Source organism: Sodalis sp. RH21 (genome assembly GCF_047324175.1).
GTDB lineage: Bacteria > Pseudomonadota > Gammaproteobacteria > Enterobacterales > Enterobacteriaceae > Acerihabitans.
Window position 1 is genome coordinate 572,628 of record NZ_CP178732.1, and the last position, 922,746, is coordinate 1,495,373.

A 922,746-nucleotide genomic window follows, 5' to 3' on the forward strand; every position below is an offset into this window, starting at 1 on the left:
TCAAATTCTGGCAACTGCTGGGGTTGGTGATAGCTTATTGCGGCGTGGCCATTACCATCAGCGGCGGGAATATCGCGATGATAAAAGATGCTGACTATAATATTGGCGATATATTATTGCTGATTAGTACGTTATGTTTTGGCATCTATAATGTGTTAATCAAAAAATGGGTTATCCCGCTTTCCGGTACGGCACGGATGTTCTTTTTGTTCTTCTACGGCAGCCTGGCTTTCCTGCCCTGGCTGGGTATGGATATCTATCACCAGGTTCCCCTGCGTTATCCGGGCCGGGCAATAACCGCCATTAGCCTCGGTTCCCTGGCATTTATGGCGCTGGGAGGCTCAGTGCTGGCCTATTTATTCTTTAATCAGGGCATTGATCGTATCGGCGCCAGCAAAGCGGCCTCGTTTATCAATCTGGTGCCCTTTATTACGGTTTCCCTGTCGGTGTTTGTGCTGCGGGAACCGGCCGGTTTGAGTCAATGGGCGGGCGCCCTGGTCATTATCGCCGGCGTCATGTTATCTAACCGGGGGAAGGCGCCCGCGCCGGCGATTGCCCCGCAATAACCGAACCGGCTTGCGCCGGGACGGTGGTCGCCAGAACTATTCATTGGCCAGTTGGGTGGTGCGTTTTACCGACGCCAGTACGCTGCGCTGTAGCCCCGCGGCGAAATCGCTGTTGTTAAGCTCATACAGGCCGTGCATGCCCACGCCCGCCGGCGAGTTATTGATATCGAGCAATTGGCGCGGGTGCAGCTGGCTGCGCTTTAGCATCTCCACCGCCCCCACCAGGTTTTCCAGCACCACGGCCGTGGCCTGGGCGCGGGGCAGGCCGGCCAGCACGCCGGCATCGGTGAGCGATTCAATAAAGTAATAAATATAGTTGGGGCCGGCGACGGCGAAGCCGGTAAATATATCCAGCAAACGCTCTTCCAGGTACAGCACTTTGCCGAAGCTTTCGACAAAATCCTGAATGTCGTCGTTTTTCACGCGATCGCCAAGCGCCACGCCGCTAAATCCATAACCGGTATCGGTGAGGGTGTTGGGAATAATGCGCGCCAGCGGATGCCGGCTTTCCAGTAAGGTATCCAAATGCGCCAGCGTGACGCCGGCTACGATGGAAACCACGATGGCATCGGCCGGCGCCCGTTCGATAATACTTTTGGCCACGCCGGACAGGTTATCCTGGGGCCGGACCGCGATCACCACCAGCTCGGCGTCGGCGAGGGATGTGGACGCCGCTACGCCATATTTTTCAGTTAGCCGGCGAATGCGCGCCGGGTCGGTATCTTCGATGGAGATCCGCCCGGCCGCAAGCCTGCCGTTATTGACGCCCGCGCGGATGATGGCCTCCGCCATTTGCCCCGCGCCGATAAAATGTATTCGTTGCATAAATCCCCCTTGAAAGTATGTGTATATCATTACAACTTTCAACGGGTTCGGGTCAAATGCTGGTTTGGCATATCGTTTGCCACGCATGGACGGACATGACCGCGGATGGCATAAAGAAGGCGGGCCCGGGGCTTAGCGCATCGCCAGATAGGCGTTTTTTACTTTCCACAGGTAGCGGGGCGCCTGCGGCTGCGGATGCTTTTCCTGGATGTGCTGGGAGAATTGTTCCGGCGTCAGCTGGTTAATCTTGGCGATCGCATAACCCCGATCGCTGGAGAACGACCGCAGCATGGAGCCCGCGCCGTTAACGTAGGCCACGGCGATGGCATAGCGCAGGGTTTCCGGGTTTTTTATGCCCGACAGCTGCCGCTGCAATATGCTGATGTAGGCCGTGCCCAGATCGATATTGATGGCGGGGTCTTTTAAATCACGGGCGCTTGGCTGACCGTAGCGGCCTTTTAAACGGTAGGCATCGCGACCGGCGGTGGAAGCTTTAAGCTGCATCAGGCCAATGGCATTGGATTTGCTCACTACGCTGGGATTATACCCGGATTCGACCTGGATAATGGCTTTGACCAGCGTTTCATCAACGCCGTAAATGCTTGCAGAATCATGTATATAATCGCCATAAATCCCTTTTGGCGCTTCAACCAGCAATTTTTGCGGCTGTGGAGCGGTGACCAGTGCGACTGGCCGCTCAGGGGGTTGTTTTGCACAACCAGCCAACAATAAACCAGCTATCAGGTATAGGGAATTTAATTTCACGTTATGCCTTAGGCGACGAAAGCGACCTTATGCATATACAGGTTTTTCGCAGGGGTGAACATATTTTTTTTCCGGATTTGTGGATTATCCGACATTTCCTATAGCGCGGCGACAGCGTATCCATGGGTAAAGTCTTACCTCCAATGCCCTTGAAATCTGTAGACATAAAAAGATTTTGCATATTGAGAAGTCTTTAACCATCATAATTCCAAGCCCTCGTTTTTCTAATAGCTGGAACGACCTTGCAAAACATCAGAACCACCCTATCTCACGCCATCGAGCGTACGCCGTGGTACTCCAAACGGCGTTCCTACCGGGTATTGTTCTGGCGTGAAATAACCCCGCTTGCCGTGCCTATTTTTTTCGAAAATATGTGCGTACTGTTGATGGGCGTCTTAAGCACCTTTCTGGTTAGTTGGTTAGGTAAAGAAGCCATGGCCGGCGTGGGGCTGGCCGATAGCTTTAATATGGTGGTTATCGCTTTTTTTGCCGCGGTGGATCTCGGCACCACCGTGGTGGTGGCGTTCAGCCTGGGCAAGCTGGACCCGAAACGGGCCCGCGCCGCGGCCCGTCAATCGCTGACGCTGATGACGGCGGCGGCCATCTTGCTGGCGCTGGGTATCGAGTTTTACGGACAAGGCATTATCGATTTGATTGCCGGCAATGCCGAGCCCGAGGTCAAGATGCTGGCGCTCAGCTATCTGCGGGTGACCGTCTGGAGCTATCCTGCCGCCGCGATTGCGCTGATCGGCTGCGGCGCCCTGCGCGGGGCGGGCAATACCAAAATCCCCATGCTGATCAACGGCGGGATGAACATCCTGAATATTGTGATCACCACCGTATTGATTTACGGTTGCTTCTCCTGGCATGGCCTGGGTTTTATCGGCGCCGGCCTGGGGCTGACGATCTCGCGTTATATTGGCGCCGCCGCGGTGATTTATGTGTTGATGATTGGTTTTAATCCGGCGCTGAAAATATCCCTGAAAAGTTATTTCTCGCGGATGAACACCAGTATTTTGATGGAAGTGCTGGGCATCGGCATCCCCGCCAGTATTGAATCGGTACTGTTCAACGGCGGGAAACTGCTCACGCAAGTCTTCGTCGCCGGCATGGGCACCAATGTCATCGCCGGCAATTTTATCGCTTTTTCGATTGTTTCCCTGATCAATTTGCCGGGCAACGCGCTGGGTTCGGCGTCCACCATTATTGTCGGCACCCGGCTGGGCAAGCGGCAAATCGGCCAGGCGGAACGCCAGCTCAAACATATCTTCTGGTTATCCACCCTGGGACTATGCCTGCTGGCCTGGTTATCGGTGCCGTTCGCCGGTCTGTTGGCCGCATTCTATACCCGCGAAGAAGATGTGATCCATGTGGTGAAAATCCTGGTCTGGCTTAACGCCGCCTTTATGCCGTTTTGGGCGGCCTCCTGGGTGCTGCCCGCCGGCCTTAAGGGCGCCCGCGACGCGCGTTTCACCATGTGGATATCGCTGCTGGGCATGTGGGGATGCCGCATCGTGGCCGGATATATCCTGGGCATCGTCCTGGGTTTCGGCGTGGTGGGTATCTGGCTGGGCATGTTCCTCGACTGGGCCGTGCGCGGCGCGTTTTTCTACTGGCGCCTGGCCAGCGGGCGCTGGCTGTGGAAATACGCGCCCGAGCGCAGTAGCCCATCCTGAATAGCGAAAATAGGGCGCCACGCAAAAAAAAACGCCATCCGGGAACGTATACTGGAGCGAATGCTTAATTATCCGCGCCCTGTTTGTCCATTATTCGCTATTCGCTAAAAGGAACGCAAATGAAGCTCGTGACCTTCGAATATCATGCCGCAAGAAAGCTGGGCGTGGTGAATCCGGACCATAAGATTGTTGATATTACGGCGATCGTCGGGTCCAGCGATATGAATGTGCTGATTGCCGGGTATTCCCGCTATGAGCAGGATATAAAACGCATCAGTCAGGAACCCCGGGCGGCCGCTCTTGCTATTAATGATGTGAGGCTGCTGGCCCCCATTCCCGAAACCCGGCGCAATATCTTTTGCGTAGGCAAAAATTATTATGCCCATGCGCAGGAGTTCGGCAATAGCGGCTATGACTCCAGCGCCGCCGCCGGCAATGTGCCCAAATTTCCGATTATTTTCACCAAACCGGCCACGGCGATTTGCGGTCCGGGGGACGGTATCGACAGTGGTCTTGACCCGTTTGATACCATCGATTATGAAGCCGAGCTGGCCGTGGTGCTCGGCGCCAAGGGGCGGGTAACCGATGCCGACGACCCGATGTCGTTTGTGTTCGGGTATACGCTGGTCAATGATGTCACCTCCCGGCATTTACAGAAAATCCATAGCCAATGGGTGCTGGGGAAGGGCCTTGATGGTTTTTGCCCCATGGGGCCGGTATTGGTGACCGCCGATGAATTCGGCGCGCCGGGACTGCGGACCATCACCTGCGAGGTCAACGGCGAACTGCGGCAAAAAGCCAGCCTGGCGGATTTGATTTTTGATATCCCGACGTTAATTAAAACCATCGGCGCGGGCATCACGCTGCTGCCCGGCGACCTCATCGCCACCGGCACCCCGGCCGGGGTGGGGCTAGGCTTTAATCCGCCGCGCTATCTGCAAAAAGGTGACGTGGTTAAAGTTGCGATGGCCGGGATCGGCGATTTGGTGAATAGCGTGTATTAATGCCCACCGGCCACGTTTCAGGCGCCCCGCCTGCGCTACCATGGTCAGACCGGCGTTAACAGCCTGCGGGTTTAGCGGATGTCGCCGGCGTTAGACATTACGGCGCCAGGGCCGTTTAACCTGCGTGGAGTACCGATGCGTCAGAGGACGCCGGATCGGGCAGGCGGCCATATTGTCTTGGCGAGCAGCCCATCACCCGCTTGAAGGCGGTGCTGAAGGCGCTGTCGGACTCGTAGCCGAGCGATAAGGAAATAACGGCAATGGAATCGCTGGAATTCGCCAGCATGTCGCCGGCCAGCAGCATGCGCCAGCGCGTCAGGTATTCCATGGGCGACAGCCCGACCGTCTCTTTGAATTTCAAGGCGAAAGACGATCGCGACATGCCGGCGCGCTCCGCCAGCGCCTGCAATGTCCAGCGATGCGCCGGATCGCTATGCATCGCGCTGATGGCCATGCCCATCTGCTTATCCGCCAGGGCGAAGAGCCAGCCGACCCCGCCTTTCAATCCTTCCGCCATATAGACCCGCAGCGCTTGCACCAGCATCATATGGGCCAGATGCTGCGCGACCAGGACGCCCCCCGGCTGCTGCTCGCGCAACTCTTGCATCATCCGCTCCACGGACCAGCGCAGCGCCGCCTGGTCCGATTGTTTGCTGATATGCACAATGGGCGGCAGCATCCCCAGCAGGATGACGGCGTGCTTGCCGGTAAGGACGAAGCGGCTCCCCACCAGAAATAATTCTCCGCCGCCGTTGTATGTCACGATACCGCCTTCGCGCGCGGCGTAAAAAACCGTGGCGGCGTCCACCGGCGGCAACGCCAAATCGCTGGCCAGCCGAAAAGGCCGTCCGCTCGGCAGCAGGAAGCTGTCGCCGGCCTTAAGGCGCACCGGGTCGGGCACATCCTGCACGGACAGCCAGCATTGGCCGGACACTATCGCGTAGCATTTGATGCAATTATGCTGATCGGAGAACTGGATTGACCATTCCCCCGCCGCATCAAATCCAGCTGATATATAACTGCGCGGTTTGAGCAGCGAAAGTACATCTGAGAGCGGGTCCATCATGACTCCGGACGATTACCAAGGTAATACGGACTTTACAGCATAGATCGTATTACCTCAATGACCTATAGTGCCCACAACTGGCCTGCAAATGCGGTCTGTAAACCCAGTATAGGAGAAAGCGCGATGCGTGTATTTGTCACCGGTGCTACAGGTTTTATTGGTTCGGCTATTGTCCAGGAACTCATTAACAACGGCCATCAGGTGCTTGGGCTGGCGCGCAGCGCCGCCGCCGCCGATGAACTGGCGCGATTAGGCGTAGAGCCGCACAGGGGCGATCTGACGGATGCGGCTAGTCTCGCCGCGGGCGCCCGGGCCTGCGAAGGCGTGATTCACACCGCCTTTATCCATGATTTTTCGCAATTCGAGGCTAACTGCGAGATTGACAGACGCGCCATCGAGGCTTTCGGCTCCGCGCTCGCTGGCTCCGATCGCCCTTTGATCATCACTTCCGGTACCGGGCTTCTCTCGCTCGACCGCCTGGCGACCGAGGATGACGCGGCGGATTTCAATTCCCCCACCATCCCTCGCGTAGCGTCGGAAGCGGCGGCCGCAGCGTTGGCAGAGCGCGGCGTCAATGTGTCGGTGGTACGCCTGCCGCCATCGGTACATGGTGACGGCGATCATGGTTTTGTTCCGCTGCTTATCGGCATTGCCCGCGAGAAGGGCGCTGCGGCATATGTGGGCGAGGGACGCAATCTGTGGCCAGCGGTGCACCGGCTCGATGCGGCCCATCTCTTCAGGCTGGTGCTGGAGAAGGGAACCGCGGGGGTTCGTTATCACGGCGTCGCGGAACAGGGCGTACCGTTCAGGGACATCGCCGGCGTGATTGGCCGGCGTCTGAATGTGCCGGTGGTCAGCCGGAACCCCGCGGAAGCGGCGGCTCATTTTGGCTGGTTCGCGCATTTTGCCGGGCTGGATAACCCGGCATCGAGTCAACTGACCCGCGAACGGCTGGGATGGCAACCGCAGCAGCCGGGCCTGCTCGACGATCTTGATCGGGACAGTTATTTCGCCCGTTAAGTCCCTGGTCATCGAACGCGATATTGGGAAAGGGTAAATCCCGACCATAAAAAACCAGCGGTCAAGCTGGTTTTTTATGGTCGGGCGCCGGATTTGGCGGCGGCTAACCTTTAACTTTCTTTTTGTATGAATGAAATTATTTGGTCATACTGTTTCCCATCAATAAAGTTAGTGATGGGGATAAATATAATATTTTTACCGTCATGCAGCTTTTTAGCGCGATCGATTAATTGAACATGGGTTATCACCAGATCCGTGCCTGCGGGTATTTCCTCGATTTTTGAGTTGGCCACGTTCAGATCGATCATGGCTTTTTTCAACTTGGTTTTTAATACCGAGGCTCCCATGGCGCTCGATCCCATACCCGCGTCGCATGCAACAATAATATTACGGATTACCCTGCCGCTAAAACCGTCACTATTAATTTGCGCGGTTTGATTTAGCGCGGGCGCGCTATCAGCCGTGCGCAGCTCCGCATCTTCTTCGTCCGGCTGCGGGGTGCGGTCGACTTTCAGCAAAACGGCGGCGATCGCAAAAGACACCGCCATCCCGGCAAAGAAACCTACCAGATTGCCAAACAGCGCGCCTTTTGGCGTTAGAAGCAGCATGGCGATAAAACTGCCCGGCGAAGGGGTGGCGACCGTACCGCCGCCCAACAGCATAAAGCAGGTCAGCGAGGTGGTAATGCCGCCCATGGTAGCAAAAACCAGCACCGGCTTCATAAGTACAAACGGGAAATAAACTTCGCCGATCCCGCCTATGCCGGCAATTAATGCCGCCGTCGGCGCCGTCTTTTTGGCCATGCCTTTGCCGAAAAATGAAATGGCCAATAATGTACCTACGGAAGGCCCGCAGTTGGCATCCACCAGGAACAGAATGGATTTGCCGGTGGCAGCCACCTGCTCTAACCCTAGCGGCGCCATAATCCCATGATTTATCGCATTATTTAAAAACAATACCTGTGCCGGCGCAACAAAAATAGAAATCAGCGGCAGCAAGTCTTTGGATATTGTCCAGTTAACCCCGGCGGATAATAAATGAATCAAGGTGGAAATAATCGGCCCAATAACGATATATCCAGCCAGGGTTAAAATCAGCCCAATAATTCCCATACTGAAATTACTGATCAGCATTTCAAATCCCGGGCGGAATTTGCCATCTAAAAAACGGTCGGACTTTTTCATAATCCATGCTGAAAAGGGGCCCATGATCATGGCGCCGCTCAACATGGTCACTTCTGAACCGATGATTAATCCCATAGTTGCTAGCGCGCCAATTGCTCCGCCGCGCTGGCCATGTACAATATATCCGCCGGTAAAACCAACCAATAATGGCAACAGGTAGGTTAGTATAGGACTAACCAGCGCACCCAAGTGTTCATTGGGTATCCACCCAGTTGGTATAAATAGTGCCGTGATCAACCCCCAGGCAACAAATACCCCCAGATTGGGCATCACCATGCCACTTAAAAAATTACCAAATCGCTGTACTTTTACGAGAGCATTTTTTTTATTATTTTGTTTCACGCTAGCTTGATTAGTCATCTTAATATTCCCGCAGATAGGGTAGCAAAGGGAAAATAATCGAGAGTATTAAGTTTTACCTCGACTTTCCTCCGGAGATATTTATGGTCGTACCGCTGATATAGCTGGCGTGGTCAGAGGCCAAATAGGATACCAAATCTGCAATTTCATGATGTTCCCCGGCCCGCCCTAATGGGATTGAGCCAGTATAATCAGTATCAATCGAGTTGGGATCGAGTCCCCGCGTATAAGCCAGCGCTTGGTAGTTTTCATCATTATTCATATTAGTTCTTTTGTTAATCCCGGGGGCTATCCCGACTACTCGGATACCGAACTTGCCAAACTCCTTGGCCCAGGCGCGGGTAAAGCTATTTAAGGCCCCTTTGGTGGCGGAATAGATGCTTTGTCCTGCCGAACCCTCGGTGCCGGCTTCTGAGGATATGTTTATGATAATCCCCTGTTTACGGTCAATCATATGCCGGGCAACGGCCTGAGTGCATAAAAAGGGACCTTTTTGATTAACGCTGACAATGAAATCGAAATCCGCCTCCGTCGCTTCATATTCCTGTTTATCTTTATAAAAATCGACCATGAGCCTTGGCCGATTGACCCCTGCATTGTTAACCAGGACATCAATTTTCCCAAACTCTTCCAATACGCTTTTTACCATCAGGTCAACGCTGGTTTTATTGGTAATATCACATTTGATAAATGTGTCGGAATATTTTTGCGATGCCTCGCTTTCATTCAAGTCGCTAATAATGACAATACTATTGTTATTATGCAGGTTCTCTGCAATTTTTGCGCCTATGCCCGAGGCGCCGCCGGTTACAATGATTACCTTGCGATTCAGGTCCAGCCAGCTTTCATTTTTCATATTGATATCCTATTCAAGATTGGCATGAAACTGCCATAAACTATGCATATCTATTTTCTTTTCTTCAATCATTAACAGTGCGATAGTATCACCGAGTAGAAGTAGCGCTTGCTCAAAAAGGCTGGTCATGGGTTGTATTGATGAAATCTCCCCGGGCAAGTGTAATTTAGTTTGCACCGGTATTCTGACAAAGAGATCCGAATACATTTTCATTGAGCTATCGGGATTCGCCCCTATATGGGCAACCGTGGCATTCAGGCTTTTGGCCTTTTTGGCAATACCGAGCGGGAACATGCTTTCCCCGCTGCCCGAACCGACAATCAACAAATCATTGGGCGTAATGGCGGGCTCTGTTATTTGACCGACTACATAGGTTTTTACGCCAAGATGCGCCAACCTTTTGGCCACCGCTTCCAATGACAGCAGCACGCGGCCTACCCCGACAAAAAATACTTTATCGGCGTTTTCAATAAGATGGACCAGTTCTAATACGCTATCACCGGAGATACTGCCCAGCGTTTTATCAAGTTCTTGAACTATACTTTTTTCAGTTTGCAAATAGTTCATCAACGACGCCTCTTTTAAAGATAAATTAATGAAATGACAAGCCTTTATTGATCGCTTCGTCCAAATTGGCTTTATTATCTGCGAGAGAATGACCAGGTATATAGAGGCTGGTGCTGCCCAGTACCAGGTTATCGGCGCCCGCCTGGATTAACCGTGGAATGGAATCCAATGAAACCCGGCCATCGACCTGGATACTCGCTTTAATTTTTAAATCGGCAATAATGCGCGCCAGGTCCTTTACTTTATCGTCAGCGTACGCAACCTGCTGTTCGCTTTTATCGCCGGCGAATCCTGGATTGATAAGCATAAGCAGGACATTATCCAACTGGGGCAGCAGGTATTCCAAACAGGAAAGCGGCGTGGCCGGGTTTAATGCGATGCCTGCCTTGGCGCCTTTTCGTTTAATTAAATTAACCAGCCTGTCAGCATGCAACGTCGTTTCATAATGAAAAGAGATCTGCTGAACGCCGATATCCAAAATCTGCTCGACAAACCACTCATTATTGGTGGACATAATATGCACATCAAAAGCGAGATCGGTTTTATCTCTTAGTCTTCTGACGGTATCGATACCTAAGGGCATGCTAGGGCTAAACACCCCGTCAATAATATCAATATGCAGCGCATCCACCTCAATATTCTCTAATTCTTTTACCGAGCTCTCCAAGTTCAGTAAATCGGCACACATAATTGATGGAGAAGTAATAATTTTTCTTTCCATTTCGTATCCTCCTGAATAAAAACAACGACATAATGCAATTTAAAATTGTTTAAATCGGCCAACCGCAACTTCCCGAAAATTTATTGCAGGCGCTCACCGGTTATGGGCGTTATGCGTCATTACCGCGCGTTTGTCCCGAACCATTACATCCAGCATGCCCTGCTATTTAAAACCCCAGCAATTCCAGAATTTCATTTTTGTTTTTCGCATAGCGAAGCTTCTCAATATTTTCTTCCTCCATGCATGCCAAGGCAATTTGGTTTAAAATATCAAGGTGAGCGCCATCCTTGCCGGCGATGCCAATGACCAGGTAAGCAATATTATCTTCGCCAAAACTGACGCCTTCAGGTACCTGTATAACCGCAATGCCTGAACTCTTGATCTCGCTTTCCGAACCATTGACGCCGTGGGGGATAGCAAGATTGTTCCCCATAAAAGTTGAGGTGACGCGTTCGCGTTCCAGCATTAGGTCAACGTACTTTTCGGTGACATAACCCGATGCCGACAAGATATTGCCGGCCTTGCGGATAGCCTCATGCTTATTGGCGAATGAAGCCCCTAGCAAAATACCGTCTTCATTGAGAATATTGCTCATTTTAGCCACCTTGACCGTTTATTCGTCGAAAACACACTTTAGTTCACCCTCAGTATCCCTCACCCGCGAGCCACCGCCCTTTGGATACGTATCTGAATCGATAAGGCGCGCCGCAATGGTTTATATCCAAACCAAAACCATTTTATTACGCACTTTATCGCAACTAAAATCCAAATTATCACAACAACAATCGCAATATCATGATTAAAACGCAGTCGGTCAATGAGCTTTGTGCGAAAATTAGACGTCAATCACAATTTTTCCCGCCACATCTATGACCCCGCTGCGGTATGCGCTAAAGTAGCGGTGAGAAATACCGGCGGTGTATAATGAATAAAAAAGGATTTTATCAGCGCTAGATTCATGTTATTTGTTTGAAATAACTGTTATTTTTATTTTATGCAATTTTTGTAAAGGGGCCACGATGTCTAGTTCGTTCACCATTGAGAGACGAAACAAGCTAGCGCAGATACTTATCGCGGAAGGAAGCGTGAAGGTTGGGAAACTTGCGGAAATGTTTGGGGTTTCCACGGAGACGATACGCAAGGATCTGATTTACCTGGACGAGAAGGGCATCGCCACTAAAGGCCATGGCGGCGCCATCGCGTCGGGCAACATATTGGCGATTGAGCAGCCCCTGGCCCGCAAGAATACCGAACACCTTGATATAAAGGATAAAATTTCCCATGTAGCGGTGCAATTGGTGCCTGAGAAAGGGGTGGTAATTCTCGATACCGGCAGCACCGTGCAATGCGTGGCCAAAGCGCTGGTGGTCAAAAGCCGGTTGACCATTATTTCAAACGCGATAAATATCGTTCAGCCGCTCAGCGGCACCGACAACGATATTTTTCTCGTGGGCGGCAAATTTCGTTCGAGCAGCCTGGCGACGGTGGGCATGTGGGGGGTAAACGCGTTTCAATCGCTTAATGCGGATATTGTTTTCCTGGGAACGGATGGGCTTAAACACCGTAATGGGCCCTGTACCGCATCGTATGAAGAAGCGGAAATCAAATCCGCCATGGTTAAAAGCTCCCGGTTAAGAGTGGTCGTCAGCGACAGCACCAAATTTAATAGCTCTGGTTTATTTCAGTTTTGCGACTGGTCCGATATTGATTATTTTATTACCGACTCGGGTATTCCTGAGATGGAACTTAAAAAATTAGAAAATTTAACGGACGTCATCATTATTGATTGAGGCCTTTAGGCTTCGTCATTACCTCGTCATGTATTGTCCATCGCCCGGCGGCCAGTCGCCGGTATTAAGCGTGGCGGGGGAGAACTCAGGCCGCCGCCCGCGCCAGGGCAACGCGGCGCGAAACCGCCATACGCGGGTGATATCCAGGCTCCAGAAACGCTCCGCCCCCTGCGGCCCCTGGATCTCCCGCGGCTGCCAGTGGATTTGCGTATGGCCCTGCACATGCAGGAGATCGCCGTTATCGAAGTCGATAAACAATAGCGCCGCTCGGGGTTCCGCCAGCAAATTTCCCAAGGTATTCATATAGCGGTTGCCGCGAAAATCAGGCACCCACAGCCGGTTGCCCGCCAGATGCGCAAAACCCGGCTTGCCGCCGCGGTGCGAGACATCCGCGCCGCCGTGGGCATGGCTGGCGATAAAAAAGGTGTCGGAGCGGGCGATCAGCTCGCGGGCATCCTGGTCCGGCGCGGCCAGATCTTCCCGTCCAGCCGGCGAGCCGCCGGCCGTCGCCGCCGCCAGTTCGCGGATCTGGATATACTGCGGGCAGTTGCCAAAACTTTGATCGACTTCGATCTCGACGCGGTTTTTATCCATGCGGCCGATCCTGCCGTTGGCGCGGTTACGCCGCCGGTTGGAAAAATCGATCCCTAACACGCCGATCTGTTTTCCCGGCAGTAGGGCGGCCTGGGCCGGATCGTCGGCGCGGCGCGGCGCGTGTACCCGTAAATGCCGGTCGTCCGGCGAACTGACAAACCCCGGCGGTCCGCTCAACAGCGTGGCGACCGGCCAGCCGGCGTCGTCCAGCGTTGAGATAAACAGATATGGCAGCGCGGCGAAAAACAGCCGGTGCTGCTCGGGCATGGCGTCACGAATGCCGCTGGCGCTGACCTTGAACCCGGCTAATTGCTGAGCGCGGATTTCATCGGGATGAAAGACGTTTTGCATTGCGGATTACCAGATGTCTTCGGGCGGCGGCAGGGCGGGCATCGCTGCGAAACCCGGCAAGCGTTCAATGCGCGCCAGCCAGCGCCGGATTGCCGGATAGGGGGCGAGCGACACGCCGCCTTCGGGCGCCGTCGCCACATAGCTATAGCAGGCCAGATCGGCAATCGTGGCGCGTCCGGTCGCCAGAAACTCATGCTCCAGCAAATGCTGTTCCATCTGCGGCAGGAATTTGCCCGCAATGGCCAACGCGGCCCCGTACGCTTCCGGTGCGGAAAATTGTTTTACCATCCGCGCCGAAGCGGGGCCATACCGCACTTCGCCCGCGGCGTGCGACAGCCACTTTTGCACCTCGGCGGCGTTCAGGGCGTCTTCCGGCAGCCAGTGGCTGCCGGGGGCGTAACGTTTCACCAGATACACCATTATGGCGTTGCTGTCGGTCAGCGCCTGCCCGTCGTCGATCAGCACCGGCACCTGCGCCAGCGGGTTGAGTTGCTTGAATTCCCCGGTCTGGCGCACGGCGGCGGGCGCGTCTTTGAAATCGAAAGGCAAATCAAGCATGGTCAGTAATAGCCGCACGCGGTGCGTGTGGCCGGAAAGCGGGGTGCCGAAAAGTTGCATGCCGGACATGATATCTCTCCTGAATAGGTCTGACGTAAAGATTACTCTTGCATTAAATGATCGGTATCCACGAAGATTGGAATTAAGCGTTTCACCTAGTGGAAGAATATATGGACCGTTTAGACGAAATGGCGATTTTTGTCGCCGTACTTCAGTATGGCAGCCTGGCGGAGGCGGCCCGCAAACTCCACCGTTCGCCGCCGGCGATCACCCGCGCCATTGCCTCGCTGGAGCACCGTTTTGGCGCGCGGCTGGTGGAACGCACCACCCGCAGTTTAGCGCCGACAGAAGCGGGGGCCCGCCTGGCCGAACGGGCGCGTGCGCTGCTGAGCCAGTATCAGGAAGCGGTAGGCGACGCCGCTGAAACGCAGCTCGGCGGGCTGCTGCGCATCACGGCGCCCGTACAGTTTGGCCGCAAACACGTCGCGCCGCTGGTAATGGAATTTCTGGCCCGGCACCCCGACATGCAGGTGGAAATGATACTCAATGACCGCAATCTGGATTTGATTGACGAAGGGCTGGATTTGGCGGTGCGCATCGGGCACCAGGAGGATTCCGGCAAAGTGGCGCGCAGGGTGGCGCAGGTCACCCGCGTGCTGGTGGCCAGCCCGGCATATCTCGCCCAGTGCGGGAGCCCGCGGAATCCGGCCGACCTGGCGCAGCATCAGACCATTATGGGACTGCAACGTACCCAAATCAGCGAATGGCGCTTCGGGCCGCGGGAGGATAGCCTGCGGGTGCGGCTTAAGCCCCGTTTGCTGTCCAATGACGTCGAGTCGCAATTGCTGGCGGTGCGCAGCGGGCAGGGGATTGCCCGCTTACTGTCCTACCAGGTTATGGACGATCTTTCGGCGGGCGGCATGGTGCGCCTATTGCCGGAATTCGAGCCGCTGCCGCTACCCGTTCAGCTGCTGGCGCAGCAGGTGCAGCGAATGCCCCGTAAAGTGCGCACGTTCTGGGATTTCATCTATCAGCGCCTTAGCCGGTTACCCCAGCTTCATCCTTTATGACCCATCGCCGCTCCGTAGGCTAGCCGAATGCCCGCCGGCGCGGTTAACCGCCCGGCCAATAACCGGACGGTAAAAAATCTTTCCTCGGCGAACCGGTTTTCTCTTGGGTGATTTACTCTTATGATAGGTTTTGCCTTGCTTAAGGACGCCTCATGATCTGGCTAATACTGGCGACATTGGTTGTCGTTTTTCTTATCGGTTTTCGCATAGTGAATTCGGATTCTCGCCGCGCGTCGCAGGCGCTGACCAAACGGCTCAATATCGAGCCGGTATATGTGGAATCCATGATTAGCCAAATGGGGAAAACCGCTGGCGGCGAATTCGTCAGCTATCTGTTGCATAACAGCGAATCACATTTCGGCAACGCGGCGGGCGTGCTGCTGATCTATCAAACCTGTATTGTCGATGAATCCGAAGAGAGCCTGGTATTCTGGCATTCGGTGTTGCAAAAAGCCCATTTACCCACCGAACTCACCCACAAGCATGTCCGTTTGGCGCTGTCGTTTTTGCGTGAGCTGGAGCCGGAAGCCGATGATCTCACCGCTTATCGGCAACGCTATAACGCGCGTTTTACCGATATCTCCGGCCAGGGCGGCGCCGCCAACGGCAATGTATATTATCTGGACGGATTTGGTTTGTAAGCCAGCCGTGGTCCGCCCGCGGCGGCATCGCGATCTACAACCAGGCCATCGCCGCATTCCGCGCCAGCGGGCTAATGCCTACGCCCATCATTGAGTAGGGATGCAGTTTTTATATTTTAGCCATGGCGATGGTGATTGTTGTAAGTGATTTTGTTAAGCGTTTAGATTTCTTTTCAGGTTTACTAATGAAGTCGTTATATCGTTCTACTTCACCCGTGGCCCGGCCCGAAAAAAGGGTGTTTAAATCCTGTAATTCAGCCAGGCGCAGTATTAGATCGGCATAGCGATAATTACCAGGGGATCGCGCCCTGCTCGTTTTGGAAGGCGCCCGCAACATCGGGTTGTTCAAGCAGGGCCAGCCGCACCGCAAAAGCCGCCGCCTCAGCGGGCATTCTATCGCCCCGGTTTCCGCTGAGTCCGGTGTTTACCAGGCCCGGGCAGGCGGATACTGCGGTAATCTTGGTATCGCGCAGCTCGGCATTGAGCTGGATGGTCAGCATATTCAACGCGGCCTTTGACGCGTTGTAGCCGATAAGCTTTACGTCGTAGAACGGCCAGTCCGGATCGTTATTGAGCGCCAGCGAGCCCAAGCTGCTGGATATATTGACGATACGTCCGGTTTCGGCCTTGCGCAGCAGCGCAAGCATTGATTGCGTTACGGCCAGCGCGCCGATGAAATTTGTTTCGAGTTCACGCCGCACGGCATCCAGGGAGGCAACGCTGGGTACGCCGTCGGTGTAGTCGGCAATGCCGGCATTGTTCACCAGAATATCGAGACGTCCATACTCGGCATCAATCTTGGCGGCGGCGGCCGCGATAATCTCCGCGTCGCAGGCGTCGAGTTGAATGAATGACGCCTTGAGACCCTGGGATACCAGATCGCTGACCGCGGATTCGCCACGGCCTTTGTCGCGGGCGCCCAGCAGTACGGTGACGCCGGTTTGGGCGAGCTGTCGGGCGATTTCGTAGCCAATTCCTTTGTTGGCGCCCGTCACGAGCGCAATGCGATCATTGATACTTGCCATGTTAAGTTCCTTGAAAATTCCAAACATTTCGATAACATCTAGTATACGAAGGATTCTTCAGGTTTTGAATTCGCATATGATTTCTGCACAGAAACTCGCGCTGAATGCCCGGAAAACGCCGCGGCAGGCACGGTCGGCGACCACCGTGGAGGCAATTTTCGAAGCGGCGATTCAGGTTTTGCTCGCCGAGGGTCCGGCCCGCTTGACCACTACCCGCGTGGCCGAAAGAGCGGGGGTGTCCGTCGGCTCGCTCTACCAGTATTTTCCCAATAAGCAGGCGTTGTTTTATGCGCTGAACGAGAGATACCTGAATATGCTGGCGGAGCGGGTGGAAGCGGCCTGCCGCGCCCATCACGGAAAACCCTATGCGCAGATGACCGACGCGCTGGTGAGCACCTATATCCAAGTCAAGATCGAGCGTCGCGATGTGACGAGCGCGCTCTATCGTGCCGCGGCCGAGGTCAATGTAGCCGAGATTGTCGAAGCCATGTCGCGGCGCGTCGAAGCGGCGAGCGAGGCCATGTTCGCCAGCGCCTCGGACGCTAAATTCAACGATCTCGCCGCGGTGAACCTGACGCTGTCGAACGTCCTTTGCGGAACCCTGTGCAACGTATTCACCAGGAATATGCCGGAAATCATTGTTGACGGCAGCCTCCAATCACAACTGACGTTGATGTTCTGCGCGTATCTGAAAGCGGCGAAAAGAGTATCTTAAGGTTAGCTTTCAGCCATATGGCTTACCGAAAACTGCCTCGCCGCTATCAGGACGGGCATGAGCCGCCGACCGGCATCGGTGAGCCGATATTCGACGTGCGGCGGCTGCTCGCCGAAATCTTTCCTTTCCACCAGGCGGTCGCCCTCCAGCTCGCGCAGGTGTTGCGTAAGCATCTTCTGTGAAATGCCCTGCATATCCCGTTTCAATTGCGAGGTGCGCATCGATGATTCCACAAACAGGCGGAACAAGATCGGCAGCTTCCAGCGTCCGCCGATCATCCGCAGCACCCTGGCGACATGCGCGACGGCGCCGTCCGGGCCAAGGCAAATTGCCCGCTCCTCTTGTTCCATAGGCACTTTTAAGTGCGTACTTGTCTCGATCATCTTCCTGCCCTTTAATGTCAGTCATAGAGTTTATGATAGGTGCTAAGCAATGGATTTGAAACTGGACGGAAAGATTGCGCTCATTACCGGGAGCAGCAAGGGAATAGGAGAGGCGATAGCCAGGGCACTCGCCCGCGAGAAGGCGATCGTCGTGGTCCACGGACGCGATAAAGGCCAGACGGAGCGGGTCGCTCGCGACATTTGCGCGCAGGGGGGACGCGCGTATGCCGTGGTCGGCGATCTGACCATTGACGAGGACGTACGGCGCCTGGTCGACGCGGCAAGGGCCCTCGCCGGACCCATAGATATCCTGATCAACAATGCCGGCGGTTCAGGCGATGCCGAAGACTGGACGAACACCCGCCCCGCATCTTGGGCGTCCGCTTACGACCGCAACGTGCTGGGCGCCGTGAGGGTCGCAACCCGGCTGCTGCCGGGGATGCGGGCAGCCAAATGGGGGCGGGTGATCAATATTTCGAGCCTTGCCGGGTTGATGCCTCCCGCCGCCAGGCCCGACTACTCCGCCGCCAAGGCTGCGATGAACGCCATGACGGCGTCTATGGCCAAGGCGGTTGCGGCTGATGGCGTTACGGTCAACACGGTATCGCCCGGCACGATACATAGCGCCCGGCTGGATAGCCGGTTCCGCGAGGTCGCCGTCGAGCGCGGATTGGCGGAAAACGCTTCATGGGAACTGATTGAGCGGACCGTACTGCCCCTATTCGCCCAGGTTCCTGTCGGCCGCGTCGGAACCTTGGAAGAGATAGCGGATGCCATCTCGTTCCTCGCCAGTCCGAGAGCGGGATACATAACCGGCGTCAACCTCAGGCTCGACGGCGGGATGCTGCCGGGTATCTAGCGCGTATCCCTATGCTCGGTAAGTATCCCGCATAACCGGGCCGGTTACTTTTAGAGATCTTCCGGCGTAATGAAGATGATACAGAAAAAAATCACTTCCCGGCCGCCATTAACCGCTTTGACAATTTATTCTTCCCAAACCTAGGTGTCGGGGCCATGATTATTCTTTTCATAATCAGTGTTGATTATTTTTACACAGTCTACCGAGTCGTGTATCTCTATGCATAGATAGGGGGCTCCATATTTTTTCCTCAGGGAAAAATTGGCGTAATTGACTAAAGGAAGCAGCCCGGACGTAACGATAAATCCTTTATCCGTTGAAATGTACATGCGATAGCTCATCCAGTGCCTTTTTATTTCAAACTTATTAATAATCAAGTTTCCATGAGTAATTTCTTTCCTTTGAAAATCAATGAATGTAAATGATGCGGCAAGGAAAGCCAGAAAAACGGCAATATATAAAAAGATCGCAATTATTTTTTTATTCATACTATATAATCATTTAATTTCAATGTTAAATAATGCTTGGGCACTCCTGATGTAGCGGGGGGCGCGTCCGGCCGTTGAATATAACGCACCCGGTGCTATAGCCATTTTCCCTGCCGGATCAGGAATCCCCCCGCTAATCTGCTTTAATCGCTTTCTGGCAACGCTGAAAGGAAATTATTGCGATCCTTTTTTATCCATTTCTGTTCGGCCTGCATCACCAGGCTGATTGAAGCAGGTAACACAGTGAGTGTAATCATGGTGGCGATCAATAATCCACCAATGATAGCAAAGGCCATAGGCCCCCAAAATACCTGATGCGAGATGGGAATCATCCCCAGAATAGCCGCGCAGGCTGTCAGCAGTATGGGGCGCGAGCGGTGCTTGGCGGCCGCGATAATAGCATCCTCGCGCTCCATGCCCGACCGGGTATTGTTATCCACTTCGCTGATTAGGATCACGGCGTTGCGAATAATCATGCCCGCCAGGGCAATAATGCCCAGCAACGACACAAACCCCAGCGGTGTCCCCGTGGGCAACATGGCCAATACAATGCCAATCAACCCAAACGGCGCCATTAATAACGCGAGCAACATGCGGGAGATCTGCTTCAACTGAACCATCAGCAGAACCAGCATTGCAATCAACGTTACCGGCAGCACCGCAAAGATTGAACTGTTGCCCTTGTTTGACTCGGCCACCAAGCCATCTTCCCGGATATGGTAGTCGGCAGGCAGCGTTGCGCGTAGCCGCTGCACCTGCGGGGCCAGTTGTTCTGACACAACGGCCGCGCTCATACCGGGTGCCAGATCGGTCTGCACGGTGATGAACGGCAGCCGGTTACGCCTGTAGATTAGCGGATCTTCAATACCCCATACTGGTGTGGCTATCTGGCCTAACGGCACTTTATTCCCCTCCGCCGTGTTGATCATCAAGCCGGAAAGAATCCCGGTCTCCCGCCGTTCCTGGTCGTTGCCACGCAGCACCACGTCAATTAAACGGTTGTTATCGCGTACGGAAGTGATAATGTCGCCTGAATAAACCGTATTCAGCAAGTTAGCCAGGCTCTCTGAAGATACGCCTGCGGCGCGTGCGGCGGTTTGATTGATATTCAAGGTGATCGCCCGCTGCGGCTCGCCGGCGGTCAGGTTAACCTCGCGGGTCGCAGAACTGTCGCCCACGGATGCGGCCAGTTTCCGGGCAATAGCCTGAACCTTTTCATAATCGGGGCCAATGACGCGATACCGGATGGGCCAGCCGACCGGCGGACCAAGCTCCAGGGGCGACACGCGCGTGGTGATATCGCTGAAGTCCTTGGCCAGCACTGTTTCCAACTGATGTTTAAGCCGGTCCCTGGATGCCAGATCCTTAGCCACCACGACCAGTTGGGCGGTGTTCTCGTTATCCGACAACACATCCATCGGCAGGTAAAAACGTACCGCGCCGCCACCGATGTAGCTGGTGAAGCGATCGATAGCCGCATTGCCGCGCAGGGTTTTCTCCAACCGTTCGGTCAGGCGGGCCGTTTCTTCCTGGGAAGCATTTGCGGGTAATGTCAGGCTGACCAGCAATTCAGGGCGATCCGACGCCGGGAAGAATTCACCCTGCATCAATGTCGAGCCAAAGGCGGCCAACACCAATAATCCCATCGCCGTTCCCAGCGTCAGCAACCGGTGACGCAATACCACCCGCAGCAGATTTTGATAGAGGGACATCAGTCTGCCTGATGATTCCTTATGGCGCTGCTGGGGGACACTGAGCAACCAAGTCCCTATCAGCGGCGAGAAAAGTACTGCCACTACCCAGGAACAGAGCAGTGAAATCATCACAACCGCGAACAGCGAAAAACAGTATTCGCCCGCGCTCGACGCGGCGAAGCCCACCGGAATAAAGCCGGCGATCATGACCAATGTCCCGGTCAGCATCGGAAATGCCGTGGTCTCGAATGCATACGTGGCGGCGCGCCAGCGGCTATCGCCCGCCTCTAGCCGCGCCACCATCGCCTCTATGCTTATCATGGCGTCGTCTACCAGCAGGCCCAGCGCAATAATCAGCGCGCCGAGCGAAATGCGCTGCAGCCCTATCCCGAACAGCATCATCCCGGCAAAGGTCATTGCCAGGACCAATGGAATGGCCGCGGCCACCACCAGACCGGCGCGGGTGCCCAGGGAGATAAACGACACGGCCAGCACGATGACGATCGACTCAAGCAGTACCCGGACGAATCCGCTGACGGCCTCCTTCACCATGGCGGACTGATCGGCGACTTTAACCATTTCGACCCCGTGGGGAAGGCGGGCTTGAATCTCAGCCATCCTGTCGTTGATTGCCTGGCCGAATTTGAGCATGTTGCCCGTGGACGCCATCGAGATGGCAAGACCGACGGCTGGCTGGCCGTTCACCCGAAACGCGGGGGTGGGCGGCTCGGCGGCCTGCCGGCTCACCGTCGCAATATCCGTCAGAGGAATATAGCGCCCATCGATATGCAGCGTTATAGCCCGGAAACTCTGCTCCGCATCCAGGGCGCCGCTGACCCGCAGGGCGATATTTTCCTGGCTGCCCCTTAATATACCTGCTGGCGCCACCGCATTTTGCGCTTTCAGGGCATCATTGACCTGCCGCAGATCCAGTCCCATACCGGCAATCTTGCGCGGCGAAAAGGCAATCGCAATCTGCTCTTCCTGCTCGCCCAGCAACGTGATTTTGCCAATATCGGGCAGCGACATCAGTTCGCGACGGATATCGTCCACTTTGTCCCTGAGTTCACGCGGTGAATAACCTTCGGCGGTAAAGCCGTAAATCGTGCCAAATGTATCGTCAAAGTCATCATTGACTGCCGGACCCTGCACTCCTTCCGGCAAATAGGGGGCGATATCCTGCATCTTTTTACGAACTTGGTACCAGATATCCGGCACCCGCGCCGGAGGAGTATCGTCACGCAGGTTGACATAGATAACCGACTGTCCGGCGCGGGTTTGACTTTCTACGTAATCGAGATAAGGTATTTCCTGCAGCTTTTTCTCCAGGGGATCGGTAAGCAGATTCACCGTATCCCGCTCGGTGGCGCCGGTCCAGCGAGCGGAAACAATCGCCGTTTTAATGGTGAAGGCCGGATCTTCATTGCGCTGAAGGTTTTCGTAGCTCATCACGCCGGCCGCCATCAGCAGCAACATCAAGAAGGCTATCAACTGCTGGTTTTTCAGCGCCCAGGCCGAGAGGTTAAAGGCATGCTTCAGTGAATCGTCCTTCATTGTATATCCCCTGCGAGCGTGACTTTCTCTCCCTGACGCAATTTGCTGACCCCGGCGGTGACCACCATGTCGCCCGGACTTACGCCATCGGAGATAAATATTGCGGTACGCGTAAATCGCGCAATGTCCACCGATCGGAGCTGTAACCGCAAAGTGGCACGATCGACGATGAACACGGCCGGTTTTTCTCCCAGGCGGGTCAGCGCGGTGGCAGGCAGAGCCATCGCCAGCTTTCCGGCCTGCTCCATTTCCCCCTGCACGCTCGCCCCTAGCGCCATGGCGTCCGGCGGCGTGTCAAGCGTGAAACGGACACGCCAGGTGCGGGTCTGGGGATCGGCCTGGGGACTGATATCGCGCAGATGCCCCGTGGTGTGCACCGAGGGGTCGGAAAGAAGCGAAAGAGTAAATGGAACACCGGCGTTGCGGGTTATGATCTGGGGATCGGAGAGGTCGAACACCGCATCGAGCCCGCTGCTGACGGCGAGGGTGACCACCGTTTGTCCGGTGCCGAGCACCTGGCCCGGCGAGGCGCTCACGCTGGTGATCACGCCGGGGCGCGGGGCGGTCAGACGCGTCCATGACAAATTATCCTGGGCATTCTTCAAGGCCGCCTCGCTGCTCTGGCGGCGGGATACGGCGGTCTGCCAGTCTGATTGCGCCGTGTCATATTGGACGCGGGCTATGGCGCCTTGCGGCATCAACTGTTTCATCCGCTGCAGGTTAAGCGCGGCCACTCTTTCTGCGGCATGGGCGCTATCCAGATCCGCCCGCGCGCTGCGAAGCTGATTTTGACTGGTGTCGCTCTCCACGGTCGCCATTACCTGACCGGCCTGCACGTGATCGCCGACATCCACCGTACGGCTGAGCAGACGCCCATCCACGCGAAAACCCAGCATGATTTCATCATGGGCGCGGATTTCCCCGGTCCGGATGAAAGGAATGCCGGAGACTGGCGGCGGCGCCACGATAAAACGTACGGGTCGGGGAGCAACGCTCTGCTTTTGCTCCTTGTCGCCACAGCCGGAAAGCAGTAATGCGCTGGACAGCAACAGCAGAACGATGAACAGCCGAAATACCGGTTTCAGTCTCCCGGCGCTCCGGTGGTGATGCCGCGCTTCTTTAGCGCAGCCGGTAAAAGTATCTGTCATGACAATGTTCCTGGACTGAGAAGCCGCTATTCAATCCAAGGTTTGTCCAGATCCTCTTTATATTTCGTCAAGGAACGGTCAAGACGAACAAAATAATCGTCCCGGCTGCTAGTGGGCGGGTAAGTGGATCGCGATCAGCAGCCCCCCATCCGCCGGAAGGGTCGCCAGGATGTTGCCGCCGTGCGCAATACAAATGGCCCTGGCGATGGAAAGCCCCAGCCCGCTGCCGCCGGAATGCCGCGCGCGGGAAGAGTCCGCGCGGGTGAAACGCTCGAACATCGATGGCAGAAAATCTGGTGATACCCCTGGGCCATAATCACGAAAGGTAATATCGTATCCTGCGCCATGCTGGCCTACCTCAATGACCAGCTTCCCGCCTTCCGCCGCATAGCGCAGCGCATTTTCCATCAGGATGGTGAACACTTGGCCAAGGCGCAGGGTATCGGCCATGTAGCGACAAGGCATCTTCGTCGCCACGGTAATCGTCATTCCGCACGCTTCGGCCTGGGGCTTCAGCCAGGCGGCCCGCTCCCTCAGGACCTCCGTCAGGCTCAGCGAACTCTTGCTGAGCGTGAGCTGGCCGGCATCGGCCAGCGATAGCAGATGCAGCTCATCGGTCAGCCGGCTGAGAAGCTGGAGCTGTTTCATCACCATTGCCAGCTGTTGCGGCTCCAATTGAAAGACGCCATCAAGCATTCCCTGCACGCGGCCAATGGCGGCGGTTAGCGGAGAGCGAAGTTCATGCGCCATGGCCACATGCGAGGCGTGCAGCTCCCGTTCATAACGCTCCAACTGCTGTGTCATGGTATTGAAATCATCAGTGAACCGGACCAATTCTGCCGGCGCGTTTTTTACCCGTGCGGCGCGGATGCTGAACTCACCGCGCGACACCGCCCGCGCGGAGGTCGCCAGATTAAAGAACTGTGCCGAAAGCGGACGGGCGGCACTTAGTCCCAGCACGACGATAAAGGGAATGATTACCAGGATCAGTACGCCAACCATAATCCAGTCGGCGGGCGCGATCGAAGGGACCGAGTAATCGATACCCCAGCGTTCATCCATAATCTGATGAAACAGGGCGGGGTCAAGCGCCGGATGATCGCGCAGCGGTAAAAATTCATCCCGCACCACCTGGGGCATGTGAAAGATGATCCAAAGATTCTGGATGGTATAACGCAGCCACATGCACAGGGCGATGGCAATGACGGAGCCAATCGCCAGCGTCAGAATACGGACGCAAATCCAGCGCCACAGGGACTGATTTTGTGATTCGCTCATGGTTGCCTGAACCTATAGCCCACGCCGCGAACGTTAAGCAGGATATTATTGATGCCCGCCGATTCCAGTTTCTTGCGCAAATTATAAATGTGCGTATCCACCACGCGCTCCAGAGCCTCGCTTTCAGGCAGGCAGAGCTCCAGTAAATGCTGGCGGGTGAGTGGCCGCACCGGCGTGCGCATGAGCGTGATTAGCAGGGCAAACTCGGTAGGCGTCAGCTCGGGATTTGACTGGCAGCCCGCTTTATCCGTCACCGTGACGGTCAGCGACTCTTCGTCTACATAAAGTCCCTCCCAGCGCAGCTGTTTTTCGCGCGAGCCATGGGACTCGATGCGTCTTAATACCGCCTGCACCCGCGCGACTACTTCGCCGGGATTATAGGGCTTCACGACATAGTCGTCGGCCCCGTAGCGCAGGGCGCCGATTTTATCGTGGAGATCGCCCATCGCCGTCACCATAATCACCGGTATATCGCCGGCGCGCCGGATGGCGGCCAGGACTTCCCGACCGTTCATCCCGGGCAGCATCACGTCAAGCAGGATAAGATCGGGCTTCAGGCGTTTGACCATATCCAGGCCTTTGAGTCCGTCACCGGCGATGGCGACCTCGTAATTTTCACGCCGAAGATACGCTTCCAGCACATCGGCCGCATCGGCATCATCTTCTATCACCAGTATTCGTTTTGTTTGCATTTGGGCAACCTTGACAGTTTCTCCATAAAACCCTGACAGTTTATTGACACTGCCTCTTCATAATACTGCTTCGCTACTGGGCCGTGAACGTTTCACCTGGCCCAGGAATAATACAGTGATGAGGTTGACGATGATAACCAGAAAATTGATATTGCACATGGTTTGTATTGCCGTTTCCGTTACGGCGGCGGAGGCGCTCGCCGATAACGGCGATACGACGCAGCAGAGCCTCACTGTCGGCCTGGGGGGCCAGAACGCCCCGGCCTACAGCGGATCGGACAAACGGCATACGCAAATGGTCCCGGTCGTTCAGGCCCGCGACGGCGCATTTTTCTTCGACTCGCTGAAAGGGGTGGGATACAACCTGCAGAGTGACAGCGGTCTTTATCTTGAGCATTCGCTCGGGTATGGACTGGGACGCTCGGACCGTGATTCCGATTGGCGTGACGGCTCCGACAAACTTAAAGGCATGGGCAACATTGACGCCACCGCCAATACGTCCGTAACGGTCGGGTGGATGGCCACGCAGTGGATGTCGTTTGAAGGCATGGCGACGTTGCCGCTCAGCGACGGACAGGGCGTGCGCTACCGTACATCGGTTACGTTCATTCCCGTGCAGGATGACGACGACTCGCTCGCATTGCAGGTATCCGCGCTGTTTGGCGACGCGCGCTATATGAACACTTTTTATGGCGTAAATGAGAAACAAAGTACAAGGTCCGGCTATGCGCGTTACCGGGCCGCCGGCGGTTTTTACGGCGTGGACAGCAATCTAATCTGGAGCCATCAGTTTACCCGGCATTGGGGTTCTGCCCTCAGCGCAGGTTATACCTGGCTCGGCGATCATGCGGCCGACAGTCCGATTGTGTTCCGGCGCAATCAGACGACGGCGGCCGCGGCGGTCACTTATACCTTTTAATTATAGGGGGAGGAAGCAGGCTCGGTTTTCCAGGATTACAGGCCAATCTGTTTTCTCCCGCTTCAACATACCGGGGGCTATCGCCCACTCCCATTCAAATACTCCCTATACCAAGGAAAAGAATATGATCAAAGCCGACATCGTCAACGGCTTGTTGAACTGGCTGGAAGACCATCTTGACCTGCCGCTGTTGCTCGAAGACGTTGCTGCTAAATCAGGTTATTCGAAATGGTATTTGCAGCGAATGTTTCGGGATGTGACCGGCCAAAAACTGGGCGCCTATATCCGGGCGCGTAGGTTATCCAGGGCGGCCTTGGCGTTGCGTGCCAGCAGCCATTCCATTCTGGATATCGCCCTGCTATATCATTTTGACTCACAGCAAACCTTTACCCGCACTTTTAAAAAACAGTTTGGTCTTACGCCGGCCGTATATCGTCATGCCGCCTGTTGGTCGGCAAAAGGTCTTTGTCCGCCCATTCGGCTGGGAGAAACCCAATTGCCGCAGCCCAAGTTTATTAATATTCCCGACATGCCATTGATGGGCGTAACCCGGATTTATCATAGTTCGTTCGAGCGGATAGAACGGCTCTTCCATTCCGACCTGCGTGCCCATTTTTGGCGCCAGTATTTGGACGGAGCCAATATTATTCCCCCGGTCCTTTATGGGTTACATCGCCTGGAGCCCGGTAACACAATCGATAACGACCGGGATATTATCCTGAATTATACCATCGCCATACAGCTCGGGACATTTTCACAATCCATGCCCATGGCGCGGCCAGTAATGCTCGAAGGCGGAGATTACGCGCAATTTAATTACGAGGGACATGTTGAAGAGTTCCAGAATTTTATTCAGTTAATCTATGACACAATGGTGCCATTATTAGGCTTGACCCGTCGCCAGGGCCTGGATATCGAAAGGTTTCATCCGCGAAATGATGAAGAATTGTTTTCCAGCGACTTTCTGCGCTGCGATTATCTTATTCCTATTGTTAAGCGTCCTGCAGTAAATTTGTCCAGGATAGCGGGGGGTAATCCCCCCGTACAGGCATAGCGCTGGCTCAAAGGGCGAAAGATAGCGCCTGCCCCCGCCATCCGGTCGTGCGCAGGAATTGTTCCCAAGTCAAACTGTCCGGGTTTATCCGACGGCTCCACAACAGATCGCGGTCTTTACGGAAATAACCGTACTCTACCGCATACTCGGCCATGCCTATAACCTCATCCGTCAATGCCCCCATGCTGGAAAATGAAGGGAAGTGGTGAAGTAATTCCTCACGGGTAAACGCCGGGCTGTAAACGGCTTTTTTTCCCGTAACGCGGCTAAATGTTTCCACCAGTTCTTTGGGGGAAACGATATCCCCGATAACGGGCAAGGATTGGCCGGCGTACTTATCCTTATTATCAAAAATTTCCAAAACCGCCGGGCCGGTCGCGGTCAGCGGATCGACAAAAGGTGCGCGAAAATCTTCTGGTAAATAGATAGGAAAGACTAAGGCGTCTCCTTCCAGACGTGGCTGGTAATACTCAAGCAGATTGGTATAAAAAAACGCCATGTAGATAAATGAGCTGGTGACTGGCAGCGTGCGAATGTAGTCTTCAACCCTACCTTTATCGGTAAAGTGTGGAACCCATTTCTTACCTCCGGTAATTCTGTCTACGTTTTCCAGACTAGTGAAAACCAGATGTTCCACCCCGGCTTCGACGGCGGCATCAGCGATTTGTTTGCCTAATGCTGTTTCGTGCGTTTCCGCATGGCTTGCCTCCGGCGTGATACCCGGCGTTATCAAAAACGTACCATGCGATCCTTTAAAGGCCTGAACGAAGTCCTCTTTATGACCCAATTCGAGCGGTACCGCCATGAGTTCCGCGCCTTGACGCGCCAGGTCTTGCGCCCCGGGGGTATCTACCCGCCGCGTTAAAGCGCGTACGCGGTAGCGCTGACTTTCCAGCAGCGTGCGCACCACGCTGCGCCCTTGTTTACTCAGTGCGCCCACCACGGTAATGAGTGGTCTGCTATTTGATAACATCAGTTGTCTCCCGATCGTCCACGCGGTTTGAACTTGCATTATGGTGACGGGTAAGGGATAAGGGAAATCGATTATTTTATTTTAAGGAATCCATATCATGGATACCACGCGTATGGATCTAAACCTGTTGATCACCCTCGACGCACTGCTTGCGGAACAGAATGTGACGAAGGCGGCGGCGCGACTTAATCTCAGCCAGCCGGCCGTAAGCGCGCAGCTGAACCGGCTGAGGGATGTATTTAATGACCCTTTGCTGGTTCCGGCGCGCCGGGGGATGACGCCGACGGTGAAAGCGCTTGAATTGCTCGTTCCATTGCGCGAGTCTTTGGATCAACTGCGCCGCACGCTGCAATCCCACCAGGATTTTTATCCTGAACATGCCAAATTGACCGTCACCATAGCCTGCACCGACTACATACAGGCCGCCGTCGTCATGCCGCTGGTATTGGCCTTGCGACAGAGATCCCCTGGAGTCCGCGTTGCCGTTCATCATTATAATCCGGGTCAGTTGGAACAGCAGTTGGCCAGCGGCGAAGTTGATATAGCCATAGTCACACCGGGCTCTTATCACACACATCTCAGAACGTCCCATTTATTTTATGAAACCTATGCGCTTATCGGGCGGCGCGATCACCCTTGTCTTAATGACCACCTGACGATGGAAGAGTTTGTCCGGCTAGAGCATGTGATTGTTTCGCCTTCCGGCGGCGGTTTTACGACGCCGATAGATGACGTTCTGGCGGCATTCGGATATCAGCGCCAGGTCGTTATGTCGGCGGCTTCATTCTTATTCGTACCCGAGATCGTCTTAATTAGCGATCTTGTAGCCCTGCTCCCACGGCGATTATTGCAAGGGCAAGCGGATCGACTCTCGGTGGTTGATGTGCCGTGGCTTGCCGAGCGATTTGACGTCAGCCTGGTTTGGCACGAACGCAGCCATGGGCATGCAGGGCATCGCTGGATTCGAGATTTGATTGTCGAATTAAGTACCCGCCAGGATTATTGCGGTAATGTCGAAAGTGATAAGTGATTATAGATAATAATATAAAAAACAAATGGTTAATTATTAATTCAATGCCTGGCGGACGTTTTGGTTTCATTGGTTCTTATGCGACAAGTATGCGCGCTTGCCCTTGTAACCGCGCCGGGGCGGATCGTTTCGACAAATGTCCTGGCAGTCGAATACCTTGCGGATGGCGGCGGTGAAAACAGAAATCACCTGTGCTCGGTTTGCACAGTTTCGATAAGCTCGAATTCTTCTGCGACAAGCTCCATGTTTTCCGAGAAAGTGCCTTCGCGCTCAAAAAATTCCTTATGTTCCTGTCTCCAGTACCGCAGGCTGAGATCGCCTTCACCTTCTTTTCTTGCCAGTTCTTCTGTAACATCGTTGAAACGGATCAGGCGCATGGCGATAGTTCGTATGACACATATAGGGCGTTTTTCGCCGTCAAGGATGATGTTGTAACCGCCTATCGTGGGTGAATCTTCCTCTTTTTCAAAGGCGGCGAGAGAGCCACAGCCCGCAGTCTTCAACCCTCTTACCACCAGGCCTGCCAGTTCAGCTGACATTTGCGGAGAGTCCCCGAACGACCATGCAATGGCCCCAGGATATTTTGCTTTCAGTTGTTCTACCGTGACCATCAATAACCCTTATTATTGCATTTAGCGTAACAAATGGATTAAGAGCCAAATCAGAATCCTGGGTCCGCTTTGGTACCGGTTCTGATAACACAATCCCCTTTAATCGTAATAAATACTAACGCATTCAGACACCGTTTTTTTCAATTGCTTCACTATGTGAAGCGATTTTCACAATGATTTTATGACTATCCTCACGCAACGCCGACGTGCGGTGGCTTCCCGTCCCCGCCAGCATACACTGCTGGTTATTCGAACAATACGGTTGCTCAGGCCGCCAGGCATTCGACGCTTCGAACAGGAGATAAAATGACAAATTCCATCGCTCACCGGACGGCAGCGTACCCCGCTGAGTCAGTAAAAACCAAAAGACAGCGGACGTTTAAAATCATGATGTCGGCGGGCATCGGCCATTTTATCGAGTGGTTCGACTTTGGCCTTTATGGCACGCTCGCGGCCATCATCGGCAGCAACTTCTTTGCCAGTAGTGACCCGACGGTGGCGCTGCTGAAATCTTTCGCCGTGTTCGGTTCCGGTTTTTTGATGCGCCCGCTGGGCGGTTTTTTCTTTGGCTCAATGGGCGACCGGCTGGGACGTCGGAAAGTATTGGTGACAGTGATTGTCATCACGTCCTTTTCCACCTTTGCGATGGGCATCCTTCCCACGTATTCGAACGCCGGGTTGCTCGCGCCCGTGCTGCTGGTATTAATCCGGTTGGTGCAGGGGTTCGCCGCGGGCGGCGAGAGTTCCGGCGTTATCACCTATCTTGCCGAAAGCGCGCAGCCCCATCGTCGGGCCAGCCTGACCTGCTGGAGCGAAAATTTCAGTTTTATGGCGTTTGTCTGCGGTTCCGGACTGGTGCTGGCCCTGACCCACCTGCTGGGCGAGCCGGCGATGAACGACTGGGGCTGGCGCATTCCTTTTCTCTTGGCCGCGCCGCTGGGGCTTGGCGGTCTCTATATGCGCCGCAATATGGAAGACTCCGCCGAATTCCATATGCTGCAAAAAGCCGGGAAATTGGAACATTCCCCGCTGCGTACGACGCTTACCACTTCCACCCGCGCATTGCTGTTTTGCGTGGGCTTTGTCGTGGTCAAGGCGGTGAGCAGCTGGGTATTGCAATCTTTTATGCCCAGCTATCTCTCGACGTATTTGCATTATTCCCATACCGATTCCTATCTGATCACCACATTGGGACTGCTAAGCGTCGCTGTCGTGATGCCGCTGGCGGGTTATCTCTCCGATCGGTGGGGACGCCGACCGCTTATGTTGATCGGGTGCGGCGGTTTTATTTTGCTGACATACCCGGCGATGATGGTGATGCAGCAAGGTTCGGTTGCCGTCTCCGTCGCCGCCATGAGCATGCTCGGCATGCTCGTGGCCCTGTTTAACGGCGGCTGCGGCGCGGCAATGGCGGAGCTTTTCCCTACCGCGCTGCGTTACGGCGGCATCGCCATAGCCTACAACATGACGGTGGCGGTCTTCGGCGGCGTGACGCCGCTTGTCTCGGCGAGCCTTATTTCCGCCACCGGCAACCCTTTGTCGCCTGCTTTTTACGTAATGCTGACCGCGCTTATCTCCTTCGTCGCCGTGTGGCTCGCCAAAGAGACCGCAGGCAAAAAACTTGATTAACCCGCAAAACCGGAGTGGCTATGAAGATCGTCGACGTACAGTGTTTCCCGTTAAAAATCAAACCGAAAGAGATTTATCTCGGCGGAGATCCGGATGAAGGCGCCGGGGATTACTACTATCGTCCCGAATACCGCTGCGTCTATTCGCGCAAAATGGAAACCTGCCTGGTGAAGATAACCTGCGATGATGGCCATGCGGGGTGGGGTGAAGCGCTGGCCCCGGTCGTGCCACAGGTGGCCGCGCAGTTGATAACGCACCTTTTCAAACCGCTCCTGCTGGGAGCCAGTCCGTTTAGCAGCAATGTCCTGAACGCGCAGATGTACAACTCCATGCGCGACCGTGGGCATACCGCCGGCTACCACCTTGATGCGCTGGCGGCGGTGGATATCGCGCTGTGGGATCTCAAAGGGCATATTCTGGGGCTGCCTCTCCACCAGTTGCTGGGAGGCAGCTTTCGCGAGCGTGTTCCCTGCTATGTTTCCGGTCTGCCGCGCCCCACCATTGAAGCCCGTTGCGAGCTGGCCCGGGAATGGCAGGCGAAAAACTTTAATGCCGTAAAACTGGCGCTTGGCTACGGGGTCGCCGAGGATCTGGATAATGTATGCGCCGTCCGGGAGGCGCTCGGTCCGCAGGCAACCATTTTTATTGACGCGCACTGGAACTACAGCGTTCACGAGGCGGCAAGGCTGGCGGAAGGACTCAAGGCCTGTGACGTCCGTTTTCTTGAAGCGCCACTGCTGCCGGAGGACGTCGCGGGCCATCGGGAGTTGCGCCAGAAAAGCGTGGTGCCGGTGGCGCTTGGCGAAACGGAACGTACCCGCTATCAGTTCCGTCCCTATATCGAGCAGCGCGCCGTCGACATTCTGCAACCGGATGTCGGGCGCACCGGCATTACCGAACTGATGCGCATCGCCTCCCTTGCCGAAACCTGGAACCTGCTGGTGGCGCCGCATCTGAGCGTCGGCCTGGGGCCTTGTATCGCCGCCTCCATCCACGTGGCGGCCGCGCTGCCCAACTTCTTTATGCTTGAGTTCCAGCCGCCGGTGTTTGACGTGGCCAATAGCTTGCTGCGTCAACCGCTGGTTTGCGCGGCCGGCCATTATGCGCTTCCCTCGGCGCCGGGCCTGGGTATTGAAATTAATGAAGAAAGCGTACGTGAAAATTACTGGAGCGACGCATGTTAAAAGGTAATGTTCCTATCCTGGCAACCGCTTTTGATAACCAGGGAGCAGTCGATCTTCCCGCCATCGGTAAACTTGTGCGGTTTTTACTTGAACAGGGTATCGACGGCCTGGCGCTATTTGGTAATGCCTCGGAAGGCTATGCGCTGACTGGTCAAGAAAAAGAAGCGGTTTTCAATAGCGTAAAGGCCCTCACCGGCGATCTGCCGTTGGTCGTAGCCACCGGCGGCGCGGCGGCGCCGGTGGCAATAGAGGAGATTAAACGCGTTGAGCGGTGGGGCGCGAATGTGGCGATGATCAATCCGCCCTCGGTGGTAAAACCCGGGCCGGAAGCGATCTACCGCTTCTACCGCGACATCTGTCGACAGTGCGATATCGAGATTATGATTCAGGACGCGCCGCAGATGACCGGCGTCAACTTTCCGGTTCCTATACTGGTACGGTTGTGTGAGGATTTCCCGCAAATTCGCTACATCAAAGTAGAGCAGCCGCCCACCACGCTGAAAATCAGCCAGCTTAAAGCTGCGCTGGGGGACAGGGTCGGGCTTTTCGGCGGACTCAATGCCGGTTTTTTATATGAGGAACTCGCGCGGGGCGTGGTCGGCACCATGCCCGCCTGTGAATTTCCCGACGTGATAAATGCTATTTTGCAGGCCTGGGAACATGACAAGGAGGCGGCGCGAGCGCTGTTTTACCGCTATTTACCCTTCCTGCGCTACGGCGTTCAACCAGGATTGGGCGTAGCGGTTCATAAAGAGATATTGCACCGTTCCGGGTTATTTGCCACCGCTGGCGTGCGCGAACCGGCAAAAGGGCTCGATGAGACGACGCGCCTGGAGCTTCAGGAGATAACCGACCATCTGCCGCTGGCGATTTTGGAACGGGCGCAATGAACTACATCTCCGTCGATTGGGGAACCAGTAATTTTCGCGCCATGCGCGTCAAACAGGGCAGGGTGGTCCGCACCGTGCAATCTGAAAAAGGCGTCGCCCGCTGTCCGCGCGAGCAGCTTGGCGCGGTGCTGCGCGAGGAGTTAATGCGGCTGGGCGATGACTATAACGAGCAATTGCCGGTGATCCTGTGCGGCATGATTGGCAGCAATATCGGCATAGTCGATGCCGGTTATCTCACGCTTCCGGTCAGCTTTCACGATCTGGTAGCCCGTGGAATACCGCTTGAAAATGTCCTGCCCAATCCCGTTACCGTGCGCCCGGGCATCTGCAGCCGGGAGGAGCACGAAATCTGCCGCGGCGAAGAGATGCAATTGGCGGGCGCCTTAACGATCGGCGAAGCGCGGGTATTTGCCGCCGTGGGCACCCACAGCAATCCCGTGCCATACCGTTTTGCGCGGTGGGCGGCATTGATGGGAATAATATGGCGGACTATCTGCATTATTACGATAGCGTGGGTATCGGATCGGCGCTTTACCGGCCCGGCCAGCCGCCATTCCTTACCCGCCGGCGCGCTGTGGCGCTGATGGGATGATATTCGGTCTTCCCCGCACCGAAACCTCAAACCGGCGGCGCTTAGCCGCCGCTGATTTTCTGCGCCGCCGAAACCAGGAATTTTTTCAGCGTTTCCAGTTCCAGCCGTTCGCCGCTCAGGTTTGACAGCGCTATCGCCGCCCGCATTCCCGGAATGGTGCAGGCCATACGGTACTCCTCCGGCGGATAGCGCTTCACAAGCACCTGATGGCGCCGGGCGCTGTCGATATCTTCTTTTATCAGATGGAAGTCATGTATGCCAATCAGGCTGACTATCTCTTCATCGCTGCGTCCGGCAAGAAGTTTAATGCCGATAATCGAATCGGTAACCGGGAACGAATCATAGTTCCCTATCGCCCGGGCCACGCTTTTTCCCTGCCGGGTATGGATCAGATAGACTACATCCCTCCCGCTTAGCACGCCGATCACAATGGAAACCGGCTTGTTGCCCACTTCCTCAAGTATCTCGAGCACGGCTTTGTAAAAGGTGGAATTATGAATGGCGTGGGCTGAAAAACGGTGTACTCCAAGGCCGAGTGAGTACTTCCGCTTTTCATTGCGATGTACCATCTCCAGCGCCAGAAGCGTTTGCATAATGCGGGTGACTTTTGCCGAATCCAGCGATAATTGGCGGCCAATCTCACGGATACCCGTGGGTTCACTCACGGTGGCCAGCAGGTTCATGCAGCGAAACGCATCATATACCGAATGTAGTAGCATTTGACTCCCCGTCCGGGTACACCCATGTGGTTCAGGAATACGATGAGCAACGGCACCCGTATCGGGTTCAGCCCCTCCATCGTGCGGATTTTTCGCTTTAAAGGGTTTGATGAATATAACGTCCAGCCGGCTTTGTGTTTGAAGACGGGATGGTTAGTATGGGGCATGAGAGTTAGCTATCATAATGCGCGCAACTATCGCGCTACAAGAGGGGCGGAACAATGCTGCTGTATCAATTTCGGATGGGCACCAACCCGCGGCGCGTCATCATCTATCTCGCGGAGAAAGGGATCGCCATCCCACGCTACGAACTCGATTACGCGAACGGCGAACATCGCTCCGTGCGTTACCTGAGCATCAATCCTTCGGGCCGGGCCCCGACCCTGGTGACCGATGCCGGCATGGCAATTACCGATTCGGCCGCAATCATCGAGTACCTGGAGGAATGCCATCCGGACCGGCCGATGATAGGCTCCGACCCTCTCGCACGGGCACGCGTGCGCTCGCTTGAACGGCTTGGCAGCGATCTGGTCGCTCGCGGCCAGTTGTGGCTCTGGAACCAGACCGGCGCATTTCCGGCCAAGGAGCCGGCTCCGTCGAAGGGGACGGCAGATCGTATCTCTGGCTATGTGTCGGAACTTCTCGATATCCTGGAGACGGAGATTGGCGAGAACGAGTTCCTGGCCGGTGATGGGCCGACGATTGCCGACTTCACCGTCTTCCCGATTTTTCAAACGGCGCGCGAAAGGTTCAACCTTCCCTTCGCCGAGGATCATCTGCGCCTGGACGCTTGGTACAAGCGCTTCCGTTTACGTCCGAGTGCGGACTACTAGGGCAGCTGACGAAAGCCGGTTTACCGCATCGGAATGGTGAACGATCCGTTCGGGTACTGGCTACACATGAACTCCACGAAGGCCCGGACCTTGGGGCTCTGCAAGCGCCGGGTCGTGTGCAGGACCCAAAGCTCGACTTCGCCGCCGGCCATGCCCCATGACACCAGTTCGCCTTTTTCCAGCAGACTTCCGATGAGGGACTTCGGCAGCATCGCCGCCCCCGCGCCGGCGGCGGCGGCATCCCGGACCGTCAGGAGCGAGGACAACCGTAACACGGGCTGCGGTTCAATGGCGAGCTGGCCATCGCGGACGGACCAGATCTCTCCGTCGCGATAGGTGGGCATGACGACGGCCGGAACCCGGAACGGCTGGTCGCGGCGCCCCTTCGGCATCTGAACGGATGGGGCGGCGGCCAGAACCAGCCGGTCCCTGGCGAAGCACCTGCCCACCAGTACGCTGTCCTTGTGCGGATTGATGCGGATGGCGACATCGAAATGCTCGTCGACGAGATTGGCGAGACGATCCTCGGCCACGGCTTCGATCCGCACCTCGGGATGGATCGCCTGGAATGCGGCGGCCAGCCGCCCCAACGCCACTTGCGAGAACAGCAGGGGCGCGGCGATGCGCAGGCGGCCTCGCGGGGTCGCAAGCCCATCCCGCGCCGCCGCCACCGCTTCGTCAACCTCGCGCATCGGCCCTTCGGTTCGGGCCAGCAGCAATTGGCCGGCTTCGGTCAGTTCCAGGCTGCGGCTGCCTCGCTCAAGGAGCCGGATGCCCAGGGCCTCTTCGAGATCGGCGACGCGGCGCGACAGGGTCGCCTTGGACCGGCCGCTGGCGCGGCTGGCTCTGCCAAAGCCGCCGTGAGCGGCCACCAGTTGGAAGTCCTCTAGGGCATTGAGATCCATTTCGTCTCATATTCGGTACAAGGTGTCTATATTTTAGCGTCTTTGTTTTGAATATGAAACCATCTACAGTGTGATCACACGCAAAACAACCCCCTAAGGAATCATCGTCATGACCATTCTCGTAACCGGCGCAACCGGCACCGTCGGCCGCCAAGTCGTCGAACAACTCGTCAAGCGCGGCGCCGGTGTCCGCGCGCTCGTCCGCGATCCCTCGAAGGCCGGCTTCCCGGCTGGTGTCGATGTCGTCCAGGGCGACCTGCTCGACGTCGACGCGCTGCGCGGCGCCTTCTCCGGCGTTTCGACGCTGTTCCTGCTCAACGCGGTGGCGGCCGACGAATACACCCAGGCGTTGATCTCGCTCAACGTCGCCCGCGAGGCCGGCATCGAACGAATCGTCTATCTGTCGGTGATCCACAGCGACCGCTACGTGAACGTGCCGCACTTCGCGGGCAAGTACGGCGTCGAGCGCATGATCGGGCAGATGGGCCTCAACGCCACGATCCTGCGTCCTGCCTATTTCATCGACAACGATCTTACGATCAAGGACGTGGTGACCGGCTACGGCATCTATCCGATGCCGATCGGCGGCAAGGGCCTGGCGATGGTCGATACGCGCGACGTGGGCGAGGTCGCGGCCATCGAACTCCTGCGCCGCGAGCAGTCGGCGGTGCCGCTTCCACTTGAGCGCATCAACCTGGTCGGCCCCGATACGCTGACCGGCCCGCAGGTCGCCGCGATCTGGACCGACGTGCTGGGCCGCCCGATCGCCTATCCGGGCGAGGACACCGCCGCATTCGAGCAGAACCTGCGGCAGTACATGCCGAGTTGGATGGCCTTCGACATGCGCTTAATGAGCGAGCGTTTCCTCACCGAGGGAATGGTCCCCGACGCCGGCGACGTCGAGCGGCTGACCGCGCTCCTGGGCCGCCCCCTACACTCCTACCGCGAATTCGCCACCCGGATCGCGGCCTTTTGAGAGGCGCCCCGCCTCCCGAGGAAGCCAGCATGCAAAACCGTGAAACCGACAACATCAAACCTGCCCGGCCGAAGATACTGCTGCTTGGAGCGACCGGAGGTACCGGCCGGCTCATCGCCAGCCAGGCAATGGCGCGAGGATGCGACGTCACCGTACTTGTGCGATCGGCCGGGAAGGCGCGCGATCTCAAGGGGGCTGAACTCATCGTCGGAGACGCCCGCGACGAGCAGGTTTTGCGCCAGGCGCTCAAAGGCCGGGATGCCGCCATCAGCGCATTGGGCACGCCGGCCAGCCCGTTTCGCGAGGTGACCCTTCTCTCCGCTGCGACGCGCGCGCTGGTGAATGCGATGAGGGCAGAACAGGTATCGCGCCTGGTCTGCATCACGGGAATCGGCGCCGGCGACAGTGCCGGGCACGGCGGATTTTTTTTCGATAAGCTGATTTTTCCGCTTCTTCTGCGCAAGGTATATGCCGACAAGGACCGGCAGGAAACCATCGTCCGTGGCAGCGGGCTCGACTGGGTGCTCGTCCGTCCTTCGGTCCTCAATAACGAACCCGGCCACCGCACGATCCGGGTACTCAAGGATCTCTGCGGATTCCACGGCGGCACCATATCGCGAGCAGACGTCGCGAAGTTTGTCGTGGACCAAGTGGGAGACGGGAGTTGGGTGCATCGATCGCCATCGATCACATGGTGAAGCCTTCAGCGCTTCGCGCGAGGCTTATGGGCGGGTTTGAACGCGGGGCGCCTGATAATGGAAATAAGGCACCTCCGCTACTTTATAGCCGTGGCCGAAGAACCATTACTTTGCCCGTGCGGCGGAGAAGCTGCACATCCTGCAGTCGCCGCTATCGCGCGCCATCAAAGAACTGGAGTAAGGGCTGGGCGAGGTGCCTGTTCGCTTACAGTGATGCGGAAAATTTTGCAGGGCCTGCGAGGACTGCTGCCGCGAACCGGCAAAGGGCGCCGGTGATTCAGCAAAAATTCTACGGGAGTATAACGAGTTACGGCAGTACCAGTAGCGGACAGCTTGGCCTTTGCCTGTCTGGTTTCTTTAAATCATGGTGCCGGACTCGGCATCAAATCCGCGATTAATGTATTGCTTATAAGTGTTTTAATTTTAATCGCATGGAGCAAGCCTCGATTAAGGCCCCATAGCAATCCGCAGCGGTTTTGTGATTGATAACACAAAGTAAATGCAGTTGATTATCAACCTCTGATTACAGGTACTTCCCATCGTCAACGATATGCAGGCCGCTGACCATTATCACGCTTGGGTTTAATGTCTTTTAAATCTAAAGTTGATGTGTTGGTCTAGACTATTTTGAGATAACGTTTCATGAATTAATGATCTAATCTATGGATTTAATTGGAATTTTTGTGCTATTTTCGAGATGTTGTCATACGGAAGTTGAGATAATTAAACATCATGGCTCAATTTACTCACTTTGAACCCGGGCTTCTGAATCCACGTTTTGACTCCCCTTTGGTTGACGCGCTGACCGAACTGGAGTTGCCCCGGCATCTACGGCTGGAAACCGATGTTCACCCGATCCTGTTTGCGCAGTTGAAAGCTGTTTTCCACATGCTGGAGAGCTTGGGTGCTGCTAGGATCGAAGGAAACCGCACCACGCTCGCTGACATGTTGAAAGCAAGGTTGAAAGAATGCAAAGTTCGACGGATCAGCTCAAAGATCTCAACAATATTGAAGCCGCTATGGCATTCATTGACGAACACCTGGAAAATGGCAATGGCATAAACCTGATGAGAAGTGAGGAAGATAATGAGTATTGAATATATATATTTCATTTCCAGATCATCTCCGGCCATTGGCCGCTCAGCATTAGCCGGTGCCGGAGGGGGGCTGTTCGGTCTTTATAAGGAAAAACGATACATATCTGCTTTGCAAAATACGTTGAAATCAGCCGGGATTGGTTGGATCGTTGAAAGCGACAATACTGAAGCAGATATAGAAAAACTCATGGAGCAAAAGGCTAAATTATTAGTCTGTGCACCAGGATTACGTTTCCAGTTTTATAGCAATGGATTTGATAAAAATAACATAATTCACTTAAGCATGATGGATTATGTGAATAATAATTTTAAACTTGTGATTAAAAGAGTAAAGGAGATATGTAATGAAAAATGAACATGATTGACTTGGCTTTGTTGAATAAATCAGATTATGGTTCAGTGTCTCTACGGCAAGGTTAACCCTCAGGTAATACGCATGCTTAGCGGCATAGCCGCCTGCATCATTTGGTTTAGCGCACGGATCATGGCCATAGCCCATGCAATCTGACCATCATAATCACGCAGCATTATTATTGATAATAAATAGGATTATTTGTAATAGGAGATGATCGGCGCAGCTGTGGAAAGATCAACTTTGATAAAATATTTAAATTAATATACTGTGATTTAATTCATCCGCGGTGAAAATTAATAATTCCGCTAATGGGTTTAAATTTAACCGGAACTTTGGTAATGATACTCGCGGGGTCCAGCCCCGGCAATGGGTTAAATAAATGCATTCCACGATATCCAGCCTACGTTCACCATTTTCAATTTTTGCAATAAAAGACTGGGGACGATCTAACGCCTGCGCCAAAATTTCTTGCGCGATCCCTTTGTCAATGCGGGCCTCACGAAGCCGGTAGCTGTCAACGACGTTGACACACGTATTCGTTTTTACGCTGTAAATTTAAGCCCGGTATCTGGCTTGTCTGGATTCAACATTACTACCTCGACCCGTTGCCATTGACGGCATGACATTGGCCACCGTTCCGGTCGGTTTTTCTGGCCGATTCATATAATGCTTTTTTGTTTTGCCAGCAGGCTTATATCTTCTCCCTGGTGCCGCTGTTCCGGCGTGGCATAATTCCTTGCGGGCCAGTTCCCGTTTCAGCCCTTTGATTTCTTTTTGAGCCTGTTTTTGCGACTGGCGGGTATCGGTTTGCGGCGTCTGGAGAAAATCCTGTTTCCACTGGGCTATTTGTTCAGGATAAAGCCCTTTGCGACGGCAGTATTCACTCAGTTCGGCTTCACTGAGTGCGGCGGCTTCAACGATGACGGCGAAGCGGGCTTCTGTCGACCAAAGGTCTGTGGTGTTGTTGGCGCCGGGCACCGGTTTCCCCCCAGTTTGGCTTGGATTCGCCCATTATAAAGGGGAGCTTCCGATATCCCTTCCTGTTGTGCAAGTGCGGTGACGGTCATGTTGTAAGGAGGAAGTCATTTGGCCAAAACTTCGGTTTTACGTTCCGGTGAATAGCGTTTCATATCAGGCTCCGTTGCCCCCTTTGGGGTTTTCAGTATGGGGTATCAACTACCCTGCCAGAAGGGGGGCGTTTGCAAAGGCAATTATTTTTACTCATGACGCGTATATCTCGGCAATGGGCGGATTTTTGCTCCAGCGTCGAATAGCTTAAAAACACAATGCCCGCGTACCTGGATTAATATTATGGCTTATGCCGAAAATGCCGCTATGCTGACTTAGTATAATATGGTTAGTAAAACCCACTGGGTATCTTGGCCGTTCTTAAAAATTATCGGAGCAGGTTTCGTAAAATGTATTTTCCGAAAGCTATTTTGAAATGGTTAATTAGATTTTAACCAAACAAGGCAAGCTTGGTAATTATCTTTTATGTTTTCAAAGAACTATGCAAATTTTAAATAAAGCAGATAGCTACTATAAAAAATCAAAAACATAATGGCTGTTTTTAAATACAAAAAAACTAAATATCAATACTACGATTTTTTATGACAATTGAAAATAAGGAAATAAATGATGAAAGCTAAGTTGGGAAAGATCGCTGAGGTGAAAGAAGTAATTCACGAAAAAGACGCTTTTTTTTCTGAAAATAGAAGAAACCTTCTAAAGGAAATTACCGGTATAGCGGCAATAGGGGTGTTGGGATCGGCACCCATTCCCGTATCAGCCAGTGAGGCGAATAGTCGCGCCGCCTTGCCCGCCCGTCAGGCAGAAGTTCGTGATTACGATGTGATCATTGCTAATGGCTTAGTTATTTTAGAACAGGGTGAAGTGCTTACTGACGTCGCCATTAAAAACGGCAAAATTGCCGCAATAGGCTCGGCATTAAGGGGGGCTGAACGCGTGATTGATGCAGCGGGTCTGGTGGTAAGCCCTGGAATGGTGGATGCGCACGTTCATATAAATGAACCGGGGGGCGGCATTCGCAACGACTGGGAAGGGTATGTCACCGGAACCAGGGCATGCGCCAAAGGAGGTGTCACCACTATAATAGAAATGCCATTGAATCAATTGCCTGCCACAGTCGATAAAAAAACGTTGGAAATTAAATATGCTGCTGGAGAAGGGAAATTAGTCATTGATGTAGCGTCTCATGGTGGCTTAGTTCCATATAATTTAGAAAATAATGGAATCCAAGAGCAGAGCGACTGTGGGGTTGTCGGATACAAATGCTTTATGGCAACTTGCGGAGATCCTTCCATTAAAGGTGATTTTCTGAACGTTGATGATTATTCCCTTTATGAAGGCATGCGACAAATAGCCAAAACAGGCAAGATTTTGATGATTCATGCTGAGAACGCCGCAATTACAGACCGTTTAGAGCAAATTGCTAATAAAAAAGGCTACGTATCGTTAAAATCCTATGTTGCCACTCATCCGGTTTTCGCAGAAGTTGAAGCCATTCGACGTGCAGTTTTGTTTGCGAAGATGACCGGCTGTCCAATTAATTTTTGCCATGTGTCGAGCCCTGAAGCCGTAGAAGAAGTGATAAAAGCGCGCGGGGAAGGGGTTAACATTACCTGTGAAACCTGTAATCAGTATTTGTATTTTGTTACGGATGAGTTAGATGAGATTGGCCCGTTAGCAAAATGCTCACCGCCTATTCGCGACAAAAGGGCACAGGATGGCTTATGGCGGCATGTGCTAGCCGGCAATATAAACTTTATCACTTCCGATCATTCACCTTGCCCGGCAAAACTGAAAAACAAAAACAATGCGTTTGACGCCTGGGGCGGCATTGCAGGAGTACAAAATGACGTTGATATTTTTTTTGATGAAAGCGTACAGAAACGGGGTATGCCATTGACACAATTTGCCAGACTCATCGCAACAAACCCTGCCGACCGCTTTGCTTTGCATACAAAAGGCAGAATTGCTATTGGCAAGGATGCCGACTTTACTTTTATCAAGCCGAACTCGCCCTATACCCTTAGAACTGAGGAATTAGAATACAGGAATAAAATCAGCGCTTATGTTGGTCGGAAAATCGGCGCCCGGATTGTACGGACCATTTTACGGGGTGAAACGGTTTACAGCCTGGAAAATGGCCTAACCGGTTCATTCCCCGGCCGTTATATCAAAGTGTGACCAAACGATGCCCGGATATCAGGGTAAGGCTGCAAACAGGCCTCCGCCAGCGGCGGCGCTGCCGGACCAGAAGGATTGCCATGATGGTGAGCACACTGAAGTTCCAAATCATCTCGATCGGCAGTACGCAGTAACGGAACCGGATCGGAGCTGGTGCGGCGAAGTGACTTATATCTTGACCGGTATTTGATGGCGACTTTGATAAACTCAACTTAATTGCCGGTGACACCGTTCCGGTACAGGGTCAGCGCGATTCGGTTTTACCGGCAGTTTACCGAACCACTATGCTCTACGGCAATGTGACATGACTAATTAAACTTGATTTCCTAAGAGGTTTATATAATAAATATGGTATGCAAAAACTATTAAAAATATAGTTAAAATTAATCATTAACTGTTAGCATTATAAATTAATATGAGATTAATAATGATATTTAACATTCATACTCCTTTAACTTATGTGCTTATCGCGAGTTTTTTTTACATAAGAAAACATGGTTTCAATAATAATATTTTTTATACGTTAATATTTCTTCCCTGGTTATCAAATGTATGTTTTTTGTTATGGGAAAAGGGTGTGGCATTTGATAATATTTCCGAGAAGGAAATCCTAAGTTTTTCTTATTCCTCATTAGTAAGTATGTTTGTCGGAATAATTATTTACTTAACTTATCGGTTAATCAAAAAAAGGAATTAAATTATGAATTGCCCAAATGCAGGACCTGATAATAAGCAATTTGCTATTGCTATAGGGCGCGAAATGGCGGTCGGGGCAGCAGTCGGGGCAAAAACGGGGGGAGTACCCGGTGCATTTGTTGGTGCCGGAATTGCTGGGGTGCAAAATGTCGCATTTGGACTGATGGATCATGGTCCTGTTAATGTTCCTATGCCTCACGTTCCCATGCAGCCTTCTCACCTCGGGCAACGCGGGACTAATCACGGTGCGATTCCACAGTTACCAATGGGACCTTCGTGGACAAGGCATAATTAATTATAAGCCGCCTGGTGAATAAATAATTCCCGGGCGCGTACCCGACTTAGAGACCGATTAGGTTGTCTATATGTCAATTTAATAATTAGGCTAGCAGATCGGTATTCGGTTTTACGGTAGTTTACCGAATGCACCCCCGTCGAAACCGCCACATTCAGTGAAGCCGAACTGAGCGAATACTGCCGTTGCCCGCGTCACTCAGGGAAACAACCCAAGCCATAAGATATGCAACTCAAAAAAATATGCTTTATTTATAATGCTGGCCTGGATAACAATAGCAAATTGGCTGAAATTATTGAGCGTTGTATTGGAGCTGGAATACTTAAAATACTTTTAGTTTTCGGATGTATTAATTTTTTTCATTAATTGAATTATATTGATTATACATCAATAATAAACCATACCAAGCCATGACTAAACGGACCATAGCAATCAGCCGTACTTTTCTGAGTGTTCTTATGTAAAAATATCAGGTGGTTAAACACTAAAGCTTGTTTAAAATTTTTGAGTTAAACCTAAAAACATGCTCCAGTTAATCCCCTAGACTTTGATAGTGAATACGTCGATAATATATGTCCTATATTAAGGTTTTTTTGTTATTTGCTTTATGAAGTTATGTAATTCTAGCAAAAAAATAATTATTATTTTAATTATGATGTTTATCAAAGTACTTCATCGCAACAATTATGTAAAATATGAGTATATATAGATTAAATATTTGAACATCGCAGATTAATAAAAAATTTGATTTTATTGTGGCATTTTTCTATCGAATATATTAAAGGTAAGTCTCTCTATGGAGAGCAAAAAATATGAATTTTGCATTAATTAAAGTTTTGGGTTTTCGCTTAAGTTGTATAATGCTTTGCAAGTACATCTGCAATTCTCTCAAAAAAATAAGGTCCATTAATGATCTTAAATATTTTTTTGAAACGATTACGTGTTGCATTAATGCATAGTGGTTTTTGTTAGAAAAATAATGTGGCATGATCATTTTTTGTGCATTTGATTTATTATTTTTTTAAGGATTAACTATGGGATTCTTGCTCAATGATATTATAGATGAAAACGAGGATAAAAAATAGTCGATGGCTTGTAGTTGCATAAACATTAATTTTCGTCGCTTGAAATACGCCTCTTAAGAATTACTATTAAAGCCTCGGCGGATAACATTCTGGGAGGGTATTTTTAGCTGCGCCTGCAAAATCAGGTGCCGGGATTGACCTCCTGAAATACTTCACTGACGACACGAAGCGCGTTTGCGCTTTTTTTATGTCGTGCGTTCTGCTACATCTCAATGGTGGGCCGGGCGGGGGCGTCGCAAGACTCGCCGGTGTCATATAGAGGAACTGGATATGGTTAAGGAAAACTGAATACCTTGAAAGCAAAAAACCAGCCGTCAGGCTGGTTTCTTTAAATCGTGATTTTTTTAATAAATGGTGCCCGGACTCGGACAAAAACGTCGGGAGCGTTTTTGCACAGCGCTTCAGCGCTGGCCCGCAGGGCGAGCCTCATGGATGAGGCGGGTCATCGAACGCCGGTCGATGGAGAGTCCGTATCCCGGAAAGCAAAAAACCAGCCCTGAGGCTGGTTTCTTAAAATAATGGTGCCCGGACTCGGAATCGAACCAAGGACACGGGGATTTTCAATCCCCTGCTCTACCGACTGAGCTATCCGGGCAACGGGGCGCATTAAACCGTATTGGCCGCACGGCGTCAACGGCTTTATCACCTTTGGCGACTCGGTTGCCGAGATTTCGCTCAGTTGCCGAATTACCGGCAGGGGAGAGATAGATGATTGTCTCATAAACGTTTTTGCGCCAATAAGTTATGTCAGAATATAACAAAGCAAGATTAAATCATTATTAATCATGCAGTTAATAAACATATTTATTTTAAACAGCCGGCCTTTTCTGCTTGAACCCGGCGGGAAAAAATGCAATTATTGCGCAAATTTCACTTTCCACCATTAACAGGTCATTGGGAGCGTCGGTATGATAAATTCCATGCTGCTACGTCACGGCTTCAGGCAGCTTTGTCTGATGACGCCGCGCCATCGACCGAACTTTACCAACCCACGATTTTCGCCCATCCACACCATGCGGTGAGGGTATTTACCGGCTTCCTGTTAAGCAGTCGTAAAAACAGAGATATTTTCTATTTTTACTGATGCTTATCGGCTGCCGTTGATACCGGTTTTCCCGATATTTTGCTTATCCCCCGACCGGGGCGGCAACAACATCTTAAGCGGGACGAGGCTTTTTCTCGCCCATCACGTGCTCTCAGGCACATCACTTATCCTTAACCTTTTGGGATTGGTGCCATGAAATTATTGAAAATAGCAGCCAGTGCGGCGCTTGCCGGACGTATTGCCACCGCGCGCGAAATCGTGTTGATGGACAACACCGATTTTACCGATGTCGCCGCACTGGTGGTTTCCGTGGACGATGCCCGTTCGGGCCTGCTGCGCATTTTGCGTAATACCGGTTTGGAAATACCGGTATTCGTGGCGATTGAACGCCCCGAGCAAGCCTTTGACGTCACTTTACCGCCGCATACCGGCCTGCTGGCCCTGAACGGCCCCGAGAGCCAGATGGCGACGCTGGAAGCCGCCGCCGGCGCTTACCAGGAAAGCCTGCTGCCGCCGTTTTTTGATACGCTGACCAAATATGTCGCCATGGGCAACAGTACCTTCGCCTGTCCCGGCCACCAAGGCGGGCAGTTTTTCCGTAAGCACCCCGCGGGGCGGCAGTTTTACGAATTTTTTGGCGAAAATATGTTCCGGGCGGATATGTGCAATGCCGACGTAAAGTTAGGCGATCTGCTGATCCATGAAGGGTCGGCCAAAGAAGCGCAGAAATTCGCCGCCAAGGTGTTTAACGCCGATAAAACCTATTTTGTGCTTAACGGTACGTCGTCGGCCAACAAAGTGGTGACCAACGCGCTGTTGACCCGCGGCGATTTGGTGTTATTTGACCGTAATAACCATAAATCCGTACATCACGGGGCATTGCTGCAGGCCGGAGCCACGCCGGTTTATCTGGAAACCGCCCGCAACCCGTTTGGCCTGATCGGCGGCATCGACGCCCATTGTTTTGATGATCAATATCTGCGCCGCGAGGTGCAGCGCGTCGCGCCGTGGCGGGCCGACCAGCCCAGGCCGTTCCGTCTGGCGGTGATTCAGCTCGGCACCTATGACGGCACTATTTATAACGCCCGCCAGGTGGTGGATAAAATCGGCCATCTGTGCGACTACATCCTGTTTGATTCCGCCTGGGTCGGCTACGAACAGTTTATTCCCATGATGGAACAGTGCTCGCCGCTGTTGCTCGATCTTAATGAACATGACCCGGGGATCTTTGTCACCCAATCGGTGCATAAACAACAGGCCGGCTTTTCGCAAACCTCGCAAATCCACAAAAAAGACTCCCACATCAAAGGCCAGAAGCGCTTTTGCAACCATAAGCGCTTTAACAACGCTTTTATGCTGCACGCTTCCACCAGTCCGTTTTATCCGCTGTTCGCCGCTCTGGAAATTAACGCCAAGATGCATGAAGGGGCCAGCGGGCGCCGGTTATGGCTGGATTGCGTCACCCTGGGCATCGATACCCGCAAGCAATTGCTGGCCGAGTGCCATATGATCCGGCCGTTTATCCCGGATCGGGTCGGCGGCAAGCGCTGGCAGGATCATGATACCGACGCCATGGCCCACGACGTGCGCTTCTTTAATTTCGTTCCCGGCGAAGCCTGGCACGCCTTTAGCGGTTATACCCGGGATCAATATTTTGTCGATCCCTGCAAGCTGCTGTTGACCACGCCGGGCATCGATCGCAAAAGCGGCAGCTACTCGGCGTTCGGCATTCCGGCGACGATCCTGGCTACCTATTTACGTGAAAATAATATCGTGCCGGAAAAATGCGATCTGAACTCGATCCTGTTTTTGCTTACGCCGGCGGAAGATGCGCCGAAGATGCGGCGGCTGGTGGCGGCGCTGGCGCAGTTCGAGCTTTATATCGAACAGGACGCGCCGCTGTCGGTGGTGCTGCCCAGCATTTACGAAAAATTCACCGCGCGTTACCAGGGCTATACCCTGCGGCGGTTGTGCCAGGAAGTGCATGATTTATACGTTAGCTTCGATGTGAAGCAGTTGCAGCGGGATATGTTTCGCCGCGATGCGCTGCCGCAGGTGGCGATGAACCCGCAAGAGGCCCATATGGCCTTTGTGCGCGGCGACGTGGATTTGGTGCCGCTGAGTAAAGCGGAAGGACTTATCGCCGCGGAGGGCGCGCTGCCTTATCCCCCCGGCGTGTTATGCGTGGTGCCGGGCGAAATCTGGGGCGGAGCGGCGCTGCGCTATTTCCTGGCGCTGGAGGAGGGCCTGAACGTGCTGCCGGGCTTCTCGCCGGAGTTGCAGGGAGTCTATGTGGTGGAAGAAGCGGACGGCATCAAGCGCCTGTATGGCCATATGATCGCCCCCCTGCGGCCGCGGCCGGGCAATTAACGATCAGGCCCGGCGGTGAATCGCGCGCCGGGCCTGGTTATTAGCCCTTTCCCCCCATGCCTCCCCATAAATCAGCCGGACCCGCCGGGAAGCTGGCGCGGGTCCGGTATTCTCCGGGGTCAGCGATAGTTTTTCTGCAGGCTGTTTACCTTATACAGATACCGCCGCGATTCGGCCGAAGGATGTTTGGTGGTCAGCTTCTGGTATACCTCGTCCGGGTCCAGGTCATTGATCATCGAAAACGCGCGGTTCTTATCGCTGGAGAATACCCGCAGCACGCTGCCCGCGCCGCCGTTATAGGCGGTAATCACCGCATAACGCCGGGACGTCGGGTTAACGATGCCGGCCAGGTAGCTGGATTGCAGCAGCGACAGGTACGCGGTGCCCGCATCAATATTATTCTCCGGATCAAACAAATAACTCCGGCTCGGCTGGCCCCATTTGCCTTTCATCTTGAATACGTCGCGTCCGGCGCTGTGCTGCACCACCTGCATCAGGCCCAGGGCGTCGGAATGGCTGACCGCGTACGGGTTGAAACTGGATTCGGTTTGCATAATCGCCAGGATCAGCGACTCGTCCACGCCATATTTCTGGGAGGACTTGCGTACCATCGGCAGATATTTATGGGCGCGTTTATCCAGATGGTTAGCCACCAGCTGGATGGTAATCGACCAAATCTGGTGCAGCCCCGAGGTGCGGCTTTGCAGCCGGGTTTGCAGCAGGTAATCGGCGAAGTGCGCGGCGCGCCACTCCCAGCGGATGGCATCGCCGTTGTTATCCACCACCTGGCCATAGAGGAACGGCTGTTTACTAATCTTGATATCGTTGACGTCGGAATAGAGATCGATAGATCCGGGATTATCGCCCATCAGCAACGTGCTGATGATCGCCTGGCGCAGGTGCGCCGCGGGATCGCCCGCAATGGTTTCAATGGTAATGGTCCCGGCGTCAAAGTTGATGTGGCTACGGGTCTGGTATTGATCGGTATATTTGACGTAATCCTTCGGTCCGGCAATCAGGACTTCGTTCAGCCCCCAGATATTCTCGATATTATTGGCGAACTGCCCCATCAGGATATCAAAGCCGTTGGTATCTTTTACATAAGCCTCATTGTCATCGTTTTTATGGCTGGAACACGAAAACAGCAGTGGCGCTATCACAAGCAAAGCTAAAATTTTCTTCATCTTACATGCCGCGTCAGGACGAGAAATGCATAAGGGGCCCATGCGGCCCCTGAAAAAGTAATCATTTGGCCGGCGGGGTAAACCCTTCGACATGCACGTCATGGCCTTCAAACAGGAACTTAATCATTTCCTGCTCAAGGATCTTGCGGTCGGCGAGATTCATCATGCTGAGTTTTTTTTCATTGATTAGCATGGTTTGTTTGGTCTGCCACTGCGCCCAGGCTTCTTTGGAGATATTGTCGAAAATACGTTTACCCAGTTCACCGGGGTAAAACTGGAAATCCTGGCCTTCGGCCTCTCGGTTCAAAAAGGTGCAAAAAATCGTTCTGCTCATCGTTATTCCTCTTGGTTGGCGGGGTGACCCGCTACCGGTTGCCGGGAAATGCCCAGCGGCGATTTTCCCACTTGCAATAATAAGCGCTCGACCGGCGCGGCCAGTCCCACTGACGGCGGCTGCGCTAAGTTATACCAGAGTCCGGCGCCATCATCCATGCAGCGTTGCGTGCCGCTGACATCAAGGCGCAGCGGCACGATGTCCAGGTGGAAATGGCTGAAGGTGTGGCGAAAAGCGGTCAGCTGTTCACCGTCGCTGATATTCAGACCCTGTTTTTGTAACCAGAGTTCCAGATCCTGGCGCTGCGCAAATTGCGGAAAACAAAATAATCCGCCCCACAGGCCGGTTCCTGGGCGCTGTTCCAGCCAAATCTGCTGCCCGGACTGCATAATCAAAAACCAGGCGGTTTTCTCCGGCAATACCTGGCGCGGTTTTTTGCCGGGGTAGAGCGCCCAGCTATGGGCGGCGTAAGCTTCGCAGCCGCGATTGAGCGGGCATAATTCGCATTTCGGCCGGGAACGGGTGCATACCAGCGCGCCCAGATCCATCATGGCCTGATTGAACTGGCCGACGCCGTGCGCGGGCGTGACCGTTTCGCTCAGGCCCCAGAGGCGCTGCTCGACATCTTTCTTGCCGGGCCAGCCGGCGACGGCGAAATAACGCGCCAGGACGCGCTTCACATTGCCATCAAGGATAGGATAATGCTGGCCAAGCGCCAATGATAATATTGCGCCGGCGGTGGAGCGCCCGATGCCCGGCAGGGCGATGATATCCTCCACCGTGGCGGGAAACTCGCCGCCGTGCCTGGCGGCGATCAGCTGCGCCGCTTTATGCAGGTTGCGCCCGCGGGCGTAGTAGCCCAGCCCGGTCCACAGATGGAGCACTTCATCCTGGGGCGCCGCCGCCAGGGCGGCCACCGTCGGGAACTTGGCCATAAAGCGCTGGAAATAGGGGATCACCGTGGCGACCTGGGTCTGCTGCAGCATGATTTCCGATAGCCAGACCTTATACGGCGTTTTATCCAATTGCCATGGCAGTGTTTTGCGACCGAAGCGCTGGTACCAGTCCAGCACTTGTTGCGCGAACGGTTGCGCTTGTATCATCTGAGGGGTATTACTCTCCGGCAGGTCAGCGGGTCAAAACTTCAGGCTGCGATTCCAGCACAGAGTCGTCATACTGTAAACAGGAACTTTCCGAGGTCGCCCGCTTGCTAATCAACGTTATCTTTGCATAATGCGGCGATTGCCGAACGATTCGCCCCAACCACACTATGATGAGTAATAACGAATGACCAATGAAGTTATCTCCCACGAATTCGACGAGCAGGGACGTCCGCTGCGGCGCATCCGCAGTTTTGTCCGCCGCCAGGGCCGCCTGACCAAGGGCCAGCAGCAGGCGCTGGACACCCTGTGGCCGCAAATGGGCGTGGACTACCAGCCCGTGCCCGCGGACTTCGCCGCGCTGTTCGGGCGCGAGGCGCCGGTCACCCTGGAAATCGGGTTCGGCATGGGGGCTTCGTTGGTGCAGATGGCGGCGGCCCATCCGCAGCATAATTTCCTGGGCATCGAAGTGCATTTGCCGGGGGTCGGCGCCTGTTTGCTCAGCGCCCGAGAAGCCGGCATCGATAATCTGCGGGTGATGTGCCATGACGCGGTGGAAGCGCTGGTGAACATGATCCCTGACGGCAGTTTGGCGCTGGTGCAATTATTTTTCCCCGATCCCTGGCACAAAGCCCGCCACAATAAGCGCCGCATTGTGCAAGGGCCGTTCGCCGAGCTGGTGCGCCAAAAGCTGCGTCCCGGCGGCATTTTCCATATGGCTACCGATTGGCAGCCCTATGCCGAGCATATGCTGGCGGTAATGAGCGGTGCGGCCGGATATCGCAATCTTTCCGCGCAGCAAGATTACGTGCCGCGCCCGGAATTCCGGCCGCTGACCAAGTTTGAACAGCGCGGACAGCGATTGGGCCATGGGGTGTGGGATTTAATGTTCGAAAAAACGGTCTGACTCAATACGCGGTCAAGATACTGCCCGCTTGGGAGTATCGGCGATTAATCTTCAGGAGAGAGTATGTTACGCAAAGCAGTTCTGGGTATCTTGATGTTAACGGCCTGGCAGGCGCAGGCGGATTATCAGTGCCAGGTCAGACCGCAGGACGATATTTTTATTACCGCGCAGCAAGTTCAGGTGGTGGGCGCCAGCGGCAACGTGGCCATCAGCCGTAACGGCGACGTGGTGCGTAACGGCCAGCAGGCGGCCCTCGATGCCCGCCAGCGCCAGCAGGCGGTGGATTATCAGGCGGCGGTGCGCCAGCAGCTCCCCTGGATTGACCAGGGCGCCCAGGCCCATCTGGAAAAAGGGCGCGTGGCGCTGGATAAAGTTATTGTGCAGCAGCTAGGCAGCGACAGTAATGTACGCAACCGGCTGACGACCCTGAACCAGCAGCTCAAGCAGCAGATGAACCGCATTCTGGAACATCGCAGCGAGGGGCTGGCCTTCCATCATCAGGCCATCGAGCAGGTGCAGCAGGACGGCAAGCGTATCGTGCAGCAAAGCATGGGCGGGGTAGTGCAGGACAGCCTGAATGAAATGGGCGTGAAGCAAACCATGAATGCCGCCACCGGCAACAGCCCGCTGCAATCGGTAATGGGTAACCTGGGCAATTTGCAGCAGGCTATCCAGGCGGAGTGGAGCAATCAGGAACAGGAGTTCCAGCAGTTCGGCAACCAGGTCTGCCAGCGGGTGACCCAGCTTGAGCAGCAGCGCAGCGAATTGCTGAAAGCCTTGCCGAAATAAGGCGCGGGGGATGCCGCCGCTTATTCCATAAACAATTCCAGCAGCGGGTTGAGGAATAATTTCCCTTTTTCCGTGACCTGCCACTCGGTCCGGCTTTCGGTGATATAGCCGCCGGCCAGAGCTTGATCCAGCGCCGCGCGCACGGTGCTCTCCTCCAGGCCGGTAAAGGCGGGGTAGTCCGCGCGCGGCGTCGGCTCCAGCAGGCGCAGCCGGTTCATGAAAAATTCAAATGGCAAATCCGCCGCCGCCACCGCGTTACGCTTGTCCAGATATTTCCCCTGCATATATCCCCGCGGATGGCGCACCTTGACCGTACGCAGCACCGTGCCGTCCGCCTGGGTCAATTTGCCGTGGGCGCCGCAACCGATGCCCAGATAGTCGCCGAAGCGCCAATAATTGAGGTTATGCCGGCACTGGAATCCTTCTTGGGCGTATGCCGACGTTTCGTATTGCCGGTAGCCCGCCGCGGCGAGCAGCTCGTTGCCTTGCTGATAGATATCCCACAGCGCATCGTCGTCGGGCAGGACGGGCGGGCGCGAGCCGAACAGCGTATTGGGCTCGATGGTTAACTGGTACCACGACAGATGGGGCGGACGCAGCGCGACGGCCTGGCGCAGGTCGTCCAGCGCCTGTTCCAGCGTTTGGTCGGGCAGGCCGTGCATCAAATCGAGATTAAAGCTGCGCAGTCCCAGGCCGGCGGCCAGACGCGCCGCGCGCGTCGCTTCCTCCGGGCCGTGGATGCGTCCGAGGCGCGCCAGTTTCTCCGGGTTAAAGCTTTGCACGCCGATGGAAATGCGGTTTACGCCCGCGCGCTGATAGCCGAGAAAACGATCGGCTTCCACCGTGCCGGGATTGGCTTCCATGGTGATTTCCGCCGCGGGCGTCACCGGTAGCCGGCTGCGCACTCCGTCAAGCAGTTGTTGCATGGCGCCGGCGCTCAGCAGGCTGGGCGTGCCGCCGCCGATAAAAATGGTGCCGATTTCGCGGCCGCCGGTATAAGCCGCATCGCCATCCAGATCCGCCAGCAGGTGGTTGACGTACTCTTCATGCGGCACCTCGCCCTTTAACGCATGGGAGTTGAAGTCGCAGTAAGGACACTTCTGTACGCACCAGGGGATATGGATATACAGGCTTAGCGGGGGCAAGGCGGCCATGGACAGGTTAACCATGGCGCAGGGCATCCAGCAGCAGCGCCAGGGCCTGGCCGCGGTGGGACAGGCTATGCTTCTCCCCGCGGGTCAGCTCGGCGGCGCTGCGCCCCAGCTCAGGCAGGTAGAATACCGGATCGTAACCGAATCCGCCCGTACCGGCGGGGGCGCGGCTTATGGCGCCGCGCCAGCTGCCGTGGCAAACCAGGGGAATCGGGTCTTGCGCATGGCGCAGGTAAACCAGTACGCAATGGAAACTGGCGCCGCGCGCGGCGTCCGGCACATCCGTTATGGCGGCCAGCAGTTTATCCACATTCTCTCCATCGCTGGCATCTTCGCCGGCATAACGGGCGGAATAAATTCCCGGCGCGCCGCCCAGGCAATCCACCGCCAGGCCGGAATCATCGGCAATGGCCGGCAAACCGGTGATGGCCGCGGCATGGCGGGCTTTAAGGATGGCGTTTTCGATAAACGTCAGGCCGGTCTCCTCGGCGGAGTCCACGCCCAGGGTGGTTTGCGCCACCACGTCCAGGCCGAAGTCCGCCAGTAAGCCGGCGAGTTCGGCCACTTTGCCGGCATTGCCGGTGGCCAGTACTACTTTTTGCATGTCTTCTTTCCGCAATAATCAATGTTGTTGCCGGGGTCATGCCCCGCCGGCAGCATCCGCCAGCAGTGGGCCGATAACCCCGGGAATACGCTGTGGGGCCGCGATCCTGAGCTGTTTATGCCGGCCCAGTTCCCCTTTTTCAATGCTTACCCGGCTTTTCGCCACGCCGAACTGCTTGGCGATAAACCGGATCAAATGTTCATTGGCCTGGCCGTCCACCGGCGGCGCGGTGATCGCGACCTTTATCTCATCGCCGTGCTGGCCGACGATCCGATCGCCGCTGGCTTTCGGCTGGATATAAAGGCGCAGCACCACATCGTCCGCATCCCGCCAGGCACAACTCACAGGCGGTACCAAATGGTGGGAAACAGATCCATGCCCAGGTAATTGAAGACATACAGGATCAGGATCACCACCATCGCCGAGAAATCAATCCCGCCCATGGCCGGTATGATGCGGCGTATGGGGGCCATCAGCGGTTCGCTCAACTGATACAGCACCTGATCCATCGGGCTGCGGCCCTGGCTGATCCAGCTCATCAGCGAGCGGATGATGATCACCCAGAAAATCAGTTGTCCGGCGGCTTTGATCAGCGTCAGCAGGCCCACCAGCAAATAGAGGGGATCAAGGGACACGCCGCCAAGCTGAATCAGCATTTCCAGCGGGAATTTCAGCGTGGCCAGGATAAACGCCAGCAGCAGCGATGCCGTATCGACCGGCCCTATGGACGGAATCACCCGCCGCAGCGGCTTGATGACCGGCTGGGTGATTTTCACGATAAATTGTGAAAACGGGTTATAGAAGTCGCAGCGGGTCCATTGCATCCAGATCCGCAGCAACAGCACCATAATATATAAATCGAACAGCGTTTTGACCAGAAACGTCAGCGTCAACATAAAAGGGTAATGTCCTTGATAAGGTTAAAATGCACCATAGTGGCGAAAACAATAGTGGCGAAAAAAATCAGAATAGCTTTTCCATCTCTTCAGCGCGCTTAACCGCGGCTTGCATGGCATCGGCGACGGTTTGCGTCAGCTGATGCTGGTTGAATACGTCCAGCGCGGCGGCGGTGGTGCCCCCTTTGGAGGTGACATTTTGCCGCAGCGTGGCGAAGGCGGTGCCGGCATTGGCGTCCGCCAGCGCGGCGGCGCCGCTGGCGGCCTGCCGGACCAGCAACCCGGCCGTCGCTTCGTCAAATCCTTGCCTTACCGCCTCTTGCTGCATGGCTTCCATAAACAGGAAGAAATAGGCCGGCGCGCTGCCCGCCGCGGCGATTACGCCGTTAATGCCGCTTTCCTCGCTGACCCAGCAGACCCGGCCCACCGCGCCCATCAGGTCGGCGGTGAACGCGCGATCGGCTTCATTGACCTGCGCCGGCGCGTATAAACCGCTCATGCCTTTACCAACCAGCGACGGCGTATTGGGCATGATGCGCACCAGATTCAGCGGTTCGCCGAGCAGGGCGTAAAACCGGTTTACGGTAACACCCGCCGCAATGGAAAGCACCAGTTTGCCGGAAAAATCCACGGACTGGGCCAACTGCCGGCATACGTCGGCCATCAGCTGCGGTTTAACCGCCAGCACCACCACCTCCGCGCGGCTGGCGCTGGCGGCGTTATCGGCGCTGCTTTGTACGCCGTGCTCGCGGGCCAGGGCATCACGATGATTTTCCGATGGCGCGCATACGGTGATTAAATCGGCCGGATAACCGGTGGCTACCAGGCCGGCGACGATGGCCTGGGCCATATTGCCCGCGCCGATAAATGCAATTTTACGCTGTTGCATGCTAATCCTCATGATGATGGTTATGCTGCCGGCGCGCCGTAGTCCCTGGCGCCAAAAATAGCGGTGCCGATACGCACCATGGTACTGCCCGCCACGATGGCCGCGGGCATATCGTCGGTCATTCCCAGCGACAGCGTGTCGATACCGGGATGCGCCAGGCGCAGCTCGGCGAACAGGGCCGCCATCCGCTGGAATACCGCCAATTGAATCTGATAATCCGCCTGCGGAGCGGGGATGGCCATCAGGCCGCGCAGCCGCAGCCGGGGCAAATCCGCCACCTGCGCCGCCAGCGCAAGCAGCCCGGCCGGTAAAATACCCGATTTGCTCTCTTCCCCGCTGATATTGATTTGAATCAGCACGTTGAGCGGCGCCAGGTCCTGCGGACGCTGATCGTTGAGCCGCCGGGCCAGGGACAGGCGATCCAGGGTATGCATCCAGTCGAAATACTCCGCCACCAGGCGGCTTTTATTCGACTGTAGCGGGCCGATAAAGTGCCAGCCCAGGGGGGGCGTAATGTGCTGGCGCTGAAAATATATAATTTTTTCCACGCCTTCCTGAACATAATTTTCGCCAAATGCTTTTTGCCCGGCGGCAATGGCCTGCTCGATGGCCGTCACAGGTTTGGTTTTACTTACCGCAAGCAGGGCGATTTCCTGCGGATCGCGGCCGCATTGGCGCGCGGTGGAGGAGATAAGTTCCGTTACCTGCTGTAGATTCTGCTCAATAGTGCTCATGGCTTGATGGTTCTCATAGATAGCGCCCATGACTAGTCCAGGACTACTCATGGTTTCAGGAGATCGTATGGATATTGATGAACTGGTGGCCCTTAGTGTAAAGCATAATGCCTCCGATCTGCACCTTTGTCCCGGCCAGATGCCGATCGTGCGTATCGACGGCGGCCTGCGCTGCCTGGAATCGCTGCCGGTGGTGCAGGAAGCGTGCGTAACCGGGTGCCGCGATCGCTGCCTGGACATGCGCGGCCGCGAACTGCTGGCATTGTCCGGGCAGGCGGACTGCGCCCTGGAGCTTGGCGCCGGCCAGCGGGTGCGCGGCCATTTTTTCCGCCAGCGCACCGGGCTGTCCGCCACGTTTCGGCTGATTGCCGGACAGGTGCCGACGCTGGCGGCGCTGGGCGTGCCGGCCGCAATTCCCGGGCTGCTGGCCCAGTCCCAGGGGCTGCTGCTGGTCACCGGCGCCACCGGCAGCGGCAAATCCAGCTCGCTGGCGGCCATGGTGGATTATATTAATCACCAGCGCCAGGTCCATATCGTGACGCTTGAAGATCCCACCGAGTTTATCCATCATCCGCAGCGCTGCCTGATCCAGCAGCGGGAAATCGGCGAACACTGCCCCGACTTTGCTACCGGACTGCGGGCGGCCATGCGTGCGGACCCGGATATCATTCTGCTGGGGGAACTGCGTGACTCAGAAAGCATCCGTCTGGCGCTGGGCGCCGCCGAAACCGGACACCTGGTGCTGGCCACGCTTCATGCCCGCCACGCCGCCCAAGGAGTGGACCGTCTGCTGGACGCGTTTGCGGCCGGGGAGCAGGCGTTTGCCCGCGGCCTGCTGGCCGGCAGCCTGCTGGCGATAATGGCGCAAAAGCTGGTGAGCCGGGAGCAGGGCGGGCGCATGGGGCTATTCGAACTGCTGATCGCCACCCCGGCGGTGCGCAACGTGATTCGCGACGGCAAGACCCACCTATTGCCGGGGTTGTTGCAAACCGGCAAAGGGCAAGGGATGCAAAGTTTTGCTATGGGAGAGCGGCAGGATGGACATAACGGACAGCCTGGCGTGAGAAAATAAAGCAATAATGCGGACCTGTGCTCCAACGCGTTGTATCCGCCAATGGGAGTCCCTATTTCCAATGCTGCCTATCGTTAAATCATCCCCCTTCGTTAAGCCAATGACGGTGAAGCGGCGGTAGGCAGCCGATTTTGTTATTTTTTAGCCAAGGATAATTTGGCGCATATCTTCGTCAAACCGACATCTATAGTCTAAAGTGAAATGATAAAATGGGTGATGAAGCATCGATGGATGCGGGGATACACAATAATAATATGGTTTTTGGGCAAATTTAATTTTAATAATATATCGATCACGAAAAGAGAAAGATTATGGTTTTAGAAAATGCTCGCATTGGTAATTATATTTGTGAGCCGATTTATGAAATTGATGGTAAGTTATTGGCCTTTGAGTTGCTCACGCGTTTTATCGGTATGGATAGAAGCAGTAAGGCATCAGCTTCCTCAGAATTCATCATAAATTTAATGAGCTATGCTATGAAAGAACGCCTGCTTACCCAACAGGTGGAGCTGATATCGGCCCATGCCGAATATTTTCAAGAGCAGGTTGTTTTCTTGTCAATAAATATCGATTCCGATATGGCGGAAATTATCATTGCCAATAATGAACTCCGTGCTCGCCTCCAGTCCTTGCCTTTTATTCGTTTGGAAATAAACGAGAGTTTCCCAAATTTAACCGACGGCCAGCGAAATCCGCTATTACACTTCCTATCACAGCATTTTACCTTATGGCTGGATGATTTTGGCTCAGGCAAGGCACATTTTATCGCCTTAAACGATCGGCTATTCGAGTATGTGAAAATTAACAAAGAATTTTACTGGGAACAGGTTAACAATCCGATTTTCCTGATACTGATTGGTGAAATAGCAAAATTTTGCCAAGGTATTATTGTCGAAGGAGTCGAACGCCAAGAACAGGCGGAAGAATTATACGACACCGGTATCCATGCCATGCAGGGCTACCTTTGGCCGGATGTGGCGCTGGAAAATATCGGCGCCTACCGGCCGAGCGGCGGGAGCTACTGCCGATAGGTTGCCTGGCATGGTGGTTCAATTATGCCAAAGTGCGTGGTCAGATGATGGCAAAGCGGATTTTTTAGTATAAAATTCCCGAAAAGCCGGCAATCGCTAACGGGCCACTCATGAGAAAAATCACCTGGATATTTATCGTCATCGCCATCGGCGTATGGTATTTCACCAAAGATAACCAAAAAAGCGCGCCCCCGGCTAACCCCTCCGCGGTACAGCAAAGCAAAAGCTAACCCGCATCCCGCTGCCGATGCATGGATGGGCATTGCCATTATTCGGTCTTCAAACCAGATAATAATTAATCTGTGAAGTGGCTCACTCAAATCTTGCATTTATTGCCAAGATTGGCATAAAAGTGGCATTAAGCCGAAGGCGTCGGCCCCATGTGCTTTCCTACACTACCCCCCTTGTCAGGTATTCGTTCCGCTGCGTATTTCTCTTTCTCGGTATTCGACTGTCGCGGTGGTATATCCGCTTTTGAAAAGGAATAGATTGATGGGTAGTTCTATTGTAATGGGGATAATATGGCATTTCGTTGGCGCCGCCAGCGCGGCGTGCTTTTATGCCCCGTTAAAAAGAGTCCGACACTGGAGCTGGGAGACTATGTGGTCCCTGGCAGGGTTTTTTTCATGGATTATTTTGCCTTGGTGCGTGAGTTATATCTTATTGCCGGATTTTTGGGCCTATTACGGCTCATTTTCCCTGGCGACGTTGCTACCGGTATTTTTATTCGGCGCCATGTGGGGCATCGGCAATATTAATTATGGCCTGACCATGCGTTATCTCGGCATGTCGATGGGCATCGGTATCGCTATCGGCATTACGCTGATTATCGGTACGCTGATGACGCCGGTATTGCAGGGTAAATTTTCGGTTCTCACCGGCACTCCCGGCGGGCGCATTACCTTGTTAGGGGTGGCGGTAGCGGTGATTGGGGTGGGCATAGTTTCTTATGCCGGGGTGCTGAAAGAGCGTAAACTGGGTATCCGCACCGAAGAATTCAATCTGAAAAAAGGGTTGGTGCTGGCGGCGCTGTGCGGCATATTTTCCGCCGGCATGTCATTTGCCATGGACGCGGCCATTCCCATGCACGAGGCGGCGAAAAATGCCGGCATCAGTCCGCTGTATGTCGCATTGCCCAGCTATGTGGTGATTATGGGCGGCGGCGCGGTGATCAATCTGGCGTACTGTATTATCCGCCTGGCCACCAAGCGCGAACTGTCGATTAAGGCCGATCTGTCGGTGGCCAAATCCTTGCTGATCGCCAACGCGCTGTTTTCCATTCTCGGCGGCGTAATGTGGTACCTGCAATTCTTCTTCTATGCCTGGGGACATGCCAATATTCCTACCGAATACTCCTATATAAGCTGGATGCTGCATATGAGCAGCTACGTACTGTGCGGCGGTATTGTCGGACTGGTATTAAAAGAGTGGAAGGGCGTGGGTAGAAGACCGGTAGGCGTATTGAGCATCGGCGGGCTGGTCATTATCCTGGCGGCCAATATCGTCGGCATCGGCATGGCGTCTTAATCGGATGGCTCTCAAGGATGAGAGCCATTTCGGCGTCACGCACGCACATACCGGGAATGCCCGCATAGCGTCAAAGTAAGAGCATGTTTATTTGCCCGGCAGCGCCAGCGCGTGGCCCGCATTCGCCGGCCTTTTCACGTCGCTGCTTTTCTGGAACCGCTGGCGGTATTCCCGCGGCGCGACGCCAAACGATTGATTAAACACCACGGAAAAGTAATTACTGTCGTCAAAGCCGCACAGCGACGCCACTTCACCAATGGTCTGCTGGCCGTGGCGCAGCAAATCCATGGCTTTGCATAACCTGAGCTGCCGCAGATATTGATTTACGCCCATGCCGGTTTGCTGTTTAAACAAGGCCTTCAGGCCGCGGGCATTTAACTGGTGCCGCCGGCAAAAATCATCCAGCCGGAACGGTTCGGCAATGCTGACGCGCAGGGCCATCAGCAACAAATCCAACTGCTCGGCGTCAGAAGGCAACGGACTGTCGGGCGCGTGGCGAAAACGCATCAGCAACAGCGCCACCTGCAAGAATAACGCCTCGCTCAGCATCACCGACAGCGCGTCGGTCCTCATGCATTCGCGCGCCAGCGCGTCCACCTGCCGGCGCAGCACCGACATGCCCGGCGTGCTCAACCGCCAGTAGCGTTGCGGCTGCGCCGCTTCATTCCCCGGTAGCAATGCCCGCCAGTCGGCGGCCAGCGTCAACTGGTCGCGGCAATAGAGAATATTATCCAGCTCAAGATCGTTGACCGACTCATAGCTGTGCCGGTCGCCGGCGTTGATATAAAACAAATCGCCGCAGGTGATGGCGTAAGGCACGTCATTAAGAATATGCAGCCCGTTGCCGCGCCAGACAATCACCAATTCGTTGAAATCATGGTGGTGGGTAGGGAACGCCGGCTGGGGATGACGGTCGGCAACCGTTATCCCGTTTTTACTTGTCAGGAAATAGTCGGTTGTCGCCAGTTTCAGGCCAGACACCATCACACCCTCCCGGCATAAATATCAGGGAGAAGATAATGGCATGGCGGGGAAATTAAAAATTTGAAATCGGCGGCATTTGTCACATTTCCCGGCAAATGAGCGTTATGACGGGTCGCCGCTGCGCAACATTTTTGGCGAATGGGAAAATTCGCGCCGAAATTGCGTGGAGAAATGGTTACTGTCGCTAAAACCACAGGCATGGGCAATCTCGGTAATGGTTTTGTCGCTTTGCAGCAGGCGTTTGCGGGCTTCCAGCAACCGCAGCCGGTTAAGATAACGCTGGGGCGTCATGCCGGTCCGCTGCTTTAACTGGCGATGCAGGGTGCGCAGCGGCAGTGAAAATTGTTCGGCCAGAACCAGCCAATCGATATCGTTATAAAAATTATGCTGCAACCAGCGTAGCAACTCTTGCAGGCGCTGCTCGCGGGAGCCGTCCTCCCCGCCGTTTTGAAAACATCCGTGGCGCAACATGATCAACAACTGCAAGAATTGTCCTTCGCTGGCCGCGATGCCCTCGGGGGAAGAGTCCGCCGTAAGTTCGCTAAGCGTGTGGATGTACTGCTTGGCCAACTGCATTTCGGCATGGTTGATCTGCCAGTTGACCTGATTGTCCGGCGAGTCCTGGGAGGGGAGAAAACGGCTGATATCCGTCAGGAAACGAAATTTCCCGGGGGCGCGGTACAGGATATTGATCAAATTAAGATCGTCGACGTTTTCAAATAAATGATGATCGTCGGCGCGAATAAAGCAGACCGTACCGCTGCCCAAAACATAAGGCTGATCGTTAAAAACGTGAATGCCCGACCCTTTTTCCACCAGCACGATCTCCCAGAAATCATGATAATGCTCGGGGAAAGCGCTTTGCGGTACACGGGGTTCAATGGCGATGGTGGCGTCTTGGGAACTAAAAAAATCCTCACCATAAAGTCGCGTCATTTTCGTTACCTCACCATTTTACGAAGTTTCATAATAAGACGCGATTGTGAAACTTAACCTTGAATAAATGACCGCCATTGACGGCATTTAGGTTATTTTTTTAAGATTAGCCCGATGATGATCAAATTTGTGGCAGCGATCACAGGCGCGGGGTAGATAATTTATCTCGACGTGAATAATCGGGTCATTTATTGTCAGAGTGATATTTTTGTGATGGGATTCACATTCATCTTTACGATTCTGCCACCGCGATCAAACCGGTGGCATTCACCGGAAGGTGGCGGCATAAATATGTTCTTACACTGCGGTCATAGGATTAATGAGGAATATCCACTATGGCCGTGCGTAATATTGTTGCTGTCGACCTCGGTGCTTCCAGCGGCCGGGTAATGCTGGCCCAATGGCATTCAGCATCACAGAAAATAACCCTTAAAGAAATTCATCGCTTCGCGAATACCTTTATTTCCCTGGACGGGCAGGATTGCTGGGATCTGGATAAACTGGAACAGGAAATTCTCACCGGCCTGATGGCGCTGGATAACGCCGGCACCGTCATCGACAGTATCGGCATCGATACCTGGGGCGTGGATTACGTCTTGTTGGACGCCGCGGGCAAACGGGTCGCCGCCCCGGTTTCTTACCGCGATCACCGTACCGACGGCGTGATGCCCGCGGTGCTGGAGGATTTGGGACGCGAGACGATTTACCAGCGTACCGGTATCCAGTTTTTGCCTTTTAACACCCTATATCAGCTTAAAGCCTGGCGTCAGCAGCAGCCGGCCTGCCTGGAGCGAGTGGCGCATTTAGTCATGATCCCGGATTATTTTTATTTCCGGCTGACCGGCACGCTGAACTGGGAATATACCAACGCCAGCACCACCCAATTACTGAATCTGGCCACTGGGGACTGGGATCAATCCTTGCTGGATTATCTGGACATTCCCCGCCGTTGGCTGGGCGCTCCAACGCCTCCGGGCAATAAACTGGGATATTGGATCAGCCCCAACGGGCAGGCCGCGCCGGTGGTCGCCGTGGCCACCCATGACACCGCGAGCGCGGTGGTGGCCGCGCCGTTGCATACCGACGGCTGCGCCTATCTTAGCTCGGGCACGTGGTCCCTGATGGGTATCGACAGCGAACGGCCGTTTAATGATGCCGCCGCGCTGGCCATGAATATTACCAATGAGGGGGGCATCAACGGCCGTTTCCGGGTACTGAAAAATATCATGGGCTTATGGCTGTTGCAGCGCATCTGCGCCGAACTGGCGGTGGACGACCTCAAAGGCCTGGTGGCGCAGGCCGCCGGTCAAACGCCGTTTCGCAGCCTGATCAATCCCAACGACGATCGGTTTATCAACCCCCCGTCGATGGTTGACGCCATTCGCCAGTTCTGCCGCGAAAACGGCCAGCCGGTGCCAGAGGACGCCGCCGCCCTGGCGCGCTGCATTTTCGACAGCCTGGCCATGCTCTACCGGCAGGTGCTGCTGGAATTGGCCTCCCTGCGCGCGGCGCCGCTGACCGGCCTGCATATCGTCGGCGGCGGCTGCCAGAACGATCTGCTCAACCAACTTTGCGCCGATACTTGCCAGATCCAGGTAACCGCCGGTCCGGTGGAAGCGTCGACCCTGGGCAATATTGGCTGTCAACTGATGGCCCTTGATGAAGTCAAGGACGTCGCCGTCTGGCGCGACGCGGTGGAAGAGAATTTCGCCGCGCGTTATTACACCCCTAATCCAGATCCCCATTTCGCTACCTATTGGCAACGTTTTTTGGCGCTCTGCCACCTGAAAGAGGAAGTCTTATTATGAGTCAATCCGTAGAACAAGCCTGGCAATTGGCCAAACAAAGGTTTGCCGATATCGATGTCAATGTCGACGGCGCCCTGGAATTACTCGATACCCTGCCGGTATCCATGCACTGCTGGCAGGGGGATGACGTGGCCGGGTTTGAAAATACCGGCGGCGCCCTGACCGGGGGAATCCAGGCTACCGGCAACTATTTCGGCAAAGCCCATAACGCCCAGGAACTGCGGGCCGATTTGGAACAGGCGTTCAGCCTGATCCCGGGGCCGAAACGTCTGAACCTGCACGCCATCTATTTGGAGGCCGAAGGCAAAGTCGAACGCAACGAAATCGAACCCAAACATTTTGCCCGCTGGGTTAGCTGGGCGCGGGAGCATCAACTGGGGCTGGACTTCAACCCCACCTGCTTTTCCCATCCGCTGAGCGCCGACGGTTTTACCTTGTCCCATGCCGATAAAGGCATTCGCCAGTTCTGGATTGAACATTGCCAGGCCAGCCGCCGCATTTCGGCCTATTTCGGCCGCGAGCTGGGCACCGCCTCGGTGATGAACATCTGGGTTCCCGACGGCATGAAAGATGTCACCATCGATCGCCTGGCGCCGCGCCAGCGGCTGCAGTCGGCACTGGATGAAGTTATCGCGGAAAAACTCGATGCCAATCACCATATCGACGCCGTGGAAAGCAAGCTGTTCGGCATCGGCGCGGAGAGCTATACCGTCGGTTCCAGCGAATTTTGCCTGGGATATGCCACCAGCCGCGGCACCGCATTGTGTCTTGACGCCGGCCATTTCCATCCCACCGAAGTGATCTCCGACAAGATCTCCAGCGCCATTTTGTATGTGCCGCGCCTGCTGCTGCATGTGAGCCGCCCGGTGCGCTGGGACAGCGACCATGTGGTATTGCTGGATGATGAAACCCAAGCCATCGCCAGCGAAATCGTACGCCAAAAGCTGTTTAACCGCGTACATATCGGCCTGGATTTCTTCGATGCCTCCATCAATCGCATCGCCGCCTGGGTTATCGGCACCCGCAATATGAAAAAAGCGTTGCTGCGCGCGCTGCTGGAACCCACTGAAAAACTGCGTCTGCTGGAACAGCAGGGCGACTACACGGCGCGCCTGGCGCTGCTGGAAGAACAAAAATCGCTGCCTTGGCAGGCGGTGTGGGACAAATATTGCCAATCACATGATGTGCCGGTAGGCGGCGATTGGCTGCAAACGGTACGCGAGTATGAAAGTTCCACTTTAAGTAAACGTTGAGGGTAGCAAATTATGCAAACAATACTGACTTCCTGGTTTGTGCAGGGCATGGTGAAAGCGACCACCGACATGTGGCTTAAAGGCTGGGATGAGCGCAACGGCGGCAATGTCAGCCTGCGCCTGACCCCGGAGGACGTAGCGCCGTATCGGGACGAGTTTACGCCCCGGCCGCGTACCGAAGCGCTGACCGAGTCGGTGCCTGAGCTGGCCAATACCTATTTCCTGGTGACCGGCTCAGGCAAGTTTTTCCGCAACGTCCAGCTATCGCCGTCGGATAACCTGGTGTTGTTGCAGGTGAATGCCGCGGGCGACGGCTACAGCATCCTGTGGGGGCTGACCGCCGGCGGCCTGCCGACCTCGGAGCTGGCGTCGCACTTCCAGTCGCACGTGGTGCGCCAAGAGGTGACCCAGGGCAGCGGACGGGTGATTATGCACTGCCATGCCACCAACCTGATTGCCTTGAGTTTTGTGCTTAAGCTCGATAGCGCCCATTTTACCCGCGAACTGTGGGAAGGCAGCACCGAGTGCCTGGTGGTGTTCCCCGACGGGGTTGGCATCGTGCCGTGGATGGTGCCCGGCACCGACGGCATCGGCAACGCTACTTCGGCGCAGATGCGTTCTCATTCCCTGGTGTTATGGCCTTTCCACGGCATTTTCGCCACCGGCCCGACCCTGGATGATGCCTTCGGCCTGATCGATACGGCGGAAAAATCGGCGGAAATCATGGTCAAGGTGCGCTCCATGGGCGGCAAAAAACAGACCATCAGCCGTGACGAACTGATTGCGCTGGGGCAGCGTTTCGGCGTAACGCCGATGGCGTCGGCGCTGGATGTCGAGTAGGGAACATCGGCCCGCGACGTGCCGATAAACAACGGAAAGAGCAGCAACCATGATTAGAAAAGCCTTTATCATGCAGGTTAATCCCGACGCCCATGAGGAGTACCGGCGTCGCCATAACCCCATTTGGCCGGAGCTGGAGCAAACCCTGAAAGCCCATGGCGCCCATCATTACAGCATTTTCCTAGACGAGGAACGCCATTTGCTGTTTGCCTACGTGGAGATGGATTCCGAAGCGCGCTGGGATGAGGTGGCGTCAACCGATGTTTGCCAGCGCTGGTGGCGGCATATGACCGACGTCATGCCGGCCAATGCGGACAACAGCCCGGTGAGCGCAGAGCTGCGGCCAGTGTTTTATCTGGAGTAAGTTATCTGGAATGAGGGTGGCGCACGGCCAATAGCTGTTCAAACCAGCTTTCCAGAATGATCACGGCGGAGCCGGCATCGATCCGGCCTTTGTTCAACGCGCGGTAACCGCCGCGCTCGAACAGGTCGGCCCGGGCCTCGACGGTGCTCAGCCGTTCGTCATGCAGCACCACTTCAAAACCGAAACGACCGTGCAGCCGGTTGGCGAATTTGCGCGCCCGCAGGGTAAGCGGCTGTTCGGTGCCATCCATATTCAGCGGCAGCCCGACCACGATCACGTCCGGCTGCCACTCCTGCAATAATTTTTCCACTTGCTGCCAGTCGGGAACCCCTTCCTGGGCCTTGAACGCCGTCAGCGGCCGCGCGGTACAGGTGATCTCCTGGCCGATGGCCACGCCGATGCTTTTGGTGCCGAAATCAAATGCCATCATGGTACGGTTAGTCATTACGCATGGCCCGCTTCGTTGGCGATATTATGTATATCGATGCCCAATTTTCGCGCCGCGTCGCGCCAGCGCGCCGCGATGGGCGTGCGAAACAGGATGTCGCTGTCGGCGGGAGATGTCAGCCAGGCATTTTCCAGCAGTTCCTGCTCCAGCTGGCCCTTCTCCCAACCGGCATAACCCAGCGCCACCAGCACATCCTGCGGCTGCTGCGCGGTGCCCAGGGTTTCCAGCACATCTTTGGACGTAGTGATCATGGTTTCTTCGGAAATACTGATGCTGGAGCCAAATCCTTCCTGGGGCGTATGCAGGATAAAACCCCGATCGTCCGCCAGCGGGCCGCCGGCGAAGACCGGTTTGTCCAGGCGGATGGCCGGGTCGCGTTCAGCCGGCATGATCTTAAGTTTATGCAATACGCTCTCAACGGTAAATTGCTCAACCGGTTTGTTGATAACGAGCCCCATGGCCCCGTCATCGTTATGCTCACAGATATAGATCACTGAGCGTTTAAACAAGGGGTCTTGTAGCGAGGGCATGGCGATAAGAAAGTGATGCTGTAAATTCATTCTGTCTTTTTTAGGTAAATAGTTTAATAAATAGGCGAAGTGCAGTATGCGGGTAAATGGCCAATAAGTCACTGGCTGCAAGCTAAATCAGCCCGCAGCCTGTGTAAAATCAGCCTTTGTCGCGGCCCAGGCGTTTCTCGATGGCGTCCATCAGCATACCGGTGATGGAAATGGGAAAGGCCGCCTCTATCTCCCGCACGCAGGTGGGGCTGGTGACGTTAATTTCCGTGAGCTTGTCGCCGATAATATCCAGGCCGACAAAAATCAGCCCTTTCTCTTTTAATATCGGACCGACGTCACGGGCGATTTTCCAATCGCTTTCGGTGAGCGGCCGGGCTTCGCCGCGCCCGCCCGCGGCCAGGTTGCCGCGCGTTTCGCCGCTTTTGGGAATGCGCGCCAGGCAGTAGGGCACCGGTTCGCCGTCCACCACCAGCACCCGCTTATCACCGTCCTTGATTTCCGGCAGGAAGTTTTGCGCCATGCAGAAATGCTGGCCGTAACCGGTGAGGGTTTCAATAATTACCGACAGGTTGGGGTCCTCTTGCTTCACGCGGAAAATCGAGGTGCCGCCCATGCCGTCCAGGGGTTTGAGGATAATATCGCCGTGCTGCTGCCAGAACGCGCGGATATGATCGTCGCGCCGGCTGACCAGCGTGTCCGGGGTATGATGGGCGAACCAGGCGGTAAACAATTTTTCATTGCAGTCGCGCAGGCTGCGCGGCTTGTTGACGATTAAGGCGCCTTTATCTTCGGCCCGCTCAAGAATGTAAGTGGCATAGATAAATTCGGTATCGAACGGCGGGTCCTTGCGCATCAGGATCACGTCCAGATCGCCGAGTTCGATATCCTGTTCGCCGTGAAAACTATACCACGCGTCATAATCCTGCTTGACCGCCAGCAGGCGGGTAGTGGCGCGGGCTTCGCCGCCGCGCAGGTATAACGAGCTCATCTCCATGTAATGGATTTGCCAGCCGCGGCGTTGTGCTTCGAGCAGCATAGCGAAACTGGTATCTTTTTTGATATTGATGGACGAAATCGGGTCCATCACGATGCCAAGCTTTAACATTCTTTTCTCCTTTAACCCAGATCGCCGAAACGCACCTGCAAAGCGGTGATGGCGGTGAGAGCTGTGGTTTCTGTGCGCAAAACACGGGGCCCCAGCTGGATTTCAGTAAATCCGTGGCGTGAGGTCATAGCAATTTCTTCTGCGGTCAAGCCGCCTTCGGGGCCAATCAGCAGCCGCACGTTGTTCACCGGCAACGGCAGCGTATTGATACTGTGCGGCGCGCGGGGATGCAGGTTAAGTTTAAGACCGTCATCCTGTTCGGCGCACCACGCTTCCAGGGGCATGGCGTCCCTGACCAGCGGCAGGCTATTGCGCCCGCACTGCTCGCAGGCGCTGATGGCGATTTTTTGCCATTGCTGGATTTTTTTGCCGAGACGCTCGCCGTCCAGCTTGATGCCACAGCGCTCGGAAAACAATGGGGTAATGACGTTGACCCCTAATTCAATTGATTTCTGGATGGTGAATTCCATTTTTTCACCGCGGGACATCACCTGGCCCAGATGCAGGCGCAGGGGTGATTCAACATTCGCGGGGCGGGACGCGAGAATGTTGGCCACCACGTTTTTTTTGCCCGCCTGGGTAATCTGCGCCTCGAAAATATGATTGCTGCCGTCAAACAAGTGCAGCAGCTGGCCTTCCGCCATGCGCAGGACCCGGGTCAAATAGTGCGCGGCATCTTCGCTTAACGCCACGGTACCGGTCGCCGGGAGCGGCCCGGAATGATAAATACGCGGTATTCGCATGTTGGTATCGTTTAATCCTGATGACAAGTGGGGCGCGCGTGGGCGATTCGCGGCCGGAAGTTGCCCTGCGGCGCGCGGTGCGGGCAAGCAGCGCCGCGCAGGGGTGTTTCGCCGGGTTGTTTCATAGTAGGCCAGCTGTTTTATGGCTGGCAAGCGCGTTGAATATAAGGATTGGCATTACCCTGCACCGCTTCGATGCGCCGGTTGCGCGTACATTCCCAGGCGGTAACCGGATACTGCCGATCCCACACCTCGAACAGCTGGGTTTGCTGGGATGATAGGCGCAGATGGTAACGATCGCGCATATAAAAATAGGTACGGGCAATGGCGCCGCGGGCGCGGGCCGGCGGCTCCGCCTGTTTGAATTTAAAGTCCACCTTCATGGCGCACCGGCCGTACTGGCCTTCTCCGCCGCGCCACTGGCTGTACTGGAAATTGGCCCGATCGCCATTGACCTCGCCTATGGCGGGTTGCAGGTTATGCAGGTCATTTTCCATCCGGCGGTAGTCGGCGTCCTTGGCGCAATTTTTGCGTCCGCCGTCCCGCCAGCACTGATGCTGATGGCCAAACTCCCAGGCCGGCATTACGTGCTCCCATTCTATGCGGTTGGCGCGCAGGGCGCTTTTACGTACCTGGTAGCCGCAGGACTCCAAATCCGGCGTGCCTTTTTTCCCTTGCCAGCTGATTTTGCAACCGCAGTAAAAGGAACCTGGCGCGTCCTGGTTGATCTTGACCGCCGCGGCCTTCGCCTGACTGAAATTGTTGATGCCGCCCGCCAGCGCGGCGCCGGAAAGCAGCATAAAGGAAAGGCACAGCAAAGTAATGGTACGTGGCATGGTCGGATATTCAATAAAAAGGAAAAAAGCAGGGTATCGAATCCCGGTGCCGCAGGCAAATCGAAGCGGAAAAAAAGCGCCAATGCCGCAGACGCCGAGCGGATCGCCAGCGTCAGGTCGAACGGTCCGCTTATCCTGAAAGTAAATGGCTTGTTGAATAAACGTGACTTACATCACTTTTTTTTGATCCTACTCTGGTCCCTGAAAATGTGACCCTTCTCGATCACATCATTTGCCGTTTTGCATACTATAGTCGGGAAGTTGTACATAATTGTCTATAGACAACTCAGGATGTTCAGGTGCGCGCCATGAAATCACTAAGTAAGAATTCCCAGATCCCACTCTACCAGCAGGTGGCGGAGTGGATAAGAGAGAGTATCTACACCGGGGAGCTGGTGGAGGATGACCGTATTCCCTCTGAATTCCAGATTATGGACATGCTGGAAGTCAGCCGGGGCACCGTCAAGAAGGCGGTCGCCCAGCTGGTTAAAGCCGGGACGCTGGTTCAGGTTCAGGGAAAAGGCACCTTTGTCAAAAAGGAGAACATCGCCTACCCGCTGGGTGAAGGATTATTGTCGTTTGCAGAATCCCTGGAAAGCCAAAAAATCAACTTCAGCACCAGCGTGGTAACGGCTCGTATTGAACCAGCCAACCGGTTTGTCGCTGAGAAGCTGCAAATAAAACCGGGGCAGGACATTTTATATCTTGAACGCCTGCGTTCTATTGGCGATGAAAAGGCCATGCTGATTGAGAACCGTATCAATATTGAGCTTTGTCCGGGCATAACCGAAGTGGATTTTAACAAGGAAAATTTGTTTCCAACGATCGAGCGCCTTTCCCAGCAAAAAATCCGCTATTCGGAAAGTCGCTACGCGGCCCGGTTAATTGGTAATGAACGCGGACATTTTCTGGATATTAGCGATGAAGCCCCGGTATTACATCTGGAGCAGCTGGTTTTTTTCTCCCGTACCTTGCCCGTTGAGTTCGGCAATGTCTGGCTGAAAGGTAATAAATACTACCTGGGCACCATCCTGCAACGCCGGGAGGTGAGTTGAGGCAGCGCTGATAATCGCCCGAGGTTTATCAAACCGGGAATTCGTCGAGTTAACGTTATGAGTGAGGAATTTATGCAGGGGATTGAATTCAAATCCGAGTACGTGCAACACCTCCCCGCGGGAATGAGTGTCGATGCGCTCATCCGCCAACTGGCGCAGCCGCTGATTGCAGACGGACAGGTCGCCGAGGATTTTGCCGACCATGTCCTGGCGCGCGAGCAGACATTTCCTACCGGTCTGCCTACCGAGCCGGTTGGCGTGGCGATACCGCATACCGATCACCGTCATGTGCGCCGCAATGCCTTTGGCCTTGGTATTCTGCCGGAGCCGGTGACCTTCGCGGATATGGGCGGCGAGCCGGAGCCGGTGCCGGTACGCGTGGTTTTCTTACTGGCGCTGAGTGAAAGTAACAAGCAGCTCAATGTGCTGGGCTGGATAATGGATCTGATTCAGGATGGCGGGTTTATGCGGCAATTACTCGCCATGAGTAATGAACAAATTCACCAGGCCATTTTTGATAAACTGAATGAAAGAGGTGAAATATGAGCCAGACTATTTTATTTGTATGCGCCACCGGCATCGCGACTTCCACCGCGGTTGCTGAAAAAGTAATGGAATATTGTAAGGAACAAGGGCTGGATGTTAATTATTCACAAACTAATGTCGCGTCCCTGCCGAGCAATACCGAAGGTGCGACTTTAGTGGTATCCACAACGAAAGTGCCTTATGAATTGGATATTCCGGTCGTTAATGGCCTGCCTATAATTACGGGTATAGGCGAGGATAAGGTGCTGGAAAAAATAGTATCGATCCTGAAAGACCAAAAATAATTAATTTAACCAAATCCGATAAATTTATACAGGCGCTAACGCGAGGTCCCGTTACGTCTGCAACAGGGGTTTTCCATGAATGAAATAGCCCATACCCTATACACAGTCGTGCAATATATCCTGGGTTTCGGCCCGACCGTGCTATTGCCGCTGGTACTGTTTATTCTTGCTCTGTTCTTTAAAGTAAAACCGGCCAAAGCGCTGCGTTCATCCCTCACGGTCGGTATCGGCTTCGTGGGGATTTATGCCATTTTCGACATTCTGACCAGCAATGTGGGACCTGCTGCCCAGGCCATGGTGGAACGTACCGGCATTAACCTGCCGGTGGTGGACCTTGGCTGGCCGCCGCTGTCCGCCATCACCTGGGGTTCGCCGATCGCGCCTTTCGTGATCCCCCTGACCATCCTGATTAACGTGACTTTACTGGCGCTGAACAAGACGCGTACCGTCGATGTGGATATGTGGAACTACTGGCACTTTGCCTTGGCCGGTACCCTGGTGTACTACAGTACGGGCAGTTTCGTATTTGGCCTGCTGGCCGCCGGCATCGCCGCGGTGGTGGTGCTCAAACTGGCCGACTGGTCGGCGCCGATGGTGCAGAAGTATTTCGGTCTGGAGGGCATTTCGTTGCCGACGCTTTCCGCTGTGGTGTTCTTCCCGATCGGGCTGCTGGTGGACAAAATCATCGAAAACATCCCGGGTCTTAACCGTATCCATATCGATCCGGAAACCGTGCAGAAGAAACTCGGCATCTTCGGCGAGCCGATGATGGTGGGCACCATCCTTGGCGTGCTGCTGGGCGTTATCGCCGGTTATGACTTCAAACATATCCTGTTATTGGGTATCAGTATCGGCGGGGTGATGTTTATTCTGCCGCGCATGGTCCGCATCCTGATGGAAGGCCTATTGCCTTTGTCGGAGGCCATCAAAAAATATCTCAATGCAAAATATCCGGGGCGCGATGATTTATATATCGGGTTGGATATCGCGGTGGCGGTGGGTAACCCGGCAATTATCTCGACGGCGCTGTTGCTGACGCCCATTTCAGTCTTCATCGCTTTTGTTCTGCCGGGGAATAAAGTGCTGCCGCTCGGGGATCTGGCGAATCTGGCGGTGATGGCGTCAATGATTGCGCTGGCCTGTCGCGGCAATATCTTCCGCACCCTGCTGGGGGCGATTCCGGTGATTGCCGCGGACCTGTGGATCGCCACCAAAATCGCGCCGTTTATTACCACCATGGCGAAAGACGTCAACTTTAAATTCGCCGAAGGTTCCAGCGGCCAGGTTTCCAGTTTCCTGGACGGCGGCAATCCATTTCGTTTCTGGCTGCTTGAGATTTTTAACGGCAACCCGATCGCTATAGGTTTGGTGCCGGTAATCGGCCTGGTGCTGTATGCCGTGTTCCGACTGACACGGGGAACCGTATATGCCTGATTTCAGCGCGGCCATCGTCATTGATATCGGTACCACCAATTGTAAAGTCACCTGCTTTTCCTGCCAGGATGCCGCGCGGCTGGGGGCCAGGAAATTTGTTACTCCCAAACTGATATCGGCGCAGGGTGCGGTTGATTTCGACATCGACCGGCTATGGCTGGAGGTGATGGCGGCAATGTCCGGCCTGGCGGCGGAATCACCGCTGCCGGTGGCGCGCATCAGTATTGCCAGCTTTGGTGAATCTGGTGTGTTCATTGATGATAAGGGAGAAATCCTGACGCCGATGCTGGCCTGGTATGACCGCCGCGGCGAAGAATATCTGGCGGCGCTGAGCGGGGAGGAACGCGAAAGGCTGTATGCCATCAGCGGGTTACCGCCGCACAGTAATTACTCCGCTTTCAAAATGCGCTGGTTGCTGGATCGCTATCGATTACACGGACGGGAAGATATCTGCTGGCTGCATGCCCCTGAATTACTGCTGTGGAGGCTTACCGGACAAAGACGCACCGATATCACGCTTGCCAGCCGCACCCTTTGTCTGGATGTCAGCCAAAGCACCTGGTCACGGGAGGCGGCCGGTATTATGCAGTTGCCGTTTACCGCCTTTGCGCCGCTGCTGACGCCGGGGGAGGTCGCGGGCCGGGTCACCCCCGAACTGGGCGGCGCGTTAGGCTTTAGCGGACCCGTCAGCGTCACGCTGGCAGGACATGACCATATGGCGGGCGCCCGGGCCCTGCAAATGAGGACGGGAGAAGTATTGAACTCAACGGGGACGACGGAAGGCATTCTGCTGCTCAATTCCCGGCCCACGTTGAGCGTACAGGCGAGTCGGGACAAGCTGGCCAATGGCCGTTATTCGCTACCGGATCTCTATACCCTGTTCGCCTCTTTGCCGGTCGGCGGTTTTGCCCTGGAATGGTTGAGCAAAACCTTTCGTTTTACCTCCGGCGAAATCGAGGCCGCGCTGCAACGCGGCTACCAGCATTATCTGGACGAGATGTGGACGCTGGAGGATGTGCCGGTATTTATTCCCCATCTGCGTGGTTCGGGATCGCCGCATAAGAACCGCCATACCAGGGGACTGCTGTATGGCCTGGGCGACAGCCTGTCGATCGATACGCTGATCGCCGCTATTTCGCTGGGACTGGCGATGGAATTCGCCAATTGCTTCGCCTGCTTCAGCGTCCCCGCGGGGCAAACGCTGAAGGTGATCGGCCCGGCCACCGGTAATCCGCTCTGGCTGCAACTAAAGGCCGATATTTTGCAGCGCCCGGTGGACGCCATTGCTTTTGATGAAGCCGTTTCGGTCGGCGCGCTGCTCACCGCCTGTCCGACGCTGACGCCGCCTGACGTGACCGTCGCCGCGCGTTATATGCCCGATGGGCGGCGATATCAGGCATTACAACGTTTTCAACTACGCTGGCGGGCGTTTTACCGCTTCAAACTTCAGCAGGAAGGGGTCATTACTGAATAAGCCAAGGCGGCGCGGAATGTTTAAGCAGATTGCTTAAATAAAATAACACCGTAATTACCGCATTATTTTATGCGCTATTGGAAAATCCGGGGTAGAAAATTTAAATTCGTTTTTATGTTAGCAACCATAACCGAGGAACATACCATGCCATTAGTTAATGGAAAGATTCTGCTCGACCGTATTCGCGAGAAGAGAGTGCTTGCGGGTGCGTTTAATACCACGAATCTGGAAACCACAATTTCAATCCTGAATGCTATTGAACGCTCCGGATTACCTAATTTTATTCAGATCGCACCGACCAATGCCCAATTGTCAGGTTACGATTATATCTATGAAATCGTTAAGCGGCATGCCGATAAAATGGATGTCCCGGTAAGTTTGCATCTCGATCATGGTAAGTCGCTGGATGATGTGAAACAGTCGGTGCGCGCTGGTTTCACCTCGGTGATGATTGACGGCGCGGCGTTTTCATTTGAGGAAAATATTGCGTTTACGCGTGAAGCGGTTGATTTCTGCAAATCATTTGGTGTGCCCGTGGAAGCAGAGCTAGGGGCCATCCTTGGCAAAGAAGACGATCATGTCAGTGAGGCCGATTGCAAAACCGAACCTGAAAAAGTAAAGGCGTTCGTCGAGCAAACCGGCTGCGACCTGCTCGCGGTCTCGGTGGGCAATGTCCATGGCCTGGAAGATATTCCCCGCATTGATATTCCGCTGCTCCAGCGTATTGCCGCGGTGTCCCCGGTGCCGCTGGTTATTCATGGCGGTTCGGGCATCCATGAGGATATCCTGCGCAGCTTCGTCAATTACAATGTTGTCAAAGTGAATATCGCCAGCGACCTGCGAAAAGCCTTTATAACATCCGTAGGCAAAGCCTATGTTGATAATAACAATGAGGCAAACCTGGCCCGCGTAATGGCGCGCGCAAAATCTGCGGTTGAAGAGGATGTTTATGCCAAAATTCTGATGATGAATAAAGGCCATCGTTATATTCGCAAAGCATCGTAAGGTTCAGCGGAATATTCTGAGGATAGTATGATCAGGCAAAGCGTAAAAGTCATAAACAGTACGGGGTTACATGCCCGGCCGGCTGCTTGTTTAGCCAAGATGGTAAAAAAATATAATTCATCACTTATCCTGATAAACAACGGGAAGGAAATCCCGATTAAAGGGATGATGAGTATATTAGGCGCCGGCGTGAAAGGAAATACCACGATTGATTTGCTGTGCGACGGTCAGGATGAGCATGAGTTTATGGATGAACTTAAAACGGAATTTGCCCGTGGTTTCGGTGAAGACGAATAGCTATTCCAGCCTTTAAGTTGATTTGATTGCCGACCCGCCAACAAACCTGCCGTAGCGCAGGTTTGCTATTTTCCGTGCAGCAAGGCTGCCGGTGGGCATTACGACTTCGCGGTAGCTTGCTCGTAGCGTAAAATGTCGCCGCAGTGGCGGCAGCGGTACTGGGCCTCGCCGCGCAGGATGCGATTATGGCGGCGGACCGTCAAATCATGGGTTTGGCATGAACAGAGATAGCGGTAGGTGTGGGTGCGTATGGTGGCCAAGTCGAAATCATGGGTGCGGCGGGGTTCCGTATGCAGCACGTGGGTCATCATCCAGCGCCACTCCTTGCCGTGGGGCGCTACGCGGCCGAACTGGCGGTATACCAATAAATGCGCCAGTTCGTGGGGGATCACCTCATCGATAAAGGTTTCCTGGTTGGCCAGCAAGAGCACCGGGTTCAGCCGGATTTCCCATTGATCGAGCCAGGCGGTGCCCGCCGAGGTGCCACGCTGCTTATAGGCGATCGCCGGTTCGGGAAAAGGGCAATGGAAATGCGCTTCGGCCGCGCGCAGTTTAGCGCGCAAACACTGCATAATGGCCTGATGAAGGGCGATAGGGATGCGGGTCGGTTTCATAACGGCAAGATTAACCGGCGGGCCGCGCAGATGCAAGTCGCGCCGGGGCAAGAACTTTCGCCCGGGCGGCACGAAAAAAAGCGCTATTCCCGTTCAGGAATAGCGCTTTGTTCAGCGAATCGGCAATCGGCTATAACGCCGGCGGCTGATTAATTTTTGTCGCCGATGTCACGCAGGCGTTTGCCGGTCATCAGGTTACGCTCGATGTGTTCCAGGGAAATATTCTTGGTTTCCGGAATCAGCCAGAGCGTCAGGATAATAAACAGGACGTTCAGCGCGCCGTAGACCCAGAACGTGTTGGCGTTCCCCAGTTTATCCAGCATGGTCAGGAAGGTGGCGCCGACGATCATGTTGGCGATCCAGTTGGTAGCCGTAGAGACGGTGATACCAAAATCGCGGCCTTTCAGCGGCTGGATTTCGGAACACAGCACCCAAATCAGCGGGCCGGCGCTCATCGCAAAACCAACGATAAACATCATCAGCATAATGATGGCGAAGTATTTCATAAACACGGTTTCAACGCCCAGGTGCAGCAAGGCGCCCAGGACGCCCATGCCCACCGCCATCACCAGGAAGCCCAGTTTCAGGGTCGGTTTACGGCCCCAGCGATCGACTAGGCCGATAGCGATAAAGGTGGCCAGCACGTTGACCAGGCCGACAATCACCGTCCCCCACATTTGATCGGAAGTGCTTGAGAACCCGGCGATGCCGAAAATTTTCGGCGCATAGTACATAATCACGTTCATACCGGTGAACTGCTGCATGACCTGCAACAATACCCCCAGATAGACCGCGCGGCGGAAATTGCTATTGCTGGTAAACAGCGCCCAGCCGCTTTGCTTGATTTTCAGGCTTTCACGGATTTCATCCAGTTCTTTTTTGGCTTGCTCGGAGGTATCGCGCAGCATATTCAACACTTTCTGCGCTTCGACATACCGACCTTTAGCCGCCAGCCAGCGCGGGCTGCCGGGCAGGAACAGTACGCCGATAAACAGCAATACCGCCGGAATGGTGATGATGCCCAGCATCCAGCGCCACGAGCCGCTATAGCTAAAGCCGGTATCCGACAGGTAGGCCGCCAGGATGCCGATGGTGATCATTAACTGATACATGGAGATCATGCTGCCGCGAATTTTTTCCGGCGCGATTTCCGACAGATACAACGGCGCGGTATAAGAAGCGACGCCTACGGCCAGACCCAGGATAACCCTGGCCACTACCAGGAATTCCACATTGGGGGCAAACGCGGAGCATAACGAACCGATGACAAACAGCGTTGCGCCGATCAGCAGGCTATATTTACGTCCGAGCTTGGCCGAAAGCCAGCCCGCACCCACCGCGCCAACCGCGGCGCCAAACATCATTGAACTGACCACCCACTCCTGTTGATGAGCGGTGATCTGGAAATCATCGGCCAGGAACGGCAGCGCCCCGGCGATTACGCCAATATCCAAGCCAAATAGCAGGCCGGCAAGGGCGGCCATGAAACAAACAAAAAAAGTGATGCGAGCATTGGAGCTGCCTGACTTATGTGTGGCAGTACTCAAATTGGCAGTACTCATGGTACCTCCCTAATAAATGCAAAATTATTAATCGAGCATGTTAAGTAAACGCATGAAGGAAAAGTGTGCTCTGGATCACAATGATGTAATCGCTTACACACGCTTATGCCGCTTTTCCAGCATTTACGTCCATACGGTCACGGGTAATCCAGCTAAAATCATGTATTCGATTACGCGGGCGTGATGAAGCAGCGGGATAGTTCACTGATGGCTGAAAACGAAGCGGTGATAAGGTTATTTATTACTTTTTGTAATAGTTAACATTATGATAATTATCAATATATTTATCTGTAATCGTTTTCAGGGCCAGTCAAAAAAAACGGCGATCTTAACGATCACCGTTTATTAGTGTAGCCGAATAAAATTTTTTGGTGGGACGACTTACTTCAAACCGGCGGCGTCGCGCAGCAGTTCGGCTTTATCGGTTTTTTCCCAAGGGAAATGCTCGCGGCCGAAGTGGCCGTAGGCCGCCGTTTCACGGTAGATGGGCTGCAGCAAGTCCAGCATGGTGATGAGGCCGTAAGGGCGCAGATCGAAAAATTCACGCACCAATTGCGCCAGCTTTTCGGTGGAAACTTTACCCGTGCCGAAGGTTTCAATGGTGATGGACGTGGGTTCCGCCACGCCGATGGCGTAGGACACCTGAATTTCGCAGCGGTCCGCCAGTCCTGCGGCCACGATGTTCTTCGCCACGTAACGGGCGGCGTAAGCGGCGGAGCGGTCGACCTTTGACGGGTCCTTGCCGGAAAACGCGCCGCCGCCGTGACGGGCCATGCCGCCGTAGGTATCGACGATAATTTTACGTCCGGTCAGGCCGCAGTCGCCCATGGGGCCGCCGATGACAAACCGGCCGGTGGGATTGATGAAATATTTAGTGGTCGACGTGAGCCATTCGGCGGGCAGTACCGGCTTGATGATCTCTTCCATGACCGCTTCTTGCAGATCGCGCAGCGACACGTCTTCGGAATGCTGGGTGGAAAGCACTACCGCGTCGATACCGACGATTTTGTCGTTATCATAAGCAAAGGTGATCTGGCTTTTGGCATCCGGACGCAGCCAGGGCAGGGTGCCGCTTTTACGCACCTGCGACTGCCGCGCCACGAGGCGGTGGGCATAGGTAATCGGCGCGGGCATCAGCACTTCGGTCTCGTTGGTGGCGTAACCGAACATCAGGCCCTGGTCGCCGGCGCCCTGTTCCAGCGGGTCGCTGCGATCGACGCCCTGGTTGATATCGGGAGACTGTTTGCCGATGGCGCTGAGCACGGCGCACGAATTGGCGTCGAAACCCATATCCGAATTGATATAGCCGATTTCGCGGATGGTGCTGCGCGTCAGCTCTTCAATGTCCACCCAGGCGCTGGTGGTGATTTCACCGCCGACCAGCACCATACCGGTTTTTACAAATGTTTCGCAGGCCACGCGCGCCTTGGGATCTTGTGCCAGGATCGCATCAAGCACGGCGTCGGAAATCTGATCCGCGATTTTATCAGGATGTCCTTCTGAAACGGATTCGGACGTAAATAGGTGTTTAGCCATCGGTCTCTTTACCTTAAAATACGGGTTAGAAATGACTGCGTAGCGCTGGGTCAAGCCATCAGAGAAAAGCGATTTTCTGACGATGGCGTTACGCGTCCTGCAACGTCCCGCGGATAACGTCGTTAGTTAGCAGTAAAACAGTTAAACTATCATGTTTAGATGGATTAACTTCTGGATGGCTATTCTAGGACACCCCCCGGCAAAATTACCAGCAATTTTTTCGCCCTAAAAGCCTTTGCGCCGGCCGTATGGCGCCGATAAAGTATGCATAGTTAATTTATTTTTTGCTTTTTATCAGCGTTGGCTGTATAAATTCGCGCGCACGAACCGCGCAGATGTGAATGTCTTCCATTTACATCCGGTAACTTTTTTTTGCCCCGGCCCGGCATAGCATGCCAAGCGCCGGTATGACTGGGAGGTGGCACAGTTAATGATTCGCAACGCTTCGATCGTCTCCGATCGCATCCTCCCTTGTCCGGCATATCCGGCATACTATACTTCTGCTGCGTTCCCCTTAGCTTCCGGCCGATATTGCCGATATTGCCGACATCAGGGCGGGGCCAGGGAATCCATGGCCGGTTAATCACCGCCGGGAACTGAACCAGGGCCTAGAGGCCTTTCATGCGGCCCATTTTCATGGGTATTCCCCATCCCGTCTCACGGAGTTCATCAAGGTGTTTTACAATTACTGTATTGATGTACCGGATGCCTATAGCGTCCGGCGGCGTTTATTGCCGTTGGCGGGCTGCGCGCGCAAGCATAACCATGCCACCGACGGTGGTTTCTACGCTGTAAAAACGGTGAACGCGATCATCAACGCGATCCGTGGGAGAAAATAACATCATGTCTGATGATCAAAAACACCAAGGGCCGTACCGGGCCGGGCCCCATGAAAATTTGCGATCCATGCAGGAGGTAGCCATGAATGACAGTGATGCCAGCAAAATGATGCGTACCTATAATGTCGCCTACTGGGGTAACAACTACTTCGACGTCAACGAATTAGGCCATATCAGCGTATGTCCCGATCCGGATTTCCCCGAGGCGCGGGTGGATTTGGCCGAACTGGTCAAAGAACGGCAAAACGACGGCCAGCGGCTGCCGGCGCTGTTCTGTTTTCCGCAGATCCTGCAACACCGGCTGCGCTCCATTAATGGCGCCTTTAAGCGCGCCCGCGAGTCGTTCGGCTACCAGGGCGGCTATTTCCTGGTCTATCCCATTAAGGTAAACCAGCATCGCCGGGTCATTGAGTCGCTGGTTAATTCCGGCGAACCGCTGGGGCTGGAAGCCGGTTCCAAAGCTGAACTGATGGCGGTGCTGGCCCATGCCGGCATGACGCGCACGGTGATTGTCTGCAACGGCTACAAAGACCGCGAATATATCCGCCTGGCGCTGATCGGCGAAAAGCTGGGCCATAAAGTCTATCTGGTGATCGAAAAGCTCACCGAAATCAAGCTGGTGCTGGAAGAGGCCGAACGCCTGAATGTGGTGCCCCGGCTCGGCGTGCGCGCCCGCCTGGCCTCCCAGGGCTCCGGCAAATGGCAGTCAAGCGGCGGCGAAAAGTCCAAATTCGGCCTGGCGGCGGTGCAAGTATTGCAGTTGGTTGAGCTGCTGCGCAGCAAAGGCCGCCTGGAAAGCCTGCAACTGCTGCATTTCCATTTGGGTTCCCAATTGTCCAATATCCGCGATATCGCCTCCGGCGTGCGCGAGTCGGCGCGTTTTTATGTGGAACTGCACCGCTTGGGCGTCAACATCGAATGTTTCGACGTCGGCGGCGGGCTGGGGGTGGATTATGAAGGCACCCGGTCCCAGTCCGACTGCTCCGCCAATTACGGCCTGAATGAGTATGCCAATAATGTGATTTGGGGGATTGGCGACGCCTGCAACGAATACGGGTTGCCGCATCCTACCGTGATCACGGAGTCCGGCCGCGCCGTGACCGCCCACCATACGGTGCTGGTGTCCAACGTGATCGGCGTGGAGCGCAATGAATTCAGCGAGCCCCTGCCGCCGGCGGAGGACGCGCCGCGCGCCCTGGAAAGCATGTGGCAGACCTGGCAGGAGATGCAGGAGCCGAGAAACCGGCGCTCCCTGCGTGAATGGCTGCACGACAGCCAGATGGATCTGCACGATGTCCATACCCAATATACCCACGGCATGCTGGATCTGACGCAGCGCGCCTGGGCCGAGCAGCTCTACCTGAATATTTGCCGCATGATCCAGACGCAGCTCGACCCGAGCAACCGCGCGCATCGGCCGATTATCGACGAATTGCAAGAGCGCATGGCGGACAAGCTTTACGTCAATTTCTCGCTGTTCCAGTCGATGCCGGATGCCTGGGGCATCGATCAACTGTTCCCGGTGCTGCCGCTGGAAGGGCTGGACAAGCCGCCTGAAGGCCGCGCCGTGCTGCTCGATATCACCTGCGATTCCGACGGCACCATCGATCATTATATTGACGGCGACGGTATTGCCACCACCATGCCGATGCCTCCTTATGATGTGGATAATCCGCCGCTGCTGGGATTTTTCATGGTGGGCGCCTATCAGGAAATCCTCGGCAATATGCATAACCTGTTCGGCGATACCGCCGCGGTGGATGTTTTTGTCTTTAAAGACGGCAGCGTGGAACTCAATGAATCCGACGAAGGGGATTCGGTGGCCGATATGCTGCAATATGTGCAGTTGGACCCGGCCGTGCTGCTGACCCGTTTCCGCGATCAGGTGAAAGAGACCGATCTGGATAGCGCGCTGCAATCCGAGTTCCTGGAAGAGTTCGAAGCCGGCTTGTACGGTTACACTTATCTTGAAGATGAATAAGTAAGGAAAGAATATGAGCACCCTGGGTCATCAATATGATAACTCCCTGGTTTCGAACGCCTTTGGCTTTTTGCGTTTGCCCCTGGAATTCAACCCCTACGACAGCGATGCCGACTGGGTCATTACCGGCATTCCCTTTGATATGGCCACTTCCGGCCGCTCCGGCAGCCGCCATGGCCCGGGGGCCATCCGCCAGGTTTCCACCAACCTGGCCTGGGAAGGGTGCCGCTGGCCCTGGGATTTCGACGTCCGCCAGCGTTTAAAGGTGGTGGATTGCGGCGACGTGGTGTTTGATTTCGGCGACGCGCAGGATCTGAGCGATAAGCTGCAAGCCCATGCGGAGCGCCTGCTGGCCGCGGGTAAGCGGCTGCTCTCTTTTGGCGGCGATCATTACGTCACCCTGCCGCTGCTGCGCGCCCATGCCAAGCATTTCGGCAAGATGGCGCTGGTGCATTTCGATGCCCATACCGATACCTACAGCAACGGCAGTAAATTCGACCACGGCACCATGTTCTATCACGCGCCTAACGAAGGGCTGATCGATCCCACCCGTTCCGTACAGATCGGCATCCGTACCGAATACGATCGGGATAATGGCTTTACGGTGCTGGACGCGGCGCAGGTAAACGATCGCGGCGTGGACGATATTCTGGCCCAGGTGAAACAGATCGTCGGCGATATGCCGGTTTACCTGACCTTTGATATTGACTGCCTGGACCCGTCCGCCGCGCCGGGTACCGGCACCCCGGTGATCGGTGGTTTGACTACCGACCGGGCGCTGAAATTGGTGCGCGGCTTGCAATCGCTGAATATTGTCGGCATGGATCTGGTGGAAGTGGCGCCGGCCTACGATAATGCCCAAATCACCGCGCTGGCCGCGGCGACCCTGGCGCTGGAAATGCTGTATATCCAGGCTGCCAAAAAAACGCTCTGACGCCGCGGCTTAGCCCCGATCGTTCATCAGCACAAAAGCCCATGTTCCCATGGGCTTTTGCATGTTGCGGAGGATATTGCCGCCTGCGCCGTTATTTGCCCGCCGCGATGCGATCGCGAATATGCTGGGCCCGGGCTTCCGAAGCCGGGTGGGAATCAAACATACTGCTTGAGCGGCCTTTTTCCTGGCCGGCCAGTTTCTCGAAACCCGTGACCAGGCCTTGTGGATCGATGCCGCGTTTTTTCAGCAGATCAAACGAATAGTCATCCGCTTCGCTTTCCTGGCGCTGGGAAAATTGCGCGCTAATCAGCGACTGCCCCAGTTCGCCCAGCTGAGATTGCGATAAGGCGGCGGTGACGCCGCCCACCGACGATGCCGCGGTACGCGCCGCGGTGGTGGCATATGCGAGCTGCATCGCTTTACGGCTGTGCCCCAGGGCGACGTGGCCCATCTCATGGCCGATCACAGCCTCCACTTCGTTATCCGTCATCATATCCATCAGGCCGCTATAGACGCGGATACAGCCGTTGGCCATGGCCCAGGCGTTGACATCGCTGGTCAGGTACACTTTATAATCCGCCGGCGTGCCGGCGATATTATCCCCCAGGGCGGCGGCCACGGTATTGAGCCGTTTGGTATATGGGCTATCGGCGGGGGCGATTTTGGCTTCTTTATCCATTTGCACGCAGGAGTCCGCGCTCAGGGCTTTTACCTGGCTATCGCTCAGGGTGGCCGCCGTGAATGCCTGGCCGCCGGATTGCATCAAGGCATTTTGATCGAGATTTTCGCAGCCGGTTAATAGGCCCACCGCTAATAGTCCGCACCAGAAGGTAGAATAAGATTTCATTTTTTATTTATCCTTTTTGTATTTTTAAACGGATGTTCGTGAAGCGCGTTGCAAACTTTATATAAGAATTTCTCCTTTTTCCGATGTATATCATATTCAAGCACAAGCAGATGATTATCACCTATTTATTGCGGATTCCTGCATATACAATCGGGCTCGTTTTGGGTTACATTTATCGATATTTTCTCATAGTCTCTAAAGTTAAGTGATTGATTTTATAATGCTTGGTCAACGAGACAATATTCAATCCGCAACGGAGTAATTCATGACATCCCGAAAAGTGCTGGCGAACGCCATCCGCGCCTTAAGCATGGACGCAGTGCAAAAAGCCAAATCCGGCCATCCCGGCGCCCCCATGGGCATGGCGGATATCGCCGAAGTGCTGTGGCGCGATTACCTTAACCATAATCCGGCCAACCCGAAATGGGCCGACCGCGACCGCTTTGTCCTGTCCAACGGCCACGGCTCGATGCTGCTTTACAGCCTGCTGCATCTCACCGGCTATAACCTGCCGATGGCCGAGCTGAAAAACTTCCGCCAGCTGCATTCCAAAACCCCGGGCCATCCGGAGTACGGCTATACCGACGGCGTGGAAACCACCACCGGCCCGCTGGGCCAGGGCATCGCCAACGCGGTGGGCATGGCTATCGCCGAGCGCACCCTGGCGGCGCAGTTCAACCGTCCCGGCCATGAGATTGTCGACCACCATACCTATGTGTTTATGGGCGACGGCTGCATGATGGAAGGCATCTCCCACGAAGTCTGCTCCCTGGCCGGCACCATGAAGCTGGGCAAGCTGACGGCGTTTTACGATGATAACGGCATCTCCATCGACGGCCACGTGGAAGGCTGGTTCAGCGACGACACCGCCGGGCGCTTTGAAGCCTACGGCTGGCACGTGGTGCGCCACGTGGACGGCCACGACAGCGCCGCTATCCAGGCGGCCATCGAAGAGGCGCGCCGGGTGACCGACCGGCCGTCGCTGCTGATGTGTAAAACGATTATCGGTTTTGGCTCGCCGCATAAAGCCGGCTCCCACGAGGCGCACGGCGCGCCGCTGGGCGAGGCGGAAGTGGCCGCCACCCGCCTACAGCTGGGCTGGAACGAACCGCCGTTCGTCATCCCGCAGGACGTGTATGACGCCTGGGACGCCAAACGGGCCGGGGCCGAGCGCGAAGCGGCCTGGAGCCGGAAATTCGCCGCCTATGAAACCGCGTTCCCGGACCTGGCGGCGGAATTTACCCGCCGCACCGCCGGCCGGCTGCCGGCGGACTGGCGGCGGCAAAGCCAGGCCTATATCGACCGGCTGCAGGCCAACCCGGCGAATATCGCCAGCCGCAAGGCGTCGCAAAACGCGCTGGACGCCTTCGGCCCGTCCCTGCCGGAGCTGCTGGGGGGCTCCGCCGACCTGGCGCCGAGCAACCTGACGCAGTGGGCCGGCTCGGTGTCGCTGGGGGATAATCCGGCGGGCAACTATATCCATTACGGGGTGCGCGAGTTCGGCATGACCGCCATCGCCAACGGCATTGCGGTGCACGGGGGCTTCGTGCCCTATACCGCCACGTTCCTGATGTTCGTGGAGTACGCGCGCAACGCGGCGCGCATGGCGGCGCTGATGAAAATCCGCTCCATCTATGTGTATACCCACGACTCCATCGGCCTGGGGGAAGACGGTCCGACGCACCAGCCGGTGGAGCAACTGGCCAGCCTGCGGCTGACGCCGAACATGCGCACCTGGCGCCCGTGTGACCAGGTGGAATCGGCGGTGGCCTGGCAGCAGGCGATAGAGCACGCTACCGGGCCGAGCACGCTGGTATTCTCGCGCCAGAACCTGGCGCAGCAGGAGCGCACGCCGCAGCAATTGGCGGACGTGGCCCGCGGGGGGTATGTGCTCAAGGACTGCGACGGCCGGCCGGAGCTGCTGATTATCGCCACCGGCTCGGAAGTGGCGCTGGCGGTGGCGGCCTGGCAGCAGCTGAGCGGCGAAGGCCGGCGGGTGCGGGTGGTGTCGCTGCCGTCGCCGGAGGTGTTCGATTTGCAGGACGCGGCCTACCGGGAGGGGGTATTGCCCAGGGCGGTAAGCGCGCGGCTGGCGGTGGAAGCGGGTATCGCCGACTACTGGTATAAATATGTGGGCCTTGACGGCGCCGTCGTCGGCATGACCCGCTTCGGCGAATCGGCCCCGGCGGAACAGCTGTTTGAACTGTTTGGCTTTACCGTGGGCAACGTGCTGGACAAGGCGCGCAGCTTGCTGGCGTAAAGTAACCCAAGACGCACCGTGAAACGAAACGCCCCCGATGACTTCAGGGGCGTTTTATTTTAAGCATCTTTTTGAGCAAATGCTCAAAAAAACGCCTGTTTTTGCCTCTTAAGCGGACCTGCATCACAAAATCAGCAAAATTATTCCTCTGAGTCAATTTTTTGATTATTCTAGCTGAACCGTTTCAGTCGGTCGGAAAAAGAATTATCCGCCCAGGATATTACCGCCGGCATGGCATCGGCCGCAGCGGCGCGTGACGCAAGGTAACCGCAATATGGGCCCGCTTTTATGTCGCCGGCGGGCGCCTTTGACCGGCAAAGAAGCTTGCCCTTCACGATACCCGCCACTCTCCATGCCGCCGTATTTCGGATACCGTTGGCAACGCTTATGACCTATGCTGTTACAGCTTGCGCAAGTCGTGTCATGGTACCATTAACAGCACAATTGACGTGGCATTTAGCCTGATTGCGGCCCGGCCTGCGGGTAACGGCGTCCCCTGGGGGCGATAGCAAAAAGCGGCATGGGATGCATTTCGTGATATAGTTGACTGTATAGAATGATCATAAGTTAATACCGTTATTTGCCACCTTCGGCACCGCCTTGAGCGGACGGCGGACCAACGCAGGCCCGATGAGCACGACGGGCAACGCTGCCGCGGCGGTGAATATGGTAGGAATAGAGCCTCTCCCATCGGCGGCGCGGTTAGCTACGATGGCAAAGGACGAAAACGGCTTCTAGGCCGGCGGGCGGCGCGTCGCCCACCCGTCGTTCAGGCAATTTTACGAGAATCAACAAGAGGGTTCACCATGGCTGTAATTAAGATGACCGATCTGGATCTGGCTGGTAAACGAGTGCTTATCCGTTCGGATCTGAACGTTCCGATAAAAGACGGCAAAGTAACGTCCGACGCACGTATCCGTGCTTCCCTGCCCACTATTGAAGCCGCATTGAAGCAAGGCGCGAGCGTCATGGTGACATCCCATCTTGGCCGTCCGACCGAAGGCGAGTACAACGAAGAGTTCTCCTTGCTGCCGGTAGTTAATTATCTGAAAGAACACCTTTCTTCACCGGTCCGCCTGGAAAAAGACTATCTGGACGGCCTGGAAATCGCGCCGGGTGAACTGGTGGTATTGGAAAACGTACGCTTTAATAAAGGCGAAAAGAAAGACGACGAAACCCTGGCCAAACGTTATGCCGCCCTGTGCGACATCTATGTCATGGACGCCTTCGGTACCGCTCACCGCGCCCAGGCCTCCACCCACGGCGTCGGCAAATTCGCGCCGGTCGCCTGTGCCGGTCCGCTGCTGTTCAACGAACTTGACGCTCTGGGTAAAGCCCTGGGTAATCCGGCGCGCCCGATGGTGGCCATTGTCGGCGGTTCCAAGGTTTCCACCAAACTGACCGTACTGGATTCGCTGTCTAAAATTGCCGATCAGCTGATTGTCGGCGGCGGCATCGCCAATACCTTTATCGCGGCCCAGGGCCACAACGTGGGCAAATCCCTGTATGAAGCCGATTTGATTCCGGAAGCCAAACGTCTATTGGGCATCTGTGATATCCCGGTTCCCACCGATGTGCGCGTGGCGACGGAGTTTTCTGAAACCGCGGCCGCCACCCTGAAATCCGCCAGCGACATCAAAGATGACGAACAGGTACTGGATTTGGGCGACGTATCCGCGCAGAAATTGGCCGATATTCTGTTGAAAGCCAAGACCATTTTGTGGAACGGCCCGGTGGGCGTATTCGAATTCCCCAATTTCCGTAAAGGCACCGAAATCGTCGCCAACGCCATCGCCAACAGCGAAGCCTTCTCCATTGCCGGCGGCGGCGATACCCTGGCTGCAATCGACCTGTTTGGCATTGCCGATAAGATTTCCTATATCTCCACCGGCGGCGGTGCTTTCCTGGAATTCGTGGAAGGCAAAAAACTGCCGGCCGTGGTTATGCTTGAAGAGCGCGCCAAACAGTAACTTATTAGCGAGCAGGGCGCGCTGGATCGGCGCCCGCAAACATCGTTGCGAATGCAGGCTAGGGCAACGGTATTTGATTACTCTCCATCAATGGCCTACAAAACAGGACAAAGCAATATGTCTAAGATTTTCGATTTTGTAAAACCAGGCGTCATCACCGGTGACGACGTACAGAAAGTATTTGCCGTGGCGAAAGAAAACCACTTTGCTCTGCCTGCCGTTAACTGCGTAGGTACCGACTCCATCAATGCCGCTCTGGAAGCCGCCGCGAAAGTTCGCGCGCCGATTATCATCCAGTTCTCCAACGGCGGCGCGGCATTTATCGCGGGCAAAGGCCTGAAAGCCGAAGGCCAGACCGGTTCCGTACTGGGCGCCATCGCCGGTGCGCTGCACGTGCACCATATAGCTGAACATTACGGCGTGCCGGTTATCCTGCATACCGACCATTGCGCCAAAAAACTGCTGCCATGGCTTGACGGCCTGCTGGACGCCGGTGAAAAACATTTCGCCGCCACCGGTAAACCGCTGTTCTCTTCGCATATGATCGACCTGTCGGAGCAATCCCTGGAAGAAAATATCGAAATCAGCAGCAAGTATCTGACCCGTATGGCCAAGCTGAATATGACCCTGGAAATCGAACTGGGCTGTACCGGCGGTGAAGAAGACGGGGTGGATAACAGCCATCTGGATAACTCTTCCCTGTACACCCAGCCGGAAGACGTGGCATACGCTTACGAAAAACTCAACGCCATCAGCCCGCGTTTCACTATTGCCGCCGCGTTTGGTAATGTGCACGGCGTCTACAAACCGGGTAACGTAAAACTGACTCCGAAAATCCTTGATAACTCTCAGAAATTTGTTTCCGAGAAATTCGGCCTCCCGGCTAATTCCCTGAACCTGGTGTTCCACGGCGGTTCAGGCTCGACTCCGGAAGAAATCAAAGAAGCGGTCGGCTACGGCGTTGTGAAAATGAACATCGATACCGATACCCAATGGGCAACTTGGGAAGGTATCCTGAAGTATTACCACAAAAACGCCGGCTATCTGGAAACCCAATTGGGTAACCCGGAAGGCGACGACAAACCGAACAAAAAATACTACGACCCGCGTGCCTGGCTGCGTGCCGGCCAGGTTTCCATGGCTACCCGCCTGGAACTGGCATTCCACGAGCTCAATGCGATCGACGTGCTGTAATTTTCGCCGCGTTAACCCGGCTTGACAAAAGGCCTCCTCTTTGGAGGCCTTTAACATAATGAAATCTCGGATTTTTCCTGCCCGTTTTCTCTTTCAGAGTTGGCAGGAAAAACGATTATTGGTTACCCTTAAATGGTTGCGACCTTGCCGGCAGCTTTGACCGGCTGGTTTTTTTGCCATACACCAGAGAGGGATGATCTAAATGGAAGATCTCAACGTCGTCGATAAAATCAATGATGCGGGCAGTTGGCTGGTCAATAATCAGCAACTGCTGGTCCACTACGCGGTCAATATCGTTGCTGCTGTTATTATTCTGATCATCGGTATGCTGGTTGCCCGGGCGATTTCGGGTACCCTGAATAAAATCATGAAAGCGCGCCATATCGATATTACCGTGGCGGACTTCCTGTCGGCGATCGTACGTTACGCGATTATTATTTTTACGATCATTGCCGCCCTGGGGCGCATCGGCGTGCAGACCGCGTCGGTGATTGCGGTTATCGGCGCCGCCGGCCTGGCCGTGGGTTTGGCGTTGCAGGGCTCGTTATCCAATTTTGCCGCCGGCGTTCTGCTGGTGACGTTCCGCCATTTCCGCGCCGGCGAATATGTGGATTTTGCCGGGACCGCCGGGACGGTGCTGGTGGTGCAAATCTTCTCCACCACGCTGCGTACGTTCGACGGCAAAATGATCGTGGTGCCCAACGGCAAAATCCTGTCGGGCAACATCACCAATTTTTCCCGCGAACCCAACCGCCTGATCGATTTGATCGTAAGCGTCAGCTATGACGCCGATATCGAACAAGTCAAAAAATTGCTTACCGATATCATCGCGGCGGACAGCAGGGTGCTGCAGGACAAGGGCATTACCGTGCGGCTCAATGCCCTGGGCGCCTCCTCGCTGGATTTTATGGTGCGCGCCTGGGTTCCCCGCGACGCCCTGCAAAACGCAACTTTCGATTTGCTGGAGAATTTTAAGCGGGTGCTGGACGAACATCAGATCGGCATTCCTTACCCGCAGATGGATGTGCATTTGTACCGCACGCCGAAACCCCAATCCGAGGCCGCGCGGGACGAAGGGCAGCAGGTCCCTGCGCCGCAGCAGCCCTCCTGATCCCCTGGCGTATGGGGGCAAGCCATCATGCCGGTCCTGTAGCCCGTATCAATCCCAGCCCGTCCTGGCGACGGGTTTTTTTATCGGCCGCAGCCAGCATTGCAGGATATTGATTATTAGAATTACTAATGCAAGATTAGTTTATTGTGTTTCAACTGATATCGGCTTCTGATTATACTTGCCTGACTTTCTGCAACGATGGTTTTGTGCAACAAGAGGTGGGTACGCAGCGTGTGGATGATTTTTATGCAGGGTTTTGCCTTGGGCATGGCGACTATCGTCCCGCTGGGGCCGCAAAATGTATTGGTGATGAATCAGGGCATCCGGCGGCAATATCATGTGCTGATCGCCACCCTTTGCCTGTTGAGCGATATCCTGCTGATTATGGTGGGGGTATTTGGCAGCAGCGCGTTGCTGACGCGCTCGCCGGTGCTATTGCAGTGCGTTACCCTGGCGGGCGTCGCCTTTTTGGCGGTGTATGGTTTTAGCGCGTTGCGCAATGCCTGGCGCGGCGGCGGCGCTGGCGCCAGTCCCGCCGGGGCCCTGCATCCCACGCGGCGGCGGGTGATTATTACCATGCTGGCGGTAACCTGGCTCAATCCCCACGTCTATTTGGATACGCTGGTGGTATTGGGCAGCATTGGCGGGCAGTTGGAGCCGGCGGCGCGGCGCTGGTTCGCCATCGGCACTATGGGGGCATCGCTGGTCTGGTTTTACGGCCTGGCCATGCTGTCGTCCCGTTTGGCCCCCTGGCTGAACCAGGGACGGGTGCAGCGGGTGATTCAGCTGTTCGTGGGGGTGGTGATGTGGCTGGTGGCGCTACAGCTGGCGCGCCAGGCCTGGCATATGTTCGCCGGCGCGCCGCTTTGATACGGCATCGGCGGTGTAATCATGATATTGAGAACTTTCCCTATAGGTTAACTTCACGGCAACGCCTATGCTGGCACCGGATAACGACGTAACGGTAAATAAGCGCAAATTGCGTTGTTTTTATATGAAAACCCGTAATGATATGAAGTGCTTAAACCAATTTGCATGATATTTTGCCGCACAGGAGACAACATGAAGGCCAAAGCATTACTGTTAACCGCCGTAGTGGGCTTGGGATTGCTGACCACGCAGGCGCAGGCCGCCGAGCTGCCCAATGGGCCGCATGTGATCACATCGGGCACCTCAAGCGTTGAAGCTACGCCGGATATCGCCACCCTGACCATCGAAGTGGCGATATCGTCGAAGGACGCCGCCGATGCGAAAAAACAGGTGGATACCCGGGTGGCGCAATACTTTGATTTCCTGAATAAGAACGGTATCGAAAATAAAGATATCGATGCCGCCAATTTGCGCACCCAGCCGGAGTACGACTTTCTGAAAACCGGCGAGTCGGTGCTCAAGGGATATCGGGCCATCCGCCAGGTGCAGGTCACGCTGCGCCAGCTTGATAAGTTAAATGAATTGCTGGACGGCGCCCTGAAATCCGGCCTAAATGAAATCCGGGCGGTGGAATTGGGCGTGGCCAATCCGGACACGTTCCGCGATCAGGCCCGCAATAAAGCCATTGAAAACGCCACGGCGCAGGCCCGTTCGCTGGCGCAGGGGTTCAAGGCCGACCTGGGGCCGATTTTCAGCATCCGTTATCATGTGGCCAACTACCAGCCGGTGCCGGTGGCGCGCATGTTTAAAGCCAACGACGCCATGTCGCAGACCGATGCCGCCCAAACCTATGTGCAGCAAACCATTCACTTTGACGATCAGGTGGATGTCGTATTTGAGCTGCAGCGCCAGCCATAACGTCTTCAATAATAATCAACGGCGCCCCGGGCGCCGTTTTTCAAGCGTTCAGCGATAACCCCGCCGCAGGCAATGCCTGGATTACAATGCAGCCAGCGCGCATAAAGCGCTGGGGTTTTGCTCTACTATTTTTATCAGCAATACCGCCTGCTGATTAGGTTTAGCTCTGCCTTGTTCCCAGTTTTGATATGTAGTGACGCCGGTATGTAAGTACATAGCAAAGACTGCCTGGGAAAGATTGAGTTTTTCCCTTACAGCTTTAAGCTCTGCCGGAGATAAGCTTACGCTTTTATTCAGCGCGACACGGTGAGTTTTTAATGTAGTTTTGCCTGCGTTCAGGCCGCTCCACGCTTCCATCCCCTGTACCAGCTCATCAAAAATATTACGCTCACTCATAATGCCTTACCTCTTTTAAGGATGTCGCACATGGTGCGCAGCATATCCCGTTGTAGTCGGGTGAGATCGGCCTTTTCGTCTTTATCATATAGAGTAAATAATAAAAAATGAGAATGTTCTAACCACCAATAATAAATCACTCTAATCCCGCCACGTTTACCTTTACCACGCCTCGCATCGGCAAAACGGACTTTCCTTAATCCACCGGTATGCTGAATGACATCACCCGATCCCGGGTCCGTCAGCAGCATCTGCTGAAATTGCCGAAATTCTTCATCAGTCAAATAATTCGCACGATAATTTTCAAAAGGCGGCTATTCAATGAACATAGCTTCCATGCTCTCACCATTCATCCTGAATTTGTTATACGTTATCCCCAAGTTGGGGATAGACCAATCTAGATCTTTTTAAGAAAAATATGGGGTACGCCCATTGGAACTGGCGGCCTGGATGCGGGTATCCAGGGCGGGCCTGTGGTTGTTGGTGATATACCCTCAGGCCTGGCGCAATACTTGCCGGCCGTGTGAGAGCAGGGCGTCGGTCACTTTGCGCATCATGCGGCTCTCCGGGGCGAAACGGTGCCAGAACAGCATGCGCCGCTGGTAAAGCCCCGGCGTCAGATCGATCAACTCCCCCGCGTCCAGCTCCCGTTCGATTTGCAGGTGCGGGATCATGCAGCAGGTGGTGCCCTGGCGCGCCAGCTGCACAAAAGCTTCCGATGAATTAACGATATGGCAGGGCACGCTGCCCGGCGGTAAATCAAAATTCTGCTGTAAAAACGCCTGATGCATATCGTCCAGATGATCGAATGCCACCGCGGGCGCTTTCAGCAGCGCGCTGCGGGTGACCCCGTGGGGAAAATAGCGATCGGCAAAGGGCTTGGACGCCACGAACAGGTAATCGAGCGCGCCAAGCTGGTCCACCAGGCAACTGGGCAGCGGCTGGGGCTGGATACTCACCGCCCCCACGACTTCGCCGCGCCTGAGCCGCTCCTGGGTGCGGGTTTCGTCTTCCACCTGCAGGTTAAGGCGGATAGGGGAATCGGTCAGCACCGGTTTAAGCGCCGGCAGCAGCCAGGTCGCCAGGCTATCGGCATTGACCGCCAGCGAGAGCAGCAGCGGCGTATCATTGCCGCTGTCGGTGCCCAGCCACTCGTCTTCCAGCAATTCCACCTGGTGCAACAGCGCCAGCAATTTCTGGCCTTGCTCAGTGGGGCGGGGGGGAATGGTACGCACCAATAGCGGTTGGCCGAACAGGTTTTCCAATTGCTTGATACGCTGCGATACCGCGGATTGCGTTATACATAATTTTTGCGCGGCACGTTCAAAACCTCGTTCACGTATCACGGCGTCGAGCGCCTGCAGCGTTCGATAGTCCGGGCGTTTCATTGATTATCCCCTGCGTCGTTGTCTTTTTGCATCCCGATTGCGCGGTGTTTGCACCATTTTTTCACTATGCCACAGTTATGTCATAGTTTTACACTCATGGGGATGGGAAATTTCACCGCGGCTTTACGGCACGGTCCTTTTGCCCTGGGTTGTGGCGAAATTCACGCCAAGAGGGCTGGCATTGCTTTATAATATGGGCAAATTCATTACTCCAGGGACATAGACAAAACATGACGCAAGATGAATTGAAAAAGGCGGTTGGCTGGTCGGCATTAAAATATGTGCGGCCCGGCACCATCGTCGGCGTGGGCACCGGGTCCACCGCCGCGCATTTTATCGATGCCCTGGGCAGCATCAGGCAGCAAATCGAAGGGGCGGTGTCCAGTTCGGATGCGTCATCCGCCAAGCTGCAAAGCCTGGGAATTCCGTTGCTGGATCTCAATAGCGTCGATGTGCTGGATATCTATGTCGACGGCGCCGATGAAATCAACGGCCAGATGCAGATGATTAAAGGCGGCGGCGCGGCGCTGACCCGCGAAAAAATCATCGCCGCGGTGGCGCGCAAATTCATCTGTATCGTTGATGCCTCAAAGCAGGTGGACGTCCTGGGCGATTTCCCGCTGCCGGTGGAAGTGATTCCCATGGCGCGGTCCTATGTGGCGCGCGAGCTGGTGAAGCTGGGCGGCCTGCCGGAATATCGCCAGGGCGTGGTCACCGACAACGGCAATATTATCCTTGATGTGCGTAATCTGCGCATCCTGGATGCGGTGGCGCTGGAAGATAAAATCAACAGCCTGCCCGGCGTGGTGACCGTCGGACTCTTTGCCCGCCGCCGCGCGGACGTGGCGCTGATCGGCACCGCCGAGGGCGTAAAAGTCGTCGAATAATCGCCGCCGGATACGGCACCGCTTTTCTGCCGCCGGGTGCGGGTTTATCGGCGGCAGATGTTAATTTTATTTACATAGCATCTTTTATTTCCGTTCTTGAAATTCAGTGATAAATATCACATTTTTGCCATGCGCCTGCCATAAATATGACGCTTTCTCGCCGGGCCAGAAGATTTATCCATAGCAATCCCTTATGGCTGCGTCTTATGCTGTTCCTTGGTTCATCTGCCCCATTGCCGCCGCGGCAATATTTGTTATTTTGTCCGGGTGCTGTGTATTGCAGCCGCATCTGAAGTTTCATAAAGGGTCGGGAAATGGCAAAAGTATCGCTGGAAAAAGATAAGATCAAGTTTCTGCTGGTTGAAGGTGTCCATCAAACGGCGTTGGACAACCTTAGACGCGCCGGTTATACCAATATTGAGTATCATAAAGGCGCAATGGATACCGAATCGCTGAAAGCATCCATCCGCGATGCCCATTTTGTCGGCATCCGTTCCCGTACCAATCTGACGGAAGAGGTGTTTGCCGCCGCGGAAAAATTGGTCGCGGTAGGTTGTTTCTGTATCGGTACCAACCAAGTCGATCTTAAAGCCGCGTTAAAACGGGGCGTCCCGGTTTTCAATGCGCCTTTTTCCAATACCCGATCCGTGGCCGAAATGGTACTGGGCGAAATGCTGCTGATGATCCGCGGCGTGCCCGAAGCCAATGCCAAAGCCCACCGCGGGCAATGGAACAAACAGGCGGCGGGCAGCTACGAAGCCCGCGGCAAGAAGCTGGGCATCATCGGTTACGGCCATATCGGCACGCAGCTGGGTATTCTGGCCGAAGGCCTGGGCATGCAGGTCTTTTTCTATGATATCGAAAGCAAATTGCCTTTGGGCAACGCCCAGCAGATAGATTCGCTGGAAGAGCTGCTCAACCTGAGCGATGTGGTGACCCTGCATGTGCCCGATACCCTCTCCACCCGCAATATGATGGGTAAGGCCGAATTTGCCCAGATGAAGCCCGGCGCGCTGTTTATCAACGCCGCGCGCGGTACGGTGGTGGATATCCCGGCGCTGTGCGATGCGCTCGCCAGCAAACATCTGGCCGGCGCAGGCGTGGATGTGTTCCCCGAGGAGCCCGCGTCCAACAGCGATCCGTTTACCTCGCCGCTGTGCGAGTTCGATAATGTGATCCTCACGCCGCATATCGGCGGTTCAACGCAGGAAGCGCAGGAAAATATCGGCGTGGAAGTGGCGGGCAAACTGGCCAAATACTCTGATAACGGCTCCACCCTGTCCGCGGTGAATTTTCCGGAAGTCTCGCTGCCGGAACATGGCGACCAGGTCAGCCGCTTGCTGCATATCCATGAAAACCGCCCCGGCATCCTGACCCGCATCAACCAGATCTTCGCCGAGCAAAGCATTAATATCGCCGCCCAGTATCTGCAAACCACGCCGGAAATCGGTTATGTGGTGATTGATGTGGAAACCGACGCCGAAAATACCGCGCTGCAACTGCTGAAGGCCATTCCCGGCACTATCCGCGCCCGTTTGCTGTACTGATTGTCACCGGTTTCCACGCTAAACATCCCGGCCATCGCGCCGGGTTTTTTTATGGCTTGCGGCCACGAATCCGTCTATGCGTTTAACCTAAAAGGCTATAGTCTTCAGGTCGGGAAGAAAAATGGAAGATGAAATGTCCCTTATGCGCTGCGGCAGGGATGATCCATGATGTGCGCGACTTGCTCCATACCTACAAAGGCAAAACAACCCTGATCCCTAGCGTTGAAGGGGACTTTTGTCCGGCATGCCAGGAAATGATTATCAATACCCAGGATGCCGCGCGGGCCGGCTTACCAGCGCCAGTGTCGTGACGGCGTGACGATTTCCGGCAACGGGATATCCCAGGGTTCCACCGGCACGGTCTCCACCTGCTGGCAGTCATGGGCCAGGCCGATGGGGTAGAAGCCCCCATCACGCCGCCAGTGGCGCAGGGTGCGGTCATAAAAACCGCCGCCCATGCCCAGCCGCTGGCCGCGGGCGTCAAAGGCCACCAGCGGGGTAAACATGATATCCAGGCGGGCCAGGGGCAGCAGGCGGGTGACGTCCAGCCGCGGTTCGCTGATATGCAGGCGGTTGAGCACCAAGGGCGTGTCGGCCGCATACTGCTGAAACAACAGATGGCCGGGGCTGAAGGGATGCAGCACCGGCAGAAAAATACGCTTGTTGCGCCGCCACAGGGCTTCAATCAGCGGCCGGGTATCAAGCTCGCCGTCAAACGACAGGAACAGCGCCAGGGTGTCGGCGGCCGCGATGCGCGGGTCGGCCAGCGCCCGGTTAACCAGTAAGTCAGCGGCATCGGCCTGCTGCCGTTCGGTCAATTGGCGGCGGCGGGTGCGGATATGGTTGCGGATGGACTGACGCTGTAGCGAGATTTCCGTTGATAAGCTCATGGGGATGACAGGCGAGTTGCGCACGGTTCATGCGCTGGTAAAGTGGATCTCCGAGATGCCGCCGCAGGCTGTAACCCTTGAACCCATGGTTCAAGGTGAACGCAGCGTTGTAACTTTAAGGCTTCTCGGACGAACCGAGCATGCGCACCAGTTATAGATCGCCACATTCTTGTGGTAAAAATTATCGGCTCAGGGGACGGGCCCGCTGGCGAACATCTCAGAGAAATTTTGTATTCTTTATCAGTAATTCATCAGTAATTCAGCATCGTCGTTTCATCGGGATGCCGCACTACCTGTACTGCGTCACCGCGAGCCTGGCTCAGCGATGAAAATTATTCGAACTGCGTGCCCGGACGCTCAGAAATCCGGCCCTGTTCTACCAGCGCCTGTTCAATCGTCTGCTGCAATAACCGGATACGTTGCTCCATGTTGGCGGCATAATCACGGGTTTTGACTCTTTCCTGCGCCAGCTCGTGGCAAATGTTCAGCGCCGCGATGAAAACAAGCTGTTCCGTATTGGTGACTCTAGTGCGAACTTTTAGATCTTGCAACCGCTGATTAAGATCTTCTGCCGCCAGGTTCAACGCATCTTGTTGTTCCGGCGGGCAATTCACCCTTAACGTGCGGCCAAAAATTTGAATATCTACCGGTTGTGCGGACATACCACCTTCCTGCTTTGTTACCGCGCCGACGCTTGCCAATCCCGTTTCACCATTACGGGAGCGCAGAGCGGACGCCACTATACTCTATATCCATGCGCCATATCAAACCGGGGAATCCTTATGAAACAGAACTTGCTCGCCCTTTCTGGTATAGCTACGGACCTTGGTGGTAGCATAACACGAACTTACCCTGCCAACGACGATGAAAGCGCATGTCTATACAAAATACCTTTCCCGACTATGAAAACCTGAACCAAATGCTCAATCAACAGGCCGTGGCGCTGACCGCGGCGGAAATGCATGGTCTAATCAGCGGCATGCTGTGCGGGGGCAACCACGACCATAGCTGGCAGACGCTGGTGCATGAGTTGACCAACGAAGGCCTGGCGTTTTCGCAAACCCTGGCCGAACCGCTGCGCCAGCTCCATGAAGCCACCGCGCATTCCCTTGATGACGAAGAATTTATGTTCCAACTGCTGCTGCCCGACGACGATCGCGCCACGGTGTTTGAGCGGGTGGACGCGCTGGCGGGTTGGGTAAATCATTTTTTATTAGGCTTGGGCATGGTGCAGCCCAAGCTTGATAAGGTCAAGGGCGAGCTGAAGGAAGCCATTGACGACCTGCGTAATATCGGCCGGCTAGGCTATGACGAAGATGAAGACCAGGAAGAACTGGCGCAGTCGCTGGAAGAAGTCAGCGAATATGTCCGGATGGCGGCCATCCTGTGCCATAACAGTTTTACCCATCCCGGCGAGTCCGAGCCCCAGGAAAAACCCAAGCCGACGCTGCACTGAGCGCCGGCCCGCGCGCGATAAACCAACCAGCGCCGCACAGAACGATCGGTTAACCCCTTACATGGCAGGAGAAAGTGATGACACCACAAGAATATTTACGCCGTCGTCAGGCATTACTGGCGAAAATGGCCCCGGCCAGCGCCGCCGTAATCTTCGCCGCGCCCGAGGCGAAGCGAAGCGCCGATAGTGAATATCCTTATCGTCAGAACAGCGACTTCTGGTATTTTACCGGCTTCAACGAGCCGGAAGCGGCGTTGATCCTGATTAAAAGCGACGAAACCCACCATCACAGCGTGCTGTTTAACCGGGTGCGCGATCTCAGCGCTGAAATCTGGTTCGGCCGCAGGCTGGGCCAGGACGCCGCACCGGCCAAACTGGCGGTGGACCGCGCCTTGCCGTGGGATGAGATTCACCAGCAATTGCATTTGCTGCTTAACGGCCTGGATGTGGTCTACCACGCCCAGGGGGAATACGCCTTTGCCGATACCCTGGTGTTTAATGCCCTGGATATACTGCGTCGCGGGTCGCGCCAGCAATTGAGCGCGCCCGACACCCTGACGGACTGGCGTCCCTGGGTACATGAATTACGCCTGTTTAAATCTCCCGAGGAGCTGGCGGTGCTGCGCCAGGCCTGCAAAATTACCGCGCTGGGCCACACCCGCGCCATGCGAGCCTGCCGGCCCGGCCGGTACGAATACCAGCTGGAAGGCGAAATCCTCCATGAATTCAACCAGCACGGCGCCCGCTATCCTTCCTACAACACCATTGTGGGCAGCGGCGAAAACGGCTGCATTTTGCACTACACCGAAAACGAAACGCAAATGCGCGACGGCGATCTGGTACTGATTGACGCCGGCTGTGAATATCAGGGTTATGCCGGCGATATTACGCGCACTTTCCCGGTAAACGGCAAATTCAGCCCGGCGCAGCGGGCCATTTACGACATCGTGCTGGCCATGCTGCAAACCTCTCTGGAATTGTACAAACCGGGCGTCAGTATCCGCGAAGTCAATGAACATGCGGTGCGCATCATGGTCACCGGGCTGGTGGCGCTGGGCGTGCTGAAAGGGGAGGTGACCGAGCTTATCGCCGTCCAGGCGCACCGGCAGTTTTTTATGCATGGGCTCAGCCACTGGCTGGGGCTGGATGTGCATGATGTGGGCGATTACGGCATGCCGGAGCGCGGCCGCATGCTGGAACCCGGCATGGTGCTGACCATTGAGCCGGGCATCTATATCGCCGCGGATGCGGAGGTTCCCCAGGAATATCGCGGCATCGGCATCCGTATCGAAGACAATATCGTGATCACCGCGCAGGGCAATGAAAATCTAACCGACTCGGTGGTAAAAGATCCGGAGGCCATCGAAGCGCTGATGGCGGCGGCCCGCTAACCGTGTCGGTGATTATTATCGGCGGCGGCATGGCCGGCGCCACGCTGGCGCTGGCCTTGTCCCATATGACCGGCGGCCGGCTGGCCATCGATCTGGTGGAAGCCGCTGCGCCCGAAAGCCGCGCGCACCCGGGTTATGATGCCCGCGCCATCGCCCTGGCCCAGGGGACGTGCCAGCAGCTTACCGCCATCGGCGTCTGGCCGTCGCTCGGCCCCTGCGCCACGGCCATCACCGAGGTCCAGGTCAGCGATCGCGGCCATATCGGCCGGGTGCGGCTCGCGGCGCGGGATTACCGTTTGCCCGCCCTGGGGTCCGTGGTGGAGCTGTATGATGCGGGCCAGCGGCTGTTCGCCTTATTGCGCCGCGCCCCCGGCGTAAGGCTGCATTGCCCTGCTACACTCAAGGACATCGCCCGCCGGCAGGACGACACGCTGGTGACCCTGGATACCGGCGAGCGTTTGACCGGGCGGCTACTGGTGGCGGCGGACGGATCGCATTCCCTGGCGGCCCAGGGGTGCGATATCCGGTGGCGGCAGCAGGATTACCCGCAGTTGGCGGTGATCGCCAACGTCAGTACCGCGTTGCCCCATGACGGGCGGGCTTTCGAGCGCTTCACCGAACACGGGCCGCTGGCCATGTTGCCGATGTCCCGCGGGCGCAGCTCTCTGGTATGGTGTCTGCCGCTGTCCCGCCGCGAGGATGTCGCCGCCTGGAGCGACGGGCAGTTTATCGACGCGCTGCAAGGGGAGTTCGGCTGGCGGCTGGGGCGCATTACCGCCGTCGGGCAGCGGCAATGTTATCCGCTGCAGCTGCGCACCGCCACGCGCCATATCAGCCATCGCCTGGCGCTGGTGGGCAATGCGGCGCAGACCCTGCATCCCATTGCCGGGCAGGGTTTTAACCTGGGATTGCGGGACGTGATGACGCTGGCGGAAACGCTGGCCGCCGCCCTGGACAATGGCGCGGATATCGGCGCCTATGCCACGCTTGAGCGTTATCAGCAACGGCGTTTACCCGATCAAAGCGCCACGGTGGGTATCACCGACGGATTGATTAATGTGTTCGCCAACCAGCATTTCCCGCTGGTGGCGGCGCGCAATCTCGGTCTGTTATCCATGGCCGCTTCATCCACTTTGCGCGACGCGCTCGCGCGCCAGACATTGGGCTGGGTAGCGCGTTAGGCCCGATGGTTAACAAGGATTCGACAGCTATGCAAGCATTTGACGTGGTCATCAACGGCGGCGGGATGGTAGGCCTGGCGCTGGCCTGTGGGTTGCAGGGCAGCGGGATGCGGGTGGCCGTGGTGGAACAGCAGCTCCCTGAACCCGTGCCTCCCGCCGATCGCCCCGCGCTGCGCGTATCCGCCATTAATGCCGCCAGCCAGCGATTGCTGGAGCATTTGCAGGTGTGGGACGATATCGTCGCCCTGCGCGCCAACCCTTATCGCGGCATGGAAGTCTGGGATAACGACAGCTTCGGCAAAATTGCCTTTGACGGCAGCGCGCTGGGGTATGCCCACCTGGGCCACATCGTCGAGAACGCGGTGATTCATCAGGCGCTGTGGCGGCGGGCCGAACGGTTATCGGACGTCACCCTGTTTTGCCCGGCGGCGCTGCGCCGGATCGCCTGGGGGGAAAACGAGGCGTTCATTACCCTGGAAGACGATCGCATGCTGACCGCCCGGCTGGTGGTGGGGGCGGACGGCGCCAATTCCTGGCTGCGCCGTTATGCCGATATCCCGCTGACCTTCCGCGATTATCAGCATCATGCCCTGGTGGCCACCATTCGCACCGAGCGGCCACATGGCGGCATCGCCCGCCAGGCGTTTCATGGCGACGGCATTTTGGCTTTCCTGCCCCTCGGCCAGCCCGATCTGTGCTCCATTGTCTGGTCGCTGCCCCCCGACGCCGCCGCGCAGCGGCTGGTTATGCCGCCCGACGCGTTTAACGCGCACCTGGCGCGTCATTTCAACCTGACGCTGGGATTATGCGCGTTGCAAAGCGAGCGCCTGACGTTCCCATTAACCGCCCGGTATGCCCGCGATTTTGCCGCCCACCGGCTGGTGCTGGCTGGCGATGCGGCCCATACGGTCCATCCGCTGGCCGGGCAGGGCGTCAATCTGGGATTTATGGATGTCGCGGAATTATTAACGCAGCTGCAGCGGCTGCAACAGGCCGGCAAAGATATCGGCCATTACCCCTACCTGCGCCGCTATGAGCGCCGCCGCAAGCACAGCGCCGCCGTGATGCTGGCCGGTATGCAAGGCTTGCGGGAGCTGTTCGACGGCAATAATCCGTTAAAGAAATGGGCCCGCGACGCCGGGCTGCGCCTGGCCGATACGCTGCCGGGAATCAAACCCCGTTTAATCCGTCAGGCCATGGGGCTTAACGACCTGCCGGAATGGCTGGAGCGGGACGCCGTTTGACTGAAATAATCTAATTTTACCCTCTGCTTTGCATTATATTTTCTAATGCGAAGCGGGGAAAAGAGTTTTTCATCCCATCCCGCAGCGGCACTTTTTGTTATCATATTTGGCTTTTGCCGGCTCCGCGCTGTGGTTTATGCGCCGCAATAAGCCATGTATCAGTATAATATGCTGTCCATCCCGCCTGGTTTCCTCCTGCGCCCGCGGCGCGCATGCATAATTTAATTTATGGTTTCCCCTGGGATTAGGTGGTAACTTCTGGCCAAAGGTATCGTTTGCGTTGCCCCGCTCCCCCGGGCGGCGCGGCGTAACATTCATTGTGATTTCCCCGGAATAAACGACCAAGACAAAGAGGAACAGATGGCCCAGCTGACATCGCTTTATGAACAGCACATTGCGTGCGGCGCGAAAATGGTGGATTTCCATGGTTGGATGATGCCGCTGCATTACGGCTCGCAGCTGGAAGAACATCACCAGGTCCGCCGCGACGCGGGCATGTTTGATGTTTCCCATATGACCATCATCGACCTCAAAGGTCCCCGTACCCGTGAATTCCTGCGCTATTTGCTGGCTAACGACGTGGCCAAGCTGGCCGTGCCCGGCAAAGCGCTTTATACCGGGATGCTTAACGCGTCGGGCGGGGTGATTGACGATCTGATTGTCTATTTCCTCAACGAAACCGAGTTTCGCCTGGTGGTGAACTCCGCCACCCGTGAAAAAGATGTGAACTGGGTAACCGATCACGCCGAGCCTTACAGCGTTGAGGTTACGGTGCGCGACGATCTGGCGCTGATTGCGGTGCAGGGACCGCAGGCGCAGGAAAAGGCCCGCACGCTGTTCACTGCCGGCCAGCAGGCGGCGGTGGCCGGCATGAAACCCTTCTTTGGCGTGCAGTCGGGCGACTTTTTTATCGCCACCACCGGCTATACCGGCGAAGCCGGTTTTGAAATCGCGCTGCCGAAAACCCAGGCCGGGGACTTCTGGCAAAAATTACTGGCGGCGGGCGTCAAGCCCTGCGGACTGGGGGCGCGGGATACGCTGCGCCTGGAAGCCGGCATGAACCTTTACGGGCAGGAAATGGACGAGCGCGTTTCGCCGCTGGCCGCCAATATGGGCTGGACCATCGCCTGGCAGCCGGAAGATCGTGATTTTATCGGCCGCGAGGCGCTGGAAGCCCAGCGGCGCGACGGCACCGAACAATTGGTCGGCCTGGTCATGACGGCGAAAGGAGTGCTGCGCAACGGTCTGACCGTGCACTTTACCGACGCGGCCGGTAATATGAAAACGGGTGCGATCACCAGCGGTTCGTTCTCGCCCACTTTGGGATACAGCATTGCCCTGGCCCGCGTGCCCGCCGGTATCGGCGAGCAGGCCATAGTATTACTCCGTAACCGCGAAATGCCGGTTAAGGTAACCAAACCTGGTTTTGTCCGCGCCGGTAAACCGGTCGTTCAATAATTAACTTTGCAAGAGTGAGGAAGGCAATGAGCAACGTGCCGCAAGAGCTAAAATACACTACCTCCCATGAGTGGGTGCGCAACGAAGGCGCGGGTATTTATTCCGTCGGTATTACCGAACACGCCCAGGAACTGCTGGGCGACATGGTATTTATCGATTTGCCGGAAGTCGGCACCGTTTTCGCCGCCAGCGATGATTGCGCGGTAGCCGAGTCGGTGAAAGCCGCATCGGATATCTATGCCCCTATCGCCGGTGAAATCGTGGCGGTGAATGAAGAGTTGGAAGCTTCGCCTGAACTGGTTAACAGCGCGCCTTATACCGACGGCTGGCTGTTCCGTATTCAAGCCAGCGACGAAAGCGAAGTCGAAAGCTTGCTCGATGCCGACGCCTACGAGGCCTCCATCGAAGACGACGACTGACCCGAACGCCCCGGACGCTGTTCCGGGGCCTTGCCTTGTGTGATTCCCCGTCCCATGCCCGATGCAGGAAGTGTTGTTTATGACCCAGACTCTCAGCCAGCTTGAACATAATGATGCCTTTATCGAGCGCCATATCGGCCCCGGCGCGCGCCAGCAGGCGCATATGCTGTCGGCCATCGGCGCCGGCACCCTTGATGACCTGATCAAACAAATTGTTCCGGCTGATATTCAACTTTCAGCCCCTCCCGCGGTAGGGGATGCGGCGACCGAAGCGCAGGCGCTGGCGGAACTTAAAGCCATCGCCGGTCTTAACCAGCGCTATAAAACCTATATCGGCATGGGCTACAGCGCGGTGATTACCCCGCCGGTGATCCTGCGCAATATGCTGGAAAACCCCGGCTGGTACACCGCCTATACCCCTTATCAGCCGGAAGTCTCCCAAGGCCGTCTCGAAGCCTTGCTTAACTTCCAGCAGCTGACTCTTGATCTGACCGGCCTGGATATCGCTTCCGCCTCGCTGCTCGATGAGGCCACCGCGGCCGCGGAAGCCATGGCGCTGGCCAAACGCGCCAGCAAGCTCAAACAGGCCAATGTCTTTTTTGTCGCCGATGACGTCCATCCGCAAACTCTGGATGTGGTGCGCACCCGCGCCGGCACCTTTGGTTTCGAGATCGTCACCGGCAAGGCCGCCGACGCGCTGGAACTGGCCGGGGTATTTGGCGTATTGCTACAGCAGGCGGGCACCACCGGCGAGCTGCATGATTATCGCGCCGTGCTGGCCGAATTGAAAAATCGTAAAATCATCAGCTGCGTGGCGGCCGATATGATGGCGCTGGTACTGCTGGCGGCCCCGGGCGCGCAGGGCGCCGATGTGGTATTCGGGTCGTCCCAGCGTTTTGGCGTGCCCATGGGCTACGGCGGCCCGCATGCGGCGTTTTTTGCCGCCCGCGACGACGTAAAAAGATCCATGCCGGGGCGTATTATCGGCGTATCCCGCGATGCGGCGGGCAGCACCGCCCTGCGCATGGCGATGCAAACCCGCGAGCAGCATATCCGCCGCGAGAAAGCCAATTCCAATATTTGTACGTCGCAGGTGCTGCTGGCCAATATTGCCGGCCTGTACGCCGTATACCACGGCCCCGCGGGGCTTAAGCGCATCGCCGGGCGCATTCACCGCCTGACGTCGATCCTGGCCGCGGGACTGACGGCGGCGGGCCTCAAGCTGCGCCATAGCCGCTGGTTCGATACCCTGACCGTGGAAACCGCGGACCGGGACGCCGTGATTAACCGCGCGCTGGCGCGCGGCATTAACCTGCGCAGCGACCTGGACGGCGCGGTAGGCGTCACCCTGGATGAAACCACCGGCCGCGACGATATCGCCGCGCTGTATGGCGTGTTGACCGGCGGCGACCAGGTACTGGATATCGACGCCCTCGATGCCGGTATTGCCGCGGTGATTCCGGCGGATCTGCTGCGCACGACGCCGATCCTGACGCATCCGGTATTTAACCGTTATCACAGCGAAACGGAGATGATGCGTTATATGCATCAGCTGGAACGCAAGGATCTGGCTCTTAACCAGGCGATGATCCCGCTCGGTTCTTGCACCATGAAACTCAATGCCGCCGCCGAGATGATCCCCATCACCTGGCCGGAATTCGCCGATCTGCATCCGTTTTGTCCCACCGGGCAGGCCGCCGGCTACCAGCAGATGATTGCCCAGCTCTCCCGCTGGCTGGTGCAATTGACCGGTTATGACGCGCTGTGCATGCAGCCCAACTCCGGGGCGCAGGGCGAATATGCCGGAATGCTGGCGATCCGCCGTTATCATGAAAGCCGCAACGACGGCGGGCGCACCATTTGCCTGATCCCCAGTTCCGCCCACGGCACCAACCCGGCGTCGGCGCAAATGGCCGGCATGTCGGTCACCGTGGTGGCCTGCGATAAAAACGGCAATATCGATTTACATGATTTGCGCCAGAAGGCCGAGCAGGCCGGCGATCGCCTGTCGTGCATCATGGTGACGTATCCGTCGACCCACGGCGTATATGAGGAGACGATTCGCGAAGTTTGCCAAATCGTGCACCAGTACGGCGGCCAGGTTTACCTGGACGGCGCCAATATGAATGCCCAGGTGGGCATCACTTCGCCGGGTTATATCGGCGCGGATGTTTCCCACCTGAATCTGCATAAAACCTTCTGCATCCCCCACGGCGGCGGCGGGCCGGGCATGGGCCCCATCGGCGTGAAGGCGCATCTGGCGCCGTTCGTGCCCGGCCATGCCGTGGTACGCATCGACGGCGTGCTGACCAGGCAGGGCGCCGTGAGCGCCGCGCCGTTCGGCAGCGCATCAATCCTGCCGATCAGCTGGATGTATATCCGCATGATGGGCGCCCAGGGTCTCAAGCAGGCCAGCCAGGTGGCGATCCTGAATGCCAACTATATCGCCAGCCGTTTGCAGTCGGCGTTTCCGGTGCTGTATACCGGGCGCGACGGACGAGTGGCCCATGAGTGCATTCTGGATATCCGCCCGCTGAAAGATATCAGCGGCATCAGCGAAATGGATATCGCCAAGCGCCTGATTGATTACGGTTTCCATGCGCCTACCATGTCGTTCCCGGTGGCCGGCACGCTGATGGTGGAACCGACCGAATCGGAAAGCCAGGTGGAACTGGATCGCTTTATCGACGCGATGCTGGCCATCCGCGGCGAAATCGATCGGGTCGCCGCCGGCGAATGGCCGCTGGACGACAATCCGCTGGTGAACGCGCCCCATATCGAACGCGAACTGGCGGGGGACTGGTCCCATCCGTACAGCCGCGAAACGGCGGCCTTCCCGGCCGGTTATGGCAATAAGTACTGGCCGAGCGTAAAACGCCTGGATGACGTCTATGGCGATCGCAATCTGTTCTGTTCCTGTGTACCGATCGAGGATTACGAATAAGCCACGCCGACGCATCCGCTTAAGCCTCCGGCCCCCCGCCTGTTCCGGTAATACGCCGGCCCGGGTTGGGGGCCGGCGTTTTTTGCGTGCCGTAAAAAACGCATCCCGCGGGCGGACAACATGTATCGTTACACTATAACGTCGGCATTTAGCCGGTCTGTGGGAACTGGTTAGGGAAAATATTTGTCCGACAAACATTATTCAGCGGCTGCGATGTGATAGTCGAAATCTTGATTGGGCGGGATGCTTAAGCAGAGCGGGTACCGGCCGGCAATCAATCATCATGAGAACAACGTAATTAATGAGAAAGCTTCTGCATGTGTCCCAACTCAGCATCTCCCTGTTTATCGCGTTATATATCGGGATTATCCTTAACCTCCCCATCCTGATCCGCCGCTACCAGCATTTGCAATACGATAACGTCCTTTCGCTGCTTACCGAGATGCTGGCGCTGTTTTCGCTGGTATTTTTACTGGCGATGCTGCTGTCGCTGTTCGGCAAAACCCTCTACCGCGTCCTGGTGACATTGCTGGTGTTGAGCTCGGTGGCCGCCAGTTATTATATGGTGCTGTACAACGTTGATATCGGCTACGGCATCCTGGCCGCGGTGATGACCACCGATGTGGATTTATCCAAGGAGTCGGTGGGGTATCACTTTGTGTTGTGGGTGGTGCTGGCCAGCCTGATACCGCTGGTGTTTATCTGGCTGGCGCCGATGCCGGAAGCGGCCTTGCGGAAAACCAGCGTACGGCGCATCACCAAAAAAAGCCTGCTGATCGTGACCGCCGGCTTATGCTGCTGGCTGCCCCTGAAATTGATGGGGCAGGTACAGGACCGACACGATCGGCAAGACAATCGCACCATGGCCAGCTACGGCGGGGTGGTCGCCGGCTCCTACTCGCCGTCCAACTGGCTGTCGGCCCTGGGCATGCTGATCTACAGCTCTTACAGCCAGGCGGAGGACAGCCGCACCCTGTTCGATCCTGCTGAGCACTTTACCTATATCGCGCCGAAGGATGCCGACGACTTATACGTGGTGTTTATCATCGGCGAGAGCGCGCGCCGCGATCATATGGGGGCCTACGGCTACCGGCGCGATAATACGCCGAACCTGGACCGCGAGCGCAACCTGGCCCTGCTGCAGGGCTACTCCTGCGATACGTCCACCAAGCTATCCCTGCGCTGTATGTTTGTCCGGGAAGGGGGCGCATCCGAAGCGCCGCAGCGCACCTTGAAAGAGATGAATGTGTTTTCGGTGCTAAAAAAACAAGGGTTCAGCTCGGAGCTGTTTTCCATGCAAAGCGAGGCCTGGTTTTATAATAAAGTGATGGCCGATGATTATGCCCTGCGCGAAACCATCCAGGCGGAAAAGCGCAACGCGGGCAAACCGGTGGACGATATGGCGCTGGTCGGCGAGCTGCAGGATTCCCTGGCGCGGCATCCCGACGGCAGGCATTTAATCGTGCTGCATACCAAGGGGTCCCACTATATGTATACGGAACGCTATCCGCGCCGGTTTGCCCGCTATCAGCCGGAGTGCCAGGGCATTGACGATGCGTGCTCGACCGAGGAGCTGGTTAATTCCTATGATAACAGCCTGCTATATACCGATTATTTCCTTGAGCAGGTGTTTAACCAGCTGCGCGATCGCAAGGCCATTGTGTTTTATGCCTCGGACCATGGCGAATCGATCTCGAAAAATATGCATTTTCACGGCACGCCCCGCGACCACGCGCCTATCGCGCAGCGTACTATACCGATAATGGTCTGGGCGTCGGACGGCTTTCTCAAGCAGAGCGATCACCAGGCGGCGTTTCAACGGCTGCGCGCCCTGGCGGCGGCCAAAACGCCGGTGTTCCATGAAAAACTGTTCGACTCCGTTTTGGGGTGTATCGGCTTTACCTCCCCCGACGGCGGCATCGTTAAACAGCATAACTGGTGCCAGGCGCAGTAGCGGACAAGCGCCGCTGCCGCGGCCCGGTTACGGCAGGCTGACCGCGCGCTGGCGTGCGGCGTGCGCGGCCAGCCGGTAGATCTGCGCCATGACGAACAGGCAGGCCTGGACGATGACGATACAGGGGCCGGTGGCGCCGTCGATATAAAAACCGATCAGCGTGCCGGTAATGCAAGAGGACACCGATACCAGCACCGCCGCCAGCAGCATGGCATCAAAGCGGCGGCAGAGCTGGGCGGCGGTGATGCCGGGGGCAATCAGCATGGCGATCACCAGTATGACGCCCACCGCCTGCAGAGCGGCTACAATCGCCAGCGCCAGCAGGGATAACAGGCCGTAATGCAGCAGGTTCACCGACAGTCCCAAAACCCGGGCCTGGGCCGGATCAAAACAGTAAAGCATCAGATCCCGGCGTTTTACCAGCACGATCAATGATACCGCGCCGGCGATGGCCAATACCTGCCACAGCTCGGCCGGGGTAATGCCCAGCATATTGCCGAACAGGATATGGCTGAGGTGCTGATCGGTATCGATGCGCGAAAACAGCACCAGCCCAAGGGCAAACATACCCGAGAACACGATGCCCATCACCGTATCCTCCTTGACCCGGCAGCGATCTTTAATATAGCCGGTGGCCAGGGCGCAAAAAATCCCCGACCCAAAAGCGCCGATAATAATCGGCAAACCGGCGATATACGCCAGGATTACCCCGGGCAACACCGCGTGGGAAATCGCATCGCCCATCAGCGACCAGCCTTTGAGCACCAGGAAGCATGACAAAATGGCGCACACCGCGCCGGTGGCGATGGCCGCTATCAGCCCCCGTTGCATAAACGGAAAACCCAGCGGCGCCGTCAGAATATCCACCCATTCCATCATAAAGCCCCCCGCGGCGTTTTACGGCGCAGCCTGGCGGCCAGCAGCCCGTGCTTGGGCGCAAACACCAACGCCAGCAAAAATACCAGGGTTTGCAGGCTGACAATGACCCCGCCGGTGGCGCCGTTGAGGAAATAGCTTAGCCACGCGCCGCAGGCGCTGGTCAGGGTGCCGGTGGCTACCGCAATCATAATCAGGCGCGGGAAGCGGTCGGTGAGCAGGTACGCCGTGGCGCCGGGGGTGATCACCATGGCGATCACCAGGATCGCCCCGACGGTTTGCAGCGCGGCCACGGTACAGGCGCTAAGCAGGGTGAAAAAGATAATCTTCAGCCGCAGCGGCGACAGGCCGATGGAAACGGCGTGGCCTTCATCAAAAAATACCGCCAGCAGATCTTTCCAGATAACGCACAGCACGATAAACGAGGCGCCGCTGATAATTTGCACCTGGAGCACATCCTCGTCGGCGATGCCCAGGATATTGCCGAAAATAATCGATTGCACGTTTACCGAGGTAGGGTTAAGCGAGACGATCAATAAGCCGACGGCAAAAAAGGTAGTAAACACAAAACCGATAATGGCGTCTTCGCGCAGGCGGGTGTAATGGCGTACCAGCGTCATGACCAGCGCCGCCAGCATGCCGGTGATAAATGCGCCGGCGGCGATGGGCAATCCCAGGGCGTAGGCTCCCGCCACGCCGGGCACCACCGAGTGGGACAACGCATCGCCCATCAGCGACCAGCCTTTGAGCATCAGGTACGCCGAGAGAAACGCGCATACCCCGCCGACAATCGCGCTGACCCAAATGGCCTTGGACATATACTCATAGTGAAACGGTTCTAATAACAGCGCCATCATGATGATGCCTGCTTACCGGCGGTTGGCTGGCCCGTCGGGGCCGCCCCGGCCAGGGGGCCGGCGGCGATGGGGGTGACTTGGCAGGGCGCAACCGCTTGCGCCGGTAATGGAATGGCGGCCAGGTTAATATGGCGCAGCCGGCCGCCAAACGCGCGCTCCAGGTTTTGCTGGGTAAAGGTGGCGCCGATGGGACCCGCGGCCAGCACGGTGCGGTTAATCAATACCACCCGATCGCAGAATTCGGGAATGCTGGCCAGGTTATGGGTCGAAACCAGGATCAGATGGCCCTCCGCGCGCAGGGACTTCAACAGGTCGATGATGGCGTTTTCCGTTTGCACATCGATGCCGGTAAACGGTTCGTCGAGCAGCATAATGCCGCCCTGCTGGGCCAGCGCGCGCGCCAGAAATACCCGCTTGCGCTGTCCGCCGGACAGCTCGCCGATCTGGCGCCGGGCCAGGCCGTCCATGCCGACGCGGGCCAGCGCCCGCTGAACCTGGGCTTTATCTTCGGCGGAGGGAATACGTAAAAAAGACATTTTGCCATAGCGTCCCATCATGACCACGTCGGCGACCAGCACCGGAAAATTCCAGTCCACTTCTTCGGTCTGCGGCACATAGGCAATCAGGTTTTTGCGCAGGGCCTTGGCCACCGGCAGGCCGTCAAGCGTAACCGTACCCCCGGAGGGCCGCACCATGCCCATGATGCTTTTGAACAGGGTGGATTTGCCGCTGCCGTTGATGCCGACCAGCGCGCAAATGGTGCCGCCGGTGAGCCGGAAGCTGGCGTTATGGATGGCGGTATGGCCATTGTTATAGGTGACGGTGATATCGTTCACCCGTAGATCGGGCTGGTAGTCGCTGGCATTCATTGGCCGAATCCTCTGGCAATGGTATCGACGGTAACGTTAAGTAGACTAAGATAATCCGGCACCGGTCCGCCTTTGGCCGACAGGGAATCCACATACAGCACGCCGCCGTAGCGCGCGCCGGTTTCCTGGCTGACCTGGCGAGCGGATTTATCGGAAATCGTGCTTTCGCTGAACACTACCGGAATATGGCGCTCGCGTACCGTATCTATTACCCGCCGCACCTGCTGGGGGGTGCCTTGCTCCTCGGCGTTGATCGGCCATAAATAGGCTTCTTGCATCCCATAGTCCCGGGCCAGATAGCTAAAGGCGCCTTCGCTGGTGACCAGCCAGCGCTGGGCGGCGGGAATATTGGCCAGCCGGGCGCGCAGCGGGGCATCCACGGCGGAAATTTTGGCCGCGTACGCGCGGGCGTTGCGATCGTAGGTCTCGGCGTTGGCCGGGTCGTACTTCACCAGGGCCTGGCGGATATTTTCAACGTAGACCAGCGCATTGGCGGCCGACATCCAGGCATGGGGATTGGGGTTGCCGTTATACGGCCCTTCGCGGATGGGCAGCGGGTCGATGCCTTCGCTCACCACCGCCGACGGCACATCGTGGATATTGTCGAAAAAGCGCGTAAACCAGCGCTCCAGGTTCAAACCGTTCCACAGGATCAGATCCGCCGACTGGGTCTTGACGATATCCCGCGGCGTGGGTTGGTAATCATGGATCTCCGCCCCGGGTTTAGTGATCGACTCAACGATCGCCGCGTCGCCGGCCACATTTTGCGTGATGTCCTGAATCACGGTAAAGGTGGTGATGACCGTGAATTTTTTTTGTGCCAGGGCGCCAGCGCTGGCGAGCAGCAGCGCCATGCCAAGCAGGATCAGCCGTATCGGCGCGGTTCTAAACATAGTGCAACTCCTGGGGGCAGCGGTTCATCGTTGTTGATTTAATATTCATTTATAGCATGAGCTATATTGTATAGCAAAGGCAATCTTAGGCGCTCCCAGCGCCGCCCGGGATCGTTCACGGGTCGTTCACGGATAGTGCAGGAATAGTTTCAGGAATAGATCAGGGATAGTTCAGGGATAGTTCAGGGCAATTTGTTGACCAACGCCCTTGGTAACAATGCTATTCTTTATACCGCCATCATAGGGTGATGGATTTTTAGCCGTAAATAACGAGGAAAGATTATGACCCACCCTGAAAAAACGGCTTTGCCGATCCGTACCACCCAATTGGTGGACGTAGAGGAACACGCCCAGGGTTTCCTTCAGGTCAGGGCGGCCCATCGCTCGGAATTAATGGATGATTATGTCGAGCTGATCGCCGACTTGATTAACGATTACGGGGAAGTCCGCCAGGTGGAACTGGCCGCCCGCCTGGGGGTATCCCAGCCCACGGTGGCAAAAATGCTCAAACGGCTGGCCGCCGCGGGACTGATTCGCCAACTTCCTTACCGCGGGGTATTCCTGACCGCCGAAGGCGAGGCGCTGGCGGTCCGCAGCCGGGAAAGGCATCAGATCGTCGAGTCATTCCTGCTGGCGCTGGGCGTCAGCCCCGAGACGGCGCGCCGGGATGCCGAAGGACTGGAACATCACGTCAGCGAAGAAACGCTGGCCATTTTCCGCTGCTTTACCGAACAGGCCGATTCGCGGGCCTAAGCAGGATGTTCTTGACCCTCCGGGGCCGGAAACAACGGAATACTGATAAAGATCCCTACTTATTTTGTGGGGTGCGGGTATAATCGCCGCCCGGCGAAATAACCTGTCAAAGAGTGTATGTATGGGCTCCACCAGTTTGATCCAACCCGAACGCGGACTATTCTCCTACCCACCCTACTGGGCGGAATGCTACGGCACCGCGCCGTTTTTGCCGATGTCGCGCGCCGAAATGGATCAATTGGAATGGGATAGCTGCGATATCATTATCGTTTGCGGCGACGCCTATGTGGATCATCCCAGCTTCGGCATGGCGATTGTCGGGCGCATGCTGGAATCCCAGGGGTTCCGCGTGGGTATCATCGCCCAGCCGGACTGGACCAGCAAAGACGACTTTATGCGCCTGGGCAAACCGAACCTGTTTTTCGGCGTCACCGCCGGCAATATGGATTCGATGATCAACCGCTACACCGCCGATCGCAAGCTGCGCCACGACGACGCCTATACCCCGGGCAATGTCGCCGGCAAGCGTCCGGATCGCGCCACCCTGGCGTATACCCAGCGCTGTAAAGAAGCCTATAAAGAGGTGCCGGTGATCCTCGGCGGCATCGAGGCCAGCCTGCGGCGTATCGCCCACTACGATTATTGGTCCGACACCGTGCGCCGTTCGGTGCTGGTGGATGCCAAAGCCGATATGCTGATTTACGGCAACGGCGAGCGGCCGCTGGTGGAGCTGGCCCACCGGCTGGCGGCCGGCGAGGCGATTACCGCTATCCATGATGTGCGCAACACCGCGGTGATGCGTAAAGAGCCGCTGCCGGGATGGAGCGGGGTGGACTCCACCCGCCTGGACAGCCCGGGCCGTATCGAGCCGATACTTAATCCCTACGGCGACGATTTGCCCTGTGCCGACGGCAAGATGCCCGAGTCGGAGGCCAAACCCGTAACCCTGCGCGCGGCCAAACCCAAACCCTGGGAAAAGACCTATGTCTTGCTGCCTTCCTATGAAAAAGTAAAGGGCGACAAGGTGATGTACGCGCACGCCTCGCGCATTTTGCATCATGAAACCAACCCCGGCTGCGCGCGGGCGCTGATGCAAAAGCACGGGGATCGTTTTGTCTGGATCAACCCGCCCGCCATTCCGCTCACCACGCCCGAGATGGATCGCGTGTTCGCCCTGCCGTTCCAGCGCGTGCCGCACCCGTCGTACGGCAAAGCGGCCATTCCGGCCTACGAGATGATCCACTCATCGGTGAATATCATGCGCGGCTGCTTCGGCGGCTGTTCGTTCTGTTCGATTACCGAACATGAGGGGCGGATTATCCAAAGCCGTTCGCAGGACTCGATTGTGCGGGAAATCGAAGAGATCCGCGATAAAGTCCCGGCGTTTACCGGCGTGATTTCCGATCTGGGCGGGCCGACCGCCAATATGTATATGCTGCGCTGCAAGTCGCCGCGCGCCGAGCAGACCTGCCGCCGATCCTCATGCGTCTATCCGGAAATCTGTACGCATATGGATACCGATCATGAACCGACCATCGCCCTCTATCGGCGCGCGCGCGCGATCAAAGGGATCAAGAAAGTGCTGATCGCCTCCGGGGTGCGTTACGATCTGGCGGTGGAGGACCCGCGCTATATCAAGGAGCTGGCGCTGCATCATGTGGGGGGATATTTGAAAATCGCCCCTGAGCACACCGAGGCGGGGCCGCTGGCCAAAATGATGAAACCGGGCATGGGCAGCTATTACCGCTTTAAAGAGCTGTTCGACCGGTACTCCGCCGAGGCGGGTAAAAAGCAATATTTGATTCCCTATTTTATTTCGGCCCATCCGGGTACGCGGGATATGGACATGGTCAATCTGGCGCTGTGGCTCAAGAAAAACCGCTTTCGCCTCGATCAGGTGCAAAACTTTTATCCGTCGCCGCTGGCCAACGCCACCACCATGTATTACACCGGCAAGAACCCGCTGGCGAAGGTGGATTATAAAAGCGAAGAGGTGGTGGTGCCCCGCGGCGATCGCCAGCGGCGGCTGCATAAAGCGCTATTGCGCTATCACGATCCGGCCAATGCGGCGTCGATCCGCGCCGCGCTGGAGGAGATGGGACTGAAACATTTGATTGGCGGCGGCAGCGAGTGCCTGGTGCCGGCGCCGGGGATTGACGAGCAGCGCGCCGCGCGCCAGAACCCGCGCCATAGCCGTCCGGCGCTGACCCGGCACACCGATATCACCCGCCAGCGGACGCCGGCGAAAAAAACGCCGGTCAAACCGGCCCGCGGCCGTAAGCCGTAAGCCCGGGGCTTACTTCAGCCAGCCGTTTTGCTGGGCATGGTCGAGGTGGCGCTTAAGGTGCTGCCACAGCGCCGGATAGACATCGGCGATAAACGCATTGCGCGTTAATACCTGCTCCAGCCGGATGCCGTTTTCCACCCAGCTTTGCCCGCGGTTATGCAGATTCATCAGGATCGGCATCAGGCGATCGAGCACCAGGGCAAAACGCGCGCTGGGGGTTTCGCCCGCTTCATACTCCAGCCACAGCTGGTGGAACTGCTCCCGCTGCGGTTCCGGCAGCAGGCCGAACAGCCGTTTGGCGGCCGCTTCTTCCTGGGCCTGCACCGCCACCCGCGCCGCCAGATCGTAGACCAGCACGTCGCCGGCGTCGATTTCGACAATATCATGCACCAGCGCCATCCGGATCACCCGGTTGATATCCACTTCCGGCCCGGCGTAGGGGGCCAATGCCATAACGCCCACGGCGAAATGCCAGCTATGCTCGGCGGTATTTTCCTGGCGCTGCGTGCCCAGCACCTTGGTGCGGCGCTGTATGCTTTTGAGCTTATCGATTTCCATCAGGAAAGCGACCACCTCGGTCAGTTCACCAAAGGCCAATTCAGGTAATACCTCAGACATACATACCCCAATAACACTATCGTAAAGCGCAACATTGTAGGGCAAAAGCGCGGCAAACTCGAATGATGTGATCCAGGGCTGATTTTGCCCGCCCGGCGGGGGGATGATAGGGTAGGGGAATCCGGGCGGGAGGAAGGTAGCGATGCGGCGGAGCGAATTATTTCAGCTTACACGTGTACACTGGAATGCTTCTCAGTTAAGCTATGTGCCGTTGGTAAAATCATCGCCAAATTACGTTCGAGGATGTTTAGTATGGCTAATAAATTATTAGCTCAGGGATACTCATTGGCGGAGGAGATCGCCAATAGCGTCAGCCATGGCATCGGTTTGATCTTCGGCATCGTCGGCCTGGTGCTGCTGCTGGTGCAGGCCGGTAGCGTAGGGGCCGACGTCACGGCGATCACCAGCTACAGTTTATACGGCGGCAGCATGATCCTGCTGTTCCTGGCTTCCACGCTGTATCACGCTATCCCCCATCCGCCCGCCAAGCGCTGGCTGAAAAAAATGGATCACTGCGCCATATACCTGTTGATTGCCGGCACCTATACTCCGTTCCTGCTGGTGGGGCTGGCTTCGCCGCTGGCCAAGGGCCTGATGATCGTTATCTGGAGCATGGCGCTGCTCGGGGTGATTTTCAAACTGGCGTTCGCCCACCGTTTTGAAGTGGTTTCGCTTATCACGTATCTGACCATGGGCTGGCTGTCGCTGGTGGTGATTTACCAACTGGCGCAACGCTTGCCGGTGGGCGGCATGGCATTGCTGGCGGTGGGCGGCCTGATTTATACGGTAGGCGTGATTTTCTATGCCTGCAACCGCATTCCTTTCAATCACGCCATCTGGCATGGCTTTGTGCTGGGCGGCAGCCTGTGCCATTTCCTGGCGATTTACCTTTATATCTAGCCGCCCCCGATATCCATGGCGCGCAGCCTACTCCGCGATGGAATAAGGCAGCGGCTGGATGGCCAGCGCGCCGGCGGTATCGTCTTTTACCCGCAGCAGGCTATCCGCCGCCAAATCGTTGTTCAGTACCGCCTGGACCCACACCGTGCCGTCTTCCAACTGGCAGGCGGCCAATACCGTGCCGGTGCGGCGCCAGTTGTCGCCCAGTTGCAACTCCAGGTCATCCGCGGGCGCGGGGACGCGGTTGGCCTTGCCCGCCAGCCAATAAAGAGCGCGTTTATTGGCGCCGCGGTATTTGGCCCGCGCCACCATTTCCTGGCCGGCATAACAGCCCTTATTGAAACTGATGCCGCCCAGCGCCTGGAGATTCGTCGCCTGGGGAATAAACTGTACGCTGTTGGCGCTATCGATCAGCGGTAATCCGGCTTCGATATTCAGCGCCAGCCACTGCTGGCTGTCATTAAGCTGTGCCTGGCCCGACAGCTTGTCCGATAACGCCTCCAGCACCGTCCCGGTGGTCACCAGTAAAAAACGTTCCGCGGGCAGGCTGAAATGCAATAACGTGGTCTCGCCATCCTGCACCACCTGATGTTCCTCATCGGGCAGGGCGGCGAACAATCCCTCCAGCGCCGCGCGCGCCTGGAAACCGGCCACGCCGAGCAGCACCGCCTCGTCATCCGCCGCCATCGTCACTTTGGAAAACACCGCATACTTTTTCAGCTCGCCGAGCTGGCTGTCGCGTACGCTGCGCCGTTCGATATAGGCCATGCCCTCGCGGCGATGAAAAATGCGCAGGTCGCTGAACATCTTGCCCTTGGCATCGCAATGGGCGCCCAGGAAATGCTGGTCGGTCGCCATGGCCGCCACATCGGTGGTGACCTGGCCCTGCAAATATTTCAGGGTGTCCGGCCCGGTCACGCTGACCAGCGCCCAGTCTTCCAGCGAGATTAGCGTCAGGGGCAGGCGGCTGGACGGCGAGGGCAGGCGCGGGGGAAAAGGAACTTTAAGTGACATGAAACACTCCTATCCTGGTAGTGCGAGACAATAAGCTCATGGTAAAAGAGCCGGGGGGGTTTGCAAGCGCTTATTTCACGGCGGCTTTACCTATCCGTGCGATGCCCGCCGCTAATATCCGGCCGGGCATGTCGAAATGTGTCGTTTTATGTAATGCCTGCCCGCAAAACGGGTTAAACTACGCCCCGGTCGGTGCGGATATGAGGTAAAAAACAAATATGGATATCGATAATAAGGCGCGTGTCCACTGGGCCTGCCGCCGCGGCATGCGCGAGCTGGATCTCTCGATAATGCCTTTTTTTGAATATGACTACGACCAGCTGAGCGACGAAGACAAGAAATTGTTCATCCGCCTGCTGGAATGCGACGATCCTGACCTTTTCAATTGGCTGATGAATCACGGCGAACCCCAGGACAGCGGACTAAAAAAAATGATAACTATGATACAACAGCGAAATAAAGCCCGTGGCCCTCTGGCGATGTGATATCAGGGTTTCCTGGCGCACGCAGATATTTTCCCTGATCGCGCATGGGATCTTGACCCTGCTCATCCTGCTTTCGCCCTGGCCGGAGAACTATGGCCTGGTCTGGGTCACGCTTATCACTTTGGTGGTATTCGAATGCATCCGCAGCCAGCGGAACATCATGGCCTGCCGCGGCGAACTGGTGCTGCAAAGCAACCAGCATATCCGCTGGCACCAGCAGGATTACGCCATCAGGGGTAAACCCTGGATGCTCAAGGGCGGCGTGCTGCTGCGCCTGCGCCAGGTGGGCGGCAAAAAAAAACGCAGGTTGTGGCTGGCGGCGGACTGCATGGATCAACGGGAATGGCGCAGCCTGCGCCAGGCATTGCTGAACCGGTCTTCAACCAGCCACGACCCGCTGAAATAACCGCACGTTGCTACCGCCGGGCCGCTAACCAGCCACTTGCCGCGGCTGCGTTGCGCCTCATCCGCCAGCCTTTGCCAGGTTAGAGCAGCGCCGCCATTTCGGTCAGAATCTGTTCACACCACTGTTGCAGGCGCTCTTCGCTCAGGTCGTATTGATTAACCTCATCAAGCGCCAGGCCGACAAAATGCCGCCCGTCGGGGGCCAGCGCCTTGGGGCTGGTGAATTCATAACCCGCGGTGGGCCAGTAGCCGATAAAGGTGGCGCCCCTGGGCGCCAGCACGTCGTGCAGATAACCCAGGGCATCAAGGAACCATTCGCCGTAGCCCAACTGATCGCCCATGCCGTACATGGCGATGATTTTGCCGGATAAATCCAGCCCGGCCAACTGCGACCAGACGGCGTCCCAGTCTTCCTGGATCTCGCCGAAATCCCAGGTGGGAATGCCGAGAATCAGCACATTATATTGTTCCATGCGCTGCGGAGGCACGTCTTTGATATTATGCAGATCCACCAGATCTTCACCGAGGATATCGCGGATTTTCTCCGCCGCCATTTCGGTATAGCAGGTACTGGAGCCATAAAACAAACCGACTTTCATCTTTACACATACTCTTACTGACAACCTGATAACATCAAGTGTACCAGATTAGCGCCTTAATCAGGCATAATGCGGGCATGAAAAAACCACCGGGGGCGCAGATGCAGCAGCAGGATAACCCATGGATTGAGCAGTTCCTCGACGCCCTGTGGCTGGAGCGCAACCTGGCCGAAAACACCCTGGCGGCGTATCGTCTCGATTTACAGGCCCTGGCCGGGTGGCTGTCGCGGCGCCAATCCGACCTGGCCAGCGCCGGGGCGGAGGATTTGCAATCCTTTCTGGCCGACCGGCTGGAGCACGGCTACAAAGCCACCAGCTCCGCCCGCTTGCTCAGCGCCGTCCGGCGCTTTTTCCAGTATTTGTATCGGGAAAAAGTGCGCGCCGACGACCCCAGCGCCGCGCTGGCGGCCCCCAAATTGCCCCAGCGCCTGCCCAAGGATCTCAGCGAGGCGCAGGTGGGCGCGCTGCTCGACGCGCCGGCGCTCGACCAGCCTATCGAAGTGCGCGACAAAGCCATGCTGGAGGTGCTATACGCCACCGGGCTGCGCGTCTCGGAGCTGGTGGGGCTGACCATGAGCGATGTCAGCCTGCGCCAGGGCGTGGTGCGGGTAATCGGCAAAGGGGACAAGGAGCGGCTGGTGCCGCTGGGGGAAGAAGCGGTGTACTGGGTCGAGTATTATCTGGAGCATGGGCGTCCATGGCTGATGAACGGCCAGAGCGGGGACGTGCTGTTTCCCAGCAACCGCAGCCGGCAAATGACCCGCCAGACCTTCTGGCATCGCATCAAGCATTATGCCATTCTGGCGGGCATCGACGGCGCACGGCTCTCCCCCCACGTATTGCGGCACGCTTTTGCCACCCATTTGCTTAACCATGGGGCGGATTTACGCGTCGTGCAGCTGTTGCTCGGGCACAGCGACCTGTCCACCACGCAGATTTATACGCACGTCGCCACCGAACGTCTTAAACTGATTCACCAGCAGCACCATCCCCGCGCTTAAGCGGGGTAGCGCATTGACCGTCACCTGCGTGGGACGCTTTAGCAGCCCATTAGGAAAAGAGATAAGGACTTAATAATGAAAAAAAGCCTGCTTATGCTTTCTTTCGCGGCGTTGGCGCTAACCCGCCTGGCCTATGCCGACGACGCCGCCATTACACATTCCCTGGCGCGCCTGGGAGTGCATAACGCCGAAATCCAGCCCGCGCCGGTCGCAGGCCTGAAAACCGTATTGACGGAAAGCGGCGTGCTGTATGTCTCCGACGACGGCAAGCATGTGATCCAGGGGCCGATGTACGACGTCGGCGGCAACGAACCGCTTAACGTGACCAATCAATTACTGGGTAAACGCCTGAATGCGCTGCAAAGCGAAATGATCGTGTACAAGGCCCCGCAGCAAAAACATATCATCACCATCTTTACCGATATTACCTGCGGGTATTGCCATAAGCTGCATGAGCAGATGAAAGACTACAACGCGCTGGGCATCACCATCCGCTATCTGGCGTTCCCGCGCCAGGGGCTCAACTCCCAGGCGGAAAAAGATATGGTTTCGGTCTGGTGCAGCGCCGATCGCGCCGGCGCCTTCGATAAAGCCATGAATGGCGACGCCATTCCGGCCGCCACTTGCAAAACCGATATCAGCAAGCACTACCAGCTGGGCGTTCAATACGGCATCCAGGGTACGCCGGCCATCCTGCTGGAAAACGGCGCCATGATCCCGGGCTATCAAAGCCCGAAAGAGATGGCGGCGATGCTGGATCAGCAGCAGGCGGGCGTAGCGGCGGGCGGCTGAGGACTCTGTGAAAATCAAAACGGAATTACGGCGCCGCGCCTTGGCGAGCGCCGACGGGCTGCGGCAGGATGACATTCACCCGCTGCTGCAGCGCCTTTATGCCCAGCGCGGCATTAAAAGCGCCTGCGAGCTGGAGCGCGGGGTGCGCGGCTTGCTCGCTTACCAGCAGTTGGACGGCATCGATCGGGCCGTGGATCTGCTGGTGCGGGCGCTGGCGGATAACCGCCGCCTGATGATCGTGGGCGATTTCGACGCCGACGGCGCCACCAGCACCGCCCTGATGGTGATGGCGCTGCGGCAGATGGGCGCCGCGCACGTGGATTTCCTGGTGCCGAACCGGTTCGAGGACGGCTACGGCCTTAGCCCGGAAGTCGTGGTGCAGGTCCTGGCGCGCAACGCGGAAATGATTATCACGGTGGATAACGGCATCTCCTCCCACGCGGGGGTCGACCTGGCCCATAGGCACGGCATCCCGGTCTTGGTCACCGACCACCATTTGCCCGGCGAAACCCTGCCGGCGGCCGATGCCATCGTCAACCCCAACCTGGCCGGCTGCGCCTTTGCATCAAAATCGCTGGCGGGCGTGGGGGTGGCGTTTTACCTGATGCTGGCGCTGCGCGCCCGGCTGCATGAAGGCGGCTGGTTCGCCGCGAAAAATATCCCGGCGCCCAAGCTGGCGGAACTGCTGGACCTGGTGGCGCTGGGCACCGTCGCCGATGTGGTACCGCTGGATGCCAATAACCGCATCCTGGTGCACCAGGGCATTAGCCGCATTCGCGCCGGCCGCTGCCGTCCCGGTATCCGGGCGCTGGCGGAGGTGGCCAACCGGGAAACCGCCAGGCTGAGCGCCGGCGACCTGGGGTTTGCCTTAGGCCCGCGGCTCAATGCCGCCGGCCGGCTGGACGATATGTCGGTGGGCGTCGCGCTGCTGCTGACCGACGATTTGGCCCAGGCGCGTATGCTGGCGGGGGAGCTGGACGCCCTTAACCAAACCCGGCGTGAAATTGAACAGGGTATGGAAGTGGAAGCGCTGGAGCTGTGCCGCCAGATGGAGCTGAACCGGCAGGAGATGCCTTTTGGCCTGGCTATCTACCATGAGCAATGGCACCAGGGCGTGGTGGGCATTCTGGCTTCGCGCATCAAAGAGCGTTTTCACCGGCCGGTGATTGCTTTTGCCCCGGCGGGTGACGGACTGCTCAAAGGGTCGGGCCGTTCGGTGGCGGGCCTGCATATGCGCGATTTGCTCGAACGCCTGGATACGCTGCATCCCGGCATGATTTTGAAATTCGGCGGCCATGCCATGGCGGCCGGGCTGTCCCTGGAACAAACGCAGTTCGACCTGTTCCGCCAGCGTTTTGCCGCCCTGGTGGACGAATGGCTGGACCCGGCGCTGCTGGATGGGGTGATCTGGTCCGACGGCGAACTGGGGGGCCATGAACTGTCCCTGGCCACCGCCGAGCTGCTGCGCGACGGCGGTCCTTGGGGACAATCTTTCCCGGAACCGCTGTTCGACGGCAAATTCCGTATTTTGCAACAGCGGCTGGTGGGCGAAAAGCATCTTAAACTGATGGTGGAGCCCCTGGCCGGCGGCCCGCTGCTGGACGGCATCGCTTTTAATATCGACAACCAGATCTGGCCCGATAACAGCGTGCGCGCCGTGGAGCTGGCCTACAAGCTGGATGTGAATGAATATCGCGGGAATCGCACCGTACAATTATTAATCCAGCACCTGTGGCCGCTGTAAGCGCAAGATGCTACACACCAGGGTGCGAATCCGTTAGAATACCGGGCTTAAACGCCTATCACTTCTTTACGAGCTAATTGAACTCATGTTTGAAATTAATCCGGTAAAAAACCGCATCCAGGACCTGTCTGAACGGACGGAAGTTCTCAGGGGGTATCTTTGACTACGATCTCAAGCGCGAACGCCTTGAAGAAGTCAACGCCGATCTGGAGCAGCCCGATGTCTGGAACGACCCCGAACGCGCCCAGGCCCTAGGCAAAGAGCGCTCTTCCCTTGAAGCCATCGTGGAAACCATCGATCAGATGACCCGGGGACTGGACGATGTGTCCGGCCTGCTGGAACTGGCGGTGGAAGAAGACGACGAAGACACCCTGAATGAAACCGTGGCCGAACTCGATCAGCTGGAAAGCAAACTGGCCCAGCTGGAATTTCGCCGCATGTTCTCCGGCGAATACGACAGCGCCAACTGCTATCTGGATATCCAGGCCGGTTCCGGCGGCACCGAAGCCCAGGACTGGGCCAGCATGCTGCTGCGCATGTACCTGCGCTGGGCCGAGGCGCGGGGGTTCAAAACCGAGATTATCGAAGAATCCGACGGCGAAGTGGCCGGCATCAAATCGGTCACCATCAAAGTGATCGGCGAGTATGCCTTCGGCTGGCTGCGCACTGAAACCGGCGTGCATCGCCTGGTGCGCAAAAGCCCGTTCGACTCCGGCGGCCGCCGCCATACCTCGTTTAGCTCCGCTTTTGCTTATCCTGAAGTGGATGATGATATCGATATCGAAATCAATCCGGCGGATTTGCGCATCGACGTTTACCGCGCCTCCGGCGCCGGCGGCCAGCACGTTAATCGTACCGAGTCCGCGGTGCGCATTACCCATTTGCCGACCAATATCGTCACCCAGTGCCAGAACGACCGCTCGCAGCATAAGAATAAAGAGCAGGCGATGAAGCAGTTAAAAGCCAAGCTGTACGAATTCGAACTGCAAAAGAAAAACGCTGAAAAACAGGCACTGGAAGACACCAAGTCCGACATTGGCTGGGGCAGCCAGATTCGATCCTATGTCCTGGACGATTCCCGTATCAAGGATCTGCGCACCGGTGTGGAAACACGCAATACGCAGGCGGTACTGGATGGCGATCTGGATAAATTTATTGAAGCAAGTCTTAAAGCCGGGCTATGAGGAACCAAGATGTCTGAATCACAATCACAGGGCGGTGCACCTCTGGCGCCGGATGTAAATAATGAACTCGCGGCGCGCCGTGAAAAACTGGCGCTGCTGCGCGAGCAGGGCAACGCGTTCCCCAACGATTTTCGCCGTGATACCACGTCCGACCGGCTGCATGCGGCCTACGATGACCAAACCAATGAACAGCTGGTGGAGCTGGGCCTGGAAGTCAGTATTGCCGGGCGCATGATGACCCGCCGGATCATGGGCAAAGCCTCGTTTGTCACGCTGCAGGACGTCGGCGGCACCATTCAGCTGTACGTCGCCCGCGACGAGCTGGCCGAAGGCGTTTATAACGAACAGTTTAAAAAATGGGATCTGGGCGATATCCTCGGCGCCCGCGGCAAGGTGTTCAAGACCAAGACCGGCGAGCTTTCCATCCATTGCACCGAAATCCGCCTGCTGACCAAGGCGATGCGCCCGCTGCCGGATAAATTCCACGGCCTGGTGGATCAGGAAAGCCGCTATCGCCAGCGCTACCTGGATTTGATCGCCAACGAAGAATCCCGCCACACCTTTAAAGTGCGCTCGCAGATTATGGCGGAAATCCGCCGCTTTATGGTGGACAAAGGCTTCATGGAAGTGGAAACCCCGATGATGCAAAGCATCCCCGGGGGCGCCGCCGCCCGTCCGTTCGTGACCCACCATAATGCGCTGGATATCGATATGTTCCTGCGCATCGCGCCGGAGCTTTATCTCAAGCGCCTGGTGGTCGGCGGTTTCGAACGGGTATTTGAAATCAACCGCAACTTCCGCAACGAAGGTATTTCGCCGCGCCATAACCCTGAGTTCACCATGATGGAACTCTATATGGCCTATGCGGATTATCGCGACCTGATCGTGCTGGTGGAAGACCTGTTCCGCACCCTGACCGAACGGGTGCTGGGCAGCAGCGTGGTGCAGTATGGCGATCAGACCTTTGATTTCGGCAAGCCGTTTACCCAGCTCACCATGCGCCAGGCCATCTGCCATTACCGTCCGGAAACCGCGGCCAGCGACCTGGACGACCTGGCCAAGGCCAGCGCCATCGCCGAATCCCTGGGCATCAAGATCGAGAAAAGCTGGGGACTGGGCCGTATCCAGACCGAGATTTTTGAAGAGACCGCCGAAAGCCATCTGATCCAGCCGACCTTTATCACCGAATATCCGGCCGAGGTGTCGCCGCTGGCGCGCCGCAACGATGAAAACCCGTTCTTCACCGACCGTTTCGAGTTCTTTATCGGTGGGCGAGAAATCGGCAACGGCTTCTCCGAGCTGAACGATGCGCAAGACCAGGCGGCGCGTTTTGCCGAACAGGTCCAGGCCAAGGACGCCGGCGACGACGAAGCCATGTTCTATGACGAAGACTACGTGATTGCGCTGGAGCACGGCATGCCGCCGACCGCCGGCCTGGGCGTAGGCATCGACCGCATGATTATGCTGTTTACCAACAGCCATACCATCCGCGACGTGATCCTGTTCCCGGCGCTGCGCCCGCAGAAATAAGCCAGAGACGGCAATAAACCTGCCCGCCCGGCGTCAATCCCGGCGGGCTTTTTTATATCGGTGGATAATTGCTTAAAACTCACGCAGTTAATCACCGCACCGCTTGCCAGCCACCGGCAGAAGGTTATAATGCCTCTCGCGCTTTCCCCATCAACCCAGTGTGGGTGTAGTGTGGGTGTAGTGTTGGTATAGTGCGGGTGTAGTTCAATGGTAGAACGGCAGCTTCCCAAGCTGCATACGAGGGTTCGATTCCCTTCACCCGCTCCAAATTCTCCTGAAAAATCTCCCTTATCGATGTTTCAGCCGATGACGCTGTCCTGTAATGCCGGTACAAGTCTAACGACTTATCATACTCTGGTACCTATGCCCGCACCTGCCGTGTGTGGCCAGCGGTATAATGTCCCCAAGTGCCCGGCGACCTAGCGTCGACAACATAGACCAATGACCGCTTTCCCTTATATCAGCGTTACCGGCACTAGCGGTGGCTAATGCGAAACGATACCCGCTGGGGATGGTTCACCGACACCAGATACTCCACCGGTTGCTGAAAACGATCGGCAATCACTCCCCGGTACACCAGCGCCGGACTGTCAGGCGGCGCATTCAATAACGCCTGTTCTTCTTCATTCATGATGCCAATGCGCAGGGTGCCCTCGTCCGAAACGCCGAAAACGCGATAATGCTCCGCCAGCAGGCGGTACAGCGAGCCGCTCCGTTCAAGCATTTCTGCCGTTAGATCCGGTATCAGGGCGCGCGGCAGGTAGCTGGTCTCCAGGCAGAACGGTTCGCCGTCGGCCAGCCTCAGGCGTTTAATCATCACCAGGGGGTCGCCTGCGCGGATTTTTAGCAGCGCTGCCAGGCGGGGACTGGCCTTGGTATCTTGAAAATAAATCAGCCGGCTTCCGGGCACCGCGCCATTAAGTTCGGTGATCTTGCTGATGCCCTGTTCAATTGCCTGGGTCAGCGGCCGCTCTATGGTGGTCTGGGTCAGCCAGGTACCCTGGTTCCCGCGCCGCTCCAGCATGCCGCTAACCACTAGCTCATCAATGATTTTGCGCAGCGTCATCCTGCTGATACCCAACTGGGCAGATAGATCCCGTTCCGCCGGGATCTGATCGCCGTCGTTGAACTCAGGGGGGGTCAATAAACTCAGTAATGCCTGCCTGGCCTGCAAATAGGCTCTGCGTGGACGGCGCTTACCTTCACTCGACTCGCTCATGGTCTGTTTTATAGTCCGAATTATGTCGGGATAACGGCACCAGTATAGCCAGTCAGCTATTGATCTGTCACCGAAAATTGGTTGAGATCGCATGATAAATGCTCGGCGCCAATCAGACCATGCTGTTATAACACCTTATTAAAATTGAATAAAATCGGAAAATGAGTTGCGTATCACTATCAGCCGGCGTATATATTTAATGGTCTAATTTATGGTATATATAACGGGAGTAAATGATGAAAAAAACGCTTTCCATATTATCCCTCGGCCTGGTTTTGGCGGGGTTTGCCTGTCAGGTCTCAGCCCAGCAGCAAATCCGGTTCGGCACTGATGCCACCTTTCCGCCGTTCGAATATAAAGCTGCCGACGGCAGCCTGCGCGGATTTGACATCGATCTCGGCAATGCGATCTGTACCCACCTCAAGGTCAAATGCGTTTGGGTTGAAAACGGTTTTGATGGGCTGATCCCGGCGCTGCATGCGCGTAAATTCGACGCCATCATCTCTTCGCTGTCGATTACCGATGAACGTAAAAAAGCCATTAACTTCTCCGATAAATTATTCAATACCCCGGCGTATCTTGTCGCGCCAAAAAACAGCGGCCTCAAGCCGACCGCCGACTCCCTGCGCGGTAAGCGCCTGGGCGTGCAGCAGGGTTCGGTATTCGAATCCTATGCCAGGAAACACTGGCAATCACAAGGTGTCGAACTGGTTTCCTACCCCAGCGCGGAAGCGGTTTATGCCGATTTGGTGGTCGGGCGCCTGGACGCGACCCTGGACGACGCGACGGTGGTGACCGAAGCGCTGTTGAACAAACCGCAGGGCAAGGATTTCAGCCTGGTTGATCCGCAGGTTAAAGACGATGCCATTTTTGGCCCGGGCACTGGTATTGGCCTTCGTAAGCAGGACGACAAGCTACTGGAACAGCTCAATGGCGCCATCGCGGCGATACGCGGCGATGGCACCTATGATCAGTTGGCAAAAAAATACTTTAATTTCAATGTGTATGGCGACTAATTCATGAATACTGCAACAATCATTTCCTCGCTTATCGAACAACGTTTCCGCCCGCAGGGAGGGCTGCGTCAGGTGTTCCTGGTGGCTTGCGGCGGTTCGCTGGTGGATATGTATCCGGCGAACTATTTTCTCAACAGCGAATCGACCACCCTGCATAGCTATATGATGACCGCCAATGAGTTTGTCCATGCCACGCCGAAGACGCTGGGCGGGCAATCGCTGACGATTGTCTGTTCCCACGGCGGCGATACCCCCGAGTCGGTGGCGGCGGCGGAACTGGCCCAGCGCCGGGGCAGCGTCACCGTCACATTGACGCACAACGAGCGTGCGGGTCTTATCGATTTTTCAGACAGTAATTTGCTGTATGCCTGGGGAGAAGACAGCCAGGTGATCAATAATCCGATGGCGCTTATTCTGAGCCTGTGCGTCGAGGCGCTGCGCCAGACCGAAGGCTATGACGGTTATGCCGATTTCCTGGCGGGAATGGAACAGATTGACGGGGTTATCGCCCGGGCTTGCCGCCAGGTCCAGGCACCCAGCGCCGCGTTTGCCGAACGCTACGCGCAGGAATCGCTTTTTTATATTCTTTCCAGCGGGGCGTCTTACGGCCACGCCTATGGCTTCGCCATCTGTTCGCTGATGGAAATGCAGCGCCTTGACGCAGCATCCATCCATAGCGGCGAGTATTTTCACGGCCCGTTTGAAGTAACCGATGCCAATACCCCTTGGATTCTGATGATGAACGAAGGGCGCACACGACCGCTGGACGAGCGGGCGCGCGACTTCCTGCGCCGGTATGGCGATAAGGTGGAAATCATCGATGCCAAGGCGTTGGGACTGGGCGTGGTGCCAGTAAAGGTGGTGGAGTATTTTAACCCGATATTGTTTTACAGCGTGATGTGTGAATACCGCGCCGCGCTGGCCAAGGTACGTCGGCACCCGCTGGAAACGCGGCGATATATGGGCCAGGTAGCCTACTGAGGGGACGGCATGATGAAAGTACTCGGGCTTGGCGATAATGTTATCGATCGATATACCCATACCGGCATCGGTTACCCCGGCGGGAATGCGCTTAATTTCAGCGTCTATGCCCGGTTATTGTCGGCCGAGGCCGCCTATCTGGGGGTGTTCGGGGACGATCGGGCGGCGAAGCATATCCGGCGGGTGCTGGCCGCAAGACGGGTGGATACTTCTCACTGCCGGGTGGTGGCGGGCGAAAATGGCCATGCCAGCCTGACCATCGCCCAGGGGGAGCGCCGATTCCTGGGTTCTAACGCCGGCGGCATACGGCGGACGACATCTATGGATTTTGTTCTGGACGATATGCCCTGGCTTGGCCAGTTTGCACTGGTGCATACCAGCGCCTATAGCTACGCAGATGCACTGTTGCCGGTGCTTGGCAAGCTGCCTGGCCGTTTATCGTATGATTTTTCAGATGATTTTGACATTGATCTGGCATTGCCACTGTGTCGCTGGCTGTATTACGGTTTTTTTTCCTGCGCGCAACGCAGCCTGGAAGAAACCCGTGAGGTGCTGGAAGCCGCCTGGCGGGCGGGCTGCCGTCTGCCGATCGCCACCCGCGGCGCCGAGGGGGCTCTGCTGTTCGACGGCAGCCAATGGCTCAGCCAGGTGCCGGAGCTTATCACGCCGGTGGATACTCTGGGCGCCGGAGATGCTTTTATCACCGCATTCCTGCTTGGCCATGCCAACGGCGATTCGCTGGCCAAAAGCCTGCGTCGGGGCGCCGGTTTCGCCGCGCGGATTTGTTTGACGGAAGGGGCGTTCGGCGAGGGAATGACCTACTGACTTTGCTTGCATCTCCCCGTTGATTACGCGTTCGGAACGATCCCATTATGCCTCAATGGCTGTCAGGAAGACCAACCGAGCCGCCGCAGTTGGTCCCGAGCGTCAGATCCGCGTAACCCGCCGCGACGGCGACGTCCGAACCAGAAGATGAACCGCATGTCTGCGGGTATTCCGCATTCCTGTTATGACTTTGACCAAAAGGCAACAATTTTGATATGGATACAAATACCGTCGTAAGGAAAACTGAGCGCTCACACCATGGCCTTTAACGATATTGAATTGCAATTCATCAAAAGGGATATTGACGTCTTCACAATAAGGTAAACTATGACGCCGCACGGGTACCAAAACTCGGATTGTTAATATGTTTTTGGACGGCGGCGATAAAAATAAAAGATTATTTCCGGAAACGGATTGTCCAGGCGGGGTGGCACGTGGCGGTATTGCTTTATCAATTGACTATTATTATGACTTTGATCCTGACGCGGTTTATCGCGCCCAAGCGGTTGATGGCGGCAAGCCTCATCTGGACGGCGTTTACGCTCGTAAATTTATTCTGGCCCCCGCTGATCATTGTCCAGTTATTGGTTATCTGGGTTACGTTTTATTTGATCAAGCCGCCTGAGTCAGTCGCCCCTAAACCCGCAGCCGGCGGGAGTTTTAAGCCCCCAGCGGCAGCCACTGCGCCGCCGCCTGCGCCTGCGGTTGCCAGACCGCCGCTACCCCGTGTCAGCCCGCCACCCATCGCGAAGCGAACCGTCCCGGCGATGGCCGATAAAAAAAACATCGGGCAGCCGAAGCTGCATGAAACACCGGGGATACTGAGTTCGGTCGCGCTGTTTTTAAATGAACTGGACGATCGGGTTTCGTTCCAGCGGGCGGTACAGACTGCGACGTCGCCGTTATTGCTCGCGTGTGAAACAGAACGGCTGTACATCGAAAAATCGCTGGAGGACGCCCAGCGCCGGCTGGAGCGTGAAAGCGTATTGTCCGCTGATGACGAAATGCAAAAGATATACGCGTCCCATCAGGCAAGGCTCGAAAAACTGCTGCATGACGGCGGCACGGTCAAACCGCCGGCCGCAATCAAATGTACTGATTTTCGCTTATTCCCGGTTCATGCGGATCGGAGCATCAACCAGGCCATTGAGGATAAACTTAACGCGGCGATAGATGACTATGGCGTGTTTCTGGGGGAAGTCCTTATGCGCCTGAAAAACCCTGGACTGAAAGCCATTTTCGAGCAGAGTATCAGCGATATAGGCGGCGGGGATCTTCTCGGCCGTCTCTTTTGTTTCGGACGGCCGGGCGCCGACTGGCGCGGTATTGCCGAGATCGGATTATGGCGGGAGTTCATGGGCGAAACCGCGCCGCGACCGCAAGCGGCAACAGAAATAAGTCCCCCGGGCGGCGCTTTTTTTACCAACGGCCGAAGGCGGCGGATATCCGTTACCGCCAGGGTTATGCCTAATTTTCCCACCCCGCCGCAATCTGCGGATCAAACGTTACGCGATGCGATCGGAAAGGCCGCCTTGGGCAAGAAAATACCGTTGCTGGCTCATTTCACACGCGCCAGTAATTTGAAATCGATTCTCGCACATGGGCTGTGCCCGATAGATAAAGCGCGGGCGGCTGGCCTTAACCCGCACCTTAACGATCCGCTGCGCCTTGATGGCTACCCCGGCGCGGTTTCACTGTCTATCGCTTTTCCAAACTACAAGATGTTCTATAAATACCGAATGTTAAATCCCGGCGAGTATTGGGTGGTCCTGCTTCTTGATCCCGCCATCCTGTGGGAGAAAAAATGCGGGTTCTGCCGGTATAACGCTGCTGACCGCAGGATATTGGGACGTTCGCTGGCGACGCTTACGACTATCGACGCTTTTCACGACATGTTTACCCCTGCGCAAGGCGGCCCGTCCCGGGAGGAACAGCATCTCAATGACTACGACCCTACCGACCCCCAGGGCGAAGTTCTGGTTTTCGATACTATCGAAGCAAAATTCATTGAGGGATTCGCGTTTGAAAGCGCCGAGGCGCAAGCGGCGTGCGCCGAGACGATCGGTTCACGAAAATGGAAAGTGTATCCACCGGGCACCGGGCCATTCGGTTCCCGTCGTTATAGCGGAGCCTGGAGAGTTTAAGCCTATGGCACAACGACCGGTATTTATCGCAAACCCGGAAGGGGAGTTGCTTGTACGCACTGAGAATGTCACCTTTGATTGGTTCCCCGGGCTGTCCGTTTCACGTAAACAGCTGTCTATCGCATCATTACACCAAGCCGCTCGCCAGCGCCTCGGTGTTGATAACATTCTTGAGGTTTCCGGCAAATCAACGGAAAAACTGGGTACGCAGCTCAGCGCTTTCAACCTTATGCTGAAAACGCAGGATTATCCGCACGGAATTAGCGTTGAGTGCGCATTTCAGGGAAGTAAGGTCTTTGAAAACGGCGGCCCCTATCGTGATCTTTATGCCGGCACCTCATCAGAAGCCAAACGGGACGTTCGCCTGCGCAACTCTGGCCGGCTGATAAAGTTTCATTTCGAAGATCAGGACTGGCCGCCGGTTCCTCGAACCGCGTTCTACGACTGGCTTTATATCACCGCGCTGATGCAGAATCCGTCGCTGGTGGATAGTCTGGCCGGCTATGGGGCGTTTACAGATATTGAATTTAATCCGGTGAAGTCGATTAACTGCCAGGCATATGCCATTGCGCTGTATGCCGCGCTCGCTCAACGCGGTGAATTGAACCAGGTACAAGGCGGCCAAGGGGCATTTCTTAAGCTCGTCGGCAATCGGCCCGGCGGCGGCAATGGGCCGGATAGTCCAAGCCAGGCGTCCCTTTTCTGATCCCCTGCTTACCCCACAGTCATATTAGCTGGATGCCGGCGTATGACCGAAAACTTTCACGGCGTAGCCAGCCCATGGAGCGCTATTACCGATAGCGCAGGCCTTCCTTGCCGTGAGCCGGCGCGTAAGGCAAAAGCCCTGCGGTTTGCGACAAACTGGCTCAGGTTCTTCAACATGGCTAATATAAATATGACAATTACCTCACTTTTACAGGCGTGCCTGTAACCGCGGCGCAATTTAATGCAATGATATAAATTAATGATTATTATTGGTTTTTTGTGGATTTTTTATGCCGAAATTACATTATGTAAAGATTTGTTGGTGCATTTTCCATTCTGTGACTAATATTACTAAAGCTAATGTTAGGTTGCTATTAAATGCTGCCATTAGCGACAGGGCGCATATTTTTCTTTTGGTTTTACTGCGTTTTGACGATGACAAGTCTGGCGATAAATGGAGATTACAACATGATCGAAAATTCAACCACTGGAACAGGAACATACAGTGAAACATTGGTTGAACCGGTGAATGGTATTCCGCTGAAACGTATTTCGTGGAGCGCTATTTTTGCCGGTGTCATTATTTCAATGGTGGTCTATTTACTGCTGGCCATATTGGGTACCGCCATAGGTGCCAGCACCATCGATCCGCTAAAAGAACAGAATCCTCTTGATGGCTTGGGGACAGGCGCGGCCATCTGGACCGGCGTCAGCATGTTGATATCCATTGCGGCGGGCGCTTATGCCAGCGGCCGTCTGGCCCAGCGCGAAGGGGCTCTGCACGGCCTGTTGATGTTCGGCGTTAATACCCTGATTTGCGCCTGGTTCCTGCTGGTGGTGGTCAATCACGTCATGAGCGGGGCAATGAGCGTTATGGGATCGGGGTTACAGATAGTAGGCAATGGAATATCCGCCGCCGCGCCCTCGGTAACGCAAACGGTTAAAGATAAACTGGCGGAAAATAATATTAATCTCGACAGCCTGCAAAATGAACTCGAAACCACATTGCGCCAGACGGGTAAACCAGAACTGCAGCCGGAGAATCTGCAAAATAAAGCCCAGAGCGAAGCAAATAACGCGCAAAACCAGGCGGCTGATACCGCAAATCATCCGCAGACGGCTGATACCGATGTCGCTAATTTTATTAAGAACCTGATCCAGCGTAATGAAGATACCTTCCAGGCCGCCGACCGTGATGCGTTGAAAAACATTATTAAAGCGCGAACCGGCAAGAGCGATCAGGAAGCTGAGCAGATTGTCAGCCAAACGGAAAAAAGCTATCAGCAAGCCCGCGTTCAATATGAACAACTGAAACAGCAGGCGGAGCAAAAAGCCCGGGAAGCCAGCGAAAAAGCTGCGGCCGCGACCGCTAAAGCCAGCTGGTTCACCTTCTTTATGTTGATTGTCGAAGCCATCCTGGCCGGCGTAATGGGCATGCTGGGCCGCCGTACGCAACCCCGCCAAGTCCTTACTCATCAGCGTCCGCTGTAAGAGCTATAGCGTCATTACAAAGCGGGTGGGATAGCGATATCCCACCCTTTTATCAGCGCTGATGATGACGAACCCTATGTGCATAAGGGTGATTTGAGTAGAACGAGATCTCTTTTGCCAACCGCAATAACCGAAATAATAAACTGCATATCGGCCACTTCATATACCAATCCGTAGCCTGACAAGCGAAGTTTTATTTTGAAATAAAAGAGCCATCACGTTATTTTATCAAGCGATAAATTCTGGTTTCCCACGGTGTTAATACCCCATTCTCTTTACTCGACGAGCTATTGGTCAGTAGTAAAGTACGGACAAGCGTTGATATATCATCCCACTCATAGGCTGCCGTGGTACCGCTGAGATTACAAAGCACGACTATCCGGTCTTCATCCAAGGTGCGAGTGTAGGCATAGATGTGTTTATGCTCTGCCAACACTAATTCGTAATGGCCGTACACTAATGCCTGTTCTTTTTTGCGCAATCGGATCAGCGCGCGATAGAAATTGAGGACAGAGCCGGGGTCCCGCTGTTGCAGCGCTACGTTAACCACCGGGTAATTTTCATTTACCGCCAGCCAAGGGGTCGCCTGGCTGAAGCCCGCGTTTGGGCCGGCATTCCATTGCATCGGTGTGCGTGAGTTATCGCGTCCCGTACGGGCCAATATTGATATGCTCTCCCGATCTGTCATGCCCTGGCGGCGCAACTCCTCGTAAAGGTTTTTGGCCGATACATCCTGAAAATCATTTAGGGAGCTAAATTGGGAATTGGTCATGCCGATTTCCTGTCCTTGGTAAATAAAGGGCGTACCCTGCATCAGGAAATACATGGCGGCGATGGCGGTCGCGCTTTCACGCCAATAACGCCCGACATCACCCCAGCGGGACGTTACCCGGGTTACGTCATGATTTTCCAGATAGAGAGCATTCCAGCCTTTGCCTTCGAGAGCGGACTGCCAGCGAGTAAAAATGTCCTTAAGTACGCTAATATCGAGCGGCAGGCCTTTATCTATGTCCCAAAGCCTAACGTGTTCAAACTGAAATATCATATTCAGCCGGCCATAATTTTCACCAACCCATTCCTCGGCTTGTGTCGAGGATACGCCGTTCACTTCGCCAACGGTCATGATGTCATAATACCGAAAAACGTTGTTACTCATGTCATCAACATAATCCAGCAGGCCGTCATAATTCATGTGTTTTTCAAATGAGGCTACGAAGGGAAGGCCCTGGGGATTGGGCATATCGCTCAATAGCGGATCTTTTTTCATATGGCAAATAGCATCGATACGAAATCCATCGATCCCCTTGTCCAGCCACCAGCGCATCATAAGATAAATGGAATTGCGCATATGCTGGTTTTCCCAATTAAGATCGGGCTGGCGGGCGGTGAATAAATGCATGAAATATTGTTGGGTTTTTTCGTCATATTCCCATGCGGACCCTTTAAATATAGCTTCCCAGTTATTAGGTTCTTTGCCATCATGGCCGTCCCGCCAGATATACCAGTCGCGTTTTTCATTATCGCGCGACGAACGCGACTCAATGAACCACGGATGTTCATCCGAGGTATGGTTGACGACGAGATCAATAATCAGGCGCATGCCGTGACGATGAACCTCTGAGAGAAGTTGGTCAAAGTCAGCCATGGTACCGAATTCAGCCATAATAGACTGGTAATCGCTTATATCATAACCGTTGTCATCGTTTGGCGATTTATATACTGGGCATATCCAAATGACGTCAATGCCTAATTCTTTGAGGTATCCTAGCTTGCTGATAATGCCTTTTAAATCACCGATGCCATCATTATTTGAATCCATAAAACTGCGTGGATAAATTTGATAAACAATAGACTCTTTCCACCAGTTTTTGGCGATACGGCTAAAAGGGGCCTGGTTCATTATAAAATTCCTTTCATGAAAACGAAAAGGGACTCTGCGCCCCCAATGCTAATAATATATTTAAGGCCGCAGGCGAGAGAATGCCTGGCCATCGGCACCGAAAAGATGGCAGGCGTGTTGAGGTAAACGGATATCCACGCTGTCGCCAATAGATGCCAGAAAACGCTCAGCATTGCGTAATACCCAGGGCCCGGTTCCTTTGCCGTTACTGACATACAGATAGGTTTCATTACCCATCTGCTCAACAAACATCACCTCGCCATGGAGGTCGCGTTGCTCTGCGCTACAGCGCCGTATATGCTCCGGGCGTATCCCTAATGCGCATGTTTGTCCTTTGGCATAGGACGGGGTGGCGACAGGGAGCGTGAGTTCTTTTCCGCTATCGAGACGTACTATAGTCTGCTGTTCGCCGCACTGTTCTATGACTACCGGCAGTAAATTCATTTTTGGCGATCCGATAAACTGGGCGACAAATTCATTGGCTGGATAATCATAAAGCTCCAGCGGTGTGCCCACCTGCTCAATATTGCCTTGATTGAGTACGACAATGCGATCGGCCAGGGTCATTGCTTCGACCTGGTCATGAGTGACATACAGGATGGTGGTGCCAAGCCGTTTGTGTAGCGCGGAGATCTCCATGCGCATTTGCACCCGCAGCGAAGCATCCAAATTGGATAGCGGCTCATCGAATAAAAACAGCTTGGGTTCCCTCACAATCGCCCGTCCGATCGCAACCCGCTGCCGTTGGCCGCCGGATAAGTCTTTTGGCCGTCGGTCTAGCAGATGCCCAAGCTGTAAAATACGTGCGCTTTCGCGTACGCGGCGATCAATTTCCGCGGGGCTATGGCCTGCCAGCTCAAGAGCGAAAGCCATATTTTTATACACGCTCATATGGGGATAGAGCGCATAGGATTGAAAGACCATACCAATACCGCGCTCAGATGGCGTGTCGTCATTGACGCAAATATCATCGATATACATTTTGCCGCTACTGATTTCCTCAAGGCCTGCGACCATGCGTAATAACGTTGATTTGCCGCAGCCTGATGGCCCGACAACGACCACGAATTCGCCGCTGTCTATCTTCAAATCCAGCTCTTTAATGACTTCTATGCCGTTGCCGTAGTCTTTTTTCAGCTTTTCTAAAAATAATTGAGCCATTTCATTAACCTTGTTTAAATTAGCCTTTTACCGCGCCGCTCGTCAGGCCGCTGACAATACGTCTTTGGAAAATGAGAACTAAGATGACGATGGGTAACGTCACGACGACCGACGCCGCCATAATACTTCCCCAAGGTAGTTCGTATTGGGACGCTCCCCTCAGCATACTAATGGCCACGGGCACGGTACGTTTGTCTCCCGAAATAACAAACGTCAGGGCAAACATAAATTCGTTCCAGGCGCCGATAAAGGTCAATAAACCGGTAGTTACCAGTGCTGGCGCCATCACCGGTGCAAAAACCCGGCGAATAATAATCCATGTGCTCGCACCGTCCACGATTGCCGCTTCTTCTAATTCAATAGGGATAGATTTCATAAAAGTGGTTAACACCCAGACGGTAAACGGCAGGGAAAATGTTGTATATGACACGACCAAAGCGCCGAGAGAATCATAAAGCCCGATAAATCGAACTAATTCAAACATGCCTGATAAAATGGCTACTTGGGGAAACATTGATACGCACAAGATGGTAAATAATAAATATTTACGCCCCTTGAAGGGAATGCGTGCTAACGCAAAGGCGGCGGTAATTGAAATTAAAAGACAGATGGTCACGGTTACCGTTGCCACCAGAACAGAATTAAGCAAGCTCCTTGCTATACCATTATCAATTAACGCGGTAGCGTAGTTACTCCAATGGAATCCGCTAGGTATAAAATTGGGTAGAATGAGTTCCTGCCCGGTACGCAGCGAAGTTAATATGGCATAATAAAAAGGGAATAGACAGATAATACAAATTAACGCCGAGCTGGCAAAAATGAGTAACTTACTGCCAAGCGTGCGTTGGTTGCGGCTTAATTTCACCTTTTATTCTCCTTTTCATGCAACCGCGAGGCATAAAGAAAGCAGGCAGCTATGCCGGCAACCATCATGAAGACCAGCACGGAAGCGGCAGAACCCGTTCCTAGTTCCTGGTAATTCATCATTTGTTCCCGTGCGTAACCAGAAATAGACATGGTTGACTCACTATTAGATGTCAGCACATAAATGAGATCGAAAACCCGCATGGCATCCATGACCCTGAATATCAAGGCCACGATCATCGCCGGCATAATCAGCGGCAGGGTAATACGCTTGAACCTCTGCCAGGCGTTAGCGCCGTCGACCCGGGCGGCCTCGTAGAGATCGGTTGGGATCAATTGCAGCGCGGCGAGTAACATCAGCGCCATAAAAGGCGTGGTTTTCCATACATCGGCAATAACCACCGCCCACATGGACAATGAGGGCTCGGCAATCCATGCCGGGTGGCTGCTAATGATGCCGAACTGGTTTAGCAGGGCATTTACTACGCCATATTGGTCATGAAACATCCAGCTCCACATTTTGGCGCTGACGATAGTGGGAATGGCCCATGGCACTAAAATAGCGGTTCGTACCAGGCCCAGGCCACGAAATTTCTGGTTCATCAGCAAAGCCAATAACATGCCTAGTGCCAGTTCAAAGGCAACCGATATGGCGCAAAACCATAGAGTATTAACTACCGAGTGCCACCAGAGCGGATCGGCCAATACACCATAATTATGACTTGGGGAAAACGAGAAATAATTATCGAAACCTACCAAGTTATATTCTTGAGGGTTATCTAAAGCAGCATCGGTAAAACTGAAAAAAAGCGTACGTAAGAGTGGCCAGCCGGCAACCAATGCTAATAATAGCAGCACTGGCGCGACTAAAACCCAGGCAATGCGGTTGCGGCGTCTTTGATAATTTAATTTACGGCCCTTACCGGTACGTATTGGCTTTATGGCATGGGGGGATGATGTTGTCGGGGTATTTGCCCTGGGCATCCTTTGGGTAGTGCGTTTCATCAATCACTCCGGGCAATCTGCAACGCTAGCGGGATGAAGACCCGGCAAACCATTAAGGGCCGGCCGGGCCTTCAGGTAGAACTTAATGCCAGTCATGTCCTTTGATGCGCTCAAGCCGCTTTTCGAGGTCGGCTACCGCCGTTTTGCCATCCATGCCGCCACGTAATACGGTAAAGGTGGTATTAAAAATGGCGTTAGAGACGCGAGAGTATTGTCCTTTGGTTTGCGAAGCGGGACGGGCTATTGCCGTGGCAAAAATATTTTTAAATTGGGCCAGGTGCGGCGCCAGCGCCAGTACCTCTGGATCATCATATAATGCGGGGTCGGTTGGCGAAAATCCCAGTAATTTCAAAGACATTTTTTGCGATTCGTTATCAGCGAGCATTTTAACCAATTCAACCGCGGCCATGGGATTTTTGGTATTGGCGTTAACTGCCCATTGCCAGCCGCCGAGTGTGCTCGCTGATTTACCGTCGGCGGTGCCTGGTAGCGGCATGACGCCTACTTTGCCTTTTAATGGACTGTCATCGCCCTGCGAAAGTACGTAGGCATAAGGCCAATTGCGCATAAACAGGGCATCGCCGTTTTGAAATACGGTACGGGATTCATCTTCTTTATAGCCCAGCACCCCTTGCGGGGTGATTTTCCCAATCCATCCGGCAGCCATATCCAGCGCTTGAGCAGCCTGGGGATTATTAATGGTAATTTTGCCGTTATCATCGACAAAAGTACCGCCACCATAGGAATCAACCCACTCAAGGGCATTGCAGGTAAGCCCTTCGTAGGATTTACCCTGGAATACGATACCCCAGAAGTTGCTATGGCCCGCTTTGCGTTCTTCTTGCTGAATATGCGTAGCAATACGGGTTAATTCTTGCCAGCTGGTCGGCGGTTTTTCCCCATATTTTTCTAAAATATCTTTACGAAAATATAAAGCCCCGCTGTCAAGATAATGCGGGATTGCTTTAACCTTTCCATTGACCGTATCGTTTTGCCAAGCACCGGGGAAAAAGTCTTTTTTCATATCTTTGACATAAGGCGTTAAATCAAGCATATGTCGATCGAGCAAACCAATCCAGACTGTATCAGCATCAAATACATCGACGGCCTTTGCATCTTTGGCTGCAAATAGTTGTTGCAATAAAGCCAGCTTTTCATCGGAAGCAGTAGGAAGGTCAACAAATTCTAGTGTGGTACCTGTTTTGGCTTCAAATCGGTCCTTGATATATTTGCAATATTCTTTTCCGCCTGGTGAAGTTGGGCATTCCATTCGCAATGTATCGGCATAAGCTAAATTAACTATACCGGCTAATGCTGCTATAAGTATATTTACTGTCAGCTTTTTCATTTTATCCTCTTGTATTTCTGACTATTAGATAAAGCAATGATGCTTAAAAAACGCTGGCCCAACTGAATTGGAAAGGTCCCTACAAAACCCTCCCTTTTCATGCATACTATAAGAGGAAATCCTTTGACGGAAATGTCATTTACCCCGTAAGGTATAGATAAAATCTATATCTTACGGGGTAAATGTGATCTTGGACAAATTTTTGCGACAGTTTATAGAAGTGGCATCATTTAAAAATGTGAGCCATGCTGCAAACAAGCTGTGCCTCAGCCAGCCGACGCTTACGCATAACATGAAAAAGCTGGAAGAAAACATGGGCGTACCTTTGCTGGAACGGACATCCACCGGCGTAAAGCTCACCTTGTATGGCGATATTTTACTTGAGCAAGCCAGGATGATACAGCGTATATATGACAATACGTTTATTAAGATGACGGCGTTAAAAGAACGGCAAGAACAAAGCTTGCGAATTGGCGCCGGCCATGCTTGGTGGTATATGTTTGTCAAAGATATTTTTAATTTATACAGCAAGCGTTTTACTACTGCAAATATCCATATTGATTTAGGTAATCATTTGTGGTTGATGGATTTGTTGTTAAGCAGCGATATCGATCTATTCATAGGTCATGAAATAAAGGGCCTTAACCCGAAGTATGGTATTCATTTTTTTCCTTTATTTAGCACTGTTAACGGCATGTATGTCCGCGATACTCATCCGCTACTTAACAGCGGATTGCCATTAAGCGGCGATAGCCTGCTATCTTTCCCTTATCTTGAAGTAACGCCGGATACGGTGCGCCAACAAAGTATTGTCGAAGATATGCAAAGTAAAAAATACGATCGTAACCAGCTTCATTTAACCGAGCGTGTGGTTTATTCGACAAATTCAATGATGGCGGCTATCGATATACTCAATAATTCAGATAGCATCATGCCATATCCGGCATGTATGGACCAATATTTCTACAAACACCATATTGTTCCACTGCGATTAGACCAACATAACCGACGGGATAACGTTGGAGCATATATAATGCGCGAGAATATTGACGCTGCTCATATCGTCCAGCTTATGGATTTAATCCGCCAGTTTGTGAAGCAACATTTATCAGTATTGGAAAACAACCATACCTGAACCAACGCCTTGCGGTGTTCCCATGGTTTTTTTACCAAACCGAACGAGATTTTACTGCCCTGGCTACCGCCGCCGCCTTCCAGAAATCGGTAGAATGCGGACTATCGATCGCCTGGTGTTGGCTGAGTGCGGCGGATGTCTCTCCCTCTGGCGGTAATTGCGTCTGGCACTGTTGGAGAGACTGGTAGCGCGATATTACCCGCCCGTCTTTAAATGCGGTTTAAATCGCGTATCGTGCGTTCATTCTCAACGTTGCCGGTATTCACGGTGCTGTTGCGCTCCAGCAACACCACTTCGCAGGTAGGTTCCGCTTTTGGGCAATGTTCAACGCCGTGCGGCACAATAATATACTCCCCGGGTTCAAGCACCACATCACCGCCGTTTTCCGCGCGCAACTGCATGCGCAAACGTCCGCGGATAACGAAAAAAAGTTCATCTTCATTATCATGGTGATGCCAGTTGAACTCTCCCTCAAATTTTGCCAATTTGATCTGGAATTCATTGATATCCCCGCCAACGCGCGGGCTCCAGGTTTCAGTAAAGGTAGCAAAGGCCGCGGTTAAATTGACTTTGTTCAATTTAGGCATAATGGCGTCTCCAGGTATTATTTTCCGTTCAGTTTGACTAAATGGCCGAAATCCGGCAACGCATTTCTTTTTCCTGGCGGCAACGGGCAGGCGGCGCGCCGTGTGCCGGAGCGGGGCCGGCCGTAAGCATCTCTGGAATGCAGGTAAAACGATGCGTAAAATCCATCGAGATATTCAATAAGGGGGTAGGATCATCCCGGCGGAGGGGGCGATGGAGATAACGAAATCAAGAAAGGCACGGGTTTTTGCCGGCAAATAATGGCGGGAAGGGTAGACGGCAAATAAGGGAAAGCGGTCATCCCGCCAGTCGGGGAACAAGTCAATAAAGCGGCCCTTCTCCAGCATCGTTTCCGCTCCTAGTTCCATTACCTGGGCCACGCCGTATCCGGCCAGGCAGACGCTAAGCATCGTTTGCACGTCATTAACCGTCAATCGTCCCCGGGTATTGATCGCCACCCTTTCGCCCTGGCGGTAAAACTCCCACACAAAGGGCCGCCCGGTTTCCGGATTACGGAACTCGATACAAACATGTCCTGCCAGCTCCTGCGGGGTCTGCGGCCGTCCGTGCCGCTTAATATATGACGGCGCCGCAACGGTAACGATCCGGGTTTCTAACAGTTTGCGGGCGACTAAGTTGGACATGCGGGGCTCATCGAAACGAATGGCCAGATCAAACCCGTCGGCAACCATGTCTCCCAGCCGATCCCGCGTCGCTAATTCAAGCTGTAGTTCCGGGTGATCGTCGATAAATGTTCCCAGACGGGGACCCAAAATAAGACTTGAGAAGAAAGGATCGACATTAACGCGCAGGCGGCCGCGTATCATAGCCGTGCTTCCCGATGCCGTGGCGGCAGCGTCTTCCAAGCCCCTTAACAGGGGGATGACTTGTTCATAAAACCGGCGTCCTTCATCCGTAAGCGCGACCGACCGGGTGGTGCGATCCAGTAAACGAATACTTAACCGGGCTTCAAGGCGGGCTATAGAGCGACTGATGCCTGACTGCGACATATTTAATGTTTCCGCGGCCCTGGCAAAACTGCCGGTATCGACGATGGCCGCCAACACGCCCATGCCATTGAGTATTTTTTCATCGAAACTCATCATTAATGCCTAAACGTCATTAATTAAATGATTTTCAGGTTATCGCAAAACAGGACCGGAGAGCACAAAATTATCACCAGAACGGCAGTCGCGGCATGGCCGGAAGTCAATCCCATTGTCATTGCGGGAATCACGGTCTGGTATGTCCGTCATATGTAAATATCCACTGATAACCTGAAAATTGGGAGAAAACCATGGCACGAGTATTTATTACCGGATCGTCCGACGGTCTGGGGTTAATGGCGGCCCGGTTGTTGGCGGCGGAAGGTCACCACGTGGCGTTGCATGCCAGGAATGCTGCCCGGGCTGAAGAAACGCGCCAAGCGCTGCCATCCGCACTCGCGGTCCTTATCGGCGATTTATCCAGTATTGCCGAAACGCGCGCGCTGGCAGAACGCGTCAACCAATTGGGGGCTTTTGACGCGGTGATCCATAATGCGGGCATCGGCTATCGTGAACCAAAGCGTATTGAGACGGTAGATGGCCTGCCGCAGCTTTTTGCCGTGAATACGTTGGCCCCCTATATCCTCACCGCGCTGATTGAAAAACCCAAACGTTTAATCTACCTCAGCTCGTTGTTGCATCGACGCACCGAGGGTGTTCTGGATGATTTACTCTGGCAAAAAAGGCCTTGGGATGGCACGCAGGCCTATTCCGAGACAAAATTCCATGATGTGTTATTGGCTTTCGCCATGGCTCGTTATTGGCCGGGTATCTATTCCAATGCCTTGGAACCAGGTTGGGTCGCCACCAAGATGGGGGGGCCGGATGCCAATGATGATTTGGATGCGGCGTATCGCACCCAGGCCTGGCTTGCGGTGAGCGATGATCCTTTAGCCACCGGTTCCGGAGGCTATTTCTATCATCAACGCCCGCAGAAGGTTCATCCCGCCGCGCACCAGATTGAGCTGCAAGATGCCTTGATTAATACCTGTGCCGGTCTTTCGGGAATTAACATCACACATTAAATAAGCGACGCTGCCGGTTTATTGTGTAATTAAGGTTACCGCGGATCGGAATATAGCATTTTATTGAAAGTTAATTAACCAGAGCGAAATATATATCCAATGCATCAAATAATATTATTTGACGCATTGGCTCCTTATAACCATGACTAAAGCTATTTTCTTTGATTATCCTCTGCGATAAAGGGAAAACCATACATTTCACCGCCAGTTTTTATATTTTATCATAGGAATAAAAATGCCCAATAATGCCTCGCCAGCGGCGCGCAAGCATGAGCTAGCGCCAGCGACCGTATCGCAACATCTCGATAAAACTGAAACCTCACCCGCGGGTGCTTCGCTTAAGACCTGGATTGCGATCCTGGCCTTGGCTATCGGCTGTTTTACCTTTGTCAGTTCCGAAATGCTGCCGATTGGGCTGCTCGGACCTATCGCTGCGGGGATACATCTGTCATTAGGCATGACCGGCCTCCTGGTCACCGGATTTGCGCTTTTTGTCGCGATCACCGCCGGGCCGTTGACGGTACTGACCGCCAGGTTTGACCGCAAATGGATTATGGTCGGCTTGATGGTCGTTTGCCTGGTGGGAAACGCGCTGGCTGCCGTCGCCACCACCTTTACCTTATTGCTGTTAGCCAGGATCATCGTCGCCATGGCCATCGGCGTGTTTTGGTCCATCGCAACCGCAATGGCGATACGCCTGGTTCCGCAGCATCAGGCCGTTAGGGCTACTTCCCTGGTATTGGGCGGGCTGGCGGTGGCTGCCGTGCTCGGGGTTCCTTTAGGCACGCTTATCGGCCAATATTTTGGCTGGCATGCCGCATTTGGCGCGCTATCCTTGCTCAGTTTGGTCGTCTGCGTAGCGGCTTTAATCGTATTGCCCCCATTGCCGTCGCAGAGCACGGGTAATTTACGCGCCATCATTGATGCCTTTTACCATGGACAGATCCGGTTTATTTTCTTTACCACCGCGCTGGTGATGACCGGTAACTTCCTGGCGTATACCTATATTACGCCATACTTACAGGATGTTTCCGGTATTCCCGCGTCCTGGATCAGCTCGTTGCTACTGTTATATGGCGCTGCCGGGGTATTAGGGAATTTCTCTATCGGCAGCGCAATGGCCCGGTCATTACGCGGCGCATTGATTCTCACGTTAACCGTACTGGCCCTGAGTATGATAATGCTTTGGGGCGTTGCGCAGTATAAATTTGCCGTTATTGCACTGCTGGTTCCCTGGGGTATGAGTTATGCGGCCCTGCCGGTTCTCCTGCAAACCTGGGTATTCCGGGCCGCAGGTGAAACGGGAGATGTCGAGGCCGCGTTGTCATTATTTGTCGTTGCCTTCAATGGCGCTATCGCCATCGGCGCTTTAGCCGGGGGGCTGGCGCTGGATGTATTTGGCGCCCATGTCGTCGTGCTGTTGGCCGCTGTTATTATCGCGCTATCGTTATTGCTGGTACTACGTTCATCCCACGGCCGCCACCGCTGATGCCGGGCGGTAAACTCCTGGCTATCCGGACAATCGCGCGGCGTATCTTCAGGGAGTCGTTAAAGCTATAACACGCCGGCGCCGGCTAATCTTTCGATCGCATTATCAACATACTGGCCTCCTAGTTACCGTGTCTTGGCTACCGGGCGTACCGAAGAAAAATTCCTGCGCGCGCGGCAAGCCCTGGGGGCGGTTCGCCTGGTGCGCTATCATTTAGTATTATCCATGGCTTATTAAGGAGTGGACCCAATGGTTCAACATCTCAAAATCGACTTTGTGTCCGATGTCGCCTGCCCTTGGTGTATTATTGGCTTACGCGGTCTGCAAGAAGCATTGGCGCGGACCACCGATCAAGTACAGGCGGAGATCGTTTTTCAACCCTTCGAATTGAACCCCGATATGCCGGCGGAGGGCCAGGATTTGGCTGAGCATGTTGCCGAGAAATATGGCTCTACCGCGGAACAATCCGCCGCCAATCGCGCCACGATCCGGTCGCGGGCGGCCGATGTCGGTTTCGAGTTTACCCTGGCGGAACATAGCCGCATCCATAACACCTTCGATGCTCACCGGCTGCTGTACTGGGCCGGGACCCAGGGACGGCAACAGCCGTTGAAACTGGCGCTATTTAAAGCGAATTTTACCGATGGCGCCAATGTGTCGGACCCCGACGTGCTGGTCGCTGCTGCCGTTTCCGCCGGGCTGGATGAGACGGCGGCGCGGGACGTGCTGGCTTCGGGGCGCTACGCCGCAGAGGTGCGCGAGGCGGAGCAGCTGTGGCTGTCCCGCGGCATCAATTCCGTACCCGCCATCGTGATCAATGAAAAATGGCTGATATCGGGCGGTCAGCCCGCCGACGCCTTTGAAAGCGCGCTGCGCGATATCGCCGCCGAATTGTCGGATGCGGGTCGGCAAGCGTAGCGCTGATGGCGCCGGCGGCAACCGGCGCCCTGCCTGCTTCCGGTCCCGGGCCGCAGGATCAGCACCGCGGTGGCCAGGGCCGCTCCCCCGCCTAGCAACAACGCGCTGGTCACGCCGAAATGATCGACCACCACGCCGCCGATCAACGCGCCGGCGCCGATAGCCGCCTGGGCGTGTCGATGCTGACGCTGGCCGACGTCTTGCCCGAATTGGCAAGCGGCGATCCGATCCGCTTATTGCCGAACTGGTATGCCGATGCCGGCGCGATATCCCTGTATTACGCCTCGCGCACGCTGATTTCGTCCAAGACCCGGGTCTTTGTCGATTATGCGGTCGACGCCTTCCAGAGCCAGGGGCTGGCCGAACGCTTTGCCGGCAGTTTGGGGCGCCGAACCGACGGCTTTCAGGCCAATTGAAAGCGTTCGAAGCGGGTCAGCGCGTCTTCGATGGCTTCCTTCAATCCGGACCGCTCCCGTGCGGCCCAGGTCCATTGCTGCATCACTAGCCGGCCCGCGCGGCGATCGGCCTTGAGATCGAGGACGGCCGCGATCTCGTCACCCATCAGCACCGGCAGCGCGAAGTAGCCGAGGACGCGCTTGGCGGCGGGCACGTAGGCTTCGAACCGGTGTTCGTAGCCGAAAAACAGATTCAGCCGCTTGCGCTGGATAACCAGGGGATCGAAGGGGGATAAAATATGCACCCGCGGGTCGACGGGCGCGAGGGGCGCGATGGTATCCAGCGTTGCCGGCCTCACCCAATGCTGGACGGCGTGATGGTTTTCGATATGCACCGGCACCAGGCGCTTGCGGCGCACGCCGGTTTCAATCAAACCGGCGATGGCCGCTTTCATCTTCAGGTTGCCAAAGCAGATCGAGTCAAGGCTCACCATGCCCTGCGCCCGGATGGCGCGGTCGAGGAGATACTGGGCGAATTGCGCCTCGGTGGCGCATTTCGGACGGCGGCGCCAGCCGAAATGGCGCTGCGTCAGCTCATAGTTCTTAAGCATGCCCGAGCGTTTGCTGATAGCCAGATCGCCGGTGAAAAAACCCAGGCGCAGCGCTTGCCTCGACGGCTTGCGGCTGCCCCAGGGATGGGTCTTCTCCACCAGCTGTTCGTCAATATCGCGAATCGACAGCGGGCCGTCCGCGCGGATGCGTTTTAACAGCGCCGCATACGCCGCGGGGTCTACCGCCGCGAACGAACCCTGAGGCGCGGCGCGGTGGCGCGCCATCGCCGGCATGAAAAAACGATAGTCTTCAGTGGGGACGTAGGCCAGCGCGTGGGTCCAATATTCGAATACCGATTTATCCGCCGACTGCGCCTGCTCCAGGTCGGAACGCGCGTAGTCCGGCAGGCGGGTAAACAAGATATGATGGTGGCTGCGCTCAATGACATTGATCGTGTCAATCTGCACGTAACCCAGATGGTTTATCGCATTTTTTACCGCCTCCGACCCCTCGCCAAACGGGGATTCCCGGTCAAGGCATTGCGCCTGTAGCCAGATCCGACGGGCTAACGCGGGGGCGATGGGCAATGATGGGCTATTCAATTCCGTTCTCCTGCTGCTAAGCCGTAATAATGGGGATGGCGCGTTCGTGTGGCAAATAATTTTGCCTTTCACCGTCCAAAAATAGACCGGCCTCCCAAAACAGGAATTTATAACATTACTTCGTTGCCTATGGATAGTTGTTGATTATATGTTGATTCTTTGTATGTTAAATGCAATTAGGAATATAACTATGCTTATAAAGATCGGCGTGTCCATGGTTGCAATGGCAATATTAACCTCTGCCCCGGCTATTGCCCAGCAACCCGCAGGTTACCCGGCGGACTATCAGAAGCTGGTGGATGGCGCGAAAAAAGAAGGCAAAGTGGTGATTTATTCCACCACCGATACCAAAGCGGCGGGCCCGTTAATTCAGGGTTTTGAGCAAACCTATCCCGGCATTAAAGTCGAATATAACGATATGAACAGTACCGAACTGTACAACCGTTATATCAGCGAACAGGCGGCGGGCGGCACCAGCGGCGACGTGGTGTGGAGTTCCTCGATGGACACCGCGCTGAAACTGGCCGTCGATTATGCCGAAGAATATATCTCTCCCGAACAAGGGCAGTTGCCGAAATGGGCGGTATGGAAAGATAAAGCCTATGGCACGACTTACGAACCGGTGGTATTCATCTATAACAAACGGCTGATCCCGCAGGGCGATGTGCCGGACTCGCACGCCGCGCTGGCTAAACTGATTGCCGGCCAGACAGACAAATTCAAAAAGAAAGTCACCACCTATGACATCGAAAAGTCCGGTCTGGGTTTCATGCTTTCCGTGCAGGACTATAAAGCGGACCCGAACTATTTCGCCACCCTGGCCGACGTCGCCAAAGGCGGTTTGACCGTACAGTCTTCCACCGGCACCATGATGGAAAGGGTATCGTCGGGCGAAAACCTGATTGGCTTTAACATCCTCGGGTCTTACGCGGAAGCCCGCGCCAAAACCGACCCTTCATTGGGCATCTCCTATCCGAAGGATTACACCCTGGTCCTGTCCCGGGTGGCCTTTATCAGCAAAGACACCAAAAACGCCAATGCGGCCAAACTGTGGCTTGACTATATCCTGTCCGAAAAAGGCCAGGCTATTCTTGCCAACCAGGCCGACATTCCGTCAATCCGTAATGATATCGAAGGTAAAAATGATATCGACGGCATGACCAAAATGCTAGGCAATGCGCTCAAACCGATCCCGGTCGATGAAACCCTGCTGGAATATTTACAGCAGAAAAAACGGCTGGATTATATCAAACAGTGGCGCGCCGCCGCCCCAAAATAATGCCATGACCCGGATACGCGCCAGCCCAATGGCGCGTATCGCCTTGTTGTAGCCCGATCGCGCCGTGCCAGGTTCTTAACCAAAGGGATTACACATGAAAGCAATGCGCAGAAAGTGGCAGAGTCTGCCGCGCAGCTTAGTGGTGCTGATAACCGCGTTGGTTATCTATATACCGCTGTCATTTATCGTAATTCAAAGCTTTCTTTCAGCCCCCTTTTTCTCGCCATCCAAAGAATGGAGCCTTGAATCTTTTGGTTTTATTTTTACCGATCCGGATTTTTATAAGGCGCTGAAAAGCGGCTTTATCCTGGCGTTCGGACTGGTGGTGATAGCGATTCCGCTGGGGGGGATTCTGGCTTTCCTGATGGTGCGTACCGACTTGCCAGGCCGACGCCTGATCGAACCGCTGATCCTGGTGCCGGTTTTCGTGTCGCCGATGGTGCTCGCTTTTGGTTATGTGGTGGCCACCGGGCCGGCGGGATTCTTCTCGCTGTGGATGGAGTCGGTATTCGGCTTCGTGCCGTGGAATATTTACGCCATGTCAAGCATTGTGGCGATCGCCGGACTGACCCATGTTCCGCACGCTTACCTCTATATCTCCTCGGCGCTGCGCAGCGTCGGATCGGATGTGGAAGAGGCCGCGCGCATCGCCGGCGCCTCTCCCTTGCAAGTGATGACCGCCGTCAGCCTGCCGATGGTACGTCCGTCGATTCTCTATGCCAGCGTTCTGCTGTTCTTCCTCGGGCTGGAAGTATTTGGCCTGATGCTGGTCCTGGGCGACCCGGAGGGCAATCTGGTGCTGGCGACCTACCTTTACCAGCTCACCAATAAGCTCGGCACGCCGTCGTATCATCTGATGGCGGCGGTGGCGGTGGTGCTGATATGCATCACGATTCCGCTGGTGATGCTGCAACGCCGCTTGATGAGAACCGCCAACCGCTTCGTTACCCTTAAAGGCAAGGCTTCCCAGGCCAGGGCGTTGCCGCTGGGTAAATGGCGCTGGGTGGCGGGCGCCGTGGTGGTTTTTTGGCTGACGGTCACCATCGGGGTGCCGCTGATCGGGGTGGTGTTGCGGGCCTTTGTCTCCAACTGGGGCGTCGGTGTTTCCATTTGGGACGAACTGTCGCTGAACACCTTTCGCACTATCTGGCAGCAGCCGAACCTGCTGCGGGCCATCGTCAACTCCATGGCCATCGGCGTGATCGGCGGCGCGTTGGCGGTGGCGTGCTATCTGTTTATCGGCATCGCCATGCACCGCAAACCGGATAATGTGACCCGTTTCCTGGACTACAGCGTGCTGGTGCCCCGCGCGGTGCCGGGCCTGCTGGCCGGTCTGGCATTTTTGTGGGTATTCCTGTTCCTGCCGATGTGGCTCGACAATGCGCTGAAATCCGGCTGGCTGTCGGGGCTGCCGGTGTCCCAATGGCTGCGTGATAACCTGGTGGTCTGGCTGCGTTCACTGCGCAGCACCATTTTCAGCGTATGGCTGGCCTATACCGTGGTGTGGATGGCGTACGGCCTGCGGCTGATTTCCTCGACCTTGCTGCAAGTCGCCCCCGAGCTGGAAGAGGCCGCGCGCAGCACCGGCGCGACGCGCGGGCAAATTACCCGCCACGTCACGATCCCTTTATCGCGCTACGGCCTCATCGGTTCCTGGTTGCTGATGTTCCTGATCTTCGAGCGGGAATATTCCACCGGGGTCTATTTGCTGTCGCCGGGCACCGAAACCATCGGTTCGATGCTGGTGTCGCTATGGGCCGCGGGGGCGATTGATATCGTCGCCGCGCTTTCCTTTATCAACATCCTGCTGGTTGTAGTGGGTTTGGGTATCGCCCTGCGTTTCGGAGTGAAAATACATGATTGAGCTATCAGTGGAAAACCTGCATTTGACCTATGGCGACAATCCGGTGTTAAAGGGCGTGTCCATGCAGCTCAGGCGCGGTGAAGTGGTGTCGCTGCTAGGGCCTTCGGGCAGCGGTAAAACCACCCTGTTGCGGGCGGTCGCCGGTCTTGAGAAACCGACGCAGGGCAAGATCGTGATCGGACGCAATACGGTGTATGACGGCAGCCCGCGCAGTGAAATACCCGCCGAAGAGCGCAACCTCGGCCTGGTCTTCCAGTCCTACGCCCTGTGGCCGCACAAAACCGTATTCGACAACGTGGCCTATCCGCTGCAATTGCGCAAAGTGTCGTCCGCTGAAATCACTCAGCGGGTGCAGGCGGTGCTGGACCAACTGGGGCTGGGGCATCTGGGCAAGCGTCATCCGCACCAGCTTTCCGGCGGCCAGCAACAGCGCGTGGCTATCGGACGGGCGCTGGTCTACAACCCGCCGGTTATTTTGCTGGATGAGCCGCTGTCCAACCTGGACGCCAAGCTGCGCGAAGAGGCGCGGGTATTTTTGCGCGAATTGATCATCAAACTCGGCCTGTCGGCGCTGATGGTCACGCACGACCAGAACGAAGCGATGGCGATTTCCGATCGCATCCTGCTGCTCAATAACGGTAAAATCGAGCAGCAGGGCACGCCGCAAGAAATGTACGGTACGCCATCCACGTTGTTTACCGCCGAATTTATGGGCAGCAATAACCGTTTGCACGGTAAAATCGTGGAAGTGCTGGACGGCCAAGCGCGCATCGAGGGCCTGGGCTGGGCGCTGTGGGGCCAGGCGGGGGAGGGTGTGCAGGCCGGGGAGGAAGGAACCGCGGTAATCCGCGTCGAACGGGTGCGCATGGAGTCGGAAGCGCAAGATAATTCCCTTGAGCTGCAGTTGCTTACCAGCATGTTTCTCGGCGATCGCTGGGAATATTTATTCCGCACCGCCGGCGACGATTTCGTGGTGCGCGCCTATGGCGCCGAGGCGCGGGACCAGCAGCTTTACCGCCTGTCGCTCCCGGCTAAAGATGTATGGATTTTCCCCCGGGCCTGAGCGCGGATTCACCCCCCCCATGCGAGCCGGCTATGCTTTTCGTCGGCCGGCTCGCATGGGGGGCGCTTTTATGGAAATAGCTACCATGATTTTCTTGCTATCGATGATCCAAATAAGCGTTATTTGAAAGTTCGCTGAATTGATAATGGTATCATTGCTATAGATTAGAAGGATAATGATTGTATTTTTTGTATATCCATACAACAACGATAGCCGTTTCCGTCAGTGTTTTAAACACGCATCACTGCGAATTTTAATATCAATTAACAGAAGGTATAACAAGGTAAATAATGATATTCCCTGAATTGTTAAAGTTACTCTCTGCTGAGACTCATCTGGATATTAATGAAGCAATACATAGCGGCGGCTGCACCCTCCGCTTCGACAATAATATTGATATTACCTTTGAATATCACGATGGCCACGTCTATTTATTTTCGCCGGTAATGCAGATAACCAACGTGTTGCCTGATGATTTTTTTGCTTCTTTACTGCAAATTCATTTATTTGGCGTTGCCACCGGCCGCTGTTGGTTTGGTTATGATGCCGGGGGACAGCGGGTTTTATTATTTTGTCTGTTTGACCTGGATGGTATTGAGCCGGATAAGGCAATGGAACGCATTGAGACGCTAGTTGAGCAGGTACAATACTGGCAAGAAAATTTACCTAAAATCGGACAATTATCCAGCGTTAACCAGGGAGCATTTTCGGCCACCCAGCATTTTCAATCGCGGAGATAATAATGAATAGCGTTTCGTTGCCAAAATTTGGCGCCAGTATTGCCGCCTATAGTATATTGGATAAAAGTAACATACTAAATGGCCTGGCAAAACGGACTACCGGCGGCTCGGTCACACGTAATGTCCTGGCCAAAAAGATTATTACGGATACGGTCTCGCTGGCGCAGAATTTGGCTGTGTCCAACCGGATGCTCGGCAAACGCAGCGCTAGTATCGTTAACCAGGGACGCAGCGTATTGTTCGGCAATACGCGCCGGCAGGTCGAAGATGGCGTGGCTCCCCTGGTTGAGTTAATCCTGCAATCCAAGGGCCAGGGCGAATTTGCACAGAAAATGGCTTCCGGCGTTGCTCGGTATCTTGGCCCTTTATTGCTGCAAGATCATGCTTTGGAGCGCGTTCTGGTGGCGTTGAAACAACAGGACGGCGGAGAGAATGTCTTAAAACTCGCCCTGGATAATGCGTTATCCGGTTTTTTTGGCGGCAAGATAGTGTCAGCCACCTTTATGTCGGCACTGAAACGCGCCATATTAAATCGGCCTGAATATCAGCCAACGTCCCCATTGCACCATATGGCCGCCTGGAAGTTACACCAATCTTTGACTTCAGACCCTGGCTCATTGCCGCCACCGCCTTTCGGTCTACAGACCATAGAAGCCATCGCCGGGAAAATGCCGGGCCTGGTCACATCGGTTTGCCGCCAATTGGATAATCTGCAAAATTTATTGCAGTTGCCGCTGAGCGAAAAAGAGCTTTCTACCGTATATACTGAATGTTGGCCGAGTGATTTGGCGGTTACAGAAAATATTACCCCGAAAGACTTCGCCAGAATTGTCATGATGGCCCACGCTACCGATCAAAACGTTATCCTTGATATGAATGTCGCCAAGTTACCAGCCGGTGTGCGCGAACCTCTGCGACAGCAGTGTAAAAATATCAGAACATTCATATCCCGGTTGCCCGCGCCAGAAATTAAAGTGGCGCAGAACTGGTCTGGCGGTATTGAGTCCATATCGGCCAATCATGCTATAAACCATCCGCCATCATCAAAACTTGTGGATTTTATGCATGCCGATTTTCGCGTGCCGGTTCACCATCCCGCAGAAATTGCTTCTTATTTTGCTGATGGCGCATTCATTAACGCCTTTAAAGCGGGCATCGACCTGAAAGTGGATAACGCCCACCAAAGCTATGGCCGCTGGATACTGGGGATGGGCAATCAAGTTATTTCACATGCGAATAATATTTTTGGCAGCCAGCATGGGCTAACCCATGCGCAACTGCGTCAATTAGCGCAATTATCGGAAATCGTCGATAATAATGCGATGAGCTTGATGGCCCTGAGCCGGTATCTGATCCCGGAAAGTATTACTCAATCCGTGCAGAAACAGGTGCTTGGTCAATTTACCTATCGGCAGCCGGACATGGTTCTTGCCAATGATATATGGATGAAAATCGAAAAGCCCGAAGTCGGCTTTGTGGTAAGCAAACAAAATGGGGTAGATATTGATATTACCTTGAAATGGCCGGTGTCGGCGTATGGCAAGACTCCCCAGGCATTGAAAACCTTGGGACATAACCAAGGGAATATATCATCTACGGTAAAAATACATATGCTTTTTAATGAGAAAGGTCTTGAGAAACAGGAGATGAATGTTTCGGATACCCATATCTCTTTAAGAGAGGAGCTACTGGTTGACGCATCAAAGGATACCGGCACGGGTTCTCAGATAACGTTTCTTAATCGGGGCGTTTTAAAAACGGCTTTTGAAATGGTCTCGACATGTTAACCCGGCTAATCGCCATGACGTGTTAATGTTCATCAATAAACCTCTGCCGAATGCTAAAGTTAGTATTATAATGTTGTCATACCCCGTAACCTCTGGGTAGCGCCAACGGGGCTTTTTTGGTGCCTACTGGTTAATGATTGAAACAAGGTGAGATATTTTGAGTGCGACATACAAAGTGGCTTATGAACATAATGATGGGACCACGGCCCATGCCGAAGAACTGTTTTTAACCAGCGACAATCAGCTTACCGTTTTAAGCCCCGAGGTCTCGGAGGCGGTGAGTGAAGACACTGCAAGGTTTCATAAGGCCGGGTCCGCCGGTTTCCGCATCATTTCCGTGGTCGCGGTGCCTTAAGCCGCGGTCCGGGTCGGCCCTGCGGCGTTATCCTCCGGGCTTATCCATTGCGGCCGTGCCGGATAGGGTGATCCGCGTGGACATGCGCCCCCGACATAGGAAACGGCTGCACGTGATCTGGTTTGCGAAAAGATAGCGCCATATCATTGTCTAAGGGGTATTTCTCGGCTACAGTTGCGCTTTCTATCGTTGGGCATCTCAAGATGAATGATACTCGCCATCTGAACGCTCTGTTTGTGATTACTTTGCTGCTGTTTGCGCTGTCGAGGCTGTTTGCCGACGCGGACGGGTGGCGCGTGCCCGCGCTGCATAATATGACCAGCCCGCGGCAGATAAAACTCGATCAAATGGCGCAGCAGGCCATCAAGCACGCCGGATATCGCTGCCCGTCACCGAGCCGGCTACGTATGGACTGGGATGGGGATGTGCTGGTGAGCTGCGGCGACAACAGCGTTCTCTATCAATTGAAAGGCGTGCTAAACAGCAAAAAATTGAAAGTTGAAGTGGTGAACGACGATTAAACGGCGCTGATATCCCACCGGGCAGGCATTATTTAATACCGCCTTACCGCTGATAAAACGGATAGGTAAAAAACAATAAATGCAGCAGGTTTAGCGCAAAATGAAATAGCGTGGCCACCCACAGCCGGCCGCTCCATAACCAGCCCAGTCCGTAAATAACCCCCGCCAAACCCGCAAAGATCGCCAGCAGCGCGCCGCCGCCGATATGCGCAGCGCCAAAAATGGCGGCGGTGATAAATAATCCGGCATAATTGCCCAGCCAACCCGATAAGCGTTGCTGTAAATATCCGCGAAACAGCGCTTCTTCGGCCAGGGAAACAAAAAACAGATTTGCCAGAATAAAAGTCCACAACCACGGCGGATTATGCGGTTCAATGGCCAGCCCCCCCGTCCCCACGGCTAGCAAAAGTAGCAAGGGTACGCTGATTATCAGCAACAGCCAGTGCCAGCGGGGCTGGGTTGACGAGCGCCGATAATAAAATAGCGTCGGCAGGGCGGCTAACAGTAAAAACGGAATGATTGCTTTATCAAAATTAAAATATAGCGTTAACGGCGCGCTATGGGCCCCGGCCACCACGCCGTCCAATATCTTGGGATTGCTGAACCCCGGCGCCTTATGCAGGAACAGGGCCAGCGACGCCAGCACCAGCGCCGCTTCACGAACCACCGCCAAGGTTTGCTTATTCAACGGTGCGCGGGCGGTCCGCGCGATGACGGCGCAGGCTATGAGAAAACCGATGGCATAAAGGGTCAATACCCCTTGGAAATAGGCCCACGCCACGGCGGCGGATAATAAAAAAATTGCCGGATACCGCCGGAAGGGCAAAAAAGCCAGCGCAGCGGCAAGTAACACCCACATTATAACCCCCGTTTAACGTCCCTGTTAACGTTATGCGATCTAATAACGTTATTGTTTTGTGCTCAGTGTTTTATCATAGATTGAACGCGCTGGAAAAGTGAAATAAATAATTTATTATGCCGGATGAAAATCAATCCGTACCGCGGCCTGAATTCAGGGATAAATATTAATAGCGGCGGTTAAGATTAGACGGATAATGATTTTATCAATAATCAGTAAATTATATTTTATGCCTATTAATATCGCATGTCAGTATAGCCAGCGCATAGCACGCCCGCGGACTTTCAGAATTTAATTGATTTTATCTTATATTTTCAAGCGCCGGGCAACTATCGGCGCCTTATCTGGCTTCCTATCTTTTGTGGCACCGGCCGTTCAAAACACGTCATAGCGCTTAAAATTGTGATCTGCGTCACACAAAGTCATGTTATGCTGGCAGTGATTTCTCTGCGAATAACGATGGCAATGAGGTGTGGATATGATTACCAGTCTGCGTGTGGCGAGCGCGCTGCAGATGATTTTAAATATTGGCCTGGTATTCCTGGGCCTGATTCTGATCGTATTTTTAGGCAAGGAAACGCTTCACTTAGCTTGGGCGATGCTGAATACCGACGATCAGGCGTCCTCGTTTTTACTGATTGAAGGTATTGTAAATTATTTTCTTTATTTTGAGTTTATTGCGCTGATTGTGAAATATTTCCAGTCCGGTTACCACTTTCCGCTGCGCTACTTTGTCTATATCGGCATTACCGCCATTATCCGCCTGATTATTATCGATCATAAAAACCCGCAGGATACCCTCTTTTACTCGGCGGCGATCCTGATTCTGGTGATTACGCTGTGGCTGGCCAATAGCAATCGTCTTAAACGCGAGTAACCCGGGCGCGAAGCCGCCGCCGTTCAACGGCGGCGGACAGGCTACCGATAATCCGCCTTGGCCGCGGCGCAGTATTGCGCCGTCAGCCCTGGGCTATCAGCCACTCCCCTGACGCATTCGACGGCTCGGCGAGGGGAATGCCGGCGCGGTCAAAATGATACGTGCAGGTAAGGGGCCAGGGTAAAATACAGCAATAGGCCGCCGCCGCCGATATTGATGATTTTGGTCAGCAGGGCAAAATTGACTTTGGCCGCGGCGACAATAAGCAAATAACCGGCCACCACCAGCCAGACCGCCATGATGGCAATGTGAATCGATGCCAGAACGCCAAAATTCCACAGGGTCATTTGCGCCGCGGGCAAAAATTGCGGCGCCACGGCAAGGTATAATAAAATCGCCTTGGCGTTGAGCACATTCGCCGCGTACGCTTCCTTGATGCCGATGGCTTTGGCCCCGGCTTGCCCCGCCGCGGGCGCCCGGCTTAGGCCGGCGTTAATTAATTTTATCGCCAGGTAGGTTAAATAGAGCGTGCCGAAAAGCTTTATGCCGGTAAGTAAAACGCCATAATGGGCGACCAGGGTGGTGATGCCCAGCCCGGCTAAAAAGGCGTGGGTATAAATGCCCAGCGCCGTGCCGATTATCACCGTCGGCAGCCCGCGGGCGCCCTGGTTGACGGCATTGGTCATCCCCAGGGTAAAGCTGGCCCCGGGTGAGAGCGCTATGGGGAATATCGCCAGTAAAAAACCCGCCAGATCCATAAAGTAGCCCTCTCCCGTTAATTAATTGCCCAGATAGTATTTGCGGTATTCCGTCGGCGTGGTGTTAAGCTGCCGCAAAAAGGTGCGGCGCAGGATATCGACGCTGGAAAAACCGCATTCGGCAGCGATTTCTTTAGGCGCCGCCGGGCTTGATTCCAGTAAATAACGGGCTTTGGCCACTCTTTCCTGTTCCAGCCACTCCGCCGGCGTGGTGTTCAGTTCCTGCTGGAAAATACGCGTAAAATGGCGAACGCTCAGATTCATGTGCCCGGCGAGGGTTTTGACATTTTTTATCGCGTCGAGATGGGCGATCGCCCAGCGCTGGAGGTCCTGCAGCGACGAACGGCCCGCCAGCGACGTTCTGCCCCGACGGCTAAAATGGAGTTGGCCCACCGGGCGTTTAAAGAACATCACTAAATTGGCGGCAATCTCCAGCGCCACGTCCCGGCCGAGATCCTCTTCCACCATCTTCAGGGCCAAATCGAGGCCGGAGGTCACCCCCGCAGCGGTGCGCAGCGGCCCGTCGCACACATAAAGCTCATCGGGGTTCACCACTACCCGCGGATAACGGTTCGCCAGTTCTTCGGCCACCGCCCAGTGGGTAGTGACCCGGTAGCCGTCCAACAACCCGCAGCCGGCCAGGAGCAGCGCCCCGGTGCAGATGGAGCCATAACGCCGGCTGCGCCGGCACCAGGCCTGCAGCGCGGCCGCGACCGCCGGCGTCGGCGCGATGGCCCCGGCATTGGGGGCCCCCGCCACCAGAAAGGTATCGCACGACCCGAGCGGCTCCTGCAACGCGAGATCCGGCAGGATTTTAACGCCGGATGACGAGACGATGGTTTCATGGTTTAGCCCCATGACCCGTAATCGGTAGATTTCGCGCCCCAGCAGCGTATTGGCTTCGGCAAACACATCCAGGGGCCCGGAAATATCCAGCAGCTGTACACCCGGCCAGGCCAGGCAGACGATAAGTTTGCTCATTTGATAACTCCATGTCCGCTTAGCGCGTTTTGGCTTAAATCGTCGTAATGCGATGATTGATGACAGTCAGCATGAGCGATTATCTTAGCCAGGTCAATCCACCGGAGATCACTATCATGGCTTTTACTATTCACGGCATCCGCATCCCCGATACCCCAATGGCGCGGGAAGCGACGGAACTGGTACGCGACACCGAGTCTTCCTTACTGTTTCATCACTCCAGCCGCACCTATTATTGGGGCGCGCTGGCGGGACAACAGCGGGGACTGAAAGTCGATGGGGAATTACTGTATATCGGCTGTATGTTCCACGATATGGGGCTGACCCACGAGCATTGCAGCTGCGATAAGCGGTTTGAAGTGGATGGCGCCAATGCGGCCAGGGATTTTTTAACCCGCTACGGGATCGGCCAGGAGGATATCGATAAGGTCTGGACCGCCATCGCCCTGCATACCACGCCGGGGATCCCGGAATTCATGGCGCCGGAAATCGCCCTGGTGACCGCCGGCGTGGAAATGGACGTGCTGGGGATTAATTATACCGCCTATCCGGATGACATACGGCAACAGGTCGTGGCTGAACATCCCCGGACCCCGGCGTTTAAAGAAGATATCATCCAGGCGTTTTATGACGGCATCAAGCACAAGCCCGAGACTACCTTTGGCAATGTCAAAGCCAATGTCATCGCCGACAAGGAACCTGATTTTATTGCCGGCAATTTCTGTTCCATTATCCGCGCGTCGCGCTGGCAAGGATAAGCCGCGGCTTACGCCCGCCGTCAGCGGATTATCTTATCCAGGAAGGCCAGGCTTCGCCGCCAGGAATCGGCCGCGGCGTACGCATTGGCGGCGGGGGTGCCGCCGGCGGCCATGGTGATTCCCGACACCGCATGGGGTTTATTGATAAGCGTGGCGGGAACATACGGGGTGGCGATGCCGTGCCCGGCCAACGGGTAATCGAGATGGCCGACGCTATATTCATAGCCGCGATCCTCAAGCTGGCGTTTTATCCACCGGCAGTAGTCGGTGGACGGCCAGAACCCATCGTCCCCGCCGGAAATCAGCAGCACCGGGCAGCGCATATTTTCCACCGGGATGCGGGCGGCGGCCACCGCCGCCGCATTTTCCTGGGCGCGGGCGAATACCACGGCCTGGCGCCGCGGTTCGGGCGACGTATCCACCCTGCGCCAAACGTCCGGCAACTCGTTATTCCGCCAGACCGTCGGCACCGGGTTGCCCCGGTAGGTCCAGCAAGGCGCAAAGCGGCTTTCGCCCGGCCGGCCGGCCAGCAATACCCCATGGGTAACCGCGCTGGGCACATAGGCGATTACCGCCGAGACCCGGTCGGGAAACGTGGCGGCCAGCAGCAGCGATAATTCCCCGCCGCGCGATTGGCCGCTGAGCGCGACAAAGCCGTGGCGGGGTTGCAGCCGGCGGCGCACCCAGTCCAGGGCGTTGGCGAAATATTCCAGCGGCGTGGCCGAAATATACGCCGGCAGGCCGGGCGCGGCGAAATATCCCAGCGCCAGGGCCGCATAGCCGTGCGACGCCAGCAGCGCCGCCCGCTGGTGGTTAATGCCGCCGCCGGACCCATTGAGATAGATCACCGCCGGATGCGGCCCCGGCCCGGCGGGCGTGTACAGCCCGCCGACCACGCCGTCCTCTTCAATGCGGCGATAAGTCACGCCGTCGGCGAGCAGCTGCTGCACCAAAGGCGCCTCGGCTGTCTCCTCCACGCCATCGGCGGCGCGGACGCTGGCGCGGATCTGCACCGTTATCGGCGCCAGGGCGGCGGGATCGGCGGCGCCGGCGGGGGGCGCGACCTGCCGCTGCGACCAAAGTAAACCCTGGCCGTCGATGCCCTGGTAATCACCGGCGAGCGGGGCGTCGCGCAGCAAATCCACGCTGCCGTCGTCCGCCGCGGCAAAGCGCGCATGGCTGCGCCACGCCGCGCCATCGGCGGTGTGGGACTCAGCGTTGATCTCCACCAGGGCGCCGGGCTGCAAACCGGCTACGCGAATCTGGCGCGGTTGATCCACCGGCGCGACGGAGGGGGTAACGGCGAGGGTCAAAGCCATGATCAGTTCTCCTCGATTTTTGCGGCGCGGGCCTGTTGCCGTACGGCCTGTTGGTCGAAATGGTTGATCCCGGGGACCAGCGCATTGGTGAAAATCTTATCCACGGGCACGCTGGCGACGTCCAGCTCGCCCGCGTCATGCATTAGCGCCACGTAGCGGGCGATGGCGTCCAGATCGTATTCCCCCGGCACCAGGGGTTGCCCGTCAGGGGCATATAACGTGCGTTTTAGCCGGCGTTCCAGCAGGAACACGGCCTCTTTCAATCTGGCCTGATAGACATCGGCGGCAGGCTTGAGCTCGGGCTGCGCCTGCCAGAACGTCTGGACGCAATAGGCGGGATTGGCTTCGCAGGCCAGGGTCGCCTTGGTTATGGCGCGGGCGAAACCGGTGAGCATGGCGGGGCGCTCGCGCAGGGTATCGACATGGGCCACAAAACCGTTGCCGACCATGGAGGCGAACTCGGGCGGGTAGGAAAGCCGGCGTATTTTGGTGCCGCTTTGCTCCAGCATATCATGCCAGCTTTGGTTAAAGTTGAGTGCGTCCACCCGGCCTTCTTTCAGCGCCAGAAATCCCGCGCCCAGCGCGCCGGTGGCCACGACCTGAACGTCTTTATCGGGATTGAGGCCCTGTTTGGCGAGCACGGCGCGGGTTTGGGGAATCGACGCCCAGGTCAGCGCGCCGACGCCGATTTTTTTACCTTTCAGATCGGCGAGGGTTTTTATGGGGGAACTATCGAGCACGGCCAATTCCATCCCCCCGGAGGGCCGGGCGTTATAGAAAAACCGCACCGGCAGCGGCTGTTTGCCGGGGGCATAAGAGGACAGCACCGGCTCGGGCAGCGGGAACCCGATATCGATTTTTTTGGTGTAAACCTGCGGCAGAAGGGCGCCCGCGCCCTGGAATACAATGGTTTTCACCGCCAGATTTTCCGCTTTAAAATAGCCGAGTTTATCGGCGGCGCTATAAATGCTGCCGTCCACCACCGTCTGGGGGATATTCAGGCCGACGACGATATTGTCCACCGCCTGGGCCGCGAAGGTCATGGATAAACCGACCAGGGCGCCGAGTAGGGAAATGCTCTTCTTCATGGATTGCTATGCCTCATTAAGCTGTATCTCGTTAAATAATGTCTTTTTAACCGGCGCCGCTGTACCCGAACCGGACTGATGTTACCGCACCGTGCGCGTATCGTCGGCGCGGGGGACTTCCCAAAACACCACCCGCAGATGCAGCCAGCGAATACTTTGCGAACCGATAACGCCGATGATCGCCAGCAGGAATACGCCGGCAAACATGGTGCTGACATTTAAATTCGCCGCGGCGGCGCCGATCATATAACCCAGGCCGGCTTCCGATGAGACCAGTTCCCCCACCACGGCGCCAATCAGGGCCAGGGCGATGCCGATTTGCAGGCCGGCGAAAATATCCCCCGCCACCGACGGCAGTTTGACCTGGCGAAAGATATACCAGCGCGACGCGGAAAAGGCCCGGCAGGCATCAATCAGATCGGCATCAACCCGTTTAAAACCCACCAATGTATTAATAAATAAAGGGAAAAAACATAACAGCACTACCAGCACCACCTTGGAAGCAATGCCGAAGCCGAACCAGACCAGGATCAGCGGCGCCAGCGCGACTTTAGGCGTGGACTGAATGGCCACCAGCAGGGGATAAACGAATTTCTCGAAAGTCCTGGATTCCGCCAGCACGGCGCCGGCGATCAGGGCGAAAGTGCTGCCCAGCGCATATCCCATCAGCGTGGCCGATAAGGTGTAGCCGATATGCTTCCAGATAATCCCCTGGCGAAACAGATCGACCAGGGTGGCCCAGACGCTGGTGGGGGCCGGCACAATATATTCAGGGATGTTCAGCGACACCACGGCCAACTGCCACAGGGCCAGCAGCACGGCCAGGGTAATCAGCGGATACAGTATCGAAAGCAGGCGGTTCATAGGGTTTGCTCCACAAAATGCCGGCGCAGATGCCGGCAGGCTTCGCTGAATACCGGGGAATCGAGGGTTGCCAGCGACCGCGGCCGGGCCAGGGGAATGGGGTAGTCTTCAATGATTTTGCCCGGACGCGCCGACATTACCAGCACCCGATCCGAGAGAAATACCGCCTCCGGAATACTGTGGGTAATAAACAGCACCGACTTGCGGTCCTGTAGCCAGATACGCTGTAGTTCGAGAGTGAGTTTTTCCCGGGTCATGGCGTCCAGGGCGGCAAAAGGCTCATCCATTAACAATAATTCCGGATCGCCCAGCAGCATGCGCGCCAGGCCCACCCGCTGCTGCATGCCGCCGGACAATTCGTTGGGATAGTTATCGGCGAATTCACCCAACCCCATCAGATCCAGCAGCCCGGCGGCCCGGTCGCGGGCGGCCCGCATATCCAATTTCAGCGTGTGGGCCGGGAGCAGGATATTTTGCAGCACCGTTTTCCATGGCATCAGGGTCGGTTTTTGAAACGCCACGCCGATAGCGCGATTGGGGCCGGTGGACGGGGTGCCGGCAATGGCGATGCGGCCCGCCGAGGGTTGCAGCAGTCCGGCGGCGATTTTGAGCAGGGTGGATTTGCCGCAGCCCGACGGCCCGAGCAGCGTCACGAATTCTCCCTGGCCAATGCGCAGCGAAACCTGGTGCAACGCCTCGATGATCCCCCGGCGCGTGCGGTAGGTGACCGAAATGTTTTCCGCGGTCAGCGTATCGGGCGGCACGGCGAGGGATGGCGCCGGCCCGTTGACCGATGCCGGCAAGGAGGAGGAAACAGCAGCCATATGGAAATCCTTAACACATTCTGTGAGCAGCTCAGAGCGTCGGTCTGGGGTGGTTTGATGGGGTCCAGTATGTGAGGAAAATCGCCTATTCTCTAATAAATAAACCGGGATTGAATATGAGGAAAACGTATCAACTGGGCGGCTCAGCCGAGCTCTTTTAATACCTGGATAAAGGCCCTCAGCCCGGCGGGCACGTGGCGGTTGCCGGGGTAATAAAGATATAGCCCCGGGATCGTCGGGCACCACTCTTCCAATACGCAAACCAGCGCGCCGCTATCCCTATAGGGCCGCGCCACCGAATCGGGCACGTAGGCGATGCCCAGGCCGCGTGCGGCGGATAACGCCATCAGCGCCAGGTGATCCAGGGTCAGGTTGCCGGGCACGTCGACGGTTAGCTCCTGCCCGTTGCGGGCAAATTCCCAGCGGTAAAATTTGCCGCTGGGCATACGTATGCGGATGCAGGCGTGCATGTGCAGATCGTCAGGGGTTTGCGGCGTCTTGCGTCCGGCCAGGTAGCCGGGCGAGGCGACCGCCAGAAAACGCATGCCGGCGCCGAAGCGCACGGCAATCATATCCTGCGGTACGGATTCCCCCAGCCGGATGCCCGCGTCGAATCCTCCCGCGACAATATCCACCAGCTTGCCCTCGGTGCTCAGATCCACGGACATCTCGGGATAACGCGCCAGGAATACCGGAATAACCGATGCGAGCAATAGCCGGGCCGGCTCCTCGCCCGCATTGATTCGCAGCACCCCGCTGGGGCGATCGCGAAAAACATTCACCTCTTCGAGCGCTAAATCCAGATCGCGCAGCAGCGGGCGCAGGCGCGATATCAGGCGTTCCCCCGCTTCGGTGGGGGCAACGCTGCGCGTGGTGCGGTGCAGCAGCCGCACCCCCATATTTTGCTCCAGCACCCGCATCATATGGCTGAGCGTGGACGGAGAAAGCCCCAGTTCGTCCGCCGCCTTGCGAAAGCTGCGGTGGGCGGCGATGGCGGCCAGGGCTTTTAAATCGATCAGATCGGGTTTGGTCATTGCTGGTTAATTTTCACTAGTTCATCCCACATTATGCGGATAGTAGCATGGATAAGATGGAAATATACTGGCTGCCATCGCCGTCGTGACGGCATGGTTTAATCGAGGAAATGCATATGTCTAAAACCTGGTTTATTACCGGCACGTCTTCCGGCCTGGGACGGGAATTAACGGAGAAACTCTTGGCCCGGGGCGATCGGGTGGCGGCCACCCTGCGCAAGACCGACGCCCTCGCCGATTTGCAGGCGCAATACGGCGATCGCCTGTGGATCGCTCCGCTGGATGTCACTCAAATGGGGACGATACGCGCCGTGGTCGATCGGGCTTTTGCGCATTGGGGGCGCATCGATGTGGTGGTGAGCAATGCGGGTTATGCATTGTTCGGCGCGGGGGAAGAGGCCGGCGACGATCAGGTCCGCCGGCAAATCGATACCAATCTTACCGGTTCGATCCAGGTAATCCGTGCGGTTTTGCCCCATTTGCGCCGCCAGGGCGGGGGACGTATTTTGCAGGTATCGTCGGAGGGCGGGCAAATCGCTTACCCCAATTTTAGCCTGTATCACGCCACCAAATGGGGTATCGAAGGATTTGTCGAGGCGGTGGCGCAGGAAGTGGCCCCCTTTAAGATCGAGTTCACCCTGGTCGAACCCGGTCCCGCGCGCACCGGTTTTGCCGGGGGACTGGTACGCCCGCCGTCTATGGCGGAGTATGAATCTACGCCGGCGGGGGACGTACGCCGCGCCGTGGACAGCGGCTTATTCGCCATCAAGGGCGACCCGGTGAAAATGGTGCGCGAAATTATCGCCAGTACGGATCGCAGCCCCGCGCCCAGACGTCTTGCCCTGGGCAATGAGGCCTATGACCATATCCACGCCGCATTGACCCAAAGGCTGGCGGAGCTGGAGTCCCAGGAAGCCATCGCCCGCTCCACCGAGGCGGATGGCTAATCCGCCCGCCGCCAACGGCCCGCTAAGTCACCCGCGGGCCGTTATGCCTTTATCGGCCCGGCTTACTGCGATCCTTTTCACGTTTCGCAGATAAAGCCGTTTATTTTATCGCAGTTATGATCCAGCCCTTGAAGTTAAATTAATTCGATTGTTAATAACCCATATAAATATATAACTATTTATAGCGAAAATAGAGTTATAACGACAATGGGGCTATTCCCATATCCAGGGACATAAAGCAATGAGTGAAAAAATTCAGCTTCAAGAGCCGCAGGATAAAAACTTCATTAGCCTGAGAGAAACTTGGGAAGTGGAGTATTGGACCCAAACGCTGGGCGTGACCAAACAAAAACTCTCCGCCGCCATCCGGGCCGTGGGCAATGGCACCAAAGAGGTCAAAGAGCACTGCGGCAAGTAGGAAATGCTTTGCCGGCTAACTTAATTCATTAACCTCATTACACCCAGCATCCTTTGCGTTAAACTTCGGCAGTGGATTTTTCCCCACCCATGTTTAATGATTCAGGATAAATAATGAAGACCATTCTTGCTGCTGGCGCCGCTGCCAGCCTGATATTCGCCGCCACCTGCGCCCAAGCCGTCAGCGTCACCGGCGATATCGCCGAACATTACACTAATGTAGGGATCGGGTTCGGCACCACCACCCCCGGTCTCGCACTGAGCGGCAACTGGGCCCATAACGACGATAACGGCGATGCGGCCGGCCTGGGGCTGGGTTACAACATTCCGCTGGGCCCGTTTATGGCCACCGTGGGCGGCAAAGGCATGTATATGGGACCGAAAGATGGCGATGAAGGTTATGCCATCGCCCTGGGCGGCGGCTTGCAACTGCCGGTGGGGCATCTGTTCAGCCTGTATGGCGAATACTACTATTCACCCGATTCCCTCTCCAGCGGCGTGGAAAATTATACCGAAGCCAATGCCGGCCTGCGCCTGACCGCCATACCGCTGGTCACCGTCAGCGTCGGCTACCGCTATATGGCCATGGATGGTAAAGACGGCAATCGCGACAATATCCTGGCCGACGGGCCGTATATCGGCGGCGCCGTTAACTTCTAACCGGCGTTGCCGCCGTGCTTGCCCGCCTTGAGCGGGAAAGCACGGCGGCGTGCGGTATCACCTCCCGTCGGCGGTTTATTTATTAAACCGCGACATTTGCGCAATAATATCGCGCAGGCGTTCGCCCTGCATCAGGTGCCGGCTGCTGGGCCGCAGGTCCGGCGTGAAGGTTTCGAAGATCCCGCCCGGATAGACCACGTCTATTTGATCCGGCGACACCACCGCGTAATTATAATAGCTGCCGACAATCATATCGTCGGAGTGCGGCGCATCCGGGGTGAGCATATTACGGCCCACGCTGTAGGCGCGCATCGGCGTTTTAACGCCGGCAATCTGTTCCATCAGCGTCGGCACCACGTCAAAATGGCTGGTGCGCCGGGTAATATCACCGCCCGGGTTGCCGGGCATTTTCATAAACATCGGCACGTGAATTTGAACATCGCTGAAATTACTGCCGTGTCCCCAGTAGTTCTTTTTATGATCGTTGAACTCTTCCCCATGGTCAGAGGTAATGACCACCAAGGTATTTTTATCCAGCCCCGCCTGCGCCAGTTTTGTTAATATTTCGCCGATTAAACCGTCATCATAATAAAGCGCATCCCGATAACGATTGTGATATTCGGTGGGGTCGAAATCATTATTAAGTTTAATATGATCCACGCGTTCCCAATACGGCTTAAACGGTGTTGCCGCATCGGGCGGTAGATCGTAGCCATGGGCGGCGTCATAAAACAGGAAACCGAAAAACGGTTTTTTGCCGTCGCGCTGGTCGATGAACTGCTTGAAGTCATCGGTAATTTGCCGATCGCGCAGCGCGGGGGAAACGGCGCTGTTGCTGATAGTCAAATTGGGGATATGGGAAAACACCGTTCTGTCGAACGGCGGATGGTTAAGATCCGCCGAACCGTGAATGGCGAATTCATAACCTTCATCGGCCAGGGTCTGCATCAGCACCGGGCGCTGCCCGCTGTTGCGCACCGCCAGCCAATAGGTATCCGGCAGGCTATAGAACAGGCTGAAAATACCGGGCTCCGTGGCATTGCCGCCGCTGCGGTGTTGCCGGAAGCGCAGCGCCTGCTGCGCAAAGCGGTTCACATTGGGAGTGACCGCGGCATTGGCATCGTCATAGCGCCAGGCGTCGATCAGGATAAACAGCACGTTGGGCTGCTGCGCCGGTTTAGCGAACGTGATGGGCTGCAGCGGGTAATTTAATGTGCCCGCCGGCTCCGCCTGCAGATTATTTTCTTTATTCAGCGCCCGGGCGGGGTCCACCAGCCCCCAGGCCACCAGCCGGGATTTGGCCGTCAGCGGATAATACAGCGGGAAATCGTGGGTATAACTGGGAATGCGGGTTTTATAGTTGGCGTCGTCCCAGGCATGCATACCCTGGCTGACCAGGATACTGACCGCCAGCAGGCTATAACCGGGTGCCCTGAGGCGGGCGAGCGCCGGCACCCCCCGCGCCAGATAATTGAACAGCAGTTGCAGGGCCAGCAGCAGCAGTCCCAGACAGATGCCCACCAGCCAGGTGAACCAGGAAAGATCCACCACGTCGCGTCCTTCAAACAGCATTTCAAGCACGACGCCGTTGATATGAAACCGGTATTGGGCGAAGACCAGCGTATCAATCACCAGCAGCGCGGCGGCGCAGAACCCCACGATGACGCCCAGGCCGCGGAATAGCTTGCCGGGTAAAAAACATAGCAAGCCGTGGATGACCAGGCCCAGCAGGCAGAAAGCGCCAAATAAACCGTATTGGGTGGTCAGCAAATAGCTAATGGAGCGGATGTCGTCGCGGGGAATGGTAATCCACTGCCAATAACGGAAACTAATGGCGGTGAGTAAAAAAATATTGAGCAGCCAGAATACCGTGGCCCACTTTAGATTGGGTCTGATTGAACTGAAGGCATTCAATTTAAGCTTCATCGTCATAAATCCTGTATTGCGCTTTATTGCAAAACCAGCAACGCGGTGTAAGGCGGTGAGATTTAACACCCATATTGTATTTATTCGCTTATCTAATTTGGTAAAAAACTGTAACGCTTCGCCGCGCTGGTTTGCCGCCATCACGGCGATAACCGATTAATTCAATTTAAGTATAGAGACTGGCCGCGCCGGCGTGCGGTTATCCGCACGTCTGGCCGGTGGGTATCACTCGGACGGATGGCTGAGGTCATGGGCAACCGGCGGGAAAAACGCGTGGTTTATCGACATCTGTAGCGGCGGACGTAGCTTGGGGAGGGGACGTGGGTGAGAAAATATCATGCCCCGCCGTGCTGGCCGGGGCGGAGTCCGCTTATTTAGGCTTGGCGCCTTTAATCGGGCGGCCGGACCAATAACCCGCCAGCAGCGAGCCGGACAAATTGTGCCACACCGAGAACAGCGCGCCGGGCAGGGCGGCCAGGGGCGAGAAGTAAATCTTGCCCAGGGTGGCCGCCAGACCGGAGTTTTGCATGCCCACTTCCATGGCCAGCGTGCGGCAGGTGGTTTCGTCAAAGCCAAACAGCTTGCCGCCCCAGTAACCGCTCAGCAGGCCGATGCCGTTATGCAGGATCACCGCGACGATCACCACCAGCCCCACCGAACCGATAAATCCCTGGCTGCCGGCCACCACCGCGCTGATGATCGCCAGTATGCAGATCATCGAGAATGCGGGTAAAAACGGCTCCACGCGCTTTACGGCGCGGGTAAACAGATGATGCAGTACCAGGCCGGCAAAAATCGGGATGACCACGATCTGCAAGATGCTCAGCAACATGCCCGCCACATCCACCTTGATCTGCGCATCCACGTACAAACGGGTCAGCAGCGGCGTGGCGAATACCCCGACCAGGGTGGATACGGCCGAGATGGTTACCGACAGCGCCACATCGCCTTTGGCCAGATAAATCATCACATTGGACGCGGTGCCGCTGGCGACGCTGCCCACCAGGATCATGCCCGCCGAGAGATCGGGCGGCATATGGAACAGTTTGGCCAGCACCCAGGCGGCCAGCGGCATCACCAGATAATGCAGAAAGGTGGCCGCCACTACCGGCGCCGGGCGGGACAGCACCCGTTTGAAGTCGCCGGCCGTAAGCGTTACGCCCATGGCGAACATAATCAGCATCAAAAGGATGCTGACATAGGGGCCGACGGGGGTAAAGGTCGTAGGGGTATAGTAGGCCGCGATGGACAGTAATACGGCCCACAGCGGAAACAGGCGGGTAATCTTGGCTAACATGGAAAAGGTGTCCTTATTGTCTTTTATAATATTGGATATCGTGCGGCGACCGGCACCGGCCGCTTTTTTGCCATAGCGGCTTTATTTGTACCGATAATTATTACGGGTGGCAATATATTACTGACCATCCAACGGGACGTTCCCACGCCACGCCCAGGCAGGTGAATGATGTCCGGGGGGAAGAAGTGGGCTAGGCTTTAGGCTATTGCCCAGGGGTGGACAGGCGCTGTCCACGTTTTTTTGATTGCACAGGACGATTCCATGACTTCCAATACCATTCCCGCCTCCATGCAGGCGATTGCCATCCGCCAGCCCGGCGGCCCAGAAGAACTGGTCGCGGTTGAACGGCCGGTTCCTGCGCCGGCCGCCGGTTATTTGCTGATTAAAGTCGCTGCCGCGGGGGTCAACCGCCCCGACGTGTTGCAGCGTAAAGGTTCTTACCCGCCACCCGCCGGCGCATCCGATCTGCCCGGCCTGGAAATCGCGGGGGAGGTGGTGGCCATGGGCGCAGGCGTTGGCCGCTATGCCATCGGCAATAACGTTTGCGCCCTGATTGCCGGCGGGGGATATGCGGAGTACTGCGTGGTGCATGAAACCAATGCGCTGCCGGTGCCGCGGGGGTTCTCGCTGCTGGAAGCCGCGGCCCTGCCCGAGACGTTTTTTACCGTCTGGACCAACGTGTTCCAGCGCGGCAAGTTGACGGCCGGCGAGATCGTGCTGGTACACGGCGGCACCTCGGGCATCGGCACGGTCAGCATTATGCTGGCCAAAGCCTTCGGCGCCACCGTCTTGACCACCGTGGGTTCGGATGAAAAGTGCGCGGCGGCGCTGAAATTGGGGGCCGATGCGGCCATCAATTACCGCAAGCAGGATTTTGTGGAAGAGGCCAAGCGGCTGACCGACGGGCACGGCGCGGATGTGATCGTCGATTTAATCGCCGGGGACTATGTGGCGCGCAACTATGCGGCGGCGGCGGTGGATGGCCGGATCGTGCAAATCGGCGTGCAGGACGGGCCGGCGAAGGAGCTGAATCTGATGAACATGCTGGCGAAACGTTTGACGCATACCGGTTCGACCCTGCGCCCAAGGCCGGTGGAGGACAAAGCCGCCATTGCCGCGGATTTGGAGCAGCACGTTTGGCCGCTGCTGGCCGCGGGAAAAATCCGTCCGCTGATCGAGCGCGCTTTTCCTTTGGCGCAGGCCGCCGACGCCCATGCCCTGATGGAGGGCAGCACGCATATCGGTAAAATTATGCTGGTGACCCGGGCCTACGCCCATTTGCTGAGCGCCTGAGGCGTCCTGCCCGCCGCCGGCAGTGCGCCGGCGGCGGGCAGGGTTTTGATTACCGGCGCATTAAGCGGCGCGAAGCACGCGCCGGGCGGTTACGCTCAGCGGCTAAAGCCGATATCGTCATCGATCACCGCCACGGGGCCGACGGGTACCCGCCCCACGCTTGCCAGTTCAAGTTTGTGAAACGTAATTTTATCGCGCCATACCTTGCGCAGAAAATCTTCGAATACCTGGATGGTGAGCTGTTCGCCCGGGCAGCGGCGATAGCTAAAGCCAAAGGGCGCAAAACCCGCGTAGTCGCACACCGGTTTAGGCTTGCCGTCCACCACGCCGAATACGGTACCGAATCCGCTATTGGTGATACTCACCTTGCGTCCGTCGTTGACCTCCATGGCGGTAATATGGAATGGGCAGCGCGCCAGCCCGATTTCCTGCACTTTTTCCTCGTTAATCTGGGCGCTGGTGGGGACGTCCCGGTAGCGATCGGGATCAAAGCGCTCCGGCTCCTGCCAATGTATCGGGCTGAAGCTGGTGGTGGTATGGGGCGTCATAATAAAACTGTGGCGTTCAAACGCCAGGCCGAAACGCCGGTGGGGCGACTCGCCGTAGGCGGAGGTTTGGGAATCCGCCACCGCCGAAATACTGCCGCTGTTGGGGGAAATGGTACGAAACAGTTCCATAACCAGTAATTCCAGCGGCGTATAGACAGCATCGCCCGCATTATCATAATCCCCGCTCATGATGTTGTGGAAAATACCGCGGACCTCCGGGTCCCCTTGCCGCTCGCACAGGCGCGACATAATACCGAATATCGAGTTGCCCCATTGGCTGAAGGCGACAAAATTATGGAAGCACTCAAATACGATATCTTTTTGGCTGAAGTGCTTGCCGTCGCCGGCGTTTTTCAGCCAGTACCAGGCCATGGTTTTTTCGGGGTGGGGCGTGCGGCCGCTTTGAATATCCCCGACCCGATCGTCAATCCATTGTTTTAAAAAATCCAGATGCTTACGGACCGTCATATAATTATCATAGACGATAGGTTCCAGCGGGTTACGATAGGCCAGGACGGTATTAAACGCTTCTCCGATTTCCCGCACCTGCGGCGGAATAGCGTCTCCCGTCACCCCCAGATGTAAATCCCAGTAAATATCGAAATAATAATCGAGATAGTGGCGCATAAAGGGCCGGTTGGCGAATTTGTCATCCATTAAGCGATCGAAAAAGGCCACCACCTTTTCCTGGTACATGGGCTGGTAGAGATCGGGAGTGACGGCGGAAAAATAAATGCGTTTACGCAGGTTGTCCGCGCCGCGATTCTCCAGGCCCTGCAGGAAGACGGTACTCCCCTCTTCCGGGGTGGGACGCCACTCTTTATATATCAGTCCCCATAAATCATGGGGCAGGGCATTTTCCTTACTGAGATTGACATCAATCAGCGGCAGCATCGGCCTTTCGCCCTCATAAAAACTGGCGAGAAAAAAAGGAATAACCGAATTTTCAACATAGGCGCGATCGAAGCGGGCCGGGATCGTTTCACGAAACCGCGCCAGCGCTGCGGCAATATGATCCGGCAGGACATAGTCGCCGTTCGCCTGGCCACCCGCTGCATTCGCGACCTCAACCGCCGAGGTGCCTGCGGCCAAACCCAGGGCGGCGGCCCCTTTTAAAAATTGTCGTCTTTGCATATCGGTACTCCACAAAAAAAAGTTGTTCCGTCCTCGGATATTATTTGAGGGGTAAATAAAAATTATTAATTTACGTTATGCTTTAACCCCGGTCATGGGATCAAATAGTCGGTTGGTATTTTATTTAACTTAAGAAAAAATGATAAAATAATAGCATTTAAATAATATGATTAATTACCGCGCATAATAAAAACGCGGGCTATAAAATAATGCTACTTATTGAGTCTACAGTAATTAATGGCGTGGCCAAATTGCCAAAAAAAACATTCCGGGTTGTCGCACTTATTATCGACCGACGCGGCAACAGAGCATGGACGATGCCGCGCTACCGCCATTTTTTGCCCATTTTTTTCGCGCGCCGGCGATTATTTAACGCCCTCACGGCGCCGGGGGCCGTTAAGGAATATGCCGGTATTGCCGCCGATGGGTCCCGGCTCAGACCGCGCCCCGGGCTGGCGCCGTCGACAGCCCAAACGCCGGCCGCTCCGCATTCATCATCGGCGGTGATGATTTTACCCGGCGGCGGCATCTTTACTTATTGCCTGCGGCGCTTCATTATCGCTAATGGTTACCGATCACTTAGGGTATGGGCGCGGGATGGACTGGAAACTGAAAACGTGGATCGCGGGCTGCGGGGCTACTGCCGTACTATGCTGCGCCACGGGCTTCGCGGCGGATATCGCCGCCGCCAAGGCCAATCCCATCGAGGGTGCGGTACAGAATGCGGCAGGCTCTCCTCCCGTAGGTACGGTCATCAGCGAAACGGTGCCGGAAGATGAGCAAATCAAAACCGATTGCGCCAAAATCGATACTTACGCGCAGGCGGGCAATAACGCTTATCAGCAAGGCCATATGGCCCGCGCCGTGGATGAGTTCACCGCCCAGGCGGCCTGGAGCGAATTTTGCCGCCTGCCGCGCGAAGCGACGGCCACCGCCTATAATAACGTCGCCCTGGCGCTGATCCGCTCGGGAGAACCCTTGCAGGCCCGGGCCTGGCTCTCCCTGGCGCCCGATGACGGTAAAAGCCGCGCCAACCTGGCGCTGATCCGGCCGGTGCTCGACCGCCTGCAACCGGCGCTGGCCGCCACGCCGATGGGCAATTACTGGCGTTATGCCGGCAAGGGGGTGTGGAGTTCGGTATCGGTGATGCCTGAAGGCGATAACTGGCGGATTACCTTTGCCGGCTATTACATGCCGGGCATGGGGTTGTACTACGGCCCTAATATGGGCAATTTCTCGGTAGTGCAATCGCTGGCGGGGGGCCAGGCGGTTTATCTGCAGGACGAGCAGGAACAAGGCTCCGCCTGTCAGGTGAATCTGAACTTTACTCCGGATCGCGTGCATCTGGATACCGTGGCCGGCGACTGTGGATTCGGCATGAATGTCCGGGCCAGCGGGGATTTTCTCCGGGTCTCGATTTATTAAGCACGCAACGTGATTGGCGATATAAACGCGGCGTGTTATTTTTACAACACTATAACAATATCGTTCCACGCTGTGCGATCGCGACTTTGACTGCTCCTTGCCATAGGACGCTTGCCATACCTATAGATAGATAGCCGCTCTCCCTACCAAACGCTTTTTTTCCAGATAAAAACAATACCGGCCCGCGGGCGGGATTACGAATGGGAGTTGGTTATGCCTGTTGCTCTTCTGGCCCTGGCGCTGAGCGCATTCGCCATTGGCACCACGGAATTCGTCATTATGGGATTATTGCCGCAGGTGGCCGCCAGCCTGGCGGTAACGCTGCCGGCTGCCGGGTGGTTAATCAGCGGTTACGCCATCGGGGTGGCGGTGGGCGCCCCGATCATGGCGGTGCTGACCGCCAGGATGCCCCGCAAAACCTGCCTGGCGCTGCTGATGGTGATTTTTATCGTCGGCAATGCCATGTGCGCCTGGGCTTATGATTATGGTCTGTTGATGCTGGCGCGGGTGGTTACGGCCCTGAGCCACGGCGCGTTTTTCGGCATCGGCGCGGTGGTGGCCGCCGGCCTGGTGCCGGCCCATCGGCGCGCGTCGGCGGTGGCGCTGATGTTTACCGGCTTGACGCTGGCTAACGTGCTGGGCGTGCCCCTGGGCACCTGGCTGGGGCAGATTTATGGCTGGCGCGCCACCTTCTGGTGCGTCGCCGGCTTGGGCATCGTAGGGTTTGTCGCCTTGCTGGCCAGCCTGCCGCCCCAGCGCGACGTCGCGCCTCCCGATTTGGCCCGGGAGTTCGCCGCGCTGCGCAACGGCAGTTTATTGTTGTCGCTGCTGATGACGGTATGTTTTGCCGCCGCGATGTTTACGTTGTTCAGTTATATTGCGCCGCTGCTGCTCCAGGTGACCGGCGTAGGCGATCGCGGGGTCAGCTGGACGCTATTTTTAATCGGCGGCGGGTTAACCTTGGGCAACCTTATCGGCGGGCGGCTGGCGGACTGGCGCGTTTCCGCCAGCTTGATGCTGAGCTTTGCCCTGATTGCGGTATTCTCAGTACTGTTTTACTGGACCAGCCGCGCGCTGCTGCCGGCGGAGATCACGTTGTTTTTTTGGGCGCTGGCCACGTTCAGCACCGTTCCGGCGCTGCAAATCAATGTGGTTGCCCACGGTGACGATGCGCCCAATCTGGTCTCCACGCTGAACATATCCGCTTTTAATATCGGCAATGCGCTGGGGGCCTGGGCCGGCGGCCGGGTCATTAACGCCGGTTTGGGCCTGACCGCCATTCCGCTGGCGGCGGCGCTGATGGCGGTGGCCGGACTGCTGGTTTGCCTGCTGACTTTTTATCGCGCGCCCGGCCGGCCGCTGGCGGCCTAGTCGCTGGCCTGGCTAGGCTGCTGCGTTATGGCCCGGGCCAGGCTGGCCGGGACGGCGGCGGCGAACTCATGCAGATAATCGATAAAGTGGCTGACCAGCGCCGAGGCCGGACGGTGCAGCGGCCGAATCAGGCTTACCGTGAACGGCACCGGCTGGCTGAAGGTTTTCAATACCACCCCGCCGGCGGCGGCATAATCCAGCGCCGTCAGCGGGTTGACGATGGCAATGCCCACCCCGGCGCGCACCATGGCGCATACCGATGCGGCGCTGTGGGTTTCCACGGCCATGTCGCGTTCCACTCCCGCCTGGCTAAACAGCCGATCCAGCAACTGTCGGTAGGCGTCGGTGGCGGACAGGCTGATATAACGCTGGTGGTGAAAATCCTCCGGGGTAAGCTCTTGACGCTGCGCCAGGGAATGCCCCGCGGGCAATACGCAGACTTCGTTGAGGGTCAGCAGGGTTTCCCGCTCGGTGCCCGCAGGGGTGAACGTATTTTCCGTCAGGCCGATATCGTGGCGCTGGGCGGACAGCCACTCCTCCAGCAGCGGCGACTCCTGCGGCACTATGCTCAGACTTACCGCCGGGTAGCGCTGAAAAAACTCCCGGCATACCTGCGGCAGCAGGGATTGGGAAAATACCGGCAGGCAGGCCACCGATAGCTGCGCCTGCTGGAATTCGCGAATGGCATGGGCGGCGCTGAGAATGCGATCCAGGCCATAAAAAGAACGCTGCACCTCTTCAAACAGCCGCAGCCCTTCGCCGGTCGGCTTGAGCCGGCCTTTAATCCGCTCGAATAAGACGATCTGCAGCAGGTGCTCGAAGCGCGCCAGCTCGCGGCTTACCGTGGGCTGCGAGGTATTGAGCAGGGCCGCGGCCTCGGTCAGGTTGCCCGTGGTCATCACCGCCTGGAAAATATCGATATGTCGTAATGAAATGGCCGCCATGGGCAAAGTCCGCTATCGCAAAGCCATATCATAGATGAATAGATGACGGCAAAATAGATATTTTATTGACGGCTGCGTTTGTTGAATAATGGCAAATAACGACCCCATTTGCCGCCACAATCGACGAGGAAGCTATGCCACACAGCCTGTACGACACCCGGAGCGCGTTAAACGCCCACAATCTGCGCCAACTGGCGCGGCAATATGGTGGACCGGTATGGGTGTACGAGGCCGAAGTGATTATCGAGCGCATCCGCCAGTTGCGTAAATTCGATGCGATCCGCTTTGCGCAAAAGGCCTGCTCCAATATCCATATCCTGCGCCTGATGCGCGAGCAGGGGGTCAAAGTGGATTCCGTGTCCCTCGGCGAAATCGAGCGCGCGCTGGCGGCGGGCTACCAGCCCGGCGGCTCTGCCGGCGATATTGTGTTCACCGCCGATGTGTTTGACCTGCCGACCCTGCGGCGGGTGGTGGAACTGTCCGTTCCGGTGAATGCCGGATCGGTGGATATGCTGACCCAGCTCGGGCAGCTCTCGCCCGGCCATGAAGTGTGGCTGCGCATTAATCCCGGTTTCGGCCACGGCCATAGCCAAAAAACCAATACCGGCGGCGAAAACAGCAAGCACGGCATCTGGCATGCCGATTTGCCGTTGGCGCTGGCCGAGCTGCGGCGCTATGGATTGAAGCTTATCGGCCTGCATATGCATATCGGCTCGGGGGTGGATTACGACCATTTGCAGCAGGTATGCGAGGCCATGGTGCGGCAGGTTATCGATTCCGGCCAGGATGTGCATGCCATCTCCGCCGGCGGCGGCCTGTCGGTGCCGTATCAGTTTGGCGAAGAGCCCATCAATACCGAACACTATTTTGGCCTGTGGGACGCCGCGCGCCAAGCGATTAGCCGGCATCTGGGCCATCCGGTGACGCTGGAGATCGAACCGGGGCGGTTTCTGGTGGCCGAATCCGGCGTACTGGTGGCCCAGGTACAGGCGGTCAAGGATATGGGCAGCCGCCATTTTGTGCTGGTGGATGCCGGTTTTAACGATCTGATGCGTCCGGCGATGTACGGCAGCTACCATCATATTTCGGTGATTGCCGCCGGCGACGACGGGGATCGCGGCGCCGCCACCCTGGATACCGTGGTGGGCGGGCCGCTATGCGAATCGGGGGATGTTTTTACCCAATTGGCCGGCGGAGGGATAGCGCCGCGTCCGCTGCCCGCCGCCCGGGTTGGCGATTATCTGGTCTTTCATGACACGGGCGCTTACGGCGCCTCCATGTCGTCCAATTACAACACCCGTCCGCTGCTGCCCGAAGTCTTGTTTGAACAGGGCCGGCCGCGGCAGATTCGCCGCCGCCAGACCCTGGACGAATTGCTGGCGCTGGAGCAGGTGGACGGCACGCTGCCGGGAGATCGTCCGGCAGAAGTATAACCGGCGCGGTTAATTACCATTACCTGGGCAGCGGCAGCGGACGCCGCGGCCCATGCCGGTTCAGCACGGCGTGGCGTGGCCCGGACTCAGGCCTTGGTCTGCGCCGCCAGCGCCTGGCGGGTTTCCTGCGCCATCGGGCGGTAGGCGATATAATAAACCAGGGCGACAAAAATGGCGCCGCCGGCGGCGTTGCCGAGAAATACGCCCGGGAAATTGCCCCAATATTGCGCCCACGTCGCCTGGCCGGCAAAAATCGCCGCGGGGATCACGAACATGTTGGCCACCACGTGCTGGAAACCCAAATCCACAAACGCCATGATGGGGAACCAGATGCCCAGGATTTTGCTCGCCACGTCTTTGCCGCTATAGGCCAGCCATACCGCCAGACTGACCAGCCAGTTACAGCCGATGCCGGAAATAAAAGCGTGCAGGAAATCAGCGGAGATTTTTGCCTGGGCGGTGGCGACGGTTTTGGCCAGGAAGGCGCCTTCGGTCAGGCCAAGCACGTGGCCGAAAAACCAGGCAATAATAATACTGCCGGCAAAATTGGCGAGGGTTATCCAAAACCAATTGCGTATCAGCGACATAAAAGAGATCTGCCGCGCCAGCCAGGCGATGGGCAACGTCATCATATTACCCGTCAGCAGTTCGCCGCCGGCAATCAGGGTCAGCACCAGGCCTACCGGGAATACCGACGCGCCTAAAAAGACGCCGAACGATCCCCAATCGGCCGGCAGGCTGGCGGTCACATGGATATCAAGCATAAACCCGATTGCGATATACGCGCCGGCCAGGCAGCCGAGCACCAGTAAATAGGGCAGCGGGGCGCGGCTTTTGGTCACGCCGGTTTGCACGGCAATTGCTGCAACTTCTTTAGGTGAATGAAACGACATGGTAATTTTTATGTTAATGGAAAGGGGTGGGTTGCATAATATCCCTACCCTGAACCCGCGCCAACGGTAAAATTAAAAAATAATGTTAAAAAATAAAACATCGTTAAGTTGCGGCCCGTTGCTTAAGTGGGAGATAACAGAAATGGCAGGTATTTGGTTTTTATCGGCGCCTCTTTTGGCGAGGCGGTCCGACTGATGGCGCGGGTGATTGTTCCGCTGGCCGATTGCCCCGAACATCGGCACCAGGTGACCGATTGGCTATGGCAGGCCTTTGGCCACGGCGCCAGCCGTGAATTTTATGCCGCGATTGTCGACAGCAGCCTGCGCCGCGAAGGGCTGCCCATTACCTTTATCGCCCTCGACGATGGGCAGCCGGCGGGCACCGTCGGCCTGTGGCGCTGCGATCTATTGACCCGCCAGGATCTGACGCCGTGGCTGGCGGCGCTGTATGTGGATGAAAGACAGCGGGGCAAGGGCCTGGGACGGGAGCTGCAGCGGTTTACCATCGATTTCAGCCGCCGGGCCGGCTTTGCCAATCTCTATTTATACGCCACGTTCAGCGGTTATTATGAACGTAACGGCTGGGAGCCTATGGGGGACGGCATCGAATATCCCGCCCTGCCGGTGCATTTGTACCGGTTACCCGCCGGCTGAGCGCTCACGACTGCGGCGGGGCGACCGAATGACGCCGTACCAGGGTGGGGCTGAACGTATTGGTCACCTCCGGCAGCGGATCGCCGTTGGCCAGCGCCAGCGCCAACTGCGCCGCCTGGGTGGCCATCGCCACCACCGGATAACGGATGGTGGTCAGACGCGGACGCAGGTAACGGGAGATCAGGACATCGTCAAAGCCCACCAGCGAAATATCCTCGGGCACCTCGATGCCGTTGTCGCTTAATACCGCCATGGCCCCGGCGGCCATGGAATCGTTGTAACAGGCGATGGCGGTGAAGTTGCGCCCGCGTCCCAACAGATCGGTAATGGCTTGCTCTCCGCCCACTTCGTCGGGTTCCCCATAGGCGATCAGCCTATCGTCAACCTCGATATGATGATCGCGCAGGCCGTCCAGGTAACCCTGCAGCCGATCGGTACTGTCCGATATGGGATGGCTTGAACAGATAAAGGCAATGCGCCGGTGGCCCTGCTGAATCAGGTGGCGGGTCGCCAGCCAGGCGCCGTAACGATCGTCAAGGGCAACGCAGCGGTTGGCATAGTCGGGTAAGATGCGGTTAATCAATACCATGCCCGGGATATGCGCCATCAGCGCGTTCAGTTCCGCTTCCGGGATCATCTGCGCATGCACCACCAGCGCCGCGCAGCGATGGCGAATCAATTGTTCGATGGCCTGACGTTCTTTATCAAGGATATGATAACCGTTGCCAATCAGCAAAAAATTGCCGGTGCGGTAAGCCACCTGTTCCACGGCCTTAACCATGGCGCCGAAAAACGGGTCGGATACGTCGGATACGATAAGTCCCAGCGTTTCGGTGGATTGCTGGGCCAGCGCCCGGGCGTTGGCGTTGGGGTGATATTGCAGCTCTTCCATGGCGCCGAGCACCGCCTGGCGCGATGTAACGCTGGCTTTGGGTGAATTATTGATAACGCGCGAGACTGTGGCGACAGATACACCCGCCAGTTTAGCTACATCCTTAATGGTGGCCATATCGCTTTTAAGCTCTCTTAGGGTAATCGTTTACATTCATAAGTTTTACGGAAAAGCCCCCCCGATGCAAGGCGCTGGCGCACAGGTTTGGTGATCGGGCCGCTATTATTGGAAATTAGCGGTTGAATGCCATGAGTTGCCGGGCGGAATTAATCATGGGGTAAATTTTACAGTTGGTTTCATTTCGAGCGGTAATCTTGCGATTATGCGGTAGTTTAATCAAGTAACGGTCTATAGAGTATGTATTCCCAGAGGTATTGATTGGTGAGAAATCAACATACTTTTTGTGTTGAAACCATTTCAGTTGCACCAACCTACGCGGATGCGTAGGTTTTTTTTTGCCCGCGTTTTACTATTGCCCTCATCGACGCATTTATCCCATGTTAAGCTAACGTTACTGTTAAGCAGTTGAGCTTGATGACAAATCCCATTGGCCGTCCTTTTGTCACTGGCGCCTGCGGCGGCACCGCTCGCTGGCTGCGCTCAATTCGCAGCGGCGGCGCTGGATTAGCCGGTCACCTGTAAAACCGTCTGGGGGCTTCATTATGGATAAAGCAAATGTGGTCAATGAGTTTGGTCAGCCCGTCGGCGCGGCGCTGCCGGACTGGCGGCCGCGCGCCATGGCGCAAAAAGTGACGTTGACGGGCCGGTTTTGCCGCCTGGAGCCGTTGGCGCTGGTTCACAGCCCGGCGCTGTTCGACGCCTGGCATCGTATTGATGACGGACGCGACTGGACCTACTTATCCGCTAACCGGCCCGCGACGCCGCGGGAATGCGACGCGTTGATCGCCGCCAATGCGTCATCCGCCGATACGCTGCATTTCGCCGTGGTGGATTTGGCCACCGGCAAGGCGGTCGGTTCGGTGGCTTTAATGCGCATCGACCCGGCCAATGGCGTACTGGAAATAGGCTGGGTCAATTGGTCGCCATTGATGAAACGCTCCGCCTGCGGTACCGAGGCGATTTTCCTGCTGCTGGGATATACCTTCGACACCCTGAAGTACCGGCGCTGCGAATGGAAATGCCACAGCTTGAACCTGGCGTCCAACCGGGCGGCCAAACGGCTGGGGTTCCAATTTGAGGGCACCTTTCGCCAGGCTATCGTCGCCAAAGGCCGCAACCGGGATACCTGCTGGTATTCAATCATCGATGGCGAATGGGCGGCCGTCGGGCAGGCGTTGCGCGAGTGGCTGGCGCCGGGCAATTTTACCGGCCAGGGTCGACAGATCGGGCCGCTGGCGGCATTTGGCCAGGGAAAACCGGCATAATGCAGCGGCGGGAATATCCCGGCCATTGCACCAGTTGCCAGCGACCATAAATATTCTACAAGGAGATGGCATGCTTTTTTCAGTTTTGCGCCAATTGTTCCGGCTACTTTACCGGGTGGAAGTCATCGGCGATCCCGAGGTCTTGCGCCAACCGAAAGTCATGATTACCCCCAACCACGTCTCCTTTCTCGATGGCATCCTGCTGGCGATTTTCCTGCCGGTAAAACCGGTGTTCGCCATTTATTCAACTATTACCGACGCCTGGTATATGCGCGCGGTGAAACGCTACGTGGATATCCTGCCCATGGACCCCACCAAGCCGCTCAGCATCAAGCAATTAATCAAATATATCGGCCACGGCCGGCCGGTGGTGGTATTTCCGGAAGGGCGGATTACCGTTACCGGTTCGCTGATGAAAATCTATGACGGCGCGGCGTTTGTCGCGTCCCGCTCCGGCGCCACCGTGGTGCCCGTCTGGCTGGATGGGCCGGAGCTGACGCCGTTTGGCCGCATGGGCGGCATTATCAAGCGCCACTGGTTCCCGAAAATCACCATTCATCTGCAAAAACCGGTCAGCCTGCCGATGCCCCAGGCCCCGCGCGCGCGCGATCGCCGCCGCATCGCCGGTGAAAACCTGCACCGCATCATGATGAATGCCCGCATGGCGTCCAGACCGCGGCAAACCCTTTATCAGGCGCTATTGGCGGCGGCATGGCGCTACGGCGCCTCCAAGCCCTGCATCGAGGATATTGCTTTTAGCGCGGACAGCTATCGCGGATTGTTGAAAAAAACCCTGGGCGTGAGCCGCATCCTGGAGCGTTTCACCACCCCGGGAGAACACGTGGGATTGCTGCTGCCCAATGCCACCATTTCCGCCGCCGTTATTCTGGGGGCGGGACTGCGCGGGCGGATTCCGGCGTTGCTCAATTACACCTCCGGGGCGAACGGCATCAGCAACGCCGTCAAGGCCGCCGGCATAAAGACCATCGTCAGTTCGCGTCAGTTCCTGGATAAAGCCAAACTGACCGCGCTGCCGATTGAAGTCGGCGGGGTGGACTGGGTTTTTCTGGAAGATCTCAAGGACACGGTTACGCTGGCGGATAAGCTGTGGATTATCTGCCATTTGTGTGTTCCGGCCCGCGCGGAGCTGGCGCAGCGGCCCGACGACAGCGCGCTGGTGTTGTTTACGTCCGGTTCGGAAGGCACGCCCAAAGGCGTAGTGCACTCCCATGACAGTATCCTGGCCAATATTGAACAAATCCGCGCGGTGGCGGATTTTACCCCACGGGACAAATTTCTTTCCGCGCTGCCGCTGTTTCATGCGTTTGGCCTGACCGTCGGGTTATTTGCGCCGCTGTTGACCGGGGCGCGGGTGCTGCTTTATCCCAGCCCGCTGCACTACCGGGTCATTCCGGAGCTGGTTTACGATCAGAACTGCACCGTCTTGTTCGGTACTTCCACCTTCCTCGCGCAATATGGCCGGCTGGCCCATCAATATGATTTCGCCCGGGTGCGTTATGTGGTGGCCGGCGCGGAAAAGCTCTCGGAAAATACCCGCGTGCTCTGGCAGGACAAATTCGGCATCCGCATCCTGGAAGGCTACGGCGTGACCGAATGCGCGCCGGTGGTGGCCATTAATGTTCCCATGGCGGCGAAAGTGCATACCGTCGGCCTGATCCTGCCGGGCATGCAGGCGCGGCTGATACCGGTGCAGGGCATTGAACGGGGCGGGCAGTTGCAATTGCGCGGACCGAATATCATGAAGGGCTACCTGCGGGTCGATCATCCCGGCGTACTGGAAACCCCGGCCGCCGATAACGGGGCGGGAGTAAAAGAAGCGGGCTGGTATGACACCGGGGATATCGTCACTCTCGACGACCAGGGCTTTTGCGCGATCCAGGGACGGGTCAAACGCTTTGCCAAGCTGGCCGGAGAAATGGTTTCGCTGGAAAGCGTGGAGCAGCTGGCGACCAAAGTATCCCCCGACGCCCGGCACGGCGCCGCCGCCAAAAGCGATAACGCCAAGGGGGAAGGCCTGGTGCTTTTCACCACCGACGCCGGACTGACCCGCGACCGGCTGTTGCAGCGGGCGCGCCAGGACGGTATTCCGGAAATTTCGGTGCCGCGCGATATCCGCCATGTTGAAGAACTTCCCCTATTGGGCAGCGGCAAGCCCGATTTCGTCGCGCTGAAAAAAATGGCTGATGCCACGGAGAACCAGGAATGAACCAAACCCAAACCGCCCCGGCGAACCTCTTGTCCCGGCCTATGATGGCGGTTATGTGCGCCCAGTTCTTTTCGGCTTTTGGGGATAATGCGCTGCTTTTCGCCACCCTGGCGCTGATCAAGCAGCAGGACTATCCGGCCTGGAGCCAGCCGGTGCTGCAAATGCTGTTCGTGGGCGCCTATATCGTGCTGGCGCCCTTTGTCGGGCAATTCGCCGATAATTTCGCCAAAGGCCGGGTCATGATGGCGGCCAATAGCCTGAAGCTGGCGGGCGCGCTGATTATCTGTTTCGGCTTTAATCCCTTTCTCGGGTATTGCCTGGTGGGCGTCGGCGCCGCCGCCTACTCGCCGGCCAAATACGGCATCCTGGGGGAATTAACCCACGGCGGGCAGCTGGTAAAGGCCAACGGCCTGATTGAAGCCTCCACCATTGCCGCCATTCTGATCGGTTCGGTGGCCGGCGGCGTACTGGCGGACTGGCACGTGGGCATGGCGCTGGCGGTGTGCGCCCTGACCTTCGGCGTGGCCGTGGTGGCCAATGTGTTTATTCCGCGGTTGCCGGCCGCCAGACGCGCCGACTCCTGGAACCCGGTGCGCATGATTGGCGGCTTTGCGTCCGCCTGCCGCCTGCTCTGGCGCAATGGCGAAACCCGTTTTTCGATTATCGGCACCAGCCTGTTCTGGGGGGCGGGGGTGACCCTGCGCTTCCTGTTGGTGCTATGGGTGCCGGTGGCGCTGGGTATCATGGATAACGCCACCCCGACCACGCTCAACGCCATGGTGGCGGTGGGTATCGTGTTCGGCGCGGGCGCGGCTGCCAAGCTGGTGCGGCTGGAAACGGTGCGGCGCTGCATGCCGGCCGGTATCCTGCTGGGCCTGGTGGTAGTGGCGTTGAGCCTGCAACATCATCTGCTGCCGTCCTATATGCTGCTGGCGCTGATTGGCATCCTCGGCGGCTTTTTTATCGTGCCGCTGAACGCCCTGCTGCAACAGCGCGGCAAGGAGAGCGTGGGGGCGGGCAATGCCATCTCGGTGCAGAACTTTGGCGAGAACATTGCCATGCTGCTGATGCTCGGGCTTTATTCGCTGGTGGTAAAATTGGGCGCCACCGCCGTCGTCATCGGCATAGGTTTCGGCGTGCTGTTTTCAGCGGCGATTGTACTGCTGTGGTGGACCACCCGGAGCAGGGCCCTCAGGTCATGACGCTGCGATCCTTATCCGGCCGCTATGGCCGGATCGGACGGGCTAACAAGCGCGGAACAGGGATCAGGGGGCCGGGATGGTAAAGCGCTGATGGATTTTTTCCAGCTCGCCGATAATCTCTTCGTTCAGGGTGAGATCCAGGCTGTCCAGGTTGGTTTGCAGTTGTTCCAGGGATGTCGCCCCAAGCAGGGTGGAAGCCACAAACGGCTGCTGGCGCACAAATGCCAGCGCCATCTGCGCCGGGTCCAGCCCATAGCGCGCGGCCAGCGCCGCATATTCGGCGATCGCCTGCTGGGTGTGGGGCGCGCTGTAGCGGGTAAACCGGCTAAACAGCGTATTGCGGGCGCCGGCGGGACGGGCGCCGTTCAGGTATTTGCCGGTCAGCGTACCGAACGCCAGGCTGGAGTAAGCCAGCAGTTCCAATCCCTCGAATTGGCTGATTTCGGCCATGCCCACTTCAAAACTGCGGTTTAGCAGGCTGTAGGGATTCTGCACCGTGACGATACGCGGCAGATCGTGTTTTTCGGCCAGTTGCAAATAGCGCATGGCGCCCCAAGGCGTCTCGTTGGAAATGCCCAGATAACGGATCTTGCCGGCGCGTACCTGCTCGGTAAGGGCCTCCAGCGTTTCCAGGATGGTCACCGCCAGCTTTTCGTCGGTGTATTGGTAATTAAGCTTCCCGAAGCAGTTGGTGGCGCGCTGCGGCCAATGGACCTGATAAAGATCGAGATAATCGGTGTTCAGACGTTGCAGGCTGGCTTCGAGCGCTATGCGGATATTTTTGCGATCGAGAATTTGCTGCGGCCGGATGCCCGCGTCGTTGCCGCGGGAGGGCCCCGCCACTTTACTGGCCAAGATGATTTTTTCGCGCTGGCCGTGCCGCTTGAGCCAATTACCGATATAGGTTTCCGTCAGTCCCTGGGTCTCGGGCCGCGGCGGCACCGGATACATTTCAGCCGTGTCGATAAGATTAACCCCGGCGGCAACGGCGTGATCCAGCTGCGCATGGGCCTCGGCCTCACTGTTTTGTTCGCCAAAGGTCATGGTGCCCAAACCCAAAACGCTGACTTCAAGAGAACTATGGGGAATACGGTGATAATGCATTGAGGCTGGTTCCTTAGTGTCTGAAAAGATCAGGCGTTGTCAAGCGCCGCCTGATCTGACTATAACCAAGCCAGGCTGCGGGGAAAAGCGCAAAATGGGCGGGTGAAGTATGTTTTGTTAATCTGGCCGATGAATAATCAGCGTTCGATCATCTGCGATACATCGTTGCCGTTAATCTGCATTTCATTGCCGCGCTCGTCGGTGTAACGAATCAAACCGGTGGTTTTATCCAGTTCGGGTTTACCTTGCGTCAAGATCATCCGGCCGTCTTTGGTCGCCATGACATAATCGCTGGCGCAGCCCGACAACATGCCGGCCAATGCCGCCGCCGAGATCAACATTAGGTATTTTTTCATCAGTCTCATCCGTCTTAAGCCTTGGGGTCTGCCCGCCGGGCGCCACTGACTTTCTTATTTCTGATCAGATTCAGCGCCTCGACACCCATTGAAAAGAACATCGCGAAATAAATGTAGCCCTTAGGCACGTGAACATCAACGCTTTCCAGGATCAAAGTAAACCCGATTAAAATCAGGAACGTCAGCGCCAGCATTTTTACGGAGGGATGGCGGGCGACGAATTCGCCGATCGGCCGCGCGGCGAACATCATTACGCCTACCGCAATCACCACTGCCGCCATCATGATGAACAAATGATTCGATAAGCCGACGGCGGTAATCACCGAGTCCAGGCTGAAAATCACGTCCAGCAGCATGATTTGCGTAATGGCGCCGATAAAGGAACTCACGTTGCTGTTTTGCTCGGCTTCGCCCCCTTCCAGGGTTTGGTGGATTTCCCCGCAGGATTTCCAGATCAAAAAGATCCCTCCCAGCAGCAGAATTAAGTCTCGGATCGATATTTCGTTATCGAAAACGGTAAACAGCGGATAGGTTAAACGTATCACCCATGAAATGGACGCCAGCAGGCAAAGCCGCATGACCATGGCGCCGAACAATCCCAGACGGCGCGCTTTGGCCCGTTGCGCCGGCGGCAGCTTGGCGACGACCAGGGAAAGAAAGATGATATTATCGATACCAAGGACGATTTCCAGAATAGTTAGTGTTCCCAGTGCCAACCATGCATCGGGAGCCACAATCCAATCAAACATTATGATCAATTACCTAAATGTAAACGAAGCTTAAACGAATATTATAAACAGGTAAAAAGGCCGGCAGGCAAGGAAAATGCGACTTAAATCACGTAATGCCTGGCAAGCATCGGCCCGGTAAAGGTCTTTTTCAGGTAGAATCCGCGCGGCAACGTCATGATCGGCTGGCCAAATTCGCCGGTGGCTTTGGTCAGCGCCCGGCTGTTGGCGGCCTTCGGCCGCAGTTGCAGCACCTCGCCATGGCGCGCGGTAATACGTTCCACTTGCCCCAGCACGATTAAATCCATCAGTTCCTCCCAGTCGCAGCGTAGCAGGTGCTCCTCCTCCGGGCTGGGACTCCATAACAACGGCGTGCCGATGCGCCGCCGGGTCAGCGGAATATCCCGCGTCCCCTCTACCGGTATCCATAATACGCGGGCTAATTTATATCGCACGTGGCTGGTTTCCCAGGTGACGCCGCTGTTGCCGGTCAGCGGCGCGACGCAGACAAAGGTGGTTTCCAGCGGCCGGCCGGCGCTGTCCACCGGGATGGTTTTCAGTTCCACGCCGATGGCGGCGAAATCTTGTTCCGGCTTGCTGCCGGCGCTGGCGCCGAGATAACGCTCCAGCAGCACGCCGATCCAGCCTTTATCCCGTTTCAGATTAGCCGGCAGCACCAGGCCCGCATGCGCCGCCAGTTCACCCATATTGTACCCTGCCAGGGCCGTTGCGCGGGCCAACAGCTCCGCTTCGTCCCCCGGCGGGGTAACGGGCTTGGCGATCGGGGGCAGGCTCATAATTCATTCTCCCCATGCTGTTTAAAAACTGACCTTTGTCGGTCGGCCGAAAAGGGTTATTGATTTTTTAATTATCAGGCCATAATAATAGCATGATTTCACACTCTTTTTTGTCGGCTACGCTTTTTTTGCCGGCCCGGCCGCGGCGGGTTGTGCACCAGTAGCAGCCGACAATGAACAGGATCTTACACCATGTTATCCACAGATCTATGGGATAACCTTGATAAATGGGTACCACTGTCTCTATTTACAGCCTTGACGCCCCCTGTTTTTGCTGGTTTGTCCATAATATGCTGCTCTTTTTGCCACAAATTGTGGATAAAGTCATCATTGCGTGAAATTTGACCTCTGGGAAGTCCAGCGTACGCGCGGCGGATCTTCCACGATCCTTTTGAGGCAGGGCTTGGTTATTAGCGGGTTGAAAAATTTGGTTTTTTTTTATGTATAATTTTACTGCGCCCCTCTTTGGCCAAAAGTTTTACCCATTTAATCCAGCGTTCTGCACACATCTATCCACAGAAAAAGTGAATAAAATCGGCGTTGGACGCGGATGCCTGTTAATAACCTCGTCCGCCGCGCCATGCCGCAGGCCCGCGCAGTCAGGCATTCTTGTAAAGCAGTGGTTTACCGTATTGAGTGAGTGTGAAACAATCAGGGCATCTTTGCATTTTATGTAATCGAGGTAGTCCGGTGATCGATGATGATGGCTACCGCCCGAATGTTGGTATTGTAATCTGTAATCGTGATGGGCAGGTTGTGTGGGCCAGGAGATACGGGCAGCACTCATGGCAGTTTCCCCAGGGCGGGATTAACGCCGGCGAGACTCCCGAGCAGGCCATGTACCGTGAACTGTATGAAGAGGTCGGACTGAGCCGGAAGGATGTGCGCATCCTGGCCGCCACCCGCAACTGGTTACGGTATAAGCTGCCAAAGCGGTTGGTCCGCTGGGACACCAAACCGGTCTGCATCGGCCAGAAGCAAAAATGGTTTCTGCTGCAACTCATGTGTCAGGATGCCGATATCAATATGCAGTGCGGGGGCACCCCTGAATTTGATGGCTGGCGTTGGGTCAGTTTTTGGTACCCGGTGCGCCAGGTGGTTTCTTTTAAGCGGGACGTTTACCGCCGGGTTATGAAAGAGTTTTCTACCGTAGTCATGCCGTTGCAGGAATCGACCGCGCAACGGACTCTCCCTGCCTACAGACGGAAGAGGGGTTAAGCCACGCAGAACATGCTTACGCGTTTGCGCGAAATCGTAGAAAAGGTCGCAGCTGCGCCGCGTTTGTCGGATACGCTGGAAATTCTGGTTAATGAAACCTGTCTGGCGATGGATACCGAGGTCTGCTCGGTGTATCTGGCCGACAACGATCGCCGCTGCTATTACCTGATGGCCACGCGCGGTTTGAAAAAACCGCGCGGGCGTACCGTCACGCTGGCGTTCGACCAGGGCATAGTCGGGCTGGTGGGACGCCTGGCGGAGCCTATCAACCTGGCCGACGCCCATAACCATCCCAGCTTCCAGTATATTCCCGCGGTAAAAGAAGAGCGGTTCCGCTCGTTCCTCGGGGTGCCCATCATCCATCGCCGCCAACTGCTGGGCGTGCTGGTGGTGCAGCAACGCGAGCACCGCCAGTTCGACGAAAGCGAAGAATCTTTCATGGTGACGCTGGCCACGCAAATGGCCGGTATTTTATCCCAGTCCCAGCTTAACGCGCTGTTCGGCCAATATCGTCAGACGCGTATCCGCGCCCTGGCGGCGGCCCCGGGCGTGGCCATCGCCCAAGGCTGGGTGGACAACAGCCAGCCTTCCCTTGACCAGGTGTTTAAAGCTTCCTCCCTGGACAGCGCGCGCGAACGCGAGCGTCTGACCTTCGCCCTGGGCGAGGCGGCGGCTGAATTCCGGCGCTTTAGCAAGCGTTTTACCGCCAATGCCCAAAAAGACAGCGCGGCTATTTTCGACCTTTATTCCCATCTGTTGAACGACGCCAGGCTCAAGCGCGAGCTGTTTGCGGAAATCGACGCCGGCTCCATTGCCGAATGGGCGGTAAAACAGGTGATCGAACAGTTCGCCGAACAGTTCGCCCAGCTCAACGACAGCTATATGCGCGAGCGATCCGGTGATTTGCGCGCCCTCGGCCAGCGGCTGCTGTTCCATCTGGATGACAATATCCAGGGCGAGACGCCCTGGCCTTCGCGCTTTATACTGGTGGCCGACGAGCTGAGCGCGACGCTGTTGGCGGAGATGCCGCAGGATAAAATGGTCGGCGTGGTGGTCAGGGACGGGGCCGCCAATTCCCATGCCGCCATCCTGGTGCGCGCCATGGGCATCCCCACCGTGATGGGGGCCGATATTCAACCGGCGCTGCTTAACCAGCGCCTGCTGGTGGTTGACGGTTACCGCGGCGAACTGCTGGTCGATCCCGAACCGGTGCTGGTGCAGGAATATCAGCGGCTAATCAGCGAGGAAAAGCAGCTCAGCCGCCTGGCGGAAGATGACGTCGAGCAGCCGGCCACCATGAAGGGCGGCGAGCGCATTCAGGTGATGCTTAACGCCGGGCTCAGCGCCGAGCATGAACAGCGCCTGGGGAATCGGGTGGACGGCGTCGGCCTCTATCGCACCGAAATTCCTTTTATGCTGCAAAGCGGCTTCCCTTCCGAGGATGAGCAGGTTGCGCAATACCAGGGCATGCTGCAATTGTTCCCGGCCAAATCGGTCACCCTGCGCACGCTGGATGTCGGATCGGATAAACAGCTGCCGTATATGGCGCCGATCAACGAGGAGAACCCCTGCCTCGGCTGGCGCGGTATCCGCATTACCCTCGATCAGCCGGAGATTTTCTTGATTCAGGTGCGCGCCATGCTGCGCGCCAACGCCGCCACCGGCAACCTCAGCATTTTGCTGCCGATGATCACCAGCGTCGATGAAATCGACGAAGCGCGCCGCCTTATCGATCGGGCCGGGCGCGAAGTGGAAGAAATGCTGGGCTACCCGCTGCCCGCGCTGCGTATCGGCGTGATGATCGAAGTGCCGGCCATGGTATTTATGCTGCCGCTGCTGATTAACCGGGTGGATTTTGTGTCGGTGGGATCGAACGATCTGACCCAATACCTGCTGGCGGTCGATCGCAACAATACCCGGGTGGCGGCCATGTACGACAGCCTGCATCCGGCCATGCTGCAAGTATTGCTGAAGATCGTCACCGACTGCCGCTACCTGGGCCTGGACTGCAGCCTGTGCGGCGAGATGGCCGGCGACCCCATGGGGGCGTTGCTGTTAACCGGCATGGGCTACCGCACCCTCAGTATGAACGGGCGCAGCGTGGCCAGAATCAAATACCTGCTGCGCAATGTCGAACTTGAGGATGCGGGCGCATTGGTGGAACGGGTGCTCAGCGCGCAAAATGCCATTGATGTCCGCCACCAGGTGGCGGCGTTTTTGGAACGCCGCGGGCTGGGCGGCCTGATCCGCGGCGGCCGCTGACGGGCGGGCGGCGTAAAAAAACTTACACTATTGGCCGCTAAATTTACCGTCGCCCCCCGCCAAAAATACGGCGCTATGCTATGATACGCCGGCGTCGGACGAACCAAGCCCACTGCATGCCAACGCTTTTTTCGTTATCGAATAGCCTGCGCCCCGCCAGATCGACGGGGTGAAAATGACATAAATCGTGGTGATGAATGACAACGAATTATCTGGCCTTTCCTCAGTTTGATCCGGTTATATTCTCAATAGGTCCGGTCTCGCTCCATTGGTACGGCCTGATGTACCTGGTCGGTTTTGTTTTCGCTATGTGGCTGGCGGTGCGCCGCGCCAACCGGCCCGGCAGCGGCTGGACCAAAGATGAAGTGGAGAACCTGCTGTACGCGGGTTTCCTGGGGGTGTTTTTAGGCGGGCGCATCGGTTACGTATTGTTCTATAACATGCCCGTGTTCCTCGACGACCCGCTGTATTTATTCAAGGTCTGGGATGGCGGCATGTCATTCCACGGCGGCCTGATCGGGGTCATCATCGTGATGTTCTGGTTTGCCTACCGGACCAAGCGCCATTTCTTCCAGGTGGCGGATTTTATCGCGCCGATGATCCCCTTTGGCCTGGGCGCCGGCCGCTTGGGCAACTTTATCAACGGCGAGCTCTGGGGGCGCGTTACCACCGATACGCCGTGGGCCATGCTGTTCCCCGGTTCCCGCAGCGAGGATTTGGCTTTGCTGCCGACGCACCCGCAATGGCAGGAGCTATTTAATCAATATGGCATGCTGCCGCGCCACCCCTCGCAGATTTATGAACTGCTGCTCGAAGGCGTGGTGCTGTTTATTATCCTCAATGTGTTTATTCGCAAGCCGCGCCCCCTGGGCAGCGTATCGGGCCTGTTCCTGATGGGTTACGGCGCGTTTCGTATTATCGTTGAGTTTTTCCGGCAGCCCGACGCGCAGCTCGGATTATTCGACGGCATGGTCAGCATGGGGCAAATTCTCTCGGTGCCGATGATCATCGCCGGTTTGATTATGTTTATCTGGGCCTACCGCCGTCGCCCGCAGCAACAACTGTCCTGAGGTCACATGAAACAGTATTTGGATTTGATGCGCCTGGTGCGTAACGAAGGCACGCCGAAAGCGGATCGCACCGGTACCGGCACATTGTCAATCTTCGGCCACCAGATGCGCTTCGATTTGCAGCGGGGATTTCCTTTGGTCACCACCAAACGCTGCCATCTCCGGTCGATCATTTACGAACTGCTGTGGTTTCTCAACGGCGATACCAACGTCGGTTACCTGCATGACCACAACGTGTCCATTTGGGACGAGTGGGCTGACGAGAGCGGCAGCCTCGGTCCGGTCTACGGCAAACAGTGGCGCGCCTGGGGCGCGGCGGACGGCCGTCAAATCGATCAACTGAGCCGGGTGATTGACCAATTGCGCCAGGACCCGGACTCCCGGCGCATTATCGTCTCCGCCTGGAATGTGGGTGAACTGGATCAAATGGCGCTGTCGCCTTGTCACGCGCTGTTCCAGTTTTATGTCGCCAACGGCACGTTATCCTGCCAGCTGTATCAGCGTTCGTGCGATATTTTCCTCGGCCTGCCGTTTAATATCGCCAGCTACGCGCTGTTGATGCACATGGTGGCGCAGCAGTGCGATCTCCAGGTGGGGGATTTTGTCTGGACCGGCGGGGATACCCACCTGTACAGCAATCATCTGGAACAGGCCGATTTGCAGCTGACCCGCGAACCGCGCGCGTTGCCGCAGCTGATCGTTAAACGTAAACCGGCTTCGCTGTTCGATTACCGGTTCGAGGATTTCGATATCCAGGGCTACGATCCGCATCCGCCGATCAAAGCCCCGGTCGCTATCTGAATCCCATAGGTTCCCCGGCGCGGCTTGAGCCGCCGGGGAGCCTGAATTGCTATACCCCTCGCATTTTTTTGCCCCCTTGCATTACCCCATTTAATCTTTTGCGCGGAGCTTGGCAGTTCGCGCTGCCGGCGCTGGCGCCAGCAGACTCTCGCCGTTACCCTGCGGATTATGAAAAACCTGAATCAACGGGGATTTACCCTGATAGAAATGCTGCTGGTACTGGCGCTGATGGCGGCCGTTGCCCTGTCTGGCGGCGTCACCTGGCAGCATTACCGGCACAAGGCCCAGCTGGATCAAAGCGCCCGCCAGATCGCGGATTTTTTGCTGCGTTTGCAACTGTGCGCCGGCTGGGGCAATCATACCTGCCGTATTGCCGTGAAGCCGGGGCTCGGCTGGTCGCTGACCGCGCGCTTTGACGACGGCGACGAACCCGCGGCGCCGATGGCGCCGCCCATGGCACGCTTGACCAGCCCGTTTCCTGATATCCGGCTGGAGATGTCCGCGCCCGGATATCTCACCCTGGCCGGTTTGCGCAATACCGCCACCGCGGCGCATCTGGTCATCGCCAATCCGGCGGGCAGGCTCAGGATCATTCTGTCCGGCAAGGGCCGGGTGCGGATGTGCAGCGAACTGGGGCGGTGGGCGGACATGGCGCCGTGCTAAAGCCGGGGCAGGGCGGGTTCAGCCTGGTGGAGGCCCTGTGCACCCTGGCGATAACCAGCATGGTGCTGCTGGGCAGCCTGCATTTTTTTCCCGTATTGCACCGTCAATGCCATGGGGCAATGTTGCAAATGCAGTTAACGCGGCAACTGGAGCAAAGCGTGTTATCCATAGAAAAAGATTTGCGGCGCGCGGGTTACTGTTCGCCGCCGTGTCCGGGGCCGGCGGTATTTATCGCCCGGCGGCACGGGGAAACGCCCGGCTCCTGCGTGATACTGCGTTATGCCTTTTATCCGGCGGATGCCAGAAAACCGGGCTGCCGCCTGGTTAACGATACGTTTGGTTATCGGCTGCACCGCGGCGCGCTGGAGACGCAGCGCGGCGTCGGACACTGCGATGGGCCGGGATGGGCAAGGATGCATGATACCCAGCGGTGGGCCATTACTCTGTTTCAGTGCGAACCCCTGGGCGATCGCGCCTGGCGGGTGACCCTGGCCGGCGCGGCGCGCAGCCATCCCGCCATTACCTATCGTCTCAGCCGCGTGATTGCCGGGCGCAACGGTTAACCGTGGGCGCGCAGAGGGGCGGCGGCACCCTGGCGGCGTTATTGGCCGTGCTGGTTATCAGTTTGATGGTCATGGCGGCATGGCAGCGGCAGTTGGATTTGTCGTTGGCGCTGCTTAACGACGAGCAGCGCTACCTTGCCGCGTTTCACCAGGCGGAATCCGCGCTGGCATGGGGCGCGCGGCAATATTGGCATGCAGAACACGCGCAGTGCCGGCAGCCGGAGGGCGAGACGTTCCGCGCCTGCCTGCTGGCCGATCGCCGGGCGGGCCGATGGATATTACGCGGCGAAAGCGGCGCCGGCGACGTTATCGCCGGGCCGCTGCGCCTCTACCGGCAGGTGGAATTGCGGCCAATCACAGCGCCCGGGGCGGGGGACGGCGGCGCTTTAGCGGCAATACGCTGCGGCGGGGATAAGCCGTGCTTTGGCTTGTCGCCCCACCCCGGGGGCTGGCTGGATTATTTGCCACGATAACGCCGCCACAGCAAAGCTGACGGGATAAATAAAGAGCAACAAGGAGCAATAATGCGCCAACATAATCGCCAGTCGGGCGCGGGTTTGCCGGAAGCGATGATGGCGGTGCTGCTGTTTTCAACGGTGGCCCTGGCGCTGCTGCACTATCAGCAACGCCTTGAGCACCGCCGGGAAGATCTGCGCCAATACCGGCAGGCGCTGGCGGCGGCCCATCAGGCGCTGGAATGCTATCGCACGCCTGGCCTGGCGGATCGGGTGGAACTGCCCGTACGCTGGCGGCTGACATTGACCGAACACCCCCGCGGGTCAGACTGCGTGCGGGTGAGCGCCGTGGTCTGCCGCGCTCATGAGCGGCGGGTCGAGCTTAACCGGTGGTTTTGCCCATAACCGCGCGGGCTGGCGCGGCGTCATGAAACGGTATCGCGGGCGATGAACGCTTGTTTTCAGCGTAAATCCCGTTACAGTGTCGGCATGAATACCCGTGCTATGGCGGGATTATATCCGGTATACCAGGCTCCATCCCAAGGCGTCCTGTCCGGCAAGGTCCTGTAGCCAAGGCCATGGTTGCCAAGGCCATGGTTGCCAAGGTCATGGTTGCCAAGGTCATGGTAGCGAGGTAAAGAGGGGACTGCATGTTTACGGTTTACCATTCAAACCAGCTGGATTTGCTGAAGGCGCTGGCCGCCGCCCTGATCGAGGGGAGGCCGCTGCGCGATCCTTTCCAACCGGAAGTGATCCTGGTGCAAAGCACCGGCATGGCCCAATGGATGCAGATGGAGCTGGCCGCGCGTTTTGGGATCGCCGCCAATATCGAGTTTCCGCTGCCCGCCAGTTTTATCTGGCAAATGTTTACCCGCGTGCTGCCGGATATTCCAGAGGAAAGCGCCTTTTCCAAGGATGCCATGACCTGGAAACTGATGACGCTGCTGCCCCGGCTATGCGAACAGCCGGGCTTTGAGACGATTTGCCAATATCTGCAAGGCGATGGCGACCAGCGCAAATGTTTTCAGTTCGCCGCCCGGGTGGCCGATCTCTTTGATCAATATCTGGTATTCCGTCCGGACTGGCTGGAAAGCTGGCAGCGGGGCGAACGGCTGCCGGAACTGGGGGATGCGCAGGAATGGCAGGCCCCCCTCTGGCTGGCCCTGGTGGCATTTACCGAGCAGGCCGGCCAATCGCCTTGGCACCGCGCCAATCTTTATCAACGTTTTATCCAGACGCTCGAACAAGCGCAGGCATGTCCCGCTGGTTTGCCGGAGCGCGTGTTCATCTGCGGCATATCCGCGCTGCCGCCCACGTATCTACAGGCGCTGCAGGCCCTGGGCCGGCATATCGATGTCCATCTGTTGTTTACCAATCCCTGCCGCTATTACTGGGGCGATATCAGGGACTACGCTTTTCTGGCCAAATTGCAAAACCGTAAGCGCAGCCATTACCAGGAAGCGCGGGAAAACCCGCTCTTCCGCCGACCCGAAGACGCCGCCGCCCTGTTTGATAACGAGGGGGAACAGCAGATCGGCAATCCCCTGCTGGCCTCATGGGGGAAACTGGGCCGCGATAATCTGTTTCTGCTGGCCCAGCTTGACGGGGTGCGGGAAGTGGACGCCTTTGTCGACCCGGGCGACGATACCCTGCTCGCGACGCTGCAACGCGACATTCTGGAGCTGGAGGATCATGCCATCGTCGGCATGAGCCGCGAGACCCTGGAAAACAGCTTGGCAAAACGCCTGCTGCAACCGGCGGATCGTTCCCTGAGCCTGCACGTTTGCCACAGCCCCCAGCGGGAAGTCGAGGTGTTGCACGATCAATTGCTGGCCATGATGAGCGAAGACCCCGCCCTGGCGCCGCGGGAAATTATCGTCATGGTGGCGGATATCGATCGTTATGCGCCCGCCATCCAGGCGGTGTTTGGCAATATCAGCGCAGGTCGTTATCTGCCGTTCGCCATTTCCGACCGGCGGGCCAGGCACATTCATCCGGCGCTGCCGGCGTTCCTTACGCTGCTGGAGCTGCCGCAAAGCCGTTTTGCCGCTGAACAGGTGCTGGCGCTGCTGGAAGTGCCGGCGGTGGCGGCCCGGTTTTCCATTGATGAAGCCGGCCAGAAGCTGCTCAGGCAATGGGTGGCCGAGTCGGGTATCCGCTGGGGACTGGACGACGAGAATATCCGCGAGCTGATGCTGCCCGCCACCGGCCAGCACACCTGGCAATTCGGCCTGACGCGCATGCTGCTGGGCTACGCGATGGACAGCCATGGCGGCGACTGGCAGGGCATTCTGCCCTATGACGAGTCCAGCGGGCTGATCGCCGGGCTGGTCGGGCATCTGGCCGACTTATTAATGCAGCTGCGGCGCTGGCGGGATATCCTGCGGGAACCGCGCGCCCTTGCCGACTGGCTGCCCTGCGCCCGCGAACTGGTGGCCGACTTTTTCCTGCCCGATAGCGAGGCCGAAGCCGCGTTGGCCCTGCTGGAAACCCAATGGCAGCAAATACTGCAATTTGGCCTGCAGGCATCCTTTGACGAGCCGGTGTCGGTGATGTTGCTGCGCGACGAGCTGTCCGCGCGTTTGGATCAAGAGCGGATCAGCCAGCGCTTTCTGGCGGGCACGATCAATTTTTGTACCCTGATGCCCATGCGTTCAATCCCGTTCAAAGTGGTCTGCCTGCTGGGCATGAACGACGGGGTCTACCCGCGCACCTTGCCGCCGATGGGGTTTGACCTGATGGCCCGCCAGGCCAGGCGCGGCGATCGCAGCCGCCGCGATGACGATCGCTATTTGTTCCTGGAAGCCCTGCTTTCGGCGCAGCAACGGTTTTATATCAGTTTTATCGGCCGTTCCATCCAGGATAATACCCTGCGTTATCCGTCGGTGCTGGTCAGCGAATTAATGGAGTACGTCGCGCAAAGCTTTTACCTGCCCGGCGATGGACATCTTGACGTGGATGCCAGCGCCGCCAGGGTCAGCGCGCATATCTACCAATGGCACAGCCGGATGCCGTTCGCGGCGCAAAATTTTGTCGACGGTTCCGAACAGCAAAGTTTCGCCGCGGAGTGGCTGCCCGCCGCCAGCGCCGGCGGCAAAGCGCATCCCGAGTTTATCCGTCCCCTGGACGCCGAGCAGATTACCGTCCTGGCGTTTGATTCCCTGCGGCGTTTTTACCATCATCCGGTGCGCGCTTATTTCCAACAGCGCCTGGGGGTCTATTTTCATTTGGAAGAGACCGAACTGGTCGCCGACGAACCTTTTGTCATCGAAGGCCTGACCCGGTATCAACTCAACGACCAGTTGCTTAATACCCTGATCGCCGAGGAAGACCCCGACCAGCTGTACCGCAAAGTTCGCGCCGCGGGATATCTGCCCTATGGCGCCTTTGGCGAACTCTATTGGGCCAAGCAGCGCGATGAAATGGCGCAACTGGCCGAGACGGTGCGCCAGCAACGGCTGGGTGACACGCAAAGCATCGAGATCGACCTGACGCTCGGCGATATCGAACTCAACGGCTGGCTGCCCCAGGTGCAAACGGACGGCCTGCTCCGCTGGCGGCCGGGGGCGCTGTCCATGAAGGATGGATTGGCGCTCTGGCTGGAGCATTTGGTATGGTGCGCCATGGGGGGGACGGGCGAAAGCCGGATGTATGGCGTCAAGGGGGAATGGCGTTTTGCCGCGGTATCCGTGGCGCAGGCGAAAACATGGCTGCTGGCGCTGGTAACGGGCTATTGTCAGGGCATGAATACCCCTTTGTTATTATTGAACCGGGCGGGCGGCGCGTGGCTCAGCCAGTGTTACGATCGCAATAGCGGCGGCATCGACTGGGACGAAACCTGCCAGGCGCAGGGGCGCGATAAGCTCCTGCAGGCCTGGCAGGGCGATGCCTTTACCCCCGGGGAAGGCCAGGACCCTTATTTGCAACGGCTGATGCGGCAACTTGATGAAGACCGAATCCAGGCAATCATGCTGGCGGCGCAAACCTATTTGCTGCCGCCGTTTAGCCGCAACCTGGCGGAAACGGAAAAGCCGCGGCGGGAAAAAAAAACCTCCCAGGCCGACAGAACTGAAAAAAAATTGTCTTAGATTGGGTTGTCTTCCCCGTTATCGCGCCGTGGGCAAAAAAGCGGGTTTCTATGTCGGTGAGTTTTGATGTAGGTTAACTGCGGTATAAAAAAGCCGGATTATTAGCGAAGCGGCCAAGGCCGGCCGTCTAGGGTTTTGTTGGAGAGCGGAATGCGAAGATTGGTTATTGGGTTGTTCAGTTGTGCCTTGTTGTGTTTTTTTAGCATTGCGCCGGTTGAAGCCGCCCCCGGCTGGCAACCGATAAAAGAGACCATTCGCAAGAGCAGTAAAGACGTAAGGCAATATCAGGCCGTCCGGCTGGCCAACGATATGACGGTGCTGCTGGTCAGCGATCCGCAGGCGGTTAAGTCGCTTTCCGCCATTGCGGTGCCGGTGGGATCGCTGGAAAATCCGGATAATCAGCTGGGGCTGGCCCATTACCTTGAACATATGATCCTGATGGGGTCCAAAAAATATCCGCAACCGGGAAACCTGGCCGAGTTTCTCAAAAAACACGGGGGCGACCACAATGCCAGCACCGCGTCCTATCGCACCGCGTTTTACCTTGAAGTGGAAAATAACGCCCTGCTGCCGGCCATCGACCGGCTGGCGGACGCCATTGCCAGCCCGCTGCTCGACCCCGGCAATGCCGATAAGGAGCGCCATGCGGTCAATGCCGAATTGACCATGGCCCGCGCCAATGACGGTTTGCGCATGGCGCAGATCCGCGCCGAAACCATGAACCCGGCCCATCCCGGCTCCCGTTTCTCCGGCGGCAATCTCGACACGCTGCGCGATAAGCCGGGCAGCAATCTGCACCAGGCGCTCAAGGCTTTTTATCACCGCTACTATTCGGCCAACCTGATGGTGGCGGTGATCTACAGTAATCAACCCCTGCCGCGGCTGGCCGAGATAGCGGCGCAAACTTATGGCCGCGTCGCCAACCGCCGCGCCACCGTGCCGGAGATTACCGTACCCGCGGTCACTGAAAAACAAACCGGTATCCTGATTCACTATCAGCCGGTGCAACCGCAAAAGATGCTGCGCATTGAATTTCCCATCGCCAATAACAGCCAGGCGTTTCGCAGCAAAAGCGATACCTATATCAGTTATCTCATCGGTAACCGCAGCCCGAATACTTTAGCGGACTGGTTGCAGAAACAGGGACTGGCGGATGCGATTGACGCGGGCGCCGACCCCATAGTCGATCGCAACGGCGGGGTATTCGCCATTGCCACCTCCCTGAGCGATAAAGGGCTTAAGCAGCGGGACGAAGTGGTGGCGGCCATTTTCAGCTACCTGAAAATGCTGCGCGAACAGGGAATTCAGCGCCAGTATTTTGATGAAATCTCCCATGTGCTTGATCAGGATTTCCGTTATCCGGTTATTACCCGCAACATGGATTATATCGAATGGCTGGTGGATTCAATGCTGCGGGTCCCGGTGCCCCATGTCCTCGACTACCCTTATCTGGCGGATCGCTACGATCCCCAAGCTATTGCCGAGCGGCTCGACGCCATGACGCCGGAACACGCCCGCGTCTGGTTTATCAGCCCCGACGAGCCCCATGATAAAAGCGCCTATTTTGTCAACGCTCCTTACCAGGTGGATAAAATTACGCCGGATCGCCTGGTATTATGGCGGCAGACCCAGGACCACATCACCCTGGCGCTGCCTGCGCTCAACCCCTACATCGCCAACGATTTTTCGTTGATCAAACCCGTGCCCGCGCCGGAGCATCCGCAGTTGATCGTCGATGAGCCGGGCCTGAGGCTACGCTATATGCCCAGCCGCTATTTCGCCGATGAGCCCCGGGCGGACATTACCCTGAATTTCCGTAACGCCGATATCATGTCTTCCGCCCGCAATCAGGTGCTCTATGCGCTCAATGACTATATCGCCAGCCAGGATCTCGCCGAGCTGAGCAATCAGGCCTACGTGGGCGGCATCAGTTTTTCCACCTATGCCAGCGACGGATTGACCATCAAGGCCACCGGTTATACCCAGCGCCTGCCGCAGTTGGCCGTCAGCCTGGTGAACCGTTACGCCACCTTTATTCCCACGGTGGATCAGTTGATCCAGGCCAAAAGCTGGTATCGCGAACAGCTCGACGGCACCGAAAAAGAAAAACCCTACGCGCAGGCCATGATTCCGGTCAAGGTGCTGTCCGCGCTGCCGTATGCGGAACGGGACGAGCGCCGGGCGCTAATCAACGACCTGACGTTGCAGGATCTGATTGCTTATCGCGAGACCCTGTTCAAACCCGCCTCTCTTGATATGCTGGTGGTGGGCAACCTGACCGCGCAGCAGTCCATCGACTTGTCCGCCGAGCTGAAAAAGCAGATTGGCTGGACCGGCACGCAGTGGCTGCGCGCCGAGAAAGTGCAAATTCAGCAGCCGCAGCGGGCCATCATACAAAAAAGCGGCGGCAGCACGGACGCGGCCCTGTCGGCGGTGTATGTGCCCACCGGCTACGATCGGGTGCAGGGCATGGCGAACGGTTATCTGCTCTCGCAAATCATCGAGTCATGGTTTTACCAGCAATTAAGAACCCGCGAACAGCTGGGCTACGCCATTTTCACCATGCCGGTCTTTGTCGGGCAGCAGGGCGGGATCGAGTTCGTGCTGCAAAGCGGCACGCGCCAGCCGGCCTATCTTTACCAACGCTACCAGGCGTTTTTCGGCGCCACCGAGCAGCGCCTGCGCGCCATGGCTCCGGCGGAGTTTGAGCAATACAAACAGGGCATCATCAGCCAATTGCTACAGCAGCCACAGACCCTGAGCGAGGAAGTCGGGCAATATATCGATGATATCGAGCGCGATAACCCGGCATTTGATACCCGTGATAAAGTGGTGGCACAACTGCGGGAGCTGACGTTAGCGCAACTGGCCGATTTCTTCCATCAGGCGGTCATCGAGCCGCGGGGGCTATCGCTGTTGTCGCAAATCGGCGGGGAGGGCCATGACCCGGTCGAGTATGCCGCCCCGGAGGGCTGGACGCTTTATCCCAATGCCTCGGCGTTGCAAAAAACCTTGCCCGTGCTCGCACACCAGGACCAGTAAAGGAAAAAACGCCTCTTGACCGCGCAGACCCTTAATCCGTATACGCTGCCGCTGCAAAGCGCGAGTCTTATCGAAGCTTCGGCGGGCACCGGAAAAACCTATACCCTGGCGGCGCTGTATCTGCGGCTGCTGCTCGGGTTGGGCCAGCAGGCGGCTTATCCCCGCCCGCTCAGCGTGGAAGAGATTCTGGTGGTCACCTTCACCGAAGCGGCCACCGGCGAGCTGCGCGGGCGCATCCGCGAGAATATCCACCGCCTGCGCCTGGCCTGCGTTCGTCGCGCCAGCGATAACGAACTGTTCCAGGAGCTGCTGGCGCAAATCCCCGACTGCGACCAGGCCGCGCGTTTGCTGCTGGCGGCCGAACGGCAGATGGATGAAGCGGCAATTTATACCATCCACGGTTTCTGCCAGCGGATGCTGAGCCAGAATACCGTGGAGTCCGGCATGATGTTCCAGCAAACCCTGGTGGAAGACGAGTCGGCGCTGCGGCGCCAGGTTTGCGCCGATTTCTGGCGGCGTCACTGCTATCCCCTGCCTTATGCTATTGCCCGGGCGGTGAATAAAGAGTGGGACGGCCCGGAAAAACTACTGGCGGAATTATTGCCCTATATGCAGGGCGAAGCGCCGGTGGTGCGTAACCCGCCGGATAAAACGGAATCCATCCTCCGGCGTCATGAGCTCATTATCGCCCGCATCGATGGCCTTAAACAGCAATGGCGGCAGTGCGCCGGCCAGTTAGCCGCCCTGGTGGGCGACTCCGGCGTTGATAAGCGTTCGTATAGCGGCAAATACCTGCCTCTTTGGCTGGATAAGATTTCGGCGTGGTCCATCACGGCCACCGAAGATTATGAGGTGCCTAAAGAGCTGGAGCGGTTCCGCCAGTCGGTCCTCAGGGACAAAACCACCAAGGGCGCTCCTCCCGAACATCCGTTGTTCGAAGAAATAGACCGGTTTTATCAGCAGCCGTTAACCCTGCGCGAGCTGATATTCGTGCTGGCGCTCGATGAGGTGCGCCTGGCGCTCGAACAGGAAAAGCGCCGGCGCGGCGAAATGGGCTTTGACGATCTGCTCAGCCGCTTCGACCGGGCGCTACAGGGGCAGGGCGGCGAGGCGCTGGCGCTCATGGTGCGCAACCGCTATCCGGTGGCGATGATCGATGAATTCCAGGATACCGACCCGCAGCAATACCGGATTTTCCGCCGGCTTTACGGCGGGCAGCCCACCTGCGGGCTGGTATTGATTGGCGACCCGAAACAGGCTATTTACGCTTTTCGCGGCGCTGATATTTTTACCTATATGCGCGCCAGAAGCGAAATTAGCGCCCACTTTACTCTTGATACCAATTGGCGCTCTTCGCCGGCCATGATCGGCGCGGTAAACCGGCTGTTCCAGTCGCTGCCCCGACCATTTATCTTTGAACAAATCCCTTTTCTGCCTGTTAGCGCCGCCCCGCGCAACGCCGGCCTGGCGCTGGAAGTCAATCAGCGCGTTTTGCCGGCCATGGAATTCTGGCTGCAGCCAGGAGAAGGGGTCGGGGTCAGTGAGTACCAGCATCTGATGGCCCGCCAGTGCGCGGCCGCCATTAACAATCTGCTGGGCGCGGGCCAGGAGGGGCAGGCCTGGCTCTCCGGCCCGGAGGGGCGGCAGGCTCTGCGGGCTTCAGATATTACCGTGCTGGTGCGTAACCGCAATGAGGCCGCGCTGATACGCGATGCGCTCAGCGCGCTGGCGATCCCGGCGGTGTACCTGTCAAACCGCGACAGCGTCTATGAAACCCCCGAAGCGCGGGAGCTGCTCTGGCTGCTGCAGGCCATCCTGATCCCGGGCCAGGATAACGCGCTGCGCTGCGCGCTGGCGACCAGCCTGATGGGCCTGGACGCGCGGGATATCGAGAATATCAATAATGACGAGCGGGCCTGGGATGCGCTGGTGGATGAATTCGCCGGCTATCGCCAGCAATGGCAACAGCGCGGCGTGCTGCCGATGCTGCGCCAGCTCATGACCTACCGGCAGATGGCGGAAAACCTGCTGGCCAGCCCCAGCGGCGAGCGCCGCTTGACCGACCTGCTGCACCTGGCCGAGCTGTTGCAGGAGGCGTCGGCGCAGTTGGATAACGAACATGCGCTGGTACGCTGGCTGGCCATGCAAATAGAGATGCCCGATACCCAGGCCGATAATCAGCAGCTCCGGCTGGAAAGCGACCGCCATTTGGTGCAAATCACCACGGTGCATAAATCCAAAGGGCTGGAGTTTCCCTTGGTATTCCTGCCGTTTGCCGCCGATTTTCGCCAGCAAAAGCGGCCGCTGTTCCACGACCGGCAGGATTTCCAGGCCTGGCTGGATCTCTCGGCGTCGTCCGACAGCCTGGCGCTGGCGGATGAAGAGCGTCTGGCGGAAGACCTGCGCCTGCTGTATGTGGCGCTGACGCGCTCGATATACCATTGCGGCATCGGCATCGCCCCGCTGTTTCGCGGCGGGCGCGCCAAAGCCGGCGACACCGATCTGCATCACAGCGCGCTGGGTTATTTAATCCAGCAGGGCCAACCGGGCGACGCCTCTTTCCTGCGATCCCGGCTGGAATTGCTGGCCGGTGCGGATATCGCGTTGACCCCTATCGGCCAGCCCGTGGCGCAGCCCCGCCGGCCCGATGAAACCGGCCGGCAAGATCTGGCCGTCCGGCCTTACCGGCGACGTTCGCAGGATAACTGGCGCGTTACCAGCTATTCCGGCCTGCAGCAGCACGGCGGCGCGTCGCCGCTGCTGGATTTGCAGCCCCGCCTGGATACGGATGCGGCCGGCGAGCGCGGGCAGGGGGCCGACGCCGCCCTCACGCCCCATACCTTTGCCCGCGGCGCGTCGCCGGGCACGTTCCTGCATTCCCTGTTTGAATCCCTGGATTTTAGCCAGCCCCTGGATGAGGCTTGGCTAAGCGGGCAATTGCTGCAAAACGGCATTGATGACGCTTGGCTGCCGGTTATCGGACAATGGATGGAGCAGGTCTTGCACGCCCCCCTCAACGAGCAGGGCATTACGCTGGCAGGCCTCGAGGCGGGTAAAAAACAGGCGGAGCTGCAATTTTACCTGCCCATCGACGCCGCCGTTACCGCCGGCGCGCTCGACGGGTTATGCAAACAATTCGATCCGCTGTCGGCGCGCTGCCCGCCGCTGAATTTTCCGCAGGTCAGGGGCATGCTCAAAGGCTTTATCGACCTGGTGTTCTGCTGGCAGGGCCGCTATTACCTGCTGGATTATAAGTCCAACTGGCTGGGCGAGAACAATGCGGCCTATACGCCCGAGGCCATGGCGCAGGCCATGGCGGAGCATCGCTACGATTTGCAATACCAGCTTTATGCGCTGGCGCTGCACCGCTATTTGCGCCATCGTCTAGCGGATTACGATTACCAGCGTCATTTCGGCGGGGTATTTTATCTATTCCTGCGCGGCCTGGCTGCGGACAATCCCGGCAGCGGCGTCTTTTACTGCCGCCCCGATCCCGCCCTGATCGACGGGCTGGATAACTTATTCAGCACCGGGGCCGCGCTCACCATCGAGGATAAGGCAAGCTGATGGAGGAACTTTTCGCCCAGGCGCTACAGCTGCGCCTTCTGCGCCCGCTGGACATCCAATTTGCCCGCATGCTGGCCGCCCCCCATGAGGCCGCGATGCTGCTGGCCTGCGCCTGCCTGAGCGCCGACGCCGGCGCCGGCCATGTCTGCCTGCCGCTGGAGTTATTAGCGCCCGCGGCGCTGTTCAACGGCCGCCACCGCCCCTTGGCCGACGCGGCTTGGGCGCTGGCCGGCAAACCGTCCGCCGACGATTGGCAGCGGATATTGATCGCCTCGCCGGCGGTCAGCGACGGGTCGCGTCCCACGCCGCTGGTGCTGGATAACCGGCGGTTGTATTTGCAGCGGATGTGGCAAAACGAATGCCGGGTCGCCGGTTTTTTCAACGCCGTCCGCCCCCGGCCGGTGGCCGACGAAGCCGCTATCAATCAGGTGCTCAATCGTTTTTTCCCGCCCGCCGGGGATGAAGTGGACTGGCAGAAAGTCGCGGCGGCGGTGGCGATTACCCACCCGGTGGCCCTGGTGTCCGGCGGCCCCGGTACCGGCAAAACCACGACGGTGGCCAAACTGTTGGCCGCCCTGGTGGTGCTGTCCGGGGAAGAAAGCCTGCGTATCCAGCTGGCGGCGCCCACCGGTAAAGCCGCGGCGCGCCTGAGTGAATCCCTGGGCGTCGCGCTGCAGGGGCTGGGCCTGGACGCTCGGCAGCGCAAGCTGTTCCCCCGGGAGGCGGTCACGCTGCACCGGCTGTTGGGCGCCCAGCCCAACAGCCAACGCATGCGTTATCACCAGGATAATCCGCTGCATGTGGATATTCTGATTATCGACGAGGCGTCGATGGTCGACCTGCCGATGATGGCCAATATCATCGCGGCGCTGCCGCCGCGGGCGCAGGTGATCTTCCTGGGCGATCGCTGCCAGTTGGCCTCGGTCGAGGCCGGGGCGATATTGGGCGATATCTGCTTTTTTGCCGAGAACGGCTATAGCCCGGCGCGCAACCGGCAGTTGCAGCGGCTTACCGGCTGCGTCATCCCGGCGGGGGACGGCAAGACGGGCCATGTGACCGGCGATAGCCTGTGCCTGCTGCGCAAAAGCTATCGTTTTGACGACCGCTCCGGTATCGGCCGGTTGGCCAACGCCGTGAACGCCGGCGACGGCCGCGGCGCGCTGGCCATGCTCAATGCGGGCCGGGAAGCGGATGTGGGGTATGCGCCGGTCAGGGATGGCGATGACTACCTGCGGCTGCTTGACGGGTGCCTGGCGGGTTATCGGGATTATTTGCTGCGGGTAAAGGCGGGCGACGAACCGGGCGCGATCCTCAAAGCCTTTAATCAATACCGCCTGTTATGCGCCCTGCGCGAAGGGCCGTTCGGGGTATCCGGCCTGAATGCCCGGATAGAACAGGCGCTGGCCAAGGCCGCAATGATCGCGCGCCCGGCCGACACCGCCGCCAGGGGATACGCGGGGCGGCCGGTGATGATCACCCGCAATGCCCCCTCTCTCGGCCTGTATAACGGCGATATCGGCATCATGCTATATAACGATCTGGACGAGCTGCGGGTACATTTTCCCCTGCCTGACGGCACCATCAGGGCCGTTCCCCTGAGCCGCCTGCCGGAACATGAAACGGCCTTTGCCATGACGGTGCATAAATCCCAGGGATCGGAGTTCATTCACACGGCGCTGGTGCTGCCCAACCAGCTATTGCCGGTACTGACCCGCGAACTGGTCTATACGGCGATTACCCGGGCCCGCGAGCGGCTGTCGATTTATGCCAACGATGATGTGCTAAGCCATGCCATCGCTACCCCCACCCAGCGGCGCAGCGGCCTGATAGACCGGCTGCGCGGCCAGGGCGGTGGCGGGTAGCCCGGTTTATTGGCCGGTCAGGTCCGCCACCAGAATTTTGGAGCGGCGGTGATAGTTGTACAGCGCCTGTTTTTGCTGCGGCAGCACTTCCACTTCGGCGGGAGTAAAACCGCGCTCCTGGAACCAATGAATGCTGCGCGTGGTTAATACAAACAGTTTTTTCAGCCCCATCTGGCGCGCTTGCTGGGTAATGCGCTGCAACAGCATCTCGCCGCGCGAGGAACTGCGATAATCGGGGTGCACCGCCACGCAGGCCATTTCCCCCAGCCCCTCGTCGGGGAAGGGATAAAGCGCGGCGCAGGCGATGGTCAAGTTATCCCGTTCGATAATAGTGAACTTATCGATTTCCATTTCCAACTGCTCGCGGGAGCGCCGCACCAGAATGCCCTGTTGCTCCAATGGGCGAATCAGCTCCAGGATACCGCCGATATCGTTAATGGTGGCCCTGCGCACCTGTTCAGCGCTTTCCATGACGATTTGGGTGCCGATGCCTTCCCGCGAAAATAACTCCTGCACCAGCGCGCCGTCATCCTGGTAGCTGATCAAATGGCAGCGGCGCACGCCGCGGCGGCAAGCCTTAACCGCCCCGCGTAAAAAACGCACCGTCCCGGAGTGGTAGTCCCCCTGGCTTTCCAGCGCATCGATGCGCAACTGGGCATCGTTGGGGAACAATTCCGAGATGATTTCCCCATCGTCGTCGATAACCCCCTGGGACGAACAAAAACCGATGATCTTTTCCGCCTTCAGCTTGATCGCCAACTGGGTGGCCACTTCCTCGGAGGTCAGATTAAAACTTTCCCCGGTAACCGACACCGCCACCGGCCCAAGCAGGACGATGGCGCCGCTGTCGAGCTGGCGGTGAATGGCTTCATCATCGATACGCCGAATCCGCCCGCTGTGGCAGTAATCCACCCCGTCATCCACTCCCAGCGGCTGGGCGATAATAAAATTACCGCTTACCACATTAATATGCGCTCCCTGCAAGGGGGTGTTATTCAGGCTCATGGATAAGCGCGCGGTGATATCCAGCTGTAGCAGGCCCGCGGCCTGCTTGACCAGCTCCAGCGTCGGCGCGTCGGTGACGCGGGTATTCTTGTGGTAAATCGGATCGAGATGATGCACGGCCAGATTGGCGTCGATTTGCGGCCGGGCGCCGTAAACCAGCACCAGGCGGATGCCCAGGCTGTGAAGGAGGCCGATATCATTAACGATGTTGGCAAAGTTTTCATGCTCGATGGCTTCACCGCCCAACATGACGACAAACGTTTTGCCTCGATGCGCATTGATATAGGGAACTGAGTGACGAAAGCCCTGGACCAGTTCAGTACTACGTTCCTTCACGGCATATCCTCTGTGAATGGTTATTCTGATTTTGTGTATTTTTATTCTATTACGGCAGGGATGGCAAGTGGCAATTGCTGTCCTTTTTCATTGTAAAGAATCGAAAATAAACCCCGATGACATAAGCATAAAGCCTTTTGGGGATGACAGAAACCGGCTGATTGGTTAAAGTTTTTCGCATGTCGAAAAATGACTGTTTTTTCATTAGATTAGAATCAACCCCGGAGCCCCATGTCAGATCCACAGCATAATAGCGGCCGCCGCCGGCTGCTGCGGGGCGCCGCGGCCGTCTGGTTGTTAAGTCTTAGCCCGGCGGGGCTGGCCGCCGCCCCGCTGATTGTGGCGGTGCGCATCTGGCCCGCCGCCAGCTATACCCGCATCACGGTAGAATCCCGGTCGCCGCTGCATTATCGCCAGTTTATGCTCACCGGCCCCGATCGCCTGGTGGTGGATATCCAGGGCGCGCAGCTTAATGGGGTGCTCAAGGGCATCGGCCGGCTGGTCAGCGAGCAGGACCCGTATATCAGCCGGATGCGGGCCGGCCAGTTCGATCGCGATACCGCGCGGCTGGTGATCGAACTCAGGCAACCCATTGAACCCCTGTTTCTGGATTTGCCGCCGGTGGCCGGCTTTAAACATCGCCTGGTCATGGATCTCTACCCGCGGGCCGGCAGCCGCTCCGCGGTGCAGGACGATCCGCTGCTGGCCCTGCTGGAAGATTATAACCAGGGGGATCTGGCGCGCAGCCTGCCGCCGGCATCCCAGGCGCCCCGGGCCGGCAAAGCCGGCCGCGACCGGCCGATCGTGATTATGCTCGACCCCGGACACGGCGGCGAGGACCCCGGCGCCATCGGTAAACATCACACCCGCGAAAAAGATGTGGTGCTGAAAATCGCACGGCATCTGCGCACGCTGATCCGCCGCGAACCCAATATGAAAGTCTTTATGACCCGCAATGAGGATGTGTTTATCCCCCTTAAGGTCAGGGTGGCCAAAGCGCGCAAACAGCGGGCGGATCTGTTTATCTCCATTCATGCAGATGCGTTTACCAACCGCGCGGCCAGGGGGGCATCGGTATTTGCCCTGTCCACCAAAGGTGCCACCAGCGCCGCGGCCCGGTTTCTGGCCGAGACTCAAAATGCCGCCGATGATATCGGCGGGGTGAGCAAGAGCGGCGACCGTTACCTCGACCATACGATTTTTGATTTGATGCAGACCGCGACCATTAACGATAGCCTGAAATTCGGCCAGCAGGTGTTGCATCGCCTGGGGAAAATTGCTCATCTGCATAAAAAAAGCGTGGATCAGGCCGGTTTTGCGGTATTAAAAGCCCCCGACATCCCATCCATCCTGGTGGAAACCGCCTTTATCAGCAATGTTGAGGAGGAGCGCCGCTTGCGCACGGTCCGCTTCCAGCAGCAGGTGGCGGAATCCATCCTGGCCGGGATCAAAGCTTATTTCGCCTCGGGTGGGGTAGTGGCGGGCCGCTGAGGGGGTAGGGGCAAAAAAAACGCATAAAAAAACCCACATCAGAGTGGGTCGATTGCTGCGGCTGGAAAGCCGCTAAAAGAAGTGGTTGCGGGGGCCGGATTTGAACCGACGACCTTCGGGTTATGAGCCCGACGAGCTACCAGGCTGCTCCACCCCGCGTCCGATATACTACATCTGTGAGCAGTCAGATGCTTGCTTCTTTTATTATTTCTTTTACTGCTTACTGCCGTTTTGGGCTTGACATTCATTCAAAATGCTATGAATGCTTAATTGGTTGCGGGGGCCGGATTTGAACCGACGACCTTCGGGTTATGAGCCCGACGAGCTACCAGGCTGCTCCACCCCGCGTCCGTGGAAGCGCACTATACTCTGGACAGCGTTTGTTGCAACCCCTTTTTGCGATTAATCGCCCCGTATCATGATTTTTGTTTAAAGAGGCGGGTTTTTGCTTGTTTTATAACCATATTTTCCGATTCTTTTTATAATAATCGATTTATCTATTGATCCGCCTTTGCTATCGTTCGCCGTTGATACGTAGGCATATGGAACCGGCATGAGAACACTATGAACAAACAATGGGTAAACTATCTTTTCATTGGCCTGATTTTCGCCATTCTGGCCGGGTGTTCGTCCCGTCCCACCGATCGCGGGCAGCAGTATAAAGATGGTCGCCTCACGCAGCCGTTCGGGCTGGTCAATGAGCCTAATGCCAAAGGCCGGCCGGTCAACGCCAAGGATTACGCCGATCAGGTCACGGAAACGCAATACGCCGCGGCGGGCCTGTATAACCGCAACAATGCCAATTTCGATGCCGTCAAACGCTGGGCGCTGGCGGGAGCCGATACCCGGCAACTGGCGCAGTTCGGCATCAAGGCCTATCAGATGGAAGGGGTGGATAACTTCGGCAACGTGCAGTTCACCGGTTATTACACGCCGGTCATCCAGGCCCGCTATACGCCGCAGGGCGAGTTTCAATATCCCTTATACCGCATGCCGCCCCGCGGCAAAAACCGCCAGCTACCCGATCGCGCGGCTATCTATGCCGGCGCCCTGGAAGGGCGCAATCTCGCCATCGCCTACAGTAATTCGCTGATGGACAACTTTATGATGGAAGTCCAGGGCAGCGGCTACGTGGATTATGGCGACGGCCGGCCGATGATGTTCTTTGGGTACGGCGGCAAAAACGGGCACGCGTATCGCAGCATCGGCAAGGTTTTGATCGATCGCGGCGAAGTGGCGCGCGAAGATATGTCGATGCAGGCGATACGCCAGTGGGCCTCCCGGCACAGCGAAGCGCAGGTGCGCGAGCTGCTGGAGCAAAACCCCTCTTATGTATTCTTTAAACCGGTGCCTTTTGCCCCGGTAAAAGGCGCCAGCGCCGTGCCGCTGGTGGCCAAGGCTTCGGTGGCCTCGGACCGTTCGCTGGTGCCGGCCGGCACCACCCTGCTGGCGGAAGTCCCGCTGCTGGATAATAACGGCAAATTCACCGGTAAATATGAAATGCGCTTAATGGTGGCGCTGGATGTCGGCGGGGCGATCAAGGGCCAGCATTTTGATATGTACCAGGGTATCGGCGCCGAAGCCGGCCATGCGGCGGGTTACTATAACCATTATGGCCGGGTATGGGTGCTCAAAAGCACGCAGGACGACGGCCAGCTATTTACGGGTAACCGCACCGTTACCCCCGGACAAGTACAGGTCACCTACGATAATTAGCGGCCGGGGCCGATCCTTGCTCTCAAACGGGACGGGCGGCGCCGGCGCGTGCGCACGGCATGACACGCCCGCCCGCCGTTTTAGGTTTAGGCTTTAGGGATTGCCGGCGCTGCGCAGGATGGGTTTACGGGCGCCGGGTTTAGATGAGGTGGTAACATGAGTGGTCACTATTCACAGGGGTATTTGCAGCGTTTCGGCGGTACCGCCCGGTTATATGGCCAGCAGGCGCTGGACGTATTTTCCCGCGCCCATATCTGCGTTATCGGTATCGGCGGCGTAGGTTCGTGGGCGGCGGAAGCGCTGGCGCGTACCGGCATCGGCGCCATTACGCTGATTGATATGGATGATGTGTGCGTCACCAATACCAATCGCCAGATCCATGCCCTGCGCGAGCAGGTGGGCCGGCCCAAAACCGAGGTGATGGCCGCGCGTATCGCCTCGATCAATCCCGAATGCCTGGTGACCAGCGTCGATGATTTTATTACCCCCGATAACGTGGCCGCCCTGCTGGATCGCGGTTTTGACTATGTGATCGATGCGATCGACAGCGTACGGCCCAAGGCGGCGCTGCTCTCTTATTGCCGGCGCTATAAAATTCCGGTGGTGACCATCGGCGGGGCGGGCGGACAGATCGATCCTACCCGTATCGCGGTGGCGGATTTGGCAAAAACCATTCAGGACCCGCTGGCGGCGAAATTACGCGAGCGGCTCAAGCATGATTTTAACGTGGTGAAAAACAGCAAAGGCAAGCTCGGCATCGATTGCGTGTACTCCACCGAACCGCTGGTCTATCCCCAGCCGGACGGTACGGTGTGCGCGTCTCCTTCCACCGCCGAAGGGCCAAAACGCATGGACTGCGCGTCGGGGTTTGGCGCGGCCACCATGGTGACCGCCAGTTTCGGGTTTATCGCGGTGTCCCACGCGCTGAAAAAAATGCTGGCCAGGGCGGCGAGGCAGGCGTCAGCGGCCGCCGGGATAGCCGTCGACAATGGCGCGCACCCGGCCGGCAATCGCCGCCAGCCCGCTGGCGCGGCTGACGCTTAACGCGTCCCGCAGCCCCAGGGCGTCGAACGGCGCCAAAGGGTCCTGGCCGGATAATTGTTCCGGTGTTTTGCCTTCCACTCCCGTCAGTACCACCGCCAGCAGGCCTTTGACGATGCGCCCGTCGCTGTCGGCGTAAAAATGCAGCCTGCCGTCGGGCAACCGCTGATGGCCGAGCCAGACGCGGTTTTCGCAACCGGTCAATACGGCTTCGGGGGTTTTCAGCGCCTCCGGCAGCGCCGGCAGGGCTTTGGCCAATAAAATAATCTGCCGCAGGCGGTCTTCCCACTGCCGGCAACCGGCAAAACGCCGCGCCAGCTCCGCGCTATCGATCGCGCGGCCAAATGGATGGCCGCCAATTATCATTTCTGTCATAAACGAGTCCGGTTCAGGTATTAGTCCCGCAGTAGGGATAAAGCCGTTTCCACCGCCAGCACCAATCGGTCGACATCTTGCCGGGTATTATACGGCGCAAACGATGCGCGCAGGGTACCGGATATCCCCAACGCCGCCATCAGCGGCTGGGCGCAATGCTGCCCGGCGCGCAGGGCGATCCCCGCCTGGGCCAGAACAATGGCGATATCCTGGTGATGCACGCCGGCAAACTCAAACGATAACAGCGGCGATCCCGCGCAGCGGAAGGCGCGAAATCCCGGTAACTGCGACAGGCGTTGTTCCGCCAGGTCGGCGAGAGCCACGCAGTGGCGCTCCGCGCCGCGCCGATCCTGCTGCCCCAGCCAGTGCAGGGCGGCGCCCAGGCCGATGGCCCCGGCGATATTTGGGGTGCCGGCTTCAAACCTCAGGGGAACCGCCTGCGGCGTAAAGCCGCTAAACGAAGCCTCGGTCAGCATTTTGCCGCCTCCCTGCCAGGGCGGCATGGCCGCCAGCAGCTCGGGTTTGCCATACAGCACCCCGATGCCGGTCGGTCCATAGAGTTTGTGCCCGGAAAAAGCGTAAAAATCGATATCCGCCCCCTGCACGTCCGGCTGCTGGTGTACCGCACCCTGGGCGCCGTCGAGCACCAGCACCGCCTGCGAACCGCGGCGGATGGCGGCGATCGCGGCCGCCAGGTCCGGGCAACCGCCGGTGACATTGGACATCTGGCTCAGCGCCACGATGCGGGTACGCTCATTGAGCAGCGCGGCCAATTGCCGCTGGTCGGGCTGCAGGCGTTCGCCCAGCGGCAATTTTACCACCCGCGCGCCGGTTTGCCGGGCCACCATCAGCCAGGGGATCAGGTTGGCATGGTGCTCCGCTTCGCTGACCAGGATCTCGTCATCCGGGCGCAGCAGCGGCCGCGCATAACTTTGCGCCACCAGGTTAATCGATTCGGTCGTTCCCCGGGTCCAGACAATGCTGTCGGCCGACGGGGCATTGAGCCAGGCGGCCACATCCGCGCGCGCCTGTTCATAACGCGCGGTAAGCGAAACCGCCGCCGCATAGTGGCTGCGATGGACATTGCCGCTTTCATGGCGATAAAACAAGTCGGTGGCCTGGATGACCGCGTCGGGTTTTAAAGCGGTGGCGGCGCTGTCCAGATATACCACCTCATCGCTTAACGCTGGAAAATGGCGCCGGAACGCGACGAAATCAAATTCAGTCATGGATTGCCCTCACACACTGTTAAGCCCTGATATAGAACTGCCGCCATAAAATTACGGAATCCTCCTATTATCGCCGTCTGGGCGCCATTAGCGACAGGATTTAATCCCGTTTTGTGGAAAAATAACCAATGCTTGTTATGCTAAATAATATACGGTGAGCCAAAAGACTGGCTTACCTGGAAGTTTGATTTGCGTTTTTTTATTCAGCAAGGAGTTTAATGATGAAGAAGACAGCTGCGGTAATATCCGCTTTTCTATTTGCGCTGACTTTAAGCGCCTGTTCAAGCAATTACGTATTGCACACCAACGACGGACGGACCATCGTTACGTCCGGCAAACCGAAAGTTGATGATGAAACCGGCATGATTGGTTATAAAGACGCCAACGGTACCGAGCAGCAAATTAACCGTTCCGATGTGAAAGAAATGATGGAAGCTCAATAAATTAGCGGTGCGTTAGATCGTATTTCCGCCATTATTCCATTATTTTACCCACATAAAAAAGCACCGCTTAACGCGGTGCTACATATTCATTTTTTGGACAGACAGAATAATGTTCAGAAAGACTGAAAATAAATAAATAGCAGACAGTTTCCGAGGAAATCAGTGCCGGAAAAGTCGGTTGCCAGGAAGTACAGGCCTTGAAATCAGGCCAAAATTTACAAACACAACATCACACCACCAGCCAAAAGCATTTTTGAATCCACGCAAGCCTTGTAATAACCTTGGTCGCATCGACCCAAGCCATTAAAATCAATGCTAAATTCAAAGCTCAATCGAAAATTAAACTCAAACCTGCTTTTCGTTCCGGCCAGCAAGTGCGCATAACTATAGGTATTTGCTGGTGCATCCACAACGGACAAATTATAATGTCTCGGATAAAAAAAACTAATAGGTTAAGCATTCGTGCTCATCTTGCCCTCTTGCGCTATAGAAAAGTGTCTCGCCCATGTCTAAACGTTTACCGCCGCTGAATGCCCTGCGGGTATTCGATGCGGCCGCCCGTCATCTTAGCTTTACCAAAGCGGCTGAAGAGCTGTTTGTTACCCAGGCGGCCGTCAGCCATCAAATAAAATCCCTTGAGGATTTCCTGGGGCTGAAACTGTTTCGCCGGCGCAACCGGTCGCTGCTGCTGACCGAGGAGGGGCAGAGCTACTACCTGGACATCAAAGAAATTTTCTCGGCCCTGGCCGATGCCACGCGCCGGCTGCAATCGCGCAGCGCCAAGGGCGCCCTGACCGTCAGCCTGCTGCCCAGTTTCGCCATTCAATGGCTGGTGCCGCGCCTGTCGAGCTTCAATGCCGCCTGGCCCGGCGTCGACGTGCTGATCCAGGCCGTGGATCGCGAGGAAGACAAGCTGGCGGACGATGTGGATGTCGGCATCTTCTATGGCCGGGGCAATTGGCCCGGACTGCGTGTGGAAAAACTGTATGCGGAATATCTGTTGCCGGTATGCGCGCCGGCGCTGCTCAGCGGCGCGCACCCGCTGAAAGCGCCGGAAGATTTAGCCAACCATACCCTGCTGCATGATGCTTCGCGCCGGGATTGGCAGGCCTATATCCGCCAGTTGGGGCTTAACCATATCAATGTCCAGCAAGGACCCATTTTCAGCCACAGCGCCATGGTATTGCAGGCGGCGATCCATGGCCAGGGCGTGGCCCTGGCCAATAACGTCATGGCGCAGACGGAAATCGAAGCGGGCAGGCTGGCCTGTCCGTTTAATGACGTGCTGGTAAGTAAAAATGCTTTTTATCTGGTTTGTCATGACAGCCAGGCGGAAGTGGGTAAAATAGCCGCCTTTCGTCAATGGATAATCGCCCGCGCGGCCAGCGAGCAAGAAAAATTCCGTTTCCGTTATAATAATGGTCATACGGTCGAATCTGAATAACGATCCCAAAAATAATGTAATAATCAGGATTAACAAGATGCGTAGTCGCGCAATGTTGGTTTTTTCCGCCGTCAGCGGCCTGGTATTTGTCGCCCTCGGCGCCTTTGGTGCCCATATCCTGAGCCAGACCCTGGGCGAACTGGAACTGGCCTGGCTAAAAACCGGCCTGGAATATCAGGCGTTTCATACCCTGGCCATTATGGTGCTGGGGGTTGCCATGCAGCGTAACGCCAGCATTTGGTTTTACTGGAGCGGCGCGCTGCTGGCGCTGGGCATCGTGCTGTTTAGCGGCAGTCTTTATTGCCTCGCCCTGTCGCAGCTGCGCCTGTGGGTGTATATCACGCCCATCGGCGGCGCCTGTTTTTTAGCCGGATGGATTTTAATGTTAATTGGCGCATTGCGTCTGAAAAAGAAGGCCGATCGCCGTGAATAAAGTGATTTTGTATTGCCGACCTGGATTTGAGAAAGAGTGCGCCTCGGAAATTACCGAAAAAGCCGGCGCGCTGGAAATTTTTGGTTTTGTCCGGGTAAAAGACAACAGCGGCTATGTCATATTTGAATGCTATCAGCATGACGAAGCGGATAAATTGATCCGCGAGCTGCCTTTCCGCGATTTGATTTTTGCCCGCCAAATGCTGCTGACCGGGGAGTTGCTGCGCGATCTGCCGGTGGACGACCGCATTACCCCCATCGTCGGTATGTTGACCGGGGCGGTACAGGGTGCGGGAGATCTGCGCGTCGAAGTGCCGGATACCAATGAAAGCAAAGAACTGATGAAGTTCTGCCGCAAATTTACCGTCCCGCTGCGCGGGGCGCTGCGCGCGCAAAAAATACTGGCCAACCGGGAAGAAGCGTTCCGTCCGGTCATCCACGTGTTTTTTATCGCCCCCGGCTGCTGTTATGTGGGGTACTCCTACAGCAATAATAATTCGCCGTTTTACATGGGCATCCCCCGCCTGAAATTTCCTTCGGACGCTCCCAGCCGCTCCACGCTGAAACTGGAAGAGGCTTTCCACGTCTTCATCCCCCGGGATGAATGGGATGAACGGCTGGGCAGCGGCATGTATGCCGTCGATCTGGGCGCTTGCCCCGGCGGGTGGACCTATCAGCTGGTGAAACGCAGCATGATGGTGCATGCGGTGGATAACGGCACCATGGACGAGAGCCTGATGGCCACCGGCCAGGTCATCCACCATCGCGCCGACGGCTTTAAATTTGAGCCTCCACGCAATAATGTGTATTGGCTGGTATGCGATATGGTGGAGAAACCGGGACGTGTGGCGCAGCTGGCCGCCGACTGGGTGGTCAACGGCTGGTGCCGCGAAGCCATCATCAATCTAAAGCTGCCGATGAAAAAACGGTACGAAGAAGTGAACCAGAACCTGGCGCTGCTGCGCGATGCCTTGCATGAGAACGGCGTTCATTCCGAAGTGCATGCCAAACAGCTCTACCACGATCGCGAAGAGGTGACGGTGCATATACGCCGGTTCTGGAGCGCGGTGCCCGGCCGGCGCGACGAACGCTGATATTCCCGTGGGGCGGGCGTTTCAGCCCGCGCCCGGAAGCCGCAGTTGCTGCAAATTGCCGTCAAGCTGGATGCCGGTGTCCAGTGTTGCCACCTGCTGGCAGATAAACGCCATTTCGCGGTGTTGCTCCAGCTTTTTGCGCCATTTTTCCGCTACGCCGTCCAGATGCCCGTAAAGGGCGGTTAACGAACCGGCGTCGCCAATCAATTGCGCGGCGGTTTTGGGACCGATACCGGCCACGCCTGGAATTTTACTGCCGCTGATGCCCGCCAGTCCCCAATAATCGGTTAACTGCCCCGGCTGTACGCCGAAGGTGGCGGTGATAAACGGCATATCCAGCCAGCGCTTCTGGAAATAATCGCGGATCTGGATTGACGGCGAGAGCAGTTGGCAATAGCCCTTATCGGTGGACACCAGCGTAACCCGGTGTCCGGCGGCGGCCACTTTTTGCGCCAGCGTGGCCGCGATATCATCCGCTTCATAACCCTGCGCCTGCCAGCAGCGCACGCCGAGCTGTTCAAAAGCCTGTTTAATCACCGGCAGCAGGGCGCATAAATCTTCGGGCATCGGGGAGCGCCCGCTTTTATAGGACGGCAGCCGCCGATGCCGCCAGCTCTCATGGCGCTCTTCATCATCAAATACCGCCACTGCATGGGTCGGCGCGCTATGCAGTATCAGCTGATGCAGCGCACCGGCGCAGGCGGCGGCGCAGGACGCCCCCTGTACCGCATGGATGCGGCGTATCAGATTTAACGCATCGACAATCAATAAATGAACCGACATGGGCTACCGTCCTGATAATTCATTGCCGCGGGCGGCCAGGGCGCCGGCGGCAGTGGGGCGTGTCCCGCCTTAGATACAAATCTCGTAGCAGGGAATATAAGCGCTGCCGGGCAACTTCATGCGGTGCTGCGCGACAAATCCCTGCAACAGCAGATCCATACGTTTCATAATGGCCGGATCGCCATGAAGCTTATAAGGGCCATATTGCTCGATAAGATGAATGCCGTTCTCTTTGACATTGCCGGAAACGATGCCGGAAAACGCCCGCCGCAGCGCGGAAGCCAGCTGTTCGGCGGGCTGATCGCGATGCAGGTTCAGGTTAGCCATGTTTTCATGAGTCGGGTCGAAGGGATGCTGCAAATCGGGCGCGATGCGCAGCGACCAATTAAAGCTGTAGGCGTCGCCGGTATTGCGGCGGTTCTCTTTGACTTCCGGCATGGCGTATTTCATGCGGCGCGCGACTTCGGCGGCATCGTCGATGATAATGGTGTAATAGCGGCGCGCCTGCTCGCCCAGGGTGCTGACGATGAATTCATCCAGCACCCGGAAATAGTCGGCGCTGATGCCCGGGCCCGTGAGAATCAGGGGCAAGACCTGATTTTTGTTTTCCGGGTTCATCATGATGCCCAGCAAATAGAGCAGCTCTTCGGCGGTGCCCACGCCGCCGGGGAAAATAATGATCCCGTGGCCGATGCGCACAAAGGCTTCCAGCCGCTTTTCGATATCCGGCATGATAATCAGTTCATTCACCAGCGGATTCGGCGGCTCGGCGGCGATAATCGATGGCTCGGTCATGCCGATAAACCGGCCTTCTTTATAACGCTGCTGGGCATGGCCCACCGCCGCGCCTTTCATGGGGGCTTCCATGGCGCCCGGCCCGCAGCCGGTGCAGATATTCAGTTCCCGCAGTCCCAGCTCGCTGCCGACCTTGCGCGCATAAAGATACTCGGTTTCGCTGATGGAGTGCCCGCCCCAGCAAACGATCATGTTCGGCGCTTCGCTCACATGCAGGCCGCGGGCGTTGCGCATAATGGAAAATACCAGGTTGGTGATGTGGACCGAATTTTCCAGATTCAGGTTCTGGTGATGACCGGCGGTGGCGATTTGGCCGTTGACGAACAGAATATCGCGCAGCACCGCGAACAGGTTGGCCTGCAAAGAACGAATGATGCGGCCGTCGACAAACGCCTCTTCCGGGGGGTTTACCAGTTCCAGCTTCACGCCGCGTTCGCGGCGCAGCACATTAATATCGAAATCCTGATAGCGGGCCAGCAGCTCTTTGCTGCTGTCGGTCTGGCTCCCTGAGTTCAATACCGCCAGCGAACAGTTGCGAAATAGCCGGTAAAGGTCGCTGCTGGCGGTGCGCTTAAGCATATCGACTTCAAGTTGCGACAATAAATCCATAGATCCAAGGGGGCTGATATGCGTGATCAAAATAACTCCTTGTTGTGCCATGCGGCACAAAATAATAATCCGGACGCGATATTTTACGGCTTGGTGCTATTTTACCCCGCCGGCGCCCTCAGGCGCCCGGGCACGCCGCGTAAGCCGTTATGGCGTTAACAGTAATAATGTTAGCGCCGTTTTACCAATTGATACCGCCCGCAATGGCGGTTTCTGCGCGCTGGCGCGCATTACTGCCGCGCCAGGCGGCCTTTTGCCGGCGCAAACTGCGTATTGCTGCGCCAGGGATTGATATCCAGCCCGCCGCGGCGGGTGTAACGCGCGTATACCGACAACCGCTGCGGCCGGCAAAAACGCATCACGTCGGTATAGATGCGCTCGACGCACTGCTCGTGAAACTCGTTGTGATGGCGAAACGACACCAGGTAGCGCAGCAGCGCCTCGCGATTGATGCGCGGACCGCTATAGGCGATTTGCACGGAACCCCAATCCGGCTGATGGGTAATCAGGCAATTGGATTTAAGTATATGGCTGACCAGCGTTTCGCTGACGGCGGCCGTGCCGCTGACGGCATTTTCCAGCCAATGGGTGCTGAAAGTATAATCGTCAATGGCGATATCCTGGTCATCGATGCACAGGCCGGCAAAATCCGCGATGGGCTGATTGGCGATCTGGTTAAGCTTGAACAGCTCGACTACTACCGCTCCCCCCGCGCAGTGGGACAAATCGCGCGCCAGTATTTCGCGCACCGTGGCCCAGTCGGCAAAACGGGTTTGGTTAAAGCTGTTAAGATAAAGTTTGAAGCTTTTTGATTCAATCAGGTTGCGGCTGGCGGCATCCAGGCTGATTTCGCCCACCGCCACCTGGGGCAGGCCCTTTTCATTGAGCCACGACAATTCGTAAAGCGTCCAGATATCGGCGCCGTGAAAGGGCGGGGCGTCGGATGAGATGCCCAGCGGATCGCGGTTGAGCGCGCGCGGCACCGCCTGCAACAGCGAGGCATCATAGCTATCGCGATAGGCGGTGGGTTTGCCCAGGGTCAGGTGCCCCAGGCTCTGGCGGTTATCATAGGCGGACATAATGGTTTACCCTGGATTCTCACTGTTACAATGGGCTTAGTGTAACGTAGAGAACCCCAAGATGAGAGAGATTATGGATTACCAAGTGTCACAGGCATTGCAGGATTTTACCCAGCGGTACCTCCGGCATTGGCAGGCGCTCACCGGCCGTCCGCCCGCCAGCGAGGCGCTGTTCGGCGTGCCGTCCCCCTGCGTGGTGGACGAGGACGATCGGCGGGTGTACTGGCGGCCATGCCAACCGGTGGAAGAACTCACTCTCGCGGGCGTGGAGCGGGCGCTGGATTTGCAACTGCGGCCGGCCGCCTGGGCGTTTTATTGTTGCCAGCTGGCCGGCGATATGTATGCCCGTTTCGACGGGCAGCCGCTGGAATTGTTGCAAATCTGGAGCGAACCGGACGGTGTGCGGATTCAGGAGAATTTGATCGGCCATCTGCTGATGCAAAAGCGGCTTAAGCTCGCACCCACCGTCTTTATCGCCACCACCGACTCGGAGTTAACCCTGGTTTCTTTGTCCAATCTTACCGGCGAAGTCCTGCTCGAAGAGATTGGCCGTAAGAAACCTACGGTGCTGGCGGCTAGCCTCCAGGATTTCATCTCCAGGCTCGATCCCAGCGTAACGTGAGAAACGTAAGCACATTCGTTTGAAAATTTGTAAGAGATCTCTTACATTGCTTGTAAGACATCGCTAGTAATTAATGTTTATTTTTGGCTAATAATCGCAATTAAACTAAATTAATCAATAAATTAATTAGCAGCATTAACAGTGCAAACGGGAACAATTTCTTACACGGTGCGGAACTCTCTTGTATAAGTCCTTAGTTTAAGCGATCTTACCATTCAGTTTACGGCGCCCCGGCGTCATGCCGGAGCCACAAAGCGCCATGACGACAGACATGGACAGGTTCAGGACGAGCTGTAACAAGGACGGCTTCATGATGAGGTCCGGACGATTCAGGATGATGAGCGGGACACCTCCAGGATGGAGAATGTGAGCGGGTCAGGGATTCACCAGCGAGGCGGGATCGCCTGAAGGAAATACGTTGGATAACGTAGGCGGCTTTCAAGGATGGGAATTGCCGACAAGGAGCGTTGCTCAGTTATCATGAACAGACTATCGTGAATATAACGCTCATCAAGGATGATTGCAGGGAGCACAACAATAGCGGGATTGCTATAAACGAACCGGGGGTACTGTTTCGACAGTACCCCCTTTTCTTTGTCCGTCATTAGCGCCAAGCGGGGTTCAGTGCTATGCTTTGCCGTTTTGTGAACACGGCGCAGCAGGCCGCAGCTTGGAGCATACGATGGATTTCAACCAACAGATTCGTCAACGGCTGTTTGATATTGAACAGGCGATGCGGATTTTATCGATATGGCAGCCGCAGCCGCCGGCACGCGATGCCTTTGACAGCCCCGAACCCTTTTGTATCGATACCATGCGGCCGGAGCAATGGCTACAGTGGGTCCTGCTGCCGCGAATGCACGCCTTGCTGGACAAGCGCGCGCCGCTGCCGCGGCGTTTCGCCATTACGCCCTACTTTGAAGAGGCCATGCCTCAAGCCACGCAATTGCTCAGGCTGCTGCAGCAGCTTGACGACACGCTTAACATCGATCCCGACTCGCAGGCGCAAATAATCCAGCATGATTGAAATATGTTACCAGGACGAATATTTAGTGGCGGTGAATAAGCCGGCCGGCTGGTTGGTTCACCGCAGCTGGCTGGATCGCCGTGAAAAAATAGTGGTGATGCAAACGGTGCGCGACATGCTGGGACAGCACGTCTTCACCGTCCACCGGCTGGACCGGCCCACGTCCGGCCTGCTGCTGCTGGCGCTCTCAAGCGAAGTTGCGCATACCCTGTCCGGGCAGTTCGAGCAGCATCAGGTCAATAAAACCTATCATGCGGTGGCGCGGGGTTATATGGAAGGCGACGGCACCATTGATTATGCCCTGACGCAGGAACTGGACAAAATTGCCGATAAATTCGCCCAGCCCGATAAAGCGCCCCAGCCGGCAATCAGCCGCTATCGCGCGCTGGCGCAAGTGGAAATGCCGGTGGCCATCGGCCGCTACCCGACGTCGCGCTACAGTTTGATGGAACTCTCGCCGCAGACCGGGCGCAAACATCAATTGCGCCGCCATATGTCCCATTTGCACCATCCGCTGATTGGCGATTCGACCCACGGCGATCTGCGCCAGAATCGCGGGTTCGCCCGCGCGTTCGCCTGTCCCCGCCTGATGCTGCACGCCAGCCGCCTGGAGTTGACCCATCCGGTGACCGGAAAGCCGCTGCAAATCAACGCAAGCTGGGATCAGACCTGGCAAAACCTGATGGCGCAATTCGGCTGGACCGGCATTCTCCCTGAATATGAAAGGGTTGAGTTTCCCGGAACATCAGGTCAGGATATGGCATCGTCCACGCTTAATGAATGAAAGGGAGTCAAACCAATGGCCCAAGTGGGTATTTTTGTCGGGACCGTTTACGGTAACGCCTTACTGATCGCCGAGGAAGCGGAAATCCTATTGGTCGAAGCGGGTCACGAGGTGAAGCTGTTTGACGAGGGCACGCTGGAGTCCTGGCAGTATTATCGCCATCATTATGCGCTGATTATCACCTCCACCACCGGCCAGGGCAATCTGCCCGACTCCATCGCCCCGCTTTATCAGGAAGTGAAAGATAAAGTAGGGTATCAACCCGAGCTGCACTATGGGCTGATCGCCCTGGGCGACAGCAGCTACGACCATTTTTGCGGGGCGGGGCATACGTTCGATGACCTGCTGCAAGAACAGGGCGCCGTGCGGGTCGGGGAATTGTTGGAAGTCGATGCGTTGCAGCATCCCGAGCCGGAATTGGTCACCGGGCCGTGGGTGAAAAAATGGGCCGAGCTGATCAAAGCCTAAGCCATCAAGGATGGGCATCGCCTTGCGCCGCCGGCGCCAGCAGCGCCGTGCGGTACAGGTGGCGCCGCATCACGTCCAGCAGGCCAGGCAGATTTTTTCGTTCGATACAGTCGAGCATTTCAACATGCTCCGCGGCGCTGGTGCGGCGATGTTCGTCCGAGGCGTAGGGATGGCGGCTGTACGGGCGCACCAACTCCCGCATCTCATCGATCATGTTCGCCAGCACCGGATTGCCGCACAGGGCGAAGAAAGCCCGATGGAAATCATCATTGGCGCTTTGCGCCTCGGCCAGGGATGGGGTGTCGATGGCGCGGTTGAATTGTTCGGCCAGGTCATGCAGCCGCCTGAGATCGCTGATGGTGGCGCGGTAATAGACCTTGGGCGCCGCGCCCAGTTCGAGCACCAGCCGCGCTTCGCGGTGATTGGCGTCTTTTTCCGGGTCGGCCGGCGACAGGCGGTAGCCGTAATTCTCCACATGTTCCAGCGCCCCGATTGCCGCCAGCGCGGCCAGCGCCTTGCGAACTTCAAACCGGCTGACCTCATAGCGCGCTTCCAGCTCATGCAATCGCAGCCATTGCCCATGCCTGAACTCCCCCATCAGCAGGTCGGCACGCATTTTTTTTGTTAGCGCGTTTTCCATTACTTCATTCCTTGTCAATTCGGCACCATCGCATTTGCCGGAAACAGCGTCGCGGCCAAAGGCGAAAAATAGAGATTCACGCGTCCTTCGGACAGCGGGAATTTACCAAAGGCCTGGAGATTTTTACCACCGAATTCGCACTCATAGCTGAAACGTTCTCCTACATAAATGCTGCGCTTAAGCCCGACGCTCAGGCTATTGCCGCTGGGCTCGTTTTCCGGGGTTAACTTCTCGGGCCGTACGGCCAGGATAATCCGATCCCCCGGTTTAAAGCCACCGGGATCGCGAATCCGCGCCGTTTGTTGTTCCGGCAGGGAAAGGTGCAGTTCTTGGCCGGCTTCGCCGCTGACGGTGCCGGGAATAAAATTCGCCGAGCCGACGAATTCCGCTACAAACGGCGTGGCCGGTCGTTCGTAGATATCCTGCGGCGTGCCGACCTGTTCGATGTGGCCATTTTTCATGACCACGATGCGATCGCTTAAGGACAGCGCCTCGGTCTGATCGTGGGTAACATACAAGGTGGTGATACCCAGGCGCAGCTGAATTTCCTTGAGCCAGACGCGCGCCTGTTCGCGCAGCAGCGCATCCAGGTTGGAGAGCGGCTCATCGAGCAGTAGCATGGAGGGCTGGTAAACCAGCGCCCTGGCCAACCCGACGCGCTGCTGCTGCCCGCCGGATAGCTGGCCGGGATAGCGCGTCCCCAGGCCGGTCAGCCCCACCAGTTCCAGCGTCTGGGCGATCCGGGTTTTTTGTTCGGCCGCCGGTATATTGCGCACGCGCAGCGGAAACGCCAGGTTGTTCTCCACGGTCATATGCGGCCATAAAGCATAGGACTGGAATACCACGCCGAACCCGCGCGCTTCCGGCTCGACGAAAACTTTTTTCTCCGCGGAGGCCAGGAGGCGGCCCTGAAACGAAATCTCCCCGGACGACGGCGCTTCCAAACCGGCAATCATCGCCAGCGTCGTGGATTTGCCGCAGCCGCTCGATCCGAGCAGGGTTATAAATTCCCCTTTGTTGATGGCCAGATCAAACGTCTTGATAACCGGGACGTTGCCGTAATATTTGGCGATGGACGACAATTGAAGTTCAACCATAAATACGTACTCCCATGAGCCGGCGTGCGGCCAGTACGATTGCCAGGGTGAAAATGATCTGCACCGTCGCCAGCGCGCAGGCGAGGCCGGTATCGCCGTCGCCGGCCAGCAGCAGGATGGATGAGCCTATGACTTCGGTACTGGGCGAGAACAGAAACATGGCGATAGTGTAGGACTTGAGGCTGGCGACAAACATCAGGATAAACGCGCCGGCCATGGCGGGCTTTAGCAAGGGCACGACGATACGGCGGCAGGTATATAACCAGTCGGCGCCGCTGACCCGGCCGGCTTTGTCCAGCTCGCGGCTAATTTGCAGGGCGGCCGGGGCGATCACCCCCACGCCCAGCGGGATCATGCTCATCAAATAGGCCACCACCAATATCCAGATGGTACTGCGTATCCAGCCGAAGGGTGGAAACAGGACCGCGGCGTAAAATACCCCCAGGCCGACGATCAAGCCCGGCAGCGCCCGGGGTAGTACCGCCAGTCCGTCGGTAAGCCAGGCGAAGCGAAAGCCCGACCGCTGGCTGACCAGCACCAGCGCCAGACAGAAAAAGGCGCCAATGCCGGCGCACAGCAGGCCCACTTCAATCGTATTGACGATGGCGTTGAAAAAACGCGGCTCGTCGAATATGCGCCGCACGTTGGCGGTAGTCAGTACCTTGGCTATGGGCACCAGCGGCGTCAGGATTGCGGTCAACGCCCGCAGGACGATCCCGGCCACCGGCACAATCATCGTCACCAGCATATACACCAATATTAGCGACGCCAGGGGCCAGCGCCAGCGCCCGAGCGCCAGACGCTTGACGCGCCCGGCCTTGCCCTGGACCGTCATAAATTTAAACGCATTGCGCAGCAGCCGCCATTGCAAATAAAGCGATACCGCCACCAGCACCATCAGCAGGAAAGCGGCATTGGCCACCAGCCCGTGATTGGGCTGCGGGTTGTCGATGCCTTTGTCATACAGGAAGGTGGATAGCGTGGCGATGCCGGACGTCTTGCCCAGCAGTCTGGGAATGGCGAGCATCTCCAGGCCGGCGACAAAGTTGATTACCGCGGAATACACCAGGGCCGGCACCATCATCGGCAGCGTAATATAAAACAGCACCCGCAGTCTTCCCGCCCCGGTGGTGCGCGCCGCATCTTCCAGGGTCGAACCGGCGTTTCCGGCCGCGCCGTACAGGCAGTAGATATATACCAGCGGGGCCTGGGCGATGCCGGCGATTAATGACATACCCGTCAGGGAGTACAGCTCCCATTGGGGCAGACCCATCATCTGCGCCCAGGTGGTGATGAAACCGCCAGGCGCGTACATGGTCAGCCAGCCGATGCCGAGAATCAGATGGGACAGATACAGCGGCAGCATAAATAAATCGCCCAATATGCCGCGCAGCGGTAAATCGGTGCGGCCGATAAGGATTGCCGCCGCGCTGCCGATGGCCATGGCGATCGCGGTGGACACCGCCGCGAAAATCAAGGTATTCCAGGCCGCGGCCCAGATTTCCCCGGAGTGCAGAAACGCGGCGACATTGGCAAAAGTGAAGTGCCATTGGCTGTCATACAGGGGCGCCGAGGCAAACGCCTGGACCAGAATCGGCAATAGCGGCGTCAGCACCAGAATGGCCAGCGCCAGGGTAATCAGCCACTGTACCCCGCTGGCGCGCAGCCAGGCCCGGGATGCGTTTGGGGGAGTCGCTGCGTGGCCGGCGGGCCGCGCCGTGGACGGAATGGTCATTAGAGCCTCCGGGACGCCCGGGCATGCGGCCCGGGGAGTGATCATAGGGCGCTGCGGGGCGGGCTATTTTTGCCCTATGGCCTTGGCCCAGCGCTGGGCGAAGGCATCGAAGCCGGTCAGCATTTCGCGGTCATAGTTGATCATGATTATATTTGTCTCGCCAATCTTTTGCGCAAGTTGTTCCAGCGAGCCAAACCGCAGTTTATCGGCGGGCAAACCGCTGCGGTACGGCATGAATCCTGCCTGGGATACCGCCACCTGCCCATCGGCCGACAGCAGATATTCCAGCATCAGTTTCGCCGAGTTGAGGTTTTTCGCCTTGGCGGTAATCGCCATGCCGCGCATAAAGACCGGCGTGCCGTCAGTGATGTATTTCCAGGTAATCACCTGATCGAGCCCGGCATCCATTTTGGGCATGACTACCGGGCCGGACAGGAAATAGACCGCCGTGTTTTCGCCCCGGGTCAGTTTTTCGATCATCGCACCGCTGCCGTCGCCGGCTTTTACGCTGGGGCCAATGGCATCCAGCCACTGCCAGGCTTTGTCGCCATGGTGGCGAACAAAAGCCCAGTTTATCGATCCGCCAAAGCCGTCGGCCCCGTAACTGCCGATTTTGCCTTTAAATAACTCGGGGTGGTCGACGACCACTTTGGTAAATCCCGCAAAGGTATCGGGTTGTTGGTCGGCGCCCAGCAGCAGTTTGTTGTAGCCCAGCACCATCGGGTCGGTGGAAAAGGTGTAAACGCCGGGAAAGGGTTTGCTCCAATCCGGCAGCGCGGCATCTTCGCTGGTGGCGTAATCGGCGGCCAGCTTTTTATCAGCGAAACGTATCCAGTCGCTGATCGAGCCGGTGACGATAAAATCGGCGGAATTCACGCCGGTTCCGGTCTCGGCCTCATAGCGGCTGATAGGCTCGCTGGCGCCGAGATTAAGGGTCTCGACCTTAATCCAGGGGTAGAGCTGGTTAAAGCCTTTAATAATGGGGTTCCAGTTATCCGTACCCATATTGGAGTAAATCAATAACCGTTGTTCGGACTTGGACGCGGCGACGATATCGGCGGCGGGCGCGGCCCGGGCGGCGGTGCCAGGCAAGCTTAATACCGCGGCGACGGCCAGGCTGGCAAGCTTGGGTAACCATTGGGTGATCATCACGAACTCTCCTATTTTTTCGCCTAAGCTTGCGCTCCGGGTACGGTTGTCGCCCCTTTTGTTAATAATATGTGCAAATTTTCCGGACCGTCAAGGCCTGTAAAATGGCCATTCAGGCTATTTAAGTGATATAAGTCAAAAATTAGCATTTTATCCGGCTTAGATGTTATTGACAGGTAAATTTTTTGCGCAAATATTGCCGGGAATATTGTTTTTCGGCCAGGAGGGCCGTAAATTAATTGATGATGGTCATAAAACAGCCATACATTCGCCCGGTCGCGGGCTGGTAATTATCGCCACTTCCTGATGAGAATGGGTCCGCCATGAAGACAAGCTTGCCGCAGAATACCGATCGATTGTTGTCGTTGTCGTCCTATGATAGAGGGTTCGCCGTTCATTCGGCGAGCATGGCCGATCCCCGGTTCAGCTATTCGCTCTATGTCCCCGACCGCGCGTTGGAGGCTGATTCCAAGCCGACGCTTATCGTTTCGGTCCACGGCACCGGTCGTGATTTTGTCCCCACGTTGCATGCCCTGGCGCCGTTCGCGCGCCGGCACAACTGCGTGGTGCTGTGCCCGCTGTTTCCCGCCGGCGTGCGCGGGGATCGCAACCTGCATGGTTATAAATATCTGCTGGAGGGGGATATTCGTTATGACCGGGTGCTACTGGATATGATCGACGAAGTGGCGGGGCGCTATGGGGCGGATTTCAACCGGTTCGCCCTGTGCGGCTTTTCCGGCGGCGGGCATTTTGTGCACCGTTTTTTACTGCTGCATCCGCAACTGTTGCTGGCGTGTTCCATCGGCGCCCCCGGTTCAGTCACGTTAATCGATGATCGCCGGCAATGGTGGGTCGGTACCGGGGATATCGAGTCGATGTTTGCCGTCAAACTCGATCTGGACGCTCTGCGCCGGGTGCCGGTGCATATGGCCGTCGGATCGGAGGATACCGAGACTGCGGAAATTACGCATCAGCCCGGCGGCCGGTATTGGATGGCTGGCGCCAATGATGCCGGCAAAACCCGCCCCGAACGGCTGGCCGCGTTGAAAAAGTCGTTCCAGGCGCAGGGCATCGACTGTAGCCTGACGGTAATGGCGGGCGCGGGGCATGACGGCGCTCGTTATGACGCCGAAGCGGAGGCGTTTTTTAGCCGGGTGCTATTTAGCTAACGCCCCTTGGCAAACGCCCCGGCTCGTACCGGGGCGTAAGTCATCGGGCCGGGCGCGGTCAGGTTATTTGTTGCGGGTCAGTTTTTCCAGATCGGCTTCGATCTCGGCGATTTTATTGGACACCACGCTATCCAGATGACGCAGATCTTCGAGGATCTTGTGTTTTAGATCCACTTCGGTCTGATCGCGCAGGCAAAGTTGATCCAATTCATCGATGACATAACGCAGGTTCGGACTGATTTCGTTGATTTCGCGATAACCCTCGGCGGCGTTGTCGGAGACGACGGTTTTACGCTGGCGCGGGTACTTGAATTTGACGCTTTTGGCAAAAAACTCGCCTTTATCCCGGCGAAAATAGATTTTCAGAATGTCGTTATTGGCTTCCTGACGCAGGCTGTAACGGTCGATATCGTCCGGATGATTAACGCCAAGGCTTTTAAGATTATCGTACATAGCGCTACCTCTGGTATGTAATGCCGGGTTTCCGGGGAAGATTATGACGCCCTGGGGCGCCATAAAATGTGATTAACGGCTTAAATTGCAGCCAAATATCCGGGCGAGGGAAGCTTTCGCCACTAAAGATATTAGTCTATCGTGCGTAATAACTCATTAATTCCAACCTTGCCGCGGGTTTTGGCGTCAACTTTTTTGACGATCACCGCGCAGTAGAGGCTATAACGGCCATCCTTGGACGGCAAATTCCCCGAGACCACCACCGACCCGGCCGGAACGCGGCCATAATGCACTTCACCGGTTTCGCGGTCATAGATTTTGGTGCTCTGGCCGATAAATACGCCCATTGAAATCACCGAACCTTCCTCGACAATCACCCCTTCAACCACTTCCGAGCGCGCGCCGATAAAGCAGTTATCCTCGATGATGGTCGGATTGGCCTGCAAGGGCTCCAGTACGCCGCCAATGCCGACGCCGCCGGACAGATGGACGTTTTTGCCGATCTGCGCGCAGGAGCCGACGGTGGCCCAGGTATCGACCATGGTGCCTTCATCCACATAAGCGCCGATATTGACATACGAGGGCATCAGCACCGTATTGCGGGCGATAAATGCGCCCTGGCGCACGGTGGCGGGGGGCACCACGCGAAAACCTTCACGCTCGAAACGCGCCTGGTCGTAACCGGCGAATTTCAGCGGCACCTTGTCGAAATAGCGGGTTTCCGCGCCGTCCATCACCTGGTTGTCGCTAATGCGGAATGACAGCAATACCGCTTTTTTCAGCCATTGATGGGTAACCCATTCACCATCGATTTTTTGCGCCACGCGCAGCGCGCCGCTGTCCAATTGGCTGATAACCTGGCGAACCGCGTCAACGGTGACGCTATCCGCCGTTGCCGGCGTGATGTCCGCGCGGCGCTCGAAAGCGTTTTCAATGATCTGTTGTAATTGCTGCATCCTGTCCTGGTCCTGTGTCTTGGCGAAAGAAATGAGTGAAAAGCTACTTGTATCACATTTTATCGTTCGGGTTGAGCGCCGCGGTTAATCGCTGCGACAATTCCTGCTGCATCCGGATACTCAGCGCGCGCCGATCGCTGCCGGCGAGGATAAATAAATCCTCTACGCGCTCGCCGATGGTGGAAATGCGGGCGCCGTGCAGCGATACGCCTAAATCGACGAAAACCTCGCTCACCCTGGCCAGCAGGCCGGGTTGATCCAGCGCGGTCAGTTCCAGGTAGCTGCGCCGATCGGAGGGCGCGTGCAGGAAGGTGATTTGGGTCTGCACGTTGAAATGCCGCAGTTTGGATGACGGCCGGCGTACGCGCGGGTGCTGGTATTTGCCCGGCTGCAGGGTTTGCAGCAATGCCTGGCCGATGGCCTGGTGCCGATCCGGCGCCAGGGGACTGCCGTCCGGCTCCAGCACCACGAAGGTATCCATGGCCATGCCGTCGCGGTTGGTGAAGATTTGCGCGTCATGCACGCTCAGGTTGCGCCGGTCCAGTTCCCCGGTCACGGCGGCGAACAGATAAGGGCGGTCGTGGTTCCAGATAAAGATTTCCGTGCCGCCGCGCGTGGCCTGGGGACTGATTAATACCAGCGGCTCGTCGGCGTTGTGCCGCAGCAGATGGCGCGCGTGCCAGGCCAGCTGATTGGGGGAATGGCGCAGGAAATAATCGGCCCGGCAGCGGCTCCAGAGATCGTGCAGCGCTTCTTCGTTGATATTCTCCATGCGCAGCAGCGCCAGGGCCTGCGTGCGGTGATGGCGGATGCGCGCGCGCATGTCCGGCGTATTTTGCATACCGCGCCGCAGCAGTTTTTCGGTGGCGAAGAACAGCTCGCGCAGCAGGCTCTGTTTCCAGCTGTTCCACAGGGTTTCATTGGTGGCGCAGATATCGGCTACCGTCAGGCACAGCAGATAATGCAGCCGGCTTTCGGTCTGCACCTCGGCGGCGAATTCCCGCAGCACGTCCGGGTCCTGGATGTCGCGCCGCTGGGCGGTGACCGACATGACCAGATGGCAGCGCACCAGCCAGGCCACCAGCTGCGCTTCGCGCGGGTGCAGCCCGTGCAGTTCCGCGAACTCCAGGGCGTCTTTCCCCCCCAGCAGCGAGTGATCGCCGCCGCGGCCCTTGGCGATATCATGAAATAGCGCCGCCAGCAGCAGCAGGTGCTGATGCGCCAGCCGCGGAAACAGCTCAACGCACAGCGGATGCTGCGGGCGCACCTTTTCATCGGCGAAGCTTTCTATCTTCAGCAATACCCGGATGGTATGCTCATCGACCGTATAAGCATGGAATAAATCGAACTGCATTTGCCCGACGATGTTGCTCCACTGCGGCATATAGGCCCACAGCACGCTATGGCGATGCATGGGCAGCAACGCGTGCTGCACCGCCCCCGGGTGGCGCAGGATGGCCATGAACAACTGCCGGGCCTTGGGGTTGTTGCACAAGGGTTCGGCCAGGTGGCGGCGGGCGTAGCGCAGCTGGCGCAGCGTGGCGGAGTAGATGCCGGTGATGCGCTGGTGGCGCACCATCACGTAGAACATGCGCAAGATGGCTTCCGGTTCGCGCGCGAATAGCGTTTCGTCGCGCAGGTCGATCAGGTTGCCGCGCAGCTGGAAGTCGTCGTCCAGCGTCTGCGGCTTATCGTCCGGCCCCAGGGCCAGGATGGCCTCGTCGAACAGTTGCAGCAGCATCTGGTTTAATTCGCCAATCCGGCGGGTTACGCGGAAAAAATCTTTCATCATCCGCTCGACCGGCAAATTGCCTTCGCCGCGATAGCGCAACAGCTGGGCGACGTTTTGCTGGCGATCGAACAGCAGGCGGTTATCATAACGGTTGAGCACCAGGTGCAGCGCGAAACGGATGCGCCAGAGAAAACTCTGGCACTCCTTCAGCTCATCCCGCTCGGCCTGGGTAAGAAAGCCGAAACCCACCATCTCGTCCATCGACGTGGCGCCGAAATGGCGATGGGCGACCCATAGCAAGGTGTGGATATCGCGCAGCCCGCCGGGACTGCTTTTAATGTCCGGCTCCAGATTATAGCTGGTGCCGTGGTAGCGCAGATGGCGCTCCTCCTGCTCCGCCAGCTTGGCGGGGAAGAATTGGCTGGAAGGCCAGAACTCCTCGCTGAAAATGCTTTTTTGCAATTTTAGGAATAACGCCACGTCCCCGCAAATCAGGCGCGATTCAATTAAATTGGTGGCGACGGTAAGATCCGCCAGCCCCTCCTGGATGCACTGCTCCAGGCTGCGCACGCTGTGGCCCACTTCCAGCTTCAAATCCCACAGCAGGGTCAGCAGTTCGCTGATGCGCTGCGCCTGCTGCGCGCTCAGCGGCGACTGGCTCAATACCAGCACATCGATATCCGACAGCGGATGCAATTCCCCCCGGCCATAACCGCCCACCGCCACCAGGGCCGTTTCCGGCACCGCGCCAAACCCGTACAAACGCCACAGTTGCCGCAGCAGCTGATCGATATACAGCGTGCGCGCGTCAATCAGCGTTTCCGCCGACATGCCGGCGTCAAAGGCCTCGCCCAGCCAGCGGTAAAAACTTTCCAGGTGGGTTTTAAGATCCGTACGGTTCAAGGCCTCATCCGGCCAGGTCAAGGGCGAAGAGGGTTTGGCCGGGAACACGGCGGCAACGGGCTGTTCGGCGTACAGAAGGATTTTATCCGGCATATAGGACCCATGGTAAAGCGGGTAGACCGGGGTCGGGGGGCGCAGGCCCCCGGGCTACCCGCGGAAAGAATGAGACACGCCGCGCGCGGCGGGAATTCAGGCCGCGTGTGTTATCACCGGCGGCAGGGTATCGTCGCCGCGCAGGGTCATTATTTCACAGCCGTCATCGGTGACAACAATAGTATGTTCATATTGCGCCGACAAGCTGCGATCCTTGGTCTTGACCGTCCAGCCGTCTTTCATGGTGCGGATGCGGTAATCCCCGGCGTTCACCATGGGTTCGATGGTAAACGCCATGCCCGGTTGCAGCACCACGCCGCCGTCGTCGGCATCATAGTGCAGCACCTGCGGTTCCTCGTGGAACCCCACGCCGATACCGTGGCCGCAATATTCGCGCACGACGGAGAAATTCTCGGCCTCGACGAACTGCTGTATGGCTTTGCCCAGCGTACGCAGGCGAATCCCCGGCTTGACCATCTTGATGGCCAGATACAGGCTCTCCTCGGTGATCCGGCACAGGCGCTCGCCCAGGATGGTGGGCTTGCCGACGATGAACATTTTGGACGTATCGCCGTGAAAACCGTCTTTGATCACCGTAACGTCGATATTAATGATATCGCCGTCCTTGAGAATTTTTTCGTCGGAGGGAATGCCGTGGCACACCACTTCGTTGACCGAAATGCAGACGGATTTCGGAAAGCCGTGGTAACCCAGGCTTGCGGAAATGGCGTGCTGATGGACGGTAATATGCTCATGGCACAGGCGATCGAGCTCGCCGGTACTGACTCCCGGGACCACATGGGGTTCGATAATTTCAAGCACTTCGGCGGCCAGGCGGCCGGCAACGCGCATTTTGGCGATATCGTCAGAATTTTTAATTGGAATGGCCATGAAGAGATCCACAGTCGGCATGAAAGTCGACAATATTATGATTAAACTTAAGTAAGATATAATGTTATCAGTCCAGCCGTTAGACTGCCAAACTATCATTTGTCGCCACGGTCGGCATTGAACAAATAGTGGAGTCCGGGCGCGGATTATGGTATAAAGCGCGCCGACGATCGGCGTAGAGTATTTTGGTCCTATGCGACGGTTAGATCAACTAAACTCAATTGTGTAAATTACACACACGTATCGGCACATACGCCGGGGTGCCTTGGCCAGTGCGGCGGGGTCGGTCGTATGGGATACGTGGAGGCATAACCCCAAACTTAAACAAGAGGTTTAATCATGGCAACTGTTTCCATGCGTGACATGCTCAAAGCGGGTGTACATTTCGGTCACCAGACCCGTTACTGGAATCCGAAAATGAAGCCTTTCATCTTCGGTGCACGTAATAAAGTACACATCATCAACCTTGAGCAAACGGTACCGATGTTCAACGACGCCCTGGCCGAACTGAACAAAATCGCCTCCCGCAAAGGTAAAATCCTGTTTGTCGGCACCAAGCGCGCGGCAAGCGAAGCGGTAAAAGAAGCGGCCAACAGCTGCGATCAATTCTTCGTGAACCATCGCTGGTTAGGCGGGATGCTGACTAACTGGAAAACGGTTCGTCAGTCCATCAAGCGTTTGAAGGATCTGGAAACCCAGTCCCAGGACGGCACTTTCGAAAAGCTGACCAAGAAAGAAGCGCTGATGCGCACTCGCGAACTGGCCAAGCTGGAAAACAGCCTGGGCGGTATCAAGGACATGGGCGGCTTGCCTGACGCGCTGTTCGTTATCGATGCCGAGCATGAGCACATTGCTATCAAAGAAGCGAACAACCTGGGTATCCCGGTGTTCTCTATCGTTGATACCAACTCCGATCCGGATGGCGTGGATTTCATCATCCCGGGTAACGATGATGCCATCCGTGCCATCAACCTGTACCTGACTGCCGTGGCTACCGCCGTTCGCGAAGGCCGCTCTCAGGATCTGGTTGAACAGGCCGAAGAAAGCTTTGTAGAAACTGAATAATAAGGCATGCTCTTTTTAGAGCCCTTATTAACCAAGTTTTAACTATGTTGGTTAGAGGGCCTGTCTGCAGGCCCTCTTTTTTACCTATCCCCTACATGGGATAACGAGGAAAAGATAATGGCTGATATTACCGCCGCCCTGGTGAAAGAACTGCGCGAACGTACTGGCGCAGGCATGATGGAATGTAAAAAAGCGCTGGTTGAAGCTCAGGGCGATATCGAGCTGGCTATCGACAACATGCGTAAATCCGGTCAGGCTAAAGCCGCCAAGAAGGCGGGCCGCGTAGCCGCTGAAGGCATCATCCTGACTAAAATCGCTCAGGACGGCAAATACGGCGTCATCGTCGAGCTGAACTGCGAAACTGATTTCGTGGCCAAAGACGGCGGATTCAAAGCCTTCGGCGACGAAGTGATTAGCGCCGCCCTGGCCGAACGCATCACCGATATCGACGTACTGAAAGCCAAATTTGAAGACCAGCGCGCCGCGATGGTTGCCAAAATCGGCGAAAACATCAATATCCGCCGCGTAGCCGCGCTGGAAGGCGACGTGCTGGGTTCTTACCTGCACGGCGCGCGTATTGGCGTTATGGTCTCCGCCACCGGCGCCGACGAAGAACTGGTCAAGCATATCGCCATGCATATCGCCGCCAGCAAGCCTGAATACGTTCATGCCGAAGACGTACCGGCCGACGTAGTGGCCCGCGAGCACCAGATTCAGCTTGATATCGCCATGCAGTCGGGCAAACCGCGCGAAATCGCTGAAAAAATGGTAGAAGGCCGTATGCGCAAATTCACCGGCGAAATCTCCCTGACCGGCCAGCACTTCGTAATGGACCCGAGCAAAACCGTCGGCCAGCTGCTGGAAGAGCACAAAGCCTCCGTGGCGAATTTCATCCGTTTCGAAGTGGGTGAAGGCATCGAAAAGGCGGAAGTCGATTTCGCCGCCGAAGTTGCCGCCATGAGCAAACAGTCTTAATCTTGATATCCGGAACCGCCTTCAGGCGGTTCCTTTTTATGAGCTGAAATAAAGTCAGGGGACTTTTGCCGCCTAAAATCTCCGTTGCGCGGTCCAAAAGCCGGATTCGCCCATCTCGTTATCGCTGCTTAGGAACAGAACAAATGGCAACCAATGCAAAACCCGTATACCAGCGTATCCTGCTCAAACTGAGCGGTGAAGCCCTGCAAGGCGCAGAAGGCTTTGGTATCGACGCCAGCGTCCTCGATCGCATGGCTCAGGAAGTGAAAGAGCTGGTCGAATTGGGGATTCAGGTCGGTGTGGTGATAGGCGGAGGTAACCTGTTCCGGGGCGCAGGCCTGGCCCAGGCGGGGATGAACCGCGTCGTGGGCGACCATATGGGGATGCTGGCGACGGTCATGAACGGATTGGCGATGCGTGATGCGCTGCACCGCGCCTACGTCAATGCGCGCCTGATGTCGGCCATTCCGTTAAACGGCGTCTGCGATAATTACAGCTGGGCAGAGGCGATCAGCCTGCTGCGTAATAACCGGGTGGTGATTTTCGCCGCCGGTACCGGCAACCCCTTCTTTACCACCGATTCCGCCGCCTGTCTGCGCGGCATTGAAATAGAAGCTGACGTGGTGCTCAAGGCCACCAAGGTCGACGGCGTCTTTTCCGCCGATCCGGTAAAACATCCCGATGCTACACTTTATGAACAGCTGAGCTACCAGGATGTGCTGGAGCAGGAGCTTAAAGTGATGGATTTGGCGGCCTTCACTCTCGCCCGGGATCACAATATCCCTATCCGGGTATTCAATATGAATAAACCCGGCGCGCTGCGGCGCGTGGTGATGGGCGAAAAAGAGGGCACGCTGATTACGAAGTAGTAATTGAGCGTTAGATTACAGTATCATGCCGTATAATCGGCAACATTATACCGAAGGACTAGCTGCGGCTGGTTCAGACTATCACGGGCTTGACGTAAGCTTAAGCCCGCCCGGATAAACCAGTTTCCAAGGGTTCGCAACGTGATTAATGAAATCCGCAAAGATGCAGAGATGCGCATGGAAAAATGCGTGGACGCATTCAAAAACCACATCGGCAAAATCCGCACTGGCCGCGCGTCTCCGAGCCTGCTTGATGGTATTCAAATCGAATATTACGGCACGTCGACGCCGCTGCGCCAACTGGCCAATGTCGTGGCCGAAGATTCCCGTACCCTGGCCATTACCGTGTTCGATCGCTCGTTAAGCCCGGCCGTGGAGAAAGCCATCATGGCATCCGACCTGGGGCTGAACCCGTCGTCCGCCGGCACCGTGATTCGCGTTCCGCTGCCGCCCCTGACCGAAGAGCGCCGCCGCGATTTGATCAAGGTCGTGCGCGCCGAGGCGGAGCAGGGCCGGGTATCGGTGCGCAACGTGCGCCGCGATGCCAACGATAAAGTGAAGGCCATGCTGAAAGATAAAGAGATCAGCGAGGACGAGGATCGTCGTTCGCAAGAAGATATCCAGAAGCTGACCGACGCCTTTATCAAAAAAGTCGATAGCGCGCTGGCTGACAAAGAAGCGGAGTTAATGGAAATTTAATCTTTTCGCGCTACCGTGCATCCAAACGTACCGCGGTGCACTATGCTAGAGGCAAGCCAGAACTCTGCCAACGCTATGACCACGCCGTAGCGGCCAATCAAGGAATTGTTTGCCGCTGCGGCGTTTTTTTTTGTTGCTGGCATCATAGACAAACGTTGCGCAACGTTTCAGACTACGGTGCTCCTTAACCTTTTTGACTAGTGATTGTCCAGAGTACCCTCATGAGGCATTTGACGATTCTCGGTTCTACTGGTTCCGTTGGAACCAATACGTTGTCCGTTGTAAAACATAATCCGGATAAGTTTAAGGTGATTGCCCTGGTCGCCGGGCAAAATATCGACGTGATGACCCAGCAATGCCTGGATTTCCATCCCGCCTATGCCTGCATGGCCGACGCCGCGTCGGCGCGGGAGCTCAAACGCCGACTGCAGGATGCCGGCGCCCGCGTAGAGGTGATGGCGGGGGCACAGGCAGCCTGCGAACTGGCCGCCCTGGACGAAGTCGATCAGGTGATGGCGGCCATTGTGGGCGCCGCGGGGCTGCTGCCCACCCTGGCGGCTGTCCGCGCCGGCAAATCCGTGCTGCTGGCCAATAAAGAAGCCCTGGTTACCTGCGGCCGGCTGTTTATGAACGAGGTACAGCGCAGCAAAGCGCAACTATTACCGGTCGACAGCGAGCATAATGCGATTTTTCAGAGTTTGCCCGAAACACTTCAGCGCCAGTTAGGGTACGCTTCCCTGGAGGCGCACGGCGTTTCCGGCATTATCCTCACCGGTTCCGGCGGTCCGTTCCGCCAGACCCCGTTATCCGACCTGGCGGGCAAAACGCCCGATCAGGCCTGCGCCCATCCCAACTGGTCGATGGGGCGCAAGATATCGGTGGACTCGGCGACGATGATGAACAAAGGGCTGGAGTATATAGAGGCGCGCTGGTTATTCAACGCCTCCGCCGCGCAAATGGAAGTGGTTGTGCACCCGCAGTCGGTGATTCATTCCATGGTGCGCTACTGCGACGGCAGCGTGCTCGCGCAGCTTGGCTCGCCGGATATGCGCACCCCCATCGCCCACGCGATGGCCTATCCCGACCGGGTGACGACCGGGGTGCAGACGCTGGATTTCTTCAGTATCGGCGCGCTGACCTTTGAGCGTCCGGACGATGGGCGTTATCCTTGCCTGCGGCTGGCCATTGATGCGTTTGAACTCGGCCAGGCGGCGACCACCACCCTTAACGCGGCCAACGAAGTGGCCGTGGCGGCGTTTTTGCAGGGTAAGATTCGTTTTACCGATATTGCCGACTTGAACCGCAAGACCCTGGAAAGCATGGTATTGACGGAGCCGGACAGCGTCGATGATGTGGTGGCGATCGATCGGGAAGCGCGCAGCCTGGCGCGGCATGAAAGCGCCCATTTTATTGAGTAAAATTCAATGGATGCGGGTAATTACCTGATTTGTTCCATTGCGGTTGAAATGATATAGTCAGCGCCACTTGTCTCCTGGGATGATGGCTGGCCATAAAAAATCAGGAGCGGCCGTGTCAGAACACGGCTTTTTTGCGCATTCGGGGCCTACTGTTCCGGAAAGACGGTTGTATTCTTATTGAGGAAACACGTAAGCGTTATGTCGTCCGAAAATCAGCCAGAGGCTATTATTCCGTCATCATCCACCCCCCGTCATGTGGCCATCATCATGGATGGCAACGGTCGCTGGGCAAAAAGCCGCGGAAAGTTACGTATCTTTGGCCACAAGGCGGGAGTAAAGTCTGTCCGGCGCTCAGTCAGTTTTGCCGTAAGCCATCATTTTGACGCGCTGACGCTCTATGCATTCAGCAGCGAAAACTGGAACCGGCCGACGCAGGAGGTTTCCGCGTTGATGGAACTGTTCGTCAGGGCGCTGGACAGCGAGGTCAAAAGCCTGCATAAGCATAACGTCCGCTTACGTATCATCGGCGATATCAGCCGGTTTGGCCTGCGGTTGCAGGAACGTATACGCCGTTCCGAGGCGCTGACGCAAAATAACGACGGCCTCACCCTAAATATTGCTGCGAATTATGGCGGCCGTTGGGATATTATTCAGGGCGTGAGACAACTGGCGGAAAAAGTGCAGGAAGGAACGCTGCGCCCAGATCAAATCGATGAGGATGCCCTGTGTCAACACGTTTGCCTCAATGAACTAGCACCGGTCGATCTGGTGATTCGCACCGGCGGAGAACATCGGATCAGTAATTTCTTACTCTGGCAGATAGCCTATGCGGAACTTTATTTTACCGATGTGCTGTGGCCGGATTTCGACGAACACGTTTTTGAAGGCGCGCTGAATGCTTTTGCTCAACGCGAGCGGCGCTTCGGGGGAGCTACGCCTAATGATGTCATCGCGTCCTAGGGGGCATTTTTGCTGAAGTCTCGCTTGATTACTGCCTTTATCCTGATACCGATCGTTATCGCCGCGCTGTTTTTATTGCCCATCGTGGGGTTTGCGCTGGTTACGCTCGCGGTGTGCATGCTCGCGGCGTGGGAGTGGGGGCAACTGGCGGGTTTAGCCACCCGCAGCCAGCGCATCTGGCTATCCATCCTGTGCGGACTGCTGCTGGCGTTAATGATGTTCACCATTCCGGATTATCATCCGTTCTCCTCCACCTTCATGGTAAAATTCGCACTGGTGGCGTCGCTGGCGTGGTGGGCGGGCGCATTGGTGCTGGTGCTGCTTTACCCGCGCTCCAGCGCGTTCTGGCGCCATTCATACTCGCTGCGGCTGCTGTTCGGCGTACTGACCATCATGCCGTTTTTCTGGGGCATGCTGACCCTGCGCCAATACCATTACGCCATTAACTCCTTTACCGGCGCCTGGTGGCTGCTGTACGTGATGGTGCTGGTCTGGGGCGCGGATTCGGGCGCCTATATCTTCGGCCGCGCGCTGGGACGGCATAAACTGGCGCCGAAAGTCTCGCCGGGCAAAACCTGGGAAGGTCTGGTCGGAGGCCTGGTAACGTCGGCCGTCATTTCCTGGCTGTTCGGCAAATATGCACCGCTCGATGCGGCGCCGCTGGGGTTGCTGGCCTGCTCGATCATCGCGGTGATGGCTTCGGTGCTCGGCGATCTGACGGAAAGCATGTTCAAACGCGAGGCCGGTATCAAAGACAGCGGTCACCTGATCCCCGGTCACGGGGGCATTCTCGATCGCATCGATAGCCTGACAGCTGCGGTACCGGTTTTCGCCTGTTTAATGCTGCTGATTTTTAGAGCTATTTAATCAAGGGGCCAGGAGTTATCATGTTGCACTTTCTCTGGAGTCTCGCTGCATTTATCGTTGCGCTGGGTATATTGATTACAGTGCATGAGTTCGGCCATTTTTGGGTGGCCCGCCGCTGCGGCGTAACCGTAGAACGTTTTTCTATCGGTTTTGGCCGCGCGCTGTGGCGCCACCGCGATAAACGCGGCACCGAATATGTGATTGCGGCCATCCCCCTGGGGGGATATGTGAAAATGCTGGACGAACGGGTGGACACCGTGCCCCCCGAACGCCGGCATGAAGCCTTTAACCATAAGAAAGTCTGGCAGCGCGCCGCCATTATCAGCGCCGGGCCCATCGCCAATTTCATTTTTGCGGTGTTTGCCTACTGGCTGGTATTTTTAATCGGCGTTCCGAGCTTTCGGCCGGTAATAGGTGAGGTAACGCCTAATTCCATCGTCGCGCAGGCGGAAATTTCGCCCGGCATGGAACTAAAGTCGGTTGACGGCATCGAAACGCCTGACTGGGATTCGGTTCGTCTGGAGCTGATCGGCAAGATTGGCGACAGCCAGACCAGCGTCGGCGTAGCGCCGTTCGGCTCGTCGCGCGTCGAGAGAAAAACCCTCGATTTGCGCGAGTGGAACTTCGAGCCGGATAAGCAGGACCCGATTATCGCGCTGGGCATTATTCCACGTGGTCCGCAGATAGAACCGGTGCTGGCGGAAGTACAGCCGGCGTCGGCGGCGGCGAAAGCCGGTTTGCAAGCTGGCGACAGGATCGTTAAAGTCGATGGTCAGCCCATTGGCCGCTGGCAGAATTTTGTCATGCGCGTACGGGATAATCCCGGTAAAGTCCTGGCGGTGGAGATCGACCGGCAGGGCGTGAGTCAAAGCATTGCGCTGACTCCGGACGAGAAGCCAGTGGGTAAAGGCGAAGTGGAAGGCTTCGCAGGTGTGGTACCGCAGGTGATACCATTACCAGAGGAATATAAAACGATACGCCAGTACGGCTTGTTGCCCGCAGGGTTGCAGGCTGGCGAAAAAACCTGGCAGCTGATGAAATTGACCGTCGGCATGCTGGGCAAACTGGTAACGGGAGATGTTAAGCTGAACAACCTGAGCGGGCCGATTTCCATAGCCCAGGGCGCAGGGATGTCAGCGGAATATGGAATGGTGTACTACCTGATGTTCCTGGCGCTTATCAGCGTCAACCTGGGTATCATCAATCTGTTCCCGCTACCGGTGTTAGATGGTGGTCACTTGCTCTTCCTGGCGATAGAAAAGCTTAAGGGTGGGCCGGTTTCCGAACGAGTGCAGGATTTCAGTTATCGCATCGGTTCGATTTTGCTGGTGTTGTTAATGGGGCTTGCTCTTTTCAATGATTTCTCCCGGCTCTAGCGCCGGGGATTATGTTAGGAAGAACGCATAACCACGATGGCGATGAAAAAGTTGCTCATAGCGTCGCTGCTTCTTAGCAGCGCCACCGTATACGGTGCAGACGGGTTCGTAGTGAAGGACATTCATTTCGAAGGACTGCAACGGGTCGCCGTCGGTGCGGCGTTACTCAGTATGCCGGTACGTGTCGGAGACACGGCCAGTGATGAAGATATCGGTAATACTATCCGCGCCTTATTTGCCACCGGAAACTTTGAGGATGTCCGGGTGTTGCGTGATGGAGATACTTTGCTCGTTCAGGTCAAGGAACGCCCTACTATCGCCAGTATCACCTTCTCCGGCAATAAAGCGGTGAAGGAGGATATGCTCAAGCAGAATCTCGAAGCTTCAGGCGTGCGCGTCGGCGAAGCATTGGACCGCACCACGATATCCAATATCGAGAAAGGGCTGGAGGATTTCTACTACAGCGTGGGTAAATACAGCGCGTCGGTGCAAGCCGTCGTAACGCCGCTGCCGCGCAACCGGGTAGATTTGAAACTGGTGTTTACCGAAGGCCTTTCCGCCAAGATCCAGCAGATCAATATCGTCGGCAACCACGCCTTCAGTACCGATGAGCTGGTTTCACGCTTCCAGCTGCGCGATGAAGTGCCGTGGTGGAACGTGGTGGGCGATCGCAAGTACCAGAAGCAAAAACTGGCGGGGGATCTTGAAACCCTGCGCAGCTTCTATCTTGACCGCGGCTATGCCCGTTTCAATATCGACTCGACCCAGGTGAGCCTGACTCCGGATAAAAAGGGCATCTATATCACCCTGAACATTACCGAAGGCGCCCAGTACCAGCTGTCCGGTACGGTAGTCAACGGTAATCTGGCCGGGCACTCCGCTGAAATCGATGCGTTGTCCCGCGTCAAGCCGGGAGAACTCTATAGCGGCGCCAAAGTCACCAAGATGGAAAACGACATCAAGCAGCTGCTGGGGCGTTATGGCTACGCCTATCCGCGCGTGGTGACGCAGCCGGAAATCAACGACGCCGATAAAACCGTGAAGCTGCATATCAACGTCGATGCGGGCAACCGTTATTACGTCAGGCATGTGCGGTTCCAGGGCAACGACATCACCAAAGACGTGGTGCTGCGCCGCGAGATGCGCCAGATGGAAGGCGCCTGGCTGGGAAGCAACCTGGTGGACCAGGGCAAAGATCGCCTGAACCGCCTGGGCTACTTCGAAACCGTTGATGTGGATACGCAGCGCGTTCCCGGCACCGACGACCAGGTCGACGTCACCTATAAAGTCAAAGAGCGCAACACCGGCAGCATCAACTTCGGCGTGGGCTTCGGTACCGAAAGCGGCGTCAGCTTCCAGTTCGGCATCCAGCAGGACAACTGGCTGGGTACCGGCAACTCGGTTGGCTTTAGCGGCACCAAGAACGATTACCAGACTTACGCTGAACTTTCCTTGACCGACCCCTACTTCACCGTGGACGGCGTCAGTCTCGGCGGGCGTATTTTCTATAATGACTTCGAGGCCGATAACGCCGATTTGTCGGACTACACCAACAAAAGCTATGGCTTGGGCACCACCCTGGGCTTCCCGATCAGCGAAACCAATTCGCTGCGCGTGGGCCTGGATTATGTCCATAATGACCTGTCGGATATGGACCCGCAGATCGCCATGTGGCGTTACCTGCAATCCTCCGGCTACCAGCCCAAGGTCATCGCGGGCGAGAATCATGACAACGACGCCGATTTCAGCGCCGATGACTTCTTCCTGACCTCCGGCTGGAGCTATAGCAACCTGGATCGGGGTTATTTCCCGACGTCGGGCACCACCGCCAGCCTGAGCGGCAAGGTCACCATACCCGGTTCCGATAACGAGTATTATAAAGTGACCTTCGATACCACCAGCTACCTGCCGCTGACCGAATCCGGCAGTTGGGTGTTGATGGGGCGCGGACGCGCGGGTTATGCCGACGGCATCGGCAGCAAGGAAGTGCCGTTCTACGACAACTTCTTCGCCGGCGGTTCCAGCACCGTGCGCGGTTTCCGGTCCAATACCATTGGGCCGAAAGCGGCATACTACAAGTGTAACGGCGGCGAAGGGTCCTATGGCGATTGCCCGCTGGACAACTCCAACGATGCGGTGGGTGGTAACGCCATGGCGTTGCTGAGCGCGGAGCTTATCGTACCGACGCCGTTTATCAGCGCCAAGTACGCCAACTCGGTACGCACCTCGCTGTTTGTGGACAGCGGCACCGTCTGGGACACCTCGTGGGAAAATACCGATCAGACCCGCGCTTACGGCGTGCCTGATTACAGTAATCCAGGCAATATCCGCGTATCGAGCGGTTTTGCCTTGCAGTGGATGTCTCCGTTAGGGCCTTTGGTGTTCTCTTATGCCCAGCCTATCAAGAAGTACGATGGCGACCGAGCGGAGCAGTTCCAGTTTAATATCGGTAAAACGTGGTAATATTGCGTAGAGTCACAGCGCAGGCACCAGGCAAGGCAGAGAACAAGGGCCTAGAAGCATGAGCCGCGGGATATCCATCCGCGGTTTCATCGCCTTATCCCTGCCGCGTTGAAATGTTTTCAAACATAAATGTAGTGTTTAAGGAGTTTATAGTGAAAAAGTGGTTGTATGCCGCGGGCCTCGGATTAGCATTGGCTGCCTCAGCCAGCGTGCAAGCTGCTGATAAAATTGCTGTTGTAAATATTGCTAATATTTTTCAGCAGTCTCCTCAGCGCGCTGTTGTCGCTAAACAACTGGAAAATGAGTTCAAAGGCCGCGCAACGGATCTGCAATCGCAAGAGCGCGATTTGCAAACCAAAATGCAGCGTCTGCAACGTGACGGCTCTACCATGAAAGCCGCCGATCGCAGCCGTCTGGAAAAAGAAGTCATGGCACAGCGTGAAGACTTTTCCGGCAAAGCCCAGGCTTTTGAACAGGACAACCGTCGCCGTCAGGGCGAAGAACGCAATAAAATCCTGAGCCGTATTCAGGATGCGGTGAAAGCCGTCGCCACCAAACAAGGCTACGACATCGTTATTGATGCCAACGCCGTGGCGTATGCCGGTTCTTCAAATGACATTACTGCCGACGTGTTAAAACAGGTTAAATAAGTCATGTCATCAATTCGACTGGCTGATTTAGCGCAGCAGTTGGATGCACAATTGCATGGTGATGGCGATCTCGTCATCACCGGCATTGCTTCCATGGGTTCCGCCAAAGCGGGCCACATAACGTTTCTGGCCGACAGCCGTTTTCGTGAAAAACTTTCTTCCTGCCAGGCCGTTGCGGTCGTTGTTACCGAAGCCGACCTGCCGTACTGCCAATGCGCCGCGCTGGTGGTCAAAAATCCCTACCTGACCTATGCCAAAATGGCGCAGATAATGGACACCACTCCCGCGGCCGCCGAACATATCGCGTCCAGCGCGGTGATCTCTCCCGAGGCGCAGCTGGGCAAGCAGGTGGCCGTCGGGGCGAACGCCGTGATTGAATCCGGCGTGGTGTTAGGCGATAACGTCGTTATCGGCCCCGGCTGTTTTATCGGCAAAAATACTAAAATCGGGGCGGGTACCCAGTTATGGGCCAACGTCACCGTCTATCATGAAGTGCGTATCGGCGCCATGTGCCTGATACAATCGGGCACCGTCATCGGCGCCGACGGGTTTGGTTATGCCAACGACCGGGGCAACTGGGTCAAGATTCCCCAGCTCGGCACGGTTGAAATCGGCGATCGGGTCGAAATCGGCGCCTGCACCACCATCGATCGTGGCGCATTGGACGACACCGTTATCGGTAATGGCGTAATCATAGATAACCAATGCCAGATTGCGCACAACGTGGTAATTGGCGACAATACCGCGGTCGCGGGCGGCGTCATCATGGCCGGCAGCCTGAAAATCGGCCGTTATTGCATGATCGGCGGCGCCAGCGTGATCAACGGCCATATGGAAATTTGTGACAAAGTGACGATTACCGGCATGGGAATGGTGATGCGACCTATCACCGAACCTGGCGTATACTCGTCCGGTATTCCTTTGCAGCCTAATAAAGTTTGGCGTAAGACCGCAGCATTAGTCCTGAATATCAGCGAGATTAGCAAGCGATTGAAAGCTATCGAGCGAAAAACAGCAAAAAACTAATCGCCTGCGCCATTCTGTGATAATTATGCACGTTCGGGCCGGTTGGCCCGACACAGACATTTTTTATTTGCGGCCTGCTAAATTATCCCTCTACAGGATTTTTGCAGGCCGTGTTGTTAATGCCATCGTTTTTTTCAGACAGGAAGAGTATTTTGACTACTGACACTCATACTCTGCAGATAGAAGAGATATTGGAATTATTGCCGCACCGTTTCCCTTTTCTGCTGGTTGATCGGGTTCTGGATTTTGAGAAAGGGAAATTTTTACGCGCGGTGAAGAATGTCTCTTTTAATGAGCCGTTTTTCCAGGGGCATTTCCCCGGAAAGCCCATATTCCCCGGTGTGTTGATTCTGGAAGCGATGGCTCAGGCAACGGGTATTCTGGCCTTTAAGAGCGTCGGTAAACTGGAGCCAGGTGAGTTATACTATTTCGCAGCCGTGGATCATGCGCGCTTCAAACGCCCGGTACAGCCGGGCGATCAAATGATCCTTGAAGTCGAATTTATCAAAGAGCGGCGCGGAGTTGCCCGCTTCCAGGGTGTTGCCAAAGTCGACGGCGAGATCGCCTGTGAAGCGTCAATGATGTGCGCCCGTCGTCGGGAGTCCTGAAAACGTGATTGATCAATCCGCCTTTATCCATCCCAGTGCCATTGTTGAAGAGGGCGCTATTCTTCATGCCGGTGTGCACGTCGGTCCGTTTTGTTTTATCGGCCCGCAGGTCGAAATCGGCGCCGGTACGGTGTTGAAATCGCATATCGTGATCAACGGCATTACCCGAATCGGTGAAGAAAACCAGATTTATCAGTTCGCCTCCATCGGCGAAGTGAACCAGGATCTGAAATATGCCGGTGAGCCCACTCGCGTGGAAATCGGCCATCGCAACCGTATCCGGGAAAGCGTGACGATTCACCGCGGCACCGCCCAAGGCGGGGAAGTGACCAGGATTGGCAATGACAATTTATTGATGATCAATACGCACATCGCCCATGACTGCGTCGTCGGCGATCGCTGTATTTTCGCTAATAACGCTACCCTCGGCGGCCATGTGACGGTCGACGATTATGCCATTATCGGCGGCCTGACCGCGGTGCATCAGTTCTGCTCCATCGGCGCCCATGTCATGGTCGGCGGCTGCTCGGGCGTAGCCCAGGACGTGCCGCCCTATGTTATTGCCCAGGGCAACCACGCCACGCCTTTCGGCATCAATATCGAAGGTCTCAAGCGCCGGGGATTCGACAAAGAAGCCCTGCATGCCATCCGTGCCGCCTATAAGCTCATCTATCGCAGCGGGAAGACCCTCGATGAGGTTAAACCCGAACTGGCGGCCATGGCGGAGCAGCACGCCGTGGTGAAAACCTTCACTGATTTCTTGGCCCGTTCGCAACGGGGTATTATCCGCTGATCATGCCGGCGTCTTCCGTGGTTATCGGTCTGGTGGCCGGCGAGACATCAGGGGATATCCTGGGCGCCGGCCTGATCCGCGCCCTCAGGCATCACCTGCCGCAAGCGCGGTTTGTCGGGGTTGCCGGTCCGCGCATGCTGGCCGAGGGCTGCGAAGCCTGGTATGAGATGGAAGAACTGGCGGTTATGGGCATCGTTGAGGTGGTCGGGCGCCTGCCGCGGCTGCTGAAAATCCGCCGCGACCTGACGCGCCGCTTCGGCGAGCTGCATCCCGACGTATTTGTCGGCATTGACGCGCCCGATTTCAATATCACCCTTGAAGGCCGGCTCAAGCAGCGCGGTATCCGCACTATCCACTACGTCAGTCCGTCGGTATGGGCCTGGCGCCAGAAGCGGGTCTATAAAATCGGCCGGGCGACCGACAACGTGCTGGCGTTCCTGCCGTTTGAAAAAGCTTTTTACGACCGCTTTAATGTTCCCTGCCAGTTTATCGGCCATACCCTGGCCGACACTATGCCGCTGGACCCGGATAAAGCCGCCGCGCGGCAGCACCTCGGCATCGATGGCGACGCCCGCTGCCTGGCCCTGCTGCCGGGTAGCCGCGGTGCGGAAGTCGAGATGCTCAGCGCGGATTTCCTCAATACCGCCGGGCTATTGAGCCAGCGGTTTCCCGGCCTTGAAATCGTGGTGCCGCTGGTGAATGCCCGCCGGCGGGAACAGTTTGAAAAAATCCGGGCGCAGGCGGCGCCCGATCTTAAACTACACCTGCTCGACGGCCAGGCGCGCGAGGCGATGATCGCCAGCGACGCGGCGCTGCTGGCCTCCGGCACCGCGGCCCTGGAATGCATGCTGGCCAAATGTCCGATGGTGGTGGGCTATCGCATGAAACCCTTTACTTTTTGGCTGGCGCGGCGCCTGGTGAAGACGCCCTATGTCTCGCTGCCCAATTTGCTGGCCGGCCGCGAACTGGTGAAAGAACTGCTGCAACAGGACTGCGTGCCGGATAAACTGGCGTCAGCACTGGCGCCGCTGTTAAACAACGACGCCCGCAGCGCGGCGCTGAAAGAAACTTTTCGCGACCTGCATCTACAAATCCGCTGTAATGCCGATGAGCAGGCCGCCCAGGCCGTATTGAAATTGATCGCCCAGCGGATCTAGTGGTTTAATCATGACGAACTTATTTATTTATCCCGTGGCGACCTGCATCGCCGGCGTTGATGAGGTCGGCCGCGGCCCCTTGGTGGGGGCGGTGGTGACCGCCGCGGTGATTCTGGACCCGGCCCGGCCCATCAGCGGGCTGGCTGATTCCAAAAAACTCAGTGCCAAACGCCGCGAGTCGCTCTATGACGAGATTACCGATAAAGCCCTGGCCTGGAGCCTGGGCCGCGCCGAAGCGGCAGAGATCGACCGGCTGAATATTTTTCACGCTACCCTGCTGGCGATGCAGCGCGCGGTGCTGGGCCTGAATATTACCCCGGACTTCGTGCTGATTGACGGCAATCGCTGCCCGCTGCTGGCCATGCCCTCGCTGGCGGTGGTCAAAGGGGACAGCCTGGTGGCGGAGATTAGCGCCGCGTCCATTGTGGCCAAGGTCTCCAGGGATCGTGAAATGGACGCATTGCATCTCGAATATCCGGACTACGGGTTTGCGCAGCATAAAGGCTACCCCACGGCATTTCATCTCGAAAAGCTGGCGCTCCTGGGCGCCACCGTGCATCATCGCCGAAGCTTCGCACCGGTAAAGCGGGTGTTGGGTTTATTATGATTGGCCCAGTCAGCCCTTGGTTTTCTGGTCCCTGCCACGATAATCAACTTTTGGTATCAGGATAATGGCCGAACCACGATTTATTCATCTGCGTGTCCACAGCGACTACTCCATGATCGATGGGCTGGCCAAAATCGGCCCATTGGTGAAAAAAAACGCGGCGCTTAGCCTGCCGGCGCTGGCGATTACCGATTTTATGAACCTGTGCGGGCTGGTGAAATTCTACGGCAGCGCGCATGGCGCCGGGATTAAACCCATTGTCGGCGCGGATGTTCTGGTGCAAAGCGAGACGTTGGGCGAGGAGCTGGCGGAGCTGACCATCCTGGCGGCCGATAATGTGGGCTACCAGCATCTGACGTTGCTGATATCCGAAGCCTATCAGCGCGGCTACGGCGCCGCCGGCCCGGTTATCGATCGCGACTGGCTGATTAATCATAATGAAGGGCTGCTGCTGCTTTCCGGCGGCCGCAAGGGCGATGTCGGCAAATTCCTGATCCGCGGCAATATGCCGCAGGTGGAGCAGTGCCTGGAATTTTACGAGCGCTACTTCCCCGACCGCTACTATCTGGAATTGACGCGAACCGGCCGGCCGGACGAGGAAAATTATCTCCATGCCGCCGTGGCCATCGCCATGGCGCGCGGTTTGCCGGTAGTGGCCACCAACGACGTCCGTTTTATCAGCGAAGAGGATTTTGACGCCCATGAGATCCGCGTCGCGATCCATGACGGCTTCACCCTCGACGATCCCAAACGCCCGCGCAATTACAGCCCGCAGCAGTTTATGCGCAGCGAAGAGCAAATGTGCGAACTGTTTGCCGACCTGCCGGAAGCGCTGCAAAACAGCGTTGAAATCGCCAAGCGCTGCAATGTCACCATCCGCCTGGGCGAATACTTCCTGCCGCAGTTCCCCACCGGCGATATGTCCACCGAGGACTTTCTGGTGGCCCGTTCCCATGAGGGGCTGGAAGAGCGGCTGGCGTTCCTGTTCCCGGACGAACAGGAACGCATCGCCAAGCGGCCGCCCTATGATGAACGCCTGGAAATCGAGCTGAAGGTGATTAACCAGATGGGGTTTCCGGGCTACTTCCTGATCGTGATGGAGTTTATCCAGTGGTCGAAAGACAATGGGGTGCCGGTAGGCCCGGGACGCGGGTCGGGTGCGGGTTCGCTGGTGGCCTACGCCCTGAAAATCACCGACCTCGACCCGCTGGTATTCGATCTGCTGTTTGAACGTTTCCTTAATCCGGAACGCGTCTCGATGCCCGACTTCGACGTGGATTTCTGCATGGAAAAACGCGATCTGGTCATCGATCACGTGGCCGAGACCTATGGCCGCGAAGCGGTTTCGCAGATCATCACCTTCGGCACCATGGCGGCCAAAGCGGTTATCCGCGACGTCGGCCGGGTGCTGGGGCATCCGTACGGGTTTGTCGACCGCATCTCCAAGCTGGTGCCCCCCGACCCGGGCATGACCCTGGAAAAAGCCTTTATCGCCGAACCGCAGCTGCAGGCCATCTACGATGCCGATGAAGAGGTCAAGGCGCTGATCGATATGGCGCGCAAGCTCGAAGGCGTCACCCGCAACGCGGGCAAACATGCCGGCGGCGTGGTTATCGCACCCACCAAAATCACCGACTTCGCGCCGCTGTATTGCGACGCCGAAGGCAACCACCCGGTAACCCAGTTCGATAAAAACGATGTGGAGTATACCGGGCTGGTGAAGTTTGACTTCCTGGGCCTGCGCACCCTGACCATCATTAACTGGGCGCTGGAGATGATCAACGCCCGCCGCGGCAAGCAGGGCCTGCCGCCGGTGGACATCGCCGCCATCCCGCTGGAAGATAAAAAAAGCTTCGATATGCTCCAGCGCTCGGAAACCACCGCGGTGTTCCAGCTGGAATCCCGCGGCATGAAGGACTTGATCAAGCGCCTGCAGCCCGACTGCTTCGAAGATATGATCGCCCTGGTGGCGCTGTTTCGTCCCGGCCCGCTGCAATCGGGCATGGTGGATAACTTTATCGACCGTAAGCACGGGCGCGAGGCTATCTCATTCCCGGATATCGAATGGCAGCATGAGTCCCTGCGCCCGGTGCTGGAACCGACCTACGGCATTATCCTGTATCAGGAACAGGTGATGCAGATCGCCCAGGTACTGGCGGGTTATACGCTGGGGGGCGCGGATATGCTGCGCCGCGCCATGGGTAAAAAGAAACTCGAAGAGATGGTCAAGCAGCGATCCATTTTCAAGGAAGGGGCGGAAAACAATGGCATCGACGGCGAGCTGTCGATGAAAATCTTTGACCTGGTGGAGAAATTCGCCGGTTACGGATTCAACAAGTCCCACTCCGCCGCTTATGCCCTGGTGTCCTACCAGACGCTGTGGCTCAAGGCGCATTACCCGGCGGAGTTCATGGCGGCGGTGATGACCGCCGATATGGATAATACCGAGAAAGTGGTCGGCCTGGTGGATGAATGCTGGCGCATGGGCCTGAAAGTGTTGCCGCCGGATATCAACAGCGGGCAGTATCATTTTCATGTTAATGACGAAGGGGAAATCGTCTACGGTATCGGCGCCATCAAAGGCGTGGGCGAGGGACCCATCGAGGCGATTATCGACGCCCGCAACCAGGACGGCCATTTTAAAGAACTGTTCGATCTCTGCGCCCGCACCGATATTAAAAAGCTTAACCGCCGCATGCTGGAAAAACTGATCATGTCCGGCGCGTTCGATCGGCTCGGGCCGCATCGCGCGGCGCTGATGAACTCCCTGAGCGATGCGCTAAAGGCGGCGGATCAGCACGCCAAGGCGGAAGCCATCGGCCAGGGGGATATGTTCGGCGTGCTGGCCGACGCGCCGGAGGCGGTGGAAGCATCCTACAGCACCGTGCCGCCCTGGCCGGAGCACGTGGTGCTGGACGGCGAGCGCGAAACCCTCGGGCTGTATCTCACCGGCCACCCCATTACCCGCTATTTGCGCGAAATTGAACGCTATGCCGGCGGCGTCCGTTTAAAGGATATGCACCCCACCGATCGCGGCAAGATGATTACCGCCGTCGGTTTGGTGCTTTCCGCCCGCATCATGGTGACCAAACGGGGTAATCGCATCGGGGTTTTGACCCTCGACGATCGTTCCGGACGCCTGGACGTGATGTTGTTCACGGACGCGTTGGAAAAATACCAGCATTTGCTGGAAAAAGACCGTATCCTGATCGCTTTGGGACAGGTCAGCTTTGATGACTTCAACGGGGGCCTTAAAATGACCGCCCGTGAACTGATGGATATCAGCGAAGCACGTGAAAAATATGCCCGCGGTCTTGCTATCTCGCTGACGGACAGGCAAATTGATGACCAGCTTTTAAACCGTCTCCGCCAATCGTTGGAACCGCATCGATCCGGGACGATTCCAGTGCATCTTTATTACCAACGCGAAGATGCTCGCGCCAGGTTGCGATTCGGCGCGACGTGGCGTGTTACGCCTACCGACCGGTTGCTTAATGATTTGCGTACTTTGGTAGGCAACGAACAGGTGGAACTGGAATTTGACTAATATAGGAATACTATGAGTCTGAATTTTCTTGATTTTGAACAGCCGATTGCAGAGCTGGAAGCGAAAATTGACTCGCTGACCGCAGTCAGCCGTCAAGACGAAAAATTAGATATTAATCTGGATGAAGAGGTGCAGCGGCTGCGCGAAAAAAGCGTAGAGCTGACCCGTAAGATTTTCTCCGATTTAGGCGCCTGGCAGATTGCCCAGTTGGCCCGTCATCCCCGCCGGCCCTATACGCTGGATTATATCCAGCATATTTTCACCGACTTTGATGAACAGGCCGGCGATCGCGCCTATGCCGACGATAAGGCGATTGTCGGCGGCACGGCGCGGCTGGACGGCCGGCCGGTGATGATTATCGGCCATCAGAAAGGCCGGGAAACCAAGGAAAAGATTCGCCGTAACTTCGGTATGCCGGCGCCGGAAGGCTACCGCAAAGCCCTGCGCCTGATGGAAATGGCCGACCGGTTCAACCTGCCGCTGCTGACCTTTATCGATACGCCGGGAGCCTATCCCGGCGTGGGCGCCGAAGAGCGCGGCCAGTCGGAAGCCATCGCCCATAACCTGCGCGAAATGCCCGGCCTGCGTATCCCGGTGATATGCACCGTTATCGGTGAAGGCGGTTCGGGCGGCGCCCTGGCCATTGGCGTGGGCGATAAGGTCAATATGATGCAATACAGCACCTATTCGGTTATTTCCCCCGAAGGCTGTGCGTCCATCCTGTGGAAAAGCGCCGATAAAGCGCCGATTGCCGCGGAAGCCATGGGCATCATCGCACCGCGCTTAAAAGAGCTGGAGCTGATCGACAGCATTATCCCCGAACCTTTGGGGGGAGCCCATCGCGATGTCACGGCGGTGGCGGCGTCGTTAAAAGCGCAATTGCTGTCGGATCTCGGCGATCTGGATAAATTCAGTGAAGAAGAGCTGCTCAACCGCCGCTATCAGCGGCTGATGAATTACGGCTACTGCTGATCCCGCGGTTCTCTTCCAGTCTTAACCACACCCCGCCGGCGTTGCGTCGGCGGGGTGTTTTTTTATGGGCCCGCCCCGGCCCGATGAGTTTGCCCGCTATGGGGCACATGCAATTGCGCAATGTCATCTATGCTTAATTGTTACGGATTTTACTGTCACGGTTTTCCAGGCGGAACAGCCCAAGGATAAAAGGACCGGCTGAATGAACATTATTGCAATTTTGACTCCTGAACGGGTTTTTTACAAAAATGAACCGATCCGGGAGCTGGATGAGGCGCTGAAAGCGCAAGGCTTTCAATTAGTCTATCCCACCAGCAGCGGCGATTTGCTCAAACTGATTGAACAAAACCCCCGCATTTGCGGCGTGATTTTCGATTGGGATCAATACAGTATGGATCTGTGTATCGATATCAACGAACTGAACGAATACCTGCCGCTGTACGCGTTTATCAATACCCACTCATCGCTGGATGTCAGCCTGAATGAAATGCGCATGGTGCTGTACTTTTTCGAGTATGGCCTGGGCGTGGCCGAGGATATCAGTATTCGTATCCGGCAATATACCGACGAATACATCGATAATATTATCCCGCCCTTTACCAAAGCGTTATTCAATTATGTGAAAGAAGGCAAATACACTTTTTGCACTCCGGGCCACATGGCCGGCACCGCCTACCAGAAAAGCCCGGTGGGCAGCCTGTTTTACGATTTTTTCGGCGCCAATACCCTGAAGGCGGACGTCTCGATCTCGGTGACCGAACTGGGATCGCTGCTCGATCATTCCGGTCCGCACCTGGAGGCGGAAGAGTTTATCGCCCGCATCTTCGGCGCGGAGCAAAGTTATATGGTGACCAACGGCACGTCCACCGCCAATAAAATGGTGGGGATGTATGCCGCTCCGTCCGGCAGCACGGTGCTTATCGATCGCAACTGCCACAAATCGCTGACCCATTTATTGATGATGAGCGATATCGTGCCCATTTATCTGTGCCCGATACGCAATGCCTACGGCATTTTGGGCGGCATACCCAAGCGTGAGTTCACCCGCGAAAGCATCGCGTTAAAGGTGGCGCAAACCCCGCGCGCCACCTGGCCGGTGCATGCGGTTATCACCAACTCCACCTATGACGGCTTGCTGTACAACACGCAATACATCAAAGAAACGCTGGATGTGCCTTCCATTCACTTTGACTCCGCCTGGGTGCCTTATACCAATTTCCATCCGATTTACCGGGGTAAAAGCGGCATGAGCGGCGAGCGCATTCCGGGGAAGGTCATCTTTGAAACCCAGTCCACCCATAAGCTGCTGGCGGCATTTTCCCAGGCTTCGTTGATCCATATTAAAGGCGATTATGACGAACGCACCTTTAATGAAGCCTATATGATGCACACCACCACCTCGCCGAATTACGGCATCGTGGCGTCAATCGAAACCGCGGCGGCGATGGTGCGTGGCAAACCCGGCCGCCGGCTGATTTTGCGCTCCATCGAACGGGCGCTGCATTTTCGTAAAGAGGTGCAGCGCCTGCGCCAGGAATCCGAAGGCTGGTTTTTTGATATCTGGCAGCCTGAAATTATCGAAGAGGCGGTCTGCTGGCCCATTGAGCCGGGGGCGCCGTGGCATGGGTTTAACAATGCCGATGCCGATCATATGTATCTCGACCCGATCAAAGTCACCATCCTTACGCCGGGCATGGATGAGTTCGGCACCATGGCGGACGAAGGCATCCCGGCGGCGCTGGTGGCCAAGTTCCTCGATGAACGGGGCGTGGTGGTGGAAAAGACCGGCCCCTACAACCTGCTGTTCCTGTTTAGCATCGGTATCGACAAGACCAAGGCCATGAGCCTGCTGCGCGGGCTGACCGAATTCAAACGTTCCTATGACCTGAATTTGCGCGTCCGGAATATGCTGCCGGATTTGTATGCGGCAGACCCCGACTTTTACCGCAATATGCGTATCCAGGATCTGGCCCAGGGTATTCATCGCCTGATTCGGCAACACCGCTTGCCGCATCTGATGCTTAGCGCCTTCGACGTGCTGCCGGAAATGAAAATGACCCCCCATGCCGCATTCCAGCAGCAGGTGCGCGGTAATGTGGAAACGGTGGAACTGCCGGAGATGATCGGCCGCATCTCCGCCAATATGCTATTGCCTTATCCCCCCGGCGTGCCGGTGGTGATGCCGGGCGAGATGATTACCGAGCAGAGCCGATCGGTGCTGGATTTCCTGATCATGCTTTGCACCATCGGCATTCATTATCCTGGATTTGAAACCGACATCCACGGCGCCCAGCTGACCGAGGACGGACGCTACCTGGTGCGGGTCTTGAAAACCGATACCGCCGCCGGTAATTAATCGTCCGCCGCGCGCCGTCGACTCCGGCCGGGAAGCCGCATGTTACTCCGGCCGGACATGACCAAACGCCTCGCGGGCGGCGGCGATCTCATAAAGGTAAAAATTGAATTTATGCACCATATCTTCAAAGCTCTCTTCCGGACATAACGTGAGCTTAGCCAGGATAATCCCCTCCGCCGCGCAGTAGTTTATTTCGCTGCGGCAATTAAGGGACAGCAGTTCCAGCAGGTCCATTTGGTCGGTAGGCACCGGAAAACAGGGGCAGAGCAGGGTGATTTTATCGCCCGCTTCCCCTAAAAATACCAGGGTGTTGGTATCCATGCGCACGACATTATCTTCATCGGGCATAATCGCGAACCGGTCGTATAACACTTGCAAAAATCTCTCCATGGGTCACCTATACGTAGTCCGACAGCCCTTTCGCCGCCGTTGCCACGGCCTTATCGCCGATGCGGTCATGCAATGTCAGCCCGCCGATCAGCGTTTGCGCGAGTTTATTATTCTTCAAACTTTTATTACCCGGGACGCCGGTATTGTATTGCTGAATAGCTAAATTGCCGCTATTGAGCATTACCGCCTGCATCAGCGCCTGCCCCTGTTTATCCAGGAGGCCGATATCGCCGGTCCGCCCCTGTAAGAAATGCGCCGCCGCCTCGCGTTTGATTTCAGCATCCATCATCCCGGTGCGATCTTTGCCGCTCTTGCAATTCCAGCAGGGGACGATGCCGATCTCATGGGATAACAGCGCCACGCGCATGGCGGCTTTGTAGGGTTCACCGCCGTCGGCGTGATGGGATTTGTTCGTCCATATGGCCTTCAGCTGCGTAGCCAGGGCTTCCACGCGGGCGGCGTTTGCCGGACGGGCGGCCAGATATTTCCCCACCCATCCCCCCGGCGGCGCGGCGGGGGAGAGATCCGGGCCCAGCAATTTGATCAACGCCGGCAGATTAAATTTATCCGCCTGCTGATGTCCCAGCTTTAACAAACCCAGGGCAAGTTCATTTACCCCGAAATTAAAGGCGGCGATATCGGCGCGCACCGTTACCGGCACCAGCTTCCCCTGGTGGTTGCGGATGTCAAGCACCACCGGGCCGGCATTGAGCGTGTTCCAGGCCGACATTTGATCGTCCAACTGGGATTTTTCGGTATGGACGCCCAGATTAACCGGCGTGAGCAAACTGGCGGAGGTCAAATGCAGCGCCACGGTATGACCGGCCAGCCCCTGCGCCATTTTTTCAGGGTGCAAGAGTAATGCCGCGCTCAGCACTTCTTTAGCCCGGTTTAACGCCCCCTGGGTACGTTCCTGGCTGTTGGCCTCCAGATCGTAGGGGCTAAGCACCCCATGGCGAATGCCCGCAAACAAGGTGCGCCGCAGGCCGCCGTCCGCGACGGTATAGCGTGACATCCAGAGGTTGACCGCATGCCGGGTTTCCGTGCTGGACTTGCTGCTGATTCCCCGATCGCGGTAGCTGGTGGCGAAGATATCGTTATCGCTTAATTTTAACTGGCCGGCGGGCACTAACTCGCTGGTGAAATTCTTGCCGGCATGCGTAAAGGATGCCTGAACGGTTTTCCATTCGGCATTATTCAAAATGGCTTTGCTGTAACTGGCTAGGGTATTTTTTGCTTCGCGTTTGGCCGCCTTTCTATCGCAGCCGTATTGTTCTTGCAGGCAATATCCCAACGTGTCCGTTATCTCTTTTTTTAGCGCCAGCATGGCCATGATATCGTGGTCTGTGGTTGGGGCGGCATCATCATTGCAGGCCGGTTCATTATCCAGCAGGGACTGAAATCTTCTGGCCTCACGCAATCGTCCTATATTCCCCAATGCCTTGATGCCGACGGTCAAATCCATTTTTCGCAATGCCAATATGTGATTGCGGGAAGACGGGGCCGAATGGTGATGAGCCCGGATTTTCACGGGCGCAGCGTTGCGGGGCAAGCGTAATTGCGCCAGTACCCCGCCGACAATTGCCGACTGATGATAGACCGCGGCCGGCGCTGCCGTATGGGGAGCCAACAAAGTCAACGGGTGAAATAGCGAGCTTAGTTTAATTGCCATCTGGTCAGTTTCCTCCCGGAGTGTTATTCCTTGCGACCCCAATGAATTGCGCCGGATATAAATTAAGCCGATGCTAAAACATCGTTTTTTTAAATTCCAGACAATACGCGGGCCATGAGCGTTTTATGCATCTTTCCGGCGCCGGGGGGTGGATTCAGTAATGGGCGTCCATGCCGGCTCAATTCCGGTTGACGCGCAGGGCCGGTAATGAGTACCGTGCAAGGATGAATTAAGAAGGGAAATATCGATGCTTAAGCTAAAACAGATTCATCATATTGCGATTATCGCCACGGATTACCAGCGGAGTAAGCAATTTTACTGCGGCGTGCTGGGGTTTACCCTGCTGGGGGAAGTGTTTCGCGCCGAGCGCGATTCCTGGAAAGGGGATTTGGCCTTGAATGGCGCTTATGTTATTGAGTTATTTACTTTTCCCGACGCCCCGGCCCGCGTCAGCCGTCCGGAGGCTTGCGGATTGCGTCATCTGGCCTTTTGCGTTGACGATGTCGCTTTGGCCATCAGCGCATTGGCAAACGACGGCGTGGCCTGCGAGGCGATCCGTCTCGACCCCATCACCGGTAAACGCTTTACCTTTTTTGCCGATCCCGACGGCCTGCCGCTGGAACTGTATGAAGCATAACGATGGCGCGCATTCCCGGGACCCGGACCGTTCACCGCCGCGGGAACCGGATATGGCCCCCCCAGTCGTCCATGGCGGCGCTATCGCCGATAGGGTTTGCCATGAGGTGGCATTACGTCTGGCGCGGCGTAGAAGGGTGCTGGTGGCCTTTAGCGGCGGGCTGGATTCAACGGTGCTGCTTGATGCCCTGGTTAGCCTGCGCAGCCGCCAAATCCCGGATCTGACGTTGCGCGCGATTTATATTCATCACGGCCTGAGCGTCCACGCCGACGAATGGGACGCCCATTGCCGCTCGCAATGCCGGATGCGCCGGGTGGACTACCTCGGGGTAAAGGTACGGCCGGACCCCGCAGGCGGCGGTATCGAAGCCGCGGCGCGCGCGGCGCGTTATCAGGCCCTGCAGCAGGCTCTGCTGCCGGAGGAGACCTTGCTTACCGCCCAGCATCTCGACGATCAAAGCGAAACCCTGTTGCTGGCGTTAAAGCGGGGCAGCGGTCCGGCGGGGTTATCCGCCATGGCCGTTTCGTCGCCCTTTGGCCGATACGAATTGCTGCGTCCCATGCTGGCGCTGAGCCGCGGTCAATTGTCGGCGTATGCGCAAAGCCGGGGGTTGCGCTGGATCGAGGATGAGAGCAATCAGGACGATCGGTTCGATCGCAACTTTCTGCGTTTGCGCATTCTGCCCGTGCTTAACCGGCGCTGGCCTCATTTTAGCCAGGCGGCGGCGCGCAGCGCGCAGCTGTGCGCCGAGCAGGAAGCGCTATTGGATGAATTGCTCGGCGAAAGCCTGGCGCAGCTAATCATGCCGGATAACTCCTTGAACCTGCCGCCGATGATGGAAATGGGCGCGGCGCGGCGCGGCGCGCTGTTACGCCGCTGGCTGGCCGCGGCGGGGGTGCTGATGCCGTCCAGGGATGGGCTTGAGCGAATCTGGCAGGAAGCGGCGCTGAGCCGGCGGGACGCCGACCCGCAAATGCAATTGGGCGACCGGCAGATAAGACGGTTCCAGCAGCGGCTGTTTATCCTGCCGCGGCGATTGCCGTCGTTAAAAGGAGTGGTGATTCCATGGCCTGATTGCGGAAAACCGCTGGCATTGCCCGACGGCCTGGGGGCGCTGTGCGTGGCCCACGGCGGCCAGGAGGTGCGCGCGCCCACGACCGCCGAGCGGGTTAGCGTGCGGTTTAGCGCCGGCGGGGTGCAGCATATCGTCGGGCGCCAGCGCGGACGGGCGATGAAAAAAATATGGCAGGAACTGGGTATTGCGCCGTGGCAACGGGAGCGCACGCCGTTGCTTTACTACGATGAGCGGTTGATTATGGCGCCAGGGCTTTTTGTCGCGCGGGAGGGGCAGGTCAGGGAAGGGGAGGCGGCCTGGTCTATCTTATGGGTGCCGCAACGGGAGGGGGCCGCAGAAGATGCCGCAGGCCGGTGATGACGGGCAGTGACGTTACTGCCCGCCAGAAAAACGAAAGGTTGCGGTGATTATGAGCTTGCCGCCATTCGTCTTCGCATTGGCTGACGGCTATTCACGTATCACTATTCGCTAACGACGACGGTACCAAGTTCAGGATGGGCGAAACTGGCAATATGGTCCAGCCGCAATTCGTGTCCGTTGCCTGACTCGTCGATAACCAGATACTCCACATGCTTCCTTGAGATCATATCGCGCGCCACGCCGGTGACGGTGTCTCCATTCTTAAGCGTCAATGTGAGTACCCAATGGCGCTGACAGGCGAGCTCAAGATTATCGTAATCATCGCAATTAATGGGTTGATATTCTTCATTTGTTAACATAATTGCTCACCTACACGTTACGGCGGTAATACCGCCTGTTCCCTGAGGGAGGGCAAAAGCGCTCTTTGGCCGCCGCTTGCCCCGCCAACATCGTTCAACAGTATTTCCTCAACAGACTATAGCACAGAGCACCCTTTTCTCAGGAATTAATGGTCCAGGTATTAATAGCAACTTACCACATGCATTTTGTCACTTTCCTGGCTGCCGACCGGGATTGTCGGGTACACTGCGTGCCAAAACATACCGCATGGATAAATCATGGCGTTGAAAGCAACTGTGCATAAAGCGGCGGTCAATATCGCCGATATGGATCGGAATTATTTTTCCGATGTCAATCTGGTACTGGCGCAGCATCCGTCCGAAACCCCGCAGCGTATGATGCTGCGGCTACTGGCCTGGATTCGCCACGCCGACGACCGGCTGGAGTTTACCCGCGGAATCAGCGCGGAAGATGAGCCGGCCCTGTGGTTGCGCAACGACCACGGCGAGCCGGAATTATGGATTGAACTCGGCTTGCCTGACGAAAAAAGGCTGCGCAAAGCCTGCCATTTGGCGAGCCAGGTGGTGCTATATGCCTATAACGAACGCGCGGCGCGGGTGTGGTGGCAGCAGGCCGAACCCAATCTATCCCAGCATGATAATCTCACCGTGCTGTTCGTCGACGATGCGCAGATGGCGCAGCTCGCCGCCCTGGCCCGGCGCAATATGTCTTTGCAGGCCACATTGCAGGACGGATTAATCTGGTTTTCCGACCAGCAAACTAATTTGGAATTTAAATTGCAAGAATGGAAAAAAATCGAGCAATAAATATTATCAAAAGCTGCCTGGCATCGGCAGCGCCTGGCGGCTGCGGGTAAAACCGCGGTTTTTATCAAAGACAATATTTTCCCTGGCCATTGCTATTTTTCACTACATAATCCTCTCCGTGATTTTCAAATTACCATTTTTCTAGTGTATAACTCTTTATAATAAAATAATGATTTACTTAATATTTGTTGACGGAAGAAATGTCTATGGATATGTTTTATTGATGATGTAAATATATACTAATGCGTTCGAAATTTTATGAAAAAAATAATTATTAATATTGGCTTGTCGCCCTCAATTTTTGTCTGAAAAGGAATGAAACCCATGCAAGTAGAAGAAAAAACATCGCCATTAATATATAATCTCATTAATGAAAAAAAATTAAATAATTCTACGTTGATAAATTGTGTGAGTAATATAAGAAATTTGCCTGAGACGTCTGACGATAATCATAACGTCCACAGGCTCAGCCCTGAAAATAATATAATTGATATTGACGGGTCCGATGAGGAAACACAGAGTGATCAATATTATATTTCTGATGACTCTAGAGCATCGACTAATAAAAAGGGGTGGGGATGGTGCTCTAAATTAGCCGCATTACTGGGATGTATAATCGGTGCCGGAACGCTGCGCTATTATGTCCGTTTTGGCCAACGCCTTCCTGGAGAAGCGGAATGGATTGCGGCTTTACCGCTGCGGGAGCAACAGGATGCCAGGGAATTAATTACCACAATCAATCAAAGCAATGCCTCTGTAGCGACCGAGTATGATCGCCGTAATGTTAGCCTTACCGAGGCTGCACTCAGATTATTTTCGACTTGGCGATTAACGCCGCAGGTATTATCAGGCGTTTTTCCTTATCCAGAATGTGCAAAAACAGAATTACAACGTCGATACTGGCATGATTTATTACAAAACAAATATGATCTTGTCCATCACCATGCCGTTTACGAAGGTTGGATGGAAGTTAATAACAGTTCTCCACCTGCTATGGATTCACCTGTGCCGCCAATTACCAATACCGATCGGGCACCATCCGATGAATCTGATGCCGAAAGAAACGATTGGCTGCATACGGTGGGTACCTCCCGGGAGATCCCAAAGCTCGACCATAAATTCAGCGTCAATTTTATCGATAAAATAATACAGGAACGTCTGGGTAGGATTTTTTCTATTACCCCGACGGTTAAGGAATTGGAGCGATGCATAGCAGTAAAATTAAATTATGAAATTGCATTTAATAACGGAGCAGAGTCTTTTACAGAAACAAAATATGGCAATTTCAGTCTGCGCGATATTTTACTTAGAAGTTATATGGAAAAAAACAATAACCCTTATGAAGGGAGGGCTAGTGAACGGACTTTGAATGAAATAAAATTTCTTAATCCGCAAGGGAAATCCCGGTTATCCTATCTTGAATTTATAGCAAATAACGAAATTATTACGCTTAAAGACGAATTAGAACATGCGTTAAACTATTTTAGCAACAACCAAGATATTGAAGATGCTTATATAAAAATGGCCAAAAACCGGCTGTTAATCGCCTTATTCCCCATTTTTGCTCATGAGGAAAACGAAGGCGTATCGCAGATAGTCAGACGATGGATCGATGGCGCTATTAACGAGAAATTAGTCGGCCTTGATACGCCCGATGGGGAAATAATCATACCAGATATCATCGCGCTGGTTGAACCGGTAGGGGGTCTATTGATTTCGCTGGTTACCGGGGCCGTTTATGCCTGGACGCCGGACGACGCAACCAGCAATTTGAAAAATTTTTTACACCAACATCTGTCGATCGAGCAACAAAAACAACTCGACGCCAGCGTTCTGGCTACCTCCGTTATACTGCGGGAATGTGTTTTTTCCCCCGCTATCAACTTTAAGATTTCTGATAACCTCTGGCAAACGTTAAAAAATCTAAATATTCAAAAATTACATAAACATATTAAAAATTATACGATAACCGAGCCTTCCGGCGATATGAAGGACCCGCATCATTTTGCGCAAGAGGCACTGATAACCGCCACTGTCGCGGTCTCGTTATTGGTATTTTTTGCTTCCGGCGGTTCGGCTGCGGGTTGCTCGGCTATCATGCTGACAAATGTGCTTGCCGGCGGGTTGAGCAGCGCGCTCTATGCTGATACCGCATTGCATGCCACTAACAAAAATGCGCGCAAGCAAGCATGGGACGCAGCTTTATTAGGCGTTATCATGACAGGCTTGGGAGCAGCAGCCGATATCTATAATATCGCCAAGTCGCTAAATTATAATGACTATAAAACGATGTTTACTACTGCAACGGCTATCAAGAATATTATAATAGCCAATGATGTCGGCAAACCGTTGGCATTAACCGCAGCGCAGTTCATCAAGGCTGATACCCGTCAGCGCATGGTTTTACTGATTGAAAGCTTGTTGCGCAATGCCCAATCTCATACGAATATACTTGGTGATAATAACATTGCCGCCATGCTGAAAATAATGAAAATTGCTAAGCATTTAAATGCTAAATATTATGGGTTAATTAATGAACCTATTAACGTTAATTCTTTATTCAAGGCAGTGAGGACAATTGACGATCGCCATTCTTTATCCATGATATCCGCTGGCTATAATGTTGCTATTACAGACAGCAAAAAAGAAAGAATTAAATTATTATTGCTTAGTTTGGGAGAAGGAAAATTCGCCGGCTTTGATTTGCATGATATCACTAAACCAGCGGCGCAAGGTCCACAATGGCAACAGATTGAAAAAAATGATTTTATATTTTCTGGTAAAAAACTGACGCTACGCAACGGCGAGACGGCAATAGTTATTATTGAGGATGACCGAACCGCGTTAGTTCAACAAAGCAGACATGATATCGCTGCTTTACCGGAAAAACTTGTCACAAAATTTCGTCGGTATTGTAATGGTTTTCAATTTGATCATAATACCCATGAAATATTAGGGCTAATGTTTTCTTTTGCGAAAAAACATGATTTTGAAGAAATAAAATATCGGGTGTTATTTATCTGGAGCGATCGCTTTGACAATATCGAGCAGCGTCACTACTTATTGGCTGCTAAAAGAAAAGGTATCTCCTTTGTTCTTGATTCGGTGCCTGAGAATATTAACTATCTAAATTTGCCAGATATGCTTGATGCGAATATACTACCAGAAATTGACTGGACTGCGGGTTTTGAACAATCCGGTACGAGCGCATTAATTACCTATAAAGATTTTGAGGAAGAAGCGGCAGCCACTAACTACCATCGGGTTACCGATCTACAAAATGCAGATGAGCAAATATTATTTTCTCCAGATGAAATTAGCCAATGGCAAGCGCCTGAATTAATGTCCGATGTTATTTATTCCCAACTTGCGCTAAATTATATTGAAACTCGCAAGCAAGTTTTTCTTTTAAAAACCGTACGTGCCGCAATTCTTGACGATCATTCATCGATTTCGAGTTATGAGTTTATATTGAAAATATTAACTAAGACCGGTACCCTTACGCAGAATCAAACTGATTTGTTAATGTCAAAATTTATGGAGGAGCCCCTATCACTACCATCGTTTTTTTCACTAAACCCTAAACCGATATCGTCCCTTAATGATTTTCTTCGAGTCAGCCCGGGGAAAATAGTTTATTTAAAATGTCGGGAAAATCCCGCGATATCCCATATTGTCATTAGCATAGGTAACGGCAGGTTTGCTGGGATGGGCCATGGAATTGTTAATGGTGCATTAGGGAATGAAAAACGAATTGTCATGGCGGAACAATTAGGAAAAATCAGCGATGGAATTTTTTATTCATATGAAACAGAACTGACGTATACTGCTAATATCGCTCATCCATTTGGCGTGGAAACCGAGGAAAAAACGTTGTATGAGATCGCTATCGATACCGATGAGCACGCGATCGACTATCAAAGCCCTGCCCGTTTTGTTATGGAACTGCTGGTCAACGCAAATAAAATAGTTCCTCAGCAAGCTTATGCGTTGGAAAGATTGATAATCTTAACATTCGGTAATCTCGACGGCAACAGGATTTCATTGACCAAATTAGGCAAGTTGCTAGCAAATAGTAGGTATATCAGCTCTACCAGCGAACTTGAATCAATAGCTGAAGGAAATTTAGTGATATTTTATGGCGAAAATAAAGATTTTCATATTTTGCTTAGCTTGGGAAATAAACGGTTTGCAGGAGTGAATAATCATTTTCTGAACAAAGAAATTCCTCCCAACCAGCTTATTATAACATCGAGACAAGTCGGTGAAATTGTCGATGGTAAGATGCTTAACAACAATATTTTTTCGTCGATAATAACGGGTGATGTCAATGTGGAGAAAACCAGAATTTCAGCATTGTTGGGACCAGATAGCCGTTTAAGCTATGTTGAGCTTGGCCCAAGCCGTTTTTCATTAGAAATAAAAGCGCACGGGGCCGCGGCCAGCATTAATCATTACGACGCGATTGAATTATCGGATATTATTGATGGTTTCAATTTATATTTGCATCCTGGCAAGACTATTGAGCATATTGATCTTATTTCATGTTATGGGGGGTTTGGCGGCAGGCGTTCATCAGCGCAGATTATTGCGGACCGTTTAGGCGCTACGGTTGAGGGTTACAAAGGTATAGTCATGGATAATAAATCCATGAGACGCGGTAAAGGGATTGAGTTTAAGCCCCATAGCAATTATGGCTGGCAAAGAAGAAAAGAAAATGAAAGATGGCATATGCGCATACATGAATTTACCGAAATTTTCCTTGGTTTATGGGAAAAATCATTCCAAACACATCGCGGCAGAGCAATTTCGGATGAACAGCCTTTTAGCCTAATCATCATAGATATCATGCATTTACTTAAAAATAATATAAAACAAGGCACATTTATACTACGCTACCCTGGCCTGGTCTCGGTGGATACGTTGTCTCAAGCGATTTTAATCCTTGAAAACGATAAAGCCGCTGAAAATGTCATTACAGCCTTATTAAGTATTATTTATGATAATGAACAGATTACTGGCATTATCGATGCTTATATGCTGCTAAAGAAACAAAAAGAGCATTCATTAGGAATGACGGTATTAAATAGTTATGAAATGTGTAAATCTTTTTCATTGGGAAAATTTATGCATCCCCTTGAACGCTATAAAAAACTGACTCCCATAATTTCTTATTCTGATATTAATCCAGGTAGTAATATATATATCTGTTATGACGGCGGGCGGAAAAACTTATTCCGTGAGTCTATATTGCGCATAAATGATAAATGTAACCATCATGAGCAATGGCCGATGGCTTTGGCGAATTTCATTAGTGGTTATAATCAATATCTGCCGATAGCGGCTGGTGTTATTGATGGGGAAGCGCTATCGGCAACAAAGAGCGCCATAGGTAATTTTTTTTATCTCAATCCACTTTTTGAAGCTGATTTCAGCATACAGATTACTCTCAGCGTGCATAATTCTTTAAGGCAGAATAATCCGTTATCAAAATATAAATTCCACAATGAAGCACAGACGAAATTAAGAAATGTCGATGCGCGCGATAGGCTTGATTTTCATGCTTTTGTGCTGCATGGTGATAAATTGGCCGTGAATGTTTCAAACATATTCGATTCTGGCAGCAATATTCATTCCAATCATGATGATTTCATTCGCCCGCGAAAACCCTTGGCCCAATATATACCAAGGATGCTGGTAACCATCATGGAAGAGGGAGAAAGAATAATATTATTGCAGCGTAACATCCCTGATTCTATCAAAGCCAACAATAGCGCAATGGCTTTTTTTATTGCTGGCGAAATCAACAGTTATACGTCCTTAATCAAGGTGGGGAATAAACAGGGCGATAGCATTACCCCCATCCACTCTGACAGGGATAATTATATCTACATCGATCCCGATTGCGTCGATACGAGTTGGGTAAGCATCAATTTTATTGGCGCTTAAGATAAAACGACCCGGACGGCTGATGCCGCCGGGCCGTTGACTACGGCGCTTAGCGGTGTGGGTTAAGCACGCTGTTAATTTCAGTTACCAGATAGTCCACGATATCCGTAATCTTAATCATCTGTTTTTCACCAATACGGCGGTTTTTATACTCAACCTCTTCGGCGTCCAGGTTGCGATCGCCGATAACAATGGTATGAGGGATACCGATTAGTTCCATATCGGCGAACATCACGCCGGGACGCTCCTTGCGATCGTCTAGCAGGACTTCGATGCCTTTGGCGCGCAGCGCGGCATAAATGCTTTCCGCCGCATCTTTTACCCGAAAAGACTTATGCATGTTCATCGGCAGAATGGCGACATTAAACGGAGCAATCGCCTCCGGCCAGAGGATGCCGCGCTCATCGTGATTCTGCTCGATGGCGGCCGCCACCACGCGACTCACCCCGATGCCGTAGCAGCCCATGGTCAGCGTCTGGTTCCGGCCGTCTTCGCCCTGGACCGTTGCTTTCATGGCGTCGGAGTATTTGGTGCCCAACTGGAAAATATGGCCCACTTCAATGCCACGTTTGATTTGCAACGTGCCTTTGCCGTCCGGGCTAATATCGCCTTCCACCACTTTTCGCAAATCGGCTACCTGTGCCAGCGGCAGATCCCGTAGCCAGTTAATGCCGAAATAGTGCTTGCCGTCGGTATTGGCGCCGGCGCCAAAATCGCTCATCACCGCCACGCTGCGATCAATCACCAGCGGCAACGGCAAATTAACAGGTCCCAGCGAACCCGGGCCGGCGCCTACGGCCGCGCGGATTTCTTGTTCGGTGGCAAACTCCAGCGGGCTGGCGACCTGCGGCAATTTTTCCGCTTTGACTTCGTTAAGCTGATGATCGCCGCGGACCAGCAGCGCGATCAGCCCGTGCCCGGCGTCTTTATCCCCGTGGACAATCAGGGTCTTGACCGTTTTTTCCACCGGCAGGTTAAATTGTTCCACCAGCTCGGCGATGGTTTTGGCGTTCGGCGTGTCCACCAGGCGCAGCGCCTGGGCCGGTTCGGCACGTTGCCCCGCCGGCGCCACGGCTTCCGCCAGTTCGATATTGGCCGCATAGTCCGAGTCGCTTGAGAAGACGATATCATCCTCACCGCTGCTGGCCAGCACCTGGAATTCATGGGACGCGTTGCCGCCGATGGAGCCGGTGTCCGCCTGTACCGCGCGGAAATTCAGGCCCATACGGCTGAAAATGGCACTATACGCCTGATACATGGCGTCATAGGTGGCCTGCAGGGATTCCTGGGTAGTATGGAAAGAGTAGGCGTCTTTCATCAGAAACTCGCGGGAACGCATTACGCCGAAACGCGGTCGCACTTCGTCGCGGAATTTGGTCTGGATTTGGAAAAAATTCAGCGGCAATTGTTTATAGGAGCTGATTTCGTTACGCACCAAATCGGTAATGACCTCTTCATGGGTCGGGCCAAGGACGAACGGACGTTCGCCACGATCCACAAAGCGCAGCAGTTCAGGACCGTACTGCTCCCAGCGTCCGCTCTCCTGCCACAAGTCAGCGGGCTGGACCACCGGCATGGAGACTTCGATGGCGCCGGCATTGTTCATCTCTTCGCGCACAATGGTTTCGACTTTGCGCAACACACGTAAACCGGTGGGCAGCCAGGTGTAAAGACCGGAGGCCAGCTTACGAATCATCCCGGCGCGCAGCATCAATTGATGACTGATGACTTCCGCGTCGGCGGGGGTCTCCTTAAGCGTGGAGAGCAGGTATTGACTAGTACGCATGATAGTTGGGTTCCACAAGAGCGGCTTGATGCCATAGGCTGCTTATCGGCAGCAACAAATTGAAAAGTGAATCAGTTTACCAGCGCAGGCGTGCGGCCAAAAGAGACACTATGGAAAATTAGCAAAAACGCCGGGTTGCGCCGGCATCGGTACCGTCGGCGTCATTGATGGCCAGTACTTCGGTCGCGATCGGCGTTACGCGCCAAATGACATTAAATTCCAATAATAACACCGCATAATTTCGCTCAGCGGCATCTTTGCGCCGGTACGCCGGACGGGGGTCCTGCGCCAGCACCTCGCTGATAAAACGCCGCAACTGGGGATAACGGGGGGCGAGGGCGGACAATCGTTGCTCCGCGGCCGCACAGAACGTTACCGCCATGCCGGCATCGGGGCCGTGCTGGGCAAACCCCGCCTGCGCGGAGGGAACGCTTTCCGCATAAGGCAGGTAAGGTTTGATATCCACCACCGGCGTACCGTCAACCAAATCCAGGCTGCCCAATTCCAGCGCGATATCCGCGCCGCTGATACGAATACCCCGCAGTTCCACCAGGGACATGCCGATGGGATTGGGGCGAAAAGTGGAGCGCGTGGCGAACACCCCGACGCGGCTATTGCCGCCAAGGCGCGGTGGCCGTACGGTTGGGCGCCAGCCTTGCGCCATGGTCTGGTGAAATACGAACAGCACCCAAATATGGCTGAACCCATCCAGGCCGCGCACCGCATCCGGCTGATTATAAGGCGGCAGCAGGCGCAGCTCGCCGATACCGTCCTGAACCAGCCCCGGCTGACGCGGTACGGCAAATTTTTCTTTATAAGGCGAACGAATCACGCCTATTTGCCGCAGTCCGTATTCGCTCATTGCGTAACTTTAAGCGCTGTACCCTGACAAACCGCCTGTTGATAACATCCGGCAACCGCCCTGACCATTTCACATTGGTGCAGCAGTACCGCATTACCTTTCATATGGGCGGCCCGCATCTGCATTTCCCTGCGCGCCGCGGCCAGGCTGGGCGGCGGATCTTGCAGGCTGACCTGGCAAGTGGAACCGGACACTTCGCCCAGATCGCGGAAAGGTTTGCCCACCAGTTCGTCGGCGGTTTTATACAATTTGGCCGGTAGCGGGCGCGTCGCGGTTTTTTGCGCTGCGGGCGCGTTTTTAAACGGTGATACCGGTGCGGTTTGGGTTGCCGTAGATGAAGGGGGCGTGTGCATCCATGAACATCCCGTCAGCGACAGGACCAAAATACACCCAGGTAAAGCACGCATACATTTTCCTCTGATTATTTTTATCTCACCGGCGCTATTGAATCAATCTACGACACAAATAACAAGACGGGCCGCAGCCCGTCTTAGCAAAAGCGCACTCAATTAAGTGATTAAATATTACCAGCCTTTAACCGCGCCGCCATTAAATACTTTATTGGCCGCATCGTTCACTTCGTCGGACTGATACGCCTGCACGAATTTTTTTACATTTTCCGCGTTTTTATTGTCTTCACGGGCCACGATCAGATTGACGTAGGGAGACTCTTTATCTTCGACGAATAAACCGTCTTTAGCCGGCGTCAGGCCAATCTGGCTGGCATAAGTGGTATTGATGATCGCGAGGGCGATTTGCTGGTCGTCGAGTGAACGCGGCAATTGCGGCGCTTCCAGCTCAACCAGCTTCAAGTTTTTCGGATTGCCCACCACGTCCAGTACGGTTGGCTGCAAGCCAACGCCGTCCTTGAGGGTAATCAAGCCGACTTTTTGCAGCAGCAGCAGCGAGCGGCCCAGGTTGGTGGGATCATTGGGCAGCGCCACCTGCGAGTCGGGTTTCAGCTCATCCAGGGATTTGATTTGTTTTGAATAACCGGCGATAGGATAAACAAAGGTGTTACCCACCGGGGTAAGCTTATAACCGCGATCTTTGATTTGCTGATCAAGATAGGGTTTGTGTTGAAACGCGTTGGCATCGATATCGCCTTTACTCAGCGCTTCATTGGGCAGTACATAATCATTAAAAGTGACCAGTTCGACATCCAGGCCGTATTTTTCTTTTGCCACTTTCTGCGCGACTTCTGCGACCTGCTGCTCCGCGCCAACGATCACGCCGACTTTGATGTGGTTCGGATCTTTTTCTTCCTGCCCGCAGCCTGCCAGTGCCAGGGTACCGATTAACGCACCGACGGCAGCCAGAGTTTTTATATTAGAAAACATGTCCCTTTCCTCTTTTTTAAAGTTGTTTTTAAACGTTGTTCCCTGAAGCGCCGATATGGCGGCTTCAACATTTATTCCCCCTTGGGGGCATTAACTATTTATGGGTTACGGCTTTTACGATTTTATCGCCACCGATCTGGATTAAAAACACCAAAATGACCAATAACGCCAATACAATATTCATTATGGTCGCATTATAGCCGATGTAGCCATACTGGATGCCGATCTGGCCCAGGCCGCCGGCGCCGACCGCGCCACCCATGGCTGAATATCCCACCAGGGTGATAAGGGTAATGGTCGCGGCATTGACCAGGCCGGGCAGCGCCTCCGGCAACAGAACTTTGCGGATAATCTGGAGCGGCGTGGCGCCCATGGCGCGCGAGGCTTCAATCAGACCGGCGGGGATTTCCAGCAGCGCGTTTTCCACCATCCGGGCAATAAACGGAGTGGCGCCAACGGTCAGCGGTACTATGGCCGCCTGCAGCCCGATTGATGTGCCGACAATCATTCGCGTGAAGGGAATCATCCAAACCAATAAAATAATGAAAGGAATGGAACGAAAAATATTCACCAGCGATGAGGTGATGCGGTAAGTCTTGCGGTTCTGGGCAATCTGCCCGGGCCGGCTGATATAAAGCAGTACGCCGATGGGCAGGCCCAGCACGAAGCCAAGGAAACCGGAAACGAAGGTCATCATCAATGTTTCCCAAATACCTTTGGCGAATAACGTGAACATGGCTTCAGACATAACCCAATACCTCCACCTTGACGTGCTGTTGTTGCAAAAAAGCAATGGCATCACGGGAATCTTGTTCGTCGCCGGCCATTTCCGCCAGCATGATGCCGAATTTGACCCCGCCAGCGTAATCCATTTGGGCACTGATAATATTGTTATTGACGTTGAAACGCCGGGCCGCCTCGGACAGCAGCGGCGCATCCACCGATTGACCGGTAAACTCCAATTGCAAGATGGGGATTTTGCCCGCCGAAGGCTCCGGCGTCATGCGCTGCAGATAATCCTCGGGGATATCGAGATGCAGGGTGGATTTAATAAATTGCTGCGCCAACGGGGTTTTCGGATGCGAGAACATTTCGCTGACGGTATCTTCTTCGATCAATTCGCCCTGGCTGATGATCGCCACCTGATCGCATATGCGTTTTACCACGTCCATCTCGTGGGTAATTAACAAAATGGTCAGGCCCAGCCGGCGGTTGATATCTTTCAATAATGCCAGGATCGAGCGGGTGGTGGCGGGATCGAGGGCGCTGGTGGCTTCGTCGCATAACAGCACCTTGGGATTGCTGGCCAGTGCGCGGGCAATGGCCACCCGCTGTTTCTGGCCGCCTGATAAATTGGCCGGGTAGGCATCTGCCTTATCCTCCAGCCCCACCAGGGTCAGCAATTCATTGACGCGCAGGGCGATATCAGCCTTTGATAAATTATCCAATTCCAGCGGCAGGGAAATATTGCCGGTAACGGTACGGGACGACAGCAAATTAAAATGCTGGAATATCATGCCGATTTGCCGGCGGGCGGTAATAAGTTGGCGCTCCGGCAGGTTGGTCAAATCCTGCCCGTCCACCAATACCGTGCCTTCGGTCGGTCGTTCCAGCAAGTTTACGCAGCGGATAAGCGTGCTTTTGCCCGCGCCCGAAGCGCCAATAACGCCATATATTTGGCCGGCGGCAACGTGCAGCGAGACATCCGACAGGGCATTGATGGTAATGGCACCCTGCGTATACTGCTTGGTGATATGAGAAAGTGTGATCATGCTTTTTTATTGTTACCGGTTACCTGTGGCGAGAATAAGGAGTACACGAGCGATACGCTGGGGTATCAATGGAGTGCGATGTTAGGGCGTCTAGACGTCTAAGTCAACCGAGTTCGTTTTTCTCCGTTTCTCTTCGCAAGACAAAACATGCGATACTGCACGCTGTTTACATTGTCAGGAGCCAATCAGTGGCACAGCCCGTTCCAGCTATATTTTTAGACCGTGATGGTACCATTAATGTCGATCATGGTTACGTTCATGAAATCGATGACTTTCAGTTTATTGATGGCGTAATTGACGCCATGCGTGAATTGAAGGCCATGGGATTCGCTTTGGTCGTAGTGACCAACCAGTCCGGCATCGCGCGGGGCAAGTTCACCGAAAAACAGTTTACGCAATTGACGGAGTGGATGGACTGGTCGTTAGCCGATCGCGAAGTGGAATTGGACGGCATCTATTTTTGTCCGCACCATCCAGAGGCGATAGACGATGAGTACCGCCAGGAATGCGATTGCCGCAAACCTAAACCCGGTATGCTGCTCGATGCGCAGCAATTCCTCAATATCGATATGGCCGCATCCTATATAGTAGGAGACAAAGCCGAAGATATGCTGGCGGGAAAAGCGGCAGGCGTCGGGATCAAAGTACTGGTGCGTACCGGCAAGCCGGTGGACGAAAACGCCGAAAGCCAGGCGGATTGGGTAATTGATAGCCTGGCCAAGCTACCGGATGCGATAAAACAGCATAAAACCGCATAGTAAAAGCGCGCAACGAATAATTATTAACCGGTCGATAAAAAAAAGCTGGTTTTTACTTGCCATTTCACAGTACCTCCCTATAATGCGCCTCCATCGACCGGGACTGTGAGCAACATCGCAGCGCCAGGAAACGAGTCAGAACGCGGGCCTAAAGGGCTTGACACTGAAAGAGGAAAGCGTAATATACGCCACCTCGCGCCAGACTGATTATAGCGGCGCACTGCTCTTTAACAATTTATCAGACAATCTGTGTGGGCACTCACAAGACGGTATCGAAACACAAAATACCAAGTCTTGAAGAGTGACATACGGTAATTCAAAAGATTAACAGTATGACAATCTTTGAGCATCAAGCTTTTAATTGAAGAGTTTGATCATGGCTCAGATTGAACGCTGGCGGCAGGCCTAACACATGCAAGTCGAGCGGCAGCGGGAAGTAGCTTGCTACTTTGCCGGCGAGCGGCGGACGGGTGAGTAATGTCTGGGGATCTGCCTGATGGCGGGGGATAACTACTGGAAACGGTAGCTAATACCGCATAACGTCGCAAGACCAAAGTGGGGGACCTTCGGGCCTCACGCCATCGGATGAACCCAGATGGGATTAGCTAGTAGGTGAGGTAATGGCTCACCTAGGCGACGATCCCTAGCTGGTCTGAGAGGATGACCAGCCACACTGGAACTGAGACACGGTCCAGACTCCTACGGGAGGCAGCAGTGGGGAATATTGCACAATGGGGGAAACCCTGATGCAGCCATGCCGCGTGTGTGAAGAAGGCCTTCGGGTTGTAAAGCACTTTCAGCGAGGAGGAAGGGGTAGGGGTTAATAGCGCCTATCATTGACGTTACTCGCAGAAGAAGCACCGGCTAACTCCGTGCCAGCAGCCGCGGTAATACGGAGGGTGCGAGCGTTAATCGGAATTACTGGGCGTAAAGCGTACGCAGGCGGTCTGTTAAGTCAGATGTGAAATCCCCGGGCTTAACCCGGGAACTGCATTTGAAACTGGCAGGCTAGAGTCTCGTAGAGGGGGGTAGAATTCCAGGTGTAGCGGTGAAATGCGTAGAGATCTGGAGGAATACCGGTGGCGAAGGCGGCCCCCTGGACGAAGACTGACGCTCAGGTACGAAAGCGTGGGGAGCAAACAGGATTAGATACCCTGGTAGTCCACGCTGTAAACGATGTCGATTTGAAGGTTGTGGCCTTGAGCCGTGGCTTTCGGAGCTAACGCGTTAAATCGACCGCCTGGGGAGTACGGCCGCAAGGTTAAAACTCAAATGAATTGACGGGGGCCCGCACAAGCGGTGGAGCATGTGGTTTAATTCGATGCAACGCGAAGAACCTTACCTACTCTTGACATCCAGAGAAGTTTGCAGAGATGCGAATGTGCCTTCGGGAACTCTGAGACAGGTGCTGCATGGCTGTCGTCAGCTCGTGTTGTGAAATGTTGGGTTAAGTCCCGCAACGAGCGCAACCCTTATCCTTTGTTGCCAGCACGTAATGGTGGGAACTCAAAGGAGACTGCCGGTGACAAACCGGAGGAAGGTGGGGATGACGTCAAGTCATCATGGCCCTTACGAGTAGGGCTACACACGTGCTACAATGGCGCATACAAAGAGAAGCGAACTCGCGAGAGTAAGCGGACCTCACAAAGTGCGTCGTAGTCCGGATTGGAGTCTGCAACTCGACTCCATGAAGTCGGAATCGCTAGTAATCGTGGATCAGAATGCCACGGTGAATACGTTCCCGGGCCTTGTACACACCGCCCGTCACACCATGGGAGTGGGTTGCAAAAGAAGTAGGTAGCTTAACCTTCGGGAGGGCGCTTACCACTTTGTGATTCATGACTGGGGTGAAGTCGTAACAAGGTAACCGTAGGGGAACCTGCGGTTGGATCACCTCCTTACCGAAAGATACCTCATTGTGACGTGTCCACACAGATTGTCTGATAACTGTATTGAGCAACAGAACGTATGGTTTTGTACGTGAGGCGTCGCCTGACAGTAGGAGAGCAACGCGATGCGTTGTTCGGCTAGAAAAGGGTCGCTGATGTGCGCCGTAAGTGTAAGGTGTGGCCTGCAATAGGTGAGCAACGCGATGCGTTGTTCAGCTAGAAAAGGGTCGCTTACTTTCATTAATGAAAGTTTCGCCTTACACGGAAAAGCAACGCGGTGCGTTGCATGCATTTTCCGTGTCCCCTTCGTCTAGTGGCCTAGGACACTGCCCTTTCACGGCGGTAACAGGGGTTCGAACCCCCTAGGGGACGCCAAACCGCCTTACGATTGTCTGTTTATTTCAGAGCACACTCTAACGAGTATGCTGCGAAATACCGCTCTTTAACAATCCGGAACAAGCTGAAAATTTGAAATACCATGCTGAGCAAAATCAGTATGCGAGTCTCTCAAATAAGCAAATCCAAGTTGTTGCCGTGTCGATGGCAACATCTGATACTTTCTCTGTCGCCAAGGTGCGGTTTTTTGACCACGCTGAGGCTAGACGGTGCGAGCGATTACAGGGCAAGGCGCCCGGCACGGAGAAACCGCAGTGGACTGTCTGTCCATGAGGATTTCGAGTACCGGGGCAACGCCGCCATGAAGTCGCGCAGCCCGTCGGACAGAAAAGACAGACATCTTAGGGTTGTGAGGTTAAGTGACTAAGCGTACACGGTGGATGCCTAGGCAGTCAGAGGCGATGAAGGACGTGCTAATCCGCGAAATGCGCCGGTGAGCTGATATGAAGCGCTATCAGCCGGCGATGTCCGAATGGGGAAACCCAGTGCAATTCGTTGCACTATCGTTACGTGAATCCATAGCGTATCGAGGCGAACCGAGGGAACTGAAACATCTCAGTACCTCGAGGAAAAGAAATCAACCGAGATTCCCCCAGTAGCGGCGAGCGAACGGGGAACAGCCCAGAGTCACCATCAGCTTTTGCATCAGGAGAACGGTCTGGAAAGTCCGGCAACACAGGGTGATAGCCCCGTATCCGAAGGTGCAATGGCTGTGAGCTCGATGAGTAGGGCGGGACACGTGATATCCTGTCTGAAGATGGGGGGACCATCCTCCAAGGCTAAATACTCCTGACTGACCGATAGTGAACCAGTACCGTGAGGGAAAGGCGAAAAGAACCCCGGCGAGGGGAGTGAAACAGAACCTGAAACCGTGTACGTACAAGCAGTGGGAGCCTTGATTCGTCAGGGTGACTGCGTACCTTTTGTATAATGGGTCAGCGACTTATATTCTGTAGCAAGGTTAACCGTTTAGGGGAGCCGTAGGGAAACCGAGTCTTAACTGGGCGTCAAGTTGCAGGGTATAGACCCGAAACCCGGTGATCTAGCCATGGGCAGGTTGAAGGTTGGGTAACACTAACTGGAGGACCGAACCGACTAATGTTGAAAAATTAGCGGATGACTTGTGGCTGGGGGTGAAAGGCCAATCAAACCGGGAGATAGCTGGTTCTCCCCGAAAGCTATTTAGGTAGCGCCTCGTGAATTCATCTTCGGGGGTAGAGCACTGTTTCGGCTAGGGGTCCACCCCGGATTACCAACCCGATGCAAACTGCGAATACCGAAGAATGTTATCACGGGAGACACACGGCGGGTGCTAACGTCCGTCGTGAAGAGGGAAACAACCCAGACCGCCAGCTAAGGTCCCAAAGTCATGGTTAAGTGGGAAACGATGTGGGAAGGCATAGACAGCCAGGATGTTGGCTTAGAAGCAGCCATCATTTAAAGAAAGCGTAATAGCTCACTGGTCGAGTCGGCCTGCGCGGAAGATGTAACGGGGCTAAACCATGCACCGAAGCTGCGGCAGCGATACCTTCGGGTATTGTTGGGTAGGGGAGCGTTCTGTAAGCCTGCGAAGGTGGCCTGTGAGGGCTGCTGGAGGTATCAGAAGTGCGAATGCTGACATAAGTAACGATAAAGCGGGTGAAAAGCCCGCTCGCCGGAAGACCAAGGGTTCCTGTTCAACGTTAATCGGAGCAGGGTGAGTCGACCCCTAAGGCGAGGCCGAAAGGCGTAGTCGATGGGAAACAGGTTAATATTCCTGTACTGGGTGTGACTGCGAAGGGGGGACGGAGAAAGCTAGGTTCGCCGGGCGACGGTTGTCCCGGTTCAAGCGTGAAGGTGGAAAGAGCAGGTAAATCCGCTCTTTTATTCAACACTGAGGCGTGATGACGAGCCACTACGGTGGTGAAGGAATTGATGCTACGCTTCCAGGAAAAGCCTCTAAGCTCCAGGTCACATCGAATCGTACCCCAAACCGACACAGGTGGTCAGGTAGAGAATACCAAGGCGCTTGAGAGAACTCGGGTGAAGGAACTAGGCAAAATGGTGCCGTAACTTCGGGAGAAGGCACGCTGGCATTAGGTGGAGGGACATGCTCCCCGAGCCGAAGCCAGTCGCAGATACCAGCTGGCTGCAACTGTTTATTAAAAACACAGCACTGTGCAAACACGAAAGTGGACGTATACGGTGTGACGCCTGCCCGGTGCCGGAAGGTTAATTGATGGGGTTAAGCGCAAGCTGAAGCTCTTGATCGAAGCCCCGGTAAACGGCGGCCGTAACTATAACGGTCCTAAGGTAGCGAAATTCCTTGTCGGGTAAGTTCCGACCTGCACGAATGGCGTAATGATGGCCAGGCTGTCTCCACCCGAGACTCAGTGAAATTGAACTCGCTGTGAAGATGCAGTGTACCCGCGGCAAGACGGAAAGACCCCGTGAACCTTTACTATAGCTTGACACTGAACATTGAGCCTTGATGTGTAGGATAGGTGGGAGGCTTTGAAGTGTGGACGCCAGTCCGCATGGAGCCAACCTTGAAATACCACCCTTTAATGTTTGATGTTCTAACTCCGGCCCGTAATCCGGGTCGAGGACAGTGTCTGGTGGGTAGTTTGACTGGGGCGGTCTCCTCCTAAAGAGTAACGGAGGAGCACGAAGGTTAGCTAATCACGGTCGGACATCGTGAGGTTAGTGCAAAGGCATAAGCTAGCTTGACTGTGAGAGTGACGGCTCGAGCAGGTGCGAAAGCAGGTCTTAGTGATCCGGTGGTTCTGAATGGAAGGGCCATCGCTCAACGGATAAAAGGTACTCCGGGGATAACAGGCTGATACCGCCCAAGAGTTCATATCGACGGCGGTGTTTGGCACCTCGATGTCGGCTCATCACATCCTGGGGCTGAAGTAGGTCCCAAGGGTATGGCTGTTCGCCATTTAAAGTGGTACGCGAGCTGGGTTTAGAACGTCGTGAGACAGTTCGGTCCCTATCTGCCGTGGGCGTTGGAAGATTGAGAGGGGCTGCTCCTAGTACGAGAGGACCGGAGTGGACGCACCACTGGTGTTCGGGTTGTCATGCCAATGGCATTGCCCGGTAGCTACGTGCGGAAAAGATAACCGCTGAAAGCATCTAAGCGGGAAACTTGCCTCGAGATGAGTCTTCCCTGTGGCTTTAAGTCACCTGAAGGGACGTTAAAGACGATGACGTTGATAGGTCGGGTGTGTAAGCGCAGCGATGCGTTGAGCTAACCGATACTAATGACCCGTGAGGCTTAACCTTACAACACCTAAGATGTTTAGAGAGACGAAAGAATTTTCAGCTTGTAACGGAAGATATAACCAGCAGCCGGTCGAAACACGGACGGGCTGTCAACAACGCGGAGCGTTGGCCTTGCACAGGGGAAATGACAAAATTGCCGGGAGCAATTTTGTACAGCGCACAGCGCTGGCCCGCAGGGCGAGTCTCAGGATGAGACGAGAAATTTGCCTGGCGGCACTAGCGCGGTGGTCCCACCTGACCCCATGCCGAACTCAGCAGTGAAACGCCGTAGCGCCGATGGTAGTGTGGGGTCTCCCCATGCGAGAGTAGGGAACTGCCAGGCATCCAATTGATAAGCCCTCTGTGAAAACAGAGGGCTTTTTCATGTGCGTAAAATACGTAGTAACGCCCTACCGCCCACCGGACCTACCTTTCGCGGCTGAAGAGATAGAGCATAGATCTCAGTAACGTGTAAGATACTTGAATAATAGATCTTGCAGAAAAAAGGGCCGATACCTAGGATTTAGGCAAACTTCATCGTAACTACAAAATAAGATACATTAGCCTTTCCGTATCCGCTCATAAGGTTAACGATGATATAATACTTAATTAATTGTTTTTATAGTGTTTTTAACGGCTCTTTCAACAGGGCAATGGATCTGAAATTGCTTATTGACCACAGTTTTTAGGGGCTTCTATTCATGACATTTGAAGTAAGTAGAGCCAGGAAATCTTTTGCAGAAGGATCATATGCTGTGCTAACGGCATCAAACACGTTAGCGAGTACTGGGGGAATCGCGTCTCGCGGCGCCATCTTTACTCGGGTCGAAGTTGTTGAATTTATCCTTGATTTAGCTGGCTATACTGATGATAAACCACTTCATAAAATGCGTCTGTTAGAGCCGTCTTTCGGCGGTGGCGAGTTCCTTCTTTCGATTATTAAACGTTTACTGACGGCATGGAGAAGGTCAGGGGGAAACGGCAGCATATTAGCTGATTTAGCTAATGCTCTCAAAGCTGTCGAGCTTCATCATGATACTTTCGCAAATACCTATTCACAGGTGTTGGCCTACCTTAAAAAAGAAGGGCTTACAGCAAATGAATCAGCTTCGCTTGCAGATATATGGCTAATACAGGGTGATTATTTATTAGTTAGCCTAGAAGGAAATTTTGATTTTGTCGTTGGAAATCCCCCCTATATTCGCCAAGAACTGATTCCGGCAGCACTGTTAGCCGAATATCGTAAACGCTATCAAACGATGTATGATAGGGCAGATATCTACATTCCATTTATTGAGCGCTCTCTTTCCTTATTAGCTACGGAGGGAAATCTTGGTTTCATTTGTGCAGACAGATGGATGAAAAACCGTTATGGTGGCCCCCTTCGTAAGCTCGTGGCTGAACAGTTTAATCTAAAAATATACGTTGATATGGTTAACACCCCGGCATTCAATTCAGACGTTATTGCTTATCCGGCAATTACGATCATCAGCCGTACCGTCCAGGGGGCCACTCGTCTAGCCCATCGCCCGGAGATTAATCGGGCAGTATTAGCCACTCTGACAGATGCACTTCTTGCACCTGTTTTAATAAATGAAAACTCAACTGTGCGTGAGCTGACTTGCGTTATCAAAGATTCAGAACCATGGTTGCTGGAATCATCCGATCAATTAGCTGTGATTCGCCGTATTGAGCAGGATTTCCCTACTCTCGAAGCCGCTAGATGCAAAGTTGGCATTGGCGTTGCTACTGGTGCAGATAAAGCCTTTATAGGCGACTTTGCCTGCCTTGATGTGGAATCAAATCGTAAACTGCCGTTAGTTACGACCAAAGATATACTTTCAGGTGAAGTAAAATGGCGTGGTCAGGGGGTAATAAATCCTTTTGAGGATGAAGGCGGGTTAGTAGATCTTGCTAAATATCCGCGATTAATGCGCTATCTGGATACGCGTCGTGAAGCTATTATAAAACGTCATTGCGCTAAAAAAAATCCCTTGAAGTGGTATCGTACAATAGACCGCATTAACCCTGAGCTGGCAACTAAGCCAAAGCTTTTAATTCCTGATATTAAAGGAAATGCTCATATTGTTTTTGAAAATGAAGGCTTATATCCGCATCATAATCTTTATTACATTACCTCTGACGAATGGGACTTACGGGCATTGCAAGCTGTTCTTCTTTCATCGATAACGCGTTTGTTTATGGCGACATATTCAACGAAAATGCATGGGGGATTTCTGCGTTATCAAGCTCAATATTTGCGTCGTATCCGCGTTCCCTATTGGACTGATGTTTCATTACCGCTGCGGTTAGAATTAACTAAAGCTGCTTTAAAAAGAGATATACAGGCATGTAACTCCGCAGCGTTCAAGCTATATGGATTGACCGCTGAAGAACAATCTGCACTTGGAGGCGATGAAGAATAGATGGCACTTGATCTTGTTAATTACGAACAAAAAGCACAAGAGGCTGTAAAGGCATTTTGGGGCAATAGAGATATGGCCAGAAAGAAACAAATGGAATCCGGTAGACTCGATCAGGGTGAGCGTTCAGGGGTGACATCTGGCAAGAATATGGATGGTTTTCTTGCTCTTATCCTGGATATTATCGAGGCCAATGGTCTTGCGCATGCCCAAATCTATCAAAATAGAGCAATGCTAACTTTACCCGGTTATTTCCGCCCGACAAAATTGTGGGATTTACTTGTTATGTATAGAGGCGAGTTGATTGTAGCAATAGAATTAAAAAGCCAAGTAGGGCCATCCTTTGGGAATAACTTCAATAATAGAACAGAAGAAGCCATCGGAACTGCCGTCGATTTGTGGACTGCATATCGGGAGGGTGCGTTCGGTCAACAACCGTCACCATTTGTTGGTTGGCTAATGATGGTTGAGGATGCACCAGAATCCCGCAGGCCGGTTGTGGATCGCTCTCCTCATTTTCCTATAAATAGGGAATTTGATCGCGCTTCATACCTTGAAAGGTACGATATACTCTGTCAACGGCTCGCGAAGGAACAATTATACCGCAATGCTGCGGTTCTTGCTTCACCGCGTCATGGGATAAGTAGTGGCGAATATTCCGAGCTATCCCCGATGACGGGCTTGCAGTCATTCGTCACTTCTTTAGCCGGACATATTGCTTCACAAGCAGCCAGGTTGGGATGATATACATGATGATCATCCAATTGAGTGGGGTTGTTTAAATGAAGCTCTATTGTCACGTTTAGACTTTATGTGCGCATTGGTTATTCAATCTTTTATTAAACAGCCACTCACCTGCGGGATATCCCGGATGCAACGATTAACTTCAGTTTCCTGGGCATTAATTTTTTTGCCGTCGCTAATGTTGCCGCACTTATTTGACGCATTCCAGTAGGGATAATAATGAGCACTTCCTGGAATTATCCCGCCGGCAAAATATCCTGGACTTCAAAGCAGACCAAAGGCCGCCATGATTAATCGCTGATATAGTAGAGGGTATAACCGGTAGCCGCACCCGCCACGTCCCAGGCGAAATCCTTCCAGCTCCATCCGCTGCCCGCGGCCCGGCTATCGTAAGTCTCTTTTAACGCGCCCAGCGAAACGGAAAACATCAACCCGATATTGCGGCTGCGGGCCGGCGACGCACCCTGCCGATCGGCAACGGCGCTGGCTGCAACGGCCATGGCGGCCGAAGAAACAAAATGTTCCGCTTTATCCCTACCGGTCCAGCCATCCTGCGCCATATGGGTACAGGCGGTACACAGCAATAGCGGCAGCAAGGGAATCAACCTGAACCAGATAGCAACCTGCCTGCGCAGCATGCGGCCCCTCTTGATTAACGCCGGCTAATGGAAATGGAAAGATAACAAAATGCCGGCCTGTTGCTGAACGACAGGCCGGCAAACGCAAACGCTGCCAACGGCGCAAGCTTGGGGCGGATCAGAGAATCCGGCTGATTAACCGATCGATACGAATACGCCGCAGCCGGCGGATCAGCTTGCGCACTTTAATCGGATAATCACCAATGCCCTGCAGCTCGGTATAATGCGCAACTACTTTGGTATGGGTGCGGATCAGGCCAAGCTCATGCTCACGCTGCGCCCGCAGCGCACCCTGCGGATCGTGGATCAGCAAAGCATTTTCCAAATCCAGGCGCCAGGCGCGCGGATTGAGATTATTGCCGGTTAATAATTGCCACTCATCATCCACCCACATCCCTTTGAGGTGATAGGTATTATCGCCGTCCTTCCATAACCTGACCACCAGTTGCCCGTTATCCACATAACGCTGCAACCGTCCGAGAAAACGGCGCAGATTAATTTCATACAGATAGGGCAGGGCGCCGATAATCTTAAATGGCTGATCTTCAGGAATATAAAAATCGTTAGCGGTTTTATCGCCGACGATAATCTCCACCCGCTTATTCTGGCGCAGCAGGGCGATGATATTCCTCACCAGTAACGCCGGCATATTAAAATAAGGGGTGCATAACGTGAGCGAGCTGTCCGCACAGGACATCAAATGATGAATGGTCTTGTTCAGCGGGCTTTGCTTACCCAGCCCGACCAGCGGCGTGATGGTTAAACTATCGTAAGAAGCGGCGTCATTGCAGCTATAGGCGGCCTGGCGCAACGACTGGCGAAACAGCCGGGTATCATTCTTGATTTCGATACTTTTAGGCCGATCCGGATTGTCCAGCCGGTTAACGGCCGGGGCATTTAACAGATGGTTGCGGATATAACCCAGCATACATTCCGCCAGCGCGGGGTTGCGGATTAGCTGATAGCGATCGTAGCGATAACTCTCTAACTGGTGCAGATAGACATTATTGAGGCTGGCACCACTGTAAATCACGGTGTCGTCAATAATGTAGCCTTTCAAGTGCAGCACACCCAAGGCTTCGCGGGTATTTACCGGCACGCCGTATATGGGCACCGACACCCCGTAATGCTGTTGCGCCATACGGCAATACCAGTCGGCATTGGTATTTACCGCCGCGGCGCCGATACGTCCGCGCTGCGCGCGATGCCAGTCGACCAGAATACAGACCTCCAGCTCCGGATTGAGCTGCTTGGCGCGGTAGAGGGCCGACAGGACGGCCTCTCCCCCCTCATCCTGCTCAAGATACAGCGCCACCAGATAAATACGCTGCCTGGCGCGCTCAATGGCGCTCAGTAAAGCGACGCGAAAATCCGCGGGACCGTATAGCGTTTGTACGTCATCAACCGTCTGGGGAATTTTGGGCAGTTGTGCAAGGTGTTGTTGGTGTTTGGTACGTCTAAAGTTTGACAACATCACAGTGCGCTTCTTCTCTTGTCATCGTATGGTGGAATGACCATATGCAAAAACACAAATGCGTGGAATCGGCCATAATAACATTACTTTTCCCGGTTGTGGCTATGTTTCGCCGCAGGTTGATGCGCGCTTTAGGTTCGCGTCCCGGCATCGTCCCCCGAGTCGGTTGCCAATTGCAGTGACATTGCCGCGATGCCGTCCTCCAGTTGCAGATCGACGGTGAACCCCAGTTTCTTCGCCAGGGAAATCATGCCGTGATTGCTGGGCATGGTGATCGCCGTCAAACGCTTAAGTCCGTGTCCACGGGCGTAATCGATGGTTTTTTCCAGCAGCAGGCGGCCCAACCCCATTTTTTTCAAATCCGAGCGTACCAGCACCGAAAACTCGGCTTCGGTATTATCAGGATCGGAATACGCTCGCGCCACGCCGATAATGGTATTTCCCGCGCCGTTTTGCCGGATTGCGACAAAAGCCATCTCTCGATCGTAGTCGATTTGGGTCATATAAGCCAAATCTTCATGGGTAAATTCCGTGATCTCGCTGAAGTAACGATAATAAAGATCTTCCGGGGTAACGGCGCCGATAAACTGCTTAAGCAGCGGTTCATCTTCCGGCAGGATCGGCCGGAACAGGCAGCGCTCGCCGTTTTTCAGCGTCACCCGGCACTCCAGCTTCTGCGGGTAGGGGCGGATCGCCAGGCGCGCTTCCGGATCGCCCCGGCACTCCGCCAGTTCGAGGCTGACATCCAGCAACGTCATATCGCTGCCGCAGGCCAGCAGCGGGTGAATATCCAGATAAACGATTTCGGGGCAATCAAGCAATAAATTGGAGATCTGCACCAGCAGGCGGCTTAGCGCGGTCACATCCAGCGAATAAAGCGGCCGATGGTTGCGAATGGCTCCTTTTTTCAAGCCCTGGCGCACCATATTATGGGCCAGCGTCATGTTCAGCGGCGGCAGGGCCACCGCCATTTGCCCGGCCTGACGCCACTCGTTTTCACTTTCGCCCAGCAGGATCAGCGGGCCGAACACCGGGTCCTGCTCGACCACGATGCGTAGTTCCTGCGTGCCGGCGCGATTGGCCATGCTTTGCACCAGCATGCCCTCGATGCGCGCTTGCGCAAAAGTTTGCGCCACCCGCTCCATCATGGCGTTGGCCGCCTGCTCCACTTCCCGCGCGTTGCGCAGCGACAGCATGACGCCCTGCACGTCTGATTTGTGGGGAATATCGGGGGAACGCAGTTTCAGCGCCACCGGGTAGCCAATGCGATCGGCGATGGCGACCGCCTCGGCGCTGTCGCTGGCGATCCACGTGGGCAGGGTGGTCAGGCCGTAGGCCTCGACAATCGGCCGTATTTCGTGGGTGGCCAGCCGGGTAATGCCCTGATCCAATGCCTGGCGGATCAACTGATGGGCATGGGCGGTATCGGCGGTTAACGCCGCCGGCTGGGCCGGGGTTTCCATCAGTTGCTGCTGGTTGCGGCGGTACTCCGCCATATGCATAAAGGCCGTTACCACGCCTTCCGGCGTGCGGTAAGTGGGCAGGCCGGCCTCGGTAAACAAACGCCGCGCTTCCCGGGACGAAAATTCGCCGCTCCAGTTGGTCAGCAGGGTAATTTGCCGGCCGCGGGGATGCATCTTGATAAGCTCGATAACCTGCTGGGCGGTTTCGCTGCTGGGCGCGGCGGCGCTGGGGGCATGGATAATCAATAACGCATCGTAATCCTGGCTGTCGAGCAGCGCCGACAGCGCCGCGCGATAGCGGGCCGGAGTAGCGTCATCCGCCAGGTCGAGCGGGTTGGACGCCACCAATGGGGCCGGTAGCGCCGCCTGCAGCGCCTGGCGGGTGGCCGGGCCAAGGGTCGCCAGCTTGCCGTGCCGGCTGAGCAATTCATCCAGCGCCAGCGCCGCGGGGGCGATGCCGTTGCTGACAATCATCAGCCGCTCGCCGCGCAGCGGGCGCATATGGCTTAAGGTTTCAACCGCCGAAAACAGCTCATGGGTATCGCGCACCCGCAGCAGGCCGGCCCGTTGGATGGCGGCGTCGTAGGCGGCGTCCCGGCCCTGGGGATAATTAAGCAGGCGCTGCGCCTGCGCGCTGCGCCCGCTTTTGATCACCAGGATCGGTTTATTGCGCGCCGCGCCGCGGGCCGCAGAAAGAAACCGCCGCGCATCGCTCAGGTGCTCCAGATGCAGCAAGATGGCGCTGGTTTTACTGTCGCGGGCCAGAAAATCGAGCACATCGTCCACATCGATATCAATGCTGTCGCCCAGCGCGATAAAATAAGAGAAGCCGATTTCGCGCTGCTGCGCCCAATCCAATACGGTATTGGATACCGCGGCGGATTGGGAGATAAAGGCCAGCTTGCCCTTGTGGATCGGCACCGGTGAAAAGCTGGCGTTCAGTCCTTGCCATGGCGCCAGCACCCCCAGGCTATTGGGCCCGAGCAGGCGTATGCCGTAGCGCACGGCGCAGGCTTTCAGCTCGGCGAACTGGGCCGGCGGCGAAGAAAGGATGATTGCCGTTTTGCAGCCATGGCGGCCAAGGTCGTCGAGCAAGCCGGGATTACGGCTGGCGCGGGTGCAGATAATCGCCAAATCGGGCGTCAGGGGCAGGGCGGCCACATCCGGATAACTCAGCACGCCGCAGACGGCCCGATAATGCGGGGTTACCGGCAATATCGGCCCGCCGAATCCGCCGTCGAGCAGATTACGCATCATCAGGTAACCGGCCCGGCCCGGCTTATCGGACGCCCCAAGTACGGCGATCGATTTTGGCCTGAGCAGTGCTTCCAAACCTCGTTGACTCATCGGTGGTCTCCATTCCCGCATGGGATAAGTGTATGCGTTTTATGGCCGGAGTGTTGTGATGACGGAGGAAATTTGCGGCGTGTTGTGATGGGATTTACCTGCCAGATACCGGCTGCGGAACAGCGAAAAATGCGCCGATAGCGCGGCGGCGGCCGCATTATCTCCCGCCTGGGAGAGCAGTGCGGTGGCGATTTCGGCGGTGCAGTGATAGCCGTCCCCATGGGATTCGCGCAGCCGGTAGGCGGAAAGGGTCTCCGGATTAAGCGACAGCACGGGGAACTGCGCCAGATAGGGACTCTTGCGAAACATCTTGCCGGCCTCCGGCCAGGTACCGTCCAGCATAATAAACAGCGGCGGTTTTCTCCGCGGGTCTATCTCGGCGATCACCTGCCGTCCGGGGGCCGCCTGCCGGGCCGGAAACACTACGTAGGGCTGGCGGGCGGGATCGGCGACGGCGGCCAGCAGAGCGGGATCCGGCGCGGTGCGCGACCAGATAAAAGCCTGGGTCTCGGGCAGGATATCGGCAATCAGCCGCCCGGTATTACTGGGTTTTAGCGGCTCCGAGTCAAACATAATCAGGCAAAAGCGGCTGCTCGCCGCGCCGGGCATAATATCGCCGCACAGGCACTGCGGCACCGGCAGCAGGCAACCCTCGCAGCGAATCACCCTGCAACCGCGGGCGCGATAAGGGCGCGTGGCGCGGGCGAGGCGATATTGGCGCAGGGCCAGAACGGCGTTGTGGGTCATAGATGCGGGCTGCCTGAAAACAAAAGAGAGAGTTTACTGGACGCAGCGGCAAAAGCCACCCGCAAGCGGACAAACTTATGCGGAAATTTGATGCGCCGGAGGAACGAACGGGGGGACGATCCGCCCCCCGTTTTATACGCGATGGCTATTGTGCCCGGCAGCCCGGGCCGCGGCGGCCGTCAGGACGCGCTGGGGATGGCCAGGCCTTCATCGAGCCACTCTTCGAACGGGCCTTTGGGCATGGCGCCGTGCAGGGAATCGACCATTTTACCCTGCTTAAACACCATAATGGTCGGAATGCTGCGGATGCCGAAACGGGTGCTGAGCTGCGGCTCCGCCTCGGTATTCACCTTCAGGAAACGCACTTTCCCGCGGCGTTCGCCGGCCACGGCTTCAAACACCGGCGCGAAGCCCACGCATGGGCCGCACCAGGGCGCCCAGAAATCCACCACCACCGGCAGGTCGTCCTGCAGCAGTTTATCCAGGGATTCGGTGGTGGCGTGGACGACTTTACCGTCGAGCAGCGCCTCGCCGCAGCGGCCGCATTTCGCGCCGTCATTAATTTTCTGTTCCGGCAGGCGGTTGGTGGCCAAACAGGATGCACATACCGTATTCATACGATGACCTCTTGAGGTGGAAGATAATCCGGCCCATGGCTGCCGGGCGATGAGATCCACTCTTTCTATTAATATTATTCTCAAGTATGGTTAAAGAAATGTCGCGTGACAAAATGATTTATCCGATGGCTTCGATAGTTGCTGGCTTTTACCCCAACCCGGTAGCTAAAAAGGGCAAGATCGGGTAATCTTCGCGCCCAGCACTCGGGTGGAGAGACAAATGAGCGATTCGTTAAAGGGTAAAAACGGCAAGGTCCGTGTCATGTACGTGCGTAAAGAGGAAGAAGAGCAGCCTCGTCGCCCTTCCCGTCCACCCCAGTCGGGCCGCGACGGCAATGCCGGCCGCAGCGATAACCCCCGCCGCGGCGGCGCCCCCCGCGGCGATAGCCGTCGCGCAGATGCCCCTCGCGGCGATGCGCGGCCACGTAGTGATAAACCTAGTGATAGATTTGACGATCGCGCGGCCCGGCCGGCACCCCGCAGGGAGCGGCCGTCCACTTCGCCGGACTCCCCTTGGAAAACCATGTACCAGAACGACGCTGAACCGGCAGTGCCCGATCACGGCGGGATCAGCGGCAAAAGCCTGATCGATCCGGATCAACTGCGGCGCCAGCGGGCGGAAGAGACCCGGGTTTACGGCGAGAACGCCTGCAAGGCGTTATTTAAAAGCCGTCCCGATTCCATCGTACGCGCCTGGTTCGTGCAATCGGTCACCCCGCGTTTTCGCGACGCCCTGCGCTGGATGGCCGCTAACCGCAAAGCCTATCACGTAGTGGAAGAAGAGGAACTGGCGCTGGCCTCCGGCACCGAGCATCACGGCGGCGTTTGTTTCCTGATCAAAAAACGCGTCGGCCTGGATGCCGCGCTTTATTTGCAGCAGGTCGAAACAAAAGATTGCGTGCTGGCGCTCGAAGACGTATCCAATCCCCATAACCTGGGCGCCATATTGCGCAGTTGCGCGCATTTTGGCGTGCGGGGCGTGATGACGGGCGATAGCGCGGCGCTGGAATCCGGCGCGGCGGTACGTACCGCCGAGGGCGGAGCGGAACATATCAGCTCCATTCACACCGATGATTTGCTCAACGATTTGGCGCGGTTCCGCGCGGCGGGTTATACCATCGTAACCACGTCCAGCCATAACGGCGTACCTCTTTCCCAGGCGACCATGCCGGAAAAAATGGTGCTGGTATTAGGCGAAGAACGTGCGGGGCTGACCCCGGAAATCGTGGCGCAAACCGATTTGGCGCTGTCCATCGGCGGCACCGGCCGGGTGGAAAGCCTCAATGTCTCGGTGGCCACCGGGATTTTGCTGGCGGAATGGTGGCGGCAGAACCACTAAGCCGTTAACCGATGTTTAACGCCGTTATCGACTCCGGGTCGGTAGCGGCGTTTTGCTTTTTACGCGAGGCTGTCTTCCACAATCAGATCGTCGAGCTTGTCGAGCAGCTTGCGGGTCAGGGATTCAAGCTGTTTCTGCTCGTTGATATCCAGCGTGGACCATAAAGATACCAGGCACTTATGCTGCGGCGGCAGCAAGTTGTTGAGAAAGGCTTCCCCCGCTGGCGTTAGCTTTAAGTGCAGGCAGCGGCGATCGTTTTCGCTCTCTTTACGCTCAATCCAACCGCGTTTTTCCAGTTCGTCGGCGATGCGGGTGGCATTGGTGCGCGATGAACCCAGCGCCGAGCTGAGCTCGGAGGGCTGGATGCTGTGATCTTCCTGGGACTCCAGGGTGACCAAAGCCATAAACAGGGTTTCATTGATACCCTGGGCCTTTAACATGCGGTTTCTATTTTCCAGCAGCTTGCCCTGCATGTGCATGCAAAGGCGAGTCAGTAGGATTTCCTGAAAAGGGAAGTCGGGCCGACGCTGGGCGCGTAAAGATAACATCTGTTCAATGGGAGTGAATGAACTGTCCATTTGATTTTGGCCTCATTAGTTTCTATGGATATAATAACTAATGTAATCACTCAAGTAAATATTGCCATGATGAAAAGTTTATACGCCAAACCAAAACACAGCGCCCCGACCAGGGTGGAAATTACAATGCTGCGGGTGTAATAAAAGCAGGCGGTGAGAACGGCGAAGCCAGCCAGCGTGGGCAACAGTTTGCCGCTGTCGCGCATGACTTCGGGCACGCTCGACACCACCAGCAGAGAGCAGATGGACGCAATGCCGATGCCATCCAATATCAGGCCGACCCAGCGGGCTCCCCGCTGTTGCGACCCGCGCGTCCGATTAAAACGCAGCGGAAAGTAGCGAAAGAAATAATTCGCCATGCCCACCACCAGCCCTATGAAAATAACGCTGGTATTCATCGGCTCCCCTTATCCGCGTCGGGCGGCGTCCGGCGGGGAACGGATTGGCCGATCAGCGCCCCCAGGCAGCCGCCGCCGATACCGGCCAGGATGGCCATGGGAATAGATACCAGCAGCAGGCCGGCCAGCGATCCAGCGAGCGCCGCCGCCAATATCAGGCTTTGGCGCCGCTGGAACGCCGCCAGCAGGAAACTCAGGAATAATGCGGGCAACATAAACGCCAGCGCGGCTTCCACCGCCGGATAATTTTCCAGCGGGCCGTTACCGAACAGGGCGCCGACGGCGGTGCCCGCCACCCAGGATAGCCACGAGCAGGCCGCGATCCCCATCATCCAGTTCGCGGTCCAGCGCCGGTTATCCTTGGTCAGTTTGGTGATGGCCGCCGCAAACACCTCATCGGTCAGGCCGAAGGCCCATACCGCCGTTTTACCCGGCGACAGCGTGCCGATAATGCGATGGCGCAGGGCCGGACCGTACAGCAGGTGGCGCACATCCATGGCCATCACGGTCAACGCCGCGACCCACAGCGATGTGCCGGCGCTGAGCAGGGTGGTAATCACGAACTGGCTGGCGCCGGCGTAAATGATGCAGGAGATAAACAGGCTTTCGAGGGGGGTGAAACCCAGTTTTACCGCATTCAGGCCGAAGGCGAAGGCCACCGGCAGGTAGCCGATGACAATGGGCAGGCTATCGAACACGCCTTCGAAAAAAGTGGCGGGGGCCGTAGCCGCCGCCAGGGGCATTTCCTGACTTTCCATGCAAAGCGTCTCCCCGCGCGGTCAAGAACACCTAAAGGCGAAAGTATGCCGGCGGGCGCCCAAAAGGCGTCAGGCCGGCAAGCGTCCTCAGGCGGCTACCACGCCGCTGTCTTCATAACCTTGCCCGCGCCACCATATCAGCAGATTCAATACGCCCAGGATGCCGCCGGCTACGCAGACGCCGGTCCAGCCCGCAGCCTGGAAGGCCGATGCGGAAACAAGCGAGCCTACGGCGCCGCCGATAAAATAACTGGTCATATAACCGGAAGTAAGGCGGTTACGCGCCTGGGGCATGCGGCGGTAAATCACGCTTTGGTTGGTGATATGCACGCCCTGCACCGCCAGATCCAGCATGATAATGCCGAGGATCAAGGCGATGACCTGATGCTGGCCGTACCAGATAAAGGCCCAGGAGATCAGCAGCAGCAGCAGGCCGTAGCGGGTGGTGATTTTGGCTTTGCCCCGATCGGCCAAGTGGCCGGCCCGCGACGCGGCCAGCGCGCCCGCCGCCCCTACCAGCCCGAACAGGCCGATTTTGGCTTCGGAAAAATAAAACGGCGGCGCCGCCAGCAAAAAAGCCATGGAGGTCCAGAGGTTGCTGAAACTGGCAAACGACACGCAGCCAATCAGCGCGCGGGTGCGCAATATCGGGGTGCCGACGTACATCCGGAAAATAGACGCCAGCAGCTGTGGGTAGTTCAAATCGGAATACTGTTTGTAGCGGGGCAGCGTCCACCACAAAATCAGCGCCATGATAAACATCAGGGCGCTGGCGAACCAGTATACCGTACGCCAGCCGCCCAGGGTGGCCAGGGCGCCGGCGACGGTCCGCGCCAGCAGGATGCCGAGCAGCAGGCCGCTCATGATCATGCCGACCACTTTGCCTCGCTTGGCCGGATCGGCCAGGGTGGCCGCCAGCGGCACCAGTATCTGCGCCACGACTGAAAATAGCCCGGTCATCGCCGTACCGACTATCATCATCGGCAGATTACCCGAGGAAGCGGTGACCAGCATGCCGGCGGCGGATAGCACCGTCATCGCCACTATCATGCCGCGTCGTTCGAATTTATCTCCCAGCGGAACAATAAACATCAGGCCGCAGGCATAACCCAACTGAGCTGCGGTAACGATAAATCCGGCCTGGTTTACCGACAGCCGGTAGGACTGGGCAATGGTATCAAGCAGGGGCTGGGCATAATAATTGCTGGCGACCGACAGTCCGGTGGCGATAGCCATGATAATAATCAGTGCCGGACTTAAACTTGGGTGGTCTGTTTTTGTTTTCATCGGTGAGTCTGTTTACCAATCGGGAGGCCATTATTCCTCATAAGCGCCAAAAAAACGAGGGGCGAATGCCCCCCGTGGTTTGGCGCGCCCTGTTAATGCCGTATTTACAGGTGCGATGGACACAATGAAGGCGTCCTGTTACTTGTCGGCCGCCGCCGCCGCGCTCGCGACCCAGCCGTCAAATACCGCCTGGTGCGCAGCAATCCAGCCGCTGGCGTGGCGTTCAATATCCGCCTCCGATGCCTGGCCTTCATGCATGCGCAGGTTTTGCGCGTTCACGTCGCCAATCGGCAAGCGCATAATGGCAAACAGCTTGGCCGCCGCGGGATTGGCCTGGGCCCACTGTTTGTTGGCCACGATGCGCATATTATTGACCGGGAAGCCATAATCGGCGCCGTTGGGCAGCTTGGTGCTGATATTTTTCTGCGCGCCGGGCAGGGATGAGAACGGCACTTGCAGCCAGACCACGTCGCGGCCGGGAACCAGCACGTCGCTGACCCAATAAGGCGTCCAGGTATAATAAAGTATCGGTTTGCCTTCCTTGAATCGGGCCATGGTATCGGCGATGATGGCCGCATAGTTGCCCTGGTTGTGTTCCACGGTCTTGCTCAGGCCGTAGGCCTCGATCTGATGGTTGATCACCGCCTCGCAGCCCCAGCCCGGGGTACAGCCGGTCAGGTCGGCCTTGCCGTCGCCGTTGGCGTCGAACAGTTTGGCCAATTGCGGGTCTTTAAGCTGGTCGATGGTGGTGATGTGGTATTTATCGGCGGTTTTCTTATCGATCAGATAGCCCTGCGCGGCGCCTTCCACGTAGTTGCCCTGGCGATAAAACTTCGCATCGCCGCCCGCTGCCTGGTACTGATCGGCGTGCAGCGGGTCCCAGTTAACCGCCATAAAGGTGGCGTCGCCGGAGGCGATGGAGGTATAGGCGACGTTGTAATCCACCTCACGGCTTGATTTGACGTCATAGCCGAGCTTGGCCAGCGCTTTGTTGACCAGCAGCGTCTGGAAGGTTTCTTCCGAAATAGTGCTTTGCAGAGGCTGTATTTCAATGCCTTTGCCGGGTAAATCGGCGGCCGGCGCGGTCTGCGCGACGAGTGCCGTGCTGAGCGCCAACGCCCAAAGTCCTGTCTTATGCATGTGTTTTCCTTTTGATAAGTTAAGCTTTTTTGGCAAAGGGCCGGGTAAACAGGCCCAACGGACCGCTGGCGTACCAGCGGCGATTGCCGCGGCTGCGTTTATCCCGTCCCAGCGACTGGGTCAGTCGGTCGAGAATGATCGCCAGGATCACAATCCCGACGCCGCCGATGGTCGCCAGGCCCATATCCAGCCGGCCGATGCCGCGCAATACCATCTGGCCCAGACCGCCCACCGCGATCATCGAGGCGATAACCACCATGGAGAGCGCCAGCATCAGCGTTTGGTTAATCCCGGCCATAATGGTCGGCATCGCCAGCGGGAGCTGCACCTTAAACAACAATTGGCCCGGGCTGGAGCCGAACGACTCCGCCGCTTCGATGAGATCTTCCGGCACCTGCTTGATCCCCAGAATAGTCAGGCGCACCACCGGCGGCAGGGCGAAGATAATGGTCACCACCACCCCCGGTACGTTGCCTATCCCGAACAGCATGACGATGGGCACCAGATAGACGAACGCCGGCGTGGTTTGCATGGCATCGAGCAAGGGCCGGATGATTTTCGCCGCTCCCTCGCTGCGCGCCAGCCAGATGCCCAGCGGTAGCCCGATCACCACGCAGAACAATAGCGAAGTGAGCACCAGCGCCAGGGTAACCATGGCCTGCGACCAGGCGCCGATGGCCCCGATGACCGCCAGCGAGACCAGGGTGGCGATACCCATGCCCAGGCTGGACATCTGCCAGGCCAGCAGGGCGAACACCAGAATGGCCACCGGCGCGGGCATGCCCAGCAGCAGATGCTGAAAGCCGCTGAGAATAAAGTCCACCGGCACCCGGACGCCCTGGAACAGCGGGCGAAAATGCAGCACTACCCAGTCGATGCCTTCGGTCACCCAGGCGTCCAGGGGGATCAGGGTCTTATGGAACGGGTCGAGCAGCGAAAAATGTTCCGGGGCGGGCGCCGCGCCGCTGTTGAGCCAGTCGGCTCCCGGCTGGGCGGAATGAGCCGCGTCGGCGGGGACGGGCGCGGCCGAGCCCCAGGCATCGGCGGACGAGCCCGCGCCGTCGGCCGGGGCGGTTTGCGCGGCCTGCGCCGCGTCTGCGGGCTGTGACGCCGGGGCGCCACCCCACGGATCGATGGTTGGCTTACTCATTGGTCGCCCCTTCTTTGTCTAAGGCCTGTAGCAACATGCCTTTGGAAATGATGCCGATATATTGATTTTCCTCGCCCACCACCGGTACGGCGCAGGGCGCCTGGGCTACGGTGGATATCAGTTCGCTGAGCGGCGTCTCCCCGGGCACGGGCGCGGGGCTGGCGAGCAGCGCCGCTTCCAGGGCCAGATTGCCGGCCAGGGCCGCTTTAAGCGAATCGATGGAGACCACGCCGATAAATTTCTGGCCGCGCTCCAGTACGTAACCAAAATCGCGGTCTTCATCCTGTAGCAGCTTCAGGGCGGAACGCGGGCCGAAGCCGGGGGTTTTGCGAATCAGCGTCACCGGACGCCGGCGGGCGATATCCTTGGCGCTAAACACGTGGCTGACGTCCACGCCGCGAAAGAAGGTGCGAACATATTCGTTGGCCGGGTTATTGAGAATTTCATCCGGGGTGCCCACCTGGACCACTACGCCGCCCTGCATAATGGCGATGCGATCGCCGATACGCATGGCTTCATCGAGATCGTGGGAAATAAATACAATGGTGCGCTGGTGGCGGGATTGCAGCTTGACCAACTCATCCTGCATTTCGGCGCGGATCAACGGATCGAGCGCCGAAAAAGCTTCATCCATCAACAGGATATCCGGGTCGTTGGCCAGCGCCCGCGCCAGGCCCACCCGCTGGCGCATCCCGCCGGAGAGTTCATCGGGCCATGACAGCGCGTGGGTGTCCAAGCCGACCTGCGCCAGCGCTTCCAGCGCTTTGGCGTGGCGTTCCTGCAGCGGCATTCCGGCCAGCATCATGCCAAAAGCGGTATTATCCAGCACGTTCAAATGCGGCATTAACGCAAAGGATTGGAATACCATGCTGATTTTCTTGCGGCGGACCTCGCGCAGCGCGCCGTCGGAAATCTTGGCGATATCTTCGCCGTCGATCAGCACTTCGCCGCGGGTCGGCTCTATCAGACGATTGAGAAGGCGTACCATGGTCGATTTACCGGAACCGGATAATCCCATGATGACAAATATCTCGCCTTCTTCAATGGCCAGACTGGCGTCTTTTACGCCAACCGTCAGACCGGTTTTTTCAAATATTTTATCTTTGCCCAGCCCCTGTTGAATGAGCTTAAAGGCTCGTTCAGGATGCTCGCCAAATATCTTATAGAGGTTTTTGACTTCAAGTTTAACAGCCATGCAATTATCAGTTTCCTGTAGTTTTTTAAAGTTTTCTAATATATCCAATGATCCTGCCAAAATAAAAACGCTGTATACCCTAACACACTGAGCATTTTAGACAACCCCTGGCCGTCCATCCGGCGGAATATGCCGCCGACTTCAAGCACGCATATCAGGCAGAACGCCGCCGCAGGACAAGGGCTTAGGGAAATAATCGCCGTCCTGAATTTTTTTTCAATTTATGTGGATATTGCCTGGCCGGAATTTTGTGTTTTCCCCTCAGCAGGCGCTATTGTATCGGTAGGGTATGTTAATAATGGTGAGTATAATGTTGCGGACCGAAAAGAAGGCATGTGGTGAGGACGTGTTTGTGGGGTGCAATAAAAAATAAATAATCGTTCAACGAGACTGGATTTAATTTTTGAATTAAATTAGGCCGATAAAATTTTTAAAAAAATATACTTTAATTATCCGGGGGAAGATAAAATCCCCCGGTTCGGAATTAAAATGCCCAGTCTTCGTCCTCGGTGCTGACGGCCCGGCCCATGACATACGACGACCCGGAACCGGAGAAAAAGTCGTGGTTCTCATCGGCATTGGGGGACAATGCCGCGAGGATGGCCGGATTCACGTTGGTCATGGATGCCGGGAACAGCGCCTCATAACCCAGATTCATCAAGGCCTTATTGGCATTATAATGTAAAAATGCCGTCACGTCCTCGGTCCAGCCGACCCCATCGTACAGCTGGGCGCTATACAACAGTTCGTTCTCGTACAGGTCCTGCATCAGGTCGTAGGCAAAGCCCTTGATTTGCTCGCGCCGCTCCGGGGTGGCCCGCTCCAGGGCGCGCTGGAATTTGTAGCCGATATAATATCCGTGCACCGCTTCGTCGCGGATAATTAACCGGATCAGATCGGCGGTGTTGGTGAGTTTCGCCCGGCTGGAATAATACATTGGCAAATAAAAACCGGAATAAAATAAGAACGACTCCAGAAACACGCTGGCCACTTTTTTGGTCAGCGGGTCGTCATGGCGATAATGCTGTAAAATAATGGCGGCTTTATTTTGCAGCGCCGTATTTTGCTCGCTCCAGCGATAAGCCGCGTCCACGTCCGGCATGGAACACAGGGTGGAGAATATCGAGCTGTATGAGCGCGCATGCACCGCCTCCATAAAGCTGATATTGGAGAATACCGCTTCCTCATGGGGGGTGACGGCATCCGCCATTAATGCCGGCGCACCGACGGTATTTTGTACCGTATCGAGCAATGTCAAGCCGGTAAATACCCTAATCGTTAATTCCTGCTCCTGCGGCGATAATGTGCCCCAGGACGGGATATCATTGGACAGGGGCAATTTCTCCGGCAGCCAGAAATTCGCGGTCAGGCGGTTCCAGACTTCCAGATCCTTATCGTCCTCGATCCGGTTCCAATTTACCGCCTGCACGGGGGCGCGGGGCGAAGAGGTGGTCATGATCGTATTCTCCTTGGCCGTTAGAGCGCGCATGAGACGCAGCCGGACACTTCGGTGCCTTCCAGCGCCATTTGGCGTATGCGTATGTAATACAGCGTCTTGATGCCTTTTTTCCAGGCATAAATCTGTGCTTTGGTGATATCCCGCGTGGTGGCGGTATCGCGGAAAAACAGGGTCAGCGACAGCCCCTGATCCACGTGGCGCGTGGCGGCGGCATAGGTATCGATAATTTTTTCCGGGCCGATTTCATACGCATCCTGATAATAGTGCAGGTTATCGTTATCCATAAAAGGCGCCGGATAATAGACCCGCCCGGTTTTGCCCTCTTTGCGGATCTCGATGCGCGACACGATGGGATGGATGCTCGACGTGGAATGATTGATATAGGAGATGGAACCGGTGGGCGGCACCGCCTGGAGATTCTGGTTGTAGAGGCCGTGCGCCATAACGGACGCGCGCAGCGCCAGCCAGTCGTCGCGGGTGGGCAGGGCGATGCCCGCGTCGGCGAACAGGGCGCTGACCCGTTCGGTGGCCGGTTGCCACACTTGTTCCACATAAGGCCGGAAATACTCGCCGGAAGCATAACGGGAGCGGGCGAAACCGCCGAAGGTGGTGCCCCGTTCCATGGCCAGGCGGTTGGAGGCGCGCACCGCGTGGTAGGTAATGGCGTAGAAGTACATATTGGTGAAATCGATGCCCTCTTGCGAGCCATAATAAATATGTTCGCGGGCCAGGTAGCCGTGCAGGTTCATTTGGCCCAGACCGATGGCGTGGGATTCTTCATTGCCTTTGACAATGGAGGGCACCGAGTTTATCCGGCTCATATCGGATACGGCGGTCAGGGCGCGCACGGCGGTTTCCACGGTATTGCCCAAATCCGGCGTGTCCATGGCGCGGGCGATATTCAGCGAACCGAGATTGCAGGAGATGTCGTTGCCCACCTGCCGGTAGCTCAGATCCTCGTGGTACTCGGTGGCGCTATTGACCTGTAAAATCTCCGAGCACAGGTTGCTCATATTAATGCGCCCGTCGATAGGGTTGGCCCGGTTTACCGTATCCTCGAATACCATATAGGGATAACCCGACTCGAACTGGATTTCCGCCAGCGTTTGAAAAAACAGCCTGGCGTCGATGGCGGTTTTGCGGATGCGCGGGTCGGCCGCCATTTCATGGTATTTTTCACTGATGCTGAGCTGCGAAAAAGGCTGGCCGTAAATCCGCTCCACGTCATAAGGAGAGAACAGGTACATCGGCTGATTATCGCGCGCCAGCTCGAAGGTGACATCGGGTATCACCACCCCCAGCGACAGGGTTTTGATGCGGATTTTTTCGTCGGCGTTTTCCCGCTTGGTATCGAGAAAACGCATGATATCCGGATGATGGGCGTGTAGATAAACCGCCCCTGCCCCCTGGCGCGCGCCCAGCTGATTGGCGTAGGAGAAGGCGTCTTCCAGCATTTTCATCACCGGAATCACCCCGGATGATTGGTTTTCGATACGCTTGATGGGCGCGCCCGCCTCGCGCAGATTGGTCAGCATAAACGCCACGCCGCCGCCGCGTTTGGACAATTGCAGCGCGGCGTTCACCGAGCGGCCGATGGATTCCATATTGTCTTCAATACGCAGCAGGAAACAGGAAACATACTCGCCGCGCTGCTGTTTGCCGCAGTTAAGGAAGGTCGGCGTGGCCGGCTGGAAGCGTCCGGAAAGCATCTCTTCCACCAGACGGGACGCCAGCGCGCTATCGCCGGCGGCCAGGGTTAACGCCACCATGCACACCCGATCTTCGAAGCGTTCAAGGTACTGGCGCCCGTCGAAGGATTTAAGCGTATAGCTGGTATAAAACTTCAGCGCGCCCATAAAGGTCTGAAAGCGGAACCCGCGCGCGTCGGCCTGGGAAAAAATGGCGGCAATCTCGGCGTCGGAGTAGGGGGCCAGCACCTGCGCTTCGTAATAGCCTTCCTCCACCAGCGTGCCCAGCCGGGCCTGCAGCGAAGGAAACCGGCGGGTATTGGGTTCCACATGCTGTTCAAAATACAGGTCGACGGCCTGCCGATCTTTATCGAACTGGATCTTGCCGTGCTCGTCATACAGATTAAGCATGGCGTTCAGGGCGTGATAATCCGCCAGCGCCGGGCCGGGTGGGGCCACGTTCAGCTCTGTTGCTGCCAAGGTTGTTGCCAAAATTCGGTTACTCCTTTACGTACCTGCGCCACGTCTTCCGCCGTTCCCAATAGCTCAAAGCGATAGAGATAAGGGACCCGGCATTTTTTGGCGATGATATCGCCCGCCAGGCAGAAGGCCGTACCAAAATTCCGATTGCCGGCGCCAATCACGCCGCGCAGCCAGGAACGGTTGGTTGCATCATTAAGAAAACGGATCGCCTGACGCGGCACCGCGCCCCGATCGCTGCCGCCGCCGTAGCTGGGGACAATCAGGATATAGGGGCGGTCTACCCGCAGGCTCTCGCTGGGGGCCAGGGGAATACGCAGCGCGGGCAGCGTCAATTTGCCGACAAAACGATGCGTATTCTCCGAACTGCTGGAGAAATAGACCAGCAGGGGTTTCCCGTCCGCCATGGGGTTACAAGACCATGGCCGCGGCGGCCAGCTGGCCGATTTTGTCGGGCCTGAACCCGCTCCAGTGCTCATCGGCGGTTTGCACCACAGGCACCTGCTGGTAGCCGAGGGCTTTCACATGGGCCAGCGCCTGCGCGTCGGCCAGTAAATCCACCAGGCGGTAATCGATCCCTTTCCTGTCCAGCGCGCGGCAGGTGGCGTGACATTGGACGCAATCCGGTTTAGTGTAAATAGTAATAGTCATGATTCGCATTCACCTCTAGCATGAGCAATCCGGTGGTTTAACCTTGGGGTTGATGACGTATGAAACATCGCAAAGCATAAGATGAATACTATATGTAGATATAATTTTTATCAACCATACAATATATAGGATTTAGGTATATTGGTTTTTAACCGCCCGGGCGGACAGCGGACAACAAAAAGCCCGCGCTTCGCAAGAAGAACGGGCCTTCATCATTATGTCTTTAAACACTCTCTTTTCCGGCTGACGGCCTGAGCCGAACTGGCGTCGAACCGGGTTACCCGAGCGGTGGGAGACTTAACGACGAGACAGCAATACCCCGAGGACAATACCTACCGCAGCGGTGATACCCAGGCTCTGCCAAGGTTTTTCAACGACGTAGTCTTTAGTTTGAATTGCGGTGTCACGGGCGTACTGGCCGATGCGGCTGGTGCCGCCGGCGCGGGCGCGGGCATCTTTCAATACGTCTTTTGCCTTGGAGCGCAGGGCGTCCAATTGTTCTTTGGTGGTTTTTTCAGACGTGTTGAGCAATTCATCCAAGGTGTCGGCTAACAGAGAAACATCATCTTTAACATCTCTTTGCAGGTCATCTTTTTCAGCTTTCGTAAACATTTGTTTCTCCCTTTTGGCTATAGATGATTTAACTGTAGACTATTCATCTGTTTCTTGCCGATATGTCGCCGGCCCGGTTGCCGATATTCCAGCCCGGGGGCCGCCCCATTGACCAACGCGCCGTTGCCGGCAACGAGCGCAGCGGCCGCTGAATGCGGCTTCTGCTGGCCGGGCTCCGCAGCGCGCAGCGGTAAAATAGCCGTTTTTTGGATTAATCCGAAAACACGCGCTGCGGCTACTGGCCAGCCGCTTAACTGATTACATTAGCTGTGATCACTTCGCTGTGACTGAAGAGAGGACAAATAATGTACTTAAGACCCGATGAAGTCGCTCGCGAACTGGAAAACTCCGGTTTCGAAAGAGATTATATCACCCGACAATGTTACGGTTACCGTAAAGGCCACCACTATGTCTACGTGAATCGGGAGGCTAAACTGGGCAGAACCGCCCTGGTCGTTCATCCCTCGCTGCGGGATAAAAGCAGTCTGTTTGCCGCTCCCACGTCGCCGGTACGCTCCAGCGACAATTACCAGGTTTTCCCCGCCGATCCGGACGGGAAACCCGATAGCCACTATGGCATACCCCACGGTTTCAGTTCCCGCGCCTCGCTGAACCAATACCTGCAAAAAATGTTTAATTAACCGCGGGCGAAAGCCGCGGCGCGCTCAACCAGCTCCACGTCCGGGCGCACGCCGGTATACAGCACAAATTGTTCCAGCGCCTGGATGGCGATCACTTCGGCGCCGGTAATCACGATTTTGTCATGCAAACGGGCAAATTGAATCAGCGGCGTTTGCGCCGGCAGCGCCACCACGTCGAATACCGTGGTCGCGTTGATGATAATTTGCTCGCTAAAGGCCAGATCATCAGCCTGCGCGCCGCCCGCCATACCCACCGGCGTAACGTTAATCAGCAGCGCGGCGTTGAGATTGTCTTCTCCAGCCTGCCACCGGTAGCCGTATAAATCCGCCAGACGCTGGCCGGTCTCCTGGTTGCGGGCAATAATCACCCCTTGGCGAAAGCCCGCGTCATACAGTGCGCCGGCCACCGCTTTAGCCATGCCGCCGCTGCCGCGCAGGGCAAAAGGAGTCTGCGGATCGATTTGGTATTGCGCCAGCAGGCGTTCGATGGCGATATAATCGGTATTGTAGGCTTTAAGATGGCCATCGGTATTTACGATGGTATTGACCGACTCGATGGCGCGCGCCGACGCGTCAAGCTCATCGAGATAGGGGATGCAGTCTTCTTTAAACGGCATCGAGACCGCGCAGCCGCGAATACCCAGCGCCCTGACGCCGCCGATGGCGGCGGCGAGATCGCGGGTAGTAAAGGCTTTATAAATGTAATTCAGGTTCAGTTGTTCATAGAGATAGTTATGGAAACGGGTGCCGAAATTACCAGGGCGGGCGGCCAGAGACATGCATAGCAAGGTATCTTTATTGATGTTCATGATAGTTATCCTGTTTGCCGTAGCTGATAGTACATGTGGCGATCGGCAGCGGCGATAAAAAACCGCGGCGGTAATGCCGTAGGCGAAAAGGATATCACAACCCACTCGGCCGATCAGGCCCTTGACCCGCCGTATCCCATGCCTGCGGCCAGGCAAAGATTACCTGCACGCGGCCTCTGGCATAACCGCAAACCGGTACTACACTCCAATAAGGCAGTAATATCACCCCGTTTTCCCCGGCCCAAGGCCGTTTGACTCCATGCCGCAACCGGCAGGATATAAGATGTCCGTCTATTGGAATCCGCTGCGTTGCAACGGCGGCGAATAAAATGGATATGCTCAAAATTATGCGCAAGAGAGGAATTTGATGGCCAAGGGATCGTCGAAGAAAAATGAAATCGTTATACCTACTACTACCACCACCATGGCGAGTAAGGTCGATAACCAAGTGGTTGTCACCATTGACGATAAAGGGGTACATATAGCCCACCCCAATACCGATAATGAAATAGTGAAGCGTCTGGATGCGGATCGCAAGACGCGGGTCAGGGAAGGGATGCCGGTGCCTCTCGGGGCGACCTGGGACGGACTGGGCGTGAACTTTGCCATTTTCTCCGCCCATGCCACCAAAGTGGAGCTTTGCCTGTTTAACGAAGAGGGCGAAGAGTATGACCGCATCGAGCTGCCGGAGTATACCGATGAAGTCTGGCACGGCTACTTGCCCGATGCGCGGCCCGGTTTGCTGTATGGCTATCGCGTCCATGGTCCCCATGCCCCAGAGGAAGGGCACCGCTTTAACCCGGCCAAACTGCTGCTCGATCCTTACGCCAAGCAGATTTGGGGCGAATTGATCTGGGACGATGCCCTATTCGCCTACGACTTCGAGGCGGAAGACAAGGATCTGAGCGTGGACGAACGCGACAGCGCGCCGTTTATGCCCAAATGCCGGGTGATCGACCCGGCGTTTTCCTGGCCGGCGAACGGTAAAAATTTTATCCCCTGGGAAAAAACGCTGATTTATGAAACCCATGTGCGCGGCTACACCATGCGCCATCCGGCGGTACCCGAGCATCTGCGCGGCACGTTTTCGGCGCTCAGCGTGCCGCAGATCGTCGATTACATCAAATCCCTGGGCGTCACCGCCATTGAACTCATGCCGATCCATGCTTTCACCGACGATCGGCATTTGCAGGAGAACGGGCTGCATAATTTCTGGGGTTATAACACGCTGTGCTTCTTCGCGCCGCATCCCCAATATATGGCCACGTCGACGGTAAATGAATTCAAGCAGATGATCGCCACGCTCCATGCCGCCGGCATCGAAGTCATCCTGGATGTGGTGTATAACCACACCGCCGAAGGTAACGAGCTTGGTCCGACCCTATCCCTCAAGGGGATCGATAATGCCAGTTATTATCGTCTGTTTCCGGAAGAAAAACGCTATTACATCAACGACACCGGCACCGGCAATACCCTGAACCTGAGCCATCCGCGGGTATTGCAGATGGTCACGGATTCCCTGCGCTACTGGGCTACGGAGATGCAGGTCGACGGATTCCGTTTCGATCTGGCCACCATCCTGGGCCGGGAAAGCTATGGTTTCGACGAGGGCTGCGGCTTTTTGGATACCTGCCGGCAAGATCCGGTGCTCAGCCAATGCAAACTGATTGCCGAACCCTGGGACTGCGGCCCGGGCGGCTACCAGGTCGGCGGCTTTCCGCCGGGATGGTCGGAATGGAACGACCGCTACCGTGATTCGGTGCGTAAATTCTGGCGCGGCGACGAAGGGCAACTGGCGGAATTCACCACCCGGCTGGCCGGGTCCGCCGATATCTTTAACCATCGCGGCCGCAAACCGCACGCCTCGGTGAATTTTATCACCGCCCACGACGGTTTTACCCTCAACGATCTGGTTTCTTATGAGCATAAGCATAATGAAGCCAACGGCGAGGATAATCGCGACGGTCATAGCGATAATATTTCGGCCAACTATGGCGCCGAAGGGCCGACCGAGGAAGCGGCGATCAACGAACTGCGCCTGCGCCAGATGCGCAATATGCTGGCGACGCTGATGTTTTCCCAAGGTACGCCCATGCTGCTGGCCGGCGATGAGTTCGCCCGCACCCAGCAGGGCAACAACAACGGCTATTGCCAGGACAGCGAGATCAGCTGGGTGAATTGGCAGATTGACGATAAAGGCGAGTCGCTGATTCTGTTTACTTACCGGCTTATCGCGTTGCGTAACCGTTTCCCGATTTTGCATCGCGGACGGTTTCTCAGCGGCAAGCTGAACGAAAAGCTCAATATCAAGGATGTTACCTGGTTCCAGCCCAGCGGCGATGAGATGTCCGAGGACGCCTGGGGCGATGCCAACCTGAAAAGCATCGGCATGCTGCTGGACGGCCGTTCGCAGCCGACCGGCCTGCTGCGGGTGGGGTCGCAAAGCACCGTGCTCCTGCTGTTCAGCGCATCCCATGAGGATGTGGTATTTACCTTGCCCGAAGTGGCTCACGGTTACGGTTGGCGGCATATTTTCGATACCTTCCAGCCCGATGATATCAATGAGCACAGCTTTGGTTTCGGCCACGCTTATACCTGTCCTTCACGTACCGTGGTGCTGTTCGAGCTGGTCAATACCAAAACCACCATGATCGTGGCCTGATAGCCGCCGCGCCCGCTTAGTCACCTTCCGGTTCCCCCGCCCCCGCCTGCTCAGGCGGGGGCCTATCCCGGCGCCCGCACCATAATCACGGCCGCCGGCCTAAATATCCGGCTCCCGCTGCCGATACTGGACATAGGCAATAATGTAGATGCGGCTCACCGCCAGGGGCAACGGTTGCCCGTTTTGAGCAACGAGGATGGCCGCGAATATCCGGGATTCAACAGGCATATGAAGACTATTGGCGAGGGGCGGTTAAGATTCATCCGGCAGTTTGAATGCAACGACAATGTACTGGCAAGCGCGGTGCATTTAATGCTGGATAATAAGTTGCTCACCCAGGCCAGGCTGTCCCGGGAATATGATTTAAGCTTTTTCCAGTCCGCGGTGTTGTTTAATGAACTGGTGAATATTAATAATTTCTTTAAAACCAATTATTTTGCCATATCCTATCTGAGCAATAACCAAGTTAACGAAGCCATCGCTCTATGGGTCAATCAGCAACGCTCGGTGGAAGGCATCGCTTTTCGCCTGGATGCGCAAATTCACGACAAACTTATTGAGTTAGCGCCCATTTTCTACAGTAAAAGGCAAGAGTTAATCTTTACCGACGGTTATGGCTCCTATTCCCAATTCAATAAAGATACCGAAATAGATCTGATCGTCAACGGCGTGTTAAGTAAGATCCTGGCACCCTATCAAAAAATGATCCTTGAGCAAGATGCAATAAAAAAATTTATTCTACAGCAGGTTAACCGATTAAGAGATGTGGCGGATATCGCCAGCGACGGGTTTGATATCCGCGCGCTGGTGCGCAATGCCGGATGGCATGTCAATTATATTACCCCTGAACGCGTGATTATCGCGGAAAATCGGGGATGCCGGGCCGCTATAACCCGCATTAACAGAAACCTGCCCGGCAATACCCTAATGCGCAGTAAAATCGACCATGGCTGCGATATTTCGGTCTATATCGATAATGCCATGTCCCTACAAGATGATTTCTATGTCAACAGCAGCTCTGAGGTTTTTACGGCCAAAGAATTTTCCAATGTTAACGTGCAAGAACAACGCATCGCCCTATAAACCGCCAGCAGTCGCCTAACGTCGCGACGCCCACTTCGTGCGGCTTGATAACATTCCGGCGGCCAATATAAGATAAACCAAAGGCGGCGGCCCCATGCCGCCATGGTTTTTTCCGTTAGCTGATTTTCCAGGTATAAACATGACCGTACGAATTACCGCCGCTACGTTTTGCCATAAAGATTTGGCCAGGCTGGTGGGCCAGTTGGATGAGTACCAATCCGCACTCTATCCCGCCGCCAGCAATCACTGTATTGCCTTGGCAGACATGAGCCGCGACCGGGCCTGGGCCTGGCTGGCAACGGTGGGAGACTATAATGCGGGATGCGTCTGCTTGTATCATAGTCCGGACGGGCAGGCTGAAATCAAACGGCTGTATGTCGATCCGGATTATCGGGGATATGGTCTCGCTTCGGCGCTGCTTGCGGAATTGGAGGCGCTGGCGCGCCAGCAGCATTGCCCGGCGCTGTATCTTGAAACCGGCATTCATCAGCCGGACGCGGTGGGGTTGTATAAGAAGCTGGGGTTTATCCGTACCGGCGCGTTTGGGCAGTATACCGACGATCCGTTGAGCATTTATATGAGCAAGGCGCTTGATTAAAACGTGTCGCCTGCTTGATCCCCAGGCATTACCCGAGCCTATGCATACCTTATCTTAATCTTGCCGGGCCGCGCGCCCATGTCAACGGAGCGTGGCCGCCGCGCCCGCGCCGCCGCCGTTCCATTGCTCCCGATTGGCCAGGTATTCGTCCTGGAAAATACACATCCTGATGGTATTGCGGTATTCGCCGTTAACGAAATACTCCTTGAGCAGCACGCCTTCCACTTTGAAACCCAGCTTGCCATAGATATGGATGGCCTTTTCGTTCTCCTGATCGACAATCAAATACAGCTTATGCAAATTGAGCACCAGGAAACCATAGTTCATGGCAAGCTGCGCGGCAATACTGGCGTAACCGCGGCCCTGGTGGGCGGGGTCCACCAATATTTGGAACTCGGCGCGGCGGTGGATATGATTAATTTCCACTAACTCCACCAAGCCGATGCCGACCCCCTCTTTGTCGATGATAAAACGCCGCTCGCTTTGGTCATGGATATGTTTATCATAAAGATCGTTAAGCTCCACGAAAGCTTCGTAGGGCTCCTCGAACCAGTATCGCATCACGCTTTCATTATTATCAAGCTGATGAACGAAATGCAGGTCTTCACGTTCCAGTGGGCGAAGTTTAATATTATAGCCATGAGATATTTTATTTTCCACGATCATGATATATGTTCTTAAGTAGTTATTAAATTGACCAATACCGAAAATTTACTACTTAAAATATCTAATGGCTAGCAGACTTAGACACTAAATTTATAACCAATACGCCAGCAATAATTAGCATCATACCCATAATTGCATAAATGTCGAGTTTTTGGCCAAAAAAGATATAGCCTGAAAAAGCAACAAAAACAATACCTAAACCTGCCCAAAGCGCATAAGCGATACCCACCGGCATGGTTTTAAGCACCAATGACAGTAATATAAATGAAACGGTATATCCAACCAGGACAATGATAGAAGGGTAAATTTTTGTAAACCCGGCTGACGCTTTTAATGAAGTGGTTGCAATAACTTCTGAAATAATAGCGATGAGGAGATACACATAAGTTATCATGCAGATTACTCTTTGATTTATCAACAGCTAGCAAGATTAGCACAACCGGATTAAATATGAAATTAGCGCATCAAACACCGACAATTATTTTTACCGGTAGTGGTTATCGTAACAGGATAGCGTTACCTGAAAATAAGGCCGCATGAACAGTTCGTGGAAACACGTTATGGAAATTGTTTTAGAAAGATATTGCAAAAAATAGGGCGCGGGTACGGCTAAGCCGCGCCAAATGAAATTCCCTACCGGCAAAATTGGATAATCTGCCGGGCAAGTTCGGCGGGATTATCCTCGGCCACATGATGTCCGGAATCGATTCCCTGTCCGGAGACCTCCAGCGCCCAGTTGCGCCAAATACCCAGGATATCATCGTATAAAATCGGCAAGTCATCCCGGGTCGACCAGATGACGCGGGTGGGGCAGCGTATTTTATGCCCGTTGCGCCGATCTTCCTCATCGTGATAGCGGTCGACGGCCAGGCCGGCGCGGTAATCCTCCAGCATGGCGTGTACGGTGAAGGGATCGTGGATCGCGCGGTGATAATCGGCATAAGCCTCTTCCCCCATTTGCCCGGCGGTAAAACCATACCATTTATCGGGATCGGCAAGGATCGCCTGTTCGGGTTTATCGGGCTGGGCAAAGAAAAACCAGTGCCACCACCGGCGGGCGAAGGGTTCAGCGCAGCGGGCCAGCGCCTCGGCGATGGGCACGCTGTCGAGCACCATCAGGCGTTCGATCGCCGCGGGAAAATCCAGCGCGGCGCGCATGGCCACGTAACTGCCGCGATCGTGTCCGACCACGGCAAAACGATCGTGGCCGAGATGTTTCATCAGCGCGACGCAATCTTGCGCCATTTTCCGTTTGCTATAGCCGGCATGATTGTCGCCGTCCGGCGGCTTGGACGATAAGCCGTAGCCGCGCAAATCCGGGCAGATCACCGTGAAATGGGGCGATAGCAGCGGGGCGACCCGATGCCAGGTGGCATGGGTGCGGGGGTGCCCATGGAGCAGCAGCACGGCGGGGCCGGCGCCCCCATGCCTGACCCGCAGGGTAACCTCCGGTAACGCAATCATCTGCAGGGTAAAACCGTCGAACATCGCATGCTGCTCCGTGGAGGGATACAGGATTAAGCATAGTCCATGATTCACCACTTTCAGAGGTGGTTCACATTTCTTAGCGTTTCATCTTGACGGTAAAAACGGCGCAATTTAAATTGTCGACAAATAGATCTTTTTTGTCGACAAAAGAGAAAAGCAGATGGCGGAAATCGGTTTTCAGGAAAAAATCAAAAAATATTTTATCTCGCTGGATCTCAAACCGGGCGACAAGATCGAGACGGAGATTGCTTTAGCGGAAAAATTTGGCGTTTCACGCTACAAAATGAGACAGGCGCTGGACGTTATGGTCCAGGCCGGGATTCTGGAGCGGGCGCCGAAGCGCGGAACCGTGATCAAGGGGTTCGATACCGATTCCCTCAGCGAGCATATTAAATTTCAGTTTGAAGTTTCCCAGTTTGATACTTTCGAATTTAAAGAAGCCCGTATCCTAATGGAACGGGCAATTTTGCCGCTGGCCGTCAGGCGCATCACGCCATCCGAAATAGCCAAAGTCGAGCAGACCATTGAGGATATGCTGCTGCATCAGGACGATCCAAAAAAAGCGGATGGATATGATCGAGATTTCCATTTATTGATTTTCCAGTCCTGCGGCAATCACGTTCTTTCAGCATTCTCAGGGGTGCTTTCAACCCTCTTCAGAAGCTCTGAATATCGCAATAAATACTGGTCGCAGGAACGAATAGTGAAAATCGCCGAAGAGCATAAGTTGATACTGTCGGCAATTAAAAAAGGCGATCCGCTTGCGGCGGTGGCGGCCCTTGATGTGCATTTGGGCTACTCGAAATTAACGCTTGCGGAATAAATACCGCTGCATTTATCGGGAGGTCAATATGGACCCACCATATTTAATAAAATGGTAAGCCCTTTGGGGTGAAAAGTTATTATATCCAATAGCATTTTGGATGGTCTGTTATTGCCAGAATAAAGCGGCCAAAAATATCGATATTCAATATTGATATGGCACCGCTTTGCCAAAAAATCAAATTTATGATTTAGAGGTGAAAATAATGGAATTAACTAAAAGCAGTAGAATTAAAAAAATACAACGAATTACTCTGGTCTTATTAATATTGATTGGCATCGTCAATTATATGGACAGGGCAACGCTATCCATTGCCAATATTTCCATTAGCGGGGAGCTTGGTTTAACGAAAGTCCATATGGGGTATCTTCTGTCCGCTTTTTCACTCACCTATGCTTTCCTGCAACTGCCGGTGGGGGCATTTCTGGATAAAACGGGCTCCCGTTTCCTGCTGGGACTGGGACTGTTGCTATGGTCCGCGGCACAATTCGCCGGCGGGCTCGTTCACTCTTTTAAAGCGTTGTTTATCACCCGGTTGATATTGGGCGCGGGGGAGGCCCCGCAGTTTCCCGCGGCGGCGAAGTCTATTTCCGAATGGTACAGCATCAAAGAACGCGGCCGCGCCATGGGCACCTTTAATTCATCCGCCGCCATGGGCACCGCCATCGCCCCGCCGATTCTTACCGCGCTGATGCTGGCGTTCGGGTGGCGCTGGATGTTTATTGTGATGGGCGTACTGGGCGTGGTGTTGTCAGTTATCTGGTTTGTGGTTTATCGCAACCGCGATCAAATACCCTTGACGCCGCAGGAGGATAATTATCTCGATCGCGGCTCGGTCATCTCCGCAACGGGCCAGGCAACCGCGCGGGACTGGTTTGGTTTATTCAAGTCATCTTCCACCTGGGGCATTTTGTTAGGCTTCATGGGGGTGGTGTATATGATTTGGATGTATTTAACCTGGCTGCCAGCCTATCTGACGGAAACATATAATATTACGTTGACCCACACGGGATGGCTGATTGTGATCCCTTATATTTTTGCCATTATGGGTTCAATCAGCGCCGGCTTTATTTCCGATCATTTGGTCATCCGCGGGTACGACATGATTAAAAGTCGCAAGTCGCTGGTGGCCGTCGGTTTGATTATGTCGGGTATTTTTACCATTCCCGCAGCCTATGCCTCTACGGTAACCATGGCCATTTTCTATATCAGCATCGCCCAATTCAGCGTGCAGTTGGCATCGGGCTCCTCATGGATACTCGTATCGTCAATTATTCCCTCCAACCAAACCGCATCCCTGGGCGGTATCCAGAATTTCGGCGGTTATATCGCCGGTTCCGCGGCCCCGGTGATTACCGGATATATGGCGCAAAGCACGGGTTCTTTTACCAGTGCGTTGGTGGTTGCCGCCTGCGTGGCGTTATTTTCCGCCATCGCCCACTTTGTTCTGGTGCGTAAGCCAATCGGTGGTAACAACCGGCCAAAAAAGGTCGCCGTTGTCGAGAAAAATGCCTGAGGGAGGAATCTGATGAAAAATAAGCTAAAAGAATTAATTGCACGCAAGATCGCCTTTGCCGGACTCACGCTGAATCTTGGCTCGACCCGGGCTGCCGAAATACTGGCGCGCTCGGGCGTCGATTTTCTGATGGTCGACCTGCAGCACGGCAACTTCGACAAAAACACCGCCACCGATTCCATCCGCGCCATCGGCGTAACGGGCACCATTCCCCTGGGACGCGTCGCGGACAATTTTCCGGGCGCGATTAACGATGTGCTGGATGCCGGCGCCCTGGGGGTGGTGGTGCCGATGGTGAACTGTGCCGGGGATGCCCGCAAGGCGGTCTCCGCCGCTTTTTATTCTCCGCTGGGACAGCGCTCGAAAGGGGGATCGGCCCCTATAGTTTATGGTGACGACTATGCGGTGTGGGCAAACGCCGAGATCATCCTGATCGTTATGATTGAAACCGCCATGGCGGTTGAAAAAGCGGCGGAGATCTTTGCGGTACCAGGCATCACCGCTTGCCTGGTGGGAACGTCGGATCTGGCCTTGGACATGAAGTGCGGCCGGGATAGCGATGAAATCAGAGCCGCTTTGGCGAAAGTTATGGCCGCCGGTAAACAACACGATGTGGCCGTAGGCACCGCTGTTGGTTCCATCAATGAAATCGAAAAGCTGAAATCCCTGGCGCCGGCGTTTTATCTTATCAGCCACGATCAGGGTTTACTCAAAGAGGCGGGTAAAACCATAGCCGGCCGGTTGATGGATGCCATGGGGCGGAATTGATGCGAACAGAATCGATCGGGAGGAGAAAGATATGCCGACACTAGCGAATAGGGAGTTTGTGCTCGGATTGGATTTGGGCACCAGTTCGTGCAAAGTCTGCGCTGTCGACCTGGCGGGCAATGCGTTGGGGGCCGTGGATGAAGAATATGCCACATTAACGCCCAGGCCGGGCTGGGCCGAACAAGATCCGGCGCAATGGCTTGAGTCCTTGGGGCGGGGATGCCGCAAGCTGTTCGGGCAACTGGGACTCAATAGCCACCGCGCCCTTGGCGTATCCGTAACCAGCGCGGCGCATATCGCCGTGCTGTTGAATCATGATGGCGCGGTGCTGCGCCCGGCGATTTTATGGAATGACCAACGTTCCCAGGAAAAAGCGAAAATCCTGGCGGAAACCTCAGGCGAGGCCATTTTCGATCTTGCCGGCAATTGGCCGACGACCACATGGTCTCTGCCGCATTTGTTATGGGTCGCCGAGAATGAACCCCGGCTCTGGCAGCAGGTCAAATATATTCTGCTATCGAAAGATTATGTGGCCTATAAATTAACGGGCAAAAGGATAAGCGACCCGGCCACGGCGGTATCCGCGATGCTTTATGATGCGAATCAGCGGCAGTGGTCCGGGGAATTGTGCCGGCTCGCGGGAATCGACCAAACGTATTTGCCTGAGCTCTATCCCATCGGCGCTGAAATTGGCAAGCTGACGTCCGCCGGTGCCGATCTACTGGGCCTGTCTCCCGCGACCAGGGTGTTTAACGGCACCCTGGACAGTACGGCGGAAACCTTTGCCGCCGGGGTGAGATCCCAGGGCGATTGCGTGATCCGCCTTGCCAGCGCCGGGGGAATTCACGGCGTCTCACATCCCCCGCGCCGGCACCGGAAGCTGATTTCTTATCCTTATGTCATTTCCCCATTGTGGCTGTCGCAGGCGGGAACCAGTAGCTGCGCATCGGCGGTCTCCTGGGCGGCCAGGCTGTTTGGCGCCGCCAAACCGGATTTTGCCGCCTGGAGCCAGTTGGCCGGGCAGTCGCCCGCCGGCTCTGCCGGCCTGATGTTTCATCCTTATTTGATGGGCGAACGTTGCCCTTATTGGGACGCCCGGCTGCGGGCCAGCTTTACCGGCATGGGCCTGCATCATGATAAATGTGATTTCGCGCGAGCGATTTATGAAGGAACGGCATATTCCTTGCTGGATGCGTGCGGGGCGCTGACCCAGCAGGACTTTGCGCTACGGCAGATTAAAATTGTCGGCGGCGGAGGCAAAAGCATCCTGTGGTGCCAAATCGTCAGCGATGTGTTCGGCCGGCCCGTAGAGTATATGCCGGGCGCCGATTCATCGTTTGGGGCGGCATTGATCGGTCTGGTGGGATTAGGGGTCTATCAATCGGTCGAAGCGGTGCCGCCGGGAACGTTAACCACGGGAGAGGAAAAATCGTATTTGCCCGATGCTGCCAAGAATGAATTTTATCAACAGGAATTCAAAAGATACCGCTACATCCAAACCAGGATTGGTGAAATATCGCATTATGAACCGGGCGATTGACCCACGTAAAAATCAATCATGATAAAACAGGGGGTTAATTCTGAGCGGCGTGGCGCCGCAAGACAGATGAAACACCATTTCAAAAATCTGTGGCCGATCACGGAACAGAAATAAAATGGTCTCCCGCACTCATCATCAAGGGTTTTATGCCGATAGACCGTTACCCCTATAAGGATGGTTATGGTCATGAAAAAATTAGTGAATTTACCCTTTATGGTTCAATTGCTTAGTGGTTTTGCGATCATCATCGCATTTATGCTTTGTCTGGGCGGCGTGTCGTTGTATCAACTCAGCACTACCAATACTCATATCGAGGCGTACCGCAATAATTGGTTGCCGGGAGTACGTTATACGTTGCAAATGCGCGGCGTCCTGGCCGAGCTACGTTTGCAGCAAATACAATATATCTCCTCGGCGACCGACAAAGATCGGGAAGGGCATCGGGCCGAGCTGATGCAGGCGGTCGCGGATTTCCGCCGCGCCCAGGACCACTACCTGGCGCTCAATACGCCCTTAAGCACCACCCCGCTGTTTACCCAGATTATCGCCAACTTCGATCAGTTCAGCCGGGCTAATGACAAGATGGTGGAAGCCATGATCGCCGGCGATGTGACGTCAGCCATTCAAATCAGCGGCGATACGTCGCGTAAATATCGCACTCAATTAATGATCGATCTCGCCGCCATGGTGGATCGCGAGGTGAGCGGCAGCGATGCCGCCGCCATGGCGGCGAGCCGGGGATATCTGATGGCCAAATATACCCTGGGGGGCCTGGCGCTGTTTGCCCTGCTGGTTTCCATTGTGCTGGCGACTTTGATTTCCCGTAACCTCTGGCGCCAACTGGGTGGCGAACCGGCCTATGCGACGGCCATTATGCGCAAAATCGCCGACGGCGACCTGACCACCGGCATCAAACTGCGGGCCAGGGACGGCAACAGCCTGCTGGCGGCATTGAATACCATGAGCCAGCAGTTGCGGCACACCATTGGCGATATCGTAAGCGGCAGCGAGTCCATTTCGGTGGCCTCGGGACAAATCGCCCAGGGCAATACCGACCTTTCCCAGCGCACCGAAGAGCAGGCGGCCTCGTTAATCCAAACTTCGGCCAATATGCAGCAGTTGACGCAAACCGTGCACCAGAATGCCGATAACGCCAAACAGGCCAGCGAGCTGGCGGCCGTCACGTCGCGTACCGCGACCCAGGGCGGCAAGGTGGTGGCTGAGATGCTCACCCATATGCGCGACATCTCGCAAAGCTCGAAGAAGATCGTTAATATTATCTCGGTGATTGAGGGCATCGCCTTCCAGACCAATCTGCTGGCGCTTAATGCGGCGGTGGAGGCGGCGCGGGCCGGCACCCAGGGCAAGGGGTTCGCCGTGGTGGCCAGCGAAGTCAGGACGCTGGCGCAAAAGAGCGCCGATGCGGCCAAAGAGATTAAAACTTTGATTGAAGGCGCGGTGGATAAAATCAGCGCCGGCTCCGAACGCGCCGACAACGCCAGTAAAGCGATGACGGATGTGGTGCGGTCGGTTGATAAAGTGACGGCCATTATCCGCGAGATTGCCAACGCCAGCAACGAACAGCACCTGGGAATCCAGGAAGTGGGACAAGCGGTCGCGCAGATGGATCAGGTTACCCAGCAAAACGCCGCGCTGGTGGAACAGGCCGCCGCCGCCGCGCGCGCGCTCACCGAGCAAGGGCTGGAATTGCGCAACGCGGTGAGCTTTTTCCGGACCGCCTGATACCGCTTTATCCTCTTTGCCGCAATGGCGGGGCGGATTTACTGGCGTCACGCGCTCCCGTGCGTTAAAACCTATTGATGGTTGTTAGGCTTGGAGCGCTTATTTTATGACGACGATCGCGGCCGCTTTGCCGCAGGGTGTTATCTCTTTGCGGAACATCATGGCGTAAGGTTATGGCCATCGAGCATTATCCTTATATTTCCCAATGGGCCGACCCCGCGGACAACCGGCGGATATTGGCGGGGGGCGATCCCTGCGATCATCCGCATTGGCGGCAATGCTCCGGATTCACCTCGGCCCAGGAGTACCGTTTCTGGTCGTGGCGCCTGTGCGGCGTGGCCTGTTTTCAATCCGTATTATTGCGCCGCCGCGGGCTGCGCCTTGATGCGGCCCTGCTCACCCGCCACGGCATTTGGCGGCAGGCCATGGCGGCCAACGCGTTTATCCCGCAGCCCGATGGTTCGGTCCTGGGCCTGATCTATGCGCCTTTCGTGCGGATGATCGGCCAAATCTATGGCATAGCGGCGACGGTGGATGCCGCGTTCAGCCAGGAGCAATTAGCCGGTTATCTGGCAGCCGGACGGCCGGTAATGGCGTCGGTCACGCCGCTGGTGCGCCATGCCCGCGGCATCAATCCCGATCCTGGGCGCAACGGCGGCCATCTGGTGCTGTGCTACGCCCTGGATCGAGGCAGGGTATGGTTTAATAATCCTTCGGCGACCGAAGCGGAGCCGTTTCACTCGTCGCTGCCGCTGGACGTGTTCTATTCCTGGTGCGCGGGACGGGGCGTCATATTTTGCCGGTAAATTTCATTATCCAAGGGCGGCCGAAGAGCGGCTTATTTGGCGCGCCCGGGTTTGCGTGACACCAGCTCGCCCGCATTGGCCGGCAGGCGCAGCAAGTCCACCAGGCCAATCAGCGACATCAGCGTGAGCAGCACAAACGCCAGCCGATAAGCGATGCCCGGCATCTCCCCCATGCCCATCATGGGCGCAACCGCCTCGCCCAGCCGGACGCCGATGGCGCCAATGGTAATGCCCATGCCGATGGAGAGTTGCACCGCGGTGCTGAACAGGGTATTGGCGTAGCTCATTTCGCTTTGGGGAATATCGGCGAAGGCCAGGGTGCTGATGCCGGTAAACTGCATGGAGCGGCATAAGCCGCCGAAAAACAGCACCGCCAGCGTCAGCCAGTCCGGGGTCGCGGGCGTCAAAAACGCGCAGGCCAGCAGGGATAATGCGGCCAGGGTGCCGTTGACCAATAACACCGAACGAAAACCAAAATGGCGGATAAGCGGCGTGGTGGCCGGCTTCATGGCCAGATTACCGGCGAACACCGCCAGTACCAGCGAGCCGGCATGGAAGGCGTCCATGCCGAACCCGACCTGGAACAGCAGCGGCAGCAAAAACGGCACCGCGCCGATGGCCATGCGAAACAGCGAACCGCCCCAGATGGTCACGCGAAACGTTAATACCTTAAGGGAACCCAGGCGCACCATCGGCTGCTCGGCACGGCGCATATGCCGGACCGCCATCCACATCGCCAGGATACCCAGCAATAAAAACAACACCATATAGGGCCACGGGGCGTCATGCCGCCCGGTCAATTCCAGGCCGTACACCAGGCTCAGCATGGCGGCGCCGCTGGTGACGAAGCCGAACAGATCGAAAGGCGGACGCGCGTCGCGCGGCGGGTTGGGGATCAGTTTCCAGGCGGCGATAATGGCGATCAGGCCCAGCGGCAAATTAATAAAGAAGATCCAGCGCCAGTTGGCATAGTCGGTGATAAATCCCCCCAGCGGCGGGCCCAGGATAGGCGCCACCAGCGCCGGCCAGGTTAGCGTGGCGATGGCTTTGATCAACTGCGACTTGGGGGTGCTGCGCAGCACCGCCAGCCGGCCAACCGGCACCATTAGCGCGCCGCCGGCCCCTTGCACGATACGCATCAGCACAAACTGCGGGACGTTTTGCGTCAGGCCGCATAATACCGAGGCGATCGTGAAAATCGCCAGCGCGACGGTAAAAACCTGGCGTGAACCGAAACGATCCGCTATCCAGCCGCTGGCCGGGATTAATACCGCCAGCGTCAATAAATAGGCGCTCATGCCGATATTTAAATCCACCGCCGACACGCCGAAGGTGACGCCCATTTGCGGCAGCGCGGTGGCGATCACCGTGCCGTCGATATATTCCATAAAAAACGCGCCGGCCACCAGCAGCGCCATGCCCGATAAGCCGCGGGAGGGGGCCTCTTCGACATCTATAGCGGCGGTCTTGTCCGCTGGGGATGCCGGTTGTTTCTCATTCGCCATTGCCTGCTCAGATCCTTCAAAATCAACAATCGCCTGCCTGGCGCTACTCCTGGAGCATGATGCATAGGTCGGCAGGCCGAGGGAATAGATGATATTTTACCCTGAGCGACAAATTTGTCATACAAAAAAGTGAATTCATTGTGTCCGGCATGCGCCAGGCATACCGGACGGGGCTTGCGGCGGGAAAAGTGGTATGACAGCTTCGCCTGAGCAGCCTAAGGCGCAGGCTTGCCGCGCTGCGTCGCCAGCGTTTTCTCCGGTGCGGTTTTTTCCGCGGGTGCCGGCGGGCGGGACGTAAAAGATTTACCGACCATGACGATCACCACCGCCAGGATAATAATACCCAGCGCCAGCCATTCCACCGGATTAAGGCGTTCGCCGGCGAATCCCATGCCGAGCAGCACCGCCACGACCGGGTTGACGTAAGCATAGCTGGTGGCCAGCGCCGGGCGGGCATGGGCCAGCAAATACATATAGGCGCTGATGGCGATAATGGAGCCAAAAACGATTAAATAGCCCACCGCGATCAAGCCGGCGGTATCGGGTATATGGTCCAGGCGCTCTCCGTTAAGCCAGCTGGCGATAAGCAACACGGCGCCGGCCACGATCATTTCCACCGCGCCGATCATCATGCCCTTGGGCAAATCGAGCCGTGAGCTCCAGATGGAACCAAACGCCCAGCTTACGGACGCCACCACCACCAAAAACGCCCCCAGCGGGTTGCCGGTAAGACTGCCGCCGGTATTGAGCAAAATAATGCCGATCAGGCCCAGCGCAATGCCAAACCATTCCAGGCGGGTGGCGCGCAGGCCCCAAATGCAGCCGAAACATACGGCGAATAGCGGTACCGTGGCGACGATCACGGCGGTGATGCCGGACGGCACCTGCATATGTTCGGCCACCGTGACCAATCCGTTGCCCACCGCCAATAGCAGTATGCCGATCATGCCGGCGTTAATAGCCTGGCGCAGGGAGGGCAGGGCATCGCCCTTGAGGCGCAGGATGGTAAATAGCGCCACGCCGGCGATAAAGAAGCGTACCCCGGCCATCAGCAGCGGCGGCCAACTGCCCACTCCGATGCGGATAACAAAGTACGTCGAACCCCAAATGATATAGAGCGTAAATAAAGCCAGCACCAACTTCAGACCGTTAGAATCCCTTAATTGCATTTCACTACCTTTGCAGCCATTAGTGTAGAAAGAAGTATAGAAAGATTAGTAAACCTCTTTTATTAGGAGTTAATAAACTTTTTTTGTCGTAATTATTCGCGTAAACAACGAAAATAGTATCCTAAGTCCTTCGATTCAACGGCCGCGCTACTACGGGATAATGATGGATAAATATGATGAGCTGATATTAACCGCACTGGTGGAAAACGCCCGCCTGACCTATGCCGAGTTGGCGCGCCGGGTTAACCTTTCACCGCCGGCGGTGGCAGAGCGGGTGGCCAAACTTGAAGCCAAAAAAGTGATTACCGGTTACCACGCCCATGTCAGCCTGGAAAAACTGGGGCTGGCGATTTCGTTTATCGTCGAGCTGCGCCTGAATCACAATCATTGGCAGACGACCCTTAAGGCGTTAACCCAGATGCCGCAGATCCTGCAATGCTACCGGGTGACCGGCGAGACCTGCGTGATTATTCGCGGGGCGGTGCAGGATATGGCGGCGATGGAGGCTTTTATCGAGCGGGTCAGCCATTACGGGGCCACTAAAACCTCGATTATTCTTTCCGCCCCGGTGGAGCGCAGCGCCCCGCTGGCGGGGCCGGTTACCGAGGCGTTAAAATAATTGTGGTGAATGTCACAAAAAATTGACACATCGGTTCATTTTGCTTAAACTACTAAAAAATGTGATGTGAGTCACAGTATTAGAAAGGCAATGTGAGGAATCTGCAATGAAATTCATACGTAAAATTAACAAGTTCCTGAAGGAACAAGGTAACATTCACGCTGTGGCGGCCAAACATAACCTGTATTAAGAGGGTTGGCGGCAAGCGTTGGTTTTAAAACGGCCCTTATTCAAGGGCCGTTTTTTATGGGTCATCGCCGGGGCCGGCATGTTCTCATTTTAACCGGGCATCAGGTTAATTCGACGATTTCGTGGCGTCCGCTCAGTATTGGCCCACTGAGGATTTTATAGCCGTCGCGATCGAAGCCTTGCGCCACTTTGTTCAGGCCGGCGGCCTGCGCCAGGTTTTCTACCGAGCCCAGGTAAAACCAATTATTCACCACGTGGATTTGCCGCCGATCGGCGCTTTGTTCCACCAGGCCGATGGGGCCGGCGTACGGCCAGTTGAAGACCCGCATTTGCTGCATGGCGTCCATCAGGCGTAATTGATGTTCTTGCGGGGTTTCCTTGCCGCAGCAGGCGCCGGCGCAGCGCCCCAGATGGAATCGGAAACAGGGGCGGCCATGGCTGAGCCTTTCCAGCCCCAGCAGGCTATAGCACAAAAGCTCAGTGTCGCCGATATCCAATAGGGTCTGCTGGGCGGAGCGGCGGCTGGAGAACAAACCGTACAGGTCGGGGGTGCGGGCGAAGTCGATCTCTTTGGCCGAAACGATAACCGGCATGCCGTTAACCATATGGATCGAGCAGAGCTGGCGGCTGCGGCGCAGCCGCTTGTTATGCAACGGCTGTAATTGCTTGATCATCTGCGCTTCCAGCAGCAGCGCGCCGATCTCCCCGGCGGTGAGATGGTAGCTGATGCGGCGGGACTGGCGCAGCAAACGCGCTTCCGCGGCGGTTCTGAAGTGGGACATCACCCGGCTGCGGATATTAACGCTTTTGCCGATGTATAGCGGCATGACGTCGCTGTCGCTATGGAACACATAGACGCCCGGGGCGGAAGGCAGTCCATCAAGATAGGGCCGCAAATGTTCTGGATATTGATAGGCTTGCGCGACATCGAATTCCATGCGCGGGGCAGATAAACGCTTATGCACTGACGTAACTCGCTTATTACTGTAATTATATACAGCATAACAGGTTATTTTTTGCCGGGACAGCGTAAAATGAGATCCGCCTGTATCTCACCGCTCCTGCTGATGCCAGGTTAAATGGCAGTCCCGCAGCAGCTCCCGATCGGATAAAATCGCCGCAGGCGTTCCCTGCGCCGCCAACCGGCCCTGGCGCATGACAAAACAGTAATCGGCGATGTCGGGCACGATGGCCAAATCATGGGTGGCGGTAATCAGGGTGCGCTCCCGGCTGGTATGTAAAAAGCTCACCATATTGCCTTGGCTCAGCGGATCGAGACCGCTACAAGGTTCATCCAGCAGCAGAACTTCCGGTTCAATAATCAGCACCGACGCCAGGGCGACGCGTTTTTTTTCGCCGCCCGACAGGCGATGGGGCGAACGGTGGCGCAAATGGCCGATACCGAACCTATCGAGCATGGCCTCGATGCCGGCGGTTATCCGCGGTTTATCCCAGCCGAGCTGCAGCGGCCCAAACGCCAGTTCGTCGAATACCGTCGGGTTGAATAGTTGCACGTCGGAATTTTGAAATACCAGCCCGACCCGGCGCCGAAAGGCATAGGCCGCCTCGTCGTGTTCCAGGGCCGCCTGGTCGAGCGGCTGGCCGAAGGCCATAATCGAACCCGACGCCGGAAAAAACAGGCCGTCGAGCAGGCGCAGGAGGGTGGATTTGCCCGAGCCGTTGGCCCCTAGCAACGCGATGCGCTGCCCCGCCTGAACCCGCAGGTCGATTTCAAGCAGCGCGGGCATTGACTGATAGGCGTAGCTGACCTGGCGTAACTCATACACCTCATTCATCGTAATACTCCATCGGTCAGGGTAACCGCAGCCACTGGCAGCCGAAGGCCGCCAGGATCAATAAAACGAAACACGGCAGCGCCAGCCAGTCGCGCCTTCGGCAGTGCAAATCGTGCATCAGCCTGACCCCGCCGCGATAACCGCGGGACAGCATCGCGAGATGAACCTCCTGGCTCAGGTAAAGCGAACGCTCCAGCAGCGCGCCGGCGGCGTTGACGGCCAGCCGGCGGCGCTCGCGCGGCGCCAGCGGCCCGACCATCCGGCTGGCTCGCGCTTCCAGCAGGGCGATGGCGCCGGCCAGCAGCACAAAAATATAACGATGGGTCATGCCGAGAATCATCACCGCCATTTTTGGCAACCGAAAAGCGCGCAAGGCTGCCAGCAGATGGGGCCAGGGGGTGGTTAATATCATCAGCAGGGTGAGCGTGGCCGAGGTTTCGGCCCGGCCAATCAATAATGCCGCGGAGCGCAGTCCTTGCCAGGTAACCACCAGCGATAGGCCAGGCAAATGCAGCAGCGGCGTGCCGGGCACCAGAAACAGCGCGGGCAGCGCCACCACGCCGGTAAACAGCAGCACTCCAATCCATACCTGGCGCAGTAGCCGTCCGGCGGCAATGGCCGACAGGCGCGCCATCGCCACCGACGCCACCAGCAGCACGGCCAGGGCGACCAGCGAGTGCACCGCAACGCCGGTGATAATCAGCGAACCCAGCCCGGCCAGTTTGACGCGCGGGTCCAGGCCTTGCAGCCAGCCCCGCCGGTCGGCCAGCTGCTGCGCGTCATCCGCATGGGCCATGGCCCCCAGCAGACCCGCCAGCAGGCGGGCGATAAAATGTTGCCGCCCCGCACCGTGCCGATGGCTGAATGAAGGCTCCCGCACCGCTTATCGGCGCCCGGACGTGGGGCGATAGGACGCGGGCGCCATAAACCGCGCCAGTAAATAAAATATCAGCAAAATCAAGCCGCTGCCCATTACCGCCGACAGGACGTAACCGATGCTCGCGTTATGCATGAACGACGGGGCGTAATCCGGCACCGGAGCGGACCATAGGGCTTCCAGCCGCTGCATCCCGGCCGGGGCGCCTTCCGGCGGCGCAATATTGCCGGAGGCCCGGGTAATATCGGCCCGGGCGGCGGCATCCTGGAAGTCGCTGGCGCCCCATTCGCCCCAGGCGGTGCCGGCGGCCAGCAGGCCCAGCGGGCTGAGCATCATGACAATGGCCATTCCCAGCCACAACCTGCGCACCGGCCGCCAGCCCTGCGGGCGCATGGGCGCGGATTGGCCGGCGGGCGACGCGGTGAATTGCAGCAGCTCGGGATTGGCTTTTTGCAAATACGCGACAATCCCGCCGGTCACCACCGCTTCCGCCAGCCCGGCAAAGGTGAGATGGCCAAGCAGCATGGCCGGCACCGCTACCGACAGCGGATAGGGCGCATAAAGCGGCGTGCCGGCGGCGTCGGTAAACAGCAGGGGCTGAATGCCGAATTCCGCCGCCGCCAGCAGCGCGGAGATGTTGATGGCGCAGTAGCCGGCGATTGACGCCGCCACGATCCGCCGTTTCGAGGTCAATTCCGATCCGGCGGCAATCAGGCGGTAGAGGCCATAGGCCACCATGGGGCCGACGATGGCCATATTGAGGCAGTTGGCGCCGATGGCCGTGATGCCGCCGTCGCCAAAAAACACCGCCTGGATAAACAGGGCCACTGAGATGGCCAGGATGGCCGCCCAGGGACCGAGCACGATGGCGGCCACGCCCATGCCCACCGCATGGCCGGTGGTGCCCCCCGGCAGCGGCAGGTTAAACATCATAATCACGAAGGAAAATGCCGATACCACGGCCAGCAGCGGCACCAGGCGGGTATGCAGCGCGCGCTGGACGCGTTTTTGCGCCAGCCACCAGAACGGGGCGGCGATCAGGAAAGCGACGGCGCAGGTGGAAGGGCTGAGATAACCATCTGGGATATGCATCGGGACAATCCTTTTAATGGCCGGCCTGCATGGGGGACGGCCGCCCGAAGATCGTACCGGCGGCAGCGGGCGGCGTATGAATGACAGATGTCTAGCAGTATGCATGGGTGAATCATACTTTTCTAGAAAAAATCATACGCCATACTTGATCGGGCGCAACTATATCTTAGAATTCGGCCTCGAAGCCTTGCGGGGGTTATTTGTGATGATGCGTATGCCGGTGCGCGGCGTCGTGATGATGCCCGTGGGCAGCATCCTCCCCGTGGGTATGGCTGTGCGCGGCCGGGGCCGCGGCGGGAGCGTCGATGGGAATCAGATTGATGCTGCCGTGGCGCACCCCGGTCTGGGCGATAACCGACTGGGCAAATTCCGACAGGGCCAGGAGCGGTCCGCGCAGGATCGCGGTTTCCACGCACTCCGCCTGGCTGAGGTGGGCATGCATGGTGGAAATGGTCAAATCATGATGATCGTGTTGCAGTTCGGTAAGCCGGGTCGCCAGTTGCCGTTCGTGGTGATCGTAGACATAGCTGAGGATGGCGATAAACGGCGCCTGCGGATCGGCGCTGGCCGCCTGCTGGCCCAATTCGCGGCGCAGCATGTCGCGAAAGGCCTCGGAACGGCTGCTGTAGCCCTTAAGCCGCATCAGTTCGTCAAGTTCGACGGCCAACCGGTCGTCCAATGAAATCGTTAATCGCTGCATGGGGAATTCCGGGAAAGAGAACAGAAAACCCTAGTGTGGAGCATTTTCACCGTAAAGCATAGCGCGGCATAGCGCGGCTTCAGATGGTCACCAATCCCCGCACCCCGTCGGTTTCCATATCGGCGCCGCGGCCGCGCTGCACGATTTCCCCACGGGACATCACCAGATAGCTATCCGCCAGATCGGCGGCGAAATCGTAGAATTGCTCCACCAATAAAATCGCCATATCGCCGCGCGCCGCCAGGGTTTTAATCACCACGCCAATCTCTTTGATCACCGAGGGCTGAATGCCTTCGGTGGGTTCATCGAGGATCAGTAACTGCGGCTGGCAGGCCAGGGCGCGGGCGATGGCCAACTGTTGCTGCTGTCCGCCGGACAGATCGCCGCCGCGCCGCTGTTTCATCTGCGCCAGCACCGGGAACAGCTCGTAGACCGCCGGCGGGGGCTGTTTGGCCCGCGCGCCGGAAAAGCGCGACAGGCCCAGCAAAATATTTTCCTCGACGGTCATGCGGGGAAAAATTTCCCGTCCCTGCGGCACATAGGCGATCCCGCCCTGGACGCGCTGGTGCGGTTTGCGCTGGTTGATAAGCTCCCCCTGCCAGCGGATGCGGCCGGTCTTGGCCGGCAGCAGCCCCATCAGACACTTGAGCAGCGTGGTTTTCCCCACGCCGTTACGCCCCAGCAGACAGGTTACCTGGCCGATTTGCGCCTCGAACGAGAGACCGCGCAGGATATGGCTGCCGCCGTAAAACTGATTTAATTCTTCTACCTGTAGCATCTGTTTCTCCCGCGGCTTAGCGTCCCAGATAAACGTCGATCACCTGTTCATTGGCCTGCACTTCCCGTAGCGAACCTTCGGCCAGTACCTGTCCCTGATGCAAAACGGTGACGCGATCGGCGATGGTTTCCACAAAACCCATATCGTGCTCCACCACCATAAGTGAGTGCTTACCTGCCAGCGAACGGAACAGCTCGGCGGTATAGGCGGTCTCCGCATCGGTCATGCCGGCGGCCGGTTCGTCGAGCAGCAGCAAATGCGGTTCCTGCACCAGCAACATACCGATTTCCAGAAATTGCTTTTGCCCGTGGGATAATAGACCGGCCGGACGCCGGCGCTGCTGGCCGAGCCGCAGCGTGGCCAGCATGGCGTCGATGCGATCGCGCTGCTCGCCGGTAAGTTTGCCGCGCAGGCAGGCCCAGACCGACTTGTCGGTTTTCAGCGCCAGTTCCAGGTTTTCAAATACGGTCAGCGCCTCGAATACCGTGGGTTTCTGGAATTTACGGCCGATGCCGGCCTGGGCGATTTGCACCGGGGTCAGCCGGGTCAAATCGGTTTGCTGATCGTAAATGGCGCGCCCGCTCTGTGGGCGGGTTTTGCCGGTAATAACGTCCATCAGGGTGGTTTTACCCGCGCCGTTGGGGCCGATAACGCAGCGCAGTTCCCCCACGCCGATAGCGAGCGACAGATCGGTCAGGGCGCGGAAACCATCGAAGCTGACGTTGATCTTTTCCAGCGCCAGCACCGGGTCCCGCTGCCGGCGGCGTTCATCCGCCGGGTAGCGCTGCGTCAGCATTTCATTAACGGCGGGTTCCATCAGTCTCTCCTTTTACGCAGCAACCCGATGACCCCCTGCGGCAGCAGCAGCGTCACCACGATAAACATCAGTCCCAGGAACAGCTGCCAATATTCCGGCATCGCCATGGTAAACCAGCTTTTGGCGCCGTTGACGATGCCGGCCCCCAGCAACGGCCCGATCAAGGTGCCGCGGCCGCCCAGCGCCACCCAGATCGCGGCCTCAATCGAATTGGTCGGCGACATCTCGCCGGGATTGATAATGCCGACCTGCGGTACGTACAGCGCGCCGGCCAGACCGCACAACACCGCCGACAGCGTCCAGACAAACAGCTTGAAACCTTTGGGATCGTAACCGCAGAAAATCAGCCGGTTTTCCGCGTCCCGCACCGCCGTCAGCACCCGGCCGAATTTACTGCGCGCCAGGGCGAACCCCAGCAGCAAACTGGCGGCCAGCAGCACTACCGTCGCCAGGAACAATCCCACCCGGGTCGGGGTGGCGGTGACCGAAAAACCCAACAGGGTGGTAAAACCGGTAAACCCGTTGTTGCCGCCAAAGCCGGTCTCGTTGCGAAAAAACAGCAGCATCGCCGCATAGGTCAACGCCTGGGTCATGATCGAAAAATAGACCCCTTTGATTTTCGAACGAAACGAAAAGTAGCCGAAGACCAGCGCCAGCAGGCCGGGCGCCAACATAATCAGGCACAGCGCCCAGGCGAAATGCTGCGTGCCGGCCCAGAACCAGGGCAGTTCGTTCCAGGATAAAAACGACATAAACGCCGGCAGGCCGTCGCCGGCGGCCTGGCGCATCAGATACATGCCCATGGCGTAGCCGCCCAGGGCAAAAAACAGCCCGTGCCCCAGCGACAACAGACCGGCATAGCCCCAGACCAGGTCCAGGGCAATGGCGACCACGGCGTAGCAGAGTATTTTGCCGATCAGGGTCAGCGTATAGGTGGAGATGGCCAGGGGATGGCCGGCGGGCAACAGCGCCAGCAGCGGCAGGATCGCCAGGGCGATAAATGCCAGGATACCCAGCGTGATGGCGGTGCGCGGCGCTTTTTGCAGGCCGGTCAGGGTCAAGGGCTGGCTCATTAGTCAATCACCCTGCCTTTCACGGCGAACAGGCCCTGCGGGCGTTTCTGGATAAACAGGACGATTAACGCCAGGATCAGGATTTTACCCAATACCGCGCCGATCTCCGGCTCCAGGATCTTATTTACGATCCCCAGGCCAAACGCCGCAACCACGGTGCCCGCCAGTTGGCCGACGCCGCCCAGAACCACCACCAGGAAGGAGTCGATAATATAACCCTGTCCCAGCTCCGGGCCGACGTTGCCGAGTTGCGATAACGCCACGCCGCCCAGTCCGGCGATGCCCGAACCCAGGCCAAAGGCCAGCATATCCACCCGGCCGGTGGGCACGCCGCAGCAGGCGGCCATGGCCCGGTTCTGGGTCACCGCGCGGATATTCATACCCAGGCGGGTTTTGTTCAGCAGCAGCCAGCACAGCGCCAACACCCCCAGCACAAACACAATCACCGCGATGCGGTTATAGGGCAGGACCAGGTTAGGCAGCAGTTGGATGCCGCCGGAGAGCCAGGCGGGGTTGGCCACCTCCACATTTTGCGCGCCGAACAGCATGCGCACCCCCTGAATCAGCACCAGGCTGATGCCCCATGTGGCCAGCAGGGTTTCCAGCGGTCGGCCGTATAAGTGCCTGATCACGGTGCGCTCAAGCACCATGCCGATGGCGCCGGTAATCGCAAACGCCACCGGCAGCGCCACCAGCGGATAAAACGCCAACAGCGGCGGCGCATATTGTTCCAGCGCCTGCTGCACCAGATAAGTCGAATAGGCGCCCAGCATCAGCATTTCGCCGTGGGCCATATTAATCACGCCGAGCAGGCCATAAGTGATGGCCAGGCCCAGCGCCGCCAGCAGTAGAATCGAACCCAGGGAGAGGCCGGTAAAAGCCTGGCCGAGCAGATCGCCGATCAGCAGGCGGTGCTGTACCTGCTTCAGGCTATTTTGCGCGGCCGCGCGCACCTGGGAGTCGGGTTCGGTTTTAGGGTCGGTAAGCGCTTGCAAACGTAATTGGGTATCGGGCTCGCCGGATTTCCCCAACAGCGTCGCCGCCTGCAAACGTACCGCGGGATTAGGGTCGGCAAGCTGTAAATTCGCCAGGGCGCTAAGCAGCGCGCTGCGCACAGCCGAATCTTGTTCCTGGGGCAAACGGGCCGACAGCAGCGGCAATTGGTCGGCCTGGGCTTCGCGCTGCAGCGCCTTGGCCGCCCGCAGCCTGACCGCCGGGTCGTCGCTGACCAACTGTTGGGCGGATAACGCATTGGCGATCAGAATGCGCAGCCGGTTATTGAGCCAGATTTTTTTCACCGCGCCCACCGGGGCGGCGTCGCCCTCCATCGGCGTTAAAGCCGCGCCCTGCTGGATAAACGGCCGGCCGGCTTCATCGACCACCATATTTTCCTGGCGCAAGGCCTGTAACAGCGGTAAGCGGGCCGCATCCGGCGCGCTTGACCATTGTTGCAATAATCTGGCCTGATCGCTGCGGTTCGCCGCCGCAAAATCAGCCGCGGGGCCGGCGGCGGCGTATAGCGGCAGCAGCAGCCATGCTCCCAGGCCGAACCGCCGCAATATCAACAGTACATGACTCATAGTATTCACCCGTTAAAACGTGCAAAACCGTGGGCGCCGGAATCCTGCCGGCGCCGCTACCGCGAAGAGCCGGGTTATTGCGTGCTTTTTACCGGATGATCCGGTTTTTTATCGTTACCCGGGATAAACGGGCTCCAGGGCTGCGCGCGCACCGGTTTATCGGTCTGCCACACCACGTTGAACTGGCCGTTATCCTCGATTTCCCCAATCATCACCGGCTTGTGCAGGTGGTGATTGGTTTGATCCATCGTCAGGGTGAAGCCGGACGGCGCGGCGAAGGTTTGTCCCGCCATGGCCGCGCGTACTTTATCCACGTCGGTGGACTTGGCTTTCTCCACCGCCTGCGCCCACATATGGATGCCGACGTAGGTGGCTTCCATCGGGTCATTGGTCACGACGGTGGCCGCGTTGGGCAGGTTATGGGACTTGGCGTAGGCTTTCCACTGCGCGACGAATTTCTGGTTGGTGGGATTATCCACCGACTGGAAATAGTTCCAGGCCGCCAGATTGCCCACCAGCGGTTTGGTATCGATGCCGCGCAGTTCCTCCTCGCCTACCGAGAAGGCGATTACCGGGACATCGGTCGCCTTGATGCCCTGGTTGGCCAGCTCTTTATAGAAAGGTACGTTGGAGTCGCCGTTAATGGTGGAGATCACCGCGGTTTTGCCCCCGGCGGAGAATTTCTTGATATTGGCGACAATGGTCTGGTAGTCGCTATAACCAAAGGGGGTGTAGACCTCTTCGATATCTTTATCGGCCACGCCTTTAGAATGCAGGAACGCGCGCAAAATCTTGTTGGTGGTGCGCGGATAAACATAATCGGTGCCCAGCAGGAAAAAGCGCTTGGCGCTGCCTCCGTCTTCGCTCATCAGGTATTCCACCGCCGGGATGGCCTGCTGGTTGGGCGCCGCGCCGGTGTAGAATACATTGGGCGACATTTCCTCGCCTTCATATTGCACCGGATAAAACAGCAGGCCGTTCAGTTCTTCAAATACCGGCAGCACCGATTTACGCGATACCGACGTCCAGCAGCCGAACACCACCGCGACTTTGTCCTGGGTTAACAACTGGCGGGCTTTTTCCGCGAACAGCGGCCAGTTGGACGCCGGATCGACCACCACCGGCTCCAGCTTTTTGCCCAGCACGCCCCCTTGGGCATTGATTTCATCGATGGTCATCAGGGCCACATCTTTTAGCGGCGTTTCCGAGATAGCCATGGTTCCCGACAATGAATGCATGACACCGACTTTAATGGTATCGGCGGCCAGCGCTCCCCAACTGATTCCCATCGCGACAACCGAGGCGGAGAGGGCGAACGCTTTTATTAGTTTACGTCGTTGCATACATTTCACTCCTGAATTAAATGAGAAATAACATGGCCATTACACTTGCATCATCAAAGCAAACGCCGTGCCAGTTAGGGGGGTATCAAGCGGGACGCTCGTTCAGGTTTAGCGGCGCAGAGTCTGCGGGCCATATGCGCCCCGACGTGCATCCCCGGCGCCCGCTTAAGCGCACCAACCGCGGGCGCCCGTGCGTTATGGCGGGGCATTGCGTTCAAAAACCAGGCTAAACGCGTTGGGAATGAATTAAAGGGGGGCATAAGACGGGCGCAGCGGCTCGCCATTATTGTGCATCCCTGCCGGACTTGGACGCCGGCGGCGCTTTTATGTTGCGCCGGGTATTGGCCAGGGCGTAATTATGATGTGGGCGGCGGCGGCGCGCCTGGCTGCGCTTTTTTTAACCAGCAAAACTGGCGTGTTTGATAAGTAAGGCTAAACTATATCAAGTAACAGCAACAATAATTATTGATATTATTTCTGAAGTTTCTTAAGTCACCAAGAGGTTAATTATGGCCGATTTACATGACAATTATCTCGACTGGTTGCGCGATGCCCATGCCATGGAAAAACAGGCGGAAACCATGCTTAAAGGGATGGCCGGACGTCTCGAACATTACCCGGTCCTGGAAGCCCGGATCAAGCAGCATATCGATGAAACCATCGAACAGCAGCGTCTGGTGGAAAGCGTAATCAAACGTTATGATTCGTCCAGTTCCACCATCAAGGATATCGCGGGGAAAGCTGCCGCGCTGGGGCAGGCCATGGGCGGTATTTTCGCCAGCGATGAAGTGGTGAAGGGCGGCATCAGCGGTTATACCTTTGAAAATTTCGAAATCGCGTCCTATACCGCTCTTATCGCCGCGGCGGAAGCGGTGGGCGATATAGAAGGGAAACGTGTTTTTCAGCAAATCCTGGAACAGGAAAAGGCCATGGCCGCCTGGCTGCTGGAACATTTGCCCGAGACCACCCAGCAATTCCTGGTACGTTCTAAAACGCCGCACACCGTAGCGAAAAAATAATATCTATAGGACAGGGTGCTGATAGCTAAACGGGAACATGAATATGAAATTTTTATTCAGCACCCGTTTAGTGGTTACTCAAAATATTATCCATTTAGCGCTTATTCGTTCGTGATTAATTAGCGCCAAATAAAAAAAATAGAAAACCCGGCGTTTACTCCGGGTTTTCTATTTTATAAAATTATATTTTATAAAGTATGCTTATTTACTGCCTGCGCTGGCATTCACTTTTACATTAGCTAATTTAGACAATTTAACATCGGTGTTTTTTTCTTCCTGCAACGTTTCGGCCAGCAGCGTTTTCGCTTCGCTATAACCTAACAAGCCGGCGAGCGTAGCCAAGGTGCCATAGGTGGCAATTTCATAATGTTCGACTTTTTGCGCCGCCGCGATGAGACCTGCGTCACGTACCGGCCCTTTTTCCACTTCGTCGATAATTTCCTGGCCTTCTTCCACCAGGCCTTCCATTGCCAGACACTTCACGCGTTTAATTTTTACATTTGGCGTGGCTTCGACTAATTTATCAATTCTTTCTATCTGCCCATGAGTTTCTTCGAGATGAAGTTTAAATGAATCAATAAGCTGAGGGTCCGTGGCCGCACGGGCCATTTTCGGCAGTGCGCGGGTGATTTGTTTTTCGGCGCTATACACATCGGACAGGGCGTGGATAAATAAATCTTCCAGGGTTTTAATGTTCATTGCTTTCACCATCACGAGTTGAAGTTTTTAGAAAGATAGATTAACAGCTTATGATTAGCCAGCTGATAAAATAAGTCTAGACTACCGTTATGAATAAAACAAATCGTGAGCCATAGCGAATAATAAATTTCATAAAACAATGCATCACTTGCAGAATTATCAGGGAGTTGGCATGGGATTATCGTTAGCATAAAATAATCTGTCACCGAGCGATAGCGAGTTTTTTTATTTATCTCCCTGAGTTGACAAAAATAAGAAATTATCCCTGTGATAGGTCCAGTCCTAAATCCAGCGGCGTTTTACTGGGCTTGCCGCCGATTTCACGCGTCAGGCGCGGCACCAGATAGCCAGACACCTTGGTAAGCAGTTCTTGGATGAGGCGCACCGCTTCATTATCGCCCACCATAAAATGCGCCGCGCCGCTTACCTTATCCAAAACAAACAAATAATAGGGGAGGATACCTATATCAAACAACCTGTTGCTCAGGGCGGCCAGGGTGTCGGCATTGTCGTTGACCCCGCGTAGCAGCACGCTTTGGTTGAGCAGCGTTACCCGGGCGGCGCGCAGTTTGCCCATGGCGATGCCAAGCTCGGCGTCGATTTCATTGGCATGATTTACGTGCGTTACCATTACCACCTGCAATAACGATGACGATAGGATATGGCATAATTCGTCGGTGATGCGGGCGGGGATCACCACCGGCAAGCGGGTGTGGATGCGCACCCTTTTAATATGGGGAATGGCCTCTAATTTTTCTATCAGCCAGGCCATTTCGCGATCGTTCGCCATCAGGGGATCGCCACCGGAAAATATGATCTCGTCAATTTTTGGCTGCGAGCGAATATAAGCCATGGCATTGCGCCAATTAAGCTTGTTGCCGTGGTTTTTATGGTAGGGAAAATAGCGGCGGAAACAGTAGCGACAATTCACCGCGCAGCCGCCTTTAATCAATAACAGCGCCCGGTTCCGATATTTATGCAATAGCCCCGGCATAATGGGGGCGTGCTCCCCGAGGGGATCGCTGCTAAAGCCGGGGGTAATGATAAATTCTTCTTGGGAGGTCATTACCTGACGCAGCAGCGGGTCGTTTTCATTGCCGGCCTGCATGCGTTTGGCAAACGCCCGGGGAACGCGCAGGGGAAACAGGCGCCGCGCCGCGTTGTCGCCTTTAAACTGGGGATTATCGCTCAGGCACAGCAAAGCTAACAGTTCATCCGGGTCGGATATGGCTTCGGATAACTGCGTTTGCCAATTGTCCAATGGCTCAATTTGTTTAATATTTATCTTCAGCATTTATCTTTATCAGCAAGCTAATTGTTTATGACATGATGATTAAATATAACTCGGTAATCATCCGATTAAAAATGGCTGTTTCATTTTTTAAAATTATGCAAAAAAGCTAATCACGATTACTACTCTTTAAAATAAGGGGATGGGTCGACTGCGTTGTAGCTTAACATGTTTTTTTCATGGATGAAAAGATGTGTTTATTTTTGATAAATATAGCTTGCTTTATATATTAATGAACTGGGTAAAAATTATAAAAACTCATTAATATTTTAACGTATATATTTATGAAGTAACGGTCGTGATGAATGGAAATATTATTACGAGTTGCGGTAACGGTTTTATCTATGATTGCCGGGGGGTATTGGCGCTGGCGGCAGGACGCCCGGGCATAACCGGCCGGCAACTGCGTGGACGATACATTTACATTGGGCGTAAAAATAATTGGACATGAAGAGATGTTTAATCCGCAGCCATCGCCGGCAGGAGAATTGATTATTGTTCCTGAAAAACTCTTCGCCGTCGGGTCCGCCGAGGGCCTGATGATGAAATAAATAGCTGTCCCGATACGCGCTGTAGGATATCAGCATCGTCAGGCCCAGCAGGAAACCGGCCATGCGATTGGCGCGTGCCGACCGGATACCCCGTATGATGCAGCGCATGGTGTTGTAATTCCACGCCATGGGCGAACGCCGCGCCCAGGAGTAATTGGGGTATCAGCCGGCACGCGGCATTATCAATAATCATAATAGCGTAAATACATACCGCGACCCATGTTAGCCAGAGCAGGCATTTCGCCAGAGAGATCAAAAACCATTTTACCGGCTGAAGTTTACAATTTCTTAATGTTGATTTTAAAACCATTTTTATATCCATAATAAATACCCTCTGCAATTATAGTGATGACTGTTTTGATAATATAATATTGTTTTTATACTAAGCTAATTAAATGCCGTTAATATTAGATATTGAAATTGGCTGATTGCACAAGGTTATATAACAACAGTTATTAACTTCCTGTCAATACATCATCGCCATCATGTGGGTTACCGCTGGGCGGGAAAATTAATTACAGGGCAGGTTTTTATTTTAATGAATATATTAGCAAAAGATAACATTATAAATGCAAAGTAATGGCCGAGGTTGCCGATAGCGCCGGCGGCAGGGGATTGTCGCCGGTGCTGGCGATTAGCTGTCATCCTCTTTTTTGGGGATGATGGTTATCTTGCCGTTTTGCTCCAAAATGGCATAACGTATTTGGTCCAAATCCAATATGCCGTCTGATTTGCGTGCGCTGCTCAGCAGATCGTCATGGGAAATTTTGACTTTTTTCAGGCGTAGCTCCAATATTTTGCCCTCATCCACCAGCAGCAGCGGCGGGCCGTCCGCCGCCAGCCAGACGATATGGAATTTATCTTTCAGGAACGAGAGCAGTAAATCCAGGCCGATCAGGGTAACGATGGAAATCGTGGCGCCGGTTACCGAAAAATCTTCGCCGAGGATGGCCTGTTGACAGGCTTCGCTGATGATCAGTAATAAAATAAAATCAAAGCTGTTCATTTCCAGCAAGGTTCGGCGGCCCGAAATACGAAATACCACGATTAGAATCAGATAAATAAATGCCGCTCGTAATACCATCTCCATCATATTCTCCTAGGGATAAACCAATTGGCTAAAGATGATTTTTTCATTATCGGAGAGCGTAATGACATTGGTGAAATAACCCATTTTATTGGGTTTCAATGTGAGGTAGATACTATACCAGCTGTCCTTTTGGGTAATGGACTGTTTTATGTTTAACGCTTTGTTGCTGATAAATGACTCATCGGGCAACGGCTGAAGATACTCAATATCATAATTATCCAAAATGTCGCCGCTTAACCGCACATCGAGCGTGTTTTCTTTGCCGACCCGCACACGGATAATAAAATTAGTGTCGGTAGTATTACGGGCAAAGCGATCATATTCCAACACCATGTTGCCGCCGGGGGATGTGGTTGAGGCGTTACTGAGTATACCTTGTGAAAATAGGCCAAGACAGGCAGCGAAGATAAACAAAAATAGCAGCAGAAAACCTACTTTTTGCATTTTCCAGGCAAAAAGCTGAAAGCGCATATTTTCTTTTACCGGATAATCCCTACTGCGAAAGTCGTCGGGTAGTTGGTCGTTATCCATCTCCGTTACCTCGAAAGCCGATAAAGATAAGAAGAGAAATGCGTAATCTTCCCCGTAATTGTCAAGAAAAGTATAGGCGTAAAAACGCCGGCGGCAAAAAGTGTTTGGATCACATTTCTCCAGTACCCGGGCAGAATAGGCAGTATGCGGCGTAATTCATTCTTCCCGGCAACCGGCCATCGCGGTAGGATGTTCCCAATGCCTAATCGGTTGTGTGTGACAAACCCGAGTTATCTCTAAGGATGCATGAATGGTCAATATTAAAGAATTTATGCGGTTTTTCAGTGAAAAATTAACCCACCCTCATACCATAGCGCCACGCGACCCGGATATTGCCTCATTAATTACCGCGCTGGGCGAGCAGGAAAACATTGTTGATGTGGACGCCTGTATCACCCGCCTGCGGGTAAAAGTGAAGGATTTGAGCAAGGTCAATACCGGCGAGATCCAGCATTTAGGCGCGCTCGGCGTGGTGGTTATCGGGCAGGAAGTGCAGGCCATTTTCGGCCGCCAGTCCGACAATCTGCGGCGCGAGTTGTCGGAGCGTTTCGGCCTGGGCGACAGCAACGCGTAATCGTTACCGCGGGCGGTTCAGCGCTGCTGGCGTTGCAATAATGCCAGCGCCGCCCCCATCACCGCCAGGCTAAGCAGCATGGCGATACTGGCCATCGCCATGCCGTCCCCCACCGAACCCTGCTCGAATTGCCGCCAGACAAATACCGATACCGTCTGCACGCCGGCCGGGGAAAGCAGCAGCGATGTCACCAGTTCCCTGGAGGCCACCGCGAATACCATCAGCATCGAAGCCAGCAGCGCGGGATAAACCAGCGGCAATACTATGTAGCGTAACGCCCGCCCGGCGCTGGCGCCGTGCACCCGTGCGGCCGGTTCCAGATTGGCGCCGAGCTGGCGCAGCGCGGCGCCGGTATAGCGCACCGGATAAGGCAGCAACAGGCAGCTATAGGCCAGCAGCAAAATGGCCTGGCTATCATAGGGCGTCACCGGCCAGAACGGACGGTTCCAGGCCAATATCAGGCCGACCCCCACCACCACGCCCGGCAGCGCGGCGGGCAGCAATGACAACATATCGATAACGGACGCCGCGCGGCGTTTTTGGCCGGCGACCAGCCAGGCGGCTAAAAATCCCACCGCGCCTGTCAGCAAGGCGGCGCCCGCCGCCAGCCCGAGACTGGTGGCCAGCGCATCAGCCGCTTCGCCGTGCTGGGCAAAGATATTGCTAAAATGCCGCAGGCCCAGATTGGCCGGGGTTAACCCCGCGGAAATGGTTGAGGAGAAGGCGGTGGCCAGCATGGCCGCCACGGGGATCGCTACCGCCAGGCCTACGGCCAGGCCAAATAGCAGCAGTACCGGCCAGCGCCAGCCGCCGAGCGGGCGGCTGGGAATGGCGGCCGGCTTGCCGCTGGTGGTGGCCACGTCCCGGCCGCCGGTCAGCACGCGCTGAATGGCGTACGCCGTCAGGGCAATCGCCACCAGCAGCAGCGACAGCAATGACGCCGAGGGCAAATCAATGGGCCAGTCCGCCAGCCGTTGCTCAATGCCGACGGTCAAGACGGGCGCCCCGGCGCGCATACCCAGCGCCGCCGGTACGCCGTATTCTTCAATCGCCAGCGTGAATGCCAGCAGCAGGCCGGCGGCGATGGCCGGCATGGCCAAAGGCAAGGTGACGCGGAAAAATGCCCGCCATGGGCCGGCGCCGTGTACCCGGGCCACGTCGGCCAGCCGATGGCCGCTGGCGGCCATGCTGCGCGATACCGCGAAATAGACCACCGGGAAAATATTCAGGGTCATCACCAGGATCATGCCGGTGCGGCTAAACAGCAATGCGTCCAATCGCCATCCGGCCAGTTGTTCCAGATAACCCCGCTGTTGCAGCGCCAGCATCCACGATAAGCCGGCAATATAGGGCGGCGTCAGGAACGGCAGCAGGATCAGCAAATCCCAACAGCGCGCCAGCGGCAGGGCGAACAATCCGCGCAGCGCGCCCAAGGGGACGCCGATCAGGGCGCTGGCCAACGCCACGCCAAGCCCGGTTTGCAGCGTGCCGCCGAGCAGCGACGGCACCAGCGGATCGCGCAGCAGGGCGGGAAGGGCGCCAAACGGCTCGGCCAGCGAGCCGGCGGCCAACTGCGGGAAAATGGCCTGCAACAGCACAAACAGCAGCGGCAGCGCCACCAATATTACCAGCGTCGCCAGGGTAAACAGGGGCAGCATGATGTTTCGCATAACGCGGTTCTCAAGGTTGAACGACAGATGCGGGCGGGTCCTTGGCCGCGGGCCGGTACGCAATCCGCCCGCGGCCGGCCGCGCTTTAGCGCTGGCCGAACAGGGCGGCGAAGCGTTTAAGCACTGATTCCCGGGTGGCGGGCTGGGTTGCGGATTCCGGCAACAGCGCCAGGTCGCTGAACAGCGGCCGTTTGGCGCCGATATCGCTGCGGGCCGGCATTAGCCAGGCTTCCGCCACCAGATTTTGCCCTTCAGGGGAAAGTACGTAATCGATAAAGGCCTTGGCCTGGTCCGGCTGCCGGCTGGTTTTGAGGATCATCATCGGCCTGGGCGCTATCACCGTGCCGCTGGCCGGGAAGATCACTTTAATCGATTCGCCATCCTGCATGCTGCCGTAGGAGACATAATCCACCGCCCCGAACACCGCGGCTTTGGCCCCCTGCAAGACGGGGGTCAGCGCCTGGGCATTCGGCCCGGCGATAATCATGCCGTTGTTTTTTAGCTGCTCGAACAGCGTCCAGGCTTTTTCGCCGCCGGCATTTTGCAGCCCCATCAGCAGATCGAGGGAGGCTCCCGACAGCGCCGGGTCGGGCGTGGTCACTTTATCCTTAAACGCCGGCTGGGCCAGGTCCTGCCAGTCGCGGGGTTCCGGCGTGCCGCTGGCGCTGTTCCAGACGATGCCCAGGGCCGAGATGCCCTGCGCCACGTAGTAATCGGTTTTAAACTGCGCCGGCACCAGGGCGGCGTTCGGGCTGCGGTAGGCCAGTAACCAATCCCTTTGCCGCAGCTCTTCGGCGGTATCCCAGGAGGCGGAAATCAAAATATCGGCGCGCGGGTTGGCCTGCTCGGCGTCCAGGCGCGCCATTACCTTGCCGGTGGTGGCCTGGAAAATTTCGGTTTTTACCCCGGATTGCCGTTGATAGCCGGCCGCCAGTTTTTTGGCCAGCGAGCCGGGTCCGGCGGTGTACAGGGTCAGCGCCCGGGCCTCGGTGGTTATCAGGGCGGCGGTAAGGATCATGATGGTTAAGGCTCCTGTCTTGAGGCGGCTAATCAGGCCGGATTTCATCTGCTGCATAAGGGTTCCCCGGGATTGGTTAAACGGTGGTGAGATCGACGATATGTCCTTGGGACATAAACGCAATATGACGGGCCAGCAGGTGAGCTTCCGCGCGATCGTGCGTGACATAGACGGCGGTGGTGCCCAGTTGGCCGAGCAGTAGGGCCATGTCCCGGCACAGCGATTCGCGTAGATCGCGGTCGAGATTGGATAGCGGTTCATCGAACAGCAGTACCCGGGGTTCGGCGACGATGGCGCGGGCCAGCGCGACCCGCTGCTGCTGGCCGCCGGATAATTCGGACGGTTTACGTCCCGCGAAGTCGGACAACCCGACGCGCGCCAGGGCGGCCTTGACCCGGATTCGCCGTTCGGCCTGGCCGACCCCGCGCATATGCAGCGGGAAATCCACATTTTGCGCCACGCTCATATGCGGCCACAGGGCATAGTCCTGAAATACCATGCCGATATCCCGTTGCTCGGGAGGAACGCAGGTCCGTCCGCCGGCCATCAGCCGTGCGCCGAAATGGATTTCGCCTTGGGAGGGGTGCAGTAGACCGGCCAGCAATTTCAGCAAGGTGCTTTTGCCGCAGCCGGAAGGGCCGAGCAGGGCCAGGGTAGTGCCGGCGGGAATGCGCAACTCGATATCATTCAGCACCCGCTGGCCGTTGAATTGATGGCCCAGGCCGCTGATGTTGATGGCCGTGGCCGGCTCGCGGTTAACCGGCATAACGGGCTCCCGTCAAACGGCGGGAAAATAGGGCGCAGAACGAATACTCCGGCAATGACCATTGGCCGGGGATTCGCCGCTGCGCGAAGGACAGGCGGGCGGACATATTGTTATCCTCTTTGGGACTTAATCAAGGCTGGAGTATAGAGAAGGAATATGACGTTTTTATTGCCGTGCCAGCCGGCTTCGGTTTGCTCCGAAAAGCCCGTCGGGTATCAAAACAAACTGGTTGACCGCGAATATTGGCACTAAGGTATTGAGAGTGACATCACCAACGGGAGCAGGTAATGGTTAAAAAATACAACGCATTAGTGGTGGGAAGCAGCGGTATTATCGGCAGCGCGCTGGTGGAAACCCTGGCCGCCGACCCGGATTGGGACGTGCGTGCGATACGCCGCACCCCGGTCGCCGGCGTGGAGTCCCTGGATTTGGATCTTGCCGATGCGCAATCTACCGCCGACGCCCTGGCCGGCGCCGGCGGCATCACCCATGTGTTTTATACCGCATTGGCCCAGGCGGATTCCCTGGCCGAGGAAGAGCAAATCAATACCCTGATGCTGCGTAATTTGCTGGACGGCCTGGAGGCTGCGGACGCCCCGCTACAGCGGGTGGTGCTGTACCAGGGGGCCAAAGTTTACGGCGTTCATCTCGATAAAGCCCGGGCGCCGTTTTATGAGGACGCGCCGCGCTTTCTGGGGCCTAATTTTTATTACACCCAGCAGGACTTACTGACAGAGCGGGCGGAGCGCGATAATTTTAGCTGGTCGATTTTGCGGCCGGATGTCGTGGTCGGCGCCACGGTGGGCAATCCGATGAATATCGTGATGGTCATGGGGGTGTTTGCCGCCCTTAGCAAGGCGCGCGGGCTGCCCCTGCGTTTTCCCGGCTCCTGGGTAACCTGGAATCAGGTATTGGCCCAGGTTACCGATGCGCACTGGCTGGCGCGGGCCAGTATCTGGGCGGCGCTGGCGGATGGGGCGCGCAATGAGGCGTTTAACCTGGTGGGCGAACCCTTCCGCTGGGAGCGTATCTGGCGGGTGGTGGCCGACGAGTTCGCCATGGCCGTGGATGTGCCGCAGCCGATGATCCTCTCCATGATTATGCCCGCCCTGGCGGCGGAGTGGGACGCGCTGGCGGACCAACACCGGCTGCAAACCTTGCCCTACGACCGCCTGGTGGGCTGGGCTTTTGGCGATTTTGTTTTTAATTGCGAATTCGACATGGTGTCGGATATGGGGAAAATCCGCCGCGCCGGGTTTACCGAACCGGCGGATAATGAGGGCGCCGTACGGCGGGCGCTGCTGACGCTGCGGCAGCGCAAGATATTGCCCTGACCTGGCGCTATTGCCGCCGCCGTCACCCATGGCGTGGCGGCGGTCAGCCTGGCCTGTGGGCGCCGTCCCTTTGCCAGCCCGTAGCGTCCCAGCGAAATATCATCCGTTCGGCGCACGGCTCGTTTTCCTCATCCGACAGGAGATGGATCGAAAGTTCGGTTTCACAGTCCTTGAGACGGATGCCGGCATACAGCACCCTTAACAGCACATCGGCAATGCGGGGCAACCGGGCGTTATGCCGTTCCCACTGGTTGATAAACGCCGGTTCCACCCCCAGCTTATCCCCGAGCGAGCGCCGCGATAAATTCATTTCCTGGCGCAGAAAACGCATTTCCGCCGAGACCAGGCAACCGCGGCGGTTGATTAATAGGGTGCCGATCAGCCGATGCAGCGCGGGCAAATCATTAATCTGGGATAATTTTAAATCACCGGTACCTTCCTGTATATATCCATTGGCAAGCCAGACATTCGATAGCCCGCAAGCTATATACTGAAACATAACTTTTCCTTGTAATAAAACGTCCTGATTAACCATGACTTATAAACAAAGGCGCAGAGCTTGGCAAGCCCCGGATAATTCATTGATATATGTCATTTGATACAATAGGGGCGGTATAACTATGATTTTATCCATATCGCCAGGCACGATTAATTATTATTATATTTAGTCGGGAATACCAATCGAACTCCATTATTAATCAAATATTAATTAATTGATTATAAATACCATAATATCAATTTTACAATTAACCACCTGCTCAGGTTTCCGGCGGCCGGCTTCCCCCCAGATCTCGCCCAGAATGTGAGGTCAGTAAGTGATTTAGCCGCGGCAACATGCCATAATGAAAAACGAAACATCATTTCATTTTTTTACGACGGGCAACCTCGTCGTTACGTGATGTGATACCACTTTCAATAACAACGGGTTAAGACACCATGAAAATCGCTTTGATCAATGAAAATAGCCAGGCCGCCAAAAATGAGCTTATCGCCGCCACGCTCGGCAAAGTCGTAGAACCGCTGGGCCATCAGGTATTTAACTACGGCATGTACTCCGCCGACGATAAAGCGTCGTTGACCTATGTGCAAAACGGTATCCTGGCCGCGGTATTGCTCAATTCCGGCGCGGCGGATTATGTGGTTACCGGCTGCGGCACCGGCGCGGGCGCCATGCTGGCCTGCAACTCGTTCCCGGGGGTTATTTGCGGGCTGGCCATCGATCCAGCAGACGGCTACATGTTTGCGCAGATTAACGACGGCAATGCCATCTCCCTGCCGTTTGCCAAAGGTTTTGGCTGGGGCGCCGAGCTTAACCTACAGTATATCTTTGAAAAACTGTTTGAAACCGCCGGCGGCCAGGGTTATCCCAAAGATCGCGTCGTACCCGAGCAGCGCAATAAAAAGATCCTGGACGCGGTTAAAGCGGTAACCTACCGCGATTTGCTGTCCATACTCGCGGATCTCGATCAGGATTTACTCAAAGGCGCCGTCAGCGGCCCCAAATTCAAAGAGTATTTCTTCGCCCATTGCCAGGACCGGAAGATCGGGTCCTATATTGAAGGCTTGCTGGCCTGATAAACCGCTGCCCGCGCCCCGTCGGCGGCTTATTCCTCCGGCGGCAGCGCGCGGGTGCTGGCGCGATCGACCAGGGTAAACCCCACATCCATCGCCACCGGCGCGGCGCCCGCCGGGTCTTTTAGCCGTTCCAGCAGCGCGATGGCCGCCTGCCGGCCGATATGGCCGCCGTCGATCCTGACCGTGGACAGGGCCGGAAAGGTATGGGCGGCAAAATTCATATCGCCGAAGCCAATCACTCCCGCCTGGTCGGGAATCGTGATCCCGCGGCTGGCGGCTTCGGTTAGTACCCCATGGGCCAGGGTATCGGAGGTACAGAAAATCATTAACGGCTGGCGGCTGGCGCCGGCGGCCAAGGGCGCCAGCCGCGGCAATAATTTGCCCAGGCCGCGGCGCCCCTGTTCCAGGGTGGGCAGGCCGGTGAACGTTTGACGATCTACGGGGGCAATGCCCCGCTGCGCCAGATGCCGGATAAAACTATCGCTGCGCCGCATGCCGCGCGGGTCGTCCACTTCAATCAGGGCAAATTCCCGGTACCCCTGCGCCAGTAAATGCCGTGCTGCCCGCTCGCCGATGGTTTCATGTGAAAACCCCACCAGCATATCTATGGGGTCGTCGGTCATATCCCAGGTTTCCACCACCGGAATGCCCGTGGCCCGCAGCCGGCGGCGGCTGATCTCGGTATGGAGGGTACCGGTGAGGATAATGCCGTCGGGGCGGCGGCTGAGGATCACTTCCAGCAGTTCCTGTTCCTGGGCGGCCTCGTAGCCGGAAATGCCCAGCAGCACCTGATAATCTGCCTGCGCCAGCCGCGACGCGATAGCCTGGAAGGTGTCGGAAAACACCGGGTTGGCGAGCATCGGCACGATAACGGCAACCAGGCGGGTGCGATTGGAGGCCAGCGAACCGGCGATTTGATTGCGCACATAACCGGTCTCTTCGATGACCCGCAGCACTTTGAGCCGCGTGGATTCCTTTACCTGATCGGGCTGGTTCATCACCCGGGATACGGTTATGGGCGCCACGCCGGCAAGCTTGGCCACATCAAAAACGGTAACACCGCGGGTCGAGCGGGCGGTGACGGGATGGGCTTTTTTTGGCTTGGGCATAATCAAGGCTTAATCTGGCTCGAAAAAGAAATCGCCGCCAATGCTACAACGAAGGCGGTATCCGGGCAATCCAAACCCGCCAGCGCGGGGCCGGCGGCGGTAGATGCGGGTTATGCGTTATGGGCGCATGGCTAGCCAAAAAAATGCTTTCCAGCAGCGGTGTTTTGCGTTTATAACAGTACAACCGTCACAATCGGACGGTATGGTTGTACGTAACCCGGTTTAACGGGCCATGACAAGAAACCCCCTGATTGCCAGCCAGGAGTAACGCGATGATTGTCGATCGTCTGAAGCGTCTGTTCATCACGCCCCCGGAAGAGCCGGCCAGCGATATGTTTACCGGTTCCGATGCCGATGCGCTGTTCAGCGCCATGGGATGCGAAAATATGCCGGTTTATATCCCCGCCGAAGTATGGCAGCGGGTAAGCGATATGGAATTCGAGCGCAGCCAGGTTTATCGCCGCCAATAGCCGTCTTGCCAAGCAAGGCATGAGTCACCCATTCAAAAGGATGCGCCCCGGCGCATCCTTTTACATTCCAGGCGGGGCCGGCTTAATATTGGACGGGTCCGGCGCGCTTAAAAAATCGATCGGTATAATTCCTCGATTTCCGCCAGGTTGGTCTGGCGCGGGTTGCCGCCGGTGCATACGTCGGCAAGGGCCGCCTTGGCCAAGGGCGCGATATCTTCTTGTTTCATGCCCACCTCGCGCAGCGAGGCCGGAATGCCCACATCGCGGCAAAGCTGTTTAACCGCATTGACGGCGGCGGCGCGCGCCGCGGAAATATCCATCGTCGCGGCGTCCTTGACCCCCATGGCCACCGCGATATGGCGAAATTTTTCCCCGGTATGGGCGGCGTTATACTCCATGATGGTCGGCAGCAGGACGGCGTTCGCCACGCCGTGCGGCGTATCGTAAAAGGCGCCCAGCGGATGCGCCATGCCGTGCACCAGCCCCAGCCCGACGTTGGAAAACCCCATGCCGGCCACATATTGCCCCAGCGCCATATCTTCCACCCCCCGGGCCTCGCCCTTCACCGAGGAGCGCAGGGAGCGGGCGATAATTTCAATCGCCTTGATATGGAACATATCGGTCAGTTCCCAGGCGCCCAGGGTGGTATAACCCTCGATGGCGTGGGTCAGCGCATCGATGCCGGTGGCGGCCTTCAGACCGGCGGGCATGCTGGCCATCATATCCGGATCGATTATCGCCACCAGCGGAATGTCGTGGGGGTCGACGCAAACGAACTTGCGGCGGTTTTCCTCATCGGTAATCACATAATTGATGGTGACCTCGGCGGCGGTGCCGGCGGTGGTGGGGACGGCCAGGATCGGCACGCAGGGGTGCTTGGTGGCGGCCACGCCTTCCAGGCTGCGGACATCGGCAAATTCCGGATTATTGATGATGATACCGATAGCCTTGCTGGTATCCTGCGGCGAGCCGCCGCCGATGGCAATCAGGTAGTCCGCTCCGGAGGCTTTAAACGTGGCTACCCCTTTATTGACGATGGCGATGGTGGGGTTGGGCACGACCTGGTCAAAAATCTGGAAGGCCAGGCCGGCGTTTTTAAGCAAATCCGTGACCTTGGTCGCCACTTCAAACCGAATGAGATCGCGGTCGGTCACCACCAGGGCTTTTTTATAGCCTCGCGCCTTAATTTCATCAATTATATGGGTTATGGCGCCCTTACCGAAGTAAGACGTCTCATTAAGGATCATTCTGTTGGCCATAATAAATTACCTTCATCAGAGGAGAATAATTTATATTTTCACCTGGGTTCGGACGCGACAAGGGTTATTACTTGCTCGACTTCACATTAATTGTAATTCACGTACTGCGCCGCCGGCTTAGGATTTCTGGGCGATCTTTGTTTGTATGAATATTGTTATTATTGATAAGCATCCCTACGTGATGTAATTAATATGTAATCCAATAAGCCTGTCTTGGCGCTGACCTAATCCGCGCGTCAGGTCAAGCCCGGCAGGACGTGCGGGAGACAGTGCGCCGCCGGCGCAAAATATCCCTAAAAAATGCCGGGGAATAAGAGCCAAAACCATCCCGAAAAGAAATGTTACGATAATTCCGAATCTGGCCCCACAATAGCCTAACAGGCTAATTTATCCGGTTAAAGTGCCCGTTTGGCTGCTGATTATGTGATGAGTAGCTATAGTTATAAGTCTGCTATGGTTTTTATTGCGGCCGACCCTGGCCAGATTAGCCGGATAGCGTATAAAAAAGGAGAACATACCTATGATTACACGCTCTTTCAGGTGGACCTGGAAACAATTATTAACATTGGGGATGGCGCTGAAAGCCGCCGTGGGGATGCCTTTCCCGCGGGCGAAAGATAAAAAAGGCAATGATATTCCCCTGGGACCGGATCTCCTGCTGGGCCAGCTGTATATCGATGTGCAAACGGCGAAACTGTACCCCGATCAAAAAACCTTTGCCGATGCGGTGCCCAGACGCACCCCGTCCGCCATCGTCGCCGATTATCAGCTGAAAAAGCGGCGGAAAAATTTCAAGCTGCACCACTTTGTGGAAAAAAACTTTATTTTTCCTACCGACCGCGTCAAATATGTGCCGCCCAACGGACAAAGCCTGCGCGAGCATATCAATACCCTGTGGCCGGTGTTGACCCGCAACACGTCCACGGTGCGGCCATTTGATTCGCTGCTGCCGATACCGCAGGATTACGTGGTGCCCGGCGGCCGCTTCCGCGAGGTATATTATTGGGACAGCTATTTCACCATGCTGGGCCTGGCGGAAAGTGACAAATGGGATCTGGTGGTGGGTATGATTGATAATTTCGCCCATGAAATCAACACCTATGGCTGCATTCCCAATGGTAACCGCAGCTATTATCTGAGCCGTTCGCAGCCGCCGTTTTTTACGCTGATGATCGACTTGCTGGCGGACCGCGAGGGCGAAGGCATTTATCTCAAATATCTGCCCCAGCTCAGAAAAGAGTATCAATACTGGATGGAAGGCAGCGACGGTTTGAGCGAAGGCAGCGCCGCGCTGCGTACGGTGCGCCTGGACGACGGCGCGCTGCTTAATCGCTATTGGGACGATTTGGATACGCCGCGCACCGAATCCTATATGGACGATATCGTGACCGCCAGCGAAGCCAAAGACCGGCCGGCGGCGGACGTATACCGCGACCTGCGGGCCGGCGCCGCCTCCGGGTGGGATTTTAGTTCACGCTGGTTCGATAATCCGCTGGAGCTTTCTTCCATCCGCACCACCGGTATTTTGCCGGTGGATCTCAACGCCTTGCTCTATCATATGGAATTGACGCTGTCCAACACCAGCCGGCTGACCAATAATCACGACGCCGCCAGCTACTACAGCCAGCGCGCCGAACGCCGCAAGCAGGCCATCAATTTGCATATGTGGAACGACGAAGCGGGTTATTACGGCGATTATGACTGGCAGCAGAAAAAACTGCGCGACCAGCTCACCGGCGCCACGGTATTTCCACTGTACCTGAAGGTGGCCCCGCAGGATCGCGCCAATCGCACCGCGCAGGCGGTAAGCGAACATTTGCTTAAGCAGGGCGGCATGATCACTACCACCAATGTGACCGGCCAGCAGTGGGACGCCCCCAACGGCTGGGCGCCGCTACAGTGGGTGGCGGTGGAAGGCCTGCGCAATTATGGCATCGACGGCCTGGCGGAAGAAATCGCCACCCGTTTTTTGGGCAACGTGCAGCGGTTGTTCAACAACCAGCATAAGCTGGTGGAAAAATACGCGGTGGAAGGCAGCGGCCTCGGCGGCGGCGGGGGCGGTGAATACCCGCTGCAAGACGGCTTTGGCTGGACCAACGGCGTGACCCTTAAGCTGCTGGATTTATATTGCGATAAAACACCCGAATGCGTGGACGAACCGGCGCTGGTTGAAACCAAGCCGGAGCTGGCCGCCGCCGGCCTCTGACATAGGCGTCGGCAGCCGGCATTTTTCACTCGTTACCGCGCCGGCGTTAACGGGGGGCCATCCACCCGCCAGCCGCCGCCCAGGGAACGGTAAAGATCGATTTGCGCCAGCAGGACGTTGTTCCTCAGCTGTATAACGCCGACCTGCGTAGTGAATAGCGTGCGCTGGGCATCCAGCTCTTCCAGATAGGAGGCATAACCGTTGGCATAACGGTTATGGGCGATACGCAGCGCTTCACGCACCACCTCCTCTTGTTGTTCGGTTTCCTTTAACTGTTCTTGCAGCCGCAAAATGGCGTCCAGGCTGTCGTTCACCTCGCTGAACGCCGAACGCACCGTTTTTTCATAGTTATATAGCGCCTGGTTGCGGGTGGAGGTGCTGATATCCACCTGGGCATTCAGCGCCTGGCGGTTGAGGATGGGCGCCAGTACGCTGCCGCCGATGCTCCACAGCCGGAAAGGGTTATCGATCAATTTTTCCAGCGCGTCATCTTGCAATGTGCCCGCCGCGGTCAGGTTAATGGACGGCAGCAAGCCGGCGCGGGCTGCCGCCAGCGTGGCGTCGGCGGCGATCAGCTGGCGTTCGGCCTGGACGATATCGGGACGCCGGCGCAGCAGTTCGGAAGGCAGCAGGCCGGGCAGCGGCAACGCCCGGGTCGCCATGGCCCCGGTACCGCGTTGGATGCCGCCGGGGTTGGCGCCGAGCAGAATGCTCAGCGCATTTTCCTGTTCGGTGATTTGGTGTTGAAGCGCCGGGATCTGGGCGCGGGCGGTTTGATATTCCGCCTGGGCCTGGACGTATTCCAGCCGCGAAGAGTAGCCGGTTTCGAACTGCCGCCGGGCCAGATCCAGCGAATGTTGCCGCGATTCCAGCGTGGCGCGGGTGAGCGCCAGCCGCTGGTCCAGCCCTTTCAGCGTCAGGTAACCGGACGCCACCGATGAGGCGACCGTCAGCATGGCCGCGGCCGCGGCGGCCTGCTGCGCTTGGTAGGTGGCGCGTGCGGCGGCGGCGGCATCGCTGCGCTGCCCCCAGAGGTCCACATTATAATTGGCCTGCAGGGTGCCCTGGTATACCGTGCTGTGGACCGGCAGCCCGGTGGCCGATGAGAGCGCGCGGGCGCGGCTGCCGTCGACTCCGGCGCTCAGCGAGGGCAGTTGGTCCCCCTGCGCGGCGTTGAGCCGGGCGCGGTACTCCTCCACCCGGGAACGGGCGGTCAGAATATCGGTATTATTGCGCAGCGCCTCCGCCACCAGCGCGGTCAGCACCGGATCGTTGAACGCCCGCCACCAGTCGGCTTCCACCGGCGCCGACGGCCCCACGCCGCTGCGCCACGCCGGCGGGATGGGCAAATGCGCCCGGGCCAGCGGCTCATGGGGGGTATGGCAACCGGCCAGGGCCAGGGTAAGGGATAATGCCGCCAGGGATCGCTTCACTGCGCCGCTCCCTGGCGGCGTTCGCCGCCGGCGGTATTGATGCCGACTTCCACCGACATCCCCGGGCGCAGCCGTCGGAAGTACTGGCCGTCGTCATGGATTTTGATACGTACCGGGATACGCTGGGCGATTTTAACAAAATTGCCGGTGGCGTTATCGGCGGAGATGGCGCTGAACTCGGAGCCGGCGGCCGGGGAAATATTTTCCACCGTACCGTTAAGCTCGGCGCGATCCAGGGCATCCACCCGGATCGTGACCGGTTGCCCCAGTTGGATCTGGGCCATTTGCGTCTCTTTTAAATTGGCGATCACCCACATGGCGTCCGGCACCAGCGCGGTGAGATGGGTGCCGGCATTCACATAGGCTCCCTGCCTGACCGAAATCTGCCCCAGCTGTCCGTCGCGCGGAGCTACGATGCTGGTGTTGGACAAATCGATCTGCGCCAGTTCCAGCGCCGCCTGGGAACTGGCGACATCCGCCTCCAGCGAGGCCCGGTTCACGATGACCGTTTGCAAATCCTGGCGGGACATTTCCAGCGCCGCCGCCGCCTGGGCAATATCGGCTTTCGCCTGGCTGTAGCTGGCGCGCGAGGCGTCCCGTTCCCGGATGGACAGCGACCCGTCCGATACCAGGTCCTCAACGCGGCGTAAATCCAGCCGGGCCTTTTCCGCCTGGGCCTGGGCGTTGGTCACCGCCGCCTGATTGCGGACAATCGCCGCTTCGGTGCTGCGCCGCTGCTGGATATTATTGGCCAGGGCCGCCTTTTTCATATCCAGCTGCGCCATGGCCTGATGGACGCGCTGTTTATAGATGCGCTTATCAATGGTCATTAATACGTCGCCTTTGTGCACCCAGGCAAAATCCTGCACATAAACCCCGGTAATATAGCCGCTGAGCTGCGGACTGATCACGGTAACCTGGCCGCGTACATAGGCGTTATCGGTGGTCTGCACTTGGCGGGTGAACGGCGGCAGCTGCCAGGCATACAAAATAACCAATACGCCGACGATGGCGATGGCCACCGCCACCAGGGTGGTCAGGATACGGGTATAGCTGCTTTTTTCCTTTTCCGGCTCCGTGGCCGGTCCGGCGGACTGCTGACTCATTGTTGCTCCGTTATTGGTATTAACCGATCCCAGTGTTTAATTATCCCCGGCGGCCAGGGACTGTTTTTGCCGGCGCCTGGCCTGCATGCGCAGCCGGAACAGGCGCCATAAGATCCAGGCCAGGGTCGCCAACGCGATGGACGCGGTCAGCATATAGACATCATTATACGCCAGGGTATTGGCTTCGCGGGTGGCAACGGCCTGTAGCTGGGCCAGCCCCTGCGCGCCCAGCAAATCGGGGTCGTTGAGCACCCCGGCGTATCCGGCGCTATAGCTGCTGACCCGCTCGGCCACCAGGGGGTTTTGCAAGGTCAGTTGCTCGGCGATTTGGCTGGAATGGAATTTTTCGCGCACCACCTGGAACGTGCCGAGCAGGGCGGAGCCCATCAGGCCGCCGAGGTTTTGGCTCATGCCGAACAGCACCGAAAAACTGACCAGGTTGCGGGGATCGGCCACCACGCTGCCGATGCCCGCCAGCATCGCCGGCGCCAGAAAAAAGGCGCTGCTGAAACCGAGCAGGAATTGGCTGAAATATAAATTATCCGGCCGCGTCAGGCTATTGGACTGCGCATCCATTAACGAGGCGAACGTCATGAGCACCAAAGAGATAATAATCGGCTGGCTGAGCTTTTTCGGATTAATGGTGAGCGCGCTGGTGGCGATGCCGGCGATTATGCCCAACATAATGGCCAGCGATAACCCATACATCTGATCGTTAAGCAGGCCGAGTTGTTGCAGATAACCGATGGCGCCGGTATTTTGCTCGGCCAGCACGATGCGGATCAATAACATGATCAGCCCCAGCCGCACGATGCTGCCGCTGCTAAGCCAGCGGGTATTGAGCAGGGGATTGCCGCGCCGCCGTTCCAGCATAAAGGCGCTGACGATCAGCACCAGGGCAACGGCCAGCGACACGCCGATCCAGGGGGCGGATAACCACCAGTCGAGCCGGCCCAGCGAGAGGACCGCGCACACCAGCGCCATGCCCGGCGCCAGCAAAATAAAGGTCAGGAAATCTTTTTTCTCGAATACCTTGATGCGATCGCTGGGGGGAAGTTTCAGCAGCAGTACGCCGGCCAGCGACAGCAGGGCCAATCCCAGCTCGAATATATACAGCCCCCGCCACTCGTTAAGCGCCAGCAGTTCCGAGGAAAATAAGCGCGCCAGCGGAATCGCTACCTGCGAGGCCCCGATGCCGATGGTCAACGCCTTGAGCCGGTGCTTGGCCGGAAAGGCCTGGATCTGATAATAAATCGACAGCGAGCTCAGGGCCGCGCCGACCATGCCGTGCGCGGCGCGCACCATTAACGCGGAGTTCAGATCGTTGACGAACAGATGAAAAAAGGCCACCAGCACATAGAGCACCAGGAACCCTTCGGTGAATACCCGCAGGCCGTATTGCTGGCGGAATTTAACCAGCAGCAAATTAATCGACACATTGGTCATGATATACACGGCGGGCAGCCAGGCAATTTCGTTGGAATACGCGCCGAACGTACCTTGCAGGTTGGTCAGGTTGGCGGTGACCAGCGCATTGCCCAGCCCGCCGGTGATCGATACCAGCACCCCGACCACGCCATACGCCACGCGCTTGGGCAGCGGATGAATCGGGGTGGAGGGTGAACCCGGGATCGCCGGCTTCTCATGGGGCAGCCATTCCCTGGGCGCGTAAGGATCTTTTTTCATCGGTGCCCTCCCATCGCCCCGCTGCGGATGTTGGCCAATATCAGGCGTTATTAATCGTTAGCTATCAAATTAAAACTACCATGACCTATTCTTGCTTGCCTAGCCCGCCGTTATTTTTTATTGGCGCCGGCGGGCCGCCCGCCCGGATACGATTGACCCGACGAATCTTCGTCTGGTTTTTTCCGCGCTGGCTATACTTGCACTGTAATGCGCCAAAAAAAAACGGGCAACATAGGGTAAACTGCCGATAAGGCATTAACAGCTTAGTACAGCGATGGGCGTTGCAGACTAAAAGCGCCTGTCCCAGGGTAATATATCTGTACATCGGCACCATCTTTTACACCTTTGGTCATTAGCGTAGCGGTACTTTTAAGAGGCACATATGATTCATTTGCCGTTGGGTATGGATGAAGAGAAGCGCTTGGCCGTGTTGGCCGAATATGGCATTCATTCAACATTGACCGAAATGGGTTTTAACCGTTTAATTCATCTCACCGCCAATATCTTTAATGTACCCATCGTGCTGATTTCCCTGATCGAGGCCGAACGGCAGCTGTTCGCCGCCAGCATGGGGATTTCCACCTGCGAAACCCCGCGGGATATCTCTTTTTGCGCCCACGCCATACAACGCAGCGATATTTTAGTGATTCCGGATACCCATAAGGACCCCTTGTTCAAGGACAATCCGCTGGTGACCGGCGAGCCGTTTATCCGTTTTTACGCCGGCATCCCGCTGCGTACCCTGGAAGGGCATGCGCTGGGCACCTTGTGCATTATCGATCGCGTGGCGCGTCCGCCCCTTTCCGCCGGCGATAAGCAGAATATGTACGATCTGGCGGCGCTGGTCATGGATCGTCTTGAAATGCGGCGCCTTGAACGCGCGCGCGCGGCCAGCCAGTTCCGCTTTGAAAATATCGCCCAAACGTCCCCCGACGCCATTATTTGCGCCGATGACATCGGCACCATTACCTTTTGGAATTCGGCGGCGCGAAAATTACTGGGCTATGAAAGCGATGAGATTATCGGACAACCGATCAACCGGCTGGTACCGGACGGACTGATTGCCCGTCTGCGCCGGCTGGCCAGCGATCGCGAAGCGCTCCAGCACGGCGGGACGCTGGAATTAAAAGTGCGCGCGGCGGACGGCAACTGGATACCGGTGGAGCTTTCCGCCTCCATGTGGGTAGACCACGACCATATCAGCTTCGGAGCCATACTGCGGGATATTACCGAACGGCGGCGCAACGAGGAGCGGTTGTTCCAACTGGCGCATATGGACCATCTCACCGGTCTGGCCAATCGCACCCTGCTGGCATCCAGCCTGGAGCAAACGCTGCGGGATGAGGACGCCGCTATCGTGATGCTGGTGGATCTCGATGGCTTCAAGGATGTCAACGACAACCTGGGGCACGCCGGCGGCGATGCGGTGCTGGTGGACGTCGGTTTTAAACTGCAAAACTGCGTACGCTCCGGCGATGTGGTGGCGCGCATGGGCGGCGATGAATTCGCCCTGTTGCTGCCCGGCCTGTCCGATGCGCAGCGGGCGGCGGAAATCGCCGATCGGATCATCGACGACATTTCAAAGATCGTCACTATTGAAGGCCAGCCGGTGAATATCGGCGCCAGCGTGGGCATCGTGTTATATCCCATTCACGGCCTGACCAACCAGGAACTGCTCACCAATGCGGATCTGGCGTTATACCAGGCCAAAGCCGAAGGACGCCATTGCCGCCGCTTCTTTACCCGTGAACTGCGCGAGCTTTCGTTAGCCAAACGCTCCTATCAGGGGGAGCTGGGACGGGCCTACGGCGAAGAGGAGTTCGAGCTGTTTTATCAGCCCCAGGTCAGGTTGGCCGATAATGTCATTGTCGGGGCCGAGGCCTTGCTGCGCTGGCGCCACCCAGTCAAGGGCCTGCTGGGGCCGGCGGCGTTCCTGCCGGCGCTGGAGTCCGGCCCCTGGGCCGAGCGCGTCGGCGAATGGGTGGTATTGACCGCCTGTCGCCAGGCGGCCGCCTGGCGCGCCCAGGGCATCAAGGATTTCCGTATCGGCGTAAATCTGTTTAGCGCCCAGTTCCGCACCGGTACGCTTGCCCAGCAGGTCCGCTCGGTTCTGGCGGAAACCGGGCTCAGCCCGCAGGCCCTGGAGCTGGAAATTACGGAAAATATCATCCTGCGCCAGGACGAGAATATGCTGCGGCCCCTGCGGGAACTGCGCGCCGACGGCGTCGGCATCGCTTTTGACGACTACGGCACCGGTTATGCTTCGCTCAGCATGCTCAAACACTACCCGGTCACCCGGCTGAAGGTCGACCAAACCTTTGTCCGCGCCATGGTGGATTCCCCCCCGGATGCGGCAATCGTAAGGGCCATTTTGTATCTGGGCAGCAGCTTCAAAATGCAAGTGATCGCCGAAGGCGTCGAAACCCTGGAGCAATGCGAGCGTTTAAAGAAAAAAGGGTGCCTGGAAGCCCAGGGCTTTTTATTCGGCAAACCGATGCCGGCTCGGGAGTTCGCCCTGCGTCTGGGTCTGGCGCCTTAGCCAGCCGGTATTAATGGCTTAATTCCGGCGCTAACGCTTAATGGAAAGATCCAATGCCGCCGGGATGATCGGGCCGGTGGGCATGTCGGCAAGCGGTGGACGAATAATGTCGCTCTCTTTTTTTAACGCGAAGATTAATGTCAGCATTGAAAAATAGCGTTGCAGGGAGAGATTATCGCCCCCGGTATTCATTGAATCACCGGTGCCCGGCTCCCGAACGCAGTTTATTAACCGCAGGGTTTCGGATAAGGAAATACCGTATTGCATAAAAGTATGGCAAGTGGCGCAGGGCGCAAACGGGCGTTCAGCGCCATTGCCCGCGGAATTGGCTTTAAGCGCGTGATTATTGCCGGTTAGCGGGCGCCGTATCGCCGGGGGGGGAGGGGCGCCTGGCACGGGCGAGGGGGCATTGCCGTTGACGTGATTGGAAAACTTGCGCTGCCAGGAAAACAGCGTACGCTTTGAAATACCGTATTGCTGGGCCACTTTGAGGACTGAATTATGCGGCTTAAGGCATTCCTGTAAATAAAAATTACGTTGGTCGGGGCTAAAGCGTAAATGCGGTTTTACTCGCCTGGCCATAGGCGTTGTGAGGGCATTCTCTTGTGAGTTGCCTGGTTTAAGGCCGCAAATGATTTTTGCATCTGGTAAATTATTTATTGCCGCGATCGGATTTTGAGATAAATGGGTACTGCGATTATTCTCATTTTCTTTATTATTGATATCATACTGAATACTGCTGTTAATAATTTTCCGGGTATTAATCATTATTTCCTCCAGGGTAAACGTTGCCGCGCAGGGCACTCTAAACCGAAAGATGCGCGGTAATTTACCCTACCATATCCAAACGCCGCTTATATCCCCGGCTATAAGTCAATTTGTTCATAGCGCTGAATCATGGCCAGGGCCAGGCCGTGGGCCGGATCGTAGCTGCGGGCGAGAAAGCGGATTTGCGTATGGCTGTAGGCGAAAGAGAGCGTGTGGCGGCGCGCCACCGCCAGCACTTGCTCGGTAAACAACGGCGAAACATTATAGGCGCAGTCAATCAGCAAGGTTCTGGGATTGACCAGATGGATAATCTGGCTCAGCGCCTTGCCCAGCCATTCCCCCGCCCGGGCGATCACCTGGTCCGCCAACTGCGGGGCCTGCCCGCGGTTGTCCCACTGCAAACCCGGCTGTAGCCGATCAAGCTGCGCATTGATGGCGGAAAGGCCAATCAGCGACTCCAGGCAGCCGCGCTGGCCGCAGGAGCATACCGGCCCATCGGGCGACACATTCAGATGCCCCACTTCGCCCGCGGTCCAACTGCCGCCATAATATACGCCGTGCCCGGTAAGCAGGGTGCCGCCGATGCCTTCGGCAATCCGCAGATAAAACGAGGGTTCATGGGCGGGCGATGCGGGTTGCTGCTGGCGCGAAACCAGCGCCGCCGCCTTGACGATATTCATTATGCCCACCGGCAGCGGCACGCCGGCGCGCAGCGCCGCCAGCAAATCCACCTGCTGCCAGCCGAGATGGGATGACACGTGCATAAAACCCGCCGCCGGGTCGATAATGCCCGGAAATCCCACGCCGATGCCGATAAGCTCAGGATAGCGGCGGTACATCCAGGCGCAAATCCGGCCGATTTCCGCCAGTACCGGCCCGGGTTCGGCGGTATCGATGGCCAGGGTTTTCTCTTCCAGCAGATCGGAGAAATAGTTATACACCGCCCAGTGTAATTGCTGGCGTTCGACCATGATGCCCGCCGCCTTCATTTTATCGGGCTGTAGCGCGATGTGGATTTTGGGGCGGCCGCTGGTGGTGGATTGGGCCACGCCGACTTCGGTGACATAACCCTGGGCAATAAAATCATCGATGATCAGCGAAATCGTATTTTTGCTTAATGAAAGGGCGCGGGAAATATCCAGACGCGAGCTGATCCGCTGCCGTCGCAAAAAAGACAACACGTGCTTTTCGTTATACTGACGCAATAGCGCGGGACCCTTTCCTGGCTCTTTCATGTGCTGGTTTACCATGGCTATTGGCTATAAATCACCAGGCATTATGGCATAACCCGGGCGGTCCGGAACACCCTATTCATCCCGCCAAACGCACGCCCCCCCCTGATAGGCGGCCAGCACCGTCAATTCACCCCGCGGGTCTTCCCCGAGGGCCACCGCATTAAGCGGGGCGCCCACCGCCAGCCCAAACCGCGTCGGCATGCCGAGCAGCGCGGAAGGGCGCACCGACGCCATATCCCAGGCCTCGCCGCGGGTAGCCAATCCCTGGCGCACCAGGCTGTTGACGCCGTACAACAGCGAGCGCGCCGACCCCGCCAGCAGTTGCGGGTTATTGGCCAGCGACAGCCGTCCCCCTGCGCTGAGTATCACTTCGCCGCCGATATGCAGGTGGTAGCGTCCCGGCGGCATGCCGGCCAGGCTGGTGGCGTCGCTCACCAGAAAAGCGCGGTCCCGCTTAACCCGCATAAACACCTGTAATACCGAACGGGGCAGATGCTCGCCGTCGCCAATCATCGCGCACCACAGCGAGTCCTGCGCCAACTGCTCCCAAATATAATTGGGATGCCTGGGCAGCAGTAAATGCGCCCCATTGCCCAAATGGGTCGACATGGATGCCCCGGCGTCCACCGCCGCGGCGATCTGGTCCGCATCCGCGGCCGTATGGCCGAGGGAGACGATGACCCGCGCCTGCACGCAGCGGCGGATAAACGCCGCGGCGTCCGGCCATTCCGGCGACAGGGTCAGCAGGCGGATTTTGCCCTCGGCCGCCTGCTGCCAGCGCTGGAAGAGCGCCCAGTCCGGCGCTTTGACAAAGGCTTTATCATGCGCCCCGCGCGGCCCGTCCGCGGGGGAAATAAACGGGCCTTCCAGGTGCACGCCGGGCACGCTCGCCCCCACCGCCGCAAATCGGCGGCAGGCGCCGGTAATCGCCCCCACCATCTGTTCGATTTCGCGGTCGCTGTTGGTGATAACCGTAGGCAGAAAGGTGGTTACCCCCTGGCGCCATAACCGCCGGGTCACTTCCAGCACCGCCTGCTCCTCGATGGGGAAGCGGTTAAAATCGAAACCCGCATAACCATTAACCTGCAAATCCACCAGCCCGGGGGCGATAATCGGTAGCGTATCGTCCTGGGGCAGCGGCCTGATGCGGCAAATTACGCCGTCCTCGGCCTGGATTTCCACGGCGGTTAAATCCCGGTAATCCCTGCCCCGTATGCAAACCTTATCCATGGGTGGATTCTCCGTAGGCGTCCGCGTCGGTATAGAGGGTGCAGGCGGGATGGGTACGCAGCACGGTCGCCGGGCAGGCGACGGATATCGGCTGTTCCAGCATGGCGCGCACCGCCGCATGTTTATTGCGCCCCGGCACCATGCAAAACAGGCGTCCGGCCGCCATCAGGGTGGGGATGGTCAGCGTGACCGCATGGGTGGGCACGTCCTCCAGGGCGGCGAAGCAGCCGTCGTTGACTTGCTGCTGGCGGCAAACCGGGTCCAATTCAACCCGCTTGATCGTCTCGGGGTCCCGAAAATCAGCCACCGGGGGATCGTTAAAGGCCAGGTGGCCGTTTTCGCCGACGCCCAGGCAGACCATATCAATCGGCGCCTGCCCCAGCAGCCCGGCATAGCGGCGGCAAATTTGCCGTTCGCTGCCCTGGGCGGGGATCAAATGCACTTCGCCGGGCCGCACCCGATCGAATAAATGCTCTTTGAGGTAGTGGCTGAAACGCTGCGCCGAGTCCGGCGGCAGGCCCAGATACTCATCCATATGGAAAGCGACGACCCGCGACCAGTCAATATCTTCCGCGTCCGCCAGGGCCGCCAGAAATTCATTTTGCGACGGGGCGGCGGCAAAAATGATTCTGACGCGCTCCTGGCGAGCCAGGCATTGGCGCAGATGTCCGGCCGCGTCCGCGGCGGCATGATTGCCAAGCGTTAGCCGGTCGGCGAATACCGCGATTTGTAACTGCTCGCACCGGCGGGTCAGTAGGGGAGATAACATAAACAGCTCCTTTGGCTTATTTTGATTCCGTTTCAGGCCGGCCGATCGCGGGGCCGGCGTGCGGGTCTTGATCCTGGTTCAACGCCGCCAGCAGGGTTTCCACCTGCGGGCTGACCGGACTGCGCCGGCACATCCCACCCAGGGTATAAACCACTAACGACGACAGGACCGGAATGGCGACAATTTGGGTGGTGCTCATGCCCGGCACCACGAATTTTACCGCGAAGAATGCCACGATCCCCACCGCCCAGGAGCCGATCGCCGCCGCCGGGCCGCATTTTCTAAACCAGGGCAGCAGGCCTAGCAGCATGGGAATGGAAATCGGGCCCACCAGTCCGCCGAACCAAACGATCAACAGGGTCAGCACCCCGCCGAACCGGCCGGCATTCACCGCAATCAGCAGCGTGGTCAGGATGAAAACCACTACCGTGACCCGGGCCACCACCAGGGAGGATTGGCCGTTGCCGAAACGCCGGGGAAACAGGATGGGCAGGATATCGCGCGTGACCACGGCGGTAATGGCGTTGGAGTCCGAAGACGTCATCGACAGGGTATGGGTGAACATGGCCACCAGCACCAGGCCAATCAAACCGTTGGGCAATAAATGCATCGCCATGATGGAATAGGATTGGGATGGATCGGTAATGGCGGGAAACAGCACCGGCGCGGCCCACATGGGATAAAACAGCACCAGCGGCCAGACCAGGTAGAGGATCGAGGACAGCAGCGCGGCCTTATGGGCGTCCTTGCCGCGCGGCGAGGCGATAAAACGCTGTGCCAGGTTCCAGGTGCCGCCGTTGTAACTCAGGGTGTAAATCACGAAATAGGCCAGCATAAAGCCCAGGGTATAGGGTTCGCGGATAATTTGCGTATGGGCCGGCGGTAATTTATCCCAGACGGTCAGCAATTCGTGCAGCCCGCCCAATTGGGTCGCCACCGCCGCCACCATCACGATGGCCGCGATAAACTGCACGACAAATTGGCCGAAATCATTGCAGGCGTCGGCCCACAGGCCGCCCATCACGGTATAAAACAGGCACAGGGCGCCGGAGATGGCGATGCCGATGGTCGGGTCCAGGCCGGTAAATACATTGATGATGATGGCGATGGCCGCCCATTTGGCGCCGACGTCGAAGGTTTTCAGCAGGACGCCGCTCCAGGCCAGCAATTGCTGGGTCGGGACATTGTAGCGGGTGGCCAGGTACTCCATCGGCGACTCGATATGCATATGAATGCGCAGACGCGCCCAGCGCGGGGCGAAAATAAATGAACCGAGGAACACCGCAATGGAAATAGGCAATGCCCACCAGAAATAGATGGTGATGCCGTAGGTGTAGGCCACCGCGGCATAGGCGACAAACACCGCGGCGCTGTAACCCGACATATGATGGGAAATCCCGGACAGCCACCAGGGCATTTTACCGCCGGCGGCAAAAAAATCTTTGGTACTGCCCACTTTACGCATCGCCCAAAGCGTAATTACCACAATCATCAACGCATACAGCGCCATGACCCCATAGTCTATGCCATTCATAATACGCTCCGGTAGTTCGTCTGATTAAGGCCATCCGCCCGTATATGTCCTAAATTAGGATTAATTAGTTAAATATTTTTTTACATTCCATAAAAACCGCAATTCAATTAGTCCTAACTAATGATTAATTAAACCTAGCATGGCTTGAGCACCATAAACGAGATTTATATCACAGATATCGGGTTAAAAAACCGGCGGGCCATAGGACTTGGTTATGACCCGCCGCGCCTGGCTTCAGCTATTGCCCGGGGGGAGCGTCCGCGCCCAGCATGCGGTCATAAACATCGGTGCGGCGATCGCGCAATACCTGATTAAAGGCGTTCCAATTGCGGTGGCGTTTGGCATCGGCCAGGTTAATGGTCGCCAGCAGGGTTTGCGTATCGGTGGCGCCGGCGGGGCCGGCCACCGGCCAGCCGGTATAACCGGCGATCAGGCTTTGCCCGATAAAAGGCTGGCCCCGTTCCGTCCCCACCCGGTCCGCCGCCGCCACGAATATCGAATTGGTATGGGCCGCCGCCATGACGATAATATTGGCCATGGCTTCGCGCTGGGGGTCCTGGCCCGGGATCGGCACCCAATTGGTGGGCACGCAGACAATCTCCGCCCCCTGCAACGCCGCCAGCCTGAAGCTTTCCGGGAACCAGCAGTCATAACAAATATGACATCCCAGGGTGCCGATGCGGGTTTTGAATACCGGGAAGCCCAAATTGCCCGGCTCGAAAAACAGGGCTTCGTCGCTCCATAAATGCACTTTGCGATAGCGGCCGATAAAGCCTTCCGGCCCGATGATGACCGCCGAGTTATACAGGCGTTCCTCTTCGCGTTCGGTGATGCCGGCGACGATATAAATTCCCAGGCGCCGGGCGCAGTCGATCCACGCGCGGGTGGTGGGGCCGTCGGGCAGCGTTTCGGCCAGGGCAAACGCCTCGGCGCGGGTGGCGAACATATAGCCGGTGTTGCACAGTTCCGGCAGCACCATCAGGGTTGCCCCCTGCGCCGCTGCCTGCTCCATCAGGAGGATAGTGGTCTGCACATTGCGTTGGGTCGCGCCGAACTCCGGCTCCATCTGCACGCAGGCCACGGTTAATAATGCCTCGGGGGATTTTGCCGCCATGGTGGTTCTCCGTTAAGGTGACGTTTGCCTCGGTACCCGTTTACCAGGGGATTATTTTGCTGTCAGCCAGCCCAGCATATTCACCAGCAACTGCTTGTAGCCCGGCCAATCAATAAAGCTTTGCGGCAGCCAGTGGGGGCTGATATCCGACGTCCAGACCAGCGTACGCCCCTGTCCGTGGCGGCCGGTAACCAGCAGCGGATGGCCGCCAAGTTCATCGGGCAGGCGGGCCAGCACCTCGCTGTCGCTTTTGGCTATGACTTCATTGGCGCCGAGCAGCAGCGGCCATTCGCCGGAAATACCCTTGAACAACGGGTGCTGCCGCTGGGCGGGGTCAATCGCCGCCCGAAAACCTTCGGGAACTTCGATGCGATCGTCATACGGCAGACACTCCACGGGCAGCGCTTGCTCCACCGCGGTGCGGCGCCAGCGCGCTTTGCCGTCGATGCCCTGGAAGCTCAGATAGCCGCCGAACATCGCCAGGGCGCCGCCGGCGGCGGTCCAGTCGCGCAGCAGATTAAGGCGGTTGATCACGGTTTTGCCCTGCAGCCAGACATCGGGATGCAATAGCAGGGAGTTGGCGCCGATATCCGACAGCAGGATGGCGTCATAGCGGCTAAGTTCCTGGTGGGTAAAAGGGAATGCCTCCACCGCTTCATGGGCCGGCATATGGGTCAGGGTAAATTCCGTGCCCGCCAGCGCGGCGATCACCGCTTTGGCCCCCGAATGAAAGGTGACGCTGCCGAACTGATCGAAGCCCTTGAAATGGGTGGCCGAGGTTACCCAGGTTTCACCCACTAATAATATATTTTTTTGACTCATTACTATCGCCCTCCGCGAGCATGGATCATTTTTGTGCGGCGCTGCACTTTTTTAGCGCATTTGATTTGTTAGATATTGAACCGTTTCAATTATCAAAATTGTCATTTTTATCATGATATATCAAGTTAAAATTTAATCTCAAAAGATTATTGACATCAAACATTGAACCGTTTCAATATGCAGATGACCGCATCATGAATCCATCAGCCCTGTCGGAGTATTGAAGATGAAAAGACGTGCATTGTTATTGGGGACGGTAATCGCCGGCGCTGCGCTCCTGGGCGCTTTACTGCCGGGACAGGGACTGATAGGCGCCGCCGCCGCCGCGCCCTTGACCAAAGTGACCTTTATCCAGGAATGGCCGGTGGCCGACGGCTTTTGGATACCCTGGGTGGTGGGCAAAGATAAAGGTTTTTACGCCGAAGAGGGGATCGACCTGGATATCGTTGCGCCGCCCACCGTGGCGGATACCATGAAATTCCTGGGCACCGGGCGGGCCAACGTCGCCTTTACCACGGTAATGGACATTATTTTCGCCAAGGAGCAGGGCGCGCCGGTGGTGGCCATCGGCCGTTATGGCAAACAAAATAACTGGGGGATTATCAGCGAGCAGGGCAAACCTTTCACCGTGGCCGGGCTGAAGGGCAAAACCATCGGTATTTACAACGATGCCTGGAGCAAAGCCCAATTGGCGCTGATGTTGCAAAGCGCCGGTTTGACCATGGCGGATGTCAATATGGTGACGGCGGCGGATGATACGGTGCCGCTGCTGCTGCAAAAACGGGTGGACGCCATTACCGGTATAACCAATGCCGAAGGCACCGAAATGACCACCATGGGTAAACAAAAACCGGAGTTCCTGGCCGCTATCGATCACGGCGTGCCGAACACCCCGATTCTGATGTTTGCCGGCAACCAGGCGTGGCTGCAAGCCAACCCGCAGCTGGCCAAGGCCTTTATGCGCGCCACCGAAAAGAGCATTCGCTACGCCGTCGGCCATCCGGATGAAGGGGTGGGCGCCTTCGGCAAGGCCTACAGCAAAGCTTACGACCCGGCGTTCATCAAACAGCAATGGCAGGACACCCTGCCGCTGCTGTCGCCGGTGGACGGCAAGTCGCTGCAAATGGATTTGGCGGTCTGGAAAGAGTTGCTGACGGCAATCCAGGCGCAGGGTATTGTTAAATCACCGCTGCCCGCCGAGCAGTATTTCACTAACCAATACCTGCCTTAAAGGATGCTGCCGATGAAACCGGACTGGACGTATCGACCGGGGCCGGATATCGCCCCGCTGGCCCCGGAAGGACTGCGCCGGGCGCAGCGCCTGGCCAAGGACGCGGCCCTGGCGGGCCTGGATGCCGTCAGTCCCGGCGTAACGGAGTCCGCCGTCGAGGGGGCCATTCACGACTATCTGCGCGCCCGGGATGCGGCCGGGATCTGGACCATTACCAACGTCGGCCTGGGGGAAAACGCCCGCACCTGTTTCCCCACCCAGGGGCCGGGGGAGCAGGCCGCCGCGGCCCGGGATGTCTTGATGGTGGACGTGCATCCGATCACCCGTGACGGTTTCTGGGGCGACTGCACCCGCTGCCGGGTGATTGGCGACTATCCCGAGGCGGACTACGCCCTGCGCGATCTGACGGCGCTCCATTACGAAACCCTGGCGCTTTGCCGGCCGGGCATGCCGGCCAGCGAACTGTTCGGCCTGTCTTTGCACCGCCTGACGCAGGAGGGGTTTATTTTGCTCGATGTGCTGGGCAATATCGGCCACTCCCTGGCGGCCGGCGCCGCGTATACCCACGGCTTTATCGACGCCGGCAACCACACGCCCATGTGGGGCTCCTGGGCCATAGAGCCGTTCGCCCAGCGCGGGGACGTGGCGGTAAAAGTGGAAGATCTGGTATGGTTCGGGCGTGAGCGGTGCGAAATTTTATAACAGCGGCGTTAATGAGATCATCCGCAGCGCCCTGTGAAGGATGGGCAAAAGAGGCAAAGCCATGACAGTCCCAAAATTATCGATTCAGCAGATCACGCGGCGCTTTGGCGAAATGACCGCCCTGGCGCCGACCGATCTTGACGTGCAGCAGGGTGAATTTGTCTGCGTGGTCGGGCCTTCCGGCTGCGGCAAAAGCACCTTGTTTAATGTGATTTCCGGCGTTTTGGCCCCCGATGGCGGCACGATCCTGATCGACGGCGCCGACGTGACCGGCCGCAGCGGCCATGTGGGCTATATGCTGCAAAAGGATTTGTTGCTGCCGTGGATGACGGTGATCGACAATATCGTGCTGGGCGCCATTCTCAAAGGCGGCGCGAGCCGCGAGCAGCGCGCCGCCGGGGTAGCCCTGGCGGAACGCTATGGCCTGGGGGAGTTTATCAATCATTATCCCGCGGCCCTGTCCGGGGGCATGCGCCAGCGGGTGGCGCTGATGCGCACCCTGGCGATGCAACATGATATCATGCTGCTCGATGAACCTTTCGGCGCGCTGGACTCCCAAACCCGCCTGGCCATGCAGCAATGGCTGCTGACGGTGTGGTCCGAGCAGCGGCGCACGGTGATTTTTGTCACCCACGATATCGACGAGGCGATTTACATGGCGGATCGGGTAGTGGTGATGACCCCGCGTCCCGGCAGGATACAGCAGATTTTTACCGTGGATATTGCGCGCCCGCGCCCGTTATCCAGCCTGACCAGCCCGGTTTTCACCCAGCTTAAACGGCAGATCCTGGATCTGATTTATACCGAACAACCCGCACAGGAAGCGCTTGCCCATGACCTCCATCCGTAAGCTTTTATTGCCCTTGGGCGGCCCGCTGGTAGCCTTGTTGTTGGTGCTGGCGGTCTGGGACTGCGCGGTGCGCTTTTATCATATTCCGGCGTATGTGCTGCCCTCGCCGCAAATGACCTGGGAGCATGCCTTATCCGACTGGGCGGTATTATGGGATGGTTTTCAGATTACCTTCACCACGTTTTTGCTGGGATTCGTGCTCGGCGCGGGGGCGGGATTTATTTTCGCGGTATTGATGGATGCCACCCCCTGGGTGCGCAGCGTGCTCTACCCGATCCTGATCGCCAGCCAGGCGGTGCCGGTGATCGCCATTTCCGCGGCCCTGACCATCTGGCTGGGTTTCGGCCTGGCGCCGAAGCTGGTGATCGTGGCGCTGGTGGTGTTCTTCCCGGTGGTGGTCAACGTGCTCGACGGCCTCAATTCTGTGGACCGGGATATGCTGAATCTGGTGCGATCCATGGGCGGGTCGCGGCTCAGCATTTTCCGCTACGTCAAGTTGCCGGCCACCTATACGCCGCTGTTTTCCGCACTGAAACTATCCGCCACGTTCAGCGTGACCGGGGCGGTGATCGGCGAGTGGACCGCCTCGACCAGCGGCGGGCTGGGCGCATATCTCTTGCAGGCCAATTCGCGGCTCAATACCGCTGGCACGTTTTCCGCCATTGGTTTCCTGGCGCTGTTGGGCGTGATTAGTTTTCTGTTGGTGATCATGCTGGAATATCTGGTCACGCCGTGGCGCACGTCCGCCAAGGCGCGTCCCTGGTCCCGGCATTACTGGCGCCGTTCCGCCTAACCCCGCACAGATGGTCGTTAATAATGGATGACAGCTCTAAAACCGCCCGGGCGGCGCGTCCCACCATCCGCGATGTGGCACGTTTGGCCAAGGTATCCATCGGTACCGTCAGCGCGGTGATCAATAATAGCGATCGGCCGGTGGCGGCGGATACCCGCGATCACGTCCTGCGCTGTATCGCCGAGCTGAATTTTGAACCCAATAACGCCGCCAGGAGCCTCAAGCACCAGCGTATTTCATCCATCGGGTTTATCGTGCCGGATTTAGGCAACGCGTTTTTCGTGGATGTCGCCCAGGGCATACAAAGCGTGCTGGATCATGTCGATTGCCTGCTGGTGCTGTGCATGACCTGGTCGGACACGCAGCGGGAAGAGTATTACGCCCAGGTGCTGCGCACCCAGCGTTTAAACGGCGTGATTTATCTCTCCGGCACCGGGCTGCCCAGTCCGTCGCTGATAAGCCTTGCCACCAAGGGATCGGTGGTGTTTGTGGATGAATGCCTGCCGGGCATCGATGTGCCGTTTGTCAGCTCGCAAAATCTGATCGGCGCGCGTAGCCTGGCGCAGTATGTCTTGGGCCAGGGCCACCGCCGGCTGGCCATCGTGAGCGGGCCGCGGGGATTGTGGACCAGCGAGCAGCGGCAGGCCGGTTTCCGCGAAGCTTTCGCCGGCGCCGGCCTCATACCCGATGACGTGCCGGTGATGCGCGGCGATTACACCGAGCAATCCGGCCGGCGGGCGGCCGACGAGATTCTCGCCCTGCCGGCGGCGCAGCGCCCCACGGCGGTGCTGTGCGCCAACGATTTGATGGCCATCGGTTTTATCCGCCGTAGCCGCGAGCTGGGTCTCGCCGTGCCGGAGCGGATAAGTGTCACCGGCTTTGACGATATTCCCGAAGCGCGGCTGCTCAGCCCCGAGCTTACCACCGTGCGCCAGCCGGGTTATGAGATGGGCCGCGCCGCCGCCACCTTGCTGCTGGAGCGTATCGGCGCCCTCGCCGACGGCCCGGATCAGCGGGACTTCGCCACCGAGCTGTGTATCCGCCATTCCGTAAGCCGGCTGGGCGGCGCGTAACCGGACCTGTTGCCGGCGCGTCGCATCAGGAAATTTTGCGCCACCGCCAGTCCCGCACCTCGGGCAGATCGTCGCCGTGTTCGCGTACGTAATGATAATGCTCATCCAATTTGGCGCGCAGTAAATCGAGCGTGGCGGCGGCCCGTGCTTGCAGCCCCGGCACGCTCTCGATGGCCGCTATGGCCAGATGGTAGCGGTCCAGCTTGTTGAGCACCGTCATATCAAACGGCGTAGTGGTGGTGCCTTCCTCCATAAAGCCGTGTACATGGATATTGTCATGGTTGCGGCGCTTATACGTCAGGCGGTGGATCAGGAACGGATAACCGTGATAGGCGAAAATCACCGGACGATCCGGGGTAAACAGCGCGTCGAAAAACGCATCGGTATGGCCGTGCGGATGTTGCTCGTTTGATTGCAGCGCCATCAAATCCACCACATTGATCACCCGGATGCGCAGTTCCGGCACGTGCTGGCGCAGCAGTTCCACGGCGGCCAGGGTTTCCATGGTCGGCACGTCGCCGGCGCAGGCCATCACCACATCCGGGCCGCCGTCGCCGTCCTCGTTGCCCGCCCAGTCCCAGATGCCCAGGCCGGCTTCGCAATGTTTAACCGCCTCATCCATGGACAGCCACTGCGGCGCCGGCTGCTTGCCGGCCACGATCACGTTCACCCGATCGTAAGTATTCAGGCAGTGATCGCCCACCCACAGCAGGGTGTTGGCGTCCGGCGGAAAATAGATCCGCACGATATCGGCCTTTTTATTGGCCACCAGATCGACAAACCCGGGGTCCTGATGGCTGTAGCCATTATGATCCTGGCGCCAGACGTGGGACGACAGCAGATAATTAAGCGACGAGACCGGTTTGCGCCAGGGCAGCGCACGGGACACTTTGAGCCATTTGGCATGCTGGTTGAACATCGAATCGACGATATGGATAAAGGCTTCATAACAGTTAAACAGCCCGTGGCGTCCGGTCAGCAGGTAGCCTTCCAGCCAGCCCTGGCACAGATGCTCGCTCAGTACTTCCATCACCCGGCCGTCCCGTGCCAATTGCTCGTCATAGGGTTTGATTTCTTGCATCCATACCCGGTTGGTGGCTTCGAATACGCCGCTTAGCCGGTTGGAGGCGGTTTCATCCGGGCCAAACACCCGGAAGTTGGCGTTATCCGCATTCAGCCGGAAGATATCGCGCAGATATTCGCTGAAGGTTTTGGTGGCTTCCCCCTGTACGGTACCGCGCTGTTTAATATTTACCGCATAGTCGCGAATATCCGGCACCGCCAGCGCTTTGCGCAGCAGTCCGCCGTTGGCATGGGGATTGGCTCCCATACGCCGGGTGCCGGTGGGCGCCAGCTGGCGCAGCTCCGGTTTTAACCGGCCCTGCTCGTCAAACAAATCGTCCGGTTGATAGCTGCGCAGCCACTGTTCAAGAATCTGCCGGTGGCCCGCGTCCTCGCGGCAGCCCGCCACCGGGACCTGGTGCGCCCGCCAGAATCCTTCGGTTTTTTTACCGTCCACCTCCTTGGGACCGGTCCATCCTTTGGGGCTGCGCAGGATAATCATCGGCCAATGAGGCACGGTTTGCCGCTCGGCGTTGCCGGTTAGCGCATCATTTTGGATAGCGCGGATATCATCAAACGCCCGATCGAAGGCGGCGGCCATCAGCGGGTGCATTTGCGCCGGGTCGCGTCCTTCGACGAAAATCGGCTTATACCCGTATCCCCGGAACAACTGCGCCAGGTCCTCATCGCTGCTGCGCCCCAGCAGGGTGGGATTGGCGATTTTGTAGCCGTTAAGATGCAGGATCGGCAACACCGCCCCGTCGCGGGCCGGATTGATAAATTTATTGGAATGCCAGCTGGCGGCCAGCGGGCCGGTTTCCGCTTCGCCGTCGCCGATAACGCAGGCGGCGATCAGGTCCGGATTATCGAATACCGCGCCGTAGGCGTGCACCAGGGCATAGCCCAGCTCGCCGCCCTCGTTGATCGAGCCGGGGGTTTCCGCGGCCGCATGGCTGGGAATGCCGCCGGGAAAAGAGAATTGCCGGAACAGCTTGCGCATCCCCGCGCCGTCGCCGGAGACTTCCGGGTAAATTTCGCTGTAGGTGCCTTCAAGCCAGGTATTGGCCACCATGCCCGGTCCGCCGTGTCCCGGCCCGCAGATATAAATGATATCCAGATCCCGCGCGCGGATAATGCGATTGAGGTGGGCATAAATAAAATTTAGCCCCGGGGTGGTGCCCCAATGGCCAAGTAAACGCGGCTTGATATGCTCTGAAAGCAGCGGCTGGCGCAGCAGCGGGTTATCCAGCAGATAAATTTGTCCCACCGAAAGGTAATTCGCCGCCCGCCAATAGCGATCGATCAGCGCCAGTTCTTTGGCATCGAGGGGCGGGGTTTGCGGGGTGGTGATTTCCATCGGGATACTCCTTGGGGGAATGCTGTACGGAAAATGTCTCCCTCAAGTCTAGACCGGGTTAGCCGGCCATGCCCGGTGCATGGCCCGTTGTTCTATTAGAAAATGTATCGCTACGCCTGCTCCCGGGTGCCGCAAGACGAGCGGATAATCAATTCGCCGCGCAGTTGTAAATGCCGTGGCGCATCTTGCGGATACTGCAAACGGTTAAGCATCATAAAAATGGCGTTCCTGGCGATATCGCCAAAAGGCTGTTTATAAGTGGTCAGCGGAATACCGAGCAGGGCGGAGTATTCATTATCGTCAAAGCCCACCACGTTCACCTTGCGGCCTATTTGGCTACAGATGGATAATAATTTCATGGCGGTAAAATCATTGGCGCAGACAATATTGGTCGCGCCGGCGTCCAGCATCTGGTTTATAAACGCCTTATCGCTTACCAGCCCCTGGTGCACCCAGGCTTCATCGGCGGGGATAGAGGCATCCAGGAGCGCCAGCTTATAGCCCATAATGCGCATCGACACGGTATGGGCAGAGAACTGCTCGCATAAAAAATCAATACGCCGGGTATGATTGGTTAACAAGTGGCGGGTCACTTCATAACCGGCGGCGATATTATCGATGCCCACCAGGTCGTAGGCGCACTTATTGGGATAGGCCTTTAGGTCGCTGTCCACCAATACTACGCGAATATTGCATTGGGATAATTTTTGCAAAATGAGTTCGTTAATTTCATCGGCGAAGGGGTGGAACTCAATGGGGATGAAAAATATGCCATGCACGTTATTTTTGATGTAGCGATCGATAATATTTTCTATGGTGTGAACAATTTTTTGTTTGCTGGCGTCAATCCCCATGGTGACAATGCCGTTCCATACCAACGAAAAATTGAATTGTTGCGATAGCGAGGCAATGGATTTAAAAATTTGTTCAAATAAGAAGCCGCTCTCATTGGCTTCCATGCGCGGGGACAATATGCCCAGGGTCAGCTCGCCGGGGTCGGCTTGGGGCTCATGCGGCTGTACGCAAACAAAATGTCCCGACCCCTGGGTACTGCTGATCAGCCCCAGTTCCCTTAATTTCGCCAACGCTTTGGAAATGGTGGGACGGGAAACGCTGAACTCTTCGCATAAAATCAGCTCCGAAGGCAAACGCTGGCCCTCTTCGTAAAAACCGTCACGAATCCGCTGTTCAATAATCAAAAAAACGCTATCCAGTTTACCTCTTTTCGCCATGATGATTCTTTTGCCCATTCTGAAATTAATTTTCCAACAGAGATTCGTTGAGAACCGGGGAATTATTACAGGCGATAGACAACTTTGGCCGGTAAATGTTTCAAAACACCATAAATGATAAAAGTTGTAAAATCAAGCGGGGGTTGGTGTTCAATAAAACGCCACTGCTTAATGTTATGCCATAATAATTATCCCTCTTATTTCAATACTAAACCCACGGCGGGCCCGCTAAATCAATATTTTTATAGGGCGGCTCAGGCGCCGTGGCCGCGGCAATGAAAATCGACCGTTCTTCGCGTCATAAGGCGAGGCAGAGCAAGGCCCAGCGCGTTAATCGGCGGTTGTGGCGCGGGTCCGACAGGCAGATGGCCGCCGATCCCTGCGTGGGCGGATAGCCCGGCTCTCCATCCATGGGATCGCATCGTGATGAATGTGATCGTGGTCACTTTTATGGAACATTTGTTAGTTAATTTAACAATTATGCTAAAAAAATGTGATCAATATCGATAGTATTGCCAAAAATTTATCGTATGTTGTATGCACTTAATCACTGATAAATTTTACATATTATAAAATATGTAAAAATAAGTTCCGACCCTGATACCTACGGTAAATTAGAGGACTTACGCGATGTACACTTACAAAAGCTTGGTTGAGCAGGTTATCGCCGAAAACAAAACGACGCTGTTAGCGGTGGATGAAACCGAGATCAACCAATTGATGGATGAGATATGTAAAGCTAAAACTATCCAATTGTATGCCATGGGGAGGATGCAACTTTCCGTGCGAGCCTTTGCCATGCGCCTGAAACATATGGGATTTGATAGTTACGTGGTCTATGACACCACCACCCCGTGCCTGGGCGAAGGCGATTTGCTGATCGGCCATTGCGCGGTAACCAACGTCGAGCTCAATGTGATCAAACTGGCCAAAGAGGCCGGCGCCCGGGTGGCATTGCTCACCGCGCATCCGGAAAATGAACACGGCGGCTACGCTGATTTAACCGTACGGGTACCGGGGCAAATTTTCGGCGGCGCGCAAGAGGTGGCATCCATACAGCCGATGTCTTCCCTGCTGGAACAGTCATTATTTTTATTCGTCGACATCGTCACCATGCTGTTAATTGAAAAAACCGGCATTTCCCTCGACGAAATGAAAAAACGCCATACCAACCTGGAAGGTTTGCCGCATAAATTTGCCTGACATCCGTCCCTCTCCCACTAAAAGGTCATCTTATGAAAGACGGTGATATTATTCAGATAGCTCATCTGGTGCAGGATTTGGATGAGGCCATGGCGCACTATCATGAGGTTTGCGATATAGGGCCCTGGGATGTTTATACCTACGGACCGCATAATATCAAAAATTCGCTGTATCGCGGCAAACCCGCCGAGCATATTTATAAAATAGCCGTGTGCTGGGTTAATGGTATCCAGATGGAATTGATGCAGCCGGTGAGCGGTTATAGCATCTACGACGAATATATCGAAAAACACGGTTATGGTTTGCATCACCTGAAACTTTATTTCAAAGATTGCCGGCAGGCCATAGCGCGTTATGAACAGCGCGGCTACCAGGTCGTGCAAAGCGGCAATATCGGTGATGATGTTTTTTATTATCTTGATACCGAAGAGCGGTTCCAGGGCGCGGTTATTGAATTAGGCAATGCCGGCGCGATTCCAGAACCCGAAAGCCGTTATCCCGCCTAATAGAGTTCCAGTCAGCAATGAGGATAGATCATGAAAAAAATTAACGCATTTGCGCTGTGTATGCTGTTGGGCGCTACGGTAAGCGCTTTTCCCAATATCGCCAGCGCCGCCGGACAACAAGAATTAACCATGGTTGGCATTCCTAAATTACGCTCCGCATGGTTTAACGATTATGAAAAAGGGCTGAAAAAAGCCGGTAAGGATTTTAATGTCAATGTCTACCAGCAGGCGCCCGCATCGCCGGACGAAGCCCAACAGGTACGGATTATCGAAGACTCGATCAGCCAGGGCGTTAATGCGCTGCTGGTGGTACCGAATAATGCCAGCTCCTGCGAACCGGTATTCGCCCGCGCCCATGAAAAAGGCATCGTGGTGATCACCCATGAATCGGTGAACCAGCCCAATGCGGACTATGACGTTGAAATGATCGAAAATGAAAAATTCGGCAAATATATGATGGATCAGTTCGCCCAGCATGCCAAAGATGGCGGCGAATATGCCATTTTTGTCGGTTCGTTAACCGTGCCGGCCCATAATATCTGGGCTGATGCCGCCATTAAACAGGCCAAGGAGAAATACCCCAACCTGAAGCTTATCGCCGACCGGTTCCCGGTGAGCGAAGATCGCAACGCATCCCGCCAGAAAACCCTGGAGCTGCTATCCACTTATCCCGATCTGAAAGGGGTGATTTCGTTCGGCAGCCAGGGCGCCCCCGGTGCCGCGCAGGCCCTGCGCGAGAAAGGCCTGGTGGGTAAATTGACCGTTATGGGCACCACTTCGCCCAAAGAGAGCGCGTCATTCCTGAAAGATGGTTCCATTACCACATCGGTGCTGTGGAGTCCGGGCGACGCCGCGTATTCCATGACCTATATCGCGAAAATGATTATCGAAGGTAAACGGGACCAAATCAAAAATGGCCTGGAAATCCCCGGTATCGGTAAACCGGTAATCGATGGCAAAAATATCATTTTTGATAAGCCGCTGACCATTACCAAAGAAAATTACAGCCAGTACGATTTCTAACCGGCTTTTATTAACGGGCGGCTGAGCGGCCGCCCGGTCACCGCCAGAGGAATTATCCATGGAGTTTCTTGCCGTTGAACATGTTACCAAGACATTTGATGGGGTCACGGCCTTGAACGATGTCAGCTTTGACATTAACGTCGGAGAAATTCACGGTTTAGTGGGGGAGAACGGCTGCGGTAAATCGACCCTGATGAAGATTGTCGCCGGCGTATTGGATTTTGATCGCGGTACCCTGCGCGTTAACGGCCGGCAGATTGAAAAATACTCGGCTATCGAGGCGGTCAAGCAGGGCATAGGTATTATTTATCAGGATCTATCGTTGTTCCCGAACTTAACGGTGCTGGAGAATATCTACGTCAGCCAGATGGTGAATAATACCCGTTCGCTGGTATTTTCGGCCACCTACCGGGCCAAGGTGGACGCCATTATCGCGCAATTGGGCATCACTATCGATCTGGATGCCTATGTGGATGATTTGCCCATCGCCAAACAGCAACTGGTGGCCATCGCCCGGGCGTTAATCAATGACTCCCGGCTGATTATTCTGGACGAACCCACCACCGCGCTGACACGTACCGAAATAAAGCATTTATTCGCCATTCTCAATCGGCTGCGTTCCCAGGGCATTTCTTTTATTTTTATCAGCCATAAATTAAACGAGCTGCTGGAAATCTGCGATCGCATTACCGTCATGCGCGACGGCAAGCTGATCGATACCGCGGCCAGCGCCGCGCTGAGCACCGCGAAAATAGAAGCGCTGATGCTGGGATACGAGCTGACATACCCGCCCAAGCAGTCCCATGCCACGGGGGAAGTGCTGCTGAGCGTGCGCGGGCTGTGCAAGAAAAACAGTTTTCAGGATATCAGTTTTGATTTACACCGGGGCGAAGTGCTGGGCATCGCCGGATTGCTGGGCGCGGGGCGCACCGAGTTGGCGCTGGCGCTGTTTGGCGTGGAACCGGCCCAAAGCGGGCGGATTTTAATCGATAACCGGCCGGTGGCGATCAATAACGTCAGCGCCGCCGTCGCCAACGGCATTGCCTATGTGCCCGAGGACCGGCTGTCCCAGGGGCTGATCATGGAGCAAAGCATTGCGGCCAATACCGCTATCTGTTCGCTCAAAGATTATCTTAACCCGCTGAAATTGCTTGATACCGGCAAAATGCGCGCCGCGGTCGCCGGCCTGCTCAAAGGCATGCAGGTGAAGTACGGCGATATGGATAAAGAGATCCGCATGCTGTCCGGCGGTAATCAGCAAAAAGTGGTGTTGGCGAAATGGCTGGCGACCAACCCGCGCATCTTTATTCTTGATAGCCCGACGGTGGGGATTGATGTGGGCGCTAAAAGTTATATCTACCAGACGGTAAAAGAAAAGGCGGCGGAGGGGATGGGTATTGTGTTTATTTCCGATGAGCTGCCCGAGCTGCTGGCTAATTGCGATCGGATTATTATGATGACCCGGGGCCGTTTCGGTAAAGAATATAATACCGATGCCGTCGGCAACGAGGCGCTGCAACAGGATTTGGAAAGCGTCTGACTGAATGAGGTTATTTTATTATGGATATCTATAAACTGTTTAAGGCCCGAGAATCGCTGCTGCTGATTTTGATTATTCTATTTTCCATTGGGATAGCGCTGATTAATCCCGCGTTTATTTCCTTGGACAATATTGCCAGTTTATTAAAGTCTTACACCGTGCTGGGTATTTTTGCCCTGGGCGTCTTGCTGGTGCTGATTTCCGGCGGTTTTGATGTGTCGTTTACCGCTATCGCGCAGGTGGTGCAATACGCCATTGTTTATTATTTTATCCAGGAAAACCTGGACAATATCTATCTGGCGATTGTATGCAGCCTGATTATCGGCGCGGTGATGGGGTTATTCAACGGGGTGATTATCTATTATTTTAAAATTACCGCCATTATCGTCACCATCGCCACCAACAGCCTGTTCTACGGCTTGCTGTATGTCGTGACCCAAGGGGATTTGATTTACGATATTCCTCCCTCGTTCCTGGGGTTGGCCGAATTGAAAATTTTGCCGCTGCATGCCGCCAACGGCTCGCTTTATGGCATCAGTTTTGTCACCTGCCTGTGGTTCCTGCTGGCCATCGCCATGCATTTTTTCCTGCGGCACACCGTGCTGGGCCGCAGCGTTTACGCCGTCGGCGGTAATGCCCTCTCGGCGGAGCGGGTCGGCTTTAACCTGAAAAAAACCACGCTGTTTATCTACACCCTGGTGGGCGCCATTTCCGGCTTCGCCAGCATCGTCCAGGTTTCCATCGTGCAAACGGTGATTCCAAATTCCATTGTCGGTTCGGAACTACAGGTGATCGCCGCCGTGGTGCTGGGGGGCGCGTCGGTCACCGGCGGGCGCGGCAGCGTTCTGGGCACGATGCTGGGCGTACTGCTGTTCGCCATTCTCAGCAATAGCCTGACGCTGCTGAAAGTATCCCCTTATTACTACAACGTCTTCACCGGCCTGGTTATTTTGTTAAGCGTGGCGATCAACGCGCTGCAGGTTATCAAACAACGACGTTCCAGGGTGCGCGTTCTGGTCGAGCTTAAGGAGCCATCATGAAGGACATTAGCAGCAGTAACCATCCCGGCGCTAAAGCGGGCCTGCCGGCGTTTATCGGCGAAAACGCCTCGCTTTACGTGGTGCTGATTGCCGTATTGGCATTGATGTACGCGCTCAACGGCGCCAAGTTTCTCAGCGTGCAGAACTTCGGCTCCATGGCCTATCAATTGCCCATCGTCGGGTTCCTGGCGCTGGGCATGATGATTTCCATGCTGTCCGGCGGCATCAATTTGTCGATTATCGCCACCACCAATCTCAACGGCATCGTTATCGCGCTGTTTTTGCAAGCGTTTGCCCCCCAGGGCATGAAATTGGCGTCGGGGGAGTGGATTGCGGCGGCCATCGTCCTGGGGCTGGCGGCTTGTATCCTGGTCGGGGTGGTTAACGGCCTGCTGATCGCGCTGCTGAAAATTCCGGATATTCTGGTGACCCTGGGTACCATGACGCTGATTTCCGGCCTGAACGTGGTACTGACCAAAGGTTATACCATTACCGGTTTTCCCGCGGCGCTGGTGAATATCGGCAACGGCCAGACCCTGGGACTGCCCAATTCGCTTTTTTTATTTGCCGCCGCAGTTATCGTCACCTCGGTGATTCTCAACAAGACCCGCTTTGGTTTTAACCTGTATATGATGGGTTCCAATCCGATCGCCGCGCGCTTTTCCAATATCAATACCGTGTATGTCACGGTGATCCAATATGTATTGTCTTCCTGCTTCGCCGCCCTGACCGCCCTGGTGATGATGGGCCAGCTCAATTCGGTAAAAGCCAGCTATGCGGATTCCTATCTGCTGGTGGCGGTATTGGCGGCATTCCTGGGTAAAGTCAGCCCGTTCGGCGGGTTTGGCCGGGTTTCCGGGGTGGTGCTGGCGGTCATGATTTTGCAACTGGTCTCCAGCGGCCTGAATTTGCTGCGCCTGGACCCGTTTATGATCACCGCCACCTGGGGCGGCATCATTATCATTATCGTGGTGTGCCGCGGCCTGTTTTCGTATCTGAACCAACAAATGAAACTGCGCAAACGCGCCTGATGCTTTCCATACATAGAATAAAGGTGTTGTTATGTATATCGGTATTGATTTAGGTGGCACCAAGGTGGAGGTCATTGCCCTTGATCCGGCGGGACGGGAACTGTACCGCTATCGGGTGCCCACGCCGCGCGACGATTATGACCAGACGCTGATCGCCATCCGCGATCTGATCCTGCGGGCCGAACAGGCCGTGGGGCGGCAAGGCTCCATCGGCATCGGCATCCCCGGCACGATCTCGCAGCAAACCGGCAAAATCAAGAACGCCAATTCGGTTTGGCTTAACGGCCGGTCGTTTAAACAGGATCTGGGGGCGTTGCTGCAACGTCCGTTCGAGGTGGCCAATGATGCCAACTGCCTGGCGATCTCCGAAGCCACCGACGGCGCGGGCGCGGGCGTGGAATTGGTATTTGCCGTGATTATCGGCACCGGCTGCGGCGGCGGACTGGCCATAAATACCCGGGTTTATCCCGGCCATAACGGCATCGCCGGCGAATGGGGCCATAACCCGCTGCCCTGGCCGGACGAGACCGAGCGGGTTTATCAGCGCGAAGTGCCTTGCTATTGCGGTAAAACGGGCTGTAACGAAACCTTTATTTCGGGCACCGGCTTCGCCACCGCATACCGCCGGCTTAGCGGGCTGTCCCTGAAAGGCGAAGATATCATGCGCCTGGCCGACGCCGGCGATCCCTACGCCGAGCAGGCGCTGCGGCAGTATGAGATTCGCCTGGCCAAAGCGCTGGCGGGCGTGATCCATATTATCGATCCGGGGGTGATTGTGCTGGGCGGAGGCATGAGCAACGTCGATCGGCTGTATGCCGCGTTGCCGGAACTCTTGCCCCAGTGGGTGTTCGGCGGGGAGTGCGATACGCCGATTGTCAAAGCCCGCCACGGCGATTCCAGCGGCGTGCGCGGCGCGGCCTGGTTGCCCCGGCTGGGCAAGTAGCGCGGCCGTCCACATTAAAAGCTAAGGTTATGGCGGTTAAAGGTCTATGCTTACCGATATCGTTATTTTGCGCAATTACCGGAGCAGCATGCTATGAGCGAACCAAAAACCGCCGGGGTCACCGACCCGAAGCCAGCCACCGTGGACGGAAAAAAACCTGAAGACGTGACCATCAGCGAAGGGCTGTCGAAAATCTTCGAGGCCGGCGAAGAACTGACCCCCGAGCAGATCGATGCGATGGCCGAACGGTCGAAAAATGCCGCGAAGCAGAGCCAGGACGCGCGCGACAATAAAAACGCCCAAATCGAATCCGGCAAAGATCATTAATCCGCTATTATCAATCTGCCGGGGCCTGCCGGGCCCCGGCTTATCTCTTGGATTATCCGAAGAAATAACCTTGTTAATGTAAAGGACAATCCGGTCCGTTTAGCGGTAAACTTCCCTATCTTTTGCCTGGGGGATGTTTTGCTGAATGCAACTCGATGAAGCGGCGGTGGGTCAACTGATAGAACGCTGGCGCGGCGATCCGGCCGGTACCTATCAAAGCTGGTTTTTATGGCCGGAGCGCATCAAAAATTTCCGTTCGATCCGCCGCGGCATTGCCCAGGTGGTAGCGGAAATCGAAGCCGGGACCTTCGGCAACCTTTATCGCGGCTCGTCGCTGGAAACCATCGTGCATTCCATTGCGGAACAGCGGCAAATCTTTAAAGGCGCCGACCACGCTTTTTTATGGAAGCCCAAACTGCGCATCCCCGATATTTATGAAAATCCCGGCAATCAGCGGGCGTTCGGACATTTGTTGTTTTCCTGCGCCGGCTGTACCCAAGCAGAGCAGATAATTCACGCTATCCACGACATCGATCGGCTGGCGATTAAAGGGCTGGGGCCGGCGGTGGCCAATTTGCTCTATTTCTTGCATCCCACGCTGATGCCGCCGTGTAATACCGCCATCGTCAAAGGTTACAACGCGCTGACCGGCGCGAAGGTCAAGCTGGGCAAATGGTCGGAATATCTGGCCATGCGCCAGGGGATTCTGGCCCTTAATCAGACCTTCGGCCATTCGCTGTCCAACGACCTCGGCGCCGTGGCCGGCTTATTGTTCGATTTGGGGTCCGGGCGTTATCCCGTACCGCCCAGAGCCGACGATGCGGCCGGGCGGGCACAGTGGCTGGCCGATTTAGCGCAGGTGCGCGCCGACAGCGCCGCGGTGGCCAACGCCCGGCAACTGGCCGGGGAAAACGATCGTACCCATACCGAAATCCAAGGCTGGCTACGCGATCTGGGCCTGGCGCTGGGTTACAATATCTGGATTGCATCCAACGATCGCCGCCGTCCCTATGCTGGCGGGGTGCTGGGCCAGGGTTGCCTGGAACAATTGCCGCCGGATATTATGGCTTCGCCGGCCGCCGATGCCATTCGCCTGATTGACGTATTGTGGCTCGATGGGGAGCGCCGGCGGATAATGGCGGCCTTTGAGGTGGAGCACACCACATCCATCTATTCCGGGATCGTGCGTATGCTGGATTTGGCCCTGAGCGGCGATACCCATGCCAGCGAAGGCCTGTTTCTGGTGGCGCCGGACAACCGGGAACAGGAAGTGCTGGCGCAGCTGCGCCGTCCGGCCTTTAGCCGGGTGGCCGATCTGCAGGTGCGTTATCTCACCTATGGCGAGCTGGCGAGCAATCGCGCGGCGCTGGCGCGTTTCGGCCACGGGATGAAAGGCATGTACGCCATTTCAAAATGTTTACTCTGACGCGTTATCGATATGGAGGCCCTATGGGGCAGGGCGGATGCCGCCCCCGCCAACTGTCGACGACGGGGTCGTCAAAAGTGCCGTTGCGCCGTCATGACGGTTCGTCACCGTCGCCACCGGCGGCGGTGATTGGCCACGGCATATCGCTTCCCGGTTGCCGGTTAGTGGCGCACATCCCCCGGACGCAAATAAATCACCCAATAGGTTAACCCCACCAGCAGGCCGCCGCCGATAATATTGCCAATGGTGACCGGAATCAGATTATCCACGATAAAATGCCCCACCGTGAGATCGGGAAATTGGTCCGGCGTGAGGTGAACCGCTTGCCAAAAGGCGGGCGATGCAAAATCACGGATAACAATCGCCAGGGGAATCAGGAACATATTAGCAATACTATGCTCAAACCCGCTGGCGACAAACATGCCGATGGGCAGCAGCATGGCGAAAATTTTATCGCTGAGCGAATGGCCCGAGTAGCTTAACCACACCGCCAGGCAGACCATCAGGTTGGCCAGAATGCCCAGGCACACCGCCTCGATAAAGGTGTGATGCAGTTTATGATCGGCGGTCAGCAAGACGTTCAGGCCCCATCCCCCGTTGCCGGCCATGGTTTGGCCGGCAAACCAAATCAGCGCCATAAAAAACAGCGCGCCCACCAGGTTGCCGATATAAACATTGAGCCAGTTGAGGGCTAACTGGCCCCAGGTAATTCTGCCGCTGGCCTTGGCCACTACCGTCAGTACCGTGGAGGTGAACAGGTCGGCGCCGCAGACCACCACCAGGATCAGGCCGAGGGAAAAGCACAGGCCGCCCACCAGCTTGGTCAGGCCGCCGGCAGGGCCGGGGCCGGCGGTAACGGTAATATAAAACGCAAAGGCGATGGAGATAAACATGCCGGCGGTCATGGCCAGAAAAAAGGTAATTTCCGGTTTTTTCGTGGTTTTATATACGCCAGCCTCTTCGGCCATTTTGGCCATTTCCGCAGGGAGGCGTAGATCAAAAGAATTTTCGATATTCATAATTACTCCCGGTTATTTTTTTAATAACTGCTTGTTATTTACGGCTCGGTTGGTTTTGGTAGGGACAGCAAAGACATTGTCGGGATTAATAATGCATTTCCCGTACCAGCGTTGATCGAGGGTAAAGTTATTTCCGCCGCGCTGTGATAGATCTGGAAGGTATGGAAATAGCATAATGTGAAAGAGAATTATTTTCATTGCGGTCGAAAACGGACCAGGGCGACAGGGGTGAATGATCGCTATATATTTGAATATATAACGAATTGATTTCCGTCATCACCTGCGGCTAAATCGCGATTTGGTGACATAATGAAATGCCGCATCAGATCAAATTAATGAATAGGGTGAATATTATTTCCGCCGGGTCTGCTTTAAAATGCGTTGAGGAATTAATATGAAGACTATGAAAAAATCCTGATGCTAAAAACGTCGAATGATACCGAAATTAACGGGCAGTGGCAGGACGCGCTAATCCAGATCTCGCAAAAAATATTTTTCCAGCGAGATATGGAGGGTATTTTGTCCGCATTATTGCCGTTGCCGGTACCTTGCCAATTCGTCGATTTGCTGCTGTCGTTGCCGCGCAAACATCTGCGCTGCGACCGGGATGACGTGGGCGTAACGGCGGTGCCGGAAAATAGCGCCGATGAATTGCCGGAAAATCATAGCCGCTGCGAGCTGCCGGTTATTTCTCCCCGCCGCCGGTTCGGCGAGGTGTGGTTCACCCGCGCCGACGGCTATCATTACAGCCGGGACGAGCGGTCTTTTTTACGTCGTCTGGCGCAACTGCTGGCGCTGGCGCTGGAAAATCTGGCGACCAATGAGACCTTGCGCAACGAAAACGATATGCTGCGCCATGAGCGCGATCACCACCGGATTCTGGTGGATGTCACCAATTCGGTGCTCTCCTGCCTGGATATGGACGCGCTGGCGGCGGAAGTCTCCAAGGAGATACACCGCTTTTTCGGCATTGATTATATCAGCCTGGCGCTGTGCGAAGGCAGCGGCGATAACGCGCATCTCAACGCCTATTTAACCCACTATAGCCCCGGGCAACCCATGCGGCGCGAGCAAAAACGCGTGCCCATGGCCGGTAATGTCCTGGCGGCCCGGGTGCTGGCGGAGGCCCGGCCCCTACTGGTGGATTTGCAGGATTCGCCGCAGCCGATCGCCGACGATCCGCATTTGCTGGATATGCATAATGCCGGGTTGCGCACGCTGTGCCTGCTGCCGCTGGCGTTTGGCCATAAGTCGCTGGGCATCCTGAAACTGGCGCAGCACCAGATGGATACGTTCAGCGAGGCCAATTTGCGGTTGCTGAGCCAAATCAGCGCGCGCATTGCCATTGCGGTGGACAACGCCCGTTCTTATGACGAAATCACGCGCCTGAAAGATAATTTAGAGCATGAAAATATCTGGCTGAACGAGCAGATGCACGATAGCGGCAGCTTTGGCGAAATTATCTGGCAAAGCGCGGCGATGAGCGCGCTGCTTGAGCAGGTGGAGATGGTGGCGGACAGCGACAGTACGGTGTTGATTTTGGGTGAAACCGGTACCGGCAAGGAGCTGATTGCCCGCGCCATCCATAATCACAGCGCGCGCAGCGGCAAGCGCATGGTAAAGATGAACTGCGCCGCGGTGCCGTCCGGTCTGTTGGAAAGCGATTTGTTCGGCCATGAGAAGGGGGCGTTTACCGGCGCCACCACGACCCGCCAGGGGCGGTTTGAGCTGGCGGAGGGGGGGACGCTGTTTTTGGATGAGGTGGGGGATATGCCGCTGGAGTTGCAGCCCAAGCTGCTGCGCGTATTGCAGGAGCGCGAGATAGAGCGGCTGGGCGGCAGCAAGGTGATCCCGGTCAATGTGCGGCTGATCGCCGCCACCAATCGCGATTTGAAGCATATGGTGGCGGATCGGGAGTACCGCAGCGATTTGTATTATCGGCTGAATGTGTTTCCGATCTTTATCCCGCCGCTGCGCGAGCGGCCGGAGGATATTCCGCTGCTGGCCAAGTTTTTTACCCAGAAGATTGCCCGGCGCATGAATCGGACGATTGACAGTATTCCCGTTGATACGTTGCGCCGGCTTAGTCAGTTTCCCTGGCCGGGCAATGTGCGCGAGCTGGAGAATGTGATAGAGCGGGCGGTGATCTTGACGCGCGGGACCACGCTTAATTTGCAGTTGGATGAGTTGCAGCATGCGGCGCTGCCCCCGGCCGCGCCGTCCCCCGCGCCCCAGGCGAGGAAAAAGCCCGAGGCGTCGCCGCCGGAAAATGATGAGGCCGAGCGTCAGCGGATTATCCAGGCGCTGCGCGAGGCTAACGGGATTGTGGCGGGGCCGCGCGGCGCGGCGATGAAGCTGGGGGTGAAGCGTACGACGTTGCTATCGCGGATGCAGCGGTTGGGGATTTCGCCCCAGGAATGGTGAGGGGGAGGGGGCCGGTAGGTTACCGGCCCCCGGTTCGTTAAGCGCGGATCGGTGTGAGCCCGGCGGGCGGCGGGTTTACCGCGCCAGGAGGTGTTCGGGCGGCCAGGGAAATGGCCGCCTCAGCCCCCACGGCACGGTTCCCCGCCGTTTGGCATGGGCGCCGTTCCAGCGGTTAAGGTGCTTGAAACGGCGCGGCATGGGCGGGCGGCGGGTTTACCGCGCCAGGAGGTGTTCGGGCGGCCAGGGAAATGGCCGCCTCAACCCCCACGGCACGGTTCCCCGCCGCCTGGCATGGGCGCCGTTCCAGCGGTTAAGGTGCTTGAAACGGCGCGGCATGGGCGGGCGGCGGGTTTACCGCGCCAGGAGGTGTTCGGGCGGCCAGGGAAATGGCCGCCTCAGCCCCCACGGCACGGTTCCCCGCCGCCTGGCATGGGCGCCGTTCCAGCGGTTAAGGTGCTTGAAACGGCGCGGCATGGGCGGGCGGCGGGTTTACCGCGCCAGGAGGTGTTCGGACGGCCAGGGAAATGGCCGCCTCAGCCCCCACGGCACGGTTCCCCGCCGTTTGGCATGGGCGCCGTTCCAGCGGTTAAGGTGCTTGAAACGACGCGGCATGGGCGGGCGGCGGGTAAAAAAAAGGCCGGTATTTTACCGGCCGTTGGTGTGCGGGAGTTATCAGGCGGGGGTGATGGCGTCATCCACCGCGTTTCTCAGGCGCGCTTTGAGTTGGCTGTATTCGGTTTGTACGTAGCTTTCCGCCCAGCGTTGGTCGACGATGGCCTCCAGTTTAACCGCGCAATATTTGTATTCCGGGGTTTTGGAGATCGGATCGAGGTGATCGATGGTCAGTTCGTTGCAGGCGCCGATCCACCATTGGTAGGTCATATAGACCGCCCCGAGGTTGATGCGCTCGCTTACCGAGGCGCGGGTGATGACTTTGCCGCGGCGCGAGGTGACCCATACCAATTGCTGGTCGCGGATGCCCAGCAGTTCGGCGTCTTTGGGGTTGATCTGCACATAACCCGGTTCGTCGGCCAGGGTGGCCAGGGCGGTGCAGTTGCCGGTCATCGAGCGGCAGGAGTAGTGGCCCACTTCACGTACGGTACAGAGCACCAGCGGGAAGTCGCCGTCCACCAGATCCATCGGCGCGCGCCATTCGGCGGCGAACAGCAATCCTTTGCCGCCCGGACGGTCAAACTTATCGCCTTCATAGAGCCACGGGGTGCCCGGGCTGCTTTCTTCGGTGCAGGGCCACGGGATATAGCCGTATCCGGCCAGTTTTTCGTAGGTGGCGCCGGCGTACAGCGGGCAGAGGCCGCGCAGTTCGTCCCAGATTTCTTTGGTATTGTTATAGTGCATCGGATAGCCGAGGGCGGTGGCCAGCAGGCTGATAATTTGCCAGTCCGTCTTGACGTTGAACTTCGGTTCGATGGCTTTTTCAAAGTGCTGGAAGCCGCGATCCGCCGCGGTGTAGACCCCTTCATGTTCGCCCCACGAGGTGGAGGGCAAAATCACATCGGCTTCGGATGCGGTTTTGGTCATAAAGATGTCCTGCACGATCAGCAGGTCGAGCTGTTTGAACGCCTGGCGCATCACCGAGAGATCCGGCTCGGTTTGCAGCGGATCTTCGCCCATCACGTAGTTGGCCCTGATTTCGCCGCTCAGGATTTTATGCGGCACGTCCGTCAGGGTAAAGCCGGGTTCCGGGTCCAGGGATTCCACGCCCCAGGCGCGGGCGAATTTTTCGCGCGCCGCCGGGTCGGCCACCGGCTGGTAGCCGGGGAACATATTCGGCAAGGCGCCCATGTCGCAGGCCCCCTGTACGTTATTCTGGCCGCGGACCGGGCCGACGCCGACGTTGGGTTTGCCGAGGTTGCCGGTGAGCAGCGCCAGGCCCGACAGGCCTTTAACCACATCCACCGCCTGGCCCCACTGCGTCACCCCCATGCCCCATAAAATGGTGGCGGTGGGCGCGGCGGCGTACATGCGCATGGCTTCGCGGATTTGCTGGGCCGGCAGGCCGGTGATTTCTTCCACGTATTCCGGGGTGTATTTGGCGACAATGGCCTTGTATTCGTCAAAGCCTTCGGTATGGCGCGCCACGTAATCGGCGTCGTACAGGCCTTCGGCGATCAGGACATTGGCGAACGCGTTGACCAGCGCCATGTTGGAGCCGTTTTTCAGCGGCAGCCACAGGTCGGCCAGGCGGGCGGTTTCAATGCGCCGCGGGTCGCAGACGATGACCTTGGCCCCTTTTTGCTTGGCTTTTACAATGCGCCGGGCCACGATGGGGTGCGAGTCCGCCGCGTTATAACCGAACACCAGCAGGCATTTGGTATCTTCAATTTCGCAAATGGAGTTGCTCATGGCGCCGTTGCCGAGGGTGACCTGCAAACCCGAGACCGACGGGCCGTGGCAGACGCGGGCGCAACAGTCGACGTTATTGTTGCCGGTGACCGCGCGGGCGAATTTTTGCATGACGTAATTGGTTTCATTGCCGGTGCCGCGGGAAGAACCGGTATGCATTATGGACTTGGCGCCATATTTTTGCTTGATATCGCGCAGGCGGGAACTGGTATATTCAATCGCCTCGTCCCAGGAGACCTCTTCCAGATTGCCGCCTTTTTCACGGCGGATCATCGGGCTGCGCAGCCGCGGGGTCAGCAGGCGGGTGTCATTGAGAAAATCCCAGCCGTAATAACCTTTCAGGCACAACTGGCCCTGGTTGGTGACGCCGTCGGCCCCTTCGGCGCCCACGACATTACCGTTTTCAACCAATAAATTGATCTTGCAGCCGGAGCCGCAGTACGGACATACGGTAAGTGCTTTATGCATTATGCCATACCCCTTGTGGAGGATTTTTTACTGATAATCCAAAGATTAATATAATAAGCGGTCATGACAGGATGGCGCTGAAGCCTTCCAACGCGGCCCGCTGCCGTTTTTTCAGTTTCATCATTTCGACGCTTTCATGGGTCATCAGCACCAGCGCGTCGGTGGGACAAACGTTAACGCAGGCCTGGCCTTCGGCCCGTCCCGCGCACAAATCGCATTTCTGCGCTTCCGCCTTGATGCCGTGTCCCGCCATGGGATTGCGATCGTCATAAATATGGCGCGTCACGATATCCATCGCGCCATACGGGCAGGCGACGGCGCAGGTTTTGCAGCCGATGCATTTTTCCTGCAACACCTGTATGGAATCCGCCGCGTGGATAATGGCGCCGTTCGGGCAGGCGTTGGCGCAGGGTGCATCTTCACACTGGCGGCAGAGCACCGGCGTACTGATGTTCCATTCTTTCACCACTTTGAGCCGCGGCAGAAAGTTTTCGTGATTAAGCGCGCCGGGCAGGTTGCCGTTATGGGCCATTACGCAGGCTATTTCACAGGTAAAGCAGCCAATACATTTTTGTGGATCAGCAATAACGAACCGGTTCATTCATTTCTCCTCGCGGTTCCGACTGTCGTTGTTTTCTCGGCCGCCAACCTCGGCGGTATTATACCCTTATATAAAGCAGGGTTTATGCCAGTTTGCGCCATACCGGCATTTTTTTTAATTATGTGATTAAAGGCGGTAAATCCGCCGCGATCGCCGGCATGGCGGCCCGTTATGCCGCCGCGGCGGTTGAAGCGGCCGCCCGTGAGAGGAATAGACACCGGCGGTGACGTGGGGCCGCGGCCATGGCGTCGACATAAATGACGACACCATGCCGGATCGTCACCCGCCCGCCGTCAGCGCGCGCCATCGTCACCGGCCAGCCGGGGGAAGCCCCCGTCGCCGCGCCAGTTCGCCAGCCGCTGGTAGACGATATTGACCGCCGCCGTCACCCGTTCGGTCATGGGGTAATAAAACGCCACCAGATCGGGCTGGATACCGACAAACCATACCTCGGCGACGTCGGCGGATAATTGATCGATCACAAAGCTCAGGGGAAGATTATGGGTGCTCATGATAAACATGCCGGCGATATCCCGCGGGTCGATAAGCCGGATTTCCCCCGGGGCGAGGGACATATCGGCGGCATCCACCACCACTACGCGGCGCGGGCGCAGGGCGCGCACCCGGTGAACCACGTTTTCCGGCGCGGAGCCGCCGTTGATTACGGTCCAGCCCGCCACCGGCCGGCGGGTCATGATGTCCGCCAGCAGCGGACCGGCGCCGTCGTCGCCCATCATGCTGTTGCCTACGGTAAGCACCACGTCGCCGCCCTGCGGGTCATCGACGGCGGGGCGCGCATCTTGCGCCGCCGGCGGGTTATCCAGGTCCGCCGCCCCGCCGCCGACCGGCAGGCCCTCGGCGCCATCGCCGAGGGTCCGCGTCCGGCTCATAACACTCTCCGTACAATCAGGTAAATGGCCGGCTCGCGGGTGATTTCCGCCAGCAATTTGATTAATTGGGTGCTCCAGGTATTAAACGGTTCCGGCTGGGTAGCGCTTAGGGGCGCAAAGGCGTTGGCCAGCAGATCGGTATGGGTGCTGTCGATGACGATTTCGCCGAAGGTGAGCAAACCGTGCATCTTGCGCCGGGCTTCGCCCTCGGGCAGTAAGGCGATCCACTGCTGGAACTGGTCCAGCGGACAGATGAATTCTTTGTTCAGGCAGTCGATCACCCCGACATGGTGGCCGATGGCCAGCGAGTAGTACATCACTTGCTTGGCCTGGGCGGGCATGTCCTCGTCGCTATCGAGGAACTTCTGGCGCAGCGACCAGAAATAGACGTCAGCCATGATGCGCCTCGCTGTCCAGGGTCAGTACCAGCCGTTCGACAATTTCCCGCAGGCGCGGATCGTCGGCGCGCTTGAGCCATTCGGCCACGCGCTGCGCCAGGGTTTGCGGCGTGGCGCCCGCCAGCAGGGACAGCAGCGTATCGCTGATTTTGCGCCCCTCGCGATAGCCGGCCAGCAGCCGGGCCTCGCGCTCGATCAGTACCCGGGTGTGCAGCGGCACGTCGGGCAACAGCAGCGCCGCGTGCTCGTCCGGCTGTTCGGTATGGACTTCGCCCTTGAGTTTCTGGTCGAGCAGACCGAGCGCCACCGCGAAACCGTAGAGGGTGGCGGCGGGCGTCGGCGGACAGCCGGGGATCCAGACATCAATCGGCACGATGCTTTCGCTGCCGCTCCATACGCAGTACAGATCGTGGAAAATACCGCCGCCGCAGCCGCAGGCCCCGTAGGAAATACAGATTTTCGGGTCGGGCGCGGAAGCATAAGCGTGCAGGGCCGGCACCCGCATGGCGCGCGTCACCGCGCCGGTGAACAGCAGGATATCCGCATGGCGCGGCGAGGCGACCACCTTGATACCGAAACGCTCCGCATCGAACAGCGGGGTAATGGCGGCGAAAATCTCGATTTCACAGCCATTGCAGCCGCCGCAGTCCACCCGGTAGACATAGGCCGAGCGCTTGATGTTCTTAAGCAGGGTCTTTTTCAGCGCCAGCGTGGGTTCATCGGGCACGACGGGTATGCTGATGTGATGTTTTAACGGGATATCGTGCTGGCTCATTGGTTATCTCTCCCCGAGTCGTGCTGTAAGCGCAGGTCGCGATTGCTCTGGAGGTTTTGCCGGCGCTTACAGTCCGGACAGGTTTCGAACTGCGGGCGCAGCGCTTCCACCGCCCCGGCGTCCAGGCCGGAATGCGCCAGTAGCGCCATGGTGTAATCAATGGATTTTTTTGCGGTGAAGGGTTGATGGCAAACCCGGCACGCCTGCAAGGTAAAGGTGGCGGTCACATACAGATCCGCTTTTTGCGTCACCGCCATCTCGAACTGTTCCGACAGCACGATGGCGCGGGTCGGGCAGATCTCCTCGCAGCGGCCGCAAAAAATGCAGCGCCCGAGAAATAGCTGCCAGCGCCGCTCGCCGCCGGCCAGATCGGTTTCCATGGTCAGGGCGTTGGCTGGGCATACGCTGGTGCAGGCGGCGCAGGCGATACACTGCGTAGGGTCATACTCCGGCTTGCCGCGGAATCCCGGCATCACCTCCAGCGGCTTGAACGGGTACTTCACCGTTGGCTCGCCGGCGTTCAGAATGGTTTTAAACAGTTTGAACATGGTTCAACCCTCTACTTAAGCGGCGAATGGGTGCGTTCAATGCCGTAGCGTTCCAGCTCTTGATAAGGCACGGTCTTGGCCTTGCGCTTGTTGATATCCACCAGCGTCACGCGATCGGTACAGGAGTAGCAGGGATCGAGGCTGCCGATAATCAGCGGCGCATCGGAAATATTATTGCCGCGCAGCATATAGCGCAGCACCGGCCAATTGGCGTAGGTGGCGGCGCGGCAGCGCCAGCGGAACAGCTTCTGGTTATCGCCCAGCATGCTCCAGTGCACGTCTTCGCCGCGCGGCGCCTCGGAAAAGCCCAGGGCGAATTTATGCGGCTGGTAGGTAAAGCCTTCGGTAAGCAGCGGTCCGCCGGGCAGGTTATCCAGCCCGAATTCGATCATCGCCAGCGAATCCAGCACCTCTTTGACCCGCACCATTACCCGCGAATAGACGTCGCAACCGTCCAGGGTAAACAGCGTTTTCGGCAGGTTGGCGTAGTTGGCGTAGGGATGATCGAAACGCAGATCGCGTTTAAAGCCGCTGGCGCGGATCATCGGCCCCACCGGGCTGAAATCGCGCGCGACCTTCGGGTCAAGCCGGCCGATGCCCTGGGTGCGCTGGGCCATATTCGGCGTACTGAGCAGCATATCCACCAGTTGCACGAAGTCGGCGCGCATTTCCGCCACCAGCAGCAGCGTTTTAAGCCGCTGCTCTTTGAGGATGTCGCGGCGGATGCCGCCTATCAGGTTCATGCCGTAGGTTTTACGCGCGCCGGTCAGCAGCTCCGCCATGGTCATGGCTTTTTCCCGCACCCGGAAGAACTGCATAAAACCGGTATCAAAGCCGACAAAATGGCTGGAAAGGCCGATATTCAGCAGATGGCTGTGCAGGCGCTCCACTTCCAGCAGGATGCTGCGAATGGCGTGGGCGCGCGGCGGCACGATAATGCCCAGGGCGTTTTCCACCGAGTTGGTATAGGCCACGCTGTGGGTAAAACCGCAGATACCGCACACCCGGTCGGACAGGAAGGTGACTTCGTTATAACCCATACGGGTTTCCGCCAGTTTCTCCATGCCGCGATGCACGTAAAACAGGCGGTAGTCGGCGTCGACGATCTGCTCGCCGTCCACAAACAGGCGGAAGTGGCCCGGTTCATCCGAGGTAATGTGCAGGGGGCCGATGGGCACCACGCGGGTCTCGCCGGCGGCGGCGTTCTCGAAGGGATAGGTTTCGGTTTCGGTGGTCGGCGTCGGGCGCTGGCGGTAATCCATGCTGTCTTTACGCAGCGGATAGAGGTCTTCCGGCCAGTCATCGGGCAGCACCAGGCGGCGCTCGTCGGGCAGGCCCACCGGGATCAGGCCGTACATATCGCGAATTTCGCGCTCGCCCCAGACCGCCGCCGGCACGCGCGGCGTCACCGACGGGAACTCCAGGGTAATGGCGCTCACCAGCGCCTTGACTATCACCCAGCACTTCTCGCCTTGTTCCATGGACAGCACGTAATACACGGCGTAATCACCGCACAGGGTGCGCTCGTCATTGCCGAACAGGACCGATAGCCAGCCCCCCTGATCGTAATATAAATATTCCACGATTTCCGGCAGGGCGTTGACCTTTACCGTAACGGTGATTTGGTCGCGGGTTTGCCAGGCGTCATCAAGGATCGCGGCAGGAAATTTTTGGCGCAGGTTGGCAACATAGGTCGCACCCAGCTTCTCACCGCTGTATCGAGCGTCGGTAACGGATGTTTCGTGAGTCACTTTACTTCTCCTGACGGGGTAGGGAGGTTCACAGGTGCCGCCACGGCGGGCTGGCCGTCGTTAACGGCCGCCCGCGCCTGCCACGGTAAATGCAAAATGGGTTGGGTCGAGCCGGCGGGCAGGTCGAGCACGATGCGCGTCGCGGATTCCAGCAGGGTCACCACCGGTTTGGGGATATAGATGCCCATGACCAGCATCATCACCAGCAGAGCGGAGGTGGGCAGTATGGTCATTAATCCCAGTTCGCCCCGGGCGATCTCTTTAGGCGCATCGCCAAACACCGTGGCGGTCACCAATCTGACCAGGCCGCTGAGCACGATGGTCAGGATCAGCAACAGCACCACCGCCAGCACGATATGGCGGGCCTGGATGCCGGCGGTCACCACCAGGAATTCGGAAATAAATACGTTGAACGGCGGAATACCGCCCAGGCCCAGCGCGCCGCCGGCCAGCAGCATGGCGCTCACCGGCATCACCTTGATCATGCCCTTGACCGCGTTCATATCGCGGGTGCCGTATTTCAGCAGGATATTGCCCGAGACGCAGAACAGCAGCCCCTTGGCCAGACTGTGGTTGATGACGTGCAGCAGTGCCGCCAGCACGCCGATGGGGCCGCCGAAACCGATGCCCACCGCAATCAGCCCCATATTTTGCACGCTGTGATAGGCCAGTTTTCGTTTGATATCATGTTGGGAAATAATGAAAAAGGCCGCCACGGCCACCGACATAAAGCCGAAAATCAAGAATAAAGGCTGGGTAAATTGATTGCCGATGCTGCGGTTGATCAGGATGTAATAACGCAGGATCACCAGCAGCGCGCATTTCAGCAATACCGCCGACAGCAGGGCGCTGGTGGGGCTGGGCGCCTCGCTGTGGGCGTCCGGCAGCCAGGCGTGCATGGGGAACAGACCGCTTTTGGTGCCAAACCCGATCAGCACGAAAATAAATGCCAGATGCATCAGGGTCGGGTCCAGCCGGGCGGCGTTGGCCATCACCGAGGTCCAGAAAATGGCGTTGCCGGGATCGGCCATGACGCTGGCGGCATTGGCATACACCAGCACCGTGCCGAACAGGCCGAACGCCACCCCTACCGTACAAATGATCATGTACTTCCAGGCGGCTTCCAGCGAAGAGCGCTGGCCGTATAATCCCACCAGGAAAGTGGAGCTCAGGGTCGTGGCTTCGATGGACACCCACATCATAATCAGGTTATTGCTGGTGACCGCCAGCAGCATGGTGAACAGGAACAGATGGAAAAAACCATAGTAGACGCACAGCGTCGGCACGGTGATTTCGCCGTGATCCACTTCGTTGCGCATATACCCCAGCGAGTAGAGTCCGGTAATAAAGCCCAGCACGCCGATTACCAGCAGGAAGGGCAGGGTCAGCCCGTCGAGATACAGCCAGTTATGGGCGACGGTGATGGTGCCCGCATCCATGGCGCGATACACCATGGCCAGGGACAAGACCAGCATCACCGTTACGCCCAGGGTATGGAAAAACGTCGTCGCCCGGCGCGCGCTGTTACCCAACGCCAGGCTGGCGAAGGCCAGCAGCGAGGTGGCAAGGGGCGTTGCCAGCAGGGCGAACAGGAGTTGCGAGTTAGTCATGTCATTCATCCCTTCAGCGCCGTCAGTTGTTTAACATCCAGCGTGTTGAGCGTGTAAAAAATCTTGCGCGCCAGCACCGCCATGACGATTACCGCGAAGATGGCATCGGTGGCGATACCGACCTCCACCAATTCCGGCGCCCGATTGGCGAGCAGCGCCAGCGTCAAGTGAGCGCCGTTTTCCATCAGGCAATACCCGAAGGCCTGCTTGAGAATATTGCGCTGGGTAACGATGCACAGCAGCCCAATCAGGAAGTGGCCGAGCGAGACCGCCAGCGCCGGCTTGAGTTCAGCCACCATCGGCAAACGCACCGGGCCGACGATGAAATAACACAGTACGATAATGGCCGCCGCCGCCAGTATCAGCAGCGGCGGGCTGATAATGCCGCCGTCGGCCCGGGGATCGTCGAGCTTGCGAAACGCCCGGAACATAATGAGCGGCACCAGCACCACCTTGGTGGCAAAGGCGCTGATCGCCCACAGGTAAAGCTGTTGCGCCTGCAGCGTGTTGGCCAGGGTGAGAAAAATCAGCACCAGTACCAGGGATTGCAGGGCGTACAGCCAAGCCGAAGTGGCGGGCCGTTTGGCGGCGATCACCAGCAGCGAGGTGACAATCAGCAGCCCCGCGAGATTATTGACAATCAGAGATCCGGTCATACTCATCTTCCTTATCCAAGCCAGGCGACGGCAATAAAGCTGGAGCACAGCGACATGACTATCAGGACCACCAGCACCGCGCGCATGGCCAGCGGGACCGGGGCGGCCTGCGCCACCGCCTCGCTGGGCTTGCCTGGCACCACCCGTCCGAACCAGTAAAGCAGCCAGGCGAAGCTGGCGACGGACTCAATCAGCACCAGGATCATCAGCGGCGTCAGCACCCAGTACTGGCGCGACAGGGCGAAACCGGCGGCGAAAATCGGGAACTTGCTGAAAAAGCCGTTAAACGGCGGCACGCCGGTAATGGCCAGCGCCGCCACGCAAAAACCGATGCCCAGCAGCGGCATTTTGGTGATAACCCCTTTCAGGCACGGTAGCATGCGGGTGCCGCAGCTGTAGCTGAACGCGCCGGCCACCAGGAAAAACAGGCTCTTGGCGAAGGCGTGGTTAAAGATGTAGGCAATACCGGCGGTAAAGGCTTCTTTGGAACCGAAGATCGCCAGCGACAGGGCAAAAAAGATATAGGCCAGTTGGGTGATGGTGGACCAGGCCAGCAGCCGTTTCATATCTTTTTGCGGCAGATACATCAGGAAGCCGTAAATCATGGTGGCCACCGCCATGATCATGCCGACCCAGCCGATAATATGCGGCACGTCCCCCGCCGACAGGATGGCGCGGGCAAAGATATAGACGCCCACCTTGACCATGGACGCCGCATGCAGGTAGGCGCTGACCGGGGTCGGCGCCTCCATGGCGTCCGGCAGCCACGCTTGCAGCGGCAACTGGGCGGACTTGCCCCAGGCCGCCACCAGAATGCCGCCGAACACCACCAGCGCGGCGCTGCCGTGCAACTGGCCCAGGGCGCTCAGGGCGAAGGTGCCGGTGGTGATAAACAGCGTGGCCGCCGCCAGGTAGAGCCCGATGGACGCAAAGTGGGTGATCAGCAGCGCTTTCATGGCGGACCGCTGGGCTTTTGGCGTGTTGTAATAGCCGATCAGCCCCCACGAACAGCCGCCGGTGATTTCGAAAAACAGCAATTGGCCAAGCAGGGTGGAAGACAGCACCAGCCCCGCCATGGCGCCGATGAATACCAGCAGGAAGGCGTAGTACCGATTGGTGCCTTCGTGGGGATGCTCGCGGTTGCCGGTGGTGAGATAACCGGTGGAATACAGGCTGACCAGCAGTCCGAGGAACACCACCGCAAATACGATCAGGGTGCTGATGCGGTCGATGGTGATGCCGATCAGGGCCGCGTCGCCATACTGCAACAGGGTATAGGTGGTAGCGACTTTACCGCCGCTGAAAAACGCCTGCGCCAGCAGCAGCGTGCCAAGGGTGGCCAGCAGCGCGAACAGGGTGCAGAGCCATTTCGCCATCCGTTGGGGCAGGCAGGCGGTCAGCAGCGCGCCGACGAACGGGACCAGAACAGTCGCAAGGGCTATATTCTCCATAATGAATTTCCTGGCTCCTTAAAGTCCGGTGAGGTAAAAAACAAAGGACAGCGCGGCGACGCCGAACCCCAGCCAGGTCACGCGGGGGATTAATAAAAAGCGCCCGCGCGCCAGGCTATTTTCCAATAGGGAGGCGAGGGTAAATACCACGACCAGCTTGACGACGGTGGCCGCCAGCGCCCACAGCAGCGAGGGCGCGGTCAGTTCGGTTACTTTGCCGAAAGGAATAAATACCGCCAGGAACAGCTCGGCCATTACCACCTGTTTCAGGCCGATGCCCCATTTCACCAGCGCCAGGCCGGAACCGCTGTATTCCGTGAGCGGCCCTTCCTGTAGCTCCTGTTCCGCTTCCGCTACGTCAAACGGGATCTTGCCCATTTCGATAAAGGTGGCGAAACCGCAGGCCAGCAGGGCCAGCAGGGTGGCGGTGGGGGAAATCCAGCTTACCGACAGGGTGGCGCTGATGGTGCCGATGTTGGTGGAGCCGGTAATCAGCGCCACCACCAGCAGCGCCAGGATCAGCGTAGGCTCCACCAGTACGCCCAGCGTCAGCTCGCGGCTGGCGCCGATGCCGGCGAAGGTGCTGCCGGTATCCAGCCCGGCCAGCGAAAAGAAAAAGCGGAACAGCGCGAACAGATACAGCAGCGCGATCAAATCCCCCGCCGCGCCGAACGGCGATAGCCGGGTAAAGACCGGCAGGGTCATGGAGACCAGCAGCATGCTGCCCAGCAGCATGTAGGGCATGACGCGAAAGACCGGCCCGGCCTGCTCGGGCGCCACTTCCTGGCGTTTAAGCAGCTTGGCGATATCGCGATAATCCTGCCACAGGCCCGGCCCGCGCCGGGAGTGCATGCGGGCGCGGATCTGGCGGGAGAGGCCGGTGAGCAGCGGGGTTATCGCCAGCAGCAGTAATGCCTGCGCCAGCGCGAACAGCCCCATGGTCAGCGACGGCAACGGTTGTATCAACATGGTCTCTCTCCTCAGAGGGCGGTGGCTAGCAGCAGGATGACCAGCGCAGCGACCACGTACAGGCAGTAGATCCTAAAATCCCCGCCCTGCAATACCTGGACCTGCACCCCTAAACGCTGGGTGATACGTACCAATGGGTTGATAATACTGTCATCCCAGAACGGCTCTACCCGGCCGGCGCCCTGCGTGGTGCGCTCCAGCGCCCGGCGCAACGCGGGGGAGGGGTCGAGCTGGCGGCGCAGCCGGTAAAGGACGGCGAACATCACGCGCAGCGGCTGGGTAAAGCCGCCGGCCGACATGGCCATCAGCGGCTCCCAGCCATAACCGCAGGCCCAGGGATCGCCGCGGCGGCGATAGCCCGGCTGTCCGCCTTTGCGCAGCAGGTAAATCGCCAGGGGGATCAGCGGCAGGGCCAGCAGCAGGATAAATATCATCAGCGGCGACAGCATGGCCTGGCCGGCCTGCTGCGGCACCAGCAGCGCGCCCTGGACGACGGTGAAATCATGGGTATGGCTCAGGCCGGCGGCCACGTTGGCCAGCACCGGCGCCACCCACGACGCGCCCGCGCCGAGCACGACGCACAGCAGCGCCAGCAGCGCCATGGCCACGGTCATCTGCCAGGGCACTTCGCGCGCCTGGGCGGCCTTTTCGCTGCGGGCCGCGCCGCAGAAGCTAATGCCGTACACTTTGACAAAGCACATGGCCGCCAGCGCGCCGGTAATCGCCAGCATCACAATCGCCACCGGGCCGCTCAGGCGCATGATAAAGCTGCCGTCGTGGCTCATGGTGAATAGGGATTGGTAGGTGTACCACTCGCTGACGAAGCCATTGAGCGGCGGCAATGCGGAGATGGCCATACAGCCGATAAGAAACGCCAGGGCGGTGAACGGCATCAGCCGGCCCAGTCCGCCCATCTTTTCCATATCGCGGGTATGCACGCGCCAGATAATCGCTCCGGCGCCGAGAAACAGCAGGCCCTTGAACACCGCATGGTTGAGCAGATGGTAGAGCGCGCCGAGCAGGCCCAGGGCGGCCAGCACCGGATGGTGGGCGGCGATGCCGACCATGCCCACACCTACGCCCATCAAAATGATGCCGATGTTTTCCACGGTATGCCAGGCCAGCAGCCGTTTGATATCGTGTTCCGCCAGGGCGTACAGCACCCCGAGCACCGACGACACCGCGCCGAAGGCCAGCACCAGAATACCCCACCACAATTGGCTGGCGCCCAGCAGGTCGATGCCTACCTTGATAATGCCGAAGATGCCGATCTTGACCATCACCCCCGACATCAGCGCCGAGGCGTGGGACGGCGCGGCGGGATGCGCGCGCGGCAGCCAGCTGTGCAGCGGCAGCATGCCCGCCTTGGCGCCGAATCCGAAGAACGCCAGCAGGAACACCGCCGACGCGCCGGCCGGCGACAGCGACAGGGCGCGGAACGAAGCGAACTCCAGGCTGCCGCTTTGGCGCCACATCAGGAAGAACGCCACCATGATCAGCACCGAACCGGCATGGGCGATAAAAAAGTACAGCAGGCCGGCGTCCACCGATTCTTCATCCTGATCGGCAATCACCAGGAACCACGATGCCAGCGACATCATTTCGAAGAAAATGATAAACCAGAAGGCGTTATCCATGACCACCAGGGTCACCATCGAGGCGATGAACAGATTCATAAAGAACCCTATCGCCGCCGCGCCCCGGCCGATATATTCCCGCACATAGGCGATGGAATAGAGGGCGCAAATGGTCACCAGCAGCGAAATCACCAGCACCATAAAGGCCGCCAGGCCGTCCAGGCGCACGCTGAAGGCGGCAAACGGGAACGGACCGGCGGCGGTGTAGGCCAGCGTCTCGCCGCTCAGCAAGACCGGCGCCGCGGCCAGCAGCCCGAGAATGCCGCCGGCCATGGCCGTCAGGCCGGCAACCCAAATCGCCAGTGGTTCCCGGCGCGCCAGCAGCAGGGATAGCAGGCCGCCGATAACATACAGCCCAAGCGAACCGCCGAGTAATTGAAAGGCACCCATAGTTACTCCTGCTCCGGTGGCGTGGTGGATGAAGCCGCCGGCGGGATATGAGAAGACACATCCAGGTCGGCCGACAGAAAGCGCGCCGCGTACAGGCGCCGATTGCGGCTGGCCTGTTCCACGGCGCCGTCTTCTACCAGCACCAGCGCATCGGTGGGGCACACCCGTACGCATTGCGGGCCGCCGGGCAGGAAATCACACAGATCGCACTTCACCGCCACGCTCCTGACGCCGGCGTTCCAGGCCAGGAAAGGGTTCATGTTCTGCGGGCTTTCGGGCACGTCCGTCAATTGCTGCGAAGGAATAAAATGGGTGAATAGGGAAGGTATATTCACCGGCGTACTGCCGGACGGCGTAATGGCGCCGAACGGGCACGCCAGCCCGCATAGCTTGCAGCCGATGCACAGGCTTTCATTCAGTACGATAGCGTCGGAGCCGTGGGTAATGGCGTTTACCGGACAGACGCGGGCGCAGGGCGCATCTTCACAATGGCGGCAGAGCAACGGCGCGGTATATTTGTCGGTGCGCGTTACGGACAGTCTGGGATGCGACTGCAACCCCACGGCCTTATGCACCTGGGTACAGGCGGCCATACAGGTATTGCATCCAATACAAAGCTGTGGCTCCGCGATAACAAAGCGGTTCATAACCTTCTCCTCCAGGAGAAACGGATGACGGTCAGGCTGCATGCTGAAATGTTGCTGGCGACTAAAGCATATTCCATGCCACTAGTGTGGTTATAGCCGCGGGGCGCCGCCGGCCGCGGGCTGGCGTCCGCCGCCCTCGCGGCCGGGGGGCCGCCGATAGGGCATATCGTCATAAGTGTCGATCGGGGAAGCCGACCGCCCTTCGTCATAAATGACGACGTGTTGGAACGGACGCCAGCGCAAGGGTGATAACAATGGGTTTAGTTAATTTATTGATTTATATTATTAAATCGGTGTGGATTTTTATGCTGGGCTGCCGCGGACGGCGGTTTGGCGGTGGCATCGGTTTTGCATAGGTTTATAGATTGGCAGGTAGCCGGTAAGCAACGCGCGCGATGGCGGTTTTGTATGAGGTCTGGCACAAAGCGGGACCATGGCGCATGACAACCGCCGCCAACTGGCGGAGTATTGGGCGGTGCTATTTATGATTATGAACGAATTTTATTTATGAACAAATTGCCTATGCATGCATTGCCATGCACGAATTGACCCTGGCGCAAAACACGCTTGAGATCCTGGAACAGCAGGCGCGGTTGAACGGCGCCCGGCGCGTGACCGGCGTCTGGCTGTCCATCGGCGCGTTTTCCTGCGTGGAGGCGGAGTCGCTGCACTTTTGTTTTGACCTGGTTTGCCGCGGTACGCTGGCGCAGGGGTGCCAACTGCACCTGGAGCAGCAGCCGGCGCAGGCCTGGTGTAACGATTGCCGGCAGCGAGTCACCTTGCCCGACGCGCCGATTCTGGTTTGTCCGCTGTGCGGCGGCCGCGCGCTGCAAACCGACGCCCATGACAATATTCAAATCAAACGACTGGAAGTGGCCTGATTTCTCGGCGCCGGGTCATTTGATATACCGTTAAGCGAGGAGATTTTTCATGTGCAGTACCTGCGGTTGCGCCGACGGCGAGCGCCATATCGAGGGCGACGAACATCATCATGCCCATGACGATCATCATCACGATCATCCCCATGTCCATCCCCATAACGGCGACCCCGTTTTTGCCCATCAGCACGCTGGCGCCGTCCGGGCGCCGCGCACTATCCGTTTGCCGGGCAGCGGCGCCGAGCCGGCGCAGGTGGTCAATCACTATCACGGCGATGTGCATGTCCATAACCACTATTATTATGGCCCGGTCACCCAGGCGGCCCCCGGACCCCGGCGGGACGCGGAGCAGGGCGACAGGCCGTCGTCCGGGGGTCCCGAAGCCTTCGCCCCCAGCGCGGATGCCCGGGGCGATCTGCATTACGGCCACGGCGAGGCGGGCACTCATGCCCCTGGCCTTACCCAGCGCCGCATGGTGGAAATCGAAATCGATGTGCTGGATAAAAACAACCGTCTGGCGGCCCATAACCGGCAGCATTTCCTGGAGCAAAATATTCTGGCGCTCAATCTGGTCTCCAGCCCCGGTTCGGGTAAAACCACGCTGTTGACCGAAACGCTGCTCCGGCTGAAAGACCAAATAAGCTGCGCGGTGATTGAAGGCGATCAGCAAACCACCAATGACGCCGAGCGCATCCGCGCCACCGGCGCCCCGGCCATTCAGGTGAATACCGGCAAAGGCTGCCACCTCGATGCGCAAATGATCCATGACGCCGCCCACCGGCTGGCGCTGCCGGACAATAGCCTGCTGTTTATCGAAAATGTCGGCAATCTGGTCTGTCCAGCCGGTTTTGATCTCGGCGAGCGTCATAAAGTGGTGGTGCTGTCGGTCACCGAAGGCGAAGACAAGCCGCTGAAATACCCTCATATGTTCGCCGCCGCCGGTTTAATGATCCTGAACAAGACGGATTTATTGCCGTGGGTGCATTTTAATGTCGACGCCTGTATCGCCAACGCCCGCCAGGTCAATCCGGCCATAGCGGTGCTATTGGTATCCGCCACCACCGGCGAGGGTATGGACGCCTGGATAAGCTGGCTGGCGGAGCAGCGCGGCTGCTGAACGCCGCCCCGCGCGGCAAAACGAGTGACGCCTGGTAGAGCGGGCTGGAGAAATAACATGTGCATAGGCATTCCCGGCCAGGTTATCGCGCTGGATGAAACCGCCCCGGGCAACGCCTGGGTAGACGTATGCGGCGTCAAACGGCGGGTCAACGTCCGGCTGGTCTGCGCCGACGATGCCGCCATGGCGGCGCTGCCGGGCCAGTGGGTATTGGTACATGTGGGATTCGCCATGAGCCTGCTGGACGAGGGGGAAGCCAGGGAAACGCTAGACGCCCTGCGCCAGATGGGCGAGGTGGAGCCGGACGTCGGCTATTTTATGCGCGGAGGCGAGCATGCGGTTCGTTGACGAATACCGCCAGCCCGAGCTGGTTAAGGCGCTGGTGGCCCGCATCGCGCAGCGCATGGCGCAGACGGCATTTACCGCCGAACATCCGCTGCAAGTGATGGAAGTCTGCGGCGGCCATACCCACGCCATCTTTAAATTCGGACTCGATAAACTGCTGCCGCCGGCCCTGGAATTTATTCATGGTCCCGGCTGCCCGGTGTGCGTGCTGCCGGCCGGCCGGATTGACGCCTGCCTGGAAATCGCCCTGCGCCCGGAAGTGATTTTTTGCACCTTCGGCGACGCCATGCGCGTGCCCGGGCGCAACGGGTCGCTGCTCACCGCCCGCCAGCAAGGGGCCGACGTGCGCATGGTCTGGTCGCCCCTCGATGCACTGGCCATCGCCAAACAGCATCCCGATCGGCAGGTGGTGTTTTTCGGCATCGGGTTTGAAACCACCATGCCCGCCAGCGCGATCACCCTGCAACAGGCGCGCGCCGACGGGGTGGAAAATTTCTTCCTGTTTTGCCAGCACATTACCCTGATGCCGACCCTCAAGAGCCTGCTGGCGCAGCCGGATGTGCGCATCGACGGCTTTATCGCGCCGGGCCACGTCAGCATGGTGATTGGCGAGCAGCCCTTTGCTTATATCAGCGACGTCTGCCGTAAACCGGTGGTGGTCACCGGCTTTGAGCCGGGCGATATTCTGCAGGGGCTGTTAATGCTTATCGAGCAGTATGCCGACGGACGCTGCGCGGTGGAAAACCAGTATCGCCGCGTGGTGCCGCAGCAGGGCAATAACCTGGCGCAGCGCGCCATGGACGAGGTGTTTATTACCGAAGGCGCCAGCGAGTGGCGCGGCCTGGGGGTGATTGACGACTCCTGCGTGCGCCTGCGCCCGGACTGGCTGGCCTTCGACGCGGAACGGCGCTTTAATCCCACGCAGCACCCGGTGGCGGACGACCCCCGCGCGCGCTGCGGCGCGGTGCTGACCGGGCGCTGCAAGCCGGCGGACTGTCCGCTGTTTGGCAATGTATGCACGCCGGAAAATGCGTTCGGCGCGCTGATGGTTTCTTCAGAAGGCGCGTGCGCCGCCTGGTATCAATATCGTCGGAGTGAGGCATGAACAAACGGATTACGCTGGCGCACGGCAACGGCGGCGGCGCCATGCAGGCGCTGATCGGCGGGGTGTTTATCAATGCTTTTGACAACCCGCTGCTTAGCACCGGTGAAGACCAGGCCCGCCTGCCGATAAGCGAACTCAGCCGGTCGGGGGATCGGCTGGCGTTCACCACCGACAGCTATGTGGTCGATCCGCTGTTTTTCCCCGGCGGCGACATCGGCAAGCTGGCGGTGTGCGGCACCGCTAACGATCTGGCGGTAAGCGGCGCCACGCCGCGCTGGCTCTCCTGCGGATTTATACTCGAAGAAGGCCTGCCGCTGGAGATCCTGCAGCGGGTGGTGGATTCCATGGCCGCCACCGCCCGGGCCGCCGGCATCCAGATCGTGACCGGCGATACCAAAGTAGTGCCTCACGGCGCGGTGGACAAACTGTTTATCAATACCGCGGGGCTGGGGGTCATTCCCACGGCGGTGGATTGGAGCGTCGCCCATATTCGCGCCGGGGATCGCATTCTGGTCAGCGGCACCCTGGGGGATCACGGCGCCACCATTCTTAATCTGCGGGAAAATCTCGGCATGGAAGCGGATCTGGTCAGCGACTGCGCGGTGCTGGCCCCGCTGATCGCCCCTCTGCGCGATATTCCCGGCGTACGGACCCTGCGCGACGCCACCCGCGGCGGCGTCGCCGCCATCCTGCATGAATTCACCCGCGGCAGCGGCTGCGGTATGAGCATCGATGAGGCGGCGCTGCCGGTGAAAACCCTGGTACGCGGTTTATGCGAACTGCTGGGGCTGGAAGCGCTGAATTTCGCCAACGAAGGCAAACTGGTACTGGTGGTGAGCCCCGAGGCGGAGCCGGCGGCGCTGGCGGCGCTGCGCCGCCATCCGCTGGGACGCGACGCCGCGGCCATTGGCGAGGTAACCGGCGATAAACAGGTGCGGCTGCGCGGGTTATACGGCGTGAGCCGGCTGCTTGATTTACCCCACGACGAACCGCTGCCGAGGATTTGTTAAACGGGAGGCGATCATGGCCAGTAACGGCATCCTGTTACGGATCAAGGGTAAAGTGCAGGGCGTCGGTTTCCGGCCGACGGTCTGGCAGGTGGCCCAGCGCCTGGGGCTGGCCGGGGAGGTCAGCAATAACGCCGCCGGGGTCGAGGTTCGCCTGTGGGGCAGCGACGCCGCGCCGTTTATCGCCGAGCTGCGGCGCAGCTGTCCGCCGCTGGCGGCCATCGACGGCATCGAAACCCTGCCCTGGTCATGGGCGGATCGGCCGTCGTCGTTTACCATTACCCCCAGCCGGGGCGGCGCTATGGCCACCCAGGTAGTGCCGGATGCCGCCACCTGCGGGCATTGCCTGGCCGAACTCAACGACCCGGCCAGCCGGCGCCGGCATTATCCCTTTATCAACTGCACCCACTGCGGGCCGCGTTTTACGCTGATCCGCCGCATGCCCTACGATCGGCCGAACACCTCTATGGATGTGTTTGCGCTGTGCCCCGACTGCCGCGCCGAATATCACGATCCCGCCGATCGGCGTTTTCACGCCCAGCCGACCGCCTGCCCCGTCTGCGGCCCGCGGGTATGGCTGGCGGACGGGCAGGGCGCGATACTGGCCGATAACGATGCCGCCGTCGACGCCGCCGCGCGGCGGCTGCGCGCCGGCGAAATCCTGGCGGTAAAGGGCCTGGGCGGCTTTCATCTGGCCTGCGATGCCGCCGATGGGGCGGCGGTGGCGCGGCTGCGGCGGCGCAAGGGCCGGCCGTCCAAACCCCTGGCGGTGATGGCGCCGGATCTCGCCTGGCTGAACCGCCACTTCGGCGCTATCGATCCGGCGCTTGCCGCCCTGCTGCAATCCCCCGCCGCGCCCATCGTGCTGATCCCGCTGCCGCCCGGCGCGGGACCCAATACCGGCGCGGAGATAGTGCCGGATGGGGCGGCGCCGGGCGCCGGGCGGTCAACCTGGCCGCTGTGCGCGTCCATCGCGCCCGGCCTGGATGAGATTGGCATCATGCTGCCGGCCAATCCGTTGCAACATCTGTTATTACAGCGCGCCGGCCGGCCGCTGGTCATGACCTCCGGCAACCTTAACGGCCGGCCGCCCGCGCTGGACAATGCCCAGGCGCTGGCGGATTTGGCCGCCATCGCCGACGGCTGGCTGCTGCACAATCGCGATATTGTCCAGCGCGCCGACGACTCCCTGGTGCGGCTGACGGGGCAGGGGCTGGAAATGCTGCGCCGCGCGCGGGGATATGTCCCCGATGCCATCGCCCTGCCGCCCGGATTTGAACGCGCCCCGGCCATCCTGGCCATGGGGGCGGATTTAAAAAACACCTTCTGCCTGCTGCGCGGCGGACAGGCGGTGCTCAGCCAGCATCTGGGGGATCTGGCCGATGAAGGCATCCAGCGCCAGCAGCAGCAGGCGCTGGCGCTGTTTAGCGCTATCTGGGATTTTGCGCCCGCGGCGCTGGCGGTGGACGCCCACCCCGGATACCTCAGCCGCCGCTGGGGCCAAGCGCTGGCGGCGCAGCGGCAATTGCCCTGCATGACGGTGTTGCACCATCACGCCCATCTGGCGGCCTGCCTGGCGGAGCACGGCTGGCCGCGCGACGCCGGCCCGGTCATCGGCCTGGCCCTGGACGGCCTGGGCTACGGCGGGCCGCGCCGGGGCGGCGGGGCGGCGGGAAATCCGGATGCCGATGATGCCGATGATGCCGGCCGGCTCTGGGGCGGCGAATGCCTGAAGGTGGATTACCTGGACTGCGAGTGGCTGGGCGGTTTGCCGGCAGTGGCGCTGCCGGGGGGCGATATGGCGGCGCGCCAGCCGTGGCGCAACTTGCTGGCGCAGTGGCTGCGCTTTGTACCCGACTGGCGGACGCTGCCCGAAGCCGCGGCCATTCCTTTGGCCGACGGCGATCGGCTGGCCCGGGCGGTGGCGCGGGGCATTAACGCGCCCCCGGCATCCTCCGCCGGGCGCCTGTTCGACGCGGTGGCCGCGGCCTTGGGGATCTGCGCCGCCCACACCAGTTGGGAAGGCGAAGCCGCCTGCCGGCTGGAGGCGCTGGCGCGGCGCGGGGCGCTAGCCGTTTCAATACCCGTCACCCTGCCGCTGCTGGATAACCGCCTGGATCTGGCGACTTTCTGGCGGGAATGGCTCGCCTGGCGCGCCGACCCGGCCGAACGCGCCTATGCTTTTCATCTGGCGCTGGCGCGGGGGTTTGCCGCGCTGGCCCGCCGGTCGGCAGGGCGTTATGGCCTGGATACCGTGGTCTTGTCCGGCGGCGTGCTGCATAACCGCCTGCTGCGGGAGTTGCTGATAGACGAACTGCACGGACTGCGTGTCTTGGTCCCTTCCCGCCTGCCGGCGGGGGACGGCGGCCTGGCGCTGGGGCAGGCCCTGATCGCCGCCGCCCGTTTAACCTCTTAGACCCACTCCCCGTCCACCAGATCAAGATAGGCCTGCTGGAGCTGTCCGCAGCGGCTCTTCAGGCGATCGTATAATTGGCGTATCGCGGGTGAAAACTGTTTGCGGTGCGGGCAGATAAGATTCAGCGGCACCGACTCCCCGCGATACTGTTTCAGGATCACCTGGAGCCTGCCGGCCTGCACATCCTGGCCGACATCCAGCCAGGACTTATAGGCAATCCCTTCGCCGGCGATGGCCAGGCGGCGCACCACTTCGGCGTCATCGCTGGTCACGCTGCCGCTGATGCCGATAACCCGCTTGTCCCCGCCCGGATAAAACCGCCATTTATCATAAACCCGGCCGCGCAGTACAAAGGTCAGGCAGTTATGCCCGGCCAGATCGTCCAGGGTCAACGGACAGCCGTGCCGCGCCAGATACGCCGGCGATGCCACCGCTACCCGGTGGTTATCCGCCGCCAGCGGCAGTGCGATATAACTGGCATCGTCCATATGCCCGTAACGAAAAGCCACATCCACCGGATCTTTAAACACATCGGCGATCTGATCGGATAAATACAGCCGGACATTGAGGTGCGGATGATCGTGGCGAAATTCGGTGATCCAGGGCAATAACACGTTCCGGCCCAAATCTGACGGCGCGGCGATTTGCAGCATACCGTGCAGCCCGGCCGGTTGCTGATTCAGTATTTCATGCCCCTCGCGCAGGGTTTGCAGCACTTCGCCGGCGTACGGCAAATACTTTTCGCCTTCGGGCGTCAGGCGCAGGCTGCGGGTGGAACGGGCAAACAGCCGGATATTAAGTTCGTGCTCCAGGCGTTTAATCGCCGCGCTGACCTGGGCGGGCAACAAATCCGCTTCACGGGCCGCATTGGAAAAACTCCCCAGGGCGGCCGAGCGGACAAACAGCGCCAGATCGTCAAGCCTGATCATAATGATTTCCCATAACAAAGAGACCGCGGCGCCGTCGCGGCCTGGATACGATAATGGATTTATATCCCGAGCGTAACGGATTATAGCGCCTAAGCCGGCGCGGGTTCAGGAAGAAATGTGCCGTCGCGGCGGCGGCACAAATATAAACGGGGGATGGAACGAAGCGTCAAAGAGGCGGCGCGTTGCGGCCCGCGCCCGGGCGCGGACCGGCGTGCTTGCGTATGTGCCGGGTTATTTCAGCGGGGAAGCGGATAAATCGCCGAGCTGTTTGCCGGCGGGTTTTTTATGGGTAAACCCGGTCAGGGCGGTCAGTAATACCGCCAGGATCAACGATCCGCCCATAAAGATATAGGACGCGTCGGGGCCTCCGGTCGTGCCGTTAAGGTAACCGACCACCCAGGAGCCGGCAAACGATCCCAATGCGCCAAAACTCACGATAAAGGCCATGGCGCCCCCCACCACATTGCGCGGAATCAGTTCCGGCACCGCGGCGAAAAACGGGCCGTACGGGGTATACATGGCGCCGCCGGCAATCACCAGCAGTACATACGACAGCCAGAAGTTGGACGCGCCCAGGGTAAAGGAACCGATAAAACCGGCCGCGCCGATACCCAAAAACAGCAGCACGATTAACTTGCGCTTCTGGAACCGATCGGAAAACCAGGAGGCGGACAGCATCAACGGCACGGCCAGCACATAGGGCGCCGCGGACAGCCAGCCGGTGGCCACGATACCCAGGCCGGAGGCGGTTTTAAGAATGGACGGCAGCCACATAATGAAACCGTACATGCCGATATTCCAGAAAAAATGGATAAACGACAGGGACAATACCTTTTTGGAACGAAACGCTTCGCTATAATTTTTAATCGGCGCCATGGCGGTCTGTTCGGCGGCCAGGGCGGCTTCCAGGTCCTCTTTTTCCCGCTCCGTCAGCCATTTGGCCTCTTTTGGCCGGTCGACAAAGATAAACCACCAGATTGCGGCCCATACGATGGCGGGCAGGCCTTCCAGGATAAACATACCGCGCCAGCCGAAGGAGTTCACCAGATAGCCCGACACAATCGACATCCATAATACGGTTATCGGATTGCCTAAAAACAGGAACGTATTGGCTTTGGAGCGCTCTTGTTTGGTAAACCAATGGCTCAGGAATACCAGCATGGCCGGCATCACCACGCTTTCCGCCACGCCCAGTAAAAAGCGGATCACGGCCAGCAGGGTCACGTTATTTACCATGCCGGTGGCGGTGGCCAAAATGCCCCATAAAATCAGGCTGGCAAAGATCAATACCTTGGCGCTGCGTTTTTCCGCATAGATGCCGCCCGGTATCTGGAAGAAAAAATAACCCAGGAAAAACAGCGCGCCCAGCAACGATGATACGCCAGGGGTGATATTTAAATCATGGGCCAATCCCGAGGCCGCGCCGAAACCGTAATTGGCGCGATCGAGGTAAGCCAGGCTGTAAGTGATAAACGCGATCGGGATCAGTTTTTTCCAGCGCACCGGCGCCAGAGGAGTTTGCATAGGTTGACTCATGTTGCGCATTCCTAAGTCGTGATAGTTATAATGGCGTTATCGCGGCCGGTATGGGCGCGACTGCGGCGCAATAGCCCGGCTATGGCGCCCGGGATTTATTCCCTACAAAACCGCCAGCCAGCCGCCGTCCACATAGATAATCTGGCCGTTCACGTAATCCGAGGCCGCCGAGGACAGATAGACCGCGGTACCGATCAACTCCTCGGGTTTGCCCCAGCGCTGCGACGGATTGCTGCTTTTAACCCAGGTATCGAATTCCTGATCTTCAATCAGGGCGGTATTCATATCGGTCAGGATATAACCCGGTCCGATGGCATTGGTTTGAATATTGAATTGCGCCCATTCCGCCGCCATGGCGCAGGTCAGCATTTTTATGCCGCCTTTCGCCGCCGTATACGGAGCTACCGTCGGGCGCGCGGCCTGGCTGGTCAACGAGCCGATATTAATGATTTTTCCGCCCGCGCCGCGCGCTATCATGCGTTTGGCCGCGGCGCGGGAGACAATAAAGGCGCTGGTCAGGTTGGTATCGATCACCCGCTGCCAATTTTCCAGCGCTAAATCCACCATGGGCTGGCGGAATTGGATACCGGCGTTATTGATTAAAATATCAATATGCAGCCCCTGCGCGTTGAGCTGGTTAAACGCCTGTTCGACGGCGTGCTCGTCGGTGACGTCGAACGCCACGCCGTGGGCCTGATAACCTTGCTCACGCAGCTTTTGCACCGATTCATCCATCAATCCGGCGCGGATATCGTTAAGGATCACGGTAGCGCCGGCCTTGGCCAGACCCTGCGCGTAGGATAAACCCAAGCCGCGGGCCGATCCGGTGACCAATGCCGTTTTCCCTGCAAGATCAAAAAGTACTGACATAACCTATCCTCTCGTTGTAAAAGCCCGATAATTAAAAGATGACTAATGACGGACTTGTATGACATCATTCATATATACGTTGCTTTATGCGCCACTTTAAAGCAAATGGCTAAGTTGATTTTTGAAGAGTCGATCACAAAATAGGTAATGACAGCGCTATGGAATTAAATGATTTTTTAAATTATATATATTATATATCAATAAGTTATATTTAATTATTTGATCTGACGCACATTATTTTACCTGCCCGCTTTCGGTTGAGAGCATACAATGATATAAAATGACAACTTGTAGGACATCATATAACGATTGGCGTCGATGTCGTCATCTTCCGGCAAGCTGTGCCGGGCAAACGCCGCCCAAGGGCGTTTAATGAATTTATTTATCGCCGTGCGCTGGGCGATGCGTGAACATTTAAGGAGCTAGAGTGGAAAACCTGAAAATAACCAATGTCAAAACCATCCTGACCGCGCCGGGCGGCATCGACCTGGCGGTGGTCAAGGTGGAAACCAACCAGCCTGGGCTGTACGGCCTGGGCTGCGCCACCTTCACCCAGCGCATTTTTGCGGTTAAAACCGCCATCGAAGAGTATATGGCGCCGTTTTTAATCGGTAAGGACCCGGCGCGCATCGAGGATATCTGGCAGTCGGCCTGTGTCAGCGGCTACTGGCGCAGCGGCCCCATAATGAACAATGCGCTTTCCGGCGTGGATATGGCCTTATGGGATATCAAAGGCAAAGTGGCGGGCCTGCCGGTTTACGATTTGCTGGGCGGGAAATGCCGCGACGGCATTCCGCTTTACCGGCATACCGACGGCGGCGACGAATTTGAAGTGGAAGATAATATCCGCGCCATGATGGAAGAAGGGTATCAGCACGTACGCTGCCAGATGGGGATGTACGGCGGCGCGGGCACCGAAGATCTGAAGCTGATCGCGACCCGGCTGGAACGGGCAAAAAATATCCTGCCGAAACGATCGCCGCGCGCCAGCACCCCGGGCATTTATTTCGACCCTGACGCGTATGTCAAAAGCGTGCCGCGCTTATTTGAGCACCTGCGCAATAAGCTTGGCTTCGGCATTGAATTTATTCACGATGTGCATGAACGGGTCGCGCCCATCGCCGCCATTCATCTGGCCAAGACCCTGGAACAATATGAGCTGTTTTATCTTGAGGACCCGGTGGCGCCGGAGAATATCGAGTGGCTGAAGATGCTGCGCGCCCAGTCATCCACCCCGATTGCCATGGGCGAACTATTCACCCATATCAACGAATGGCGTCCGCTTATTACCAACAATTTGATCGATTTTATCCGCTGCCATGTCAGCACCATCGGCGGCATCACCCCGGCCAAAAAACTGGCCACGCTGAGCGAGCTGCACGGCGTACGCACCGCCTGGCACGGCCCGGGGGATATTTCCCCCATCGGCGTGGCGGCTAACCTGCACCTGGATTTAAGCGTCACCAATTTGGGTATCCAGGAGTACACGCCGATTAATGAAGCGCTGCGCGAGGTGTTCCCGGGCTGCCACGAAGTGGATAAAGGCTACGCCTACGTCAGCGATAAACCGGGCCTGGGGGTGGATATCGACGAGGATAAGGCGCGTCTTTATCCCTGCGCCGGCGGCCTGCCGTCATGGACCCTGGCCAGGACCCCGGACGGCAGCGCCGCCCGTCCATAATCCGCCTTTTATTCCGGCTCGTTTCCATTGGCCCGGCGGATAATCCCCGTTATCCGCCGGGTTGCGCCCGCTCCAAGACCCTTGCCCACCGGCGCCGTTTACCGTCCGTGTCGCCCTGTAACCGCCATTTACACTTTGGCGATGTTGGTAACAAAACCCTTCCATTCCCATTGTTATAACGTGCTATAAACAAATAGTTAACATATCAAAACCGGCGTTTTTCACGCTATCTACCATCGGGTGACAGGGCGCAAAATCCCCGGCAGCTTGCCTGACCATAGCTTATTTAGGCGCACTTTATATGCGCGGCCAATTTAAAGATAGGACAATGACTATGTTCAATTGGACCTCAACCCAGCGCAATGTGGCGTTCGCGTGCTTTGCCTGCTGGATGTTGGACGCCTTCGACTTTTTTATCCTGGTGTTCGTCTTAAGCGATCTGGCCTCCTGGTTTCATACCGATATCGCCAGCGTTTCCATTTCGATTATGCTGACTCTGGCGGTACGCCCGCTGGGGGCGTTGCTGTTCGGGCGCCTGGCGGAAAAATTTGGCCGCCGGCCGATCCTGATGGTCAACGTATTGATGTTTTCGCTGTTTGAACTGCTGTCGGCCTGGTCGCCTACGCTTGCCATATTTATTGCCTTCCGGGTGATTTATGGCGTGGCGATGGGGGGTATCTGGGGGGTGGCCTCGTCGCTGGCGATGGAAACGATTCCCGACCGCTCCCGCGGCCTGATGTCGGGTATATTCCAGGCGGGTTATCCCGCCGGCTATTTATTGGCGGCCATTATCTTCGGCTTATTCTTTGGCAGCGTGGGCTGGCGCGGCATGTTCCTGATTGGCGCGCTGCCGGTGCTGCTGTTGCCTTATATTTACTTCAAAGTGCCCGAGTCGCCGGTATGGCTGGCGGCCAGGGCGCGCAAAGAGAGCGTGGCGCTGCTGCCGATTATCCGCACGCACTGGAAGCTATGCATATATATGGTGGTGCTGATGGCCTGCTTTAACTTTTTCAGCCACGGTACCCAGGATCTCTATCCCACCTTCCTGAAAGTGCAGCACGGTTTTGATCCGCATACCGTGAGTATTATCGCTATTTGCTACAACATTGCCGCCATGCTGGGCGGGATTTGCTTCGGCTCGCTGTCGGAAAAAATAGGCCGTAAAAAAGCGATGATCTTTGCCGCGCTGCTGACCCTGCCGGTACTGCCGCTGTGGGCGTTTTCCTCGGGATCGGTGATGATTGGGATAGGGGCATTCCTGATGCAGTTTATGGTGCAGGGGGCCTGGGGCGTGGTGCCCACCTACCTGACCGAACTGGTGCCCGCCAATTCGCGGGCGGTGCTGCCGGGGTTTGTCTATCAATTGGGTAATCTGATTGCCTCGGTGAATGCCACTTTGCAATCCCATATCGCCGAAGCGCACGGCAATAACTACGGCCTGGCCATGGCCATGGTGGCCGGCACCGTGGCGATATTGATTTGCGTGCTGGTGGCGTTCGGGCGTGAAACGCAGGGCAAGACCATTTCCGGTTATGGCGCCCCCGCGGACAATGCCTCGCCAGGCAACTCGCCGTCCGCCGCGGGCCGCTAACCGCCAACTGTCCCCGCCCGGATACGTTTTATTTGACCGGGCAGGGGGCAACGCGCCAGCATCCCGGTTGATGTTTCCCGGTCAATTCCTACCCCAGAGCGCGGCGATCATATACGCAATAAACAGCTCCAGCTTTAACGGCTGCTGGCGGTCCGGCAGGTACACCAGGTGCATCGGGCGCGGGGCGGGACGGTAGTCCGGCAGCACCTCGATTAACCGGCCGTCGGCGATATCCCCGCCCAGCAGCATCCCGGCGTGCATAGCGATGCCAAAGTCCGCCAGGGCCGCCTGGCGCACGCTTTCGCCGGAATCAATCATCAGCCTTGGCTTTACTTCCACCCGCTCTTCCCCGTGGGGGCCGTTCAGGCGCCAGATGCTATTGCCCTGCCACTGGCTGAAACCAAAGCAATTGTGGCGCGCTAAATCGGCGGGGCTGCGGGGGGTGCCGGCGCGGGCCAAATACGCCGGCGAGGCCGCCAGCACCAGCTTATAGTCCGGCAACGACCGGGCAACGGCCCCGTCATTGCCGATCTCCCCGATGCGAAATACCAGTTCGAAACGTTCCTCGATCAAATCCACCTTGCGGTCCGACAGCACCACTTCGGTCTCGATCTCGGGATGCCGCATCATAAAGCGGGTTAACCAAGGGGTAAGGATATGATTGCCGAACACCACCGGCGCGCTGATGCGCAGCCGTCCCGCCGGTTCGGTTAGCATATGATGGGCCAGCGCCTCGGCCCGATCGGCGTCCGCCAATAGCCGGCGGCAGCGCTCGTAAAACAGCCTGCCGATTTCCGTCAGGCCCTGCCGGCGCGTGGTGCGGGCCAGCAGCCGGGCCTGCAACCGCTCTTCCAACTGGCGGATATGCTTGCCGACCATGGTGGTGGAAATGCCCATATGCGCGGCGGCCGCGACAAAACTGCCTTTTTCCACTACCTGCACAAACACCGCCATGCTGGTTAACCGATCCATTATAAACCCCTGGTGTTTTATCAGGCCGATAAAGCGCTATTTAACGCAGTTTATACGCATGAAATACTGGCAGCCATAACTAACAGATTTTAATGAGGCGAATCATGCAGGCTTTACAGTTCAGCGCTTTTGGCGGTCCGGACGTGTTGTGGTACGGCGATTACCCGACGCCGGACGTTCCGGCGGGAACCCTCCAGGTGAGGATGGCGGCGGCGGGGCTGAATTTTGCCGATATTTACCGGCGCCGCGGCGAGTATGTGCTGGCGGGGGCGGCGCCGCATATCGGCGGTTACGAAGGCGTGGGATACGTCACGGCGGTGGGGGCCGGGGTATCCGGCTGGCGGCAGGGGCAGCGGGTGGGGTTCGCCGATGTGCCCTTTGCCCACGCCACGCGGATTAACGTGCCGGCGGACCACGCCCTGGCCTTGCCCGACGATATCGGCGACGCGCAGGCGGCGGCCATTTTGCTGCAAGGGTTGACCGCCCAGTATCTGGTGGATGACAGCGTCAGGGTGGCCGAAAACGATCGGGTGGTGGTGCTGGCGGCGGCCGGCGGCGTCGGGCAGCATCTTACGCGGTTGCTGGCGGCCAGGGGGGCGCGGGTGTACGCGGTGGCGTCCACGGCGGACAAGCGGCGCATTTGCCGGGATAACGGCGCCATCGCCAGCTATGGCTATGACGATAACTGGGTTGAGTTAATCCGCGCGGCCAGCGGCGGCGGGGCGGATTACGTTTTTGACTCGGTGGGCCGCACGCTGCCGGACAGTATCGAGGTATTGCGTCCCGGCGGCCGGGCGGTTACCTTCGGGATGTCCGGCGGCGCGGCGCCGGACATCTCCCCGGCCCGCTTGATGATGGCTTCAAAGGGGGTGATTGGCGGCGATCTTTGGACCTATCTGCGCGACGGCCAGCAGCGCAGGCAGCGCGCGGATAAATTATTTACCGCCTGGCGCCGCGGCATTATCGCCGTGCCGCGGTTGGTTACCTTTCCCCTGAGCGCCGGCGCCGATGCCCATCGCCGTCTGGAAGATCGCGATTTTGCCGGTAAAATCGTTTTGCTGGGCGAGGCGCCGGCGGGGGATGGCCGCTAAGCGGCCGTCAGGCGATTTTACGCCGGAACATCCAGTATGCCGCGCTGCCGGTGGTGGCGGTAATCACCAATAGCGGCCACAGGCTGTGCCAGATGATGCCGAAGTCCGCATCCTTGAGATAAATTTCCTTGATGATGTCGGTAAAATGACGCACCGGGTTTATCCAGGTCAGGGTTTGCAGCCATTCCGGCATATTCTCCACCGGCGCAACGTAACCCGACAGCAGGATGGCCGGCATGATAAACACAAACACGCCGATAAACGCCTGCTGCTGGGTGGAACACAGCGAGGAAATCAGCAGGCCGAACCCCACCAGCGACAGGCCGTACAGCAGCATGGTGAAATAAAACAACAGCAGCGAGCCGGCAAAGGGAATGCGATACCCCAAAATCCCGATAATCAGCACAATGGACGCCTGGACGGTGGCCACCACCAGGGCGGGCACCGCTTTGCCGATAAAAATCTGCCAGGTGGTCAGGGGAGAAACCAGCAGTTGATCCAGCGTGCCTTGCTCGCGCTCGCGGGCTACCGACAGGGCGGTGACGATCAGCACGCCGATGGTGGTGATCAGGGCAATCAGCGACGGCACCACAAACCATTTGTAATCAAGGTTGGGGTTGTACCAGTTGCGGATTACCAGCTCGCTATTATTGGGTTTTACGCTATCTTCCGTCAGTTCCAACTGGTAGTCGCGGATAATTTGCTGGATATAATTCGCGGCGATCTGGGCGCTGTTCGAATTGCGCCCATCCAGCAATAATTGCAGCGGCGCGGGGATGCCGGCGGCCAGATTGCGGGAAAATTCCGCCGGAAAGCGCACCACCAGCAGCGCCCGCTGGTTATCAATAGTGTCCTGGATTTGCTGCGGGCTGCGCAGCTGCAATACCTGGGTAAACGCCTTGGCTTTGGCGAGGCGCTGGGTCAGTTCCACCGAAGCCTGGCCGCTGTCCTCGCTGTAGACGGCGATCGTGGCGTGGGTCACTTCCAGGGTGGCGGCAAAGGGGAACAGCAATACCTGCAAAATCACCGGCATGATTAAAATCGCCCTGGTTTGCGGTTCCCGCAGCAGCGCCTGCAGTTCTTTAACGATCAGCGTCCATAGTCGATAAAACATGTCGGTTCCTTAATCCAGGCGGCGCTTGGTTTTCCAGGCGGTCAGGCCGATAAACCCCGCGGCGGAGGCCAGCAGGAACAGGGTGTTCATCACCAGAATCCCCCCGATATTGCCCGCCAGAAACAGGCTTTGCAGCGTACTGACGAAATAGCGCGCCGGAATAATAAAGGTCACGGCGCGCACCACGGCGGGCATGCTGTCGATCTGGAAGATAAAACCCGACAGCATGACGGCGGGCAGGAACGCCGCGTTAAGCGCCACCATCGCGGCGTTGAACTGATTGCGGGTCAGGGTGGAAATTAATAATCCCATGCCCAGCGTGCTGGCCAGAAACAGGCTGCTGATACCGAACAATATCAACAGCGAGCCGCGGAAGGGCACGCCCATCACAAATACCGCCACCACCATGCACAGCGCCATCGCCGCCATGCCGAGCACGTAATAAGGCAAGAGTTTGGACAGCAGCAGCTCGCTGCGCGTCACCTGGGTCGAGAGCAGCGCTTCCATGGTGCCGCGCTCCCATTCCCGGGCGATAACCAGCGAAGTCAGGATGGCCCCGATCACCGTCATAATAATGGTGATGGCGCCGGGAATAATAAAATGCTGGCTGACGGCCGCCGGGTTAAACCAATAGCGAACCTTGACGTCAATGAGCTGCTGGAATGCCTGGCCGCGGTCTTCCGCCCGCTGCTGCTGCCAGATTTGCCAGATGCCCTGGGCGTAACCCTGCACAAAATTGGCGGTATTGGGTTCGCTGCCGTCGGCGATCACCTGGATTGGCGCGCCGTTGCCCTCCCGGTTCATATTGATATCGAAATCAACCGGGATCACGATCAGGCCGCGAATTTTGCCGGCCTGCATCAGCGCGATCATCTGCTGGCGATCGGCGCCGATGGTCGGCGCGATATAAGGCGACCCCGCAAAGGCATAGGCCAGGTCGCGGGCGTCTTCGCTTTGCTGTTCCATCAGGATGCCTACGTGCAGGCGGCTGGAGTCCAGGTTGATGCCATATCCGAAAATAAACAGCAGCATCAGCGGGATGACAATGGCGATCAGCCCGCTGCTGGGATCGCGCAGGATCTGCCGCGTCTCCTTGACGCACAGCGCGCGCAGGCGCCGCCAGGAAAACCCGGTGTCATCATGCCGCGTCATGGTCGTCTCCCTTATCATAATTTTGCACCAGCGCGATAAAAGCCTGTTCCATGGTGGGATTGGGCGTTTCCTGGCTCGCCACCTGCTGTTTGAGTTCATCCGGCGTGCCGCTGGCGATAAGCTTGCCGTGATAAACCAGCCCGATGCGATCGCAATACTCCGCTTCATCCATGAAATGGGTGGTGACCATCACGGTGACGCCTTTTTCCACCATGCCGTTGATATGCAGCCAAAATTCCCGGCGGGTGAGCGGGTCGACGCCCGAGGTCGGTTCGTCAAGAAATAATATATCCGGTTCATGCATCAGCGAGCAGGCCAGGGCGAGGCGCTGTTTAAACCCCAGCGGCAGCGAATCGGGGGTCTGGCGGTAAATAGGAGCAAAATCAAACGCCTTGCTCATTTCATCCATTTTCTGCTGCTGGCGTTTGCCGTGCAGCCCGTAGACGCCCGAGAAAAAACGCAGGTTTTGTTCGACGGTCAAATTGCCGTAGAGGGAAAATTTTTGCGCCATATACCCCAGGCGCTGGCGCGCTTTGCCGGAGCTGGTTTTCAAGTCCATGCCCAGCACCAGGGCCTGGCCCGCCGTCGGCGGCAGCAGGCCGCACATCATTTTAAAGGTGGTGGATTTGCCCGCGCCGTTAGGTCCCAGCAGGCCAAAAATCTCGCCGCGGGTCACCTGGAAACTCACGCCATCGGTGGCGGCGAAATCGCCGAATTTTTTGGTCAGCCCCCGGGCTTCGATTACCGTCTCGTGGGGGTCGCCCGCCACCTGCGGCATGATTTCCGCCAGCGCCTGCTTGCCGCCCGGGCCGCCGCCGAGCAGATCGATAAAGGCGTCTTCAAACCGCGGTTCGGTTTCCTGCAATTGTTGTTCAGACAGGGCGAGGGCTTTGCCCAGCGCGGCCCGGTCGGCCTGCTTGGCCAATATCAACCGCACGGACTGGCCCTGGATCACGCCGTCGCTGGTTTGCGGCAAACGCAGCGCCCGTTGCAGCAACTGGCGGTTGGTGCCGGACGTATCGCTGACCAATAATGTGCGTCCGGCCATGGTTTGGGTCAGTTCCTTTGGCGCGCCGTGATAAATCAGGGCCCCTTCGTTCATCAGCAGCACCTCGCGGCACTGTTCCGCCTCATCCAGATAAGAGGTGCTCCACAGGATTAGCATGCCCTCATCCGCCAGCTCATGCACCATGCTCCACAGCTCGCGGCGGGAAATGGGATCAACCCCCACCCCCGGTTCGTCGAGCAGCAGGACTTTGGGCTGGCCTATCAGGGTACAGGCCAGGCCGAGTTTTTGCTTCATGCCCCCCGAGAGCTTGCCGGCCAGCCGGGTGGTAAAACGGGTCAAATCGGTAAAGCCCAGCAGGCGTTCGAAGGTTTGCCTGCGCGGTTCGCCGGTGATGCCGCGCAAATCGGCATAGAGCACCAGATTTTCCATCACGGTCAAATCTTCGTACAACCCGAACTTCTGCGGCATATAGCCCAGTATGGCGTGCAGTTTGCCTTCGTCGGCGGCGGGGTCCAAACCAACCACCCGCGCGCCGCCGCGGCTGGGGGTAAGCAGACCGGCCAGCATGCGCAGCAGGGTGGTTTTGCCGGCGCCGTCCGGGCCCACGAGCCCGGTGACCCCGCCGCTGCGGATCTCGATGGTCAGGCTGGCGACCGCCGGGCGCGGCAGCGCGGGGAAGGTTTTTTCCAGCGCGTCCAGGACAATAAGGTTAGCGGGCATTCACTTTACCACCGGCGCGCTGCCCTGCGCGGGCCGGCTTTCATGCCCGAAAGCAAAGCTCAGCGTGACCGGCATACCCTGTCGCAGCCGATCGTCGGCATCGGTGACGATAATGCGCAATCGATAGACCAGATCGGTGCGCAACTGTGGGGTTTCCACGCTTTTGGGGGTAAATTCCGCCGTCGGCGACACAAAACCAATTTTGCCGTGGTAAGCCTTGTCCGGCTGGCCGTCCACCTGTATCCGCACCACGGTGCCCGGCACCGCCTGGCTGAGATTGCTTTCATCTATATAGGCGCGAACCCATACCGGCCGGGTCAAGGACAGGGTGTAGACGGTGCCGCCGGCGCTCAGCATGCTGCCGGCCTCCTGCGCCCGGGTTAAAATGGTGCCGGCGGAGGGCGCCACCAGCATGGTATCGGCCACATCCAGGGTCGCCTGGGCCAAAGCGGCCTCGGCCTGGGCCAAGTCCGCCTGGGCGGCGGCGATTTCCTGCGGCCGGTTACCGGTCTGGTATTGTTGCAGCTTATCTTTGGCCGCCTGTAAATTGGCTTTCGCCTGGCTGCTGGCGGTGGCCGCATCCTCTAGCTGGTCGGCGGAAATGGCCCGCTTCGCCCATGCGCCCTGCTGGCGATGGAAAAAACTGTCGGCATAATTAAAGGCGGCCTGCTGCTGCGCGAGCTGGGCGCGCACCTGCGCGATTTCTTCGCTGCGGTAGCCGGACCGGGACAAATCCAGCTTGGCGCGCGCGCTTTCCATATTGGCCCGGGCCTGCTGGAGGGCGTTGCGATAGGGGGCATCGTCCAGTTTTGCCAGCACCTGGCCGGCATGAATGGTATCCCCTTCGTCCACCGCCAGCTGCGCCAAACGGCCGCCGACCCGAAAGCCGAGATTGACCGTTCTGATATCCACGTTGCCATACAGGGTCAGCGGCCGGTTTTGCTGCTGGCGGTAATACATCGCGCCGTATACCGCCCCGGCAATCAATACCAGCAGAATAACGACCGCGGCAATTTTTTTCTTATTCATGATGTTTTGCCTGTTTTACCGGCCTGGTCGGCCCGCAATCCGTTGAGAAACCAGTCTATATGTTGAGCTAAAATCTGTTTGATAAGTGTGACCTGCGCCGGGCCCAGCTCCTGCCAGCCGGTCTGCAACATGATGGTTTCCCGCGCCACGCGAAAAGATAGCACTTCGCCCAGCATGGCGTGGGTGTGCACAATGGTGGCGGTGGCCGACGGATCGCAGCCGGTAAAGCCGGCCACCAGCCGGGTGAAACGCCGGTGCAGCGGGGCGATGGCCTGGCGGTGGATGAGATGATACGCCTCGGTGGGCATTAGCTGCTCGCGCGACATAATCTTGCTCAGGTTCAGCGTTTGCGCGCGGGTCAGCAGCTCGATGAAATTCAAAAAGCTTTGCATGATGTATTGGCGGCACTGAGCGGGGTCCGGCTCGGGCTGGGCCAGGAGCAGGTCGATTTGTTCGGCCAGGGGGTGATAGGCCTGTTCGATAAAATCCGCTATCCATTGGGCCACCGCCAGGTACAATCCCTCTTTTGACCCAAAATAGTAAAAAATCGCGGCGATATTTTGCCCGGCCAGCTTGGCGATCTCCCGGGTGGTGGCGGTCTGCGCGCCTTTTTCACTAAAGAGTTCGAGGCCTGCGGCAATCAGCTGGGCCCGCGCCTGTTCGCCGCGCGCGGAGGTGGCCGGAGAGGATGGCATAAGTACTCCAAAAAAATAAATCAATCGATTGATTAACTTTACGCCGCCGCGGGTCCACTGTAAAGAAAGATAGGGAAAATGTGTCGAACAGACAGGAAGGGTAAATTAGTTAACAGTTATTAAAATAATACTTGATCTGAAGCGGGCGAGCATCTATTATTTATTTATCGAACGTTAACAAATTAACGTCCAGCCGAATAACATCAACCAGATCGAGATAATTTATTATGAAAAACCTGAAATTAGCCATCGCAGCCATCGTATTGAGCACCGTTTCCGCCGGTAGTTTCGCCGCCCAGGAAGTCACCAGCCGTCCCGCTGGCGAACACCGTATCGGCGTAGTGTCCACGTCTACCACCACTACCCTGGGCGATCTTGAATCGCAGCTGGCCGCCAAGGCCAATGCCGCCGACGCGACGTCTTATCGCATCATCGCCGCAGGCGGCAATGACACCCTGCGCGGCAGCGCCGAGCTGTATAAATAAGTCTTAACGGCCCCGCGGCCGCCGGATGGTAATAAAAAAAGCGGCCTTCAGGCCGCTTTTTTTATGGTCGACGCATTTATCCGCCGGCCAGGGTAAATGGCCGTGCCGGTTTCCGGCGTGGCCGGGCGTCGGGATAGTCAGCCGACCGTATCGTAATCCGATACGGACGAGGCGTTGGAATCGGATGATTGTCGGCTAAAGGGAATTTTAGTGATATCCAGCGTTTGCATTGCCGATGGCTCGCCCTTGACTGCGCCGACCGCTATGCCACCGATCGCCGAACCGCCCGCAGCCGTTACTTGACCGGTTATCCCTCCCGCCAGGGTATTGCCAGGCAAGCCGCCAATAGCCCCGCCTATCGCTCCGCCGGCCGTTAACCCTTCCGCCAGAAAACCGGCGGGCAGACGTCCCGTTGATGATAATTTGCCGGGAAACAGGGATTCGAACAGGACGGCCAGCGGGGTATTGGCAATATACAGTTTTAATGTCTGCGATAAACCGGCCGGCAAACTCGCCAACTGGCTGTAGCTGGCCCGCAGTACTTGCAGGCCCGCCGGCAACGAAGCGGGCAGGCTGCTTACCTGGGTATAATCGATATGGATAATTTTTAACTCCGCCGGCAGGACGGCCGGCAGGCTGGCCAGCGCGGACTTGGTGGCATAAAGTTCCTGTAAGCCCGACGGTAAGTTTTCCGGCAAACTATTGAGCGGCGTGTTATCGAGTTGCAGAATTTGTAGCCCGGCAGGCAAATTGTCCGGCAGGCTGGTCAGGGATGTGTTATTCAGCTGCAAAGTCTGTAGCCCGGCAGGCAAATTGTCCGGCAGGCTGGCCAGGGATGTGTTATTCAGCTGCAAAGTCTGTAGCCCGGCAGGCAGGGTGTCCGGCAGGCTGGCCAGGGATGTGTTATTCAGCTGCAAAGTCTGTAGCCCGGCAGGCAAATTGTCCGGCAGGCTGGTCAGGGATGTGTTATTCAGCTGCAAAGTCTGTAGTCCGGAAGGCAGGGTATCCGGCAGGCTGGCCAGGGATGTGTTATTCAGCTGCAAAGTCTGTAGCCCGGAAGGCAGGGTGTCCGGCAGGCTGGTCAGGGATGTGTTATTCAGTTGCAAAGTCTGTAGCCCGGCAGGCAAATTGTCCGGCAGGCTGGTCAGGGATGTGTTATTCAACTGTAAAGTCTGTAGCCCGGAAGGCAGGGTATCCGGCAGGCTGGTCAACTGGGTCGCGCTGAGATCCAAATTTTGCAGGTTCGGCGGCAACCGGGCCGGCAGGCTGTCCAGGGGCGTATGGTCTACTCGCAGCATCTGCAAAGCCGCCGGCAAAGTGTCCGGTAGGCTGGTCAGCTGGGTGCCGCCGGCAGACAACCCCCATAATGAGGCGGGAAGATTGCCCGGCAGGCTCGCCAGGGGGGTATTGTCCAGATGCAAGGCCTGCAACCCGGACGGCAGATTTTCAGGCAGGCCGGCCAGTTCGGAACCGCCGGCAAACAAGGTCCGCAATTGTTCAGGCAGGGTTGCCGGCAGGGCGCTCAGCGGGCTGTTATCCAGGTGCAGCGCTCTCAGCCCCGCGGGGAGATTATCCGGCAACTGCGTCAGCTTGGTGCCGGTGGCGTACAGGACTTTCAACCCCGGCGGCAGGCTGGCCGGCAAGCCTGCGAGGGCCGTGTTGTCCACGTGTAGTTCCTGCAACCCCTCCGGCAGGTTTTCCGGCAGGGCGGCGAGGGGGTTGTTGCCCGCTTTCAATTGAAGCACGTCGGGGGGCAGATTTTCCGGCAGACTTGAAAGATTCAGACAATTTAAATTCAGGTAGTTGGCACGGCGCTCCAGACAGTCTTTCAACCGGCTGACGGCGCTGTCGCGCAGTTCCGCATTGCCGGCCGGGGCCTGTTTGCCCCAATTATCCCATTGTTCGAACAGCACTTTATTTTGCGTCCCGGAGTGGTCGAATCCATTTACAGCGCCTGAGTTAAGGCCTGCGGGTGAGAGTGCGGGGATGTCCATATATTTCCTCATTTGGGGTGTGGCAGCAATTGCCGTTAAACACACCAAGCTTAGAAACAGAACCGCGGATGGGCTAAGTCGTTATGGTTAAAGAGATGATAATGACGGGCTGGCGGGGGGTTCTCTCGATTGCGGTCTTAGGCGGCTAAAAAAACGAAACCCCACCAGGGTGGGGTTCGTCAGCTATCCGCAGCGGCCGCAAGACCGCTTTTAGATTAGAACTGGTAGGTCAAGCCAACACCAAACTGATCGTCGCTGGCGATACCCAGCGGGTTGTTATCATCAAGGCGGTTGATCTTGTAATCCGCATAGGCGCTCATGTTCTTATTAAAGAAGTAGGTCAGGGACGCGTCATAGTATTTCACCAGATCGGTGTCGCCCACGCCCTCAACATCTTTGGCTTTTGACTGGAAGTAACCGAACATCGGTTTCAGGCCAAAATCAAACAGGTAAGAGGCGATTGCTTCCACGTTTTGCGTTTTGTTGGCAAAACCGGCGGATTTAATCGGGGTCAGGTTACGGCCTTCACCGTACAATGCGGCAAAATAAACGCCGGCATGGTCATATTTCACGCCGCCAGCCCAGACGTCGGCGGTGTCGCCGTCGCCGTATTGCATGTTTTGCTGCACGGCGGTGCGTTTGGACGTGGCATAGGTGCCCAGTACGGTAATATCAATCGGGGTGGTATAAGATGCCGACACGCCGTAGCCATCGCCGTTAGCCTTGCTGGCGGCACGGGCGTTGCTGGAGTTTTCGTCGTTGGCGCCCTGATACTGCAAACCAAACTTCAGGCCGTCAACCAGGCCAAAAAAGTTGTTATTGCGATAGGTCAACAGGCCGGTGGAACGACCGGTCATAAAGTTATCGGCGTAGCTGTAGGTCAGGTCATCAAAGATCGGCGCGGTATCGGTGATTGCCGCGACGTCGTAGGCGATGCCCCAGTTACGGCCGTAATCGATTGAACCAAAGTCTTTTAACTTCAAGCCGGCAAAGCCCAGACGGGTTTTGGTGCCGTTGGTGGCATCGGCGCCGCCTTCGGTGTTATTCGCCTGGACGTTGTATTCCCATTGGCCGTAACCGGTCAGATCATCGTTAATCTGGGTCTGGCCCTTAAATCCGAGGCGGACATAGCTGGCGTCGCCATCGATAGTTTTATTGTCGCTAAAATAATGACGCGCACGCATACTTCCGTAAAAATCCAGCTTATTACCGTCTTTGTTATAAATCTCTGCGGCGTGAAGAGCTGGAGTAATCAACGTGGCTAAAACGGCCAATGCTATCTTCTTCATTACTATATCCTTACCAAATACTCTCGAGTTTAAGTAAAAGGACTCATCCTATTGATGGCTGATGTCCTGGGCTAACCAGCATTTTTAATTGAAATTAAAGTTCAGATAACGCGCAGTTTTAGTTCAACCGATCTTACCCTGTCGTCTAATTTCGGAGGATAGTATCAGCTTAAGCAGCATGAAGATTGTGAACTTTTCATTAAATCAGTTAGTGACTCATTTTTAGTGCTATACGCTACTCCCGGTACCCGGGCCTATCGAGCGCGACGCTACATTAACTTGTCATACAGATTTAAAAGTTGAGAGCCATCACAAATCCCCCTTTTTTTCTTAAGGTAATAAAGAAATAGATCGAAAAGTACCAATGCATAATAGGAGGTTAGCTGCATAAGTCCGGTACCTGGGCTTGGGGGCCAGATCGATAAATTGAGCAAAAATGCTACATAATTGTCAAATTGGTATAATAAATTCCTTTAAATTATTCCCCGCTTCAACCGGCAAAAGGCCGCGCGCCAGGCAATTCACAGAGCCGGCCGCCGATTAGCGTAACCTGCCTGATTGAATAACAGCGGATCGTTTTAACAATTAATTAACCACGTATTTTGGTTAAGTCGAAAATTGCGCCGCATTGTTTGGGCGTAGCCTACATTGCATGATTATGACAATTTTCACAAAGCTTAATTTCTGCTATTGATATACGCCAAAATGGCATAATAACGTTTTTTTCTCAATTGTAAGTAGGCGAATACACCAGACTTAGTTGTTCCTATGCCCAGTCGCTTTATAAAAAGTACCATTATGCAGCGGTTAATTCTTGTGCTTACCCGATTAAAAAAATAAAGTAACTAAAAAAACGAGTATTAACCCCGGGGTCGCCTTATCAGGCTGGCCGACAACCGGTCGAGCAGCATGGCCAACAGCACCACCACCATGCCGCTTTGCAGCCCCTGGCCGATATCCAGTTGCTGGATGCTGGTCAGCACGTCATTACCCAAACCGCCGGCGCCCACCATGGAAGCGATAATCACCATGGACATCGCCATCATAATGGTTTGGTTTATGCCGGCCATAATGGAGGGCAGCGCATTGGGCAACTGCACTTTCCATAATAGCTGCCGGCGGGTGCAGCCGAATGCCAGCCCCGCCTCAATCAGGCTTTTATCCACCTGGCGGATGCCTAAATCGGTCAGGCGCACCACCGGCGGCATGGCGAACAGCACCGTGGCGAAAATGCCGGGGGGCCGGCCCAGGCCAAACAGGATAGTGGCGGGGATTAAATAAACGAAGGCGGGCATGGTCTGCATAAAATCCAGCAGCGGGCGGACCATCACGCCCGCCCGGTGGCGCCGGGCGATCATAATGCCCAGTGGGATGCCGGCCAGCAGGCTGAATAAGGTCGAGGAGAGCGTAAGCGCCAGCGTCACCACGGCATGATCGCTATAACCGCTATAAATAATGTAGAGCACCGCGACGGCGCTGAAGACGGCAAAGCCCTTGCCGATGCGCCACAGGCTAAGTCCCACGGCGATGGCAGCCAATCCCCAGGGGGAAAGCAAGTTTAAGCATTGCTCCAGGGAACCGGCGACGCCGTCAATCACCCGGGCGATAAAATCGAATACCGGGCCGCAGTGTTCCAGCAAATAACGCACCCCGGCGTCCATTTGCGCGCTGAAATCAAAGGGTTTGGCCATGGGACGGCTCCTGTGGGCTGAATGCATCGGCGTAATTCTCCGCCAGCACATAACGGGAAGTATCGACCCCAGAAAAGAAGCGGCGTACATAAGCATTGGCCGGCGCGTTGACGATTTGTTCGGCGGTGCCGGTCTGGATCACCCGGCCATGCTCCATAATGGCGATACGGTTGCCGATACGCAGCGCTTCCTCGATATCATGGGTGACGAAAATCACCGTACGCTGCCGTTCCGCCTGCAGGCGCAGCAATAGATCCTGCATTTCCCGGCGATTGATGGGGTCCAGGGCGGAGAAAGCCTCGTCCATCAATAATAGAGAAGGGTTGACCACCAGCGCGCGCGCCAAACCGACCCGTTGCTGCATGCCGCCGGAAAGCTGATGCGGCATTTGTCCGGCCACCTGCGCCAGCCCGACCTGCGCCAGCACCGCCAGCGCCTGCTGATGGCGCTGCGCTTTGCCGACGCCCGCCAGTTCAAGACCGAACGCGGCGTTATCGAGCACCGTACGGGTGGGCAGCAGCGCAAATGACTGGAAAACCATGCCCATTTCGTGCCGGCGCAGCCGGATCAGATCCGGTTCCGCCAGCGCGGCAATGCCCACGCCGTTGAAATATATTTCGCCGGCGCTCGGGGCGATCAGGCGATTAATCGTGCGCAGCAGGGTGGATTTTCCCGAGCCGGACAGGCCGACAATGACGAAAATTTCGCCGCGGTCGACGGTTAACGAAATATTGTTTAACGCTACCGACCAGCCGTGCCGGGCAAATAATTCCGTTGGATTTTCGCCCCGCTGTAAACACAGCAGGGCTTTTTTTTCATCGGGGCCGAATATTTTATAGAGCTGGTCGATCTGTAACAGCGTCTCATTCATGAATTATTTTATTGCTGCAATGGGGTAGCCATAAGCACAGGCTATAAGAAAAAAGCGACAGGCAATAAAATATTATCGTATGAGTTATAACTAAATAGTTTAAACCACAGTTACCGAAGGGGATTTGTTTATACCGTGCTGTTTAAAACTGAAAGATTCACTAATTAACCATTCTTTAACTTTCCGATAAACCAGGCTGCTGGTTTCCTGCCCTGGCTGGATTAAATAATATCCCCGGTCAGTTTTAAATTCCGCGCCGCAGGTGACCAATTCACCGCTTTCCAAAAATTGATCCACCAGGGGTTTCCAGCCCAATGCCACGCCCTGGCTTTTCAGGGCCGCCTGGATCACCAGCGAATAAGCGTTAAAAGTCAGCGATGTGACGTCGTCATCGGGTTCCAGCCGCTGCCCGCGAAACCACTCATGCCAGTTGAGCCAGCGCGCCGGGCGGGTATCCGGCAGGTTAAGCAACGGCAGGCGCAGCAGGCTTTCCGGGGTGGCGGGATTGCCGTGGCGGGCGGCGAACTGCGGGCTGCATACGGGCACGACCAGTTCGGGAAACAGCTTATCGCTGCGGCAGCCGGGGATCTGGCCATCGCCGAACGAGATAGCCAAATGGGCGCTGCTGTCGCGCAGCGAAAATTCATTGGGCGAGGTGGAAATCTGTACATCGACGTTGGGGATCAGGCGCTGCAATTGATTTAACCTGGGCAGCAGCCAGTAGCTGGCAAAGCCCATGTCGGTATCGATACGTAAGACATCTCGCTGTTTTTTAAGCTGAATTTTTTCAATTTGCTGGCTTATTTCCTGCAGGCTGGAGCGCACGATTTGATAGAGCTGTTCGCCGGTGGCCGTGAGCACCACGCCGCGGTGGCGGCGTTCAAATAGCTTGGCCCCTAATTGATTTTCCAGGAGATTTATCCGCTGGCTTACCGCCGGCTGCGAGGAACCCAGCTCCAGCGAGGCGGCGGTGAAATTAAGGTGACGCGCCGCCGCCTCGAAAACCGCCAGCGCCTGTAATGGCGGCAGCCGAAACTTGTTTGACATAAAGTCTCCTTATAGGCCTATAAGAAATTAACCGGTTCACAGCAAAAAATAATTGTGCGATAAAAATAACATCGAGCTGAATATTTATTTAAAGCGAATTTTAACTATGCTTAGCAAAAAACCGAATATCGTTATTCTTATGGCAGATCAGTTGACCGCTGGCGCGCTTTCTGCTTATGGAAATAAAGTCAGCCTGACGCCAAATATTGATAAGCTGGCGCAAGAAGGCGTGGTATTTAACTCGGCATATTGTAATAGTCCATTATGCGCGCCCTCCCGCGCATCCTTAATGACCGGCCAATTAATATCCCGTAACGGCGTGTATGATAATGCGGCGGAATTTCGCGCCGAAAGTCCCACCTTTTGCCACTATTTACGTCAACAGGGTTACCGGACCTATTTGGCCGGTAAAATGCATTTTTGCGGTCCGGATCAATTGCACGGTTTCGACCAGCGCCTGACCACCGACATCTATCCGGCGGATTTCGGCTGGACCCCGGACTGGCGCGCCCCCGAGCGGCGGCTGGATTGGTATCATAATATGAGTTCGGTATTGGATGCCGGCGAGTGCATCCGCACCAATCAGCTGGATTTTGACGATGAGGCGGTGTTCCATGCCCGGCAAAAGCTATTCGATCTGGCGCGGCGGGATAGCGACCGGCCGTTTTTATTATTGATGTCGCTGACCCACCCCCACGATCCGTTTGCCATCCCCCGTCGTTACCTGGACCGCTATGCCGAGCAGGATATCGATTTGCCCGCGGTAGGGGCGCAGGATGTACCGGCCGACCCCCATTCGCAGCGATTGCGGCAAATGTATCAGTTAACCGACGGCCTGCTGGACGATGGGCAGATCCGCCGGGCGCGGCATGCCTATTACGGCGCGGTGTCTTATGTCGACGATCAGTTCGGCCTGGTGCGGGATACCCTGGACGCCACCGGCTTGGCCGACGATACCATTATCATCCTGATATCGGATCACGGCGAGATGCTAGGCGAGCGCGGCCTGTGGTACAAAATGAACTTCTTCGAAGGGGCGTCTCGGGTGCCGATGATCGTGCACGCCCCCGCACGCTTCGCGCCTCGCCGCATCACCCAGAGCGTATCGCTGGTGGATCTGCTGCCGACCCTGGTGGAGCTGGCTTCAGGCCGCCCGCAGGCCGACGATGAGCTGGGCGCCCCGCTGGACGGCCATAGCCTGGTGCCCCATTTGATCGGCGGGACCGGCCCCGACGGCGTGTATAGCGAATACCTCGCCGAGGGGGCGCTGGCGCCGATGGTGATGATTCGCCGCGATCGGTGGAAATATATCGCCTCTCCCGGCGAAGCGGCGCAATTATTCGATCTGCGAAGCGACCCCCTGGAGTTGCAAAATCTGGCCGCGGTCGAGGCCTATCAAGCCCAGGCCGGGCAGTTCCAGCGCGAGGTGGAGCAGCATTGGGATCTGGAGGCCCTTAACCGGCAGGTCCTGGACAGCCAGCGCGCCCGGCGCTTTCTCAACCAGGCCCTGGGGAATGGCGGGCGGCCCGAATGGGACTACCAGCCCCACCAGGATGCCAGCCGCCGTTTTATCCGTAATAACCAAACCCTGGACGAGCAGGAAGCGCTGGCGCGCTATCCGCGCCCGCCCTCAACGCTCAAATCTTGATGATAAGGACGACTATGCGCGCGCACGCTGCTGTTATGGCTTTAGGTTTATCGCTGGCGATTGGCCTGCCGATCCAGACGTTTGCCGCCGGCGGGACCGGCTGCGAGACGGTAAATATGTCCGACCCCGGCTGGTCCGATATCGGCGCCACCAATGCGGTGGCCGGGGTAGTGCTCAAGGCCCTGGATTATCGGCAACAGGTACAGAATCTTTCGGTGGCGCTGGCCTTCCAGGGCTTGAAAACCGGCCAGCTGGATGTTTTTCTGGGCAACTGGATGCCGGCTCAGCAGCCGGTGATTGAAAAATATACCCGTGACGGCTCGGTAAAAGTGGTGGGCGCCAATCTTAATAGCGCCAAGTTCACCCTGGCGGTGCCGGACTATGTGGCGCAGGGCGGGGTAAAAGATTTTGCCGATCTGGCGAAGTACGCCGACCGGTTCGATCATAAAATCTACGGCATCGCACCCGGCGCGCCCGCTAACCAGAATATTAAAAAAATGCTAGATAAACATGACTTTAACCTGACCGGCTGGACGCTGGTGGAATCGAGCGAAAGCGGCATGCTGGCGCAGGTGGAGCGGGCGCAGGGCAAACAGCAATGGATTGTTTTCCTCGGCTGGGAGCCCCATGCGATGAACACCCGCTACAAGCTGACTTATCTGAGCGGCGGCGACAGCTATTTTGGGCCGAATTATGGCAGCGCCACCGTCAATACCGTGACCCGCAAGGACTTCAGTACCCAATGCCCCAATACCGGCCGGCTATTTAGCCAACTGACGTTTAATGTCGATCTGGAAAACCGGATTATCAAACGGGTATTGGACGATAAACAAACCCCCGACCAGGCGGCACGCGAGGAACTTAAACAGCATCCGGAAGTGCTGGCCGCCTGGCTGGACGGTGTGACCACCCGCCAGGGACAGCCGGGACTGCCCGCCGTACGCCAGGCGCTGGAACTGTAAATAAGCCAGATGGCAAAGCCGTTTGGCACCATGACAACGGGCCGCATCGCGGCCCGTTTTATATGATATGGCGCCCGCCGGTTAAACGGGAGAAAAGTCCCGGCAGCTATCGCCGGGGGAGATCAACCGGTCATGGCGCCCGCACAGCCGCGAGTCGCCCAGGCTGGCGCCGAACGCCGATCCCAGCGCCGCCAGGCCGGGGATTTCCGATTCCAGGCTTGCGCGGTCATGGCGGCAAAACCGGCAATGCCGGCAGCGGGCGTCCCGACCGCTGCGGTTGTCCGCGGCGGCTGTCATTACAGATTACCCAATTGGTTCCAGAAATCCGCGAAGACGTGTACCGAGAGGATATACCCCAGGATCACGTTAACGATCACGCCGACGGTAAAGGCCCAGAACGGACGCAGGCCGGTGGTCGTCAGGGTGCTGAAGCGGGTGCTGAGGCCGATGCTTAAAAAGCAGAAGATAAATGCCCAGGTGCGCAGCGCGGTAATCGGGGCAATAAAGGCCGGAGTGACGGTGCTGCGATATTCCGCCAGCGTGTAATGGCTACTCAGCCAGGTCACAAACAGGGACGCGAGCACAAAACCGATCACGAATTTGGGAAAACGCCGCCAGATCTCGCCGGCGCCGGCGCGGGCGGAAACCCCTTCGCCTTCGTTGCGCCACCAGGTGGTGGCGACGATAGCCAGCACAAAGGCCCAGATACCGATCCAGATATCGCGGCCGATGACTTTCATCAGCGTAAAGGCTTGCACCGCGGCTTCAGGTTTGCCGGCGATGGCTCCGCCGGAATGCGCGGCCAAGTCGCTATAGGTTTGCGCGGCGGCTATCCCGGCCGCGTCGGCGAATTCCGACGTGCCTATCCAGGCGCCGGCCACTCCGGTGGACAGTCCCAGCGACCGGGCGACAAACGGCAATACCAGCAGGGAAATTATGGCCCAGATAATCACCAGCGAAATAGCGACCGAGGCCTGTTCCCGCCGGGCGCGCACGGCGCCCGCCACGGCGATGGCCGCCGACACGCCGCACACCGCGCCGCCGACGCCCAGCACCGCGGCGAAGCGGTTTTCCAGGCCCAATAACCGGGCGGTGATAAAAATAACCAAAAAAGTCACCAGCGAAACAATGGTCGCCTGGCCGATGGCCACCGGTCCGGCCCATTGTATTAACGTCAGCGGCAGCGTCGCCCCCAACAGCACGATCCCGATTTTGATAAAATATTCCACGCGCAGGCTGCGTGCCAGCCAATCCGGGATTTGCCAAATATTGGAGACCACCAATCCCAGCACCAATGCCAATAACGGGGGTTCCAGGTTATAGCGCGACGCGCTGGCCCAGGCTCCCAGCTGGAATATAAATACCGCAACGATAAATAATACGGTAAAGCCGCCAAGGAATTTTTTCGCGGAATGGCCAATCACCGCGCTGCTCAGGGTTAATAACAGCGCCCATACGATATACAGGCCCAGCAAGGCGGGCAGCCGGTTCAGCAAATCAGTCCCCGCTTCGCTTAACGTGGTCCATTTGGCCGGGCCGGTGGCCAGCCATTTTAGGCTGCCGCCCTGGCTAAAGAGAATAAAGGCGGCGGCAATCAGCACCAGTGACAATATTATCGACCACCAGTCTTCCTGCCGCCACCATCGTGCCGATTCCCGTTCGTCGGGATATTTTATCGCCGTGCCGCTATTTCCGCTTGTGCTCATTATTTTTAACCCTTGTTGAGAGACTATTTAATAAATAATTCGCCGAGATACCCTGCCTGCTGTTTTGGAAAATAGCGGAATTACTTTGGGAGGGATATTATTAATAAGTTATGGACAATAACTAATTATTCTATATGTAAAGTTGTGTCAATTTTATTACCGCCGCCAGCACTGTCCGGCGCTCCATGTAATAACGCTCCTCGTCCCGGCGGGACGAGGAGGGCGTATTTGCGCGGAGCGGGGGCCGTCAGGGCGCGGGATTAATCGTCGAACGGCTCGCCCAGCGTCAGCATCAGCCGGTTGGCCCAGGCGAAAAAAGCGGCGGCTTGCACCAGATCCAGCAATTCCAAATCGCTAAGACCGAGTTCGCGCAGCCGGGCGATCTGCTGTCCGTTGGCCCCGGCGGGGGTAGTGGACAGCGCGGCGGCAAATTCTATTTCCGCCTGCCAACGCGGTGATTGCCCCTGGCCGAGGCTCTCGCCGGCGGGGGTATCAATCAGATGCTGGACGGCGTCGGTTTGTTTGGACAATTGGCTGGCCTTGCGGGCATGAACCGACGCGCAATAGATGCAGCCATTGATTTTGCTGGCCGCCGCCGCCGCCAGTTCCCGCTCTTTGCGCGCGAGCCCGCCGGACGTATAAAAAATGCCTTTATCCGCCAGCGTGCGCTGCTCCAGCACCGGCAGATTGCGGCCGAGCAGGCGGAAATAGTCGGAGTCCGCATGGCCGTTGCTTACCAGCACCGCCTGCTGCGCCGGGCTAAACTCCGCCAGCGGCTTGGGGTTTAGCCAGGGCTCCCAGCCCAGTTCCTGTTGGGTAAAGGCGCGCGGAGCGGAGCGTCCCGAGTGGGTGCGTCCGCCGGTGCGCCAGGCGCCGGCCACCGGCAATGGGGCCTGGGCGTGCTCCGCCGGCTGGTTGCCGATCAGCCGGTAGCCCAGCAGCAGCCGGCTTTGGAAACTGACAAAGGCCGCCAGTTGCGCAAGCGTGACGATAGCGTCGGGGGACCAGCCCACCCGGCGCAGTTCCGCCAGATGTTCGGGGGCGGCGCCGGCCGGACGGTGGGTAAGGCGATCGGCGTGAGCCAGGGCGGCCTGCAATTTGCCCGTGCCGGTGGGCGGGGCCAGTACGGCCTGCTGCGTCGCGTAATAATCGGCCAACCGGCTGTCGCCGTGCCCCACGGCCACCTGCCTTGCCACTTCAAGCCGCTCCGGCAGGGTAAAATCGATGCCGTCGCCGGCGGTGAACAGTGCCCGGTAACTGCCCTGGATATGCCGGGTCGCCGCGTCACGGGTGATGCGGGCCGCCGCCAGCGGCGAGTCCGGCGCGATATCCGCCAGTTGATCGAGCAGATCCGCGGTCGCTAAGGTGCTGGTCATATTCTCTCCTGTGAGACGGTGTCGTGGTGATCGGTCGGCGCATCGGCACGGCGGGCGGACGATTTTGTCCACCCCAGCGCCGGCGCCACGGTTTCGGCTATCAGCTCCAGGGAGCGCAGAATATAAGGATGGGGCGGGTCGATGGAATGTACCTGGAATGCCAAATCGGTCACCCGCGCCAGGGCGGTGTCCCGCTGTAGCGACGCCAGCGCCTGTCCGGGGGTGCCGAGATGGACATCAAAGGCGGCGATAAAATCATCGAGCCGGTCGCCGTCAAGGATTTGCCCGCCGGCGCGGGCGTGTTCCGCCTGGCGGCGCAGGCCCGGTTCCGCCAATTGCCGCGCCTGGTGGCCGTCATCGGCGACAAAGGCGGTGCGCGAACCGAGAATGCGCGGTTCCACTCCGTCGGGCAACGCATCCAGATAGGCATCGATAATCGGATTCTGGATGGCGTCCAGCGGCAAATCCAGCGCGTGGGCGGGGCGGGGCTGGGTGCGCGACAGCATCAGGCCGTCGCCGGCGGCGCCGGCGCGGGCGCCGCCGTCCACCGAAAAGGTCGCCTGCCATACCCGGCCGGCTAATTGCGGAGCGGACGGGTAGAGATGGTTATCGCCGGCGGTGCCGAGGTTTTCCCCGCGCCAGGCCGCCAGCAATATCGCCAGATTGGCGCCAAAAACGGCGCCGCGCTCGCCGCTTTCCAGTCCGAAGGGCGGAAAAGAGGACGGGGTGCCGCCGGAGCCCAGGCCGATTTCCAGCCGGCCGTCCGACAGCAGATCCAGCACCGCCGCGTCCTCCGCCACCCGCAGCGCCAGCTCCATCGGCAGGGTAATGACCCCGGTGCCCAGGCGAATATGCCGGGTCAACGCCGCCACCTGGGCTAAAAATATCAGCGGCGCGGGCAGGCCGCCCTCGTCTGCGTGAAAATGGTGCTGGGCGACCCAGGCGGTGTCGAAGCCGAGTTTTTCGGCATGGATAATCTGCGCCGTCGCCAGGCGATAACGCTCCTGCGCGCTGGTCTTGTCCAGCAGGCGGGTAAAAAAGCCTAATCGTTTATTGCTCATGACTCAGTCCTTAGTTGCGTCCGCCCGGCGGCGGGGAATGGACGATGGCCGGGGATGGCGTTGATTAACTCGCGGGTATAGGCATTGCCGGGCCGGCTGAATATCTGTTCTACCGCGCCGAAATCCACTTGCTGTCCTTTATAGAGCACCGAAACGCTGTGGGAAATGCGGCGCACGGTGGCTAAATCATGGGAGATAAATAAATAGGTCAGGCCCAACTGCTCTTGCAACTGTTGCAGCAGGGCGAGGATTTGCGCTTGTACCGTGACATCCAGCGCCGAGGTGGCTTCATCAAGGATCAGGATTTGCGGTTGCAGGATCAGCGCCCGGGCGATGGCCACCCGCTGGCGCTGTCCGCCGGACAACTCCCGCGGTTTACGCTCCAGCAGCCCCAGGGGCAGCGCCACGCGTTCGGCCATCTCTTCGACGCGGCGGCGGCGTTCGCTTTGGCTGACGGGCGCGAAATTGAGCAGCGGCTCTTCAATGACCTTGAACAGACGCTGCGCCGGGTCGAGGGAACCGAACGGATTTTGATAGACCAATTGGATTTTCTGGCGCAGCTGGCGCAGGGCTTCGCCTTTGAGCCGGGTAATATCCGTGCCGTCGATTAATACCCTGCCGGCGCCGGGACGCTGAAAACCCAGCAGGATACGCGCCAGCGTGGTTTTACCCGACCCGGATTCCCCCACCAGCGAATGGGTGGTGCCCCGTTCGACGCGAAACGACACGTCGTCCACTGCCCGCAACGCCGGCGCGGATTTATCCCCCAGGGCAAACGAGTGGCTGACGTGCTCCACCACGATGGCCGGCGAACCCGCCGGGTTTTTGCGCACGGCGCCCAGGGCAGGGCGCGGGGCCGGCTGGCGCAGCGCCGCCAGCGCCGGCGCATCGTTAAACAGCTGCCGGGTGTACTCGTGCCGCGGGGCGCGCAGCACGTCGGCGGTTATACCCTGCTCCTGCACCCGGCCGTGGCGGAATACCAGCAGGCGGTCGGCCCGTTCGGCCGCCACCGCCAAATCGTGGGTGACAAACAGCACGGCGGTGCCGAATTCATGGCGCAGTTCATCGATCAGGTCGAGAATATGTTTTTGTACCGTCGCGTCCAGGGCGCTGGTGGGCTCATCGGCGATAATCAGCGTCGGCTTAAGGGCGATGGCGATGGCGATCAGCACCCGCTGCTTCATGCCCCCCGACAGCTCATGGGGATATTGTCCCACGCGCAATTCCGGATGGGACAGCCCTACGCGGGCCAGTAATTCAATCACCATGGCATTACGCGCCCGGCGCGGCGCCGAGCGGTGGATCGCCAGGATTTCGGCCACCTGGCTGCCGATGGTCTTGACCGGATTGAGCGAACTGGTGGGGTCCTGGGGAATCAGGCTGATGCGCGCGCCGCGCACGCTGTCGAGACGGCGCTGCGACCAGCGGCTGATATCCACGCCGTTAAGGCGGATGCTGCCTTCCTCCAGGCGGCCGTTCTCGGCCAGCAGGCCGATAATCGCCTGGGCGGTGGTGGTTTTGCCCGAGCCGGATTCCCCCACCAGGGCGACCACTTCGCCGGGATGGATGCCGAATGAAACGTTATGCACCACCCGCTGGCTTTGGCCGTCGCTTTGATACGCGATGCACACATCCTCCAGCGCCAGTACCGGCATGCTATCGCCGGCCGGCGGGCGTATAAAAGGCGCGATAGCGGATAACCCGCCGGTAATGCTTTGAAACAGACTCATCGCTGGCTCCGGGCAAAGGATTGACTGATGCGGTTGGCGGACAGCACCACGATCACCACCACCACGCCGGGGAAGGTGGTCAGCCACCAGGCGGTGGAGATGTAATTGCGGCCTTCGGCAATCAGCAGCCCCCATTCCGGCGTGGGGGGCGGCGTGCCGTAACCGAGGAAACTCAGGGTCGAGATGGCCAGGATCGCGTTGCCGAACTGCAGGGCGGAAAACGCAATCACCGACGTAAGGGAGTTGGGCAAAATATGGCGCCGCAGCACGGCGAAAAAGGTGCCGCCGCTGCCGTAGGCCGCCTCGACATAGTCGCTGCGGCGTACCCGCACCACCTCCGAACGGGCCAGTCGGGCGAAGTTGGCCACCGACGTGATCCCCACGGCGATGGCCGCATGCACCGTGCCGAAGCCCAGCAGGATAATAATGCTCAGCGACAGCAGTAGGCCGGGGATCGACAGCAACACATCCACGATACGCATGATTATGCTATCCGTGGCGCCGTCGCTGGCCCCGGCCGCCAGTCCCAGCGCGGTGCCCAGCACCAGCCCCAGCGCCACCGCCACCAGCGCCCCCGATAGAGAATAAGCGGCGCCATAGACGATCCGGGCGTAGAGATCCCGGCCCAGTTGATCGGTGCCGAGCCAATGGCCGGCACCCGGCGCCAATCGCTGCGCGCCGGCAATGCCCTCGGTGCCGCTATAAGGGGTGAATAAACCGGGCGCCACCGCCCAGAGGATCACCACCGCCATTACCAGCCAGGCCAGCAGCAGGCCGGGCCGGAATACGGAAAAACGGCGCCGGCGCGTCGTCCCGGCATCGCGCACGGGCGGCGGCGTGAGGGGCGAGGCGGCGGGGGACGGTGGGGTATTTAGCGGCAAGCTGCTCATACGGCGGCTCCTGTGGTAATTCTAAGACGGGGATCGAGCAGCGGGTAGACCAAATCCACCAGTAAATTGATGGCCACGAAAGCGGCGCTGGAAATAATGACAATGGCCTGTAATACCGCCACATCCTGATTATTCACCGCCTGCTGGGTTAATTGCCCCAGTCCGCCCAGGCCAAACACCGTTTCGGTGATCAGGGCGCCCGCGATTAACTCGCCCAACAACAAACCGGCAATGGTCAGCGCCGGCAAAATGGCGTTGCGCCCCACGTGCCGCCACAGCACTCCGCCGCGGCTGGCCCCTTTGGCGCGGGCCACCGCCACGAAAGGCAAGGTTTGTACTTCATCGATACTGCGGATCAGGATCTGCGCCAGCGGGGCGGAGATGGGAATGGCCAGGGTGATAATCGGCAATATCAGCCCCTCCCACTCCCCGGGATTAATGACCGGAATTAACTTGAGCCGGAAGGAAAATACCTGAATCAGGGCGATGCCCAGCCAAAAGGTCGGGATGGAGATAAACAGCGACGGCAGGGCGTGCAGCAGCGTGCGCAACCAGCTGAACACCGTCAGGCTGGAGAGAAAGGCGATGCTCGCCGCCAGCAGGGAGGCCAGCAGAAAGCCCAATACCGCCAGGCGCAGGGTGGGGGGGAAATTGGCGGACAGTAGTTCGGTCACCGGCACTCCCGCCTGGACCGAATAGCCGAAGTCCCCGCGCAGGACGTTGCCGGCCGTATGCAGATATTGTTGCAGCAGCGGCACATCGGCGCCGTATATCGCCCGCATATCGGCGATTTGCGCCGGGCTCAGGCCCATATCCGGGTTCTGGAATTTAATCAGAATGGCGTCGCCCGGCAAGACCTGCAATAAAATAAAGGAGACGGTAAAGGCCGCCCACAGCACCAGCACGGCCTGGCCGATACGGCTGGATAAATAACGGTTCATTACAATCTCCTATGCTTTAGCGGTAGGGCGCGGCTTAATGTTTTGCCAACCAGGCGCCGTAAAACGCCGGCCGGCCCACGGCCTCGAAATTCACCCCATGCAGATAAGGCGCGCCGGCAAACACCTGCGGCTCTTCAAAGATTGGGATGACATAAGCCTGATCGATCAGGTAATTTTGCGCATCTCCCGCCAGCTGCAGCCGTTTTTGCGGGTCCACTTCCGCGGAGATGGCTACCAGCAGGGCATTAAGCTTGTCGTCGCTGAAGCTTTTCACCTTGCTGCTCAGGCCGCCTTTTTGCAGCAGCGCGTCGCGGTTGGTGGGGTAAAACTGGCTTTTAATCACGTCCGGGTCGGCGCGGCCCACTTCCACCACGTTGGCCGGGGTTTTCAGCGGGTCCAGGCTATCGGCGATTTTGCTGCCGGCATCCCCCGCCAGGATATTGAGCCGCGCGCCCACCTGGCTCCATTGCTGCGACACCAGTTGCAGCACCTCTTTGTTTTGCGGCTGCGGCGGCGATTCGTAAATCGTCAGGGACAGCGCCTGGCCGTCCTTCTCGCGCAGCCCGTTGGCGCCGGGCTTCCAGCCCGCGTCATCGAGCAATTTTTTCGCCTGCGCCGGGTCGAATTTCAGTTTATCCGCCAGATTGACGAATCCCGCCGCCGGGGCGGCAATCACCGAAGCGGCCTGCGGATAGCTGGGGGAAAACAGCGTATCGACAATCTGTTTGGTATCGGTGGCGTGCAGCAATGCCTGGCGTACCCGCACGTCTGACACCAGCGGGTTATCCGGCCGGAAGGAGATACCGTCATTCACGCCCCGCGTCGGCGCGGCATACAGGGTAAAGTGCTGTTCCGTGGCCTGCTTTTCGTCATAGGCCTGAACCTGGCGGATAAAGTCGGCCTGGCCCGCCAGCAGCGCGCCGATGCGCACGCTATCTTCCGGGGTCACGATAAATTTTATGCCGTCGAGATTGGCCCGGCCCTGCTGCGTCAGGTTCTTTGGCCCCCAGCGATAATCCGGGCGTACGCGCAAATCCACTTCGCGTCCCAGGGTTTCTTTATCCACGACAAAGGGGCCGGAGCCGATAATATGCCGGGCATCGCCCAGCGCATCGAAATTCTGTCCCAGGGTCGCCAGCGACACCAAGCCGGAACCAATGGTGGCGGTGCCCTGCAGGAAGCCCGGCGATGATTTTTTAAAGAAGAAGGTTACCGTCAGGGGATCGATGACCTGGCTATGGTCATAGTTATTAATCACTTCCGATACCGGTAAATGCAGGTCTTTATTGCCCAATCCATACGTATCGAAGTTTTTGGCTACCGCGTTGGCGTCCAGGGGCGTGCCGTCCGAGAAGGTGACGCCCGGCCGGATTTTAAACGTATATTGGGTTTTATCGGCATTGGCGGTCCAGGACTCGGCAATCCATGGCTCGATGGCCAATGTCTTGGGATTCTGATAGGTCAATTTATCGGTAATCTGATTCAGAATACCGCCGTTGGGATAAAAACCGCCGGCCGGCGGATAAAGATTGGTATGCGCCTGCTGCTCAAGATAAATCAGGGTGCCCCCCTGGACCGGGGTATCCCCGGCGGCCAACGCGCCGGCGGAGCCGGTAAGCAAAATTAACGATAATGCCAAGGCCAAATTATGGTTCACAGTATTCAGACGATATTTTTTTTGCATGGTAATCCCTATAAAATAAGCAGCTGGAAATCGTCAAAACCAATATCAGGCAATTAAACCGCAAGTTAAAACAACATATCTAAATATCCAATTCTGAAAACGGCATAAGTAAATAACCCAGCCGGTAAAGTCGATAAATAGTATGATTTATAGCCTACTTATCATGGGTAATTGTGTTATAAAGCAATGCCTGAGGGGTATATAAGAATTAACTATATCTAATATTTTATTGTTTCTTCTGCCGGCCGGCCGGTTATCCTACTATGCCGATGGCTATTAGCCGCACGAATAAATAACAAAAAATAATCAGAACAATTAATCAGCACATTAGCCTAGTCGGCGGCGGTTAAAAGGACCGAAGCGTTATGATCGTTCTTAAGAACGTTTCCAAAATATTCGAGGGCGACAAGACGCCGATCGTAGCCGTGGATAATGTCAGCCTGCGCGTCGCGCATGGCCAGATTTACGGCATTATCGGTTATAGCGGGGCGGGCAAAAGCACCCTGATTCGCCTGTTGAACGGGCTGGAAAAACCCACTTCCGGCTCGGTCATGGTCGCCGGGCAGGATATTGCCCAGGCCGGCGGCGAGCAGCTGCGCCAGGCCCGGCTGAAAATCAGCATGATTTTCCAGCATTTTAATCTGCTGTGGTCGCGCACGGTCAGTGAGAATATCGCCTTTTCCATGCAGATTGCCGGCGCTTCCAACGCGGCTATCGCCAAGCGGGTCGCGGAACTGGTGGCGCTGGTGGGGTTGCAGGGGCGGGAAAAAGCCTATCCTTCCCAGCTCAGCGGCGGACAAAAACAGCGGGTGGGCATTGCCCGGGCGCTGGCCAATAATCCGGCGGTGCTGCTGTGCGATGAAGCCACCTCGGCGCTGGACCCCCAGACCACCGATTCCATTCTGGATTTATTGCTGGATATCAACCGCCAGCTCAACCTTACCATTGTGCTAATCACCCACGAAATGCACGTGGTGCGCAAAATCTGCCAGCGGGTGGCGGTCATGGAAGAGGGCCGGGTCGTGGAAGAAGGCGAGGTGCTGGAGGTATTTACCCATCCGCAGCAGGTGATTACGCAACAGTTTGTCCGCCAGGTCAGCCAGTATCAGGATATTGAACAAACTTTTAATCCGCTGCTGGTCAAGGGCCTGCCCGGCATCATCCTTAAATTGACGTTTATCGGCCTTAGCACCCATCAGCCGGTGGTGGCCGAACTGACGCTGCGTTACCGCCTGCCGTTTAATATTCTGCACGGCAAAATGACCCAGACCGCCAACGGCATTTTCGGCGAGCTGTGGCTGCACGTGGAGGCAAGTCCGGATCAATTGACCGCTATCCTGGCGGATTTGCGTCAACACGCCATCGCCGCCGAGGTCGTTAATCATGATTGAGTCCCTATTCCCTCACCTGCAACCGGCCCAGCTGTGGGCGGCCACCGGTGAAACCCTTTATATGACCGCCCTATCCGGCGTGGCGACCTTTGTGCTGGGGATCGCGCTGGGACTGGCGCTGTTTCTTACCGCCCGCGGCGGCCTGTTCCAGCACCGCACGCTGTACGGGGTGATTTCGGTACTGGTGAATGTGTTCCGATCCATTCCTTTTATTATCCTGATCGTCTTGCTGATCCCGTTTACCAAAATTCTGATCGGCACCATTCTGGGCGCCAACGCGGCGTTGCCGGCGCTGATCGTCGGCGCGGCGCCGTTTTACGCGCGCCTGGTGGAGATTGGTTTACGCGAAGTGGATAAAGGGGTGATCGAAGCGTCCCGCGCCATGGGCGCGCGCGTCAGCACGCTGATCTTTCGCGTTTTACTGCCGGAGTCTTCGCCCGCCCTGGTGTCCGGCATTACCGTTACCCTGATTGCGCTGGTCAGCTACAGCGCCATGGCCGGCGTTATCGGCGCCGGCGGGTTGGGCAATTTGGCCTATCTGGAAGGATTCCAGCGTAACCACAACGACGTCACGCTGGTGGCGACCGTGATGATCCTGATCATCGTGTTCGTCATTCAGTTAGCGGGCGACGTCATTACCTCAATGCTTGATAAACGTTAAACAGACCGGGATAACCTTATGAAAAAAACCTTGACCTTGCTGGCCGTCGCCACCCTGACCGCACTGAGTTTGTCGGCGTCCGCCTGGGCGGATACCCTGACCGTCGGCGCGTCCAATGTGCCCCATGCGGAAATCCTTGAACAGGCCAAGCCGATTTTGGCCAAACAGGGTATCGACCTGGAAATCAAACCGTTCCAGGACTACATTCTGCCGAATACCGCCCTGGCCAGCCACGATATCGACGCCAATTATTTCCAACATATCCCGTATTTAAACAGCGTGCTCAAAGATCATGCGGGGGATAAAAGTTATGATTTCGTCAGCGCCGGGGCTATCCATATCGAGCCGATCGGTATCTATTCCAAAAGATTTAAAAGCCTGAAAGACCTGCCGCAAAATGGCAAAGTCATCATGCGCGATTCAGTGGCGGAAGAAGGACGGATTCTGTCGATTTTCGAACGCGAAGGCGTGATTAAGCTCAAGCCGGGTATCAGCAAGGTGGATGCGCGCATTACCGATATCACCGATAATCCGAAGCATTTGCAATTCCTGCCGAATATCGAAGGTTCATTGCTGCCGCAAATGTATAACAATGACGAAGGGGATGCGGTGGTGATTAATGCCAACTACGCCATTGATGCCGGCCTCGATCCGGTCAAGGGGCCCATTGCGGTGGAAAGCGGCGAAAATAATCCTTACGCCAATATCATTACCGTCCATCGCGGCGACGAAAATAAGCCCGATATCAAGGCCCTGGTGACGGTATTGCACTCCAAAGCCATTCAGGATTGGATTCGTACCAAATATCACGGCGCGGTCATACCGGTAAATAATTAATCCCTCCTCCGCCCCGGCGCCGGCGTAACGGCCCCGGGGCGGCGGCATATGCCGCTCAGCCTTGCCCATCGACAATCATCCCCCCCTTTCCTCCGCCGTTTTTTCTATCAGCTTCGCGATGCCCACTTTTTTGCACGCCGCGCCAATTCAAGCGTGCAGGTGGTCCCCTGGATATTTTCCTGCGGCAGATCGTCGGCGGCGAGTTCGGTGATTGACCAATCCGCGGCCATAAAAAAGCTCCCTGCAATGGAGCGCATCGCAGGGAGCCATAAGCGCGGGCAACAGCGCCGGGAGGCGCTGTCGTCGGCGGACTTTACCAGCCTTTGACCGCGTCGCCGTGGTAAATTTTATCCGCGGCGGCGGCAACTTCATCGGTTTGGTAAGCTTTCACCAGGTTTTTAACCTTCTCGCTGTCTTTATTATCTTCGCGCGCCACGATCAAATTGACGTACGGCGATTCTTTATCTTCCACAAACAGCCCGTCTTTGTTAGGGGTCAGTCCGATTTGCGAGGAATAATTGGTGTTGATGATGGCCACGTCCACTTTGCCATCGTCAAGGGTGCGGGGAAGCTGCGCCGCTTCGATTTCCACGATTTTCAGCTGTTTGGGGTTTTCAGTAATATCCAGGGATGTGGGCAGCAGGCCGGTACCCTCTTTAAGCTTGATTAAACCGTTTTTTTGCAGCAGCAATAACGAACGGCCAAGGTTGGTCGGATCGTTGGGGATGGCGATCTGGGCGCCGTCGGGCAACTGGTCGATGGACTTGATTTTGCGCGAATAGGCGGCGATCGGATAAACAAAGGTCTTGCCTACCGATGCCAGTTTGTATCCGCGCTCCTTGATTTGCTGATCCAGGTAAGGGCCATGCTGGAAGGAGTTGGCATCAAGATCCTTGTTATTGAGCGCTTCGTTGGGCAGGACATAATCGGTGAAGGTCACCACTTCCACATCCAAATTGTACTTATCCTTGGCGACTTTTTTTACCGCATCCCATAATGGCTGATCGATGCCCGCGCTAATGCCGACTTTAATATGGTTGGCATTGGGATCGGCTTTATCGCACGCGCTCAGCAATAGCGAAAATACCACCGCGCCGGCAAGGGTGATGGCCTTAAAAGTGTGTGTCATTATTTTTAGAACTCCAGAATGAATTGATTTTTTTTATCAGCAACGTCAAGCAACATCGCTGCGTATGAAAAGGTTACAGGAAATGACGGCGGTAATATATCGCTGAAAAGGCATTAATACATGACAAAAAGTTCTGAGGCGCGTCCGCCGGATCAGACCTGCATAACGGTGAGCAGGGTGGTGATGATGATGATACTCAGAAATACCGAGATGGAGCCGGTAAAACTGGACACGGAACCCAGGCTGCTGCCCCTGGCGGTAAATACCGGCGCCAGGGATGAAACCGGCGCGAACACCGCTACCGCCAGCACCTGGCGAATTTCCAGGGGCAGCGGGGTGCAAAAATAAAACAGCGCGGCGAAGACGGCGCCGGCGCCATAGCGCAGGGCCAGCACCTTATAGACGCTTTTCAACTGCGTCCGGTCGATATTAATCTCCAGCATCATGCCGATAATCAGCATGGCGATGAAAGGGTTGGCGTTGCCGATAATGGACGTAAGAATAGTGACCTGGCTGGGCAGATGGAACCCGCATAACGCCGCCACCAGCAGCAAAATATAGACATCGAATGGGATCGACGAAAACAGCCGCTTAAATGTATCTTTCAGGCCGGTACTGTTGCCTGTGGCGTTGGAGGCGGCGACATAGCTGCCCCCGGTACAGATAACCGAATTACCGGCATCAAACAGGCAGGTGGCGACAATACCCACCGGGCCAAGGAAGCTTTGCACATAGGGTAATGTAAAACAGCCGATGTTGTAGCCGGGTGAATTAATCATGAAAAACATCTTGGTATCATTATCGCCCTTGCGGGCGATCAGATACCCGGCGCCCAGCAGGATAATATTGCAGACAAACCCAATCAGCACCAGGATCAGCAGGGAATGATCGACATTGAAACTGGCAAAGCCGGTGATCACCGCCGCGGGCAAGGTCAGGTTCATCATGATCTTGGATAAAGCGATGCTATCGGAACGCTGCAAGACGCCATATTTCTTTAACAGATAACCGATTACGATGATGAAAAAGAAAGAAAAGGCCTTGATGAGCACTTCTAGCATTTTACGGTCCCGGGGAATGGCTGCGTAGCGCGGTCCTGCCTCGCCTGCCGGCCTAAAATCGCCGCAATGGATGTCTTTGCGTGCGGTTTTCAGCGGCAACGAAGGCAAAACATAATGTATTTATCATACATTACCACATGTATCCGTCCCACCATTTTGTGGCGGATACGACGGGATAAGCTGCCGGCCGCGGGCCGTTCAGGATTTTGCGGGGGAGGCCGGGGGGCGGGACGCATCATAGATATCGCCGGCTTCCAGGATTGGCTTGGCAAACCCGCGCCTGGCCAGATTAAGCATCGCCAGCCCTATCCCCTCGGTGGTGAGGATGGCGCGGGGAGCCAGGGGACGCAACAGCGCCAGCAGCGGCCCCAGCACCACGTAAATCCGGCGATACAATGCGGTTTTGGAGCGGGCGCCGTGGGTGGCCTGGATCAGCCCGGGGCGTATGATATACACCGCTTTGAGCGGCAGGCGCCGCAAGGCGTTTTCGGTGCCGCCCCTGACCCGTTCCCACATGGTGCGGCTACGCTGCGCGCTGTCGGCCCCGGCCCCCGACAAATAGACGAATGTGGCCTGCGGGCTGGCCTGGGCCAGCGCCACGGCGGCGGCCATGGTCATATCATGGGTGATGGTTTTATAACGCTGTTCGCTCATGCCCAGCGAACTGACGCCGAGACAGAAAAAGGCGGCATCAACGCCGCCAAGCGCATCGGCCAGGGCGTCATCATTGTCGTCGTTGTCATAGCGCAATAAGTCGCCATGAACAATCGAATGCAGCTTGGGATGCGTCACCACCGGCGCGGCGCGTCCCACCGCAATCACCGACGTAACGTCCGCGGCCAGCAGGCACTCCCGCAGCACGCCCTGGCCGACCATGCCGGTGGCGCCCCAGATCATCACTTTCATACGCAGTTCTCCATTGGTCGGCCCGGCCCGGCCTGGTTTAATAATTGAGTAATCACTCAATTATAGGCCGCTGCTTGTGGATTACAAGTCAGCGGATTACACGTTATGGTTTACTGTCCGCGTCATTGATCTTCTACGCCCTGAATGATGAAAGTGCGGTATTTCGCGCCGCGAAAGCGATGCACCACGGCCGCCTGATATTCCGGGCTGTCGTACCAGGCTTCCGCCAGTGCGAAGGTGGGAAACTCAAGAATAACCGCGCCCTCTACCGGGTCGCCGTCGGTATTGCGCAGATGTCCGTATAGCGCCAGCGGCTTGGGGTGGTGGATAGCGGTGCTTTTGTCCGCCTTTTCGCTATAAATCTTTAGTTGTTCGGGGTCGATGGTGGTTTCGCGTATGGCGACAAAATAAGCGGGCATAATGTTATCTCCAGTTATTGCTCACGGCTGAACGGCTGTTGTCATGTACCGCCGTATAGTATATATAATATATAAGTAATTAACCTCGCGAAAAATCGGCCGCCCCGGTGGTCGACACACACGCCGATCGCGCGCTACGCGCATGGATAGGCCAGCGTTTTCCTCAATCGCCTGAAACAACGTCAGGCACCGTCACAGGTTGACGCGCCCCTGAGCGCCAGTCCTGGGAATTGACAGGAACGCTGCATGCACAAATCTCTTTTCATTATTTTTACCACCATCGTCCTTGATGCCGTGGGCATCGGTATTATTTTCCCGATTCTGCCCTCGTTGCTCAAAGACGTTACCCATACCGACAATGTGGCGCTCTACATCGGCATAATGACCGCCCTTTATGCCGCGATGCAGTTTATTTTCGCGCCGGTGCTCGGCGCCCTGAGCGACCGGCTGGGCCGCAGGCCCGTGCTGTTGCTTTCTCTCGCGGGCGCCGCCCTTAACTACCTGCTCCTCGCATTTTCACCCACGTTGTCATGGTTATTGCTTGGCCGTGCGATCGCCGGTATGACCAGCGCCAATATCTCGGTGGCGATGGCCTACATCACCGATATCTCCGCCGAGGATCAGCGTGCGCGACGTTTTGGCCTGTTTAACGCCATGTTCGGTATAGGTTTTATCATCGGGCCGGTACTGGGCGGCATGCTTGGCGATTACTGGTTGCGGCTGCCTTTCATTGCGGCATCGGTGCTCAACGGCTGCAATTTCCTGCTGGCGCTGCTCGTTCTGCCGGAGTCGCGCACGCCGGGCCGCGAGAAAATCAATTTGTCCGCATTCAACCCACTCCGGCCGCTGCGCTGGGCCTTTGCCGTACACGGACTGCTGCCGGTGGTGTTTATCTTTTTTATCCTCAGCGCCGCCGGCGAGGCCTACGGCATCTGCTGGGCGTTATGGGGGCAGGATGCGTTCCAGTGGAATGGATTCCGGGTAGGACTGTCGCTGGGGACGTTTGGCGTCTGCCAGACGCTGGTGCAGATTTTCCTGCCAGGGCCAGCGGCCAGATTTTTTGGCGAACGGGGCGCTGTTTTCGCTGGCATCATCTGCGCCTGCATCGCCCTCGTCGCAATGGCCTTCGCCAGCGAGGGCTGGATGGTATTTGTTATCATGCCGGTCTTCGCTCTGGGCAGTATCGGGACGCCGGCGCTTCAGGCGCTGGCTACCCGTCAGGTTGATTCCGACCGTCAGGGGCAGTTCCAGGGGGTTTTGACATCGGCAGTGAGTCTGGCATCGATCGTCGCCCCGCTTTTTTTCTCGACCTTCTATTTCGCCGTCCAGAAAGACTGGCCCGGCGCCGTCTGGCTCTCGGTGGCCGTCTTTTATTTAATTGCGGTACCGCTGGTTGTCCAGGGTACCCGTACCGCCCCCTCGGCCCACTATAAAGGGGGCTGTTCATGAGCACTAAGTTGCATCATTCCCGCATACGCCGCCTGGCGCGCAAGCGACAGCCCAGGTTTGCATCGATTATTCAACGGAGGCATAAATAATGAAGGCAATACGGTTCAGTGACTACGGCGGCCCCGGGGTTATGCACATCGTCGATGTCGAGGCGCCCCGTCCTGGTCCCGGTGAAGTGCGGATCGCGGTCCGGGCATCAGGCGTTAATCCATCTGACTGGAAACGCCGGGCCGGATTATACTGTGATTTCGATCAAGTCATATTTCCCGCCGGTATAGGTGTAGAGGCCTCGGGCATCGTGGATGAGATTGGACCCGACGTTTTTGACGTATCCATCGGCGACGCGGTTTTCGGTATGGGCAGAAACACGCTGGCCCAGTATGCAATTCTCACGCACTGGACAAAAAAACCGCAAGAGCTGTCGTTTGAGGCGGCGGGCAGTATTTCAGTGGTCGTTGAAACAGCATTGCGCAGCCTTGGCGACCTGGCGATGAAGCCCGGGGAAACACTGCTGGTGAGCGGGGCCGCCGGAGGAATCGGGTCAGCGGTTATCCAGATTGCGCATAACCGCGGAATTACCGTAATCGGTACCGCCAGCTTAAAAAACCATGGCTATCTGCAAGAGCTGGGCGCTGTTCCCGTGACTTATGGCCCGGGTCTGAAAGATCGCGTCAGGAAACTGGCGCCGGGAGGCGTGGACGCAGCGCTGGATATTGCCGGATCGGGGATCATTGCGGAGTTAATCGCCATCGTTGGCATCCCTTCGCGCGTTGTTTCCGTCGCCGATTTTTCGGCTGCGCAATATGGGGCCAAATTTTCCAAAGGTCCGCCTGAAAATCCAGACCAGGTGCTTATGGAGGTAAAACGGCTTTGCTGCGAAGAACATTTCCGCTTGCATATCGAACACACTTTCCCGCTGGAGAAAACGGCGGCGGCGCATGAAATCAGCGCAAGAGGGCATGTCAGGGGAAAACTTGTTATTTTAACCAGCTGAACTTTAAATTTTAACGCGAAATCTTAACGCGAAATCTTAACGCGGGTTTCCGATCCGCCGGGCGTCAAACTCTTTTGCTGCGGCTGCGCGGATAGGGCGCCGCCGCAGTGGTTTTGTATCAGCGCCGGTATCCGCCGCGGCCGTTAACGCCAGCCGCCGGAAGCGGAAAGACGTTCGCCGGTCAGCCAGGCGGAATCGTCGGAGGCGAGGAACAACGCTATCCGGGCAATATCCGCCGGCTGGCCGATGCGCCCAAGCGGCGTCGTCGCCACTACCTGCTGTTCAAATTCGCTGCCCAGCACGCCCAGCGTCTCAGCGCCTTCGGTCGCCACCATGCCCGGGGCGATGGCATTTACCCGAATCCCGCGCGCGCCCAGTTCCCGCGACAGACCTACCGTCAGCGTATCGATGGCCCCTTTGGTCGCCGCGTAAATGGCGGTTCCGGCGGTGGGATTGGTACTGACCATCGAACCGATATTAATCACGCTGCCGCCCTGCGGGCCGAAATAGTTCAACGCTTCCCGGGTTGCCAACAGGGTACCGAGCACGTTGGTATTAAATTGCCGGTGGAACTCCTCTTCGGTCACCGACTCCAGCGGATCGAATTTGAATATCCCGGCGTTATTGACCAGCACATCCAGCGTGCCAAAGGCGTCCTTGGCGGCGGCGAAAAGACGCTGTACATCGGCCGACTTGGCCACATCGCCCTGGACGGCGATGGCGCGGCCGCCGTTGTCGACGATGTGCGCCACCACTTGGTCCGCGCCTGAGCGGCTGGATGCATAGTTAACCACCACCGCCGCGCCGGCGGCGCCGAAACTTTTGGCTATGCCGGCGCCGATACCCTTGGACGCGCCGGTGACGATAGCTACTTTCCCCTGCAATTGACTCATATCTGGACTCCCGGTTAGATGAATAAGTGCGTTAGTTCGGAATTTATGAACTAGGTTAGTTCGTAAAATATGAACTATTGGACTCTTTGTCAACCAACGGTTATAATTATTTTCATGAGACCGATAATCCACCCCGCAGCCAGCGACATCACCGTCGAGGGTATATTGCATGCCCTGTCCGATCCTTTACGGGTGCATATCTTTTCGCAAATCGCCAGCGCCCAGTGTCCGCAGACCTGTTCGGCATTCCTCGCCTTCAGCAACCGCAGCATACCCAAATCAACCTTGTCCCAGCATTTTAAAGTGCTCCGGGAAGCGGGGCTGATCCGCAGCGAGCGCAAAGGGGTGGAAATGCATAACACGCCGCGCCACGAAGACGTGCACGAGCGGTTCGGCGCGCTAATCGCCTCCATTATCAACGCCTATGCCGCCCAATGCGCGCGCGCGCATACCCCGCCGGATCAGCAATAGCCCGCCGTTACAAATGAAACGCGTTTTCCGCCCCGGCAACCCCTATAATCGGCGCATCGATTTTGACGCTAATCCTGGGGATAATGGTATGAGTGGGAAACAACATAACGCAACGCCGGCAGCCGGTAAGCTTGCCGCTCCGGCGGTGGAGAAGGTGGACCATCTGCGTTTTCACCGGCGCCACGCCCATCTGGCCGCGCCATTCGGCAACGGCTGGTTTGCGCGTAAAGCGGAGGGTTTTGCCCGGTTTTTCGGCACCCCCGTGTTTCTGGGCGCCCAGACGCTGATCGTGGTCGGCTGGGTGTGCATCAATACCTTCGGATTCGTTCGTTTTGATATCTACCCGTTTATCCTGCTTAATCTGGCCTTCAGCCTCCAGTCGGCCTACGCCGCGCCCCTGATCCTGCTGGCCCAGACGCGCCAGGCGGAGCGGGACAAAGCCCATGCGGACGCGGACGCCCAGCACCGCGAGGCGCTGGCCGTGGCCAATACGCAACGCCAGGACATGGCCGCGTTAACCTCGGCGCAAATCATGGAATTACTCAAGCAAAATACCGAACTGACCACGCTGACTAAAAACCTGAGCGAGCGTATCGAGGTGCTGGCGGCGGAACTACATAAAAAATTATTGCAGGACGCGCCGGCAATCGACCGCCGTTAACGGCCCGGGCGCCGCAACGGCGATATTCTCAGCCCATGCCGTTTAGCGGCGCTTCCCCCGCCAGGGTGCTCAGCAGGCCGTCGCGCAGCAGCGCCGCCATGCGCAAACGGGTGGCCAGCGTCGCGCTGCCCAGATGGGGCAGGCCAAAGACATTATCCAGGGTCAGGTAATCCGGATGGATATCCGGTTCGCCGGCGAACACATCCAAGCCGGCCGCCGCCACCTGGCCGCCGCGCAGCGCGGCAACCAGCGCGTCGTCATTGATAATGTCGCCGCGGGAAATATTAACCACCACCGCGCCCTCGGGCAGTTGCGCCAGCTGGGCGTCGCCGACCGCGCCGCGGGTTTCCGGGGTGGGCGGGCAGGCGATGCAGAAATAGTCGCTGTGCGCCATCAGTTCGGCGAGCGTGGCGTGATAGCGGGCGCCATTTTCTATATCCATGGGCAAACGGTGGCGGTTGTGGTAATGCACGTCCATATCAAATCCGCGCGCGCGCCGGGCGATGGCCTGGCCGATGCGGCCCATGCCGAAGATGCCCAGGCGCTGGCCCCAGAGATCCTTGCCCAATAGCTGATCGGGCGCCCAGCCCGGCCATTGGCCGCTTTTTAACAAACCCAGGCCTTCCACCGCCCGCCGGCCCGCGCCCAGCATCAGCAATATCGCGGTATCCGCGCAGGATTCGCTTAATACATCCGGGGTGTAGAGCACCATCAGTCCGCGCTCCTTGGCGGCGTCCAGATCGATATGGCTGGTGCCCACGGAGTAGGTGCAGATGGCCCGCAGGGAAGAGGGGAGCCGTTCGATGGCGCGCCGGTCAAGGGGCATGGAAAGCGGGATGAGCAGCGCGGCCACGTCGGTCATCGCGGCCAGGCCTGCCAGGATAACCTCCTGCGGGGCGGCCGGCGCAAAACGCAGGGAAAAATGCGCGCTTAACAGTTCATGGGCCTGGTCAAATAGCGGGCAGGCCATAAACAATACCGGTTTGCCGGCTGCCGCGGTTTCAGGCACAGGTGTTGCGGATTGGGTGATTTCACCGACCGTTGCTTCAGACATTGCCACCTCGTTACGTCTGGTTGCCCGGCAAGCCCGGGCGCATACCTCATCTGCCCGGTTTGCCGGATTCGCCGACCGTACCGTCCACGCCTGCGCCGGGACAATCATGTCAGTATAAACCACGTTCCCTGCATTGCGGAAGCCAAGGGCGCGATCAAGGCAGGCCGATCACCCGCAGACTGCGCACGCCCTGGGCGCCGCGGATCAATACCCCTTCGATATCCGCGGTGGCCGACGGGCCGGACATCAGCACCGAGTAGCGCGCGGTGAGGAACTCCGCGCGGCGGTAGGCCACATGCAAATTGGGCAGGATATCGGCGACGGACAGCAATACCACCAGATGCTGCGCCAGATAACCCAGCGAGTTTATCCGGCACTCCCGTTCGCTCAGCCACACCGAACCGGTTTCCGCCACGGCGAAACCCGCCTGCACGATACCGACCTCCACCCCGGCCAGCGAGCCGGGAGGGGTGGCCTCGGTCAAGGGGAAGTCGCCGGCGATATCCTCCACCGCCGAACAAAATACGCCGCCGTCGGGGAACAGGCTGCGGATATACGCCGTAAGCGCCGGGCCGTCGGGGCGCCGGTCGACAAAGGTCGCGTCCCAAATACCGCCCATAATCGCCAGCGATACGCCGAAGGCGGCGGGCGTAGCCGGGTAATCCGTTTCGAAAGTGGGCACGTCCGGCAGCGCCCGCGGCGCCGGCGCGTGGCTGCGAATACGTTTTAAGATGGCGTCGCGATCGCTCATGGCTGCTCCTCCCGATCCTCTGGTCCGCCCTGGCCGGCGGACTCGCCGTCCCGCGCCCGCTGGCGCTCTTCATACCAGCGGTGGAAACTCTGGCGCGGAGAGGCCGGGATCTCGCGGGATTCGCCCCAGGCATTCAGCGGGTTATACAATAGGATGCGCGGCAGTTTGGGCACCACCGCGTTGGCGGTATCCACCACCGCCCGATACAGCTTCGGATTGGCCAGGATCTTGCCGGCCGCCTTCATGGCGCTTTTCTTGGCGAACGGCAGTTCGTTATTGCGCGCCACGATTTCGCGCCATTTGAAAATCTGCTCGTGGATATTGATGCGCACCGGGCAGACGTTGGTGCAGCTGCCGTTAAGCGTCGAGGCGAACGGCAGCGTGCTGTATTTTTTCAAATCCATGGTGGGATTGATAATGGCGCCGATGGGGCCGGAATAAACGGCGCCGTAGCTGATGCCGCCGCTGCGCCGGTAAACCGGGCAGGTGTTCATGCAGGCGCTGCAGCGGATGCATTTGAGCGAATACCAGAAATCCTCCATGGCCAGGCGGTCGCTGCGCCCGTTATCCACCAGAATATAATGCATCTCCCCGCCCCGCCGCGGGGCGCGGAAATGGGAGGTATACTGGGTAATCGGCGATCCCAGGGCGCTGCGCGACAGCAGCCGGATAAACACCCCCAGATCCTCCATGCGCGGGATCAGCTTTTCTATGCCGATGGAGACGATATGCAGATTCGGCACATTGGCGCTGAGATCCGCATTGCCTTCATTGGTGCAGACGGTCACGGTGCCGGTCTCGGCGACGGCGAAGTTGCAGCCTGTCATGCCCGCCTCGGCGCGCAATATCACCGGGCGGGTCTTGTCGCGCTGCTGCGCGGCCAGGTAATGCGGGTCGGCATTATCGGGGTCGGTGCCCAGCGTGCGGGCGAACACCCGCGCCACGTCGATGGAGAGCTTGTGCACCGCCGGCACCACGATATGGCTTGGCATTTCATCATCGAGCTGCTGGATGCGCTCGCCCAGATCGGTTTCCATGACCTCGATGCCGCGCGCTTCGAGATAAGGCCGCATATCGCATTCCTCGGTGAGCATCGATTTGCTTTTGACCAGGGTCTTGACCTGCCCGGCGGCGAGGATCTCGTGCACGATACGGTTATGGGCCGCGGCGTCGCCGGCCCAGTGTACCTGCACGCCGTTGGCCTGGGCCTGGCGCTCGAACATCTGCAAATAGCTATCGAGGTGGGTCAGGGTATGCTCTTTAATCTCCGAAGCCAGGGTGCGCAACTGCTGCCACTCGGGATGGGCCTTCATCTGCGCGTCGCGGCCCGTGCGCAGGCTCCAGAGCCGCTGATCGAGGAAGATTTGGTGCTTTTCGCTGGCCAGAAACGCCCGCGAGCCTTTGACATGATCGATTGCTTTCATAACGCTCCCTTGTGCGGGTGTCAGGCGGCGTCGCCATTAAGGACCTGCGCGATATGGATGAATTTCAGATCCAGCCCCATGCGCTGCGCGCAACCCTTCTGGTGCATCAGGCAGGACATATCGGCCGAGACGATATAATCGGCGCCGGCCTGCCGGTGATCGTTGACTTTGTCATACCCCATCTTGGCCGATACCGGCGCTTCAGTCACGCTGAAGGTGCCGCCGAAACCGCAGCATTCGTCGGGACGCCGCGGCAGGGCGAATTCAATCCCCTTCACTTTGCCAAGCAGCGCCATCGGCTTGGAGAACGGCGCTTCGTCAATCTCGGAAGCGCTGGCGTGACGGAGATCGCGCAGGGCGGTACAGCTGTTGTGCAGCCCGACCTTATGGGGGAATTCGGCCCAGGGGAAGGCCTCTACCCGCAGGATATCGTGCAGGAATTCCACCAGCTCATAAGTGCTGCGGCGTACATGGGCCACTTCGTCGGTCTGGTCGATGGCGTCCAGGTTCTCGCGTACGTGATGCACGCAGCTGCCCGAGGGGGCGACGATATGATCGTAGCGGCTGAAGTTACGCACGAACAGCGCCTCGGCGCCGGCGGCATCGCGCTTGCAGCCGCTATTGGACATCGGCTGGCCGCAGCAGGTCTGTTGCAAAGGATAATCCACCGCGCAGCCCAGGCGCTCAAGCAGCTCAAGGGTGGCGATACCCACTTCCGGGAAATAAGCGTCGATAAAACAGGGAATAAACAGCGCAATTTTCATAACGTAATCCGGTGTTCCCGCGGTCTGCCGACCGCCTTCTCCTATCCATGAACCATCCATGAACCGTTGACCGGCCTTCGCCCGGCCGGTCATTATGGTCGTCCCGCCGTCATTCGTTCCGTGATTCAAGACTGGTATTGCAGATAAACCACATGGGTTTGCAGATACTCTTCCAACCCGTGGCGGCCGTCGGCGCCGCCAATACCCGACTTGCGCCAGCCGGCGTGGAAACCCTGCATCGCCTCGAAATTTTCCCGGTTGATATAGGTTTCGCCGAATTTCAATTTTTTAATCGCCGTCATGGCGGTATTCAAATTGCTGGTATACAGCGAGGACGTCAGGCCGTATTCACAATCGTTGGCCATGGCGACGGCTTCATCCAGGGTGCTGAAGGTGGTGACCGGCAGCACCGGGCCAAAGGTTTCTTCGTGCATAATATCCATGTCGTGGCGCACGTCCACCAGCAGCGTCGGCTGGAAAAAATATCCTTTGCCCCCGGCGCGCTGGCCGCCCACGACGATTTTCGCGCCCTGCGCCACCGCCTTTTCCACTTTTTCCCGTACGCTTTGCAGCGACGCCGCATCGATCAGCGGGCCCATATCCAGCGCGGCTTCCTTGGCCGGATCGCCGAAGGTGACCGCGTTGAACGCGGTGGTCAGGCGCGCGATAAATTGATCTTTAATCCCTTCCTGCACATACACCCGTTCGGCGCAGTTGCAGACCTGGCCGGTATTGATGATGCGGGACGCGACGATGGCTTTTACCGCCAGCTCCAGGTCGGCATCATCCATCACGATGGCCGGCGCTTTGCCCCCCAGTTCCAGGGATACCTTGGTAATGTTTTTCGCCGCCGCCGCCATGGTTTGTTCCCCCGCCGCGACGCTGCCGGTCAGGCTGACCATACCCACCTTGGGGTTGGCCGCCAATTCCTGGCCAACCACCGACCCGCGCCCGGTAACCAGGTTGAATACCCCGCGCGGCAGGCCGACCTGATGGACGATTTCGGCGAAGGCGATGGCATTATTGGGCGTGAGCTGGCTGGGTTTCAGCACGATGGTATTGCCGGTAATCAGGGCGGGAGCCGCCTTGCGCGCCACCAGGAAAAACGGAAAGTTCCAGGGCAGAATGCCGGTGGTGACCCCAATGGCTTTTTTAAACACAAAAATGTTCTCGTTGCGCCGGTCGCTCGGCACGATTTCGCCCTCGTAGCGGCGCGCCCATTCGGCCATATAATCGAGGTAATCGGCGGTGAACAGCACTTCGGTATTGGCCAGTCCCTGGGTTTTGCCTCCTTCGGCCACGATGATATCGGTCAGCTCCTGCGCACGCTCGCGGATACCGGCGGCGATTTTATGCAGCCACGCGCCCCGTTCCTGCGCGGGGAGATCCTCCCACGAGTCTTGGGCCCGGGCGGCCGCATCGATGGCGAGCCGCACATCCTCCACGCCGGCATCGGGTATTTGGGAAATAATATCCTCCGTGGCGGGGTTCAGCACATCAATCCATTTATCGCCCCGGTTGGCGATAAACTCGCCATCGATATACATTTGTTGCTTTTTAATTGTCATTGCTGCAACTCCATTAAGAAATTGTAGGGTAATTGTTGCGCATTCCTTAAAGGTTTTACTCTGCCACTATCAATAAATCAATGGGCGCAATAGGGCGATTCATTAGCCGGAAATAGCCGGGCGCCGGGCGCTGAATCCGGACAGCGGATAAATATGGAAAAGAAGATTAAAATTTAAATTTTATTAAACAATGAGTTGAACTGGGTTGGAGATGATGTTCCGCCGAATTTATATCGGATTGCGGGCGTTATTTTACGGCAAACGGATAAGTTTTACCTACGATTGCGGACATCACCTTAACGCGAGTGCCAGCGGCGAAAATAATGTGGCAGGCAGACAAAGATTGGCGTGATTAATATCACATAAATCTCGCTTTCGCGCCGGGTCTGGTATATATAAAAATATTGAGTATCTTCACATAAATAATATTTAGCTTTAGAGTTACACTGCTTTTTATTGACAAGCTGACTCAGTATGCTACTTAACCTCCGCAGCGGTGCTTTGACAGAACCTACGCTACGACGTTTTACAGTGCCCCAGGCTATGTCTAAGATGGTCGATTGATGCGATCGCCGATGTAGCCGATAACCACGTTATGAGCATGCCGCTATGAGTGATAAGTAAAGTGCCGCAAAAAAAACCTTTTCTACGCATGGATTTAAGGCGCCTGATCCTGATTCTTGCGGTGATGAGCGCCTTGATCACTCTGGCCAATGGTTTTTTTGCCACCTATCGGGTACAGAGGCAGTTGCTGATCGACAGTACGCTGGCGGCCAATCACCTGTATGCGGCCAAGCTGGCGTCCTCAACCGCTATTTTTTTTGATAGCACCCAGCGCCAGCTGGCCTACAGCGCATCGTTATTGGCCGGTAATTTCGCTAATGCTGAAATTCTGCAAGCCGAGACCCGGCGCCTGTTATCACAGACCAATACCTTTAATTCCGTCGCCATCGTCGATACCCATGGCGTGGTGCTGGCCACGTCGCCGGAAACCATACATTTAACCGGGCATAAGCTGACCACGCCGGGGGCAATGGATGCGCTGCGCGCCAAGCTGCCCCGCATCAGCGACCCCTATGTTTCCGCCGCGGGTAACCGCGTGATCTTTATTTCCTCGCCGATTAACGACGGCGACGGCAATTATCTCGGTTATGTGGGCGGGGCGATTTATTTAAAGCAAAAAAGCATTCTGAACCAACTGCTTGAACAAAATTACCGCGATAAAGGTCTCTTCACGTACGTGGTGGATCGCGAGGGGCAGATTTTATATCATCAGGACCCGACGCAAATTGGCCAGATCCTGAACCCGGGGCCGGTAAGCGAGGCCATCCGGCGGCAGAATGAAGGCAGCCTGCAGGAAATCAGCCGGGCGGGGGTGAATAGCCTGGTGGGATATGCCACCGTACCCAACCCCAAGTGGTCGATTGTTACCGTGCGCACCACCGACAATACCCTGGTCTCCCTGAAAAGCCAGATGCTTGACGTTCTGAACCGCACCACGCCGCTTACCCTGTTGACGCTGATGGCGGTCTGGCTGTTTGCCCGGCTGATTTCCCAACCCCTGCGACAACTTGCCCGCAGCGCCAACGTTATGGACCGGGTGGGGATATCCGATGATATCGAGCGCATCCCCTCATGGTATTTTGAAGTGGCGCAGCTAAAACGGGCCATGCTGTTGGGCATCAGCCTGCTGCAAAATAAAATCGGCAAGCTCAAGACCGAGGTACAAACCGATCCGCTGACCGGCCTGTTCAACCGGCGCGGTTTATCTTTTGCGCTGGAGTATTTCCGGGCCAGTAAGCAGCCCCTGGCGGTTATCGCCCTGGATATCGATCATTTCAAACGCGTTAACGATACCCATGGCCACGACGTGGGCGACGCGGTGATCAAATTGCTGGCGCAACTGCTGCGCGCCTGCTCGCGGTCCAGCGATACGTTATGCCGCAACGGCGGCGAAGAGTTCCTGATATTGTTGCCCGACGCCGATCGCTCGACGGCGGTGGATATCGCCGAGCGCCTGCGTACCAGCGTGGAGACGGCGAATTTTCCCGAGATCGGCCATATTACCGTCTCCCTGGGCGTGGCGTTCTGGACGCCGGAGATGGGGGGCATCGCCCTGGCGCTCAAACAGGCGGACGAGGCCCTTTACCAGGCGAAAAAACAGGGCCGCAACCAGTTGGTCGTGGCCTGATAGTTACCGGAATGGTGCCGGTATAGTACCGGCGGCGCCGGGCCGGGCCCCGCAACCGCCCCGCCGGCAAGCGTCTAGAGCGATTTAAGCGCCGCGAGCGCGTCGCTGGTTCTGGACGGGATAAACTCGGTTACGGTGTAATTGGCTACCGCGTTAAAGGGGTCTTGCGCCAGGATTTTATCAAGCTCGGCCCGCGCCAGGGTGCGGGTAAAAATAATCCCGCCGATCCTGGGCACTTTCCTGCCGGAGGCCAGAAAATCACCCGTGGCGTAATACCGTTGCAACCAGGCAATATGCTCTTCTTGCAACTCCTCGACTTTCTCTATCGGTTCTTCATAAGTCAAATCAACGATGAACATCCGTAACTCCTGTAAGTTTATTGGTTTAGTAAGGATAACCCTTCTTGACCCGCTGTGAAGGGCGGCGGCGGTATTAATTCATTCCTGGCGCCTATCCCTCTGTCTTTTCTGCGTTTCCCACCGAATTTTGGTAAGATGGGACCGGCGGCATCCGTTATGCGCAGAACCTTACCCCTTTTATCGCCAGCATGCTGGCGCTCCAGGTGAAATTAATGAATAGCCTTCATTGGTTGACTAAAACACGGGCCATCTTTTTATTTACCCTGATGCTGCTGACCGCCTTTCTGATCATTAGCTGGAGCAGCTACGAGGTCGCCCGCCAATCACTCAATGACGAAATCGAAGAAAACACGCTGCCTCTTACCAGCGATAACGTTTATTCTGAAATTCAGCAGGACCTGCTAAAACCCATATTTATCTCGGCGCTGATGGCCCATGACACGTTTGTCCGTGATTGGGTGCTGGTGGATCGGGAGCAAGATCCGGCGGCGATGATTCGCTACCTGAACGAAATCGATCGGCGGTTTGATACCATTTTTTCGTTTTTCATCTCCGATAAAACCCGGCGCTATTACGATCCCAAACGCATTCTGGAGACGATTTCCGAGCAGGAAGCCGAAGATCGCTGGTACTTTCAAATAAAAGCGATGCCGGACGACAAACTCTATGTGATTGATGCCCGCACCGATCCCGAGGATCGCACTCACCTGGATATTTTCGTTAATCATAAGGTAAAGGATTATCAAGGGAATTTCATCGGCATTACCGGTATCGGCATTTCCATCGAAAAAGTGAAAAATCTGATAGAAAAATATGAGCGCCGCTATAACCGCACCATTTATTTTATCGATAAGACCGGGGCGGTGGTGCTGCACGGCAACGCTTTCAAACGCCCGCTGAATATCCGGCAACAGCCGGGACTCGGCCCGTTGACCACGTCGATTCTCACGGTGCCCGGCGGCGGCTACCAATATCAATACCAGGGCAAACGGGTATTGCTGAATACGCGGCTGATCCCGGAGCTTGATTGGTATTTGATGGTGGAGCAAAGCAGCCATCCCATGGAACGGGTGCTGTATATCACGTTATTAAAAAATTTAGGGATTGGCATCGGGGTCAGCGCATTATTTTTACTGTTTTTATGGCTGACCATCGGCGGTTACCAGCGCCGGCTGGAGTATATGGCCACCACCGACAAATTGACCGGAATCATGAACCGCCAGGCATTCGAGTACGTCTTCCAGCGGCTGCGGGCGTCCTCGCCCCACGATGGCGGGCCGTTATCCCTGGCCATCGTGGATATCGATCGTTTCAAACAAATCAACGATCGCTACGGCCATGGGGTCGGCGATCGGGTTATCCAGCATATCGCCCAGCTAATCGGCGGCAGCCTGCGGCGTTCGGATCGGGTATGCCGCTGGGGCGGCGATGAGTTTTTGATCCTGCTTACTGGATGCGACGGGGACGAAGCCCTGCGGCGTTTGGACGCGTTGTCCCGGCTTATCGGGCAGGCGGAAATTACCGTGGGCAATACGGTGATGCAGGTTACGGTGAGTTGCGGCGTGGCGCAGCTCCGTGCCAAAGAACCCCTGGACGCGCTGATTGACCGCGCCGATCTGGCCCTTTATCAGGCCAAGCAGCAGGGCCGCAACCAGGCCAGAAAGCGCGATGATTAACCGGTTCCCCGCCATCACGGCGATGCCGGCGTCCGCCGTGATAAGCAGCCCGCCCAGCCACCGATGCGGGGATTAATGCCCCGTATGCAGTTTTAGCTGGTGGGTTTTGACCGCCTGCGCGGCGTTTTTCCCCGCGATAAACGCATGATCCGAATTATAATATTCCCATTCGCTGTAGCGGCCCGATAGCGCGATATCATGCTGCGCCAGCCAATCGCGGATCAGCGCCACGTTCTGCGCCCGCCCGTGATCGTAAACCACATAAGCGTAAGGCATATCAATCTGGTTCGCCGCCAGCACGTGGTCCTGCGCCGTAAATAGCCCGACGCGTTGGCAATCGGCAATGCAGCGATCGATAAGCGCCTGGCCGTCCAGCGGCAGCGGTTTGTAAGGCGAATAGGTGATTTCGCAGGTGAGGCCGAATCCCCCCGGCGGGTTGCAGCCGGGGCTGGCATTGCCCTGCACATAGATACGATGGAACAGGGTGTCGCCGGGATAATAAATCCAGTGCTTATCGGTCAGGCCGGGCCGGTCAATCCCCAGGTTCACGCAGCGTACGGAAATATGCCGCAAATTGCGCGCGGCGGTTTGCACCGCCGCCGGCGCGTCGTCGCCGATGATCTTGATCAGTTCCGGCAGGGGCATGGTGCTGATGAGATGTTCATAGCGATACCGCCGGCCGTCGCCCAGCACGGCGATATGTTCAGCGAGCAGCAGTTTCACCACGCTGGCGCCGGTTTCCACCCGCCCGGACAAATGGGGTAAAAACCCCGTCATCAACGCCTGGAACCCGCCCCGCAAGGGATAACCAAAACGGGCGTTGGGCCCCATGGGTTTGGCGACCGGCTCCAGGGCGCCTTCGATAATCTGCTCCAGATCGGGCAGCGGCACCCGCCCGCCGAGCCAGGAGGTTTCCATCTCGGCCAAGGGGATGGTCCACAGTTTTTGGTTATAGGGCAGCGCAAAATGCCGGGCGATGCCTTCCCCCCAGATCTGATAGATAAATTGCTCGAAATTGTCCAATGGCGCCTTGGCGGCGGTGGAGCAAATATCCCCCGGCCCGCTGCCGTCCGCGCAGCAATCTTCGATGATTGCGGGGACGGCGCCGTTGTTGGCACCGTCCTCCGGCGCAACCTTCTCGCCCACCACCTGGAGCGGGGCCGCCCGGCCGGCGTCCGCCGCCGCGGTGTTATCGCGGCCATACAGGGCGGCCACGGCCCCGACGATGCACTCTTTGATCACCGCCGGCGGCAGGCCGTACAGGGCGCCCTGGAACGGGTAGCGGGTATACACGTTATGGCTGAATATCCATGCTTCACGGTTTTGCCAATGGATATTATCGCCGAGCAGCATGTCATAGAGCTGTAGCACATAGGGGTCGTTGGAAAACATGATATGGCCGGCGTAGTCAAAGGTAAAACCCCGGTCTTGCACCGAACGGCACCAGCCGCCTACGCTGTCATGCTGCTCCAGCAGCACCGAACCCGCGCCGTAATGGTAAGCCGCGCTCAGGCCGGTGGGGCCGGCGCCGATAATCAGGCATGCCGCCGGCGGCGTTTCGCCGGGTTTGCGCCGGTTCAGGGCGGCGACCGGGGGCAGCGGACCCGGCCGCTCGCCGGATAACGCCTGCGCGCTGCGGGCTTCCCCCGGCGCTGATTGTGCGGTCCGCGCCGCCAGGGCGCTTTCAAGTAATTCCCGCATCTGCGCCGCCGTGATATCCCAGGACGTGGCCGCCACGATGGCGCGCATACGCCCGGCAATCGGGCCGAATTCGGCGGGCGTCATCGCCAGCGCGCGCTCGCAGGCGGCGATAAAACCATCAATGCCATGGCCGATCGCCACCTCGTGGCCGTAGGGCTGCGCCACATCGGTGATGGCGGTGCTCACGATGGGCAGTTCCGCCGCCATATATTCCAGTACCTTGGTGGGACTGATAAACCGGGTCGATTCGTTCAGGGCGAACGGCAGCAGGCAAAGATCCCAACCGGCCAGAAATTGCGGCAACGCCTGGTAGGGCTGCTGGCCGAGGATATGGATATTCGGCCGTACCGGCAAACTGGCAATATCGATTTTCACCACCGGGCCGACCAGCACCAACTGCCACTGGGGGTGGCTATCGGCCAGGGCGGCGAGCAGCCCGAGATCGAGCCGTTCGTCGATCACCCCGTAAAACCCCAGGCGCGGATGGGGAATGTCATTTTGCAGCGGATGGCCGTTACTCCGGTCCAGCGCCTGCGCAAAATGGACGGCGTCGACGCTGCTGGAAAAACAATGGCCGTTATCATGGCGGCCGGACTTGGCCCGATGCAGGCTGGGACCGCCGGTAAACAGCAGGTCGGCGCAGGCCAGCAGCGCCGATTCCCGCTGCAGGAGCTGTTTTGGCGCATGTTTAAACGCCGCCAGCTCATCCATGCAGTCATAAACCACCAGGCCCGGATTCAGGGATGCCAGCAGCGGCAGCGCCATCGGCGTATAAAACCAGACGATCGGCGCCGCATCGCTATCCGTCAGTTCGGCCAGCAGCGGCTGCAATAAAGCAATTTGATCATCATGAAAACCCGCGGCGCGCACCGGCGTATGGGGCCGGTAGACGGTGATATTGGCGGCCGGATCGGTGCGTTCCAGCCGCGCCGGACCGGCATCATAAACCGGTTCTTCAATGAATTGAATACGGTAAAACTGCGCCAGCCGCGTAAGCAATTGTTGAGGCCGTTGATAGACGAAATCCCAGCGCAAATGGCAAAAAACGATAATGGTTTTCATGGTGCTTTCCTGGCCCGGGGGGCGGTTAATGGGGCAATAGTGGTCTTGAAAATCGTGCAGGACTTGCTGCGCATGGCGTAATGCGGCCGCATACGTAGGGGCCAGCCGGCGGGCGAGGGGATCGGGACCCTGGCGATCGAGATCCCACAGGCCGCTGTGATGCCAGGCGGCGCCATTCTCCCAGTCGGGGCGATCGATAATGGGGTAAAGGCAGATCCCCAGCAGGCGCACGCCCGCCAGTGTGGCCTGCGCCATTTCGCGGGTGATATCGTTGATCCAGGCTCCCCGGCCGCTACCGATATGGCTGGTTTCCGCCAATAGCACGGGGCGCTGGTAACGGTGCTGTAATTCGATCAGCATCTGATGCAGGGGTTTACGGCGGCCATCGGCCAAATGCCACCATAAACGCCGCCCCGAACCCACCTCCCATTGATTGTCGTGGTAGTAATTCGCGCCGATGATATCCAGATAGCGCGGCGCCCCCCCGAGTTCCGGATGCAGTTTGCCGCACAGCATGTCCCACGCCTCGAATTGAGCCGCATGCCACTGCGCGGCGGATGCCGTTCCTTGCGGATCGTCATCGGCGGCCACCACGTGGATCAAGGGGTCGCATTGTAAAATTCTGGCGCGCGGATCGGCGGCCCAGATGGCATCGCAGCCGGCCAGGGTCGCCCGTACGAGCTGGCGTTTGCACAATGCCGCCGCGTGCGCGTACGGCATGCGCAGGCCCTGGAAAAACCCCACCGATACCCCCCAACTGGTAAACGAGATCTCGTTAATCGGCGAATAGACGGGCGCTGGGCCGCCGAAGGGAGCCAGATAAGTTGCCAGCGCCCCGCACAGGCGCGCGAAGCGCGGCACGAATTCCGGCGAATCCAGGGTGATATCTTCCGGCCAGCCATAGTGGCAAAAGGTCCAGCAAATCTGGATTCCCCGTTCCCGGGCCGCATTCAGCCGGGTTTCCAGGGATGAAAAATCAAAGCGCCCCTGCCGTTCCACCAGGCGCCAACCCACGGTTTCGCGCACCGTACGCATTGAGAAAGGGATCAGCGCGGCGTAATCATTCCCGGCTTGCCGGAGATGATCCGTGGCGGCATTCATCGATAGCCTTTCACCCAGGCGATTAATGTGATCGGCACCTTCATAACCCGCTTGCCAAAAAGTGGAAAAAAGCGCCATTCCCCCTCCTTATTTATTTACCGGTTATTGCTGGGGAGATGAAAACCGGCCTTATTTTTTATTTATGATGGTGAAATCGTTAACGGTGGAAGTTTTTGGTTTTAAAATAAAAATGGCTGTCCTGATCGGATTCGCTACATTAGGGATGCTAATGTTTAGTATAGATGCGGCCCCACTAACCCGCTATGCGGCGGAGTGCCTGGCCGCGAAATGCTTTCGCGGCGCTTAATAAGGGGTGTGGCCGGACAAGCTAATGATCTCTTGATGAATTACCGGCGATAGCGAGCCTGGCGCCATGGTGAATTGTCGCGGCGGCGGCGGGTGAATTGCGGCTAAAACGTAAGAAAAGGTAACGTTTTGGCCGCTATCGTTCCGGTTAAAAGGGTGCGTTGGCGTATGCGCCGCTACCCGTAATATACTGTTAAATTAGGGATAAAAGCCGGCTGGAAGGGCAGGGTGCGTTTATTTGGCGAGGTGGCCGCGCCGCTATTTTTTCTCGGGCGGGGAGCTGCTTAAAAAAATAGAACATATTGATAGCCTTTTTTTTAATATGTGATGTTTATCGCGAAAATACATCTGAAGGTAATGCCGTCGATATATACCTAAAAATAATGTTGTGTTAACCCATTCCCGAACTAAACTCATAAAGTAAGTGCGATTAAGGTACTCAGCGTATTCAAGCCAATGAGTATTTAATTTATATCTTATCCTATAATTATTACGTACTATTTTGGAGTCAAAATGACTATATATCAAGAAGGTAAGAGAACGTTTGCTCCATCAAAAGACAAATCGGCCGCTAAAGACAAGCCTGCCGAAAAAGAAAAGTCGGTCAGCAAGGATAAAAGCGACGACAAAAAAGGTGATAAAGGCAAAGGTAAAAGCGGCGCTAAAAAATAACCTATCATAGATCGTGCACTGCTTTATCATGATCCGGGGCTGATTGCGTTTACGCAATCAGCCCTTTTTTTTTGCCTCACGCCGTCTATCCGCCGACTGCTCCCTTTATGTCCTGCCCGCGCTTTCATTACTAATACGTTAAATCATGCGCTGTAATGTTAACGATATTGTTTTCTTATTGTTATGTTTAAAAGTTGCACAGCGGCGGTGCGCCAATCTGCCCGAATAGAAACTCGGCGGACCGCCGTTGCACCTTTTTTATTCAACAGCGCCGCGTCAGCCAGCGCACAGTCGCGCGCCGGAGCGTATAATTGGCTGTAATTGCACCTTAAAAACGGCGCCATTAGCCGCAATAATCCCCCTCCCTATTTCTCTGCGCGTGCCCGTACGGACCAAGGAAATCCTTATTACCCGTCAAAGGGAAAAACAGTTACCCTTTTTCTATTGATTAATTAATCATCAGGAGGGTACCTATGTTTAGCCGCGCATTTTCACTCTGTTCAACCATGGCCACCGGGATTTGCGCCATGCTGGCCACCGGCGGCGCGAGTCATGCCGCCGCATTGGAAATCAAGCCAAACCTGAGCGTCGCCAGCAGCTTTACCCAATATTTACCCGCTGAGGTCACAGCCCGCAAGACGCTGAATGCGGCGACCACGGATGGCAATGCGCCCTGGTCTTTTATTGACGCCAAGACTAACCAGGCTACCGGCGTGGACGTTGATTTGGTCAATGAAGCGGCGAAGCGTCTCGGTTTGCAGGTCAAGTGGAGCGCGATCCAATTCAGCGCCGGTATTCCGGGCGTACAGTCAGGCCGGTATGATTTATATGTCAGCGCCATGGCGGATTCGAAAAAGCGGGAGGAAGTGGTTAATTTTATCGATTACTCCGAGGAAGGCTCCGGGGTTATCGTTAAAAAAGGCAATCCCCTTAACATTAAAACCATGGCCGATTTGTGCGGCAAACGGGTGTCCATCGTGACCGGCTCGTTTTTTCCGGACATTATCGAAAAACTCAATAAACAGTGCGGTACGCCGGTGGTGGTTTCGGAAACCGCCGACCAGACCGGCCCTTATCTGGCGGTGGCCAGCGGTCAGGCCGACGCCACGATGAACACCTACGGCGTCAGTAATTACACCTTGAAAACCGCCACCGAAGGCATCCAAACCCAGCTCGAATTATCGCCGATTCCCCGTTTCGCCCCGGCCAACCAGGGGATAGCTTTCGCCAAAACCGCCTCTGATTTAATGGCGGCCGTGGCCGGCGCCATGCAGGCAATGAAAGAAGACGGCAGCTATCGGCAAATCATGGATCGATGGGATGTGGGCGACGCCACCCCCGACCGGATTCGGATCAACGCTTCAATGATGAATTGACCGCCGATGGAGGGGATATGACCATGAAGCTCGCCAGGACCGGGGAACGCCATATTCATGACAGGGCGGGTGCCAAAATTTTGAACGCGATCGCCGCAATTATCGCCGTCGCCGTCGCATTGACCATTTTATTACTGGTGTTTGGCAGCGGCCATATCCGCTGGCGGGTCATCGGGGAATATTTCTTTTCCCCGATTATGCTGACGGGGGTTTATAACACCTTAATGCTGACCGTCGTGTCTTTTGCCGGCTCGCTGGTGCTCGGTACATTACTGGCGGCAATGCGCGTTTCGACAAATAGGGTTCTTAATGTCATGGCAGCGGTTTATATCTGGTTTTTTCGCGGCACGCCGTTATTGGTCCAAGTGGTGTTCTGGTTTAATTTCGGCTTATTTCTTCCCGCGATCAAGCTTGGCGCTTATTCCATCGACACCAATAGTTTAATTTCCGCTACCTCCGCGGCGTTATTGGGGTTGTTGCTTAACGTCAGCGCTTTTATGTGCGAGGTGATCCGCGGCGGACTGATTGCGGTGGATCATGGCCAGACGGAAGCGGCGCTGTCCATTGGCATGACGCCGATCCGCGCCCTGACCAAAATTGTGCTGCCGCAGGCGATCCGCGTCATCGTGCCCGCGGCGGGTAATCTGGCCATCGATCTGCTCAAAGGCACCTCGCTGGTGTATGTCATCGGCACCCGGGAAATTCTCGGCACCACCCAAAGCATCGCGGCGCAGAATTTTTATATTATCGAGATGCTGCTGGTGGCTTCCATCTGGTACCTGATACTGGTCTCCGTCGCCTCCTACGGCCAGTCGATGCTGGAAGCCCGGTTGCAGAAAAGCCTCAATACCACCGTGGTAAAAAAAGTGCAGGCAATACCATGAACGTTATCACCGGTAAACAGCAAAACGGCATTACGGACAGCGCCGGGGATCTCGTCAGGATCAAAGGCCTCAGGAAATCTTTTGGCGCCCACGACATACTCAACGGTATCGATCTGAGCGTTAAACGCGCGGAAGCCGCGTTTATCATCGGCCCCTCCGGGTCGGGGAAAAGTACGTTGCTGCGCTGCGTCAATAATCTCGAAACCTACCAGGACGGCGAGCTGTGGGTGGACGATTACCTGGTGGGGGCCCAGCGGCGGGGAGACAAATGGTACCGGGCCAGCCAGCGCTGCACCGCGGCGCGCCGGGCCAGCATCGGGATGGTGTTTCAACGCTTTAATCTGTTTCCCAATATGACCGCGCTGGATAATGTTACCGCCGGGCTAAGGCTGGTTTCCGGTCAAAGCCGCAGCGAGGCCAAAGCGCGCGGCATGGAATTGCTGCACCGGGTCGGACTGGCCGATAAAGCGCATTTATATCCGCTGCACCTGTCCGGCGGACAACAGCAGCGCGTGGCGATAGCGCGGGCCATCGCCACCAATCCCGCGCTGATTTTGTTTGACGAACCGACCTCGGCCCTGGACCCGGAGCTGGTCGGCGAGGTGTTATCGGTTATCCGCGATCTGGTGAAGGAGGGCATGACGATGATCGTCGTGACCCACGAAATCCGCTTTGCCGAGGAAGTGGGCGACAGCGTGCACTTTATCGACCAAGGCATCGTCGCCGAATCAGGTAAACCCGACGAGATAATCCGTCACTCCATGAACCCGCGAACGGCGGAATTCCTCGCTCGCATCCGTTAACGTTTTAGAGAGAACACGATCTGATGGCCAATCCGTTTATTTATGCCAATGCCCCCTTACCGCGCCATTTTGCGCCGCCGCTCGTCAGTAAGCGGGTGGCGATGAGCGCGGACCAATTGACCGCCTTGCTGTTGCTCAATGACGTGGACATCCGCGCCGAACCGCAGGGGACCACGGAAGAGCGTATTCTTTCAATCTTTACCCACTCCGAGGTGCTGTTCGGCGACGCGTCGTTTATCCCGGCTAACCGGCGGCAGTGGCTGGACAAGATTGCCTATTTCACCGCCAGGCGGCAGCCCCTGGAATTTGTGACGATGGCGTTTCCCTATAAGGTGCCCAATCCGCTCAAGACCGACCGGCAGGCGCCCGATCTCGGGGAAGCGCTGATGCTGCGCCGCTTCCAAAGCGTGCTTGACGCGGTGGCGGACGTCTATCCCCCGGGCGGGAAATTGACCATTCTGGAAGAGGGTATCCTGGGCCGCTGCCAGGGGGTGGACCCGCGGCGCATCGCGGCCTATCGCGCCGGCATCCCGGCCGTGATGGCGGTGGCCGGCGTCGATGCGGACCGCATCGCTTTCCATAGCCTGGATGATATGGTCACCACCATTCCCAATTTTGAAGGGCGCTGGATTCATGAGCAGGAGCGCATGCGCGAACTCTGGTTGCAGGGCGACCCCGACGTGCGGGCCGCCTATGCCACTACCGTCGCCGTTACCCGCAACTCGGTGCCCACCCACGACTACGATCCGGCGGTGCTGGCGGCGGCCTACGATCCCGCACAGCAGGATTCCGCCCTGCGTTATCCCCGCGACTATATCGATAAGGTGGCGCACCGGCAGTTTTTTGCCTACCGGTCGATTTTGGCGCTGCGCGACTCGACGGGATACCTGCATAATTTGCGGCCGCAGGCCCTGAAGCTTACCGTGTCGCCCAAACCGGAAAACCTGGCGGTGATCCCGGTTAATCCATGGTCGGCTATTTTGCCTTATCACGGCGTGCCGGTGCTCGATGCGCGGGGGCAATGGCAGATTGCCTATTTCGGCGGTATCGGGTCGTCTTTTGGTCCGCTGGAAGCGCTGCATTTAATCGATGATGCGGACGAGGCGCCGGTGGGCTACAGGGTGATGGCATGAGATGCGCTTTAGGCGTGGATATTGGCGGAACCAAAATTCAATTTTGCCATATCGCCGAAAACCTGTCGGTCACGGCGCTGGGGCAAACCCCCACCGCGCTATTACGCCGGGGCACCCCGCTGTTCGCCGGCGATTTGGCCGAATTGATCCGCTCCAGGCTGCCGCTTGATGCCGACGGCGTCGCCGTCAGTCTCAACGGGGTGCTTAACGGCGGCACCGTGGCCTATAGCTCGTTGATGGGAGGGAAAGTGAATTTTCCCCTGGCGGCGTTTTTAAGCCAGGCATTGGCCTGCGAGGTCAGGGTGGATGACGATATCCATGCCATGGCCATCGCGGAAGCCCATGCGGGCGCGGGCGGGGACGGCGCGCCGTTTGCCTTGCTCAATCTCGGCACGGGGATCGGCGTGGGCTGTTATGCGGGCAATGTCCTGCGCGGCCATTTCGCCGCGGGACTGATTTCCGAACAAATGCTGTATATCGACGAGCTTAATGAATACCGCTCGTTGGACAGGACGGTCTGCGGCCGGGGAATACGGGAAATGTATTACCAGTTATCCGGGCAGCACGCCGATGCCGTCACGTTATTCTCCCGCGCCATCGGCGGGGAGGATGCGCCGGCCGTGCAAACCATCGGCCTGTTCACCCGCTACCTCGGACGCGTGATGCAGATGATTTCGCGTTTTTACCATCCGGAACGTATCATCATCAACGGGTCGATAAAGAAAGCCGCCGGGTATTATCTGGACCAGGCGCGGGCCTATTACCACGAGGGGCTGGAGCCCGCGTTTCACGCGGAAATAGTGGTTTCCCCATTAGCGCATGCCGCTGAACTCGGCACTTTCCTCGGCGGCATTTATCCCCACGGAAAATACGCAGGCGTGCAGAAAGAGTAAATCATAAATGATAAATATATCTTCAGGACCGGGTGCGGGAACGCATATTTTTGCCCCCATTAAAGCGCACCGGACATTTGAAACGGTGATTGAGCGTATCGTCGAAGCCATCGACGCCCAGGGATTGCAGGACGGCGACCGGCTGCCCAATGAACACGAAATGGCCCGGGCGATGGAGATTTCGCGCCCCACGCTGCGCCAGGCGTTGCGCATCCTGGAGAACGTGGGAGTGATCCGCATTAAACCGGGGCAAGCGGGCGGCGTATTTATCGCCTCCGAGATGATCCCGGTGGAAATACTGGGCCACCATATCGCCCACGAAGTGAACCACGTGGCGGAGCTTATCGCCACCCGGCGCCTGCTTGAGCCGCTGGTTTATCATCTCGCGGCCGAACACGCCACCGCGCAAGAACTGGAGCGAATCGGCGATACCATCACCCTGATGGAAACCCATATCAGCGATCCCCGCATGATTCAGCGCGCGGACGGCATGTTTCACCGGCGTATCGCCCATGCGGCGAAAAACCGCATCCTGTTGCAAACCATGACGGGTATTTATCGCCAACTGGCCCCCCTGCGGGGCGCGCTGACCAAAAATGTGGAACGGGCGCGCCATATGATTGAAATTCACACCCGGCTGCTTGACGCCATCCGCGCCCGGGATCATCAGAATCTGGAACTGCTATTGCAGGAAACCTTTATCGATTTGGAAGTTGAATTCAATGTCGATAGCCATTTTTCCGTACATTGGCTGAAAAAAGATCCTCGGCCAAGTGCTGAACCGCCCGGCCAATAACGTCTTATCGGCTTAGCGTTAATGTCCTATTTTGTCGCGCCATTGCCATGGCGCGCAGGGGAGTCGTTTGTTCTGAAATCGGGTATCACCTAACCGGCAAATAAGGGGAGTGGAAATGCAGCAGCACACATATGGCGATCTAAAGGTCCTGGTCGCGGCGACCGATAGCGAATTGGGCGAAGCGGCGGCCGCGGATTTAGCCGCAGTGGTGAAAGCGGAACTGGCCGGCAAAGCGGAAATTGCCATTATCATGGCGCTGGGGGCGGCGCAAAACGCTTTTTTTACCGCGCTCAAGGCGCGCAACGATATCGAATGGTCGCGCATTACCATTCTGCATGTGGATACCTATATGGGCGTGGCGGAAAGCCGGCCGGAAAGCGGCGCGTCGCGGATGCGCAAGCATTTGCTCGATGAGGTGAAACCCAAGGCGTTTTACCCCATGCGCGGCGATCATCAACCGGTGGAGGAGGAGCTGGAACGCTATACGCGGCTGTACCAGACCCTCGATCCGGTGCTGTGCGTGGTCGGCATCGGCAGCAGCGGGCATCTGGCCTTCAACGATCCGCCCGCGGATTTCACCACCCGCGACATTATTCGCGTAGTCGCCCTGGATGAAACCACCCGCGATCAGGTCAAGCGCGCCGGTATCTTCCAGACCCTGGACGAGGTGCCCCATTACGGCCTGTCGCTGACCATGCATGCGCTATTGCGTCCGGGCCGGGTGCTGGCCCTGGTGCACGATGCGGATAAAGCCCCGGTCATCAAACGGCTGCTGGAAGGTCCCGTGACGTTTATGTGCCCGGCTTCGCTATTACAGACCGCCCCGCACGCCACGTTATACCTGAACCAGCCCGCGGCGGCGCAATTGACCGCTTTCGGAGGCGGTAAATAATAGCCGGAGCCCCCGGCGCGTGATAATCGGGCTGCCCGCTGGTGGTGCAGCCCGTTCGCGCCATGGTGCACCGCCAGGGTGCTTAACTTTTGGCCGCCGCCGCGGGCGCCCTGAGCGCGGCGAGAAATAAATTCACCACCGAATTTAACGCCGCGCCCCGTTTGACCACCAGGTTAAATGGGGTATGCACGCGAATCGTATCCGGGCGAAGCGCTTTAATTTTCCCTTCATTAACATACCGGCCAATATAATGCTGCGGCAAAAATCCCACATAATTTCCCGTAAGGATTAGCATGGTTACCGCCTCTACTTGTACCGCCACGGCATTGGACGGGGAAAAATGCAATGCCGGATTTTTATGGCTGTGATTGGTATAAAAATGATTGATTAAGCAGGCGCCGGAAATACGCTCATTGGTCAAGGATTCCAGCGGCAGTGAAAATAGCTCATGCTGGCTGGAACAGCACAGGTTTGATATTTCTTCATACAGAAAAAAATAATCAAAATCCATTTTTTCCTGATAAACCGGTATTATTCCGCAGGTGAAGCGCCCGTCGATGACCCCGCGTTCGATTTCATCGAGCTGGGTGGCGTGCAGGCGTACGCTTACCTTGGGCGCCAGGCGGTTTATCTCGCTTAATGCACTGATAATAGGCGATTTTTTATCGGTTATCGTATTGTCAATAATGCCGATATTCAATTCGCCGGACAGTTCGTGGCGGGCATGATTTAATTTATCGCGAAACTGATTAATGGATGAGAACAGATCGAGACATGCCTGGTAGGCTACTTTTCCGTGTTCGGTAAGATAAAAGCCTTCGCGCCCGCGGGTGCAAAGTTTCATGCCGAAACGCACCTCAAGATCGGAGATTTGTTTGCTTATCGCCGCCAGGCCGATATTTAGTTCATTACAGGCCGCGGTAAATCCTCCGGCCTCAACCACCGTTTTGAATACCCGCAAAAGCTTTAAATCCGCTACACCAATGTTCTGCTGATTAATATCACTTTTGACCGGCGACGTGTTTCCCGATTTGGAAAGTTGACTTTCCATAATAACTATTTACCCCCACGCCTTCGTTCTCCATCATCAATTTCACAGCACTGTTATCTCAATCGCAATTATTTGAACTATAGAGGCCGTTCCTCCTGGTTACCGTTGACCCGCCGCTCTGCGTTGCCCAACGGAAATATTGCAATATCCATGCCATGAAAGGAGTAATCCATGCCACATCCGGTAGATCGTCTTTGGGGCGCGCGTTTCAACAGCGGTCCGGCCGCCGCGCTCAGCGCGCTGTCGCGCAGCCCCGACGCCTATTTTGCCCTGGCCGCCTATGATCTGGCGGGTTGCCGCGCCCATGCCTACGAATTGCGGCGCGCCGGACTGCTGGACGAGCGGGAAACCGCCCTGATGGTGGAAGCCATCGCCGGGCTGGCCGACGACTATCGGCAGGGATTGGCGCAGCCCAGCGCCGACGATGAGGATGTACATACCTTCATTGAACGCATGCTCACCGAACGGCTGGGCGAATTGGGCGGCAAGCTGCGCGCCGGCCGCTCGCGCAATGACCAGACCGCCAACGATCTCAGGCTTTACCTGCGCGATAACGCCCGCAAAATCGTCAGCGCGCTGCTGGAGCTGCAAACGGCGCTGGTGGCGCAGGCGCAGCGGCACATCGACAGCGTCGCCCCCGGTTTCACCCACTTACAGCAGGCCCAGCCCATTGTTTTCGGCCATCAGCTCATGGCCCACGCCCAGTCGTTCGCCCGCGATGTGGAGCGTATCCAGGACTGGGATAAACGCTGCGCGCTGTCGCCGCTGGGGGCCGCCGCCATGGCCGGTTCGGCGATCGCCATGCATCCCGAAATGGCGGCCAGGGACCTGGGCTATGACGGGGCCTGCGAAAACTCCATCGATGCGGTGGCCAGCCGCGATCACGTGGCCGAATTTTTATTCGCCGGCGGCATGCTCGGCGTCAATCTCTCCCGGCTGTGCGAAGAGGTGTGCCTGTGGGCGTCGCGCCAGTTCCGCTGGGTGGCGCTGGATGATGGCTACGCCACCGGCAGCTCGATCATGCCGCAGAAGAAAAACCCCGATATCGCCGAGCTGACCCGGGGTAAAAGCGGACGGCTGATCGGTAATGTGACGGCCATGCTGGCCACGATGAAAAGCCTGCCGCTCTCCTACAACCGCGATCTGATCGAAGATAAGCGCAACGCCATGGATACCGTGGAACAACTGCTGCTGGTGCTGCCGGCCATGGCCGGCATGATCGAAACCATGACCGTCGATCGCGCCCGCCTGCGCGAGCAGGCGCCCCGGGGGTTCACCCTGGCCACCGAAGTGGCGGACTGGCTGTCCCGGCGCGGCGTGCCTTTCAAGGAAGCCCATGAAATCACCGGCAGGCTGGTGCAACTGTGCGAACGGCAGCAACTGGCGCTGGAGCAGCTCAGCGACGCCCAGCTGGCGCAGGTGGATGCGCGGCTGACGGCGCAGGTGCGCGATTGCCTGACCCTGGAGGCGGCGATTAACGCGCGCAGCGCCTACGGCGGCACCGCGCCGGCCCGCGTGGCCGAACAAATCGACCGGCTGCGGGCGAAGCTGGCGGCGCAAGCCCGGTGGGTGGGCGGCTACGCCGGCCTCTCGCTGTAATCTTTGTTATTGCTAGGCTCGGGAGCGACTTATGACTGACCTGCGACACCCGGACGGCGGCGACCAGCCGCCGATGATTAATTTCAGCGAATATCAGCATGTGCCGCAGCGTTACTACGGGCGGATTTTCTCCTCGGTGATTATTCTGGCGCTGCTGGCCCTGTTGGTTAACGCCTTTGCCCACGGCAAGATCGAGTGGCGGTTTGTCGGGCAGTTCCTTACCGCCAAAGCCATTTTGTTCGGCCTGGGCAATACCATTGTGATGTCGATCCTGGCGATGCTGCTGGGGGTTATTTTCGGCGTGATCATCGCGGTGATGCGCATGTCGCACAACCCGGTGCTGCGCGCGGTGGCCGTCGGCTATACCTGGATTTTCCGCGGCACCCCGCTGATATTGCAGTTGCTGCTGTGGTTTAACCTGGCGCTGATCTTTCCGGTAATGGGCATCCCGGGCCTGTTCAGCTTTCAGACCGTCGATATCATGACGCCGTTTATGGCCGCGCTGCTCGGATTGAGCATCAACCAGGGCGCCTACACTTCGGAAGTGGTGCGCGCCGGGCTGCTGTCGGTGGACCTGGGCCAGTATGAAGCCGCCAAAACCATCGGCATGACCCGCCTGCACGCCCTGCGCCGCATTATCCTGCCGCAAGCGATGCGGGTCATTATCCCCCCCATAGGCAACGAATTTATCAGCATGGTCAAGACCACCAGCCTGGCCAGCATGATCCAATATTCCGAGCTGCTGTATAACGCCCAGACCATTTATTTTGCCAACGCGCGGGTCATGGAACTGCTGTTTGTGGCCGGCATCTGGTATCTGGTGGCGGTGACCTTGCTGTCCCTCGGCCAGAACCGGCTGGAACGTTTTTACGGGCGCGGTACCCAGCGCCGCGACCGCTAGCGGGAGGATCGGATGAAAAACATTATCAGGGCGGTCAACGTCAATAAATATTTCGACCAATTCCAGGCGCTGAAAAATATCAACCTGGAGGTGAAATACGGCGAGGTGCTATGCGTTATCGGGCCATCCGGTTCCGGGAAAAGCACTTTTTTACGCTGCATCAACCAATTGGAGCGCATCGACGGCGGCGGTATCTGGGTGGATGACGAATTGATCGGTTATCGCATCGACGGCAAAAAGCTGTATCCGCTCAATGATCGCCAGATTTCCCGCCAGCGCCTGAAAACCGGCATGGTGTTCCAGCGCTTTAACCTGTTTCCCGATAAAACCGCGCTGCAAAATATCATTGAAGGGCCGACCCAGGTGTTGCTGCGCCCGGTGAAGGAGGCCAAAGAAGAAGCCATGGCGCTGTTGGAAAGAGTGGGGCTGGCCCATAAACGCGATGCTTATCCGCTGGAATTATCCGGCGGCCAGCAGCAGCGGGTGGCCATCGCCCGGGCGCTGGCCATGAAACCCAAATTGATGCTGTTCGACGAACCCACCTCCGCCCTCGATCCGGAGATGGTGGGGGAGGTGCTGGCGGTAATGCGCGGCCTGGCCGCGGAGGGCATGACCATGATCGTCGTTACCCATGAATTGGGTTTTGCCCGGGAAGTGGCCAATCGCGTGGTCTTTATGGACGAAGGCGGAATTATTGAAAGCGGCAATCCGGAAGACGTTTTGCTTAATCCCCAGAATCCGCGGACGCAGAATTTTATCTCTGCCGTCCTGATTTAATCACTTTAACTTGAGAATCCGTCCATGAAAAAAACGCTGTTGTCCCTGTTATCCGCCGGTATGTTGCTGAATGCGCTGGCCGGTCTCCAGACCGCCGGCGCCGCGGAGCTGGCGCAAAAAGAAGAAATCAAGGTGGCGATGATGCCCAACTACCCGCCGCTGGAGTTCAAGGACCCCGCTACCGGGGAATTGACCGGCATGGATTACGATCTGGGCATGGAGATTGGCAAACGCCTGAACCGCAAAATCAGCTGGCAGGAAATCGGCTTCGAACAGATGGTGAACGCGGTGGCCACCAAGCGTATCGATATGATCCTCTCCGGCATGACCGACACCAAGGCGCGCCAGCCGGTGGCCACCTTTGTGGATTACTATCATAGCGGGCCGCAGTTCTACACCACCGTCGCCCATAAAGAAATCACCCAGATGCTGGATCTGTGCGGCAAAAAAGTAGGCACCAGCCGACGTACCACCTTCCCGGCGGAAATCGCCGCCTGGAGCCAGGCCAACTGCGAGGCCGCCGGCAAACCGGCCATTGTCGTGGTGGGCGCCGAAGGCACCGCCGATGCCCGCACCCAGCTGCGCCAGGGACGTATCGACGGCGTAGTGCAGGGCAGTGAAACCCTGCCTTATATCATGAACCTGGAAAAGGATACCTATAAACCCCTCGGCAAGGCGTTTGCCTACCAGGTTACCGGCATGGGCATCGCCAAAGACGATACGACGCTGATCGAGGGCGTGAAATCGGCCCTGACCGCCATGATCGCCGACGGCACCTACCTGAAGATCCTCACCAAATGGGGCATGCAGGACGGCGCCATCACGGAAGTGACCATCAACAGCGGCAAATAACCGCCTGCTGCGATAGCCGCGCCGCGCTGGCGCGGCGTGCTGAACGGGGTAACGATCCATGTCTTGCACCTCAATCCGCTGGCCCGGCGGTAAAACGGGCTGTATGGCGCTGGCGTTCGATCTCGACGGCCCTACCGGCGACGCCATGCTTAACGGCAGCATCTGGCAAAAAGCGGATTACTTCACCTTCGGCGGTTACGGCCCGTTCCGGGCGCTGGGGCGCATTCTCGATCTGCTGGACGCGCACCGGTTGCCCGCCACGTTTTTTATTCCGGCCTGGGTGGTGGAGAACTGGCCGGCGCAGTGCCGGGCCATCGTCGAGCAGGGCCATGAGGTGGCTTATCACGGCTACCGCCACGAATCCTTTTACGCCCTGAGCGTCGCCCAGCAGCGCTGGGTGATGGATACGTCCAGGGAGATTTTCTGGCAAGTGCTGGGTATCCGCGCCGAGGGTTTTCGCACCCCCTCCGGCGACTGGCATCAGGAAACCCCGGCCATGCTGTTGGACGCGGGCGTAACGTATTCGAGCAGCATGCGCGGCGATGACCGGCCTTACCTGATCGGGGTCGCGGGCCAGGACCGGCCGCTGGTGGAAATTCCCGGCCGCTGGGAGCTGGATGATTATGCTTCGCTGGCCTATACCCGCGAGCCAAATTTCCCCTCGGGTCTGGATCGCACCGCCGGTTATGCGCTGACGCTGGATAACTGGCGCCGTGAATTCGACGGCGCGATGAACGAGGGGCTAAGCCTGACCACGCTGTTTCATCCAAAAATTTCCGGCAAGCCGGGCCGCATTATGCTGCTCGACCAATTTTTCGACCATTTGCGCAGCCGGGACGACGTTTGGTTCGCCCGCTGCCGGGACGTGGCGCAATGGTGGCTACAGGAGCATGGCGATGAGCATTGAGGCGGGTTCCGGCCCCTGGCCGCGGGGCAAGCGCTGCGCGGTGGTGGTGAGCGTGGATTTTAATGATATCCACGGCATTGTGCATCAGGTGCCGGCGGTGGCCGGCCGCGAGAAAAGCCTGTCGGTATGGCGTTATGGCACGCAGCGCGGTATCGATCGGTTGCTGCGGCTGCTGGCGGACAAACGGGTCGCCGGCAGCTGGTGCCTGCCGGGCATCGTGGCCGAAGAGCATCCCGGGCGGGTCAGCCAGATCCAGCAGGGCGGCCATGAGCTGGCCGGCTGCGGGTATCGGTTTGAGCATTTTGATACGCTGTCCCTGGACGAACAGATCGTAAGCGTAAGGCGCGGCAACGCCGCCATCGGCAATATCACCGGCCGCGCGCCGCAGGGGTTTCGCCTGCCCGCGGGCAACTGGGACGCCGGACTGCCAGACGCGCTGGCGGCCGAAGGCATCCGCTGGACATCGGGCTGGCGCGGCGACGATTTGCCCTATTTTCATACGCTGAGTCCGCGGCCGCCGGATCGGCCCCGGCTGGTGGAATTGCCCCTGCACTATGAGCTGGAAGACGAACCCTATTTCGCCTTTAACCTCAGCCCGGCGGTGCCGCCGGCCCAGTCGCGCATCGCCTCCTACAGCCAGACCCTCGGTAATATGAAAATGGACTTTGACGGCTTTTACCGCTTCGGCCTGTGTTATGTGCTGCGCCTGCATCCCGAAGTCATAGGTACCGCCGGACGGATCGGCGTATTGGCCGAATTGCTGGATTATATCGCCGCCCATCCCGATGTCTGGATCGCCACCGCCGCCCAGGTGGCCGACTGGTGGCAGTCCAGCCAGCCGGACAACGACCCCGCGCATCCCGCCGAAGTTTGGCGGCGGCATACCGTCGCTGGTCCCCGCGGCCAATCCGCCGGCAATAACGACAGGAGGCTGCCCAATGTCTAAACTAGCCCGGGAGAATGCGGCGCCGGGGAGTTCCGGCGGGGATGCATGCGCCAATCCCCAGCAGGCGCTGGTCGATTTTGTTACCGGCGCGGCATTTGACGCCCTGCCGCCGGCGCTGGTTGAACGCTGTAAACGGCATATTCTCGATACGCTGGGGGCGGCACTGGCGGGCGCGACCAGCCAGGTGGCGCAGGATATGACCCGGTTGCTGGAAATGGAGGAGGCCGCGCCGCAGTCGCCGGTCTGGGGCACCGGCCTGGCCACTTCGGCGCGTAATGCGGCATTGCTTAACGGTATTGCCGCCCATGCGCTGGAACTTGATGACACCGGCGGCTGCGATCACTCCGGCGCCGTGGTGATCCCGGCCCTGCTGGCGATCTTGCCGCTTTGTCCGCGGCCGGTGAGCGGGCGTGAGCTGATTTGCGCCACGGTGATTGGCTACGATGTGGCGCGCCGGGTACTGGAGGCCTGCGGCGGTTATTCCGCCCACAACGGCGCCGGCTGGCATTCCACCGCCACCTGCGGCGTATTCGGCGCGGCGGCGGCGGCGGCCCGTCTGCTTGGCCTGGGGACGGCGCAGGTCAGTTCGGCCCTGGGCGTGGCCGGCAGTTTCAGCGGCGGGCTGTGGGGGTTTATCCACGACGGTTCGCAAAGTAAAAAACTGCACGCCGGACGCGCCGCCGAGGGCGGCGTGCTGGCGGCGCTGTGCGCCATGCGGGGGATTACCGGGCCGGGGGCGCTGTTCGACGATCGCTGGGGCGGGTTTCTCGCCACCTTTGCCGCCGGCAGCGCGGTTCCCGAGGCGTTGACCGAACGGCTGGGACGGGTATGGAAGCTGGAGCGCTGTTCCATTAAACCCTATGCTTCGTGCCGCGGCACCCATGCGGCCATCGACGCCGCCGGGCTGCTGCTCGGACGATTGGGCGCCGGCGGCGATGAGATCGCGGCCATCGAGGTGCGGCTTTGTCCATTCCTCAACGATATGTGCGGCAATACCCATATCCAGACGCTGGCGGCCGCGCAGATGAGCCTGCCCTACGCGGTGGCGGCGCGGCTGGTATTCGGCCACGCCGGCCTGGATGCCTATGGGGAACTCCAGCGCCGCGATCCCCGCCTGCTGGCCATGATGGCCCGCATCACTTTACTGGTCGATCCGGCGCTTAGCGCCGACGGCGAGCCGGAAATCACTCTGCTGACCCGGGACGGGGACCGTCTGTCGCTGCGGGTGGAGGTGGCGCTGGGCAATCCCGCCAATCCCGTCAGCGACCGGCAATTACGTGATAAATTTTTATCCCTGGCGGCCAGGGCATTACCGGTAACTCAGGCGCAGGCCCTGTGGGCGCGGGGCATGGCCCTTGAGGGCGAAGATGATATCAGCGCGCTGGTCCCCCTGCTTATCCCCAATCAGCGGGATTTTATCTGAGGTCCGGATCGCATTGATTTTAGCGTGCCGGCGCGCCGCGCCGGCTAACGCCGAGCGTATTTTTTAGCAGGCAACACCATGGAGAAGCCGTACATGCAAGCACAGACCATCATTTTCCCGGCGCAAATCCTGCGCGGCCCGGGCATGTTGTCCCGCCTGGACGAAGTCTGCCGGAAGCTCGGCCGGCGCGCGCTGCTGATCGGCGGCCACCAGGCCCTGGCGGCGGTGGGGGACGGCGTTAAACAGCAGTTGGCCGCCGGTCCGGTGGCGCTGATCGGCAGCGCATGGTTTGGCGGGGAATGCAGCGATACGCATATCCAGCGCCTGACGCGGCGGGTAGCGGAGCTGAATATCGACCTGATTATCGCCGCCGGCGGCGGCAAGGCCCTGGATACCTGTAAAGCGGTGGGGGCGGCCGGCAATGTGCCCGTCGTGGCCGTACCGACCATTGCCGCCACCTGCGCGGCGGTGACGCCGCTGACCATCCGCTACTATGACGACGGCCGGTTCCGCGATCTCTATCCATTGCCGCAGGCGCCGGCGGCGGTGATCATCGACAGCGACTTGCTGGCGCGGGCGCCGCTGCGCTGGCTGGCGGCCGGACTCGGGGATACGCTGGCCAAATGGTATGAATTTCGCGCCATCAGCAGCCAAGGCGCCGGACTGGTGGGGATCGCCCGCTCTTCGCAGGCCAATAGCCTGATTTGCTACGATCTGATCGCGGCCTACGGTGCGGCGGCTTGCCAGGCGGTGCGCAACGGCCGGGCCGATGCGCAGCTCGACCAGGTGCTGGACGCTATTTTCATGTTCGCCGGCCTGACGTCGCTGATGAGCAACGGCGCCCACGCCGCCGCCTCCCATGCCATCTATGAAGGATTTACCGTCTGCGCGAAAACCCGTGATTTCGGCCACGGCCTGCTGGTGGGGTTTGGCAACCTGTGCCTGCTGGCGCTGGAAGAACGACCGGATGACGACCTGCGCGCGGCGCTGACGCTGGCGCGGGACTGCGCGGTGCCGCTGCGGTTAAGGGAGATAGCCGAGTTGACCCGCGACGAGCTGGACGGCATCGTGCAGGCTTCGCTGCACGCGCCGGATATGGCCAATATGCCGGGCAAGGTCACCGCGGAACGCCTGTACGCGGCCATCGCGCGGGTGGAGGCGCTGGCGGATACGCTGTAACCGGTCCGCCGGTTCAGGCGGGTTTGGTGTTTTTACGCCGGGTCGCCACCCAGCACAGCAGCGACCCGGCGGTGACCATCAATACGCCCAGCCAGAACGACAGCGTGAGCTGGGTATGCAATACCAGTCCGGCCACCAGGGAGGAGAGTACCGGCGTGAAATAGGACGCGGTGGCCAGCAGCATCAAGTTGCCGCGCATAATGCCGCGGTTCCACGCCCAGTACGCCACCGCCGAGGCGGCGCTCGCCAGCATAAACCGCAGGGCGACCGGCAAATCCACCCGCATCCCGCTTTCATTGCTCAGCGCATATTGCACCCACAGCGTTACCGCCGTCAGGATAAAAAACAGCGTGACCCCGTCCTTGCCCTGCGCCCAGCGCTTGGTCGCATTGCAATAGACCGCCCAGATAATCGCGCCGCAAAAGGCCAGGCCATAACTCAGCGGGTTGGTCAGCACATTGTGCCCGATACGCTGCAGCGACCAGCCGCCTTCGCCCCCCATGATCCAGCCGATGCCGTACAGGCACAGCAGCAGTCCCGGTACGATCCAGCCGTTGGCTTTTTCGCCGTTAAGCACCACGGCCATCAAAATGGTAAAGCTGGGCCAGAGATAATTAACCATGCCGATCTCGATCGCCTGGGCGCGGTCGTTGGCATAACCCAGGGCCAGCGCCAAACATATCTCATAGCTGGCAAACAGGATGCCGCCAAAAATCAAATAGAGGCGGGGGAAGGTACGCAGCGAAGGAAACCCGACCAGCACCAGCAGCATCAGCGCGCTAACGCTATAGATCACGGCAGCCCCGCCGATGGGCCCCAATGCTTCGCTGACGCTTCTTATCAATCCTACCGTGCTGCTCCAAAGCACAATGGCCAGTAATCCCAGCAGGGTTGCCTTACCCTTGGGCGACACCAACAACATTTTTCCACCTCTTGCCGCTAATCCATCGTAGCCGGCCGGTATCCCTGCGCGGGATATCGTCGGGAGAAGACGTTGTCTTCGGTCCCGGCGCCGTTTCGTTTGCCAGATTATTTATACGGTTAATGGCCGGGGCCGGCAACCGAATGCATACGTAAAGTCTTTTTTAGTGGCGCGGTTGGATGCGATGGATAGCGGGTAAAAAAAATCAGGAGGGCATAAAAAAGCAAAGGCGATAGGACCCAAGCCCTATCGCCTTTGTAACATAATGAAAATTTTTGTATTAGTTTGCCGGGTTTTACTCTGCGGTATTTACGTGAGCATTATTGCTCTGGCTTACCGGGTAAGTATGGGCATAGCTCTGGTAGTCAGCGTTGTTTGCCATGGCTACGGCTGGGATCATCATGGTTGCGATCAGGCTGAGTGCTGCGATTGTCTTTTTCATAATTGATATCCTATGTATCTAGTGTGTGAGTGTGAAAGCGTTTTGCTTTCGATGAACAAATAATAACGCTCATTAATAAAATAGGATATCAAATAAATTTGCTGTTGTAGTTCAAAAAAAATGAACAATAGCGCACGGGCAAACAGGGGGATTTCCCCCCTATTCCGTGACTTACAGAATCACGCTGCCGAGCAGGAACCCCAGGATGACGGAGAATGTCACGCCCATGGTGCCGGGGATAAAAAACGGATGGTTAAAAACAAAACGGCCGATGCGGGTGGTGCCGGTATCATCCATTTGCACCGCCGCCACCAGGGTGGGGTAGGTGGGCAGGATAAACAGCCCGGAAACCGCGGCGAACGACGCCACCACGGTGAGCGGACTGACATTAAGCGCCAGCGCCATCGGCATCAGCGCCTTGGCGGTGGCCGCCTGCGAATACAGCAGCGCGGAACAAAAGAAGAAAATCACGGCCAGCAGCCAGGGATGGCTCTGGATAACCGCGCCCGCCGTCTCTTTAATCCAGCCGAGATTGGCCTGCACAAACGTATCGCCCAGCCATGCCACGCCTAAAATACAGATACAGGCGCTCATGCCCGCCTTAAAGGTACTGGAGGTGAGCACCGCATCGGTACTGACGGAGCATGCCATGGTGGTCACCGTCGCGACGCTCAGCATGATAATCAGAATGGCGCTGGTGGTGGTCATAATCGGCGTGGCGACCAGTCCCAGGCCCGGGCTGTTGATAATGGCGTAAGCGACCACCCCCAGCACGCCCGCCAGGAATAGCAGTACGGACATTTTTGCCCTGGGTTTTATCGTCACCACCTTGTTGCCGCGCAATGACACCAGTCCTTCTTCCAGGCGCTTGATATAGACCGGGTCGGTGGACAATTTGGAACTAAACAGCCAACTGACCAGGATCGACATCAACAGCATGCCGCAGAAGGTTGACGGGATCACTACCATCAACAGGTGGATATAGCTGACGCCATGCCCCTCCAAAACCGAGGACATATACACTACCGCGGCCGAAATAGGGGAGGCGGTAATGGCTATCTGCGCTGAAACCACCGCGGTGGAAAGCGGCCGGCAGGGTTTAATGCCCTGTTCTTTGGCCACCTCCGCGATGACCGGCAATGCGGAAAGCGAGATATTGCCGGTGCCGGCGAATATCGTCAGGAAATAGGTCACGACCGGGGCCAGGATAGTAATATGCTTGGGGTTTTTGCGCAGGATTTTCTCGGTTTGCTGTACCAGGTAATCCATGCCGCCGGCGACCTGCATGGCGGCGATCGCCGCGATAACCGCCATGATGATGGAAATCACGTCAAAAGGAATGCTGCCGGGATGCACGCCTATGACCGCCAGGGCCAACACCCCCAGCCCGCCGGCAAAACCGATGCCGATACCCCCCAGGCGCGCGCCGAGGAAAATAGCCAGTAATACGATAATCAGTTCCAGAGCTAACATAAAGTGACCCCGCTCGACATAATCGTTCTCCTTAAAATTTTGGTGGGATACAAAATTTATTGCGAAAGACATCCTCCCGGCATGGCATGTGGGATAGAAGGCCTTATGGGCTATAACTGCCGCTTGTCAGGTCGGTAAAATAGGGTTATTTAGCGTTTTGGCAAACATATTCACCACTATTGTAGTTGTTTGCCTAATCATATGCTGGTTATAGAGAAATACATGACCCTGGATCACTATCTGCCGTTACTGAGTTGAAACGATTCGATATCTGCGATTTCCTTCACAATTTAGCCTAAAACCACACCACTACCCGCGTTAACCAATGCGGCGCGGCGGGCATGGGCTGAAACCAGGCAAAACCGCGTGGCGCCAGGGATGAATTCTGAAAAAGGGGAATTTGCGGACGTAATGAGGGCGCGTCGCTATCGGACGGTCGTTATCGGACAAAAGCCCGCCTACGAGTGGGCTTTTGTCCGATCGTGATGCTCCTGGCGATGAGTTACCACTACGGCTACTATCGTCATCACAATGGCATATAGCACAAAAGCTGCAACGATAATCATGATGGTCACCTCCTGTTATTAATTGTAAAACTAGATCAAATAGCGAGGTGGGATTTAGCGAATAATGCTGAAGTTTTGACGTAAGATCACAGTTTGACCATGGCCGCGCCCCGGGCGGCGTATCGGCAAACAAAGCCTGGTTCACAATGAAAAATCGGCTTCATCGACCATGGCGATAAACCGGTCGCGCAGCGGGTCCGCCAACCGGGGGTTCCATACCATGCCCATATCCCACCGGGCATAGGGGCCGTGCAGGGCGATTAGCTCAATACCGGCGGGGGCGATATGCACCGCGCTGTCCGGCACGATGGCCACGCCGACTCCCGCGGCAACCAGCGCCATAATGGTCTGCAGATCCCGGCTTTGCTGTACCACATTCGGCATGACATTATTCGCTGCCAGAAACTGCGCCACCTGACGATACAGGCCCGGTCCCTTTTCCGGCAGCAGTTTAATCAGCGGTTGTGAATCCAGAATTTTATAATCCCGGTTTTTATCCAGCCGGCCGGCCAATGAAGACTTCTGCTTCACGGCCAGCGCCAGGGATTCGCCGACCAGCCTGCGCCCGACCAGCGGCGGCGTTACCGGCAGGCGCATAAAGGCCAATTGCAGCTGGCCGCTGAGCAGTTGCGCGATTTGCTGCGACGAAGGAATATCCTCCAGGCTGACGATGATATCCGGATAAGCGCGGCGAAAGCGCGCGACCATCACCGGGGCGATTTTAATCCCTGAAATGCCAAACCCCAGCGCCAGATTGCCCGTGGTCCCCTGCGCGACATTGCCGGCATACGCCAGCAACGCATCCGACTGTTCCACCAGTTCGCGGGCTTTGCCGCGCATCAGTTCCCCCGCGTGGGTGAGCTGGGCGCCGTACCTGCCGCGCGCAAACAGGGTAACCCCCAGATCGTTTTCCAGCGTCCGGATCTGTTTGGACAGCGCGGGCTGGGTAATAAACAGCCGCAGCGCCGCCGCGCGATAATTTTGGGTTTCCGCGAGGACGATAAAAGCACGTAGCAGACGAGTATCCATTCCAATCGGTTATCAAAAGAAGAATTTAAGTGATTATATTTCAATCAGTTTTTGGTATCTACTGCTTTTATGCCATGGCGGGCGGGCCTGTGATAACCATCACGCCCCACGCCGTTGCCATCACACCATCACACCGCTGGAGGCCATGATGAACCAACGCTATTTTATTTTTTTGCTTAAGGACGGGGTAGTTACGCCGCAATCGCTGGAAGACCCGGACGCGGGGACGATTATTCGCGCGGTATTACTGCAACAGTTCGCTATTTCTCCCATTCATATCCGCGCAGCGGATAATCATCAGGCGCTGGCGGAATTCCAGCGCCTGACCGCCGGCCAACCGGCCGCCGCCGACCTGGCGGTGACGGTCTATTAAGTCAGCCCGCCGGGCCGGCGGCCGTAAACCGCGATCGCTGGCTGAGCGCGATAGCTGCGCCGTAAGGCCCTAAGCGGCGGCGATGTCTTCTGGCGCTACTATTTATTTCCCGGCTACCGGCCCGCTGGCAGGGCCGGCAGTCTGGAAACTTGCACCGGCATATGTTATCAATCCCATGCATCCTGACATTCCATATTGCCGGCCGACGGCAATATTATCTGTGACGGAATCGATGGCGGGACCTGTGGCGCATGCCATGGGGCAGGCGGCGCGGTACCGCGGCGGTAATCCGGTGCGGTTATGGTTTATGGCAATAGGTGAGATCATGAATTTATTGGTAGCGCAGGACATGGACCTTGACGAGGCGGCCGAACTTGTCAACCAGGCTTACAGAAGCACGGCGGTGCCGGGGTGGACCAGCGAAGTGGGGTTGATCGACGGCCCCCGCACCAACCGGCAATCCCTGGCCGAAATGATCGCCAATGGCGCATCGACCCTGCTGCTCGCCAGGGACGGCGTTTCCGGCCGGCTGTCTGGCTGCGTCGCCCTCACCCCGCGACGGCACGGCGAGTGGTATCTCTCGATGCTGGCCGTCGGACCGCAGGCGCAGGCTACCGGTCTGGGTAAGTCCATCATGGCCGGCGCGGAAAAATTCGCCCGCGGCGCCGGCGCCCATACGCTGAAAATTTCGGTCATCAATCTGCGGCTACCCCTGATTGAATGGTATGAACGGCTGGGATTTGCGCGTACCGGACAAACGGAACCCTTTCCTTATGACGATACCAACGTGGGGGCGCCGCTGCGCGACGATTTGGTGTTGGTCGCGCTAACTAAATCGTTAACGATTTGACCGGCGGCCAGCAATAAGCATCATCTGCCCGCTCATAGCCTCACTCTACAAAGAGCGCCGAGAACATATGGCGGGAAATCGGCACTAATCCCACTTGCAGGCCAAAAGGTTTGAATAACTTATTGATTACATCAGAAGTATAGTTTCCCTTGTCGTTTTCCACCTCCGACAGGGTTTTCCGCGAGACTGAAACAAGCTGCGCGAAGGTATCCTGTTTTAATCCCAGCACCTCAATCCGTAGTTTTTTCAAGGCATCTCCTTGAGTTATTTCACCAAGCAGCAGTTTCTTGATAATGGCATTCATTGCTGATTTCCGTTCTTGGGTACCGATTGCCGTTGTCGTTTTCGAGACCCTTTGACGTAACGCATTTTCCGTTGAAGATGGTGCGCCCGTCTGGTTTTTGCTATAAATCGCTTTGCTTACCGGTTTCTGCCCGGCGTTTTGTCTGGCGCGGATTTTCGCGATGGTTTGTTTCGCTGAAGTAATCCCGGGATCTCGTCCTTTCATAGCAAACCCCATCTATTTAATTTTTCGGAAATGAAGTTGAAACCTATCGCCGGCATAGCGAGAATTTGTTCTGGAACGCCTCTGCGCGCCAATCTATCTTTTAGATCGAGTAATTGGTGCGCTGTATCTCTTAGCGCCTGCAATAATTCCTCTGGGGGTACGAGATCAGAAAGCGCTACGGCAATACCGTTAAAATCATATTCTCCTCCAACTTCTAAAGGCTGGGCCCATTTAGTGGTTCTGGGGATGCCTTCAGGGTCTGCTTTCATCGGGGCGAAGTCATAGATGGGTGCTAGTCTGATGCTGTTTTCATCTTTAAGAAACGATGTGTTCCGCCCATGGTTATCACTATTGCCGAAAATGATATTCAGTAAATCCCGGCGTAACCACTCGATAACAAAGGCTTTTACATCAAAATTAAAGTCTTGTTCTACTACCATGTTGCTTTGTGTGATTTTATCAATCAGTATTCTGATCGTTTCTTCATGATATAAAGTGACGCCCGGGGTTTTTCTCAACATCGAATATACGGATTCCATCCCAAATCGTTTGATATATCCCTTATCTTCGAAAGATACATCAAATCTTGGCAGCCATAGTGAAGGGTAATTTAAACCTTCCTCCAGACGCATATGCCTGGTTGGTATGGTATCAAATCCCAAAGATTCTAATTCGTGATAGTAATAAAACTCGGCCCTTAAGATATTACAGTCAACCTCGGTACGCGCTCCGCGTGGATATTTAACTAAATAATGAATATCCCGATTGGCAGAATCATTTTGATAAGTGTCGATCCAGATGCGTTGATCTTCGCTACAACGGAGTAGCAATTTTGGTGCTTCCCCGCCTGCGCCTGTTGCTCCGCCCGCGGCCGCACCCCGGTTTTGGGCATAGTCCAGAAAGTCGCCTGCTCTATTTTTAACGTCATCTATTGAGAAAAAGAGGGTTTCAGACAAGAGGGTGAACTCAGGTAGTGATTCTTTAATTCGCAAGTTGCCAACAGGGGACATGGTGCCATGTTTGAGTAACACGAAATTCTGTTGGTCTGCACTCAGTCCCGCAAGATCCAGGTAATTAGCCCAATAGCGTCTGCTGGCTCCGCTGGGAATGATGTCATCGAGAAACTTCATCCAACCGCGCTGGCCTCCATCCTCAAAGAACAAAGATACGGGATGATTCAGCGATACTGCGTGATTATCATCGCGGCTCAGGTTTTCAATTGCATAGTCAGATAGATACTCCAACTCAGTAATACGATATGAGTTTTGTTCACTCTCCGGAAAAGTGATATTGGCAATATCAACCCATTGATTCTCTAAAAAAGCCTGTAAGGTCAACGATTCCATACGATGCTATCCCGTTTATTTAATGTGTTATATATGACACGTTAAATGCGTTACATTCAATCATTGTAACTTATTTTACACATAAAGCATCTTTTTAGCACTTAGCCTGCCCAATGCACTCTATTAGCGTTGACAGGGCAAGCCTGATTAGCCCTGCAGGAAAATGATGCAACGGCGCGCATTAATGTAACTTTTAATACTCATTAAGTGGATAAAAGACGTTTATAGTTACCTATATTACTCACAAAATAGCATGTCTACCTGTTCATATCGGCCTGAAGCATACGGCGGGCACGCTTACGGCGACACAGGATTTACGCCGCACGGATTAGCGCGCTGAAAGGCTTTGCCTTGCCGCCCCGGACGGATTTGCTCGCGCCAGGGGCCGAAACCAGTATATTTTATAAGACACATTTTGAGGTATTTTGCCGAGGGAAGGATATGCGAATCGAGGTCATCAAGGCCGACTACGGTAACCCGCAGCACGCCGGACAGATTGTGGAACTGCTGGATCATTACGCGCGCGATCCCATGGGTGGGGCGGAACCGCTGAGCGATTATGCCCGCGGCCATCTGGTTAAGGAACTGGCCCGGCGGCCCGATGCCCTGACGCTGCTGGCTTTGGTGGACGACCGGCCCGCGGGATTGGCCAACTGTTTTACCGGCTTTTCCACTTTTGCCGCCCGGCCTTTAATGAATATCCACGATATCGCGGTATCGCCGGCATTCCGCGGCCTGGGTATCAGCCAGCATCTGCTTGCGGCGATTGAGGACGAAGCGCGGGCGCGCAACTGCTGCAAAATCACCCTGGAAGTATTGGAAGGGAACGCGGTAGCCCAGGCCAGCTATCGCAAGTTTGGTTTTGCCGGTTATGAATTGCAGCCGGAAACCGGGCGTGCGCTGTTCTGGCAGAAAAAGCTGTAGGGCTATCTACCCGCTAGGCGATGGCGTGGTTGCACCAAATCAATCTTGGGGCACTGAGGTCCTTATTGATCGCGCTTGCTCTTCATCCGTGAAAGGGCGATCTTGCCGAGTTCGATATCCTCTTGATAATCAATCATGGCTTTCCATGGTTCCGGGGAAATGTAGTAACCGGAGATACGGCCGCTGGTTAACACCGCCACCGGTGGTTTCTTCGGACCTGAAGGCGGACAACCCTGGCAACCATTACGAAAATGCGTCGTTTGAATGGGCAACGCGCTTCCGCTTGGTTTTTGTAATGTGGTTAACAGATCCCCTTTCCAGGGAGTTGTTCACTCATTCCATTTTAGCCTGCATTCTGTACTGCGGTTATTCGGGTATCTGCAATGGTTTGTGCGAAACCCTTGCCAAACAACTCCGCCGGGGTCTGAAAGCCCGGACGCGCCTGGCCTGCCAGAACCCTTCGCCCGGCCTCAGCGGCAGCCATTGCCGTGAAGCTGTAACCGTTCACTGTGTCCAGCAGCATGCGCACTGTCCTGCCATCGGCGCTGACAACCTCGGCAACGGCCTGGTAACGGTTGGCGTCACGCTCTTCGGGGGTTGGACCGTCTGGTAAAACAGACAGATCGCCCTGTGGAAAACCTGCCCCGGTGACATGCACAAAGGTAGCAATGTCCGGGATATTCGTTGCCTTCCAGACGGTGATCAGGTCCGGCAACGTTACCGGGAAGCATTCCAGTGGCCCCTTGCCAAAATCGAAGGTTCTCACTTCGGTGGGAGCCTGCTGTATCAGCAAACCATCGCGGCGTATCAGACATTCCGGCGACAGATTTTCAGTCGCGCTGATTGCCGAACCCCGTGACATCGGCCCGGCGACGCGCAGAGCCAGCGATATACTTTTGGGGGCTGTTGCCCGCTCTTTAGCATGGGCGGCGAGACAACCCAGCATCGCCACGCTGCCTCCGCATCCTGGAAGCAGCATGACGCCAGCGGCGGCGGCTTCCCGGTCCAAGGTTTCAGCCAGTCTGTAACTGTCGGGCTCGGCGGCGACATCAAGGTAATGCACCTGTTTGCGTATCGCTGCCTTTATCAACACATTCGCTGTGTGCATAAATGGGCCGGCACAGTTCAGAAGCACCGCAACATCCGCAAGTGCTTCATCAACGATATCCGGCTCGTCCAGGGGGAAAGCCCGAAAGGGTATATTCAGCGCCGAGGCCATTGCGGCCAGTTTTATCCCGTTGCGTCCGGCAAGAATAAGCGGCACTCCGGAAGCAATCGCATGCTGAACGATCATGCCTCCGGTATAGCCGGTCGCGCCATAAATCATCAGCTTCTTCATAATAGTTCCGAGTCCTGAGTGGTTGGTCATTCGAGGCTGGCGTCGATACGCTCTATCAGCCCGTCGCTATTGACGGATATCTCCAGCACGCCAATTTCATGACCGAAATCACCGGTGAAATCGACCCGCGCACGCACATGGTTTTCGCCCCCACTATTGATAGACAGCAAGCGGGTCACGGTGTGATAACCGATGAAATACTGTTCGATATAGTTTCGGATACCGGTATGGCCATCAAAACGGGAGCCGGTGGATGGGTCGTCGATTACCGCATCTGGCGTAAACAGGGTTAACGCACGATCGACGTCGAAGGCGTTGGTTGCCGCAAGCAGCGCATCAGCTATCCCCCGGCTGCCACCGGTAATCAAAACATAACGCATAGAACACACCTCTTGTGGAGAAGTTTGGCCAGAACAAGAGTACGCGGGGCTTTTTACTCTGGCTCATGCAATCCTCTTTAGAAGTTGCCCGATACTGCTTTTCTCTTGTTGCAGGCGCTGGGGCGTGTTATTTATCGAAAATGGAAAAACAATTGCATGAATTGCGCGAACTGGCAGCCGGGGCCGGAAATCAGCGCACCGAAACAGGAATACCGCGCGTGGCGATGGTTCAGGGGGAGATCCCCGAACACCGGTTGGCCGCAGTCTATGAACCGATGATTAATCTGATCCTTACCGGATCGAAAAGCATGACGGTGGGGGATAGAACCTACAGATACGACCCCGCGACTTACTTTGTGATGTCGGTGGATTTACCGGCCGTCGGTAAGGTTTATGCGGATGATCAGACCGGCGCTGCCTATCTTGCCGTTAGCCTCACGCCTGAACCGGAAATTATTGCCGATCTGCTGGCCGATTTGCCTGATTCTGGCACCGCAACGCGCTACGATCCTGGATTTGCCGTCGCACCTGTCACATCCGAATTACTGGATGCCTGGCTGAGAATGCTGCGTCTGATAAATAAGCCGGAGGAAATTGCCGCGCTGGCTCCGGCGTATGAACGAGAAATCCTGTTCCGCGTTCTTCAAGGCCCACTTGGCTGGATGCTACGAGATATTGCAATGCCTGATACGCATCTGTCCCGGATTTATACGGTGATTAACTGGATAAAGCAGAACTATATGCAAGCCGTACGGGTTGAAGAACTGGCTGATATGGCCGCGCTGAGCGTGTCGGCGTTCCATCGCCACTTTCGGGCAATTACAGCACTTAGCCCCGTGCAATATCAGAAACGGATACGGTTGATGCAGGCTCGGGCAAAGCTTGCCACCAGGAGTGCCAATATCACTACCATTGCTTTGTCTGTTGGTTATCAGAGCCATACGCAGTTCAGCCGGGAGTATTCGCGATTGTTTGGGCGGTCACCGTCAGCTGAGCGTGGCAGGATAAATTAAGCCGGCTGGACTGCCCCCAAAACATGGCGCATACCGCAGCGTTCTTTTTCCCTTCTCAATCCGGCTTCCGTCGATGGACGTAAAAAACCGGAAAGCGCTGGCTTGCCGGGCTTCTTAAACTCACTTGACGTTCTTTGGAACTGAAATCGGGGGGCTGCGGGAGCCGCGCCGGCAATGAGCCGATATTGCTGGCGCCGCCAGTCCTGCTATAACTATCTTGCTGCGCCTCGTTTCCCTGCTTCCGGCCGACAGAGCCAGGAAAGCAAAATCCGCTTCGATACTGTGCATAGGGGGATAATGCCGGGTTCACTTTATTTCTGTGACGAAGCTATCGCGGCTGCGCCGGACTTTCTTCAAGTTCACCAGCCAATCGCCTTCGGCCGCCCGATAACCCAGCGGCAGCATAACGACGCTTCGCAGGTTCTTCGACTTCAAATCAAGGATATCATCGACCGCCGCCGGGTCGAATCCTTCCATCGGCGTAGCGTCGATTTCTTCGAAAGCCGCAGCAATCAAGGCAGCGCCCAGGCCGATATAAGCTTGCCGCGCGGCCGCCTGATAGTTAGCCTCCGTTCCTCGATCGGCGACGATACCCAGCAACATTTGGCGATAATTTTCCCAACCCTCGTTTTTAAAACCCCGTACATCGTTGGTAAGGTCGAACATCATGTTAACGCGATCATCTGTAATGTCGTCCCACGCAGCAAATACCAGCAGGTGCGAACAATCGGTAATTTGCGCTTGATCCCAGGCCACGGTTCGAATCTTGGCGCGGATATCCGCATTGCTCACTACAAACAACTCAAACGGTTGGAGCCCGCTTGAGGTAGGCGCCAGCCGCACGGCTTCAATAATACGTTCGAGCTTTTCGGCCGGCACGGTTTTCGTCGCATCGAATTTCTTGGTTGCATAGCGCCATGCCAATCTTTCATTTACGGTCGTCATCTCGTTTTCCTTGAAGTGTGAATTTGAACGCAGGGAGCGTGTCCCCCTAGGGCGCAGCTTTGGCCTCAGCGGTCTGCGGCTTAACGCGGCAAAGATGAGCCTGCTGAATATAGCCGCACTGTAGCACGGGAAAAATCGAGGCTAGTGCAGAAAAATGCTGCCGCTCATGCAGCAATCGGGGAATTGCGACGGCGTAACGCCGAGCCTATTCCAGGCTAGAGATTGGGGCAAGGAACGAGCCGATGAGTTCGCGGCATTAACGTTGTTTTGGTTCCCATTCGCTCAGCGACTGGCGTTTGGATAAAGCCGGTTAACGTGCGGCTACGGGCAGGATCGCGGTATTGAGCACCGTTTTTAACCACCTCGCCAGAACCTGCCGAAATATGGTGTTGGTTTATTAGCGCTGAGTTATGGGCATACCTCAGCGCCGAAGCCTACCGCCGTCTGGCTGTCCGGTTTGGGCATCATGCCGATATAATCACGCTTCATCGTCTTGACGAAGTTTTCCGCAATACCGTTACGTTGCGGACTTCTGATCGCGGTCGTTCTGGGCTCCAGTCCTGGCATTTTAGCGAAGCTCCGGGTTTCACCTGCACGATAGGCCGAACCGTTATCCGTCAGCCATTCAATGGGCGCTGTCGGCAGGTTTTGACCGAACCGGCGTTCAACCGAGCGCAGCATTACGTCCTGTACCGTATCGCTGTCATAACCGCCGGTGCTGGCAGCCCAGTCCAGTGCTTCCCTGTCGCCACAGTCGATGGCGAAGGTGACCCGCAGCTTTTCGCCGTTATCGCAGCGGAACGCGAAGCCATCCGAGCTCCAACGGCGATTGCTTTCGGCCACCGCCACCCATGGAGTAGCGTGACCAACTGAAGAAAGCACAACATATAGTATTTTCGCCCCCGCGGCCGGCGGTGGTGGAGGGTGAGATCCGAGAATGACGGAAAGCGGATTTTGTGTGAAAAACGAGAAAACAGACTGATGTCGGACCTTAGCATATCCCAAGCCTATGCATAGGCTAGACATCCGCAAAACACAGGTACCCATGACTTTGCCGACGTGAGATTTTCGATTATTATTGATTTCATTTAAACAGACATGGATACGGCATCAACGTGCGCTGACCTCTCGCTCAAGGGTTTCAATAATATTTTGCCGGTTGATTGTAGTATACTGTTATCAGCCCTGAATTACATTACATGGTAAATTATGGAATTTAATATTTTTACGCCTATATTTTATGTGCTTGCTTTTTTATTCATAGCCTTAATAATAAAAAAATCTCTAAAATAAGCATGGTATACAATAATTTTAGGCCCTTTTATCGCCAACATTTATGTTTTTCTGTGTGAAAGAGGTTTTGTTTTTGCTAATTGTCTATTACCTACATATGACGCACGAAATTTTACCTTGCCGATCACTATTCACCAGTCCCGTGAAGGTTTGAAAAAGACCGACTCATAGGCCTCCCGTTAGGAGGCCAGGTTCTGGTCATTCAGCCTCTAAACATCTTGTTCGGCCCAGTGCTCCAAACATGACCTGGTCGAGGGATTTTGTCATGGACGCTCTCGCCGGTGGCAGAAGGATAAAGTGCCTGGCCTGCGTGGATGATTTCACCAAAGAGAGCCTCGATATAGCGGTTGCGCACGGGATCTTTGGCGAACAGGTGACGCGGATACTCGATAATGTGGCGTTATTCAGGGGTTATCCTAAAGCGATACGCACCGATCAAGGGCCAGAGTTTACCGGCATGCGCTGCATCAATGGGCTCATTCTCATGGCATTGAGTTAAAACTTATCCAGCCGGGGAAACCGACGCAAAATGGTATTATCGAAAGTTTTAACGGGCGTTTTAGGGATGAATGCCTGAATGAACATTGGTTCAAGGATCTTGCTCAGGCACGCAAGATCATCAGCGACCGGCGACAGGATTATAACGAGCGAAGGCCGCATTCTGCGCGTAATTACCTGACGCCATTGGAATTCGCTGTAAACTATCGCAGTAGTAAAAATGGTACAGATCAAAACGATGTTACTAGTTAAGTGTTGGCTTGATTACTGGGGGCAGGTCAAATCGGATCTGCTAGGCCCCTCCAAACTCAAGCCACACGGTGATCGGGCCTTGCAAACTGGTACAGCTTCAAAATTTACAGGTATAATCCCAGAAATTATTCAACTGGTTTAGAAACGAAGATGACAAAACTCACCTTACAAGAGCAGATGCTAAAAGCTGGATTAGTGACCAGCACAAAAATGGCCAAAGTCCAAAGAACGGCTAAAAAATCACGAGCTCAGGCTCGCGAGGCAAGAGAGGCGGTGGAAGAAAATAAAAAAGCACAAGCTGAACGTGATAAACAGCTAAGCGAACAACAAAAACAAACTGCTTTATCTAAAGAGTATAAAGCTCAGGTGAAGCAGCTAATTGAAATGAACAGAATCGACATTTCAAAAGGCGATATTGGTTTTAACTTCACAGATAATAATTTAATTAAAAAAATAGTTGTGGATAAGCTTACACAAGCTCAGCTGATTAGTGGTCGTCTCGCCATTGCCCGTTTGGTTGTTGATAGCAGTGGCAAGAGCGAATACGCCATTATCCCCGCGAGCGTAGCCGATAAAATTGCGCAGCGAGATGCAAACAGTATTGTATTAAATAGTGCGCTTAGTCAGGAAGAGCAAGATGAAGAAGATCCGTATGCTGATTTTAAAGTGCCCGATGATTTGATGTGGTAATTAACGTTTTGCAGGTGCTTATGTATGAAAAGCCCTCCAGGGCTTTTCATTAAGATTGCATGTTCAGCCGGTTCATGGAAAAAGGCAGGGCCCCTCCGGCAGCCCCGTTAACTCTTCCGCCACGTCTGGCCGCAGCGTTTCACTCTGCGTCGTTTACGCCTTCACCTGGCCGCCGCCCCCTCGCATATCAGAAATTTATCGTCCAGACTTAAACTAAAGACGTAGTCTGCGCAGGCATTGTGTTTTACACTGCGCGCTGTAAAAACTGAGTAGATAAACGATTAAGTAGGCGGTAATGGCGATGAACGGAACGATCACAACCTGGTTTAAAGATAAAGGTTTCGGATTTATCAAAGATGAAAACGGTGATAACCGTTATTTTCATGTGATTAAGGTCGCCAACCCTGAGCTGATTAAGAAAGATGCGGCGGTGACTTTCGAACCTACCACTAATAACAAGGGTTTGTCAGCTTATGCCGTGAAAGTCGTACCGGAAAGCAAATACATCTATATCGCGGGCGAGCGCCTTAAGCTTACGTCGATCAAATCTTACCTGGTTTACCGCGAAGAAGTGCCCGCCGATACCCGCATTGATAAAGAAAATGCGGTGCTGTCCGTGGGTGTGCTGATGAGTAGTATCAGGCCGAAATCATCCGCTAAGCCTGGTGAAATGCGCTCGCTGAAAAAACTGGCGATCACCACCTTCCAGGAAACGACGTTAATCTTCTCGGAAGATGAAATAGACGTGGATGCCACGGTGAAACTGCTCAAGGTCTGAAATAATTCGGGCAGACCCTGTGCCGAAATTCTGCGCCATATATAAGCAGGATTTCGGCATTGCCTACTGACTCCGGTGCGCCGTGATATGCGGTTCTTTCACTAACTCCGCCAGCAACCGGACAATCGCATGTTCACCTCTTGATCTATCGCCTGGTAAACCAACCGATACCCGGCAGATCGGAGCTTGATTTTATAACAATCAACCATGCCGCTGAGCCGATTGGCGGCCGCTCACCAGGGATACGCTCCATCGGGGCCAGTGAAACTCCCGGTCGGGCTTTCCGTGTCCAGGGCCGCAAGAAGAAGCGGCCGGACTCCGATCTCGACGCTGTCCGTTCCCTGAAAATCGTTGATGGCGGTTGCCGTGTAGCTGGGTCCGGCCGCACGAACCTTGATGCCGGTGCCTTCAAGTTCAATGGCGAGCGCCAGGGTTATGGCGTTGAGTGCAGTCTTGGAAGCGGGATAGGTGACACCGAAATAGGGACGGAACGGAAAATTCGGGTCGGAATTGAGCGTCAGAGAACCCACCCCGCTCGAGACGTTTAGGATGCGTCCTGTGGAGGACAATCGGATCAGCGGCAGCATTGCCTGCGTCACGGCGAGAACGCCAAAGACATTTGTCTCGAAAAGCGCCCGAACTTCGTCCAACGGCGCGACGCTCGCCGCGCTCGCTCTCAGGACTTCCTGCGCCGACGCATAGCGGCCCGATTGGACGATCGCAGCGTTGTTGACCAAGAGATCGAGACGGCCGAATTCGGCCTTAACGCGTTCCGCTGCGCTTGCTATGCTCAGCGCATCGGTGACATCGAGCTGGATGGCGACAGCGCCTTCTCCAATCTCCTCGGCGGCCCTTTGACCGTTCGACAAATCCCGCGATCCGAGGAGGACGATGTAACCGTGATCGACCAATTCCTTGGCGACCTGCTTTCCAAGCCCTTTATTGGCCCCGGTGACCAGGGCGACCATCTTCTCTTGCATTACCTTGCTCCGCTACGTTATCCGCTCTTGCAGTATGCGCGAGCGGTTCATCACGTAGCTTATTCGACGCCAAGGCTATGCAGAAGGTGGCAGGCAGGACTAGTTTCTATTCCCAAATGGCATGGAATTACTGGAGCCGGAGACTCAACTGCTCGTCCAAGCATTGCGTGATGAAATCGCTCACCACCCGTACGCGATGGGCAATCCGTGTGCTGCTATAGAGCGCATGAATGGGGAGCGGGTCGGCAACGAAGTCCGCCAACACCTCAACCACACGACCTGAGCGAAGTTCCGCCTCAAACAAGGCGCGCGCACTCTGCACGATTCCAAGGTCTGCAAGAACGGCAGCATGCATATCCGAAGGATTATTGCAGCTAAACTTTCCAGCCGTTGGGGTTACGATGTCTCGCTCGCTGTTTGTAAAATGCCAGTCGCTGATCGCGCCGAGATATCGATTTGCCAACAGCTGGTGCGTATTGAGGTCGGATGGCTTTAACGGCACGCCGTGGCTCGCTAGATACGCAGGGCTGGCGACGGTCGCAAACTGCATATTTCCGATCCTGCGTGCCACCAGCCCGGAGCTATCGAGGTGGCCGACGCGGATGGCTAGGTCGAGGCCCTCTTGCACCAGATCGGCGTACCGCTCGGAAACGACAAATTCGATGGTAACGTCTGGAAAGCGGAGGAAGAAGTCCGGGAGCCTCGGCACGATCATCATGCTGGTCAGGATCGGCGGGACCGCGACCCGGACGGCACCGATTGGTCGCTCGTGGCCATAGGCAACCCGGCTCTCAGCGTCATTCAGGTCGCCAAGTATTCGAACGGCGGCCTCATAAAAATCGGCACCCACCGGCGTGGGACGCAGCCCGCGCGACGTTCGATTAAGCAGCTGCGCGCCAAGCCGCCGCTCAAGGGCTGCGACTTGCTTACTGACGGCCGGTTGCCCGACGCCAAGCTCGCGGGCAGCTTGGGAGAAGCTCCCACTCTCAACGACGCGAACGAAAAACTGTAAAGCGGCTATCTGTTCCATTCCTTGAGATAATAGATCAGGCAGGCGTTATTGCCAATCTCCCGCCTCGACAAATCCGGTCCTACCCGACTCTGCGATCAACAAAAAGATCGCGAAAGCCGTAGGGCAAACAAGATCCCGGCACCATCAAGACGCATCGGATGGCCTCATTCGAGGCAACAGGTGTTCTGAGCACCTGGCCCACGTCCTTCGGGGATATCGCTTTAGCGAGTTGGCAATAACACTCACCTTTTTTTGCTCAGGGCAGAAAACACTGCGGTATAACAGGAGATATCGATGGATGATCCTACCTACAGGCTACGCCAGCTTTGCCAGCGTAATCGCGACGGCAGCCATGCCATGCAAGTCGACCGTATGCGGTCACTGACCTTGGTCAGCCGCCAGCTACGCGAGGCGGGATTTCGGCAGATGCGGACAATGTCGCTTAAAAGTAAGCATATCGCGGTATTACTGGAGCGTTGGCAGGGTGAAGGTTTGTCGGCTGGTACACTCAAGAATCGCCTGGCGCATTTGCGGTGGTGGGCAGAGAAGGTCGGCAATGCCGGTGTTATTCCCGCCGATAATACGCAACTGGGCATCCCCGAGCGGCGATTTTTCGCCAGCGAGAACAAGGCACGCGACTTAGGCGACAGTTTGGATAAAGTAAATGATCCCTACGTTCGCATGAACCTGCTTTTGCAAAAGACTTTTGGCTGCGCCGCGAGGAGGGCTATGCAGGCATCGCGCCATTTACCGCTGCTGGAAGGCCAGAACCCACTACGACGAAGCGAAATATTTGCTGGCATTAGAAGAGCGAAATTCACCCTTACTGAAGCCATAAATAGCTTGTCGAATACCTCAGGGCGTGAAGCGGGCGTTATCATACATTAGTTAGATTTATCAGAGGATCACAACAACCCAAGATTTTCAGCGCGTTATATTTGAGCACATGCGGGGAAGATTGCTATAATGATTTGCAATAGATGGAGACGAGTAGAAAAAACTCAGTTGCCATAAAAGCGAATCCCCGAGAGGGACCTAAGTCTGTCTCGGGGATCTAAGTAGATTGTTGGATGCGCTTAGTGTTACCACCAGAGGGGCCAAACCAACTGCTCTGATAAGGATTCTAAACCCTCATGGCTGAAAGTCAAGTACCTTACCTTTATAATGGCTTTGAAGCCAATATCATTAAAGACCTATCAGAGGCTCGCTTTGCTCCTTATTTAAAAAACGCGGGGTTTGATAAACATTATGCGTTTAGTCTGTATCTATACAATGCACGTCTATTGAAGGCTTTCCTTTACCCTTTACATATCCTCGAAATTACACTCCGTAATAGGATAAATGAAATTTTTAGTGTAAATTTCGATGAAAAATGGTACCAAGATAAGGCTTTTAGATCAGGTCTGTCATCAGAAAGTATGGATGCTCTTGATCGTGGAATAAGTAGAGCTAAAAAACCCAAGAAAGAAGATATTATAGCCACCTTAACCTTCGATTTTTGGTCAAATTTATTTAGACCTGAATATGACCGATTTGTTTGGCAAACTAATATGAGAATATTATTGCCCAACGTTAACCTGACCCGAAAAGAATTTGAGAAAGTGGTAAGGAAAATCAATGAGTTTAGAAATCGCATAGCTCATTATGAACCGATACATAAAATAAATTTGAGCGAGATGCATGTAGTCATAATTGATATTTTGTCATGGTTGTCTAATGATATTAGTAACTGGGTAAAGCATTATTCTACAGTAAACGAATGCTTGCGCATGAAACCTTCCATTAAAGGTGATGGTCATACTTTAATAGGTGAAAAATGTGACAACGATTTCCAAATAGTATCCCTAGATGACAGTGTCAGTAAAATTCAATGCTCAAATTTCACGCTATGCGTTGACCCTCAAAATAAAATAAATGCAGTTGTTAATCATGCGCACTTAGCTAAATATTTAATGTTGCATATCGAAAATGAAGAACTTCTCATAGACCTTAAATCTCATGAGGTTAGCCATCTCATTAAGAAATTGAACCTTAATAGCAATATGATTTTCTGTGAATCCCATGAACCATATAAGACTATTGAGAAATATTTTAAGGGAAGAACTAGATTCCTTGTCATTTTAGACAATGGTGGAGTCTTGGGGGTAATTGAGAAATCGCACCGTAGATATTAAAGATAATATGTCTATTCGGATGGATTTTCAGTTGATTTGAAATTGACTGAGAGGCAGCAATAGTGTAATGCTGTCTGAAGTATAAACTTCATCAATTACAGTCAATGAACTGCATCCTATTTATGAATGCAACAGGATGCTAGTTACATCCGCTTCTCGCTCTTAGCCGACGGCCAGATTTAACCGCACATTGCAATAGAACATTATCAGATTGAGCAACGGCTAATCCCTAAGCGTAATTATACAAAACGGATTTGCAGTTTTTTCCCTACCGCCGCGGCATATTTTTTCAACGTGTTATAATACGGTCCCTGTGTATCGGAGGCTAAACCGCTTTCCAACCGTGTAATAGCCGTTGCTTTGGTCCCCATTCGCTCAGCGACTTGCGCTTGGGTGAGGTCGGCTTTTTTGCGTGCGGCCTACAGCTCATCAAGCAGGGCGAATTCCCCATCCAGTTTTTCATATTCAGCCTTGAATTCCGGTTGCCCCATCCAATCAGAGACCATTTCGGCATGGGTTTTGGTTGGCGGTATGCGTTTAGCGTTCATTTTTTTACCTCTCTCAATCTGGCTTCAGCGATGCTGAGTTCTTTGCGCGGCTTTTTTGGGTTTTCTTGATAAAGCTATGCAGCATCACAATTCGCTTTCCCACTTCCGCGCAAAAGAACACACGTCCAATCCCGTCGTTACCTTTTACTCGAAGTTCGAAAAGTCCATTTCCGAAGGCGCTGGTGTGGGGCTCACCGGGGTTACCACCGTATACTGTCATACGTTCGGTAAGCCTGGTATACCTGGTTCGCAAAGACAACGGCCAATGATCGATATCGTATCGAACGTCTTCACTCTAGTAATCAATAGTATATTTCATGGCTCAAAACATAACAAAAACGTTATGTTTGTGTAAGCCGCAACGACTGTAACCAGGGGGTATAACACCGCAGGAATCCTTATTTTACTCCCGATTAGACGCATAATAATGAGCAACGGATAAATGAATAGTAGCGATCAACGTTAGACTGATCGGTTATAAAACGCTTAACCCTTTTATTCCTTCGCTCATCTCGCTTCCGCTATCTGCGGTCGACACAAATTCGGCCCACCATTGGTACTTAAAAGTTGTGGAAAGCATTCCACAAACGTAAAAAAGCCCGCGCTGGGGGAATCTGAATTTTTCGTGTAATTTATTGGTATATATGTATTTAATTCCAATTCAGATTTTAGGATATACCTAAACGTATACCAATGCGGGAAAGTGATGGGATTATGTGGTCAGATTTTGAACCGTTATTCCCGCACACGCCACCCGGTTAGAGCCGGGCTTTAGCGGCGTTATATACTTCTGAGCGTTCACGCTTGCCCACGGCCAGCACCAGCACAATCACCTCTTCATCGATCGCCTGGTAAACCAACCGATACCCGGCAGACCTGAGCTTGATTTTATAACAATCAGGCATGCCGCTGAGCCGATTGGCGGGAATATGGGGATTGACCAAAATCTCTTTTAACTTCTTTTTGAACTGCTCCCGTAACGGCGCGCCCAGCTTTTTAAACTCCTTAAGGGCATGCTCTTCAAACTCCAACTCATAGATCATCCAGCTTGACCTTAACGCGCTTACCTTTCATCCGTGAACGGGCGATCTTGCCGAGTTCGATATCTTCCTGATAATCCACCATGGCTTCCCATGTTTCCGGTGAAATGTAGTAACCGGAGATATGGCCGTTGGTCAACACCGCCACCGGTTGGCCGTGGGCCTCTTTCAGGGCGCCATTGGGTGACTTTTTAAAATCGCTGATACTCACCGACGCATTAGCCAGGATAGGTTGTACAGACATAATGAGTCCCTTTTAGTACGATATTTGATACTAAATTTAGCACTAAGTCAAAACGACAGCAACAGCGTTATGCGAGTCTGCCGAAAAAAAGGATTTTATGCAAAACTGTTCACCCTGTTCACCCTGTTCACCTTTGATTTATTTTTATATAAAACATACTGTTATGTGGTGATGAGTTGATGAACAGCAACACTAAACTCATCACCCCAGGGTGACTACCCTTGTAGCAGATACGAAAAAACCGGCCGAAGCCGGTTGGTTTTTGTTCGTAGTGATGCTAAACCGCGTTGCACTGCGGCAGCCAATCCGCAGCGCTATCGTCGCTTAATTCAAGGTTGGTTTGGATATCGTTTTTGCTTTTGTGCTTTATCAGCGCGCACCCGTATTCCCGTAAGATCCCCGAAAGCGCCAGACCGAAAGCGGTCAGGCTCATCGGTTTCTGGTATTGCGCCCTAAGCAAGGCCGCCAGCGACGGCAGGTTATTGGCGCTAGGCGCCATCCTCGGCTTTGGCCTGGGGATCAATGCCCTTGGCTAAAAGGGACAGCTTTTCACCTATGTTTTCTCTGGCATTAGCCAAAGACAGGGCAGGGTATGCACCTAGGCTAATCATGGTGCGCTGTGCGGTGCCGGGTCGCTGATAGCGAAAACGCCATATTTTTTTGCCGGTGGTTTTTACCAGCAAAAATAAACCGTCGCCATCATGCAGCGTCAGGTCTTTATCGAGGGCTTTGGCTTTTTGTACTTCGGTGTGGGTGAGGGGGCGTGTAGTCCTCGCCATGCCAGGGATCGTCCATTAATTGGTATACGTTTATTGGCATACATCATTGCGTATACCAATAGACGCTGGATTTAGCTGGATATGCTCGGACTGCTACAGATACAAAAAAGCCCGCAAACCTAGGTGGGATGCGGGCTTTCAGGACTTCGCCGGACATGTCCGGGCTGGGGGAGTTGAATTTATTGCCTATTATTTTGATTATAGGGATTATTTCTGATTTAACTTTTGTTCTGTGGGCCCAAGTGTGGGCCTAAAAATTTTGTTTGCTTGGTTAAAATGGAGGCTGTGGGACTTATTTGCGAAATGAGTAGCAAAAAGATTTTCAAACGAGGAATCGAATTATGTGTTTTATAGCCATAGTGACCTGCTCCCCATTGATTAACATACGATATTGTTTGTAATACCTGCTTCTGGCACTCAGTTGCCCGCAAGAGTTCCATCAGGCGGCCATGAGCGAGGAGCTAAAGTTCGCTTTAAAGGTAAACTAATCCGCTTGCTTGAAGATCTCTGAAAGAGAATGGTCCGCTTTGCCGGGATACTTACACCACCGTCAGTTGTTCGTCGCCTCGATCCAGCGCGGTGGCCCACGTCTTGAGCGATTGCGAACACTGCACCGCTTCTTGTGAGCGTAGGCCCATCATTCGAGCCAGTTGCAACGTCAGCGCCAGACCGGCGTCTTTCTGTTGCAGGGTTGCCAGCGCCGCCTGATAGCGCTCCGGCGTAATCGCTTTCCGCGTGCCGTCCCGGCTGGCCCCACTTAGGCCTAACGTCTTGTTGCTCAGCCGTTCCGCATCCGCCAGCTTAGCTCGCCCGGCGGTGCGCAGTATCACCCGCACTGCCGCCATTTCATTATGCAGCGTGCGCAAAGTAATTCCCTGTTCTAACCGTTCGGCGATATAGCATTCGATATGTTTTGCTTTCAGATGCTGCACCGTGCGAATCTGAATATTCAAGGACAGCAGGTGACTGGCAAGCCGCTCTGCAATCTTTAGTCGGTCATGTACCGTCTTATGGCTGCCGCCAGCCTGACGGGCCAGCGTCTGCATCTCCCAGCTCAATCGTGACATATCCTCAATAACCTCTGTTCTCCGGCGCACGGCGATTTACGACACGGATTTATCGCGTCGCACTGAACAATACCTGCGCGCCGGAGCGGCAGCGGTTGAGGTATGACGGGGATATCGGTTATGCACTCGGTGCAACCGCCTGCATCAGCAGGGTAATCCCCTCAGGCTGAAAGCCTGCCTCAGGTATCGGTTCAGTCCTCCTCTGATAAGTGGGTTGATGATAATTGACGCAGGAGATGTGCGTCAGATGACAGGTCACGCCAGAAAGCGCTGTGGCGTAAGGGCTGGCGCAGAGATCGTTCGCGGCGTCACTTGCAACGGCTTTGCGCCGTATGAAGTGACGCCGCTGCCTCATGGATGCATTCGCTGAGGCAGCAAAAGGCCGTAGAGGGTTGCGTCAGCTATATCAGCTATATCAGCTATATCAGCTATAAAGGTTGTTGTACGCATCAGTGCGTATGCAAAAAGCAGTTGCTTCACTAAGAGCAAAAAGGATGCAGCCCTAAGACATTGAGATAAGGTAGCTACCATCGCCGCAGCGATCACCCGCAAACTGGTAGCGGGGCGGGTTGGGAGTCGACCACACAGGTTGGTCCTGCGCGTTGCCTTGAAGGTCGTGGCAACATGGGCGTGCTGCTTGCAGCAGCGGTGTAACACTGACAATTTACTGCGCCAAAATCCGTATATCAAGCGGCTAACGCGCTGCGCTTGTTGGCTCCTCACTGGGTTTCTATTCCATAGAAATCCAGTAAGGAGCGTCTAAATCCACTGACAGTATGAAAAAAATTTTGTAAATTTTTAGTGGCTAATCCGAGGTCCCATCTCTGTATTGTTGATGCTGTCCGCTGTTATAACGCGAAGGCCAGATCTCTTCGGGGCGTTTATGCAAGGCTTCGGCGATTAAGCGTTCTCCTTTAGGCCAATGGCGCGTCGGTGTATTTGCCAAAGTGGAAGAAGCGAGTCCCGCTTCTCTGGAAACCGCAGCCAGCGTTATGCCTTTCTTTCTTAAACCAGCAATGATATCTGCCGGATGCCAGTCTTGTTCAATCATACGAAGTCACCCATATTGATGCCCGTCAGAGGCGATGAAATCGTTTGTTCTGACTAAGGCATATTTTAATTTCTTCCTTTTTAGCATCCGCTAAGTGACTTTATCTTAAGAGCTACTAAAGACGCGGGGTTGAGTACCTGTCCATTGACGATGAGCGAAAAATAACGCGTCTCCCGCCTCACACCATCACTTGCTTATGGTGTGAGGCGGGAGAAAAAACACGGCTTCATACAATCACCCAATTGCCTTAAGTCCCCGGACTCCGCCTTCCAGTACGCTGCCGTTGTCCGCCGCTTTCACAAAGTCAGCCCACCATTGCATCATGGGGCGACGTTGTTCCAGATAGTCGCTGCGGTTATAGGCTCGGCGTACTTCATTTTTATCCACATGGGCGAGGGCGGCTTCGATGACATCGGGCGGAAAGCCTTGCTCATTGAGCGCGGTGCTGGCAATGGAGCGCATGCCGTGTGATACCAAAATGCCGCCTAATCCGGCGCGTTTTAGCGCGGCGTTGACCGTCTGGCTATTCATTGGCTGTAACGGCTTAATGCGGCTGGGGAAAACATATTCCCGGTGGCTGCTTAAGGGCTTCATTAGCGCCAGAATAGCCAGCGCCTGTTCTGACAGCGGAACGATATGTACCCACTTTATTTTCATGCGTTCGGCCGGAATGCGCCATTCTTTAGCATCCAGATCGATCTCTTGCCAGCGCGTCTCAGCGGCTTCGACAGGGCGGGTGAGGGTGAGAAGCTGCCACATAAACAGACAGCGGGTCGGTAACTCGATATGCGCCAGCCGCATCGTTTGCATCAGTTGCGGCAGTTGATCCGGGCGAATGCTGGGCATGTGTTTTTTCTGCGGTTTCTCGAATGCCTTGCCGATATTGACGCTGGGCGCTGCATCGATCAGACCAACGTTCATCGCATAGATCATCACCTCGTTAATCCGCTGGCATAACCGTCTTACCGTTTCCAGCGCGCCTCTGGCCTGCACCGGCTGGATAGCCTGTACCAGCGTGCGCGCTTTAATGTCCGTAATGCTGATATCGCCGATGGCGGGAAAGATATCCTTTTCGAGGGAGCGCCAAATATCTGAGGCATAGTCGGCGGTGACGCTGCTCTTTTTTAACTGTAGCCAGCGCTCGGCAACGACCTTAAAGGTGTTGGATTGGGTTTCCAGCGCTTGCTTGCGCAATGAAAGCTGGTGTTCATAAGGGTCAATATCTTTTACCAGCAGAGCGCGGGCCGCTGTACGGCGTTGCCGGGCGTCGGCCAGAGTGACTTCGGGATAAGGCCCAAAAGTCAGTTTTGCGCGTTTTTTGGTTAAAGGCCGGTAGTAGCGCATCTGCCAGACTTTCCTGCCGCTGCTTTTGATTAGCAGTTGCAGACCGTCGCCGTCATGCAGTGTGTAATCCGCCGCCTGTGGTTTGGCGGCTTTGGTCTCCGTATCGGTGAGGGGTTTTGTTAACCGTGCCATTGGTACCTCCATCATTTAGGTACCCATCGGATGGGTACCTGCCTTTCAGGTACCTAAAAAGGTACCTGAAAGTTGTGGAAGCTACAAGATCGCCAAAGCATTCCACAGACGTAAAAAAGCCCGCAGGGCTTGCGCCATGCGGGCTTCTTGGACTTACTTGACGTTCTATAGAACAGAATTTGGTGGAGCTGGGGGGATTTGAACCCCCGTCCGGAATTATTACGTCCTCGGCACTACATGCTTAGTCCTATCATTACATTCGCCAGCCAGCTGCGGATGGACACGCCACTGACAAACTAGCCTGATTAGTTTTAGCGCTTTGACCCCAGGCAGGATCTCCACGCGAGCTCTTTTGGGTTTGACCTCTCTTGATCCCCGTCCTAAGAGCGGAGGCTAGGGAGAGAGGGAACCATTAGTTGTTTAGACTAATTAAGCTGCTAAAGCAGCGGGTTCGTATTGCGAGTCGTTTGCAATTATTTTTTTTGAGGCTGTTTAACGAGGCCTACCTCACCTCGGCATGCACCTTGGGTTTCACAAATCCCGTCGAATCCAGAATCAGCCCCAAGTTGTTAATTTCATTATAGCAAAATTAGGATGGCGCGGCAAACGTTAACGGTTGGCGTGTTTCATAATCCGTGCTTTATCCACCTGCCATTCGCGCGTTTTGATATCGTCGCGCTTGTCGAAATCTTTTTTACCCTTGGCTACGCCAATCTTGACTTTGGTCCAGGCGTTTTTCCAGTAGAGCGACAGGGCTACCACGGTGTAGCCTTCGCGGTTGACCCGGCCAAACAGGGAATTGATTTCGCGCTTGTTAAGCAGCAGTTTACGTGTGCGCATGGGGTCGCAGACCACATGCGACGATGCCGCCATCAATGGCTGAAAGGTGGCGCCAAACAGGAAGGCTTCGCCATCTTTTAGCAACACATAGCTGTCACTGATGTTGGCCTTGCCAGCACGTAGTGATTTGACTTCCCATCCCTGCAACGCGAGTCCTGCTTCGAACTCCTCCTCGATGAAATATTCATGTCGGGCGCGTTTGTTTTGCGCAATGGTGGCTGAACCGGGTTTATATGCTTTTTTTGTCATGATACTAAATATTATACAGTTTTATGGCGGGAATAAAATGCTTTAGTGGCGCTGTCATGGGGTTTTCATCCTTTTTAAGACAATCGGGCGTGAACAGTTTTTTGTCTCATGCCAGATAAATGATAATATTAGAATGTATTAGTCATGACAGGAACCCTTATGCCTCATATCAGTCGTTCCGCGCTGGTGCCCTACAGCGCGGAGCAAATGTTTGCTTTAGTCAATGATATCCGTGCCTATCCGGAATTTATTCCCGGATGTACCGGTAGCCGTGTGCTGGGTAAAGAAGGTAACGAACTGACCGCTGAAATGGATGTGTCCAAGGCGGGGATCAGCAAAACCTTCAGAACCCGCAACGTTATCACCGACAATCAAAGTATCGTGATGCGCCTGGTGGAAGGGCCGTTTCGTTCATTTGCCGGCGATTGGCGCTTTACCACCCTGAGTCCGGAAGCCTGCAAGGTGGAGTTTGAAATGAGTTTCGAATTCAAAAGCAAGCTCATCGAACTGGCGTTCGGCCCCATCTTTAAAGAGATGGCCAACAGCATGGTGCAAGCCTTCACCCAGCGTGCCAAAGAGGTCTACCGTGTCTGATAATCAGGCATCGGGTGCGGAGATACACGTCGAAGTGGTGTATGCGCTGCCGGAACGGCAGTACCTGCATAAAGTGGTATTGGCGGCAGGCAGCACCTTGGAGCAGGCCATCCAGGCCTCGGGGATCTTGAGCCAGCGCCATGATATCGACCTGGCGAAAAACAAGGTCGGCGTTTTCAGCCGGCCGGCCCGCTTAAATGACCTTGTCAACGATGGCGATCGGGTGGAAATCTACCGGCCGCTGCTCATCGATCCGAAAGATCTTCGCCGCCAGCGGGCGGAGCGTACCAAAAAATAGCCTGTTTTTTTGCCTTTCCCGCACTTTTCCCGCATTTTTTACTGGCATGACATGCGAGCCGCGCCTTTCCTGTCAATATTATCCAATATCATCGCCTATCGATATCATCAATCAGCATGCCAGCTCGCCCGCACCGTAAACCGGTCAGGCGGGGCTGGTCGTGCTCAGCGAGGATACTTTATGCCGCGCGGTAAGCCTGGTTACGAACGGGGAGCATTCAGGGCGTCGCGCCGGTCGATGTTGGTCAGAATATCCGCGTCGTTAAAGGTCAGGGTAATGGTTTGCTGCGTTACCGCCTCATGGCCCGGCTGGCGACGGAATACGTAAAACCAGGTGCTGGTGCCAAAGGGGTCACGCATCATCGGCGTGCCTAACGTATAAGCTACTTGCTGTTTAGTCATGCCGGTATGAAGCTTGGCCACGTCATTTGCTGTCAGATAATTCCCCTGATTGATGTCGGGGCGATAGACCAGTCTTTCCAGCGTGGAGCAACCGGCAGTTAACATCAGAAGAACGACGGCAGCAGCGGTCAACGTCTTACAGCTCATAATAATCACATTCCTTTTGGGCATAGGATGCCGATGATAATAGACCTTGCCGACATTGGGAACCTCTACAAGGCCCATCTATGACCGCGGGAACGTAAAAAAGTTGGGCTTTTCTAAGCTGCGAGCAGTTCTTTTGCATTTGCCAGCGTGTTTTTGGTGACCTCGCTTCCGCCCAGCAGCCGCGCCAGCTCCTGCAAGCGGGCTTTTTTGTCCAATGCGATCATCTGCGTTTCGGTCTCGTTGCCATCGGTATTTTTGCTGACAAAAAAGTGATGATGGCCCGAACCGGCAACCTGCGGTAAGTGAGTGACGCACATCACTTGGGTGGACTCGCCCAACTGACGGAGCATTTTACCCACAATCGCGGCGGTCGGGCCACTGATGCCCACATCCACTTCGTCAAAAATCAGCGCCGGCGTATCCATCTTGCGGGCGGTAATGACCTGGATGGCCAGCCCGATACGGGACAGCTCGCCCCCCGAGGCCACTTTCGCCAACGGCTGGAGCGGCTGGCCGGGGTTGGTGGTCACCAGGAATTCAATACGGTCCGCCCCTTCGGCGCTGAGCTGTTCGGCGGTGAAGTGGGCGACGATCTCCAGCCTGCCGTGGGGCAGGGAGAGTTCGCGGATGCTGCGGGTAATGAGGGCGGATAATTCGGCGGCGTGCTCCTCGCGCCGCTGGTGCAACTGCCGGGCGATCTGCAGGGCCTGGCGGTGATATTGCTCCACCGCTTGCACCAGCGCTGCGGCGTCGGTGTCGTACTGGGCCGTCAATTGCTGCTCGCCGAGCAATTGCTGATAGAACTGCGGCAGTTCCTCGGGTTTTACGTGATGCTTGCGCGCCAGGCTTATTTGGCGCGACAGCCGCAGTTCCAGTTCGGATAACCGCTGCGGGTCCAGATCCAGCCGATCGCTATAATGGCGCAGTTCGTCGCTGGCCTCGGTAAGCTGTATGGACGCCTCTTCCAATAAATCCAGCACCGGGGAAAGGGAACCGTCCATGCCGATCAGCTCGGTTACGCGCTGTTTGACGGCGTGCAGCTCGCTGAGCATATTGCGATCTTCGTTCTCGCTTAATAGCTCCAGGGCTTGCCGGGTGCTGGCGATCAGTTGCCCGCTGTTGGCCAGGCGTTTATATTCCTGGTCGATCTGCTCGAACTCGTCGGCGACGGGGACAAATTCATTCAGCTCTTTTAATTGATATTGCAGCAGCTCGCGCCTGGCTTCCCGCTCGGCGGCGTGCTGGCGGAACGACGCCAGATCCAGGCAGCCCTGGTGCCACTGCCGGTAAGCGCCCGCCATGGCGAGCCGCAGGTCTTTTTCGTCGGCGTAGGCGTCGAGCAGCTGTTTTTGATATTCCGGGCGCAGCAGCAACTGGTGGGCGTGCTGGCCGTGGATTTGAATCAGATGATGCCCCAGCTCGCGCAATTGGGACAAGGGCACCGAGGTGCCGTTGATAAAGCCGCGCGAGCGCCCGTCATGGCCCACCACGCGGCGCAGCAGGCATTCATCGCCGTTATCCAGCTCGTTGTCCGCCAGCCATCGGGCGGCCAATGGCGCGTCGCCCAGGGCGAACCGCGCGCAGATATCGGCCCTGGGCGCTCCCGGGCGCACCATGCTGGCATCGGAACGGCTGCCGAGGCAAAGGCCAAGCGCATCGATGGCTATGGATTTGCCCGCCCCGGTCTCACCGGTGATAACGCTCATTCCCGATTGAAAATCAATCGTTAACTCCCGTACGATCGCAAAATTGGCAATGGTAAGCTGAGCCAGCATGATTTTTTCCTGTATATAAAAACACAGCTGTGGTTAAACACAGTATAAACTGGTTTTTTATACAGTAAAGCAACCTTTGCCGAATTTCAGAATAATTTTTTTGACCAGCCCAGCTTGGTGCTCAGCGTATTAAAATAGTTGTAATCATGGGGATGGACCAGATCCAGGTGATACTCGCTGCGCCGGATAAAAATTTCCTCTCCCTCCTGGATCGGCAGCGCGATTTGGCTATCGCAGCTGATTTCCAGCTCGTTGCCGACGTTGGAAAATTTCAGCCGGATGGTGCTGCTGCCGTTGATGACCAGCGGCCTGGACGACAGGGTATGCGGAAACATCGGCACCAGGGCGATGGCGTCGAGGGTCGGGGTCAGAATGGGGCCGCCGGCGGAAAGCGAATAGGCGGTGGAGCCGGTGGGCGTGGCGATAATCAGGCCGTCGGAACGCTGTGAGAAAGCAAAACTGTCGTCGATATAGACTTCGAACTCGATCATATGCGCCACCTTGCCGGGATGGAGCACGACTTCGTTGATGGCGGTGCTCAGCCGTCCGCATTCATTGCCGCGGCACACCTGCGCTTCCAGCAAAAAGCGCTGTTCGCAGCGATAATTGCCCGCCAGCACTTCGGATAATTGCTGCAAGGCGGAATCAGGGTCGAGATCGGTGAGGAAGCCCAGATTGCCGCGGTTAACCCCGATCACCTTGATATCATACCGCGCCAGAATGCGCGCCGCGCCCAGCATATTGCCGTCGCCGCCCACCACCACCGCCAGGTCCGCCTGCTGGCCGATATCCGCCAGGCTGCCGGTTGCGGCGCCCTCTAAGTTGAGATCGCGGGCAATTTGATGCTCCATGATGACATTATGACCTTTCGCAAGTAGCCAGTGATACAGCATTTCATGCGTGGCTAAGGCATTGGGATGGCGCGGATGGCCGACAATGCCGATGCTTTGAAAGGGTGTGTTCATGTGTTTGCTTTTCCTCGCCATGTTTTGCAGGTTACATTATGCGACATCCCTTGAATCCCCGCTATTCATCCCCATAATAAGCACAGTAGCAAGATTAAAAGGCTAAAACGCGGAGAAACTCATGATGAGTAGTAAAGAACAGAAGTCCCCTGACGAGCAAGTCTCACAAGAAAATGAAACGGAACCAGGGCAGCAGGCGCAGGCACAGGAAGCACAGCCCGAGACGGCAGACGTCGTGGATCCACGCGATGAGCGTATCGCTGTTCTGGAAGCCAGGCTGGAAGAATTACAACAACGTGAGCGCGACAGCCTGCTACGCGCCAAAGCGGAGATGGAAAACGTCCGCCGCCGCAGCGAACTTGATGTGGAAAAAGCGCACAAATTCGCTCTGGAGAAGTTTGCCGGCGAACTGCTGCCGGTTATCGATAATCTCGAACGCGGGCTGGATATGGCCGATAAGTCCAATAGCGAGCTGACCCCGCTGATTGAAGGGATTGAACTGACCCTGAAATCGCTGCTGGACGTGGTGCGCAAATTCGGCATTGAAGTCGTCGCCGAGACGCATGTCCCCTTCGATCCTTCGGTGCATCAGGCCATGACCATGCTGGAGTCGGCGGATCATGAGCCCAACCATGTCATGATGGTGATGCAAAAAGGCTATACCCTCAACGGCCGGCTGCTGCGTCCCGCGATGGTGGCGGTTTCCAAGGCCAAAGCCTGATTTCCCGTTCTGCCATCCCGCCCCAGGAGCCGGTCGCCGAATAAGATAGCCGGCCTTATCTTGGGGCGCATTCTAGCCCTTCATCCCCATTACGACCGGCAGCGATCCATCAAGCCGGCGTCTTGCCCCGGCGTTTTGCGCCAGCCTGGCTTTCATGCAGCCGGCAAATAGGGTTGCCAATCGATGGGCGTCTCGCCCCGCTGTGCCAGCAGGGCATTGGCCTGTGAAAAATGCTTGCAGCCCAAAAAACCCCGGTGCGCCGAAAGGGGGGAAGGATGGGGGGCTTTGAGGATGGCATGGCGGCGCGGATCGATAATGCTCCCTTTCTTCTGTGCATGAGATCCCCACAACAGAAAAACAATTCCTTCGCGGGAGTCATTTAAGACTTCAATCACCTTGTCGGTGAAGGTTTCCCAGCCCAGGCTGGCATGGGAATGGGCTTTACCCGCTTCCACGGTGAGAACGGTATTGAGCAGCAGCACGCCCTGGCCGGCCCAGCTTTGCAGGCAGCCATGTTCCGGGTGGGTAAAACCGGGAATATCCGCGGCCAGCTCTTTGTAGATGTTGACCAGCGAAGGCGGGGCGGGCACGCCCGGCCGGACGGAAAACGACAGCCCGTGCGCCTGGTTCGGGCCGTGATAAGGGTCTTGCCCCAGAATCACCACTTTTACCGCGGCCAGTTCGGTATAGCGAAACGCATTGAACACATCCTGCTGCGGGGGATAAATAGTTTTTCCCGCGGCTCGCTGCCCGGCAACGTATTCCAGCGTTTGTGTAAAATAGGGTTTGGTTTTTTCGCCGGCAAGGGCATCCCGCCAGGTTAAGCTCTGCGTCATGGTACGCTCCATGTTGATATTGGACATACGACTAGCTTACCGGCTTATGGGAGCGGGTGAAATAATTTCTGCTGCCGGGCGCATTAACAAAAAATGTTGTTATTTTTAAAATTATTTTGAGATGACGGCATGTGCCAAAAGCATAAAAATTGATATAAAACAAAAAGATGATTTTTGCGGCCAATGCCTTATCGCGGTTAAATTGATTTAAATCAAAGAATGCCGGTGCGTTGGCTGGTATATAATCAGTAAGAGAAATTGGTTTTACCAAATAACCAGACGTCCCGGCAGCCGATCGCCAGCAATCCCGCAAGCGGATTGCACAAAGCCGATGCCAGGCACCGCAGGACAACATTGCAGGAATTAGCCCTACCACGGAGGCAATCTATGATTAGCGGAATTCAAATTACCAAGGCTGACAATAAAGCGCTGTTAAACTCTTTCTGGCTGCTGGACAACGGCATTGAGCAGGCTCGTTGCCTGTGCGCAGTTGCCGGTTACGCCGACGATCAGGTCGTTGCATTGGGCGAACTGGGAAATGTTGAATATCGTCAAATCCCCCTCGAAATGAAAGAAACAGTACGCGTAGAGGGCGGCCAACACCTGAACGTTAACGTGTTGACCCGTGAAACGCTGGAAGACGCCGTCGCCAATCCGGATAAGTATCCGCAACTGACTATCCGCGTCTCGGGCTATGCGGTGCGTTTTAACTCGCTGACTCCCGAACAGCAGCGCGACGTTATCACCCGTACCTTTACCGCCGCCATCTGATTATAGGGGGTGCGGCAGTGTGAAAGGGGGCTTAGGCTCCCTTTTTTGCGTCTTGCCGCCGCGCAAAAAACGGTTGTTGAGTGGAAACCGGCCTGGATCAGTAAACGGCAAGTAAGCGCCTGCGACAATTTTGACCAATGGCGGAGTAGATCAAAAATCTATTCAATCCATTGAATAAAAACATAAAAATTAAAATTTTAAGGCGGCCCGTTTATTTTTGCCGTGCCGTTTCGCTATAAAATATGCGGTTAACCGCAATTACCCCGCCAATGCAGCAAAACAATCGCCTTTCTCCATAAAAAAACCGCCCGTAAAGGCGGCTTTTTAGTAGGGATGATGGTTTATTCATCATCCGGCTTGGCTGCGGGGACGACGGCGGCGGTTTGCGCCTCGGCGGTTTTCGATACCCGGCGCTTGCCGATATTACGCTTATCCCGTAAACGCACTTTTACCTTGTCCTTGACCTGGCTTTGTTCTTTTTTCTCTTTACGCTTGGCCAGCACTTTTTTCGAGGGTTTGCCGGTCACCTTCTCGGCCGGAGCCCGGGTTACGGGGCGCAGTTCATCCACGATGCGCGCTTTGAGCGGTTCGTTGAGATAGCGGCTGATTTTACCCAGCAGTATATGGTCGTGGGCTTCGACCAGCGAAATGGCCGAACCTTTACGCCCGGCGCGGGCGGTGCGGCCGATACGGTGCAGATAGACATCGGCGGTGGTCGGCAGATCAAAATTGATCACGTGGCTGATATCGTCGATATCCAGCCCGCGCGCCGCGACGTCGGTGGCGACCAGGACGTTCTTCCGGCCTTCATTCATCCGTTTGATGGCTTCGTTGCGTTTGGCCTGCACCATTTCGCCTTCCAGGTAGCAAGACGCAATGCCTTCGGCATGCAACCAACTGACCACTTCATGGACGCGCTCGCGCTTGCGCACGAAGACGATGGTTTTGGTGACATCGGGCTGTTTCAGTAAATGGCAAAGCAGGGCGGTTTTATGCTTGAGATCGTCGGCGCGGTAGTACCACTGGGTGATTTTTTTACGTTCGCGCCGCGAAGGGGAAGCATCGATTTCCACCGGATCGTTGAGCAGCCGTTCGGCAAAATCTTTAACCGCATTCCCTTCCAGCGTGGCGGAGAACAGCAATGTCTGCTTGCGCCAGCGGGTTTCGGCGGCGATCAGTTCGACGTCCTGCGCGAATCCCATTTCCAGCATCCGGTCGGCTTCATCCAGAATCAGCGTTTCCACGGCGCGGCAATCAAAATTTTCTTCTTTGATGTATTGCAGCAACCGGCCGGTAGTGGCGACCACGATATCCTGGTTGTCGCTAAAGACGATGGCGTGATTCATAAACGCCACGCCGCCGGTGATGGTGGCGATATCCAGATGGGTATGCGCGGCCAACTGCTTGGCCTGCTCCGCTACCTGCATCGCCAATTCGCGGGTCGGGGTGACGATCAGCACGCGCGGGGGCCCTGATTTCCTGCGCGGGAAGTCGAGCAGGTGTTGCAGGACCGGCAGCAGATAGGCGGCGGTTTTGCCGGTACCGGTAGGGGCCGAACCCAACACGTCGCGTCCGTCCATCGCCGGCGGGATCGCTTCGGACTGAATGGCGGTAGGGCGCTCATAGCCTTTATCGCGCAGTGCGGCGATCAAGCTTTCATGTAGGTCGAGTTCGCTAAATTGGGTTACAGTCATGGTCTACCTCTGGTTGGGGCGCAGATTATAGACGGATCGCGGGCAATCTTCATCTGTTTCCGCTCGGACGGGTGATTTCATCCGCGGCGGGTCTGTCTGAAGAGCGATGAAAGCGTGGCGCCAGGCGCCCGGATGCCTGCCCGGATAAAGTACCTGGTTTAAGCATGTGATTGAGCATGTGATAAAGTACCTTGATATGTCCTGAGAGCCAAATGATGATCGATTCGCCGAAACAAAAAAACCTGCTGCGCCGGGACGGTTTTACCTTCAAGCAATTTTTTGCCGCCCACGATCGCTGCGCCATGAAAGTGGGCACCGACGGCGTGCTGCTGGGCGCCTGGACGCCGCTGGCCCGGGCGCAACGGGTGTTGGATATCGGTACCGGCTGCGGGGTGATTGCCCTGATGGTGGCGCAGCGGACCGGTGATAACGTCCAGGTGGACGGCATTGAACTGGATGCGCGGGCCGCCGGACAGGCCGGGGAAAATTTTGCCCTCAGCCCCTGGTCGCGCCGCCTGCGAATTATTCACGGCGATATTCTGGATTATGCATCCCCTGGCGCCGCCGCCGTTTTCGCGGGCCAGAATACTACCGGCCAATATGATGTTTCCCCGCGCGCCATCGAACCTTATGAACTGATTGTCAGCAATCCCCCGTATTTCCCGGTGGGCATCGCCTGCAGCAGCCCTGAGCGCGATTCTGCGCGGTACACGGCGACCTTGACCCATCAGCGCCTGCTTGACGCCGCCCGCGCGCTGTTGGCCCCGTCCGGGCTGTTTTCGATGGTGTTGCCGCTGGAGGTGGGGGAGAACGTCATCGCCCTCGCCCGCAAGCAGGGCTGGCATTTACATTATCGCACCGATGTGGCGGATCGGGAGGGCCAACCGGCGCACCGGGTGCTGTTGGCGTTTTCACCCCGGCCCGGGGAACTGGTTTATAGCGCCATGGCGCTGCGGGACGCCGATCGGCGCTATTCGCCGGCGTATCGCGCATTGACCGGCGAGTTTTATCTGTCCCTGTCCGGCGTAGCCACCTCCGGCCGGCAAGCGGCGGATAGCGGCGCCGCGGGCTGAGTAGCCCTATGGCGCGACGCTTGGGATCGGGAAAACCGGCTCAGGGATGCAGGATGGTCGGCTGCGGATTTTCGCTCATCTCAGGATAATCCAGGGTGTAGTGCAGGCCGCGGCTCTCTTTGCGCTGCATGGCGCTTTTCACTATCAGCTCCGCCACCTGGGTCAGGTTACGCACTTCCAGCAAATTATTGGAGATGCGGAAATTGGAATAATACTCGTCGATTTCCCGCTGCAGCAGATTGATGCGGTGCAACGCGCGCTCCAACCGCTTGGTGGTTCGCACGATGCCGACGTAATCCCACATAAATAACCGCAGCTCGTGCCAGTTGTGCTGGAGCACCACCGCTTCGTCGGAATTGTCCACCCGGCTTTCATCCCACGCCGGCACCTGTTTGGCCAGTTTAATCGTGGGCAGGCGCTTGAGAATATCCTCCGAAGCCGACCAACCGTAGACCAGGCACTCCAGCAGGGAATTGGACGCCAGCCGGTTAGCGCCATGCAGGCCGGTATAACTCACTTCGCCGATGGCATAGAGCCCGTCGAGATCGGTGCGGCCATGCTGATCGACCATCACGCCGCCGCAGGTATAATGCGCCGCCGGCACGATGGGAATCGGCTCTTTGGTCAGGTCGATATCCAGCGACAGCAGCTTTTGGTAAATCATCGGGAAATGGTGCTGAATGAAATCCGCCGGTTTATGGCTGATATCCAGGTACATGCAATCAGCACCGAGCCGCTTCATCTCATGGTCGATGGCGCGCGCGACGATATCACGCGGCGCGAGTTCGCCGCGCTCGTCGAAATCGGGCATGAAACGCGTGCCGTCGGGCCGTTTGAGGAAAGCCCCTTCGCCGCGCAGCGCCTCGGTCAGCAGGAAATTACGCGCCTGCGGATGGAACAGGCAGGTAGGGTGGAACTGGTTGAATTCGAGATTGGCGACGCGACAGCCGGCGCGCCAGGCCATGGCGATGCCATCGCCGGAAGAGATATCGGGATTGGTGGTGTACTGATAGACCTTGGAAGTGCCGCCGGTGGCCAGCACTACCGATTTTGCCCGGCAGGTTTCGACCCGCTCCTGCTCGCGGTTCCAGATATAGGCGCCCACGACGCGCCGGGTGCCGGCCAGCCCGATTTTATTCGAGCTGATCAGGTCCACCGCGTTGCAGCGTTCCATGATATGGATATTGGGATGGTTGGCCGCCTGGGAAACCAGCGTGGTTTCCACTTCTTTGCCGGTGGCGTCGGCCGCGTGCAGGATTCGCCGGTGGCTATGGCCGCCCTCGCGCGTCAGGTGGTAACGCTCCTCGGCGGGTTGGCCCGCGGCCTGGGCATCGCTATTGGGATCGGTTTCGGTATCGAACAGCACTCCCTGATCGATTAACCACTGCACGCAGTGGCGCGCGTTGCCGGCGATGAATTCCACCGCTTCGCGATCGCACAATCCCGCGCCGGCGATCAGGGTATCTTCAACGTGGGAAGCGATGCTGTCGGTTTCATCAAATACCGCCGCGATCCCCCCCTGCGCATAGTAGGTTGATCCTTCATTGAGAGGGCCTTTGCTTAACACCATGACCTGACAGTGCCCGGCGAGGCGTAATGCCAGGGAGAGACCCGCTGCGCCGCTGCCTATCACCAGCACATCGGTTACATGTTCAGTTAAAGGTTGCATAATGAATGGTGGTTACCATGGAAGAAATAATAGTTTTATGATGGTAGCACTCTATGATTTAGGTCTGAAAGGGTAATTGCTGATATTTTACCCGGGACTTTTTACGCATGTTTACTGACAGCCAATTGATTTCACGGTACCCTGCGCTGTCTATAGGGTGCCGGATGATTACATGCGCTCCGGTACCGTGATTTCAGGATTCTACGATCTTAACATTTTATTTCATGATAGTCTGACAGTCACCCGGCGTGAACGCCGGCGCACCAAGAGCCGTCTCCCATTTAATTTAACAAAAAATACAGACGGGACGGAACTTTATGCATTGCGAAAACTCCAAACGGGAGCTTGCTCGTGTTATCGGTTTAGTGGCTGGCGGTACTATTTTTCGCGTGGAGATAAATTTGAGGAGAATTTACCTCGGATGAGCGAGCAGTTAACGGATCAAGTGCTGGTTGAACGGGTTCAAAAAGGCGACCAAAAAGCGTTTAATTTATTGGTTGTGCGTTACCAGCACAAAGTGGCGAGCCTGGTCTCCCGGTACGTTCCCCAAGGGGATGTCCCGGACGTTGCCCAGGAATCGTTTATCAAAGCCTATCGCGCCCTGGAGTCGTTCCGTGGGGATAGCGCTTTTTATACATGGTTGTATCGTATCGCTGTTAACACAGCAAAAAATTATTTGGTTGCTCAGGGTCGGCGCCCACCGTCAAGCGACGTGGATGCCAACGATGCGGAAAATTACGAAAGTGCCGGCGCATTGAAAGAAATATCGAACCCTGAGAATTTAATGTTGTCTGAAGAGTTGCGACAGATAGTGTTTCGCACTATCGAAGGGCTTCCCGAGGATTTGCGTATGGCAATCACTCTTCGGGAACTGGATGGGCTCAGCTATGAAGAGATAGCCTCCATCATGGACTGCCCTGTGGGAACGGTAAGATCCCGTATCTTCCGTGCACGCGAAGCTATTGACAATAAAATTCAACCGCTGATTCAGCGATAATGATGGCGGCAGGAGAAGGTACCCACGCATGCATAACGAAAAGCTTTCCGCTCTTATGGATGGGGAGTCGTTCGATAACGAACTGCTCAACGATTTATCCAGGGATGATGAGTTACAACAAAGCTGGCAAAGGTATCATCTGATTCGCGATACGATCCGCGGGGACATCGGTGAAACCTTGCACCTTGACATCGCCGGCCGCGTCGCCGCGGCGATTGCCAAAGAGCCGGTGCGCCTGGTGCCTGGCGTCATTGACGCTAAAGAATCGCAGCCCGCGCCGGAAACCTGGCACAAGCTGCCCTTCTGGCATAAAGCGCGCCCCTGGGCCGCGCAGCTTACGCAAATCGGCCTGGCGGCCTGCGTTTCGTTAGCGGTGATTGTCGGTGTTCAGCACTACAACCAGCCGGTAAATAACGACGCGCAGCCGGAAGCGCCGGTATTCAATACCCTGCCTATGATGGGGCAAGCTTCGCCGGTCAGCCTGGGCGTGCCTTCGGCCTCCACCACCGCCGATAACGGTTCCCAGCAGCAGCAGGTGCAGGAACAGCGCAAGCGCATCAATGCCATATTGCAGGATTATGAATTGCAGCGTCGGGTGCATTCCACGCAGTTGCAGTTTGATCAGCATGAAACCCAGCAGGCCGCAGTCCAGGTGCCTGGAACCCAGTCATTAGGAATGCAACCGCAGTAATGAAGCAATTTTGGTGTGCTGTTTGTCTCATGACAGGCAGCCTGCTCTATTCCACCTACGCTCCGGCCGAGGCCCCCACAACGGCACCCGGAGCGTTGTTGCAACAAATGAGCCAGGCTAGCCAGTCCCTGAACTATGAATTTGCTTTTGTCAGCGTCAGCAAGCAGGGTGTCGACTCGCTACGGTATCGCCACGCCGTGTTTGAAAAACATCGCCTGGCGCAGCTGTTGCAAATGGACGGCCCCCGCCGTGAAATTTTGCAGCGCGATAATGAAATCAGTTTTTTTGAGCCCGGTCTCGAACCTTTCACTTTGGCCGGCGATCATATCGTTGATTCTCTCCCTTCTATCGTTTACGCTGATTTCGAGCGTTTAGCGCAGTTCTACGATTTTATCCCCGTTGGCCGTACGCGCGTTTCCGATCGTTTATGTGAAGTCGTGCGCGTCGTCGCGCGGGACGGCACCCGGTTCGGTTACGTGTTATGGATCGATGCCGCCACCAAACTGCCGCTGCGCGCTGATTTGCTCGATCGCGACGGCGAGGCGCTGGAGCAGTTTCGCGTGATCTCCTTCATTGTCGATCCGCAGGTGCAATCCCTGATGCAGGGGCTTGAAACGGTAAATCTGCCTCCGCTGCTGGCAATGCCGGTGTCGGAAAAAGCCGACTTCGGCTGGGCGGTAAACTGGCTGCCGGCGGGCGTCACTGAAGTATCGCGCAGCCGCCGCACGCTGCCCGGCATTAACGTGCCGATTGAGACCAGGTTGTATACCGACGGGCTGTTTAGTTTTTCGGTGAATATCGCCCAGGCGGGTGAAGGTAATAACACCGAGCGCTTTATCCGTACCGGACGGCGTACGATTCATACTGAAATCCGCAGCAATAAAGAAATCACCGTTGTCGGCGAATTGCCCCCGGCTACCGCCAAACGCATCGCCGACAGCGTGGTATTTAAGGCGCAACCATGATCAAAGAATGGGCAACGGTTATCTCATGGCAGCAGGGCGTGGCGCAATTACGCTGCGAACAGCGTTCGGGCTGCGGCAATTGCCATTCCAGCGGCAGCTGCGGCACCAGCATCCTCAATAAAATGGGGCCTGAATCCGCACACCAGCTGAAAGTGGAAAGCAAACATCCCCTGGTGCCCGGGCAGCGGGTAGAGGTGGGCATTACCGAAGCCAGCCTGATCCGCTCGGCGCTGCTGGTTTATATGCTGCCGCTGGTGGGCTTGATTGGCTGCGCTGCGCTGATGCAGGGATGGTTCAATACCGATCTGGCCGCGGCGTTCGGCGGCCTTATCGGCGGCGTCGGCGGTTTTATGCTGGCGCGTTTTTATGCCCTGCGGCTGGGTAATGAACGTCAATACCAGCCCGTTATCCTGCAAATCGCCTTGCCGCCTTCGTCGTTTTATCTGCGCCAGGATAAAGCGGAATAACGCCGGCGTTCCGTCCGCTCCATTGTGCCCGCCGCGTCGCCCGCGGCGCATAATGGCGGGCGAATGCTTACAAACTTAGACTCTTGTCTGCCCCTCCCATCCTTCCTTGAAACAGCCATACAGTGTAATATGCGCCAATGCCAGATTGGGTAGTTTTACTTTTTAGTCCATCGCTGTGTCCACCGAAATAAATCTAAGCGACATAATTAGAGAAAAATTCATATAAATGAAGCACATCAGAAACTTTTCCATCATCGCCCATATCGACCATGGTAAGTCGACCCTCTCTGACCGGCTGATCCAAACCTGTGGCGGCCTGGCCGAGCGTGAAATGGAAGCCCAGGTTTTGGATTCCATGGATTTGGAGCGCGAGCGCGGTATTACCATCAAGGCCCAAAGCGTTACGCTTGATTACAAAGCCAACGATGGCCAGATCTATCATCTGAATTTCATCGACACCCCGGGGCATGTGGATTTCTCCTATGAGGTATCCCGTTCCCTGGCGGCCTGCGAAGGCGCGCTGCTGGTGGTGGATGCCGGGCAGGGCGTGGAAGCGCAGACGCTGGCCAACTGCTACACCGCCATGGAAATGGATCTGGAAGTGGTGCCGGTGCTTAATAAAATCGATTTACCCGCCGCCGATCCCGATCGCGTCGCGCAGGAAATCGAGGATATCGTCGGTATCGACGCCACCGATGCGGTGCGCTGCTCGGCCAAGACCGGCGTGGGCATCCCTGAATTGCTGGAACGGCTGGTGCGGGACATTCCCCCGCCCGAAGGCGATCCGCAAGGGCCGCTGCAGGCGCTGATCATCGACTCATGGTTTGATAACTATTTAGGCGTCGTGTCGTTAATCCGCGTAAAAAACGGTACTTTGCGCAAGGGCGAAAAGGTCAAGGTCATGAGCACCGGCCTGAGTTACAATGCCGACCGCCTGGGCATATTCACGCCCAAGCGCATCGACCGCGATATCCTGCAATGCGGCGAAGTCGGCTGGCTGGTGTGCGCCATCAAGGATATTCTTGGCGCGCCGGTGGGCGATACCTTGACGCTGGCCCGCCAACCGGCGGAAAAAGCGCTGCCGGGTTTTAAAAAGGTCAAGCCCCAGGTTTATGCGGGCATGTTCACCATCAGCTCCGACGACTACGAAGCCTTTCGCGACGCGCTGGGCAAGCTGAGCCTTAACGACGCCTCGCTGTTCTATGAACCGGAAAGTTCTACCGCGCTGGGTTTCGGTTTCCGCTGCGGTTTCCTTGGCTTGCTGCATATGGAAATCATTCAGGAACGCCTGGAGCGCGAATACGACCTGGAGCTGATCACCACCGCGCCGACGGTTATCTATGAAGTGGTCACCACCGATAACCAGACGATCTACGTGGACAGCCCGGCTAAACTGCCGCCGCTGAACAATATCCTGGAACTGCGCGAACCCATTGCCGAATGCCATATGCTGCTGCCGCAGGAGTTTCTCGGCAACGTGATAACCCTGTGCATCGAAAAACGCGGCATGCAGACCAATATGGTCTATCACGGCAACCAGGTGGCGCTGACCTATGAGATCCCGATGTCCGAAGTAGTCCTGGACTTTTTCGACCGGCTTAAATCCACCTCGCGCGGCTATGCCTCGCTGGATTATGGTTTTAAACGCTTCCAGGCCTCGGATATGGTGCGGGTGGATATTTTGATCAATACCGAGCGGGTCGATGCCCTGGCAATGATTACCCATCGCGATAATTCCCAGCGCCGCGGCCGCGAGATCGTGGAAAAAATGCAGGAGCTGATCCCGCGCCAGCAGTTTGATATTGCGATCCAGGCGGCCATCGGCAACCACATTATTGCCCGTTCCACCATTAAGCAATTGCGTAAAAACGTACTGGCGAAATGTTATGGCGGCGATGTGAGCCGCAAAAAGAAATTGCTGCAAAAACAGAAAGAAGGGAAGAAACGCATGAAGCAGGTGGGTAACGTCGAGTTACCGCAGGAAGCATTCCTGGCGATTCTGCACGTTGGCAAAGACAGTAAATAACGCAAAGGAGTTAGCATGGCAAATATGTTTGCCCTGATCCTGGCAATAGCCACCTTGATAACCGGCATTATCTGGTGCGTGGATCGATTTAAACTGGCACCGGCACGCCGCGTCAGACAGGCGCAGTTAACCGCCGCCGGCGACGACGTTATTGCCGACAAAGAATTGCAGAAAAAAGCGAAACAGCCGGGCTGGATCGAAACCTGCGCGTCTATTTTCCCGGTGCTGCTGGTGGTCTTTATCGTCCGCTCGTTTATCTACGAGCCATTCCAGATCCCGTCCGGCTCCATGATGCCGACGCTGCTGGTGGGCGATTTTATCCTGGTGGAAAAATTCGCTTATGGGCTCAAAAATCCCATCACCCAGACGACGATTATCCCTACCGGCCATCCGCAGCGCGGCGACATCGTGGTGTTTAAATATCCGCCCGATCCCAAGCTGGATTATATTAAACGGGTAATCGGCCTGCCGGGCGATCGCATCATTTACGATCCGCTTAGCAAGACCGTAACGGTGCAGCCGGGTTGCGCGAATAGCCAGAACTGCGCCAGCGCATTGCCGGTCACCTATAGCGATATGGCGCCGAGCGACTTTGTGCAGACCTATGATTCAACCGGCAGCGGCGAATCCGCCACCGGCTTTTTGCAGGTCCCGCCCGATCGGCAGGTGGACGGCGGTATCCGCCTGGCGGAGCGTACGGAAAACCTGGGGAACGTGACCCACCATATCCTGACGGTGCCGGGGCAGCAGGATCAGGTGGGGGTCTATTATCGCCAGCGCAATCAGCAACTGGCGGAATGGTCCGTACCGGAAGGGCACTACTTTATGATGGGCGATAATCGCGACGACAGCGCCGACAGCCGCTTCTGGGGTTTTGTGCCCGAGAAGAACCTGGTGGGCCGGGCGAGCGCGATTTGGATGAGTTTTGAAAAACAGGAAGGTCAATGGCCCACCGGCGTTCGTTTACGCCGCATCGGTGCAATACATTAATCAAATCGTTTTTTAAGCGAAGCATTATTATGCTTCCCGTTGTAGAATACCCCGCTCTGGTTATAAAGACTGGCCCCCGATTCGGGGGCCACTGCAAACGAAACAGTTTTGTCCGGCCTGGTTACTGCCTGAACAGCACGAGTGCCAGACGCATCGACAGACCTGTCCCGTATGCTGTAGTTATTTGACGCATGGTTGAGTTATTGGTAACGCATGAATCCCATCTTAATTAATAGGCTCCAGAAAAAACTGGGCTACACTTTTCAACAGCACGAGCTCTTGTTACAGGCTCTGACGCACCGAAGCGCCAGCAGTAAACATAATGAACGGCTGGAATTCTTGGGTGACTCCATATTGAGTTTCGTCATCGCCAATGCGCTTTATCTGCGCTTTCCGCGGGTTGACGAGGGCGATATGAGCCGGATGCGCGCCACGCTGGTCAGGGGTAACACCCTGGCGGAAATGGCCCGCGAGTTCGAGCTGGGAGAGTGCCTGCGCCTGGGGCCGGGTGAGCTCAAAAGCGGCGGGTTCCGCCGTGAGTCAATTCTGGCCGATACGGTAGAAGCGTTAATCGGCGGCATTTTCCTCGATAGCGACATTGAAAATATCGAGCGTCTGATCCTCAATTGGTACCATAGCCGCCTGGAAGAGATCAGTCCGGGCGACAAACAAAAGGATCCGAAGACTCGTCTGCAAGAATACCTGCAGGGGCGTCATTTGCCGTTACCTACCTATCTGGTGGTTCAGGTTCGTGGCGAGGCGCATGACCAGGAATTTACTATTCACTGCCATGTCAGTGGCTTGCCGGAACCCGTCGTGGGTAATGGCTCAAGCCGCCGTAAAGCCGAACAGTCAGCCGCCGAGCAGGCGCTGAAAGAGCTGGAGCTTGAATGAACGAAGATAAAACGTATTGCGGATTTATTGCCATTGTTGGACGGCCGAACGTCGGCAAGTCGACGCTGCTGAACCAGTTTCTGGGGCAGAAGATTTCTATTACCTCCCGCAAGCCGCAGACCACGCGCCACCGGATTATGGGCATCCATACCGAAGGGCCTTACCAGGCGGTCTACGTCGATACCCCCGGTCTGCACATCGAAGAAAAACGCGCCATCAACCGCTTGATGAACCGCGCCGCCAGCAGTTCGATGGGCGATGTGGAACTGGTGATCTTCGTGGTGGAAGGCACCCACTGGACGCCGGACGACGAGATGGTGGTTAACAAACTGCGCGGCCTGAGCTGCCCGGTAGTGTTGGCCATCAACAAAGTGGATAACGTCACCGATAAAAGCAAATTGCTGCCCCATATCACGTTCCTCAGCCAGCAGATGAATTTCCTGGACGTGGTGCCGATTTGCGCTGAAACCGGCATGAATGTGGATACCCTGGCCGGCATTGTGCGCAAACTCATGCCGGAAGGGGAGCACCAGTTCCCGGAAGATTATATTACCGACCGATCCCAGCGGTTTATGGCCTCGGAAATCATTCGTGAAAAGCTGATGCGTTTTCTGGGCGAAGAGCTGCCGTATTCCGTTACGGTGGAAATTGAACGCTTTATCACCAATGAGCGCGGCGGATATGATATCCACGGCCTGATCCTGGTGGAGCGCGAAGGCCAGAAAAAAATGGTTATCGGCAATAAAGGCTCCAAGATCAAGACCATCGGGATTGAAGCCCGTCAGGATATGGAAACCATGTTCGAGTCGAAGGTACATCTCGAACTGTGGGTGAAAGTGAAATCCGGCTGGGCCGATGATGAACGCGCCCTGCGTAGCCTGGGTTACACCGACGATCTCTGAGGGTCAACCCGATGGAAGGCTGGCAGCGCGCATTCGTCCTGCATGGACGCCACTATAGCGAAACCAGCCTGCTGTTGGATTTTTTTACCGAAAACGACGGGCGCGTGCGTATCCTGGCCAAGGGCGCGCGCTCCCGTCGTTCCGCGTTAAAAGGGGTATTACAGCCTTTTACGCCGCTGCTGATCCGCTGGAGCGGGCGCGGCGAAGTGAAAACCCTGCGCAGCGCCGAGCCGGTTTCGCTGGGGTTGCCGCTGACCGGCCTGATGCTCTATAGCGGGCTATATACCAACGAACTGCTTTCCCGCGTCCTGACCCACGAAACCGACTACTCCTCGCTGTTCTTTGATTACCTGCACTGCCTGCAGTCGCTGGCCGGCGCCGCCGGTTCGCCTGAACCGGCGCTCAGGCGCTTTGAACTGGCCCTGCTCGGTCATTTGGGATACGGCGTGGATTTTCTGCACTGCGCCGCCACCGGCCTGCCGGTGGACGATGATATGACCTATCGTTTTCGCGCGGAGAAAGGTTTTATCGCCAGCGTGGTGATCGATCACTATAGTTTTACCGGTCGCGAACTCCAGGCCCTGGCCGCCCGCGACTTCCCCGATATACCCACTCTGCGCGCCGCCAAGCGTTTTACCCGCATGGCTCTTCAACCCTACCTGGGCGGCAAGCCGCTAAAAAGCCGAGAATTGTTCCGCCAGTTTATGACCAGAAAACCCCCGCCGAAAGCATTGCCCCCCGACGGTCCCACCGGGTAAACTGTCCGCTATGTTCTTGGCCCCGCGTACCTGATGCCGCTGGGGGCGTAGTAAATTTATCGGCGGGTTCGCCAGGTGAGGATTAAATGTCCGTATTGTCATCAACTCTGAATCACGGTCGCATCGCGGTATGGCCCCGACTGCGGGCCACGGGCGTTTAATGGCGATCCTCGGCATTGGCACCGATATTGTCGAAATCGAACGCATCGAAGCGGTGGTCGGGCGCAGCGGCGACAGGTTTGCCCGGCGCATTCTCAGCGACGCGGAATGGGCGCAGTATCTCGGCCACAAGCAGCCGATTCGCTTTCTGGCCAAACGCTTTGCGGTCAAGGAGGCGGCGGCCAAGGCTTTTGGCACCGGTATTCGCAACGGGCTGGCGTTTGCCCAGTTTGAAGTGATCAACGATATCCTGGGGAAACCGGGATTAAAGCTTTATTTGCAGGCCGCCGATTTGGCGCTGGAACTGGGGGTGGCAAGCGTGCATGTCACGCTGGCCGACGAGCGGCGCTATGCCTGCGCCACGGTGATTCTGGAGAATTAGATCCGATCGCCGTGGTACATCACGACAAATTTTTCCCATAGCTGCTCATTGCTCTCGACCCGGGCCGGATCGGGCAGGATGGTATTATCGATAGGACATACCTTCATGCAGGTCGGCGTATCATAGTGCCCCACGCATTCGGTGCAGCGGCTGGAGTCAATCTCATAGATCTCCGCGCCCATGGTGATCGCCTGGTTCGGACACTCCGGCTCGCACATATCACAATTGATGCATTTTTTCGTGATAAGCAGGGCCATAAGGGGTTCTCGTTAATCGTCATAAAGCAGGGCGAAAATTATACCCTTCCGGCGGGGCGGCGCCAGCTTTTTTCGCCAAATCCCGTGTATCAAAAGGCACATCGTCAAGGCGTAGTCCCTCCGGTTTTTAGTACCAGCGCCATTTAGCGTGAAGAAATCAGGATGCGAACCGATATTTTCATTTAAGAGGATACTAGTAATGATCTGGTAATTTATAATCTTCTGGAAAGTCCGGCCAATATTTAAGCACAATCAGCGCTTCAGTATCATCACGTATGGCATTAAAAAACTTGATAAACTCATTGCGTGTGCGCGTATTTCCATTAGGGCGGAACGCATTGCAAGTTCATCATTCTGTTCTTTTGCGAGATGCAATATATTGAATTTTTTTCGAATTAAATTAAGATGAATGCTCAAAATATTATCTGTGTCATCATTGACGTTCATCTTAAGATTATCAGGTTTTATTTTTTTGCTTTGTTTTTTTTGAAAATATCAAAAATATCCTGTTTAAGCGCTTCTAGAAAATTAGTGTATTCATTTTGGCAATTTTCTTTTTTCAGCAATTTCTTTTGCTGTGTTATCTCGATTGATGGAACCGTCCAAATTAAGTGCAGCTTTGAAAATTCTATTTACATCGAATACTTCAAGATGATTTTTATGAGCATTATTTTATTTTCAAAAGGGATGCTATTTATGCAAGCAACATCAATTGATCGAGCAAAATATATTGCCTCCGTTAGAATACCCCATTGTTGCCGCTCATTGGCGATGGTCAAATCAATTTCTTTACCAACTCCTCGCTATGCCGTATCCGCTCCGGCGCATGTTCCAGGTCGCGCTGCACCAGGGCCATAAACAGGAGATCGGTCAGCGCCAGCTGGGCGATAGTGGACGAGATGGCGCCGCTGCCCTGGGCCTGCTCCTGGGCCACGGTATATAAGGCGATATCCGCATGCTGTTGCAGGGCGTTAGGTGAAAAATGAGTGATCGCCAGCACCCGTGCGCCCACCCGGTGCGCTTCCTGCGCCGCCAGGTTGATTTCCCGCCGCGAACCGCTAAACGAAATGGCCAGCAGCAGATCCTGCGGGCTGATGGCCTGAACGGTGGCCAGCAGTATGTGCATATCGGTTTCGGCCACCGCCGACATGCCGATTTTCATTAGCTTGTAGGAAAAATCCTTTGCCACCAGCCCGGACGCGCCGATACCGACGATAATCACCCGTCTGGCTTCCTGCAGCAGCGCCACCCCCTGCCGGAGCCGTTCTTCGCTGTTAATATCCAGCGTGGCGCGCAGGGCGGCCACCTTTTCGGTCAGCAGTTTTTCCCCGACGGTTTTTAACGGATCGTCGCTTAAAATATGATTATGCACCGCGACGGAGGGCAGGTCGTGGGCGCTGACCAGGGCCTCGCTCAGCGCCAGCTTTAACGCCGTAAAGCCTTTATAACCCAATTTCTGGGCGAATTTCACCACGCTGGACTGGCTTACCCCCACCTGCTCGGCCACTTTTTGCGAACTGAGATGGCGGGCCCGATCGGTTTGCGTCAGGAGATAATCGGCCAGCTTGCGATCGTTAAGCGACAAAGAACGGTATAACTGGCGAATACGCAATACGCTACTCATAAAAACGGCTCATGACAAATGACTCATCATTGTGTTGGGTCCGCGGCGTCGGATCGTTGGATAGCCGACAGGGTACAGAATTTTCTCGCCTGCCGGAATTAAATATTCAATAATAGTTTTAATTAGATGAATTAAAAATTCAAGGCGCTGTTATGACCGATGACATGATGAAGAGCGATGCGGCAACCATTGGCGCGTTGATTTCGGAAACCCGCAACCCGGACTCGATGAACCTCGATACGCTCTCCACGCTGGAGATGATGCGGCTGTTTAACCAGCAGGATCGATTGGTGCCCGAGGCCGTCGGCCGCGAACTGCCGGCCATTGCCGCCGCGGTGGATCTGGCGGCGGCGGCGTTGTCCGCGGGTGGCCGCCTGATCTATCTGGGGGCCGGCACCAGCGGCCGCCTGGGCGTATTGGACGCATCCGAATGCCCGCCGACCTTTGGTGTGCCTCATGACCTGGTGATCGGCCTGATTGCCGGCGGTCCCGGCGCTTTGCTTAAAGCGGTGGAGGGCGCCGAGGACAGTTTCGAATTGGCTGGCGAGGATCTTAAGGCAATTAATGTAAACGCGGCTGACCTGGTGGTTGGTCTGGCGGCGTCCGGGCGTACCCCCTATGTTATCGGCGGCCTGCGTTACGCGGCGCGGCAGGGCTGCGCCACGGTGGCGATATCCTGTAACCCAGGCTCCCCCATTGCCCGCGAAGCGCGGGTGGCGATTTCGCCGGTGGTCGGCCCGGAAGTGCTTACCGGCTCCACCCGGATGAAATCCGGCACCGCGCAGAAACTGGTGTTAAATATGATTTCCACCGGGGCGATGGTCAAGCTCGGCAAGGTGTACCAGAACCTGATGGTGGATGTCAAAGCCACCAATATCAAGCTGGTGGATCGCGCCTGCCGCATCGTCGTGCAGGCCACCGGCGCCGACATGGCGCAGGCGCGGGCGGCGCTGGCGCAAACCGGCCATGAGGTGAAACCGGCGATCCTGATGCTCCTCACCGGCGCCGGCGCGGACGACGCGCGGCGCTCCTTGGCGCAGCACCGGGGATATTTACGCCGGGCGCTGGCGGAAGGCCAGGATCGATAATTCGGCCATCACTGACTACACTGATTACGGTTTCGTCGATAATTACGCTGCCCCGGCGCCTGCCGGTGAGTGGCTGACCCGGATAACGGGATAGGGATGAACGGATTTAACAATCCTGAGGAGTAGCTTTGGATCCTGCAACGGCCCAACGTATAATTTTTTTCGATTTGGACGGCACATTGCATCAACAGGATATGTTCGGCTGTTTTTTGCGTTATTTGCTGCGTCATCTGCCCCTGAACGTTATTCTGGTGCTGCCGCTATTGCCGGTCGTGGGCATCGGCCTGCTGGCCAAGGGACGCTCGGCGCGCTGGCCGATGAGCCTGTTATTATGGGCCATGACCTTCGGCCACAGCGAGGCCCGGCTGAATCAATTGCAGGCTGATTTTGTCGTCTGGTTTCGCCTGCGCGTAACCGGTTTCCCCGTGGTGCTGCAACGCTTAAATGAGTATCTGGCCAGCCAGGATGCGCAGGTCTGGCTGATCACCGGCTCGCCGGAGCCGCTGGTGCAGGGGGTCTACGCCGATGCGCTGTTTTTACCGCGGGTAAAACTGATCGGCAGCCGGATGAAGCGCCGGCATGGCGGCTGGGTATTGACCCTGCGCTGCCTGGGGCATGAGAAAGTGGCGCAGCTGGAGCGTGAGCTGGGGACGCCCCTGAAGTTGTTCAGCGGTTATAGCGACAGCCAGCATGACAGCCCGTTGCTTTATTTTTGCGAGCACCGCTGGCGAGTGACCCGCGACGGCGAGCTTAAGTCATTGGACTGAGACCGCTGTTGTCAAAATTGTACGCAAAGCATTGTTTTAAAATTATTGTTTTGAAATTATTGTTCCGAAAGTATTGTTCCGCATATATTGGACGGGATTTGTGGGGCCCGTCCCGCTTAACGCCGCCGTTCCATGCCCTCTATTGCTTGACGCTTTTGCCGCCGGCCGGTTTATCCCTGTATAATCGCCGGCTGCGAACAACCCTGGAGAAAATAATGCACGGCGAACCGGGCGACGAATTCTGGATGCGCCACGCCATGGCCCTGGCCGGACGGGCGGGGGATGAGGGCGAAGTGCCGGTTGGCGCGGTCCTGGTGCTGGACGGCGAAATTATCGGCGAAGGATGGAACCGGTCCATTGGCCGCCACGATCCCACCGCCCACGCGGAAATCATGGCATTGCGCCGGGGCGGGGCGGTATTGGCCAACTACCGCCTGCTCAATACCACGCTGTATGTCACCCTGGAGCCTTGCGTGATGTGCGCCGGCGCGATGATCCATGCGCGCATCGGCCGGCTGGTGTTCGGCGCCCGCGATGAAAAAACCGGGGCGGCCGGCTCATTTTGCGAAGTGCTGCGCCAGCCGGGCATTAATCATCAGGTAGCGATTACCGCGGGGGTGCTCGGCGAAGAGTGCTCAAGGCAGCTTAGCGATTTCTTTCGCCTGCGCCGCGAACAGCATAAGGCGCGGCGCCTGGCGCTGAAAGCGCAGAATCCGACGATTGATTAACGCGTTACCCGCGGGGTGGCCCATGAGGGGGCGGTCACTGCGCTGGCCGGGAAAGCGCCGGGGATGACCGGGACGCTTTTAGGAACGTCCCGGGCGGCCGGTTGCACCCCGGCGAGCGGCGGTTTCGCCGCCGTGGCCATGGGGCTGGCCTGGGGGGTTACCGGTTTGGCGTCCGCCGCCAGGGGCTTAGCGGCGTCGGTTGGTGGTTCAGCCGCGCTTGCCGCCAGCAATGCGGCTTTTTTCTCTTTCTCTTCCAGATATCCCACCAGGCTCATTTCGTAACGGCGGATATTTTCTACATAATTGTACGCCTGCTGGCCGCGGGCATAACCATAGGTGGTTTGCTGGTAATAACGCGGCTGGCTGAGCATCGGCAAGCGCAGCTTCACATCCACCCAGCTGTCGGGGTTGCCTTGCTGCTTGGCGGTCAACGCCCGGGCATCCAGCATATGGGCGTACCCCATGTTGTAGGCCGCCAGGGCAAACCAGATCTTCTCATCCTCAGGAATGGACTCGGGCACGCGCTGCATCATGCGCGACAAATACAGGGCGCCGCCCCGGATGCTTTGCTCGGCGTCCATGCGATCCGCAATTCCCAGGCTATCGGCCGTGGTGCGGGTCAGCATCATCAGGCCGCGCACCCCGGTGGGAGAAACGGCCTGCGGGTTCCAATGAGATTCCTGATACGAGATGGCGGCAAGCAGTTTCCAGTCGATTTCTTTGGCATATTGCTGGAACATGGCTTGCAGCGCCGGCAGCGTGGCATCAATCGAGGTCAGAAAGGTTTTGGTATCCACATAATCAAAGCTGCCCACATGGCCCAGATATTTCTCCTCCAGCCGCGCCATGGTGCCGTCCGCCTCCTGCTCGCTAAAAAAGTCCAGCAGGGCGGCCGAGAGATTATTGCTGTTTTGCTGTTGCAGATACCAGGTGACCGGCTCCTCCTCCGTCACATCAAATGCTACCGCCAGTTGCGGATGCACGCGCTGTAGCAGCCCGACGGTGGCCGAGTCCACCAGCGTATAATCCAGCTTGCCGTCGGCCACTTGCTCCAATAAGGCCTTGCTGCTGAGATCGGAGGAGACTTCCCACTGCAACTGGGGATACTTTTTTTCTTTTAACTCCCGTAACTGCGAAATATGCGCCGACCCGGAGGACACCGCCAGGCGGCCTTGCAGCGCGCCCAGGTTTTTCGGCCGCGGCTGGCCCAGGCGATAGACCAATTGCTGGGAAACATAATAATAGGCCGGACCGGTGGTAAAGCGCTGCAGGCGCTCGTTGTTATAGATAAGGCCGGCGGCCAGCAGATCGGCGTCATCATTATCCAGATCGTCAAACAGTTCATTAAGGGTTTTACGCTGGCGGATCTCCAGCTTGACGCCTAAATAATCGGCGAAACGCTTCGCCAGTTCGTAATCGAATCCGGTTTGCTGGTTATTGGCGGTATAAAAACTCAGCGGGGCGTTCAGCGTACTGATGCGCAACGTCCCCCTGGATTTTATCTGACTGAGTTTATCGTCCTGCATGCTGTGCCAGGGAACGTTAAACCACAACGCCCAGGTCAGCATGACGGCGATAATGCCAATCACGACGTAATTTAATTTAAAACGCTTCAAATAGTTATCTCTCAATGGAGCGAATATCTCGCTGTCTCTGCGGCAGTGTTATTATCATTTTCTCCCTGGAGTGGGGGCATTTTGCGCAACAAAACGCCGCTGTGCAACTTTATTGCTTTAAGACCATTCTTTCTGTAAGGGTATAAGAATAGCAACAATTACCGCGCAAACGGTTTCGTCCTCGGCCGGGATTCTCTATAATGACGCGCGTTTCCCCCCTGAAGTTGTGTGCAGAAGTTGCGCCCCATGGCAAGCCGTCCTTAAGTACCTGCGGCCGGCGGTTCAAAGACGAGAGATCTTTTATTATGGAAATACTGCGTGGTTCGCCCGCTCTGTCAGCATTTCGTATCCACAAGCTGCTGTCCCGCTGCCAGGAAGCCCGGCTTCCGGTGAGCGATATTTATGCTGAATATGTCCACTTTGCCGATCTGAGCGCCCCGCTTAATCAAGATGAGCGCGCCAGGCTGCAACGGCTGTTGAAATACGGCCCGTCTCTCGCCGAACACGCGCCCCAGGGGCGCCTACTCCTGGTCACGCCGCGCCCCGGCACTTTATCCCCCTGGTCGTCCAAAGCCACCGATATCGCCCATAACTGCGGCCTGGCGCAGGTTAAGCGCCTGGAGCGCGGCCTGGCGTTTTATGTCCAGGGCAACGATATGACCGACCCGCAGTGGCGGCAATTAGGCGTGCTGCTTCATGACCGGATGATGGAAACCGTTTTCGATGAGCTGGAGCAAGCCGCCGCGCTGTTTGCCCACCACCAGCCCGCGCCGGTGCAGAGGGTGGAGATGCTCGCCGCCGGGCGTTCCGCGCTGGAGCAAGCCAATCTCAAACTGGGCCTGGCGCTGGCGCCGGATGAAATTGATTATCTGCTTGAGGCCTTTACCCGCCTGGGCCGTAATCCCACCGATGTCGAACTCTATATGTTCGCCCAGGCCAATTCCGAACATTGCCGCCATAAAATTTTCAACGCCGACTGGGTCATCGACGGCCAGGCGCAGCCGAAATCGCTGTTTAAGATGATCAAGAACACCTTCGAGCAGACGCCGGATTTCGTGTTATCCGCCTATAAAGACAATGCGGCGGTGATGGAAGGCCCGTCGGCGGGACGCTTTTTTGCCGACCCGCTGGACGGCCGTTATGACTACCACCAGGAGCCGACGCATATCCTGATGAAGGTGGAAACCCATAACCACCCCACGGCTATCTCGCCCTGGCCGGGCGCCGCCACCGGTTCCGGCGGCGAAATCCGCGACGAAGGCGCGACCGGCCGCGGCTCCAAACCCAAGGCCGGGCTGGTGGGCTTTTCCGTCTCCAACCTGCGCATCCCCGGTTTCGAGCAGCCCTGGGAACAGGACTTCGGCAAACCGGATCGTATCGTCAGCGCGCTGGATATCATGACCGACGGCCCCCTGGGCGGCGCGGCGTTTAACAATGAATTCGGCCGTCCGGCGTTGACCGGGTATTTCCGCACTTATGAAGAGCGGGTCAACAGCCATAACGGCCTTGAGCTGCGGGGCTACCACAAGCCGATTATGCTGGCGGGCGGGGTCGGTAATATCCGCGACGGCCACGTGCAGAAAGGCGAAATCAGCATCGGCGCCAAGCTTATCGTGCTGGGCGGGCCGGCGATGAATATCGGTCTGGGCGGCGGGGCCGCGTCCTCAATGGCTTCCGGCCAGTCCGACGCCGATCTGGATTTCGCCTCGGTGCAGCGCGACAACCCGGAAATGGAGCGCCGCTGCCAGGAAGTCATCGACCGCTGCTGGCAGATGGGCGAAGACAATCCGATTCTGTTTATCCACGACGTGGGCGCCGGCGGTTTATCCAACGCCATGCCTGAGCTGGTTAGCGACGGCAACCGAGGCGGACGTTTCCGACTGCGCGATATCCCCAACGACGAACCGGGCATGAGCCCGCTGGAAGTCTGGTGCAATGAATCCCAGGAGCGTTACGTGATGGCGGTGGCGCCGGCTCAATTGGCCGCCTTCGAGGCCATTTGCCGCCGCGAGCGCGCGCCTTATGCGGTGATTGGCGAAGCGACGGAAGAACTGCATCTGAGTCTGGGCGACAGCCATTTCGGCAATCAGCCCATCGATCTTCCGCTGGACGTTTTATTGGGTAAAACCCCTAAAATGCTGCGCGATGTCACCCGGTTGCCGGCGGCGGGAACTCCGCTTAACCGCGACGGGATTGACTTGGCCGCGGCGATCAAGCGGGTGCTGCATCTGCCGGTGGTGGCGGAAAAAACCTTTCTGATTACCATCGGCGACCGTACGGTCACCGGTATGGTGGCGCGGGATCAAATGGTCGGGCCCTGGCAGGTGCCGGTGGCGGACTGCGGGGTGACCACCGCCAGCCTCGACAGTTATTATGGCGAAGCCATGTCCATCGGCGAACGGGCGCCGGTGGCATTATTGAATTTTGCCGCTTCTGCGCGACTGGCGGTGGGCGAGGCCCTGACCAATGTGGCGGCCACGCAGATCGGCGATATCAAGCGGATCAAGCTCTCCGCCAACTGGATGGCCGCCGCCGGTCATCCGGGCGAAGATGCCGGCCTGTATGATGCGGTAAAAGCGGTGGGCGAGGAGCTGTGCCCGGCGCTGGGACTGACCATCCCGGTGGGTAAGGATTCCATGTCGATGAAAACCCGCTGGCCGCATGGGGACGGGCAGCGTGAAATGACCTCGCCGCTGTCGCTGGTGATTACCGCCTTCGCCCGGGTCGAAGATGTGCGCGGCACCGTTACGCCGCAGTTGCGCTGCGGGCAGGACAATGCCCTGCTGCTTATCGATCTGGGAGCCGGCCACCAGGCGCTGGGCGCCACGGCCCTGGCGCAGGTTTATCGCCAATTGGGGGATGAGACGGCGGATGTGCGCAATGTGGCGCAATTGTCCGGTTTTTATCAGGCGCTGCAACAGTTGGTTGCGCAGCGCCTGTTGCTGGCTTATCACGATCGTTCCGACGGCGGCGTGCTGGTCACGTTGCTGGAAATGGCTTTTGCCGGCCACTGCGGGCTGGATGTGGATATCGCCGGCTTGGGCGGCGATTCGCTGGCGGCCCTGTTTAACGAAGAGCTGGGGGCGGTGATTCAGATAGCCGCCGGCGATCGCGCCCGCGTCGAACAGGTCTTCGCGCAGCACGGCCTGGAGGATTGCCTGCATTATCTGGGGCAGGCGGTGGACGGCGACGGGGTGAAAATCCGCGCCGGGGATACCGCGGTATATCAGGAGAGCCGTACGTTATTGCGTACCTGGTGGGCGGAAACCACCTGGCAGATGCAGCGGTTGCGTGATAATCCGGACTGCGCCGATCGGGAACATGCCGCCAAGCAGGATAACGGCGATCCGGGCCTGAATGTGGCGCTGACCTTCGATCCGTCGGAGGATATCGCCGCGCCGTTGATTGCCGGTTTTGCTATCGGCAAAGGCGCGTTGCCCAAGGTGGCTATTTTGCGCGAGCAGGGCGTGAATTCCCATGTGGAGATGGGGGCGGCGTTTCATCGGGCGGGGTTTGATGCCATTGATGTGCATATGAGCGATCTGCTGGCCGGGCGGAGCGATCTGCAGGGTTTCCAGGCGCTGGTGGCCTGCGGCGGTTTTTCCTACGGCGACGTGCTGGGGGCGGGGGAGGGCTGGGCCAAGTCGATTCTGTTTAATTCGCGGGTGCGCGATGAGTTCGAGGCTTTTTTCCATCGGCCGCAGACATTGGCCCTCGGCGTTTGCAACGGTTGCCAGATGATGTCCAATCTGCGCGAGCTGGTGCCCGGCGCCGATCTTTGGCCGCGTTTCGTGCGTAATAAATCGGAGCGTTTTGAAGCCCGGTTTAGCCTGGTGGAAGTGACGCAGAGCCCGTCGTTGCTGTTGCAGGACATGATCGGTTCGCGATTGCCCATTGCGGTATCGCACGGCGAGGGACTGGTGGAGGTTCGCGACCAGGCTCATTTGGCGGCGTTGGAAGCCGCCGGGCTGGTGGCGCTGCGGTTTGTTGACCATTTCGGCCAGCCGACCGAGGCGTATCCGGCCAATCCCAACGGGTCGCCCAACGGTATTACCGCCGTGACCAGTACTGATGGCCGGGTGACGCTGACTATGCCGCATCCTGAGCGGGTATTCCGGACGGTGAGTAATTCCTGGCATCCGGAAGAGTGGGGCGAGGACGGGCCGTGGATGCGGATCTTCCGCAATGCGCGCAAGCAGCTGGGGTAAGGGGCTGGCGCCCCTTTAACCGGCCCGCAGCGGGTTCGGTGTCGGCGTGCTTTCCCTTTAACAGGGCCCGCAGCGGGTTCGGTGTCGGCGGGCTTGGCGCGCCAAGGGCATTTGGTTTAAGAGGCGGCAGGTGTCGTTTTTATATCGATTATAATCAGCGGGATGTCGCCACTTGGCGACATCCAATAAATTGTTTTATAAGCATATTATATTTTGTCTTGGTTTGCGTCTCTTTTTAGCGACAGATCGGGGCGGTTTTATCGCTTTTGCGGGGCGCCAATAGGTAATTTGAAATGAATTTCCATTTTTTATCAATGAGTTAATTAAATATTTTACTTTTGGCACATTAACTGCATACTAATAAGTAGTTGCTCATTCACCCCGATATGACAGCACTGCCCGATATCATATATACCGCGCAGTTATTGCTTCATAACTATCGAATGATGCCAAAGAACGGTGCCTAGCGTCCAACTTTACCGATATTTGCCTGAGGGCTTTATCACGCACAGGACGACACGTTGAGTGAGGCACCCCCTATTCTGTCAAAAAAGCACTTGCCGCAAGGTTAAGTGCTTTTTTTGTGCTTTCTTCAGATGGGCGAAGCGGATAGCATCTGCTTTGACCTTGGCGGTAATCACAGGATGATTTCTTTGAAGAAATGGCATTTGTTCCCCCAATCGCTGCGGCAACTGGTGATCCTGGCGTTTACCCTGGTGCTGTTGCCGTTATTATTGCTGGCCTATCAGGCCTGGCAAAGCCTGGATAATCTGAGCGAACAGGCGGCGGATATCAACCGCACCACCTTGGCGGACGCCCGGCGCATCGAGTCCATGGGCAGCGTGGCGCTGGAGATGGAGCGCAGCTATCGCCAATATTGCGTGCTCGACGACGAGACGCTGGTGAATTTGTATCAGAACCAGCGCAAGCAATATGCGCAGATTCTAAATGTCCGCTCAGGTATGCTGCCCGATCGGCGTTATTACCAGCGGTTAACGCAGCTGCTGGACCAGTTATCCCAATTGCAATGCGAAAATAGCGGCCCCAATGCGCAAGCATCCGCCTTGCTCAGGGATTTTTCCCATGCCAATAGCGATATGGTCCAGGCCACCCGCAATAATATTTTTACCCGCGGCCAGCAATTGCAGCAGGCGATTGCCGAACGCGGCCGCTTTTTTGGTTGGCAGGCGTTGCTGCTGTTTTTATTTAGCTTGATCTTGGTGATGCTGTTTACCCGCATGATTATCGGTCCGGTCAAATTGGTCGAGAAGATGATAAACCGCCTGGGACAGGGCCGGCCCCTGAACGATAGCGTGTCGTTTACCGGCCCGCGTGAAATCCAGTCTTTGGTTCAGCGGATTTTATGGCTTAATGAGCGCTTGTCCTGGCTGGAGTCCCAGCGCCACGAATTTTTACGTCATATTTCCCATGAATTAAAAACGCCGCTGGCCAGCCTGCGCGAGGGCACCGCGCTGCTGGCGGATGAAGTTGCCGGGCCATTGACCGCCGATCAAAAGGATGTGGTGGCGATTCTCGATGGCAGCAGCCGCCATTTGCAGCAACTTATCGAACAGTTGCTCGATTACAACCGCAAATTGGCGGACAGCCCGGCTGAATACGAGGATATCGATCTGCGCGGGATGATAGATGCCGTCATTGCCGCCCATAGCCTGCCCGCCCGTTCCAAAGGTATCCAGACCCAGGTCGCGCTGGCGTGCGAGCGCTGCCGGGCGCAGCCGGTGTTATTAATGCGGGTACTTGATAATCTCTACTCCAATGCGGTGCACTATGGCCAGGAATCCGGTACCATTTGGATTCGCGGCGCTCAGTCCGCCGGGCGTATCATTATTGACGTGGCCAACAGCGGCCAGCCTATACCGCCGGCGGAACAAAGCATGATTTTCGAGCCCTTTTACCAGGGCCGCGCGCAGCGTAAAGGCGCGGTAAAAGGCAGCGGCCTGGGGCTAAGTATTGCCAGGGATTGTATCCGCCGGATGAACGGCGAGCTTAATCTGGTGACGGCCGATTACGCAGGCGTCTGTTTTCGCATAGATTTACCCTTAACCGCCGAGAATGAATAACAATGAATTTACGCACCTCACCGGCGATTTACAGGCTGGCGCATCGCCTGAACCGCCTGATGACGCTCTCCGCGCGCGCCATGTCGCGTGCGCGAATATCGGCCCCCATGGTGCTGGCCCCCATGATGCTGGCGCCAATGCTGCTGGCGGGGTGCGCCGGCCATTCGGCGCGCTCCGATCTTTCCAGCTTATCCCCGGACCCGGTGCAGCAGGCGACGCCGCATAGCCGCATGGCCGCCGAATGCAATGAACTATGGCAAAATGACGACAAGGCCGCCCTGAGTGATGCCGGCTATTGGCTGCGCGCCATGCAGTGCGCCGAGCGTATTACGCCGTCCCAGGCCAGGGCGGAAGCGGAAAATCAAAATGGCGAAACCTGGCACGACGCCTTCAGACAGAGTATTTTGCTCAATTCCGCCGGTATCAGCGTGGTGGAGCGTCGCCAATCCTATCAGCATTTGCTGGGGTTCCGTTCCCAGTTCCCCGCCTCGATTTATCCGTTATTCAAAATGTGGCGCCAGCAACAGGCCCTGCGACTGATGCTGGCGGACGAACGCAGCCGCAGCCAGCGGCAGCAGGAAGCCAGCGCCAGCCAGATCGATCAGATGCGGGTGCAGCAAATCGAATTGCAGCGCAAACTGGATATCACGTCCCGCAAATTGGAAAACCTCACGGAAATCGAGCGACGGTTATCGGCTCGTAAGCAGCTATTGCCGGATAATGACGAAGATGATACGGCCGTCCCGGCCGCCGGGGGCCATGGGGCAACCGGTCAATCACAGGGAGCGGGCAGCCAATGAATCAACGTAAATCCGCCAATTTGCTGCTGGTCGACGACGATACCAGCCTGCTTAAACTGTTGGGGATGCGCCTGGCCAGCGAAGGGTTTAATGTCACCACCGCCGAAAGCGGACAGGAAGCACTGCGGCTGCTGGCGCGGGAGAAAATCGATCTGGTGATAAGCGATCTGCGCATGGATGAAATGGACGGCCTGGCGCTGTTTGGCGAAATCCAGCGCCACCAGCCCGGCATGCCGGTGATTATCCTTACCGCCCATGGCTCGATACCCGACGCCGTGGCCGCCACGCAAAAAGGCGTGTTCAGCTTTTTGACCAAACCGGTGGACAGGGATGCTTTATATCAGGCCATCGACAATGCGCTGCAACTATCGATGCCCGCCGGTGACGACAGTTGGCGCGACGCCATCGTTACCCGCAGCCCGGTGATGCTCAGGCTGCTGGAACAGGCCAAAATGGTGGCGCAGTCGGATGTCAGCGTTTTGATTAACGGCCAGAGCGGCACCGGCAAGGAGATCCTGGCCCAGGCCATCCATGCCGCCAGTCCCCGCGCCAAACACCCCTTTATCGCCATTAACTGCGGCGCGCTGCCGGAGCAGTTGCTGGAATCCGAGCTATTCGGTCACGCCAAAGGCGCGTTTACCGGCGCGGTCAGCAGCCGGGAAGGGCTGTTCCAGGCAGCGGCGGGCGGCACGCTGTTTCTGGATGAAATCGGCGATATGCCGTTATCCTTGCAAGTAAAATTATTACGGGTGCTGCAGGAGCGTAAAGTCCGACCGCTGGGCAGCAATTGGGATTTGGATATCGACGTCAGAATTATCTCCGCCACCCACCGCGATTTACCCAAGGTCATGGCGGAGGGCGAATTTCGCGAAGATCTCTATTATCGCCTGAACGTCGTCAGCCTGAAATTGCCCGCCCTGCATGAGCGGGCGGAAGATATTCCGGTATTGGCCAACCATCTGCTGCGGGTCGCGGCGCTGCGCCATAAGCCGTTTGTGCGCAGTTTTTCCACCGACGCCATGAAGCGCCTGATGGCCGCCGGTTGGCCCGGCAATGTACGTCAGTTGGTTAACGTGATAGAACAGTGTGTGGCCCTGACGTCCGCGCCGGTCATCAGCGAAGCGCTGGTGGAGCAAGCGCTGGCAGGTGAAAATACCGTCCTGCCGACCTTCGTTGAGGCCCGGTTGCAGTTCGAACTGCATTATTTGCGTAAATTATTGCAGATCACCAAGGGAAATGTGACCCAGGCCGCACGTATGGCTGGGCGCAACCGAACTGAATTTTATAAACTATTGTCCCGCCATGAGCTGGATGCTAATGATTTTAAAGCCTAATTTGGCTCTGTTGTTTGTTCCGATGACATGCGGCAAGCGCCGCCAATCAGCTTGCAAAGGGTGCTGTAATGAAGAAAATCGATGCGATTATCAAACCGTTCAAACTGGACGATGTACGTGAGGCGTTGGCGGAAGTCGGCATTACCGGCATGACCGTAACCGAGGTCAAGGGCTTCGGGCGCCAGAAAGGCCATACCGAGCTTTACCGCGGCGCGGAATACATGGTGGATTTTTTGCCGAAAGTAAAAATCGAGCTGGTGGTGTCGGATGATATCGTCGACAGCTGCGTGGACACCATCATGCACACCGCCCAGACCGGTAAAATCGGTGACGGCAAGATCTTTGTGTTCGACGTGGCGCGGGTGGTTCGCATCCGTACCGGCGAACAGGACGAAGAAGCCATTTAATACAGCGGTCGGCTTGTCCCGGTGCTCGAACCGGCCGGGGTGGCCCGCTGCCCGTCATGAAAAAATCCTCCGCCGGCGTGAAAAAATATCCCGATCCCCGTCCAACCCCCGTCAGCCGCCAGCCCCAGGGCAGTGCAACGGAATCGTTTGCGTAAAAACCATGGCCAGACCCTATCGGAGCAGGGGCAAAAAAGTTTACACTATCCCCATGGCCTTACCGGATTTTACTCGCCTTTTTTATTGACAAATTCAGCCAGCCGAGCCAGCTGATCCAGGAGAAGCGGATGTTAAAGCGTGAAATGAACATTGCAGATTATGATGCCGAACTATGGCAGGCAATGGAGCAGGAAGTGGTGCGCCAGGAAGAGCACATCGAGCTGATTGCTTCGGAAAACTACACCAGCCCGCGCGTGATGCAGGCGCAGGGTTCGCAGCTGACCAATAAATATGCTGAAGGCTATCCGGGCAAACGCTACTATGGCGGCTGTGAATTTGTCGATGTGGTCGAGCAACTGGCCATCGATCGCGCCAAGGCGCTGTTCGGCGCCGATTATGCCAACGTGCAGCCCCACTCCGGTTCCCAGGCGAATTTCGCCGTCTATACCGCCCTCCTGCAGCCGGGCGATACCGTGCTGGGCATGAACCTGGCCCACGGCGGCCATCTGACCCATGGTTCCCCGGTCAACTTCTCCGGCAAACTCTATAACATCATTCCTTACGGCATCGATGAAAGCGGCCATATCGATTATGCGGAGCTGGCGCAACTGGCCCAGGCCCATAAGCCGAAAATGATTATCGGCGGTTTCTCCGCATACTCCGGCATCGTGGATTGGGCCAGGATGCGTGAAATCGCGGACAGCGTCGGCGCCTACCTGTTTGTGGATATGGCCCACGTGGCGGGGCTGATTGCCGCCGACGTCTATCCGAACCCGGTACCCCATGCCCACGTGGTCACCACCACCACCCATAAGACCCTGGCCGGTCCGCGCGGCGGCCTGATCCTGGCCAAGGGCGGCAGCGAAGAGCTGTATAAGAAGCTTAACTCCGCGGTATTCCCCGGCGGCCAGGGCGGCCCGCTGATGCATGTCATCGCAGGCAAAGCGGTGGCGCTGAAAGAAGCCATGGAACCCGAATTCCGTATTTATCAGCAGCAGGTGGCCAAGAATGCCAAGGCCATGGTAGCGGTATTCCTGGAACGCGGTTACAACATCGTTTCGGGCGGCACCGATAACCATCTGTTCCTGCTGGATCTGGTGGATAAAAACCTGACCGGTAAAGAGGCGGATGCCGCTCTGGGCCGCGCCAACATCACGGTGAATAAAAACGCAGTGCCCAACGATCCGAAAAGCCCGTTTGTCACCTCAGGCATTCGCATCGGTACCCCGGCGGTTACCCGCCGCGGTTTTAACGAGCAGGATGTACGTGCGCTGGCCGGCTGGATCTGCGATGTGCTCGACAGCATCAACGATGAAGCGGTAATTGAACGCACCAAACAAAAAGTGCTGGAAATCTGCGCCCGCTACCCGGTTTATGCCTGAAATGGGATCTGAATCCCGGCATCGTTAACGCCGGGATCGATTTTCACAAGGCTCTTGTTGCCAAGAGCCTTTTTTTGGCCGCAGCGCAGGCGGGATTAAGCTTTCCCGGACCCGGCGGGGGCCTCAAGCAATTGACGGATTCGCTCTTGCTGCGATTGTACCAGGGGCAGGCGCACCAACATTAGAGGCGGCGAGAACAGCGGCAGCGGCATGGCGAAAGGGGTAACGATCAGCACGGTATTTTTGGGCGCGCCATGGGCCTGAAATTCTTCCATCTCCTGGAATTTAATATTCAGCGGCAATAATGTTAATTCGCGTATCTGCAACTCCAGCAATTTTTCCTGTATGCCATCGCTCTTGGTCAGGATGACCACCTGCTTTTCCTGCAAATCGTTATCCTGCATCAGCCAGGCGCCGAAAATCACCGCGACCAGCCCCATCTCCTCGCGGGAAAAGCGAATGCGGTATGCAGCCTCGAAAGGCATCACCGCGGCGCGGGTAGTGCGCAGCAGGCGGGGATATTTTTCCTCCACCTCGGGTTGCAGGCTATTGTCGATGCCGATATGAAAATGGCAGCGCTCCAGCGCGGCGCTGAGATGAGAGAATAATTGACCGGCCAGCAGCTCCGGCTGGTTAAAGCTCATGGCGGATAGCCGCTCGAAATTCTGGATCAATCGCTCAATTTCCACCATCAGCCGCCGATCGCAACCTGAGCGGGACTGGGGATGATGGGGCGTTTTAAGCTGGTCGACCAGCAGCGTAAAGCAGAGCAATTCGGCGGCGGGAATGGGCCAGTGCCGCAATGCTTCGCATATCCTGGGGTATTCCGCCTTCTGTTGCAGCCATTGCTGCTGATGCTGGTTGAACTCGGGATGTTGCGGCAACGGGCACTGCGTGAGGGCGTAACGCAGATAGAGCGACAGGAAAGGGCGATCGTATGGCGCGACCGCGCGGCCGAGCAGCCCGGTATACTGCTCGATGACTTCTTCGAGCTGTTCATGGCTGGCATGAAATTCGGGGGGTACCCGGCCCCACTGCTGTTCCTGCAGCGGCAAAAAATACCGGTTGACTTTATCCGGACAAAGGCGCAGGGCCCTGCGCATGCCTTCAATCAGGCACAGCCGCTGGTTTAAAATATTGCCTTCGATCCGGTAGCTTCCGTCATGGTGCGTCGCCAGAGTTAGATGGTAGATGCGGCGGATCTCGCTCTCAATGTGCGCCAGATCGCGCCGCGTCGTCGGCATGTCGTCGCCGTTATAACGGGACAACGATACCAGCGACAAGGATGGCAGCGGCGCAAAAAGCATTAAAAGCAAATGACTGCGGCGTTGCGGGCCGGAAAGCGCTGGCACCGCGGGGGTGTGCAGGCTCATGGATAACGATGCCCTTGGTTAAAAGTTTATAGCTAAGAATAGCGAAAATTTTTGCCAAGCGGGCCGCTTGCTGATTTTGTTTATGCTTTATCAGAGCGGGGTCACATTTTGCCAATAATCCGCCCACCGAAAATGGGATGCCTAAGCGAGGGGCATCAGCGGCTTTTCCCTATGTTATGAAATAAAAGCGCAGTTATTTACATGCTGATAATTATGAATGTTCAATATTTTATTAAAATTAACCGAATTTTAATAAAGGCCGGGCACGCAATCAACGGTACCCGATCATCTTAGCGACCTGCCAAACGGTCGGGCATTGTCCGAGAAACCTGGCCTGTATAAATATTACTGCCTCCCGTACGGCGTTTAGGACAGTTTGTATCGATATGGAGTTGATTTGACCTGGTGATTTTTATAGCTTAATCATTGAAAGCTATATTGGACCATTGTCCCATACGCTTATTAAAGTTTCAGTGAGATTATTAAAACTATAATATCTCTGGGAAAATGCCCTGCCACCATTAACAGAGGCACGCAAAACTATTTCACTTAAATCATTTTTTAGTAATGTCACATTCGGGTCAAAGAAGTAGCAGCCAAGCGTGGCTTCGGATTCAGAAAAACTGCAATTAGATGTACAGTTTAATATCTGAGAGGGCGATCTATCTAGTTTAATTGTATAAAAATGATCTTGCAATAAATTATACCCTGCGAGTAACGTTTGAGTACCTATAAAACCATGCAGAGATAAAGTGCGCGTACCGAGTAAAATAGGATATTTTGACGAAAAATTTAAGCCAACGCTAATGCTTTGTCCCGGAGGAGTTTGCGACTTGGCCGTTACGGAAATATTGCCAACAACATTGCTTGAGATTTGCAGCGTTGCTATGCCCTGGTTATTGGTTGTAATTATAGACGGATAATTTGCCTGGCCATTGGTTGATATGCTTAAAGGATGATTGGCTACAACGGCGCCGGTTTGCTGATTGCGAAATATAAATTCGACGATATTCTGGCTATTACCATTGGCCTGGGCATTATTGGTGATGATATTCGCTGTCAGTATAGGTGAGCTGTATTCCGGAACACCACGAAAATATGAATTTGCATATGCGATGTGTCCCACATAGGTGGCCCTGAGCGAAACAGTTTCATTCACCGTATTGGTGAAATGGGCGGTTGCAGTCCCCTGGGCCCCCGTAGTGACAGAGATAGTTTGGCTATTATTATTAAACCGCGCGCTGCCTGTCAACGCTAAGTTTATTACGGTGCCCGGAGACGGAGTAACGTTAAGCGTCAATCTAACCGTTGCGACATTCGTGTCGGTACCGTTGGCAATCGCATCAGAGGTGGCCGTCAAGGTCAATTGCGTGCCGGCGTTTGTTTCTTCCGGGGTAGTATGGGTGATATTCATTATGTTTTCTCCTATGGATGACGAAAAAATTACAAATATTTATGTGAAATTAAAAATAAATGATGTTTTAATATCAGGGTTGGCTTGTAAAGAAACTAGATATGTAATTTCCATCTGATTAGCACTAGTGGCATAGATGGTGATTTCACCGAATGAATTAGTAATCAGCTGAGACGGCGGGAATGGGCTTCCCAATTCGTTATAATTTATAACCATATCCGGTACACCGCGGTTGGTATTTAAATCATAAAGCCTAACGCGCGCCACGTTAGTACTATGGGAATCAGCCGGTTGATTATTGAGTATAAGTTCGGGATATAGTTCGTAATTTGGCGGTACAGCGATAAAATTGGTGGTGATGGTTCTCGAAATCGTCGGCGCTATGGCAAGGGTGGCGGTAACGCTGGCATTGCCTGGGAGGACGTTGGTCAATGAGACCTCAGCCGTCCCATTGACATTGGTAATAATTGACGATGACGAAAGTATAGCGCCATTTGTGGCAGATAAGTTAAGCTGGGCATTGCCAACCGGCTGGTTGGAATCGCGTAATGAAAAACTGACTCTGTTGGCATTGCTACCATTGGCCACTTGATTATTCACCAGCACTTGACCAGTAAGATTATATTGCGGCTCAGGGACATGCGCTTGAAAAAACGTATCGGCATAAGAGGTTAAATTAGCATAAGCGGCGGTGACGGTGACCGTTTCAATTGTCCGGTTGGTTATAGGTACGCTAATTCGGCCTGAAGTATCGGTTGATACCATACTAGTGTTTGAGCCATTGGAAAATTGAGCGCTACCGGTCACGGACAAAGCCACCCATGCGGGGTTAGGCCGTTCCCCTTGATAATATATTACGTTAACTGTGATGATATTAGTGGCAATGCCATTTGCTTCAGCGCCACTGGTAACAGATAAGGTCAGTCTAATATTAGAGCTTGGGGTTATAGGGGATGGTTTTATTGACGACATGTGTTACCTCACTATTATATATCTTAAATGTAAATTTAGTTTGTCGCAATAATTGATGTTTAATATAATGGCAATTTATTGTACTTGTATGTTTAAATATTATATTTTGATTGTAATTATTGTACGAAATTTAGGCTGAAATCGACGCTTACAGTGTTGTCTCCGGTGAGTTCAGCACGGTAATGCCATGTGCGTGCAATCGTATCGCTAACGATATATATATATCGCCCATCGTTTTCAGTTATTCTCGCTGTTATGCTCGGCGCATTGTTAAGCGCAATAATATTAAATGGTTCATTTCCCGCTGGTGTCCCAGAGTTAATATCATTAATATATATTATAACCGCATTTCTATCAGTCCCATTGGCGATTGCATTATTAGTAATAATCTCGGCAGAGATCTGGTATGCCGGTAAGGCCGGAATGAACCTTACAAAGGTGTGGTTATCAGCCGAGGGATCAGCATGAAGTGACGCTGAAACTATCACTTCCTCTGCTGCAGCGTTTCGGATGTGTAATGTGAATTGTCCCTCGTTATTGGTTAAACCTAAATAACTATGGAGAATTGCGCTACCCGTAACGCTAAATTGTATTACTGCATCATTTACCGGCAATTGGCTCGCAGTGTTTATTACTGTATAATTTATTATATTTTCATGGCCGGTTTGTGCCTGTGCGTTATCAATTATTACTTTTGCACTAATGTATTGAGCAGGGAAGATAGTAAAATTACTGAACACAGTATTATTAACAATATGAGGTCCATTGTATTGACAAATTATATCAATGCACTCCGCTACATTATCCACAAAAGGGACGGTAGCTTCACCGATATTGTTTGTTTTGACCGTCAGGCTTTTTTGGTCTGGGATGAAAATGGCATGGCCAGTTAAATTAAACGTTAAATCCCGGCCGCTCAGCATCCGATCACCTGAGCGTAGTTTAGCCGTAGCCGTATTAGTGTCGTAGCCATTCGCACGTGCGCCCGATGTCGCGGCAAGCTCCAGAACAATACTCTTGTCCGCTACAGTTTCCGGTGCGAAACGAGTGTGCATAGGTCACCTCTGCTAAATCTTTGATGCGATTTTATAATATATATGAAGATACATGGAATATCTTCTTCAATAGTATTATTTATGTTTTAGTTAAGTGGTATGCAGTATTTATTTTTTGGATTTCATATATTTCTCATGAAGTTAAAAAATGAAAGGCATAGCATATTAATGTTGTTATATATGCTCGGTAACTATGGGTCAATTCTATTATTAGCCATTCAGTATATTAAAAAAAGCAAGGTGGCGTCACTACGTTCTTTTAGCGTAGTTAAAGAAACATAATAGAGGGTGGGATCAGGGAGGGTGATAACCGTTCATCACTCGAACGCCCGTCCGATCGGACGGGCGCCAACGCCGTTAACGCTTAAGCGCGTCGCTTAGCTCTTCGCGCATGGCCGACAGCATGGACTTGACCACGCGCGGGTTGCCCGCCACCAGATTGCCGGATTGCAGGTAATTATGGCCGCCGACAAAATCGGTCACCAGGCCGCCGGCTTCCCGCACCAGCAGCTCGCCGCCGGCGTAATCCCAAGGCTTCAGGCCAATCTCAAAAAAGCCGTCCACCCGGCCGGCCGCGACATAGGCCAGATCCAGGGCGGCGGAGCCGCTGCGGCGAAAATCCGCGCACTGCTTGAACAGTTTGCCGACCAGGTTCATATAAGTATCGGAGTGTTGTTTCAGCTTGAACGGGAAACCGGTGGCGATAATCGTGCCTTCCAGATCGCGGGAGGTGCTGCCGCGCAGGCGGTAGCCGTTTAGCTGGGTGCCCTGGCCGCGGGTGGCCGAGAACAGCTCGTTGCGCATGGGATCGTAGACTACCGCCACTTCTGTGCGGCCTTTAATGCGCACGGCAATGGAAACGGCAAAATGAGGCAAGTGTTTGATAAAATTGGTGGTGCCATCCAGCGGGTCGATAATCCATTGTACGTCTTGATCTTCACCGGCCAGCTCGCCGCACTCTTCGCTGATAATGGTGTGCTGGGGATAAGATTTACGGATAACTTCAATGATCAAGCGTTCCGCTTCGCGATCGACGTTGGTCACGAAGTCATTGTCGCCTTTCTGGCTGGCTTCAACGGCGTCAGGGGTTTCGTAATGTTTAGCAATTAAATTACCGGCCTTTCGCGCAGCGCGAATGGCGATGTTGAGCATCGGATGCATGGATATCGTCCACTAAGATGTTAAAGAACTAAAACGGCGCGGATTATAGCAGAGCCGCAGCAAAATGCCTACGACTGTGATAATATATTGCCCACTTCTCCTTTGCCTTATAAGACTATGCTGCACAATATTCGCGTCGTTCTGGTTGAAACCTCCCACACCGGCAATATCGGGTCCGCCGCCCGGGCCATGAAGACCATGGGCCTGAGCAATCTCTATCTGGTCAATCCGCTGACCAAACCCGATTCACAGGCCATTGCCTTGTCCGCCGGCGCCAGCGATATTATCGGCAACGCCACCATCGTCGACAGCCTTGACGAGGCGTTGGCCGGATGCAGCCTGGTGGTCGGCACCAGCGCCCGTTCCCGCACGCTGCCGTGGCCGATGCTGGAACCGCGGGAATGCGGGGTCAAATGCGTCCAGGAAGGCGAACAGGCGCCGGTGGCCCTGCTGTTCGGCCGCGAGCGCGTCGGCCTGACCAATGACGAGTTGCAAAAATGTCACTTTCACGTGGTGATACCGGCAAATCCGGAATACAGTTCGTTAAATCTGGCCATGGCGGTGCAAATCCTGGCCTATGAAGTCCGGATCGCCTACCTCGACCATCAGCAGGCCGCCGTCGTCCAGGCGCCGGAGCGCGACGTCTCTCCCTATCCCCTGGTGGACGAACTCGAACGTTTTTACCAACATTTGGAGCAGGTGCTGATCCAGACCGGCTTTATCCGCCAGGCCCATCCCGGGCAGGTGATGAATAAACTGCGGCGCCTGTTTGCCCGCGCGCGTCCTGAAACCCAGGAATTGCATATTCTGCGCGGCATTTTAACCTCCATCGAGCATCAGCCGGTGACCAAAAAAGATTAAGCTGTCGGGGTTTTATCCCCGGGGCGGCAAGTGTGATGTCGGTCGGGAATACTTGAGTGAAATGGTTGGTTAAATAGTTGACTAAATTAGTCAGGAATGGCAGACTTTTGGCATATTTCACCCATCGGGACACATCATCATGAGACTCACTTCCAAAGGCCGCTATGCGGTAACCGCTATGCTGGACGTTGCTTTGCATTCCAATGACGGCCCCGTGCCGCTGGCGGAAATTTCCGAGCGCCAGGGCATTTCCCTTTCCTATCTTGAGCAACTGTTTTCCCGTTTACGGAAAAACGAACTGGTTGCCAGCGTCCGCGGTCCGGGCGGCGGTTATTTGCTGGGTAAGGCCGCCGATCAAATCGCCGTCGGCGCCATTATCACCGCCGTTGATGAATCCGTCGACGCTACCCGCTGCCAGGGTAAAGAAGGCTGCCAAAACGGCGATCGCTGCCTCACGCATACCCTGTGGCGCGATCTCAGCGTGCGCATCAGCGATTTTCTGAATAATATTTCCCTGGCCGAGCTGGTGAATAACGAAGAGATCCTGGACGTCGCCGACCGGCAGAACAATGAAATCCGCCGTACCGCCAACGGCCGGGTGCAAGAAACCATTAACGTTAATCTGCGCGCATAAGCAGAAATACGACGACTGTTGCATTGGCAGTTTTTCAGGGGCATATGAGCAATGAAATTACCGATCTATCTGGACTATTCGGCCACCACGCCCGCCGATCCGCGGGTCGCTGAAAAAATGATGCAGTGTTTAACCCTGGACGGTATTTTCGGCAATCCGGCTTCCCGCTCCCATCGTTTTGGCTGGCAGGCGGAAGAAGCGGTGGATATCGCACGTAATCAAATCGCAGAATTGGTGGGTGCCGATCCGCGTGAAATCGTGTTTACCTCCGGCGCCACGGAATCGGATAACCTGGCCATAAAAGGCGCGGCCCAGTTCAATCGGGACAAAGGCCGGCATATCATTACCAGCCAGACAGAACATAAAGCCGTACTGGATACCTGCGCCCAATTGGAGCGGGAAGGGTTCGACGTGACCTATCTGGTGCCGCAGCGCAACGGTATTATTGAATTATCGCAGTTGGAGCACGCCCTGCGCGCCGACACCATCCTGGTCTCGATCATGCATGTGAACAATGAAATCGGCGTGATACAGGACATTGCGGCCATGGGCGAATGGTGTCGCGGCCGCGGGATTATTTTCCATGTGGACGCCACCCAAAGCGTGGGCAAGCTCCCTATCGACCTGGCGCAATTAAAGGTTGATTTAATGTCGTTCTCCGGCCATAAAATTTATGGGCCGAAGGGCATCGGCGCGCTATATGTCAGCCGCAAACCCCGGGTGCGCATCGATGCGCAAATGCATGGCGGCGGCCACGAGCGCGGCATGCGTTCCGGTACCCTGCCGGTACACCAGATTGTCGGCATGGGCGAAGCCTACCGCATCGCCAAAGCGGAAATGGCCGTTGAGTCGCCCCGCCTGCTCGCGCTGCGCGACCGGCTGTGGGCCGGCCTCAAGGATATAGATGAGGTCTACCTTAACGGTTGCCTGGAGCGGGGCGCCCCGAATATCCTCAACGTGAGTTTTAATTTTGTGGAAGGCGAATCCCTGATCATGGCGTTAAAGGATTTGGCGGTGTCTTCCGGCTCGGCCTGTACTTCCGCCAGCCTGGAGCCGTCATATGTCCTGCGCGCCCTCGGCGTGGAAGACGAATTGGCGCATAGCTCCATTCGTTTTTCCCTGGGTCGTTATACCACCGCCGAGGAAATCGATTATGCCATCGGGCTGGTGCGCCAATCCATCGGCCGCCTGCGCGAACTCTCCCCAGAGTGGGCTTCGTTTAAACAGGGCGCTGCCAGCCACGGCGGCATTGTCGCGCGGTCCTGAGTCAGTCCTGCGGTCCTGAATCCCGTATGCCCTGCGGTGCCGCCCTCCCGGCGCGACACACTATAATCAGCCCATTCCCGACCGTGGCGCCGCGTTATTTCAAGCCGCGCCGATGAACGCCCCCCTGTCATCCTGTTGTCATCCGCCTTGGCGACCATGCGGGGTCCGGCATGCAGGGACGAGAGAAAAAAACCTGGCGGGGAGCCCGCCAGTCTGGTTAGATGTGCGCAAGATGGCGCTACATAGCACTATACACAACAATTATCGGAGCCAGGTTATGACAACCGAAGCGATGCTGGTCATGTTATCCACGGAACCAGCCGACGCCCGCTGGGGCGAAAAAACGCTGGTAAGCGCTAACGAAAGCGGTATGACGATTCATCTGACCGGCGAGAACCGCCTGGTGAATATTCAGCGCGCCGCTCGTAAGATTGACGGGCAAGGCATTAAGCATGTCCGCCTGGAAGGCGATGGTTGGGATCTGGAAAGCTGCTGGTCTTTTTGGCAGGGTTATCGCGGTCCTAAAGGGCAGCGCGACGTCGTATGGCCCGACCTGGCCGCCGAGGCGCGCCGGGAGCTGGACAGCCGGCTGAAAATTATCGATTGGGTACGCCACACCATTAATACGCCGGCGGAAGAGCTTGGCCCCGAGCAACTGGCGCAGCGCGCGGTGGATATGATGTGTTTCGTCGCCTGCGATGCGGTGAAGTACCGTATCACCAAGGCCGAGGATTTGCGTGACAACAACTATATGGGCATTCATACCGTGGGCCGTGGTTCCGATCGGCAGCCGGTACTGCTGTCCCTGGATTACAATCCCAGCGGCAATCCGGATGAACCGGTGCTGGCCTGTCTGGTGGGCAAAGGCATTACCTTTGATACCGGCGGCTATAGCCTCAAAGGCAGCAGCAATATGGATTCGATGAAATCCGATATGGGCGGCGCGGCGCTGGTTACCGGCGCGCTGGCGCTGGCCATCGCCCGTGGCCTGACCAAACGCGTGCGCCTTTATCTGTGCTGCGCCGACAATATGGTGAGCGGCAATGCCTTCAAGTTGGGCGATATTATCCGCTATCGTAACGGTAAAAGCGTTGAAGTCATGAATACCGACGCCGAAGGCCGCCTGGTGCTGGCGGACGGGCTGATCGACGCCTCGGCGAAAAAACCGCGAATTATCATCGACTGCGCCACGCTGACCGGCGCCGCCAAAACCGCGCTGGGTAATGATTACCATGCTCTGCTAAGCTTTGACGATGCGCTGGCGCAATCGTTGCTCGACAGCGCCGCCCAGGAAAACGAACCGTTCTGGCGTCTGCCCCTGGCCGAGTTTCATCGCGCCCAGCTACCGTCCAACTTTGCCGATTTAAGCAATATGGCGGGCGGGGCCTATACCGCAGGGGCCAGCACCGCGGCGGGATTCCTGTCGCATTTCGTTGAGAATTACCGCCAGGGCTGGCTGCATATCGACTGTTCCGCCACCTATCGCAAGAGCGCGGTGGATCAATGGTCGGCGGGCGCGACCGGGTTGGGCGTGCGTACGCTGGCCAACCTGTTGTTGGCCCAGGCGGCCGGGTAATGTAGCGTTGGCGATAGCAGGAAACAGTCATGAGTACACCAGAAGATAATGCGCTGGAGCAGGCGCTGCGGCTTGCGGCCAATGAACCGGCCCATCGTCCCGCGTTTTTTAATTTATTGCTCGATTCCACGGTCTATGTGCTGGGAGATGCAGGCGATGGCTGGATCGCCGGGGCCGCCCGCCACGATAGTGAACAGCCGGTCAATTTGCAGCATTGGGAAAAACCCGACGGTACCAGCACGATCCCGTTTTTTACCTCGTTGGAGGCATTGCAGCGGGCCCAGCGGCAGGGCGACGATCGGCCGCAGCCGTTCCTGGCGCTGCCGACCCGCACGCTGTTCGCCATGACCGCCGGCGCGGAGTTGTTTCTGAATCCGAAGCTGCCTTACGGCAAGGAGTTTGGCCCGGACGAGATTGCCGCCCTGATGATGAATGAAGGAGATGCGTTAACCGAGCGCGAGATCCTTGAGGGTGAAATGCGTATTACCCTGAGCGATACGCCGGAAAAACCCGCGCAAATGATCGACTCCCTGACGCGGCTGTTCGCCGATGTCAAGCAGGTACGCCGGGCGTTTATCGTGCAGGTGCGCGACGATCCGCGGGAAGATCCGCATTGGCTGATAGGCCTGGAGTGCGAAGGTAACGAAGAGGCCGCCATCCAGGCGGTGGGACGGGTCGCCACCGACACCGCTCCGGATGAACAGCCGGTGGATATTTGCCTGGTGGGCGAGGACGCGGCGGGTATCAGCCACTATTTTATCCACCATATTACGCCGTTTTACGTGCGTAAATGGGGCAGTTGGCTGCGCAGCCTGCACGATAACGCGCCCCACTGACGAAGCCGGCCGCGCCGGCCGCAACGCAACATCCCGCGGCCGGCGCCACTAACCCTCGCAACCGTATCAGCGCGCCGCGCCGCCCTCAATGGGGAGGTCATCCCTGGCGCCCCATTCGCTCCAGGACCCGTCATAAAGCGCCACGTCCGTTACCCCCAGCGCGCTCAAGGCCAGCACCACGACCGCCGCCGTCACCCCGGAACCGCAACTGGCCACCAGCGGCCGGCCCAGGTCCACTCCCGCCTTATCCAACAGCGCCGCCAATTCATCATCTGGTTTCAGCTGCCCGTCGCGCACCAAATCGCTCCAGGGCAGATTCACGCTGCCGGGAATATGGCCGCGATGCAGGCCGGGGCGGGGTTCCGGCGCTTCGCCGCTGAACCGGGCCGCCGGTCGCGCATCGATAATTTGCGCCGAATGCCCGGCGATAATCTCGCCGATCGCGGTTAAATCCCTGACCCGGGCGGTGTCAAACCGTCCCTGGAACTGCTCGGGCGCCGGACTGACCGGCCCTTGGGACAGCGGCAGCCCTTCCCGCTGCCAGCCCGCCAGCCCGCCGGCCAGGATCGATACCTGCCGCACCCCGGCGATGGATAACATCCACCATGCCCTGGGGGCGGAAAACAGCGTTCCTTCATCATAAATCACCAGATGCTGCCGTTCGGTGATGCCCAATTCCCCCATGGCGCGGGCGAAATCCTCCGGCGCGGGCAGCATATGCGGCAAGGCCGTGCCGCGATCGGACAGCTCTTCCACGTCAAAAAACACCGCCTGCGGCAGATGCCCGGCCAGATACTCCAGCTTGATATCGCGCGGCCCCTGATAACCGGGCGGCAACATACGCGCGTCGATAACGCGCACCTGCGGATCGGCCAAATGGGCCTGCAGCCAGCGGGGGGACACAAACAGGGATGTCGTCATGGCAAGACTCCTCACGGCAAGACTCCGGTAATCCGGCCGGGCGGTCGCAGCGCCGGCGGGGGATGAACATAAACACCCATTGTCGGGGATTTTCCGCACCTCGACAAGCGGATCGCGAGCGTGCGCCGCCGGCGCTGAAAATCTTGGCGAAATGGCGCCTTACGCGCGTTATCGGAGTAAATTTAATGTTAATGTCTGGCGCGCAAAAACCGGATTTGCCAAGGGCTTAGCGCCGATTCGGGCAGGCAAGGACTATTTTAACCGGTTGCTTGCTATTTGCGCTGGCATAAAAATAATTTTTATGGAAAATAGAATAGCCCCTTGAAAAGTAGGGAATAAGCTAAATTTTTTTTAACTAAATGTTGCGTTTCTGATAGGCAAGCGCCTATCCAATCCCTATAATCTGCGCCACTTAAACCGGCCGGCATAACAACCGATTAACCCGGCCCCCATTGCTGTGTAACATAGAGGTCATAATGACGATAGAACGTACTTTATCCATTTTAAAACCCAATGCGGTGGCAAAGAATGCCATTGGCGCAATTTATACCCGTTTTGAAAGCGCCGGATTTACCATTGTTGCTGCCAAAATGTTGCAACTCACCCGCGAACAGGCTGAAGGTTTTTATGCCGAGCACAAGGGCAAGCCTTTCTTTGATGGACTGGTAGGTTTTATGATCTCCGGGCCGGTAATGGTTCAGGTCTTGGAAAGCGAAAACGCCGTGCACCGCAACCGCGATATCATGGGCGCGACCAACCCCGCCAATGCGCTGGCCGGTACCCTGCGCGCCGATTATGCCGACAGTTTCACCGAGAACGCGGTGCATGGCTCCGACGCGGTGGAATCTGCCGAGCGGGAGATCGCTTATTTCTTCAGCGCTGATGAAATTTGCCCGCGTACCCGTTAATCGCCGCCGCATAATCGATAAAAAAGCCGGGCTTGTGCTTTTAAGCCGCGCGGCTCTGCGCTAAAATCTATTCCCAATGCGCCCTGGATGAGAGCCAATCCGCACTCCGCCGGGGCATTTCTTTATCTTTTCCACGCCATAACGTGTAATAACGAGGCATTCTTACATTATGTCAGATCCATTAATCCCTGACGTGCTCTTAGCAGCGCCGTCCGTTTCGGCTACCGCCGACTCCGTGCCCGCCAGCCAAAAACTGAATCTTCTGGACATGAATCGCCAGCAGATGCGTGAGTTTTTCGCCGGCCTGGGTGAGAAGCCTTTTCGTGCCGATCAGGTCATGAAATGGATGTACCACTACTGCTGCGATGATTTCGATCAGATGACGGATATCAATAAGCATCTGCGCGCCAAGCTCAAGGACCTGACCGAAATCCGCGCGCCGGAAGTGGCCAGCGAGCAGCGCTCCACCGACGGTACCATCAAATGGGCGATCCAGGTCGGCGGCCAGCAGGTCGAAACCGTTTATATCCCGGAAGAAGACCGCGCCACCCTGTGCGTGTCGTCCCAGGTGGGCTGCGCCCTGCAATGCACTTTTTGCTCCACGGGCCAACAGGGTTTCAACCGCAACCTGCGGGTGTCGGAAATTATCGGCCAGGTCTGGCGCGCCGCCAAGATTATCGGCGCCGTCGGGGTCACCGGCCAGCGGCCCATAACCAACGTCGTCATGATGGGCATGGGCGAGCCGTTGCTCAACCTCAACAATGTGGTGCCGGCCATGGAAATCATGCTGGACGATTTTGGCTTCGGCCTGTCCAAGCGCCGCGTGACGTTGTCCACGTCGGGGGTGGTGCCGGCGCTCGACAAGCTGGGTGAAATGATCGACGTGGCGCTGGCCATCTCACTGCATGCCCCTACCGATGCCATTCGTGATGAAATCGTCCCCATCAATAAGAAATATAATATTGAAACCTTCTTGAGTTCGGTACGGCGGTATCTGGATAAATCCAATGCCAACCAGGGGAGGGTGACGGTGGAATACGTCATGCTGGATCATATCAACGACGGCACCGAGCACGCGCATCAACTGGCGGAGTGCCTGAAAGACACGCCGTGTAAAATCAACCTCATTCCCTGGAACCCCTTCCCGGGGGCGCCTTACGGCCGCAGCTCCAACAGCCGCGTCGATCGTTTTTCCAAGGTGCTGATGGACTATGGTTTTACCACCATCGTGCGTAAGACTCGCGGCGATGATATCGATGCGGCCTGCGGCCAGCTGGCCGGCGACGTGATCGATCGCACCAAAAGAACGCTGCGCAAGCGCCAGGCCGGCGAAGCCATCGAGGTCAAAGCCGTCTGACGGCGAACTCCGGTCGCGACGGCGGACGGGGAAGGGTTATAATTAACGATAACTGCATAGGGTAAACGGGAACAGGCATGACGCTGAGTCGGTTAAATGGAGTCGCGGTAGTCTTGGTAATGACTTTCTTGTACGGATGCGCGGGGGACAAACCGCAAACCGATGTTTCCTCCCAGTCGGCGCAAACGCGCCTGCAGTTGGGCATGGAGTACCTGGCTGCCAATAATCTGGACGCGGCGCGGAAAAATCTCGACCTGGCTGTCAAAGGCGCGCCGGACGATTATCATACGCAGTTGGGCATGGCGCTGTATGAACAGCGGGTCGGCGAGAACGCCGCGGCGGAGAAGCGATATCGCCTGGCGCTGAAACTGGCGCCGCAAAACGGCACGGTTCTGAATAATTACGGTGCGTTTTTATGTAGTTTAGGGCAGTATGTACCGGCACAACAACAGTTTGCCGCCGCGGCCCAGGCAGCGGATTATGGTCTGGTTGCCGACAGTCTGGAAAATGCGGGTTATTGTTTTTACAAAGCCGGTCAAAACGATGAAGCGCGGACGTTACTCAGTCGTGCGTTAAAATACGATCCGGAAAAAGGCGTGGCTTTGCTGGCGGAAGCCGACCGGCAATTTAGTGAAGGGAAAGGCGACAAAGCACAACTATTATTGGATGTTTATCAGCATATACTTCCGGCAAGCGCTGAAAGTTTATGGTTACAGATTCGTTTCGCTGCGTTAGCGGGACGCCAGAATGACGTAAAACGTTATGGCGCACGGCTTGCGCGAAGTTTTCCACAATCTAAACAGTACCAGCAGTTCCTAGCTAATGAATACTGAAGCCCTCCAAGATCAAACAGCATCAACGACGACAGGCGGACGCCTGCGTCAGGCCCGTGAACAAATGGGTCTAAGCCAGCAGGCCGTGGCGGAACGCCTGTGCCTGAAAGTGACGACCGTACGGGAGATAGAAGAAGATAAAGCCAACCCTAATCTGGCCTCGACCTTTTTACGTGGTTATATCCGCTCCTATGCCCGATTAGTCCATGTTTCTGAAGAAGAACTACTGCCGATGATGGCGAAACAGGCACCGATCCGGGCCTCTAAAGTAGCTCCGATGCAGAGTTTTTCCCTGGGAAAAACCCGTAAAAAACGGGACGGCTGGCTGATGGGGTTCACCTGGCTTATTTTATTCGTGGTCATCGGTCTTACCGGTGCGTGGTGGTGGCAGAACCACCAGGCGCAGCAGCAGGACATTACCGATATGGCCGACCAATCCTCTTCCCGGCAAGCGCCGGGTACGGATGGCGGCGACAACGTTTCCGCCGCCCAGACCGGAGGAGACAGCTCCGCGGCGGATGAAGTTGGCCAGCCCCCGGCCGATCAGCCGGCGGATAACGACCCCAGCACCACGGCGGCCAATTCCCTGCCCGGCATGACCGCCGCGCCCCAGGGCACGGCCATACCGCTGAACAATACCAATACCCCGACGACGCCGGCTCCCATGCCTACGCCGGCGCAGACGCCAGCGGCTTCCCAGCCCGCCGCGCCAGCGGCTGAAACCGGCGCGGGCGAACTGGTGATGAATTTCACCTCCGATTGCTGGCTGGAAGTTTCAGACGCCACCGGCAAGAAGCTGTTCAGCGGCACGCAGCGTAGCGGCGGCAAGCTGAATTTAGCGGGTCAGGCACCCTACAAACTGAAAATCGGCGCCCCGGCGGCGGTTACCATTGAATACCAGGGCAAGCCGGTCGATCTCAGCCGGTATGTCAGGTCAAACCAGGTTGCTCGATTTACCATAGCCGCCAACTAGGCCGCTGTTCGGCAATTATGGAGAAAATCTAATGCATAACAAAGCGCCCATCAACCGTCGGAAATCAACGCGTATTTACGTCGGCAAGGTGCCCATTGGCGATGGCGCGCCAATTGCCGTGCAGTCGATGACTAATACCCGTACCACCGATGTCGCGGCCACCGTAAAGCAAATCCAGGCGCTGGAACGGGTCGGCGTAGATATCGTGCGTGTTTCCGTTCCCACCATGGATGCGGCGGATGCTTTCAGGCTGATTAAACAGCAGGTCAATGTCCCGCTGGTGGCGGATATCCATTTTGATTACCGTATTGCGCTGAAAGTGGCGGAGTACGGCGTCGATTGCCTGCGCATCAATCCCGGCAACATCGGCAGCGAAGCGCGTATCCGCTCCGTGGTCGACTGCGCCCGGGATAAAAACATCCCCATCCGCATCGGCGTTAACGCCGGGTCGCTGGAGCGGGACATCCAGGAGCGGTATGGCGAACCCACGCCCGAGGCCCTGCTGGAATCCGCCATGCGGCATGTGGATATCCTGGACCGGCTCAATTTCGACCAGTTCAAGGTCAGCGTTAAAGCGTCCGACGTATTCCTGGCGGTGGAGTCATACCGTTTACTCGCCGCGCGCATCGACCAGCCCCTGCACCTGGGGATAACCGAAGCGGGCGGTTTGCGCAGCGGCGCGGTTAAATCCGCCATTGGCCTGGGCCTGCTGCTCAGCGAAGGCATCGGCGATACGCTGCGCATTTCGCTGGCCGCCGACCCGGTGGAAGAAGTGAAGGTCGGTTTCGACATTCTTAAATCGCTGCGCATCCGGGCGCGCGGCATTAACTTTATTGCTTGTCCCACCTGCTCCCGGCAGGAATTCGACGTTATCGGCACCGTCAACGCCCTTGAGCAGCGCCTTGAGGATATCGTCACTCCGATGGATATCTCCATTATCGGCTGTGTGGTCAACGGGCCGGGGGAAGCGCTGGTTTCCACCATCGGCGTCACCGGCGGCCACAACAAAAGCGGCTTTTACGAAGATGGCGTACGCCAGCGGGATCGTTTCGACAACGAGCAGATGATCGATCAGCTCGAAGCCAAGATCCGCGCCAAAGCGGCCATGCTGGATGAAAGCAATCGCATCGCCGTTAATTTGATAGATAAGTAAGCAAACACGCAAAGAGAATCGACATGGCAAAGAACATCCAGGCCATCCGCGGCATGAACGACTATTTGCCGGAAGATACGGCAATCTGGCAGCGCATTGAAGGCACGCTCAAAAACGTATTGGCCGGTTATGGCTACAGTGAAATCCGGATACCGATCGTTGAGTCCACCCCGCTGTTTAAACGCGCCATTGGTGAAGTCACCGACGTCGTGGAAAAAGAGATGTACACCTTTGACGATCGCAACGGCGAAAGCCTGACGCTGCGTCCGGAAGGCACGGCGGGCTGCGTGCGCGCCGGCATTGAGCATGGCCTGCTGTACAACCAGGAACAGCGGTTGTGGTATATTGGCCCCATGTTTCGCTATGAACGCCCGCAAAAAGGCCGTTACCGGCAGTTCCACCAGTTGGGCGCCGAGGTGTTTGGCCTGCAGGGTCCGGATATCGATGCGGAGCTGATTTTGCTCTCCGCCCGCTGGTGGCGGGCGCTGGGCATCGCCGGGCACGTCGCCCTGGAACTCAATTCCATCGGTTCCCTGGACGCGCGCGGCCGTTATCGCGACGCGCTGGTGGCCTTCCTTGAATTGCATAAGGATCGGCTGGACGAAGATTGCCTGCGCCGCATGTACACCAATCCGCTACGGGTGCTGGATACCAAAAACGCCGATATCCAGGCCTTGCTTAACGATGCGCCGGTATTAACCGATTATCTCGATGATGAATCGCGGGAACACTTTGACGGCCTGTGTGAACTTTTAACGCGCGCCGGCATCCCATATACGGTTAATCCGCGTTTAGTGCGCGGCCTGGACTATTATAACCGTACGGTATTTGAGTGGGTGACCACCAGTCTGGGCTCGCAGGGCACCGTTTGCGCCGGCGGCCGGTATGACGGCCTGGTGGAGCAACTGGGCGGCCGCGCCGCGCCGGGGGTGGGTTTCGCCATGGGCCTGGAGCGCTTGGTTCTGCTGGTGCAGGCGGTAAACCCGGACTTTAAACCCCAAGCGACGGTGGATGTGTATCTGATCTCATCCGGAACGGATACACTGGGCGCGGCAATGGCGCTGGCGGAGCAAATACGCGACGCCATGCCCGACTTGCGCCTGATGACCAACTATGGCGGCGGTAATTTCAAAAAACAGTTCAGCCGCGCCGACAAATGGGGCGCTAAACTGGCCCTGGTGCTGGGCGAGGACGAAGTTGCCGCGCAACGGGTGGTGGTAAAGAATCTGGCCACGGGCGACCAGGAAACGCTGGCGCAAAGTGATGTCGCGGCGCGACTGGCATCGATATTAGGTTAAGGAGAGGACACCGTGGAAGTCTACAGCTCGGAAAACGAACAGCGCGAAGTGCTGGTTCGGTTTTTTGCGGATAACGGCAAAGCGCTGGTTATCGGCGTGGTCATCGGTATCGCTGCGTTGGTGGGCTGGCGTTATTGGCACAACCATCAAAACGACGCCATGATGGCATCGTCGGCATCCTGGCAGCAGGTAAACACGGCGCTGACCAGCGACGCCAACCAGCAGGGCGTTGACGCCGCGCAGAAGTTCGCGGACGTGAACAACAATAATTATGGTGCCCTGACCTCCATGGATCTGGCGCGCTTTTATGTGGATAAAGGCGATTTCGCCGCGGCGGAAAAACAGCTTGAGAAAGCCTTGACCCAGACCAAAGAAGACAATCTCCGCTCGTTGATCAACATCCGGCTGGCTCGCGTGCAGATCCAGGCGAAGAACGTCGACGGCGCGCTGAAAACCCTGGGCAATATTACGCATGAAGGGTGGTCGGCATTAGTGGAAGATGCCCGTGGCGACGCACAGGTCATCAAAGGCAATAACCAAGCGGCGCGCGAAGCGTATGATAAAGCGCTTAAAGCGAACCCGCCGCAGGCATTACAAGCCTTGTTGCGCATGAAACTGAATAACCTGTCCAGCTAAGAGGGACCCCATGCAATTGCGTAAAACATTTTTCGTAGGACTGATTTCCGTTGCCTTGCTCAGCGGCTGTTCGCTGTTTAACAGCGAAGAAGATGTGGTCACCATGTCGCCGCTGCCCAAAGTGGAAAATCAATTTCAGCCTACCGAGGTATGGAGTCGCTCTGTCGGCAACGGCACCGGCGAATTTTACTCCAACCTGCGTCCCGCCTGGCAGGATAATCGCGTATTCGCCGCAGACCGTCACGGCGTAGTGAAAGCGCTGGATATCGATACCGGCAAGGAAATCTGGTCGGTGGATCTGTCTGAAAAAACCGGCTTCCTGTCGCGTAACCTGCCGGCGCTGCTGTCCGGCGGCCTGGCCGTGGCCAATGGGCACGTATTCGTCGGCAGCGAAAAGGCCCAGGTCTATGCGCTGAATGCCGAAGACGGCACCGTCGCCTGGCAGGCCAAGGTGGCGGGCGAAGCGCTCTCCACCCCGGTTATCAGCGACGGCCTGGTGCTGGTGCATACCAGCAACGGTATGCTGCAGGGGCTGAACGAAACCGACGGCGCGGTGAAATGGACCGTTAACCTGGACATGCCGCCGCTGACGCTGCGCGGCGAATCGGCGCCGACCCCGGCGTTTGGCGCGGCCATCGTCGGCGGCGACAACGGGCGGGTGAGCGCGGTCATGATGGCCCAGGGCCAGATGATTTGGCAGCAACGCATCTCGCAGCCCAGCGGCGCAACGGAAATCGCGCGCCTCGGGGATGTGAATATGACGCCGGTGGTGGCCAACAACGTGGTTTATGCGCTGGCTTACAACGGCAACCTGGCGGCGCTTGACCTGCGTTCCGGACAAATTATCTGGAAGCGTGAAATCGGTTCGGTGAACGATCTGATTGTCGACGGCGGCCGTATCTACCTCGTCGATCAGGACGATCGGCTGGTGGCGCTGGATACCCAGGGCGGGGTCACCTTGTGGCGCCAGAGCGAATTGCTGCACCGCAACCTGACGGCGCCGGTATTGTTCGACGGCTACATGGTCATGGGCGATTCCGAAGGCTATTTGCACTGGGTGAATACCGACGACGGCCGTTTCGTCGCGCAGAACAAAGTCGACAGTTCCGGCCTGCAGAGCAACCCCGTGGTCGCCGGCGGCAAACTGCTGGTGCAGGCTAATAGCGGCGAAGTCTACGCCTTTACCCGCTAGCGCCATCACTTATCCGCCGCCAATCGGTTAGGCGCGCGGGCCATTAACGGCTCCTGACATGTTCAGGAGCCGTTTTGTCTTATATAATCAGCCTAATTTGCTGCTGAATAATTAAAATTACCTGATGAGGTTGTAACAATGATACCTGTCGTCGCGCTGGTCGGGCGCCCGAATGTAGGAAAATCCACCCTGTTTAATCGGTTAACGCGTACTCGCGACGCGTTGGTGGCGGATTTTCCGGGGCTGACGCGTGACCGCAAGTATGGTCGTGCAGAATGGGAAGGCCATGAGTTTATTGTCGTTGATACCGGTGGCATCGACGGCAACGAAGAAGGCGTGGAAACGCGCATGGCCGGCCAGTCGCTGGTGGCCATTGAAGAAGCGGATATCGTGCTGTTCATGGTCGATGGTCGCGCCGGGCTGATGGCGGCCGATCAGGGTATTGCCAAACATCTGCGCAGCCGCCAGAAAACCACGGTAGTGGTGGCCAATAAAACCGACGGCATCGATGCCGACAGCGCGGTGGGGGATTTTTATTCCCTCGGCCTGGGCGAGGTTTTTGCTATCGCCGCCTCCCATGGACGGGGCGTCAATAGCCTGATGGAACAGGTATTGCAGCCGCTGGTGGCGGATGAAGCGGCCGCAGAAGAAGAAATCGAGTATCCGGGCATGAAGCCCTGGACCGACGAGGACGACGAAAACTTCGAAATCCCCGAGGAAGAAGAAGATACCTTCGACCCGCAGTCGCTGCCCATCAAACTGGCCATCGTCGGCCGCCCCAACGTCGGTAAATCCACCCTGACCAACCGTATTCTGGGTGAAGATCGCGTGGTGGTGTTCGATATGCCGGGCACTACCCGCGACAGCATCTACATCCCGATGGTGCGCGATGAGCGCGAATATGTGCTTATCGATACCGCCGGGGTGCGCAAACGCGGTAAAATCACCGAAACGGTCGAGAAATTTTCGGTGATCAAAACGCTGCAGGCCATCGAAGACGCCAACGTGGTGCTGCTGGTGATCGATGCCCGCGAAGGCATTTCGGATCAGGATCTTTCGCTGCTGGGCTTTATTCTCAACAGCGGGCGCTCGCTGGTGATCGCGGTGAATAAATGGGACGGGCTGACGGAGGAAATCAAGGACGAAGTCAAAGAAGCGCTGGACATGCGCCTGGGCTTTATCGACTTCGCCCGGGTGCATTTTATTTCGGCGCTGCACGGCAGCGGCGTGGGCAATTTGTTTGAATCCATCAACGAGGCTTATCGCTGCTCCACCAAGCGCATCAGCACCGCGATGCTGACCAAAATCATGCAGATGGCGGTGGAAGAGCATCAGCCGCCGCTGGTGCGCGGGCGCCGGGTTAAACCCAAATATGCCCATGCCGGCGGTTATAACCCGCCTATCGTGGTAATTCACGGCACCCAGGTGAAAAACCTGCCCGACTCATACAAACGCTATTTGATGAATTATTTCCGCCGCTCGCTGGAAATCATGGGTACGCCGATCCGCATCCAGTTTAATGAGGGCGCCAACCCCTTTGCCGGCAAACACAACACCCTGACGCCCAACCAGATGCGCAAGCGCAAGCGCCTGATAAGCCATATCAAAAAGAGTAAATAAACCACGGGCCGGGCGTTTGGCGCCGGCTGAAGCGCTGGGCAGCGGCAAGCCGGCCCAGGCCCAGGCCCACATCAAGTTTATGGCCCGAGAGTAGCGCCCTGGAACGGCAACACTCCCGGGCTTAACGGGGACCTGTAAAATAACCGGAGGGGAAAATGCAGCCAGATTGCCCGGTCTGCCAGTCGCCGCTGCAACCGCAGGGCGACGAGCTCTACTGCGGCCAGTGCGAACGCCATTATCGGCCGCTGGCCCTGTGTCCTGACTGCGGTAAACCGCTGGACGTGCTCAAGGCCTGCGGCGCCGTGGACTATTTTTGCCCGCACGGCGACGGCCTGATTTCCAAAAAAAGAGTAAGCTGGCAGTACGTTCCGCTCTGATTTCCGGCATCGCGCCCGCGATGCCGCGCGTCAATCAAGTGTTCCGTTTTTCCATAACACCACCAGTTCCCGCGGCGCGCTGCTTTCCGGCACCGTTATCTCCTGGGGTTCCTGCGGCCGTTGTCCCGCGCTTTGATCCAGGATCAGGATGCGATAATAACGCTGATCGCCGCGCCCGGCCTGCTGGCCGGACTGCACGGCAAGCGCCGCTACGTGATTGATCAGGTCGCAAAGCCGTTGCCGCTGCGCCAGGGAAAGATCGCGCCAGTCAACGCGCTGCCGTACGCAGAGGGCCGGGATAAAAGCAATTCCCCCTTCGCGCGTAACCTCGATAACCCGGTGTTCGTCCGATGCGGATAATAGCGCCATTTTATTCCCCCACGGCATGTCGCCATGCCAATGCCGGATCTCGTCCGGCGGACTTGAAAACCATTAACCCAGGCGTTTATTTTGCTAGTACGCCCACCTGGCGCCAGGCATCTTCCACCGCGGCGGCCGCGTCATCGGCAAAACGCTTGCCGGCATGTTTGATGGTCAGGCGGGCAAAGGCCGCGAAATCGGCATTTTGCTTCAGGCGGTTATCGCACAAAGCGGCATACCAGATATTACCGGCTTTTTCCCAGGCAAATCCGCCCAGGGCCACCGCCGCCAGATAAAACGCCCGGTTGGGAATGCCCGAGTTAAGATGCACGCCGCCGTTATCTTCGCGGGTACGCACAAAAGCGTCCATGCTGGCGGGTTGGGGATCTTTACCCAGGATCGGATCGTCATAGGCGGTGCCGGGCGCCGACATCGATCGCAACCCCTTACCGAGAATGGTGCTCGCCAGTAACCCCTCACCGATAATCCAGTCGGCCCGATCGGCGGTTTGGCGCAAATGAAATTGTTTTACCAGCGAGCCGAACACATCCGACAGCGATTCGTTCAGCGCGCCCGCCTGCTCAAAATAGATCAGATTGGCCTCGTTTTCCGTGACGCCGTGGGTCAACTCATGGGCGACGACATCAATGGCGATGGTGAATCGATTGAAAATCTCCCCGTCGCCGTCGCCAAATACCATTTGTTCGCCGTTCCAGAAGGCATTCTGATAATCGGTGCCGTAATGTACCGTACCGGTCAGCGGCAGGCCTTTGGCATCCAGCGAATGGCGCTGATAGGCCTGCCAAAAAAAATCATAGGTAATCCCCAGATAATCGTAGGCTTCGTTTGCCGCGATATCCCCCACTGGCTCCTGGCCCTCCTCGCGCCGAAGGGTGCCGGGCAGGTTCATGGTATTTTGCGCATCATAGACCGCGCGCTTGACCTGGCCGGCCGGCAGGGCCGCCTGGTAATGGGCGGGCAAGGGATTGCGCCCCATCAGGCTATGGACATGGGTCAAGGTATGCCGGGCATATTGGCGCTGATGCTCGCTGCCTTTTTCAATAATGCGTCGCAGGATATAGGGCGGGATAACGCTGTGATGGCGAAGATATAGGGTATCCACATAAACCTCAGAGCATAAATGATTAGCCTAGCAATTAAGTATAATCCACTCTGAGGGGGTGACCAGCGGCGCTAGCGCTGGTATTTGATAAAATCGGTTTTCCTGGCCACTTTATCGTAGAGCCGCATCGCGGTTTGGTTATCGGCCTGGGTCGACCAATAAACGCTGGCCATGCCGAGGCGATCCGCATGGGTATAGACCTGCTCAATCAATAACCGGCCGACGCCTTTACCGCGCGCGGCTTCATCTACATACAAATCCTGCAAATAAACCACATCCTCCTGGTACCAGCCGTGTTCATGCACGATGCAATTGGCAAAACCGATAAGCTGGCCGCCGTTGTGCGCGACGTAGGCGAACATCGTGGGGTGGGCGGGATCGGCCAGGCGGGAAAAGGTATGTTCATATAGGGCGTCATCGCGAATAGTCGAGTAGAAACTCAAATAGCGGCGCCACAGCGTTTTCCATTGGTCTTTATCTTGCGGCGCAATAGCGCGGATTACGGTCCCGGTAACAGCTGCCATACTCACTTCCCCTGAGATTCAATACTCTTGCTTTCAACGATCCGGCCGTTTGCCGCAACGGCATCCCGCAGGTTCCCCATGATCGACGCGATCCCTGACGTTAACGACAAAAGCGCCGGCCTGTCAATCATTAACCCATGCAAGTTTGTTATCAGGTAAAGCCGTCGCCCAAGGCGATAATCCCCCCATGCCGTTTAGGCGCGTTGCCAGCGCAAGCCGTAGCGATATTCCCGGGCGTTAAGCAAATACTTCGGCTGCACGCTCGGGCTCCAGGAGTCATCGCCGCCCACCCCCATATGCTGCGCATCCAGATGCAGCCATAAACCGGGCTCCGGCTCCATTAAGTGCCAATGGGTGGTATGGGTAAGTTGGTCGGTGCCATAGGGGCTGACCGAGAAATGGAAATCCCCGTCAATTTGCCAATCTTCCACGGTGAGCTGCCGGGTAAAGCAGCGCAGGCCGTTTTCGGTGGGGAAAATATAAGGAGTAAACATCTGGCCCACCGGCAATCGCCAGCGCGAGTACAGCGCCGAGGCGCAGCGGTCGGGGTAGTTTTCATGGGGCCCCAGCCCCAGCCAGGCCACCTCGTCGGGACGGGCCGCCACCCGGCATCTCGCGCCTACGCGCGGCAGGGCGGGCAGCAGCGGCGAAACCAGCACCCGGATCTCATTCTCCATTTGCCCGGCGTCATCAATGGTGGTTTGCCAATGGCTTTGGATTAGTAAGCTACCCGCATGGTAATAACCGTGCACCGCCCAAAATATGACCCGATCCGCCAGCTGTTCCGCCCGCAGCGACAGGCAGCGATGCTCCAGATCAAATAGGCCGGCGGCGCGCCAGCGCTCCACCCAGGCGTTGGGATCGATGCGATCCGCTTCGCTGACGCCGATATCATTATCCAGCGGCGCGCGGATAAACTGATCGGTGAGCGGGCTGAGCAGGCCCGGCGCGTTATCGCGATACCACTGGGTCAGCACGCCCTGCTGTTTATCCACCAGCCAGCGCTGCGCGCCGTGGCACACCACGAATTCATGCTGATTTTCATTAAGCTTCGGCGCGGCGCCGGCCGGCCGGTCGACGGGCTGCGGCGGCAGCAGGCCGCTGGCCAGCGGCCATTGCTGCCAGGCCACGGTGTGGCCGGCGGCGGACCATGGGGTAGCGTCTTGCTGCTCGACGCTGACCTGCAAATATAATTGCCCCGCGTAATCCGGCCGGGGCAGGGCGGCGCACAGGATTAATTCGGTCTTGTGCTGCGGCTTCAGCCACAGACGGGTTTCGCCGCTGAGCAGGGGGGTGCCGTCGCACTCAAGGGACCAGCGCAGCACTTCGTTATCGCTGGTGCGAAACAGATATTCGCTGGCGATCTCAATGCGCAGCGGTTCCGTGCCCAGTAGCCGGAATTGGAAATATTGCTGCTGGTGCTTCACCTCCATCAGGCCGGGATGCGGGGTGCGATCCGGAAATACCACGCCGTTCAGGCAAAACTGGCGATCGTTGGGGCGATCGCCGAAGTCGCCGCCGTAAGCCCAGTGCGTCCCGCCGTCGCCGTCGCTGAGATCCAGCCCCTGATCCGCCCAATCCCAGATAAACCCGCCCTGCAGGCGGGGATACTGGCGGAACGCCTGCCAATAGTCGGCAAACCCGCCCAGGCTGTTGCCCATGGCATGGGCGTATTCGCACAGGATCAGGGGGCGCTGTTCGCCGGGCAGGCCGATCCATTTTTTGATCGACCACTTCGGTACCGCCGGGAAGGGCTGATCTTCATCAACCCGGGCGTACATCGGGCAGAGAATATCGGTGGCGCGGCTATTGGCGCCGCCCCCTTCATATTGCACCGGGCGGCTGGGATCGCGGGTTTTGACCCACTGATAGAGCGCGTCATGGGTAGCGCCGTGGCCGGATTCATTGCCCAGCGACCAGATAATGATGCTGGCATGATTGCCGTTGCACTGCACCATGCGCGTCACCCGTTCGCTAAACGCCGGGAACCATGCCGGATCGTCCGCCAGCCGGCCCATGGGTTCCATGCCATGGGTTTCGATATTGGCCTCGTCCACCACATACAGGCCGTACTGGTCGCACAGGCGATACCACAAAGGGTGGTTGGGATAATGGGAACAGCGCACCGCGTTGAAGTTATGCTGCTTCATTAGCACAATATCCCGGCGCATCGTCTCGGCATCCATTACCTGTCCATGGGCGGGGTGATGTTCATGACGATTAACGCCGCGGATCAGCAGCGGCTTGCCGTTAAGCCGCAACAGGCCGTTTTTCACTTCGATATTGCGAAAGCCGACGTCATAGGCTTCCGCCTCCAGCGTCATGCCGTCGCCGGAACGCAATACCACTACCGCCCGGTACAGATCCGGCATTTCGGCGCTCCACAGGCGGGGCGCTTGTACCGCTATACTCAGGTTCACCCGGTCGGCATAGGGGCCGCGCTCGTCTATCACCGCCGAACCGAGCGGGGCTTCCTGCTCTGCCACCCGCTCGCCGCCCAGCCACAGCGACACCGCGACGGTATAACCCTCCGCGTCCAGGAGAGGGCCGGCGGGCGGCAGGACGATAGCCGCGGCCACCTCCAGCGCGCCATGCCGGTACAGCGCATCGAGCCGGGTGCGGATTTGGATATCCCCAAAACCCGCCGCCGGTTTATGCAACAGCGAAACCGAGCGGAAAATACCGCTCATGCGCCACATATCCTGATCTTCCAGGTAACTGCCGTCGCACCAGCGCAGCACCATGGCGCACAGCCGGTTATCGCCGTCGTGCAAAAAGTCCGTCAAATCGAATTCGGCGGGCAGGCGGCTATCTTGTGAATAACCCACCCAGCGGCCGTTGCACCATAAATAGAAGGCCGAGTTTACGCCGTTGAAAATAATGCGGGTACGGCCCTGGCCAAGCCACTCGCGCGGCACGGTGATAGTGCGGGAGTAGCAGCCGGTGGGATTTTGCTCCGGCACCCACGGCGGATTGACCGGGATAGGGTACTTCACATTGGTATAGACCGGCAGGTCAAAACCGGCCATCTGCCAGTTCGACGGCACGTTGATTCCCCGCGCCTCGGGCAGATCGGCGTCCAGCCAGCTTTCCGGCACCGCCTGCGGGCGCGCGAAGTAACTGAACGCCCATTCCCCATCCAATGACCGCCGGTTTACGCTGGCCGTTTCCAGACGGGCGGACTGCTCATCGGGCCAGCTATTAAACGGCGGATGCGCCGGCAGCCGGTGCCAATGGGTCACGGCGGGGTTTTGCCAATCCTCGCGCGACAGCACGGTGGCCAGCGACGATAAAGCGGCGGGGTCGGGCCGCCCCGCAGGGGAAATAGTCATGTTATACCTTATGCTGCGCAACCTGGACGCGGGATCGGTGTATGGAGATAGCGGGAATGTTATCCGCTCACATATTTTTTATTTAACGTCACAAGCCGGCCTATAGGCAATGCTCAATCTATCAAATAGCGATCTTTTACAAGATTATTTAGTTACTTAATGGCCGATAAGTGATTATTATCACAATGCTTGCTATGTGAGCGTATAACTCACAGTAGTACGATCCGGTATGACTTCATGTCCAAAGGACTTAATGATCGCCGGGTACGCTCATATGGACCGGGTACCGGGAGGGATGAAGTGAAACCAAAAAACGCCACGCTGGATGATGTGGCCCGCTATGCCGGCGTTTCTTATCAAACGGTATCCCGGGTACTTAACCGGTCCGCTCACGTAACGGACGCTACCCGCCTCAAAGTCGAGGAGGCCATTAGCGCGCTGAATTACGTTCCAAACCGGATGGCGCAGCAGTTGGCTGGGAAACGCGGCTTTACGCTGGGATTGGTGACGACGTCCCTGGGCCTGCATGCGCCCTCGCAGATCGCCTCGGCCATTAAGTTTTATGCCCAGGAGCAGGGATTTAATGTGTTGATCGCCATCGTTGATGAGGACAGGGATGAGGATCGCCACGGGGGATTGCAGTCAGCCCTGAGCGAATTGCAGGCCCAGCGGGTGGACGGGGTGATACTGAATTTGCCCCTGGATGCGGATCGGGCGGAAAGGGTGGTCAGCGATAACCAGCCGCTGGCCTGCCTGTTTCTGGATGTACCCCCCGACGCGCAGGTGTTCCACGTGATGTTTAATCCCGATGACGGCACGCAGGCCAGCGTAGATCACCTGTATCAACAGGGACACCGCGCATTTGGCTTACTGTCCGGACCATTCAGCTCGGTTTCGGCGCGCCTGCGCCTGCAAAGCTGGCGCAGCGCGTTGCAACGCTACGGCCTGGAGCCGGCGGCGACCCGCCAAGGGGACTGGAGCGCCCAAAGCGGCTATCAGCTTACCCTGGATATGACCCGCATCCCCGGCGCCTTCAGCGCCATGCTGGTGGGTAACGATCAGATGGCGCTCGGGGTGCTGAGCGCCTTGCATCAGCAGCAGCTCGGCGTGCCGTGGCAGATTTCGGTTATCGGATATGATGATACTCGGGACAGCGCGTTTTTTTTACCGGCGCTGACTACGGTCGCCCAAGACTTCAACCGCCTGGGCCAGGAGGCGGTGACCCGGCTGGTGGCCTATCTCAACGGCGGCACGCGTCCCGCGCCCGAATCGATTATATTGCCGACCCGATTGGTGGTGCGCGGTTCCACCGCCCGGCCGGGCGCGGCGGATAAAAACTACTTGCAACTGGCCGAACAGCTGCAGCAGATCGCCGCGCAGCTGCGCCGTTAATTTACCGGAAGAAGGGAGGGATATGTCGGCTTCGCTAATCGCCATCGTGTTGTTCGCCGCGTGTCTGCATGCCTGCTGGAACGCGGTGGTCAAAGGCGCCGGCGATAAGCTGCTGGCCACCATTCTGGTCAGCGGCATGGCCGGGATGCTGGCGGCCTGCGCGTTACCGTTCCTGACGCCCCCCGCGCCGCCGAGCTGGGGGTTTATCGCGGCGTCGGCGCTGTGCCAGGTCGGTTATTATCTCCTGATCGCCAACACTTACCGCATTGCCGATATGAGCCAGGCTTATCCGCTGATGCGCGGCAGCGCGCCGGTGTTTGTCGCCCTGGCCAGTCCATGGGTCATAGGCGAAAGTCTTTCCCCGCCGGCCTGGGCCGGTATTTTGCTGATTAGCGGCGGCATAATGGCGATGATTCGCGGCCGGGGGCTGAATAACCGAAAAGGAGTGTGGCTGGCGCTGGCCACCGCCGTAGTGATTGCCGCCTATACCCTGATCGACGGTATCGGGGTGCGCAGATCCGCCGCCCCCGCCGCCTATACCCTGTGGATTTTTCTGCTGACCGCGATGGTCCTGCTCGGCTGGGTGCTGCTGGCCCGCCGTACGGCGTTTGTTCATTACGCCCGCGGCAATCTTCATTATGGCGTCATTGGCGGCGCCGGCACGCTGGCGTCGTATGGCATCGCCCTATGGGCCATGACCAAAGCGCCGGTGGCGCTGGTGGCCGGGCTGCGGGAAACGTCGATTTTATTTGCGGTGCTGATCGCGGTGGCCGTATTAAAAGAGCGCGTCCGCCGCGATCAATGGGCGATGATTGCGCTGATAACCGCGGGGGCGGTGCTCCTGCGCCTGGCTTGACCGCGCCGCCATCCGGGCCGGCGCACGCGGTTCAGATCGCTTTGGGCAAGTTGTCCCATTGAGCGGCCGCCGCCGCGCTTGCCGGATGCCGCGCTTCCACGTAGGCCAATTGCAAAATGCCGCTGGTATAGGCGCGGATTTTATTGGTCATCTCAACGCTGCCATCCAGCGATTGTCCATATGAGGGAATCATCTCGCGCAGCTTGGCGCCCCAGGCCTGCGAGGCGGCCTGTTCTGGAAACATGCTCTCAATAAGCTGCAGCATGATGGGCGCTGCGGTAGAAGCCCCCGGCGACGCGCCCAACAGCGCCGACAGGGTACCGTCCGCCGAGCTGACCATTTCGGTGCCGAATTGTAAAATACCGCCTTTTTTCGGGTCTTTTTTTATGATCTGCACCCGCTGGCCGGCATCCATCAGTTGCCAATCTTCCAGCTTCGCCTCGGGATAATATTCTTTAAGCGCGGCCAGCCGCTTTTTATCGGACATCAGCGCCTGGCTGATCAAATACCCTACCAGCCCGACGTTATCCACGCCGACGCGCAGCATCGGCAGCAGGTTTTGGCGGGTCAGCGAGCCGAACAGGTCAAGCCAGGAACCGCGCTTGAGAAATTTGCTGCTGAATGTGGCGTAAGGCCCGAACAATAAGGTGCGCTCGCCGTCCAGCATGCGGGTATCGATATGCGGCACCGACATGGGCGGCGCGCCCACCGACGCTTTACCATACACTTTCGCCAGATGGCCGTTCACCACTTCGGGCCGGTTGGAGACCAGGAACTTGCCGCCCACCGGAAACCCTGCGTAACCGCGGGCTTCTGGAATGCCGGACTTTTGCAGCAGCCTGAGCGAGGCGCCGCCGGCGCCGATAAACACATATCGCGCCCGCACGGAGGTCTGCTTGCCTTGATTATTCAGGTCGGCGACTTTCACCGTCCAGGTGTTATCGTCGTTGCGGCTGAGATCCACCACGTCATGCCTGAGGCGCAAATTGACATTATCATGCCGGCCCAGGGCGTCGAGCATTTGGCGCGTCAGTTCGCCGAAGTTGACATCGGTGCCCATGGCCATATGGGTCGCCGCCACTTTCTGGAAGGGCTTGCGCCCCGCCATAATCATGGGCGCCCACTGTTTGATGCGATGGCTGTCTTCGGAATACTCCATGCCATGGAACAAGGTGCTGCTTTGCAGGGCGGCGTAACGTTTGCGCAGGAAATTAACGTTTTCATCCCCCCAGACAAAGCTCATATGGGGCACATTATTGATAAAGGTTTTAGGGTCGCCGAGAATATGATTTTTGACCAGGTAAGCCCAGAATTGCCGGGATATTTCATAGGATTCGTTAACCGAGACCGCCTTGGTGATATCAATGGAACCATCCGCCTGCTCCGGCGTATAGTTTAATTCACAAAAGGCCGCATGACCGGTACCGGCGTTATTCCAGCCGTTGGAACTCTCTTCGGCGGTTTTATCCAGGCGCTCGTACATATTGATGGTCCAGCCGGGCTCAAGTTCCTTAAGGTAGGTGCCAAGCGTAGCGCTCATGACCCCACCGCCGATCAGGACAACATCCACCGGGGCGTTATTCGCAGCCGTTTGCCGTTGGACAGACGCCAACACATTCATGCAAAGGGGTGCGATGAAATGCTCTTTCATGCGCAGTGTCTCTATTAAGAAATTAAGTATACGGCAGGGCAATATTATTGAGGTTGCTTTGCGCCCAATACTGTCTGCTAATCTTTCCCGATTCTATTAGCCGCCAACGGCTAAGTAAACTAAAAAGTGATGTTACCGCCGGGTTAAGATAAATAAAGCTTATAGCTGGTAAGTGCATGAAAAATAGGCTATTGTGACTTTGATATAGCTATTTTTTACTTTTCGTTAACAAATTCTTACCATCTTTTTATCATGTCTGGAAAAGCAAATTAAGTGATATATGCGTTATTTCACGCATTAAACAACCGGATATTCTCTGATATGGAAATAAATAGCAGCACGTCTTTTCACTATTTTTTTTAAGCCGTTCAGAAGTTGTTTTCATGTTTACTTGATTGGTATTATTTTTACTTCTGCATGGTTTTTTTAACCCGCCGGAGTTAATTATCTGTGCCATTTTGTCCATTATGATGCCCGCCGCGGCGCCTGTTTTGGCCATTCTATTTCCCGAGGACGATAACATGATTGAGATCAGGCGGTTCATTCCCCAACACCGTCAGGACGTGGCCGGGGTTATCGCGCCTATTGCGCAACGGGAATTCGGCGTCGATATTACCGCGGCCGAGCGGCCGGATTTGACCTATATTCCGCCAACGACGGCGGATTGCCGGTTTTTCAGGCCGGTACTGGAATAGCTATGGTTACCACCTCCGCGGAACTGCCCGACGGCAGTCGTTATTGGCAACGAAATCTGGCGGTCTGCGTTTTCGGGTCGTTTACCACCATCATCGCGATGACCCTGTTGCTGCCTTTCCTGCCGCTGTACGTCGAGCAGCTCGGGGTGACTAGCCATGCGGCCATCGGCCAGTGGTCGGGGCTGGCCTATGGGGCCACGTTTTTCAGCGCGGCGCTGACCGCGCCGCTGTGGGGACGCCTGGGGGATCGCTACGGCCGCAAGCTGATGCTGATCCGCGCCAGCCTGGGCATGGCCATCGCCATGACCCTGCTGGGCATGGCCCACAGCGTCTGGCAACTGGTGGCGCTGCGTCTGCTGGCCGGCCTGCTGGGCGGGTATGCGTCCGGCTCCATGATCCTGGTGGCGACGCAAACACCAAAAGCCCGTACCGGCTGGGCGCTGGGTATGCTGTCCTCGGGCATTATGGCGGGTAATTTCATTGGTCCGCTGATCGGCGGCACCCTGCCGCCGTTAATCGGCATCCGCGCCACTTTCATAGCTGCCGGCGCGATAATATTCGTCTCCTTCCTGGCCACGACGTTTTTGCTCAAAGAGGAGCCCGGCGCCGCTGTGCAGCGCAAAAAAGAGGTGATTCCCCAAGCCGCCGTCGGTTTTAGCAAGCCGGTAATCGCCATGTTGGCCACCGGCACGCTGCTGATGATTGCGAACATGTCCATCGAGCCGATTATTACCCTGTATGTGGCGCAGTTAGTGGCATCGCCCCAGGTCACCCTGGTTGCCGGCCTGACCATGTCGAGCGCCGCCCTGGGCAGCATTTTATCCGCGTCCTGGCTGGGCAAGCTGGCGGATCGCACCGGCCCCTGGAATGTGATTATCGGCTGCCTGCTGGTGGCGGCGGCGCTGTTGATACCCCAGGCGCTGGTGACCCAGGGCTGGCAATTGGTGGTGCTGCGCTTTTTTATGGGACTGGCGCTGGGCGGATTGCTGCCCTGTATCGCCAGCGTTATCCGGCATAACGTGCCGGATAGCATCGCCGGCAAAATGCTGGGCTATTCCACCTCGGCGCAATATGTCGGCCAGGTGGCGGGGCCGCTGTTGGGGGGCGTTATCGGCGGGCATTTCGGCATGCGGCCGGTGTTTTTCGGCACCTGCGCGCTGCTAGTGGCCGGCGCCGCGTATAACTGGCTGGCGCGCCGTCACTCTTTACCCAGGACTAAAGGCGCTATTGATCGACGCTGAAGGCGTTGCCGGATATTGAACGCGTTGCTGCCGGACGGCAAGGTTAATGCGGCCGCCGGTTATAGGCCGCCGGCCGCGTGGAAGCTATTTTTTTGCGCGCCGTCTGGCCGGCGGGGTGGATGGTATTATGCCGATCACCTGGCTGTCCACCCAGCCATCCGTCAGGCGGGTGGTCAGGGTGTCGCCGGTTTTCACCTGGCGGGTCTGTTTCACCAGGGCGCCCTTGGCGTCGGTGGTGACGCTGAACCCGCGCGCGAGGGTTTTCAGCGGGCTGACCGCTTCCAGTTGGGAACATAACCTGCCGAACGTTTGCTGCTGCTGGTTCAGTTGGCGGTTCATTCCCTGCTGCAATTGATAACGCAGCGCCTGCACCCGTCCCTGCTGATTCAACTGGCCGCCGATGCTTTGCTGTAGCCGATAGCGCAAACTTTGCAATTGCCGCTGCGCCCGGCCGATTTTCGGCAGCGGCGCCTGCTGGTTTAACCGCTGCGTTACGCGCTCATGGCGGCGCTGCGCCAGGCGCAGTTGCCCTTGCAGGCTGTCGTCCAGCCGGCGGCGCAGTTTTATCAGCGCGGTTTGCTGGCGCGCCAGGCGCAGGTGGGGATGCTGCTGTTGCAGGCGATGTTGCAGCCGGGTCAGGTTTTGCAGCCGCTGCGCCAGGTAATAATCCATCGCCATTTCCAGGCGCTGCTGCTGGGACTGGATCTGGCGCACCAGCTCCAGTTGGTTGCGGCTTACCAGTTCCGCCGCGGCCGACGGGGTAGGGGCGCGTAAATCGGCCACGAAATCGGCGATGGTGACATCGGTCTCATGGCCCACGGCGCTGACGATGGGCAGCGCGCTGGCGAAAATAGCCCGGGCGACCCGTTCGTCGTTAAAACTCCATAAATCTTCCAGCGAACCGCCGCCCCGGCCGACGATCAGCACGTCGCATTCGCGGCGGCGGTTGGCGCACTCGATAGCCCGGACGATTTGCAGCGGCGCATCCTGCCCCTGTACCGCGGTGGGGTAAATCACCACCGGCAGCGACGGATCGCGCCGGCGCAAAATATTCAGGATATCGTGCAGCGCCGCGCCGCTGGCGGAGGTAATCACGCCCACCCGGCGGGCCGGGCTCGGCAACGGCTGCTTGTGGCTTTGGTCGAACAGCCCCTCGGCGGATAAAGCCTGTTTCAGCTGCTCGAACTGCTGCTGCAACACCCCGTCGCCGGCGGGCTGCATGCTTTCGGCAATCAGTTGGTAATCGCCGCGCGGTTCATACAGCGTCAGCGCGGCGCGCACCAGCACTTGCTGGCCGTTGCGCGGGGCAAAGGTCGCCCGGCGGTTGCTGTTGCGAAACATGGCGCAGCGTACCTGGGCGCGGTCGTCTTTGAGGGTGAAATACCAGTGGCCGGAGGCGGGCTGCGAGAAATTGGAGATTTCGCCGGTAAGCCACACCTGGCCCATTTCGCCTTCCAGCAGTTCACGCACCGTCTGGTTGAGACGGGAGACGGTAAAAATCAGGGCGGTGGGCGGAGCAGACATGTGAGCCAGATCAACTTCCATAAATAAGGGTTAATCGATTGATATTACTTATCGTGTAGCGGTTATCAAGCACTTTTTTTAAAAAGTGCTGGAGGCAACCGGTTACGTTCTGTATAATGCCACGGCAATATTTTATACATTCATCCTGGTGAGATATTGCTATGCTACGTATCGCTAAAGAAGCTCTAACGTTCGACGATCTCCTCCTGTTACCTGCGCACTCCACGGTTTTGCCCAACACGGCTGAACTCGGAACACAACTCACAAAAAAAATCCGCCTTAATATTCCATTACTTTCCGCCGCTATGGATACGGTGACCGAAGCTCCCCTGGCCATTGCCCTGGCCCAGGAAGGCGGTATCGGTTTTATCCACAAAAACATGCCCATCGAACGCCAGGCCGACGAAGTCAGCCGGGTGAAAAAACACGAAAGCGGCGTGGTTACCGATCCTAAGACGGTAACGCCCGCCACCACGCTATCCCAGGTAAAAGAGCTGACCGCCCGCAACGGGTTCGCCGGCTATCCCGTAGTGACCGACGACAACGAGCTGGTGGGCATCATTACCGGCCGCGACGTGCGTTTTGTTACCGACCTGTCCCAGCCGGTGACCGCGGTGATGACGCCGAAAGAGCGCCTGGTCACCGTCAAAGAGGGTGAAGCCCGCGAAGTCGTGCTGCAAAAAATGCATGAAAAACGCGTGGAAAAAGCCCTGGTGGTCGACGCGCAGTTTCATCTGCTGGGCATGATCACGGTAAAGGACTTCCAGAAAGCGGAGCGCAAACCCAACGCCTGTAAAGACGAGCAGGGCCGTCTGCGGGTCGGCGCCGCGGTAGGCGCCGGCGCCGGCAACGAAGAGCGCATCGACGCGCTGGTGGCCGCCGGGGTGGACGTACTGCTGATCGACTCCTCCCACGGGCATTCCGAAGGGGTGCTGCAACGCATCCGCGAAACCCGCGCCAAATATCCCGACCTGCAAATCATCGGCGGCAACGTGGCCACCGGCGCCGGCGCCGTTGCGCTGGTCGAAGCGGGCGTGAGCGCGGTTAAAGTGGGCATCGGCCCCGGCTCCATTTGCACCACCCGCATCGTGACCGGCGTGGGCGTACCGCAAATCACCGCCATTTCCGACGCGGTCGACGCGCTGGAAGGCACCGGCATTCCGGTTATCGCCGACGGCGGCATCCGTTTCTCCGGCGATATCGCCAAGGCCATCGCCGCCGGCGCCTCCTGCGTCATGGTCGGTTCGCTGTTGGCCGGCACCGAGGAATCCCCCGGCGAGATCGAACTCTACCAGGGCCGTTCGTTTAAATCCTATCGCGGCATGGGCTCCCTGGGCGCCATGTCCAAAGGTTCGTCCGATCGCTATTTCCAGACCGACAACGCCGCCGATAAACTGGTGCCGGAAGGGATCGAAGGCCGGGTCGCCTATAAAGGCCGCCTGAAGGAAATCGTCCATCAGCAAATGGGCGGCCTGCGTTCCTGTATGGGGCTGACCGGCTGTGCTACTATCGACGAACTGCGCACCAAGGCTGAATTTGTCCGCATCAGCGGGGCCGGCATCCAGGAAAGCCACGTCCACGACGTCGCCATTACCAAAGAATCGCCGAACTACCGCATGGGCTAACCTCCCGCCGCCCGGTTCGCGCAGTTCCGGGATGGCCGGTTGCGGGCTGTCCCCGCTTTAACTATGCCCGACCGCGGTCGGGTAGTTTTTTTATTTTGATATCCGCTCTGGAATACGCCCCATATGACTGACAATATTCATAAACATCGCATTCTGATTCTGGATTTCGGCTCGCAGTACACGCAGCTGATTGCCCGCCGTGTCCGCGAGCTTGGCGTCTATTGCGAACTCTGGGCCTGGGATGTGAGCGAAGCGCAAATCCGCGACTTCGCTCCCAGCGGCATTATTCTTTCCGGCGGCCCGGAAAGCACCACCGAACACAATAGCCCCATCGCGGCGGAATATGTGTACCAGGCAGGCGTGCCGGTATTGGGCGTATGCTACGGCATGCAGACCATGGCCATGCAGCTCGGCGGCCACGTGGAGGGCTCCACCGAGCGTGAATTCGGTTATGCCCAGGTGGAAGTGCTGCATGACAGCGCGCTGGTGCGCGATATCCAGGATTCGCTGAGCGTTAACGGCAAACCGCTGCTGGACGTCTGGATGAGCCACGGCGATAAGGTCACCGGCATTCCCGAGGGTTTTGTCACCGTCGCCAGCACCGAATCCTGCCGGTTCGCCATTATGGCCAACGAAGAAAAACGTTTTTACGGCGTGCAGTTCCATCCGGAAGTGACCCATACCCATCAGGGGCAGCGGATTTTGCAGCGCTTTGTCCGGGATATTTGCCAGTGCGAATCGTTATGGACCCCGGATAAAATTATCGAAGACGCCGTTGCCCGCCTGCGCGAGCAGATTGGCGACGATCATGTGATCCTCGGCCTGTCGGGCGGGGTGGATTCCTCGGTGACCGCCATGCTGCTGCATCGCGCCATCGGCAAGCGGCTGACCTGCGTATTCGTGGATAACGGCCTGCTGCGCCTTAACGAGGCCAGCCAGGTATTGGAAATGTTCGGGCAGAAATACGGCCTGAATATTGTCCATGTTCCCGCCGAAGAGCAGTTCCTCAGCGCCCTGGCCGGCGTCAATGAACCCGAAGCCAAACGCAAGATCATCGGCCGGGTGTTTGTGGAGGTATTCGATCGCGAAGCCAGCAAGCAGGCCGCGGTGAAATGGCTGGCCCAGGGCACCATTTATCCCGACGTGATCGAATCAGCCGCCTCAGCCACCGGCAAAGCGCACGTTATCAAGTCCCATCATAATGTCGGCGGTTTGCCCAAAGAGATGAAGCTGGGCCTGGTGGAACCGCTCAAAGAGCTGTTCAAGGACGAGGTGCGCAAAATCGGCCTGGAATTGGGCCTGCCGTACGATATGCTCTATCGCCACCCCTTCCCGGGGCCGGGCCTGGGCGTGCGGGTGCTGGGCGAGGTGAAAAAAGAGTACTGCGATTTGCTGCGCCGCGCGGACGCCATCTTTATCGAAGAGCTGCACAAAGCCGATCTGTATAACAAGGTCAGCCAGGCGTTTACCGTCTTCTTGCCGGTTCGCTCGGTGGGCGTGATGGGCGACGGACGCAAGTACGATTGGGTAGTATCGCTGCGCGCGGTGGAAACCATCGACTTTATGACCGCCCATTGGGCGCATTTGCCTTATGAATTCCTCGGCCGGGTATCCAACCGGATCATCAATGAAATAGACGGTATTTCAAGGGTGGTTTACGATATCTCGGGCAAACCGCCGGCGACGATTGAGTGGGAATGATCCGAGGTTATTCAGGGACTACCTCCGACTAGCGAAAAATCGCCATAACGGTTTGATTATTAATTAAATGAGTTATGGCGACTATCGGTAGCTATCGCCGGCCAGCAACACCGGCTGGCGGTAGAACTGACGGTAAGTTTCAAAGCCCGGATTAAGACCCCGCCGTTGATGATTGATTCTTTTTCGGTCATGACGGTAAAAATTCCCTCCCAAAGCTAGACGTGAAGCGGCTTTCGAGGCATCTTCAGACTTCCTGACCCCTGACGGTAAAAACCGCCATTGAACAGGAGTTAAATCACGATGCTTACCGACACCGCATTACGTAATCTTAAGCCCAAAGCCAGGCCGTACAAGGTTTCCGACCGGGACGGCATGTATGTGACGGTATCGCCTACTGGTACCGTCACCTTCCGCTACGATTACCGTCTTAACGGACGCCGCGAAACCCTCACCATCGGCCGTTACGGTCCCGCTGGTATTTCTCTTTGAATCGTGCGTTATGGGTGCGCTTTAGCACCGGCCAGAGCCGAGCGGTGAGCGGGAAAGGGCCGAGATGATTGGTGACGAAATGCAATTCCGAAATGCAATTCATAGCCGCGTGCATCCAGTGTACGTTCCGTAAGCGTCATGACGGTGATATCGCGTCCTTTCAATTCACGGGCAAAGATCATCGTCAGGGCCTCCATCCCGGCTTTTGACGCGCGTAAGCGCTGTAACCTGTCGAGCTGTTACTTCAAGAGAGTTTCGCTGAGTTTCCATAATCGGTTCGCGTGGTCAGGATCGATTGCGTACGGCATGACGCCCAGCTTTCTGGTGGAATCGTCCGGTCCCCAATCGGTGCTTTCGTCAGGAGGCACCAGGCGCGCTATCTCGACGTTTTCGCAATAGATGCCGCCGATATTCTCAAGCTGTGGATGGGTGGCGCACCAGACCTGCGTTGCGGCGCCTTGCTCAACGGTCTTGAGCTGTTTCTGCGGATCAATAATCGGCTTGCCATCCACATCGATAACACCAAACGCTAGCAATTGATCACGGCTGAAATTTCGGCCAAGGTCGGTATCAACAATACTGCCGGGATGAAGTGAAAATGCGCGTATTCCATGTTGTTGTTCACGCATGTCAAGACCAGTCGCAAAAAGAATATTGGCCGTTTTCGATTGGCCGTAGCCCAGCATTGGCTGATACTCGCGGCGTTGGAAAAAAGGATCATCAAACACGACGTCAGACAATCGATGCGCCCAGGCCGACACTGAAACTACCCGTGCGCCATTCGCTTTACGCAGCGCTGGCAATAGCCGCGTGGTCAGTTGGAAGTGGCCGAGATGATTGATGGCGAAATGATATTCGTAGCCTCTATCGTCCAGCGTTAACTGTGGCAACGCCATGATGCCGGCGCTATTGACCATGATATGCAGCGGCCTCCCTGAATCCAGAAATCTAGCGGCGAAAGCATCGATGGATTTAGGATCAATCAGGTCCATGGGTTCGATTTCGACGCCATTAATGCTATTTAGTGCGGCTCTGGCCTTGGCGAGGTCGCGCGCGGGGACAACTACTGTCGCGCCAGCCAGGGCAAGCGCGCGGGTGGTTTCAAGACCAAGTCCCGCATAACCGCCGGTAACGATCGCGACCTTACCAGTGAGATCAATGCCGCTGATGACCTCAGATGTCGTGGACGCCGCTGTAAAACCTGAGCCAATAGGTAATTGGGAATCAGACAAGATCGTTCTCCTTCATTGCGTTTATCTTGTTGACAACGTTACCTCGCTGGCGAAGGATAAAGAATACTTCTCAGTACCTAAAACTTTAGCGATAGTCCGGAATATGAATAAAGATCCCTTTTCAGATGTGCTTGCCTTGGTCAATGCCAGATCCGTTATTTCAGGTGGTTTTTGGGCTGGCGGGGACTGGGCGATTCGGTTTCCGCCACCTGTTCGGGTTAAGTTTTTCATTGCCGCCCGCGGTGCCTGCTGGCTTTCCATTGACGGTGAGGAACCCATTCGGTTCAGCGATGGTGATGCTTTCCTGCTGACGGCAGCGCGTGGTTTTTCACTTGCCAGCGATCCGGGCTTGCCTGCTCTAGATGCCGTGACGCTTTACGCTGGCGAAGCGCATCAGATCCTGAATCTAGGGGAGGGGGAAGACTTCTTCTTCCTCGGTGGTCACGTGCAGTTCGATTCGGTCTGCGGCCAACTGTTGGTCGATAATCTGCCGCCAATGATCCATCTCCGGGCGGGTTGCGTTGAAGCAAGCACGATCGGGTGGTTGATCGACCAACTGGTGTGCGAGCACCGAAGGGGCCGGCCAGGCTCTGATTTCGCTGCAACGCAATTGGCGCAGCTCATGTTTCTTCATATCCTGCGCAGCTACCTTGAGAATACAGACCGGATAATGTCCGGACGGTTGCGGGCGATCAGCGATCCCCGCATTGCGCCGGCGATTCGTCTTATACATGGCGACCCGGGATATCAATGGCATCTTCCCGAACTGGCTGCTGCCTGTGCAATGTCGCGAACGGTTTTCGCTGGTTATTTCAAGTCTGTTGCGGGTGTCGCGCCGCTGACCTATCTGACTCAGTGGCGTATGCACCTGGCAGAGCGTGCATTACGTGAAGGTAACGCTTCACTGGCGGAGCTTTCGGAAACGCTCGGTTATTCTTCCGAAAGCGCGTTCAGCGTTGCGTTCAAGCGTGTCACCGGTAGAGCGCCCAGGCGTTACAAAGCGGCGATGCGACAAAACGTCGAACGGGATCTCAGTTTGCCCGTTGTTTTGTAAAACCGCTCTACGCCCGTTATGCCCGTATTTACCACTAGCTCATAGGTGGTGAATAATTGCTCTATTGCGAGCTATTGCTAAACACATTGTTGCTCTATTTGGGCGGCGACCCGCCGGAAACCGTAGCCCGTTTTATTGAAGGGGTAAGGATTATCGGGTTAGCCGATATGGGAGACAACGCGTATTATCGCCTGCCAATATAGTCCCGGTAATGGGTAGGCGCCATGCCGGTTGATCGTTTGAAGGCGTTGCTGAAAGCACTTTCTGAGCCATAGCCAAGATCGTTGGCAAGTATTTCAAGAGGCACATACTGTTCGCGCAGGGTGCGCTTTGCCAACGCCATACGCCATTGCGTCAGATAGGTTAGCGGTCCCACGCCCGCGACGGCTTTGAAATGTGTTGCAAATCCGGTTCGCGACATTGCGCAAGCGGTGGCCAGCTCATTAAGCTGCCATGCATGCCCGGGTTCGTCATGCATTAACCGCATGGCGGGTGCCAGACGTTGGTCATTGATCGCTCGTAGCGATCCACATGGCAATGCATCGTTCGTTTCTAAATAAATACGCATGATCTGCACGAAAAGCAGTTGCGCGATCTGCGCAGAAACCAGGCTATAGCCTGCGCGTTCAGCCTCCCGTTCACGAATCAGCTGATCTAATAGCCATTTCAGGGGGGCAGCATAGGGCGAGTCGGCACGAATATGAATAACCGGCGGCAGGAGCGCGGTAAGCAGCTCTCCACTGTCTTTATCCAGTTGGACATGCCCGCCTATTTGGATGCAGTCTTTTCCGGTGCCAAGCACCGCGGTCTTATAGCCCTGCGGCTGATTGGCGAACAACTCCAGCGCATTGACCGGCTCGGTTTGCAGATCGTTCGCCAGCAAAAATGCGCATGGAACGGACAACAGTACCACATCGCCTTCCCGCAGCCGGATAGGGCGGTCCTCATTTTCCAGACGCAGCCAGCATTCCCCCTTGAGTAACGCGAAAAATTTCAGATAGTCCGGTCTGGGAAAACGGATCGCCCAGGAACCTCCTGCCTGGAAGCCGCCAGAGATCATGGGCTGTGCGCTCACCAAATGAAGGAGGTGGGAGAAAGGGTCGCTGCCATATTCTGGACGATTAATCATGATTTTTGAATTTTGCATTATTCATCATTCAATCATCCTCGCGCAAACTGGTTATGAATTCAATCTTTGTTCTTGCTGGCTCGTTATCCGTCGTCATTTAAGGACAGCGGTGTCGTAACCCGCAAAAATATCGGCAATGTTTTTAACGTCGCATCGCGATGTCCCATCATAAAAACAGGAGTCTTCTTATGCGTTATATCAAGCTGGGCAATACCGGCCTCGATGTTTCTCCGATAGCGATTGGCGCGATGAGCTACGGAGAGCCCGAGCGTGGCCATCCAGTGTGGTCGCTCGGTGAAGCCGAAAGCCGTCCCTTGATCAGGCATGCTCTGGAGGCCGGCATCAACTTCTTCGACACGGCGAACATGTATTCGCAAGGGTCTAGCGAGGAAATCCTCGGGCGGGCTTTGAAAGACTTCGCCAACCGCGACGATATCGTCATCGCCACCAAGGTGCGCCACCCGATGCGCTCGGGGCCGAACGGCAAAGGTCTGTCGCGTAAAGCCATCATGACCGAGATCGACCACAGTCTGCGGCGGTTGGGCACCGACTACGTTGATCTTTATCAGATCCATCGGCTGGATAACACCACCCCGCTCGAAGAGACACTGGAGGCGCTGCACGATATCGTCAAGATGGGCAAGGTACGCTACATTGGCGCTTCATCGATGCACGCCTGGGAGTTCAGCAAAGCTCTGCATCTGCAACAGGCCAACGGCTGGGCGCGGTTCGTCTCCATGCAGGATCACTATAATCTGCTGGCGCGCGAGGAGGAGCGCGAGATGCTGCCGCTGTGCGCGGACGAGGGCGTGGGTACCCTGGTGTGGAGTCCGCTGGCCCGCGGTCGTCTTGCCCGTCCCTGGCAGGATGCGAAGGCCACGGCGCGATCGGGCAACGACGGGTTCGCCGACATGCTCTACACCGACCAGACCGCCGAGAGCGATCGGATCATCGTGGATGCGGTCGGTTCGATTGCCCATGCCCGCGTCGTGTCGCGCGCGCAGATCGCGCTAGCCTGGCTGCGCCGCAATCCGGTGGTGGTTGCACCGCTGGTCGGCGCCAGCACCATCGCGCAAATCGATGACGCGGTGGCATCGTTGGCGATTGACTTGACCGACGAGGAAGCCAGTGCGCTGGATGCGCCGTACACACCGCGCTATGACTTCCAGGGGATCTCCGACGATAAAGTGTTGAGCCGTATCATGGCCCGCTTGCCCGGTTTTAGCCCCGTTGATGTGAAAGCCGGTGGCGCAACGCACGAAGGTAATGATACCGGCCGCTTGCAGGTGCCGTCGTCATGATCCGCGACAGCCTGACTGTCCTTGTGAATACTAGCACCTTGCTCCAGATGCCGTTTATCTACCTGGTACTGGACGCTATCGTCGCCTGCTTGTCGTACGGCTCGGGCGTTTCAGCGGACGGGAAGGCGACTGAATGAACCGCGGCCTAGCGGCAGCCTCATCGGATTCGCTGCGTGCATGGGCGACGGTCTTTGTCCTGCTGCTGTTGGTCACGCTGGCATTTATTGACCGGATGTCGATCTCACTGATGGTCGATCCCATCAAAGCCAGTTTTGGCATCAATGATTTCAGGATAGGGTTACTGCAAGGTCCGGCGTTTGCCATATTCTTCCTCATCGGCAGCCTGCCTATGGGCTGGATAGTCGATCGGTTCTCCGCACGCTGGACAATCTACATCGGCGTGACGATATGGTCCCTAGCGACCATAGCCTGCGGGTTGGCCGGTTCCTTTGTAGACCTGCTGATTGCGCGTTGTCTGGTGGGGCTGGGCGAAGCGGCCTTGCAGCCCGCCAGTTGGTGCCTGGTGTCCCGGCTGTTTCCACCACACCGGTTGGCGCTGGCAATCAGCGTGCTTTCCGCTGGGGCGCAGATCGGCGCCGCCATGTCTTATGTGTTGGGCGGTGTACTGATCGCGCAGGCTACGGCGATCGCATCGAGGCCGCTGCCGATCCTTGGCGACGTCGAGTCATGGCAGGTCGTGTTCCTTGCCTGTGGTTTGCCGGGCCTGGCGATGGCCTCCCTAATCTTTGCTGCTCCCAAAGACCGGACTGCGCAAACTCCGCTGGCGCGTCCGCCCCGCGATGGGCTGAGGAGCTTCATAAGCGACAACCGCCTGTTCCTAGTCTGTCACTTCACCGGTTTTTCGCTGCTTTGCGCCATGACCTACGGCGCGGCCGCCTGGCTGCCGACATTGTTGATGCGTAGCTACGGACTGGACATTCGTACCGTCGGGGCGGTACTGGCCACCGTTGCCGTGACTGCCGGTATCGGCGGCTACGTTTTCAACGGCTGGTGGGTCGACCGTTCCTTTGCCCGTGGCAAAAAAGATGCGCATCTGCGACATTTTTCTTTGGTTGCAGGTAGCGTCGCCATTCTTGGCGGTCTGGGTTTCAGCATGGCCTCGAACGCCATCGCCATCGTGATTTGTTTCGCCGCCATCCAGTTCTTACAGCCGTTCTCTGGCGTGGCGGGCGCCGCCTTACAGCTCGCTACGCCGCAGGCGTATCGCGGGCGGATTTCTGCAGCATTCATCATGCTCTACAACAGCGCAGGCATCGCGTTAGGTCCAGGGCTAGTTGTTTGGCTTGGCCATCGCGTCTTTGCCAGTGATGACCTCGGTCCGGCTATCGCCGGCAGCTATATCCTGCTGGGCTGCACCGCGTCGGCTTTACTTTGGTTTGGGCGCGATTATGCCGCCGCGGCGATGCAGCGAGCCTCCTCTCCCACCGACAATCAGGGACCCTCCCCATGAAATTCATTACCCAGCATTACATCAACGGACGCTTCGTCGATTCACACGGCCGCGAGGTTCTCGATCTCGTCAACCCGAGCAACCGCGCGTTGATCGGTCGGGTTACGCTCGGAGATGTCGAAGATACGCATGCCGCTATCCGTGCTGCGAAGCAGGCGTTCAAACGCTACTCGACATCCTCGTTGGAGGAGCGTGCCGGGCATCTGCAACGGCTACATGATGCTATCCTCGCGCGGGAGGCAGAGCATATCGCGGCACGGATCCTGGAATACGGCGGCGTGGCCCGGCACAATGCTTTCTCCATCCGTGGTGCAGCCAGGGTCTTCGTTAACATGAAAAAAACCCTGGAAGAGATGCCGTTGCGACAGCGTATCGGCGCCGCTGAAGTCCAGCTTAAGCCGGTTGGCGTTGCGGCGCTGATCACTCCCTGGAACTCAGCCATTTTCATGGTCTGCAATAAGCTGGCGCCGGCGCTGGCGGCTGGCTGTAGCGTGGTGATCAAGCCGAGCGAACTGAGTGCGCTGCAAACGCAACTGCTGGTCGAGTGCATCGAGGCCGCGGGATTGCCGCCCGGCGTCGTTAATGTCGTCAATGGCCGCGGCGATGTGGTCGGCAACGTGCTGGCGGTTCATCCCGATATCGCCAAGGTCTCCTTCACCGGTTCCACCGCCGTGGGCAAAGCGGTGATGCGCAGCGCCGCCGACACAATCAAGCGCGTGACCCTGGAACTGGGCGGCAAGTCCGCTCATATCGTGCTCGATGATGCGGATGTTGACGCCGCCGCCGCCTTTGCGCTTTCTGCCGCTTTTATGAATAACGGCCAGGCGTGCATCTCGGGAACACGCCTGCTGGTCCCCGAGCATAAACTCGAAGAGATGAAAACCGCCCTGCTGAAGGCCAGCTCGCTGTGGACAGTGGGCGACCCCGCAGACGATAATTCGGCTTTGGGGCCCCTGGCTAACGCCCGGCAGTTCGATCGCGTGCAGGGTTATATCCGGCGTGGCATTGAGGAAGGCGCCACGCTGCTGGTGGGAGGCGAAGGGCATCCGCCGGGGCTTACTGCAGGCTATTTTACCAGGCCGACCATCTTCGTTGATGTTCGCAATGACATGACGATCGCCCGCGAGGAGATCTTCGGCCCGGTGCTTGCCGTGATGACCTACAAGACCGAGGATGAGGCGGTCGAGATAGCCAATGATTCGGTTTATGGGCTACAGGGATGGGTCAGCACCGGCGATCCGGCGCGAGGCAAGGCCATCGCCGAGCGAATCGAGGCCGGCGCAGTGATGGTCAATCGCATCTACGATCTGTTTGACGAGGCCGGGGTGCCTGCCGGCGGGTTCAAACAATCGGGCATCGGCCGGGAGTTCGGCATCTATGGCCTGCATGAGTACCTGGGCACGCAGGCAGTGTTCTCATGAATGGGAGCGCGCCGAAAAGCCTCTGGCGCCGGAATCATCCGCGCAGACTGGGCTGGAGAAAACTATTGGCGATCGTTCTGTTTGTGCCGGTAGCCACGGTCTCCTATGGCGTCTATCAGTTGCTGATAAACCCGGCTTTGGGCGGTAAGCCCGCAGATGAACGCCTGGCGCGTATGCAGCAATCACCGCAGTGGCGCGATGGTCAATTTGTGAACCCACAGCCGCAGTGGTCTGACTTACGCAGCGCCTGGCTGCGCTTTCTGTTCGGCAAAGCGAATCCCCACGGCGAGCCTGAGGCGCCGATCCCCGTGGTGCATAACGATGCCGGTATGCTGGCGACCCCGCCAGCTTCCGGGCTGCGCGTGACGTGGTTCGGCCACTCTTCTGCGTTAATCGAGATCGATGGCGGTAGGGTACTTATTGATCCGCTATGGAGCGAACGGCCTTCCCCGCTGTCGTGGATCGGGCCGAAGCGCTGGTATCCGCCGCCGGTGGCGCTGGAATCATTGCGGGACATCGTCGATGTGGTGGTTATTTCCCACGAACACTTCGACCATCTGGACTATGCCACCATTCATGCCATGCGCACCTGGCGCACGCAATTCGTCGTCCCGCTCGGCGTGGGGGCTCATCTATTGCGCTGGGGCATTCCCGAGGCGCGCATCCGCGAGCTGGACTGGTGGGAGTCAGTTCGTATTGACGGGCTGGACGTCGTCGCTACGCCTGCCCGGCATTCATCGGGGCGCCTTTCTTTCGGGCCCCGGCCCTTATGGGCGGGTTTTGCCCTGATCGGCGACCGCCATCGTGTCTGGTATTCAGGCGATACCGGCTTTCATAACACATTCACCGATATCGGCGAGAGACTGGGACCATTCGATCTCACCCTTATTGATGCCGGGCAGTACGACGCGAATTGGCCGGATGCACACCAGGGGCCAGAACTGGCTGTGGAAGCACACAAGTGCGTACGAGGCCGGGCCATGCTGCCAATACACTGGGCATTGATCAAGCAGGCGAATCATACCTGGACCGAGCCCGTCGAGCGGGTGCTGGCCGCCGCCCGCAGACATAGGATTACTGTGCTGACACTCCGGCCAGGAGAAAGCATCGAACCCGCTAATGTCGTGCCGGGCGTGCGCTGGTGGCCCGAACTTCCGTGGCGGACCACGGATGAAACGCCAATTTACGGCACTGAGGCGGGATTGGTATCAAACCGCATACAGCCCGACGCCTGCGGCGATCTACCTGATCGACAATCGGTCGCAGCGCCAGGTGACGATCGCTACGAATAGGTATAACTGCAATTAAGGAGCGACAACATGGCGATGAACCAGACAGATAACAATGCGCGTATCATCGTGGTCATTGGCGCGACAGGGCAACAGGGCGGCGCCGTGGCCCGCGCGCTTGCGGCGGTGTGGGCCGGGCCGGAGAAGAACGCGCATCTTGATGGCCCGCCACTGATTGTGACCCGTACCGACGGCGCGACGCCGTTTCGGCTGGTCACGCATATCGGCGACGTGGGCCATATGATGGTGGTCGGTCCCACCGGCATGGGCAAATCGGTGCTGTTGGCGAGATTGGCGATGCAATTCCGTCGTTATCCCGGTTCGCGCATTTTTGCCTTCGACATGGGGCGCTCAATGCGCGCCACGGTGCTGGGACTGGGCGGAGAGCACTACGATCTGGGCGCCGATGGCGCTATCGCCTTTCAGCCGCTGGCGCAGATCGATCGGGATAGCTATCGCAGCCGGGCCGCCGAATGGGTTGAAGGCCGGCTGCGGCATGAGGGTGTGACCGTCGGCCCGGACGAAAAAGCCGCGGTCTGGTCGGCGCTGGAGAGCCTGGCAGGCGCGCCGATCGAGCAACGTACGCTGACCGGTCTGTCGGTGTTGCTGCAATCCAACGCGCTGCGTCAGGCACTCGCCCCCTATGTGCTGGGCGGCGTACATGGCAATATGCTGGATGCCGATCGCGATAAGCTGGGCGCGGCCGACGTGCAGTGCTTTGAGATGGAAGAACTGATGGGCAGCAAGGCTGCGGTGCTGGCCGTGCTGGGGTATTTGTTCGCGCGTTTGGAAGCACGTTTTGACGGCGCGCCAACGCTGCTGATCCTCGATGAATCCTGGTTGTTCCTTGACGACCCGGTGTTTGCCGCCCGCATCCGTCAGTGGCTCAAAACGCTGCGCAAGAAAAATGTCAGCGTCATTTTCGCCACCCAGTCGCTGGCTGACATTCAACATTCCAGCATTGCGCCCGCGATTATCGAAAGCTGCGCCAGCCGTATCTTCCTGCCCAATCCACAGGCTACCGAACCGCAAATTCGCGCTATTTACGAAAACTTCGGACTCAACAGCCGTCAGATCGAGATTGTCGCCACCGCCGAACCCAAGCGTGACTACTACTACCAGTCGCGGCTGGGCAACCGGGTATTTGACCTCGATCTGGGGCCGGTGGCGCTGGCTTTTGCCAGCGCATCCTCGTCACCGCATCAGCGCGATATCGATCGGGTGCTGGCGCAGTACGGCGCAGCGGACTTTACCGCCGCCTGGCTGTGGCATCGCGGATTGCCGTGGGCCGCCGATCTGCTGCCGGGTTATCCCGGCGTTGCCGCTTCCTTTTCCCATCCGCTACTGGAGACGCAGTCATGAAAATCTGTCCTGTTGCCATAGTCATCGCCGGGGCTTTGGTGTTTATGCCCCCGACCTTCGCCCTGACGGTCTTCGACCCGGCGAACTACGTGCAGAACACACTGACCGCCGTACGAACAATGGAGCAAATCAACAATCAGATTAACCAGCTCCAGAATGAGGCGCAGATGCTGATGAACCAGGCGCGTAATCTGGCGACGCTGGATTTCAATGTGGTCAACCGGCTAAGAACCACGCTGGCGACGACGCAGCGGCTCATTGGCGAGGCGCAGGGCATGGCCTACGACGTGCAGAACCTGGATCAGGAATTTTCCCGGCTGTATCCGCAGCAGTATGCCCAGACCGTCAGCAGCAACCAGATGTTTCAGGATGCGCATGCGCGCTGGAAAAATACGCTCGACGGCCTGCAAACCGCCATGCGCACTCAGGCGCAGGTATCGCAGAATTTGTCGGAAGACGAGGGCGTGCTGGCCGATCTGGTGAGCCGGAGCCAGTCCGCCACCGGCGCCTTGCAGGCGACACAGGCCACCAACCAACTATTGGCCTTAGAGAGGCGAAGTCAAAAGACTGAGCAGGCAGCCATGATATGGTTATGAAGTTAACGCATGTTCACTGCGAAGTGCAGTCAGGCCGTAACTCGAAGCGAATATCGATGTCGATAGTTGCGGTGGTCTTTAGCCTCTAGCCATGATGTCAACATCGTGAAGTGGTGGGCGCATTGAAAGGCGTACGGCGAAGACTCTCGCAATAGGGTGGAAAGCCAGCTAGTTAGAATGTAGATTGCGAGCGGGGACAACGGACAGCACCTTTTGTGATTTCTGCGGGAGGCCGGAAATAGCGCCTCCAAAGCGAGAGTTGCTGGATTAACATGAATGATTTTTACCCGGTGGATGCATTGAGCAGGCTGACGTTCTCATGTAGTTGAGGCTTCTCATCGCCCTTATTTTGTTTTGCTTTACGCTGATGCCATCCCTTAATGTTGACAATCGGTCAACTTGGTAGTTTACTATTTTCAATATAGTTTCACTTATAGTGAATGTATGTCATCAAAAATAAACTGGCTTTTACAAAATACTGCACCAGGCTCTTTGGTGGCACAGTCTTGGCTGACAAAGCATGATATCAGTCCTTCCCTGGCACATAGGTATGAGCAGAGCAACTGGCTGCATAAACTGCGTTCGGGAATATACGTGCGCACCGGTCGTGAGCCTGATTGGCATGACGCGGTGTTATGCTTACAAAACCAACTATCTGTGCCGGTGCATTTAGCAGGCCTTACCAGTTTAACCTATCAGGGCCGTGCTCATTATCTTCAGCTAACCCACAAGAGCGTCTGGCTGTATGTCGATGACAAAGCGGCGTTGCCCAAATGGTTTAAAGAATTCCCCGGCGTTGACTGGCTTTTTTGTTCCAATCAAAAGTTGTCCCCGCTTGGCGAACAATATCTGACCGATATCGAGATTAAAGGGAATACGTTAAAAGCCAGCGTGCCTGAGTTAGCGGCCTACGAACTGGTAAATGCTGTGCCGGCGGAGATTGCTTTTGAGCATGCGGCCGAACTGTTTCAGGGATTGGTAAACCTGAATCCGCGCAAAGTGGAAAAGTTACTTCATGCCAGCAGTGCGGTGCAAACGAACCGCTTATATCTATTTTTAGCCGACTATTATGCCCATGCCTGGGCTAAACGGATCGACAAAACCAGTATCGACCTAGGATCAGGAAATCGGCAGGTGGTATCAGGCGGTAAACTGGATAAACAATACCAGATCACCGTACCTGAAAAATTTATCAACGGAGAGTCATCGCATGGATAAGCAATCACCCTATTACAAACAGGTTGCGCTATTGATAAGTGCGCTACCGGTAGTGGCAAAGGAGCGCTGTTTTGCGCTAAAAGGGGGGACTGCAATCAATTTGTTTGTACGCGACTTCCCTCGTCTTTCTGTTGATATTGATTTGGCCTATATCCCATTGGAAAATAGGGAACTGGCGCTGCCGAATGTTCGGGCGGCGTTAACGAGAATTGCCACTGGGCTTGAGCGAGAAGCTGGCGCGTCGGCGGTCCTGCAAACCAATAATCCAGATGAGATGCGTATTGTGGTGACTTCCCGGGATGCGCAGATAAAAATTGAAGTTTCACCCGTTGCGCGCGGTACCCTGTACCCGCCCGAAGATCGCGACACAGTCGAAGCGGTACAGGATGAGTTTGGCTTTGCCTCCATTCAGGTGGTCTCCCTCGCCGATCTTTATGGTGGCAAGCTTTGCGCCGCGTTGGACCGCCAGCATCCCCGTGATTTTTACGATGTTAAAATGCTGCTTGAAACACAGGGCATAGATCGTCTTATCTTTAATGGTTTTATCACTTATCTGCTCAGTCATCCCCGACCATTATCCGAGGTGATTAATCCACGCTGGAAGGATATTTCCGCTATTTATAACCAAGAATTCAGCGGCATGACATTTGATGATGTATCACTGGAAGAGCTAATCGCTGTACCTGAACAAATGCTGGCCGGTCTTCAAGCACAGTTCACCCAACAAGATTTTGACTTTCTGATGTCTTTTAAGCGTGGTAGGCCGGATTGGTCGTTAGCGCCGGATAGCCAGATTCAGCACCTGCCTGCTGTAAAGTGGAAGCTACACAATATAGGACGGATGGCAGAAAGTAAGCGCACCGAGGCGTTGGATAAGTTGGAAAAGGTACTGAGTGATTGGCTGAAGTAGTTGGTCAAAAAAGAGATAGATTCACTAAAAGTATCACTTTTATGCTTTTTATAAACCACAATTCCTGACTTAAAAAACTCAGCAAATTTGATATAATTAACCTGATTGACAATGATCCCGAAAACGTCAACGCTACGCCAATTGCTCCATCTCCCGCGTCAGCCAAAGAGCTGTGCATTTGACGGTAAAAGCGACGGTAAAGGCCCCAGGTCAATCACCACCAAACCCTTTAACCTCGCGGGTTTGGGAAGTTTGTTGATAATCGAGTGGGAGTGATCCGAGGTTATTCAGGGACTACCTCCGACTAGCGAAAAATCGCCATAACGGTTTGATTATTAATTAAATGAGTTATGGCGACTATCGGTAATTAGCGCCGACCAGGGATTTCTGATTAACTCGGGCGAAGAGAACCTCACTGTTTGTGGAGATCTTATCCCTGCTCAGGAAATCCAAGTGTAGCGACCTGGGTTTACATCACCCAGAACGGTTGTTGATACACAATGTCAGCCCAAAACGTTTAATGCCGGTCTGGCGGTTAGACGTTTTCAAAAATCGAATAAAACAACAAGCTTAACCCCCAGTCCGCTTGCAATCACCTCTATTACGGCAAGCGTCGGGTTTCTTACGCCTCGCTCAATTCCGCTGATATAAGTACGATCCAGCCCGCATTTATCAGCGAAAGCCTCTTGAGAAAAACCAGCAATCTTCAGTATTATATCAAACTTCCCAACGACGAATCCGCGCAACGTTGGTTGGCAATATCCCGCGTTAAATCATGTTGTTGGCATTTAGTCCCTGATCTTTAGCTTCAGCCCTATCGAATCAAGGCAATACAGGATTACCCCCTTACGCTCATCCAGGAACAACAACTCGTTTGGGCCAAACGTCTGCACCGCCGCCAGCAGGTTACCCATAGCGTCGACTGGCACAGGGACCGCATCATCGCCGAACGCGACAGCTTGCAGGATACGGTGAATGAGGTTGGGCAGGAAGTGACGCGCCGCAATCTCAATATTCAGCCGACGCTGGCCGAACGGCCGGGACTGCCGGTGCGGATTATCGTGAATCGGGATTTGGTGCTAAGGTCTTATCAGCCGCTGTTTTTCAACAGATAGGCCGCGCAATTAACACCATAAGCAATCGGTGTCTGGGACTTCTGTCTGATAACAGGAATATCAGTCAGGCCTTCATATTCCCGGCCAGTCTTAAGGCCATTTACATATATTCGCGAAGTTTATAGGGCATCATCAGGGCATAAGAATATATTTGCACACCAGCTTTATATGGAATGGAACTCCAGCATAAGGTCGGTTGCCTCGAATGAATTCTTTGATATATGGTGATGAAACTCTCCACGGCGAAAACAGCTGTGTATTTAGTTTGATAATCAACGGATGGCTCCGAATGATTCCCAGCCATTTAAAACAAATTAATACCACTCAAGGGGGCATTTATGGGAGATAAGAGCAAGGCTTTTCGGCTTCTTCATGAAATGCCGGATACTTTTATTATTCCTAATCCCTGGGACATTGGGACAGCCAGAATACTTGAAAGTATGGGATTCAAGGCACTTGCTACGACCAGTGCCGGTCTCGCATTCTCCTTAGGTGTACCTGAAGGGCGGGTTTTGTGGAAGCAGACTATTGATCATTGTCAGACCATTGTTGAATCAACGTCTCTGCCCGTGTCAGCGGATCTTGAAAAAGGAATTGGTGATGATCCAGACAGTGCGGCGGAAACCATAAAAATTGCGGTCAATATTGGTCTGGCGGGTTGCTCCCTCGAAGATCATACCGGTCTGCCCGATGCCCCTATCTATGATTTAAGCCTCGCAGTCGATCGTATTGAAGCCGCAGTAAAAGCACGGGAGGCGCTGGATCATGATTTTGTGATCACTGCGCGCGCTGAGAATTTTATGTGGGGACGTCCTTATCTGGATGATACGATCCTGAGATTACAAGCTTTTGAAAAGGCAGGAGCTGATGTACTTTATGCTCCTGGCCTTCACGATCTTTCAATGATTAAGACCGTCTGTGAATCAGTGACAAGGCCAGTTAACGTTGTTATGGGATTGCCGGGTGGGACGTTCAGCGTTGTGCAACTGGCCGAAGCGGGAGTGAAACGTATCAGCGTTGGTGCATCAATGGCCAGACTGGCATACGGTTCTTTTGTTCAGGCAGCCCGGGAGATATGCGCTGAGGGTACTTTCAGTTATTCAAAGAACGCTATTGGTTTCTCCGAACTGGAGGCATTTTTTAGAAAGCCGGATAGTGATTAGCCTTCCAAGCCCAGGTTTTACATTTCTGCCTGCCGTGTGCAATTCGTCGCGCTGATTCCTCAGGTCCTGATCATCGGTCAATACCCTGGCGTAACCGATCCGCAGCCGGCCGCTTTCAGGTCGAGCGTGCAGGGGCTGTGTTTGTCTCTCATGGCGTCCCCATTGTGTTGCAAATATCGCCGCATATTATAAGGAATTTGCGACTGATTTTTGCCACGTCTGAGCGCCAGGAAAAACCGACGGCGAGGTGCTGTCGCAAAACGTTGGACTTATGCGGCAAATGACAAAGACAAAGGGGGAATATTTCTTTTCACCCCCTCAGACTGGCGAATAATGCGCGGTAGACCCGGTGGCCTCATTGTCGCCCCGAAGAGCGAATTAACCTGTCGTCGCCAGTCGGCTAGACGGCCTTAGCACAGGCCGCAAGACTGAAGGGCCGCACCGCATATCAGACGGCCACGAAGCCACCATCAACGAACAGTTCCTCACCACCGATAAAGCTGCTTTCGTCCGACGCCAGAAATAGCACTGCTTTGGCGATTTCTTCAGTCTTGGCGAGCCTACCGAACGGGATGGTTTGCTGCATCCATTCTTCAGCGCCGGCGTTGTTTTGCAGATAGGTCTGCATTGCAGGGGTCAGTACCATGCCCGGCGAAACGACATTCACCCGAATGCCCTGACTTTTCAGGTCGGTCGTCCAGGTGCGAGCGAGCGAGCGGATCGCCGCCTTCGTCGCGCTGTAGACGGATAGATTTGCAAAGCCCTTGCTGCCTGCTCCTGATCCAGTCAGCACAACCGTGCCGCCAGCAGACATCAGCGGCAGAGCTTTTTGCACCGTGAAGACCGTGCCCTTCACATTGATGCCGAACACGCGATCAAAGTGGTCTTCCTCAATGCCACCGATTGGTGCGGATTCCGATACGCCAGCATTGGCGAAGACCACATCCACGCGGCCTTTCTCTCGCTGGATCTGTGCGTACAGACGATCAAGGTCGGCAAGATTGCTGACATCGCCTTGCACACCAATGGCACCGTGCCCGATTTCCTTCAGAGCCTCATTCAGGCGCTCTTGGCGGCGGCCAGTGATGTACACATGGGCGCCCTGTTCCGCGAAGAACGCCGCCGTGGTCAAGCCGATGCCGTCCGTGCCGCCCGTAACCACCACAACCTTATTTTCAAATCGTTTCGTCATGTCGTAAGCTCGCTTTCGTATCAAGTGGAGGATTGCTCCATTTATTATATGGAGGTATCCTCCACTTAACAAGTAGCAGCGAGACTATTCCTTTGACCGATGAACCCACATTGAGAGCCGATGCGCAGCGAAACAGGGAGCGTATTCTTGCAGCCGCCGAAGAAGTCTTTCTTGAGAAAGGCGCGAGCGCCTCATTAGAGGACGTTGCGAAACGAGCGGGCGTAGGAATCGGCACGCTATATCGGCGCTTTCCGACACGCGAAGATCTATTGGCGGCGGCCTACAGCGCTCGTTTCCTGGCATTTGCAGAAACCAGCCGTGCCAGAAACGCAGAGCTTGCCCCACTGGGCGGCTTGCGGGCCTATCTCGAAGAGCTGGTTCAGCACACTACGGTCTATCGCGGCCTCGCGGCCTTGCTCGGAACGGTTCTCCAGATTGGAACGCCGGGATGCCTGGCAACCAGTGGGGAAGGGGCCCGTCTTTTGGACCTGGCGCAGAGAGGCGGAGCTATTCGGCCTGATGTCACTTTCGACGACTTGGTGTGCATCGCAACGGCAATCTCACTCGCTGTCGAGAAAGACAGCTCTCCGCAAGCGCGGATCGCGCATCTGGTGAGCCTGTTTTTGAATGGGATCGGCGTGCGTTGAAGCCACATTTGGGTCGCCGATTTTAGGATTTTTGCGACACGGCAAGGCACATTCAGTGAAATCGACGCGGAGTGATGGTGCTTGGCTGTGTCTCGAATGAGGTACACCATGAAGACTTGTCTTGCATTAGGAGAACTACGATGGCTGCTCACACATCCGTGCTGCACGTCCGTGCAGACGACAAGCTGAAGGCCGTTGCGACTGAAAAGCTCGCTAATGTCGGTTTGTCCGTCTCGGATGATGTGCGGATTTTCCTGACCCGCGTCATCAAAGAAGGCGGGTTACCGGCGGGCCTGACTACTGGCCCGGAAGCTCATGACAAATGGTTCCGGGCCAAGGTGCATGAAGCTCTGGCCGATAGCCGGCCTGGCGTGCCGCATCAGCAGGTAATGGACGAGGCGCAAGCCCCGATCGACAGGAAGCGCCGTGCCCGAGCTTGAATGGTCGCAGCCGGCCCGAGAGGATCTGTTGGCGATTGTCGATTACATCTCAGACGACAATCCTGACGCCGTTCAATGGCTGAAAGATGATATCGGGGCCAAGACCGCGAGGCCGCCAGAGCATCCTAGGCTCTACCTGGTTGGTCGGATCGAGGGCACGCGAGAAATGGTCGTCCGGGAAAACCAAAAGTTGTCCCCGCTCGGCGAGCAATTTCTGACCGATATCGAGATAAGGGAATATGTTAAAAGCCAGTGTGCCTAAGTTAGCCGCCTACGAACTGGTTAATGCTGTGCCGGCGGAGATTGCTTTTGAGCATGCGGTCGCGCTATTGATAAGCGCGCTACCGGTGTGCCGGCGGTCTCGAAAACCAATAATCCGAATGAGATGCGCAGATTAAAATTGAAGTTTCACCCGTTGCGCGCGATACCTTGTACCCGCCCGAAGATCGCGAAACAGTTGAATCGCTAGGTGGAGACAACAAGCCAGCATCTTGCCATACTTTGGAAGAAAATTGGGGGTTTTCGATGACTAAAACAGCCGTTGTAAGTGTTGCAACTCAAGTCCGCAGGCTTGCTAAATCCCACAACGTCACCGCTGAACGTGACGGCATGGGCCGTATGGCCGTAGCTATCACCCGTATGGCTGGCGACGTCGTCGAGTTGGATAACGTCGAGCAATTACTCGTCAATCTTAAAAGAAAAGGCGTGCTAAGCAAGTCTGAGATCCTGACCCTTCAGGGAGGGTACCTTCAGGAGAAAAGGGATTCCAAGAAAAAAAAACAGCGTATGAGTTTTGATCCCTTTGGCGATGTTTATTCAAAGCCTCTCTCTTCTCTGTTGGCGCCAATACCGGCGTGGTGAGCAGTACATCACCCGCTTGAACGCTGAGCTAAAGGTTTTATCCGATTCATAGCCAAGCGCCAGTCCAATCGCTGACACAACGTCACGAGGATGGGTCAGCTTGACTGCGGCCAATATCATTCGCCAGTGCGTCAGGCCGATCCAGGCCAGAGCGCGCACGGCTGCGGCGGCCGGCCTAGGCTAGGTAGACGCAGCTCGGCAATTGAACATAGTCACCGAATCTTTGCAGTGTCCCATACCGTCATAAGACGGTCGATAGAGTCATTAAGCACACTATAACTCACTCCATCGCGCACGAGCGTGGACAGCCCGACCAAAAAACTGTCGAACACCGTTGCAAGAACTCGCGCGTCCGTTTCCGGTGCCAATTCGCCGATAGCGATGCCGCGTTCAATACATTCAGTGATACCGGCACGCGTGCGAGTACGCGAGCGTGTCAGCGATTGCGTCACCGCCGCATTTTCTGGCGAGGGGGCGCTCATCACCGCCAGAGCGACCATGCATCCCTTGGGATGGCCGCGTTCGCACTGCATTTTCGCCGAAGCATGCAGTGCCCTCTCCAATGCTAGACGCGGTGTCAGCGCTGTATCCCACAGGCATTCGGTCACGGTCGCATATTGGCTCAAGTAGCGCTGCGCGCACTCCTGGAATAGCGCCTCCTTCGAGGCGAATGCAGCGTAAAAACTCGGTGCGGAAATGCCGCCGCCAATCGTGGCCTTCAGTTGGTTCAAAGAAGTGGCTTCATAGCCTCGCTCCCAAAACAGGTGCAAGGCTTGATCGATAGCCTCGTCCCGGTCGAACGTACGGGGCCTGCCCATTTGCGCCATGGCGTTCTCCTGCCGATCCCAACCTTTATGTGGAAGGTATAAATACTAATCGATACATAAGTGGTTGACAAGCGCAGATGTGGCTGTCTATATTTGTACCGTTCGATACAAAAGTGTCGAGGCGGGTCGGTAAGCCTTCTTTCTCGACTGGATCGGTTACTACTTCTGTTCTCATCTCTTATAAGGAAACGCCACGTGAAAACGGTTGCTTCTATTTCGTTGCCGGAGCAAGCGGCTAGACCGCTGCCGGTCTTTGCGCTGCTGGCGCTGGCCATGACAGGCTTCATCTGCATCTTGACCGAAACGCTACCGGCGGGGCTTTTGCCGCAGATCGGCGAAGGGCTGGCTGTCTCCCCGTCGATGGCGGGACAGATGGTCACGGCCTATGCGGTGGGTTCTCTGCTAGCGGCGATTCCGCTGACGATCGCTACTCGGACATGGAAGCGGCGCAGTGTGCTGCTGTTGACTATCGTTGGTTTTCTGCTCTTTAACTCGGTCACGGCAGTCTCTGCCCATTATTGGCTGACGCTGGCCGCACGTTTCTTCGCTGGCGTCTCCGCCGGATTGGCCTGGAGCCTGCTCGCGGGCTACGCGCGGAGGATGGTGGCCGTGAATCAGCAAGGTAAAGCGATGGCGATCGCGATGGTCGGTACGCCGATTGCATTGTCATTGGGCGTGCCGCTGGGTACTTGGCTCGGCGCGCTGGTGGGATGGCGTGCCGCATTCTGGATCATGTCTGCGCTGACCTTAATGCTCATCGTCTGGGTGCTGGCCAAGGTGCCGAATTACCCGGGCCAGGCGGCCCACGAGCGCGTGTCATTGCGCACGGTGTTGGTTACGCCGGGGGTGCGGCCGGTACTTGGCACGGTGATCGCCTGGATGCTCGCGCACAACATCCTCTACACCTATGTCACGCCGTTCGTGGCGCAGGCAGGATTGCTCGCACGGGTGGATCTGGTGTTGCTGGTCTTTGGCCTAACTGCGTTGCTGGGGATCTGGATCACCGGGCGGCTGGTGGATCGCCACCTCCGCACTGCGGTGCTGACGAGCCTAGCGACGTTTGGGGTCGTTTCGCTGCTGTTCGCTTGGTTCGCCAGCGTGCCCATGGCGATTTATCTGGGCGTTGCCATATGGGGCGTGACGTTCGGCGGGGCGGCAACGCTGCTGCAGACCGCTCTGGCCGATACCGCCGGCGACGGAGCCGACGCGGCGTTGTCGATGAATGTGGTGGCGTGGAATGGCGCCATCGCAGGCGGCGGTTTGCTCGGTGGCATCCTGCTGCACGCTTGGGGCGCAAGCTCGTTCCCCTGGGTCCTGGTCCTGCTATCGGCACTGGGATTCATCATTGCCTGGTCGGCCAGAGCGCATGGCTTCCAGCCCGGGCCACGCTTGGCCGGTATCCGTGCCGTCGGCGGACCCTGAATCGATGCGCTATCCAGCCATGGCCGCCGGTCTTGCGCCTTCGTTTGCCATGTTCTTCGCTTTCCATCATGTACACAAGGAAAACACGATGTTCCGACGTCTCCGACATATTTTAGTGCTCGCGCTCGCATTTGCGTTCGCAGCACCGGCGTTCGCCGCTGACGAATTCCCGATTCCCAAGGGCTTCGTCAGCGCGTACCAGACAATCGATGGGGTCAAACTCCACTATGTCAAAGGCGGCTCCGGGCCGCTCGTCTATCTCGTTCACGGCTTTGGCCAGACCTGGTACGAATGGCGTCAATTGATGCCCGAGCTGGCCAAGAAATTCACCGTGGTCGCACCGGACCTCCCCGGACTCGGACAATCCGCGGTGCCGCCATCCTATCGCGCCACGGACGTCGCACCGCTGCTGTACAAACTGGCCCTGCAGTTCAGCGATGGCAAGAAGTTCGAGCTGGTGGCGCATGACATTGGTATCTGGAACACCTATCCGATGTTGGTCCAACATCAGGCCAATATTGACCGCGTGGTCTATATGGAAGCCCCGATCCCAGATGACAGCATCTACTCGTTTCCGGCCTTCACGCCGAAAGGCGAGTCATTGGTATGGCACTTCAGCTTCTTTGCTGCCGGTGACGACTTGCCCGAGACCTTAATCACCGGCAAGGAGCGCTTTTTCTTCGCGCATTTCATCAAGGTGCATGCTACGAACAAGGCAGTTTTCACACCTGGGTTGCTCGATCTTTACGGCAAGTCGTACGCCAAGCCGCTTAGCTTGCACTCTGCTTTCGAGTACTACCGCGTGTTGAATCAGGATGCCCTCGACAACAAGGAACTGTCCAACACCAAGATCACGATTCCGGCATTGGCCATTGGCGGCGGGGGTAACGGTGGCATGGGTCAGTATCAGATTGATCAGATGCGGCGTTACGCGACTGACGTAACCGGCAAGGTGTTGCCCGGCTGCGGTCACTGGCTGCCTGAGGAATGCGCGGTGCCTTTGAACGAGGCAGTCACGAACTTCCTCGAAAACAAGTGACCCTGCGTTATCTAATCTCCCGCAAATCGTCAGTCTGCGGGGCAGGACAGCCCTCATGAGCAATAGTAACCCGTCCGTGGTGATCTACGTGAGCAATCAAGGCGCGCCGGAAAGCCGAGTCGATCGCGATTATTACGTCACCCAACACCTTCCATTGTTGATGCAAGCATGGCGGCAATACGGCGCTAATCAGCGCCATAGCATTTTTTCCTGCCATCGACCAGGCCAGCACGATTGCGATTTGCGAATGTGTCTTGCGCGATGCCGCCGCCGTGCAGCCCGCGTTTGGTTCGGTCGAGACCTCCGGCGTCATGGCAGATGTGCCGCGCTTCACCGACCTGACGCCTGAGCGTTCCTCAACGCGGCGCCACTCTTCAATATCGACCCCATTGAGGCCCGCGAGGCACTTAGGATAATGGCGGAGATCATCTACGAAAGATGGCGTCCTCTCGCGGCTGAGCTGGGAATGGCTGCGAAAGATATCAGGGCGCTTGCGCCGGCCTTTGAAAGTCCGCAGGTGCGGAAAGCCTTGAGTTTGTGATGGCAAAATTCGCATACCATGGGATTTTTAGTCGTGAGGATCAGCTTCACTGTAGCTAAGCGCCGCGGACACTTTACGAGGCGAATTGCTGCGCCACGTAGTTTATCGCCCCAGCCCCTGTTGGTAGAACGTTGTCTCGGCCAAGAGCGAAGCGCTCCAAAAGATCGTCCCCGCAATGTCGATTGGCACAGCTATCGATCGCCTTGACCGGCCTTCTACGGGGACGCAACTTCGAACGGCACCTCGTCAGGTTATCTCCGGAAGGAGATCTTTGCTGGCGATGTCGTCCCCGTCCTTCGCGGCATCCACCAACGCATCGACGAAGGCGCGCACCTTCGCGGGCAAGTAGCGCTTCGAGGGATATAGGACCGAGATTGGCACCTCTTCTGTACGGCACTCGGGCAGCACCTTTATGAGCCGCCCTGCTTCGACATGGGGTTCGAAAAGAAATGCAGGCAGATAGGCGATGCCCATTCCAGACAGGGCTGCCGCCAGCAGCGCCTCGCCCCGATCCGACACGAAACGTTGCCTGCCGGAGATCGATTGCCACGATCCGTCGGGGCCTCTTACCCGCCAAGAGTGCTGGCTGGTCGCCCGGGCTTTCGAAGCGAAGTAGAATAAGCATATATGATCGCGCAAGGACTCAATCGTTTCCGGCGCGCCGCGCAAGGCCAAGTATTCAGGCGAGGCACAGAAGATCGTCGGATAGCGCTTTATGCCGCGCGAGATCAGATCTTGCGGGCTGTTTTCAAGACCGCCGATCCGGATCGCCAGGTCGAATCCTTCCTCCACAATGTCCACGACGCGGTCGGTCAGGCTCAGTTCGACGGAGACTTCGGGCCAATCCGCGAGGAAGCGTCGTACGACAGGCATCACATGCAGTTGCCCGTAGGCACCCGGCGCCGTGATACGCAGGGTTCCTTTCGGCTTGGCATCGCGTCCTGCTGCGTTGTTCTCAGCGGCTTCAAGATCGTCAAGGATCGCAATACACTGCTCGTAGAATCGCTGACCTTCCTCGGTAACGCTAAAGGCCCGCGTGGTCCGGTTGAGCAGCCGCACGCCCAGCCTCGCTTCCAAACGGCCGACAGCCTTCGCCACCGCGGAACGGGACATACCCAACCCGCGGCCGGCATCGGCGAAGCTGCCGGTTTTGACTGCCGTCGTGAAGGCGACGATATCTCCGGTGTTGGTGCCTCTCATCTCACCTCCCCGCATCATAGGTGTCGCCGCTATGGCGACACCTATTCGCCAATGTATCTATTAAACTCCTCATTGAATCATATTGGACGACTTAGCTCAATGAATGCGCACCAGCATCATCAACGAGGTTTCTTTGAACACTAACCAGACTTCACAAGGCGCGCTTCGAAAGGCCTTGGTACTCCTGGCCGCCTGCCTAATCGCGGTAGCGAACCCGCTCGCTTTCACGGGGCCGGCCGTGGCCATTCCGACGATAGGCCGAGCGCTGGAAGGCAGTTCTATTGAACTCGCCTGGATCTCCAATGCCTTCATGCTCACTTTCGGCAGTTGCCTGATGGCCGCAGGAGCGCTCGCCGACACATTCGGACGGAAGAAGATCTTCCTTTTCGGGGCCTGCACCCTGTGCATCTTCTCGGTCGCGCTTGCCTTTTCGCCAAACCTGCTCGTCGTCGATTGGTTGCGCGCCGCCCAGGGCGTCGCGTCGGCGTTTGCGTTCTCTGGCGTGATGGCGGCGCTGGCGCAGGAGTTCGACGGCCCATCCGCCATGAGGGCTTTCAGTCTTGTCGGCACGAGCTTTGGCATCGGTCTGGCCTTCGGGCCGATAAGTTCAGGACTACTGATTGCAGCTTTCGGGTGGCGCTCAATCTTTATTCTGGTGGCGATTATCGCCGGGGCGGCGTTTGTTCTCGGCTTAAGCGTGGTGCGGGAATCCCGCGATCCCAAAGCCGCCGGCCTCGATTGGAAAGGTGCGCTCACTTTCACCGCCGCATTGGCTTTTCTTACGAACGGGATACTGGTTGCGCCGACGGTTGGCTGGATGGATACGCCGGTGGTGGTTTCTTTGGTCGGAGCACTGATCCTGGGTGCCGTTTTCGTCTTCGTTGAAACCAATGCAAGGCGGCCAATGCTCGACCTCTCGCTCTTTCGCATTCCGCGCTTCGTCGCCGTACAACTGCTGGCCTCGGCTCCCGCCTATGCCTTCGTCGTCCTGCTGGTGCTTCTTCCCATCAGGCTTGTCGGTATCAATGGAATGAGTGAACTGAAGGTCGGATGGATCATGATGGCGCTCTGCAGCCCGCTTCTGGTCCTTCCGCTGGTCGCAAGCTTCCTCACGCGATGGCTTTCCTCCGCTACGCTCTGCGGAGCAGGGCTGTTGGTATCGGCTTGCGGCCTCTTATGGCTCAGTCGCTGGGAGGACGGCGAGGCCGGTTTGACACTGATCTCTCCGCTTCTGATCATTGGAATTGGCATCAGTCTTCCGTGGGGACTGATGGACGGGCTCGCCCTCAGCGTCGTGCCGCGCGAACGCGCCGGCATGGCCACGGGGATTTTTAATACAACCCGCGTTGCGGGTGAAGGCGTCGCACTTGCAATCGTGGACGCGTTACTCGCTGCACTGCTTATCTCGCGGTTTACTTTCCTACCGGTCGCTTCATCGTCTGCAAGCGAGGTCGCTCAGCATCTGGTTGGCGGCGATCTGGCGGGAGCGGGGGCCATTCTGGGGGCCTCTTCGCTTAACGTGCTGACTGGAATTTACCAGAGCGCGTTCAGCATCCTGCTTGAAGTGCTTTCGGCAGTAACGGCAATAACCGCCATTGTCATCTTTATGGCGCTACGTGGGTCAGGACGTGCCGTGGATCTGGCGCATTCATCGGACTCCTGACTGAATATTTGATGTAGCCGACTGATGAGTTCGATCGCTAATAAACCTGTGGCATACGTCGCCGACCACCGCCGGGGCCCTGCGCCGGATCGGTGAACTGTATGCAATCGAAGCCGGCATCCGGGGGCGTCCGGCAGAAGATTTACGAAACCCCTTTAAGCAGGCTTCGGAGTTCCGTTGGTTGGTTAGTGTCAATGCCATCACACGGCGGCTTTTGCCACGGCAAAGCTGTCCTCGAACAGGCGAAAGCGGGTGATTTCACCGTTCTCAACGATGAAATCGAAGCAAAATTCTGACTCGATTAGCTTATTTGTTCGCAAAACGCGAGATGCAAGCTCTCCGATAGCGACGACCCGATTGCCTTGCGACAGTATTTCTCGCATCGAGAAAGCTTCGGATGCGATCTGCTCTCTGATCTGGGCGTAGAACTCCGCTGCCCCTGCCTTGCCGATTTTGCGACCGATCCAGGGTACGACGCTCGTATCGCCCGCGACAAACCAATCAACTTTCTCGCTGACCAGTTCCGCGATCTTTTCAACAGGTTCGCCTGAGCCGGCACGGCGGAAGAATTCTTCGATGACGGCGCGGGGGGAAATGCTCATGGTGCGATTCCTTTTCTGTAGTGATAATTCAATAAATGCTATTGCCAATGAAGGCGTAGGTCAATAGAATATTGTAGTGAAAATTACAAAAGGATAACATCATGACTCAGCGCGGCCGCCCGCGCGGTTTTGACCGGGACACCGCTCTTCAGTCGATGATGGGGGTATTCTGGGCGCGCGGCTATGAAGGGGCGCAACTGGTTGATCTCACGGCAGCGGCCGGGATTGCGCCTCCAAGCTTTTATGCGGCCTTCGGTTCTAAGGAGGAAGCATTTTGCGAGGCGGTGGATCACTATATTGCGACGGTCGGCGCAAGACCGATGCAAGAATTAGACGACGCCGCAACTCTGCGTGAAGGCGTGGAACGGATGCTTCTTGCCAGCGTTGATGTCGCTTTATCGACGTCACCTGGCGGCTGCCTGCTGGTTCTCGGCGTTGTGAACTGTCTTCCGGAGAATGAAGCGGCGCGGGCGCACCTCAAAGTTGCGCGAAACAAGACGCGCGAACTCATATATACGCGCCTTGAATATGCTCGCGCTGCTGGAGAACTGTCCCCTGAATGCGACATTAAGCAACGCTCTGCGTTTATCCACGGCGTCATGCAGATGATCTCATTTCAGGCAAGGGACGGCGCAAGCCGCGATGAGCTTGAAGCCTTGATTGCTCCCGCGCTCGGCGTTCTGAATGAGTGACGTGAAGGGTGGCCAGAATCCAATCTACCTGGCTTTGGCAACTTCATCAGTTCGTAGTTTAATATTTATATGATAGTTTCACTAATAGTGGATGTATGCCGTCAAAAATAAACTGGCTTATACAGAACACGGCTCCCGGTTCCCTGGTGGCGCAGTCTTGGCTGACAAAGCATGATATCAGTCCTTCCCTGGCACATAGGTATGAGCAGAGCAACTGGCTGTATAAACTGCGTGCGGGAATATACGCGCGCACCGGCCGTGAGCCTGATTGGCGCGATGCGGTGTTATGCCTGCAAAACCGTCTGGCTGTTATGTAGAAGACAAAGCGGCATTGCCAAAGTGGTTTAAAGAATTCCCCGGAGTTGACTGGCTTTTTTGTTCTAATCAGAAATTGTCCCCGCTTGGCGTTCAATATCTGACTGATATTGAGATAAAATGGAATACGTTAAAAGCCAGTGTGCCTGAGTTAGCTGCCTACGAACTGGTAAATGCTGTGCCGGCGGAGATCGCTTTTGAGCATGCGGCCGAGCTGTTTCAGGGACTGGTTAACCTGAATCCGCGCAAAGTGGAAAAGTTACTTCATGCCAGCAGTGCGGTGCAAACAAACCGCTTATATCTGTTTTAGCCGATTATTATGCCCATGCCTGGGCTAAACGGATCGATAAAACCAGTATCGACCTGGGATCAGGAAAACGGCAGTGGATATTGATTTGGCCTATATCCTATTGGAAAATAGGGAACTGGCCCTGCCGAATGTTCGGACGGCGTTGACGAGAATTGCCACCGGGTTTGAGCGAGAAGCTGGCGTGTCGGCGGTCCTGCAAACCAATAATCCGGATGAGATGCGTATTGTGGTGACATCCCGGGATGCGCAGATAAAAATTGAAGTTTCACCCGTTGCGCGCGGCATCCTGCAACCAGCCCCATCTACCGTACTAGCAAAACATCCCTACTCAGAAAAACCGGGTGTAGCGACTGGGGTTCATTTCACCAGAGCGGTTTTTTATACACAGAGGCTGCCAAAAAGTTTAATGTCAGTCCAGAGGTTAGACGTTTTCAAAAATCGAATAAAGCAACAAGCTTAACTCCTAGTCCGCTTGCAATCACCCCTATCAATATCGCACGGCAAGGCGAGCCCGCCATCCGCTTGCGTTCGCCTCTTGCCGCACTGGCGTCCTTGCGCGTGCGGGACGCGGTAAGCCTACGTAAATTAGGGTTAAGCTGTTCGTCGAAGGGACATTGCCGGGACATGTTCCCCCGATCTCGTAGACCGCTAAGTATTATTTTCGCAAAAAAATCCGTATTTAGTATCAAAATCGCTGTGTTGATAGCGTTTTAAATGTTGTCATGATATCGTTTTCGCATGATTTTATGAGTTACGTATCGTATTCGTGGCTCAATTAAAGGATTTCAATCCTATGCAGGTTGGCTTTAAGGTACTGGAGCGGCTTTACGGCATTATGTTGGCACAGCCGCTGCGCGTCGAATCGTCGATTGGTACGGTACGCGTCCATCGCGATAAAGGAGGGCGGATAGAAAACCAGTATCCGGCCAGTTATAAACCTGCGGATGACTTCGCGGGACACTTCGAGTTCGGGCTCAAGTACGAAGAGATCCACATCGAATTCTTTGCCCGCCTGTTTGCCGCCAGCGGGCCTGGGCCTGTAGAGTCGTGGTGCCGGCGCGAGCCTTTCGGCCAATATGCGCGCCGCGCGGGTTTTCTATATGAATGGTTGACGGGAGAACGGCTGGATGTGCCCGACCTGACCAACGGCAAATATATTGCCGCCATCTCCGGTAAGGATTATCTCACGCGGGTGAAACCCGTACGCGAGCGCCGCTGGCGGATTAATAATAACCTGCCGGGTACCGCCGCATTCTGCCCCCTGGTTCGTCGTACCGCTGCGGTCCAGGATGCTCTGCGGTTTGATCTTGCCGCCGCGCTGGCTGAACTGGATAACATATTTGGCGCCGACATGCTGATGCGCACGGCCAGCTGGCTGACATTTAATGAATCCCGCGCGAGCTTCCTGATTGAAAAAGAGTCCGATCAAACCGACCGCATCCAGCGGTTTGCCCATGTTATTGCCCAGTACTGCGGTCATATTGAAGACCCATTGGGCAGTGATAGTCTGCACACCCTGCAAGCCGGCATTCTGGGCCGCGATGCCATGGGGTTGGGCCTGCGGCGCTCGCCGGTCTTCGTGGGGCAGGCTACCATGCGCGAAAACATCGTGCATTATATCGCTCCCCATTTCGAGGAAGCGGAGCGCATGCTGGGGGGGCTCAAGGCATTTGAGGCCGCGACGCGCGGAACCGAGCCCGTAGCGCGTGCCGCGGCATTGGCCTTTGCCTTTGTCTATATTCATCCAATGAGAGATGGCAACGGCCGGATGCACCGCTTCCTGATCAATGACACTCTGGTGCGGGACAGGGCGGTGCCTGACGGCGTCATTCTGCCGGTGTCGGCTACTATCACCGGTTCCAGCGACTTCCGGACGGGCTACGATCGCGTACTTGAGGTGTTCTCGCGCCCCTTTATGCGGCGTTACGCAACCGCTTATCGATTCGGCGAAGTGGTGACCTGCGAGGATGGTACTCGCAGCAACTTTATCTTCGACGATTATGCCGATGCATGTTTCGCCTGGCGCTATCCGGATCTGACCGAACACGTGCTGTACACCGCACGCGTGATTGAGCACACGACCCGGCATGAGATGGTTGATGAAGCAAGGATGTTAGCGACTTTCCAGCTCGCGCAAGAGCGCCTCAAGGACGTTATCGAGATGCCAAGCCAGGACGCGAATCGCATCATTCGCTCCATTAAGGAAAACGGCTGGCGTGTGTCCGGCAAACTGAAGGCCGAGTATCCGCGCCTGGCGGATGTACCCACGGCGCGCCAAGTAGTGGCGGCGGTGCAGTCAGCGTTTGAGGATAGCGAGGGCAAACCTATCGCGTATTAGGGCCACTACGCGGCCCTAAGGCTAGTAAGGTCTTTTTAATCAGAGAATGGCATTAAACGGTAAGACTAAGTTCGATAATCACGACAAATCCACCCTGCATTGACGCCTTTACTATTTAGCAGTATGCCCATGCCTGGGCTAAACGGATCGATAAAATCAGCATCTACCTGGGAGCAGGAAAACGGCAGGTGGTATCAGGTGGTGCGGTAGCATCGCTTGTTCCAGCTCGGTTCGCATATGCCGCAAGACTACGCCGGCGCAGCCGCTATTGGTGCGACAACGCCGTTTTGTCGTAACGCTCACGCGAGTCCTCGATCTGGTGCAAATGCAGGATTGCCCATTCGTAAACGGCGGCAAACGGCTTTTGCAGCGTATGGCCAAGCTCGGTGATCGCATACTCCACCGCAACGGGAGAGGTCGCCAGCACACGCCGGGAGATCAGGCCGTTTCGTTCCAAGCGTCTTAGGGCCTGTGCCAGTGCTTTGTGCGTGATGCCTTCCAGCCTGCGCATTAACTCGTTGAAACGCGTTGGCTGTTTCTCAAGGATTGTCAGGATCATCACGGACCATTTATTGGCGACTTGATCGAAGAAGGAGCGGGCAGCGCAATCGGCGAAAAATACATCGCCGATATCCTGTGAAGCGGGGTTAGGCATGGCAATATCCTCCTGTATATTTGCGCACCTCAAGGTGCGTAATTGACCGTAGATATATCGTGTATATCATAACGTCCTTCAAGATTCGAAATTGTTGACAGGACGGATATGAAGATGATTAAGCTCCCTCGTCATGGCCTGCTTGGCTCGCCCGCTATCACCGCAGCGGCCGCACAGTTCGGGTACTTTGGCGCAGCATCGGTCGAAACCATGCGTGCCGCAAAGCTTTTCTATACCGATGCGGGGAAAGGCCGGAACCTCATGTTGCTCCATGGCTGGGTCGCCGATTCTCATGATTGGAGTTGGCAGATCCCCATTCTTGAAAAGCGCTATCGAACCATTGCAGTGGATCTGCGCGGCCATGGTCGATCCGAGGTTATGCCGTCTGGTCAGTACCAACCAAAACATTATGTTTTAGATATCATTTCATTAATTGAAACGGATTTTGCTGGTCAAAAATTTACGTTGATTGGGCATTCCATGGGAGGGCAGATCGCCGCGCGCATAGCCGCTTTACGTCCGGATTTGGTTGATGCCGTTATTTCCGTCGACGGATCGCTGGGATTCGATGACCAGTTCACGCCGCTTTTCCAGGAAACATCCGACCGGCTTCAGACTGAAAATCCCGTCAGTGTGACGTTGCCGATGATTGAAAATTTTTATGATCCGGCGACCAGCCCTGCGTTGAAAACCTGGCATGCGCGCCGAATGATGGGGATGTCCCTGGCTCCTTTTCGTGAGTCCTTTGGACCACTATTTCTGGGCGCGGAGCAGGTCGGGGTAGGGGCAGGAAGCGAGGCGTTATTAAAGACGATCGGCGCGCCTTTCTATCACCTATGCCGCTTCAACGATCAGGCCGAGCGGATGCGCGGATGGTTCACGAATCCCCAGTCGAAAGCGGAGATGTGGGAACACGCAAGTCACTGGATTATGCAAGACCGCCCCGATGATGTGAATGCGGCAATTGTAGCCTGGCTTGATGGAATGTGAGTATCGGGCTCAAGAGTAGACGTTGACTTCACACCCCGGGCATCGTGGACGATGCGGGCGCAAGCTGTAGGGATGGCAAGCAAAAGCATTTTTCACGGCGGCGCTGGTGTAACGGACTGGAGGTGGCGTGGATTGTATCGCTGGATGCTGACGGTACGAGTGTCTGGCACCCATACCTCGCCATGACCCGAGTCTCGGTGAAACCAATAATGCGGAGTGCCAGCCCCATGATTGGATAGTTCGGCGGGTGAGGCGGCAAGGGGGAGCCAGTCTGGGAGCTTTTACCTGCGACATTTAGTTTACCGATTCCCGGTTACGTCTGACCGGCAATCTGACACCGGCGCTAGATCGTTGACCCCCGCCAACTTGGACGTTTACTTCACCGATCCAGCGATAGAGCAGAAGCGCCGCGAGACTGCGGGGCATAAGACGATTAAAAGGCCTTTCCGGCCGAGGTCTGCGGCCAGAAGGGTATCAAAAAAAGAGACAATTGCAAACTGAGCTGCGACCGTCACTGCTAACGATAGAGCGCTCATAATCTGCGGCGGTAATATTAACCGGGTCCGTCGCTGGCGGCCGCCAAAAGCGGCACGACCAGATCGCTAATCGGCGTGGGGATGCCGCGGGATTGACCGCATCGCTGCACGACCCCGTTCCGGCAGTCCCATTCGAGGGGGCGGCCGGCTTGCCGGTCGGCGAGGATGGAGGTGCCTAAGTCGGCCGGGGAACGATGAAATCCATCGACGATCTCTTGCGGTACTTCGTCGCCCAGCGTCGCGCCCTCCGCCCGAGCAACCTCAAGGCATTCCCGCAGGTAGGCCAGGGACAGTTTGGTGATGTCGGTCCGGGAAAACATGCCGGCACGGCGACCCGCCAGAACCATTAAACCCGCGACCGCGTTCTGTAGAAGCTTTCGCCATGCGACGGACGTGAAATCCGCCGCTACGTCGACCGAACACCGGGTGCCGCGCAAAGCCGCGAGCACCACGCTGGCCGCCGGCGCGTCCGGCAAGGTGAGGCGCGCTTTGGCGCGTAGCCACACCGAGGCGTCCGGTTCGCGTTGAGCGGGAAACCATACCACCGAGGGCAGTACCGGGCCGCCGGACAAGTACGGCGCGATGAGCGTTTTCTGCTCAACGCCGTTTTGCAGCACGCAGACCACGGTCTTCGCACCGCACAATGCGGAAAGCCACGGCGCCGTTGCGTCCACCTGTGTCGACTTGACCGCGACGAAAACGAGGTCGAACGTCGTCTTGAGCTCGGTCGGATCAATCCGCACGGGCCCCGGTACCACGATACGACCGCCGTCGAAGCGCAGTTCCAGGCGATCGTGCGCCGTGCGGCCGCAAATCGTCGGCGTGCGTCCGGCCTCATGAAGCGCCGCCGCAATGGTCGTGCCGATTGCCCCCGGACCAATGAGGGCGACGGTTGGATTTTCAGATATCATCATTATCATCCTGTCCTGATTATTATTTGCCGCCCCGGCAGCCATGCGGCCCCGGCCAGCGTTCGTCACTAAATAGCTTTGCACAATATTTCGATGCGGCCCGCATCTGTACGGCCGTCAGCCGATAAAGATCGTGCCGATGGCAATCACCGCGCATGCCAGCATCTTTCTGACAGTCAGCGTCTCGCCCAGGAAAAAATAACCGATCAACGCCGCAAACAACACGCTGGTTTCGCGCAATGCCGATACCGCTCCCATGGGCGCGCCGAACATGGCGTAAATCACGATTCCATAAGCCAGCAGAGAGACCAGCCCACCGATGAGGGCCGTGATGAATCCGGGCCGGATAGTAAATAGACTGTCCGCGCCGCGCAGGCCGATGTACACCGATGGCATCAAGACGCCCCACAAGGCGCACATCCATACGGTGTATGCCATGGGGGCGCCGGACAGGCGCACGCCGATGCCGTCTGTCACGCTATAGGCGGCTATGAAACATCCGGTTCCCACGGCATACGGCAGGCTCGGAACCGCAAGCCTGCGCCCTTTGAAGGCCAGGGAAATAATACCGCCCGATACCAGGGCTATGCCGAGCAGGGCGCCCGCCTCGATCCGCTCCCCGGCGAAAACCGATGCCGCGATGGTGATTAATAGGGGGGAGGAACCCCGCGCGATCGGATAGGTTTGCCCGAGGTCTCCGGCCTGATAGCTCCTGACAAGGAACAGGTTATAGCCAACATGCAGCCCCGCTGAAACCACGGCATACATCCAGCTGGCTTTAGCTGGCGGCGCCAAGAACAGGGCTATTGCGGCGCTGGCGATCGCTACCGCCAGACACATGACCGTCATCGACCAGAGTCTGTCGGCCCCGCCGCGCAGGATCGCATTCCAGCTTGCATGCAAAAGAGCTGCAACAAGCGTTAGTAAAATAATGTAAAAGGGCATACGCCATACTAAGCAGCCGGGTGCCTTTATTAAAGCGAAGTCTCTTCATTTCAGAATGACTAAATCCTCATGCCTTATCGATAGCCCTGTTGGGCCTTGCTTGATTCCGCCAGGAGCCAGTTGCGAAAGCTGATGATGTGGGGCTGCGATTCGATCCCTTTCGGACAGACAAAATAGTAGGCGACCGGAGAAGGAAACGGCACGTCAAACAGCCTGACCAGGCTGCCATCGCTTATTTCAGTTTCGACATGTCCGCTCCGAGCCAAAGCTATTCCCTGGCCCAACAGCGCCGCCTCGATAGTCATGTTGGTGTCAGCGAATCTGACGCTTTCCTTGAGCGCGGAAATGCCCACGCCTACTTGTTGGAACCAATGCTCCCATTTCGGCACCAGATCCGCGCCGTCACGTGTAAGCAGCGGATAGCGCAATAGTTCGGCAGGTTCGTGCGGCGCGCCAAAGCGGTTCAGGATATCGGGACTGGCAACCGGAAAAATCTGTTCCCTGAACATGAATTCCGAGTACAGGGCCGGATAATTCCCACTGCCAAAACGGATCGCAACGTCCGACTCCGCGCTTGAAAAATTGATGGCCTTGTCGGTGGTTTCCAGCGTGACCAAAATTTCCGGATGCTGCCGGGACAGGCTAGGTAATCTTGGAAGCAGCCATTTCAGCGCGAAGGAGTAGGTCGTACTGACTTTAAGTCGGACCCTGCCTTTTTGCTCTCTCAAATCAGCGAGGGTTGCCTCCAGATTCATGAAGAATTCGCGCACGATCGGCGCGAGCGCTGCTCCTGCCGGTGTCAGGCTCAATGATTTGCCGCGCTGAAATAACTGCAATCCCCAGATCTCTTCGAGATTCTTCAACTGATGGCTTACTGCGCTTTGGGTGATATGCAATTCTTCTGAGGCGGAGGTGAATGTTGCGTGCCGTGTCGCAACTTCAAAGGCGCGCAATGTCGCGGTAGGAGGCAGGTTTCTCATATTATTCGTTTCCCCGGTGGGCATGTTTAACATTGCCTTTTATGAATAGAATCTCATGATAGAGCATTCCAACCATTAACCGAAAGAGACCTATTTTTTGACGCCTGGACCCGATTACCATGACGCTTAGCGCAAATGCGCTGCAAGTGTCTTGCAATGACGCATGTTTTATCGTGCTATCGGCAAGGAGGACGCGCCAAATGAAAGACGGATCGTATGACGGGGTTATGGCCGAGCCGGCCTTCTCGCTATCAAGATATCAAACGCGGGCAGGGTAAGAGTCCGGAAAGGGCGCCCGGCTGAAAACGTGCTGGCGCCTCGCTTCCGGCGGATTATACGGCAACGTTTGATGCGTATTCGAGGGGAATGGCGGCCGCGCCGGTCAGCGCGGAGCAGTTGCTGAAAAGCCGCGGGCGCCTGCTGGCAAGAGCTGCGGGATGGTTGGCTGCGCCTTCGCTGGCGTTTCTTCGATCCGAGTAGCGTTTCGCGGCGCCCGCTTCAGGTGTTTCAAGCCTTAACGGCAGCAGCGGGAGGCGTGCGGAACGTAATCCCCAATCGGTTGAAGGCGTTCATCAAACCGATGGCATACGTCAGGTCGGCAAGTTCCTTGTCGCTGAACTCGGCGGCGGCGGCCGCGTAGTCGGCATCAGGAACTCCGGTTTCAGCCACCCGGGTTACGGTTTCCGCCCAGGCAAGCGCGGCGCGTTCGCGGGTGCTGAATACGTCTCTTGCCTCATGCCACACCGGCACCAATACGAGCTTATCCACGGACAGGCCCTGCCTGAGCAGATCGCGGGAATGCATGTCGATGCAGTATGCGCAGCCGTTTATTTGCGAAACCCGCAGGTACACGAGATTGACCAATTCCTGCGGCAGGCTACCTTTCTGTACAGACGTATATACCCCGCCGAAGGCCTGGTAGATTTCCGGGGATACTTTGGCGTAGTCGATGCGGTTGCTCATGACGAATCCTTATATACGTTAATTCAGTGGGTTCATCATGCAGCATCTTGGCCTGCCGCAGAAGGGCCATGATTGGCGTTGATCACTAGGCCATGCTGGCTGCCGGCGCTTGGCCTCATATCAATTCCAGGATGCGTTTTCCGAGATTTTCGGCGGTAATGCGCGAGTCGATATTCGTGAAGCCCAGGAGCAGGGCCGAGGCGCCATCGCCCCCCGTGGTCCACTGGGACAGCGCTTCGCCGTACAGGCCTGCTTCCCGCATACGCGCTGCCAATGGGCGGTCCGATCGCTGATCTTGCAAGCGCAGGATCAGGTGCATTCCCCCGGGCAGCTCATCGAATCGCACATATTTTCCCAGCACATTTTGCAGGCCTGCCGTCGCGGCCTCCCGACGTTCGGCATAGAGCTTGCGCATCCGTTGAATATGACGCGCGAAATGCCCTTCGGTTATGAAGGCGGTCACTATCGTTTGCGTCAGCTGCGGGCTGCCTCCCGTAAAGATCTGGGCGATCTGCTCGAACCGCTCGACCTGCATTTGCGGTACGACGAGATAGGCCAGCCGGATGCCCGGGAAAAGCACTTTGCTGAACGTACCCGAATAGAGCACCCGCCCATCGCGATCCAGGCTTTTCAATGCCGGCAGAGGGCGGCTGATATACCGGTATTCGCTGTCGTAATCGTCTTCGATTATCCATGCCTTATTTTGCGTGGCCCAGTCCAGCAGCGCCAAGCGTCGGGGCAAGGACAAAGACACGCCCAGCGGACTCTGGTGTCCGGGCGTGACTATCGCCGCCCGCGCCCGCGGCGCCGCCTTGATTCCCTCGGCAATACTTATGCCGTCCCGGTCCACCGGCACCGAAACGGCGGCGATATGCATGTGTCCGAGCAGCTCTCGCGTGGGCGGGTAGCCCGGATCTTCCAGCCAAACGCGATCCCCTGCCTTCAATAACGCCTGGCTAATCAACTCAATGGTATGCCGATAGCCGGACGTCACAAAAACTTGTGCCGGCGAGCAGTTGATTCCCCGCGATACCTGCAAGTATGCGGCGATCGCGGCGCGTAATGCCGGTAATCCATATACGGCGGGATGAGCCATATCGGATGGCTGCATGGCGCGTATACACCGCGCGCCCAGGCGTGCCCAGATCTTGCGGGGAAACATATCCAGGGCCGGCAAACCCATTTGGAACGGCAAAATCGAATCGGCACGGAAACCAGCCTGGGGAAGATTGTTGCCGGGCTGAGGCAGCGCGCCGGCAATAGGCCGTAGCTTGAGGCCCGGCGTCACGACGGTTCCTGCTTGCCCGCGAGCCTGAATGTACCCTTCGGCGGCCAATAAAGCATAAGCCGCATCGATGGTGCCTCTTGCCAAACCCAATTCCTTGGTCAGCGCGCGGGCGGAGGGTATCCGATCGCCCGGTTTCAATAATCCGCTGGTAATGGCGAAGCGGAAGCGATCGTAGATCTGCCGGTAAAAGGGGGGGGCCGCCGTAGGGTCCAACGGCGAAATGTTGTTATTCATCATGATTTTCAACATATTCAACGATCAATCCGTCGATATGGCGAAAGCGCGTTTTGCGTCCTACCGGCGTTGTTTGGATCGGTTCAAGCTGGTTCGCTCCCTGCGCCAGCAGGGAATCAATCGTCGGCTCCAGGGCATCGACGCGCAGCGTCAGGGCCGTTGATTCAAACGGCTTGCGGGCTTCGCTTGGTCCGGCAACGATCAATACGGACAGATGCGGCGATATAACCGCGGCAAGTTCCAAACCCTTTTCCGGGTAGCTGAAATACAGGCCATCGCTGCCGTTCAGCAGGGTTCGATAGAACGCCCTGGTTTTATTGAACTCGCCAGCCTCGACGAAAACGCGGATGTAAGACCCCAGAATCATATCTTCCCCCTCTTACGGCGAATTCCCGCAATGTATATCGATACTATCCTGCTTGCAATCACGTTGCCGGCGGCTCTATCCCTCTAATTGGCGGCCGAGACGCGAAACCCGATGCGGGGGAAATGAACCACTACGGCGCCCGCACGCGGATCCTCGCGCCGGATCGCGACCTCATGCACGGTCAAGGTTACAAGTTTCCCTTTAACCGGAACGCGGCCATAATCATCAGGCGTAACCTCGACCAGGCCACCCGCGGACAATTGCAAGGCGTCGGTGGGGTCTACTCCTTGCGATACCGCCGGGGTACTTCCGCGGGCAACGGCGAGCGCATCTTCAGCGCCGATCCCGGTACAATGGCCGTGTCCGATAGAACGAATGCGATCCAGCCAGTCATGTAAAAAGACGAATGGTTTAAACAGGGAGCTTGCAAACGGAACATGCGACAGCGCCGTCCAAATCTCGACGTAGGCGTGAAAGTCAGCGAGACCCGGCTCATTGCCCAAAAAGAAGGGGCGGCCGTCCGAGAGTTGCTGCTCGACCAGATCCACATTCGCGCGCAGTTGGGTATGCAAATGGGGGATTTGCGTATCCAGCAGATCGATGTTCATAAAGTCACCGAAGTAGGCTTTCCGGTCGCGCATCAGCGCTTCGGGAAACTGGCGCTTATTGACCCCAATCGCCAGTCCTGAGCTTGCTATGTGCAGGTCCCTGTCGCTCCACGCCGACAGAGCGAGCGATATTCCTCTGCTTGCGCCTGGAAACAACGTGGGGGTAGGGAATCGATGTTCCAACTCGGCCGCGATAAGGCGCGAATCGCAATAGATATCGGCGCCGATCTGCATCACGGGCGTTTTGCGATAGCCGCCGGTCAGCGCGGTCAGCTTCGGCTTGGGCATAATCAATTCTGCGTCCACCGACTGCCAGGTCAAGCTTTTCAACCCAAAGATTAAACGTACCTTTTCCGCAAATGGCGAAGCGTCGAAATGATGCAAGATGATTTGTGACATGACTTTCTCCTGATACGTGTTAACGCAATGCCCGCAAGGCGTAAGGGGGGCGTTTTAATAAAAACCGCCTAGGCGCTCATTTAATAACAAAAATTAAAACATCACTACTGGCGTATCCCGCCCCACAAGGCCTCCCAGCCGAGTCGTTTCAATTCCTGGTTTTTCGTTGGGTCCCGATGAGAAAATTCGAGAACCATGTTCGCTATAGCGTCAACCAGCTCCCCCAGGAATTCCCTGGGCTGCCTACGCAACACGCCTTCCTCGAACCCTCTGTCAACCAGTTGCTCAAATTCCGGGAACAGCGCCCACGCCGTCCTGCGGGTTTCGTCCGCCAGCTTGCCCCAGGCATTGAGATAACGTGTGGCCTGATACTTCCTGGGAAACTTGATGCCCCAATCAATATAGTGATGCCAAAATTGCTGAATCTGATCTTTGACGTCGGCACCTGCGCCAACCTTCACCGCCGCTCTTAAGTCCGCCTTGATGTAAAGGTAAAGCTGGTTGAAAAGCTCTTCCTTATTGGCGAAATACACGAACAGCGTACCGTCGCCGATACCGGCGTTTTTTGCAATCTTCGCGGTCGGCGCGCTCAAGCCCATTTCAGCTACCGCATCAACCGCAGCATTTAGGATCGCCACTCTTTTTTCTTCGCTTAGAGGTCTTGCCATAACATGTCTTTAATTGAGCGCCCAGGCGGGCATTATACTACAACGCCGCGGAGCGAACAATAGAATGCGATGGGGTAACAGGCTGTATTGACGCGGGTACCTCTCTACCTGCACTGCTGCTGGAAATTATCACGGTACCGGTGTTGGACTGGCCGGCATGAAATTGTCCAGGATAGCGAAGTGGTCGATTGACAACCGTTTGGCATTGTCATGATAAACGCTGTTCCGCCGCCGCTTCTCCCTCAAGCCACTGCAGGAACTCGCCCAGCGGCCGTGACTTGTCCACGTCGGGGGGCACCCATATCGCGTAGCTGCTTCCTTTGACTGCTATGGGAAACGGCGCGACCAGCCGGCCCTGTTTTATATCGTGCGCCAGCGTCGGCAGTCCGCCGATGCCTACGCCCAAACCATCGACAATCGCCTGCAGGCTCACATGATAATGGTCGAACCGCTGGAAACGCCGGGGGCGCAGCTCGCCGATCCCCGCGGCTTCCAGCCAGCGCTCCCATTCCCCCACCCGCGTTTGTGAAGACACGAATACCAGCTTGGCCAGGTCTTCAAGGCCATGCAAAGGTTGCCCGATCAACAGGGCGGGGGCGGCAACCAGCGTCAGTTGCTCCTGGAACAAGGGCCGCTTGTCGAAATAACGCCACTCGGGCTTGTCCAGGGGCTCTGTGCGGATCAGCACATCGAAACCGGCCAGGCTCTTCGTCTCCGTGCTGTTCGATGTCGCCACTGCGACCTCGATCTCGGGATGGAGGGCATGGAATGCCGGCAGCCGTGGAATCAGCCAGCGCATGGCGAGCGTGGTCTGGGTATTGACCTTGACGACCCTGGTGGCCGGCGTCCTGCCAAAACGCACGGCCGCGTCGCCGATCCGGTCGAAAGAAGCGCCGATCTCCGCGGCGAAAGCGCGCGCATGTTCAGTCGCTACGCTGCGCTGCCCTTGACGCATAAACAACGGCTGGCCCAACCAATCCTCCAACAGGCTGATTTGCCGGCTGACCGCGCCATGGGTGATGCCCAGTTCCTCGGCGGCCGCGCTCAAACTACTTGAACGCGCGGCCGTCTCGAAGATCCGCAGGGCGTTGAGTGGAGGTAAATGCCGTTTCTTCATTTGTGAGTTTTAGTACCGATAAAGGTAATTATTTATCGATAGTATGAGATAAAAGCGCGGGCTAAGGTAGGCTTTGCGAATAACGGATTGGGAATGTCGTGGAAACTTATGCCTTGGTGTTTTTGATTGCCCTCGCGGCCGGGGCCCTCAGCGGGCTGGTCGGCACGGGGTCGTCCCTGTTGCTGCTCCCGGTGCTGGTCCAATCCTATGGCCCCAAGGAGGCCATGCCCATCATGGCGGTGGCCGCTATCATAGGGAACCTGTCGCGAATGGGGGCCTGGTGGCGGCTGATAGATTGGCGCGCCGCATCGGCGTATGCGCTGTTGGGGGTGCCCGCCGCCGCGCTCGGCGCGCATACGCTACTTGCCTTGCCCGCCTGGATCATAGATGCCGCGCTAGGGCTGTTCTTTTGGTGCATGGTCCCTTTAAACCGGCGTTTGCGCAAAGCCAAGTGGCGGTTTTCGCTGCCCCAGTTGGGCCTGTGTGGCGGCGGGGTCGGTTTCCTGACCGGGCTGGTGCTTTCCACCGGTCCCTTGAGCGTCCCTGTGTTCACGGCCTATGGCCTGAGCGGCGGAGCATTCCTGGGAACCGAAGCGGCCAGCGCGCTGTTTCTTTATGCCAGCAAGGTCGGCACTTTCGCCGCCCAGGATGCGCTGTCGCTGCCAACCGCGCTGCAAGGCCTGCTGGTCGGGGCCGGCATCATGGCCGGCACCGCCGGGAGCAAATCTTTGGTGCTAAAGCTGCCTGCCGGCATCTTCGGGCTATTAATCGATCTGCTCCTGCTCATTTCCGGGGCGGCTCTGTTATGCAGCGCATGGTTCGGGTGAAACAACATGCATTCGTACTGAACGCGTTGATTCCATAGATATAAAGTGATTTATCACAACGATGGCGGCTCATCGCCGGCGACATCCCATAAGGCCTGTTCAATGCCGCTCAGCGCGCAGCAAAGTTCAATGCTGCCTCTGCGCCCGCCAAAATCATCGTAGCGACTGGCTGCGGCAATGAAAAGCGGATTAATTCGCATATAAATTGCAAAGAGTTCGACATTCTGAGCAAATGTCATCTCTGTCTTGTCTTTTTATCAAGGCCTTCTGAGGAATGGCGTCGGATTTTTAGCCCACAACACTGCACCGGCAGGCGAAGGATTTATGATTTACCTCAAAACGTTCAGTATTGGTTTTATTTGTGTGCTGTTGTTGTCATTTGGCCAGAGCTGGTTCAAGGCAAGACAAAGCGGGGAGGTGTTCACCGGCCAGAACTGGTGGGCCGCCCGGCGCGATTCCACCGGCATTGCGCCTGATCCGGTGCAGCTTCGCGAGACGGCGATCGTGCAAATTTATGCCGCGCCCACTTTTGGTTGGCGGGGACTGGTGGCGGTTCATCCCTGGATCATTTTCAAGAAGGCGGGCGAAACCCGCTACAGCCGGTACGATGTCGTCAGCTGGGGCAGCGATAATGTTGTTCGTCGCGACTTCGCGGCGGCCGATGCATACTGGTATGGCTCGCGGCCGAAATTATTGGTGGATCATCGCGGCGCCGGCGCCGAAGCCATGATCCCGCAAATTGAAGCCGCCATCGGCAGCTATCCCTATCCGCACACCTACCATGCCTGGCCCGGTCCAAACAGCAATACTTTTGTGGCCCATATCGGCAGGGAGGTGCCGGAACTACGGCTGGATCTGCCGGCTAATGCGATCGGCAAGGATTACCGGACATTACGCCATCCCATAGGCTTACCGCCTTCGGGCCGCGGATTACAGGTATCGCTGCTGGGCGTATTGGGTGTGACGCTGGGCGCGCAGGAAGGCGTCGAGGTCAATGTGCTGGGATTCAATATGGGAGTGGATGTGATGTCCCCGGCGCTGCGCTTACCTTTTATCGGCCGCCTTGGCCATGACAAAGTGGTAACGGATAAATCCTGAATCCCGGACTTATCCGCGCCTCTTGGGCTGGCTGCCGGCGACGGTGACATTTCGCCCGCTTGCGGTCCGGCCATTGCCGTTTATTCCTGGCCGGGGACCCAGTCCGGGCTGTAGCCGCCTAGCGCCGGGTGATACATTTCGTCCCCGTCATGCTGGGTAAACTCGACATTCAGCCGATCTTTGCGCAATCCCAGTATATCGATACAGTGCGCGCACAGCGCCTTGGCCACATCCATGCGCAAATCGGCCGTTCGGCCTTTACGGATATCCAGCATCAGTACCGATACCGGCTCCGGCGCGTTACCCGCCGCCGTAATTCTCCAGATGCCGCCTTCGCCCAATTCCCGGATGGCGACGCTAATGCGCCGAATATCGACGGACATCATGCTGGCATAGGTGGCGGATATACTGGCGGCCAGGCGCTGCTTGTCCGCCACTGGGTAATGGCCGTTCACATCAAGTTGCAAATAAGGCATGGGATCTCTCCTTGGAGGTTGAAAGCGTTGCGGTCAGCGCGGGTCAAACCGCATATTGACCGATGCCGTTACCGAAAGACCAATTTTCTTTTTTCACCTCGACCAGGCTGATAAACACGTCCTGCGGGCGAACGCCGAGTTGCTGTTGCAAGCCTGCGGCGATCGTTTTGTAGAGTAACTTTTTTTGCTCGGTGGCGCGCCCTTCATTGAGCGTAATCTGAATAATGACCAGACCGTCGGTTCGTTCGATGCCGAGATAGGCGGGGTCATAAACGAAATGGTCGTCGCCATGCTCATTGAGGATCTGGAAGTTGTCGTGGTCCGGCGCATTGACCGCGCTCTTAAGCGATTCGTAGACGACGTTTCCCACCCGTTTGATGTAGGCGGGATCGGGGTTCTTCTTGATGTCGATACGGACGATAGGCATGATATTTTCCTGGTTGTATTGAATAAATAAGGGGTTATGCGGCCCCGCGCGTCCGCGCGGGGCGGTGTAATAACACCAATGTCAGTACCGCCGCGGCGGCGGCGATCGCGGCGGCGGCGGCCATCAGTTCGGTAAAGGCCGCAATAAAACCCGCTTGCGCGGCGCCACGCCACGCGGTCAGCGCTGCGGCGGGAACCTGCGGCCCCAGCCATGTCGAAAGTCCGCCCGCGGCGGCATGATGGGCGATATCCCGTACCCCGATCGCGGCCAGCGGCGGTAAATCCGCCGACAGGGTCGTGAGATATGATTCGATGCCGGCCACGAGGATCGCACCCAGCCCGGTCAGTCCGGCCAGCAAACCGACGAAGCGGAAGGTGGATGCGAGCCCGGATGCCATGCCGGTTCGTTCGGTTGGCACGAGCTGCATCGATATGCGCGCCGTTTCGCCGTTTAGCACGCCGGCGCCGATGCCTAGCACGATCATGCCGAGCGCCACCAGCACATAGCTATGGCCGGTCGCGGCCCAGGCGATCAGCGCATCGCCCAGGCCCACTACCATCAGTCCGCAGGCCAATGTGCCCCGATCGGCCAGCCGCGCGGACATTGCCGCGCCCAGGTAGGGCCCCACCAGCAATGGGATACCAAAAGGCAACAGCGCCAGTCCGGCGATCGCCGGGCTGGGAAAAAACGCGGCCTGCAGGTAGAGCGGGAGATAGGTCGCCATTACATAGGCGGAGGCGGCATAGGCCAGCATGGCGATGTTGGCGCCGACGAATGCCGGATCGCGAAATAGGTGAAGATCCACCATGGGACGGGGATGGCGGACTTCGGCCCAAATAAAGCCAAGCAGAAACCACAGGGCGGCGGACAGGACGAGGATAACGCGCGCGTTGCCGAATCCCAGCTCGCCTCCCTGGATCATGCCATCGGCCAGCGCGCCTATGGCCAGTGCGAGCAGCATCGCCCCGGGCAAGTCGATGCGCGCATGCTGAGGATCGCGGGACTCGCGTACGGAGCGCCACGCCAGCATGATGAGCAGCGCGCAGATTGGCGCATTAATCAAAAATGCCCAGGGCCAGCCGAATGCCGAGGTGATCAGGCCGCCCACGATCGGACCGCTGGCGGCGGCCGCGCCAATCACCACTCCCCAGACGGCGAACGCCCTGGCGCGCTCTTTGCCCTGGAACTCGAACCCCAGAACGGCCAGCGCCGCACTCAACTGCAGCGCCGCGCCCACGCCTTGCAGCGCACGGCCTAAGTTCAACAGCAGGATCGAGCCGGCCAATCCGCACAGCATCGACGCGCCGCCGAAGATCGTTAAACCGATCATAAGCATTCGTCTGCGGCCAAACCGGTCCGCTAGCGCGCCGGCGGGCATCAGGCAAGAGACGAACGCCAGGATATAGGCGCTCATGACCCATTCCACGCCGGCAAAGGCGCTATGCAAGTGGGCGGCAATGGCGGGCAGCGAGATCGCGACGATATTGGTATCAAGCATAATCATAAACGACACGCCGGAGGCGCATGCGAGCACTTCGCGCCTGCGCCGGCGTTCCCCGTCGCCTAGCCGGGGGGGCAGTGTCGCGACCGGAGTTTCTTCACAGGACATCGATTTTCCTCTCGGTGATGGGCCCGGCCTTGGCTCCAGGTCGGACTTCACGAAAAATAAATGATAATTGACATTTATTAAAGCACATATTTAACTCGCGGCAAAGCGTCCGGGCATTGTGAAAAAAAATATGGGCGGCTTAGGATCGGCGCGGCCTGCACGCGTATGGCAAGATAAATGCGCGCGGCACAATGGCGCCATGTCCAGGAAATAATGGGCATGGCGCAAATGGCGCAAGGGGATCGGCCAGGTTATAATAGATGATATTGGTAATTTATATGATCGTATGGGAGGGGATTATGCCACGGGTATCGAGAGCTGAAACCGAACGCAATCGCATCGCCATTGAGGATGCTTCATCGCGGCTGTTCCGGGAAAAAGGCCTGCGGGTCAGCGTAGCCGATTTGATGGGCGCGGCCGGTTTGACTCATGGCGGGTTCTATGGACACTTCGCGTCGAAGGATGAACTGGCCGCTATTGCTTGCGCCAATGCATTCCAGGAATCGGTCGGACGCTGGCATAAGCGGATGGCCGGGACACAAGATCGCGCCTTGGCGCGCGCCGGTCTGATCAAAGGGTATCTTGCGCCGCAAAATCTTGCGTCGGTGGGGTCGGGGTGCCCGATCGCCGCGCTGGCAGTCGACGTCGCTCGTGAAGCCGAAGACAAGCCCGTGCGGTTGGCGTTTTTGCAGGGACTCGAACAGCTGATCGCGCTACTGGCCGACGAACAACCTGATGCCGATGGCGCCGCCGCCCGGGAAGCCGCGCTGGGTGAAATCTCCACCATGGTCGGCGCGCTGGTGCTCGCCCGGGCCACGAAAGGGCATGTCCTTTCAGGCGAAATCATGGCGAGCGCCAGGCGTCGCCTGCTGGCGGACGATTGATCGCCGGTCCGCTATTTTTGAGCGGCCAGTTTGTCCTGCGTCTTGGTGTCGAAATCGGCGGCATCATGGCGCTCGTGAAGCTGGCTCGCCGGGTCGCCAAACGTACGGTTGACCATGCGCCCGCGCACTACCGCCGGGCGTTTGCCGATCGCATCGGCCCAGCGTTGCACGTGCTTATAGTCCTGCACGGACAGAAACTCGGCCGCCTCGTAGATCGCGCCCTGCACCAAACCGCCGTACCACGGCCAGATGGCCATATCGGCGATGGTGTATTCACTGCCCGCCACGTATTCGTTATCCGCCAGCCTTTTGTCGAGCACGTCGAGCTGGCGCTTGGTTTCCAGCGCGAACCGATCGATGGCATATTCGATCTTGGTCGCGGCGTAGGCAAAGAAGTGGCCGAAACCGCCGCCGACATAAGGCGCGCTCCCCATCTGCCAGAACAGCCAGGACAGGCATTCGGTGCGCGCGCTGATGTCAGTGGGCAAAAAAGCCCCGAATTTTTCGGCAAGGTATAGCAGAATCGAGCCGGACTCGAAGACCCGGATTGGCTGCGGACCGCTGCGATCCACCAGCGCGGGAATTTTGGAGTTCGGGTTTACCGCTACGAAGCCGCTGCCGAACTGGTCGCCGTCGCCAATCTTGATCAACCAGGCGTCGTACTCCGCGCCGCCGCGCCCCAACGCCAACAATTCCTCAAGCATCACCGTGACTTTTACGCCGTTCGGTGTCGCCAGCGAATAGAGCTGCAAAGGATGGCGGCCGACCGGCAGTTCCTTATCGTGGGTGGGTCCCGAGATTGGACGGTTGATGTTCGCAAAGCGGCCGCCGCTGTTCTTGTTCCAGGTCCAAACCTTCGGTGGCGCGTAATCAGACGAATCGCTCATACTCAAAGTTCCTTACGTCTAAGGGAGATGCATCGTGATGCGAGATTAGCAAATCGGCGCTAACAACACCAGTTGACCCGGGGCGGTTGACGCCGGCCGCCTGTGGTTATTTTGCCGGCCGGTTCACCCAATGCATCAGATAATATTTCCCGTGTTCGCCCATGCCCGAAGAAATGATTTTCCAGCCATGGTGCAGATAAAATTGCTGCGCGTCGTGGTTCTCGGTCAGGCACTTCAGCGCCATGGTGCCGCGGCATAAGGGATAACATGCCGCAAGCAGCGCGGAGGCGACGCCTTGCCGTTGCTTGCCGGGGGAGACAAATAAATTATGCAGAAAACTGTCCGGTAGCCACAGCGAAGCAAATCCGGCGATATGGCCTTCCGTCTCGGCGACCAGGACTTTTTCGTCAAGGATGGCGCCGTCGAAATCCTCCAGCCGCCACTGCCGGCTATCCAGCCAGCGCCACCCCTCTTTACGCGCCGCCAGGTAAAGGGTGCGTAAAAAGGGGCGATCCGCCTCTTGGTAATCCCTGATAATAATCGCCTCTTTTTGCATCTGACACCTTGCTTACTCTATTTATAGGACTGGATTTATATGGCTGGCAATGCCAATTGCTTGATTGATAATTATATACTCACTAATTCATAATGGATTTGTTAATTTATCATTTGTGATAATCGGTCTGGTTGACGGACCCTTTAACCGCATCGGCAACAATGGCTCTACGCAACCTGCGCCGTCGCGGGGCCGGCTAAATTGCCGTCGCCTGCGGGTCGGGCTATCGGCCAATGCTATGGCATAAGGCGATTGATAGACCTGTTAGTGGTTGCATCAACAGCGTGCCTCTTATATTATCCGAAATTCACCAGGAAATTAAAATCAGCGCCGCTCTTTATTACCAGGCATGGATAATAAATGATGAGTGTTAGTTAATATGGCAGGCATATGTTATGGAAAAATTCTTAGAAGATAATCAAGACTTTTTTATCCAAACGATGAAAAGAGAAATTAAGCTTTACCTTATCCAAATATTCAGGAACACTAACTCGTTTTGTTTTGCTTACTTTATGATGAATAAGACAGACAATTTCCCTGTTTCAATTATATCCGACTATCCAACCGGCTGGCTGAATCAATATCGGAGTTACGGTTATCAAAAAATCGATCCGGTGATGCTTATAGCCTGCCGCAAATTTTCGCCATTTTTATGGCCGGATAATCCGGCCATAATTCGGCAGCACAGCTTTTTCAGGTTATCGAAATATTACCGCCTCGACAGCGGCTATACCTTTACTCTCCATGATGGAGATAACAACCTGGCAACGCTGAGCATCAGTAATCTCTATGGTAATGCCGATTTCTATCACATCATCGAACAACACCGGGAAAAGTGCCAGATGCTGTTGATAACCACTCATGAAAAAGTGATGAATTTCCTGAATGCCCGTCTCCCTGCATCCTCGATGCACGGTGATGCCCCACACATTCCGATGCTGTCGCCGCGTGAAAAAGAGGTATTATTCTGGGCCAGCGTCGGCAAGACTTATGGCGAAGTGGCGACTATTTTGGCCATCCGCGAAGGGACGGTGAAATTTCATATTAGGAACATCATCGAAAAGCTTGATGTTACGAATGCTAAGCATGCCATCAGCCGCGCCATGGAACTCAAATTGTTTGGTTAACCTTTCGTTTATAATAATAGATTATCGTTTTAAATTACCGCCATTATGGTGATGAATGACTATCGGTTTGTCCGCGGAATTAAAAAATGGCTCCTGTTATATCCGTGATTACTTGATTATGGTTTAAGGTGGGTTTGCTTAAGACAATGAAATTGCTGTTATCATTGTGAATGGGTTAATTGACATTTTTTACCAGAAAATATGTTTAGATGTATTATATGTTGCTTATTATTATCCGTCTCATTATCTGCCTTTTCCGCCAAAGGTATACCGGGAAAAGTTATAGAAAATATAATAAACGATAAACCGATTATCTGCGTGGGCGAACCCGCCTGGCGCATAGCCATGCCGGCAGCGGCGACCCGGGACGGTTGGATGGCCGGGCGGCTGGCGGCGCTGGCGCAGGCCGGTTTTGCCAGGCAGGGCCGGATGCGGGACCAGCCAGCCTGGTTCTTGGTCGCCACGGGCGCCAGCGCGGGCGATAGCTGCGTTGGGCGCATGCTCATTATGCCGCACGAGCCATAAACACGTTCCGGGCATTGATCTTTTCCATGACTGACCTGATAATCGGCCTACATGACTCGGGGTGTCCGACGTATTGCGCCGGACTGAGATTTGACCCGTATTACCTGATCTGGATTATGCCAGCGTAGGGAAGTCACGGTCTCTCGTCCTACCGGGTCCGTGCTCCGAGCGCCGGCTGGGAGCGATATGACCGTTCAACCTGCTGAATTCCCCGGCCTGGCCGCGGCGACATCCCTTAACCTGCTGCGCCAGCATGCGCCGCTGGTTCATTGCCTGACCAATGATGTGGTCCAGGCATTCACCGCCAATACCCTTCTGGCCCTGGGCGCCGCGCCGGCCATGGTGATTGAGCCGCAGGAAGCGGCACAGTTCAGCGCCATGGCCAATGCCGTGCTTATCAATATCGGCACACTGACCCATCAGCGCGCCGAGGCCATGCTGGCCGCTATTCACGGGGCCAATCAGGCGGGCGCCCCCTGGGTGCTTGATCCGGTGGCGGTGGGGGCGTTGACTTACCGTACCGGTTTCGCCCGGGACATTTTGTCTTTGCATCCCGCCGCCATCCGCGCCAATGCGTCGGAAACCCTGGCGCTGGCCGGGGAGCAAGCCCTGGGACGGGGCGTGGATAGCGCCGATGATTCGCTCCGTGCTCTGCCGGCCGCCTGCCGTCTGGCCCATGATTACGGCACGCTGGTGGCCGTTACCGGCCGGGTGGACTTTATTACCGACGGCGAGCAAATATGGTCCGTGAGCGACGGCGACCCGCTGATGACGCGGGTGACCGGTACGGGCTGCGCGTTATCGGCGGTGGTGGCGGCCTTTTGCGCCCTGCCTGGGGATCGGCTGCAACACGTGGCCGCCGCGTGCCGGGTCATGGCCCGGGCCGGGCGTTTAACCGCGGCCCGGTCGGCGGGGCCGGGGAGCTTCGCGGCGGGTTTGCTCGACCGGCTTTACGTGCTGCAAGGGGAGGATTTGCTATGAGGCGCGGCAATAATCTGCTGACTATTGCCGGCACCGATCCCAGCGGCGGGGCGGGCATTCAGGCGGACTTGAAAACCTTTTCGGCGCTCGGGGCGTACGGCACTACGGTAATCACCGCCCTGGTGGCGCAAAATACCCGCGGCGTGCAGGCGATTTACCCCATTACTCCGGAATTCGTGGGCCAACAGCTGGACTCGGTGCTCAGCGATGTGCGTATCGACAGCGCCAAGATCGGCATGCTGGGGCAGGCGGATATCGTGCGGGTAGTGGCGGAAAAACTGCGGCAATATCCCATCCCGTATGTGGTGCTTGATACGGTGATGGTGGCGAAAAGCGGCGATTTCCTGCTGCTGCCCGACGCGGTGGGAGCGGTGCGCGATTTGCTGCTGCCCCTGGCGTCCATTATTACCCCCAACTTGCCCGAGGCGGCGGCGTTGCTGGGGTGCCGGCCCGCCGCCAGCGAGCGGGAGATGCGCGAGCAGGGGCGGGCGCTGCTGGAGTATGGCTGCCAGGCGGTGGTGATGAAGGGCGGCCATTTGGGCAGCCAGTCCAGCCCGGACTGGCTGATTAGCGCCACGGATGAACAGCGTTTCGACGCCGTGCGGGTCGATACCCGGCATACCCACGGCACGGGATGTACCCTCTCCGCCGCGCTGGCGGCGCTGCGGCCGCTGCATGACGATTGGCCGCAAACGCTGCGCGCGGCTAAAGACTGGCTACAGCAAGCGCTGATTCATGCCGACGACCTACAGGTTGGCCAGGGTATCGGGCCGGTCCATCATTTCCACGAGTGGTGGTGACATGCCGGTCAATACGCCCTGGCCAAAGCTGAGCAGCGAAAGGGCGTTATGCAAATGCTGCGCGTCGAAGGCATTAAGCAAATAGCTGGTTTCGCCGCGGTGCGGGCGGATACGCAGCGAGGCCTGCGGGGCGCCGCCCTGTTTTTCAGGCACTGCCGTATAGATATATCCAGGCTGCATCTGGTTATCCTCATCGCGCCATAATAATTGCAGCGCCGGGATGGGGTTAAGGCAACGGCCGATAAACACGTTGCCGGACCAGAACCCTTCGAACTCGCCATCTTTTTGCAGGCGTTTGTTGCTAAACTGCGGGGAGTTGACCCACTCGGCCAACGCGGCGGGAGTCAGCGCCTGCTGTATTTGGTGCCAGAGCGGGCTGTCGTTTTCCAATTGCCAGCAGGCCATGCCGATATAGTTATTTAAATCCCGCCAGTCCTGCTCCAACTGACGTTGAACCGGTTTATCGGTCATGTTGCGGTATTGAATCAGCGGGCTTACCAGTTCGCCCAGCGTGTTATAGGTTATCAGCGTCATGGTGCGCGGTTTGCGGCGAAAAGACAGCCAGAGGATAAATTTTGGAATGCGGAAATTGATCGACTGGACGCTCAGGCGATACTGATTCTCTTTGGTCAGTACGAAGCCGTTGGAGGTGCCGCGTTTTTCATGGTAGTTATGAATCACCACCACGCTATGACTGTCCATCCAGCCGGTGATGTAGTGTTCCTTATCGCTGTGGGTGACCTTCATGTCCTCCACCATGCCGCAGAGATTTTGTTCTTCCAGCGTTGCCAGGGGATGTGTTTCTCCGGCGCTGTAATAAAGCGTTTGCGGTGCGGGTAGGGCGGGTGAAAATGCTTGCATTATGACTTCCTGAACCAGCTACATGACATATAGATTACCCTAAGTTGTTATACAAATTCTTGTTTGACCCCTCACTCATTGTCATTAATGTGCGGAAGATCAAATCCCCTGCGGTACAAAGGCATTCCCTGCGGCCGCCGTCAGGCAGATATGAAAAATATCGGCGTATTAATGGCGGGAGCCGGTATTCGGAACTAGGATTTTACTGCTTAATAGGGCAATTTCCCGCGCCGGGATAATGCCCTGTTATTTCTGGTCGACAGTTTTATGCCGCACCCTGGTATCGATTAAAGGAGGCTCGCATGACCGATATAACATCCTTGCTGGGTAAAGACGCAGCTGCCCTGCTGGAACACCGCTGTACCACCATTCCCGCCGGACACCTCTGCCTGCCGGGCAGTGATTATGTTGATCGTGTAATGATCGACAATGCCCGCTCGCCGGTAGTGCTGCGCAATATGCAAACGCTGTTCAATACCGGCCGCCTGGGCGGCACCGGTTATCTGTCCATCCTGCCGGTGGATCAGGGGGTAGAGCATTCGGCCGGGGCGTCGTTTGCCGCTAATCCGCAGTATTTTGATCCGAAGAATATCGTCGAACTGGCGCTGGAAGCCGGCTGTAATTGCGTCGCCTCCACCTATGGCGCTCTGGCGGCGGTAGCCCGGCGTTATGCGCACCGTATTCCGTTTCTGGTGAAAATCAACCATAACGAAACCCTGAGCTACCCGACCCAGTACGACCAAACGCTGTACGCCAGCGTTGACCAGGCCTTTGACCTGGGGGCGGTGGCTATCGGAGCCACCATTTATTTTGGTTCGGAGCAGTCCCGCCGCCAAATCGAAGAAGTCTCCGCGGCTTTTGCCCGTGCCCATGAGTTAGGCCTGGTGACGGTGCTGTGGGCCTATTTGCGTAATCCGGCGTTTAAGAAAGACGGGGTGGACTATCACTCCAGCGCCGATTTGACCGGCCAGGCCAATCATCTTGCCGCCACCATTGGCGCCGATATCGTCAAGCAGAAAATGGCCGAAAATAATGGCGGATACCAGGCGATTAATTTTGGTTATACCGATGAGCGGGTTTATAGCACCTTGACTTCCGACAACCCCATCGATCTGGTGCGTTATCAGTTGGCCAACTGCTATATGGGACGAGCCGGATTGATTAATTCAGGCGGCGCGTCGGTTGGCGCCACGGATCTGGCCGAATCCATACGCACGGCGGTGATCAATAAGCGGGCCGGCGGCATGGGTATGATCATGGGACGCAAGGCGTTTAAACGTTCGATGAAAGACGGCGTCGCGCTGATTAACGCTGTGCAGGATGTCTATCTGGATAAAAGCATCACTATCGCCTGACGGCGCTTCCCCCGGTGGCCGCGGCCACCGTCTTAGCCCAGCAGCGGACAAATGGGCGGCAACCGGCAGGCCAGCGCCGCGGGTAATACCTTAATCAGGAATTTTTTGCCTTTCAGCGGCTCGCCGTCCAGGTTAAATGTGACTTCATGGGGCGAGACGATTTCCAGCCAGGGCAGGGATGCGGATACCACATGGGGATTTTGCTCATCGCTGGTCAGGCTATTAAGCAATATCGGCAATAATGCCTCGGACGCAAAAATACGCAGTTGCAGCAGGCCGTCGTTAATCAACGCGTCCGGACACAGCGCCTGGCCGCCCCCGGCCTGGCGGCCATTGCCGATCCCTATCACCAGCGCGTCGCCCGCCCAATTAAAATCAGGTCCATGAATTTCGCAACTGTCGGCTTTCAGGGTATCCATGCGCAATAAGCCGTGAATAAAATAGGACGCGCCGCCCAGGGCGGATTTCAGCTTGGCCGGCGTTTCGGACGTAATGCGGGTGCCAAAACCGCCGGTGGCCATATTGATAAAATAACGGTCGTTATTCACCTGGGCGATATCAATATCGGCGGCTTTACCCACAATGGCCAGCAGCAGCGCTTTATCCAGTTCTTCGGGGATGGCGCAGCTCAGGGCAAAATCGTTGGCGGTGCCCAGCGGCAGGATGCCCAGGCAGGGACGGCGGTGAGCCGGCAACAGCGCCAGCGCGCCGGCAATTTCGTTAATGGTGCCGTCGCCCCCGCCGGCGATCACGGTATCCACCTCCAGCCTGACGGCTTCCTGGACATAACGCAGCGCATCGCCATGCTCCCATGTTACGCGCACATGGATGGGATAACCGGATTCGCGGTATTGATCTACCGCTAGCCTGAGCTGTTCATTACCGGCGCTTTTACCGTTTACGATAAGCAAGGACGCGGGTCTGGCTGACATGGCTGATTCCATTAATGCTTTCCCTTGGGATGATAAAACGATGTGATCCATGCCCGCGAGTTACCATAGTGCCTCGCCCCCGCGGTCATATAGCATAGATACTATATCCCAAAATGGGAAAGTCGTGGGGTAGACGGGGTTTATCATTTGCCGGGAGAAGCGGCCGTGATGGGAGGCAAAACCGCGCCCAATAAAAAGCCAGCTCAAGGGAGGATGAGCTGGCGAAAGAGGTGGTTCCTGGTGAAGCTGGGTCATTGTTTTGTGTTTTGATTCAGCAAGCGCATCATACGCCGTGCCGCTTAAACGTTGTGTGACCCGATTCTAATTTCCAGCTTATATTTCCAAATGTTATTGGCCCGGCTGCCGTTTGGCAAAGCGGTTAACCCGCGCTGACTCCCGCGACCATCTTACCGTGCGGATTGCGGGTCGTAGCGTCGGATAAGTTGCGCATCAGCAGCGCGAACCTCAGGTCAATCGCCTCTGGAATCGGCAGATAGACCGTGTGGCCATTGCCCGGCGCAACGTCCGCGTCCGCGCCTTTTTTCGTGACTATCCGCTCCAGGATAAAACTGATATTGCCTTCCGGGGTCATCAGCTCGACGCTGTCCCCCAGGGAGAACTTATTTTTCACCTCCACTTCCGCCAACCCGTCGCGTCGTTCGCCGGTAAATTCACCGACAAACTGCTGGGTATCGGAAACGGAATAACCGACTTCGTAGTTCTGCTGATCTTCGTGGACATGGCGGCGCAGGAAGCCTTCGGTATAACCGCGGTGCGCCAATCCTTCCAGCGTGGTAAGCAGCGCCGTATTAAAGGGTTTGCCCGCCACCGCGTCGTCAATGGCCTGGCGATAGACCTGGGCGGTGCGCGCGCAATAATAAAAGGATTTGGTGCGTCCTTCGATTTTCAGCGAATGGACGCCCATCTGGGTCAGGCGGCCGACGTGAGCGATGGCCCGCAGGTCTTTGGAATTCATAATATAGGTGCCGTGTTCATCTTCAAACGCGGTCATATATTCGCCGGGACGCTGGGCTTCTTCCAGCATAAAGACCTGATTGGTGGGCGCGCCGATGCCAAGGGTAGGCTCAACGGTGGTCACGGCGATGGGTTCATGCCGGTGCACGATATTACCTATCTCGTCTTCTTTGCCTGCTTGCACTTTATATTCCCAGCGGCAGGCGTTGGTGCAGGCGCCCTGGTTCGGGTCGCGCTTGTTCAGGTAGCCGGAGAGCAGGCAGCGGCCGGAGTAAGCCATGCACAGCGCGCCGTGGACAAAAACTTCCAGCTCGATGTCCGGAACCTGCTGGCGGATTTCGGTAATTTCTTCCAGGGACAGCTCGCGGGAGAGGATGACGCGGGTCAGCCCGGCCTGCTGCCAGAATTTCACCGTGGCCCAGTTGACCGCGTTGGCTTGCACCGACAGGTGGATGGGCATGGACGGAAAGGCCTGGCGCACCAGCATGATCAGCCCGGGATCGGACATGATCAGCGCATCGGGACCCATCTCAATCACCGGCTGGAGGTCACGCAGAAAGGTTTTTAATTTGGCATTGTGCGGGGCGATATTCACCACCACATAGAATTTTTTCCCGAATTGATGGGCTTCGTTAATCCCCAAGGCCAGGTTTTCATGGTTGAATTCATTATTGCGCACCCGCAGGCTGTAGCGCGGTTGGCCGGCGTATACCGCATCGGCGCCGTAGGCGAACGCGTAACGCATGTTTTTTAACGAACCGGCGGGGGAAAGCAGTTCCGGAGTAAGCATGATAAATCTCGTCTGATGTCAGGTCAGTCTGCCGGGGTGGTGGCAGCGAAGGACGGGATTTTAGACCTTGAAGCGGAAAAAATCAGCAAAAACCGACAAAAAACAGGGTTTAGTTATTTCGCCGGCACGGCCTTGGCGCGACCGGCGAAATGGCAGACATCAGACCGTTAAATCCATGATCTCTTGCGTTGCGGCGCATTCCATCGCGGCTTTAATCCCTCGTTTAGCGGCGGTTTCGGACTGATACGGGCCGCTTTGCCCAAGGACTTGGTAGTTTTTGCCCCGCAAAATAAAGTAGGGCTGATTGTTACCGCTGTGCTTCAACTCGTAATTATTTTCATCAGGGGCGTTATAACGGGCGAAATTGATGGCATTCTCCGCTGACGCTTTGCTGCAAAACGTGGCGCTGGCTAGAATGATTTCACCATTCACTCCCTTGAGTTTAAAGATAAAATGTCCGTTTCTCACTTTTTCCAGCTCATAATGCACGGTTGCCATGGGATGGCTCCTCCTTTCAGATCGCGCCTACGCGCTCCAGAAAGTATAGGAGACCTATGGATTTTGTCACCGTGGCTAAAACGGTTAAGCTAAATCGCCGGGTTCCGCTTCCCAGCGGTAGCCCATGCCGTAAACGGCGCGGATAAATACCACGTCGTCCGCCAGGTTCTCCAGCTTGCGGCGCAGGTTTTTAATATGGCTGTCGATAGTGCGATCGGTGACGACGCGATAGTCATCATAGAGTTGATTGAGCAGGGCTTCGCGCGAGAAGACCTGGCCGGGAGCGCAGGCCAAAATTTTCAGCAGCCGGAACTCGGCCGGGGTCAAATCCAGGGGCAGATCGCGATAACTGGCCTTGAACCGGTTTTCATCGATTTTCAACGGGCTATGCACCGGCATCGACACCGCTGGGCGGTAGCAGCGGCGCATAATGGCCTTGACCCTGGCGACCACTTCCCGCGGACTGTAAGGTTTGCAGATATAATCGTCCGCGCCGATTTCAAGCCCGAGCAGGCGGTCGATCTCCTCGGTTTTGGCGGTCATCATGATGATGGGCACATCGGAAAAACGGCGGATATCCCGGCAAACCGACAGGCCGTCGCGCCCTGGCAGCATTAAATCCAGCAATACCAGCGCGGCCGGGGTTTTAAGCAGGTAGTCGGCCACTTCGTCGCCGCGGGTCAGCCAATGGGTGCGGTAATCCGCCGCCTGGAGGTAATCCACCAATAGCTGTCCAAGTTTGGGTTCATCCTCGACGATCAGGATAGTTAACGGCGCTGCATCATATTCGCTCATATCATTCTGGGTGCCTGGGAATCCAGCGGTAATTGTACCGTTATTTGCAGTCCGCCTAAAGGCGAATGCGCGGCGCAGATGTGTCCGCCATGGGCTTCCACGATATTTTGGCAAATCGGCAGGCCCAGCCCCGAGCCGCCGCTGGCCCGATTCCGCGATCCCTCGGTGCGGTAAAACCGTTCAAAAATCTGCGTGAGCTGCGGGTCGTCCACTCCCGGCGCGCTGTCCTGCCAGCGCAGCATCAGGCTATCGGCCTGGATTTCGCCATCAATAATAACCCGCCCCGGGGCATCGGTATAACGCAGGTTGTTTTCCAGCAAGTTCAAAAACAGCTGGGTTAGGCGATCCGGGTCGCCGAATACCCACGCCTTGCCGGGCAGGGATTGGGTAATCTCCAGCCCCTTAAGCCTAAAGCGCGCGCCAAACGACGCCACCGCGATGTCCAGCAGATGAATGGCGTCCACCCGGTCTTTGCGATATGCCAGGGCGCCTGAATCGGACAGCGAAAGCTGATGTAAATCATCCACCAGCTTGGTCAGTATGGCGACTTCCGCCTGGAGCGATGACAAGGAGCCTGCGGTGGGTTGCCGCACCCCGTCCTGCAACGCTTCCAGTTCGCCGCGTAATATGGTCAGCGGCGTACGCAACTCGTGGGAGATATCGGCCATGAACTCCCGGCGCATGGCGTCGTTTTTTTCCAGTGACATGGCGAGCTGGTTAAAATCTTTCGCCAGCCGGCCCAGTTCGTCCTGGGTGCCGGTCACCACCCGGGTGGAAAAATTGCCGGTGGCCAATTGATGGGTGCCGTTGACCAGGCGTTTAACCGGCGCCAGCAGGCCGCGGGCGGTAAGCCAGGTCACCGCCGCCGCCAGCAGCCCCGCCAGCGCGACGATCAGCCAGCTGGTGCGGCGCTGCTGCGCGTCGAAGCTGATATCCGCGTCACGCGTCAGGCGTTCCACCGGGGTCGAGACCACCCAGCCGACCACGTCGCCGTTAACCTTGATGGCCCGGCGCGGACCTTCATTGGGCAGCGGTCCGCTCGGGCCCACCAGCCGTTGCCGCATGGCGTCCACCACCCAGATTTGGGTGCGAAAGCCGTGGGGCGGCAGATTCTTGCGCCCTTCATCCGGGTTTTGTTCAAATGAGCGCAGCAGCTGATAGACAAACCGATCGTTGTTGCGCAGGAAATGCCAGTCCCCGTGGAGCTGGTATTGTTCGGCCAGCGCGTTGCTTAGCAGCTCGATGCGCTGATTATTGCTGCGCTTGATATAATCGATGAACCCGCGTTCGAAACTGATCCGCACGCCCCAATGCATGGTTATCACCACCAGCATGCAGGTGGCGAAAATGGCGAGAAAAAGTTTAGCGGTAATGCCGAATTTCATCATGGCTTAGTGCCCGTCCGGGTCGCGTTGCGTCAATAACCCATTTTGCGTGGTATCCGGCGGCACCCGCATAAACACCAGCGCAGGCAGGGCGATCACCACCGCCATACATAAATAGGTCGGGATAAATACGCCGTGCAAGGTTCCGGACGCCAGCGGGCCCGTGGCGGCGGCAAACAGGCCGAGCAGGATGCCCACGGTGGTCACCCCCAGGCTCATCGATAACTGCATGACCATCGACAGCAGGCTGTTGCCGCCGCTGGCCAGATCGTCGGGCAAGTCCTTGAGGGTCAGGGTATTCATGGAGGTAAAGCGCATGGCGTTGACCACGCCCTGGAAAAACAGCACCACCGGGATGGCGTATGTCCAGCCCGCCAGCGCCACCAGGGGAAACACCAGGCTTATCAGCGCCAGCCCCAGCGTCGCCCAGGTCAGGACATTGCGGTAACCGGCGCGATTGACCAACTGTACGATGATGCGTTTGGTGCCCATGCTGCCGATCACCATCGGGATCATCATCAACCCGGCGTGGAACGGCGTGTAGCCCAGGCCCAATTGTAGAAACAGCGGCGTCATAAACGGCAGCATGCCGCTGCCGATCCGCCCCAGCAGGCTGCCCACTAAACCGATGGAGAAGGTGGGCGTATCAAACAGCCGCAGGTTGAACAGCGCGCTGTCGCTGCCCCGCGCGTGCAGCCAATAGCCCAACAGCGCCAGCAGTCCGGCCAGGATCAATAACGCCACATAAACCGGCGCCAGGTTCAGGCCTTTATGCCCGTCCAGCGCCAGCGTCAGGGTGGCCATGCCCACCGCCAGCAGGAAAAATCCGCTAATATCAAACCGCCGGGTCTGCATGGTGTAGTTCGGCATCAGCAGCCAGGTAATCAGGGCCCCGACCGCGCCCACCGGCAAATTAATCAGGAAAATCCAGTGCCAGCTGGCGTACTCCACCAAAAAACCGCCCAGCGCCGGGCCGACCAGGGGGCCTATCTGGCCGGGCATGGTCACAAACGCCATCGCCGCCATATATTGCGAGCGGGGAACGATTTTCATCACCGTCAGGCGGCCCACCGGCACCATCATCGCGCCGCCGATGCCCTGGACCACCCGCGATAATACCAGTTCATGCAGCGTTTCGGCCCGCGCGCACAGCAGCGATCCGAGGGTAAACAAGACAATGGCGGTGAAAAACACTTTCTTGACCCCGAAGCGATCCGCCAGCCAGCCGCTGGCCGGCAGCATCACCGCCACGGTCAGTACATAAGAAACGATCACCGAATGCATGTGCAGCGGGCTGGTGCCCAGGCTTTGGGCCATGGAGGGCAGGGCGGTATTGACGATGGTGGTGTCCAGCGTCTGCATGAAAAAGCCAAAGGCCACCGTCCACAGTTGCCAATGCACAGAGGCGGACGGCGGGGGCGAGGTGGATGCGGAATCATGATGAAAAGGGTGCCAGCGCATGGTGCTTACTCTTGTGAACGGGCGAAAGCCGGTCCGTGGCCCGCACGGGGTTTAATTCGCAATTTATCGAAAAACAGATAAATCACCGGCGTAGTGTAGAGCGTCATCAATTGGCTGACCACCAGGCCGCCGACGATGGTGATGCCCAAAGGCTGGCGCATTTCGGCGCCGTCGCCGCTGCTTAATACCAGCGGCAGCGCGCCGAACAGCGCGGCCAGGGTGGTCATGATAATCGGCCGGAAACGCAGCTGGCACGCCTGGAAAATGGCGTCAAAGGCGCTGATGCCGCTTTGCCGCTGGGCGGTAAGGGCAAAATCCACCATCATGATCGCATTCTTTTTTACAATACCGATCAGCAGCAAAATGCCGATCATGGCAATCAGGCTGAACGGGGCGCTGAACAACTCCAGCGCCAGCAGCGCGCCGATGCCCGCCGAGGGCAGGGTGGATAAAATGGTCAGCGGGTGGATATAGCTCTCATATAAAATGCCCAGCACGATATAGACCGTCGCGATGGCCGCCACCATTAACAGCAACTGGGATTGCTGGGTTTGCTGGAACACCTTGGCTGTGCCGGCAAAACTGCCGCGCACATCGGAGGGGACGCCCAGGCTGGTCATGGCCCGTTCAATAGCCTGCGAGGCGGTGGACAGGGCCACGCCCTCCGGCAGGTTGAAGGAAATGGTCGACGACGCGGACAGCCCTTCGTGATTGACCGACAGCGGGGCGTTGGCCGGTTGCCAACTGGCGAACGACGATAGGGGGATCGGTTGACCGCTGCTGTTAATCAAGAACATCTGGTCCAGTGCGCTCGGGTCCTGGGTGTAGGCCGGCGCCACTTCCATCACCACTTTGTATTGATTGAGCGGTTGGTAAATCGTGGAGATCTGCCGTTGGCCGAAAGCGTTATTCAACAGGTTATTGACGTCGGATACCGACAGGCCCAGCCGGGCCAGCACATCGCGGTTATACAGCAGGCCCAGTTCCGAGCCTTTATCCTGCTGATCGGAGTTGACATCGGCCAGTTCGGGCAGCGCCGCCAGCGCCAGGCGGATTTTGGGTTCCCAGGTGCGCAGGGCGGTTAAATCGTCCGCCAGCAGGCTATATTGATAACTGGCATTGGACTGCCGCCCGCCGACCCGGATATCCTGCACCGCCATTAAAAACAGATCGGCGCCGGGTTCCTGCGCCAGCTTGGCGCGCAGGCGGACGATAATATCCTGCGCGCTGGCCTTGCGTTCGGACAGCGGTTTCAGGGAGATATACATCGACCCGGAATTGGTGCGCGATCCGCCGGTATAACCGGTGACATTATCCACCGCCGGGTCCTCGCCCACGATCCGCATAAAATCCTGCAGCTTGCCGCGCATCGCCTGGAAAGAAATGCTCTGGTCGGCCTGGATAAAGCCCAGCAACCGGCCGGTGTCCTGTTCCGGCATCAGCGTCTTGGGGATGGCGATATATAACCACACGTTCAGGGCCAGCGTAGCCAGAAACAGCACCAGCACCCAGCGGGCATGGTGCAATACCCAAAGCAGCGAGCGGGCATAACCCTGCTGTACCCTGGTCATAAAAGCGTTAAAACGATCGGGACGGCGGGGCGGGCGCGCCGACGTCCCCTGCAATAGCCGGGCGCAAAGCATGGGCGTGAGCGTCAGAGAAATCACCAGCGAGATCATGATGGCCACCGACAGCGTCACGGCGAACTCCCGGAACAGCCGGCCGGGCAGGCCGCTCATCAACAGCAGCGGAATAAATACCGCCACCAGGGACAGGCTCATGGACAACACGGTAAAGCCCACTTCCCTCACTCCCAGCAGGGCCGCCGCCAGGGGCTGCATGCCGGTTTCCACATGGCGGGCGATATTTTCCACCACCACGATGGCGTCATCCACCACGAAACCGGTGGCAATGGTCAGCGCCATCAGGGAAATATTATTCAGGCTGAAACCGCACAGGTACATGGCGGCGAAGGTGCCGATTAATGATACCGGCACCGCCAGCGCGGGGATCAGGGTGGCGCGCCAGGAGCGTAAAAACAGCAGCACCACCAGGATCACCAGCGCCACCGCAATCACCAGCGATTGCTCCACTTCGTCCAGCGAGGCGCGAATGGTCGGCGAACGATCCTGGGCGACGGTCATCTCGATCCCGGCGGGGATGCTGGCGCGCAGGGACGGGATGGCCGCGCGGACGCTTTGCACCGTGGAGATGATATTGGCGTCCGGCGAGCGGAAAATCACGATCAGGATCGCCGGCTTGGTGCCGGACATGCCGGCGTTGCGCACATCCTGCACCGAATCGCGCACCGTGGCGACATCCCCCAGGCGCACCGCGCCGCCGTTTTGGTAATGCACGATCAGCGGCTGGTATTCCGCGGCGCTGTGCAGCGCGTCATTGGTGCGAATTTGCCAGCGCGACAGCGGGTCTTCCAGCGCCCCCTGGGGGCGGCGCACATTGGCCTGGCCGATGGCCTCGCGCACTTCGTCCAGCGAGACGCCCTGATTGAACAGCGCCTGGGGATTGAGTTCCACCCGCACGGCGGGCAGCGACCCGCCGCCCACCGTAACGTTGCCGACGCCGTCCATTTGTGAAATCGTCTGCGCCAGCTGGGTGGAGGCGATATCGTAGAGCTGGCCCTGGCTATAGGTATCCGAGGTCATGGTCAGGATCATGATGGGCGCATCGGAGGGATTGACCTTGCGGTACTGCGGCCGGTTGGGCATGCCGCTGGGCAGCAGGCTTTGCGCGGCGTTCAGCGCGGCCTGCACGTCGCGCGCCGCGCCGTTGATATCGCGGTCAAAGTCAAATTGCAGAATAATCCGCGTGCTGCCCAGGCTGCTGCTGGACGTCATCTCGTTGACCCCGGCGACATGGCCCAGCGCCCGCTCCAGCGGGGTAGCCACCGACGATGCCATGGTTTCGGGGGACGCGCCGGGCAGGGACGCGGTCACCATCAGCACAGGAAAATCCACCTGCGGCAGCGGCGCCACCGGCAGCAGGCGAAAACCAATGACCCCGCATAGCGCAATCGCCAGGGTCAGCAGCAGCGTGGCCACCGGGCGGTAGATAAACAGGGCGAAGAATTTCATGTCGGCTCCGGCTTATCGGCGAGCGGACGGCGGTAGCGGGAGAGCCGGTCGAAGAGCAGATAAATCACCGGGGTGGTAAACAGCGTCAGCACTTGGCTGACCACCAGGCCACCGACCATGCAGATCCCCAGCGGCCGGCGCAGCTCGGCCCCCACCCCGGTACTGAACATCAGCGGCAGCGCGCCGAACAGCGCGGCCAGCGTGGTCATCAGGATGGGCCGAAAGCGCAGCAGGCACGCCTGGAAAATGGCCTCATAAGGCGTCATGCCCTTTTCCCGCTCGGCGGCCAGCGCGAAGTCGATCATCATGATGGCATTCTTTTTAACGATGCCTATCAGCAGGATAATGCCGATGATGGCGATCACGTCCAGTTCGTGGCCGGAGATCATCAGCGCCAGCAGGGCGCCGACCCCGGCGGTGGGCAGCGTGGAAAGGATGGTGACCGGATGGATAAAGCTTTCATACAACACCCCCAGCACGATATAGACCGCCACGATGGCCGCGACTATCAGCCAGACGGTACTGTCCAGCGCCGATTGAAAGGCCAGCGTGCTGCCCTGGAAACGGGTGGTGATAGAACCGGGCAGCTCCAGCGCCTGTTCGGCCTGAGTGATCGCGAAGACCGCTTCGCCCAGGGAGTAGCCGGGGGCCAGATTAAACGAGACGGTGGCGGCCGGGAACTGTTCCTGGTGATTGATCGACAGCGACCCCAGCCGTTGCTCCACGCTGCTGATGGCGCTGAGCGGCACCATATTATCGTTGCTGCCCTTGATGCGGATATTCGCCAGGGCCGCGAGGCCGGGCGTCGCATCGTTGTCTTGTTCCAATACCACCCGGTATTGATTGGCCTGGGTGTAAATGGTGGAGATCAACCGCTGGCCGAACGCGTTGTACAGCGCGTTATCCACATCCGCCATGCTGATGCCCAGGCGGCTCGCGCTGTCCCGGTTCACTTTGATATAGGCTTCCAGCCCGCGGTCCTGCAAATCACCGCTTACGTCCTGCAACTGCGGCAGGCTTTGCAAACGGGAGAGCAGCGGCGGCACCCATTTGCTCAGATCCTCCAGCGACAGGGTCTGGAGAGTAAATTGATATTGGGTATGGCTGAGCTGGGTATCAATGGTCAAATCCTGCACCGGCTGCAAATAAAGCCGCACGCCGCTCAACCCGTCCGTTGCCCGCTGCAGGCGATCGATGACCACCCCGATGCGGTCGCTGCGCTGATCCAGGGGTTTGAGGTTGATCTGCAGCCGCCCGCTGTTTAGCGTGGCATTGGTGCCGTCCACGCCAATCAGCGACGAGACGCTCTGCACCGCCGGGTCGCGCATGATCACCGACAGCACTGCCTGCTGGCGCTGGGCCATGTTGCTGAACGATACGCTTTGCGAGGCTTGCAGAGTCCCTTGGATCACGCTGTTATCCTGGGTGGGGAAAAACCCCTTGGGGATGGCCACATACAGCACCACGGTCAGCACCAGCATGCTGAAGGCCACCGCCAGCGTCAGCCAGGGATGGTGCAGCACTTTTTCCAGCCAGCGGCCATAGCCGGCCACGACCCGTTCAAAAATCCGTTCGCTGGCGCGGGTAAAGCGGTTTTGCCGGCGCAGTGATTCATAGCTCAGCATGCGCGCGCACATCATCGGAGTCAGTGTCAGCGATACTACCGCTGAGATCAGGATGGCGATGGCCAGCGTCACCGCGAATTCGCGAAACAGCCGGCCGACGATATCCCCCATGAACAACAGCGGGATCAGCACCGCGATCAGCGAGACGGTAAGTGAAATAATGGTAAAACCAATCTCGCCGGCACCTTTGAGCGCCGCCGCCAGCGGCTTCTCCCCCTGCTCGATATAGCGGGAGATATTTTCGATCACCACGATGGCGTCATCCACCACAAAGCCGGTGGCGATGGTCAGCGCCATCAGCGTCAGGTTATTGATGGAAAAGCCAAGCATATACATGGCCGCGAAGGTGCCCACCAGGGACAGCGGCACGGCGATGGCCGGGATCAGGGTAGCGGCGGCGTTGCGCAAAAACAGATACATCACCATCACCACCAGCGCAATGGATAACAGCAGTTCGAACTGCACATCGCTGACCGACGCGCGGATATTGGTGGTGCGATCGGCCAGCAGTGAAACGGAGACCGATTTAGGCAGGCTGGCGGTTAACGACGGCAGCAGGGCGCGAATGCTATCGGCGGTGGTAATGACATTGGCGCCGGGCTGGCGCTGGATATTCATCACGATCGCCGGCTGCCGGTTGGCCCAGGCCCCCAGGCGATTGTTTTCCGCGCCCTGTTCGATGGTGGCCACATCCCCCAGCCGTACCGGCGCGCCGTTTTGCCAACTGATAATCAGCCGGCGGTAATCGTCGGCTGATTTCATCTGATCGTTGGCCGACAGGGTAATGGAGCGTTCCGGCCCATCCAGGCTACCTTTGGCGGAATTCACGTTGGCCGCCGCGATGGCGGTGCGCACGGTTTCGCTGTCCAGTCCATAGGCCGCCAGGGCGGTGGCGTTCATTTTCACCCGCACCGCCGGGCGCTGGCCGCCGGAAATGGATACCAGCCCCACGCCGCTGACCTGGGAGATTTTCTGCGCGACCCGGGTTTCGACCATGTCTTCCACCTGGATCATCGACATCGACGTGGACGTGACCGCCAGGGTCATGATGGGCGGATCGGCCGGATTGACCTTGCTATATACCGGCGGATTGGGCAGGTCGGTGGGCAATAGGTTTGTGGCGTTATTAATGGCAGCCTGTACTTCCTGCTCGGCCACATCCAGCGCCAGCGTGAGCTGAAATTGCAGCGTGATGACCGAGGCGCCGCCGGAGCTTTGCGACGACATCTGTTTTAACCCCGACATTTGGCCAAACTGCCGCTCCAGCGGCGCGGTGATGGCCGAGGTTACGACGTCCGGGCTGGCGCCCGGGTAAAGCGTCACCACCTGGATGGTGGGATAATCCACCTCCGGCAATGCGGAAACCGGCAGCGTCCGATAGCCGATGATGCCAGCCAGCAGAATGGCGATCATCAGCAGCGTGGTGGCGACCGGGCGCAGGATAAACAGGCGGGAAGGGCCGCCGCTATGGCTGGGTGGCAACACCTCCATCAGGATTTTTCCCCGTGGCGCGGGGGAGTGGCGCTGACGGCGGGCTGGGTGGCGGCCGGGGCGATCACCTCCACCTTGACGCCTTCGGTCAGGCGATCGAGACCGTCGGTCACGACCCGTTGCCCCGCCTGCAGGCCGGCGGTCACCACCACCAGCTGGTTATCCTCCATGCCGGTGGTAATGCGACGCTGGCTCACCTGATTTTCATCGTTCAGCACCCAGACGAAGTGGCCGTTATTGCTCATCTGCACGGCGGCCGACGGGATGACCACCGCATTTTGCAGGGTAGCGACTTTCATGCGGATATTCACAAACTGATTGGGGAACAGGCTGTCGTCGGCATTATCAAAGCGCCCCTTGAGCTTCACCGTCCCGGTGGCGGCGTCAATCTGATTATCCAGGCTGAGCAGTTTGCCTTCGGTCAGTTTTTGTTTGTTGGTGCGATCCCAAACCTCGATGAGCGGCATCGCGCCGTTTTTTTGCGCGGCGATCACGCTGGGAATATCGCTTTCCGGCAGGGTGAACAGCACGTCGATCGGCCGGGTTTGGGTCAACACCACCAGGCCCGTGGCGTCGCCGCTGCTGATATAGTTGCCCGCATCCACCAGGCGCAGGCCGACCTTGCCATCCATCGGCGCGGTGATCCGGCTATAGGTCAATTGCAGTTCGGCGCTGGCGACGGCGCTGCGATCGACGGCCAGGGTACCTTCTGCTTCCCGCACCAAAGACTGCTGGGTATCCAGCTGCTGGCGCGAAACCAGGTTGGTTTTTACCAACTGCTGGTAGCGCGCCATATCCTGCCGGGCGTTGGCCAGCGTAGCCTGGTCTTTTGCCAATTGCCCCTGGGCCTGCTGCAGCGCCACGGCGAACGGGCGCGGGTCGATTTCCGCCAGCAGATCTCCCGCCTTGACCCACTGGCCTTCGGCGAAGTGCAGCGCCATCAGCTGGCCGTCGACGCGGCTGCGCACGGTAACCGTCCCGGCAGGGGTGACGGTGCCCAGACCGGTGAGATAACGGGGTACGGATTTGGCCTGGGCGGTGGCGGCCTGCACCGGCGACAGCGTTTCCGGGCGGCGACCGCCGCGCGCGCCGGCGCGCCGGGAGGCATTGGACCCTTCGGCGCGGTGCTGGGCCGTCGCCGAGGAATCCGCGGCGTTCTGTCCGTGAAAATGTCGCCAGAGGAAAAATGCGCCGATAACGATCACCAGCAAAGCCGGTATCACCAGCCACAAGCGTCCAATGCGTTTACCCTTCATGTATCGCTATACCTGTAATAACGCAAACAGGGCACAAGCATCGCACGTCCCTGCGTAAAGGAAAATGATATAACCAGTTTAGACAAAAAAGCGCGGACAAAGATGGAGGAACTGTGGAGGTGGTGTCAGGGTTTGTAGCCGGTCCTGCGAAATGCCCCCGCAACTTTCGCCGCGGGGCGTTAGCGGGTATCAGTTCTGGGCGCTGACGTCGATATCGCCGAAATATTTATGCGCCAGGGTGGTCACCGTGCCCTGGGCCTTCACTTTAGCGATGGCGTCATTCAACTGTTTTTTCAGGGCATCGTCGCCCTTGCGGATGCCGAAGGCGATGCCGCTGCCGAGGATGGCGTCGTCGCTGACCGCCGGGCCGACAAAAGCGAACCCTTTGCCCTGCTCCTGGGCCAGGAAACCCGACTGCCCGGCCGGGGCCAATACCAGCGTGCTATCCAGGCGGCCCGACGTCAGATCCATATAGATCTGGTTTTGATCCTGGTAGGCCACCACGTTGACGCCCTGTTTGGCCCAATGGGCATTGGCGTAGGATTCCTGGATGGACCCTTGCAATACGCCCACGTTTTTCCCTTTCAGCGCCTCTGGCGTCGGCAACAGGCCGCTATCGGCGCGGGCGATAAGCTTGGTCGGCACCCGATAAATCACGTTAGTGAAATCGATGGCCTGGCGGCGTTTTTCCGTCACATTCATCGCCGAATTGATGGCATCGAATTTACGGCCCTGTAGCGCGGGAATCAGACCGTCGAACGAGGTATCGATCCATTCGCACTTAACGCTTGCGGCCTGGCATACGGCGTTGCCCAGATCGATATCGAAGCCCTGTAGCTCACCGGTCGGCGATTTGGATTCAAACGGCGGATAAAGCGCCTCCAGGCCGAAGCGGATTTTGCCCTGCTCGGCCATGGCCGACATCGGGGCCATGGCGCAGGCGAGCGCCAGGAGTGTTACCAGAGGTATCGCTATTTTTTTCATTATCCGTCCCGTCAAAAGTAGATCGTTAAATTATAAAGTAAGCCAGGAGGCACCGCATGTGCCGCGCCGGGCGATTATCGTTCAGGATGCTTTCCATTCACACAGGCGGCGCGCCCCTTCCAGCAGCGTTGCCTCGTCCTTGGCGAAACACAGCCGGATCGTGCCGGTATTGGTGCCGTCGCTGTAAAAAGCCGACAGGGGAATGGATGAGACTTTGGCGTCGCGAATCAATTTTATGACCATATCGCCGTCGCTGTCCGCGGAAAAATGGCTAAACTGCGCCAGCAGGAAAAAACTGCCGGCGCTGGGCAACAATTTAAAAGGGGAATCGCGCAGGGCGCTGGTCAATATGTCGCGTTTGCGCTGGTAAAACGCCGACAGGCCGAGATAGCTCTCCGGCGAGGCCAGCGCCTCGGCAAAGGCATACTGCATCGGCGTGTCAGCCGAGAACACCATAAATTGATGCACCTTGCGGATTTCATGCATCAGTTCAGCGGGAGCCAGGCAATAGCCCACCCGCCAGCCGGTGACGCTATAGGTCTTGCCGAACGACGACACCACCACGCTGCGCTCGGCCAGGGCCGGATAGCGCGCCATGCTGCGATGGGGTTCGCCGTCAAACACCACGTGTTCGTAAACTTCATCCGAGAGGATCAGAATGTCGGTGTCGGCGGTCAGCGCGGTCAGCCGCTGGATATCCGCTTCGCTAAAAATAGTGCCGGTGGGGTTATGCGGGCTATTGATGATGATCATGCGCGTGCGCGGGGTTACCGCCGCCGCTACCGCCTCCCAATCGATGCTGTAATTGTCCAGCGACAGTTTCACCGGCACCGGCACGGCGCCCTGTAGGCGGGTAATGGGGGCATAGCTGTCAAAGGCGGGTTCGAAATAAATCACTTCATCGCCGGGATGAACCAGCGCGCTGATGGCGCTGTAAAGCCCCTGGCTGGCGCTGGCGATGATCGTTACTTCGGTTACGGGGTCATAACGGCAGCCATACAGGGTAGCCACTTTCTCCGCCAGCGCTTCGCGCAGCGCGGGCAGCCCCGGCATGGCCGCGTATTGGTTATGTCCGGCGCGCATGGCTTTAGCGGTATTTTCCACCAGTTGCGGATCGCAGTCAAAGCTGGGGGCGCCCGATGAAAGATTCAGCGCCTGATGTTCGGCGCTAAGCAGGCCGATGGTGGTAAAAATGGTGGTACCGACATCGGGTAGCTTAGAGCGGGGCGGAATAGCGCTCTGCATGGGGTAATACCTCCTGGTGCGTGGATAAGAACATAGGGTCCGCGGCCGCCCGCGGGCAAGGTGCGGGCACTGGGCCGGCCGGCATGGCTTAATGATTAAGCCGCATAACCCTTGTGACGACAACTGATTCTTTGTCATACTAGCCATGCATCCAGATCATGGCACGGTTGACCATGCCCGGCGGGCGCACCAAGGAGTGAATGTATGATCGCCATACTGATAATAGCAGGGCCGGCGGCGGCATGATGAATCCGCTGCCCTCCCTAGACGTACTGAAAACCTTTGTCGTGGTGGCCGAACGGTTGAATTTTACCCATGCCGCGCAGCGGCTGCATCTGACCCAGGGCGCGGTTAGCCGGCAAATCGCCGGCCTGGAGCAGCACCTGGGGTATGCGCTGTTCATCCGCCAGGCGCGCGGCCTGTGCCTGACCGAGGCGGGCGCCGCGCTGCTGGCCCCCATACGGCAGGGCCTGGGGCAAATCGACGCGGCGCTGGCCGGGGTGAATAACCGTCCCGATACCCTGCGGGTCAAGTGTCCGACCTGCGCGATGCGTTGGCTGTTGCCGCGCATTATGCAACTGCAAAATCAGCATCCGGAAATCGACATCGCGCTGACCACGGCTATTTCGCACGGCGTTGACTTCGCCAGCGAGCATTTCGACGCGGCGGTGGTGTTCGGCCGGCCGGAGAATAAAAAAAACCGCGTTTCTCATCTATTCGATGAAGTTCTTTCGCCGGTCTGTATCCCCGATTTATGGACGGGGGAGACGGATGTGGCCGCCGCCCTGACCGATAAAACGCTGCTGCATCCCACCCGCGATCGCCGGGATTGGCTATTATGGTTAACAGCGGCCGGCTGCGATGGTTTACCGGCGGTCAAGGCCCAGCACTTCGATACGCTGGATCTGGCCATGACCGCCGCCCTGCAAGGATATGGGATCGCCATGGGCGATCTCTGCCTGGTGGAATACGATCTGCAGGCCCGCCGCCTGATTGCCCCTTTCCCTTTATGCATTGAAAGCGGCGCGGCGTATTATCTGGTGTATCCGGAACAAAAAACGCTTTCGGCGGCGTTGCAATTATTTATCGGCTGGATGGAACACGAAGCGCTGCTCAGCCGGCAGCGATTGGCGCTCAATCTGTCCGGGGCACGGTTGGTCACGGCATAAACGCGGCAAGGCCGTAATATTATTGCAACCCCGCACATATCGCTCTCATCCAGATAACGATTATCCTGATAAGCAAGGAGATAACGATGGAAACACGTACTTTGGGCCGCAGCGGCCTTCGTATTCCCCCGCTGGTATTTGGCGGCAATGTCTTTGGCTGGACCATCGATCAAACGGCCTCCTTTCGCATTTTGGATGCCCTGGTGGAACAGCAGCTTAACTTCATCGATACCGCCGATGTATATTCCAGATGGGTTGAAGGCAACCAGGGGGGCGAATCGGAAACCATTATCGGCAATTGGCTGAAAAAAAGCGGCAAGCGCGATGCGGTGATTATCGCCACCAAGGTCGGCAAACCCATGGGCGACGATAAGAAAGGCCTGTCGGCGGGCTATATCAAACGTGCGGTGGAGGATTCCCTGCGCCGCCTGCAAACCGACTATATCGATTTATATCAATCCCATGACGATGACCAATCCGTAGCGCTGGAAGAAACGCTTGGCGCTTTTGATGCGTTGATTAAAGAGGGAAAAGTACGGGCTATCGGCGCGTCGAATTATACCGGCCCGCGGCTGGCCGAAGCCCTGCGCATCAGCGAGCAGAACGGGCTGGCGCGCTACGAAGCGCTGCAACCTTTATATAATTTGTACGATCGCCAGGAATATGAGCAACATTTGGCGCCGGTGGTCGCCGGCCACGGCATCGGCGTCATTAATTTCTATGCGCTAGCCAGCGGCTTTCTGACCGGCAAGTATCGCGCCAAGGAAGACGCCGCCAAAAGCCAGCGCGGCAAAACGGTTGTGGACCGCTATCTCAATGAGCGCGGTATCCGCATTTTGCAGGTCCTGGATGCCGTTAGCGAGCAGCACCGGGTGACGCCCACCCAAGTGGCGTTGGCCTGGCTTATGCAGCGGCCCGGTATTACCGCACCGATTGTGAGCGCGACCTCCCTTGAACAGCTCGATGAGTTGTCAAAAGCCATTACGCTGAAACTCAGCGATGAGGATTACCGTCAGTTGGATGAGGCCAGCGCCTGGAAATAAGCATTTACCCCGCGGTGCCATTAAACAGCAAATAAATGGCACCGCCGCGGTGGAACATATTAAAAAGATTTCACCAGTTCGCCGACGCGTTGTTCCTGGCCGCCTTTAATTAATGAATCAAACGATTTCTCAGCCTTCCGGACCTGCAGAAAAAATTCTTCCGGTGATAAGTTTGCCGCCTTGCCGCTCATATAAGCCAAGGCCAGTTCTTTTGCCTGAAAACGTGAGAAATTATACATTTTATGCCCCTAAGCGTTAATGAAATATCAAGGCGGGACGTCTTCTCCGTTGCCCGCGCTGTTAATAGTACGGCAACCGAAGGGTATTGATAGCGGGTTTGATAGATAGATTCGATAGCTGAAAGTTAACGCTTTGCTACTATCCGCTGGGTAGAGGCCGGGTGAACGGCAAGGCGATGCGCTGGGCGGATGGGCCTTCTGACTAACTCTCCGCCGCAGTTGGGGCAACTATTGTGCAAAAACCGCTGTGCGCATGCGGCACAATAGGTGCATTCATAGGAGCAAATACGCGCATCCGGGCTATGGGGCGGCAAGTCGGCATCACAGCGTTCGCAGTTCGGGCGCAGTTCAAGCATGGCTCATTCCGTTACGGTGAAAACATTAACCACGTTTTACCAGACTTAAGCTGCCCGATACAAGGCGAAAACGGACACGATCGAGGACGCTGGCGGACAGGCTGCGTCCCACTCATTGCCATTGGTTGAACAAATAGCTTAGTTCATTAATGGAGTAGATGATATCCAAATACGCTTGCATAAATAGCTCATCGGAGTCCTCGGCCTTAATAGCATATTCATTCAACACTGATTGCATGTTAGCCTTGGCACCGGAGGGTAAACTATACAAAGAGATAAAGTCATCTACGTTAATATTACTAATAATCACCAGCGCTAAATCAATATAAATAGATGGCAGCATATTAGCGGTACGCTTGTTGCGTCCTAGACCGATAGCTTTTCTAATGTCGCATATGATGGTCATCAGGTTGTGCAACTGGGCATGGCGTTTGGCCAGTTGGTCGGTCTTGGCCTTATTTTTGTAGATAACGTAGTCTTCTACCGCACCATCGGTTTTGGATTGCAGCGGCAGGTAGGTCTTGAACCATTCCGGCCGGCGCTGACGAATGGAGTGGCTGATTTTGGCGGGAAAGGCATTGACCGCCAGGTTAAGTTCATTGGCTAAGATCTGTGCCGTAGAGTATTTGTTGCCATAACCGCTGAAGCAAGAAAACAGCTCAATGCTTTGCAATTGATTAAAGTTAAACTGCTCGGGGCGTGATAATAATAAACCACGAATGGCATGTGATAGTTCAGTCGCATCCATATAATTAACATTAAAGGGCGAACCATGGGCCTGGATACGTATCCGCGTGTCTAAACCGGCTATTTTATGTATACTCCAGTCCTTACCTAATAGCACTTCCTCTCTAGTTTTTTTTATGAAACTTTCTGAAATTATCTGGTTTGCCTCGCCATATTCAACGATTTTTTTTTGTGGGAGCGATTTTATCAAGGTAGGCGTAAGCTCTGGTAGCAAAGCCGCATTCCCCGCCACTATCCTATAGGTGCGATCGTGGTGTCGCAGTTTGAGTTTTTTATCGACCAACGTTCCCATCTCTTCCGCTACTATGATGCAGGGCAAATCGGAAAGAGACTCATCGAAAAAGCTGGCGCCGGCGACACCGAAACGGCCATTTCCCACGCTAATCATTAACCGCTTGAGTAACCCCGCATCGTCGATAACCGCCAGCCATTTGCCCTCATTAACCCTTAATAATTCGTCGAAATACATAATTTCATGGCGATGCTCTAAATAATCAGCTTCATGGATTGCCTGGGTTGTGGCTTTTTTTATGTTAGCGGATAAACTTCTTTCACTGTTTTTGGATAGTAATTTTTCCTCTTTTAATACCAATAATGGAAATTGCTCATGACCCATGGATGGCCTCATGATATATATCGCTTTGCGAGCCGCTAACCGAATGGTATTGCGTTCAATAGCGTTAAGCGCATCGGCTTCATTATAAAAGGCATTATAGTGATTGGTTACTGCGGGTTTGTACCAGTCCGGCTCTCTCAATAAATAAGCATTTTGGATAAACTTACCTGGATAGCGCGTGGTTTGCGATTTAAAGTCCAAGGTGCCATCATAAGAAGTATAATCTTTGAATTTAACCAGGCTGTATTTAGCAGGCAATGTATTACGATACAGATTGTTCCATTCATTTTCTAAAAAAATGCTCTCGCCTTTTATTCTCATCTCTTCGATTGGGTGAACAAAAAACAGATCAATGATGAGTGTAGTATGGTGTAGCTTCACAACTAAAGCCAGGCTGCTAATGGGATGATGGTCAAACTGGTTCAACCAATAATTAATTGACCTAAAGCTAATTGAATCAATACTGATTTTTCCTACCCCACTAACGTGGGGTGATGAATACGTTTCACCAAAATTGTCCATAATATGGTGATGCAATCCAACAGGCCTGTGCCCGGTTAATAAATTGGTTATTTGCTGGAGTATATCTTTTTCTTTTGCACCGCTGGCATAAGCATCTTGTAAATCCTTAAGCGCTTCGCTTAAGAAAAACCGCAGGGACCGTTTATGCTGCAGCTGGTCGGCAGTCAGCGTTTTGGTATTCATCCCGGAAATATCTCTGGATTCGAACTGAAGCCTTCCGCTACGTGAGTCAAAGATTGATGGGCGTATTTTAAGAAAATTAATGGGGGAGTGATGATTACTCTCCGCCAAGGCAAAAAAAGCATTCTCTCCATTGTTCATAAATTTAACCGGCATGGCTAAATTAAATTTATTATCTGTATCAGGATTCAGGACGCGCCATATGTTCTGGGATTTATCCCATTCGACTTTAAAAAAACGCAGCCGGTCTTTAATGTATTGTAATTGATGAACGTGCCCGCTTATTGGGCTATATATTCCATTGCTATTTAATGTATATTTTCTTGTGTCAATGCTGGTGGACCATTCTTGGCGAATTTTCTCCTTCATTTCTTTGTTTTTTTTGGTTATTTTATTGACTTGAAAAATGGCAGAGCCAATCCTTGATTCAAATTTTGAAATGAGCCAATGTGCTAACGAGGGTGGTAAGGGAAGGGGGGAAATATAAGAGGCTAGATTATAACCTAAAGCAAGGCTTTCTGAATATAGAAGTGAAGGCAATGTTTTGGAAAACTCTTGTAATAAATAATTACGTAGCCCATTAATGGGGATTTTTCTTATTTTTGCTATTTTCAAAATATCAACAAAAACTTTAAATACGGAATTATTAAAAGCAATGCCCGCAGGGAAAAATGTTAATACCAAGTCAAAGATGTCGAATATATACTCTTTAATTTCGATATTATAGTTTGCATCGTTCCAATAGCGCCAGAATAAACTATAAAAAGGAATTTGGGCCGTAATGTAGTCTGTCCAGGCTCGGTCGATCAACATCTCTTTACTGGTGTCAGAAATTTCAATCAACATTTTTTCATGAAGCATATCTATGATTTCTATCAATGGTTTTACGACGTGCATTTCTTTAACCGCCGTTGAAGAAAATGGCGGCATTGGATTGGAATATTTATTCTCCTCAGGACGCATTAAGATGAGTTCCAGTGCCAACGCTATTTCAGTCTGATTGGCGCTAATGCCAGAAAACAGAGTTGACATATCATTTGAGCTCAATTCAAATTTTGGTCTACTTCGCAATAATAGTTCTGTAGAAGTATCTTCCCACTTTTTACTGAAATTTTCCAATAATGGACTATCCTTCAAAAAATTTATGTTTTTAATTATTGATATGTTAGATAATGTAGAAATAAGATAAAGTTTTTTATTATTTGTCATAACAATGGCAATATGGCCAATGTTGCTCTCCGGAGACGAAACCCAAGTGTCATGGGATAATACATTTTGCACATAATTTCGACTATAGATTTTAAAAAACATGGACTTCGATGGATTATTGATGAGTTCATAATAACTTAAAGTTGATGATTGAATAGCATTCATTGTAAGATTACGGGCCTCATGGTAGCAATCATGAATGTTGTATTCTATAAATTGATTGAAATATTCTTCAGCGTTTTCCATTTCTTTTGAACGCTTTAGTTTATATACTGAGGTATATTGTTCATTCACTCGTGCCCCCATGGTACGAAGCACTTGCCGATCTGCTTTTGCAAATTCTCTGATTATATTTAAAAATCCAGTTTTACTGATGCTCATAAAAATATTATCATTATTAGAAAAATACCAATTGAGCGCGGCGGTGAATAATAATGGAATGTCACCTCCTTCCACCTGCTGTTTAAAGAAATACAGTAAATCGTCCTGGTTTGTAATGATTTCGGTTTCGGTACTTCTTTTATATATGGCGTTTAATTTTGCTTTGGCTATGCGTTGTTCATCATTCCCTACATAAATAATGTTCTTATTGGCAGCATATTCAACAAAAATATCATAGAATTCATCGTAAATATCAATGATGATTTCTAACAAAATGTAGGCTTTCTTATCACGGAAAAGACGTTCATTGTAATCTATCCTCCATTCTGGCGGTAATAAATATCTTTTTTTTTCATATATGCTATTTTTGATATTCTCTTCTAATACATTTTTTACCTTGATAAATAATGTTGACATAGTTTGATACCATAAATCATGGCCCATTTCTTCCGGATGATCCACAGTGAAAATATCTATCAGTTTTATGATATAGTTCATTAAACTATCATCATCATCTTCAGCATTAAGATGTTTTATCAACTCATTAATCATTACAGGAGTTGTTTCATCTATTTTTAATTCAGGCTCTTCTTCTTCAAACATCAATTTATATTTTGTCAGCTCTCCTGGTACAATAAAAACATTCCCCATTATTGATAAATCATTAAGTCTGGTGTATTCAAAAATCAAATAAAAAATGCGCTTTAAGCAACTATTTTCCAACATTTCGCTATTGCCATGCAAGAGTGAGCTAAATATCTGCATATCGCTTATAAACATTATTTTTTCTATATTCTCCGTATGCGGATGATAGGTGAGACAATCCGAATAAATACCATGAGCTTCTTGCATTTGGTTGATGATTTTATATAGGTTAATGTACTTTTCTTTCTGGGTGTCGTTAACGATTTTATATTCTTCGATCAAATTTTCTTTTGCTTGAATAAATGAAATTCCTGATTTGAAATCTATTGCTTCCAGAATGAGATCCATATCCAGATCATTCATCGATTTTATAAGCTGATAGTGTATTTTTGGCATCAAGGCATCAATTTTGATATTGTTCTGGTCTGATATTTTTATTTTATCAATTGTAGCTTGACTGGCGGCTATATTTTCCTGACACAAGATTATGATTTTTTCGGTCTGCAACTTTAACATTATTAATTCGACTGTTAACGCTGTGTCTTGCAGGTACAAAGCACGGTTAAATTTAACTTTCAGTTTTTCACCAATAAAATCATCAAAAGCCAAGAGTGTATCGATGTCATTTCGGCTTAACGGTGATGAGTTATAGAATTCGATTTGTATTTGATTTAGATAGCGCAAGACGTAAGTGTTTGGTATATCAAAATTGTAGACTTTATTATCAATCATGTAAATTATTGCAGGATTGCCTTTTGGCTGGATCTCTTCTTCAGGAATGCCCTCGCTGTTCTGTCTTTTAAGGACATAATAAGGGTATTTTTTACTATTTTCATCAATGGAAAACCGGGCAATATCTTCCGGCCAGTAATGCACCCAGTTGGCAACCGGCGACGAACCAGGGCTATTATAGGAAGTTTCATTCGTCGCCGCAGCCATGGCCGCGGGCAAGGTTAGCGGATCGCGCAGCCCAGCCCAGAAGGCTGCCAGGACGCTACGCCAATCATGATAAGGATATCCTGCGGCCGAAACCGGCAGGGATGGCCCAACGTGAGGTGCGCCGCTTTCTCCGGTCCCGGTGCTGGCGACAGGGGGAGGCTCCGATAAGGACCAGAGATTGGCGACGGCGGTTATTTGGGCTGCCAGTCCCGCTAACGCGGCGAAAAACCCCAGGGGCTTACCATAGACAATCGTATCGATATGGTAAAGGCGACCATCCGAGACCAGCCGACGGCCCATTATCTCTCCGGTATAAATCTTATGGCCGCTAGGGAGCCTGATTTGACGGCAGGGCACGGAAAATAGACCCTCATCTATTTCAATTCGTATGAATTTACGTGCCCCAGTATTCAATAAACAATCGGGGTTGCGATTAATTTCGCCAACGCATGAAAATAATGTATCTATCTGGATCGGATCGTCATGGGATAAGTTATTTTTTGCCATATTACTGTGGTCGCAACGATTTTTAATCACGCAGGGAAATGCAGGCGCCGGTATCCGATTATAGACTGCTGTTATCACCTGCCTTAAACGATGGTGAGATGGGGGGGGTAGGGCCGGGGGTAATTCACTGTTAATTTTTGCATGGCATGCCGGAGCGTCAATAAATAATATTTGTAGCATATTCAACCTCATTAATTTATGAAATATTGCTTTTTATGATCTGGGTTTTACCCAGAAATATATTTTATACAATGCCGCGTTTATGATGACGCGGCGGTAGCGGTATTTATTTATAACGACACTACCTTTTTATACGCTGGTTGTCTTTATTTCAGCGGCAGTTAATGGGCAATGAGATAATGACGCTAATTGAAAAAAAGATTTATAAAATTATTGATTAATTGTTTTTAACTTCTCTGGCCAGCAGTGCGATCTTGCTACCCCGCCGGCAGCGTCTGTACCGTTGTTGTGCATTTATAGGTAGTGGTACTAAAACAGTGCGCGGCAGGCACCTAAATGGTGCGGCCGGGGCAAGGTGGCGGCATGTACAGGGCGTGCTTAGGGCATTTACAGGGGGCTGGCCTCGGGTCAAGGCTGGCGTAAATATTGCATCAAGGCTCGCAATCCCATGACTCGCAATTCCATGATAAGACGAGCGGACAGGCAAAGGGACAGGGTAAAAAATATGGTAGAACCAGCACAATCCGCCGCCGATATGGCAACTCCCGCCGGCTGGCTGGGGCAACTGGCGCTGGGCTTTGAACGGCGGTACGGGCGCACCTTGCTGGTAAAACGGCGGCACCGGGGACCCTTTACCGTACAGCGTGCGTTTTATCCCGAGGCCGACTATCCGCATCTGTATTTGCTGCATCCGCCGGGGGGCGTGGTGGGCGGCGATCGTCTTGAGCTTTCGGTGAGTATGGGGCCTGACAGCCATGGGCTGATGACCATGCCGGGCGCTACCAAATTTTATCGCAGCGCCGGCGAACGGGCCTGTTTAACGCAACATTTTACCCTGGCCGCCGGCAGTACGCTGGAGTGGCTGCCGCAGGGAAACATTTTTTTCCCGGGGGCCAACGTCGCCATCGACAGCGAGTTTACCCTGCAGGCCGGAGCGCGGCTCCTTGGTTTTGAAACCTTATGCTTTGGCAGGCCGGTAATGGATGAAGGCTTTGGTGGCGGCAAGCTTGACTCACGGTTGCGTATCTCCTTGCCCGGCGGCCCCGGCCTGTTTGAGCGCCTGCATATCGACGGCGGGCAACTGGACAAATTGGGGGGCTATCCCCTGAATGCGACGTTTTTCGCCACTCCGGCGACCGATGAGATGCTGGCCGGGGTGCGCGAGGTTTTAAGCGAGGCGAAGCTACCCGCCGCGGGCGCCAGTTTACTGGATACGCTGCTGGTGGTGCGTTTGCTGGACCACGATAATCAGCGGTTGCAGCATCTGCTGCACCGCATGTGGATCTTACTACGGCCCATGATGCTGGGACGCGCGGCGGTCGCTCCGCGCATCTGGGCGACCTGAGGAGTTTTGCATGGAATTGTCACCTAGAGAAAAAGACAAACTGCTGCTGTTTACCGCGGCATTACTGGCAGAACGTCGGCAGGCCCGCGGGCTGAAACTCAATTACCCGGAAGCGGTGGCGCTTATCAGCGCGGCGATCCTGGAAGGCGCGCGCGATGGGCTGACGGTGGCCGAATTAATGAGCCTGGGGCGAGAAGTGCTGTCCCGCGATGACGTAATGGAAGGCGTACCGGAAATGATTCCGGATGTACAGGTGGAGGCTACTTTCCCCGACGGCACCAAATTGGTGACGGTCCACGATCCGATAATCTGAAACAGCGAGGCGTTATGATCCCAGGAGAAATGCGTTTAGCCGCAGGCGACATTGAACTGAACGTCGGGCGCGAGCGGGTGACGGTGACCGTCGCCAACCATGGCGATCGGCCGGTGCAAGTCGGTTCCCACTACCATTTTTACGAAGTGAATCCGGCGCTGAAATTTGACCGGGAGGCGACGCGCGGTTTCAGGCTGGATATCGCCGCGGGCACGGCGGTACGTTTCGAGCCGGGACAAGCCCGGGATATCACCCTGGTGGCCTATGGCGGTAAACGTGAAGTTTACGGTTTTCGCGGCGAGATTATGGGCAAACTGGAGCAAGGGTCATGAGCAAAATTTCACGGCGCGCTTATGCCGAAATGTTTGGCCCCACGGTGGGTGACCGGGTTCGCCTGGCCGATACCGACTTGTGGATTGAAGTGGAAAAAGATTTTACGGTATATGGCGAAGAGGTGAAATTCGGCGGCGGCAAAGTGATCCGCGACGGCATGGGGCAGGGACAAATGACCGCGGCGTTCTGTGTCGATCTGGTGCTGACCAACGCGCTGATTATCGATCACTGGGGTATAGTGAAAGCGGATATCGGCGTTAAGGATGGCCGCATCGTGGGGATCGGCAAAGCCGGCAACCCCGATGTCCAGCCCGGCGTGACCATCGCCATCGGCCCAGGCACCGAAGTCGTGGCGGCGGAAGGCAAAATCGTCACCGCCGGCGGTATCGACGCCCACATCCATTTTATTTGCCCGCAGCAAGTGGAGGAAGCCATCTGCTCCGGCGTGACCACGATGATTGGCGGCGGCACCGGCCCGGCGGCGGGCACCAACGCCACCACCTGCACCCCCGGGCCATGGTATTTGGCGCGCATGCTGCAGGCCGCGGAGACGCTGCCGGTGAATATCGGTTTTACCGGCAAAGGCAATGCGTCCCTGCCTGAAGCCCTGGCGGAGCAGGTGGAAGCCGGCGCCATTGGCCTGAAACTCCATGAGGACTGGGGCACTACCCCGGCATCCATCGATTGCTGCCTCGGCGTGGCGGATAAATATGACGTGCAGGTCGCGATCCATACGGACACTCTGAACGAGGCGGGTTTCGTCGAGGATACGCTGGCGGCCATCGGCGATCGCACCATCCATACCTACCATACCGAAGGTGCGGGCGGCGGGCATGCGCCGGATATTATCAAAGTCTGCGGGTACGGTAATATCCTGCCGTCTTCCACCAATCCCACCATGCCCTATACCGTCAATACCATAGATGAGCATCTGGATATGCTGATGGTATGCCATCATCTGGATGCCGGTATCGCCGAGGATGTGGCTTTCGCCGAATCGCGCATTCGCCGTGAAACCATCGCCGCCGAGGATATCCTGCACGATCTGGGGGCGTTTTCCATGCTGTCATCCGACTCCCAGGCCATGGGGCGGGTGGGGGAAGTAATTCTGCGCACCTGGCAGGCGGCGCATAAGATGAAGACGCAGCGCGGCCCGCTGGCGCCCGATAGCGAGCGCAACGATAATTTCCGCGTAAAGCGATATATAGCCAAATACACCATCAATCCGGCCATTACCCACGGCATCTCCCACGAGGTGGGTTCGCTGGAACCCGGTAAACTGGCGGATCTGGTGCTGTGGTCTCCGGCGTTTTTCGGCGTCAAGCCCAGCCTGATCGTTAAAGGCGGCATGATCGCCATGGCGCCGATGGGTGACGCCAATGCGTCGATTCCCACGCCGCAGCCGGTGCATTATCGTCCCATGTTCGGGGCGCTGGGCGGCGCGCGCCACGCCACGCGCATGACGTTTCTTTCCCAGGCGGCCGCGGGCAACGGCCTGGCGCAGCGCCTGGGACTGCAAAGCCTGATTGGCGAGGTGCGCAGCTGCCGCCAGGTAAGAAAGGCCGATATGATCCATAACCATTGGCAGCCAACCATCGACGTGGATGCGCAAACCTACCAGGTACGCGCCGATGGTGAATTATTAGTCTGCGAACCAGCTGCCGTTTTGCCCATGGCGCAGCGCTACTTTCTTTTCTAACCGACCCGGGACCCAGCATGATTGTATTAACCAAACGCCTCGATCGCGAACCTGCCGCAGGGATCGCGTCCGCCGTCACCGCTACGGTGACGCTGGATCTGGATACCCGCATCAAAAGCCGGGCGCAGGTGCGTCTCGACGATGGCCGGGAGGCCGGCCTCATGCTGCCGCGCGGACAAGTGATCCGCGGCGGCGATCTGCTGTGTACCGAAGACGGCGGCGAGGTGGTGCGGGTACTTGCCGCCCATGAGACCGTCTCCACGGTGTCCGCCGCTGATTCGCTGCTGCTCGCCCGGGTGTGTTATCACCTGGGTAACCGCCATGTTCCTTTGCAGGTGGAGAAAGACTGGGTGCGTTACCAGCACGATCATGTGCTGGACGATATGGTGCGCGGGCTGGGCGCTACGGTGGCGACGGAACAGGCCGCGTTCGAACCCGAGGCGGGAGCTTACCAAAGCGCGCCCCATGGGCATCATCATCACTGATGCTTAATCAAATCGCGTTGTTGCGCCTGATGCAGCTAGTCAGTCCCAGCCTGCCGGTGGGCGGTTTTACCTATTCCCAGGGGCTGGAATGGGCGGTTGAAACGGGCTGGATTGATTCCGGGGACGCCTTTGTCCGCTGGCAGCGGCAGATTATCGACGATACGCTGGGCCGGGTGGATCTGCCGGTGCTGATACGGTTGTACCGGGCGTGTGAATCGGATGACAGCGCCGGCTTTCAGCGCTGGAGCGACTTTCTGCTGGCTAACCGCGAGACCGGCGAGCTGCGCCTGGAGGAGCGGCAGCGGGGTCTGGCGCTGGCCCGGTTGATCGGCGATTGGCCGGATTTGCCGGTCAGCGCGCCGTGGCTGCCGGCGCTGCGCCAGAGCCAGTTGGCGGGTATGGCCTGGCTTGGATGGCAATGGGGCATCCCGCTGGAGCCGCTGGCGCTCGGTTACGGTTACAGCTGGCTGGAAAGCAGCGTGATGGCCGGTCTGAAACTGGTGCCGTTTGGCCAGCAAAAAGCCCAAAGCCTGCTGCGCGAACTGGCGCCGCTGCTGGCGGGGGCGTTTATCCAGGCCGGACTGCTCGATGACGATGGGCTGGGAGGCAGTTTTCCCCTGCAGGCCATCGCGTCCGCCTGCCATGAAACGCAATATTCACGTTTGTTCCGTTCCTGACGCCGATGAAGGTATGCCGGCGTTACTGTGACCTGATTTTGGCTCAAGACCCAGTAAGGGGGAAACATGCATCACTATAAACAACCGCTGCGCGTCGGCGTCGGCGGCCCGGTCGGGTCTGGCAAAACCGCGCTGCTGGAAATGCTGTGCAAATCATTGCGCGATCGCTATCAGCTGGCGGTGGTGACCAACGATATTTACACCAAGGAAGACCAGCGTATTCTCACCGAGGCCGGCGCCCTGGCCGCCGATCGTATCGTCGGCGTGGAAACCGGCGGCTGCCCGCATACCGCCATCCGCGAGGACGCGTCCATGAATCTGGCGGCGGTGGAGGAGCTGGCGCAAAGATTCGGTAATCTGGATATTATTTTTATCGAAAGCGGCGGCGATAATCTGAGCGCCACCTTCAGTCCGGAGCTGGCGGATCTTACGCTGTATGTGATTGATGTCGCCGAAGGGGAAAAAATACCCCGCAAGGGAGGGCCGGGCATTACCAAATCCGATTTCCTGGTGATCAATAAAATCGATCTGGCGCCTTATGTCGGCGCGTCGCTGGAGGTGATGGAGCGGGACACCAACCGCATGCGTCCCCAGCGTCCCTGGGCGTTTACCAATCTCAAAACCGGCGTGGGCCTTGATACCCTGATTGCGTTTATCATCCGGCAAGGATTATTGGAGGCCGATACGGCAATCCCGGCCTGAGGCGCACCCCGGCCGGGAAACGGCAGCTATCCGATAAACTGGCGCTGCGCCCAGCGCGCCAGGCCGGCGGTGACCGAACCAAAATCATCGCCGCTCGCCAGCGGAATACCCGGCAGGCTGTTTTCCAGCGCGGAACGCAACAGCGGCGAGCGGGCGCTGCCGCCGGTGAGATAGATCACATCGGGGCGGGGGGCGCCGCTTTGCGACAGCACGTCGTCCACCTGCTGCTGGATGCGGCCCAGCGGTTGGCGTATCGCTTCTTCCAGCTCGGCCTGTGAAATCGGCACCTGCATCCCCGGCTGGATAAAATCCAGCGGGGCGACGGTATCCGTCTGGGCGGAGAGGGCGATTTTGCTCTCTTCCGCGCTGCGCACCAACCGATAGCTTAACCGCTGCCGGTAGACCTGCAGCAACGCGGCCAGGGTGGCCGGGTCGGCGGCGTCGCGAATCAGTTCGCGCAGGAACCTGCCGTTGGCGCTGCTGTAAAATTCGCTCTGCGCCGGAATATCGTTGATGGCCACCGCCTGCCAGAACGGCAGGGCGGGCAGGGCCAGGCCTTTGGCCGTAATGCCGCCCAGGCCCAGGCTGGGCATCAGGGATTTAAACGCCAGCATGATATCCAGATCGTTGCCGCCGACCCGGCAACCGCTATGGCCCAGCAGGCTTTGACGGCGATCCCGCTGTTTAAGCCATTCGGGGCCCATCAACAATATGGAGCAGTCGGTGGTGCCGCCGCCGATATCCACCACCAGCACGATTTTTTCATCCGTAAGCGTCGCTTCGAAATCCAATCCCGCCGCCACCGGCTCGAATTGAAAGGCGATCTCGGCAAAACCGGCCCGTTCGGCGGCGCGCTGTAAAATGCCCTGCGCCTGGCGGTTGGCGTCTTCGCCGCCGGTGCCCTGGAAGTTTACCGGCCGGCCGATCATCGCCTGCGTGATGGGCGTGGACAGGGCGGCTTCGGCCCGGCGTTTTATATGGCGCATCATGGCGCAGACCAAATCTTCAAACAGCGCGATTTGCTGAGGTTTGAGTCCGTTGGCGCCCAGGAAGGATTTAGGGGATTTTACAAAATAGACTTCTTCGGGGTCGGCGATATAATTGGCCAGCGCGCGCTGGCCGAATTGCAGGCTATGATCCGTCAGGATAATATCTTCTTCGCGGTTGGCATTAATCGCCCGGCGCAGCAACTGTTGATTTTCGTCGCTGCCGGTGGGCACGTGCCAGAAAGTATGCAGGTATTCACTTACGGCTTCGCGCGTCGGCGCGCAGAGCATCGAGGCCATATACGGCGACGCGCCGTCCAGCGGCAGCAACCGCGGCCGGTCCCCATCCATCACCGCCACCGAGCAATTCGCGGTACCGTAATCAAACCCAATAAACATTTTTACCTCCCCATGCCAATGAGGCCCGGAACTTTACCTTAATGTGGCGGGGCAGGCAACGATTAACCCGGCCAACGGCTGGAAACCGCCGGCGGCCTGGGACGCTTGATTCACTGCGTTTATCGGGCGGTGAAATAGCCCTGGTCCAGGGCGGTGGATAGCAATAAGCCATTACCCGCGGTTTTGGTCTCCACCAAATCGATATCAATAGCCTGCAGGGTGGCCAAGGTAGCGGCGAGGTTGACGGGGCCGGCGATGGAGCGCGCCCGCAAGCGGTGGATATGTCCGTTGATGACCCGTACCATAATATCATCCATCTGGCTGCTATGGACATTGTCGATAAAGCGGTTCGGTAGCTTGATATAGTCGATAAGGCCGACGGGGAGCTTATTAAACGCGCTCAAATCGCCGCCGAACTGATCGAGCATTATGCGGTAACCGTGCTGGTGAAGCAGATTAAGCGCGACGGCGACGGCGGGGTAATAGCGCATAAAATCATCGCCGTTCAGGCTGATAATCAGCGAATGCCGTTTGAGCAACGGATGATGTTCGGCCAGCAGCAGTTCATCCACCAGGGACGCATCGCTTAATCCTTGCAATGAGAGTGGAATAGCCAGTACGCCCCCCTGCGTGGCGATAGCCGCGCCGTACAGATCAAAAATCTGGGTGAGCAACCAGCGATCGATGGACGGCAACAACCGGTATTTTGCCGCCACCGTGAGCAAATCGGCCTGATTAAGCGCCGGCTGCTCCTGATTGTCGATAGCCAGGCCGACCAGATAAAAACCGGCCGACGGCATGGCCTGCGGCGGCGTAATGGCCCTGACCACCAGTTGGAGATGATTATGGATAATATCAACAATCTGTTCCCGGCTAAAAGCTTCCGCCTGGTCGGCCGGGTGCCGGACAATGGTCTGGTGCGTCTCGAACAGCTGCACCCTGCCGCGGCCGCTGTGTTTGGCCGTGTAGCAGGCGGTATCGGCTTGGGACATCACCTCCTTGGTGTGGCAGTTATCTTCGCTTATCAGGGTGATGCCGGCGCTGCCGCCGATACGATATAACTTATCCTCCCAATAAAACGGGTAATTGTTCACCGCATCGATAACCCGCTGTACCAGCGGTCGCGCGTCCTCAGCGCCACAGTCGGGCAGGATCAGGCCGAACTCGTCTCCGCCCAGCCTGGCCAGGCAGTCGTATTGGCGGATATTTTCCTGCATCAGCAGGCCCAGTTCGAGCAGCAAGGCGTCCCCGGCCGCGTGGCCCGCCGTATCGTTGATTTCTTTAAACTTGTCCAGATCGATAAACGCCAGCGCGTGCCGGCGTTTTTGTCCGCTGGCCGTGAGCAGCGCATTATCCAGGTGTTTTTCGAAACTGGCCCGGTTCGGCAAGCCGGTCAGAATATCATGGGAGGCGTTATAGCTGAGTTGCTGCAATAACTGCCGGGATTCGCTGACATCCTTGATCACCAGCACCGCGCCAAGGATTTCTCCTTTCAGGTTCTTTAACGGGGTGGAACTGTAATGAATATCAAACATTTGTCCGTGACGATTATTCAGGATCAACACGCTGTCGATGGAGGATAAATCCTGGGCGCGTTGATTTTGGTTTTCGATGGACGCGGGCAGGGGCGGGCCTTCGGGGCCAAAACTGATATGCAAAATGGAATCGATATGCTGGCCATGGGCATTATCCTGGTGCCAGCCGGTCATACTTTCCGCCACCGGGTTCATAAAATTGACCCGCATTTCCCGATCCACCGATATTACCGCGTCGCCGATGGAATCCAGGGTGATGTGCAAACGTTCTTTTTCCTCATGCAAGGCGTCCGTAAGCCTGACTTCGCTGGTCATATCCAAATTGACGCCAATCATGCGCACCACCCGGTTGGTTTCGTCCATCAGCATATTGGCATAGGCCCGCAGATGACGGATTTCGCCGTTCGGGTGGCGAATACGGAACTCCAGCAGGAAGGGTTTATGATGCTCCAGCGACTCGTGCAGGGTGCGTTTGGCCATATCGCGGTCTTCATCGATAATGCGCGATAGCCAATACTCATAGCTGGTGCTCTCGCCGGACCGCATGGCGTAAATTTCCATCATGCGTTTATCCCAGTTCATGGCGCGGGCATCCACGTCCCATTCCCAAATGCCCACGCCTCCCGCTTCGTTGGCCAGGGTAATCCGCTCCATTAGCCGCTGATTGATAATCTCGCTGCGTTTTACGTCGGTTATATCTTCAATCTGGGAGATAAAATAGAGCGGGGTATCATGCTGATCGCGCACCAGGGATACCGCCAGCAAGGCCCATACGATTTCCCCATCGCTGCGGATATAGCGTTTTTCCAGGGTATAACTTTCAATATGGCCATCGATCAGATCGTTAAGCTGGGTGAGATCGGAGGTCAAATCTGCGGGATAGGTGATTTCCTGGAAACTGAGTTTTTTCATTTGCTGGACGCTATAACCCAGAAAACGGCACAGGGATTTATTCACCTGTATCCAGGAGCCCTCCAGCGAGACCAGCGCCATGCCGATGGCGGAATACTCCATGGCGTTGCGAAAGCGGGTTTCGCTTTGCTGAATACGGCTGCGCTCGGCGCGAAAGGCGTACATGGCCATGGCCATGGCATGGGCGGGAATTAAAATCATCAGCAGGGGAATATGCAGCAATAGCCCGGTTTGGCTGTCATAAGGCAGCTTGAGTTTAATCAGCCCGGTGGCGATGGTGATAAATAACGCCAGCGTGGTTACCAGAAATAACCAGAAGGCTTCAAACCGCGGCAGCCGTATGGCGCCAATCAGCAAAGGCAAGATAATAAAAGTAAAGGGAAAGGGCAAATAGCTTAGCGAGAAATAGCAGGTGCCAAGCGTTAGCGCAATCATCAGCAGCAGTTCACCCCAGGACCGCGCTTTTACTATCGAGCCTAACGACCGGTCGCGGCACAGTAATCCCACCGGCGTCAGCGCCAGGACGCCCACCGCCGCGGCGGAAAACCAGCGCAGCGCAAAATTAAAAAAGCCGCCGGGAGCGGTATCGGCGAAATACCCGGCGCTCAGCGCGCCGAGCGCCGGTACCAGTAATACGCCTATCAGGAAGAATTTCAGCCAGGCATAGATGTTGTCGAGTGGATCAATTTGATTTAACACGCATTTTAACAACCAGGCGCCACCGGCCGCCTCGGCAAGGGTTATCGCCATTAACGGCAGGCTGGCCAGGATGGGGCCGCCCGCCACGGCTTGGGCGGCCACCAGCCCCAGCGCGGCGCCGATAATAAACCACGGCCAATAGCGGTAATGGCTAAGAAAGAGCGCCGCCAGCATGACTGCGGTGGCCAGCCACAGCGGGGACAGCGGTTCAATATGCTGGGATAACTTAAGACAAATTAAGGATAACCCAAAAAGCAGCAGTGTCGCTGCCGTAATGAAAATCCATATACCCTTATTATTATATGTAGAGGTATCTTTATTGACATTCATATTAAAGTCCTAAGCTTTCTTATAATTAGAATAGTCTAGAAACCGCTGTGCGAGGTCGTGTTTGCCGCGAATACTTCAGTGTTCCTTGTAAAACGCCACGGGCCCAGCGAAAAAAAAACAGGATAAATCTTTAGGGCATCAAAAATAGGGTCGCCAGCCCCAGGAAAATAAAAAAACCGCCGGTATCGGTCACCGCGGTAATCATTACGCTGGAGCCTACCGCCGGATCGTGGCCGACCCGGATCATGGTCAGCGGAATCAATACTCCCATTAATGACGCCAACACCAGATTCAGCAACATGGCCAGCATCATCACGCCGCCGAGTCCCGCATCGTGGTACAGCAGCCAGGTGACTATCCCCATGATGCCGCCCCAGACCAGACCGTTAATCAGCGCCACGCCCAGTTCCCGCAGCAGTAAAAATACCGCGTTGCCTTTTTCCAGTTGGTGCAGCGCCAATGCCCGCACAATCATGGTAATGGTCTGGTTGCCGGTATTACCGCCGATGCCGGCGACGATGGGCATCAGGGCGGCCAGCGATACCAGCTGCGAAATGGTGCCCTCGAACAGGCCGATCACCCTGGAGGCGATAAAGGCGGTACAAAGATTCACCGCCAGCCAGGCCCAGCGGGTGCGTACCGTTTTGCGCACCGGGGCAAAAATATCCTCTTCCGGGCTCAAGCCGCCGAGCCTGCGCAGGTTGCTGTCGTTTTCCTCAAAAAACAAATCCACCACGTGTTCAATGCTCAGGCGGCCCATCAGCTTGCCTTTGACATCCACCACCGGGGCGGTGATTAAATCATAACGCTCGAAGGCCCCGGCGGCATCTTCCGCCCGATCTTCCGGATGAAAGGTGGTGGGGCTGGCATCCATCACCTGCGCCACCCGCATGTTTAGCGGATTAAGCAGCAGGGTGGATAACGCGAGTTCCCCCACCAGCACATTGCGGCGATCGACGACAAACAGTTTGTCGCTGTTGGCCGGCAGCGTTTTGCGCCAGCGTAAATAGCGTTGCACCGTGGCCAGGGTAACGTCCGGGCGGATGGCCGCCAGTTCGAAATCCATATGATGACCGACGCTGTCGCGGTCAAAATTCATCATCGCCCTGACCTGGGCGCGGCGCTGCGGTTCAAGGGCGGTCAGCATGCGCCCGACCAAATCCCGCGGCAGATAGCGGGCGAGGTAAGCCTGCTCGTCGATATCCAGCGGCCGGATGGCTTTGAGGATATCGCCGTTGCTCATTTCGGCAATCAGGCTGTCCCAGACGTTTTCGGAGGCTTCCACCAGCGTTTTGCCGCGCTGCTCGTTATCGATCAGCCGCCAGAACGCCAGACGTTCGTCATGGGGCAGGCTCTCCAGCAAATCCGCCAGATCCGCCGCATGGAGCTGGCGCTGTATGCTGACCAGCCGGGCGGTTTGATCGAGCAAGGTTTGCGGCGCGACGCCGCTATCGCGTACGGGACGGCCCAGGATGCTATCGACCAGGCCCCGATTGGCCAACAGTAGGCTGAGCACCTGACGGCGCAGTTCAGTTAGCTGCGGTGCCTGGTGTTTTATCGCGGGCATACGCTGTTTCCCCATGGGGTTGTGGTTGGTAGGAGTATAAATAGCATAGCCGGGACCCGAAAAGAGGGGGACAGGTAAAAGTCATGGGTGGGAAACCGCTGGTGCATCACCGCAAGGCGCAGGCTGGAATAAGGCGAAGCGAGGCCAGGCTAAGCTCCTGCCGGGGCAAGAAGGGGATTAATCATTACGACGATCGTCGACGCTGTTCATTTGCCCCGCGGGCTCATTGATTTTGTCTTGCTGGTGCTGCCAGGCACCCACGGTGGCAAAGACCAGGCGGGCGAATAAAAAAACAAAACTGATTAATAATATCCAGCGAGTCATTCGCACCGAGGTTCGTCGTCTGCGCATAGAATAAGCCAACTTCACTAAAAGGGTTCCTCTTTGAGAATTCATTATGATTAAACCATCAACGGACATGATAGCCAAGTATCATCAATGGTTTTATGATCTCTGAACCCTTTCACCGCACATAACGTTTAATTCAGACCTCTTCGTCTTCGATAATGTCCAGTTTCCAGCCGGGGATATCTGACCAGTAAGACTGTTCACGCTCTAAATCCAGCTGCACCAGGTTGTTTTGCGCAAAAAAGCCGGCCGGAAACGCCAGCGTCCAATGATTATCGTGGGTTATCAAGCGCAGTGGCGCCGGCGAGGTGGCCTGGCGCTGGTTATTGAGCAATACCGCCAGCCGCAGTATTTGCAGGCAGGGTAAGAAATGCTTTTTCTTGAACAGGTTCAGGCGCGGCAAATCGTCAAGCTTCAGCCCTTTGCGGTGAAAACGCACCAGGGTTGCCAACAGCAACTGCTGTTCCTGGTTAAAGCCGGGCATATTGGTTTGCTGCAAAATATAGGCGGAATGACGTTGCAGACCGCTATGATTTATTCCCAGGCCCACTTCATGCAATAACGCGGCCCATTTCAGCAGGGCTTCCAACTGCGGATTTTGTAAATCCTCGTTTTGGCCAAACCACTGCTGATAGAGATCTTCGGTGGTATCGCACACCCGCTTGGCCTGATCGCTGTCGATATTATAATGCTCCGCCAGACTGCGCGCGGTGCGTGAGCGGATATCCTGATGGCGGAACCGGCCTTCCATTTCATACAGTACCCCTTCGCGCAGGGCGCAGTCGGACAACTGGAGCTCATTAATGGCCAAGGCGTCCACCACCCCGCACAAAATGGCCAGGCCGGGCACGAATACGCTCTTGCGCTCTTCGGACAGGCCGGGCAGGCTCAGCGCGCTGAAGCTCTTGAATTTCATGACTTTGTCGTACAGCAACTGCAAGCGATCGGGGGTAATGGCGCCGTCTTTTTCACCCAGTTCCAGCAGCACTTCGCAGGCGGCTTTGATAGTGCCTGACGCTCCCAGGGCCACCTGCCAGCCGAGAATGCGGTATTGCCAGGCCAGGGTTTCCACTTTTTGCGCCGCGGCGAGGCGGGCGCGGCGAAAATGCGCCGGGCTGATGACCCCGCCGGGGAAAAATTGATTGCCGAAGCTGACGCAGCCCATGCGGCGGCTCTCCACCAGCAGCGGTTCGAAATTTTCGCCGATCACCAGTTCGGTGGACCCGCCGCCGATATCGATCACCAGCTTGCGGCCTTTTTCCGATTGGGTATGCTCCACGCCCATAAAAATCAGCCGCGCTTCCTCATGCCCGGAAATGATTTCAATCGGGTAGGGGATAACCTGCGCGGCCCGGGTCAGGAACTCTTCTGAGTTCACCGCTTCCCGCAGGGCGTGGGTGCCGACGATGCATACGCGCAGCGGAGAAAAGCCCTGCAGGCGTTCGGCGAACAGCGCCAGGCAATTGATGCCGCGCGCCATGGCTTCGTCGCTCAAGACATTGCCGGCATCCAGCCCGTCGGCCAGATGCACCCGCTGTTTTAACCGGCTCAGGACCTGCAATGCGCCGTTTACCACCCGGGCGACCACCATATGAAAGCTGTTCGACCCCAGGTCGATGGCCGCGAATTCTTCGGGTTTGGGCGTGCTAGAGTTATTTAGTGGCATACGTCAGGCCTGATCTCCGGGTTGTTCAAGTCGCTTAATATAGTCATAGATAGCGGTCTGCGCACGCACCTTGCGACGATTGCCGCGCGGCACATAGCGATTGCTCAATTGAGCATCAATATAACGCGCTTTTACCGTATCGCTGAACAGTAATGCCAGAATATCCAGCACCTGCTGTTTTAAGCGCGGATCGAGCAACGCCACCGCCACTTCAATGCGATAATCGATATTGCGCGTCATCCAGTCGGCGGACGACAGGAAGACTTTTTTATCACCACCGTTTTCAAATACATACACCCGATCGTGCTCAAGATAACGATCGACGATGCTGGTGACCCGGATATTTTCACTGATGCCGGGTAAATCAGGAATTAACGAGCACATGCTGCGCACCAGGATGCGAATTTTCACGCCAACGCCGGATGCGGTATATAAGCGATCGATAAGCCCCTGATCCACCAGGTTATTAATCTTGAGAGTAATACCGGATTCCAGGCCGGCCTGCGCATTGGCGATCTCTTGATCGATCATTTGATACAGCATATGGCGGGAATTTTGCGGCGACACCATCAAATAGTCGAAGCTGACCGGGCGGTAAGGATTTTCAATAAAATTAAACACCCGGCGCACTTCATTGGTGATGCGCGGATCGGCGGTAATCAACGAATAGTCGGTATACAGACGGGCGGTTTTTTCGTTGAAGTTGCCGGTGCCGATATGCGCATAGCGCATAATATCCTCGCCTTCGTGGCGGGAGATCAGGAATAGCTTGGCGTGGATTTTCAGCCCCGGCGCGGAAAAAATAACGTGCACGCCGGCTTCGGTCAGCCGTTTCGCCCAATGGATATTGGCTTCTTCATCAAAACGGGCCTGCAGTTCCACCACCACGGTGACTTTTTTGCCGTTATGGGCGGCGTGGATCATGGCATCGATAATGCGCGAGTCCTTCGCCACCCGGTAGATATTGATTTTGATGGAGATAACGCTGGGGTCGAAGGACGACTGGCGCAGTAATTCCAATACGTGCTCGAAAGTATGATAGGGATAATAAAGCAAGACATCCCGCTCGCGAATGGCGTCAAAACCGTTACGGAAATGCTCGAACCGGGTATGGCGCAGGCGCGGCAGCGGTTTATTCACCAGGTTCGCCTTACCGACGTTAGGGAAAGTGATGAAATCCTTGAAATTATGATAGCGTCCGCCCGGGATCACCGAATCATAGGAAGAGATGCCCAGCTTATCTTTGAGCATTTCCACCATGTCATTGGGCATATCGCGCTGGTACACAAAGCGCACCGGCTCCGCGGTCAGGCGCTGCTTCAGGCTCGACGACATCAATTCCAGCAGGCTCGATTCCATTTCCGTTACCAAATCATATTCGGCATCGCGGGTCATCTTCATCGAATAGGCGTTCAGGGTATCGTAATCGAAAAAGCCGGTGAAAATATCATCCAGGCAGTAACGCAGAATATTATCCAGCAGGATCATGGGCCTGCGGCGGCGAGGCGGCTCCGCGGGCAAATTGATAAACCGCGGCACTTTATCGGCCGGAATTTCCAGCAGGGCATAATTGGTTTCCTGGCCGCGAATAATTTCCACCGCCAGATAGGTATAGTCATCCTTGAGGAACTCCACCAGGTTGGTGTCGTGCTGGATTAAGATGGGCGTAATATGCTGGCGCAGCTGTTGTTTAAAGTGATAGCGCAGCCACTCTTGCTGATTGGGGGATAGCTGGCGTTCATTAATCAGGAAGATCTGGTTGCGGGCCATTTCCAGCAGCAGATCGTTATACAGGTTATCGAACTCTTGTTCGGTGTTGAGCACCTTGGCCTGGATTTTATTCAGCAGATGGCGCGAGGTCACCTTGGAACCCTGCTCCTCGCTAATGAGGATGCGGCGCTTTAATTCGGCAAACCTGACTTTGTAAAATTCATCAAGATTATTGGAGTAAATGCCCAGAAAGCGCATGCGTTCTATTAATGGATTGGTCTTATCCGCGGCTTCTTGCAGCACGCGCTCATTAAAGGACAACCAACTTAGCTCTTTTTCGCTGTAAAGCTTTTCCTGACCCATTGCCACTCCGTTAATTTGTTCAGGAAGGAAGGATCCTGTGTTACCAGTATTATCGCCCCACCTGAGGCAAAGTCCACCAGAACAACCTTCTTGAGATTGTCATCTTAATATCTTACAGGCAACATAGGCTTCCAGAATTCGCCCGGCCCGCAAGGTTGTTCCTATATAACAGGGAAATATGACAATAAAACGGCTCGCTAACACCAAAACCGCTCCTTACCGTCGTTTCCATGACCGCCTGACCCGCGGTCTGGTCAGCGGCGGGGGTTTGTTGGTGCTTTTGGCGCTGCTGGTGATGTTTTGCTATCTCTTATATGCGGTTTTTCCGTTGTTTCGCGCCCCTGCGGTGACGCCGGTGACCGGCATCACGCAGCGCGCCCCGTCCGCGGCCCCCGCCGGGATACTGGCCGTGGGAGCCGATGACTCCCTGGCCTGGAGCTTTTATATCGATAGCCGCGGGCAAGGGGCGCTGGTGTCATTGCAAGGAACATCGCCGCCGCCGGCCGGCCTGATGGCGGATTTTTCCGCGCTGGCCCCCGCCAGCGGCGGGCAGCCGCTGTTCCTGCTTGGCGATATCCGCGGGGGCGTACGGCTGGTGCGGCCGGCTTTCCCGGCCCACCCGGCCAAAACGGCGATCTGGACCTATCCGTTCGGCGACAATGTGCGCGTTCTTGGCGACGGTAACGGGCCGCTGCGCCATATGGCGCTGGCGCAGCCGGCTGAAAATCAGGCGGTCATGGCGGCGCAGCTTTCTTCCGGCCGGGTGGTGGTCGCCCGGCTCGGGCCGCAGGGCATGGTCCGCAGGGAGCTGGATACCGGCACCGCCGCCATCGATCGCCTGCTGCTTGCCCCCGATGGCCGCCTGCTCTATTTGCTGGCCGGCAATGAGCTGAGCATTTACCCCATCGGCGGCGAAGGCCCGATCGCGCTGCGCCAGCGGCAGGTATTGGCCGCCGCCGGACCGGTGCAGCTTACCCTGCTGCCGGTGGATGGGTCGCTGCTGGTGCGCGACGCCGCGCGGCGCTTATCCCTGTGGTTCGATATTACCGATGAGGGAGGGCGCCATCTGGCGCGCATCCGGGAGTTTACCCTGCGCGCCGGGCCCGACGCGCAAATCCTGGTGTCGGCCCAGCGTCCGGTGTTCGGCGTGCTGGCGGCGGACGGCGCATTCGCCCTGTTTACCCCCCGGTTATCCGCGCCCCGGGCGCAAACCCGCCTGGTGCCCGGCGCCGTCGCGGCGTTCAGCCCGGTAAGCGATGACGGCCATGGCGGCGATAACGGCAGCGGGGGCATTGTGTTAGTGGACGGCGCCGGCTGGCACCTCTGGCGGCTCCGGCTCGCTTCGCCCGATATCAGTTGGCGCACCCTTACGCAAAAGGTTTGGTACAGCCACTATCCCGCGCCCACCTTGACCTGGCAGTCTACTGCGGCCAACGAAGGCGACAGCGGCAAATTCAGCCTGGTGCCGCTGCTGGCCGGCACTCTGAAGGCCGCCGGCTACGCCATGCTGTTCGCCACCCCGCTGGCGCTGGCCGCCGCTATTTACAGCGCGTGGTTTATGGCGCCGGCCCTGCGCCGGTGGATCAAACCCGCCATGGAAATTATGGGCGCGGTGCCGAGCGTGATCGTCGGGCTGATCGCCGGTTTATGGCTGGCGCCCTATTATGGCCGGGTCCTGAGCGGCATTTTGCTGCTGCCCCTGGCGTTGCCGCCGGTGATCTTGGCGGTTGGCTGGGGGCTGGGCCGGATGTCGGCCGGCGGGCGCAAAGGTGCCGTCCAGGGATGGGGCTGCCTGCTGTTGCTGCCGCCGGTGGCGCTGACCGTGTGGGGAATGTGCCGCCTGTCGCCGCTGATCGACCGCCTCCTGTTCGGCCAGCCGTTATCGGCCTGGCTTGGAGACGATTACAACCCCATGAACGCGCTGGTGGTCGGCACCGCCATGGGGTTCGCCCTGATTCCGCTGATGTTCTCCCTGGCGGAGGATGCGCTGTTTAATGTGCCGGTGCGCCTGGTGCAGGGATCGCTGGCCCTGGGGGCCACCCCCTGGCAAACCCTGCTGGGCGTCACGCTGCCCTCCGCCAGCGCCGGCCTGTTTTCCGCGTTTATCCTCGGTCTGGGGCGGGCGATCGGGGAGACCATGATTGTATTAATGGCCAGCGGCAACATGCCCCGGGTGGACGGCAGCCTGTTCCAGGGACTGCGGGCGTTGGCGGCCAATATTGCCATCGAGATACCGGAGGCGCCGTTAAACAGCGAGCATTACCGCATCCTGCTGCTGACCGCGCTGGTGCTGTTCGTGTTTACGTTTCTGATTAACACCCTGGCCGAGGCCCTGCGCCTGCGCCTGCGGGCCCGTTATCGGCAACAAGACGGGGAGGCGGGATGAGGCGCTGGTTTCGATCCGGCCGCCCTTGGATCTGGCTGACCGCCGGAGGGGTGACCATCAGTTTATCGGCGATGCTGGCGCTGGTGGCGTTGCTGGGCTGGCAGGGCATGGGGCTGTTCTGGCCCCAGCCGGTCTATCAGTTTCAACTGCGCCAGCCCGGTGCGGCCGACGGGGTATCCGCCGTGCTGCTGGGCGAGATCTACGCCACCGAAAACCGTCGTCCGGTGTCCGGTGTCCGCGACGCCGGTCCGCAGGCGCCGGACACCGTTTTTTATGTCATCCGTACCGGCGGCACCGACGCCAGCCGCGATTTTATCCGGGTATCGGCCGGGCAGGTCATATCGCGCCGGCGCCCGCCCGACGTGCTGCTGTTGCAGCGCAATTTTTATGGTAAAGAGTATGGTTTCCTGCAAGGTATGACGGAGGACGGCCAGCCCCTGACCGCCGGCGACATGTCCCATGCGCTACAGCAGCGCTTGACGCTTATCGAGACCCAGCGCCGCCTGGCCGCCGGGCTGCGCACCCGGCAGCAAGCCGGGCTGAACCAGCGCGCCGAGCAGTTAAGCCGCCAGCGGCAGCAGTGGCTGAAAGACGGGCGGTGGACTCCCCTGAACCAGGCGGTATATCGCGCCGGACAAAATGAAATCCAGCGCCAGAACGATCAATTGAACCGGCAACTGGCGGACATCGAAAAGGAGATGGACCGGGATCGCCTGATTCTTCGCGACGCCGCCGGGGCCACCCGCGAGGTTCCGCTACGGGAAATCGAGCGCGCCTGGTATCCCAATAATATGGGATTCGCGGAAAAAGTGCGGTTATGGGCCGCTCAGGTAGGCCGCTTCGTGTCGCGGGACAACCATGATTATCCGGCGCAGACCGGGGTTTTCCCGGCTATCGTCGGCACGTTGCTGCTGGTGATGCTGATGTCGGTGATGGTGATGCCGCTTGGGGTGATGGCGGCGGTATATTTACACGAATATGCCCGGGATAACTGGCTGACCCGGCTGATTCGCATCGCGGTAGGCAATTTGGCGGGAGTGCCGTCGATTGTCTATGGCGTGTTCGGCCTGGGATTTTTTATTTATGTGCTGGGCGGTACGCTGGATAAACTGTTTTACGCCGAAGCCCTGCCAAATCCGACGTTTGGTACGCCGGGTTTGCTGTGGGCCGCGCTGACGCTGGCGCTATTGACATTGCCGGTGGTGATCGTGGCCACCGAGGAGGGGTTGTCGCGCATCCCGCCGGCGCTGCGCCACGGTTCGCTGGCCCTGGGGGCGACCCGCGCGGAAACCCTGTGGCGCGTGGTGCTGCCCGGCGCGGCTCCCGCGATGATCACCGGCCTGATCCTGGCGGTGGCCCGGGCGGCGGGGGAAACCGCCCCGCTGATGCTGGTGGGGGTGATTAAATCCGCGCCCGCGTTGCCGCTGGACGGCGTATTCCCTTATCTGCACCCCGAGCGTAAATTCATGCATCTGGGATTTCAAATTTACGATATGGCATTTCAAAGCCCCGATAGCGATGCGGTGCGGCCGCTGGTGTTCGCCACGGCGCTGTTACTGATGGCCATCGTGGTGGGGCTGAATTTGGCGGCCATTGCGCTGCGCCACCGCCTGCGCGAAAAATACCGGGCGCTGACGCTCTAATGGAGAACGAACGATGTCGCTGCTGACCCCCGCTATCTTCCCGCAAATGCCGGATATTCATCGGCTGACCGAGGAACAAACCGTGCTGGAGGCGGAACGCCTGAATGTGTTTTACGGCAGTCGTCCGGCGCTGGAGGCTATCAGCCTGCGTATCCCCAAACAGCGGATTACCGCGCTGATCGGTCCGTCGGGCTGCGGTAAATCGACCCTGCTGCGCTGTTTTAACCGCATGAACGATCTGACCGATGATTGCCGCGTCGAGGGGGCGGTGAAGTTTTTGGGCCAGGATATCTATGGACCCGGGCAGGACGTGGTCGCCCTGCGCCGGCGGGTGGGCATGGTGTTCCAGCGGCCCAATCCCTTTCCTAAATCCATTTACGACAATGTGGTCTATGGCCTGCGGCTGTTGGGAATCCGCGACCGCCGCATGCTTGATGATGCCGCCGAGCGGGCGCTGCGCGCTGCGGCGCTGTGGCATGAGGTAAAAGATCGCCTCAAGGATAACGCGTTTCGCCTTTCCAGCGGCCAGCAGCAGCGGCTGACCATTGCGCGGGCCATCGCCATTGAACCGGAAGTGTTGTTATTGGACGAACCGACCTCTGCGCTGGACCCCATCACCACTTTGACCATCGAGGAGTTGATGATTTCGCTCAAGGCCCGGTACACCCTGGTGCTGGTGACCCATAATATGCAGCAGGCCGCGCGGGTATCGGACTATACGGCGTTTATCCATCAGGGGAAGCTGGTGGAATACACCGCCACCGACCGGTTGTTCACCTCTCCCGGGCAGCGCAAAACGGAAGAGTATATCACCGGCCGGTTGCGTTAAGGTTTAGTCCGCGGCGTAACCCCGCGGCGGCAGGGGATGCCCGTCCAGCCAGGCGGCGCCGTCGCGCAGGGCCAGCCGGCCTTCCAGCAGCCAGCCGATGACCAGGGGATAGATGTCGTGCTCCTGGGTTTTGATGCGTCCGATGAGATCGTCCTCGGTATCGCCCGCGAATACCGGCACCTTGGCTTGCAGGATCACCGGGCCGCCGTCCAACTGCTCGGTGACGAAGTGCACCGAGGTGCCGTGTTCGGTATCGCCGTTGGCCAGAACCTGGCGATGGGTATGCAAACCGGGATATAACGGCAGCAGGGAAGGGTGGATATTCAGCATCCTGCCCGCGTAATGCGCCACGAATTGCGGCGACAGGATGCGCATGTAGCCGGCCAGGATGATCCCGTCCGGTTGATGGCCGTCGATCCGCCGCATCAGCGCGTCGTCGAAGGACGCGCGGTCGGGATAATGGCGGGGATTGAGGGCCTGCGCCGGCAGGCCGGCATGGCCTGCGCGCTGCAAGCCATACGCGTCGGCGCGGTTGCTGAATACCGCGGCAATCCGCCCCGGTATTTTCCCCTGCCTGCAGGCGTCGATAACCGCCTGGAGATTGCTGCCCTCGCCCGAAATCAGCACCACGAGCGTTTTCATTAACGGATAATGACCCGTTCAGCACCTGCCAGCGCCTGGATTTCACCCAGTTTCCACGCCGTTTCGCCCAACTCGCCCAATAATGACAATGCCCGGTCGGCGCTGTGCGACGGCACCACCACAACCATACCCACGCCGCAGTTAAAGGTGCGGTACATCTCATGGCTGCTGACATTGCCGGCCTGTTGCAACCAGCCGAACACCGCCGGCCACTGCCAGCTGCTTTCGTCGATCGCCGCCTGGGTATCCGCCGGCAACACCCGCGGAATATTTTCCCAGAAACCGCCGCCGGTAAGGTGGGCGATGGCGTGGATTTCCGTTTGTTCGATCAGTTGCAGCAGCGCCTTGACATAAATCCGGGTCGGTTCCAGCAGGTGATCGGCCAGGGATTTGCCCTCCAGCTGCGTTTGCAACGGGTCGGTCTGGCTGAACTCCAGGATTTTACGCACCAGCGAGTAGCCGTTGGAATGCGGACCGCTGGAGGCCAGGGCCAGCAGGGTATCGCCCGCCCGCACCTTGCTGCCGTCGATGATTTCCGATTTTTCCACCACGCCGACGCAAAAACCGGCCACATCATAATCTTCGCCGTGGTACATGCCGGGCATTTCCGCCGTTTCGCCGCCCACCAGGGCGCAGCCGGACTGCTTGCAGCCCTGCGCGATGCCGGTGATCACCTGGGCCGCGGTATCCACGTCCAGCTTGCCGGTGGCGAAGTAATCCAGGAAGAACAGCGGCTCCGCGCCCTGGACCACCAGATCGTTGACGCACATGGCCACCAAATCGATGCCGATGGTATCGTGACGTTTTAAATCCATCGCCAGACGCAGTTTGGTGCCGACGCCGTCGGTGCCGGAGACCAGGATCGGCTCGCGGTATTTCTGCGGCAGCGCGCACAGCGCACCGAAGCCACCCAGCCCACCCATCACTTCCGGACGTTTGGTCTGTTTCACTACGCCTTTGATACGGTCTACCAATGCGTTGCCGGCATCGATATCCACACCTGCGTCTTTATAGCTGAGAGAGGTTTTATCGGTCACTGCAAGATCCCCACGGAGATGATATGTTGCGGTTGAAATAGGGCGCGGGCAATTCTAACAGCGTGGGCAAACGTTTGCGAGTAGTGTTGTCAAACCTGTCGGGATTTATTATTTGGACTAAATTTTTATAAACCGTTGATCAGGATCAGCTATTTTCATATGGCACGGCAAAAAAAAGGGGTTATAATCTCGCGATTTTTTTGACCGTTCAACGCTACTGGGGAGAATATTAATGAAGATCGTTGAGGTAACACACCCGCTTGTTAAACATAAGCTAGGTTTAATGCGCGAAAATGATATCAGCACCAAGCGTTTTCGTGAATTAGCCTCCGAAGTGGGAAGTTTACTGACCTATGTAGCCACCGCCAATCTCGAAACCGAGAAGGTGACCATCGAGGGCTGGTGCGGCCCGGTGGAAATTGAACAAATCAAAGGCAAGAAAATAACCGTGGTGCCGATTCTGCGCGCCGGGCTGGGCATGATGGACGGGGTGCTGGAAAACGTGCCCAGCGCGCGTATCAGCGTGGTCGGCATGTACCGCAATGAAACCACCCTTGAACCGGTACCCTATTTCCAGAAGCTGGTGTCCAACATCGACGAGCGGATGGCGCTGGTGGTGGACCCCATGCTGGCGACCGGCGGTTCTATGATCGCCACTATCGATTTGCTGAAAAAAGCGGGCTGCAAGAGCATCAAGGTGCTGGTATTGGTGGCTGCGCCCGAGGGCATAGCGGCGCTGGAAAAAGCCCACCCGGATGTGGAACTCTATACCGCTTCCATCGACCAGGGGCTTAACGAGCAAGGCTACATCATGCCGGGCCTCGGCGATGCGGGCGATAAAATATTTGGTACCAAATAAAATAAGCCGGCCATTGGGTCGGCTTTTTTTTTGCTTATTTATCAGAGGAAATAAATATGACCCGTCGCGCCATCGGAGTTGATGAACGCCCGCCGCTGCTGCAAACCATCCCGCTGAGTTTTCAACATTTGTTCGCCATGTTCGGCGCCACGGTGCTGGTGCCCATTTTATTTAAAATCAATCCGGCCACGGTATTGCTGTTCAATGGTATCGGCACCCTGCTGTATCTGTTTATTTGTAAAGGCAAGATTCCGGCGTACCTGGGGTCGAGCTTTGCGTTTATTTCGCCCGTATTGCTGTTGTTGCCGCTGGGGTATGAAGTGGCCTTGGGCGGTTTTATCGCCTGCGGCGCGCTGTTTTGCGTGGTGGCGCTGATCGTGAAGGTCGCCGGTAATAATTGGATTGATGTGGTGTTTCCTCCCGCGGCCATGGGCGCCATTGTGTCGGTCATCGGGCTGGAACTGGCCGGGGTGGCCGCTAATATGGCGGGTTTGCTGCCGACGGAAGGCGCGCCGGTCGCCGGCTCCACGATTATTATTTCGCTGGTGACCTTGGGCGTGACGGTGCTGGGTTCGGTGCTGTTCCGCGGTTTCCTGGCCATTATCCCGATTTTAATCGGCGTGCTGGTAGGCTATGCGCTGGCGTGCGCGATGGGCGCGGTTGATTTATCGCCGGTGGCGGCAGCCCACTGGTTCGCGCTGCCGACGTTCTACACCCCGCGCTTTGAATGGATGGCCATCCTGACCATCCTGCCGGCGGCCCTGGTGGTGATTGCCGAGCATGTGGGCCATCTGGTGGTGACCGCCAATATTGTTAAACGGGATCTGCTGCGCGATCCCGGCCTGCACCGTTCACTGTTCGCCAACGGCATTTCCACCATGTTGTCCGGTTTTTTCGGTTCCACCCCCAATACCACCTACGGCGAAAATATCGGCGTAATGGCCATTACCAAGGTTTACAGTACCTGGGTGATCGGCGGCGCGGCCATCCTGGCCATTCTGCTGTCCTGCGTCGGTAAGCTGGCGGCGGCCATCCAGGCGGTGCCGGTACCGGTAATGGGCGGCGTGTCCCTGCTGCTGTACGGGGTGATCGCGGCCTCGGGTATCCGGGTATTGATTGAATCGAAGGTGGATTATAACAAACCGCAAAACCTGATCCTGACGTCGGTGATTTTGATTATTGGGGTCAGCGGCGCCAAGATCCATATCGGCGCCGCCGAACTCAAAGGGATGGCCCTGGCTACCGTGGTCGGCATTGGCCTGAGCCTGGTGTTCAAGCTGATTACCCTGGTGCGCGGCGAAGAGGTGATTATCGACGCCGATCGGCCGGAATTTATCGAGCCCCTTGATAAATAATAAAAAATAGCGCAACGCCTGCCGTTGCGCGAACATCATGGGCGCCAGAGGCCATTATCGGCCGGTCCGGCGCCTATGGTTTTCACCATCCATGAACCCGACGAAAGCGCGCCGGCGATCCAATTCATTGCGCCGGGAATTCTATGATAAACTAGTCGGGTTCCCGCCCGTACGCATAGAGGTATTTCTGAACACGCCGGCACAGCTCTCTTTACCGCTTTATCTCCCTGACGACGAAACCTTCGCCAGCTTTTATCCGGGCGAAAATAAGTCGTTGCTGGCGGCGCTGCACAGCATGCTGACGCAGGAACACGGCAGTTATCTCTATTTCTGGTCGCGCAAAGGGGGAGGGCGCAGTCATTTGATGCATGCCGCCTGCGCCGAACTTTCGCAGCGGGGGGAAGCGGTGGGTTATGTGCCGCTGGACAAACGAACCTGGTTTGTGCCGGAAGTGATGGACGGCATGGAGCAGCTGGCGCTGGTGACCATCGATAATATCGAATGCATCGTTGGCGACGAACCGTGGGAAATGGCCATTTTTAATCTCTATAACCGTATCCAGGAAACGGGCCGCACCCGGCTGATCATCAGCGGCAACTGCCCGCCCCGCCAGTTAAACCTTAATTTGCCCGATTTGGCCTCGCGCCTGGATTGGGGGCAAATCTATCGCCTGCAGGCGCTGTCCGATGAAGAAAAAGGAGCCGCGCTGCAACTGCGGGCCAGGCTGCGGGGGTTTGAATTGCCGGAAGATGTCAGCCGTTTTTTGCTAAAACGGCTGGAGCGGGATATGCGCACGCTGTCGTTAACCCTGGATCAGCTCGATCATGCCTCCATTCGCGCGCAGCGCAAATTGACCATTCCGTTTGTCAAAGAGATCCTCGGCCTGTAAAACCGGTCCGTCAGGACTTTTGATACTGCTTATAGCGTGCCTGCAGCTGCCGCAGTTGATCGATGCGGGCATCGTAGCGGGCCTGTTGCAGGCTGCCCAGTTTAACCAGCGAACTGGCGTTGCTCAGCGCCCGGATGGCCTGGTCCAGCTGGCCGTTGAGCGACAGGCTCTCCGCCCGCGCCGCCAGCTCCTGATCGCGCAGCCCCAGTCCGGCATTGGCTTGCGCCAGCAGATCCCAGCCGTTGATATCATCGCGATGATTAAAGGTGTAGCGATTGAGCAGGCGCACGGCGTCGGCGAAACGCTGGCCCTGCACATAGGCATTCGCCAGGTTCAGCAACAGTACCGGATTGGTGGTATTGTCCTGCACCCTGGTCAGCGGCTCCAGCCGGGCTATGGCCCGGGGAATCTGCTGCTGCGCCAGATCGATATCGGTCATCAAATCCACGAACCACAGGTTGGACGGCTGCTTGCCCAGCAGGGGCTGTAGCGTCCTGCGGGCGTCGTCATATTTCTTGGCCTCGAAAAACAGCACCGCCTGGCCATATTGGGCGGCGATCTGCTGTCGCGTATTGCCTTTTTTCCATGCGGCGATGAGATCGTCGTCCAGCACGATGCTTCCCGACCCGTACATGCCGAGAATCCGCGCTTTCGCCAGGTAAAAATCCTGCGAGGAATCCAGCACCAGATGCTTCATCTGGTTTGCCCGGTTGCGGATATCCGATAGCCGGCTCAGGGGCAGGGGATGGGTTAACAGCATTTCCGGCGGCGCGGTGGAATAACGCATCTGATCGGCCAGCTTCTGCAGGAAGTCCGGCATGGCCTGGGGATCGAACCCCGATCGTTGCAATACCTGGATGCCGATACGGTCGGCTTCCTGTTCGTTGGCCTGGGTAAAACTGATGATGCCCTGCTGGGTGCCCGCGATGGTGCCGCTCAGCGCCGCCATGCCCATTTGCGGATTGGCCATGGTCAATAATATCGAGCCCAGCGCCCCGGCCCAGGTGAGCGGCGCGTTGCGCTTCTGGTCTTCCATGGCGCGCGCCAGATGGCGTTGGGTGACGTGGGACAACTCGTGGGCCATTACCGAGGCCAGCTGGCTTTCGTTATCGGTATAGCGGAACAGCGCGGAATGCAGCACCACGTTGCCGCCGAAAAAGGCGTAGGCGTTCAGCTCTTCGCTATGGATCAGATAAAAATGGAATGGGGTGCGCACCGAGTTGGCATGGGCCACCAGGGTACCGCCCAGGTGATTGATATAGGCATTGAGCAGCGGATCGTTAATCAGCGGCGCGCCGCCGCGCATTTGGCGGACATAAAAGTCCCCCATTTGCATTTCCTGGTCGATGCTCAGCGTGCTGCCGGCGGTGGTGCCCATGTCCGGCAGTTGATCCTGCAGGTCGTCGGCCAGCGCGGGCAGGCAGCCGATGGCCGCCGTGGCGGCCATCAATGTGGCGATAAGGCTTTTTTTCATCCATGTGTACATATGCTGGCCAACCTTAACCTGGGATGCTCTCTATAACGACGATGGTTATTTGACACCACCGGGCGTTCAGCGTTCTCCCTTTTTACGCGCGGCGATCCACCCCGGCGCGCAACGCGCCCGCTCCCGCGTCGGACGCTATGCGTCCTGCAGGTAGGCCAGCACGATATCGTGATGGTTGCTGGTCTTGAAGTCATCGAATACATGCTCGATGTTGCCGTCCAAGCCGATCAGAAAGCTGATGCGATGGATGCCGTCATAGGTTTTGCCCATAAAGGATTTTTCGCCCCAAACGCCGAATTGCTCCGCCACCTGATGATCGGCATCGGAGAGCAGCGTGAAGTTCAGCAGTTCTTTTTCCGCGAAACGCGAAAGTTTTTCGGGTTTGTCGGTGCTGATGCCCAGCACTTCAACACCCGCCTGCTTGAGCGCATCCATATTGTCGCGTAGTCCGCATGCCTGCACGGTACAGCCCGGCGTCATCGCTTTGGGATAAAAGTAGACCAATACTTTTTGTCCCTGGAAGTCGGTCAGACTGACCTGTTCACCGTCCTGATCGGGCAAACTAAATTTCGGTGCTGTATCACCGGCTTTCAGTGGCATCATTAAAATACTCCGTCTCTCTCTTGATTCTGTGGATGATTCACAACGCTAATACTGCCTTGCGCGTTCAGTTCTGTACAGAGTTGATGAAACGTATATTCAATTTGTTCCACCGGACCATCGGCGAGGCCGTGCGCGGTGATCTGAATATTGAGCCGCGCCGGATTGGCCCCCTGCGCCGGTTGGGTCTTGGACGCCAACTCGGCGATGTTCATCTGTTGGTTGTCGAATAAATCGGTAAACCGCTCGATTAAATGCGGCGAATCCTCGACGTCCACCTTGACCCAGATGGTGGTGGGCGTCGCCTGCTGTTCGTTGGCGTTGGTGCGTTTCATTACAATCAGCAGATCCAGCTCCGCGCCTTTCAACGGCAGGGTGGATTCAATCAGGGTAATGGCGTTCCAACTGCCGGACAATAACATGATCAGCGTAAACTCTTCACCCAGCATGGCAAGACGGCTATCCTCAATATTACATCCGCAGCTACTGACGTGGCGGGTGATGGTATTGACGATACCGGGACGGTCGGTACCCAGCGCAGTTATGACCAGATAGTGCTGTTGTGACTGTGGCAAAATGGTGCTTCCTGTCATGGCTGATGTGATTTACATGGTAACCCTAAAAAAAACCTGCTGCCAAGGGCTTACATGGCCGATGTTTGCTTGCTTTTGGATAGGTGACAAAAGTACCATGAATAATCTGTTTGCGGAGGGGATGGTCAATGTTTACGGGAAGCTTTACGGGAAGCATAGTTGCACTGGTTACACCAATGGATGACAAAGGTGCCGTCGATTGGATAAGTCTCAGAAAATTAATCGATTATCATGTGGCCAGCGGCACCTCGGCCATCGTCTCCGTCGGCACTACCGGCGAGTCGGCCACGCTGAGTCATGACGAACACGGCGAAGTGGTGATGCGCACCCTGGAGCTGAGCGACGGACGTATCCCGGTGATTGCCGGCACCGGCGCCAATTCCACCGCCGAAGCGGTCAGCCTGACGCAGCGCTTCAACGATAGCGGCGTGGTGGGCTGCCTGACGGTGACGCCTTACTACAACAAACCCACCCAGGAAGGTTTATTCCAGCATTTCAAAGCGATAGCCGAACACACCGATCTGCCGCAAATCCTGTATAATGTGCCCGCGCGCACCGGCTGCGATATGCTGCCGCCGACGATCGGCCGCCTGTCCAAGATTAAAAATATTGTCGCCGTTAAGGAAGCAACCGGGAACTTAAACCGCGTCAGTCAGATCCAAGAGCTGGTTGATGAGGATTTTATCCTGCTGAGCGGCGACGATTCGACCGGTTTGGACTTTATGCAGCTAGGGGGAAGAGGCGTTATTTCCGTTACGGCCAATATCGCCGCGCGTGAAATGGCGGAACTTTGCGCCCTGGCGCAACAAGGCAATTTTGCCGAAGCGCGTCGCCTCAACCAACGCCTGATGCCGTTACATCAGAAATTATTTATTGAATCCAACCCAATTCCCGTTAAATGGGCCTGTAAAGCATTGGGATTAATGGCAACCGATACGTTACGTTTGCCGATGACGCCGCTGACCGAGAATGATAGCCGTGTTGTTGAGCAAGCTTTGACGGACGCCGGTTTGCTGTAACTCTGTTAGGGAGAATTGATGGCTTATTTATTGCAAAAGTCCTTATTGCAAAAGTCGATGGCGGCAAAAGTGGTGGGCGCATCGTTGTTCATGCTGCTTGCGGCCTGTTCCAGCGATCAACGCTACAAACGTCAGGTAAACGGCAACGAAGAGTACCTGAAAGCACCGGCGCTGCACGCGCTAAATAGTCCATCCGGAATGATTCTGCCCGTGCAGTCCGGGGATTACGAGGTTCCCGTCGCGTCCTCCAAGGGCGCGGTGGGCAAAGGACTGGATGTCCGTCCCCCGGCACAGCCTTTGGCTCTGCTAGACGGTTCCCGGTCGCAGTATACCGGCGACACCGCGGTCATACAGCTTGAAAATAGCACCCAGACCCGCGAACTGTGGCCCAGGGTCGTCTCGGTCGTGGAAAGCCAGGGCTACACCATCGCCACCCGCCAGGATGCCAGCCAGACGCTGAATACCGATTGGGTGCAATGGTCGCGCGCCGACGAGGATGTGCAATATCGGGGGCGCTACCAGATAAGCCTGCGTACCGAAGGCTATCAAACCTCCCTGATGGTGAAATCCCTCGGGCTGGAACAGCAGGGCGCGCCGGTTACCGCTCCCGCCATTGTACAGCGCTACACGGTCTCCATGCTTAACAGCGTGGCCCAGGGCCTGGAGCAGTTAAACGACCAGCAGGCCAGTAAAATGGCTTCGGGCCAGACTGCGGACCTGAGCGTGATTAGCGGCGCCGACGATTCCGGCCTGCCGCTGCTGGTGGTGCGCTCGTCCTACGCGGTCGTGTGGCAGCATCTGCCGGCGGCGCTGGAGAAAATCGGCATGAAGGTCAAGGATACCAGCCGGCCGCTGGGCACCCTCTCCGTGACCTATGATGCCCCCAGCAGCGGTACCTGGGACGCACTGGGCGTGAAGGACCCCGATCTGGTCAACGGCGATTACAAACTGCAGGTTGGTGATCTCGGCAATCGCAGCACCTTGCAATTCACCGATCCGAAAGGCCATACCCTCACCCAGTCGAAAAACGACGCCCTGGTGGCGGTATTCCAGGCGGCTTTCAGCCAGTCGTCTACCCGCTAATCCCAAAGGGGGCTTCGGCCCCTTTTATTTTATTGTTAAGCGTTATCTGCCATTGGAGTAAAGAAAGATGCAAAAGCAAGCTGAGTTGTATCGCGGAAAGGCGAAGACGGTCTACACCACCGAAGATCCGGATTTGCTGATTCTGGAATTCCGCAACGATACGTCAGCACTGGACGGCCAGCGTATTGAGCAGTTCGAACGCAAGGGAATGATTAATAATAAATTCAATTATTTTATCATGACCAAGCTTGCCGATGCCGGCATCCCGACGCAGATCGTTCGTCTGCTGTCAGATAACGATGTGCTGGTAAAAAAACTGGCGATGGTGCCGGTGGAGTGCGTGGTGCGCAACCGCGCCGCGGGTTCGCTGGTCAAACGCCTGGGTATTGAAGAAGGCCTGATCCTCAATCCGCCGCTGTTCGATATGTTTTTAAAAAATGACGCCATGCACGATCCGATGATCAATGAGTCTTATTGCACCACTTTCGGCTGGGTAAGCGAACAGCACCTGGCGCGCATGAAAGAACTGACCTACCGGGCCAACGACGTGCTGAGCAAGATATTTGCTGACGGCGGCCTGATCCTGGTGGATTTCAAACTGGAATTCGGCTTGTTCAACGGCGAAATCGTATTGGGCGACGAATTCTCCCCGGACGGCAGCCGCTTGTGGGATCAAGCCACCCTGAATAAAATGGATAAAGACCGTTTCCGCCAGAGCCTGGGCGGGGTCATTGAAGCCTATGAAGAAGTCGCTCACCGTATCGGCGTAAAATTAGACTGACCGCGCAATCGATTACCTGCCGGGCGACCGCCGGAATTTTACCTGCGCCTCGCCTGGCGGAGCACCGTCTGATGCGGCTATTTGTGCTATCCTCCAGGGTATGATCAAATAGCAGTGGGTACATATATGCGTTGGCAGGGACGTCGCGAGAGCGACAATGTTGAAGACCGCCGTAATCAATCCCCAGGGTCCGGCGGCGGGTTTCGCATACCGATCCGCGGCAAAAGCGGCGTGGTGATCTTGATTGTGGTGGTGGTCGCCGGGTATTACGGCATCGATCTGTCGCCCCTGTTGACCGGCGGCCAGTCGGTACAGCAACAGCAGGCCCCGGCGTCAGGCATCAATGCCAATGACGACGAGGCCGCCAAGTTCACCTCGGTGATCCTGGCCACTACCGAAGATACCTGGCAGCAGATCTTCCAGCGCAACGGCAACACCTACCCGCCGCCGAAGCTGGTCATGTACCGCGGCGCGACGACTACCGGCTGCGGCACCGGGCAATCGGTGATGGGGCCGTTTTATTGCCCTACGGATCGCACGGTGTATATCGATTTATCGTTTTATGACGAGATGAAAAATAAACTCGGCGCCGATGGCGATTTTGCCCAGGGTTATGTTATCGCCCATGAAGTGGGCCACCATGTGCAAAACCTGCTGGGCATCGAGCAAAAGGTCAGGCAAATGCAGCAGGGCGCAACCCAGCAAAAGATAAACCAGCTTTCGGTGAAAATGGAGCTGCAGGCGGACTGTTTTGCCGGCGTCTGGGGCAATAATATGCAAAAACAGCAGATTCTTGAACCCGGCGACTTGCAGGAAGCGCTGAATGCGGCCACGGCCATCGGCGACGATCGGCTGCAACAACGCGGCCAGGGCCGGGTAGTGCCCGACAGCTTTACCCACGGCACCTCGGAACAGCGCTACACCTGGTTTAAACGCGGCTTTGATACTGGCGATATGAATCAATGCGATACCTTTGCCAGTCGCTAAAGGATCGAGCAGGACTTATCATGACATTTCTGGACCCTACATTGCTGATATTGCTGGCGCTGGCGGCGCTGGGCATTATCAGCCATAACAACACCGTTACGGTGGCGATCCTGGTATTACTGATTATCCGCATTACCCCCCTGAGCCATTTTTTCCCCTGGGTTGAAAAACAAGGGCTGACGCTGGGGATTATTATCCTCACCATCGGCGTCATGGCCCCCATTGCCAGCGGCACCATTTCCGCCGGCAGCGTAATGCACTCTTTCTTACACTGGAAGTCGCTGCTGGCTATCTTGATTGGCGTCGCGGTGTCCTGGCTGGGCGGGCGGGGCGTGTCGTTAATGTCGCACCAACCGTCGGTGGTGGCCGGACTACTGGTGGGTACGGTCATGGGCGTGGCGCTGTTTCGCGGGGTGCCGGTGGGGCCGCTGATTGCCGCGGGCATTCTGTCGCTGCTGATCGGCAAAACCTGATATGGGCGGGGCCTTGCCCTGGGCGCCGCACGCCCTGAGCGCGGCGACGGCCCGGATGGAGCTGGCGGGGGTGCGCCGTCTGCTGGTGCTTAGCGGCGAGCCTGCCTGGTGCCGCGGGCTGGCCGATGAAATGCGCGCGGCCCTGTCCGGCGACTGGTTATGGGTGGGCGAGGGCGCGACGGACCGCCGGGCCGGCTGTTTACCCGCGGCGATCGGCACCTTGCTGGGGCGGGAGTTCAAACATGCGGTGTTTGACGCCGCCAGCGGGTTGGCGGTGGACGCGCTGGCGGCGCTGGCCGGCACGTTAACCGCCGGCAGTTGGCTGGTATTGCTGGTGCCGGAATGGACGTCCTGGCCGACGCGGGCCGACGCGGATTCCCTGCGCTGGAGCGAACAACCGGCGGCGGCGCCGGCCCCCGTATTTATCGATTATTTCAGGCAACGCCTGCTGGCGGACCCGGAGGTGGTGCTGTGGCGCCAGTATCAGGATGCGGCGTTGGCGCCGCTGGCGCCGCGTCCCCGCTGGCGGCCGCCGTTGCCCGGGCCTACTGCCGAACAGCGGGCGCTGCTGGCCGAGCTGCTTGGCGGCGGGCCGGACGTATTTGTGCTCACCGCCCCGCGCGGGCGCGGCAAATCGGCCCTGGCGGGCATGCTGGCGGCGCGGTTCAACGGCGAGTGCTGGGTTACCGCCCCCGGCAAGGCCGCCGCCGCGGTGCTGGAAAGCCATGCGGGCAGCCGCGCGCGTTTTTTAGCGCCGGATGCGCTGCTGGAGCGCTGCCTGCGCCATTCCCAGGATCATCCCCCGGCGGACTGGCTGCTGGTGGATGAAGCGGCAGCCATTCCCCAACCCTTGCTGCGCCGGCTGATCGGCTATTTTCCCCGGGTGCTGCTGACCACCACCGTGCAGGGCTATGAAGGCAGCGGCCGGGGTTTTCTGCTCAAATTCTGCGCCTCACTGGACCACTGGCGGCATCTCACCCTCCGCCAGCCGCTGCGCTGGGCGCCAAACGACCCCTTGGAGCGCTGGCTGGGCGCGACGCTGCTGCTTGACGATCCGCCGCCGTCCGACGGGGCCGGCATACCGGCCTCACCGCCGGTATTCACCCGTTTTTGCCAGGAGCGCTGGCGCACCCATCCCCTGGAGCTCCTGGAGTTCTATCAGTTATTGACCAGCGCCCATTATCGCACCACGCCGCTGGATTTGCGGCGGCTGATGGACGCCCCGGGGCAGCATTTTATCGCCGCCAGAACGGCGGGCGTGTTGACCGGCGCGTTATGGTCGGTGGCGGAAGGCGGCTTGCCGCCCGGCCTGGCCCACGACGTCTGGGCCGGCCGCCGGCGGCCGCCGGGTAATTTGGCGGCGCAGTCGCTGGCGGCCCACGGCGGGTTATGGACGGCGCCGTTATTGCGCTCACGGCGCATCAGCCGCATTGCGGTAACGGCCGCCGCCAGGCGGCGGGGCATTGGGCTGGCGTTAATCGCCCAGGCGCTGGCGGGAGCGCGGGGGCTGGATTTTATCTCGGTGAGCTTTGGTTTTACCGAGGAACTGTGGCAATTCTGGCGGGCGGCGGGTTTTGCGCTGGTGCATATGGGCACGCGCCTGGAGGCCGGCAGCGGTTGTTATAGCGCCATGGCGCTATTTCCCCTGAGCGACGCCGGACACCGGCTGGCGCGCCGGGGATCGGAGCAATTCAACCGCGATCGCGCGGTGCTGTCTCTTCCCCCACCGGCTGGCGAAGCTCATTATGCGGCCACGGCCTGGCGTTTGAATGAAGATGACTGGCGCACCCTGGCCGGGTTCGCTTTCGCCTTGCGTCCGCCGGAGTCCTGCCGGCCGGCGCTGCTGCGGTTATTGCGCCACTCGGCGCTGCCGCTGCCGGCGCTGCGTTTGTGGCTGGAACAGAAGGAGGATGCGGCGCGGGTGGCGGCCCAGGAAGGGCTGAGCGGTAAAAAAGCCGTGACGGCGCGCTGGCGCAGTGAAACGGCGGCGGCGCTGCGGGCGCTGAGCCCGGAGGACGGACAGCGGTGGCAGGACTGGAGCGTCAATGGCGGTCCGGAACCTGCCACCGCGGGTTAACGGCGCAGATTATTTTTTCTTTTTCGGCCAATCGTCGTCTTCGTCCCATTTGGCATTGTTGTCGCGGTGCGGGGGCAACTCGGGTTTATCTTTCAGGTAGCGTTTAACATCCACCCGCCGCAGTTCTTTCACGCCGCTTATCAGCATGCCCGCCAATATAATTAAAATGACCCACCAGTAATCAGCCAGCCAGCCCATATCCTTACTCCTTATCGGTATTTCCAATGTAGCGATGAAAAATGGCGGGCAACCGCGGAATCAACCACGTGGAGCCGGCCACATCGCGCTCTTTCCATGATGCCAGCAATACGTCGGGCGTCAGCAGGCGTTCCGCCTCCCTGGCCAACGGACGGTAGCTCAGATGCCAGGGCTCCGCGGCGACGCCGCCATGGTCATGGGCATAGGGGCGGTAAAAGTCGTACTCTCCCATCCGCTGATCCAGCCAGGCGGTCAGGCCGGCAAAATAGCCGCCGGGAAGATACTCCCAGGGTTCCAGCCGTAATGAACATCCGGCGGGTAATAAATCCGGATCGTAGATATCCAGGTCGCTGCCCCAGTGATGGCGGCTGGCGCCCGGCAGCGCCGACCAGCGCAATATGGCGGCGCAACGCTCGCCCACCGTCAGGCCCTGGCCATCCAGCGGCCGGCTATCATGATCTAATAATGGCCGCTCGCCGCTGAATTTGCCATTCCAGATAGCCAACTGCCGATCAAAATCACGAAAACTGCTGGCCGGCTGTAAATTAAACCCGTCCCGGCCGGCGGCCTGCTGTAATTCCCGGAAGGCGTTTGCCGCGGCGGGTTGCAGGCGGTGGGCGCCGCCCAGCGCGATTAAATGCCGGTCGGTCTGGCCGGTGAGCATCGCCGGCGTCATCATAAAATCAACTGCTCCATGATGCGCTGATACATGCGGCTTAGCAATTGCAGGTCGGCGGCGCTGACGCACTCGTTTACTTTATGGATGGTGGCGTTGACCGGCCCCAATTCCACCACCTGGGCGCCGGTACGGGCGATAAATCGCCCGTCGGAGGTGCCGCCGGTGGTTTCGAGCCTGGGGACGATCTCTTGATAATGCCCGACCGCGTTGATGACCGCCGCCACCAGTTCGCCGGGCGGGGTGAGAAACGGCTGGCCCGACAGCCACCATTCTATCTGGCAGCGTAAGCCGTGGCGTTCCATCAGCGCTTCCACCCGCGATCGGATCTGGGCGTCGGTAAGCTCGGTGCTGAAGCGGAAGTTAAATTGCACCTGCAGATCGCCCGGTATGACGTTATTGCTGCCGGTACCCGCATGGATATTGGCGATTTGCATCGTGGTGGGCGGAAAGAAGGCGTTGCCTTCGTCCCAGACGGTGGCCACCAGTTCGTTAAGCGCCGGCATGGCGCGGTGGACCGGGTTGTCCGCCAATTGAGGGTAAGCCACATGGCCCTGGGTGCCGTATACGGTCATGGTGGCGGTCAGCGAGCCGCGCCGGCCGTTTTTCACCACATCCCCCACGTGCAGATGGCTGGAGGGTTCCCCCACCAGGCAATAATCCAGGCGTTCCTCCCGCGCCATCAGCGCTTCGACCACCTTCACCGTTCCGTTGACGCAGGCGGCCTCTTCGTCGGAGGTAATCAGAAACGCCAGCCGTCCGCGGTGATTGGGATGCTGGGCGACAAAACGCTCGGCCGCCACAATCATGGCGGCCAGCGATCCTTTCATATCGGCGGCGCCGCGGCCATACAGCATGCCGTCGCGCAAGGTAGGCTCAAAGGGGGGATTATCCCAGCTATCGGCATTGCCGCCGGGCACCACGTCGGTGTGTCCGGCAAAAGCCAGGGTCTTGCCCTCGCCGCGCCAGGCCCAGAAATTAAGGGTGTCGCCAAAAGGCATGGGTTCGATGGTGAAACCCAATGTCCGCAGGCGGTCGGTCATCAATACCTGGCAACCCGCATCGTCGGGGCTCAGGGAGGGCCGTTTAATTAACTGCTGCGCCAGTTCCAGTACCGGACATGCCATTTCAGGCCTCCCTGGTGGTGAATTGCTGATAGTCGTCGGGGTTAAAGCCCACCAATAGCCGTCCATTCACATCTTCCAATACCGGACGTTTAATCACGGCCGGCTGGCTTAGCATCAGTTCCAGCGCCCCCGCGGCCCCATCCGCCGCCTGCCGCTGCTCCTCGCTCAGCTTGCGCCAGGTGGTGCCGCGGGTATTAAGCAGCGCCTGCCAGCCCGCCCGATCGATAAACCCTTGCAACATTGCGCGGGCGACGCCGTCGCGGCGGTAATCATGGAACCGGTAATCGACCCGGCGCTCATCCAGCCAGCGGCGGGCCTTTTTAATGGTATCGCAGTTTTTAATGCCGTAGAGCGTAAATGACATTTTGTTAGTTTTATCAATCATGAAAAAATGCTACCTACAAATTTCATCTTTTAATGATAAATATTACTACTCTGGCGGCGGATTAACCAGTGGGAAGTAGGTCGCGCAATGGTAAAACCCCGATGACTTCTATGTAAACCATCAACATAACGAAGAGCGTATACAAGTGCAGAATTGCAAGCTTAATCCTGAACCGAAAAGCTTGAAATAACGTCTATGAGTCACCCATATCATCTTCAATAAATTTTAGTTGTTGGACTGGCTCAATAGTTTTCTCGCTAGATTGATTTTTTAAATCGTGAGTGCCATTTCCCCTAATACTTTCTACAGTCCATAATCCATTTTTTTCTCTTTCTCGCCTAATGGCAGGAGGAAAAAGAGAGTTTAGTTTTTCACGGATATTCACTAAATGCTGCTTGTCTTCAGAAATATTATCAAAACGGTCCTTAATAACTTCGCAGTTATCAATTTCGGAGCCAATCCATTTTCTATTTTTAATTTCTGCAATTATATAAGTTGTACCGGAACCGCCAAAAGGATCAAAAACTAAATCACCTTCTTTAGTTGACAACTCAATGATCCTATCAAGTATTTTAATGCTTAATTCATTAGCCCCATTCCTTTTCTTATATTTTCTGTGCCTAACGGGGGGGATGTCATACCAAACATCAGTAAGATTAACACCAAGAGGATTCATTTTTCTTTTATATCCCCCGTAATCCTTAAGATCACCGAAGCATTTAGGGCAAGTTTGCGCCGGCAACCTATCCGGTTCAAATGTATTCGCCTTTTCTCCCTTAATGAAATACAAAAGAGAATAATGTGAAGGGTATAACCGTCCTTGTATCGGCATGTTGTTTTTCATATCAACAGCTATCCAATGCTTAAAATTAAGCCTACCATGTAAGAAATTTGCTATCTTACTATTCCATATAGGTAAGTTCCATAGAAATAACGAACCCCCGGGTTTTAATATACGAATACATTCATCTAGCCATCGATGACTCCACTTGATATACTCTTCCTCCTTTAAGTTATCGTCCATTTTTGAAGGATAAAGTTTATCAAGATTAAATGGAGGATCAGCAAATATCATATCAATTGTATCACTGCTTATTGTTTTGCTAATATTCAAGCAGTCGCCATGATACAAAGTTCCATTTTGAGTTTGTAGTGCTACGATAGGTTCATCTTTATTATTATTATCTTTTTTTTCTGAACTGGAATGATTTAATACATTATATATTAATGAGGCGTTTTTTTGAATCAATCCCAATGTATCCATATCCATATGACCCATATTTAATTGAAAATGCAATGGGGTAACATTATATTCACGACACAGCAAAGAAAGATCATTCCCACTAGGCATGATATTTTTTTGATTATAATATCTAAGTCGTTCGAGAGGAATCGATGTTCTCTTACTTATTTCATTATAGGTTTTAGTGCTAGAATCAACTTTCCCCAAGGTTTTAAGCAATTGATCAGAATAACTCATTTCATAAACCACGCTTTTATAAACTCACTCTGCATATAGCATCTCATAATCGTGAGAATCTGTCACTCCCTCATAGTCCATCGCCTGTTAACATCTTATGGAAAATGACAAAATGGATTGATAAATTGATGAAAATCAACAAAAAATCTTTTGCATCGGCAGTGGGCACCAGGTTAATGATTGTGCGATCCCATATGGGGCTCAGTCAAAATGATATCCAGAATGCTACTGGTATTGATAGAGCAACCTTATCACGTATTGAAAACGGTAGGCAACACATCTCCCTGTATCAACTTCTTCAAATACTGACAATTTTAGAAATTCCTATAGAGGTGTTTCTTAAAGATATTGAGGTTGATAATGATAACTAATATAGAGTTAGACGATGGATTTCTTCCGAATGAGATAGCCGAAACGGTTAAAACAAATGTTATTCATGCGTTAAATGAAATAAAAACTATCGAAGATAGATTTATAATTAATGATTCTTCATTTTTGAGAAAACAAAATAATAATAGAATTACACCTTGTGTTATGAATTCTGCATCTTACATATCGAATAAATTTCAAAGAAATCTAAGCCTGCTGCCTGATTGTCTAGGAGAAACCAGCCTATCTTCACAAAGGATCGATGGCTTTATAAATATTGAATACAATGGGCTTGCATATAAAGTAACAGATAAAAAACGGATATTGGATGTGGCCTTTGAATATATTAAATATAAAAATCTTTCGGAAAGTGTCATTTATAATTTATTTCCAATGTTTTATGGCATGTATGCCGATAGATTCTGTTTTAATCTACCATCGCTTGAAAGTATAAAACATCTTTTTGAAAAGAAATACGTATCCTATCGTTATAAAATTGGCGTTGAATTTGAGACAGGGAATGTTGCGAGCTCATTCAGAGCTATAAATAAACTAAATGGATTATTTCATCAAGGCCAAATAGATGGTGGATGTTTTATAACAAGTATTGATAAGAAAAACTCTGCGACAAGAATATGGCCTGTATCGAATAGAAATGGCTCATTTCAAGAATTAAAAAATAGATCTTATCTTTCCCAAGTTTCCTTACCCTTAATATGTATCGGTTTTGCTCCTGATGGATTTTCTCGTGCCGCTCCATTTTTAGGCGCTAATGGGGCATTATACAATTTGGAATCAGCAGGCTATAAAGATGACGAGACAAAGTTAGATATTTACACAAATTATGAAGGATTTGAATTCTTGAAAACGCCCTTCTAAGAAAAATTTAAATCTAGATCGCCATTTTTGAAAAAATAACCGATCGGAGAACTCGCGTTGCACGCTCCGTCTGGCAGGGGAAATCGCGGGCGGTAGCTGTCAACGGAGTTGAAACCATTATTAGCGTTTACGCTGCAGATTTTAGCCCGGTTTTTGGATAAAGGGTGACAAGCATCCTGACACAAGGAGATAACGTTTCATATCAGGTCAGGCTCGGTTGCCCCCATTGGGATTTTCAGTAGTGGGGATCGACTATCCTGCCGGAGAGGGATTATATTTTAATGGCGTAGTAAATCCAGGCCATTTCTACTATGGGCGTAAAGTAAATGCAACTGCGTCAAGCTATTTTGAGTGGTCCTATATAGCGATAAAATATAAGAAAAGCTTATAGATCGGCGTTTGTGCAAATGCCTGGCTTTATTTAGGCATCGGCAACGCCGCCAAGCGGCCTACGCCGGTTAAGCCAAAAGCATTAAAATGTTGCGAAGGGGAGTCTTAATTCAATGCACCTTTTTACAGAACGATCAATCAATTAACATGTGCTAATAATAATATTTTACGGCCTGGACTCATTGCATCAATATAGTGCATCCCGGTTCGAATAATTATTATGATTTGTGATCCAGGTAAACAAGAGTTAATTTAATTTACCCTTTGCGCTCTATTATTATCCCGAAAAATTTGTATAATAAGCGCACAAGAAAAGAGAGGCAGGGTATGATAGATACAGAGTTAGTCAATTGGAAAGCTTTCATCGAAGCGATGCTGAGAAAATAACTGCGCAGGTCTTTCGTTAATCGTAAACCAGGCACGAGAAGTCTCGATAGCAGTTTCAATGAATCACCGCAGTCTTAATGGAATAATCGCACATTACACCAAGGCCACCCCGTAAAGGTGGCCTTTGCTTTTTGCCGTTTGAGCCGGCGCTGGGCTTAAAGCGTATCGGTATCCACATCTTCCGGCAGCAGGCTGATGCCCGTATCAGGATGCTCTTTGGCCGGGAACCGGCGGCGAATCAGCACAAAAAACAGCGGAATGAAAAATATCGCCAGCACCGTGGCGGAAATCATGCCGCCGATAACGCCGGTGCCCACCGCATGCTGGCTGGCAGACCCCGCCCCGCGGCTGATGGCCATCGGCAACACGCCGAAGACAAATGCCAGGGAGGTCATCAATATAGGCCTTAACCGCAGGCGCGACGCATGCAGGGTGGCTTCAATCAGGCCTTGGCCCCGCTGATTCAGTTCATTGGCGAATTCGACGATCAGAATGGCGTTTTTCGCCGACAGACCGATCACCGTCAGCAGGCCCACCTGGAAATAGACGTCATTTTCCAGCCCGCGCATCCAGGTGGCCGCCAGGGCGCCGACCACGCCCAGCGGGACCACCAGCATGACGGAAAACGGAATCGACCAGCTTTCGTATAATGCCGCCAGGCTTAAAAACACCACCAGCAGCGAAATGGCGTATAACGCCGGGGCCTGGGCGCCGGACAGGCGTTCCTGATAGGACATCGCGGTCCACTCCAGCCCCATGCCGTTAGGCAACTGCGCGACCAATTTCTCCATCAAGTCCATCGCCGTACCGTTACTTACGCCCTCCGCCGCTTCGCCGACGATTTCCAGGGAGGGGATGCCGTTGTAGCGTTCCAGCCGCGGCGAGCCATATTCCCAATGGGAGGTGGCGAACGCCGAGAAAGGCACCATGCCGCCGGTGCCGTTACGCACGTACCAGCGATTGATATCTTCCGGCAGCATCCGGTATTTGGCCGCCGCCTGGACATAGACCCGCTTAACCCGGCCGCGGTCGATAAAATCATTTACATAGTTCGACCCCCAGGCGGTTTGCAGCGTGTCGTTGATATCGGCGATGGCCACCCCGAGGCTTTGGGCCTTGCGTTGATCGATATCGATCTGCAATTGAGGGCTGTCGTCGAGCCCGTTGTGCCGCACGCGTGAGAGCAGGGGAGAGGCGGCCGCACTGGCCAATAATTGATCGCGCGCCTGCATCAACGCCGCATGGCCCTGGGCGGCTTTATCCTCCAGCATCATATCGAAACCGGCGGCGTTGCCCAGCCCGGAAATGGCCGGGGGATTATTGGCCAGCACCCGCGCTTCGGGAATCTGGTTAAAGGCTTTGGTGGCCCGCGCGATAATAGCCGACGCGGAGCGGTCGTCACCGGGACGATCGTCCCAGCCTTTAAGCCTGATAAACAGGCGGGCGACATTCTGCCCGTTGCCGCCGGGGCCGGCGCCGATGGTGGAGAATACCGACAGAACGTTATTTTTTTCTTTAGTCAGGAAATATTGTTCCACCTGGCTGACCACTTTAAGGGTTTGTCCCTGGGTGGAACCGGTGGGCAACTGCACCTGGCCCATAAATACCCCGCGATCTTCCTGGGGTAAAAACGAGGTGGGCAAATGTAAAAACAGCAGCGCCATGCCGGCCAGCAGCAGGCCGTACAGCAATAACCAGCGCGCGCTGCGCTGCAATAACCGCGTCACGCCCCGCTGATACCGCTCGGCGCCTTTGTCGAAATAACGGTTGAACCAGCCGAAAAATCCCCGCTGCGCGTGCTGGTGATTCTTGGGGACGGGTTTAAGCAGGGTGGCGCATAACGCCGGGGTTAATATCAAGGCCACCAGCACCGACAAGACCATGGCCGCGACAATCGTTACCGAGAATTGCCGGTAAATGGCGCCGGTGGTGCCGCCAAAAAACGCCATGGGCACAAATACCGCCGACAGCACCAGCGCGATGCCGACCAGGGCGCCCTGGATCTGCCCCATGGATTTGCGCGTCGCCTCCCGCGGGGAAAGGCCCTCCGCGCTCATCACGCGCTCGACATTTTCCACCACCACGATGGCGTCATCCACCAGCAGGCCGATGGCCAGCACCATGGCGAACATGGTCAGGGTGTTGATACTGAAACCGCTGGCGGATAGCACGGCGAAAGTGCCGAGCAACACCACCGGCACGGCGATGGTGGGAATCAACGTCGCGCGGAAATTCTGCAAAAACAGATACATCACCAAAAATACCAATACGATGGCTTCCAGCAGCGTTTTTACCACGTCCTCGATGGACGCGGTGACAAACGGCGCCGTTTCATAGGCGATTTCGGCCTTTAGCCCGTGGGGAAAAAACGGGGCCAGTTCCGCGAGTTTCTGCTTTACCTGCTTATTGGTATCGAGCTCATTGGCGCCGGAGGCCAATTTAATGCCCATCCCCGCGGCGGCCTGGCCGTTATACCGGGTCAGATAATCGTAGTTTTCCGACCCCAGTTCCACGGTCGCCACCTCGCCCAGGGTAACCGTGGAGCCGTCGGTGTTTACCCGCAGGGTGATGGCGCGAAACTGTTCCGGTGTCTGCAATTGCGCCTGGGCATTGATGGTCGCGTTCAACGCCTGCCCGTCCACCGCCGGGGTGCCGCCGAGCTGGCCGACCGCCACCTGGCTGTTTTGCGCCTCGATCGCCGAGACGACATCGCTGGTGGTGAGCTGGTAATTATTCAGGGCGTCGGGATTGAGCCAGATGCGCATGGAGTACTGCGAACCGTAGGCGTCTATGGAACCGACGCCGCTCACCCGGCTCAGCGGTTCTTGCAAATTGCTGACCATATAATCGGCGATGTCCGACTTATCCATCGAACCGTCGGTGGACACGAAGGCCACCATCATCAAATTACTGTCGCCGGTTTTGGTCACGGTGATGCCTTGCGTTTGCACCGCCTGGGGCAGCCGGCGCTGCGCCACCTGTAATTGGTTTTGCACTTCCTGCATCGCTTCGTTGGGATCGGTGCCCGCCAGGAATGTCAGGGTAGTGGTGGCCTGGCCGGTATTGCTGCTTTGCGAGGCCATATAGAGCAGATTATCCAGGCCGGTCATGTTTTGTTCGATAATTTGCGTGACGGCATTTTCCAACGTCTTGGCCGAGGCGCCGGGATATTTGGCGGTGATGCGTATGGTGGGCGGAGTTAATTTCGGATACTGCTCAATCGGAAGCGTAAAGATGGCCATGGTGCCGGTTAAAGCAACGATAATCGCCAACACCCACGCGAAAATCGGGCGATCGATAAAAAAGTTAGCCATTCAATAAAACCCCAGGGCGATTGTTCCGTAATGATAAGGCCAATTCGCAGAAATCGTTAAGCACCTTTGTGAGGATACTTTACCCGCCGGCAGGGTATAAAACGTGAAGAAAAAAAGGAGATCATGTAAAAAAGTGATGGGGTTGTTTTACTGTGCCAGGCCCATGGCCACAGGATGTAGCGGATTTTTACCGTGAATTGCTCTGTGCTTACCCGCGCTTTGCGTTATGATCGCCGGCTGAATTGTCGTTTCCAATGAGTCTATCGAGGATATTATGCCGTTGAATGTAAAAATCATCGAAAATAAGTTGTTATCCGATCACTGGTTTATCCTGCGGAAATTTTTATTCGATCTCAAGAGAAAAGACGGCGGCACGGTACGGCAGATGCGCGAAGTTTACGATCGCGGCAACGGCGCCACTATCCTGCTCTATAACCGCGTCAAAAATAGCGTGGTGCTTATTCGCCAGTTCCGCATGCCCACCTATGTTAATGGCAACCCCACCGGGATGTTGCTGGAAACCTGCGCCGGTTTGCTGGACGACAATTCGCCGGAAGAGTGCATCAGGCGGGAGGCGATTGAAGAGACCGGATATGCCGTGGGCCAGGTGGAAAAGGTGTTTTCCGCGTATATGTCCCCCGGGGGCGTCACCGAGATAGTACATTTTTTCGCCGCCGAATATAACGAGTCGCTGCGCGACAATAGCGGCGGCGGTATCGAAGATGAGGATATCGAAGTGCTGGAGATCCCCTTCGGCGAGGCCCTGGCCATGGTGGGGGACGGCCGCATCAGGGACGGCAAAACCATTATGCTGTTGCAGCATGCGCAAATCAAAGGCTGGCTGAAAGGATAAGCGCCTGGCGCGGAACCGTTGCGGCTTACTTTACCAAAGGACTGGATAAATACACAGGTGTGCTGTATATTTATTACACTGCTCTACGGAGCCGGTGTGTCCTGACATTAGAATGGTGAAAGCTATGATGATATCCGCAGCGGGTTTTGAATCCCCTCATCAAACGGTCTCAATGAGCAGCCGGGAACTGGCTGAACTGATTGGGACGTCCCATGGTGAAGTAAAACGCCTGATCGGCAGCCTGGAAACGGCCCAGCGCTTAACCCAGCCCCTGCGGCCGGTGGACTACCAGTACCAGGGTGAAACCCGGCAGGAGTACCTGCTCAACAAGCGCGACTCCCTGATGGTTATCGCCCGCCTGTCGCCCACCTTCACCTCGGTGGCGCTCGATCGCTGGCATGAACGCGAACTGCTGCACGATCTGCCCGATTTCACCAACCCGGCGGTCGCGGCCCGCGCCTGGGCGCAGGAGTACGAGCGGCGTCAGGCGCTGGAAAAACATCTTGACCTGCTAGCGCCGAAAGCGGACTTTTTCGACCGCTACGTGCAGGTGGACGGGGCCATGGGGTTTCGCCAGGTATGCAAATTGCTCAAGGTGAAAGAAGCGGATTTCCGGCAGTTTTTGCTGGAACGCCAGATTATGTATCGTCTTGCGGGAATCTTGACGCCTCACCAGCAGCACCTCGACGCGGGGCGTTTTGAGCTGCATATGGGCACCGGCGCCAACCGCCATGCCTTTTCCCAGGCCAGGTTCACCGCTAAAGGGGTGAAATGGGTTGCCGGTTTGTGGGCGGCGCGGCGCGATCGGCAGCAAAAAAGCGCGGCCGCATAAAAAAAATGCCGTCCGGGGTTAACCGGCCGGCATTGATTTACTGCTAACGCAGGCTTATTTCAGCAAGCCGCGCGCTTTATCCAGCACGTTTTCGATGGTAAAACCGAACACTTTGAACAGCTCTTCGGCAGGGGCCGATTCGCCGAAGGTGGTCATGCCGACGATGGCGCCGTTCAGGCCGACATATTTGTACCAATAATCGGCAATACCCGCTTCAATGGCCAGGCGCGCCGCAACCCCATGGGGCAGCACGGCTTCGCGATAGGCCGCGTCCTGCGCATCGAATACGTCGGTGGACGGCAGGGAGACGACCCGGACCTTGCGGCCTTCGCCGGTCAGTTTTTCCCAGGCGGCTACCGCCAGCTCCACTTCCGAACCGGTGGCGATGATAATCAGCTCCGGCTGTCCGTCGGCATCCTTGAGGATATAACCGCCGCGGGCGATATCCGCCAACTGCTGCGGCGTACGATCCTGCTGCGCCAGGTTCTGGCGCGAAAGGATCAGCGCGGTGGGGCCGTCATGGCGCTCGATGGCCTGCTGCCAGGCCACGGCGGACTCCACCTGATCGCACGGGCGCCAGGTGCTCATATTCGGCGTCAGCCGCAGGCTGGCCAGCTGTTCGACCGGCTGGTGCGTCGGGCCGTCCTCGCCCAGGCCGATGGAGTCATGGGTATACACCATAATTTGCCGGGCTTTCATCAGCGCCGCCATGCGCACCGCGTTGCGGGCATACTCGACGAACATCAGGAAGGTGGCGGTATACGGCACAAAACCGCCGTGATGGGCGATACCGTTGGCGATGGCGGTCATACCGAACTCGCGCACGCCGTAATGGATATAGTTGCCCGATGCGTCGTCGGCGATGGAGACGGATTTCGACCAGATGGTCAGGTTGCTGGGCGCCAGGTCGGCGGAGCCGCCCAGCAGTTCCGGCAACAGCGGACCATAGGCTTCCAGGGCATTTTGCGAGGCTTTACGGCTGGCGATATTCGCCGGGTTGGCCTGCAGCTTTTCGATATAGGCCTGGCTCTGCTGCTGCCAGCCGTCAGGCAACTTACCGGTGGTGCGGCGTTTGAACTCCGCCGCCAGCTCCGGGAAGGCGTGTTCATAAGCCGCGAATTTCTCGTTCCAGGCGGCCTCGCGTTCGGCGCCGGCCCGTTTGGCGTCCCAGCCGTCATAGACCTCTTGCGGGATCACAAACGGCGGCTCGTTCCAGCCCAGCTGTAGGCGGGTGGCGGCGATTTCGTCATTGCCCAGCGGTGCGCCGTGCGCGCCGTGGGTGCCGGCTTTATTCGGCGACCCGAAGGCGATTACCGTTTTACACAGCAGCAGGGAAGGGCGGTCGGTAACGGTGCGCGCTTCTTCAATGGCGGCTTTGATGGCTTCGCTGTCATGGCCGTCCACGTGGCGCACCACGTGCCAGCCGTAGGCTTCAAAGCGCCCGGCGGTGTCGTCGCTAAACCAGCCTTCCACGTGGCCGTCGATGGAGATGCCGTTATCATCGTAAAAGGCCACCAGTTTGCCCAGCTTCATGGTGCCGGCCAGGGAGCAGACTTCGTGGGAGATGCCTTCCATCATGCAGCCGTCGCCTAAAAACACATAGGTATGGTGATCGACGATGTCATGGCCCGGACGGTTGAACTGCGCCGCCAGGGTACGTTCGGCGATGGCGATACCCACCGCATTGGCGATGCCCTGGCCCAGGGGGCCGGTGGTGGTTTCCACGCCGTCGGTATAGCCGTACTCCGGATGGCCCGGGGTTTTTGAATGCAGCTGGCGGAAATTTTTCAGTTCGGAGATCGGCAGGTTATAGCCGGTGAGATGCAGCAAGCTGTAAAGCAGCATCGAACCGTGACCGTTGGACAGGATAAACCGGTCGCGATCCATCCATTTCGGATTGGATGGGTTATGCACCAGATAATCGCGCCACAGCACTTCGGCGATATCCGCCATGCCCATCGGGGCACCGGGATGGCCGGAATTGGCTTTTTGGACAGCATCCATGCTTAACGCACGGATGGCATTGGCAAGCACTTTACGAGAGGTCATTGAAGGCTCCAAAGATTACAGTTTTGCCGAAAGAAGATCTTCCAGGCTCTGCTGGTCCACCGCGAACTGACGGATACCTTCGGCCAGTTTATCAACGGCCATCGGGTCCTGGTTATGTTCCCAGCGGAATTCGGGTTCCGACAGCGGCGCCGGCTGGTGATATCCTTCGGTGGAAGGGGAAAGCTTGCGTTCGACAGGTTCTTCGCTGTTATGCAGTTCTTCCAACAGATTCGGGGAAATGGTCAGGCGATCGCAGCCGGCCAGGGCCAGGATTTGCTCGGTTTTACGGAAGCTGGCGCCCATGATCACAGTCTGGTAGCGATGCTGTTTATAGTAGTCATAGATGGCGCGGACCGACTTCACGCCCGGGTCCTGCTCTACATCATAGGGATTCATTGGCTTACGCTGATTGTACCAGTCATAAATACGGCCAACGAAAGGCGAAATCAGATAGACCCCGGCTTCGGCGCAGGCGCGGGCCTGGGCGAAGGAGAACAGCAGGGTCAGGTTGCAGTTGATGCCTTCACGCTCCAGCTCTTCCGCCGCTTTGATTCCTTCCCAGGTGGATGCCAGTTTGATCAGAATGCGGGATTTGTCGATGCCTTGTTCCTGATAGAGGCCAACCAGTTTACGGGCCTTGGCCACGCACATGCCGCGATCAAAGGACAGGCGGGCATCCACTTCGGTGGAGACGCGGCCGGGGACGCTTTTGAGGATCTCCACGCCGATATTCACCGCCAGCTTGTCGCTGGCATTGATGATCTGGGTTTCGCGGTTGCCGCCCTGCTTGCGGGCATAGGCCAGCGCGTCTTCGAACAGCGGCTGATAAGCGGTCAGGCTGGCGGCCTTGAGAATCAGCGACGGATTGGTGGTGGCATCCTGCGGCGTGTAATGGCGGATCGACTCAATATCGCCGCTGTCGGCCACGACGGTAGTAAACTGTTTTAAAGCTTCTAACTGATTCATTTCTCAACTCCATGAAGGAAACACGACACCAAGAATAAGTTACCATTAACTTAAGAATAACACTGCCTCAACAAGACGCAGAATGAAATACGCTTTTTCTGATTATTATGATGGTCAAAATCGATGCCGGCCCCTATTTCCCCTGGGGCGCATCAGGCTTTAGCCTGCTGTTGTAGCCAGCGGTCCAGTTCGCGGGCGAACTCCTGGCGCTCGCGCTGGCTCAGCGGCGGCGGACCGCCGGTCTGGATGCCGCTGGCGCGCAGGGTATCCATAAAGTCGCGCATGGTCAGCCGCTCGCGAATCGTCTCCGGCCGATACAGCTCGCCGCGCGGATTAAGCGCCACCGCGCCTTTTTCCAGCACTTCCGCCGCCAGCGGGATATCGGCGGTGATCACCAAATCGCCCGGGCCGACCCGGCGGACGATTTCATTATCGGCCACGTCGAATCCGGCGCCTACGCGCAGGGTGCGGATAAACGGCGACGGCGGCACCGCCAGCGTTTGATTCGCCACCAGCGTCACCTGGATCGATTGGCGCTGCGCGGCGCGAAATAAAATCTCTTTGATAACTTTGGGGCAGGCATCCGCATCAACCCAAATCGCCATTAGTTCTCTCCCTGTGGCAGCCAATCGCGTACCGGCAGAAAATCCCGGTACAGCGCCGCTTCCGGACTCTCCGGTTCCGGTTGATAATCATATTCCCAGCGCACCAGCGGCGGCATGGACATCAGTATGGATTCGGTGCGTCCGCCGGATTGCAGCCCGAACAGCGTACCGCGATCCCAGACCAGATTGAACTCCACGTAGCGCCCGCGGCGGTACAGTTGAAACCGGCGTTCCCTTTCGCCCCAGGGCAGATCCTTGCGCCGCTGCACTATGGGCAGGTAGGCGTCCAGGTAGCCGTGGCCGACGGCGCGGGTAAAAGCATAGGCCCGATCAAAATCGGGCGTATTGAGATCGTCGAAAAACAGTCCGCCGATGCCGCGCGCTTCCTGGCGATGCTTTAAGAAAAAGTAGTCGTCGCACCAGGTTTTATAACGGGGGTAGACCTCGGCGCCAAAAGGGCGGCAGAGATCGTGGGCGGTTTGGTGCCAATGTACCGCGTCTGCGGTAAAGCCGTAGAACGGCGTCAGATCAAAACCGCCGCCAAACCACCATACCGGCTCGGCGCCGGGTTTTTCAGCGCTAAAAAAACGCACGTTGGCATGGCTGGTGGGGACGTAGGGGTTTTCGGGGTGGACCACCAGCGAAACGCCCATGGCCTGGAACGCGCGGCCCGCCAGCTCGGGGCGGTGGGCGGTGGCGGACGCTGGCAGGCGGGCGCCTTCGACATGGGAAAAATTGACCCCCGCCTGTTCGAACACCTTGCCTTTATTCAACACCCGGGTGCGGCCGCCGCCGCCTTCGCCCCGCTGCCAGCGATCCTCCTGAAAACCGGCGCCGCCGTCCGCGGCGGCCAGGGCGTCGCACAGGATATCCTGGAGGTTTAGCAGAAAAAGTTTGATGTGTCCGATATCGGGTTGATTCATTAGGCCGGCTCATGGTTGATCGGGCGCCGCGCGTGAATAATCGGACGCAGGAGGTATCAGAGCGAGACAGTATAACCCGGCGGCGGTCCGCGACCAACCGGCGCGGAACTTCAGCGGTGCGCGGCGGAGCCGGCGCGCAGCTGGTGGGCGTCGAAATAGGCGAAGAAATCAACGATGCCGTTGCTGATGGCCAACGCGATGCGATCCTGGAACGCCGAGGTTTCCAGCAACTGCTCCTCCTGATGATTGGTTATAAAGGAGGTCTCCACCAACACCGACGGAATCGACGCGGATTTCAGCACCGCGAACGCCGCCTGCTCGGTATGCTGGCTGTGGAGCTGGTGCACCGGCCTGATATGATTGAGTAAATGGCGGCCCAGCGTCAGGCTATTGCGGATGGTATCGGTCTGGACCAGATCGAACAACACCTGCTGTAGATAATTATCCTGTTCCTTGTATTTGCCCCCGGCCACGTCGTCGGCCGCGTTCTCTTTTTGGGACAAATAGCCGGCCATGGCGCTGCTGGCGCCGCGATTGGACAGCGCGAAGACCGACGCGCCGGCGGCGCTCGGGCTGGTAAAACCATCGGCATGAATCGACACGAACAGGTCCGCCTGATGCTGGTGCGCCAGTTCCACCCGGCGAAACAGCGGAATAAACTCGTCCTGCTCGCGCGTCAGGCGGGTCTGGATATGGGCATGCTGCGCCAGGTTGGCCCGTACTTTATTGGCGATCGCCAGCACCACATGTTTTTCCTTGACGCCCTGATGGCCGATGGCGCCCGGATCGATGCCGCCGTGGCCGGGGTCGATCATCACGCAATGCGGACCGCCGGCGGGCTTGGGGCCCCCCTGGCCGGCCGGCAGCAGGGCGCCGGCGGCAAACCCCGGCCGACTGGCGATAGCCGCCACGGCCAGGCAGGAGAGCAGCATCTGGCGACGGGTCTGCAACGCGGTAAGGGACGACACTAGCGTAAAATTTTTTATATCCATGGTAAAACGAACCGATCGCTCAAAAGTGGCGGCAATGGTTAGGGTATAACATACTATTCCCCGGCGGGCGATCGGGTAACTATTTCCATCTATTACCCGCGCAATATATTAGCCGGGCGCGAGCTTGGGCGCGCTGCCGATCAAAATCGGCAAGAAATGCCCGTTATGGCCACGATGTTATTTGCCTTCGCGGTAAATAACGCGATAATCAAGCCATTAGGTCCATTTGCTTGAAATTACGGCGGTCAACTATGGAAATCCGTGTATTTCGTCAAGATGATTTCGAAGAGGTTATCACGCTCTGGGAGCGCTGCGACTTATTGCGTCCCTGGAACGATCCGGAAATGGATATCGAGCGCAAACTCAATTGCGGCGCCGACCTGTTTCTGGTGGCCGAGGTGTCCGGCGCGCTGGTCGGTTCCATTATGGGCGGCTACGACGGACACCGCGGCTCGGCCTATTATCTGGGCGTACATCCGGATTACCGCGGACGCGGCATCGCCAACGCGCTGATCAGCCGCCTGGAGAAAAAGCTCATTGCGCGCGGCTGCCCGAAAATCCACCTGATGGTGCGCGAGGACAACGAGGCGGTGATCGGCATGTATGAGAAGCTGGAATATGAATTGGGCGACAGCGTGACCCTGGGCAAACGGTTGATCGAGGATCAGGAGTACTGATCGCGCGGGGCCGGGCGTCGCGCCGGCCCCGGCCGGGCTACTGCTTCAGCAGATGCTTGACGTCTACTTTATCGCCGTGCCGGTCTTTATCCAGTTCGCCGCTGATGACCACCAAATCCTTGGGCGACACATCCTGGCCGTTCCATGCCTTGTTCTCCACTTTAATCTCGATGGCGCCGGTATGATCGCGGAACTGGTAGCGGTCATCGCCAATTTTTTTCTCGATATTTCCCTGCAGGGTGACCCAGGTGTCATCTTTCATCCGTTTGGCCTGCTCAACGGTGGTTTGCTTGGCATCGTCGGAACCTTTGAAACCGCTTTGCTGCTTGCTGGGGGGCGGGGGCGGCTCATCGCCGTGAAAGCCGCCGGGCTGGGACAACGCCGGCAGGCTGCATAACGCAAAGGCGGTGCAGGCGAACAGTGCAGCGATGGTCTTGGTTTTCATTAATTGCTCTCCTTTGATTTAACCCGCCTTGTCACGCAGCGGCGCGGCGGGTAGGGTAAGTTCCTGACATCTTGTCATTATCGGCCGCCGCGGGGGCGTAAATGGATGACGTATGCCGCCCATGAATAAGCATGGCACAGCGGCCATGATTTGCGAATCCGCGGCGCCGGGGGGCGAATCGGCGGGCCGGAGAAAAAAGGAATGGCACTTTTAGGCCGCGCCGGTATCCAATAGCCCAAGCGTAAGGCAAATTTATCAATCAAGGAGCACATATGAAGCAGCTGCGTCCGTTAGTCATCGGGCTACCCATTCTATTGGCAGGCTGCTCGACCCTGTCCCATTTTTCGTGGTCGAGCCTGTCGCCGTTGAATTGGTTCGGCAGCGAGGCCGCGGTAAGCGACGCCGGCGTAGGCAAAGTCACCGCCGCCACGCCGCTTAACCAGGAAGCGCTTGAGCAGGCGCTGGGCGGCGGTTACCGTCTGCGCAGCGGCATGGAAACCCAAAACGGGGGCATTGTCGCCTTCTACCAGGCCTTGAAAGACGACCAGATCAAAATGACCTTTTATGGCCCCGCCGCGGGTAAAGTGCAGCGTGTGGACGTCACCGATAAAGATGTCGCCAGCGCATGGGGCGTGAAAATCGGCACGGGATTCAGCGATCTCTACGGTAAAGCCTTTGGCGCATGCCAGCGCGGCACCGGCGACGATCGGGAGGCCGTGGTGTGCGCCGCGCCGCAAAGCGCCCATGTCAGTTATGTCTTCACCGGCATTTGGCACGGTCCGGAAGCCCTGATGCCGGCCGACGATACCCTGAAAAGCTGGCAGGTCAGCAAAATCGTCTGGCACGCCCTTCCCCTGCAATAGTTTCCCTACAGTAGAAAGCCACGCAAACAGCGGCGCCACCAGCTGAACGCCGCTTCAGCCTTCACCCCGCCGCCGGTCCGTTGAGCATTACCCGCGGGCCGGGGCGGCTTACCGCGGGCATCGCCGGCCCTCTTCCAGTCGCCAAACTCCTGACGTTGTGCACCATCGCGGGGCTTATAGCTTTTGATGCTCTCAAAGCACAAAAGGGTATATAAAACCGTTACAGGTTATAGGGCAGTTATAAATAAACTGTATAACCATAAGCAGACTTCTCGCAATGCAAGCAAAGGAAAATAATGAATCGAACGCTGAAAACAAGCCGGGCAATCAAAGGTTGCGTAGCGGCGGTATTGCTGGCTTGCGGTACGGCGCACTCGACCGAGCTGCTTAACAGTTCCTATGACGTTTCGCGGGAACTGTTTGTCGCCCTGAATCCGGGTTTTGTCCAGCAATGGCAGACGGAGCATCCCGGCGACCCGCTGACCATCAAGCAATCCCATGCCGGATCGTCCAAACAGGCGCTGGCCATTCTGCAAGGGTTAAAGGCGGATGTGGTGACCTATAATCAGGTGACCGACGTACAGATCCTGCACGATCGCGGCGATTTGATTCCCGCTGACTGGCAGAGCCGGCTACCCAATAACAGCTCGCCTTTTTACTCCACCATGGGTTTCCTGGTGCGCAAGGGCAATCCGAAAAATATCCATGGCTGGGATGATTTGGTGCGCGCCGACGTCAAACTGGTTTTTCCTAATCCGAAAACCTCGGGCAACGGCCGCTATGCTTACCTGGCCGCCTGGGGCGCCACCAGTCTGGCGGACGGCGGCGACGACGCCAAGACCCGCGCCTGGATGCAGAAATTCATCGGCAATGTGGAAGTATTCGATACCGGCGGGCGCGGGGCGACCACCACCTTTGCCGAACGCGGGCAAGGGGACGTGCTGATCTCCTTCGAGTCGGAAGTGAATAATATCCGCAACCAGTACGGCGCAGATAAATATGAAGTGATTATTCCCAAGGTCAATATCCTGGCCGAGTTCCCGGTGGCCTGGGTGGATAAGAACGTCGAGAAAAACGGCACCCTGACGGCGGCCAAGGAGTATCTCAGCTATCTGTATAGCCCGGCGGCGCAGAAAACCATTGCCGGCTTTTATTACCGGGTGAATGACCCGGCCATCATGGCGGCGGATAAAGCCCGGTTCCCGGCGGTCGAGCTGTTCAAGGTCGAAGATCGGTTCGGCGGCTGGCCGCAGACGATGAAAACCCATTTTGCCGACGGCGGCGAACTGGATAAATTAATCGCGGCGGGGCATCAATGATGATGGCGTTGCAAAGCAAACGCGTGCTGCCGGGCTTTGGTTTAAGCCTGGGCAGCAGCCTGCTGTTTGTTTGCCTGATTTTATTGCTGCCGCTGAGCGCGCTGGTCATGCAGTTGTCGCAAATGACCTGGCAGCAATACTGGCAGGTCGTTACCGCTCCGCAACTGCTGGCGGCCTATAAAGTGACGCTGCTGTCGGCGGGCGTCGCGTCGCTGTTTAACGCCGCGTTCGGCATGCTGATGGCCTGGATACTGACGCGTTATGAATTTCCCGGTCGCCGGCTGCTTGACGGCCTGATGGATTTGCCCTTTGCGTTGCCTACCGCCGTGGCGGGCCTGACCCTGGCGACGCTGTTTTCCACTACCGGCTGGTACGGGGCCTGGCTGGCGCAGTTCGGCATCAAGGTATCCTATACCTGGCTCGGCATTACCGTGGCGATGGCCTTTACCAGTATTCCGTTTGTGGTGCGTACGGTGCAGCCGGTGCTTGAAGAACTGGGGCCTGAATATGAAGAAGCCGCGCAAACCCTGGGCGCCAGCCGCTGGCAGTCGTTTTGCCGGGTCGTGATGCCCGAGGTGGCTCCCGCGCTGCTCGCCGGCACCGCTTTGTCGTTTACCCGCAGCCTGGGCGAGTTCGGCGCGGTGATTTTTATCGCCGGCAATATCGCCTGGAAAACCGAAGTGACCTCGCTGATGATCTTCATCCGCTTGCAGGAGTTCGATTATCCCGCCGCCAGCGCCATCGCCTCGGTCATATTGGCGGCGTCGCTGCTGCTGCTGTTCGGCATTAATATTTTGCAGTCGCGCTTCGGCCGGCGGGTGGGAGGGCACTGATGGCTGACGTAAGCGCTTTTAACGGCGCCGAGCGCGCCAGTATCGATTGGGCCAAATGGTTGCTGATCGGCGCGGGGGCCTTGCTTTCCGTGCTGCTGTTGCTGATCCCCATGGGCTATATCTTTGTCACCGCCCTGGCGGACGGTCTGGCCCCGATATGGCGCAACCTGCAGGACTCGGACATGCTGCATGCCATTTGGCTGACCGTTTTGGTGGCGTTAATCGCCGTGCCGGTCAATGTGGTGTTCGGTATCCTGCTGGCGTGGCTGGTGACCCGGTTTCAATTTCGCGGCCGGCAATTGCTGCTGACCCTGATGGATATTCCGTTTGCCGTTTCGCCGGTGGTGGCCGGTTTGCTGTACCTGCTGTTTTACGGTACCAACGGGCCGCTTGGCGGCTGGATGGACCAGCATAATATCCAACTGATGTTTTCCTGGCCTGGCATGGTGCTGGTGACCGTATTCGTTACCTGTCCGTTTGTGGTGCGCGAACTGGTGCCGGTGATGCTCAGCCAGGGCAGCGATGAGGACGAAGCCGCCATATTGCTCGGCGCCTCGGGCTGGCAGATGTTTCGCCGGGTTACGCTGCCCAATATCCGCTGGGCGCTGTTATACGGCGTGATATTGACCAATGCCCGCACTATCGGCGAATTCGGCGCGGTATCGGTGGTATCCGGCTCGATTCGCGGCGAAACCTATACGTTGCCGTTGCAAGTTGAATTATTGCATCAGGATTACAACACCGTCGGCGCGTTTACCGCCGCCGCGCTGCTGACGCTGATGGCAATCGTGACTTTATTCTTGAAGAGCGGTTTGCAATGGCGCCTGGCGCGCCAGCAGGCCCACCTTCAACAGGGGGAGCAGCAATGAGTATCGAAATCGACAATATCAGCAAATATTTCGACCGCACCAAAGTGTTGAACGATATCTCCCTTGATATCGCCACCGGTGAAATGGTGGCCCTGCTGGGGCCGTCCGGGTCGGGTAAAACCACGCTGCTGCGCATTATTGCCGGACTGGAACATCACAACAGCGGGCATTTGCGCTTTGGCGGCCAGGATGTCAGCCACCGCCACGCCCGCGATCGTCATGTGGGCTTTGTCTTCCAGCACTACGCGCTGTTCCGCCATATGACCGTGGCGGATAATATTGCTTTCGGACTGACGGTACTGCCGCGCCGCGAGCGTCCCCGCGCGGCGGTGATTAAACAAAAAGTGGCCCAGCTGCTGGAAATGGTGCAACTCGGCCACCTGGCCAACCGCTACCCCTCCCAGCTTTCCGGCGGGCAGAAACAGCGGGTCGCGTTGGCGCGCGCCCTGGCGGTGGAACCGGAGATCCTGCTGCTTGATGAGCCTTTTGGCGCCCTGGACGCCCAGGTGCGTAAAGAATTGCGCCGCTGGCTGCGCCAGCTGCACGAAGACCTGAAATTCACCAGCGTATTTGTCACCCACGATCAGGAAGAAGCGATGGAAGTGGCCGATCGGGTGGTGGTGATGAGCCAGGGCAATATTGAGCAGGTGGGCACGCCCCACGAGGTCTGGCGCGAGCCGGCCAGCCGTTTCGTACTGGAGTTCATGGGCGAAGTAAACCGGCTGGAGGGCGAAATCCGCGGATCGCAGCTGTATATCGGCGCTTATCATTGGCCGCTGTACTATGCGCCGATCCACCAGGGGAAAGTTGAATTGTTCCTGCGCCCCTGGGAAATGGAAATCAGCAGCCAGGCCGGCGATCTCTGCCCGCTGCCGGTACAGGTAATTGATATCAGCCCGCGCGGCCATTACTGGCAGTTGCTGGTGCAGCCGGTCGGGTGGCACCAGGAACCGCTGAGCGTCGTGTTGCCTGGCGGCGATACGCCTCCGCAGCGGGGCGATCGCTTTTACCTCGGCGCACAAAACGCTCGTATTTATGTAGGCGATAAAGCATTACAGCCCGTTGCTTTTGCTGAAAGTGCTTGATAAGTTCTACGTCAATCCCATTTTATCGCAACAGGCGGCCAGCGGGCCGCCTTTTTTATCGCCGGATAAGGCCGTTAGGTATGAGGTTATGACGTGATCACCCTTGAGCAATGCATAGGCAATACGCCGCTGGTAAAACTAAGCCGCATGGGGGCACGGACCGGCAGCGAGATCTGGGTCAAGCTGGAAGGAAACAACCCGGCCGGATCGGTCAAGGATCGCGCGGCGCTGGCCATGATCCGGCAGGCGGAGCTGCGCGGCGAAATTAGCCCCGGCGACGTGCTGATTGAAGCCACCAGCGGCAATACCGGCATTGCGCTGGCGATGATTGCCGCCGTGAAAGGCTATCGGCTGAAACTGTTAATGCCGGAGAATATGAGCATGGAACGGCAGGCGGCGATGCGGGCTTACGGCGCGCAGCTGATTCTGGTCAGCCGCGAGCTGGGTATGGAAGGCGCGCGCGACCAGGCGCAGGCCATGCAGCGGGCCGGCGAAGGCAAAGTGCTCGATCAGTTTAATAACCCTGATAATGCCTACGCTCATTTTACCTCCACCGGCCCGGAAATCTGGCGCCAGACCGCCGGCAAGCTTACGCATTTTGTTTCCAGCATGGGCACCACCGGTACCATTACCGGCGTCAGCCAATTCCTGAAAAGCCAGAACCCGGCGGTGCAGGTGGTGGGGCTGCAGCCGGAAGAGGGCAGCGCCATTCCCGGTATTCGCCGCTGGCCGCAGGCCTATTTACCGGGTATATTCCGTCCCGAACTGGTTGACCGGATCATGGATATCGGCCAGCGGGAGGCCGAAGACACGATGCGGCAATTGGCGCGGTCCGAAGGAATTTTTTGCGGCGTCAGTTCCGGCGGCGCGGTGGCCGGCGCCCTGCGCATTGCCGGCCAGTTTCCCGGCAGCCTGGTGGTGGCGGTGATCTGCGATCGGGGCGATCGCTACCTGTCCACCGGCGTATTCGACGGCGTCTGAACGCCGTAATGCGAGCGGCATTCAGCATCGGGGCATGATTACGCCACCCCCTCGCCGTTTTTTTATGCCATGCTTAAGCCTGGTGGCAAGCCGCGCCGCCGCTTATGGAGAACACGATGAAGATTTTGTTGGTTGATGACGATCGGGAACTGGGCAAGATGCTAAGCGAATACCTGACCGGCGAAGGTTTTGCCACCTCCCTGGTATTGACGGGCCACGAGGGCGTCGACGGCGCGCTGTCCGGCGATTATACCGCCATGGTGCTTGATATCATGCTGCCGGATATGAGCGGCACCGAAGTGCTGCGCCAGGTGCGCAAAAGCAGCCGTATCCCGATTATCATGCTGACCGCCAAAGGGGATAATATCGACCGGGTGATCGGGCTGGAAATGGGAGCGGATGATTATATGCCCAAGCCCTGCTATCCCCGCGAACTGGTGGCCCGGCTGCGCGCCGTGCTGCGCCGTTTTGACGAACGGCGCGACGAACCCGCCGAGACGGTCGCCGTACGTTATGGCGATCTGACCCTGAATCCCGCCACCCGCAGCAGCCAATGGCAGGGCGTCTCCTTCGACCTGACCGCCTCGGAGTTCAATTTGCTGGAACTGCTGATGCGCACCCCGGACCGCGTGGTGTCGAAGGATGACCTGTCGGAGAAAGGCCTGGGACGGCGGCGCGAGGCTTACGATCGCAGCGTGGATGTCCATATCAGCAATATCCGGCAAAAACTGGCGTTACTGGCCGGCAATACGCTGTGCATTGAAACCGTGCGCAGCATCGGTTACCGCATCCGCTGATGGCCAATCGCGGCCGCTTATTCTGGAAGATTCTGCTGGGGTTTTGGCTGATTTTTCTATTGATGACGCAATTGTTGTGGGCCGTTTTTACCCTGTATAACCCGCGCCATGAGGCGCCGGAAGATAATATCGCCAGGCGCATCGGCAATGTGCAGATAGGCACCGCCGGCGCTGTGTTGGCCCGGGGCGGGCTGCCGGCCCTGGCGGAATTAAAAGCCAGCTGGCCGCCGGAAGAACGCAAGTTTTTCTCCGCCAGTCCCGTAGTCGATGCGCCGGCGCAAGGGGTTCTGCCGTCCATGCAGCAAACGCGCGGCGCCGTCAGCCGGCTGGTGATGGCCCCTGACGGACGGCGTTACCTGTTGCGTTACGACCTCGATGGTTTGCGTAACGAATATCATAACGGCAGGCGCAGCAGCATTTTACATATGCCGCCGCTATTCTGGCTGGGCTTGACCGGGGGATTGCTGTTTAGCCTGTTGCTGGCCTGGAATCTGACCCGCCCGATGTTGCAATTGCGCCGGGCGTTCGAGCGGGTGTCCCGGGGCGATTTAAGCGTGCGGTTATTCCCGGTGATGCGCCGCCGGCACGACGAAATCACCGACGTGGCCAAGGATTTCGATTCGATGGCGGAGCGTTTGCAGGTGCTGGTCAGCGACAGGGAGGCATTGCTGCATGATGTCTCCCACGAACTGCGTTCGCCGTTGGCGCGCCTGCAGCTGGCCATCGGCCTGGCGCATCAAAACCCTAAAAATGTCTATGCCTCCCTCGATCGCATCGAGCACGAAGCGGGCCGGCTGGATCGGATGATTGGCGAACTGCTGGCCCTATCGCGCGCAGAGCATCAGGGCGCGCTGGGAGAGGATTATTTCGACCTGCTGGGCCTGGTGGAAGCGGTGGTGAACGATGCGCGCTACGAGGCCCAGGTGCCGGGTGTGGACATCCAGCTGACCGCCCACCAGCCGGAAGATTATACCGTCAAGGGCAATGCGGAAATGATGCGGCGCGGCGTGGAGAATATCGTACGCAACGCACTGCGTTTTTCTGCGCATGGGCAAAGCGTATTTGTCAGCCTGTCGCGGGTGGATTCGCTGCTGGAGATTACCGTAGCCGATCAGGGGCCGGGGGTCGAAGAAAGCAAACTCTCCAGTATTTTTGATCCCTTTGTCCGCGTCAACGGCCCGTTGAACGGCAAGGGATATGGACTTGGGCTGGCCATCACCCGCAAGGTGGTGCTGGCGCACGGCGGCCAGGTAGAGGCATTCAACGGCCCTGGCGGCGGGCTGGCGATCCGCCTGCGCCTACCCCACTGGGAATAAGCGCCGCCCGGTACGGACAAATAAAAACGGCGCCCGGAGTTATCCGGGCGCCGTTTTTGATTCTGTGCCGAACTGGGTTCCCGCCGTGCAGCAAACGGGAATGGCGGGTATTATTTCTTGATGCGAATAATTGGCGTTTCACCCACGACAACGCTGCCCGTCAGTTTGATCAGCTCTTTGATCTCATCCATATTGGAGATGACGACCGGGGTCAATGTTGATTTGGCTTTCTCTTCCAGTAACGGCAGATCAAACTCAATAATCACATCGCCCTTTTTCACGCGCTGGCCTTCTTGCGCAATACGTTTGAACCCTTCGCCCTTCAGCTCGACGGTGTCGATGCCAAAGTGGACAAACAGCTCGATGCCGCTGTCGGACTCGATAGAAAAAGCATGGTTGGTTTCAAAAATTTTACCAATGGTGCCGTCTACCGGAGCCACCATTTTGTTACCGCTGGGTTTAATTGCAATGCCGTCACCGACGATTTTTTCGGCGAAAACGACATCAGGCACATCTTCAATGTTTACAATTTCACCTGATAGGGGTGCAACAATTTCAATGCTTCCCGTGTCTTTCTTATCATCGGAAACCAGAGATTTCAATTTATCGAACAAACCCATGATCTTCTCCTAAGCATTTATATCGGGTCAGCGTCGTGAAATCAGCAGAGCGTTTTTTCTTCAATGAATTTGTTTATCAGATTCATCAGCTCGTCCGCGGTGGGCTGAGCTAACGCTTCCTCTGCTAACGCCTTTGCATCGCCAAAATTTGTATTTCGTATAATTTTTTTGATGCGCGGGATAGAGATAGCACTCATGCTGAATTCATCCAGTCCCATCCCTAATAACAGTAGTGTAGCACGTTCATCACCTGCCAGCTCGCCACACATTCCTGTCCATTTACCTTCCGCGTGAGATGCATCAATAACTTGCTTGATTAACGTCAGCACGGCCGGTGACATGGGGTTATACAGATGCGAGATTAACTCGTTACCGCGATCTACCGCCAGAGTATACTGGGTTAAGTCATTTGTCCCAATACTAAAGAAATCAACTTCCTTGGCCAGATGATGGGCAATGGTCGCCGCGGCGGGAGTTTCCACCATCACGCCCACTTCAATGCTTTCGTCAAACGCCTTGCCCTCTTCGCGCAGCTGCGCTTTCAGCAGATCCAGTTCGCCCTTGAGTTCGCGCACTTCTTCCACCGAAATGATCATCGGGTACATGATGCGCAATTTACCAAAGGACGACGCCCGCAAAATCGCCCGCAGCTGGGCATGCAGCATTTCCTTGCGATCGAGTCCGATACGGATGGCGCGCCAGCCCAGGAACGGGTTGTCTTCTTTCGGCAGGTTCATATACGGCAAATCTTTGTCGCCGCCGATATCCATGGTGCGCACGATAATGGAACCGGTGCTCAGGGATTCCGCCACCGCTTTATACGCCTGGAATTGTTCTTCTTCGGTCGGCAGGGAGTCGCGATCCATAAACAGGAATTCGGTGCGATACAAACCTACGCCTTCGGCGCCGTTGCGTTCGGCGCCGGCCACGTCGCGTACGGTGCCGATGTTGGCGCAGACTTCAACCTGATGGCCATCAAGGGTAATCGCGGGCAGATCCTTGAGCTTCGCCAGCTCGGTTTTTTCCTGCACATATTGGCTGTGCAGCGCTTTGAGTTCTTCGATCTGAGCCGGCGTCGGATTGACATAAACCTGGTTATTGACGGCATCCAGAATCAGATAATCGCCATTAACCACGTTTTTGGTCACGCTGCCGGTGCCCACGATGGCGGGCAGCTCAAGGGAACGCGCCATAATGGACGTATGGGAGGTTCGCCCGCCGAGGTCGGTGACGAAGCCCAGCACTTTATCAAGATTGAGCTGGGCGGTTTCCGACGGGGTTAAATCGGTGGCCACCAGGACGACTTCTTCGCTGATGGAGCTTAAATCGATAATCGGCATGCCGAGGATGTTTCTCAGCAGGCGTTTGCCGATATCACGCACATCGGTGGCGCGCTCTTTGAGATACTCGTCATCAAGCTCTTCCAGCGCTTTGGCCTGGGTCTCGATCACGTTGTACACCGCGGCGTCCGCCGTGGCGAGATCGTCTTTGATGAGGGCTATGATATCCTGCTCAAGCTCTTCGTCTTCCAATAACATGATATGGCCTTCGAAGATCGCTTCCTTTTCTTCACCGAAGGTCTCGCCAGCCTTGGTCTTGATCGCTTCCAGCTGCGCGGATGCTTTGGTTCGCCCAGCCAGAAAACGCTCGATCTCTTGCTCAACCTGGCTGGCAGAGATCTTTTTCCGGTTGATGACGATGTCATCTTCTTTAAGTAAGAGCGCCTTACCAAAGGCGATGCCCGGTGATGCTAAAATGCCTGAAATCATAACCCTACCTTACTTACTCGTGACACGCGTTAACTTAAAAAACCGGGCCTGGATTACTCAAGCTCTGCCATCAATTTAACTAAATGCTCGACGGCTTTCTGCTCATCTTCGCCTTCGGCGATGATGGCGACCACGGTACCTTGGGTCAGGCCAAGCGTTTGCAGTTTGAACAAGCTTTTTGCGCTGGCGCTTTTGCCGTTTGAACTCACGGTGATGTCGGAAGTGAAGCCTTTGGCTTCTTTAACAAACTGGGCGGCAGGGCGGGTATGCAGACCGTTAGGTGCGGTAATCGTAACTTCTTGCTGGAACATTATGTTTCCCCAACTTATTAGATGATATCAGTGTTGTGGGGCTAAAGTTTAGCTTAAAAGGAACACTTTAGCCTATATGGTTAGTGCCTGAGTATGTTACAAAGGCGAAGATCTATGCGAGCAGAAAACGGTATAAAAGCATTTCCGGCTAAATTTTGTGAAGACTTTGTTATGCCGCATCGCATTGTATCATTATGCCGCTTCCCGAGAAAAACCCATAGAGCGTTAATCGATTCAGCTAGCAGAACAATTAATAGCCTGATTAATTTCATACATCGAAATAATTGTCTGCTTAAATACAAGACAGAGCCAACAAAATCAATTATGCAGGGGGCAAAAATTTGATCTACTCCACAAAAAAGCACCCGAGAGGGTGCTTTTTTGTGGATTGGCATGAAATCCATGATGGATTTTACTGCTGGAGTTCTTTTTCCGTGAACACGTCGGCAAACAGCGCGGTGCTCAAATAACGTTCACCGGACGACGGCAGGATCACGACGATGGTCTTGTCGGCAAACGCCGCATCTTCCTGCAACTTCAGCGCGGCGGCCACGGCGGCGCCGGAGGAGATGCCGGCAAGAATGCCTTCTTCTTCCATCAGGCGGCGGGCGGTGCTGATGGCTTCGTCATTGGTGATCTTCACCACGCGGTCGATCAGGCTCAGATCCAGATTTTCCGGGATAAAACCTGCGCCGATACCCTGGATTTTATGGGGACCGGGTTTGATTTCCTGGCCGGCCAGCGCCTGGCTTATCACCGGGGAGTCGGTCGGTTCGACCGCCACCGAGATCACCGCTTTGCCCTTGGTGTTTTTCAGAAAACGGCTCACCCCGGTCAGGGTGCCGCCGGTGCCGACGCCGGCAATAAATACATCCACGTCGCCGTCGGTATCTTCCCAGATTTCCGGGCCGGTGGTTTGTTCATGGATAGCCGGGTTGGCGGGATTGCTGAACTGCTGCAGCATCAGGTAACGCTGCGGGTCGGTCGCCACGATCTCTTCGGCCTTGGCAATGGCCCCTTTCATACCTTTCGGTCCTTCGGTCAGCACCAGGCTGGCGCCTAATGCCTTGAGCAATTTACGACGTTCGGTACTCATGGTTTCCGGCATGGTCAGGGTCAGCTTATAACCGCGCGCCGCGGCGACATAGGCCAGGGCGATGCCGGTATTGCCGCTGGTGGGTTCCACCAGCTCGACGCCGGGCTTAAGCACGCCGCGTTTTTCCGCATCCCAAATCATGTTTGCGCCGATACGGCATTTCACGCTAAAGCTCGGGTTACGGGATTCCACTTTAGCCAGAATACGTCCGTTGCCGATGCGGTTTAGGCGTACAAGCGGCGTGTGGCCGATTGTATAGGAATTGTCTTCGTAAATATTGCTCATGGCCAGTCCTTTACTGTAGGTGCAAATTTAAGGGAATGATAACCAAAGCATACCCTTTCGTAGGGCTGACGGAAGTAAAAGAATAGTATATCGATATGTTATTAAGACATAAGTTTTAAGAACGCTAATCTGGGGCGGCGCCCCGCGACGCACGGGGCGATTGCGCAATTAGCGGACCGGCAAAGGCGCAGCGAAATCATGGCGGTAGCGGTCGACCCACATCGCCGTGGCGCCGCATACCGCCACCGGCATAATCACCAGGTTCAGCACCGGGATCACCGTACAAATATAGACCAGCGCGCCGAATTGCATATTTTGCGCTTTATGCTGGCGCAGCGCCCGGCGCATGGTGACAAAAGGGACTTTATGGTTATCGAAGGGGTAATCGCTGTACTGGATGGACATCATCCAGGCGCTGAACAAAAACCACAGCACCGGCGCCACGGTCTGGCCGAAGGCGGGTATCAGGTGCAGCAGCAGCAGCACCAGCGCCCGCGGCAGGTACCAGGCTAATTTGACCCATTCCCGGTGCAGTATGCGCGGGGTATCTTTTATCATGCCCAGGACGCCGCTGTCGGGCAGGCGCTGGCCCGTAAGCCGCGCTTCCAGTTGCTCCGCCAGCAGGCCGCAGAAGGGCGACGCAATCCAGTTGGCCACGGTGCTGAAGAAATAGCTGAAGATCAGCAATACCGCCAACACGCACAGCGGCCATAATAAATACCCCAGCCAATGCAGCCAATCGGGCACCCGCTGCATCAGGTGGGGAATCCAGACGCTTAAGCGCGAGTATAACCACCAGAAGGCGCCCCCCAGTAAAACGATGTTGATGAGCAGGGGTAGTACAACGTAGCGTTTGATACCCGGAAGCATCATTAAACGCCAGCCGCTGACGAAATAATGGAAACCGCTGCGGGATTTTATGTCGTTATGCATTTTTTTTTGGCCAACTTTTATACAGGTGAAAAGGAATGCGGGCTGGGGCGGGAGCCCGTTTTTTTGCCGTTTGGTCGCTTTTGGATGAAAAACCAGCAAAAAACTGTGTTGATGCTATCTTTATTGTCAGAAAGTACCGTGCGGACTTGCACTTGTCTACGCAGGCAAATAGAGTTAAGAGAGTAAATGCATGCCGCAGTGGCAATGAATTAGAACAACTGAGATGGCAATGATGCAGGATTTGCGTCTGATATTAATCGTTGTTGGTGCGATCGCTATCATAGCGTTGCTATTACACGGCCTGTGGACCAGCCGTAAAGAGCGCTCATCGGTTTTTCGCGATCGCCCGGTTAAACGACTGAAACAAGACCGTCAGGATCAGGACGAGCCTCCGCTGGAAGAGCGCGATGAAGGTGTGGGCGAAGTTCGGGTAACGAAGGTTCGCGCCGATGAGCCCGCTTTGGGGCGCTTCGACACCCATGACCATGACTCCCGTTCCGCGGGCAGCCACTCTCCCGACGCCTCCGCAAGAGGCGACGATGCCTATGACGACGGACCGTACGGCAAATCGCCCTATGGTCAACAGCCGTCTGGTGAAAATTTATATGACGACCAGCCGGCCAATCAACGCGCGGCCGGCGGCCGCGGCACGGTAAAAACCGAGCCGCGTTTATCCGCCCGCGGCGGGCACGATCCGCTGTTGGATTTGGACGACGATGACCCCGAGGATGAAGTGGCCGCGCCGGCGCCGCGCCAACGTACCTCGTTCTTCAAAAAACGCCACGCGGTGCTGCCGGACGAGCCGGCCTATCCCGAAGCCAAAAACGGCCGCGCTGTGCAGGGCGGACAGGACCAGGATGACGACAGCGCGGCGCGCGCCGACGCGCGCCCGACTGAACCCGCCGAGCCGGTAAAACGCAAGGAAACGGTGCTGGTGCTCCACGTCGCCGCCCATAACGGCACGGTGATTGGCGGCGAAGATCTGTTGCAAAGCGTGTTGCAGGCGGGCTTCCAGTTCGGCGAGATGAATATCTTCCACCGCCACCTGAATCCGGCGGGCAGCGGCCCGGTACTGTTCAGCCTGGCGAATATGGTGAAGCCGGGGTCTTTTGATCCGGAAGAAATGGCGGCGTTCACTACCCCGGGCGTCTCAATGTTTATGATGGTTCCCTCGTACGGCGACGCCCATCAGAACTTCAAACTTATGCTGCAATCAGCGCAGCGTATCGCGGACGATTGCGGCGGCGTGGTGCTGGATGATGAACGCCGGATGCTGACACCCCAGAAGCTGGATCTCTATAAGGCACGTATTCGCGAAGTGCTGGACGTTAACGCCAGAGTCTGACGCATAGCGGCTTTCCGACTGATTCATTCTCCCCCGCTTGCGGGGGTTTTTCGCTGATGGTGAGCAATGGAACAAATCAACCAACGTATTGACGAGCTGCGCGGCCTGCTGCGTCGGTATGAATATCGATACCATGTTATGGATGACCCCGAGGTGCCTGACGCCGAATACGATCGGCTGATGGCGGAACTGCGCGGTCTGGAAACCCAGCATCCCGATTTGCTTACCGCCGATTCGCCCACCCAGCGGGTCGGCGGCGCGCCGCTCACCGCCTTTAATCAAATCCGCCATGAAGTGCCGATGCTGTCCCTGGATAACGTGTTTGACGAAACCGGTTTCCTGGCGTTTGACAAGCGGGTCCGGGATCGCCTGAAAAGCGACGACGATCTGTTGTTTTGCTGCGAGCTGAAACTTGACGGCCTGGCCGTGAGCCTGCTGTATGAAAACGGCGAGCTGGTACGCGCCGCCACCCGCGGCGACGGCACCACCGGCGAAGACATCACCTCCAATGTGCGCACCATCCGTACCATCCCCCTGCGGCTGCGGGACGGCGCCGGTGATGTCCCGCGCCGGCTGGAAATCCGCGGCGAGGTTTTTATGTCCGAAGCCGGTTTCGTGCGGCTAAATGAAACCGCCCGGCGCGAGGGCGGCAAAGTGTTCGCCAATCCCCGCAACGCCGCCGCCGGCTCGCTGCGCCAGTTGGACCCGTCGATCACCGCCAAACGTCCGCTGACCTTTTTTTGTTACGGCGTCGGGCTGCTGGAGGGTGGGGAACTGCCCGGCAGCCATTGGGAACGGCTGCAGCTATTTAAATCCTGGGGCGTGCCGGTCAGTAACCGAATCATACGCTGCACCGGCGCCGAGCAAGTGCTGGACTTTTATCGCCATATCCAGGCGGAACGTCCCGCGCTGGGGTTTGATATCGACGGCGTGGTGATCAAAGTGGATTCCCTGGCCTTGCAGCAGCGGCTGGGGTTTGTCGCCCGCGCCCCACGCTGGGCCATCGCCTACAAGTTCCCGGCGCAGGAACAGATGACCCGGGTGCGCGACGTGGAGTTCCAGGTAGGGCGTACCGGCGCGGTGACGCCGGTGGCCCGTCTGGAGCCGGTGCTGGTGTCCGGCGCCATGGTCAGCAACGCCACCTTGCACAATGCGGATGAAATTGAACGTCTGGGTTTGCAAATCGGCGATACGGTGATTATCCGCCGGGCGGGGGATGTCATTCCGCAGGTGGTGGGCGTGGTGCTGGAACAACGCCCGGCCGACGCCCGGCCGATCGTCTTTCCCGATCGCTGCCCGGTCTGCGGCTCGGACGTGGAGCGGGTGGAGGGGGAAGCGGTGGTACGCTGTACCGCCGGGCTGGTGTGCGCCGCCCAGCGCAAAGAGGCGCTTAAGCATTTTGTTTCGCGCCGGGCGCTGGACGTCGACGGCATGGGTGATAAGATTATCGACCAGTTGGTCGAGCGCGAACTGGTGAAAACCCCCGCCGACCTGTTCCGGCTGAACAAAGAAACCCTGACCCGCCTGGAGCGCATGGGGCCGAAATCGGCGCAGAACCTGCTGGCGGCGCTGGATACTGCCAAGCAGACTACGTTCGCCCGTTTTTTGTATGCCCTGGGCATCCGGGAAGTGGGGGAAGCCACGGCGGCCAATCTGGCGGCGGAATTCAAAACCCTGGAGGCGCTTTACGCGGCCGATATCGATGCGCTGATGAGCGTGCAGGATATCGGCAAAGTGGTGGCGGCCCATGTGCGCAACTTTTTGGAAGAGCAGCACAACCTGGATGTGATTGCCGAATTGGTCAGCCCGGAAATCGGCATTCACTGGCCGGCGCCGATCGCCGCGCCTACGGCCCATGAAAGCGATAACTTCTTCGCCGGCAAAACGGTGGTGCTGACCGGTTCATTAACCGGTTTGTCCCGCGACGAGGCCAAGGATCGCCTGGCGGCCCTGGGCGCCAAGGTCAGCGGCAGCGTATCGGCCAAGACCAACCTGGTGATTGCCGGGGAAGCGGCCGGGTCCAAACTGACCAAGGCGCAGCAGCTCGCTATTCCGGTGATCGATGAAGCGGAAATGATGCGCCTGCTCGGGGAGTGAGGCGCGCTGCCGAAAGGGGAATCTCATGGAAAAAGAAGATCTGGTGGCCATCGCCAATACCGTCATGCCGTTTGGCAAATACCAGGGACGGGCGCTGATCGATCTGCCCGAGCCTTACCTGTTATGGTTTGCCCGCAAAGGGGAATTCCCCGCAGGCCGCCTGGGGGAACTGATGTCCATTACCCTGGCGATTAAAATCGAAGGGCTGGAAGGGCTTATCAGGCCGCTGAAGCAAAAATAGCGGTTAATGGGCCGCCGGCGGCCGCATCGCATCCGCCACGCCCGCTGTTTTTCAGCGCTCCCCGCGCACATAGGCCGTGCCCAGCGCGTTGGGCAAATTGGCGCGCCGTCCAAACATCACCAGCACCAGCATCACCGCCATAAACGGCAGCATCTGGATTACGTCGGTAGGCACGGCGATGCCCAGTACCTGCAGGGCGGTGGTCAGGGACAGGCAAACGCCGAACAGCAGCGCCCCCCAGAGCACCCACAGCGGTTTGCCCCGCGCCAGCATCGCCAGCACGATGCCGATAAAGCCGTTGCCCTGGGTCATATAGGGCACAAAAATCCCGGCGCCGATTTGCGACATATAGGCGCCGCCCAGGCCCGCCAGCGCGCCGGTCGCCAGCACCGCCAGCGTTCGTACCCACACTACGCTTACGCCGGCGGCATCCAGGGCCGCCGGCCGATCCCCCGCGGCCTGCAATGACAAACCCAGGTTGGTGTAGCGGTAGATGCCGGCCAATAGCCCGACGCAGGCTAGCGCGAAATACACGATGGGCGGCTGGTTAAACAGTACGCGTCCGACAAACGGCAGATGGGACAGCAGCGGCAGTGCCAGGGTTTCCACGCTGCCGAGCCGGGGGTAGGTACGGCTGAATTGCAGATAATGCAAGAGAGCGGTGGCGCCCTCGGCGCCCAGGGTCAGGGCGATGCCAACCACAATCTGGTTAAGGCGCAGCCATACGCACAGCCCGGCCATCACGCCGGCGACGATCAGCCCGCCCGCCGCGCCGCCCAGCAACCCCAGGGCCATGGACTGGCTCTGCCAGGCGATATAAAAACCGAGGTAGGCGCCGGTAAGCATCATGCCCTCCAGGCCGATATTCAACACTCCCGCCTTTTCCGACAGTTGTTCCCCCAGCCCGGTTAATAACAGCGGCACGCCGGCGACGATGGCCCCCAGCCACAGGGAGGTTAAAAAGCCTTGGGTCAGCAAATCCATCAGTAGCCCCCGGGTCTGGCGCGCCGTCGCTGTTCAAACATTTCCGTCAGGCCGAGCACGATAAGTAAAATGGCGATGGTCACCAGTGTAAAATGATTGGGCACGCCCATCCGGCGCGCCGCGCTTTCGCTACCGATGGAGAGCACCGAGAAAATAAACACGAACCCGATGGTGGCATAGCCGTTAAAGCGGGCCAGGAACACCAGCGGCACGATCAGCAGGCTATAGGCCGGGTTCCAGTCGGCGCGCACATTGCCCTCGATGCCGATGGCGTCCACCGCGCCGGCCAGCCCGGCCAAGGCGGCCGACAGGGCGAACACCGCTACTGTCAGCCACCCTACCGGCAGGCCGGCATGCACCGCCGCGCGCGGGTTGGCGCCGACGGTGCGCAATCGCAAACCGAACGCGGTGCGGGTCATCAGCCAATGCACCGCGATAATGGCGAACAGGCCAATCAGCAGCCCGCTGGAAATATGGCTGCCGAACAGCGGGGGCAGGCGGTGCGCGTAGGGCAGGGTGCGCGTTTCGGGCACGGTGGTGCCGGGATCGGCGAACACCAGTTTCACCAGCACATTGGCCAGGGAGATGCCCAGGAAGGACATCATCATGGTGGTGATAATTTCGTTGATCTGCTGCCAGGCTTTTAACATGGCCGGCAAGATGGCCCAGATGGCGCCCATCAATGCGCCGGCCAGCAGCGCGATCGCCAGCGTCAGCCAGACCGGCAGGCCCGCCGCGTCCAGCGGGGCCGCCGCCGCCGAGGCGATGACCGCCCCCAGTAAAAACTGCCCGTCGCCGCCCAGGTTCCATAAGCCGGCGCGAAAGGCCACGATCAGGCTGGCGCCGATCAGCAACAGCGGCCCCATGCGCGTCAGGGTGTCCTGGAGGCCGGAAGGGGTCAGCAGGCCTTTACGCAGGATATAGCCATAATACTCCAGGGGATCGACCCCCATCAGTATCAGCAGGCCGCCGGTTACCAGCAGGGCGATTAGTACCGGACCGACCGATAACCCGACATGGACCGCCCGGTTGCCCAGGCTGCGCAGCGGCCGCGGGCGCTGGCCGGGCTGGCCGTTTAACCGTTCGCTCATTGACTTACCCCGCTCATCAGCGCGGCGATGCGGCTGCGGGCGGATCTATCGTTGGCGGCCGTACCGTCGGTTATGCCCTCCGCTACCTTTGCCACCCCATCTTCGACTGCATCTTCCACTTCATTTTTCACTGCAGCGTCCACTATCCCGACAATATGCCCCCGGGACATTACCGCTATGCGGTGCGCCAGCTCCAGCAGTTCTTCCACGTCGGTGGAGATCAGCAATACCGCCATGCCGGATAACGCCGCTTGACGTATCCGGTCGCGAATGGCCCGGGTATTTTTCACATCCAGCCCGTAGGTGGGTTTGGCGAAAATCACTACGCGGGCCTGGTCGCCCAGCTCGCGGGCCAGCAGGATTTTCTGGATATTGCCGCCGGATAATGTGCCGAGCGGCGTATCGACGGCCGGCGTGCGGATATCATAATCATGGATACGCAGCAGGGCATGGCGGGCAATCGCCGCCGGCTGTTCGATGCCGCGCCGCCAGAAGGGCGCCGCGCCTATTTGTTTGAGCAGTAAATTAAGGGCGACGGGAAACGCGCCGACCGAGCCTTCGCCCAGGCGATCGTCGGTGACATAGCGCAGCCCGCGCTTGCGCCGCTGGCCGATGCTTAACCGGCCTATGGCCGCGCCGTCGAGAACAATGTCCCCGCCGGCGAGCTTACGCTGGCCGGCCAGCGCCTCGGCCAACTGCTTCTGTCCATTGCCGTCGATGCCGGCGATGCCCACTATTTCGCCGGCGCCAATCTGCAGATCGATGCCGGCGAGCGGCACCAGCGGGTCGTCCACCGCCAGCGCCCGTATTTGCAATACGGGCTTGTCCGCCGGACGGACGGACCGGGCCGGCGGACAAGCCCGCCCGGCGTCGGCCCCGGGGGCCAGGTTAAACATCAGCTTGATCACTTCACCGGTTGCCTGGCCGCGGGCCAGGGTTTTCAGCCGTTGCGGACCGATTTCCCCCACCTTGCTGCCCAAACGCAAGACCGATATGCGATCGCCCCAGTCCAGGGCTTCGTTAAGTTTATGGGTAATAAACACCACCGCCAGGCCGCGGGCCACCAGCCGCCGCATCAACAGGCCCAGCTCGTGGGCGTCAAGGGGCGTCAGCATGGCGGTGGCTTCGTCCAAAATCAGCACCCGGCTACCGCGCAGCAGGGTACGCACGATTTCCGCCTGCTGCTGCTCGCCCAGCGATAGCGACCCCGCCAGGGCGTAGGGATTGACCCGTACCCCTATTTCCCCGGCGATCTGCCGTACCCGGTCGGCATAATGGCGCCGGGCCGGCCGCCGCCACCAGCTATCCCCCAGCGCGATATTATCCACCACGCTCAGCCCCGGTACCATCATGGCGTGCTGGAACACCGTGCCGATGCCCAGTTCCAGGGCGCGTCGGGGGGATCGCAATACCTCCGCCCGGCCGTTAACGGCAATCTGGCCTTCATCGGGCTGCTGCAGGCCGGCCAGCATGGCGACCAGGGTGGATTTGCCGGCGCCGTTTTCACCCAGCAGAACATGGACCTCCCCGGCCCGCAGCGACAGATCGATGCGGTTATTGGCGGTGATGCCGGGAAACCGCTTGGTAACCTGGCTGACGGTGACCAGCGCCGGCGGGGCGTCAGGTATTTTCTGGCTCAAGGAATGATATTCCGCGGTAAGGAACGCGCGGGGGGGCGCGCGTTCGTCCGTAAATAGGCCGGTCCGCTACTTGCCGCCGGCGGCCAGCAAGGTATGCAGCGCCGTGGCATCGTAGTCCGCCGGTACGGTGATTTTGCCGCTGACGATTTGCGCGCGTACCGCATCGACGCTGTTCCAGACGTCATCCGGGATATGGGCGGTTTTCAACAGGCTGATCGAACCGTCCGCCAGCGAGGTTTTATAGTTATGGGAACCAAATTTATCCTGTTTGAAATCTTCAATCATATGGGTATAGACCGGGGTCAGGTTCCATAATACCGAACTGAGCAAATTGCCCTTGTCGATGCTGGATTTATCGCCGATCACATCGATAAAGTAGACTTTGCCGCCGTCGGCGGCGGGCGTGGTTTCCACCGCCTGCAGCATGCCGAAGCTCGACCCGTTGCCCTGGCCGAAGATAATATCCGCGCCGGCGGCGATGACCGCGGCCGTCACGCGTTTGCCGCCCGCCGCGTCGCTATAGGCGGCCGGGCCGATCACCGCGTAGCGGATGTTGATGTCCTTTTTGGCGGCCCTGGCGCCGCGGACAAACGCCGACGATTGCGCATTCCAGGCCGGGGGTTCGCCGGAGACCACGATGCCGACGGTGCCGCTGCGGGACATTTTCGCCGCCAGGGTGCCGGCGAGATAAGCCCCTTCCTGGCCGCCGACGGTATAGTCCGCCACTTTGCCGGCTTTAAGCGATGCCGGGCTGTCGGTGACCGCCACCGCGACATTGGCCTGGGCGCCGATTTCCGGCGCCGCCTGGTTGTAGCCGCTGGCATGGGCGATAATCAGCTGCGCCCCGTCATCGGCCAGATCGCGCAGCGTCGGGCGCACATCGCCGTAGCCCAGGTTTTCCGCCACCATCACTTTGACGCCCTCTTTGGCCCCCGCGGCCCTGGCGGCATTGATGCCCTGTTGGTTCCAGCCAAAATCGGTGCCCGGCTCGGGCGTCAGTATCGCGATACTGGTGATTTGCGCGGCGTACGCGGCCGGGCAAAGGGCTGACGCTACCGATATCATGGCTGCATATTTAAACCAACTCTTGACCATTATTCGCTTTCCTCGAAAAAATTGTTGTTGACATCGCGGCGGATAAAATCCTTGCTGTTGCATTCCGGCTTGCCGACTGGGGGGATAGATGAAATCAAAGGGGCTAGTATTGTCCTGTTTATTATTTTTAACCACCGCAATTTATGCTGAACCGCCGGCGGAGCGCCAGCGCGGCACGCAGGGATTGGTGCCTTTTGCGGTATCGGTCCGCAATACCGGCAGCCGTCCGCTGGACTGCGAGGCGACCACCGCGCATTGGTATTCCGTGGCCTTGGGCACCGTCGCCGGCGGCGCGGATTTATCCACTACGCTGTGGAAAAACGCCGCCAGCGGGGAAGTCTTTATTTTAAACCGCCGGCGGGACCGGATGCCGGTTCAGCGCTTTTGGTGCGGCGAAGAGGGAAAATCCTGGTCAACCCGCAGCGATATCAGCATGCCGACGCGGCGCGACAGCCGGCCGTCGCCTATCGCGCTCACCTGCGCGGGCGGCGCCCAGGGGGTTGTTTGCCAGCCCGCCCCGGCGCCGCGTTAAGGGGCGGGCGCCGCGGCTTACCAGCAACATATATCGCGGCCGATCGCCGGGTCAACCTGAAATCCGGCGATTCGGGATTGGTTGCTTTTTTGTTCAGGTAGGCGCCGCCTGCCGGTCTAAAAAAGCCGCTACCGCCGCCATGCAGGCGGCGCGTTCCTCCACGTGCGGCATATGGCTGGACTGCTCGAAAATAACCCACTCGGCCCCGGCGATATGATCCTTGAACGGCTGCACCACTTCCGGCGCCGCTTCGTCATACCGTCCCGACAGCAGCAGCGTGGGCGCCTGGATGAGCGGGAGCCGGTCGATAATGCTCCAGGCTTTCATGGTGCCGATCACGTGGAATTCCGTCGGGCCGTTCATGGCATGGTAGACCGTCGGGTCATCATCCATGGCCGCGAACGTGCGCCTGACCTCTTCCGGCCAGGGGGACAGACGGCAGACATGGCGCTGGTAAAATACCTGGGTGGCCCGGCGGTACTCCGGGCTGTCGAGGGTGCCGGCGCGCTCATGCTCCAGCAAACACCGCTGTACCTGCTCAGGTAACCCGGCGCGCAGCCGCGCCGCGGCCGCCAGCCACAACGCCATCGACGCCGGCGAGTTGGCGATGATGATGGCCCGCAAACCGGCGGGGCGCAGCACCGCGTGCTCGGCCGTCAACATCCCGCCCCATGATTGCCCCAGCAGGGCATAGTTATCCGTAATGCCCAGATGCGCCAGCAGGTTGTCCAGTTCCGCCAGAAACAGCGGAACCTGCCAAAATTCAGCCGGCTGTCCGCGCAGATGGGTCGAGCGTCCGTTCCCGAGCTGGTCGTAATGGATCACCGCGCGCCCGCTCTCGGCGATATCGCGAAAAGCGTCCACATAATCATGAGTGCATCCCGGCCCGCCGTGGGCGACCACCAGCGGCGTTTGGCCGTTATGCAGATCGCCGCAAATGCGGTACCAGGTTTGATAGTGCCTGAACGGCGCGTAGCCTTCTGTAATGCTGTACATAACGGTTTACCTGTCGGTCGGGGATAACCTAGGGTAAAACGGGCCGCCGGTAACGGATAGCTAGAAAAAATGCTAGGTATTGCCCCCGGATCAACTATCGAGCAAACGGTAATGCATGGCGCGCACCACGGCCTGCACCCGGTTGCTCGCCCCCAGCTTGCGCGCGGCCGAATTCAGGTGCAGGGTCACGGTAGCCACCGAGCGCGATAATTTGCGGGCGATTTCCTTGGCGGTCAGGCCCTCGGCGGACCAGCTCAGGCACTCCCGTTCCCGTTTGCTTAGCCGCACATACTGGCAGGTCAGCATCTGGCGATCGAATAGCGGATAAATCCGTTCCTGGAACGTGTGGGCCAGCAGGCTAAGCTCCGCCAACGCGTGGCCGAGATCGCGCTCATGGCCGGCGTGGCTAACGATGCCGGTGACGGTGACGAATCCGCCCCGCGGCAGGTGCAGGGGTACGGTGGCGCCGCAGGGCATATTATTATCGCGCATATAATGAGTCACCGGCTGGTGGCGCTCGCCGATAATCCCGCGCAGGGAAGTGCGGTCCGGCCGCTGATAGGACCAAACGAAGGGCGCGCAGGTATCCAGGGCATACAGTTGCACCGGGTCCACCTGGTAATAGCCGCTTTCGGTCCAAAGCTGGCGCATATCCTCGGGCACGTTGCTCATGCGCAGCACCGAGGGCGTAATCAATTCTCCCTCCAGCGAACGCGGCACCGGGGTGTAATCGTAGATTAGCGCGTCCATTCCCAGCCCGGCGCTTTGCCGGAACAGGGATAAAAAAGCGGCGTCCAGGCTATCGTCCAGCAACGGCGCCGGCCGTGGTCGATTTATGGCAATGCTCATTGGCTCCCCCTTAAATACTCACTTATGGCGCGACGGGCACGGATCCTGCAATTCCCTTCCGGTAACCGGTTCAGATATGCAATTTAGGTGCCATAAGCGGGCGCGCCGCAGCGGCGCGATCGCCCGCGAAACCTAGCATTTTTACTAACTATTCAGCCAGGCGGCTTATGCGTAGCGTAAAGGCATAACCACGGCGGCGCGTTCAGGCCGCCGGCAAAGGTAGCGGGGGGATGTATGTGGAGTGAAATAGCGCCGGACAGGCAGCGGACGATCGACGTAGACGGTTACCGGGTAGCGACCTATGAGTTCGGCACCGGGGATGAGGTCGTGCTATGCCTGAACGGCGGCCCGGGGCTGCCCTGCGACTATTTGCGTGAAGCGCACTCCTGCCTGAAACACCAGGGCTACCGGGTGGTGGCCTTCGACCAGTTGGGAACCGGGCGTTCCGATCGGCCCGATCTTCCCGCCCTGTGGACTATGGAACGTTATGTGAATGAAGTGGAAACGGTACGCCAGGCGCTGGGACTGGGCCAGGTGACCCTGCTTGGTCATTCATGGGGCGGCTGGCTGGGGATAGAGGTGGCGCTGCACCACCCTGGTGCAATTAAATGCCTGATCCTGGAAAATACCGCGGCGGATATGCCTCATCTGATACAAGAGCTCAATCGCCTGCGCGCCGCGCTGGGGCATGAAACCGTGGCGATGATGCTGCGCCACGAAGCCATGGGCACGCTGGATCATCCCGCCTACCAGGCCGCCATTACCTTATTGAATTATCGCCATGTTTGCCGGCTGGATGAATGGCCGGCGCCGGTGCGGCGTTCGCTGCAGGATTGGAATATGGGTCCTTACCTCACGTTGCAGGGGCCGAATGAATTTCTCTATACCGGCAGCCTGAAAACCTGGGATCGCACGGCGGAATTACCCGCCATCAAGGTGCCTTGCCTGATTACCACCGGCCAGCACGACGAACTGACTCCGGCCTGCGCCATGCGCATAAAGCAAGGCCTGCACCACGCCGAGCTGCACGTGTTCCCCAACAGCAGCCATATGCCGTTTTACGAAGAACCGCAGGCGTATTACCCGGTGTTGCTGGATTTCCTCGCGCGGACGCGCAACGGTACCGGGGACTAATGCCATGCATCGTTACCGATTTGTCCTGTTCCGTCCGCTGCAATTGCTGCCGGTGTTGCTGGGCATCAGCCTGATTACTTTTATGCTGGTGCGCGCCATTCCCGGCGACCCGGCCCGAATCCTGCTGGGCGTGCGCAGCACGCCGGCGGCGATTGCCCGGATTCGCGCCCAGTACGCTCTCGACCAGCCGCTATGGGTGCAATACGGCTATTTTCTCAAGAATCTGCTGCACGGCGAACTGGGGCGATCGATTGTCTATCGCATCGATACCGCCAAGCTGATTATGACCCGTATTGAACCCACGCTGTATTTGGTGCTGGGCAGCGTTCTGCTGGCGCTGTTGCTAACCGTGCCGCTGGCCGCCGCCGCCGCACGGCGCCGGGGGCGCGCCGCCGATCATATTATCCGGCTGCTCTCCACCGCCGGGCTGGGTTTTCCGGCCTTTTGGCTCGGCATTATGCTGATCCTGGTGTTTAGCGTCGCTTTGGGCTGGTTCCCGGTATCCGGTTATGGGGACGAATGGGGCGAGCGGCTGCATCATTTGGTTTTGCCCTGCCTGACGGTGGCCCTGGCGCTGTCGGCGGTGCTGACCCGCAATCTGCGCGCCAGCCTGCTGGCGGAGCTACAGGCGGATTACGTTACCGCCGCCCGGGCGCGCGGCCAGGACGAGGGGCGTATTTTCTGGCGCCACGTGATGCCCAATTCGCTGGTGCCGACGGTGAACCTGCTGGCGGTTAATATCGGCTGGCTGATCGGCAGTACGGTGGTGATCGAAAGCGTGTTCGCCATTCCCGGCATGGGGCAGTTGCTGGTGAAGGCCATTTTCAGCCGCGACTATATGGTGGTGCAGGGCGTGGTCATGGTCTTCGCCCTGGCGACGGTGGCGGTGAATCTGCTGGCGGATCTGCTGACGGTGGCCCTGGACCCGAGGGTAAAACTATGATGCCCGCCCAGTCCCTCCGGCGCGTTGGCGGCCGTTGGTCACCGCGCCGTTTTTTGCCGCGATCCATGGCGTTGCGCACCGGCGGCGCCATCGTCCTGCTCTGGTTGCTGCTGGCGGCGCTGGCGCCCTGGGCGGGGCCTTACGATCCCCTGTTCCAGGACCCGGCCGCGCGGCTGCTGGCGCCGGGCTGGCCGCATCTCTTCGGTACCGATAATTTTGGCCGCGATATTTTTTCCCGGGTGATCTGGGGCGCGCGCATCGATTTGCAAATTTGCCTGGTGGGCGTGATCTTCCCGTTTTTAATCGGCACCGTTATCGGCGCGTTTTCCGGTTATCTCGGCGGCCCCGTCGATGCGCTGATCATGCGCTGCATCGACATTGTGCTGGCCTTTCCCTTTTTGGTGCTGATGCTGTCGATCATCGCCATTATCGGCCCGGGGCTGGGCAGTTTTTATATCGCCATGGCGCTGGTGGGCTGGGTTTCTTACGCCCGGCTGGTGCGATCCCAGGTGCTGATCCTTAAACACAGCGATTTTATGCTGGCGGCGCGCAGTCTGGGGTTTAGCCACGGGCGCATCCTGTTCGCCCACCTATTGCCCAACGCGCTGACCGGGTCGGTGGTGTTCTCCATGTCGGACTGCGTACTGGTGCTGCTTAACGGCGCGGCGGTGAGCTATCTCGGCCTGGGAGTACAGCCGCCGGTGGCGGAGTGGGGCGTCATGATCGCCGAAGGGCAAAGTTTTATTACCACCGCCTGGTGGATCACCGCTTTTCCCGGGCTGGCCATTGTGTTGCTGGCGATGGGCTTTAGCCTGCTGGCCGACGGGCTGGGCGATAAATTGGGAGAACGGCCATGAAGGCGCCGCTGCTGAGGGTAAATAACCTGACCGTGGTCAACCGTCAGGACATCCGTTTGGTGGACAGCGTCTCTTTCTCCCTGGCGGCCGGCGAAATGCTGGGCCTGGTGGGCGAGAGCGGCTCCGGCAAGACCGTCACCTGCCGGGCGCTGATGCGCCTGCTGCCCGGCGAGGGGCTACGCCGGCACTCCGGCGAAGCCTGGCTGGGGCAGACCGATATCATGACCCTCGACGACCGGCGCATGACGCGGGTGCGCGGCCACCAGATGGGGATGATTTTCCAGAACCCCGCCAGCCATCTCAATCCGGTAATGACCATCGGCGGGCAAATCGCCGAGAGCCGCCGCGCCCATTTTGGCGCCGGGCGGCGGGAAGCCAGGGAAGCCGCCGTGGAATTGCTGCGCCAGGTGGGGATTCCCGATCCCCGCAAACGCATCGATCATTATCCCCATGAATTTTCCGGCGGCATGCGCCAGCGGGCCATGATCGCCGTCGCGCTGGCCTGCGAACCGAAAATTCTGATTGCCGACGAACCGACCACCGCGCTGGACGTCACGGTACAGGTGCAAATCCTGCGCTTACTGATGGATCTGCGCGATCGCCTCGGCCTGGCGATTATCATGATCACCCACGATCTCGGGGTCGTGGCGCAGACCTGCGACCGAATTGCGGTGATGTACGGCGGACGGCTGTGCGAAATCGGCGCCAAACGGCCGGTGCTGGCGCAGCCGCTGCATCCGTATACCCAGGGCTTGATTAACTGCCAGCCGGTTAGCGCCGGGGGCAGCGGCCGGTTGAAAACCATCCAGGGACAGCCGCCGTCCACCGGCGATTTCCCCTCCGGCTGCCGGTTCCATACCCGCTGCGCGCGGGCCGGCGACGTCTGCGCGGCGCAGCAGCCGCCGCTGTTGGCGTCGCGGGACGACCCGGCCCACGGCGCGGCCTGCCATTTCCCTTTACAACCGTTATCCCACCGGGAGGGGCAATGGTAAATAACGCCTATCCGCTACTGGAAGTCGATGACTTACAGGTATCGTTCCCGCTGTCCGGCGGTAATCCGCTGCGTCTTAACCGGCCGCGGCTGCATGCGGTCAACGGCGTGTCCCTGCGTATCCACCCCGGGGAAACCCTCGGCCTGGTGGGCGAGTCCGGCAGCGGTAAAAGCACCCTTGGACGCGCCATCCTGCAGTTGGAAAAAAGCACCGGCGGCAGCGTGCGGTTTGACGGCCGCAATATCACCCATGGCTTATCCAGCGATATCGCGCGCCTGCGCCGGCAAACGGCGATGATTTTCCAGGACCCGTACTCTTCGCTTAATCCCCGCCAAACCATCGGCGGCGGCATAGCCGAAGTGCTGCGGGTTCACCGCAAGGTGCCGGCGGCTGCGGTGGCGGCGCGGGTGGCCGAATTGCTGACGCTGGTGGGGCTGCGTCCGGAACAGGGGCGTTGCCGCCCGGGCGCCCTGAGCGGCGGACAGTGCCAGCGGGCCGGTATCGCCCGCGCGCTGGCGCTGGAGCCGCGGCTCATGGTGGCCGATGAATGCGTCGCGGCGCTGGATGTGTCCATTCAGGGGCAAATCATCAATTTGTTGATGGATCTGCGCGAGCGCATGGGGCTGGCGATCCTGTTTATCGCCCATGATTTGGCCATTGTGCGCCGGCTGTGCGACCGGGTGGCCGTGATGTACCTGGGGCGCATCGTGGAAGAAGGCCCGGCGGAGCAGGTGTTCCGCGTTCCGCGCCATCCTTATACCGCCGCGCTGGTGGCGGCCATTCCGGAAATCGACCCCGATTTGCCGCTGCCGGCCGATCCCTTGGCCGGGGAACCGCCCAGCCCCATCGCCATTCCCGCGGGGTGCGCTTTTCATCCCCGCTGCCGGTACGCCCGACCTACCTGCCGTACCGGCGCGATACCCGCTACCCGGCACATTGCCGATCATGCTTTTGCCTGTGTGCTGGACAGAACTACCGGCGAAGCCGTCCTTCCTTTTGACTGAGGTATGAGATCTATGAAACGTAAGCATTTTAACGTTGTGGCCGCCGGCGTATTGCTGGCGCTGAGTGCGGCAAGCCAGTTGGCCGAAGCCGCCGGGATACTGACCATCGGCCGGCGCGAGGACAGCACCACATTCGACCCGATTAAATCGGCGCAGAATGCCGATAACTGGGTGTTCTCCAATGTATTCGACGTGCTGGTGCGGGTAGACAAAAACGGCACCCGGCTGGAGCCGGGACTGGCGCAGAGCTGGGAGATTTCGCCGGACGGCAAGGTTTATACGTTTAAAATCCGCGCGGCCAAATTCTCGGACGGATCGCCGGTAACCGCCCAGGACGCGGTATTCAGCCTGTTGCGCATTCGTGATAACGAAGGCTCGCTGTGGCGCGATTCCTACAGCATTATCGATAAAGCCGAAGCGCCGGATGCCCAAACCCTGGTCGTTACCCTGAAAACGCCGTCGGCGCCGTTCCTGTCGCAGCTGGCCTTGCCGAACGTATCGGTACTGCCGGAGAAAATCGTCAAATCCATGGGCGAGGAGGCGTTTGCCGAAAAGCCCGTCGGTTCGGGGGCTTTCAGCGTTAAACAATGGACCCGGGGCGAAAAAGTGGAACTGGTGAAAAACCCCTATTTCTGGCAGGCGGACCGCGTCAAGCTCGACGGGGTGGATTGGCTGACCCTGCCCGATGACAATACCCGCATGCTGAAAGTGCAGGCGGGGGAACTGGACGCCGCGCTGTCGGTGCCGTTCTCGCGCATCACCTCGCTGCAAAAAGATCCTAATCTCGATGTGCACCTGGACCGCTCCACCCGCGAGGATCACCTGCTGATTAACCACGAACACGGCGCGCTGGCTAAAATAGAGGTGCGCCAGGCGCTGGATTTCGCCATCGATAAAAAGGCGATTGTCGATACCGTGACCTTTGGGTTCGGCCATATCGCCAACTCTTATATCCCGGAAGGGGCGCTGTTTCATTATGCGGATAACCTGCAGCGCCCGTACGATCCCGAAAAAGCCAAGCAAATGCTGAAAGCGGCCGGCGCCTCCGATCTCAAGCTGAACTATGTGGTGAATGCCGGCGACGAAGTGGACGAACAAATCGCCATTCTTTTGCAACAGCAATTGGCCAAGGCCGGTGTGACGGTAAACCTGCAAAAAGTCGACCCGAGCCAGAGCTGGGATATGCTGGTGGCGGGCGAATACGATATTTCGGTGATGTATTGGACCAACGATATCCTCGACCCGGACCAGAAAACCACCTTTGTGCTGGGGCATGACGCCAATATGAACTATATGACCCGTTATCATAACGAGCAGGTTAAATCCCTGGTCGCCGCGGCGCGCGTTGAAATGAATACCGCCAAACGCGAGCAGATGTATATCGAGCTGCAAAAAATGGCCAAGGCGGACGTTAACTGGGTGGATTTATATTACAGCCCGTACCGCAATGTCAGCCGCAAAAACATCAAGGATTTCTATCAGAACCCGCTGGGACGTTTTTCCCTGGAAGATACCCGGAAGCTGTAGTTGTCGGACCGTTGTTGGACAGTTGCCGGACTGCGCAATCACCGGGGCCGGCCGGCCCCGGTTTACCCCCGTTGCACCCGTAAGTCACAACCCTTGCCCATTCTTTGGATCGCTGCACCAAAACGGCCCTGGCCCGTACCGCAATGGCGGCCAATGGGGCGAAAAATCCCGCGATTCGCCTGATTTTACGGCTAAAACGGACCTTGAACCGACGAATATCAGTTTTGGTATGACCTTTGCACCTTTACAAATACTTACGCATCATAGGACCTCATCATGCTTGATAGTAAAGTGGCACCCGTGCTTAAACGCACCCTCGGCAGCTTCCATCTTTGGGGCATCGCGGTCGGCCTGGTTATTTCGGGCGAATATTTCGGCTGGAGCTACGGCTGGGCCCAGGCGGGCACGCTCGGGTTCCTGGTCACGGCGGTGGCGATAGCGGCCATGTATTGCGCCTTTATCTTTAGCTTTACCGAACTGACCACCTCCATTCCCCACGCGGGCGGCCCGTTTGCCTATGCCCACCGCGCCTTTGGCCCTACCGGGGGGTTTATCGCCGGTTTCGCCACCCTGGTGGAGTTTGTCTTTGCGCCGCCGGCGATCGCCATGGCCATCGGCGCCTATCTTAACGTCCAGTTCCCGGCGCTGGAGCCGCGCTGGGTGGCATTGGGCGCCTATCTGGTATTTATGGGGCTGAATATTCTCGGCGTCAGTATCGCCGCCACCTTCGAGCTGCTGGTCACCCTGCTGGCGATCTTCGAGCTGCTGGTATTTATGGGCGTGGTGGCGCCGGGGTTTGAATGGGCGAATTTTACCCGCGGCGGCTGGGCCGGCGCGGAACACTTCAGCGTCGGCGCGTTTTCCGGTATTTTCGCCGCCATTCCGTTTGCCATCTGGTTTTTCCTGGCCATCGAAGGCGCATCCATGGCGGCCGAAGAGGCCAAGGACCCGCAGCGCACCATTCCCCGCGCCTTTATCGGCGGCATCCTGACCTTAACGGTGCTGGCCCTTGGCGTTATGGCGTTTGCCGGCGGGGTGGGCGATTGGACCAAACTGGCCAATATCAACGATCCCTTGCCGCAGGCCATGAAAATTATCGTCGGCGGCAACAGCGGCTGGCTGCATATGCTGGTCTGGCTGGGGCTGTTTGGTCTGATCGCTTCATTCCACGGCATTATCATGGGTTATTCCCGCCAGATTTTTGCCCTGGCGCGTGCCGGCTATCTGCCTAAGCCCCTCTCACGGATCAACGCCCGTTTCCGTACGCCGCACCGGGCGATCCTCGCCGGCGGAGTGGTGGGCATCGCCGCTATTTTCTCCGACTCGCTGATTACCATCGGCGGGCAGCCGCTGACCGCCAATATCGTTACCATGTCGGTATTCGGTGCTATTGTAATGTATATCATATCCATGGCTTCGCTATTCAGGCTGCGCCGCCTGGAGCCCCGGCTGATCCGTCCGTTCCGCGCGCCGCTGTATCCGTTTGCCCCGGCGCTGGCGCTGGTGATGGCGGTAATTTGCCTGGTGGCGATGATTTACTACAACCAGCTATTGTTCCTGATCTTCGCCGCCATGATGCTACTGGGTTATGCCTATTTCCGCCTGACCCGCCATGCCCGCGACGCGGCGGCGCCGGACTCGCAATTGACGTTGACGGAGTAATCCCGGAGGGGCGATGTTTCAAGCCACATTAAGCCAGAACAGCTATCGTTTCGCCGATTTACGCGAACTGCTGGCCAAAGCGTCGCCGCCGCGCTCCGGCGACTACCTGGCCGGGGTGGCCGCCGCCAGCGCCGAGGAGCGCATGGCGGCGCGGATTGCGCTGGCGGATGTCCCGCTGCCGCTGTTTTTACAGCAGCCGCTGATTCCCTATGAAGATGATGAGGTGACGCGCCTGATTATCGACGGTCACGATACGGCGGCGTTCGCGCCGATCGCGCATTTGACCGTGGGGGATTTCCGCGACTGGCTGCTGTCCGAGCGCACCGACAGCGCCCGCCTGGCGCTGGTGGCGCCGGGGATTACGCCGGAGATGGCCGCGGCGGTAAGTAAAATCATGCGCAACCAGGACTTGATTCTGGTGGCGAAAAAATGCCGGGTTATCACCCGCTTTCGCAATACCATCGGCCTGCCCGGCCATATGAGCGTGCGGCTGCAGCCCAATCATCCCACCGACGATCTCAAGGGTATCGCCGCCAGCATGCTGGACGGGTTGCTGTACGGCAGCGGCGACGCGGTGATCGGCATCAATCCCGCCAGCGATAGCCTGCCGCTGCTGGAAAAGCTCAATTATATGCTGGATGACGTGATTAGCAGCTTTGAGATCCCCACCCAGTCCTGCGTGCTCACCCACGTCACCAACACCATTAAATTAATCGAACGCGGCGCGCCGGTGGATCTGGTGTTCCAATCCATTGCCGGTACCGAGGCGGCCAACGCCGGGTTCGGTATCAACCTGGCGTTGCTCGACGAAGCGCGGCAGGCGGCGTTAAGCCTTAATCGCGGCACCCTGGGCGATAACGTCATGTACTTCGAAACCGGTCAGGGCAGTTGCCTGTCGGCCAACGCCCACCACGGCGTGGACCAGCAGACCTGCGAAGCCCGGGCCTATGCCATTGCCCGGCGCTTCAAACCGCTGCTAATCAATACCGTGGTGGGTTTTATCGGTCCCGAATATCTCTATGACGGCAAACAGATTATCCGCGCCGGGCTGGAGGATCATTTTTGCGGCAAACTGCTGGGGGTGCCGCTGGGGTGCGATGTGTGTTACACCAACCACGCCGAGGCCGATCAGGACGATATGGATACGCTCCTGACGCTGCTGGCCGCCGCCGGGCTGACCTTTTTAATCGGCGTGCCGGGGGCGGATGATATTATGCTGAACTACCAAAGTACCTCGTTTCACGACGCGCTGTATGTGCGCGAACTGTTCGGTTTGCAACATGCCCCTGAATTCTCGGCCTGGCTGCAGCGCATGCAGATTATTGATTCCGACGGCCGGCTCAGGGACACGGGCAGCCAGCATCCGCTATTGCAGCATTTGACCTAGCGGGGCCACCTCCTGGAGCATAAAATGGATCAAAACGACAAGCCCTGCGCCGGTAAATTTCCAGTGGGCAATGTAATCCATACCAACCCGTGGGAAGGACTGCGGGAGTTTACCGCGGCGCGCATCGCCCTGGGCCGCGCCGGCGCCAGCATGCCGACGGCGGAAGTATTGAAATTCGGCCTGGCCCACGCCCAGGCGCGGGACGCGGTGCATCAGCCCTTCGATAGCGAAACCCTGGCGCGCCGGTTGGAGGAGGACGGGCTGGCCACCCTAACCGTGCACAGCGCGGCGCAAAACCGCGAAAGCTACCTGTGCCGGCCGGATTTGGGCCGCCGTCTCGGTGACGACAGCCGGCGGATGCTGGCGGATTATCCCGAGCGGCAGGCCGATATTTTGCTGGTGGTGGGGGACGGCCTGTCTTCGAAAGCGGTGCATCGCCAGGCGGTACCGTTTATCCGGGCATTCAGGCCGTATCTGGCGCTGCTGGGGCTGAAAATGGCGCCGGTGATCCTGGCCCATCAGTCGCGGGTCGCACTGGGGGATGATATCGGCGAATGCCTGCAGGCCAAGGCGGTGGCGATCTTGATCGGCGAGCGCCCCGGGTTATCGTCGCCGGACAGCCTGGGCATTTACTTTACCTGGGGCCCCCATACCCGGCGGCTGGAATCGGAGCGCAACTGTATTTCCAATATCCGCCCCGAGGGTCTCGATTACCCGCAGGCGGCCTTTAAGCTGGCCTGGCTGCTGGAACAGGCCAGGCAGCGTAAGCTTTCCGGCATCGAGCTGAAAGATGAAAGCGATAACCCGGCGCTGTATGGCCTGGTCAAGCCATTGTTTAATTCCGGCGACGCGGAGCGCCTGACCAAAAAATTGTGATTATACTTAGGGTAAGGTACTGGAACCCCAGTAGCGTAACGGCAGGATAGCCTGGCCCCGAGAAGGATAAATCACCATTATGAATCACCCGGTTTCCTGCATTCTGTCCCTGGAGGAGGGGCCGCCGTTCGGCCAGGCCGAACTGTTGGATGTGCTTATCCCGGCACGCGTCTGGTCTTGCCGCTTCGATACCGCCCTTTATCAGGATGCGGATTATCCCGCCGCCGGCGTAGCGCTGCCCCCGGCGATAGCAGGTTCTTCCATCAAACGCCGCGGGGAGTACCTGGCCGGGCGTATCGTCGCCGATCGGGTGTTGCGGGATTTGGGCTATCCCCGTTTCGATTTATTGCCGGGCGCGGACCGCGCGCCGACCTGGCCCGCGAGCGTGCAGGGCGCGCTGTCGCACCATACTTCCCGGGCGGTGTGCATTGGCTGGCGCCGGCCGCAGCGGGACGTGGCGGGCCTGGGCATTGATATCGAAACGCTGATTAGCGGACCGCGCACGCTGGAGCTGTGGCCCGGCATCATCACCGCGCAGGAGCATGCGCTGTTCGCTACCGTCGATCTGCCCTTTGCTGCCTGCCTGACCCTGGCTTTCTCGGCCAAGGAGAGCCTGTTTAAAGCCCTGTATCCCACGGTACAGCGTTATTTCGATTTTCTGGATGTGCAGGTGGCCCGGCTGGGCGATAGCCGCATTACCCTTGAATTGTTGGTTGAGCTGACGCCGCAATTGCCGGCGGGCATGCAGCTTGAGTGCGCTTATGCGCTGGCCGGGGATGAGGTTTTGACCGTTCTGGCGATCGGCGCCAACCCTTGATCCGGCCCCGCCCCGCGGTGCGCTTGGCCTGCGATAAGTGTAAATATTTGGTTACAAAATTGACTGTTGTTTACCTACATCCCCAGCAGTATAGTTCCCCGCCTAATAGCTGCCTAGGCAACCATCATTATGGACCACTTTTCTGATGATGATATTGAAACCGTCTTTAAATGGGGACGGCAGATTCATCGCTTGAATTGCTGCAAAGACCGTATTCTTGAACGGCACCTCGCAGCCTACGACATTACTGCGGCGCAATTCAAAGTCATGCTGCTGATGAACCGGGAAGGCATGACCACGTCGGCGGAGTTATGCCGCTGCATCATGTTGGATAGCGGTGCGATGTCGCGCATGCTCGATAGATTGGAAACCAAAGACATGATCAAACGGGTGCGCAGCACTACCGATCGGCGGCAATTTCATCTGGAACTGACCGCGAAGGGCCAGGAATTCTGCCGGCAAATCCCGTTGATCGCCAAAAAAGCTTTTAATGATTTATTACAACCATTTACCCCCGCTGAATTTAAAGAATTCGATCGCATGCTCACCAAGCTGCTGATCCATGCCGGTATTTAAGGAGTTAATTTCACTATGCCGCTGCGCATTCGTTTATTACCGCTGCTCTGTTCTTGCGTCCTGGCGGGCTGTGCTCTGCCTAATGGTTTACATACCGAAGGCCAAAAAATGGATGTCGCTAACCTGCATACCGAGCGCACGCTAAAGGCTAATACCCATTCCACCGCCAACTGGCCGGCGGCCGATTGGTGGAACACGCTGGGAGACCCGCAGCTTAACGCGCTGATCCGGCAGGCGCTGCAATCCAGCCCCGATCTCCAGGTGGCCGATGCCCGCGCCAGGCGCGCCAGCGCGTCGGTGCTGTCGGCGCAGGCCGATCGCATGCCGACGCTTAATGCCGACGCAGGCATTACCCGCCAGCGCTTGTCCAAGGTTGACGACCCCACCGGCCAGGGCGACAGATATGCCACCCTGCGCACGCTGTCGGCTGATTTTAATTATACCTTCGATTTATGGGGCGGCCAGCGGGCCGCCTGGGAAGCGGCGGTCGGACGGGCCAATGCCAGCGAAGTGGACCGGCAGGCGGCCAGGCTGACGCTTTCCGCCAATGTAGCGCGGGCGTATAACACCCTGGGCCAGGCCTGGGCGATGGAAGACCTGGCGCAAAAAGATCTGGAGCGCACCCGCACCATGCTTGACCTGGCGTCGAAGCGGCTGAATGCCGGACTGGACAGCAAGTTCCAGTACCAGCAGACCGAAAGCCTGGAAGCCTCGGCTGAAGCCTCGCTGACCGATGCGCAGCAGCAGGTGCGCGCCGCCAATATCAAGCTGGCGGTGTTAATGGGCCAGGGTCCGGACCAGACCCTGAATTTACCGCGCCCGCATCTGATCGCCCCCACGGCGGTCAGCCTGCCGCCGCGCCTGCCCGCCGAACTGCTGGGCCGCCGGCCGGATCTGGTGGCCGCGCGCTGGCGGGTGGAAGCGGCGAGCAAAGATATCAAGGTGAGCCGCACCGCCTTTTATCCCAATCTTAACCTGACCGCCGCCGCAGGAACCAAATCGCTGTTGGGCGACGCTTTCTTCGGTTCGCCCAGCCGCTATTTCTCCATCGGGCCGGCGCTGTCATTGCCGATTTTCGACGGCGGCCGCCTGCGCGCCGATCTGGCGGGCAGCAATGCCGATTATGACCTGGCGGTAGCCCAATATAACCAGTCGCTGGTCTCGGCGCTGGGGGATATCAGCGACGCCATTACCCGCCTGAGTTCGCTGGATACTCAGATTCAGCAGCAGATGCGCGCCCGGGATATTGCCAATGATTCCTGGGCCAATGCCATGCAGCGCTACAGCGCGGGCGTGGGTAACTATCTCGATGCTTTGAGCGTCGAGCAGCAATTGATCCAGGCCGAGCGCCAGTTGGCCAGCCTGAACGCCGATCGTACCGACACCGCGATTTTGCTGATGCAGGCGCTGGGCGGCGGCTTTCAATCATCCGTTTCTTCGAATGCCACGTCAGACGTGGCCGTGAACCAAGTACACTGAGAACTCTTTTATGGCTGAAAATTCCACTACTCAAGCAGCAGGCAACCAGGCCGGTCCGGCCAATCAACCGGCGACCCCACCGGCCAAGTCCGGTAAACGCAGGCTGCTGTTATTGATTTTATTGGCGGTTATTATTGTGGCCGCTATCGGTTTTGGCCTGTATTACTACTTCCATGGCCGCTTTTTTGAAAATACCGATGACGCCTATGTCACCGGCAACCTGGTGCAAATCACCCCGCAGGTAGCGGGTACGGTGACCGCCATTGCCGCCGATGACGGTGATTTCGTAAAACAGGGACAAGTCCTGGTGCGTCTTGACCCCAGCGATACCATCGTCAACCAGGAGAGCGCCGAGGCCAACCTGGCCAAGGTGGTGCGCCAGGTGCGCGGGCTGTATAGCAATGTGGATAACTACAAAGCCATGGTGGCCGCGAGCAAAATCCAGCTGCAACGGGCCAAGGACGATTATCAGCGGCGCGCCAGCCTGGCCCGCGACGGGGCGATCTCCCAAGAGGAGTTGTCCCATTCCCGCGACGCCCTGACCTCGGCGGAAACCTCGCTGACGTCATCGCAACAGCAATTGAGCACCACGTCCGCGCTGGTGGACGATACGACCATCAGTTCCCATCCGGATGTGAAAGCCGCCGCCGCGCAGCTGCGCCAGGCTTATCTGGATCATGTGCGCAGCACCCTGGTGGCGCCGGTAAGCGGCTATGTGGCGAAGCGTTCGGTACAGGTGGGCAGCCGCGTGCAGCCCGGCACCGCGCTAATGGCGGTGGTTCCCCTGGACCAAATCTGGATTGACGCCAACTTTAAAGAAACCCAACTGGTGAAAATGCGCATCGGCCAGCCGGTGGAGATCGATGCCGATCTCTACGGCGGCGACATTACCTATCGGGGCCGGGTGGAAAGCCTCGGCGTCGGTACCGGCAGCGCCTTCTCCCTCTTGCCGGCGCAAAACGCCAGCGGCAACTGGATCAAAATTGTCCAGCGGCTGCCGGTGCGTATCCGTCTGGAGCCGGATAATTTAGATAAATTCCCGCTGCGTATCGGTCTGTCCACCAACGTCACGGTAAACCTGCATAATCAGGATGGCCCGGTGCTGGCGGTCAATCCGCAAGAGCAGCCGCGTTTCGCCACCGATGTCTACGACCATCAACTGGTGGAAGCCGACAAGCTGGTGGAGCGCATTATCCATGAAAATGGCGAACAGGCCATGGCCGCCGGCCAGGGTAAAGGCAAAGAGTGATGCGGGGTCGCCATGAGTGAACAATCGTTTCGTCCACCCAGCCTGGTCCTGGCTACCATCGGACTGTCGCTGGCGACGTTTATGCAGGTGCTGGATACCACGATTGCCAATGTGGCGTTGCCTACCATCTCCGGCAACCTGGGCGTCAGCTCGGAGCAGGGGACCTGGGTTATTACCTCGTTTGCGGTATCCAACGCCATTGCGCTGCCGTTAACCGGCTGGATGTCCCGGCGCTTCGGCCAGACCCGGCTGTTTCTGGCCTCGGTCATCCTGTTTATTTTGACGTCATTTCTGTGCGGTATCTCGCAAAGTATGACTCAACTGGTGATTTTCCGGGCGCTGCAAGGGTTTTTCGCCGGGCCGCTGTATCCGATGGCCCAGACCCTGCTGTTATCGATTTATCCCGCCGCCAAGCGGGGTATGGCGCTGTCGCTGCTGGCCATGGTCACGGTGGTGGCGCCCATCGTCGGCCCGCTGGCGGGGGGCTGGATTACCGATAACTACACCTGGCCGTGGATCTTTTTTATCAACGTGCCGATCGGGATCTTCGCCGCCATGCTGGTCTTTGCGCAGCTTAAAGGGCGATCGGAGGTGGCCGAGCATCAGCCCATCGATTATATCGGACTGGGGCTGCTGGTGGTGGGCGTCGGGCTGCTGCAGGTGGTGCTGGATAAAGGCAACGACCTCGACTGGTTCAGCTCCAATTTTATTATCATCGGGGCGCTGATCGCCGCTATCGCGCTGACGGCATTGGTGATCTGGGAATTTACCGATAAGCATCCCATCGTCAACCTGCGGTTGTTCAGGTACCGGAACTTCTCGTTTGGCACCCTGGCGCTGGTGCTGGGCTATTCGGGGTTTTTCGGCATCAACCTGTTGCTGCCGCAGTGGCTGCAAACCCAATTGGGTTATACCCCGGTCTGGGCCGGGCTGGCCGCGGCGCCCATCGGGATTTTACCGGTCTTTATGTCGCCGCTGGTGGGACGATATGCCCATAAGTTCGACCTGCGGCTGCTGGCGGGCGGCTCCTTCCTGGTGATCGGCGTCAGCTGCTTTATGCGCGCCGATTTCACCACCCAGGTGGATTATTATCATATTGCGATGATCCAGGGCTTTATGGGGATTGGCGTGGCGCTGTTTTTTATGCCGACCACCAGTATCCTGCTCTCTAGCCTGTCGCCAAGGGAGATTGCCGACGGATCGGGACTGGCAACCTTCCTGCGCGTATTGGGCGGCAGTTTTGCCTCTTCGTTAACCACCTGGATTTGGCAACGGCGTGAAATTTTCCACCATGCGCAGTTGACGGAAAACATCACGCCCTACAGCGCCAATACCCAGGAGTATATCGCCGGGCTGGGGGGCGCCAGCCAGACCACCATGGCGCAACTGGATAAGCTGGTGGAAAGCCAGGCGTATATGCTCTCCACCATTGACTACTTTACCCTGCTGGGCTGGATGTTTTTTGCCCTGATCCTGGTTATCTGGCTGGCGAAACCGCCGTTCAGCGCCCAGGGCGGCGGCGGCGGGGGGCACTAACGTCATTGCGCGCATTCTTCATGGCGGCGTCCGGGCGTCGCCATGACTTGCCATGACTTCACGGATAAGATCGATAAACATGCGTAAACCGGCCGGCACCAGCCGGTGTCCCGGATAATACAGGCGCAGCCCCGCAAACCGCGGACACCAGTCTTCCAATACCGGCGACAGCGCGCCGGACAACAGATAGGGCGCCGCCGCCGATTCACTCACCCAGGCCAGACCGGCGCCCGCCAGGGCGGCGTCGATCATCAGCGGCTGGTTATCCAGCGTCAGCGGGCCGCTCACATTCACCACCCGCTTTTCGCCCCGTCGTTCAAATTGCCAATGCAGCGGCGCGCCGCTGGGTAGCAGGCTGCGCAGGCAGCGGTGCCGGACAAGTTCGCCTGGCTCCTGCGGACGGCCGTATAAGGCAAAATACGCCGGCGCGCCCACCACCAGAAAACGCAGCGGCGGCGAGCAGGGCACGGCAATCATATCCAGCGGCACGCTTTCCGCCAGCCGGATGCCGGCGTCGAAGCCCTCGGCGACGATATCCACCAGCCGGCCGTCGGCCACGATCTCCACCGTCATATCGGGATAACGGCGCAAAAATTCCAGCACGATCGGCCGCAGGATCATCCTGGCCGCCGCTTCGGCGGTATTGAGCCGCAGGCGCCCGGACGGCGTCAGGCGAAACCGGTTGACGCCCTCCATGGCCGCATCGATTTCATTGAGCGCCGGGCGCACCCGGTTTAGCAATTGTTCGCCAGCCTGGGATAACGAAACGCTGCGGGTGGTGCGGTTAAACAGACGCACCCCCAGACGGCTTTCCAGCGTCGCCACCCGGTGGCTAAGCGCCGACGGTGAGATGCCGAGCTGGCTGGCGGCCTGACGGAAACTGCCGGCCGACGCCACCGCGTCTATAGCCTGCAGTTCGAACAATGCCGTATTCTTCATTGTGCTATTTCCTGCATCAAATCATGTCAAACTAGGCCTATTGTTGCATGCTTTCAACGGATTTATGCTGGCCGCAGGCATTCACGCCTTTCCAACGGAGTCTGTCACCCATGGCAAAAACCCTGCTCATCACCGGCACCTCTTCCGGCATCGGCCTGGCCGCCGCCGGCTATTTTGCCGATCAAGGCTGGAACGTGGTCGCCACGCTACGCCACCCGCAGCCGGAATCCCCGCTGGCCGGGCGCGATAATATCTTGCTGACCAGGCTCGATGTGGAGGATGCGCACAGCATCGGCGACGCCATCGACGCCGGCATGCAACGCTTTGGCGCTATCGACGCGCTGGTCAATAACGCCGGCTTCGGCCAGTTCGGACTGTTTGAGGCCGTGACCGAGGCCCAGATCCAGCGGCAGTTCGCCGTCAACGTTTTCGGAGTCATGGCGGTGACACGGGCGCTATTGCCCCATTTTCGCCGCCAGGGCAGCGGTACTGTTATCAATCTCAGTTCCGGCGCCGGCCTGTTCACCCTGCCGATGATTTCGCTTTATTGCGCCAGTAAATTTGCCCTGGAGGGGTTTAGCGAAGCGCTGGCCTATGAGCTGGCGGCGGTGGGCATCGGCGTAAAACTGGTTATCCCGCACGGCGGCGTGACGGAAACCCGATTTGTCGAGCGCCAGGGCGAATATCAAGCCCAGGATAAAGGATTAACCGATTACGCGCTTTTTATCGCCAAGACGCAGCGGGCATTTGCCGCGCTGGGCGCGGCCAGGACCATCAGTGCGCTGGATGTGGCCAAGGTTATCCATGAGGCGGCCACCGATGGGTCGGATCGTTTGCGTTATCTGATCGGGGACGATAGCCGAGGATTTATCCGCGCCCGGCGCGAATTGCCCGAGGATGAGTATATTGCTTTTATGCGGGAAAGATTTTGCTGACAGCCCGGCTGCGGATAACGCAAAGGGAGCCATCAGGCTCCCGGGTGGTCATCAACGGAGTGCTTATTGCAGGTGGGTTTTCAGTTCGGTGGCGGCTTGCAGTACCTGGGCGCGAACGGCCGGCACCTGGCTCAACGGGTTCAGTAAACCGAAGTCATGGATCATGCCGTTATAGCGGGTCACGGTGACGTCCACGCCGGCGCCGTCGAGCTTGCGGCCATAAGCTTCACCTTCGTCGCGCAGGACGTCCAGCTCGGCGGTCTGGATCAAGGTCGGCGGCAGGCCTTTCAACTGCGCAGCGGTCGCCAGCAGCGGGGAGGTATGGATATCCTTGCGCTGCGCCTCATCTTTGGTATAGGCATCCCAGAACCACTTCATCATATTACGGGTCAGGAAATGATCTTTGGCAAAAGTCTTGTATGAGCCGGTCTCAAAATCGGCGTTGGTCACCGGCCACATCAGGGCTTCGAAGCGGATTTTCGGCGCGCCTTGTTCTTTGGCCATCAGCGCGACCACGGTGGCCATATTACCGCCGACGCTATTGCCGGCGACGGCAAGGCGCGAGCCGTCCACGCCGATTTCATCACCATGCTCCGCTACCCAGCGGGTGGCGGCATAAGCCTGGTTGATGGCGACCGGGTAATGCGCTTCGGGGGACGGGGTGTAGTTGACGAACACCGCGGCCGCACCGGATTCCACGACTAAATCACGTACCAGGCGTTCATGGGTGGGGAAATCCCCGAGTATCCAGCCGCCGCCGTGGAAAAACATAAATACCGGCAAGGTGCCGGTGGCGCCCTGCGGTTTAACGATGGTCAGGGCGATTTCCTTGCCGTCCGCGGTGATGGTTTTGTTGCTCACATCAGCCGCCGGCAGTTTGGCATTGGCCTGGGCATCGGTTAATACCTGGCGCGCATCCTTGGGGGAGAGTTGTTCCATGGGCTTGCCGCCGGAACTGTTCAGGGCGTTCAGGAACGCCTGCACCTGACGATCGGCGGCCGGGACCGGGGTAGCGGCGGCAAACGCGTTGCTCATACCCATGGTTAACAGCGAAGCGGTAAACATAGTGGTTAATTTGCTCATGGTGATATTCCTTAGATTAATAAAAGCGTTCGCCGCGGCGAATGCGGGTAGTTAATTTATCGAGCTATTAAATAGTGTGCTATTTAATTACCGATAAGATTGCTCCAAAACTTTAGCACATGTCCGGCATCGTGCTTTTCCGCCGGGTGAATTTGCTGCGCGTTCCGTGGAGGTAAATGTATATTTATCGCTATTAAATAGCAAGCTATTTAATAGTTAAATATTTAATTTTTTTGCTTTATGATATAAATCAAGCAAATAAAAGTTGTTAGCCACCAGCCCTGCATGGCATAAAGAGGCTATGGACGGATATACCGTCCACCGTTGATAGGCTTTAACGCGTAACGGGCAGGCAGCATGTTATATGAAAATGATTTTTTCCTACAGCAACGCGCGGTAATCCCGTACGCCAGGGATTATGCCCATGGCGAACAAGAGCCCATGCACCGCCACCAATGCGCGCAATTGGTGCATATACTTACCGGCGTCGTCACGGTGGAAACCCGCCAGGGCTGCTGGGTGGCGCCCCCCGGCCGCGGGGTGTGGCTGCCGGCCAAAACGGACCATCAATTAACCTTTACCGGCGCGGTGGCCGCGCGCACGCTGTTTATCGATCCCCTGGCGCGCGCCGATTTGCCCGCGCGCTGTCAGGTGGTGCAGGTTTCCCCTCTGCTGCGCGAGCTGATTAATGCCGCATTGACCATTACGGAGGCGGAGCTCGCCGGTACCCGCGCGCAGCGCGTTATCGAATTGATACTTGATGAAATCCGCACCTTGCCCATGTTGCCGCTGCATTTACCGCAGCCGCGGGAGCCAATGATGCTGGAATTAAGCCGGCGTATCCAGCGGCAACCGGGGGCCCTGTGGGAGCTTGCGCGCACCGCCGTGGAATTGAATATGAGCAGCCGGACCCTGGCGCGGCGTTTCCAGGCGGAAACCGGCCTGCGTTTCAGCGATTGGGTGCGGCGGGCCAGATTACTTGCGGCCCTGGATTACCTGGCGCAGGGAAAGCCGGTAACCCAGGTCGCGCTGGAATTGGGCTATGACAATCCCAGCGCTTTCAGCGCGATGTTTCGCCGTACGCTGGGGGTGGCGCCCAGCGATTATTTTGGCGGTCAGGGCGGCGCATAAGCGGGACGACAAAGGATGGCGTCAGCTCAGCAGGCTGCCCGCGATGTTAAACAGCGCTTGCAGGGACGCGCTGGCGGAGTCATTGTCGATGCCCACGCCGCAAACCGTGCGCTCGGACTCATAAGCGCAGCGCAGGTACGCTACCGCGCGGCTGTCGCTTTGCTGGCCGAGGGCGTGTTCCTGGTAATCGAGAATGGTAAGATTGATTGCCCACTCGCGGCGCAGCGCGTCCACCGCCCCCGAAAGCAGGCCATTACCGCTCCCCCGCAGATTGAATTCCCGGTCGCCGAATTTTACCGTGGCGCTGAAATTATGCTGGTTATCCCCGCCCTGATTTTCGTAGCGAATCAGTGTCATCAGCGCGGTCGTCGACAGGCCGTAGCGCTGGCGAAACAAATTCCACACATCGGCCTGGGAAAGCTCTTTGCTGGATTCGTCCGTGGCCGATTGCACCGCCTGGCTGAAATCTACCTGCAGCCAGCGGGGCAGATGCAGGCCGTGGTTCTGCTCCAGCAGCCAAGCGGCGCCGCTTTTGCCCGATTGGCTATTCACGCGGATAATGGCTTCATAGGTGCAACCCACATCCGCCGGGTCCAGGGGCAGGTAGGGTACGCGCCAGCGGCTTTCCGTGGATTGGGCGCGTGCGGCAAATCCTTTTTTGATGGCGTCCTGGTGCGAGCCGGAAAAGGCGGTGAATACCAGCTCGCCGGCATAAGGATGACGGGGATGCACCGGCAATTGATTGCATTGTTCTACGACGTCCACTACCTGTTTCAAGCGGCTGAAATCCAAACCCGGCGCAATGCCTTGGGTATAGAGATTCAGCGCCAGGGTTACCAGATCCACATTGCCGGTACGTTCGCCGTTGCCGAACAGGCAGCCCTCGACGCGATCCGCGCCGGCCAGCATAGCCAGTTCGGCGCAGGCCACCCCGGTTCCGCGGTCGTTATGGGGGTGAACGCTGATGCATACCTGGTTTCGCCGGCTGAAATGGCGGCAAAACCATTCGATCTGATCGGCATAGATATTGGGGGTGCTGACTTCCACGGTGGCGGGCAGGTTGATAATCATGGGCCGCCGATCGTCCGGTTCCCAGACGTCGGCCACCGCTTCGCAAATACTCAGCGCAAAGTCGAGCTCGGTAAAACAGAATGTTTCCGGCGAATATTCAAAGGTCCATTGGGTTTCGTGCTGCTGCTCGCATAACTGGCGGATTTGCCTGGCGCCCGCCACCGCCAGCGCAATGGTGGCGGCTTTATCCTGCCGGAAAACCAGTTCGCGAAATACCGGCGCGGTGGCGTTATACAAATGAACAATGGCCCGCGGCACCCCCGCCAACGCCTCCATGGTCCGCTCGATCAAATCGGGGCGGGAGGGCGTCAGGACCTGAATGGCGACATCGGACGGGATGGCCTTTTCCGTTATTAATGCACGGACAAAATTAAAGTCGGTCTGCGAGGCCGAGGGAAATGCCACTTCGATTTCTTTAAAGCCGCACTGCAATAGCAGATCCCAGAACAGCCGCTTACGCGCATTGTCCATGGGTTCGGCCAGCGACTGGTTGCCATCTCGCAAATCGCTTGAGCACCAGCGCGGCGCGATGAGTTGCTGCCGGGACGGCCACTGGCGATCGTCAAGTTTGACCGGAGGGAAGGGGGTATATTTTGTTGCAGGTTCAGCTAACATAAGCGACTCCGACGGTAAAATCAGACTTGAGTATGCTCGGCGCCGGTGCGCCATGCCGCCCGGTAAATGACAACCATGGCGGTAAAACGGACAAAATCGGACTTGCCGGAAAGATATTTTTGCCAGCCGCAGATCGTGCGGGACGGCTCGGTCGTTGGCCTCGCCCTGCGTACAGTTGCTTTAGGCCGCAAAAATCATCCCGTTACGGAGCGCCAGGTCTCCAGGCCGGGATATAGGCGTAGTGAGGAGCATGGCTCACTTATTATTCCATTCACCTTAGCCATAGCTGCAAAGCAGGCCCATCGGGGTTGCTTGACATGGAATTGCTTAACATCGTTTTGCATAACAACAGGAGGCACTCGTGATTATCGCTCAGGTCTCGGATATTCATGCCGCACCCGACAATGACAACCTGTCCAGGCTTGACCGCGCCCTGGCGTGGATCGATCTAATTGAACCTGACGCCCTGGTCCTCACCGGCGATTTGATCGATAACGACTGGTTCGACGGCTACGAAACCATTGCGGCCCGCCTGGATAAGAGACCTTATCCTGCATTCATCCTGCCGGGTAATTCCGATAACTGTGCATTGATGCGTTCCATTTTGGGCTGTAGTTATTGGAATGGCAACGGGTACGGCGACCGTTCGGGAGCATTGCATTTTGTGGCGGATATAAATGATATTCGCCTCATCGGACTTGATTCAACCGTCGCGGGCGCTTCTGCCGGTAAAGTGATTGAACACCTTCCTTGGCTGGAGGAAACCCTGTCCACTGAAGGTCCTGCAACGTCAATGCTGTTTCTGCATCATCACGTATTCCAAAGCGGCATCCTTCCCATGGATCAAATCATGTGTCGCGAATCGGTGAAGTTTGGCGAACAGTTGCGAAACAATCCGCGCCGGCCAATCGCCATAGCGACAGGACACGTTCACCGACCCGTGGCGGGCACCCTGGCGGGGATACCCGCGTATATTTGCGGTTCCATTTGCCCCGCAAACCCCATGTGGTTTGGAGCGACGGCGGTTCCCCCCGCCAACGACCCGCCGTCGTTCATGATCCATCGTTTTATCAACGGTTCCCTGGTTAGCCACCATATTTCCGTTTAATCCTATGCCGCCACCGCTTGCGTAACCGCTTGAAGGCTCGCCCTGCGGGCCAGCGCGGGGCGCTGTTCAAAACCCCGCCTGGTTTTGTCGAATCCGGCGCGACATGTGTGTTCCTTGTAGTGCTAGGCTTGTCGTTGGGGCCAGTTGTTGGCGGCGCCATTAGAGTCGTGGGTAACGGGGGATTCATCGTGATGGCCTTATTTTGTCGAGTAATGCGGTCTAGTCATTACGGCGTTGATGTTTTTGAACAAAAATAAACCTGCGGGTGGGAAACACTATATGAAAAATAAAATCACTCTGATAACCGGTGGAGACCGCGGTATTGGTCGCGCAACCGCACTATGCCTGGCAAGCAAGGGACATAAAGTTTGTATCGGCTATCACACGCGCGAAGAGTGCGCGCAAGAGGTGGTTGACAGAATTCACCACAGCGGCGGTGAAGCTATTGCCGTGCAGGCCGATATTTCCCAGGAAGAACAGGTCGTGGAGCTTTTTTTACAAATAGATAAAAGGATTGGACCTGTCTCTGGGTTAGTGAATAACGCAGGAATGCTGATGCCCCAAGCCTCCATAGAACAACTAAATACTGAACGGCTGGCAACGCTGTTTGCCACAAATGTCAGCGGCAGCTTTATCTGCGCACGCGAGGCGGTAAAGCGTATGGCGTGGCGTCATGGTGGGCAGGGAGGGGCGATTGTTAACGTATCTTCGGCGGCATCCCGGCTCGGTTCCCCCCATGAATATATCGATTACGCTGCTTCAAAGGGGGCTATTGATACCCTAACCATCGGTTTGTCTCTGGAAGTGGCAGCCCAGGGCATTCGTGTAAATGCCGTTCGCCCTGGATTTATATATACCGGGATGCATGCCGACGGTGGTGAGGCAGGGCGGGTTGACCGAGTAAAACAACATCTGCCGATGCAACGTGGAGGCCAACCGGAAGAGGTCGCTCAGGCTATCGCGTGGTTGTTATCTGATGAGGCATCGTATGTAACAGGTAGTTTTATTGATTTAGCCGGAGGAAAGTGACGGGCCCAGGATATCAAAGCGCCTGAAGATCTCGGCCCATTTTTGTCACATCCGGCACGACAAGTGCGTTCTGTGAGTTCTGTATTAGGATTGTAAAGGGGAGAATATCTTTGAAAGTGGTGGGTCGTGCAGGATGACTCGGCCGTTGGCCTCGCCCTGCGGGTCGTTGCCGTGCGGCAACGCTGTCTCGCAAAGCTCGACTCGTACCTGCGCAGGTTCAAATCCGGCACGACAAGTGCGTTCTGTGAGTTCTGTATTAGGATTTAAAAGGGGAGGGATCTTTGAAAGTGGTGGGTCGTGCAGGATGACTCGGCCGTTGGCCTCGCCCTGCGGGTCGTTGCCGTGCGGCAACGCTGTCTCGCAAAGCTCGACTTGAACCTGCGCAGGTTCAAATCCGGCACGACAAGTGCGTTCTGTGAGTTCTGTATTAGGATTTAAAAGGGGAGGGATCTTTGAAAGTGGTGGGTCGTGCAGGATTCGAACCTGCGACCAATTGATTAAAAGTCAACTGCTCTACCAACTGAGCTAACGACCCACTTAAAAGATCAGAAATGGTGGGTGATGACGGGATCGAACCGCCGACCCTCTCCTTGTAAGGGAGATGCTCTCCCAGCTGAGCTAATCACCCATTTCTGAAAACGAACATCAAAACAATACCGACTCAAGAAGTGGTGGGTGATGACGGGATCGAACCGCCGACCCTCTCCTTGTAAGGGAGATGCTCTCCCAGCTGAGCTAATCACCCACTTCTTACAGCGTATTACTTCTATTTCTCACAGCGGAGCCACTTTTTTAAAAAAGAAAGTGGTGGGTGATGACGGGATCGAACCGCCGACCCTCTCCTTGTAAGGGAGATGCTCTCCCAGCTGAGCTAATCACCCCGCCGTGTGGAGTCGCATTATAGGGATACTGCAAAGTGAGTCAACGATTTTTCCAAGCAAAAAGTGTGTTCGTCGTAAAATTAAACAAGATGGGAAGATTTGCGCCGCTTTTAACGGTAAAAAGAGCAGCAAAAGTGGAACAGCGTTGAGGAATCGGAATGGAGTGGTAGAATATTGTCCTCTTTTTATAACCGGCCGGGAGCCATTCTCCCGACTGTCAGCCATGCGTAATTAAGGCAGTGTTCCCGATGAAAATTAAAACCCGTTTCGCGCCCAGCCCCACCGGCTATCTTCACGTCGGCGGCGCCCGTACCGCTTTATATTCATGGCTGTTCGCCCGCAGCCAGGGCGGTGAGTTCGTATTGCGTATCGAGGATACCGATCTGGAACGCTCCACCCAAGAGGCGATCAACGCCATCATGGACGGGATGAACTGGCTGAACCTGGATTGGGATGAAGGCCCGTACTACCAGACCAAGCGTTTCGATCGTTATAACGGCGTCATCGACGAGATGCTGCAACAGGGCACCGCCTATAAATGCTACTGTTCCAAAGAGCGGCTGGAAGCGCTGCGCGAACGGCAAATGGCTAACGGCGAGAAACCCCGCTACGACGGACATTGCCGCCACAATCATCATCAGCACGGCGACGACGAGCCTTGCGTGGTGCGCTTTGCCAATCCGCAGGAAGGCTCGGTGATCTTCGATGATAAAATCCGCGGCCCGATCGAATTCAGCAACCAGGAGCTGGATGATTTAATCATCCGCCGCACCGACGGTTCGCCGACCTATAATTTCTGCGTGGTGGTAGACGACTGGGATATGCAAATTACCCACGTCATCCGCGGCGAAGACCATATCAACAATACGCCGCGCCAAATCAATATCCTCAAGGCGCTGGGCGCCCCGGTGCCGGAATATGCCCACGTATCGATGATCCTGGGCGACGACGGCAAAAAACTGTCCAAGCGCCACGGCGCGGTCGGCGTTATGCAATACCGGGACGATGGGTTCCTGCCGGAAGCCTTGCTCAACTATCTGGTGCGCCTGGGCTGGTCCCATGGCGATCAGGAAATCTTCTCCATTGAAGAAATGAAGCAGATGTTCACCCTGGAAGATATCAGCAAATCCGCCAGTGCGTTTAACACCGAAAAGCTGCTGTGGCTCAACCACCATTACATTAACCATCTGCCGCCGGAATATGTCGCCACGCACCTGGTCTGGCACATGGAACAGCAGGGCATCGACACCCGCAACGGCCCGCAATTGGTCGAACTGGTGAAGCTGCTGGGGGATCGGTGCAAGACGCTAAAAGAAATGGCCGAGTCCTGCCACTATCTCTATCAGGATTTCGACAGCTTTGATGCCGACGCGGCTAAAAAACATCTGCGTCTGGTGGCTCGCGAGCCGCTGGAACTGGTGCGCGGCAAACTGGCCGCCTTGAAAGAATGGACGCCCGAGCAGGTGCATGAAGCCATTGAGCAAACGGCGGCGGAGCTGGGCGTCGGCATGGGTAAAGTCGGCATGCCGCTGCGGGTTGCCGTTACCGGCGCGGGCCAATCCCCGGCCCTGGACGTTACCGTGCATGCGGTCGGCCAATCGCGCTCGCTGGCGCGTATTGATATGGCATTGGCATTTATTGCGCAACGGGCCTGATTATCCTGACCTGAGCCGCTGATTTGGCGGCTTTTTCAGCGTTTGATGCGTTTAATTCATTTAGCCGTTGACACTGTTTGCCGGGTTTCATATCATGCGCCCCGTCCACCAGATATGATATGTCAGGAACGGGGCTATAGCTCAGCTGGGAGAGCGCTTGCATGGCATGCAAGAGGTCAGCGGTTCGATCCCGCTTAGCTCCACCAATCACCAGGTTGGTACCATTAAATTGGTCAGGCATATCGGTTGTATCGGCGGGCGTGGCAATAATAGCATCTTGGGGCTATAGCTCAGCTGGGAGAGCGCTTGCATGGCATGCAAGAGGTCAGCGGTTCGATCCCGCTTAGCTCCACCAAATTAGAAAAAACCGGCTCCGGCCGGTTTTTTTGTGCCTGTCATTCATTCCCACCGCCGGCTTATCCCCGTCACGTTTTTCCCGGCGGGCGCCAGCATGCCAGCATAAAAAAAGGGCCAGGTTGCCCTGACCCCAACCGGCCCGCGGGCCTTCAACGATAACGATAAGCAAATCGCCGGGTTAAAGTACCAGGCCGGCTATGGAAGCGGATAAGATACTGACCAGCGTGGAGCCATACACCAGTTTAAGGCCAAAACGCGATACCACGTTGCCCTGGTGTTCGTTGAGCCCTTTAATCGCCCCGGCGACAATGCCGATGGACGAAAAGTTGGCAAATGAGACCAGGAATACCGACAGGATGCCAACCGAGTGCGCGGACAATTGGCCGGCGACTTTTTGTAAGTCCATCATGGCGACAAATTCATTTGATACCAGTTTGGTGGCCATAATGCTGCCGACGCGTAATGCTTCGTCACCCTGCACGCCCATAATGCGGGCGAAGGGATAAAATATATAACCCAAAATGCCCTGGAAGCTGATACCGAATATCATGCTGAACAGCGCATTGACCGCGGCGATAATAGCAATAAAGCCGATTAACATGGCCGCTACGATAATAGCCACCCTGAAACCCGCCAGAATATATTCGCCGAGCATTTCAAAGAAGCTTTGCCCTTCGTGCAGGTTGCTCATCTGCAACTCTTCTTCTTTTTCCACCTGGTAGGGGTTGATCAATGACAGCACAATAAATGTACTAAACATATTGAGCACCAGCGCGGCCACCACGTACCGGGGTTCCAGCATGGTCATATACGCGCCAACGATGGACATGGATACCGTGGACATCGCCGTGGCCGCCATGGTGTACATGCGGCGTTCGGACATTTTGCCGAGGATATCTTTATAAGCGATAAAGTTTTCCGATTGCCCCAAAATCAATGAGCTGACGGCATTGAAAGATTCAAGCTTGCCCATGCCGTTAACTTTGGATAACAAGGTACCGATAATACGGATAATAAATGGCAGTACCCGAATATGCTGTAAAATGCCGATTAATGCCGAGATAAACACGATGGGGCATAAAACGTTCAAGAAAAAGAATGCCAAACCCTGCTTGTTCATATTACCGAAAACAAAGCCGGTCCCTTCGGCGGCAAAACCTAATAATTTATCAAAAAGTGCTGAGAAGCCCTGTACGAATCCTAAGCCGATTTGCGAGTTGAGGAAAAAATAAGCAAGCAGGACTTCAATAACCAACAATTGAACGACAAAACGGAGCCTGATTTTTTTACGATCGTGGCTGACTAATAACGCCAAGATTGCCACTACGGCAAGCGCGAGGACGAAATGAAAAATCCGGGACATAGATGCTCCAATTATGAGGCAGGCAGTAATTCGCCGCTCATTCTATGTAACGGCCCGGCCAAAAACGAGTTATAAGTTGCAAATATATAAAAATCATCTATTAGAATATCCAGATGCCCCTTTGCTCACAAATTAACAGCGAAAAAAGTTAATTTTCTAGAAGATTATGTTAATTGTATGCTAAAGTCATCTAGTAACCGTCAAACGGTCTTGGCCGGTTTGTTAGGGATGTCACTGTCATCAGGCTGGGTTTTACCCTTCTATGCTCACCATCAACGCCATCTATCGCAGAGATAAGTCGAAACGTCCCAAATGCGCTTGATAATTATTATCGTTTGGATAGGATGAAGCTAAATCGATGGATCATAAGGGTCACTGATATGTGGAACAGCCGAACCGCAGAAGGCGTCAGCGGCGTATCGCGCAGGGTTAAGCTTTCGTTGCTCGGCCCGGCGTTTATCGCGGCCATTGGTTATATCGACCCGGGTAATTTCGCCACCAACATTCAGGCCGGCGCCAGCTTTGGTTATCAACTGCTCTGGGTCGTGGTCTGGGCGAATTTCATGGCGATGCTGATCCAGCTCTTATCGGCCAAACTGGGCATTGCCACCGGTAAAAATCTGGCGGAGCATATTCGCGATCGCTTTCCGCGTCCCGCCGTCTGGGCGTACTGGATACAGGCCGAAATTATCGCCATGGCCACCGACCTGGCGGAGTTCGTGGGCGCCGCCATCGGCTTCAAAATGCTGCTGGGCGTTACGCTGCTGCAAGGGGCGATCATTACCGGCATCGTGACCTTTCTTATCCTGATGCTGCAACAGCGCGGCCAAAAACCGCTGGAATGGGTCATTGGCGGATTATTGCTGTTCGTGGCCGGCGCATATATCGCGGAGCTGTTTTTTTCACAGCCCAATATGACGGAGCTTGGCCGCGGCATGTTGTTGCCAACGTTGCCTAATGGCGATGCGGTTTTTCTCGCCGCCGGCGTATTGGGGGCCACCATTATGCCGCATGTCATTTACCTGCATTCTTCATTGACCCAGAACGGCCAGTATGGCAATCGCGCGCAGCGCTACTCCTCCACCAAACTGGACGTGGCCATTGCCATGACTATCGCCGGCTTTGTTAATCTGGCGATGATGGCCACCGCGGCGGCGGCTTTTCATTTCAGCGGGCATACCGGTATTGCGGATCTGGACGAAGCCTATCTGACCCTGACGCCGTTGTTGAATCACACGGCGGCGACGGTATTTGGTTTAAGCCTGGTCGCGGCGGGGCTCTCTTCCACGGTAGTGGGCACCATGGCCGGGCAGGTGGTGATGCAGGGATTCGTGCGCTTTCGCATACCGCTGCTGGTTCGCCGGGTCGTGACCATGCTGCCTTCGTTCGCGGTGATTTTGATGGGACTCGATCCCACCCGCATTCTGGTGTTAAGCCAGGTGCTGCTCAGCTTCGGCATTGCGCTGGCGCTGGTGCCTTTGCTGACTTTTACCGGTAACCGCGATCTGATGGGCGATATGGTGAACTCCAAGGTGATCAAGGTGCTGGGGTGGCTTATCGTGACGGTGGTGGTGACGCTTAACGCCTATCTGCTGATTGGCACCTCTATGAGCCTTTAACGCACCGGGCGCGGCGAAGCAACATAGCGAAAAGGGACCCCAGGGGGTCCTTTCAGACTGCTGACAAACCTGTGCATAAGGTCGAAGTGGGCATGATGGGTAAGAAGAGTAAAGCGTAGCGCGCCAGGGATGGCGCGCCCGAGCCTCCATGGATGGATTTTTTACGATCTTGCCTATCATGCCCACAAATAGGGCTTTGTCATCAAACTCAAGGGACCCCAGGGGGTCCCTTTTTTACATATAGCCGGTCAATAAGGCTGGATAACGGCGGCTACGTTTTATGCCAGTATGGCCTCGATTTGTTCAAGCTCATCCGCCGTGAACTCGCGATTGGCCAACATGCCCACCGCATCGTCGATTTGCGAGGTTTTGCTGGCGCCAATCAATACCGATGTCACCCGATCGCCGCGCAATACCCAGGCCAGGGACATTTGCGCCAGTTTCTGGCCGCGGGAGAGGGCGAGGGCGTTCAAGCGCCGCACTTTATCCATTTTCTGTTCGGTAATCTGCTGCGGCGTCAACGTATTGCCCGGCCTGGCCGCCCGCGAATCCTCGGGCACGCCCTGCAAATAACGATCGGTGAGCAATCCCCCCGCCAACGGCGAAAAGGCAATCGACCCCACCCCATTTTCTTGCAACGCGTCCAGCAGTTCCGGTTCGACCCAGCGCTCAAACATGGAATATTTTGGCTGGTGGATCAGGCAAGGGGTACCGAGGGCTTTTAATATGTCAAAGGCCTGGCGGGCCAGCGGCGCCGGGTAGTTAGACAAGCCGACGTATAAAGCCTTGCCCTGGCGCACCAGCAGATCGAGTGCGGCCATGGTCTCTTCCAGCGGGGTGGAGGGGTCGGGACGGTGATGATAAAAAATATCCACGTAGTCCAGGCCCATGCGGCGCAGGCTTTGATTCAGGCTCGATACCAGATACTTTTTCGAGCCCCAGTCGCCATAAGGACCCGGCCACATGGTGTAGCCCGCTTTGGAGGAGATAATCAGCTCATCGCGATAGGGATGAAAATCTTCGCGCAGCAGGCGGCCGAAATTTTCCTCGGCGGAGCCGGGAGGCGGCCCGTAATTATTGGCGAGATCAAAATGGGTGATGCCGAGATCGAAGGCATGGCGCGCCATGGCGCGGCTAGTTTCCAGTAAAGTGACATCACCGAAGTTATGCCACAGGCCCAGCGAAACCGCCGGCAGCTTGAGGCCGCTATTGCCGCAGCGGCGATACAGCATATCGTCATAACGTGTCGGACTGGCCAGATAAACCATAGGGGTTCCTTTTATTATTAAGTATAAGGTATTGGCCGTTATTGCTCCGGGCGGACCCTGCAGTCTGGCTCCCGGCCGTGCTGTCAGTAACTTACGCTATATCACCCCTTACACTCAACAGGGGAGCAGCGATAAATTCGGTAAAATTATTTCGTCCGCGCAAACGTTCATACATCCTAAAGCGTACTCAATTTATAGCTTTGGCCAATATAACTGGTATTATTATCATAATAATAAATTGTTTATGCATGCTGTCCGGGCCAATCCCGGCGACAATTGGCAGAACCTTTGGAGCCAGAAATAATGACTAAATATGCCCTGGTCGGCGATGTTGGTGGAACCAATGCCCGGCTGGCGTTATGTGATATGGATAGCGGCGAAATTTCCCATATCCATACCTACTCAGGACAAGATTACGAAACGCTGGAAGCGGTCATCCGCCATTATCTGACGGCGCAAAAAGTGGAGGCCACCGAAGCCTGTATCGCCATCGCCTGCCCGATTACCGATGATTGGGTGGATATGACCAACAGCTCCTGGGCATTCTCCATCAAAGCCATGAAGGCCAGCCTGGGATTGTCGCGCCTGGAAGTCATTAACGATTTCACCGCTGTCTCCATGGCCGTGCCGATGCTGACCGACCGCGACGTCATTCAATTCGGCGGCGCCGCCCCGCAGCCCGGGCGCCCTATTGCCATATACGGCGCGGGCACCGGCCTGGGAGTCTGCCATCTGATCCATCTGGACAAGCGCTGGATAAGCCTGCCCGGCGAGGGCGGGCATGTGGATTTTGCGGCGGGCAGCGAAGAAGAGCAGCAGATCGCGACGGTGCTGCGCAAGGAATTGGGGCACGTTTCCGCCGAGCGGGTATTATCGGGGCCCGGACTGGTCAATCTTTATCGCGCTATCGTTACCGTCGATGGACGCACCCCGGACAAGCTGAAACCGCAGCAGATCACCGAACAGGCCATCGCCGGCAGCAATGATGACTGCCGCCGCGCGTTATCTCTGTTTTGCGTATTGATGGGCCGTTTTGGCGGCAACCTGGCATTAAATATGGGCACCTTTGGCGGCGTGTATATCGCCGGCGGCCTGGTCCCGCGTTTCCTGGATTTCTTTCGCACGTCCGGTTTCCGCGCGGCCTTTGAGGATAAGGGCCGCTTCAAGGACTACCTGAGTGAAATCCCCGTGTTTTTGATTAGCCATGAACAGCCAGGTTTGCTGGGCGCCGGCGCGCATATGCGTCAACTGATGGGCCGGGAATTGTAATTCGTCATTCGTTGACCGGGCGTCGCTATTGCCGGCGCCCCGTTCAGCAGGGATAGCTACAAACGCATCAATTGCCGAAAGGCCTTCACCTTGCTGCGACTCACCGGCACTTCAAAATCCAAATCGCTTAATCTCAACAGGTAAGTGTTATTAAACCAGGGTACGATTTCGCGGATTTTAGCCAGGTTGACCACGTATGAGCGATGGCAGCGAAAGAAGAACTCCTCCGGCAAGCGGGTACAAAACTCCGAAATGGCCATGGGCATAATAAACTCTTCGCGCCGCGTATAGACAATCGTCACTTTTTCCTGCGCCGCGGCGTAATACATATTGCCGATGTCGGTGACGATGATCCGCTCGTCTTTCATCAAATTAATGGAGTGGGGGCTGCGTCCGGCATTGGCCAGCGGACCGCCGGACGACGGGTTGCCCGGCTCTTTATGCAAAGACTCCAGCTTTTGCAGCATCGTCACGATGCGGGATTCCTGATAAGGCTTGAGGATATAGTCAAACGCTTCCAGCTCAAATGCTTCCACCGCATGCTCTTTGTAGGCGGTGATAAACACGATTTCCGGCTTATGGCTGAATTTGCTCAGGTTCTGCGCCAGCAGTACGCCGTCCAGCGATGGGATGTTGATATCCAGGAAAATGACGTCGACTTCATGGTTTTGCAAATAGCGCAGCACGTCCAGACCGTCTTCAAAAGTGGCTTCTATGGTCAGGCCGCTGTGTTTTTGGATCAGGAAACGCAACTCCTCCTGCGCCAGAAATTCGTCCTCGACAATAATGGCTTTCATAGCGCCTCGTGGTCAAAAAAATACGGGATCGGCGGCGTCATGCGGCCAGTTTGCGATCTTTCACGGCAATATAGAACCAGATTTCGGTGCCCGGCTCCAGCCGACGGATATGCAGCCCTTCGCCATAAAGCAGCGCTACCCGGTGATGGACATTCAGCAGGCCGATTTTCTTGGCCGGCAACTCATTGCGCTGCACCTGGCCGATAATGTCCTCGCTGATGCCGCTGCCGGTGTCTTTCACTGAAATGCGAATGCGGTTTTCGCCATCTTCCTTCACCGAGATCACCACTACGCCTTTGCCGCGGCAGGGCTGGATGCCATGGACAATGGCATTTTCCACCAGGGGCTGAATCAGCAGGCTGGGGATGCTGAATGACAGCTCTTCATCGATATCATAGATAACCGATAACTTGCTGCCGAACCGCGCCTGTTCGATGGCGATATAATCCTGAATTTGATACAGCTCCTTTTTAATATCGATTTGCGCACCGTTTAACTCCAGGTTGTAACGCAAATAGCGGGACAGATTGATAATCAACTGGCGGGCGGTATCCGGATTGATGCGAATCGACGACGAGATGGCGTTGAGGGCATTAAACAGGAAATGCGGATTAATTTTACTCTGTAGCGCCCGCAATTCAGCCTGGTCGGCCATTTCGCGTAATTGCTCAATGCGCGAAACTTCAATTTGCGTCGAGATAATCTGCGATAAGCCAATGGCCATGACTTTCAGCGAATTGGTAATCTGGTGGGCATGGCAGTAATAGATCTTGAGAGTGCCGGTGACGACCCCTTTTTCCCACAGGGGAATGATGATCAGCGAATGAATTTGCGGGGTGCGATCGGCTTCATCATTATTTTTAATAGTGATTTTGCCGCTTTGGATACTCTCTTTGGTCATATCGCTTATGATTTCATGACCGATATTATAAAATTCCGCGCCAATACCTACATAAGCCAGGATATGGTGTTCATTGGTTATGGCTACCGCGTCGGCTTTGATATCGGTGCGGATAATATCGCAGATGGTGCTCAGGGATTCGCTGTCAATGTGGCGGAAGTAGGGCAGGGTCTTATTGGCGATATCCAGCGCCAGCTTGGCCTGCCGGGCGGCAATGACTTCTTTTTCATCCTCCACCCCCTGCACCAGCAGCACGATCATGCCGATGCTGACGCCGCCCAGAATCATCGGCGCGGCAATCTTCGATACGATATCCAGACCCAGGGACATCGGCTGCGCCCATAAAATAACCAGCAGCATAGTCAGGCATTCGCAGAGCATGCCGCCAATAATGCCGATGCCCCAGCGGTGCTCTTTGATAATCTTGAGTTTGATATAGCCGGATACAAACCCCGCCACGATGCTGCTGATCAGGCAAGGCACCGACGTGGGGCCGTCGATATCAATCAGGTAGCGGTGCACCCCGGCAATCACGCCGGTAGCGATGCCGACCCAGGGCCCGAACAAAATTCCCCCGGACATGACCGCGATGATGCGCACATTGATCAGCGACCCTTCGACGTGAATACCCGAATAAGTGCTAAAAATGGCGAACAGCGAAAAAATGGCCGTCACCGCCACCAGCTCTTGGCGGGTATGCTGCTCTTTTTGCAGCAACTGGCGGAACTGGCGCGTACGCGTCAATAAAAACAGGCAAATCAGCATCAATGCCGCGCGTTCATACACCGCCAGCAGCATGTCGAACATCTCTTTCACAACCATTTCCAGATAAAGGGTAAGCGCCGCCCACTACTATAAGCAATGGGGGGCTAATGTTCCATCTATGCCGACCCGCGGGCGGATGGTCTTTGATCGGCTATTTGAGGAAACCTTAGCGCTTAATAGAGGATTTGTTTTAGGGCGGAAATACGGGCAAAAAATCTATTATGGTCAGAAAAAAGAGGAAAATTAATTTTTTATGCTCCTGATAATTCCTCTTTTTAACACGCCTGCAAATGAATATTGAAATCGGGCGCGCAACAGGGTAGGTTCATAACAGGCCCTGCTTAGGGCCGGCGTCGCTCGGATGGTCCGGGCGCTAACGTATATCGAGGAAAATATGGCCGCAATCGGTTTGCCACGGCGCTTTACGCGCATCGATCGTCTCCCCCCCTATGTTTTTAACATTACCGCAGAATTGAAAATGGCGGCGCGGCGGCGCGGCGAAGATATTATTGATTTCAGCATGGGCAATCCCGACGGCCCGACCCCGCCGCATATTGTCGAAAAGCTGTGTACCGTCGCCAAACGCGAGGATACCCACGGCTACTCCACTTCCCGCGGTATCCCCCGCCTGCGGCGCGCCATTGCGCACTGGTATGGCGATCGGTACGGGGTGGACATCGATCCCGATAGCGAAGCCATAGTGACTATCGGTTCCAAAGAGGGGCTGGCCCATCTGATGCTGGCTACCCTCGATCATGGCGATACCGTATTGGTGCCCAATCCCAGCTATCCGATACATATCTATGGCGCGGTGATTGCCGGCGCCCAGGTCCGGTCGGTGCCATTGGTGGAGGGGGTGGATTTTTTCCGTGAGCTGGAGCGGGCAATCCGCGAGAGCATCCCCACCCCGAAAATGATGATTCTCGGTTTTCCGTCTAATCCGACGGCGCAGTGCGTCGAACTGGATTTCTTTGAACGGGTGGTGGCTCTGGCACGCCAGTACGGAGTGCTGGTGGTTCACGATCTGGCGTATGCGGACATCGTTTATGACGGCTGGAAGGCGCCGTCGATTATGCAGGTGCCGGGCGCCAAAGAGATCGCGGTGGAATTTTTCACCTTGTCCAAAAGCTACAATATGGCAGGCTGGCGCATTGGTTTCATGGTGGGGAACGCCGAACTGGTCAATGCCCTGGCCAGGATCAAAAGCTACCACGATTACGGCACCTTCACCCCGCTACAGGTGGCCGCTATCGCCGCGCTGGAAGGAGATCAGCAGTGCGTGCTGGATATCGTCGAGCAATATCACCAGCGGCGCAATGTGCTGGTGCGCGGCCTGCACGAGGCCGGCTGGATGGTGGATACTCCGAAAGCCTCGATGTATGTCTGGGCCAAGATTCCGGAACATTACGCCCATCTCGGCTCATTGGAGTTTGCTAAAAAGCTGCTGGCGGAAGCCAAGGTCTGCGTATCGCCTGGCATCGGTTTTGGCGATTATGGCGACACGCATGTGCGCTTTGCCCTGATTGAAAACCAGGATCGCATCCGGCAGGCGGTACGGGGCATCAAAGCCATGTTCCGCGCCGACGGCATATTAAAATCGTCGGGCGCCAAGGCGATAACGGATTAAGCCGGTTCTGAAATAACGATCTTCTTACAGCGCCAGTGACCCGGTTTGCCCATTATCAAATCGGGTCCGGCGCATCTCGGGTGTCTTCATTGCCGCCGACCGGATGCCTGCTTCAGAGTGTTTAATCGATTTAATATTGCTTTCGCCTGGAATTAGTTTGGGTAATGCGGTTCAAATCTCGATCTTTTATCACCGCGGTATTATCTGCCGGCAGTTAAATGTTAAGAAACGCTAATAGGTTGTTCCTATTATGTAAATACCATGACAAAGAGGAAACGGCCGAGGCGGCTAATACACGCTCTCGCAACGTTTTTGCATCAGGCATAAGCAAAACTTACAGTTCAGGAGATATTAACTTAACCACAATAAGTGTAAGATGGCGTGGCTATGTCGCATTCCATGATAGGCTTGTCGCCGCTTATTTTTGAAGTAGGAATATATGAAAAATCTTGTCATTGATATTTTGAGAAAACTGGCTAAAGCCGACGCTGCTGCGAAAGAGCTGACCGCCCAGGTTGAAGCCCAGTCACTTCTCTTGGCCGCGCTGGTGCTGACGGTAGGCAAAAGCGGCTCATCGGTGATGGCAACCAATATCGAAAAGGCCATTTTGTCCGCTTCAAGCGCCAGCGAGGAGTTTTTACAATCCGATGCGGATTTATTAATAGCGCACTTTGTCCGATTGATATCGGTCTCGCAATTTGTCGAAGTGAATGGCGATGATGAAAAAGTAGAGACGCCCGATCCCAAGTTATGACAGCGTAGCGGATGTAAGCCGGGCCATGGGCGTCAATGCCTGCTATCGCTTTGACGAACCGGGCCCGGAAGTATAACGGGTTTTATCCATCAACACGTTTTGTTCTCACGCGCGCCGCGCCTTAACGCCTCCTTGTCCAACGCATTGCTAGTCCAACCGCTGACAGTACATAGCGCCAGCGCAAGTAAGCCGATACACGCACCCAGCATACCGGCCGGCAATAACCACCAAACAGATATCACCATGGTAGTCTCCTGGTCATTCAACAGGATTACTTCTCTACAACGAAATTGCCGCAATAATCCATGGGACAAATTCACTCCCACGGCCCATCAGGGACGGATAGCTCCCTATGGCGCGATTATTATCAGCACCGCCCTGTTAATTAAGCAGCCGTACCGCCAATACCGACCCCGATTGTTTGAGTGGGCGAGCTTTTCTTTATCATTGCCTGCCTCTGCTGCTGAATTCATCTTGATGTATTTCCCAACCTTCTACTGTTATACAGCGCTGAAATTGCTTTTTTTCGTACCGCTATCTGCTAGTTTTATGGAGTTGGTCGCATTTTATGAGATTAGCTGCGCGCGTCCGCTGAGTATTAAACTCACCAAATGTTATGCGCAGAGATAATCAACGTAAAGGGTAATCAATAAATCGCTAACTTGGACAGTTTGATGCCAATACCGATAAGTGATTTTAATATTAAAAATTTTTATAATAATTAATTTATTAATGAAGAAATTTGACTGATTTATTATTACGGCGATGTGAATATGTGAAAAAAATGAAATATACCAGAAAGTACAGTTGTTTGTGTCGTTGTTTCTCGCTATTTTGGCAGGGAAGTTATAAAACGTTGCGCTGTAAATGCACATAAGGGTGACAATCATGATAAATGAAAATATGATCATTATCTGGCTTGTGGTCTTATGAAAAATCAGTATGTTAATTCTTGCGCTGGTATGCTGTAATTAAAAACATCAATTATATATATGTAATACTAATAAATCATTCATTGAAATATGAGGATAACACTCATGGAAAGAGAACATTCATGCAATACGCAAATCATTCCAGAAATAAATATTAGCAAAGATTTTATCAATACGTTTGATGAGTTGCCTGACCCATATTGCATAAAAAACCTGGAATCAAGAATCATCTATGCCAACCCGGCAATGGCGAAAGAAGTATTTAACGTAAAATCTACTGCCGAGCTTATTGGGAAATTGGATTGCGAGATAAATTCCAAACTTGAGGATTTTGATAACCCGCGAGAATTCGTCCGGCAAGATCAAACTGTTATAAAAAAAATAGCAGTTTGATTAGCTTAGAAATTCATCCTCATGCTGTAGATTATCCCTTTACGGTAAATAAAATCCCATTTCGTAATGAAGCGAATAAATGTATTGGCGTCCTGGTCTATACAAAAAAACTTGAAGTCTATACCTTAAATGATTATGTCAAAGGTAACATGCCTGGCTCATTTTTATTAAATAAACCGGACGATTTTTTTACCGAGCGGCAGTGCGAAATTATGTTTTATCGATTACAGGGATTGAAAGCCAAAGATGCCGCCAAGCGTTTAAATCTTTCTGAAAATACGATCTGTAACTATATGCAAACGCTATATGACAAGGCTGGCGTGACAAATCTCGATGAATTTAAGAGTTTTTGCGAGCAGCGCAATTATCATCGTTATTTGCCAAAGCGCTTTATCAGTAATAAACCGGTTGATTTTACCTGCTCGAACGTTTAACTGACGCCTTACAGACAAGCCGCAGGTTAGTTCTTAACTGCCAGGCATCAGGTAAACAAATGGACGCTTTCAGCGCTGTCGAGTACTTAAGCTTAAATATATTTATTTATTTTTAGCCAGGCAGCTCTAAAATCAAGGCCCTGCGCTGTGCGGGGCCTTTTCGATGGCGGTTTCATTCAAATCTGTTGCCAACCTTCATTCTGATCTTGCGCCTAAATGCTTTAGTCTCGACTGGTAGCTTTGATGACGAGATCATGAGGGAAATCGTTTAGCGAGCTGTGGCAGTTGTGGTTGAGGTTGAGCCCGCTCCATGGGCATCATCACCACCACCCGATGATGCCGCGACAGCACCAGCGACCACAGCAACGGTACCAACGCCAATTGCTGTCGCCGTCCCTACAGATATTGCTGCGGCAGAAGCCCCTGCGGTACCAGCTCCTCCCGCTGTTGTCGATGTTGTTCCAATGGTTCCTGGTGCAGTTGCAGAGGTTTCAGCAGCATTCGCAGCAGACATCACAAAAATTAAAGTAAAAGTGCCAATTATTAACCTTTTCATTACCTTTCCTTATATTCCATCATAATAACAAGATAAATAGCTAACTCATCCCATAAATAGAACTGATTTCATTGAGTTTTTAAGGTTGCCATACTTGCTACTCGAAGAAAAGTATTGGGGTTGGGAGTAAAAGGCGGGTATTTCGTTTTAGATAATATGCCAAACTTTCATAAGCTGAATTTTTTATTACTTACGCACTCATGAGTAAAATATTGCCGTTATGACAGGATAAAATGTTGAATTTTGTCTTTTATGACTCGCCCGGTGCTATCTAGAGCGATTTACTGTAGTCCGTGATCTGCCCCAGGTCTATAAATGTTATACCCGTCAAAACGCTCCCACATGACCTTGACTGGGTAAAGTATTTGCCAGGCTATATGCACTGGAGTTATCACAGGCTAGTACGGTGCTAACCATCTCTAACAGTGGGCAACGGACGTGTAGGCGGACTTGTACTCTAAGGCCCAATAACACGCTTAAATACGAAAGTGTGCTATTGGACTTGTTTGAAAGAAAAAATTATTCTTCTCTAAAATTATAATGATCAGGTATTTTATAGTTTTCGGGAAATTCAGCCCAACTGGATTTATCTAATAACGTATCAATATCATCGACGATAACATAAAAAAAATCTGAAAAACTCATTGCGTGCGTTCTTAAATAAGACAGAGCCGCTTGAGTGGCTAGTTCATCGTTCTGAGTGGATGCGGTTTCAAGTAATGAAATGACATTGTTTATCAAATCCAATTGCCTAATAAATTTTTCATCTAAATTACTACTGCGATCAATAAATAGCTTATCTTCTTTTTGAGAATTATCTATTTTTTTTAGTGCAATAGATGATAATATTTTTTTTATTTTTTCAAATTTTAGAGCTTTATTCATTTTGGTAATCTCCTACCTTCATTGCGAGCTTTTACTGTTTTTATAGAATTATAACTTCCATCTAAGTTAAGTACAGCTTTTATATTTCTCTTATGATCAAATAACTCCAGGTGATTCTTGTGATAACCATCAAGATAAAATTTATTTCCTGCTTTTAAATATGTACCGATATCTTGTTGTACCTCATAAATGCTTTGTCCTTGATAAAGGCCGGTGGTTTTACGCGACCCCTCCTTTACTTGACTACCAAATCCCGGCTGCGCAAAAAACTCACCCATATTGCCAACCGCGCCCTTATTTGGTCCATACCCGCCCTTTTTTCGGCTAAGCATAACATAAATCGGCTTATAGCCATTGTCACGATCGCCCGGCATGATCAGGTCGTCAAAGCCAATTTCACTGAGATCGGGATAGGTAGTTATCGTCGGCAGTACTACTGGCTGTGTTTGACCTCCGGTGTTGGCGATGGCTTTTGGCCCGGTGTCGGGCGTTATTATGGCACTTAGGCCGTCCGCGCCGGGTGCCCTGGCGGGATTGATCAGGATTGTCCTGCTGGGTAAATCATCCGTTCCCGGTAGGGTGCATAAGTAGGTGCCATTGCCTTGCGGTACGCCATTAACCACGCGGACCTGCGTGGGCCGGCCAGTTTTAAATAGCTCGATTTGCATTTCGCCATTTGCCAAGGCCAAGCGGCCACGGTAGTCGACCGCGATGGTCCTTTGCTCCTTGGCGGCCGTATGCAATACATCGTAAGAAGGGAGATTGAGCAGTTCGGCCGGCAGCGTTTTTATAAACAGTCTGCCGCCTGGCACTTTACTGCTGCCTTCTCCCGCTGTTGCCGGATAGAGACCGGCAACAATAGTCGTCATGATAGCGCCGGCTGGATGCGCTGTGGCGACCCGGCTTAATCCCGCAGCAGCGTTCTTAAGCCGCAATGCAACCTCTGACTCCAGCAAAGCAGATGGCGCCAAACCAGTTGTTGCCGCCATGGCGAGTGCTTGGTTTGCATGGGAAAGGAATGAATCTTGCGGCGCCGGCGCCTCATTTGGTTTCGCTGGCTGGGTAGGGGGAGGCAACCGGCTCATTTTTTCACTTAATGAGTCGAGCGGTTTATTGCCGACAATTTCATTCGTAGCAATCAATATATGGTTAGATTTAGCCGCTAGCGCAACTCGCGCAGCAATCTGCTTCGCCTCATCGAGTTGAATATTTCTGGCTTGAATTATTTGTGTTATAAATTTATGTTCTTGAATCGATGCATTAATTTGTCCTTTTTTATAATCTAATTCAAGGTTACGTTGATTGTTCCATTCTTTTTCCAACAATTGCTTGGAACTCGTAGGCAATGCCATAGATAAAGTTCTATTAATATTAGCATCGTAATGCGCATTTATTAAGGGTGGGTGCGTATTACGCATTTTAATTCTATCATCTGCTTGTTGCAACCATGATTCTGCTTTGTTTTTAAGAGAATCGATTGAGCTTATGACGGAATCATAATTATTTTCAGAAGATATAAACAGCTCGGCATTCCTTTTTGCGTCCGCTAATGATGTTTTATAAGAACTCATTCTATCTAGTGCTTCATTTTCTCTTTTTAACTCATTCCCAGTGTGAGTTAGTTCAGACTCGGCAATTTGCTTTATTATACGTCCTTCAGTGATATTATAATTTCTATCGGTTAATGTATGAGCTATTATGTTGTATTCATTTTGCGCTATTTTTATATCATGATGTTTGTCGTTAATTTGTATTTGGCGCAGTCCATTCCAGTGAGCTTCAAGATGTATACGTGTCGCGTGATCGAGTACAGGATTAATGTTTTTTATTTGATGATCGAAATGTGAATGGATCATTGGGAAGTGGCTATCGAGTCCGCTTATCCAATTTTGGGTCTCTCGCATCATCTCTTCTGCGCGGGATTTGAAACGTTCTGCAAGTTCGATGTTTTTATTCGCGTAATTTAATTTGGCTTCAGAACAGCGATTTCGATCTTCTTTGCTCTTGTTAGCATTATTATATTTAGCTATTGTTTGATTATGCTCATTTTTTATGCAAGCAATTTCATTCTTCATTTCTTGCATAAAAGTATCTATTTTTTGCCGCCGATCCTGACTTATCCCTGCTCGCAGTTGTCTGTCTTGAGCGTGATGATGCTGAGTTTCCTGTTGATGTTTTTGCTCCAATGCCAATGATGTAGCGCGCTGTTGAGCTTCTTCCGCCTGGCGATGTTGCTCCGCAACCAGCCTGTTGTGCTCTTCATTACGCCTGGCTATTTCTTCTTGCAGACGACATTGTTCTGCCATGAGATTGTTCTGCGCTTCAGCTATTTTGGCCATTTCCTGCTGGAGCTGCCGTTCATGTTCTTGCTTTTGTTGTTCTGCTAATTTATTTGCTCTCTCCCAAGCTTTTGCTGCACCTGTCTGAGCTGCCGCAATGCGCATGGATGCCATGGTTTTTGCCATTTGGCCTTTGAAATTTGCCTGTGTGTTTTGTATGCTTCTTGCTATTGCCGCATCTGAATGTTGTCGTTGTTTGGTGAATGAAAGTTGTAATTTATTCTGGAGGTCTAGCTGTAGGTTTCTATTTCTCTCACTTTCAACTTTCATATGATTCAGGGTAAATTGCTGGCCTTCTATCAACCTCCTTACCTGCTGTTGCTGTGCATCCAGCCTGGCCGATTCGGCAGCAGTAGCTTTTAAGCTTGCAAATTGGGCCTCGGTAATCATTCTTTGCGTATGTGCAGCTTGTTCTTGAGCACCTGTATGGATAGGTACTACATTATCTGGATATAATGTATTATTGGTTTGAGCGCTATCGGTAGGGTTGTTATAAACACCACATAATATACTACTAAATCCTTTAGACTTATCAAAAGGTATATTTATGCAATCTTCTGTTGTTGCAGGGGGATTGGCATAAACAGTTAGAGTTTCGTCCATGATATTTCCTGGTTTAATCTGTTAATTATTAATTTAAAATATTAATGGCATTTCATAGAGTTGAAATGCGTCATACAAACGAGATAAATTAACCACAGAAAATATCACGGAATGTTAAATGAAATTGAGATAATAAAATAAGCAATTGGCAATATAATATGATTAGCTGACTAATAATATAAGGTGTGGCGGTATTGGGCGGCGGCTGTAATTAATGATACGGTGCAAGTTCATATTTTTAATGGGTTGGGTGCGATACCGGGGTATCGATGTGTTTAATTATCGACTCATTGTTATTGTGACTATTTCCTACCGTCTTGTCCGCATGGTGAAATGCAAAATCATATGCCGGTATGGCGCCGTCATGCGCCAGCTCTTCGGCGCGTTCCGGCGTTGTCTCGGGCGATAGCCATTCAAGGGACGCTTCTCGCGTCATAACTAATGGCCGGCGGGCGTGGATATCAATCAGGCCCATATCGCTTGCTGCTGTCACAATTACCAAGCCATCGTCTTCCGGCGCATCCAGCGCGTCAGGATGAAACGGGCTTATCGCGGCAAAAAAGATCGGCTCTTTGCTTTCGTGGTAGATAAAATAGGGCTGCTTTATCTTCGCGTCGTCCGGGTCTTTCTTCCATTCATACCAACCGTCAGCCATAACCAGGGCACGGCCAGAATTCCACAGCGGCTTAAACATGCGGCCGGTGGCCGCCGTCTCGACGCGTGTATTAATCAGGGGTGGGAGGCCAGCTTATTTGGCCCAGGCGGGCTGGTATCCCCACATAACCGGATCGAGGTGCAATTTATCATTGCGCAGGTTCAGCAACAGAACACGAATGCCGAGGGCCACGTTGTGCTGGCCGAGAGGTTCGCCAGCCAGGGCATCCACAAACTCGACATCAGGCTTAGGGATTCGAGGAATTTCTCTCTGGTATCGCTCGGGGCAAATCGGCCGCACATGATGGCCGTCTTCGTTGCAGGGGGATCTTAAGTGGATAGCCTTTCTCTCTGGGTTTGGCTTGTTCTATCTGTTTTGCGGTTAGCATATGTGGGCATCGGCGAGAGGGCATTTATTGGATGCCCGAAAAGTTCGGTGCTGTCAGTGGATTTTGGGTAATGTCGGGTAACTTGATTTTAGCGGAAGGCTTGAGTACAAGGGGGTTTTGGTGATGTGAGGTAACGCGCGGTAATTTCATGAATGGTGTCCCCGACAGGAATCGAACCTGTAACTAGCCCTTAGGAGGGGCTTGTTATATCCGTTTAACTACGAGGACCGGACAGCGGGCGTGATTATACCCGATTCGTTCCCGAAAATAAGCACTTAACGGTTTGATTGCTCATTCCCTGGACAACGGCGGGTAAAAAAGGCGTTTTGGGGCCGGTCGCAGTCGTCCGGCCATTATACTTATAGTCATGTCCGACCTGCTAATGCGATGTGCGAGCGGGCCAGCCTGGTTATGCCTCTTTGGTATCCTCGCCGGCGCTTTCATTGCCATCCCGCGGCGCTTGATCATCCTGGCTCTTGCCCGCCTTGCCCTGCTTTTTTGCGTCCTGTTTGCGTTGGCTGCTCAAATCGTTGCGGATTTGCGCATGGCTAAGCAATGCGAAGATGAACGTACCGCCGACGATATTCCCCGCCAGGGTGGGAATGGCGAACGGATAGAAAAATTCATACCAGGGAATACTACCGTTGAAGACCAGATAAAAAATTTCCACCGAACCCACCACGATATGGGTTAAATCCCCAATGCCCACCAGATAGGTCATCAACGCAATCACCAACAGCTTGGCGTTGCCGGCCTGGGGCAGCATCCACACCATGGAGGCGATAATCCAGCCGGCTATGATGCCGTTGGCAAACATATCGGCCGGCGGATTCGCCATTATCGCTTGCGAGATGGAGACAAACGCCTCGCGGGTCTGGCCGTTGAAAATCGGCATATGCAAAAAACCAAAGGCAACCGCTGCCGTACCCGCCAGGTTACCGGCCAGCACCACCAGCCACAGGCGCAGCAAAATGATAAAATTATGCCGCGAAGGTTTATGCATAATCGGCAGCACCGCGGTCAGCGTATTTTCGGTAAACAACTGCTGCTTGGCCATGATGACAATGATAAAACCGAAGGTATAACCCAGGTTTTCGATAAAAAAACCGGCGGCGCCTTCGGGCAGGCGGGCGTGCAAAATCCCTTTGGCCATCAGCGAGGCGCCCATGGATAACCCGGCGGCTACCGCCGACCAAAACAACGCCTGGCCGTCACGCTCCAGCTCTTTTTCGCCTTCCTCCCTGATTTGTTCGTGAATAGCGGCGGCGGGGGAGGGCAGATTCTCCTCTTTTACCTCGATCTTCTCGTTGGCATCATGCTCTTCGCTGTCGACGACGACTTCGGAGTCGTTACGTTTATCGGCGTCCTGCCGGCGTTTTCCGGACGTGTCGCTCATCAACCAATCTCCCTGGGGCGCTAATGAAAAGTAAAAAGTTATTTCCATTAAGCGTAGCGGCTTTCCTTCTCGGCCGCGTATAAAAGTGGTTTGCATGGCGTCGGCCGCCACCGTCCCCCCTTTAATTGTCACTGCGGCGGGCAATACGTAACAAAATTTTAACTTTGCTGGCATTGGTTGCGTTTTATTGATCTAATACAAGAAGTGTTCAGACCTCCAATGAATGCACCGGCTGCAACTACGTCGCGATAGTTGCCTATGCTATGATCTTGGCCACGTTGATGAAGAGTTGAGTTCCTGATGCTGGAAGCACATAACCTGGCCTGTGTCCGCGACGATCGCGTGCTGTTTTCCGCATTGAGCTTTCGCATTGCGCCCGGCGAGATGGTGCAGGTAGAAGGCGCGAACGGCGCCGGCAAGACATCTCTGCTGCGTATTATGGCCGGGCTGGCCCAGCCCGATGACGGCGAAGTGAGCTGGCGGCAGGCGCCGCTACGGCGCGAGCTCGGCCGTTATCATCGCGATTTAGTTTATATCGGCCACCAGGCGGGGATTAAAACCGCGTTGACCCCATTTGAAAACCTGGCGTTTTTCCAGGCCGCCCAAGGCGGCGGGCGCGATGATGACGCCATCTGGCGCGCGCTGGAGCAAGTCGGTTTACTGGGATATGAGGAGTTGCCGGCCGCCGGTATGTCCGCGGGCCAGCAGCGCCGCATCGCGTTGGCCCGGCTGTGGCTGACCCCGGCCGCCTTATGGATACTGGATGAGCCGTTGACCGCCATCGATAAACAAGGTATTGCCCAATTAATGTCTTTATTTTCCGGACATCGCGCGGCGGGCGGGCTGATATTGCTCACCACGCACCAGAGCCTGCCGGGACCGTCCGCCGGGATACGCAAGATTGCCCTGGCGCCGAACCCGGCGGAGGGAATGCCATGTTTTGGCTGATTTTGCGCCGCGAATTACGCCTGGCGCTGCGTAATCGTACCGAAATTATCAATCCGTTATGGTTCTTCCTGATTGTCATTACCCTGTTTCCCCTGGGGATCGGTCCGGAGCCCCAGCTATTGAAGCGCATCGCGCCGGGCATTATCTGGGTGGCCGCGCTGCTGGCTTGCCTGTTATCCCTGGAACGATTGTTTCGCGACGATTTTATCGATGGGTCGCTGGAGCAACTGCTGCTACTGCCGCTGCCGCTGCCCGTCACGGTACTGAGCAAGGTATGCGCCCACTGGCTGGTCACCGGACTGCCGCTGCTGCTGATTTCGCCGCTGGTGGCGCTGTTTTTATCGCTGGACGTTTATACTTGGCAGGCCGTCGCGCTGTCGTTATTACTGGGTACGCCGACCTTAAGCCTGCTGGGCGCTATCGGGGTGGGGCTGACCGTGGGGCTACGCAAAGGCGGGGTGTTGTTAAGCCTGTTATTATTGCCTCTGTTTATTCCAGTGCTGATTTTTGCCACCGCGGCGATAGATAACGCGGCGCAGGGGCTGCCCATTGCGGGTTACCTGGCGATCCTGGGGGCGCTGCTGGCGGGCAGCGCCATGCTGGCGCCGTTTGCCGCCGCCGCCGCGCTGCGGGTCAGTCTGCAATAAGCCGCCGCGCACGTAACGATTTTTATTAAGAGCACAAAATAACCATGTGGAAAATGCTACATCAGTGGTCGAAACCGGAGCGGGTGTACCGGCTCTGCGGCCGTGCGATTCCCTGGCTAGGGGCCGGGGCGGCGCTCGCGTTGCTGCTGGGCTGGGTCTGGGGGTTTGGTTTCGCTCCCGCGGATTACCAGCAGGGCGAAAGTTACCGCATCATGTATATCCACGTGCCCGCGGCCATGTGGTCAATGGGCATTTACGCGGCGATGGCCATCGCCGCGTTTATCGGCCTGGTGTGGCAAATGAAAATGGCCGATCTGGCCGCCGCGGCCATGGCGCCGGTGGGCGCGGTATTTACTTTAATCGCGCTGGTTACCGGCTCCGCCTGGGGCAAACCGATGTGGGGCACGTGGTGGGTCTGGGATGCCAGGCTGACATCGGAGCTGGTGCTGCTGTTTCTCTATCTGGGGGTGATGGCGCTGTATAACGCCTTTGAAGACCGGCGCCTGGCCGGGCGCGCCGCCGGCATTCTTATTTTGGTGGGCATCGTTAATATCCCCATAATCCATTATTCCGTGCAGTGGTGGAATACCTTGCACCAGGGCTCGACCAATATGCAGCAAAGCATTGACCCGAGCATGCGTACCCCGCTGCGCTGGGCGATCCTCGGCTATTTGCTGTTTTTTATTACCCTGACGCTGATGCGCCTGCGCAACCTGATCCTGACCCAGGAACGCAACCGCCCCTGGGTCGAGGCGCTGGCCGCCAAGGAGACTTCCCGATGAGCCCCGCTTTTGCTTCATGGCCGGCATTTTTCGCCATGGGCGGATATGCCGTATATGTCTGGCTCGCCGTGGGCGTGACCTTATTGTCATTGTTCGGCCTGATTGGCCATACCTGCTGGCAGCGCCATCATTTGCTGGGCGATATCCGCCGGCGGCAGGCACGGATGCGGCGAATGCGCCAGGGCCGGGCGGGCGCCGCGCCGCACGGTCAAACCGCCGGCGCCATGACGCGGGAGGATAACGAGTGACGCCGCGTCGTAAAAGCCGCCTCTATCTGGCGGTGGTGATGTTAATGGGCGCCGGGCTTATCGTAACGCTGGTGCTCTACGCGCTCAGTTCCAACATCGATCTGTTTTATACCCCGCGGGAAATCCTGCAGGGTAAGGGCGAACAGCGCGAAATGCCCCATGCCGGCCAGCGGTTGCGCATCGGCGGCATGGTCATGCCGGGATCGGTTAAGCGCGATCCGCAAACCCTTAAAGTGACCTTCAGGATTTATGACGCGGTGGGTTCCATTCCGGTCAGCTATGAAGGCATCCTGCCGGATCTGTTTCGCGAAGGGCAGGGAGTGGTGGCGCAAGGGGTATTGGGGGCGGACAACGTGGTGCAGGCCAGGGAAGTGCTGGCCAAGCATGATGAAAATTATACGCCCCCCGAAGTGGCGGACGCGATGAAACCGCGCCATGACCCCGCAGGCATCCAGACCACTTTACAAAAGGCCCCGCAATGATCCCTGAACTTGGCGATTTTTTGTTGTGCCTGGGTATCGGCCTGGCGCTGTTACTGGCGGTTTACCCCCTATGGGGGGCGGCCAGGCAGGACGCGCGCCTGATGGCGGCGGCCCGACCGTTGTCCTACGGGCTGTTTTTGGCCATCGCCGGCGCGTTTATTTGCCTGGTGTATGCATTTGTGATTAACGATTTCACCGTGGCTTATGTGGTGAATAATTCCAATACCGCCTTGCCGGTCTATTACCGCGTGGCCGCTACCTGGGGCGCCCATGAGGGTTCGCTGCTGCTGTGGGTGCTGTTGCTCAGCTGCTGGACGCTGGCGGTGGCGCTATTTAGCCGCAGTATGCCGGATGAAGCCATTGCGCGGGTGTTGTCGGTCATGGGAATGATTAATGCCGGTTTCCTGGCGTTTATTGTCCTGACCTCCAACCCGTTTAGCCGTACGTTGCCGGATGTGCCCATCGACGGGCACGATTTGAATCCGGTGTTGCAGGATATCGGCCTGATTTTCCATCCGCCGCTGCTTTATATGGGGTATGTGGGGTTCTCGGTGGCGTTCTCATTCGCCATCGCGTCGCTGATTGCCGGCCGGCTGGATACCGCCTGGGCGCGCTGGTCGCGGCCATGGACCCATGCCGCCTGGATCTTCCTGACCATCGGCATCGTGCTTGGCTCGGCCTGGGCCTATTACGAACTGGGCTGGGGCGGCTGGTGGTTCTGGGACCCGGTGGAAAACGCTTCGTTTATGCCCTGGCTGGCCGGTACCGCGCTGCTCCACTCCCTGGCGGTGACCGAAAAACGCGGCACCTTTAAATCCTGGACGGTGCTGCTGGCCATCGCGGCGTTCTCGTTATGCCTGCTGGGAACCTTCCTGGTGCGTTCCGGGGTGCTGGTGTCGGTGCATGCCTTTGCCTCCGATCCGGCGCGCGGCATGTTTATCCTGGCGTTTTTGGTGCTGGTTATCGGCGGCTCGCTGCTGCTGTATGCCATCAAAGGGGGCAAGGTGCGCGGCCGCGCGCAGAACGAGGTGTTTTCCCGCGAGACGTTTTTACTGGGCAATAACGTCCTGCTGATGGCCGCCATGCTGGTGGTGCTGCTGGGTACGCTGCTGCCCCTGATTCATAAACAGCTGGGCATGGGCAGCATTTCCATCGGCGAGCCGTTTTTCAATAGCATGTTTACCTGGCTGATGGCGCCGTTCGCCCTGCTGCTGGGCATCGGGCCGTTGATTCGCTGGCGGCGCGACGAGGCGAAAAAACTGATCAGGCGCCTGGCGCTGGCGCTGGCGGCCACCCTGTTGCTTTCCATTATGCTGCCCTGGCTGATGGCCGATGAGATCAAGGCCATGACGGTGGTGGGGCTGATGATGGCGCTGTGGGTGATTATCCTGACCCTGATGGAACTCCATGAGCGCGCCACCCATCGCCACCGGTTTTGGCCGGGGTTGACTTATCTGAGCCGCAGCCATTGGGGCATGGTGCTGGGCCATCTGGGCGTGGCGGTCACGGTGATCGGCATCACCTTCAGCCAAAACTACAGCCTGGAGCGGGATGTGCGGATGAAAGCCGGCGATAGCGTGGATATCCGGGGCTATCACTTTGTCTTTCGCGATCTCCAGGATCTGCACGGCCCCAACTACACCGGCGCCGCGGCGCTGTTCGACGTGACCCATGACGGCCGGCCGGAAGCGACCCTGCAGGCGGAAAAACGCTACTACACCGTCAGCCGCACCGTGATGACCGAAGCGGCCATCAGCGGAGGATTGACCCGTGATTTATACGCGGCGCTCGGCGAAGAACTGGACGACGGTTCCTGGGCGGTCAGGCTTTATTACAAGCCGTTTGTGCGCTGGATCTGGCTGGGCGGGCTGTTTATGGCGGCCGGCGGCCTGTGCTGCCTGGCCGATCCCCGCTACCGGGCCAATAAACGCGCCCGCCGGGCCGGGCGCGGGGAGAGCCTATGAAAAATAAACTGTTGTTTATTCCCCTGGCGCTGTTCCTGCTGCTGGCGATGGCCTTTATCGTGCAATTGACGCGCAATGCCCACGGCGACGATCCCACGTTGCTGGAATCGGCGCTGATCGGCAAGCCGGTGCCGGTATTTAAACTGGCGTCGCTGGATGACCCCGCCAAAACCTTCGATCAATCGGCGCTGCGCGACGGGCGTCCCATGTTATTAAACGTCTGGGCGACCTGGTGCCCCACCTGCCGGGCCGAGCATCAATTTCTCAATACCCTGGCGGCGCAGGGGGTGCGGGTCGTGGGCTTGAATTATAAAGACGATCGGCTTAAAGCGGTGAACTGGCTCAACACCCTGGGTAATCCTTATGCCATGAGCCTGTATGACGGCGACGGCATGCTGGGGCTGGATCTTGGCGTGTATGGCGCGCCGGAAACCTTTCTGATCGATGGCCAGGGTATCATCCGCTATCGTCACGCCGGCGATCTGAATGCCGGCGTGTGGCAGCGGGAAGTGCGGCCGCTCTACCTCAAATACGCCAAGGGGACCTGAGGATGCGGATAAAATTTCTCATCATCATCGCCGGTTTGCTGCTGAGCTTTTGCGCGGGCGCGGCGATCGATACCCGGCAATTCGCCAGCGCGGAGCAGGAGCAGCAATATCGCGAGCTGACCGAGCAACTGCGCTGCCCCAAATGCCAGAACAACAGCATCGCCGACTCGAATTCGATTATTGCCGCCGATATGCGCACCAAGGTATATCAACTGATGCGGCAGGGGCAGAGCCGCCAGCAAATTATTGATTATATGGTGGCGCGCTACGGCAATTTCGTCACCTACGTCCCGCCCCTCAACCCGTTGACGATATTTTTATGGCTCGGTCCGCTGTTGGTGGTGGTCATTGGCGGCCTGATGGTCATTTTACGTGCCTCCCGGCGCGGCGCGCGGGGTACGGTGGATTTTTCCGTCGACGAACAGCGCCGCCTGGCGCACTTGCTGGATGACAGCGACAGGAAACGCCCATGATAAGTTTCGGCATCCTTTTTATCGTATTGCTGGCGCTGGCCTGCGCGCTGCTGGTATTGCCGGCGCTGCGCCGCGATCGTCGCGACGGCGGCATCACCCGCGATGCCCTGAACGCCGAGTTCTATCAGCGCCGCCTGGACGAATTGGTCCAGGATGAAGCCCAGGGGGTGGTGGATGAACGCCTTTTGCATATCAACGAGCTCAAGCAAAATTTGCTGGCAGATATTCCCGCCGTCCAGGCGCGGGAACGCCGGCCGGTCGGCCTATGGGTACTGGCGCCCGGCGCGGCGGCGCTGGTGGTGGTGACGCTGGCGCTGTATGCCTGGACCGGCGGCGCGCAGCAAGTGTGGCGCTGGCAGCGGACGGTGGCGGACATGCCGGCGCTGCGGGCGCGGATTATGGACCCCGCGGCCAAACAGCTGACGCCGGGGGAATTGGCGCAATTTGCGGTCGGGCTGCGCGCGTCTTTGCAGCGCCAGCCGCAAAACTTGCAGGACTGGCTGATCCTGGGACGTATCGGCGTGGTGCTCAATAATGTCGCCATGGCCACCCAGGCGTTCGAACGCGCCTATCGCCTGGTCCCGGACGACCGGACCATTGCGCTGGACTATGCCGAAGTGCTGATCCGCTCCACCGACCCCGGCGATAATCAGGAAGGCATCCGCCTGCTCCAGGCGCTGGTGCAACAACAGCCGGATAATGTTGCCGCCCTGAATTTGCTGGCCATCGGCCAATATCAGCAAAATAACTACGCGCAGGCCATCGCTCTTTGGCAGCATATCCTGCCGCTTTTGCCGGCCGGCGATCCGCATATTGATACCATCCGGCGCAGTATTGCCCAGGCCAGGGAGCAATCCGGCCAGGAGACGGCTAAACTGAATGTCATAGTGACGCTTTCAGCGGCCGCGGCCGGGCATCTGCCGGCGCAGGGAACGGTGTTTATTTCGGTTACCGACGGCAAAAGTCCGGTGCCGGTAGCGGTAAAACCTTTGCCAATGAGTCGCTTTCCGTTATCGTTATCCCTTGACGACGGCAATGCCATGTTGCCCGAACGATTGCTTTCCGCGCAGCAGCAGGTAAAAGTACGGGTCAGGATTGCCGCAGACGGCACCGCGCAGGCAAAAAGCGGCGACTGGTTCGGCGAGAGTGCGTTGCGGGATTTTAACGGCACCGGCCGGATTGCCGTGCGGATTGATCAACAAGTGCCCTAGCGGCGGGCATAAAAATAATAAACGGAGTTGAAACATGAATTACCGCCTGTCAGGTGTAGCGCTGGCCAGCGTTTTGGTTCTGGGGTGTGCCAGTAATAAAACCGATCAAACCTATCAGGAGCGTCCGGATCGCCTGGAAGGGTTCAACCGGACAATGTTCGACTTTAACTACAACGTCCTCGACCCATACGTGGTGCGTCCGGTGGCGGTGGCCTGGCGTGATTATGTGCCGACGCCGGCACGCAACGGCCTGGGCAATTTTCTCAGCAATCTGGAAGAGCCGGCCTCGATGGTCAACTACTTTATTGTCGGCAAGCCTTATGAAGCGATGATCCATTTCAACCGCTTTTTCCTCAATACCTTGCTGGGGATGGGCGGCTTGATAGACGTGGCGTCCATGGCCAATCCGAAACTGGCCAAGGAAGAACCCCGCCGCTTCGGGACGACCCTGGGCAGCTACGGGGTGGGTTACGGCCCCTATGTCGTGCTGCCGGGATACGGCAGCTTCACGCCGCGTGAGGATTTGGGCGGGGCGGTGGATAATTTCTATCCGGTCCTGAGCTATCTCACCTGGTGGATGTCCGCCGGCAAGTGGGTGTTTGAAGGCATCGAGACCCGCGCGCAACTGCTCGATTCGGACAGCCTGTTGCGCAATTCGTCCGACCCTTACGCCTTGATCCGCGCCGCCTATTTCCAGCGGCATGATTTCCTGGCCAGCGGCGGCAAACTGACCCCGCAGGAAAACCCCAACGCGCAGGCGATAGAGGGCGATCTGAAGGATATCGATTCGCAGTAGCCGCCGGGCAGTAAGCCCTATCAACGGTGGGTGTACGGGAGTATAATAAGTCACAGATATTTTTGATTGGCTTATTATTGTCAGACAGGTAAACCCTGTGGAGAAAATTACGATGACCCATTCTATAAACAAATGCAGCGCCCAAGAAACCGCTGCTTGTTGCTGCGTCGATGTCGGCACCATTATCGATAACGAGGATTGCACCGCCTCGTTCAGCAAAGTATTTGAGCAACGGGCCCAGGCCGAAGCCATGCTGGCTTCCCTGACCGAAAAGGCCCGGGCGATAGAATCCGATCCCTGCGAGATCACCAGCCGGATCGAACCCGTGAGCGGCGGTGTTGAACTGAATGTCGATTTTACTTTCAGCTGCCAGGCTGAAACCCTGATCTTCCAGCTGGGATTGCGTTAATTTCAGCTATTACAGGCCCTTAACCGGGCCTGTTTTTCGTTTGACACCCCCCTATTACCGCCCGCATCCGGATATCAGCGCCGCTCGCCGGCTGTCAACGTCGAAAATGTTACTTACCTTGCACCTTTATCTGAAAGTGTTGTCATATGCTAATAGCCATCACACTCTGCCGGCGCTGCTTTGAGTAAATTAACGTCCCGGATGCGTTAATTAATGTTCGATGTGTTGACTATGAAGAGGGTATTGATGTAAAAAGCAGCGTTTTATTTACGCGATTTCAAGCGCGAATGTCCGGTTATCCCGTCTATTTTCGCGTTTCGTCCAACAACTACGGTGCACTATGCAAGTTTTAATTATGCGGCACGGCGACGCTCAGCTCGAAGCGGCCAGTGATGCGGAAAGGCCTTTGACTGTTCGCGGCTGTGATGAATCACGCCTGATGGCATGTTGGTTAAGTACCAGGATACTAGATACCGATCGCGTTTTGGTCAGCCCTTATCTGCGTGCGCAACAGACACTGGGCGTGCTGCGTAACGAACTGGTGCTGCCGGACGGCGAAGAGACCATGCCCGAGCTGACGCCGGGCGGCGACGTTGATCTGGTGTGCTGTTATTTGCAGACGCTGGCGAATGAAGGGCTGGGATCGGTGCTGATTATTTCCCATCTGCCCCTGGTGGGTTATCTGGTCGCCGATTTATGTCCGCAAGAACAGGCGCCGATGTTCGCCACCTCGGCCGTGGCCTGCGTGGAACTTGATGCCAAGAGCGGCAAGGGCAAGCTGGAATGGCAGGTCGGACCTGCGCAGTTGCTGACCAAAGTCTGAACGCCGCTATTCGTCGAGCTCGATGAGCACCAGCAGCGCCGCATCGCCGCCGAAGGTTTTCGGCGCCTGATGAAATCCCAGCACGTCCGGGTGCTGCGCCAGCCATAACGGCGTTTGCTGTTTGAGGATGTGTTTGCCGTGCCCATGCATTACGCAGGCGCAAAGCACGTGTTCCCGGCGGCAGGCGGCAATCAATGCCCCCAATTCTTCCTTGGCCTGCGCCTGGGTCAGGCCGTGCAGGTCGAGAAACAGCTCCGGCGTGTAATCCCCCCGCCGCAATTTTTTGACTTCGTAGGGGCTGGCGTCGGGGCGTACATAGCGCGCCGGGCCGTCGTTATCCAATAACGGCTGGAATTCATCGGAAAAATAAAAACTGGCATCCACCTGTTCCTGGAGTAGCCGCCGGGCAGGCAATACGGCGCGCTTTAAACGCGGTTTCGGCGGTTTGACGGTATCCTGCCGTATGGGTTTGGTGCCGGCGATGGATTCACGAAATATTTGCCGTTCCTCATCGGCCAGTTGATATCTTTTCTTCATTCCCCACTCTGCAGTTGCTGTTTTTCTGCGAGTTTACCCTGTCCGCCGCTTTTTCGGCGAAACTTTTCCTATCTGACATAATTTACTTACCGGCACGATCTTCTTGCTTGCTGCTTTGTCCCCCGCTTCATGGCAAACTAGCCGGCAAGAACTGGCGTAAATTTCCCCGCGGAGAGTAAATTGGACAAAATTTTTGTGGATGAGGCGGTTGCCGAGCTGCACAGCATTCAGGATCTGCTGCGTTGGACGGTAAGCCGTTTTAATGCCGCGCAAATCTTTTACGGTCACGGCACCGATAATCCTTGGGACGAGGCGATACAATTGGTCCTGCCCAGCCTGTTCCTGCCGCTGGATTTGCCCAAGGAAATGTATGTGTCCCGCCTGACTTCCAGCGAGCGTTATCGTATCGTCGAACGCGTGGTCCGCCGGGTGAACGAACGTATTCCCGTGCCTTACCTGACTAATAAAGCCTGGTTTTGCGGCCTGGAATTTTACGTCGACGAGCGGGTGCTGATTCCCCGTTCGCCCATCGGCGAACTCATCGACGATCGCTACCGCGACCTGTTGCCCCATCCGCCGGCCCATATCCTCGATATGTGTACCGGCAGCGGCTGCATCGCCATTGCCAGCGCGTTCGCCTTTCCGGAAGCGGAAGTGGACGCGGTGGACATTTCCGGCGACGTGCTGGCGGTCGCCGAGCATAATATCCAGGCCTATGGGCTTGAGGGCCGGGTGACGCCCCTGCGTTCCGATCTGTTTCGCGAGTTGCCGGCGCTGCGCTACGATCTTATCGTCACCAATCCGCCTTACGTGGATGAGGAAGACATGAACGATCTGCCCCAGGAGTTCCATGCCGAGCCGGTATTGGGGCTGGCGGCGGGCCGCGACGGCCTGAAGCTGGTGCGCCGCATTCTGGCCTGCGCGCCGCAATATCTGAGCGATAACGGCGTATTGATTTGCGAAGTCGGCAATAGCATGGTGCATCTGATGGAACAATATCCGGACATTCCTTTTAACTGGCTGACGTTCGATAACGGCGGCGATGGGGTTTTCGCGCTCACCCGGGAACAGCTTGTGGCCTGCGGCGAAACCTTTACAATGTTCCAGGATTAAACGCGCCCCGGCGCGGCCATGCAGCACTGCCCGGGCAGTCTTTTTTATGTAAATCAGGTTAGGTAAAGGAGTCCCGATGGCGGGGAACAGTATTGGTCAATTATTTCGCGTCACCACGTTTGGCGAGTCCCACGGGTTGGCGCTGGGCTGCGTGGTCGACGGCGTGCCGCCGGGCATCCCCCTGACGGAGGCGGATTTACAACGGGATCTCGACCGGCGCCGGCCGGGCACCTCCCGCTATACCACCCAACGCCGCGAGGCCGACGAGGTGCGCATCCTCTCCGGGGTGTTCGAGGGGGTCACCACCGGCACCAGCATCGGGCTGCTGATCGAAAATACCGATCAACGTTCGCAAGACTATAGCGCCATCAAAGACGTCTTTCGTCCCGGCCATGCGGACTATACCTACGAGCGCAAATACGGCGTGCGCGACTATCGCGGCGGCGGGCGTTCGTCGGCGCGCGAGACCGCGATGCGGGTGGCTGCGGGGGCGATCGCCAAAAAATACCTGGCCCAAAAATACGGCGTAACCGTGCGGGGCTACCTGGCGCAAATCGGCGATATTTGCTGTGAGTTGAAAGACTGGGAGCAGGTGGAGAAAAACCCCTTTTTCTGCCCGGACCCCGATCGGCTGGAGGCGCTCGATACCTTGATGCGCAACCTGAAAAAAGAGGGCGATTCCATTGGCGCCAAAGTGACGGTGGTGGCCGAGCATTTGCCGGCCGGCCTGGGCGAACCGGTATTTGACCGTCTCGATGCCGATCTGGCCCATGCCCTGATGAGCATCAATGCGGTCAAAGGGGTGGAAATCGGCGACGGGTTTGCCGTGGTCACCAAACGCGGCAGCGAAAACCGCGATGAAATCACCCCGGCGGGGTTCGTCAGCAACCATGCGGGCGGCATTTTGGGCGGCATCAGCAGCGGGCAGGCGGTAATCGCCCATCTGGCCCTAAAGCCCACCTCCAGCATTATGGTGCCCGGGCGCACCGTTAACCGGGCCGGGGAGCAGGTGGAGATGGTGACCCGCGGGCGGCACGATCCCTGCGTTGGCATTCGCGCGGTGCCGATTGCCGAGGCGATGATGGCGATCGTATTAATGGATCATTTATTACGGCAGCGCGCGCAGTGCGGCGACGTGGCCTCAACAATCCCTCAATGGTAATTTTATGCGGCAATGGATAGTCGGATTACTTGCGCTGGCAACCGTTCAGGTGCTGGCCGCCCCCACGCCCTGGCAAAAAATCGCGCACCCGATAGCCGGTAATCCGCAGGCGATCGGCGCTTTCGCCAACGGCTGTATCGTCGGCGCGCAGCCGCTGCAGCTGGAGGCGGCCAATTATCAGGTATTGCGTCCCGATCAGCGGCGTTATTACGGCCACCCCGATTTACTGCTGTTTATCGTGCGCCTGAGCAACCAGGTAAAGCATCTGGGCCTGGGGAACCTGCTGGTGGGCGATATGGCCATGCCCGCCGGCGGCCGGTTCGGCAGCGGCCATGCCAGTCATCAGTCCGGGCTGGACGCGGATATCTGGCTGCAATTACCGCGTCAGCGCTGGAGCGCGGCGCAATTGCTTAAACCACAGCCGCTGGATCTGGTGACGGCCAACGGCCGCGATATCAACGCCAATCTCTGGCAGCCGCAAACCGCCATGCTGATTAAACTGGCCGCCGAAGACCCCGAGGTTACGCGTATTTTTGTTAGCCCGGCCATTAAAAAACAGCTGTGCCGCGTCGCTGGGCAAGATCGCGGCTGGTTGACCAAAGTGCGCCCCTGGTTCGGCCATCGCGCCCATATGCATGTGCGCCTGCGTTGTCCCGCCGACAGCCGGGAATGCCAGGAGCAGGCTCCGCCGCCGGCCGGCGACGGCTGCGGCGCCGAACTGGATAGCTGGTTCCTGCCGGCTAAACCGGGTACCGGCGGCGGGCCGGCCAAACAGCCGCCTCCGCTGCCGCCGTCCTGCCAGGCCTTGCTCGATCGCCACCTGGTGACCGAGTAACCGCCGCACGCGGCAAATTATCATGGCCCGTACGGGATTGGTGCGGGCTGCAACCCTTTTTCCGGATGACACATGGATTGGTTAGTGGTTTCCCCCGTGGTGTTTGCGCTGCTGTTTGGCGTAAGCGTATTTGCGGGATTTATTGATTCCATCGCCGGCGGCGGCGGGTTGATCACGCTGCCGGCGTTGCTGGCGGCGGGGTTGCCGCCGGCGCAGACGCTGGGCACCAATAAATTGCAGTCGGTTGGCGGTTCGTTCTCCGCCAGCCTGTATTTTATTCGCCAGCGCGCGGTGAATATCGGCGATCAGAAGCTGAACATCGCCATGACGTTTATCGGCTCGATGACCGGCGCCATCCTGATCCAGCACCTGCGGGCGGATCTGCTGCGCCAGGTGCTGCCGCTGCTGGTCATCGGCATCGGGCTGTATTTTCTCGTCATGCCCCGCATCGGCGAAGACGATCGCCAGCGCCGGTTATCCGCCTGGCCGTTTGCCCTGGTCGCCGGCTGCGGCGTCGGTTTTTATGACGGTTTTTTCGGCCCCGGCGCCGGTTCTTTTTATGCGCTGGCTTACGTGACGTTGTGCGGTTTTAACCTGGCCAAAGCCACCGCTCATGCCAAGGTGCTGAATTTCACCTCCAACTTTGGCGGCCTGCTGCTGTTTATGTTTGCCGGCAAAGTGGTCTGGAGCGTAGGATTGGTGATGCTGGCCGGGCAGATACTGGGCGCGCGCCTGGGGGCCCGCATGGTGTTAACCAAAGGACAAAAGCTGATCCGCCCGATGATCGTGGCGGTGTCGCTGCTGATGAGCATCAAGCTGCTTTACGACAGCCACGGCGCTACGCTGATGCAGTGGCTTTCTTCCCATATTTGAAATCGATTATACCGAGATGATGCACAGCGAATCCCATGAATACCCGCAGTTGATTACCCTATTTGACAACTGCTTTGCCGACAGCTTCAATACCCGTCTGGTTAAAGGGGATGACGAGCCTGTTTATTTGCCGGCGGATGATGGCATTTCCCATCATCGCATCGTATTTGCCCATGGCTATTATGCCAGCGCGCTGCACGAAATCTCCCACTGGTGCATTGCCGGGGCGCGGCGCAGGTTGCTGGTGGATTTCGGCTATTGGTATTGTCCGGACGGCCGTGACGACGACACCCAGCATCGCTTCGAACTGGCGGAGATCAAGCCCCAGGCGCTGGAGTGGATGTTTTGCGTCGCCGCCGGTTTCCCGTTCAACGTGAGTTGCGATAATCTCAACGGCGCTAGCGAACCGGATCGCATTGCCTTCCAGCGTAAGGTTCACGCCCAGGTGATGAGCTATTTATCCGCGGGTATTCCGGATCGCGCCGCCGCCTTTATCCAGGCCCTGCATGCGTTTTACGCCACCGCTCCCCTGGCGCGGCGGCAGTTCCCCTATCCGGCCGATATAGCGGGTGTTTCCGGCCCCGCGTTATGAATAATGAGGATATGTGATGATCGTAGATTTCGAAGCGCGCATTCTGGCGTTAATTGACGATATGGTGGAGCACGCCAGCGATGATGAGTTATTTGCCGGCGGTTATTTGCGCGGCCATTTGACGCTGGCGGTGGCCGAAGCCCAGGAAAACGGCGAGCATACCCTTGAAGCCCTGCACGATCGGGTTCAGTCCTGCCTGGCCAAGGCTATCGGCAACGGCGAGTTGTCGCCGCCGGATCAAGTGCTGGTGACGGGCATGTGGCAGCAGCTCTATGAACAGGCGCGCCTTTGACGCGCAGCCTTACTCCGCGCTAATAGGTTATTTCCTCTATAAACATATTTAAATCAGCAAGTTATATCGCTGGGTTAATGATGTCATACCATTGATAAACGAAACCTGAGTTGTTCCTCGACATCCCGGCCGATCGCGTACAATCCTATCTTGTCCGTGGTCGATGGTCATCAGACCGGTGGTGTCAATGAGCCTGATGGTATTCCCGGCGGGGACCCGCCCGCCGTTTGCCTGCCTCCTCTTTCAGTACGCGCTGTCGCGCGATCCGCCGGCATAACCCGGCTCGGGGCCGCGTTGTCCGCTATCGCTTATGCCTCGCCATAGCACCTGTCGGGCCTGGCCGCGCCGTCATGTTTGACTTCTCAGGAAATTATCGCTTAATCATAAGGAAAGATGATGTCTGGTTATACTTCCCCGCCTGCACCGAGTCGTTTACCCCGTCGCCTGAGCGGCTTTATACCGGTATTTACCCTGGTTGCGGCCAATAGCATGGCCGCCCACTCCCAGCATCACAAGTTGCAAAACGCCCAGCCGGCGCCCCAGGATGCCGATGTCATCACGGTCGCGGCGCCGCTGTATTCGCCTTTGATTATCGTCACGTCCCCGAAAACCCCGCGCCAGCCGGTGCCCGCCGGCGATGGGGCCGATTATCTGAAAACCATCCCGGGGTTTTCCCAGATTCGTAATGGCGGCACCAACGGCGATCCGGTGTTTCGCGGCCAGTTTGGCTCACGTCTGAAAATCCTGACCGACGGCGCTGAAATCCTGGGGGCTTGTCCCAGCCGCATGGACGCGCCGACATCCTATATCTCGCCGGAAAGCTATGATGTCCTTACCCTGGTCAAGGGGCCGCAAACCGTGCTGTGGGGGCCGGGCGCATCCGCCGGCACCCTGCGTTTCGAACGGGTTTATCCGCAGTTCGACCGACCGGGCATCAATGCCGGCGGCGGCGTGCTGGCGGGGTCCAACGGCCGCTGGGATGAAAGGGCCGAAACCAGCCTGGGCGACGAACGGGGGTATCTGCAGCTCGCCGGCAATACCTCGCGGGCCGGCGACTATCGGGATGGCGCCGGGTTCCGGGTACCGTCCCAATGGAAGAAATGGAATGGCGATCTGGCCCTTGGCTGGACGCCGGACAGCAATACGCGCCTGGAACTCAGCATGGGCAAGGGCAACGGTGAGGCCCGTTATGCGGGACGAGGCATGGACGGCGCGCAGTTTAAGCGCGACAGCCTGGGCATGCGGTTTGAAAAAGACGCTATCGGCGAGGTGCTGGATAAAATCGAAGCACAGGTCTACTACAGCTACGCCAACCATATTATGGACAATACCACCCTGCGCGCTACGCCACATCACGCAGGCAAGACGGCCTACTGCTGCAAGTCGCGGACCCGTTCCAGCAATCTCGATCGCCGCACCGCCGGCGCCCGCGCCGTGGGCACCTGGCTATGGCCTGATTTTCGCCTGCAATCCGGCGTGGATATGCAAGCCGATACCCACCGCAGCAAACAGATTCATGGCTGGCGAAAAAACGCGCAGTTCCAGGATTACGGCTTGTTCAGCGAGCTGACCTGGCATGCTCCGGAGCAAAACCGCGTTATCGGCGGAGCCCGTCTTGACCGCAGCCGGGCCGACAAATACGGCGCATCCGGCGATCGCACCCGGTCGGCAATCCTGCCCGCGGGATTTATGCGCTATGAATACCAGCCCGATGCCCTGCCGGTGCAGTTTTATACCGGCCTGGGGTATACGGAGCGGTTTCCCGATTATTGGGAATTATTCGCTCCTAAATCCGGCCCTCGTCGCAACAGCAGCGCCTTTGACGCATTGCAAAGCGAAAAAACCACCCAAATCGATGCGGGCGCGCAATACCACGGCGAGCGCCTGACCGCCTGGCTGTCAGGCTATCTCGGACAGGTAAATGATTTTATCCTGGTGAAATACGACCCGGACAATGCCTATCGCAGCCAGGCCACCAACGTCAATGCCGCTATCATGGGCGCCGAGTTTGGGACCGGCTATCAATTTACCGAACGCTGGAAAGGGGATGCCAGCGTGGCTTACGCCTGGGGCCGAAACACCAGCGACGGCCAGCCGCTGCCGCAAATGCCGCCCCTGGATGCGCGGTTCGGCCTGACCTACGAGCGGGAACGGTGGAGCAGCTCGGTCCTGTGGCGCGCGGTCAGCCGGCAGCGGCGGGTTGCCCTTAACCAGGGCAATGTGGCCGGCAAGGATTTCAATACCAGTTCCGGCTTCGGCGTTCTATCGGCGAACGCGGCTTATAAAATAACCAAAAAAATCAAAATCAGCAGCGGCGTCGATAATATCCTGAATAAATCCTATAGCGAACACCTTAACCTGGCGGGCAACAGCGGTTTTGGCTACTCGGCCAACAGGCAGGTCAATGAACCGGGCCGAACGGTATGGGCCAGGCTGAATGTGAAATTTTAAGCGGGCGATTTTATTTGCCGTCCGGCCAGCAGCTTTCTGATCCAAAAACGGTTAGGGCTGAGCGCGGCCGACTGGTCCAGGTTCAGCGGCAGCGGTTCGCCAAAAATCTGCCCGGCCAGTATTTCGGCCGCCAGGGGCGCGGTACATAAACCGCGCGACCCCAGGCCGCCGAGCATAAACAAATTGTCATGGACGGGAGCGGCCGCGATTGCCGCGCCGGACGCGCGCAGCCGGGGCAGGTCGGCGTAGACGCGCAGGATGGCGTCATAATCGGGCACGCTGCCCACCATGGGCATATGATCGCGGGCGCTGCTGCGTACGCCGCAGCGCGCCTGCGCGGCGCTGATATCGGCGGCCAGCGGCCAGGACGGCGCCGGCAGGCAGGCGATCAGGCGATCGTAGTTTTGCTGCTGATCCCGTGGACGGTACTCGGTTTGTTCGTCATCGCGCTGCGCGCTGGCGCCCAGGCAGTGGGTTTGAAAACCCGCGCTGGCGGGGGTCAGGTAGCCGTCATAGCAAAGCACCTGTTTCAGGGGCGCCAGGGCCGGTACGGCGGGAATATGGCTGACCTGCCCGCGCACGCTGGTCAGCGGCAGCGGGGCGGTTAGCGGCCATTGCAGCAGCCGGTGGCCGTTGGCCAGTACCACCGTCGCGTGGCGCGCCGCGCCGCCGTGGGCGAAGCCCAGCGACCAGCCGTCCGGCGTTGCCGCCAATTGCCGCACCTCGCGGCCATAATGCGCCGCCATACCGCGGCGCTGCGCCTGCTCCAGTATCCCGGCGGTAAGCTGCGCCGGGTTGAGCCAGCCGCCCAGCGGATAGGTGACGCCGTCGCGGCCGGTGTCCAGCCCGGTCAAGGCCGCCATCTCGCCGGCGGCCACGGCCCTTACCAATTGCCCGGGCCAGCCGGAGGCGAGGATCTGGTCCAGTTTGCGCCGGGTCCTGGCATCATAGGCCAACTGCGTAACGCCGCACCATTGATGCTCGAAGGCAATCCCCCGGCGCGCGCAGTCGCGATAAACGGCCAGGGCGAAAGGGAAGGCGCTGGCAAACCACTGCGCCAGTTCGTCATCTTCATTATTCAGCAGCGGATATAGCGCCCCCTGCCGATTGCCCGAAGCCCCCGCGGCGGGGGCGCTATCGGCGCAATAGAGGGTTACGCGCGCGCCGCGCCGCTGCAGGGCCGCCGCCGCCAGCGCGCCGGCGATGCCGCCGCCGACGATCGCCACGTCGCGGGGGTCATCCGCCGGCCGGCGGGCATACCAGGGCGCGGCGGGGACTACGGCGTGGGCGTCCCGCTTTGATGCATCGGCCACGGCGTTCGCGCCCGTGCGAAAGGCACCCGCTACGGTTTCGGTGTACGGGGCCACTCTATCCGCGCCCGCGCCCGCTCCGCCGCCGGCTACCGGGCTGCGGGTACCGGCCAGCATTTCGCGTTTCTGGCCGAAGCCCGGCAGTTTACCGACGCTGAAACCCGCCTGCTGCAAGCCGCGCCGCACGAAGCCGGCGGCGGTAAAGGTGGCGAACGTACCCTGCGGCCGCGCCAGCCGCGCCATGGCCTGAAACAATTCCCCGCTCCACATCCCGGGATTCTTGGCCGGGGCGAAACCATCCAGAAACCATGCGTCCACCTGGCCGGATAAACTGTCGTCCAGCCCCGGCAGCAGGGTGTTGACCTCGCCATACCACAAGTCCAGCGTTACGGCGCCGCCGCCCAGGATCAGCCGGTGGCACCCGGCGGTGGGCAGCGGCCACTGTTGGCGCAGCTCGGCGGCGTAATCCGCCAGTTCGGGCCAGCGGGCGTGGGTCAGAGCCACGTCCTCCACCCGCAGGGGAAACTGTTCGACGCTGATAAAATGCAAGCGCCGCAGCACGGCCCCGGGCGCCTGCCGGCGAAACCGGTCGAAAACCTGCCACAGGGTGAGAAAATTCAGCCCGGTGCCGAAGCCGGTTTCCGCGACGATAAATAACGGCCGCTGGTGAGTGCTAAACCGCCCGGGCAAGGCATTGCCGTGCAAAAACACATAGCGGGTTTCCTCCAGCCCGTCCTGGTTGGAATAATAAACGTCATCAAAATGTCGGGATACAGGTGTACCCTCGTCGTTCCAACTCAGAATGGCATTGCGGATTGGGGCGCGATTCACGGCTACAGGCTCATTTGTCAGGAAGTGTATGGATTTTAACGAGGTGTGCTTTAAGGCGCAAATTTGGCATACTTCGTCTGATCGGACTTGTTCAGCTTACAACTGTACGCTAAAGTGCGTCACAGAATCTCATATATAAATACAAGAGGTATTAAATGAAACGTGCAGTGATTACCGGCCTGGGGATTATATCGAGTATTGGTAATGACCAGAAAGAAGTCCTGGCATCTCTGCAACAAGGCCGCTCCGGAATCACTTTTTCCCAGGAACTGAAAGATTCCGGCATGCGCAGCCATGTTTGGGGCGATATTAAACTCGATACTACCGGGCTGATTGATCGTAAAATTGCGCGCTTTATGAGTGATGCTTCCATCTATGCTTACCTCTCCATGGAACAGGCGATTAAAGATTCCGGCCTGAGCGACGATCAGGTTTCCAACGATCGCACCGGCCTGATCGTCGGCTCCGGCGGCGGCTCCCCGCGCAATCAGGTCGCCGGCTCCGATGGCATGCGCGCGCGCGGCCTGCGCGGCGTAGGCCCTTATATGGTGACGAAAGCCATGGCCTCCGGCGTGTCCGCCTGCCTGGCCACGCCGTTCAAAATCCGCGGCGTCAATTACTCCATCAGCTCCGCCTGCTCCACGTCCGCCCATTGTATCGGCAACGCGGTGGAAATGATTCAACTGGGCAAACAGGACGTGGTGTTCGCCGGCGGCGGCGAAGAACTATGCTGGGAAATGGCCTGCGAATTCGACGCCATGGGCGCGCTGTCCACCCGCTATAACGAAACCCCCTCCAAAGCGTCCCGCACGTACGATGTCAACCGCGACGGTTTTGTCATCGCCGGTGGCGGCGGCATCGTGGTGGTGGAAGAATTGGAACATGCGCTGGCCCGCGGCGCGCATATTTATGGTGAAATCGTCGGTTACGGCGCCAATTCAGACGGAGCGGACATGGTGGCCCCGTCGGGCGAGGGGGCGATCCGCTGCATGCAGATGGCGCTGAAGGATGTGGATACGCCCATCGATTATCTTAACGTGCACGGCACTTCCACGCAGGTGGGCGACGTTAAGGAACTCTGGGCCATTCGCGAAACCTTCGGCAGCAATCATCCGGCGTTCTCCTCCACCAAGGCCATGACCGGCCATTCCCTGGGCGCCGCCGGGGTGCATGAAACCATCTTTACCCTGCTGATGCTGGAGCACGGTTTTATTGCGCCGAGCATTAATATCGACGAGCTGGATCCGCAGGCCGAAGGGATGAATGTGATTACCCAGCCCACCGAACGCCGTCTCACCACGGTGATGACCAACAGTTTCGGATTCGGCGGTACCAACGCTACGCTGGTAATGCGCAAATATAACTAACCGCGGTGTTCCGGCCCGGCTTATTGCGCCGGGGCGGGTAACCAAAAACCACTCCTGCGGCCGGGAGTGGTTTTTTTTTCGCCGTGTGCCGGAGATAAACGCGTTGGCGGGTTAGATCAATATCCAAATCAGCACCAGGACCGCGAGCAGGGCCAGCCCCGCAATCCAGCGTGATTTGGCGACGCCGCGCATGCTCTCCACCGGCACCGTGGCGATAAGCGGGCTCATCGCGGGCTGGATCAGCCGGCTATCGGAGGTTTGATGCTGGCTTTGGGTGCGGGCCAGGCGGTGGATAAACAGGAATTGCATCACCGCGCCGACCTGCGCCGGGGTAAGGATACTTTGCGGCGCGGCGTTGAAATGCTGCTTGCAGTAGGCTTCGATGGCCTGCTGTTCGTCGCTGTTGGTGGGTTGTTTCAGCGCGGCCTGCACCGACGACAGGGTAGGGGATGCCTGTTGCGACAGCGTCACATGCCCCTGCAGGAATTGCATCAATAGCTGGAAATGGCGCGCCGGGATGGGATCGCCGGGCTTCAGTCCCATCATGGTCATCAGGCTTTGCCAGATATCCGCCGGCGACTCCCCACTTATGGCCGCCAGCCGGGTAATTTGCTGATTGAGGGCATGGTGCTCGGCTGGCAGCAGCGTCCGGTCGGTAATCGCCGCCTGCTGCGGCTGCGGAATATTGAGCTGGCCATTTTGCAGCAGCGCCACCACTTGCAGCAGTTGATCCGGTTCAAGCTGGCTGAGTACGGTATGGCCGAACTCGCGGCGGATATAGTCGCTTACCGCCTGGCGGTTATTGCCTTTGGGCAGCAGTTCGGTCAATTGCTGCATCAACTGCCGGCCGGCATGGGTTTGCTGCGCCTGTTCCAGGCGCACCTGCAGCAACTGCTCCGCCGGCTGAAAATGACGCGCGGTCAGTTCGCCGTCATTGGCGATATGCAACTGATGGCGCAGCGCGGCCCAGATTTCCGGCGCCTTGCTGTTGCTCAGCGCCATAATCTTGATAATCATGCGCTCTAGAGATGTGCGCTGCGCCGTGGTCAGCGGTTTTTCGCCCTCCTGCCCGAAGGGGGCGCTGGCCGCCGCGCCGCGGGGGGGATCGCCTGGTAATGGCGTATCGGGACCTCTTACAGGTTGCATATCTCTCATCCTTTAGCATCGAGGGGCGCTGTCATCCGGCCCGGTCATATCATCGGGCGTATGGATATAAGATAGTGCGGCAAGAAAATAATGCGGCGAATCATAGCAAGTCGCCGTATTTTACGGTAGCGGCAAGCGGCCGGAAGGCATTTTCTGCTCCGTGCGATCCCGGCGGATTAACGGTATCCGCAGCCTTTGAGCCAGTATGACACCGAATAGTGTAATCCCTCCGCCTATTACGTGATAGCTGTGTAAGTCCTCACGTAAAAAAAGCACGGCGATGACGGCGGTGAACACCGGCGCCAGATTCATAAAAATCGACGCGGTATTGGCGCCCAGGCGCATTACGCCCTGTATCCACAAATAGGGCGCGGCCAGCGAGGCGGCGATGCCGGCAAACATCACCAGCGGAATATTGCGCGCCGTCAGGCTGATATCGGGGGCCAGCAGGAACCCGGGCAGCAGAAGCACCACGCCGAACGCCACCTGGATATAAAGCGACTGCCAGTTAGGCAAAGGGATGGCCCAGCGCTTGGTCAGCACCCCGTAAAGCGCGTAGGAGGCCGAGGCGCCGATCATCATGATTTCCCCGCTGCCCATGCCGCGCTCGATAAGCACCTGCGGATGGCCTTCGCTGACCAGCCATATCAGGCCGCCAAACGACAGCAAGGCGCCCAGCAGCACGCCGAGGGTAGGCACGGCGCGCAGCACCACGATGCTGAGCAGCACCGTCAACAGGGGAATCAGCGAATTGAGAATGCCCATAAACACGGCGGTAACGCTGTGGGCGGCATAATAAGCCAGGCTCTGGTATAACACCATGCCGAGCAGTCCCAGCACCAGCAAGCGCCACCACTGCCGGAGCACCGTGCGGCGGCTGCGCACTATTCCCGGCATGACAAACGGGGTCATGATCAGCAGGGCCAGCAGCCAGCGATAAAATGAAATAGCCGCCGGATCGATGGCGCTGGCGGACATTTTGCTGACAATGGCGTTAACCGACCAGATCAAAACCGCCAGCAGCGGGAATAGCATAGGCATGTAGGCGGTCCTCGTAGCGTAATGCGCCATTGTACGGATATCATCGCCCGGCGACAGAAAAAAATTTTTGCGGCAGGGGTCTGAAGAACCGGGCAATAATCAGCGTGCGGCGAGCATAAGCGGCGCCCCGGCTATTATAGCATTGTGATCTTGCGACATTCGGTGGCAGAATATTCCCCCTTTTCAGCGCCCCATCCGCCGCGCGGGCGGGGGATGCTCCGGCAGCGGGGTCAACTAGTGTATGATATGCGCCGCGCGGGGCAGCCATTGCCCGGGCGCGGCGTGTTACCCTTTTTAAGCCGGGAGGCTACTGCCTTCCGGGCGCAATTATGCACTGTCTTGGAGAGAAAATTGATGTCTGACGGCTGGAATATCGCCCTTTTGGGGGCAACAGGCGCAGTCGGTACAGCGCTGCTTGAATTATTGCAGGAGCGTCAGTTTCCCGTGGGGGAACTGTATTTACTGTCCAGCGAACGCAGCGCCGGCGAAACGCTGCGTTATGACGGTAAAAGCGTGCTGGTAACCGACGCCGCGCAGTTTGACTGGACCCGGGCGCAGCTGGCGTTTTTTGTCGCCGGCGCCGGGGCCAGCGCCCTCTATGCCGATGCGGCGTCCGCTGCGGGATGCGTAGTGATTGACTCCAGCGGCCTGTTTGCCCTTGAACCCGACGTGCCGCTGGTGGTGCCGGGCGTCAACGATGCGGTGCTGGCGGATTATCGCAATCGCAATCTGGTGGCGGTGGCGGACAGCCTCACCAGCCAACTGCTGCTGGCCGTCAGGCCGCTCACGGAACTGGCCGGCATCGCGCGGCTGCACGTCAGCAATCTGCTGTCGGCGTCGGGGCAGGGCAAGGTGGCGGTGGACGATCTGGCGGGCCAGAGCGCGCGCCTGTTAAACGGCCTGCCCACCGAACCGGGCTTTTTCAGCCGCCAGCTGGCCTTTAATATCCTGCCGCTGCTACCCGACGAACAGGGCAGCGTGCAAACTGAACGCCGCCTGGTGGATGAAGTGCGCAAGATATTGCTGGACGAAGGGTTGCCCATTTCGGCGAGCAGCGTCCAGGCGCCGGTGTTTTACGGCCACGCCCAGTTGGTGCATCTGGAGACCCAGCGTCCGATGGGCGCCGCGGAAGCCCGTGACGCGTTGACGGCGGGAGAAACCATTACCGTCAGCGACGAAGGGGATTTTCCCACCCAGGTGGAGGATGCGTCGGGCCAGGTACATTTGAGTATTGGCTGTTTACGCAATGATTATGGTATGCCGGATCTGCTTCAGTTCTGGTCGGTAGCGGATAATGTACGCTTTGGCGGCGCGCTGATGGCGCTGTTGACCGCAGAGCTGCTGGTGGCGGAGTATTTTTATTAATGTCGCGGGAAGTCTCCGGAAGTGAACCGCCAACGATTAAAATTGCGTTGGGGATCGAATACGACGGCAGCCGGTTTTACGGCTGGCAACGGCAGTCGGAAGTCAGCAGCGTCCAGGCTTGCCTGGAACAGGCCTTATCCAAAGTAGCCAATGAGCCGGTTTCCGTGCTGTGCGCCGGGCGTACCGACGCCGGCGTGCACGCCACCGGCCAGGTGGTGCATTTTGAAACCCGCGCGGTACGCGAGGCCGCCGCCTGGACCCTGGGCGTCAACGCCAACCTGCCGGCGGACGTCGCGGTGCGCTGGGCCTGCGGCGTGGCGCCGGATTTTCACGCGCGCTTCAGCGCATTGGCGCGCCGATATCGCTATATTATCTATAATCACCCCTACCGACCGGCTATATTATCCCGGGGAGTGACGCATTTTTATCATCAACTGGATGCGGACAAGATGACGCGCGCGGGAGAGCATTTGCTGGGAGAACATGACTTCACGTCGTTTCGCGCCCTGCATTGCCAGTCCCATTCTCCCTGGCGCAATATCAAGCACCTGACGGTCACGCGCCACGGTCCTTATCTGGTGGTGGATATCAAAGCCAACGCTTTTTTGCATCATATGGTGCGTAATATTGTCGGCAGCCTGATGGAAGTAGGATGCGGGAACCGGCCGGAAGCCTGGATTGCCGACGTACTGGAAGCCCGGGATCGCAGCCTGGCTGCGGCGACCGCCAGGGCGGAAGGATTATACCTGGTCGCGGTGGATTATCCCGACCAGTTTGCTTTGCCGCTTCCTCCCATGGGACCGTTATTTCTTTTAGACTAATGGTTGTAACACTATCTATCGCGCTGCCGGGATTCTGAACATGGAATTTATCAGATTTATCATTGATTTTATTTTACATATTGACGTTCATTTAGCGGAGTTGGTGGCGCAATATGGTGTGTGGATTTATGCCATTTTATTTTTGATTTTGTTTTGCGAAACCGGGCTGGTGGTCACGCCGTTTTTACCGGGCGATTCGCTGCTGTTTGTGGCGGGCGCGCTGGCGGCATTGCCGTCAAACAATCTTGACGTACATACGATGGCGTTGCTGATGGCGCTGGCGGCCATTCTTGGGGATGCGGTCAATTACACCATCGGGCGGCTGTTCGGCGAAAAACTGTTCAGTAATCCCGACTCCAGAATTTTCCGCCGCAGCTACCTGGATAAAACCCACCAGTTTTATGCGCGTCACGGGGGAAAAACGATTATCCTGGCCCGTTTTGTGCCGATAGTCAGGACCTTCGCTCCCTTTGTGGCCGGCATGGGCCATATGTCTTACCGGCATTTCGCCCTGTTCAACATTAGCGGCGGCGTGCTGTGGGTGGCGCTTTTCACCTATGCGGGCTACCTGTTCGGGGATTTGCCGGTGGTACAGGAAAACCTGAAATTGCTGATTGTGGCCATTATCGTGCTGTCGATTCTGCCGGGGGTAATTGAAGTCTGGCGCCACAGGCGCGCCGCCCGCAGATGAACGGCCGGCCAAACGGCGGCGGAAATGGACGAATTGTGAGCGGTAAGCAGAGTTTTCTATCCCAACTCGTTGGCGGTTATGGTTTAATGGGCAACATTTTTAGAGACCATTCTCTTCATCTCAGGAAGACGGCGGGCACCGTGCGCCGGCGAAATGGTTCAAGCATGAATAGCGGACTGGCGCTTGCCAGGTTCAAACAGAAAGGTTATCGATGAGCTGGATTGAACGAATTCTCAATAAGAGCACTGCCACCCCGGCGCGCAGGGCCAATATCCCGGAAGGCGTCTGGACCAAATGTGATAGTTGCGGGCAGGTACTTTACCGGGCCGAGCTTGAGCGCAATCTGGAAGTCTGCCCAAAATGCGATCATCATATGCGCATGACCGCCCGCGCCCGCCTGCACGCCTTTTTGGATAAAGGCAGCGAGGTGGAGCTGGGCAGCGAGCTGGAACCACGGGATATCCTGAAGTTCAAGGATTCCAAAAAATATAAGGATCGCCTGGCGGCGGCCCAGAAAGCCACCGATGAAAAAGATGCCCTGGTGGTGATGAAAGGCACGTTATACGATATGCCGATAGTGGTGGCCTCGTTTGAGTTCGCCTTTATCGGCGGGTCCATGTCCTCGGTGGTCGGCGCCCGCTTCGTACGCGCCGTCGAGCAGGCCCTGGAAGACGAATGTCCGCTGGTCTGCTTCTCCGCCAGCGGCGGCGCCCGCATGCAGGAAGCGCTGCTGTCGCTGATGCAGATGGCGAAAACCAGCGCCGCCCTGGCAAAACTGCGGGCGCGCCGTTTACCCTATATCTCGGTGCTGACCGACCCTACCATGGGCGGCGTGTCGGCCAGCCTGGCCATGTTGGGCGACCTTAACGTGGCCGAACCCAAGGCGCTGATCGGTTTTGCCGGGCCGCGGGTCATCGAGCAAACGGTGCGGGAAAAACTGCCCGCCGGCTTCCAGCGCAGCGAATTTTTATTGGAGAAAGGGGCGATCGATATGATTGTGCGCCGTCCCGAAATGCGTCTTAAACTCGCCAGCCTGCTGGCTAAACTGACTAACCGGCCGCAGCCCGAAGCGTCGCATTCCCATGAGCCGCGGCCGGAAATCGTGCCGGAAGAGCGGCAGGACGAGATTTAAGGCAGCCGCCGCCTGTACGCCGCCGGGATATGCCGCCGAGGGCGCCGGGTAATCAGCATGGCTGATGCCATCGTTGTTAATGCATAGTCAATAAACGGGACGTATGGAAAATCTTCTTACTCCTCAAGCCACATCGCCACTGGCCGCGTGGCTTTATTATCTTGAGCGCCTGCACGCCAAAACCATCGACCTGGGCCTGGAGCGGGTAGGCCAGGTGGCGGCCAACCTGCATTTGTTACGCCCCGCGCCGCGGGTCATCACGGTGGCCGGCACCAACGGCAAAGGCACCACCTGCCGCCTGCTGGAATCGGTATTGCTGGCCGAAGGGCTGAAGGTCGGCGTCTATAGTTCCCCCCATCTGCTGCGCTATACCGAACGGGTGCGCATCCAGGGGGGGGAGTTGGCGCCGGAGCGCCATAGCGAAGCCATGGCGGCCATTGAAAGCGGACGCGGCGCCATCTCCCTGAGTTACTTCGAGTTCGGCACGCTGGCGGCCTTTTGGCTGTTTAAACAGGCGGCGCTGGATGTGGTTATTCTTGAGGTCGGCCTGGGCGGGCGGCTGGACGCCACCAATATCGTCGACGCCGATGTGTCCGTGATTACCAGCATCGCGCTCGATCATACCGAACTGCTGGGGCCGGATCGCGACAGCATCGGCCGGGAAAAGGCCGGGATATTGCGGGCCGGTAAACCGGCGGTGGTCGGCGAGCCGGACCGCCCGGCCTCCATCGATCGCTACGCCGAACAGCTCGGCGCGCGGCTTTACTGCCGCGATCGCGATTGGTCGTTCACCCAAAACGGCGATACCTGGTGCTGGCGGGATGCCGGGCTGTCCCTGGCGGATCTGCCGCTGCCGTCGATTCCGCTGGCGAACGCCGCCACCGCCCTCGCCGCGCTGAGACAATGGCCGCTGCCGGTGTCCGAGCGGGCCATCCGGCAAGGCCTGGCCGAGGCCGCGTTGCCCGGCCGCTTCCAGATTATCGGCCAGCGGCCGCTGCGTATCCTGGACGTGGCCCATAATCCCCATGCCGCCGGCTACCTGGCTAAACGGCTGGGGGCGCTGGCCATCGGCGGGAAAGTGCGGGCGGTGGTGGGCATGCTGGCGGATAAAGATATCGCCGGCACCCTGGACTGCCTGCGCGCCCGGGTGGATGAATGGTATTGCGCCAGCCTGGACGGGCCGCGTGCGGCTACCGCGGCGCAGCTGGCGGCGCATCTTGACGGCGCGCGGCAATTCGCCGATGTGGGCCTCGCCTGGCGTCAGGCATTAGCGGACGCGGCGTTAGAGGATTGCGTGCTGGTATTCGGTTCGTTTCATACCGTGGCCCCGGTCATGGCGCTGGTAAACTCGGAGAGTGAACGTGGCGAGTAAGTTTCAAAACCGCTTGGTGGGAACCATTATTATCGTGGCCCTTGGGGTGATCGTCTTACCCGGCCTGCTGGATGGTAAAAAAAAGCACTACCAGGACGACTTCGCCTCTATTCCCCTGGTGCCTAAACCCGGCGATGCCGACGAGGCGGACGCCTCGCCGCAGGCCAGCCAATCGCTGCCCAGCCAGCCGCCGGAAGGAGCGGGGGCGGCGGTGGAGCAGGCCGATAAAGTCGCGGCCGATGACGCCGCCGCCACGTCGCAGGGGGCGGATGCCGCCATCCAGTCCACGGCGCCGCCGGTAAAAGAAACCCCGCCGGCAGCCCGGCGCGAACCGGCGAAAGCCGCGCCGGCCCCGCGCCAGGAGCAGGCCAAACCGGTGCCGGCTAAGCCCGCGCCCGCGGTCAAACCGGTAGCCAAGCCGGCGCCTAAGCCGGTCCTTCCGCCGACAACCGCGCCGGTAACCGCGCCGGAAGAACCGGCCGCAATCAAACCTGAAGCGCCGGCCAAAACGGCCGCGGCGCCTAAGCCCGCTGCGGCGGCACCCGAGGCGCCCCCCGCGGGGCAAGCCTGGGTAGTGCAACTGGGGGCGCTGAAAAATGCGGCCAAAGTGACGGAAATCGTCGGCAAGCTGCGCCTGTCGGGCTATCGGGTCTATACCCTGCCCGCCGAACCGGTGGCGGGGCAAATTACCCGCATTTTCGTCGGTCCGGATGCCTCCCGGCAAAAATTGGAAAGCGCGCTGCCGGAAATGAATCAGCTCAGCGGCTTGAGCGGCCAGTTGCGGTCCTATAAGGCGCGTTGATGGGGGATGCGGCGGCGGTAAAACGGCGGCCAGCAGGCCGCCGCGCGCTATCTTCTTGCGGCGATTGGCTTTTTTTAATCGCCGTTATTTATTTATCTTTGGGCTGGAATTCCGGTGCGCAAACGTTTTCGTTTTCTGTTAGAATTCGCCGCGAACAAGCTGACGGGGCGGATTACCAAGGGATGCATGTATGATCTGGGTTGATTACGTCATTATTGGCATCATTGTATTTTCTGCTCTGATAAGTCTGATTCGTGGGTTTATCCGTGAGGCGTTATCATTAATAACCTGGGGATGTGCGTTTTTCGTCGCCAGCCACTATTATATCTATCTCGCGGTTTATTTTACCCGCTTTGATGACCAGCTGGTTCGTAACGGTATCGCGATTGCCCTGCTGTTCGTGGCGACCCTGATAGTCGGGGCGATCGTCAATTACGTGATTGGCTCTCTGGTGGAGCGGACCGGTTTATCCGGCACGGATCGGGTGTTAGGCGTTTGCTTCGGCGCGCTCAGGGGCATACTGGTCGTTTCGGCCATGCTATTCTTCCTGGATACTTTCACCGGATTCTCCCAGAGTGCGGACTGGCAACAGTCCCAGCTAATACCGCAGTTCAGCGGTATTATCAGATGGTTTTTTGACTATCTGCAAAGCACGTCGAGTTTCTTACCGAGGCATTAATCGCCGCGGTAACGCTGATGAGGAAATGACACATGTGCGGTATTGTCGGTATCGCCGGTTTTATGCCGGTCAACCAGTCGATTTATGACGCGTTAACGGTGTTACAGCACCGTGGGCAGGATGCCGCAGGCATCGTCACCATTGACGCATTGGATTGCTTTCGTTTACGCAAAGCCAATGGTTTGGTGAAGGATGTATTTGAAGCCAGGCATATGCAGCGCTTGCAGGGCAATATGGGCATCGGCCATGTTCGCTACCCCACTGCCGGCAGTTCCAGTGCTTCCGAAGCTCAACCCTTTTATGTCAATTCCCCGTTCGGCATCACCCTGGCGCACAACGGCAATCTGACCAATGCCCACGAGCTGCGCAAGAAATTATTTGAAAAAGGGCGTCGCCATATCAATACCACGTCCGATTCGGAAATCCTGCTCAATATTCTCGCCAGCGAGCTGGATCGTTTTCCGGATTATCCGCTGGAAGCCGACGATATCTTCGCGGCGGTGGCGGCTACCCATCAGCAAATTCGCGGCGCCTACGCCGTGGTCGGCATGATTATCGGCCATGGGCTGATTGCCTTTCGCGATGCCAACGGCATCCGTCCGCTGGTGATTGGCAAACGCACTCTGGCCGACGGGCGCAATGAGTACATGGTTGCGTCCGAAAGCGTGGCTCTCGATACCCTCGGTTTTGAATTCCTGCGCGACGTCGCGCCGGGCGAAGCGGTGTATATCACCGAAAAAGGGCAATTGTTCACGCGCCAATGCGCTGAAAACCCGCAAAGCCATCCGTGCCTGTTCGAATATGTCTATTTTGCGCGCCCCGACTCGTTTATCGATAAGATTTCCGTTTATAGCGCCCGGGTGCGCATGGGGCAAAAGCTGGGCGAGAAAATCGCCCGCGAATGGGAAGATCTGGATATCGACGTGGTCATTCCGATTCCGGAAACGTCCTGCGATATCGCTTTGGAAATCGCCCGGATTCTGAACTTGCCGTATCGCCAGGGTTTTGTTAAAAACCGCTACGTGGGCCGTACCTTTATCATGCCGGGGCAGCAGGTCCGCCGCCAGTCGGTGCGTCGTAAACTCAATGCCAACCGCGCCGAGTTCCGTGACAAAAACGTATTGCTGGTGGACGATTCCATCGTGCGCGGCACCACGTCCGAGCAAATTGTCGAAATGGCCCGCGAAGCCGGCGCGCGCAACGTTTACCTGGCGTCCGCCGCGCCGGAAATCCGCTTTCCCAACGTCTACGGCATCGATATGCCGAGCGCGACCGAGCTGATTGCCCACGGCCGCGAAGTGGACGAAATCCGCAAGCTGATTGGCGCCGATGCGTTGATTTTCCAGGACTTGAGCGATCTGGAAGACGCGGTGCGCGAAGACAATCCGGACGTGGCGCAGTTCGAGTCCTCGGTGTTTAACGGGATTTATGTCACCAAGGATGTGGATCAGCGTTACCTGGATTACCTCGAATCGCTGCGCAATGACGATGTTAAAGCGGTGCGCATGCAAACCGAGGTGGAAAACCTGGAAATGTATAACGAAGGGTAATGGTTTGGTACCCGGTATTGGCACTATTGTGGTTGCCATAACGGTATTATCGTCGTTCCGCATCTATACTACCTGGCTGCCGCTGCGGTAAACCGGTAGTCGAAGCCATCACCCGGGCGGTCATTCGCGCCGGGTGTTTTTATTATATGCGCTACCACAACGCGTTTTGTCCGGCACAGGGAGACACACATGAAACGACTGATAGTGGGCATTACCGGTGCCAGCGGGGCTATCTACGGCGTCAGGTTATTGCAGGTGCTCCAGGGAGTGGAAGGCATTGAAACCCATCTGGTGCTGAGCAACGCCGCGCGCCAGACGCTGGCGCTGGAAACCGATTACAGCATCCGCGATCTCCAGTCGTTGGCGGATCGGGTGCATGACAGCCGGGATATTGCCGCCAGCATCAGCTCCGGTTCCTTTAAAACCGCCGGCATGGTTATCCTACCCTGTTCCATGAAAACCCTGTCCGCCATCGTGAATAGCTATAGCGACGGCCTGCTGGCGCGCGCGGCGGACGTGGTGTTAAAAGAGCGGCGCACCCTGGTGCTATGCGTGCGGGAAACGCCGCTTCATCTCGGCCATCTGCGGCTGATGACCGCCGCCGCGGAAATGGGGGCGGTCATCATGCCGCCGGTACCCGCCCTGTACCATCGTCCGACCAGTCTGCAGGAGATTATCGACCAGACGGTCAACCGCGTATTGGACCAGTTCGATATCGAATTGCCGCAAGACCTGTTCGAGCGTTGGCAGGGCCAGTAGGCGCCGGCGCTGCCTGATGGTGCCGGGAAATAACAATGCACCAATAGTGATCATGCTATGTTTTCTAATGGTGCAGAGGGCCGGCCGCCGATGGTGGCGCCGGTCAGTAAAGGAGCGGTTTGGATTCTGCGTCATGTCATAAGAGTGCAGCGAGGGGTTTATTGGGGCATCGGGGTTATACACCGGGCGCCACCCGCTAAAATGGCATGAAAAGTGCAACTGATACCGCTGAAAACATCACTTTGTGTGCCTAACTAAAAATTATTCCGAGGGTAATGTATGAAAAAGCTGGTTAAAGTTCTTCCTCTGGTATTTGCACTGGCCGCTGCCGGCAGCGCGTTCGCCGCGGTACCCAAAAATATTAAAATCGGCACCGATCCCACTTATGCTCCTTTTGAGTCCAAAAATGCCAGCGGCCAATTGGTCGGCTTTGATATTGACCTGGCCAAAGAACTTTGCAAACGCATTGAAGCCAAATGTACGTTTGTTGAAAGCGATTTCGATGCCCTGATCCCCTCGCTGAAAGCCAAGAAAATCGACGCCATCATCTCTTCGTTATCCATCACCGAGAAACGCGAGCAGGAAATCGCCTTCACCGACAAGCTCTATGCCGCCAACGCGCGCCTGATCGCCAAAGCCGGCACCGACATCACCCCGACCCTGGAATCGCTGAAAGGCAAACGCGTCGGCGTGCTGCAGGGCTCAACCCAGGAAGCTTATGCCAATGCCATGTGGCAGCCGAAGGGTATCGACGTGGTGGCTTATGCCAACCAGGACCTGATCTATGCGGATCTGGGCGCCGGTCGTGTCGATGCCGCGTTCCAGGATGAAGTGGCCGCCAGCGAAGGCTTCCTGAAACAGCCCGCGGGCAAGGGTTATGTCTTTGCCGGCCCGGCGGTGAAAGACGATAAATTCTTTGGCGTCGGCACCGGCATGGGCCTGCGTAAAGATGAAACCGATCTGAAGGCCGCCCTGGATAAAGCCTTCGCCGAAATGCGCAAAGACGGCACCTACGATAAATTTGCCAAGCAATATTTTGATTTCGATGTGTACGGCGGTTAATCCTGTCATGTGGTGTATGCCCGCGCGCCGCGCGGGCATATCTACGCTGTTTATCCTCCGCCAGGACAGGATATGATCGATGCTTCATGGTTACTCGCAACTCATTATTAGCGGTGCCCTGGTTACCCTTGAGCTGGCGCTGACCTCCGTCGTGCTCTCGGTGATAATCGGCTTGATTGGCGCCGGCGCTAAACTTTCCCGCAGCCGTACCTTGGCGGGTATTTTTGAAGGCTATACCACCCTGATCCGCGGCGTACCCGATCTGGTGCTGATGCTGCTGATCTTCTACGGATTGCAAATCGCGCTCAACGGCCTGACCGAATCCATCGGCATGGACCAGATAGATATCGATCCCATGTCGGCCGGTATTATCACGCTGGGCTTTATTTACGGCGCCTATTTCACCGAGACGTTTCGCGGTGCGTTCATGGCGGTGCCGCGCGGCCAGATCGAAGCGGCTACGGCGTTCGGCTTTTCCAGCGCGCAAATCTTCCGGCGAATTATGTTTCCGGCCATGATGCGCTTTGCGCTGCCCGGTATCGGCAACAACTGGCAGGTGATCCTCAAAGCCACCGCCCTGGTATCGCTGCTGGGTCTCAATGACGTGGTTAAAGCCACGCAGCTGGCAGGCAAGGGGACGTACCAACCGTTTTATTTCGCCATCGTGGCGGGCGTGGTGTACCTGATTTTCACCACCCTCTCCAACGGGGTGCTGTTATGGCTGACCCGCCGTTATTCCATGGGTGTTAAGAAGGCCGAGTTATGATTGAGATCCTGCAACAATATGGACAGGCCTTGTTGTGGAGCGATGGTTACCGGTTTACCGGACTGGCGATCACCTTGTGGCTATTGATTTCGTCGGTGGCGATCGGCGGGGTCATGGCGATATTTATGGCGGTTGCCCGGGTATCCCCGCGGCCTTGGGTGCGCTTTCCGGTCTGGCTGTTTACCTATATTTTCCGCGGTACGCCGCTTTATGTGCAACTGCTGGTGTTCTACTCGGGCATGTACAGCCTGGAAATCGTGCGCGGCACCGATATGCTGAACGCATTTTTTCGCAGCGGCCTCAATTGCACCATTTTGGCGCTGACCCTCAACACCTGCGCCTATACCACCGAAATTTTCGCCGGCGCCATCCGCGCGGTGCCCCACGGCGAAATCGAGGCGGCCCGGGCCTATGGCTTCACCTGGTTTAAGCTTTATCGTTCCATCATCCTTCCCTCCGCGCTGCGTACCGCCATTCCGGCCTACAGCAACGAGGTGATTTTAATGCTGCACTCCACCGCCCTGGCGTTTACCGCCACGGTGCCCGATGTGCTGAAGATTGCCCGCGATATTAACGCGGCCACCTACCAGCCGTTTTACGCCTTCGGGATCGCGGCGGTGATTTATCTGTCGATCTCGTTTGTGCTGATCGGATTGTTCAGGCAGGCGGAAAAACGCTGGCTGCGCCATGTTAAACCGCAATAAACCCAATACGTGCAGGATATGACTATGCAAGAAACCAAACTGATGATTAAGGAACTGCACAAGCGCTATGGGGATCAGGAGGTGCTAAAAGGCGTCTCCCTGGAGGCGCGCGCGGGGGATGTTATCAGCATTATCGGCTCCTCCGGGTCGGGTAAAAGCACGTTTTTGCGCTGCATAAACTTTCTGGAAAAGCCCAGCGAAGGGTCAATCAGCGTCAATAATATCGATATCCATATGGTGCGCGACCGTGACGGTCAGCTGAAGGTGTTTGACAAAAAACAGCTACAACTGCTGCGTACCCGGCTGACCATGGTGTTTCAGCACTTCAATCTGTGGAGCCATATGACGGTGCTGGAAAATGTCATGGAAGCGCCGGTGCAGGTCTTGGGCCTGAGCAAGCAGGAAGCCCACGCCCGGGCCATTGTGTATCTGGATAAGGTCGGCATCGACGAGCGCGCCCGGGCCAAATATCCCATCAACCTGTCCGGCGGGCAGCAGCAGCGCGTTTCCATCGCCCGCGCGCTGGCCATGGAACCGGATGTCTTGCTATTTGACGAACCGACTTCGGCCCTGGACCCTGAGCTGGTGGGCGAAGTGCTGCGCATCATGCAAAAATTGGCCGAAGAGGGCAAGACCATGGTGGTGGTGACCCATGAAATGGAATTCGCCCGCCATGTGTCCAATCACGTGATTTTTTTGCATCAGGGCGTGATTGAAGAAGAGGGGACCCCCGCGGATGTGTTCGGCAGCCCGAAAAGCCCCAGGCTGCAACAATTCCTCTCCGGCGCGCTGAAATAGGGTGAAGGCGAAATAGCGCGGGGCGCGTTATGCATCTTTGACGATATCCGCCAGGGCCTCTTTCAGCTCCATATAGCGGAACGTGAATCCCGCCTCTTCCAGGCGTTTTGGCACCGCGCGCTGGCCGCCCAGCACCAGGGTGGCCCCTTCTCCCATCATCAGCTTCACCGCCGCGGCCGGCGCGCGCATTAATGCGGGCCGGTGCAGGGCTTCGCCCAGGGTGGCGGCAAACTGCTCGTTATGCACCGGGTAGGGGGCGACGACGTTAAACGGCCCCTGCAATCCGTCGGTGACCAGCAGGAAGATTAACGCATCCACCATATCGTCGATATGTATCCAGGGCAGGAATTGCCGCCCGTGGCTCACCGGCCCGCCCAATCCCAATTTAAACAGCGGCAGCAGCTTGGCCAACATGCCGCCGTCCGTCGCCAGCACCACGCCGGTACGCGACAAACAGACCCGGGTCCGGGCGCTTTGCGCGCTTAACGCCAGCGCTTCCCAGCGCTGGCACAGGGTATGGGTAAACTCCTCCACCGGCGGTTCGTCCTCGCTCACCAGCGTCTGATCCTGATTGCCGTAATACCCGGTCGCCGAACCCGAAATAAATACCGACGGCGGGGTTTCACTGGCGCGTATCAACGCGCTTAGGCGCTCGGTGATCTTCCAGCGGCTCTGGCATAGCTGCTCTTTTTGCTCCTCGGTCCAGCGCTTATCGGCAATAGGCTCGCCGGCCAGGTTGATGACCGCGTCAAAGGCGTCGAGGGTGTCGCAGGCGGCCAGCGTCGTGAGGGTGGTGACGTGGGCGCCCAGGGTGCGCTGCGCATGCGGGGCGTCGCGCGTCAATACGGTAATTTGGTGTGACAAGGTCAGCAACCTGGCAATCAGATGCCGTCCGATAAGCCCGGTTCCGCCGGTAATCAAAATTTTCATAATTGCCCTCGCTTCCCGCAATGCGCACGGTTTAAAAGCCGCTTAAGTCTCAAGCATAGGCTATTTTGCCGGGTAAATGGGTGAGCGGTGCCGGTGAATTGACAATTAATTTACAAAAAAAACGGGGAAAAACCCACGCCAATCAGCGGCATGGGCGCACCGCGCCGCGGGATTGAGGCGCGGTGAAAGTGATATTATTTTTTATTGGGTATTTGGTAGGCGCGTTCCACCGCCGGACGGGATTTGATCTGGTTAAACCAGCGTTGCACTGCCGGATAATCCGCCAAATCAATATGTTGGCGCTCATGGGATACGGCCCAGGGATAGGTGGCGATATCAGCGATGCTAATGTTATTACCGGCCATATACTCATGCTGCGCCAGCAGCTTATCGAGCACGCCGTACAGCCGCACGGTTTCCACCTGGTAGCGCTCGATGGCATAGGGCACCGGTTTAGGCGCGTAATGGTTGAAATGATGGTTCTGGCCCAGCATGGGGCCGAAGCCCGCCATCTGCCAGAACAGCCATTGCAGGGTGGTCTGGCGCTCGCGCAGGTCGTGGCTGAGCAACTCGCCGGTTTTTTCCGCCAGGTACAGCAAAATGGCTCCCGACTCAAACAGGCTCAGCGGCGCGCCGCCGTCGGCCGGCTGGCGATCGATAATCGCGGGCATCTTATTGTTGGGGGAAATAGCCAAAAAATCGGGGTTGAACTGCTCGTTCGCGGCGATATTAATGGGATGGATGGTGTAGGGCAGGCCGGTTTCTTCTAAAAAAATCGTGATTTTATGGCCGTTAGGGGTAGGCGCGTAATAAAGATCAATCATAAACCCTCCTTGTGGATGTCATTCTTGATGCCAACACTCTAGAACAATTACACCGGTAAATCACCTGCCGGCTTCATGGTGCGCCACCCTGCGCCGCACCGCGCTATTTTGCCGGCTACGCCCCTTAGCGCATCTTCATCCCCTTACGCCGGCCAGGAAGTTTGTTAAGCTTAGCGTATCCCAAGGACAACGAGGATGTGCCATGAAACTCATGATTGCCGCTGATATCCACGGTTCATTAGCCGCGACCAAACGGCTGCTGGCGGCATTTGACGCCAGCGGCGCTACCTGGCTGGTGCTGCTGGGCGATCTGCTTTACCACGGCCCGCGCAACGCGTTGCCGGAGCAATATCAGCCGGCGGAAGTCGCCGCCTTGCTTAACGGCTATGCCGATCGCATCATCGCGGTGCGCGGCAACTGCGACAGCGAGGTGGACCAGATGTTGCTGACCTTTCCCATCACCGCGCCATGGCAGCAGATTTTGCTGGCTGAAACCCGCCTGTTCGTCACCCACGGACACCTGTACAACCCCGACGCGCGCCCCCCGCTGCACACCGGCGATGTGCTGGTCTACGGCCATACCCACATACCCCAGGCGGAGCGGGTGGATGGCTTCGTCTGTTTCAATCCCGGCTCGGTAAGCATCCCCAAAGGCGGCTTTCCCGCCAGTTACGGTCTGCTGGAACAAGAAATATTACGGGTTGTTTCATTGGAAACGAGCGAGACTATTGCGCAAGTCGCGATTACCCACTAACTTATGACGGATCGGCTCGTGCGGGTTACGTATTTTATTACAATTTCCAATTTAAGGTGCGCGGCTATCCCGCGTCTCATAACAAGGGATTCGAAAGATGGTGGAACAGAGTCAGGCTGCGGGCATGGAATGGGTTGACATCGTCAACGAAGAAAATGAAGTTATTGCCCAGGCCAGCCGCCAGCAAATGCGCGCCGAACGCCTCAGGCATCGTGCCAGTTACATCGTGGTTCATGACGGAATGGGTAAAATCCTGGTGCAACGCCGCACCGCCACCAAGGATTTTTATCCGGGCTATCTGGACGCCACCGCGGGCGGCGTAGTGCAAAGCGGTGAAAACATGCTTGATTCCGCCCGCCGGGAGGCGGAAGAAGAACTGGGCATTGCCGGCGTTCCTTTCGCCGAACACGGCTTATTCTACTTTGAAAACGAACACTGCCGCGTCTGGGGCGCGCTGTTTAGCTGCGTCACCCACGGCCCGTTCGCCCTGCAAGAGGAAGAAGTTGAAGCGGTCAAATGGCTGCGCCCGGAAGAAATCACCGCCCGCTGCGATGAATACACCCCCGATTCGCTCAAGGCGCTATCGCTGTGGATGAGCCGCAACAACCAGCAGAGCTACGGCAAACCCCTGCCGCCCTCCACCCCGGACCTCGCGCCCGAGGCTGAATAGCCCCCCGCCGACCTCGCACCGCGGTAGGCCCGCGATCGCCATACTCGCAGCGAGCCCTGTAAAAGGGAGACCGCCGTAGGGGTTGAGGCGGCCATTTTCCTGGCCGTCCGAATACCCCTTGGTGCGGTAGGCCCGCGATCGCCACACTCGCAGCGAGCCCTGTAAAAGGGAGACCGCGCCGTAGGGGTTGAGGCGGCCATTTCCTGGCCGTCCGAATACCCCCTGGCGCGGTAGGCCCGCGATCGCCATATTCGTAGCGAGCCCTGTAAAAGGGAGACCGCGCCGTAGGGGTTGAGGCGGCCATTTCCTGGCCGTCCGAATACCCCTTGGCGCGGTAGGCCCGCAATCACGATACTTGGCGGCGAGCCCTGTTAAAGGGAGACCACGCCGTAGGGGTTGAGGCGGCCATTTCCTGGCCGTCCGAATACCCCCTGGCGCGGTAGGCCCGCGATCGCCATACTCGCAGCGAGCCCTGTAAAAGGGAGACCGCGCCGTAGGGGTTGAGGCGGCCATTTTCCTGGCCGTCCGAATACCCCTTGGCGCGGTAGGCCCGCGATCACGATACTTGGCGGCGAGCCCTGTTAAAGGGAGACCGTGCCGTAGGGGTTGAGGCGGCCATTTTCCTGGCCGTCCGAATACCCCTTGGCGCGGTAGGCCCGCGATCACGATACTTGGCAGCGAGCCCTGTAAAAGGGAGACCGCGCCGTAGGGGTTGAGGCGGCCATTTCCTGGCCGTCCGAATACCCCTTGGCGCGGTAGGCCCGCAATCACGATACTTGGCGGCGAGCCCTGTAAAAGGGAGACCGCGCCGTAGGGGTTGAGGCGGCCATTTCCTGGCCGTCCGAATGCCCCTGGCGCGGTAGGCCCGCAATCATGATACTCGGCGGCGAGCCAAAAAAACGCCGGCTTGCGCCGGCGCTGATTCGATCCGCTACTTTTAGCGCCTTGTCGCGCTACTCCACTCTTACTTCGCCGTTTCAGCCTGCTTAGACTGAATCGCCGTCAGGGCGATGGTATAGACAATATCGTCAACCAGCGCGCCGCGGGACAAATCGTTGACCGGCTTACGCATACCCTGCAACATCGGCCCGATGGAAATCAAATCGGCGGAACGCTGCACCGCTTTATACGTCGTATTCCCGGTATTCAGGTCAGGGAAGATAAACACAGTCGCCTTACCGGCCACTGGCGAATTCGGCGCCTTGGACAGCGCGACATCGGCCATAATCGCCGCATCGTACTGCAACGGTCCGTCAATCACCAAATCAGGACGTTTTTCCTGAGCCAAACGGGTGGCTTCACGCACTTTTTCCACATCGCTGCCCGCACCTGACGTGCCGGTGGAATAGGAAATCATCGCCACCCGCGGGTCGATGCCAAACGCCGCGGCGGAATCGGCGGACTGAATGGCGATTTCGGCCAGCTGCTCGGCGGTCGGGTCCGGATTGATGGCGCAGTCGCCATACACCAGCACCTGTTCCGGCAATAGCATAAAGAACACCGACGACACCAGCGAACTGCCCGGGGCGGTCTTGATCAATTGCAGCGGCGGACGGATAGTATTGGCCGTAGTATGCACCGCGCCGGAAACCAGGCCGTCGACTTCGCCCTGCTCCAACATCAACGTACCCAGCACCACATTATCTTCCAACTGCTCGCGGGCGACCACTTCGGTCATGCCTTTGCTCTTGCGCAGCTCGACCAGGCGCGCCACATAACGTTCGCGGGCCACTTCCGGATCGATAATCTCGATGCCTTTACCCAGCTCCACGCCCTGAACGGCCGCGACACGCTGAATCTCTTCCGGATTACCCAACAGCACGCAATGCGCGATCCCGCGTTCGGCGCAAATGGCCGCCGCTTTTACCGTACGGGGTTCATCGCCTTCCGGCATCACGATTCGTTTACCGGCCTGGCGCGCCAGTTCGGTCAGTTGATAACGGAACGCAGGCGGCGACAGGCGGCGTGAACGCTCGGAACTGGCGGTGAGAGACTCAATCCAGTTATTGTCGATATGGCCGGCGACATAGTTTTGCAATTTTTCCACCCGGCTATGGTCATCCGGCGGCACTTCGAGACTGAAGCTTTGCAGGCTGAGCGAGGTTTGCCAGGTATTGGTGTGCACGGTAAACATCGGCAGGCCGGTTTGGAACGCGCGTTCGCACAGGCTCTGGATCCGCGGGTCAACCTGATAACCACCGGTCAGCAGAATGGCGCCGATTTCCACGCCGTTCATCGCCGCCAGGCAGGCGGCAACCAGCACGTCGGGCCGATCGGCCGACGTCACCAGCAGCGAACCGGGACGAAAATGCTCCAGCATATTCGGCAGGCTGCGGGCGCAGAACGTCACCGACCTGACGCGGCGCGTGCGGATATCGCCTTCATTGATAATGGTGGCGCCTAAATGATGCACCATATCGATGGCGCGAACGGCAATCAGATCAAAGCTCCACGGCACGCAGCCAAGGACCGGCAGCGGGCTGTTTTCAAACAACTGTTTCGGATCGATATTGGCCACGCTGGCCTTGGTGGAATCGTCAAAAATTTCCGACAAATCGGGACGGGTGCGGCCCTGTTCGTCCACCGGCGCGTTCAGTTTATTAACGATAACGCCGATGATGCTCTTATTCTTGCTGCCGCCAAAACTTGAACGGGCCAGTTCAATACGCTCTTTTAATTGATCCGGCGAATCGCTGCCCAAGGAAAGCACAAACACGATTTCCGCGTTCAGGGTTTTGGCGATTTCGTAGTTCAGCGCATTGGCGAACTGATGCTTGCGCGTAGGAACCAAACCTTCAACCAGCACCACTTCGGCGTCTTTGGTATTGTCGTGATAACGGGCGATGATCTCTTCCATCAACACATCTTGCTGGTTGGAACCCAGCAGCGACTCCACATGGCTCATCCGCAGCGGTTCGGCGGAAGGAATGGTGGAGTTGGCGCGGATAATATTCGTGGTGGCATCAAGACCGTCATCGCCGGCGCGGGGCTGCGAGATCGGTTTGAACACACTCAGGCGCACGCCTTTTTGCTCCATGGCGCGAATGACACCCAAGCTGATGCTTGTCAGGCCGACGCTGGTGCCAGTGGGGATCAACATGATTGTACGGGACACGGCTAAACCTCTTTAAACGGTTGCTCGTTAGTCAAACAAGTGTCCCGCCGGCACAACCGGCGGAACGGGGAGATAGCGTTACGCCGTCAGACGGGCTGCGTCTTGGGCGATGACCAGTTCTTCATTGGTGGTGATAACGATGGCCGGGCGGCTGGCGTCGGTGGTGATGACGCCGCTGTTGCCGAAACGGGCGGCTTCGTTGCGCTTCGCATCGATTTCAAAGCCCAGCAGCGCGAGTTTGCCCAGGGTCAGTTCACGTACCTTGGCGGCATTTTCGCCGATGCCGCCGGTAAAGATCACCGCATCCAGGCGTCCGTCCATCAGGGCGGTATAAGAGCCGATGTATTTGGCCAGACGGTGGCAGAATACGTCCATGGCGCGCTTGGCTTCCGGTTTGGCGTCGTAATTATCGATTACCCAGCGCATATCGCTGGTGACGCCGGTCAGGCCCAGTAAACCGGATTCCTTGGTCAGCAGCTTATCGATTTGTTCAACCGACATTCCCATGGCATTATGGAGATAAAATACGATGGCGGGATCGATATCGCCGCTACGGGTGCCCATCACCAGGCCTTCCAGCGGGGTCAGGCCCATTGATGTATCGACGCTCTGGCCGTTGCGCACCGCGGTAACCGAACCGCCGTTGCCGAGATGGCAGGTGATCAGGTTGACTTCCGCCATGGGTTTGTTCAGGAATGCAGCCGCTTCGCGGGTCACATAGAAATGGCTGGTGCCGTGGGCGCCATAACGGCGGATGCGGTGTTCTTCATATAAAGAATACGGCAGGGCATACAGGAACGACTCTTCCGGCATGGTCTGGTGGAAAGCGGTATCAAACACGGCGACGTTTTTATCGGCCAGTTTGGGAAAGGCTTTCAGCGCTTCATTGATGCCGATGATATGCGCGGGATTATGCAGCGGCGCAAACGGGATGGAATCTTTGATCGCCTGCAGCACGTCATCGGAAAGCAGGGCCGAACTGGTGTATTTTTCGCCGACATTAACGATACGGTGCCCGATAGCGGTGAGCTGTGCTGATAATTCTGGTTTTTGAGCAAGAATTGTATTAACAATAAAGCTCAACGCTTCGCTGTGCGCGGCGCCGTTGCCTAAATCCGCTTCGTGTTTGCCGCCGTCGATTTTCCATTTGATGCGCGCTTCCGGCAGGTTAAAGCATTCGGCGAGGCCGGAAAGGTGTTCTTCGCCGTTGGTAGCATCTATAATGGCAAATTTAAGGGAAGAACTGCCACAGTTAAGAACCAGTACAAGCTTACTCGACATGAAAGTACCTATCTGTTATGCATGATGGTCATGCATGGTTAATAAATCATCAATCAGTCTTAAAGCGTAGCGCATTATGCCGTTGAGATTTATGATTAACATCATGTCAACGTGGGTTTATTTGACATGAAATCGAAAACAGTTGAAGTTAAACATTATTTTTGAAACACCGTTTGCTTCTCGCCTGCCGCCGCCGGCGCTGACAAACGAAATCCTGCTGCCCGGGCCGGGAGCTATCCTGCCAGAGGCGGCAATAAGGATAACGATTGCCGGCTTTAAAGACAAAATATATTTAAAAGTTCTCCATTTAGATTGTGAATTTGCACAAAAATTTTATTTTTTATTCGTAAAGTTGAGGCCCGCTATGGCGACTATTCCTTCCGGTTCGGTCAGTTGGTACAAAATTTTCCAGCGCGGACAAGACTATATGAAAACCTGGCCGACCGAAAAACGCCTGGCGACGCTATTCCCTGAAAATCGCATGATTGCCGCGACCCGCTTTGCCGTGCGTTATATGCCGGCGGTGGCGGTGTTCACCCTCACCTGGCAAATCGCCATGGGCGGCCAGCTCGGTCCCGCGGTGGCGACGGCTATCTTTGCCTGTAGCCTGCCGATGCAAGGACTGTGGTGGCTGGGCAAACGCGCCATCACGCCGTTGCCGCCTACGCTATTGCACTGGTTCCACGAAGTGCGCCATCAGCTGAGCGAAGCCGGCCAGGCCCAGGCGCCGGTGGAAGGCATCCCGACCTATCAAATGCTGGCCGACGTGCTCAAACGCGCGTTCAAGCTGCTGGATAAAGCTTTTTTGGACGACTTGTAATCATCGGCTTAGCCGTATCGATCGGTCAGCGTTCGTCGATCGTCGTCTCTATCAGGCCGGATCGCCGCAGGCGTCGTGGCGCGCCGGGCGATATTTCGCCACCTGCTGTTTTAAATCAAAGAAGCGCCGGCTTGCGGTTCCGCAGGCCGGGGCATTATGCGATGCTGTCACCAGAGATTATTTTCGGCGCAAACAGGCATAACACCAGGAGTGGATGATGGAGATGACAAACGCCCAACGATTAATTCTGTCGAACCAGTATAAAATGATGTCCTTGCTGGACCCGGACAACGGCGAGCGCTATCGCCGCCAGCAAACCATCGTGGAGCGCGGTTATGGTTTGCAGATGCGTGAATTGGATCGGGATTTCGGCCAGCTAAGCGAAGATGTCTGCCGCACGATTATCGATATCATGGAATTGCATCATGCGCTGCAGGTCTCCTGGTCGAATCTGAAAGATCGCCAGGATATCGACGAGCGGCGCCTGGCGTTTCTCGGCTTCGATGCCGCCACCGAAGCCCGTTATCTTGGGTATGTCCGTTTCATGGTGTTTACCGAAGGGCGCTACACTCACTTTGATTCCGGCAGCCACGGTTTTAATGCTCAAACCAAAATGTGGGATAAATATTTGCGGATGTTGGCCGTCTGGCAATCCTGTCCGCGCCAGTATCATCTTAGCGCGGTCGAAATTACCCAAATTATCAATGCCTGATGGCTTAATCCGGAGATATGCCTGTGCTGTGTAAAGGTTTTTTGTTTGACCTTGATGGAACGTTGATTGATTCATTGCCGGTAGTGGAATTGGCCTGGGGAAATTGGGCCAAACGCCATAGCGTTCCGGTCCAGGACGTTTTTAATTTTATCCACGGCAAACAGGCTATTACTTCCCTGCGCCATTTCATGCCCGGCGCAAGCGAAGAGGCCATTCAAACGGAGTTTGCCGCGCTTGAAAAATTCGAAGCCGAGTGCATCGAAGGAGTGACGGCGCTGCCGGGCGCGGTAGAGTTGCTGTCGCGGTTAAACGCGCTGGATATACCTTGGGCCATCGTAACCTCCGGGTCCACCCCGGTCGCTTCCGCGCGCATTCTGGCCGGCCATTTACCCGCGCCGGCGGTGCTGATTACCGCCGAGCAGGTGGCCCGCGGCAAGCCGCAGCCGGATGCCTATTTGCTGGGAGCGCAAAAGCTGGGGCTGCCGCCAGGCGACTGTATCGTCGTGGAAGACGCCATCGCCGGTATTCAGGCCGGCCTGGCGGCGGGTTGCCCGGTGATAGCGGTGAATCCTCCCGCACAAACGCCGCAAAAAGAGGCCATCGGCCTGCTGCTGACCTCTCTGGAACAATTGTCTATCGAGAAAGACTTGCACGGTGTGCGCGTCAGCCTGCGCCAGAACTGAAACCGACGCATGCAATTGTTTGTGCAATTAAAATGATCGGCGCCAATGGCGAAAAAAATGATTCAGCCCCGTATGGCCGGGGCTTTTTTATGGCATGATTCCTCTCAAACGCCGAATGGCTTATCCGGGATACCGTTTTGAATAACGAACTCATCTGGGTCCTTGCCCTGCTGCTGGTCGCTATGTTCTTGTTTACCACCAATAAAGTGCGCATGGACGTCGTGGCATTGTTGGTGATCATCGCTTTTGTACTCAGCGGCACCCTGACCCTGCCGGAGGCCCTCGCCGGTTTCAGCGATCCCAATGTGATCTTGATCGCCGCGCTATTTGTGGTAGGCGAAGGACTGGTGCGCACCGGCATTGCCTATCAGGTGGGCGAGTGGCTGATGCGGGTGGCGGGAAAAAGCGAAACCCGCATGCTGATTTTACTGATGATTACCGTCGCCGCCCTGGGCGCGTTTATGAGCTCCACCGGCGTGGTGGCCATCTTTATTCCGGTAGTGCTAAGCGTCTCCCTGCGCATGAAAACCTCCCCCAGCCGCATGATGATGCCGCTAAGCTTCGCCGCGCTGATCAGCGGCATGATGACGCTGGTGGCCACCCCGCCAAATATGGTGGTTAATAGCGAACTGGTGCGCGACGGCGAGCAGGGCTTTGGCTTTTTCGCCGTGACGCCGGTGGGTCTGGTGGTATTGCTGATGGGCATTGGTTATATGCTGGTGGCGCGCTACTGGCTGGGGGGCGGCGACGGGGATCAGGCGCGCGAACAGTGGCGACGCCGGACATTTCGCGACCTGATCCGCGATTACAGGCTGACGGGCCGGGCCAGGCGTCTGGCGCTGCGGCCCGGTTCGCCGCTGATTGGCCATCGGCTGGATGATTTGCGCCTGCGCGACCGCTATGGCGCCAACGTGGTGGGTATTGAGCGCTGGCGCAAATTCCGGCGGGTCATGATCAGCGCCAGCGGCAACACCGAGCTGCACCATCGCGACGTGCTGCTGATTGATATGTCGGCATCGGAAGTCGACCTGCGCCAGTTTTGCAGCGAACAGCAGCTGGAGCCGATGATCCTGCGCGGCGAGTATTTTTCCGAGCAGTCCCGGGACGTCGGCATGGCCGAAGTCAGCCTGATCCCGGATTCGGAATTAACCGGCAAAACGCTGCGTCAGGTGGGATTTCGCAGCCGTTACGGCGTAAACGTGGTGGGCATTCGCCGCAACGGCGAGGCGCTGGCGGGCAAACTGATTGATGAAGAGCTGTCGCTGGGCGACATTCTGCTGGTGATCGGCGACTGGAAACTGATCCGCCAGCTGCAGGTCCAGAAATATGATTTCATCGTGCTTAACCTGCCGGCCGAGGTGGACGATGTGGCGCCCGCAGTCAGCCAGGCGCCCCATGCGCTATTTTGCCTGGCGCTGATGGTGGCCATGATGCTGACCGAAGAGATCCCCAACCCCATTGCCGCCCTGGTTGCCTGCATGCTGATGGGTAAATTTCGCTGTATCGATATGGAGAGCGCCTATCGCGCCATCCACTGGCCCAGCCTGATTCTGATCGTCGGCATGATGCCCTTTGCCCTCGCGCTGCAAAAAACCGGCGGCATTGAAATCGTGGTGCGTTTGCTGATGGATATTTCGGGCGGGGCGGGGGCCCACGTCATGCTGGTGAGCTTGTTTATCCTATGCGCGGTGATAGGGCTGTTTATCTCCAATACCGCCACGGCGGTGCTGATGGCGCCCATTGCGGTGGCCGCCGCCCGCGAGATGTCGGTTTCGCCTTATCCATTCGCCATGATTATCGCCATTGCCGCCTCGTCGGCTTTCATGACGCCGGTCTCCTCGCCGGTCAATACCCTGGTCCTGGTGCCGGGCGGCTATAAGTTCGGCGATTTTATGCGTATCGGCGTGCCGTTTACCGTGCTGGTGATGGTGGTAAGCGTGGTGCTGGTGCCGATACTCTATCCATTTTGACCCGGCCATGGCCGGAATGGCGCATGGCGTTACAGCGGCGTGTCCTGGCTAATCTCGTCCAGGGACAGGCTGAAGCTGGGAACAAACACCGTCATGAAGTATTCCATTTCCGGGCTGTGCCGCTGCGCCAGGGTTTTTTCCAGCCGCGCCAGCGCCATGGTGAACTCGTTATTGCCGGCCGAGATCTCCTCCAGGCATTTCAGATAGGCGCACAGCGTATCCGCCTGCTTCACCACCGCTTTTTCCTCGGGGGAATAATGCTCTTCGTCAAGCAGCGACCGGTAGTCTTCCCGTAATTCTTCCGGCAGCATCGCGATCAATTTTTGCTGGGCGATCTTCTCGATATTTTTATATTCATGGGCCATTTGCGCATTGAAATATTTGATGGGCGTGGGCATATCGCCGGTCAGGACCTCGCTGGTGTCATGGTACATCGCCAACAGCGCGATACGCTCCGGATTAAGCCGTCCGTCGAATTTACGATTGCGGATCACCGCCAGCGCATGGGCGACAAACGCCACCTGCAGGCTGTGTTCGGATACGTTTTCGGTACGCACATTGCGCATCAGCGGCCAGCGATTAATCAGCTTTAAACGGGAGAGATGGGCAAAAAAGTGACTTTGAATCATGACGGACTCTTACGGCAGGTGAGTAAGGGATCTATTGTGCGCACTGGGGCGGGATTATGCAAATTCCGCCGGTGCGGGCCGGCAAGGCCCCGCACCCTGGGGGTTACTGATGGTAATTTTGCAGGAAACGGCCGAATTTGCCGATGGCGGTTTCCAATACATCCACGCTCGGCAGCGTTACGATGCGTAGATGATCGGGCCACGGCCAGTTGAAGGCGCTGCCCTGCACCAGCAGGACTTTTTCTTGCAGCAACAGATCCAGCACCAGCTTCTGATCGTCGAGCACGTTAAACCGCCGGGCATCGATGCGGGGGAACATATACAGCGCGCCGCTGGGTTTCACGCAGGATACCCCGGGAATATCATTGATCAGCTCCCAGGCGCGGTTGCGCTGCTCGTAGAGCCGCCCGCCGGGGTTGATAAATTCGCTTATGCTCTGATAGCCGCCCAGGGCGGTCTGAATGGCGTGTTGCATCGGCACGTTGGCGCACAAACGCATTGACGCCAGCATTTCCAGCCCCTCTATATATCCCTTGGCATGTTTTTTCGGGCCGTTAAGCACCATCCATCCCTGGCGGAAACCGGCAACGCGATATGTCTTGGACAAGCCGTTGAAGGTCACGGTCAATAAATCGGGGGCCAGCGCCGCGATGGAGTGATGCTGGGCGGCGTCGTAGAGGATCTTGTCGTAAATTTCGTCGGAAAAAATAATTAAATCGTGCTGGCGGGCGATTTCCACCAGTTCGAGCAACATCTCTTTACTGTACACCGCGCCGGTGGGATTATTCGGGTTGATAATCACCAGGCCGCGGGTGCGCGGGGTGATTTTACTGCGGATATCGTCCAGGTCCGGAAACCAGCCGGCTTCTTCATCACACAAATAATGTACCGCGTTACCGCCGGACAGCGACACCGAGGCCGTCCACAGGGGGTAATCCGGCGCCGGGATCAGCATTTCGTCGCCGGTATTCAACAGCGCCTGCATCGACTGTTGGATCAGCTCCGATACCCCATTGCCGATATAGACATCTTCAAGGGTGATATCATGCATATTGCGCGCCTGGTAATGCTGCATGATCGCCTTGCGCGCCGTATATAATCCTTTTGAATCGCAATACCCCTGCGAGGTCGGCAGATTGCGGATGACATCCACCAAAATTTCATCCGGCGCGTCAAAACCAAACGGCGCCGGATTACCGATATTCAATTTGAGGACTTTGTTACCCTCTTCTTCAAGGCGCTTTGCTTCTTTTAGCACCGGGCCACGGATGTCATAACAAACATTTTCCAATTTGCTGGATTTTTCAACGGGTGCGATCACGATATTACGCCTTATACCAGAAAAACGTATTCCGACCATGGAATCACGCATTACGCATAATGTACTCCTCTGCCGGGGGCTTTTGAAGGATAACGGCGGGCTTCGGGGGTAATGTTCAGGAGAACTAAGAGCAGTAGCGCAAAATAGATTTTTTCAACCATTTACCGGTGTAATTTGCTGCCATATATGCTAAAAACGAACGATTCAACTACCGATAACTATAGGATAACTCGTAAATAAAAATTTTATGGACATTTATTATACTACTGCGAGCCAATAAGGGTTACTCTCCCTACAGGACGTGATTATTCGGCACATGCACATGGCGGATGCAGGCCGCAACGCGCGACGCGATCGCCATAAACCCCGGGGAAGAAGGATATTGGCGGCAGAACGTGCAATACCGGCGGTTTAAGGGATAAGTCACACATTTGCCCACGCAAAGTATTGCCGGTTCATTGGCTTGTGTGCTTTTTTGCATAGGAAAATAAAGGTCACATTTTGAGGCTTACAAATTATTGTTGTTTCGTTTATGGTAGCTATTTATGGTATACATTTACTTGCCGGTAGATTTAGAAAGAAATTAATTTTGATTGTATAAACAATAGTTAAGAGAAATTTATGTTAATTATGGCGATTGAGAGATAAAAAAGCACTTAACCCTTAATATTCAACATTTATTTCAAATATGAAGAACGCTTTTAATTAATTACTTTTAAGTTTGCGCTCGCTGTTAAAACCTTTTTGATTTTCATACAGCATCATACCAATGATATCCTCATGAAATTTCGCGCTTTACCTACGGTAAAAAAAGCGATTCGGCAATAGCGGCAGAGGTTATCTTTTATATAAGCGAGGACATCGCCCGAAGATGGGGGGATGTCCCAAAAGATTAAAGCAAGTGCCCGTTAACCAAGCGGCGAATCATAGTGATTCGGACCCGGCAGGGAAGGGGCTTTGCTCATAAGAGTTATAGTTTGGAAATGTTTTTTTTGAAACACCAGGGTAGTAGTGTGTAATTAGAATACAAAAGTGAAGACAATATTATGACCAATGCAAATCGTCCAGTGCTCAATCTTGATCTTGATTTATTGAGAACGTTTGTTGCCGTCGCTGATCTCAACACCTTTGCGGCCGCAGCAGCATCAGTATGCCGAACCCAATCGGCCGTCAGCCAGCAAATGCAACGATTAGAACAGCTTGTCGGAAAAGAGTTATTTGCCCGTCATGGTCGTAACAAGCTTTTGACCGAACACGGGATACAATTGCTCGGATATGCCAGGAAAATTTTACTTTACAATGACGAGGCATGCACATCCCTGATGTACAGTAATATTCAGGGCGTGCTGACCATTGGCGCATCGGATGATACTGCCGATACCATACTTCCATTTTTGCTCAGCAGGGTAACGCGTATTTATCCTAAGCTGGCCATTGACGTCAGTGTCAAACGCAGCCTGCTGATGCAAGAAATGCTGACCAATGGCGAGGTGGATCTCGCCATTACCACATTGAGCAATCAAAGCCATCCTTACGTCACGCTGCGCTCGTCCCCGACATTATGGTACTGCTCCGCTGATTATCGCTTCGTTCCGGGGGAAGTCATTCCCCTGGTGGTCTCCGATGAACCCAACTTCTTTCGCACCCTGGCCATAGAGCAACTACAGGCGGCCGGATTGCCGTGGCGCGTTGCCTATAGCGCCTCGACGCTCGCGGCTACCCGTGCGGCGGTCAAGGCGGGGCTGGGCATCACGGTGCGCCCGGTGGAAATGATGAGTCCGGAGTTGCGGGTATTGGGAAAAAACGAAGGCATGCCTGCGCTACCTGAAACGCAGTATGTCCTTTGTAAGCACCCGCAGTGCGAAAATGAACTGGCCATGGCTATTTTCAGCGCGGTGCAAACGGGGAACAACTTTTACAGTCCCGATATTTCGCCGCCGGTCAAAGGAGAGGGGGCGGGAGAAAGTTTCACGGTCAATGATGAATAAACATGCCATTGTATAAAATTAAGCCCCTGAAATACGGGGCTTAATTTCCTAAAGAATGTAAAAATACCGTTTTGAAAGTAAAAAAACCGCTAGCGCTGGATAATAATCCGCCTTTGCGCATTTCCCGCCCCCGATCGCCTTTTTGTTACCCGACGTAAAATTACCCGCTGGCAATACCATTGCAAAATCCTTGTCAATTAAATCAAAACACTGTTTCTGGTGCTTATTTTTCGTAAAGGCCGCACAGAATGTGCAACATTTAATGTGATAAGTTGCAAAATTGTGTCCTGGATCAAATTTTACCCTTGCCGAATACGCGGAATAACATGATTTCCGGTGAAAATGGTATAGTTACCTGCGGGTCATCGTAACGTAGCACGGATCGTATAGGCTGATTGTTCCGATCACTGACACGATTAAGCGGCGGACGCGCGCATGATATGTTAATCAGTTATTACATGTGTAAATTACTATGAAGTTTCCTTTGTCCAAGTTGACAAAAGGTTATGTAAAGGAGTAAAAACCCCACACAATGGCTGTGTTTGCCGGTGGCATCGGCCCGGTGCGGTTTTTTTAAACTTCTTCCCATAAATCGATGTGGTGAGTCGAACTGCCGTTGACTAAGAGCAGACTGCAAAATGCCACTTTTGATGAGCAAAATGAATGTCAATAACCACTGAAGTTACCGCCCATTATTGGGCGTTCGCCGTATTCCTCGCCGGCGCCGTCGGTCTGTGCTGTTTTATGCTGCTTGGCGGTTACCTCCTTGGCGGCCGGGCCCACGCGCGATCGAAAAACGTTCCATTTGAATCCGGCATCGACCCGGTAGGAACCGCAAGACTGAGGCTTTCCTCCAAATTTTACCTGGTAGCCATGTTTTTCGTCATTTTCGACGTTGAGGCCCTGTATTTATATGCCTGGTCGGTCTCCATTCGCGAGGTTGGCTGGGTTGGCTTCTTTGAAGCCGCCATTTTTATTTTCGTGTTGTTGGCGGGCCTGGTTTACCTGGTGCGCATCGGCGCGCTGGACTGGACGCCTGAACGTTCCCAGCGCCTGCGCCGTTCCGGCCCGGTCACTGAAAACCAACGTCATCAGCAGTAACAGCGAGGCATCAAAATGGATTACACCCTCACCCGTGTAGAGCCGGACGGTGAGAATGACCGTTACCCCCTGCAAAAACAGGAAATCGTCGCCGATCCCATGGACGGCCACGTCAGCCGCAGCGTTTATTTGGGCAAACTTGAGAATGCCCTGCACAACGCGGTGAACTGGGGGCGGGGCAATTCTTTGTGGCCTTATAATTTCGGCCTCTCATGTTGTTACGTTGAAATGACCACCGCTTTCACGGCGGTGCACGATGTGGCGCGCTTCGGTACCGAAGTTATCCGCGCCTCACCGCGCCAGGCGGATTTCATGGTGATTGCGGGCACCCCCTTTACCAAAATGGCCCCGGTTATCCAGCGCCTCTACGATCAGATGCTGGAGCCGAAGTGGGTGATCTCCATGGGCGCCTGCGCGAATTCCGGCGGCATGTACGATATCTATTCCGTGGTGCAGGGCGTGGATAAGTTTTTGCCGGTCGATGTGTATATTCCCGGCTGCCCGCCGCGGCCGGAGGCCTATATCCAGGCGCTGCTGCTGCTGAAGGAATCCATTGGCAAGGAACGGCGCCCGCTCTCCTGGGTGGTCGGCGATCAGGGGGTCTATCGGGCCAATATGCAATCTGAACGCGAGCGCAAACAGGGCGAGCGCATCGCCGTGACCAACCTGCGTTCCCCCGACGAGATTTAAGCGCGAAGCGATGTGACGTTTGTCGTCCATAATCAGATAACGCGCAGAATGGCATGACGCCGGCACAGCCTTAATTTGGTGAAAAAAAACTATGACAGAGTTGATGACGCAAAATCTCGCCCAGCCGGCCTGGCAAACACGCGATCACCTTGATGATCCCGTGATCGGAGAGTTGCGTGACCGTTTCGGCCCGGAAGCCTTCACCGTGCAGCCTACCCGCACCGGCATCCCCGTGGTGTGGGTCAAGCGCGAGCAAATTCTCGACATCCTGGTATTCCTGAAAAAGCTGCCGAAACCCTATGTGATGCTCTACGATCTCCACGGGGTGGACGAGCGTTTGCGCACCCATCGCGCAGGCCTGCCGGCGGCGGATTTCACCGTGTTCTATCACCTGATTTCCATTGATAGAAACCGGGATATCATGCTGAAAGTGGCGCTGGCGGAAAACGATCTCCACCTGCCGACCATTACCAAAATCTTCCCCAACGCCAACTGGTACGAGCGGGAAACCTGGGAAATGTTCGGCACCGTGTTCGACGGCCATCCGCACCTGACGCGCATTATGATGCCGCAAAGCTGGCAGGGCCACCCGCTGCGTAAAGACTACCCCGCGCGCGCCACCGAATTCGATCCTTATATGCTGACCAAGCAGAAAGAGGATTTGGAAATGGAAGGGCTGACCTTCAAGCCGGAAGAGTGGGGCATGAAGCGCGGCCGGGACAACGAAGATTTTATGTTCCTCAACCTCGGTCCGAACCATCCCTCGGCCCACGGGGCCTTTCGCATTATTTTGCAGCTTGACGGCGAAGAAATCGTCGATTGCGTGCCGGATATCGGTTATCACCACCGCGGCGCGGAAAAAATGGGCGAACGCCAATCCTGGCACAGCTATATTCCCTATACCGACCGGGTGGAATATCTCGGCGGCTGCGTCAATGAAATGCCTTACGTGCTGGCGGTGGAAAAACTGGCCGGTATCGTGGTGCCCGAACGGGTGGAAGTGATTCGCGTCATGCTTTCCGAGCTGTTCCGCATCAATAGCCACCTGTTGTATATCAGCACCTATATCCAGGACGTGGGCGGTATGACGCCGGTATTCCTGGCGTTTACCGACCGGCAGAAAATTTATGACGTGGTTGAGGCGATCACCGGGTTCCGTATGCATCCGGCCTGGTTCCGCATCGGCGGCGTGGCGCACGATCTGCCGCGCGGCTGGGACGGCCTGCTGCGCGACTTCCTCAACTGGTTGCCCAAGCGGCTGGATTCCTATGTTAAAGCGGCGCTGAAAAACAGCGTGCTGCGCGGGCGCGCCGAAGGCGTCGCCGCGTATAATGCCCAGGAAGCCCTGGATTGGGGCGTGACCGGCGCCGCGCTGCGCGCCACCGGCATCTCATTCGACGTGCGTAAATGGCGTCCGTACTCCGGTTATGACAAGTTCGATTTCGAAGTGCCGGTAGGCGACGGCATCAGCGATTGCTACAGCCGCGTCATGCTCAAAGTCGAAGAGATGCGCCAAAGCCTGCGCATCCTTGAGCAGTGCCTGAACAATATGCCGGAAGGGCCGTTTAAAGCCGATCATCCGCTGACCACGCCGCCTCCCAGAGAGCGTACGTTGCAGCATATCGAAACCCTGATTACCCATTTCCTCCAGGTCTCCTGGGGTCCGGTAATGCCGGCTAACGAATCGTTTCAGATGATCGAGGCCACCAAGGGGATCAACAGTTACTATCTGACCAGCGATGGCAGCACCATGAGCTACCGGACCCGTATTCGCACGCCGAGTTTCCCGCATCTGCAGCAAATTCCTTCGGTGATCCGCGGCAGCCTGGTATCCGATCTCATCGTCTATCTGGGCAGTATCGATTTTGTTATGTCAGATGTGGACCGCTAATTATGCATGAACATCATAAAGAACCGCATGAGCACGCCATCGCGCCGGGCCAGCCAAATGAAGCCGAGGCCTTTGTCCTCAGTCCCCAGGAACGCGACGCCATCGAGCACGAAAAGCATCACTACGAAGATGCCCGCGCCGTCTCTATCGAAGCGCTGAAGATTGTGCAAAAACAGCGGGGCTGGGTGCCGGACGGCGCCATCGACGCCATTGCCGAGGTGCTGGGCATCCCGGGCAGCGACGTGGAAGGCGTGGCCACGTTCTACAGCCAGATCTTCCGCCAGCCGGTCGGCCGCCATATCATCCGCTATTGCGACAGCGTGGTTTGCCATATTACCGGCTACCAGGGTATCCAGGCGGCGCTGGAACAGTCGCTGAATATCAAGCCCGGCCAGACCACCGAGGACGGGCGGTTCACCCTGCTGCCCACCTGCTGCCTGGGCAACTGCGACAAAGGGCCGACCATGATGATCGACGACGATACCCATGTTCACCTGACGCCGGAAGGTATCGGTTCGCTATTGGAGCAGTATCGATGATAAGACAGATTGAACGTACTGCCGAGATGCACCCGCTCACCTGGCGCCTGCGCGAAGACGGGCAGCCGGTATGGCTTGATGAATACCGCGCCAAAAGCGGGTATGCAGGCGCGGAAAAAGCCCTCAAGGGCATGGCGCAGGACGATATCGTCGCCCTGGTCAAGGATTCCGGCCTGAAAGGGCGGGGCGGGGCGGGCTTTTCCACCGGCCTGAAATGGAGCCTGATGCCCAAAGATCCCACCATGGATATCCGCTACTTGTTGTGCAACGCGGATGAAATGGAGCCGGGCACTTATAAAGACCGCCTGCTGATGGAGCAACTGCCCCATTTGCTGGTGGAAGGCATGCTGATTGCCGCTTTTGCCCTGAAAGCCTATCGCGGCTATATCTTCCTGCGCGGCGAGTATATCGAAGCGGCGGTGAATTTGCGGCGCGCCATAGCCGAGGCCGCCGAAGCCGGTTACCTGGGCAAGAATATCCTGGGCACCGGTTTCGATTTTGAACTGATCGTCCATACCGGCGCCGGTCGTTATATCTGTGGGGAAGAAACCGCGCTGATCAACTCCCTTGAAGGCCGCCGGGCCAACCCGCGTTCCAAACCGCCGTTCCCGGCGACGTCCGGCGCCTGGGGCAAACCGACCTGCGTCAATAACGTGGAAACGCTGTGCAACGTGCCGGCGATCCTCGAACACGGCGTGGACTGGTACAAGGGCATTACCGCCGGTAGAAGCAACGATACCGGCACTAAATTGATGGGGTTCTCCGGCCGGGTTAAACATCCCGGCGTATGGGAACTGCCGTTCGGCATCACCGCCCGCGAAATCCTGGAAGACTACGCCGGCGGCATGCGCGACGGCCTGACGCTCAAAGCCTGGCAGCCGGGCGGCGCGGGTACCGACTTCCTGACCGCCGATCATCTGGATTTGCCGATGGATTTTGAAAGCATCGGCAAGGCGGGCAGCCGTTTGGGCACCGCGCTGGCCATGGCGGTGGATAACGAAATCAATATGGTTTCCCTGACGCGCAACCTGGAAGAGTTTTTCGCCCGGGAATCCTGCGGTTGGTGCACCCCTTGCCGCGACGGCCTGCCCTGGAGCGTAAAACTGCTGCGCGCCATTGAAAACGGCGAAGGGCAGCCGGGGGACATCGACACCCTGGAACAGCTTTGCCGTTTCCTCGGCCCGGGCAAGACCTTTTGCGCCCATGCGCCGGGCGCCGTCGAGCCTTTGCAAAGCGCCATAAAATATTTCCGGGCCGAATTCGAGGCGGGAATTGCAACGCAGCATATCGGTAATACCCGCGCGATCGGCGGTATTCAGCCAAACTTGCTGAAAGCGCGTTGGTAACCCTGCATCCTGGCCGCGCGCAGCGCGTGCCGGATGTTATGCACCCGAGACGCATTTTGATTAACGCCCGCCGTACGGCGGGCCACACGGAAGCATGCTGACTATGGCTACCATTCATGTAGACGGCAAAGAATACGAGGTCAACGGGTCGGACAATCTGCTTAAGGCTTGTCTCACGCTCGGTCTCGATATTCCTTATTTTTGCTGGCATCCGGCGCTGGGCAGCGTCGGCGCTTGCCGCCAATGCGCGGTAAAGCAATACCAAAACGCCGAAGATACGCGCGGCCGGCTGGTGATGTCCTGTATGACGCCGGCATCCGACGGCACCTTCATCTCCATCGAGGACGAGGAGGCGCAGCAGTTCCGCAAGAGCGTGGTGGAGTGGTTGATGATCAATCACCCCCACGATTGCCCGGTGTGCGAAGAGGGCGGCAACTGCCATCTCCAGGACATGACGGTAATGACCGGCCAGAACTTCCGCCGCTACCGTTTTACCAAACGCACCCATCGCAACCAGTATCTCGGCCCGTTTATCTCCCATGAGATGAACCGCTGTATCGCCTGCTACCGGTGTGTCCGCTATTACAAAGATTATGCCGACGGCACCGATCTCGGGGTGTACGGCGCGCACGATAATATTTATTTCGGCCGTCCCCAGGACGGTACGCTGGAAAGCGAGTTTTCCGGCAATCTGGTTGAAGTATGTCCGACCGGGGTTTTTACCGATAAAACCCATTCCGAACGCTATAACCGCAAATGGGACATGCAGTTCGCTCCCAGCATTTGCCAGCAGTGCAGCGTCGGGTGCAATACCAGCCCGGGCGAGCGTTACGGCGAACTGCGGCGCATCGAAAACCGTTTCAACGGCAGCGTGAACCATTACTTCCTGTGCGACCGCGGCCGTTTCGGTTACGGTTATGTCAATCTGAAAGATCGTCCGCGCCATCCGCTGCAACGCCGGGGCGATGACTGGATCTCCCTGAACGCCGACCAGGCGATGCAAGGGGCCGCCGACGCGCTGCGCCAGGCCAAAAAAATGATTGGCATCGGTTCGCCGCGCGCCAGCGTAGAGAGCAACTTCGCCCTGCGTGAGCTGGTGGGCGCCGCCAATTTTTATAACGGCGTTTCCGACGACGAACAGGCCCGGCTGAACATGATGCTCAGCGTGCTGCGCGACGGCGGCATCCATACGCCTTCGCTGCGCGAAATGGAAAGCTACGATGCGGTGCTGGTGCTGGGCGAAGACTTGACCCAGACCGGCGCGCGCATCGCGCTGGCCGTGCGCCAGGCCGTCAAGGGCAAAACCCGCGAAATGGCCGCGGCGCAAAAAGTCGCCGACTGGCAAATCGCCGCCATTCAGACCATCGGCCAGCATGCCCGGCATCCGCTGTTCGTCACCGGCGTCGATCGCACCAAACTCGACGATCTCGCCGCCTGGACCTATTGCGCGCCGGTGGAGGACCAGGCTCGCCTGGGCTTCGCGATCGCCCACGCGCTGGATGACGCGGCGCCGCAGGTCGACGGTCTGTCCGACGAGCTGCGCGCCAAAATCGATGTTATCGTCCAGGCCCTGGCCGGCGCCCGCAAGCCGTTGATTATCTCCGGCAGCAACGCCGGCAGCGTCGCGGTGATCGCCGCCGCCGCCAACGTCGCCCGCGCGCTGAAAGGGCGCGGCGCCGACGTCGGCATTACCTTTGTGGCCGCGGCCGCCAACAGCATGGGACTGGCGCTGATGGGCGGCGGCTCCCTAGACGAGGCGCTGGCGCAAATCGAACAGGGCGCGGCGGATAGCGTAATCGTGCTGGAAAACGACCTGTACCGCCACGCCCCCGCCCAGCGGGTGGACGCGGCGCTGGCGAAAGCCATCAATCTGATTGTGGTGGATCACCAGCGCACGGCCATTATGGATAAGGCCAACCTGATTCTGCCGGCGGCCAGCTTTGCTGAAAGCGACGGCACGCTGGTTAACCAGGAAGGCCGCGCGCAGCGCTTTTTCCAGGTATACGATCCGGCTTATTACGACGACCAGACCATTATGCTGGAGAGCTGGCGCTGGCTGCATTCGCTGCATTCCACCTATCTCGACCGCCATGTGGACTGGACGCAGTTCGACCATATCATCGCCGCCTGCGCCGAGACCCTGCCGCAGTTGGCCGGTATCGTGCAGGCCGCGCCGGATGCGGGCTTTCGCGTCAGCGGGCAGAAACTGGCCCGTGAGCCGCACCGCTACAGCGGCCGTACCGCCATGCGCGCCAACATCAACGTGCACGAGCCCCGCCAGCCGCAGGATAAAGACACCATGTTCGCCTTCTCCATGGAAGGCAACAGCAGCCCCCAGGGCACCAGCAAACAAGTGGCGTTCGCCTGGGCGCCGGGCTGGAACTCCCCCCAGGCCTGGAATAAATTCCAGGACGAGGTGGGCGGCCATTTGCGCCACGGCGACCCCGGCGTGCGTTTGCTGGAAGCCGGCGAGGATCGTTTGGCCTACTTTACCGACATTCCGGCGGCCTTTGCCGCGACGGACGGCGGCCCGTGGCGCGTCGCCCCTTATTACCACCTGTTCGGCAGCGAAGAGACTTCGCAGCGCTCGGCGGTGATCCAGGAGCGCATGCCGGAACCTTACGTGATGGTAAGCCGCCAGGATGCGGAGCGCCTGGGCGTTAACAGCGGCACGCTGCTGGAATTCAGCTGCGCCGGCCAATCGCTGCGGCTGCCGGTGCGCTTTAGCGACGCGCTGGCCGCGGGGCAGGTCGGACTGCCGCTTGGGCTGCCGGGCATTCCGCCGGTATGGGCGGGACAACCGGTTGAACATCTGCGGGAGGCCGCGTTATGAGTTGGTTAACATCGGACGTGATTGACATCATATTAACGGTTTTGAAAGCGATAGTGATCCTGCTGGTGGTAGTGACCTGCGGCGCGTATATGAGCTTTGCCGAACGCCGGTTGCTGGGCTTGTTCCAGAACCGGTACGGGCCTAACCGGGTCGGCTGGGGCGGTTCGCTCCAACTGGTGGCGGATATGCTGAAGATGTTCTTTAAAGAGGACTGGGTGCCGCCGTTCTCCGATCGGATGATCTTCACCCTGGCGCCGGTAATTGCTTTTACCGCGCTGCTGGTATCCTTCACCATCATTCCGGTCAGCCCCACCTGGGTGGTATCGGATCTCAATATCGGGGTGCTGTTCTTCCTGATGATGGCGGGGCTGGCGGTGTATGCGGTGCTGTTCGCCGGCTGGTCGAGCAACAATAAATACTCCCTGCTCGGCGCCATGCGCGCCTCGGCGCAGACCTTGAGCTACGAGGTGTTCCTCGGACTGTCCCTGATGGGCGTGGTGGCGCGGGCCGGGTCGTTCAGCCTGGGCGATATCGTCGCCTCCCAGGCCGATTTGTGGAATATCATTCCGCAATTCTTCGGGTTCGCCACCTTCGTGCTGGCGGGCATCGCGGTCTGCCACCGCCATCCCTTCGATCAGCCCGAAGCGGAGCAGGAACTCGCCGACGGTTACCATATCGAATATTCCGGCATGAAGTTCGGCCTGTTTTTCGTGGGTGAATATATCGGTATCGTCACCGTATCGGCGCTGATCGTGACGCTGTTCTTCGGCGGCTGGCAGGGGCCGTTTTTGCCGCCGTTTATCTGGTTCGCCCTGAAAACCGCCTTTTTTATGATGATGTTTATCCTGATCCGAGCGGCGCTACCCCGTCCGCGCTATGACCAGGTGATGGCTTTCGGCTGGAAAATCTGCCTGCCGTTAACGCTGCTGAACCTGCTGGCGACGGCCGCGGTCATTTTGTATAACGCTCAATAAGGGGTGAATAAACCATGACATTAAAAGAGTTAGTGATTGGTTGCGGCACCCAGCTACGCAGTATCTGGATGATCGGCATGCAGGCGTTCAGCAAGCGCGAAACGCAGATGTATCCCGATGTGCCGGTCAATCCGCCGCCGCGGTTTCGCGGCCGTATCGTCCTGACGCGGGACCCGGACGGCGAAGAGCGCTGCGTGGCCTGTAACCTGTGCGCCGTGGCCTGTCCGGTCAGCTGTATTTCGCTGCAAAAAGCGGAAACCGCGGACGGACGCTGGTATCCCGAATTCTTCCGTATCAACTTCTCCCGCTGCATTTTTTGCGGCCTGTGCGAAGAAGCCTGTCCGACCACGGCCATCCAGCTGACGCCGGATTTTGAAATGGGCGAGTTCAAGCGGCAGGATTTGGTCTATGAAAAAGAAAATTTGCTGATTTCGGGGCCGGGTAAGTATCCGGAATATAATTTTTACCGGATGGCCGGTATGGCGATCGGCGGGAAAGATAAAGGCGAAGCGGAAAACGAAGCCAAACCCATCGATGTCAAAGGTTTGCTGCCCTAAGGAGTTAAGCATGGAAGTCGCTTTTTATTTGTCCGGCCTGGTGGCGATATTGGCTACGCTGCGGGTCATTACCCACACTCATCCGGTTCACGCATTGTTGTACCTGATCGTCTCGCTGCTGGCCATAGCCTGCGTATTTTTTACGCTGGGGGCCTATTTCGCCGGGGCGCTGGAAATCATCGTCTACGCCGGCGCCATCATGGTGCTGTTTGTGTTTGTGGTGATGATGCTTAATCTGGGCGCCGCCGACGTGCGCCAGGAACGCGACTGGCTGACCCCGTCGGCCTGGGTCGGGCCGGGCGTGCTGTCGCTGCTGCTGCTGGGCGTGTTAATCCGCGCCATCTACGGCGTACGCGATCGCGGTATCGCCGGCGACGTTATCAGCGCCAAATCCGTTGGCATCGCGCTGTTCGGACCTTACGTCCTGGCGGTGGAGCTGGCTTCCATGCTGCTGCTGGCCGGGCTGGTGGTGGCCTTCCATCTGGGGCGCGAAGACCGCGAGGGCGATGCGGTGAATAAAGGCCCCAAAATAACCGACGCCATTAAAAGAAAATCGGAGGAACAGGCATGATCCCGCTAACCCACGGACTCATTTTGGCCGCCATTCTATTTGTACTGGGTTTGACGGGCATGCTGATTCGCCGCAATTTGCTGTTTATGCTGCTGGGGCTTGAAATCATGATCAACGCCTCCGCCCTGGCGTTTATCGTTGCCGGCAGCTACTGGGGCCAGGCGGACGGGCAGGTGATGTATATCCTGGCCATCAGCCTTGGCGCGGCCGAAGCCAGTATCGGCCTGGCGCTGCTGCTGCAACTGCACCGCCGCCGCCAATCCCTGAATATCGATACAGTCAGCGAGATGCACGGATGAACCTACTCTATTTAACAATTCTGTTTCCCCTGTTGGGCTATGTGCTGCTGGCCTTTTCCCGGGGACGCTGGTCGGAAAACCTGTCGGCCGCGGTGGGGGTCGGGACCATTGGCCTCGCCGCCCTGACCACCCTGTGGGTGGGGCTGGATTTCCTCGGCAACCGTCCCAGCGATACGGCGGTATTCAACCAGCCGCTGTGGACCTGGATTTCGGTGGATAATTTCAACATCGCCTTTACCCTGACCCTGGACGGCCTGTCGCTGACCATGCTGTCGGTGGTCACCGGCGTCGGGTTTTTCATCCATCTGTTCGCCTCCTGGTATATGCGCGGCGAAGAGGGCTACTCGCGCTTTTTCGCTTATACCAACCTGTTTATCGCCAGCATGGTCCTGCTGGTCCTGGCCGATAACCTGCTGGTGATGTATCTCGGCTGGGAAGGGGTGGGGCTGTGCAGCTACCTGCTGATCGGGTTCTATTACACCGAATCGAAAAACGGCAAGGCGGCGATGAAAGCCTTTATCGTGACCCGGGTAGGGGACGTGCTGTTGGCATTCGCCCTGTTTATCCTGTATCGCGAACTAGGCACGCTGAACTTCCGCGAGCTGATGGTGCTGGCGCCGCAGCATCTGGCGGTCGGTTCCACCGCCATCACCCTGGCGACGCTGATGCTGCTGGGCGGCGCGGTAGGCAAATCGGCCCAGTTGCCGTTACAAACCTGGCTGGCGGATGCGATGGCCGGCCCGACGCCGGTCTCGGCCCTGATTCACGCCGCCACCATGGTGACCGCCGGGGTGTATCTGATTGCCCGTACCAACGGCCTGTTCCTGATGGCGCCGGACGTGCTGCATCTGGTGGGGATCGTCGGCGCGACCACCCTGGTGCTGGCGGGATTCGCCGCACTGGTGCAAACCGATATCAAACGGGTGCTGGCGTACTCCACCATGAGCCAGATTGGCTACATGTTCCTGGCCCTGGGCGTACAGGCCTGGGACGCGGCTATTTTCCACCTGATGACCCATGCGTTCTTCAAAGCGCTGCTGTTCCTGTCCTCGGGGTCGGTGATCCTGGCCTGCCATCACGAGCAGAATATCTTCAAAATGGGCGGACTGCGCAAATCCATCCCGCTGGTGTATATCTGCTTCCTGGTGGGCGGCGCGGCCCTGTCGGCCCTGCCGATTATTACCGCCGGCTTCTACAGTAAAGACGAAATCCTGTGGGGCGCCCTGGCCAACGGCAACTTCAACCTGATGTTCGCGGGCCTGGTCGGCGCGTTGCTCACCTCCATTTACACCTTCCGCATGATCTTTATCGTGTTTCACGGTAAAGAACAGATCAAGGCCCATGCCGGCAAAGGGATCAGCCATCACTTGCCGCTGCTGGTGCTGCTGGTGCTGTCCACGTTTATCGGCGCGCTGATTACGCCGCCGCTGGCGGGGGTATTGCCGGACGGCCGCGCTGGCGAAGAGGGCAAGATGACGCTGGAAATTATCTCCGGCGTGGTGGTGGTGGTGGGCATCCTGATCGCCGCCGCTTTGTATCTCGGCAAGCGCAGCCTGGTTAACGCCGTGGCCGCCAGCGCGCCGGGACGCTTTTTCACCGTTTGGTGGTTCAACGCCTGGGGTTTCGACTGGCTGTACCATAAAGTGTTCGTCAAAACCTATCTGGGTATTGCCAAGCTGCTGCGGCGGGACCCGTTGAACGCTTTGCTTGATATTCCGGCGGTGCTGGCGCGCTGGGCCGGCCGCGGCCTGACGTTCAGCGAGAGCGGCCAGCTGCGCTGGTACGCAGCTTCCATGAGTTTGGGCGCCGTAATAGTGGTGGCGCTGCTGGTTTTTGTATAACGAAGGTTGTTTAACGCAGTGAGTTACGCAGTTTAGTTGCTGATAACTCTCGTTTAAAACAACGGCGGTTAACGACGCGCGAGGAGAGGGGGTTACACCGGCAGTATGCCTTCCCCCGCTCCGCAGCAAGTTTTCAGGTTTTTTCAATTTAGGGACGCACAACGCCATGCTACTACCTTGGCTAATACTTATCCCCTTCATTGGCGGTCTGCTGTGTTGGCAATGCGAGCGTTTTGGTACCCGGGTACCGCGCTGGATAGCCGTGATCGCGATGGGGCTGACGCTGGCGCTCTCCCTGCAACTCTGGTTGCAGGGCGGGTATACACTGGTTTCGGCGCAGGGACTGCCGCAGTGGCAATCCGAATATATTTTACCGTGGATACCGCGGTTCGGTATTTCCATCCATTTGGCGCTGGATGGCCTTTCCCTGCTGATGGTGGTGCTGACCGGCTTGCTGGGCGTGCTGGCCATCCTCTGTTCCTGGCGTGAAATCCAGCGCTACCAGGGGTTTTTCCACCTGAACCTGCTGTGGATACTCGGCGGCGTGATCGGGGTGTTCCTGGCCATCGACATGTTCCTGTTCTTTTTCTTCTGGGAAATGATGCTGGTGCCGATGTACTTCCTGATCGCCTTATGGGGACATAAGGCGTCGGATGGTAAAACCCGTATCACCGCGGCGACCAAATTCTTTATCTATACCCAGTCCAGCGGCCTGCTGATGCTGGTGGCCATCCTGGGGCTGGTGTTCGTGCATTTCAACGCCACCGGGGAATGGACCTTCAATTATGAAGATCTGCTGCACACCCCCATGTCTTCGCTGGCGCAATATCTGCTGATGCTCGGCTTTTTCATCGCCTTCGCCGTAAAGATGCCGGTCGTGCCGCTGCACGGCTGGCTGCCGGACGCCCATAGCCAGGCGCCCACCGCCGGTTCGGTGGATTTGGCGGGGATTTTGCTTAAAACCGCCGCCTACGGCATGCTGCGTTTTTGCCTGCCGCTGTTTCCCGAGGCGTCGCACCAATTCGCCCCTATCGCCATGTGGTTCGGGGTGGTCGGTATTTTCTACGGCGCCTGGATGGCTTTTGCCCAAACCGATATCAAGCGCCTGATCGCGTATACCAGCGTCTCCCATATGGGGTTCGTGCTGATCGCCATCTATAGCGGCAGCCAGCTGGCCTACCAGGGCGCGGTGGTGCAGATGATTGCCCACGGCCTGTCCGCCGCCGGGATGTTTATTATTTGCGGCCAGCTGTACGAACGTCTGCATACCCGCGACATGCGCCAGATGGGCGGCCTGTGGGGGCGGATAAAATTCATCCCCGCCATGTCGCTGTTTTTTGCGGTTGCTACCCTGGGGATGCCCGGCACCGGTAACTTTATCGGCGAAATCCTGATCCTGTTCGGCAGCTTCCCCGTCGTACCGATGATTACGGTTATTTCTACTTTCGGCCTGGTGTTTGCTTCGGTTTATTCATTGATCATGATTCAGCGCGCGTATTATGGCCCGGCCAAGTCAAAAGAAACCCTGCCGGGCATGTCGTTGCGCGAACTGTCGATCGTGATGCTGCTGGCGGTGTTGCTGGTGCTGCTGGGCTTTTTCCCGCAGGTCATCCTTGATACCTCCTCCGCGGCGATGAGCAATGTACAGCACTGGTTCGCCATAAACGAAGCCGGTTCAACCATTTCAACAACAAGGCCGTAATTCGCCATGACAATAACTCCTCAACAACTGATCGCACTGTTACCGCTGTTGATCGTCGGATTGACGGTGGTGGTTGTGATGCTGTGCATAGCGTGGCGACGCGACCACTTTATCAATGCCACCCTGACCGTTATCGGCCTGAACCTGGCGTTATTATCGCTCTATTTCGTCGGCCAGGTCGGCCCGATGGATGTGACCCCGCTGATTCGGGCGGACGGCTACTCCATGTTTTATACCGCCCTGGTGCTGGCCGCCAGCCTGGCCACCAGCACTTTTGCCTACCCGTGGCTGGCGGGTTATCCCGGCAACCGGGATGAGTTTTACCTGCTGGTGCTGATTGCCGCCATGGGGGGTATTTTGCTGGCCGGCGCCAATCATCTGGCGTCGATGTTCCTGGGCATTGAACTGATCTCGCTGCCGCTGTTCGGGCTGATCGGCTACGCCTACCGGCAAAAACGTTCGCTGGAAGCCAGTCTTAAATACACCCTGTTATCCGCCGCCGCGTCGTCGTTCCTGCTGTTCGGCATGGCGCTGGTCTATGCCGATACCGGCAACCTGTCGTTTGGCGGCCTGGGCCGGGTGCTGGATGATACCATGCTGCGCCAGCCGCTGTTGCTGGCCGGCCTGGGCATGATGATTGTCGGTTTGGGTTTCAAACTTTCCCTGGTGCCGTTCCATTTATGGACGCCCGATGTTTACCAGGGCGCGCCCGCGCCGGTCTCCACTTTTCTGGCCACCGCCAGCAAAGTGGCGATCTTCGCGGTGCTGATGCGTTTGTTCCTGTACACGCCGGTGGTGAACAGCGACGCCCTGCGCCTGGTGCTGGCCATTATCGCCTTCTGCTCCATTATGTTCGGTAACCTGATGGCCATCGGGCAAACCAATATCAAACGCCTGCTGGGTTATTCCTCCATCGCCCATTTGGGCTACCTGACGGTGGGGCTGATTGCGGTACAGGCCCACCAACTGGCTGTGGAAGCGGTGGGCGTCTACCTGGCCGGCTATCTGTTCAGCAGCCTGGGCGCCTTCGGGGTGGTCAGCCTGATGTCCAGCCCCTACACCGGTCCGGATGCCGATTCGCTGTATTCCTATCGCGGCCTGTTCTGGCATAAACCGATTTTGTCGGCGGTGATGACGGTCATGATGCTGTCCCTGGCCGGTATCCCCATGACGCTGGGTTTTATCGGTAAGTTTTATATCATGGCCGCAGGCGTGGGCGCCCACCTCTGGTGGTTAACCGGCACCGTGGTGCTCGGCAGCGCCATCGGGTTATATTACTATCTGCGCGTGATGGTCAGCCTTTACCTCAGCCCGCCGGAAAAACTGCGCCGCGATACCCCCTCCAACTGGGCATTGACCGCGGGCGGGGTGGTGGTGCTGATTTCCTCCTTGCTGGTACTGTTGCTGGGTATCTATCCGCAGCCGCTGATTTCGCTGGTCAGGCTGGCGCAGCCGCTGATGTAACCGTGTCTCTCCCTGGACCGCCCGCTGGCGGTCCAATTTTTTAATCCCCGGGCCGCGCGAAATAATTCTCGTTAAAAAAAGCCTTTATTGACGTCCGTCATTGTTTCTTTGTGCCATTCGGTGATAATGCAAATAACTCTCATTGACGTTTGGCTCGGGTTCGATGTTCACTTCTGGTCTCAAATACCTACTGTTCGGTTTCATCGGTTGGCTCGGCATCTCGCTCGCCTGGGCGGCTGACGACTATCAAACCTGGATTACCGATATCCAGGGCCGCCTGGATACCACCGCGCAGCTCTACCAGCAGCAGAAAGCGGACGAAGCGCGCCATGAAGTGCAAATGGCGTATTTTGAGGTTTTTGAAAATCTCGAAGGGCCGATCCGTATTAATATTTCGGCGCAAAAAAGCTATCAAATGGAAAGCGAGTTCGGCGAGATCCGCCGCCTGATTGGCGAAGGCAAACCGCTGGCGGAAGTGCAGGCCAAGATCAACGGCCTGAAAAACGATCTCGATAGCGTATTGCCGGTATTGGCCGGCGGTCACCAATTGGTGGCGGCGGGGCAGCATGGCGCCTACGAAAATACGCAAATCGCCCTCTATTGGCAGCAAAGCTTTAAAACCATCGACGACCTGCTGGCCAACGCCTTGACCCAATACCAGCAGGGGCAGTACGCCGCCGCCAGCCAAAGCGTACAGCAAGCCCATTTCCAGGGATTCAAAAATTCCGAAATGGAAATGTCGGTGCGCAAAAACCGCTCCGCCCAGCAGGCCGCCGCGATCAACCAGGAGTTTATCGCCCTGATTGCCCTGGCCGGCAAACCCGACCAAATGAACGATATGTCCTATAACGTCACCACGCTATTACAGGATATCGAAGATCTGTTGCCCGGACTGCCCACCACCCGCGACGACCAGCCGGTTGCGGCCCCGGTCGCCGGGGGCATCGCCGATAACGGCGCCAATCCGGCCGCCGGCGCCGACGGACAGCCCGATGCCAACTGGCGCCAGGTCAGCAACGACATTAATACCGCCGTGGCCGCGGCTATCGCCCAATATCGCGCGGGCCAGGCCAAAGCCGGCATGATGGCCATCCAGGATGCCTATTTCGATCGCTTTGAAGCCAGCGGCATGGAGAACAAAATCGGCTCGCGCGACGCCGCGTTCAAGTCCACGCTGGAAGGTTACTTCACCCGACTGGTCAGTTTGATGAAAGCCGGCCAGCCGGCCGCCCAACTGCAAGAGCAGGCCGACGCCCTCGCCGCCAACCTCTCCAAGGCGGTGGACATGCTGGGCGAGGGTGGCGAAAGCCACTGGACGCTGTTGGTGTATAGCCTGCTGATCATCGTGCGCGAGGGTATGGAAGCCTTGCTGATCGTCGCCGCCATCGTCGCGTACCTGGTGAAAAATAAACACCAGGACAAACTGCCGCTGATCCGGCAGTCGGTTTGGATCGCGTTGTTGGCGAGCGTGGTCACCGCGGGGCTGTTCCAGTGGCTGTTCGCCAACTCCGGCGCCAACCGCGAGCTGCTCGAAGGCGCCACGATGATGATTGCCGTGGTCACGCTGTTCTTTATGAGCTATTGGCTGCTCTCCAAAGTGGAGGCGCGGCATTGGAAAGCCTATCTGGAAGGGAAGATTACCTTATCGTTAACCAGCGGATCTCTGGCCGGCCTGTGGTTCACCAGCTTTCTGGCGGTATATCGCGAAGGGGCCGAGACGGTGCTGTTTTATTATGCATTGCTGGGGGATGCCAGCAACGTCGGCGGCCAACTGTCCATCCTGGCCGGTTTCCTGATTGGCTGCGTAATCCTGGTGCTGGCCTATTTGTTAATGCGTTATACCGTCGTGAAACTGCCCCTTAAACCGTTCTTTATGTTTACCGGCGGCTTCATGTATTTAATGGCCTTTGTTTTTGCCGGCAAAGGGGTATTGGAGTTAATCGAAGGCAAATTATTCGAACCCACGTTGTTGAAGGGCGTACCGGAAATCACCTGGCTGGGCATCTATCCCTACCTGGAAACCCTGGTACCCCAGATGGTTTTAGTACTGGCCGCGCTGGCGGCTCTCTGGGTTATGCGCCGGCGTTCCGGTACCACGTTGCCAAAACAGGAAGCGGTGTAGAGCACTCTATAATAATGTAATTTTTTTGCTGACTGAGGATGAAGTTGATGAAGATGAATAAAAGCCTGGTGGCCGCACTGGTTGTAACCGGCGTGATAAGTGCCCCCGCCGCGTTTGCCGCCGAGCATCCGGCCGGTGAAACCGTCACCATGAACGAAATGCAAATCGCGGCGGTCTATTTGCAGCCCATCGATATGGAGCCGCGCGGCATGGGCCTGCCCGCCGCCAAAGCGGATGTTCATCTGGAGGCCGATATCCATGCGGTCGAAGGCAATAAAAATGGTTTCGGCGCCGGTGAATGGATGCCCTACCTGACCATTAGCTACACCCTGGTGAATACCGATTCCGGCGATAAGCAGGAAGGCACCTTTATGCCCATGGTCGCCAGCGACGGCCCCCATTACGGCCAGAACGTGAAAATGATGGGCGTGGGCAACTATAAAGTCACTTTCCATATCGAACCGCCGTCAAAAGCCGGCTTGCATCGCCATACCGACGCTGAAACCGGCGTGGGCCGTTGGTGGAAACCGTTTGACGTCAGCTACGATTTCAAATATATCGGTCTGAAATAAACCGGCCCCGCCGCGATTGCCCGGCAGTTGCGGCGGTATCGGCTACCGTCGCAGCGGCCTGCCGGACCGCTGCCTGAGATAGCGTTACCCGTCCTGAGTAGGTTTCATGAACTATTTTTTCGTTACCGCCTTGCAAGCTTTCCTGCCGGTGACACTGTTATGCGGATTGAACTGGGCGCGTCGCCCCGCGCCGTCGGTGCGCGGCCTGGTATGGGTTACCCTGCTGGCTCTAGCGGCCGGTACGCTGGCCGGCGTGCATTTATCCGCCGGGCAACCGACGCAATTAACCCTGACCCTGTTGCAACTGGCCGCGCTGCTGCTGTTTTTAGTCAGCCAATTCTTCGTTTCCATCCGCATGGGCTATGGCTGGCAAGGCCTGCTGATAGCCGGTGCGGCACTGCATTGGGCTAACGATCCCAACTTAAGCGCGCTGACCCCGACCGGGGTGATCAATACCGATTTATTGCTGAACCTGAGCGCCGTGGTGCTGGCGGCGGCGTTAATGGCGCTGTGCGCCGTGCTGGCGGCGATGGTGGTGCGGCGTTTGCCCCCGTGGCGCTGGCCGTTGCTGCTGGCGCTGTCGCTGCTGCTGCTGTTGCCCCTGTGCGGGCAGGCGCTGTTATTATTAATGAAGCTCGAAATCATCGGGCTGACCAAGATGCGGCTCAGTTTTGTTTCCAATGTCACCAACAGCAATCCCTGGCTGAATTATTTCAGCGCCCTGGCCATGGCGCTGCTGGCGCTGGCGTTTACGCGCCCGCTGCTGCGCCTGCGCGGGGATTACCTGCGCCAGGCCCAGCCCATAATGCGCCGCCAGGCGATCGCCCGTTATCGCAACGCCCGCCGTACCGTCGCCACGCTGTTGGCCGCGCTGCTGGTGGTCGTGGCCGCCCAGCTGTATTGGGATTTAGTGGCCTCGCAGCCGCCGAGGCTGTCGGAAGCGGTACCGGTGACGCTCGGCGCGGACGGCCAGGTGCATATTCCCCTGGAACAGGTGCGTGACGGCAAGCTCCATCGTTTTGTCTGGGTCGCCGATGATGGCAAGGCGGTGCGCTTCCTGGTGATTAATCGCTATCCGGATCGCCTGCGGCTCGGGGTAGTGTTCGACGCCTGCCTGTTGTGCGGCGATCAGGGATATGTCATGGAAGGCAACCAGGTGGTCTGCGTGGCCTGCGGCGTGCATATCTTTATTCCGTCCATCGGCAAGGCCGGCGGCTGTAACCCCGTTCCCATCGATAACTGGCGTAATGACGATAAAGAGTTGACCATCGGTAAACCGGCGCTGGTGGCGGGAGTGAATTATTTTAGCACCGTCATAACCTTGCAGGTCACCGACCCGGTGGACGGCAGCAAGCTGACCAATGTGAAGGCCGAACACAAATACAGTTATGGCGGCAAAATGTACTTTTTTGCCAATGAAGCCAACTATAACCGTTTTCGCGCGCAGCCGACCCGGTTCGTGCCGGCCGCGGCCGATGATGCGGGGGAGGGCGAGTAGCGTATGTTGTGGCGCATGTTACGGCAGTCATGGTGCAGGAATATCCGGCGCAAATCCCTGGCGGTATTGACGGTATTCCTCGCCGCCGGGCTTATCTCCGCGCTGCTGGCGGTATCCATCGATATCGGCGACAAGATGGCGCGCGAGCTGAAATCCTACGGCGCCAATATCCTGATCGAACCGGCGGGCCAGGCGGCGCTGCCCGCGCTGTTCGGCGAGCGGGGCGCGCCGTTGTCCGGACAGGATCTGATCGATCAGTCCGAACTGCCCAATATCAAGGATATTTTCTGGCGCAATAACATTATCGGTTTTGCGCCGCTGTTGGGCGGGGAAGTCCTGATCGACGGCAAATCGGTGCCGGTGCTGGGCACCTTTTTCTCGCAGCCGGTGAACGTGCCGGACGAAACGGATTTCCATACCGGCCAGCAAATCATCAGCCCTTACTGGCGCGTGACCGGGGCTTATCCCCAGGAACCCGTAGCCGCCGGACAGCCGGCGCAGGCGCTGATCGGCAAGCAGCTGGCCCAGCGCACCGGCTGGAAAATCGGCGATCGCCTGGCCCTTAAAGGGTCGCACGGCGAACAAACCATAGCCATAAGCGGCATCCTGGCCAGCGGCGGCGACGAAGAGGGCCGGCTGGTCATGCCGCTGGCGCCGGTACAGCAACTGCTGGGCCTGCCGGGTAAAGTGCAGGCGGTGCGGGTATCGGCGCTGACCGTGCCGGAAAACGATCTCTCCCGCCGGGCCCGGGATAACCTCGACGGCCTGACGGCGGAGGAGTACGATCTTTGGTACTGTACCGCGTTTGTGTCGTCGATCTCCCATCAGTTGGAAGAAGCGATTTCCGGCTCGGTGGTGCATCCCATCTGGCAGGTGGCGGCCTCGGAAGGCGTGGTGATCGAAAAAATCCAATTATTACTGGCAGTGGTGACCCTGGCGGCGCTGGTCGCCTCAAGCATGGGTATCGCCTCGCTGATGACCAGCACCATCATGGAACGCGCCCGGGAAATCGGCTTGATGAAGGCGCTCGGCGCCCGCCAGTGGCAGATCATGCTGCTGTTTTATCTCGAAGCGGTAATGAGCGGCGCGCTGGGGGGACTGCTGGGCTGTATCGCCGGCTGGGGCCTGGCCAAAGCCATCGGCCTGATGCTGTTTGGCGTACCGCTGAGTTTTGCCTGGATCGTGGTGCCGAGCGTGCTGGTGATCGCCATACTGATCGCGGCCATAGGCACCTGGTTCCCGGCCCGGCGTATCGCCAAACTCTATCCGGTGGAGGTGCTGTATGGCAATTAACACCACCGGCCCGGCGCTGGCCCGGGGGCGAAAAGCCGGGCGGCTGGACGGCATGTTCTGGCTTCTGGTGGTGCGCGCCCTGCGTCTGCGCATGCAGCGGGTCGCGGTGGTGTTCGCCGCCCTGACGGTGGGCGCCGCCATCGTAACCGCCATGGCCTCGGTTTATTTTGATATCAATGCCAAAATGAGCCAGGAATTGCGCACCTTCGGCGCCAATTTCTATCTTGGCCCCGGCCACGGCAACAGCCTGCCGGAGGCCGCCCTGCAACCCATTATCGACGGCGCTCCCCAAGGGCTGATTAATGCCGCCAGCCCTTATCTCTACGGTATGGCCCGCACCGAACTGGAAAAAGTGGTTTTGATGGGAGTCTGGTTTGAATCCCTGCAAAAACTGGTGCCTTACTGGCAGGTCAAGGGGGATTGGATTGGCGTGAGTTTCGACGATCGCCACGCCATGATCGGCGTTAAGCTGGCCGAGCGCCTGCATCTTAAATTGGGGGACAAGGTCACCCTGGTGGACGGCCAACAGCGCCAAAGCCTGCAAATCAAAGGCATTGTCGAAGCCGGCGATGCCACCGACAATATGCTGATCGTGAATTTGGACCTGGCGCAAAAATGGCTGCACCAGCCCAATGATATCAGCAACGCGATGTTGAGCGTGAATAACGATCTCGGCCAGGTGGATGCGTTCGCCGCCCGGTTGCAGCAACAATACCCGGATCTGGATGTGCGGCCCATTCTTAAGGTATCGGCCTCCGAAGGGCAGGTATTGGATAAAATCAAAGGACTGATGGGGCTGGTCTCGGCGGTCATCCTGATTCTGTCGTCGCTATGCGTGAATACCACCCTGATGGCGATTGTGGGCGAACGTTCGCGTGAGTTCGCCCTGCAAAAGGCCCTGGGCGCCAGCGCCCGCGATATCAGTCTGCAAATGCTGGCGGAAACCGGCATTATCGCCCTGGCGGCGGTGATTTGCGGCAGCCTGATCGGTTTTGTCCTGGCGCAAGTATTGGGCCATGCGGTATTTAATGCCGCCATCGCCCTGCGCGCCCCCGTTTTTCCGCTGACGCTGGCGTTATCCCTGCTGGTGGCGGCGGTTGCGGCCATTGTGCCCGTCAGGCGTGCCCTGCACGTCGAACCGGCGCTGGTCCTGAAAGGAGAATAAATTATGACTTCACCTATCCGGTTGGTGCAACCGCTGCCCGCGGCGGATTATGTGATTGAGACGCGCCATCTGTATAAGCGTTTCGGCAAGGTCACGGCGCTGGACGATATCAATATCCGCATCCGGCGCGGGGAGTTCGTGGCGTTTATGGGGGCCTCCGGCTCCGGTAAAACGACGTTGATGAATATCCTGACCTGCCTGGATACCGCCAGCGAAGGGCAGGTATTGCTCGACGGCGTGGATGCCGCCGCGCTCGATGACGAGGGCCGGCGTACCTTCCGCGCCCAGAAGATAGGCCTGGTGTTCCAGCAGTTTCACCTGATTCCCTTTCTCACCGCGCTGGAAAATGTCATGCTGGCGCAGCATTATCATAGCGTGGTGGACGAACCGGCCGCCCGCGCCGTACTTGACCAGGTGGGCCTGGGCGAACGCGTCGGCCATCTGCCCAGCCAGCTTTCCGGCGGGGAGCAGCAGCGGGTGTGTATCGCCCGTGCGCTGGTTAATGAACCGCCGGTGGTGTTCGCCGACGAACCGACCGGCAATCTGGACGAAGAGAATGAGCAGCGGGTGCTCGACTTATTGACCGACTTGCATCGCCAGGGGCGCACCATCGTGATGGTCACCCATAACCCCGAGCTGGGGCGTTTTGCCGACCGCATCATCCGGCTGCAACACGGCAAGTTTTTAGGCGAGGAGAATAATCACCATGAACTGGCGTCCCGCGGTTAAATTGGCATGCCTGCTGGTCCTGCTGACCGGCCTGTCGGCCTGTAAAGAACAGCAAGTGGCTATCGGCGCCAAGGCGCCGGCGCTGGCGGCGTTCGATCTTAAAGGCCAGCCGGTAGGGCTGGAACAATGGCAGGGCAAACCGGTTTATCTGACCTTCTGGTCGTCGGATTGCGGCGGCTGCGCGGCGGATATGCAAACCCTGCAAAAACTGACCGAAACCTATGGCGATCGCGTGGTGGTGGTGGCGGTGAATACCGACCCGCAGCAGGCGGATATCACCCCCTTTATCGCCGGGCTGCACATTAGTTATCCGGTGGTGCGCGACCAGTTGGGCATTACCAAGGAGCGCTATCAGGTGATCGGTACGCCGACATCCTACCTGCTCAGCGCGCAGGGCACGGTGTTGCAAGCGCACCAGGGATTGCAGGGCGAACCGGCGCTCGCCGCGATGTTCCAGCAGGCGCAAGGGGGTAAATCATGAAACGGTTGCTGATCGGCGCCTTGTTATGCTGCATAAGCGGCCCGCTGCTGGCGGCTACCGACGGGGCGCAAAAATATGCCCAGGCCTGTGCCGACTGCCATGGCCGCAAGGCCGACCGGGCGGCGTTCGGCAAAGCCCCGCCGCTGATTTCATTGACCCGCGAGCAATTCGTCGCCGCGCTGACCGATCGCCGGGACGGCAAAGTTCCCACCCGCGGCGGGGAAGCGCGGGCTAAAAAATCCCTGACCGATGACGATATCCAGGGACTGGCGGATTACGTCCGGTCATTGCAACCGGCGTCCGGGGCGGCGGCCGGAGCGGTAGCGAATTGATTTTAAGAATGATCCTGATGTAATTATTCGCCGATCGTTAAAAATCGTGACTATAGTTAGGATGACGCAATTCATCAGAACACGGAGAAAAAATATGGTAACCCCAACAGATCCTATCCAACCGCATGAAACTCATGTTGATGATGACGTGCAGTTGCTATCCGAAACGCTGGAAGAAGTGCTGGCCTATTCCGGCGACAAGGCGGATCAAAAGTATGTGGAACTGAAAAACCGCGCGGAAGCCGCGCTGGAAGAGGTAAAAAACCGTATCAGCCATGCCTCGGATAACTATTATTATCGGGCAAAACAGGCGGTCTATCGCGCCGACGATTATGTGCAGGAAAACCCCTGGCACGGCGTGGGCATCGGGGCGTCGGTCGGCCTGGTGGTCGGGCTGCTGCTGGCCCGCCGCTAACCGGCTGGTTCTGGTTATGCCGGCTGGCGCTATCAACCAGCCGGTATCCCCTGCCGGCGCGGCTAAAAATACCTTATTAACTATCACGCCGCTTATAACACCGCCCTTTATCATACTAAAGTGCGCTATTTTTTCGTTTTTAGGTCCGTCGACCGTATAATCCATACTCTTATTTAGGTTATGGGGGCACGGGTGGCTTATGCTGTCGTTACTCGAAACATCGCTGCAACAGCATATTGACGCGGGCCTGACCGCCGACCCCGGTTTATATCAAATCCTTATCCCCTGGACGCCCGGCGCGCATGCACCCATGCTCGACTGGTTAAACGCGTCCGCGTTATACCCGCAGTTCTACTGGCAGGATCGCGACGGCGCGCAGGAAGCGGCGGCCGCAGGCGAATTGATGCGCTTCCCTTGCCCGGAGCGGGCCGAGGCGTTTTTAGCCGAACATCCGGCGTTCCCGGCGCTGCGCCTGTGGGGCCTTAACGCTTTTGGCGCCGGCGGGGGCGAACCGGAAAGCTGCCTGTTTTTGCCGCGCCTGACCTGGCAGCGCGAGGGTGCCGCGCACCAACTGATCCTGAATTTGGCCAGTCCCGTGTCCGTACTTGCCGACGCGCGGACGTTTTTGGCCTTTTTGCGCCAGTCCGCGCCGGCGCGCGCATCGCAGCCCTGGTCCGTGCGGCTGCAAGACGCGGTCCATCAGCCCGAATGGCCGCAGTGGCGGGAAATGGTGACCCAGGCACTGGCTAGCCTGGGCCAGGGCGGCCTTGCCAAGGTGGTTCTGGCGCGGCGCACCCGGCTCGGGTTCTGCGGTCATCTCAGCCCCACGGCGCTGATGGACGCCAGCCGGCGGGTCAATCACCACTGTTATCATTTTATGCTGGCCTGGTCGGCGCAGCGGGCCTTTTTAGGCTCCAGCCCGGAGCGGTTGTACCGGCGGCGCCGGGATCGGCTGGATACCGAGGCGCTGGCCGGCACGGTGGCCAGCCACAGCCAATCGGCCAGCGCGGAGCAATTGGCCGATTGGCTGATGGGCGACGATAAAAACCAGCGCGAGAATCTGCTGGTGGTGGACGATATTTGCCAGCGGCTGCGGCCGGCGGCGGTCTCGCTGGACGTGATGGCGCCGGAAATCGTGCGGCTGCGCACCGTGCAGCACCTGCGGCGAACCATCCTGGCGCGCCTGAGCTGCGCCAGCGATGCCCGCTGTCTCGCCATGTTGCAACCGACCGCCGCGGTGGCGGGGCTGCCGCGCGGCGCGGCGCGGGTATTTATTGCCCGCCATGAGCCGTTTGATCGGCAGTGGTATGCCGGTTCGGCCGGTTATTTATCCGCCGCCCGGTCGGAGTTCTGCGTGTCATTGCGCTGCGCGCTGCTGGAAGGACAGGCCGTATGGCTGTATGCCGGCGCGGGCATCGTGGACGGCTCGGACCCGGAGCAGGAGTGGCGGGAGATCGACAATAAGGCCGCCGGCATGAGAACGCTGTTTGCCGGCTCGGGAGATGACCAATTCCTGCCGAAATAACCTAATCCGGCTTTATATCAAAATCTCGCGGCCAGAACAAAATATAATGCCGTGGCGGCGCTTGATCCAAAGGGGCTATTTTCCACGGCGGCTCAACTGCGGCCCCATTGCGCCGAGTCGGCGTTCGGCCTGTTGCATTGATGTCACCGGAGGTGAAATGGCAGATAATTCGTATTTTGACCGCTATTTCCGGTGTTGGTACACTCATACTTTGGTATCCAGGCCATGACCACTATGTCTTCAACGCTGTTTAACCGTCGCTGGGCCCAGGTGCTGATTGAAGCTCTCGTTCGTCATGGCGTACGCCATATGTGTATCGCGCCCGGCTCGCGCTCAACTCCCCTGACCCTGGCGGCATCCGCCCATCCTTCGCTAATCTGCCATACCCATTTCGATGAGCGCGGCCTGGGCCATCTGGCCCTGGGGCTGGCCAAGGCGACCGGCCAGGCGGTGGCGGCGATCGTCACGTCCGGCACCGCGGCGGCCAATCTTTACCCGGCGGTTATCGAAGCCAGCCTGACCGGGGAAAAACTGATTATGCTTACCGCCGACCGGCCGCCGGAGCTCATAGACTGCGGCGCCAACCAGGCTATCCCGCAGCAGGGGCTGTTTGCCGGTTTTGCCCAGCGCCGTATCGATCTGCCCCGCCCCTCGCCCGATATTCCGGCGCGCTGGCTGGTCTCCGCCCTGGACGAGGCGTTGGCGGCCCAAGTGCCCGGCGCGGTGCATATTAACTGCCCGTTTGCCGAACCGCTGTATGGGCTGGATGCTGACGAGCCGGATACCTGGTCGCTGGACCTCGGTGACTGGTGGCAAAGCGATCGGCCCTGGCTCAGCCTGCCGCCGGCGAACGGCGACGCCGGCCTCGCCGCGCGCGATTGGCACCTATGGCGCGAACGTAAAGGGGTGGTTGTCGCCGGACGCATCCCGGCGGGGCAGGGCGAACGGCTCGCCGCCTGGGCCGCGAGTCTTGGCTGGCCGCTGATCGGGGATGTGTTATCCCAAACCGGCCAGCCGCTGCCTTATGCTGATTTATGGCTGGCCCATCCCGCGGCGCGGCGGGTGCTGCAACAAGCGGAACTGGTGATCCAGTTTGGCGGCAGTCTCACCGGTAAACGGCTGTTGCAGTGGCAGGAGCAGTGCCGGCCGCAGGAGTATTGGCTCATCGATCCGCTGCCCGGCCGGCTCGATCCCGGCCATCACCGGGGACGGCGGATCGCCGCTGCCGTCGGCCCTTGGCTCGATCTCCATCCCGCGCAGGCGCAGGCTCCCTGGGCCGCGGAGTTAGCCGGCTACGCGGGGCTGGCGCGCCGGCAAATCCGGGCCGCCCTGGCCGACGGTATGGGGGAGGCCCAGCTCGCCCACCGTTTGACCGAACTGCTGCCGCCGGACGGACGCCTGTTTGTCGGCAATAGTTTGTCTATCCGGCTGGTGGACGCGCTGGCGCAACTGCCGGCGGGGTATCCGGTTTACGGCAACCGGGGAGCCAGCGGCATCGACGGCCTGCTGGCCACCGCCGCCGGGGTGCTGCGCGCCGATGACCGGCCGCTGCTGGTGCTGGTGGGGGATTTGTCGGCGCTTTACGATCTCAATGCCCTGGCCCTGTATCGCCATACGGCGGCGCCGGTGGTGATCGTGGTGGTCAATAATGACGGCGGCCAGATTTTCTCCCTGTTACCCACGCCCGAGGCGGCGCGGGAACGTTTTTACGTTATGCCGCAGCAGGTGGAGTTCCGCCATGCGGCGGCGCTGTTTGGCCTGCATTACCGGCAACCCCGCGATATGGCGGCGCTGCGGGAATGCGTGCACCAGGCCTGGCGCCTGCCGCAGCCCGGCGCCGCCACCCTGGTGGAACTGAAGGTTCCGCCCCGGGAGGGGGCCGATATTTTCCGCCGGCTGGTGGCCGCGATGGCCCAGTCATGAATCGCCAGGGCGCCGTCTGGGCGGCGGATGTCGTGCGCCAGGGTAGTGCCGAGCGCCCCTGGCTGGTATGGCTGCACGGTTTGCTCGGCAGCGCGGACGATTGGGCGCCGGTGTTGCCGTTTTTTCGCGACTGGCCGCAGGCTGCCCTGGATTTACCGGGGCACGGCCGCTCGGCAATGATCGCGGCCGAGGGGTTTGCCGATGTTTCCCACGGGCTGGCCCATACCCTGGCCGCGCTGAATATCCGGCGTTATATTCTTATCGGTTACTCCCTGGGCGGGCGCATCGCGCTTTACCATGCCTGCCGCGATGCGCAGGCCGGCTTATGCGGCGTATTTGTCGAAGGCGCGCATCCGGGGCTGGCCGGCGAGGCGGAGCGCGAGGCGCGTTGCCGGCACGACCGGGGGTGGGCGCGGCGATTCGGCCGCCAGCCCATGGCGTCGGTCCTGGCGGATTGGTACCGCCAACCGGTATTCAGCGATTTATCCGAGCCCGAACGCCGCGATTTGTGCGCCCTGCGCGCCGCCAATAACGGCGTGGCCGTCGCCGGTATGCTTGAAGCCACTTCCCTGGCCTGCCAGCCCGATCTGCTGGCGTCCTTGCGGGCGCTGCCGGTGCCGTTCGGCTACCTGTGCGGCGAACGGGACAATAAATTCGCCGGCCTGGCCCGCCAGGAGGGATTGCCGTTTTCCCTGGTGCCCGGGGCGGGACATAATGCTCATCGGGCAAATCCACCGGCGTTCGCCGGCCAACTACTTTCACTGCTTGCACCGCTTTATTAAAGGAACGCATGATGCTTAAACCCAGCGAAGAACAATGGTATGCCCCCACCGATTGGCGCGATTGCAGCGGCGATTTTGTGGACATCCGTTATCATAAATCCGCCGACGGTATCGCTAAAATCACCATTAACCGCCCCCAGGTGCGCAACGCTTTCCGCCCGCTGACGGTAAAAGAGATGATCCAGGCCCTGTCCGACGCCCGCTATGACGATGGCATCGGCGTGATTATTCTTACCGGTGAAGGTGATTTGGCATTTTGTTCCGGCGGCGACCAGAAAGTGCGCGGCGACTACGGCGGCTATAAAGACGACAGCGGCGTGCACCATCTCAATGTCCTGGATTTTCAACGGCAAATCCGCACCTGCCCCAAGCCGGTGGTGGCGATGGTGGCCGGGTACGCCATCGGCGGCGGGCATGTGCTGCATATGATGTGCGATTTAACCCTGGCGGCGGATAACGCCGTCTTCGGCCAGACCGGGCCAAAAGTCGGCTCTTTTGACGGCGGCTGGGGGGCGGCCTATATGGCGCGCATCGTCGGCCAGAAAAAAGCCCGGGAAATCTGGTTCCTGTGCCGCCAGTACGATGCGGCGCAGGCGCTGGATATGGGGCTGGTGAATACCGTGGTGCCCCTGGCCGACCTGGAGAAAGAAACCGTGCGCTGGTGCCGGGAAATGCTGCAAAACAGCCCCATGGCGCTGCGCTGCCTGAAGGCCGCGCTGAATGCGGATTGCGACGGCCAGGCGGGGCTGCAGGAATTGGCGGGCAATGCCACCATGCTGTTTTATATGACCGAAGAAGGGCAGGAGGGCCGCAACGCTTTTGTGGAAAAACGCCAGCCTGATTTCAGCAAATTCAAACGGAATCCCTGATGCGCAGCGCGACGCTTTATCGTTATAGCCTGCCCATGGACGCCGGCGTGGTATTACGCAACCAGCGGCTGAAAAGCCGCGATGGCCTGATAGTGCGCCTGGAACGGGACGGCCGGATAGGCGAGGGCGAAATAGCGCCGCTGCCCGGTTTCAGCCTGGAAACCCTGGACGAGGCCGCCGAGGCGGCGCTTACGTTTGCGGCGCGCTGGACGGCCGGGCAAGATCCGCTGGCGCAGGGCGCCGCCGCCGTTGATTCGGCGCCGGAACCGGCCGTACCGCCGTCGGTAGCCTTTGGCATCAGCTGCGCGCTGGCTGAACTGGGCGGATGGCTGCCCGCCGCGGACCGTTACCGCACCGTGCCCCTGTGCACCGGCGATCCCGATATGCTGATCCCGATGCTGGCCGCGCTGCCCGGCGAGAAGATCGCCAAGGTCAAGGTGGGCATGTACGAAGCCATACGCGATAGCCTGACGGTGAATCTGCTGCTCGAAGCGGTGCCCGATCTGCATTTGCGGCTGGACGCCAATCGCAGTTGGACGGCCGCCAAAGCCGCCGGCTTCGCCCGCTATCTCGACCCGGCCCTTAGCGGACGTATCGATTTTATTGAAGAACCCTGTGCCGCCCCGGGCGATTCGCTGGCCTTTGCCCGGGATACCGGCCTGGCCATCGCCTGGGACGAAAGCGTCAGGGAACCGGGCTTTCAGGTGGCCGCGCAGCCCGGCGTGGCGGCGGTCATTATTAAACCTTCCCTGATCGGCAGCCTGGCATGCTGCCGTGCCCTGATTGAACAAACGCAGCGGGCGGGCCTGACCGCGGTTATCAGTTCGGCCATCGAATCCAGCCTGGGACTGACCCAGTTGGCCCGGCTGGCCGGCTGGCTGACGCCCCGGGTCCAGCCGGGGCTCGATACGTTATCGCTGATGCGCTCACAGCTCATCCGGCCCTGGCCCGGCAGCACGCTGCCGGTCATAACCCTGGACCAACCATCCTCGGATCAACTACGACCGCTGGCCCGGTTCCCTTAAGGGGCGCAACCGGCGCCATCGGCGCAGATTAACCAATGAATATGCGATTATGATAACTTTCGATACCTGGCCCTGGCGTCATTGGGCGCAGCAAACTCCCCATAGCATCGCCCTGCGCATGCCGGACGGCGACTGGAGCTGGCGCAGCCTGGCGGCCCATATCGACCGGCTGGCCGCCGCATGGCGGCAGGCCGGGGTCGCGGTGGGCAGCGGCGTGGCGCTGCGGGGGAAAAATCAGTTGGAACTGCTGCTGGCGTATTTGGCGGCATTGCAGTGCGGAGCGCGGGTTTTGCCGCTGAGTCCGCAATTACCGGCGCAATTGCTGGCGCAACGCCTGCCCACGCTGAATATCGATTTCGGCTGGTGCGCCGGCGCATTACCCTGGCCGGGAGCCATTATCCCGTTGCGCACCGATGTTTTGCCGATGGCCGGGCCGGCCGCTCCGTCCTGGCAGGTTAACCGGCTGGCGACCCTGACCCTGACGTCGGGCTCCAGCGGGCTGCCCAAGGCGGCGGCCCATACGTTCGCCGCCCATTTGGCCAGCGCGGAAGGGGTGATCGAGTTAATGAATTTCCAGCATCGCCACAGCTGGCTGCTGTCGCTGCCGCTGTTCCATGTTTCCGGACAGGGCATCGTCTGGCGTTGGCTGGCGGCCGGGGCGACGCTCGGAGTAGCGGGCGATTTGCCGCTGGAGCAGGCCCTGGCGGGGTTCACCCATGCCTCGCTGGTGCCGACCCAGCTATGGCGGCTATTGCAGGGCGACCCCGCGGCGCTGAGCCTGCAGGACGTCTTGCTCGGGGGCGCCAGCATCGCGCCGGACCTGACCCGGCAGGCGGAAGCGCTTGGCGTGCGCTGCTGGTGCGGTTATGGACTGACGGAATTCGCCTCCACCGTCTGCGGCAAGCGCGCCAATACGTCGCCCGGCGTGGGCATGCCGCTGCTGGGCCGCGAGGCGCGGCTGGTGGACGGGGAAGTGTGGCTGCGGGGCAGCAGCATGGCGTCGGGCTATTGGCAGCAGGGCCGGCTGGTGCCGTTCACCGACGAGGGCGGCTGGTTCCACACCCGCGACGGCGGCCGGTTTGTGGACGGCGAACTGTCCATCACCGGCCGGTTGGATAATGTGTTTTTTTGCGGCGGCGAGTCGGTGCAACCGGAGGATGTGGAGCGTATCCTGGCGACCCATCCGGCTATCCGCCAATCTTTTGTGGTGCCGGTGGACGATGCGGAGTTCGGCCAGCGTCCGGTGGCGGTGATCGACGCCGACCTGCCTTTCGCCGAGCTGCGCGTTTGGCTGGAACCGCTGCTGGCGCCCTGGCAGCGTCCTGTGGCTTACTACTTATTGATGGATGCGCTAACGGGGGCCGCCGCCAGTGGGCAACCGATTGCGTCCGCCGGTGGAGGTATTAAGATTCCCCGCAGCCAGATAAGGGAATGGGCGCAGGAGCAATTCGCATTAAATCCCTAAAGAAAGGTTGTGTTTGTCGGTCCGCCTTTCTAAAGTGGCGGTATCAAGATCATAGGAGAGAAGCATGCTTAGGGTAGAAATGCTGTGCACCGGCGACGAAGTCCTGCATGGACAGATTATCGATACCAATGCGGCCTGGCTGGCGAACTATTTGTTTGAGCAAGGTCTGCCGATGAGCGCGCGCATGACCGTGGGCGATAATCTATCCGCACTGGTGGCGGCATTGACCGAACGCAGCCTGCGCGCGGATATCATGATCGTCAACGGCGGGCTGGGCCCGACCAGCGACGATCTCAGCGCGCTGGCCGCCGCCACCGCGGCGGGCGAAGAGCTGGTGGAGCATGCGCAATGGCTGGCGAAAATCGAAGCGTTTTTCGCCGAACGGGGCCGGGTAATGGCGCCGAGCAACCGCAAACAGGCGCAAATTCCCGCCAATGCGGAAATGATCGATAATCCGGTGGGCACCGCCTGCGGATTTGCCCTGCAGCTCAACCGCTGCCTGATGTTTTTTACCCCGGGCGTGCCTGCCGAATTTAAAGTGATGGTGGAGCGGGAAATCGTGCCGCGCCTGCGCGAACGTTTCGATTTACCGGACCCGCCGCTATGCCTGCGCCTGACCACCTTCGGCCGCGCCGAAAGCGAATTGGCCAGCCAGCTCGATAGCCTGCCGCTGCCCGAAGATGTGGTGCTGGGCTATCGTTCGTCCATGCCCATTATTGAGTTAAAGCTCACGGGGCCGGCCCACGAACGGGACGCCATGGAACTGGCCTGGCAAAAAGTGCGTGAAGTGGCGGGGGAAAGCGCGATTTATGAAGGCACGGACGATCTGCCTACCCAATTGGCCCAGCGCCTGCAACAGCGGCCATACACCCTGGCCATCGGCGAACAGTTCACCGCCGGCCTGCTGACCTGGCAATGCCAGAGCGCCGGGATGCCGGTCGCCGCGGGCGAATGGCTGACGATTGACGGCGCGGCGCCGGGCGGCGCGGACGACGCGCAGGCGGAGCTGACGCGGCTTGCGCGGCAGGCCGCTGGGCTGGCGCGCAGCCACGGCACTTCCCTGGCGCTGGTGGTCGGCCGCCTGGAACAGGATAGCCTCAGCCTGGCGCTGCATACGCCGGAACGCGATTATGCCCAGACCGTCACCTTCGCCGTCAGCCTTCAGCGGCACGGGCTGAAAACCCGCCAGGAAATGGTTTCGCTGATGGCGCTCAATATGCTGCGCCGCTGGTTGAACGGCTGGCAGGTTTATGGCGAACACGGCTGGATTCGTATTGCCGCCACGCTGGACTAAGCCAGCGTGGCATTGCCCGACCCGGCGGCCGGCCGTCCAGCCGCCAGGATGCAACCGCCGCTCGGCCGCGATCGCCTAATGTAATACCACGCTTGCCCTGCCTAGATGGCCCGATCCGGCGACGCTTCGACGGCAGTGAAATCCTCGGCATCCACATCATAACCCGACGGCTCCCAGCGAATAGTCAACAGCGCCGCCAGTCCGACCAGCGGCGCCAGAGCGATCACCCAGAAGACCCCCGTGCCCAGCAACGCCGCCAGCACCGGGAACAAAAACAGCGACACCGTGGAACTGGCGCGCATTAGAGTCTGGTTGAAGCCCACCCCTACGCCGCGCAGGGAAGTGGGATAGCTTAGCGAGGCGAACGTCATGCTATGGGACCCTGGCCCGATCCCCTGGCCGAACAAAAACAGCGCCAACATGGCGATGGCCAGCCCCGCATCCGTCCCGTTGGCCGGACGGCCAATCAGCGCCAGTCCGATCAGCGCCGCCAGTTGCAACGCATAACCCACTACCGTCATATTCCACGCGCCGAATTTCGGCACCCAGCGCACGGCAATCAGACCGCCGACGAACGCGAACAGCAAATTGAGCGCCAGGGAAACCAGGATCGTGGTCAGCATCGATTGGGCCAGGAAACTGCTGATGATAACCGGCAGGCCAAAGGCCACTGCGTTATACGCGAACGAGGAGGCTACCGCTATCACCGTCGCCAGCACCGTACGTTTAAGGTAAATGCCTTGCAGCAGTTTAGCGTAATTGCTCCAGCGGGCGCGATGCGCCGGGGTCGCGTATTGCGGGCTGGCATCGGGCGCCACCTGCGCATTGACCCCGTAAGAGCGGCGCAGGATGCGCGCCGCGCCGGCCAGATCGCCCTGATTGGCCGCCCATACCGGTGATTCGCTCATATAACGGCTGCGGATGGCGATGATCGCCAGGGCGGGCACCGCGCCAAAACCGAGGATCAGACGCCACAGCCAGTCGGTATATCCGGCGGGCAATACGCCGTATAGCAGCAACACCAGCAGATAGGAAATACTGATGGCGGCGTACCAGGTCGGGCACCACATGGCAATGCTCGCCGCTTTATTGCCCCGTCCCCGCAGGCGGGAAAACTCGGCTAAAAAGGCCATCGCCACCGGCAAATCGATGCCGACCCCCAGACCCATGACAAATCGCGCGCCGGCCAATACCCACTCGTTGGGAGCAAAAGCGCAGGCCAGGGCAGCAACGACAAAGAATAGCATATCCGCCATAAACACCCGGTAACGGCCGATTTTATCGGTGAGGTAACCGCCGAAAAACGCGCCGACAATGGCGCCGAAGGTGATGGCCGAGGCCACCATGCCGGTGCCGGCCGGAGTAAGATTAAACTCGCGGGTGATATCCTTTATCCCAAAAGCCAGCGCGCCGAGATCGTAAGCGTCAAGAAACACCCCGCCCAGGGCGATGCCGATAATGATGCCCGCGTGGCTGCGCTGTTGCGTACCGTTATTGACCAAGGCGGAAATATCGGCGGCGTGCCGAATCAAGACCGGTTCGCCCGCGGGCGAAATATCACCGTCCAGCGCGGCGGCGTGGGCCGTAGTAAGAAGTTGGGACATATCTATTGCTTGCTTATTAATGAAGTTGAAAGATAAAGCTCAGCATAACCAGCGCCATAACCAAGGGAAAGACCGAAAGGTTATAAGTTAAAGCTCCAGCTCGATATCTTCCAGCGGGATGCAGCAGCAGGGCAGGATATCGCCGGGCTGGATAAAGGCCAGCGGGGTCTGCAAATATTTAACCCGGCCCTGCACGAGGCGCAGGCGGCATGACCCGCAGTAGCCGGAGCGGCATTGGAACTCCACCGCAATCTTATGGGCTTCCAGCGCTTCCAGCAGCGAACGGTGCCCGGCTTCGCAGGAGAGCTGCGTCCCCAGAGGACGCAGACTGACGATAGGAATGCTCATGGGTTTATAGCTGGAAGTCGCTGAGATCGTCGGCGTTGACTTCGGAGTCAATCTGGCCGACCAGATAAGAACTCACTTCCACTTCCTGCGGCGCCACCTGCACATTGTCGGAAACCAGCCAGGTGTTGATCCACGGAATGGGATTGGAACGGGTGGTGAAAGGCAAATCAAGGCCGACCGCCTGCATGCGGATATTGGTGATATAGTCCACGTACTGGCACAGGATATCGCGATTTAAGCCGATCATCGAACCGTCGCGGAACAAATAGCTGGCCCACTCTTTTTCCTGCTCGGCCGCCAGCACGAACAGGTCATAGCACTCTTGTTCGCACTCCTTGGCAATCTCCGCCATCTCCGGATCGTCTTCGCCGGAGCGCATCAGGTTCAGCATATGCTGGGTGCCGGTGAGGTGCAGCGCTTCGTCGCGGGCGATCAGCCGGATAATTTTGGCGTTGCCTTCCATAAGTTCGCGCTCGGCAAAGGCGAACGAGCAGGCGAAACTGACATAAAAGCGGATTGCTTCCAGCGCGTTGACGCTCATCAGGCATAGATAAAGCTTCTTTTTCAACTCATGCAGGTTGACCACCACTTCCTGGCCATTCACCTGATGGGTGCCGACTCCCAGCAAATGATAATAACTGGTCATTTCAATCAACTGATCGTAATAACCGGAGATATCCTTGGCGCGCTTGAGGATCTCTTCATTTGTGACGATATCGTCGAACACCAGGGACGGGTCATTGACGATATTGCGGATAATATGGGTATAGGAGCGGGAATGAATGGTTTCCGAAAAAGCCCAGGTTTCCACCCAGGTTTCCAGTTCGGGAATCGAAATCAACGGCAGCAGCGCGACGTTGGGACTGCGTCCCTGAATGGAATCCAGCAGGGTCTGGTATTTCAGGTTGCTGATGAAAATATGTTTTTCATGCTCAGGCAGCGCCTGGTAATCGATACGATCGCGCGACACGTCCACTTCTTCCGGCCGCCAGAAAAAGGAAAGCTGTTTCTCAATCAGCTTTTCAAAAATATCATATTTCTGCTGGTCGAAACGCGCCACGTTAACGCACTGACCGAAAAACATCGGTTCAAGCAACTGGTTGTTTTTATTCTGTGAAAATGTCGTATAGGCCATGGTCTCTCCCGTTACCCACGGGCGGCATCAGCGCCGCCCGCGGCCAGTATTAAATCTTGCAGGCGCCGCTTTCGCAATCGTCAGCCTCGGCCAGCGCTTGCATATCTTCCTGCGCATCTTCCGCGCCATCACGGGTGTTTTGATAATACAGCGTTTTGATGCCGAATTTATAGGCGGTCAGCAAATCCTTCAGCAACTGTTTCATCGGCACTTTGCCCGCAGGGAACCGCGACGGATCGTAATTGGTATTGGAGGAAATGGCCTGATCGACAAATTTCTGCATTACGCCTACCAAATGCAGGTAGCCGTCGTTATTCGGCATTTCCCATAACAACTCATAGGCGTCTTTCAGCCGGTTCGATTCGGGAACTACCTGGCGCAGGATGCCGTCTTTCGATTGCTTGATGCTGACATAACCCCGGGGCGGTTCGATGCCGTTGGTGGCATTGGAAATTTGCGACGAAGTTTCCGAAGGCATCAGCGCCGACAGGGTGGAGTTACGCAGGCCGTGCTGTTTAATCTCGCTGCGCAGCGTCTCCCAATCATAATGCAACGGCTCGGTGCAAATAGCGTCCAGATCCTTTTTATAGGTATCAATGGGCAGGATACCCTGGGAATACGTGGTTTCGTTAAACCACGGGCAGGCGCCGCGCTCTTTCGCCAGCTCGTTGGAAGCCTTCAGCAAATAGTACTGGATGGCCTCGAACGTACGGTGCGTCAGGTTATTGGCGCTGCCGTCGGAATAGCGCACGCCGTTTTTCGCCAGGTAGTAGGCGTAATTGATCACGCCGATCCCCAGGGTGCGGCGCCCCATCGCGCCGCGCTGCGCGGCCGGGATCGGATAGTCCTGGTAATCGAGCAGGGCATCAAGGGCGCGCACCGCCAGGGTGGCCAGTTCCTGCAAATCATCCAGGCTTTCAAGGGCGCCCAGGTTGAACGCGGACAGGGTGCACAGGGCAATCTCCCCTTGTTCGTCGTTCACATCCTCCAGCGGCTTGGTCGGCAGCGCGATTTCCAGGCACAGGTTCGACTGGCGGATGGGGGCCACCGCGGCGTCAAACGGGCTGTGGGTATTGCAATGATCCACATGCTGGATATAAATACGGCCGGTGGACGCGCGCTCCTGCATCATCAGCGAGAACAGTTCCACCGCCTTGACGCGGTGCTTGCGGATACTGTCATCCTGCTCATACTGCGTATACAGCCGCTCGAACTCATTCTGATCGGCAAAAAACGCGTCATACAGCCCCGGCACGTCGGACGGGCTGAACAGCGTGATATCCTCGCCCTTCACCAGGCGCTGGTACATCAGCTTATTGATCTGCACGCCGTAATCCATATGGCGAACGCGGTTGCCCTCTACCCCGCGGTTGTTTTTCAATACCAGCAGGCTCTCCACTTCAAGATGCCACATGGGATAGAACAGCGTGGCCGCGCCGCCGCGCACGCCGCCCTGGGAGCAGGACTTTACCGCGGTCTGGAAATGCTTGTAGAACGGCACGCAGCCGGTATGGAAGGCTTCGCCGCCGCGAATCGGGCTGCCCAGGGCGCGGATACGGCCCGCATTAATGCCGATACCGGCACGCTGCGACACGTATTTGACAATGGCGCTGGAGGTGGCGTTAATTGAATCGAGGCTATCGCCGCACTCGATCAGCACGCAGGAGCTGAACTGGCGCGTCGGGGTGCGCACACCCGACATGATCGGCGTAGGCAGCGAGATCTTAAAGGTGGAAATGGCGTCATAAAACCGGCGCACATAATCCAGGCGGGTATCGCGGGCATAACCGGAGAACAGGCAAGCCGCCACCAGCATGTACAGGAACTGCGCGCTTTCGTAAATCTGGCCGCTGACCCGGTTTTGCACCAGATACTTGCCTTCGAGCTGCTTGACCGCCGCATAGGAAAAATTCATATCCCGCCAATGATCGAGAAAACCGTCCATTTCGGCGAACTCTTCGGCGGTGTAATCTTCCAGCAGATGGCGATCGTACTTGCCCATCTCCACCAGGCGCACCACGTGATCGTAAAGCTTCGGCGGTTCAAACTGGCCGTAGGCCTTCTTGCGCAGGTGGAACACCGCCAGGCGGGCGGCCAGATACTGGTAATCCGGCGCATCGCGCGAAATTAAATCCGCCGCCGCCTTAATAATGGTTTCATGAATATCTGCGGTTTTAATGCCATCATAAAACTGAATATGGGAACGTAATTCCACCTGGGAAACGGAGACGTTTTCCAGTCCTTCCGCCGCCCAATCGATAACCCGGTGGATCTTATCGAGGTTGATTTTTTCTTTACTGCCGTCGCGTTTTGTTACAAGCAGACTCTGGTTCATGAGGCTTCATACCTGTCTGAGTGAACCCTATCATTATGCGGGCGCATAAGTAAAAATAGTGTTTCCCTCGGGGGTAAAACACTATATGTAGGGTTTTTTCGTTAATTTGATAACAAGATAGTGACAAACCAGGGCTATTGCAAGGGACGAAAACGTTCCTTTGTGTGGATAACTTGGGGGTGAAATGTTAACGGATTCTTTAAACCGCTATTCAGCCTGCGCTTAGCGGATGTCAATCGCTGTGCATAAAAAATTCTAAAAGAAATTATTCGCTGATTTATTAAACTGCGCCCCACCGGACCTGATGCCAACCGGCCACCGAACCCGCTGGAACCCCACCAGCCCCCACACCTACACCTCGGCGCGCGTATGCACCATATAATTCACATCCACATTGCCGCCCAGGCTAAAACGATCGCGCACCGGATTGTAATGCAACCCGATAATATGGCGCTCGCGCAGCGGCGTACCCTCCAGCCAGTTCAACAACTCCGAAGGCTTAATAAATTTTTTGATATCATGGGTCCCGCGCGGCACGATACGCAGCAAATACTCGGCGCCGACGATGGCCATCAGCCACGCCTTCGGATTACGGTTCAATGTGGAAAAAAACACATCGCCGCCCGGCTTGACCAGCCGCGCGCACGCGCGCACGATGGACGCCGGATCCGGCACGTGCTCCAGCATTTCCATACAGGTCACCACATCATAACGGCCCGGATTGGCCGCGGCGTGATCTTCCACCGTTTCCTGGATATACGCGATCTTCGCCCCGGTTTCCAACGCATGCAGGCGCGCCACCGCCAGCGGCTCGGCGCCCATATCCAGACCGGTGACCTGCGCGCCTTCACGCGCCATGCTTTCCGCCAGGATGCCGCCGCCGCAGCCGACATCCAGCACCGCCTTGCCGAACAGCCCTCCGGCGCGGCCGAGGATATAATCCAGGCGCAGCGGATTAATCCGGTGCAACGGCTTGAATTCGCCCTCCAAATCCCACCAGCGCGAGGCGACCGCGTCGAACTTGGCGATTTCCTGCCGATCGACATTCTCATGGCGAACCGCCGGCTGGGGGTTGTTGACTTCCGGATTCATAGCGGACACTCCTTTTTGGCGCTTATCATGCGTAAATAACGCAAGTATACCGCTAACGGGATAACTCACCAGCGTTGTAAGCAGCCGAAACCACTATGCAGGGCGGTTTTTGTCGCCGACTATTTTCCCTGAATCGCCGAATTATGGTATACTTTGGCACCTTCAAATCCGGGTATACCCGTCATACTTCAAGTTACCTGTGCGTTGGCTGCGCCCGCTCACCCCAGTCACATCGTGAGCTATGCTCCAGGGGACTCGCGGACTTGCCGCCTTCTTGCAACTCGAATTATTTAGGGTATAGATGCTTCAATTAGTAGAGGGATAGCGGCTGCATGAGCGACCTTGCCAGAGAAATAACACCGGTCAACATCGAAGAAGAGCTGAAACGCTCATATCTGGATTACGCCATGTCCGTTATTGTCGGACGTGCGCTGCCGGATGTACGTGATGGACTGAAGCCGGTACACCGCCGCGTATTATTTGCGATGAGCGTACTTGGTAATGACTGGAATAAACCTTACAAAAAATCGGCCCGTGTGGTCGGGGACGTTATAGGTAAATATCATCCCCATGGTGATACCGCGGTCTACGACACTATTGTGCGCATGGCCCAGCCGTTCTCGCTGCGTTATATGCTGGTGGATGGCCAGGGTAACTTCGGTTCCGTCGACGGCGACTCCGCCGCGGCAATGCGTTATACCGAAGTCCGCATGTCGAAAATCGCCCATGAATTATTGGCGGACCTCGAAAAAGACACCGTTGATTTTGTGCCGAACTATGATGGCACCGAACAGATCCCTGATGTCATGCCCACCAAGATCCCCAACCTGCTGATCAACGGCTCGTCGGGTATCGCCGTGGGTATGGCCACCAACATTCCGCCGCATAACCTGACGGAAGTGATCAACGGTTGCCTGGCCTATATCGATGATGAAAATATCAGCGTCGAAGGCCTGATGGAACACATCCCGGGCCCCGATTTCCCCACCGCCGCCATCATTAACGGCCGGCGCGGCATTGAAGAGGCCTATCGCACCGGCCGCGGTAAAATCCTGATCCGCGCGCGCGCCGAAGTGGAAGCTGACGCCAAAAGCGGCCGTGAAACCATCATCGTGCACGAAATACCTTATCAGGTGAATAAAGCCCGACTGATCGAGAAAATCGCCGAGCTGGTCAAAGATAAACGCATCGAGGGCATCAGCGCCCTGCGCGACGAATCCGATAAAGACGGCATGCGCATCGTTATCGAAATCAAGCGCGACGCGGTGGGCGAGGTGGTACTGAACAACCTCTACTCCCAGACGCAGCTGCAGGTTTCGTTCGGCATCAATATGGTGGCTCTGCATCAGGGCCAACCCAAGATCATGGCGCTGAAAGATATCCTTTCCGCCTTTGTGCGCCACCGCCGCGAAGTGGTGACCCGCCGTACGATTTTTGAATTGCGCAAAGCCCGCGACCGCGCCCATATCCTCGAAGCGCTGGCCGTGGCGCTGGCCAATATCGAACCGATCATCGAGCTTATCCGCAATGCGCAAAGCCCGGCAGAAGCCAAGGCGGGCCTGGTGGCTCAACCTTGGGAGCTGGGCACCGTGGCGGCCATGCTGGAACGTGCCGGCGATGATGCTGCGCGTCCCGAGTGGCTGGAGCCGGAATTCGGTATTCGCGACGGCAGCTACTATCTGACCGACCAGCAGGCCCAGGCCATCCTCGATCTGCGTTTGCAAAAACTGACCGGCCTCGAACATGAGAAACTGCTCGATGAGTACAAAGAGCTGCTCGAACAAATCGCCGAACTGATCGTCATCCTGGAAAATCCCGATCGGCTGATGGAAGTGATTCGCGAAGAGCTTAACGCGATGAAAGAGATGTACAGCGATGTCCGCCGTACTGAAATCACCGCCAACACGTCCGATATCAATATTGAAGATTTGATTAATCAGGAAGACGTGGTTGTGACCTTGTCACATCAAGGTTATGTTAAATATCAACCGCTTACCGACTATGAAGCCCAGCGTCGCGGCGGCAAGGGCAAATCGGCGGCCCGCATCAAGGAAGAAGACTTTATCGACCGCCTGCTGGTGGCCAATACGCATGACACCATTTTGCTGTTCTCCAGCCGCGGCCGCCTGTACTGGATGAAGGTGTATCAATTGCCGGAAGCCAGTCGCGGCGCCCGCGGCCGGCCAATCGTCAATCTGCTGCCCCTTGAGCAGAATGAGCGTATCACCGCCATCCTGCCGGTGCGTGAATATGAAGCAGGCCGCCATGTGTTCATGGCCACCGCCAGCGGTACGGTGAAGAAGACCGCCCTGACCGAATTCAGCCGCCCGCGCAGCGCCGGCATCATCGCCGTCAACCTCAACGAGGGAGACGAGCTGATTGGTGTTGACCTGACCGACGGTGAAAACGAGGTCATGCTGTTCTCCGCCTACGGTAAAGTGGTGCGTTTCCCTGAAAGCCAGGTGCGTTCCATGGGCCGCACCGCCACCGGCGTACGCGGCATCAACCTGGCCGCCAAGGACCGGGTGGTTTCGCTGATCGTGCCCCGCGGCGACGGGCCGATCCTGACCGTCACCCAGCATGGTTACGGTAAGCGTACCGCGCAAAGCGAATATCCGACCAAATCCAGGGCCACACTCGGCGTGATCTCCATCAAAGTGAGTGAACGCAACGGTGAAGTAGTCGGCGCGGTGCAGGTGGTGGATAGCGATCAGATCATGATGATCACCGACGCCGGCACGCTGGTGCGCACCCGGGTATCTGAGGTGAGCATCGTCGGACGCAACACCCAGGGGGTTACCCTGATTCGCACCGGCGAAGGCGAGCATGTGGTTGGCTTGCAGCGGGTTGCCGAACCGGTGGACGACGAAGAACTGGACAGCGTGGAAGGACTGGCGGCAGGCGATGAGATCGAAGATGAAGGCAACGACATCGACGAGAGCGACGCCGACGACATCAACGACGATGACGCCGCGCCGGAAGATGACGATCGGGATGCCTGATAATTAATCTGCGCCACCCCGGCCCGGTTTTTAGCGGGCCGGGAGCCGCAGTCCTATTAAGCCAGCCGTGGTGCTGGCTTTTTTTATGCGGTGCCGGTAGTGTATCGGCATCTGGTTTGCCGCCGGGCGCCCGGTATTACTGCCGGCGCTATCTGCTATTATGGGTATGCGCGGCCGACGGGTATCATTACCCGGTATTACCAACCTGCATTTTCACCGGAACGGTACTGGCTTGAAATACTTCTCATCATTTCGCACGACGGTTAAAATTTCCCGTTATCTGTTCCGCGCGCTGGCGTTACTGCTCTGGTCGCTCGGCGCGCTGTTATCGGCTTTTTACATCATCAGCCTGCTGCACCAGCGCGAATCGGAACTGCGCCAGGAGTATTACACCAGTTTCGGCCAGGCCCAAAGTTATATCTCCCGCTCCTCCTCCATGCTGCGGGAAATCAAATATGTGGCGGAAAACCGCCTTAACGCCAGCATTGCCGGACTGGACATGTTAAACGGCGTGTTTGCCGGCAAAGCCAGCCGGCCGGAGTATACGCCCCTTTACCCGACATCCGATTGTAGCCGTACCGGCGCCGAGTACCATAATTCCGTCGACTCCCTCAGTTATTTCCTGAGCTATTGGAAAGACAGTTTCTCCGATGCCTACGATCTAAACCGGGTGTTTTATATCAGCGGCGAAAGCCAGTGCATGGCCGATTTTAATTTTCGCAACGCCGCCAACAGCCCGGCCAGCTTGCCTAAAGGCTTGCAACAGCAGGTTATTAAATATCGCAATGCCCGGCAAAATGAGCGGGAAGATAACCTTTATTGGGTGTCGCCGGGCACCCGCCCCGGCAGCGGATATTTTTACGTATTAACTCCGATTTACGTGGCCAACAAGCTCGAAGCGCTGCTGGGCATCGAGCTGAGCATCCGCCTGGAAGATTTTTCCAGCAGCAGCAACCTGCCCATCGGCATCAGCCTGCTGGATCAAAATAACAACCAGGTCATGTCGCTGGCGGAAGGGGAGCGAAAAGCCTCCGCCCTGGATGTTTATCCGGTGCAGGCCAACTATTTCGGTTATACCGACGGTTATAAAAACCTGGTCATGAAAAAAAGCCTGCCGCCGTCCTCCCTGAGTATCGTGTATTCATTATCGCTGAAAACGGTGGTTGAGAATTTCAATCCGCTGATTATCAACGCCTTGTTGCTTAACCTGCTGTCGGCAACCCTGCTGGTGCTGCTGGCCTGGCTATTTGAACGAAAAATGTTCTCGCCGGCGGAAAAAAACGCCCTGCAACTGGAGGAGAACGAACAATTTAACCGCAAAATCGTCGCATCCGCCCCGGTGGGCATTTGTATTCTGCGCATCAGCGACGGCGCGAACCTGATCAGCAACGAGCTGGCCCATAATTACCTCAGCCTGCTGACTTTCGAGGACCGCCAGCGGATTATTCATATTATCTGCGGACAGCAGGTGAATTTTGTCGATGTCATGACCAGCAACAACAACAACCTGCAAATCAGCTTTGTCCATTCGCGTTATCTAAACGAAAATGTCGCCATTTGCGTGCTGGTGGATATCAGCGCCCGGGTGCGGATGGAGGAGTCGTTGCAGGAAATGGCGGCGGCGGCGGAGCAAACCAGCCAGGCGAAATCCATGTTTTTGGCCACCGTCAGCCATGAATTGCGCACCCCGCTGTATGGCATCATCGGCAACCTGGATTTAATCAAGACCAAGGCTTTGCCCGAAGGGGTGGACCGCCTGGTGATGGCCATGGATAATTCGTCAGCATTATTACTGAATATTATCAGCGACATACTCGACTTCTCGAAAATAGAATCCGAACAGCTTAAAATTGAGCCAAAGAGTTTTTCGCCCCGCGAAGTGGTCAGTCATATCGCCGGCAATTTCCTCTCGCTGGTGGTCAAAAAACGCCTCGGACTCTACTGCTTTATCGACCCCGGCGTGCCGCAAAGCCTGCGCGGCGACCCCGTGCGTTTGCAGCAGGTATTATCCAATTTGCTTAATAACGCGATTAAATTCACCCACGGCGGCTGTATTTTAATCCGCGTCTATTGCCATGATGACTATCTGCATATTTGCATTCGCGATACCGGCGTGGGCATCCAGCAGCGCGAACTGCTGCGCTTGTTCGATCCTTTTGTCCAGTTGGGCAATAGCGGCCAGCAGCAGTTCCAGGGCACCGGCCTGGGACTGGCGATTTGCGAAAAGCTGGTAAATCTGATGGATGGCGATATCGCGGTGGATTCCGAGACCGGGCTGGGCAGCCGATTTACCATCCGGCTGCCGCTCTATCAGGCCACGTATGCCCCGCGGACGCTTTGCGCGGAACTCAACGGCCGGGTATGCTGGCTTTCCGTGCGCAATGCCGCCCTGGAAACGCACCTTACGCATCTGCTCACCGATCGTGGCCTGACGGTCAAACGCCACGCCTGGCAGGAGATCGGCGCCGAGTCGGTTTATATTAGCGACGATGAATCAACGCCGGCCGTGCGCCCCGCGGTGTGGATACGTTTTATGATCGCCCATATCGGCCCCGCCCAGGATGTCAGCGAAGGGGAGTGGTGGCTCAGCCCCGCTTTTGCGGACGCGTTGCCTCAGCTGTTAATCAAGATTTACCGCGGCAACCAGGCCACCGTCCTGGCTTTGGCTCCGCCGTCCGCGCCGTCGCGGGTCAGCGTGGAAAATAATGATATTCGCATTTTGGTCGTGGACGATCACCCCATTAACCGCCGTTTGCTGGCCGACCAGCTGGAGTCCATCGGCTACCAGGTGATTACCGCCAATGACGGTATAGATGCGCTGAATATGCTGCGCAAACAGGCGGTGGATATTATCCTCACCGATGTCAATATGCCTAATCTGGACGGTTACCAGCTAACCCGGCGTTTACGCGCCGAGGGCGTTGCGCTGCCGGTGATCGGCGTCACCGCCAACGCGCTGGCGGAGGAAAAACAGCGCTGCCTGGATGCCGGTATGGATAGCTGTTTGTCCAAACCGGTGACTCTCAATGTCTTGCAGCCGGCGCTGGCGCATTTCAGCCAGCGGGTGCGGGAACAACGCCGCATTGGCGAATGAATGCCGGCATAAAAAAACGACGCATAGCGCCGTTTTTTTATGAATAACCGATAATTATTACTCTTTGTCCACCGGCGCCATGCTTACCGACGACAAATAGTTAAGCAGGGCGATATCGTTCTCCACGCCCAGTTTCAGCATCGCCGATTTTTTCTGGCTGCTGATGGTTTTGATGCTGCGGTTAAGCTTCTTGGCGATTTCAGTCACCAGGAAACCTTCGGCGAACAGGCGCAAAACCTCGCTTTCTTTCGGTGAAAGGCGTTTATCGCCATAACCGCCGGCGCTGATCCTTTCCAGTAATTTCGCCACGCTGTCGGGGGTATATTTTTTCCCCTTTTGCAGCGAGGCCAGGGCCTTGGGCAAATCGGTGGGCGCGCCCTGCTTAAGGACAATGCCGTCGATATCCAGCTCTAGCACGGCGCTTAAAATGGCCGGGTTGTTATTCATGGTCAATACGATAATCGCCAATTGCGGATAATGGCGTTTAATATATTTAATCAGGGTGATGCCGTCGCCGTATTTTTCGCCGGGCATTGAAAGATCGGTCACCAGTACATTTGCATCGAGCTTGCCCAGACTGTTGATGAGAGAGGTGGAGTCCTCGAACTCACCCACCACTTTGACCCAGTCAAGCTGCTCCAGGGATTTGCGGATGCCGAACAGGACTATCGGATGGTCATCGGCAATGATGACGTTCAGATTATTCATAGGTTTAACTACCTTGCATGCTGTAGCAGTTTAATGACAAAAACATCAATTTGGTGGATATCGTTGCCGATTTTTGAATTATCATTTTCCATAGTAGCTTGTTTGATATGTTGTTCCAGCGTTTCACACAATAGTGTGCCGGAAACCAGATTCAGCATGGCAAAGACACCTTTTAAGCGGTGTGCAGTCTGGGCCAGGGCGTGCAGGTTGCCGCTCTCGGCTTCAGTATACAGCCTCTTGACGTCATCGGGTACTGTCTCGGCAAACAGTGTTAAATAACCGCTGGCCCGCAACTGCTCCAATATCCCTTCGGACTCGGCCGGCAGCGCCGTTGCCGCGCCGCCGCTTTCCTCCAGTATTAGCTTGAGTTCCAATAATTGTAATATGGCATCAAGCAGCGGTCCGCCCAAATTGTAATTGACCTTCAGACGGTAGGGCGAAAGCGTACGAACGGTCGTTTCGTCGCCCTGCAGCAGCAGGGCGAAGTCTTCCATGCGATGAACATCGTCGGTCAATAATAAATCATATTCCGGCGCCAGATGGTGCTCATCGGGATAAAGCAGTTCCGCGCCCAACTGGTTAAGCAGTTCTTTAATGATGCCGCGGATCTCCTCATTGGCGATATCCAGCATGGCCACCGTGCCGGCCAGAATGTTTTCTTGATCGTCGGGATGCCCGCTGTTTTCCTCCAGCGGCAGCGTCAGCCTTACCCGGTAGCGGGTGCCGATATCCGCTTTGGTATGGATATCCAGGCCGCCGCCCATTTTTTTGCACAGCTGGTTGCACAAAAACCAGGAAAGCGAGGACCCGCGCTGATAATGATCTTCCGGCCCGGGACTGACAAAGGGCTGTTGCAGATTGGCCAGCTCCTGTTCGCTGACGCCGTTGCCGGTATCGCTGAGAATACAAAGCAGCGTATCCGGCTTGGCGGGGTCCTGGCCGATGGACAGCGTTATTTTACCGTAATGCGTGCTGATAATGCTGTAATCAAGCAACAGGGACAGGATCTTTTTCACCGCTTCTGCATCGCCGACATGCAGCTGATTAAGGGGTAAATGATAGTGATTAAACAGCGCCAGGCCTTTACGGCCCAGGGCGGGAAGACGCTCCGCCAGCAGGGCATCGATTATTTTCGGCAAGGAAAAGGGCTGCGGCGCCGGCCGCCAATCCTGAATTTCCAACGCGGTCAGCAGGCGCAGATTATCGAAAAGCTGGCTTAGCCGCGACGACTCGGCTTGCAGTCCGTCCAGGAAGCGCTGGCGCAGATCTTCGTCGCCCGCATGCGCCAGGCCGTCGATGAGTTCATTGATGGCCAGCAGCGGCTGATTTAGTTCATCCTGGAAATTGGTGAGAATGGCCCGGCGCGCCTGTTGGTTTTTGTTCAGCTCGATTTGCGCCTGTTGCAGCTTTTTATTAACCAGCACCTCTTTATCATGGTCCAGTAATTGGAACAAATAGGTTTGCGGGGAAAGCTGGCTCTTGAACATGCGGATTTCGTAAACTTCGTTATTGACCGTCGCCTGGATAATGCCCTGATGGCTTTCAGCCAGGTTGGCGATTTTTTGCAGGCTGAGATGGGGCAGTAAATGATCGGCGATTTTATTGCTGGCCACCAAGGTATTTTCGCTAAAGTCATAGATCAGCAAACCCAGCGGCAAATTGGCGATCACCTCTTCCCCCAGGACGCGATGGGACCTCAACGCCTGCTCCATATTTTCGCGCGGGCGTAAGAAATGCTGGCGAATGAAATAAATACCCAGCAAGGACAAGGCGATGAGCAGGATATCAATGGCAATCGGCCACAGATTATTGCGCAGCATATCCACCGTCAGGCTGGTCAGGGGCACCCGGTAAACCATATTAAGTGGGGCGTTGGCGAACTGCGCGCTAATCTCAAGGGTCGAGCCTTTAATCCGGCTGATAATCGGCAGCGTGCTTGGCTGTTCGTCGTCGCTGGCTGCGGCGTCTGAGCCATCCAAGCCGTCGGCGGGAAGAAGCGCAAAATTGGCCCGGGCCATATTAAGCGGGATAATGTCATTGATCGGCAGGTCGAAGGCAATAATCGTCGCCAGGTGGCCCGGCTGGTTGATGATAATCCGCTGTGTAAAATAATAGTCGTTCTGGAAGCGGAATTTACGCAGCGGCGAAAAGCTTTCGCGCTCATCCAAAATATTGGCCTGCTGCAACATTTCCGCCCGGCGCGATTTAACCACGGCGCTGATCAGGCTGTCCTCGAAACGCGGCGCGATATCACGCAGCGGCTGGGTGGATATCAGCGTCAGACTGTTATCGATGCCGTTAAGATAAAACAGGGAATAGTTATTGCTCTCGGCGCCCCATAATATGTCTAAATAATTGGACATTTTTACGGCGGTGGCCAGGGCGGCCGGTTCGTGGGCGCCAAAGATCAGCCCGTCGGTTTTGATATGGGGCTTTTCGATATAAAACACATCGGGCCGCAGCCGGGTTTCGCGCACGCCGTCCGCGCCGACGTCCAGCGCGCCGGTGGCGGTTGACGTGTCATAAAGCCGATCGGCGACGAAACGGTAGGTATCGATGCGTTTTTGCAGCGCCAGGGTAATGGTGCTCATGCTGTGCTTTTTCTCTATCAGATAAGCGTTGATCGCATGAAACCCAAATAACCACAGCGACAATAACAACAAAATGATAAACACCACCAGACTGCGGGTAAGCGCGGCCGCGGTGAGGGACAGATTTTTAATTTGCATGACTGTTTTTCATCACCGGCTCACCGGGTTACCCGGCGGGCGCTCAGCGTAACCACCAGAAGTAATAATGCGACGCAGCCAAATGCAGCGAACAGGCTGGTCAAATGGGCAATAAAACCAATCAGCGCCGGGCCGGCCAGGATACCGGCATAACCAACGCCGGAAATGGCGGCCAGGGCCAGATTAGGCGGCATATCGGTTTGGTTGCCGACCACGCTGAACAGCAGGGGCACCAGATTTGACGCGCCGAAGCCCACCAGCATGAACCCCAGTAGCGTTATCACCGGCTGATTGATGAAAATCGCCAGCGCCAGGCCCGCCGATGCACACAGGCTGCCGGCCAGCAGAGTGCGGTAGCGGCCGATGGCATTGATCAGCCGATCGCCGTTCAGGCGGCCGATGGTCATGGCGATGGAGAACAGGGCATAACCCAGCCCGCCCTTGGAACTTTCAAGCCCGCGCTCCACTGTCAGGAATAGCGCGCTCCAGTCAAGCATCGCCCCTTCGGTTAGAAACAGGATGAAACAGAGCAAGCCGATAAACATCACCTTGCCGCGGGGACGGACAAATAGCGGACCGCCGTCCGCGGCCGGGCGATCCGACAGCAGGTTGCCGGCCGTGCATACCAACAAGACGACGATGAGCGCCACCGCTATGGCGATAGACGAAAAAGGACTTAGCCCCAGCCAGAGTAATATGCTGACCAGACCGGCCCCTGCAATACCGCCAATACTGAAAAAACCGTGGAATCCGGACATCATGGCCCGGCCGCTGGCTTTTTCCACCGCCACCGCCTGGATGTTCATGGTGATATCGATCGCCCCCAGGCTAATGCCGAAAAGCAGCAGGGCCAGCCCCAGCGAAAAGCTGCTTTGCGTCAGCGCCAGGGCAGGCATGACCAGGCACAGCAGTACGGCGCCGCCGATAATCACCGGCCTGCAGCCGAGCCTGCTGGCCATCGGTGCCGCCAACGGCATGGCCAGCAGCGAGCCAATGCCCAGGCACAGCAGCATTAATCCCAGAGATGCATCATTAATTTGCAGGCGTAATTTGGCGAACGGCACCAGCGGCGCCCAGGCCGACATGCCGAAGCCGGTAATAAAAAACACGGTGCGCGTGGCGATGCGTACCGGCCGGGCGGAGTGCTGTTCCGTATTTAACGTCGTTGTCATAAAGCTATCGGGACTGTCCTGTCTGGGTGTGGTTAAAATTAATGTCGGAACCGGCCGCTGGCGCAAGGGCGCCGGCTATTCGCCGCCCTTGCGCGCAAGCCATACGGCAATCACCCGCACGATATAGTCTTGCTGCCCGTCGGTAAGCGGCTGCCCCTTGGCGATGCCGTGCCATTTTTCCAGGCAACCGCGGCAACAGGTGGCGGTGCCGTGCTGCGCGACAAACACCGGATGACCGCGCCAGGGCGTTTGTTTACCGTCTTTGGCCGGCAATGCCGGGGCCAGCCGGCCGGCAATAAAATCGCGCGCATGCGCTAACACGATATCTATCCCTTTAGTATGCAGGTAGGTAAGATCTTTTTCATTAAGCCGAAATTTTGACCGGAAAGCGGAACGTTGTAAACGATCCCAGATAAGGTCGATATCCTGATCTCGTTGCATGTTGCCCTCAGCTATCCGGTGTCCGGGGCGCCTCTGCGCGCGCCAGGCCACCGGCGAATCATGTCGCAAAGTGTACCATGACCTTAGTCTGATAACGAAGTGCGCTGTGCGGGGTGGGGGCGTGTCCCCCGGTTGTCCGTGGCTATAAATATTTTTTAAATAATCAAAAAATAAAATGGTAACAGTTAATCCGTTATTGCCGCTATTCCGGCATAGCGGAATGTTTTATTTATTAATATTTATTAATGGATATTAATATTTTTTTGCCAAGTTGAAAAAAAAGCCGACACAAGGCCGGCGAGGGAAAAATAACATTTCGATGAAGGTAATAATGACAAATTAATGATGATAGCAAAATAATAATAGGCTATGCGCGGCACGGCGTTTTGTCACATTGTGCTATCATGATGATAATACTTTAAGATATTGAATTGTAATTATTTTTTAACCGTATAATTTTTAATTACGACCATTTGTTATTATTTTTTAACGTGCGTTTTTTCTATAAAGTGCCACCTGCGTAACAAAATAAAATATAAAAATTGTATTTTGAAACACTGTATGGCACTTGGTATCATTTTACCGCTAGTATATTATCGCTTTTATTGCAAAATTAAATGGCTTGTTGAGCCGTAGCATCCTCAATAATGCATTCATTGAAAAGTGGTGGTCACTGACAACTCATATTCGAGGATAAAAGAATGAAAGCGCAAATTCTATCCCTTTTGATACCGGCATTGCTGGCCGCCGGATCGGCTAGTGCTGCCGAGATCTACAATAAGGACGGTAATAAATTAGATCTCTATGGCTCGATCCACGGACTGCACTATTTCTCCGACAATAAAAGCAACGATGGCGACGAAACCTATACGCGTATTGGCTTTAAGGGCGAAACGCAGATCAACGATCAACTGACCGGGTATGGCCAGTGGGAATATGAAATCAAAGGCGATAATACCGAGGGCAGCGACTCCACCAAAGGCGATCATACCCGTTACGGATACGCCGGCGTAAAATTCGGCGACTACGGTTCGTTCGACTATGGCCGTAATGACGGGGTGCTTTACGATATTGCTTCTTTTACCGATATGCAGCCTGAGTTCGATGGCTCCACCTATGGCGCCGATCAGTTTTTATTCCAGCGCACCAGCGGCGTGGCCACCTACCGCAACAATAACTTCTTCGGCCTGGTGGACGGCCTGAAGTTCGCCCTGCAATACCAGGGGCAAAATTCCGATCCCGAAGAGTCGTCGAACGGCCGCGATGTGCTGGGCCAGAACGGCGACGGGTACGGTATGTCGTTGACCTACGATCTCGGCATGGGGGTCAGCGCGGGAGCGGCGTTCTTTAATTCCAAACGTACCGACGATCAAAACGGCGCCCGCAACTATGCGGCGATTATGGGACGGGGCGATCGCGCCGAGGGATATAGCGGCGGCCTCAAATATGACGCCAACCAGGTCTATCTGGCGGTGATGTTCACCCAGTCTTATAATGCCGCGCCGTTCGGCGCCAGCGATTCGCAGCTCTATGGCTATGCCAACAAAGCGCAAAGTTTCGAAGCCTATGCGCATTACCAGTTTGACTTCGGTCTGGTGCCGTTCGTGGGCTACAACCAGACCCGGGGCAAGGATCTGGGACAGGGCGGCGACAATAATACCTACCATGATGAGGATTTGGTGAAATTTGTCGATGTGGGGACCAGTTACTACTTCAACAAAAATCTTTCCACCTACGTTGATTATAAAATCAACCTGATGGATGACAATAAGTTCACCGATGCCGCCGGTATTAATACCGACGACGTGGTGGCCCTGGGACTGGTATACCAATTCTGATCTGTTGTTCCCCACGGGCGGCGGCCTCGCCGCCCGTGGATAGAAATGATATTTAACCCTTTTATTTAAAATTATTTAATATTAATTCCTCATAAAATCATCAGCCGTATCTCTCCTAACATAAATACCCAGGTTATTTAACTAATATTTAATTTGACGTTTTAATCGGCCGGTTCGCCGGTTGAAACGCTAAATTCTATTTAGTATTATCGCGCTGTATGAAAAGTTATTTTGGCAAAGTTGCTTCTTTGCCGTGCTTTTTATATCTGAATCAGTGGCGAAAAATATATGAGGATAATATAATGAAACTACGTCTTATTTCTACCCTGGTGCCTATTTTAATGTTGTCCGGCGGCGCGGGCGCCGCAGAAATTTATAATGTGGACGGCAATAAACTGGATTTAAACGGTAAAATTGTTGGGGTACATTATTTCGATAATAATAATACCGATAGCGATCATTCCTACATGCGTTTCGGTTTTCTCGGCGAGATGCAGATTACGCCCCGACTGACCGGTTACGGCCGTTGGGAGTATCAGGCCGACCTGGATCAAGGAGAAAAAGACGCGTCGGAGGAGGCATCCACCCTGCTGGGTTTCGTTGGCCTGAAATTCGCCGATTTCGGTTCCTTTGACTACGGCCGCAATTACGGCGTGCTGTATGATGTCCTCGCCTGGACCGACCGGCTGCCGGAGTTTGGCGGTGATGCCTTCGGCGCGGATAATTATATGTCCCACCGCGGCAATAACCTGGCAACCTACCGCAATACGGGCTTTTTCGGCCTGGTGGACGGGCTGAATTTTGCCGTGCAGTATCAGGGAGAAAACCAGGCCGGCGATAAAAAAGGCGTGGGGCGCGGCATCGACGCGGCCAACGGTAACGGCTACGGCATGGCGGTATCTTATGATTTGGGCTGGGGCATTAGCGCCATCGGCGCGTTGACCAGCGCCAGCCGCCCCGATGAGCAAAAGGACCATTTTTACGGCCATGGCGGTAATAAAGCCAATGCATATGCGGGCGCGCTAAAATACGACGCCCAGAATTATTACCTGGCCGCGATGTACAGCCAGAGTTATAATTTGTTGCGGTTCGGAGACGTCAAGGACGATAAAAAGATTAGCGGCTTCGCCAATAAAGCGCAAACCTTCGAAGTGGTGGCGCAGTATCTGTTCGATTTTGGCTTTAGCCCGTCGCTGGCCTATGTGCAAACCCGCGGTTGCGGTATTGAAAAATACAATAAGCAGAATCTAAGGAAATATTTCGATATAGGCGCCACCTATAATTTCAATGATAATATGGCAACCTATATTGATTACAAAATTAATCTGCTCAAAGGCAATGATTTTACCGAGAAGGCAGGAATCAAACGTGATAATATTGTCGCGACCGGTTTACAATACCGCTTCTGATATTGTTAATATCTAAAAGATCAGGTTCGCGCTGGTCTTAGGCAATAATGCGGTAAGTCTGAAAACCATTAACCATCGAGTGATTAAGCGGGGGGACGGAAAAGACCGTCCGCCCCGCGCTGGTGATGGCATAACGTTACCTATCCAAGTGAAAGGTGACTACGCCGGTGGTCCGCTAACGGTGCCGTTGATGGATCAGCGACTTCTTCCGGGTTTCCTTCACCGCCATAAACAGCGAAAATATGGCGATACCGAGCAATACGGCGATCAGAATCAGGTTCTGCATGGTCTTATGCCCTCCCTTTACGAGCAATAAATAAGACAATGATTTTCCCGGTAGCGGCTCCCGCCGGCTATCAGACCATTCTGTTTAACCGGCCTAAAAGGCGTCAATTCATCAATAATCTAGCCGGAAAAGCATTTTAAGCTAAAAATTCCGCTTAATCCCCAGTGTTTGTGCTTATATGCCGCATAAGGAAAATCCACCGCCGGCCGGCCGTCCCGGTCCAAGGCGAATGTTTTTTTCTTGAGGGGGTTGGTATAGTCGGTAAAAAGCGACAACAATCCTAAGGTTCGCTCCGCGACCCATAATAAAAGTTTTATTAACTGACGCCATACCGTGGCATAAGGGAAAAGTGATATGACTCAATCTTTATCGTTCAGGGGGATAACCGCCGGTGTCGCGCTGGCAACGGCCATTGTGCTGTCCGCAGGGCTTGCTCCCCAGATGGCGCAGGCCGCGCCCGCCACCGCTACCGTTAAAGTGACCTTTGTCCAGGAATGGCCGGTAGCGGATGGATTCTGGATACCCTGGACCCTGGGTAAGGCCAAGGGTTTTTATCGCGAAGAAGGCATCGATCTTAATATCGTCGCGCCGCCGACGGTGGCCGATACCATGAAGTTCCTGGGCACGGGCCGGGCGGATGTGGCGTTTACCACGGTGATGGATATTATTTTCGCCAAGGAGCAGGGCGCCCCGGTGATTGCCATCGGCCGCTACGGCACCGGCAATAATTGGGGGATCTTCACCCCGCAGGGACAGCCGATTACCGTAAGCGAGTTGAAAGGCAAAAAGATTGGCATTTATAACGATGCCTGGACCAAGGCGCAATTATCCTTGGTATTAAAAAGCGCCGGTATGACCCTTGATGATGTGAAAATGGTTGCCGCCGCCGATGACACCGTGCCCCTGCTGCTGCAAAACCGGGTGGATGCCACTACGGGTATTACCAATGCCGAAGGAACCGAAATCGCCGTGACGACCAAGCAAAAACCGGAGTTCCTGCCGGCCACGGCCCACGGCGTGCCGGATACACCGATCTTTATGTTTGCCGGCAACCAGCAGTGGCTAGCGAAAAATCCGGCGCTGGCCAAGGCGTTTATGCGCGCCACCACCAAAAGCATCCGTTATGCCATCGCCCATCCCGACGAAGCTACCGCCGCGTTCGCCGCGCAGTACAGTAAATCCTACGATGCCGCTTTCGTGAAGCAGCAGTGGCAAGATACCATGGCGGTATTGGGTAAGCCGGATAACGATCAGCTCAGGCTCAACGACCAGGCCTGGAGTGAATTGCTCAGCGCGGTGACCGGGTTGGGTATCCTCAAGCAGGCGCTAACGCCCGCCCAGTATTATACCAACGAGTTTTTGCCCCAGGAGTAAATACGCGCCCGGCAACGGAATGCCCGCGGCTGCGCCGCAAGGTTAATCCGGGGTGCTTACCGCGGCGCTACGGACCGCGCTAGCGGCCGCCAGTTGCGGCGCGTCCAGGTCGGCGGTACGCAACAATGCCTGCTCGATGCGTTCGGCGTCGACGGCAAAGGGCAGCTGCGCCGCAATTGCCGGCGCTATTTTCACGCCCTGGGCAATTTGCCTCGCTTTTTGCGCCAGCGGCGTTATCGACCCGTCGACGCCGAGCTGGCGCAGGGTCAGCGGAGTGGAGAAGGTCCTTAACAGCGCCAGCAACTGTTCCTGCGGCTGGGTAGGTGACTCGTCCAGGTAGGATTGCACCACCAGCCCGAAGCCCACCAGTTCGCCGTGCAGAAAACCGTGCAGTTCCGGATGGTAAGTGATGCTGTTATGCAGCGCGTGCGCCACGCCGATGCGCGGGAATTCGTCGCGCATGCTGTTGGCCATGCCGGCCAGGGCTATCACCCCGTCCACTACTTTGCTGAAGGCCGGGGTGACCCGGTGGGCCAGGTTGTCGGCGATCGCTTCTTCCCCCAGCTGTTCAAAGATCTCCAGCGCCAGTTTGGCGGCCTGCGCTTTTAGCACCAGCGACAGGCTGCTATCGTCCTGGCGCAGATAGGGCTCGAATTCATACCATTTGGCCAGCGCGTCCACGATCCCTGATTTCAGGTAGCGCACCGGCGTATCGGCGAGAATCTGGCTATCCACCAGCACCCATTCCGGCGTGCGTTGCAGCGGCATTGAGTTCAGATGGCCGCCGGCTTCGGTATACAGCACCGAAATGGGCGACCACGCGGCACAGGTCGCGGCAATGGTGGGCACCGTAATCAGGGGCAATTGCCCGCAGGATTCCGCGATGCCTTTGGCGGTGTCCAGCACTTTACCGCCGCCGACGCCGACGATCAGGCGGATGCCGTCCGTCTGCGCCCGCGCGCTAAACGCGGCAATCGTGGCCCGGGTACACTCTCCCTGTAAAAAATAGCGCTCAAAGCGGATATCCTGGGCGCTGAAACTGGCTTCGATCGCAGCCGAGGTCGCCTGCCAGGCGCGTGGGCTGCTGATGATCATGACCTTATCACGGGTAATGGGCGCGACATAATCACCGATGCGCTTAATCAGTCCCACCTCATTAAGGTAATTCTGCGGTGCTTTAACCACAATCACGATATGCCTCTCCTTATCCTGCCGAACAATTAACCTGGTTAACGTATTATCTCTGACTCTTTACCCGCAGCATTGTCCCTGCGCCAAAGGCTATTTCTGCATGCCCCACCGCTTGACGGTAATCCGCTCCAGGGTACTGAATATCAGCCCTTCAACCAATAAGCCGATGATGATGACCGATATCAGCCCGGCAAATACCCGGTCGGTAAAAAGCTCGTTGCGGTTTTGGAAAATATACCAGCCCAGCCCCCCTTTGCCGCTTGAAGCGCCGAACACCAGCTCGGCGGCAATCAGGGTACGCCAGGCAAACGCCCAGCCGATTTTCAAGCCGGAAAGAATGGAGGGCAGGGCGGCGGGAATCAGGATGTACCATACATAGCGCAACCCGCGCAGGCCATAGTTGCGCCCGGTCATGCGCAAAGTATCGGATACGCCGAGGAAACCGGCGTAGGTATTGACCGCCATCGGCCACATCACGGAATGCACCAGCACGAATATCAGGCTGTTCTCCCCCAAGCCGAACCACAGCAGCGACAGCGGCAGCAGCGCAATGGCGGGCAACGGATTAAACATCGAGGTCAGGGTGCTGAGGGTATCGCGGCCAATCCGGGTCGATACCGCCAGCGAGCTCAATACCAGCGCCAAAACGGTGCCGATGATATAACCTTTGATCAGGGTACCCAGCGAAATGCCGATTTTCGCCGGCAGTTCGCCGCTGGCCATATCCTGGCAAAATGCGGTAAGGGTCTGGATAAATCCCGGCAATAACAGGTCGTTGTTTTGCCAGCGCGCTGCGCCTTCCCACAAAGCAATCAGTACCAGCAAAATGATCGATTTGCGCAGCCAGGTCTGGTTCCACAACCGGGTCTGCCACGGCAGGGGGGTCGCCAGCGACATAGGTTCGATGGGCGGCAGGTCGAATTGATACTCCGGCCGAATGGGTGGTTGCATGGTCATAATCACGATTCCTGGATAAAAATACCTTCAGCCGCCCACGACCCTAAAGCGCGGCTTGACCGCCGCGGCGGCGTCGGGAGCGGTTTCGGGTTCGTCGAACAGTAAATGGTGAATGCGCCGCGAGGTTTGCTGGAAGGCGCTGCCGCCAAAATCGTCAATACCGAATTGATGGCTGTTCAGCTCCGCCCGCACCCGTCCTGGGTGAGGGGAGAGCAGCAAAATGCGGCTGCCGACCACCAGCGCCTCTTCGATGGAATGCGTGACGAACAATAAGGTAAAACGCACCTCTTCCCACAGCGCCAGCAGCTCTTCTTGCATTTTGCGCCGGGTCAGGGCATCCAGCGCGGCAAAGGGTTCGTCCATCAATAAGACTTTGGGCTCCATCGCCAGCGCCCGGGCAATGGCGACGCGCTGTTTCATCCCGCCGGAAAGCGTATGGGGATAAGCGTCGGCAAAGGCCGACAATCCCACCTTGGCAAGGAAATAGCCGGCCCGTTCGCGGGCTTCGGCGCGTCCGGCCTTGCCGCTGGCCAACAGTGGGAACATGACGTTTTCCAATACGGTTTTCCACGGCGGTAATTGGTCGAATTCCTGAAACACCATTAGCCGATCCGGTCCCGGCTGCGTCACCGCGGCCCCGCCCAGCGTAATACTGCCGCTTACCGCCGGCAGGAAACCGCCGATGGCTTTTAGCAGGCTTGATTTACCGCAGCCCGATGGTCCGAGCAGCACAAACCGATCGGCCGGGAAAACATCGAAACTGACATCATGGGTTGCCCTGACCACCCGGCGATGGGTGCGATATTCAAGGTTTAATGCGCTGACCTGAAGTACGGGCGCATCGGCCGCCGGGCTGTGTTGTAATGCCATTACGTCACTCCTTTCAACCGGTATCCCGGCGTATCAACTGCCGGGCAAGGCATAGGCTTCAGGGAAAAAGTAATCCTTCCAGGAAGCGGCGCTATTTTTCAATACTCCCAACTCATGTAATTTTTCGGCATACACGAAGGTTTTCTGTGGCGCAATGGTGAAGTCATTTTCCGGATCGTTGACAATCTTCTCAATTAACTCCAGCGGCAGATTGGATTTCTCGACGCGGATATAAATTTTCGCCGCTTCGTTCTTATCGGCCTTGATGATATCCGCCGCCTCGGCCAGCGCATCGAAAAACGCCCGGTAGGTTTTAGGATTTTCATCGTGGAATTTTTGCGTCGCATACAGCAGGTTAAATGTGCCTTTGCCGCCCAATACATCATAAGAGCTCAAAATCTTATGAATACCGGGATGTTCCAGGGCCTGGTATTGAAACGGCGGGCTGGAAAAATGCGTGCTGATTTCCGAACCGCCGGCGATTAATGCGGTGGTCGCGTCAGGATGGGGCAGGCTCAGGGTAATATTATCGAATTTCTTATATTCGGCGTTGCCGTACAGGCGGGCGGTTTCAATCTGCAAGGTACGCGACTGGAAACCCACGCCGGCCGCGGGTACGGCGATCCGGTCTTTGTCGGTTAAGTCGCGGATGCTTTTCACCGCCGGATTATTACTTAACAAATAGTTGGGCATTGAACCGAGCGCGGCCACCGCCTTGACATTTTGCCGGCCGCGGGTGCGATCCCATACGGTCAGGGCCGGCGGTACGCCGGCGGAGGCCACGTCCAGCGCGCCGGTCAACAAGGCTTCGTTCATGGCGGTGGCGCCGGAAATGCTGTGCCAATCCACCTTGATATCCAGTCCCTGTTCTTTACCGTGTTTTTCTATCAGTTGCTTATCGCGCACCACATCCAGGATCAGATAGCCGATGCCGAATTGCTGGGCGATACTAATAGTGCCTTCCGCCCGTACGGGGGCGACCGCTAAAAAAAATGAACCGAAAGCGGCAACCAGGCCGATTCGTTTAAACAGTGCATTCATTAAATTAATCCCAAAGAGTTAACGTCATTTTTATTGCGTCCATCTTAGAGTCGAATACCCATTATGCGTAAAGTGTTTTTTGGAATAAATTATAAGCATATGCTTATGCGTTATTTCACTTTGCTTATGATTTTTTTACGGTATGACGCAATGCGGTCCTTTAGTTATTTTCCATCTATCTATATTTCATTCTTGTCGTTTGGCGGATAGTTTATTGACGATATAGTGCAGCTTTTAGGGAAGGAGAATAAAACCGTGCCGACTTTCCAGCACTCATTTTTAAGAGAGTTCCTTACTGCCCGGCTGACGGATATCAAGGTCGATGCGCATATTGCGGCCGTGGTGGCGGACAATCTGGTAGAGTCTTGTTTGAAAGGGCACGATTCCCACGGCGTGACCATGCTGCCGCGCTACATCGCCGCCATCAATGAAGGCGGTCTGGACCCCCATGCCGAAGCCCGGGTCACCGTGGATGCAGGCGCGCTGCTTTCGTTTAACGGCGGCGGGGGATTCGGACAGGTCGTGGGGCGCCAGGCGATGGCCGCCGGCATTGCGCGGGCCGCGCAATATGGCGTGGCGGTGGTCGGCCTGGCCGACGCCCATCATCTGGGGCGCATTGGCGCCTGGGCGGAACAGGCGGCGGCGGCCGGACTGGTTTCCATTCATTTTGCCAACGTGAACAGCCGTTCCCCGGTGATGCCGTGGCAGGGGCGCGAACCGCGCCTGGGGACCAACCCCTTCTGCGTCGGCATTCCGGCGGCGCATCAAGATCATCCGCTAATCCTCGATTTCGCCACCAGCATTATCGCCGGCAACAAGGCAAGGCTCGCCTGGAATGCCGGCCAGGAACTGGCTCCCGGCTGTGTCGTCGATGATCAGGGACAGCCCGCCGTCGATCCGCGCTGGCTGATGACCGAGCCCTTCGGCGCCTTATTGCCGTTCGGCCAGCATAAGGGGTCCGGGCTGTCGGTGGTGTGCTCATTGCTCGGCGCGGCGCTGACCGGCGGCATGACCGAGCGTCATGACAATCGCGATAAACAGCGGATTCTCAATAGCATGCTATCAATCTTGATTGACCCGGCCAAACTCGGCGGCGCGAGTAATCATCCGCAGGAAATCGCCGGATTGATGGCGTGGGTGCGTAGCTCCCGTGACGACGCAGCGGTATTATTGCCTGGCGATGCGGAGCATGAAAAATATCAGCAGCGGCTCGCCGCCGGGATTTATATCGACGACACCAGTTGGCGCCAGTTAGCGGCGCTGGAAAATTCGCCCCAGGCGTTGAAGGCCTAGCGGCATGCGCAAAAAAAACGCCGGCCGGACCCTATTTACCCATCCACTTTTAGGAATTCATTATGCACCTTGCCCGTTTCCCCCGCCTCTCCTTAGGCCAGTTTCCCACCCCGTTGGAAGCCTTGCCGAATTTAAGCCGCTTTCTCGGCGGCCCGACCCTTTATATCAAGCGTGACGACAACACCGGATTGGCCAGCGGAGGCAACAAGACGCGCAAACTGGAGTTCCTGCTCGCCGACGCGGTGCAGCAAGGGGCCGATGTGGTGATAACCCAGGGCGCGACGCAGTCCAATCATGTGCGCCAAACCATTGCCGGCGCTGCGAAAATCGGTCTGAAAACCCAGATTTTGCTGGAACGGCGGGTGGAAAAATTCGGCGAGGATTATCAGCGTTCCGGCAACGTATTGCTGGATAACCTGCTCGGCGGCACCGTGGTAGACCATCTGCCGGCCGGTACCGATATGCAGCAGGCCATGGAAACCTTGGCCGATACCCTGCGCGCCCAGGGCCATAAGCCCTATGTGATTCCGGGCGGCGGCTCCAACCCTATCGGCGCGCTGGGATATGTGGCCTGTGCCGAAGAATTATTGTACCAATCCAGCCAGCAGCGGTTGCGCATCGATCGTATCGTCCATGCCACCGGCAGCACCGGCACCCAGGCCGGCCTGTTAGCCGGGCTGGAGGCCACCAACAGCGGCATTCCGGTCCTGGGTATCAGCGTGCGGGCCCCGCGGATCAAGCAAGAGGAAAATGTCTATGCGCTGGCCGCCCGCACCTGGCAATTGCTTGGCGCGCGCGGCGAATTTCCCCGGGACCGGGTAGCGGTCAACAGCGATTACGTTGGGGAAGGGTATGGTTTGCCTACCGCGGGCACCCTGGAAGCGCTGCGGCTGCTGGCGCAGCTGGAAGGCATTCTGCTGGACCCGGTTTATACCGGTAAAGGCATGGCCGGGCTGATAGACCTGATCCGCAAAGGGCATTTCAAGAAAGATGAGCATGTGGTGTTTATTCATACCGGCGGCTCGGCCGGACTTTTCGGCTATCGTCAACTATTAGAGCAGCAGGGGTGAGCATGAGCTCTTTCCTGTTAGGCGTGCTGGGCGGCATGGGGCCGTTGGCCACCGTGGATTTATTGCAAAAAATCATCGAGGAAACCCCGGCGCAAAGCGATCAGCAGCATGCGCCGGTGGTGGCCTGGAACGTGCCGCAAATCGCGGACCGGCAACGGGCGCTGGCGGGTACCGGTCCGTCGCCGCTGCCTGATTTGCTGCACGGGCTGGCGCAGCTTAACCGCGTCGGCGCCAGTCATATCCTGATTGCCTGCAATACCGCCCACCATTGGTATGATCAATTGGCGGCGGCCAGCGCGGCGCCGCTGCTGCATATCGCCGATGCGACCAGCGAAAGCCTGCGCCTGCATCCCGCCGGACGGGTCGGACTAATCGCCACCCACGGCACCCTGGACGCCGGCTGGTTCCAGCGGCGTTTCGCCGCCTTGGGGAGCGAAACGCTGTCGCCGCTGCCCCACGAAATGGACGACTGGTTCGTGCCGGGATGCTATGCGGTTAAACGGGGAGAGCTGCGGCGCGGCGGCGAGCTATTGGGCCAACTGGCGGGCGCGCTGGTCGCCCGGGGCGCCGAGCGGCTGGTACTGGCCTGTACGGAAGTGCCGCCGGCGCTGACGGCCGTCGGTTCGCCCTGGCTATCCATCAGCATCGACCCTACCCGGGCGCTGGCCCAAGCCGCGGCGCGCCTGTGGCTATCCCGGCGCGATGGCTGACGCAACGGCCGGTCGCATTAGCTTAAAAATGCACAAGGTTAGATAAATTTTGCCTTTGCCCGCCATGGATTGGGCGCGCTCAGGCAAAACACATTTTAATTATAAAAAAATAATTTATAACCTGTTGTTTGTATTGTGTTTTAAAAAGGTCCGCCCCTCAGCGGTTAATTTGACATTCCTTTAGCATAAAAAACTATAAGTTACCCTTTTTTCTTATTTGTCCCCTTTGCTCTTCCTCGGTATGAATATAGCTATATTAGAGATAAAGGAGGTGTGTCGCGTGAACTTTCAGCAATTACGTATTATTCGGGAATCTGCCCGGTGCAATTATAATCTGACTGACGTGGCCAGTATGTTATTTACCTCTCAGTCCGGGGTGAGCCGTCATATTCGTGAGCTGGAAGAAGAGCTTGGCGTCGAGATTTTCATCCGGCGCGGAAAGCGCTTGATTGGCATGACCGAGCCGGGCAAAGCCCTGTTGGCGGTCGCGGAACGTATTCTCAGCGATGCGAATAATATCCGCCGCATTGCCGACGTTTTTGCCAACAAGGACTCCGGCGAGCTTTCCATCGTGACCACCCATACCCAGGCGCGTTACAGTTTGCCCGCGGTGATTAAAGAGTTCCGCGCGCTCTATCCCCGGGTTCGGCTGGTGCTTAACCAGGGGAGTCCGGAAGAGATCGTCTCCATGCTGCAATCCGGCGAAGCGGATGTCGGCATCGCCAGCGAAAAGCTGATGAGCGAGGAACAATTGGCGGCGTTTCCGTACTACCGCTGGCATCATGCGGTACTGGTGCCGGAAGGGCATCCCCTTACCAATGAAGGCGAGCTTACGCTGGAAATCCTCAGCCAATATCCGCTGGTTACCTACCGGCGCGGCATTACCGGCCGCTCGCGGCTGGACATCGCTTTCCAGGCGGCCGGCCTGAAGCCGGAAGTGGTTTTGAGCGCCCAGGATTCCGACGTGATTAAAACCTATGTGGAGCTTGGCCTGGGCGTCGGCCTGCTGGCGGATATGTCTTATAACCGCGAGCGCGATACCGGACTGGTCAGCATCAACGCCGAGCATTTATTCGAAGCCAATACCGTCTGGCTGGGGGTTAAACGCGGCCAATTGCAGCGCAAATACGCCTGGCGCTTTATCCAGCTTTGCAATCCCCAGCTCTCCTTGACCGAAATCGAGGAGCAGGTGTTATCGCCCAATGCGTCCGAGCCGGCGCTGGATTATCAAATTTAGTTTTGCCGCGTGGATGATTTATTGACCCCGCCCCTGCCTGCGATGGGCAGGGAAGGGAGGAGGGACGGTAGCTTCATGGCTTCAATCTACCGATTCCGCCTGGGCGGCGCCTTGGTGTTGCAGCAATGCGTTCAGGGCTTCGTCGGCCAGCCGCGCGAAATATTCCGCCGCCGGATAAATAGCCTGTTCGCTGGGATTAAAGCGCGGGTGGTGCAAACCGAATTCACTGGCCGAACCAATACTCACAAAGGTTCCCGGCACCTGTTGTAAATAGAGCGAAAAATCCTCCCCGCCCATTTGCAGTTCCGCTTCCTGTACCTGATAGCCCGCCTCGGCGGCCACCCGTTGGCTGAAGTCCGCCCATTGGGGGGTATTGACCACCGCCGGTGGGCCGGGATACCAATTAAGCCGCGCCTCTGCGCCCATGGCGCTGGCGACCCCGTCAATGACCCGGGTAAGTATCTCGGGGATCCGCTCACGCACTTTTACATTGTGGGTGCGCACCGTACCCTCCAGTTCCACCGTTTGCGGCAGGACATTCCAGGTATTGCCCCCCTGGATGCGGGTTACGCTGACCACCAATGATTCCAGCGAGCTGAAGTTCCGGCTCGGCAGGGTTTGCAGGGCATTGACGATTTGGCTGGCGGTGACAATGGTGTCGATGCCTTGCTCCGGTTTGGCCGCATGGGCGCCTTTGCCGGTCACGGTGATCTGAAAGCGATCGATATGGGCATAAAACGCGCCGCCCCGGGTGGCAAAGGTGCCCACCGGGAGTTCGGGGGCGTTATGCATGCCGAATACCGCAGATACATGTTCCAGCGCGCCGGCTTCTATCAGATGGCATGCGCCATTAAAATTCTCCTCCGCCGGTTGGAATAGCATCCTGACCGTGCCGGGGAGCGTGGCTTCGCGCGCCTTGAGCAGCATGGCCGCCCCCAGCATCACCGAAGTATGGACATCATGGCCGCAGGCGTGCATGACCCCCGCGCGGCGCGAACTGAACGGCACGCCGGACATTTCTTCAATCGGCAGCGCATCGATATCCGCGCGCAGGGCGATAATAGGGCTTTTTTTCAGGCCGATTTCCGCAACCACGCCGGTTTCAAGTTTCAGCGGCAAGATCCGGATGCCCGCTTCGCGCAGCCAGCCGGTGATTTTTTCGGTAGTGGCGTACTCCTGATTGGAAAGTTCGGGATGGGTGTGCAATTCGCGTCGACAACTAATCAATTTTTCAGCAAGTGTGCCAGACATAGGCATGACCGTTCTATAGGGGAAAAATTTATCTTAGCGGGTAATGTTAAATCGCGGTAAATACTGTTCGGTTATATTACATAGCCATCAGATATGATAAGAAAAAACGGGGCCGGTTTCGGCCCCGCCCGGGTAAGGCTAAAACGTTTTTTTCGGTGGGTTATTCGTCCGCGGGAAAATCGGCTCCGCGGGTGACATCGGCCCAGCCGTCAAAATCCCGCTGCAGCAATTTGATTTTTTTGTGGGCATTTTCCAGCGCGGGGTTACCCAACAGCAGCCGCAGGGGCGGTTGTTTGGCTTCCACCGCCTTGACAATGGCTTTTACGGCGCGCACCGGATCGCCGGCCTGCTTGCCGCTGTTGCCGCGGCTGGCGCGGGCGCGCGCATGGGCCGTCTCGGCGTAGTCATCAATGGTTTGCGGCGCTTCATTGGCCGAACGGCCGGCCCAGTCGGTGCGAAACGGACCCGGCTCGACGATCAGCACTTTGATGCCCAGCGGTTCGACTTCCTGCGCCAGCGACTCGGACAGGGCTTCCACGGCGAACTTGGTGGCATGGTAAAAGCTCAGCGAGGGGAAGGTGGTAATGCCGCCGATGGACGAAATATTAACGATGGTGCCGGCACGCTGCTTGCGCATGGCGGGCAGGGTGGCACGGGTCATGGCGGTCAGGCCCCAGACATTGATATCGAACATCCGGTGCACATCATCCAAATTACTCTCTTCAAACGAGCCGAAATAACCGATACCGGCGTTATTCACCAGTACGTCGATGCGGCCAAATTGCTTTAGGGCGGCATTGACGGCGGCATCAACCTGATCTTGCTGGGTGACATCGAGTTTTAATACCAGCGCATGGTCTTCATGACCGGCTATCAGGGAACTGACCTGATCCGGATTACGGGCCGTGACCACGGTCGGATAGCCGAGGGAAAGGGTATATGCGGCCAGTTCTCGGCCAAAACCCGTGGAACAGCCGGTAATGAACCATACTGGTTTTTGTTGTTGCGTCATCGTAATTCTCCAGGTTGTTCAAGAAGATAATAGCTATAAAGCCGCTGATGGGACGCCGGGGGGCTGCCCCGCGCCGGAAGATGCGGCTTGATTCGCCGGGTAGATACTGTGCCGGGGTACATAGTGAAGTATGCCGGGGCGCGCTGCAACCGCGGCGTTTTTTTCGGTATCGCGCGCGGCGACGGAACAACGTCCATAACGGTGTGATAGCAAGTTAATCCATATCGCCCTCTAATAATGAATGCTTTGTGATGGCAATGTTAATAATAAAAAACATGCCGCGGTAATCAAACCCAATAATGTACGTTGTCTATCATTTAGGCATTTTTTCTTATTTTATTTTTTCTCTTTATCTCAAGTATTTTATCCATACGCGGTTAAAAAAAAGTTGAAGCATAAAAAATAACTGCTGTAACACGATTGAAATCTAAAGGTTCTGTGAGGTTAATCACGCTAAACAACCAATCTCGATAATATACTCCGCTCGAAATAGAAACTGCATTTCAATTTTTATGAATATTCGTTTCTTTTTGTTTTTTTCTGTTTTCTCGTTCTCACAGTGTCATGAAAATTTGTTTGGGATGGTAAAAAAATGAGGATAATTAAAAATTTACGTTGGTATATGATCGGGATGGTGATGCTGGCCACCGTGCTTAACTATTTGGCGCGAAATTCATTGGCCGTGGCGGCCCCGACCATCATGGAAGAGATGCATTTCACCGTGCAGCAATATTCCTATATCGATGCCATTTTTAAAGGTTGTTATACCCTGACGCAGCCAGTGGCGGGCTACATACTGGATCTACTTGGTACTAAAGTCGGCTATTTGCTGTTCGCCATTGCCTGGGCGGTATTGAATATGGCCCATGCTTTTGCCGGTAGTTGGGTGGCGCTGGGTATTTTGCGCGGCGCTCTCGGTATGGCTGAAGCCGCGGTAATTCCCGCCGGTCTTAAAGCCTCATCCGAATGGTTCCCGGCCAAGGAGCGTCCGGTCGCGGTGGGTTGGTTCAACGCCGGCGCCGCTATCGGCGGGGTGCTTGCTCCACCGCTGGTTGCCTGGGCGATTATGGTACATAGCTGGAACTTCGCCTTTTTATTAACCGGCGGCGTAAGTTTAATCTGGGCGGTAGGTTGGTATAAATTATATAATACGCCGGATAAGCATAAGAATATTTCCACTGAAGAACGTGACTATATCTATGCCGGGCAGGAGTCTCGCCACCACAGCAGTAATAAACAAAAAGTACCGGTCAGCCAATTACTCAAAGATAGCCAATTTTGGGGCATTGCCATACCGCGCTTTCTGGCCGAACCGGCATGGGGCACCATCAACGCCTGGGTTCCGTTGTTCTTATATAAAGTGTACGGTTTTGACCTGAAACATATTGCCATGTTTGCCTGGATGCCGCTGTTGTTCGCCGATGTGGGTTGTATCCTGGGTGGCTATATGCCCGGATTCTTCCAAAAATATTTTGGCGTTACGCTGATTGTATCCCGTAAACTGGTAGTGACCGTCGGGGCGTTATGCATGATTGGCCCAGGGCTTATCGGTTTATATCACAGCCCGTATTTTGCCATCGCCATGCTGTGCTTTGGTGGTTTTGCCCATCAAACCCTGTCGGGTGCGCTGATTACCCTGTCTTCGGATTTATTCGGCCGTAACGAGGTGGCGACCGCCAATGGCCTGACCGGGATGATCGGCTGGGGCGGGTCGACGCTGTTTACCCTGGTGGTCGGTGCGCTGGTGGGAATTATCGGCTTTTCGCCGCTGTTCCTCATGCTGTCGGTGTTTGAAATTATGGCGATGATTATTGTCTGGACCGTGATTAAAGGCCGCCCGGATAAAACGGAATTGCGCCCGACCCCGGTGTTCTGATCCATCGAGGTACTTGATACGTTGCGTCGGTCCGCGACGGACGCATGCGGATAGTGCGTAATGCGCTTACGCCCCAGCCGGTTATCGGCCGGGGCGTTATTTATTGGTTCGCGCCAGCGGGGCCTGGGCCGCCCCGGCCCCGGGCGTTGCCCGCTTATCGGGGCCGCGGGCCGCATGACGTATACGGCGGCGGCGCGCTGGAATAGGAGGGCGGGGGCGAGCGCCGCAGCGCTTCCCCGCTATTGGCTGCCCTGGCGATGGGCAGGCGGGGAGAGTGCGCTGAAAACACGCTGTCCCCGGCCGGTGGCATCCGCGGCGGCCTCGACGCGGCGGGGAATACAACGTTATTGGTCACGGGTAGTCTGATGCTAACCGGCATCCTGGCCGGTGGATGGCCATGATGGCCATAAGGTATTGACGGCGATAGATGGGGGGCCTGCCGGCCGGCGGCGGAAAAAGGGGAGTTAATCGAAGATCGATCCGTTTCGGCCAGGGGAATGGCCGACGAGTTTATAGAGGAAAAGCGACTGCCCACAGGATGGTTGTTCATATAAATATTGCACCTATAAAATTTGTAAGACCTTCATCAAGGCACGACGATTGCCAGGCAATGACGTGTGCGTTCATATGCCTGATAGATGATGATGATCGGGTAACCTGGCTCAATAGGGATGCAACGATTTGGCATAAAAAATTGTGAGGATTATCACTGACAATTATTAAGAATAATCTTAAGATAACGTCAATCCTTTACAGAGCTAACGCCTTGATACCGTCATGAGCGCCGGAGATAAGCGCCGGAAAGGACATAAAACAGCAATTCATACCCGCCCCGATATTCTGGGGCTTTTTTACTCAGAAAAGCGCATCGGCTACTTACCTCCTCGCAAGAGGGAGTACAGCAAAGGTTGTCGGTGCGCTTCTCTGTCAATAATATTCAGTTGCGCCTCAGGAATACATAAATGATACAAACCCGATGATAATCACGGCCAGCGCGGCCAAAAAAGTGATGTCGTTAGTTTGCATAAATCACCTCCTGTCCCTGCATTAAGCATGGACGGAATAGGCGGGTTCCACTGTGACATATCAGTCAATTTTAACCCAAAGTGCGCTTTTCCTTTATTTCCCGGCGGTGGCATCGCGCAAAAAAACGGCGATAGCCGCGTTTTGCCATGACCAATAGGGATTAAAGGTTAGCCTGGCGTATATTTTCCCCGGTTCTTGATAACCCCAGTCGGAATACCAGACCGTTTTACCATCCTGGCAGTCGCGCCGCGCCGCGTCGCTTTGTCCATTCCAGCACATCTTTTCCTTTGCTTGGGCCCCATAGAACGGATTGTCCGGCGAGAATAAAATGCCCATATGCGAGAACTGGCTGATGCGCTGCTGCGGCAGCCAATCGGTTTTGACCATGACCCGTGGCCCGGCGACGGTTCCGGCCGGTAGCGCGCCATACCAGATCAGCCTGCTGGCGGGATGGGTAAAGTAGCGGTTGAACAGATCCAGGGTTTTGGCGGTATCCAGCACCGAGTCATGTTCAATGGTGACGACGAACACCGGTTTGCCATAGGCCGCGGCGAGATGGGTCAGCACATTGCGGCTGCTGTGATAAAACAACGCAAAACCATTGGTCGGAGTATTGAGATATCTGACCGTGGTTTGCTGGGGCCGCGCGGTATCCGGCAGACGCAGCCATGGGCGGAAAGGGCTGATAATGGGCGTCAGCCACACCAGGCTGTTATTGGCCTGGAACGCCGGTGAGAATAACAGCAGGCCGGCGATATCCCCATGTTGCAGGGCATAATCCGTGACCAAATTGGCGCCGGTGGAAAAACCGCCCAAAAAGACCGTGGAAAATTCGTTACGCATGATAGCCGCCTGGTTTTGGACTAGCCGCTGCCAGTCCTGCAAATCCACCGCCATCAAATCCTCCGGGCGGGTGCCGTGCCCCGGCAGCAGCAGCGTTCTGACCACATACCCCTGGGCGGCCAGCATGGGACCGATATCGGTAAAGGACCAGGGTGAATCCCCCAGCCCATGCACCAGCAGGATGCCCCCTTTTGGCCGCCCCGCGGGGCGCCACTCCCGTGGCACATTGTTGTCGGTTTCCCGCGCGCGATCGGCGCTTTGGAACTGGCGATGTTCGTTAATATACCGGCGGGTGGCGGCTTGATATTCGCTAAAGGTAGAATAATTCGCCATCCCCGACGGCTGCCTGGGCTGGCTACAGGCGCTGATTAGCATCAGCAGCGCCAGCGCCAGCAGGCCCTTGATGTCTATTTTCATTCCTGTCCCATTGACCTGGTTGCCAAAAATAATACTGGCCCGCCGGGGAATACTCTTTGCCGCCGTTCGTCTTATCTGCATCAGCTCAATCGTGTGCCGGAGATAATATGCCTGACTTTACACGTTTCACCCGGCCATCGGCTATCATGATCGCGTCCATAACGCAGGAGAATTTGCCGATACGTTGCCGGTTATCAATCCGGCGGCCGGAAGTAGCGGTATTTTGACCATAACGGGAAGGTGACGATGCCAGAGCTTACCGATAGCCAAATCAGAGTAGTCTTGCCGCAACTGCGGCGGTTTGCCTTGTGGTTGACCCGTAATCCGGCCAGCGCCGACGATCTTGTCCAGACCGGCCTGGAAAAAGCCTTAACGTCCTATGGCGCGCTGCATGATGAAAACAGCCTGCGCGTCTGGCTATTTTCCATACTTTATCGGCAATTTATCGACGGCGAGCGCCGTAAAAAGCGCTATCTGCGCATTTTGTCGCTGTTTAGCGGCGAAGAGGAGTACGCCTCTTCGCCGGAAGATCTTGCCCTGACCGACGCGGTCCTGGCCGGTTTTGCCGCGCTGCCCACCGAGCAGCGTGCGATTTTGCTGCTGGTTGGCGTCGAAGGCCTGCGTTATAAGGAAGTGGCCGAGACTTTAAATATCCCGCTTGGTACCGTGATGTCGCGATTATCGCGCGCCCGCAGGCGGTTGCACGATCTGGCGGAAGGCGCGGTCACGCCCGTTTCCCCGCAGTTAAGGAGATTGAAATGAACCCCCGCACTCCTGCCGAAAACGATCTGCTGGCGTATGTTGACGATCAGCTGGATGAATCGCAACGCCGATGGGTTGAACAATACTTGGCCAATAATCCGGTAGCGGCCAGGCAAGTGGCGGATTGGCGAGCCGATACCCAACGGCTTAGAATCGCCCTGACCCGCGACGAATCCCTGCCGGAGATGCGCCATTTGCAACCCCAGGTTATCCGCCGCCATTTGCGTGCCCGTCGCCAGCTCAGATGGGCGCTGGCCTGCACGCTGGTGCTGTCCCTTAGCGGCGGCGGCGCCGCCGGCTGGCATTTAAAAGACATGGCGATGCATCGGCAAATGCTGCCAATGGAAGATGCGGTGCATGCTTACCAGCTGTTTAGCCAGGATAAACTGCCGGTGCTCGACGTAGTGGCCGGCAATCGCGGCGAAATGAATAACTGGCTGAGCCGCTATTTTATTAATGGATTAATGCCGCCGAACCTGGATGAATATGGTTTTAAAATGATGGGCGGTCGCCTGATGGTAACCGATCTTGGTCCCGCGGCGCTGGTTGTCTACCAGGATGCCCAGGGGGTGAGGGTGGCCTATTATATCCGTCCCGCGGGCCAGATGAGCCCTAAAAGCGGCAAGCGCGAGGCCGGCAAGCTGATGGCGCAGTATTGGAGCGATAACAATTATAGCTACGCGATTGTCAGTCCGGTTAAGAATAATCGCACTGAGCCGGTGCAAAAAGCCATTGCTGCTTATACCACCGCACCCCGCGCCATTTGATCATTACGCGGCCATGTAATACCGCCGTCGTGGTTTAATCGGCTGGATAAATCTCACCCAGCCGGTTTACGCACTTTTCTCAATAGTGGTTTATCTCCGGTTTAATTTCTTTGTGGCATAACCCTTGGCTGCGAATTTTGTCATGAAGGTCGTTTCGCGTTGCATACCGGCGCAGGATCGGTCTGTGGTTAATGAGGGGGTAATCTCATTACCATCAGAGGGTATAAGTGTGAAAATATTTACTAAATGGGCGCTAGTCCCATGGTTAGTCTTATGTGGAATGATCAACTCATTTGCTGCCAGTGGAACTAACGACGTAAGCGCAATTAAGCCCGGAGGCTTATGGCATAATCTCGCGGCCGATATAATGGATACGTGGGAACAACCAACGCAGCGGGATATTTATATCCCTGCGGTTACCTGGCACAATCGCTATTTTTACAATGACGAGCATTTGCGGCGGTATAATGAAAAACCCTGGGGGCTTGGTTATGGCATATCCCGCCAGGATAATGAAGATAATTGGCATGGCCTGTATGCCATGGCGTTTAAGGATTCGTTCAACCGATGGGAGCCGTTTGCCGGTTACGCCTGGGAAGCCCGGTGGCGGCCGCTGTCCGACGACCACTTTACGCTGGGGGCGGGGTATACGCTGGGGGTAACCGCCCGCCATAACTGGAATTATTTCCCAGTCCCCGCCATATTGCCCCTGGCCTCGGTCGGTTATTATAATTTAACCTTCCAGGCCACTTATATTCCCGGTACCCGAAATAACGGCAACGTGTTTTTTGGTTGGCTACGGTGGCAATTTTGAGCGCGCATCTTTGCGCTAGCATCGCTAACCCCGGCAGCGGTACGTCTGGCCCCCTTAAGCGCTATACGCCGTCATCCGTATTCTTTTGCGCGTATACCAGAGAAAACAGATCCATGATCCTGGCGGCCGCGCGCTGGCGGTCGTTGGTAAATAAGTGCCCAGTGAGGTCGCGGGCGGTGATTTCCTCGATAATGCTGAAACCGAATTTTGCCAGATAACGATTAACCGTCCCTTTCGTTATGCCTGATAGCCATGCCTCCCCCAATCCTTTAACCGCCCCGGCATAGGACGCGGCGCCGGCGTCGCGCGTTTCATCGTCCAGGACCTGCGTATACATATAATCAAACGCCACGCGGCTTTGGGCTCCCCCATGGGTACTGATGGCGGTAAACAGGGTATCCATCTGCTGCTGCGTTAGATAACAAAGCAGTCCTTCAATAATAAAAAAGCAGGTCTGTCCTTTGGCAATGTTTAATTCCACAAGTCGCTGGCGTAAATTTTTCCTGGCGAAATCGATAGGGATAAAATGAACATTTATCGGAAAATCAATATCGATCTTGTGGAATAATTCTTTCTTTCTGGCCTGCATATCCGGGTGATCGCATTCATAAACCGTACAATTTTTTAATGTTTGCTGAAATCTGCACGCCCGCGAGTCATAACCCGCACCCAGAATAAATACTTGGACTATCCCCGCCGGCAGGGTGTTAATCAAACCGTCAAGATAATTGGTACGCGCCAGGATATATTCATAGGTGCCGGGGGGCACCGTGGGAAATGAGGCATCGGGGCCGAGCATAAATGATTTTTGGATCATGCTTGAAAACGAGGTCTGGGCCTGGGCGAGCAAGACGGCGATAAAATCATCTCCTTTATAGCGAGCTCTGGTTTCGCCAAAGGATTTGGCCCGCAGCAGGCAGGTCATTTCCGCGGTGGAGGAGAAAAAGGGTTTTTGATGGTTTGGCATGCGTATACCCTCGGCCGGATCACGATTACGACCTGCCGGTTTTGATGGATTAAAGCTATTAACCATGCCATATCATGTTCTTTTTACAGGCTATTTCAGTGATAAGGTTCAATTAATCAGCGTTTGCCGATAGCACTTTAGGGCGGTTGTAATCTTGCGGCCTCGGTTGTTTGTGCTAAACCTTTATTAGGCTTAACAAAAGGAGTTCGTTATGAAGAAAAGTTTATACGTTTTATCTGCAATCGCGCTGACCGTCCTGCTGGCGGGTTGTACTCATGATAACTATGCAATGCATACTAATGACGGGCGCACCATTGTAAGCGAAGGAAAACCGAAGGTTGACGACCAAACCGGTATGATCGGTTATATCGACGCCAATGGCACCAAGCAGCAAATTAACCGTAGCGATGTTAAAGAGATGCAAGAGATCAAACATTAATAAATTTACCTAAAACGGCCGATGCAAAAACCCCACTTGATGGGGTTTTTTTATGGCTGGCGGAAAGGTAACCTGCTGACATAGCCGCCATGCGGCACCGTTTTATTCGAGCTATCCCGCATTTTTTTAAATAGCTTGGCAAAAACCGCTGATAAGGCATTCCCAGCGGATGCTTTATCGCATCGGTCGGTTATAATGTCCTCGCTGTTTTTTTAAGGGGCGTATGCAAAATGTTTCATTTGCATCAATTCATTAGGCTTGTTTATTAACATATGCCTTGGTTTTAATTATTAGTTTGGATGCTGTTGTTATATATCATAGGGAAATGATAATGAATTTTTCTCATCACGATGCTCTGTTTAAACTCTTTTTAGGGGATATTACCGTCGCGCAGGATTTTCTGGAGATACATTTGCCGCCGTCTTTACGCCGGCTGTGTGATTTTACTACCTTAAAAATATGCCCTACCTCCTTTGTGGAGGACGACCTGAGTTATCACACCTGCGATATGTTGTATTCCGTCGATACCGCAAAGGGGGCCGGCTATATTTATTGCCTGATTGAACATCAAAGCCGACCGGATAAGCTGATGGCGTTTCGTCTGATGCGCTATAGCCTGGCGGCGATGAAGCAGCATATCGACCAAGGTTTTACGCAACTGCCGTTGGTTATACCGCTGCTATTTTATCACGGCGGCAACAATTATCCTTACAGCACCTGCTGGCTTGACTGCCTATCCCAGAAGGAGCTGGCGAAAGATATTTATTTTAACCCTTTTTTGCTGGTAGACGTAACGGCCATATCGGATAACGAGATTATGACGCACCGACGCGTTGCCCTGCTGGAGTTGGTACAAAAACATATCCGCCAGCGGGATATGCTGGCGTTGACGGATAAAATCGGGACGCTGATGGATCAATGGCCGTTACCGTTGGAATTCCGCAAAGGCATCATGTATTATATTGCCAAGGCTGGTGATACCAATGATGTAAAACGATTTATGTCAAAACTGTCGCAACGGAAATCATCTTATCAGGAGGAAATGATGAGTATCGCTCAAAAGCTTGAGGAGCTTGGTTTACAGAAAGGTTTACAGAAAGGCCGTCAGGAAGGTATTTATCACGTAGCCAGGCAGCTATTAATTGAAGGTGTTGACCGTTTATTAGTGAAAAAATATACCGGCCTATCTGACGAAGAATTAAATAGATTAGCTCATTAATACTACAAAGCTTAAATACTACAAAGCTTACCTTGTTATCAATAGTGGCCGTTTATTTAACATATTGCATTTAGCATAGGTTTAGCTATTGGCGTGGCGGCTTGGCATAAATAACCGGCCATTAAATGTTGTTAACTGAACAGGTGATGAATCAGGCGCAATACTTCATTGATAAAATGTAATGTTGGCAGCATGGCGGCTCGAAAACAGAGTGATTAAATTTCATACAGTTCAGCTTACAGTATCAGTTGCGCCACATCAAGTTAAGGAATAAGCGAATCGACGTTACGTTCTTGCGACCCTGCGCCGCCTCCCCGGATAAACCGGGGAAACGCGCCGCATGGGGATAACGGGTATGAGATAACCAGCTCGATCATAGTCCATCAGCGCCTGCTGGCGGCTGTATGGCCGACTGACGCACGCCGGCGCGGCTGCGTGAACGCGGCCGTCCCTGCACGTTGGTGCTCGTGAGCGCGTAAGGCTGCTCACATCGCCGGGTTTAGCATCTTGCTGAGCACCAGTCCGGCGGCGCCCTTGAGCGCCACATGATCCTCATTGCCATGATTCATCACGATATGAATTTCCTGGTTCGGCCGCGGCCGGGTGAGGGATTCCACATGCTGCTTAATCCGCACGGCCAGGGTCTCGCCGCCGGCGGCCGCATCGCCGTGCAGCACGAATTCATTGGGCGACATGGTCTGTTGCAGATTGGCGATGCCGACGGCCAGATTTCGCGCATACCGATCCAGCAGTACCTCCGCTTCGGCCACGCCGTCGGCGATCAGCGCCAGCAACCGCCGGGTGGTCAGGGTATCGGGCGCGTCAAAGCCGCGGCTCCTCGCTTCGGCCCTTAGCCAGGAAAGCGTGGCGACCGTTTCCCAGCAGCCGCGGTTGCCGCAGTTGCAAAGGTTGCCGTCGATCTGCACGATGGTATGTCCCAGTTCCCCTCCCGATCCCGATAATCCCCGATACACCTGGCCGTCGAGATACAGCGCGCCTCCCAACACCTCGCCGGTGTAGATGGCGGCGAAGTTATGCAGGCCTCTGCCCAGGCCGAACCAGCGATCGCCCAGCAACAGGGCGCGCGGATGATGATCAATCGTGGCCGGCAATTTAAAGCGCGTCCACAGCCGGTCGGCCAGCGCCAGGTTATTCAACGCCGGCGCCAGGTTTACCGTGACAATCACTCCCCGGTCGCTGTCCACCATGCCCCCTGCGGCCACGCCGATCCCGAAGGGGGGATGCAACGCTTCGGACAAGGTTTTGGCCAGGGTGTCGCCAATGAGCGCGGCCACCGCCTCCGAGGTATCCGACTGGCTGAACGATGAGGCGTAAAAGGCGGAAATTTCGCCGGTCAACGTCACCAGACAGGTACGGATACGGCCGGGCAGCAGTAAAACGGCCGCAATCGCCGGAGCGCCGGGATTGAAAAACAGCCGTCTGGCCGGTTTACCGCCCAACACGGAAGGGGGCACCGCATCGCCCTCCACCAGCAATCCGTCGGCGAGCAGGGGCTGCACGATGCCGGTGACGGTGGTGCGATTGACCGTGGCCAGGCGCGCCATCTCCACCCGGCTCATCGGGCCGTGATCATACAGCGCCTGGAGGATGCGCAGGCGATTGACCGAACCAATCAGGGAAGGGGAGGCTAGCGTTATGGATCTTTTTTCATGACCATCCGGTTCGCTTTGTAAGGAGGATTTCATCATTTTTCTGTCGGCCTGCCAGGAGAGCTTCATAATATTTTTTTATACCACATATGGCCTTGCCTGTTGGTGTCATCCCGCCGTCAATGCAGTTCCGGCTGCGGCCAGGAGCCTAATCGTGAATTAAACAAGATCTTTTTCGCATCTTTGTTAATGATGTGTTGACATATAACATATGTTTGTGCGAAATACAAACAAACTGATTATTAACCATACATTAGCTGGCCTAAAAAACATCGATTTAATCACTTGCACGCATAAGGCCCGGCGCCAGAGGCTTAGCGGCGGGATGACAGCCTCATTCAACCGGTGGAGGAAATATGAAATCACAACGCTTTTCAGTATCACGCCGTACTCTGATCAAGTCCCTTTCGGCCTCGGCGCTGCTCGGCGGGACGATGCTGTCGCCGCTGGCCGCGCTGGCCAATGTCCCGCCAAAAGCTAAAAACAGTATTCGCGTATTGTCGGTGGAAGACCCTTTTTATTTCGCCATGCGGGCGTTGATCCCGGAGTACGAAAAGCAGGCCGGCGTGAAAGTGGAGCTCGAAAGCCTGTCGTATGACGCGCTGCAGGCGCGTCTCGCCGGCGCGTTCCTGGCGAAAACCTCCGATGCGGATGTCATCACCGTCGATCAGATGTGGCTTGGCCAGTATTTGGACAACGGCTGGATTACGCCGCTCAACGATATGCTGGCGCGGGATAAGGAGATCGATTTGGCGGATTTTATTCCCGAGGCGCTATATTCCACCAATATCTGGAAAGGGCAGATCGGCACGCTGCCGGTGGCTGCTTATGCGCAGGGCGTGATGTATCACAAGGATATTCTTGCTGCCCACGGCATCAACCCGCCGCCGGAAAATACTCGCGACGACTGGACTTGGGATGCCTATATGACCACGCTGCAAGGCCTCAAAGGGAAAACGTTTAATAATAAGCCGCTGTTTCCCACGGTGATTTGCGGTTCCCAGCCGTCTCCCATTGTGCATATGTTCAGCCAGCTCTCTGCCAGTTTTGGCGCCAATTGGTTTACATCGTTCCCACGCGCGCCCTGGAATTTCCAACCAACCATGACGGGCCCTGCCTGGGGAAAAGCCATTGATTACTACCGCCAGCTGTATCGGCTGTCTCCCCCTGAATCGATCAATTACGTTTGGTTCGATGCGGGCACCCGCTTTGCACAGGGCGATATCGCCATGTTCTATTGGTGGTCGCCGTATTTTTACCTGGTGAAGAATTCAGGTTATATGACCGGTAAAACATCCATCGTGGCCGATCATTACGGGGTTGGCGCCTTGCCGAGGGCCAAAGATGCGCCCCAGCGCGTCAGCATGGGCGGCTGGAGCCTGGGCCTGGCGTCGACCTCGGACAATCAGCAGGGGGGATTTGATTTTATCAAATGGGCCACCTCGAAGATCACCCAGAAAAAAATGGCGCTGTGGCCCGACCTCAATTATCAGTTTTCCGACTTCGCCCGTCAGTCACTGTACCAGGATGAGGAACTGCGCAAGGTCTATCCCTACCTGCCGGTGCAGTACAACATGATGAAGCAGGGCGACGGCAAAGTGTCTCGGCCGCCGGTGCCCGGCTACAGCGCCCTGGAAAATATGTTCGGTATGACGCTGAACCAACTGCTGACCAATACCGATAGCGCCGCCGATGCCCTGGGACGCGTCGAGGGTATGTTCGAGAGCGTACTTAAAGGCAATATGCTGATCCCCTATACCAAAAAAGACTACAACGACACCCTGGACGAAGCGAAAGCGTTAATAACACGTCTCGCCAACTGACGAATTATCAGCAGATATGCCGGCCATTCGACATGGGCGCAGCGGCGGCGCTCGCTAAAAATCAAGGGGGCGGGCAATGAAATGGAGAAGCGAATATCGTGAGCATTATTATTTCTACTACGCATCAGCATAACGAAACAAGGAGGCAAGGTATGTTTAAACGTTATTTGCCTTATATATTGATTGCCCCTTCGGTAATTATGCTGCTGGCTTTAATTGCCTATCCGCTTTTGTTTTCTTTGCGCAGCAGCTTTTATTTCTGGAATCTGCAGATGGGCGCGCAACCCCAGGCTTTTGTCGGGTGGGACAACTATATTCAGGCATTGCGCGGATTTGATTTTGTTCCGGCATTAAAAAACACTTTACTGATCGCCTTCGCCGGGACGGCGATCGAGTTTGCGCTGGGTCTGGCCATCGCCTTGCTACTATTGCGCGCGGTGCCGGGCATGAACGTGGTGCGGGCCTTACTGATCCTGCCCACCACCATCGCGCCTATCGTGGCCGGGTTCCTGTTTCGCTATATGTACAATCCGGAAGCGGGAATTATCACTTGGGTAATGCGCTCCCTCGGGCTGCCGCTGCCGCCGGAGGGCTTGCTGGGGTCGTCCGCCACCGCGCTGCTGTCGGTGATGTTCGCGGATATCTGGCAGTGGACGCCTTTTTTCGCCATTGTGCTATATGCCAGCCTATTGTCGGTGCCCGATGAGATAGTGGAGGCCGCCCGCCTGGATCGCGCATCGGCCTGGACCATTCTCTGGCGGATCAAACTGCCGCTCATTAAGCGCACGGCGGTAATTATCATCATGCTGCGCTTTATGCAATTGTTTAATACCTTCGACTCGGTGCTGGTATTGACCCGGGGCGGTCCCGGCATGTCATCCCGGACGATAGGCTACTCGCTTTATGAACAAGGCATGGTGAATTTCAATATTGGCATGGTTAGCGCCATGACCTGGATTACGGTGATTATTATTAACGCCATCATCGCGCTATATGTCTTTTTCGCCTTCCGCAATAAAGAGGACTGGTAATATGTCTGCTGTTAAAAAACGTTATCAATATCTCACCTGGTGCGCCGGTTTGCTGTTGTTATTATTTTTTATCGGCCCCATCTTGTGGTTTATCGCCCTGGCCATCCGGCCGCCGGAAACCGCATTCACCATGCCGCCGACTTTTCTATTCAAGCCCACGCTGGATGCGTTCCGTCATATTTTAATTGCGCCGGGAACCAATGCGCCGCAAATTTTCAATAGCCTGATAGTGGCCGTCGGCGCGGTATTGCTCAACCTGCCGTTTTCCATGCCGGCGGCCTACGCCCTGTCGCGTTTTCCCCTGCGCGGCAAGAAAAATATCATGTTGTGGTATCTGGGGCTGTTGATGGCGCCGCCCATCGCTTTCTTGATCCCCTATTTCATCCTGGTTACCCACCTTGGCCTGGCGGGAACCTACCTGTCGATGATCCTGGTGATGCAAACCATGATCATCCCGTTCTCGGTGTGGCTGATGAAAAGCTTTATCGATGAAGTGCCGCGGGAATTAGAAGAGGCGGCCCGTATGGACGGCGCCCGCTGGTACATCATCATGTGGCGCATCGTTTTGCCCATCGTCCGTCCGGGGTTGATCGTCACCTCCATGTTTGCCTTTGTTTTCGCCTGGAACAACGCCGCGTTTCCGCTGGTGCTCAGCTCGCGGGCCACCGCGACGCTGCCTATCGGCACCCTGGGGTATTTCGCCACCAGCGGCGTGACCTGGAACTACATCGCGGCGGCGGCGGTGCTGGCGATGATTCCGCCCATGCTCATCTTTATGATCTTCGACCGTTATGTCGTTCGTGGCCTGACCTTTGGCTCAGTCAAAGGCTAGGGACCATTATCTATGGAGAAAAAATGATATGTCTAAATTGAGGGTAGGGGTAGTCGGCGCGGGATTGTGGGGTAGCAACCATGCGCACGCATTCAATGTATTACCGGAAACGGAACTGGTGGCGGTGTGCGACATCGACGGGGACCGGGCGAAAAAAATGCAGCAGGCCAGCGGCGCGCCGCTGGCGTTCACCAATTTTAATGAGCTGGTGGCGCGCGATGATATCGATGCCGTTACCATTGCCACGCCGGATTTCACTCATACGGCCATTGTGCTCGCCGCGCTTAAGGCAGGCAAACATGTCCTGAGCGAAAAGCCCCTGGCCACGACGGTTGAGGAAGCGCGGCAAATCGCCGACGCGGCCGATGCCGCCCCCGGCAAGCTGATGATTGATTTTCATAACCGCGTCAATCCGGTTTTTACCCAAATGCAGGCGCTGGTGGCGGACGGGCGCATCGGCGAACCCCGGCACGGCATGGCCCGGCTGTCCAATACCAGTTGGGTGCCCTGCGAGATGTTGAGCTGGGGGGCGCGGTCGTCGGCGCTGTGGTTTCTCGGCAGCCATTTGACGGATTTGCTGCGTTTCGTACTCGGCGATGAAGTCAGCCGCGTCTATGCGGTCACCCGCAAAGGAGGACTGGCGGCGATGGGGGTCGATACCCAGGATTTTCATTCATGCATTTTGGAGTTCAGCCGCGGCGCGGTCTTCACCATGGAAAACAGTTGGATATTGTCCCAGGACAATCCTTCGCTGGTGGATTTTAAACTCGAAGTGGTGGGCAATAAGGGGCAGATCCAGGCCGACCCGACCCACAATGGCGGTCTGCGACATATCACCGACGGTAAACTGCGGTTTGCCGACTATATCGGCATCGTGCCCACCGGCCCGAGCCGCATCGGCGGTTTTGTGCTGGAATCCATCGCCCGTTTCGTCGATTCAGTGGTACATGATGCCCCGCTGCTGGCCGATGCCCACGACGGTCTGGCGAATACCCGGATTCTGGCCGCCATCGAACGTTCGGCCGCCACCGGGCAACCCGTGGATCTGCCTTAACCCTTGGGCGCCATGGCGGCTGCGGTCGTCATGGCGGTGTTCTTCCCGTTCAGACGAGAAACATAAATGGCTACTCTGACCTTCGATAACATCGGCAAAACCTTTCCCAACGGCACCACTGCGGTGGCCAATGTCAGCTTCACCCTGGAAGACGGTGAATTTGTCGTGATGGTGGGTCCCTCGGGCTGCGGGAAATCGACGCTGCTGCGCATGGCCGCCGGCCTGGAGTCGCTCAACAGCGGCAAAATGATGCTCAATGGCCGCGATATTACCCATGTGGAACCGCAGGATCGGGATATTGCCATGGTATTTCAAAACTATGCGCTGTATCCCCACATGACCGTGTATGAAAATATGGCGTTCAGCCTGCAGCAGCGCGCGATGGAGAAGGGCAAAATCGACCAGCTGGTGCGCGGGGCGGCGCAGATGCTGGATCTGGTGCCTTACCTCAAGCGCAAACCCGGGGTGTTGTCCGGCGGCCAGCGCCAGCGCGTGGCCATGGGGCGCGCCATTGTGCGTCATCCCACGGCGTTTTTGATGGACGAGCCTTTATCCAATCTTGATGCCAAGCTGCGCGTGCAAATGCGCGGGGAGCTTAAATTGCTAAACCAGCGCCTGGCCGTCACCACGCTCTATGTCACCCACGACCAAGTGGAAGCCATGACTATGGGCGATCGCGTGGCGGTGCTCAAGCCGGTGAAAAATGCCGGTGAAAGCAATCTTCAGCAAATCGATACGCCGCAGCGCTTATACGATCGCCCGGTGAATATTTTCGTGGCGGGCTTCATCGGTTCGCCGGCCATGAATTTTGTCAAGGTGACGCTCAGTGCGGGCGATCGGGGCGTCGTCGCCACGCTGCTGAATACGCGGATTCACATCCCGGTGACGCCGGACCGCGCCCTGCGGGCCTATCTGGGAAAAACGGTGATTATGGGTATTCGTCCGGAAGCCTTCCGCGTTTGTCCCGCCGAAGAACAGCTGTTCTGTTTTCCCATTTCGGTGATTGAAGCCCTGGGATCTGATACCTTTGTCTTCTTCGACGTGCCGACGCCGCAGGTGGAACTGGAGGATAACGTTAACGAACATGGCCTGCTGGCCCATGAACCCACGCACCGCCTGGTGGCAAGAATTCCACCGGCCGTGGCGGCGCAGCGCGACCGGCCGCTGCCGCTTTCGCTGTATACGGAACAATTGCACTGGTTTGACTGCCAGACCAATATGGCCATCCGCGACTAGACGCGCCGGCGCGACAATTCCAGAGGATAGCGATGATACGTTACGGGTTTGATATTGGCGGGACCAAGATAGAAATGGCTATTTTTGACGGCCGGATGGCGCTCTGTTTTTCCCGGCGGGTGCCCACGCCTACCCGCGATTATGGCGACTTTCTGGCCGCTGTCGCGGAACTGGCGGCGCAGGGCAGCCGCCAAATCGGCCCACCCGACAGCATCGGACTGGGACTGCCGGGCATTACCGATCCGCTGACCGGTCGGCAGCTCTCGTCCAATGTCCCTTGTCTGACCAACCAGCGGCCGGGACCCGATCTGCGCGCGCTGTTTGCCTGCCCGGTTCACACTGATAACGATTGCCGTTGTTTCACGCTATCCGAGGCGATGACGGAACAAACGCGCGATTTGCATACGGTGTTCGGTATTATTCTGGGTACCGGTGCGGGCGGCGGGCTGGTGGTGAATCGGCAATTGCATCGCGGCGGCAACGGGATGGCCGGCGAGTGGGGGCATACCCCACTGTCCGCACCGGTAGCCCTGCGCCACCAATTGCCGGTGCTGGATTGTCCGTGCGGACTGACCGGTTGTCTTGAACGCTATGTGTCGGGTACCGGCCTCGCCGCTTTATGCGCCCTCCGCGGGCTGCCCTATACCGACGCCCCGGCGCTGATGCTCGCCTGTGGGGAGGGAGAACCGGCGGCGCGGGAGATATTTGATCTGTACGTGGATATTCTCGCCAGCGCGCTGGCGGGCCTGCAGACCGTGCTGGATGTAGATGCGTTTGTACTGGGCGGCGGCCTGTCCAAAATAGCGGAGCTTTATCCGGCGCTGCCCCCGGCCATGGCGCGCTGGCTGTTGCCGGGGGTACGGCCCGCCGCCGTGCTGCGGCCCTGCCATGGCGACGCGAGCGGCGTTCGAGGAGCCGCTCTGCTCGGCGGCCGGCAAACCGACCGGCTCTGATAAGTATTTACTTAAGCGGACGACCCGGCTTTTCATAGGCTGTAGGCGTGCTCCCTGTAAAGCCTGGGTATCAGCATCGGTGTGTGCCGCTTTGGTAATTGCTGCATCTTTTTCAGCGGGGGCCAAATGGCGCCCGGCTTAAGCTTCGGCATTGATCTGTTCCCCCCGGTTAATTCGCCGCCAATCCTGAATGCCTGAAAACCGGCATCCACCGCATAATCAAAATGAGATCTTCTGGAAATAATGGGAAAAGAATTCCACGCATACCCGCAACTTTGCCGAAAGATAGAGCGGAGTATGATAAACCGCCCAGATATTGGCGCTTTGCGCATACTCCGGCAGCACTCGCACCAGCGAACCATCTTGCAATAGCGGTGCTACATCCCATAGGGAGCGCAGCATGATCCCGCGGCCGTTCAAGGCCCACTGCAAGACGATTTCACCGCTATTAGAGGATAAATGACCCGATATCTTGACCGATTTCCGGCCTTCTTTTCCTTCCAGTTCCCACACCCCGGTGGTTTGATCCCGTTCTTTAGTAAACAGGCAATCATGCTGCTGTAATTCCTGCAAGGTAGCCGGCATTCCCTGCCGGTACAGGTAAGAGGGCGCAGCGCAAATAATGCGCTGGTTTTTTGTCAGCATCCGGCTGATATAGTTCTCCGGGATTTCATCGTTGACCCGGATATCCAAATCGATATTGTCTTTGATCAAATCAACCTGTTTATCAAACAGTTCGAAATGAATTTGCAGCTCAGGGTAGCTCTCCATCAGCTCAATGATGGCGGGCGCGACATAGTGACGGCCGAAACCAAAACTACAGCCAATCCGCACCAGGCCTGTGGGCTGCTCTTTGACCTGGGAAACGGTATTCTTCAGTACGGTTAATCGTTCCAACACATCTATAGCGCAATGATAGGCAAGTTTGCCGGTTTCGGTTAGCGCCACCCCGCGCGATGATCGATGGAGTAATTTAACCCCAAGCTGTAACTCCAATTGCTGGATGCGTTTCGTCACGAAC

817 protein-coding genes, 12 tRNA genes, 3 rRNA genes, 4 other RNA genes, 22 pseudogenes and 1 riboswitch (2 of these 859 running past the window's edge) are annotated in these 922,746 nt (G+C 56.8%); of the genes and pseudogenes, 471 read left to right on the forward strand and 387 right to left on the reverse strand.

Annotation, left to right across the window (positions count from 1 at the left end; all coding sequences use genetic code 11):
- Positions 1–566, forward strand: the 3' portion of a protein-coding gene (locus tag ACL2XP_RS02625) for a DMT family transporter (protein WP_413737027.1). It extends 352 nt beyond the left edge of the window; the window shows 566 of its 918 coding nt (coding positions 353–918); the start codon falls outside the window, past its left edge; its stop codon occupies positions 564–566.
- A gap of 36 nt (positions 567–602) precedes the next feature.
- Here the strand turns inward: ACL2XP_RS02625 and ACL2XP_RS02630 are convergent, their stop codons facing one another.
- Together ACL2XP_RS02630 and ACL2XP_RS02635 are read right to left on the reverse strand one after the other, a co-directional pair.
- Positions 603–1,391, reverse strand: a complete 789-nt coding sequence (locus ACL2XP_RS02630) for a pyrroline-5-carboxylate reductase family protein (protein WP_413737028.1) — start codon at positions 1,389–1,391, stop codon at positions 603–605.
- 132 nt (positions 1,392–1,523) lie between these two features.
- Entirely contained in the window at positions 1,524–2,156 is a 633-nt protein-coding gene (locus ACL2XP_RS02635; RefSeq protein ID WP_413737029.1) for a transglycosylase SLT domain-containing protein, read from the reverse strand.
- 251 nt (positions 2,157–2,407) lie between these two features.
- On the opposite strand from ACL2XP_RS02635, the gene ACL2XP_RS02640 reads away from it, so the two are divergent.
- Both ACL2XP_RS02640 and ACL2XP_RS02645 read left to right on the forward strand, forming a co-directional pair.
- Positions 2,408–3,832 carry an EmmdR/YeeO family multidrug/toxin efflux MATE transporter gene (locus tag ACL2XP_RS02640; RefSeq protein ID WP_413739062.1) on the forward strand — a complete coding sequence of 475 codons (1,425 nt, stop codon included), beginning with the start codon at positions 2,408–2,410 and terminating at the stop codon, positions 3,830–3,832.
- Positions 3,833–3,951: 119 nt separating this feature from the next.
- Positions 3,952–4,836, forward strand: a complete 885-nt coding sequence (locus ACL2XP_RS02645; protein ID WP_413737030.1) for a fumarylacetoacetate hydrolase family protein — start codon at positions 3,952–3,954, stop codon at positions 4,834–4,836.
- Positions 4,837–4,951: 115 nt separating this feature from the next.
- On the opposite strand, the gene ACL2XP_RS02650 is transcribed toward ACL2XP_RS02645, so the two are convergent.
- Entirely contained in the window at positions 4,952–5,899 is a 948-nt protein-coding gene (locus ACL2XP_RS02650; RefSeq protein WP_413739063.1) for an AraC family transcriptional regulator, read from the reverse strand.
- Positions 5,900–6,025: 126 nt separating this feature from the next.
- Here ACL2XP_RS02650 and ACL2XP_RS02655 point away from each other — a divergent pair, with 126 nt between their 5' ends.
- Positions 6,026–6,922, forward strand: a complete 897-nt coding sequence (locus ACL2XP_RS02655; protein ID WP_413737031.1) for an SDR family oxidoreductase — start codon at positions 6,026–6,028, stop codon at positions 6,920–6,922.
- 110 nt (positions 6,923–7,032) lie between these two features.
- Here ACL2XP_RS02655 and ACL2XP_RS02660 read toward each other — a convergent pair whose 3' ends face one another.
- The 5 genes from ACL2XP_RS02660 to ACL2XP_RS02680 all read right to left on the reverse strand — a co-directional run bounded on the left by ACL2XP_RS02660 (position 7,033) and on the right by ACL2XP_RS02680 (position 11,205).
- Entirely contained in the window at positions 7,033–8,466 is a 1,434-nt protein-coding gene (locus ACL2XP_RS02660; RefSeq protein WP_413737032.1) for a PTS transporter subunit EIIC, read from the reverse strand.
- Between the two features lie 55 nt (positions 8,467–8,521).
- Positions 8,522–9,322 (reverse strand): sorbitol-6-phosphate dehydrogenase subunit, encoded by an 801-nt coding sequence (locus ACL2XP_RS02665; RefSeq protein WP_413737033.1) that lies wholly within the window; start codon positions 9,320–9,322, stop codon positions 8,522–8,524.
- 9 nt (positions 9,323–9,331) lie between these two features.
- Positions 9,332–9,889, reverse strand: coding sequence for a 6-phospho-3-hexuloisomerase (gene hxlB / locus ACL2XP_RS02670; RefSeq protein ID WP_413737034.1), 558 nt, complete (start codon positions 9,887–9,889; stop codon positions 9,332–9,334).
- 25 nt (positions 9,890–9,914) lie between these two features.
- Complete coding sequence (locus ACL2XP_RS02675) at positions 9,915–10,610, reverse strand: ribulose-phosphate 3-epimerase (RefSeq protein ID WP_413737035.1); 696 nt, start codon at positions 10,608–10,610, stop codon at positions 9,915–9,917.
- Positions 10,611–10,776: 166 nt separating this feature from the next.
- Positions 10,777–11,205 carry a PTS sugar transporter subunit IIA gene (locus ACL2XP_RS02680; RefSeq protein WP_413737036.1) on the reverse strand — a complete coding sequence of 143 codons (429 nt, stop codon included), beginning with the start codon at positions 11,203–11,205 and terminating at the stop codon, positions 10,777–10,779.
- Between the two features lie 370 nt (positions 11,206–11,575).
- On the opposite strand from ACL2XP_RS02680, the gene ACL2XP_RS02685 reads away from it, so the two are divergent.
- Positions 11,576–12,400, forward strand: coding sequence for a DeoR/GlpR family DNA-binding transcription regulator (locus ACL2XP_RS02685; protein WP_413737037.1), 825 nt, complete (start codon positions 11,576–11,578; stop codon positions 12,398–12,400).
- 18 nt (positions 12,401–12,418) lie between these two features.
- Here the strand turns inward: ACL2XP_RS02685 and ACL2XP_RS02690 are convergent, their stop codons facing one another.
- A complete protein-coding gene (locus ACL2XP_RS02690) occupies positions 12,419–13,345 on the reverse strand; it encodes a pyridoxamine 5'-phosphate oxidase family protein (protein ID WP_413737038.1) in 927 nt (308 codons plus the stop codon).
- A gap of 6 nt (positions 13,346–13,351) precedes the next feature.
- The gene (locus tag ACL2XP_RS02695) at positions 13,352–13,972 is read right to left on the reverse strand and encodes a glutathione S-transferase (protein ID WP_413737039.1); all 621 of its coding nucleotides are present in this window, start codon (positions 13,970–13,972) and stop codon (positions 13,352–13,354) included.
- Positions 13,973–14,073: 101 nt separating this feature from the next.
- Between ACL2XP_RS02695 and ACL2XP_RS02700 the strand changes: the two genes are divergently transcribed.
- Both ACL2XP_RS02700 and ACL2XP_RS02705 read left to right on the forward strand, forming a co-directional pair.
- The gene (locus tag ACL2XP_RS02700; RefSeq protein ID WP_413737040.1) at positions 14,074–14,973 is read left to right on the forward strand and encodes a LysR family transcriptional regulator; all 900 of its coding nucleotides are present in this window, start codon (positions 14,074–14,076) and stop codon (positions 14,971–14,973) included.
- A 152-nt stretch (positions 14,974–15,125) separates the two neighbouring features.
- Complete coding sequence (locus ACL2XP_RS02705; RefSeq protein WP_413737041.1) at positions 15,126–15,614, forward strand: DUF1198 family protein; 489 nt, start codon at positions 15,126–15,128, stop codon at positions 15,612–15,614.
- Between the two features lie 290 nt (positions 15,615–15,904).
- Here the strand turns inward: ACL2XP_RS02705 and ACL2XP_RS02710 are convergent, their stop codons facing one another.
- Positions 15,905–16,639 (reverse strand): SDR family NAD(P)-dependent oxidoreductase, encoded by a 735-nt coding sequence (locus ACL2XP_RS02710; protein WP_413737042.1) that lies wholly within the window; start codon positions 16,637–16,639, stop codon positions 15,905–15,907.
- 145 nt (positions 16,640–16,784) lie between these two features.
- Here ACL2XP_RS02710 and ACL2XP_RS02715 point away from each other — a divergent pair, with 145 nt between their 5' ends.
- Entirely contained in the window at positions 16,785–17,354 is a 570-nt protein-coding gene (locus tag ACL2XP_RS02715) for a TetR/AcrR family transcriptional regulator (protein ID WP_413737043.1), read from the forward strand.
- A gap of 2 nt (positions 17,355–17,356) precedes the next feature.
- Here the strand turns inward: ACL2XP_RS02715 and ACL2XP_RS02720 are convergent, their stop codons facing one another.
- Complete coding sequence (locus ACL2XP_RS02720; RefSeq protein WP_413737044.1) at positions 17,357–17,737, reverse strand: winged helix-turn-helix transcriptional regulator; 381 nt, start codon at positions 17,735–17,737, stop codon at positions 17,357–17,359.
- 49 nt (positions 17,738–17,786) lie between these two features.
- Here ACL2XP_RS02720 and ACL2XP_RS02725 point away from each other — a divergent pair, with 49 nt between their 5' ends.
- The gene (locus tag ACL2XP_RS02725) at positions 17,787–18,596 is read left to right on the forward strand and encodes an SDR family NAD(P)-dependent oxidoreductase (protein ID WP_413737045.1); all 810 of its coding nucleotides are present in this window, start codon (positions 17,787–17,789) and stop codon (positions 18,594–18,596) included.
- 140 nt (positions 18,597–18,736) lie between these two features.
- On the opposite strand, the gene ACL2XP_RS02730 is transcribed toward ACL2XP_RS02725, so the two are convergent.
- From ACL2XP_RS02730 to ACL2XP_RS02750, 5 genes are all read right to left on the reverse strand, one after another.
- Complete coding sequence (locus ACL2XP_RS02730) at positions 18,737–19,084, reverse strand: hypothetical protein (RefSeq protein ID WP_413737046.1); 348 nt, start codon at positions 19,082–19,084, stop codon at positions 18,737–18,739.
- A gap of 143 nt (positions 19,085–19,227) precedes the next feature.
- Positions 19,228–22,332, reverse strand: coding sequence for an efflux RND transporter permease subunit (locus ACL2XP_RS02735; RefSeq protein WP_413737047.1), 3,105 nt, complete (start codon positions 22,330–22,332; stop codon positions 19,228–19,230).
- Positions 22,329–23,480 carry an efflux RND transporter periplasmic adaptor subunit gene (locus tag ACL2XP_RS02740; protein ID WP_413737048.1) on the reverse strand — a complete coding sequence of 384 codons (1,152 nt, stop codon included), beginning with the start codon at positions 23,478–23,480 and terminating at the stop codon, positions 22,329–22,331. Before ACL2XP_RS02740 ends, ACL2XP_RS02735 begins: the two co-directional genes overlap by 4 nt.
- A 108-nt stretch (positions 23,481–23,588) precedes the next feature.
- Positions 23,589–24,758 carry a sensor histidine kinase gene (locus ACL2XP_RS02745; RefSeq protein ID WP_413737049.1) on the reverse strand — a complete coding sequence of 390 codons (1,170 nt, stop codon included), beginning with the start codon at positions 24,756–24,758 and terminating at the stop codon, positions 23,589–23,591.
- Positions 24,755–25,450 (reverse strand): response regulator, encoded by a 696-nt coding sequence (locus ACL2XP_RS02750; protein ID WP_413737050.1) that lies wholly within the window; start codon positions 25,448–25,450, stop codon positions 24,755–24,757. The genes ACL2XP_RS02745 and ACL2XP_RS02750 overlap by 4 nt, the downstream gene beginning before the upstream one ends.
- Positions 25,451–25,580: 130 nt before the next feature.
- Between ACL2XP_RS02750 and ACL2XP_RS02755 the strand changes: the two genes are divergently transcribed.
- Both ACL2XP_RS02755 and ACL2XP_RS02760 read left to right on the forward strand, forming a co-directional pair.
- Entirely contained in the window at positions 25,581–26,369 is a 789-nt protein-coding gene (locus ACL2XP_RS02755) for a MipA/OmpV family protein (protein WP_413737051.1), read from the forward strand.
- Between the two features lie 124 nt (positions 26,370–26,493).
- Positions 26,494–27,423: a helix-turn-helix domain-containing protein gene (locus ACL2XP_RS02760; RefSeq protein ID WP_413737052.1), complete on the forward strand. Its 930-nt coding sequence runs from the start codon at positions 26,494–26,496 to the stop codon at positions 27,421–27,423.
- A gap of 7 nt (positions 27,424–27,430) precedes the next feature.
- Here the strand turns inward: ACL2XP_RS02760 and ACL2XP_RS02765 are convergent, their stop codons facing one another.
- On the reverse strand, positions 27,431–28,396 hold the full coding sequence (locus ACL2XP_RS02765) for an NmrA/HSCARG family protein (protein WP_413737053.1): 966 nt from the start codon (positions 28,394–28,396) through the stop codon (positions 27,431–27,433).
- Positions 28,397–28,493: 97 nt separating this feature from the next.
- Between ACL2XP_RS02765 and ACL2XP_RS02770 the strand changes: the two genes are divergently transcribed.
- Positions 28,494–29,426, forward strand: a complete 933-nt coding sequence (locus tag ACL2XP_RS02770) for a LysR family transcriptional regulator (RefSeq protein ID WP_413737054.1) — start codon at positions 28,494–28,496, stop codon at positions 29,424–29,426.
- Between the two features lie 185 nt (positions 29,427–29,611).
- On the opposite strand, the gene ACL2XP_RS02775 is transcribed toward ACL2XP_RS02770, so the two are convergent.
- Positions 29,612–30,037: an ASCH domain-containing protein gene (locus tag ACL2XP_RS02775; RefSeq protein WP_413737055.1), complete on the reverse strand. Its 426-nt coding sequence runs from the start codon at positions 30,035–30,037 to the stop codon at positions 29,612–29,614.
- A 306-nt stretch (positions 30,038–30,343) separates the two neighbouring features.
- Between ACL2XP_RS02775 and ACL2XP_RS02780 the strand changes: the two genes are divergently transcribed.
- Genes ACL2XP_RS02780 through ACL2XP_RS02795 form a run of 4 tightly spaced genes read left to right on the forward strand, consistent with a single transcriptional unit; the run spans position 30,344 to position 34,324 of the window.
- Positions 30,344–31,666 (forward strand): MFS transporter, encoded by a 1,323-nt coding sequence (locus ACL2XP_RS02780; protein WP_413737056.1) that lies wholly within the window; start codon positions 30,344–30,346, stop codon positions 31,664–31,666.
- 20 nt (positions 31,667–31,686) lie between these two features.
- A complete protein-coding gene (locus ACL2XP_RS02785) occupies positions 31,687–32,850 on the forward strand; it encodes a mandelate racemase/muconate lactonizing enzyme family protein (protein ID WP_413737057.1) in 1,164 nt (387 codons plus the stop codon).
- Positions 32,844–33,740 (forward strand): dihydrodipicolinate synthase family protein, encoded by an 897-nt coding sequence (locus ACL2XP_RS02790; protein ID WP_413737058.1) that lies wholly within the window; start codon positions 32,844–32,846, stop codon positions 33,738–33,740. Before ACL2XP_RS02785 ends, ACL2XP_RS02790 begins: the two co-directional genes overlap by 7 nt.
- Complete coding sequence (locus ACL2XP_RS02795) at positions 33,737–34,324, forward strand: 2-dehydro-3-deoxygalactonokinase (RefSeq protein ID WP_413737059.1); 588 nt, start codon at positions 33,737–33,739, stop codon at positions 34,322–34,324. The genes ACL2XP_RS02790 and ACL2XP_RS02795 overlap by 4 nt, the downstream gene beginning before the upstream one ends.
- A gap of 49 nt (positions 34,325–34,373) precedes the next feature.
- Here ACL2XP_RS02795 and ACL2XP_RS02800 read toward each other — a convergent pair whose 3' ends face one another.
- Positions 34,374–35,051, reverse strand: a complete 678-nt coding sequence (locus ACL2XP_RS02800; RefSeq protein ID WP_413737060.1) for a transcriptional regulator — start codon at positions 35,049–35,051, stop codon at positions 34,374–34,376.
- Between the two features lie 221 nt (positions 35,052–35,272).
- On the opposite strand from ACL2XP_RS02800, the gene ACL2XP_RS02805 reads away from it, so the two are divergent.
- Positions 35,273–35,884, forward strand: a complete 612-nt coding sequence (locus ACL2XP_RS02805) for a glutathione S-transferase family protein (protein ID WP_413737061.1) — start codon at positions 35,273–35,275, stop codon at positions 35,882–35,884.
- 20 nt (positions 35,885–35,904) lie between these two features.
- Here the strand turns inward: ACL2XP_RS02805 and ACL2XP_RS02810 are convergent, their stop codons facing one another.
- Positions 35,905–36,789: a LysR family transcriptional regulator gene (locus tag ACL2XP_RS02810; protein ID WP_413737062.1), complete on the reverse strand. Its 885-nt coding sequence runs from the start codon at positions 36,787–36,789 to the stop codon at positions 35,905–35,907.
- A 109-nt stretch (positions 36,790–36,898) separates the two neighbouring features.
- Here ACL2XP_RS02810 and ACL2XP_RS02815 point away from each other — a divergent pair, with 109 nt between their 5' ends.
- The 5 genes and pseudogenes from ACL2XP_RS02815 to ACL2XP_RS02835 all read left to right on the forward strand — a co-directional run bounded on the left by ACL2XP_RS02815 (position 36,899) and on the right by ACL2XP_RS02835 (position 39,915).
- Positions 36,899–37,765: an SDR family oxidoreductase gene (locus ACL2XP_RS02815; protein ID WP_413737063.1), complete on the forward strand. Its 867-nt coding sequence runs from the start codon at positions 36,899–36,901 to the stop codon at positions 37,763–37,765.
- 29 nt (positions 37,766–37,794) lie between these two features.
- Positions 37,795–38,463 (forward strand): NAD(P)-dependent oxidoreductase, encoded by a 669-nt coding sequence (locus ACL2XP_RS02820; protein ID WP_413737064.1) that lies wholly within the window; start codon positions 37,795–37,797, stop codon positions 38,461–38,463.
- 57 nt (positions 38,464–38,520) lie between these two features.
- Positions 38,521–38,641 (forward strand): annotated as a pseudogene (locus ACL2XP_RS02825) (LysR family transcriptional regulator); the annotation flags it as partial.
- Between the two features lie 554 nt (positions 38,642–39,195).
- Positions 39,196–39,524: pseudogene (locus tag ACL2XP_RS02830) on the forward strand (Fic family protein); the annotation flags it as partial.
- A 25-nt stretch (positions 39,525–39,549) separates the two neighbouring features.
- Positions 39,550–39,915, forward strand: coding sequence for a nitrogen fixation protein NifS (locus ACL2XP_RS02835; protein ID WP_413737065.1), 366 nt, complete (start codon positions 39,550–39,552; stop codon positions 39,913–39,915).
- 68 nt (positions 39,916–39,983) lie between these two features.
- Here ACL2XP_RS02835 and ACL2XP_RS02840 read toward each other — a convergent pair.
- The 3 genes and pseudogenes from ACL2XP_RS02840 to ACL2XP_RS02850 form a co-directional block, all read right to left on the reverse strand.
- Positions 39,984–40,091, reverse strand: a pseudogene (locus ACL2XP_RS02840) (IS5/IS1182 family transposase); the annotation flags it as partial.
- 101 nt (positions 40,092–40,192) lie between these two features.
- A pseudogene (locus ACL2XP_RS02845) lies at positions 40,193–40,470 on the reverse strand (helix-turn-helix domain-containing protein).
- The gene (locus ACL2XP_RS02850; RefSeq protein WP_413737066.1) at positions 40,471–40,893 is read right to left on the reverse strand and encodes a transposase; all 423 of its coding nucleotides are present in this window, start codon (positions 40,891–40,893) and stop codon (positions 40,471–40,473) included.
- A 657-nt stretch (positions 40,894–41,550) separates the two neighbouring features.
- Between ACL2XP_RS02850 and allB the strand changes: the two genes are divergently transcribed.
- Positions 41,551–43,125, forward strand: a complete 1,575-nt coding sequence (gene allB / locus ACL2XP_RS02855) for an allantoinase AllB (protein WP_413737067.1) — start codon at positions 41,551–41,553, stop codon at positions 43,123–43,125.
- A 2,595-nt stretch (positions 43,126–45,720) separates the two neighbouring features.
- Here the strand turns inward: allB and ACL2XP_RS02860 are convergent.
- Positions 45,721–45,796, reverse strand: a tRNA-Phe gene (locus ACL2XP_RS02860).
- A gap of 255 nt (positions 45,797–46,051) precedes the next feature.
- Between ACL2XP_RS02860 and ACL2XP_RS02865 the strand changes: the two genes are divergently transcribed.
- Together ACL2XP_RS02865 and ACL2XP_RS02870 are read left to right on the forward strand one after the other, a co-directional pair.
- Positions 46,052–46,285, forward strand: a complete 234-nt coding sequence (locus ACL2XP_RS02865; protein ID WP_413737068.1) for a hypothetical protein — start codon at positions 46,052–46,054, stop codon at positions 46,283–46,285.
- Between the two features lie 153 nt (positions 46,286–46,438).
- Entirely contained in the window at positions 46,439–48,616 is a 2,178-nt protein-coding gene (locus ACL2XP_RS02870) for an ornithine decarboxylase (protein ID WP_413737069.1), read from the forward strand.
- A 119-nt stretch (positions 48,617–48,735) separates the two neighbouring features.
- Here the strand turns inward: ACL2XP_RS02870 and mltC are convergent, their stop codons facing one another.
- The 3 genes from mltC to mutY all read right to left on the reverse strand — a co-directional run bounded on the left by mltC (position 48,736) and on the right by mutY (position 51,237).
- A complete protein-coding gene (mltC, locus tag ACL2XP_RS02875) occupies positions 48,736–49,800 on the reverse strand; it encodes a membrane-bound lytic murein transglycosylase MltC (RefSeq protein ID WP_413737070.1) in 1,065 nt (354 codons plus the stop codon).
- A 61-nt stretch (positions 49,801–49,861) separates the two neighbouring features.
- Positions 49,862–50,134: an oxidative damage protection protein gene (locus tag ACL2XP_RS02880; protein WP_413737071.1), complete on the reverse strand. Its 273-nt coding sequence runs from the start codon at positions 50,132–50,134 to the stop codon at positions 49,862–49,864.
- 2 nt (positions 50,135–50,136) lie between these two features.
- Positions 50,137–51,237, reverse strand: a complete 1,101-nt coding sequence (mutY, locus tag ACL2XP_RS02885; protein ID WP_413737072.1) for an A/G-specific adenine glycosylase — start codon at positions 51,235–51,237, stop codon at positions 50,137–50,139.
- 184 nt (positions 51,238–51,421) lie between these two features.
- Between mutY and trmB the strand changes: the two genes are divergently transcribed.
- Positions 51,422–52,141: a tRNA (guanosine(46)-N7)-methyltransferase TrmB gene (gene trmB / locus ACL2XP_RS02890; protein WP_413737073.1), complete on the forward strand. Its 720-nt coding sequence runs from the start codon at positions 51,422–51,424 to the stop codon at positions 52,139–52,141.
- Between the two features lie 63 nt (positions 52,142–52,204).
- Positions 52,205–52,930: a DUF2884 domain-containing protein gene (locus ACL2XP_RS02895; protein WP_413737074.1), complete on the forward strand. Its 726-nt coding sequence runs from the start codon at positions 52,205–52,207 to the stop codon at positions 52,928–52,930.
- A gap of 20 nt (positions 52,931–52,950) precedes the next feature.
- Here ACL2XP_RS02895 and hemW read toward each other — a convergent pair whose 3' ends face one another.
- The 6 genes from hemW to ACL2XP_RS02925 form a co-directional block, all read right to left on the reverse strand.
- Complete coding sequence (hemW, locus tag ACL2XP_RS02900; protein WP_413739064.1) at positions 52,951–54,084, reverse strand: radical SAM family heme chaperone HemW; 1,134 nt, start codon at positions 54,082–54,084, stop codon at positions 52,951–52,953.
- 7 nt (positions 54,085–54,091) lie between these two features.
- Positions 54,092–54,685 (reverse strand): RdgB/HAM1 family non-canonical purine NTP pyrophosphatase, encoded by a 594-nt coding sequence (gene rdgB / locus ACL2XP_RS02905; protein ID WP_413737075.1) that lies wholly within the window; start codon positions 54,683–54,685, stop codon positions 54,092–54,094.
- Positions 54,686–54,721: 36 nt separating this feature from the next.
- Positions 54,722–55,030: a DUF167 family protein YggU gene (gene yggU / locus ACL2XP_RS02910; RefSeq protein WP_413737076.1), complete on the reverse strand. Its 309-nt coding sequence runs from the start codon at positions 55,028–55,030 to the stop codon at positions 54,722–54,724.
- Entirely contained in the window at positions 55,027–55,581 is a 555-nt protein-coding gene (locus tag ACL2XP_RS02915) for a YggT family protein (RefSeq protein WP_413737077.1), read from the reverse strand. Before ACL2XP_RS02915 ends, yggU begins: the two co-directional genes overlap by 4 nt.
- Positions 55,582–55,648: 67 nt before the next feature.
- The gene (gene proC / locus ACL2XP_RS02920) at positions 55,649–56,470 is read right to left on the reverse strand and encodes a pyrroline-5-carboxylate reductase (RefSeq protein ID WP_413737078.1); all 822 of its coding nucleotides are present in this window, start codon (positions 56,468–56,470) and stop codon (positions 55,649–55,651) included.
- A 20-nt stretch (positions 56,471–56,490) separates the two neighbouring features.
- Positions 56,491–57,204: a YggS family pyridoxal phosphate-dependent enzyme gene (locus tag ACL2XP_RS02925; RefSeq protein WP_413739065.1), complete on the reverse strand. Its 714-nt coding sequence runs from the start codon at positions 57,202–57,204 to the stop codon at positions 56,491–56,493.
- A gap of 67 nt (positions 57,205–57,271) precedes the next feature.
- Between ACL2XP_RS02925 and ACL2XP_RS02930 the strand changes: the two genes are divergently transcribed.
- From ACL2XP_RS02930 to rhaT, 3 genes are all read left to right on the forward strand, one after another.
- Positions 57,272–58,276: a type IV pilus twitching motility protein PilT gene (locus ACL2XP_RS02930; protein ID WP_413737079.1), complete on the forward strand. Its 1,005-nt coding sequence runs from the start codon at positions 57,272–57,274 to the stop codon at positions 58,274–58,276.
- A 311-nt stretch (positions 58,277–58,587) separates the two neighbouring features.
- Positions 58,588–59,307 carry an EAL domain-containing protein gene (locus tag ACL2XP_RS02935; protein WP_413737080.1) on the forward strand — a complete coding sequence of 240 codons (720 nt, stop codon included), beginning with the start codon at positions 58,588–58,590 and terminating at the stop codon, positions 59,305–59,307.
- A gap of 492 nt (positions 59,308–59,799) precedes the next feature.
- Positions 59,800–60,834, forward strand: a complete 1,035-nt coding sequence (rhaT, locus tag ACL2XP_RS02940; protein ID WP_413737081.1) for an L-rhamnose/proton symporter RhaT — start codon at positions 59,800–59,802, stop codon at positions 60,832–60,834.
- Between the two features lie 87 nt (positions 60,835–60,921).
- Here rhaT and rhaR read toward each other — a convergent pair whose 3' ends face one another.
- Both rhaR and rhaS read right to left on the reverse strand, forming a co-directional pair.
- Positions 60,922–61,818 (reverse strand): HTH-type transcriptional activator RhaR, encoded by an 897-nt coding sequence (rhaR, locus tag ACL2XP_RS02945; protein ID WP_413737082.1) that lies wholly within the window; start codon positions 61,816–61,818, stop codon positions 60,922–60,924.
- Between the two features lie 102 nt (positions 61,819–61,920).
- The gene (gene rhaS / locus ACL2XP_RS02950) at positions 61,921–62,754 is read right to left on the reverse strand and encodes an HTH-type transcriptional activator RhaS (protein ID WP_413737083.1); all 834 of its coding nucleotides are present in this window, start codon (positions 62,752–62,754) and stop codon (positions 61,921–61,923) included.
- A 335-nt stretch (positions 62,755–63,089) separates the two neighbouring features.
- On the opposite strand from rhaS, the gene rhaB reads away from it, so the two are divergent.
- Genes rhaB through rhaM form a run of 4 tightly spaced genes read left to right on the forward strand, consistent with a single transcriptional unit; the run spans position 63,090 to position 67,019 of the window.
- On the forward strand, positions 63,090–64,562 hold the full coding sequence (gene rhaB / locus ACL2XP_RS02955; protein WP_413737084.1) for a rhamnulokinase: 1,473 nt from the start codon (positions 63,090–63,092) through the stop codon (positions 64,560–64,562).
- Positions 64,559–65,815 carry an L-rhamnose isomerase gene (locus tag ACL2XP_RS02960; RefSeq protein ID WP_413737085.1) on the forward strand — a complete coding sequence of 419 codons (1,257 nt, stop codon included), beginning with the start codon at positions 64,559–64,561 and terminating at the stop codon, positions 65,813–65,815. The genes rhaB and ACL2XP_RS02960 overlap by 4 nt, the downstream gene beginning before the upstream one ends.
- A 12-nt stretch (positions 65,816–65,827) precedes the next feature.
- Positions 65,828–66,655 (forward strand): rhamnulose-1-phosphate aldolase, encoded by an 828-nt coding sequence (gene rhaD / locus ACL2XP_RS02965; protein ID WP_413737086.1) that lies wholly within the window; start codon positions 65,828–65,830, stop codon positions 66,653–66,655.
- Between the two features lie 49 nt (positions 66,656–66,704).
- On the forward strand, positions 66,705–67,019 hold the full coding sequence (rhaM, locus tag ACL2XP_RS02970) for an L-rhamnose mutarotase (protein ID WP_413737087.1): 315 nt from the start codon (positions 66,705–66,707) through the stop codon (positions 67,017–67,019).
- 1 nt (position 67,020) lies between these two features.
- On the opposite strand, the gene ruvX is transcribed toward rhaM, so the two are convergent.
- The 5 genes from ruvX to endA form a co-directional block, all read right to left on the reverse strand.
- The gene (gene ruvX / locus ACL2XP_RS02975) at positions 67,021–67,464 is read right to left on the reverse strand and encodes a Holliday junction resolvase RuvX (protein WP_413737088.1); all 444 of its coding nucleotides are present in this window, start codon (positions 67,462–67,464) and stop codon (positions 67,021–67,023) included.
- The gene (locus tag ACL2XP_RS02980) at positions 67,464–68,027 is read right to left on the reverse strand and encodes a YqgE/AlgH family protein (RefSeq protein WP_413737089.1); all 564 of its coding nucleotides are present in this window, start codon (positions 68,025–68,027) and stop codon (positions 67,464–67,466) included. The genes ruvX and ACL2XP_RS02980 overlap by 1 nt, the downstream gene beginning before the upstream one ends.
- Before the next feature lie 109 nt (positions 68,028–68,136).
- Positions 68,137–69,093 carry a glutathione synthase gene (gene gshB, locus ACL2XP_RS02985; protein WP_413737090.1) on the reverse strand — a complete coding sequence of 319 codons (957 nt, stop codon included), beginning with the start codon at positions 69,091–69,093 and terminating at the stop codon, positions 68,137–68,139.
- Between the two features lie 11 nt (positions 69,094–69,104).
- Positions 69,105–69,836 (reverse strand): 16S rRNA (uracil(1498)-N(3))-methyltransferase, encoded by a 732-nt coding sequence (rsmE, locus tag ACL2XP_RS02990; RefSeq protein WP_413737091.1) that lies wholly within the window; start codon positions 69,834–69,836, stop codon positions 69,105–69,107.
- Between the two features lie 140 nt (positions 69,837–69,976).
- Complete coding sequence (gene endA, locus ACL2XP_RS02995) at positions 69,977–70,672, reverse strand: deoxyribonuclease I (RefSeq protein ID WP_413737092.1); 696 nt, start codon at positions 70,670–70,672, stop codon at positions 69,977–69,979.
- 308 nt (positions 70,673–70,980) lie between these two features.
- Here endA and ACL2XP_RS03000 point away from each other — a divergent pair, with 308 nt between their 5' ends.
- From ACL2XP_RS03000 to ACL2XP_RS03030, 7 genes are all read left to right on the forward strand, one after another.
- Positions 70,981–71,727, forward strand: a complete 747-nt coding sequence (locus tag ACL2XP_RS03000) for a GntR family transcriptional regulator (protein WP_413737093.1) — start codon at positions 70,981–70,983, stop codon at positions 71,725–71,727.
- Between the two features lie 72 nt (positions 71,728–71,799).
- Positions 71,800–72,273 carry a PTS sugar transporter subunit IIA gene (locus tag ACL2XP_RS03005; protein ID WP_413739066.1) on the forward strand — a complete coding sequence of 158 codons (474 nt, stop codon included), beginning with the start codon at positions 71,800–71,802 and terminating at the stop codon, positions 72,271–72,273.
- The gene (locus tag ACL2XP_RS03010) at positions 72,270–72,557 is read left to right on the forward strand and encodes a PTS sugar transporter subunit IIB (protein ID WP_413737094.1); all 288 of its coding nucleotides are present in this window, start codon (positions 72,270–72,272) and stop codon (positions 72,555–72,557) included. The genes ACL2XP_RS03005 and ACL2XP_RS03010 overlap by 4 nt, the downstream gene beginning before the upstream one ends.
- Positions 72,558–72,632: 75 nt before the next feature.
- The gene (locus ACL2XP_RS03015) at positions 72,633–73,991 is read left to right on the forward strand and encodes a PTS galactitol transporter subunit IIC (RefSeq protein ID WP_413737095.1); all 1,359 of its coding nucleotides are present in this window, start codon (positions 72,633–72,635) and stop codon (positions 73,989–73,991) included.
- Entirely contained in the window at positions 73,984–75,465 is a 1,482-nt protein-coding gene (locus ACL2XP_RS03020) for an FGGY-family carbohydrate kinase (RefSeq protein WP_413737096.1), read from the forward strand. The genes ACL2XP_RS03015 and ACL2XP_RS03020 overlap by 8 nt, the downstream gene beginning before the upstream one ends.
- 144 nt (positions 75,466–75,609) lie before the next feature.
- Complete coding sequence (locus ACL2XP_RS03025; RefSeq protein ID WP_413737097.1) at positions 75,610–76,470, forward strand: class II aldolase; 861 nt, start codon at positions 75,610–75,612, stop codon at positions 76,468–76,470.
- A gap of 27 nt (positions 76,471–76,497) precedes the next feature.
- Positions 76,498–76,767, forward strand: coding sequence for an HPr family phosphocarrier protein (locus ACL2XP_RS03030; RefSeq protein WP_413737098.1), 270 nt, complete (start codon positions 76,498–76,500; stop codon positions 76,765–76,767).
- A gap of 98 nt (positions 76,768–76,865) precedes the next feature.
- Here the strand turns inward: ACL2XP_RS03030 and ACL2XP_RS03035 are convergent, their stop codons facing one another.
- The 3 genes from ACL2XP_RS03035 to metK form a co-directional block, all read right to left on the reverse strand.
- Positions 76,866–77,381, reverse strand: coding sequence for a SprT family zinc-dependent metalloprotease (locus tag ACL2XP_RS03035; RefSeq protein ID WP_413737099.1), 516 nt, complete (start codon positions 77,379–77,381; stop codon positions 76,866–76,868).
- A gap of 149 nt (positions 77,382–77,530) precedes the next feature.
- On the reverse strand, positions 77,531–78,943 hold the full coding sequence (locus ACL2XP_RS03040; protein WP_413737100.1) for a sugar porter family MFS transporter: 1,413 nt from the start codon (positions 78,941–78,943) through the stop codon (positions 77,531–77,533).
- Positions 78,944–79,324: 381 nt separating this feature from the next.
- Positions 79,325–80,479, reverse strand: a complete 1,155-nt coding sequence (gene metK / locus ACL2XP_RS03045; RefSeq protein ID WP_413737101.1) for a methionine adenosyltransferase — start codon at positions 80,477–80,479, stop codon at positions 79,325–79,327.
- Positions 80,480–81,322: 843 nt separating this feature from the next.
- On the opposite strand from metK, the gene speA reads away from it, so the two are divergent.
- Together speA and speB are read left to right on the forward strand one after the other, a co-directional pair.
- The gene (gene speA, locus ACL2XP_RS03050) at positions 81,323–83,299 is read left to right on the forward strand and encodes a biosynthetic arginine decarboxylase (RefSeq protein WP_413737102.1); all 1,977 of its coding nucleotides are present in this window, start codon (positions 81,323–81,325) and stop codon (positions 83,297–83,299) included.
- A 13-nt stretch (positions 83,300–83,312) separates the two neighbouring features.
- Positions 83,313–84,233 (forward strand): agmatinase, encoded by a 921-nt coding sequence (gene speB, locus ACL2XP_RS03055; protein ID WP_413737103.1) that lies wholly within the window; start codon positions 83,313–83,315, stop codon positions 84,231–84,233.
- A 91-nt stretch (positions 84,234–84,324) separates the two neighbouring features.
- Here speB and ACL2XP_RS03060 read toward each other — a convergent pair whose 3' ends face one another.
- The gene (locus ACL2XP_RS03060; protein WP_413737104.1) at positions 84,325–85,080 is read right to left on the reverse strand and encodes a M48 family metallopeptidase; all 756 of its coding nucleotides are present in this window, start codon (positions 85,078–85,080) and stop codon (positions 84,325–84,327) included.
- Between the two features lie 265 nt (positions 85,081–85,345).
- Here ACL2XP_RS03060 and tkt (ACL2XP_RS03065) point away from each other — a divergent pair, with 265 nt between their 5' ends.
- From tkt (ACL2XP_RS03065) to ACL2XP_RS03090, 6 genes are all read left to right on the forward strand, one after another.
- A complete protein-coding gene (gene tkt, locus ACL2XP_RS03065; protein WP_413737105.1) occupies positions 85,346–87,340 on the forward strand; it encodes a transketolase in 1,995 nt (664 codons plus the stop codon).
- Positions 87,341–88,146: 806 nt separating this feature from the next.
- Positions 88,147–89,310, forward strand: coding sequence for a phosphoglycerate kinase (gene pgk, locus ACL2XP_RS03070; RefSeq protein ID WP_413737106.1), 1,164 nt, complete (start codon positions 88,147–88,149; stop codon positions 89,308–89,310).
- 117 nt (positions 89,311–89,427) lie between these two features.
- Positions 89,428–90,504, forward strand: a complete 1,077-nt coding sequence (gene fbaA, locus ACL2XP_RS03075; protein WP_413737107.1) for a class II fructose-bisphosphate aldolase — start codon at positions 89,428–89,430, stop codon at positions 90,502–90,504.
- A 202-nt stretch (positions 90,505–90,706) separates the two neighbouring features.
- A complete protein-coding gene (gene mscS / locus ACL2XP_RS03080; protein ID WP_413737108.1) occupies positions 90,707–91,615 on the forward strand; it encodes a small-conductance mechanosensitive channel MscS in 909 nt (302 codons plus the stop codon).
- A gap of 237 nt (positions 91,616–91,852) precedes the next feature.
- Complete coding sequence (locus ACL2XP_RS03085; protein ID WP_413739067.1) at positions 91,853–92,485, forward strand: LysE family transporter; 633 nt, start codon at positions 91,853–91,855, stop codon at positions 92,483–92,485.
- A gap of 192 nt (positions 92,486–92,677) precedes the next feature.
- Positions 92,678–93,403: an oxidative stress defense protein gene (locus tag ACL2XP_RS03090; RefSeq protein WP_413737109.1), complete on the forward strand. Its 726-nt coding sequence runs from the start codon at positions 92,678–92,680 to the stop codon at positions 93,401–93,403.
- Between the two features lie 81 nt (positions 93,404–93,484).
- Here the strand turns inward: ACL2XP_RS03090 and ACL2XP_RS03095 are convergent, their stop codons facing one another.
- The 3 genes from ACL2XP_RS03095 to ACL2XP_RS03105 all read right to left on the reverse strand — a co-directional run bounded on the left by ACL2XP_RS03095 (position 93,485) and on the right by ACL2XP_RS03105 (position 95,187).
- Entirely contained in the window at positions 93,485–93,799 is a 315-nt protein-coding gene (locus tag ACL2XP_RS03095; RefSeq protein WP_413737110.1) for a helix-turn-helix domain-containing protein, read from the reverse strand.
- Positions 93,796–94,083, reverse strand: coding sequence for a toxin (locus tag ACL2XP_RS03100; RefSeq protein WP_413737111.1), 288 nt, complete (start codon positions 94,081–94,083; stop codon positions 93,796–93,798). The genes ACL2XP_RS03095 and ACL2XP_RS03100 overlap by 4 nt, the downstream gene beginning before the upstream one ends.
- A gap of 210 nt (positions 94,084–94,293) precedes the next feature.
- The gene (locus ACL2XP_RS03105; RefSeq protein ID WP_413737112.1) at positions 94,294–95,187 is read right to left on the reverse strand and encodes a LysR family transcriptional regulator ArgP; all 894 of its coding nucleotides are present in this window, start codon (positions 95,185–95,187) and stop codon (positions 94,294–94,296) included.
- Between the two features lie 230 nt (positions 95,188–95,417).
- Here ACL2XP_RS03105 and rpiA point away from each other — a divergent pair, with 230 nt between their 5' ends.
- The 3 genes from rpiA (at position 95,418) to ACL2XP_RS03120 (ending at position 97,932) form a co-directional block, all read left to right on the forward strand.
- The gene (gene rpiA, locus ACL2XP_RS03110; protein ID WP_413737113.1) at positions 95,418–96,074 is read left to right on the forward strand and encodes a ribose-5-phosphate isomerase RpiA; all 657 of its coding nucleotides are present in this window, start codon (positions 95,418–95,420) and stop codon (positions 96,072–96,074) included.
- A 314-nt stretch (positions 96,075–96,388) separates the two neighbouring features.
- A complete protein-coding gene (gene serA, locus ACL2XP_RS03115) occupies positions 96,389–97,621 on the forward strand; it encodes a phosphoglycerate dehydrogenase (RefSeq protein WP_413737114.1) in 1,233 nt (410 codons plus the stop codon).
- Positions 97,622–97,749: 128 nt separating this feature from the next.
- The gene (locus ACL2XP_RS03120) at positions 97,750–97,932 is read left to right on the forward strand and encodes a type II toxin-antitoxin system MqsA family antitoxin (RefSeq protein WP_413737115.1); all 183 of its coding nucleotides are present in this window, start codon (positions 97,750–97,752) and stop codon (positions 97,930–97,932) included.
- On the opposite strand, the gene ACL2XP_RS03125 is transcribed toward ACL2XP_RS03120, so the two are convergent.
- The 3 genes from ACL2XP_RS03125 to zapA all read right to left on the reverse strand — a co-directional run bounded on the left by ACL2XP_RS03125 (position 97,912) and on the right by zapA (position 99,173).
- On the reverse strand, positions 97,912–98,511 hold the full coding sequence (locus ACL2XP_RS03125; RefSeq protein WP_413737116.1) for a 5-formyltetrahydrofolate cyclo-ligase: 600 nt from the start codon (positions 98,509–98,511) through the stop codon (positions 97,912–97,914). The two genes, ACL2XP_RS03120 and ACL2XP_RS03125, sit on opposite strands and share 21 nt — an antisense overlap.
- 43 nt (positions 98,512–98,554) lie before the next feature.
- Positions 98,555–98,738: non-coding RNA, 6S RNA (ssrS, locus tag ACL2XP_RS03130), on the reverse strand.
- 105 nt (positions 98,739–98,843) lie between these two features.
- The gene (zapA, locus tag ACL2XP_RS03135; RefSeq protein WP_413737117.1) at positions 98,844–99,173 is read right to left on the reverse strand and encodes a cell division protein ZapA; all 330 of its coding nucleotides are present in this window, start codon (positions 99,171–99,173) and stop codon (positions 98,844–98,846) included.
- 212 nt (positions 99,174–99,385) lie between these two features.
- On the opposite strand from zapA, the gene ACL2XP_RS03140 reads away from it, so the two are divergent.
- From ACL2XP_RS03140 to eptB, 8 genes are all read left to right on the forward strand, one after another.
- Positions 99,386–99,967: a YecA family protein gene (locus tag ACL2XP_RS03140; protein WP_413737118.1), complete on the forward strand. Its 582-nt coding sequence runs from the start codon at positions 99,386–99,388 to the stop codon at positions 99,965–99,967.
- Positions 99,968–100,044: 77 nt separating this feature from the next.
- Positions 100,045–101,358, forward strand: coding sequence for a Xaa-Pro aminopeptidase (gene pepP / locus ACL2XP_RS03145; protein WP_413737119.1), 1,314 nt, complete (start codon positions 100,045–100,047; stop codon positions 101,356–101,358).
- A 2-nt stretch (positions 101,359–101,360) separates the two neighbouring features.
- Entirely contained in the window at positions 101,361–102,539 is a 1,179-nt protein-coding gene (gene ubiH, locus ACL2XP_RS03150; RefSeq protein WP_413737120.1) for a 2-octaprenyl-6-methoxyphenyl hydroxylase, read from the forward strand.
- Between the two features lie 29 nt (positions 102,540–102,568).
- The gene (ubiI, locus tag ACL2XP_RS03155; protein WP_413737121.1) at positions 102,569–103,783 is read left to right on the forward strand and encodes an FAD-dependent 2-octaprenylphenol hydroxylase; all 1,215 of its coding nucleotides are present in this window, start codon (positions 102,569–102,571) and stop codon (positions 103,781–103,783) included.
- A gap of 360 nt (positions 103,784–104,143) precedes the next feature.
- Entirely contained in the window at positions 104,144–105,241 is a 1,098-nt protein-coding gene (gcvT, locus tag ACL2XP_RS03160) for a glycine cleavage system aminomethyltransferase GcvT (protein WP_413737122.1), read from the forward strand.
- Between the two features lie 26 nt (positions 105,242–105,267).
- Positions 105,268–105,660, forward strand: a complete 393-nt coding sequence (gcvH, locus tag ACL2XP_RS03165; RefSeq protein ID WP_413737123.1) for a glycine cleavage system protein GcvH — start codon at positions 105,268–105,270, stop codon at positions 105,658–105,660.
- Positions 105,661–105,739: 79 nt separating this feature from the next.
- On the forward strand, positions 105,740–108,604 hold the full coding sequence (gene gcvP / locus ACL2XP_RS03170; protein WP_413737124.1) for an aminomethyl-transferring glycine dehydrogenase: 2,865 nt from the start codon (positions 105,740–105,742) through the stop codon (positions 108,602–108,604).
- A gap of 301 nt (positions 108,605–108,905) precedes the next feature.
- Complete coding sequence (eptB, locus tag ACL2XP_RS03175; protein WP_413737125.1) at positions 108,906–110,558, forward strand: kdo(2)-lipid A phosphoethanolamine 7''-transferase; 1,653 nt, start codon at positions 108,906–108,908, stop codon at positions 110,556–110,558.
- A gap of 27 nt (positions 110,559–110,585) precedes the next feature.
- On the opposite strand, the gene ACL2XP_RS03180 is transcribed toward eptB, so the two are convergent.
- The 4 genes from ACL2XP_RS03180 to ACL2XP_RS03195 are packed head-to-tail and all read right to left on the reverse strand — an operon-like array spanning position 110,586 to position 114,053.
- Positions 110,586–111,434, reverse strand: coding sequence for a metal ABC transporter permease (locus ACL2XP_RS03180; protein ID WP_413739068.1), 849 nt, complete (start codon positions 111,432–111,434; stop codon positions 110,586–110,588).
- Positions 111,434–112,291, reverse strand: a complete 858-nt coding sequence (locus tag ACL2XP_RS03185; protein WP_413737126.1) for a metal ABC transporter permease — start codon at positions 112,289–112,291, stop codon at positions 111,434–111,436. Before ACL2XP_RS03185 ends, ACL2XP_RS03180 begins: the two co-directional genes overlap by 1 nt.
- Positions 112,288–113,160, reverse strand: a complete 873-nt coding sequence (locus ACL2XP_RS03190) for an ATP-binding cassette domain-containing protein (protein ID WP_413737127.1) — start codon at positions 113,158–113,160, stop codon at positions 112,288–112,290. Before ACL2XP_RS03190 ends, ACL2XP_RS03185 begins: the two co-directional genes overlap by 4 nt.
- A complete protein-coding gene (locus ACL2XP_RS03195; RefSeq protein WP_413737128.1) occupies positions 113,157–114,053 on the reverse strand; it encodes a metal ABC transporter substrate-binding protein in 897 nt (298 codons plus the stop codon). The genes ACL2XP_RS03190 and ACL2XP_RS03195 overlap by 4 nt, the downstream gene beginning before the upstream one ends.
- A gap of 282 nt (positions 114,054–114,335) precedes the next feature.
- Between ACL2XP_RS03195 and mntR the strand changes: the two genes are divergently transcribed.
- Together mntR and ACL2XP_RS03205 are read left to right on the forward strand one after the other, a co-directional pair.
- Complete coding sequence (mntR, locus tag ACL2XP_RS03200; protein ID WP_413737129.1) at positions 114,336–114,806, forward strand: manganese-binding transcriptional regulator MntR; 471 nt, start codon at positions 114,336–114,338, stop codon at positions 114,804–114,806.
- Positions 114,807–114,927: 121 nt separating this feature from the next.
- A complete protein-coding gene (locus ACL2XP_RS03205) occupies positions 114,928–117,093 on the forward strand; it encodes a YgiQ family radical SAM protein (RefSeq protein ID WP_413737130.1) in 2,166 nt (721 codons plus the stop codon).
- 9 nt (positions 117,094–117,102) lie between these two features.
- Here the strand turns inward: ACL2XP_RS03205 and ACL2XP_RS03210 are convergent, their stop codons facing one another.
- Positions 117,103–117,711, reverse strand: coding sequence for an HD domain-containing protein (locus tag ACL2XP_RS03210; RefSeq protein WP_413737131.1), 609 nt, complete (start codon positions 117,709–117,711; stop codon positions 117,103–117,105).
- 252 nt (positions 117,712–117,963) lie between these two features.
- On the opposite strand from ACL2XP_RS03210, the gene trhA reads away from it, so the two are divergent.
- Positions 117,964–118,611 (forward strand): PAQR family membrane homeostasis protein TrhA, encoded by a 648-nt coding sequence (trhA, locus tag ACL2XP_RS03215; protein ID WP_413737132.1) that lies wholly within the window; start codon positions 117,964–117,966, stop codon positions 118,609–118,611.
- 27 nt (positions 118,612–118,638) lie between these two features.
- On the opposite strand, the gene ygfZ is transcribed toward trhA, so the two are convergent.
- Entirely contained in the window at positions 118,639–119,625 is a 987-nt protein-coding gene (gene ygfZ, locus ACL2XP_RS03220; protein WP_413737133.1) for a tRNA-modifying protein YgfZ, read from the reverse strand.
- A 218-nt stretch (positions 119,626–119,843) separates the two neighbouring features.
- On the opposite strand from ygfZ, the gene sdhE reads away from it, so the two are divergent.
- Together sdhE and ACL2XP_RS03230 are read left to right on the forward strand one after the other, a co-directional pair.
- Entirely contained in the window at positions 119,844–120,110 is a 267-nt protein-coding gene (gene sdhE, locus ACL2XP_RS03225; RefSeq protein WP_413737134.1) for an FAD assembly factor SdhE, read from the forward strand.
- Positions 120,091–120,516, forward strand: coding sequence for a protein YgfX (locus ACL2XP_RS03230; RefSeq protein ID WP_413737135.1), 426 nt, complete (start codon positions 120,091–120,093; stop codon positions 120,514–120,516). Before sdhE ends, ACL2XP_RS03230 begins: the two co-directional genes overlap by 20 nt.
- A 79-nt stretch (positions 120,517–120,595) precedes the next feature.
- Here ACL2XP_RS03230 and fldB read toward each other — a convergent pair whose 3' ends face one another.
- Positions 120,596–121,114: a flavodoxin FldB gene (fldB, locus tag ACL2XP_RS03235; protein WP_413737136.1), complete on the reverse strand. Its 519-nt coding sequence runs from the start codon at positions 121,112–121,114 to the stop codon at positions 120,596–120,598.
- A gap of 101 nt (positions 121,115–121,215) precedes the next feature.
- Here fldB and xerD point away from each other — a divergent pair, with 101 nt between their 5' ends.
- The 6 genes from xerD to ACL2XP_RS03265 all read left to right on the forward strand — a co-directional run bounded on the left by xerD (position 121,216) and on the right by ACL2XP_RS03265 (position 127,632).
- On the forward strand, positions 121,216–122,115 hold the full coding sequence (gene xerD, locus ACL2XP_RS03240) for a site-specific tyrosine recombinase XerD (RefSeq protein WP_413739069.1): 900 nt from the start codon (positions 121,216–121,218) through the stop codon (positions 122,113–122,115).
- Between the two features lie 75 nt (positions 122,116–122,190).
- Positions 122,191–122,907 (forward strand): bifunctional protein-disulfide isomerase/oxidoreductase DsbC, encoded by a 717-nt coding sequence (gene dsbC / locus ACL2XP_RS03245; protein ID WP_413737137.1) that lies wholly within the window; start codon positions 122,191–122,193, stop codon positions 122,905–122,907.
- A 7-nt stretch (positions 122,908–122,914) separates the two neighbouring features.
- Complete coding sequence (gene recJ, locus ACL2XP_RS03250; RefSeq protein ID WP_413737138.1) at positions 122,915–124,651, forward strand: single-stranded-DNA-specific exonuclease RecJ; 1,737 nt, start codon at positions 122,915–122,917, stop codon at positions 124,649–124,651.
- A gap of 85 nt (positions 124,652–124,736) precedes the next feature.
- Positions 124,737–125,835 (forward strand): peptide chain release factor 2 gene (gene prfB, locus ACL2XP_RS03255; protein WP_413737139.1). Its coding sequence is split into 2 segments (ribosomal slippage): positions 124,737–124,811 and positions 124,813–125,835, totalling 1,098 coding nucleotides; the frame shifts between segments, so codons are not numbered across the junction.
- 9 nt (positions 125,836–125,844) lie between these two features.
- Complete coding sequence (gene lysS / locus ACL2XP_RS03260; protein ID WP_413737140.1) at positions 125,845–127,365, forward strand: lysine--tRNA ligase; 1,521 nt, start codon at positions 125,845–125,847, stop codon at positions 127,363–127,365.
- Between the two features lie 193 nt (positions 127,366–127,558).
- Positions 127,559–127,632 (forward strand) — tRNA-Gly (locus ACL2XP_RS03265).
- A 208-nt stretch (positions 127,633–127,840) separates the two neighbouring features.
- Here the strand turns inward: ACL2XP_RS03265 and ACL2XP_RS03270 are convergent.
- Positions 127,841–128,584 carry a GntR family transcriptional regulator gene (locus ACL2XP_RS03270; protein WP_413737141.1) on the reverse strand — a complete coding sequence of 248 codons (744 nt, stop codon included), beginning with the start codon at positions 128,582–128,584 and terminating at the stop codon, positions 127,841–127,843.
- 236 nt (positions 128,585–128,820) lie between these two features.
- Between ACL2XP_RS03270 and ACL2XP_RS03275 the strand changes: the two genes are divergently transcribed.
- Genes ACL2XP_RS03275 through ACL2XP_RS03285 form a run of 3 tightly spaced genes read left to right on the forward strand, consistent with a single transcriptional unit; the run spans position 128,821 to position 131,406 of the window.
- Positions 128,821–129,600 carry an ABC transporter substrate-binding protein gene (locus ACL2XP_RS03275; RefSeq protein WP_413739070.1) on the forward strand — a complete coding sequence of 260 codons (780 nt, stop codon included), beginning with the start codon at positions 128,821–128,823 and terminating at the stop codon, positions 129,598–129,600.
- Positions 129,601–129,603: 3 nt separating this feature from the next.
- Positions 129,604–130,581, forward strand: coding sequence for an SIS domain-containing protein (locus ACL2XP_RS03280; protein WP_413737142.1), 978 nt, complete (start codon positions 129,604–129,606; stop codon positions 130,579–130,581).
- Positions 130,582–130,593: 12 nt separating this feature from the next.
- Positions 130,594–131,406 carry a PfkB family carbohydrate kinase gene (locus tag ACL2XP_RS03285; protein WP_413739071.1) on the forward strand — a complete coding sequence of 271 codons (813 nt, stop codon included), beginning with the start codon at positions 130,594–130,596 and terminating at the stop codon, positions 131,404–131,406.
- A 52-nt stretch (positions 131,407–131,458) separates the two neighbouring features.
- On the opposite strand, the gene ACL2XP_RS03290 is transcribed toward ACL2XP_RS03285, so the two are convergent.
- Complete coding sequence (locus ACL2XP_RS03290; RefSeq protein WP_413737143.1) at positions 131,459–131,614, reverse strand: amidase family protein; 156 nt, start codon at positions 131,612–131,614, stop codon at positions 131,459–131,461.
- A gap of 259 nt (positions 131,615–131,873) precedes the next feature.
- On the opposite strand from ACL2XP_RS03290, the gene ACL2XP_RS03295 reads away from it, so the two are divergent.
- The 3 genes from ACL2XP_RS03295 to ACL2XP_RS03305 all read left to right on the forward strand — a co-directional run bounded on the left by ACL2XP_RS03295 (position 131,874) and on the right by ACL2XP_RS03305 (position 135,746).
- A complete protein-coding gene (locus tag ACL2XP_RS03295; protein WP_413737144.1) occupies positions 131,874–133,550 on the forward strand; it encodes a DarT ssDNA thymidine ADP-ribosyltransferase family protein in 1,677 nt (558 codons plus the stop codon).
- 4 nt (positions 133,551–133,554) lie between these two features.
- Positions 133,555–134,256, forward strand: a complete 702-nt coding sequence (locus tag ACL2XP_RS03300; protein WP_413737145.1) for a DUF6977 family protein — start codon at positions 133,555–133,557, stop codon at positions 134,254–134,256.
- A gap of 467 nt (positions 134,257–134,723) precedes the next feature.
- Positions 134,724–135,746, forward strand: coding sequence for a hypothetical protein (locus ACL2XP_RS03305; RefSeq protein WP_413737146.1), 1,023 nt, complete (start codon positions 134,724–134,726; stop codon positions 135,744–135,746).
- A 220-nt stretch (positions 135,747–135,966) separates the two neighbouring features.
- On the opposite strand, the gene ACL2XP_RS03310 is transcribed toward ACL2XP_RS03305, so the two are convergent.
- The 5 genes from ACL2XP_RS03310 to ACL2XP_RS03330 form a co-directional block, all read right to left on the reverse strand.
- Positions 135,967–137,646, reverse strand: a complete 1,680-nt coding sequence (locus tag ACL2XP_RS03310; protein ID WP_413737147.1) for a glycoside hydrolase family 13 protein — start codon at positions 137,644–137,646, stop codon at positions 135,967–135,969.
- Positions 137,647–137,706: 60 nt separating this feature from the next.
- The gene (locus ACL2XP_RS03315) at positions 137,707–138,807 is read right to left on the reverse strand and encodes an ABC transporter ATP-binding protein (protein WP_413737148.1); all 1,101 of its coding nucleotides are present in this window, start codon (positions 138,805–138,807) and stop codon (positions 137,707–137,709) included.
- A 19-nt stretch (positions 138,808–138,826) separates the two neighbouring features.
- Complete coding sequence (locus ACL2XP_RS03320) at positions 138,827–139,672, reverse strand: carbohydrate ABC transporter permease (RefSeq protein WP_413737149.1); 846 nt, start codon at positions 139,670–139,672, stop codon at positions 138,827–138,829.
- Entirely contained in the window at positions 139,669–140,676 is a 1,008-nt protein-coding gene (locus ACL2XP_RS03325) for a carbohydrate ABC transporter permease (RefSeq protein WP_413737150.1), read from the reverse strand. The genes ACL2XP_RS03320 and ACL2XP_RS03325 overlap by 4 nt, the downstream gene beginning before the upstream one ends.
- An 82-nt stretch (positions 140,677–140,758) precedes the next feature.
- Positions 140,759–142,024 carry an ABC transporter substrate-binding protein gene (locus ACL2XP_RS03330; protein WP_413737151.1) on the reverse strand — a complete coding sequence of 422 codons (1,266 nt, stop codon included), beginning with the start codon at positions 142,022–142,024 and terminating at the stop codon, positions 140,759–140,761.
- A 184-nt stretch (positions 142,025–142,208) separates the two neighbouring features.
- Here ACL2XP_RS03330 and ACL2XP_RS03335 point away from each other — a divergent pair, with 184 nt between their 5' ends.
- Positions 142,209–143,159: a LysR family transcriptional regulator gene (locus tag ACL2XP_RS03335; protein ID WP_413737152.1), complete on the forward strand. Its 951-nt coding sequence runs from the start codon at positions 142,209–142,211 to the stop codon at positions 143,157–143,159.
- A gap of 209 nt (positions 143,160–143,368) precedes the next feature.
- Here ACL2XP_RS03335 and ACL2XP_RS03340 read toward each other — a convergent pair whose 3' ends face one another.
- Together ACL2XP_RS03340 and ACL2XP_RS03345 are read right to left on the reverse strand one after the other, a co-directional pair.
- Positions 143,369–143,746, reverse strand: a complete 378-nt coding sequence (locus tag ACL2XP_RS03340; RefSeq protein WP_413737153.1) for a cupin domain-containing protein — start codon at positions 143,744–143,746, stop codon at positions 143,369–143,371.
- Positions 143,747–143,920: 174 nt separating this feature from the next.
- Positions 143,921–144,850: a LysR family transcriptional regulator gene (locus tag ACL2XP_RS03345; RefSeq protein ID WP_413737154.1), complete on the reverse strand. Its 930-nt coding sequence runs from the start codon at positions 144,848–144,850 to the stop codon at positions 143,921–143,923.
- Positions 144,851–145,041: 191 nt separating this feature from the next.
- On the opposite strand from ACL2XP_RS03345, the gene ACL2XP_RS03350 reads away from it, so the two are divergent.
- From ACL2XP_RS03350 to ACL2XP_RS03365, 4 genes are all read left to right on the forward strand, one after another.
- Positions 145,042–145,815, forward strand: coding sequence for an SDR family NAD(P)-dependent oxidoreductase (locus tag ACL2XP_RS03350; protein ID WP_413737155.1), 774 nt, complete (start codon positions 145,042–145,044; stop codon positions 145,813–145,815).
- 235 nt (positions 145,816–146,050) lie between these two features.
- Positions 146,051–147,304, forward strand: coding sequence for an MFS transporter (locus tag ACL2XP_RS03355; RefSeq protein ID WP_413737156.1), 1,254 nt, complete (start codon positions 146,051–146,053; stop codon positions 147,302–147,304).
- Positions 147,305–147,553: 249 nt separating this feature from the next.
- On the forward strand, positions 147,554–148,222 hold the full coding sequence (locus ACL2XP_RS03360) for a DsbA family oxidoreductase (RefSeq protein ID WP_413737157.1): 669 nt from the start codon (positions 147,554–147,556) through the stop codon (positions 148,220–148,222).
- Between the two features lie 119 nt (positions 148,223–148,341).
- Positions 148,342–148,638, forward strand: a complete 297-nt coding sequence (locus ACL2XP_RS03365; RefSeq protein ID WP_413737158.1) for a hypothetical protein — start codon at positions 148,342–148,344, stop codon at positions 148,636–148,638.
- Here ACL2XP_RS03365 and ACL2XP_RS03370 read toward each other — a convergent pair.
- A complete protein-coding gene (locus tag ACL2XP_RS03370) occupies positions 148,626–149,771 on the reverse strand; it encodes a winged helix-turn-helix domain-containing protein (RefSeq protein WP_413737159.1) in 1,146 nt (381 codons plus the stop codon). The two genes, ACL2XP_RS03365 and ACL2XP_RS03370, sit on opposite strands and share 13 nt — an antisense overlap.
- Positions 149,772–149,985: 214 nt before the next feature.
- Here ACL2XP_RS03370 and ACL2XP_RS03375 point away from each other — a divergent pair, with 214 nt between their 5' ends.
- The 6 genes from ACL2XP_RS03375 to ACL2XP_RS03400 all read left to right on the forward strand — a co-directional run bounded on the left by ACL2XP_RS03375 (position 149,986) and on the right by ACL2XP_RS03400 (position 157,380).
- On the forward strand, positions 149,986–151,050 hold the full coding sequence (locus ACL2XP_RS03375) for an ABC transporter substrate-binding protein (RefSeq protein ID WP_413739072.1): 1,065 nt from the start codon (positions 149,986–149,988) through the stop codon (positions 151,048–151,050).
- A 94-nt stretch (positions 151,051–151,144) separates the two neighbouring features.
- Positions 151,145–152,914, forward strand: a complete 1,770-nt coding sequence (locus tag ACL2XP_RS03380; RefSeq protein ID WP_413737160.1) for an ABC transporter permease — start codon at positions 151,145–151,147, stop codon at positions 152,912–152,914.
- Positions 152,907–153,977, forward strand: coding sequence for an ABC transporter ATP-binding protein (locus tag ACL2XP_RS03385; protein WP_413737161.1), 1,071 nt, complete (start codon positions 152,907–152,909; stop codon positions 153,975–153,977). Before ACL2XP_RS03380 ends, ACL2XP_RS03385 begins: the two co-directional genes overlap by 8 nt.
- A 290-nt stretch (positions 153,978–154,267) precedes the next feature.
- Complete coding sequence (locus ACL2XP_RS03390; protein ID WP_413737162.1) at positions 154,268–154,717, forward strand: type III secretion system chaperone; 450 nt, start codon at positions 154,268–154,270, stop codon at positions 154,715–154,717.
- A gap of 2 nt (positions 154,718–154,719) precedes the next feature.
- Positions 154,720–156,504 (forward strand): hypothetical protein, encoded by a 1,785-nt coding sequence (locus ACL2XP_RS03395; protein ID WP_413737163.1) that lies wholly within the window; start codon positions 154,720–154,722, stop codon positions 156,502–156,504.
- Between the two features lie 558 nt (positions 156,505–157,062).
- Positions 157,063–157,380 (forward strand): hypothetical protein, encoded by a 318-nt coding sequence (locus ACL2XP_RS03400; protein WP_413737164.1) that lies wholly within the window; start codon positions 157,063–157,065, stop codon positions 157,378–157,380.
- A 43-nt stretch (positions 157,381–157,423) separates the two neighbouring features.
- Here the strand turns inward: ACL2XP_RS03400 and ACL2XP_RS03405 are convergent, their stop codons facing one another.
- Positions 157,424–158,239, reverse strand: a complete 816-nt coding sequence (locus ACL2XP_RS03405) for a CPBP family intramembrane glutamic endopeptidase (protein ID WP_413737165.1) — start codon at positions 158,237–158,239, stop codon at positions 157,424–157,426.
- 478 nt (positions 158,240–158,717) lie between these two features.
- Here ACL2XP_RS03405 and psiE point away from each other — a divergent pair, with 478 nt between their 5' ends.
- On the forward strand, positions 158,718–159,116 hold the full coding sequence (gene psiE, locus ACL2XP_RS03410) for a phosphate-starvation-inducible protein PsiE (protein ID WP_413737166.1): 399 nt from the start codon (positions 158,718–158,720) through the stop codon (positions 159,114–159,116).
- 149 nt (positions 159,117–159,265) lie between these two features.
- Here the strand turns inward: psiE and ACL2XP_RS03415 are convergent, their stop codons facing one another.
- On the reverse strand, positions 159,266–159,874 hold the full coding sequence (locus ACL2XP_RS03415) for a LysE family translocator (RefSeq protein ID WP_413737167.1): 609 nt from the start codon (positions 159,872–159,874) through the stop codon (positions 159,266–159,268).
- Between the two features lie 21 nt (positions 159,875–159,895).
- A complete protein-coding gene (locus ACL2XP_RS03420; RefSeq protein WP_413737168.1) occupies positions 159,896–160,855 on the reverse strand; it encodes a GlxA family transcriptional regulator in 960 nt (319 codons plus the stop codon).
- Between the two features lie 116 nt (positions 160,856–160,971).
- Here ACL2XP_RS03420 and ACL2XP_RS03425 point away from each other — a divergent pair, with 116 nt between their 5' ends.
- On the forward strand, positions 160,972–161,613 hold the full coding sequence (locus tag ACL2XP_RS03425) for an HD domain-containing protein (protein WP_413739073.1): 642 nt from the start codon (positions 160,972–160,974) through the stop codon (positions 161,611–161,613).
- A gap of 20 nt (positions 161,614–161,633) precedes the next feature.
- On the opposite strand, the gene ACL2XP_RS03430 is transcribed toward ACL2XP_RS03425, so the two are convergent.
- The 5 genes from ACL2XP_RS03430 to ACL2XP_RS03450 form a co-directional block, all read right to left on the reverse strand.
- On the reverse strand, positions 161,634–162,932 hold the full coding sequence (locus ACL2XP_RS03430) for an acyl-CoA thioester hydrolase/BAAT C-terminal domain-containing protein (protein ID WP_413737169.1): 1,299 nt from the start codon (positions 162,930–162,932) through the stop codon (positions 161,634–161,636).
- A gap of 2 nt (positions 162,933–162,934) precedes the next feature.
- Complete coding sequence (locus tag ACL2XP_RS03435) at positions 162,935–164,020, reverse strand: ABC transporter substrate-binding protein (protein WP_413737170.1); 1,086 nt, start codon at positions 164,018–164,020, stop codon at positions 162,935–162,937.
- An 81-nt stretch (positions 164,021–164,101) separates the two neighbouring features.
- Positions 164,102–164,884, reverse strand: coding sequence for an ABC transporter permease (locus ACL2XP_RS03440; RefSeq protein ID WP_413737171.1), 783 nt, complete (start codon positions 164,882–164,884; stop codon positions 164,102–164,104).
- Positions 164,881–165,708, reverse strand: coding sequence for an ABC transporter ATP-binding protein (locus ACL2XP_RS03445; protein WP_413737172.1), 828 nt, complete (start codon positions 165,706–165,708; stop codon positions 164,881–164,883). Before ACL2XP_RS03445 ends, ACL2XP_RS03440 begins: the two co-directional genes overlap by 4 nt.
- Positions 165,709–165,851: 143 nt before the next feature.
- Positions 165,852–166,742: a LysR family transcriptional regulator gene (locus tag ACL2XP_RS03450; RefSeq protein WP_413737173.1), complete on the reverse strand. Its 891-nt coding sequence runs from the start codon at positions 166,740–166,742 to the stop codon at positions 165,852–165,854.
- Between the two features lie 116 nt (positions 166,743–166,858).
- Between ACL2XP_RS03450 and ACL2XP_RS03455 the strand changes: the two genes are divergently transcribed.
- The 3 genes from ACL2XP_RS03455 to ACL2XP_RS03465 all read left to right on the forward strand — a co-directional run bounded on the left by ACL2XP_RS03455 (position 166,859) and on the right by ACL2XP_RS03465 (position 168,766).
- Positions 166,859–167,689 carry an SDR family oxidoreductase gene (locus ACL2XP_RS03455; protein ID WP_413737174.1) on the forward strand — a complete coding sequence of 277 codons (831 nt, stop codon included), beginning with the start codon at positions 166,859–166,861 and terminating at the stop codon, positions 167,687–167,689.
- 241 nt (positions 167,690–167,930) lie between these two features.
- Positions 167,931–168,107, forward strand: coding sequence for a DUF3606 domain-containing protein (locus ACL2XP_RS03460; protein ID WP_413737175.1), 177 nt, complete (start codon positions 167,931–167,933; stop codon positions 168,105–168,107).
- Positions 168,108–168,220: 113 nt separating this feature from the next.
- On the forward strand, positions 168,221–168,766 hold the full coding sequence (locus ACL2XP_RS03465; RefSeq protein ID WP_413737176.1) for a YfaZ family outer membrane protein: 546 nt from the start codon (positions 168,221–168,223) through the stop codon (positions 168,764–168,766).
- Positions 168,767–168,841: 75 nt separating this feature from the next.
- On the opposite strand, the gene ACL2XP_RS03470 is transcribed toward ACL2XP_RS03465, so the two are convergent.
- Entirely contained in the window at positions 168,842–170,692 is a 1,851-nt protein-coding gene (locus ACL2XP_RS03470; protein WP_413737177.1) for a DUF3413 domain-containing protein, read from the reverse strand.
- A 370-nt stretch (positions 170,693–171,062) separates the two neighbouring features.
- Positions 171,063–171,989: a ketopantoate/pantoate/pantothenate transporter PanS gene (panS, locus tag ACL2XP_RS03475; protein ID WP_413737178.1), complete on the reverse strand. Its 927-nt coding sequence runs from the start codon at positions 171,987–171,989 to the stop codon at positions 171,063–171,065.
- 261 nt (positions 171,990–172,250) lie between these two features.
- Here panS and ACL2XP_RS03480 point away from each other — a divergent pair, with 261 nt between their 5' ends.
- On the forward strand, positions 172,251–173,282 hold the full coding sequence (locus ACL2XP_RS03480) for an NAD(P)H-quinone oxidoreductase (protein WP_413737179.1): 1,032 nt from the start codon (positions 172,251–172,253) through the stop codon (positions 173,280–173,282).
- Between the two features lie 95 nt (positions 173,283–173,377).
- Here the strand turns inward: ACL2XP_RS03480 and ACL2XP_RS03485 are convergent, their stop codons facing one another.
- Positions 173,378–174,964, reverse strand: a complete 1,587-nt coding sequence (locus tag ACL2XP_RS03485) for a twin-arginine translocation signal domain-containing protein (RefSeq protein ID WP_413737180.1) — start codon at positions 174,962–174,964, stop codon at positions 173,378–173,380.
- 597 nt (positions 174,965–175,561) lie between these two features.
- Between ACL2XP_RS03485 and ACL2XP_RS03490 the strand changes: the two genes are divergently transcribed.
- Entirely contained in the window at positions 175,562–176,389 is an 828-nt protein-coding gene (locus tag ACL2XP_RS03490; RefSeq protein ID WP_413737181.1) for a tetratricopeptide repeat protein, read from the forward strand.
- Positions 176,390–176,602: 213 nt separating this feature from the next.
- A complete protein-coding gene (locus ACL2XP_RS03495) occupies positions 176,603–177,760 on the forward strand; it encodes an MFS transporter (protein WP_413737182.1) in 1,158 nt (385 codons plus the stop codon).
- Here the strand turns inward: ACL2XP_RS03495 and ACL2XP_RS03500 are convergent.
- Positions 177,757–178,704: a LysR family transcriptional regulator gene (locus tag ACL2XP_RS03500; RefSeq protein ID WP_413737183.1), complete on the reverse strand. Its 948-nt coding sequence runs from the start codon at positions 178,702–178,704 to the stop codon at positions 177,757–177,759. The genes ACL2XP_RS03495 and ACL2XP_RS03500 overlap by 4 nt on opposite strands.
- Positions 178,705–178,838: 134 nt before the next feature.
- Between ACL2XP_RS03500 and lysA the strand changes: the two genes are divergently transcribed.
- Complete coding sequence (gene lysA, locus ACL2XP_RS03505) at positions 178,839–180,137, forward strand: diaminopimelate decarboxylase (protein ID WP_413737184.1); 1,299 nt, start codon at positions 178,839–178,841, stop codon at positions 180,135–180,137.
- 86 nt (positions 180,138–180,223) lie between these two features.
- Here the strand turns inward: lysA and ACL2XP_RS03510 are convergent, their stop codons facing one another.
- The gene (locus ACL2XP_RS03510) at positions 180,224–181,030 is read right to left on the reverse strand and encodes a formate/nitrite transporter family protein (protein WP_413737185.1); all 807 of its coding nucleotides are present in this window, start codon (positions 181,028–181,030) and stop codon (positions 180,224–180,226) included.
- 195 nt (positions 181,031–181,225) lie between these two features.
- Here ACL2XP_RS03510 and ACL2XP_RS03515 point away from each other — a divergent pair, with 195 nt between their 5' ends.
- Entirely contained in the window at positions 181,226–181,684 is a 459-nt protein-coding gene (locus tag ACL2XP_RS03515; RefSeq protein WP_413737186.1) for a GNAT family N-acetyltransferase, read from the forward strand.
- 4 nt (positions 181,685–181,688) lie between these two features.
- Here the strand turns inward: ACL2XP_RS03515 and galR are convergent, their stop codons facing one another.
- Complete coding sequence (gene galR, locus ACL2XP_RS03520; RefSeq protein WP_413737187.1) at positions 181,689–182,693, reverse strand: HTH-type transcriptional regulator GalR; 1,005 nt, start codon at positions 182,691–182,693, stop codon at positions 181,689–181,691.
- A 545-nt stretch (positions 182,694–183,238) separates the two neighbouring features.
- Here galR and ACL2XP_RS03525 point away from each other — a divergent pair.
- The 3 genes from ACL2XP_RS03525 (at position 183,239) to lplT (ending at position 187,390) form a co-directional block, all read left to right on the forward strand.
- On the forward strand, positions 183,239–183,961 hold the full coding sequence (locus ACL2XP_RS03525; protein WP_413737188.1) for a GNAT family N-acetyltransferase: 723 nt from the start codon (positions 183,239–183,241) through the stop codon (positions 183,959–183,961).
- 70 nt (positions 183,962–184,031) lie between these two features.
- A complete protein-coding gene (aas, locus tag ACL2XP_RS03530) occupies positions 184,032–186,188 on the forward strand; it encodes a bifunctional acyl-ACP--phospholipid O-acyltransferase/long-chain-fatty-acid--ACP ligase (protein WP_413737189.1) in 2,157 nt (718 codons plus the stop codon).
- Positions 186,185–187,390, forward strand: a complete 1,206-nt coding sequence (lplT, locus tag ACL2XP_RS03535) for a lysophospholipid transporter LplT (protein ID WP_413737190.1) — start codon at positions 186,185–186,187, stop codon at positions 187,388–187,390. The genes aas and lplT overlap by 4 nt, the downstream gene beginning before the upstream one ends.
- Before the next feature lie 63 nt (positions 187,391–187,453).
- Here lplT and ACL2XP_RS03540 read toward each other — a convergent pair whose 3' ends face one another.
- The 4 genes from ACL2XP_RS03540 to mutH all read right to left on the reverse strand — a co-directional run bounded on the left by ACL2XP_RS03540 (position 187,454) and on the right by mutH (position 190,375).
- On the reverse strand, positions 187,454–188,494 hold the full coding sequence (locus ACL2XP_RS03540) for an NADP(H)-dependent aldo-keto reductase (RefSeq protein ID WP_413737191.1): 1,041 nt from the start codon (positions 188,492–188,494) through the stop codon (positions 187,454–187,456).
- A gap of 137 nt (positions 188,495–188,631) precedes the next feature.
- Positions 188,632–188,850, reverse strand: a complete 219-nt coding sequence (locus tag ACL2XP_RS03545; RefSeq protein ID WP_413737192.1) for a YgdI/YgdR family lipoprotein — start codon at positions 188,848–188,850, stop codon at positions 188,632–188,634.
- Positions 188,851–188,864: 14 nt separating this feature from the next.
- Entirely contained in the window at positions 188,865–189,599 is a 735-nt protein-coding gene (locus ACL2XP_RS03550; protein ID WP_413737193.1) for a TerC family protein, read from the reverse strand.
- Positions 189,600–189,682: 83 nt separating this feature from the next.
- On the reverse strand, positions 189,683–190,375 hold the full coding sequence (mutH, locus tag ACL2XP_RS03555) for a DNA mismatch repair endonuclease MutH (RefSeq protein WP_413737194.1): 693 nt from the start codon (positions 190,373–190,375) through the stop codon (positions 189,683–189,685).
- A gap of 690 nt (positions 190,376–191,065) precedes the next feature.
- Here mutH and rppH point away from each other — a divergent pair.
- From rppH to recD, 12 genes are all read left to right on the forward strand, one after another.
- Positions 191,066–191,593 carry an RNA pyrophosphohydrolase gene (rppH, locus tag ACL2XP_RS03560; RefSeq protein ID WP_413737195.1) on the forward strand — a complete coding sequence of 176 codons (528 nt, stop codon included), beginning with the start codon at positions 191,066–191,068 and terminating at the stop codon, positions 191,591–191,593.
- A gap of 12 nt (positions 191,594–191,605) precedes the next feature.
- Positions 191,606–193,855 (forward strand): phosphoenolpyruvate--protein phosphotransferase, encoded by a 2,250-nt coding sequence (gene ptsP / locus ACL2XP_RS03565; RefSeq protein ID WP_413737196.1) that lies wholly within the window; start codon positions 191,606–191,608, stop codon positions 193,853–193,855.
- A 197-nt stretch (positions 193,856–194,052) separates the two neighbouring features.
- The gene (lgt, locus tag ACL2XP_RS03570) at positions 194,053–194,925 is read left to right on the forward strand and encodes a prolipoprotein diacylglyceryl transferase (RefSeq protein ID WP_413737197.1); all 873 of its coding nucleotides are present in this window, start codon (positions 194,053–194,055) and stop codon (positions 194,923–194,925) included.
- 6 nt (positions 194,926–194,931) lie between these two features.
- Positions 194,932–195,726 (forward strand): thymidylate synthase, encoded by a 795-nt coding sequence (gene thyA, locus ACL2XP_RS03575; protein WP_413737198.1) that lies wholly within the window; start codon positions 194,932–194,934, stop codon positions 195,724–195,726.
- A 168-nt stretch (positions 195,727–195,894) separates the two neighbouring features.
- A complete protein-coding gene (locus tag ACL2XP_RS03580; RefSeq protein ID WP_413737199.1) occupies positions 195,895–196,389 on the forward strand; it encodes a prepilin-type N-terminal cleavage/methylation domain-containing protein in 495 nt (164 codons plus the stop codon).
- Positions 196,347–196,952: a prepilin peptidase-dependent protein gene (locus ACL2XP_RS03585; RefSeq protein ID WP_413737200.1), complete on the forward strand. Its 606-nt coding sequence runs from the start codon at positions 196,347–196,349 to the stop codon at positions 196,950–196,952. Before ACL2XP_RS03580 ends, ACL2XP_RS03585 begins: the two co-directional genes overlap by 43 nt.
- 2 nt (positions 196,953–196,954) lie before the next feature.
- On the forward strand, positions 196,955–197,425 hold the full coding sequence (locus ACL2XP_RS03590; RefSeq protein ID WP_413737201.1) for a DUF2509 family protein: 471 nt from the start codon (positions 196,955–196,957) through the stop codon (positions 197,423–197,425).
- Positions 197,426–197,476: 51 nt separating this feature from the next.
- Positions 197,477–197,812, forward strand: coding sequence for a prepilin-type N-terminal cleavage/methylation domain-containing protein (locus ACL2XP_RS03595; RefSeq protein WP_413737202.1), 336 nt, complete (start codon positions 197,477–197,479; stop codon positions 197,810–197,812).
- Between the two features lie 245 nt (positions 197,813–198,057).
- A complete protein-coding gene (gene recC / locus ACL2XP_RS03600) occupies positions 198,058–201,495 on the forward strand; it encodes an exodeoxyribonuclease V subunit gamma (RefSeq protein ID WP_413737203.1) in 3,438 nt (1,145 codons plus the stop codon).
- Positions 201,496–201,645: 150 nt separating this feature from the next.
- The gene (ptrA, locus tag ACL2XP_RS03605) at positions 201,646–204,537 is read left to right on the forward strand and encodes a pitrilysin (RefSeq protein WP_413737204.1); all 2,892 of its coding nucleotides are present in this window, start codon (positions 201,646–201,648) and stop codon (positions 204,535–204,537) included.
- A gap of 15 nt (positions 204,538–204,552) precedes the next feature.
- Positions 204,553–208,104 carry an exodeoxyribonuclease V subunit beta gene (gene recB, locus ACL2XP_RS03610; protein ID WP_413737205.1) on the forward strand — a complete coding sequence of 1,184 codons (3,552 nt, stop codon included), beginning with the start codon at positions 204,553–204,555 and terminating at the stop codon, positions 208,102–208,104.
- Entirely contained in the window at positions 208,104–209,966 is a 1,863-nt protein-coding gene (gene recD, locus ACL2XP_RS03615) for an exodeoxyribonuclease V subunit alpha (protein ID WP_413737206.1), read from the forward strand. Before recB ends, recD begins: the two co-directional genes overlap by 1 nt.
- A gap of 6 nt (positions 209,967–209,972) precedes the next feature.
- Here the strand turns inward: recD and argA are convergent, their stop codons facing one another.
- Positions 209,973–211,307 carry an amino-acid N-acetyltransferase gene (argA, locus tag ACL2XP_RS03620; protein WP_413737207.1) on the reverse strand — a complete coding sequence of 445 codons (1,335 nt, stop codon included), beginning with the start codon at positions 211,305–211,307 and terminating at the stop codon, positions 209,973–209,975.
- Positions 211,308–211,538: 231 nt separating this feature from the next.
- On the opposite strand from argA, the gene amiC reads away from it, so the two are divergent.
- Positions 211,539–212,798, forward strand: a complete 1,260-nt coding sequence (gene amiC / locus ACL2XP_RS03625) for an N-acetylmuramoyl-L-alanine amidase AmiC (RefSeq protein WP_413737208.1) — start codon at positions 211,539–211,541, stop codon at positions 212,796–212,798.
- Positions 212,799–212,880: 82 nt separating this feature from the next.
- Here the strand turns inward: amiC and ACL2XP_RS03630 are convergent.
- Positions 212,881–212,957: transfer RNA gene (locus ACL2XP_RS03630), tRNA-Met, on the reverse strand.
- Between the two features lie 112 nt (positions 212,958–213,069).
- Positions 213,070–213,146: transfer RNA gene (locus tag ACL2XP_RS03635), tRNA-Met, on the reverse strand.
- Positions 213,147–213,362: 216 nt separating this feature from the next.
- On the opposite strand from ACL2XP_RS03635, the gene mltA reads away from it, so the two are divergent.
- A complete protein-coding gene (mltA, locus tag ACL2XP_RS03640) occupies positions 213,363–214,514 on the forward strand; it encodes a murein transglycosylase A (RefSeq protein ID WP_413737209.1) in 1,152 nt (383 codons plus the stop codon).
- Positions 214,515–214,670: 156 nt separating this feature from the next.
- A complete protein-coding gene (tcdA, locus tag ACL2XP_RS03645; RefSeq protein ID WP_413737210.1) occupies positions 214,671–215,558 on the forward strand; it encodes a tRNA cyclic N6-threonylcarbamoyladenosine(37) synthase TcdA in 888 nt (295 codons plus the stop codon).
- Here the strand turns inward: tcdA and csdE are convergent.
- Together csdE and csdA are read right to left on the reverse strand one after the other, a co-directional pair.
- Positions 215,475–215,921, reverse strand: coding sequence for a cysteine desulfurase sulfur acceptor subunit CsdE (gene csdE, locus ACL2XP_RS03650; RefSeq protein WP_413739074.1), 447 nt, complete (start codon positions 215,919–215,921; stop codon positions 215,475–215,477). The two genes, tcdA and csdE, sit on opposite strands and share 84 nt — an antisense overlap.
- 29 nt (positions 215,922–215,950) lie before the next feature.
- Positions 215,951–217,159: a cysteine desulfurase CsdA gene (gene csdA, locus ACL2XP_RS03655; protein ID WP_413737211.1), complete on the reverse strand. Its 1,209-nt coding sequence runs from the start codon at positions 217,157–217,159 to the stop codon at positions 215,951–215,953.
- 221 nt (positions 217,160–217,380) lie between these two features.
- Between csdA and ACL2XP_RS03660 the strand changes: the two genes are divergently transcribed.
- The 4 genes from ACL2XP_RS03660 (at position 217,381) to rlmM (ending at position 220,572) form a co-directional block, all read left to right on the forward strand.
- Complete coding sequence (locus ACL2XP_RS03660; protein WP_413739075.1) at positions 217,381–217,602, forward strand: YgdI/YgdR family lipoprotein; 222 nt, start codon at positions 217,381–217,383, stop codon at positions 217,600–217,602.
- Between the two features lie 505 nt (positions 217,603–218,107).
- Positions 218,108–219,046, forward strand: a complete 939-nt coding sequence (locus ACL2XP_RS03665) for a transcriptional regulator GcvA (protein ID WP_413737212.1) — start codon at positions 218,108–218,110, stop codon at positions 219,044–219,046.
- A gap of 37 nt (positions 219,047–219,083) precedes the next feature.
- Positions 219,084–219,479 (forward strand): DUF423 domain-containing protein, encoded by a 396-nt coding sequence (locus ACL2XP_RS03670; protein ID WP_413737213.1) that lies wholly within the window; start codon positions 219,084–219,086, stop codon positions 219,477–219,479.
- On the forward strand, positions 219,472–220,572 hold the full coding sequence (rlmM, locus tag ACL2XP_RS03675; RefSeq protein WP_413737214.1) for a 23S rRNA (cytidine(2498)-2'-O)-methyltransferase RlmM: 1,101 nt from the start codon (positions 219,472–219,474) through the stop codon (positions 220,570–220,572). The genes ACL2XP_RS03670 and rlmM overlap by 8 nt, the downstream gene beginning before the upstream one ends.
- A 21-nt stretch (positions 220,573–220,593) precedes the next feature.
- On the opposite strand, the gene xni is transcribed toward rlmM, so the two are convergent.
- From xni to queF, 3 genes are all read right to left on the reverse strand, one after another.
- Positions 220,594–221,355 carry a flap endonuclease Xni gene (xni, locus tag ACL2XP_RS03680; RefSeq protein WP_413737215.1) on the reverse strand — a complete coding sequence of 254 codons (762 nt, stop codon included), beginning with the start codon at positions 221,353–221,355 and terminating at the stop codon, positions 220,594–220,596.
- Between the two features lie 69 nt (positions 221,356–221,424).
- A complete protein-coding gene (gene ppnN, locus ACL2XP_RS03685) occupies positions 221,425–222,789 on the reverse strand; it encodes a nucleotide 5'-monophosphate nucleosidase PpnN (protein WP_413737216.1) in 1,365 nt (454 codons plus the stop codon).
- 200 nt (positions 222,790–222,989) lie between these two features.
- Entirely contained in the window at positions 222,990–223,838 is an 849-nt protein-coding gene (gene queF / locus ACL2XP_RS03690) for an NADPH-dependent 7-cyano-7-deazaguanine reductase QueF (protein ID WP_413737217.1), read from the reverse strand.
- 73 nt (positions 223,839–223,911) lie between these two features.
- On the opposite strand from queF, the gene syd reads away from it, so the two are divergent.
- The 4 genes from syd (at position 223,912) to ACL2XP_RS03710 (ending at position 226,739) form a co-directional block, all read left to right on the forward strand.
- The gene (syd, locus tag ACL2XP_RS03695; RefSeq protein ID WP_413737218.1) at positions 223,912–224,460 is read left to right on the forward strand and encodes a SecY-interacting protein; all 549 of its coding nucleotides are present in this window, start codon (positions 223,912–223,914) and stop codon (positions 224,458–224,460) included.
- A gap of 682 nt (positions 224,461–225,142) precedes the next feature.
- Positions 225,143–225,487, forward strand: coding sequence for a YqcC family protein (locus tag ACL2XP_RS03700; protein ID WP_413737219.1), 345 nt, complete (start codon positions 225,143–225,145; stop codon positions 225,485–225,487).
- Positions 225,480–226,271 (forward strand): tRNA pseudouridine(65) synthase TruC, encoded by a 792-nt coding sequence (truC, locus tag ACL2XP_RS03705; RefSeq protein WP_413737220.1) that lies wholly within the window; start codon positions 225,480–225,482, stop codon positions 226,269–226,271. The genes ACL2XP_RS03700 and truC overlap by 8 nt, the downstream gene beginning before the upstream one ends.
- A gap of 15 nt (positions 226,272–226,286) precedes the next feature.
- Positions 226,287–226,739, forward strand: a complete 453-nt coding sequence (locus ACL2XP_RS03710) for a flavodoxin (RefSeq protein WP_413737221.1) — start codon at positions 226,287–226,289, stop codon at positions 226,737–226,739.
- Between the two features lie 4 nt (positions 226,740–226,743).
- On the opposite strand, the gene ACL2XP_RS03715 is transcribed toward ACL2XP_RS03710, so the two are convergent.
- The 4 genes from ACL2XP_RS03715 to ACL2XP_RS03730 form a co-directional block, all read right to left on the reverse strand.
- Positions 226,744–227,379: a GntR family transcriptional regulator gene (locus tag ACL2XP_RS03715; protein ID WP_413737222.1), complete on the reverse strand. Its 636-nt coding sequence runs from the start codon at positions 227,377–227,379 to the stop codon at positions 226,744–226,746.
- Between the two features lie 14 nt (positions 227,380–227,393).
- Complete coding sequence (locus ACL2XP_RS03720) at positions 227,394–228,476, reverse strand: ABC transporter ATP-binding protein (protein ID WP_413737223.1); 1,083 nt, start codon at positions 228,474–228,476, stop codon at positions 227,394–227,396.
- The gene (locus ACL2XP_RS03725; protein ID WP_413737224.1) at positions 228,469–230,211 is read right to left on the reverse strand and encodes an ABC transporter permease; all 1,743 of its coding nucleotides are present in this window, start codon (positions 230,209–230,211) and stop codon (positions 228,469–228,471) included. The genes ACL2XP_RS03720 and ACL2XP_RS03725 overlap by 8 nt, the downstream gene beginning before the upstream one ends.
- Before the next feature lie 63 nt (positions 230,212–230,274).
- Complete coding sequence (locus ACL2XP_RS03730; protein WP_413739076.1) at positions 230,275–231,360, reverse strand: ABC transporter substrate-binding protein; 1,086 nt, start codon at positions 231,358–231,360, stop codon at positions 230,275–230,277.
- Between the two features lie 323 nt (positions 231,361–231,683).
- Here ACL2XP_RS03730 and ACL2XP_RS03735 point away from each other — a divergent pair, with 323 nt between their 5' ends.
- Complete coding sequence (locus ACL2XP_RS03735; RefSeq protein WP_413737225.1) at positions 231,684–232,529, forward strand: alpha/beta hydrolase; 846 nt, start codon at positions 231,684–231,686, stop codon at positions 232,527–232,529.
- Between the two features lie 63 nt (positions 232,530–232,592).
- Here the strand turns inward: ACL2XP_RS03735 and ACL2XP_RS03740 are convergent, their stop codons facing one another.
- The 4 genes from ACL2XP_RS03740 to map all read right to left on the reverse strand — a co-directional run bounded on the left by ACL2XP_RS03740 (position 232,593) and on the right by map (position 237,557).
- On the reverse strand, positions 232,593–232,982 hold the full coding sequence (locus ACL2XP_RS03740; RefSeq protein ID WP_413737226.1) for a DUF3461 family protein: 390 nt from the start codon (positions 232,980–232,982) through the stop codon (positions 232,593–232,595).
- Positions 232,983–233,113: 131 nt separating this feature from the next.
- Positions 233,114–233,938 carry a 2,3,4,5-tetrahydropyridine-2,6-dicarboxylate N-succinyltransferase gene (gene dapD / locus ACL2XP_RS03745; protein WP_413737227.1) on the reverse strand — a complete coding sequence of 275 codons (825 nt, stop codon included), beginning with the start codon at positions 233,936–233,938 and terminating at the stop codon, positions 233,114–233,116.
- Between the two features lie 52 nt (positions 233,939–233,990).
- Positions 233,991–236,666, reverse strand: coding sequence for a bifunctional uridylyltransferase/uridylyl-removing protein GlnD (glnD, locus tag ACL2XP_RS03750; protein WP_413737228.1), 2,676 nt, complete (start codon positions 236,664–236,666; stop codon positions 233,991–233,993).
- 96 nt (positions 236,667–236,762) lie between these two features.
- Positions 236,763–237,557: a type I methionyl aminopeptidase gene (map, locus tag ACL2XP_RS03755; RefSeq protein WP_413737229.1), complete on the reverse strand. Its 795-nt coding sequence runs from the start codon at positions 237,555–237,557 to the stop codon at positions 236,763–236,765.
- 339 nt (positions 237,558–237,896) lie between these two features.
- Between map and rpsB the strand changes: the two genes are divergently transcribed.
- From rpsB to ACL2XP_RS03845, 18 genes are all read left to right on the forward strand, one after another.
- A complete protein-coding gene (gene rpsB, locus ACL2XP_RS03760) occupies positions 237,897–238,622 on the forward strand; it encodes a 30S ribosomal protein S2 (RefSeq protein WP_410013714.1) in 726 nt (241 codons plus the stop codon).
- Positions 238,623–238,739: 117 nt separating this feature from the next.
- Positions 238,740–239,597: a translation elongation factor Ts gene (gene tsf, locus ACL2XP_RS03765; protein WP_413737230.1), complete on the forward strand. Its 858-nt coding sequence runs from the start codon at positions 238,740–238,742 to the stop codon at positions 239,595–239,597.
- A gap of 143 nt (positions 239,598–239,740) precedes the next feature.
- Positions 239,741–240,466: a UMP kinase gene (pyrH, locus tag ACL2XP_RS03770; RefSeq protein ID WP_413737231.1), complete on the forward strand. Its 726-nt coding sequence runs from the start codon at positions 239,741–239,743 to the stop codon at positions 240,464–240,466.
- A gap of 141 nt (positions 240,467–240,607) precedes the next feature.
- Complete coding sequence (frr, locus tag ACL2XP_RS03775; protein WP_413737232.1) at positions 240,608–241,165, forward strand: ribosome recycling factor; 558 nt, start codon at positions 240,608–240,610, stop codon at positions 241,163–241,165.
- Positions 241,166–241,386: 221 nt separating this feature from the next.
- Positions 241,387–242,583: a 1-deoxy-D-xylulose-5-phosphate reductoisomerase gene (gene ispC / locus ACL2XP_RS03780; protein WP_413737233.1), complete on the forward strand. Its 1,197-nt coding sequence runs from the start codon at positions 241,387–241,389 to the stop codon at positions 242,581–242,583.
- Positions 242,584–242,781: 198 nt separating this feature from the next.
- Positions 242,782–243,543 (forward strand): (2E,6E)-farnesyl-diphosphate-specific ditrans,polycis-undecaprenyl-diphosphate synthase, encoded by a 762-nt coding sequence (ispU, locus tag ACL2XP_RS03785; RefSeq protein WP_413737234.1) that lies wholly within the window; start codon positions 242,782–242,784, stop codon positions 243,541–243,543.
- 9 nt (positions 243,544–243,552) lie between these two features.
- Positions 243,553–244,410, forward strand: a complete 858-nt coding sequence (cdsA, locus tag ACL2XP_RS03790; protein WP_413737235.1) for a phosphatidate cytidylyltransferase — start codon at positions 243,553–243,555, stop codon at positions 244,408–244,410.
- A gap of 20 nt (positions 244,411–244,430) precedes the next feature.
- Positions 244,431–245,786, forward strand: a complete 1,356-nt coding sequence (rseP, locus tag ACL2XP_RS03795; RefSeq protein WP_413737236.1) for a sigma E protease regulator RseP — start codon at positions 244,431–244,433, stop codon at positions 245,784–245,786.
- Between the two features lie 36 nt (positions 245,787–245,822).
- On the forward strand, positions 245,823–248,249 hold the full coding sequence (gene bamA / locus ACL2XP_RS03800; RefSeq protein ID WP_413737237.1) for an outer membrane protein assembly factor BamA: 2,427 nt from the start codon (positions 245,823–245,825) through the stop codon (positions 248,247–248,249).
- A gap of 152 nt (positions 248,250–248,401) precedes the next feature.
- On the forward strand, positions 248,402–248,899 hold the full coding sequence (gene skp, locus ACL2XP_RS03805) for a molecular chaperone Skp (RefSeq protein ID WP_413737238.1): 498 nt from the start codon (positions 248,402–248,404) through the stop codon (positions 248,897–248,899).
- 3 nt (positions 248,900–248,902) lie between these two features.
- The gene (gene lpxD / locus ACL2XP_RS03810) at positions 248,903–249,925 is read left to right on the forward strand and encodes a UDP-3-O-(3-hydroxymyristoyl)glucosamine N-acyltransferase (RefSeq protein ID WP_413737239.1); all 1,023 of its coding nucleotides are present in this window, start codon (positions 248,903–248,905) and stop codon (positions 249,923–249,925) included.
- Positions 249,926–250,044: 119 nt separating this feature from the next.
- Positions 250,045–250,533, forward strand: a complete 489-nt coding sequence (gene fabZ, locus ACL2XP_RS03815) for a 3-hydroxyacyl-ACP dehydratase FabZ (RefSeq protein WP_413737240.1) — start codon at positions 250,045–250,047, stop codon at positions 250,531–250,533.
- 4 nt (positions 250,534–250,537) lie between these two features.
- Positions 250,538–251,326, forward strand: a complete 789-nt coding sequence (gene lpxA, locus ACL2XP_RS03820) for an acyl-ACP--UDP-N-acetylglucosamine O-acyltransferase (protein ID WP_413737241.1) — start codon at positions 250,538–250,540, stop codon at positions 251,324–251,326.
- Between the two features lie 2 nt (positions 251,327–251,328).
- Positions 251,329–252,483: a lipid-A-disaccharide synthase gene (lpxB, locus tag ACL2XP_RS03825; RefSeq protein WP_413737242.1), complete on the forward strand. Its 1,155-nt coding sequence runs from the start codon at positions 251,329–251,331 to the stop codon at positions 252,481–252,483.
- A gap of 10 nt (positions 252,484–252,493) precedes the next feature.
- Positions 252,494–253,090: a ribonuclease HII gene (gene rnhB / locus ACL2XP_RS03830; protein ID WP_413737243.1), complete on the forward strand. Its 597-nt coding sequence runs from the start codon at positions 252,494–252,496 to the stop codon at positions 253,088–253,090.
- A 64-nt stretch (positions 253,091–253,154) separates the two neighbouring features.
- Positions 253,155–256,637, forward strand: a complete 3,483-nt coding sequence (gene dnaE, locus ACL2XP_RS03835; protein ID WP_413737244.1) for a DNA polymerase III subunit alpha — start codon at positions 253,155–253,157, stop codon at positions 256,635–256,637.
- A gap of 12 nt (positions 256,638–256,649) precedes the next feature.
- The gene (accA, locus tag ACL2XP_RS03840) at positions 256,650–257,609 is read left to right on the forward strand and encodes an acetyl-CoA carboxylase carboxyl transferase subunit alpha (RefSeq protein WP_413737245.1); all 960 of its coding nucleotides are present in this window, start codon (positions 256,650–256,652) and stop codon (positions 257,607–257,609) included.
- A gap of 202 nt (positions 257,610–257,811) precedes the next feature.
- Positions 257,812–259,965, forward strand: coding sequence for a lysine decarboxylase LdcC (locus ACL2XP_RS03845; RefSeq protein ID WP_413737246.1), 2,154 nt, complete (start codon positions 257,812–257,814; stop codon positions 259,963–259,965).
- 42 nt (positions 259,966–260,007) lie between these two features.
- Here the strand turns inward: ACL2XP_RS03845 and ACL2XP_RS03850 are convergent, their stop codons facing one another.
- Positions 260,008–260,355 (reverse strand): hypothetical protein, encoded by a 348-nt coding sequence (locus ACL2XP_RS03850; protein ID WP_413737247.1) that lies wholly within the window; start codon positions 260,353–260,355, stop codon positions 260,008–260,010.
- A gap of 7 nt (positions 260,356–260,362) precedes the next feature.
- Positions 260,363–262,027 (reverse strand): inositol phosphate phosphatase SopB, encoded by a 1,665-nt coding sequence (locus ACL2XP_RS03855; RefSeq protein ID WP_413737248.1) that lies wholly within the window; start codon positions 262,025–262,027, stop codon positions 260,363–260,365.
- A gap of 247 nt (positions 262,028–262,274) precedes the next feature.
- On the opposite strand from ACL2XP_RS03855, the gene ACL2XP_RS03860 reads away from it, so the two are divergent.
- Complete coding sequence (locus tag ACL2XP_RS03860; RefSeq protein WP_413737249.1) at positions 262,275–262,664, forward strand: VOC family protein; 390 nt, start codon at positions 262,275–262,277, stop codon at positions 262,662–262,664.
- 52 nt (positions 262,665–262,716) lie between these two features.
- Positions 262,717–264,096 carry a tRNA lysidine(34) synthetase TilS gene (tilS, locus tag ACL2XP_RS03865; protein WP_413737250.1) on the forward strand — a complete coding sequence of 460 codons (1,380 nt, stop codon included), beginning with the start codon at positions 262,717–262,719 and terminating at the stop codon, positions 264,094–264,096.
- Between the two features lie 104 nt (positions 264,097–264,200).
- On the opposite strand, the gene rof is transcribed toward tilS, so the two are convergent.
- Positions 264,201–264,458 (reverse strand): Rho-binding antiterminator, encoded by a 258-nt coding sequence (gene rof, locus ACL2XP_RS03870; protein ID WP_413737251.1) that lies wholly within the window; start codon positions 264,456–264,458, stop codon positions 264,201–264,203.
- A gap of 258 nt (positions 264,459–264,716) precedes the next feature.
- Here rof and ACL2XP_RS03875 point away from each other — a divergent pair, with 258 nt between their 5' ends.
- Both ACL2XP_RS03875 and ACL2XP_RS03880 read left to right on the forward strand, forming a co-directional pair.
- Entirely contained in the window at positions 264,717–265,265 is a 549-nt protein-coding gene (locus tag ACL2XP_RS03875; protein WP_413737252.1) for a YaeQ family protein, read from the forward strand.
- 324 nt (positions 265,266–265,589) lie between these two features.
- Positions 265,590–271,214 carry a hypothetical protein gene (locus tag ACL2XP_RS03880; protein ID WP_413737253.1) on the forward strand — a complete coding sequence of 1,875 codons (5,625 nt, stop codon included), beginning with the start codon at positions 265,590–265,592 and terminating at the stop codon, positions 271,212–271,214.
- 49 nt (positions 271,215–271,263) lie between these two features.
- Here ACL2XP_RS03880 and proS read toward each other — a convergent pair whose 3' ends face one another.
- The 6 genes from proS to metN all read right to left on the reverse strand — a co-directional run bounded on the left by proS (position 271,264) and on the right by metN (position 276,974).
- Positions 271,264–273,000, reverse strand: a complete 1,737-nt coding sequence (gene proS, locus ACL2XP_RS03885) for a proline--tRNA ligase (RefSeq protein WP_413737254.1) — start codon at positions 272,998–273,000, stop codon at positions 271,264–271,266.
- Between the two features lie 118 nt (positions 273,001–273,118).
- Positions 273,119–273,862 (reverse strand): tRNA (N6-threonylcarbamoyladenosine(37)-N6)-methyltransferase TrmO, encoded by a 744-nt coding sequence (gene tsaA, locus ACL2XP_RS03890; RefSeq protein WP_413737255.1) that lies wholly within the window; start codon positions 273,860–273,862, stop codon positions 273,119–273,121.
- Complete coding sequence (rcsF, locus tag ACL2XP_RS03895; RefSeq protein WP_413737256.1) at positions 273,859–274,269, reverse strand: Rcs stress response system protein RcsF; 411 nt, start codon at positions 274,267–274,269, stop codon at positions 273,859–273,861. The genes tsaA and rcsF overlap by 4 nt, the downstream gene beginning before the upstream one ends.
- A 117-nt stretch (positions 274,270–274,386) precedes the next feature.
- On the reverse strand, positions 274,387–275,202 hold the full coding sequence (locus ACL2XP_RS03900) for a MetQ/NlpA family lipoprotein (protein WP_413737257.1): 816 nt from the start codon (positions 275,200–275,202) through the stop codon (positions 274,387–274,389).
- A 94-nt stretch (positions 275,203–275,296) separates the two neighbouring features.
- The gene (locus tag ACL2XP_RS03905) at positions 275,297–275,950 is read right to left on the reverse strand and encodes a methionine ABC transporter permease MetI (RefSeq protein WP_413737258.1); all 654 of its coding nucleotides are present in this window, start codon (positions 275,948–275,950) and stop codon (positions 275,297–275,299) included.
- The gene (gene metN / locus ACL2XP_RS03910) at positions 275,943–276,974 is read right to left on the reverse strand and encodes a methionine ABC transporter ATP-binding protein MetN (RefSeq protein ID WP_413737259.1); all 1,032 of its coding nucleotides are present in this window, start codon (positions 276,972–276,974) and stop codon (positions 275,943–275,945) included. Before metN ends, ACL2XP_RS03905 begins: the two co-directional genes overlap by 8 nt.
- Before the next feature lie 188 nt (positions 276,975–277,162).
- Here metN and gmhB point away from each other — a divergent pair, with 188 nt between their 5' ends.
- From gmhB to ACL2XP_RS03945, 7 genes are all read left to right on the forward strand, one after another.
- Positions 277,163–277,732, forward strand: a complete 570-nt coding sequence (gene gmhB / locus ACL2XP_RS03915; RefSeq protein WP_413737260.1) for a D-glycero-beta-D-manno-heptose 1,7-bisphosphate 7-phosphatase — start codon at positions 277,163–277,165, stop codon at positions 277,730–277,732.
- A gap of 358 nt (positions 277,733–278,090) precedes the next feature.
- Positions 278,091–279,633 (forward strand): 16S ribosomal RNA (locus ACL2XP_RS03920).
- Between the two features lie 287 nt (positions 279,634–279,920).
- Positions 279,921–279,996 (forward strand) — tRNA-Glu (locus tag ACL2XP_RS03925).
- 374 nt (positions 279,997–280,370) lie between these two features.
- A 23S ribosomal RNA gene (locus tag ACL2XP_RS03930) occupies positions 280,371–283,284 on the forward strand.
- Positions 283,285–283,490: 206 nt separating this feature from the next.
- Positions 283,491–283,606: ribosomal RNA gene (rrf, locus tag ACL2XP_RS03935) — 5S ribosomal RNA — on the forward strand.
- Together the 16S, 23S and 5S rRNA genes with 1 tRNA gene alongside form the textbook arrangement of a ribosomal RNA operon.
- Before the next feature lie 358 nt (positions 283,607–283,964).
- Positions 283,965–285,689 carry an Eco57I restriction-modification methylase domain-containing protein gene (locus ACL2XP_RS03940; RefSeq protein ID WP_413737261.1) on the forward strand — a complete coding sequence of 575 codons (1,725 nt, stop codon included), beginning with the start codon at positions 283,965–283,967 and terminating at the stop codon, positions 285,687–285,689.
- On the forward strand, positions 285,690–286,430 hold the full coding sequence (locus ACL2XP_RS03945) for a PaeR7I family type II restriction endonuclease (protein WP_413737262.1): 741 nt from the start codon (positions 285,690–285,692) through the stop codon (positions 286,428–286,430). It begins immediately after the preceding gene.
- 290 nt (positions 286,431–286,720) lie between these two features.
- On the opposite strand, the gene ACL2XP_RS03950 is transcribed toward ACL2XP_RS03945, so the two are convergent.
- The 5 genes from ACL2XP_RS03950 to trxC all read right to left on the reverse strand — a co-directional run bounded on the left by ACL2XP_RS03950 (position 286,721) and on the right by trxC (position 292,716).
- A complete protein-coding gene (locus tag ACL2XP_RS03950) occupies positions 286,721–287,068 on the reverse strand; it encodes a YfiM family lipoprotein (protein WP_413737263.1) in 348 nt (115 codons plus the stop codon).
- A 118-nt stretch (positions 287,069–287,186) separates the two neighbouring features.
- Positions 287,187–288,542 carry a CDP-diacylglycerol--serine O-phosphatidyltransferase gene (gene pssA, locus ACL2XP_RS03955; protein WP_413737264.1) on the reverse strand — a complete coding sequence of 452 codons (1,356 nt, stop codon included), beginning with the start codon at positions 288,540–288,542 and terminating at the stop codon, positions 287,187–287,189.
- Positions 288,543–288,673: 131 nt separating this feature from the next.
- Positions 288,674–291,352, reverse strand: coding sequence for a bifunctional acetate--CoA ligase family protein/GNAT family N-acetyltransferase (locus ACL2XP_RS03960; protein WP_413737265.1), 2,679 nt, complete (start codon positions 291,350–291,352; stop codon positions 288,674–288,676).
- A 39-nt stretch (positions 291,353–291,391) separates the two neighbouring features.
- Positions 291,392–292,099, reverse strand: coding sequence for a tRNA-uridine aminocarboxypropyltransferase (locus tag ACL2XP_RS03965; protein WP_413737266.1), 708 nt, complete (start codon positions 292,097–292,099; stop codon positions 291,392–291,394).
- Between the two features lie 179 nt (positions 292,100–292,278).
- On the reverse strand, positions 292,279–292,716 hold the full coding sequence (gene trxC, locus ACL2XP_RS03970) for a thioredoxin TrxC (RefSeq protein ID WP_413737267.1): 438 nt from the start codon (positions 292,714–292,716) through the stop codon (positions 292,279–292,281).
- Positions 292,717–292,936: 220 nt separating this feature from the next.
- Between trxC and ACL2XP_RS03975 the strand changes: the two genes are divergently transcribed.
- A complete protein-coding gene (locus ACL2XP_RS03975) occupies positions 292,937–294,055 on the forward strand; it encodes a tRNA/rRNA methyltransferase (RefSeq protein WP_413737268.1) in 1,119 nt (372 codons plus the stop codon).
- 59 nt (positions 294,056–294,114) lie between these two features.
- Here the strand turns inward: ACL2XP_RS03975 and mprA are convergent, their stop codons facing one another.
- The 12 genes from mprA to ACL2XP_RS04035 form a co-directional block, all read right to left on the reverse strand.
- Positions 294,115–294,633, reverse strand: coding sequence for a transcriptional repressor MprA (gene mprA / locus ACL2XP_RS03980; protein WP_413737269.1), 519 nt, complete (start codon positions 294,631–294,633; stop codon positions 294,115–294,117).
- A 50-nt stretch (positions 294,634–294,683) separates the two neighbouring features.
- Entirely contained in the window at positions 294,684–295,031 is a 348-nt protein-coding gene (gene ygaH / locus ACL2XP_RS03985) for an L-valine transporter subunit YgaH (RefSeq protein ID WP_413737270.1), read from the reverse strand.
- The gene (locus ACL2XP_RS03990; RefSeq protein WP_413737271.1) at positions 295,028–295,789 is read right to left on the reverse strand and encodes an AzlC family ABC transporter permease; all 762 of its coding nucleotides are present in this window, start codon (positions 295,787–295,789) and stop codon (positions 295,028–295,030) included. Before ACL2XP_RS03990 ends, ygaH begins: the two co-directional genes overlap by 4 nt.
- Positions 295,790–295,876: 87 nt before the next feature.
- Positions 295,877–297,076: an MFS transporter gene (locus ACL2XP_RS03995; RefSeq protein WP_413737272.1), complete on the reverse strand. Its 1,200-nt coding sequence runs from the start codon at positions 297,074–297,076 to the stop codon at positions 295,877–295,879.
- A gap of 138 nt (positions 297,077–297,214) precedes the next feature.
- Entirely contained in the window at positions 297,215–298,216 is a 1,002-nt protein-coding gene (gene proX, locus ACL2XP_RS04000) for a glycine betaine/L-proline ABC transporter substrate-binding protein ProX (RefSeq protein WP_413737273.1), read from the reverse strand.
- Positions 298,217–298,235: 19 nt separating this feature from the next.
- Positions 298,236–299,366, reverse strand: coding sequence for a glycine betaine/L-proline ABC transporter permease ProW (gene proW / locus ACL2XP_RS04005; protein WP_413737274.1), 1,131 nt, complete (start codon positions 299,364–299,366; stop codon positions 298,236–298,238).
- Complete coding sequence (gene proV, locus ACL2XP_RS04010) at positions 299,359–300,561, reverse strand: glycine betaine/L-proline ABC transporter ATP-binding protein ProV (protein ID WP_413737275.1); 1,203 nt, start codon at positions 300,559–300,561, stop codon at positions 299,359–299,361. The genes proW and proV overlap by 8 nt, the downstream gene beginning before the upstream one ends.
- 484 nt (positions 300,562–301,045) lie before the next feature.
- The gene (nrdF, locus tag ACL2XP_RS04015; protein ID WP_413737276.1) at positions 301,046–302,017 is read right to left on the reverse strand and encodes a class 1b ribonucleoside-diphosphate reductase subunit beta; all 972 of its coding nucleotides are present in this window, start codon (positions 302,015–302,017) and stop codon (positions 301,046–301,048) included.
- 20 nt (positions 302,018–302,037) lie between these two features.
- The gene (gene nrdE / locus ACL2XP_RS04020) at positions 302,038–304,188 is read right to left on the reverse strand and encodes a class 1b ribonucleoside-diphosphate reductase subunit alpha (protein ID WP_413739077.1); all 2,151 of its coding nucleotides are present in this window, start codon (positions 304,186–304,188) and stop codon (positions 302,038–302,040) included.
- The gene (nrdI, locus tag ACL2XP_RS04025; protein WP_413737277.1) at positions 304,170–304,595 is read right to left on the reverse strand and encodes a class Ib ribonucleoside-diphosphate reductase assembly flavoprotein NrdI; all 426 of its coding nucleotides are present in this window, start codon (positions 304,593–304,595) and stop codon (positions 304,170–304,172) included. The genes nrdE and nrdI overlap by 19 nt, the downstream gene beginning before the upstream one ends.
- Before the next feature lie 4 nt (positions 304,596–304,599).
- The gene (nrdH, locus tag ACL2XP_RS04030) at positions 304,600–304,839 is read right to left on the reverse strand and encodes a glutaredoxin-like protein NrdH (protein WP_413737278.1); all 240 of its coding nucleotides are present in this window, start codon (positions 304,837–304,839) and stop codon (positions 304,600–304,602) included.
- A 297-nt stretch (positions 304,840–305,136) separates the two neighbouring features.
- A complete protein-coding gene (locus ACL2XP_RS04035; RefSeq protein WP_413737279.1) occupies positions 305,137–305,451 on the reverse strand; it encodes a DUF883 family protein in 315 nt (104 codons plus the stop codon).
- A 305-nt stretch (positions 305,452–305,756) separates the two neighbouring features.
- Here ACL2XP_RS04035 and ACL2XP_RS04040 point away from each other — a divergent pair, with 305 nt between their 5' ends.
- On the forward strand, positions 305,757–306,092 hold the full coding sequence (locus ACL2XP_RS04040) for a DUF2002 family protein (protein WP_413737280.1): 336 nt from the start codon (positions 305,757–305,759) through the stop codon (positions 306,090–306,092).
- Here ACL2XP_RS04040 and ACL2XP_RS04045 read toward each other — a convergent pair.
- A complete protein-coding gene (locus ACL2XP_RS04045; RefSeq protein WP_413737281.1) occupies positions 306,089–306,901 on the reverse strand; it encodes a shikimate 5-dehydrogenase in 813 nt (270 codons plus the stop codon). The two genes, ACL2XP_RS04040 and ACL2XP_RS04045, sit on opposite strands and share 4 nt — an antisense overlap.
- A gap of 520 nt (positions 306,902–307,421) precedes the next feature.
- Here ACL2XP_RS04045 and glgX point away from each other — a divergent pair.
- From glgX to ACL2XP_RS04060, 3 genes are all read left to right on the forward strand, one after another.
- Complete coding sequence (gene glgX / locus ACL2XP_RS04050) at positions 307,422–309,563, forward strand: glycogen debranching protein GlgX (protein ID WP_413739078.1); 2,142 nt, start codon at positions 307,422–307,424, stop codon at positions 309,561–309,563.
- A 228-nt stretch (positions 309,564–309,791) separates the two neighbouring features.
- The gene (locus tag ACL2XP_RS04055; RefSeq protein ID WP_413737282.1) at positions 309,792–310,646 is read left to right on the forward strand and encodes a hypothetical protein; all 855 of its coding nucleotides are present in this window, start codon (positions 309,792–309,794) and stop codon (positions 310,644–310,646) included.
- Positions 310,647–310,785: 139 nt separating this feature from the next.
- Positions 310,786–311,244: a GNAT family N-acetyltransferase gene (locus ACL2XP_RS04060; RefSeq protein WP_413737283.1), complete on the forward strand. Its 459-nt coding sequence runs from the start codon at positions 310,786–310,788 to the stop codon at positions 311,242–311,244.
- An 81-nt stretch (positions 311,245–311,325) separates the two neighbouring features.
- Here ACL2XP_RS04060 and speG read toward each other — a convergent pair whose 3' ends face one another.
- The 3 genes from speG to ACL2XP_RS04075 form a co-directional block, all read right to left on the reverse strand.
- Positions 311,326–311,910, reverse strand: coding sequence for a spermidine N1-acetyltransferase (gene speG, locus ACL2XP_RS04065; RefSeq protein WP_413737284.1), 585 nt, complete (start codon positions 311,908–311,910; stop codon positions 311,326–311,328).
- A 61-nt stretch (positions 311,911–311,971) separates the two neighbouring features.
- Positions 311,972–312,304, reverse strand: a complete 333-nt coding sequence (locus tag ACL2XP_RS04070; protein ID WP_413737285.1) for a DMT family transporter — start codon at positions 312,302–312,304, stop codon at positions 311,972–311,974.
- A gap of 239 nt (positions 312,305–312,543) precedes the next feature.
- Positions 312,544–313,398, reverse strand: a complete 855-nt coding sequence (locus tag ACL2XP_RS04075; RefSeq protein ID WP_413737286.1) for an alpha/beta fold hydrolase — start codon at positions 313,396–313,398, stop codon at positions 312,544–312,546.
- Positions 313,399–313,558: 160 nt separating this feature from the next.
- On the opposite strand from ACL2XP_RS04075, the gene ACL2XP_RS04080 reads away from it, so the two are divergent.
- The 6 genes from ACL2XP_RS04080 (at position 313,559) to ACL2XP_RS04105 (ending at position 320,594) form a co-directional block, all read left to right on the forward strand.
- Positions 313,559–314,221 carry a FadR/GntR family transcriptional regulator gene (locus ACL2XP_RS04080; RefSeq protein ID WP_413737287.1) on the forward strand — a complete coding sequence of 221 codons (663 nt, stop codon included), beginning with the start codon at positions 313,559–313,561 and terminating at the stop codon, positions 314,219–314,221.
- 205 nt (positions 314,222–314,426) lie between these two features.
- On the forward strand, positions 314,427–315,737 hold the full coding sequence (locus tag ACL2XP_RS04085; RefSeq protein ID WP_413737288.1) for an MFS transporter: 1,311 nt from the start codon (positions 314,427–314,429) through the stop codon (positions 315,735–315,737).
- Between the two features lie 12 nt (positions 315,738–315,749).
- A complete protein-coding gene (locus ACL2XP_RS04090; RefSeq protein ID WP_413737289.1) occupies positions 315,750–316,505 on the forward strand; it encodes an HpcH/HpaI aldolase family protein in 756 nt (251 codons plus the stop codon).
- A 31-nt stretch (positions 316,506–316,536) separates the two neighbouring features.
- Complete coding sequence (locus ACL2XP_RS04095) at positions 316,537–318,045, forward strand: xylulokinase (protein WP_413737290.1); 1,509 nt, start codon at positions 316,537–316,539, stop codon at positions 318,043–318,045.
- Positions 318,046–318,231: 186 nt separating this feature from the next.
- Positions 318,232–319,788 (forward strand): methyl-accepting chemotaxis protein, encoded by a 1,557-nt coding sequence (locus tag ACL2XP_RS04100; protein WP_413737291.1) that lies wholly within the window; start codon positions 318,232–318,234, stop codon positions 319,786–319,788.
- A 173-nt stretch (positions 319,789–319,961) separates the two neighbouring features.
- Entirely contained in the window at positions 319,962–320,594 is a 633-nt protein-coding gene (locus tag ACL2XP_RS04105; protein ID WP_413737292.1) for a C39 family peptidase, read from the forward strand.
- Between the two features lie 32 nt (positions 320,595–320,626).
- On the opposite strand, the gene ACL2XP_RS04110 is transcribed toward ACL2XP_RS04105, so the two are convergent.
- Together ACL2XP_RS04110 and yedA are read right to left on the reverse strand one after the other, a co-directional pair.
- The gene (locus ACL2XP_RS04110; protein ID WP_413739079.1) at positions 320,627–322,012 is read right to left on the reverse strand and encodes an MFS transporter; all 1,386 of its coding nucleotides are present in this window, start codon (positions 322,010–322,012) and stop codon (positions 320,627–320,629) included.
- Between the two features lie 302 nt (positions 322,013–322,314).
- Complete coding sequence (gene yedA, locus ACL2XP_RS04115) at positions 322,315–323,268, reverse strand: drug/metabolite exporter YedA (protein WP_413737293.1); 954 nt, start codon at positions 323,266–323,268, stop codon at positions 322,315–322,317.
- Between the two features lie 160 nt (positions 323,269–323,428).
- On the opposite strand from yedA, the gene ACL2XP_RS04120 reads away from it, so the two are divergent.
- The gene (locus ACL2XP_RS04120; protein ID WP_413737294.1) at positions 323,429–323,887 is read left to right on the forward strand and encodes an Lrp/AsnC family transcriptional regulator; all 459 of its coding nucleotides are present in this window, start codon (positions 323,429–323,431) and stop codon (positions 323,885–323,887) included.
- Between the two features lie 290 nt (positions 323,888–324,177).
- Here ACL2XP_RS04120 and cho read toward each other — a convergent pair whose 3' ends face one another.
- From cho to urtA, 10 genes are all read right to left on the reverse strand, one after another.
- Entirely contained in the window at positions 324,178–325,041 is an 864-nt protein-coding gene (cho, locus tag ACL2XP_RS04125) for an excinuclease Cho (protein WP_413737295.1), read from the reverse strand.
- Positions 325,042–325,128: 87 nt separating this feature from the next.
- A complete protein-coding gene (locus ACL2XP_RS04130; RefSeq protein WP_413737296.1) occupies positions 325,129–325,872 on the reverse strand; it encodes an energy-coupling factor ABC transporter ATP-binding protein in 744 nt (247 codons plus the stop codon).
- A gap of 16 nt (positions 325,873–325,888) precedes the next feature.
- Positions 325,889–326,752 (reverse strand): cobalt ECF transporter T component CbiQ, encoded by an 864-nt coding sequence (gene cbiQ / locus ACL2XP_RS04135; protein WP_413737297.1) that lies wholly within the window; start codon positions 326,750–326,752, stop codon positions 325,889–325,891.
- 3 nt (positions 326,753–326,755) lie between these two features.
- Positions 326,756–327,841 (reverse strand): cobalt transporter CbiM, encoded by a 1,086-nt coding sequence (gene cbiM, locus ACL2XP_RS04140; protein WP_413737298.1) that lies wholly within the window; start codon positions 327,839–327,841, stop codon positions 326,756–326,758.
- A 196-nt stretch (positions 327,842–328,037) separates the two neighbouring features.
- The gene (gene nikR, locus ACL2XP_RS04145) at positions 328,038–328,541 is read right to left on the reverse strand and encodes a nickel-responsive transcriptional regulator NikR (protein WP_413737299.1); all 504 of its coding nucleotides are present in this window, start codon (positions 328,539–328,541) and stop codon (positions 328,038–328,040) included.
- Positions 328,542–328,620: 79 nt separating this feature from the next.
- On the reverse strand, positions 328,621–329,319 hold the full coding sequence (gene urtE, locus ACL2XP_RS04150) for an urea ABC transporter ATP-binding subunit UrtE (RefSeq protein ID WP_413737300.1): 699 nt from the start codon (positions 329,317–329,319) through the stop codon (positions 328,621–328,623).
- 16 nt (positions 329,320–329,335) lie between these two features.
- On the reverse strand, positions 329,336–330,136 hold the full coding sequence (urtD, locus tag ACL2XP_RS04155; RefSeq protein ID WP_413737301.1) for an urea ABC transporter ATP-binding protein UrtD: 801 nt from the start codon (positions 330,134–330,136) through the stop codon (positions 329,336–329,338).
- On the reverse strand, positions 330,136–331,209 hold the full coding sequence (urtC, locus tag ACL2XP_RS04160) for an urea ABC transporter permease subunit UrtC (protein WP_413737302.1): 1,074 nt from the start codon (positions 331,207–331,209) through the stop codon (positions 330,136–330,138). Before urtC ends, urtD begins: the two co-directional genes overlap by 1 nt.
- Positions 331,209–332,789, reverse strand: coding sequence for an urea ABC transporter permease subunit UrtB (gene urtB, locus ACL2XP_RS04165; protein ID WP_413737303.1), 1,581 nt, complete (start codon positions 332,787–332,789; stop codon positions 331,209–331,211). Before urtB ends, urtC begins: the two co-directional genes overlap by 1 nt.
- A gap of 74 nt (positions 332,790–332,863) precedes the next feature.
- Complete coding sequence (gene urtA, locus ACL2XP_RS04170; RefSeq protein WP_413737304.1) at positions 332,864–334,132, reverse strand: urea ABC transporter substrate-binding protein; 1,269 nt, start codon at positions 334,130–334,132, stop codon at positions 332,864–332,866.
- Between the two features lie 509 nt (positions 334,133–334,641).
- Between urtA and ACL2XP_RS04175 the strand changes: the two genes are divergently transcribed.
- The gene (locus ACL2XP_RS04175) at positions 334,642–335,151 is read left to right on the forward strand and encodes a ferritin-like domain-containing protein (protein ID WP_413737305.1); all 510 of its coding nucleotides are present in this window, start codon (positions 334,642–334,644) and stop codon (positions 335,149–335,151) included.
- A 201-nt stretch (positions 335,152–335,352) separates the two neighbouring features.
- Here ACL2XP_RS04175 and ACL2XP_RS04180 read toward each other — a convergent pair whose 3' ends face one another.
- From ACL2XP_RS04180 to ACL2XP_RS04200, 5 genes are all read right to left on the reverse strand, one after another.
- Positions 335,353–335,850 carry a ferritin-like domain-containing protein gene (locus ACL2XP_RS04180; RefSeq protein ID WP_413737306.1) on the reverse strand — a complete coding sequence of 166 codons (498 nt, stop codon included), beginning with the start codon at positions 335,848–335,850 and terminating at the stop codon, positions 335,353–335,355.
- Positions 335,851–336,109: 259 nt separating this feature from the next.
- Entirely contained in the window at positions 336,110–337,144 is a 1,035-nt protein-coding gene (epmB, locus tag ACL2XP_RS04185; protein ID WP_413737307.1) for an EF-P beta-lysylation protein EpmB, read from the reverse strand.
- Between the two features lie 489 nt (positions 337,145–337,633).
- Positions 337,634–338,014, reverse strand: coding sequence for a hypothetical protein (locus ACL2XP_RS04190; protein WP_413737308.1), 381 nt, complete (start codon positions 338,012–338,014; stop codon positions 337,634–337,636).
- Between the two features lie 312 nt (positions 338,015–338,326).
- Positions 338,327–338,782 (reverse strand): DUF421 domain-containing protein, encoded by a 456-nt coding sequence (locus ACL2XP_RS04195; RefSeq protein ID WP_413739080.1) that lies wholly within the window; start codon positions 338,780–338,782, stop codon positions 338,327–338,329.
- 9 nt (positions 338,783–338,791) lie between these two features.
- Entirely contained in the window at positions 338,792–339,313 is a 522-nt protein-coding gene (locus ACL2XP_RS04200) for a hypothetical protein (protein ID WP_413737309.1), read from the reverse strand.
- A 250-nt stretch (positions 339,314–339,563) separates the two neighbouring features.
- On the opposite strand from ACL2XP_RS04200, the gene ACL2XP_RS04205 reads away from it, so the two are divergent.
- Positions 339,564–339,887: a PTS transporter subunit EIIB gene (locus ACL2XP_RS04205; protein WP_413737310.1), complete on the forward strand. Its 324-nt coding sequence runs from the start codon at positions 339,564–339,566 to the stop codon at positions 339,885–339,887.
- A gap of 17 nt (positions 339,888–339,904) precedes the next feature.
- Here the strand turns inward: ACL2XP_RS04205 and ACL2XP_RS04210 are convergent, their stop codons facing one another.
- From ACL2XP_RS04210 to ACL2XP_RS04220, 3 genes are all read right to left on the reverse strand, one after another.
- A complete protein-coding gene (locus ACL2XP_RS04210; RefSeq protein ID WP_413737311.1) occupies positions 339,905–341,557 on the reverse strand; it encodes an ABC transporter permease in 1,653 nt (550 codons plus the stop codon).
- A gap of 85 nt (positions 341,558–341,642) precedes the next feature.
- Positions 341,643–342,575 carry an ABC transporter substrate-binding protein gene (locus ACL2XP_RS04215; RefSeq protein ID WP_413739081.1) on the reverse strand — a complete coding sequence of 311 codons (933 nt, stop codon included), beginning with the start codon at positions 342,573–342,575 and terminating at the stop codon, positions 341,643–341,645.
- A 76-nt stretch (positions 342,576–342,651) separates the two neighbouring features.
- A complete protein-coding gene (locus ACL2XP_RS04220; protein WP_413737312.1) occupies positions 342,652–343,341 on the reverse strand; it encodes an ABC transporter ATP-binding protein in 690 nt (229 codons plus the stop codon).
- A gap of 287 nt (positions 343,342–343,628) precedes the next feature.
- Here ACL2XP_RS04220 and ACL2XP_RS04225 point away from each other — a divergent pair, with 287 nt between their 5' ends.
- On the forward strand, positions 343,629–344,675 hold the full coding sequence (locus ACL2XP_RS04225; protein ID WP_413737313.1) for an SDR family oxidoreductase: 1,047 nt from the start codon (positions 343,629–343,631) through the stop codon (positions 344,673–344,675).
- A gap of 43 nt (positions 344,676–344,718) precedes the next feature.
- On the opposite strand, the gene ACL2XP_RS04230 is transcribed toward ACL2XP_RS04225, so the two are convergent.
- A complete protein-coding gene (locus ACL2XP_RS04230) occupies positions 344,719–345,174 on the reverse strand; it encodes a hypothetical protein (RefSeq protein ID WP_413737314.1) in 456 nt (151 codons plus the stop codon).
- A 437-nt stretch (positions 345,175–345,611) separates the two neighbouring features.
- On the opposite strand from ACL2XP_RS04230, the gene ACL2XP_RS04235 reads away from it, so the two are divergent.
- Positions 345,612–346,250 carry an RpiB/LacA/LacB family sugar-phosphate isomerase gene (locus ACL2XP_RS04235; protein WP_413737315.1) on the forward strand — a complete coding sequence of 213 codons (639 nt, stop codon included), beginning with the start codon at positions 345,612–345,614 and terminating at the stop codon, positions 346,248–346,250.
- Between the two features lie 29 nt (positions 346,251–346,279).
- Here ACL2XP_RS04235 and ACL2XP_RS04240 read toward each other — a convergent pair whose 3' ends face one another.
- Positions 346,280–347,359 (reverse strand): LacI family DNA-binding transcriptional regulator, encoded by a 1,080-nt coding sequence (locus tag ACL2XP_RS04240; protein ID WP_413737316.1) that lies wholly within the window; start codon positions 347,357–347,359, stop codon positions 346,280–346,282.
- 272 nt (positions 347,360–347,631) lie between these two features.
- Between ACL2XP_RS04240 and ACL2XP_RS04245 the strand changes: the two genes are divergently transcribed.
- On the forward strand, positions 347,632–347,829 hold the full coding sequence (locus tag ACL2XP_RS04245; protein ID WP_413737317.1) for a hypothetical protein: 198 nt from the start codon (positions 347,632–347,634) through the stop codon (positions 347,827–347,829).
- A gap of 107 nt (positions 347,830–347,936) precedes the next feature.
- On the opposite strand, the gene fucO is transcribed toward ACL2XP_RS04245, so the two are convergent.
- Positions 347,937–349,088: a lactaldehyde reductase gene (gene fucO, locus ACL2XP_RS04250; RefSeq protein WP_413737318.1), complete on the reverse strand. Its 1,152-nt coding sequence runs from the start codon at positions 349,086–349,088 to the stop codon at positions 347,937–347,939.
- Between the two features lie 520 nt (positions 349,089–349,608).
- Between fucO and treA the strand changes: the two genes are divergently transcribed.
- Positions 349,609–351,294 carry an alpha,alpha-trehalase TreA gene (gene treA / locus ACL2XP_RS04255; protein WP_413737319.1) on the forward strand — a complete coding sequence of 562 codons (1,686 nt, stop codon included), beginning with the start codon at positions 349,609–349,611 and terminating at the stop codon, positions 351,292–351,294.
- 32 nt (positions 351,295–351,326) lie between these two features.
- On the opposite strand, the gene ACL2XP_RS04260 is transcribed toward treA, so the two are convergent.
- The 3 genes from ACL2XP_RS04260 to ACL2XP_RS04270 are packed head-to-tail and all read right to left on the reverse strand — an operon-like array spanning position 351,327 to position 355,519.
- Positions 351,327–352,727, reverse strand: coding sequence for an efflux transporter outer membrane subunit (locus ACL2XP_RS04260; protein ID WP_413737320.1), 1,401 nt, complete (start codon positions 352,725–352,727; stop codon positions 351,327–351,329).
- Positions 352,724–353,833: an HlyD family secretion protein gene (locus tag ACL2XP_RS04265; RefSeq protein ID WP_413737321.1), complete on the reverse strand. Its 1,110-nt coding sequence runs from the start codon at positions 353,831–353,833 to the stop codon at positions 352,724–352,726. The genes ACL2XP_RS04260 and ACL2XP_RS04265 overlap by 4 nt, the downstream gene beginning before the upstream one ends.
- 36 nt (positions 353,834–353,869) lie before the next feature.
- Positions 353,870–355,519, reverse strand: a complete 1,650-nt coding sequence (locus ACL2XP_RS04270) for an MFS transporter (RefSeq protein WP_413737322.1) — start codon at positions 355,517–355,519, stop codon at positions 353,870–353,872.
- A 382-nt stretch (positions 355,520–355,901) separates the two neighbouring features.
- On the opposite strand from ACL2XP_RS04270, the gene ACL2XP_RS04275 reads away from it, so the two are divergent.
- Positions 355,902–358,058: an EAL domain-containing protein gene (locus tag ACL2XP_RS04275; protein ID WP_413737323.1), complete on the forward strand. Its 2,157-nt coding sequence runs from the start codon at positions 355,902–355,904 to the stop codon at positions 358,056–358,058.
- 30 nt (positions 358,059–358,088) lie between these two features.
- Here the strand turns inward: ACL2XP_RS04275 and ACL2XP_RS04280 are convergent, their stop codons facing one another.
- The 8 genes and pseudogenes from ACL2XP_RS04280 to ACL2XP_RS04315 all read right to left on the reverse strand — a co-directional run bounded on the left by ACL2XP_RS04280 (position 358,089) and on the right by ACL2XP_RS04315 (position 365,530).
- A complete protein-coding gene (locus ACL2XP_RS04280; protein WP_413739313.1) occupies positions 358,089–358,250 on the reverse strand; it encodes a hypothetical protein in 162 nt (53 codons plus the stop codon).
- A gap of 234 nt (positions 358,251–358,484) precedes the next feature.
- A pseudogene (locus ACL2XP_RS04285) lies at positions 358,485–358,826 on the reverse strand (transposase); the annotation flags it as partial.
- 98 nt (positions 358,827–358,924) lie between these two features.
- Positions 358,925–360,061, reverse strand: coding sequence for an ROK family protein (locus tag ACL2XP_RS04290; protein WP_413737324.1), 1,137 nt, complete (start codon positions 360,059–360,061; stop codon positions 358,925–358,927).
- A 72-nt stretch (positions 360,062–360,133) separates the two neighbouring features.
- Positions 360,134–361,291, reverse strand: coding sequence for an N-acetylglucosamine-6-phosphate deacetylase (locus ACL2XP_RS04295; RefSeq protein WP_413737325.1), 1,158 nt, complete (start codon positions 361,289–361,291; stop codon positions 360,134–360,136).
- Complete coding sequence (locus tag ACL2XP_RS04300) at positions 361,284–362,060, reverse strand: glucosamine-6-phosphate deaminase (RefSeq protein WP_413737326.1); 777 nt, start codon at positions 362,058–362,060, stop codon at positions 361,284–361,286. The genes ACL2XP_RS04295 and ACL2XP_RS04300 overlap by 8 nt, the downstream gene beginning before the upstream one ends.
- Before the next feature lie 16 nt (positions 362,061–362,076).
- A complete protein-coding gene (locus tag ACL2XP_RS04305) occupies positions 362,077–363,594 on the reverse strand; it encodes a sodium:solute symporter family protein (RefSeq protein WP_413737327.1) in 1,518 nt (505 codons plus the stop codon).
- 238 nt (positions 363,595–363,832) lie between these two features.
- Complete coding sequence (locus ACL2XP_RS04310) at positions 363,833–364,708, reverse strand: nitrilase family protein (protein WP_413737328.1); 876 nt, start codon at positions 364,706–364,708, stop codon at positions 363,833–363,835.
- A gap of 51 nt (positions 364,709–364,759) precedes the next feature.
- Positions 364,760–365,530, reverse strand: a complete 771-nt coding sequence (locus tag ACL2XP_RS04315; RefSeq protein WP_413737329.1) for a glutamine amidotransferase — start codon at positions 365,528–365,530, stop codon at positions 364,760–364,762.
- A gap of 226 nt (positions 365,531–365,756) precedes the next feature.
- Between ACL2XP_RS04315 and ACL2XP_RS04320 the strand changes: the two genes are divergently transcribed.
- The 5 genes from ACL2XP_RS04320 to ACL2XP_RS04340 all read left to right on the forward strand — a co-directional run bounded on the left by ACL2XP_RS04320 (position 365,757) and on the right by ACL2XP_RS04340 (position 370,179).
- Complete coding sequence (locus ACL2XP_RS04320) at positions 365,757–366,761, forward strand: ABC transporter substrate-binding protein (RefSeq protein WP_413737330.1); 1,005 nt, start codon at positions 365,757–365,759, stop codon at positions 366,759–366,761.
- Positions 366,762–366,773: 12 nt separating this feature from the next.
- Positions 366,774–367,463 carry a M24 family metallopeptidase gene (locus ACL2XP_RS04325; protein WP_413737331.1) on the forward strand — a complete coding sequence of 230 codons (690 nt, stop codon included), beginning with the start codon at positions 366,774–366,776 and terminating at the stop codon, positions 367,461–367,463.
- A 61-nt stretch (positions 367,464–367,524) separates the two neighbouring features.
- Positions 367,525–368,313, forward strand: a complete 789-nt coding sequence (locus tag ACL2XP_RS04330) for an ABC transporter ATP-binding protein (protein WP_413737332.1) — start codon at positions 367,525–367,527, stop codon at positions 368,311–368,313.
- Positions 368,297–369,106, forward strand: a complete 810-nt coding sequence (locus ACL2XP_RS04335; RefSeq protein ID WP_413737333.1) for an ABC transporter permease — start codon at positions 368,297–368,299, stop codon at positions 369,104–369,106. Before ACL2XP_RS04330 ends, ACL2XP_RS04335 begins: the two co-directional genes overlap by 17 nt.
- 23 nt (positions 369,107–369,129) lie before the next feature.
- Entirely contained in the window at positions 369,130–370,179 is a 1,050-nt protein-coding gene (locus ACL2XP_RS04340; RefSeq protein WP_413737334.1) for a LacI family DNA-binding transcriptional regulator, read from the forward strand.
- A 25-nt stretch (positions 370,180–370,204) separates the two neighbouring features.
- Here ACL2XP_RS04340 and ACL2XP_RS04345 read toward each other — a convergent pair whose 3' ends face one another.
- Both ACL2XP_RS04345 and ACL2XP_RS04350 read right to left on the reverse strand, forming a co-directional pair.
- Entirely contained in the window at positions 370,205–372,598 is a 2,394-nt protein-coding gene (locus ACL2XP_RS04345; protein WP_413737335.1) for a phosphoketolase, read from the reverse strand.
- Positions 372,599–372,708: 110 nt separating this feature from the next.
- Positions 372,709–373,830: a substrate-binding domain-containing protein gene (locus tag ACL2XP_RS04350; RefSeq protein ID WP_413737336.1), complete on the reverse strand. Its 1,122-nt coding sequence runs from the start codon at positions 373,828–373,830 to the stop codon at positions 372,709–372,711.
- 630 nt (positions 373,831–374,460) lie between these two features.
- Between ACL2XP_RS04350 and ACL2XP_RS04355 the strand changes: the two genes are divergently transcribed.
- From ACL2XP_RS04355 to ACL2XP_RS04395, 9 genes are all read left to right on the forward strand, one after another.
- The gene (locus ACL2XP_RS04355; RefSeq protein ID WP_413737337.1) at positions 374,461–375,033 is read left to right on the forward strand and encodes a sugar isomerase; all 573 of its coding nucleotides are present in this window, start codon (positions 374,461–374,463) and stop codon (positions 375,031–375,033) included.
- A gap of 32 nt (positions 375,034–375,065) precedes the next feature.
- On the forward strand, positions 375,066–375,539 hold the full coding sequence (locus ACL2XP_RS04360; RefSeq protein ID WP_413737338.1) for a VOC family protein: 474 nt from the start codon (positions 375,066–375,068) through the stop codon (positions 375,537–375,539).
- A gap of 30 nt (positions 375,540–375,569) precedes the next feature.
- Positions 375,570–376,562, forward strand: a complete 993-nt coding sequence (locus ACL2XP_RS04365; protein WP_413737339.1) for an autoinducer 2 ABC transporter substrate-binding protein — start codon at positions 375,570–375,572, stop codon at positions 376,560–376,562.
- A gap of 58 nt (positions 376,563–376,620) precedes the next feature.
- The gene (locus ACL2XP_RS04370; protein ID WP_413737340.1) at positions 376,621–378,102 is read left to right on the forward strand and encodes a sugar ABC transporter ATP-binding protein; all 1,482 of its coding nucleotides are present in this window, start codon (positions 376,621–376,623) and stop codon (positions 378,100–378,102) included.
- 20 nt (positions 378,103–378,122) lie between these two features.
- Complete coding sequence (locus ACL2XP_RS04375; protein WP_413737341.1) at positions 378,123–379,142, forward strand: ABC transporter permease; 1,020 nt, start codon at positions 378,123–378,125, stop codon at positions 379,140–379,142.
- A complete protein-coding gene (locus tag ACL2XP_RS04380; RefSeq protein ID WP_413737342.1) occupies positions 379,139–380,173 on the forward strand; it encodes an ABC transporter permease in 1,035 nt (344 codons plus the stop codon). The genes ACL2XP_RS04375 and ACL2XP_RS04380 overlap by 4 nt, the downstream gene beginning before the upstream one ends.
- Positions 380,174–380,204: 31 nt before the next feature.
- Positions 380,205–381,116 carry a fructokinase gene (gene mak / locus ACL2XP_RS04385; RefSeq protein WP_413737343.1) on the forward strand — a complete coding sequence of 304 codons (912 nt, stop codon included), beginning with the start codon at positions 380,205–380,207 and terminating at the stop codon, positions 381,114–381,116.
- A 93-nt stretch (positions 381,117–381,209) separates the two neighbouring features.
- Complete coding sequence (locus tag ACL2XP_RS04390) at positions 381,210–381,443, forward strand: hypothetical protein (protein WP_413737344.1); 234 nt, start codon at positions 381,210–381,212, stop codon at positions 381,441–381,443.
- 145 nt (positions 381,444–381,588) lie between these two features.
- Positions 381,589–382,869 (forward strand): type II restriction endonuclease, encoded by a 1,281-nt coding sequence (locus ACL2XP_RS04395; protein WP_413737345.1) that lies wholly within the window; start codon positions 381,589–381,591, stop codon positions 382,867–382,869.
- 161 nt (positions 382,870–383,030) lie between these two features.
- Here ACL2XP_RS04395 and focA read toward each other — a convergent pair whose 3' ends face one another.
- Positions 383,031–383,888 (reverse strand): formate transporter FocA, encoded by an 858-nt coding sequence (gene focA, locus ACL2XP_RS04400; protein ID WP_413737346.1) that lies wholly within the window; start codon positions 383,886–383,888, stop codon positions 383,031–383,033.
- Between the two features lie 417 nt (positions 383,889–384,305).
- On the opposite strand from focA, the gene ACL2XP_RS04405 reads away from it, so the two are divergent.
- On the forward strand, positions 384,306–386,312 hold the full coding sequence (locus ACL2XP_RS04405; RefSeq protein WP_413737347.1) for a sigma 54-interacting transcriptional regulator: 2,007 nt from the start codon (positions 384,306–384,308) through the stop codon (positions 386,310–386,312).
- Positions 386,313–386,984: 672 nt separating this feature from the next.
- Here the strand turns inward: ACL2XP_RS04405 and fdhF are convergent.
- From fdhF to ACL2XP_RS04470, 13 genes are all read right to left on the reverse strand, one after another.
- Positions 386,985–389,144 (reverse strand): formate dehydrogenase subunit alpha, encoded by a 2,160-nt coding sequence (gene fdhF / locus ACL2XP_RS04410; RefSeq protein WP_413737348.1) that lies wholly within the window; start codon positions 389,142–389,144, stop codon positions 386,985–386,987.
- A gap of 61 nt (positions 389,145–389,205) precedes the next feature.
- Positions 389,206–389,745 (reverse strand): 4Fe-4S dicluster domain-containing protein, encoded by a 540-nt coding sequence (locus ACL2XP_RS04415; RefSeq protein ID WP_413737349.1) that lies wholly within the window; start codon positions 389,743–389,745, stop codon positions 389,206–389,208.
- 293 nt (positions 389,746–390,038) lie between these two features.
- Entirely contained in the window at positions 390,039–390,482 is a 444-nt protein-coding gene (gene hycI, locus ACL2XP_RS04420) for a hydrogenase maturation peptidase HycI (protein ID WP_413739082.1), read from the reverse strand.
- Positions 390,483–390,631: 149 nt separating this feature from the next.
- Positions 390,632–391,033 (reverse strand): formate hydrogenlyase maturation HycH family protein, encoded by a 402-nt coding sequence (locus tag ACL2XP_RS04425; RefSeq protein ID WP_413737350.1) that lies wholly within the window; start codon positions 391,031–391,033, stop codon positions 390,632–390,634.
- A complete protein-coding gene (locus ACL2XP_RS04430; protein WP_413737351.1) occupies positions 391,026–391,808 on the reverse strand; it encodes an NADH-quinone oxidoreductase subunit B family protein in 783 nt (260 codons plus the stop codon). Before ACL2XP_RS04430 ends, ACL2XP_RS04425 begins: the two co-directional genes overlap by 8 nt.
- Positions 391,805–392,356: a hydrogenase 4 subunit H gene (gene hyfH / locus ACL2XP_RS04435; RefSeq protein ID WP_413737352.1), complete on the reverse strand. Its 552-nt coding sequence runs from the start codon at positions 392,354–392,356 to the stop codon at positions 391,805–391,807. The genes ACL2XP_RS04430 and hyfH overlap by 4 nt, the downstream gene beginning before the upstream one ends.
- An 11-nt stretch (positions 392,357–392,367) precedes the next feature.
- Positions 392,368–394,107, reverse strand: coding sequence for an NADH-quinone oxidoreductase subunit C (locus ACL2XP_RS04440; protein WP_413737353.1), 1,740 nt, complete (start codon positions 394,105–394,107; stop codon positions 392,368–392,370).
- The gene (locus ACL2XP_RS04445; RefSeq protein WP_413737354.1) at positions 394,104–395,717 is read right to left on the reverse strand and encodes a hydrogenase 4 subunit F; all 1,614 of its coding nucleotides are present in this window, start codon (positions 395,715–395,717) and stop codon (positions 394,104–394,106) included. Before ACL2XP_RS04445 ends, ACL2XP_RS04440 begins: the two co-directional genes overlap by 4 nt.
- A 5-nt stretch (positions 395,718–395,722) precedes the next feature.
- Positions 395,723–396,373 carry a hydrogenase 4 membrane subunit gene (hyfE, locus tag ACL2XP_RS04450; protein ID WP_413737355.1) on the reverse strand — a complete coding sequence of 217 codons (651 nt, stop codon included), beginning with the start codon at positions 396,371–396,373 and terminating at the stop codon, positions 395,723–395,725.
- Between the two features lie 11 nt (positions 396,374–396,384).
- Complete coding sequence (locus ACL2XP_RS04455; RefSeq protein WP_413737356.1) at positions 396,385–397,824, reverse strand: hydrogenase 4 subunit D; 1,440 nt, start codon at positions 397,822–397,824, stop codon at positions 396,385–396,387.
- A gap of 18 nt (positions 397,825–397,842) precedes the next feature.
- The gene (locus ACL2XP_RS04460) at positions 397,843–398,793 is read right to left on the reverse strand and encodes a respiratory chain complex I subunit 1 family protein (RefSeq protein WP_413737357.1); all 951 of its coding nucleotides are present in this window, start codon (positions 398,791–398,793) and stop codon (positions 397,843–397,845) included.
- 11 nt (positions 398,794–398,804) lie between these two features.
- On the reverse strand, positions 398,805–400,820 hold the full coding sequence (hyfB, locus tag ACL2XP_RS04465; RefSeq protein WP_413737358.1) for a hydrogenase 4 subunit B: 2,016 nt from the start codon (positions 400,818–400,820) through the stop codon (positions 398,805–398,807).
- A gap of 2 nt (positions 400,821–400,822) precedes the next feature.
- On the reverse strand, positions 400,823–401,467 hold the full coding sequence (locus ACL2XP_RS04470) for a 4Fe-4S dicluster domain-containing protein (RefSeq protein ID WP_413737359.1): 645 nt from the start codon (positions 401,465–401,467) through the stop codon (positions 400,823–400,825).
- A gap of 536 nt (positions 401,468–402,003) precedes the next feature.
- Here ACL2XP_RS04470 and hypA point away from each other — a divergent pair.
- Genes hypA through ACL2XP_RS04500 form a run of 6 tightly spaced genes read left to right on the forward strand, consistent with a single transcriptional unit; the run spans position 402,004 to position 408,335 of the window.
- Positions 402,004–402,348, forward strand: coding sequence for a hydrogenase maturation nickel metallochaperone HypA (gene hypA, locus ACL2XP_RS04475; protein WP_413737360.1), 345 nt, complete (start codon positions 402,004–402,006; stop codon positions 402,346–402,348).
- Positions 402,349–402,397: 49 nt separating this feature from the next.
- A complete protein-coding gene (hypB, locus tag ACL2XP_RS04480; RefSeq protein ID WP_413737361.1) occupies positions 402,398–403,462 on the forward strand; it encodes a hydrogenase nickel incorporation protein HypB in 1,065 nt (354 codons plus the stop codon).
- Positions 403,463–403,519: 57 nt separating this feature from the next.
- Positions 403,520–403,810: a HypC/HybG/HupF family hydrogenase formation chaperone gene (gene hypC / locus ACL2XP_RS04485; RefSeq protein WP_413737362.1), complete on the forward strand. Its 291-nt coding sequence runs from the start codon at positions 403,520–403,522 to the stop codon at positions 403,808–403,810.
- On the forward strand, positions 403,797–404,912 hold the full coding sequence (gene hypD / locus ACL2XP_RS04490) for a hydrogenase formation protein HypD (protein WP_413737363.1): 1,116 nt from the start codon (positions 403,797–403,799) through the stop codon (positions 404,910–404,912). The genes hypC and hypD overlap by 14 nt, the downstream gene beginning before the upstream one ends.
- Positions 404,909–405,922 carry a hydrogenase expression/formation protein HypE gene (gene hypE / locus ACL2XP_RS04495; protein WP_413737364.1) on the forward strand — a complete coding sequence of 338 codons (1,014 nt, stop codon included), beginning with the start codon at positions 404,909–404,911 and terminating at the stop codon, positions 405,920–405,922. The genes hypD and hypE overlap by 4 nt, the downstream gene beginning before the upstream one ends.
- Before the next feature lie 13 nt (positions 405,923–405,935).
- The gene (locus tag ACL2XP_RS04500) at positions 405,936–408,335 is read left to right on the forward strand and encodes a carbamoyltransferase HypF (RefSeq protein ID WP_413737365.1); all 2,400 of its coding nucleotides are present in this window, start codon (positions 405,936–405,938) and stop codon (positions 408,333–408,335) included.
- Here the strand turns inward: ACL2XP_RS04500 and ACL2XP_RS04505 are convergent.
- From ACL2XP_RS04505 to ACL2XP_RS04515, 3 genes are all read right to left on the reverse strand, one after another.
- Positions 408,332–409,264 carry a LysR family transcriptional regulator gene (locus ACL2XP_RS04505; protein ID WP_413737366.1) on the reverse strand — a complete coding sequence of 311 codons (933 nt, stop codon included), beginning with the start codon at positions 409,262–409,264 and terminating at the stop codon, positions 408,332–408,334. The genes ACL2XP_RS04500 and ACL2XP_RS04505 overlap by 4 nt on opposite strands.
- A 231-nt stretch (positions 409,265–409,495) precedes the next feature.
- Positions 409,496–410,800: an MFS transporter gene (locus tag ACL2XP_RS04510; protein ID WP_413737367.1), complete on the reverse strand. Its 1,305-nt coding sequence runs from the start codon at positions 410,798–410,800 to the stop codon at positions 409,496–409,498.
- A gap of 102 nt (positions 410,801–410,902) precedes the next feature.
- Positions 410,903–411,670 (reverse strand): SDR family oxidoreductase, encoded by a 768-nt coding sequence (locus ACL2XP_RS04515; RefSeq protein ID WP_413737368.1) that lies wholly within the window; start codon positions 411,668–411,670, stop codon positions 410,903–410,905.
- Positions 411,671–412,097: 427 nt separating this feature from the next.
- On the opposite strand from ACL2XP_RS04515, the gene ACL2XP_RS04520 reads away from it, so the two are divergent.
- Both ACL2XP_RS04520 and ACL2XP_RS04525 read left to right on the forward strand, forming a co-directional pair.
- On the forward strand, positions 412,098–413,351 hold the full coding sequence (locus ACL2XP_RS04520; protein WP_413737369.1) for an enolase C-terminal domain-like protein: 1,254 nt from the start codon (positions 412,098–412,100) through the stop codon (positions 413,349–413,351).
- A 328-nt stretch (positions 413,352–413,679) separates the two neighbouring features.
- Complete coding sequence (locus ACL2XP_RS04525) at positions 413,680–414,942, forward strand: MFS transporter (RefSeq protein WP_413737370.1); 1,263 nt, start codon at positions 413,680–413,682, stop codon at positions 414,940–414,942.
- Positions 414,943–415,023: 81 nt separating this feature from the next.
- Here the strand turns inward: ACL2XP_RS04525 and ACL2XP_RS04530 are convergent, their stop codons facing one another.
- Positions 415,024–415,914 (reverse strand): LysR family transcriptional regulator, encoded by an 891-nt coding sequence (locus ACL2XP_RS04530; protein WP_413737371.1) that lies wholly within the window; start codon positions 415,912–415,914, stop codon positions 415,024–415,026.
- Between the two features lie 104 nt (positions 415,915–416,018).
- Between ACL2XP_RS04530 and ACL2XP_RS04535 the strand changes: the two genes are divergently transcribed.
- The gene (locus tag ACL2XP_RS04535) at positions 416,019–417,005 is read left to right on the forward strand and encodes a zinc-binding dehydrogenase (protein WP_413737372.1); all 987 of its coding nucleotides are present in this window, start codon (positions 416,019–416,021) and stop codon (positions 417,003–417,005) included.
- A 7-nt stretch (positions 417,006–417,012) separates the two neighbouring features.
- Here the strand turns inward: ACL2XP_RS04535 and ACL2XP_RS04540 are convergent, their stop codons facing one another.
- From ACL2XP_RS04540 to cecR, 5 genes are read right to left on the reverse strand one after another with little or no spacing between them, the layout of a single operon-like run.
- Entirely contained in the window at positions 417,013–418,119 is a 1,107-nt protein-coding gene (locus ACL2XP_RS04540; protein WP_413737373.1) for an ABC transporter permease, read from the reverse strand.
- 9 nt (positions 418,120–418,128) lie between these two features.
- Positions 418,129–419,271 carry an ABC transporter permease gene (locus ACL2XP_RS04545; protein WP_413737374.1) on the reverse strand — a complete coding sequence of 381 codons (1,143 nt, stop codon included), beginning with the start codon at positions 419,269–419,271 and terminating at the stop codon, positions 418,129–418,131.
- On the reverse strand, positions 419,258–421,000 hold the full coding sequence (locus ACL2XP_RS04550; protein WP_413737375.1) for an ATP-binding cassette domain-containing protein: 1,743 nt from the start codon (positions 420,998–421,000) through the stop codon (positions 419,258–419,260). The genes ACL2XP_RS04545 and ACL2XP_RS04550 overlap by 14 nt, the downstream gene beginning before the upstream one ends.
- The gene (hlyD, locus tag ACL2XP_RS04555; RefSeq protein WP_413737376.1) at positions 421,001–422,029 is read right to left on the reverse strand and encodes a secretion protein HlyD; all 1,029 of its coding nucleotides are present in this window, start codon (positions 422,027–422,029) and stop codon (positions 421,001–421,003) included.
- Positions 422,026–422,724, reverse strand: a complete 699-nt coding sequence (cecR, locus tag ACL2XP_RS04560; RefSeq protein WP_413737377.1) for a transcriptional regulator CecR — start codon at positions 422,722–422,724, stop codon at positions 422,026–422,028. Before cecR ends, hlyD begins: the two co-directional genes overlap by 4 nt.
- A 227-nt stretch (positions 422,725–422,951) precedes the next feature.
- Between cecR and bhsA the strand changes: the two genes are divergently transcribed.
- Positions 422,952–423,209, forward strand: coding sequence for a multiple stress resistance protein BhsA (gene bhsA, locus ACL2XP_RS04565; RefSeq protein WP_413737378.1), 258 nt, complete (start codon positions 422,952–422,954; stop codon positions 423,207–423,209).
- A 137-nt stretch (positions 423,210–423,346) separates the two neighbouring features.
- On the opposite strand, the gene ACL2XP_RS04570 is transcribed toward bhsA, so the two are convergent.
- From ACL2XP_RS04570 to ACL2XP_RS04590, 5 genes are all read right to left on the reverse strand, one after another.
- Positions 423,347–425,203: a hypothetical protein gene (locus ACL2XP_RS04570; protein ID WP_413737379.1), complete on the reverse strand. Its 1,857-nt coding sequence runs from the start codon at positions 425,201–425,203 to the stop codon at positions 423,347–423,349.
- A 215-nt stretch (positions 425,204–425,418) separates the two neighbouring features.
- Entirely contained in the window at positions 425,419–426,492 is a 1,074-nt protein-coding gene (locus tag ACL2XP_RS04575) for a porin (RefSeq protein WP_413737380.1), read from the reverse strand.
- An 860-nt stretch (positions 426,493–427,352) separates the two neighbouring features.
- Complete coding sequence (locus ACL2XP_RS04580) at positions 427,353–428,183, reverse strand: ABC transporter permease (protein WP_413737381.1); 831 nt, start codon at positions 428,181–428,183, stop codon at positions 427,353–427,355.
- A complete protein-coding gene (locus ACL2XP_RS04585) occupies positions 428,167–429,054 on the reverse strand; it encodes a quaternary amine ABC transporter ATP-binding protein (protein WP_413737382.1) in 888 nt (295 codons plus the stop codon). The genes ACL2XP_RS04580 and ACL2XP_RS04585 overlap by 17 nt, the downstream gene beginning before the upstream one ends.
- Before the next feature lie 99 nt (positions 429,055–429,153).
- Complete coding sequence (locus tag ACL2XP_RS04590; protein ID WP_413737383.1) at positions 429,154–430,101, reverse strand: choline sulfate utilization transcriptional regulator; 948 nt, start codon at positions 430,099–430,101, stop codon at positions 429,154–429,156.
- 106 nt (positions 430,102–430,207) lie between these two features.
- On the opposite strand from ACL2XP_RS04590, the gene betC reads away from it, so the two are divergent.
- Together betC and choX are read left to right on the forward strand one after the other, a co-directional pair.
- On the forward strand, positions 430,208–431,749 hold the full coding sequence (betC, locus tag ACL2XP_RS04595) for a choline-sulfatase (protein ID WP_413737384.1): 1,542 nt from the start codon (positions 430,208–430,210) through the stop codon (positions 431,747–431,749).
- Between the two features lie 35 nt (positions 431,750–431,784).
- Complete coding sequence (gene choX / locus ACL2XP_RS04600) at positions 431,785–432,711, forward strand: choline ABC transporter substrate-binding protein (RefSeq protein ID WP_413737385.1); 927 nt, start codon at positions 431,785–431,787, stop codon at positions 432,709–432,711.
- 81 nt (positions 432,712–432,792) lie between these two features.
- Here choX and ACL2XP_RS04605 read toward each other — a convergent pair whose 3' ends face one another.
- The 8 genes from ACL2XP_RS04605 to ACL2XP_RS04640 form a co-directional block, all read right to left on the reverse strand.
- A complete protein-coding gene (locus ACL2XP_RS04605; RefSeq protein ID WP_413737386.1) occupies positions 432,793–433,008 on the reverse strand; it encodes a hypothetical protein in 216 nt (71 codons plus the stop codon).
- On the reverse strand, positions 433,008–434,417 hold the full coding sequence (locus tag ACL2XP_RS04610) for a YeiH family protein (protein ID WP_413737387.1): 1,410 nt from the start codon (positions 434,415–434,417) through the stop codon (positions 433,008–433,010). Before ACL2XP_RS04610 ends, ACL2XP_RS04605 begins: the two co-directional genes overlap by 1 nt.
- A 260-nt stretch (positions 434,418–434,677) precedes the next feature.
- On the reverse strand, positions 434,678–435,793 hold the full coding sequence (locus ACL2XP_RS04615; protein WP_413737388.1) for an alkylhydroperoxidase domain protein: 1,116 nt from the start codon (positions 435,791–435,793) through the stop codon (positions 434,678–434,680).
- Entirely contained in the window at positions 435,790–436,854 is a 1,065-nt protein-coding gene (locus ACL2XP_RS04620) for a putative FMN-dependent luciferase-like monooxygenase (protein WP_413737389.1), read from the reverse strand. The genes ACL2XP_RS04615 and ACL2XP_RS04620 overlap by 4 nt, the downstream gene beginning before the upstream one ends.
- Positions 436,851–438,509 carry a dipeptide ABC transporter ATP-binding protein gene (locus tag ACL2XP_RS04625; protein ID WP_413739083.1) on the reverse strand — a complete coding sequence of 553 codons (1,659 nt, stop codon included), beginning with the start codon at positions 438,507–438,509 and terminating at the stop codon, positions 436,851–436,853. Before ACL2XP_RS04625 ends, ACL2XP_RS04620 begins: the two co-directional genes overlap by 4 nt.
- 71 nt (positions 438,510–438,580) lie before the next feature.
- Positions 438,581–439,474, reverse strand: coding sequence for an ABC transporter permease (locus ACL2XP_RS04630; protein WP_413737390.1), 894 nt, complete (start codon positions 439,472–439,474; stop codon positions 438,581–438,583).
- The gene (locus ACL2XP_RS04635; RefSeq protein ID WP_413737391.1) at positions 439,471–440,415 is read right to left on the reverse strand and encodes an ABC transporter permease; all 945 of its coding nucleotides are present in this window, start codon (positions 440,413–440,415) and stop codon (positions 439,471–439,473) included. The genes ACL2XP_RS04630 and ACL2XP_RS04635 overlap by 4 nt, the downstream gene beginning before the upstream one ends.
- Before the next feature lie 34 nt (positions 440,416–440,449).
- On the reverse strand, positions 440,450–442,099 hold the full coding sequence (locus ACL2XP_RS04640; RefSeq protein WP_413737392.1) for a TIGR04028 family ABC transporter substrate-binding protein: 1,650 nt from the start codon (positions 442,097–442,099) through the stop codon (positions 440,450–440,452).
- A 365-nt stretch (positions 442,100–442,464) separates the two neighbouring features.
- Between ACL2XP_RS04640 and ACL2XP_RS04645 the strand changes: the two genes are divergently transcribed.
- From ACL2XP_RS04645 to ACL2XP_RS04655, 3 genes are read left to right on the forward strand one after another with little or no spacing between them, the layout of a single operon-like run.
- Entirely contained in the window at positions 442,465–443,490 is a 1,026-nt protein-coding gene (locus ACL2XP_RS04645) for a methionine ABC transporter ATP-binding protein (protein ID WP_413737393.1), read from the forward strand.
- The gene (locus ACL2XP_RS04650) at positions 443,483–444,151 is read left to right on the forward strand and encodes a methionine ABC transporter permease (protein ID WP_413737394.1); all 669 of its coding nucleotides are present in this window, start codon (positions 443,483–443,485) and stop codon (positions 444,149–444,151) included. The genes ACL2XP_RS04645 and ACL2XP_RS04650 overlap by 8 nt, the downstream gene beginning before the upstream one ends.
- A gap of 18 nt (positions 444,152–444,169) precedes the next feature.
- Positions 444,170–444,988 carry a MetQ/NlpA family ABC transporter substrate-binding protein gene (locus ACL2XP_RS04655; RefSeq protein ID WP_413737395.1) on the forward strand — a complete coding sequence of 273 codons (819 nt, stop codon included), beginning with the start codon at positions 444,170–444,172 and terminating at the stop codon, positions 444,986–444,988.
- Between the two features lie 107 nt (positions 444,989–445,095).
- Here the strand turns inward: ACL2XP_RS04655 and ACL2XP_RS04660 are convergent, their stop codons facing one another.
- The 5 genes from ACL2XP_RS04660 to ACL2XP_RS04680 all read right to left on the reverse strand — a co-directional run bounded on the left by ACL2XP_RS04660 (position 445,096) and on the right by ACL2XP_RS04680 (position 448,503).
- Positions 445,096–445,218: a hypothetical protein gene (locus ACL2XP_RS04660; protein ID WP_413737396.1), complete on the reverse strand. Its 123-nt coding sequence runs from the start codon at positions 445,216–445,218 to the stop codon at positions 445,096–445,098.
- An 83-nt stretch (positions 445,219–445,301) separates the two neighbouring features.
- The gene (gene metQ / locus ACL2XP_RS04665) at positions 445,302–446,117 is read right to left on the reverse strand and encodes a methionine ABC transporter substrate-binding lipoprotein MetQ (RefSeq protein WP_413737397.1); all 816 of its coding nucleotides are present in this window, start codon (positions 446,115–446,117) and stop codon (positions 445,302–445,304) included.
- A gap of 152 nt (positions 446,118–446,269) precedes the next feature.
- The gene (locus ACL2XP_RS04670; RefSeq protein ID WP_413737398.1) at positions 446,270–447,178 is read right to left on the reverse strand and encodes an AEC family transporter; all 909 of its coding nucleotides are present in this window, start codon (positions 447,176–447,178) and stop codon (positions 446,270–446,272) included.
- Between the two features lie 198 nt (positions 447,179–447,376).
- Positions 447,377–448,084, reverse strand: a complete 708-nt coding sequence (locus ACL2XP_RS04675; protein ID WP_413737399.1) for an NAD(P)H-binding protein — start codon at positions 448,082–448,084, stop codon at positions 447,377–447,379.
- 122 nt (positions 448,085–448,206) lie between these two features.
- Entirely contained in the window at positions 448,207–448,503 is a 297-nt protein-coding gene (locus ACL2XP_RS04680) for a DUF1330 domain-containing protein (protein ID WP_413737400.1), read from the reverse strand.
- A 246-nt stretch (positions 448,504–448,749) separates the two neighbouring features.
- On the opposite strand from ACL2XP_RS04680, the gene ACL2XP_RS04685 reads away from it, so the two are divergent.
- Both ACL2XP_RS04685 and ACL2XP_RS04690 read left to right on the forward strand, forming a co-directional pair.
- The gene (locus tag ACL2XP_RS04685; protein WP_413737401.1) at positions 448,750–449,952 is read left to right on the forward strand and encodes a TCR/Tet family MFS transporter; all 1,203 of its coding nucleotides are present in this window, start codon (positions 448,750–448,752) and stop codon (positions 449,950–449,952) included.
- A gap of 88 nt (positions 449,953–450,040) precedes the next feature.
- Complete coding sequence (locus ACL2XP_RS04690) at positions 450,041–450,946, forward strand: NADP-dependent oxidoreductase (RefSeq protein WP_413737402.1); 906 nt, start codon at positions 450,041–450,043, stop codon at positions 450,944–450,946.
- 143 nt (positions 450,947–451,089) lie between these two features.
- Here the strand turns inward: ACL2XP_RS04690 and ACL2XP_RS04695 are convergent, their stop codons facing one another.
- Positions 451,090–451,839, reverse strand: a complete 750-nt coding sequence (locus ACL2XP_RS04695; protein WP_413737403.1) for an SDR family NAD(P)-dependent oxidoreductase — start codon at positions 451,837–451,839, stop codon at positions 451,090–451,092.
- Between the two features lie 114 nt (positions 451,840–451,953).
- On the opposite strand from ACL2XP_RS04695, the gene ACL2XP_RS04700 reads away from it, so the two are divergent.
- Both ACL2XP_RS04700 and ACL2XP_RS04705 read left to right on the forward strand, forming a co-directional pair.
- Positions 451,954–452,310 carry an ArsR/SmtB family transcription factor gene (locus ACL2XP_RS04700; protein WP_413737404.1) on the forward strand — a complete coding sequence of 119 codons (357 nt, stop codon included), beginning with the start codon at positions 451,954–451,956 and terminating at the stop codon, positions 452,308–452,310.
- A gap of 88 nt (positions 452,311–452,398) precedes the next feature.
- Entirely contained in the window at positions 452,399–452,971 is a 573-nt protein-coding gene (locus ACL2XP_RS04705; RefSeq protein WP_413737405.1) for a DUF1003 domain-containing protein, read from the forward strand.
- A 28-nt stretch (positions 452,972–452,999) separates the two neighbouring features.
- Here the strand turns inward: ACL2XP_RS04705 and ACL2XP_RS04710 are convergent, their stop codons facing one another.
- From ACL2XP_RS04710 to aldA, 5 genes are all read right to left on the reverse strand, one after another.
- Positions 453,000–454,025: a 2-hydroxyacid dehydrogenase gene (locus ACL2XP_RS04710; protein WP_413737406.1), complete on the reverse strand. Its 1,026-nt coding sequence runs from the start codon at positions 454,023–454,025 to the stop codon at positions 453,000–453,002.
- Positions 454,026–454,179: 154 nt separating this feature from the next.
- Positions 454,180–454,776, reverse strand: coding sequence for a LutC/YkgG family protein (locus ACL2XP_RS04715; protein WP_413737407.1), 597 nt, complete (start codon positions 454,774–454,776; stop codon positions 454,180–454,182).
- Positions 454,773–456,200: a lactate utilization protein B gene (locus tag ACL2XP_RS04720; protein ID WP_413737408.1), complete on the reverse strand. Its 1,428-nt coding sequence runs from the start codon at positions 456,198–456,200 to the stop codon at positions 454,773–454,775. Before ACL2XP_RS04720 ends, ACL2XP_RS04715 begins: the two co-directional genes overlap by 4 nt.
- Positions 456,201–456,220: 20 nt before the next feature.
- Positions 456,221–456,964: a (Fe-S)-binding protein gene (locus ACL2XP_RS04725; protein WP_413737409.1), complete on the reverse strand. Its 744-nt coding sequence runs from the start codon at positions 456,962–456,964 to the stop codon at positions 456,221–456,223.
- A gap of 125 nt (positions 456,965–457,089) precedes the next feature.
- A complete protein-coding gene (gene aldA / locus ACL2XP_RS04730) occupies positions 457,090–458,532 on the reverse strand; it encodes an aldehyde dehydrogenase (RefSeq protein WP_413737410.1) in 1,443 nt (480 codons plus the stop codon).
- 652 nt (positions 458,533–459,184) lie between these two features.
- Between aldA and ACL2XP_RS04735 the strand changes: the two genes are divergently transcribed.
- Positions 459,185–460,723: a sensor domain-containing diguanylate cyclase gene (locus ACL2XP_RS04735; protein ID WP_413739084.1), complete on the forward strand. Its 1,539-nt coding sequence runs from the start codon at positions 459,185–459,187 to the stop codon at positions 460,721–460,723.
- A 74-nt stretch (positions 460,724–460,797) separates the two neighbouring features.
- Here ACL2XP_RS04735 and ACL2XP_RS04740 read toward each other — a convergent pair whose 3' ends face one another.
- Positions 460,798–461,082 (reverse strand): YciI family protein, encoded by a 285-nt coding sequence (locus ACL2XP_RS04740; RefSeq protein ID WP_413737411.1) that lies wholly within the window; start codon positions 461,080–461,082, stop codon positions 460,798–460,800.
- A 212-nt stretch (positions 461,083–461,294) separates the two neighbouring features.
- Between ACL2XP_RS04740 and ACL2XP_RS04745 the strand changes: the two genes are divergently transcribed.
- The gene (locus ACL2XP_RS04745) at positions 461,295–462,758 is read left to right on the forward strand and encodes a diguanylate cyclase (protein ID WP_413737412.1); all 1,464 of its coding nucleotides are present in this window, start codon (positions 461,295–461,297) and stop codon (positions 462,756–462,758) included.
- Positions 462,759–462,830: 72 nt separating this feature from the next.
- On the opposite strand, the gene ACL2XP_RS04750 is transcribed toward ACL2XP_RS04745, so the two are convergent.
- Positions 462,831–466,700 carry an NAD(P)-binding protein gene (locus tag ACL2XP_RS04750; RefSeq protein WP_413737413.1) on the reverse strand — a complete coding sequence of 1,290 codons (3,870 nt, stop codon included), beginning with the start codon at positions 466,698–466,700 and terminating at the stop codon, positions 462,831–462,833.
- A gap of 741 nt (positions 466,701–467,441) precedes the next feature.
- Between ACL2XP_RS04750 and ACL2XP_RS04755 the strand changes: the two genes are divergently transcribed.
- From ACL2XP_RS04755 to ACL2XP_RS04790, 8 genes are all read left to right on the forward strand, one after another.
- A complete protein-coding gene (locus ACL2XP_RS04755; RefSeq protein WP_413737414.1) occupies positions 467,442–467,600 on the forward strand; it encodes a hypothetical protein in 159 nt (52 codons plus the stop codon).
- A gap of 473 nt (positions 467,601–468,073) precedes the next feature.
- Positions 468,074–468,976: an ABC transporter substrate-binding protein gene (locus ACL2XP_RS04760; RefSeq protein ID WP_413737415.1), complete on the forward strand. Its 903-nt coding sequence runs from the start codon at positions 468,074–468,076 to the stop codon at positions 468,974–468,976.
- A gap of 23 nt (positions 468,977–468,999) precedes the next feature.
- Entirely contained in the window at positions 469,000–469,860 is an 861-nt protein-coding gene (locus ACL2XP_RS04765) for an amino acid ABC transporter permease (protein WP_413737416.1), read from the forward strand.
- Positions 469,857–470,663, forward strand: a complete 807-nt coding sequence (locus ACL2XP_RS04770; protein ID WP_413737417.1) for an amino acid ABC transporter ATP-binding protein — start codon at positions 469,857–469,859, stop codon at positions 470,661–470,663. The genes ACL2XP_RS04765 and ACL2XP_RS04770 overlap by 4 nt, the downstream gene beginning before the upstream one ends.
- A gap of 23 nt (positions 470,664–470,686) precedes the next feature.
- On the forward strand, positions 470,687–471,796 hold the full coding sequence (locus ACL2XP_RS04775; RefSeq protein ID WP_413737418.1) for an L-tyrosine/L-tryptophan isonitrile synthase family protein: 1,110 nt from the start codon (positions 470,687–470,689) through the stop codon (positions 471,794–471,796).
- Entirely contained in the window at positions 471,793–472,689 is an 897-nt protein-coding gene (locus ACL2XP_RS04780) for an ROK family protein (protein WP_413737419.1), read from the forward strand. Before ACL2XP_RS04775 ends, ACL2XP_RS04780 begins: the two co-directional genes overlap by 4 nt.
- Positions 472,690–472,696: 7 nt before the next feature.
- On the forward strand, positions 472,697–473,485 hold the full coding sequence (locus tag ACL2XP_RS04785) for a FadR/GntR family transcriptional regulator (protein WP_413737420.1): 789 nt from the start codon (positions 472,697–472,699) through the stop codon (positions 473,483–473,485).
- Between the two features lie 115 nt (positions 473,486–473,600).
- On the forward strand, positions 473,601–474,377 hold the full coding sequence (locus tag ACL2XP_RS04790) for a 6-phosphogluconolactonase (protein WP_413737421.1): 777 nt from the start codon (positions 473,601–473,603) through the stop codon (positions 474,375–474,377).
- Between the two features lie 82 nt (positions 474,378–474,459).
- Here ACL2XP_RS04790 and ACL2XP_RS04795 read toward each other — a convergent pair whose 3' ends face one another.
- Positions 474,460–475,428, reverse strand: coding sequence for a LysR family transcriptional regulator (locus ACL2XP_RS04795; RefSeq protein ID WP_413737422.1), 969 nt, complete (start codon positions 475,426–475,428; stop codon positions 474,460–474,462).
- Between the two features lie 171 nt (positions 475,429–475,599).
- Here ACL2XP_RS04795 and argH point away from each other — a divergent pair, with 171 nt between their 5' ends.
- The 8 genes from argH to ACL2XP_RS04835 all read left to right on the forward strand — a co-directional run bounded on the left by argH (position 475,600) and on the right by ACL2XP_RS04835 (position 484,012).
- Positions 475,600–477,027 carry an argininosuccinate lyase gene (gene argH / locus ACL2XP_RS04800; protein ID WP_413737423.1) on the forward strand — a complete coding sequence of 476 codons (1,428 nt, stop codon included), beginning with the start codon at positions 475,600–475,602 and terminating at the stop codon, positions 477,025–477,027.
- 31 nt (positions 477,028–477,058) lie between these two features.
- Complete coding sequence (locus ACL2XP_RS04805) at positions 477,059–477,928, forward strand: amino acid ABC transporter permease (RefSeq protein ID WP_413737424.1); 870 nt, start codon at positions 477,059–477,061, stop codon at positions 477,926–477,928.
- Between the two features lie 12 nt (positions 477,929–477,940).
- Entirely contained in the window at positions 477,941–478,705 is a 765-nt protein-coding gene (locus tag ACL2XP_RS04810; protein WP_413737425.1) for an amino acid ABC transporter ATP-binding protein, read from the forward strand.
- Positions 478,706–478,729: 24 nt separating this feature from the next.
- Positions 478,730–479,557, forward strand: a complete 828-nt coding sequence (locus ACL2XP_RS04815) for an ABC transporter substrate-binding protein (protein WP_413737426.1) — start codon at positions 478,730–478,732, stop codon at positions 479,555–479,557.
- Positions 479,558–479,615: 58 nt separating this feature from the next.
- On the forward strand, positions 479,616–480,464 hold the full coding sequence (locus tag ACL2XP_RS04820) for a polysaccharide deacetylase family protein (RefSeq protein WP_413737427.1): 849 nt from the start codon (positions 479,616–479,618) through the stop codon (positions 480,462–480,464).
- Complete coding sequence (locus ACL2XP_RS04825; RefSeq protein ID WP_413737428.1) at positions 480,448–481,410, forward strand: polysaccharide deacetylase family protein; 963 nt, start codon at positions 480,448–480,450, stop codon at positions 481,408–481,410. Before ACL2XP_RS04820 ends, ACL2XP_RS04825 begins: the two co-directional genes overlap by 17 nt.
- Complete coding sequence (locus ACL2XP_RS04830) at positions 481,403–482,833, forward strand: MmgE/PrpD family protein (protein ID WP_413737429.1); 1,431 nt, start codon at positions 481,403–481,405, stop codon at positions 482,831–482,833. Before ACL2XP_RS04825 ends, ACL2XP_RS04830 begins: the two co-directional genes overlap by 8 nt.
- Before the next feature lie 93 nt (positions 482,834–482,926).
- A complete protein-coding gene (locus ACL2XP_RS04835; protein WP_413737430.1) occupies positions 482,927–484,012 on the forward strand; it encodes an iron-containing alcohol dehydrogenase family protein in 1,086 nt (361 codons plus the stop codon).
- A 13-nt stretch (positions 484,013–484,025) separates the two neighbouring features.
- Here the strand turns inward: ACL2XP_RS04835 and yddG are convergent, their stop codons facing one another.
- The 4 genes from yddG to ACL2XP_RS04855 form a co-directional block, all read right to left on the reverse strand.
- Positions 484,026–484,934, reverse strand: a complete 909-nt coding sequence (yddG, locus tag ACL2XP_RS04840) for an aromatic amino acid DMT transporter YddG (RefSeq protein WP_413737431.1) — start codon at positions 484,932–484,934, stop codon at positions 484,026–484,028.
- A gap of 295 nt (positions 484,935–485,229) precedes the next feature.
- Positions 485,230–485,376, reverse strand: a complete 147-nt coding sequence (locus ACL2XP_RS04845; RefSeq protein ID WP_413737432.1) for a hypothetical protein — start codon at positions 485,374–485,376, stop codon at positions 485,230–485,232.
- Between the two features lie 171 nt (positions 485,377–485,547).
- A complete protein-coding gene (locus ACL2XP_RS04850) occupies positions 485,548–486,849 on the reverse strand; it encodes an anaerobic C4-dicarboxylate transporter (RefSeq protein WP_413737433.1) in 1,302 nt (433 codons plus the stop codon).
- Positions 486,850–487,556: 707 nt separating this feature from the next.
- Positions 487,557–488,444: a LysR family transcriptional regulator gene (locus ACL2XP_RS04855; RefSeq protein WP_413737434.1), complete on the reverse strand. Its 888-nt coding sequence runs from the start codon at positions 488,442–488,444 to the stop codon at positions 487,557–487,559.
- Between the two features lie 145 nt (positions 488,445–488,589).
- Between ACL2XP_RS04855 and ACL2XP_RS04860 the strand changes: the two genes are divergently transcribed.
- Together ACL2XP_RS04860 and ACL2XP_RS04865 are read left to right on the forward strand one after the other, a co-directional pair.
- Positions 488,590–488,817: a hypothetical protein gene (locus ACL2XP_RS04860; RefSeq protein ID WP_413737435.1), complete on the forward strand. Its 228-nt coding sequence runs from the start codon at positions 488,590–488,592 to the stop codon at positions 488,815–488,817.
- A 325-nt stretch (positions 488,818–489,142) separates the two neighbouring features.
- Entirely contained in the window at positions 489,143–489,667 is a 525-nt protein-coding gene (locus ACL2XP_RS04865) for a GNAT family N-acetyltransferase (protein WP_413737436.1), read from the forward strand.
- Between the two features lie 40 nt (positions 489,668–489,707).
- Here the strand turns inward: ACL2XP_RS04865 and ACL2XP_RS04870 are convergent, their stop codons facing one another.
- Together ACL2XP_RS04870 and ACL2XP_RS04875 are read right to left on the reverse strand one after the other, a co-directional pair.
- Complete coding sequence (locus tag ACL2XP_RS04870; RefSeq protein ID WP_413737437.1) at positions 489,708–490,175, reverse strand: helix-turn-helix transcriptional regulator; 468 nt, start codon at positions 490,173–490,175, stop codon at positions 489,708–489,710.
- Positions 490,172–491,521 carry a type II toxin-antitoxin system HipA family toxin gene (locus ACL2XP_RS04875; RefSeq protein ID WP_413737438.1) on the reverse strand — a complete coding sequence of 450 codons (1,350 nt, stop codon included), beginning with the start codon at positions 491,519–491,521 and terminating at the stop codon, positions 490,172–490,174. The genes ACL2XP_RS04870 and ACL2XP_RS04875 overlap by 4 nt, the downstream gene beginning before the upstream one ends.
- 441 nt (positions 491,522–491,962) lie before the next feature.
- Here ACL2XP_RS04875 and ACL2XP_RS04880 point away from each other — a divergent pair, with 441 nt between their 5' ends.
- Positions 491,963–492,445 (forward strand): GNAT family N-acetyltransferase, encoded by a 483-nt coding sequence (locus tag ACL2XP_RS04880; protein ID WP_413737439.1) that lies wholly within the window; start codon positions 491,963–491,965, stop codon positions 492,443–492,445.
- A gap of 62 nt (positions 492,446–492,507) precedes the next feature.
- Here ACL2XP_RS04880 and ACL2XP_RS04885 read toward each other — a convergent pair.
- From ACL2XP_RS04885 to ACL2XP_RS04895, 3 genes and pseudogenes are all read right to left on the reverse strand, one after another.
- Positions 492,508–492,648 (reverse strand): annotated as a pseudogene (locus tag ACL2XP_RS04885) (prevent-host-death protein); the annotation flags it as partial.
- A gap of 140 nt (positions 492,649–492,788) precedes the next feature.
- Positions 492,789–493,784 (reverse strand): saccharopine dehydrogenase family protein, encoded by a 996-nt coding sequence (locus tag ACL2XP_RS04890; protein ID WP_413737440.1) that lies wholly within the window; start codon positions 493,782–493,784, stop codon positions 492,789–492,791.
- 26 nt (positions 493,785–493,810) lie between these two features.
- Positions 493,811–494,164 (reverse strand): nuclear transport factor 2 family protein, encoded by a 354-nt coding sequence (locus ACL2XP_RS04895; protein WP_413737441.1) that lies wholly within the window; start codon positions 494,162–494,164, stop codon positions 493,811–493,813.
- 140 nt (positions 494,165–494,304) lie between these two features.
- Here ACL2XP_RS04895 and ACL2XP_RS04900 point away from each other — a divergent pair, with 140 nt between their 5' ends.
- Positions 494,305–495,177 carry an AraC family transcriptional regulator N-terminal domain-containing protein gene (locus ACL2XP_RS04900; RefSeq protein WP_413737442.1) on the forward strand — a complete coding sequence of 291 codons (873 nt, stop codon included), beginning with the start codon at positions 494,305–494,307 and terminating at the stop codon, positions 495,175–495,177.
- 306 nt (positions 495,178–495,483) lie between these two features.
- On the opposite strand, the gene ACL2XP_RS04905 is transcribed toward ACL2XP_RS04900, so the two are convergent.
- Together ACL2XP_RS04905 and ACL2XP_RS04910 are read right to left on the reverse strand one after the other, a co-directional pair.
- Positions 495,484–496,122, reverse strand: a complete 639-nt coding sequence (locus ACL2XP_RS04905; RefSeq protein WP_413737443.1) for a nitroreductase family protein — start codon at positions 496,120–496,122, stop codon at positions 495,484–495,486.
- A gap of 435 nt (positions 496,123–496,557) precedes the next feature.
- Positions 496,558–496,971: pseudogene (locus ACL2XP_RS04910) on the reverse strand (DDE-type integrase/transposase/recombinase); the annotation flags it as partial.
- A 661-nt stretch (positions 496,972–497,632) separates the two neighbouring features.
- Between ACL2XP_RS04910 and ACL2XP_RS04915 the strand changes: the two are divergent.
- The 3 genes and pseudogenes from ACL2XP_RS04915 to ACL2XP_RS04925 form a co-directional block, all read left to right on the forward strand.
- Positions 497,633–498,165 (forward strand): annotated as a pseudogene (locus tag ACL2XP_RS04915) (integrase core domain-containing protein); the annotation flags it as partial.
- Between the two features lie 150 nt (positions 498,166–498,315).
- Positions 498,316–498,855 (forward strand): DUF2058 domain-containing protein, encoded by a 540-nt coding sequence (locus ACL2XP_RS04920; protein WP_413737444.1) that lies wholly within the window; start codon positions 498,316–498,318, stop codon positions 498,853–498,855.
- Between the two features lie 295 nt (positions 498,856–499,150).
- Complete coding sequence (locus tag ACL2XP_RS04925) at positions 499,151–499,633, forward strand: cold-shock protein (protein WP_413737445.1); 483 nt, start codon at positions 499,151–499,153, stop codon at positions 499,631–499,633.
- Between the two features lie 134 nt (positions 499,634–499,767).
- On the opposite strand, the pseudogene ACL2XP_RS04930 reads toward ACL2XP_RS04925, so the two are convergent.
- The 3 genes and pseudogenes from ACL2XP_RS04930 to ACL2XP_RS04940 form a co-directional block, all read right to left on the reverse strand.
- Positions 499,768–499,860: pseudogene (locus ACL2XP_RS04930) on the reverse strand (type II toxin-antitoxin system mRNA interferase toxin, RelE/StbE family); the annotation flags it as partial.
- 6 nt (positions 499,861–499,866) lie between these two features.
- Positions 499,867–500,613, reverse strand: a complete 747-nt coding sequence (locus tag ACL2XP_RS04935; RefSeq protein ID WP_413737446.1) for an SDR family NAD(P)-dependent oxidoreductase — start codon at positions 500,611–500,613, stop codon at positions 499,867–499,869.
- Positions 500,614–500,740: 127 nt separating this feature from the next.
- Positions 500,741–501,643 (reverse strand): LysR family transcriptional regulator, encoded by a 903-nt coding sequence (locus ACL2XP_RS04940; protein ID WP_413737447.1) that lies wholly within the window; start codon positions 501,641–501,643, stop codon positions 500,741–500,743.
- Positions 501,644–501,919: 276 nt separating this feature from the next.
- On the opposite strand from ACL2XP_RS04940, the pseudogene ACL2XP_RS04945 reads away from it, so the two are divergent.
- Positions 501,920–502,162, forward strand: a pseudogene (locus ACL2XP_RS04945) (phage integrase N-terminal domain-containing protein); the annotation flags it as partial.
- A 596-nt stretch (positions 502,163–502,758) separates the two neighbouring features.
- Positions 502,759–503,799 carry an Abi family protein gene (locus ACL2XP_RS04950; RefSeq protein ID WP_413737448.1) on the forward strand — a complete coding sequence of 347 codons (1,041 nt, stop codon included), beginning with the start codon at positions 502,759–502,761 and terminating at the stop codon, positions 503,797–503,799.
- Between the two features lie 239 nt (positions 503,800–504,038).
- Here the strand turns inward: ACL2XP_RS04950 and ACL2XP_RS04955 are convergent.
- The 12 genes and pseudogenes from ACL2XP_RS04955 to smpB form a co-directional block, all read right to left on the reverse strand.
- A pseudogene (locus tag ACL2XP_RS04955) lies at positions 504,039–504,206 on the reverse strand (helix-turn-helix domain-containing protein); the annotation flags it as partial.
- Between the two features lie 12 nt (positions 504,207–504,218).
- Positions 504,219–504,347 (reverse strand): hypothetical protein, encoded by a 129-nt coding sequence (locus ACL2XP_RS04960; protein ID WP_413737449.1) that lies wholly within the window; start codon positions 504,345–504,347, stop codon positions 504,219–504,221.
- Between the two features lie 13 nt (positions 504,348–504,360).
- Entirely contained in the window at positions 504,361–504,567 is a 207-nt protein-coding gene (locus tag ACL2XP_RS04965) for a type II toxin-antitoxin system RelE/ParE family toxin (RefSeq protein ID WP_413737450.1), read from the reverse strand.
- Between the two features lie 538 nt (positions 504,568–505,105).
- Entirely contained in the window at positions 505,106–505,390 is a 285-nt protein-coding gene (locus ACL2XP_RS04970; protein WP_413737451.1) for a type II toxin-antitoxin system RelE family toxin, read from the reverse strand.
- Complete coding sequence (locus ACL2XP_RS04975; protein ID WP_413737452.1) at positions 505,380–505,631, reverse strand: prevent-host-death protein; 252 nt, start codon at positions 505,629–505,631, stop codon at positions 505,380–505,382. The genes ACL2XP_RS04970 and ACL2XP_RS04975 overlap by 11 nt, the downstream gene beginning before the upstream one ends.
- 277 nt (positions 505,632–505,908) lie before the next feature.
- Positions 505,909–506,130 (reverse strand): hypothetical protein, encoded by a 222-nt coding sequence (locus ACL2XP_RS04980; protein WP_413737453.1) that lies wholly within the window; start codon positions 506,128–506,130, stop codon positions 505,909–505,911.
- A pseudogene (locus tag ACL2XP_RS04985) lies at positions 506,123–506,410 on the reverse strand (integrase arm-type DNA-binding domain-containing protein); the annotation flags it as partial. The gene ACL2XP_RS04980 and the pseudogene ACL2XP_RS04985, both read right to left, overlap by 8 nt.
- Before the next feature lie 542 nt (positions 506,411–506,952).
- Positions 506,953–507,477: pseudogene (locus ACL2XP_RS04990) on the reverse strand (phage integrase N-terminal domain-containing protein); the annotation flags it as partial.
- Positions 507,478–508,282: 805 nt separating this feature from the next.
- Positions 508,283–508,528: a helix-turn-helix domain-containing protein gene (locus ACL2XP_RS04995; protein WP_413737454.1), complete on the reverse strand. Its 246-nt coding sequence runs from the start codon at positions 508,526–508,528 to the stop codon at positions 508,283–508,285.
- 234 nt (positions 508,529–508,762) lie between these two features.
- Complete coding sequence (locus ACL2XP_RS05000) at positions 508,763–510,004, reverse strand: integrase domain-containing protein (RefSeq protein WP_413737455.1); 1,242 nt, start codon at positions 510,002–510,004, stop codon at positions 508,763–508,765.
- Between the two features lie 180 nt (positions 510,005–510,184).
- Positions 510,185–510,567, reverse strand: a transfer-messenger RNA (tmRNA) gene (gene ssrA / locus ACL2XP_RS05005).
- A gap of 46 nt (positions 510,568–510,613) precedes the next feature.
- Positions 510,614–511,096, reverse strand: a complete 483-nt coding sequence (gene smpB, locus ACL2XP_RS05010) for an SsrA-binding protein SmpB (RefSeq protein WP_413739085.1) — start codon at positions 511,094–511,096, stop codon at positions 510,614–510,616.
- A 156-nt stretch (positions 511,097–511,252) separates the two neighbouring features.
- Here smpB and ACL2XP_RS05015 point away from each other — a divergent pair, with 156 nt between their 5' ends.
- Both ACL2XP_RS05015 and ACL2XP_RS05020 read left to right on the forward strand, forming a co-directional pair.
- Positions 511,253–511,687 (forward strand): SRPBCC family protein, encoded by a 435-nt coding sequence (locus ACL2XP_RS05015; protein WP_413737456.1) that lies wholly within the window; start codon positions 511,253–511,255, stop codon positions 511,685–511,687.
- Complete coding sequence (locus ACL2XP_RS05020; protein ID WP_413737457.1) at positions 511,680–511,985, forward strand: RnfH family protein; 306 nt, start codon at positions 511,680–511,682, stop codon at positions 511,983–511,985. Before ACL2XP_RS05015 ends, ACL2XP_RS05020 begins: the two co-directional genes overlap by 8 nt.
- Positions 511,986–512,185: 200 nt before the next feature.
- On the opposite strand, the gene bamE is transcribed toward ACL2XP_RS05020, so the two are convergent.
- The 3 genes from bamE to nadK form a co-directional block, all read right to left on the reverse strand.
- Positions 512,186–512,533, reverse strand: a complete 348-nt coding sequence (gene bamE / locus ACL2XP_RS05025) for an outer membrane protein assembly factor BamE (protein ID WP_413737458.1) — start codon at positions 512,531–512,533, stop codon at positions 512,186–512,188.
- Positions 512,534–512,646: 113 nt separating this feature from the next.
- A complete protein-coding gene (recN, locus tag ACL2XP_RS05030) occupies positions 512,647–514,308 on the reverse strand; it encodes a DNA repair protein RecN (RefSeq protein WP_413737459.1) in 1,662 nt (553 codons plus the stop codon).
- Positions 514,309–514,394: 86 nt separating this feature from the next.
- Entirely contained in the window at positions 514,395–515,273 is an 879-nt protein-coding gene (nadK, locus tag ACL2XP_RS05035; RefSeq protein ID WP_413737460.1) for an NAD(+) kinase, read from the reverse strand.
- 124 nt (positions 515,274–515,397) lie between these two features.
- Between nadK and grpE the strand changes: the two genes are divergently transcribed.
- On the forward strand, positions 515,398–515,994 hold the full coding sequence (grpE, locus tag ACL2XP_RS05040; protein ID WP_413739086.1) for a nucleotide exchange factor GrpE: 597 nt from the start codon (positions 515,398–515,400) through the stop codon (positions 515,992–515,994).
- Positions 515,995–516,146: 152 nt separating this feature from the next.
- Here grpE and ung read toward each other — a convergent pair whose 3' ends face one another.
- Together ung and ACL2XP_RS05050 are read right to left on the reverse strand one after the other, a co-directional pair.
- Positions 516,147–516,830, reverse strand: coding sequence for a uracil-DNA glycosylase (gene ung / locus ACL2XP_RS05045; RefSeq protein ID WP_413737461.1), 684 nt, complete (start codon positions 516,828–516,830; stop codon positions 516,147–516,149).
- Between the two features lie 31 nt (positions 516,831–516,861).
- Positions 516,862–517,206 (reverse strand): hypothetical protein, encoded by a 345-nt coding sequence (locus ACL2XP_RS05050; protein WP_413737462.1) that lies wholly within the window; start codon positions 517,204–517,206, stop codon positions 516,862–516,864.
- An 11-nt stretch (positions 517,207–517,217) separates the two neighbouring features.
- Between ACL2XP_RS05050 and grcA the strand changes: the two genes are divergently transcribed.
- The gene (gene grcA / locus ACL2XP_RS05055) at positions 517,218–517,601 is read left to right on the forward strand and encodes an autonomous glycyl radical cofactor GrcA (RefSeq protein WP_413737463.1); all 384 of its coding nucleotides are present in this window, start codon (positions 517,218–517,220) and stop codon (positions 517,599–517,601) included.
- A 341-nt stretch (positions 517,602–517,942) separates the two neighbouring features.
- Here the strand turns inward: grcA and srmB are convergent, their stop codons facing one another.
- The gene (srmB, locus tag ACL2XP_RS05060) at positions 517,943–519,295 is read right to left on the reverse strand and encodes an ATP-dependent RNA helicase SrmB (protein ID WP_413737464.1); all 1,353 of its coding nucleotides are present in this window, start codon (positions 519,293–519,295) and stop codon (positions 517,943–517,945) included.
- Positions 519,296–519,507: 212 nt separating this feature from the next.
- On the opposite strand from srmB, the gene ACL2XP_RS05065 reads away from it, so the two are divergent.
- Positions 519,508–520,368, forward strand: coding sequence for a tRNA1(Val) (adenine(37)-N6)-methyltransferase (locus tag ACL2XP_RS05065; protein WP_413737465.1), 861 nt, complete (start codon positions 519,508–519,510; stop codon positions 520,366–520,368).
- A gap of 40 nt (positions 520,369–520,408) precedes the next feature.
- Here ACL2XP_RS05065 and nadB read toward each other — a convergent pair whose 3' ends face one another.
- Positions 520,409–522,037: an L-aspartate oxidase gene (nadB, locus tag ACL2XP_RS05070; RefSeq protein ID WP_413737466.1), complete on the reverse strand. Its 1,629-nt coding sequence runs from the start codon at positions 522,035–522,037 to the stop codon at positions 520,409–520,411.
- Between the two features lie 421 nt (positions 522,038–522,458).
- Between nadB and rpoE the strand changes: the two genes are divergently transcribed.
- The 10 genes from rpoE (at position 522,459) to acpS (ending at position 531,268) form a co-directional block, all read left to right on the forward strand.
- Positions 522,459–523,034, forward strand: coding sequence for an RNA polymerase sigma factor RpoE (gene rpoE / locus ACL2XP_RS05075; protein ID WP_162368415.1), 576 nt, complete (start codon positions 522,459–522,461; stop codon positions 523,032–523,034).
- 28 nt (positions 523,035–523,062) lie between these two features.
- Positions 523,063–523,725, forward strand: a complete 663-nt coding sequence (gene rseA, locus ACL2XP_RS05080) for an anti-sigma-E factor RseA (RefSeq protein ID WP_413737468.1) — start codon at positions 523,063–523,065, stop codon at positions 523,723–523,725.
- A complete protein-coding gene (gene rseB / locus ACL2XP_RS05085; RefSeq protein ID WP_413737469.1) occupies positions 523,725–524,690 on the forward strand; it encodes a sigma-E factor regulatory protein RseB in 966 nt (321 codons plus the stop codon). The genes rseA and rseB overlap by 1 nt, the downstream gene beginning before the upstream one ends.
- Positions 524,687–525,157: a SoxR-reducing system protein RseC gene (gene rseC / locus ACL2XP_RS05090; protein WP_413737470.1), complete on the forward strand. Its 471-nt coding sequence runs from the start codon at positions 524,687–524,689 to the stop codon at positions 525,155–525,157. The genes rseB and rseC overlap by 4 nt, the downstream gene beginning before the upstream one ends.
- A gap of 226 nt (positions 525,158–525,383) precedes the next feature.
- Positions 525,384–527,183: a translation elongation factor 4 gene (lepA, locus tag ACL2XP_RS05095; protein WP_413737471.1), complete on the forward strand. Its 1,800-nt coding sequence runs from the start codon at positions 525,384–525,386 to the stop codon at positions 527,181–527,183.
- A gap of 15 nt (positions 527,184–527,198) precedes the next feature.
- Positions 527,199–528,173 (forward strand): signal peptidase I, encoded by a 975-nt coding sequence (gene lepB / locus ACL2XP_RS05100; RefSeq protein WP_413737473.1) that lies wholly within the window; start codon positions 527,199–527,201, stop codon positions 528,171–528,173.
- A 213-nt stretch (positions 528,174–528,386) separates the two neighbouring features.
- Positions 528,387–529,067: a ribonuclease III gene (gene rnc, locus ACL2XP_RS05105; protein ID WP_413737474.1), complete on the forward strand. Its 681-nt coding sequence runs from the start codon at positions 528,387–528,389 to the stop codon at positions 529,065–529,067.
- Positions 529,064–529,969 carry a GTPase Era gene (gene era, locus ACL2XP_RS05110; RefSeq protein WP_413737475.1) on the forward strand — a complete coding sequence of 302 codons (906 nt, stop codon included), beginning with the start codon at positions 529,064–529,066 and terminating at the stop codon, positions 529,967–529,969. Before rnc ends, era begins: the two co-directional genes overlap by 4 nt.
- An 11-nt stretch (positions 529,970–529,980) precedes the next feature.
- Positions 529,981–530,727 carry a DNA repair protein RecO gene (gene recO, locus ACL2XP_RS05115; RefSeq protein ID WP_413737476.1) on the forward strand — a complete coding sequence of 249 codons (747 nt, stop codon included), beginning with the start codon at positions 529,981–529,983 and terminating at the stop codon, positions 530,725–530,727.
- A gap of 160 nt (positions 530,728–530,887) precedes the next feature.
- Positions 530,888–531,268: a holo-ACP synthase gene (gene acpS, locus ACL2XP_RS05120; protein WP_413739087.1), complete on the forward strand. Its 381-nt coding sequence runs from the start codon at positions 530,888–530,890 to the stop codon at positions 531,266–531,268.
- Here the strand turns inward: acpS and ACL2XP_RS05125 are convergent.
- Together ACL2XP_RS05125 and ACL2XP_RS05130 are read right to left on the reverse strand one after the other, a co-directional pair.
- On the reverse strand, positions 531,265–531,525 hold the full coding sequence (locus tag ACL2XP_RS05125) for a YfhL family 4Fe-4S dicluster ferredoxin (protein ID WP_413737477.1): 261 nt from the start codon (positions 531,523–531,525) through the stop codon (positions 531,265–531,267). The two genes, acpS and ACL2XP_RS05125, sit on opposite strands and share 4 nt — an antisense overlap.
- A 775-nt stretch (positions 531,526–532,300) precedes the next feature.
- A complete protein-coding gene (locus ACL2XP_RS05130) occupies positions 532,301–533,149 on the reverse strand; it encodes a MurR/RpiR family transcriptional regulator (protein WP_413737478.1) in 849 nt (282 codons plus the stop codon).
- Positions 533,150–533,301: 152 nt separating this feature from the next.
- On the opposite strand from ACL2XP_RS05130, the gene murQ reads away from it, so the two are divergent.
- The 3 genes from murQ (at position 533,302) to tadA (ending at position 535,732) form a co-directional block, all read left to right on the forward strand.
- Positions 533,302–534,237: an N-acetylmuramic acid 6-phosphate etherase gene (murQ, locus tag ACL2XP_RS05135; protein WP_413737479.1), complete on the forward strand. Its 936-nt coding sequence runs from the start codon at positions 533,302–533,304 to the stop codon at positions 534,235–534,237.
- Between the two features lie 128 nt (positions 534,238–534,365).
- On the forward strand, positions 534,366–535,004 hold the full coding sequence (gene yfhb / locus ACL2XP_RS05140) for a phosphatidylglycerophosphatase C (RefSeq protein WP_413737480.1): 639 nt from the start codon (positions 534,366–534,368) through the stop codon (positions 535,002–535,004).
- 215 nt (positions 535,005–535,219) lie between these two features.
- The gene (gene tadA / locus ACL2XP_RS05145; RefSeq protein WP_413737481.1) at positions 535,220–535,732 is read left to right on the forward strand and encodes a tRNA adenosine(34) deaminase TadA; all 513 of its coding nucleotides are present in this window, start codon (positions 535,220–535,222) and stop codon (positions 535,730–535,732) included.
- On the opposite strand, the gene mltF is transcribed toward tadA, so the two are convergent.
- A complete protein-coding gene (gene mltF / locus ACL2XP_RS05150; protein ID WP_413737483.1) occupies positions 535,729–537,348 on the reverse strand; it encodes a membrane-bound lytic murein transglycosylase MltF in 1,620 nt (539 codons plus the stop codon). The genes tadA and mltF overlap by 4 nt on opposite strands.
- 305 nt (positions 537,349–537,653) lie before the next feature.
- Here mltF and purL point away from each other — a divergent pair, with 305 nt between their 5' ends.
- The 6 genes from purL (at position 537,654) to glyA (ending at position 547,716) form a co-directional block, all read left to right on the forward strand.
- The gene (purL, locus tag ACL2XP_RS05155; protein ID WP_413737484.1) at positions 537,654–541,556 is read left to right on the forward strand and encodes a phosphoribosylformylglycinamidine synthase; all 3,903 of its coding nucleotides are present in this window, start codon (positions 537,654–537,656) and stop codon (positions 541,554–541,556) included.
- A gap of 644 nt (positions 541,557–542,200) precedes the next feature.
- Positions 542,201–543,637 carry a sensor histidine kinase gene (locus tag ACL2XP_RS05160; protein WP_413737486.1) on the forward strand — a complete coding sequence of 479 codons (1,437 nt, stop codon included), beginning with the start codon at positions 542,201–542,203 and terminating at the stop codon, positions 543,635–543,637.
- A 2-nt stretch (positions 543,638–543,639) separates the two neighbouring features.
- Entirely contained in the window at positions 543,640–544,437 is a 798-nt protein-coding gene (locus ACL2XP_RS05165) for a two-component system QseEF-associated lipoprotein QseG (RefSeq protein WP_413737488.1), read from the forward strand.
- On the forward strand, positions 544,434–545,771 hold the full coding sequence (gene glrR, locus ACL2XP_RS05170) for a two-component system response regulator GlrR (protein ID WP_413737489.1): 1,338 nt from the start codon (positions 544,434–544,436) through the stop codon (positions 545,769–545,771). Before ACL2XP_RS05165 ends, glrR begins: the two co-directional genes overlap by 4 nt.
- A gap of 68 nt (positions 545,772–545,839) precedes the next feature.
- Positions 545,840–546,178 (forward strand): nitrogen regulatory protein P-II, encoded by a 339-nt coding sequence (glnB, locus tag ACL2XP_RS05175; protein ID WP_162368436.1) that lies wholly within the window; start codon positions 545,840–545,842, stop codon positions 546,176–546,178.
- 284 nt (positions 546,179–546,462) lie between these two features.
- A complete protein-coding gene (gene glyA / locus ACL2XP_RS05180) occupies positions 546,463–547,716 on the forward strand; it encodes a serine hydroxymethyltransferase (RefSeq protein ID WP_413737490.1) in 1,254 nt (417 codons plus the stop codon).
- 95 nt (positions 547,717–547,811) lie between these two features.
- Here glyA and csiE read toward each other — a convergent pair whose 3' ends face one another.
- The 5 genes from csiE to suhB all read right to left on the reverse strand — a co-directional run bounded on the left by csiE (position 547,812) and on the right by suhB (position 553,691).
- Positions 547,812–549,089 (reverse strand): stationary phase inducible protein CsiE, encoded by a 1,278-nt coding sequence (gene csiE / locus ACL2XP_RS05185; RefSeq protein WP_413737491.1) that lies wholly within the window; start codon positions 549,087–549,089, stop codon positions 547,812–547,814.
- Between the two features lie 433 nt (positions 549,090–549,522).
- Positions 549,523–550,503, reverse strand: coding sequence for an Ig-like domain-containing protein (locus tag ACL2XP_RS05190; protein WP_413737492.1), 981 nt, complete (start codon positions 550,501–550,503; stop codon positions 549,523–549,525).
- Positions 550,504–550,542: 39 nt separating this feature from the next.
- Complete coding sequence (locus tag ACL2XP_RS05195) at positions 550,543–551,475, reverse strand: Ig-like domain-containing protein (protein ID WP_413737493.1); 933 nt, start codon at positions 551,473–551,475, stop codon at positions 550,543–550,545.
- Positions 551,476–551,591: 116 nt separating this feature from the next.
- Positions 551,592–552,530: an Ig-like domain-containing protein gene (locus tag ACL2XP_RS05200; protein WP_413737495.1), complete on the reverse strand. Its 939-nt coding sequence runs from the start codon at positions 552,528–552,530 to the stop codon at positions 551,592–551,594.
- 357 nt (positions 552,531–552,887) lie between these two features.
- Positions 552,888–553,691: an inositol-1-monophosphatase gene (gene suhB, locus ACL2XP_RS05205; RefSeq protein ID WP_413737496.1), complete on the reverse strand. Its 804-nt coding sequence runs from the start codon at positions 553,689–553,691 to the stop codon at positions 552,888–552,890.
- A gap of 117 nt (positions 553,692–553,808) precedes the next feature.
- Here suhB and trmJ point away from each other — a divergent pair, with 117 nt between their 5' ends.
- The 5 genes from trmJ (at position 553,809) to sseB (ending at position 558,864) form a co-directional block, all read left to right on the forward strand.
- Positions 553,809–554,552: a tRNA (cytosine(32)/uridine(32)-2'-O)-methyltransferase TrmJ gene (gene trmJ, locus ACL2XP_RS05210; protein WP_413739088.1), complete on the forward strand. Its 744-nt coding sequence runs from the start codon at positions 553,809–553,811 to the stop codon at positions 554,550–554,552.
- 139 nt (positions 554,553–554,691) lie between these two features.
- Positions 554,692–555,186: a Fe-S cluster assembly transcriptional regulator IscR gene (gene iscR / locus ACL2XP_RS05215; protein ID WP_413737497.1), complete on the forward strand. Its 495-nt coding sequence runs from the start codon at positions 554,692–554,694 to the stop codon at positions 555,184–555,186.
- 51 nt (positions 555,187–555,237) lie between these two features.
- Entirely contained in the window at positions 555,238–556,452 is a 1,215-nt protein-coding gene (locus ACL2XP_RS05220; protein WP_413737499.1) for an IscS subfamily cysteine desulfurase, read from the forward strand.
- Between the two features lie 277 nt (positions 556,453–556,729).
- Entirely contained in the window at positions 556,730–558,028 is a 1,299-nt protein-coding gene (gene pepB / locus ACL2XP_RS05225) for an aminopeptidase PepB (protein ID WP_413737500.1), read from the forward strand.
- A 29-nt stretch (positions 558,029–558,057) separates the two neighbouring features.
- The gene (gene sseB / locus ACL2XP_RS05230; protein ID WP_413737502.1) at positions 558,058–558,864 is read left to right on the forward strand and encodes an enhanced serine sensitivity protein SseB; all 807 of its coding nucleotides are present in this window, start codon (positions 558,058–558,060) and stop codon (positions 558,862–558,864) included.
- A gap of 66 nt (positions 558,865–558,930) precedes the next feature.
- Here the strand turns inward: sseB and sseA are convergent, their stop codons facing one another.
- The gene (gene sseA, locus ACL2XP_RS05235) at positions 558,931–559,785 is read right to left on the reverse strand and encodes a 3-mercaptopyruvate sulfurtransferase (protein ID WP_413737503.1); all 855 of its coding nucleotides are present in this window, start codon (positions 559,783–559,785) and stop codon (positions 558,931–558,933) included.
- Positions 559,786–560,261: 476 nt separating this feature from the next.
- Here sseA and ndk point away from each other — a divergent pair, with 476 nt between their 5' ends.
- The 10 genes from ndk (at position 560,262) to ACL2XP_RS05285 (ending at position 570,132) form a co-directional block, all read left to right on the forward strand.
- Entirely contained in the window at positions 560,262–560,693 is a 432-nt protein-coding gene (gene ndk, locus ACL2XP_RS05240; protein WP_413737504.1) for a nucleoside-diphosphate kinase, read from the forward strand.
- Positions 560,694–560,862: 169 nt separating this feature from the next.
- Positions 560,863–562,050, forward strand: a complete 1,188-nt coding sequence (locus ACL2XP_RS05245; RefSeq protein ID WP_413737505.1) for a bifunctional tRNA (adenosine(37)-C2)-methyltransferase TrmG/ribosomal RNA large subunit methyltransferase RlmN — start codon at positions 560,863–560,865, stop codon at positions 562,048–562,050.
- A gap of 77 nt (positions 562,051–562,127) precedes the next feature.
- Entirely contained in the window at positions 562,128–562,883 is a 756-nt protein-coding gene (gene pilW, locus ACL2XP_RS05250) for a type IV pilus biogenesis/stability protein PilW (RefSeq protein ID WP_413737506.1), read from the forward strand.
- Complete coding sequence (rodZ, locus tag ACL2XP_RS05255) at positions 562,873–563,856, forward strand: cytoskeleton protein RodZ (protein ID WP_413737507.1); 984 nt, start codon at positions 562,873–562,875, stop codon at positions 563,854–563,856. Before pilW ends, rodZ begins: the two co-directional genes overlap by 11 nt.
- A gap of 31 nt (positions 563,857–563,887) precedes the next feature.
- A complete protein-coding gene (gene ispG / locus ACL2XP_RS05260; protein ID WP_413737508.1) occupies positions 563,888–565,009 on the forward strand; it encodes a flavodoxin-dependent (E)-4-hydroxy-3-methylbut-2-enyl-diphosphate synthase in 1,122 nt (373 codons plus the stop codon).
- A gap of 23 nt (positions 565,010–565,032) precedes the next feature.
- Entirely contained in the window at positions 565,033–566,307 is a 1,275-nt protein-coding gene (hisS, locus tag ACL2XP_RS05265) for a histidine--tRNA ligase (protein WP_413737509.1), read from the forward strand.
- 12 nt (positions 566,308–566,319) lie between these two features.
- Positions 566,320–566,943, forward strand: a complete 624-nt coding sequence (locus ACL2XP_RS05270) for a YfgM family protein (protein WP_413737510.1) — start codon at positions 566,320–566,322, stop codon at positions 566,941–566,943.
- Positions 566,944–566,953: 10 nt separating this feature from the next.
- Positions 566,954–568,135, forward strand: a complete 1,182-nt coding sequence (bamB, locus tag ACL2XP_RS05275; RefSeq protein WP_413737512.1) for an outer membrane protein assembly factor BamB — start codon at positions 566,954–566,956, stop codon at positions 568,133–568,135.
- Positions 568,136–568,273: 138 nt separating this feature from the next.
- On the forward strand, positions 568,274–569,755 hold the full coding sequence (gene der, locus ACL2XP_RS05280; protein ID WP_413737514.1) for a ribosome biogenesis GTPase Der: 1,482 nt from the start codon (positions 568,274–568,276) through the stop codon (positions 569,753–569,755).
- 155 nt (positions 569,756–569,910) lie between these two features.
- Positions 569,911–570,132, forward strand: a complete 222-nt coding sequence (locus tag ACL2XP_RS05285; RefSeq protein WP_413737515.1) for a zinc ribbon domain-containing protein — start codon at positions 569,911–569,913, stop codon at positions 570,130–570,132.
- A 30-nt stretch (positions 570,133–570,162) separates the two neighbouring features.
- Here ACL2XP_RS05285 and ACL2XP_RS05290 read toward each other — a convergent pair whose 3' ends face one another.
- The 4 genes from ACL2XP_RS05290 to ACL2XP_RS05305 all read right to left on the reverse strand — a co-directional run bounded on the left by ACL2XP_RS05290 (position 570,163) and on the right by ACL2XP_RS05305 (position 575,471).
- Positions 570,163–570,501, reverse strand: coding sequence for a protealysin inhibitor emfourin (locus ACL2XP_RS05290; RefSeq protein ID WP_413737516.1), 339 nt, complete (start codon positions 570,499–570,501; stop codon positions 570,163–570,165).
- 76 nt (positions 570,502–570,577) lie between these two features.
- Positions 570,578–571,615 carry a M4 family metallopeptidase gene (locus ACL2XP_RS05295; protein WP_413737517.1) on the reverse strand — a complete coding sequence of 346 codons (1,038 nt, stop codon included), beginning with the start codon at positions 571,613–571,615 and terminating at the stop codon, positions 570,578–570,580.
- A 71-nt stretch (positions 571,616–571,686) separates the two neighbouring features.
- On the reverse strand, positions 571,687–572,139 hold the full coding sequence (locus ACL2XP_RS05300) for an N-acetyltransferase family protein (RefSeq protein ID WP_413737518.1): 453 nt from the start codon (positions 572,137–572,139) through the stop codon (positions 571,687–571,689).
- A gap of 194 nt (positions 572,140–572,333) precedes the next feature.
- Positions 572,334–575,471, reverse strand: coding sequence for a beta-galactosidase (locus tag ACL2XP_RS05305; RefSeq protein WP_413737519.1), 3,138 nt, complete (start codon positions 575,469–575,471; stop codon positions 572,334–572,336).
- Between the two features lie 300 nt (positions 575,472–575,771).
- Here ACL2XP_RS05305 and ACL2XP_RS05310 point away from each other — a divergent pair, with 300 nt between their 5' ends.
- Together ACL2XP_RS05310 and ACL2XP_RS05315 are read left to right on the forward strand one after the other, a co-directional pair.
- The gene (locus ACL2XP_RS05310) at positions 575,772–576,863 is read left to right on the forward strand and encodes a LacI family DNA-binding transcriptional regulator (RefSeq protein ID WP_413737520.1); all 1,092 of its coding nucleotides are present in this window, start codon (positions 575,772–575,774) and stop codon (positions 576,861–576,863) included.
- Between the two features lie 22 nt (positions 576,864–576,885).
- The gene (locus tag ACL2XP_RS05315; protein WP_413737521.1) at positions 576,886–577,719 is read left to right on the forward strand and encodes an EamA family transporter; all 834 of its coding nucleotides are present in this window, start codon (positions 576,886–576,888) and stop codon (positions 577,717–577,719) included.
- Positions 577,720–577,750: 31 nt separating this feature from the next.
- Here the strand turns inward: ACL2XP_RS05315 and mqo are convergent, their stop codons facing one another.
- The gene (gene mqo, locus ACL2XP_RS05320) at positions 577,751–579,370 is read right to left on the reverse strand and encodes a malate dehydrogenase (quinone) (protein ID WP_413737522.1); all 1,620 of its coding nucleotides are present in this window, start codon (positions 579,368–579,370) and stop codon (positions 577,751–577,753) included.
- A gap of 521 nt (positions 579,371–579,891) precedes the next feature.
- Here mqo and ACL2XP_RS05325 point away from each other — a divergent pair.
- Positions 579,892–580,065: a hypothetical protein gene (locus ACL2XP_RS05325; RefSeq protein WP_413737523.1), complete on the forward strand. Its 174-nt coding sequence runs from the start codon at positions 579,892–579,894 to the stop codon at positions 580,063–580,065.
- 2 nt (positions 580,066–580,067) lie between these two features.
- Complete coding sequence (locus tag ACL2XP_RS05330) at positions 580,068–581,306, forward strand: MFS transporter (protein WP_413737524.1); 1,239 nt, start codon at positions 580,068–580,070, stop codon at positions 581,304–581,306.
- An 84-nt stretch (positions 581,307–581,390) separates the two neighbouring features.
- On the opposite strand, the gene xseA is transcribed toward ACL2XP_RS05330, so the two are convergent.
- The gene (gene xseA, locus ACL2XP_RS05335; RefSeq protein WP_413737525.1) at positions 581,391–582,830 is read right to left on the reverse strand and encodes an exodeoxyribonuclease VII large subunit; all 1,440 of its coding nucleotides are present in this window, start codon (positions 582,828–582,830) and stop codon (positions 581,391–581,393) included.
- A gap of 161 nt (positions 582,831–582,991) precedes the next feature.
- Between xseA and guaB the strand changes: the two genes are divergently transcribed.
- The 3 genes and pseudogenes from guaB to ACL2XP_RS05350 form a co-directional block, all read left to right on the forward strand.
- Entirely contained in the window at positions 582,992–584,455 is a 1,464-nt protein-coding gene (gene guaB, locus ACL2XP_RS05340; protein WP_413737526.1) for an IMP dehydrogenase, read from the forward strand.
- Positions 584,456–584,578: 123 nt separating this feature from the next.
- Positions 584,579–586,156 (forward strand): glutamine-hydrolyzing GMP synthase, encoded by a 1,578-nt coding sequence (guaA, locus tag ACL2XP_RS05345; RefSeq protein WP_413737527.1) that lies wholly within the window; start codon positions 584,579–584,581, stop codon positions 586,154–586,156.
- Positions 586,157–586,456: 300 nt separating this feature from the next.
- Positions 586,457–586,642: pseudogene (locus ACL2XP_RS05350) on the forward strand (Arm DNA-binding domain-containing protein); the annotation flags it as partial.
- 242 nt (positions 586,643–586,884) lie between these two features.
- Here ACL2XP_RS05350 and ACL2XP_RS05355 read toward each other — a convergent pair.
- Positions 586,885–587,877 (reverse strand): SDR family NAD(P)-dependent oxidoreductase, encoded by a 993-nt coding sequence (locus ACL2XP_RS05355; RefSeq protein WP_413737529.1) that lies wholly within the window; start codon positions 587,875–587,877, stop codon positions 586,885–586,887.
- 103 nt (positions 587,878–587,980) lie between these two features.
- Between ACL2XP_RS05355 and ACL2XP_RS05360 the strand changes: the two genes are divergently transcribed.
- Positions 587,981–588,931 carry an AraC family transcriptional regulator gene (locus ACL2XP_RS05360; RefSeq protein ID WP_413737530.1) on the forward strand — a complete coding sequence of 317 codons (951 nt, stop codon included), beginning with the start codon at positions 587,981–587,983 and terminating at the stop codon, positions 588,929–588,931.
- 184 nt (positions 588,932–589,115) lie between these two features.
- Here ACL2XP_RS05360 and ACL2XP_RS05365 read toward each other — a convergent pair whose 3' ends face one another.
- On the reverse strand, positions 589,116–590,078 hold the full coding sequence (locus ACL2XP_RS05365) for an AraC family transcriptional regulator (RefSeq protein ID WP_413737531.1): 963 nt from the start codon (positions 590,076–590,078) through the stop codon (positions 589,116–589,118).
- A gap of 170 nt (positions 590,079–590,248) precedes the next feature.
- On the opposite strand from ACL2XP_RS05365, the gene ACL2XP_RS05370 reads away from it, so the two are divergent.
- From ACL2XP_RS05370 to ACL2XP_RS05405, 8 genes and pseudogenes are all read left to right on the forward strand, one after another.
- Positions 590,249–591,361: an aldo/keto reductase gene (locus ACL2XP_RS05370; RefSeq protein ID WP_413737532.1), complete on the forward strand. Its 1,113-nt coding sequence runs from the start codon at positions 590,249–590,251 to the stop codon at positions 591,359–591,361.
- 133 nt (positions 591,362–591,494) lie between these two features.
- Positions 591,495–592,832: an MFS transporter gene (locus ACL2XP_RS05375; RefSeq protein ID WP_413737533.1), complete on the forward strand. Its 1,338-nt coding sequence runs from the start codon at positions 591,495–591,497 to the stop codon at positions 592,830–592,832.
- On the forward strand, positions 592,829–594,253 hold the full coding sequence (locus tag ACL2XP_RS05380) for an aldehyde dehydrogenase family protein (protein ID WP_413737534.1): 1,425 nt from the start codon (positions 592,829–592,831) through the stop codon (positions 594,251–594,253). Before ACL2XP_RS05375 ends, ACL2XP_RS05380 begins: the two co-directional genes overlap by 4 nt.
- Before the next feature lie 65 nt (positions 594,254–594,318).
- Positions 594,319–595,545 (forward strand): MBL fold metallo-hydrolase, encoded by a 1,227-nt coding sequence (locus ACL2XP_RS05385; protein ID WP_413737536.1) that lies wholly within the window; start codon positions 594,319–594,321, stop codon positions 595,543–595,545.
- A 114-nt stretch (positions 595,546–595,659) separates the two neighbouring features.
- A pseudogene (locus ACL2XP_RS05390) lies at positions 595,660–596,904 on the forward strand (conjugal transfer protein TrbE); the annotation flags it as partial.
- A pseudogene (gene trbJ / locus ACL2XP_RS05395) lies at positions 596,901–597,491 on the forward strand (P-type conjugative transfer protein TrbJ); the annotation flags it as partial. The pseudogenes ACL2XP_RS05390 and trbJ, both read left to right, overlap by 4 nt.
- Positions 597,492–597,944: 453 nt before the next feature.
- Entirely contained in the window at positions 597,945–598,718 is a 774-nt protein-coding gene (locus ACL2XP_RS05400; RefSeq protein ID WP_413737538.1) for a type IV toxin-antitoxin system AbiEi family antitoxin domain-containing protein, read from the forward strand.
- Positions 598,711–599,628 (forward strand): nucleotidyl transferase AbiEii/AbiGii toxin family protein, encoded by a 918-nt coding sequence (locus ACL2XP_RS05405; RefSeq protein ID WP_413737540.1) that lies wholly within the window; start codon positions 598,711–598,713, stop codon positions 599,626–599,628. The genes ACL2XP_RS05400 and ACL2XP_RS05405 overlap by 8 nt, the downstream gene beginning before the upstream one ends.
- Before the next feature lie 545 nt (positions 599,629–600,173).
- On the opposite strand, the pseudogene xreR1 reads toward ACL2XP_RS05405, so the two are convergent.
- Positions 600,174–600,329: pseudogene (xreR1, locus tag ACL2XP_RS05410) on the reverse strand (cell morphology transcriptional regulator XreR1); the annotation flags it as partial.
- A gap of 237 nt (positions 600,330–600,566) precedes the next feature.
- On the opposite strand from xreR1, the pseudogene ACL2XP_RS05415 reads away from it, so the two are divergent.
- A pseudogene (locus ACL2XP_RS05415) lies at positions 600,567–600,743 on the forward strand (TrbI/VirB10 family protein); the annotation flags it as partial.
- Positions 600,744–601,081: 338 nt separating this feature from the next.
- Positions 601,082–601,906: an isocitrate lyase/PEP mutase family protein gene (locus ACL2XP_RS05420; protein ID WP_413737541.1), complete on the forward strand. Its 825-nt coding sequence runs from the start codon at positions 601,082–601,084 to the stop codon at positions 601,904–601,906.
- A gap of 448 nt (positions 601,907–602,354) precedes the next feature.
- On the opposite strand, the gene ACL2XP_RS05425 is transcribed toward ACL2XP_RS05420, so the two are convergent.
- The gene (locus ACL2XP_RS05425; protein WP_413737542.1) at positions 602,355–603,098 is read right to left on the reverse strand and encodes an SDR family NAD(P)-dependent oxidoreductase; all 744 of its coding nucleotides are present in this window, start codon (positions 603,096–603,098) and stop codon (positions 602,355–602,357) included.
- Positions 603,099–603,190: 92 nt separating this feature from the next.
- Between ACL2XP_RS05425 and ACL2XP_RS05430 the strand changes: the two genes are divergently transcribed.
- The 5 genes and pseudogenes from ACL2XP_RS05430 (at position 603,191) to ACL2XP_RS05450 (ending at position 605,046) form a co-directional block, all read left to right on the forward strand.
- Positions 603,191–603,745 (forward strand): TetR/AcrR family transcriptional regulator, encoded by a 555-nt coding sequence (locus tag ACL2XP_RS05430; RefSeq protein ID WP_413737544.1) that lies wholly within the window; start codon positions 603,191–603,193, stop codon positions 603,743–603,745.
- 140 nt (positions 603,746–603,885) lie between these two features.
- Entirely contained in the window at positions 603,886–604,185 is a 300-nt protein-coding gene (locus tag ACL2XP_RS05435) for a type II toxin-antitoxin system RelB/DinJ family antitoxin (protein ID WP_413737545.1), read from the forward strand.
- Positions 604,172–604,447, forward strand: coding sequence for a type II toxin-antitoxin system RelE/ParE family toxin (locus ACL2XP_RS05440; protein ID WP_413737546.1), 276 nt, complete (start codon positions 604,172–604,174; stop codon positions 604,445–604,447). The genes ACL2XP_RS05435 and ACL2XP_RS05440 overlap by 14 nt, the downstream gene beginning before the upstream one ends.
- Positions 604,448–604,572: 125 nt before the next feature.
- Positions 604,573–604,644, forward strand: a pseudogene (locus ACL2XP_RS05445) (hypothetical protein); the annotation flags it as partial.
- A gap of 66 nt (positions 604,645–604,710) precedes the next feature.
- Positions 604,711–605,046, forward strand: coding sequence for a hypothetical protein (locus tag ACL2XP_RS05450; protein ID WP_413737547.1), 336 nt, complete (start codon positions 604,711–604,713; stop codon positions 605,044–605,046).
- On the opposite strand, the gene ACL2XP_RS05455 is transcribed toward ACL2XP_RS05450, so the two are convergent.
- Both ACL2XP_RS05455 and ACL2XP_RS05460 read right to left on the reverse strand, forming a co-directional pair.
- The gene (locus tag ACL2XP_RS05455) at positions 605,002–605,166 is read right to left on the reverse strand and encodes a hypothetical protein (protein ID WP_413739089.1); all 165 of its coding nucleotides are present in this window, start codon (positions 605,164–605,166) and stop codon (positions 605,002–605,004) included. The two genes, ACL2XP_RS05450 and ACL2XP_RS05455, sit on opposite strands and share 45 nt — an antisense overlap.
- A 92-nt stretch (positions 605,167–605,258) precedes the next feature.
- Positions 605,259–605,873 carry a TetR/AcrR family transcriptional regulator gene (locus tag ACL2XP_RS05460; RefSeq protein ID WP_413737548.1) on the reverse strand — a complete coding sequence of 205 codons (615 nt, stop codon included), beginning with the start codon at positions 605,871–605,873 and terminating at the stop codon, positions 605,259–605,261.
- A 273-nt stretch (positions 605,874–606,146) separates the two neighbouring features.
- On the opposite strand from ACL2XP_RS05460, the gene ACL2XP_RS05465 reads away from it, so the two are divergent.
- Both ACL2XP_RS05465 and ACL2XP_RS05470 read left to right on the forward strand, forming a co-directional pair.
- On the forward strand, positions 606,147–607,295 hold the full coding sequence (locus ACL2XP_RS05465; protein ID WP_413739090.1) for an MFS transporter: 1,149 nt from the start codon (positions 606,147–606,149) through the stop codon (positions 607,293–607,295).
- A 4-nt stretch (positions 607,296–607,299) separates the two neighbouring features.
- Positions 607,300–608,334 (forward strand): alpha/beta fold hydrolase, encoded by a 1,035-nt coding sequence (locus ACL2XP_RS05470; protein ID WP_413737550.1) that lies wholly within the window; start codon positions 607,300–607,302, stop codon positions 608,332–608,334.
- Between the two features lie 7 nt (positions 608,335–608,341).
- Here the strand turns inward: ACL2XP_RS05470 and ACL2XP_RS05475 are convergent, their stop codons facing one another.
- Positions 608,342–608,890 (reverse strand): hypothetical protein, encoded by a 549-nt coding sequence (locus ACL2XP_RS05475; RefSeq protein WP_413737551.1) that lies wholly within the window; start codon positions 608,888–608,890, stop codon positions 608,342–608,344.
- A gap of 231 nt (positions 608,891–609,121) precedes the next feature.
- On the reverse strand, positions 609,122–610,075 hold the full coding sequence (locus ACL2XP_RS05480; RefSeq protein WP_413737552.1) for a LysR family transcriptional regulator: 954 nt from the start codon (positions 610,073–610,075) through the stop codon (positions 609,122–609,124).
- Positions 610,076–610,178: 103 nt separating this feature from the next.
- Between ACL2XP_RS05480 and ACL2XP_RS05485 the strand changes: the two genes are divergently transcribed.
- On the forward strand, positions 610,179–611,738 hold the full coding sequence (locus tag ACL2XP_RS05485) for an MFS transporter (protein ID WP_413737553.1): 1,560 nt from the start codon (positions 610,179–610,181) through the stop codon (positions 611,736–611,738).
- A 200-nt stretch (positions 611,739–611,938) separates the two neighbouring features.
- On the opposite strand, the gene ACL2XP_RS05490 is transcribed toward ACL2XP_RS05485, so the two are convergent.
- The gene (locus ACL2XP_RS05490; RefSeq protein ID WP_413737554.1) at positions 611,939–612,340 is read right to left on the reverse strand and encodes a nuclear transport factor 2 family protein; all 402 of its coding nucleotides are present in this window, start codon (positions 612,338–612,340) and stop codon (positions 611,939–611,941) included.
- Between the two features lie 101 nt (positions 612,341–612,441).
- Between ACL2XP_RS05490 and ACL2XP_RS05495 the strand changes: the two genes are divergently transcribed.
- The 5 genes and pseudogenes from ACL2XP_RS05495 (at position 612,442) to ACL2XP_RS05515 (ending at position 615,995) form a co-directional block, all read left to right on the forward strand.
- Complete coding sequence (locus ACL2XP_RS05495) at positions 612,442–613,032, forward strand: TetR/AcrR family transcriptional regulator (protein WP_413737555.1); 591 nt, start codon at positions 612,442–612,444, stop codon at positions 613,030–613,032.
- Between the two features lie 95 nt (positions 613,033–613,127).
- Complete coding sequence (locus ACL2XP_RS05500; protein WP_413737556.1) at positions 613,128–613,349, forward strand: AbiEi antitoxin N-terminal domain-containing protein; 222 nt, start codon at positions 613,128–613,130, stop codon at positions 613,347–613,349.
- Positions 613,319–613,803 (forward strand): annotated as a pseudogene (locus ACL2XP_RS05505) (type IV toxin-antitoxin system AbiEi family antitoxin domain-containing protein). The gene ACL2XP_RS05500 and the pseudogene ACL2XP_RS05505 overlap by 31 nt, the downstream one beginning before the upstream one ends.
- Positions 613,722–613,952: pseudogene (locus ACL2XP_RS05510) on the forward strand (nucleotidyl transferase AbiEii/AbiGii toxin family protein); the annotation flags it as partial. The pseudogenes ACL2XP_RS05505 and ACL2XP_RS05510, both read left to right, overlap by 82 nt.
- 498 nt (positions 613,953–614,450) lie before the next feature.
- Positions 614,451–615,995, forward strand: coding sequence for a Fic family protein (locus ACL2XP_RS05515; protein WP_413737557.1), 1,545 nt, complete (start codon positions 614,451–614,453; stop codon positions 615,993–615,995).
- A gap of 265 nt (positions 615,996–616,260) precedes the next feature.
- Here ACL2XP_RS05515 and ACL2XP_RS05520 read toward each other — a convergent pair whose 3' ends face one another.
- Positions 616,261–616,650: a winged helix-turn-helix transcriptional regulator gene (locus ACL2XP_RS05520; RefSeq protein WP_413737558.1), complete on the reverse strand. Its 390-nt coding sequence runs from the start codon at positions 616,648–616,650 to the stop codon at positions 616,261–616,263.
- A gap of 114 nt (positions 616,651–616,764) precedes the next feature.
- Between ACL2XP_RS05520 and ACL2XP_RS05525 the strand changes: the two genes are divergently transcribed.
- The gene (locus tag ACL2XP_RS05525; protein WP_413737559.1) at positions 616,765–617,640 is read left to right on the forward strand and encodes an alpha/beta fold hydrolase; all 876 of its coding nucleotides are present in this window, start codon (positions 616,765–616,767) and stop codon (positions 617,638–617,640) included.
- A 553-nt stretch (positions 617,641–618,193) separates the two neighbouring features.
- Here ACL2XP_RS05525 and ACL2XP_RS05530 read toward each other — a convergent pair.
- The 9 genes from ACL2XP_RS05530 to ACL2XP_RS05570 form a co-directional block, all read right to left on the reverse strand.
- Positions 618,194–619,087, reverse strand: coding sequence for an oxidoreductase (locus ACL2XP_RS05530; protein ID WP_413739091.1), 894 nt, complete (start codon positions 619,085–619,087; stop codon positions 618,194–618,196).
- A 117-nt stretch (positions 619,088–619,204) separates the two neighbouring features.
- Positions 619,205–620,032 (reverse strand): EamA family transporter, encoded by an 828-nt coding sequence (locus tag ACL2XP_RS05535; RefSeq protein ID WP_413737560.1) that lies wholly within the window; start codon positions 620,030–620,032, stop codon positions 619,205–619,207.
- A 74-nt stretch (positions 620,033–620,106) separates the two neighbouring features.
- A complete protein-coding gene (gcvA, locus tag ACL2XP_RS05540) occupies positions 620,107–621,012 on the reverse strand; it encodes a transcriptional regulator GcvA (RefSeq protein ID WP_413737561.1) in 906 nt (301 codons plus the stop codon).
- Between the two features lie 507 nt (positions 621,013–621,519).
- Positions 621,520–621,975 (reverse strand): carboxymuconolactone decarboxylase family protein, encoded by a 456-nt coding sequence (locus ACL2XP_RS05545; protein WP_413737562.1) that lies wholly within the window; start codon positions 621,973–621,975, stop codon positions 621,520–621,522.
- A 115-nt stretch (positions 621,976–622,090) separates the two neighbouring features.
- Entirely contained in the window at positions 622,091–623,500 is a 1,410-nt protein-coding gene (locus tag ACL2XP_RS05550; protein WP_413737563.1) for a PLP-dependent aminotransferase family protein, read from the reverse strand.
- Positions 623,490–623,864, reverse strand: a complete 375-nt coding sequence (locus tag ACL2XP_RS05555) for a hypothetical protein (RefSeq protein ID WP_413737564.1) — start codon at positions 623,862–623,864, stop codon at positions 623,490–623,492. The genes ACL2XP_RS05550 and ACL2XP_RS05555 overlap by 11 nt, the downstream gene beginning before the upstream one ends.
- Positions 623,865–623,947: 83 nt before the next feature.
- Entirely contained in the window at positions 623,948–624,871 is a 924-nt protein-coding gene (locus tag ACL2XP_RS05560; protein ID WP_413737565.1) for a glutathione S-transferase family protein, read from the reverse strand.
- A gap of 104 nt (positions 624,872–624,975) precedes the next feature.
- The gene (locus ACL2XP_RS05565) at positions 624,976–625,539 is read right to left on the reverse strand and encodes a TetR/AcrR family transcriptional regulator (RefSeq protein WP_413737566.1); all 564 of its coding nucleotides are present in this window, start codon (positions 625,537–625,539) and stop codon (positions 624,976–624,978) included.
- A 208-nt stretch (positions 625,540–625,747) separates the two neighbouring features.
- Positions 625,748–626,656, reverse strand: coding sequence for a LysR substrate-binding domain-containing protein (locus tag ACL2XP_RS05570; protein ID WP_413737567.1), 909 nt, complete (start codon positions 626,654–626,656; stop codon positions 625,748–625,750).
- Positions 626,657–626,754: 98 nt separating this feature from the next.
- Here ACL2XP_RS05570 and ACL2XP_RS05575 point away from each other — a divergent pair, with 98 nt between their 5' ends.
- Positions 626,755–627,483 carry a TSUP family transporter gene (locus ACL2XP_RS05575; protein ID WP_413737568.1) on the forward strand — a complete coding sequence of 243 codons (729 nt, stop codon included), beginning with the start codon at positions 626,755–626,757 and terminating at the stop codon, positions 627,481–627,483.
- Positions 627,484–627,536: 53 nt separating this feature from the next.
- On the opposite strand, the gene ACL2XP_RS05580 is transcribed toward ACL2XP_RS05575, so the two are convergent.
- On the reverse strand, positions 627,537–627,722 hold the full coding sequence (locus ACL2XP_RS05580) for a hypothetical protein (RefSeq protein WP_413737570.1): 186 nt from the start codon (positions 627,720–627,722) through the stop codon (positions 627,537–627,539).
- Between the two features lie 85 nt (positions 627,723–627,807).
- Between ACL2XP_RS05580 and ACL2XP_RS05585 the strand changes: the two genes are divergently transcribed.
- Positions 627,808–628,581, forward strand: a complete 774-nt coding sequence (locus tag ACL2XP_RS05585) for a DUF3750 domain-containing protein (RefSeq protein ID WP_413737571.1) — start codon at positions 627,808–627,810, stop codon at positions 628,579–628,581.
- Positions 628,582–628,661: 80 nt separating this feature from the next.
- Here ACL2XP_RS05585 and ACL2XP_RS05590 read toward each other — a convergent pair whose 3' ends face one another.
- From ACL2XP_RS05590 to ACL2XP_RS05600, 3 genes are read right to left on the reverse strand one after another with little or no spacing between them, the layout of a single operon-like run.
- Entirely contained in the window at positions 628,662–629,057 is a 396-nt protein-coding gene (locus ACL2XP_RS05590) for a tautomerase family protein (RefSeq protein ID WP_413737572.1), read from the reverse strand.
- Between the two features lie 43 nt (positions 629,058–629,100).
- Positions 629,101–629,484, reverse strand: a complete 384-nt coding sequence (locus tag ACL2XP_RS05595; RefSeq protein WP_413737573.1) for a tautomerase family protein — start codon at positions 629,482–629,484, stop codon at positions 629,101–629,103.
- 34 nt (positions 629,485–629,518) lie between these two features.
- Positions 629,519–631,093: an MFS transporter gene (locus ACL2XP_RS05600; protein ID WP_413737574.1), complete on the reverse strand. Its 1,575-nt coding sequence runs from the start codon at positions 631,091–631,093 to the stop codon at positions 629,519–629,521.
- Positions 631,094–631,392: 299 nt separating this feature from the next.
- On the opposite strand from ACL2XP_RS05600, the gene ACL2XP_RS05605 reads away from it, so the two are divergent.
- Positions 631,393–631,977, forward strand: coding sequence for a TetR/AcrR family transcriptional regulator (locus ACL2XP_RS05605; RefSeq protein WP_413737576.1), 585 nt, complete (start codon positions 631,393–631,395; stop codon positions 631,975–631,977).
- A gap of 11 nt (positions 631,978–631,988) precedes the next feature.
- Here the strand turns inward: ACL2XP_RS05605 and yghU are convergent, their stop codons facing one another.
- Positions 631,989–632,864, reverse strand: coding sequence for a glutathione-dependent disulfide-bond oxidoreductase (yghU, locus tag ACL2XP_RS05610; protein ID WP_413737578.1), 876 nt, complete (start codon positions 632,862–632,864; stop codon positions 631,989–631,991).
- Positions 632,865–632,970: 106 nt separating this feature from the next.
- Complete coding sequence (locus ACL2XP_RS05615; protein WP_413739092.1) at positions 632,971–633,405, reverse strand: N-acetyltransferase family protein; 435 nt, start codon at positions 633,403–633,405, stop codon at positions 632,971–632,973.
- A gap of 410 nt (positions 633,406–633,815) precedes the next feature.
- On the opposite strand from ACL2XP_RS05615, the gene ACL2XP_RS05620 reads away from it, so the two are divergent.
- The 4 genes from ACL2XP_RS05620 (at position 633,816) to thiD (ending at position 636,853) form a co-directional block, all read left to right on the forward strand.
- Positions 633,816–634,547 carry a helix-turn-helix transcriptional regulator gene (locus ACL2XP_RS05620; RefSeq protein ID WP_413737579.1) on the forward strand — a complete coding sequence of 244 codons (732 nt, stop codon included), beginning with the start codon at positions 633,816–633,818 and terminating at the stop codon, positions 634,545–634,547.
- A gap of 318 nt (positions 634,548–634,865) precedes the next feature.
- Positions 634,866–635,072, forward strand: coding sequence for a hypothetical protein (locus ACL2XP_RS05625; protein WP_413737581.1), 207 nt, complete (start codon positions 634,866–634,868; stop codon positions 635,070–635,072).
- 47 nt (positions 635,073–635,119) lie between these two features.
- Positions 635,120–635,220: riboswitch (TPP riboswitch) on the forward strand.
- A gap of 38 nt (positions 635,221–635,258) precedes the next feature.
- Positions 635,259–636,053, forward strand: a complete 795-nt coding sequence (gene thiM, locus ACL2XP_RS05630; RefSeq protein WP_413737582.1) for a hydroxyethylthiazole kinase — start codon at positions 635,259–635,261, stop codon at positions 636,051–636,053.
- Positions 636,050–636,853 carry a bifunctional hydroxymethylpyrimidine kinase/phosphomethylpyrimidine kinase gene (thiD, locus tag ACL2XP_RS05635; RefSeq protein WP_413737584.1) on the forward strand — a complete coding sequence of 268 codons (804 nt, stop codon included), beginning with the start codon at positions 636,050–636,052 and terminating at the stop codon, positions 636,851–636,853. The genes thiM and thiD overlap by 4 nt, the downstream gene beginning before the upstream one ends.
- Here thiD and ACL2XP_RS05640 read toward each other — a convergent pair.
- On the reverse strand, positions 636,800–637,714 hold the full coding sequence (locus ACL2XP_RS05640) for a hypothetical protein (RefSeq protein WP_413737585.1): 915 nt from the start codon (positions 637,712–637,714) through the stop codon (positions 636,800–636,802). The two genes, thiD and ACL2XP_RS05640, sit on opposite strands and share 54 nt — an antisense overlap.
- A 302-nt stretch (positions 637,715–638,016) precedes the next feature.
- Between ACL2XP_RS05640 and fbaB the strand changes: the two genes are divergently transcribed.
- Positions 638,017–639,069 carry a class I fructose-bisphosphate aldolase gene (gene fbaB / locus ACL2XP_RS05645; protein ID WP_413737586.1) on the forward strand — a complete coding sequence of 351 codons (1,053 nt, stop codon included), beginning with the start codon at positions 638,017–638,019 and terminating at the stop codon, positions 639,067–639,069.
- Between the two features lie 32 nt (positions 639,070–639,101).
- On the opposite strand, the gene yegS is transcribed toward fbaB, so the two are convergent.
- Both yegS and yegQ read right to left on the reverse strand, forming a co-directional pair.
- On the reverse strand, positions 639,102–640,001 hold the full coding sequence (gene yegS, locus ACL2XP_RS05650) for a lipid kinase YegS (RefSeq protein ID WP_413737587.1): 900 nt from the start codon (positions 639,999–640,001) through the stop codon (positions 639,102–639,104).
- Positions 640,002–640,380: 379 nt separating this feature from the next.
- Positions 640,381–641,766: a tRNA 5-hydroxyuridine modification protein YegQ gene (yegQ, locus tag ACL2XP_RS05655; protein WP_413737588.1), complete on the reverse strand. Its 1,386-nt coding sequence runs from the start codon at positions 641,764–641,766 to the stop codon at positions 640,381–640,383.
- A gap of 15 nt (positions 641,767–641,781) precedes the next feature.
- Here yegQ and ACL2XP_RS05660 point away from each other — a divergent pair, with 15 nt between their 5' ends.
- A complete protein-coding gene (locus ACL2XP_RS05660; protein WP_413737589.1) occupies positions 641,782–641,937 on the forward strand; it encodes a hypothetical protein in 156 nt (51 codons plus the stop codon).
- On the opposite strand, the gene ACL2XP_RS05665 is transcribed toward ACL2XP_RS05660, so the two are convergent.
- The 9 genes from ACL2XP_RS05665 to ACL2XP_RS05705 form a co-directional block, all read right to left on the reverse strand.
- Complete coding sequence (locus tag ACL2XP_RS05665; protein ID WP_413737590.1) at positions 641,926–642,264, reverse strand: YegP family protein; 339 nt, start codon at positions 642,262–642,264, stop codon at positions 641,926–641,928. The two genes, ACL2XP_RS05660 and ACL2XP_RS05665, sit on opposite strands and share 12 nt — an antisense overlap.
- A gap of 84 nt (positions 642,265–642,348) precedes the next feature.
- Positions 642,349–643,059, reverse strand: coding sequence for a two-component system response regulator BaeR (gene baeR / locus ACL2XP_RS05670; RefSeq protein ID WP_413737591.1), 711 nt, complete (start codon positions 643,057–643,059; stop codon positions 642,349–642,351).
- Positions 643,056–644,444, reverse strand: coding sequence for a two-component system sensor histidine kinase BaeS (baeS, locus tag ACL2XP_RS05675; protein ID WP_413739093.1), 1,389 nt, complete (start codon positions 644,442–644,444; stop codon positions 643,056–643,058). Before baeS ends, baeR begins: the two co-directional genes overlap by 4 nt.
- A 6-nt stretch (positions 644,445–644,450) precedes the next feature.
- Positions 644,451–645,905, reverse strand: a complete 1,455-nt coding sequence (mdtD, locus tag ACL2XP_RS05680) for a multidrug transporter subunit MdtD (RefSeq protein WP_413737592.1) — start codon at positions 645,903–645,905, stop codon at positions 644,451–644,453.
- 5 nt (positions 645,906–645,910) lie between these two features.
- Entirely contained in the window at positions 645,911–648,997 is a 3,087-nt protein-coding gene (gene mdtC / locus ACL2XP_RS05685) for a multidrug efflux RND transporter permease subunit MdtC (protein ID WP_413737593.1), read from the reverse strand.
- Complete coding sequence (locus ACL2XP_RS05690) at positions 648,994–652,113, reverse strand: MdtB/MuxB family multidrug efflux RND transporter permease subunit (RefSeq protein ID WP_413737594.1); 3,120 nt, start codon at positions 652,111–652,113, stop codon at positions 648,994–648,996. The genes mdtC and ACL2XP_RS05690 overlap by 4 nt, the downstream gene beginning before the upstream one ends.
- Positions 652,113–653,369 (reverse strand): MdtA/MuxA family multidrug efflux RND transporter periplasmic adaptor subunit, encoded by a 1,257-nt coding sequence (locus ACL2XP_RS05695; RefSeq protein ID WP_413737595.1) that lies wholly within the window; start codon positions 653,367–653,369, stop codon positions 652,113–652,115. Before ACL2XP_RS05695 ends, ACL2XP_RS05690 begins: the two co-directional genes overlap by 1 nt.
- A gap of 189 nt (positions 653,370–653,558) precedes the next feature.
- Positions 653,559–654,353 carry an ABC transporter substrate-binding protein gene (locus ACL2XP_RS05700; protein ID WP_413737597.1) on the reverse strand — a complete coding sequence of 265 codons (795 nt, stop codon included), beginning with the start codon at positions 654,351–654,353 and terminating at the stop codon, positions 653,559–653,561.
- 81 nt (positions 654,354–654,434) lie between these two features.
- A complete protein-coding gene (locus ACL2XP_RS05705; protein ID WP_413737598.1) occupies positions 654,435–655,598 on the reverse strand; it encodes a methionine aminotransferase in 1,164 nt (387 codons plus the stop codon).
- A 242-nt stretch (positions 655,599–655,840) separates the two neighbouring features.
- Between ACL2XP_RS05705 and ACL2XP_RS05710 the strand changes: the two genes are divergently transcribed.
- Complete coding sequence (locus ACL2XP_RS05710; RefSeq protein ID WP_413737599.1) at positions 655,841–656,767, forward strand: LysR substrate-binding domain-containing protein; 927 nt, start codon at positions 655,841–655,843, stop codon at positions 656,765–656,767.
- 86 nt (positions 656,768–656,853) lie between these two features.
- Positions 656,854–657,810 carry an aldo/keto reductase gene (locus ACL2XP_RS05715; protein WP_413737600.1) on the forward strand — a complete coding sequence of 319 codons (957 nt, stop codon included), beginning with the start codon at positions 656,854–656,856 and terminating at the stop codon, positions 657,808–657,810.
- 59 nt (positions 657,811–657,869) lie between these two features.
- Here ACL2XP_RS05715 and ACL2XP_RS05720 read toward each other — a convergent pair whose 3' ends face one another.
- From ACL2XP_RS05720 to ACL2XP_RS05730, 3 genes are all read right to left on the reverse strand, one after another.
- Positions 657,870–658,049: a hypothetical protein gene (locus tag ACL2XP_RS05720; RefSeq protein WP_413737601.1), complete on the reverse strand. Its 180-nt coding sequence runs from the start codon at positions 658,047–658,049 to the stop codon at positions 657,870–657,872.
- A gap of 125 nt (positions 658,050–658,174) precedes the next feature.
- Positions 658,175–658,405 carry a DUF1272 domain-containing protein gene (locus ACL2XP_RS05725; RefSeq protein ID WP_413737602.1) on the reverse strand — a complete coding sequence of 77 codons (231 nt, stop codon included), beginning with the start codon at positions 658,403–658,405 and terminating at the stop codon, positions 658,175–658,177.
- Positions 658,406–658,517: 112 nt separating this feature from the next.
- Positions 658,518–664,331, reverse strand: a complete 5,814-nt coding sequence (locus ACL2XP_RS05730) for a hypothetical protein (RefSeq protein ID WP_413737603.1) — start codon at positions 664,329–664,331, stop codon at positions 658,518–658,520.
- Between the two features lie 505 nt (positions 664,332–664,836).
- On the opposite strand from ACL2XP_RS05730, the gene ACL2XP_RS05735 reads away from it, so the two are divergent.
- The 7 genes from ACL2XP_RS05735 (at position 664,837) to ureG (ending at position 669,885) form a co-directional block, all read left to right on the forward strand.
- The gene (locus ACL2XP_RS05735) at positions 664,837–665,676 is read left to right on the forward strand and encodes an urease accessory protein UreD (RefSeq protein WP_413737604.1); all 840 of its coding nucleotides are present in this window, start codon (positions 664,837–664,839) and stop codon (positions 665,674–665,676) included.
- A 10-nt stretch (positions 665,677–665,686) separates the two neighbouring features.
- Entirely contained in the window at positions 665,687–665,989 is a 303-nt protein-coding gene (locus ACL2XP_RS05740) for an urease subunit gamma (RefSeq protein WP_413737606.1), read from the forward strand.
- 14 nt (positions 665,990–666,003) lie between these two features.
- Complete coding sequence (locus tag ACL2XP_RS05745) at positions 666,004–666,321, forward strand: urease subunit beta (protein ID WP_413737607.1); 318 nt, start codon at positions 666,004–666,006, stop codon at positions 666,319–666,321.
- A complete protein-coding gene (gene ureC, locus ACL2XP_RS05750; protein WP_413737608.1) occupies positions 666,318–668,021 on the forward strand; it encodes an urease subunit alpha in 1,704 nt (567 codons plus the stop codon). The genes ACL2XP_RS05745 and ureC overlap by 4 nt, the downstream gene beginning before the upstream one ends.
- 17 nt (positions 668,022–668,038) lie before the next feature.
- Entirely contained in the window at positions 668,039–668,506 is a 468-nt protein-coding gene (ureE, locus tag ACL2XP_RS05755; RefSeq protein ID WP_413737610.1) for an urease accessory protein UreE, read from the forward strand.
- Positions 668,506–669,183, forward strand: a complete 678-nt coding sequence (locus ACL2XP_RS05760) for an urease accessory protein UreF (RefSeq protein WP_413737612.1) — start codon at positions 668,506–668,508, stop codon at positions 669,181–669,183. The genes ureE and ACL2XP_RS05760 overlap by 1 nt, the downstream gene beginning before the upstream one ends.
- 66 nt (positions 669,184–669,249) lie before the next feature.
- Complete coding sequence (gene ureG, locus ACL2XP_RS05765) at positions 669,250–669,885, forward strand: urease accessory protein UreG (RefSeq protein WP_413737614.1); 636 nt, start codon at positions 669,250–669,252, stop codon at positions 669,883–669,885.
- Between the two features lie 26 nt (positions 669,886–669,911).
- Here the strand turns inward: ureG and yegD are convergent, their stop codons facing one another.
- From yegD to ppk1, 6 genes are all read right to left on the reverse strand, one after another.
- A complete protein-coding gene (gene yegD / locus ACL2XP_RS05770) occupies positions 669,912–671,270 on the reverse strand; it encodes a molecular chaperone (protein WP_413737616.1) in 1,359 nt (452 codons plus the stop codon).
- Positions 671,271–671,389: 119 nt separating this feature from the next.
- A complete protein-coding gene (locus ACL2XP_RS05775; RefSeq protein ID WP_413737617.1) occupies positions 671,390–674,746 on the reverse strand; it encodes a diguanylate cyclase in 3,357 nt (1,118 codons plus the stop codon).
- A gap of 130 nt (positions 674,747–674,876) precedes the next feature.
- Positions 674,877–676,313, reverse strand: coding sequence for a magnesium transporter (locus ACL2XP_RS05780; RefSeq protein ID WP_413737619.1), 1,437 nt, complete (start codon positions 676,311–676,313; stop codon positions 674,877–674,879).
- Between the two features lie 177 nt (positions 676,314–676,490).
- Positions 676,491–676,664 carry a YfgG family protein gene (locus ACL2XP_RS05785; RefSeq protein WP_413737620.1) on the reverse strand — a complete coding sequence of 58 codons (174 nt, stop codon included), beginning with the start codon at positions 676,662–676,664 and terminating at the stop codon, positions 676,491–676,493.
- Positions 676,665–676,797: 133 nt separating this feature from the next.
- Entirely contained in the window at positions 676,798–678,327 is a 1,530-nt protein-coding gene (gene ppx, locus ACL2XP_RS05790; protein WP_413737622.1) for an exopolyphosphatase, read from the reverse strand.
- Between the two features lie 3 nt (positions 678,328–678,330).
- Positions 678,331–680,400: a polyphosphate kinase 1 gene (gene ppk1, locus ACL2XP_RS05795; RefSeq protein ID WP_413737623.1), complete on the reverse strand. Its 2,070-nt coding sequence runs from the start codon at positions 680,398–680,400 to the stop codon at positions 678,331–678,333.
- Positions 680,401–680,578: 178 nt separating this feature from the next.
- Here ppk1 and ACL2XP_RS05800 point away from each other — a divergent pair, with 178 nt between their 5' ends.
- From ACL2XP_RS05800 to pstB, 3 genes are read left to right on the forward strand one after another with little or no spacing between them, the layout of a single operon-like run.
- Positions 680,579–682,786: an ABC transporter permease subunit gene (locus ACL2XP_RS05800; RefSeq protein WP_413737624.1), complete on the forward strand. Its 2,208-nt coding sequence runs from the start codon at positions 680,579–680,581 to the stop codon at positions 682,784–682,786.
- A complete protein-coding gene (pstA, locus tag ACL2XP_RS05805; protein WP_413737625.1) occupies positions 682,783–684,429 on the forward strand; it encodes a phosphate ABC transporter permease PstA in 1,647 nt (548 codons plus the stop codon). Before ACL2XP_RS05800 ends, pstA begins: the two co-directional genes overlap by 4 nt.
- Before the next feature lie 13 nt (positions 684,430–684,442).
- On the forward strand, positions 684,443–685,258 hold the full coding sequence (pstB, locus tag ACL2XP_RS05810; RefSeq protein ID WP_413737627.1) for a phosphate ABC transporter ATP-binding protein PstB: 816 nt from the start codon (positions 684,443–684,445) through the stop codon (positions 685,256–685,258).
- Positions 685,259–685,261: 3 nt separating this feature from the next.
- Here the strand turns inward: pstB and purN are convergent, their stop codons facing one another.
- Complete coding sequence (gene purN / locus ACL2XP_RS05815; protein WP_413737628.1) at positions 685,262–685,900, reverse strand: phosphoribosylglycinamide formyltransferase; 639 nt, start codon at positions 685,898–685,900, stop codon at positions 685,262–685,264.
- Positions 685,900–686,937, reverse strand: a complete 1,038-nt coding sequence (gene purM / locus ACL2XP_RS05820) for a phosphoribosylformylglycinamidine cyclo-ligase (protein ID WP_413737630.1) — start codon at positions 686,935–686,937, stop codon at positions 685,900–685,902. Before purM ends, purN begins: the two co-directional genes overlap by 1 nt.
- Positions 686,938–687,169: 232 nt before the next feature.
- Here purM and upp point away from each other — a divergent pair, with 232 nt between their 5' ends.
- The 3 genes from upp to hda all read left to right on the forward strand — a co-directional run bounded on the left by upp (position 687,170) and on the right by hda (position 690,040).
- Positions 687,170–687,796, forward strand: a complete 627-nt coding sequence (upp, locus tag ACL2XP_RS05825; protein WP_413737631.1) for a uracil phosphoribosyltransferase — start codon at positions 687,170–687,172, stop codon at positions 687,794–687,796.
- A 56-nt stretch (positions 687,797–687,852) separates the two neighbouring features.
- A complete protein-coding gene (uraA, locus tag ACL2XP_RS05830; RefSeq protein ID WP_413737632.1) occupies positions 687,853–689,151 on the forward strand; it encodes a uracil permease in 1,299 nt (432 codons plus the stop codon).
- Positions 689,152–689,338: 187 nt separating this feature from the next.
- Complete coding sequence (gene hda, locus ACL2XP_RS05835; protein WP_413739094.1) at positions 689,339–690,040, forward strand: DnaA inactivator Hda; 702 nt, start codon at positions 689,339–689,341, stop codon at positions 690,038–690,040.
- Positions 690,041–690,050: 10 nt separating this feature from the next.
- On the opposite strand, the gene ACL2XP_RS05840 is transcribed toward hda, so the two are convergent.
- The 3 genes from ACL2XP_RS05840 to ACL2XP_RS05850 all read right to left on the reverse strand — a co-directional run bounded on the left by ACL2XP_RS05840 (position 690,051) and on the right by ACL2XP_RS05850 (position 692,719).
- Positions 690,051–691,526, reverse strand: a complete 1,476-nt coding sequence (locus ACL2XP_RS05840; RefSeq protein ID WP_413737633.1) for a M48 family metalloprotease — start codon at positions 691,524–691,526, stop codon at positions 690,051–690,053.
- Between the two features lie 135 nt (positions 691,527–691,661).
- Positions 691,662–692,129, reverse strand: a complete 468-nt coding sequence (gene bcp / locus ACL2XP_RS05845; RefSeq protein ID WP_413737635.1) for a thioredoxin-dependent thiol peroxidase — start codon at positions 692,127–692,129, stop codon at positions 691,662–691,664.
- Positions 692,129–692,719, reverse strand: a complete 591-nt coding sequence (locus tag ACL2XP_RS05850) for a glycine cleavage system transcriptional repressor (RefSeq protein WP_413737636.1) — start codon at positions 692,717–692,719, stop codon at positions 692,129–692,131. Before ACL2XP_RS05850 ends, bcp begins: the two co-directional genes overlap by 1 nt.
- A 128-nt stretch (positions 692,720–692,847) precedes the next feature.
- Between ACL2XP_RS05850 and dapA the strand changes: the two genes are divergently transcribed.
- The 6 genes from dapA to ACL2XP_RS05880 all read left to right on the forward strand — a co-directional run bounded on the left by dapA (position 692,848) and on the right by ACL2XP_RS05880 (position 699,139).
- Positions 692,848–693,738, forward strand: a complete 891-nt coding sequence (dapA, locus tag ACL2XP_RS05855; protein WP_413737638.1) for a 4-hydroxy-tetrahydrodipicolinate synthase — start codon at positions 692,848–692,850, stop codon at positions 693,736–693,738.
- An 18-nt stretch (positions 693,739–693,756) separates the two neighbouring features.
- Positions 693,757–694,821, forward strand: coding sequence for an outer membrane protein assembly factor BamC (gene bamC / locus ACL2XP_RS05860; protein ID WP_413737639.1), 1,065 nt, complete (start codon positions 693,757–693,759; stop codon positions 694,819–694,821).
- A 67-nt stretch (positions 694,822–694,888) separates the two neighbouring features.
- Positions 694,889–695,602, forward strand: a complete 714-nt coding sequence (gene purC, locus ACL2XP_RS05865; protein ID WP_413737640.1) for a phosphoribosylaminoimidazolesuccinocarboxamide synthase — start codon at positions 694,889–694,891, stop codon at positions 695,600–695,602.
- Positions 695,603–695,728: 126 nt separating this feature from the next.
- Positions 695,729–696,589, forward strand: a complete 861-nt coding sequence (locus tag ACL2XP_RS05870) for a neutral zinc metallopeptidase (RefSeq protein WP_413737641.1) — start codon at positions 695,729–695,731, stop codon at positions 696,587–696,589.
- Between the two features lie 20 nt (positions 696,590–696,609).
- Positions 696,610–697,062 (forward strand): DUF441 domain-containing protein, encoded by a 453-nt coding sequence (locus tag ACL2XP_RS05875; protein ID WP_413737642.1) that lies wholly within the window; start codon positions 696,610–696,612, stop codon positions 697,060–697,062.
- Between the two features lies 1 nt (position 697,063).
- Entirely contained in the window at positions 697,064–699,139 is a 2,076-nt protein-coding gene (locus ACL2XP_RS05880; RefSeq protein WP_413737643.1) for a tRNA(Met) cytidine acetyltransferase TmcA, read from the forward strand.
- Between the two features lie 9 nt (positions 699,140–699,148).
- Here the strand turns inward: ACL2XP_RS05880 and ACL2XP_RS05885 are convergent, their stop codons facing one another.
- From ACL2XP_RS05885 to ACL2XP_RS05905, 5 genes are all read right to left on the reverse strand, one after another.
- A complete protein-coding gene (locus tag ACL2XP_RS05885; RefSeq protein WP_413737644.1) occupies positions 699,149–699,337 on the reverse strand; it encodes a YpfN family protein in 189 nt (62 codons plus the stop codon).
- A 4-nt stretch (positions 699,338–699,341) separates the two neighbouring features.
- Entirely contained in the window at positions 699,342–700,016 is a 675-nt protein-coding gene (locus ACL2XP_RS05890; protein WP_413737645.1) for a M15 family metallopeptidase, read from the reverse strand.
- Entirely contained in the window at positions 700,013–701,140 is a 1,128-nt protein-coding gene (dapE, locus tag ACL2XP_RS05895; protein WP_413737647.1) for a succinyl-diaminopimelate desuccinylase, read from the reverse strand. The genes ACL2XP_RS05890 and dapE overlap by 4 nt, the downstream gene beginning before the upstream one ends.
- A 1-nt stretch (position 701,141) precedes the next feature.
- The gene (locus tag ACL2XP_RS05900) at positions 701,142–701,504 is read right to left on the reverse strand and encodes an ArsC family reductase (RefSeq protein WP_413739095.1); all 363 of its coding nucleotides are present in this window, start codon (positions 701,502–701,504) and stop codon (positions 701,142–701,144) included.
- 214 nt (positions 701,505–701,718) lie between these two features.
- Positions 701,719–703,005: a DNA-methyltransferase gene (locus tag ACL2XP_RS05905; protein ID WP_413737648.1), complete on the reverse strand. Its 1,287-nt coding sequence runs from the start codon at positions 703,003–703,005 to the stop codon at positions 701,719–701,721.
- 128 nt (positions 703,006–703,133) lie between these two features.
- Here ACL2XP_RS05905 and ACL2XP_RS05910 point away from each other — a divergent pair, with 128 nt between their 5' ends.
- The 3 genes from ACL2XP_RS05910 to ypfM all read left to right on the forward strand — a co-directional run bounded on the left by ACL2XP_RS05910 (position 703,134) and on the right by ypfM (position 705,030).
- Entirely contained in the window at positions 703,134–703,376 is a 243-nt protein-coding gene (locus ACL2XP_RS05910) for a helix-turn-helix domain-containing protein (RefSeq protein WP_413737649.1), read from the forward strand.
- Positions 703,366–704,253, forward strand: coding sequence for a hypothetical protein (locus ACL2XP_RS05915; RefSeq protein ID WP_413737651.1), 888 nt, complete (start codon positions 703,366–703,368; stop codon positions 704,251–704,253). Before ACL2XP_RS05910 ends, ACL2XP_RS05915 begins: the two co-directional genes overlap by 11 nt.
- Positions 704,254–704,970: 717 nt before the next feature.
- Positions 704,971–705,030 carry a protein YpfM gene (gene ypfM / locus ACL2XP_RS05920; RefSeq protein WP_413739096.1) on the forward strand — a complete coding sequence of 20 codons (60 nt, stop codon included), beginning with the start codon at positions 704,971–704,973 and terminating at the stop codon, positions 705,028–705,030.
- Positions 705,031–705,185: 155 nt separating this feature from the next.
- On the opposite strand, the gene acrD is transcribed toward ypfM, so the two are convergent.
- Positions 705,186–708,344, reverse strand: a complete 3,159-nt coding sequence (acrD, locus tag ACL2XP_RS05925) for a multidrug efflux RND transporter permease AcrD (protein WP_413737652.1) — start codon at positions 708,342–708,344, stop codon at positions 705,186–705,188.
- 274 nt (positions 708,345–708,618) lie between these two features.
- On the opposite strand from acrD, the gene nudK reads away from it, so the two are divergent.
- Entirely contained in the window at positions 708,619–709,197 is a 579-nt protein-coding gene (nudK, locus tag ACL2XP_RS05930) for a GDP-mannose pyrophosphatase NudK (protein ID WP_413737653.1), read from the forward strand.
- Positions 709,198–709,321: 124 nt separating this feature from the next.
- Complete coding sequence (locus ACL2XP_RS05935; RefSeq protein WP_413737654.1) at positions 709,322–710,029, forward strand: phage antirepressor KilAC domain-containing protein; 708 nt, start codon at positions 709,322–709,324, stop codon at positions 710,027–710,029.
- A 54-nt stretch (positions 710,030–710,083) separates the two neighbouring features.
- Here ACL2XP_RS05935 and tkt (ACL2XP_RS05940) read toward each other — a convergent pair whose 3' ends face one another.
- The 5 genes from tkt (ACL2XP_RS05940) to amiA form a co-directional block, all read right to left on the reverse strand.
- On the reverse strand, positions 710,084–712,078 hold the full coding sequence (gene tkt, locus ACL2XP_RS05940) for a transketolase (protein ID WP_413737655.1): 1,995 nt from the start codon (positions 712,076–712,078) through the stop codon (positions 710,084–710,086).
- Positions 712,079–712,093: 15 nt separating this feature from the next.
- Positions 712,094–713,044, reverse strand: a complete 951-nt coding sequence (gene tal, locus ACL2XP_RS05945; protein WP_413737656.1) for a transaldolase — start codon at positions 713,042–713,044, stop codon at positions 712,094–712,096.
- Between the two features lie 152 nt (positions 713,045–713,196).
- Complete coding sequence (locus ACL2XP_RS05950) at positions 713,197–713,649, reverse strand: YaiI/YqxD family protein (RefSeq protein WP_413737657.1); 453 nt, start codon at positions 713,647–713,649, stop codon at positions 713,197–713,199.
- Entirely contained in the window at positions 713,649–714,572 is a 924-nt protein-coding gene (hemF, locus tag ACL2XP_RS05955) for an oxygen-dependent coproporphyrinogen oxidase (protein ID WP_413737658.1), read from the reverse strand. The genes ACL2XP_RS05950 and hemF overlap by 1 nt, the downstream gene beginning before the upstream one ends.
- 110 nt (positions 714,573–714,682) lie before the next feature.
- On the reverse strand, positions 714,683–715,564 hold the full coding sequence (gene amiA / locus ACL2XP_RS05960) for an N-acetylmuramoyl-L-alanine amidase AmiA (protein ID WP_413737659.1): 882 nt from the start codon (positions 715,562–715,564) through the stop codon (positions 714,683–714,685).
- Positions 715,565–715,815: 251 nt separating this feature from the next.
- On the opposite strand from amiA, the gene ACL2XP_RS05965 reads away from it, so the two are divergent.
- Complete coding sequence (locus ACL2XP_RS05965; RefSeq protein ID WP_413737660.1) at positions 715,816–716,241, forward strand: GNAT family acetyltransferase; 426 nt, start codon at positions 715,816–715,818, stop codon at positions 716,239–716,241.
- A 37-nt stretch (positions 716,242–716,278) separates the two neighbouring features.
- Here ACL2XP_RS05965 and ACL2XP_RS05970 read toward each other — a convergent pair whose 3' ends face one another.
- Positions 716,279–716,686, reverse strand: a complete 408-nt coding sequence (locus tag ACL2XP_RS05970; RefSeq protein ID WP_413737661.1) for a YgiW/YdeI family stress tolerance OB fold protein — start codon at positions 716,684–716,686, stop codon at positions 716,279–716,281.
- A gap of 272 nt (positions 716,687–716,958) precedes the next feature.
- On the opposite strand from ACL2XP_RS05970, the gene ACL2XP_RS05975 reads away from it, so the two are divergent.
- The 8 genes from ACL2XP_RS05975 (at position 716,959) to ACL2XP_RS06010 (ending at position 724,749) form a co-directional block, all read left to right on the forward strand.
- Positions 716,959–717,549 carry an RpoE-regulated lipoprotein gene (locus tag ACL2XP_RS05975; RefSeq protein ID WP_413737662.1) on the forward strand — a complete coding sequence of 197 codons (591 nt, stop codon included), beginning with the start codon at positions 716,959–716,961 and terminating at the stop codon, positions 717,547–717,549.
- A gap of 296 nt (positions 717,550–717,845) precedes the next feature.
- Positions 717,846–718,868: a sulfate ABC transporter substrate-binding protein gene (locus tag ACL2XP_RS05980; RefSeq protein ID WP_413737663.1), complete on the forward strand. Its 1,023-nt coding sequence runs from the start codon at positions 717,846–717,848 to the stop codon at positions 718,866–718,868.
- Positions 718,868–719,701, forward strand: coding sequence for a sulfate/thiosulfate ABC transporter permease CysT (gene cysT / locus ACL2XP_RS05985; RefSeq protein ID WP_413739097.1), 834 nt, complete (start codon positions 718,868–718,870; stop codon positions 719,699–719,701). The genes ACL2XP_RS05980 and cysT overlap by 1 nt, the downstream gene beginning before the upstream one ends.
- Entirely contained in the window at positions 719,701–720,570 is an 870-nt protein-coding gene (gene cysW, locus ACL2XP_RS05990) for a sulfate/thiosulfate ABC transporter permease CysW (RefSeq protein WP_413737664.1), read from the forward strand. The genes cysT and cysW overlap by 1 nt, the downstream gene beginning before the upstream one ends.
- On the forward strand, positions 720,567–721,655 hold the full coding sequence (gene cysA / locus ACL2XP_RS05995) for a sulfate/thiosulfate ABC transporter ATP-binding protein CysA (RefSeq protein WP_413737665.1): 1,089 nt from the start codon (positions 720,567–720,569) through the stop codon (positions 721,653–721,655). The genes cysW and cysA overlap by 4 nt, the downstream gene beginning before the upstream one ends.
- Before the next feature lie 93 nt (positions 721,656–721,748).
- Entirely contained in the window at positions 721,749–722,636 is an 888-nt protein-coding gene (gene cysM, locus ACL2XP_RS06000) for a cysteine synthase CysM (RefSeq protein WP_413737666.1), read from the forward strand.
- Positions 722,637–722,752: 116 nt separating this feature from the next.
- The gene (locus tag ACL2XP_RS06005; RefSeq protein ID WP_413737668.1) at positions 722,753–723,433 is read left to right on the forward strand and encodes a response regulator transcription factor; all 681 of its coding nucleotides are present in this window, start codon (positions 722,753–722,755) and stop codon (positions 723,431–723,433) included.
- Positions 723,433–724,749, forward strand: a complete 1,317-nt coding sequence (locus tag ACL2XP_RS06010) for an ATP-binding protein (protein ID WP_413737669.1) — start codon at positions 723,433–723,435, stop codon at positions 724,747–724,749. The genes ACL2XP_RS06005 and ACL2XP_RS06010 overlap by 1 nt, the downstream gene beginning before the upstream one ends.
- Positions 724,750–724,859: 110 nt before the next feature.
- Here the strand turns inward: ACL2XP_RS06010 and crr are convergent, their stop codons facing one another.
- The 5 genes from crr to cysZ form a co-directional block, all read right to left on the reverse strand.
- Positions 724,860–725,369 carry a PTS glucose transporter subunit IIA gene (crr, locus tag ACL2XP_RS06015; RefSeq protein ID WP_413737670.1) on the reverse strand — a complete coding sequence of 170 codons (510 nt, stop codon included), beginning with the start codon at positions 725,367–725,369 and terminating at the stop codon, positions 724,860–724,862.
- Between the two features lie 41 nt (positions 725,370–725,410).
- Positions 725,411–727,138, reverse strand: a complete 1,728-nt coding sequence (ptsI, locus tag ACL2XP_RS06020) for a phosphoenolpyruvate-protein phosphotransferase PtsI (protein ID WP_413737671.1) — start codon at positions 727,136–727,138, stop codon at positions 725,411–725,413.
- Positions 727,139–727,191: 53 nt separating this feature from the next.
- A complete protein-coding gene (ptsH, locus tag ACL2XP_RS06025) occupies positions 727,192–727,449 on the reverse strand; it encodes a phosphocarrier protein Hpr (RefSeq protein WP_413737673.1) in 258 nt (85 codons plus the stop codon).
- Positions 727,450–727,861: 412 nt separating this feature from the next.
- Positions 727,862–728,830: a cysteine synthase A gene (cysK, locus tag ACL2XP_RS06030; RefSeq protein WP_413737675.1), complete on the reverse strand. Its 969-nt coding sequence runs from the start codon at positions 728,828–728,830 to the stop codon at positions 727,862–727,864.
- 168 nt (positions 728,831–728,998) lie between these two features.
- A complete protein-coding gene (gene cysZ / locus ACL2XP_RS06035; RefSeq protein ID WP_413737677.1) occupies positions 728,999–729,763 on the reverse strand; it encodes a sulfate transporter CysZ in 765 nt (254 codons plus the stop codon).
- 232 nt (positions 729,764–729,995) lie between these two features.
- Here cysZ and zipA point away from each other — a divergent pair, with 232 nt between their 5' ends.
- The 3 genes from zipA to ACL2XP_RS06050 all read left to right on the forward strand — a co-directional run bounded on the left by zipA (position 729,996) and on the right by ACL2XP_RS06050 (position 733,446).
- Positions 729,996–731,108: a cell division protein ZipA gene (gene zipA, locus ACL2XP_RS06040; RefSeq protein ID WP_413739098.1), complete on the forward strand. Its 1,113-nt coding sequence runs from the start codon at positions 729,996–729,998 to the stop codon at positions 731,106–731,108.
- Between the two features lie 66 nt (positions 731,109–731,174).
- On the forward strand, positions 731,175–733,205 hold the full coding sequence (gene ligA / locus ACL2XP_RS06045) for an NAD-dependent DNA ligase LigA (RefSeq protein ID WP_413737679.1): 2,031 nt from the start codon (positions 731,175–731,177) through the stop codon (positions 733,203–733,205).
- Between the two features lie 25 nt (positions 733,206–733,230).
- Positions 733,231–733,446, forward strand: coding sequence for a DUF3820 family protein (locus tag ACL2XP_RS06050; protein WP_413737680.1), 216 nt, complete (start codon positions 733,231–733,233; stop codon positions 733,444–733,446).
- A gap of 51 nt (positions 733,447–733,497) precedes the next feature.
- Here ACL2XP_RS06050 and ACL2XP_RS06055 read toward each other — a convergent pair whose 3' ends face one another.
- From ACL2XP_RS06055 to ACL2XP_RS06070, 4 genes are all read right to left on the reverse strand, one after another.
- Positions 733,498–734,430, reverse strand: a complete 933-nt coding sequence (locus ACL2XP_RS06055) for a putative B6 ABC transporter permease subunit 1 (RefSeq protein ID WP_413737681.1) — start codon at positions 734,428–734,430, stop codon at positions 733,498–733,500.
- Complete coding sequence (locus ACL2XP_RS06060) at positions 734,430–735,521, reverse strand: putative B6 ABC transporter permease subunit 2 (protein ID WP_413737682.1); 1,092 nt, start codon at positions 735,519–735,521, stop codon at positions 734,430–734,432. The genes ACL2XP_RS06055 and ACL2XP_RS06060 overlap by 1 nt, the downstream gene beginning before the upstream one ends.
- Positions 735,518–737,161 carry a putative B6 ABC transporter ATP-binding protein gene (locus tag ACL2XP_RS06065; RefSeq protein ID WP_413737683.1) on the reverse strand — a complete coding sequence of 548 codons (1,644 nt, stop codon included), beginning with the start codon at positions 737,159–737,161 and terminating at the stop codon, positions 735,518–735,520. Before ACL2XP_RS06065 ends, ACL2XP_RS06060 begins: the two co-directional genes overlap by 4 nt.
- A gap of 66 nt (positions 737,162–737,227) precedes the next feature.
- Positions 737,228–738,256, reverse strand: coding sequence for a putative B6 ABC transporter substrate-binding protein (locus ACL2XP_RS06070; RefSeq protein WP_413737684.1), 1,029 nt, complete (start codon positions 738,254–738,256; stop codon positions 737,228–737,230).
- A gap of 109 nt (positions 738,257–738,365) precedes the next feature.
- On the opposite strand from ACL2XP_RS06070, the gene ACL2XP_RS06075 reads away from it, so the two are divergent.
- Entirely contained in the window at positions 738,366–738,788 is a 423-nt protein-coding gene (locus ACL2XP_RS06075) for a hypothetical protein (RefSeq protein ID WP_413737685.1), read from the forward strand.
- A gap of 93 nt (positions 738,789–738,881) precedes the next feature.
- Here ACL2XP_RS06075 and ACL2XP_RS06080 read toward each other — a convergent pair whose 3' ends face one another.
- Together ACL2XP_RS06080 and ACL2XP_RS06085 are read right to left on the reverse strand one after the other, a co-directional pair.
- Positions 738,882–739,784: a proline iminopeptidase-family hydrolase gene (locus tag ACL2XP_RS06080; protein WP_413737686.1), complete on the reverse strand. Its 903-nt coding sequence runs from the start codon at positions 739,782–739,784 to the stop codon at positions 738,882–738,884.
- A gap of 90 nt (positions 739,785–739,874) precedes the next feature.
- Positions 739,875–740,633: a LuxR family transcriptional regulator gene (locus ACL2XP_RS06085; protein ID WP_413737688.1), complete on the reverse strand. Its 759-nt coding sequence runs from the start codon at positions 740,631–740,633 to the stop codon at positions 739,875–739,877.
- A gap of 234 nt (positions 740,634–740,867) precedes the next feature.
- Here ACL2XP_RS06085 and ACL2XP_RS06090 point away from each other — a divergent pair, with 234 nt between their 5' ends.
- The 14 genes from ACL2XP_RS06090 (at position 740,868) to ACL2XP_RS06155 (ending at position 756,672) form a co-directional block, all read left to right on the forward strand.
- Positions 740,868–741,767 (forward strand): proline iminopeptidase-family hydrolase, encoded by a 900-nt coding sequence (locus ACL2XP_RS06090; RefSeq protein ID WP_413737689.1) that lies wholly within the window; start codon positions 740,868–740,870, stop codon positions 741,765–741,767.
- A 4-nt stretch (positions 741,768–741,771) separates the two neighbouring features.
- Positions 741,772–742,710, forward strand: coding sequence for an ABC transporter permease (locus tag ACL2XP_RS06095; RefSeq protein WP_413737691.1), 939 nt, complete (start codon positions 741,772–741,774; stop codon positions 742,708–742,710).
- Positions 742,711–742,775: 65 nt separating this feature from the next.
- Positions 742,776–743,567 (forward strand): ABC transporter permease, encoded by a 792-nt coding sequence (locus ACL2XP_RS06100; protein WP_413737693.1) that lies wholly within the window; start codon positions 742,776–742,778, stop codon positions 743,565–743,567.
- A complete protein-coding gene (locus tag ACL2XP_RS06105) occupies positions 743,564–744,559 on the forward strand; it encodes an ABC transporter ATP-binding protein (protein ID WP_413737694.1) in 996 nt (331 codons plus the stop codon). The genes ACL2XP_RS06100 and ACL2XP_RS06105 overlap by 4 nt, the downstream gene beginning before the upstream one ends.
- Positions 744,553–745,563, forward strand: a complete 1,011-nt coding sequence (locus ACL2XP_RS06110) for an ABC transporter ATP-binding protein (protein ID WP_413737695.1) — start codon at positions 744,553–744,555, stop codon at positions 745,561–745,563. Before ACL2XP_RS06105 ends, ACL2XP_RS06110 begins: the two co-directional genes overlap by 7 nt.
- 12 nt (positions 745,564–745,575) lie before the next feature.
- Positions 745,576–747,090: an ABC transporter substrate-binding protein gene (locus ACL2XP_RS06115; RefSeq protein WP_413737697.1), complete on the forward strand. Its 1,515-nt coding sequence runs from the start codon at positions 745,576–745,578 to the stop codon at positions 747,088–747,090.
- Between the two features lie 276 nt (positions 747,091–747,366).
- Positions 747,367–748,752 (forward strand): ethanolamine permease, encoded by a 1,386-nt coding sequence (gene eat / locus ACL2XP_RS06120; RefSeq protein ID WP_413737699.1) that lies wholly within the window; start codon positions 747,367–747,369, stop codon positions 748,750–748,752.
- 13 nt (positions 748,753–748,765) lie between these two features.
- On the forward strand, positions 748,766–750,139 hold the full coding sequence (locus ACL2XP_RS06125) for an ethanolamine ammonia-lyase subunit EutB (protein ID WP_413737700.1): 1,374 nt from the start codon (positions 748,766–748,768) through the stop codon (positions 750,137–750,139).
- Between the two features lie 24 nt (positions 750,140–750,163).
- Positions 750,164–751,015, forward strand: a complete 852-nt coding sequence (gene eutC, locus ACL2XP_RS06130; RefSeq protein ID WP_413737701.1) for an ethanolamine ammonia-lyase subunit EutC — start codon at positions 750,164–750,166, stop codon at positions 751,013–751,015.
- 79 nt (positions 751,016–751,094) lie between these two features.
- On the forward strand, positions 751,095–751,832 hold the full coding sequence (locus ACL2XP_RS06135) for a 4'-phosphopantetheinyl transferase family protein (RefSeq protein WP_413737702.1): 738 nt from the start codon (positions 751,095–751,097) through the stop codon (positions 751,830–751,832).
- Between the two features lie 129 nt (positions 751,833–751,961).
- On the forward strand, positions 751,962–752,408 hold the full coding sequence (locus ACL2XP_RS06140; protein ID WP_413737704.1) for a MarR family winged helix-turn-helix transcriptional regulator: 447 nt from the start codon (positions 751,962–751,964) through the stop codon (positions 752,406–752,408).
- Positions 752,409–752,423: 15 nt separating this feature from the next.
- Positions 752,424–753,887, forward strand: coding sequence for an efflux transporter outer membrane subunit (locus tag ACL2XP_RS06145; RefSeq protein WP_413737705.1), 1,464 nt, complete (start codon positions 752,424–752,426; stop codon positions 753,885–753,887).
- A gap of 10 nt (positions 753,888–753,897) precedes the next feature.
- Entirely contained in the window at positions 753,898–755,136 is a 1,239-nt protein-coding gene (locus tag ACL2XP_RS06150) for an efflux RND transporter periplasmic adaptor subunit (protein WP_413737706.1), read from the forward strand.
- A gap of 12 nt (positions 755,137–755,148) precedes the next feature.
- Positions 755,149–756,672, forward strand: a complete 1,524-nt coding sequence (locus ACL2XP_RS06155; RefSeq protein ID WP_413737707.1) for a DHA2 family efflux MFS transporter permease subunit — start codon at positions 755,149–755,151, stop codon at positions 756,670–756,672.
- 18 nt (positions 756,673–756,690) lie between these two features.
- On the opposite strand, the gene ACL2XP_RS06160 is transcribed toward ACL2XP_RS06155, so the two are convergent.
- Positions 756,691–757,611: a LysR family transcriptional regulator gene (locus ACL2XP_RS06160; RefSeq protein ID WP_413737708.1), complete on the reverse strand. Its 921-nt coding sequence runs from the start codon at positions 757,609–757,611 to the stop codon at positions 756,691–756,693.
- Positions 757,612–757,721: 110 nt separating this feature from the next.
- Between ACL2XP_RS06160 and ACL2XP_RS06165 the strand changes: the two genes are divergently transcribed.
- Positions 757,722–758,546, forward strand: a complete 825-nt coding sequence (locus tag ACL2XP_RS06165; RefSeq protein WP_413737709.1) for an SDR family oxidoreductase — start codon at positions 757,722–757,724, stop codon at positions 758,544–758,546.
- Between the two features lie 63 nt (positions 758,547–758,609).
- On the opposite strand, the gene ACL2XP_RS06170 is transcribed toward ACL2XP_RS06165, so the two are convergent.
- Positions 758,610–759,587: an alpha/beta hydrolase gene (locus tag ACL2XP_RS06170; protein WP_413739099.1), complete on the reverse strand. Its 978-nt coding sequence runs from the start codon at positions 759,585–759,587 to the stop codon at positions 758,610–758,612.
- Between the two features lie 399 nt (positions 759,588–759,986).
- Here ACL2XP_RS06170 and ACL2XP_RS06175 point away from each other — a divergent pair, with 399 nt between their 5' ends.
- Positions 759,987–760,760, forward strand: coding sequence for an AraC family transcriptional regulator (locus ACL2XP_RS06175; protein ID WP_413737711.1), 774 nt, complete (start codon positions 759,987–759,989; stop codon positions 760,758–760,760).
- 21 nt (positions 760,761–760,781) lie between these two features.
- Here the strand turns inward: ACL2XP_RS06175 and leuA are convergent, their stop codons facing one another.
- Positions 760,782–762,446, reverse strand: coding sequence for a 2-isopropylmalate synthase (gene leuA / locus ACL2XP_RS06180; protein WP_413737712.1), 1,665 nt, complete (start codon positions 762,444–762,446; stop codon positions 760,782–760,784).
- 361 nt (positions 762,447–762,807) lie between these two features.
- Between leuA and ACL2XP_RS06185 the strand changes: the two genes are divergently transcribed.
- Together ACL2XP_RS06185 and ACL2XP_RS06190 are read left to right on the forward strand one after the other, a co-directional pair.
- Entirely contained in the window at positions 762,808–763,554 is a 747-nt protein-coding gene (locus ACL2XP_RS06185; RefSeq protein WP_413737714.1) for a metallophosphoesterase, read from the forward strand.
- A 279-nt stretch (positions 763,555–763,833) separates the two neighbouring features.
- A complete protein-coding gene (locus tag ACL2XP_RS06190) occupies positions 763,834–764,583 on the forward strand; it encodes an SDR family oxidoreductase (RefSeq protein WP_413737715.1) in 750 nt (249 codons plus the stop codon).
- Positions 764,584–764,700: 117 nt separating this feature from the next.
- Here ACL2XP_RS06190 and ACL2XP_RS06195 read toward each other — a convergent pair.
- From ACL2XP_RS06195 to ACL2XP_RS06220, 6 genes are all read right to left on the reverse strand, one after another.
- Positions 764,701–764,827, reverse strand: a non-coding RNA gene (locus tag ACL2XP_RS06195) — RtT sRNA.
- Positions 764,828–764,871: 44 nt separating this feature from the next.
- Positions 764,872–764,998, reverse strand: a non-coding RNA gene (locus ACL2XP_RS06200) — RtT sRNA.
- A 44-nt stretch (positions 764,999–765,042) separates the two neighbouring features.
- Positions 765,043–765,118: transfer RNA gene (locus ACL2XP_RS06205), tRNA-Lys, on the reverse strand.
- Positions 765,119–765,135: 17 nt separating this feature from the next.
- Positions 765,136–765,211, reverse strand: a tRNA-Val gene (locus ACL2XP_RS06210).
- 41 nt (positions 765,212–765,252) lie between these two features.
- Positions 765,253–765,328 (reverse strand) — tRNA-Val (locus ACL2XP_RS06215).
- 60 nt (positions 765,329–765,388) lie between these two features.
- Positions 765,389–765,464, reverse strand: a tRNA-Val gene (locus ACL2XP_RS06220).
- 248 nt (positions 765,465–765,712) lie between these two features.
- Between ACL2XP_RS06220 and gltX the strand changes: the two genes are divergently transcribed.
- The 3 genes from gltX (at position 765,713) to ACL2XP_RS06235 (ending at position 767,474) form a co-directional block, all read left to right on the forward strand.
- Complete coding sequence (gene gltX / locus ACL2XP_RS06225) at positions 765,713–767,119, forward strand: glutamate--tRNA ligase (RefSeq protein ID WP_413737717.1); 1,407 nt, start codon at positions 765,713–765,715, stop codon at positions 767,117–767,119.
- A 130-nt stretch (positions 767,120–767,249) separates the two neighbouring features.
- Positions 767,250–767,325, forward strand: a tRNA-Ala gene (locus tag ACL2XP_RS06230).
- A gap of 73 nt (positions 767,326–767,398) precedes the next feature.
- A tRNA-Ala gene (locus ACL2XP_RS06235) sits at positions 767,399–767,474 on the forward strand.
- 180 nt (positions 767,475–767,654) lie between these two features.
- Here the strand turns inward: ACL2XP_RS06235 and ACL2XP_RS06240 are convergent.
- Entirely contained in the window at positions 767,655–768,839 is a 1,185-nt protein-coding gene (locus tag ACL2XP_RS06240; RefSeq protein ID WP_413737719.1) for a NupC/NupG family nucleoside CNT transporter, read from the reverse strand.
- Positions 768,840–769,219: 380 nt separating this feature from the next.
- On the opposite strand from ACL2XP_RS06240, the gene ACL2XP_RS06245 reads away from it, so the two are divergent.
- Complete coding sequence (locus ACL2XP_RS06245; RefSeq protein WP_413737721.1) at positions 769,220–770,458, forward strand: Nramp family divalent metal transporter; 1,239 nt, start codon at positions 769,220–769,222, stop codon at positions 770,456–770,458.
- A 278-nt stretch (positions 770,459–770,736) separates the two neighbouring features.
- On the opposite strand, the gene mgrA is transcribed toward ACL2XP_RS06245, so the two are convergent.
- A complete protein-coding gene (gene mgrA / locus ACL2XP_RS06250; RefSeq protein WP_413737723.1) occupies positions 770,737–771,726 on the reverse strand; it encodes an L-glyceraldehyde 3-phosphate reductase in 990 nt (329 codons plus the stop codon).
- A 303-nt stretch (positions 771,727–772,029) separates the two neighbouring features.
- On the opposite strand from mgrA, the gene glk reads away from it, so the two are divergent.
- Positions 772,030–772,995, forward strand: a complete 966-nt coding sequence (gene glk / locus ACL2XP_RS06255) for a glucokinase (RefSeq protein WP_413737725.1) — start codon at positions 772,030–772,032, stop codon at positions 772,993–772,995.
- 56 nt (positions 772,996–773,051) lie between these two features.
- On the opposite strand, the gene ACL2XP_RS06260 is transcribed toward glk, so the two are convergent.
- Complete coding sequence (locus ACL2XP_RS06260) at positions 773,052–773,792, reverse strand: LytR/AlgR family response regulator transcription factor (protein ID WP_413737727.1); 741 nt, start codon at positions 773,790–773,792, stop codon at positions 773,052–773,054.
- A gap of 37 nt (positions 773,793–773,829) precedes the next feature.
- Positions 773,830–775,515: a LytS/YhcK type 5TM receptor domain-containing protein gene (locus ACL2XP_RS06265; protein WP_413737729.1), complete on the reverse strand. Its 1,686-nt coding sequence runs from the start codon at positions 775,513–775,515 to the stop codon at positions 773,830–773,832.
- Between the two features lie 337 nt (positions 775,516–775,852).
- On the opposite strand from ACL2XP_RS06265, the gene alaC reads away from it, so the two are divergent.
- The 5 genes from alaC (at position 775,853) to ACL2XP_RS06290 (ending at position 780,179) form a co-directional block, all read left to right on the forward strand.
- A complete protein-coding gene (alaC, locus tag ACL2XP_RS06270; RefSeq protein WP_413737731.1) occupies positions 775,853–777,085 on the forward strand; it encodes an alanine transaminase in 1,233 nt (410 codons plus the stop codon).
- 439 nt (positions 777,086–777,524) lie between these two features.
- A complete protein-coding gene (iraP, locus tag ACL2XP_RS06275; RefSeq protein WP_413737733.1) occupies positions 777,525–777,839 on the forward strand; it encodes an anti-adapter protein IraP in 315 nt (104 codons plus the stop codon).
- 1,037 nt (positions 777,840–778,876) lie between these two features.
- Complete coding sequence (locus ACL2XP_RS06280; RefSeq protein WP_413737735.1) at positions 778,877–779,164, forward strand: PAS domain-containing protein; 288 nt, start codon at positions 778,877–778,879, stop codon at positions 779,162–779,164.
- A complete protein-coding gene (locus ACL2XP_RS06285; protein ID WP_413737737.1) occupies positions 779,161–779,598 on the forward strand; it encodes a helix-turn-helix transcriptional regulator in 438 nt (145 codons plus the stop codon). Before ACL2XP_RS06280 ends, ACL2XP_RS06285 begins: the two co-directional genes overlap by 4 nt.
- Before the next feature lie 278 nt (positions 779,599–779,876).
- A complete protein-coding gene (locus ACL2XP_RS06290) occupies positions 779,877–780,179 on the forward strand; it encodes a hypothetical protein (RefSeq protein ID WP_413737739.1) in 303 nt (100 codons plus the stop codon).
- A 494-nt stretch (positions 780,180–780,673) separates the two neighbouring features.
- Here ACL2XP_RS06290 and ACL2XP_RS06295 read toward each other — a convergent pair whose 3' ends face one another.
- From ACL2XP_RS06295 to ACL2XP_RS06315, 5 genes and pseudogenes are all read right to left on the reverse strand, one after another.
- Positions 780,674–781,039 carry a hypothetical protein gene (locus ACL2XP_RS06295; RefSeq protein ID WP_413737740.1) on the reverse strand — a complete coding sequence of 122 codons (366 nt, stop codon included), beginning with the start codon at positions 781,037–781,039 and terminating at the stop codon, positions 780,674–780,676.
- Positions 781,036–783,981 carry an S-type pyocin domain-containing protein gene (locus ACL2XP_RS06300; RefSeq protein ID WP_413737741.1) on the reverse strand — a complete coding sequence of 982 codons (2,946 nt, stop codon included), beginning with the start codon at positions 783,979–783,981 and terminating at the stop codon, positions 781,036–781,038. Before ACL2XP_RS06300 ends, ACL2XP_RS06295 begins: the two co-directional genes overlap by 4 nt.
- Positions 783,982–784,219: 238 nt before the next feature.
- Positions 784,220–784,938: pseudogene (locus tag ACL2XP_RS06305) on the reverse strand (SOS response-associated peptidase family protein).
- Positions 784,939–785,177: 239 nt separating this feature from the next.
- A tRNA-Arg gene (locus ACL2XP_RS06310) sits at positions 785,178–785,252 on the reverse strand.
- Positions 785,253–785,433: 181 nt separating this feature from the next.
- A complete protein-coding gene (locus ACL2XP_RS06315) occupies positions 785,434–786,420 on the reverse strand; it encodes a formate/nitrite transporter family protein (protein ID WP_413737743.1) in 987 nt (328 codons plus the stop codon).
- Between the two features lie 300 nt (positions 786,421–786,720).
- On the opposite strand from ACL2XP_RS06315, the gene ccmA reads away from it, so the two are divergent.
- The 12 genes from ccmA to sixA all read left to right on the forward strand — a co-directional run bounded on the left by ccmA (position 786,721) and on the right by sixA (position 795,751).
- Positions 786,721–787,368, forward strand: coding sequence for a cytochrome c biogenesis heme-transporting ATPase CcmA (gene ccmA / locus ACL2XP_RS06320; RefSeq protein ID WP_413737745.1), 648 nt, complete (start codon positions 786,721–786,723; stop codon positions 787,366–787,368).
- A complete protein-coding gene (ccmB, locus tag ACL2XP_RS06325; protein WP_413737746.1) occupies positions 787,356–788,015 on the forward strand; it encodes a heme exporter protein CcmB in 660 nt (219 codons plus the stop codon). Before ccmA ends, ccmB begins: the two co-directional genes overlap by 13 nt.
- Positions 788,016–788,059: 44 nt before the next feature.
- Entirely contained in the window at positions 788,060–788,797 is a 738-nt protein-coding gene (locus ACL2XP_RS06330; RefSeq protein WP_413737748.1) for a heme ABC transporter permease, read from the forward strand.
- Positions 788,794–789,045 (forward strand): heme exporter protein CcmD, encoded by a 252-nt coding sequence (gene ccmD / locus ACL2XP_RS06335; protein WP_413737749.1) that lies wholly within the window; start codon positions 788,794–788,796, stop codon positions 789,043–789,045. Before ACL2XP_RS06330 ends, ccmD begins: the two co-directional genes overlap by 4 nt.
- Positions 789,042–789,527, forward strand: coding sequence for a cytochrome c maturation protein CcmE (ccmE, locus tag ACL2XP_RS06340; protein ID WP_413737751.1), 486 nt, complete (start codon positions 789,042–789,044; stop codon positions 789,525–789,527). The genes ccmD and ccmE overlap by 4 nt, the downstream gene beginning before the upstream one ends.
- Positions 789,524–791,491 (forward strand): heme lyase CcmF/NrfE family subunit, encoded by a 1,968-nt coding sequence (locus ACL2XP_RS06345; protein WP_413737753.1) that lies wholly within the window; start codon positions 789,524–789,526, stop codon positions 791,489–791,491. Before ccmE ends, ACL2XP_RS06345 begins: the two co-directional genes overlap by 4 nt.
- Positions 791,488–792,039: a DsbE family thiol:disulfide interchange protein gene (locus tag ACL2XP_RS06350; protein ID WP_413737754.1), complete on the forward strand. Its 552-nt coding sequence runs from the start codon at positions 791,488–791,490 to the stop codon at positions 792,037–792,039. Before ACL2XP_RS06345 ends, ACL2XP_RS06350 begins: the two co-directional genes overlap by 4 nt.
- Before the next feature lie 2 nt (positions 792,040–792,041).
- A complete protein-coding gene (locus tag ACL2XP_RS06355) occupies positions 792,042–792,512 on the forward strand; it encodes a cytochrome c-type biogenesis protein CcmH (protein ID WP_413737755.1) in 471 nt (156 codons plus the stop codon).
- Complete coding sequence (ccmI, locus tag ACL2XP_RS06360) at positions 792,512–793,723, forward strand: c-type cytochrome biogenesis protein CcmI (RefSeq protein WP_413739100.1); 1,212 nt, start codon at positions 792,512–792,514, stop codon at positions 793,721–793,723. The genes ACL2XP_RS06355 and ccmI overlap by 1 nt, the downstream gene beginning before the upstream one ends.
- Before the next feature lie 34 nt (positions 793,724–793,757).
- Positions 793,758–794,519 carry a phospholipid-binding lipoprotein MlaA gene (gene mlaA / locus ACL2XP_RS06365; protein ID WP_413737756.1) on the forward strand — a complete coding sequence of 254 codons (762 nt, stop codon included), beginning with the start codon at positions 793,758–793,760 and terminating at the stop codon, positions 794,517–794,519.
- Between the two features lie 112 nt (positions 794,520–794,631).
- Positions 794,632–794,928 (forward strand): YfcZ/YiiS family protein, encoded by a 297-nt coding sequence (locus ACL2XP_RS06370; protein ID WP_413737757.1) that lies wholly within the window; start codon positions 794,632–794,634, stop codon positions 794,926–794,928.
- A gap of 340 nt (positions 794,929–795,268) precedes the next feature.
- Positions 795,269–795,751: a phosphohistidine phosphatase SixA gene (gene sixA / locus ACL2XP_RS06375; RefSeq protein ID WP_413737759.1), complete on the forward strand. Its 483-nt coding sequence runs from the start codon at positions 795,269–795,271 to the stop codon at positions 795,749–795,751.
- 6 nt (positions 795,752–795,757) lie between these two features.
- On the opposite strand, the gene smrB is transcribed toward sixA, so the two are convergent.
- Entirely contained in the window at positions 795,758–796,288 is a 531-nt protein-coding gene (smrB, locus tag ACL2XP_RS06380) for an endonuclease SmrB (RefSeq protein WP_413737760.1), read from the reverse strand.
- Positions 796,289–796,468: 180 nt separating this feature from the next.
- Here smrB and prmB point away from each other — a divergent pair, with 180 nt between their 5' ends.
- From prmB to ACL2XP_RS06415, 7 genes are all read left to right on the forward strand, one after another.
- A complete protein-coding gene (gene prmB, locus ACL2XP_RS06385; RefSeq protein WP_413737762.1) occupies positions 796,469–797,401 on the forward strand; it encodes a 50S ribosomal protein L3 N(5)-glutamine methyltransferase in 933 nt (310 codons plus the stop codon).
- 76 nt (positions 797,402–797,477) lie between these two features.
- Positions 797,478–798,563, forward strand: a complete 1,086-nt coding sequence (gene aroC, locus ACL2XP_RS06390; RefSeq protein WP_413737763.1) for a chorismate synthase — start codon at positions 797,478–797,480, stop codon at positions 798,561–798,563.
- Between the two features lie 4 nt (positions 798,564–798,567).
- Complete coding sequence (gene mepA, locus ACL2XP_RS06395) at positions 798,568–799,398, forward strand: penicillin-insensitive murein endopeptidase (RefSeq protein ID WP_413737764.1); 831 nt, start codon at positions 798,568–798,570, stop codon at positions 799,396–799,398.
- A 72-nt stretch (positions 799,399–799,470) separates the two neighbouring features.
- Positions 799,471–800,271: a sulfite exporter TauE/SafE family protein gene (locus tag ACL2XP_RS06400; protein ID WP_413737766.1), complete on the forward strand. Its 801-nt coding sequence runs from the start codon at positions 799,471–799,473 to the stop codon at positions 800,269–800,271.
- Positions 800,272–800,290: 19 nt separating this feature from the next.
- Positions 800,291–800,863 (forward strand): elongation factor P hydroxylase, encoded by a 573-nt coding sequence (locus tag ACL2XP_RS06405; RefSeq protein ID WP_413739101.1) that lies wholly within the window; start codon positions 800,291–800,293, stop codon positions 800,861–800,863.
- A gap of 16 nt (positions 800,864–800,879) precedes the next feature.
- Entirely contained in the window at positions 800,880–801,155 is a 276-nt protein-coding gene (locus tag ACL2XP_RS06410) for a YfcL family protein (RefSeq protein ID WP_413737767.1), read from the forward strand.
- A gap of 489 nt (positions 801,156–801,644) precedes the next feature.
- Positions 801,645–803,606: a TonB-dependent copper receptor gene (locus ACL2XP_RS06415; protein WP_413739102.1), complete on the forward strand. Its 1,962-nt coding sequence runs from the start codon at positions 801,645–801,647 to the stop codon at positions 803,604–803,606.
- Here ACL2XP_RS06415 and mnmC read toward each other — a convergent pair.
- On the reverse strand, positions 803,603–805,747 hold the full coding sequence (gene mnmC, locus ACL2XP_RS06420; RefSeq protein WP_413737769.1) for an FAD-dependent 5-carboxymethylaminomethyl-2-thiouridine(34) oxidoreductase MnmC: 2,145 nt from the start codon (positions 805,745–805,747) through the stop codon (positions 803,603–803,605). The two genes, ACL2XP_RS06415 and mnmC, sit on opposite strands and share 4 nt — an antisense overlap.
- Positions 805,748–805,902: 155 nt before the next feature.
- Here mnmC and fabB point away from each other — a divergent pair, with 155 nt between their 5' ends.
- A complete protein-coding gene (gene fabB / locus ACL2XP_RS06425; RefSeq protein ID WP_413737771.1) occupies positions 805,903–807,114 on the forward strand; it encodes a beta-ketoacyl-ACP synthase I in 1,212 nt (403 codons plus the stop codon).
- A 111-nt stretch (positions 807,115–807,225) separates the two neighbouring features.
- On the opposite strand, the gene flk is transcribed toward fabB, so the two are convergent.
- Together flk and ACL2XP_RS06435 are read right to left on the reverse strand one after the other, a co-directional pair.
- Positions 807,226–808,260: a flagella biosynthesis regulator Flk gene (flk, locus tag ACL2XP_RS06430; protein WP_413737772.1), complete on the reverse strand. Its 1,035-nt coding sequence runs from the start codon at positions 808,258–808,260 to the stop codon at positions 807,226–807,228.
- Positions 808,261–808,380: 120 nt separating this feature from the next.
- Positions 808,381–809,301 carry a DMT family transporter gene (locus ACL2XP_RS06435; protein ID WP_413737773.1) on the reverse strand — a complete coding sequence of 307 codons (921 nt, stop codon included), beginning with the start codon at positions 809,299–809,301 and terminating at the stop codon, positions 808,381–808,383.
- A gap of 354 nt (positions 809,302–809,655) precedes the next feature.
- Here ACL2XP_RS06435 and ACL2XP_RS06440 point away from each other — a divergent pair, with 354 nt between their 5' ends.
- The 13 genes from ACL2XP_RS06440 (at position 809,656) to hisP (ending at position 821,802) form a co-directional block, all read left to right on the forward strand.
- Positions 809,656–810,666: an aspartate-semialdehyde dehydrogenase gene (locus tag ACL2XP_RS06440; RefSeq protein ID WP_413737774.1), complete on the forward strand. Its 1,011-nt coding sequence runs from the start codon at positions 809,656–809,658 to the stop codon at positions 810,664–810,666.
- The gene (truA, locus tag ACL2XP_RS06445; protein WP_413737775.1) at positions 810,666–811,487 is read left to right on the forward strand and encodes a tRNA pseudouridine(38-40) synthase TruA; all 822 of its coding nucleotides are present in this window, start codon (positions 810,666–810,668) and stop codon (positions 811,485–811,487) included. Before ACL2XP_RS06440 ends, truA begins: the two co-directional genes overlap by 1 nt.
- A gap of 40 nt (positions 811,488–811,527) precedes the next feature.
- Positions 811,528–812,178 (forward strand): DedA family protein, encoded by a 651-nt coding sequence (locus tag ACL2XP_RS06450; RefSeq protein ID WP_413737776.1) that lies wholly within the window; start codon positions 811,528–811,530, stop codon positions 812,176–812,178.
- Between the two features lie 211 nt (positions 812,179–812,389).
- Entirely contained in the window at positions 812,390–813,310 is a 921-nt protein-coding gene (gene accD / locus ACL2XP_RS06455) for an acetyl-CoA carboxylase, carboxyltransferase subunit beta (RefSeq protein WP_413737778.1), read from the forward strand.
- A gap of 103 nt (positions 813,311–813,413) precedes the next feature.
- Entirely contained in the window at positions 813,414–814,682 is a 1,269-nt protein-coding gene (folC, locus tag ACL2XP_RS06460; protein WP_413737780.1) for a bifunctional tetrahydrofolate synthase/dihydrofolate synthase, read from the forward strand.
- Entirely contained in the window at positions 814,672–815,484 is an 813-nt protein-coding gene (gene dedD, locus ACL2XP_RS06465) for a cell division protein DedD (protein ID WP_413737782.1), read from the forward strand. The genes folC and dedD overlap by 11 nt, the downstream gene beginning before the upstream one ends.
- A 190-nt stretch (positions 815,485–815,674) precedes the next feature.
- Positions 815,675–816,163 carry a colicin V production protein gene (cvpA, locus tag ACL2XP_RS06470; RefSeq protein WP_413737784.1) on the forward strand — a complete coding sequence of 163 codons (489 nt, stop codon included), beginning with the start codon at positions 815,675–815,677 and terminating at the stop codon, positions 816,161–816,163.
- 32 nt (positions 816,164–816,195) lie between these two features.
- Complete coding sequence (gene purF, locus ACL2XP_RS06475) at positions 816,196–817,713, forward strand: amidophosphoribosyltransferase (RefSeq protein ID WP_413737786.1); 1,518 nt, start codon at positions 816,196–816,198, stop codon at positions 817,711–817,713.
- A gap of 189 nt (positions 817,714–817,902) precedes the next feature.
- On the forward strand, positions 817,903–818,472 hold the full coding sequence (locus tag ACL2XP_RS06480; RefSeq protein ID WP_413737787.1) for a UbiX family flavin prenyltransferase: 570 nt from the start codon (positions 817,903–817,905) through the stop codon (positions 818,470–818,472).
- Positions 818,473–818,751: 279 nt separating this feature from the next.
- The gene (argT, locus tag ACL2XP_RS06485; RefSeq protein WP_413737789.1) at positions 818,752–819,534 is read left to right on the forward strand and encodes a lysine/arginine/ornithine ABC transporter substrate-binding protein ArgT; all 783 of its coding nucleotides are present in this window, start codon (positions 818,752–818,754) and stop codon (positions 819,532–819,534) included.
- A gap of 79 nt (positions 819,535–819,613) precedes the next feature.
- Positions 819,614–820,300, forward strand: a complete 687-nt coding sequence (locus ACL2XP_RS06490; protein ID WP_413737790.1) for a histidine ABC transporter permease HisQ — start codon at positions 819,614–819,616, stop codon at positions 820,298–820,300.
- Positions 820,297–821,004 carry an ABC transporter permease gene (locus ACL2XP_RS06495; protein WP_413737791.1) on the forward strand — a complete coding sequence of 236 codons (708 nt, stop codon included), beginning with the start codon at positions 820,297–820,299 and terminating at the stop codon, positions 821,002–821,004. The genes ACL2XP_RS06490 and ACL2XP_RS06495 overlap by 4 nt, the downstream gene beginning before the upstream one ends.
- Positions 821,005–821,028: 24 nt before the next feature.
- Positions 821,029–821,802: a histidine ABC transporter ATP-binding protein HisP gene (gene hisP, locus ACL2XP_RS06500; RefSeq protein WP_413737792.1), complete on the forward strand. Its 774-nt coding sequence runs from the start codon at positions 821,029–821,031 to the stop codon at positions 821,800–821,802.
- 27 nt (positions 821,803–821,829) lie between these two features.
- Here the strand turns inward: hisP and ACL2XP_RS06505 are convergent, their stop codons facing one another.
- On the reverse strand, positions 821,830–822,732 hold the full coding sequence (locus ACL2XP_RS06505) for a TIGR01777 family oxidoreductase (protein ID WP_413737793.1): 903 nt from the start codon (positions 822,730–822,732) through the stop codon (positions 821,830–821,832).
- A gap of 194 nt (positions 822,733–822,926) precedes the next feature.
- Entirely contained in the window at positions 822,927–823,556 is a 630-nt protein-coding gene (locus tag ACL2XP_RS06510; RefSeq protein ID WP_413737794.1) for a glutathione binding-like protein, read from the reverse strand.
- A 202-nt stretch (positions 823,557–823,758) separates the two neighbouring features.
- Here ACL2XP_RS06510 and yfcE point away from each other — a divergent pair, with 202 nt between their 5' ends.
- Entirely contained in the window at positions 823,759–824,310 is a 552-nt protein-coding gene (gene yfcE, locus ACL2XP_RS06515; RefSeq protein WP_413737795.1) for a phosphodiesterase, read from the forward strand.
- Positions 824,311–824,407: 97 nt separating this feature from the next.
- Positions 824,408–824,980 carry an NUDIX hydrolase YfcD gene (gene yfcD, locus ACL2XP_RS06520; protein WP_413737797.1) on the forward strand — a complete coding sequence of 191 codons (573 nt, stop codon included), beginning with the start codon at positions 824,408–824,410 and terminating at the stop codon, positions 824,978–824,980.
- Positions 824,981–825,944: 964 nt separating this feature from the next.
- Here yfcD and pta read toward each other — a convergent pair.
- Together pta and ackA are read right to left on the reverse strand one after the other, a co-directional pair.
- Positions 825,945–828,095: a phosphate acetyltransferase gene (gene pta / locus ACL2XP_RS06525; RefSeq protein WP_413737798.1), complete on the reverse strand. Its 2,151-nt coding sequence runs from the start codon at positions 828,093–828,095 to the stop codon at positions 825,945–825,947.
- Positions 828,096–828,173: 78 nt separating this feature from the next.
- The gene (gene ackA, locus ACL2XP_RS06530) at positions 828,174–829,376 is read right to left on the reverse strand and encodes an acetate kinase (protein ID WP_413737799.1); all 1,203 of its coding nucleotides are present in this window, start codon (positions 829,374–829,376) and stop codon (positions 828,174–828,176) included.
- 364 nt (positions 829,377–829,740) lie between these two features.
- Here ackA and yfbV point away from each other — a divergent pair, with 364 nt between their 5' ends.
- The 4 genes from yfbV (at position 829,741) to ACL2XP_RS06550 (ending at position 833,561) form a co-directional block, all read left to right on the forward strand.
- Positions 829,741–830,196, forward strand: a complete 456-nt coding sequence (gene yfbV, locus ACL2XP_RS06535) for a terminus macrodomain insulation protein YfbV (protein ID WP_413737800.1) — start codon at positions 829,741–829,743, stop codon at positions 830,194–830,196.
- A gap of 217 nt (positions 830,197–830,413) precedes the next feature.
- Positions 830,414–830,908, forward strand: a complete 495-nt coding sequence (locus tag ACL2XP_RS06540) for a YfbU family protein (protein WP_413739103.1) — start codon at positions 830,414–830,416, stop codon at positions 830,906–830,908.
- Positions 830,909–830,931: 23 nt separating this feature from the next.
- The gene (locus ACL2XP_RS06545) at positions 830,932–831,591 is read left to right on the forward strand and encodes a sugar phosphatase (protein WP_413739104.1); all 660 of its coding nucleotides are present in this window, start codon (positions 830,932–830,934) and stop codon (positions 831,589–831,591) included.
- Positions 831,592–831,728: 137 nt separating this feature from the next.
- Entirely contained in the window at positions 831,729–833,561 is a 1,833-nt protein-coding gene (locus tag ACL2XP_RS06550; RefSeq protein WP_413737801.1) for an SLC13 family permease, read from the forward strand.
- A 29-nt stretch (positions 833,562–833,590) separates the two neighbouring features.
- Here ACL2XP_RS06550 and yfbR read toward each other — a convergent pair whose 3' ends face one another.
- A complete protein-coding gene (gene yfbR / locus ACL2XP_RS06555) occupies positions 833,591–834,190 on the reverse strand; it encodes a 5'-deoxynucleotidase (RefSeq protein WP_413737803.1) in 600 nt (199 codons plus the stop codon).
- 103 nt (positions 834,191–834,293) lie between these two features.
- Positions 834,294–835,508 carry a pyridoxal phosphate-dependent aminotransferase gene (locus tag ACL2XP_RS06560; RefSeq protein ID WP_413739105.1) on the reverse strand — a complete coding sequence of 405 codons (1,215 nt, stop codon included), beginning with the start codon at positions 835,506–835,508 and terminating at the stop codon, positions 834,294–834,296.
- A gap of 1,049 nt (positions 835,509–836,557) precedes the next feature.
- Between ACL2XP_RS06560 and lrhA the strand changes: the two genes are divergently transcribed.
- The 30 genes from lrhA (at position 836,558) to ACL2XP_RS06710 (ending at position 870,797) form a co-directional block, all read left to right on the forward strand.
- Entirely contained in the window at positions 836,558–837,499 is a 942-nt protein-coding gene (gene lrhA, locus ACL2XP_RS06565; protein WP_413737804.1) for a transcriptional regulator LrhA, read from the forward strand.
- A gap of 663 nt (positions 837,500–838,162) precedes the next feature.
- Positions 838,163–838,600: an NADH-quinone oxidoreductase subunit A gene (locus tag ACL2XP_RS06570; RefSeq protein WP_413737806.1), complete on the forward strand. Its 438-nt coding sequence runs from the start codon at positions 838,163–838,165 to the stop codon at positions 838,598–838,600.
- Between the two features lie 15 nt (positions 838,601–838,615).
- Positions 838,616–839,290, forward strand: a complete 675-nt coding sequence (locus tag ACL2XP_RS06575; protein ID WP_413737807.1) for a NuoB/complex I 20 kDa subunit family protein — start codon at positions 838,616–838,618, stop codon at positions 839,288–839,290.
- Positions 839,291–839,381: 91 nt separating this feature from the next.
- Positions 839,382–841,181, forward strand: a complete 1,800-nt coding sequence (gene nuoC / locus ACL2XP_RS06580; RefSeq protein ID WP_413737808.1) for an NADH-quinone oxidoreductase subunit C/D — start codon at positions 839,382–839,384, stop codon at positions 841,179–841,181.
- Between the two features lie 2 nt (positions 841,182–841,183).
- Complete coding sequence (gene nuoE, locus ACL2XP_RS06585) at positions 841,184–841,720, forward strand: NADH-quinone oxidoreductase subunit NuoE (protein ID WP_413737810.1); 537 nt, start codon at positions 841,184–841,186, stop codon at positions 841,718–841,720.
- Positions 841,717–843,066 carry an NADH-quinone oxidoreductase subunit NuoF gene (gene nuoF / locus ACL2XP_RS06590; RefSeq protein WP_413737811.1) on the forward strand — a complete coding sequence of 450 codons (1,350 nt, stop codon included), beginning with the start codon at positions 841,717–841,719 and terminating at the stop codon, positions 843,064–843,066. The genes nuoE and nuoF overlap by 4 nt, the downstream gene beginning before the upstream one ends.
- A 94-nt stretch (positions 843,067–843,160) precedes the next feature.
- Positions 843,161–845,899: an NADH-quinone oxidoreductase subunit NuoG gene (gene nuoG / locus ACL2XP_RS06595; RefSeq protein ID WP_413737813.1), complete on the forward strand. Its 2,739-nt coding sequence runs from the start codon at positions 843,161–843,163 to the stop codon at positions 845,897–845,899.
- Entirely contained in the window at positions 845,896–846,873 is a 978-nt protein-coding gene (gene nuoH / locus ACL2XP_RS06600; RefSeq protein ID WP_413737815.1) for an NADH-quinone oxidoreductase subunit NuoH, read from the forward strand. Before nuoG ends, nuoH begins: the two co-directional genes overlap by 4 nt.
- A gap of 14 nt (positions 846,874–846,887) precedes the next feature.
- Positions 846,888–847,430 (forward strand): NADH-quinone oxidoreductase subunit NuoI, encoded by a 543-nt coding sequence (gene nuoI / locus ACL2XP_RS06605; protein ID WP_413737816.1) that lies wholly within the window; start codon positions 846,888–846,890, stop codon positions 847,428–847,430.
- A gap of 10 nt (positions 847,431–847,440) precedes the next feature.
- The gene (gene nuoJ, locus ACL2XP_RS06610) at positions 847,441–848,001 is read left to right on the forward strand and encodes an NADH-quinone oxidoreductase subunit J (protein ID WP_413737818.1); all 561 of its coding nucleotides are present in this window, start codon (positions 847,441–847,443) and stop codon (positions 847,999–848,001) included.
- On the forward strand, positions 847,998–848,300 hold the full coding sequence (gene nuoK / locus ACL2XP_RS06615; protein WP_413737820.1) for an NADH-quinone oxidoreductase subunit NuoK: 303 nt from the start codon (positions 847,998–848,000) through the stop codon (positions 848,298–848,300). Before nuoJ ends, nuoK begins: the two co-directional genes overlap by 4 nt.
- On the forward strand, positions 848,297–850,141 hold the full coding sequence (nuoL, locus tag ACL2XP_RS06620) for an NADH-quinone oxidoreductase subunit L (RefSeq protein WP_413737821.1): 1,845 nt from the start codon (positions 848,297–848,299) through the stop codon (positions 850,139–850,141). Before nuoK ends, nuoL begins: the two co-directional genes overlap by 4 nt.
- Before the next feature lie 166 nt (positions 850,142–850,307).
- The gene (gene nuoM, locus ACL2XP_RS06625; RefSeq protein WP_413737822.1) at positions 850,308–851,843 is read left to right on the forward strand and encodes an NADH-quinone oxidoreductase subunit M; all 1,536 of its coding nucleotides are present in this window, start codon (positions 850,308–850,310) and stop codon (positions 851,841–851,843) included.
- 6 nt (positions 851,844–851,849) lie between these two features.
- Positions 851,850–853,307 (forward strand): NADH-quinone oxidoreductase subunit NuoN, encoded by a 1,458-nt coding sequence (gene nuoN, locus ACL2XP_RS06630; RefSeq protein ID WP_413737823.1) that lies wholly within the window; start codon positions 851,850–851,852, stop codon positions 853,305–853,307.
- A gap of 163 nt (positions 853,308–853,470) precedes the next feature.
- On the forward strand, positions 853,471–855,429 hold the full coding sequence (locus tag ACL2XP_RS06635; protein ID WP_413737825.1) for an FTR1 family iron permease: 1,959 nt from the start codon (positions 853,471–853,473) through the stop codon (positions 855,427–855,429).
- A 47-nt stretch (positions 855,430–855,476) separates the two neighbouring features.
- The gene (locus tag ACL2XP_RS06640) at positions 855,477–856,001 is read left to right on the forward strand and encodes an iron transporter (RefSeq protein WP_413737826.1); all 525 of its coding nucleotides are present in this window, start codon (positions 855,477–855,479) and stop codon (positions 855,999–856,001) included.
- Between the two features lie 106 nt (positions 856,002–856,107).
- Positions 856,108–857,499: a Fe-S-containing protein gene (locus ACL2XP_RS06645; protein ID WP_413737827.1), complete on the forward strand. Its 1,392-nt coding sequence runs from the start codon at positions 856,108–856,110 to the stop codon at positions 857,497–857,499.
- A 3-nt stretch (positions 857,500–857,502) separates the two neighbouring features.
- Positions 857,503–858,792, forward strand: a complete 1,290-nt coding sequence (locus ACL2XP_RS06650; protein ID WP_413737829.1) for an ABC transporter permease — start codon at positions 857,503–857,505, stop codon at positions 858,790–858,792.
- The gene (locus ACL2XP_RS06655; RefSeq protein ID WP_413737830.1) at positions 858,782–859,957 is read left to right on the forward strand and encodes an ABC transporter permease; all 1,176 of its coding nucleotides are present in this window, start codon (positions 858,782–858,784) and stop codon (positions 859,955–859,957) included. The genes ACL2XP_RS06650 and ACL2XP_RS06655 overlap by 11 nt, the downstream gene beginning before the upstream one ends.
- 3 nt (positions 859,958–859,960) lie before the next feature.
- The gene (locus ACL2XP_RS06660; RefSeq protein ID WP_413737831.1) at positions 859,961–860,686 is read left to right on the forward strand and encodes an ABC transporter ATP-binding protein; all 726 of its coding nucleotides are present in this window, start codon (positions 859,961–859,963) and stop codon (positions 860,684–860,686) included.
- Positions 860,664–861,167: a TlpA family protein disulfide reductase gene (locus ACL2XP_RS06665; RefSeq protein ID WP_413737832.1), complete on the forward strand. Its 504-nt coding sequence runs from the start codon at positions 860,664–860,666 to the stop codon at positions 861,165–861,167. Before ACL2XP_RS06660 ends, ACL2XP_RS06665 begins: the two co-directional genes overlap by 23 nt.
- On the forward strand, positions 861,164–861,499 hold the full coding sequence (locus ACL2XP_RS06670) for a c-type cytochrome (RefSeq protein WP_413737833.1): 336 nt from the start codon (positions 861,164–861,166) through the stop codon (positions 861,497–861,499). The genes ACL2XP_RS06665 and ACL2XP_RS06670 overlap by 4 nt, the downstream gene beginning before the upstream one ends.
- A gap of 94 nt (positions 861,500–861,593) precedes the next feature.
- Positions 861,594–861,914, forward strand: a complete 321-nt coding sequence (gene elaB / locus ACL2XP_RS06675; protein WP_413737835.1) for a stress response protein ElaB — start codon at positions 861,594–861,596, stop codon at positions 861,912–861,914.
- Between the two features lie 199 nt (positions 861,915–862,113).
- A complete protein-coding gene (gene menF / locus ACL2XP_RS06680; RefSeq protein WP_413737836.1) occupies positions 862,114–863,439 on the forward strand; it encodes an isochorismate synthase MenF in 1,326 nt (441 codons plus the stop codon).
- A gap of 234 nt (positions 863,440–863,673) precedes the next feature.
- On the forward strand, positions 863,674–865,362 hold the full coding sequence (gene menD / locus ACL2XP_RS06685; RefSeq protein ID WP_413739106.1) for a 2-succinyl-5-enolpyruvyl-6-hydroxy-3-cyclohexene-1-carboxylic-acid synthase: 1,689 nt from the start codon (positions 863,674–863,676) through the stop codon (positions 865,360–865,362).
- Positions 865,359–866,144 (forward strand): 2-succinyl-6-hydroxy-2,4-cyclohexadiene-1-carboxylate synthase, encoded by a 786-nt coding sequence (gene menH, locus ACL2XP_RS06690; protein WP_413737837.1) that lies wholly within the window; start codon positions 865,359–865,361, stop codon positions 866,142–866,144. The genes menD and menH overlap by 4 nt, the downstream gene beginning before the upstream one ends.
- Before the next feature lie 11 nt (positions 866,145–866,155).
- A complete protein-coding gene (gene menB / locus ACL2XP_RS06695; protein WP_413739107.1) occupies positions 866,156–867,013 on the forward strand; it encodes a 1,4-dihydroxy-2-naphthoyl-CoA synthase in 858 nt (285 codons plus the stop codon).
- Complete coding sequence (menC, locus tag ACL2XP_RS06700; protein WP_413737838.1) at positions 867,013–868,038, forward strand: o-succinylbenzoate synthase; 1,026 nt, start codon at positions 867,013–867,015, stop codon at positions 868,036–868,038. Before menB ends, menC begins: the two co-directional genes overlap by 1 nt.
- Positions 868,039–868,087: 49 nt before the next feature.
- Positions 868,088–869,503 carry an o-succinylbenzoate--CoA ligase gene (gene menE / locus ACL2XP_RS06705; protein WP_413737839.1) on the forward strand — a complete coding sequence of 472 codons (1,416 nt, stop codon included), beginning with the start codon at positions 868,088–868,090 and terminating at the stop codon, positions 869,501–869,503.
- 64 nt (positions 869,504–869,567) lie between these two features.
- Positions 869,568–870,797: a nicotinamide mononucleotide deamidase-related protein YfaY gene (locus ACL2XP_RS06710; RefSeq protein ID WP_413737840.1), complete on the forward strand. Its 1,230-nt coding sequence runs from the start codon at positions 869,568–869,570 to the stop codon at positions 870,795–870,797.
- 101 nt (positions 870,798–870,898) lie between these two features.
- On the opposite strand, the gene ACL2XP_RS06715 is transcribed toward ACL2XP_RS06710, so the two are convergent.
- The 5 genes from ACL2XP_RS06715 to ubiG all read right to left on the reverse strand — a co-directional run bounded on the left by ACL2XP_RS06715 (position 870,899) and on the right by ubiG (position 877,311).
- Positions 870,899–872,401: an MFS transporter gene (locus ACL2XP_RS06715; protein WP_413737841.1), complete on the reverse strand. Its 1,503-nt coding sequence runs from the start codon at positions 872,399–872,401 to the stop codon at positions 870,899–870,901.
- A gap of 87 nt (positions 872,402–872,488) precedes the next feature.
- On the reverse strand, positions 872,489–872,749 hold the full coding sequence (gene yfaE / locus ACL2XP_RS06720; RefSeq protein WP_413737843.1) for a class I ribonucleotide reductase maintenance protein YfaE: 261 nt from the start codon (positions 872,747–872,749) through the stop codon (positions 872,489–872,491).
- A gap of 4 nt (positions 872,750–872,753) precedes the next feature.
- Positions 872,754–873,884 (reverse strand): class Ia ribonucleoside-diphosphate reductase subunit beta, encoded by a 1,131-nt coding sequence (nrdB, locus tag ACL2XP_RS06725; RefSeq protein ID WP_413737844.1) that lies wholly within the window; start codon positions 873,882–873,884, stop codon positions 872,754–872,756.
- Positions 873,885–873,933: 49 nt separating this feature from the next.
- The gene (gene nrdA, locus ACL2XP_RS06730; protein ID WP_413737845.1) at positions 873,934–876,219 is read right to left on the reverse strand and encodes a class 1a ribonucleoside-diphosphate reductase subunit alpha; all 2,286 of its coding nucleotides are present in this window, start codon (positions 876,217–876,219) and stop codon (positions 873,934–873,936) included.
- 351 nt (positions 876,220–876,570) lie between these two features.
- A complete protein-coding gene (gene ubiG, locus ACL2XP_RS06735; RefSeq protein WP_413737846.1) occupies positions 876,571–877,311 on the reverse strand; it encodes a bifunctional 2-polyprenyl-6-hydroxyphenol methylase/3-demethylubiquinol 3-O-methyltransferase UbiG in 741 nt (246 codons plus the stop codon).
- A gap of 332 nt (positions 877,312–877,643) precedes the next feature.
- Between ubiG and gyrA the strand changes: the two genes are divergently transcribed.
- Both gyrA and rcsC read left to right on the forward strand, forming a co-directional pair.
- On the forward strand, positions 877,644–880,313 hold the full coding sequence (gene gyrA / locus ACL2XP_RS06740; RefSeq protein ID WP_413737848.1) for a DNA topoisomerase (ATP-hydrolyzing) subunit A: 2,670 nt from the start codon (positions 877,644–877,646) through the stop codon (positions 880,311–880,313).
- Between the two features lie 232 nt (positions 880,314–880,545).
- Positions 880,546–883,407 (forward strand): two-component system sensor histidine kinase RcsC, encoded by a 2,862-nt coding sequence (gene rcsC, locus ACL2XP_RS06745; protein WP_413737851.1) that lies wholly within the window; start codon positions 880,546–880,548, stop codon positions 883,405–883,407.
- Between the two features lie 57 nt (positions 883,408–883,464).
- Here rcsC and rcsB read toward each other — a convergent pair whose 3' ends face one another.
- The 4 genes from rcsB to ACL2XP_RS06765 form a co-directional block, all read right to left on the reverse strand.
- Positions 883,465–884,115: a response regulator transcription factor RcsB gene (gene rcsB / locus ACL2XP_RS06750; RefSeq protein ID WP_413737852.1), complete on the reverse strand. Its 651-nt coding sequence runs from the start codon at positions 884,113–884,115 to the stop codon at positions 883,465–883,467.
- Positions 884,116–884,123: 8 nt separating this feature from the next.
- Positions 884,124–886,844, reverse strand: coding sequence for a phosphotransferase RcsD (rcsD, locus tag ACL2XP_RS06755; RefSeq protein WP_413737854.1), 2,721 nt, complete (start codon positions 886,842–886,844; stop codon positions 884,124–884,126).
- A 20-nt stretch (positions 886,845–886,864) separates the two neighbouring features.
- Positions 886,865–888,016, reverse strand: a complete 1,152-nt coding sequence (locus ACL2XP_RS06760) for an MFS transporter (protein ID WP_413737855.1) — start codon at positions 888,014–888,016, stop codon at positions 886,865–886,867.
- A gap of 75 nt (positions 888,017–888,091) precedes the next feature.
- On the reverse strand, positions 888,092–888,457 hold the full coding sequence (locus ACL2XP_RS06765) for a DUF4186 domain-containing protein (RefSeq protein ID WP_413737856.1): 366 nt from the start codon (positions 888,455–888,457) through the stop codon (positions 888,092–888,094).
- 701 nt (positions 888,458–889,158) lie between these two features.
- Here ACL2XP_RS06765 and ompC (ACL2XP_RS06770) point away from each other — a divergent pair.
- The 3 genes from ompC (ACL2XP_RS06770) (at position 889,159) to ACL2XP_RS06780 (ending at position 893,364) form a co-directional block, all read left to right on the forward strand.
- A complete protein-coding gene (gene ompC, locus ACL2XP_RS06770) occupies positions 889,159–890,295 on the forward strand; it encodes a porin OmpC (protein WP_413737857.1) in 1,137 nt (378 codons plus the stop codon).
- 302 nt (positions 890,296–890,597) lie between these two features.
- Positions 890,598–891,704 (forward strand): porin OmpC, encoded by a 1,107-nt coding sequence (gene ompC, locus ACL2XP_RS06775; RefSeq protein ID WP_413737858.1) that lies wholly within the window; start codon positions 890,598–890,600, stop codon positions 891,702–891,704.
- A gap of 640 nt (positions 891,705–892,344) precedes the next feature.
- A complete protein-coding gene (locus tag ACL2XP_RS06780; protein WP_413737859.1) occupies positions 892,345–893,364 on the forward strand; it encodes an ABC transporter substrate-binding protein in 1,020 nt (339 codons plus the stop codon).
- Positions 893,365–893,406: 42 nt separating this feature from the next.
- On the opposite strand, the gene ACL2XP_RS06785 is transcribed toward ACL2XP_RS06780, so the two are convergent.
- The 4 genes from ACL2XP_RS06785 to ACL2XP_RS06800 form a co-directional block, all read right to left on the reverse strand.
- Positions 893,407–894,555: an iron-containing alcohol dehydrogenase family protein gene (locus ACL2XP_RS06785; protein ID WP_413737860.1), complete on the reverse strand. Its 1,149-nt coding sequence runs from the start codon at positions 894,553–894,555 to the stop codon at positions 893,407–893,409.
- A gap of 90 nt (positions 894,556–894,645) precedes the next feature.
- The gene (locus ACL2XP_RS06790) at positions 894,646–895,512 is read right to left on the reverse strand and encodes an ABC transporter permease (RefSeq protein WP_413737861.1); all 867 of its coding nucleotides are present in this window, start codon (positions 895,510–895,512) and stop codon (positions 894,646–894,648) included.
- Between the two features lie 27 nt (positions 895,513–895,539).
- Complete coding sequence (locus tag ACL2XP_RS06795) at positions 895,540–896,382, reverse strand: ABC transporter ATP-binding protein (RefSeq protein ID WP_413737862.1); 843 nt, start codon at positions 896,380–896,382, stop codon at positions 895,540–895,542.
- Between the two features lie 33 nt (positions 896,383–896,415).
- Positions 896,416–897,423, reverse strand: coding sequence for an ABC transporter substrate-binding protein (locus tag ACL2XP_RS06800; protein WP_413737863.1), 1,008 nt, complete (start codon positions 897,421–897,423; stop codon positions 896,416–896,418).
- Between the two features lie 255 nt (positions 897,424–897,678).
- Between ACL2XP_RS06800 and ACL2XP_RS06805 the strand changes: the two genes are divergently transcribed.
- From ACL2XP_RS06805 to cbl, 4 genes are all read left to right on the forward strand, one after another.
- On the forward strand, positions 897,679–898,716 hold the full coding sequence (locus ACL2XP_RS06805; protein ID WP_413737864.1) for a malate/lactate/ureidoglycolate dehydrogenase: 1,038 nt from the start codon (positions 897,679–897,681) through the stop codon (positions 898,714–898,716).
- Between the two features lie 62 nt (positions 898,717–898,778).
- Entirely contained in the window at positions 898,779–899,786 is a 1,008-nt protein-coding gene (locus ACL2XP_RS06810) for a D-cysteine desulfhydrase (protein WP_413737865.1), read from the forward strand.
- Between the two features lie 2 nt (positions 899,787–899,788).
- Positions 899,789–900,496, forward strand: a complete 708-nt coding sequence (locus ACL2XP_RS06815) for an aspartate/glutamate racemase family protein (protein WP_413737866.1) — start codon at positions 899,789–899,791, stop codon at positions 900,494–900,496.
- 280 nt (positions 900,497–900,776) lie between these two features.
- The gene (cbl, locus tag ACL2XP_RS06820; protein ID WP_413737867.1) at positions 900,777–901,733 is read left to right on the forward strand and encodes an HTH-type transcriptional regulator Cbl; all 957 of its coding nucleotides are present in this window, start codon (positions 900,777–900,779) and stop codon (positions 901,731–901,733) included.
- Between the two features lie 81 nt (positions 901,734–901,814).
- On the opposite strand, the gene ACL2XP_RS06825 is transcribed toward cbl, so the two are convergent.
- Both ACL2XP_RS06825 and ACL2XP_RS06830 read right to left on the reverse strand, forming a co-directional pair.
- Positions 901,815–902,984: an amidohydrolase gene (locus ACL2XP_RS06825; protein WP_413737869.1), complete on the reverse strand. Its 1,170-nt coding sequence runs from the start codon at positions 902,982–902,984 to the stop codon at positions 901,815–901,817.
- A gap of 160 nt (positions 902,985–903,144) precedes the next feature.
- Positions 903,145–903,996, reverse strand: coding sequence for an oxidoreductase (locus ACL2XP_RS06830; RefSeq protein ID WP_413737871.1), 852 nt, complete (start codon positions 903,994–903,996; stop codon positions 903,145–903,147).
- 592 nt (positions 903,997–904,588) lie between these two features.
- Between ACL2XP_RS06830 and ACL2XP_RS06835 the strand changes: the two genes are divergently transcribed.
- Positions 904,589–905,872 carry an MFS transporter gene (locus ACL2XP_RS06835; RefSeq protein ID WP_413737873.1) on the forward strand — a complete coding sequence of 428 codons (1,284 nt, stop codon included), beginning with the start codon at positions 904,589–904,591 and terminating at the stop codon, positions 905,870–905,872.
- Positions 905,873–906,991: 1,119 nt separating this feature from the next.
- Here the strand turns inward: ACL2XP_RS06835 and ACL2XP_RS06840 are convergent.
- On the reverse strand, positions 906,992–908,158 hold the full coding sequence (locus ACL2XP_RS06840; protein ID WP_413737875.1) for an alpha/beta hydrolase: 1,167 nt from the start codon (positions 908,156–908,158) through the stop codon (positions 906,992–906,994).
- 246 nt (positions 908,159–908,404) lie between these two features.
- Between ACL2XP_RS06840 and ACL2XP_RS06845 the strand changes: the two genes are divergently transcribed.
- The 3 genes from ACL2XP_RS06845 (at position 908,405) to pagP (ending at position 910,501) form a co-directional block, all read left to right on the forward strand.
- Positions 908,405–908,920 (forward strand): RNA polymerase sigma factor, encoded by a 516-nt coding sequence (locus tag ACL2XP_RS06845; protein WP_413737877.1) that lies wholly within the window; start codon positions 908,405–908,407, stop codon positions 908,918–908,920.
- Positions 908,917–909,687 (forward strand): anti-sigma factor family protein, encoded by a 771-nt coding sequence (locus ACL2XP_RS06850; protein ID WP_413737879.1) that lies wholly within the window; start codon positions 908,917–908,919, stop codon positions 909,685–909,687. The genes ACL2XP_RS06845 and ACL2XP_RS06850 overlap by 4 nt, the downstream gene beginning before the upstream one ends.
- 280 nt (positions 909,688–909,967) lie before the next feature.
- Positions 909,968–910,501 carry a lipid IV(A) palmitoyltransferase PagP gene (gene pagP, locus ACL2XP_RS06855; protein WP_413739108.1) on the forward strand — a complete coding sequence of 178 codons (534 nt, stop codon included), beginning with the start codon at positions 909,968–909,970 and terminating at the stop codon, positions 910,499–910,501.
- 61 nt (positions 910,502–910,562) lie between these two features.
- Here pagP and ACL2XP_RS06860 read toward each other — a convergent pair whose 3' ends face one another.
- Positions 910,563–911,468, reverse strand: a complete 906-nt coding sequence (locus tag ACL2XP_RS06860) for a class I SAM-dependent methyltransferase (protein ID WP_413737881.1) — start codon at positions 911,466–911,468, stop codon at positions 910,563–910,565.
- A gap of 211 nt (positions 911,469–911,679) precedes the next feature.
- On the opposite strand from ACL2XP_RS06860, the gene ACL2XP_RS06865 reads away from it, so the two are divergent.
- Complete coding sequence (locus ACL2XP_RS06865; RefSeq protein WP_413737883.1) at positions 911,680–911,907, forward strand: YgdI/YgdR family lipoprotein; 228 nt, start codon at positions 911,680–911,682, stop codon at positions 911,905–911,907.
- Positions 911,908–912,232: 325 nt separating this feature from the next.
- Entirely contained in the window at positions 912,233–913,126 is an 894-nt protein-coding gene (locus tag ACL2XP_RS06870; protein ID WP_413737885.1) for an Rpn family recombination-promoting nuclease/putative transposase, read from the forward strand.
- A 485-nt stretch (positions 913,127–913,611) separates the two neighbouring features.
- On the opposite strand, the gene ACL2XP_RS06875 is transcribed toward ACL2XP_RS06870, so the two are convergent.
- Complete coding sequence (locus tag ACL2XP_RS06875) at positions 913,612–914,835, reverse strand: ROK family transcriptional regulator (RefSeq protein ID WP_413737886.1); 1,224 nt, start codon at positions 914,833–914,835, stop codon at positions 913,612–913,614.
- 317 nt (positions 914,836–915,152) lie between these two features.
- Here ACL2XP_RS06875 and ACL2XP_RS06880 point away from each other — a divergent pair, with 317 nt between their 5' ends.
- The 6 genes from ACL2XP_RS06880 (at position 915,153) to ACL2XP_RS06905 (ending at position 921,725) form a co-directional block, all read left to right on the forward strand.
- The gene (locus ACL2XP_RS06880; RefSeq protein ID WP_413737887.1) at positions 915,153–916,619 is read left to right on the forward strand and encodes an ABC transporter substrate-binding protein; all 1,467 of its coding nucleotides are present in this window, start codon (positions 915,153–915,155) and stop codon (positions 916,617–916,619) included.
- Positions 916,620–916,771: 152 nt separating this feature from the next.
- Positions 916,772–917,650 (forward strand): carbohydrate ABC transporter permease, encoded by an 879-nt coding sequence (locus ACL2XP_RS06885; RefSeq protein WP_413737888.1) that lies wholly within the window; start codon positions 916,772–916,774, stop codon positions 917,648–917,650.
- Between the two features lies 1 nt (position 917,651).
- Entirely contained in the window at positions 917,652–918,482 is an 831-nt protein-coding gene (locus ACL2XP_RS06890; RefSeq protein WP_413737890.1) for a carbohydrate ABC transporter permease, read from the forward strand.
- A 28-nt stretch (positions 918,483–918,510) separates the two neighbouring features.
- Positions 918,511–919,536: a Gfo/Idh/MocA family protein gene (locus tag ACL2XP_RS06895; RefSeq protein ID WP_413737891.1), complete on the forward strand. Its 1,026-nt coding sequence runs from the start codon at positions 918,511–918,513 to the stop codon at positions 919,534–919,536.
- 66 nt (positions 919,537–919,602) lie between these two features.
- The gene (locus ACL2XP_RS06900) at positions 919,603–920,772 is read left to right on the forward strand and encodes an ABC transporter ATP-binding protein (protein WP_413737893.1); all 1,170 of its coding nucleotides are present in this window, start codon (positions 919,603–919,605) and stop codon (positions 920,770–920,772) included.
- 32 nt (positions 920,773–920,804) lie between these two features.
- Positions 920,805–921,725, forward strand: a complete 921-nt coding sequence (locus ACL2XP_RS06905) for an ROK family protein (protein ID WP_413737895.1) — start codon at positions 920,805–920,807, stop codon at positions 921,723–921,725.
- Positions 921,726–921,944: 219 nt separating this feature from the next.
- Here the strand turns inward: ACL2XP_RS06905 and ttdR are convergent, their stop codons facing one another.
- A protein-coding gene (gene ttdR, locus ACL2XP_RS06910) for an L-tartrate utilization transcriptional activator TtdR (protein ID WP_413737897.1) crosses the window boundary here: on the reverse strand, positions 921,945–922,746 show its 3' portion. The gene runs 107 nt beyond the window's last position; only the last 802 of its 909 coding nucleotides appear in the window; its start codon lies off the right edge, out of view — the gene reads right to left on this strand; the stop codon is at positions 921,945–921,947.

Excerpts from the sequence above, each read along its gene's own strand:
- ACL2XP_RS02630 (WP_413737028.1), bottom strand. The coding sequence starts at position 1,391 with ATGCAACGAATACATTTTATCGGCGCGGGGCAAATGGCGGAGGCCATC.
- ACL2XP_RS02645 (WP_413737030.1), top strand. The coding sequence starts at position 3,952 with ATGAAGCTCGTGACCTTCGAATATCATGCCGCAAGAAAGCTGGGCGTG.
- ACL2XP_RS02650 (WP_413739063.1), bottom strand. The coding sequence starts at position 5,899 with ATGGACCCGCTCTCAGATGTACTTTCGCTGCTCAAACCGCGCAGTTAT.
- ACL2XP_RS02655 (WP_413737031.1), top strand. The coding sequence starts at position 6,026 with ATGCGTGTATTTGTCACCGGTGCTACAGGTTTTATTGGTTCGGCTATT.
- ACL2XP_RS02660 (WP_413737032.1), bottom strand. The coding sequence starts at position 8,466 with ATGACTAATCAAGCTAGCGTGAAACAAAATAATAAAAAAAATGCTCTC.
- ACL2XP_RS02665 (WP_413737033.1), bottom strand. The coding sequence starts at position 9,322 with ATGAAAAATGAAAGCTGGCTGGACCTGAATCGCAAGGTAATCATTGTA.
- hxlB (WP_413737034.1), bottom strand. The coding sequence starts at position 9,889 with ATGAACTATTTGCAAACTGAAAAAAGTATAGTTCAAGAACTTGATAAA.
- ACL2XP_RS02675 (WP_413737035.1), bottom strand. The coding sequence starts at position 10,610 with ATGGAAAGAAAAATTATTACTTCTCCATCAATTATGTGTGCCGATTTA.
- ACL2XP_RS02680 (WP_413737036.1), bottom strand. The coding sequence starts at position 11,205 with ATGAGCAATATTCTCAATGAAGACGGTATTTTGCTAGGGGCTTCATTC.
- ACL2XP_RS02690 (WP_413737038.1), bottom strand. The coding sequence starts at position 13,345 with ATGCAAAACGTCTTTCATCCCGATGAAATCCGCGCTCAGCAATTAGCC.
- ACL2XP_RS02695 (WP_413737039.1), bottom strand. The coding sequence starts at position 13,972 with ATGTCCGGCATGCAACTTTTCGGCACCCCGCTTTCCGGCCACACGCAC.
- ACL2XP_RS02700 (WP_413737040.1), top strand. The coding sequence starts at position 14,074 with ATGGACCGTTTAGACGAAATGGCGATTTTTGTCGCCGTACTTCAGTAT.
- ACL2XP_RS02705 (WP_413737041.1), top strand. The coding sequence starts at position 15,126 with ATGATCTGGCTAATACTGGCGACATTGGTTGTCGTTTTTCTTATCGGT.
- ACL2XP_RS02710 (WP_413737042.1), bottom strand. The coding sequence starts at position 16,639 with ATGGCAAGTATCAATGATCGCATTGCGCTCGTGACGGGCGCCAACAAA.
- ACL2XP_RS02720 (WP_413737044.1), bottom strand. The coding sequence starts at position 17,737 with ATGATCGAGACAAGTACGCACTTAAAAGTGCCTATGGAACAAGAGGAG.
- ACL2XP_RS02725 (WP_413737045.1), top strand. The coding sequence starts at position 17,787 with ATGGATTTGAAACTGGACGGAAAGATTGCGCTCATTACCGGGAGCAGC.
- ACL2XP_RS02730 (WP_413737046.1), bottom strand. The coding sequence starts at position 19,084 with ATGAATAAAAAAATAATTGCGATCTTTTTATATATTGCCGTTTTTCTG.
- ACL2XP_RS02735 (WP_413737047.1), bottom strand. The coding sequence starts at position 22,332 with ATGAAGGACGATTCACTGAAGCATGCCTTTAACCTCTCGGCCTGGGCG.
- ACL2XP_RS02740 (WP_413737048.1), bottom strand. The coding sequence starts at position 23,480 with ATGACAGATACTTTTACCGGCTGCGCTAAAGAAGCGCGGCATCACCAC.
- ACL2XP_RS02745 (WP_413737049.1), bottom strand. The coding sequence starts at position 24,758 with ATGAGCGAATCACAAAATCAGTCCCTGTGGCGCTGGATTTGCGTCCGT.
- ACL2XP_RS02750 (WP_413737050.1), bottom strand. The coding sequence starts at position 25,450 with ATGCAAACAAAACGAATACTGGTGATAGAAGATGATGCCGATGCGGCC.
- ACL2XP_RS02755 (WP_413737051.1), top strand. The coding sequence starts at position 25,581 with ATGATAACCAGAAAATTGATATTGCACATGGTTTGTATTGCCGTTTCC.
- ACL2XP_RS02760 (WP_413737052.1), top strand. The coding sequence starts at position 26,494 with ATGATCAAAGCCGACATCGTCAACGGCTTGTTGAACTGGCTGGAAGAC.
- ACL2XP_RS02765 (WP_413737053.1), bottom strand. The coding sequence starts at position 28,396 with ATGTTATCAAATAGCAGACCACTCATTACCGTGGTGGGCGCACTGAGT.
- ACL2XP_RS02770 (WP_413737054.1), top strand. The coding sequence starts at position 28,494 with ATGGATACCACGCGTATGGATCTAAACCTGTTGATCACCCTCGACGCA.
- ACL2XP_RS02775 (WP_413737055.1), bottom strand. The coding sequence starts at position 30,037 with ATGGTCACGGTAGAACAACTGAAAGCAAAATATCCTGGGGCCATTGCA.
- ACL2XP_RS02780 (WP_413737056.1), top strand. The coding sequence starts at position 30,344 with ATGACAAATTCCATCGCTCACCGGACGGCAGCGTACCCCGCTGAGTCA.
- ACL2XP_RS02785 (WP_413737057.1), top strand. The coding sequence starts at position 31,687 with ATGAAGATCGTCGACGTACAGTGTTTCCCGTTAAAAATCAAACCGAAA.
- ACL2XP_RS02790 (WP_413737058.1), top strand. The coding sequence starts at position 32,844 with ATGTTAAAAGGTAATGTTCCTATCCTGGCAACCGCTTTTGATAACCAG.
- ACL2XP_RS02795 (WP_413737059.1), top strand. The coding sequence starts at position 33,737 with ATGAACTACATCTCCGTCGATTGGGGAACCAGTAATTTTCGCGCCATG.
- ACL2XP_RS02800 (WP_413737060.1), bottom strand. The coding sequence starts at position 35,051 with ATGCTACTACATTCGGTATATGATGCGTTTCGCTGCATGAACCTGCTG.
- ACL2XP_RS02805 (WP_413737061.1), top strand. The coding sequence starts at position 35,273 with ATGCTGCTGTATCAATTTCGGATGGGCACCAACCCGCGGCGCGTCATC.
- ACL2XP_RS02810 (WP_413737062.1), bottom strand. The coding sequence starts at position 36,789 with ATGGATCTCAATGCCCTAGAGGACTTCCAACTGGTGGCCGCTCACGGC.
- ACL2XP_RS02815 (WP_413737063.1), top strand. The coding sequence starts at position 36,899 with ATGACCATTCTCGTAACCGGCGCAACCGGCACCGTCGGCCGCCAAGTC.
- ACL2XP_RS02820 (WP_413737064.1), top strand. The coding sequence starts at position 37,795 with ATGCAAAACCGTGAAACCGACAACATCAAACCTGCCCGGCCGAAGATA.
- ACL2XP_RS02835 (WP_413737065.1), top strand. The coding sequence starts at position 39,550 with ATGAGTATTGAATATATATATTTCATTTCCAGATCATCTCCGGCCATT.
- allB (WP_413737067.1), top strand. The coding sequence starts at position 41,551 with ATGATGAAAGCTAAGTTGGGAAAGATCGCTGAGGTGAAAGAAGTAATT.
- ACL2XP_RS02865 (WP_413737068.1), top strand. The coding sequence starts at position 46,052 with ATGCAATTATTGCGCAAATTTCACTTTCCACCATTAACAGGTCATTGG.
- ACL2XP_RS02870 (WP_413737069.1), top strand. The coding sequence starts at position 46,439 with ATGAAATTATTGAAAATAGCAGCCAGTGCGGCGCTTGCCGGACGTATT.
- mltC (WP_413737070.1), bottom strand. The coding sequence starts at position 49,800 with ATGAAGAAAATTTTAGCTTTGCTTGTGATAGCGCCACTGCTGTTTTCG.
- ACL2XP_RS02880 (WP_413737071.1), bottom strand. The coding sequence starts at position 50,134 with ATGAGCAGAACGATTTTTTGCACCTTTTTGAACCGAGAGGCCGAAGGC.
- mutY (WP_413737072.1), bottom strand. The coding sequence starts at position 51,237 with ATGATACAAGCGCAACCGTTCGCGCAACAAGTGCTGGACTGGTACCAG.
- trmB (WP_413737073.1), top strand. The coding sequence starts at position 51,422 with ATGACCAATGAAGTTATCTCCCACGAATTCGACGAGCAGGGACGTCCG.
- ACL2XP_RS02895 (WP_413737074.1), top strand. The coding sequence starts at position 52,205 with ATGTTACGCAAAGCAGTTCTGGGTATCTTGATGTTAACGGCCTGGCAG.
- hemW (WP_413739064.1), bottom strand. The coding sequence starts at position 54,084 with ATGGCCGCCTTGCCCCCGCTAAGCCTGTATATCCATATCCCCTGGTGC.
- rdgB (WP_413737075.1), bottom strand. The coding sequence starts at position 54,685 with ATGCAAAAAGTAGTACTGGCCACCGGCAATGCCGGCAAAGTGGCCGAA.
- ACL2XP_RS02915 (WP_413737077.1), bottom strand. The coding sequence starts at position 55,581 with ATGTTGACGCTGACGTTTCTGGTCAAAACGCTGTTCGATTTATATATT.
- proC (WP_413737078.1), bottom strand. The coding sequence starts at position 56,470 with ATGCAACAGCGTAAAATTGCATTTATCGGCGCGGGCAATATGGCCCAG.
- ACL2XP_RS02925 (WP_413739065.1), bottom strand. The coding sequence starts at position 57,204 with ATGAGCACTATTGAGCAGAATCTACAGCAGGTAACGGAACTTATCTCC.
- ACL2XP_RS02930 (WP_413737079.1), top strand. The coding sequence starts at position 57,272 with ATGGATATTGATGAACTGGTGGCCCTTAGTGTAAAGCATAATGCCTCC.
- ACL2XP_RS02935 (WP_413737080.1), top strand. The coding sequence starts at position 58,588 with ATGGTTTTAGAAAATGCTCGCATTGGTAATTATATTTGTGAGCCGATT.
- rhaT (WP_413737081.1), top strand. The coding sequence starts at position 59,800 with ATGGGTAGTTCTATTGTAATGGGGATAATATGGCATTTCGTTGGCGCC.
- rhaR (WP_413737082.1), bottom strand. The coding sequence starts at position 61,818 with ATGGTGTCTGGCCTGAAACTGGCGACAACCGACTATTTCCTGACAAGT.
- rhaS (WP_413737083.1), bottom strand. The coding sequence starts at position 62,754 with ATGACGCGACTTTATGGTGAGGATTTTTTTAGTTCCCAAGACGCCACC.
- rhaB (WP_413737084.1), top strand. The coding sequence starts at position 63,090 with ATGGCCGTGCGTAATATTGTTGCTGTCGACCTCGGTGCTTCCAGCGGC.
- ACL2XP_RS02960 (WP_413737085.1), top strand. The coding sequence starts at position 64,559 with ATGAGTCAATCCGTAGAACAAGCCTGGCAATTGGCCAAACAAAGGTTT.
- rhaD (WP_413737086.1), top strand. The coding sequence starts at position 65,828 with ATGCAAACAATACTGACTTCCTGGTTTGTGCAGGGCATGGTGAAAGCG.
- rhaM (WP_413737087.1), top strand. The coding sequence starts at position 66,705 with ATGATTAGAAAAGCCTTTATCATGCAGGTTAATCCCGACGCCCATGAG.
- ruvX (WP_413737088.1), bottom strand. The coding sequence starts at position 67,464 with ATGACTAACCGTACCATGATGGCATTTGATTTCGGCACCAAAAGCATC.
- ACL2XP_RS02980 (WP_413737089.1), bottom strand. The coding sequence starts at position 68,027 with ATGAATTTACAGCATCACTTTCTTATCGCCATGCCCTCGCTACAAGAC.
- gshB (WP_413737090.1), bottom strand. The coding sequence starts at position 69,093 with ATGTTAAAGCTTGGCATCGTGATGGACCCGATTTCGTCCATCAATATC.
- rsmE (WP_413737091.1), bottom strand. The coding sequence starts at position 69,836 with ATGCGAATACCGCGTATTTATCATTCCGGGCCGCTCCCGGCGACCGGT.
- endA (WP_413737092.1), bottom strand. The coding sequence starts at position 70,672 with ATGCCACGTACCATTACTTTGCTGTGCCTTTCCTTTATGCTGCTTTCC.
- ACL2XP_RS03000 (WP_413737093.1), top strand. The coding sequence starts at position 70,981 with ATGAAATCACTAAGTAAGAATTCCCAGATCCCACTCTACCAGCAGGTG.
- ACL2XP_RS03005 (WP_413739066.1), top strand. The coding sequence starts at position 71,800 with ATGCAGGGGATTGAATTCAAATCCGAGTACGTGCAACACCTCCCCGCG.
- ACL2XP_RS03010 (WP_413737094.1), top strand. The coding sequence starts at position 72,270 with ATGAGCCAGACTATTTTATTTGTATGCGCCACCGGCATCGCGACTTCC.
- ACL2XP_RS03015 (WP_413737095.1), top strand. The coding sequence starts at position 72,633 with ATGAATGAAATAGCCCATACCCTATACACAGTCGTGCAATATATCCTG.
- ACL2XP_RS03020 (WP_413737096.1), top strand. The coding sequence starts at position 73,984 with ATGCCTGATTTCAGCGCGGCCATCGTCATTGATATCGGTACCACCAAT.
- ACL2XP_RS03025 (WP_413737097.1), top strand. The coding sequence starts at position 75,610 with ATGCCATTAGTTAATGGAAAGATTCTGCTCGACCGTATTCGCGAGAAG.
- ACL2XP_RS03030 (WP_413737098.1), top strand. The coding sequence starts at position 76,498 with ATGATCAGGCAAAGCGTAAAAGTCATAAACAGTACGGGGTTACATGCC.
- ACL2XP_RS03035 (WP_413737099.1), bottom strand. The coding sequence starts at position 77,381 with ATGAAACCGACCCGCATCCCTATCGCCCTTCATCAGGCCATTATGCAG.
- ACL2XP_RS03040 (WP_413737100.1), bottom strand. The coding sequence starts at position 78,943 with ATGAGTACTGCCAATTTGAGTACTGCCACACATAAGTCAGGCAGCTCC.
- metK (WP_413737101.1), bottom strand. The coding sequence starts at position 80,479 with ATGGCTAAACACCTATTTACGTCCGAATCCGTTTCAGAAGGACATCCT.
- speA (WP_413737102.1), top strand. The coding sequence starts at position 81,323 with ATGTCTGATGATCAAAAACACCAAGGGCCGTACCGGGCCGGGCCCCAT.
- speB (WP_413737103.1), top strand. The coding sequence starts at position 83,313 with ATGAGCACCCTGGGTCATCAATATGATAACTCCCTGGTTTCGAACGCC.
- ACL2XP_RS03060 (WP_413737104.1), bottom strand. The coding sequence starts at position 85,080 with ATGAAATCTTATTCTACCTTCTGGTGCGGACTATTAGCGGTGGGCCTA.
- tkt (WP_413737105.1), top strand. The coding sequence starts at position 85,346 with ATGACATCCCGAAAAGTGCTGGCGAACGCCATCCGCGCCTTAAGCATG.
- pgk (WP_413737106.1), top strand. The coding sequence starts at position 88,147 with ATGGCTGTAATTAAGATGACCGATCTGGATCTGGCTGGTAAACGAGTG.
- fbaA (WP_413737107.1), top strand. The coding sequence starts at position 89,428 with ATGTCTAAGATTTTCGATTTTGTAAAACCAGGCGTCATCACCGGTGAC.
- mscS (WP_413737108.1), top strand. The coding sequence starts at position 90,707 with ATGGAAGATCTCAACGTCGTCGATAAAATCAATGATGCGGGCAGTTGG.
- ACL2XP_RS03085 (WP_413739067.1), top strand. The coding sequence starts at position 91,853 with ATGATTTTTATGCAGGGTTTTGCCTTGGGCATGGCGACTATCGTCCCG.
- ACL2XP_RS03090 (WP_413737109.1), top strand. The coding sequence starts at position 92,678 with ATGAAGGCCAAAGCATTACTGTTAACCGCCGTAGTGGGCTTGGGATTG.
- ACL2XP_RS03095 (WP_413737110.1), bottom strand. The coding sequence starts at position 93,799 with ATGAGTGAGCGTAATATTTTTGATGAGCTGGTACAGGGGATGGAAGCG.
- ACL2XP_RS03105 (WP_413737112.1), bottom strand. The coding sequence starts at position 95,187 with ATGAAACGCCCGGACTATCGAACGCTGCAGGCGCTCGACGCCGTGATA.
- rpiA (WP_413737113.1), top strand. The coding sequence starts at position 95,418 with ATGACGCAAGATGAATTGAAAAAGGCGGTTGGCTGGTCGGCATTAAAA.
- serA (WP_413737114.1), top strand. The coding sequence starts at position 96,389 with ATGGCAAAAGTATCGCTGGAAAAAGATAAGATCAAGTTTCTGCTGGTT.
- ACL2XP_RS03120 (WP_413737115.1), top strand. The coding sequence starts at position 97,750 with ATGAAATGTCCCTTATGCGCTGCGGCAGGGATGATCCATGATGTGCGC.
- ACL2XP_RS03125 (WP_413737116.1), bottom strand. The coding sequence starts at position 98,511 with ATGAGCTTATCAACGGAAATCTCGCTACAGCGTCAGTCCATCCGCAAC.
- zapA (WP_413737117.1), bottom strand. The coding sequence starts at position 99,173 with ATGTCCGCACAACCGGTAGATATTCAAATTTTTGGCCGCACGTTAAGG.
- ACL2XP_RS03140 (WP_413737118.1), top strand. The coding sequence starts at position 99,386 with ATGTCTATACAAAATACCTTTCCCGACTATGAAAACCTGAACCAAATG.
- pepP (WP_413737119.1), top strand. The coding sequence starts at position 100,045 with ATGACACCACAAGAATATTTACGCCGTCGTCAGGCATTACTGGCGAAA.
- ubiI (WP_413737121.1), top strand. The coding sequence starts at position 102,569 with ATGCAAGCATTTGACGTGGTCATCAACGGCGGCGGGATGGTAGGCCTG.
- gcvT (WP_413737122.1), top strand. The coding sequence starts at position 104,144 with ATGGCCCAGCTGACATCGCTTTATGAACAGCACATTGCGTGCGGCGCG.
- gcvH (WP_413737123.1), top strand. The coding sequence starts at position 105,268 with ATGAGCAACGTGCCGCAAGAGCTAAAATACACTACCTCCCATGAGTGG.
- gcvP (WP_413737124.1), top strand. The coding sequence starts at position 105,740 with ATGACCCAGACTCTCAGCCAGCTTGAACATAATGATGCCTTTATCGAG.
- eptB (WP_413737125.1), top strand. The coding sequence starts at position 108,906 with ATGAGAAAGCTTCTGCATGTGTCCCAACTCAGCATCTCCCTGTTTATC.
- ACL2XP_RS03180 (WP_413739068.1), bottom strand. The coding sequence starts at position 111,434 with ATGGAATGGGTGGATATTCTGACGGCGCCGCTGGGTTTTCCGTTTATG.
- ACL2XP_RS03185 (WP_413737126.1), bottom strand. The coding sequence starts at position 112,291 with ATGATGGCGCTGTTATTAGAACCGTTTCACTATGAGTATATGTCCAAG.
- ACL2XP_RS03190 (WP_413737127.1), bottom strand. The coding sequence starts at position 113,160 with ATGAATGCCAGCGACTACCAGCCCGATCTACGGGTGAACGATATCACC.
- ACL2XP_RS03195 (WP_413737128.1), bottom strand. The coding sequence starts at position 114,053 with ATGTTTAGAACCGCGCCGATACGGCTGATCCTGCTTGGCATGGCGCTG.
- mntR (WP_413737129.1), top strand. The coding sequence starts at position 114,336 with ATGACCCACCCTGAAAAAACGGCTTTGCCGATCCGTACCACCCAATTG.
- ACL2XP_RS03205 (WP_413737130.1), top strand. The coding sequence starts at position 114,928 with ATGGGCTCCACCAGTTTGATCCAACCCGAACGCGGACTATTCTCCTAC.
- ACL2XP_RS03210 (WP_413737131.1), bottom strand. The coding sequence starts at position 117,711 with ATGTCTGAGGTATTACCTGAATTGGCCTTTGGTGAACTGACCGAGGTG.
- trhA (WP_413737132.1), top strand. The coding sequence starts at position 117,964 with ATGGCTAATAAATTATTAGCTCAGGGATACTCATTGGCGGAGGAGATC.
- ygfZ (WP_413737133.1), bottom strand. The coding sequence starts at position 119,625 with ATGTCACTTAAAGTTCCTTTTCCCCCGCGCCTGCCCTCGCCGTCCAGC.
- sdhE (WP_413737134.1), top strand. The coding sequence starts at position 119,844 with ATGGATATCGATAATAAGGCGCGTGTCCACTGGGCCTGCCGCCGCGGC.
- fldB (WP_413737136.1), bottom strand. The coding sequence starts at position 121,114 with ATGAAAGTCGGTTTGTTTTATGGCTCCAGTACCTGCTATACCGAAATG.
- xerD (WP_413739069.1), top strand. The coding sequence starts at position 121,216 with ATGCAGCAGCAGGATAACCCATGGATTGAGCAGTTCCTCGACGCCCTG.
- dsbC (WP_413737137.1), top strand. The coding sequence starts at position 122,191 with ATGAAAAAAAGCCTGCTTATGCTTTCTTTCGCGGCGTTGGCGCTAACC.
- lysS (WP_413737140.1), top strand. The coding sequence starts at position 125,845 with ATGTCTGAATCACAATCACAGGGCGGTGCACCTCTGGCGCCGGATGTA.
- ACL2XP_RS03270 (WP_413737141.1), bottom strand. The coding sequence starts at position 128,584 with ATGAGCGAGTCGAGTGAAGGTAAGCGCCGTCCACGCAGAGCCTATTTG.
- ACL2XP_RS03275 (WP_413739070.1), top strand. The coding sequence starts at position 128,821 with ATGAAAAAAACGCTTTCCATATTATCCCTCGGCCTGGTTTTGGCGGGG.
- ACL2XP_RS03280 (WP_413737142.1), top strand. The coding sequence starts at position 129,604 with ATGAATACTGCAACAATCATTTCCTCGCTTATCGAACAACGTTTCCGC.
- ACL2XP_RS03285 (WP_413739071.1), top strand. The coding sequence starts at position 130,594 with ATGAAAGTACTCGGGCTTGGCGATAATGTTATCGATCGATATACCCAT.
- ACL2XP_RS03295 (WP_413737144.1), top strand. The coding sequence starts at position 131,874 with ATGACTTTGATCCTGACGCGGTTTATCGCGCCCAAGCGGTTGATGGCG.
- ACL2XP_RS03300 (WP_413737145.1), top strand. The coding sequence starts at position 133,555 with ATGGCACAACGACCGGTATTTATCGCAAACCCGGAAGGGGAGTTGCTT.
- ACL2XP_RS03305 (WP_413737146.1), top strand. The coding sequence starts at position 134,724 with ATGATCGAAAATTCAACCACTGGAACAGGAACATACAGTGAAACATTG.
- ACL2XP_RS03310 (WP_413737147.1), bottom strand. The coding sequence starts at position 137,646 with ATGAACCAGGCCCCTTTTAGCCGTATCGCCAAAAACTGGTGGAAAGAG.
- ACL2XP_RS03315 (WP_413737148.1), bottom strand. The coding sequence starts at position 138,807 with ATGGCTCAATTATTTTTAGAAAAGCTGAAAAAAGACTACGGCAACGGC.
- ACL2XP_RS03325 (WP_413737150.1), bottom strand. The coding sequence starts at position 140,676 with ATGAAACGCACTACCCAAAGGATGCCCAGGGCAAATACCCCGACAACA.
- ACL2XP_RS03330 (WP_413737151.1), bottom strand. The coding sequence starts at position 142,024 with ATGAAAAAGCTGACAGTAAATATACTTATAGCAGCATTAGCCGGTATA.
- ACL2XP_RS03340 (WP_413737153.1), bottom strand. The coding sequence starts at position 143,746 with ATGCCTAAATTGAACAAAGTCAATTTAACCGCGGCCTTTGCTACCTTT.
- ACL2XP_RS03345 (WP_413737154.1), bottom strand. The coding sequence starts at position 144,850 with ATGATGAGTTTCGATGAAAAAATACTCAATGGCATGGGCGTGTTGGCG.
- ACL2XP_RS03350 (WP_413737155.1), top strand. The coding sequence starts at position 145,042 with ATGGCACGAGTATTTATTACCGGATCGTCCGACGGTCTGGGGTTAATG.
- ACL2XP_RS03355 (WP_413737156.1), top strand. The coding sequence starts at position 146,051 with ATGCCCAATAATGCCTCGCCAGCGGCGCGCAAGCATGAGCTAGCGCCA.
- ACL2XP_RS03360 (WP_413737157.1), top strand. The coding sequence starts at position 147,554 with ATGGTTCAACATCTCAAAATCGACTTTGTGTCCGATGTCGCCTGCCCT.
- ACL2XP_RS03365 (WP_413737158.1), top strand. The coding sequence starts at position 148,342 with ATGATCGACCACCACGCCGCCGATCAACGCGCCGGCGCCGATAGCCGC.
- ACL2XP_RS03375 (WP_413739072.1), top strand. The coding sequence starts at position 149,986 with ATGGTTGCAATGGCAATATTAACCTCTGCCCCGGCTATTGCCCAGCAA.
- ACL2XP_RS03380 (WP_413737160.1), top strand. The coding sequence starts at position 151,145 with ATGAAAGCAATGCGCAGAAAGTGGCAGAGTCTGCCGCGCAGCTTAGTG.
- ACL2XP_RS03385 (WP_413737161.1), top strand. The coding sequence starts at position 152,907 with ATGATTGAGCTATCAGTGGAAAACCTGCATTTGACCTATGGCGACAAT.
- ACL2XP_RS03390 (WP_413737162.1), top strand. The coding sequence starts at position 154,268 with ATGATATTCCCTGAATTGTTAAAGTTACTCTCTGCTGAGACTCATCTG.
- ACL2XP_RS03395 (WP_413737163.1), top strand. The coding sequence starts at position 154,720 with ATGAATAGCGTTTCGTTGCCAAAATTTGGCGCCAGTATTGCCGCCTAT.
- ACL2XP_RS03400 (WP_413737164.1), top strand. The coding sequence starts at position 157,063 with ATGAATGATACTCGCCATCTGAACGCTCTGTTTGTGATTACTTTGCTG.
- ACL2XP_RS03405 (WP_413737165.1), bottom strand. The coding sequence starts at position 158,239 with ATGTGGGTGTTACTTGCCGCTGCGCTGGCTTTTTTGCCCTTCCGGCGG.
- psiE (WP_413737166.1), top strand. The coding sequence starts at position 158,718 with ATGATTACCAGTCTGCGTGTGGCGAGCGCGCTGCAGATGATTTTAAAT.
- ACL2XP_RS03415 (WP_413737167.1), bottom strand. The coding sequence starts at position 159,874 with ATGGATCTGGCGGGTTTTTTACTGGCGATATTCCCCATAGCGCTCTCA.
- ACL2XP_RS03420 (WP_413737168.1), bottom strand. The coding sequence starts at position 160,855 with ATGAGCAAACTTATCGTCTGCCTGGCCTGGCCGGGTGTACAGCTGCTG.
- ACL2XP_RS03425 (WP_413739073.1), top strand. The coding sequence starts at position 160,972 with ATGGCTTTTACTATTCACGGCATCCGCATCCCCGATACCCCAATGGCG.
- ACL2XP_RS03430 (WP_413737169.1), bottom strand. The coding sequence starts at position 162,932 with ATGGCTTTGACCCTCGCCGTTACCCCCTCCGTCGCGCCGGTGGATCAA.
- ACL2XP_RS03435 (WP_413737170.1), bottom strand. The coding sequence starts at position 164,020 with ATGAAGAAGAGCATTTCCCTACTCGGCGCCCTGGTCGGTTTATCCATG.
- ACL2XP_RS03440 (WP_413737171.1), bottom strand. The coding sequence starts at position 164,884 with ATGAACCGCCTGCTTTCGATACTGTATCCGCTGATTACCCTGGCCGTG.
- ACL2XP_RS03445 (WP_413737172.1), bottom strand. The coding sequence starts at position 165,708 with ATGGCTGCTGTTTCCTCCTCCTTGCCGGCATCGGTCAACGGGCCGGCG.
- ACL2XP_RS03450 (WP_413737173.1), bottom strand. The coding sequence starts at position 166,742 with ATGACCAAACCCGATCTGATCGATTTAAAAGCCCTGGCCGCCATCGCC.
- ACL2XP_RS03455 (WP_413737174.1), top strand. The coding sequence starts at position 166,859 with ATGTCTAAAACCTGGTTTATTACCGGCACGTCTTCCGGCCTGGGACGG.
- ACL2XP_RS03460 (WP_413737175.1), top strand. The coding sequence starts at position 167,931 with ATGAGTGAAAAAATTCAGCTTCAAGAGCCGCAGGATAAAAACTTCATT.
- ACL2XP_RS03465 (WP_413737176.1), top strand. The coding sequence starts at position 168,221 with ATGAAGACCATTCTTGCTGCTGGCGCCGCTGCCAGCCTGATATTCGCC.
- ACL2XP_RS03470 (WP_413737177.1), bottom strand. The coding sequence starts at position 170,692 with ATGAAGCTTAAATTGAATGCCTTCAGTTCAATCAGACCCAATCTAAAG.
- panS (WP_413737178.1), bottom strand. The coding sequence starts at position 171,989 with ATGTTAGCCAAGATTACCCGCCTGTTTCCGCTGTGGGCCGTATTACTG.
- ACL2XP_RS03480 (WP_413737179.1), top strand. The coding sequence starts at position 172,251 with ATGACTTCCAATACCATTCCCGCCTCCATGCAGGCGATTGCCATCCGC.
- ACL2XP_RS03485 (WP_413737180.1), bottom strand. The coding sequence starts at position 174,964 with ATGCAAAGACGACAATTTTTAAAAGGGGCCGCCGCCCTGGGTTTGGCC.
- ACL2XP_RS03490 (WP_413737181.1), top strand. The coding sequence starts at position 175,562 with ATGGACTGGAAACTGAAAACGTGGATCGCGGGCTGCGGGGCTACTGCC.
- ACL2XP_RS03495 (WP_413737182.1), top strand. The coding sequence starts at position 176,603 with ATGCCTGTTGCTCTTCTGGCCCTGGCGCTGAGCGCATTCGCCATTGGC.
- ACL2XP_RS03500 (WP_413737183.1), bottom strand. The coding sequence starts at position 178,704 with ATGGCGGCCATTTCATTACGACATATCGATATTTTCCAGGCGGTGATG.
- lysA (WP_413737184.1), top strand. The coding sequence starts at position 178,839 with ATGCCACACAGCCTGTACGACACCCGGAGCGCGTTAAACGCCCACAAT.
- ACL2XP_RS03510 (WP_413737185.1), bottom strand. The coding sequence starts at position 181,030 with ATGTCGTTTCATTCACCTAAAGAAGTTGCAGCAATTGCCGTGCAAACC.
- ACL2XP_RS03515 (WP_413737186.1), top strand. The coding sequence starts at position 181,226 with ATGGCGCGGGTGATTGTTCCGCTGGCCGATTGCCCCGAACATCGGCAC.
- galR (WP_413737187.1), bottom strand. The coding sequence starts at position 182,693 with ATGGCCACCATTAAGGATGTAGCTAAACTGGCGGGTGTATCTGTCGCC.
- ACL2XP_RS03525 (WP_413737188.1), top strand. The coding sequence starts at position 183,239 with ATGGATAAAGCAAATGTGGTCAATGAGTTTGGTCAGCCCGTCGGCGCG.
- aas (WP_413737189.1), top strand. The coding sequence starts at position 184,032 with ATGCTTTTTTCAGTTTTGCGCCAATTGTTCCGGCTACTTTACCGGGTG.
- lplT (WP_413737190.1), top strand. The coding sequence starts at position 186,185 with ATGAACCAAACCCAAACCGCCCCGGCGAACCTCTTGTCCCGGCCTATG.
- ACL2XP_RS03540 (WP_413737191.1), bottom strand. The coding sequence starts at position 188,494 with ATGCATTATCACCGTATTCCCCATAGTTCTCTTGAAGTCAGCGTTTTG.
- ACL2XP_RS03545 (WP_413737192.1), bottom strand. The coding sequence starts at position 188,850 with ATGAAAAAATACCTAATGTTGATCTCGGCGGCGGCATTGGCCGGCATG.
- ACL2XP_RS03550 (WP_413737193.1), bottom strand. The coding sequence starts at position 189,599 with ATGTTTGATTGGATTGTGGCTCCCGATGCATGGTTGGCACTGGGAACA.
- mutH (WP_413737194.1), bottom strand. The coding sequence starts at position 190,375 with ATGAGCCTGCCCCCGATCGCCAAGCCCGTTACCCCGCCGGGGGACGAA.
- ptsP (WP_413737196.1), top strand. The coding sequence starts at position 191,606 with ATGCTTACGCGTTTGCGCGAAATCGTAGAAAAGGTCGCAGCTGCGCCG.
- lgt (WP_413737197.1), top strand. The coding sequence starts at position 194,053 with ATGACAACGAATTATCTGGCCTTTCCTCAGTTTGATCCGGTTATATTC.
- thyA (WP_413737198.1), top strand. The coding sequence starts at position 194,932 with ATGAAACAGTATTTGGATTTGATGCGCCTGGTGCGTAACGAAGGCACG.
- ACL2XP_RS03580 (WP_413737199.1), top strand. The coding sequence starts at position 195,895 with ATGAAAAACCTGAATCAACGGGGATTTACCCTGATAGAAATGCTGCTG.
- ACL2XP_RS03595 (WP_413737202.1), top strand. The coding sequence starts at position 197,477 with ATGCGCCAACATAATCGCCAGTCGGGCGCGGGTTTGCCGGAAGCGATG.
- recC (WP_413737203.1), top strand. The coding sequence starts at position 198,058 with ATGTTTACGGTTTACCATTCAAACCAGCTGGATTTGCTGAAGGCGCTG.
- ptrA (WP_413737204.1), top strand. The coding sequence starts at position 201,646 with ATGCGAAGATTGGTTATTGGGTTGTTCAGTTGTGCCTTGTTGTGTTTT.
- recD (WP_413737206.1), top strand. The coding sequence starts at position 208,104 with ATGGAGGAACTTTTCGCCCAGGCGCTACAGCTGCGCCTTCTGCGCCCG.
- amiC (WP_413737208.1), top strand. The coding sequence starts at position 211,539 with ATGTCAGATCCACAGCATAATAGCGGCCGCCGCCGGCTGCTGCGGGGC.
- mltA (WP_413737209.1), top strand. The coding sequence starts at position 213,363 with ATGAACAAACAATGGGTAAACTATCTTTTCATTGGCCTGATTTTCGCC.
- tcdA (WP_413737210.1), top strand. The coding sequence starts at position 214,671 with ATGAGTGGTCACTATTCACAGGGGTATTTGCAGCGTTTCGGCGGTACC.
- csdE (WP_413739074.1), bottom strand. The coding sequence starts at position 215,921 with ATGATAATTGGCGGCCATCCATTTGGCCGCGCGATCGATAGCGCGGAG.
- csdA (WP_413737211.1), bottom strand. The coding sequence starts at position 217,159 with ATGACTGAATTTGATTTCGTCGCGTTCCGGCGCCATTTTCCAGCGTTA.
- ACL2XP_RS03660 (WP_413739075.1), top strand. The coding sequence starts at position 217,381 with ATGAAGAAGACAGCTGCGGTAATATCCGCTTTTCTATTTGCGCTGACT.
- ACL2XP_RS03665 (WP_413737212.1), top strand. The coding sequence starts at position 218,108 with ATGTCTAAACGTTTACCGCCGCTGAATGCCCTGCGGGTATTCGATGCG.
- ACL2XP_RS03670 (WP_413737213.1), top strand. The coding sequence starts at position 219,084 with ATGCGTAGTCGCGCAATGTTGGTTTTTTCCGCCGTCAGCGGCCTGGTA.
- xni (WP_413737215.1), bottom strand. The coding sequence starts at position 221,355 with ATGTCGGTTCATTTATTGATTGTCGATGCGTTAAATCTGATACGCCGC.
- queF (WP_413737217.1), bottom strand. The coding sequence starts at position 223,838 with ATGTCCGCCTATGATAACCGCCAGAGCCTGGGGCACCTGACCCTGGGC.
- syd (WP_413737218.1), top strand. The coding sequence starts at position 223,912 with ATGGATTACCAAGTGTCACAGGCATTGCAGGATTTTACCCAGCGGTAC.
- ACL2XP_RS03700 (WP_413737219.1), top strand. The coding sequence starts at position 225,143 with ATGGATTTCAACCAACAGATTCGTCAACGGCTGTTTGATATTGAACAG.
- truC (WP_413737220.1), top strand. The coding sequence starts at position 225,480 with ATGATTGAAATATGTTACCAGGACGAATATTTAGTGGCGGTGAATAAG.
- ACL2XP_RS03710 (WP_413737221.1), top strand. The coding sequence starts at position 226,287 with ATGGCCCAAGTGGGTATTTTTGTCGGGACCGTTTACGGTAACGCCTTA.
- ACL2XP_RS03715 (WP_413737222.1), bottom strand. The coding sequence starts at position 227,379 with ATGGAAAACGCGCTAACAAAAAAAATGCGTGCCGACCTGCTGATGGGG.
- ACL2XP_RS03720 (WP_413737223.1), bottom strand. The coding sequence starts at position 228,476 with ATGGTTGAACTTCAATTGTCGTCCATCGCCAAATATTACGGCAACGTC.
- ACL2XP_RS03725 (WP_413737224.1), bottom strand. The coding sequence starts at position 230,211 with ATGACCATTCCGTCCACGGCGCGGCCCGCCGGCCACGCAGCGACTCCC.
- ACL2XP_RS03730 (WP_413739076.1), bottom strand. The coding sequence starts at position 231,360 with ATGATCACCCAATGGTTACCCAAGCTTGCCAGCCTGGCCGTCGCCGCG.
- ACL2XP_RS03735 (WP_413737225.1), top strand. The coding sequence starts at position 231,684 with ATGAAGACAAGCTTGCCGCAGAATACCGATCGATTGTTGTCGTTGTCG.
- ACL2XP_RS03740 (WP_413737226.1), bottom strand. The coding sequence starts at position 232,982 with ATGTACGATAATCTTAAAAGCCTTGGCGTTAATCATCCGGACGATATC.
- dapD (WP_413737227.1), bottom strand. The coding sequence starts at position 233,938 with ATGCAGCAATTACAACAGATCATTGAAAACGCTTTCGAGCGCCGCGCG.
- glnD (WP_413737228.1), bottom strand. The coding sequence starts at position 236,666 with ATGCCGGATAAAATCCTTCTGTACGCCGAACAGCCCGTTGCCGCCGTG.
- map (WP_413737229.1), bottom strand. The coding sequence starts at position 237,557 with ATGGCCATTCCAATTAAAAATTCTGACGATATCGCCAAAATGCGCGTT.
- rpsB (WP_410013714.1), top strand. The coding sequence starts at position 237,897 with ATGGCAACTGTTTCCATGCGTGACATGCTCAAAGCGGGTGTACATTTC.
- tsf (WP_413737230.1), top strand. The coding sequence starts at position 238,740 with ATGGCTGATATTACCGCCGCCCTGGTGAAAGAACTGCGCGAACGTACT.
- pyrH (WP_413737231.1), top strand. The coding sequence starts at position 239,741 with ATGGCAACCAATGCAAAACCCGTATACCAGCGTATCCTGCTCAAACTG.
- ispC (WP_413737233.1), top strand. The coding sequence starts at position 241,387 with ATGAGGCATTTGACGATTCTCGGTTCTACTGGTTCCGTTGGAACCAAT.
- ispU (WP_413737234.1), top strand. The coding sequence starts at position 242,782 with ATGTCGTCCGAAAATCAGCCAGAGGCTATTATTCCGTCATCATCCACC.
- rseP (WP_413737236.1), top strand. The coding sequence starts at position 244,431 with ATGTTGCACTTTCTCTGGAGTCTCGCTGCATTTATCGTTGCGCTGGGT.
- bamA (WP_413737237.1), top strand. The coding sequence starts at position 245,823 with ATGGCGATGAAAAAGTTGCTCATAGCGTCGCTGCTTCTTAGCAGCGCC.
- lpxD (WP_413737239.1), top strand. The coding sequence starts at position 248,903 with ATGTCATCAATTCGACTGGCTGATTTAGCGCAGCAGTTGGATGCACAA.
- fabZ (WP_413737240.1), top strand. The coding sequence starts at position 250,045 with ATGCCATCGTTTTTTTCAGACAGGAAGAGTATTTTGACTACTGACACT.
- lpxB (WP_413737242.1), top strand. The coding sequence starts at position 251,329 with ATGCCGGCGTCTTCCGTGGTTATCGGTCTGGTGGCCGGCGAGACATCA.
- rnhB (WP_413737243.1), top strand. The coding sequence starts at position 252,494 with ATGACGAACTTATTTATTTATCCCGTGGCGACCTGCATCGCCGGCGTT.
- dnaE (WP_413737244.1), top strand. The coding sequence starts at position 253,155 with ATGGCCGAACCACGATTTATTCATCTGCGTGTCCACAGCGACTACTCC.
- accA (WP_413737245.1), top strand. The coding sequence starts at position 256,650 with ATGAGTCTGAATTTTCTTGATTTTGAACAGCCGATTGCAGAGCTGGAA.
- ACL2XP_RS03845 (WP_413737246.1), top strand. The coding sequence starts at position 257,812 with ATGAACATTATTGCAATTTTGACTCCTGAACGGGTTTTTTACAAAAAT.
- ACL2XP_RS03850 (WP_413737247.1), bottom strand. The coding sequence starts at position 260,355 with ATGGAGAGATTTTTGCAAGTGTTATACGACCGGTTCGCGATTATGCCC.
- ACL2XP_RS03855 (WP_413737248.1), bottom strand. The coding sequence starts at position 262,027 with ATGGCAATTAAACTAAGCTCGCTATTTCACCCGTTGACTTTGTTGGCT.
- ACL2XP_RS03860 (WP_413737249.1), top strand. The coding sequence starts at position 262,275 with ATGCTTAAGCTAAAACAGATTCATCATATTGCGATTATCGCCACGGAT.
- tilS (WP_413737250.1), top strand. The coding sequence starts at position 262,717 with ATGGCCCCCCCAGTCGTCCATGGCGGCGCTATCGCCGATAGGGTTTGC.
- rof (WP_413737251.1), bottom strand. The coding sequence starts at position 264,458 with ATGTTAACAAATGAAGAATATCAACCCATTAATTGCGATGATTACGAT.
- ACL2XP_RS03875 (WP_413737252.1), top strand. The coding sequence starts at position 264,717 with ATGGCGTTGAAAGCAACTGTGCATAAAGCGGCGGTCAATATCGCCGAT.
- ACL2XP_RS03880 (WP_413737253.1), top strand. The coding sequence starts at position 265,590 with ATGCAAGTAGAAGAAAAAACATCGCCATTAATATATAATCTCATTAAT.
- proS (WP_413737254.1), bottom strand. The coding sequence starts at position 273,000 with ATGCGTACTAGTCAATACCTGCTCTCCACGCTTAAGGAGACCCCCGCC.
- tsaA (WP_413737255.1), bottom strand. The coding sequence starts at position 273,862 with ATGAGCGAATACGGACTGCGGCAAATAGGCGTGATTCGTTCGCCTTAT.
- rcsF (WP_413737256.1), bottom strand. The coding sequence starts at position 274,269 with ATGCGTGCTTTACCTGGGTGTATTTTGGTCCTGTCGCTGACGGGATGT.
- ACL2XP_RS03900 (WP_413737257.1), bottom strand. The coding sequence starts at position 275,202 with ATGTTTTCTAATATAAAAACTCTGGCTGCCGTCGGTGCGTTAATCGGT.
- ACL2XP_RS03905 (WP_413737258.1), bottom strand. The coding sequence starts at position 275,950 with ATGTCTGAAGCCATGTTCACGTTATTCGCCAAAGGTATTTGGGAAACA.
- metN (WP_413737259.1), bottom strand. The coding sequence starts at position 276,974 with ATGATCACACTTTCTCATATCACCAAGCAGTATACGCAGGGTGCCATT.
- ACL2XP_RS03940 (WP_413737261.1), top strand. The coding sequence starts at position 283,965 with ATGACATTTGAAGTAAGTAGAGCCAGGAAATCTTTTGCAGAAGGATCA.
- ACL2XP_RS03945 (WP_413737262.1), top strand. The coding sequence starts at position 285,690 with ATGGCACTTGATCTTGTTAATTACGAACAAAAAGCACAAGAGGCTGTA.
- ACL2XP_RS03950 (WP_413737263.1), bottom strand. The coding sequence starts at position 287,068 with ATGCTGCGCAGGCAGGTTGCTATCTGGTTCAGGTTGATTCCCTTGCTG.
- pssA (WP_413737264.1), bottom strand. The coding sequence starts at position 288,542 with ATGTTGTCAAACTTTAGACGTACCAAACACCAACAACACCTTGCACAA.
- ACL2XP_RS03960 (WP_413737265.1), bottom strand. The coding sequence starts at position 291,352 with ATGAGTCAACGAGGTTTGGAAGCACTGCTCAGGCCAAAATCGATCGCC.
- ACL2XP_RS03965 (WP_413737266.1), bottom strand. The coding sequence starts at position 292,099 with ATGACCCACAACGCCGTTCTGGCCCTGCGCCAATATCGCCTCGCCCGC.
- trxC (WP_413737267.1), bottom strand. The coding sequence starts at position 292,716 with ATGAATACGGTATGTGCATCCTGTTTGGCCACCAACCGCCTGCCGGAA.
- ACL2XP_RS03975 (WP_413737268.1), top strand. The coding sequence starts at position 292,937 with ATGAGCGATTCGTTAAAGGGTAAAAACGGCAAGGTCCGTGTCATGTAC.
- mprA (WP_413737269.1), bottom strand. The coding sequence starts at position 294,633 with ATGGACAGTTCATTCACTCCCATTGAACAGATGTTATCTTTACGCGCC.
- ygaH (WP_413737270.1), bottom strand. The coding sequence starts at position 295,031 with ATGAATACCAGCGTTATTTTCATAGGGCTGGTGGTGGGCATGGCGAAT.
- ACL2XP_RS03990 (WP_413737271.1), bottom strand. The coding sequence starts at position 295,789 with ATGGAAAGTCAGGAAATGCCCCTGGCGGCGGCTACGGCCCCCGCCACT.
- ACL2XP_RS03995 (WP_413737272.1), bottom strand. The coding sequence starts at position 297,076 with ATGAAAACAAAAACAGACCACCCAAGTTTAAGTCCGGCACTGATTATT.
- proX (WP_413737273.1), bottom strand. The coding sequence starts at position 298,216 with ATGCATAAGACAGGACTTTGGGCGTTGGCGCTCAGCACGGCACTCGTC.
- proW (WP_413737274.1), bottom strand. The coding sequence starts at position 299,366 with ATGAGTAAGCCAACCATCGATCCGTGGGGTGGCGCCCCGGCGTCACAG.
- proV (WP_413737275.1), bottom strand. The coding sequence starts at position 300,561 with ATGGCTGTTAAACTTGAAGTCAAAAACCTCTATAAGATATTTGGCGAG.
- nrdF (WP_413737276.1), bottom strand. The coding sequence starts at position 302,017 with ATGACCACCTCTTCGCCCCGCGCCCCCGTGCAGGCGGTAAATTGGAAC.
- nrdI (WP_413737277.1), bottom strand. The coding sequence starts at position 304,595 with ATGGCGGACGGGAAACCCCTGCTGGTCTATTTCTCCAGCAGTTCGGAG.
- nrdH (WP_413737278.1), bottom strand. The coding sequence starts at position 304,839 with ATGACTATTACTATTTACACTAAACCGGATTGCGTCCAATGTCACGCC.
- ACL2XP_RS04035 (WP_413737279.1), bottom strand. The coding sequence starts at position 305,451 with ATGTTTACGAAAGCTGAAAAAGATGACCTGCAAAGAGATGTTAAAGAT.
- ACL2XP_RS04040 (WP_413737280.1), top strand. The coding sequence starts at position 305,757 with ATGTACTTAAGACCCGATGAAGTCGCTCGCGAACTGGAAAACTCCGGT.
- ACL2XP_RS04045 (WP_413737281.1), bottom strand. The coding sequence starts at position 306,901 with ATGAACATCAATAAAGATACCTTGCTATGCATGTCTCTGGCCGCCCGC.
- ACL2XP_RS04055 (WP_413737282.1), top strand. The coding sequence starts at position 309,792 with ATGAAGACTATTGGCGAGGGGCGGTTAAGATTCATCCGGCAGTTTGAA.
- ACL2XP_RS04060 (WP_413737283.1), top strand. The coding sequence starts at position 310,786 with ATGACCGTACGAATTACCGCCGCTACGTTTTGCCATAAAGATTTGGCC.
- speG (WP_413737284.1), bottom strand. The coding sequence starts at position 311,910 with ATGATCGTGGAAAATAAAATATCTCATGGCTATAATATTAAACTTCGC.
- ACL2XP_RS04070 (WP_413737285.1), bottom strand. The coding sequence starts at position 312,304 with ATGATAACTTATGTGTATCTCCTCATCGCTATTATTTCAGAAGTTATT.
- ACL2XP_RS04075 (WP_413737286.1), bottom strand. The coding sequence starts at position 313,398 with ATGTTCGACGGTTTTACCCTGCAGATGATTGCGTTACCGGAGGTTACC.
- ACL2XP_RS04080 (WP_413737287.1), top strand. The coding sequence starts at position 313,559 with ATGGCGGAAATCGGTTTTCAGGAAAAAATCAAAAAATATTTTATCTCG.
- ACL2XP_RS04085 (WP_413737288.1), top strand. The coding sequence starts at position 314,427 with ATGGAATTAACTAAAAGCAGTAGAATTAAAAAAATACAACGAATTACT.
- ACL2XP_RS04090 (WP_413737289.1), top strand. The coding sequence starts at position 315,750 with ATGAAAAATAAGCTAAAAGAATTAATTGCACGCAAGATCGCCTTTGCC.
- ACL2XP_RS04095 (WP_413737290.1), top strand. The coding sequence starts at position 316,537 with ATGCCGACACTAGCGAATAGGGAGTTTGTGCTCGGATTGGATTTGGGC.
- ACL2XP_RS04100 (WP_413737291.1), top strand. The coding sequence starts at position 318,232 with ATGAAAAAATTAGTGAATTTACCCTTTATGGTTCAATTGCTTAGTGGT.
- ACL2XP_RS04105 (WP_413737292.1), top strand. The coding sequence starts at position 319,962 with ATGGCCATCGAGCATTATCCTTATATTTCCCAATGGGCCGACCCCGCG.
- ACL2XP_RS04110 (WP_413739079.1), bottom strand. The coding sequence starts at position 322,012 with ATGGCGCTGCTGGTGGCCGGCGCGTTTTTTATGGAATATATCGACGGC.
- yedA (WP_413737293.1), bottom strand. The coding sequence starts at position 323,268 with ATGCAATTAAGGGATTCTAACGGTCTGAAGTTGGTGCTGGCTTTATTT.
- ACL2XP_RS04120 (WP_413737294.1), top strand. The coding sequence starts at position 323,429 with ATGATGGATAAATATGATGAGCTGATATTAACCGCACTGGTGGAAAAC.
- ACL2XP_RS04130 (WP_413737296.1), bottom strand. The coding sequence starts at position 325,872 with ATGAATGAGGTGTATGAGTTACGCCAGGTCAGCTACGCCTATCAGTCA.
- cbiM (WP_413737298.1), bottom strand. The coding sequence starts at position 327,841 with ATGCATATCCCAGATGGTTATCTCAGCCCTTCCACCTGCGCCGTCGCT.
- nikR (WP_413737299.1), bottom strand. The coding sequence starts at position 328,541 with ATGCAGCGATTAACGATTTCATTGGACGACCGGTTGGCCGTCGAACTT.
- urtE (WP_413737300.1), bottom strand. The coding sequence starts at position 329,319 with ATGCTACAGGTAGAAGAATTAAATCAGTTTTACGGCGGCAGCCATATC.
- urtD (WP_413737301.1), bottom strand. The coding sequence starts at position 330,136 with ATGGAACCCGCCGTTAATGAAATGCTGACGCAGCGCTACCCGGCGGAT.
- urtC (WP_413737302.1), bottom strand. The coding sequence starts at position 331,209 with ATGAGCCAGCCCTTGACCCTGACCGGCCTGCAAAAAGCGCCGCGCACC.
- urtB (WP_413737303.1), bottom strand. The coding sequence starts at position 332,789 with ATGAGTCATGTACTGTTGATATTGCGGCGGTTCGGCCTGGGAGCATGG.
- urtA (WP_413737304.1), bottom strand. The coding sequence starts at position 334,132 with ATGCAACGACGTAAACTAATAAAAGCGTTCGCCCTCTCCGCCTCGGTT.
- ACL2XP_RS04175 (WP_413737305.1), top strand. The coding sequence starts at position 334,642 with ATGGCCGATTTACATGACAATTATCTCGACTGGTTGCGCGATGCCCAT.
- ACL2XP_RS04180 (WP_413737306.1), bottom strand. The coding sequence starts at position 335,850 with ATGAACATTAAAACCCTGGAAGATTTATTTATCCACGCCCTGTCCGAT.
- epmB (WP_413737307.1), bottom strand. The coding sequence starts at position 337,144 with ATGCTGAAGATAAATATTAAACAAATTGAGCCATTGGACAATTGGCAA.
- ACL2XP_RS04190 (WP_413737308.1), bottom strand. The coding sequence starts at position 338,014 with ATGGATATAAAAATGGTTTTAAAATCAACATTAAGAAATTGTAAACTT.
- ACL2XP_RS04195 (WP_413739080.1), bottom strand. The coding sequence starts at position 338,782 with ATGGAGATGGTATTACGAGCGGCATTTATTTATCTGATTCTAATCGTG.
- ACL2XP_RS04200 (WP_413737309.1), bottom strand. The coding sequence starts at position 339,313 with ATGGATAACGACCAACTACCCGACGACTTTCGCAGTAGGGATTATCCG.
- ACL2XP_RS04205 (WP_413737310.1), top strand. The coding sequence starts at position 339,564 with ATGGTCAATATTAAAGAATTTATGCGGTTTTTCAGTGAAAAATTAACC.
- ACL2XP_RS04210 (WP_413737311.1), bottom strand. The coding sequence starts at position 341,557 with ATGCGAAACATCATGCTGCCCCTGTTTACCCTGGCGACGCTGGTAATA.
- ACL2XP_RS04215 (WP_413739081.1), bottom strand. The coding sequence starts at position 342,575 with ATGATCCTTACCGCCGCCCTGATAACCACCGAGGCCCGGGCGCTGACC.
- ACL2XP_RS04220 (WP_413737312.1), bottom strand. The coding sequence starts at position 343,341 with ATGCCGGTTAACCGCGAGCCGGCCACGGCCATCAACATCAGCGGCCTG.
- ACL2XP_RS04225 (WP_413737313.1), top strand. The coding sequence starts at position 343,629 with ATGGTTAAAAAATACAACGCATTAGTGGTGGGAAGCAGCGGTATTATC.
- ACL2XP_RS04230 (WP_413737314.1), bottom strand. The coding sequence starts at position 345,174 with ATGTTTCAGTATATAGCTTGCGGGCTATCGAATGTCTGGCTTGCCAAT.
- ACL2XP_RS04235 (WP_413737315.1), top strand. The coding sequence starts at position 345,612 with ATGAAAATCGCTTTGATCAATGAAAATAGCCAGGCCGCCAAAAATGAG.
- ACL2XP_RS04240 (WP_413737316.1), bottom strand. The coding sequence starts at position 347,359 with ATGCCCAAGCCAAAAAAAGCCCATCCCGTCACCGCCCGCTCGACCCGC.
- ACL2XP_RS04245 (WP_413737317.1), top strand. The coding sequence starts at position 347,632 with ATGATTGTCGATCGTCTGAAGCGTCTGTTCATCACGCCCCCGGAAGAG.
- fucO (WP_413737318.1), bottom strand. The coding sequence starts at position 349,088 with ATGGCCAACAGAATGATCCTTAATGAGACGTCTTACTTCGGTAAGGGC.
- treA (WP_413737319.1), top strand. The coding sequence starts at position 349,609 with ATGATTACACGCTCTTTCAGGTGGACCTGGAAACAATTATTAACATTG.
- ACL2XP_RS04265 (WP_413737321.1), bottom strand. The coding sequence starts at position 353,833 with ATGAGTCAGCAGTCCGCCGGACCGGCCACGGAGCCGGAAAAGGAAAAA.
- ACL2XP_RS04270 (WP_413737322.1), bottom strand. The coding sequence starts at position 355,519 with ATGAAAAAAGATCCTTACGCGCCCAGGGAATGGCTGCCCCATGAGAAG.
- ACL2XP_RS04275 (WP_413737323.1), top strand. The coding sequence starts at position 355,902 with ATGATTCATTTGCCGTTGGGTATGGATGAAGAGAAGCGCTTGGCCGTG.
- ACL2XP_RS04280 (WP_413739313.1), bottom strand. The coding sequence starts at position 358,250 with ATGAATACCGGGGGCGATAATCTCTCCCTGCAACGCTATTTTTCAATG.
- ACL2XP_RS04290 (WP_413737324.1), bottom strand. The coding sequence starts at position 360,061 with ATGAAAGAGCCAGGAAAGGGTCCCGCGCTATTGCGTCAGTATAACGAA.
- ACL2XP_RS04295 (WP_413737325.1), bottom strand. The coding sequence starts at position 361,291 with ATGGATAAGGTTTGCATACGGGGCAGGGATTACCGGGATTTAACCGCC.
- ACL2XP_RS04300 (WP_413737326.1), bottom strand. The coding sequence starts at position 362,060 with ATGTTATCTCCCCTACTGACCCGCCGGTGCGAGCAGTTACAAATCGCG.
- ACL2XP_RS04305 (WP_413737327.1), bottom strand. The coding sequence starts at position 363,594 with ATGAATGGCATAGACTATGGGGTCATGGCGCTGTATGCGTTGATGATT.
- ACL2XP_RS04310 (WP_413737328.1), bottom strand. The coding sequence starts at position 364,708 with ATGGCGGCAAAATCCCCCGAGGCATTATTAACCGTGGCCTGCGTGCAG.
- ACL2XP_RS04315 (WP_413737329.1), bottom strand. The coding sequence starts at position 365,530 with ATGAGTCAAAAAAATATATTATTAGTGGGTGAAACCTGGGTAACCTCG.
- ACL2XP_RS04320 (WP_413737330.1), top strand. The coding sequence starts at position 365,757 with ATGAAAAGACGTGCATTGTTATTGGGGACGGTAATCGCCGGCGCTGCG.
- ACL2XP_RS04325 (WP_413737331.1), top strand. The coding sequence starts at position 366,774 with ATGAAACCGGACTGGACGTATCGACCGGGGCCGGATATCGCCCCGCTG.
- ACL2XP_RS04330 (WP_413737332.1), top strand. The coding sequence starts at position 367,525 with ATGACAGTCCCAAAATTATCGATTCAGCAGATCACGCGGCGCTTTGGC.
- ACL2XP_RS04335 (WP_413737333.1), top strand. The coding sequence starts at position 368,297 with ATGACCTCCATCCGTAAGCTTTTATTGCCCTTGGGCGGCCCGCTGGTA.
- ACL2XP_RS04340 (WP_413737334.1), top strand. The coding sequence starts at position 369,130 with ATGGATGACAGCTCTAAAACCGCCCGGGCGGCGCGTCCCACCATCCGC.
- ACL2XP_RS04345 (WP_413737335.1), bottom strand. The coding sequence starts at position 372,598 with ATGGAAATCACCACCCCGCAAACCCCGCCCCTCGATGCCAAAGAACTG.
- ACL2XP_RS04350 (WP_413737336.1), bottom strand. The coding sequence starts at position 373,830 with ATGGCGAAAAGAGGTAAACTGGATAGCGTTTTTTTGATTATTGAACAG.
- ACL2XP_RS04355 (WP_413737337.1), top strand. The coding sequence starts at position 374,461 with ATGTACACTTACAAAAGCTTGGTTGAGCAGGTTATCGCCGAAAACAAA.
- ACL2XP_RS04360 (WP_413737338.1), top strand. The coding sequence starts at position 375,066 with ATGAAAGACGGTGATATTATTCAGATAGCTCATCTGGTGCAGGATTTG.
- ACL2XP_RS04365 (WP_413737339.1), top strand. The coding sequence starts at position 375,570 with ATGAAAAAAATTAACGCATTTGCGCTGTGTATGCTGTTGGGCGCTACG.
- ACL2XP_RS04370 (WP_413737340.1), top strand. The coding sequence starts at position 376,621 with ATGGAGTTTCTTGCCGTTGAACATGTTACCAAGACATTTGATGGGGTC.
- ACL2XP_RS04375 (WP_413737341.1), top strand. The coding sequence starts at position 378,123 with ATGGATATCTATAAACTGTTTAAGGCCCGAGAATCGCTGCTGCTGATT.
- ACL2XP_RS04380 (WP_413737342.1), top strand. The coding sequence starts at position 379,139 with ATGAAGGACATTAGCAGCAGTAACCATCCCGGCGCTAAAGCGGGCCTG.
- mak (WP_413737343.1), top strand. The coding sequence starts at position 380,205 with ATGTATATCGGTATTGATTTAGGTGGCACCAAGGTGGAGGTCATTGCC.
- ACL2XP_RS04390 (WP_413737344.1), top strand. The coding sequence starts at position 381,210 with ATGAGCGAACCAAAAACCGCCGGGGTCACCGACCCGAAGCCAGCCACC.
- ACL2XP_RS04395 (WP_413737345.1), top strand. The coding sequence starts at position 381,589 with ATGCAACTCGATGAAGCGGCGGTGGGTCAACTGATAGAACGCTGGCGC.
- focA (WP_413737346.1), bottom strand. The coding sequence starts at position 383,888 with ATGAATATCGAAAATTCTTTTGATCTACGCCTCCCTGCGGAAATGGCC.
- ACL2XP_RS04405 (WP_413737347.1), top strand. The coding sequence starts at position 384,306 with ATGCTAAAAACGTCGAATGATACCGAAATTAACGGGCAGTGGCAGGAC.
- fdhF (WP_413737348.1), bottom strand. The coding sequence starts at position 389,144 with ATGCATAAAGCACTTACCGTATGTCCGTACTGCGGCTCCGGCTGCAAG.
- ACL2XP_RS04415 (WP_413737349.1), bottom strand. The coding sequence starts at position 389,745 with ATGAACCGGTTCGTTATTGCTGATCCACAAAAATGTATTGGCTGCTTT.
- hycI (WP_413739082.1), bottom strand. The coding sequence starts at position 390,482 with ATGATGGGCGACGACGGCGCCGGTCCGCTGCTGGCGGACATCATGACC.
- ACL2XP_RS04425 (WP_413737350.1), bottom strand. The coding sequence starts at position 391,033 with ATGGCTGACGTCTATTTCTGGTCGCTGCGCCAGAAGTTCCTCGATAGC.
- ACL2XP_RS04430 (WP_413737351.1), bottom strand. The coding sequence starts at position 391,808 with ATGAGCCAGCACGATATCCCGTTAAAACATCACATCAGCATACCCGTC.
- hyfH (WP_413737352.1), bottom strand. The coding sequence starts at position 392,356 with ATGTTCAAACTGTTTAAAACCATTCTGAACGCCGGCGAGCCAACGGTG.
- ACL2XP_RS04445 (WP_413737354.1), bottom strand. The coding sequence starts at position 395,717 with ATGACTAACTCGCAACTCCTGTTCGCCCTGCTGGCAACGCCCCTTGCC.
- hyfE (WP_413737355.1), bottom strand. The coding sequence starts at position 396,373 with ATGACCGGATCTCTGATTGTCAATAATCTCGCGGGGCTGCTGATTGTC.
- ACL2XP_RS04455 (WP_413737356.1), bottom strand. The coding sequence starts at position 397,824 with ATGGAGAATATAGCCCTTGCGACTGTTCTGGTCCCGTTCGTCGGCGCG.
- ACL2XP_RS04460 (WP_413737357.1), bottom strand. The coding sequence starts at position 398,793 with ATGTTGATACAACCGTTGCCGTCGCTGACCATGGGGCTGTTCGCGCTG.
- hyfB (WP_413737358.1), bottom strand. The coding sequence starts at position 400,820 with ATGGGTGCCTTTCAATTACTCGGCGGTTCGCTTGGGCTGTATGTTATC.
- ACL2XP_RS04470 (WP_413737359.1), bottom strand. The coding sequence starts at position 401,467 with ATGAACCGCTTTGTTATCGCGGAGCCACAGCTTTGTATTGGATGCAAT.
- hypA (WP_413737360.1), top strand. The coding sequence starts at position 402,004 with ATGCACGAATTGACCCTGGCGCAAAACACGCTTGAGATCCTGGAACAG.
- hypB (WP_413737361.1), top strand. The coding sequence starts at position 402,398 with ATGTGCAGTACCTGCGGTTGCGCCGACGGCGAGCGCCATATCGAGGGC.
- hypC (WP_413737362.1), top strand. The coding sequence starts at position 403,520 with ATGTGCATAGGCATTCCCGGCCAGGTTATCGCGCTGGATGAAACCGCC.
- hypD (WP_413737363.1), top strand. The coding sequence starts at position 403,797 with ATGCGGTTCGTTGACGAATACCGCCAGCCCGAGCTGGTTAAGGCGCTG.
- hypE (WP_413737364.1), top strand. The coding sequence starts at position 404,909 with ATGAACAAACGGATTACGCTGGCGCACGGCAACGGCGGCGGCGCCATG.
- ACL2XP_RS04500 (WP_413737365.1), top strand. The coding sequence starts at position 405,936 with ATGGCCAGTAACGGCATCCTGTTACGGATCAAGGGTAAAGTGCAGGGC.
- ACL2XP_RS04505 (WP_413737366.1), bottom strand. The coding sequence starts at position 409,264 with ATGATCAGGCTTGACGATCTGGCGCTGTTTGTCCGCTCGGCCGCCCTG.
- ACL2XP_RS04510 (WP_413737367.1), bottom strand. The coding sequence starts at position 410,800 with ATGAGTCAACCTATGCAAACTCCTCTGGCGCCGGTGCGCTGGAAAAAA.
- ACL2XP_RS04515 (WP_413737368.1), bottom strand. The coding sequence starts at position 411,670 with ATGTCAGTACTTTTTGATCTTGCAGGGAAAACGGCATTGGTCACCGGA.
- ACL2XP_RS04525 (WP_413737370.1), top strand. The coding sequence starts at position 413,680 with ATGACTATGTTCAATTGGACCTCAACCCAGCGCAATGTGGCGTTCGCG.
- ACL2XP_RS04530 (WP_413737371.1), bottom strand. The coding sequence starts at position 415,914 with ATGGATCGGTTAACCAGCATGGCGGTGTTTGTGCAGGTAGTGGAAAAA.
- ACL2XP_RS04535 (WP_413737372.1), top strand. The coding sequence starts at position 416,019 with ATGCAGGCTTTACAGTTCAGCGCTTTTGGCGGTCCGGACGTGTTGTGG.
- ACL2XP_RS04540 (WP_413737373.1), bottom strand. The coding sequence starts at position 418,119 with ATGTTTTATCGACTATGGACGCTGATCGTTAAAGAACTGCAGGCGCTG.
- ACL2XP_RS04545 (WP_413737374.1), bottom strand. The coding sequence starts at position 419,271 with ATGACGCGGCATGATGACACCGGGTTTTCCTGGCGGCGCCTGCGCGCG.
- ACL2XP_RS04550 (WP_413737375.1), bottom strand. The coding sequence starts at position 421,000 with ATGCCCGCTAACCTTATTGTCCTGGACGCGCTGGAAAAAACCTTCCCC.
- hlyD (WP_413737376.1), bottom strand. The coding sequence starts at position 422,029 with ATGAATAAGAAAAAAATTGCCGCGGTCGTTATTCTGCTGGTATTGATT.
- cecR (WP_413737377.1), bottom strand. The coding sequence starts at position 422,724 with ATGCCATCCTCTCCGGCCACCTCCGCGCGCGGCGAACAGGCGCGGGCC.
- bhsA (WP_413737378.1), top strand. The coding sequence starts at position 422,952 with ATGAAAAACCTGAAATTAGCCATCGCAGCCATCGTATTGAGCACCGTT.
- ACL2XP_RS04570 (WP_413737379.1), bottom strand. The coding sequence starts at position 425,203 with ATGGACATCCCCGCACTCTCACCCGCAGGCCTTAACTCAGGCGCTGTA.
- ACL2XP_RS04575 (WP_413737380.1), bottom strand. The coding sequence starts at position 426,492 with ATGAAGAAGATAGCATTGGCCGTTTTAGCCACGTTGATTACTCCAGCT.
- ACL2XP_RS04580 (WP_413737381.1), bottom strand. The coding sequence starts at position 428,183 with ATGGCCAAACCCTTTGATTTCAGCGCGCAAATGGACGCCGGGGTGCGT.
- ACL2XP_RS04585 (WP_413737382.1), bottom strand. The coding sequence starts at position 429,054 with ATGAATGAGACGCTGTTACAGATCGACCAGCTCTATAAAATATTCGGC.
- ACL2XP_RS04590 (WP_413737383.1), bottom strand. The coding sequence starts at position 430,101 with ATGTCAAACAAGTTTCGGCTGCCGCCATTACAGGCGCTGGCGGTTTTC.
- betC (WP_413737384.1), top strand. The coding sequence starts at position 430,208 with ATGCTTAGCAAAAAACCGAATATCGTTATTCTTATGGCAGATCAGTTG.
- choX (WP_413737385.1), top strand. The coding sequence starts at position 431,785 with ATGGCTTTAGGTTTATCGCTGGCGATTGGCCTGCCGATCCAGACGTTT.
- ACL2XP_RS04605 (WP_413737386.1), bottom strand. The coding sequence starts at position 433,008 with ATGACAGCCGCCGCGGACAACCGCAGCGGTCGGGACGCCCGCTGCCGG.
- ACL2XP_RS04610 (WP_413737387.1), bottom strand. The coding sequence starts at position 434,417 with ATGAGCACAAGCGGAAATAGCGGCACGGCGATAAAATATCCCGACGAA.
- ACL2XP_RS04615 (WP_413737388.1), bottom strand. The coding sequence starts at position 435,793 with ATGACCAGCACCTTAGCGACCGCGGATCTGCTCGATCAACTGGCGGAT.
- ACL2XP_RS04620 (WP_413737389.1), bottom strand. The coding sequence starts at position 436,854 with ATGAGCAATAAACGATTAGGCTTTTTTACCCGCCTGCTGGACAAGACC.
- ACL2XP_RS04625 (WP_413739083.1), bottom strand. The coding sequence starts at position 438,509 with ATGCCGGTACTGGCGCTGGAGGATGTGTGCATCGCGTATCAAAGCGAC.
- ACL2XP_RS04630 (WP_413737390.1), bottom strand. The coding sequence starts at position 439,474 with ATGAGCAGCTTGCCGCTAAATACCCCACCGTCCCCCGCCGCCTCGCCC.
- ACL2XP_RS04635 (WP_413737391.1), bottom strand. The coding sequence starts at position 440,415 with ATGAACCGTTATTTATCCAGCCGTATCGGCCAGGCCGTGCTGGTGCTG.
- ACL2XP_RS04640 (WP_413737392.1), bottom strand. The coding sequence starts at position 442,099 with ATGCAAAAAAAATATCGTCTGAATACTGTGAACCATAATTTGGCCTTG.
- ACL2XP_RS04645 (WP_413737393.1), top strand. The coding sequence starts at position 442,465 with ATGATCGTTCTTAAGAACGTTTCCAAAATATTCGAGGGCGACAAGACG.
- ACL2XP_RS04650 (WP_413737394.1), top strand. The coding sequence starts at position 443,483 with ATGATTGAGTCCCTATTCCCTCACCTGCAACCGGCCCAGCTGTGGGCG.
- ACL2XP_RS04655 (WP_413737395.1), top strand. The coding sequence starts at position 444,170 with ATGAAAAAAACCTTGACCTTGCTGGCCGTCGCCACCCTGACCGCACTG.
- ACL2XP_RS04660 (WP_413737396.1), bottom strand. The coding sequence starts at position 445,218 with ATGGCCGCGGATTGGTCAATCACCGAACTCGCCGCCGACGATCTGCCG.
- metQ (WP_413737397.1), bottom strand. The coding sequence starts at position 446,117 with ATGACACACACTTTTAAGGCCATCACCCTTGCCGGCGCGGTGGTATTT.
- ACL2XP_RS04670 (WP_413737398.1), bottom strand. The coding sequence starts at position 447,178 with ATGCTAGAAGTGCTCATCAAGGCCTTTTCTTTCTTTTTCATCATCGTA.
- ACL2XP_RS04675 (WP_413737399.1), bottom strand. The coding sequence starts at position 448,084 with ATGAAAGTGATGATCTGGGGCGCCACCGGCATGGTCGGCCAGGGCGTG.
- ACL2XP_RS04680 (WP_413737400.1), bottom strand. The coding sequence starts at position 448,503 with ATGCCCGCTTATTTTGTCGCCATACGCGAAACCACCATCGACCCCGAA.
- ACL2XP_RS04685 (WP_413737401.1), top strand. The coding sequence starts at position 448,750 with ATGCACAAATCTCTTTTCATTATTTTTACCACCATCGTCCTTGATGCC.
- ACL2XP_RS04690 (WP_413737402.1), top strand. The coding sequence starts at position 450,041 with ATGAAGGCAATACGGTTCAGTGACTACGGCGGCCCCGGGGTTATGCAC.
- ACL2XP_RS04695 (WP_413737403.1), bottom strand. The coding sequence starts at position 451,839 with ATGAGTCAATTGCAGGGGAAAGTAGCTATCGTCACCGGCGCGTCCAAG.
- ACL2XP_RS04700 (WP_413737404.1), top strand. The coding sequence starts at position 451,954 with ATGAGACCGATAATCCACCCCGCAGCCAGCGACATCACCGTCGAGGGT.
- ACL2XP_RS04705 (WP_413737405.1), top strand. The coding sequence starts at position 452,399 with ATGAGTGGGAAACAACATAACGCAACGCCGGCAGCCGGTAAGCTTGCC.
- ACL2XP_RS04710 (WP_413737406.1), bottom strand. The coding sequence starts at position 454,025 with ATGTCTGAAGCAACGGTCGGTGAAATCACCCAATCCGCAACACCTGTG.
- ACL2XP_RS04715 (WP_413737407.1), bottom strand. The coding sequence starts at position 454,776 with ATGAGCGATCGCGACGCCATCTTAAAACGTATTCGCAGCCACGCGCCG.
- ACL2XP_RS04720 (WP_413737408.1), bottom strand. The coding sequence starts at position 456,200 with ATGAAAGCAATCGATCATGTCAAAGGCTCGCGGGCGTTTCTGGCCAGC.
- ACL2XP_RS04725 (WP_413737409.1), bottom strand. The coding sequence starts at position 456,964 with ATGAAAATTGCGCTGTTTATTCCCTGTTTTATCGACGCTTATTTCCCG.
- aldA (WP_413737410.1), bottom strand. The coding sequence starts at position 458,532 with ATGACAATTAAAAAGCAACAAATGTATATCGATGGCGAGTTTATCGCC.
- ACL2XP_RS04735 (WP_413739084.1), top strand. The coding sequence starts at position 459,185 with ATGGATTTAAGGCGCCTGATCCTGATTCTTGCGGTGATGAGCGCCTTG.
- ACL2XP_RS04740 (WP_413737411.1), bottom strand. The coding sequence starts at position 461,082 with ATGTTCATCGTTGATTTGACTTATGAAGAACCGATAGAGAAAGTCGAG.
- ACL2XP_RS04745 (WP_413737412.1), top strand. The coding sequence starts at position 461,295 with ATGAATAGCCTTCATTGGTTGACTAAAACACGGGCCATCTTTTTATTT.
- ACL2XP_RS04750 (WP_413737413.1), bottom strand. The coding sequence starts at position 466,700 with ATGGCGCTTTTTTCCACTTTTTGGCAAGCGGGTTATGAAGGTGCCGAT.
- ACL2XP_RS04755 (WP_413737414.1), top strand. The coding sequence starts at position 467,442 with ATGACTATATATCAAGAAGGTAAGAGAACGTTTGCTCCATCAAAAGAC.
- ACL2XP_RS04760 (WP_413737415.1), top strand. The coding sequence starts at position 468,074 with ATGTTTAGCCGCGCATTTTCACTCTGTTCAACCATGGCCACCGGGATT.
- ACL2XP_RS04765 (WP_413737416.1), top strand. The coding sequence starts at position 469,000 with ATGAAGCTCGCCAGGACCGGGGAACGCCATATTCATGACAGGGCGGGT.
- ACL2XP_RS04770 (WP_413737417.1), top strand. The coding sequence starts at position 469,857 with ATGAACGTTATCACCGGTAAACAGCAAAACGGCATTACGGACAGCGCC.
- ACL2XP_RS04775 (WP_413737418.1), top strand. The coding sequence starts at position 470,687 with ATGGCCAATCCGTTTATTTATGCCAATGCCCCCTTACCGCGCCATTTT.
- ACL2XP_RS04780 (WP_413737419.1), top strand. The coding sequence starts at position 471,793 with ATGAGATGCGCTTTAGGCGTGGATATTGGCGGAACCAAAATTCAATTT.
- ACL2XP_RS04785 (WP_413737420.1), top strand. The coding sequence starts at position 472,697 with ATGATAAATATATCTTCAGGACCGGGTGCGGGAACGCATATTTTTGCC.
- ACL2XP_RS04790 (WP_413737421.1), top strand. The coding sequence starts at position 473,601 with ATGCAGCAGCACACATATGGCGATCTAAAGGTCCTGGTCGCGGCGACC.
- ACL2XP_RS04795 (WP_413737422.1), bottom strand. The coding sequence starts at position 475,428 with ATGGAAAGTCAACTTTCCAAATCGGGAAACACGTCGCCGGTCAAAAGT.
- argH (WP_413737423.1), top strand. The coding sequence starts at position 475,600 with ATGCCACATCCGGTAGATCGTCTTTGGGGCGCGCGTTTCAACAGCGGT.
- ACL2XP_RS04805 (WP_413737424.1), top strand. The coding sequence starts at position 477,059 with ATGACTGACCTGCGACACCCGGACGGCGGCGACCAGCCGCCGATGATT.
- ACL2XP_RS04810 (WP_413737425.1), top strand. The coding sequence starts at position 477,941 with ATGAAAAACATTATCAGGGCGGTCAACGTCAATAAATATTTCGACCAA.
- ACL2XP_RS04815 (WP_413737426.1), top strand. The coding sequence starts at position 478,730 with ATGAAAAAAACGCTGTTGTCCCTGTTATCCGCCGGTATGTTGCTGAAT.
- ACL2XP_RS04820 (WP_413737427.1), top strand. The coding sequence starts at position 479,616 with ATGTCTTGCACCTCAATCCGCTGGCCCGGCGGTAAAACGGGCTGTATG.
- ACL2XP_RS04825 (WP_413737428.1), top strand. The coding sequence starts at position 480,448 with ATGGCGATGAGCATTGAGGCGGGTTCCGGCCCCTGGCCGCGGGGCAAG.
- ACL2XP_RS04830 (WP_413737429.1), top strand. The coding sequence starts at position 481,403 with ATGTCTAAACTAGCCCGGGAGAATGCGGCGCCGGGGAGTTCCGGCGGG.
- ACL2XP_RS04835 (WP_413737430.1), top strand. The coding sequence starts at position 482,927 with ATGCAAGCACAGACCATCATTTTCCCGGCGCAAATCCTGCGCGGCCCG.
- yddG (WP_413737431.1), bottom strand. The coding sequence starts at position 484,934 with ATGTTGTTGGTGTCGCCCAAGGGTAAGGCAACCCTGCTGGGATTACTG.
- ACL2XP_RS04845 (WP_413737432.1), bottom strand. The coding sequence starts at position 485,376 with ATGAAAAAGACAATCGCAGCACTCAGCCTGATCGCAACCATGATGATC.
- ACL2XP_RS04850 (WP_413737433.1), bottom strand. The coding sequence starts at position 486,849 with ATGTTAGCTCTGGAACTGATTATCGTATTACTGGCTATTTTCCTCGGC.
- ACL2XP_RS04855 (WP_413737434.1), bottom strand. The coding sequence starts at position 488,444 with ATGGATACTCGTCTGCTACGTGCTTTTATCGTCCTCGCGGAAACCCAA.
- ACL2XP_RS04860 (WP_413737435.1), top strand. The coding sequence starts at position 488,590 with ATGATGAACCAACGCTATTTTATTTTTTTGCTTAAGGACGGGGTAGTT.
- ACL2XP_RS04865 (WP_413737436.1), top strand. The coding sequence starts at position 489,143 with ATGAATTTATTGGTAGCGCAGGACATGGACCTTGACGAGGCGGCCGAA.
- ACL2XP_RS04870 (WP_413737437.1), bottom strand. The coding sequence starts at position 490,175 with ATGAAAGGACGAGATCCCGGGATTACTTCAGCGAAACAAACCATCGCG.
- ACL2XP_RS04875 (WP_413737438.1), bottom strand. The coding sequence starts at position 491,521 with ATGGAATCGTTGACCTTACAGGCTTTTTTAGAGAATCAATGGGTTGAT.
- ACL2XP_RS04880 (WP_413737439.1), top strand. The coding sequence starts at position 491,963 with ATGCGAATCGAGGTCATCAAGGCCGACTACGGTAACCCGCAGCACGCC.
- ACL2XP_RS04890 (WP_413737440.1), bottom strand. The coding sequence starts at position 493,784 with ATGAAGAAGCTGATGATTTATGGCGCGACCGGCTATACCGGAGGCATG.
- ACL2XP_RS04895 (WP_413737441.1), bottom strand. The coding sequence starts at position 494,164 with ATGCGTTATGTTTTGATTACCGGTGGCAGCCGGGGGATAGCTGATGCG.
- ACL2XP_RS04900 (WP_413737442.1), top strand. The coding sequence starts at position 494,305 with ATGGAAAAACAATTGCATGAATTGCGCGAACTGGCAGCCGGGGCCGGA.
- ACL2XP_RS04905 (WP_413737443.1), bottom strand. The coding sequence starts at position 496,122 with ATGACGACCGTAAATGAAAGATTGGCATGGCGCTATGCAACCAAGAAA.
- ACL2XP_RS04920 (WP_413737444.1), top strand. The coding sequence starts at position 498,316 with ATGACAAAACTCACCTTACAAGAGCAGATGCTAAAAGCTGGATTAGTG.
- ACL2XP_RS04925 (WP_413737445.1), top strand. The coding sequence starts at position 499,151 with ATGGCGATGAACGGAACGATCACAACCTGGTTTAAAGATAAAGGTTTC.
- ACL2XP_RS04935 (WP_413737446.1), bottom strand. The coding sequence starts at position 500,613 with ATGCAAGAGAAGATGGTCGCCCTGGTCACCGGGGCCAATAAAGGGCTT.
- ACL2XP_RS04940 (WP_413737447.1), bottom strand. The coding sequence starts at position 501,643 with ATGGAACAGATAGCCGCTTTACAGTTTTTCGTTCGCGTCGTTGAGAGT.
- ACL2XP_RS04950 (WP_413737448.1), top strand. The coding sequence starts at position 502,759 with ATGGCTGAAAGTCAAGTACCTTACCTTTATAATGGCTTTGAAGCCAAT.
- ACL2XP_RS04960 (WP_413737449.1), bottom strand. The coding sequence starts at position 504,347 with ATGAACGCTAAACGCATACCGCCAACCAAAACCCATGCCGAAATGGTC.
- ACL2XP_RS04965 (WP_413737450.1), bottom strand. The coding sequence starts at position 504,567 with ATGACAGTATACGGTGGTAACCCCGGTGAGCCCCACACCAGCGCCTTC.
- ACL2XP_RS04970 (WP_413737451.1), bottom strand. The coding sequence starts at position 505,390 with ATGATCTATGAGTTGGAGTTTGAAGAGCATGCCCTTAAGGAGTTTAAA.
- ACL2XP_RS04975 (WP_413737452.1), bottom strand. The coding sequence starts at position 505,631 with ATGTCTGTACAACCTATCCTGGCTAATGCGTCGGTGAGTATCAGCGAT.
- ACL2XP_RS04980 (WP_413737453.1), bottom strand. The coding sequence starts at position 506,130 with ATGGCGCCTAGCGCCAATAACCTGCCGTCGCTGGCGGCCTTGCTTAGG.
- ACL2XP_RS04995 (WP_413737454.1), bottom strand. The coding sequence starts at position 508,528 with ATGATTGAACAAGACTGGCATCCGGCAGATATCATTGCTGGTTTAAGA.
- ACL2XP_RS05000 (WP_413737455.1), bottom strand. The coding sequence starts at position 510,004 with ATGGCACGGTTAACAAAACCCCTCACCGATACGGAGACCAAAGCCGCC.
- ACL2XP_RS05015 (WP_413737456.1), top strand. The coding sequence starts at position 511,253 with ATGCCTCATATCAGTCGTTCCGCGCTGGTGCCCTACAGCGCGGAGCAA.
- bamE (WP_413737458.1), bottom strand. The coding sequence starts at position 512,533 with ATGAGCTGTAAGACGTTGACCGCTGCTGCCGTCGTTCTTCTGATGTTA.
- recN (WP_413737459.1), bottom strand. The coding sequence starts at position 514,308 with ATGCTGGCTCAGCTTACCATTGCCAATTTTGCGATCGTACGGGAGTTA.
- nadK (WP_413737460.1), bottom strand. The coding sequence starts at position 515,273 with ATGAACACACCCTTTCAAAGCATCGGCATTGTCGGCCATCCGCGCCAT.
- grpE (WP_413739086.1), top strand. The coding sequence starts at position 515,398 with ATGAGTAGTAAAGAACAGAAGTCCCCTGACGAGCAAGTCTCACAAGAA.
- ung (WP_413737461.1), bottom strand. The coding sequence starts at position 516,830 with ATGACGCAGAGCTTAACCTGGCGGGATGCCCTTGCCGGCGAAAAAACC.
- grcA (WP_413737463.1), top strand. The coding sequence starts at position 517,218 with ATGATTAGCGGAATTCAAATTACCAAGGCTGACAATAAAGCGCTGTTA.
- srmB (WP_413737464.1), bottom strand. The coding sequence starts at position 519,295 with ATGACTGTAACCCAATTTAGCGAACTCGACCTACATGAAAGCTTGATC.
- ACL2XP_RS05065 (WP_413737465.1), top strand. The coding sequence starts at position 519,508 with ATGATGATCGATTCGCCGAAACAAAAAAACCTGCTGCGCCGGGACGGT.
- nadB (WP_413737466.1), bottom strand. The coding sequence starts at position 522,037 with ATGCAACCTTTAACTGAACATGTAACCGATGTGCTGGTGATAGGCAGC.
- rpoE (WP_162368415.1), top strand. The coding sequence starts at position 522,459 with ATGAGCGAGCAGTTAACGGATCAAGTGCTGGTTGAACGGGTTCAAAAA.
- rseA (WP_413737468.1), top strand. The coding sequence starts at position 523,063 with ATGCATAACGAAAAGCTTTCCGCTCTTATGGATGGGGAGTCGTTCGAT.
- rseB (WP_413737469.1), top strand. The coding sequence starts at position 523,725 with ATGAAGCAATTTTGGTGTGCTGTTTGTCTCATGACAGGCAGCCTGCTC.
- rseC (WP_413737470.1), top strand. The coding sequence starts at position 524,687 with ATGATCAAAGAATGGGCAACGGTTATCTCATGGCAGCAGGGCGTGGCG.
- lepA (WP_413737471.1), top strand. The coding sequence starts at position 525,384 with ATGAAGCACATCAGAAACTTTTCCATCATCGCCCATATCGACCATGGT.
- lepB (WP_413737473.1), top strand. The coding sequence starts at position 527,199 with ATGGCAAATATGTTTGCCCTGATCCTGGCAATAGCCACCTTGATAACC.
- rnc (WP_413737474.1), top strand. The coding sequence starts at position 528,387 with ATGAATCCCATCTTAATTAATAGGCTCCAGAAAAAACTGGGCTACACT.
- era (WP_413737475.1), top strand. The coding sequence starts at position 529,064 with ATGAACGAAGATAAAACGTATTGCGGATTTATTGCCATTGTTGGACGG.
- recO (WP_413737476.1), top strand. The coding sequence starts at position 529,981 with ATGGAAGGCTGGCAGCGCGCATTCGTCCTGCATGGACGCCACTATAGC.
- acpS (WP_413739087.1), top strand. The coding sequence starts at position 530,888 with ATGGCGATCCTCGGCATTGGCACCGATATTGTCGAAATCGAACGCATC.
- ACL2XP_RS05125 (WP_413737477.1), bottom strand. The coding sequence starts at position 531,525 with ATGGCCCTGCTTATCACGAAAAAATGCATCAATTGTGATATGTGCGAG.
- ACL2XP_RS05130 (WP_413737478.1), bottom strand. The coding sequence starts at position 533,149 with ATGAGTAGCGTATTGCGTATTCGCCAGTTATACCGTTCTTTGTCGCTT.
- murQ (WP_413737479.1), top strand. The coding sequence starts at position 533,302 with ATGACCGATGACATGATGAAGAGCGATGCGGCAACCATTGGCGCGTTG.
- tadA (WP_413737481.1), top strand. The coding sequence starts at position 535,220 with ATGCACGGCGAACCGGGCGACGAATTCTGGATGCGCCACGCCATGGCC.
- purL (WP_413737484.1), top strand. The coding sequence starts at position 537,654 with ATGGAAATACTGCGTGGTTCGCCCGCTCTGTCAGCATTTCGTATCCAC.
- ACL2XP_RS05160 (WP_413737486.1), top strand. The coding sequence starts at position 542,201 with ATGATTTCTTTGAAGAAATGGCATTTGTTCCCCCAATCGCTGCGGCAA.
- ACL2XP_RS05165 (WP_413737488.1), top strand. The coding sequence starts at position 543,640 with ATGAATTTACGCACCTCACCGGCGATTTACAGGCTGGCGCATCGCCTG.
- glrR (WP_413737489.1), top strand. The coding sequence starts at position 544,434 with ATGAATCAACGTAAATCCGCCAATTTGCTGCTGGTCGACGACGATACC.
- glnB (WP_162368436.1), top strand. The coding sequence starts at position 545,840 with ATGAAGAAAATCGATGCGATTATCAAACCGTTCAAACTGGACGATGTA.
- glyA (WP_413737490.1), top strand. The coding sequence starts at position 546,463 with ATGTTAAAGCGTGAAATGAACATTGCAGATTATGATGCCGAACTATGG.
- csiE (WP_413737491.1), bottom strand. The coding sequence starts at position 549,089 with ATGAGCCTGCACACCCCCGCGGTGCCAGCGCTTTCCGGCCCGCAACGC.
- ACL2XP_RS05190 (WP_413737492.1), bottom strand. The coding sequence starts at position 550,503 with ATGAATATCACCCATACTACCCCGGAAGAAACAAACGCCGGCACGCAA.
- ACL2XP_RS05195 (WP_413737493.1), bottom strand. The coding sequence starts at position 551,475 with ATGTCGTCAATAAAACCATCCCCTATAACCCCAAGCTCTAATATTAGA.
- ACL2XP_RS05200 (WP_413737495.1), bottom strand. The coding sequence starts at position 552,530 with ATGCACACTCGTTTCGCACCGGAAACTGTAGCGGACAAGAGTATTGTT.
- suhB (WP_413737496.1), bottom strand. The coding sequence starts at position 553,691 with ATGCATCCGATGCTCAACATCGCCATTCGCGCTGCGCGAAAGGCCGGT.
- trmJ (WP_413739088.1), top strand. The coding sequence starts at position 553,809 with ATGCTGCACAATATTCGCGTCGTTCTGGTTGAAACCTCCCACACCGGC.
- iscR (WP_413737497.1), top strand. The coding sequence starts at position 554,692 with ATGAGACTCACTTCCAAAGGCCGCTATGCGGTAACCGCTATGCTGGAC.
- ACL2XP_RS05220 (WP_413737499.1), top strand. The coding sequence starts at position 555,238 with ATGAAATTACCGATCTATCTGGACTATTCGGCCACCACGCCCGCCGAT.
- pepB (WP_413737500.1), top strand. The coding sequence starts at position 556,730 with ATGACAACCGAAGCGATGCTGGTCATGTTATCCACGGAACCAGCCGAC.
- sseB (WP_413737502.1), top strand. The coding sequence starts at position 558,058 with ATGAGTACACCAGAAGATAATGCGCTGGAGCAGGCGCTGCGGCTTGCG.
- sseA (WP_413737503.1), bottom strand. The coding sequence starts at position 559,785 with ATGACGACATCCCTGTTTGTGTCCCCCCGCTGGCTGCAGGCCCATTTG.
- ndk (WP_413737504.1), top strand. The coding sequence starts at position 560,262 with ATGACGATAGAACGTACTTTATCCATTTTAAAACCCAATGCGGTGGCA.
- ACL2XP_RS05245 (WP_413737505.1), top strand. The coding sequence starts at position 560,863 with ATGTCAGATCCATTAATCCCTGACGTGCTCTTAGCAGCGCCGTCCGTT.
- pilW (WP_413737506.1), top strand. The coding sequence starts at position 562,128 with ATGACGCTGAGTCGGTTAAATGGAGTCGCGGTAGTCTTGGTAATGACT.
- rodZ (WP_413737507.1), top strand. The coding sequence starts at position 562,873 with ATGAATACTGAAGCCCTCCAAGATCAAACAGCATCAACGACGACAGGC.
- ispG (WP_413737508.1), top strand. The coding sequence starts at position 563,888 with ATGCATAACAAAGCGCCCATCAACCGTCGGAAATCAACGCGTATTTAC.
- hisS (WP_413737509.1), top strand. The coding sequence starts at position 565,033 with ATGGCAAAGAACATCCAGGCCATCCGCGGCATGAACGACTATTTGCCG.
- bamB (WP_413737512.1), top strand. The coding sequence starts at position 566,954 with ATGCAATTGCGTAAAACATTTTTCGTAGGACTGATTTCCGTTGCCTTG.
- der (WP_413737514.1), top strand. The coding sequence starts at position 568,274 with ATGATACCTGTCGTCGCGCTGGTCGGGCGCCCGAATGTAGGAAAATCC.
- ACL2XP_RS05285 (WP_413737515.1), top strand. The coding sequence starts at position 569,911 with ATGCAGCCAGATTGCCCGGTCTGCCAGTCGCCGCTGCAACCGCAGGGC.
- ACL2XP_RS05290 (WP_413737516.1), bottom strand. The coding sequence starts at position 570,501 with ATGGCGCTATTATCCGCATCGGACGAACACCGGGTTATCGAGGTTACG.
- ACL2XP_RS05300 (WP_413737518.1), bottom strand. The coding sequence starts at position 572,139 with ATGGCAGCTGTTACCGGGACCGTAATCCGCGCTATTGCGCCGCAAGAT.
- ACL2XP_RS05305 (WP_413737519.1), bottom strand. The coding sequence starts at position 575,471 with ATGACTATTTCCCCTGCGGGGCGGCCCGACCCCGCCGCTTTATCGTCG.
- ACL2XP_RS05315 (WP_413737521.1), top strand. The coding sequence starts at position 576,886 with ATGTCGGCTTCGCTAATCGCCATCGTGTTGTTCGCCGCGTGTCTGCAT.
- mqo (WP_413737522.1), bottom strand. The coding sequence starts at position 579,370 with ATGAAAGAGCATTTCATCGCACCCCTTTGCATGAATGTGTTGGCGTCT.
- ACL2XP_RS05325 (WP_413737523.1), top strand. The coding sequence starts at position 579,892 with ATGATTGAGATCAGGCGGTTCATTCCCCAACACCGTCAGGACGTGGCC.
- ACL2XP_RS05330 (WP_413737524.1), top strand. The coding sequence starts at position 580,068 with ATGGTTACCACCTCCGCGGAACTGCCCGACGGCAGTCGTTATTGGCAA.
- xseA (WP_413737525.1), bottom strand. The coding sequence starts at position 582,830 with ATGTCTGCTCCGCCCACCGCCCTGATTTTTACCGTCTCCCGTCTCAAC.
- guaB (WP_413737526.1), top strand. The coding sequence starts at position 582,992 with ATGCTACGTATCGCTAAAGAAGCTCTAACGTTCGACGATCTCCTCCTG.
- guaA (WP_413737527.1), top strand. The coding sequence starts at position 584,579 with ATGACTGACAATATTCATAAACATCGCATTCTGATTCTGGATTTCGGC.
- ACL2XP_RS05360 (WP_413737530.1), top strand. The coding sequence starts at position 587,981 with ATGAATAAAGATCCCTTTTCAGATGTGCTTGCCTTGGTCAATGCCAGA.
- ACL2XP_RS05365 (WP_413737531.1), bottom strand. The coding sequence starts at position 590,078 with ATGCAAAATTCAAAAATCATGATTAATCGTCCAGAATATGGCAGCGAC.
- ACL2XP_RS05370 (WP_413737532.1), top strand. The coding sequence starts at position 590,249 with ATGCGTTATATCAAGCTGGGCAATACCGGCCTCGATGTTTCTCCGATA.
- ACL2XP_RS05375 (WP_413737533.1), top strand. The coding sequence starts at position 591,495 with ATGAACCGCGGCCTAGCGGCAGCCTCATCGGATTCGCTGCGTGCATGG.
- ACL2XP_RS05380 (WP_413737534.1), top strand. The coding sequence starts at position 592,829 with ATGAAATTCATTACCCAGCATTACATCAACGGACGCTTCGTCGATTCA.
- ACL2XP_RS05400 (WP_413737538.1), top strand. The coding sequence starts at position 597,945 with ATGTCATCAAAAATAAACTGGCTTTTACAAAATACTGCACCAGGCTCT.
- ACL2XP_RS05405 (WP_413737540.1), top strand. The coding sequence starts at position 598,711 with ATGGATAAGCAATCACCCTATTACAAACAGGTTGCGCTATTGATAAGT.
- ACL2XP_RS05420 (WP_413737541.1), top strand. The coding sequence starts at position 601,082 with ATGGGAGATAAGAGCAAGGCTTTTCGGCTTCTTCATGAAATGCCGGAT.
- ACL2XP_RS05425 (WP_413737542.1), bottom strand. The coding sequence starts at position 603,098 with ATGACGAAACGATTTGAAAATAAGGTTGTGGTGGTTACGGGCGGCACG.
- ACL2XP_RS05435 (WP_413737545.1), top strand. The coding sequence starts at position 603,886 with ATGGCTGCTCACACATCCGTGCTGCACGTCCGTGCAGACGACAAGCTG.
- ACL2XP_RS05450 (WP_413737547.1), top strand. The coding sequence starts at position 604,711 with ATGACTAAAACAGCCGTTGTAAGTGTTGCAACTCAAGTCCGCAGGCTT.
- ACL2XP_RS05455 (WP_413739089.1), bottom strand. The coding sequence starts at position 605,166 with ATGATATTGGCCGCAGTCAAGCTGACCCATCCTCGTGACGTTGTGTCA.
- ACL2XP_RS05460 (WP_413737548.1), bottom strand. The coding sequence starts at position 605,873 with ATGGCGCAAATGGGCAGGCCCCGTACGTTCGACCGGGACGAGGCTATC.
- ACL2XP_RS05465 (WP_413739090.1), top strand. The coding sequence starts at position 606,147 with ATGACAGGCTTCATCTGCATCTTGACCGAAACGCTACCGGCGGGGCTT.
- ACL2XP_RS05470 (WP_413737550.1), top strand. The coding sequence starts at position 607,300 with ATGCGCTATCCAGCCATGGCCGCCGGTCTTGCGCCTTCGTTTGCCATG.
- ACL2XP_RS05475 (WP_413737551.1), bottom strand. The coding sequence starts at position 608,890 with ATGCGAATTTTGCCATCACAAACTCAAGGCTTTCCGCACCTGCGGACT.
- ACL2XP_RS05480 (WP_413737552.1), bottom strand. The coding sequence starts at position 610,075 with ATGAGAGGCACCAACACCGGAGATATCGTCGCCTTCACGACGGCAGTC.
- ACL2XP_RS05485 (WP_413737553.1), top strand. The coding sequence starts at position 610,179 with ATGCGCACCAGCATCATCAACGAGGTTTCTTTGAACACTAACCAGACT.
- ACL2XP_RS05490 (WP_413737554.1), bottom strand. The coding sequence starts at position 612,340 with ATGAGCATTTCCCCCCGCGCCGTCATCGAAGAATTCTTCCGCCGTGCC.
- ACL2XP_RS05495 (WP_413737555.1), top strand. The coding sequence starts at position 612,442 with ATGACTCAGCGCGGCCGCCCGCGCGGTTTTGACCGGGACACCGCTCTT.
- ACL2XP_RS05500 (WP_413737556.1), top strand. The coding sequence starts at position 613,128 with ATGCCGTCAAAAATAAACTGGCTTATACAGAACACGGCTCCCGGTTCC.
- ACL2XP_RS05515 (WP_413737557.1), top strand. The coding sequence starts at position 614,451 with ATGCAGGTTGGCTTTAAGGTACTGGAGCGGCTTTACGGCATTATGTTG.
- ACL2XP_RS05520 (WP_413737558.1), bottom strand. The coding sequence starts at position 616,650 with ATGCCTAACCCCGCTTCACAGGATATCGGCGATGTATTTTTCGCCGAT.
- ACL2XP_RS05525 (WP_413737559.1), top strand. The coding sequence starts at position 616,765 with ATGATTAAGCTCCCTCGTCATGGCCTGCTTGGCTCGCCCGCTATCACC.
- ACL2XP_RS05530 (WP_413739091.1), bottom strand. The coding sequence starts at position 619,087 with ATGATATCTGAAAATCCAACCGTCGCCCTCATTGGTCCGGGGGCAATC.
- ACL2XP_RS05535 (WP_413737560.1), bottom strand. The coding sequence starts at position 620,032 with ATGCCCTTTTACATTATTTTACTAACGCTTGTTGCAGCTCTTTTGCAT.
- gcvA (WP_413737561.1), bottom strand. The coding sequence starts at position 621,012 with ATGAGAAACCTGCCTCCTACCGCGACATTGCGCGCCTTTGAAGTTGCG.
- ACL2XP_RS05545 (WP_413737562.1), bottom strand. The coding sequence starts at position 621,975 with ATGAGCAACCGCATCGACTACGCCAAAGTATCCCCGGAAATCTACCAG.
- ACL2XP_RS05550 (WP_413737563.1), bottom strand. The coding sequence starts at position 623,500 with ATGATGAATAACAACATTTCGCCGTTGGACCCTACGGCGGCCCCCCCC.
- ACL2XP_RS05555 (WP_413737564.1), bottom strand. The coding sequence starts at position 623,864 with ATGATTCTGGGGTCTTACATCCGCGTTTTCGTCGAGGCTGGCGAGTTC.
- ACL2XP_RS05560 (WP_413737565.1), bottom strand. The coding sequence starts at position 624,871 with ATGTCACAAATCATCTTGCATCATTTCGACGCTTCGCCATTTGCGGAA.
- ACL2XP_RS05565 (WP_413737566.1), bottom strand. The coding sequence starts at position 625,539 with ATGGCAAGACCTCTAAGCGAAGAAAAAAGAGTGGCGATCCTAAATGCT.
- ACL2XP_RS05570 (WP_413737567.1), bottom strand. The coding sequence starts at position 626,656 with ATGAAGAAACGGCATTTACCTCCACTCAACGCCCTGCGGATCTTCGAG.
- ACL2XP_RS05580 (WP_413737570.1), bottom strand. The coding sequence starts at position 627,722 with ATGACATTTGCTCAGAATGTCGAACTCTTTGCAATTTATATGCGAATT.
- ACL2XP_RS05585 (WP_413737571.1), top strand. The coding sequence starts at position 627,808 with ATGATTTACCTCAAAACGTTCAGTATTGGTTTTATTTGTGTGCTGTTG.
- ACL2XP_RS05590 (WP_413737572.1), bottom strand. The coding sequence starts at position 629,057 with ATGCCTTATTTGCAACTTGATGTGAACGGCCATTACCCAGTGGCGGAC.
- ACL2XP_RS05595 (WP_413737573.1), bottom strand. The coding sequence starts at position 629,484 with ATGCCTATCGTCCGTATCGACATCAAGAAGAACCCCGATCCCGCCTAC.
- ACL2XP_RS05600 (WP_413737574.1), bottom strand. The coding sequence starts at position 631,093 with ATGTCCTGTGAAGAAACTCCGGTCGCGACACTGCCCCCCCGGCTAGGC.
- ACL2XP_RS05605 (WP_413737576.1), top strand. The coding sequence starts at position 631,393 with ATGCCACGGGTATCGAGAGCTGAAACCGAACGCAATCGCATCGCCATT.
- yghU (WP_413737578.1), bottom strand. The coding sequence starts at position 632,864 with ATGAGCGATTCGTCTGATTACGCGCCACCGAAGGTTTGGACCTGGAAC.
- ACL2XP_RS05620 (WP_413737579.1), top strand. The coding sequence starts at position 633,816 with ATGGAAAAATTCTTAGAAGATAATCAAGACTTTTTTATCCAAACGATG.
- thiM (WP_413737582.1), top strand. The coding sequence starts at position 635,259 with ATGACCGTTCAACCTGCTGAATTCCCCGGCCTGGCCGCGGCGACATCC.
- thiD (WP_413737584.1), top strand. The coding sequence starts at position 636,050 with ATGAGGCGCGGCAATAATCTGCTGACTATTGCCGGCACCGATCCCAGC.
- ACL2XP_RS05640 (WP_413737585.1), bottom strand. The coding sequence starts at position 637,714 with ATGCAAGCATTTTCACCCGCCCTACCCGCACCGCAAACGCTTTATTAC.
- fbaB (WP_413737586.1), top strand. The coding sequence starts at position 638,017 with ATGACCGATATAACATCCTTGCTGGGTAAAGACGCAGCTGCCCTGCTG.
- yegS (WP_413737587.1), bottom strand. The coding sequence starts at position 640,001 with ATGTCAGCCAGACCCGCGTCCTTGCTTATCGTAAACGGTAAAAGCGCC.
- yegQ (WP_413737588.1), bottom strand. The coding sequence starts at position 641,766 with ATGCTTACTCCGGAACTGCTTTCCCCCGCCGGTTCGTTAAAAAACATG.
- ACL2XP_RS05660 (WP_413737589.1), top strand. The coding sequence starts at position 641,782 with ATGTCAGGTCAGTCTGCCGGGGTGGTGGCAGCGAAGGACGGGATTTTA.
- ACL2XP_RS05665 (WP_413737590.1), bottom strand. The coding sequence starts at position 642,264 with ATGGCAACCGTGCATTATGAGCTGGAAAAAGTGAGAAACGGACATTTT.
- baeR (WP_413737591.1), bottom strand. The coding sequence starts at position 643,059 with ATGAGCGAATATGATGCAGCGCCGTTAACTATCCTGATCGTCGAGGAT.
- baeS (WP_413739093.1), bottom strand. The coding sequence starts at position 644,444 with ATGAAATTCGGCATTACCGCTAAACTTTTTCTCGCCATTTTCGCCACC.
- mdtD (WP_413737592.1), bottom strand. The coding sequence starts at position 645,905 with ATGCGCTGGCACCCTTTTCATCATGATTCCGCATCCACCTCGCCCCCG.
- mdtC (WP_413737593.1), bottom strand. The coding sequence starts at position 648,997 with ATGAAATTCTTCGCCCTGTTTATCTACCGCCCGGTGGCCACGCTGCTG.
- ACL2XP_RS05690 (WP_413737594.1), bottom strand. The coding sequence starts at position 652,113 with ATGGAGGTGTTGCCACCCAGCCATAGCGGCGGCCCTTCCCGCCTGTTT.
- ACL2XP_RS05695 (WP_413737595.1), bottom strand. The coding sequence starts at position 653,369 with ATGAAGGGTAAACGCATTGGACGCTTGTGGCTGGTGATACCGGCTTTG.
- ACL2XP_RS05700 (WP_413737597.1), bottom strand. The coding sequence starts at position 654,353 with ATGAAAAAAATAGCGATACCTCTGGTAACACTCCTGGCGCTCGCCTGC.
- ACL2XP_RS05705 (WP_413737598.1), bottom strand. The coding sequence starts at position 655,598 with ATGCAGAGCGCTATTCCGCCCCGCTCTAAGCTACCCGATGTCGGTACC.
- ACL2XP_RS05710 (WP_413737599.1), top strand. The coding sequence starts at position 655,841 with ATGATGAATCCGCTGCCCTCCCTAGACGTACTGAAAACCTTTGTCGTG.
- ACL2XP_RS05715 (WP_413737600.1), top strand. The coding sequence starts at position 656,854 with ATGGAAACACGTACTTTGGGCCGCAGCGGCCTTCGTATTCCCCCGCTG.
- ACL2XP_RS05720 (WP_413737601.1), bottom strand. The coding sequence starts at position 658,049 with ATGTATAATTTCTCACGTTTTCAGGCAAAAGAACTGGCCTTGGCTTAT.
- ACL2XP_RS05725 (WP_413737602.1), bottom strand. The coding sequence starts at position 658,405 with ATGCTTGAACTGCGCCCGAACTGCGAACGCTGTGATGCCGACTTGCCG.
- ACL2XP_RS05730 (WP_413737603.1), bottom strand. The coding sequence starts at position 664,331 with ATGCTACAAATATTATTTATTGACGCTCCGGCATGCCATGCAAAAATT.
- ACL2XP_RS05735 (WP_413737604.1), top strand. The coding sequence starts at position 664,837 with ATGGTAGAACCAGCACAATCCGCCGCCGATATGGCAACTCCCGCCGGC.
- ACL2XP_RS05740 (WP_413737606.1), top strand. The coding sequence starts at position 665,687 with ATGGAATTGTCACCTAGAGAAAAAGACAAACTGCTGCTGTTTACCGCG.
- ACL2XP_RS05745 (WP_413737607.1), top strand. The coding sequence starts at position 666,004 with ATGATCCCAGGAGAAATGCGTTTAGCCGCAGGCGACATTGAACTGAAC.
- ureC (WP_413737608.1), top strand. The coding sequence starts at position 666,318 with ATGAGCAAAATTTCACGGCGCGCTTATGCCGAAATGTTTGGCCCCACG.
- ureE (WP_413737610.1), top strand. The coding sequence starts at position 668,039 with ATGATTGTATTAACCAAACGCCTCGATCGCGAACCTGCCGCAGGGATC.
- ACL2XP_RS05760 (WP_413737612.1), top strand. The coding sequence starts at position 668,506 with ATGCTTAATCAAATCGCGTTGTTGCGCCTGATGCAGCTAGTCAGTCCC.
- ureG (WP_413737614.1), top strand. The coding sequence starts at position 669,250 with ATGCATCACTATAAACAACCGCTGCGCGTCGGCGTCGGCGGCCCGGTC.
- yegD (WP_413737616.1), bottom strand. The coding sequence starts at position 671,270 with ATGTTTATTGGGTTTGATTACGGTACCGCGAATTGCTCGGTGGCGGTG.
- ACL2XP_RS05775 (WP_413737617.1), bottom strand. The coding sequence starts at position 674,746 with ATGAATGTCAATAAAGATACCTCTACATATAATAATAAGGGTATATGG.
- ACL2XP_RS05780 (WP_413737619.1), bottom strand. The coding sequence starts at position 676,313 with ATGCCCGCGATAAAACACCAGGCACCGCAGCTAACTGAACTGCGCCGT.
- ACL2XP_RS05785 (WP_413737620.1), bottom strand. The coding sequence starts at position 676,664 with ATGCGCAGACGACGAACCTCGGTGCGAATGACTCGCTGGATATTATTA.
- ppx (WP_413737622.1), bottom strand. The coding sequence starts at position 678,327 with ATGCCACTAAATAACTCTAGCACGCCCAAACCCGAAGAATTCGCGGCC.
- ppk1 (WP_413737623.1), bottom strand. The coding sequence starts at position 680,400 with ATGGGTCAGGAAAAGCTTTACAGCGAAAAAGAGCTAAGTTGGTTGTCC.
- ACL2XP_RS05800 (WP_413737624.1), top strand. The coding sequence starts at position 680,579 with ATGACAATAAAACGGCTCGCTAACACCAAAACCGCTCCTTACCGTCGT.
- pstA (WP_413737625.1), top strand. The coding sequence starts at position 682,783 with ATGAGGCGCTGGTTTCGATCCGGCCGCCCTTGGATCTGGCTGACCGCC.
- pstB (WP_413737627.1), top strand. The coding sequence starts at position 684,443 with ATGTCGCTGCTGACCCCCGCTATCTTCCCGCAAATGCCGGATATTCAT.
- purN (WP_413737628.1), bottom strand. The coding sequence starts at position 685,900 with ATGAAAACGCTCGTGGTGCTGATTTCGGGCGAGGGCAGCAATCTCCAG.
- upp (WP_413737631.1), top strand. The coding sequence starts at position 687,170 with ATGAAGATCGTTGAGGTAACACACCCGCTTGTTAAACATAAGCTAGGT.
- uraA (WP_413737632.1), top strand. The coding sequence starts at position 687,853 with ATGACCCGTCGCGCCATCGGAGTTGATGAACGCCCGCCGCTGCTGCAA.
- ACL2XP_RS05840 (WP_413737633.1), bottom strand. The coding sequence starts at position 691,526 with ATGTACACATGGATGAAAAAAAGCCTTATCGCCACATTGATGGCCGCC.
- bcp (WP_413737635.1), bottom strand. The coding sequence starts at position 692,129 with ATGATGCCACTGAAAGCCGGTGATACAGCACCGAAATTTAGTTTGCCC.
- ACL2XP_RS05850 (WP_413737636.1), bottom strand. The coding sequence starts at position 692,719 with ATGACAGGAAGCACCATTTTGCCACAGTCACAACAGCACTATCTGGTC.
- dapA (WP_413737638.1), top strand. The coding sequence starts at position 692,848 with ATGTTTACGGGAAGCTTTACGGGAAGCATAGTTGCACTGGTTACACCA.
- bamC (WP_413737639.1), top strand. The coding sequence starts at position 693,757 with ATGGCTTATTTATTGCAAAAGTCCTTATTGCAAAAGTCGATGGCGGCA.
- purC (WP_413737640.1), top strand. The coding sequence starts at position 694,889 with ATGCAAAAGCAAGCTGAGTTGTATCGCGGAAAGGCGAAGACGGTCTAC.
- ACL2XP_RS05870 (WP_413737641.1), top strand. The coding sequence starts at position 695,729 with ATGCGTTGGCAGGGACGTCGCGAGAGCGACAATGTTGAAGACCGCCGT.
- ACL2XP_RS05875 (WP_413737642.1), top strand. The coding sequence starts at position 696,610 with ATGACATTTCTGGACCCTACATTGCTGATATTGCTGGCGCTGGCGGCG.
- ACL2XP_RS05880 (WP_413737643.1), top strand. The coding sequence starts at position 697,064 with ATGGGCGGGGCCTTGCCCTGGGCGCCGCACGCCCTGAGCGCGGCGACG.
- ACL2XP_RS05885 (WP_413737644.1), bottom strand. The coding sequence starts at position 699,337 with ATGGGCTGGCTGGCTGATTACTGGTGGGTCATTTTAATTATATTGGCG.
- ACL2XP_RS05890 (WP_413737645.1), bottom strand. The coding sequence starts at position 700,016 with ATGATGACGCCGGCGATGCTCACCGGCCAGACCGACCGGCATTTAATC.
- dapE (WP_413737647.1), bottom strand. The coding sequence starts at position 701,140 with ATGGCATGTCCGGTACTGGAACTGGCGCAGCAGTTAATTAAACGGCCC.
- ACL2XP_RS05900 (WP_413739095.1), bottom strand. The coding sequence starts at position 701,504 with ATGTCATTTACGCTCTACGGCATTAAAAACTGCGATACCATTAAAAAG.
- ACL2XP_RS05905 (WP_413737648.1), bottom strand. The coding sequence starts at position 703,005 with ATGAGTTATTCTGATCAATTGCTTAAAACCTTGGGGAAAGTTGATTCT.
- ACL2XP_RS05910 (WP_413737649.1), top strand. The coding sequence starts at position 703,134 with ATGAAAATCAACAAAAAATCTTTTGCATCGGCAGTGGGCACCAGGTTA.
- ACL2XP_RS05915 (WP_413737651.1), top strand. The coding sequence starts at position 703,366 with ATGATAACTAATATAGAGTTAGACGATGGATTTCTTCCGAATGAGATA.
- acrD (WP_413737652.1), bottom strand. The coding sequence starts at position 708,344 with ATGGCTAACTTTTTTATCGATCGCCCGATTTTCGCGTGGGTGTTGGCG.
- nudK (WP_413737653.1), top strand. The coding sequence starts at position 708,619 with ATGCCGTTGAATGTAAAAATCATCGAAAATAAGTTGTTATCCGATCAC.
- ACL2XP_RS05935 (WP_413737654.1), top strand. The coding sequence starts at position 709,322 with ATGATGATATCCGCAGCGGGTTTTGAATCCCCTCATCAAACGGTCTCA.
- tkt (WP_413737655.1), bottom strand. The coding sequence starts at position 712,078 with ATGACCTCTCGTAAAGTGCTTGCCAATGCCATCCGTGCGTTAAGCATG.
- tal (WP_413737656.1), bottom strand. The coding sequence starts at position 713,044 with ATGAATCAGTTAGAAGCTTTAAAACAGTTTACTACCGTCGTGGCCGAC.
- ACL2XP_RS05950 (WP_413737657.1), bottom strand. The coding sequence starts at position 713,649 with ATGGCGATTTGGGTTGATGCGGATGCCTGCCCCAAAGTTATCAAAGAG.
- hemF (WP_413737658.1), bottom strand. The coding sequence starts at position 714,572 with ATGAATCAACCCGATATCGGACACATCAAACTTTTTCTGCTAAACCTC.
- amiA (WP_413737659.1), bottom strand. The coding sequence starts at position 715,564 with ATGGATATAAAAAATTTTACGCTAGTGTCGTCCCTTACCGCGTTGCAG.
- ACL2XP_RS05965 (WP_413737660.1), top strand. The coding sequence starts at position 715,816 with ATGGAAATCCGTGTATTTCGTCAAGATGATTTCGAAGAGGTTATCACG.
- ACL2XP_RS05970 (WP_413737661.1), bottom strand. The coding sequence starts at position 716,686 with ATGAAAACCAAGACCATCGCTGCACTGTTCGCCTGCACCGCCTTTGCG.
- ACL2XP_RS05975 (WP_413737662.1), top strand. The coding sequence starts at position 716,959 with ATGAAGCAGCTGCGTCCGTTAGTCATCGGGCTACCCATTCTATTGGCA.
- ACL2XP_RS05980 (WP_413737663.1), top strand. The coding sequence starts at position 717,846 with ATGAATCGAACGCTGAAAACAAGCCGGGCAATCAAAGGTTGCGTAGCG.
- cysT (WP_413739097.1), top strand. The coding sequence starts at position 718,868 with ATGATGGCGTTGCAAAGCAAACGCGTGCTGCCGGGCTTTGGTTTAAGC.
- cysW (WP_413737664.1), top strand. The coding sequence starts at position 719,701 with ATGGCTGACGTAAGCGCTTTTAACGGCGCCGAGCGCGCCAGTATCGAT.
- cysA (WP_413737665.1), top strand. The coding sequence starts at position 720,567 with ATGAGTATCGAAATCGACAATATCAGCAAATATTTCGACCGCACCAAA.
- ACL2XP_RS06005 (WP_413737668.1), top strand. The coding sequence starts at position 722,753 with ATGAAGATTTTGTTGGTTGATGACGATCGGGAACTGGGCAAGATGCTA.
- ACL2XP_RS06010 (WP_413737669.1), top strand. The coding sequence starts at position 723,433 with ATGGCCAATCGCGGCCGCTTATTCTGGAAGATTCTGCTGGGGTTTTGG.
- crr (WP_413737670.1), bottom strand. The coding sequence starts at position 725,369 with ATGGGTTTGTTCGATAAATTGAAATCTCTGGTTTCCGATGATAAGAAA.
- ptsI (WP_413737671.1), bottom strand. The coding sequence starts at position 727,138 with ATGATTTCAGGCATTTTAGCATCACCGGGCATCGCCTTTGGTAAGGCG.
- ptsH (WP_413737673.1), bottom strand. The coding sequence starts at position 727,449 with ATGTTCCAGCAAGAAGTTACGATTACCGCACCTAACGGTCTGCATACC.
- cysK (WP_413737675.1), bottom strand. The coding sequence starts at position 728,830 with ATGAGCAATATTTACGAAGACAATTCCTATACAATCGGCCACACGCCG.
- cysZ (WP_413737677.1), bottom strand. The coding sequence starts at position 729,763 with ATGCATAACGACATAAAATCCCGCAGCGGTTTCCATTATTTCGTCAGC.
- zipA (WP_413739098.1), top strand. The coding sequence starts at position 729,996 with ATGCAGGATTTGCGTCTGATATTAATCGTTGTTGGTGCGATCGCTATC.
- ligA (WP_413737679.1), top strand. The coding sequence starts at position 731,175 with ATGGAACAAATCAACCAACGTATTGACGAGCTGCGCGGCCTGCTGCGT.
- ACL2XP_RS06050 (WP_413737680.1), top strand. The coding sequence starts at position 733,231 with ATGGAAAAAGAAGATCTGGTGGCCATCGCCAATACCGTCATGCCGTTT.
- ACL2XP_RS06055 (WP_413737681.1), bottom strand. The coding sequence starts at position 734,430 with ATGGATTTGCTGACCCAAGGCTTTTTAACCTCCCTGTGGCTGGGGGCC.
- ACL2XP_RS06060 (WP_413737682.1), bottom strand. The coding sequence starts at position 735,521 with ATGAGCGAACGGTTAAACGGCCAGCCCGGCCAGCGCCCGCGGCCGCTG.
- ACL2XP_RS06070 (WP_413737684.1), bottom strand. The coding sequence starts at position 738,256 with ATGGTCAAGAGTTGGTTTAAATATGCAGCCATGATATCGGTAGCGTCA.
- ACL2XP_RS06080 (WP_413737686.1), bottom strand. The coding sequence starts at position 739,784 with ATGTACAGCATTACAGAAGGCTACGCGCCGTTCAGGCACTATCAAACC.
- ACL2XP_RS06085 (WP_413737688.1), bottom strand. The coding sequence starts at position 740,633 with ATGAGCATTGCCATAAATCGACCACGGCCGGCGCCGTTGCTGGACGAT.
- ACL2XP_RS06090 (WP_413737689.1), top strand. The coding sequence starts at position 740,868 with ATGTGGAGTGAAATAGCGCCGGACAGGCAGCGGACGATCGACGTAGAC.
- ACL2XP_RS06095 (WP_413737691.1), top strand. The coding sequence starts at position 741,772 with ATGCATCGTTACCGATTTGTCCTGTTCCGTCCGCTGCAATTGCTGCCG.
- ACL2XP_RS06100 (WP_413737693.1), top strand. The coding sequence starts at position 742,776 with ATGGCGTTGCGCACCGGCGGCGCCATCGTCCTGCTCTGGTTGCTGCTG.
- ACL2XP_RS06105 (WP_413737694.1), top strand. The coding sequence starts at position 743,564 with ATGAAGGCGCCGCTGCTGAGGGTAAATAACCTGACCGTGGTCAACCGT.
- ACL2XP_RS06110 (WP_413737695.1), top strand. The coding sequence starts at position 744,553 with ATGGTAAATAACGCCTATCCGCTACTGGAAGTCGATGACTTACAGGTA.
- ACL2XP_RS06115 (WP_413737697.1), top strand. The coding sequence starts at position 745,576 with ATGAAACGTAAGCATTTTAACGTTGTGGCCGCCGGCGTATTGCTGGCG.
- eat (WP_413737699.1), top strand. The coding sequence starts at position 747,367 with ATGCTTGATAGTAAAGTGGCACCCGTGCTTAAACGCACCCTCGGCAGC.
- ACL2XP_RS06125 (WP_413737700.1), top strand. The coding sequence starts at position 748,766 with ATGTTTCAAGCCACATTAAGCCAGAACAGCTATCGTTTCGCCGATTTA.
- eutC (WP_413737701.1), top strand. The coding sequence starts at position 750,164 with ATGGATCAAAACGACAAGCCCTGCGCCGGTAAATTTCCAGTGGGCAAT.
- ACL2XP_RS06135 (WP_413737702.1), top strand. The coding sequence starts at position 751,095 with ATGAATCACCCGGTTTCCTGCATTCTGTCCCTGGAGGAGGGGCCGCCG.
- ACL2XP_RS06140 (WP_413737704.1), top strand. The coding sequence starts at position 751,962 with ATGGACCACTTTTCTGATGATGATATTGAAACCGTCTTTAAATGGGGA.
- ACL2XP_RS06145 (WP_413737705.1), top strand. The coding sequence starts at position 752,424 with ATGCCGCTGCGCATTCGTTTATTACCGCTGCTCTGTTCTTGCGTCCTG.
- ACL2XP_RS06150 (WP_413737706.1), top strand. The coding sequence starts at position 753,898 with ATGGCTGAAAATTCCACTACTCAAGCAGCAGGCAACCAGGCCGGTCCG.
- ACL2XP_RS06155 (WP_413737707.1), top strand. The coding sequence starts at position 755,149 with ATGAGTGAACAATCGTTTCGTCCACCCAGCCTGGTCCTGGCTACCATC.
- ACL2XP_RS06160 (WP_413737708.1), bottom strand. The coding sequence starts at position 757,611 with ATGAAGAATACGGCATTGTTCGAACTGCAGGCTATAGACGCGGTGGCG.
- ACL2XP_RS06165 (WP_413737709.1), top strand. The coding sequence starts at position 757,722 with ATGGCAAAAACCCTGCTCATCACCGGCACCTCTTCCGGCATCGGCCTG.
- ACL2XP_RS06170 (WP_413739099.1), bottom strand. The coding sequence starts at position 759,587 with ATGGGTATGAGCAACGCGTTTGCCGCCGCTACCCCGGTCCCGGCCGCC.
- ACL2XP_RS06175 (WP_413737711.1), top strand. The coding sequence starts at position 759,987 with ATGTTATATGAAAATGATTTTTTCCTACAGCAACGCGCGGTAATCCCG.
- leuA (WP_413737712.1), bottom strand. The coding sequence starts at position 762,446 with ATGTTAGCTGAACCTGCAACAAAATATACCCCCTTCCCTCCGGTCAAA.
- ACL2XP_RS06190 (WP_413737715.1), top strand. The coding sequence starts at position 763,834 with ATGAAAAATAAAATCACTCTGATAACCGGTGGAGACCGCGGTATTGGT.
- gltX (WP_413737717.1), top strand. The coding sequence starts at position 765,713 with ATGAAAATTAAAACCCGTTTCGCGCCCAGCCCCACCGGCTATCTTCAC.
- ACL2XP_RS06240 (WP_413737719.1), bottom strand. The coding sequence starts at position 768,839 with ATGTCCCGGATTTTTCATTTCGTCCTCGCGCTTGCCGTAGTGGCAATC.
- ACL2XP_RS06245 (WP_413737721.1), top strand. The coding sequence starts at position 769,220 with ATGTGGAACAGCCGAACCGCAGAAGGCGTCAGCGGCGTATCGCGCAGG.
- mgrA (WP_413737723.1), bottom strand. The coding sequence starts at position 771,726 with ATGGTTTATCTGGCCAGTCCGACACGTTATGACGATATGCTGTATCGC.
- glk (WP_413737725.1), top strand. The coding sequence starts at position 772,030 with ATGACTAAATATGCCCTGGTCGGCGATGTTGGTGGAACCAATGCCCGG.
- ACL2XP_RS06260 (WP_413737727.1), bottom strand. The coding sequence starts at position 773,792 with ATGAAAGCCATTATTGTCGAGGACGAATTTCTGGCGCAGGAGGAGTTG.
- ACL2XP_RS06265 (WP_413737729.1), bottom strand. The coding sequence starts at position 775,515 with ATGGTTGTGAAAGAGATGTTCGACATGCTGCTGGCGGTGTATGAACGC.
- alaC (WP_413737731.1), top strand. The coding sequence starts at position 775,853 with ATGGCCGCAATCGGTTTGCCACGGCGCTTTACGCGCATCGATCGTCTC.
- iraP (WP_413737733.1), top strand. The coding sequence starts at position 777,525 with ATGAAAAATCTTGTCATTGATATTTTGAGAAAACTGGCTAAAGCCGAC.
- ACL2XP_RS06280 (WP_413737735.1), top strand. The coding sequence starts at position 778,877 with ATGGAAAGAGAACATTCATGCAATACGCAAATCATTCCAGAAATAAAT.
- ACL2XP_RS06295 (WP_413737740.1), bottom strand. The coding sequence starts at position 781,039 with ATGAATAAAGCTCTAAAATTTGAAAAAATAAAAAAAATATTATCATCT.
- ACL2XP_RS06300 (WP_413737741.1), bottom strand. The coding sequence starts at position 783,981 with ATGGACGAAACTCTAACTGTTTATGCCAATCCCCCTGCAACAACAGAA.
- ACL2XP_RS06315 (WP_413737743.1), bottom strand. The coding sequence starts at position 786,420 with ATGAGCGACACGTCCGGAAAACGCCGGCAGGACGCCGATAAACGTAAC.
- ccmA (WP_413737745.1), top strand. The coding sequence starts at position 786,721 with ATGCTGGAAGCACATAACCTGGCCTGTGTCCGCGACGATCGCGTGCTG.
- ccmB (WP_413737746.1), top strand. The coding sequence starts at position 787,356 with ATGTTTTGGCTGATTTTGCGCCGCGAATTACGCCTGGCGCTGCGTAAT.
- ACL2XP_RS06330 (WP_413737748.1), top strand. The coding sequence starts at position 788,060 with ATGTGGAAAATGCTACATCAGTGGTCGAAACCGGAGCGGGTGTACCGG.
- ccmD (WP_413737749.1), top strand. The coding sequence starts at position 788,794 with ATGAGCCCCGCTTTTGCTTCATGGCCGGCATTTTTCGCCATGGGCGGA.
- ACL2XP_RS06345 (WP_413737753.1), top strand. The coding sequence starts at position 789,524 with ATGATCCCTGAACTTGGCGATTTTTTGTTGTGCCTGGGTATCGGCCTG.
- ACL2XP_RS06350 (WP_413737754.1), top strand. The coding sequence starts at position 791,488 with ATGAAAAATAAACTGTTGTTTATTCCCCTGGCGCTGTTCCTGCTGCTG.
- ACL2XP_RS06355 (WP_413737755.1), top strand. The coding sequence starts at position 792,042 with ATGCGGATAAAATTTCTCATCATCATCGCCGGTTTGCTGCTGAGCTTT.
- mlaA (WP_413737756.1), top strand. The coding sequence starts at position 793,758 with ATGAATTACCGCCTGTCAGGTGTAGCGCTGGCCAGCGTTTTGGTTCTG.
- ACL2XP_RS06370 (WP_413737757.1), top strand. The coding sequence starts at position 794,632 with ATGACCCATTCTATAAACAAATGCAGCGCCCAAGAAACCGCTGCTTGT.
- sixA (WP_413737759.1), top strand. The coding sequence starts at position 795,269 with ATGCAAGTTTTAATTATGCGGCACGGCGACGCTCAGCTCGAAGCGGCC.
- smrB (WP_413737760.1), bottom strand. The coding sequence starts at position 796,288 with ATGAAGAAAAGATATCAACTGGCCGATGAGGAACGGCAAATATTTCGT.
- aroC (WP_413737763.1), top strand. The coding sequence starts at position 797,478 with ATGGCGGGGAACAGTATTGGTCAATTATTTCGCGTCACCACGTTTGGC.
- mepA (WP_413737764.1), top strand. The coding sequence starts at position 798,568 with ATGCGGCAATGGATAGTCGGATTACTTGCGCTGGCAACCGTTCAGGTG.
- ACL2XP_RS06400 (WP_413737766.1), top strand. The coding sequence starts at position 799,471 with ATGGATTGGTTAGTGGTTTCCCCCGTGGTGTTTGCGCTGCTGTTTGGC.
- ACL2XP_RS06405 (WP_413739101.1), top strand. The coding sequence starts at position 800,291 with ATGCACAGCGAATCCCATGAATACCCGCAGTTGATTACCCTATTTGAC.
- ACL2XP_RS06410 (WP_413737767.1), top strand. The coding sequence starts at position 800,880 with ATGATCGTAGATTTCGAAGCGCGCATTCTGGCGTTAATTGACGATATG.
- ACL2XP_RS06415 (WP_413739102.1), top strand. The coding sequence starts at position 801,645 with ATGGCCGCCCACTCCCAGCATCACAAGTTGCAAAACGCCCAGCCGGCG.
- fabB (WP_413737771.1), top strand. The coding sequence starts at position 805,903 with ATGAAACGTGCAGTGATTACCGGCCTGGGGATTATATCGAGTATTGGT.
- flk (WP_413737772.1), bottom strand. The coding sequence starts at position 808,260 with ATGCAACCTGTAAGAGGTCCCGATACGCCATTACCAGGCGATCCCCCC.
- ACL2XP_RS06435 (WP_413737773.1), bottom strand. The coding sequence starts at position 809,301 with ATGCCTATGCTATTCCCGCTGCTGGCGGTTTTGATCTGGTCGGTTAAC.
- ACL2XP_RS06440 (WP_413737774.1), top strand. The coding sequence starts at position 809,656 with ATGTCTGACGGCTGGAATATCGCCCTTTTGGGGGCAACAGGCGCAGTC.
- truA (WP_413737775.1), top strand. The coding sequence starts at position 810,666 with ATGTCGCGGGAAGTCTCCGGAAGTGAACCGCCAACGATTAAAATTGCG.
- ACL2XP_RS06450 (WP_413737776.1), top strand. The coding sequence starts at position 811,528 with ATGGAATTTATCAGATTTATCATTGATTTTATTTTACATATTGACGTT.
- accD (WP_413737778.1), top strand. The coding sequence starts at position 812,390 with ATGAGCTGGATTGAACGAATTCTCAATAAGAGCACTGCCACCCCGGCG.
- folC (WP_413737780.1), top strand. The coding sequence starts at position 813,414 with ATGGAAAATCTTCTTACTCCTCAAGCCACATCGCCACTGGCCGCGTGG.
- cvpA (WP_413737784.1), top strand. The coding sequence starts at position 815,675 with ATGATCTGGGTTGATTACGTCATTATTGGCATCATTGTATTTTCTGCT.
- purF (WP_413737786.1), top strand. The coding sequence starts at position 816,196 with ATGTGCGGTATTGTCGGTATCGCCGGTTTTATGCCGGTCAACCAGTCG.
- ACL2XP_RS06480 (WP_413737787.1), top strand. The coding sequence starts at position 817,903 with ATGAAACGACTGATAGTGGGCATTACCGGTGCCAGCGGGGCTATCTAC.
- argT (WP_413737789.1), top strand. The coding sequence starts at position 818,752 with ATGAAAAAGCTGGTTAAAGTTCTTCCTCTGGTATTTGCACTGGCCGCT.
- ACL2XP_RS06490 (WP_413737790.1), top strand. The coding sequence starts at position 819,614 with ATGCTTCATGGTTACTCGCAACTCATTATTAGCGGTGCCCTGGTTACC.
- ACL2XP_RS06495 (WP_413737791.1), top strand. The coding sequence starts at position 820,297 with ATGATTGAGATCCTGCAACAATATGGACAGGCCTTGTTGTGGAGCGAT.
- hisP (WP_413737792.1), top strand. The coding sequence starts at position 821,029 with ATGCAAGAAACCAAACTGATGATTAAGGAACTGCACAAGCGCTATGGG.
- ACL2XP_RS06505 (WP_413737793.1), bottom strand. The coding sequence starts at position 822,732 with ATGAAAATTTTGATTACCGGCGGAACCGGGCTTATCGGACGGCATCTG.
- ACL2XP_RS06510 (WP_413737794.1), bottom strand. The coding sequence starts at position 823,556 with ATGATTGATCTTTATTACGCGCCTACCCCTAACGGCCATAAAATCACG.
- yfcE (WP_413737795.1), top strand. The coding sequence starts at position 823,759 with ATGAAACTCATGATTGCCGCTGATATCCACGGTTCATTAGCCGCGACC.
- yfcD (WP_413737797.1), top strand. The coding sequence starts at position 824,408 with ATGGTGGAACAGAGTCAGGCTGCGGGCATGGAATGGGTTGACATCGTC.
- ackA (WP_413737799.1), bottom strand. The coding sequence starts at position 829,376 with ATGTCGAGTAAGCTTGTACTGGTTCTTAACTGTGGCAGTTCTTCCCTT.
- yfbV (WP_413737800.1), top strand. The coding sequence starts at position 829,741 with ATGGCGACTATTCCTTCCGGTTCGGTCAGTTGGTACAAAATTTTCCAG.
- ACL2XP_RS06540 (WP_413739103.1), top strand. The coding sequence starts at position 830,414 with ATGGAGATGACAAACGCCCAACGATTAATTCTGTCGAACCAGTATAAA.
- yfbR (WP_413737803.1), bottom strand. The coding sequence starts at position 834,190 with ATGATTCAAAGTCACTTTTTTGCCCATCTCTCCCGTTTAAAGCTGATT.
- lrhA (WP_413737804.1), top strand. The coding sequence starts at position 836,558 with ATGACCAATGCAAATCGTCCAGTGCTCAATCTTGATCTTGATTTATTG.
- ACL2XP_RS06570 (WP_413737806.1), top strand. The coding sequence starts at position 838,163 with ATGTCAATAACCACTGAAGTTACCGCCCATTATTGGGCGTTCGCCGTA.
- ACL2XP_RS06575 (WP_413737807.1), top strand. The coding sequence starts at position 838,616 with ATGGATTACACCCTCACCCGTGTAGAGCCGGACGGTGAGAATGACCGT.
- nuoC (WP_413737808.1), top strand. The coding sequence starts at position 839,382 with ATGACAGAGTTGATGACGCAAAATCTCGCCCAGCCGGCCTGGCAAACA.
- nuoE (WP_413737810.1), top strand. The coding sequence starts at position 841,184 with ATGCATGAACATCATAAAGAACCGCATGAGCACGCCATCGCGCCGGGC.
- nuoF (WP_413737811.1), top strand. The coding sequence starts at position 841,717 with ATGATAAGACAGATTGAACGTACTGCCGAGATGCACCCGCTCACCTGG.
- nuoG (WP_413737813.1), top strand. The coding sequence starts at position 843,161 with ATGCTGACTATGGCTACCATTCATGTAGACGGCAAAGAATACGAGGTC.
- nuoH (WP_413737815.1), top strand. The coding sequence starts at position 845,896 with ATGAGTTGGTTAACATCGGACGTGATTGACATCATATTAACGGTTTTG.
- nuoI (WP_413737816.1), top strand. The coding sequence starts at position 846,888 with ATGACATTAAAAGAGTTAGTGATTGGTTGCGGCACCCAGCTACGCAGT.
- nuoJ (WP_413737818.1), top strand. The coding sequence starts at position 847,441 with ATGGAAGTCGCTTTTTATTTGTCCGGCCTGGTGGCGATATTGGCTACG.
- nuoK (WP_413737820.1), top strand. The coding sequence starts at position 847,998 with ATGATCCCGCTAACCCACGGACTCATTTTGGCCGCCATTCTATTTGTA.
- nuoL (WP_413737821.1), top strand. The coding sequence starts at position 848,297 with ATGAACCTACTCTATTTAACAATTCTGTTTCCCCTGTTGGGCTATGTG.
- nuoM (WP_413737822.1), top strand. The coding sequence starts at position 850,308 with ATGCTACTACCTTGGCTAATACTTATCCCCTTCATTGGCGGTCTGCTG.
- nuoN (WP_413737823.1), top strand. The coding sequence starts at position 851,850 with ATGACAATAACTCCTCAACAACTGATCGCACTGTTACCGCTGTTGATC.
- ACL2XP_RS06635 (WP_413737825.1), top strand. The coding sequence starts at position 853,471 with ATGTTCACTTCTGGTCTCAAATACCTACTGTTCGGTTTCATCGGTTGG.
- ACL2XP_RS06640 (WP_413737826.1), top strand. The coding sequence starts at position 855,477 with ATGAAGATGAATAAAAGCCTGGTGGCCGCACTGGTTGTAACCGGCGTG.
- ACL2XP_RS06645 (WP_413737827.1), top strand. The coding sequence starts at position 856,108 with ATGAACTATTTTTTCGTTACCGCCTTGCAAGCTTTCCTGCCGGTGACA.
- ACL2XP_RS06650 (WP_413737829.1), top strand. The coding sequence starts at position 857,503 with ATGTTGTGGCGCATGTTACGGCAGTCATGGTGCAGGAATATCCGGCGC.
- ACL2XP_RS06655 (WP_413737830.1), top strand. The coding sequence starts at position 858,782 with ATGGCAATTAACACCACCGGCCCGGCGCTGGCCCGGGGGCGAAAAGCC.
- ACL2XP_RS06660 (WP_413737831.1), top strand. The coding sequence starts at position 859,961 with ATGACTTCACCTATCCGGTTGGTGCAACCGCTGCCCGCGGCGGATTAT.
- ACL2XP_RS06665 (WP_413737832.1), top strand. The coding sequence starts at position 860,664 with ATGAACTGGCGTCCCGCGGTTAAATTGGCATGCCTGCTGGTCCTGCTG.
- ACL2XP_RS06670 (WP_413737833.1), top strand. The coding sequence starts at position 861,164 with ATGAAACGGTTGCTGATCGGCGCCTTGTTATGCTGCATAAGCGGCCCG.
- elaB (WP_413737835.1), top strand. The coding sequence starts at position 861,594 with ATGGTAACCCCAACAGATCCTATCCAACCGCATGAAACTCATGTTGAT.
- menF (WP_413737836.1), top strand. The coding sequence starts at position 862,114 with ATGCTGTCGTTACTCGAAACATCGCTGCAACAGCATATTGACGCGGGC.
- menD (WP_413739106.1), top strand. The coding sequence starts at position 863,674 with ATGTCTTCAACGCTGTTTAACCGTCGCTGGGCCCAGGTGCTGATTGAA.
- menH (WP_413737837.1), top strand. The coding sequence starts at position 865,359 with ATGAATCGCCAGGGCGCCGTCTGGGCGGCGGATGTCGTGCGCCAGGGT.
- menB (WP_413739107.1), top strand. The coding sequence starts at position 866,156 with ATGCTTAAACCCAGCGAAGAACAATGGTATGCCCCCACCGATTGGCGC.
- menC (WP_413737838.1), top strand. The coding sequence starts at position 867,013 with ATGCGCAGCGCGACGCTTTATCGTTATAGCCTGCCCATGGACGCCGGC.
- menE (WP_413737839.1), top strand. The coding sequence starts at position 868,088 with ATGATAACTTTCGATACCTGGCCCTGGCGTCATTGGGCGCAGCAAACT.
- ACL2XP_RS06710 (WP_413737840.1), top strand. The coding sequence starts at position 869,568 with ATGCTTAGGGTAGAAATGCTGTGCACCGGCGACGAAGTCCTGCATGGA.
- ACL2XP_RS06715 (WP_413737841.1), bottom strand. The coding sequence starts at position 872,401 with ATGTCCCAACTTCTTACTACGGCCCACGCCGCCGCGCTGGACGGTGAT.
- yfaE (WP_413737843.1), bottom strand. The coding sequence starts at position 872,749 with ATGAGCATTCCTATCGTCAGTCTGCGTCCTCTGGGGACGCAGCTCTCC.
- nrdB (WP_413737844.1), bottom strand. The coding sequence starts at position 873,884 with ATGGCCTATACGACATTTTCACAGAATAAAAACAACCAGTTGCTTGAA.
- nrdA (WP_413737845.1), bottom strand. The coding sequence starts at position 876,219 with ATGAACCAGAGTCTGCTTGTAACAAAACGCGACGGCAGTAAAGAAAAA.
- ubiG (WP_413737846.1), bottom strand. The coding sequence starts at position 877,311 with ATGAATCCGGAAGTCAACAACCCCCAGCCGGCGGTTCGCCATGAGAAT.
- gyrA (WP_413737848.1), top strand. The coding sequence starts at position 877,644 with ATGAGCGACCTTGCCAGAGAAATAACACCGGTCAACATCGAAGAAGAG.
- rcsB (WP_413737852.1), bottom strand. The coding sequence starts at position 884,115 with ATGAATAATCTGAACGTCATCATTGCCGATGACCATCCGATAGTCCTG.
- rcsD (WP_413737854.1), bottom strand. The coding sequence starts at position 886,844 with ATGCAAATTAAAAATCTGTCCCTCACCGCGGCCGCGCTTACCCGCAGT.
- ACL2XP_RS06760 (WP_413737855.1), bottom strand. The coding sequence starts at position 888,016 with ATGACAACGACGTTAAATACGGAACAGCACTCCGCCCGGCCGGTACGC.
- ACL2XP_RS06765 (WP_413737856.1), bottom strand. The coding sequence starts at position 888,457 with ATGCAACGAGATCAGGATATCGACCTTATCTGGGATCGTTTACAACGT.
- ompC (WP_413737857.1), top strand. The coding sequence starts at position 889,159 with ATGAAAGCGCAAATTCTATCCCTTTTGATACCGGCATTGCTGGCCGCC.
- ompC (WP_413737858.1), top strand. The coding sequence starts at position 890,598 with ATGAAACTACGTCTTATTTCTACCCTGGTGCCTATTTTAATGTTGTCC.
- ACL2XP_RS06780 (WP_413737859.1), top strand. The coding sequence starts at position 892,345 with ATGACTCAATCTTTATCGTTCAGGGGGATAACCGCCGGTGTCGCGCTG.
- ACL2XP_RS06790 (WP_413737861.1), bottom strand. The coding sequence starts at position 895,512 with ATGACCATGCAACCACCCATTCGGCCGGAGTATCAATTCGACCTGCCG.
- ACL2XP_RS06795 (WP_413737862.1), bottom strand. The coding sequence starts at position 896,382 with ATGGCATTACAACACAGCCCGGCGGCCGATGCGCCCGTACTTCAGGTC.
- ACL2XP_RS06800 (WP_413737863.1), bottom strand. The coding sequence starts at position 897,423 with ATGAATGCACTGTTTAAACGAATCGGCCTGGTTGCCGCTTTCGGTTCA.
- ACL2XP_RS06810 (WP_413737865.1), top strand. The coding sequence starts at position 898,779 with ATGCACCTTGCCCGTTTCCCCCGCCTCTCCTTAGGCCAGTTTCCCACC.
- ACL2XP_RS06815 (WP_413737866.1), top strand. The coding sequence starts at position 899,789 with ATGAGCTCTTTCCTGTTAGGCGTGCTGGGCGGCATGGGGCCGTTGGCC.
- ACL2XP_RS06825 (WP_413737869.1), bottom strand. The coding sequence starts at position 902,984 with ATGTCTGGCACACTTGCTGAAAAATTGATTAGTTGTCGACGCGAATTG.
- ACL2XP_RS06830 (WP_413737871.1), bottom strand. The coding sequence starts at position 903,996 with ATGACGCAACAACAAAAACCAGTATGGTTCATTACCGGCTGTTCCACG.
- ACL2XP_RS06835 (WP_413737873.1), top strand. The coding sequence starts at position 904,589 with ATGAGGATAATTAAAAATTTACGTTGGTATATGATCGGGATGGTGATG.
- ACL2XP_RS06840 (WP_413737875.1), bottom strand. The coding sequence starts at position 908,158 with ATGAAAATAGACATCAAGGGCCTGCTGGCGCTGGCGCTGCTGATGCTA.
- ACL2XP_RS06845 (WP_413737877.1), top strand. The coding sequence starts at position 908,405 with ATGCCAGAGCTTACCGATAGCCAAATCAGAGTAGTCTTGCCGCAACTG.
- ACL2XP_RS06850 (WP_413737879.1), top strand. The coding sequence starts at position 908,917 with ATGAACCCCCGCACTCCTGCCGAAAACGATCTGCTGGCGTATGTTGAC.
- pagP (WP_413739108.1), top strand. The coding sequence starts at position 909,968 with ATGATCAACTCATTTGCTGCCAGTGGAACTAACGACGTAAGCGCAATT.
- ACL2XP_RS06860 (WP_413737881.1), bottom strand. The coding sequence starts at position 911,468 with ATGCCAAACCATCAAAAACCCTTTTTCTCCTCCACCGCGGAAATGACC.
- ACL2XP_RS06865 (WP_413737883.1), top strand. The coding sequence starts at position 911,680 with ATGAAGAAAAGTTTATACGTTTTATCTGCAATCGCGCTGACCGTCCTG.
- ACL2XP_RS06870 (WP_413737885.1), top strand. The coding sequence starts at position 912,233 with ATGATAATGAATTTTTCTCATCACGATGCTCTGTTTAAACTCTTTTTA.
- ACL2XP_RS06875 (WP_413737886.1), bottom strand. The coding sequence starts at position 914,835 with ATGATGAAATCCTCCTTACAAAGCGAACCGGATGGTCATGAAAAAAGA.
- ACL2XP_RS06880 (WP_413737887.1), top strand. The coding sequence starts at position 915,153 with ATGAAATCACAACGCTTTTCAGTATCACGCCGTACTCTGATCAAGTCC.
- ACL2XP_RS06885 (WP_413737888.1), top strand. The coding sequence starts at position 916,772 with ATGTTTAAACGTTATTTGCCTTATATATTGATTGCCCCTTCGGTAATT.
- ACL2XP_RS06890 (WP_413737890.1), top strand. The coding sequence starts at position 917,652 with ATGTCTGCTGTTAAAAAACGTTATCAATATCTCACCTGGTGCGCCGGT.
- ACL2XP_RS06895 (WP_413737891.1), top strand. The coding sequence starts at position 918,511 with ATGTCTAAATTGAGGGTAGGGGTAGTCGGCGCGGGATTGTGGGGTAGC.
- ACL2XP_RS06900 (WP_413737893.1), top strand. The coding sequence starts at position 919,603 with ATGGCTACTCTGACCTTCGATAACATCGGCAAAACCTTTCCCAACGGC.
- ACL2XP_RS06905 (WP_413737895.1), top strand. The coding sequence starts at position 920,805 with ATGATACGTTACGGGTTTGATATTGGCGGGACCAAGATAGAAATGGCT.